The organism is Ruegeria arenilitoris, assembly GCF_013030985.1.
Lineage (GTDB): Bacteria > Pseudomonadota > Alphaproteobacteria > Rhodobacterales > Rhodobacteraceae > Ruegeria > Ruegeria arenilitoris_B.
Map to the genome: position 1 here is coordinate 223,673 of NZ_WPYP01000001.1, position 904,384 is coordinate 1,128,056.

General features: G+C 59.2%; 889 protein-coding genes, 14 tRNA genes, 1 other RNA gene, 5 pseudogenes and 2 riboswitches (2 of these 911 cut by a window edge). Of the genes and pseudogenes, 454 read left to right on the forward strand and 455 right to left on the reverse strand.

All coding sequences use genetic code 11. The annotated features are described in order from the left end of the window. Both GOX88_RS01115 and GOX88_RS01120 read left to right on the forward strand, forming a co-directional pair. Positions 1 to 397 carry the 3' portion of a TRAP transporter small permease subunit gene (locus GOX88_RS01115; protein WP_170398060.1) on the forward strand. It extends 233 nt beyond the left edge of the window, so the window shows 397 of its 630 coding nt (coding positions 234–630); its start codon lies off the left edge, out of view; it ends in the stop codon at positions 395 to 397. A 3-nt stretch (positions 398 to 400) separates the two neighbouring features. After that, complete coding sequence (locus GOX88_RS01120; protein ID WP_170398063.1) at positions 401 to 1,804, forward strand: TRAP transporter large permease; 1,404 nt, start codon at positions 401 to 403, stop codon at positions 1,802 to 1,804. Positions 1,805 to 1,855: 51 nt separating this feature from the next. Here the strand turns inward: GOX88_RS01120 and GOX88_RS01125 are convergent, their stop codons facing one another. The 3 genes from GOX88_RS01125 to rocF are packed head-to-tail and all read right to left on the reverse strand — an operon-like array spanning position 1,856 to position 4,743. Continuing rightward, positions 1,856 to 2,896: an ornithine cyclodeaminase gene (locus tag GOX88_RS01125; RefSeq protein WP_170398066.1), complete on the reverse strand. Its 1,041-nt coding sequence runs from the start codon at positions 2,894 to 2,896 to the stop codon at positions 1,856 to 1,858. A gap of 9 nt (positions 2,897 to 2,905) precedes the next feature. After that, positions 2,906 to 3,823 carry a citrulline utilization hydrolase CtlX gene (ctlX, locus tag GOX88_RS01130; RefSeq protein WP_170398069.1) on the reverse strand — a complete coding sequence of 306 codons (918 nt, stop codon included), beginning with the start codon at positions 3,821 to 3,823 and terminating at the stop codon, positions 2,906 to 2,908. Then, positions 3,823 to 4,743 carry an arginase gene (gene rocF, locus GOX88_RS01135; RefSeq protein ID WP_170398072.1) on the reverse strand — a complete coding sequence of 307 codons (921 nt, stop codon included), beginning with the start codon at positions 4,741 to 4,743 and terminating at the stop codon, positions 3,823 to 3,825. The genes ctlX and rocF overlap by 1 nt, the downstream gene beginning before the upstream one ends. Positions 4,744 to 4,829: 86 nt before the next feature. On the opposite strand from rocF, the gene GOX88_RS01140 reads away from it, so the two are divergent. Next, complete coding sequence (locus GOX88_RS01140; protein WP_170324645.1) at positions 4,830 to 5,258, forward strand: Lrp/AsnC family transcriptional regulator; 429 nt, start codon at positions 4,830 to 4,832, stop codon at positions 5,256 to 5,258. Between the two features lie 103 nt (positions 5,259 to 5,361). After that, entirely contained in the window at positions 5,362 to 7,971 is a 2,610-nt protein-coding gene (gene mprF / locus GOX88_RS01145; RefSeq protein ID WP_170398075.1) for a bifunctional lysylphosphatidylglycerol flippase/synthetase MprF, read from the forward strand. 3 nt (positions 7,972 to 7,974) lie between these two features. On the opposite strand, the gene GOX88_RS01150 is transcribed toward mprF, so the two are convergent. The 6 genes from GOX88_RS01150 to GOX88_RS01175 form a co-directional block, all read right to left on the reverse strand. Then, complete coding sequence (locus GOX88_RS01150; RefSeq protein ID WP_170398079.1) at positions 7,975 to 9,537, reverse strand: efflux transporter outer membrane subunit; 1,563 nt, start codon at positions 9,535 to 9,537, stop codon at positions 7,975 to 7,977. Between the two features lie 11 nt (positions 9,538 to 9,548). Then, the gene (locus tag GOX88_RS01155) at positions 9,549 to 10,694 is read right to left on the reverse strand and encodes an HlyD family secretion protein (protein ID WP_170398082.1); all 1,146 of its coding nucleotides are present in this window, start codon (positions 10,692 to 10,694) and stop codon (positions 9,549 to 9,551) included. A 21-nt stretch (positions 10,695 to 10,715) separates the two neighbouring features. Beyond that, positions 10,716 to 11,078 carry a DUF3302 domain-containing protein gene (locus tag GOX88_RS01160; protein ID WP_170398085.1) on the reverse strand — a complete coding sequence of 121 codons (363 nt, stop codon included), beginning with the start codon at positions 11,076 to 11,078 and terminating at the stop codon, positions 10,716 to 10,718. 34 nt (positions 11,079 to 11,112) lie between these two features. Continuing rightward, positions 11,113 to 11,676 (reverse strand): disulfide bond formation protein B, encoded by a 564-nt coding sequence (locus tag GOX88_RS01165; protein ID WP_170398087.1) that lies wholly within the window; start codon positions 11,674 to 11,676, stop codon positions 11,113 to 11,115. 10 nt (positions 11,677 to 11,686) lie between these two features. Then, entirely contained in the window at positions 11,687 to 11,842 is a 156-nt protein-coding gene (locus GOX88_RS01170) for a DUF5993 family protein (protein ID WP_170331252.1), read from the reverse strand. Positions 11,843 to 11,956: 114 nt separating this feature from the next. After that, positions 11,957 to 12,718, reverse strand: coding sequence for a DeoR/GlpR family DNA-binding transcription regulator (locus GOX88_RS01175; RefSeq protein WP_170398090.1), 762 nt, complete (start codon positions 12,716 to 12,718; stop codon positions 11,957 to 11,959). Positions 12,719 to 12,905: 187 nt separating this feature from the next. Between GOX88_RS01175 and glpD the strand changes: the two genes are divergently transcribed. Further along, on the forward strand, positions 12,906 to 14,492 hold the full coding sequence (gene glpD / locus GOX88_RS01180; protein WP_170398092.1) for a glycerol-3-phosphate dehydrogenase: 1,587 nt from the start codon (positions 12,906 to 12,908) through the stop codon (positions 14,490 to 14,492). A 39-nt stretch (positions 14,493 to 14,531) separates the two neighbouring features. Here glpD and GOX88_RS01185 read toward each other — a convergent pair whose 3' ends face one another. The 3 genes from GOX88_RS01185 to metG form a co-directional block, all read right to left on the reverse strand. After that, positions 14,532 to 17,669, reverse strand: coding sequence for an efflux RND transporter permease subunit (locus GOX88_RS01185; protein WP_170398097.1), 3,138 nt, complete (start codon positions 17,667 to 17,669; stop codon positions 14,532 to 14,534). 3 nt (positions 17,670 to 17,672) lie between these two features. Continuing rightward, complete coding sequence (locus GOX88_RS01190) at positions 17,673 to 18,833, reverse strand: efflux RND transporter periplasmic adaptor subunit (RefSeq protein ID WP_170398100.1); 1,161 nt, start codon at positions 18,831 to 18,833, stop codon at positions 17,673 to 17,675. 268 nt (positions 18,834 to 19,101) lie between these two features. After that, complete coding sequence (gene metG, locus GOX88_RS01195) at positions 19,102 to 20,820, reverse strand: methionine--tRNA ligase (RefSeq protein ID WP_170398103.1); 1,719 nt, start codon at positions 20,818 to 20,820, stop codon at positions 19,102 to 19,104. A 175-nt stretch (positions 20,821 to 20,995) separates the two neighbouring features. On the opposite strand from metG, the gene GOX88_RS01200 reads away from it, so the two are divergent. Continuing rightward, a complete protein-coding gene (locus GOX88_RS01200; protein ID WP_170428018.1) occupies positions 20,996 to 21,928 on the forward strand; it encodes a hypothetical protein in 933 nt (310 codons plus the stop codon). Between the two features lie 11 nt (positions 21,929 to 21,939). Here the strand turns inward: GOX88_RS01200 and GOX88_RS01205 are convergent, their stop codons facing one another. The 8 genes from GOX88_RS01205 to GOX88_RS01240 all read right to left on the reverse strand — a co-directional run bounded on the left by GOX88_RS01205 (position 21,940) and on the right by GOX88_RS01240 (position 29,210). Beyond that, positions 21,940 to 23,160, reverse strand: a complete 1,221-nt coding sequence (locus tag GOX88_RS01205; protein WP_170398109.1) for an MFS transporter — start codon at positions 23,158 to 23,160, stop codon at positions 21,940 to 21,942. Between the two features lie 70 nt (positions 23,161 to 23,230). Further along, entirely contained in the window at positions 23,231 to 23,827 is a 597-nt protein-coding gene (locus tag GOX88_RS01210; RefSeq protein ID WP_170398111.1) for a YceI family protein, read from the reverse strand. Then, the gene (locus GOX88_RS01215) at positions 23,824 to 25,038 is read right to left on the reverse strand and encodes an MFS transporter (RefSeq protein WP_170398114.1); all 1,215 of its coding nucleotides are present in this window, start codon (positions 25,036 to 25,038) and stop codon (positions 23,824 to 23,826) included. Before GOX88_RS01215 ends, GOX88_RS01210 begins: the two co-directional genes overlap by 4 nt. A 64-nt stretch (positions 25,039 to 25,102) precedes the next feature. Beyond that, positions 25,103 to 25,723 carry an ImuA family protein gene (locus GOX88_RS01220; protein WP_170398117.1) on the reverse strand — a complete coding sequence of 207 codons (621 nt, stop codon included), beginning with the start codon at positions 25,721 to 25,723 and terminating at the stop codon, positions 25,103 to 25,105. Positions 25,724 to 25,782: 59 nt separating this feature from the next. Beyond that, positions 25,783 to 26,361, reverse strand: a complete 579-nt coding sequence (locus tag GOX88_RS01225) for a retropepsin-like aspartic protease family protein (RefSeq protein WP_170398120.1) — start codon at positions 26,359 to 26,361, stop codon at positions 25,783 to 25,785. A gap of 40 nt (positions 26,362 to 26,401) precedes the next feature. Then, the gene (locus GOX88_RS01230) at positions 26,402 to 27,025 is read right to left on the reverse strand and encodes a MarC family protein (protein ID WP_170398125.1); all 624 of its coding nucleotides are present in this window, start codon (positions 27,023 to 27,025) and stop codon (positions 26,402 to 26,404) included. Next, positions 27,022 to 28,875, reverse strand: coding sequence for an ABC-F family ATP-binding cassette domain-containing protein (locus tag GOX88_RS01235; protein ID WP_170398128.1), 1,854 nt, complete (start codon positions 28,873 to 28,875; stop codon positions 27,022 to 27,024). The genes GOX88_RS01230 and GOX88_RS01235 overlap by 4 nt, the downstream gene beginning before the upstream one ends. A 59-nt stretch (positions 28,876 to 28,934) precedes the next feature. After that, positions 28,935 to 29,210 carry a hypothetical protein gene (locus tag GOX88_RS01240; RefSeq protein WP_170398131.1) on the reverse strand — a complete coding sequence of 92 codons (276 nt, stop codon included), beginning with the start codon at positions 29,208 to 29,210 and terminating at the stop codon, positions 28,935 to 28,937. A gap of 244 nt (positions 29,211 to 29,454) precedes the next feature. Here GOX88_RS01240 and GOX88_RS01245 point away from each other — a divergent pair, with 244 nt between their 5' ends. Together GOX88_RS01245 and ndk are read left to right on the forward strand one after the other, a co-directional pair. Next, positions 29,455 to 30,657, forward strand: a complete 1,203-nt coding sequence (locus GOX88_RS01245) for a multidrug effflux MFS transporter (RefSeq protein ID WP_170398134.1) — start codon at positions 29,455 to 29,457, stop codon at positions 30,655 to 30,657. Between the two features lie 102 nt (positions 30,658 to 30,759). Beyond that, positions 30,760 to 31,182: a nucleoside-diphosphate kinase gene (gene ndk / locus GOX88_RS01250; RefSeq protein ID WP_068334875.1), complete on the forward strand. Its 423-nt coding sequence runs from the start codon at positions 30,760 to 30,762 to the stop codon at positions 31,180 to 31,182. A gap of 54 nt (positions 31,183 to 31,236) precedes the next feature. Here the strand turns inward: ndk and GOX88_RS01255 are convergent, their stop codons facing one another. Continuing rightward, positions 31,237 to 31,584, reverse strand: coding sequence for a TfoX/Sxy family protein (locus tag GOX88_RS01255; RefSeq protein ID WP_170398136.1), 348 nt, complete (start codon positions 31,582 to 31,584; stop codon positions 31,237 to 31,239). A 119-nt stretch (positions 31,585 to 31,703) separates the two neighbouring features. On the opposite strand from GOX88_RS01255, the gene GOX88_RS01260 reads away from it, so the two are divergent. From GOX88_RS01260 to GOX88_RS01275, 4 genes are read left to right on the forward strand one after another with little or no spacing between them, the layout of a single operon-like run. Continuing rightward, a complete protein-coding gene (locus GOX88_RS01260) occupies positions 31,704 to 31,889 on the forward strand; it encodes a hypothetical protein (protein WP_170398139.1) in 186 nt (61 codons plus the stop codon). After that, entirely contained in the window at positions 31,889 to 33,400 is a 1,512-nt protein-coding gene (locus tag GOX88_RS01265) for a CHAD domain-containing protein (protein WP_170398142.1), read from the forward strand. The genes GOX88_RS01260 and GOX88_RS01265 overlap by 1 nt, the downstream gene beginning before the upstream one ends. Positions 33,401 to 33,403: 3 nt before the next feature. Next, complete coding sequence (locus tag GOX88_RS01270; RefSeq protein ID WP_170398145.1) at positions 33,404 to 34,159, forward strand: ParA family protein; 756 nt, start codon at positions 33,404 to 33,406, stop codon at positions 34,157 to 34,159. Then, positions 34,156 to 34,623 carry a CYTH domain-containing protein gene (locus GOX88_RS01275; RefSeq protein ID WP_170398148.1) on the forward strand — a complete coding sequence of 156 codons (468 nt, stop codon included), beginning with the start codon at positions 34,156 to 34,158 and terminating at the stop codon, positions 34,621 to 34,623. The genes GOX88_RS01270 and GOX88_RS01275 overlap by 4 nt, the downstream gene beginning before the upstream one ends. Here GOX88_RS01275 and GOX88_RS01280 read toward each other — a convergent pair. From GOX88_RS01280 to GOX88_RS01320, 9 genes are all read right to left on the reverse strand, one after another. Continuing rightward, positions 34,620 to 35,990 (reverse strand): sensor histidine kinase, encoded by a 1,371-nt coding sequence (locus GOX88_RS01280; protein ID WP_170398151.1) that lies wholly within the window; start codon positions 35,988 to 35,990, stop codon positions 34,620 to 34,622. The genes GOX88_RS01275 and GOX88_RS01280 overlap by 4 nt on opposite strands. Next, positions 35,983 to 36,663, reverse strand: coding sequence for a response regulator transcription factor (locus GOX88_RS01285; protein ID WP_170398154.1), 681 nt, complete (start codon positions 36,661 to 36,663; stop codon positions 35,983 to 35,985). Before GOX88_RS01285 ends, GOX88_RS01280 begins: the two co-directional genes overlap by 8 nt. 182 nt (positions 36,664 to 36,845) lie before the next feature. Further along, positions 36,846 to 38,276 carry a Do family serine endopeptidase gene (locus GOX88_RS01290; protein ID WP_170398157.1) on the reverse strand — a complete coding sequence of 477 codons (1,431 nt, stop codon included), beginning with the start codon at positions 38,274 to 38,276 and terminating at the stop codon, positions 36,846 to 36,848. 747 nt (positions 38,277 to 39,023) lie between these two features. Continuing rightward, positions 39,024 to 39,629 carry a nucleotidyltransferase family protein gene (locus tag GOX88_RS01295; RefSeq protein WP_170398161.1) on the reverse strand — a complete coding sequence of 202 codons (606 nt, stop codon included), beginning with the start codon at positions 39,627 to 39,629 and terminating at the stop codon, positions 39,024 to 39,026. 31 nt (positions 39,630 to 39,660) lie between these two features. Beyond that, positions 39,661 to 42,078: a GcvT family protein gene (locus tag GOX88_RS01300; protein WP_170398163.1), complete on the reverse strand. Its 2,418-nt coding sequence runs from the start codon at positions 42,076 to 42,078 to the stop codon at positions 39,661 to 39,663. A gap of 92 nt (positions 42,079 to 42,170) precedes the next feature. Next, positions 42,171 to 43,478: an HlyC/CorC family transporter gene (locus tag GOX88_RS01305; RefSeq protein WP_170398166.1), complete on the reverse strand. Its 1,308-nt coding sequence runs from the start codon at positions 43,476 to 43,478 to the stop codon at positions 42,171 to 42,173. Between the two features lie 63 nt (positions 43,479 to 43,541). After that, entirely contained in the window at positions 43,542 to 44,495 is a 954-nt protein-coding gene (locus GOX88_RS01310) for a site-specific tyrosine recombinase XerD (RefSeq protein WP_170398169.1), read from the reverse strand. A 2-nt stretch (positions 44,496 to 44,497) separates the two neighbouring features. Next, complete coding sequence (locus tag GOX88_RS01315; protein WP_170398172.1) at positions 44,498 to 46,021, reverse strand: hypothetical protein; 1,524 nt, start codon at positions 46,019 to 46,021, stop codon at positions 44,498 to 44,500. Next, positions 46,011 to 46,160, reverse strand: coding sequence for a hypothetical protein (locus tag GOX88_RS01320; RefSeq protein ID WP_170324678.1), 150 nt, complete (start codon positions 46,158 to 46,160; stop codon positions 46,011 to 46,013). Before GOX88_RS01320 ends, GOX88_RS01315 begins: the two co-directional genes overlap by 11 nt. 79 nt (positions 46,161 to 46,239) lie before the next feature. Here GOX88_RS01320 and GOX88_RS01325 point away from each other — a divergent pair, with 79 nt between their 5' ends. Then, a complete protein-coding gene (locus GOX88_RS01325) occupies positions 46,240 to 46,827 on the forward strand; it encodes a shikimate kinase (protein WP_170398175.1) in 588 nt (195 codons plus the stop codon). Continuing rightward, positions 46,827 to 47,939 (forward strand): 3-dehydroquinate synthase, encoded by a 1,113-nt coding sequence (gene aroB, locus GOX88_RS01330; RefSeq protein WP_170398178.1) that lies wholly within the window; start codon positions 46,827 to 46,829, stop codon positions 47,937 to 47,939. The genes GOX88_RS01325 and aroB overlap by 1 nt, the downstream gene beginning before the upstream one ends. Here the strand turns inward: aroB and GOX88_RS01335 are convergent, their stop codons facing one another. Continuing rightward, positions 47,940 to 49,010: a site-2 protease family protein gene (locus tag GOX88_RS01335; protein ID WP_170398179.1), complete on the reverse strand. Its 1,071-nt coding sequence runs from the start codon at positions 49,008 to 49,010 to the stop codon at positions 47,940 to 47,942. A gap of 18 nt (positions 49,011 to 49,028) precedes the next feature. Then, the gene (gene ssb, locus GOX88_RS01340; protein ID WP_170398182.1) at positions 49,029 to 49,535 is read right to left on the reverse strand and encodes a single-stranded DNA-binding protein; all 507 of its coding nucleotides are present in this window, start codon (positions 49,533 to 49,535) and stop codon (positions 49,029 to 49,031) included. Positions 49,536 to 49,742: 207 nt separating this feature from the next. Between ssb and GOX88_RS01345 the strand changes: the two genes are divergently transcribed. Then, positions 49,743 to 50,327 carry a lytic transglycosylase domain-containing protein gene (locus GOX88_RS01345; RefSeq protein WP_170398185.1) on the forward strand — a complete coding sequence of 195 codons (585 nt, stop codon included), beginning with the start codon at positions 49,743 to 49,745 and terminating at the stop codon, positions 50,325 to 50,327. Between the two features lie 13 nt (positions 50,328 to 50,340). On the opposite strand, the gene GOX88_RS01350 is transcribed toward GOX88_RS01345, so the two are convergent. The 6 genes from GOX88_RS01350 to miaA form a co-directional block, all read right to left on the reverse strand. After that, positions 50,341 to 50,967: a hypothetical protein gene (locus tag GOX88_RS01350; protein WP_170398188.1), complete on the reverse strand. Its 627-nt coding sequence runs from the start codon at positions 50,965 to 50,967 to the stop codon at positions 50,341 to 50,343. Between the two features lie 502 nt (positions 50,968 to 51,469). Further along, entirely contained in the window at positions 51,470 to 53,557 is a 2,088-nt protein-coding gene (locus GOX88_RS01355) for a dipeptide ABC transporter ATP-binding protein (RefSeq protein ID WP_170398191.1), read from the reverse strand. A 93-nt stretch (positions 53,558 to 53,650) separates the two neighbouring features. Further along, positions 53,651 to 55,114: an ABC transporter permease gene (locus tag GOX88_RS01360; RefSeq protein ID WP_170398194.1), complete on the reverse strand. Its 1,464-nt coding sequence runs from the start codon at positions 55,112 to 55,114 to the stop codon at positions 53,651 to 53,653. A gap of 13 nt (positions 55,115 to 55,127) precedes the next feature. Next, on the reverse strand, positions 55,128 to 56,174 hold the full coding sequence (locus tag GOX88_RS01365; RefSeq protein WP_170398197.1) for an ABC transporter permease: 1,047 nt from the start codon (positions 56,172 to 56,174) through the stop codon (positions 55,128 to 55,130). Positions 56,175 to 56,294: 120 nt separating this feature from the next. Then, a complete protein-coding gene (locus tag GOX88_RS01370) occupies positions 56,295 to 57,965 on the reverse strand; it encodes an ABC transporter substrate-binding protein (protein ID WP_170398200.1) in 1,671 nt (556 codons plus the stop codon). 309 nt (positions 57,966 to 58,274) lie between these two features. Beyond that, positions 58,275 to 59,168, reverse strand: a complete 894-nt coding sequence (gene miaA / locus GOX88_RS01375; protein WP_170398203.1) for a tRNA (adenosine(37)-N6)-dimethylallyltransferase MiaA — start codon at positions 59,166 to 59,168, stop codon at positions 58,275 to 58,277. A 97-nt stretch (positions 59,169 to 59,265) separates the two neighbouring features. Here miaA and pyrH point away from each other — a divergent pair, with 97 nt between their 5' ends. From pyrH to GOX88_RS23690, 11 genes and pseudogenes are all read left to right on the forward strand, one after another. Next, positions 59,266 to 60,018: a UMP kinase gene (gene pyrH, locus GOX88_RS01380; RefSeq protein WP_170324690.1), complete on the forward strand. Its 753-nt coding sequence runs from the start codon at positions 59,266 to 59,268 to the stop codon at positions 60,016 to 60,018. Between the two features lie 211 nt (positions 60,019 to 60,229). Then, a complete protein-coding gene (locus GOX88_RS01385; protein WP_170398208.1) occupies positions 60,230 to 61,816 on the forward strand; it encodes a BCCT family transporter in 1,587 nt (528 codons plus the stop codon). A 253-nt stretch (positions 61,817 to 62,069) separates the two neighbouring features. Next, positions 62,070 to 63,296: an aminotransferase class V-fold PLP-dependent enzyme gene (locus GOX88_RS01390; protein ID WP_170398210.1), complete on the forward strand. Its 1,227-nt coding sequence runs from the start codon at positions 62,070 to 62,072 to the stop codon at positions 63,294 to 63,296. A gap of 48 nt (positions 63,297 to 63,344) precedes the next feature. Further along, positions 63,345 to 64,769 (forward strand): cryptochrome/photolyase family protein, encoded by a 1,425-nt coding sequence (locus tag GOX88_RS01395; protein WP_170398213.1) that lies wholly within the window; start codon positions 63,345 to 63,347, stop codon positions 64,767 to 64,769. 69 nt (positions 64,770 to 64,838) lie between these two features. Continuing rightward, positions 64,839 to 66,047, forward strand: coding sequence for an SAM-dependent methyltransferase (locus GOX88_RS01400; RefSeq protein WP_170398216.1), 1,209 nt, complete (start codon positions 64,839 to 64,841; stop codon positions 66,045 to 66,047). 16 nt (positions 66,048 to 66,063) lie between these two features. Next, the gene (locus GOX88_RS01405; RefSeq protein ID WP_170398219.1) at positions 66,064 to 66,504 is read left to right on the forward strand and encodes a TrgA family protein; all 441 of its coding nucleotides are present in this window, start codon (positions 66,064 to 66,066) and stop codon (positions 66,502 to 66,504) included. Then, positions 66,470 to 67,651: an NUDIX domain-containing protein gene (locus tag GOX88_RS01410; RefSeq protein ID WP_367648050.1), complete on the forward strand. Its 1,182-nt coding sequence runs from the start codon at positions 66,470 to 66,472 to the stop codon at positions 67,649 to 67,651. The genes GOX88_RS01405 and GOX88_RS01410 overlap by 35 nt, the downstream gene beginning before the upstream one ends. Before the next feature lie 69 nt (positions 67,652 to 67,720). Beyond that, positions 67,721 to 68,755, forward strand: coding sequence for a cysteine synthase A (locus GOX88_RS01415; protein WP_170324696.1), 1,035 nt, complete (start codon positions 67,721 to 67,723; stop codon positions 68,753 to 68,755). Then, a complete protein-coding gene (locus GOX88_RS01420) occupies positions 68,755 to 71,196 on the forward strand; it encodes a DUF3772 domain-containing protein (protein ID WP_170398222.1) in 2,442 nt (813 codons plus the stop codon). The genes GOX88_RS01415 and GOX88_RS01420 overlap by 1 nt, the downstream gene beginning before the upstream one ends. A gap of 90 nt (positions 71,197 to 71,286) precedes the next feature. Further along, positions 71,287 to 71,376 (forward strand) — tRNA-Ser (locus GOX88_RS01425). Positions 71,377 to 71,714: 338 nt separating this feature from the next. Then, positions 71,715 to 72,067 (forward strand): annotated as a pseudogene (locus tag GOX88_RS23690) (DDE-type integrase/transposase/recombinase). Between the two features lie 263 nt (positions 72,068 to 72,330). Here the strand turns inward: GOX88_RS23690 and GOX88_RS01435 are convergent. Beyond that, complete coding sequence (locus GOX88_RS01435; protein WP_170398224.1) at positions 72,331 to 73,104, reverse strand: polysaccharide deacetylase family protein; 774 nt, start codon at positions 73,102 to 73,104, stop codon at positions 72,331 to 72,333. A gap of 11 nt (positions 73,105 to 73,115) precedes the next feature. Beyond that, positions 73,116 to 74,312 carry a Wzz/FepE/Etk N-terminal domain-containing protein gene (locus GOX88_RS01440; RefSeq protein WP_170398227.1) on the reverse strand — a complete coding sequence of 399 codons (1,197 nt, stop codon included), beginning with the start codon at positions 74,310 to 74,312 and terminating at the stop codon, positions 73,116 to 73,118. 99 nt (positions 74,313 to 74,411) lie between these two features. On the opposite strand from GOX88_RS01440, the gene GOX88_RS01445 reads away from it, so the two are divergent. The 3 genes and pseudogenes from GOX88_RS01445 to GOX88_RS01450 all read left to right on the forward strand — a co-directional run bounded on the left by GOX88_RS01445 (position 74,412) and on the right by GOX88_RS01450 (position 77,139). After that, the gene (locus GOX88_RS01445; RefSeq protein WP_170398229.1) at positions 74,412 to 75,524 is read left to right on the forward strand and encodes a glycosyltransferase; all 1,113 of its coding nucleotides are present in this window, start codon (positions 74,412 to 74,414) and stop codon (positions 75,522 to 75,524) included. Between the two features lie 144 nt (positions 75,525 to 75,668). Continuing rightward, a pseudogene (locus GOX88_RS23835) lies at positions 75,669 to 75,764 on the forward strand (IS6 family transposase); the annotation flags it as partial. A 259-nt stretch (positions 75,765 to 76,023) separates the two neighbouring features. Then, complete coding sequence (locus GOX88_RS01450; RefSeq protein ID WP_302478165.1) at positions 76,024 to 77,139, forward strand: glycosyltransferase; 1,116 nt, start codon at positions 76,024 to 76,026, stop codon at positions 77,137 to 77,139. Here the strand turns inward: GOX88_RS01450 and GOX88_RS01455 are convergent. Further along, positions 77,136 to 78,617, reverse strand: coding sequence for a lipopolysaccharide biosynthesis protein (locus GOX88_RS01455; RefSeq protein WP_170398231.1), 1,482 nt, complete (start codon positions 78,615 to 78,617; stop codon positions 77,136 to 77,138). The two genes, GOX88_RS01450 and GOX88_RS01455, sit on opposite strands and share 4 nt — an antisense overlap. Positions 78,618 to 79,665: 1,048 nt before the next feature. Between GOX88_RS01455 and GOX88_RS23840 the strand changes: the two genes are divergently transcribed. The 8 genes from GOX88_RS23840 (at position 79,666) to GOX88_RS01495 (ending at position 90,428) form a co-directional block, all read left to right on the forward strand. Further along, positions 79,666 to 80,679, forward strand: coding sequence for a right-handed parallel beta-helix repeat-containing protein (locus GOX88_RS23840; RefSeq protein ID WP_254443280.1), 1,014 nt, complete (start codon positions 79,666 to 79,668; stop codon positions 80,677 to 80,679). A 609-nt stretch (positions 80,680 to 81,288) separates the two neighbouring features. Beyond that, entirely contained in the window at positions 81,289 to 82,824 is a 1,536-nt protein-coding gene (locus GOX88_RS01465; protein ID WP_170398234.1) for a right-handed parallel beta-helix repeat-containing protein, read from the forward strand. 307 nt (positions 82,825 to 83,131) lie between these two features. Further along, positions 83,132 to 85,135, forward strand: coding sequence for a nucleoside-diphosphate sugar epimerase/dehydratase (locus tag GOX88_RS01470; protein WP_170398236.1), 2,004 nt, complete (start codon positions 83,132 to 83,134; stop codon positions 85,133 to 85,135). Between the two features lie 2 nt (positions 85,136 to 85,137). Next, a complete protein-coding gene (locus GOX88_RS01475; RefSeq protein WP_170400224.1) occupies positions 85,138 to 86,313 on the forward strand; it encodes a DegT/DnrJ/EryC1/StrS family aminotransferase in 1,176 nt (391 codons plus the stop codon). After that, positions 86,313 to 86,963 (forward strand): sugar transferase, encoded by a 651-nt coding sequence (locus tag GOX88_RS01480; RefSeq protein ID WP_170398238.1) that lies wholly within the window; start codon positions 86,313 to 86,315, stop codon positions 86,961 to 86,963. The genes GOX88_RS01475 and GOX88_RS01480 overlap by 1 nt, the downstream gene beginning before the upstream one ends. Continuing rightward, positions 86,956 to 88,221: an O-antigen ligase family protein gene (locus GOX88_RS01485; RefSeq protein ID WP_170398240.1), complete on the forward strand. Its 1,266-nt coding sequence runs from the start codon at positions 86,956 to 86,958 to the stop codon at positions 88,219 to 88,221. The genes GOX88_RS01480 and GOX88_RS01485 overlap by 8 nt, the downstream gene beginning before the upstream one ends. Beyond that, positions 88,221 to 89,393, forward strand: a complete 1,173-nt coding sequence (locus GOX88_RS01490; protein ID WP_170398242.1) for a glycosyltransferase — start codon at positions 88,221 to 88,223, stop codon at positions 89,391 to 89,393. Before GOX88_RS01485 ends, GOX88_RS01490 begins: the two co-directional genes overlap by 1 nt. 6 nt (positions 89,394 to 89,399) lie before the next feature. Next, a complete protein-coding gene (locus GOX88_RS01495; protein WP_170398244.1) occupies positions 89,400 to 90,428 on the forward strand; it encodes a glycosyltransferase family 2 protein in 1,029 nt (342 codons plus the stop codon). Between the two features lie 343 nt (positions 90,429 to 90,771). Here GOX88_RS01495 and GOX88_RS01500 read toward each other — a convergent pair whose 3' ends face one another. Next, positions 90,772 to 91,479, reverse strand: coding sequence for an SDR family oxidoreductase (locus GOX88_RS01500; protein ID WP_170398246.1), 708 nt, complete (start codon positions 91,477 to 91,479; stop codon positions 90,772 to 90,774). Positions 91,480 to 91,601: 122 nt separating this feature from the next. On the opposite strand from GOX88_RS01500, the gene gcvA reads away from it, so the two are divergent. From gcvA to GOX88_RS01525, 5 genes are all read left to right on the forward strand, one after another. Further along, positions 91,602 to 92,474 carry a transcriptional regulator GcvA gene (gcvA, locus tag GOX88_RS01505; RefSeq protein ID WP_170398248.1) on the forward strand — a complete coding sequence of 291 codons (873 nt, stop codon included), beginning with the start codon at positions 91,602 to 91,604 and terminating at the stop codon, positions 92,472 to 92,474. 315 nt (positions 92,475 to 92,789) lie between these two features. Further along, positions 92,790 to 93,749, forward strand: coding sequence for a glycosyltransferase family 2 protein (locus GOX88_RS01510; RefSeq protein ID WP_170398250.1), 960 nt, complete (start codon positions 92,790 to 92,792; stop codon positions 93,747 to 93,749). Next, the gene (locus GOX88_RS01515) at positions 93,746 to 94,132 is read left to right on the forward strand and encodes a GtrA family protein (RefSeq protein WP_170398252.1); all 387 of its coding nucleotides are present in this window, start codon (positions 93,746 to 93,748) and stop codon (positions 94,130 to 94,132) included. Before GOX88_RS01510 ends, GOX88_RS01515 begins: the two co-directional genes overlap by 4 nt. A 9-nt stretch (positions 94,133 to 94,141) precedes the next feature. Next, a complete protein-coding gene (locus GOX88_RS01520; protein ID WP_170398254.1) occupies positions 94,142 to 94,882 on the forward strand; it encodes a methyltransferase domain-containing protein in 741 nt (246 codons plus the stop codon). 3 nt (positions 94,883 to 94,885) lie between these two features. Then, positions 94,886 to 96,295, forward strand: coding sequence for a hypothetical protein (locus GOX88_RS01525; RefSeq protein ID WP_170398256.1), 1,410 nt, complete (start codon positions 94,886 to 94,888; stop codon positions 96,293 to 96,295). 34 nt (positions 96,296 to 96,329) lie between these two features. Here the strand turns inward: GOX88_RS01525 and GOX88_RS01530 are convergent, their stop codons facing one another. Continuing rightward, a complete protein-coding gene (locus GOX88_RS01530) occupies positions 96,330 to 97,241 on the reverse strand; it encodes a LysR family transcriptional regulator (protein ID WP_254443263.1) in 912 nt (303 codons plus the stop codon). Between the two features lie 64 nt (positions 97,242 to 97,305). On the opposite strand from GOX88_RS01530, the gene GOX88_RS01535 reads away from it, so the two are divergent. From GOX88_RS01535 to GOX88_RS01545, 3 genes are read left to right on the forward strand one after another with little or no spacing between them, the layout of a single operon-like run. Beyond that, positions 97,306 to 98,148 carry an alpha/beta fold hydrolase gene (locus GOX88_RS01535; protein WP_170398258.1) on the forward strand — a complete coding sequence of 281 codons (843 nt, stop codon included), beginning with the start codon at positions 97,306 to 97,308 and terminating at the stop codon, positions 98,146 to 98,148. Positions 98,149 to 98,151: 3 nt separating this feature from the next. After that, positions 98,152 to 98,400 carry a hypothetical protein gene (locus GOX88_RS01540; RefSeq protein ID WP_170398260.1) on the forward strand — a complete coding sequence of 83 codons (249 nt, stop codon included), beginning with the start codon at positions 98,152 to 98,154 and terminating at the stop codon, positions 98,398 to 98,400. Positions 98,401 to 98,443: 43 nt separating this feature from the next. Continuing rightward, a complete protein-coding gene (locus tag GOX88_RS01545) occupies positions 98,444 to 99,448 on the forward strand; it encodes a GlxA family transcriptional regulator (protein ID WP_170398262.1) in 1,005 nt (334 codons plus the stop codon). A 5-nt stretch (positions 99,449 to 99,453) separates the two neighbouring features. Here the strand turns inward: GOX88_RS01545 and GOX88_RS01550 are convergent, their stop codons facing one another. The 5 genes from GOX88_RS01550 to GOX88_RS01570 form a co-directional block, all read right to left on the reverse strand. Continuing rightward, positions 99,454 to 100,014, reverse strand: coding sequence for a sarcosine oxidase subunit gamma (locus GOX88_RS01550; protein ID WP_170398265.1), 561 nt, complete (start codon positions 100,012 to 100,014; stop codon positions 99,454 to 99,456). Beyond that, the gene (locus tag GOX88_RS01555; protein WP_170398266.1) at positions 100,007 to 102,952 is read right to left on the reverse strand and encodes a sarcosine oxidase subunit alpha family protein; all 2,946 of its coding nucleotides are present in this window, start codon (positions 102,950 to 102,952) and stop codon (positions 100,007 to 100,009) included. The genes GOX88_RS01550 and GOX88_RS01555 overlap by 8 nt, the downstream gene beginning before the upstream one ends. After that, on the reverse strand, positions 102,949 to 103,236 hold the full coding sequence (locus GOX88_RS01560; RefSeq protein ID WP_170398268.1) for a sarcosine oxidase subunit delta: 288 nt from the start codon (positions 103,234 to 103,236) through the stop codon (positions 102,949 to 102,951). Before GOX88_RS01560 ends, GOX88_RS01555 begins: the two co-directional genes overlap by 4 nt. A 12-nt stretch (positions 103,237 to 103,248) precedes the next feature. Beyond that, positions 103,249 to 104,499: a sarcosine oxidase subunit beta family protein gene (locus GOX88_RS01565; RefSeq protein WP_170398270.1), complete on the reverse strand. Its 1,251-nt coding sequence runs from the start codon at positions 104,497 to 104,499 to the stop codon at positions 103,249 to 103,251. 77 nt (positions 104,500 to 104,576) lie between these two features. After that, positions 104,577 to 105,440, reverse strand: a complete 864-nt coding sequence (locus GOX88_RS01570) for a LysR family transcriptional regulator (RefSeq protein WP_170398272.1) — start codon at positions 105,438 to 105,440, stop codon at positions 104,577 to 104,579. Between the two features lie 108 nt (positions 105,441 to 105,548). Here GOX88_RS01570 and GOX88_RS01575 point away from each other — a divergent pair, with 108 nt between their 5' ends. The 6 genes from GOX88_RS01575 to GOX88_RS01600 are packed head-to-tail and all read left to right on the forward strand — an operon-like array spanning position 105,549 to position 111,233. Further along, entirely contained in the window at positions 105,549 to 106,148 is a 600-nt protein-coding gene (locus tag GOX88_RS01575) for an amino acid synthesis family protein (protein ID WP_367648051.1), read from the forward strand. Continuing rightward, positions 106,120 to 106,899 (forward strand): alpha/beta fold hydrolase, encoded by a 780-nt coding sequence (locus GOX88_RS01580; protein WP_170398276.1) that lies wholly within the window; start codon positions 106,120 to 106,122, stop codon positions 106,897 to 106,899. Before GOX88_RS01575 ends, GOX88_RS01580 begins: the two co-directional genes overlap by 29 nt. Continuing rightward, the gene (locus GOX88_RS01585) at positions 106,896 to 107,804 is read left to right on the forward strand and encodes a flavin reductase family protein (protein ID WP_170398278.1); all 909 of its coding nucleotides are present in this window, start codon (positions 106,896 to 106,898) and stop codon (positions 107,802 to 107,804) included. The genes GOX88_RS01580 and GOX88_RS01585 overlap by 4 nt, the downstream gene beginning before the upstream one ends. A 12-nt stretch (positions 107,805 to 107,816) precedes the next feature. Further along, positions 107,817 to 108,851, forward strand: a complete 1,035-nt coding sequence (locus tag GOX88_RS01590; RefSeq protein WP_170398281.1) for an LLM class flavin-dependent oxidoreductase — start codon at positions 107,817 to 107,819, stop codon at positions 108,849 to 108,851. Positions 108,852 to 108,859: 8 nt separating this feature from the next. After that, positions 108,860 to 110,338: an aldehyde dehydrogenase gene (locus GOX88_RS01595; RefSeq protein WP_170398284.1), complete on the forward strand. Its 1,479-nt coding sequence runs from the start codon at positions 108,860 to 108,862 to the stop codon at positions 110,336 to 110,338. Positions 110,339 to 110,366: 28 nt separating this feature from the next. Continuing rightward, positions 110,367 to 111,233 carry an urea carboxylase-associated family protein gene (locus GOX88_RS01600; protein WP_170398287.1) on the forward strand — a complete coding sequence of 289 codons (867 nt, stop codon included), beginning with the start codon at positions 110,367 to 110,369 and terminating at the stop codon, positions 111,231 to 111,233. Here GOX88_RS01600 and argE read toward each other — a convergent pair. Both argE and GOX88_RS01610 read right to left on the reverse strand, forming a co-directional pair. Then, complete coding sequence (gene argE / locus GOX88_RS01605; RefSeq protein WP_170398291.1) at positions 111,230 to 112,387, reverse strand: acetylornithine deacetylase; 1,158 nt, start codon at positions 112,385 to 112,387, stop codon at positions 111,230 to 111,232. The genes GOX88_RS01600 and argE overlap by 4 nt on opposite strands. Further along, positions 112,384 to 113,568 carry a M24 family metallopeptidase gene (locus GOX88_RS01610; RefSeq protein WP_170398295.1) on the reverse strand — a complete coding sequence of 395 codons (1,185 nt, stop codon included), beginning with the start codon at positions 113,566 to 113,568 and terminating at the stop codon, positions 112,384 to 112,386. Before GOX88_RS01610 ends, argE begins: the two co-directional genes overlap by 4 nt. Positions 113,569 to 113,653: 85 nt before the next feature. Between GOX88_RS01610 and GOX88_RS01615 the strand changes: the two genes are divergently transcribed. The 11 genes from GOX88_RS01615 (at position 113,654) to GOX88_RS01665 (ending at position 125,424) form a co-directional block, all read left to right on the forward strand. Beyond that, entirely contained in the window at positions 113,654 to 114,697 is a 1,044-nt protein-coding gene (locus GOX88_RS01615) for a pyridoxal-phosphate dependent enzyme (RefSeq protein WP_170398298.1), read from the forward strand. After that, the gene (locus GOX88_RS01620) at positions 114,694 to 115,839 is read left to right on the forward strand and encodes a M24 family metallopeptidase (RefSeq protein WP_170398301.1); all 1,146 of its coding nucleotides are present in this window, start codon (positions 114,694 to 114,696) and stop codon (positions 115,837 to 115,839) included. The genes GOX88_RS01615 and GOX88_RS01620 overlap by 4 nt, the downstream gene beginning before the upstream one ends. Further along, positions 115,836 to 116,543 (forward strand): maleate cis-trans isomerase family protein, encoded by a 708-nt coding sequence (locus GOX88_RS01625; RefSeq protein ID WP_170398304.1) that lies wholly within the window; start codon positions 115,836 to 115,838, stop codon positions 116,541 to 116,543. Before GOX88_RS01620 ends, GOX88_RS01625 begins: the two co-directional genes overlap by 4 nt. Before the next feature lie 147 nt (positions 116,544 to 116,690). Next, a complete protein-coding gene (locus tag GOX88_RS01630; protein ID WP_170398307.1) occupies positions 116,691 to 117,782 on the forward strand; it encodes an ABC transporter ATP-binding protein in 1,092 nt (363 codons plus the stop codon). Between the two features lie 112 nt (positions 117,783 to 117,894). Beyond that, a complete protein-coding gene (locus tag GOX88_RS01635) occupies positions 117,895 to 118,986 on the forward strand; it encodes an extracellular solute-binding protein (RefSeq protein WP_170398310.1) in 1,092 nt (363 codons plus the stop codon). A 70-nt stretch (positions 118,987 to 119,056) separates the two neighbouring features. Next, positions 119,057 to 120,331 (forward strand): ABC transporter permease, encoded by a 1,275-nt coding sequence (locus tag GOX88_RS01640; protein ID WP_170398312.1) that lies wholly within the window; start codon positions 119,057 to 119,059, stop codon positions 120,329 to 120,331. Between the two features lie 5 nt (positions 120,332 to 120,336). Beyond that, complete coding sequence (locus GOX88_RS01645) at positions 120,337 to 121,548, forward strand: ABC transporter permease (RefSeq protein ID WP_170398315.1); 1,212 nt, start codon at positions 120,337 to 120,339, stop codon at positions 121,546 to 121,548. A 160-nt stretch (positions 121,549 to 121,708) separates the two neighbouring features. Beyond that, on the forward strand, positions 121,709 to 122,929 hold the full coding sequence (locus GOX88_RS01650) for an aminopeptidase P family protein (RefSeq protein ID WP_170398318.1): 1,221 nt from the start codon (positions 121,709 to 121,711) through the stop codon (positions 122,927 to 122,929). 111 nt (positions 122,930 to 123,040) lie between these two features. After that, positions 123,041 to 123,883, forward strand: a complete 843-nt coding sequence (locus GOX88_RS01655; RefSeq protein WP_170398322.1) for a glycosyltransferase family 25 protein — start codon at positions 123,041 to 123,043, stop codon at positions 123,881 to 123,883. 117 nt (positions 123,884 to 124,000) lie between these two features. Next, positions 124,001 to 124,369 carry a group I truncated hemoglobin gene (locus GOX88_RS01660; RefSeq protein ID WP_170400226.1) on the forward strand — a complete coding sequence of 123 codons (369 nt, stop codon included), beginning with the start codon at positions 124,001 to 124,003 and terminating at the stop codon, positions 124,367 to 124,369. Next, positions 124,366 to 125,424 carry an adenylate/guanylate cyclase domain-containing protein gene (locus tag GOX88_RS01665; RefSeq protein ID WP_170398325.1) on the forward strand — a complete coding sequence of 353 codons (1,059 nt, stop codon included), beginning with the start codon at positions 124,366 to 124,368 and terminating at the stop codon, positions 125,422 to 125,424. The genes GOX88_RS01660 and GOX88_RS01665 overlap by 4 nt, the downstream gene beginning before the upstream one ends. Positions 125,425 to 125,427: 3 nt before the next feature. Here GOX88_RS01665 and GOX88_RS01670 read toward each other — a convergent pair whose 3' ends face one another. The 9 genes from GOX88_RS01670 to guaA form a co-directional block, all read right to left on the reverse strand. Beyond that, a complete protein-coding gene (locus GOX88_RS01670) occupies positions 125,428 to 126,042 on the reverse strand; it encodes a TetR/AcrR family transcriptional regulator (protein ID WP_170398328.1) in 615 nt (204 codons plus the stop codon). Between the two features lie 79 nt (positions 126,043 to 126,121). After that, entirely contained in the window at positions 126,122 to 126,991 is an 870-nt protein-coding gene (gene ppk2 / locus GOX88_RS01675) for a polyphosphate kinase 2 (protein WP_170398331.1), read from the reverse strand. 49 nt (positions 126,992 to 127,040) lie between these two features. Further along, positions 127,041 to 127,991 (reverse strand): alpha/beta fold hydrolase, encoded by a 951-nt coding sequence (locus GOX88_RS01680; protein ID WP_170398334.1) that lies wholly within the window; start codon positions 127,989 to 127,991, stop codon positions 127,041 to 127,043. Between the two features lie 4 nt (positions 127,992 to 127,995). Beyond that, entirely contained in the window at positions 127,996 to 128,934 is a 939-nt protein-coding gene (metA, locus tag GOX88_RS01685) for a homoserine O-acetyltransferase MetA (protein WP_170398337.1), read from the reverse strand. A 39-nt stretch (positions 128,935 to 128,973) separates the two neighbouring features. Beyond that, positions 128,974 to 129,846 carry an ATPase gene (locus GOX88_RS01690; RefSeq protein ID WP_170398339.1) on the reverse strand — a complete coding sequence of 291 codons (873 nt, stop codon included), beginning with the start codon at positions 129,844 to 129,846 and terminating at the stop codon, positions 128,974 to 128,976. Between the two features lie 50 nt (positions 129,847 to 129,896). Then, a complete protein-coding gene (locus tag GOX88_RS01695) occupies positions 129,897 to 130,793 on the reverse strand; it encodes a DMT family transporter (protein ID WP_170398341.1) in 897 nt (298 codons plus the stop codon). Positions 130,794 to 130,894: 101 nt separating this feature from the next. Continuing rightward, positions 130,895 to 132,073, reverse strand: a complete 1,179-nt coding sequence (locus GOX88_RS01700; RefSeq protein WP_254436105.1) for an OmpP1/FadL family transporter — start codon at positions 132,071 to 132,073, stop codon at positions 130,895 to 130,897. A gap of 122 nt (positions 132,074 to 132,195) precedes the next feature. Beyond that, positions 132,196 to 133,098 carry a DMT family transporter gene (locus tag GOX88_RS01705; protein ID WP_170398344.1) on the reverse strand — a complete coding sequence of 301 codons (903 nt, stop codon included), beginning with the start codon at positions 133,096 to 133,098 and terminating at the stop codon, positions 132,196 to 132,198. 75 nt (positions 133,099 to 133,173) lie between these two features. Further along, on the reverse strand, positions 133,174 to 134,733 hold the full coding sequence (gene guaA / locus GOX88_RS01710) for a glutamine-hydrolyzing GMP synthase (protein ID WP_170398346.1): 1,560 nt from the start codon (positions 134,731 to 134,733) through the stop codon (positions 133,174 to 133,176). Positions 134,734 to 134,815: 82 nt separating this feature from the next. On the opposite strand from guaA, the gene GOX88_RS01715 reads away from it, so the two are divergent. Next, a complete protein-coding gene (locus GOX88_RS01715) occupies positions 134,816 to 135,253 on the forward strand; it encodes a GNAT family N-acetyltransferase (RefSeq protein ID WP_170398348.1) in 438 nt (145 codons plus the stop codon). Positions 135,254 to 135,261: 8 nt separating this feature from the next. Here GOX88_RS01715 and GOX88_RS01720 read toward each other — a convergent pair whose 3' ends face one another. Next, positions 135,262 to 135,963: a DUF2270 domain-containing protein gene (locus GOX88_RS01720; protein ID WP_170398350.1), complete on the reverse strand. Its 702-nt coding sequence runs from the start codon at positions 135,961 to 135,963 to the stop codon at positions 135,262 to 135,264. A 155-nt stretch (positions 135,964 to 136,118) separates the two neighbouring features. Here GOX88_RS01720 and GOX88_RS01725 point away from each other — a divergent pair, with 155 nt between their 5' ends. Further along, positions 136,119 to 137,663, forward strand: a complete 1,545-nt coding sequence (locus GOX88_RS01725) for a trimethylamine methyltransferase family protein (RefSeq protein ID WP_170398352.1) — start codon at positions 136,119 to 136,121, stop codon at positions 137,661 to 137,663. Here the strand turns inward: GOX88_RS01725 and GOX88_RS01730 are convergent, their stop codons facing one another. Continuing rightward, positions 137,664 to 137,963 (reverse strand): DUF6477 family protein, encoded by a 300-nt coding sequence (locus tag GOX88_RS01730; RefSeq protein ID WP_170398354.1) that lies wholly within the window; start codon positions 137,961 to 137,963, stop codon positions 137,664 to 137,666. A 241-nt stretch (positions 137,964 to 138,204) separates the two neighbouring features. On the opposite strand from GOX88_RS01730, the pseudogene GOX88_RS01735 reads away from it, so the two are divergent. Both GOX88_RS01735 and GOX88_RS01740 read left to right on the forward strand, forming a co-directional pair. Further along, positions 138,205 to 139,314 (forward strand): annotated as a pseudogene (locus GOX88_RS01735) (DUF6456 domain-containing protein). Positions 139,315 to 139,358: 44 nt separating this feature from the next. Further along, positions 139,359 to 140,282 carry a hydrogen peroxide-inducible genes activator gene (locus tag GOX88_RS01740; RefSeq protein WP_170398357.1) on the forward strand — a complete coding sequence of 308 codons (924 nt, stop codon included), beginning with the start codon at positions 139,359 to 139,361 and terminating at the stop codon, positions 140,280 to 140,282. A 52-nt stretch (positions 140,283 to 140,334) separates the two neighbouring features. Here GOX88_RS01740 and GOX88_RS01745 read toward each other — a convergent pair whose 3' ends face one another. Further along, complete coding sequence (locus GOX88_RS01745) at positions 140,335 to 140,883, reverse strand: peroxiredoxin (RefSeq protein ID WP_170324745.1); 549 nt, start codon at positions 140,881 to 140,883, stop codon at positions 140,335 to 140,337. Positions 140,884 to 141,147: 264 nt separating this feature from the next. Between GOX88_RS01745 and lipA the strand changes: the two genes are divergently transcribed. Both lipA and GOX88_RS01755 read left to right on the forward strand, forming a co-directional pair. Further along, positions 141,148 to 142,098, forward strand: coding sequence for a lipoyl synthase (gene lipA / locus GOX88_RS01750; RefSeq protein WP_170398360.1), 951 nt, complete (start codon positions 141,148 to 141,150; stop codon positions 142,096 to 142,098). Next, positions 142,095 to 143,252, forward strand: a complete 1,158-nt coding sequence (locus tag GOX88_RS01755; RefSeq protein ID WP_170398363.1) for an amidohydrolase — start codon at positions 142,095 to 142,097, stop codon at positions 143,250 to 143,252. The genes lipA and GOX88_RS01755 overlap by 4 nt, the downstream gene beginning before the upstream one ends. On the opposite strand, the gene hpt is transcribed toward GOX88_RS01755, so the two are convergent. Beyond that, entirely contained in the window at positions 143,239 to 143,781 is a 543-nt protein-coding gene (gene hpt, locus GOX88_RS01760; protein ID WP_170398367.1) for a hypoxanthine phosphoribosyltransferase, read from the reverse strand. The two genes, GOX88_RS01755 and hpt, sit on opposite strands and share 14 nt — an antisense overlap. 72 nt (positions 143,782 to 143,853) lie before the next feature. On the opposite strand from hpt, the gene GOX88_RS01765 reads away from it, so the two are divergent. Together GOX88_RS01765 and GOX88_RS01770 are read left to right on the forward strand one after the other, a co-directional pair. Continuing rightward, positions 143,854 to 144,300, forward strand: coding sequence for a type II toxin-antitoxin system RatA family toxin (locus GOX88_RS01765; protein WP_170398369.1), 447 nt, complete (start codon positions 143,854 to 143,856; stop codon positions 144,298 to 144,300). Positions 144,301 to 144,337: 37 nt separating this feature from the next. After that, positions 144,338 to 145,633, forward strand: a complete 1,296-nt coding sequence (locus GOX88_RS01770) for an MmgE/PrpD family protein (protein WP_170398372.1) — start codon at positions 144,338 to 144,340, stop codon at positions 145,631 to 145,633. Here the strand turns inward: GOX88_RS01770 and pyrC are convergent. Further along, complete coding sequence (gene pyrC, locus GOX88_RS01775) at positions 145,630 to 146,667, reverse strand: dihydroorotase (protein WP_170398375.1); 1,038 nt, start codon at positions 146,665 to 146,667, stop codon at positions 145,630 to 145,632. The two genes, GOX88_RS01770 and pyrC, sit on opposite strands and share 4 nt — an antisense overlap. 136 nt (positions 146,668 to 146,803) lie before the next feature. On the opposite strand from pyrC, the gene GOX88_RS01780 reads away from it, so the two are divergent. From GOX88_RS01780 to GOX88_RS01790, 3 genes are read left to right on the forward strand one after another with little or no spacing between them, the layout of a single operon-like run. Continuing rightward, positions 146,804 to 147,712: an AAA family ATPase gene (locus GOX88_RS01780; protein WP_170398378.1), complete on the forward strand. Its 909-nt coding sequence runs from the start codon at positions 146,804 to 146,806 to the stop codon at positions 147,710 to 147,712. Then, positions 147,709 to 148,101, forward strand: coding sequence for an ADP-ribosylation/crystallin J1 (locus tag GOX88_RS01785; RefSeq protein WP_170398382.1), 393 nt, complete (start codon positions 147,709 to 147,711; stop codon positions 148,099 to 148,101). Before GOX88_RS01780 ends, GOX88_RS01785 begins: the two co-directional genes overlap by 4 nt. Positions 148,102 to 148,159: 58 nt before the next feature. Then, positions 148,160 to 149,416 carry a vWA domain-containing protein gene (locus tag GOX88_RS01790; protein ID WP_170400228.1) on the forward strand — a complete coding sequence of 419 codons (1,257 nt, stop codon included), beginning with the start codon at positions 148,160 to 148,162 and terminating at the stop codon, positions 149,414 to 149,416. Here the strand turns inward: GOX88_RS01790 and GOX88_RS01795 are convergent, their stop codons facing one another. Beyond that, a complete protein-coding gene (locus tag GOX88_RS01795; protein ID WP_170398385.1) occupies positions 149,417 to 149,920 on the reverse strand; it encodes a hypothetical protein in 504 nt (167 codons plus the stop codon). A 234-nt stretch (positions 149,921 to 150,154) separates the two neighbouring features. Here GOX88_RS01795 and GOX88_RS01800 point away from each other — a divergent pair, with 234 nt between their 5' ends. The 5 genes from GOX88_RS01800 (at position 150,155) to GOX88_RS01820 (ending at position 156,085) form a co-directional block, all read left to right on the forward strand. Further along, entirely contained in the window at positions 150,155 to 151,123 is a 969-nt protein-coding gene (locus tag GOX88_RS01800) for an XdhC family protein (RefSeq protein ID WP_170398388.1), read from the forward strand. After that, the gene (locus GOX88_RS01805; protein WP_170398391.1) at positions 151,120 to 152,121 is read left to right on the forward strand and encodes a molybdopterin-binding protein; all 1,002 of its coding nucleotides are present in this window, start codon (positions 151,120 to 151,122) and stop codon (positions 152,119 to 152,121) included. Before GOX88_RS01800 ends, GOX88_RS01805 begins: the two co-directional genes overlap by 4 nt. A 151-nt stretch (positions 152,122 to 152,272) precedes the next feature. Next, positions 152,273 to 152,758 carry a (2Fe-2S)-binding protein gene (locus GOX88_RS01810; RefSeq protein WP_170398396.1) on the forward strand — a complete coding sequence of 162 codons (486 nt, stop codon included), beginning with the start codon at positions 152,273 to 152,275 and terminating at the stop codon, positions 152,756 to 152,758. Between the two features lie 80 nt (positions 152,759 to 152,838). Continuing rightward, positions 152,839 to 155,199, forward strand: coding sequence for a xanthine dehydrogenase family protein molybdopterin-binding subunit (locus tag GOX88_RS01815; protein WP_170398399.1), 2,361 nt, complete (start codon positions 152,839 to 152,841; stop codon positions 155,197 to 155,199). 94 nt (positions 155,200 to 155,293) lie between these two features. Beyond that, complete coding sequence (locus tag GOX88_RS01820) at positions 155,294 to 156,085, forward strand: FAD binding domain-containing protein (RefSeq protein ID WP_170398403.1); 792 nt, start codon at positions 155,294 to 155,296, stop codon at positions 156,083 to 156,085. Between the two features lie 43 nt (positions 156,086 to 156,128). On the opposite strand, the gene GOX88_RS01825 is transcribed toward GOX88_RS01820, so the two are convergent. Continuing rightward, positions 156,129 to 157,028, reverse strand: coding sequence for a MurR/RpiR family transcriptional regulator (locus GOX88_RS01825; protein ID WP_170398407.1), 900 nt, complete (start codon positions 157,026 to 157,028; stop codon positions 156,129 to 156,131). Positions 157,029 to 157,115: 87 nt separating this feature from the next. Here GOX88_RS01825 and GOX88_RS01830 point away from each other — a divergent pair, with 87 nt between their 5' ends. Together GOX88_RS01830 and GOX88_RS01835 are read left to right on the forward strand one after the other, a co-directional pair. Next, positions 157,116 to 157,895, forward strand: a complete 780-nt coding sequence (locus tag GOX88_RS01830; RefSeq protein WP_254443264.1) for a 3-keto-5-aminohexanoate cleavage protein — start codon at positions 157,116 to 157,118, stop codon at positions 157,893 to 157,895. Then, positions 157,892 to 159,208 (forward strand): aspartate aminotransferase family protein, encoded by a 1,317-nt coding sequence (locus GOX88_RS01835; RefSeq protein ID WP_170398413.1) that lies wholly within the window; start codon positions 157,892 to 157,894, stop codon positions 159,206 to 159,208. Before GOX88_RS01830 ends, GOX88_RS01835 begins: the two co-directional genes overlap by 4 nt. A 62-nt stretch (positions 159,209 to 159,270) precedes the next feature. Here GOX88_RS01835 and infC read toward each other — a convergent pair whose 3' ends face one another. The 7 genes from infC to cobA (GOX88_RS01870) all read right to left on the reverse strand — a co-directional run bounded on the left by infC (position 159,271) and on the right by cobA (GOX88_RS01870) (position 164,896). Beyond that, positions 159,271 to 159,861, reverse strand: a complete 591-nt coding sequence (infC, locus tag GOX88_RS01840) for a translation initiation factor IF-3 (RefSeq protein WP_437436417.1) — start codon at positions 159,859 to 159,861, stop codon at positions 159,271 to 159,273. A 117-nt stretch (positions 159,862 to 159,978) separates the two neighbouring features. Beyond that, positions 159,979 to 160,812 carry a ferredoxin--NADP reductase gene (locus tag GOX88_RS01845; protein WP_170398416.1) on the reverse strand — a complete coding sequence of 278 codons (834 nt, stop codon included), beginning with the start codon at positions 160,810 to 160,812 and terminating at the stop codon, positions 159,979 to 159,981. Positions 160,813 to 160,920: 108 nt separating this feature from the next. Further along, the gene (locus GOX88_RS01850; protein ID WP_170398419.1) at positions 160,921 to 161,328 is read right to left on the reverse strand and encodes a DUF934 domain-containing protein; all 408 of its coding nucleotides are present in this window, start codon (positions 161,326 to 161,328) and stop codon (positions 160,921 to 160,923) included. Further along, the gene (locus GOX88_RS01855) at positions 161,325 to 162,086 is read right to left on the reverse strand and encodes a phosphoadenylyl-sulfate reductase (RefSeq protein WP_170398422.1); all 762 of its coding nucleotides are present in this window, start codon (positions 162,084 to 162,086) and stop codon (positions 161,325 to 161,327) included. Before GOX88_RS01855 ends, GOX88_RS01850 begins: the two co-directional genes overlap by 4 nt. Further along, positions 162,076 to 163,740 (reverse strand): nitrite/sulfite reductase, encoded by a 1,665-nt coding sequence (locus tag GOX88_RS01860; RefSeq protein WP_170398425.1) that lies wholly within the window; start codon positions 163,738 to 163,740, stop codon positions 162,076 to 162,078. The genes GOX88_RS01855 and GOX88_RS01860 overlap by 11 nt, the downstream gene beginning before the upstream one ends. Before the next feature lie 65 nt (positions 163,741 to 163,805). Beyond that, a complete protein-coding gene (locus GOX88_RS01865; RefSeq protein ID WP_170398428.1) occupies positions 163,806 to 164,120 on the reverse strand; it encodes a DUF2849 domain-containing protein in 315 nt (104 codons plus the stop codon). Further along, on the reverse strand, positions 164,120 to 164,896 hold the full coding sequence (cobA, locus tag GOX88_RS01870) for a uroporphyrinogen-III C-methyltransferase (RefSeq protein WP_170398431.1): 777 nt from the start codon (positions 164,894 to 164,896) through the stop codon (positions 164,120 to 164,122). Before cobA (GOX88_RS01870) ends, GOX88_RS01865 begins: the two co-directional genes overlap by 1 nt. Positions 164,897 to 165,037: 141 nt before the next feature. Here cobA (GOX88_RS01870) and GOX88_RS01875 point away from each other — a divergent pair, with 141 nt between their 5' ends. Next, positions 165,038 to 165,517 carry an Lrp/AsnC family transcriptional regulator gene (locus GOX88_RS01875; RefSeq protein ID WP_170324770.1) on the forward strand — a complete coding sequence of 160 codons (480 nt, stop codon included), beginning with the start codon at positions 165,038 to 165,040 and terminating at the stop codon, positions 165,515 to 165,517. A 6-nt stretch (positions 165,518 to 165,523) separates the two neighbouring features. Here GOX88_RS01875 and GOX88_RS01880 read toward each other — a convergent pair whose 3' ends face one another. Beyond that, positions 165,524 to 166,696, reverse strand: a complete 1,173-nt coding sequence (locus GOX88_RS01880) for a cytochrome P450 (protein WP_170400229.1) — start codon at positions 166,694 to 166,696, stop codon at positions 165,524 to 165,526. 47 nt (positions 166,697 to 166,743) lie between these two features. Between GOX88_RS01880 and GOX88_RS01885 the strand changes: the two genes are divergently transcribed. From GOX88_RS01885 to GOX88_RS01910, 6 genes are all read left to right on the forward strand, one after another. Further along, positions 166,744 to 168,477: a sensor histidine kinase gene (locus tag GOX88_RS01885; protein ID WP_170398433.1), complete on the forward strand. Its 1,734-nt coding sequence runs from the start codon at positions 166,744 to 166,746 to the stop codon at positions 168,475 to 168,477. Continuing rightward, entirely contained in the window at positions 168,474 to 169,703 is a 1,230-nt protein-coding gene (locus GOX88_RS01890; RefSeq protein WP_170398437.1) for a sigma-54-dependent transcriptional regulator, read from the forward strand. Before GOX88_RS01885 ends, GOX88_RS01890 begins: the two co-directional genes overlap by 4 nt. 371 nt (positions 169,704 to 170,074) lie before the next feature. Next, positions 170,075 to 171,076, forward strand: coding sequence for a DctP family TRAP transporter solute-binding subunit (locus GOX88_RS01895; protein WP_217354178.1), 1,002 nt, complete (start codon positions 170,075 to 170,077; stop codon positions 171,074 to 171,076). A 112-nt stretch (positions 171,077 to 171,188) separates the two neighbouring features. Continuing rightward, positions 171,189 to 171,866: a TRAP transporter small permease gene (locus GOX88_RS01900; protein WP_170398440.1), complete on the forward strand. Its 678-nt coding sequence runs from the start codon at positions 171,189 to 171,191 to the stop codon at positions 171,864 to 171,866. Next, positions 171,866 to 173,242 carry a TRAP transporter large permease gene (locus GOX88_RS01905; RefSeq protein ID WP_170398443.1) on the forward strand — a complete coding sequence of 459 codons (1,377 nt, stop codon included), beginning with the start codon at positions 171,866 to 171,868 and terminating at the stop codon, positions 173,240 to 173,242. Before GOX88_RS01900 ends, GOX88_RS01905 begins: the two co-directional genes overlap by 1 nt. 161 nt (positions 173,243 to 173,403) lie before the next feature. Next, entirely contained in the window at positions 173,404 to 173,715 is a 312-nt protein-coding gene (locus tag GOX88_RS01910) for a DMT family transporter (protein WP_170398446.1), read from the forward strand. A gap of 105 nt (positions 173,716 to 173,820) precedes the next feature. On the opposite strand, the gene GOX88_RS01915 is transcribed toward GOX88_RS01910, so the two are convergent. Together GOX88_RS01915 and tpiA are read right to left on the reverse strand one after the other, a co-directional pair. After that, entirely contained in the window at positions 173,821 to 174,663 is an 843-nt protein-coding gene (locus GOX88_RS01915) for an FkbM family methyltransferase (protein ID WP_170398449.1), read from the reverse strand. A gap of 95 nt (positions 174,664 to 174,758) precedes the next feature. After that, positions 174,759 to 175,508 (reverse strand): triose-phosphate isomerase, encoded by a 750-nt coding sequence (gene tpiA / locus GOX88_RS01920; RefSeq protein WP_170398455.1) that lies wholly within the window; start codon positions 175,506 to 175,508, stop codon positions 174,759 to 174,761. Positions 175,509 to 175,632: 124 nt separating this feature from the next. Between tpiA and GOX88_RS01925 the strand changes: the two genes are divergently transcribed. Beyond that, positions 175,633 to 176,544 carry an isopenicillin N synthase family dioxygenase gene (locus GOX88_RS01925; RefSeq protein ID WP_170398458.1) on the forward strand — a complete coding sequence of 304 codons (912 nt, stop codon included), beginning with the start codon at positions 175,633 to 175,635 and terminating at the stop codon, positions 176,542 to 176,544. Here the strand turns inward: GOX88_RS01925 and GOX88_RS01930 are convergent. Then, positions 176,541 to 176,906, reverse strand: a complete 366-nt coding sequence (locus tag GOX88_RS01930) for a HesB/IscA family protein (protein ID WP_170324779.1) — start codon at positions 176,904 to 176,906, stop codon at positions 176,541 to 176,543. The two genes, GOX88_RS01925 and GOX88_RS01930, sit on opposite strands and share 4 nt — an antisense overlap. 180 nt (positions 176,907 to 177,086) lie before the next feature. Between GOX88_RS01930 and GOX88_RS01935 the strand changes: the two genes are divergently transcribed. Continuing rightward, positions 177,087 to 177,413: a hypothetical protein gene (locus tag GOX88_RS01935; RefSeq protein ID WP_254436103.1), complete on the forward strand. Its 327-nt coding sequence runs from the start codon at positions 177,087 to 177,089 to the stop codon at positions 177,411 to 177,413. A 225-nt stretch (positions 177,414 to 177,638) separates the two neighbouring features. Here GOX88_RS01935 and GOX88_RS01940 read toward each other — a convergent pair whose 3' ends face one another. From GOX88_RS01940 to GOX88_RS01950, 3 genes are all read right to left on the reverse strand, one after another. After that, complete coding sequence (locus GOX88_RS01940; RefSeq protein WP_170324781.1) at positions 177,639 to 178,001, reverse strand: SUF system Fe-S cluster assembly protein; 363 nt, start codon at positions 177,999 to 178,001, stop codon at positions 177,639 to 177,641. A gap of 96 nt (positions 178,002 to 178,097) precedes the next feature. Then, complete coding sequence (locus GOX88_RS01945; protein WP_170398461.1) at positions 178,098 to 178,376, reverse strand: NfeD family protein; 279 nt, start codon at positions 178,374 to 178,376, stop codon at positions 178,098 to 178,100. Continuing rightward, positions 178,376 to 179,266 carry an SPFH domain-containing protein gene (locus GOX88_RS01950; protein ID WP_170400231.1) on the reverse strand — a complete coding sequence of 297 codons (891 nt, stop codon included), beginning with the start codon at positions 179,264 to 179,266 and terminating at the stop codon, positions 178,376 to 178,378. The genes GOX88_RS01945 and GOX88_RS01950 overlap by 1 nt, the downstream gene beginning before the upstream one ends. Before the next feature lie 184 nt (positions 179,267 to 179,450). On the opposite strand from GOX88_RS01950, the gene GOX88_RS01955 reads away from it, so the two are divergent. From GOX88_RS01955 to lon, 4 genes are all read left to right on the forward strand, one after another. Continuing rightward, complete coding sequence (locus GOX88_RS01955) at positions 179,451 to 180,362, forward strand: nucleoside hydrolase (RefSeq protein ID WP_170398464.1); 912 nt, start codon at positions 179,451 to 179,453, stop codon at positions 180,360 to 180,362. A gap of 64 nt (positions 180,363 to 180,426) precedes the next feature. Beyond that, a complete protein-coding gene (tgt, locus tag GOX88_RS01960; protein ID WP_170398467.1) occupies positions 180,427 to 181,557 on the forward strand; it encodes a tRNA guanosine(34) transglycosylase Tgt in 1,131 nt (376 codons plus the stop codon). A gap of 262 nt (positions 181,558 to 181,819) precedes the next feature. Beyond that, a complete protein-coding gene (locus GOX88_RS23385; protein WP_254443265.1) occupies positions 181,820 to 182,062 on the forward strand; it encodes a DUF6636 domain-containing protein in 243 nt (80 codons plus the stop codon). A gap of 223 nt (positions 182,063 to 182,285) precedes the next feature. Further along, positions 182,286 to 184,694, forward strand: a complete 2,409-nt coding sequence (gene lon / locus GOX88_RS01970) for an endopeptidase La (RefSeq protein ID WP_170398470.1) — start codon at positions 182,286 to 182,288, stop codon at positions 184,692 to 184,694. Between the two features lie 32 nt (positions 184,695 to 184,726). On the opposite strand, the gene GOX88_RS01975 is transcribed toward lon, so the two are convergent. The 3 genes from GOX88_RS01975 to GOX88_RS01985 all read right to left on the reverse strand — a co-directional run bounded on the left by GOX88_RS01975 (position 184,727) and on the right by GOX88_RS01985 (position 188,557). Next, complete coding sequence (locus GOX88_RS01975; protein ID WP_170398512.1) at positions 184,727 to 186,313, reverse strand: APC family permease; 1,587 nt, start codon at positions 186,311 to 186,313, stop codon at positions 184,727 to 184,729. 128 nt (positions 186,314 to 186,441) lie between these two features. Next, positions 186,442 to 186,516, reverse strand: a tRNA-Val gene (locus GOX88_RS01980). Positions 186,517 to 186,640: 124 nt separating this feature from the next. Beyond that, positions 186,641 to 188,557 carry a M10 family metallopeptidase C-terminal domain-containing protein gene (locus GOX88_RS01985; protein WP_170398515.1) on the reverse strand — a complete coding sequence of 639 codons (1,917 nt, stop codon included), beginning with the start codon at positions 188,555 to 188,557 and terminating at the stop codon, positions 186,641 to 186,643. Between the two features lie 513 nt (positions 188,558 to 189,070). Here GOX88_RS01985 and GOX88_RS01990 point away from each other — a divergent pair. The 3 genes from GOX88_RS01990 (at position 189,071) to uvrA (ending at position 192,303) form a co-directional block, all read left to right on the forward strand. Further along, positions 189,071 to 189,147 (forward strand) — tRNA-Asp (locus tag GOX88_RS01990). Between the two features lie 44 nt (positions 189,148 to 189,191). Further along, a tRNA-Asp gene (locus GOX88_RS01995) sits at positions 189,192 to 189,268 on the forward strand. 176 nt (positions 189,269 to 189,444) lie between these two features. Beyond that, positions 189,445 to 192,303 carry an excinuclease ABC subunit UvrA gene (gene uvrA / locus GOX88_RS02000; protein WP_170398519.1) on the forward strand — a complete coding sequence of 953 codons (2,859 nt, stop codon included), beginning with the start codon at positions 189,445 to 189,447 and terminating at the stop codon, positions 192,301 to 192,303. Between the two features lie 12 nt (positions 192,304 to 192,315). Here uvrA and GOX88_RS02005 read toward each other — a convergent pair whose 3' ends face one another. The 5 genes from GOX88_RS02005 to GOX88_RS02025 form a co-directional block, all read right to left on the reverse strand. Beyond that, positions 192,316 to 192,645 (reverse strand): hypothetical protein, encoded by a 330-nt coding sequence (locus GOX88_RS02005; RefSeq protein ID WP_170398522.1) that lies wholly within the window; start codon positions 192,643 to 192,645, stop codon positions 192,316 to 192,318. A 99-nt stretch (positions 192,646 to 192,744) separates the two neighbouring features. Beyond that, entirely contained in the window at positions 192,745 to 193,617 is an 873-nt protein-coding gene (gene mmsB / locus GOX88_RS02010; RefSeq protein ID WP_170398525.1) for a 3-hydroxyisobutyrate dehydrogenase, read from the reverse strand. A 3-nt stretch (positions 193,618 to 193,620) separates the two neighbouring features. Continuing rightward, entirely contained in the window at positions 193,621 to 194,661 is a 1,041-nt protein-coding gene (locus GOX88_RS02015) for an enoyl-CoA hydratase/isomerase family protein (protein WP_170398532.1), read from the reverse strand. Between the two features lie 7 nt (positions 194,662 to 194,668). Then, the gene (locus GOX88_RS02020) at positions 194,669 to 195,811 is read right to left on the reverse strand and encodes an acyl-CoA dehydrogenase family protein (protein WP_170398535.1); all 1,143 of its coding nucleotides are present in this window, start codon (positions 195,809 to 195,811) and stop codon (positions 194,669 to 194,671) included. A 104-nt stretch (positions 195,812 to 195,915) separates the two neighbouring features. Beyond that, positions 195,916 to 197,031: a carboxylate-amine ligase gene (locus tag GOX88_RS02025; RefSeq protein ID WP_170398538.1), complete on the reverse strand. Its 1,116-nt coding sequence runs from the start codon at positions 197,029 to 197,031 to the stop codon at positions 195,916 to 195,918. 133 nt (positions 197,032 to 197,164) lie between these two features. On the opposite strand from GOX88_RS02025, the gene GOX88_RS02030 reads away from it, so the two are divergent. Together GOX88_RS02030 and GOX88_RS02035 are read left to right on the forward strand one after the other, a co-directional pair. After that, on the forward strand, positions 197,165 to 198,016 hold the full coding sequence (locus GOX88_RS02030; protein ID WP_170398541.1) for a class I SAM-dependent methyltransferase: 852 nt from the start codon (positions 197,165 to 197,167) through the stop codon (positions 198,014 to 198,016). Between the two features lie 60 nt (positions 198,017 to 198,076). Further along, positions 198,077 to 198,553 (forward strand): fasciclin domain-containing protein, encoded by a 477-nt coding sequence (locus tag GOX88_RS02035; RefSeq protein ID WP_170398544.1) that lies wholly within the window; start codon positions 198,077 to 198,079, stop codon positions 198,551 to 198,553. Between the two features lie 50 nt (positions 198,554 to 198,603). Here the strand turns inward: GOX88_RS02035 and GOX88_RS02040 are convergent, their stop codons facing one another. Next, positions 198,604 to 199,188 (reverse strand): L,D-transpeptidase, encoded by a 585-nt coding sequence (locus GOX88_RS02040; protein ID WP_170398547.1) that lies wholly within the window; start codon positions 199,186 to 199,188, stop codon positions 198,604 to 198,606. Positions 199,189 to 199,386: 198 nt separating this feature from the next. Beyond that, positions 199,387 to 200,886 (reverse strand): CoA-acylating methylmalonate-semialdehyde dehydrogenase, encoded by a 1,500-nt coding sequence (locus GOX88_RS02045; RefSeq protein ID WP_170398549.1) that lies wholly within the window; start codon positions 200,884 to 200,886, stop codon positions 199,387 to 199,389. 103 nt (positions 200,887 to 200,989) lie between these two features. Between GOX88_RS02045 and GOX88_RS02050 the strand changes: the two genes are divergently transcribed. From GOX88_RS02050 to coaD, 3 genes are all read left to right on the forward strand, one after another. Next, positions 200,990 to 201,892 carry a LysR family transcriptional regulator gene (locus GOX88_RS02050; protein WP_170398552.1) on the forward strand — a complete coding sequence of 301 codons (903 nt, stop codon included), beginning with the start codon at positions 200,990 to 200,992 and terminating at the stop codon, positions 201,890 to 201,892. 59 nt (positions 201,893 to 201,951) lie between these two features. Further along, on the forward strand, positions 201,952 to 202,389 hold the full coding sequence (locus GOX88_RS02055) for a CBS domain-containing protein (RefSeq protein ID WP_170398555.1): 438 nt from the start codon (positions 201,952 to 201,954) through the stop codon (positions 202,387 to 202,389). Between the two features lie 85 nt (positions 202,390 to 202,474). Then, positions 202,475 to 202,966, forward strand: a complete 492-nt coding sequence (gene coaD / locus GOX88_RS02060; RefSeq protein ID WP_170398557.1) for a pantetheine-phosphate adenylyltransferase — start codon at positions 202,475 to 202,477, stop codon at positions 202,964 to 202,966. Here coaD and gap (GOX88_RS02065) read toward each other — a convergent pair. The 3 genes from gap (GOX88_RS02065) to gap (GOX88_RS02075) form a co-directional block, all read right to left on the reverse strand. Beyond that, on the reverse strand, positions 202,958 to 203,962 hold the full coding sequence (gene gap / locus GOX88_RS02065; protein ID WP_170398560.1) for a type I glyceraldehyde-3-phosphate dehydrogenase: 1,005 nt from the start codon (positions 203,960 to 203,962) through the stop codon (positions 202,958 to 202,960). The genes coaD and gap (GOX88_RS02065) overlap by 9 nt on opposite strands. 81 nt (positions 203,963 to 204,043) lie before the next feature. Beyond that, positions 204,044 to 204,187: a hypothetical protein gene (locus GOX88_RS02070; protein WP_170398563.1), complete on the reverse strand. Its 144-nt coding sequence runs from the start codon at positions 204,185 to 204,187 to the stop codon at positions 204,044 to 204,046. A 71-nt stretch (positions 204,188 to 204,258) separates the two neighbouring features. Next, positions 204,259 to 205,260, reverse strand: a complete 1,002-nt coding sequence (gap, locus tag GOX88_RS02075; RefSeq protein WP_170398566.1) for a type I glyceraldehyde-3-phosphate dehydrogenase — start codon at positions 205,258 to 205,260, stop codon at positions 204,259 to 204,261. 181 nt (positions 205,261 to 205,441) lie between these two features. Between gap (GOX88_RS02075) and GOX88_RS02080 the strand changes: the two genes are divergently transcribed. Together GOX88_RS02080 and GOX88_RS02085 are read left to right on the forward strand one after the other, a co-directional pair. Beyond that, positions 205,442 to 206,413, forward strand: coding sequence for a DUF808 domain-containing protein (locus GOX88_RS02080; RefSeq protein ID WP_170398569.1), 972 nt, complete (start codon positions 205,442 to 205,444; stop codon positions 206,411 to 206,413). Between the two features lie 12 nt (positions 206,414 to 206,425). Next, complete coding sequence (locus GOX88_RS02085) at positions 206,426 to 206,857, forward strand: hypothetical protein (RefSeq protein ID WP_170398572.1); 432 nt, start codon at positions 206,426 to 206,428, stop codon at positions 206,855 to 206,857. A 54-nt stretch (positions 206,858 to 206,911) separates the two neighbouring features. Here GOX88_RS02085 and tkt read toward each other — a convergent pair whose 3' ends face one another. Beyond that, on the reverse strand, positions 206,912 to 208,936 hold the full coding sequence (gene tkt / locus GOX88_RS02090; RefSeq protein ID WP_170398575.1) for a transketolase: 2,025 nt from the start codon (positions 208,934 to 208,936) through the stop codon (positions 206,912 to 206,914). Between the two features lie 234 nt (positions 208,937 to 209,170). On the opposite strand from tkt, the gene GOX88_RS02095 reads away from it, so the two are divergent. From GOX88_RS02095 to GOX88_RS02105, 3 genes are read left to right on the forward strand one after another with little or no spacing between them, the layout of a single operon-like run. Beyond that, entirely contained in the window at positions 209,171 to 209,968 is a 798-nt protein-coding gene (locus GOX88_RS02095; protein WP_170398578.1) for a hypothetical protein, read from the forward strand. Beyond that, complete coding sequence (locus GOX88_RS02100; RefSeq protein ID WP_170398580.1) at positions 209,968 to 210,363, forward strand: cell division protein ZapA; 396 nt, start codon at positions 209,968 to 209,970, stop codon at positions 210,361 to 210,363. Before GOX88_RS02095 ends, GOX88_RS02100 begins: the two co-directional genes overlap by 1 nt. Further along, entirely contained in the window at positions 210,360 to 210,713 is a 354-nt protein-coding gene (locus GOX88_RS02105) for an MliC family protein (protein WP_170398582.1), read from the forward strand. The genes GOX88_RS02100 and GOX88_RS02105 overlap by 4 nt, the downstream gene beginning before the upstream one ends. On the opposite strand, the gene grxD is transcribed toward GOX88_RS02105, so the two are convergent. The 6 genes from grxD to GOX88_RS02135 all read right to left on the reverse strand — a co-directional run bounded on the left by grxD (position 210,714) and on the right by GOX88_RS02135 (position 217,762). Then, on the reverse strand, positions 210,714 to 211,076 hold the full coding sequence (gene grxD, locus GOX88_RS02110; protein ID WP_170324809.1) for a Grx4 family monothiol glutaredoxin: 363 nt from the start codon (positions 211,074 to 211,076) through the stop codon (positions 210,714 to 210,716). It lies immediately after the preceding gene. Continuing rightward, positions 211,063 to 211,353, reverse strand: coding sequence for a hypothetical protein (locus GOX88_RS02115; protein WP_170398584.1), 291 nt, complete (start codon positions 211,351 to 211,353; stop codon positions 211,063 to 211,065). Before GOX88_RS02115 ends, grxD begins: the two co-directional genes overlap by 14 nt. A 232-nt stretch (positions 211,354 to 211,585) precedes the next feature. Further along, positions 211,586 to 211,822: a BolA/IbaG family iron-sulfur metabolism protein gene (locus GOX88_RS02120; protein ID WP_170398586.1), complete on the reverse strand. Its 237-nt coding sequence runs from the start codon at positions 211,820 to 211,822 to the stop codon at positions 211,586 to 211,588. Positions 211,823 to 211,958: 136 nt separating this feature from the next. Next, the gene (gene purL, locus GOX88_RS02125; RefSeq protein WP_170398588.1) at positions 211,959 to 214,118 is read right to left on the reverse strand and encodes a phosphoribosylformylglycinamidine synthase subunit PurL; all 2,160 of its coding nucleotides are present in this window, start codon (positions 214,116 to 214,118) and stop codon (positions 211,959 to 211,961) included. A 170-nt stretch (positions 214,119 to 214,288) separates the two neighbouring features. Continuing rightward, complete coding sequence (locus GOX88_RS02130; protein WP_170398590.1) at positions 214,289 to 216,574, reverse strand: mechanosensitive ion channel family protein; 2,286 nt, start codon at positions 216,572 to 216,574, stop codon at positions 214,289 to 214,291. A 279-nt stretch (positions 216,575 to 216,853) separates the two neighbouring features. Next, a complete protein-coding gene (locus GOX88_RS02135; RefSeq protein WP_170324814.1) occupies positions 216,854 to 217,762 on the reverse strand; it encodes a LysR family transcriptional regulator in 909 nt (302 codons plus the stop codon). A 169-nt stretch (positions 217,763 to 217,931) separates the two neighbouring features. Between GOX88_RS02135 and GOX88_RS02140 the strand changes: the two genes are divergently transcribed. The 10 genes from GOX88_RS02140 (at position 217,932) to GOX88_RS02185 (ending at position 229,375) form a co-directional block, all read left to right on the forward strand. After that, complete coding sequence (locus GOX88_RS02140; protein ID WP_170398592.1) at positions 217,932 to 221,351, forward strand: indolepyruvate ferredoxin oxidoreductase family protein; 3,420 nt, start codon at positions 217,932 to 217,934, stop codon at positions 221,349 to 221,351. 80 nt (positions 221,352 to 221,431) lie between these two features. Continuing rightward, entirely contained in the window at positions 221,432 to 222,310 is an 879-nt protein-coding gene (locus GOX88_RS02145) for a lysophospholipid acyltransferase family protein (RefSeq protein ID WP_170398595.1), read from the forward strand. A gap of 8 nt (positions 222,311 to 222,318) precedes the next feature. After that, positions 222,319 to 223,128 (forward strand): glutamate racemase, encoded by an 810-nt coding sequence (locus GOX88_RS02150; RefSeq protein ID WP_170398598.1) that lies wholly within the window; start codon positions 222,319 to 222,321, stop codon positions 223,126 to 223,128. Between the two features lie 94 nt (positions 223,129 to 223,222). After that, complete coding sequence (gene argC / locus GOX88_RS02155) at positions 223,223 to 224,251, forward strand: N-acetyl-gamma-glutamyl-phosphate reductase (RefSeq protein ID WP_170398601.1); 1,029 nt, start codon at positions 223,223 to 223,225, stop codon at positions 224,249 to 224,251. A gap of 7 nt (positions 224,252 to 224,258) precedes the next feature. Next, positions 224,259 to 224,705 carry a cytochrome c maturation protein CcmE gene (ccmE, locus tag GOX88_RS02160; protein ID WP_170324819.1) on the forward strand — a complete coding sequence of 149 codons (447 nt, stop codon included), beginning with the start codon at positions 224,259 to 224,261 and terminating at the stop codon, positions 224,703 to 224,705. Between the two features lie 146 nt (positions 224,706 to 224,851). Then, the gene (locus GOX88_RS02165; protein ID WP_170398604.1) at positions 224,852 to 225,463 is read left to right on the forward strand and encodes a holin-associated N-acetylmuramidase; all 612 of its coding nucleotides are present in this window, start codon (positions 224,852 to 224,854) and stop codon (positions 225,461 to 225,463) included. Continuing rightward, complete coding sequence (locus GOX88_RS02170) at positions 225,454 to 226,032, forward strand: holin family protein (RefSeq protein WP_170398606.1); 579 nt, start codon at positions 225,454 to 225,456, stop codon at positions 226,030 to 226,032. Before GOX88_RS02165 ends, GOX88_RS02170 begins: the two co-directional genes overlap by 10 nt. Positions 226,033 to 226,107: 75 nt before the next feature. Then, a complete protein-coding gene (locus tag GOX88_RS02175) occupies positions 226,108 to 228,072 on the forward strand; it encodes a heme lyase CcmF/NrfE family subunit (protein WP_170398609.1) in 1,965 nt (654 codons plus the stop codon). Beyond that, positions 228,069 to 228,524: a cytochrome c-type biogenesis protein gene (locus GOX88_RS02180; protein WP_170398611.1), complete on the forward strand. Its 456-nt coding sequence runs from the start codon at positions 228,069 to 228,071 to the stop codon at positions 228,522 to 228,524. The genes GOX88_RS02175 and GOX88_RS02180 overlap by 4 nt, the downstream gene beginning before the upstream one ends. A 74-nt stretch (positions 228,525 to 228,598) precedes the next feature. Next, the gene (locus GOX88_RS02185; RefSeq protein WP_170398613.1) at positions 228,599 to 229,375 is read left to right on the forward strand and encodes an enoyl-CoA hydratase-related protein; all 777 of its coding nucleotides are present in this window, start codon (positions 228,599 to 228,601) and stop codon (positions 229,373 to 229,375) included. A gap of 3 nt (positions 229,376 to 229,378) precedes the next feature. On the opposite strand, the gene bmt is transcribed toward GOX88_RS02185, so the two are convergent. Then, complete coding sequence (gene bmt, locus GOX88_RS02190; protein ID WP_170398616.1) at positions 229,379 to 230,392, reverse strand: betaine--homocysteine S-methyltransferase; 1,014 nt, start codon at positions 230,390 to 230,392, stop codon at positions 229,379 to 229,381. 124 nt (positions 230,393 to 230,516) lie between these two features. Next, positions 230,517 to 230,837, reverse strand: a complete 321-nt coding sequence (locus tag GOX88_RS02195) for a DUF1476 domain-containing protein (protein ID WP_170398619.1) — start codon at positions 230,835 to 230,837, stop codon at positions 230,517 to 230,519. A gap of 187 nt (positions 230,838 to 231,024) precedes the next feature. Between GOX88_RS02195 and purC the strand changes: the two genes are divergently transcribed. The 9 genes from purC to GOX88_RS02240 all read left to right on the forward strand — a co-directional run bounded on the left by purC (position 231,025) and on the right by GOX88_RS02240 (position 241,726). Then, the gene (purC, locus tag GOX88_RS02200) at positions 231,025 to 231,780 is read left to right on the forward strand and encodes a phosphoribosylaminoimidazolesuccinocarboxamide synthase (protein ID WP_170324827.1); all 756 of its coding nucleotides are present in this window, start codon (positions 231,025 to 231,027) and stop codon (positions 231,778 to 231,780) included. 132 nt (positions 231,781 to 231,912) lie between these two features. Further along, positions 231,913 to 232,575 (forward strand): MarC family protein, encoded by a 663-nt coding sequence (locus GOX88_RS02205; protein WP_170398622.1) that lies wholly within the window; start codon positions 231,913 to 231,915, stop codon positions 232,573 to 232,575. Between the two features lie 116 nt (positions 232,576 to 232,691). After that, positions 232,692 to 232,922, forward strand: a complete 231-nt coding sequence (gene purS, locus GOX88_RS02210; protein ID WP_109311572.1) for a phosphoribosylformylglycinamidine synthase subunit PurS — start codon at positions 232,692 to 232,694, stop codon at positions 232,920 to 232,922. Between the two features lie 4 nt (positions 232,923 to 232,926). Continuing rightward, complete coding sequence (locus tag GOX88_RS02215; protein WP_170398625.1) at positions 232,927 to 233,970, forward strand: zinc-dependent alcohol dehydrogenase family protein; 1,044 nt, start codon at positions 232,927 to 232,929, stop codon at positions 233,968 to 233,970. An 11-nt stretch (positions 233,971 to 233,981) separates the two neighbouring features. Next, entirely contained in the window at positions 233,982 to 234,650 is a 669-nt protein-coding gene (purQ, locus tag GOX88_RS02220; protein ID WP_170324830.1) for a phosphoribosylformylglycinamidine synthase subunit PurQ, read from the forward strand. Positions 234,651 to 234,686: 36 nt separating this feature from the next. Further along, positions 234,687 to 236,453 (forward strand): sensor histidine kinase, encoded by a 1,767-nt coding sequence (locus GOX88_RS02225; protein WP_170398629.1) that lies wholly within the window; start codon positions 234,687 to 234,689, stop codon positions 236,451 to 236,453. A gap of 13 nt (positions 236,454 to 236,466) precedes the next feature. Then, on the forward strand, positions 236,467 to 237,801 hold the full coding sequence (locus GOX88_RS02230) for a sigma-54-dependent transcriptional regulator (RefSeq protein WP_170324832.1): 1,335 nt from the start codon (positions 236,467 to 236,469) through the stop codon (positions 237,799 to 237,801). Between the two features lie 503 nt (positions 237,802 to 238,304). After that, positions 238,305 to 241,172, forward strand: coding sequence for an Rne/Rng family ribonuclease (locus GOX88_RS02235; RefSeq protein WP_170398632.1), 2,868 nt, complete (start codon positions 238,305 to 238,307; stop codon positions 241,170 to 241,172). A gap of 125 nt (positions 241,173 to 241,297) precedes the next feature. Next, positions 241,298 to 241,726: a hypothetical protein gene (locus GOX88_RS02240; RefSeq protein ID WP_170398636.1), complete on the forward strand. Its 429-nt coding sequence runs from the start codon at positions 241,298 to 241,300 to the stop codon at positions 241,724 to 241,726. Between the two features lie 47 nt (positions 241,727 to 241,773). Here GOX88_RS02240 and GOX88_RS02245 read toward each other — a convergent pair whose 3' ends face one another. Continuing rightward, entirely contained in the window at positions 241,774 to 242,007 is a 234-nt protein-coding gene (locus GOX88_RS02245) for a sulfurtransferase TusA family protein (RefSeq protein WP_170398638.1), read from the reverse strand. Between the two features lie 105 nt (positions 242,008 to 242,112). On the opposite strand from GOX88_RS02245, the gene GOX88_RS02250 reads away from it, so the two are divergent. The 4 genes from GOX88_RS02250 (at position 242,113) to GOX88_RS02265 (ending at position 246,444) form a co-directional block, all read left to right on the forward strand. Next, entirely contained in the window at positions 242,113 to 242,865 is a 753-nt protein-coding gene (locus GOX88_RS02250; protein ID WP_170398641.1) for a cytochrome c biogenesis CcdA family protein, read from the forward strand. 63 nt (positions 242,866 to 242,928) lie between these two features. Next, a complete protein-coding gene (locus tag GOX88_RS02255) occupies positions 242,929 to 244,143 on the forward strand; it encodes a hypothetical protein (RefSeq protein ID WP_170398644.1) in 1,215 nt (404 codons plus the stop codon). After that, entirely contained in the window at positions 244,140 to 245,489 is a 1,350-nt protein-coding gene (locus GOX88_RS02260; RefSeq protein WP_170398647.1) for a cytochrome P450, read from the forward strand. Before GOX88_RS02255 ends, GOX88_RS02260 begins: the two co-directional genes overlap by 4 nt. A 73-nt stretch (positions 245,490 to 245,562) precedes the next feature. Further along, positions 245,563 to 246,444 (forward strand): fructose bisphosphate aldolase, encoded by an 882-nt coding sequence (locus tag GOX88_RS02265; RefSeq protein WP_170398650.1) that lies wholly within the window; start codon positions 245,563 to 245,565, stop codon positions 246,442 to 246,444. Positions 246,445 to 246,450: 6 nt separating this feature from the next. Here GOX88_RS02265 and GOX88_RS02270 read toward each other — a convergent pair whose 3' ends face one another. The 6 genes from GOX88_RS02270 to fumC form a co-directional block, all read right to left on the reverse strand. Continuing rightward, the gene (locus tag GOX88_RS02270; protein ID WP_170398653.1) at positions 246,451 to 247,053 is read right to left on the reverse strand and encodes a DNA-3-methyladenine glycosylase I; all 603 of its coding nucleotides are present in this window, start codon (positions 247,051 to 247,053) and stop codon (positions 246,451 to 246,453) included. Positions 247,054 to 247,060: 7 nt separating this feature from the next. Then, on the reverse strand, positions 247,061 to 247,348 hold the full coding sequence (locus tag GOX88_RS02275; RefSeq protein ID WP_170398656.1) for a YciI family protein: 288 nt from the start codon (positions 247,346 to 247,348) through the stop codon (positions 247,061 to 247,063). A 12-nt stretch (positions 247,349 to 247,360) separates the two neighbouring features. Beyond that, positions 247,361 to 247,942 carry a TetR/AcrR family transcriptional regulator gene (locus tag GOX88_RS02280; RefSeq protein ID WP_170398658.1) on the reverse strand — a complete coding sequence of 194 codons (582 nt, stop codon included), beginning with the start codon at positions 247,940 to 247,942 and terminating at the stop codon, positions 247,361 to 247,363. An 81-nt stretch (positions 247,943 to 248,023) separates the two neighbouring features. Then, entirely contained in the window at positions 248,024 to 248,251 is a 228-nt protein-coding gene (locus tag GOX88_RS02285; RefSeq protein ID WP_170398661.1) for a ribbon-helix-helix domain-containing protein, read from the reverse strand. Then, a complete protein-coding gene (locus tag GOX88_RS02290; protein WP_170398664.1) occupies positions 248,248 to 248,424 on the reverse strand; it encodes a DUF4169 family protein in 177 nt (58 codons plus the stop codon). Before GOX88_RS02290 ends, GOX88_RS02285 begins: the two co-directional genes overlap by 4 nt. Continuing rightward, positions 248,421 to 249,818 (reverse strand): class II fumarate hydratase, encoded by a 1,398-nt coding sequence (gene fumC / locus GOX88_RS02295; protein ID WP_170398667.1) that lies wholly within the window; start codon positions 249,816 to 249,818, stop codon positions 248,421 to 248,423. The genes GOX88_RS02290 and fumC overlap by 4 nt, the downstream gene beginning before the upstream one ends. Positions 249,819 to 250,013: 195 nt before the next feature. On the opposite strand from fumC, the gene GOX88_RS02300 reads away from it, so the two are divergent. Beyond that, entirely contained in the window at positions 250,014 to 250,577 is a 564-nt protein-coding gene (locus GOX88_RS02300; RefSeq protein ID WP_437436413.1) for a hypothetical protein, read from the forward strand. Between the two features lie 10 nt (positions 250,578 to 250,587). Here the strand turns inward: GOX88_RS02300 and GOX88_RS02305 are convergent, their stop codons facing one another. From GOX88_RS02305 to GOX88_RS02335, 7 genes are all read right to left on the reverse strand, one after another. Next, complete coding sequence (locus tag GOX88_RS02305; RefSeq protein ID WP_170398670.1) at positions 250,588 to 251,046, reverse strand: SspB family protein; 459 nt, start codon at positions 251,044 to 251,046, stop codon at positions 250,588 to 250,590. Between the two features lie 76 nt (positions 251,047 to 251,122). Continuing rightward, entirely contained in the window at positions 251,123 to 252,376 is a 1,254-nt protein-coding gene (gene chrA / locus GOX88_RS02310; RefSeq protein ID WP_170398673.1) for a chromate efflux transporter, read from the reverse strand. After that, positions 252,373 to 253,188, reverse strand: a complete 816-nt coding sequence (locus GOX88_RS02315; protein WP_170398676.1) for a chromate resistance protein ChrB domain-containing protein — start codon at positions 253,186 to 253,188, stop codon at positions 252,373 to 252,375. The genes chrA and GOX88_RS02315 overlap by 4 nt, the downstream gene beginning before the upstream one ends. Before the next feature lie 128 nt (positions 253,189 to 253,316). Next, entirely contained in the window at positions 253,317 to 253,748 is a 432-nt protein-coding gene (locus GOX88_RS02320; RefSeq protein WP_170398679.1) for an ester cyclase, read from the reverse strand. 101 nt (positions 253,749 to 253,849) lie between these two features. After that, positions 253,850 to 254,197: a transfer-messenger RNA gene (ssrA, locus tag GOX88_RS02325) on the reverse strand. A gap of 36 nt (positions 254,198 to 254,233) precedes the next feature. Next, positions 254,234 to 254,596 carry a DUF4345 family protein gene (locus tag GOX88_RS02330; protein WP_170400233.1) on the reverse strand — a complete coding sequence of 121 codons (363 nt, stop codon included), beginning with the start codon at positions 254,594 to 254,596 and terminating at the stop codon, positions 254,234 to 254,236. 10 nt (positions 254,597 to 254,606) lie between these two features. Further along, a complete protein-coding gene (locus GOX88_RS02335) occupies positions 254,607 to 255,338 on the reverse strand; it encodes a FadR/GntR family transcriptional regulator (protein ID WP_170398682.1) in 732 nt (243 codons plus the stop codon). Between the two features lie 87 nt (positions 255,339 to 255,425). Here GOX88_RS02335 and GOX88_RS02340 point away from each other — a divergent pair, with 87 nt between their 5' ends. The 18 genes from GOX88_RS02340 (at position 255,426) to GOX88_RS02420 (ending at position 271,598) form a co-directional block, all read left to right on the forward strand. Next, complete coding sequence (locus GOX88_RS02340) at positions 255,426 to 256,217, forward strand: DUF2182 domain-containing protein (protein WP_367648052.1); 792 nt, start codon at positions 255,426 to 255,428, stop codon at positions 256,215 to 256,217. Positions 256,218 to 256,221: 4 nt separating this feature from the next. Beyond that, complete coding sequence (locus tag GOX88_RS02345) at positions 256,222 to 256,926, forward strand: DUF1326 domain-containing protein (RefSeq protein WP_170398685.1); 705 nt, start codon at positions 256,222 to 256,224, stop codon at positions 256,924 to 256,926. Next, on the forward strand, positions 256,923 to 257,432 hold the full coding sequence (locus GOX88_RS02350; RefSeq protein WP_367647736.1) for a DinB family protein: 510 nt from the start codon (positions 256,923 to 256,925) through the stop codon (positions 257,430 to 257,432). The genes GOX88_RS02345 and GOX88_RS02350 overlap by 4 nt, the downstream gene beginning before the upstream one ends. Continuing rightward, positions 257,433 to 258,536 carry a dimethylsulfoniopropionate demethylase gene (locus tag GOX88_RS02355; RefSeq protein ID WP_170398688.1) on the forward strand — a complete coding sequence of 368 codons (1,104 nt, stop codon included), beginning with the start codon at positions 257,433 to 257,435 and terminating at the stop codon, positions 258,534 to 258,536. A gap of 103 nt (positions 258,537 to 258,639) precedes the next feature. Continuing rightward, positions 258,640 to 259,635 carry an acryloyl-CoA reductase gene (acuI, locus tag GOX88_RS02360; RefSeq protein WP_170398691.1) on the forward strand — a complete coding sequence of 332 codons (996 nt, stop codon included), beginning with the start codon at positions 258,640 to 258,642 and terminating at the stop codon, positions 259,633 to 259,635. Positions 259,636 to 259,822: 187 nt separating this feature from the next. Further along, positions 259,823 to 260,386, forward strand: coding sequence for a ribosome recycling factor (gene frr, locus GOX88_RS02365; protein ID WP_170398694.1), 564 nt, complete (start codon positions 259,823 to 259,825; stop codon positions 260,384 to 260,386). An 8-nt stretch (positions 260,387 to 260,394) separates the two neighbouring features. Beyond that, positions 260,395 to 261,126, forward strand: a complete 732-nt coding sequence (locus GOX88_RS02370; RefSeq protein ID WP_170398697.1) for an isoprenyl transferase — start codon at positions 260,395 to 260,397, stop codon at positions 261,124 to 261,126. Further along, positions 261,123 to 261,905 (forward strand): phosphatidate cytidylyltransferase, encoded by a 783-nt coding sequence (locus GOX88_RS02375; protein ID WP_170398700.1) that lies wholly within the window; start codon positions 261,123 to 261,125, stop codon positions 261,903 to 261,905. Before GOX88_RS02370 ends, GOX88_RS02375 begins: the two co-directional genes overlap by 4 nt. Continuing rightward, positions 261,905 to 263,077, forward strand: a complete 1,173-nt coding sequence (dxr, locus tag GOX88_RS02380) for a 1-deoxy-D-xylulose-5-phosphate reductoisomerase (protein WP_170398703.1) — start codon at positions 261,905 to 261,907, stop codon at positions 263,075 to 263,077. The genes GOX88_RS02375 and dxr overlap by 1 nt, the downstream gene beginning before the upstream one ends. A 4-nt stretch (positions 263,078 to 263,081) precedes the next feature. Next, positions 263,082 to 264,434: an RIP metalloprotease RseP gene (rseP, locus tag GOX88_RS02385; protein WP_170398706.1), complete on the forward strand. Its 1,353-nt coding sequence runs from the start codon at positions 263,082 to 263,084 to the stop codon at positions 264,432 to 264,434. Positions 264,435 to 264,525: 91 nt separating this feature from the next. Beyond that, complete coding sequence (locus GOX88_RS23605; protein WP_302478166.1) at positions 264,526 to 264,654, forward strand: hypothetical protein; 129 nt, start codon at positions 264,526 to 264,528, stop codon at positions 264,652 to 264,654. Positions 264,655 to 264,782: 128 nt separating this feature from the next. Then, the gene (gene bamA, locus GOX88_RS02390) at positions 264,783 to 267,143 is read left to right on the forward strand and encodes an outer membrane protein assembly factor BamA (RefSeq protein ID WP_170398709.1); all 2,361 of its coding nucleotides are present in this window, start codon (positions 264,783 to 264,785) and stop codon (positions 267,141 to 267,143) included. Between the two features lie 24 nt (positions 267,144 to 267,167). After that, a complete protein-coding gene (locus GOX88_RS02395) occupies positions 267,168 to 267,734 on the forward strand; it encodes an OmpH family outer membrane protein (RefSeq protein WP_254443266.1) in 567 nt (188 codons plus the stop codon). A gap of 71 nt (positions 267,735 to 267,805) precedes the next feature. After that, positions 267,806 to 268,279, forward strand: coding sequence for a 3-hydroxyacyl-ACP dehydratase FabZ (gene fabZ, locus GOX88_RS02400; RefSeq protein WP_170398715.1), 474 nt, complete (start codon positions 267,806 to 267,808; stop codon positions 268,277 to 268,279). Beyond that, positions 268,276 to 269,061: an acyl-ACP--UDP-N-acetylglucosamine O-acyltransferase gene (gene lpxA, locus GOX88_RS02405; protein WP_170398717.1), complete on the forward strand. Its 786-nt coding sequence runs from the start codon at positions 268,276 to 268,278 to the stop codon at positions 269,059 to 269,061. Before fabZ ends, lpxA begins: the two co-directional genes overlap by 4 nt. A gap of 4 nt (positions 269,062 to 269,065) precedes the next feature. After that, positions 269,066 to 269,860, forward strand: a complete 795-nt coding sequence (locus GOX88_RS02410; RefSeq protein ID WP_170398720.1) for an LpxI family protein — start codon at positions 269,066 to 269,068, stop codon at positions 269,858 to 269,860. Then, positions 269,860 to 271,017, forward strand: coding sequence for a lipid-A-disaccharide synthase (gene lpxB, locus GOX88_RS02415; protein WP_170398723.1), 1,158 nt, complete (start codon positions 269,860 to 269,862; stop codon positions 271,015 to 271,017). The genes GOX88_RS02410 and lpxB overlap by 1 nt, the downstream gene beginning before the upstream one ends. Next, positions 271,014 to 271,598: a cadmium resistance transporter gene (locus tag GOX88_RS02420; protein ID WP_254443267.1), complete on the forward strand. Its 585-nt coding sequence runs from the start codon at positions 271,014 to 271,016 to the stop codon at positions 271,596 to 271,598. Before lpxB ends, GOX88_RS02420 begins: the two co-directional genes overlap by 4 nt. On the opposite strand, the gene mnmA is transcribed toward GOX88_RS02420, so the two are convergent. Beyond that, complete coding sequence (gene mnmA / locus GOX88_RS02425) at positions 271,595 to 272,740, reverse strand: tRNA 2-thiouridine(34) synthase MnmA (protein ID WP_170398726.1); 1,146 nt, start codon at positions 272,738 to 272,740, stop codon at positions 271,595 to 271,597. The two genes, GOX88_RS02420 and mnmA, sit on opposite strands and share 4 nt — an antisense overlap. 129 nt (positions 272,741 to 272,869) lie before the next feature. On the opposite strand from mnmA, the gene sciP reads away from it, so the two are divergent. The 5 genes from sciP to GOX88_RS23610 all read left to right on the forward strand — a co-directional run bounded on the left by sciP (position 272,870) and on the right by GOX88_RS23610 (position 278,531). Further along, positions 272,870 to 273,163 (forward strand): CtrA inhibitor SciP, encoded by a 294-nt coding sequence (gene sciP / locus GOX88_RS02430; protein ID WP_170398729.1) that lies wholly within the window; start codon positions 272,870 to 272,872, stop codon positions 273,161 to 273,163. An 83-nt stretch (positions 273,164 to 273,246) separates the two neighbouring features. Beyond that, entirely contained in the window at positions 273,247 to 273,963 is a 717-nt protein-coding gene (gene ctrA, locus GOX88_RS02435) for a response regulator transcription factor CtrA (RefSeq protein WP_170324867.1), read from the forward strand. 119 nt (positions 273,964 to 274,082) lie between these two features. Continuing rightward, positions 274,083 to 276,209 carry an NAD-dependent DNA ligase LigA gene (gene ligA, locus GOX88_RS02440; RefSeq protein WP_170398732.1) on the forward strand — a complete coding sequence of 709 codons (2,127 nt, stop codon included), beginning with the start codon at positions 274,083 to 274,085 and terminating at the stop codon, positions 276,207 to 276,209. Further along, positions 276,206 to 278,296, forward strand: coding sequence for an ATP-dependent DNA helicase RecG (gene recG, locus GOX88_RS02445; protein ID WP_170398735.1), 2,091 nt, complete (start codon positions 276,206 to 276,208; stop codon positions 278,294 to 278,296). Before ligA ends, recG begins: the two co-directional genes overlap by 4 nt. 112 nt (positions 278,297 to 278,408) lie before the next feature. Then, a complete protein-coding gene (locus GOX88_RS23610; RefSeq protein WP_302478167.1) occupies positions 278,409 to 278,531 on the forward strand; it encodes a hypothetical protein in 123 nt (40 codons plus the stop codon). Positions 278,532 to 278,716: 185 nt separating this feature from the next. Here GOX88_RS23610 and GOX88_RS02450 read toward each other — a convergent pair whose 3' ends face one another. Further along, complete coding sequence (locus tag GOX88_RS02450; RefSeq protein WP_170398738.1) at positions 278,717 to 279,355, reverse strand: MarC family protein; 639 nt, start codon at positions 279,353 to 279,355, stop codon at positions 278,717 to 278,719. Positions 279,356 to 279,415: 60 nt separating this feature from the next. Continuing rightward, positions 279,416 to 279,868 carry an iron-sulfur cluster assembly scaffold protein gene (locus GOX88_RS02455; RefSeq protein WP_170398742.1) on the reverse strand — a complete coding sequence of 151 codons (453 nt, stop codon included), beginning with the start codon at positions 279,866 to 279,868 and terminating at the stop codon, positions 279,416 to 279,418. A 48-nt stretch (positions 279,869 to 279,916) separates the two neighbouring features. On the opposite strand from GOX88_RS02455, the gene hisI reads away from it, so the two are divergent. Next, positions 279,917 to 280,306, forward strand: coding sequence for a phosphoribosyl-AMP cyclohydrolase (hisI, locus tag GOX88_RS02460; RefSeq protein WP_170398745.1), 390 nt, complete (start codon positions 279,917 to 279,919; stop codon positions 280,304 to 280,306). Between the two features lie 5 nt (positions 280,307 to 280,311). Here the strand turns inward: hisI and gluQRS are convergent, their stop codons facing one another. The 4 genes from gluQRS to GOX88_RS02480 all read right to left on the reverse strand — a co-directional run bounded on the left by gluQRS (position 280,312) and on the right by GOX88_RS02480 (position 284,229). Next, positions 280,312 to 281,205, reverse strand: coding sequence for a tRNA glutamyl-Q(34) synthetase GluQRS (gluQRS, locus tag GOX88_RS02465; RefSeq protein WP_170398747.1), 894 nt, complete (start codon positions 281,203 to 281,205; stop codon positions 280,312 to 280,314). Next, positions 281,202 to 281,816, reverse strand: a complete 615-nt coding sequence (locus GOX88_RS02470) for a class I SAM-dependent DNA methyltransferase (RefSeq protein ID WP_170398750.1) — start codon at positions 281,814 to 281,816, stop codon at positions 281,202 to 281,204. The genes gluQRS and GOX88_RS02470 overlap by 4 nt, the downstream gene beginning before the upstream one ends. Positions 281,817 to 281,852: 36 nt before the next feature. Further along, entirely contained in the window at positions 281,853 to 283,193 is a 1,341-nt protein-coding gene (trmFO, locus tag GOX88_RS02475; RefSeq protein WP_170398753.1) for a methylenetetrahydrofolate--tRNA-(uracil(54)-C(5))-methyltransferase (FADH(2)-oxidizing) TrmFO, read from the reverse strand. A gap of 250 nt (positions 283,194 to 283,443) precedes the next feature. Further along, positions 283,444 to 284,229: an enoyl-CoA hydratase gene (locus GOX88_RS02480; RefSeq protein ID WP_170398756.1), complete on the reverse strand. Its 786-nt coding sequence runs from the start codon at positions 284,227 to 284,229 to the stop codon at positions 283,444 to 283,446. Positions 284,230 to 284,287: 58 nt separating this feature from the next. On the opposite strand from GOX88_RS02480, the gene GOX88_RS02485 reads away from it, so the two are divergent. Then, positions 284,288 to 284,731, forward strand: coding sequence for a PaaI family thioesterase (locus GOX88_RS02485; RefSeq protein ID WP_170398759.1), 444 nt, complete (start codon positions 284,288 to 284,290; stop codon positions 284,729 to 284,731). 56 nt (positions 284,732 to 284,787) lie between these two features. On the opposite strand, the gene GOX88_RS02490 is transcribed toward GOX88_RS02485, so the two are convergent. Beyond that, positions 284,788 to 285,015, reverse strand: coding sequence for a DUF1127 domain-containing protein (locus GOX88_RS02490; protein WP_170398762.1), 228 nt, complete (start codon positions 285,013 to 285,015; stop codon positions 284,788 to 284,790). Positions 285,016 to 285,114: 99 nt separating this feature from the next. Here GOX88_RS02490 and GOX88_RS02495 point away from each other — a divergent pair, with 99 nt between their 5' ends. The 3 genes from GOX88_RS02495 (at position 285,115) to rpsI (ending at position 287,632) form a co-directional block, all read left to right on the forward strand. Further along, positions 285,115 to 286,518, forward strand: coding sequence for a PLP-dependent aminotransferase family protein (locus GOX88_RS02495; protein ID WP_170398767.1), 1,404 nt, complete (start codon positions 285,115 to 285,117; stop codon positions 286,516 to 286,518). 163 nt (positions 286,519 to 286,681) lie between these two features. Beyond that, positions 286,682 to 287,140, forward strand: coding sequence for a 50S ribosomal protein L13 (rplM, locus tag GOX88_RS02500; RefSeq protein ID WP_039536983.1), 459 nt, complete (start codon positions 286,682 to 286,684; stop codon positions 287,138 to 287,140). 6 nt (positions 287,141 to 287,146) lie between these two features. Further along, positions 287,147 to 287,632, forward strand: coding sequence for a 30S ribosomal protein S9 (gene rpsI / locus GOX88_RS02505; RefSeq protein ID WP_039535473.1), 486 nt, complete (start codon positions 287,147 to 287,149; stop codon positions 287,630 to 287,632). Positions 287,633 to 287,690: 58 nt separating this feature from the next. Here the strand turns inward: rpsI and GOX88_RS02510 are convergent, their stop codons facing one another. The 8 genes from GOX88_RS02510 to GOX88_RS02545 form a co-directional block, all read right to left on the reverse strand. Next, the gene (locus tag GOX88_RS02510; protein ID WP_170398770.1) at positions 287,691 to 288,851 is read right to left on the reverse strand and encodes an ABC transporter substrate-binding protein; all 1,161 of its coding nucleotides are present in this window, start codon (positions 288,849 to 288,851) and stop codon (positions 287,691 to 287,693) included. 26 nt (positions 288,852 to 288,877) lie between these two features. Then, positions 288,878 to 290,764 carry an AMP-dependent synthetase/ligase gene (locus GOX88_RS02515; RefSeq protein ID WP_170398774.1) on the reverse strand — a complete coding sequence of 629 codons (1,887 nt, stop codon included), beginning with the start codon at positions 290,762 to 290,764 and terminating at the stop codon, positions 288,878 to 288,880. 4 nt (positions 290,765 to 290,768) lie between these two features. Then, positions 290,769 to 291,542 carry an ABC transporter ATP-binding protein gene (locus GOX88_RS02520; protein ID WP_170398777.1) on the reverse strand — a complete coding sequence of 258 codons (774 nt, stop codon included), beginning with the start codon at positions 291,540 to 291,542 and terminating at the stop codon, positions 290,769 to 290,771. Further along, positions 291,539 to 292,303, reverse strand: coding sequence for an ABC transporter ATP-binding protein (locus GOX88_RS02525; RefSeq protein WP_170398780.1), 765 nt, complete (start codon positions 292,301 to 292,303; stop codon positions 291,539 to 291,541). Before GOX88_RS02525 ends, GOX88_RS02520 begins: the two co-directional genes overlap by 4 nt. Then, positions 292,300 to 293,397, reverse strand: a complete 1,098-nt coding sequence (locus GOX88_RS02530; protein WP_170398783.1) for a branched-chain amino acid ABC transporter permease — start codon at positions 293,395 to 293,397, stop codon at positions 292,300 to 292,302. Before GOX88_RS02530 ends, GOX88_RS02525 begins: the two co-directional genes overlap by 4 nt. Positions 293,398 to 293,401: 4 nt before the next feature. Next, positions 293,402 to 294,277: a branched-chain amino acid ABC transporter permease gene (locus GOX88_RS02535; RefSeq protein WP_170330061.1), complete on the reverse strand. Its 876-nt coding sequence runs from the start codon at positions 294,275 to 294,277 to the stop codon at positions 293,402 to 293,404. 74 nt (positions 294,278 to 294,351) lie between these two features. After that, positions 294,352 to 295,380 carry an alcohol dehydrogenase catalytic domain-containing protein gene (locus tag GOX88_RS02540; protein WP_170398786.1) on the reverse strand — a complete coding sequence of 343 codons (1,029 nt, stop codon included), beginning with the start codon at positions 295,378 to 295,380 and terminating at the stop codon, positions 294,352 to 294,354. Positions 295,381 to 295,601: 221 nt separating this feature from the next. After that, positions 295,602 to 296,126: a hypothetical protein gene (locus tag GOX88_RS02545; protein WP_170398789.1), complete on the reverse strand. Its 525-nt coding sequence runs from the start codon at positions 296,124 to 296,126 to the stop codon at positions 295,602 to 295,604. Between the two features lie 217 nt (positions 296,127 to 296,343). Here GOX88_RS02545 and GOX88_RS02550 point away from each other — a divergent pair, with 217 nt between their 5' ends. The 5 genes from GOX88_RS02550 (at position 296,344) to GOX88_RS02565 (ending at position 300,245) form a co-directional block, all read left to right on the forward strand. After that, positions 296,344 to 296,889, forward strand: coding sequence for a hypothetical protein (locus GOX88_RS02550; RefSeq protein ID WP_170398792.1), 546 nt, complete (start codon positions 296,344 to 296,346; stop codon positions 296,887 to 296,889). 262 nt (positions 296,890 to 297,151) lie between these two features. Then, positions 297,152 to 297,360, forward strand: a riboswitch (cobalamin riboswitch). Positions 297,361 to 297,564: 204 nt separating this feature from the next. Beyond that, entirely contained in the window at positions 297,565 to 297,699 is a 135-nt protein-coding gene (locus GOX88_RS23615; protein ID WP_302478168.1) for a hypothetical protein, read from the forward strand. After that, on the forward strand, positions 297,699 to 298,457 hold the full coding sequence (locus GOX88_RS02555; RefSeq protein ID WP_170398794.1) for a metal ABC transporter ATP-binding protein: 759 nt from the start codon (positions 297,699 to 297,701) through the stop codon (positions 298,455 to 298,457). The genes GOX88_RS23615 and GOX88_RS02555 overlap by 1 nt, the downstream gene beginning before the upstream one ends. Continuing rightward, positions 298,450 to 299,352 (forward strand): metal ABC transporter permease, encoded by a 903-nt coding sequence (locus tag GOX88_RS02560; protein ID WP_217354179.1) that lies wholly within the window; start codon positions 298,450 to 298,452, stop codon positions 299,350 to 299,352. The genes GOX88_RS02555 and GOX88_RS02560 overlap by 8 nt, the downstream gene beginning before the upstream one ends. After that, the gene (locus GOX88_RS02565; RefSeq protein WP_170398797.1) at positions 299,349 to 300,245 is read left to right on the forward strand and encodes a metal ABC transporter solute-binding protein, Zn/Mn family; all 897 of its coding nucleotides are present in this window, start codon (positions 299,349 to 299,351) and stop codon (positions 300,243 to 300,245) included. The genes GOX88_RS02560 and GOX88_RS02565 overlap by 4 nt, the downstream gene beginning before the upstream one ends. Before the next feature lie 118 nt (positions 300,246 to 300,363). Here GOX88_RS02565 and GOX88_RS02570 read toward each other — a convergent pair whose 3' ends face one another. Continuing rightward, positions 300,364 to 301,512 (reverse strand): Hint domain-containing protein, encoded by a 1,149-nt coding sequence (locus GOX88_RS02570; RefSeq protein ID WP_170398799.1) that lies wholly within the window; start codon positions 301,510 to 301,512, stop codon positions 300,364 to 300,366. Between the two features lie 377 nt (positions 301,513 to 301,889). Further along, positions 301,890 to 301,979 (reverse strand) — tRNA-Ser (locus tag GOX88_RS02575). A 123-nt stretch (positions 301,980 to 302,102) separates the two neighbouring features. Here GOX88_RS02575 and GOX88_RS02580 point away from each other — a divergent pair. From GOX88_RS02580 to GOX88_RS02615, 8 genes are all read left to right on the forward strand, one after another. Further along, positions 302,103 to 302,945, forward strand: a complete 843-nt coding sequence (locus GOX88_RS02580; protein WP_170398802.1) for a DUF2059 domain-containing protein — start codon at positions 302,103 to 302,105, stop codon at positions 302,943 to 302,945. Next, entirely contained in the window at positions 302,945 to 303,745 is an 801-nt protein-coding gene (locus GOX88_RS02585; RefSeq protein WP_170398805.1) for a DUF2059 domain-containing protein, read from the forward strand. Before GOX88_RS02580 ends, GOX88_RS02585 begins: the two co-directional genes overlap by 1 nt. Positions 303,746 to 303,953: 208 nt before the next feature. Next, positions 303,954 to 304,571 (forward strand): 50S ribosomal protein L21, encoded by a 618-nt coding sequence (locus tag GOX88_RS02590; protein ID WP_170398808.1) that lies wholly within the window; start codon positions 303,954 to 303,956, stop codon positions 304,569 to 304,571. Between the two features lie 11 nt (positions 304,572 to 304,582). Next, a complete protein-coding gene (rpmA, locus tag GOX88_RS02595) occupies positions 304,583 to 304,852 on the forward strand; it encodes a 50S ribosomal protein L27 (RefSeq protein ID WP_010440093.1) in 270 nt (89 codons plus the stop codon). A gap of 249 nt (positions 304,853 to 305,101) precedes the next feature. Then, positions 305,102 to 305,638, forward strand: a complete 537-nt coding sequence (locus GOX88_RS02600) for a GNAT family N-acetyltransferase (protein WP_170398811.1) — start codon at positions 305,102 to 305,104, stop codon at positions 305,636 to 305,638. Between the two features lie 37 nt (positions 305,639 to 305,675). Next, the gene (gene obgE, locus GOX88_RS02605; protein WP_170398814.1) at positions 305,676 to 306,710 is read left to right on the forward strand and encodes a GTPase ObgE; all 1,035 of its coding nucleotides are present in this window, start codon (positions 305,676 to 305,678) and stop codon (positions 306,708 to 306,710) included. Beyond that, positions 306,698 to 307,804: a glutamate 5-kinase gene (proB, locus tag GOX88_RS02610; RefSeq protein ID WP_170398817.1), complete on the forward strand. Its 1,107-nt coding sequence runs from the start codon at positions 306,698 to 306,700 to the stop codon at positions 307,802 to 307,804. The genes obgE and proB overlap by 13 nt, the downstream gene beginning before the upstream one ends. A gap of 46 nt (positions 307,805 to 307,850) precedes the next feature. Beyond that, positions 307,851 to 309,113 carry a glutamate-5-semialdehyde dehydrogenase gene (locus GOX88_RS02615; protein WP_170400238.1) on the forward strand — a complete coding sequence of 421 codons (1,263 nt, stop codon included), beginning with the start codon at positions 307,851 to 307,853 and terminating at the stop codon, positions 309,111 to 309,113. Here the strand turns inward: GOX88_RS02615 and GOX88_RS02620 are convergent. Continuing rightward, positions 309,110 to 309,706 (reverse strand): histidine phosphotransferase family protein, encoded by a 597-nt coding sequence (locus tag GOX88_RS02620; RefSeq protein WP_254436100.1) that lies wholly within the window; start codon positions 309,704 to 309,706, stop codon positions 309,110 to 309,112. The genes GOX88_RS02615 and GOX88_RS02620 overlap by 4 nt on opposite strands. Before the next feature lie 43 nt (positions 309,707 to 309,749). On the opposite strand from GOX88_RS02620, the gene GOX88_RS02625 reads away from it, so the two are divergent. The 5 genes from GOX88_RS02625 (at position 309,750) to tsf (ending at position 313,589) form a co-directional block, all read left to right on the forward strand. After that, positions 309,750 to 309,932 carry a DUF3553 domain-containing protein gene (locus GOX88_RS02625; RefSeq protein ID WP_170324899.1) on the forward strand — a complete coding sequence of 61 codons (183 nt, stop codon included), beginning with the start codon at positions 309,750 to 309,752 and terminating at the stop codon, positions 309,930 to 309,932. Positions 309,933 to 310,030: 98 nt separating this feature from the next. Next, positions 310,031 to 310,786 (forward strand): GNAT family N-acetyltransferase, encoded by a 756-nt coding sequence (locus tag GOX88_RS02630; RefSeq protein ID WP_170398820.1) that lies wholly within the window; start codon positions 310,031 to 310,033, stop codon positions 310,784 to 310,786. Further along, entirely contained in the window at positions 310,773 to 311,624 is an 852-nt protein-coding gene (locus GOX88_RS02635) for a lysophospholipid acyltransferase family protein (RefSeq protein WP_170398823.1), read from the forward strand. Before GOX88_RS02630 ends, GOX88_RS02635 begins: the two co-directional genes overlap by 14 nt. 210 nt (positions 311,625 to 311,834) lie before the next feature. Continuing rightward, positions 311,835 to 312,638 (forward strand): 30S ribosomal protein S2, encoded by an 804-nt coding sequence (gene rpsB / locus GOX88_RS02640; RefSeq protein ID WP_170398826.1) that lies wholly within the window; start codon positions 311,835 to 311,837, stop codon positions 312,636 to 312,638. A gap of 75 nt (positions 312,639 to 312,713) precedes the next feature. Further along, positions 312,714 to 313,589, forward strand: coding sequence for a translation elongation factor Ts (gene tsf, locus GOX88_RS02645; RefSeq protein WP_170398829.1), 876 nt, complete (start codon positions 312,714 to 312,716; stop codon positions 313,587 to 313,589). Between the two features lie 378 nt (positions 313,590 to 313,967). Here tsf and GOX88_RS02650 read toward each other — a convergent pair whose 3' ends face one another. The 3 genes from GOX88_RS02650 to GOX88_RS02660 form a co-directional block, all read right to left on the reverse strand. Then, a complete protein-coding gene (locus tag GOX88_RS02650; protein WP_170398832.1) occupies positions 313,968 to 314,723 on the reverse strand; it encodes a helix-turn-helix transcriptional regulator in 756 nt (251 codons plus the stop codon). Then, the gene (gene aroQ, locus GOX88_RS02655) at positions 314,720 to 315,169 is read right to left on the reverse strand and encodes a type II 3-dehydroquinate dehydratase (protein WP_170398835.1); all 450 of its coding nucleotides are present in this window, start codon (positions 315,167 to 315,169) and stop codon (positions 314,720 to 314,722) included. The genes GOX88_RS02650 and aroQ overlap by 4 nt, the downstream gene beginning before the upstream one ends. Before the next feature lie 92 nt (positions 315,170 to 315,261). Further along, positions 315,262 to 316,275 (reverse strand): NADPH:quinone oxidoreductase family protein, encoded by a 1,014-nt coding sequence (locus GOX88_RS02660; RefSeq protein WP_170398838.1) that lies wholly within the window; start codon positions 316,273 to 316,275, stop codon positions 315,262 to 315,264. Positions 316,276 to 316,407: 132 nt separating this feature from the next. Here GOX88_RS02660 and GOX88_RS02665 point away from each other — a divergent pair, with 132 nt between their 5' ends. Together GOX88_RS02665 and GOX88_RS02670 are read left to right on the forward strand one after the other, a co-directional pair. Then, complete coding sequence (locus GOX88_RS02665; RefSeq protein ID WP_170398841.1) at positions 316,408 to 317,226, forward strand: SDR family oxidoreductase; 819 nt, start codon at positions 316,408 to 316,410, stop codon at positions 317,224 to 317,226. 21 nt (positions 317,227 to 317,247) lie between these two features. Beyond that, positions 317,248 to 318,270, forward strand: a complete 1,023-nt coding sequence (locus tag GOX88_RS02670) for a phosphotransferase family protein (protein WP_170398844.1) — start codon at positions 317,248 to 317,250, stop codon at positions 318,268 to 318,270. On the opposite strand, the gene GOX88_RS02675 is transcribed toward GOX88_RS02670, so the two are convergent. After that, complete coding sequence (locus GOX88_RS02675; RefSeq protein ID WP_170398847.1) at positions 318,267 to 318,872, reverse strand: 2-hydroxychromene-2-carboxylate isomerase; 606 nt, start codon at positions 318,870 to 318,872, stop codon at positions 318,267 to 318,269. The genes GOX88_RS02670 and GOX88_RS02675 overlap by 4 nt on opposite strands. A 175-nt stretch (positions 318,873 to 319,047) precedes the next feature. On the opposite strand from GOX88_RS02675, the gene GOX88_RS02680 reads away from it, so the two are divergent. Continuing rightward, on the forward strand, positions 319,048 to 320,268 hold the full coding sequence (locus tag GOX88_RS02680) for a serine hydrolase domain-containing protein (RefSeq protein WP_170398849.1): 1,221 nt from the start codon (positions 319,048 to 319,050) through the stop codon (positions 320,266 to 320,268). Positions 320,269 to 320,319: 51 nt separating this feature from the next. Beyond that, positions 320,320 to 321,189: an acyl-CoA thioesterase gene (locus GOX88_RS02685; RefSeq protein WP_170398851.1), complete on the forward strand. Its 870-nt coding sequence runs from the start codon at positions 320,320 to 320,322 to the stop codon at positions 321,187 to 321,189. Here GOX88_RS02685 and GOX88_RS02690 read toward each other — a convergent pair. From GOX88_RS02690 to GOX88_RS02745, 12 genes are all read right to left on the reverse strand, one after another. Next, entirely contained in the window at positions 321,186 to 321,953 is a 768-nt protein-coding gene (locus GOX88_RS02690; RefSeq protein ID WP_170398853.1) for an SDR family oxidoreductase, read from the reverse strand. The two genes, GOX88_RS02685 and GOX88_RS02690, sit on opposite strands and share 4 nt — an antisense overlap. A gap of 112 nt (positions 321,954 to 322,065) precedes the next feature. Further along, positions 322,066 to 323,295: an acyl-CoA dehydrogenase gene (locus tag GOX88_RS02695; RefSeq protein ID WP_170398855.1), complete on the reverse strand. Its 1,230-nt coding sequence runs from the start codon at positions 323,293 to 323,295 to the stop codon at positions 322,066 to 322,068. A 111-nt stretch (positions 323,296 to 323,406) separates the two neighbouring features. Beyond that, positions 323,407 to 324,096 (reverse strand): phosphate regulon transcriptional regulator PhoB, encoded by a 690-nt coding sequence (gene phoB, locus GOX88_RS02700; protein ID WP_170324914.1) that lies wholly within the window; start codon positions 324,094 to 324,096, stop codon positions 323,407 to 323,409. A gap of 11 nt (positions 324,097 to 324,107) precedes the next feature. Continuing rightward, positions 324,108 to 324,809: a phosphate signaling complex protein PhoU gene (gene phoU, locus GOX88_RS02705; protein WP_170398857.1), complete on the reverse strand. Its 702-nt coding sequence runs from the start codon at positions 324,807 to 324,809 to the stop codon at positions 324,108 to 324,110. A gap of 16 nt (positions 324,810 to 324,825) precedes the next feature. Beyond that, a complete protein-coding gene (gene pstB, locus GOX88_RS02710) occupies positions 324,826 to 325,623 on the reverse strand; it encodes a phosphate ABC transporter ATP-binding protein PstB (RefSeq protein WP_170324916.1) in 798 nt (265 codons plus the stop codon). 12 nt (positions 325,624 to 325,635) lie between these two features. Then, positions 325,636 to 326,997, reverse strand: coding sequence for a phosphate ABC transporter permease PstA (pstA, locus tag GOX88_RS02715; protein ID WP_170398859.1), 1,362 nt, complete (start codon positions 326,995 to 326,997; stop codon positions 325,636 to 325,638). After that, positions 326,994 to 328,466: a phosphate ABC transporter permease subunit PstC gene (gene pstC / locus GOX88_RS02720; protein ID WP_170398862.1), complete on the reverse strand. Its 1,473-nt coding sequence runs from the start codon at positions 328,464 to 328,466 to the stop codon at positions 326,994 to 326,996. The genes pstA and pstC overlap by 4 nt, the downstream gene beginning before the upstream one ends. An 82-nt stretch (positions 328,467 to 328,548) precedes the next feature. Next, positions 328,549 to 329,604, reverse strand: a complete 1,056-nt coding sequence (locus tag GOX88_RS02725) for a substrate-binding domain-containing protein (protein ID WP_170398865.1) — start codon at positions 329,602 to 329,604, stop codon at positions 328,549 to 328,551. A gap of 203 nt (positions 329,605 to 329,807) precedes the next feature. Next, on the reverse strand, positions 329,808 to 330,854 hold the full coding sequence (locus GOX88_RS02730; RefSeq protein ID WP_170398868.1) for a sensor histidine kinase: 1,047 nt from the start codon (positions 330,852 to 330,854) through the stop codon (positions 329,808 to 329,810). An 18-nt stretch (positions 330,855 to 330,872) separates the two neighbouring features. Continuing rightward, positions 330,873 to 331,397: a gamma carbonic anhydrase family protein gene (locus GOX88_RS02735; protein ID WP_170398870.1), complete on the reverse strand. Its 525-nt coding sequence runs from the start codon at positions 331,395 to 331,397 to the stop codon at positions 330,873 to 330,875. Continuing rightward, positions 331,394 to 332,035 (reverse strand): guanylate kinase, encoded by a 642-nt coding sequence (gmk, locus tag GOX88_RS02740; RefSeq protein ID WP_170398873.1) that lies wholly within the window; start codon positions 332,033 to 332,035, stop codon positions 331,394 to 331,396. The genes GOX88_RS02735 and gmk overlap by 4 nt, the downstream gene beginning before the upstream one ends. 17 nt (positions 332,036 to 332,052) lie before the next feature. Further along, positions 332,053 to 332,943: a YicC/YloC family endoribonuclease gene (locus GOX88_RS02745; RefSeq protein WP_170398876.1), complete on the reverse strand. Its 891-nt coding sequence runs from the start codon at positions 332,941 to 332,943 to the stop codon at positions 332,053 to 332,055. A gap of 286 nt (positions 332,944 to 333,229) precedes the next feature. On the opposite strand from GOX88_RS02745, the gene GOX88_RS02750 reads away from it, so the two are divergent. Further along, on the forward strand, positions 333,230 to 333,850 hold the full coding sequence (locus tag GOX88_RS02750; RefSeq protein ID WP_254443268.1) for a PAS domain-containing protein: 621 nt from the start codon (positions 333,230 to 333,232) through the stop codon (positions 333,848 to 333,850). A 59-nt stretch (positions 333,851 to 333,909) separates the two neighbouring features. Here GOX88_RS02750 and GOX88_RS02755 read toward each other — a convergent pair whose 3' ends face one another. Then, positions 333,910 to 335,280 (reverse strand): class II 3-deoxy-7-phosphoheptulonate synthase, encoded by a 1,371-nt coding sequence (locus GOX88_RS02755; RefSeq protein WP_170398882.1) that lies wholly within the window; start codon positions 335,278 to 335,280, stop codon positions 333,910 to 333,912. Positions 335,281 to 335,449: 169 nt separating this feature from the next. On the opposite strand from GOX88_RS02755, the gene GOX88_RS02760 reads away from it, so the two are divergent. Next, the gene (locus GOX88_RS02760; protein WP_170398885.1) at positions 335,450 to 336,454 is read left to right on the forward strand and encodes a GlxA family transcriptional regulator; all 1,005 of its coding nucleotides are present in this window, start codon (positions 335,450 to 335,452) and stop codon (positions 336,452 to 336,454) included. A gap of 7 nt (positions 336,455 to 336,461) precedes the next feature. Here GOX88_RS02760 and GOX88_RS02765 read toward each other — a convergent pair whose 3' ends face one another. Continuing rightward, the gene (locus GOX88_RS02765) at positions 336,462 to 337,559 is read right to left on the reverse strand and encodes a PQQ-dependent sugar dehydrogenase (RefSeq protein ID WP_170398888.1); all 1,098 of its coding nucleotides are present in this window, start codon (positions 337,557 to 337,559) and stop codon (positions 336,462 to 336,464) included. 165 nt (positions 337,560 to 337,724) lie between these two features. Here GOX88_RS02765 and GOX88_RS02770 point away from each other — a divergent pair, with 165 nt between their 5' ends. From GOX88_RS02770 to GOX88_RS02800, 7 genes are all read left to right on the forward strand, one after another. After that, positions 337,725 to 338,906: an ABC transporter substrate-binding protein gene (locus GOX88_RS02770; RefSeq protein ID WP_170398891.1), complete on the forward strand. Its 1,182-nt coding sequence runs from the start codon at positions 337,725 to 337,727 to the stop codon at positions 338,904 to 338,906. Between the two features lie 106 nt (positions 338,907 to 339,012). Then, complete coding sequence (locus GOX88_RS02775; RefSeq protein ID WP_170398894.1) at positions 339,013 to 339,801, forward strand: ABC transporter ATP-binding protein; 789 nt, start codon at positions 339,013 to 339,015, stop codon at positions 339,799 to 339,801. Further along, on the forward strand, positions 339,798 to 340,640 hold the full coding sequence (locus GOX88_RS02780) for an ABC transporter ATP-binding protein (RefSeq protein ID WP_170398897.1): 843 nt from the start codon (positions 339,798 to 339,800) through the stop codon (positions 340,638 to 340,640). Before GOX88_RS02775 ends, GOX88_RS02780 begins: the two co-directional genes overlap by 4 nt. A 725-nt stretch (positions 340,641 to 341,365) precedes the next feature. Continuing rightward, entirely contained in the window at positions 341,366 to 341,743 is a 378-nt protein-coding gene (locus GOX88_RS02785; RefSeq protein ID WP_170398900.1) for a hypothetical protein, read from the forward strand. 197 nt (positions 341,744 to 341,940) lie between these two features. Then, positions 341,941 to 342,951 carry a branched-chain amino acid ABC transporter permease gene (locus GOX88_RS02790; RefSeq protein ID WP_170398903.1) on the forward strand — a complete coding sequence of 337 codons (1,011 nt, stop codon included), beginning with the start codon at positions 341,941 to 341,943 and terminating at the stop codon, positions 342,949 to 342,951. After that, on the forward strand, positions 342,948 to 344,261 hold the full coding sequence (locus GOX88_RS02795; protein ID WP_170398906.1) for a branched-chain amino acid ABC transporter permease: 1,314 nt from the start codon (positions 342,948 to 342,950) through the stop codon (positions 344,259 to 344,261). Before GOX88_RS02790 ends, GOX88_RS02795 begins: the two co-directional genes overlap by 4 nt. Positions 344,262 to 344,448: 187 nt before the next feature. Next, positions 344,449 to 344,700 (forward strand): hypothetical protein, encoded by a 252-nt coding sequence (locus tag GOX88_RS02800; RefSeq protein WP_170324935.1) that lies wholly within the window; start codon positions 344,449 to 344,451, stop codon positions 344,698 to 344,700. Positions 344,701 to 344,745: 45 nt separating this feature from the next. Here the strand turns inward: GOX88_RS02800 and GOX88_RS02805 are convergent, their stop codons facing one another. Next, positions 344,746 to 346,287: a helicase HerA-like domain-containing protein gene (locus GOX88_RS02805; RefSeq protein WP_170398909.1), complete on the reverse strand. Its 1,542-nt coding sequence runs from the start codon at positions 346,285 to 346,287 to the stop codon at positions 344,746 to 344,748. A 427-nt stretch (positions 346,288 to 346,714) separates the two neighbouring features. On the opposite strand from GOX88_RS02805, the gene GOX88_RS02810 reads away from it, so the two are divergent. Then, positions 346,715 to 347,323 (forward strand): invasion associated locus B family protein, encoded by a 609-nt coding sequence (locus GOX88_RS02810; RefSeq protein WP_170398912.1) that lies wholly within the window; start codon positions 346,715 to 346,717, stop codon positions 347,321 to 347,323. A gap of 63 nt (positions 347,324 to 347,386) precedes the next feature. Here GOX88_RS02810 and GOX88_RS02815 read toward each other — a convergent pair whose 3' ends face one another. Genes GOX88_RS02815 through GOX88_RS02830 form a run of 4 tightly spaced genes read right to left on the reverse strand, consistent with a single transcriptional unit; the run spans position 347,387 to position 351,626 of the window. Next, positions 347,387 to 348,595, reverse strand: a complete 1,209-nt coding sequence (locus tag GOX88_RS02815; RefSeq protein ID WP_170398915.1) for a beta-ketoacyl-[acyl-carrier-protein] synthase family protein — start codon at positions 348,593 to 348,595, stop codon at positions 347,387 to 347,389. Between the two features lie 9 nt (positions 348,596 to 348,604). Then, a complete protein-coding gene (locus tag GOX88_RS02820; protein ID WP_170398918.1) occupies positions 348,605 to 348,862 on the reverse strand; it encodes an acyl carrier protein in 258 nt (85 codons plus the stop codon). Positions 348,863 to 348,894: 32 nt separating this feature from the next. Continuing rightward, positions 348,895 to 349,986, reverse strand: a complete 1,092-nt coding sequence (lpxD, locus tag GOX88_RS02825) for a UDP-3-O-(3-hydroxymyristoyl)glucosamine N-acyltransferase (protein WP_170398921.1) — start codon at positions 349,984 to 349,986, stop codon at positions 348,895 to 348,897. A gap of 35 nt (positions 349,987 to 350,021) precedes the next feature. Continuing rightward, positions 350,022 to 351,626 (reverse strand): L,D-transpeptidase family protein, encoded by a 1,605-nt coding sequence (locus tag GOX88_RS02830; protein ID WP_170398924.1) that lies wholly within the window; start codon positions 351,624 to 351,626, stop codon positions 350,022 to 350,024. A gap of 355 nt (positions 351,627 to 351,981) precedes the next feature. On the opposite strand from GOX88_RS02830, the gene GOX88_RS02835 reads away from it, so the two are divergent. After that, positions 351,982 to 352,551 (forward strand): YcbK family protein, encoded by a 570-nt coding sequence (locus GOX88_RS02835; RefSeq protein WP_170398927.1) that lies wholly within the window; start codon positions 351,982 to 351,984, stop codon positions 352,549 to 352,551. Between the two features lie 187 nt (positions 352,552 to 352,738). Continuing rightward, positions 352,739 to 353,368, forward strand: a complete 630-nt coding sequence (locus GOX88_RS02840) for a hypothetical protein (protein ID WP_170398929.1) — start codon at positions 352,739 to 352,741, stop codon at positions 353,366 to 353,368. Positions 353,369 to 354,697: 1,329 nt separating this feature from the next. On the opposite strand, the gene GOX88_RS02845 is transcribed toward GOX88_RS02840, so the two are convergent. Then, positions 354,698 to 355,378, reverse strand: a complete 681-nt coding sequence (locus GOX88_RS02845; protein ID WP_170398932.1) for a phosphatase PAP2 family protein — start codon at positions 355,376 to 355,378, stop codon at positions 354,698 to 354,700. A gap of 44 nt (positions 355,379 to 355,422) precedes the next feature. Further along, positions 355,423 to 355,593, reverse strand: coding sequence for a hypothetical protein (locus tag GOX88_RS02850; protein ID WP_170398935.1), 171 nt, complete (start codon positions 355,591 to 355,593; stop codon positions 355,423 to 355,425). Between the two features lie 413 nt (positions 355,594 to 356,006). Between GOX88_RS02850 and GOX88_RS02855 the strand changes: the two genes are divergently transcribed. The 3 genes from GOX88_RS02855 (at position 356,007) to GOX88_RS02865 (ending at position 359,751) form a co-directional block, all read left to right on the forward strand. Then, entirely contained in the window at positions 356,007 to 357,698 is a 1,692-nt protein-coding gene (locus GOX88_RS02855) for a thiamine pyrophosphate-binding protein (RefSeq protein WP_170398938.1), read from the forward strand. A gap of 83 nt (positions 357,699 to 357,781) precedes the next feature. Further along, on the forward strand, positions 357,782 to 358,630 hold the full coding sequence (locus tag GOX88_RS02860) for a DUF4396 domain-containing protein (RefSeq protein ID WP_170398941.1): 849 nt from the start codon (positions 357,782 to 357,784) through the stop codon (positions 358,628 to 358,630). A 173-nt stretch (positions 358,631 to 358,803) separates the two neighbouring features. After that, positions 358,804 to 359,751: a DMT family transporter gene (locus GOX88_RS02865; RefSeq protein ID WP_254443269.1), complete on the forward strand. Its 948-nt coding sequence runs from the start codon at positions 358,804 to 358,806 to the stop codon at positions 359,749 to 359,751. 92 nt (positions 359,752 to 359,843) lie between these two features. On the opposite strand, the gene GOX88_RS02870 is transcribed toward GOX88_RS02865, so the two are convergent. From GOX88_RS02870 to GOX88_RS02955, 18 genes are all read right to left on the reverse strand, one after another. Beyond that, complete coding sequence (locus GOX88_RS02870) at positions 359,844 to 360,383, reverse strand: ankyrin repeat domain-containing protein (protein ID WP_217354180.1); 540 nt, start codon at positions 360,381 to 360,383, stop codon at positions 359,844 to 359,846. Positions 360,384 to 360,572: 189 nt separating this feature from the next. After that, positions 360,573 to 361,349, reverse strand: coding sequence for a hypothetical protein (locus GOX88_RS02875; protein WP_170398947.1), 777 nt, complete (start codon positions 361,347 to 361,349; stop codon positions 360,573 to 360,575). Between the two features lie 246 nt (positions 361,350 to 361,595). Beyond that, positions 361,596 to 361,826: a hypothetical protein gene (locus GOX88_RS02880; protein ID WP_170398950.1), complete on the reverse strand. Its 231-nt coding sequence runs from the start codon at positions 361,824 to 361,826 to the stop codon at positions 361,596 to 361,598. A 9-nt stretch (positions 361,827 to 361,835) separates the two neighbouring features. Continuing rightward, positions 361,836 to 362,177, reverse strand: coding sequence for a hypothetical protein (locus tag GOX88_RS02885; protein WP_170398952.1), 342 nt, complete (start codon positions 362,175 to 362,177; stop codon positions 361,836 to 361,838). A 416-nt stretch (positions 362,178 to 362,593) separates the two neighbouring features. After that, complete coding sequence (locus GOX88_RS02890; RefSeq protein WP_170398955.1) at positions 362,594 to 363,001, reverse strand: hypothetical protein; 408 nt, start codon at positions 362,999 to 363,001, stop codon at positions 362,594 to 362,596. Between the two features lie 11 nt (positions 363,002 to 363,012). Further along, a complete protein-coding gene (locus GOX88_RS02895; RefSeq protein WP_170398958.1) occupies positions 363,013 to 363,381 on the reverse strand; it encodes a hypothetical protein in 369 nt (122 codons plus the stop codon). Positions 363,382 to 363,395: 14 nt separating this feature from the next. Next, positions 363,396 to 364,142, reverse strand: a complete 747-nt coding sequence (locus GOX88_RS02900) for a hypothetical protein (protein WP_217354181.1) — start codon at positions 364,140 to 364,142, stop codon at positions 363,396 to 363,398. A 303-nt stretch (positions 364,143 to 364,445) separates the two neighbouring features. Continuing rightward, positions 364,446 to 364,715: a hypothetical protein gene (locus GOX88_RS02905; protein ID WP_170398963.1), complete on the reverse strand. Its 270-nt coding sequence runs from the start codon at positions 364,713 to 364,715 to the stop codon at positions 364,446 to 364,448. Positions 364,716 to 365,945: 1,230 nt separating this feature from the next. Next, positions 365,946 to 366,022: transfer RNA gene (locus GOX88_RS02910), tRNA-Arg, on the reverse strand. A gap of 66 nt (positions 366,023 to 366,088) precedes the next feature. After that, positions 366,089 to 367,309 carry a cysteine desulfurase gene (locus GOX88_RS02915; RefSeq protein WP_170398965.1) on the reverse strand — a complete coding sequence of 407 codons (1,221 nt, stop codon included), beginning with the start codon at positions 367,307 to 367,309 and terminating at the stop codon, positions 366,089 to 366,091. A gap of 13 nt (positions 367,310 to 367,322) precedes the next feature. Continuing rightward, positions 367,323 to 367,889: a YIP1 family protein gene (locus GOX88_RS02920; protein WP_170398968.1), complete on the reverse strand. Its 567-nt coding sequence runs from the start codon at positions 367,887 to 367,889 to the stop codon at positions 367,323 to 367,325. Next, the gene (locus tag GOX88_RS02925) at positions 367,886 to 368,371 is read right to left on the reverse strand and encodes a YIP1 family protein (protein ID WP_170398971.1); all 486 of its coding nucleotides are present in this window, start codon (positions 368,369 to 368,371) and stop codon (positions 367,886 to 367,888) included. Before GOX88_RS02925 ends, GOX88_RS02920 begins: the two co-directional genes overlap by 4 nt. After that, positions 368,371 to 369,651, reverse strand: coding sequence for a Fe-S cluster assembly protein SufD (gene sufD, locus GOX88_RS02930; protein WP_170398973.1), 1,281 nt, complete (start codon positions 369,649 to 369,651; stop codon positions 368,371 to 368,373). Before sufD ends, GOX88_RS02925 begins: the two co-directional genes overlap by 1 nt. Further along, positions 369,651 to 370,406, reverse strand: coding sequence for a Fe-S cluster assembly ATPase SufC (gene sufC / locus GOX88_RS02935; RefSeq protein ID WP_170398976.1), 756 nt, complete (start codon positions 370,404 to 370,406; stop codon positions 369,651 to 369,653). The genes sufD and sufC overlap by 1 nt, the downstream gene beginning before the upstream one ends. A 49-nt stretch (positions 370,407 to 370,455) precedes the next feature. Continuing rightward, positions 370,456 to 370,659: a hypothetical protein gene (locus GOX88_RS02940; protein WP_170398979.1), complete on the reverse strand. Its 204-nt coding sequence runs from the start codon at positions 370,657 to 370,659 to the stop codon at positions 370,456 to 370,458. Beyond that, a complete protein-coding gene (gene sufB, locus GOX88_RS02945) occupies positions 370,659 to 372,179 on the reverse strand; it encodes a Fe-S cluster assembly protein SufB (RefSeq protein ID WP_170398982.1) in 1,521 nt (506 codons plus the stop codon). Before sufB ends, GOX88_RS02940 begins: the two co-directional genes overlap by 1 nt. An 18-nt stretch (positions 372,180 to 372,197) precedes the next feature. Next, complete coding sequence (locus GOX88_RS02950) at positions 372,198 to 373,241, reverse strand: cysteine desulfurase family protein (protein WP_170398985.1); 1,044 nt, start codon at positions 373,239 to 373,241, stop codon at positions 372,198 to 372,200. A gap of 57 nt (positions 373,242 to 373,298) precedes the next feature. Further along, positions 373,299 to 373,757 carry an Rrf2 family transcriptional regulator gene (locus tag GOX88_RS02955; RefSeq protein WP_170324951.1) on the reverse strand — a complete coding sequence of 153 codons (459 nt, stop codon included), beginning with the start codon at positions 373,755 to 373,757 and terminating at the stop codon, positions 373,299 to 373,301. 176 nt (positions 373,758 to 373,933) lie between these two features. Between GOX88_RS02955 and GOX88_RS02960 the strand changes: the two genes are divergently transcribed. The 6 genes from GOX88_RS02960 (at position 373,934) to GOX88_RS02985 (ending at position 379,954) form a co-directional block, all read left to right on the forward strand. After that, positions 373,934 to 374,587 carry an alpha/beta hydrolase gene (locus GOX88_RS02960; RefSeq protein WP_170324952.1) on the forward strand — a complete coding sequence of 218 codons (654 nt, stop codon included), beginning with the start codon at positions 373,934 to 373,936 and terminating at the stop codon, positions 374,585 to 374,587. After that, positions 374,587 to 374,832, forward strand: a complete 246-nt coding sequence (locus GOX88_RS02965; RefSeq protein ID WP_170324953.1) for a hypothetical protein — start codon at positions 374,587 to 374,589, stop codon at positions 374,830 to 374,832. The genes GOX88_RS02960 and GOX88_RS02965 overlap by 1 nt, the downstream gene beginning before the upstream one ends. Continuing rightward, on the forward strand, positions 374,829 to 375,986 hold the full coding sequence (locus GOX88_RS02970; RefSeq protein ID WP_170398988.1) for an HD domain-containing protein: 1,158 nt from the start codon (positions 374,829 to 374,831) through the stop codon (positions 375,984 to 375,986). The genes GOX88_RS02965 and GOX88_RS02970 overlap by 4 nt, the downstream gene beginning before the upstream one ends. 391 nt (positions 375,987 to 376,377) lie before the next feature. Further along, on the forward strand, positions 376,378 to 376,713 hold the full coding sequence (locus tag GOX88_RS02975; protein WP_170398993.1) for a DMT family transporter: 336 nt from the start codon (positions 376,378 to 376,380) through the stop codon (positions 376,711 to 376,713). Between the two features lie 76 nt (positions 376,714 to 376,789). Then, entirely contained in the window at positions 376,790 to 378,607 is a 1,818-nt protein-coding gene (gene typA, locus GOX88_RS02980) for a translational GTPase TypA (RefSeq protein ID WP_170398996.1), read from the forward strand. Between the two features lie 300 nt (positions 378,608 to 378,907). Continuing rightward, positions 378,908 to 379,954 carry a hypothetical protein gene (locus tag GOX88_RS02985; protein ID WP_217354182.1) on the forward strand — a complete coding sequence of 349 codons (1,047 nt, stop codon included), beginning with the start codon at positions 378,908 to 378,910 and terminating at the stop codon, positions 379,952 to 379,954. Between the two features lie 135 nt (positions 379,955 to 380,089). Here GOX88_RS02985 and GOX88_RS02990 read toward each other — a convergent pair whose 3' ends face one another. The 4 genes from GOX88_RS02990 to recA all read right to left on the reverse strand — a co-directional run bounded on the left by GOX88_RS02990 (position 380,090) and on the right by recA (position 385,234). Then, positions 380,090 to 380,713, reverse strand: coding sequence for a transglutaminase-like cysteine peptidase (locus GOX88_RS02990; RefSeq protein ID WP_170399001.1), 624 nt, complete (start codon positions 380,711 to 380,713; stop codon positions 380,090 to 380,092). 355 nt (positions 380,714 to 381,068) lie between these two features. Beyond that, complete coding sequence (locus tag GOX88_RS02995; protein WP_170324958.1) at positions 381,069 to 381,356, reverse strand: DUF1330 domain-containing protein; 288 nt, start codon at positions 381,354 to 381,356, stop codon at positions 381,069 to 381,071. A gap of 1 nt (position 381,357) precedes the next feature. Then, positions 381,358 to 384,027 (reverse strand): alanine--tRNA ligase, encoded by a 2,670-nt coding sequence (gene alaS, locus GOX88_RS03000; RefSeq protein WP_170399004.1) that lies wholly within the window; start codon positions 384,025 to 384,027, stop codon positions 381,358 to 381,360. A 139-nt stretch (positions 384,028 to 384,166) separates the two neighbouring features. Further along, positions 384,167 to 385,234, reverse strand: coding sequence for a recombinase RecA (gene recA / locus GOX88_RS03005; protein ID WP_170399007.1), 1,068 nt, complete (start codon positions 385,232 to 385,234; stop codon positions 384,167 to 384,169). 192 nt (positions 385,235 to 385,426) lie between these two features. Between recA and GOX88_RS03010 the strand changes: the two genes are divergently transcribed. Then, the gene (locus tag GOX88_RS03010; protein WP_170399010.1) at positions 385,427 to 386,020 is read left to right on the forward strand and encodes a sulfotransferase family 2 domain-containing protein; all 594 of its coding nucleotides are present in this window, start codon (positions 385,427 to 385,429) and stop codon (positions 386,018 to 386,020) included. Here the strand turns inward: GOX88_RS03010 and GOX88_RS03015 are convergent. The 3 genes from GOX88_RS03015 to guaB form a co-directional block, all read right to left on the reverse strand. Next, positions 386,017 to 388,308, reverse strand: a complete 2,292-nt coding sequence (locus GOX88_RS03015; RefSeq protein WP_170399012.1) for a hybrid sensor histidine kinase/response regulator — start codon at positions 388,306 to 388,308, stop codon at positions 386,017 to 386,019. The genes GOX88_RS03010 and GOX88_RS03015 overlap by 4 nt on opposite strands. Positions 388,309 to 388,412: 104 nt before the next feature. Next, a complete protein-coding gene (locus tag GOX88_RS03020; RefSeq protein WP_170399015.1) occupies positions 388,413 to 389,570 on the reverse strand; it encodes an RsmB/NOP family class I SAM-dependent RNA methyltransferase in 1,158 nt (385 codons plus the stop codon). Between the two features lie 93 nt (positions 389,571 to 389,663). Continuing rightward, complete coding sequence (gene guaB, locus GOX88_RS03025; protein ID WP_170399017.1) at positions 389,664 to 391,112, reverse strand: IMP dehydrogenase; 1,449 nt, start codon at positions 391,110 to 391,112, stop codon at positions 389,664 to 389,666. 217 nt (positions 391,113 to 391,329) lie between these two features. On the opposite strand from guaB, the gene GOX88_RS03030 reads away from it, so the two are divergent. The 4 genes from GOX88_RS03030 to GOX88_RS03045 all read left to right on the forward strand — a co-directional run bounded on the left by GOX88_RS03030 (position 391,330) and on the right by GOX88_RS03045 (position 395,566). Next, complete coding sequence (locus GOX88_RS03030; protein WP_170399020.1) at positions 391,330 to 393,372, forward strand: ASKHA domain-containing protein; 2,043 nt, start codon at positions 391,330 to 391,332, stop codon at positions 393,370 to 393,372. A 23-nt stretch (positions 393,373 to 393,395) separates the two neighbouring features. Continuing rightward, the gene (locus tag GOX88_RS03035) at positions 393,396 to 394,253 is read left to right on the forward strand and encodes a class I SAM-dependent methyltransferase (protein WP_170399023.1); all 858 of its coding nucleotides are present in this window, start codon (positions 393,396 to 393,398) and stop codon (positions 394,251 to 394,253) included. A gap of 289 nt (positions 394,254 to 394,542) precedes the next feature. Continuing rightward, on the forward strand, positions 394,543 to 394,932 hold the full coding sequence (locus tag GOX88_RS03040; RefSeq protein ID WP_217354183.1) for a hypothetical protein: 390 nt from the start codon (positions 394,543 to 394,545) through the stop codon (positions 394,930 to 394,932). Position 394,933: 1 nt separating this feature from the next. After that, a complete protein-coding gene (locus tag GOX88_RS03045; RefSeq protein ID WP_170399029.1) occupies positions 394,934 to 395,566 on the forward strand; it encodes a TIR domain-containing protein in 633 nt (210 codons plus the stop codon). Positions 395,567 to 395,599: 33 nt separating this feature from the next. On the opposite strand, the gene GOX88_RS03050 is transcribed toward GOX88_RS03045, so the two are convergent. Further along, positions 395,600 to 395,673, reverse strand: a tRNA-Gly gene (locus tag GOX88_RS03050). Positions 395,674 to 395,840: 167 nt separating this feature from the next. Between GOX88_RS03050 and GOX88_RS03055 the strand changes: the two genes are divergently transcribed. Together GOX88_RS03055 and GOX88_RS03060 are read left to right on the forward strand one after the other, a co-directional pair. Further along, positions 395,841 to 397,091, forward strand: a complete 1,251-nt coding sequence (locus GOX88_RS03055; protein WP_170399032.1) for a DUF5677 domain-containing protein — start codon at positions 395,841 to 395,843, stop codon at positions 397,089 to 397,091. A gap of 49 nt (positions 397,092 to 397,140) precedes the next feature. Then, on the forward strand, positions 397,141 to 397,545 hold the full coding sequence (locus tag GOX88_RS03060) for a hypothetical protein (protein WP_170399034.1): 405 nt from the start codon (positions 397,141 to 397,143) through the stop codon (positions 397,543 to 397,545). Between the two features lie 468 nt (positions 397,546 to 398,013). On the opposite strand, the gene GOX88_RS03065 is transcribed toward GOX88_RS03060, so the two are convergent. The 16 genes from GOX88_RS03065 to GOX88_RS03140 all read right to left on the reverse strand — a co-directional run bounded on the left by GOX88_RS03065 (position 398,014) and on the right by GOX88_RS03140 (position 412,665). Next, complete coding sequence (locus GOX88_RS03065) at positions 398,014 to 398,739, reverse strand: hypothetical protein (protein WP_170399037.1); 726 nt, start codon at positions 398,737 to 398,739, stop codon at positions 398,014 to 398,016. Next, positions 398,726 to 399,178 carry a hypothetical protein gene (locus GOX88_RS03070; RefSeq protein ID WP_170399040.1) on the reverse strand — a complete coding sequence of 151 codons (453 nt, stop codon included), beginning with the start codon at positions 399,176 to 399,178 and terminating at the stop codon, positions 398,726 to 398,728. The genes GOX88_RS03065 and GOX88_RS03070 overlap by 14 nt, the downstream gene beginning before the upstream one ends. Before the next feature lie 322 nt (positions 399,179 to 399,500). Further along, a complete protein-coding gene (locus GOX88_RS03075; protein ID WP_217354184.1) occupies positions 399,501 to 400,022 on the reverse strand; it encodes a hypothetical protein in 522 nt (173 codons plus the stop codon). An 86-nt stretch (positions 400,023 to 400,108) separates the two neighbouring features. After that, positions 400,109 to 400,465 carry a hypothetical protein gene (locus tag GOX88_RS03080; protein ID WP_170399046.1) on the reverse strand — a complete coding sequence of 119 codons (357 nt, stop codon included), beginning with the start codon at positions 400,463 to 400,465 and terminating at the stop codon, positions 400,109 to 400,111. Next, a complete protein-coding gene (locus tag GOX88_RS03085) occupies positions 400,462 to 400,845 on the reverse strand; it encodes a hypothetical protein (RefSeq protein ID WP_170399049.1) in 384 nt (127 codons plus the stop codon). The genes GOX88_RS03080 and GOX88_RS03085 overlap by 4 nt, the downstream gene beginning before the upstream one ends. A gap of 146 nt (positions 400,846 to 400,991) precedes the next feature. Then, complete coding sequence (locus GOX88_RS03090; RefSeq protein ID WP_170399051.1) at positions 400,992 to 401,612, reverse strand: hypothetical protein; 621 nt, start codon at positions 401,610 to 401,612, stop codon at positions 400,992 to 400,994. Then, positions 401,613 to 402,959, reverse strand: coding sequence for a DUF4055 domain-containing protein (locus tag GOX88_RS03095; protein WP_170399055.1), 1,347 nt, complete (start codon positions 402,957 to 402,959; stop codon positions 401,613 to 401,615). Continuing rightward, positions 402,952 to 403,230, reverse strand: a complete 279-nt coding sequence (locus GOX88_RS03100) for a hypothetical protein (protein ID WP_170399058.1) — start codon at positions 403,228 to 403,230, stop codon at positions 402,952 to 402,954. Before GOX88_RS03100 ends, GOX88_RS03095 begins: the two co-directional genes overlap by 8 nt. A gap of 686 nt (positions 403,231 to 403,916) precedes the next feature. Then, a complete protein-coding gene (locus tag GOX88_RS03105; RefSeq protein WP_170399061.1) occupies positions 403,917 to 404,924 on the reverse strand; it encodes a D-Ala-D-Ala carboxypeptidase family metallohydrolase in 1,008 nt (335 codons plus the stop codon). A 261-nt stretch (positions 404,925 to 405,185) separates the two neighbouring features. Further along, complete coding sequence (locus tag GOX88_RS03110) at positions 405,186 to 407,594, reverse strand: TOTE conflict system archaeo-eukaryotic primase domain-containing protein (protein WP_170399064.1); 2,409 nt, start codon at positions 407,592 to 407,594, stop codon at positions 405,186 to 405,188. A gap of 6 nt (positions 407,595 to 407,600) precedes the next feature. After that, positions 407,601 to 407,810, reverse strand: a complete 210-nt coding sequence (locus tag GOX88_RS03115; RefSeq protein WP_217354185.1) for a helix-turn-helix transcriptional regulator — start codon at positions 407,808 to 407,810, stop codon at positions 407,601 to 407,603. Between the two features lie 248 nt (positions 407,811 to 408,058). Next, on the reverse strand, positions 408,059 to 409,234 hold the full coding sequence (locus GOX88_RS03120; RefSeq protein WP_254443270.1) for a tyrosine-type recombinase/integrase: 1,176 nt from the start codon (positions 409,232 to 409,234) through the stop codon (positions 408,059 to 408,061). A gap of 156 nt (positions 409,235 to 409,390) precedes the next feature. Further along, a complete protein-coding gene (locus GOX88_RS03125; protein WP_170399070.1) occupies positions 409,391 to 410,218 on the reverse strand; it encodes a polyphosphate kinase 2 family protein in 828 nt (275 codons plus the stop codon). A gap of 126 nt (positions 410,219 to 410,344) precedes the next feature. Next, positions 410,345 to 411,406, reverse strand: a complete 1,062-nt coding sequence (locus tag GOX88_RS03130) for a methyltetrahydrofolate cobalamin methyltransferase (protein ID WP_170399073.1) — start codon at positions 411,404 to 411,406, stop codon at positions 410,345 to 410,347. 9 nt (positions 411,407 to 411,415) lie between these two features. Further along, positions 411,416 to 412,342: a methylenetetrahydrofolate reductase gene (locus tag GOX88_RS03135; protein WP_170399078.1), complete on the reverse strand. Its 927-nt coding sequence runs from the start codon at positions 412,340 to 412,342 to the stop codon at positions 411,416 to 411,418. Between the two features lie 26 nt (positions 412,343 to 412,368). Then, positions 412,369 to 412,665 (reverse strand): virulence factor, encoded by a 297-nt coding sequence (locus GOX88_RS03140; RefSeq protein WP_170324990.1) that lies wholly within the window; start codon positions 412,663 to 412,665, stop codon positions 412,369 to 412,371. Between the two features lie 241 nt (positions 412,666 to 412,906). Between GOX88_RS03140 and GOX88_RS03145 the strand changes: the two genes are divergently transcribed. Next, a complete protein-coding gene (locus tag GOX88_RS03145) occupies positions 412,907 to 414,019 on the forward strand; it encodes a Ppx/GppA phosphatase family protein (protein WP_170399081.1) in 1,113 nt (370 codons plus the stop codon). Beyond that, positions 414,019 to 414,735, forward strand: coding sequence for an RlmE family RNA methyltransferase (locus tag GOX88_RS03150; protein WP_170399084.1), 717 nt, complete (start codon positions 414,019 to 414,021; stop codon positions 414,733 to 414,735). The genes GOX88_RS03145 and GOX88_RS03150 overlap by 1 nt, the downstream gene beginning before the upstream one ends. Position 414,736: 1 nt before the next feature. Here the strand turns inward: GOX88_RS03150 and GOX88_RS03155 are convergent, their stop codons facing one another. The 3 genes from GOX88_RS03155 to GOX88_RS03165 all read right to left on the reverse strand — a co-directional run bounded on the left by GOX88_RS03155 (position 414,737) and on the right by GOX88_RS03165 (position 417,784). Continuing rightward, positions 414,737 to 414,925, reverse strand: a complete 189-nt coding sequence (locus GOX88_RS03155; RefSeq protein WP_170399095.1) for a hypothetical protein — start codon at positions 414,923 to 414,925, stop codon at positions 414,737 to 414,739. A gap of 97 nt (positions 414,926 to 415,022) precedes the next feature. After that, entirely contained in the window at positions 415,023 to 416,876 is a 1,854-nt protein-coding gene (locus GOX88_RS03160) for a multiheme c-type cytochrome (protein ID WP_254436097.1), read from the reverse strand. A 41-nt stretch (positions 416,877 to 416,917) separates the two neighbouring features. Next, positions 416,918 to 417,784, reverse strand: a complete 867-nt coding sequence (locus tag GOX88_RS03165) for a YihY/virulence factor BrkB family protein (RefSeq protein WP_170399100.1) — start codon at positions 417,782 to 417,784, stop codon at positions 416,918 to 416,920. Between the two features lie 150 nt (positions 417,785 to 417,934). Here GOX88_RS03165 and GOX88_RS03170 point away from each other — a divergent pair, with 150 nt between their 5' ends. The 8 genes from GOX88_RS03170 (at position 417,935) to GOX88_RS03205 (ending at position 426,380) form a co-directional block, all read left to right on the forward strand. Then, positions 417,935 to 419,020 carry an AI-2E family transporter gene (locus GOX88_RS03170; protein WP_170399102.1) on the forward strand — a complete coding sequence of 362 codons (1,086 nt, stop codon included), beginning with the start codon at positions 417,935 to 417,937 and terminating at the stop codon, positions 419,018 to 419,020. After that, positions 419,021 to 420,130 carry an acetoin utilization protein AcuC gene (locus GOX88_RS03175; protein ID WP_170399104.1) on the forward strand — a complete coding sequence of 370 codons (1,110 nt, stop codon included), beginning with the start codon at positions 419,021 to 419,023 and terminating at the stop codon, positions 420,128 to 420,130. Between the two features lie 121 nt (positions 420,131 to 420,251). Further along, the gene (locus GOX88_RS03180; protein ID WP_170399106.1) at positions 420,252 to 421,229 is read left to right on the forward strand and encodes an AAA family ATPase; all 978 of its coding nucleotides are present in this window, start codon (positions 420,252 to 420,254) and stop codon (positions 421,227 to 421,229) included. A 19-nt stretch (positions 421,230 to 421,248) separates the two neighbouring features. Then, positions 421,249 to 422,196, forward strand: coding sequence for a DUF58 domain-containing protein (locus tag GOX88_RS03185; protein ID WP_170399108.1), 948 nt, complete (start codon positions 421,249 to 421,251; stop codon positions 422,194 to 422,196). Next, positions 422,193 to 422,666 (forward strand): DUF4381 domain-containing protein, encoded by a 474-nt coding sequence (locus GOX88_RS03190; protein ID WP_170399110.1) that lies wholly within the window; start codon positions 422,193 to 422,195, stop codon positions 422,664 to 422,666. The genes GOX88_RS03185 and GOX88_RS03190 overlap by 4 nt, the downstream gene beginning before the upstream one ends. Then, positions 422,666 to 423,649 carry a VWA domain-containing protein gene (locus GOX88_RS03195; RefSeq protein WP_170399113.1) on the forward strand — a complete coding sequence of 328 codons (984 nt, stop codon included), beginning with the start codon at positions 422,666 to 422,668 and terminating at the stop codon, positions 423,647 to 423,649. The genes GOX88_RS03190 and GOX88_RS03195 overlap by 1 nt, the downstream gene beginning before the upstream one ends. After that, the gene (locus GOX88_RS03200) at positions 423,646 to 425,151 is read left to right on the forward strand and encodes a VWA domain-containing protein (RefSeq protein WP_170399116.1); all 1,506 of its coding nucleotides are present in this window, start codon (positions 423,646 to 423,648) and stop codon (positions 425,149 to 425,151) included. Before GOX88_RS03195 ends, GOX88_RS03200 begins: the two co-directional genes overlap by 4 nt. Before the next feature lie 104 nt (positions 425,152 to 425,255). Beyond that, a complete protein-coding gene (locus GOX88_RS03205; protein WP_217354186.1) occupies positions 425,256 to 426,380 on the forward strand; it encodes a BatD family protein in 1,125 nt (374 codons plus the stop codon). A 2-nt stretch (positions 426,381 to 426,382) separates the two neighbouring features. On the opposite strand, the gene GOX88_RS03210 is transcribed toward GOX88_RS03205, so the two are convergent. After that, positions 426,383 to 427,063, reverse strand: a complete 681-nt coding sequence (locus GOX88_RS03210) for a Crp/Fnr family transcriptional regulator (protein ID WP_170399121.1) — start codon at positions 427,061 to 427,063, stop codon at positions 426,383 to 426,385. Positions 427,064 to 427,261: 198 nt separating this feature from the next. Between GOX88_RS03210 and GOX88_RS03215 the strand changes: the two genes are divergently transcribed. The 3 genes from GOX88_RS03215 to cls all read left to right on the forward strand — a co-directional run bounded on the left by GOX88_RS03215 (position 427,262) and on the right by cls (position 431,351). Further along, positions 427,262 to 428,872 carry an arylsulfatase gene (locus GOX88_RS03215; RefSeq protein ID WP_217354187.1) on the forward strand — a complete coding sequence of 537 codons (1,611 nt, stop codon included), beginning with the start codon at positions 427,262 to 427,264 and terminating at the stop codon, positions 428,870 to 428,872. Between the two features lie 68 nt (positions 428,873 to 428,940). Beyond that, the gene (locus tag GOX88_RS03220; protein WP_170399124.1) at positions 428,941 to 429,915 is read left to right on the forward strand and encodes an HAD family hydrolase; all 975 of its coding nucleotides are present in this window, start codon (positions 428,941 to 428,943) and stop codon (positions 429,913 to 429,915) included. 23 nt (positions 429,916 to 429,938) lie between these two features. After that, positions 429,939 to 431,351 carry a cardiolipin synthase gene (cls, locus tag GOX88_RS03225; protein WP_170399126.1) on the forward strand — a complete coding sequence of 471 codons (1,413 nt, stop codon included), beginning with the start codon at positions 429,939 to 429,941 and terminating at the stop codon, positions 431,349 to 431,351. Here the strand turns inward: cls and GOX88_RS03230 are convergent. Further along, positions 431,348 to 431,782, reverse strand: coding sequence for a two pore domain potassium channel family protein (locus GOX88_RS03230; protein ID WP_170399128.1), 435 nt, complete (start codon positions 431,780 to 431,782; stop codon positions 431,348 to 431,350). The two genes, cls and GOX88_RS03230, sit on opposite strands and share 4 nt — an antisense overlap. A 159-nt stretch (positions 431,783 to 431,941) precedes the next feature. Here GOX88_RS03230 and GOX88_RS03235 point away from each other — a divergent pair, with 159 nt between their 5' ends. The 3 genes from GOX88_RS03235 to GOX88_RS03245 are packed head-to-tail and all read left to right on the forward strand — an operon-like array spanning position 431,942 to position 436,030. Further along, entirely contained in the window at positions 431,942 to 432,589 is a 648-nt protein-coding gene (locus GOX88_RS03235) for an ABC transporter ATP-binding protein (protein ID WP_170399130.1), read from the forward strand. Then, on the forward strand, positions 432,586 to 435,000 hold the full coding sequence (locus GOX88_RS03240; RefSeq protein WP_170399132.1) for an ABC transporter permease: 2,415 nt from the start codon (positions 432,586 to 432,588) through the stop codon (positions 434,998 to 435,000). Before GOX88_RS03235 ends, GOX88_RS03240 begins: the two co-directional genes overlap by 4 nt. Further along, on the forward strand, positions 434,990 to 436,030 hold the full coding sequence (locus GOX88_RS03245) for a lipocalin-like domain-containing protein (protein WP_170399134.1): 1,041 nt from the start codon (positions 434,990 to 434,992) through the stop codon (positions 436,028 to 436,030). Before GOX88_RS03240 ends, GOX88_RS03245 begins: the two co-directional genes overlap by 11 nt. 2 nt (positions 436,031 to 436,032) lie before the next feature. Here the strand turns inward: GOX88_RS03245 and GOX88_RS03250 are convergent, their stop codons facing one another. The 3 genes from GOX88_RS03250 to GOX88_RS03260 all read right to left on the reverse strand — a co-directional run bounded on the left by GOX88_RS03250 (position 436,033) and on the right by GOX88_RS03260 (position 440,141). Continuing rightward, positions 436,033 to 436,464, reverse strand: a complete 432-nt coding sequence (locus tag GOX88_RS03250) for a universal stress protein (RefSeq protein ID WP_170399136.1) — start codon at positions 436,462 to 436,464, stop codon at positions 436,033 to 436,035. Then, entirely contained in the window at positions 436,461 to 439,070 is a 2,610-nt protein-coding gene (locus GOX88_RS03255; protein WP_170399139.1) for a TRAP transporter permease, read from the reverse strand. Before GOX88_RS03255 ends, GOX88_RS03250 begins: the two co-directional genes overlap by 4 nt. Before the next feature lie 102 nt (positions 439,071 to 439,172). After that, positions 439,173 to 440,141 carry a TAXI family TRAP transporter solute-binding subunit gene (locus GOX88_RS03260; protein WP_170399142.1) on the reverse strand — a complete coding sequence of 323 codons (969 nt, stop codon included), beginning with the start codon at positions 440,139 to 440,141 and terminating at the stop codon, positions 439,173 to 439,175. Positions 440,142 to 440,542: 401 nt separating this feature from the next. On the opposite strand from GOX88_RS03260, the gene GOX88_RS03265 reads away from it, so the two are divergent. Next, on the forward strand, positions 440,543 to 442,036 hold the full coding sequence (locus GOX88_RS03265) for a BCCT family transporter (protein ID WP_170399145.1): 1,494 nt from the start codon (positions 440,543 to 440,545) through the stop codon (positions 442,034 to 442,036). Positions 442,037 to 442,156: 120 nt separating this feature from the next. Here GOX88_RS03265 and GOX88_RS03270 read toward each other — a convergent pair. Beyond that, positions 442,157 to 442,242: transfer RNA gene (locus GOX88_RS03270), tRNA-Leu, on the reverse strand. A 145-nt stretch (positions 442,243 to 442,387) separates the two neighbouring features. Here GOX88_RS03270 and GOX88_RS03275 point away from each other — a divergent pair. Both GOX88_RS03275 and GOX88_RS03280 read left to right on the forward strand, forming a co-directional pair. Further along, positions 442,388 to 442,966, forward strand: coding sequence for a YqaA family protein (locus tag GOX88_RS03275; protein WP_170399149.1), 579 nt, complete (start codon positions 442,388 to 442,390; stop codon positions 442,964 to 442,966). Next, positions 442,963 to 443,430 carry a disulfide bond formation protein B gene (locus tag GOX88_RS03280; RefSeq protein ID WP_170399152.1) on the forward strand — a complete coding sequence of 156 codons (468 nt, stop codon included), beginning with the start codon at positions 442,963 to 442,965 and terminating at the stop codon, positions 443,428 to 443,430. The genes GOX88_RS03275 and GOX88_RS03280 overlap by 4 nt, the downstream gene beginning before the upstream one ends. On the opposite strand, the gene GOX88_RS03285 is transcribed toward GOX88_RS03280, so the two are convergent. Next, on the reverse strand, positions 443,427 to 444,014 hold the full coding sequence (locus GOX88_RS03285) for an HNH endonuclease (RefSeq protein ID WP_170399157.1): 588 nt from the start codon (positions 444,012 to 444,014) through the stop codon (positions 443,427 to 443,429). The two genes, GOX88_RS03280 and GOX88_RS03285, sit on opposite strands and share 4 nt — an antisense overlap. A gap of 213 nt (positions 444,015 to 444,227) precedes the next feature. Between GOX88_RS03285 and GOX88_RS03290 the strand changes: the two genes are divergently transcribed. After that, entirely contained in the window at positions 444,228 to 444,833 is a 606-nt protein-coding gene (locus GOX88_RS03290; protein ID WP_170399160.1) for an rRNA large subunit pseudouridine synthase E, read from the forward strand. 31 nt (positions 444,834 to 444,864) lie between these two features. Continuing rightward, positions 444,865 to 445,290 (forward strand): VOC family protein, encoded by a 426-nt coding sequence (locus tag GOX88_RS03295; protein ID WP_170399163.1) that lies wholly within the window; start codon positions 444,865 to 444,867, stop codon positions 445,288 to 445,290. Positions 445,291 to 445,294: 4 nt separating this feature from the next. Here GOX88_RS03295 and GOX88_RS03300 read toward each other — a convergent pair whose 3' ends face one another. The 4 genes from GOX88_RS03300 to GOX88_RS03315 are packed head-to-tail and all read right to left on the reverse strand — an operon-like array spanning position 445,295 to position 447,391. Then, the gene (locus GOX88_RS03300; RefSeq protein ID WP_217354188.1) at positions 445,295 to 445,597 is read right to left on the reverse strand and encodes a putative quinol monooxygenase; all 303 of its coding nucleotides are present in this window, start codon (positions 445,595 to 445,597) and stop codon (positions 445,295 to 445,297) included. Continuing rightward, positions 445,591 to 446,094 (reverse strand): GNAT family N-acetyltransferase, encoded by a 504-nt coding sequence (locus GOX88_RS03305; RefSeq protein ID WP_170399169.1) that lies wholly within the window; start codon positions 446,092 to 446,094, stop codon positions 445,591 to 445,593. The genes GOX88_RS03300 and GOX88_RS03305 overlap by 7 nt, the downstream gene beginning before the upstream one ends. Before the next feature lie 2 nt (positions 446,095 to 446,096). Then, positions 446,097 to 446,762 (reverse strand): alpha/beta hydrolase, encoded by a 666-nt coding sequence (locus GOX88_RS03310; protein WP_170325027.1) that lies wholly within the window; start codon positions 446,760 to 446,762, stop codon positions 446,097 to 446,099. Continuing rightward, entirely contained in the window at positions 446,759 to 447,391 is a 633-nt protein-coding gene (locus GOX88_RS03315; RefSeq protein WP_170399172.1) for a DNA-3-methyladenine glycosylase family protein, read from the reverse strand. The genes GOX88_RS03310 and GOX88_RS03315 overlap by 4 nt, the downstream gene beginning before the upstream one ends. Before the next feature lie 97 nt (positions 447,392 to 447,488). Here GOX88_RS03315 and GOX88_RS03320 point away from each other — a divergent pair, with 97 nt between their 5' ends. Continuing rightward, on the forward strand, positions 447,489 to 448,715 hold the full coding sequence (locus GOX88_RS03320) for an MFS transporter (RefSeq protein WP_170399174.1): 1,227 nt from the start codon (positions 447,489 to 447,491) through the stop codon (positions 448,713 to 448,715). A 3-nt stretch (positions 448,716 to 448,718) separates the two neighbouring features. Here GOX88_RS03320 and GOX88_RS03325 read toward each other — a convergent pair whose 3' ends face one another. The 3 genes from GOX88_RS03325 to cysS form a co-directional block, all read right to left on the reverse strand. Continuing rightward, a complete protein-coding gene (locus GOX88_RS03325; protein ID WP_170400243.1) occupies positions 448,719 to 449,495 on the reverse strand; it encodes a phytoene/squalene synthase family protein in 777 nt (258 codons plus the stop codon). 2 nt (positions 449,496 to 449,497) lie between these two features. Next, a complete protein-coding gene (cimA, locus tag GOX88_RS03330) occupies positions 449,498 to 451,132 on the reverse strand; it encodes a citramalate synthase (protein WP_170399177.1) in 1,635 nt (544 codons plus the stop codon). 71 nt (positions 451,133 to 451,203) lie between these two features. Beyond that, a complete protein-coding gene (cysS, locus tag GOX88_RS03335) occupies positions 451,204 to 452,835 on the reverse strand; it encodes a cysteine--tRNA ligase (RefSeq protein ID WP_170399179.1) in 1,632 nt (543 codons plus the stop codon). A gap of 107 nt (positions 452,836 to 452,942) precedes the next feature. Here cysS and GOX88_RS03340 point away from each other — a divergent pair, with 107 nt between their 5' ends. Next, positions 452,943 to 453,104: a hypothetical protein gene (locus GOX88_RS03340; RefSeq protein ID WP_170399182.1), complete on the forward strand. Its 162-nt coding sequence runs from the start codon at positions 452,943 to 452,945 to the stop codon at positions 453,102 to 453,104. Then, positions 453,101 to 454,291 (forward strand): pyridoxal phosphate-dependent aminotransferase, encoded by a 1,191-nt coding sequence (locus GOX88_RS03345; protein ID WP_170399184.1) that lies wholly within the window; start codon positions 453,101 to 453,103, stop codon positions 454,289 to 454,291. Before GOX88_RS03340 ends, GOX88_RS03345 begins: the two co-directional genes overlap by 4 nt. Positions 454,292 to 454,297: 6 nt before the next feature. On the opposite strand, the gene GOX88_RS03350 is transcribed toward GOX88_RS03345, so the two are convergent. Beyond that, entirely contained in the window at positions 454,298 to 454,816 is a 519-nt protein-coding gene (locus GOX88_RS03350; RefSeq protein ID WP_170399186.1) for an outer membrane protein, read from the reverse strand. Positions 454,817 to 455,232: 416 nt separating this feature from the next. Between GOX88_RS03350 and GOX88_RS03355 the strand changes: the two genes are divergently transcribed. Then, complete coding sequence (locus tag GOX88_RS03355) at positions 455,233 to 456,774, forward strand: trimethylamine methyltransferase family protein (protein ID WP_170399189.1); 1,542 nt, start codon at positions 455,233 to 455,235, stop codon at positions 456,772 to 456,774. 52 nt (positions 456,775 to 456,826) lie between these two features. On the opposite strand, the gene GOX88_RS03360 is transcribed toward GOX88_RS03355, so the two are convergent. Then, entirely contained in the window at positions 456,827 to 457,072 is a 246-nt protein-coding gene (locus tag GOX88_RS03360) for a hypothetical protein (protein WP_170325035.1), read from the reverse strand. Positions 457,073 to 457,613: 541 nt separating this feature from the next. Beyond that, positions 457,614 to 461,234 carry a vitamin B12-dependent ribonucleotide reductase gene (locus GOX88_RS03365; protein WP_170399192.1) on the reverse strand — a complete coding sequence of 1,207 codons (3,621 nt, stop codon included), beginning with the start codon at positions 461,232 to 461,234 and terminating at the stop codon, positions 457,614 to 457,616. 535 nt (positions 461,235 to 461,769) lie between these two features. On the opposite strand from GOX88_RS03365, the gene GOX88_RS03370 reads away from it, so the two are divergent. Further along, the gene (locus tag GOX88_RS03370; RefSeq protein ID WP_170400244.1) at positions 461,770 to 462,204 is read left to right on the forward strand and encodes a hypothetical protein; all 435 of its coding nucleotides are present in this window, start codon (positions 461,770 to 461,772) and stop codon (positions 462,202 to 462,204) included. A gap of 10 nt (positions 462,205 to 462,214) precedes the next feature. On the opposite strand, the gene GOX88_RS03375 is transcribed toward GOX88_RS03370, so the two are convergent. From GOX88_RS03375 to pdxH, 4 genes are all read right to left on the reverse strand, one after another. Further along, a tRNA-Pro gene (locus GOX88_RS03375) sits at positions 462,215 to 462,291 on the reverse strand. Positions 462,292 to 462,334: 43 nt separating this feature from the next. Then, complete coding sequence (locus GOX88_RS03380) at positions 462,335 to 462,802, reverse strand: DUF192 domain-containing protein (RefSeq protein WP_170399195.1); 468 nt, start codon at positions 462,800 to 462,802, stop codon at positions 462,335 to 462,337. Positions 462,803 to 462,807: 5 nt separating this feature from the next. After that, on the reverse strand, positions 462,808 to 463,314 hold the full coding sequence (locus GOX88_RS03385) for a cold-shock protein (RefSeq protein ID WP_174826042.1): 507 nt from the start codon (positions 463,312 to 463,314) through the stop codon (positions 462,808 to 462,810). A 142-nt stretch (positions 463,315 to 463,456) separates the two neighbouring features. Continuing rightward, on the reverse strand, positions 463,457 to 464,062 hold the full coding sequence (gene pdxH / locus GOX88_RS03390) for a pyridoxamine 5'-phosphate oxidase (protein ID WP_170399200.1): 606 nt from the start codon (positions 464,060 to 464,062) through the stop codon (positions 463,457 to 463,459). A gap of 135 nt (positions 464,063 to 464,197) precedes the next feature. Between pdxH and fabI the strand changes: the two genes are divergently transcribed. The 5 genes from fabI to trpE all read left to right on the forward strand — a co-directional run bounded on the left by fabI (position 464,198) and on the right by trpE (position 470,168). Further along, positions 464,198 to 465,004, forward strand: coding sequence for an enoyl-ACP reductase FabI (gene fabI, locus GOX88_RS03395; RefSeq protein ID WP_170325040.1), 807 nt, complete (start codon positions 464,198 to 464,200; stop codon positions 465,002 to 465,004). A gap of 5 nt (positions 465,005 to 465,009) precedes the next feature. Continuing rightward, on the forward strand, positions 465,010 to 465,519 hold the full coding sequence (gpt, locus tag GOX88_RS03400; protein ID WP_170325041.1) for a xanthine phosphoribosyltransferase: 510 nt from the start codon (positions 465,010 to 465,012) through the stop codon (positions 465,517 to 465,519). 27 nt (positions 465,520 to 465,546) lie between these two features. Continuing rightward, positions 465,547 to 466,722 (forward strand): aminotransferase, encoded by a 1,176-nt coding sequence (locus GOX88_RS03405; RefSeq protein WP_170399203.1) that lies wholly within the window; start codon positions 465,547 to 465,549, stop codon positions 466,720 to 466,722. Positions 466,723 to 466,802: 80 nt separating this feature from the next. Next, entirely contained in the window at positions 466,803 to 468,644 is a 1,842-nt protein-coding gene (locus GOX88_RS03410) for a peptidylprolyl isomerase (protein ID WP_170399206.1), read from the forward strand. 12 nt (positions 468,645 to 468,656) lie between these two features. Further along, positions 468,657 to 470,168, forward strand: coding sequence for an anthranilate synthase component I (gene trpE, locus GOX88_RS03415; protein ID WP_170399209.1), 1,512 nt, complete (start codon positions 468,657 to 468,659; stop codon positions 470,166 to 470,168). Between the two features lie 9 nt (positions 470,169 to 470,177). Here the strand turns inward: trpE and GOX88_RS03420 are convergent, their stop codons facing one another. The 3 genes from GOX88_RS03420 to GOX88_RS03430 form a co-directional block, all read right to left on the reverse strand. Beyond that, positions 470,178 to 470,522, reverse strand: coding sequence for a hypothetical protein (locus tag GOX88_RS03420; RefSeq protein WP_217354189.1), 345 nt, complete (start codon positions 470,520 to 470,522; stop codon positions 470,178 to 470,180). 337 nt (positions 470,523 to 470,859) lie between these two features. Then, positions 470,860 to 471,402, reverse strand: a complete 543-nt coding sequence (locus GOX88_RS03425) for a hypothetical protein (protein ID WP_217354190.1) — start codon at positions 471,400 to 471,402, stop codon at positions 470,860 to 470,862. Positions 471,403 to 471,575: 173 nt separating this feature from the next. Next, the gene (locus GOX88_RS03430; RefSeq protein ID WP_170399217.1) at positions 471,576 to 473,147 is read right to left on the reverse strand and encodes a divergent polysaccharide deacetylase family protein; all 1,572 of its coding nucleotides are present in this window, start codon (positions 473,145 to 473,147) and stop codon (positions 471,576 to 471,578) included. Between the two features lie 195 nt (positions 473,148 to 473,342). Between GOX88_RS03430 and GOX88_RS03435 the strand changes: the two genes are divergently transcribed. From GOX88_RS03435 to lexA, 6 genes are all read left to right on the forward strand, one after another. Continuing rightward, positions 473,343 to 473,924 carry an anthranilate synthase component II gene (locus tag GOX88_RS03435; protein ID WP_170399220.1) on the forward strand — a complete coding sequence of 194 codons (582 nt, stop codon included), beginning with the start codon at positions 473,343 to 473,345 and terminating at the stop codon, positions 473,922 to 473,924. Then, on the forward strand, positions 473,921 to 474,940 hold the full coding sequence (gene trpD, locus GOX88_RS03440) for an anthranilate phosphoribosyltransferase (RefSeq protein ID WP_170399223.1): 1,020 nt from the start codon (positions 473,921 to 473,923) through the stop codon (positions 474,938 to 474,940). Before GOX88_RS03435 ends, trpD begins: the two co-directional genes overlap by 4 nt. Continuing rightward, positions 474,937 to 475,749 (forward strand): indole-3-glycerol phosphate synthase TrpC, encoded by an 813-nt coding sequence (trpC, locus tag GOX88_RS03445; RefSeq protein ID WP_170399226.1) that lies wholly within the window; start codon positions 474,937 to 474,939, stop codon positions 475,747 to 475,749. The genes trpD and trpC overlap by 4 nt, the downstream gene beginning before the upstream one ends. Further along, the gene (gene moaC / locus GOX88_RS03450) at positions 475,749 to 476,222 is read left to right on the forward strand and encodes a cyclic pyranopterin monophosphate synthase MoaC (protein ID WP_170399229.1); all 474 of its coding nucleotides are present in this window, start codon (positions 475,749 to 475,751) and stop codon (positions 476,220 to 476,222) included. The genes trpC and moaC overlap by 1 nt, the downstream gene beginning before the upstream one ends. Then, positions 476,219 to 477,391 carry a molybdopterin molybdotransferase MoeA gene (locus GOX88_RS03455; RefSeq protein ID WP_170399230.1) on the forward strand — a complete coding sequence of 391 codons (1,173 nt, stop codon included), beginning with the start codon at positions 476,219 to 476,221 and terminating at the stop codon, positions 477,389 to 477,391. The genes moaC and GOX88_RS03455 overlap by 4 nt, the downstream gene beginning before the upstream one ends. Before the next feature lie 78 nt (positions 477,392 to 477,469). Further along, positions 477,470 to 478,168 (forward strand): transcriptional repressor LexA, encoded by a 699-nt coding sequence (gene lexA, locus GOX88_RS03460; protein WP_170399231.1) that lies wholly within the window; start codon positions 477,470 to 477,472, stop codon positions 478,166 to 478,168. Here lexA and GOX88_RS03465 read toward each other — a convergent pair. After that, positions 478,162 to 480,213, reverse strand: a complete 2,052-nt coding sequence (locus GOX88_RS03465) for a ComEC/Rec2 family competence protein (protein WP_170399233.1) — start codon at positions 480,211 to 480,213, stop codon at positions 478,162 to 478,164. The two genes, lexA and GOX88_RS03465, sit on opposite strands and share 7 nt — an antisense overlap. A gap of 78 nt (positions 480,214 to 480,291) precedes the next feature. Between GOX88_RS03465 and gltX the strand changes: the two genes are divergently transcribed. Both gltX and gltA read left to right on the forward strand, forming a co-directional pair. Further along, a complete protein-coding gene (gene gltX, locus GOX88_RS03470; protein WP_170399234.1) occupies positions 480,292 to 481,692 on the forward strand; it encodes a glutamate--tRNA ligase in 1,401 nt (466 codons plus the stop codon). 121 nt (positions 481,693 to 481,813) lie between these two features. Further along, positions 481,814 to 483,106: a citrate synthase gene (gltA, locus tag GOX88_RS03475; protein ID WP_170399236.1), complete on the forward strand. Its 1,293-nt coding sequence runs from the start codon at positions 481,814 to 481,816 to the stop codon at positions 483,104 to 483,106. A gap of 51 nt (positions 483,107 to 483,157) precedes the next feature. On the opposite strand, the gene GOX88_RS03480 is transcribed toward gltA, so the two are convergent. Further along, a complete protein-coding gene (locus GOX88_RS03480; protein ID WP_170399238.1) occupies positions 483,158 to 484,222 on the reverse strand; it encodes a PA0069 family radical SAM protein in 1,065 nt (354 codons plus the stop codon). Positions 484,223 to 484,523: 301 nt separating this feature from the next. Between GOX88_RS03480 and GOX88_RS03485 the strand changes: the two genes are divergently transcribed. After that, the gene (locus GOX88_RS03485; protein WP_170399240.1) at positions 484,524 to 485,222 is read left to right on the forward strand and encodes a corrinoid protein; all 699 of its coding nucleotides are present in this window, start codon (positions 484,524 to 484,526) and stop codon (positions 485,220 to 485,222) included. 100 nt (positions 485,223 to 485,322) lie between these two features. After that, positions 485,323 to 485,988, forward strand: coding sequence for a DUF1638 domain-containing protein (locus tag GOX88_RS03490; protein ID WP_170399243.1), 666 nt, complete (start codon positions 485,323 to 485,325; stop codon positions 485,986 to 485,988). Between the two features lie 6 nt (positions 485,989 to 485,994). On the opposite strand, the gene GOX88_RS03495 is transcribed toward GOX88_RS03490, so the two are convergent. Further along, positions 485,995 to 486,405, reverse strand: a complete 411-nt coding sequence (locus GOX88_RS03495; protein ID WP_170325059.1) for a SufE family protein — start codon at positions 486,403 to 486,405, stop codon at positions 485,995 to 485,997. A 139-nt stretch (positions 486,406 to 486,544) separates the two neighbouring features. On the opposite strand from GOX88_RS03495, the gene GOX88_RS03500 reads away from it, so the two are divergent. Beyond that, entirely contained in the window at positions 486,545 to 487,072 is a 528-nt protein-coding gene (locus GOX88_RS03500) for a hypothetical protein (protein ID WP_170399246.1), read from the forward strand. Between the two features lie 6 nt (positions 487,073 to 487,078). On the opposite strand, the gene rnd is transcribed toward GOX88_RS03500, so the two are convergent. The 3 genes from rnd to purM all read right to left on the reverse strand — a co-directional run bounded on the left by rnd (position 487,079) and on the right by purM (position 489,987). Next, positions 487,079 to 488,236, reverse strand: a complete 1,158-nt coding sequence (gene rnd / locus GOX88_RS03505) for a ribonuclease D (protein ID WP_170399249.1) — start codon at positions 488,234 to 488,236, stop codon at positions 487,079 to 487,081. Positions 488,237 to 488,347: 111 nt separating this feature from the next. Then, the gene (gene purN, locus GOX88_RS03510; protein WP_170399252.1) at positions 488,348 to 488,944 is read right to left on the reverse strand and encodes a phosphoribosylglycinamide formyltransferase; all 597 of its coding nucleotides are present in this window, start codon (positions 488,942 to 488,944) and stop codon (positions 488,348 to 488,350) included. Continuing rightward, a complete protein-coding gene (gene purM / locus GOX88_RS03515; protein ID WP_170399255.1) occupies positions 488,941 to 489,987 on the reverse strand; it encodes a phosphoribosylformylglycinamidine cyclo-ligase in 1,047 nt (348 codons plus the stop codon). Before purM ends, purN begins: the two co-directional genes overlap by 4 nt. 107 nt (positions 489,988 to 490,094) lie before the next feature. On the opposite strand from purM, the gene GOX88_RS03520 reads away from it, so the two are divergent. From GOX88_RS03520 to GOX88_RS03555, 8 genes are all read left to right on the forward strand, one after another. Further along, a tRNA-Ile gene (locus GOX88_RS03520) sits at positions 490,095 to 490,171 on the forward strand. Positions 490,172 to 490,275: 104 nt separating this feature from the next. Further along, a complete protein-coding gene (locus GOX88_RS03525) occupies positions 490,276 to 491,292 on the forward strand; it encodes a GlxA family transcriptional regulator (RefSeq protein WP_170399258.1) in 1,017 nt (338 codons plus the stop codon). Positions 491,293 to 491,424: 132 nt separating this feature from the next. Further along, complete coding sequence (locus GOX88_RS03530; protein WP_170399261.1) at positions 491,425 to 492,564, forward strand: aromatic ring-hydroxylating oxygenase subunit alpha; 1,140 nt, start codon at positions 491,425 to 491,427, stop codon at positions 492,562 to 492,564. After that, the gene (gene betC / locus GOX88_RS03535) at positions 492,561 to 494,096 is read left to right on the forward strand and encodes a choline-sulfatase (RefSeq protein WP_170399264.1); all 1,536 of its coding nucleotides are present in this window, start codon (positions 492,561 to 492,563) and stop codon (positions 494,094 to 494,096) included. The genes GOX88_RS03530 and betC overlap by 4 nt, the downstream gene beginning before the upstream one ends. Beyond that, positions 494,093 to 494,884: an SDR family NAD(P)-dependent oxidoreductase gene (locus GOX88_RS03540; protein WP_170399267.1), complete on the forward strand. Its 792-nt coding sequence runs from the start codon at positions 494,093 to 494,095 to the stop codon at positions 494,882 to 494,884. Before betC ends, GOX88_RS03540 begins: the two co-directional genes overlap by 4 nt. A 25-nt stretch (positions 494,885 to 494,909) precedes the next feature. Further along, a complete protein-coding gene (locus GOX88_RS03545) occupies positions 494,910 to 496,328 on the forward strand; it encodes an aminobutyraldehyde dehydrogenase (RefSeq protein ID WP_170399270.1) in 1,419 nt (472 codons plus the stop codon). Continuing rightward, positions 496,328 to 497,068, forward strand: coding sequence for an SDR family NAD(P)-dependent oxidoreductase (locus GOX88_RS03550; protein WP_170399272.1), 741 nt, complete (start codon positions 496,328 to 496,330; stop codon positions 497,066 to 497,068). The genes GOX88_RS03545 and GOX88_RS03550 overlap by 1 nt, the downstream gene beginning before the upstream one ends. After that, the gene (locus GOX88_RS03555) at positions 497,068 to 497,994 is read left to right on the forward strand and encodes a 3-hydroxyacyl-CoA dehydrogenase NAD-binding domain-containing protein (protein WP_170399275.1); all 927 of its coding nucleotides are present in this window, start codon (positions 497,068 to 497,070) and stop codon (positions 497,992 to 497,994) included. The genes GOX88_RS03550 and GOX88_RS03555 overlap by 1 nt, the downstream gene beginning before the upstream one ends. A gap of 11 nt (positions 497,995 to 498,005) precedes the next feature. Here GOX88_RS03555 and GOX88_RS03560 read toward each other — a convergent pair whose 3' ends face one another. Beyond that, positions 498,006 to 499,325 carry an ATP-binding protein gene (locus tag GOX88_RS03560; RefSeq protein ID WP_170399278.1) on the reverse strand — a complete coding sequence of 440 codons (1,320 nt, stop codon included), beginning with the start codon at positions 499,323 to 499,325 and terminating at the stop codon, positions 498,006 to 498,008. Positions 499,326 to 499,369: 44 nt separating this feature from the next. Here GOX88_RS03560 and GOX88_RS03565 point away from each other — a divergent pair, with 44 nt between their 5' ends. Beyond that, on the forward strand, positions 499,370 to 500,284 hold the full coding sequence (locus tag GOX88_RS03565; protein ID WP_170399281.1) for an MBL fold metallo-hydrolase: 915 nt from the start codon (positions 499,370 to 499,372) through the stop codon (positions 500,282 to 500,284). Between the two features lie 77 nt (positions 500,285 to 500,361). Beyond that, a tRNA-Asn gene (locus GOX88_RS03570) sits at positions 500,362 to 500,436 on the forward strand. A gap of 214 nt (positions 500,437 to 500,650) precedes the next feature. Here the strand turns inward: GOX88_RS03570 and GOX88_RS03575 are convergent. Further along, the gene (locus GOX88_RS03575; protein ID WP_254443271.1) at positions 500,651 to 501,250 is read right to left on the reverse strand and encodes a hypothetical protein; all 600 of its coding nucleotides are present in this window, start codon (positions 501,248 to 501,250) and stop codon (positions 500,651 to 500,653) included. 350 nt (positions 501,251 to 501,600) lie between these two features. Between GOX88_RS03575 and GOX88_RS03580 the strand changes: the two genes are divergently transcribed. Continuing rightward, positions 501,601 to 501,675 (forward strand) — tRNA-Asn (locus tag GOX88_RS03580). Positions 501,676 to 501,694: 19 nt separating this feature from the next. On the opposite strand, the gene GOX88_RS03585 is transcribed toward GOX88_RS03580, so the two are convergent. The 4 genes from GOX88_RS03585 to zwf all read right to left on the reverse strand — a co-directional run bounded on the left by GOX88_RS03585 (position 501,695) and on the right by zwf (position 507,228). Beyond that, positions 501,695 to 503,314 carry a long-chain-fatty-acid--CoA ligase gene (locus tag GOX88_RS03585; protein WP_170399284.1) on the reverse strand — a complete coding sequence of 540 codons (1,620 nt, stop codon included), beginning with the start codon at positions 503,312 to 503,314 and terminating at the stop codon, positions 501,695 to 501,697. Between the two features lie 181 nt (positions 503,315 to 503,495). After that, positions 503,496 to 505,106, reverse strand: coding sequence for a glucose-6-phosphate isomerase (gene pgi, locus GOX88_RS03590; RefSeq protein ID WP_170399287.1), 1,611 nt, complete (start codon positions 505,104 to 505,106; stop codon positions 503,496 to 503,498). 5 nt (positions 505,107 to 505,111) lie between these two features. Next, a complete protein-coding gene (gene pgl, locus GOX88_RS03595) occupies positions 505,112 to 505,783 on the reverse strand; it encodes a 6-phosphogluconolactonase (protein WP_170399290.1) in 672 nt (223 codons plus the stop codon). Next, a complete protein-coding gene (zwf, locus tag GOX88_RS03600; RefSeq protein ID WP_170399293.1) occupies positions 505,780 to 507,228 on the reverse strand; it encodes a glucose-6-phosphate dehydrogenase in 1,449 nt (482 codons plus the stop codon). Before zwf ends, pgl begins: the two co-directional genes overlap by 4 nt. A gap of 165 nt (positions 507,229 to 507,393) precedes the next feature. Between zwf and GOX88_RS03605 the strand changes: the two genes are divergently transcribed. Further along, positions 507,394 to 508,347 carry a radical SAM protein gene (locus GOX88_RS03605; RefSeq protein ID WP_170399296.1) on the forward strand — a complete coding sequence of 318 codons (954 nt, stop codon included), beginning with the start codon at positions 507,394 to 507,396 and terminating at the stop codon, positions 508,345 to 508,347. Here the strand turns inward: GOX88_RS03605 and GOX88_RS03610 are convergent, their stop codons facing one another. Together GOX88_RS03610 and GOX88_RS03615 are read right to left on the reverse strand one after the other, a co-directional pair. Next, positions 508,348 to 509,043 carry a hypothetical protein gene (locus tag GOX88_RS03610; RefSeq protein ID WP_170399299.1) on the reverse strand — a complete coding sequence of 232 codons (696 nt, stop codon included), beginning with the start codon at positions 509,041 to 509,043 and terminating at the stop codon, positions 508,348 to 508,350. 104 nt (positions 509,044 to 509,147) lie between these two features. Further along, the gene (locus GOX88_RS03615) at positions 509,148 to 509,417 is read right to left on the reverse strand and encodes an usg protein (RefSeq protein WP_170325099.1); all 270 of its coding nucleotides are present in this window, start codon (positions 509,415 to 509,417) and stop codon (positions 509,148 to 509,150) included. Positions 509,418 to 509,610: 193 nt separating this feature from the next. Between GOX88_RS03615 and gyrA the strand changes: the two genes are divergently transcribed. Both gyrA and GOX88_RS03625 read left to right on the forward strand, forming a co-directional pair. Continuing rightward, on the forward strand, positions 509,611 to 512,334 hold the full coding sequence (gyrA, locus tag GOX88_RS03620; protein WP_170399301.1) for a DNA gyrase subunit A: 2,724 nt from the start codon (positions 509,611 to 509,613) through the stop codon (positions 512,332 to 512,334). 101 nt (positions 512,335 to 512,435) lie between these two features. Next, positions 512,436 to 512,990, forward strand: a complete 555-nt coding sequence (locus GOX88_RS03625; RefSeq protein ID WP_170399304.1) for a hypothetical protein — start codon at positions 512,436 to 512,438, stop codon at positions 512,988 to 512,990. Between the two features lie 87 nt (positions 512,991 to 513,077). Here the strand turns inward: GOX88_RS03625 and GOX88_RS03630 are convergent, their stop codons facing one another. From GOX88_RS03630 to GOX88_RS03640, 3 genes are read right to left on the reverse strand one after another with little or no spacing between them, the layout of a single operon-like run. Further along, entirely contained in the window at positions 513,078 to 514,547 is a 1,470-nt protein-coding gene (locus GOX88_RS03630) for a carboxypeptidase M32 (protein ID WP_170399307.1), read from the reverse strand. A gap of 5 nt (positions 514,548 to 514,552) precedes the next feature. Then, positions 514,553 to 515,698: a heme A synthase gene (gene ctaA, locus GOX88_RS03635; RefSeq protein WP_170399310.1), complete on the reverse strand. Its 1,146-nt coding sequence runs from the start codon at positions 515,696 to 515,698 to the stop codon at positions 514,553 to 514,555. A 60-nt stretch (positions 515,699 to 515,758) separates the two neighbouring features. Next, a complete protein-coding gene (locus GOX88_RS03640) occupies positions 515,759 to 516,502 on the reverse strand; it encodes an RNA methyltransferase (protein WP_170399313.1) in 744 nt (247 codons plus the stop codon). Between the two features lie 153 nt (positions 516,503 to 516,655). On the opposite strand from GOX88_RS03640, the gene GOX88_RS03645 reads away from it, so the two are divergent. The 4 genes from GOX88_RS03645 (at position 516,656) to GOX88_RS03660 (ending at position 519,865) form a co-directional block, all read left to right on the forward strand. Continuing rightward, the gene (locus tag GOX88_RS03645) at positions 516,656 to 517,273 is read left to right on the forward strand and encodes a thiamine phosphate synthase (RefSeq protein ID WP_170399316.1); all 618 of its coding nucleotides are present in this window, start codon (positions 516,656 to 516,658) and stop codon (positions 517,271 to 517,273) included. A 45-nt stretch (positions 517,274 to 517,318) separates the two neighbouring features. After that, the gene (locus tag GOX88_RS03650) at positions 517,319 to 518,212 is read left to right on the forward strand and encodes a PfkB family carbohydrate kinase (RefSeq protein ID WP_170399319.1); all 894 of its coding nucleotides are present in this window, start codon (positions 517,319 to 517,321) and stop codon (positions 518,210 to 518,212) included. Next, positions 518,209 to 519,123 (forward strand): pseudouridine-5'-phosphate glycosidase, encoded by a 915-nt coding sequence (locus GOX88_RS03655; RefSeq protein WP_170399321.1) that lies wholly within the window; start codon positions 518,209 to 518,211, stop codon positions 519,121 to 519,123. Before GOX88_RS03650 ends, GOX88_RS03655 begins: the two co-directional genes overlap by 4 nt. Positions 519,124 to 519,187: 64 nt before the next feature. After that, complete coding sequence (locus GOX88_RS03660) at positions 519,188 to 519,865, forward strand: DUF502 domain-containing protein (protein ID WP_170399324.1); 678 nt, start codon at positions 519,188 to 519,190, stop codon at positions 519,863 to 519,865. Here the strand turns inward: GOX88_RS03660 and GOX88_RS03665 are convergent, their stop codons facing one another. Both GOX88_RS03665 and GOX88_RS03670 read right to left on the reverse strand, forming a co-directional pair. Then, the gene (locus GOX88_RS03665; protein ID WP_170399327.1) at positions 519,866 to 520,891 is read right to left on the reverse strand and encodes a patatin-like phospholipase family protein; all 1,026 of its coding nucleotides are present in this window, start codon (positions 520,889 to 520,891) and stop codon (positions 519,866 to 519,868) included. It abuts the gene before it with no gap. A gap of 15 nt (positions 520,892 to 520,906) precedes the next feature. Beyond that, positions 520,907 to 521,680 (reverse strand): 3-hydroxybutyrate dehydrogenase, encoded by a 774-nt coding sequence (locus GOX88_RS03670; RefSeq protein WP_170399330.1) that lies wholly within the window; start codon positions 521,678 to 521,680, stop codon positions 520,907 to 520,909. A gap of 292 nt (positions 521,681 to 521,972) precedes the next feature. On the opposite strand from GOX88_RS03670, the gene GOX88_RS03675 reads away from it, so the two are divergent. Both GOX88_RS03675 and GOX88_RS03680 read left to right on the forward strand, forming a co-directional pair. After that, positions 521,973 to 523,787: an extracellular solute-binding protein gene (locus GOX88_RS03675; protein WP_170399333.1), complete on the forward strand. Its 1,815-nt coding sequence runs from the start codon at positions 521,973 to 521,975 to the stop codon at positions 523,785 to 523,787. Between the two features lie 540 nt (positions 523,788 to 524,327). After that, the gene (locus tag GOX88_RS03680; RefSeq protein ID WP_170399335.1) at positions 524,328 to 524,564 is read left to right on the forward strand and encodes a hypothetical protein; all 237 of its coding nucleotides are present in this window, start codon (positions 524,328 to 524,330) and stop codon (positions 524,562 to 524,564) included. Here the strand turns inward: GOX88_RS03680 and GOX88_RS03685 are convergent. After that, a complete protein-coding gene (locus GOX88_RS03685) occupies positions 524,553 to 525,176 on the reverse strand; it encodes a helix-turn-helix domain-containing protein (RefSeq protein WP_170399337.1) in 624 nt (207 codons plus the stop codon). The genes GOX88_RS03680 and GOX88_RS03685 overlap by 12 nt on opposite strands. A 65-nt stretch (positions 525,177 to 525,241) precedes the next feature. On the opposite strand from GOX88_RS03685, the gene GOX88_RS03690 reads away from it, so the two are divergent. The 5 genes from GOX88_RS03690 (at position 525,242) to GOX88_RS03710 (ending at position 531,092) form a co-directional block, all read left to right on the forward strand. Continuing rightward, entirely contained in the window at positions 525,242 to 526,759 is a 1,518-nt protein-coding gene (locus GOX88_RS03690; RefSeq protein ID WP_170399340.1) for a class I adenylate-forming enzyme family protein, read from the forward strand. Next, positions 526,756 to 527,415 carry a DsbA family oxidoreductase gene (locus tag GOX88_RS03695; protein WP_170399343.1) on the forward strand — a complete coding sequence of 220 codons (660 nt, stop codon included), beginning with the start codon at positions 526,756 to 526,758 and terminating at the stop codon, positions 527,413 to 527,415. Before GOX88_RS03690 ends, GOX88_RS03695 begins: the two co-directional genes overlap by 4 nt. Before the next feature lie 75 nt (positions 527,416 to 527,490). Continuing rightward, entirely contained in the window at positions 527,491 to 528,699 is a 1,209-nt protein-coding gene (locus GOX88_RS03700) for a multidrug effflux MFS transporter (RefSeq protein WP_170399346.1), read from the forward strand. Between the two features lie 57 nt (positions 528,700 to 528,756). Further along, the gene (locus GOX88_RS03705) at positions 528,757 to 530,421 is read left to right on the forward strand and encodes a tetratricopeptide repeat protein (RefSeq protein ID WP_170399349.1); all 1,665 of its coding nucleotides are present in this window, start codon (positions 528,757 to 528,759) and stop codon (positions 530,419 to 530,421) included. After that, a complete protein-coding gene (locus tag GOX88_RS03710) occupies positions 530,418 to 531,092 on the forward strand; it encodes an SH3 domain-containing protein (protein ID WP_170399352.1) in 675 nt (224 codons plus the stop codon). The genes GOX88_RS03705 and GOX88_RS03710 overlap by 4 nt, the downstream gene beginning before the upstream one ends. Here GOX88_RS03710 and mfd read toward each other — a convergent pair. Beyond that, positions 531,089 to 534,544, reverse strand: coding sequence for a transcription-repair coupling factor (gene mfd / locus GOX88_RS03715; protein WP_170399355.1), 3,456 nt, complete (start codon positions 534,542 to 534,544; stop codon positions 531,089 to 531,091). The genes GOX88_RS03710 and mfd overlap by 4 nt on opposite strands. A 21-nt stretch (positions 534,545 to 534,565) precedes the next feature. Further along, the gene (locus GOX88_RS03720) at positions 534,566 to 535,090 is read right to left on the reverse strand and encodes a component of SufBCD complex (RefSeq protein ID WP_170399358.1); all 525 of its coding nucleotides are present in this window, start codon (positions 535,088 to 535,090) and stop codon (positions 534,566 to 534,568) included. 119 nt (positions 535,091 to 535,209) lie between these two features. Here GOX88_RS03720 and hemB point away from each other — a divergent pair, with 119 nt between their 5' ends. The 4 genes from hemB to GOX88_RS03740 all read left to right on the forward strand — a co-directional run bounded on the left by hemB (position 535,210) and on the right by GOX88_RS03740 (position 540,066). After that, on the forward strand, positions 535,210 to 536,208 hold the full coding sequence (gene hemB, locus GOX88_RS03725) for a porphobilinogen synthase (RefSeq protein ID WP_170399360.1): 999 nt from the start codon (positions 535,210 to 535,212) through the stop codon (positions 536,206 to 536,208). A gap of 142 nt (positions 536,209 to 536,350) precedes the next feature. Beyond that, on the forward strand, positions 536,351 to 536,926 hold the full coding sequence (locus GOX88_RS03730) for a YSC84-related protein (RefSeq protein ID WP_170325122.1): 576 nt from the start codon (positions 536,351 to 536,353) through the stop codon (positions 536,924 to 536,926). Positions 536,927 to 537,099: 173 nt separating this feature from the next. Further along, positions 537,100 to 539,562, forward strand: a complete 2,463-nt coding sequence (locus GOX88_RS03735; RefSeq protein WP_170399363.1) for a penicillin acylase family protein — start codon at positions 537,100 to 537,102, stop codon at positions 539,560 to 539,562. Between the two features lie 108 nt (positions 539,563 to 539,670). Continuing rightward, on the forward strand, positions 539,671 to 540,066 hold the full coding sequence (locus GOX88_RS03740) for a nuclear transport factor 2 family protein (protein WP_170399366.1): 396 nt from the start codon (positions 539,671 to 539,673) through the stop codon (positions 540,064 to 540,066). A gap of 3 nt (positions 540,067 to 540,069) precedes the next feature. Here the strand turns inward: GOX88_RS03740 and hflX are convergent, their stop codons facing one another. From hflX to trkA, 4 genes are all read right to left on the reverse strand, one after another. Next, positions 540,070 to 541,341, reverse strand: coding sequence for a GTPase HflX (gene hflX, locus GOX88_RS03745; RefSeq protein ID WP_170399367.1), 1,272 nt, complete (start codon positions 541,339 to 541,341; stop codon positions 540,070 to 540,072). Next, the gene (gene hfq, locus GOX88_RS03750; RefSeq protein ID WP_010440340.1) at positions 541,341 to 541,580 is read right to left on the reverse strand and encodes an RNA chaperone Hfq; all 240 of its coding nucleotides are present in this window, start codon (positions 541,578 to 541,580) and stop codon (positions 541,341 to 541,343) included. The genes hflX and hfq overlap by 1 nt, the downstream gene beginning before the upstream one ends. Before the next feature lie 124 nt (positions 541,581 to 541,704). After that, positions 541,705 to 543,243 carry a TrkH family potassium uptake protein gene (locus GOX88_RS03755; protein ID WP_170399368.1) on the reverse strand — a complete coding sequence of 513 codons (1,539 nt, stop codon included), beginning with the start codon at positions 543,241 to 543,243 and terminating at the stop codon, positions 541,705 to 541,707. After that, complete coding sequence (gene trkA / locus GOX88_RS03760; protein ID WP_170399369.1) at positions 543,243 to 544,619, reverse strand: Trk system potassium transporter TrkA; 1,377 nt, start codon at positions 544,617 to 544,619, stop codon at positions 543,243 to 543,245. Before trkA ends, GOX88_RS03755 begins: the two co-directional genes overlap by 1 nt. A 96-nt stretch (positions 544,620 to 544,715) precedes the next feature. Between trkA and GOX88_RS03765 the strand changes: the two genes are divergently transcribed. After that, complete coding sequence (locus tag GOX88_RS03765) at positions 544,716 to 545,198, forward strand: hypothetical protein (RefSeq protein WP_170399370.1); 483 nt, start codon at positions 544,716 to 544,718, stop codon at positions 545,196 to 545,198. A gap of 12 nt (positions 545,199 to 545,210) precedes the next feature. On the opposite strand, the gene ntrX is transcribed toward GOX88_RS03765, so the two are convergent. From ntrX to dusB, 5 genes are all read right to left on the reverse strand, one after another. Next, entirely contained in the window at positions 545,211 to 546,620 is a 1,410-nt protein-coding gene (gene ntrX / locus GOX88_RS03770) for a nitrogen assimilation response regulator NtrX (protein ID WP_170399371.1), read from the reverse strand. Continuing rightward, positions 546,617 to 548,905: a sensor histidine kinase NtrY-like gene (locus GOX88_RS03775; protein ID WP_170399372.1), complete on the reverse strand. Its 2,289-nt coding sequence runs from the start codon at positions 548,903 to 548,905 to the stop codon at positions 546,617 to 546,619. The genes ntrX and GOX88_RS03775 overlap by 4 nt, the downstream gene beginning before the upstream one ends. A gap of 99 nt (positions 548,906 to 549,004) precedes the next feature. Further along, positions 549,005 to 550,372 carry a response regulator gene (locus GOX88_RS03780; RefSeq protein ID WP_170399373.1) on the reverse strand — a complete coding sequence of 456 codons (1,368 nt, stop codon included), beginning with the start codon at positions 550,370 to 550,372 and terminating at the stop codon, positions 549,005 to 549,007. A 37-nt stretch (positions 550,373 to 550,409) separates the two neighbouring features. Beyond that, positions 550,410 to 551,477 (reverse strand): two-component system sensor histidine kinase NtrB, encoded by a 1,068-nt coding sequence (locus GOX88_RS03785; RefSeq protein ID WP_170399374.1) that lies wholly within the window; start codon positions 551,475 to 551,477, stop codon positions 550,410 to 550,412. Next, complete coding sequence (gene dusB / locus GOX88_RS03790; protein WP_437436414.1) at positions 551,474 to 552,457, reverse strand: tRNA dihydrouridine synthase DusB; 984 nt, start codon at positions 552,455 to 552,457, stop codon at positions 551,474 to 551,476. The genes GOX88_RS03785 and dusB overlap by 4 nt, the downstream gene beginning before the upstream one ends. 185 nt (positions 552,458 to 552,642) lie before the next feature. Here dusB and GOX88_RS03795 point away from each other — a divergent pair, with 185 nt between their 5' ends. From GOX88_RS03795 to GOX88_RS03820, 6 genes are all read left to right on the forward strand, one after another. Next, a complete protein-coding gene (locus tag GOX88_RS03795) occupies positions 552,643 to 553,773 on the forward strand; it encodes a bifunctional 2-C-methyl-D-erythritol 4-phosphate cytidylyltransferase/2-C-methyl-D-erythritol 2,4-cyclodiphosphate synthase (protein ID WP_170399376.1) in 1,131 nt (376 codons plus the stop codon). Beyond that, positions 553,770 to 554,267 (forward strand): phosphatidylglycerophosphatase A family protein, encoded by a 498-nt coding sequence (locus tag GOX88_RS03800; RefSeq protein WP_170399378.1) that lies wholly within the window; start codon positions 553,770 to 553,772, stop codon positions 554,265 to 554,267. The genes GOX88_RS03795 and GOX88_RS03800 overlap by 4 nt, the downstream gene beginning before the upstream one ends. Next, positions 554,264 to 554,746 carry a CinA family protein gene (locus tag GOX88_RS03805; RefSeq protein ID WP_170399380.1) on the forward strand — a complete coding sequence of 161 codons (483 nt, stop codon included), beginning with the start codon at positions 554,264 to 554,266 and terminating at the stop codon, positions 554,744 to 554,746. Before GOX88_RS03800 ends, GOX88_RS03805 begins: the two co-directional genes overlap by 4 nt. A gap of 145 nt (positions 554,747 to 554,891) precedes the next feature. Further along, complete coding sequence (locus GOX88_RS03810; protein ID WP_170399382.1) at positions 554,892 to 556,073, forward strand: ammonium transporter; 1,182 nt, start codon at positions 554,892 to 554,894, stop codon at positions 556,071 to 556,073. A gap of 143 nt (positions 556,074 to 556,216) precedes the next feature. Further along, on the forward strand, positions 556,217 to 556,894 hold the full coding sequence (locus tag GOX88_RS03815; RefSeq protein ID WP_170399384.1) for an orotate phosphoribosyltransferase: 678 nt from the start codon (positions 556,217 to 556,219) through the stop codon (positions 556,892 to 556,894). Between the two features lie 200 nt (positions 556,895 to 557,094). After that, the gene (locus tag GOX88_RS03820; protein WP_170399386.1) at positions 557,095 to 558,585 is read left to right on the forward strand and encodes a replicative DNA helicase; all 1,491 of its coding nucleotides are present in this window, start codon (positions 557,095 to 557,097) and stop codon (positions 558,583 to 558,585) included. Between the two features lies 1 nt (position 558,586). Here GOX88_RS03820 and GOX88_RS03825 read toward each other — a convergent pair whose 3' ends face one another. Further along, entirely contained in the window at positions 558,587 to 559,126 is a 540-nt protein-coding gene (locus GOX88_RS03825) for a GNAT family N-acetyltransferase (protein WP_170399388.1), read from the reverse strand. Positions 559,127 to 559,346: 220 nt separating this feature from the next. Between GOX88_RS03825 and alr the strand changes: the two genes are divergently transcribed. The 11 genes from alr to GOX88_RS03880 all read left to right on the forward strand — a co-directional run bounded on the left by alr (position 559,347) and on the right by GOX88_RS03880 (position 569,475). Continuing rightward, entirely contained in the window at positions 559,347 to 560,381 is a 1,035-nt protein-coding gene (gene alr, locus GOX88_RS03830; RefSeq protein ID WP_170399390.1) for an alanine racemase, read from the forward strand. Continuing rightward, complete coding sequence (locus GOX88_RS03835) at positions 560,378 to 561,160, forward strand: MlaE family ABC transporter permease (protein ID WP_170399392.1); 783 nt, start codon at positions 560,378 to 560,380, stop codon at positions 561,158 to 561,160. The genes alr and GOX88_RS03835 overlap by 4 nt, the downstream gene beginning before the upstream one ends. Then, positions 561,157 to 561,903 (forward strand): ABC transporter ATP-binding protein, encoded by a 747-nt coding sequence (locus GOX88_RS03840; RefSeq protein WP_170399395.1) that lies wholly within the window; start codon positions 561,157 to 561,159, stop codon positions 561,901 to 561,903. The genes GOX88_RS03835 and GOX88_RS03840 overlap by 4 nt, the downstream gene beginning before the upstream one ends. Before the next feature lie 12 nt (positions 561,904 to 561,915). After that, complete coding sequence (locus tag GOX88_RS03845; RefSeq protein WP_170399398.1) at positions 561,916 to 562,599, forward strand: hypothetical protein; 684 nt, start codon at positions 561,916 to 561,918, stop codon at positions 562,597 to 562,599. Further along, complete coding sequence (locus tag GOX88_RS03850; protein WP_170399400.1) at positions 562,596 to 563,048, forward strand: paraquat-inducible protein A; 453 nt, start codon at positions 562,596 to 562,598, stop codon at positions 563,046 to 563,048. Before GOX88_RS03845 ends, GOX88_RS03850 begins: the two co-directional genes overlap by 4 nt. Positions 563,049 to 563,196: 148 nt before the next feature. Beyond that, positions 563,197 to 563,979 (forward strand): DNA repair protein, encoded by a 783-nt coding sequence (locus GOX88_RS03855; RefSeq protein WP_170399403.1) that lies wholly within the window; start codon positions 563,197 to 563,199, stop codon positions 563,977 to 563,979. Positions 563,980 to 564,100: 121 nt separating this feature from the next. Next, on the forward strand, positions 564,101 to 565,462 hold the full coding sequence (gene radA / locus GOX88_RS03860; RefSeq protein WP_170325145.1) for a DNA repair protein RadA: 1,362 nt from the start codon (positions 564,101 to 564,103) through the stop codon (positions 565,460 to 565,462). Between the two features lie 41 nt (positions 565,463 to 565,503). Next, positions 565,504 to 566,118, forward strand: a complete 615-nt coding sequence (locus tag GOX88_RS03865; RefSeq protein WP_254436146.1) for a CvpA family protein — start codon at positions 565,504 to 565,506, stop codon at positions 566,116 to 566,118. Between the two features lie 632 nt (positions 566,119 to 566,750). Beyond that, complete coding sequence (gene purF / locus GOX88_RS03870; protein WP_170399406.1) at positions 566,751 to 568,274, forward strand: amidophosphoribosyltransferase; 1,524 nt, start codon at positions 566,751 to 566,753, stop codon at positions 568,272 to 568,274. Between the two features lie 266 nt (positions 568,275 to 568,540). Next, on the forward strand, positions 568,541 to 568,789 hold the full coding sequence (locus GOX88_RS03875; RefSeq protein WP_170399409.1) for a hypothetical protein: 249 nt from the start codon (positions 568,541 to 568,543) through the stop codon (positions 568,787 to 568,789). Between the two features lie 41 nt (positions 568,790 to 568,830). Beyond that, entirely contained in the window at positions 568,831 to 569,475 is a 645-nt protein-coding gene (locus tag GOX88_RS03880; RefSeq protein WP_170399412.1) for an SDR family NAD(P)-dependent oxidoreductase, read from the forward strand. A gap of 61 nt (positions 569,476 to 569,536) precedes the next feature. Here GOX88_RS03880 and GOX88_RS03885 read toward each other — a convergent pair whose 3' ends face one another. From GOX88_RS03885 to GOX88_RS03900, 4 genes are all read right to left on the reverse strand, one after another. Further along, positions 569,537 to 570,379, reverse strand: coding sequence for an ATP-binding protein (locus GOX88_RS03885; protein WP_170399415.1), 843 nt, complete (start codon positions 570,377 to 570,379; stop codon positions 569,537 to 569,539). Between the two features lie 116 nt (positions 570,380 to 570,495). Continuing rightward, positions 570,496 to 571,374, reverse strand: a complete 879-nt coding sequence (tatC, locus tag GOX88_RS03890) for a twin-arginine translocase subunit TatC (RefSeq protein WP_170399418.1) — start codon at positions 571,372 to 571,374, stop codon at positions 570,496 to 570,498. After that, positions 571,371 to 571,829 carry a Sec-independent protein translocase protein TatB gene (gene tatB / locus GOX88_RS03895; RefSeq protein ID WP_170328916.1) on the reverse strand — a complete coding sequence of 153 codons (459 nt, stop codon included), beginning with the start codon at positions 571,827 to 571,829 and terminating at the stop codon, positions 571,371 to 571,373. The genes tatC and tatB overlap by 4 nt, the downstream gene beginning before the upstream one ends. Positions 571,830 to 571,835: 6 nt before the next feature. Then, positions 571,836 to 572,051 carry a twin-arginine translocase TatA/TatE family subunit gene (locus GOX88_RS03900; RefSeq protein WP_170325152.1) on the reverse strand — a complete coding sequence of 72 codons (216 nt, stop codon included), beginning with the start codon at positions 572,049 to 572,051 and terminating at the stop codon, positions 571,836 to 571,838. 219 nt (positions 572,052 to 572,270) lie between these two features. On the opposite strand from GOX88_RS03900, the gene GOX88_RS03905 reads away from it, so the two are divergent. Further along, positions 572,271 to 572,576: a hypothetical protein gene (locus GOX88_RS03905; RefSeq protein ID WP_170399421.1), complete on the forward strand. Its 306-nt coding sequence runs from the start codon at positions 572,271 to 572,273 to the stop codon at positions 572,574 to 572,576. A gap of 21 nt (positions 572,577 to 572,597) precedes the next feature. Beyond that, complete coding sequence (locus tag GOX88_RS03910; RefSeq protein WP_170399424.1) at positions 572,598 to 573,269, forward strand: helix-turn-helix transcriptional regulator; 672 nt, start codon at positions 572,598 to 572,600, stop codon at positions 573,267 to 573,269. Positions 573,270 to 573,332: 63 nt separating this feature from the next. On the opposite strand, the gene GOX88_RS03915 is transcribed toward GOX88_RS03910, so the two are convergent. The 8 genes from GOX88_RS03915 to GOX88_RS03950 all read right to left on the reverse strand — a co-directional run bounded on the left by GOX88_RS03915 (position 573,333) and on the right by GOX88_RS03950 (position 580,760). Then, entirely contained in the window at positions 573,333 to 574,499 is a 1,167-nt protein-coding gene (locus tag GOX88_RS03915; protein ID WP_170399427.1) for a peptidoglycan DD-metalloendopeptidase family protein, read from the reverse strand. Positions 574,500 to 574,562: 63 nt separating this feature from the next. Beyond that, the gene (locus tag GOX88_RS03920) at positions 574,563 to 575,213 is read right to left on the reverse strand and encodes a protein-L-isoaspartate(D-aspartate) O-methyltransferase (RefSeq protein WP_170325156.1); all 651 of its coding nucleotides are present in this window, start codon (positions 575,211 to 575,213) and stop codon (positions 574,563 to 574,565) included. Beyond that, positions 575,210 to 575,992, reverse strand: coding sequence for a 5'/3'-nucleotidase SurE (surE, locus tag GOX88_RS03925; RefSeq protein ID WP_170325157.1), 783 nt, complete (start codon positions 575,990 to 575,992; stop codon positions 575,210 to 575,212). The genes GOX88_RS03920 and surE overlap by 4 nt, the downstream gene beginning before the upstream one ends. Before the next feature lie 120 nt (positions 575,993 to 576,112). Next, positions 576,113 to 577,234 carry an ABC transporter ATP-binding protein gene (locus GOX88_RS03930; RefSeq protein ID WP_170399430.1) on the reverse strand — a complete coding sequence of 374 codons (1,122 nt, stop codon included), beginning with the start codon at positions 577,232 to 577,234 and terminating at the stop codon, positions 576,113 to 576,115. A gap of 46 nt (positions 577,235 to 577,280) precedes the next feature. Beyond that, complete coding sequence (locus tag GOX88_RS03935) at positions 577,281 to 578,327, reverse strand: methyltransferase domain-containing protein (protein WP_170399433.1); 1,047 nt, start codon at positions 578,325 to 578,327, stop codon at positions 577,281 to 577,283. A 102-nt stretch (positions 578,328 to 578,429) separates the two neighbouring features. Continuing rightward, positions 578,430 to 579,542, reverse strand: a complete 1,113-nt coding sequence (locus GOX88_RS03940; RefSeq protein ID WP_170399436.1) for a hypothetical protein — start codon at positions 579,540 to 579,542, stop codon at positions 578,430 to 578,432. Between the two features lie 2 nt (positions 579,543 to 579,544). Next, positions 579,545 to 580,324 carry an SDR family oxidoreductase gene (locus GOX88_RS03945; RefSeq protein ID WP_170399439.1) on the reverse strand — a complete coding sequence of 260 codons (780 nt, stop codon included), beginning with the start codon at positions 580,322 to 580,324 and terminating at the stop codon, positions 579,545 to 579,547. Positions 580,325 to 580,397: 73 nt separating this feature from the next. Continuing rightward, positions 580,398 to 580,760 carry a nuclear transport factor 2 family protein gene (locus tag GOX88_RS03950; protein ID WP_170399442.1) on the reverse strand — a complete coding sequence of 121 codons (363 nt, stop codon included), beginning with the start codon at positions 580,758 to 580,760 and terminating at the stop codon, positions 580,398 to 580,400. Positions 580,761 to 580,871: 111 nt separating this feature from the next. On the opposite strand from GOX88_RS03950, the gene GOX88_RS03955 reads away from it, so the two are divergent. The 3 genes from GOX88_RS03955 to GOX88_RS03965 all read left to right on the forward strand — a co-directional run bounded on the left by GOX88_RS03955 (position 580,872) and on the right by GOX88_RS03965 (position 584,978). Then, a complete protein-coding gene (locus GOX88_RS03955; protein ID WP_170399444.1) occupies positions 580,872 to 582,476 on the forward strand; it encodes a peptide chain release factor 3 in 1,605 nt (534 codons plus the stop codon). A 21-nt stretch (positions 582,477 to 582,497) separates the two neighbouring features. After that, positions 582,498 to 583,433 (forward strand): glycosyltransferase family 2 protein, encoded by a 936-nt coding sequence (locus tag GOX88_RS03960; RefSeq protein WP_367648054.1) that lies wholly within the window; start codon positions 582,498 to 582,500, stop codon positions 583,431 to 583,433. A gap of 186 nt (positions 583,434 to 583,619) precedes the next feature. After that, complete coding sequence (locus tag GOX88_RS03965; protein ID WP_170399450.1) at positions 583,620 to 584,978, forward strand: DEAD/DEAH box helicase; 1,359 nt, start codon at positions 583,620 to 583,622, stop codon at positions 584,976 to 584,978. A gap of 97 nt (positions 584,979 to 585,075) precedes the next feature. Here GOX88_RS03965 and GOX88_RS03970 read toward each other — a convergent pair whose 3' ends face one another. From GOX88_RS03970 to GOX88_RS03980, 3 genes are read right to left on the reverse strand one after another with little or no spacing between them, the layout of a single operon-like run. Beyond that, entirely contained in the window at positions 585,076 to 585,978 is a 903-nt protein-coding gene (locus tag GOX88_RS03970; protein ID WP_170399453.1) for an EamA family transporter, read from the reverse strand. Between the two features lie 21 nt (positions 585,979 to 585,999). Beyond that, entirely contained in the window at positions 586,000 to 586,872 is an 873-nt protein-coding gene (locus tag GOX88_RS03975; protein ID WP_170399456.1) for a fatty acid desaturase, read from the reverse strand. Beyond that, on the reverse strand, positions 586,865 to 587,068 hold the full coding sequence (locus GOX88_RS03980) for a DUF2061 domain-containing protein (protein WP_170399459.1): 204 nt from the start codon (positions 587,066 to 587,068) through the stop codon (positions 586,865 to 586,867). Before GOX88_RS03980 ends, GOX88_RS03975 begins: the two co-directional genes overlap by 8 nt. A gap of 107 nt (positions 587,069 to 587,175) precedes the next feature. Here GOX88_RS03980 and GOX88_RS03985 point away from each other — a divergent pair, with 107 nt between their 5' ends. Together GOX88_RS03985 and GOX88_RS03990 are read left to right on the forward strand one after the other, a co-directional pair. After that, positions 587,176 to 588,042 (forward strand): helix-turn-helix domain-containing protein, encoded by an 867-nt coding sequence (locus GOX88_RS03985; RefSeq protein ID WP_170399464.1) that lies wholly within the window; start codon positions 587,176 to 587,178, stop codon positions 588,040 to 588,042. A gap of 83 nt (positions 588,043 to 588,125) precedes the next feature. Next, positions 588,126 to 588,308 carry a hypothetical protein gene (locus GOX88_RS03990; protein WP_170325170.1) on the forward strand — a complete coding sequence of 61 codons (183 nt, stop codon included), beginning with the start codon at positions 588,126 to 588,128 and terminating at the stop codon, positions 588,306 to 588,308. A 6-nt stretch (positions 588,309 to 588,314) separates the two neighbouring features. Here the strand turns inward: GOX88_RS03990 and GOX88_RS03995 are convergent, their stop codons facing one another. From GOX88_RS03995 to GOX88_RS04005, 3 genes are all read right to left on the reverse strand, one after another. Beyond that, positions 588,315 to 589,076 (reverse strand): SDR family oxidoreductase, encoded by a 762-nt coding sequence (locus GOX88_RS03995; protein ID WP_170399467.1) that lies wholly within the window; start codon positions 589,074 to 589,076, stop codon positions 588,315 to 588,317. Next, on the reverse strand, positions 589,073 to 590,539 hold the full coding sequence (locus GOX88_RS04000; protein WP_170399470.1) for a carnitine 3-dehydrogenase: 1,467 nt from the start codon (positions 590,537 to 590,539) through the stop codon (positions 589,073 to 589,075). Before GOX88_RS04000 ends, GOX88_RS03995 begins: the two co-directional genes overlap by 4 nt. Positions 590,540 to 590,651: 112 nt before the next feature. After that, positions 590,652 to 591,569, reverse strand: a complete 918-nt coding sequence (locus tag GOX88_RS04005) for a 3-keto-5-aminohexanoate cleavage protein (protein WP_170399473.1) — start codon at positions 591,567 to 591,569, stop codon at positions 590,652 to 590,654. Between the two features lie 131 nt (positions 591,570 to 591,700). On the opposite strand from GOX88_RS04005, the gene GOX88_RS04010 reads away from it, so the two are divergent. Continuing rightward, the gene (locus tag GOX88_RS04010) at positions 591,701 to 592,687 is read left to right on the forward strand and encodes a GlxA family transcriptional regulator (RefSeq protein ID WP_170399476.1); all 987 of its coding nucleotides are present in this window, start codon (positions 591,701 to 591,703) and stop codon (positions 592,685 to 592,687) included. Positions 592,688 to 592,756: 69 nt separating this feature from the next. Here the strand turns inward: GOX88_RS04010 and GOX88_RS04015 are convergent, their stop codons facing one another. Genes GOX88_RS04015 through GOX88_RS04025 form a run of 3 tightly spaced genes read right to left on the reverse strand, consistent with a single transcriptional unit; the run spans position 592,757 to position 595,770 of the window. Beyond that, positions 592,757 to 593,803 carry an aldo/keto reductase gene (locus GOX88_RS04015; protein ID WP_170399479.1) on the reverse strand — a complete coding sequence of 349 codons (1,047 nt, stop codon included), beginning with the start codon at positions 593,801 to 593,803 and terminating at the stop codon, positions 592,757 to 592,759. A 37-nt stretch (positions 593,804 to 593,840) separates the two neighbouring features. Beyond that, positions 593,841 to 594,299, reverse strand: a complete 459-nt coding sequence (locus GOX88_RS04020) for a DNA polymerase III subunit chi (protein ID WP_170399482.1) — start codon at positions 594,297 to 594,299, stop codon at positions 593,841 to 593,843. Positions 594,300 to 594,303: 4 nt separating this feature from the next. After that, positions 594,304 to 595,770: a leucyl aminopeptidase gene (locus tag GOX88_RS04025; RefSeq protein WP_170399485.1), complete on the reverse strand. Its 1,467-nt coding sequence runs from the start codon at positions 595,768 to 595,770 to the stop codon at positions 594,304 to 594,306. Positions 595,771 to 596,009: 239 nt separating this feature from the next. Here GOX88_RS04025 and lptG point away from each other — a divergent pair, with 239 nt between their 5' ends. The 5 genes from lptG (at position 596,010) to rsmA (ending at position 602,405) form a co-directional block, all read left to right on the forward strand. Further along, the gene (gene lptG / locus GOX88_RS04030) at positions 596,010 to 597,110 is read left to right on the forward strand and encodes an LPS export ABC transporter permease LptG (RefSeq protein WP_170399488.1); all 1,101 of its coding nucleotides are present in this window, start codon (positions 596,010 to 596,012) and stop codon (positions 597,108 to 597,110) included. Beyond that, a complete protein-coding gene (locus GOX88_RS04035; protein ID WP_170399491.1) occupies positions 597,110 to 599,272 on the forward strand; it encodes an LPS-assembly protein LptD in 2,163 nt (720 codons plus the stop codon). Before lptG ends, GOX88_RS04035 begins: the two co-directional genes overlap by 1 nt. After that, a complete protein-coding gene (locus GOX88_RS04040; protein WP_170399494.1) occupies positions 599,263 to 600,516 on the forward strand; it encodes a peptidylprolyl isomerase in 1,254 nt (417 codons plus the stop codon). The genes GOX88_RS04035 and GOX88_RS04040 overlap by 10 nt, the downstream gene beginning before the upstream one ends. After that, entirely contained in the window at positions 600,513 to 601,478 is a 966-nt protein-coding gene (pdxA, locus tag GOX88_RS04045) for a 4-hydroxythreonine-4-phosphate dehydrogenase PdxA (RefSeq protein ID WP_170399497.1), read from the forward strand. The genes GOX88_RS04040 and pdxA overlap by 4 nt, the downstream gene beginning before the upstream one ends. 84 nt (positions 601,479 to 601,562) lie before the next feature. After that, entirely contained in the window at positions 601,563 to 602,405 is an 843-nt protein-coding gene (rsmA, locus tag GOX88_RS04050) for a 16S rRNA (adenine(1518)-N(6)/adenine(1519)-N(6))-dimethyltransferase RsmA (RefSeq protein ID WP_170400247.1), read from the forward strand. 57 nt (positions 602,406 to 602,462) lie between these two features. Here the strand turns inward: rsmA and GOX88_RS04055 are convergent, their stop codons facing one another. The 3 genes from GOX88_RS04055 to prfA form a co-directional block, all read right to left on the reverse strand. After that, the gene (locus tag GOX88_RS04055; protein WP_170399500.1) at positions 602,463 to 603,041 is read right to left on the reverse strand and encodes a DUF4167 domain-containing protein; all 579 of its coding nucleotides are present in this window, start codon (positions 603,039 to 603,041) and stop codon (positions 602,463 to 602,465) included. Positions 603,042 to 603,284: 243 nt separating this feature from the next. After that, the gene (gene prmC / locus GOX88_RS04060) at positions 603,285 to 604,127 is read right to left on the reverse strand and encodes a peptide chain release factor N(5)-glutamine methyltransferase (RefSeq protein ID WP_170399503.1); all 843 of its coding nucleotides are present in this window, start codon (positions 604,125 to 604,127) and stop codon (positions 603,285 to 603,287) included. Beyond that, positions 604,124 to 605,179 (reverse strand): peptide chain release factor 1, encoded by a 1,056-nt coding sequence (gene prfA / locus GOX88_RS04065; RefSeq protein WP_170400248.1) that lies wholly within the window; start codon positions 605,177 to 605,179, stop codon positions 604,124 to 604,126. Before prfA ends, prmC begins: the two co-directional genes overlap by 4 nt. Before the next feature lie 63 nt (positions 605,180 to 605,242). On the opposite strand from prfA, the gene GOX88_RS04070 reads away from it, so the two are divergent. Beyond that, positions 605,243 to 605,530 carry a hypothetical protein gene (locus tag GOX88_RS04070; RefSeq protein WP_170399506.1) on the forward strand — a complete coding sequence of 96 codons (288 nt, stop codon included), beginning with the start codon at positions 605,243 to 605,245 and terminating at the stop codon, positions 605,528 to 605,530. Here the strand turns inward: GOX88_RS04070 and GOX88_RS23705 are convergent. From GOX88_RS23705 to GOX88_RS04095, 6 genes are all read right to left on the reverse strand, one after another. After that, positions 605,527 to 605,883: a DUF6404 family protein gene (locus GOX88_RS23705; RefSeq protein ID WP_367647754.1), complete on the reverse strand. Its 357-nt coding sequence runs from the start codon at positions 605,881 to 605,883 to the stop codon at positions 605,527 to 605,529. The two genes, GOX88_RS04070 and GOX88_RS23705, sit on opposite strands and share 4 nt — an antisense overlap. A gap of 35 nt (positions 605,884 to 605,918) precedes the next feature. Further along, positions 605,919 to 606,323: a DUF1499 domain-containing protein gene (locus GOX88_RS04075; protein ID WP_170399509.1), complete on the reverse strand. Its 405-nt coding sequence runs from the start codon at positions 606,321 to 606,323 to the stop codon at positions 605,919 to 605,921. A 63-nt stretch (positions 606,324 to 606,386) separates the two neighbouring features. After that, positions 606,387 to 607,334: an agmatinase gene (gene speB, locus GOX88_RS04080; protein ID WP_170399512.1), complete on the reverse strand. Its 948-nt coding sequence runs from the start codon at positions 607,332 to 607,334 to the stop codon at positions 606,387 to 606,389. 33 nt (positions 607,335 to 607,367) lie between these two features. Continuing rightward, on the reverse strand, positions 607,368 to 607,943 hold the full coding sequence (locus GOX88_RS04085; protein ID WP_170399515.1) for a hypothetical protein: 576 nt from the start codon (positions 607,941 to 607,943) through the stop codon (positions 607,368 to 607,370). Then, positions 607,940 to 608,902: an agmatinase gene (gene speB, locus GOX88_RS04090; protein ID WP_170399518.1), complete on the reverse strand. Its 963-nt coding sequence runs from the start codon at positions 608,900 to 608,902 to the stop codon at positions 607,940 to 607,942. Before speB (GOX88_RS04090) ends, GOX88_RS04085 begins: the two co-directional genes overlap by 4 nt. Positions 608,903 to 608,914: 12 nt before the next feature. Continuing rightward, the gene (locus GOX88_RS04095) at positions 608,915 to 610,078 is read right to left on the reverse strand and encodes a M20 aminoacylase family protein (protein WP_170399521.1); all 1,164 of its coding nucleotides are present in this window, start codon (positions 610,076 to 610,078) and stop codon (positions 608,915 to 608,917) included. 66 nt (positions 610,079 to 610,144) lie between these two features. On the opposite strand from GOX88_RS04095, the gene mazG reads away from it, so the two are divergent. The 3 genes from mazG to GOX88_RS04110 all read left to right on the forward strand — a co-directional run bounded on the left by mazG (position 610,145) and on the right by GOX88_RS04110 (position 612,453). Beyond that, positions 610,145 to 611,002, forward strand: a complete 858-nt coding sequence (mazG, locus tag GOX88_RS04100) for a nucleoside triphosphate pyrophosphohydrolase (RefSeq protein WP_170400249.1) — start codon at positions 610,145 to 610,147, stop codon at positions 611,000 to 611,002. A gap of 63 nt (positions 611,003 to 611,065) precedes the next feature. Then, the gene (locus GOX88_RS04105) at positions 611,066 to 612,007 is read left to right on the forward strand and encodes a nucleoside hydrolase (protein ID WP_170399522.1); all 942 of its coding nucleotides are present in this window, start codon (positions 611,066 to 611,068) and stop codon (positions 612,005 to 612,007) included. Then, on the forward strand, positions 612,004 to 612,453 hold the full coding sequence (locus GOX88_RS04110) for a GNAT family N-acetyltransferase (protein ID WP_170399526.1): 450 nt from the start codon (positions 612,004 to 612,006) through the stop codon (positions 612,451 to 612,453). Before GOX88_RS04105 ends, GOX88_RS04110 begins: the two co-directional genes overlap by 4 nt. 395 nt (positions 612,454 to 612,848) lie before the next feature. On the opposite strand, the gene GOX88_RS04115 is transcribed toward GOX88_RS04110, so the two are convergent. From GOX88_RS04115 to GOX88_RS04150, 8 genes are all read right to left on the reverse strand, one after another. Further along, on the reverse strand, positions 612,849 to 613,526 hold the full coding sequence (locus tag GOX88_RS04115) for a haloacid dehalogenase type II (protein ID WP_170399529.1): 678 nt from the start codon (positions 613,524 to 613,526) through the stop codon (positions 612,849 to 612,851). Between the two features lie 60 nt (positions 613,527 to 613,586). After that, positions 613,587 to 614,864 carry a phosphopyruvate hydratase gene (eno, locus tag GOX88_RS04120; RefSeq protein WP_170399532.1) on the reverse strand — a complete coding sequence of 426 codons (1,278 nt, stop codon included), beginning with the start codon at positions 614,862 to 614,864 and terminating at the stop codon, positions 613,587 to 613,589. Between the two features lie 145 nt (positions 614,865 to 615,009). Continuing rightward, positions 615,010 to 615,891, reverse strand: coding sequence for a DMT family transporter (locus GOX88_RS04125; protein ID WP_170399535.1), 882 nt, complete (start codon positions 615,889 to 615,891; stop codon positions 615,010 to 615,012). Positions 615,892 to 616,028: 137 nt separating this feature from the next. Continuing rightward, positions 616,029 to 616,442 carry a Fur family transcriptional regulator gene (locus GOX88_RS04130; protein WP_170325197.1) on the reverse strand — a complete coding sequence of 138 codons (414 nt, stop codon included), beginning with the start codon at positions 616,440 to 616,442 and terminating at the stop codon, positions 616,029 to 616,031. A gap of 55 nt (positions 616,443 to 616,497) precedes the next feature. Next, positions 616,498 to 617,220, reverse strand: coding sequence for an endonuclease/exonuclease/phosphatase family protein (locus GOX88_RS04135; RefSeq protein ID WP_170399538.1), 723 nt, complete (start codon positions 617,218 to 617,220; stop codon positions 616,498 to 616,500). Positions 617,221 to 617,268: 48 nt separating this feature from the next. Next, entirely contained in the window at positions 617,269 to 617,631 is a 363-nt protein-coding gene (locus GOX88_RS04140) for a cupin domain-containing protein (RefSeq protein ID WP_170399541.1), read from the reverse strand. A 187-nt stretch (positions 617,632 to 617,818) separates the two neighbouring features. Then, entirely contained in the window at positions 617,819 to 618,658 is an 840-nt protein-coding gene (locus tag GOX88_RS04145) for an isocitrate lyase/PEP mutase family protein (protein ID WP_170399543.1), read from the reverse strand. A gap of 79 nt (positions 618,659 to 618,737) precedes the next feature. Beyond that, on the reverse strand, positions 618,738 to 620,156 hold the full coding sequence (locus tag GOX88_RS04150; protein ID WP_170399546.1) for a protein adenylyltransferase SelO: 1,419 nt from the start codon (positions 620,154 to 620,156) through the stop codon (positions 618,738 to 618,740). Between the two features lie 87 nt (positions 620,157 to 620,243). Between GOX88_RS04150 and GOX88_RS04155 the strand changes: the two genes are divergently transcribed. After that, complete coding sequence (locus GOX88_RS04155; protein ID WP_170399549.1) at positions 620,244 to 620,663, forward strand: cupin domain-containing protein; 420 nt, start codon at positions 620,244 to 620,246, stop codon at positions 620,661 to 620,663. Between the two features lie 36 nt (positions 620,664 to 620,699). Here GOX88_RS04155 and GOX88_RS04160 read toward each other — a convergent pair whose 3' ends face one another. Together GOX88_RS04160 and GOX88_RS04165 are read right to left on the reverse strand one after the other, a co-directional pair. Further along, a complete protein-coding gene (locus GOX88_RS04160) occupies positions 620,700 to 621,926 on the reverse strand; it encodes a hypothetical protein (RefSeq protein ID WP_170399552.1) in 1,227 nt (408 codons plus the stop codon). A gap of 187 nt (positions 621,927 to 622,113) precedes the next feature. Continuing rightward, positions 622,114 to 623,217, reverse strand: a complete 1,104-nt coding sequence (locus GOX88_RS04165; RefSeq protein WP_170399555.1) for an anhydro-N-acetylmuramic acid kinase — start codon at positions 623,215 to 623,217, stop codon at positions 622,114 to 622,116. A gap of 211 nt (positions 623,218 to 623,428) precedes the next feature. Here GOX88_RS04165 and GOX88_RS04170 point away from each other — a divergent pair, with 211 nt between their 5' ends. Further along, complete coding sequence (locus GOX88_RS04170; protein WP_170399558.1) at positions 623,429 to 624,694, forward strand: MFS transporter; 1,266 nt, start codon at positions 623,429 to 623,431, stop codon at positions 624,692 to 624,694. A gap of 91 nt (positions 624,695 to 624,785) precedes the next feature. Continuing rightward, positions 624,786 to 626,039: a tyrosine--tRNA ligase gene (gene tyrS, locus GOX88_RS04175; protein ID WP_170399561.1), complete on the forward strand. Its 1,254-nt coding sequence runs from the start codon at positions 624,786 to 624,788 to the stop codon at positions 626,037 to 626,039. 85 nt (positions 626,040 to 626,124) lie between these two features. Here tyrS and GOX88_RS04180 read toward each other — a convergent pair whose 3' ends face one another. Then, on the reverse strand, positions 626,125 to 627,087 hold the full coding sequence (locus GOX88_RS04180; protein WP_170399564.1) for a hypothetical protein: 963 nt from the start codon (positions 627,085 to 627,087) through the stop codon (positions 626,125 to 626,127). A gap of 209 nt (positions 627,088 to 627,296) precedes the next feature. Between GOX88_RS04180 and GOX88_RS04185 the strand changes: the two genes are divergently transcribed. Both GOX88_RS04185 and GOX88_RS04190 read left to right on the forward strand, forming a co-directional pair. After that, positions 627,297 to 628,052: a 3-hydroxyacyl-CoA dehydrogenase gene (locus GOX88_RS04185; RefSeq protein WP_170399567.1), complete on the forward strand. Its 756-nt coding sequence runs from the start codon at positions 627,297 to 627,299 to the stop codon at positions 628,050 to 628,052. Positions 628,053 to 628,061: 9 nt separating this feature from the next. Continuing rightward, positions 628,062 to 628,613: a sugar O-acetyltransferase gene (locus GOX88_RS04190; RefSeq protein ID WP_170399570.1), complete on the forward strand. Its 552-nt coding sequence runs from the start codon at positions 628,062 to 628,064 to the stop codon at positions 628,611 to 628,613. On the opposite strand, the gene GOX88_RS04195 is transcribed toward GOX88_RS04190, so the two are convergent. The 3 genes from GOX88_RS04195 to GOX88_RS04205 all read right to left on the reverse strand — a co-directional run bounded on the left by GOX88_RS04195 (position 628,610) and on the right by GOX88_RS04205 (position 631,768). After that, on the reverse strand, positions 628,610 to 630,418 hold the full coding sequence (locus GOX88_RS04195) for an ABC-F family ATP-binding cassette domain-containing protein (protein ID WP_254436145.1): 1,809 nt from the start codon (positions 630,416 to 630,418) through the stop codon (positions 628,610 to 628,612). The genes GOX88_RS04190 and GOX88_RS04195 overlap by 4 nt on opposite strands. 41 nt (positions 630,419 to 630,459) lie before the next feature. Next, positions 630,460 to 631,194 (reverse strand): GNAT family N-acetyltransferase, encoded by a 735-nt coding sequence (locus GOX88_RS04200; RefSeq protein WP_170399576.1) that lies wholly within the window; start codon positions 631,192 to 631,194, stop codon positions 630,460 to 630,462. A gap of 94 nt (positions 631,195 to 631,288) precedes the next feature. Then, positions 631,289 to 631,768, reverse strand: coding sequence for an outer membrane protein assembly factor BamE (locus GOX88_RS04205; RefSeq protein WP_170399578.1), 480 nt, complete (start codon positions 631,766 to 631,768; stop codon positions 631,289 to 631,291). Between the two features lie 85 nt (positions 631,769 to 631,853). Here GOX88_RS04205 and GOX88_RS04210 point away from each other — a divergent pair, with 85 nt between their 5' ends. From GOX88_RS04210 to GOX88_RS04245, 8 genes are all read left to right on the forward strand, one after another. Next, on the forward strand, positions 631,854 to 632,390 hold the full coding sequence (locus GOX88_RS04210; RefSeq protein WP_170399581.1) for a YceD family protein: 537 nt from the start codon (positions 631,854 to 631,856) through the stop codon (positions 632,388 to 632,390). 206 nt (positions 632,391 to 632,596) lie between these two features. Further along, positions 632,597 to 632,803, forward strand: coding sequence for a 50S ribosomal protein L32 (rpmF, locus tag GOX88_RS04215; protein WP_008756996.1), 207 nt, complete (start codon positions 632,597 to 632,599; stop codon positions 632,801 to 632,803). Positions 632,804 to 632,826: 23 nt separating this feature from the next. Further along, positions 632,827 to 633,915 (forward strand): phosphate acyltransferase PlsX, encoded by a 1,089-nt coding sequence (plsX, locus tag GOX88_RS04220; RefSeq protein WP_170399584.1) that lies wholly within the window; start codon positions 632,827 to 632,829, stop codon positions 633,913 to 633,915. A gap of 21 nt (positions 633,916 to 633,936) precedes the next feature. Further along, positions 633,937 to 634,908 carry a beta-ketoacyl-ACP synthase III gene (locus GOX88_RS04225; protein WP_170399587.1) on the forward strand — a complete coding sequence of 324 codons (972 nt, stop codon included), beginning with the start codon at positions 633,937 to 633,939 and terminating at the stop codon, positions 634,906 to 634,908. Between the two features lie 96 nt (positions 634,909 to 635,004). Then, complete coding sequence (gene ihfA / locus GOX88_RS04230) at positions 635,005 to 635,307, forward strand: integration host factor subunit alpha (RefSeq protein WP_008755922.1); 303 nt, start codon at positions 635,005 to 635,007, stop codon at positions 635,305 to 635,307. Between the two features lie 18 nt (positions 635,308 to 635,325). Continuing rightward, a complete protein-coding gene (locus GOX88_RS04235; RefSeq protein ID WP_170399589.1) occupies positions 635,326 to 635,943 on the forward strand; it encodes a MerR family transcriptional regulator in 618 nt (205 codons plus the stop codon). A gap of 62 nt (positions 635,944 to 636,005) precedes the next feature. After that, positions 636,006 to 636,082, forward strand: a tRNA-Pro gene (locus tag GOX88_RS04240). Positions 636,083 to 636,143: 61 nt separating this feature from the next. Continuing rightward, on the forward strand, positions 636,144 to 637,223 hold the full coding sequence (locus GOX88_RS04245; RefSeq protein ID WP_170399592.1) for a 2'-deoxycytidine 5'-triphosphate deaminase: 1,080 nt from the start codon (positions 636,144 to 636,146) through the stop codon (positions 637,221 to 637,223). On the opposite strand, the gene GOX88_RS04250 is transcribed toward GOX88_RS04245, so the two are convergent. From GOX88_RS04250 to argS, 6 genes are all read right to left on the reverse strand, one after another. Then, entirely contained in the window at positions 637,220 to 637,444 is a 225-nt protein-coding gene (locus GOX88_RS04250) for a hypothetical protein (RefSeq protein WP_170399595.1), read from the reverse strand. The two genes, GOX88_RS04245 and GOX88_RS04250, sit on opposite strands and share 4 nt — an antisense overlap. Positions 637,445 to 637,508: 64 nt before the next feature. Further along, positions 637,509 to 638,165 (reverse strand): SMC-Scp complex subunit ScpB, encoded by a 657-nt coding sequence (gene scpB, locus GOX88_RS04255; protein WP_170399598.1) that lies wholly within the window; start codon positions 638,163 to 638,165, stop codon positions 637,509 to 637,511. Further along, positions 638,158 to 638,952 (reverse strand): segregation and condensation protein A, encoded by a 795-nt coding sequence (locus GOX88_RS04260; RefSeq protein ID WP_170325216.1) that lies wholly within the window; start codon positions 638,950 to 638,952, stop codon positions 638,158 to 638,160. The genes scpB and GOX88_RS04260 overlap by 8 nt, the downstream gene beginning before the upstream one ends. Beyond that, entirely contained in the window at positions 638,942 to 639,949 is a 1,008-nt protein-coding gene (gene nagZ / locus GOX88_RS04265) for a beta-N-acetylhexosaminidase (RefSeq protein ID WP_170399601.1), read from the reverse strand. Before nagZ ends, GOX88_RS04260 begins: the two co-directional genes overlap by 11 nt. Next, complete coding sequence (locus GOX88_RS04270; protein WP_254443272.1) at positions 639,946 to 641,058, reverse strand: SPOR domain-containing protein; 1,113 nt, start codon at positions 641,056 to 641,058, stop codon at positions 639,946 to 639,948. The genes nagZ and GOX88_RS04270 overlap by 4 nt, the downstream gene beginning before the upstream one ends. Before the next feature lie 39 nt (positions 641,059 to 641,097). After that, positions 641,098 to 642,843 (reverse strand): arginine--tRNA ligase, encoded by a 1,746-nt coding sequence (argS, locus tag GOX88_RS04275; RefSeq protein WP_170399604.1) that lies wholly within the window; start codon positions 642,841 to 642,843, stop codon positions 641,098 to 641,100. A gap of 133 nt (positions 642,844 to 642,976) precedes the next feature. Here argS and GOX88_RS04280 point away from each other — a divergent pair, with 133 nt between their 5' ends. Then, positions 642,977 to 643,528 (forward strand): hypothetical protein, encoded by a 552-nt coding sequence (locus GOX88_RS04280; RefSeq protein WP_170399607.1) that lies wholly within the window; start codon positions 642,977 to 642,979, stop codon positions 643,526 to 643,528. Here the strand turns inward: GOX88_RS04280 and GOX88_RS04285 are convergent, their stop codons facing one another. Beyond that, positions 643,529 to 644,671 carry a deoxyguanosinetriphosphate triphosphohydrolase gene (locus GOX88_RS04285; RefSeq protein WP_170399610.1) on the reverse strand — a complete coding sequence of 381 codons (1,143 nt, stop codon included), beginning with the start codon at positions 644,669 to 644,671 and terminating at the stop codon, positions 643,529 to 643,531. Between the two features lie 76 nt (positions 644,672 to 644,747). Between GOX88_RS04285 and GOX88_RS04290 the strand changes: the two genes are divergently transcribed. Both GOX88_RS04290 and xth read left to right on the forward strand, forming a co-directional pair. Continuing rightward, positions 644,748 to 645,071, forward strand: a complete 324-nt coding sequence (locus GOX88_RS04290; RefSeq protein WP_170399613.1) for a HesB/IscA family protein — start codon at positions 644,748 to 644,750, stop codon at positions 645,069 to 645,071. Positions 645,072 to 645,352: 281 nt separating this feature from the next. After that, positions 645,353 to 646,132 carry an exodeoxyribonuclease III gene (gene xth, locus GOX88_RS04295; RefSeq protein ID WP_170399616.1) on the forward strand — a complete coding sequence of 260 codons (780 nt, stop codon included), beginning with the start codon at positions 645,353 to 645,355 and terminating at the stop codon, positions 646,130 to 646,132. A gap of 4 nt (positions 646,133 to 646,136) precedes the next feature. On the opposite strand, the gene GOX88_RS04300 is transcribed toward xth, so the two are convergent. Both GOX88_RS04300 and dksA read right to left on the reverse strand, forming a co-directional pair. Then, positions 646,137 to 647,288, reverse strand: coding sequence for an FAD-dependent monooxygenase (locus tag GOX88_RS04300; protein ID WP_170399619.1), 1,152 nt, complete (start codon positions 647,286 to 647,288; stop codon positions 646,137 to 646,139). A 71-nt stretch (positions 647,289 to 647,359) separates the two neighbouring features. Next, complete coding sequence (dksA, locus tag GOX88_RS04305) at positions 647,360 to 647,782, reverse strand: RNA polymerase-binding protein DksA (RefSeq protein ID WP_039531267.1); 423 nt, start codon at positions 647,780 to 647,782, stop codon at positions 647,360 to 647,362. A gap of 370 nt (positions 647,783 to 648,152) precedes the next feature. Between dksA and GOX88_RS04310 the strand changes: the two genes are divergently transcribed. The 5 genes from GOX88_RS04310 (at position 648,153) to GOX88_RS04330 (ending at position 652,290) form a co-directional block, all read left to right on the forward strand. After that, positions 648,153 to 648,998 (forward strand): AAA family ATPase, encoded by an 846-nt coding sequence (locus GOX88_RS04310; RefSeq protein WP_170399622.1) that lies wholly within the window; start codon positions 648,153 to 648,155, stop codon positions 648,996 to 648,998. A gap of 116 nt (positions 648,999 to 649,114) precedes the next feature. Then, a complete protein-coding gene (locus GOX88_RS04315; protein WP_170399625.1) occupies positions 649,115 to 649,564 on the forward strand; it encodes a GNAT family N-acetyltransferase in 450 nt (149 codons plus the stop codon). Further along, positions 649,564 to 650,928 carry a DUF2927 domain-containing protein gene (locus GOX88_RS04320; RefSeq protein WP_170400251.1) on the forward strand — a complete coding sequence of 455 codons (1,365 nt, stop codon included), beginning with the start codon at positions 649,564 to 649,566 and terminating at the stop codon, positions 650,926 to 650,928. Before GOX88_RS04315 ends, GOX88_RS04320 begins: the two co-directional genes overlap by 1 nt. A gap of 3 nt (positions 650,929 to 650,931) precedes the next feature. After that, the gene (locus tag GOX88_RS04325) at positions 650,932 to 651,102 is read left to right on the forward strand and encodes a hypothetical protein (RefSeq protein WP_170399628.1); all 171 of its coding nucleotides are present in this window, start codon (positions 650,932 to 650,934) and stop codon (positions 651,100 to 651,102) included. A gap of 3 nt (positions 651,103 to 651,105) precedes the next feature. Further along, on the forward strand, positions 651,106 to 652,290 hold the full coding sequence (locus tag GOX88_RS04330; RefSeq protein ID WP_170399631.1) for a vWA domain-containing protein: 1,185 nt from the start codon (positions 651,106 to 651,108) through the stop codon (positions 652,288 to 652,290). Between the two features lie 9 nt (positions 652,291 to 652,299). On the opposite strand, the gene GOX88_RS04335 is transcribed toward GOX88_RS04330, so the two are convergent. Further along, on the reverse strand, positions 652,300 to 652,821 hold the full coding sequence (locus GOX88_RS04335) for a hypothetical protein (RefSeq protein ID WP_170399633.1): 522 nt from the start codon (positions 652,819 to 652,821) through the stop codon (positions 652,300 to 652,302). Between the two features lie 137 nt (positions 652,822 to 652,958). Between GOX88_RS04335 and GOX88_RS04340 the strand changes: the two genes are divergently transcribed. Further along, complete coding sequence (locus GOX88_RS04340) at positions 652,959 to 653,648, forward strand: M48 family metallopeptidase (RefSeq protein ID WP_170399636.1); 690 nt, start codon at positions 652,959 to 652,961, stop codon at positions 653,646 to 653,648. Positions 653,649 to 653,753: 105 nt separating this feature from the next. Here the strand turns inward: GOX88_RS04340 and GOX88_RS04345 are convergent, their stop codons facing one another. From GOX88_RS04345 to GOX88_RS04365, 5 genes are read right to left on the reverse strand one after another with little or no spacing between them, the layout of a single operon-like run. Continuing rightward, positions 653,754 to 654,296: an RSP_2648 family PIN domain-containing protein gene (locus GOX88_RS04345; RefSeq protein WP_170399639.1), complete on the reverse strand. Its 543-nt coding sequence runs from the start codon at positions 654,294 to 654,296 to the stop codon at positions 653,754 to 653,756. After that, positions 654,293 to 655,495, reverse strand: coding sequence for an RSP_2647 family RNA methyltransferase (locus GOX88_RS04350; RefSeq protein ID WP_170399642.1), 1,203 nt, complete (start codon positions 655,493 to 655,495; stop codon positions 654,293 to 654,295). Before GOX88_RS04350 ends, GOX88_RS04345 begins: the two co-directional genes overlap by 4 nt. A 38-nt stretch (positions 655,496 to 655,533) precedes the next feature. Then, complete coding sequence (locus GOX88_RS04355; RefSeq protein ID WP_170399645.1) at positions 655,534 to 655,806, reverse strand: hypothetical protein; 273 nt, start codon at positions 655,804 to 655,806, stop codon at positions 655,534 to 655,536. Continuing rightward, positions 655,793 to 658,582, reverse strand: coding sequence for a glutamine-synthetase adenylyltransferase (locus GOX88_RS04360; RefSeq protein ID WP_170399648.1), 2,790 nt, complete (start codon positions 658,580 to 658,582; stop codon positions 655,793 to 655,795). The genes GOX88_RS04355 and GOX88_RS04360 overlap by 14 nt, the downstream gene beginning before the upstream one ends. Then, a complete protein-coding gene (locus GOX88_RS04365; protein WP_254443273.1) occupies positions 658,579 to 658,968 on the reverse strand; it encodes a nuclear transport factor 2 family protein in 390 nt (129 codons plus the stop codon). Before GOX88_RS04365 ends, GOX88_RS04360 begins: the two co-directional genes overlap by 4 nt. A gap of 154 nt (positions 658,969 to 659,122) precedes the next feature. On the opposite strand from GOX88_RS04365, the gene GOX88_RS04370 reads away from it, so the two are divergent. The 4 genes from GOX88_RS04370 to GOX88_RS04385 all read left to right on the forward strand — a co-directional run bounded on the left by GOX88_RS04370 (position 659,123) and on the right by GOX88_RS04385 (position 661,339). Continuing rightward, a complete protein-coding gene (locus GOX88_RS04370) occupies positions 659,123 to 659,545 on the forward strand; it encodes a DUF2852 domain-containing protein (protein WP_170399651.1) in 423 nt (140 codons plus the stop codon). 66 nt (positions 659,546 to 659,611) lie between these two features. Continuing rightward, positions 659,612 to 660,043 carry an RDD family protein gene (locus GOX88_RS04375; RefSeq protein WP_170399654.1) on the forward strand — a complete coding sequence of 144 codons (432 nt, stop codon included), beginning with the start codon at positions 659,612 to 659,614 and terminating at the stop codon, positions 660,041 to 660,043. A gap of 75 nt (positions 660,044 to 660,118) precedes the next feature. After that, positions 660,119 to 660,943: an arginyltransferase gene (locus GOX88_RS04380; protein ID WP_170399657.1), complete on the forward strand. Its 825-nt coding sequence runs from the start codon at positions 660,119 to 660,121 to the stop codon at positions 660,941 to 660,943. 6 nt (positions 660,944 to 660,949) lie between these two features. After that, positions 660,950 to 661,339 (forward strand): VOC family protein, encoded by a 390-nt coding sequence (locus GOX88_RS04385; protein ID WP_170399659.1) that lies wholly within the window; start codon positions 660,950 to 660,952, stop codon positions 661,337 to 661,339. A gap of 132 nt (positions 661,340 to 661,471) precedes the next feature. Here GOX88_RS04385 and GOX88_RS04390 read toward each other — a convergent pair whose 3' ends face one another. The 3 genes from GOX88_RS04390 to GOX88_RS04400 all read right to left on the reverse strand — a co-directional run bounded on the left by GOX88_RS04390 (position 661,472) and on the right by GOX88_RS04400 (position 665,974). Further along, the gene (locus GOX88_RS04390; protein ID WP_170399662.1) at positions 661,472 to 663,826 is read right to left on the reverse strand and encodes a TRAP transporter large permease subunit; all 2,355 of its coding nucleotides are present in this window, start codon (positions 663,824 to 663,826) and stop codon (positions 661,472 to 661,474) included. Positions 663,827 to 663,843: 17 nt separating this feature from the next. Next, the gene (locus GOX88_RS04395) at positions 663,844 to 664,770 is read right to left on the reverse strand and encodes a TRAP transporter small permease subunit (protein WP_170399665.1); all 927 of its coding nucleotides are present in this window, start codon (positions 664,768 to 664,770) and stop codon (positions 663,844 to 663,846) included. Between the two features lie 121 nt (positions 664,771 to 664,891). Beyond that, positions 664,892 to 665,974, reverse strand: coding sequence for a TRAP transporter substrate-binding protein (locus GOX88_RS04400; RefSeq protein WP_170399668.1), 1,083 nt, complete (start codon positions 665,972 to 665,974; stop codon positions 664,892 to 664,894). A gap of 246 nt (positions 665,975 to 666,220) precedes the next feature. Here GOX88_RS04400 and GOX88_RS04405 point away from each other — a divergent pair, with 246 nt between their 5' ends. Then, positions 666,221 to 667,654: a cache domain-containing protein gene (locus GOX88_RS04405; protein WP_170399671.1), complete on the forward strand. Its 1,434-nt coding sequence runs from the start codon at positions 666,221 to 666,223 to the stop codon at positions 667,652 to 667,654. Continuing rightward, positions 667,651 to 668,289 (forward strand): response regulator transcription factor, encoded by a 639-nt coding sequence (locus tag GOX88_RS04410; protein WP_170399674.1) that lies wholly within the window; start codon positions 667,651 to 667,653, stop codon positions 668,287 to 668,289. The genes GOX88_RS04405 and GOX88_RS04410 overlap by 4 nt, the downstream gene beginning before the upstream one ends. Positions 668,290 to 668,370: 81 nt before the next feature. On the opposite strand, the gene GOX88_RS04415 is transcribed toward GOX88_RS04410, so the two are convergent. Further along, complete coding sequence (locus GOX88_RS04415) at positions 668,371 to 668,754, reverse strand: bleomycin resistance protein (RefSeq protein ID WP_170399677.1); 384 nt, start codon at positions 668,752 to 668,754, stop codon at positions 668,371 to 668,373. A 45-nt stretch (positions 668,755 to 668,799) separates the two neighbouring features. After that, on the reverse strand, positions 668,800 to 669,645 hold the full coding sequence (locus GOX88_RS04420) for a HalD/BesD family halogenase (protein ID WP_170399679.1): 846 nt from the start codon (positions 669,643 to 669,645) through the stop codon (positions 668,800 to 668,802). 424 nt (positions 669,646 to 670,069) lie between these two features. On the opposite strand from GOX88_RS04420, the gene GOX88_RS04425 reads away from it, so the two are divergent. From GOX88_RS04425 to GOX88_RS04435, 3 genes are all read left to right on the forward strand, one after another. Then, a complete protein-coding gene (locus tag GOX88_RS04425) occupies positions 670,070 to 671,821 on the forward strand; it encodes an acetolactate synthase 3 large subunit (RefSeq protein WP_170399681.1) in 1,752 nt (583 codons plus the stop codon). A 59-nt stretch (positions 671,822 to 671,880) separates the two neighbouring features. After that, complete coding sequence (gene ilvN, locus GOX88_RS04430; protein ID WP_170399684.1) at positions 671,881 to 672,441, forward strand: acetolactate synthase small subunit; 561 nt, start codon at positions 671,881 to 671,883, stop codon at positions 672,439 to 672,441. A gap of 297 nt (positions 672,442 to 672,738) precedes the next feature. Further along, entirely contained in the window at positions 672,739 to 673,491 is a 753-nt protein-coding gene (locus GOX88_RS04435; RefSeq protein ID WP_254436143.1) for a helix-turn-helix domain-containing protein, read from the forward strand. A gap of 1 nt (position 673,492) precedes the next feature. Here the strand turns inward: GOX88_RS04435 and GOX88_RS04440 are convergent, their stop codons facing one another. The 4 genes from GOX88_RS04440 to prfB all read right to left on the reverse strand — a co-directional run bounded on the left by GOX88_RS04440 (position 673,493) and on the right by prfB (position 677,632). Beyond that, positions 673,493 to 674,275, reverse strand: a complete 783-nt coding sequence (locus tag GOX88_RS04440) for a DUF2189 domain-containing protein (RefSeq protein WP_170399688.1) — start codon at positions 674,273 to 674,275, stop codon at positions 673,493 to 673,495. Between the two features lie 30 nt (positions 674,276 to 674,305). After that, positions 674,306 to 675,700 (reverse strand): amidase, encoded by a 1,395-nt coding sequence (locus tag GOX88_RS04445; protein ID WP_170399691.1) that lies wholly within the window; start codon positions 675,698 to 675,700, stop codon positions 674,306 to 674,308. 105 nt (positions 675,701 to 675,805) lie between these two features. Further along, entirely contained in the window at positions 675,806 to 676,480 is a 675-nt protein-coding gene (locus tag GOX88_RS04450; RefSeq protein WP_170399694.1) for a M50 family metallopeptidase, read from the reverse strand. 24 nt (positions 676,481 to 676,504) lie between these two features. Next, complete coding sequence (prfB, locus tag GOX88_RS04455; RefSeq protein WP_170399697.1) at positions 676,505 to 677,632, reverse strand: peptide chain release factor 2; 1,128 nt, start codon at positions 677,630 to 677,632, stop codon at positions 676,505 to 676,507. 77 nt (positions 677,633 to 677,709) lie between these two features. Here prfB and GOX88_RS04460 point away from each other — a divergent pair, with 77 nt between their 5' ends. Then, a complete protein-coding gene (locus GOX88_RS04460) occupies positions 677,710 to 678,540 on the forward strand; it encodes an aminoglycoside phosphotransferase family protein (protein ID WP_170399700.1) in 831 nt (276 codons plus the stop codon). Here GOX88_RS04460 and GOX88_RS04465 read toward each other — a convergent pair. The 3 genes from GOX88_RS04465 to GOX88_RS04475 all read right to left on the reverse strand — a co-directional run bounded on the left by GOX88_RS04465 (position 678,537) and on the right by GOX88_RS04475 (position 683,569). Continuing rightward, positions 678,537 to 681,023: a penicillin-binding protein 1A gene (locus tag GOX88_RS04465; protein ID WP_170399703.1), complete on the reverse strand. Its 2,487-nt coding sequence runs from the start codon at positions 681,021 to 681,023 to the stop codon at positions 678,537 to 678,539. The two genes, GOX88_RS04460 and GOX88_RS04465, sit on opposite strands and share 4 nt — an antisense overlap. A 95-nt stretch (positions 681,024 to 681,118) precedes the next feature. Next, positions 681,119 to 682,339, reverse strand: a complete 1,221-nt coding sequence (locus GOX88_RS04470) for an N-acetylmuramoyl-L-alanine amidase (RefSeq protein WP_170399706.1) — start codon at positions 682,337 to 682,339, stop codon at positions 681,119 to 681,121. Positions 682,340 to 682,405: 66 nt separating this feature from the next. Then, entirely contained in the window at positions 682,406 to 683,569 is a 1,164-nt protein-coding gene (locus GOX88_RS04475) for a pyridoxal phosphate-dependent aminotransferase (RefSeq protein WP_170399708.1), read from the reverse strand. Between GOX88_RS04475 and GOX88_RS04480 the strand changes: the two genes are divergently transcribed. Both GOX88_RS04480 and GOX88_RS04485 read left to right on the forward strand, forming a co-directional pair. After that, a complete protein-coding gene (locus GOX88_RS04480; protein ID WP_170399711.1) occupies positions 683,568 to 684,950 on the forward strand; it encodes a M48 family metalloprotease in 1,383 nt (460 codons plus the stop codon). The genes GOX88_RS04475 and GOX88_RS04480 overlap by 2 nt on opposite strands. Continuing rightward, complete coding sequence (locus GOX88_RS04485) at positions 684,947 to 685,705, forward strand: DsbA family protein (protein WP_170399714.1); 759 nt, start codon at positions 684,947 to 684,949, stop codon at positions 685,703 to 685,705. Before GOX88_RS04480 ends, GOX88_RS04485 begins: the two co-directional genes overlap by 4 nt. Before the next feature lie 34 nt (positions 685,706 to 685,739). Here GOX88_RS04485 and GOX88_RS04490 read toward each other — a convergent pair whose 3' ends face one another. Then, positions 685,740 to 686,567 carry a hypothetical protein gene (locus GOX88_RS04490; protein WP_170399717.1) on the reverse strand — a complete coding sequence of 276 codons (828 nt, stop codon included), beginning with the start codon at positions 686,565 to 686,567 and terminating at the stop codon, positions 685,740 to 685,742. 243 nt (positions 686,568 to 686,810) lie between these two features. Between GOX88_RS04490 and GOX88_RS04495 the strand changes: the two genes are divergently transcribed. Further along, positions 686,811 to 687,692, forward strand: a complete 882-nt coding sequence (locus GOX88_RS04495; protein ID WP_170399720.1) for an FkbM family methyltransferase — start codon at positions 686,811 to 686,813, stop codon at positions 687,690 to 687,692. A gap of 85 nt (positions 687,693 to 687,777) precedes the next feature. On the opposite strand, the gene ispG is transcribed toward GOX88_RS04495, so the two are convergent. The 3 genes from ispG to hemA all read right to left on the reverse strand — a co-directional run bounded on the left by ispG (position 687,778) and on the right by hemA (position 691,530). Further along, positions 687,778 to 688,899, reverse strand: a complete 1,122-nt coding sequence (gene ispG, locus GOX88_RS04500) for a flavodoxin-dependent (E)-4-hydroxy-3-methylbut-2-enyl-diphosphate synthase (RefSeq protein WP_170399723.1) — start codon at positions 688,897 to 688,899, stop codon at positions 687,778 to 687,780. Positions 688,900 to 688,969: 70 nt separating this feature from the next. Continuing rightward, on the reverse strand, positions 688,970 to 690,178 hold the full coding sequence (locus GOX88_RS04505) for a helix-turn-helix domain-containing protein (RefSeq protein WP_170399726.1): 1,209 nt from the start codon (positions 690,176 to 690,178) through the stop codon (positions 688,970 to 688,972). A gap of 128 nt (positions 690,179 to 690,306) precedes the next feature. Further along, positions 690,307 to 691,530, reverse strand: a complete 1,224-nt coding sequence (hemA, locus tag GOX88_RS04510) for a 5-aminolevulinate synthase (RefSeq protein ID WP_170399729.1) — start codon at positions 691,528 to 691,530, stop codon at positions 690,307 to 690,309. 322 nt (positions 691,531 to 691,852) lie between these two features. On the opposite strand from hemA, the gene GOX88_RS04515 reads away from it, so the two are divergent. Then, on the forward strand, positions 691,853 to 693,238 hold the full coding sequence (locus tag GOX88_RS04515) for a M20/M25/M40 family metallo-hydrolase (RefSeq protein ID WP_170399732.1): 1,386 nt from the start codon (positions 691,853 to 691,855) through the stop codon (positions 693,236 to 693,238). 55 nt (positions 693,239 to 693,293) lie between these two features. Here the strand turns inward: GOX88_RS04515 and lpdA are convergent, their stop codons facing one another. Continuing rightward, complete coding sequence (gene lpdA, locus GOX88_RS04520) at positions 693,294 to 694,688, reverse strand: dihydrolipoyl dehydrogenase (RefSeq protein ID WP_170399735.1); 1,395 nt, start codon at positions 694,686 to 694,688, stop codon at positions 693,294 to 693,296. A gap of 215 nt (positions 694,689 to 694,903) precedes the next feature. Between lpdA and GOX88_RS04525 the strand changes: the two genes are divergently transcribed. Next, on the forward strand, positions 694,904 to 695,338 hold the full coding sequence (locus GOX88_RS04525) for a hypothetical protein (protein ID WP_170399738.1): 435 nt from the start codon (positions 694,904 to 694,906) through the stop codon (positions 695,336 to 695,338). Here the strand turns inward: GOX88_RS04525 and GOX88_RS04530 are convergent. From GOX88_RS04530 to GOX88_RS04545, 4 genes are all read right to left on the reverse strand, one after another. Then, on the reverse strand, positions 695,335 to 695,913 hold the full coding sequence (locus GOX88_RS04530; RefSeq protein WP_170399741.1) for a DUF924 family protein: 579 nt from the start codon (positions 695,911 to 695,913) through the stop codon (positions 695,335 to 695,337). The two genes, GOX88_RS04525 and GOX88_RS04530, sit on opposite strands and share 4 nt — an antisense overlap. Positions 695,914 to 696,022: 109 nt before the next feature. Further along, on the reverse strand, positions 696,023 to 697,294 hold the full coding sequence (locus tag GOX88_RS04535; RefSeq protein ID WP_170399744.1) for an MFS transporter: 1,272 nt from the start codon (positions 697,292 to 697,294) through the stop codon (positions 696,023 to 696,025). 114 nt (positions 697,295 to 697,408) lie between these two features. Beyond that, on the reverse strand, positions 697,409 to 698,455 hold the full coding sequence (gene queA, locus GOX88_RS04540; RefSeq protein ID WP_170400254.1) for a tRNA preQ1(34) S-adenosylmethionine ribosyltransferase-isomerase QueA: 1,047 nt from the start codon (positions 698,453 to 698,455) through the stop codon (positions 697,409 to 697,411). A gap of 31 nt (positions 698,456 to 698,486) precedes the next feature. Continuing rightward, a complete protein-coding gene (locus tag GOX88_RS04545; protein WP_367647753.1) occupies positions 698,487 to 701,864 on the reverse strand; it encodes a YhdP family protein in 3,378 nt (1,125 codons plus the stop codon). A 68-nt stretch (positions 701,865 to 701,932) separates the two neighbouring features. Here GOX88_RS04545 and GOX88_RS04550 point away from each other — a divergent pair, with 68 nt between their 5' ends. The 6 genes from GOX88_RS04550 to aqpZ all read left to right on the forward strand — a co-directional run bounded on the left by GOX88_RS04550 (position 701,933) and on the right by aqpZ (position 707,009). Continuing rightward, positions 701,933 to 702,394, forward strand: a complete 462-nt coding sequence (locus tag GOX88_RS04550) for a peroxiredoxin (protein WP_170399751.1) — start codon at positions 701,933 to 701,935, stop codon at positions 702,392 to 702,394. Positions 702,395 to 702,458: 64 nt separating this feature from the next. Continuing rightward, complete coding sequence (locus tag GOX88_RS04555) at positions 702,459 to 703,295, forward strand: ferritin-like domain-containing protein (protein WP_367648055.1); 837 nt, start codon at positions 702,459 to 702,461, stop codon at positions 703,293 to 703,295. A gap of 180 nt (positions 703,296 to 703,475) precedes the next feature. Further along, complete coding sequence (locus tag GOX88_RS04560; RefSeq protein WP_170399756.1) at positions 703,476 to 704,801, forward strand: DUF5930 domain-containing protein; 1,326 nt, start codon at positions 703,476 to 703,478, stop codon at positions 704,799 to 704,801. Then, positions 704,791 to 705,291 carry a bactofilin family protein gene (locus GOX88_RS04565; RefSeq protein ID WP_170399759.1) on the forward strand — a complete coding sequence of 167 codons (501 nt, stop codon included), beginning with the start codon at positions 704,791 to 704,793 and terminating at the stop codon, positions 705,289 to 705,291. The genes GOX88_RS04560 and GOX88_RS04565 overlap by 11 nt, the downstream gene beginning before the upstream one ends. 97 nt (positions 705,292 to 705,388) lie before the next feature. Beyond that, entirely contained in the window at positions 705,389 to 706,198 is an 810-nt protein-coding gene (locus GOX88_RS04570) for a zinc-dependent peptidase (RefSeq protein WP_170399762.1), read from the forward strand. A 124-nt stretch (positions 706,199 to 706,322) separates the two neighbouring features. Continuing rightward, positions 706,323 to 707,009, forward strand: coding sequence for an aquaporin Z (gene aqpZ, locus GOX88_RS04575; protein ID WP_170325271.1), 687 nt, complete (start codon positions 706,323 to 706,325; stop codon positions 707,007 to 707,009). 43 nt (positions 707,010 to 707,052) lie between these two features. On the opposite strand, the gene GOX88_RS04580 is transcribed toward aqpZ, so the two are convergent. Together GOX88_RS04580 and GOX88_RS04585 are read right to left on the reverse strand one after the other, a co-directional pair. Beyond that, entirely contained in the window at positions 707,053 to 707,601 is a 549-nt protein-coding gene (locus GOX88_RS04580) for a peptidylprolyl isomerase (protein WP_170399765.1), read from the reverse strand. Further along, positions 707,594 to 708,100, reverse strand: coding sequence for a peptidylprolyl isomerase (locus GOX88_RS04585; protein ID WP_170399768.1), 507 nt, complete (start codon positions 708,098 to 708,100; stop codon positions 707,594 to 707,596). Before GOX88_RS04585 ends, GOX88_RS04580 begins: the two co-directional genes overlap by 8 nt. A gap of 134 nt (positions 708,101 to 708,234) precedes the next feature. Between GOX88_RS04585 and GOX88_RS04590 the strand changes: the two genes are divergently transcribed. The 8 genes and pseudogenes from GOX88_RS04590 to GOX88_RS04625 all read left to right on the forward strand — a co-directional run bounded on the left by GOX88_RS04590 (position 708,235) and on the right by GOX88_RS04625 (position 714,831). Beyond that, positions 708,235 to 709,425, forward strand: a complete 1,191-nt coding sequence (locus GOX88_RS04590) for a phosphoglycerate kinase (protein WP_170400255.1) — start codon at positions 708,235 to 708,237, stop codon at positions 709,423 to 709,425. Positions 709,426 to 709,488: 63 nt separating this feature from the next. Beyond that, complete coding sequence (locus GOX88_RS04595; RefSeq protein WP_170399771.1) at positions 709,489 to 709,833, forward strand: lysozyme inhibitor LprI family protein; 345 nt, start codon at positions 709,489 to 709,491, stop codon at positions 709,831 to 709,833. A gap of 129 nt (positions 709,834 to 709,962) precedes the next feature. After that, complete coding sequence (locus GOX88_RS04600) at positions 709,963 to 710,262, forward strand: FtsB family cell division protein (RefSeq protein ID WP_068331927.1); 300 nt, start codon at positions 709,963 to 709,965, stop codon at positions 710,260 to 710,262. A 117-nt stretch (positions 710,263 to 710,379) separates the two neighbouring features. Then, positions 710,380 to 710,625: pseudogene (locus GOX88_RS04605) on the forward strand (DUF3144 domain-containing protein); the annotation flags it as partial. 140 nt (positions 710,626 to 710,765) lie between these two features. Continuing rightward, the gene (gene pdhA, locus GOX88_RS04610) at positions 710,766 to 711,755 is read left to right on the forward strand and encodes a pyruvate dehydrogenase (acetyl-transferring) E1 component subunit alpha (RefSeq protein ID WP_170399774.1); all 990 of its coding nucleotides are present in this window, start codon (positions 710,766 to 710,768) and stop codon (positions 711,753 to 711,755) included. A 15-nt stretch (positions 711,756 to 711,770) separates the two neighbouring features. After that, the gene (locus GOX88_RS04615; protein WP_170399777.1) at positions 711,771 to 713,141 is read left to right on the forward strand and encodes a pyruvate dehydrogenase complex E1 component subunit beta; all 1,371 of its coding nucleotides are present in this window, start codon (positions 711,771 to 711,773) and stop codon (positions 713,139 to 713,141) included. Then, the gene (locus GOX88_RS04620; protein WP_170428950.1) at positions 713,138 to 713,530 is read left to right on the forward strand and encodes a hypothetical protein; all 393 of its coding nucleotides are present in this window, start codon (positions 713,138 to 713,140) and stop codon (positions 713,528 to 713,530) included. Before GOX88_RS04615 ends, GOX88_RS04620 begins: the two co-directional genes overlap by 4 nt. After that, the gene (locus GOX88_RS04625; RefSeq protein WP_170399782.1) at positions 713,530 to 714,831 is read left to right on the forward strand and encodes a pyruvate dehydrogenase complex dihydrolipoamide acetyltransferase; all 1,302 of its coding nucleotides are present in this window, start codon (positions 713,530 to 713,532) and stop codon (positions 714,829 to 714,831) included. The genes GOX88_RS04620 and GOX88_RS04625 overlap by 1 nt, the downstream gene beginning before the upstream one ends. Positions 714,832 to 714,897: 66 nt before the next feature. On the opposite strand, the gene cysE is transcribed toward GOX88_RS04625, so the two are convergent. Continuing rightward, positions 714,898 to 715,707: a serine O-acetyltransferase gene (cysE, locus tag GOX88_RS04630; RefSeq protein ID WP_170399785.1), complete on the reverse strand. Its 810-nt coding sequence runs from the start codon at positions 715,705 to 715,707 to the stop codon at positions 714,898 to 714,900. Between the two features lie 84 nt (positions 715,708 to 715,791). Here cysE and GOX88_RS04635 point away from each other — a divergent pair, with 84 nt between their 5' ends. Continuing rightward, entirely contained in the window at positions 715,792 to 716,130 is a 339-nt protein-coding gene (locus tag GOX88_RS04635) for a TraR/DksA family transcriptional regulator (protein WP_170399788.1), read from the forward strand. On the opposite strand, the gene GOX88_RS04640 is transcribed toward GOX88_RS04635, so the two are convergent. The 16 genes from GOX88_RS04640 to GOX88_RS04715 form a co-directional block, all read right to left on the reverse strand. Beyond that, a complete protein-coding gene (locus tag GOX88_RS04640; RefSeq protein ID WP_170399791.1) occupies positions 716,111 to 716,407 on the reverse strand; it encodes a DUF7742 family protein in 297 nt (98 codons plus the stop codon). The genes GOX88_RS04635 and GOX88_RS04640 overlap by 20 nt on opposite strands. A gap of 8 nt (positions 716,408 to 716,415) precedes the next feature. Next, the gene (locus tag GOX88_RS04645; RefSeq protein WP_170399794.1) at positions 716,416 to 720,387 is read right to left on the reverse strand and encodes a baseplate multidomain protein megatron; all 3,972 of its coding nucleotides are present in this window, start codon (positions 720,385 to 720,387) and stop codon (positions 716,416 to 716,418) included. Continuing rightward, positions 720,388 to 720,834, reverse strand: a complete 447-nt coding sequence (locus GOX88_RS04650; RefSeq protein WP_170399797.1) for an NlpC/P60 family protein — start codon at positions 720,832 to 720,834, stop codon at positions 720,388 to 720,390. Then, a complete protein-coding gene (locus GOX88_RS04655; RefSeq protein ID WP_170399800.1) occupies positions 720,831 to 721,718 on the reverse strand; it encodes a DUF2163 domain-containing protein in 888 nt (295 codons plus the stop codon). The genes GOX88_RS04650 and GOX88_RS04655 overlap by 4 nt, the downstream gene beginning before the upstream one ends. Next, the gene (locus GOX88_RS04660; RefSeq protein WP_170399803.1) at positions 721,718 to 722,350 is read right to left on the reverse strand and encodes a DUF2460 domain-containing protein; all 633 of its coding nucleotides are present in this window, start codon (positions 722,348 to 722,350) and stop codon (positions 721,718 to 721,720) included. The genes GOX88_RS04655 and GOX88_RS04660 overlap by 1 nt, the downstream gene beginning before the upstream one ends. A gap of 16 nt (positions 722,351 to 722,366) precedes the next feature. Next, positions 722,367 to 723,029, reverse strand: coding sequence for a phage tail tape measure protein (locus GOX88_RS04665; protein WP_170399804.1), 663 nt, complete (start codon positions 723,027 to 723,029; stop codon positions 722,367 to 722,369). Beyond that, positions 723,016 to 723,225 (reverse strand): rcc01693 family protein, encoded by a 210-nt coding sequence (locus tag GOX88_RS04670; protein ID WP_170399807.1) that lies wholly within the window; start codon positions 723,223 to 723,225, stop codon positions 723,016 to 723,018. The genes GOX88_RS04665 and GOX88_RS04670 overlap by 14 nt, the downstream gene beginning before the upstream one ends. Continuing rightward, a complete protein-coding gene (locus GOX88_RS04675) occupies positions 723,222 to 723,542 on the reverse strand; it encodes a gene transfer agent family protein (protein ID WP_170399810.1) in 321 nt (106 codons plus the stop codon). Before GOX88_RS04675 ends, GOX88_RS04670 begins: the two co-directional genes overlap by 4 nt. Before the next feature lie 4 nt (positions 723,543 to 723,546). Next, positions 723,547 to 723,960 (reverse strand): phage major tail protein, TP901-1 family, encoded by a 414-nt coding sequence (locus GOX88_RS04680; RefSeq protein ID WP_058280596.1) that lies wholly within the window; start codon positions 723,958 to 723,960, stop codon positions 723,547 to 723,549. 20 nt (positions 723,961 to 723,980) lie between these two features. Further along, the gene (locus GOX88_RS04685; RefSeq protein WP_170399813.1) at positions 723,981 to 724,394 is read right to left on the reverse strand and encodes a DUF3168 domain-containing protein; all 414 of its coding nucleotides are present in this window, start codon (positions 724,392 to 724,394) and stop codon (positions 723,981 to 723,983) included. After that, on the reverse strand, positions 724,391 to 724,729 hold the full coding sequence (locus tag GOX88_RS04690; protein ID WP_170399816.1) for a phage head closure protein: 339 nt from the start codon (positions 724,727 to 724,729) through the stop codon (positions 724,391 to 724,393). Before GOX88_RS04690 ends, GOX88_RS04685 begins: the two co-directional genes overlap by 4 nt. Beyond that, positions 724,726 to 725,325 (reverse strand): head-tail connector protein, encoded by a 600-nt coding sequence (locus GOX88_RS04695; RefSeq protein WP_170399819.1) that lies wholly within the window; start codon positions 725,323 to 725,325, stop codon positions 724,726 to 724,728. The genes GOX88_RS04690 and GOX88_RS04695 overlap by 4 nt, the downstream gene beginning before the upstream one ends. A gap of 178 nt (positions 725,326 to 725,503) precedes the next feature. After that, the gene (locus tag GOX88_RS04700) at positions 725,504 to 726,682 is read right to left on the reverse strand and encodes a phage major capsid protein (protein ID WP_170399822.1); all 1,179 of its coding nucleotides are present in this window, start codon (positions 726,680 to 726,682) and stop codon (positions 725,504 to 725,506) included. Positions 726,683 to 726,717: 35 nt separating this feature from the next. Then, positions 726,718 to 727,263, reverse strand: coding sequence for an HK97 family phage prohead protease (locus tag GOX88_RS04705; protein ID WP_170399825.1), 546 nt, complete (start codon positions 727,261 to 727,263; stop codon positions 726,718 to 726,720). A 26-nt stretch (positions 727,264 to 727,289) separates the two neighbouring features. Continuing rightward, positions 727,290 to 727,508, reverse strand: coding sequence for a GTA head formation protein, RCAP_rcc01685 family (locus tag GOX88_RS04710; RefSeq protein WP_170399828.1), 219 nt, complete (start codon positions 727,506 to 727,508; stop codon positions 727,290 to 727,292). Then, entirely contained in the window at positions 727,501 to 728,673 is a 1,173-nt protein-coding gene (locus GOX88_RS04715; protein ID WP_170399831.1) for a phage portal protein, read from the reverse strand. Before GOX88_RS04715 ends, GOX88_RS04710 begins: the two co-directional genes overlap by 8 nt. Positions 728,674 to 728,919: 246 nt before the next feature. On the opposite strand from GOX88_RS04715, the gene GOX88_RS04720 reads away from it, so the two are divergent. Continuing rightward, on the forward strand, positions 728,920 to 729,450 hold the full coding sequence (locus tag GOX88_RS04720) for an SMI1/KNR4 family protein (RefSeq protein WP_170399834.1): 531 nt from the start codon (positions 728,920 to 728,922) through the stop codon (positions 729,448 to 729,450). A gap of 13 nt (positions 729,451 to 729,463) precedes the next feature. Here the strand turns inward: GOX88_RS04720 and GOX88_RS04725 are convergent, their stop codons facing one another. Continuing rightward, entirely contained in the window at positions 729,464 to 730,690 is a 1,227-nt protein-coding gene (locus tag GOX88_RS04725) for a DNA-packaging protein (RefSeq protein WP_170400257.1), read from the reverse strand. 668 nt (positions 730,691 to 731,358) lie between these two features. Here GOX88_RS04725 and GOX88_RS04730 point away from each other — a divergent pair. Further along, a complete protein-coding gene (locus tag GOX88_RS04730; RefSeq protein WP_170399837.1) occupies positions 731,359 to 732,207 on the forward strand; it encodes a 3-methyl-2-oxobutanoate hydroxymethyltransferase in 849 nt (282 codons plus the stop codon). Positions 732,208 to 732,476: 269 nt separating this feature from the next. After that, complete coding sequence (locus GOX88_RS04735) at positions 732,477 to 733,733, forward strand: DEAD/DEAH box helicase (RefSeq protein WP_170399840.1); 1,257 nt, start codon at positions 732,477 to 732,479, stop codon at positions 733,731 to 733,733. A gap of 37 nt (positions 733,734 to 733,770) precedes the next feature. On the opposite strand, the gene mltG is transcribed toward GOX88_RS04735, so the two are convergent. From mltG to fabD, 7 genes are all read right to left on the reverse strand, one after another. Then, positions 733,771 to 734,931, reverse strand: a complete 1,161-nt coding sequence (gene mltG / locus GOX88_RS04740; RefSeq protein ID WP_170399842.1) for an endolytic transglycosylase MltG — start codon at positions 734,929 to 734,931, stop codon at positions 733,771 to 733,773. Beyond that, positions 734,932 to 736,197 (reverse strand): beta-ketoacyl-ACP synthase II, encoded by a 1,266-nt coding sequence (gene fabF, locus GOX88_RS04745; RefSeq protein ID WP_170399845.1) that lies wholly within the window; start codon positions 736,195 to 736,197, stop codon positions 734,932 to 734,934. It abuts the gene before it with no gap. Positions 736,198 to 736,398: 201 nt separating this feature from the next. After that, positions 736,399 to 737,142: a HisA/HisF-related TIM barrel protein gene (locus tag GOX88_RS04750; RefSeq protein WP_170399848.1), complete on the reverse strand. Its 744-nt coding sequence runs from the start codon at positions 737,140 to 737,142 to the stop codon at positions 736,399 to 736,401. A 120-nt stretch (positions 737,143 to 737,262) separates the two neighbouring features. Then, positions 737,263 to 737,802, reverse strand: a complete 540-nt coding sequence (locus GOX88_RS04755) for a GNAT family N-acetyltransferase (protein WP_170399851.1) — start codon at positions 737,800 to 737,802, stop codon at positions 737,263 to 737,265. A 141-nt stretch (positions 737,803 to 737,943) separates the two neighbouring features. Continuing rightward, positions 737,944 to 738,177: an acyl carrier protein gene (locus GOX88_RS04760; protein WP_008756330.1), complete on the reverse strand. Its 234-nt coding sequence runs from the start codon at positions 738,175 to 738,177 to the stop codon at positions 737,944 to 737,946. A 208-nt stretch (positions 738,178 to 738,385) separates the two neighbouring features. Continuing rightward, entirely contained in the window at positions 738,386 to 739,123 is a 738-nt protein-coding gene (fabG, locus tag GOX88_RS04765) for a 3-oxoacyl-[acyl-carrier-protein] reductase (RefSeq protein ID WP_170399855.1), read from the reverse strand. Positions 739,124 to 739,164: 41 nt separating this feature from the next. Further along, complete coding sequence (fabD, locus tag GOX88_RS04770) at positions 739,165 to 740,103, reverse strand: ACP S-malonyltransferase (protein WP_170399858.1); 939 nt, start codon at positions 740,101 to 740,103, stop codon at positions 739,165 to 739,167. Positions 740,104 to 740,273: 170 nt separating this feature from the next. Here fabD and GOX88_RS04775 point away from each other — a divergent pair, with 170 nt between their 5' ends. Next, positions 740,274 to 741,500, forward strand: coding sequence for a cytochrome b/b6 domain-containing protein (locus GOX88_RS04775; protein ID WP_170399861.1), 1,227 nt, complete (start codon positions 740,274 to 740,276; stop codon positions 741,498 to 741,500). A gap of 53 nt (positions 741,501 to 741,553) precedes the next feature. On the opposite strand, the gene GOX88_RS04780 is transcribed toward GOX88_RS04775, so the two are convergent. Together GOX88_RS04780 and GOX88_RS04785 are read right to left on the reverse strand one after the other, a co-directional pair. Continuing rightward, positions 741,554 to 742,126 carry a YceI family protein gene (locus tag GOX88_RS04780; RefSeq protein WP_170399865.1) on the reverse strand — a complete coding sequence of 191 codons (573 nt, stop codon included), beginning with the start codon at positions 742,124 to 742,126 and terminating at the stop codon, positions 741,554 to 741,556. Positions 742,127 to 742,252: 126 nt separating this feature from the next. Next, a complete protein-coding gene (locus tag GOX88_RS04785) occupies positions 742,253 to 742,762 on the reverse strand; it encodes a hypothetical protein (protein WP_254436142.1) in 510 nt (169 codons plus the stop codon). Positions 742,763 to 743,055: 293 nt separating this feature from the next. On the opposite strand from GOX88_RS04785, the gene rpsF reads away from it, so the two are divergent. The 6 genes from rpsF to GOX88_RS04815 all read left to right on the forward strand — a co-directional run bounded on the left by rpsF (position 743,056) and on the right by GOX88_RS04815 (position 746,822). Next, positions 743,056 to 743,409, forward strand: coding sequence for a 30S ribosomal protein S6 (gene rpsF, locus GOX88_RS04790; RefSeq protein ID WP_170399869.1), 354 nt, complete (start codon positions 743,056 to 743,058; stop codon positions 743,407 to 743,409). Positions 743,410 to 743,436: 27 nt separating this feature from the next. After that, positions 743,437 to 743,664, forward strand: a complete 228-nt coding sequence (gene rpsR / locus GOX88_RS04795; protein ID WP_005608650.1) for a 30S ribosomal protein S18 — start codon at positions 743,437 to 743,439, stop codon at positions 743,662 to 743,664. Between the two features lie 12 nt (positions 743,665 to 743,676). Then, positions 743,677 to 744,297 (forward strand): 50S ribosomal protein L9, encoded by a 621-nt coding sequence (gene rplI, locus GOX88_RS04800; protein WP_170399873.1) that lies wholly within the window; start codon positions 743,677 to 743,679, stop codon positions 744,295 to 744,297. Positions 744,298 to 744,450: 153 nt separating this feature from the next. Then, complete coding sequence (locus GOX88_RS04805) at positions 744,451 to 744,930, forward strand: lytic transglycosylase domain-containing protein (protein ID WP_170399875.1); 480 nt, start codon at positions 744,451 to 744,453, stop codon at positions 744,928 to 744,930. A gap of 228 nt (positions 744,931 to 745,158) precedes the next feature. Continuing rightward, positions 745,159 to 745,860, forward strand: a complete 702-nt coding sequence (locus GOX88_RS04810; protein ID WP_170399877.1) for an autoinducer binding domain-containing protein — start codon at positions 745,159 to 745,161, stop codon at positions 745,858 to 745,860. A gap of 107 nt (positions 745,861 to 745,967) precedes the next feature. Next, positions 745,968 to 746,822, forward strand: a complete 855-nt coding sequence (locus GOX88_RS04815; RefSeq protein WP_170399879.1) for an acyl-homoserine-lactone synthase — start codon at positions 745,968 to 745,970, stop codon at positions 746,820 to 746,822. Positions 746,823 to 746,920: 98 nt separating this feature from the next. On the opposite strand, the gene tig is transcribed toward GOX88_RS04815, so the two are convergent. From tig to GOX88_RS04830, 3 genes are all read right to left on the reverse strand, one after another. Further along, positions 746,921 to 748,252: a trigger factor gene (tig, locus tag GOX88_RS04820; protein ID WP_170400258.1), complete on the reverse strand. Its 1,332-nt coding sequence runs from the start codon at positions 748,250 to 748,252 to the stop codon at positions 746,921 to 746,923. A 184-nt stretch (positions 748,253 to 748,436) separates the two neighbouring features. Continuing rightward, positions 748,437 to 749,561 carry a porin gene (locus GOX88_RS04825; RefSeq protein ID WP_170399881.1) on the reverse strand — a complete coding sequence of 375 codons (1,125 nt, stop codon included), beginning with the start codon at positions 749,559 to 749,561 and terminating at the stop codon, positions 748,437 to 748,439. Between the two features lie 304 nt (positions 749,562 to 749,865). Then, entirely contained in the window at positions 749,866 to 751,410 is a 1,545-nt protein-coding gene (locus GOX88_RS04830; RefSeq protein ID WP_170399883.1) for an NAD(P)H-hydrate dehydratase, read from the reverse strand. Between the two features lie 169 nt (positions 751,411 to 751,579). Here GOX88_RS04830 and GOX88_RS04835 point away from each other — a divergent pair, with 169 nt between their 5' ends. The 5 genes from GOX88_RS04835 (at position 751,580) to GOX88_RS04855 (ending at position 756,071) form a co-directional block, all read left to right on the forward strand. After that, positions 751,580 to 751,918: a P-II family nitrogen regulator gene (locus tag GOX88_RS04835; protein ID WP_170325301.1), complete on the forward strand. Its 339-nt coding sequence runs from the start codon at positions 751,580 to 751,582 to the stop codon at positions 751,916 to 751,918. A 30-nt stretch (positions 751,919 to 751,948) separates the two neighbouring features. Continuing rightward, complete coding sequence (gene glnA / locus GOX88_RS04840; protein ID WP_058280622.1) at positions 751,949 to 753,355, forward strand: type I glutamate--ammonia ligase; 1,407 nt, start codon at positions 751,949 to 751,951, stop codon at positions 753,353 to 753,355. Between the two features lie 102 nt (positions 753,356 to 753,457). Then, on the forward strand, positions 753,458 to 754,102 hold the full coding sequence (locus GOX88_RS04845; protein ID WP_170399885.1) for an MSMEG_1061 family FMN-dependent PPOX-type flavoprotein: 645 nt from the start codon (positions 753,458 to 753,460) through the stop codon (positions 754,100 to 754,102). Between the two features lie 66 nt (positions 754,103 to 754,168). Continuing rightward, a complete protein-coding gene (locus GOX88_RS04850; protein ID WP_170399887.1) occupies positions 754,169 to 754,957 on the forward strand; it encodes a lytic murein transglycosylase in 789 nt (262 codons plus the stop codon). Between the two features lie 199 nt (positions 754,958 to 755,156). After that, positions 755,157 to 756,071 carry a hypothetical protein gene (locus tag GOX88_RS04855; RefSeq protein WP_367647752.1) on the forward strand — a complete coding sequence of 305 codons (915 nt, stop codon included), beginning with the start codon at positions 755,157 to 755,159 and terminating at the stop codon, positions 756,069 to 756,071. Between the two features lie 36 nt (positions 756,072 to 756,107). Here the strand turns inward: GOX88_RS04855 and GOX88_RS04860 are convergent, their stop codons facing one another. Further along, the gene (locus tag GOX88_RS04860; protein WP_367647757.1) at positions 756,108 to 756,851 is read right to left on the reverse strand and encodes a heme-dependent oxidative N-demethylase family protein; all 744 of its coding nucleotides are present in this window, start codon (positions 756,849 to 756,851) and stop codon (positions 756,108 to 756,110) included. Positions 756,852 to 756,970: 119 nt separating this feature from the next. Here GOX88_RS04860 and dddP point away from each other — a divergent pair, with 119 nt between their 5' ends. Continuing rightward, a complete protein-coding gene (dddP, locus tag GOX88_RS04865; protein ID WP_170399893.1) occupies positions 756,971 to 758,314 on the forward strand; it encodes a dimethylsulfonioproprionate lyase DddP in 1,344 nt (447 codons plus the stop codon). A gap of 4 nt (positions 758,315 to 758,318) precedes the next feature. Here the strand turns inward: dddP and GOX88_RS04870 are convergent, their stop codons facing one another. Beyond that, positions 758,319 to 758,507 carry a hypothetical protein gene (locus GOX88_RS04870; protein WP_170399895.1) on the reverse strand — a complete coding sequence of 63 codons (189 nt, stop codon included), beginning with the start codon at positions 758,505 to 758,507 and terminating at the stop codon, positions 758,319 to 758,321. 233 nt (positions 758,508 to 758,740) lie between these two features. Here GOX88_RS04870 and GOX88_RS04875 point away from each other — a divergent pair, with 233 nt between their 5' ends. Then, positions 758,741 to 759,955, forward strand: a complete 1,215-nt coding sequence (locus tag GOX88_RS04875) for a bifunctional alpha/beta hydrolase/OsmC family protein (protein ID WP_170399897.1) — start codon at positions 758,741 to 758,743, stop codon at positions 759,953 to 759,955. 10 nt (positions 759,956 to 759,965) lie between these two features. On the opposite strand, the gene GOX88_RS04880 is transcribed toward GOX88_RS04875, so the two are convergent. From GOX88_RS04880 to GOX88_RS04900, 5 genes are all read right to left on the reverse strand, one after another. Beyond that, a complete protein-coding gene (locus tag GOX88_RS04880) occupies positions 759,966 to 760,304 on the reverse strand; it encodes a hypothetical protein (protein ID WP_170399898.1) in 339 nt (112 codons plus the stop codon). Positions 760,305 to 760,316: 12 nt separating this feature from the next. Beyond that, complete coding sequence (locus tag GOX88_RS04885; RefSeq protein WP_254443274.1) at positions 760,317 to 760,877, reverse strand: hypothetical protein; 561 nt, start codon at positions 760,875 to 760,877, stop codon at positions 760,317 to 760,319. 137 nt (positions 760,878 to 761,014) lie between these two features. After that, entirely contained in the window at positions 761,015 to 761,602 is a 588-nt protein-coding gene (locus GOX88_RS04890; protein WP_170399900.1) for a biotin transporter BioY, read from the reverse strand. 76 nt (positions 761,603 to 761,678) lie between these two features. Next, positions 761,679 to 762,101, reverse strand: a complete 423-nt coding sequence (locus GOX88_RS04895; protein ID WP_170399902.1) for a DUF6314 family protein — start codon at positions 762,099 to 762,101, stop codon at positions 761,679 to 761,681. Then, a complete protein-coding gene (locus tag GOX88_RS04900; protein ID WP_170399904.1) occupies positions 762,098 to 762,430 on the reverse strand; it encodes a hypothetical protein in 333 nt (110 codons plus the stop codon). Before GOX88_RS04900 ends, GOX88_RS04895 begins: the two co-directional genes overlap by 4 nt. Before the next feature lie 88 nt (positions 762,431 to 762,518). Between GOX88_RS04900 and purB the strand changes: the two genes are divergently transcribed. The 4 genes from purB (at position 762,519) to GOX88_RS04920 (ending at position 766,922) form a co-directional block, all read left to right on the forward strand. Then, positions 762,519 to 763,823: an adenylosuccinate lyase gene (gene purB / locus GOX88_RS04905; protein ID WP_170399906.1), complete on the forward strand. Its 1,305-nt coding sequence runs from the start codon at positions 762,519 to 762,521 to the stop codon at positions 763,821 to 763,823. A 380-nt stretch (positions 763,824 to 764,203) separates the two neighbouring features. Further along, positions 764,204 to 764,749: a tetratricopeptide repeat protein gene (locus tag GOX88_RS04910; RefSeq protein WP_170399908.1), complete on the forward strand. Its 546-nt coding sequence runs from the start codon at positions 764,204 to 764,206 to the stop codon at positions 764,747 to 764,749. A gap of 68 nt (positions 764,750 to 764,817) precedes the next feature. After that, positions 764,818 to 765,906 carry a flagellar motor switch protein FliG gene (locus tag GOX88_RS04915; protein WP_170399909.1) on the forward strand — a complete coding sequence of 363 codons (1,089 nt, stop codon included), beginning with the start codon at positions 764,818 to 764,820 and terminating at the stop codon, positions 765,904 to 765,906. A 92-nt stretch (positions 765,907 to 765,998) separates the two neighbouring features. Continuing rightward, the gene (locus GOX88_RS04920) at positions 765,999 to 766,922 is read left to right on the forward strand and encodes a lysophospholipid acyltransferase family protein (protein WP_170399911.1); all 924 of its coding nucleotides are present in this window, start codon (positions 765,999 to 766,001) and stop codon (positions 766,920 to 766,922) included. On the opposite strand, the gene GOX88_RS04925 is transcribed toward GOX88_RS04920, so the two are convergent. After that, on the reverse strand, positions 766,923 to 767,618 hold the full coding sequence (locus GOX88_RS04925) for a DUF1223 domain-containing protein (RefSeq protein WP_170399913.1): 696 nt from the start codon (positions 767,616 to 767,618) through the stop codon (positions 766,923 to 766,925). It lies immediately after the preceding gene. A gap of 237 nt (positions 767,619 to 767,855) precedes the next feature. Between GOX88_RS04925 and acnA the strand changes: the two genes are divergently transcribed. Both acnA and GOX88_RS04935 read left to right on the forward strand, forming a co-directional pair. Next, entirely contained in the window at positions 767,856 to 770,546 is a 2,691-nt protein-coding gene (gene acnA, locus GOX88_RS04930) for an aconitate hydratase AcnA (protein WP_170399915.1), read from the forward strand. Positions 770,547 to 770,664: 118 nt separating this feature from the next. Beyond that, positions 770,665 to 771,000, forward strand: coding sequence for a TM2 domain-containing protein (locus GOX88_RS04935; protein WP_170399917.1), 336 nt, complete (start codon positions 770,665 to 770,667; stop codon positions 770,998 to 771,000). Between the two features lie 18 nt (positions 771,001 to 771,018). Here the strand turns inward: GOX88_RS04935 and GOX88_RS04940 are convergent, their stop codons facing one another. The 10 genes from GOX88_RS04940 to yajC form a co-directional block, all read right to left on the reverse strand. After that, positions 771,019 to 771,558, reverse strand: coding sequence for a DsbE family thiol:disulfide interchange protein (locus tag GOX88_RS04940; protein WP_170399919.1), 540 nt, complete (start codon positions 771,556 to 771,558; stop codon positions 771,019 to 771,021). After that, a complete protein-coding gene (gene ccmD, locus GOX88_RS04945) occupies positions 771,551 to 771,709 on the reverse strand; it encodes a heme exporter protein CcmD (protein WP_170399921.1) in 159 nt (52 codons plus the stop codon). The genes GOX88_RS04940 and ccmD overlap by 8 nt, the downstream gene beginning before the upstream one ends. Next, complete coding sequence (locus GOX88_RS04950; protein ID WP_170399923.1) at positions 771,706 to 772,479, reverse strand: heme ABC transporter permease; 774 nt, start codon at positions 772,477 to 772,479, stop codon at positions 771,706 to 771,708. Before GOX88_RS04950 ends, ccmD begins: the two co-directional genes overlap by 4 nt. 61 nt (positions 772,480 to 772,540) lie before the next feature. Then, a complete protein-coding gene (gene ccmB, locus GOX88_RS04955; RefSeq protein WP_170399925.1) occupies positions 772,541 to 773,197 on the reverse strand; it encodes a heme exporter protein CcmB in 657 nt (218 codons plus the stop codon). Then, positions 773,194 to 773,808: a heme ABC exporter ATP-binding protein CcmA gene (gene ccmA, locus GOX88_RS04960; RefSeq protein WP_170399927.1), complete on the reverse strand. Its 615-nt coding sequence runs from the start codon at positions 773,806 to 773,808 to the stop codon at positions 773,194 to 773,196. Before ccmA ends, ccmB begins: the two co-directional genes overlap by 4 nt. Positions 773,809 to 773,874: 66 nt before the next feature. Next, on the reverse strand, positions 773,875 to 774,228 hold the full coding sequence (locus GOX88_RS04965) for an Mth938-like domain-containing protein (RefSeq protein WP_170399929.1): 354 nt from the start codon (positions 774,226 to 774,228) through the stop codon (positions 773,875 to 773,877). A 9-nt stretch (positions 774,229 to 774,237) separates the two neighbouring features. After that, positions 774,238 to 774,996 (reverse strand): sulfite exporter TauE/SafE family protein, encoded by a 759-nt coding sequence (locus tag GOX88_RS04970; protein WP_174826016.1) that lies wholly within the window; start codon positions 774,994 to 774,996, stop codon positions 774,238 to 774,240. Next, positions 774,977 to 775,945 (reverse strand): protein translocase subunit SecF, encoded by a 969-nt coding sequence (gene secF / locus GOX88_RS04975; protein WP_170399931.1) that lies wholly within the window; start codon positions 775,943 to 775,945, stop codon positions 774,977 to 774,979. Before secF ends, GOX88_RS04970 begins: the two co-directional genes overlap by 20 nt. Before the next feature lies 1 nt (position 775,946). Beyond that, a complete protein-coding gene (secD, locus tag GOX88_RS04980; protein ID WP_170399933.1) occupies positions 775,947 to 777,608 on the reverse strand; it encodes a protein translocase subunit SecD in 1,662 nt (553 codons plus the stop codon). Between the two features lie 33 nt (positions 777,609 to 777,641). Beyond that, complete coding sequence (yajC, locus tag GOX88_RS04985) at positions 777,642 to 777,929, reverse strand: preprotein translocase subunit YajC (protein ID WP_170399935.1); 288 nt, start codon at positions 777,927 to 777,929, stop codon at positions 777,642 to 777,644. 201 nt (positions 777,930 to 778,130) lie between these two features. Between yajC and GOX88_RS04990 the strand changes: the two genes are divergently transcribed. Beyond that, positions 778,131 to 779,795, forward strand: a complete 1,665-nt coding sequence (locus GOX88_RS04990; protein ID WP_170399937.1) for a mechanosensitive ion channel family protein — start codon at positions 778,131 to 778,133, stop codon at positions 779,793 to 779,795. A gap of 72 nt (positions 779,796 to 779,867) precedes the next feature. After that, positions 779,868 to 781,160 (forward strand): serine--tRNA ligase, encoded by a 1,293-nt coding sequence (gene serS / locus GOX88_RS04995; protein WP_170399939.1) that lies wholly within the window; start codon positions 779,868 to 779,870, stop codon positions 781,158 to 781,160. Between the two features lie 56 nt (positions 781,161 to 781,216). Here the strand turns inward: serS and GOX88_RS05000 are convergent, their stop codons facing one another. From GOX88_RS05000 to GOX88_RS05020, 5 genes are all read right to left on the reverse strand, one after another. Continuing rightward, complete coding sequence (locus GOX88_RS05000) at positions 781,217 to 781,861, reverse strand: helix-hairpin-helix domain-containing protein (RefSeq protein ID WP_170399941.1); 645 nt, start codon at positions 781,859 to 781,861, stop codon at positions 781,217 to 781,219. Positions 781,862 to 781,953: 92 nt separating this feature from the next. Then, positions 781,954 to 782,940, reverse strand: coding sequence for a fatty acid desaturase (locus GOX88_RS05005; protein ID WP_170399943.1), 987 nt, complete (start codon positions 782,938 to 782,940; stop codon positions 781,954 to 781,956). A gap of 164 nt (positions 782,941 to 783,104) precedes the next feature. Further along, entirely contained in the window at positions 783,105 to 784,568 is a 1,464-nt protein-coding gene (gene der / locus GOX88_RS05010; protein ID WP_170399945.1) for a ribosome biogenesis GTPase Der, read from the reverse strand. Positions 784,569 to 784,616: 48 nt separating this feature from the next. Continuing rightward, positions 784,617 to 785,939 (reverse strand): outer membrane protein assembly factor BamB family protein, encoded by a 1,323-nt coding sequence (locus GOX88_RS05015; RefSeq protein ID WP_170399947.1) that lies wholly within the window; start codon positions 785,937 to 785,939, stop codon positions 784,617 to 784,619. A 39-nt stretch (positions 785,940 to 785,978) separates the two neighbouring features. Further along, complete coding sequence (locus GOX88_RS05020; RefSeq protein WP_170399949.1) at positions 785,979 to 786,650, reverse strand: hypothetical protein; 672 nt, start codon at positions 786,648 to 786,650, stop codon at positions 785,979 to 785,981. Between the two features lie 225 nt (positions 786,651 to 786,875). Between GOX88_RS05020 and GOX88_RS05025 the strand changes: the two genes are divergently transcribed. Then, the gene (locus GOX88_RS05025; RefSeq protein WP_170399951.1) at positions 786,876 to 788,108 is read left to right on the forward strand and encodes an efflux RND transporter periplasmic adaptor subunit; all 1,233 of its coding nucleotides are present in this window, start codon (positions 786,876 to 786,878) and stop codon (positions 788,106 to 788,108) included. Continuing rightward, positions 788,105 to 791,878: an efflux RND transporter permease subunit gene (locus tag GOX88_RS05030; protein ID WP_170399953.1), complete on the forward strand. Its 3,774-nt coding sequence runs from the start codon at positions 788,105 to 788,107 to the stop codon at positions 791,876 to 791,878. The genes GOX88_RS05025 and GOX88_RS05030 overlap by 4 nt, the downstream gene beginning before the upstream one ends. Before the next feature lie 44 nt (positions 791,879 to 791,922). Here the strand turns inward: GOX88_RS05030 and GOX88_RS05035 are convergent, their stop codons facing one another. The 4 genes from GOX88_RS05035 to GOX88_RS05050 all read right to left on the reverse strand — a co-directional run bounded on the left by GOX88_RS05035 (position 791,923) and on the right by GOX88_RS05050 (position 796,014). After that, positions 791,923 to 792,246 carry a hypothetical protein gene (locus GOX88_RS05035; protein WP_170399955.1) on the reverse strand — a complete coding sequence of 108 codons (324 nt, stop codon included), beginning with the start codon at positions 792,244 to 792,246 and terminating at the stop codon, positions 791,923 to 791,925. A 144-nt stretch (positions 792,247 to 792,390) separates the two neighbouring features. Next, a complete protein-coding gene (locus GOX88_RS05040; protein WP_170399957.1) occupies positions 792,391 to 792,795 on the reverse strand; it encodes a DUF2147 domain-containing protein in 405 nt (134 codons plus the stop codon). Positions 792,796 to 792,848: 53 nt separating this feature from the next. Then, positions 792,849 to 794,639 carry an ABCB family ABC transporter ATP-binding protein/permease gene (locus tag GOX88_RS05045; protein ID WP_254443275.1) on the reverse strand — a complete coding sequence of 597 codons (1,791 nt, stop codon included), beginning with the start codon at positions 794,637 to 794,639 and terminating at the stop codon, positions 792,849 to 792,851. Positions 794,640 to 794,733: 94 nt separating this feature from the next. Next, complete coding sequence (locus GOX88_RS05050) at positions 794,734 to 796,014, reverse strand: LysM peptidoglycan-binding domain-containing protein (RefSeq protein WP_170399961.1); 1,281 nt, start codon at positions 796,012 to 796,014, stop codon at positions 794,734 to 794,736. A 126-nt stretch (positions 796,015 to 796,140) separates the two neighbouring features. Between GOX88_RS05050 and GOX88_RS05055 the strand changes: the two genes are divergently transcribed. Beyond that, a complete protein-coding gene (locus tag GOX88_RS05055; RefSeq protein ID WP_170399963.1) occupies positions 796,141 to 796,692 on the forward strand; it encodes a TIGR00730 family Rossman fold protein in 552 nt (183 codons plus the stop codon). A 44-nt stretch (positions 796,693 to 796,736) separates the two neighbouring features. Here GOX88_RS05055 and GOX88_RS05060 read toward each other — a convergent pair whose 3' ends face one another. Together GOX88_RS05060 and GOX88_RS05065 are read right to left on the reverse strand one after the other, a co-directional pair. After that, positions 796,737 to 797,186, reverse strand: a complete 450-nt coding sequence (locus GOX88_RS05060) for a host attachment family protein (RefSeq protein WP_170399965.1) — start codon at positions 797,184 to 797,186, stop codon at positions 796,737 to 796,739. 329 nt (positions 797,187 to 797,515) lie between these two features. Continuing rightward, positions 797,516 to 798,115 carry a superoxide dismutase gene (locus GOX88_RS05065; protein ID WP_170399967.1) on the reverse strand — a complete coding sequence of 200 codons (600 nt, stop codon included), beginning with the start codon at positions 798,113 to 798,115 and terminating at the stop codon, positions 797,516 to 797,518. A gap of 100 nt (positions 798,116 to 798,215) precedes the next feature. Between GOX88_RS05065 and GOX88_RS05070 the strand changes: the two genes are divergently transcribed. Beyond that, positions 798,216 to 798,977: an FkbM family methyltransferase gene (locus tag GOX88_RS05070; protein WP_170399969.1), complete on the forward strand. Its 762-nt coding sequence runs from the start codon at positions 798,216 to 798,218 to the stop codon at positions 798,975 to 798,977. A gap of 34 nt (positions 798,978 to 799,011) precedes the next feature. Here the strand turns inward: GOX88_RS05070 and GOX88_RS05075 are convergent, their stop codons facing one another. From GOX88_RS05075 to GOX88_RS05100, 6 genes are all read right to left on the reverse strand, one after another. Next, positions 799,012 to 799,455, reverse strand: coding sequence for a hypothetical protein (locus GOX88_RS05075; protein ID WP_170399971.1), 444 nt, complete (start codon positions 799,453 to 799,455; stop codon positions 799,012 to 799,014). 18 nt (positions 799,456 to 799,473) lie between these two features. Then, positions 799,474 to 799,953, reverse strand: a complete 480-nt coding sequence (locus GOX88_RS05080; protein WP_170399973.1) for a hypothetical protein — start codon at positions 799,951 to 799,953, stop codon at positions 799,474 to 799,476. Positions 799,954 to 800,191: 238 nt separating this feature from the next. Beyond that, the gene (locus tag GOX88_RS05085) at positions 800,192 to 800,758 is read right to left on the reverse strand and encodes a sarcosine oxidase subunit gamma (RefSeq protein ID WP_170399975.1); all 567 of its coding nucleotides are present in this window, start codon (positions 800,756 to 800,758) and stop codon (positions 800,192 to 800,194) included. Continuing rightward, positions 800,751 to 803,780 carry a sarcosine oxidase subunit alpha family protein gene (locus tag GOX88_RS05090; protein ID WP_170399977.1) on the reverse strand — a complete coding sequence of 1,010 codons (3,030 nt, stop codon included), beginning with the start codon at positions 803,778 to 803,780 and terminating at the stop codon, positions 800,751 to 800,753. Before GOX88_RS05090 ends, GOX88_RS05085 begins: the two co-directional genes overlap by 8 nt. A 67-nt stretch (positions 803,781 to 803,847) precedes the next feature. Next, positions 803,848 to 804,177: a sarcosine oxidase subunit delta gene (locus tag GOX88_RS05095; protein ID WP_170325354.1), complete on the reverse strand. Its 330-nt coding sequence runs from the start codon at positions 804,175 to 804,177 to the stop codon at positions 803,848 to 803,850. Between the two features lie 75 nt (positions 804,178 to 804,252). Next, positions 804,253 to 805,497, reverse strand: a complete 1,245-nt coding sequence (locus tag GOX88_RS05100; protein WP_170399979.1) for a sarcosine oxidase subunit beta family protein — start codon at positions 805,495 to 805,497, stop codon at positions 804,253 to 804,255. Between the two features lie 195 nt (positions 805,498 to 805,692). Between GOX88_RS05100 and ccmI the strand changes: the two genes are divergently transcribed. The 3 genes from ccmI to GOX88_RS05115 are packed head-to-tail and all read left to right on the forward strand — an operon-like array spanning position 805,693 to position 807,630. Beyond that, positions 805,693 to 806,919: a c-type cytochrome biogenesis protein CcmI gene (gene ccmI, locus GOX88_RS05105; RefSeq protein WP_170399981.1), complete on the forward strand. Its 1,227-nt coding sequence runs from the start codon at positions 805,693 to 805,695 to the stop codon at positions 806,917 to 806,919. After that, complete coding sequence (ruvX, locus tag GOX88_RS05110; protein WP_170399983.1) at positions 806,916 to 807,380, forward strand: Holliday junction resolvase RuvX; 465 nt, start codon at positions 806,916 to 806,918, stop codon at positions 807,378 to 807,380. Before ccmI ends, ruvX begins: the two co-directional genes overlap by 4 nt. Positions 807,381 to 807,396: 16 nt before the next feature. Continuing rightward, positions 807,397 to 807,630 carry a DUF1289 domain-containing protein gene (locus GOX88_RS05115; RefSeq protein ID WP_170399984.1) on the forward strand — a complete coding sequence of 78 codons (234 nt, stop codon included), beginning with the start codon at positions 807,397 to 807,399 and terminating at the stop codon, positions 807,628 to 807,630. A 251-nt stretch (positions 807,631 to 807,881) separates the two neighbouring features. Here GOX88_RS05115 and GOX88_RS05120 read toward each other — a convergent pair whose 3' ends face one another. The 9 genes from GOX88_RS05120 to GOX88_RS05160 all read right to left on the reverse strand — a co-directional run bounded on the left by GOX88_RS05120 (position 807,882) and on the right by GOX88_RS05160 (position 814,402). After that, a complete protein-coding gene (locus tag GOX88_RS05120) occupies positions 807,882 to 808,610 on the reverse strand; it encodes an STAS/SEC14 domain-containing protein (protein ID WP_170399986.1) in 729 nt (242 codons plus the stop codon). A gap of 36 nt (positions 808,611 to 808,646) precedes the next feature. Further along, positions 808,647 to 809,429, reverse strand: coding sequence for a hypothetical protein (locus GOX88_RS05125; protein WP_170399988.1), 783 nt, complete (start codon positions 809,427 to 809,429; stop codon positions 808,647 to 808,649). Continuing rightward, complete coding sequence (locus GOX88_RS05130) at positions 809,426 to 810,250, reverse strand: sulfite exporter TauE/SafE family protein (protein WP_170399990.1); 825 nt, start codon at positions 810,248 to 810,250, stop codon at positions 809,426 to 809,428. The genes GOX88_RS05125 and GOX88_RS05130 overlap by 4 nt, the downstream gene beginning before the upstream one ends. 27 nt (positions 810,251 to 810,277) lie before the next feature. Further along, a complete protein-coding gene (gene dusA / locus GOX88_RS05135) occupies positions 810,278 to 811,303 on the reverse strand; it encodes a tRNA dihydrouridine(20/20a) synthase DusA (protein WP_170399992.1) in 1,026 nt (341 codons plus the stop codon). Between the two features lie 184 nt (positions 811,304 to 811,487). Continuing rightward, positions 811,488 to 811,964 (reverse strand): DUF411 domain-containing protein, encoded by a 477-nt coding sequence (locus GOX88_RS05140; protein ID WP_170399994.1) that lies wholly within the window; start codon positions 811,962 to 811,964, stop codon positions 811,488 to 811,490. Positions 811,965 to 812,060: 96 nt separating this feature from the next. Beyond that, positions 812,061 to 812,549, reverse strand: a complete 489-nt coding sequence (locus tag GOX88_RS05145; RefSeq protein WP_170399995.1) for a c-type cytochrome — start codon at positions 812,547 to 812,549, stop codon at positions 812,061 to 812,063. Positions 812,550 to 812,553: 4 nt separating this feature from the next. Further along, complete coding sequence (locus tag GOX88_RS05150) at positions 812,554 to 813,453, reverse strand: cytochrome c (protein WP_170399997.1); 900 nt, start codon at positions 813,451 to 813,453, stop codon at positions 812,554 to 812,556. A 9-nt stretch (positions 813,454 to 813,462) separates the two neighbouring features. Continuing rightward, positions 813,463 to 814,038, reverse strand: coding sequence for a c-type cytochrome (locus tag GOX88_RS05155; protein ID WP_170399999.1), 576 nt, complete (start codon positions 814,036 to 814,038; stop codon positions 813,463 to 813,465). 55 nt (positions 814,039 to 814,093) lie between these two features. Beyond that, positions 814,094 to 814,402, reverse strand: a complete 309-nt coding sequence (locus tag GOX88_RS05160; RefSeq protein WP_170400001.1) for a hypothetical protein — start codon at positions 814,400 to 814,402, stop codon at positions 814,094 to 814,096. Between the two features lie 181 nt (positions 814,403 to 814,583). Between GOX88_RS05160 and GOX88_RS05165 the strand changes: the two genes are divergently transcribed. Continuing rightward, positions 814,584 to 815,411 carry an adenylate/guanylate cyclase domain-containing protein gene (locus GOX88_RS05165; RefSeq protein WP_170400003.1) on the forward strand — a complete coding sequence of 276 codons (828 nt, stop codon included), beginning with the start codon at positions 814,584 to 814,586 and terminating at the stop codon, positions 815,409 to 815,411. Between the two features lie 732 nt (positions 815,412 to 816,143). Here GOX88_RS05165 and GOX88_RS23390 read toward each other — a convergent pair. Continuing rightward, complete coding sequence (locus GOX88_RS23390; RefSeq protein ID WP_254436138.1) at positions 816,144 to 816,392, reverse strand: nuclear transport factor 2 family protein; 249 nt, start codon at positions 816,390 to 816,392, stop codon at positions 816,144 to 816,146. A gap of 3 nt (positions 816,393 to 816,395) precedes the next feature. Next, positions 816,396 to 817,160: a helix-turn-helix transcriptional regulator gene (locus GOX88_RS05175; RefSeq protein ID WP_254443276.1), complete on the reverse strand. Its 765-nt coding sequence runs from the start codon at positions 817,158 to 817,160 to the stop codon at positions 816,396 to 816,398. Between the two features lie 119 nt (positions 817,161 to 817,279). Here GOX88_RS05175 and GOX88_RS23620 point away from each other — a divergent pair, with 119 nt between their 5' ends. Next, on the forward strand, positions 817,280 to 817,411 hold the full coding sequence (locus GOX88_RS23620; RefSeq protein ID WP_302478171.1) for a hypothetical protein: 132 nt from the start codon (positions 817,280 to 817,282) through the stop codon (positions 817,409 to 817,411). Between the two features lie 171 nt (positions 817,412 to 817,582). Here the strand turns inward: GOX88_RS23620 and GOX88_RS05180 are convergent, their stop codons facing one another. After that, positions 817,583 to 818,197, reverse strand: coding sequence for a TetR/AcrR family transcriptional regulator (locus GOX88_RS05180; protein WP_170400005.1), 615 nt, complete (start codon positions 818,195 to 818,197; stop codon positions 817,583 to 817,585). A 142-nt stretch (positions 818,198 to 818,339) separates the two neighbouring features. On the opposite strand from GOX88_RS05180, the gene GOX88_RS05185 reads away from it, so the two are divergent. From GOX88_RS05185 to GOX88_RS05215, 7 genes are all read left to right on the forward strand, one after another. Beyond that, on the forward strand, positions 818,340 to 818,804 hold the full coding sequence (locus GOX88_RS05185; RefSeq protein WP_170325372.1) for a (2Fe-2S)-binding protein: 465 nt from the start codon (positions 818,340 to 818,342) through the stop codon (positions 818,802 to 818,804). Between the two features lie 3 nt (positions 818,805 to 818,807). Further along, on the forward strand, positions 818,808 to 820,994 hold the full coding sequence (locus GOX88_RS05190; protein WP_170400007.1) for a xanthine dehydrogenase family protein molybdopterin-binding subunit: 2,187 nt from the start codon (positions 818,808 to 818,810) through the stop codon (positions 820,992 to 820,994). Positions 820,995 to 821,133: 139 nt separating this feature from the next. Next, on the forward strand, positions 821,134 to 822,453 hold the full coding sequence (locus GOX88_RS05195; RefSeq protein ID WP_170400009.1) for a glutamine synthetase family protein: 1,320 nt from the start codon (positions 821,134 to 821,136) through the stop codon (positions 822,451 to 822,453). A gap of 57 nt (positions 822,454 to 822,510) precedes the next feature. Continuing rightward, positions 822,511 to 823,191, forward strand: coding sequence for a type 1 glutamine amidotransferase (locus tag GOX88_RS05200; protein WP_170400011.1), 681 nt, complete (start codon positions 822,511 to 822,513; stop codon positions 823,189 to 823,191). Next, positions 823,191 to 824,549 carry a glutamine synthetase family protein gene (locus tag GOX88_RS05205; RefSeq protein ID WP_170400013.1) on the forward strand — a complete coding sequence of 453 codons (1,359 nt, stop codon included), beginning with the start codon at positions 823,191 to 823,193 and terminating at the stop codon, positions 824,547 to 824,549. The genes GOX88_RS05200 and GOX88_RS05205 overlap by 1 nt, the downstream gene beginning before the upstream one ends. An 8-nt stretch (positions 824,550 to 824,557) precedes the next feature. Then, positions 824,558 to 825,862 (forward strand): NAD(P)/FAD-dependent oxidoreductase, encoded by a 1,305-nt coding sequence (locus tag GOX88_RS05210; protein ID WP_170400015.1) that lies wholly within the window; start codon positions 824,558 to 824,560, stop codon positions 825,860 to 825,862. Between the two features lie 113 nt (positions 825,863 to 825,975). Continuing rightward, the gene (locus tag GOX88_RS05215; protein WP_170400017.1) at positions 825,976 to 827,190 is read left to right on the forward strand and encodes a DegT/DnrJ/EryC1/StrS family aminotransferase; all 1,215 of its coding nucleotides are present in this window, start codon (positions 825,976 to 825,978) and stop codon (positions 827,188 to 827,190) included. 3 nt (positions 827,191 to 827,193) lie between these two features. On the opposite strand, the gene GOX88_RS05220 is transcribed toward GOX88_RS05215, so the two are convergent. The 4 genes from GOX88_RS05220 to GOX88_RS05235 all read right to left on the reverse strand — a co-directional run bounded on the left by GOX88_RS05220 (position 827,194) and on the right by GOX88_RS05235 (position 831,035). Then, positions 827,194 to 827,955, reverse strand: a complete 762-nt coding sequence (locus tag GOX88_RS05220) for a trypsin-like serine peptidase (RefSeq protein ID WP_170400019.1) — start codon at positions 827,953 to 827,955, stop codon at positions 827,194 to 827,196. 11 nt (positions 827,956 to 827,966) lie between these two features. Beyond that, positions 827,967 to 828,521, reverse strand: coding sequence for a polyhydroxyalkanoate synthesis repressor PhaR (gene phaR, locus GOX88_RS05225; RefSeq protein ID WP_170400021.1), 555 nt, complete (start codon positions 828,519 to 828,521; stop codon positions 827,967 to 827,969). A gap of 134 nt (positions 828,522 to 828,655) precedes the next feature. After that, complete coding sequence (locus tag GOX88_RS05230; protein ID WP_170400023.1) at positions 828,656 to 829,102, reverse strand: phasin family protein; 447 nt, start codon at positions 829,100 to 829,102, stop codon at positions 828,656 to 828,658. A 130-nt stretch (positions 829,103 to 829,232) separates the two neighbouring features. Continuing rightward, positions 829,233 to 831,035 (reverse strand): PHA/PHB synthase family protein, encoded by a 1,803-nt coding sequence (locus GOX88_RS05235; RefSeq protein WP_170400025.1) that lies wholly within the window; start codon positions 831,033 to 831,035, stop codon positions 829,233 to 829,235. A gap of 115 nt (positions 831,036 to 831,150) precedes the next feature. On the opposite strand from GOX88_RS05235, the gene phaZ reads away from it, so the two are divergent. Continuing rightward, complete coding sequence (gene phaZ / locus GOX88_RS05240) at positions 831,151 to 832,422, forward strand: polyhydroxyalkanoate depolymerase (protein ID WP_170400027.1); 1,272 nt, start codon at positions 831,151 to 831,153, stop codon at positions 832,420 to 832,422. Positions 832,423 to 832,451: 29 nt separating this feature from the next. Beyond that, complete coding sequence (locus tag GOX88_RS05245) at positions 832,452 to 833,012, forward strand: DUF6151 family protein (protein WP_254436136.1); 561 nt, start codon at positions 832,452 to 832,454, stop codon at positions 833,010 to 833,012. On the opposite strand, the gene GOX88_RS05250 is transcribed toward GOX88_RS05245, so the two are convergent. The 4 genes from GOX88_RS05250 to GOX88_RS05265 form a co-directional block, all read right to left on the reverse strand. Beyond that, positions 833,003 to 833,719, reverse strand: coding sequence for an alpha/beta fold hydrolase (locus tag GOX88_RS05250; protein WP_170400031.1), 717 nt, complete (start codon positions 833,717 to 833,719; stop codon positions 833,003 to 833,005). The two genes, GOX88_RS05245 and GOX88_RS05250, sit on opposite strands and share 10 nt — an antisense overlap. Positions 833,720 to 833,804: 85 nt before the next feature. Then, the gene (locus GOX88_RS05255) at positions 833,805 to 834,419 is read right to left on the reverse strand and encodes a hypothetical protein (protein WP_170400261.1); all 615 of its coding nucleotides are present in this window, start codon (positions 834,417 to 834,419) and stop codon (positions 833,805 to 833,807) included. Between the two features lie 20 nt (positions 834,420 to 834,439). Further along, positions 834,440 to 835,432, reverse strand: a complete 993-nt coding sequence (locus tag GOX88_RS05260; RefSeq protein WP_170400033.1) for an alpha/beta hydrolase — start codon at positions 835,430 to 835,432, stop codon at positions 834,440 to 834,442. Continuing rightward, positions 835,432 to 836,181 carry an alpha/beta fold hydrolase gene (locus tag GOX88_RS05265; RefSeq protein WP_170400034.1) on the reverse strand — a complete coding sequence of 250 codons (750 nt, stop codon included), beginning with the start codon at positions 836,179 to 836,181 and terminating at the stop codon, positions 835,432 to 835,434. Before GOX88_RS05265 ends, GOX88_RS05260 begins: the two co-directional genes overlap by 1 nt. Before the next feature lie 251 nt (positions 836,182 to 836,432). Here GOX88_RS05265 and thrS point away from each other — a divergent pair, with 251 nt between their 5' ends. The 5 genes from thrS (at position 836,433) to GOX88_RS05290 (ending at position 841,103) form a co-directional block, all read left to right on the forward strand. Then, complete coding sequence (gene thrS / locus GOX88_RS05270; protein WP_170400036.1) at positions 836,433 to 838,391, forward strand: threonine--tRNA ligase; 1,959 nt, start codon at positions 836,433 to 836,435, stop codon at positions 838,389 to 838,391. A gap of 222 nt (positions 838,392 to 838,613) precedes the next feature. Next, complete coding sequence (locus GOX88_RS05275) at positions 838,614 to 838,901, forward strand: BufA1 family periplasmic bufferin-type metallophore (RefSeq protein ID WP_170325388.1); 288 nt, start codon at positions 838,614 to 838,616, stop codon at positions 838,899 to 838,901. 71 nt (positions 838,902 to 838,972) lie between these two features. Continuing rightward, the gene (bufB, locus tag GOX88_RS05280; RefSeq protein ID WP_170400038.1) at positions 838,973 to 839,830 is read left to right on the forward strand and encodes an MNIO family bufferin maturase; all 858 of its coding nucleotides are present in this window, start codon (positions 838,973 to 838,975) and stop codon (positions 839,828 to 839,830) included. Continuing rightward, positions 839,827 to 840,588, forward strand: a complete 762-nt coding sequence (locus tag GOX88_RS05285; protein WP_170400040.1) for an HvfC/BufC N-terminal domain-containing protein — start codon at positions 839,827 to 839,829, stop codon at positions 840,586 to 840,588. The genes bufB and GOX88_RS05285 overlap by 4 nt, the downstream gene beginning before the upstream one ends. Then, positions 840,585 to 841,103: a DoxX family protein gene (locus tag GOX88_RS05290; protein WP_170400042.1), complete on the forward strand. Its 519-nt coding sequence runs from the start codon at positions 840,585 to 840,587 to the stop codon at positions 841,101 to 841,103. The genes GOX88_RS05285 and GOX88_RS05290 overlap by 4 nt, the downstream gene beginning before the upstream one ends. 1 nt (position 841,104) lies before the next feature. Here the strand turns inward: GOX88_RS05290 and GOX88_RS05295 are convergent, their stop codons facing one another. Further along, entirely contained in the window at positions 841,105 to 841,473 is a 369-nt protein-coding gene (locus GOX88_RS05295; RefSeq protein ID WP_170400044.1) for a hypothetical protein, read from the reverse strand. 41 nt (positions 841,474 to 841,514) lie between these two features. Continuing rightward, positions 841,515 to 841,832 carry an ArsC/Spx/MgsR family protein gene (locus tag GOX88_RS05300; protein ID WP_170400046.1) on the reverse strand — a complete coding sequence of 106 codons (318 nt, stop codon included), beginning with the start codon at positions 841,830 to 841,832 and terminating at the stop codon, positions 841,515 to 841,517. Between the two features lie 215 nt (positions 841,833 to 842,047). Here GOX88_RS05300 and GOX88_RS05305 point away from each other — a divergent pair, with 215 nt between their 5' ends. Beyond that, a complete protein-coding gene (locus GOX88_RS05305; protein ID WP_008758035.1) occupies positions 842,048 to 842,254 on the forward strand; it encodes a cold-shock protein in 207 nt (68 codons plus the stop codon). An 81-nt stretch (positions 842,255 to 842,335) separates the two neighbouring features. Here the strand turns inward: GOX88_RS05305 and GOX88_RS05310 are convergent, their stop codons facing one another. Further along, the gene (locus GOX88_RS05310) at positions 842,336 to 842,611 is read right to left on the reverse strand and encodes a hypothetical protein (RefSeq protein ID WP_170400048.1); all 276 of its coding nucleotides are present in this window, start codon (positions 842,609 to 842,611) and stop codon (positions 842,336 to 842,338) included. Between the two features lie 86 nt (positions 842,612 to 842,697). Next, positions 842,698 to 843,609, reverse strand: a complete 912-nt coding sequence (gene thyX / locus GOX88_RS05315) for an FAD-dependent thymidylate synthase (protein ID WP_170400050.1) — start codon at positions 843,607 to 843,609, stop codon at positions 842,698 to 842,700. A 176-nt stretch (positions 843,610 to 843,785) separates the two neighbouring features. Here thyX and GOX88_RS05320 point away from each other — a divergent pair, with 176 nt between their 5' ends. Both GOX88_RS05320 and GOX88_RS05325 read left to right on the forward strand, forming a co-directional pair. Then, complete coding sequence (locus GOX88_RS05320; protein ID WP_170400052.1) at positions 843,786 to 844,214, forward strand: VOC family protein; 429 nt, start codon at positions 843,786 to 843,788, stop codon at positions 844,212 to 844,214. Further along, a complete protein-coding gene (locus tag GOX88_RS05325; RefSeq protein WP_170400054.1) occupies positions 844,211 to 844,951 on the forward strand; it encodes a DUF1194 domain-containing protein in 741 nt (246 codons plus the stop codon). Before GOX88_RS05320 ends, GOX88_RS05325 begins: the two co-directional genes overlap by 4 nt. Here GOX88_RS05325 and GOX88_RS05330 read toward each other — a convergent pair whose 3' ends face one another. The 3 genes from GOX88_RS05330 to GOX88_RS05340 all read right to left on the reverse strand — a co-directional run bounded on the left by GOX88_RS05330 (position 844,952) and on the right by GOX88_RS05340 (position 846,173). Continuing rightward, positions 844,952 to 845,449 carry a MarR family winged helix-turn-helix transcriptional regulator gene (locus GOX88_RS05330; RefSeq protein ID WP_437436416.1) on the reverse strand — a complete coding sequence of 166 codons (498 nt, stop codon included), beginning with the start codon at positions 845,447 to 845,449 and terminating at the stop codon, positions 844,952 to 844,954. A 77-nt stretch (positions 845,450 to 845,526) separates the two neighbouring features. Further along, positions 845,527 to 845,784 carry a succinate dehydrogenase assembly factor 2 gene (locus GOX88_RS05335; protein ID WP_170400056.1) on the reverse strand — a complete coding sequence of 86 codons (258 nt, stop codon included), beginning with the start codon at positions 845,782 to 845,784 and terminating at the stop codon, positions 845,527 to 845,529. Next, positions 845,781 to 846,173, reverse strand: coding sequence for a helix-turn-helix domain-containing protein (locus GOX88_RS05340; RefSeq protein ID WP_170325398.1), 393 nt, complete (start codon positions 846,171 to 846,173; stop codon positions 845,781 to 845,783). The genes GOX88_RS05335 and GOX88_RS05340 overlap by 4 nt, the downstream gene beginning before the upstream one ends. Before the next feature lie 92 nt (positions 846,174 to 846,265). Here GOX88_RS05340 and GOX88_RS05345 point away from each other — a divergent pair, with 92 nt between their 5' ends. Both GOX88_RS05345 and GOX88_RS05350 read left to right on the forward strand, forming a co-directional pair. After that, the gene (locus GOX88_RS05345) at positions 846,266 to 847,468 is read left to right on the forward strand and encodes a pyridoxal phosphate-dependent aminotransferase (RefSeq protein ID WP_170400058.1); all 1,203 of its coding nucleotides are present in this window, start codon (positions 846,266 to 846,268) and stop codon (positions 847,466 to 847,468) included. 13 nt (positions 847,469 to 847,481) lie between these two features. Beyond that, on the forward strand, positions 847,482 to 847,883 hold the full coding sequence (locus GOX88_RS05350) for a hypothetical protein (RefSeq protein WP_170400060.1): 402 nt from the start codon (positions 847,482 to 847,484) through the stop codon (positions 847,881 to 847,883). An 8-nt stretch (positions 847,884 to 847,891) separates the two neighbouring features. On the opposite strand, the gene GOX88_RS05355 is transcribed toward GOX88_RS05350, so the two are convergent. Next, positions 847,892 to 849,256: an MATE family efflux transporter gene (locus GOX88_RS05355; RefSeq protein ID WP_170400062.1), complete on the reverse strand. Its 1,365-nt coding sequence runs from the start codon at positions 849,254 to 849,256 to the stop codon at positions 847,892 to 847,894. Positions 849,257 to 849,351: 95 nt separating this feature from the next. After that, on the reverse strand, positions 849,352 to 850,275 hold the full coding sequence (ppk2, locus tag GOX88_RS05360) for a polyphosphate kinase 2 (protein ID WP_170400064.1): 924 nt from the start codon (positions 850,273 to 850,275) through the stop codon (positions 849,352 to 849,354). Between the two features lie 122 nt (positions 850,276 to 850,397). Here ppk2 (GOX88_RS05360) and GOX88_RS05365 point away from each other — a divergent pair, with 122 nt between their 5' ends. After that, positions 850,398 to 851,273 carry an alpha/beta fold hydrolase gene (locus GOX88_RS05365; RefSeq protein WP_367647751.1) on the forward strand — a complete coding sequence of 292 codons (876 nt, stop codon included), beginning with the start codon at positions 850,398 to 850,400 and terminating at the stop codon, positions 851,271 to 851,273. A 4-nt stretch (positions 851,274 to 851,277) separates the two neighbouring features. Here the strand turns inward: GOX88_RS05365 and GOX88_RS05370 are convergent, their stop codons facing one another. Further along, entirely contained in the window at positions 851,278 to 851,886 is a 609-nt protein-coding gene (locus GOX88_RS05370; protein ID WP_170400067.1) for a carboxymuconolactone decarboxylase family protein, read from the reverse strand. A gap of 128 nt (positions 851,887 to 852,014) precedes the next feature. Between GOX88_RS05370 and GOX88_RS05375 the strand changes: the two genes are divergently transcribed. From GOX88_RS05375 to GOX88_RS05400, 6 genes are all read left to right on the forward strand, one after another. Continuing rightward, complete coding sequence (locus tag GOX88_RS05375) at positions 852,015 to 852,848, forward strand: class I SAM-dependent methyltransferase (protein ID WP_170400069.1); 834 nt, start codon at positions 852,015 to 852,017, stop codon at positions 852,846 to 852,848. A 240-nt stretch (positions 852,849 to 853,088) separates the two neighbouring features. Further along, positions 853,089 to 853,670: a 2OG-Fe(II) oxygenase gene (locus GOX88_RS05380; protein ID WP_170400071.1), complete on the forward strand. Its 582-nt coding sequence runs from the start codon at positions 853,089 to 853,091 to the stop codon at positions 853,668 to 853,670. 120 nt (positions 853,671 to 853,790) lie between these two features. After that, positions 853,791 to 855,749, forward strand: coding sequence for a DNA topoisomerase IV subunit B (gene parE, locus GOX88_RS05385; RefSeq protein ID WP_170400073.1), 1,959 nt, complete (start codon positions 853,791 to 853,793; stop codon positions 855,747 to 855,749). Positions 855,750 to 855,998: 249 nt separating this feature from the next. Continuing rightward, complete coding sequence (locus GOX88_RS05390) at positions 855,999 to 856,142, forward strand: hypothetical protein (protein ID WP_170400075.1); 144 nt, start codon at positions 855,999 to 856,001, stop codon at positions 856,140 to 856,142. Continuing rightward, positions 856,135 to 856,932 (forward strand): hypothetical protein, encoded by a 798-nt coding sequence (locus tag GOX88_RS05395; protein ID WP_170400077.1) that lies wholly within the window; start codon positions 856,135 to 856,137, stop codon positions 856,930 to 856,932. Before GOX88_RS05390 ends, GOX88_RS05395 begins: the two co-directional genes overlap by 8 nt. A 260-nt stretch (positions 856,933 to 857,192) precedes the next feature. Next, positions 857,193 to 857,474 (forward strand): hypothetical protein, encoded by a 282-nt coding sequence (locus GOX88_RS05400; protein ID WP_170400079.1) that lies wholly within the window; start codon positions 857,193 to 857,195, stop codon positions 857,472 to 857,474. Between the two features lie 18 nt (positions 857,475 to 857,492). On the opposite strand, the gene GOX88_RS05405 is transcribed toward GOX88_RS05400, so the two are convergent. The 9 genes from GOX88_RS05405 to GOX88_RS05445 all read right to left on the reverse strand — a co-directional run bounded on the left by GOX88_RS05405 (position 857,493) and on the right by GOX88_RS05445 (position 868,058). Next, complete coding sequence (locus GOX88_RS05405; protein ID WP_170400081.1) at positions 857,493 to 858,263, reverse strand: alpha/beta hydrolase; 771 nt, start codon at positions 858,261 to 858,263, stop codon at positions 857,493 to 857,495. A gap of 58 nt (positions 858,264 to 858,321) precedes the next feature. Beyond that, positions 858,322 to 859,467 carry an iron-containing alcohol dehydrogenase gene (locus tag GOX88_RS05410; protein WP_170400083.1) on the reverse strand — a complete coding sequence of 382 codons (1,146 nt, stop codon included), beginning with the start codon at positions 859,465 to 859,467 and terminating at the stop codon, positions 858,322 to 858,324. 67 nt (positions 859,468 to 859,534) lie between these two features. After that, positions 859,535 to 860,917, reverse strand: coding sequence for an aldehyde dehydrogenase family protein (locus tag GOX88_RS05415; protein WP_170400085.1), 1,383 nt, complete (start codon positions 860,915 to 860,917; stop codon positions 859,535 to 859,537). Positions 860,918 to 861,011: 94 nt separating this feature from the next. Continuing rightward, a complete protein-coding gene (locus GOX88_RS05420) occupies positions 861,012 to 862,373 on the reverse strand; it encodes a glutamine synthetase family protein (RefSeq protein ID WP_170400088.1) in 1,362 nt (453 codons plus the stop codon). A gap of 57 nt (positions 862,374 to 862,430) precedes the next feature. Continuing rightward, positions 862,431 to 864,116, reverse strand: a complete 1,686-nt coding sequence (locus GOX88_RS05425) for a Na/Pi cotransporter family protein (RefSeq protein WP_170400090.1) — start codon at positions 864,114 to 864,116, stop codon at positions 862,431 to 862,433. 146 nt (positions 864,117 to 864,262) lie between these two features. Further along, positions 864,263 to 865,297, reverse strand: a complete 1,035-nt coding sequence (locus GOX88_RS05430; RefSeq protein ID WP_170400092.1) for a TRAP transporter substrate-binding protein — start codon at positions 865,295 to 865,297, stop codon at positions 864,263 to 864,265. A 51-nt stretch (positions 865,298 to 865,348) separates the two neighbouring features. Next, complete coding sequence (locus tag GOX88_RS05435) at positions 865,349 to 866,668, reverse strand: TRAP transporter large permease (RefSeq protein ID WP_170400094.1); 1,320 nt, start codon at positions 866,666 to 866,668, stop codon at positions 865,349 to 865,351. Further along, positions 866,665 to 867,237 carry a TRAP transporter small permease subunit gene (locus GOX88_RS05440; RefSeq protein ID WP_170400263.1) on the reverse strand — a complete coding sequence of 191 codons (573 nt, stop codon included), beginning with the start codon at positions 867,235 to 867,237 and terminating at the stop codon, positions 866,665 to 866,667. The genes GOX88_RS05435 and GOX88_RS05440 overlap by 4 nt, the downstream gene beginning before the upstream one ends. Positions 867,238 to 867,245: 8 nt before the next feature. After that, positions 867,246 to 868,058, reverse strand: coding sequence for an N-formylglutamate amidohydrolase (locus tag GOX88_RS05445; protein ID WP_170400096.1), 813 nt, complete (start codon positions 868,056 to 868,058; stop codon positions 867,246 to 867,248). Between the two features lie 96 nt (positions 868,059 to 868,154). On the opposite strand from GOX88_RS05445, the gene GOX88_RS05450 reads away from it, so the two are divergent. Beyond that, positions 868,155 to 869,024 (forward strand): MurR/RpiR family transcriptional regulator, encoded by an 870-nt coding sequence (locus tag GOX88_RS05450; protein ID WP_170400097.1) that lies wholly within the window; start codon positions 868,155 to 868,157, stop codon positions 869,022 to 869,024. A gap of 57 nt (positions 869,025 to 869,081) precedes the next feature. Next, a pseudogene (locus GOX88_RS05455) lies at positions 869,082 to 869,828 on the forward strand (hypothetical protein); the annotation flags it as partial. 7 nt (positions 869,829 to 869,835) lie between these two features. On the opposite strand, the gene GOX88_RS05460 reads toward GOX88_RS05455, so the two are convergent. Further along, positions 869,836 to 870,510, reverse strand: coding sequence for a TIGR04283 family arsenosugar biosynthesis glycosyltransferase (locus tag GOX88_RS05460; RefSeq protein WP_170400099.1), 675 nt, complete (start codon positions 870,508 to 870,510; stop codon positions 869,836 to 869,838). A gap of 72 nt (positions 870,511 to 870,582) precedes the next feature. On the opposite strand from GOX88_RS05460, the gene ygfZ reads away from it, so the two are divergent. Beyond that, on the forward strand, positions 870,583 to 871,320 hold the full coding sequence (gene ygfZ, locus GOX88_RS05465) for a CAF17-like 4Fe-4S cluster assembly/insertion protein YgfZ (protein WP_170400101.1): 738 nt from the start codon (positions 870,583 to 870,585) through the stop codon (positions 871,318 to 871,320). 106 nt (positions 871,321 to 871,426) lie between these two features. Continuing rightward, positions 871,427 to 872,371, forward strand: a complete 945-nt coding sequence (locus tag GOX88_RS05470; protein ID WP_170400103.1) for an ABC transporter transmembrane domain-containing protein — start codon at positions 871,427 to 871,429, stop codon at positions 872,369 to 872,371. Between the two features lie 56 nt (positions 872,372 to 872,427). On the opposite strand, the gene efp is transcribed toward GOX88_RS05470, so the two are convergent. After that, entirely contained in the window at positions 872,428 to 872,991 is a 564-nt protein-coding gene (gene efp / locus GOX88_RS05475) for an elongation factor P (protein ID WP_170400105.1), read from the reverse strand. A 218-nt stretch (positions 872,992 to 873,209) separates the two neighbouring features. Here efp and GOX88_RS05480 point away from each other — a divergent pair, with 218 nt between their 5' ends. Continuing rightward, positions 873,210 to 873,530, forward strand: a complete 321-nt coding sequence (locus GOX88_RS05480) for a DUF6280 family protein (RefSeq protein ID WP_037310273.1) — start codon at positions 873,210 to 873,212, stop codon at positions 873,528 to 873,530. Between the two features lie 64 nt (positions 873,531 to 873,594). On the opposite strand, the gene GOX88_RS05485 is transcribed toward GOX88_RS05480, so the two are convergent. Further along, entirely contained in the window at positions 873,595 to 874,164 is a 570-nt protein-coding gene (locus tag GOX88_RS05485; RefSeq protein WP_170400107.1) for a cobalamin biosynthesis protein CobQ, read from the reverse strand. 60 nt (positions 874,165 to 874,224) lie between these two features. On the opposite strand from GOX88_RS05485, the gene GOX88_RS05490 reads away from it, so the two are divergent. Next, complete coding sequence (locus tag GOX88_RS05490; protein WP_170400109.1) at positions 874,225 to 875,682, forward strand: cobyric acid synthase; 1,458 nt, start codon at positions 874,225 to 874,227, stop codon at positions 875,680 to 875,682. A gap of 3 nt (positions 875,683 to 875,685) precedes the next feature. Here GOX88_RS05490 and GOX88_RS05495 read toward each other — a convergent pair whose 3' ends face one another. The 3 genes from GOX88_RS05495 to GOX88_RS05505 all read right to left on the reverse strand — a co-directional run bounded on the left by GOX88_RS05495 (position 875,686) and on the right by GOX88_RS05505 (position 878,687). Then, a complete protein-coding gene (locus tag GOX88_RS05495; protein WP_170400112.1) occupies positions 875,686 to 876,444 on the reverse strand; it encodes a hypothetical protein in 759 nt (252 codons plus the stop codon). A gap of 74 nt (positions 876,445 to 876,518) precedes the next feature. Further along, on the reverse strand, positions 876,519 to 877,937 hold the full coding sequence (locus GOX88_RS05500; protein WP_170400113.1) for a TolC family outer membrane protein: 1,419 nt from the start codon (positions 877,935 to 877,937) through the stop codon (positions 876,519 to 876,521). 96 nt (positions 877,938 to 878,033) lie between these two features. Beyond that, positions 878,034 to 878,687 (reverse strand): protein-L-isoaspartate O-methyltransferase family protein, encoded by a 654-nt coding sequence (locus GOX88_RS05505; protein WP_170400115.1) that lies wholly within the window; start codon positions 878,685 to 878,687, stop codon positions 878,034 to 878,036. Positions 878,688 to 878,914: 227 nt separating this feature from the next. Here GOX88_RS05505 and GOX88_RS05510 point away from each other — a divergent pair. Further along, positions 878,915 to 878,988 (forward strand) — tRNA-Cys (locus tag GOX88_RS05510). A gap of 334 nt (positions 878,989 to 879,322) precedes the next feature. After that, complete coding sequence (locus GOX88_RS05515; protein WP_170400264.1) at positions 879,323 to 881,179, forward strand: SLC13 family permease; 1,857 nt, start codon at positions 879,323 to 879,325, stop codon at positions 881,177 to 881,179. A 79-nt stretch (positions 881,180 to 881,258) separates the two neighbouring features. On the opposite strand, the gene GOX88_RS05520 is transcribed toward GOX88_RS05515, so the two are convergent. Beyond that, positions 881,259 to 882,215, reverse strand: a complete 957-nt coding sequence (locus GOX88_RS05520) for an NAD(P)-dependent oxidoreductase (RefSeq protein ID WP_170400117.1) — start codon at positions 882,213 to 882,215, stop codon at positions 881,259 to 881,261. Positions 882,216 to 882,318: 103 nt separating this feature from the next. On the opposite strand from GOX88_RS05520, the gene GOX88_RS05525 reads away from it, so the two are divergent. From GOX88_RS05525 to cobJ, 8 genes are all read left to right on the forward strand, one after another. After that, entirely contained in the window at positions 882,319 to 883,194 is an 876-nt protein-coding gene (locus GOX88_RS05525) for a LysR substrate-binding domain-containing protein (RefSeq protein ID WP_170400119.1), read from the forward strand. Positions 883,195 to 883,266: 72 nt separating this feature from the next. Next, positions 883,267 to 883,475, forward strand: a riboswitch (cobalamin riboswitch). A gap of 94 nt (positions 883,476 to 883,569) precedes the next feature. Further along, positions 883,570 to 883,950 carry a DUF1636 family protein gene (locus GOX88_RS05530; RefSeq protein ID WP_170400121.1) on the forward strand — a complete coding sequence of 127 codons (381 nt, stop codon included), beginning with the start codon at positions 883,570 to 883,572 and terminating at the stop codon, positions 883,948 to 883,950. Beyond that, positions 883,947 to 885,002 carry a cobalamin biosynthesis protein CobW gene (gene cobW / locus GOX88_RS05535; protein ID WP_170400123.1) on the forward strand — a complete coding sequence of 352 codons (1,056 nt, stop codon included), beginning with the start codon at positions 883,947 to 883,949 and terminating at the stop codon, positions 885,000 to 885,002. Before GOX88_RS05530 ends, cobW begins: the two co-directional genes overlap by 4 nt. A 3-nt stretch (positions 885,003 to 885,005) precedes the next feature. After that, positions 885,006 to 888,299, forward strand: coding sequence for a cobaltochelatase subunit CobN (gene cobN / locus GOX88_RS05540; protein ID WP_170400125.1), 3,294 nt, complete (start codon positions 885,006 to 885,008; stop codon positions 888,297 to 888,299). Continuing rightward, positions 888,296 to 889,423 carry a cobalamin biosynthesis protein CobG gene (locus GOX88_RS05545; RefSeq protein WP_170400128.1) on the forward strand — a complete coding sequence of 376 codons (1,128 nt, stop codon included), beginning with the start codon at positions 888,296 to 888,298 and terminating at the stop codon, positions 889,421 to 889,423. The genes cobN and GOX88_RS05545 overlap by 4 nt, the downstream gene beginning before the upstream one ends. Continuing rightward, a complete protein-coding gene (locus GOX88_RS05550) occupies positions 889,423 to 890,052 on the forward strand; it encodes a precorrin-8X methylmutase (RefSeq protein ID WP_170400130.1) in 630 nt (209 codons plus the stop codon). The genes GOX88_RS05545 and GOX88_RS05550 overlap by 1 nt, the downstream gene beginning before the upstream one ends. Beyond that, positions 890,049 to 890,777 (forward strand): precorrin-2 C(20)-methyltransferase, encoded by a 729-nt coding sequence (locus GOX88_RS05555; RefSeq protein ID WP_170400132.1) that lies wholly within the window; start codon positions 890,049 to 890,051, stop codon positions 890,775 to 890,777. Before GOX88_RS05550 ends, GOX88_RS05555 begins: the two co-directional genes overlap by 4 nt. Next, complete coding sequence (gene cobJ / locus GOX88_RS05560) at positions 890,774 to 891,538, forward strand: precorrin-3B C(17)-methyltransferase (protein ID WP_170400134.1); 765 nt, start codon at positions 890,774 to 890,776, stop codon at positions 891,536 to 891,538. Before GOX88_RS05555 ends, cobJ begins: the two co-directional genes overlap by 4 nt. Here cobJ and GOX88_RS05565 read toward each other — a convergent pair. Next, positions 891,529 to 892,260 (reverse strand): cobalt-precorrin-6A reductase, encoded by a 732-nt coding sequence (locus GOX88_RS05565; protein ID WP_170400136.1) that lies wholly within the window; start codon positions 892,258 to 892,260, stop codon positions 891,529 to 891,531. The genes cobJ and GOX88_RS05565 overlap by 10 nt on opposite strands. Here GOX88_RS05565 and cbiE point away from each other — a divergent pair. The 12 genes from cbiE to GOX88_RS05625 form a co-directional block, all read left to right on the forward strand. After that, a complete protein-coding gene (gene cbiE, locus GOX88_RS05570; protein ID WP_170400138.1) occupies positions 892,259 to 893,458 on the forward strand; it encodes a precorrin-6y C5,15-methyltransferase (decarboxylating) subunit CbiE in 1,200 nt (399 codons plus the stop codon). The two genes, GOX88_RS05565 and cbiE, sit on opposite strands and share 2 nt — an antisense overlap. Then, on the forward strand, positions 893,455 to 893,823 hold the full coding sequence (locus GOX88_RS05575) for a cobalamin biosynthesis protein (RefSeq protein ID WP_170400265.1): 369 nt from the start codon (positions 893,455 to 893,457) through the stop codon (positions 893,821 to 893,823). Before cbiE ends, GOX88_RS05575 begins: the two co-directional genes overlap by 4 nt. Further along, complete coding sequence (gene cobM / locus GOX88_RS05580; RefSeq protein ID WP_170400140.1) at positions 893,820 to 894,614, forward strand: precorrin-4 C(11)-methyltransferase; 795 nt, start codon at positions 893,820 to 893,822, stop codon at positions 894,612 to 894,614. Before GOX88_RS05575 ends, cobM begins: the two co-directional genes overlap by 4 nt. Continuing rightward, on the forward strand, positions 894,607 to 895,923 hold the full coding sequence (locus GOX88_RS05585) for a cobyrinate a,c-diamide synthase (protein WP_170400142.1): 1,317 nt from the start codon (positions 894,607 to 894,609) through the stop codon (positions 895,921 to 895,923). Before cobM ends, GOX88_RS05585 begins: the two co-directional genes overlap by 8 nt. Then, on the forward strand, positions 895,920 to 896,648 hold the full coding sequence (gene cobA, locus GOX88_RS05590; protein WP_170400144.1) for a uroporphyrinogen-III C-methyltransferase: 729 nt from the start codon (positions 895,920 to 895,922) through the stop codon (positions 896,646 to 896,648). The genes GOX88_RS05585 and cobA (GOX88_RS05590) overlap by 4 nt, the downstream gene beginning before the upstream one ends. Continuing rightward, positions 896,641 to 897,387 (forward strand): precorrin-6A synthase (deacetylating), encoded by a 747-nt coding sequence (cobF, locus tag GOX88_RS05595; RefSeq protein ID WP_170400146.1) that lies wholly within the window; start codon positions 896,641 to 896,643, stop codon positions 897,385 to 897,387. Before cobA (GOX88_RS05590) ends, cobF begins: the two co-directional genes overlap by 8 nt. A 61-nt stretch (positions 897,388 to 897,448) precedes the next feature. Next, positions 897,449 to 897,907, forward strand: a complete 459-nt coding sequence (locus GOX88_RS05600) for a DUF302 domain-containing protein (protein WP_170400148.1) — start codon at positions 897,449 to 897,451, stop codon at positions 897,905 to 897,907. A 79-nt stretch (positions 897,908 to 897,986) separates the two neighbouring features. Next, positions 897,987 to 899,606 carry a thiamine pyrophosphate-binding protein gene (locus GOX88_RS05605; RefSeq protein ID WP_170400150.1) on the forward strand — a complete coding sequence of 540 codons (1,620 nt, stop codon included), beginning with the start codon at positions 897,987 to 897,989 and terminating at the stop codon, positions 899,604 to 899,606. Further along, positions 899,593 to 900,777, forward strand: a complete 1,185-nt coding sequence (locus tag GOX88_RS05610; protein WP_170400152.1) for a CaiB/BaiF CoA transferase family protein — start codon at positions 899,593 to 899,595, stop codon at positions 900,775 to 900,777. The genes GOX88_RS05605 and GOX88_RS05610 overlap by 14 nt, the downstream gene beginning before the upstream one ends. A 181-nt stretch (positions 900,778 to 900,958) precedes the next feature. Further along, on the forward strand, positions 900,959 to 902,329 hold the full coding sequence (locus GOX88_RS05615; protein WP_170400154.1) for a tetratricopeptide repeat protein: 1,371 nt from the start codon (positions 900,959 to 900,961) through the stop codon (positions 902,327 to 902,329). 35 nt (positions 902,330 to 902,364) lie between these two features. Beyond that, positions 902,365 to 903,582, forward strand: a complete 1,218-nt coding sequence (locus tag GOX88_RS05620; protein ID WP_170400156.1) for an OpgC family protein — start codon at positions 902,365 to 902,367, stop codon at positions 903,580 to 903,582. Beyond that, positions 903,579 to 904,384, forward strand: the 5' portion of a protein-coding gene (locus GOX88_RS05625) for a glucan biosynthesis protein (RefSeq protein ID WP_170400158.1). The gene runs 694 nt beyond the window's last position; only the first 806 of its 1,500 coding nucleotides appear in the window; the start codon lies at positions 903,579 to 903,581; the stop codon falls past the right edge of the window. The genes GOX88_RS05620 and GOX88_RS05625 overlap by 4 nt, the downstream gene beginning before the upstream one ends.

Below are 904,384 nucleotides of genomic sequence, written 5' to 3' on the forward strand. Positions count from 1 at the left end.
TGTGCAGCGCGAAGGCGGCCATATCCGGATGGATATCATGATCTCGCGCCTGCATGGCCGGGCGTTGTGGCTGTTCGAGCTGATCTCGGTGATCCTCATCCTTGTTCTGATGCTGGCGCTGGTTTGGGGCAGTTGGTCCCATTTCGACCGCTCTTTCGACTTTGGTGCCCCGATGTGGAGCCGCGACAGTTCGATTGACATCGGTATTCCGCTCTGGCCCGCCAAGCTACTGGCGCCAGTGGCTTTTTCGGTCCTGTGTGCAAGGTTGGTGCTACAGGTCTGGGGATACGGGCGCGCCCTTGTGTTGGGTCTCGAGCATCCTGTGGCAGTGCCGCTGATCCAAGATGCGGCGGCGCAGGCTGCTGCTGAAGCAGAGCAATTCGAGGGGCAGGACTAGCGTATGGACACGATAGACATTGGTCTGTGGGTCACTGGTGGCCTGCTGCTATTGGTTGTCACGGGAATGCGTGTAGCCTTTGCGGCGGGGCTTGCCGGGTTGGTCGGGCTGGTCTGGATTTTCTGGGCTAAATTCGGATACGATCCCGATCGCTTTGGCAAAGCCTTAACGGTGGCCGTCAAAACGGCCGGGCAGGTACCGCATTCCAAAGTGGCTGCCCATACGCTCAGCCTGATCCCGACCTTCATCCTGATCGGTTATCTGGCCTATTATGCGGGCCTCACGCGCGCATTGTTCGAGGCCGCCAAACGCTGGGTGGCGTGGGTGCCGGGTGGGCTGGCGGTTTCGACCGTGTTTGCAACCGCCGGGTTCGCCGCGGTGTCGGGTGCGTCGGTCGCCACGTCGGCCGTCTTCGCCCGCATCGCCATCCCCGAGATGCTGAAGGTCGGCTACAACAAGCAATTCGCCGCCGGAGTCGTTGCCGCCGGAGGCACGTTGGCCTCGCTGATCCCGCCTTCGGCCATTCTGGTGATCTACGCTATCATCGTTGAGCAAGACGTGGGCAAGCTGTTGCTGGCCGGTTTCATTCCGGGCGCCTTTTCGGCGGTGATCTACGGGTTGCTGATCGTTGGGATTGCAGTTTTCTTCAAGAGTGTTGGCCCACCGGTCACAGGCTTTACTTGGAAACAGCGCTTCGCCTCTTTGCCCGGCGCGTTTCCCATCGTGGCCGTGATCCTGATCATCATCTGCTTTGTCTACAACCCGTTCGGGGAAAAGGCTTGGGGCACCCCGACCGAAGGCGGCGCCATCGGTGCCTTTATCGTCTTCTGCTTTGCCCTGTTCCACGGGATGCGGTGGTCCGAGTTGAAATCGGCGCTGCTGGAAACCGCCAAGTTGACGGCCATGATCTTCACGATCATCTGGGGCGTGCTGATCTATGTCCGGTTTCTGGGGTTCGCCGACCTGCCGGGGGCGTTTTCGGACTGGATTACCTCGCTGGAAATGTCGCCGATGCTGATCCTGATCTGCATCCTTCTGGCCTATGCGGTGCTCGGCATGTTCATGGACGCCATTGGGATGCTGCTGCTTACATTGCCGGTGGTCTACCCAGCGGTGATGGCCCTGAACGGCGGGGAGGCAGTCAGCGCAGCGGACAGTACCTTCGGCATGTCCGGCCCGATGTGTGCGATCTGGTTCGGTATTTTGGTGGTCAAAATGGCCGAGTTCTGTCTGATCACACCACCCATCGGTCTGAACTGTTTTGTGGTGGCTGGTGTGCGCCCGGACCTGAGCGTTCAGGATGTGTTCAAGGGCGTCACGCCGTTCTTTATCGCGGACGGCGTAACCATCGCGCTGCTCGTGGCGTTCCCGAGCATTGTTCTCTACTTGCCGTCGCTGGCCGGATAGAAAAAGCCCCCGGGGTTAACCGGGGGCGAGGTAAAGCTAATTGCGGGTTCTTCAGCTTGCCCGCATGAGCATCCCATACAGATCGCGCGGGTCATCCGGGTCAGCCAGCATGTCGAGGGGTTCAAAGAAATTGGTGCCTTCAATAGCAGATTTGACATAGCGCAGAGCGGAGAAGTCCTCGATTGCAAAGCCCACACTGTCGAACAGGGTGATCTGCCGGTCGTCGCGGCGCCCCTCGGCCTGTCCGGTCATGACCTGCCACATCTCGGTCACAGGGTGATCGTCCTCCAGCGCCTGAATCTCGCCTTCGATCCGCGTTTGTTCGGGGTATTCGACAAAGATGTCCGAGCGCAGAAGGATATCCCGGTGCAGTTCCGTTTTGCCCGGGCAGTCGCCGCCGATGGCGTTGATGTGCACACCGGGACCGACCATGTTGTCGGTCAGGATCGTGGCATACTTCTTATCGGCCGTGCAGGTGGTGATAATATGCGCGCCCTCGATGGCCTCTTCGGGGGTTGAACAGGAAACAACGGTCAAACCGGTCCCTTGCAAGTTGGCGGCGCATTTCTTGGTCGCGTTGCTGTCGGTGTCATAGAGGCGCACGGTCGTAATCCCGCACATCGCCTTGAAGGCCAGGCATTGGAACTCCGACTGCGCGCCATTGCCGATCATGGCCATGACTGTTGAGGACTTCGGCGCCAGATAGCTGCCGACCAGTGCCGAGGTTGCCGCAGTTCGCAGCGCGGTCAGCATTGTCATTTCGGTCAGCAGGGTGGGGTAACCGGTGTAAACATCCGCCAGCAGGCCAAAGGCGGTCACGGTCTGTAACCCCTCTGAGGTGTTCTTGGGGTGACCGTTGACGTATTTGAACCCATAAGCCTCACCGTCCGAGGTCGGCATAAGTTCGATCACGCCATGCGGCGAGTGGGCCGGGATGCGGGGCGTTTTGTCGAAGCTTTCCCAGCGTTTGAAATCGGATTCGATCTGAGCCGCGATCTGAGTGATCATCTGCTCGACCCCAACGTGATGCACCAGACGCATCATGTTGTCGACGGACACGAAAGGCACAAGCGCCTTGTCAGAAGGTTGCATCGGGGTCTCCTATCGGCGGGACAGGTGGATGCCTGCAATCATGCAGCGCACGGATCCACCGGCAGTTTCAATTGTCGGAACCGAGAGCGGCAGCGGCGTGGCGCTGGCCTCGATTGTAGCGATTTGTTCAGGGGCAAGCGCGGCAAGCGCCCGGCTGGACAGAGCCAGCACCAGACCGTCGCGACCGCTGAGTTCAATGGCGTTACCGGCGAACTCGGCGATCTGCTCGTGGCTCAGATCAATCACGGTACGACCGCTTTCCTCAAGTCGCGCCTGGACCGTCGCGCGGCGTTCCGGGTCGGTGATCATATCCAGGCAAATCAGCGCGTAGTTCGTGCCGATGCCCATCAGAACATTGGTGTGATAAACATCGCGCCCCCCGCCATCCTTCGCTTCGAACACGATGGGCTCATAGTTGAAATGGGTGCAAAAACGCTCCAACAGCACGGGATCGGCACGGTTGGATTTGACGGTATAAGCCACGCGGCCGATGTGGTCCAAGACCATCGCGCCGGTGCCTTCCAGCGCCAGCTTGTCCTGTTCCAGACCAGAATAGTCGATCACGTCCTGAACGCGGTATTCCTGTTTCAACACTTCGATGACGTCCGCCCGGCGCTCACGCCGACGCGACGGAACATACATTGGATAGATCGCGACATGCCCGCCGGGATGGGTCGAGAACCAGTTGTTCGGGAATACACTGTCGGGCGTGTCCAGATCGCCGTGATCGTCAAAGACGTGAACCCTCACGCCGGCATCACGCAACTGAGCGACCGCTTTGTCATGTTCCGCGCGCGCCGCGTCAGAGGGTGTCGCCGTGTGCGTGGCGAGTGTCTGAAACGCGTTGTCACCCTGTGTCTCGGGGTTTGAGGTAAAGGCATGAGGCCGGATCATCACGACGGCTGAAGGGGCTTGCAGAGATTGCATCAGAAACTCCGAGTTGGGCGGTCGAAGATGCGGCGGCCCAGCAAAGAGGCGGCCAGGTCGACCATCAGTTTTGCGGTGCGGCCACGTTCGTCGAGGAACGGGTTCAGCTCGACCAGATCCAGCGAACAGACGAGGCCGCTTTCGTGCAGCAGTTCCATCACCAGATGCGCCTCGCGTTCGGTCGCACCGCCGGGGACGGTGGTGCCGACCGCGGGGGCGATGGACGGGTCGAGGAAATCGACATCCAGCGAGACATGCAGGATACCATCGGCCGCCCGAACCCGATCCAGAAACGCCATCAGGGGGGCTTTGATCCCGTGTTCATCGATGCTGCGCATATCGGCCAGCATGGCGCGGTCCTGTTCCAGCCGTGCGCGCTCGGCCGGATCGACAGAACGCAGGCCAATCATTCCAACGCGGTCGGTCGGCACCGGGGCGGGCACCGGTGGAAAGGCGTCGAACCCCGGTTGATCGGTGAAATACGCGACGGGCGTGCCATGCAGGTTGCCGCTGTCGGTGCTTTCAGGCGTATGAAAGTCGCTATGGGCGTCCAGCCAGAGCACGAAAAGGGGGCGTCCGATCCGTTCTGCGTGGACGGCCATGCCGGCGACGGTGCCCATCGACAGGGCGTGATCGCCGCCCATGAAAATCGGCAGGCCATTAGGTGCTGTATCCTGTGCCGTGCGGCTCAAGGCGCTGGTCCATCCGATTACCTCGGGCAGGGCGAACAGATGTGAGTGTTCAGGCGTGCCCGTTTCGTCAGGGCTGATGTCACCAAGATCGGTGACCTGGTGCCCCAGATCGGCCAAAGCCTGGTCCAGACCCGCTACCCGATAGGCGTCCGGCCCCATTCGGCAGCCCTGACGCCGCTTGCCTGCGTCCATCGGAGCGCCGACCAATATTACGTGTTTGTTGTCCATATGACTATTTAGAGCTGCGAGCCGGGTTGCGAGAAGAGATCAAATTGTTCAAAATGAAACTGGCGCGCTCGAAACGGGAAGCACTTATGGACGATTTGGATAGCAGACTGCTGAATGCTCTACACCGGGATGCACGGGCATCGCTGTCCGAACTGGCCGAAACGCTTGGAGTCACTCGCACGACGGTGCGCAGTCGGCTGCAGCGCCTGAAGCAATCGGGCGAGATCGTGGGCTTTACCGTCCTCACCCGGCAGGACGTGGCCGAAAGTCCGGTGCGCGGATTGATGATGCTGGAAATCGAAGGACGTGGCACCGAGCGCACGATGGCCCGCATCGCCGCCCTGCGTCAGGTCCGCGCCGTGCATACGACCAATGGCAGCTGGGATCTGATCGCTGAAATCGGAACCGAGACTCTGGCCGAACTGGACGAGGTCCTGTTTCAGATTCGGCGGATGGAGGGGATTACCAAGTCCGAGACCAACCTATTGCTGTCCACGCGCAAGGGTCGCGTCTGATCCGCCCATAGTGCTTTGAGGTTCAAGGAAAATGTGCAAGAGTTCCCTCGCGCGGCCGATCCGCCCGCGGGATCATTGCAGCACCTCAGAGCAGGGAAAAACCATGACCACGCAGGAGACAGGCAAAGAACTCTGGGCTGTACGCTTGGCTGAGCGGGTCACCGGGTTTCTCGAAAAACCTCTAGTCAGGATTGCGGTGCCGGTCTTGGTTACCCTGATCGCACTGGTGGTGCTGCATGAGCTGTCTCATCACGTGAAATGGGGTGACGTTCAGACGGATGTGGCGAATACATCTTGGAAGCTGATGCTCGTCGCCTTCTGCTGGACCTGTTTCAGCTTTCTTTCGCTGTCCATGTACGACGTGTTCGCCGTGCAGAGTGTGGCGGATGGAGAGGTGCCTTTGCCGGTTGCTGGCATGGCCGGGGCCAGCGGTTATGCTGTGTCCAATTGCCTTGGGTTTTCCTACATTACCGGCACGGCGATCCGGTATCGCATCTATGCCTCGCTCGGGCTGGATCTGAGCCGGGTCGCGGGCGTTATCGCGACCTCGTGGATCGCGTTCTGGTCAGGACTGGTTCTGTTGCTGGGTATATTGCTGACCCTGCATCCCGACGGGATTTCCAACGTACTGCCCATCAGTGACACCACGGAAACCGTGATCGGTCTGTGCCTTCTGGCAGCGCTCGTTGCCCTGTTCCTCTGGCTTGCCAAAGGGGGGCGCAGGCTGGCTTACGGCGGGGTTGGGTTCAACCTGCCGGGCGGCAAGCTGGCTGGCTTGCTGACATTGGCCGCGATCGGAGACCTGTGTGGCGCCTCGATGGTGCTTTATACGCTGATGCCCGATGACCTTGGGGTCGGTTATCCCTATTACTTCACGATCTATATCGGGGCCATTGCCGTTGGAATCGTCAGCCACGCCCCGGGCGGGATCGGTGCGTTCGAGGCGACGCTGATCGCCGGGCTGGGCGCCTCGGGCCGGTCTGACGTGATCGCGGCCCTTTTGCTTTATCGGTTGGTCTACACTTTCTTGCCCTTCGTCATCGCCAGCCTGTCAATTGCGGTGGCCTCGGCGCTGACGCATCGCCACCATATCAGCGGCGCGGCGACCTGGGTCTATCGTGCGATTCGCCCGATTGTGCCGATGGTGGCTGCGGGCGTGACTGCGGTGGCGGGGGTCATCTTGCTGGTCTCGGGCGCTTTGCCGTCCAGCAGCCAGAACCTCGGCTTGTTGCGGGACTTCCTGCCGTTGTCTTTTGTCGAGGCCTCGCATTTGTTGGGCAGTGCGGTGGGTGTGCTGCTGATCCTTGTGTCGCGCGGATTGTTCCGCAAGCTCTACCGCGCATGGATCGTGGCGATGTTGCTGATGGTGGCCGGGTTCGTGGCTTCGCTGACCAAAGGTTTGGATACGCATGAGGCGATAGGCATGTTGGCCTCTATCGCCGTTCTTGCCACGTTCCGGGGGGCGTTTTATCGCGTCAGTGGGGCCTCGATCTTTCGCCTGAACATCCCGTGGCTGGTCAGTGTTTTTGCTCTGCTGGCGGTCATCTTCTGGATCGGGCTGTTCGCCTATTCCCATGTCGAATACCAAAACGCGCTGTGGTGGGAATTCGCGTGGAACGGTGACGCCTCGCGCTTTCTGCGGTCCAGCCTTGTGGTGGCGGTCATTCTTGGTGTGGTGGCCGTGAACTCACTGTTCGGGCGGGAAATCCCCCAGTTGCAGCGCACCGAAATTCCTCCGGCCGTGGAACGTCTTGCGCTGGAAAGCGAGGATACCGAGGCACAGATTTCACTGACCGGAGACAAGCAATTCCTGATCGCACCGGATGAAACCGCATTTCTGGCCTATGCCGATACTGGCAACGCCCTGATCACCAAAGGTGAGCCCGTTGGGGATGAAAAGGCCGGTCAGCAACTGATCTGGCAACTGCGCGAAATGGCGGATCGCGAGGGCAAGCTGTGCGCGTTTTACAGCGTGTCCACCAAGTATCTGCCGACCTTCCTGGATCTTGGCCTGTCTATCCTGAAAATCGGTGAGGTCGCCCGGGTTCCGCTGAAAGATTTTTCGTTGGACGGCAAGTCCCGCAAGCGGTTCCGGCAGGCCAAGCATCGCGCGGAACGCGAAGGTTATGTATTTGAGGTCATTCCGAAAGAGGAACTGGCCCCGGTCCTGCCCGAACTGCGCAAAATTTCCGATGACTGGCTTCAGCAAAAGGCGGGCGAAGAGAAGGGGTTTGCCCTCGGTGGGTTTGATGAAAAATACCTGTCTTACTTCGACCATGCCGTGTTGCGGAAGGGCGATACAGGCCAGATTGTTGCCTTCGCCAACCTGTTTCAGGGCGGACATAAGTCCGAATTGTCGCTGGACCTGATGCGGTATGAGCCGGACGGCTCGAATTTCATCATGGACGCTTTGTTTGCCGAGATGATGTCCTGGGGCGCAGAGCAGGGGTTCCACTGGTTCTCGCTGGGGGCAGCGCCGTTTTCAGGTATTGAGAACCGTCAGCTGGCCTCTTTCTGGAATCGCGTCGGCGGGTTTGTCTATGAGCATGGTGAGCAGTTCTATCATTTCGAAGGGTTGCGGTCGTTCAAGCAGAAGTTCGACCCGGAATGGAGCCCGAACTATCTGGCCAGCCCGGGTGGCCTGGCCGCGCCGCGTATCCTGTATGAAGTGAATATCCTGATATCCGGCGGACTGCGGGGGCTGACAAAGTAGCTGTCAGTTCAGGCTGGCACGAGTGGGGGTTTCCTGAAGCAGATCGCCCCAATCGGTGCGATAGGCCATCTCGGCCAGAACGGTTTCGGGCAGGAATTCCTGATTCTGGCGGATTTGCCAGCCGCCGCCCAGACCCTTGTAGACAGCCACCAGATTGCTGGACACCTGCTGCCGCGCCTCGATCAGGTTGGCTTGCGACCGCAGCAGCGCGGTCTGCGTGTTCAGGATACGGGAATAGTCGGCAATGCCGTCGCGGTATTGGTCCACCGCGATCTCGGCCGCTTTGCGCGATGCCGCCACGCTGTTCTCATAGAACCCAACCTGCTTGCGCGACTGGGTATAGGCAACCATCGCGCTTTCAACCTCGGAATAGGCGGTCAGAACGGTGTTCTGGTAGTTCGCGATCAGGGCCTGATAGGCCGCGTCCTGAGCGCGGACGTTGTTCTTGATCCGGCCATAGTTCAGCACGTTCCAGACCACACCAGCATTGGCCAGACTGGTGGTGCTGGCCGAAGAAAACAGATCCCGCCCGCCCGAGGCTTGCAGGCCAATGGACCCCGACAGAATGAACTGGGGGTACAGATCAGCCATCGCGATCCCCACCTGCGCCGACTGTGTCGCCGCCGCCAGCTCTGCCGCGCGCACGTCCGGGCGGCGGCGCAGCAACTCGGCCGGAACGCCGACGGCCACGTTAGAGCGAGCCGAGGGAATGCGCCCGGAATTGCCCAGCAGGCTGGTCATCCGCGACGGGGTGGTGCCCAGCAACACGGCCAGCGCATTCTTGGCTTGCTGAATGTCGCTTTCGATCTCGGGCACCAGAGCTTTGGTGTTGTTCAGCAGCGCTGTGGATTCCTGCACGTCCAACTCGGTCGTCACACCGTTGTCGAAACGCAATTGGGTCAGGTCGGCAGAGGCCTGTTGCAGTGAGATGTTTTCACGCGCAACGGTCAGAGATTCCTGCAGAGCGCGGATATTCACATACAGCGCCGCAACATCCCCGGTCAGTGTTACCAGGGCGTCGTCGTAGTTGGCCACCTGCAGAGCCAGATTGGAGCGCGCCGCCTGAACGCCGCGGCGTTGCTGACCCCAAACATCCAACTCCCATTGGGCATCGAACCCGACTTGTGAGGTCGAAAACTCGGTATCCAGAGGGATGATCCGTTGGATATCAGAAACTGGCCTAAGGTTGTCGCTGATCTGTCGCTGCTCAATCGATCCACCGATGGCCTGCGATTGCGGGTACAGTTCTCCGAACGCGATCCCGAGTTGCGCGCGGGCCTGTAAGACACGGGCACCGGCCACTTGCAGATCAAGGTTCTGGGCATAGGCCTCGGCAATCAGTTTGTTCAGAGTGGGATCGTTGAACGTCTCCCACCATTTCACGACCGGCGCGCTGCGCGAGGTCAGGCCGCTGGGGCCAGCGCTGGGGCTGTTGACCTCGATCCATTCCTTCACGACCGGAGAGTTCGGGCGCACAAAATCGGGGCCGACTGGCGTGCAGCCGACCAGCAGGGCCGTGCATAGGGCGGTGCCGATCAGTCTGCGGTGAAGCTTGGCCCGGGTCATGTCATGCGTCCTCAGATATCCAATGGTCGGATGAAGTTGGCGAAGGAGTAAAGGCGGATATTGATGCGGCGCAGGAACTCAAAGCTTTTGCCTTGCCCAGTGTAGATTGCCACCGCCGCGTGGCCACCAGCAGGGAAGGTGTGACCATCCGGAATATCGACCGAGATTTGTACAGCAATGCGGCCCGGCAGTTTCGGCAGTTCAAAGCCGGGCAGACGGCCCGAGGGCAGGTACTGACCCTGACGGGTGGCCCACCAGATCGCTTCGACCTTGCCGGTCAGAATCTCGCCGGGATATAGATCAAGTGCAACCTCAACCGGCTGTCCGACTTCGACGAATTTCAGGTTCTGCTGGCGATAGGTGGCAAGAATATAGGGGTTGTCCTTGGTGACAAAGCTGGCGATCGCGCCCAAACGGATATCCCCCACAACCAGACCTGGACGGGCCTGTTGCGACACGATCATACCATCTTCGGGTGCATAAATCGTTGTGTTATCAAGGAAGTACTGGGCTTTTTCCAACTGAGCCTGCGCCTGAAGGATGCCCGTGTTCACTCCGTCAATCTGTGAATCAAGCGCCAGTTGGGCCTTTTCCAGGTTGGCTTCGGCCTCTTTGATCTGTGCCTGATCCTCGGTGACCTGTTCATTCCAACGATCCAGCTCATCCTGACGTGCGCCGCCCGCAGGCACGAGATTTTCATAGCGCGCCTGTTGCGTCATCGCATAGGCCAATTGCGCGTTTGCGCGTTCTACGTTTTCAACCGCGACAATGACATCTTGTTCCAAAATCTTGGCGTTCTGCTCGGCTGCGACCAGTTGCGCGGTAGCCTCCTCGACTTCTAGCGCGAACACAGTGTCGTCAAAGCGGTAGAGGGGATCGCCCTTCTTGACCTCGGTATTCGGCTCGACCAGCACCTCGGTCAGGATGGTCGGTTCGGTCAGCCGCGGCACGATCTGGATGGTCGAGCGGACAACGTGGCTGTCGATCGAGTAGGGTTGAAAGAACCGCAGCGCCACCAGAAACACCAGCAACAGGTGTGCGCCAATCCAAAAGGTGACGATCCCCCAGGTGATGTTGAACTTCAGCCATTGGACTTTGAAAAAAATGAACCAGACAAAGATGATGTAGAACAGCGTAATGCCGAGGGCGACGAACATAGTCAGTGAATTCCTTTGGCCTTAGCTCTTCTGCGTCTCGTCCGGGTCCAGCGGGTCGCGGTATTCTTCGTTCACCGAACCGCCCAACCGTTTGATTTCCTTGCGAATGGCGTCTTTCTCGTCATCAGGCGTGCGGCGAATGTCGACCGTGACGCCATCGTGGAACGCCCACATGAAGGCATGAACCCAAGGGACAACGGCCAGAAACCCCATCCATCCCATGATCTTGACAGCTTCGGCGTGTGGGTGATTGCGTTTGATCGCGATCCGCCCGGGCAGTCCCATGATGAACAGAAACAATGCCATCACCGCTGCCAGCAGCAATATCAATGCCACGAATGTCAGATAGTCGTAAAAGCCAAGCGGCTGTCCCAGTAATCCCATGCTCGTGCCTCCTTTTGGGAAGGTTCCCTCATCCTCAGCCGTCGCCACCCATTTCGTCAATCAATTTATAGCTGGTGGGAGGATCGGCGCAGATACCCGGTCCGCATTCCACCAGGGTCGAGACCGCATTCAGCGCAGCCAAACCGAACATAATGAAAAATGCGGCCTTCGCCAGCACACTACCGCCGAAGCGGGGCTGAGGTTCGCTGTCATACTGACGGTCAAACATCAGCATGATTGCAGTGCCCAGCAGAATCAGGAAAAAGCAGATCGCAGCCCAGGTGTAATAATGCAGTCCCAGCACGGGCGAGCCGTAATGCCCGGTGCCCGGCACGATATGCAGCAGGATCTGCCGAACGGCGACGCTGCCGCCAAACAACGCGCCAAGCAGCATGATGCCGTAGTGTCGGGGGCGGGCCCCATGAAGCAGGTTCAGCCCCAAACCCACGCCCACGGCGACAAAGCCAACCCGTTGCAACAGGCACAAGGGACACGGAAGCTCGTAGAGTTTCAACTGATAAAAATAGGCCAGCAATAGCACCAGGCTGACCGCCAACATGCCTAGTGCGTTCAGGGTGCGTGAGAGTTCAGGTGTCATCCGGGCTCTCCTACAACTGGATCGTCAGTTGGCTGGTGGCGTGGAATTTCAGCCAATACACACTCAACGCCAGCGTGAAAAAGAACAGCACATTGGCGGCTGTAGTACGATTAAAATAATTCAGCCCCATCGTGGCTGTAAGTAACGCAAACAAAAGCGCTATCATGGCCCGGATCTCCCCTCCCGTGCGACGATTGCAATATGCATGAGTGTGTCAGGCGACGGCCGATCTGGCAAGAACCAGTGTCCGGGATTCACCTTTAGTGCGAATTACTTAACGTCAACCGCAAAGCTTTACCTGCGTGTTCCATTCATTACATTTGCGGGCCAGATCATTGGGCAAGGCGTGATCGGTGTAGAACACGTCCACTTCGGACAGCGAGGCAATCCGCGCCGGAGCGGTCCGCTGGAACTTTGACTGATCGGCCACAAGGCAGGTCTTGCGCGCCTGCGCTATGATGGTCTGGCTGACCCGCACCTCTTGAAAGTCGAAGTCCAGCAGGTCCCCGTTTATGTCCAGCGCGGAACAGCCGATGATCGCATAGTCAAACTTGAACTGTTCAATGGTCGAGATTGTCAGGTTGCCGATCAGCCCGCCATCCGAGCGACGCAGCACGCCTCCGGCGACGACGATCTGACAATCTGGGTTTTCGACCAGGATGTTTGCCACATTCATGTTGTTGGTGACCACCATCAGGTCCTTGTGGCCCAGCAACTGCCGGGCAACGGCCTCGGTCGAAGTGCCGATGTTCAGAAACACGGACGCTCCGTCCGGGATATCCTGCGCGCAAAGCTGCGCGATGCGCGCCTTTGTGTCGGCGTTCAGGGCGCGGCGGTCTTCATAGCCGATATTGGACACGCCCGATCGCAACACCGCGCCACCATGCACGCGGTCGAGTTTGCCCATGTCGGCCAGTTCGGACAGGTCCCGGCGAATGGTCTGAACCGTAACTTCGAACCGCGCGGCCAAATCTTCGACCATAACGCGGCCGTCCTGTCTGGCGATGTTCAGAATGTCGGACTGGCGAAAGGATAGGGACACGGTTAGCTCCAAACTGGGTGAGTTCGTTTTTGTTCCGTTTTCCGGAATATTCAACAGAATGACATATGGAGGAGTAATAATTTGCTATCTCTGTGACAAAACGAACATAAACGAAAACAAACATTGACGAAACGCGGGTCTCCAAGGTTAATGAGCGCGTTTTCCACCAATGGGGAATCACCCGGATATGAAACAGACACAGGAACAGGTCTCTGACCTCTTCATTATCGGCGGCGGTATCAACGGATGCGGCATTGCCCGCGATGCGGCGGGGCGCGGGCTGTCGGTGACACTGGCCGAGATGAACGATCTCGCCTCGGCGACGTCTTCGGCCTCGACCAAGCTGTTTCACGGCGGGTTGCGGTATCTGGAGTATTTCGAGTTCCGCCTTGTGCGCGAGGCGCTGGTCGAACGCGAAACCCTGCTGCGCGCGATGCCGCATATCAGTTGGCCGATGCGGTTTGTGCTGCCGTATCACGAGGATATGCGCTTTGACTCGGAAACCCCGACCTCGCGCTTGCTGAGCACGGTGATGCCCTGGATGAAGGGTCGCCGGCCGGCGTGGCTGATCCGTCTGGGGCTGTTCATGTATGACCATCTGGGTGGGCGTAAAATCCTGCCGGGCACGGACGCGCTGGACCTGAAAACCGCCCCCGAAGGGCGGCCGCTGCAGGATAAATTCGAGACGGCCTATGAGTATTCGGATTGCTGGATCGAGGATTCACGGCTGGTAGTCCTCAACGCCCGCGATGCCGAGGCGCGCGGGGCAAAGATCTTGGTGCGCACCGAGGTTCTTTCGGCGGAACGCGTGGACGACCTGTGGGAGGTGACGCTCCGGGATCGTGACAGCGACGAGACACGTGTGGTCCGGGCCAGAATGCTGATCAACGCTGGCGGCCCGTGGGTCGGCGATATCATCCAGTCAAAAATCCGCGTGAACTCGCGCGAAGGTGTCCGGCTGGTGCGCGGCAGCCATATCGTGACCCGCAGGCTGTTCGACCACGACAAATGCTATTTCTTTCAGGGTGAGGATGGCCGCATCATCTTTGCCATTCCGTATGAGCGCGACTTCACTCTGATCGGCACCACTGACCAGGACCATCCGGATCCGTCCGAGCCTCCGATCTGTACCGAGGCTGAGCAAGACTACTTGTGCACTTTTGCGACGAAGTATTTCAAGAAACCGGTGACCCGCGACGACATCGTCTGGACCTATTCCGGCGTGCGTCCTTTGTACGATGACGGGGCCAGCAGCGCGACGGCAGCAACGCGGGATTATACGTTGAAGGTCGACGCGCAGGGCGGGGCGCCCGTGCTGAATGTGTTTGGCGGCAAGATTACGACCTACCGTCGGCTGGCCGAAAGCGCGCTGGAGAAAGTGGCTGAGCACTTCGCAGACCTGCCCGGTTCCTGGACTGCGGGTGTTGCCTTGCCAGGCGGGGATTTCCCTGTCGATGGGGTGCAGGACCTGGTGGCTGGGCTCGAGGCGGATTACAGCTTTCTGGATCGCGCCTGGGCTGAACGGCTTGTGCGAGCTTACGGCACCGAATCCCGCGCCATTCTGGGGGATGCGCATTCCTTGGAGGATTTGGGCGAGGATTTTGGCGCTACGCTGACCGCGCGGGAACTCGAATGGCTGATGGACAGGGAATACGCGCGCAAGGCCGAGGATGTGGTCTGGCGCAGGAACAAACTGGGCCTGCGGTTGACTGACGATCAGATTGCCCGGATCGAAGACTGGATGTTGCAGCGCTGCGCGCAAGCCGCTGCCTAAGATAAAAGCCCCGCCGATCTGGCGGGGCTTTTCTTTGATTTACGCCGCTTCCTCGGAAGGTCCCGGATCGTTTTTGGTTCCCTTGATCCACTCCCTGAGGCTTTGCATCAGGGCATACAGAACCGGTACCAGAATGACGCCGACCAGTGTGGCTGCCAACATACCACCGAACACGGCGACGCCGATGGCCTTCTGACTGGCCGCGCCTGCACCACTGGCCGCCAGCAGCGGCACAACACCCAGTAGGAAGGACAGCGCGGTCATCATCACCGCGCGGAAACGCTGGTAAGCAGCCTCGGCGGCGGCGTCCTTGATCGACAGGCCATTGGCCCGCTGCTCCATCGCAAATTCAACGATCAGAATGCCGTTCTTCGACGCAAGCCCCACAAGCATGATCATCCCGATCTGCGTATAGAGGTTGATGTCACTGCCCACGATGGCCACCGCGGCCACCGCCCCGAACAGAGCGACGATTACCGACAGCAGGATCGAAACTGGCATTGTCCAGCTTTCATACTGACCGACAAGGAACAGATAGCCGAACAGGATCGCCAGACCCAGAATGACGATTACGAGGCTGCCTGAGGCCAGCTGCTGCTGCGCCGTCCCGGTCCATTCGAACGCATAGCCCGGGGGTAGGGCGGTCGCCGATTCCTCGGTCATGACGTTGATCGCATCGCCGGTGGAAAGCCCCGGGGCAGGAACCGCCGTCACGGTTGCCGAGCGGAACAGGTTGTGGCGTTTCAGCAGCACCGGCCCCAGCACGTTCTCAACATCAACGAGCGTACCCAGAGGGACCATCTCACCCTTTGTCGAACGCACGTAAAGGTTTGAGATATCCTCGACCTTGTCGCGATAGCTGCCGTCCGCCTGGATCATCACGCGATAGACCCGGCCGAACAGGTTAAAGTCGTTTACGTAGTAAGACCCCAACTGCGCCTGCATGGTCTGGAACACTTCGGCCACGGACACTTGCAGCGTCTTGGCTTTCTCGCGGTCCAGATCGACGAACAATTGCGGCACGTTTGCGCGGAAGGTCGTGTAGGCCTGACCGATCTCGGGCCGTTGGTTTGCTGCGTAGACGAACGACCCCACGGCCGAGGCCAGATCCTGAGGCGATCCGCCGCCGGTTTGCTGGACCTCCATCTCGACACCGGCAGACATCCCCAGGCCTTGAATGGGCGGCGGGTTGAAAGCCACGATCGAGGCCGCGGACTCGCCATAGGCGATGGCCAGGACCTTTTGCAGGATTGCGTCCGCGCTCAGGTCGTCTTCCTGACGCTCATCCCAGTTGTCGAGGTTCACAAAGATCGCAGCGCCGTTGGTTGTGGTGCCGTTCAGGATCGAGAAGCCGTTGATCAGAACGGTGCTTGCCACGCCGGGGATTTCCTGAATCTGGTCGTCTACCCGGGCCGAGACAATTTCGGTACGTTCCAGCGTCGCCGCGTCGGGCAGCTGAATATCGACGAACAGATAGCCGTTATCCTCAAGCGGCAGGAACCCGCTGGACGTGTTGGACATGATGGTTCCGGTGCCCATCGCCAGTGCCACGATGACGCCAAGACCGATTACCGGCAGGATCAGCAGCTTGCGCACGATGGCCACATAACCACTGCGGACGGTGCCGATGAACCTTTCAAACACGGCCAACAGCCCCTTTGGCGGACCCGAGCGGGGACGCAGCACCAGTCCGCACAAGGCCGGTGACAGGGTCAGTGCGTTGATCGACGAGATCACAACAGCGGTCGAGATCGTCACAGCGAACTGCGAATAGAGCCGCCCCGAGATGCCCGGCATGAAGGTCACCGGTACGAACACGGCCAGCAGAACCAGCGTGGTCGCGATGACGGGGCCGGTGATCTGACCCATGGCCTTGCGGGTGGCCTCGGCAGGGGGCAGCCCCTCGTCGGCAATGATCCGTTCGACGTTTTCAACCACGACAATGGCATCATCCACCACGATCCCGATGGCCAGAACCAGCGCAAACAGAGAGATCGTGTTCAGCGACATGCCGAACAGCAGCAGGAATGCGAATGTCCCGATCAGTGAGACCGGGATCGCAACCGCCGGAATGATCGTTGCGCGCCAACTGCCAAGGAAGATGAAAACAACCGTGATCACCAGCGTGAAGGTCATGATCAGCGTTGTGACCACGTCGTTCAGCGACTGATCCACAAAGTCGGTTGTGTTAAACGGCACGGCGAATTCCACATCCGTGGGGAAACTGCGCGACAATCGCTCCAGTTCGGCCTCGACCCGATCAGATACTGCCAGCGCGTTGGCGCCGGGGGCCTGATAGATGCCGATGACGGTTGCCGGAACACTGTCAAAGTAACCGGAAGCCGCATAGTACTCCGCGCCCAGTTCTACCCGTGCGATATCCTTGACCCGCACGATTGATCCGGCATCACCTGTTCGAATGACAATCTCACCGAACTCTTCTGCCGAAGTCAGGCGGCCTTTGGTTTTGATTGTGTATTGAAATGTTTGCCCCTCGGGCACCGGCGGCGCACCGATCGAACCGGCTGAAACTTCGACGTTCTGCTCGCGGATGGCGTTGATCACATCCCCGGGCGTGATGGACAGGGCGGCCATCTGATCCGGGTCCATCCAGATGCGCATGGCATATTCCAGATTGGTCAGAACGTCGGCCTTACCAACGCCTTGAACCCGTGCCAGAGCATCTTTCAGGTTTATCGAAGCATAGTTCGACAGAAACACACTGTCATAGGTGCCGTTGGGCGAGGTCAGCGTGACCAGCAACAGCATGTTGGTCGATGCCTTCTGCGTGACCACACCCGAGGACGTTACCTCGGCCGGCAGCGAAGACATCGCTTGCGCCACCCGGTTCTGCACGTTCACCGAGGCGATATCGGGATCGGTACCAACCTCGAACGTGATGTTCAGCGAGTAAGAGCCGTTATCCGACGAGGTGGACGTCATATAGATCATGTCGTCCACACCGTTCACCTGCGCCTCGATGGGCGCGGCGACTGTGTTTTCCACGGTTTCGGCGTTTGCACCGGTGTAGGTGGTGGTCACACTGACAACGGGCGGCGTGATGTCCGGAAACTGGGCGACCGGCAGAACCATGTAGCCGATCGCGCCCATGATGGTCAGGACAAGCGAAATAACAAGCGCCAGCTTGGGCCGGCTAATGAACAGGGCAGAGAACATTGGTTACTCTCCCGGCTGCTCAGAGGCCACGACCGCATCCACGGCCACACCCGGACGAACCCTTTGCAGGCCCTCTACGATGACGCTTTCACCTTCGCGCAGGCCTTCCTTGACGATGATTGCAGACTCGACCGTGTCTCCGGTGGTGATATAGCGCTGCTCGACCATCTGCTTGTCATTCACGACCAGTACGAACTCTCCCCGCTGGTCACGTTGCAGCGCGGCCTGAGGGACCAGGACCTCGAGGGTGGGTTCCAACGCTTCGATCTGAACGCTCAGGAACTGACCGTCGACGATCAAACGACCGGTGTTTGCAAATTCCGCCCGAACAGTGATTGCGCCTGTCAGAGGGTCGATGCGATTGTCAACGAAAACGATCTTGCCAGTTTCATCCAAGTCGGTTCCGTTGGGCAGTGTTAGGTGCACGTTCGGGCTTTTGTCGCTTTCCGCCAATGAGGCGGCACTCTCACCATATTGCTCCAGAACGGTTGTGAATTGTTTTTCGTTCAGCGAAAAGTTCACATAAATCGGCGCTTCGCTCACCAAATTTACGAGTGCAGGGTTTGTCGGCCCAACCACGTCACCCACACTTGTGGTGACGCGGCCGATACGCCCGGAAAAGGGGGCGTGAATTTTGGTATAGCTCAGGTCAAGTTGCGCTTGCTGGATTGCGGCATTTGCTGATTTCACTTCAGCCTCGGCGACCAGTTCATTCGCACGTGCGATGTCCCGCTCGGACTCGGGGGTCGCGTCGCGTAGGTAAAGCTCTTCCTTTCGGGCCAGCTCTACCTTTGCCAGTTCCAGATTGGCCTCAGCACGCTCTAAATCGGCCTTGCGGGCTTCGAGTGTGGCTTCATAGAGATCGGGTTCGATCGTGAACAACAAATCGTCTTTTTCCACGAGAGAACCGTCAGTCACCTCCTGGCTCTCAAGAAATCCGTTGACCCTTGCTACGATGTCAACTTTGTCGACCGCCTCGGCACGACCGATGAAAACAGCTTCTTCAGTGATTTCCTGCGTATAGGCCGCAGCGATGGACACCTTGGGCGGCGGGGCGTCGCTTTGATCCTGCGCCAGGGCCGAATTTGCCATGCCCATACAGACCAAGGCGGCGACGGCTGGCCCGTGGAAGCGGGATTTGAAGTTCTTCAATGCAAAGGACATGGCAGGCGCCTCGTTAAACTATGGATCATGCGCCCGGGCAGACTGACTGCCCCGACGAGTCGACTGAATTTCTGGTCAGGATGGCCGTTTTGCGCGTATATCTCAAGCTTCTTGAATGCGAATTAATCGTTCCGGTCGGCAGAATTTTTCGCGCCGACAGGCTAACTTAGGCTGACTTTCTTAAGCCGGCTTTCTCAAATTCCAGCCAGAACAACGAAAACGAGGGCCGCGCGGATCCCCGTTTTCGAGTTCGACGTTGAGCGTTAGATCAGGCGCGTGTTCCGGCAAACCGGGTTTGCCAGTCTTCGCGCTGCTCGTCGGTGATTTTGGCGAACAGAACGTCCGGCACGGTGAATTCATGACCGGCAGGCAGGGCGCTGAGCGCGGCCTCGACATCCTCGGGCCAGCTGGTGTCCAGCGTGTTCATCGCGCTCAGCATTTTGGCCGAGGTTTCTGGGATGAACGGGGCGCTGAGAACGGCGTAGAGACGGATCAAGTTCAGGCCCAGACGCACTTGTGCTGCGGCCTGTTCCGGGTCTTCCTTGAAGGTCGACCAGGGGGCGGCGGCCTGAAGATATTCGTTGCCTGCTACCCAGATCGCCCGCAGCTCCTGCGCGGATTTGCGAACCTCCATCGCCTCCATATGCCCCTCATAGGCTCGGACGCGGCGGGTGAGTTCTTCGATCAGCGCGTTTTCACGTTCGCCATAGCTGCCGCCTTCGGGCACAGCCTCGGAGAATTTCGAGCGGCAGAACTTCGTGATCCGGCTGACAAAGTTGCCCAGCACGTCGGCGAGGTCCTTGTTCACCGATTGCTGGAAGTTCTCCCACGTGAACTCGCTGTCGCTGCTTTCGGGGGCATGGCTCAGCAGCCACCAGCGCCAGAAGTCGGCGGGCAGGATGTCCAGCGCCTGATCCATGAACACGCCACGACCTTGGCTGGTCGAGAACTGACCGCCGTCATAGTTCAGGTAGTTGAAGGATTTCAGGTGATCCACCATCTTCCATGGCTCGCCCGAACCCAGAATGGTGGCTGGGAAAGACAGGGTGTGGAAGGGTACGTTGTCCTTGCCCATGAACTGGACATAACGCACGTCATCCGCGCCTTTGTCGGTGCGCCACCAGCGTTCCCAATCGGCATCAGATTTGCCGTTGGCATCCGCCCACTCCTTGGCGCAGGCAATGTATTCGATCGGCGCGTCGAACCAGACATAGAAGACCTTGCCTTCCATCCCCGGCCAGTCCTGATCACCTTTCTTGACCGGAACGCCCCAGTCCAGATCGCGGGTGATGCCGCGATCCTGCAGGCCGTCACCATCATGCAGCCACTTCTTGGCAATCGACGTTGTCAGGATCGGCCAGTCGGTCTTGCTGTCGATCCAAGCGTCCAGCTGATCCTTCATTGCCGACTGGCGCAGATACAGGTGCTTGGTCTCGCGCACCTCCAGATCGGTCGAACCGGAAATGGCCGAGCGCGGCTCGATCAGATCGGTCGGGTCCAACTGCTTGGTGCAGTTCTCGCACTGGTCGCCGCGCGCGCGCTCATAGCCGCAGTTGGGGCAGGTGCCCTCGATATATCGGTCGGGCAGGAACCGGCCATCGGCGTTTGAATAGACCTGTTTTTCGCTGACCTCACGGATCAAGCCCGCATCATCCAGCTTGCCCGCGAAATGCTGAGTCAGTTTCTTGTTCTGCTCGCTGGACGACCGGCCAAAGTAGTCGAAGCTGAGGCCGAAGCGGTTGGCGATATCTGACTGCACGCCATGCATTTCGGCGCAATACTCGGCCACCGGCTTGTCAGCCTTGGCAGCGGCCAGTTCGGCCGGCGTGCCGTGCTCGTCCGTGGCGCACAGGAACATGACCTCGTTCCCCCGGCCACGCTGGTAGCGCGCATACAGGTCGGCAGGCAATTGCGAGCCGATCAGGTTGCCGAGGTGCTTGATCCCATTGATGTAAGGGATCGCCGAGGTGATGAGAATCCGAGCCATTTTGCGTTTCCACGTATCTATCTGCGCGCCCGTCTACCTTATGTGGTCGGTCAGCAAAAGCCCGGTTTCGCCGGTAAACGCCCGAAACGACGGATAATTGCCTGTCCAGCATGACCTTCGCGTGATGGTCCCTGGCCGTGTATGATGGGCGTACATATTTTTCAGGGGGGATAAAATGAAGCTATTCTTTGTTCATCGCCTGATGCAGGTGTCCGCAATTCTCTGTTTAACCCTTTTCTTGACGCCGAGCAGCCAAGCAGACCAAAGCAAAGCCCTGGATGCGATTGACAGCTTTGACAAAGCGATGCTGTCGATTTTCCACCGCGGTCAGGACGCGCTGACGTCGCAGACGCGGCCGGTCATGGTGATTGCTCGGGATGTGACGATCCTGTCTGAGGATGGTCAGGTGTCTTTTCCCAGAGACGCGCCAAACTACCTTATTTTCAAATCCACATCCCACGTCCTTTTGGGGATGATCGGTGCCGTTACTCCGTGGCCCGAAGCAAACGATGATGATGCAAGGTGGAAAAAGGACTTTGCAGCCATTGGGCGGGAAATCGACACGCTTTTGCCGTGGATAGAAAAGCTCGACCTGCCGGAAGAAGAGGTTGCTAGGCAACGAAAGATGCTTGAGGCCGCGCGCACCTTCACCAATGCAGCGGTCCAGCGCGGCACCCTCGACCGGCAGGACGTCTCAGACGCGATCAACGACATGCGCCCGGTCTGGGCAGCCAACATGCGCCAAGCGGCGCGGGCCGAGCTTTCCGCGTTGCACAAGGCCGTGTCTGATGCGCGCGCGGCAATCAGCAAAGAAGACTGGGATGAGATGTATGTCGTCCATCACGGCGGGTCCAATGTTGCGGGGATCAACGTCGTCGAACTGTATCTTGAGCGCGTGATGCCGCAGAAAGTAGCGGCGGGTCAGGTTATGTTTGCCGAAAATGCACATGGCAACAAGGCGATGGCCGATTTCGTCGGCTATGAGAAGATGCAACGCCTTGTAGGCGCTTGGGCTTTCGGTGACCCGGGGCGCATGGAAGTTGACCTGTTGGGCTATGAGGCAGGTGCACTTCTGGATGAAATGATCCCGTCCTCACCGCCTGAGTAACACCCTGGGCATTACTCCTCGCGCGACCTCTTGAGCAACCGCCCGATGGTGAACGAGGTGCGCGGCGCATAGACATAATTGGTCCGCTCGTCCGGTGTCGGGCGCGAGCGCATCCGTGCCACGCCGAATATGATCAGAACCAAGTGTCCGGCGGCCACAAAGGCGAATAGGGCACCTGGACCAAATTGCTGGATCAGCGTGGATGAGATGTAGGGTGAGGCAATTGCCCCCAGCGCGTACCAGAACATCAGCGCGGCTGACAGTTCCACCCGTTCCTCCGTGGTAGCAAAGTCATTTGCGTGCGCAGAAGAAACCGAGAAGATCGGAAAGGTCGTCAGGCCAAAGATCCCAGCCGCCAGCATTACACCCAGCGTACCGGTACCGCTTGCGGCCATCGTAACACCACAGCTGAGCACAGCAGCACCGGACAGCCAGATCAGCACCCAGCGCCGGTCATATTTATCGGCGAGCCATCCCAACGGGTACTGCGCCAATGCTCCGCCCAATACAAACGAGGCAAGGAAGAACGCGATCTGATCCACGCCCAGACCAACCTCTTGCCCGTAAACGGGGCCGACCATGCGGAAAGAGGCCGAACTGAGCGCCGCAACGATCACACCCGCCACCGCCAGGGGCGAACTGCGCCAGGCCAGTTTGGGTCGCAGGCGGGGGGCGTCGGGTGTGATCGGCTGGCTGGCGCGGGTCAGTGTCAGCGGCAATAGCGAAGCACAACACAGGATCGCCAACAGGTTATAGGACACGTACGAGGCGGGCGGCAGCACGGCAATGATCAACTGCGCCCCCAGCGATGCCCCCATGTCGACGAACCGATACGTCCCCATGGCCCGCCCACGGGTTTCGTTGGTGACTTTGGCATTCAGCCAGGCCTCGATCACGGTGTAACTGCCTGCAACGCAGGTGCCCGAGGCGATCCGCAACATAGCCCATAAATAAGGGTTGTCCGTCAGCGTATGCCCGATCAGCCCCATCGCCCCCAAGGCTGTACAGACGGCAAAGGCCCGCGAGTGGCCGACGTTCCCCATAAGCCGCGGGGCCCACCAGCAACCAATGAAAAAGCCTAGGAAATGCGATGATCCCAACAGACCGATCTGCTCGGTCGTGAAATTCAGCGTCAGGCCCGAGATGGCGTCCAGCGGTCCGACGCCGCCGGTGGAAAGCTGCAGCAGAATGACGGAAAGAAAAAGGGCGGCAAAGGAAATGATCGTGCGCATGATGGGCTCAGCATTACCCAATATGCTGTCAATGCGCGCGCCTTATCGACGCGCAGGCGTCGTTTTTTGGCTATCCGGCTTTTTTGATCTCGGCCCGGATGTCCAGCCCGACGGTGTCCTGCACCAGATCGGCATAGCCGGACGCGCCGAAATCGTGACGGTTCAGCGCGCCGGTCAGGCGAATGGACAGCATGTCCAGATTGTCCGACGCGCTGCCCGAGGGGCGGAAGAGGTCGGCTTGCAGGGCGATCGGTTTCGTGACGTCGCGCAGGGTCAGGTCGCCGGTGATTTTTGCCCCGCGCGAGATTCGCCCGCCTTCGCCCAGCTGCACCCTGGTCGATACGAAATGAATGGTCGGAAACCGTGCGACATCCAGAACGCCTGCGCCCAGCATCGCGTTTCGGGCAAATGGCAATCTGGTGCGGGCTTTGGCGGCGTTCAGGGTGACACTGACGCGGCTGTTGGTCAGATTGCTCAGGTCGATCCGTATATCCGCCGACTGGATCGGCATGGATCCGGATTGGGCAAGGCCTGATAGATCGAAGGTAAAGTCAACAGATGTGCCCTTGGGCACCAGCACGTAACGGCTCTGGCCTGCATCGGCCGGGCGGGTCAGAGGCAGAGTGGCCAACCCGGCCAGAAGTGAGCGCCGGGTCAGGTGGGTCATGCCAAGGCCTCCTGCCTGCGCGGGCGTGAACGGTTCAGCAGCACCAGCAGGATGGCAATGTTCAGGCCGTTCCACAGAATGCCGTTGATGAAGGCCAGTTGGTAATTGCCGGTGACGTCGTAAATCCAACCGGACATCCAGCCACCCAAAGCCATGCCCATGATCGTCATCATCATGACGAACCCAACGCGGGCGCCGGCCTCTTGCGGAGGCATATACTCGCGGACCACCAGCGCATAGCTGGGCACGATACCGCCCTGCGCCAGCCCGAACAGCAGACTGATGACGTAAAGCGAGACCATCCCGTCATAAGGCAGGAACAGGAACAGGGCGATGCATTGCAGAACCGAGCCGATCAGCAGGGTCATCACGCCGCCCAACTTGTCGGCCACCAGCCCCGAGATCACGCGGCTGACCACGCCGCCCAACAGCATCAGCGACAGCATCTCGGCCCCGACGGCCGGACCGTATCCCAGACCGACGCAGTACGAGACGATGTGAACCTGCGGCATCGACATCGCCACGCAACAGCCGATCCCGGCCAGACCCAGAATGTATTGCAGGGCGCGTGGCGATATTCCAACGCTGCGGGCGTTGATCTGCGCGTTGGCGGCGGCAGTGCTGTGCGCCTCGACCGGGACCTGACGGCGTAGAAGAAGGGATAGGGGGATGACGACTGCCAAGGTTATGACAGCCAGCGTCAGATAGACTTGCTGCCAGCCGTCGCGGGCCAGAATGCCCGACAGAAGGGTGGGCCAGATCGCCCCGGACAGGTAATTCCCGCTGGCCACCAGCGCGACGGCGATCCCGCGCCGCCGCATGAACCAGTGCGAGATATCGGCGATCAGCGGCCCGAACCCGATGGACGTGCCCAGCCCCAACAGCAGATGCGCCACCGACAGCAGCAGGATATTCGGTGCCCATGTCGCCAGCAGGTAACTGATTGCGCTTAGAATTGCGGCTCCAATCAGCGCCTTGGTCACGCCCAGCCGGTCGACCATCTGCCCCAGCCACATGTTCCCCAGCGCAAAACCGATCATGGCCAGCACATAGGGCAAAGAGGCCTCGGCCCGACCGGCCCCGAACTGTGCCTCGACGGCGGGCATCACCACGATCACCGCCCACATGCCCACGTTGGCGACTGTGGCAATGGCAAGCGTGATCAGAAGGCGTATCCAGGAGTACCGGCTGTCATGGATCGGATGGCTCATGTCTGAACGCTAGGGCCGGGGTCTGTTTTTTGCCAGTCACAAGTTTTGTGATCCTCGTGAGGTGTCACACCAATACATCTTGCGTTTCGATCCGGGTCAGGTTCAGCCCGGCGCGCGGTTTGGTCTGGGTGGCCTGCCAACTGACCGGGGGCAGGGCGCGGGCGCGGCGGCGGGTCACGGCCCAGCGGCGGGCCTCTCCCTGATGGTTGGCGGCCATGTGCCAGCGGGTCTCAACCCCTTGTGCGCCACCGTCGCCGGGGGTCAGCAGCAGCCCCAGCGGAGCCCGCCCCATCGCGCCACCCTGTTCGGCGGCCAGATGCATCCGCCGCACCGGCGTCAGCCCCGGTGCGCCGGGCAGGTCGCCGATGATCAACGGGATCGCTCCGCTGCGCAGGGCCTCTTCCATGCACCACAGCAGATCCTCGGCGCGGGTGGGTCGGACGAAGATGAACCGGGCGGGATCGGCAAACGGCATCATGCCGTCGGGGTTCAACTGGCCGGGTTCCCACGCGGGCGAAATCCACAGCACCGGTCCCTGCGCCTGACCTGCCAACCACATGGCAAAGCTGCGCCGGGCGGGGCCGCAGGCCTCGTGCACACGACCCAGTTGCAGGGTGATCTGCGGATGCAGGGTTAGCCCCGGCGCCTCACGCGCGGGTTTGCGGCCGAGAAGGTTTGTAGACATGCCGTTAATCTAGCATGTTCTCACTTTGTTCTCAATCCGGGAATGCCACCAAAGACCCTTTACCGCGACAGGATCATACGGCCATCGGTGAACTGGATATTCGAAAACCGGTGCAGATAGTCCATGCCCAGCAGCGACTGACGCAAATCACCCTCGTTGACCCAGGCCGCAACGCCGTGGTCAATGATCGGGCCGAGCTCAAGACTGTCCAGCCGGATGGGCGCGGTGCGCACCTCTCCGTTCGCGGTCGATGCGCGCCCGATGTAGTTCAGCTGGTCGGGATCAACGCCGATGCGTCTGGCGTCCTGTTCGCTAAACACAATCTGGCTGGCGCCGGTATCAACAAGGAAATTGATCGGCTCACCGTTCACCAGCACGGGCAGGTAATAGTGGCCGTCATAAGCTCGGGGCACCTCAATCGTTTCGCCGGTGACGGTCATCTGCGGGGCGGGGGCAACGGTCGAGCGGATGTCTTCCCACAGGCCGACAACGGCAATGACGCCGACGAAGATAAAGACCCAGGCCATGGCCTGCTGCATGGTTTTGTTCAGGGATTGGCGGTTCTGCGAGATGAACCAGAACAGAACTGCCGTGCCAAGCACGACCAGATACACCAAACGTCCATAGTCACCTTCCATACCGTACCCCTTACCAGATTCACTTTAACTATATGGGGATTTACGACGCAAAACCAAAGGCCTTGAGGCCGTCCAATATGAACTGAACCGACAGCGCCGCCAGCAGCATGCCCAGCAGCCGGGTCAGCACGTTCAGGCCGGTCTTGCCCAGAATGCGTGCGATCAGACCACCGGACAGGAAGAAGGTCAGAACCACGGCCATCACCGCCAGCATGACGATGCAGGCTTCGACAATTCCCAGAACACCGGGGTGCTGGCCGGCCAGCAGGATGATCGTTGCAATCGAACCCGGTCCGGCGATCAGCGGGATAGCCAGTGGGAACACAGAGGGGTCGGGGTGTTCTTCTTCCTCTTCGACACGGTCTTCGCGGCGTTTGGTGCGGCGTTCGAATAGCATGTCCAGCGCGGTCAGGAACAACAGAGCACCACCGGCAACACGGAAGGCGGCCATAGAGATGCCGACAAAGCCCAGAACGGCTTCGCCAAAGGCTGCGAAAGCGATCAAAATGCAGACGGCCGTCAGGCAGCTTCGGATCGCTGTCCTGCGGCGGGTCTTTGCGTCCATGTCCTGCGTCAGCGCCACGAAGATCGGCGTGGTGCCGAACGGGTCGATCACCACGAACAGGGTGGTGAAGGCGGTGATGAAAAAGGCCAGATCCATCATGCGGCGTTCTCGGCGTTTTCAAGTCGCTCGGCGGCGGCGACCCACAGGGCTTCGGCCTTTTGCATGGCTTCGACGACCTCGGCGAATTTGCGGTTCCAGGTTTCAAGATCGTTGATCTTGTCGTCCTCGTACAAAGCTGGATCCGCCAGCTTGGCCGAGAGCTTGTCGTGCATATCCGTCAGTTTCTCGATCCGATCCTCGCATTTGCGCAGATCCGAGCGCAGGGCCAGCATCGCCTCGCGCGACGGGCGCTTGGGCTTGGCGGTCTGCGGTTTCTCTTTGACCGGTTTGTCGCGGGCCAACAGCATGGTGCGATAGGCCTCGAGGTCTCCGTCGAACGGTTTGACTGTGCCGTCCGAGACTAGCCACAGTCGGTCGGCGACCAGCGACAGCAGGTGCATGTCGTGGCTGACCAGAACCACCGCGCCGGAATAGGCGGTCAGCGCCTCGACCAGCGCCTCGCGGCTTTCGATGTCCAGGTGGTTGGTCGGTTCGTCGAGGATCAGCATGTGCGGTGCGTCGATGGTAGCAATCAGCAGCGACAGCCGCGCCTTCTGTCCACCCGACAAGCGCCCGACCAGCGTTTCCGCTTGGTCTGCGTTCAACCCGAACCCGGCCAGCCGTGAGCGCCACTTGCCCGGCGCTTCATCAGGGCGCAGGCGGCGCAGGTGGTCCAAGGGCGTCTCGTCCACATGCAGTTCGTCCACCTGATGCTGCGCGAAGTATCCGATGCGCAGCTTGTTGCTGCGGGTCATCTTGCCCGCCATCAGGGGCAGGCGGTCGGACAGCAGTTTTGACAGGGTCGATTTGCCCTGACCGTTCTTGCCCAGCAGCGCAATTCGGTCGTCTTGGTCTATGCGCAGGTTCAGGCGGCGCAGCACTTCGGTCTCACCATAGCCGGTCACGCCGCCCTCGATCTGGATAATCGGCGGCGACAGTTCCTCGGGCTCGGGGAAAGAGAACGCCCGCAGGGCGGCCTCTTGCGGGGTCGAGACCAGTTGAATGCGTTCGATCATTTTCAGTCGCGACTGGGCTTGAACAGCCTTCGAAGCCTTGTAACGGAACCGATCCACAAAGCTTTGCAGATGAGCGATGCGGGCCTTGGCCTTGGCGTTTTCCGATTCCGCCTGTGCTAGACGCTCGGCGCGGCGTTCGGCGAACTTGTCGTAGGGCACCGCGTAATAGGTCAGCTTGCGGTCTTCCAGATGCAGGATCGAGCCGACCGCCCGGTTCAGCAGCCCGCGGTCGTGGCTGATGATAATCACCGTGTGGGGGTACTTGGCCAGATAGCTTTCAAGCCACAGCGCGCCTTCGAGGTCCAGATAGTTGGTCGGCTCATCGAGCAACAGGAGGTCGGGCTGAGAAAACAGCACCGCCGCCAGAGCCACGCGCATCCGCCATCCGCCTGAGAAATCCGAGCAGGGGCGCAGTTGGTCGTCATCGTCGAAGCCAAGACCCTTGAGGATCGAGGCCGCGCGCGCCTCGGCCGACCAGGCGTCGATATCGGCCAAACGGGTCTGAATCTCGGCAATCCGCGCCGGGTCTTCGGCGCTGTCGGCCTCGGCCATCAGCGCGCTGCGCTCGGTATCGGCGGCCAACACCGTGTTGATCAGCGACACGTCCGACGAGGGCACCTCTTGCGCCACCCCACCAATCCGCGCCCGTTTCGGCAACACGATATTCCCTGATTCCAAGGCCAGTTCCCCCCGGATCAGGCGAAACAGGGTGGTCTTGCCCGTGCCGTTCCGCCCCACGAGGCCAACCTTGTGGCCGTCGGGAATGGTGGCGCTGGCACCGTCAAACAGGGGGCGGCCCTCGACCGCATAGGTGATGTCTTCGATCCGTAGCATAGGCCGAGCACTGCGGCACGGCCTGACGCTTGTCAATGGGGTGAATCGCCGATGGTCTGTCAGTTTAGTTCAGCGGCCACGTCTTCAAAGGGGTACGAGGCAAAACCGACCAAAGCCTGGTCACCTTCTTCGCTGAATGCAAAGACGTGAACTTCGTCATGGTGCAAGGTGGCACGGCAAAACACACCCGACTGAGACAGGTTCAACGGGCAGGTTTCCAGATCGGTGTGTGCAACCGCTGTTTCGAATAGTTCGTAGTTCATTGGCACGGGCGCCTGATCGGCTACGGCGGTTGAGGCAAGGATGCAGGCGATAGCCGCAAGTTTCGGTGTCATTAGAGTGGCCTTTTTTGTTAACACGTTCTGTCCGCACAGCGAAAAGACTGACAGAAAAAGTCAGGTAATAAAACCAGTTTCTTTCAACCGCGTCATTCTTACGCGCTATCCCTTTGGCGCATTGCGCGTTTAACCTTGTCCGAGAGGCCCACACCTGCGGGCTTTGTACCAAGTGGTTGGCATGGGCATGGTGCGGATCTTGTGATAACTCTGCCGTGATTTGCATTTCTAACCGGATTTCTTCATGCGCGCGGCACAATCACCGCCATCTCTGGTAACACTGGTTTTTGCGACTGCGTTGTCAGTGCTGTCGCTGAACATGTTCCTGCCGTCGCTGGCGCGGATGGGAGAAGACTTTCAGGTCGATTACGCGTTGGTGAACCTGTCCGTGGCGGGGTACCTGGCGGTGTCTGCCGCGTTGCAATTGATCATGGGGCCGTTATCCGACCGGTTTGGCCGCAGACCTGTTTTGCTGATCTGTATGGTAGTCTTCGTCGCCGCGTCCGTCGGCTGCGTGCTGGCCGAGGCGATCTGGGTTTTTCTGAGTTTCCGCCTGCTGCAGGCCGCCGTGGTAGCCGGGCCTGTTCTGTCCAGCGCCGCCATCCGGGACATGTACCCGCCGAACGAAGCGGCCAGCAAGCTGGGTTACGTGGCAATGGCGATGGCGCTGGCCCCTATGCTGGGGCCAATGCTGGGCGGCGCGCTCGACAGCCTGTTCGGCTGGCGCGCCGGCTTTGTTCTGTATTCCGCGCTGGGGGCAGGGCTGCTGCTATTGCTCTGGGTCGATATGGGAGAAACCAACGCCAATCGGTCTTCGACCTTCGCCGCGCAACTGAGGGAATACTCGCACCTGCTCCGCGCACGTCGGTTCTGGGGGTATGCCCTGTGCGCTGCCTTTTCGATCGGAGGGTTCTACAGCTTCATCACAGGCGCGCCCCTGGTTGCTGCCGCGTGGTTCGACCTGAGCCCCGCGATGCTGGGCCTAGGCATCGGAATCATCACGGGTGGCTTTATGGTCGGCAACTTCATCACCGGGCGGATCGCAGCGCGCACGCGGCTGACCACCATGATTCTGATCGGGCGTATCATTGCTTCTGCAGGGCCGCTGGGTGGTTTGCTCTTGTTCCTTTCTGATCTGGGCTCGGTCTGGGTGTTCTTCGGGTCGGCGATCTTTGTCGGATTCGGCAATGGGCTGACCAATGCCAATGCATCCGCAGGGCTTATGTCGGTCCGCCCGAAACTGGCGGGCAGTGCGGCGGGCCTGTCCGGCGCGATGATCGTGGCGTTGGGGGCAGTTCTGACCTCGCTCACCGGGCTTTGGGTCAGCCCTGAAAACGGTCCGTTCCTGGTTCTGGGCATGATGTGGGCGTGCAGTTTTGCCGGGCTGTTGGCGGTGCTGTATGTGCGCTGGGTTGACCAGCAAGACCCACTGCCGGAAACGATCTGAGCCGCCACGCATCATAGTGCTTTTCATATGAGACAGACCATGCTACGCGGCGCGCGATGGATTTCGGCGCGACCCCGCGCCCTATGTTAAGGAGAGGCCGATATGGCACTGGAACGCACATTCTCGATCATCAAACCCGATGCAACCCGCCGCAACCTGACTGGCAAAATCAACGCCAAGTTCGAAGAAGCCGGCCTGCGCATCGTTGCGCAAAAGCGCATCCACATGACCAAGGAGCAAGCTGGCAAGTTCTACGAAGTGCACGCCGAGCGTCCGTTCTATGACGAACTGTGCGAATTCATGTCGTCGGCTCCGGTCGTTGTTCAGGTTCTGGAAGGCGAAGGCGCCATTGCAAAGAACCGCGAAGTCATGGGCGCAACCAACCCCGCAGACGCAGCCCCCGGCACCATCCGCGCCGAGTTCGCTGAATCGGTTGGCGAGAACTCGGTTCACGGTTCGGATGCCCCCGAGACCGCGGCTGTTGAAATCGCCTACTTCTTCTCGGGCATCGAACTGGTCGGCTAATCCGCCATCAGATCGGTTTTTTAGGGCCGCTCCCGGCAATGGGTGCGGCCTTTTTCATACCGGCTTGAGGTCGTCCACCGACACCCGCACGCCGACCGCGTCCAGATCCGAGATCATCTTTGTCTTGGGCGCGGTGCTGACACTGGCCTTGATCGCGTCAAACCGCTGACGCAGGGCCTTTTTCTCATCGCCTTTGCAGTCGTTCCAGGGACGTCCCTGCAACCCCATCACCAGAACATAATAACCGATGAAATGCGGCCGGGTTCCGGCTCGCACCAAACGGGCATAGGCCTCATCCGGGCCCAGTTCACGCAGTTGCTGCGCCGAGTGGATTCCGGCGCGGGCACACGCCTGTTCGAAGGCGGGGCCAAGGTTGCGGATCGAGGAGACGGGATCGGACATGCCCAACTCTTAGCCCTGTGGTGCAATGATGTCGACCTGACGCAGGGTTTGTGCAACATCGGACTTGCCAGATAGGCTGCCCTGCGATTTCATGACGTTATGCTGTCAGGAGGTTGCCCATGTCAAAGAACACGGAAACCGGCGAAACGCCTGACAAGAGCAAAAAGAACACCTCGCTTCGGTTGGACGGCAAGACGTTGAAAGCCCTCAGGATCCGGGCAATCGAGGAGGGGACCAGCGTCCGGAAGATCATCGAGACTTTGGTGAATGACTATCTTGATACGCCGGAAAAGGGTCGTTCGTGATGGTGAAAAAATGCAGGCTCTTCATCATTCCTGGCACGTTCGATCTGGCGGGGTTTTCCGACGCGCTCAAGGGACTGTCGCCCGAATTCGAAGCACCTGCAGCCGCGCGCCCGTTCGACCTCTTGGACTGCCATGATCAATCGCTGCGGGCAGAAGGGCGGCTGCTGATTGAGGTCGACGGCGCATTGCAATTGCTTCAGGCCGACCGCGATGTTCTGGTTCAGGCCTGCAGCGGTAAAGGGAAGTTCGTTCAGGACTTGCCGGACGGCCCTGTAAAAACAGCAGTGAAGGGGTTCCCCAAACTGCGCGCCTTGATGAGCATAGGCTCGGGCCTGATCGAATCCGGCAGTTTTGCCGTGCTGGATGATCTGCAAAAGACGCAGGTTCGGGGCAGCGTTGTGAAATTGTCCACGGACAAGGGGCAGGCGACTCTTCTGACCGTGCAGCCTATGCGCGGCTATGACCGTGCCTTTCACGCTGTGTGCGCGGCTTTGAAGACCATGGCGGCCTCAGGGTTTGATGTGGTGTTTGCAAGCCTGTTTCCTGGCGTCACCCCATATAACGCAAAACCCGATGTCCCATTAGGCACGCAGGAGCCTTCAATCGAAGTGGCAGCGGATATCATTCGCACCTATCTGGCCGTTGCGCGCCAGAACGAGGCAGGCGTGATCGCCGATATCGACACCGAGTTCCTGCACGACTACCGCGTCTCGCTGCGCAGGGTCCGGTCGGTGTTGAGCCTGTTCAAAGGCGTGTTCTCACTGGAACAGGCCGACGCGCTGAAACGCGAATTCTCGGATCTGATGGCCCCGACCGGGCGTGTTCGGGATCTGGATGTCTACCTTCTGGAAAAAGATATTTACTTCAATCTGATACCGCCCAACCTTCATCAAGGTGCCGAGGCCATGTTTGCGCAGTTCGCCAAGGAGCGGACTCGCGCTCTGTCGGCGCTGTCGCGGCGCTTTCGCAGCGCGGCTTACAGCAAGAAGATGGATGAATTGGCAGCTTTATTCGCCGACTTGAAAGGGTTGGAAGCCGGTCCAAATGCGGATCGCGGGGCTTATGGCTATGCCTGTGCGCTGATCTGGAAACGGTATCGCAAGGTATGCAAGCTGGCCCGCGGCATCACCCCGGGCACGTCGGATGAGATCGTGCATGACCTGCGGATCGACTGCAAGAAACTGCGCTACCTGATGGAGTTCTTTGGTCCTCTGTTCGACAAAGGTGATTTCAAAACGCTTATCAAGCCCTTGAAAAAGCTGCAGGATAACCTGGGCCTGTTCAACGACTACTCGGTCCAGCAAGAGGCGCTGCTGGAATTCGTAACGACCCAAAGCAACGCGCAAGGTCGGGCAAATGCCCAGCTCGCTATGTCCGTTGGTGGGTTGATCGCTGTTCTCGACCAACGCCAAAAGGCAGAACGCGACCGTGTGATCGCCAATTTCCAGCATTTCGACAGCCCGGACATCCAGAACCTGTTCCGAACCCTGTTTCACCACAAGGAGGATTGAGGAGTGAAGATCATTGCCTGCTACAGCAACAAGGGCGGAGTGGGGAAAACCGCGACCTCGGTGAACCTGGCCTATGCCTATGCGCAAGCGGGGTACACCGTGCTGCTGTGCGATCTCGATCCGCAGGGGGCATCGGGGTTCTACTTCCGGGTGAAGCCGTCGAAAAAGCTGACGGATGCGCGTTTTTTCGAAGATGTTGAACGGTTCACCAAGTCGATCCGGGCCAGTGATTTTGACGGGCTGGACGTATTGCCCGCCAACCTGACGTTTCGCGATTTCGATGTGTTCCTCTCGCGGATGCGGAACAAACGGTCGCGGCTGAAAAAGGCCTTGGCCACCGCAGGCAGCGATTACGATGTGATCATTCTGGATTGTCCGCCGAACTTTTCGACCCTGTCCGAGAATATCTTCAAGGCTGCCGATCAGATTCTCGTGCCCGTTATCCCGACGACCTTGTCGGAACGGACACTCGAGCAGTTGGTGAATTTCTTCGACGATCACAAGCTGCCAAAGAAGAAACTCATGGCATTCTTTTCGATGGTGCAGCGGCGCAAGACGTTGCATTTGGAGTCGATGGAGAAGATGCGCAAAGCGTATAAAAAGCGGTTCCTGCAATCCGAGATTCCCTTTGCCGCGGATATCGAGCGTATGGGCCAGAACCGCGCCCCGGTCAGCATCTACGCCGGGCGCAGCGCCGCGAGCACCGCTTATCAGGCGCTGTTCGATGAACTGGAAAACGGAGTGATTTCAAACAAATGAGCACCGAGATTGAACGCAAGTTTCTGGTCGCGGACCTGCCGGACCTGAGCGGCACAGCAAAGGCCGTTGTGCGTCAGGGCTATCTGACCGCACCTGACGACTCCACCGAACTGCGTCTGCGTCAGAAAAATGACAGGTACTATCTGACCCTGAAGGGTGACGGCGCCTTGGCGCGGGTTGAGCGCGAGGCAGAAATCTCAGCCGAACAATTCCACACCTTCTGGCCCGAAACGAACGGGCGCCGGGTGGAAAAGGAACGCTTTACCGGACAGTTGCCGGACGGGCGGGTGTTCGAACTGGACGTGTTCCTGGGCGATCTGGCGCCGCTGCGTCTGGTCGAAGTCGAGTTTCAGACCGAGGCCGAGGCCAAAGCCTATACCCCGCCCGAGTGGTTCGGTGCGGATGTGACGGCAGACAAACGGTACAAAAACAAGACGATGGCGACCAAAGGTATCCCTGCCTAGGGTTTGCGTGCCAGCTTGATCACCACCTCAAGCCCCGGATCGCAATTATGCGCCTCAAATGCGCCGCCGTGCATTCGGGATATCGCGGCAACCAAGGCCAATCCCAATCCGGCATTACGCTCGGTCCGGGCCGGGTCGAGTGTGACAAATGGCATTTGCAGACGCGGCAGGTCTTCTTGCGGGACGCCCGGTCCTCGGTCACGGACGCTGAGGCTTGTATAGGGTCCGTCCTCGGACAGATTGATCGTGACTGTCGTGTCCTGCGGGGCATAGCGCATTGCGTTTTCCAACAGGTTCGACAGTGCCTGAGACAACAGCGGTCGGTGCCCGGGGATTGACCCGGCGCTACCCGTGACCTCAAGCCGGATACCCTGATCGTCGGCGACAGGGTCGTACAACTCGGCCACATCCGCCACCAGTTGTTGCAGGTCCACCGGTTCGAACTGTTCCCGGCCGACACCGGCCTCGGCGCGTGAGATTTCGGTCAGTTGTCCCAGCACGCGCAGCACGTGGTCGATTTCAGTGCTGGCCCGTGCAACGTCGATCTCACGCTCCTGATCCGTCTTGCCCGGATCAGACAGCGCCTCGACCCGTTGTTTCAACCGCGACAGGGGCGAGCGCAGGTCGTGCGCAATGGAATTCGACGTGGTCCGAAGATTGCTGACCAGTTCTTCGATCTTGTCCAGCATGGTGTTGAGCGTACCGGCCACTTGATCGAACTCATCGCCGGTGCCGCGCAGGGGCATTCGGCGGGACAGGTCGCCCGAGACGATGTTCTCGGCGGTACTGGCGATGTCGGACAGGCGGGAAAAGACCAGACGGGTGAACAACCAGCCGGTCAGCACACTCAGCGCCAGCGCAATCGCCAGCGCGGTGCCAACCGATCGCAGCAGCACCCGGTCAAACTGCTGTCTTGCCAATGCGTCGCGCCCGACCAACAGGCGTTCACCGCCGGGCAGGCGGACCGAGGCGGCCGATATGGGCACGAGTTGGTCATTGTCGGCGCGGTGCAGCTCAAGATCGACCCAGCCGCTGCCGGCTGTGATCCCTTCGGGCCATTGTTTGAGATTGCCTGCCAGTTTGGCACCGAACCGATCCGTCAGAAGGTACAGAGCATCCCGTTCCGAGGCGGTCGGAATGCGCCGTTCAATCGCGGTCATCAATCCGATCAGGCCGCGGCGTTCATATTCATCCGCCAGCCCGGTCAGTTCCGCCGACACGACCGAACGGGTCTCGCCCTCGATACTGCGGTTGGCGGTGACATAGACCAAGGCCAGCACGGTGGCCGTCAGCAAAGTGCTGAGAACCATGCTGGCCAGTACAAGACGTGTGCGTGAATTGTTGAAGGAAAGCCGTAGGTTATCCATCAGATATCATGTAGCCCGCGCCCCGGACGGTTTCGATCAACGGCTGTTCACCGCCTTCGTCCAGCTGACGCCGCAGCTTTGAGATATGGACGTCGACCACATTGGTATTCGGGTCGAAATGATAATCCCAAACTCCCTCCAGCAGCATGGTACGTGATACTACTCGGTTCTTACGACGCAGGAAGAATTCAAGGATCTGAAACTCGCGCGGGGTCAGGGTGATCTCGCGCCCGTTGCGGGTAACCTTGCGGGTCAACAAGTCCATCTCGAGGTCACGGCAGGTCAGGGTGGGGCTTTCCTCGGCCTCTTGCGGGCGACGCAGAAGGGCCTCTATCCGGGCGTGCAGTTCCTGGAACGAGAACGGCTTGACCAGATAGTCGTCCGCCCCCGCACGCAGCCCTTTGACGCGCTCGTCCACGGCGCTCATCGCGGTCAGCATCAGAACCGGGGTTTTCACGCCCGCTGCGCGCATCGACTTGATCAGGGACAGCCCGTCCAGACCCGGCAGCATCCGGTCCAGAACCACGGCGTCAAATCCGCCGTCCGTGGCATGGTACAGGCCCTCGCGCCCGTCCTCGGCTGCTTCGACGACATACCCTTCTTCACCAAATCCCTTGGCGATGAAGTCTCTGGTGTCTGCATCATCTTCGACGACCAATAGGCGACGGCTCATGATCCGAATTCCTTTCTACTGTGAGTAAAGCATAGTTTTCGGGCAAAGCACATGGTTTTGCTAAGTAATCTGCCGGGTGCGAAGTTGCGCACCCGGCAGTCCCGGCGGTTTGCGGACAATTCAAACTCGCCAGGGAGGCGCCCGCCATATATCCCCATCACGTGGCGCGCGCTGGTGTCAGATCAGGCGATTTCCACCGCTACGAAGATCTGGTTTCCGCCGCGATTGATCAGCACAAGCGCGGGATCGGTCTTTTCGCTGTCCAGCGCGGCTTTCAACGCGTCCGGGGTCGCGGTTTCCTGGCCGCCCAGTTTCACGATCACATCGCCACGCTGCAGACCGGCTTTGGCGGCAGGACTGTCCGGCTTCAGGTCGGTGACGACCACACCGGCGACATTTTCACCGACACCCATCTCGGTGCGGTTGGAGTCGGTCAGCGGGGCTACGGTCACGCCCAATGCAGTGCCCGAGATTGTTTCGTCCACCGATTTGTCGATCTCGGCCGAGGCGCTTTGATGCTGGCCGATGGTCAGTTCGATCTGCTGTTCCGTGCCATCGCGCAGAACGGTCAGAACGCTGTCGGTGCCCACCTTTGTGGTGCCGACAAGGATCGGCAGATCGCTGCTGGAGTCGACGGCCTCATCGTTGAAGGTCAGGATGACATCACCCTGTTTCAGCACACCATCCGCCGGGCTGCCATCAACGACATCTGCGACAAGCGCGCCGTGCGAGGCATCGATGCCCATGGCTGCGGCGATCTCGGGGCTGACGTTCTGGATCGACACGCCCAGCCAACCGCGGCTGACCTGGCCGTCATCGCGCAGATCGGCTGCGATGTGTTCAACGATGTTCGATGTCACCGCAAAGCCCAGACCCACGGACCCGCCGGTGGGAGAGTAGATGGCCGAGTTCACGCCGACCACTTCGCCTTCCATATTGAACAGCGGACCGCCCGAGTTGCCCTTGTTGATGGCTGCGTCGGTCTGAATGAATTCGGCGTAGGGCCCGGCCGAGATGTTGCGGCCCTTGGCCGACACGATCCCGGTGGTCACGGTCGAATGCAGACCGAACGGGTTGCCGATGGCCACGACGTCTTCGCCCACGCGGATCACGTCGCTGTCGCCCAGGCTAACGGCCTGCAACGCCTCGTCGGCCTCGATCTTCAGAACGGCGATGTCGGTCAGCGGGTCGGTGCCGATGACTTCGGCCTCGTAGGTGCGGTCGTCGGACATGCGAACCGTCACTGTTTCGGCATTGTCGACGACATGATGGTTGGTGACGATGTATCCGGCCTCATCCAGAACAAATCCAGACCCCAGCCCTTGTGCTGGCCCGCGCTGTGGTGCGTTGAAGCCTTCGGGTGCGCCAAAGCGTTTGAAGAACTCTTCAAACGAGTGCTGGTCATTGTTGAAGTTCTGCGCAGGAACCGGTGCTGCGCCCTGTTCCGCGATGATGGTGACGACCGAAGGTGAGACGTTTTCGACCAAATCGGCCAACGCTTCGTCGGCCATCGAGGGCAGGGCGGTGGTTGTCAGCATGGCGGCGCTCAGCGCGCCAGCGCCAACCCAACTGGCTGTCCCGGGCAAAAGCAGAGAGGATTTGCGGATGCTCATTTTTATCTCCTGTTTATATCACGCGGTTGCGGCCGCGCGTTGGAACAGGAGATGCGCGCTTTGTCTGAGTGTTTCCTGAGCGAATTGTTAAGAAATCTTAATTTTGCCACAAACAGTCGGTTCTATGCGGCCGAGTCTAAGGCGGAAATCGGAGGATTTGTGCGAATCACTGCGTGCGAATCGGTGGATTGTTGCCGGTTTGGGTGCCAAGCGGCAAAAAGGGTTGAATTGAATCAATTTTGTTAACAAAGCAGCCGCCAAATTTTTCTACTTTCCAGCGATCTCCCTTGAGTTGTGATCATGCTCGGACATTGACGAAACTCGTAGATGCAATTGAGCGCAAAAACGTCAGATATCTTCTTAGGTTTGTGCTTAATGGCAATTGATGGGGCGTCAGTTGGAAGCCCCGCTCTCCTTAAGGTTGAAACTCATCTTGGCGATGTTGCGCAAAAACCATTCTGAAAGATGCAAAATTAACCGTTCTTTCCAATTTTACGTTGTTTGATCGCATCGGATCGGTGACGATGAAAGAGCCCAAGCGAGGGGGAGCCGGTGGCACTAGGGGGTGCCTAAGGCTTGTCACAGTCACTGGAAACGCTGAGCGGCATGTTAACGAGGGGGTCTTGTTTAGGTTCGGCGGCGGAATAGCCAGGATGCCAATAGGCATTATTGGCCGCGTTTCCGGGATTGATGAAAAGTGGTAGTCCTGTTTTGGGTACCGGCCCGGTCGATATCGACCGGGCCGCGTTAGTTTAAGGTGCCGCGTTTTGCGCGCCAAGCTGCCCAATCCTCGGGCGTATCCAGATCCAACAGGGCGTTTTGACCAGGTAGGGTGTGCAGGTGCACGTTTTCGGAATTGGCACGGACGACGGACTGCGCGCCTTGGTCGCCTGACAGATGGCTGAGGCGATCAAACAGGCTGCGATCAAACACGACAGGGTGGCCCGGTTTTCCACTGGCCGTCGTGCCGCGCCAGATCAACTTGTCCGGGTGGGATCGAACCGAACCGAGCACAGCCGTCAGATCCTCGGTGGTGATTTCTGGCAAATCCGCCAGCAAAATCATTGCAGCGCGTGCGTCGGCTGATACATGCGCGAGGGCTCCGCGCAGACTGGCATTCATGCCTTCGCGGGCATCCGGGATACCGATCCTGTGCAGGTTCAGCCCGTCCAGTACGTCATGCCGTGGGTGCGGGGCCGGGGGCAGCGCAACGATCACCGGGGCCGCGCGTCGAGCGATCTGGGCCGAGCGACGCAGAAAAGGCTGGCCATCCACGATCTGCAACAGCTTGTCCTTGCCGCCCATGCGGCTGGATTGCCCGGCGGCCAGCAAAAGGATAGGTATGTCCGTCATGCCGCAAACATGCCGCCGTATCCGTTCGGTGTCATCCCCGCATTCGCATCCCGTCCGCATCGAACAATGGCTCGGAGATCACCTTGGCCTTACGCAAATGGCCGAGGATTTCGATCTCAACCTCCAAGCCGTCGGTCGCCCGTTCCGTCGGCAGGAACCCGAGCGCAATAGACATTTGGGCATAATGTGAATACCCGCCCGACGTGCAGAATCCCACGACTTTGCCGCCCAGCCAGATCGGCTCATACGCGTTCACATCGGCGTCGACCGCTTCCAACGCGAAGGCCACAAGCTTGCGTGCCGACCCTTGTTCCCGCTCTAGTTCCGCAACGGACCGGCCGATGAAGTCGGCGGGTTTCGAGAAGGCGATAAACCGGTCCATCCCCGTTTCGGCGGCGGTGTAGTCGGGTGAGAATTCCCGCATCCACGAGCCAAAGAACTTGTCCAGACGCAGGCTCATCATTGCGCGCATGCCAAAGGGTACCATGCCGTGCGGTTGCCCGGCCTGCCACAGTGTCCACCAAAGCTGTCTCTGCGCCATCGGATCGCAATAAATCTCATACCCAAGGTCGCCTGTATAGCTGACGCGTTGCACGATGCAGTCGGTCATGCCAACTGTCATGCGCCGCACGTCGAGGAACCGCAGCTCCAAGATATCGTCGCGGGTACAGGCGGACAGTATTTCTGCCGCCTTAGGACCGGCGATCTGAAACCCGTTCAGCCGGTCGCTGATGTTGTCGATGGTCACGCCGTCTTGTTGGTGCCGCTGGAACCAACGCATGTGGAAAGCTTGAGCGCCGTAAGACGCTGTCAGTTGGAATTCGGTCTCACTTAAGCAGGAGATGGTGAAATCTCCGATTAATTTGCCCTTGGGGGACAGCATCGGTGTTAAAGACAACCGCCCCGGCTGCGGGATGCGTCCGGCCATGATCCGATCCAGCCACGCGCGGGCTGCGGGGCCGGTGATGCGGTATTTGCCGAAATTGTGGACTTCGTTAATGCCGACACTGTTGCGAACGCTGCGCACCTCACGCCCCGTTGCGTCGAACGCGTCCGAACGGCGGAACGATGGTGTTTCGTATCCGGGTTCGCCGTCCTGAGCGAAATAGTTCGGCACCTCCAGCCCGTATTGCTGGCCCCAGACCGCACCCAGATCGCTGAAAATGTCGTACATAGGGGTGGTGCGATTGGGGCGCGCGGCAGGCAATTCCTCATTCGGATAGGCGACGCTGAACCGTTTCTGGTAGTTTTCGATCACCTTCGGGCGGGTGTAACCGGGGCTGATCCAGTCTCCGAACCGGGCCACGTCCATGGCGAACACATCGCGTTCGGGTTCGCCCTCGATCATCCATTGCGCCAGCGTCAGGCCGACACCGCCACCCTGGCTGAACCCGGCCATCACACCGCAGGCGGACCAGTAGTTGCGCATCCCAGGGACCGGTCCGACCAAAGGGTTCCCGTCCGGCGCAAAGGTGAACGGACCGTGGATAACCGATTTAACACCGGCCTCGGCCAGAACCGGGAAGCGTTTATAGGCGAACTCGATACTGTCGGTAATCTTGTCGTAATCGTCGGGCAGCAGCTCGTGACCGAACTCCCACGGAGTGCCGTCAACCGCCCACGGTTTGCAGGGCTGTTCATAGAACCCGATGCACAGGCCGCGGCCTTCCTGCCGCAGATAGCTTTCACCGGCGGGATCCATCACATGCGGGTGCTCGCCACCGGCGTCGATGATCGCCTCGATCTGAGGGATCGAGTCCGTGACCAGATACTGATGCTCCATCGGATGCAGCGGGAAGTAGACGCCTGCCATCGCGCCTACTTCTCGCGCCCAGAGCCCGCCTGCGTTGACCACATGTTCCGCGTGAATGGTGCCCTTGTCGGTGACCACGTCCCAAGTGCCATCGGGGCGCTGGTTTGTTTCGCGCACCATGCAGTGGGTTTCGATGGTCGCGCCACCCATCCGGGCCGCCTTGGCATAGGCATGGGTGGTGCCCGAGGGATCAAGGTGACCGTCCAACGGATCGTAAAGCGCGCCGATGATCCCGTCGGTATTGGTGATCGGGGCGATGTTCTTGATCTCCTCCGGGCCGACGATCTCGGTCTCCAACCCCATGAACCGGTGCTTGGCGCGTTCGGCCAGCAGCATGTCGAACCGGTCCTGATTGTCGGCCAGGGTCACCCCGCCCACATGGTGCAGGCCGCAGGACATGCCTGTGATTTCTTCCAGCTCTTTGTAGAGGCGGATGGTATAGCCTTGCAGAGCAGCCATGTTGGTGTCGCCATTCAGGGTGTGAAACCCTCCGGCCGCGTGCCATGTGGACCCGCTGGTCAGTTCCGACCGTTCCAGCAGCATGACATCGGACCAACCCAGCTTGGTCAGGTGATAGAGTACCGAACACCCGACAACACCGCCCCCGATCACGGCTACCTGAGTTGTGGTCTTCATGTCGCTGCCTCCCATGCACTTTGGTCAAAGACTGCAGGCGCGCGGCAGGGCGGGCTGTTCCGTTCACGACATCGCTTGTCGTTGAACAGGGATCAAAGCGGGCGGATTTTCAGCTCTGTTATCCGGTTGCCTTCGCGTGCAGTGACTTCGAAACGGAATCCGTGGAACGAGAACACCTGTCCGGTCACCGGGATCATCTGCGCCTCGTGAATGACCAATCCGGCGATCGTGTTGGCCTCTTCATCGGGCAGCGACCAGTCCATCGCCCGGTTGGCATCGCGGATGGTCATCGCGCCTTCGACAAGGAATTGCCCGTCCTCGGTTCGGGTCACGGGGACGTCTTCTTCGATGTCGAACTCGTCGGCGATTTCGCCCACGATTTCCTCGAGGATGTCCTCCAGCGTGATCAGGCCGCGCAGCGAGCCATACTCATCCACCACCAGCGCAAAATGGCTGTGCATCCGCAGGAACTCGCGCATCTGGTCGTCCAGAGTGGTGGTTTCGGGCACGAAATATGGATCATTCGCCACCTTCGAGATGTCGAAGGATTTCAGCCGGTCGCTGTCTTCCTCGCTGGCACCCGCATGTGCGTACATGGCGCGGAACAGGTCCTTGGCGTGCACCACGCCCACGATGTTCTCCTGCTCATCCCGGAACACGGGCAGACGGGTGTGCGGGCTTTTCAAACATTGCTGCAGGATGGCCTCGGGTGCGTCGTCGGCATCGATCATCTCGATGTTCGAGCGGTGCAGCATGATTTCTTCGACCGTGCGGTCGCCCAGATCAAGGGCACCCAGAATACGGTCGCGGTCTTCTTTTTCGACCACGCCTTCCGAGTGACCCAGATGCAGCGCACCGGCGATTTCCTCGCGTACGGCAAGGATGTTGCTGTCGGGGTCGATCTGCACACCGAACAGGCGCAGAACCCCACGCACCAGCAGTCGGACCGCCGCAACCATGGGAGAGAAAACCGTCACAACAACGCTAATGATAGGCGCGACGGCAGCGGCCGCTTTTTCCGCGTTGGTGATAGCGTAGGTTTTGGGCAGGACCTCGGCAAAAACTAGAACCAGCAGAGTCATCACCAGCGTCGCCAGCGCCACGCCGCTTTCGCCGAACAGCCGCGTGAACAGCGCTGTCGCCAGCGATGCAGCAAGGATGTTCACCAGGTTGTTGCCCAGCAGAACCGAGCCGATCAGCCGTTCGTTGTCATCAGTGATGTCCAGCGCCTTTTGCGCCCCGCGCGAGCCCTTGTCGGCCTGCGCCCGCAACTTGCCGCGCGACGAGGCGGTCAATGCCGTTTCAGAACCCGAGAAAAAGCCCGACAGAACAAGCAAAAGCAGAATGGCGCCTGTGGTAAACCAGAATGCGCCGTCGATCAGAGAAGAAGAGGGTTCCATCGGTCCTTGGTTATTGGTGTTGCTGCATCCGTTATGGGGTCGCGTCCCCTGCGGATCAAGGGGTTAGCCCTTGTCTTCGGGGTCTTTAGCCAGCGGGTGATGCTCCAGCACCAGTTCGGCCAGACGTTCGTCCAGAACATGAGTATAGATTTCGGTGGTCGCCACATCGGCATGACCCAGCAATGTTTGGATCGACCGAAGGTCGGCCCCGTTGGCCAGCAGGTGCGTGGCGAAGGCATGGCGCAGCGTGTGTGGCGTGACCTTTTCCGGGGAAACGCCGCCCTGAACCGCCAGTTCCTTGATCAGCAGAAAAAACATGTGCCGCGTCAGGTGCCCGGACTTTCCGCGCGAGGGAAACAGGAACCTCGACCTCTGCCCGCCGTCTGCGACCGATTTATCCTCGGCCTCGTCCCGGACCATGAGCCACGCGGCCAGCGCCTCACGGGCAGGGGGTGAAAGCGGTACCATCCGTTCCTTGCCGCCTTTGCCCAGCACCAGCAGCATCCGCGGATCGCCCCGCGCGGATGAAACCGGCAGCGAGACCAGCTCGGTCACCCGCATTCCGGTGGCATAGAGCACCTCCATCAGGCAGGTGTTGCGCACCCGGTCGCCCTTGGTGCGTCCGGTATGACGTGCGGCTTGCAGCAGCCGGTCGACCTCGGGCACGTCCAGAGTTTTGGGCAGGCGTTTCTGCCGTCCGGGGCCTTTGATCTGAATGGCAGGGTTGGTGTCGCGCCAGCCTTCTTCAAACGCGAAACGATAGATTTGCTTGATCGCTGAAAGCCGCCGCGCACGGGTGGATTGCGCTAGCCCCTGAGCATCACAGTCGATCAGATACCCCTCGATCCGATCGCGCTCGGCTTCGGCGAACCCGAGTTTTCGGCGTTCCAACCAGGCAGCAAAATCCTTCAGGTCGCGGCCATAGGCCAGCAGAGTGTTATTGGCTGCCCCCATCTCGGCAGCTTGCGCCTGCAGGAAGGTGGAGATCCACAGATTCGAGGTTGCCGGGGCCACCATGGTCAGGTGTCCTGCAGGATCAGAAGGTTCAGGGCTGCACGACGGGCGGTGTCCTCAAGGCCCACACGGCGCAGGGTTGCCACAGCAGCGGTCAGATCGACAAGGTTGCCACGCGCGCCGTGGGCGAACAGTTCCATCGTTTCCAGAATAGCCTCGCCCAACTGACCGTTGGCCAGCATCGCATCAATGTCAGAGGGGACAGGTGCAGCCCAGGCAAACCCTTCAGCCACCGCATCAGCCCAAGGTGACGGGCTGCGTGTTCGTCCCGGATCGCCCTGTGCGAGGGCAGCCAGAAACTGAGTCTCGACCGAGTTGTCGGGCGGCGACAGGGCCGCGGTTTCATAAAGTTCGGATAACAGCAGAATCCGCCACCGTAGGTTTTCGGCGGCCGGATCGGTCAGGGTCATCTGCGATAGTTGATCAGCGAACAGTTCGGCAAAGGGAACCTCCAGTCCGACGCTGCGCATTTGTTCCCAGACGTTGGGCAACGCCTTGGCAACTGCGCCGGGTTTGCCGGTTTCCAGCGCTTTTTCGAACTTTTGCACTGCCGCAACCCGGTCCCAAACCGCACCAGAGGCTGCGGGAGAGCGTTCGGTATACAGGCCAAGCAGTTGGTTGGGGGTCAACGCCCCGATCCGGGTCAGACGCTCGGCGGCCTCGATCTGTGCCTTCCATCCGGCGACGTCTCGCAGGTCAGCATTTGCGAATGCGCGCGGCAGCGGGGTCGAGGGCAACCGTTCACCAATCGCTTCGAACAGGCGAAAACTCAGCGGGTCGGGGTTGTCGGGCTGCGGCAGATATTCGGCTTCTTCGTAAAGCTCGGGGCTGAGGAACCGGTCCAGCACATCCAGATCCTCGGACGGCAGAACCTGCAGCGCATGGGCGGCCTCAAGCGTCAGCGCGGCCGAGCCCCAGTCGCCCCTGCGGGCCTTGCAGAAGATTTGCGCGGCATAGTCCAGGGACAGATGTGGATGAGCGATCAGCGAGGTGCAGCTGCGATCCTCGTCCCCGGTCAGCAGCGTCGCGTCGAACCAGCGTTGAAACCGCTCGCGGCTATCGGTGGGGCCGGCCAGCTGCACCAGCGATTGCACCGGATCTGCGGCCCCCAGTTGCATCAAGCGGTCGAGCCGTGCCAGCAGCAAAGTCTCTTGCGCGTTCGGCCCGGCAGGAGCGCGGGCCTCGGTCAGCAGTAGGGTAAATAACAGGCGCTGCATCGCCGGGTTGTACTTGACGGGCACGCGGCCGATCAGTTGCGCCAGACGGGCGGGATCGCTGTTCTGCCACAGGTCTACGGGCAGCCCGGTCACCGAGGATGACACCAACCCCAACGGCGGCGACAGTGCTTCAAGCGGAGTGACCTCGACGTCCGGCTGAACACCGGTCTGCGTCACGGGCGGTTCCAGCAACACAGTCCCCGGCAAGTTCTCCGGCGGGTCACTCAACCATTCTATGACGGAGAGAGGTTCCTGCTGCGCCTGTGCCGATCCGGCCAATAACAGGGCAAACAGTGCGGCCTTATTCGACATTCAGGATTACCGGCTCTCGTATCTCTTCTTGCGGCGCCGAGAAGTCTACGCCGAAGAACGGACCCAGATAGGCATATGCCACCAGCCCGATGAAACCCAGGCAAATCAGATATAACAGGAACTTGATCAGACGGCCCATTGCTCAACGCTGCCCCAATTTTCTCTTTTGTCGTAGTTATAGCTAGCATTTTTCCTAAGATCACGTCATTCACGGTGAAATGAGCGAAATTAAGCATAACTCTTCGGGCGGGAGCCCGGATACGGGCTTTGAACTGCACAAAACGGTGGTTCTTGTCGGTATGATGGGGGCCGGAAAGACGGCTGTGGGCCGTGCACTGGCCGCGCGGCTGGGCGTTCCCTTCCTCGACAGCGATGCCGAGATCGAATCGGCTGCCAATATGACCATCCCCGAGATATTCGCCCGCGACGGAGAGCCGTTTTTTCGCACCAAAGAAAGTCAGGTCATCGGGCGTCTGCTGGATGAGGAAAAAGGCATCCTGTCCACCGGTGGCGGTGCCTTTCTGGCCGAGCAGAACCGCACGATGATCACCGAACGCGGTGTGTCCGTCTGGTTGCGTGCCGATCTTGATGTTCTGTGGAACCGGGTCAAACACAAGGACACGCGTCCCTTGTTGCGCACGGCTGACCCGTATGCGACCTTGCGTGCCCTGTATGAGGACCGTGTGCCGGTCTATGCGCAGGCCGATCTGATCGCTGAATCGGACGGCGAAACCTCGATCGAGAATATGGTGAACCGGGTGTTGGATGCCCTGGCAACACGCCCCGATGTTTTGGAACGGAAATAATGCACCAAACCGTACATGTAGAGCTGGGCGAACGCTCGTATGACGTGGAAATCGGCCCGGATCTGTTGGCGCAGGCCGGTGCGCGCATCGCACCGCTACTGCCCCGGCCCAAAGTGGCCGTTGTCACCGATGAGAACGTGGGCGCGCTGCATCTGGACGCTCTGCGCGGCGGGTTGGCTTCTGCCGGGATCGAGATGACGTCGCTGACCTTGCCCGCGGGCGAGGCCACCAAAAGCTGGCCGCATTTCGAACGCACGGTCGAGTGGCTGCTGGCCGAGAAGGTTGAACGTCGGGATGTAGTCATCGCCTTTGGTGGTGGTGTCATCGGCGACCTCGTCGGCTTTGCCGCTGCGGTTCTGCGGCGTGGAGTGCGGTTCGTGCAGATCCCCACCTCGCTGTTGGCGCAGGTCGACAGTTCGGTGGGTGGCAAGACCGGGATCAACGCGCCGCAGGGCAAGAACCTGATCGGCGCGTTTCATCAGCCTTCGCTGGTGCTGGCCGATACTTCAGTTCTCGGCACGATGACCCAGCGGGATTTCCTGTCGGGTTATGGCGAGGTGGTGAAATACGGCTTGCTGGGTGATGCGGCGTTTTTCGAATGGCTTGAAACAAACGGAACGAATGTCTCTGGCGGTGACATGGCCGCGCGGGTGCGAGCCGTGACGCGCTCGGTTCAGATGAAGGCTGATATCGTTGCACGGGACGAGACCGAGCAGGGCGACCGCGCGCTGCTGAACCTTGGCCATACCTTCTGTCACGCGCTTGAGGCCGCGACCGGATATTCCGACCGGCTGCTGCACGGCGAAGGCGTGGCCATCGGTTGCGCGCTGGCGTTCGAATTGTCGTCGCGACTGGGTCTGTGCTCGCAAGAGGACCCAAGCCGTGTTCGCGCGCATCTGCGTGCCATGGGAATGAAAACCGATCTGGCCGACATCCCCGGAGAGTTGCCGGGGGCCGAGGCGCTGGTCGATCTGATGGCGCAGGACAAAAAGGTTATCGACGGCCAGTTGCGATTCATTCTGGCGCGCGGAATCGGTGAAGCGTTCGTTACCTCGGATGTCCCGCGCGAGGCGGTGATTTCCGTGCTGGAAGACGCCTTGGCGACGGTCTGATCACCGCCCGCGGATCACCATCAATTCGCCAATGTTTTCGCGGGTGATATAGCCAACCATGTTCCCGGCCTGCGTGCAAACCGCGATGGCCGGGGCACCTTTGTGCAGCCCGTCCAGAACCGTCTCAAGCCCACTGGTCAGCTGCACCTGCGGAATATCCGTCACCATGACCGAGGTCGCCGGCTCCGAGCGCGGAGCGTCCCCGGCCAAGGCGGTGAACAGCCTGTCGCGGGTGACGAACCCCAGCAGAGCGCCCGCTGAATCCAGCACCGGAAATTCATGCTGCGTGGTGTGAATGACGGCTTGCGCTGCGGTGGCCAATGTGTCCGTCGGGGACAGGGCGTGAAACTCGGTGATCATCGCATCCCGCGCCAGAACCCGCCGCACGATTGAGCGCATGGCCACGTCCTGGCTTTCGGAAGTGGCGGCAACAAAGACGAAAACCGCGATCAGGACCAGGATCGGGTTGCCGACGCTCAAACCCCAGAAACCGAACGCTACGGCGACGATTTGCCCAGAGAGGGCAGCGACTTTAGTGGCTTTGACCCGGTCCATCTTCAGGCACAGCAGGGCGCGGAACACCCGTCCGCCATCCATCGGGAATGCCGGGATCATGTTGAACGCCGCCAGCAGTAGATTCACATAGGCCAATCGGTTCAAAAGCCCCGAGCCGGTCGAGTCGATCTGCGCCAAACTCTCAAGCGGCATTCCGGCTCCCAGCATGACGAGTATCATCCAGATCACGATGTTCACGGCGGGGCCAGCAAGGGCGACCCAGACCTCTTGCATCGGCTTTTCCGGCATCCGCTCCAGCCGGGCCAGCCCACCAATGGGCAGCAGAGTGATGTCTGGGGTCTTGATCCCGTACCGCCGGGCCATCAACGCGTGGCCGAACTCATGCGCGACGACGCAGGCAAACAGCGCCAGAACGAAGATCAGGTTTTCGATGGCGGCTGGAAGTCCCCCGCTGGAATAGGCGGCGAAGCCGACCCAGGCCAGCAGCAGGAAAAAGGTGACATGGACCCTCAGTTCCGACCCCAGTATCCGGCCGAGTGAGAAGGACCATGTCATGGTATGTCTCCGTTTGGTTTAGAACGGGATCTCGTCGTCGTCGATGCCGCCGGATGCAGGGGCAGGGGCGCTGGACGGGCCACCGTAGGGGTCACCATAGCCACCACCGGCCTGACCGCCACCATAACCGCCCGACTGGCCGCCATAGCCACCACCGCCGCCGCCACCTTCACCGCGGGCGTCCAGCATCACCAGGGTCGAGCCGAACCCTTGCAGGACCACCTCGGTGGAATACCGATCCTGACCGGATTGATCCTGCCACTTGCGGGTCTGCAACTGGCCTTCAAGGTAAACCTTGGAGCCTTTGCGCAGGTATTGCTCGGCCACACGGACAAGCCCTTCGTTGAAAATCGCGACCGAGTGCCACTCGGTTCGCTCGCGACGCTCACCTGTGTTGCGGTCCTTCCAGGTCTCGGATGTGGCGATGCGCAGGTTACACACCTTGCCGCCGTTCTGGAATGTCCGGACCTCGGGATCGCGGCCAAGATTTCCGACCAGAATAACCTTGTTGACTGAACCCGCCATGTATTTCCCCGTTCTGAATTGACGTTTGCGCGCCCGAATCTGGCGCAGTGTTTCCAAGCGACCCTATACGGCCTGCGTCGTGGTTGAAACACGGTTGATGTGGGTAACACTCAGCAAGAAAATACCAAGGCTTAGTTTACCAAGCTTTCATTTTTTACTGAAATATCTATACTCCACAGAGTTCCTGAACGAGCGAGATTGGCGTTAATGCGATTTCTGGTTAGTTGTTTTTTGGTTGCGTGCTTTGCTCTGGTCTCGGTTCCGGTGACTGCGCAAACGCTGTCGACAAAAAGCCGGAAGGACATTTTTCTTAAGCAAGCCAAGGTGTTGGACTCGCGTGCCGCAACCCAATACCGCGATTCCGAGCGGCTAAAGCCTAAGAGAGCAAAGACCAGTGACAGCTTCAACAAGCGCTACACGGGAAAGTACCGGGGACAGTATATGACTCTGGCCCGACAGGCCGCGCGCAAGCACAATGTACCGGAAGAGCTGTTCCTGCGCCTGGTGCAGCAGGAAAGCGGCTGGAATCCCCATGCGAAATCGCACAAGGGCGCTTTGGGGCTGGCGCAGCTGATGCCTGGCACGGCGCGGCTTTTGGGTGTGAACCCACATGACCCGAAGCAGAATCTGGAAGGCGGGGCACGGTATTTGTCCTGGCAGTATCGCAAGTTCAAATCCTGGCGTCTGGCGCTGGCGGCCTATAACGCCGGGCCGCAGGCCGTTGAAAAGCACGGCGGCATTCCCCCGTACAAAGAAACCCAGAACTACGTGAAAGTGATCTGGGGCGGCTAAGCGATCTTTTCAGTCACATTGCACTAACTTCGCCGCGCATGCGGAAACTGGCCGTGATCAGCAACACAGTCAGCGCGCAGAGCATGGGCAGGCAAGCCGCAAGGATGGCGGTCTGGAAACTGGTAAACTGCGCGATCATTCCGACCGACGGTCCGGCGATCAGGGCTCCGAAAATCAGGCTGTTGACATAATGTGCATTGGCCCGGGCCATGCGTCCGTTCGCAAAGCTCTGAACGTAGGTCAGGCTGACCCCGGCAAACAATCCGTAATAGGCGCCTTCAAGTGCAGCCCCGACGGCCTTCGCGGACAGCCCCGAGACCTGCGACAGGACCAGAAACGCGCACAAACCCAGACCTCCGGACAAGATCAGCCCGGACAGGGGCGCAACCCGGCGCAGTAAGATCGGTGTGGTCAGGATGATCGTAATCTCGGTTGCCGTTTTGATCGAAATGGACAGGCCGGGAGCGAAATCAGGCAGCCCGGCTTCGCGCACATAAAACAGGGGCAGGGCGCTGCTGCACAGCGCACACGCGGCCGAAAAGTACAGGCAGGCGGTCACCGCCAGCCACAATGCGTGGTCGGCTCCCGAATTGGTCTGGCGCGGATTCTCTGACACCTCGGCCCGGGCCGCGCGCGGCATTGTACGCCATCACAGTGCCGCCCAGATTGCGGTCGCGCCCAATGCAAAGACAAACGTCTGATCCGCGCCCCATTGCCCAGCGACAACACAAACGCCAGCGCTGGACCCATCATCCAACCCAGCCAGGTCATCGCCCGCAGCCAAGCGTTGAACGAGGGGATGTCGACCCCATAGCGCACGGCAAATTGGCGGTTAAGCGTCACGGTCAACAGGATTGCCAGCGCGCTGTAGATACTGATTTGTCACGGCGGGTAGCCAAGCTCTTGCACGGTATAGATCGGAATGAACGGACCCGTCATGCTGGCGCAAAACGTGCCGGACAGGTGCAGACCCAATATGGCCCGCGCACGACCGTCGGTGAGGAGTGTAAAAAATGTTCGCTATGAAACCGTGACCGCCGATCGCAGACCGGCGGATTTCTGAGCGCTATTAGAGTTTCGTATTAGAAATATGAGAAGGGCGCCGGTGTGTTTCCGGCGCCCCTGATCTGCGGTTTTTCGGATTATTCGGCCGCGATTTTAATGACCGGCTCCATGCGGGCCAGAATCTCTTCGGACAGGTGGCATTTGACCTGATGCCCGTCGGCCAGAGTTTTCACCGGCGGCACGTCGCGTTCACACATTCCGCCCGGTACTTCGGACTTCCACCGGCACCGTGTTTGGAACGGGCACCCCGGGGGTGGGTTCATCGCCGAAGGAATATCCCCTTCCAGTACGATATGCTGCTTTTCAATCGACGTATCCGCGATGGGAACGGCGCTCAGCAACGCTTCGGTATAGGGGTGATAGGGCGGGGCGAAGACCTGGTCCGTCGTGCCCAGTTCGACAACATGGCCCAGATACATAACCATCACCCGGTCACTGAGATATCGTACGATGGACAGGTCGTGGCTGATGAACAGCAGCGTGGTCTTGTGCTCGCGCTGAATCTCCATCAGCAGGTCGGTCACCGCCGCTTGCACCGATACGTCCAGCGCCGAGACCGGTTCGTCCGCGACCACGATCCGGGCGTCCCCGGCAAAGGCGCGGGCGATCCCGACGCGCTGTTTCTGCCCACCCGACAGCTGTCGCGGCATCCGCTCCGCAAAGGCGCGGGGCAGTTTTACCAGATCCAGCAGTTCCAGCATCCGCTTCTTGCGCTCGGCCTCGGACTTGCCGACGCCGAAGATTTCCAGCGCGCGGATGATCTGACGACCAACGGTCATCGAGGGGTTCAGCGTGTCAAACGGGTTCTGGAACACCATCTGCACCTCGCCCACGGTCTTGGCGTCGCGTTCCTCGATTGGCACGGCCTCGATATTGCGGTTGTCCAGCAGAATCTGGCCGTCCGTCGCTGTCTCAAGCCCCATCAGCACCTTGGCGAAGGTGGATTTACCACAACCGGACTCGCCCACGATGGCCAGCGTCTCGGACTCGTGCGCCTCGAAACTCAGCGTCTCGTTGGCTTTCACAACCTTGGTCTCGCCACCGCCGAACAGGGCATTCGCGGCCACCTCATAGTATTTCTTGAGGTTTTCCATTTTCAGAACGGTCCGTCCGATCTCGGCCTTTTCCTTCTGTTCACCCACGGTGATTGGCGCGTTCCAGTCGATCTCCTTGAACTTCAAACAGCGCGTGTGGTGGCGATCATTACCCGGCACCGGCTCCATCAGAATGTTGTGCGCGTCGCAGCGACCTTCTTCGAAATAGTCGCAGCGCGGGCCAAAGTTACAACCCGGCGGGCGCTCATGGGGCAGGGGGAAGTTCCCCGGGATGGCCACCAGAGGGCGCGCATTCTTGTCCGCCCCCGGCAGAGGGATCGAGCGGAACAACGCCTGCGTGTAGGGGTGCTGCATCTCGTCGAACACATCGTGGATCGAGCCGCGCTCGACCGCCTCACCTGAATACATCACACACAGCCGGTCGCAGGTTTCCAGAACCAGCCCGAGGTTGTGCGAAATGAACAGCATTGAGGTGCCGTATTTCTTGCCCAAATCCTTGACCAGTTCGACCACGGCTGCCTCGACCGTCACGTCCAGGGCGGTCGTGGGTTCATCCAGGATCAACAGGGCCGGCTTCGACATCAATGCCATAGCAATGACGATCCGCTGCTGCTGACCACCCGAAAGCTGGTGAGGGAACGAATTCAGCATCCGCTCGGGGTCGGGCAGGCGCACGTCGGTCACGACTTCCAGCGCACGGGCATAAGCCTCGTCAGTGCTGACGCCCTCGTGGATCATCGGCACTTCCATCAACTGCTTGCCGATCTTCATCGCCGGGTTCAGAGAGGCCATCGGCTCTTGATAGATCATGGCGATTTCGTTTCCACGAATGTCGCGCAACTCTTCTGTGGTCATCTCAGACAGGTCGCGGCCCTTGAATTTGATCGAGCCACCAACGATGCGCCCGTTCTTGCCAAGGTCCTGCATGACGCCGAGTGCCACTGTGGACTTGCCGCAACCGGACTCACCCACCAACCCGACGGCTTCGCCGGGTTGCACACTGACCGAGAAATCCATCACCGCAGGGATCTCCCGAAGGCGGGTGAAAAACGAAATCGAAAGCTTGTCGATCTCTAGTATTGGCCCGTCATAATCCGCCAGTTTGTTCATCTGTGTTTCTCCTCGCGAGAGTCAGGGGTATCCCCTTCATCTGGCTAAAAATACCTCGGGGGTCCGGGGGCAGAGCCCCCGGCCTCGATCACATCAGTCCTTCAGACTTTCCTCGCGCAGACCGTCCGCCAGCAGGTTCAATCCCAGAACCAGTGACAACAGTGCCAGCGCAGGCGGCAGGGCCGGATGCAGGTAGATCGACAGCAGCTTGCGCCCCTCGTTGATCGTCGAACCCCAATCCGGGCTTTCTGGTGGCAGTCCAAGGCCGAAGAAGCCCAAGGTTCCCAGAAGAATGGTGGTGTAGCCAATCCGAAGACAGAAATCGACGATTAGCGGACCGCGGGCATTGGGCAGGATTTCCCACAGCATGATGTACCAAGGGCCTTCGCCACGGGTCTGGGCCGCGGCCACGTAGTCCCGCGTTTTGATGTCCAGCGCCAAGCCCCGCACAATACGGAACACGGTGGGCGAGTTCACAAAGACCACCGAAACAAACACCACAAGGATACCGCCGGGGATGTCGAACAGGTCCAGATAGGTCGGCAGACCCCAGATTCCGTAACTGTCGGTGTTGATGATGTATCCACCGGTCGAGATCAGCGACAGGTACAGCCACAACGCGATGCCCAACACACCGATCAACAGCGGGGTGCGGAAATTCGGCCTTGTGTAAAAGCGCGAATTCAGCAGAACCGCAAGAAACAGGATCGGGAACACGAACAGCACCGCCGCCATATAATTCGGCACCCCGGTCGCCACGATTTCCGGAGTGACCAGCAGATAGAACAGCAGGATCACCGGGAAGGCGAGGATCAGGTTGGCAAGGAACGACAGGAGCGTGTCCAGACGGCCGCTGTAGAACCCGGCGGGCAGACCCAGAGTGATCCCGACCATGAAGGCAAACATGGTCGCCAGCGGAGCAATCTGCACCACGATCCATGCGCCTTTAACCATACGGCTGAACACATCGCGGGCCAGGTTGTCGCCGCCCAGCAGGTACCAGGCATATTCACCCTCACCAACAGAAGGCAGGGGCGTTCCGGGGACCTTGTTCTTCATACCCGAAACCTGATCCAGAGGATCATGGGTGATGATCAGGTCCATGGCGCCGAAGATGCCGGTAAAGACCCAGAACATCACAAGGCCAAAGCCGATCATACCGATGGGGCTGTCGAACAGTTTGCCGTAGAGGCCAAGCTTGCGTTTGAAAGCAATCGACATGGCAAACAGGATGACCAACGACAGCCAGACAGGCAGGAACTGCTGTGAGATCGCGCCGATGATGCCAGCGCTGGTGCCCATGAGAATACCCAGCACGATATAGGCCAAGGCCAGCGCAACACAGGCCGCAAAGCTGTATTGCAGCGCCTTCTGTGTCAGTCCGCGCAGGCCCGAGCTTGAGCTGATCGTACCATCGACATTTACGCTGACCGGGGATTCCGGCAGCACGATACTGCCAAGAATCCAGACGACGATCGACACCAGAAGTGCCGCAATCGCGATCATCAGCAACGGGTTCAGGAGGGCGATAGAGCCGGTCCAGGTAAGTGGTTCCATGATCTATCCCTCCTTACGAAATACGGATGCGCGGGTTGAGGTAGACATAGCCGATATCCGAGATCAGCTGCGTCACCAGCACCACAAAGACCGACACGACCGAAATCGCCAGCAGCAGCTGGATGTCGTTATTGCCCGCCGCTTGAACCAGCGCCCAGCCAAAGCCCTTATAGTTGAACAGGGTCTCGACGATCACAACGCCGTTCAGCAGCCAGGGGAACTGCAGCATGATCACGGTAAAGGGCGCGATCAGCGCGTTGCGCAATGCATGCTTCATCACGATGTTAGAGAAGGACACACCTTTCAGGCGCGCGGTTCGGATATATTGCGCTGTCATCACCTCGGTCATCGAAGCGCGGGTCATTCGGGCGATATAGCCCATCCCATAAAGCGCAATGGTCAACACTGGCAGGAAGAAGTTCTCAAAGGTTGGGTTTTCCATAGCCTGTGTTGCCGTGCCTTTGAACCACTTCAGACCCACCGCGGATGAGGTGAAGATGGCGATGAAAATCACGCCGGACACATATTCCGGTGTCGCCGTGGTGGTGATCGCAAAGGTCGACAGGGTCCGGTCAGTGGCCGAACCTTCCTTCATTCCGGCCAGAACGCCAAGGATCAGTGCCGAAGGGACCATCAGCAACATCACCCAGAACATCAGCCTGCCTGTCAGGCCCAGACGGGTTCCGACAACGGTCGAAACTTCCTCTTTGAAGACAGTGGAATAGCCCCAATACCCTTGCAGGATGCCGCAGAACCTGGGGGCATCTTCTGCGGGCTGACCCGGTAGAATGCATCTGCCCTGAACAGAGCCGTCCTCATTCGTGTGCCGATAGGACGGCAGAACGCCCAGCCACTCGCCGTATTTGACCGGCGTCGGCTGAAGATACCCGTTCTTTTCCAGATAGCTTTCAACCTGCTCATCCGACATCCGGAAGTTGCCCTGCGTTTTCGCGAGCTTTTCAAGGTTCGGATAAAGGTTGGTGAGGAAAAAGACTAAGAATGTCAGACATAATGCTGTCATGAGCATGATGCCGACACGCTTTAGAATGAAAAGTCCCATATTGGCCCCTGTTGGTAGGCTAGCGCGAAGATTTTTCGGCCCCACGCATTGCTGTTTTTTGTGTCGCCGCGTTCAGGACGAAAAGGCCGCGCCTTGAGGCGCGGCCTGATTGGTTTGGGTTTAGCTCACCAAGCCAAATTTATAGAGCTGGGGCAGGTCTGCGATGTGCTTTTCTACACCGACCATGTTGTCGCGGTGGTGACGCATCGCGGTCCGCCAATAGGGCTGGATGACCACGCCTTCGTCGATCATGATCGCCTGCAGCTTGCCCATCACTTCGCGCCGTTGGTCCACATCAGAAATGGAGTTTGCTTGGGCCAGCAGTGTATCGAACTCTTCGTTCGAGAAACCGGACTCGTTCCATGCAACGCCTGACTTGTAGGCCAGCGCAAGAATTTGCGTGCCAAGCGGGCGGTGGTTCCAGTTTGTCGAAGAGTATGGATACTTGGTCCAGTCATTCCAGAAGGTCGACCCTGGCAGAACCGTATGTTTGGCCTTGATGCCCGCGTCATTAAGCTGGGCAACCACGGCCGCAGTCGTGTTCCGGCGCCAATCGTCATCGATGGACTGAACTTCGTGCTCGAAATCGCCCATACCGGCTTCGTCCATCAACGCTTTGGCTGCAGCCGGGTCATATGGAATACGGGGCACTTCCGAGTTGTATTCAGGGTGCATCGGACCAACGTGGCTGTTTTCGGCAACAATACCGTAGCCGGACATGCCGAGCTCCAGACAGACCGCGTTGTCGACAGCCATCGCAAGGGCCTGACGTACACGTTTGTCGCCATAGATTTTGTTACCATCCGCATCTTCGGCCAACTGGTTGGGACGAATGACGATGGTGAAACCCGACGGGATTTCCGAGCGGACAAGGCCGATGCTGTCAAAGATGTCGACGAATTCACCGACCGACTCCCAGTTCATGTCGATTTCTTCGGCTTCATAGGCAGCAAGGAAAGCGGCCGGGTCGGTGCCGTAATCGATGAACTCGATCCTGTCGATATATCCGCCTTTACCGGCTTCATATCCCCACCAGTCAAAGCCTTCATTGCGAACAAGAACACCTTTCACGCCAACTTCGTGGCTTTCAGGCAGCATGAAGCCGGTGCCGATCGGGTTGTCCAACATTGTGTTGGCGTCGTGGCTGCTGTGCACGATTGCGCCGGGATAGTCAGCCATACCGGGGATGATTGTGATATCCGGGGCGTTGCACTTCAGTTTGACCGTGTGGCTGTCGACCACCGTAATAGCACCTTCCGCGGCTTGCTGGGTGCTCTCGTCGATCAGCGACGCCATCCGTGACGCCATCGAGTTGCCTTCGACCGAGGAATCGCACCACCCGGCGATATTGCGCGCAACATCTTCGGCGGTGAAATCGTCACCATTGTTCCATTTTACGCCCTGACGGACGTTCAGAGTGTACTCGGTGGCGTCGTCGTTGGCTTCCCAGCTTTCCAGAAGCATAGGCTTGAACGAGCCGTCGTTGTTGTACTCAACCAGATACTCGAGCCATCCCGCGGTGAAGGTAGCGATTTGTGTCCAGTCATAAGTCCGCGGATCTTTCAGCGCGCGAACTTCCATCTGATAGCGAATGGTACCGCCTCGTTGCGGCTCCTGCGCCGCAGCAGGTGATTGCAGGCCGATCATCCCGTAGGCCGCTGGTACGGCAACACCCAGCGCGGTGGCGCGGGCCAGGAATTCTCGCCGGTTCAGTTTGCCGTCCCGATACTCCTGAGCGTGCATTTCTGCTGCCCAGTGAATCGGTGCTCCCGTGATGGTTTGGTTTTTCATTAATGTCTCTCCCTGATGACATGTATTGTTTTGAAGAAGTCTGGAACCGCTCGAACCGGTCAGTTTCCGGCAGCAGGTTCTCGGATTGTCTGAGTTCTTGGTGTCCCCATGACACCATTCGGCCCCAGAAATCTGATGAGGTCAATGTTCGAAATCGTCATCTATTGCACAAAAACGACATCCGCGAAGGTTGTTTGCCGTCGCGGCAGGTTCGGTTCGGGGTAAATCCGCCAATGTATACAGTGGTGAACTGGAATTTCCGCTTTTGGCGGGGAATCGTTCAAGAAAACAACTTAAGAAGTTTGTGTATCATTTTGAGAAGTCGATCTGATTCCATTTTTTCATCCGCGCGCGGAACCAGGTGCGTTGGCGCTTGGCGAACTGACGGGTAGAGATTGTCGCGCGCTCTCGGGCAACATCCAAAGTCATCCTGCCGTCCAGATAGGCCATCAACTCGGGAACCCCGATGGCCTTGAACGCAGGCAATGATGGATCATAGCGGTCGCGCATCGCCTCGACCTCTTGCAGGGCGCCGGTATCCAGCATCTGGTCGAACCGCCGGGTGATGCGATCCAGCAGCCATTCCTTTTCCACATCAAAGACGATCGGGATCGTGTCGGACAGGTCCAGAACCGGAGGCGGAGTGTCGGCCTGCCAGTCGCTCAGGCTGCGCCCGGTGGCTTGCTGCACTTCCCAAGCGCGTTGTACGCGAGCGCGGTTTTGTGTGTCGATCCGATTCAGTGTCTTAGCATCGACGCCGGCAATCAGTGCGGGCAGGTCTATCGCGTCGGCCTCGGCCCGCACCTCGGGCGGCGTGGCGGGGATATCGGCCATTCCCTCAGTCAGGGCCGAGAAATACAGGCCGGTACCACCTACGATGATCGGGCGTTGGCCCCCGGACAACAGCGGTGTCACCTCGCGCAGCCAATGTCCGGTGGAGTACTCCTGATCATAGGCGATGTGACCGTATAGCAGATGCGGCCCGCGGGCTTCTTCTTCGGCTGACGGACGGGCCGAAATCACCCGCCAGCAATCATAGACCTGGCTGGCATCCGCGTTCACGATCACACCGCCAAAGGTCTCGGCGATCTGCAAGGCCAGCGCCGATTTTCCAGAGGCTGTCGGCCCCGCGATCAGCACCGGTTTGTCGTCATTTATGGGGGGCAGGCGGTCCCAAATCTGCGATCTTTCGTTATTGGCCATCCGGGTATGCCCCAATCCTCACCATCCGCATTGAACCTGCGGAGTTTTTGCTTCATTTTGCGCCGGAAATTAACCCCGTGCCAGCCCGGAGCGCAATATGAGCCTGACCGAAACACTCGAAACAACCGAGACCCCAAAAGCGAAGTACAATCGCGTGATGTTGAAAATCTCTGGCGAGGCGCTGATGGGGGACCAAGGTTTTGGCCTGCACCCGCCCACCGTTCAGCGCATCGCGCAAGAGGTCAAGTCGGTGCACGATCTGGGCGTTGAGATCTGCATGGTCATCGGTGGCGGCAACATCTTCCGCGGTCTCAGCGGCTCGGCACAGGGGATGGAGCGCACAACCGCCGACTATATGGGGATGCTGGCCACGGTCATGAACGCGCTGGGAATGCAGTCGGCACTGGAAGAGATCGGCGTCTTCACCCGTGTCATCTCGGCCATTCGCATGGATGAGGTGTGTGAGCCCTATATCCGCCGCCGCGCCGTGCGGCACCTTGAAAAAAAGCGGGTCTGCATCTTTGCCGCCGGAACCGGCAACCCATATTTCACCACCGATACGGCAGCGACCCTGCGCGCCAATGAAATGGCGTGCGAGGCGATCTTCATGGGCAAGAACGGCGTCGATGGCGTCTATGACAAAGACCCCAAGGTTCACGCCGACGCAGTGCGTTATGACACGGTCACCTATGATGACGTTCTGGCCAAGCGGTTGCGTGTCATGGATGCCTCGGCCATTGCGCTGGCGCGCGACAATAACCTGCCGCTGATCGTATTCGGATTGGATGAGCCCGGCGGGTTCCGCGGTATTTTGGCGGGCGAGGGCACCTACACCAAAGTTCAGGGCTAATTCAAACAAGCTGAACGCTTAGGCCGGGTCAACAGCCCGGCCTTTTTTTGTCTGGGAAGGTCCAGGCTATGAGGGCAAATTCTCATTCAATGCACATGTCGGTTATTGCAACTTTTGTCGCTTTTTGGCGATAGGTGGTCTTCTCAGTCAGCCCGTTTCGGTGCGGGATATTGAAAGTCCTGAGCACCGAATAAGGGAAGGAAGAGAAACTATGTCCGACAACACGGAGACCGACTATGAAGTCGGTCAGGACAACGTCCAGATCATGGGTCTGGACGTTCACAATCCGGTCTTTGCCATTTCGGGGCTCACCATCATTGCATTCGTGTTTTTCTCGCTCGTGTTCCGCGAGCAGGCGGCCGAATTCTTTGGGTGGCTTCGTCCGGCACTGACCAGCCAGTTTGACTGGGTATTCATGATTGCAGCCAACATCTTTGTGGTGTTTTCGCTGTTGCTGATCGTCACGCCTTATGGCTCGATCCGCTTGGGCGGCGACGATGCCAAACCGGACTACAGCTATGCCGGTTGGTTTTCGATGCTGTTTGCTGCGGGCATGGGCATCGGCTTGGTGTTCTGGGGTGTGGCCGAGCCGATTTCGCACTACGGGTCATCCATTGGCGGCGTCGCCGTTGGTGAAGACGGCGTGCGCACGGACTGGGCACCGTTGGGGGCAGGGCTGGAAGACCCGGAAGCCTCGAAAAAGCTGGCGATGGCTGCAACCATTTTCCATTGGGGAATGCATCCTTGGGCCGTCTATGCCGTCGTGGCGCTGGCGCTGGCCTTTTTCAGCTTTAACCGGGGGTTGCCGCTGACCATGCGGTCAGTGTTCTATCCGCTGTTTGGCGAGGCGACCTGGGGCCCGCTGGGGCACATCATTGACGTTCTGGCCGTATTTGCCACCATCTTCGGTCTGGCGACCTCGCTGGGTCTGGGCGCGACGCAGGCGCTGGCCGGTCTGAACTATCTGTTCGATGTTCCGATCACGGACGGCATGAAAGTGCTGTTGATCGGGTTGATCACGGTGTTTGCACTGATCTCGGTTGTTGCCGGCCTCGACAAAGGGGTCAAGCGTCTGTCCGAAGCCAACATGATCCTGGCCGCGGCTCTGCTGTTGCTGGTGCTGATCGTCGGCCCGACCGTTGCAATTCTGACTGGCTTTTTCGACAGCATGATCGAGTACTTCATTGCGCTGCCTGCACTGTCGAACTGGGTCGGACGTGAAGATGCAAACTTCATGCAGGGCTGGACCACCTTCTACTGGGCCTGGTGGATTTCCTGGTCGCCGTTCGTTGGCATGTTCATCGCCCGCATTTCGCGCGGTCGGACCGTGCGCGAATTCGTGATCTGCGTGATCCTGATCCCGACTGTCGTTGGCGCACTGTGGATGAGCGTTTTCGGTGGTGCGGCGCTGGATCAGGTGATGTCCGGTTCGGGGCAGGCCCTGTCGGACGCGGCGCTTGAGCTGAAGATGTTCAAGATGTTCGAAGCTTTCCCGATGACCGGTCTGCTGTCCTTTGTCGGCATCATCCTGGTTGTCGTGTTCTTCGTGACCAGCTCGGACTCGGGCTCGCTGGTGATCGATACGATCACGGCAGGCGGCAAAACCGATGCCCCCACGGCGCAGCGTGTGTTCTGGTGCATTCTGGAAGGCGCGATTGCTGTCGTGCTGTTGCTGGGCGGCGGGCTTGGCGCCTTGCAGGCCGCCGCGATTGCAACCGGCTTTCCGTTTGCGATCGTGCTTGTGCTTATGTGCGTATCGATCTTCATCGGTCTGGCGAACGAAAAACGCCGCCGCTGAGTTAGGCCTTACCACGAAAGCCCCGGCCATGCGTCGGGGCTTTTTCTTTTGGGCCGGGTTGACCGATGTCCTCGTCCTTGTCTAAGTATCCGCGTCCTTCGGGTAGCCCGTTCTGCCCGGAAAGACTGCCCATGCCCTTGGTTTCAACCGGGGCTGTGGTTGGGCTGGAAGACCTGCCGTGATTTCCGAGTTGTCCGAAATCATGCGCGGGCATCGTATCGGAACAAGCTGCATGAATGAGGAGAGGTGTGCCATGAGCACTCTGGATATCAATTTCGTTCGGGCTCAGTTCCCGGCTTTTTCCGAGCCCAGCCTGCAAGGACAGGCGTTCTTTGAAAACGCGGGCGGGTCATACACCTGCAAACCGGTTCTGGACCGGCTGACGCGCTATTACACGCAGCGCAAGGTGCAGCCCTATGGCCCCTATGACGCCAGCCGTCTGGCAGGTGAAGAGATGGATGAGGCCCGCGCACGCATGGCCGCGATTCTGGGCGTGGACACGGACGAGCTGAGCTTTGGGCCTTCGACCACGCAAAACACCTATGTCCTTGCGCAAGCGTTTCGCCAGTGGATGAAGCCGGGCGATGCCATTGTGGTGACCAATCAGGATCACGAAGCCAATTCCGGCCCGTGGCGGCGTCTGGCCGAGGATGGCATTGAAATCCGCGAATGGCAGATCGACCCGGAAACCGGATCGCTGAACCCGCAGGATCTGGAAAACATGCTGGACGAAAAGGTCCGTCTGGTCTGCTTTCCCCATTGTTCAAACGTAATCGGAGAGATCAACCCGGTCACCGAAATCACCTCGATCGCACATGCGGCCGGTGCGTTCGTCTGTGTCGACGGTGTTTCATACGCGCCGCACGGATTTCCGAATGTCGGCCATATGGGCCCGGATATCTACCTGTTCTCGGCTTACAAAACCTATGGCCCGCATCAGGGGTGCATGGTGATCCGGCGCGCGTTGGGAGAGTTGCTGCCCAACCAGGCACATTTTTTCAACGGCGACGTGCTGTACAAGCGGTTTACCCCCGCCGGACCCGATCACGCTCAGATTGCGGCCAGTGCGGGCATGGCGGACTATGTCGATCTGCTGTGCGATCACCACAACGGCCCCGATGGGGATGCAACCCAACGCGGAGCCTTTGTGCATGACCTGATGCGCGGGCAAGAAGTGGCCTTGCTGCAACCAGTGCTGGATGCGGTCAAGGATCGCAACGCCGTGCGCCTGATCGGCACGTCGGATGCGACGCGCCGCGCACCCACCGTAGCGCTGGCCCTGAACCGGAACGCCGAAGCCATTGCGGCCGATCTTGTAGATCACGGGATCATGGCAGGTGGTGGTGACTTCTACGCCGTGCGCCCGCTGACTGCGATGGGGGTCGATCTAGAGCAAGGTGTGCTGCGGGTCAGCTTTACGCACTATACCTCGCAACAGGAAATTGATCAGTTATTGAACGCACTTGACGCCGTTTTGTGATCCGGTTTCCGTTCGGCTTCGTATTGCGAAGAAAACAACCGGGCGGTCATGGAACACACTCAATCTCCGATCATCATTTGGTTCCGGCGGGACTTGCGCCTGTCGGACCATCCCGCGCTAAGCGCGGCGGTCAAGACCGGGCGCCCTGTCATCCCGGTCTTTATTCTGGACGACTTGGCCGAGGCGTTGGGCGCGGCACCAAAGTGGCGGCTGGGTCTTGGGCTAAGGGTCTTTGCACAGTCCCTTGAAAAGGTCGGCAGTCGCCTGATCCTGCGGTCCGGGGATGCTCTGACAGTTTTGCAGACCCTGATTGCGGAAACTGGCGCGAGGACCGTGTACTGGTCCCGGGCCTATGATCCGGACGCGATTGCGCGAGACAGCGGTGTCAAGTCGGCTCTGTGTCGGCAGGGCATCGAGGCCACGTCTTTTGCAGGTCACCTGTTGTTTGAACCATGGACCGTAGCCACCAAGGCCGGTCAGCCCTTTCGTGTGTTCACTCCGATGTGGCGAGCGGTTCAGGGACGGGATGTCGCCGCTCCCGAGGTCGCGCCATCAACGATCCCCGCACCGCAGCATTGGCCGGTTTCCGATGATTTGGCAGAATGGAAGCTGGGCGTGGCAATGAACCGAGGTGCTGCGATTGTCGCGCCCTATGTGTGGCCGGGTGAAAGCGCCGCTTTTGAGGCTCTGCACGGGTTTTTGGACCGAATCTCAGGCTATTCTGCAGATCGGGACCGTCTCGATCTGGAAGGCACATCGGATTTGTCCGAATACCTATCCCTGGGTGAAATCGGTCCGCGCAGCATATGGCACGCGGTCCAGCGCGCCGCAATGACGGGAGCACGGGGCACCGAAGCCTTTCTGCGCCAACTGGTCTGGCGCGAGTTTGCCTATCATCTGATGTTCCATACGCCGCAGTTGCTGACCGAAAACTGGAAACAGGAATGGGACGCGTTCCCCTGGAATACCGATGCCAGCCACCCCGAAATTGTCGCGTGGCAGCAGGGCCGTACCGGTATTCCGGCGGTGGATGCCGGTCTGCGTCAAATGTACGTAACTGGTCGAATGCACAACCGCGCCCGCATGATCGTGGCCAGCTATCTGACCAAGCATCTGATGACACACTGGAAAATCGGCATGAACTGGTTTGCCGACTGTCTCATCGATTGGGACCCGGCAGCAAATGCGATGGGCTGGCAGTGGGTTGCAGGGTCGGGGCCTGACGCAGCGCCGTTCTTTCGGATTTTCAACCCGCAGACGCAGCAAGAAAAATTCGATCCCGACGGGGATTATCTGAAACGATGGATCGCCGAAGGGCAGGCGGCGCCTTCGTCCACGGCCCTGTCCTATTTCGAAGCTGTGCCGCGATCATGGGCGTTGGACCCTGCTTCTGCCTACCCGGAACCCGTGGTCAATCTTGCTGCTGGTCGGGCGCAGGCTTTGGCGGCTTATGAAAGCCGAAAAACCGGGTAAGGAACTGAAAACTTGCCAGAAACACAAACTCGTCCTAGCTTTGAACCAAGGCCGCACAAGGGAGAGCGGATGATCCTAACGACTACGGAAGGGCAGAAAGACCTGCCCAGGTACTTTGCGCAAGTCTTCAAGATGCTGAACCGGATGGAGTCCGGTCGGATGGACATCGCCTTGCCCGACGGCCGGGTATTTCGGTCCGAAGGGGCCAAACCCGGACCGGTCGCTCGGGTTGAAATCCACGACCCGGACGTCTTTGCGCGACTGATCCGAGAAGGCGAGCTGGGCTTTTCCGACGCTTATCTGGAAGGTGATTGGAGCACCCCCGATCTTAGATCTTTCATGGATCTGGTGCATCTGGGCACCGAAACCGTCTATGACGATTTCACCGGCATGTTCCTTGTGCAGGCATATGAACGCCTGCGCTTTTGGCTGCACCGGAACCATCGTCGGCAGGCCAAGAAGAACATCTCGTACCACTACGACCTGGGGAATGATTTCTATGGTATGTGGCTGGACGACACCATGACCTATTCCAGCGCGCTGTTCGAGACGGGGCAGGAAAGTCTGGAAAAAGCACAGACCGCGAAATACGCCAGCTTGGTCGATGAAATGGGCGCAAAGCCCGGAGATCACATCCTTGAGATAGGTTGCGGCTGGGGCGGTTTCGCCGAATATGCCGCGAAAGAGCGTGGCCTACGGGTCACAGGTCTGACGATCAGTCAGGAGCAGTTGAACTTTGCTAAACAACGCATTGAAAAAGCGGGTCTTTCCGATCTTGTTGAGTTCAAATTGCAGGATTACCGCGATGAACGGGGCCTGTATGACGGGATCGCCTCGATCGAGATGTTCGAAGCCGTCGGGCAGAAATACTGGCCGGTCTACTTCGAGACTGTACGAGAGCGCCTGAAACCCGGTGCTCAGGCGACGTTGCAAATCATTACCGTCGCGGATCATCGGTGGGACATCTACAAGAACGGTGTTGATTTCATTCAGAAATATATTTTCCCCGGCGGAATGCTCCCGACGCCTTCGATTCTGAAGCAACAGGTTTCAGAGGCGGGGCTGAACGTGGTGAAATCTCGGGAATTCGGTAAAAGCTATGATCTGACCCTGCGTCGTTGGTACGACACGTTCAACGAAAAATGGGACGAAATTGCCGATATGGGATTTGATGAGCGTTTCCGCCGCATGTGGAACTATTATTTGACTGCATGTGGCGCAGCCTTTGACACTGGCAACTGCGATGTGACACAGATCACTATAGCAAAACCCAGTTAACAAACGGAAATACCGAATGCCCAGTGCTCCGCGTCTCGTTGCTGCAATTTGTCTGTTGGTGATCGCCTTTCTCGTATCAAGCATGATCATCGACAACGGCGAAGAGGGTAAGGATTACGGCGCATTCACGACGGTCAACATGATCATTGGCTTAGTGTGCGGCTGGATGATCATGGGCAAGCGGGTTGGCCGGGGCTGGACCGGAGCGGTCAATAACGGGCTGACGGGTATAGCCGCACTTGTGTTCTGGGGTCTATTTGTTCAGGGCTGCAATGAGATGTTCCGGCTGGCCATGCGCCACCGGTATGAGGGACCGTTCGACGCGCTGATCTCCATTTTCCAGATCGGGATCGAATACAGCCAATTTCTGCTGGCGCCGGAAATTCTGTGGACTTTGCTGATCGGAGCACTTATCGCCGGTCTTGCAACCGAAGAAGCTGGCCGTCGCTGGCGGTAACCTTCTGGAATTCAGCGCGAGTTTCAATCAAGTGTCCGATTTGTTCTTTTACGGCACGCTCAGGCATCAGGCGCTGCTTGAGCTTGTGCTTGACCGACCTTTGTCCCAATTGACAGTGTCGCAGGCCGTCCTGCCGGACCATGCGGTTTATGCCGTGGCGGGGCAGGCTTTCCCGATGATCGTGCCGGAAAATGGCCGCGAGGCTCAAGGTCTGTTGGTACAGGGCTTTACCTCGGAGGATCTGAAAAGACTGGCCTTTTACGAAGGTGGGTTTGACTATGATCTCAGCCCGCAAAGCGTGAACCTTGCCGACGGATCAAGTGCCGCGGCCAGCGTGTTTTTCCCTGAACCGGGTCTCTGGACGCCGGACGGGCCGTGGTCGTTGCAGGGCTGGGTCGATGAATGGGCCGAGGTGACCTTGCTGGCCGCACAGGAAGAGCTTGCATATTATGGCAGGGTCGATGCGACGACGATTGCCCGCAACTTCGCGCCGATCCGGACCCGGGCCTGGGCCCGGCTGGCCGCGCGCAAACGGCGGACAGGCGATCCGCGCGACACGGCCAAAGATGTCATCGTCCAAAGCCATCGGCGCGCCTATGTGAATTACTTCGGTATGGAAGAGCTGGAGGTCCAGCACCGACAGCATGACGGGACGATGGGGCCAGTTTTGCATCGCAGCGGGCTGATGCAGGGGGCGGCCGTGGTTGTTCTGCCTTATGACCCGGTTCGTGATGCGGTTCTGCTGGTCGAGCAATTCCGCGCGCCGGTGTTTCTGATCGACGATCCCGAACCGTGGATGTGGGAACCGGTGGCCGGCATGATCGATCCCGGAGAAACCCCGGAGCAGTCCGCGTATCGTGAAGCGCAGGAAGAGGCGCAGGTAACGCTGGATGCATTGGAATATGCCGGCGGGGCCTATTCCTCGAGCGGGTCTTCGACCGAGTATATCTACCTCTATGTCGGGCTGGGTGATCTGACCCGGACCATCGACAATGGCGGGTTGGCGTCGGAAGGGGAAGATATCCGCACGCAAATCCTGCCTTATGACACCTTCATGCAGAAGGTGGATAATAATGAATTCAAAGATTTGCCCCTTTTGTCGCTGGCCAACTGGTTGGCCCGAAACCGCGACCGCATGAGGGGGTAAGGATCGCCGCTTGTGGTTGTCGCACGGCATCTGTAAATCTTCGTTGATACGTAATGATATGAGGGCGCCATGCGCATTGCACGAGACCTTGCCGACGCTGTCGGGAAAACACCGCTGATCCGGCTGAAGCGCATCAGTGAAGAGACCGGGTGCGAAATTCTCGGCAAGGCCGAGTTCATGAACCCGGGCCAATCGGTCAAGGATCGCGCCGCGCTTTACATCATTCGCGACGCCATCGCGCGTGGAGACCTGAAGCCCGGCGGCACCATTGTCGAGGGCACGGCGGGCAATACCGGCATCGGTCTGGCGCTGGTGGGTGCCTCGATGGGGTTCAAGACCGTGATCGTGATCCCGGAAACCCAGTCCGAAGAAAAGAAAGACATGCTGCGTCTGGCAGGCGCTCAACTGGTGCAGGTTCCGGCCGCGCCGTACCGCAACCCGAACAATTTCGTGCATTATTCGCGCCGACTGGCCGAGGAGCTGGCGCAGACCGAGCCCAATGGCGCGATCTGGGCGAACCAGTTCGACAACGTCGCCAACCGTCAGGCCCATGTCGAAACAACCGGCCCGGAAATCTGGGAACAGACCGGCGGCAAGGTCGATGGCTTTGTCAGCGCGGTGGGCTCGGGCGGGACGCTGGCCGGTGTGGCCGATGCGCTGCAGCCCAAAGGGGTCAAGATCGCCTTGGTCGATCCGATGGGGGCGGGGCTCTATTCCTATTACACCACCGGTGAGATCGCGATGGAGGGCAGCTCGATCGCCGAAGGTATCGGCCAGGTGCGGATCACCAAGAACCTCGAAGGGTTCAAGCCCGACTACGCTTATCAGATGACCGACAACGAGGCGCTGCCCTACATCTTTGACCTGCTGCGCGAAGAGGGGTTGGTCATGGGCGGTTCGACCGCGATCAATATGGCGGGCGCTGTGCGTCTGGCCAAGGATCTGGGGCCGGGCCACACGATCGTGACGATCCTGTGCGACTATGGCACGCGCTATCAGTCCAAACTGTTCAACCCCGAATTCCTGCGTGAAAAGGAACTGCCAGTACCGGATTGGATGACCGAAGCTCCGCGCAGCATTCCCGGCGTGTTCGAGGACGTGTGATGCTGCGGCAGGTCCGCCTGTTTCTAGCTCTTTTTCTGGTTTGCTTTGCCATGCTGGGCGGCCCCGTTGCCGCCGAGCTGACCGATCAGCAAAGTGAGTACTACCAGAACTGGCTTGCAACGGCGGACCGTGCCGAGACCGAAATCGAAGCCGACAGGACCTCGAACGCGGCGCTTGAGAACCTGCGGTCCGAAATCCACAACTATCGTGAAGATTTTAACCAGGCGCGCAGCGCCAATACGGATCGCATCCAGACGCTGGATGCCCAGATCAAGGCACTTGGACCCGCGCCCGAAGGCGACGCGACCGAGCCCGAAGAAATCGCCAAATTGCGGACCCACCTTGAGGATCAACTGACCAGCCTGCAGGTTCCGCGGATTATCTCGGAAGAGGCCTTCAGCCGCGCCAACGGCCTGATCAGCGAGATCGACCGGTTGTTGCGCGACAGGCAGAAAAAAGAACTGCTGGAACGCGGGCCATCCCCGATGAACCCGGCATATTGGGGTCCGGCCTGGACCGACATTGTCGAAGCCGTACGTGGCCTGATCGCTGAATCGGCACAAAACCTGAAGGCCAATACCGTCCAGGACCGTCTGAGAGATCGTGGTCTGGGCATCCTTTTCCTGACCCTCGCAGCGGGCGTGTTGTTGTATTACGGGCGCTACTGGTCCGAGGCCGCAGGTGAATATCTGCGCAGCCTTGGAGGCCGCGGCATCGGCGTCTGGTCGTTTCTGGTATCGCTGCTGCGCATTCTGCTGCCTTGGCTGGGCGTCTGGCTGCTGGTGCAGGCGGTCATCATGACCGGTCTTATGGGGCTGCGTGGCACATTGCTGATCCAGAACGTGCCGTATTGGGCCGCCCTAATCTTTTACTACGACTGGATCGGACGTCAGCTGTACCTGTCGCAGGCGGCCCAAAACTTCAATCGCCTGTCCCGCAAGAACGTCACCGAGCTGCGGGTGTATCTCGATATTCTGGCGGTCTTTCTGATCGCTTATGAATTCGGGCTGCTGTTCGATCAGATTGAGAATATCTCGGACGCAACCCGGGCGGTCATCAGCTTTCCGGTGGTTTTCGGGACCGCTCTGATTCTGTTGCGCATTCGTCGTATCCGGACCAGCAGGCCCGAGACAGACGACGCCGAGGCCGGAGAAAAACCGCGCAGCGGCGGTCTGACTCAGATCATGGAATTCCTGCGCCGTGCTCTGTTCCTGCTTGGGATGGCCAGCCCGATCCTGGCGCTTGTCGGTTATACCAATGCGGCAGAGGCAATCGTCTTCCCGGCGGTGAAAACGCTGGTTCTGCTTGCGGCTTTGGCGATTTTCCATCGGTTCCTGACCTCGGTCTACGGCTGGCTCAGCGGGCAGGGCGAGGCCGCGCGGGATTCGCTGTTTGCCGTGCTGACTGCGTTTGTTATCGCGATCCTGTCACTGCCAATTCTGGCCTTGTACTGGGGGGCGCGGCAAACCGATCTGCTTGAGGTCTGGTCGCGCCTGTTGCTGGGATTTGATATTGGCGGAGTCAGGATATCGCCCAGCATTTTCTTTACTTTCGTTCTCGTCTTTATCATCGGTTACGCGCTGACACGATTGTTGCAGAGCGGGCTGCGGAACTCGCTGCTTCCCAAGACAAGTATTGACCCCGGTGGACAGAATGCAATTGCGGCGGGCACCGGCTATGTCGGGATCTTCCTGGCGGCATTGGTTGCGATCATGATCGCAGGTTTTGACCTATCATCGCTTGCGATTGTTGCAGGTGCGCTGTCGGTCGGTATTGGCTTTGGATTGCAGACAATCGTCTCGAATTTCGTTTCGGGCATTATCCTTCTGGTCGAACGTCCAATCTCGAAGGGCGACTGGATCGACGTGAACGGGATGATGGGCTATGTGCGCGACATCTCGGTGCGGTCCACGCGGATTGAGACGTTTGACCGGACGGATGTGATCGTCCCGAACTCGGACCTGATCAGCGGCGTGGTCACGAACTACACCCGCGGCAACACCATCGGGCGGGTCATTGTGCCGGTGGGGGTGGCCTATGGTACCGACACACGCGTGGTCGAGAAAATTCTTGGCGAAGTGGCAAATGCGCACCCCATGGTGCTGGCGCATCCGGCGCCCAGCGTAGTGTTTCAGGGGTTCGGTGCGGATTCACTGGATTTCGAGATTCGCGCCATTCTGCGTGACGTGAACTGGGTGCTGTCGGTGAAGTCCGACATGAACCATGAGATCAACCGCCGCTTTGTCGAAGAGGGGATCGAGATTCCGTTCGCACAGCGCGATGTCTGGCTGCGCAACCCCGAGGCCTTGCAGGGTAAACCATCCGTACCGCAGCAGAAACCAGAGAGCGACACGGCGAAACCGTCTTCAAATCCGTCATCCTCAGCACCCGTCGATATGACCGAGGCCGATTTGGGCGATGGGGATGGTGACGAGATTTAACCGCGTGTGTGGCGGATGTGCGGAAGGTTGAATTTTCGCGTTAATCGCCCCTTGCAAATCCCCCGGCGATGGTCCAAATATCGCGCCCACGGAGAGGTGGCCGAGTGGTCGAAGGCGCACGCCTGGAAAGTGTGTAGGCGGGAAACCGTCTCCAGGGTTCGAATCCCTGTCTCTCCGCCATAAAATCACAGTAAGTAGTTGTTTTAACGATACTGTCAAAGAAAGCTGGGTTGAGACGGGGAGGGTGCTCTCTAAGCCTTGCAGCATGATCAAGAGATCGCCGTTTCGCTTTTTCAAGACCAGCCCCGAGATCATTCGCTTGGCGGTGATGCTGTTTGTCCGGTTCCCGCTTTTCGCTTCGGAATGTAGAGGATCTCCTGCATGAACGGGGCGTCGATGTCAGTCATGAAGCCGTGAGATATTGGTGGCATCGGTTCGGTCCGATGTTTGCCCCGGATATCCGAAAGCGCCGAGTTGCCGGCATGAAGTCGAGTAAGTGGCGGTGGCATCTGGACGAGATGTTCGTGAAGATCAACGGCGAACGACACTATCTGTGGCGGGTCGTAAATCACGAGGGCGAGGTCCTGGAGAGCTTCGTCACGAAGAAGCGGGGCAAAAAAGCCGCGCTGAATTTCCAAGAAAAGTATTGCGAAAGCACTGCCGCCCAAAAGTGATCGTGACTGTTCGGCTTGGGTTTTACGGTGCCGCGCTTAGGGTAATCGGTGCCGCAAATCGGCAGGAAATTGGACACTGGTTGAACATCAGGGTCGAGAACGCACATCTGCCATTCCGACGACAGGAGAGAACTATGCTTCGCTTCCGGTGCATGCAAAGTTTTCAGAAGTTCGCCTCTGTCCGCGCCTCGGCCTAAAACCTCTTCAACTCGGAGCGCAGCCTATCCTTCAGATCAAATTTCAAGTCGAACCGCGCCGCCGCACTTGCTGAGTGGCGCGGTCTCTGCGCCGCATAGGGGACAGCAATTCTGTCCATGCCGAGGCTGGTTCGCATTCGATTGACAACAACCTTTTGAAGTCACTCATGACGCCTTCGGACAGCCGATAGCCTGCTTTGGCATGACGCAGGTGCTGCAACCCGATCTATGGTATGGGTCCTGTCCAAAATCGCGCACTGGGATCAGCGCCCCTCTCCACGTCTGACGTACCACAAATAGAAAAACTTGAGCCGGGTTCTTATGACTTCCTTCAGAAATCTGGATAATTTGGCCTTATAGAAACCTTGGCCCTTTGCCCATTTTTGTATTTGCGCGGGCCCGGTACTGTTTTTGGCGCAAACCCTTCCGAAAACCTTGACGCCATATTTCTCGTAGGGTTGCCAGTTTGGCTCGGACGTGAACAGATATCTAATACCAGCTTCACCCGCCGACTTTATGGTGTCTTCATCCATGTCGCCTCCTGGAACCGAGGCGCTATTGACTGTGCTGCCCAGAATGTCTTCCAAGATGGCCTTGCTGCGACTCCATTCTTCCAGCTTTTCATCATATGGCAGGTCTCTGAATATCGATGGGTGGGTATGACTGTGCGTCCCAATGACATGCCCGATAAGATGGATTTCCCTGATTTGATCGGGCCGAAGGAAAGTCCTGTCGCCGATCATGGACGTCGTGACAAAGAAGTGGCCGACCAGTCCTCTCTCATGCAGCATATGTGCTACTGGTAACGCCGACGCTCCGCCATCATCGAAGGTCAGAATAAGTTTGTTGTTCGTGTTGTTGTCCAGAATATTGCTCGCCCTCTCTGATCTGGAAAAATTTTCCATGATCAAATCCAGGTCATGCAAAAAATGTCCTACCTTATGCTGGTAGGGCAGCGCTCCGGGGATCTGAAATCCGCTTCTTTCGGGGTCATCTGACACTTCGTGATAGAGAAACGAAATTGTTTTCCCAGTCATCCGAATATCCTTCAGCCGGCATCCGTACTGCGCCCTTTCCCGCCGTGTGTCGAGCGTGGACGGCCCAGCGTGTCCACGATGATTGCGAGCAACATCATAAGTAAGAGCAGCGAAAACCCCACCATCAATCCGACAACTTCCGGTGCCAGGTTGCTGGGGCGGCTCGGTAGCGTCGCATCTGAAACCACTTGCGCGTCGGCAGTGGCAACCGCCTGCAACTGACGAATCTCCCGCAATCTCCGTAAAATCTCGCTGTGTACAGCACCTGCGGCTTCGGCATCACGCATCAAAGTTTCGAGCTCGGGATCGGATGCGGCGTCACCGTCGCCACCGTCCCATCGATCGACCTGTTCAATGGCTGAGGAAAGATTGCTGGCGGCATCGAGGATAAGGCTGCGCAGTTCTTCCACGCGTTCGGGTGACACGTCCGTTGCGTCGCGCTCGGGCAGGCGCGACAGCACGGCGCGAAAGGCTGCTTCGGCCTCGGCGAGGTTCGCGCGGAGTTCTGATGGCGGCGAAGCAAGGCTCTCGGATCTCTCCCTGACCTGACGCTGACTTTGTTCAGCGTCTTCTGTCACTTCGGCCAACTGCTCTTGAAGCCTTTCTCGAACTTGCGCAATTTCATTGATCTTTTCAGCGCGCTGTTGATCCAGAAACTCGGTAGCCACGGCGTTTGCGACGATAGCTGAAAGTTCAGCATTAGTAGAGGTAAACGAGATGCGGAGGATCTCCGAGTCCGCTACCTGCTGCACTTTAAGCCGCTCTTCAATATAGAGTGCGACATCGGCGGCCGGATCGCCCCCGTCAACCTTCACCACGCCTTCCATGTTTTGGTCGAACGCATCGGAGGACAGCAACGCTTCCGCGACACGCGCGATGTTGGCCGGTGATCTCAGCAACTGAGCTTGCGTTTCGAGCACCACGGCAGAACTGGTCAAATCGGTGGAAACAGGCTCGTATCCAAGAATCGACAAGCTATAGGGTTTTATCAAGAGAAGGCTCGACGCCGTGTACTTCGGCTCCTGCGCGCTGTTGAGAAGGCCTGCACCCAGGCCGCCAAGGAGGCTCACTATTATGATCGCCAAGAAGTTGCGACGTATCGGCTGCATTATCGAGCCGTGACGGCTGGCACGCGTGTCAGCCGAGACACTATCATCAACATTAAAACTGAGTTTCTCTGGCGGCTTGGGTGGTTGATCGTGCGACACTCTTTAATTCCTTACATAACTAAACAGCATCAATTGTTATGTGGAATGCCGTTTTTTGCAATATGATGAATGAAATGCCGAGCAGCTAGAAGTTGTCCAATGAATGAAATGAACTTCCCGCATGAAGACGGCCCTGTAGCCCTTTTCTTGCCGACGTTGGACGGCGGAGGTGCGGAGCGTGCCTTCGTGAACCTTGCGCGGGGCATGGTCGAAATAGGCATCGACGTGGACCTAGTGGTCGGCAATGCGTCGGGTCCGTTCCGCGCTGAAGTTCCGAAGAACGTGAACTTGATCGACCTCAAGGCTCCACGTCTAATTCGCGCCTTGCCCGGACTTGTGCGATATTTGAAGCTGCGCAGTCCGAGGCGCTTGTATTCCGCGCTCGAAGAGGCGGGTTTGATTGCCCTGCTTGCTCGTTCACTTTCAGGAAAGTCACTGCCGGTCATTCCCAGCATTCGAAATCGTCTCACTGAAGAGGCAAGGCTGGGGGGCATGAAGCGCCGCGGCGTGATTGTTCTGGCACGAAGGTTTTTCCGGCAGGCGGATGCCCTTATCGCTGTTTCCGATGGTGTTGCCGAGGATGCTGCGCAGGTTCTTGACCTGCCTGTCGATCGGATCTCGGTTATTCGAAATCCGACGATTGTTCCGGAAATGATCGCGCGATCAAAACTGCCGATCGACGATCCTTGGTTTTCCACCGATGCTCCGCCAGTTGTTTTGGCATGTGGTCGATTGTCAGCTCAAAAGGATTATAAGACGCTCATTCGGGCATTCGCCGAGGTGCGGAAGACACAGGCTGTCCGTCTGTTGATCCTTGGGGAGGGTCCAATGCGTTCGCAGCTTCACGAGCAGATCTCGGACTTGTCACTTGCCGATGATATCGCACTGCCCGGGTTTGATCCGAACCCCTTTCGATACATGGCCCGGTGCAGCGTCTTTGTGCTGTCGTCGATATTCGAGGGATCGCCGAACGTTTTGGTACAGGCGATAGCTTGCGGCGCGGCAGTAGTTTCGACGGACTGCCCTAGCGGCCCGAACGAAATCTTACATAACGTCGAGTCCGCAGAGCTAGTTCCCGTCGGAGATTTCGTTGCGATGGCGAAGGCAATCGAGCGTCTCTTGGAGCGGCAGACCAGAGAACGAACTAAAAGCTCCATGGCACCTTACGATTATCTCTTTGCTGCGCGTCGGTATCTGGAAGTGGCAGTGTAAAAACGAAAGCTAGTTGCGATGGGCAGTGTGAGTGACGGGCCTGTCCAGTGACTAAGGTCAGCGCCAATGGGACAGTTTAGGTTGACTTGATAAGAGAGGTTTTTTGGCCAATCGCAACCACCAAGGAGTGGAGATGAGAAAGAAAGGTGGCTCAACAACCGGGTTGTAAACTCACACCTTCCATTCCGACGACGAGAACGCGCGATACAATGCTCTAGCAGATGCAAAGTTTGCAGGAAAGCTTGACCAAGAGTATTGCGTCGGTAACGTTCTTGCGGCAAAAAGATTAGTCTCAGAAATCAACATCTTGGCTGATGCCACAAGGTCAACTAGTGTGAGTTTCCTAGCGGGGTCCCGCCATTCTTGAAGCTGAGTGACTCTTGAGCCAGACTATTGAGGCTCACGCGTTGACCAAGAAAGGGAATGAACCGGCCGCGTCAAGGCATAGATGTGTGGAGCTTTTTCTTTTCATTGCGATACCACTTTAGGAGGTCAAGGAATGTCCGGAAGGCGCGTGGTGCATGCTATCGATCATCTGGAAATTGGCGGTGCACAACGACTTCTGGACGTCATGCTTAACGAGGATCTCAGCGCCGACAGGCTTACTGTATTGTCGTTCGGCTCGACTTCGGACTTCCTATACGATCGTCTTGTGTCGAAAGGCGCTGAGGTCGTCGTCGTCGAAAATTGCCGTCTTTGGACGCCGGTTAGCTATCTACGGGTTCTTCGCACGCTCAGAAAGCTTCGGCCCGACGCGCTTCACCTGCACCTAACGTACGCCACTATCATCGGCGCGGTCGTTGGTCGATGGGCGAATATTCCGATGGTTGCTTCGATCCACAATGTTCGTACGGTTCAGTACGATGGTGTTCGTGGCCGGGTCTTGAGATTGATGGAAACTCTGGCGGTCAGGATGTTCGTGGACCGGGTTGTCTTTGTTGGTCAAACGGCAGCGCAAGCCAACGAGGGGCGGTTTCCCGGAAAGCCAATGACTACGATAGACAACGTTGTCGAACCCGCCAAACCAAGTAATGCGGAAGCTAGAGAAACACTCCGGGCCGAACTCGGCGCGGATCCCGGAGAGGTCATTGCCATTTCCACCGGCCGGCTTGCCCCGGTCAAGGATATCTCGACGATGCTCAAGGCGTTTGCCATCACACTCAAGTACGTGCCAAGGGCTCGGTTATGGATTTGCGGCGAAGGCCAGTTGCGTGAGGAACTTGAAGAGCAGGCAGAGCGCCTACAGATCGGAGAGCGCGTCCAGTTTCTTGGTGGTCGCAAAGATGTGAATTCGCTTCTTAATTCGGCGGACATCTTCGTCTTGAGCTCGGTCGCGGAGGGTTTGCCCCTCTCATTATTGGAAGCGATGGCCGCTGGGCTTCCGGTGGTTTCAACCACGGTCGGAAGCGTCCCGGAATACGTCAGTGCATCACAAGGACGTCTGGTCCCGCCTGGTCAACCGGAGGCCCTCGCCGAGGCGCTCGCCGAGTTGTGCTCCGATCCGGAGCTGCGAAGTTCGATGTCGGCCAATGCTACCGTAAGTGCTAAGCGCTTTACGGATATAGCGGCTTGGAAAGAGAAACTGAAAGCGCAGTACGACGCGCTTCCACGCTAAAGACGGCGAACGAGACCAGCCAGCAAGACGCGATCACCATGATCGAATACGAAGAGGTAGGAAAGCACGGGCAGAATTGCGAACCCGAGCATGACCGGCCAGACAGCGTCAAGCGCAAGCGCAAGTACTCCGAGTACCATCGTCGAGGGGAGCAACACATAGATTGGCGACCAGACCCATGGTAGCGGGTAGGCTCGTTGCGCGAACAGCGTAACGAAAGCCGTCTTGGTCACACTCCCCAATACTACGGCCCATGCACAGCCAGAAATTCCGAACGTCGGTGCAAGGATCAAGATAGCAAGTATTGTCACGCAGAATGCCAGAATGTAGGCGACAAGCTTCAGTCCGCTGCGCTTGGCAAGGACAACGCCGATTTCCGTCACCCAGCCGACAGCCTCAATTGCAAGCGCCAGCACTAGCGGGAAAATGACGACCACTCCCGACCGGTAAGCTTCTGACGCAAGGAGAACGAGAAGTGGCTCTGCGAGGATCAGAAGGGTGAAAGAGGCAAGGCACACCGCGAGCGTGAAGCTCTTCAACACGGCATTGTAGGTCTCTGCCGCATCCGATTTCTTGAAAACCGCAAGGGCAAAGGGATTCCATGCGGTCTGGAATGCGAAGGCAAACAAAGAGAATAGCATCGCGATCTTGGCACCGGCGGCGTAGAGACCGAGCGCCTCTGTGCCGATCAAGGCCGCCACAAGCGCTCGCTCTGCCAGCGGTCCTACGGCGCGCGAGGCACTGATCAGGCCATAGGGCGCTGCGTAGGGCAGCATCTCGCGAAGATAGTGCGCATCTGACGGCCGTGTAAGCCAGTCACGCGTTAGCAGAAGCGCGATCAAAGCGAATATTAGCGCGGCGGCGAAATTTGCGATCATGAGTTGGCCGATGCCCGCATTGAAAACGAGGATTGCGCAGACCACGAACGCCGCTTGCACGAATGAGAAGGCGAGCGAAAACGTTACAAAATGCCAACGTCGGAAGGTCAGACGCAGCAGCGTCACCGCAAGCTCGATGATCACCATACAGGGCACTTGAAGGACGAGGATGCGAAATGCGAACACAGTTTCGCCGTCGTACCCGAAGTGACGAATGGCTGCTGGACCCACCGTCCATAGCAGCGGTACAAAAATCACGATTAACACACCCCGAAATGCCAGCGACTGAGCTATCACCTGTTTCCTGGCTTCAGTTGTTTCGTACTCGTAAAAAAAGCGGGACACGGCGCTGTCCTGACCGAAAATGAAAAGGATGGTCAAGAACGCACCCAACACCTGAAGCGTGTCAAAGATGCCGTAGTCAGAGGTGCTGAGATGACGTGCAAGAAGGGGAAAGGTGATCAGTGTGGCCAGCCGACTAACAGCCGCCGCTCCTCCGTAAAGGGCGGAATCACGAAAGAGAAAGCCAAGTCGGCCCTTGGTCGATAGGCCCGATGGGCTTGGTGCGTTACTCGGACTTATCTCGTTCTCTTCGTTCATGAGATCACTCGTTAGCCACGGATGCTTTGCTTTCAATCAATGGTCGTCAGGGCCCACCAGCACCATTTCTCATGATGCATGTAAATGCTAGTCGGCAGGGAATTTCTATGTAAATACGTGACTTCAAAGTGGAATGGCGCCGACCAGAAGCGTGTGCGTAAGACGAATAAACTCTCGAGAGCTTAATAGTGTTTAGTCATGGCGAACGGCAGGCAAACCGGCGGTACCATCTGACGCGAGAATGAAGTCCATTTGGCTTTCGCAGTCGATGGGCCACCTGTTCATTGCGAGGCACGTTTCATTGTTTTGGGATGTGGTAGCAGGTTATCTGCATCAACCTGCAACAGGATCTGGACTGTTTTGGTGGACACCGCGGCTGAAGAGTTGACCTGAGCACTGCCTGCCATCGTTGCGTTGAATGCTGGTATTCAGTACAAATTCCTAGTGGCATAAATCGCAAATTTCCGTTGAGCATAAGGTGAATGCCCATGAGCCTATTTCCGTCTGTAACGATGACTTGGTTGATAGCGCAAGGGCAGCTTCGGGTATGAAGGACAAGCCTAAATGACTGAAATTCGAATTGTGGATGAACAGTCTCTTTTGGTCGGCTTAGTGCCACACGTCTGGATTAGGTGCGGCAAATGAAAACATCCAGAATACCGCAGCCCGATTTAGCATGTTCAGATGAGCTGCGACCGAAGACTGCTGACGGGATGGTTGAATGCTGCATTCACTTCAACATGCCCTATCTCGATTTGCTTTCGGTGATCCGCGTGAGGAATGTAGCCACGACGATCGCGTTTTTCTTGCGGACCGCAGCTTGCGCAGCTGCGGGTTCAGAAACTCCAACCCCGAAGTGCCGGGCTTCGCCATGGGTGTCGCCGCATGGCCTGCCTTCCAAGCTAATGCGGCTCCAATCTTGGGGATGACCCGGCAGACGTCGCATCTTGTCATTTTCCCGGTGCAGCAGCCGGCAGGGGAACGGCTTCTGTTGGGTAGAGCCAAAGGAAAACGGGGGGCGGGTCGCCTTTAGAGAATGGGACTTTTTATGAGACGTCGAAAATTTTCCTTCTTACTACTGTTGACGATAGCGTTGCTGAGCGGTTGTGCGTCAAGTCCGGGCCAGCTAGAGGCGCGTGCGGCGGGAATTACGGGCGATCAGAGCACCTCAGGTCGTGTGATCCATGTTTCCGTGGCAGATGGTAGTGACACAAACGCCGGGACTTCATCACACCCGATAAGGTCAATCCAGCGTGGCATTGCATTGGCACGACCGGGAGACACGGTTCTCATCGCGCCCGGAGTGTACCGCTTCCGGGGCAGCACGCAGTATGGTCTCAACCTGTCCAAGAGCGGGAGGTCCGGTGCTCCGATCACACTACGCGGCAGCGGTCCCGGGGTCATTCTCGATTGTAGCGCTAAGACTTCGTGGCGCACGCTTTACTGTCTAAACGTGAACGGCGACCATTGGCGGCTTGTCAATTTCTCGGTCAGAGGGGCAAATCAGAATTCAGAAGGGGCATGGGCCGTCGGTATCCACTTCGAGAATGCGTCGAACAACTTGCTCGAAGGTGTCGATAGCTATGACCACCAGGGACCCGGAATTCTGTTAACCGGGGATTCGCGCAATAATCTGCTTCGGAACTGTAAATCCCACAGCAACTATGATCCACGATCAGAGACGCCAGGCGGCAATGCCGACGGGGTAGGAGTCACGTCGATTCCGGGCCGAGCCACCGGCAACGTGATCTCGAATTGCAGTTCCTACAACAATTCCGATGATGGCTTTGATCTATGGCAGGCCGAGGCTCCTGTAACGATTGAAGGTTCAACCGCGTCCAGAAATGGATGGATCCCGGGAACGCGTCAGGTCGCCGGTGACGGAGTTGGATTCAAACTTGGCCGTAACACCACCGGGCCATTGCATCAAATTATCGGCAATCGGGCTATCGGCAATCGCGCAAGCGGATTCGACAATAATGGTGCGGCGCGGCGCGCCCACCTTTCCGGGAACAAGGCGTCGGGCAATGGGGGGGGTAGCTATAGAGAGTTGTATCCGTGACACGGTCCTCTCGGACCTTGTTTGCCGTTTCTCTGCTGCACCGATCTCAATCCGACGCTGAACGAATTGGACTGCACCCGACTCAGCAGTTGCCTGGCTCTTTGGGCCGGTATGGCTGCAGTATATCTCGCCGGTACTAGCTTTGCTCGCGAGACCGATCACCTGCATCGGATCTCTGTAGATGCGAAAAAGCGCTACCCGCCTAGCTGTGCTGCAAAAGGTCTTTGCATGAGCGTCTGCCTGGGGGAGGTGGTACTCGTGGTTTTTCGTTTGTCGTCACCGTCCCAGAACTGAGGAACGGAGTGAGCAAAACAGTTCGCGAAGCTCAGTTGTGACACAATTGCCTCCGTGCTCGGGCAAAAAGAAACGATTTCAACGCGGTCTCGGTGCAGAAGGTGCAAATCGGCGTAAATCCACCCCCGACTGGTCGGCGGAAATCAGCAGAGACATCGGCCAGAACTTGTCGGATTACCGCTTGTTCAGGCGTCCCAACCTTAGTCTTCTAGAAAATACTCGGACGTGCGTTAGACACTGGTTTTCGGATCGTCACGTTTCCGAAATGCCGTCGTTTTCTAACACTCAAGAGACGGCAGTTATGGTTGCGCGGCGATGATGTGGAAAACAAACAATGAGCGAGCAGAGAAAATGTACCCTTTCTTGTTCCTACGTGGACTCTTTAGTAATGGCGCGTTTCATAGGCCGGATTGGCAAGGCAGAGATGATACCTCTCATTCATTCTGGCAACTGACCAACGACGCGCCCGAAGCCCCGAAGCCAATTGACCCTGCGCCAGAATCCATAACGGACGGAACGCCTGAGCCAGCGCCGGTGGATGAGCCGGACTCAGGGTCTGATTTGGAGCCTGACAACACGCTTGAAGAAGAAGTCGTTGCCGAACCGGACTCGCCGAGCACACCGCAACCTGAGGATGTCATTGCACCGGAACCGCAGCCAGAGCCTGAAGGGGTGCGTGATCCAGAGCCGGAACCAGAGCCGGTGCAGGAACCCGAACCGGAGCCGGAACCGCAGCCAGAGTCCGAAGGGTCGGCTGATCCAGAGCCGGAAGCGGAGCCGGTGACGGAACTCAAGCCGGAACCTCAACCCGAGCAAGAACCGGAACCGACGGCGGATTCAGAACCAGCGCCGGAGCCCGTATCTGATACTGGTGCTGATGCTGACCTTATATCGGAAGCAAGGTTCTTTGTGTCGGCCAACGGCAGCGACAGCGGCACCGGATCGATCGACGATCCTTTTGCGACCATTGAGCATGCCGCAAGTATGGCCGGCGCAGGAGATGTCATCCTCGTTCGTGACGGGGTCTACGATGGGCCGATCCTGATCGATAACGGTGGTGATATCGGAAACGATCTGGTCATCGCCGCCTATCCAGGAGAGCGTCCAGTCATTGATGGCAGTCAAACCCCCCCCAACACCGATCTAGTTACCCTTGCAGCCGACAATATCCGCTTTGATGGCTTCGAAGTTACAAACTCCACGGGAACAGCGCTTGTTGTCTGGTCTTCGGACAACGTAACCCTCACCAACAACATCGTGCATGCGTCGGAAGTTGGTGGCATTTGGGTCGGTTCGGATAAGTTGGGTGAAAGCAGTGGACACGTGATTACGGATAACGTCGTCTACGACACCGGCTTGATGAACGAAGAGCGTGAGCTGGACTATGGTTGGCCGCGTGGGATCGCGATAGATGTGTCAACCGACGTTCTCGTCGAAGACAACGTCGTGTTCAAGAATTACGGTGAAGGTATCGGCGTATTGTCCTCCTCCGACGTCACGATCGAAGGAAACAGGGTCTACGACAATTTCAGCGTGCAAATCTATCTGGACAATGCGCAGGACATCACGGCGACAGACAATCTGATGTTCCACACCGGCGACGAGGAATACTTCCGAAAGGACGCACCAGGGATCGGCCTTTTGATTGCCAACGAACACACCCGTTTTGAACAGCCGACGACAGACATTGAAGTCTATGACAATGTCTTTGGCGACGTGCAGCCCGTCTTTTATGATGACAGCTACGGATGGGGCGGAGGTATCGAAAACTCGAACCTTGGGCCGAATACAGTCATAGGTGCTGACGAGATCGATCCGGCTTGGGAGTATTCCAACGGTCTTCTGTTCTGATCGATACTAGTTCGCGTTTTGGACTGGACATCATATCGGCGCGCTCAAGCCCGTTTAGCGGACTGAGCGCGCCGCATTTGTGAGCAGACTGGCACAAGAATTTTACCGCAAGTATTAGTGTTTTCAGTATTTTATTGGTTGCAGCAAGGTGGAAACAAACCTTGTGCTGCCAGCTTTGTGGCGAAAATGTGGCAATCATATGGCGAGAGTATTGGAAATTTGCCGGCACTGCTTCTATAGTGAACTTGTTATGTGTGACGCTTGATTAAGTGTGACGCGCGATTATGCGTGACGCTTGGGGGTATCAGTGTTGGTTCAGTTTCAAGCCAACGGTCGTGTTGAGACCGGCCGTTTATCAAGTTTTTTAACTTACGGTTTTTCTTATGGTCGATGGCTGCGGCGGGGACTTGCCAGAAGAAAATCTGTCCTCATAACGGCGGTCGTCCTTCACGATACGCTTGTCACTTGCGCCGCAACTTATTTCATCTTTCTGCTTCTGCCCAACGTGTACTGGGATCTGGGCGCGAGGCACATGCCCTACGTATTGGCTATCATTGCGGTGCTTTGCGTACCGGTTTACCTCGCCTTTAAGCTTCAATATCAGGTTTGGCGGTATTTCTCGGTGCGGGATTTGCCAGGCATCCTGTGCGCGAGCGCGGTCGTTGTGTTTCTGGCCAATGTGTTGTTGAGCATCGGCTCTGAGCGCTCCGGTGGTCAGTTTGAATTCCTGCTGAGTGTTTTCGCTCACTGGTTCTTCGTGAGTTTCGCTCTTCTTGCGGGTCGACTTGGCTGGCAGTACGTGATCGACGCTGCTCATCCGCTGCTTAGAGACTCGCAGCGTGTAAACCGTGTCCTGCTATTCCACGCCGGCGCCAATTGTAATCTTTGGCTTCGAGGTCTCGAGCTGAACTCAGAAGCGAAGTTCGAGCCCGTAGGAATCATCGATCACCGTTCAGACTACGTTGACCGTACGGTGCGCCAAGTTCCGATTCTGGGCGACCTTTCACGGCTTGGCGCGGTGGTGGAAGAACTAGCGCAAATAAATCGTCGTCCTACCGAACTTATCCTGACGCGGCATCCATCACAGGAGGAGCTCGCCTTGATCCTCAATGCTGCGGTCAAGCACAACTTGCGCATTTCAGCTGTCCGAACTTCAATCGCGACAGAAAGTTTCGTCGAAAGCGAGAGGATCGAAGTGGATCACGGCATTTTGCAAGCTGTCGCTGGTCGCGCTCCGATCGATCTCGATATGGCTCCGATTGAAAAGGCCATTAACGGCAAGCACGTCGTCGTGACCGGCGCTGGCGGGAGTATAGGAAGTGAACTCAGCAAGCTCGTCGCTGAGATCGGGTGCTCGAAACTGGTTCTTATCGACAACTGCGAGTTCAATTTATGGAAGATCGAGCAGGCGATTAAGAAGGAATTTCCGGACGCTCAGGTTCAGGCAACCATATGCGACATACGGGATTCGCAACGGCTTGAAACCGTATTCATGCAAGCTCGTCCGGATGTCGTGCTGCATGCAGCTGCGCTGAAACACGTACCCATGGTTGAAGCGAACCCGGTTGAGGCGGTTCTGTCGAATGTAATTGGCACGCGAAACGTGGCACAGGCCACACTCGCTTCTGGCGCCAAGGCCATGGTTCAAGTCTCGACCGACAAGGCCGTAAATCCATCCAGCGTTATGGGTGCGACCAAGAGAGTTGCGGAACTCCACTGTCAGGCATTGGATCGCAATCGCACGGCCACGCGCTTCATGACGGTGCGCTTCGGAAATGTGCTCGGTTCGTCCGGTTCGCTTATTCCGGTCTTTCAAAAGCAGATCGAAGAGGGCGGGCCTGTGACTGTTACCCATCCAGAAATGACCCGTTTTTTCATGACGATTCCAGAGGCTTGCAAGCTTGTAGTGCATTCACTTGTGCTTGGCCTGAACAACGATGACCGTGGAAACATCACTGTGTTGGATATGGGCGAACCAGTAAAAATCATCGACATTGCCCACCAAATGATTGTCCTCAATGGCAAGCGGCCTGGCAAGGATATTGACATCAAGATCACCGGTATCAGACCCGGCGAAAAGCTCTATGAAGTTCTGTTCGACGATTCCGAGGAGTGTATAGACGGACCCACGCCGCTCATATTGATGGCGCGATCCACAGGAAAGTCTCTTGAGGAGATCACGCAAACGATCAACGAGCTTGAAGAGCTTATACGCATCGGCGGTGACGATGATATAGTTGCAGCGCTGCAAGGATGTGTTCCTGGGTATGTCGAGCACCTATCTTTTCATCGCGACAGGGGTGCAGCTTGAATATGCAAACTGACGAGTTGCGGCCCTATTTGCCGTTCGCCCTGCCGGATATCGGGCAGGCCGAAATCGATGAGGTTGTTAGAACCCTAAAATCCGGCTGGATCACGTCTGGACCGACAACGGCACGCTTTGAGAAGGAGTTCGCGGAACACCTTGGTGGCGAAGTCCAGGCGGTCGCGGTGAACTCTGCCACTGCGGGCCTACATTTGGCTGTCGAGGCTCTGGGTATCGGACCTGGCGATGAAGTCATCGTCCCGGTGCATACGTTTACGGCGACAGCCGAAGTTGTTCGTTACATGGGGGCTGACCCGGTCTTCGTGGATGTCGATCCGGTAACGCTGAACATTGACGCAACCCTGCTTGCCGATGCCCTGACGGACCGGACTCGTGCGATCATTCCTGTGCATTACGGCGGTTTGGCATGCGATATGAGGTCCATACTGAGTTTCGCCAAGTCGCATGGACTGGCTGTCGTGGAAGATGCCGCACATGCGCTTCCGACTACTTTCGAAGGCCAGCCAATCGGAAGCCTCGAGACCGACGCATGCGTCTTCAGTTTCTACGCGACGAAAACGCTCGCGACCGGCGAGGGCGGCATGCTGGTCACTCGAAACAAGGAGATAGCAACGCGAGCGAGGACAATGCGGCTCCACGGGATCAACCGAGATGTCTTTGACAGGTATCAGGCCGGAGGCCCATGGTACTATGAAGTGGTCGCCCCGGGGTACAAGTACAACATGACCGATATCGCGGCAGCGATCGGGGTGCACCAACTTCGCCGCCTTTCGGAGATGCATAGTCGGCGCGAGTTCGTCGCCCAGCGCTATACCGAGGCTTTCAGAGAGCTTCCCCTTCAATTGCCCTCTGCAGGGACATCGCAAGATTGCCACGCTTGGCATCTTTATCCGATCCGCCTTGCACCTGACTGCGGCATAGATCGGAATGCTATGGTGGCCCACATGAATGCACACGGGATAGGCGTTAGCGTCCATTACGTGCCGCTGCACATGCAACCCTATTGGCGGGACCGATACCAACTGACCGAGGAGGCGTTTCCGGTCAGCAGCGCTGCATATCAATCAATGTTGAGCATTCCGATCTACAGCAAGATGGACGACGCGTCAGTCGAACGTGTCATTGGCGCAGTAAAAAGCGCCTTCGAAAGAAGTCCGAAATAATGGGAAAGCTCGGGTATCTTCACCGCGGTCTAGACCTGCTCATTGGAGTTTTTGCTGCTATCGTGTTGGCACCTTTGATGATACTGACAGCCGCCATCGTCGGGCTGACAAGCAAAGGGCATATCCTTTATCGGGCGCCACGTGTTGGCAAAGGCGGCGATCAATTCACAATGTTCAAATTTCGCACCATGCCGGTCGGATCCGAGTCTGAATCCAAGGTGACGGCACCGGACGACAAACGTCTGCTACCGGGTGCCAAGTTCATCCGAGCGGCGAAGCTCGATGAGTTGCCGCAATTATTCAACGTACTTGCCGGTCAGATGGCTATTGTCGGACCGCGTCCTGAAGACCCCGAAATCGTTGAACAACTATACGGCCCGAGCGAGCGGGAGTCGCTCGCCTTTCGGCCCGGCCTTACAAGTCCAGGCAGCCTTTGGTATTATCAAGAGGGAGAAGCGCTTCTCTCAACTGATGATCCACTCCAGAATTACGTGAGTGTCATGCGTAAAAAACTCGCAATTGACGTAGACTATTTCCAGAACGCGACACCTGCCAGCGACCTGCTGATCATCATCTTGACCATCCAAACGATACTGAAGACACTTTTACTGAACACTTCTGTTTACCCGCGAAGAGCAAAGAATGGCTGAGGGAACTTTGCGACCTGCCAACTACCAAGTTGTTGCGAGCGCCGGACCAATCGCGATAGCCGTGACGTTGGCCTTTTGCATACTGGCAACGAACCTAGATATCTTCCTTTCGGAAAGAGGGTTCTTTCCTTTCAGTGCCTATTTCATTTTCGTCGCTCTGGCAGTTTTGTTTGTCACGGCGATTGCGGTCGAAGGGACGGTTCGTACTTCTTTTGAACGCTTTGAGGGCGCGGTTCGGTTCTGTATTGTGCCCCTGACGATTTTTTCGGGTTGGGTCGCGATACATGCCTTTCACTCTGGAGGTATGCCGTTATCCGGCGACGTGGACTTCACCATTGTTCTACCTGTCCTCCAGTTTGCTGTTCTGTTGTTCGGGATCGCATTAGCCAGTGAAGCTACGGTCACGGTCACCGTCCGAAAGATGTCCGCACTCGTAGTCTTGTTGTTGAGTGCATCGGTCATCCTCGAAACCTTCCTGCCGACCGTTCTAGGGGCTTCCATGGGGCGCAAAGGAGGACTGGCCCTGGATTCGAACACGGCTGCTTTTCTAATTGCTGCAAGCCTGGCCTTGTCGGTCGACTTCAGGCGTACGCGGTTGCTGGATATTGGTGTCATCATCATTGCTGTTGCGGGGGTCGTTTGCACACTCTCTCGGATGGGTATTTTATTCCTTCTCATCGTTTTCGCGACATATGGTGCATTGTTCGCACTGCGTGAACTGCGGGAGCGGCGGCTTGACCGATTGGTATTGGGTGCAGCGGTCGCAATCGCGGCACTGGGGGCCAGCGTGGCGATCCTGTATGTTTTGACTACCCTGCCGCAAGTTCAGAACACGACTATTGTTGAGCGTGCGGAACAGATTCTCTTTTCAGGCGCGAGAAACTTGGAAGACCCTTACAGAGCGCTTCTATTCCACCATTACCTCGATATCGCGGCAAGAAGCCCGTTTGCCGGAAATGGGGCGGGCCATACGTTAACCAATCTTGAAGCAAACGCCCCGTTTGGCTTCGGTCCACACAACATGTACCTGCGCGCCTGGATCGATGTGGGCCTGGTTGGCCTGTTCATCTATGTCGCCTTTGTCTTCTCGGTCATCGCTCTTGGCGTTGGAACCAGATCGCCAGAATTGATCCTGGTCGGGTGCTTGCTCGGGCTTTACGGTTTTTTTTCTCATAATGTGATTGACAACAAAGCGGTTGTTATTCTGGTGGCCGTGGCAATGGGTCAGGCGGCCGTCCTCCGCGAGGGCAAGAGCTAATGCGTGTTTTGCATGTCATCGACGGGATAGACGTGGGTGGGGCTGAATACGTGCTCGTTCAACTCGTCGAGGGGCTACAGGCCGCTGGGGTTAAAAACTACATACTGGTAATGACCAGTTGCGGACCTTTGAAGGAACGCTTGCTGGCTTCGGGCGCAGAGTTGATCGAGATCGGCGCCCCGCGAAAGAGGGTGCCTTTGCGGGCGCTCTACCGCATGGTTCGAGAGGTGCGGGCAGTGGCGCCGGACGTGATCCAGGGATGGATCTATCATGGCAACCTTGCCGCCACGGTCCTGCGTATAATGGCACGTTCGCCGGCGCCGGTCGTCTGGAGCAATCACAATACGCTCGATCCGCCGCTTCAGCTGCCTGCGATCAGTCGGGCGGCAGCTAAGCTCAACCGTTACTTGTCTGGTTGGCCTGAAAGGATCGTCTATGTTTCCGAGGTCGCAGCAAAGCAGCACGAGCGGGCTGGTTTCAACGCGTCCAAGACACTGGTAATCCCGAACGGCACAGATTGCGTTCACTTTCGGCCCCGGCCGAACGCTCGCGAAATGCTGAGCAACGAGATTGGCAATACTGCGGACGTAACGCTTTTCGGCCTTTTTGCCCGCTGGCACCCAATGAAGGGGCACGCGGTGCTTTTTTCTGCGGCAGCCAAATTGCGCGCTTCAGGGGTGCCATTTCATCTGGTGCTCGCAGGTACAGGTATCGAACGTCAAAACTCGGAACTCGTCGACGCGCTCGCGCGTGAGGGGATCGATGATCATGTATCCTGCCTCGGCGAGCGTCACGACATACATGCCTTATTGCCCGGACTCGACGCTTTCGTATTGCCTTCGGTGTTTGGTGAGGCTTTCCCGCTCGTATTGGGCGAGGCAATGGCGAGCGAAGTGCCATGCATTGCGACAGATGTCGGAGATAGCCGACTGATCGTTGGAGATACCGGTGCGATCATCCCGCCCGGAGATCCTGAAGCGCTCGCGGATGCTATGCGGACAATGGTCGAGATGCCGGCCGCCGAACGGCTGACCCGGGGTCGGCTCGCCCGAAAGCGGATCGAAGAGAAGAACTCCCTCGAAGCGATGGTCAGCTGCTATACTGACCTCTATGAGCGCGTGCGCCTCAACGCCCCGAGTCAAAAACGACAAGCACTGGGTTTGGGGGGCTGACTGGACATGAAGCGGCGAAGTGGTGGCGAGAAGGGGCTTCCTTCAGTTGCGGCGATCATGCCTTGCCGTAACGAGATCAAACACATCGACGCCGCAGTTACCTCGGTTCTGGAGTTCGACTACCCGCGCGAACGGCTCTCTCTCACGGTGGCCGACGGTATGAGCGACGACGGTACGCGCGCGCGCCTTGACGCGCTTGCGGCATGCGAGCCGCGCGTTTCAGTGCTTGATAATCCTGATCGGCTACCGGCCCATGCTCTTAATCGTGCGATCGAAGTGACCGACGCGGAGGTCGTTTTGCGGCTCGATGCACATGCTGTCTATCCAGCCAACTATGCCCGGTCCTGTGTTGACGTGCTCCTCGAAACCGGAGCATGGAATGTCGGTGGCGTCGTCATCACGCATCCAGGAGCGAAGACACCCATGGCGGAAGCGATTGCTTTCGCCATGGCGCATCCGTTCGGGGTCGGGAATTCCTCATTCCGGATCGGAGCCGAGGGGCGAAAGCGTGTCGAGACCGTGCCCTTTGGTTGCTGGCGGCGCGAGGTGCTTCGGGATTTGGGCGGCTTCGCGACCGACATCCCCTATGCCGAGGACGACGAACTGAATGCGCGGATCGTCGCGAGGGGCGGCGATGTGGTTCTTGATCCGGCCATTGAGGTGGCCTATTTCGCGCGAGGCACGTTGCGTGCTCTGGCGCTTCAGATGTTCCGCTACGGTCGTTACAAGCCAGTTTCGGGCCGGCGCCTCGGTCGCGTCACGACCTGGCGGCAGATAGTTCCTCCCGCTTTCGTAGCGGCATTTGGCCTTTCCGCGTTGACCGCGGTTCTGTGGCCGCCCATGGGCGGTATCGGTGTCGCATTGCTGGCGCTTCATCTTTTTGTCGGAGGTTTGGCCGCTGCTCGTGCAACGCGCAGCCTGGGGCTGGCCGCGGCGCTTCGGCTGCCGGTTGTTTTTCTTTCCATGCATGTAACTTATGGTGCCGGCTACCTCTGCGGTCTGGCGTCGCTGCTCTTTGAACGAGGCAGCGGATGACGCCGACAGGGGCGCCAGATGTTGGATTGTCGAAAGCCAAGACCTATGCGTTTTCGCCTGTTTCGACTCACGCGCAGGGTCTTGTCAGACTAACCAGTCTTGAGCGGGGCAGGGCGGTCGCATAGCGTTCGCACATGGCCAAATCAGCTTCCTTCAATCACTTCAACCAGGATCGCAGCCTCTCCAAACGGGACCATTTCAATTTCAAACGAACCGCTGCTCTGGCCCGAGTGGTGCAGTCTCGGCGCGGCATAAGGGACAGCGTCACTGTCCTGACAGAGACGAGTTCGTATTAGTCTGACAGCACCGCCATACCCCACATTTTGCAGCGGTTTCGCAGGCATCAGACCGAGCGCGTAATGCCTCCGTCGACGCGGATGTTCTGGCCGGTGATATACGCGCCGCCGTCCGAGGCCAGAAAGGCCACGGTGGCGGCGATCTCGTCATAGGCCTTGCCATACCGCTCCATTGGGATGCGCGCCTTCCACTCGGGGTTTTCGGGCAGGCTGTCGATGAAGCCCGGAAGCACGTTGTTCATGCGCACATTGTCGGGGGCGTATTTGTCGGCGAACAGTTTGCTATAGGCCGCAAGCCCAGCCCGCATCACGCCCGAGGTTGGGAAGACCGGATCCGGCTCGAACGCGGCAAAGGTCGAAATGTTGATGATCGCGCCGGATTTCTGCTCGATCATGATGGGCGCGACAATCCGCGTGGCACGTACGGCGTTCAGGAAATAGACCTCCATCCCTTCGTGCCAGTCTTCATCGCTGATCTCCAGAACCGGTGCGCGCGGACCGTGACCAGCCGAATTCACCAACGCATCCACACGGCCCCATTTGTCCATGACGGCATCGACCAACTGCTGCATGTCCGCGCTGGACCTGTTGGTGCCGGTCGCGCCAATGCCGCCAAGCTCGGCCGCCAGAGCGTCGCCTTTGCCCGAAGACGAGAGGATCGCAACGTTGAACCCATCGGCCGCTAGTCGGCGTGCGCTTTCCGCTCCCATGCCGCTGCCACCGCCCATGATGATCGCAACTTTCTTGTCAGCCATGTTTGCCCCCATTCAGCTGGTGTCCCTGATCTATGGTCAACATGGGGTGCGGCAAGGCGTTTGACCAATCAGAAATTCTGCCTTAACCCTGTAGAATACCTATTGAGTAAGGCGCTTGAACGATGCGCAATCTACCGCCTTTGAACGCGCTCAAGGCTTTTGAGGCCTCGGGGCGCCATCTGAATTTCAGCCGGGCCGCCGAGGAGCTTGGCGTGACGCAGGGTGCCGTCGCCCAACATGTAAGGTCGCTTGAGGAGTTGTTGAATATCAAACTCTTCGACAGAAAACCCAGGGGTTTGTCCCTGACGGATGAAGGCCGGAAGTATCTTGCTCCGATCCGCCGTGCCTTTGACATGATGGCTGAGGCAACAGCCAATCTGGCGCCGCAGGACGTCGTAGTCACAATCAGTACGACACCGTCTTTTGCTACACGCTGGTTGGTGCCAAGGCTGGGGGCATTCGCGCAGGATCATCCGGATATCCGGTTGCGTCTGGATGCGTCAAACGCGCTGGCGAACTTTCAGACGGATGGGGTGGATATCGCGGTTCGGCAGGGGAAACCGCCATTTGGACCGGGGCTGGTCGCTGAACCCTTGTTTGCCGCCGACCTGATCGCGGTGTGCCATCCAGATCTGGCCTTTGGGGACAATCCGATCCGGTCACCCGCAGATTTGCTCGACCACGTCCTGCTGGAAGACACGCATGGCCAATGGCCCCTGTTTCTTGAGGCCGCGTTGGGAGAAGTGCCGCCGACCAGTTTGAAAACGATGGCCTTCAGCCAGACTTCTCTGGCCATTGATGCCGCCATTGCAAGGCAGGGTGTGGCGTTGGCAAATCGAGAGTTTGTCGAGGATGACATTCGGGCGAAGCGTCTGTGCCAGCCGGTCTCGTTTTCAACCGAAGTGCAGGAGGGGTACCACCTTGTCACCCCGCGCGACCCAAGGAAACCACGGATCGTTGCCGCCGTACGGGCGTGGCTGCTGGCACAGGTCTGACGATTCCGTGCAAAGCCGGAACCCCGGTACGCAAGCAACCCGACCAATGCCGCAGGAAGGGCGTATTGCTGCCATATCACGGGTGCAGAATTGCGGCAAAACAAGGCGCGGTCACGCTCTTGGCGGGTTCTCAGGTCGGGTTATGTGTCGCAACGGTAACGACGCCCTGAAATTTCGCGCCGGCCAATTAGCGAACGCCGATTGTTGGGATATCAAGAACCGCAAACACAAATGAAACAAATTGCACGAGCAGCCAGTTCCGAAAGAACGCGACCTGATCGCGGAGTTTCGAACATATTCTCGGTCGGAGGTCCAATGTTACTGTCCGTTGTCGTCCCCTGCATGAACGAGGAGGCTTCGATCCCCATGCTGGTCGAGCGTTTGATCGCTGCAACCGACGCTTGGCGGGGTGATACAGAGATTGTGCTGGTCGATGATGGATCGACCGATGACACCTGGAGCGCGATTTGCGCACAGTGTGCCGAGCATTCCGCGATCCGTGGTTTGAAACTGTCGATGAACCGCGGGCATCAGGTGGCTTTGACGGCCGGGCTGATGGCAGCCAAGGGCGAGCGGGTCTTCATGCTCGACGCCGATTTGCAGGACCCGCCCGAGCTGTTGTCGGACATGATGGCAATGATGGATCGCGGCTATGACGTGGTTTACGGGCGCCGCAGCGAGCGTAAGGGGGAAAGCTGGTTCAAGAAGGTTACCGCCCACGGATTCTATCGCGTGCTGAACCGGCTGTCCGATGTGCCGATCCCCAACGATACCGGCGATTTTCGTCTGGTGACCCGGCGGGCGTTGGATGCAGTTCTGCAAATGCCCGAGCGTGCGCGCTTCATTCGAGGGATGTTCGCATGGGCAGGGTACCGGCAGATCGGTATCGAATATATCCGCGATCCGCGTGTGGCGGGCGAAACCAAATACCCGCTGTCCAAGATGATCCGGTTTGCCTTTGACGCAATGGCCAGTTTCTCGATCAAGCCGCTGCAAATCGCGACGCGGATGGCCTTTCTGACTTTAATCGTTGCCGCCCTGATGGGGGTCTACGTGTTCGGGTCTCTGATCCTTTACAATACTGTCGCTGGTTGGGCCTCGACCGTTCTGATCATCAGCTTTTTCTCAGGCATCCAATTGCTGACACTGGGCATCATGGGGGAATACCTTGGCCGCCTTTATGTTGAAGCCAAGGGTCGGCCGTTGTTCTTTGTGGACGAGCAAGCCGGAGACGCTGTCGAACCCGTCGTCGAGCATATAGCCAATCACCAATGACCGAACGCCGCCGCATATTTCGTTTTGCGGTCGTCGGGACCGGGGTGGCGGCCTATTACATGGTGGCCTATCTGGGTTTGCTGCACCTGTTGGGCTCGCCTTGGATCGCAAACCTGCTGGCCTTTGGCTCTGCGATCCTGATCCAGTATGTCGGCCAAACGGCCTGGACCTTTGGTAAGCCTCTGGCTGCCCCGGCCCAATTCGGGCGCTTCCTTTGCATGATCGGGGTCGGTCTGGTCGTGTCCTCTGCAATTACCGGGATCATCGGCCCGCGTCTGGGACTGCCCGAGACCGTCTCAGCCGCTTCGGTCGTCGTGGTGCTGCCGGTCCTCAACTTTGTGATCCTTCGTCTTTGGGTCTACCGCGAGCAAAATTCAATCTAGAGATCAGCCATGTCGCATATCTATTCCAACGAGTTCTTTGACTATATCGACCAGGGCGCGCGGCGTTCGGCGAACAGCCTGATCCGGTGTCTTCAGTCATGGGTCAAGCCGGAAAGCGTTGTCGATTTCGGATGCGGGCGGGGGGTCTGGTTGTCGGAATGGTCGGCGGCAGGGTGTACGGATATCGCGGGCGTCGACGGTGACTATGTAGATCGCGAACGGCTGGCCATCCCAGCGGATGCGTTTTTCGGAAAGGACCTTGTCCAGCCAATCGATCTGGGGCGGCGCTTCGATCTGGCCCAGTCGCTGGAGGTCGGAGAGCACCTGCCGCATGAGGCCTCGGTCAGTCTGGTGCAAAGCCTGACGCACCATGCCGATCTGGTCCTGTTCTCGGCAGCGGTGCCCGGGCAGGGGGGCGAATTCCACATCAACGAACAACCGCTTTCGTTCTGGCAGGATCTGTTCGCCGAACGCGGATACACCGCCTATGACTGCCTGCGCCCCGAGTTGTTCGGCGATGCAAGCATCGAGCCCTGGTATCGCTATAACTCGGTTCTTTACGCCAACGAATCCGGTGCGGCCAAGCTGCCGCCCGAAGTGCTGAAGACCAAAGCCGACGGGGCGCTGAAAGAGGTGGGCACTTTCGGTTGGAACCTGCGGAAGATGGTCGTGCGCCGTTTGCCGCGCACAACGGTCACTGCGATAGCGCAGGCACGGGCGTCGATCATTGCCCGTTCTTACAGGGGGTAAGGAATGAACACCCGACCCCTGGGGCATGAGTTCGCACGCCTGTTCGTGCTGTGCTTTTCCGTGCTGGTCCTAGTATACCTGCCGCTGATCGAAGACCCTTTTGTTCGGCATGACGACTTTCCTGCGCTGCTTGGCACGCGCCGGGCCGCGTTGTTGAAAACGCTGGATGAAGGGCGCTGGCTGAATTACTGGTGGCAGTTCCGGCCGGTTTTCCTGCCATCTCCGGTCCATTTTGTCCTCTACTTGGTTGGATGGTCGCTGTTCTCCGTCGCTACGGCGCTGAGCCTTTTGGATCGCGACGTAGACGGCTGGTACAAGGGGTTCCTTGCCATTTTTGTGGCCCTTTCCGTCCCCGCCTACCTGATGTCCTTTTGGTTCAATACCCTGTTGCCGGGTGTCTGGTTGGTCGCGCTTTTTGCTGTGGCGGTACTCTACCTTCCGCACCGCACGGCGGTTGCGCTGATGGTTGTGGCGGTGCCGTTGTCCTTTATGGCCTATACGACCTATCCGTTTCTGCTGCTTACTCTTGTGCTGCTGTCCCGCAAGGCGCCCAAAACCTATAAAAGCATGGCGATCACGCTGGGTGTGTTCGTTGTCAGCCTCGCCCTTGGTGTGCTGGCGGTGTATTCGCTGAACTATGTCTATCACGGAGTGTTCGGTATTCCGGTTGCCCAATGGCGCGAGCCGACCGAAGTGAATTCTATTGCCGATCTGCTGGCGAACATCGAAAAGCAGAAGGTTTATCTGCACAAAACCCTTGAACAGATGGGTGGGGGCGACGCGACGCACGGTGTCGTCATACCACTTATGTTCCTTGCGGCCTGGCTGGCCTTGTTTATCTGGAACAGGTTTGTTGCCATCGCCATTCTTGCGGCCGTTCTTGTGGGTCTGGCGCCGCTTGTAGCCAAGGCTCTGATGTCTGGTGTTCAGGTGCCGCTCAGGACATTGGGCTGGGTTTGGATTTTATTCGGTTTCTGTATCGTCTCTGTCGCCGTTCACCTGTCGAAGTCCAGCGGTAGATGGTTGAGTCTTGCTCGCATCGCAATTCTATGTGTGTTGTTGTTCAACATTCTGGCAATTGCCAAGACCTCGTACTTTGCTTTTCCGCCGTGGCAGGACACGACCCGGAAAATGGCCAGCTCAGTGCCGGATGGTACTGAAACCATCTATGTCTATGGGAATTATATGGCGGTTCACGGCGCGCGAAAGGCGGCGATTCAACAAACCCGGGGGCTGCAACTTCGGCTGGCTTACCTGACTGGGGCCGAGGTGTTCATCTGCGATGACAAGCCAAAGGGTTGCAATGATATCGAGCCGCCTTTCGATGCCAAAGGCCCGAAAGAAGCCCCGGTCATCAAACCTGTGGGGCAGGATGTGTTCATTCTGCTGCCCAAGCCCGATGCCGTTTCCTGAAAGGGCTCACCAGCCCCTCGAAGGTGCGCTAGGCTCAGCCTGCGATACGCAAAGGTATGGCGCTTTCGACCTCTTTACGGATCTCTTCGATCAGCGCCATTGCGGCAGGGTTCCGTCGTTTCAGGTGTGTCCGCGCGACATAGGCAATGTCGGGCGGTTCGGGGAACAGGTCGTCAATGATCTCCATATCCGGTGTGACATGCAGGCCATTAAGCAGCGCAACGCCCAACCCCGAACGTACTGCCGACTGGATGCCGGCAGCACTGGGGCATTCCAGAACATTGTCGAACCGATGCGGCCCGTGACCCATGCCCCAGAGCCGATAAAAGCACTGGCTGTCGAAGGACAGGAACGGCACAGGGGCGGTGAGGTCGACGTGAAACTCGGGTGATTTGACCCAATGCAGATCGTCCTCGAACAGGATCAGGTCATCGGGCAGCACGTCCTGGCGAAAGATCTGCATGACCGCCACGTCCAGCTCACCGGCCTTGAGCCAGGCCTGCACGTTCAGGCTTTGGCTGGTGCGCGTGCGGACCTGCACGTCGGGGTAGAGCCGCGTGAAGCGACCCAGAATCCGGGCGATGCCGCTGGTGGTGGTGTCTTCGGTCATCCCCAGACGAATGGTGCCGGACAGTGGTTTCTTACCCAAGGCCGCCAGGGCTTCGTCATGCAATTCGGTGATCCGCCGGGCGTAGTCGCACAGCCGCTGACCGGCGTCTGTGAACAGCGGGCCTCCGGAACGGCGGGCCAGAAGATCGCAGTCCAACGCCTGCTCCAAACGTCGGATCTTGTGGCTGACCGCCGATTGCGACAGCGCCAGATGTTCTGCCGCCCGTGTCACGCCACCATGGGCCGCGATGGCGAGCAAGGCCCGAAGGGCGTCGATTTCCAGACGTTCGTTCATTTGCACCAGTATGACAAAATCAGATGGATGAATGACAATCATTCATTTGAGTCACATCCTAGCGCCGGTTTAACCAAGAGGAAAGACAAATCACCGGAGACCAATCATGTCACAACTCGTTACCGACCATGCTCTGATCAACAACACTCGTATTGCACACGGCACCTATGGCGCAGGCGAACCCGTCGTGCTGATCCACGGCACGCCGTCCTCATCCCATATCTGGCGCAACGTGCTGCCGGTACTGGTTGACGCGGGTTACAAGGTTCATGTCTACGACCTGTTGGGTTTTGGTTTGTCCGAACGCCCTTGGGACCCGTCGGTTGATACATCGGTTGCCGCGCAGGTTCCGATCCTCGAGGGGTTGCTGGACTTGTGGGGGCTGGATGACCTGCACGTGATCTCGCATGATATCGGCGGCGCGGTGGCCCCGCGGTTTGCCGTCCAGTCGCCCGACCGGGTGCGGTCGCTGACCATGATCGACGTCGTCAGCTTTGACAGTTGGCCTTCGAAACGAACCAAGGAACAGATGCAAGCGGGTCTGCAATCTCTGATCGATGCACCCGATACCCTGCACCGGGAACACTTTCGTAAGTGGCTTTTCTCGGCCGTCGTAAACAAACAGCGTCTGGCCGATTCGGCGCTGGAAACGTATCTGGACTTTATCAGCGGACCCATCGGGCAGGGCAGCTTGTTCCAGCATCAGGTCCGGCACTATGACCCCAAGCACACCAATAGCATCGACTATGCGAAACTCGGCGCATTGCCGGTTCAACTGATCTGGGGGGCAGATGACGCGTGGCAGGTGGTCGACTGGGCGCACAAGTTGCATGACACTATTCCGGGGTCGGAGCTGCACATTCTGGAAAACTGCGGGCACTTCGCGATGGAGGATCAGCCCGAGCAGATATCGGCCTTGTTAGTCGACTTCCTCAAGCGAAAGGGGTGAGTCATGGCCAAAATCGACACCTCTCGCCGTGGCCTGACGACCGTATTCGAAGTCACCGGATCGGTGCTGGCAATGGCTTATGCCCTGCTGATTGCGTCGAATACAGGGGCAGAGATTCTGGGCTTTGTGCTGTTGCTGTTGTCCGCAGGCCTGTTCGCAGCCTGGGCAGCGATCGACCGGCGTTGGACCTTTCTGTTGCTGCAGGGGTTTTACGCGACCTCGGCCATTATCGGGCTGATCCGCTGGGCGTAAACTTCGCATAGGGCTGCCGCGGATTTCCTGCTAGGACAGCCCTATGCGCGATGGAAACAGAATCGAGATCGGCTTTCTGCTGTTTGACGGCTTTCCCATGGCCTGCCTGACCTCGGTGATCGAGCCGTTGCGGGCGGCCAATGAAATCGCTGGGCAAGAGGCATTCTGCTGGTCCCTGATCTCGGAGCGCGGGCAAAAGATTCAATCCAGTGCCGGGGTCGGATTCGAGGCCGAGCGCTCGCTGGTCGAATGCAAAGACATCGACATTCTGTTCCTGCTCAGCAGCCCGACCTCGGTTTTTGATAATCCGACGGCCGGGAACGGCGTGTTGCGCAGCCTTGGTCGACACGGCACGGTTCTTGGCGGCATCAGCGCCGGGGTCTTTCCCTTGGTGCGATCAGGGGTCATGCAAGGTCACCCGGTTTCGGTCCATTGGTGTTATGAAGCCGCGTTCGAGGCCAAGTTTCCTGACATGGATGCTCGCAGCGAGGTGATCGTCAAAAGCGCCAGCCGATACACCGTGTCCGGTGCTGCGGCGGGTTTTGATCTGGCACTGCACCTGATTGAGGACCGGCTGGGTGGTGATGTGGCGCACGAGGTTGCCTGTTGGTTCCAGCACCCGATGATGCGTGGGGCAGGGGTTCGGCAGCAGGTGCCCAGTGCGAATGCGCCGGATACAGGAGACAGCCTGCCGCCGTTGGTGTCCCGTTGTGTAGCGCTGTTTGGGGCGCATATGAGCCAACCGATTTCAATCGCGGATCTGGCCCAGCAAACTGGCGTCACGCCCCGCCAGATCGAGCGCGCCTTCAAGCAAGCGACGGGGCAAAGTCCAACCCACTATTACCGCGCCATGCGCATGAAGGCGGCGCGGCAGATGGTGGTCTATACCAAGGACCCGATCCCCGAGATTGCCGAGGCCGTCGGATACAGCTCGGTCTCGCCTCTGGTGACCCATTACCGCGCGGCCTTTGGGCTCAGCCCCAGCGAAGACAGGCGTCGCATCAACCGTTTTCGGGTCGAAGACAACGCCCCTCTGCCCTCGGTCTGAGGGGGTTATTGCACCGAGCGCATCGCCGTGACGATAGCGTGATGCAGCGAACCGGCCGAAGATCGCGGGCCGTACAGGCTGACCTTTTCGGGTGTCCGGCAAATCACAAAACACCCGACGTGATGGATCGAACAGCGTGCGGCGCTGCCCTTGTCGAACCGGCGCAGATCAAGCTGGCACAGCAACTCCAGCACTGCTGGTATGCTATCGCCGCTCAGATCAAACCGGGTCCACGCGTCCGTCTGCTCCGTCACCGAAGCCGTATCACCGACGGTTGCCTTGACTTGGTCCGCGAGGCCTTCATGGCTGTCATACGGGGCTTCGACCATCCATTGGTCCGGACCAACCCAAAACGCTGTGATCATTGTGCCAGCCCAGCGGCCAACATCTGGCGTGGGCGCGTCAATCAGCGTGGCCAACGCCTTGGCGGCGCTGGTTTCCTGCCCCATGCGCGCGGCAACAGATGCCAGCGCTACTTCGGGAACTTCGGTGCACGTAACGCCACCCACGGTATCTACACGCGGCTCAGCTCCGCCCAAGGCGGTTATCGCAACAAGATCATGCACGCAGACGTTCTCCTTCAGGATCGACGAAATGGGCCGAGACGAGTTCCACCTCAACTGTCAGGCTGGTCAGGGGGGAGACCAGGCGCATTTTCTCGCCCAGCCGCTCTGAACCGTTTTTGACCAGACCAAGCCCGATATTGCTGTTCAGAATGGGCGAGTAAACGGCCGAGGTGACATAGCCCTGATCATGGGCTGCATCGACAGGTCCGTCAGCCTTCATCAGGTGTCCGCCCGCGGTGATCTTATCCTCGGCCAGCAGAGGTTTGATCCCCACAAGTCGCAGCCCATCCGGTTCGACCAGTGCTTCTCGTTCCGAGAGGACCGAGCCGATGCTGTCTTTTTTCTTCGACACCATCTTGCCCAGCCCAAGGTTCAGCGCCGTGGTGGTGCCGTTCAACTCGTTGCCGGCCGCGTGGCCTTTTTCGACCCGCATCACGCCCAGTGCTTCGGTGCCATATGGCACAACGTCGAACTCTTCGCCTTCCGCCATCAGACGCCGCATCAGCGCATCACCATAGCGAGAGGGCACGGCGATCTCATAGGCCAGCTCACCCGAGAACGAGATCCGGAACAGCCGCGCCCGCAGGCCGCCGCAGACGGTGACGTTGCCGCAGGCCATGAAGGGGAACGCCTCGTTCGAGATGTCGAACTCGGGGTCGACGATCTTTTGCAGCAGCTTGCGTGCGTTCGGTCCGGCAACGGCATATTGCGCCCAGCCTTCGGTGGTCGAGATCAGTTGCACGTCCATATCGGGGCATAGGCATTGGCGCACAAATTCCATGTGGCGATAGACACTTACAGCGTTGGCTGTGGTCGTGGTGACGACGAAGTGATCTTCGGCCAGCCGCGCGGCGGTGCCGTCGTCCATGACCATCCCGTCTTCGCGCAGCATCAGGCCATAGCGGGTTTTACCCACGGCCAGTTTGGCAAAGCCGTTGGCATAGATGCGGTTCAGGAATTCGGCTGCATCTGTTCCTTGAACGTCGATCTTGCCCAATGTGGTGCAGTCGCACACTCCGACAGAGGCACGGGTTTGGCGTACCTCGCGGTCCACGGATTGCCGCCAGTGTGTTTCACCGGGCAGGGGGAACCACTGCGCGCGCAGCCAGTTGCCAACCTCGACAAACACCGCGCCGCGATCCTTGGCCCAGTAGTGTGAAGGCGTCAGACGGGTCGGGTGAAACTCCTGCCCCTTCATCCGGCCCGCGAAGGTGGCGATCGGAACCGGCGTGTAAGGCGGGCGGAAGATCGTAGTGCCGACCTCCGGGATCGACTTGCCTGCCACCTCGGCCATGATGGCCAACCCGGTGATGTTCGAGGTCTTGCCCTGATCGGTCGCCATGCCCAGCGTGGTATAGCGTTTCAGGTGCTCGACCGAGCGGAAGCCTTCCTGATAGCTGAGTTTGACGTCTTTGACGGTTACGTCGTTCTGCTGGTCCACCCAGGCGCGCTTGCAACCCTGCACGTACCAGAAAGGCGTCTGAATGACCGGAGCGTCCTCGGCCTCGGGCAGGTCGGGCAGGGCACCTGTCAGGTTCAGCGCCTTGGCTGCCCCTTCGGCACCGGATTGCAGGGCGCCACAGGTCGACATGATCCCGGTTGCGGCACCAGCCACGGACATGCCCACGGGCAGTTCCCCACCGGGAACAAAAGCTGCCAGCGCTTCGTTCCAGACCGGGCGTCCGCGTTGGTGACAGGTCAGGTGGACATTCGGGTTCCAGCCCCCGGACACGCCCAGCGCACCGCAATCCAAGGTCCGGGTCGATCCATCGGGCAAGGAGATTTCGGCAAAGCTCAGCCCGTGGCGGCCTTTGGTGTTAATGACCTGAGCACCCTTCAGAACTTCGTAGTCATAGCTGGAAGGTGCATCCTCGCGCACATCCACAACAGCTGCGATCTTGACGCCTTTGGCGTGCAGGTCGGTGGCGGTGCGGTGGCCGTCGTCGTTGTTGGTGAAGATTGCCACGCGCTGCGACGCTGTGACCGCATACCGGTTGGCATAAGTCCGCAAGGCGCTGGCCATCATGACGCCGGGCCGGTCATTGTTTTCGAAGGCAATCGGGCGTTCCGTGGCTCCGGCGCAAAGCAGCGTCTTTTGCGTGTAGATACGCCACAGAATCTGACGCGGTTTACCAGCGGGCAGGGTGGCCAGGTGATCTCCGGTCCGCTCCACTGCGCCGTAAATCCCGTGGTCGAACGCGCCGATTACGGTTGTGCGCGGCATCAGGCGGACGTTGGGCATCGAAGACAGTTCCGCCACCACCTGCGCGGCCCAGTCCGAGGCGCTGCGGTCACCGACCGCAATGGTTTCGCTGTTCAGACGTCCGCCGAGTGTGAAGTCCTCATCTGCCAGAATTACGTCTGCTCCGGCGCGGCCAGCGGTCAGCGCCGCCATCAGGCCAGACGGTCCGGCACCGATGATCAGCAGGTCACAGTGGCGGAAGCCCTTGTCGTACTCGTCCGGGTCGGCCTCCATCGACAGGGACCCCAAGCCAGCAGCGCGACGGATTATTGGCTCGTAGATCTTTTCCCAGAACGCAGCTGGCCACATGAAGGTCTTGTAGTAGAACCCGGCCGACAGGAAGTTCGAGAACATGTCGTTCACCGCCAGCGCATCGAATTTGAGGCTGGGCCAACGGTTCTGCGAATACGCCTCCAGCCCGTCGAACATCTCAGTTGTTGTTGCGCGGGTGTTGGGCTCTTTCCGGGCACCCGTGCGCAGTTCGACCATGCCGTTGGGTTCCTCTGATCCTGCGGTCAGCAACCCACGCGGGCGGTGGTACTTGAACGACCGCCCGATCAGACGCACATCGTTGGCCAGCAGGGCCGAGGCCAGAGTGTCACCGGGGTGGGCAGTATAACTGCGCCCGTCGAACCGGAAGCTCAGAGACGTGTTGCGGTCGATCTGGCCGCCATCAAGCCTGTTGGTCTGTGTCATTTGGATCGCCCCCGAGCGCGGGCCACGTCGCGGGCCAGTTCCACCTTTGAAATCTCATGCGTCAGCGTGTTGCGCGTTACGACCAGCCACGAGCGATCTCCGGCCTCGTGGTACCAAAGCTCCTGATGCTCACCGGCGGGGTTGTCGCGCAGATAGCCGTATTCATAGAACGCCTCGGCTGCGTTGTCGGCCTGCCAGTCTGGGCGGTTGATCAGTGACGCGTCGCCCAGATAAGTGAATTCCGAGGCATCGCGCGGGCCCAGAAGGGGATGGTTGATAATCATGGAACGGTCCCCTCAGTGCAGGTTGGGCTGGTTGCCCACGCCTTTTTCGTCGATCATCCGACCCGTCTTGAACCGGTCGAGGCGATAGGCGGTGACAACCGGGTGTGGTTCGTCCTTCGCCAGAAGATGCGCAAAGCAATGGCCCGAGGCCGGGGTCGCCTTGAATCCGCCGTAACACCAGCCACCGTTGAAATAGAGACCTTCGACCGGCGTGCGGTCGATGATGGGCGAGCCGTCCATCGACATGTCCATCACACCGCCCCACATCCGCAGCAAGCGCGCGCGCCCGATCATCGGCATCAGGGCCATTCCGCCTTCGCAAACATCCTCGACCACCGGCAGGTTGCCGCGTTGGGCGTAGGTATTGTAGCCATCGATGTCACCACCAAAGACCAGCCCGCCCTTGTCGGACTGGCTGACATAGAAATGCCCCGCGCCAAAGGTGATGACGCTGGGCAAGACCGGTTTCAGGCCCTCGGATACAAAAGCCTGCAGGACGTGGCTTTCGATGGGCAGGCGCATGCCAGCCATTCCCATCACGCGGCTGGAACTGCCGGCAACCGCGCAACCCACTTTGTTCGCGCCGATGAAGCCCTTGGTGGTCTCGACCCCCAGACATTTTCCGTTCTCAATCCGCAGGCCGGTGACCTCGCAGTTCTGGATGATATCGACGCCGTGCATATCGGCAGACCGGGCAAAGCCCCAGGCCACCGCATCATGGCGGGCAGTGCCTGCGCGGCGCTGCACCAGACCGCCTTTGATCGGAAAGCGGGCGTCGTCGAAATTCAGGTAGGGGTGCTCCTTGCGCACCTGATCAGCATCCAGCAACTCGGCATCCGCGCCGTTCAGGATCATCGCATTGCCGCGCCGGGTATAGGCGTCGCGCTGACCGTCGGTGTGGAACAGGTTGATGATCCCGCGCTGGCTCATCATCGCATTGTAGTTCAGGTCTTGCTCCAACCCTTCCCACAGCTTCATCGAGAACTCGTAAAACGGCTCGTTCCCGTCCAGCATGTAGTTCGAACGGACAATGGTGGTGTTCCGTCCCACATTGCCACCGCCGATCCAGCCTTTTTCCACCACGGCCACGTTGCGCTGACCATAGACCTTGGACAGGTAGTGCGCCGTAGCGAGGCCATGGCCTCCGCCACCGATCACGACGATGTCGTAATGGGCCTTGGGTTCGGGCTCGCGCCAGACCGGCTTCCACCCTTTGTGGCCGGTAAGCGCCTCTTTGATGACTCGAAAGCCGGAATATCGCATGAATCGGACCTTTTTCGCCAGAATTCACTATTTTGAGGCGCTTGAATATCCTCAGATGCGACATCGACGTGATTGAATCAGACTTGATTGTGAGTCTCTTCACGCTGAATTTCGGTAAACCACTGCACAAAGGCGTCAACCTCGGGCGATCGCCGCTGCACTGCCAGAAAGTACCCTTCGCTGGCCGGGGCAGAGGCATCTGATGCAGGCACGACCTGACCGGTTTGCAGGGCGTGACCGGCGATCAGGGCGTTGACCAAGGCAACGCCGTTTCCGGTTGTGGCGAGTTGCAGGGCAAGGCCATAGGAATCGACATAGAACGCAGGGGCACCAACCGGCAGGCCGGTCGCTTCGGCCCAGGACCCCCAGTTGTCCGATGTGCCAACAGTTCCAATAAGCGGCAGATCTTGCAGGCCGCCCGAAAGGTGCGGTGCCTTCACCGCGATCAGGTGGTTGGGCCGCAGTGCCGTTGCATCCCGGCCCACCTGCTTTTCAGACCCGAACCGAATTTCGACATCCGCGCGAGAGGCGGCGAATTCATCGGGCCAGATCGTACTGACGAACCGCACGGACGTATCAGGGTTCTGCTGCTGAAACTGGGGCAGGGCCGGGGAAATCACCCATTCCAGCACACTGACCGAGGCCGCAACGGTAATATGCCGCGCCCGTTCCTCGGCCAGATAGGGCGAGGCGGCGGAATGCAACATCTCAAGCGCGGCTTCGACCTGCGGCAGCAGCTTGCGGCCTTCGTCGGTCAGGGACAGCCCGCGCGCATGGCGGTGAAACAGCACCACGCCCAACCGGGTTTCCAATGATCTGATCTGCTGGCTGACGGCGGATTGCGTCAGTCCGATTTCCTCGGCGGCGGCGGTCGAACTGAGCCGTCGGGCCGCCGCTTCGAACGATCTGAACCATGTCAGGGGGGGCAGGGATTTCGACATTGGTAACCTACATATTAGAGTCATTAATACCTAAGACCGAAGTTCTTTCGTTTGTCAAAGCGGCCCCCGGACGAGGATAGTTTGCTAACGATGAAAAAGGGGGCGCTCGTGGAGCCAAATATTCGGAAAATCGTGACCTATGACGAAGAAGTTCTGGTCGAAGGATTTCGCAAGGCCGAGCGCCCGTGGCGCATGTTCGCAGTGGCCGCCGTGGTATCGAACCCCTGGGCGGGCCGGTATGTCGAAGACCTGCGACCCGAGATACTGAGCTTTGCCCCGATCCTGGGCGCAGAGTTGACCAGCCGGATGATCGCTCTGGTGGGCAGCGGTGATGCCATCGAAGCCTATGGCAAGGCCGCTGTGGTGGGGCTGGACGGCGAGGTCGAGCATGCCTCGGGCCTGATCCATACACTACATTTTGGTAATCACTTCCGGCAGGCGGTGGCTGCTAAATCGTATTTGTCTTTCACCAACACGCGCGGTCCGGCTAACGCGCCGATCATGGTGCCGTTGATGGACAAGAACGATGCGGGCCGCCGGTCTCATTACCTGACGCTGCAATTTGCCATTCCTGACGCCCCGCGCGCGGATGAGGTGGTAATCGTGCTGGGTGGCGCAACCTCGGGGCGGCCTCATCATCGGATCGGAGACAGGTATCAGGACTTGAAGGATCTGGGTCATGACGTGGACAACCCGGCCTCGGTCTGATTTCGGCAATCTGGCCGCGATTGATGCGGGCACGGGGCCGCTGGTCGTTCTGCTGCACGGCGTCGGCTTACGAGCCGAGGCGTGGGGCGGGCAGATCGAGCCGCTGGTCTCTGCCGGGTATCGCGTGCTGTGCCCGGATATGCCCGGGCATGGCGACACACCGTTCTCTGCGGTCGAAGGGCTGGACAGCTATGCCGCTCCGGTTGCTGCGTTGATACAGGAACCTGCCGTACTGATCGGGCATTCGATGGGGGCGCTGATTGCAACGCATATCGCGGCCTTGGGAAACCCGAATGTCAAAGGCGTTGCCGCTTTGAACGCTATTTTTCAGCGGCCGGATGCAGCCCGACAAGCGGTCTTGTCGCGGGCGTATGCGTTGGATGAGGCGCAGCCAATCGATCCGACGGTCACTCTGCAACGGTGGTTTGCCGAGGATGCGTCGGCGGAACGCGACGCCTGTGCGCGCTGGCTGCAGGAGGTCGATCCGCGCGGTTATAAAGCGGCGTACACGGTGTTCGCTGAAAGCGATGGACCGACCAAGGCGCAACTGGCTGCAATCGCTTGCCCGGCCTTGTTCCTCACCGGCGCCGATGAGCCAAACTCGACCCCGCGGATGTCGTGCGACATGGCCAGGTTGGCGCCGCGGGGGCGGGCCGAGATCATCCCGAACGCCGCGCATATGATGCCGATGACCCACGCGGATGCGGTCAACGAAATCCTGTTGCGCTTTCTGCAGGAGTGCTTGCCATGATGACGCTTGATCCGCGCGCCCTGCGCGATGCCTTTGGCAGCTTTATGACCGGAGTGACGGTGGTGACAACACGCGATGCGACCGGCGCTCCGGTCGGGTTCACGGCCAACTCCTTTTCCTCCGTGTCCCTTGATCCGCCGCTGTTGCTGGTCTGTCCGGGGAAGTTCCTGTCCAGCTATGAGGTTTTCACCAAATGCAGACACTTCGCCGTCAATGTTTTGGCCGAGGGGCAGCAGGACGTCTCCAACACCTTTGCTGGGTACAAGGGAGATCGGTTCGCCAAAGTCGCCCACCGGAACGGTGTGCACGACCTGCCTCTGATCGACGGGGCGCTGGCGCAGTTCTGCTGTGAAACGCATCAAGCCATCCCCGCGGGAGATCATACCATTCTGATGGGTCAAGTGTGCGAGTTCTCGCACGCTGCGGGTGACGGCCTTGGCTATGTAAGCGGGTCCTATTTCAGCCTTGGGCTGGAGCGTGAGATGGACTCGAAAGTGCCAACACTTTGCGGCGCAATCATAACGGCAGATGACAAGGTTCTGTTGGAGCATCAAGACGGGCGTTTCCGCCCCGTTCAGGTCGCGGGGGCCGAACCCGGTGGCCAGCGAAACAGGCTGGCGCAGGGGCTGGCCAAGCGGGGCATTCAGGCGCGGATCGATCAGGTCTATTCTGCGTTCAACGATGCGGACACCAAGCTGCACTACACGTTCTTTCTGGCATCGGCCGAACAGGCCGCACCGCCCGAAAACACCCGTTGGGTCGCGGTCGAGGACCTGCCCAACCTGACCTATGCCACACCCGGCATTCACCACATGATGACCCGCTTTGCGCGCGAGGCCCAGACCGGCGATTTCGCCCTCTATCTGGGCGACGCTGAGCGGGGCGACATTCACAGTTTTCGCTAAAGGAGCCGGATGATGGAGTTTTCTCTGTTTGCCCATATGGAGCGTCTTACGCCCGACCAGCCTCATGATGTTCTCTATGACGAATTCGTGGGTCTGGCGAAAATGGCCGATGAAGGGGGCATGCGCGCGGTCTGGACCGGTGAGCATCACGGGATGGAATTTACCATTGCGCCCAACCCGTTCCTGCCTCTGGTCGATCTTGCACATCACACCAAGAATGTCCGTCTGGGCACGGGTACCGTGATCGCGCCGTTCTGGCATCCGATCAAACTGGCTGGCGAAGCCGCGGCGGCGGACCAGATCACCAAGGGCCGCATCGAGTTGGGGGTCGCCCGCGGTGCCTATTCCTTTGAATACGAGCGTCTGGCACCGGGCATGGACGCGTGGGAGGCCGGTCAAAAGATGCGTGAATCCACGCCTCTGCTGCCGAAGATTTGGGCAGGGGACTGCGCGCATGAGGGCGAGTTCTATTCCTTCCCGGCGACGACTTCGGCCCCGAAACCGTTGCAGGATGGCGGCCCTCCGATCTGGATCGCGGCGCGTGATCCCAACAGTCACGAATTCGGCGTTCATAACGGGTTCAACATTCAGGTCACGCCACTGTGGCAGGGGATGGAAGAGATCGAGACATTGATAGGTCGTTTCAACGATGCCTGTGACAGTTATGCCGGGCCGCGCCCAAAAATCATGCTGTTGCACCACACCTATGTTGGTAAGGACGATGCGGATGTGACGCAGGGGATCGAGGATTTGCGGCGCTATTACAATTACTTCGGCGCTTGGTTCCTGAACAAGCGCCCCATTCAGCAGGGGCTGATCGAACCGATCTCGCCTGAGGAAATGGACGCAAACCCGATGTACACCACCGAGAAGCTGGGCCAGGACCTGACCGTCGGAACGGCGCAGCAGGTAATCGACCGTATCAAACGCTATGAGGATCTGGGCTATGATGAATTTTCGTTCTGGGTCGACAGCGGCATGACCAACGACCGCAAACGCGCCTCGCTGGCGCGGTTCATCGACGATGTCATGCCAGCCTTTCAGTGAGGATCACCATGGGAAATCTTCCGCATTTTCAGCTGTTCATTGATGGCGACTGGACCGAGGGGTCGGACGGTCAGGTCATGACATCCGAGAACCCGGCGACCGGGCAGGGTTGGGCCACTTTTGCCTGCGCCTCGGCTGGTGATGTTGATCGCGCTATTGCCGCGGCCAGACGGGTTCTGGACGATCCTGAGTGGCGCGACATGACACAAACCGCGCGGGGTAAGCTGCTTTATCGTCTGGCCGATCTGGTGGCCGAAAACGCCGCGCGGCTGGGAGAGTTGGAGACAACCGACAGCGGCAAGCTGTTGGCGGAGACCTCGGCACAGACGGGGTATGTGGCGGACTACTATCGCTATTTTGCGGGGTTGGCGGACAAGGTTGAAGGCACGGTCCTGCCCATCGATAAGCCTGACATGCACGTTTTCACGACACGAGAACCGATCGGTGTTGTGGCGGCCATCGTGCCGTGGAACGCGCAGATGTTCCTGACGGCTACCAAATTGGGTCCGGCCCTCGCGGCGGGGTGCTCGGTGGTGTTGAAAGCCTCGGAAATCGCGCCTGCTCCGATGTTGGAATTTGCCCGGTTGATCGAACAGGCCGGGTTCCCACCCGGGGTTGTCTCGGTCATCACCGGCGACGCCGAGAATTGCGCCATTCCGCTGACCCGTCATCCCGATATCGACCGGATCGCCTTTACCGGCGGGCCAGAGACCGCGCGGCACGTGGTGCGCAATTCGGCCGAAAACTTTGCGGTGACCTCGCTGGAACTGGGCGGCAAGTCCCCGATCCTTGTGTTCGACGACAGTGATCTGGACGGCGCGGCGAACGGGTTGATCGCGGGGAATTTCGGGGCTTCGGGCCAAAGCTGCGTGGCGGGAACGCGCGGGCTGGTGCATCGCACCATTCTGGAGCCGTTGATTGAACGGATCGAACAGAAAGCCAGCGCCATTCGCTTGGGTGATCCGCTGCACTCCGGTACGCATGTTGGCCCGCTCTGCACCGCAGCGCAGGTGCGCAAGATCGAGGCGACATTGGCCACGGCGCGGGGACAGGGCGCGGTGATCCGCTTTGGCGGCGCGCCCGCGGATCGTCCGGGCAACTACATGACGCCGACGCTGGTACAATGCACCTCACCCGAGACTGAAACGCTGAAGGTTGAGATGTTCGGGCCAGTGATGTCTCTGCTGGCCTTCGATACCGAAGAAGAGGCCATCGCGTTGGCGAACAGCACGCCCTACGGTCTGGGCTCGGGCATCTTCACGCAGAATCTGGCGCGGGCGCATCGCGTGTCTAAACGGATCAGGGCGGGGATTTGCTGGGTGAATACCTATCGTGCGATTTCTCCGATTGCACCGTTTGGCGGGTTCAATCAGTCAGGCTATGGCCGCGAGGCCGGGGTCGAGGCGATCCTTGACTATACCCGGACCAAGACAACCTGGATCAGCACTGCGCAAGAGCCGATGGCGAACCCGTTTGTAATGCGCTAAGCCTGTGTAAACGCAGGGGAGGGCACTAATGAAACTGGAGAGACCGAATTTCGCGGCACCTGCGGACGCGGATGAGCGCAAGGCCATTGCTCCGGTCATCTGCTACCCGCCCGAGACGTTGGAGCACCCGGACCTCACTGCGCTGGCCGCGTTGCGAGCTGGGGCCAGTAAGACCGCCGAGGCCGTCGCAGCCCCACGGGATGCCGCCTGCATCGACGTGCCCGCAGGCGCGTTTGTTCGGGTATTGTCGGTCGATGGACCGCAGGTCGGCGACCTGAACATGTGGAACAAGCACGACCTGACCGAGCGGTTCTATTCCGGCAAGACCCGCGCTTTGCACGGAACCCACCTGTCGACCGGTGACCGCATGTGGTCGAGCTTTCCGAACATGCGCCCGATGGCGACCATCGTGGACGATACGTTGGACTGGTATGGGTTTGATGCCTTCGGCGGTTCGGTTCATGACGTGATCGGCACACGCTGCGATCCCTATACCGGACGGTTGTTGTCCGGCGACAACTACCACTATTGCTGCCATTCGAACCTGACCCGTGCGCTGGCCAGCCATTGCGACCTGCCGCTGCACGAGGCCGAGATGCTGGTGCATGACGTGTTGAACGTCTTCATGTGCACCGGCTTTACCCGCGATACCGGGCAATACTTCATGAAGGCCAGTCCGGTGCGTCCTGGGGACTATCTGGAATTCTACGCCGAGATCGACCTGATCGTTGGTCTCTCGGCCTGTCCCGGAGGCGATTGTTCGTCCGAGCATTCCTCGGACGTAGCCGCCTGTTACCCGTTGGTGATGGAGGTCTATGATCCGGGCGAAGACGCACGTACGGCGCATGTTCAGCCGCCGCGATCCGCCTATGACCGGACCCATGGGACGGGTTAAGACGTCAGGCGACGCCCCAAACGGTTCAACATCCGACAGCATAGATCGAGCTGTTCGATCTCGACATACTCATCGGCCTTGTGTGCCTGTGTGATCGAACCCGGCCCGCAGACAATCGCGTGCACACCCAGTTGCTGAAACAACCCGGCCTCGGTGGCGAAGGCAACGACGCCTGTGCCGTTCGCGCCGGTCAATTCGGCAACAAGGTCTCGGGCTGCGTTGACGTCCATGGGTTCCAACCCTTCGACCTCGGCCACAGCCTCTTGCGTGATGCCGGCGTCCGGGTGAACCGCCAGCATTTCCGGCAGGAGAGTGTGCTGCACATAGTCCGACAGGGTATTGCGCACCAGTTCCGCATCGCTGGATTGAACCGGGCGCATTTCCCACGCAACTTCGGCCTTGCTGGCGATGACGTTATGGGCGACGCCGCCCGAGATGCGCCCGACATTGACCGTGGTCCATGGTGGCTCGAACGGGCTGCCTTTTGGCGCGCGGGATTTCAGGATGTGGCGTAACTCCAGCAGCTTGCCGATATAACGTGCCGCGTATTCCGCGGCGTTGACGCCGTCATCAGGGGCCGAGCTGTGCCCTTCGAGGCCGACAAAGCTGGTGGTGTATTCGAAGCAACCCTTGTGCCCCTCGATCACCCGCATCTCGGTGGGTTCGCCAATGATGGCGATATCCGGAACGATACCGCGCTTGGACAGGTCGTTGACGAGGTTCTGCGCTCCCAGGCACCCGGTTTCCTCGTCGTAGGTAAAGGCAAAATGCAGCGGTTGGGTCAGTTTGGCGGTATCCAGGGTCTCGGCAAAGGCCAGTGCTGCGGCGATGAAGCCCTTCATGTCACAGGTGCCACGACCAAATAGCTTGCCGTCGCGCTCGGTCATTTCAAACGGGTCGGTGGTCCAGTCCTGATCCGCCACCGGAACCACATCCGTATGGCCGGACAACAGGATGCCTCCGGGCAGGTCCGGCCCCAGCGTGGCAAAGACATTGGCCTTGGACCCGGTCGCATCCCGCGTTTCGATACATCGCGCACCCAGCGCCTCAAGCCGTTCGGTCAGGTAGCGGATGATCTCAAGGTTGCTGTCGGCGGACACTGTTTCAAAGGCGATCAGGTCGGCAAGAATTTCGGTGGTTCTGGTCAGGGTCATGGTTTCACAAACAGTTTGCGGGGCCGGTCGCAGAAACACTCGGCAGGTCCGGTTTCGGTGATCAGGATCGACTCGGTGATCTCTAGGCCCCAATCGTCCATCCAGAGGCCGGGCATGAAGTGGAAGGTCATGCCGGGTTCAAGAACGGTCTCATCCTCGGGACGCAGGGATATGGTGCGTTCGCCCCAATCCGGTGGATAGCTGAGGCCAACCGGATAGCCGCAACGCGCGCCGCGTTCGATCCCGGCACGTTCCAGTGGGGCGGCCAATGCCAGTGCGATATCGCGCGCCTGATTACCCGCACGGGCGGCGTCCAACCCGGCCTCGAGCCCTTCGACCAGTGCGGCCTCGGCCCGTAACAAGTGATCGGGTGGCTGGCCCAGAAAGACAGACCGGCAAAACGGCGTGTGATAGCGACGGTAACAGCCTGACAGTTCGAAAAACGTGCACTCGCCGGAATTGAAAGGCGCGCCATCCCATGTCAGGTGCGGGGCGGCGGCATCCGGACCCGAGGGCAGCAGGGGCACGATGGCGGCGTAATCCCCCCAGTCGTCGCCAACGCCCGAGATCGCGTCATGGTAAATCTGCGCAACCAACTCGTTCTTTCGCAGCCCGGGTTCGACCCGCTCCAGCACGCCGTCGATCACGTGTTCTGAAATCCGGGCAGCCTTGCGCATCAGGGCAATTTCCTCCCCGGACTTCACCGCGCGCTGCCAGTTCACCAGCGCGTTCGCGTCGACCAACTCAGCCTGCGGCAGTTCTGCCAGCAAGGTCAGATGCGCCTTGGCCGAGTAATAGTAGTTGTCCAACTCAACCCCGATTCGGCCCGCTGACAAACCGCAGTCCCGGATCAACTCCGCAAGGTCCTGCATCGGATGGCGAACGGTGGATTGCACATAGTGGTCCGCATAGCCGTTAATCCGGTCGTCCGGCATCCAGACCGTGCGCCTTGCGCCATTGGCGTCCTGGTTTCGCCCCCACCAGATCGGGTCGCGGTCATGCAGCACCAGAACGCCCTGATGCACATAGAAAGACCAGCCCTCATACCCGGTCAGCCACGCCATGTTCGACGGGTCTTCGACAAACAATGCGTCCAGACCAGCGGCGGCCATGGCTGCGCGCGTCTTTGTCAGCCGACGGTCATATTCGGCCTGGCTGAAAGCCGGATCGGCATGGGCCATGGACTGCTCCTGCGGTGACTGAGTTTTGTTGACAGAACTAGACGAATCCGATCACGTCAATGGGCAACACAGGGAAGACATTCAGTTGAAAATCACATCCAACCCATATCGCGCCGGTCAGAAGCTGATTGAGGACGCGCCGTTTCCGTCTACGAATGTGGCGCGTGCTTCGGAATTGATCGCGCGCTGCCTATCTGCTGACGAGACCCCCTTGACCGAAGTTCCGGGGCTGGTGGACGTCGCGCACCTCTGGGTCAAGGATGAGCGCGCGCGGATGGGGCTGGGGTCGTTCAAGGCCTTGGGTGCGGCCTATGTCATAGCGCGCCATGCGGCAGAGATTGCTGAGACGCCCGACGCCACAACGCTGTCGGGTCGCACCTACGTTACGGCCAGTGCGGGCAACCACGGGCTGAGCGTGGCCTCGGGCGCGCGCAGATTCGGGGCTGAAGCCGTAGTCTATATCGCCGATACCGTGCCCGAGACTTTTGCCGAACGCCTGCGTGATCAGGGCGCAAGGGTTGTGCGCGAGGGGGTGGATTACGCCGCCAGCATGGACGCCGCCAGCAAAGCGGCGCGGGATAACAATTGGATTTTGCTCTCAGATAGTTCGTGGGAAGGTTATTACGACCTGCCGCACACACTGATGGAGGGGTATTTGCAGATGGCGGCCGAGGCCGCCCGGCAATGCCCGCAGGTGCCGACCCATATCATGTTGCAGGCCGGGGTAGGCGGAATGGCGGGGGCCGTTGCGGCCTACGCGCGAACCGTCTGGGGGGATGCACCGCAGATCATCGTGGTCGAACCCGAAGCGGCCCCGGCGTTGCAAGCCAGTATCGAGGCCGGCGCCTGCGTTTTTGCCGATGGCCCCGACAGCGTGATGGGACGGCTCGATTGCAAAGAGCCGTCGCTGATTGCTTTGAATGGTCTTGCGCGCGACGCAGATAGTTTCCTAACCCTTTCTGATGAGCAAGTGATTGAGCGTCTTCCAGCTATGGGCGCGGCGGGTATCGCCACCACCGCGTCAGGCGGAGCAGGGGTTGCCGCCGTCATGAATGCACAAGTGCGCGAAGCCCTGGGCATCGGCCCCGATGCCCGAGTCCTGTGTTTCCTGTCCGAGATAGCCGAATGAGAGGTTTTGAGACGTCCGAATTTAGCGCGCGAACGGAACACGCGCAACGTCGGATGGAGCAGGCGGGTCTGTCGGCTCTGTTGCTAACGACCGAGCCCGAGATCCGCTATTTCACCGGCTACCTGACCCGGTTCTGGGAAAGCCCGACACGCCCGTGGTTCCTGATCCTTCCAGTTTCGGGCAAACCGATTGCCGTGATCCCATCGATCGGGGCGGCGTTGATGGCGCAGACTTGGGTGGAGGATATCCGCACGTGGAGCGCCCCCGATCTGGACGACGACGGTGTCAGCCTGCTGGCCGACACTCTGCGCGAGGTTTGCCCGGAGGATGCGGCCATTGGCCTGCCGGATGGGCACGAGACCCATGTCCGTATGCCGCTTGCCGACCTGAACCGATTGCAGCAGGAGGTGGGGAACCGGGTTTTGGGCAGTGATGGCGGTATTCTCCGCACCCTTCGGATGGTCAAATCCCCGGCCGAGATTGCCAAGATTGAAACCGCCTGCGCCATAGCTGGGCAGGCCTTTCAGCGCGTGCCTGAGATCGCCAGAGAAGGTGTTGCGCTGGACGAGGTCTTCCGCCGATTTCAGATGCTGTGCCTGGACGAGGGCGCGGATTGGGTGCCGTACCTTGCGGGCGGGGCCGAACGGGGGGGATATACGGATGTGATCTCACCGGCCCGCGCCACCGCGCTGACACCCGGCGATGTGTTGATGCTGGATACCGGGCTGGTTTGGGACGGGTATTTCTGCGATTTCGACCGGAATTGGTCGATCGGAGCGGCCAACCCACAGGTGCGCGATGCCTATGCGACGCTGATCGAAGCCTCGGACGCCGCATTCGAGGCTGCACGCCCCGGCGCAACGGCGGCAGAGCTGTTTCACGTCATGAACCTGGTTCTGTCTCGCACCTCGGGCGAGACTGGCGCGGGGCGACTGGGGCATGGGCTGGGAATGTCGTTGACAGAATGGCCGTCTCTGATCCCCACCGATCATACGGTACTGGAGCCGGGAATGGTTCTGACATTGGAGCCCGGCATAGCGGTTGGCGACAAAATCCTCGTTCACGAAGAAAATATAGTCATCACCGAAGGGGCGCCGCGCTTCATCAGCCCCAGAATCGGTCCGGAGTTGCCCGAGATATGAGCTATCTGCCCTACACGCTGGACAAGGACGATCCCGATGCCACGCCGATGGGTTTGATCGTGTTGCAAACCGACGAGACGATCGAGCCCGAGTTCAACGCCTATTTCGCCGACCGGCGCGCGCCGATCTATGTCTCGCGTATTCCCAGTGGGGCAGAGGTGACGAAAGACACTCTGGCGGAAATGGAAAAAGCTCTGCCCGCCGCAGCAGACTTGTTGCCTAAGATTCGCCCTTACAACGTGGTCGGATACGGATGCACATCGGCCAGTTCGGTTATCGGGTCCGACCAGATCGAGCGGATGGTCCGGAAAACCTGCAATACAGCTGTGGTCACGAACCCTCTGCGTGCGGCGTCCGCCTGTGCGAACCACCTAGGCGTGTCAAAGTTCGCGCTGTTGTCACCCTATATCGAAGAAGTGAACGAACCGCTGCGCCGGGCTTTTGCCGAAAACGGGGTTTCCATGGACGTTTTCGGCTCGTTCGGAGAGGCGGAAGAATCGAAAGTTGTACGCATTTCGCAGCGTTCCGTGGTGGATGCAGCACTGAGTCTCGGAGCTGATCCATCGGTTGAAGCTGTTTTCATAAGCTGCACGAATTTAAGAACTTTTGATGCAATCCCCGAGATCGCAAGCCGCCTGAGAAAGCCGGTTTTGTCCAGCAATCAAAGCCTTGCATGGCACATGCGGAAACTGAATTCCGCTTAATGGTGATGCAGGCGCAATCGAAAATGTCTGACCTTTGTCACATTTTGGTTGCACGCCGCGTCTCGCATGTCCTTTAATGAGGCCAATAGGTCGTTGAGATCCGGATAAACCGGGCAAACAGCGGACCACAGGGAGCCAAGTTGGTATATGTCAAATGACGCAGCGTTCGTCGAATTTCAGCGTGTCCAGAAGTCTTATGATGGCGAAGTACTCGTTGTAAAAGATCTAAACCTCTCAATGCCAAAAGGTGAGTTTCTGACAATGCTGGGTCCGTCAGGGTCCGGCAAGACAACTTGCCTGATGATGCTGGCCGGGTTTGAAACCGCCACACACGGCGAAATCATGTTGGACGGAAAGCCGATCAATAACATCCCGCCGCACAAGCGCGGGATCGGGATGGTATTCCAGAACTACGCCCTGTTCCCGCATATGACCGTGGCCGAGAACCTCTCTTTCCCGCTGGAAGTGCGGAAGATGGGCAAGGATCAGCGCGAGGAAAAGGTAAAGCGGGCGCTGGACATGGTGCAGATGGGGGCCTTTGGCAGCCGTCGACCGGCGCAACTGTCCGGTGGTCAGCAACAGCGGATCGCTCTGGCGCGGGCGCTGGTGTTCGAACCTGAACTGGTTCTGATGGACGAACCGCTGGGCGCGCTGGACAAGCAGTTGCGCGAACATATGCAGTTCGAAATCACCCGTCTGGCGCATGAGTTGGGGATCACCACCGTTTACGTGACCCACGACCAGACCGAAGCGCTGACGATGTCGGATCGTGTCGCCGTGTTCGATGACGGCCGTATTCAGCAACTGGCTCCGCCGGACCTACTGTATGAAGAACCCGAAAACAGCTTTGTTGCGCAATTCATAGGCGAAAACAACACGTTGGAGGGTGTTGTTAAGTCAATCAACGGCGACTCGTGTGTGGTTGTTCTGGATGACGGATCCGAGATTGATGCCAAACCGGTGAACGTCCAGAAAGCGGGTGAACGCACCAAGGTTTCGATCCGTCCCGAACGTGTCGAGTTCAACAAGGATCGTCTGCACGCCGATGCGCATACGCTGAAGGCCACGGTGAAAGAGTTCATCTATATGGGCGACGTGTTCCGTTTCCGTCTATCCGTGGCCGGGAACGATGATTTCATCATCAAGACCCGGAACGCGCCGGATGCGGTCAAGTTGCGCCCCGACCAAGAGGTCGAGATCGGCTGGCTGGCGCAGGACTGCCGGGCGCTGGACGCCTGAGGCGAAAACTTCCCGTGCGGTCCGCCCGGGCACGCGGGACACTCAGATGATCGGGTTGCCCCGTGATCCGGTCTTCAATTTTAAAAATAACGGGTAAAACAGGGAGTTAACTATGAAAGTTACCAAATCCACTCTGCTGGCCACTGCTGTTGCCGCACTTGCTAGCGGTGCTATGGCCGAAGAGATGACGATCGTCTCTTGGGGCGGCGCATACTCCAAATCGCAGCTGAAAGCGTATCACGAGCCCTATTCGGAAAAGACCGGTATCACCATCTTGAACGATGACAGCTCGAACGAGGCTGTCGCGAAGCTGCGCGCGATGAACGAAGCGGGCAACATCACCTGGGATGTGGTGGACGTTGTGGCCTCTGATGCGATTCGTCTGTGTGACGAGGGTCTTGCTCTCGAAATCGACTTCGACACCCAACTGGCACCGGCACCTGATGGAACGCCGGCGTCTGAAGACTTTGGCGACCTGCTTGTCAGTGACTGCTTCATCCCACAGATTGTTTATTCGACCGCCTTCGGCTACCGCACCGATCTGGTTGGAGACACCCCCCCCACCGATATCTGCGCTGTCTTCGATCTGGAAACCTATCCAGGTAAGCGTTCGCTTGAAAAACGTCCGATCAACAACATGGAATGGGCGCTGCTGTGTGATGGCGTAGCCAAGGACGATGTCTACGACGTTCTCGCCACTCCGGAAGGGCAGGATCAGGCGCTGGCCAAGCTGGACACTATTAAAGACAGTGTTGTCTGGTGGTCTGCAGGTGCCGACACGCCGCAGTTGCTGGCCGACGGTGAAGTCATTATGGGTTCGACCTACAACGGTCGTCTGTTCAGTGTGATCGAAGAGCAGAAACAACCCGTTGCCATGCTGTGGGACGCGCAGGTTTTCGATCTGGACGGCTGGATCATTCCGGCAGGTCTTAGCGAAGAGCGTCAGCAGCGAGCATTGGACTACATCATGTTCGCAACTGATACACAGCGTCTGGCGGATCAGGCCAAGTACATCTCGTACGGTCCGGCCCGTGCCTCGTCAGCACCGCTGGTGGGTCAACACGCTGAGCTGGGCATCGATATGGCACCGCACATGCCGACAGATCCGGAAAACGCCAAGAACACGTTCCTGTATAACTATGAGTTCTGGGCAGACTACCGCGACGATATCGACGCTAAATTCCAGGCGTGGTTGGCGCAATAAGCGCTCCAATTTCTGACAATGTCGGGGGCGGTGTACTGCCCCCGAAGCAAAGAAAACCCAAGGGGCACCGATGACTGACGTAAGCCAAAAGGCTGGACCCATGCTAGCAGCGGACGGAACGCCGCTGAAGCAATCGCTGGCACGTTCGCTGCGGAGGCAAAAGCTGCGCGCTCTGTTGCTGATTGCGCCCCTCCTTCTGTTCGTCCTGTTCTCGTTCATTATTCCAATTGCGTCGATGTTGTTCCGCTCTGTGGAAAACAGCATTGTGCAGGAAACGCTGCCATTGACGGTTGAGGCTTTGCAAAACTGGGATGAGACCAGCGGCGAACTGCCTGATGAGGCCGTCTATGACGCCTTTGTTCGCGACATGGTCGTGGCAGTCGACAATAAAACACATACCCGTCTGGGCTCGCGTCTGAACTACGAAGAGACCGGCATGTCTTCGATGTTCCGCCGCTCGGGTCGGAAACTCGGCAAAATGGACCCCGAAACCGAAGGGCCGTTCAAGGATCAGGTGATCGATATTCACGACGGCTGGGGCGATCCTGATACGTGGGCGGTGATCAAAACCCACTCCCCCGCAGTCACCAACGGCTATTTCCTTAACGCGGTCGACATGCGCCGTACGCCCGAAGGGGCACAATCGCAACCCGAGGACAAACAGATTCTCATCAAGCTGTTTGGTCGTACGCTGATGATGTCGCTGATCATTACCGGTGCCTGCATTCTGTTGGCATACCCGGTCTCGTACTTGCTGGCGACGCTTCCGATGCGGGTGTCCAACATGTTGATGATCCTGGTGTTGCTGCCGTTCTGGACGTCTCTTCTTGTGCGGACATCAGCATGGAAAGTGATGTTGCAACAGCAGGGGGTGATTAACGAGACACTGGTCTGGCTGGGGCTTGTGGCGGATGATGCGCGACTTGTGATCATCAACAACCAGTTCGGCACGATCATCGCGATGACGCATATTCTGCTGCCGTTCATGATCCTGCCGATGTATTCGGTGATGCAGACGATCCCGCTATCCTACACCCGCGCGGCCAAGTCGATGGGCGCGACCAATTGGACGACCTTCTGGCGGATCTACTTCCCGCAGTCCATTCCGGGTATCGGCGCGGGGTCGATCCTCGTGTTCATTCTGGCCATCGGCTACTACATCACGCCCGAGATCGTGGGCGGCACCAAAGGCGTCTTCATCTCGAACCGGATTGCCTATCACATCTCGTCCTCACTGAACTGGGGTCTGGCTGCGGCGCTGGGGACAATCCTGCTGGCGGTCGTTCTGTTGCTCTACTGGTGCTACGACAAGATCGTGGGCATCGATAACGTGAAGTTGGGATAAAGATCATGGCAGCACTTACACCTATATCCCGCAAACCGTTGTCGGTCGTTCTGCCGACGGTCGCCATTGCCGGAGGTTTCGTCGGCATGTTCGTTGGGGCCGGGCAGGGCAATGTCCTGCTGGGTATCCTGATCGGTGCCGCGCTGATGGCGGGGCTGGCCTGGGTCTATATCACCGTGCTCGACAATGAACGTGTCGCGCGCTGGATCACCGTTCTGGGGCTGGCCGCCATCGGGTTCTTCTTTGCCGGGATCACCGGTTTTATCGCCGGGCTGCTGGTCGGCTGGTTCTTTGCCTTCTTCATCTTCTGGCTCTACGAGGGCCGCTACCGGCAAAAGCTGTTGCCCTATCTGACAGGCCAGCAGGTGTTCGAGCATTACCTGTTCCGCGTGATTTGCGGCGCGATCTTTGTCTTTCTGATCACGCCGATCCTTGTGGTCCTGCCGCTGTCGTTCAACGCACAGGACTTCTTTACTTTCACGCCCGAGATGCTGCGGCTGGACCCCGAGGGGTATTCGCTGAAGCACTATCGTGACTTCTTCACCAACAATGAATGGCAGCGCAGCTTCAAGAACTCGCTGATCATTGCTCCGATTGCGACGATCATCTCGGTGTCTTTGGGGACGCTTGCGGCCATCGGTCTCAGCCAGAGCCACGTGCCGGGGCGGCGGGCCATCATGGGGATTCTGATTTCGCCCATGATCGTGCCGCTGATCATCTCGGCGACAGGGATGTTCTTTTTCTACAGCGACATCGGGCGGTTCCTCGAAGGCACACTGGGCATGGACAAGAACTTTGTGGGCTATGTGAAGGTTATCCTCGCCCACGCGGTTCTGGGTATTCCCTTCGTGATCATCACGGTGACGGCGACGCTGGTCGGGTTTGATCAGTCGCTGACACGGGCTGCTGCAAATATGGGCGCAGGGCCGGTGCGGACCTTCTTCAAGATCCAGATGCCGCTGATCCTGCCGGGTGTGATCTCGGGCGGCCTGTTTGCCTTCATCACATCGTTCGATGAAGTTGTTGTGGTTCTGTTCGTCGGTTCTGCCAGCCAGAAAACACTGCCGTGGCAGATGTTTACCGGTCTTCGTGAGCAAATCAGCCCGACCATTCTGGCGGTGGCAACGATCCTGGTGGTCATCTCTATTGCGCTGCTGACCACGGTCGAACTGCTGCGGCGGCGGTCGGAACGCCTGCGGGGTCTCAGCCCGGCTTGACGCGACTCGAAAGCTGATTTAGCGATTTCACCATGCACTCCGGTCACGATGGCGTCGTGATGCAAGGCGGGGTGCATGGCTCTCGGTTCCCGAGGCCGCTTGTCCTGAACGCCGGGGCTTGTGGCCGGGCGATGCCAGTCCGGCATAGAGGAGAGACCAAATGACTGATCTGCAAAATCGCCCCGAGTTCTTCACCTGCCACAATGGCGACAAGGCTCCGCTGCCCTTCAGCAAAGCAGAGTATGCCCGCCGTCTGGCCAGCCTGCGCGCAACGATGGCGGCGCGCGATATCCCGGCGGTGCTGCTGACGTCGATGCAAAACATCGCCTATTACTCGGGCTTTCTGTATTGCTCGTTCGGCCGTCCGTATGGCTGCGTTGTAACTCAGGACAGCTGCACGACCGTGTCGGCGAATATCGACGCGGGCCAGCCCTGGCGCCGCTCGGTCGAGGAAAACGTGATCTACACCGACTGGAAGCGGAACAACTACTGGCGCGCTGTGGCCAGCCTGATTGGCTCGGCGGGCCGGATCGGTATCGAAGGCGATCACATGACGCTGGCCATGCGCGACACCGCGGTGGACATGCTGGACGGGCCAGAACTGGTGGACATTGCACCCGATACGATGGCCGCGCGGATGGTGAAATCCGCCGAAGAGATCGAGCTGATCAAGGGTGGCGCGCGCACGGCAGATGTGGGTGGTGCGGCCATTCACGCGGCCATCCGTGAGGGCGCGACCGAGATCGAGATCGCAATAGCCGGGCGCGACGCGATGGAGGCCGAGATTGCGCGCGCCTATCCGGATGCCGAGTATCGTGACACATGGGTCTGGTTCCAATCCGGCCTGAACACGGATGGCGCGCATAACCCGGTCACCAAACGTGCGCTGCAAAAGGGCGATATCCTGTCGCTGAACACCTTCCCGATGATCTCGGGCTACTACACCGCATTGGAACGCACCTTGTTCCTTGGTGAGCCCGACGCGGAAAGCCTGCGTGTCTGGAAGGCCAACGTCGCCGCACATGAACTGGGGCTGAGCCTGATCAAGCCCGGCGCGACCTGCTCGGGCATCTGCGAAGAGATCAACCGCTTCTTCGCTGATGAAGGGCTGCTGCAATACCGATCCTTCGGCTACGGTCACTCGTTCGGCATTCTCAGCCACTACTACGGCCGCGAAGCAGGGCTGGAACTGCGCGAGGATATCGACACAGTGTTGGAGCCCGGCATGGTCGTGTCGATCGAGCCTATGCTGTGGATCCCCGAGGGCCAGAAGGGGGCAGGCGGCTACCGCGAGCATGACATTCTTGTTGTCGAGGATAACGGCGCCGAGAACATCACCGGTTTCCCTTATGGGCCGGAACACAACACGATCAGTGCCTAATTGCACTGCGGGGAAGGGTCATTGACCCTTCCCTTTCATCCGACCCGAGGGCGGGGTTGATTGTCCAGTTCGGCGGTGTGTATCTGACGATACTGTTGGAAAGGATAAGCCGTGGGACAATACGAACTGCCATCGGGAACGGGCGTCTGCTTTATCAACCTCGACCGGGTGCCAGAGCGGGCCACCTTCATGGAAGCCCAGTTTGCCCATACAGGGCTGATCGGCGCCCAGCGGTTCAGTGCAACGGATGCGCAGCAACCCGGTGCGCTTGACGGCAACGGTTATGTCCCTGGAACCGGCAGTCGCTGGGGGCTGAAGCAAAGCGAAATCGCCTGTTTCGAAAGCCACCGTGCCGTGTGGCAGGCCGCTGTGGATCAGGGTCTGAAGGCGGTGGCTGTCTTTGAAGATGACGTTGAAATGTCCGCGCAGGCTGGGGCGGCCATAGCTGCGCTGTTGGATGGTGGAGACGGGTTTGACCTCGTCAAGCTGGACTATTCGCCGCGGTCCATGCGGTTTGGTCCGTTGCAGGAGATCGCGGGTGTACCAGTCAGACCGATGCTGGAAATGGCCCCTAGCGCAGCCGCCTATATCGTGACGCAGGCGGCTTGCCGAAAACTGTTGTCCTGGTCCGAACAGTATTCGGACCACCTTGACGATTTCATCTCGATCCCGCGTACGAACTGGCGCATGTATCAGTGTTTTCCGGCGGTTGGCGTGCAGATGATCTGGTCCCAGCAACAGGACCAGACCGCAGAAACCGTCAAGGTCAGCGAGCGGTCGCAGGACCAGAAAACCAACAGCGGCCTGGACAAAGGGCCATTGTGGTTCCGGGTTCGGCGTGAACTTAAGGCGACGGGGCGCAAATTGTACTGGCGTGCGGGTGCTCAGCGCCGTTTGCTGGCGGATGGCGGGTTTGTGGGGTTCATTCCCTGCGCTGATGATCTGAGCGTGTGACCGCAAATCAGGCTCGGATTTCCCTGATACCAGCCACGCAACGCATAAGCGTTAACAAAACTGTCGATTTGATATAATCTTACAGTGTTGTTTGTAGTTAACGTTTGGGTGTTTGGTGTGGGGCAGACAATCTATGAAAGATACGGCGGGTTCAAAACCATCAGCCGGATCGTGATGACATTCTACGAAATGGCCTTGGAGTCCGACCAGATCGGCGGCTATTTCGAAGATATCGACATGCCGCGCCTGATCGACCACCAAACCAAATTCGTGTCTTCCTTGGTGGGTGGGCCCGCATCCTTCAGTGATGATCGGATCGAAGCGGTTCACCGGCATCTCAATATCTCTCATGCGGATTTCGACGAGATGGCCGAGCTTTTTGGCGAAGCACTGGCCATGCACGGGATGGAGGATGGGCATATAAAGATCGCCCTGAACGCCATTGAATCCAAACGCGCAATCATTGTGGCGCGTGACGCCGCATGAGCATTCTGGCCATCAACGAACAGCTGCTTCGGGCGATCGGGGTTGGTGTCGCGGTCGTACGCGCCTCGGATTTGACGTTTGTGTTTCACAACGGGCCGTTCGCGGAGTGGTTCGGGACGCCAGAGGAAGGGCAGACTCTGCTGGACATACTCCCGTCGCTTGATCCGCGTGAATTGGAGGACGTAAAACAATCTGGCCTGCGATATTCGGTCGAGCTGCAGATCAAACCAAAACGTCGAACGTTGATTTTCGCGACGACTGTATCGTTGGCAAATGGTCTGTCAGAACAGGTTCTGGTTGTCGAGTGCCAGAACATCACCCGCATCCGCGAGCTTGAAAGCATGATCGACAGCTACTCGACCATGGTCGAGCGTAACACGCGTGAATTGGAGCGCGAGAAAGAGCGGGTGGAACGGCTGCTGCTGAACCTGATGCCGCGCGCGGTGTACGAAGAGTTCAAGACGTTCGGCGTTGTTACACCGCAGCTATATGATCAGGTGTCAGTGGTGATGCTGGATTTCGTGGGCTTCACCGACTTCGCGGCGAAGACCGATCCGACCGTGACGCTGAGCGAACTGAACGACATTTTCACCGCCTTCGACCGGATCGTCGAACAGTTCGGGTGTGAGCGGATCAAGACCATCGGTGATGCCTACCTTGCCGTGTCGGGAATGCCGGATGAGACGCCGGATCATGCGACCGCAGTGGCGCATTGCGCGGTGCGGTTCCTGCGGTATCTCGAGCGGCGCAATGAAAGCCACCCGCATAAATGGCAGGCCCGGATCGGGTTGGGCATGGGGGCTGCGGTGGGCTCGGTCGTGGGGATACAAAAATACGTCTATGACGTGTTCGGTCCTGCGGTGAACATTGCCTCTCGGCTGCAAGTTTTTGCTAACCCAATGCATATCGTCGCCCCGGAAGAGATGAAATACGCCCTGATTGACGAGTTTCAGGTCTCGGACATTGGGCGCGTCGACATCAAGGGTATGGGCGAAATGGACCTGATCAACGTGACCTCGGGCCTCAGCGTGCCGCAACCTTTGTCGCGGTTCTGATTATCAATCGTCCGGTGGAACCAGCCCAAGACCACGCAGATAGATACCGATCCCGGATTCCAGCAAGTCCTCGGGCGGGAAGGGGGAACTGGCACCAGTGTTGCGCGCGAACAGTTCGACAACGCCGTGGCTCATGGCCCAGATATGGGCGCTGAACATCGACGCGGGCGGGCGTTTTTCGGGCGGGATGTGCTGCGACAGATCCGAGGCCGCTTTCTCGAGCACCGCTTTCGCGCGGTTCGCCGCCAGCGCAAGTTCGGGTGTGCGGTTAATGGAAATGCCGCTTTCAAACATGGCGATGTAGTGACCCGGATGCTTGCGGGCGAAAGCCAGATAGGCACGGCCCGTTGCCTCGAACGCTGCCAAGGCCGAGGGCTGGCCCTTGTCATAGGCGTATTGCATCAGGTCAGCGAACATCTCATATCCCTGCCGTGCGGCCTCGGCAATCAGGTCTTCGCGCCCTTGGAAATGCCGATAGACCGCAGCCGGCGTGACCCCTGCGGTTTTGGCCGCCTCGGACAAGGTAAAGCCGGTCGGGCCTTTTTCCTCGATCAGAGACAGCGCAGCCTCGATCAAAGCCTGTTTCAGGTTCCCGTGGTGATACCCGCGTTTCGTCATCCCCGTTTCAGGTGCCTTTGTTGTTTAAGCAGTCGGAACATATGACATAATCCCCGTTGTGGCCTTCGTCCACTCTTGGTCATGCGTCCCAGATTTCCGGTCCGCCACAGATTTTGGGATCATTCGGCCCGATGGCGTCCTCGTCCTTTTCATCATAGTCCAGCGCGTGCAGTACCGTGCGAATGGCCGCGAGCCGCGCGCGTTTCTTGTCGTCGGACCGGACGATAGTCCACGGGCAATGCTCGGAATGGCTGCGGGTCAGGGTTTCCGAGATCGACTGGCTGTATTCATCCCATTTGTTCAGGCCCGCCACGTCGATCGGGCTGAGTTTCCACTGCTTCAGCGGGTCCGTTTCGCGGGCCAGGAACCGGTTCAACTGCTCTGCACGGCCGACATTCAGCCAGAACTTGAACAGGGTAATCCCGTCATTCACCAGCCCGGTTTCCAGAGGCAGGACCTGCCTGAAAAACCGTTCACGCTGTTCGGCGGTACAGAAACCAAACACGTTTTCGACGACACCGCGGTTGTACCAGCTGCGATCGAAGAACACGATCTCGCCGGCCGACGGCAGATGTTGGATGTACCGCTGGAAGTACCACTGGCTTTGCTCGGTATCCGAAGGTTTGCTGAGCGCCACGTTGCGCGCACCCCGAGGATTCAGATTCTCGCGGAACCGCTTGATTGTGCCACCCTTTCCGGCGGCATCCCGGCCTTCAAAGATCAGGGCCACACGCTGATCGGTTTCCTTGACCCAGGACTGCATCTTGACCAGTTCGATCTGCAGTTTTTCCATCTCTTTTTCGTATTCCTTACGCTTCATGCGTTCGTCGTAAGGGTAGGTCGGGTTCAGAATGTCGTCTTTTTCGGACTTTTCGATGGCTGAACGCACTTCCTTCGGGGCGTCCTTTTTGAAGTACTTTTCGATGGAACCTTTTTCGGAACGGGCCATGTGTTACCTCGCCATAAAATCCATATACTACTATGGATTAGCCGAGGGCTTAACGCAAACCCGCACGTTGCGCGGCGCGGTCAATGGCGGCGGCAACCTCGGGGGCCGCCACGACCTGCGGCATGTGCCCAATGCCCGGCAGTTCTATCAGTTCGGCCCCGGGGATTTCATCGATCAGTTGTTGGGAGTGCCATTCAAGGCCAACAGTGTCATCGGCAGTGCCGTGAACGATCTCGGTCGGGACGTCGATCTCACCGTACCGGGGTTGCAGGGCGGTGACTTCTTCCAGCAGATTGGCACGCTGCTTGGCGTTGGCGTGCATCGAGGCGCGGCGCATGGTCAGGCCGGGGCCGAAGTGATCGGCATACCCCTCTGGGGCTGTCTGGGGTGCGAACACCTGGTCCAACGCCTGTTCGACGTACCAATTTGGCGCGAATGCGGTGATTAGCGGGAGGGTTACGGCGCTGCCGGCCGAGGTCGACGCCAATTGGTTGAAACCGTCCAGAGGTGTCTCCCATGGAATCGCGGCAGGTGCGATCAGGACCAGTGCCGAAATGTTGTCGGGCCGCGTCACCGCCCAGGCGAGCGACACCGATCCGCCATAGCTCTGGCCTGCGACGATAGGCTTGTCGGCCCCCAATTGGGCGGCGGCCTTCTGCAGGATTTCAGCCTGTTCTTCAATGGTTTCCCCGTCCGGGTTGAAGCTGGCGCTGTAGCCCAGTCCGGGGCGGTCGAACACGATGACGCGGTAGTTTTCGGCCAATATCGGGGCCAGCGCAAAGGTCATGTCACGTGTGTTACCGCTGGAGCCGTGGAGCAGCACCACATCCGGCCCTTCGCCCATCACAACGGCATGGACGGGAAGGCCATCGACCTCGACAATCTGACCTTCGGGGGGAAAGGCGGCCTCGGCGCGGGCCTCGTTCCGGACTGCGCGCCAGATCGCGACGACCCATAGCATGACCATCAAGGTCAGAACTATGATGCCGACGCGCAGCATCGGGTCAGGCCCTCAGGTCGGTCTGATCGACCCCAATCCGGTTGATGTCATAGGGGGTGGTGCCGTAAATCTCGCTGATCCAGTTGCCATAGAGTAGATGCGCATGGCTGCGCCACCTGTTCTGAGGCGTCTGGGTCGGATCGTCATCCGGATAATAGTTTATCGGCACGTTGATCGGCGTGCCATTGGCAACGTCGCGGTCATACTCTTGCTTCAGTGTATCGCTGTCATATTCGAAGTGGTTGAAGATATAGAGCGCACGATGCGCCTGATCCTCGACCAGACAAGGGCCGACATCATCACTGCCCAGCAAGGTCACCAAACCATCCGCCGTATCGATCTCATTCTGCTTCATCTCGGTCCAGCGGCTGACCGGAATCACGCAATCATCCGAGAAACCGCGCAGGAATGGCGAGGCCGGGTTGAGGTTCGAATGACGGAAGCAGCCGAACGCCTTGGCGTCCAGCATATGTTTCCGAACACCGTGGAAGTGATTGATCATCGCCATCCCACCCCAACAGACGCCAAAGGTCGAATGCACGTTTGTCTGCGTCCACTCGAACACTTCGCGCATCTCGTTCCAATAGGTGACGTCGGTAAAGTCCAGGTGCTCGATCGGTGCCCCGGTGATGATCAGGCCATCGAATTTCTCGTCCTTGACCTCCTGAAAGGGGCGGTAGAATTCAGCCATATGCTCGGCGGCGGTATTCTTGGTGCGGTGCTCTGTCATGCGGATCAAAGATAGGTCGATCTGCAGCGGAGTCGCCCCGATCAGGCGCGCGAACTGGTTCTCGGTCTGAATCTTCTTGGGCATCAGGTTCAGCAACCCGATCCGCAATGGGCGAATGTCCTGACGCATCGCCTGATCCTCGGCCATGACCGAGACGCCCTCTTTCGTGAGGACGTCAAATGCAGGAAGGTCGGCGGGAATCTTGATAGGCATCAGGTGCAAGCCTTTGGAGTTTCAGTGTAGAAGCGGTAATTAAGCGTGGTTCGCGCGGGTCTCAAGAGTGCGTTCGATCAACTCATCGAAATCAGCGGCGTCGCGGACCTTGTGCATGTCGTCGGCGGTGACGGCGACACCCCAGTTCTCGGCCATCGCCTGGTAGCGCGGCTGACGGTGCGCCAGCGCCTGCGCATAGGTCCAGCGTATGAAAGTGTCGGGGTCCACATCCTCGGCCCGGCACTCATGCTGGGTCAGGTAGTCGTCCCAGACGCGGGTCAGGAATTCGGGCTGATAGGACATCGGCTTGGGGGCCTTGTCAAACCGGCGGATCAGTTCGGCTGTGTGGTCCTCATCGCCTTTAATCCAGATCATCAGGGTCTGGCGGGACAGTTCGGACAGAACATGATCGGCCGGGTCGTTCGGGTCTACCCATTCGCAGATTGATCCGCCCGTGTCGCAGATGAAGTGCGGATACTGATACAGACGCTGCGCACGATCGATGAAGTATTCGGTATCCAGCAGGGCGTGGATTTCTGCCAGACGAAACTGCTCTTGACGGCGTTTGTATTCGGTCAGCTCCATCCCGCCCAAATCAGGATTGCCGGGCTTGCCCAGATAGGCGGCCACCGGGGTCAGGTTTTCGAAGGTTATGTTCGAGCCGATATAGATCGAATCCGACAGCAGAAGGTCGCGCAGGAACGGGACCCTCATTGCTTCGGCCTTGGCGTTGTCGGTGATGTATTCACCCATGTAGCGCGTGCCGATGCGGTAATCGATCGAGTAGTGGAACCAGTCGCCGGAATCGCGCAGGACGTTGGACACATAGGTCTTGCCCAGACCAGACATGCCGAAGAACAGCACCTTTTTTCGCGCCGCGTCGCGCCAGTCCTTTGCCGAGCCGTAGATCATCGTCCGCTGTCCCTTTTTTCAGACCTAGCTAAAACGGGCAGCGGGCGACGTCAATTGCGGGTACCTGCACGATTGAGGATCAATAGCCCCAAGGCAAGGACGGCAAAGCCCAGATAAGCCTGCGGGGGCAGGGCCTCATCCCGCAGAACCGCGCCCAGGATGATCGCGACCGGAGGGATGACCAGCGTCACCAGCAACAGATTGCCTGCACCGGCCATCGCCAGAACCCGATAGTACAACAGGTAGGCTCCGGCCGTGGCAATCAAAGCGTAATAGCCAATCGCCACCCATGTGATCAGAGGCAGATCCAGACTTGGCATGCCGTCGACCACCAGCGTGATCGGTAGGATCAGCAAGGTCGATCCGGTCAGCATTCCTGCCGCTGCGACAACAGGAGGCAGGTCAGACAACGCGACCCGCGCCCAGGCACCCGCCAGCGCATAGGATACCGTGCCTGCGATGACGGCCAGTTGGGCCATGCTCTTCAGATCGAAACTGGTAAAGTTCCGTATCCCGATGGCAATCGTAACCCCAAGAAATCCAAGACCGACGCCAACCGCACGCCCACGGCTGAGGCGCTCGTCCTTGAAAAACAACGCTGCGACGATCACACCAAAAATGGCGGTCATCGCATTCAGGATCGAGGTCAGGCCCGTCTCGATATAAAGCTGCCCCCAGGCCATCAGGGAAAACGGAATTGCGTTATTCAGCAGCCCCATAACCAGAAACGCCAACCAAACGCGCGGACTGCGCGGAACAGCCAGCCGCCGAATCCGGACCACAAGCCAAAGCGCCAGCATGGCCCAGAAAACGCGATGAAACACTGAGGTCATCACCGGGATCGTGTCCAGCGCGATACGGATTGAAAGGAACGAAACGCCCCAGATCAAACCCAGCAAAAGAAGCTCGGCCCATGCTTTCGGTGAGAGGTGTTTTTGTGCTGCCATGCCACCCTTTCGCGTCCCCTGCGCACCCGTTCGACCCGAAACCTGTGCAAAGAAAAAACCCCGCCGGAGTGGCGGGGTTCGATGGTCTTTGGTGCGTTGGATCAGCCCAGCGAATAGGTGATCTGGAAGCCGACACTCCACGCGCTGTTGCCGCTGAAGTCGGCCGTCTGGCCAAATCCACCATCCGCTGTCGCGTCGCCAATATCGGTGTAGCGAACGCCGCCGGAGATTTGTGCGTTTTCAAGCGAATAGGTGCCGCCGAGACCAATGCTCCAGAAGCCGTCCGTGGGTCCGAGGTTGGAAACCGGTTCGCCTTCGTCAGATTCGTAGCCCAGCGTCACAGCGCCGGCGAATTGATCGGTGAACTGGTAGCCAAGACCAAGCGAGTAGGTGAATGTCGCGTTGTCGTAGTCGACAAGCGGTCTACCAACGATGCCGATGTACGCCGGAGGAGAATAGTCCAGCTGCGGCCAGTCCACCCAGCGGACCGAACCGAACAGCAGGGTCTTGGGGGCAACACCGGTCTGGAAGTCCAGGTTGATGGACTGGGGCGTTTCGATTTCACTGTTCGTGTCAACCGACGCAACGGTTCCCGGCGGGATCGGCGGGATCGGGAGCGGGTTGAACGATTCGTTCTGCGACAGGTCGTGTGAGATTTTCGAGTTGTACGTAAGAGCCACTCGCGCCGCGATTTCGGGCTTTTCCCATGCCACGCCGACGACATAACCAAAGGCGATGTCCCGATCCGTAGACACATCGTACCCCGCAGCAGCAGGGACCGTGACCGAGGCTTTGACGCGTTGCGCCCGTACGCCGCCGATTGCACTGAACCCGTTGTCGAATTTATAGCGCAGCAGGGCGGTAATCGCTTCGGTGTCCGCCTTGGCTTTTAACGTATTATCGTTGCGGCCGAACGGAACCGGGTTAATGGACAGCGGATAGTCATCCGCATATTCAATATCGGCCCCGAACGGTTCGTCATACATGATCGCGAAATCAAGTTGATCCGTGAGTGCGGTTTTGTAGCCGAGGTGCGGGGTGAAGAAATCATTCGCCACGCTGCCCGAATCCACAACTTGTCCGTTTGTCGGGCTGCCGGGGTTTGCATCAAGCAAGGTGCCGCTAACGCTTGGGTTGGTATATCCAAGCCGGAACTGAGCGACCGATCCTTCTTCGAAGATCAGGTTGATGCCTTGGCCGCTGCGATCCAGGCCGCCTGCATAGGCCGCTGTCGCCCCGACGCTGAGTGCGCACGCCTGCAATAGCGCTTTTTTCATCATGTCCTCCCTTAAGGTCTCCTGTAGGTCAGGCCTGAGTTATTGAGTGGTTACGATCGACCCGACTTGTGGTGCTCGATACTTTCTTAAGGCTTACTTAACCGTCAACTGGTGACGGTACGTTATTACTGGTGATTGTGGGGGGAATCTGTTGCTAAACTGTTACGATTTTCGGCCTGGACGTTCATAAAGATGCCCGAAAAGATCACGACCGCCCCCAGTAACGTCCAGTGGTCCAGCGGCTCGTGGTACAGAATCATGCCGACCACCGCGATGGTCGGTAGGCGGGCAAAATCGAATGGAACGACTATGGTTGCCGGGGCAATGGCCAGCGCGTTGGTGATACAGTAATGCGCCAACAGACCCGCCAGCCCCACCAGTATAAGAAATGGTGCCGTAGCGAGCGTGGGCAGGGCTATCTGCCCGTCGATGCCCGCTGCGATCAGACCCAGAACTGCCTGCATGACGGTTAGCCAGAACATGATGCAGCCGATACTGGCAAACCGCGTCAGGGTCTTGGTGGATATGGTTGTCAGGGCAAAGAAAACCGCCGACAGGGCGGCCGCCAGAACACCCGCGCTCAAAGGGACGGCTCCGGGGCGGGCGACGATCAGGATGCCAGCAAAGCCGATCATGGCTGAAAGCACACGAACCGGCGTCAGCCGTTCTTTCAACAGCAGCGGCGACAACAGGATGACCCAGATGGGCTGAGTGAACTCCAACGCAAAAACCTGCGCCAAAGGGATGACAGTGACCGCATAGAACCACAGGTTTTGACCTGTGAAGTGCATTAAGTTGCGGACGCCGTGCAGACCCAGCCTGTGTGTCGAGACCTGATGCCATTTGCCGGTTACCGACAGAACCAGCGCGACGACGCAGATGCCGACAAGGCTGCGGTAGAACATGATCTCAAAAGTATCATGCGTGACGCTCAGCTCTCGTCCTGCAATGGCCATGGACGAGAACGAGGCAATTGCCCCGGTCATCCAAAGCGCGGCCTTGCCGATCTGCGGTTTGCTGCTGTCCATTCACCTGCCTGCGGGATTCGTGGGTTTCTGCCTGAACCTAAACAAAAAAGCCGGGACAGTGCCCGGCTTTTTTAGTTATTCCCACTCGATCGTTCCCGGAGGTTTCGAGGTGATGTCATAGGTGCATCGGTTAATGCCCTTGACCTCATTGATGATCCGCGTGGCGGTTTCGCCCAGGAATTCGTGAGTGAACGGGTAGTAATCGGCAGTCATGCCATCGACCGAAGTGACCGCCCGCATGGCGCAGGCATAGTCATAAGTCCGTCCGTCGCCCATCACGCCCACGGTGCGGACGGGCAGGATGGCAACAAAGGCCTGCCAGATCTCGTCGTACAGCCCGTGCTTGCGAATCTGGTCGATATAGACCGCGTCGGCCTCGCGCAGGATTTCCAGTTTCTCGCGGGTGATCTCACCGGGGCAGCGGATCGCTAAGCCCGGTCCGGGGAAGGGGTGGCGGCCGATGAAGCTTTGCGGCAGGCCGAGTTCGCGGCCCAGCGCGCGGACCTCGTCCTTGAACAGTTCGCGCAGGGGCTCGACCAGCTTCAGGCCCATCTTTTCCGGCAGGCCGCCGACGTTGTGGTGCGATTTGATGGTGACCGACGGACCGCCCGAGAACGAGACCGATTCGATCACGTCAGGGTACAGCGTGCCCTGCGCCAGGAACTCGGCACCTTCGATGGTATCGGCATGTTTCTGGAACACGTCGATGAACAGCTTGCCGATGATCTTGCGCTTGGTTTCGGGGTCGGACTGGCCGTCCAGTTCGCCCAGGAACAGCTCGCTTTCATCCGCATGGATCAGCTGAATGTTGTAGTTGTCGCGGAACATGCCAACGACTTCTTCGGCTTCGTTCTTGCGCAGCAACCCGTGGTCAACAAACACACAGGTCAACTGGTCGCCAATCGCCTCGTGGATCAGAATCGCCGCGACCGAGCTGTCGACGCCGCCGGACAGGCCGCAGATGACTTTCTTGTCGCCGACCTGTTCGCGGATCTTGCGGATCATTTCATCGCGATAGGCGCCCATGGTCCAGTCGCCATCGAACCCGGCCAGTTTGACGAAGTTCTCATACAGCTTCGCGCCCTTGGGGGTGTGGTGCACCTCGGGGTGGAACTGCACGGCATAGAAGTGGCGGTTGGTGTCGGCGGTGATCGCAAAGGGCGCGTTGGGCGAAGTTCCGAAGACCTCAAACCCCGGGGCGATTTCGCTGACGTGGTCGCCGTGGCTCATCCAGACTTGTTCATCGCCTTCGGCGAACCAGCCGTTCAGAATGTCCAACTGACCTTTCGGAGTGACAAAGGCACGCCCGAACTCGGCGGTGCCGTGGCCGCTTTCGACCTTACCGCCCAGCTGGTGCATCATCACCTGCTGGCCATAGCAGATGCCAAGGATCGGCACGCCATAGTCAAAAATCTCTTGCGGAGCGCGGGGTGAACCTTCGCGCGTCACGCTGTCCGGCCCGCCCGAGAAGATCACGGCCTTGGGCGCCATTTCGCGCACAAAGTCCATCGTGACATTCTGGTAGGGGTGGATTTCACAATAGACATTCAACTCGCGCAGGCGGCGTGCGATCAGCTGCGTCACCTGGCTGCCGAAGTCGATGATCAGAAGGCGGTCATGGGATGTCTGGCTCATGACTGGCTCTTAGGTCGCGTGGCGGCTATGTGCAAGCGTAATGAAGGCGTTTTCGGCCAGATACGAGAGGGAGATCGGATCAATGACCACCATTCGGTTCATGAAAGCGACACAGGAAGACGCCGAGGCGATCACCGAATGTATCGCAGCCGCCTATTCCAAAGCCCGCGAAACCATTGCTGATCTACCGGATGTGACGGCGGGTATAGAGCAGGATATCTCGGATCATCGGGTGGTTTTGGCTATTGCGGAAACCGGGCTGGCAGGGGTGATCATCTTTGACCGGCAAGGTGCCGAGATGAAGGTCTTCAATCTGGCCGTTTCGCCAAACGCGCAAGGGCAGGGGGTTGCCGGAAAACTGCTGGCACAGGCCGAGGTCGAAGCGCGTGAGGCCGGGTGCACGCGTATGGTTTTGCGTACCCACCGCCTTATGACAGATACACGCGCGATCTATGCGCATCTGGGGTGGTTTGAAACGGAAACCAACGGCAATTCGGTCGCACTGGAAAAAGCACTCTGAACCTGCCTCTAACCCATTGATTCCGATTGTTTACTACCACGGTGAGAGGCGCGGTTGACATCCGCCCGATAGCTCCAGATCGCGATCACGGACCAGCAAAGTATGTAGAATACGCCCGTGATTATGAGGACCTCTCCGGGAATGGGGCCGACATCGGCCCGGTCGATGGCCTGAGGGAAACTCTGGACCGGGGTCGGATGGACCGAGATCTTCACGCAGAAGGCCAGGCTCTGGATCAGCAGAATCCACAGGTAATTCCTGCGGATTCGGCGACCGATCGCGATCATGAGGCTCACGTGGTAGCGCGGATGCAGGTAGTCCTGCGCCAGAACCTTTTGCCAGTTCTCCTCCATGTGTAGGTCGCCATCATAAAGCAGCGGGGCGTAGAAATGTGTCTCGAGCCATCTGGCTCGGGCGCGCCATACGTTGAAATACCTGTATCGCCGTGCCTCGAGCATTAAAAACAGAATGATCAGAACACCCACAAGTACCAGCGGCAGCGGTGAAGCCTCGGGCGAAGAAAAGGAAATCGACAGCGCAACACCCAGCGTAACAACCGCCCAGTTGGTTGTTGTATCCAGCCGCGTGCGCCAGATGGTGCTTCGGTAAACCTCGCCCCGATACAGGTGCGCCACGGCCCCAATTTCGGCCGCATCAAGTGACTTACGCACTACTTCAGTGGAAGGTGGTTTTTGCGATTCCGGATTCATGCTCTTATCATGAGCGTCACGGAATAAGGGTCAAAAAGAAAATCGAATTGACGAACATGTCGCTTTTACCCCGATTGCGCCGTTATCCACGTTCGGTGTGATTTTCGGTTCCGGTAACACAATTTGCAACGTGAACAGACTAACGGGATTATCTCATGTCAGAGGCAAACACCCGACGCAGAGCCAGAGGCGGTGGCGGAGCCGCCCGCCGGGCCGAGCGCACCGCGGTTCGTATCGAAACGGCGAAGTACATCGAACGGAATATTCCGAATTTCGAGGTTCTCAACGAAGAAGCGTTGGAGATTATCGAAGCCAACGCGGAAACCATTCTGGCCGAGGTTGGTGTCAACTTCGTTGACAACCCAGGTGCATTGCAGCGCTGGAAAGACGCTGGCGCCGACGTTGACGGTGAGCGCGTCCGCATCCCGCGCGGTCTGGCGCGTGAGCTGATCAAGACGGCCCCCAGCCAGTTTACCCAGCACGCCCGCAACCCCGAGAAATCGGTTGTCATCGGTGGCCGCAATCTGGTTCTGGCCCCGGTCTACGGTCCTCCGTTCGTGCGCGACATCCATGGCGGTCGTCGTTATGCGACCATGGACGATTTCAACAAGTTCGTGAAACTGGCCTATATGTCCAAGTGGCTACACCACTCGGGCGGGACCGTGTGCGAGCCGACCGACGTTCCGGTGAACAAGCGTCACCTGGACATGCTGATGGCGCACATGACGCTGTCGGACAAGCCCTTCATGGGCTCGGTCACCGACCCCAGCCGCGCGCAGGATTCGGTTGAGATGTGTGAAATCCTGTTCGGCAAAGAGTTCGTGCAGGAAAACACGGTCATGACTTCGCTGACCAACATCAACTCGCCGATGACCTTCGACGACGTGATGATGGGCTCACTTGAGGTTTATGCGAAGAATAATCAGGCCTGCATCATCTCGCCCTTTATTGTGGGCGGTGCGATGGCGCCGGTTTCGGTTGCCGGTACGCTGACGCAGGTTCTGGCCGAAGTTCTGGCCGGTGTTGCGTACAGCCAGATCGTGCGCCCCGGCGCACCTGCGATCTTTGGTGCGTTCGTGTCGTCGATCGACATGAACTCTGGTGCGCCGACCTTCGGTACGCCCGAGGCGTCGTTGGTCACCTATGGCGCAGGTCAACTGGCGCGGCGTCTGAACCTGCCGTTCCGCTCGGCCGGGTCGTTTTGTGGTTCCAAACTGCCCGACGCGCAGGCGGCTTATGAAACAGCTAACTCGCTGAACATGGGTCTGATGGCCGGTGTGAACTTCATGCTGCATTCGTGCGGCTGGCTGGAAGGCGGTCTGGTTGCCGACTTTGAAAAGTTTGTGATGGATGCCGACCAGCTTGGCGTTCTGCACGGTCTGGCCAAAGGCGTTGCGTATGACGAGAACGCTCAGGCGATGGAAGCGATCCGTGAAGTTGGCCCCGGCGGCCACTATCTGGGTTGCGCCCATACTCAGGCGAACTTCAAAGAGGCGTTCTGGAAGTCCGAGGTTCTGGACTACAAACCCTTCGAGACCTGGGAAGACGAAGGCGAGCGTGACACACGCACACTGGGCGCTGCGCGGGTCGAGCATCTGCTGGCCAACTACCAGCAGCCGCAACTCGACCCGGAAATCAACGCCGCGCTGAATGAATACGTGGCGGAAAAGAAAGCATCCATGCCGGACGCCTTCACCTGATCACTGATATTGCGAGGCGCGGCTGGCCTGGTACAGCTGCGCCTCGCCCAACAATGCGATCAGCAGGTCCAGATGACGCACCAGCGAATAGGCTGCGTCTTCCTCCATACGCTGCGCGTTAACCTCTCGTTCCATTTCCATCAGCCGAACCAGTGCCGCGCCGGTTCCGGGCAGCGCGCCGTATCCCAGAATACGTTGCAGATGCCGTTCCCGATCATAGTCCTGTGCCCCGAATTTCGCGGCCCGAGCCAACAGGCGGGGGCGGCGAAGGGTGGTAATCATGGTCATCAGGTCCTGCATTTCAGAGGTTCCTTGTTCGAGTGGAAGTTGCCTCTTTTGTCACACAACCTAAACGGGTGTTGCCTTGATCGGGTTCGCGCCGAACTCTGACTTCATGAGTGTTTATGTTTTTGAATCAAATCTGGTTCATGTCCTCGCGGGTTAACGAACGAGTAACGAAAGCAACTCTAGTTAGAATTGGTTAACAAACTCATCGGGGGCGATTGAGCACAGATTGTTGTTTCGACAAGGGCAAGGAACTATGGAAAATAACATGGCTTTCACCATTCCGGCTTGGGTACCTGAAGGGGCACAGAGATATCTTGCCCACACAGAGACCGGCCAGTCGATCCGCGATATCGCGCGATCCGCGGGGTGCCATGCTTCGACCATTCTCAGACAAATCAGACGGATCGAAATGCGTCGGGACGATCCTTTGGTGGACGCCGCGCTGCAATCACTGGCCGAGACGCATTTCGCTGATCCGGATACGGGTGCAGGCGACACGTTTACTATTGCGCAGGAGGAAACCGCAGCAGCCAAAGACGAGGAGTTCAACCGTGAAGCCCTGCGGATTCTGCGGCGGTTGTGCGAAACTGGATAGGTTCTGGCGGTGGCCGAAGAAATGGACAAGGCCGTAGTGGTTCGCGATACCGGTGATACCGGGGCCACCAAAACGGCCGTGGTGGAGTGCAGGATAGCGCAGGCGCTGGCCCTGAAAGACTGGATTTCCTGCGACAATCCCGGCCGGATTTCGCGCTACCGCATTTCGTCGGCGGGCCGGTCTGCGCTGAGCCGTCTGATTGCCGAGGCCGAGAACAAGGCACGCGAGCGCAGCGAGTTTGGTATGGCAGAGGCGCAGGCGCCGTTTCAGGCACAAATGGCGCCAGGGCAGGGCGCGGCGGCAAAACCCGACCGGCCAAGGCGCATTCGTTACAGCGCGTCGGAAAGTCCTTTGATTGCTTTAGCCCGTCGACGGGATCGGGATGGCAAACCGTTTCTGGATGAATCGCTGGTGGCTGCGGGTGAACGTTTGCGTGAGGATTTTGAGTTGGCGCAAATCGGCCCTCAGGTTGCGCAGAACTGGGACCACTTTCTGACCGCCGGAGGGCGCGGCAGTTTAAAAAGTGAGGCCCATGGCGGGCGGGGCTCGTCCGATGCAAGGGATCGCGTGGAGCACGCCTTGTCGGATCTCGGGCCGGGGCTAAGCGACGTGGCGCTGCGCTGCTGCTGCTATCTTGAGGGGTTGGAACTGGCAGAAAAACGCATGGGCTGGTCGGCGCGGTCGGGCAAGATCGTGCTGCGGATCGCGCTGCAACGCCTTAAACGGCACTACGAATGCCAGTCAGAGCGCAATCGTATGATCGGGTGATATGTTTTGGTTGCGTTTGTACAATCAAGTGATAGTCACAAGTTATGAATTTTACCCTCAGACAGTTGCAGTATTTCAGCGCCGTTGCCGAACAGCGAAATTTCGGTCGGGCGGCGCAGACCTGTCATGTGTCGCAGCCCGCCTTGTCGGTGCAGATCAAAGCTCTGGAAGAAAGCTTGGGCGGTCCGCTTTTCGAACGTCAGGCCCGGGACATCCTGCTGACGCCGCTGGGCCGTGACGTGTTGGATCATGCGCGTCAGGTTCTGGGGGCCGCCGACAGGTTGGATCAATTCGCAAGGGATCGATCAGGCGGGCACAGATCGCTGGCGATTGGAATCATTCCGACAATCGCGCCGTATTTGCTACCCGGCGTTCTGGCCGGATTGCGTGCCTCGGACGTGTCGCTGCGCGTTCAGGTGCGCGAAGCCAGAACCGAAAGGCTGCTGACCATGCTGCGCGCCGGAGAAATCGACGCCGGTGTCGTGGCCCTGCCGGTTGGCGGAAATGAGCTGTTCGAACTGCCCCTGTTTCAGGATCGGTTCCTACTGGCCGGTAGCACGGCGCGCCTGCAGGGCATGGCAACAAACCCCGAGGCCCTGCGGCCACTGGACCTGAAAACCGCGCAGTTGATGTTGCTGGATGATGGCCATTGCCTGACGGATCAGGCGCTTGAGGTCTGCGGGCAGGACCGCAGTAGCGGGCTGATCAACATGGGCGCGTCTTCACTGGCCACTCTGTCGCGCTTGGTGGCCGAAGGGTTTGGTCTGACCCTGATGCCCGAGCTTGCGGCGCAGTCGGAATCGGAGGCCGTGCCCGGTTTGAAGCTGGTGCGTTTCAGCGCGCCTCAACCTGCGCGAACGGTTGGCCTGGTGCGGCGCCTCTCAACCGGTAACGAGGACTGGTTCGATGGTCTGGCCGAGGTCATCCAGCGGGTCGGCGAAAGTATCGTGACGGCCACGCGCACTTGAAAACGAAAAGACCCGCCAATGGCGGGCCTTTTGTTTGGGACCGTAGAAAAGCTTAGGCCAGAGCCGGCTCTTTGGCTTCGTCCAGGTGCTTTTTCAGGTTTTCCGGCGAGGACACGCCATAGGGATCTTCGGGGCAGTTGTCCATCAGACCGGGCTCTTCGAACCATGCCTCGACCACGCCGTCGTTGACGATGGCGGCATAGCGCCACGAGCGCATACCGAAGCCCAGATTGTCCTTGTCGACCAGCATACCCATCTTGCGGGTAAACTCGCCCGAGCCATCCGGGATGACCTTGACATTTTCCAGGCCCTGATCCTGCGCCCATTTGTTCATGACAAAGCTGTCATTCACCGACATGCAGTAAATCTCGTCGACGCCTTTTTCCTTGAACTCGGCATAGCCGTTTTCAAAGCCGGGCAGCTGGTAGGTCGAGCAGGTGGGAGTGAACGCGCCGGGCAGCGAGAACAGGATCACCCGTTTGCCGGCAAAGTAATCTGCGGTGGTCTTGTCTTCCCAACGGAACGGGTTGGGGCCTTCGACGGCCTCGTCACGGACGCGGGTGTGAAAGGTTACGTCAGGCAGTTTGGTACCGGATTTCATGCTCAGTTTCCTGTGATTCATCTGTGAACTGCCGAAGATTTAAAACAGTTCTAAATTGGCTTCAATGTGATTGTTGCGGCAATCGCAAAATCTCGCGGAGACCGCAAAGCGCGCTGTTTTCAATAGAACTTTGTCGGAATTTGTCTGGTGTTTTTCTGCCATTGCATAGTGCGCTGTTATGGCAGCTATGCACGGGTGGCGTAGCTAACCGCTGCAGTTTATATTATGTCGAAGCAAAGTGACCAAAAGTCAGGAAAGCCGACCGTGCGTGATCTGAAGATCCCCGAACAACGTCATCCCGAAAAGGCGCACCGCCAGGACAATGCGCAGCCGAAGAAACCGAAATGGATTCGGGTGAAGGCCCCGGGTGGAAAAGGGTATGCCGATACCCACAAAATCATGCGCGAGAACAACCTCGTGACCGTCTGCGAAGAAGCCGGATGCCCGAATGTGGGCGAGTGTTGGGGCCAGGGTCACGCCACCATGATGATCATGGGTGAGATCTGTACCCGTGGCTGCACCTTCTGCAACATCGCTACCGGTCGCCCCGACGATCTGGATGCGTTTGAACCCGGGCGGGTTGCGCACGCGGTGCAAAAGCTGGGGCTGAACCACGTGGTCATCACTTCGGTGGACCGGGACGATCTGGAAGATGGCGGGGCAGAGCACTTCGCACAGACAATTCGCGCGGTGCGTCACCGCTCGCCCAAGACAACGATCGAAATTCTGACGCCGGACTTCCTGAAATGTGACCCGTCGGTTCTGGGAGTTGTGGTCGAGGCGAAACCCGACGTGTTCAACCACAACCTCGAAACCGTTCCGGGCCTCTATCCCGAAGTGCGCCCCGGTGCGCGCTATTTCCATTCGCTGCGTCTGTTGCAGCGGGTCAAGGAGATGGACCCGTCGATCTTTACCAAATCGGGCATCATGGTCGGCTTGGGAGAGGACGAGCAAGGGGTCCGGCAAGTCATGGACGACATGCGCGCCGCCGATATCGATTTCCTGACCATCGGTCAGTATCTGCAGCCGACACCGAAGCACCATGGCGTTGATCGTTTTGTCACGCCCGAGGAGTTCGCATCTTACGAGAAAGCGGCTTTCGGCAAGGGTTTCCTGATGGTTTCGGCGACGCCTCTGACCCGGTCGTCCTACCACGCGGGGGATGACTTTGCCCGCCTGCGCGATGCGCGCCAGAAAAAGCTGGAGCAAGGGTGACGCCCGACACACTCGCGCGGCTATCCCGTCTGCGCCATGAATTGCATCAATACCCCGAGATTTCCGGGCAGGAGGAACAAACCGCTGCCCGGATTGCGGACGAGTTGCGCGCACGGGATGCCGATCAGGTGCTAACGGGTATCGGCGGGCATGGTGTGGCGGGCGTTTACGACAGCGGTCAAACCGGGCCAACCGTTGCCATTCGGTGCGAGTTGGACGGGTTGCCGATTCAGGAAATCTCTGACGCGGCTTATGCCTCGCGCGTTCAAGGCAGAGGGCATCTGTGTGGTCATGATGGCCATATGACGATGGTTCTGGGCGTGGCCGAGCAACTGGCCCACGCCCACCCGACAACGGGCCGCGTGGTGCTGATCTTCCAACCGGCCGAGGAGACCGGGCAGGGGGCCATCGCCTTTCGGGCCGACCCAAAGTTTGCCGAAATCGCGCCTGATTATGTGTTTTCCCTGCACAACCTGCCGGGTTTGGCGCTGGGGGACGTGCTGCTGTGCGAAGGACCTGCGAATTGTGCCTCGCGCGGGATGAAAATTGTTCTGACCGGTAAGACCTCGCACGCGGCTGCGCCTCAGGATGGGATAACTCCAGCTGGGGCGCTGGCGTCCCTGATGCCGCAACTGGCTGGGTTGGGACAGGGCGGTCCTTTGGACGCCGACTTTGCCCTGACCACGGTGACACATGCCAACCTGGGCGAGCCGACCTTTGGTGTCGCGCCTGGTCGGGCTGAGCTATGGGTGACCTTGCGCACGGTCGCTGACGCCCGGATGCAAGGCTTGATGAATGAGGCTGGGGCGCTGGTGGCGCAGATCGCCTCGGACCAGGGGCTGGGGTATGAGATCAGCTATGAGGACGTGTTCGAGGCCTGCGTGAACGCGCCGGAGGCTGTTGATATTCTCAGCCGGTCTTGCTCCGAAATGGGTGTGCCCTGCGAGCTGACACCCAGCCCGCAAAAATTTTCGGAAGATTTCGGGCAGTTCGGCAAAAGCGCCAAATCTGCGATGTTCTGGCTTGGCTCGGGCGTGGATCACCCGCAACTGCACAACCCGGATTACGATTTCCCGGATGCCCTGATCCCGGCTGGAACCGGGATTTTCACGGCCGCGATTCAGCAGGTGTTGGGGCCGCTTACTCCTCGGTAAAGCGCACTTTGCCGATGAAGGGCAGGTTTCGATTGCGCTGCGCGTAGTCGATTCCGTAGCCCACGACAAATTCATCTGGGATTTCGAAGCCGATCCAGTCAGAGCGGAAGTCGACCTCGCGCCGGCTGGGTTTGTCCAGAAGTGCAATGGATTTCAAGCGGGCGGGTTTTCGGCTCCGCAACAGTTTTGTCACGTGGTTCAGCGTGTGACCGGTATCGACAATATCCTCGACGACCAGAACATCGCGTCCTTCAATTGCGCCACGCAAGTCTTTGAGAATGCGAACTTCTCGGCTGCTTTCCATCGAGTCGCCGTAGGAAGACGCCTCAAGGAAATCCACTTCGATCGGCAGGTCCAACTCGCGAACAAGGTCGGCGATGAAAACGAAACTGCCGCGCAGCAGGCCAACAACAACCAGCTTGTCGGTATTGCCGAACTCGGCGGTGATCTCGCGGCACAGTTCCTCGATCCGGGCAGCAATGGCCTTGGCCGAAATCATCTCATCTATCACATATGCACGGTCGCTCATCGCTGCCCCCTTGATCTTTGGCGCGCAACATACGAAATCACGCGCCATTGTCACCTGTTAATACCGGACGCCATGCCTACTCATTCGGAAACCCGCCACTTGCCGTATACGGCGCAGCAGATGTACGACCTGATCGCGGATGTGGCGAAATACCCCGAGTTTCTGCCCTGGTGTGCCGCCGCCCGTATCCGACGGACCTATGCCGCCGGTGAGGCGCAGGTGATGGAAGCGGATCTGGTCATCTCGTTCAAGGTGTTCCGTGAAAGGTTCGGCAGCCGGGTGACGCTGTTCCCCGACCAGATGAAGATCGACACCGAATACCTGGACGGCCCTTTCAAATACATGAAGTCCGACTGGCAGTTCGCGGACGCACCCGATGGCGGGTGCAATGTGTCTTTCCATGTGGATTTCGAATTCAAGAACGCCATCCTGCAAGGCATCATCGGCGTCGTGTTCAACGAAGCCATGCACCGGATCGTTCAGGCCTTCGAAGCTCGTGCGGCGGATTTGTACAGCTAGGTCTTTACCCCTAACCGGCGCACGCTAGACTGCGCCCATGAGCGATTTTTCCACTTCTCTGGCTGCGTTCGCGGCAGGCCCTGTCGAAACGACTTTGCAGACACGGGTCGTTACCTCTCTCTCTGTTTTGGATTGGATCGCCGTGGGGCGCGCCGGGGTTGATGAGCCAGTCTCAAAAGCCGTGCGTGATCTGGTGCTGGGCGAAGAGGGCGCGGCGCAAGCGCATCTGTTTGGCGGCGGTGCGGCCCCAATGCGCGGGGCGGCCTTGGTCAACGGCACCGTGTCGCACGCGCTGGATTACGACGACACCCATTTCGCCCATATCGGGCACCCTTCTGTTGCAGTTTTACCCGCCGCTTTGGGGCTGACCGAATGGGATGATCGCATTCTCGTCGATTTCCTCGAGGCCGCGCTGGTGGGGATGGAAGTTTCGATCCGCATGGGCTTGTGGCTGGGCCGCGACCACTATCAGGCGGGATTTCATCAGACGGCGACGGCAGGAGCGTTTGGAGCCGCCGTTGCAGCGGGCCGCGTTCTAGGTTTTGACGTCACGCAGATGCGCAAGGTGCTAGGCCTGACGGCGACCCGCTCCGCAGGCCTCAAGGCGCAATTCGGGACGATGGGCAAGCCGTATAACGCGGGTCTTGCGGCCTCGGCCGGGCTCGAGGCTGCTTTGCTGGTCGCCAGGGGGTTCGAGCCCAACATGGATGCTTTGGAAGGACAGTACGGCTTTGGTGCGACCCACAAGGGCGAGGGGGATGCACCAACCGCTTTGGCCGGGCTGGGTGAGGAATGGTTGTTCGAAGCCGTCAGTCACAAGTTCCATGCCTGCTGCCACGGCCTGCACGCCGCACTTGAGGCCGCGCGCGATCTGGACATCGCTGAACCCGAAGTGGCTGAAATCAAGGTCAAGACACATCCACGCTGGATGAGTGTGTGCAACCAGATGTCTCCGACCACGGGTCTGGGGGCCAAGTTTTCGTACCGGACGGTGATCGCCATGCAGGCGCTTGGCTATGACACGGCGCTGCCCGCCAGCTATACGGACAAGGTCTGCGCGGACCCGCGCCTGATGTCCCTGCGGGATCGTGTGTCGGTCGAAGCGGATGAAACGCTGTCAGAAACGCAGGCGCATCTGATCCTGTTGCGCCGCGACGGTGCACGGCTTGAGGCAACCCATGATCTGTTGGCGCCGATGAGCTTGGCAGACCGCGAAGACCGTGTGCGCGGCAAGGCCGCCAAGCTTATCGGAAGCGAAGAGGCGGACGCGATCTGGTCGATGCTGCGCACCGGTGGCCGCGCCCGCGATCTGGCAAAAAGACTGGCGGGTTAGACCACGCGCCAGTGCAGCGGGAAGCCCGGGTCAAACACAGTCACGGGGCCGTCACCGGATTCGATTTTGTCGGGGTAGTCGACGGGCTCACCTTTGGTCAAGGTGATGGTGTCCTCGTTCACCGGCAGGCGGTAGAAGGCAGGCCCGTTCAGCGAAACAAACCCTTCCAACTTGTCCAGAGCACCTTCGCGTTCGAACATCTCGGCCACCAGTGACATGGTGTTTGTCGCCGTGAAGCACCCGGCGCAGCCACAGGCCATTTCCTTGTTCGCATCTGTATGCGGCGCGCTGTCGGTGCCCAGGAAAAACCGCGCATCGCCCGAGGTCGCAGCGGCCAGCAACGCCAGCCGGTGCTCTTCCCGCTTGGCGACGGGCAAGCAATAGTAATGCGGTTTGATGCCACCCACCAGAATGTGGTTGCGGTTGATGATCAGATGGTGCGCGGTGATGGTCGCGCCCAGATCAGTATCGTTGGCTTTCACATAGTCCACGCCGTTCGAGGTGGTGATATGTTCCATCACCACGCGCAGTCCCGGGGTGGCCTTGCGGATCGGGTCCAGAATACGGTCGATGAACACGGCCTCACGGTCGAAGATGTCGATCTCTGCGTCGGTAACTTCGCCGTGGACGCACATGGGCAGACCGATCTCGGCCATCTTCTCAAGCACCGGACGCACCTTGTCGAAATCTCGCACGCCCGAGGCCGAGTTGGTCGTGGCCCCGGCTGGGTACAGCTTGACCGCCTTGACCAGCCCGCTGGCATGGGCTGCGGCCACATCGTCAGCATCGGTATCCTCGGTCAGGTACAAGGTCATCAGCGGCTCGAATGTCATACCCTCGGGCAACGCGGCCATGATGCGATCGCGATAGGCCGCGGCCTGATCGCCGCGTACCACGGGCGGCACAAGGTTGGGCATGATGATCGCGCGGGCAAAATGGCGCGCGGTTTCGGGCAGGACGGCCTGCAACATCGCGCCATCGCGCAGGTGCAGGTGCCAGTCGTCGGGTCGGCGGATCGTGATGCTATCGGTCATGGCGCTTCCGCTATCATACAGGCCGCGCGCGGGAAAGGCCTTGTCAACGCACCCGATCGCCGTAAGTCCCGGAAAGACCATGGCCTTGACGCGCGTGCGCTGTCGTGACCTTTTGTGGCGAGGGAGAGATTTGAATATGACGCAGCCGAATTCCATCGATGCCGTTCAGAATATGCTGGGCGCGCAGGGCTATGTTTGCGGCCGGGCCCTGGCCACGGTTGTGTTCCTGTCGCTGAAACTGGGCCGCCCCTTGTTTCTGGAGGGCGAGGCCGGGGTGGGCAAGACCGAGATCGCCAAGGCACTGGCAGCGGGTCTGAATCGGCGTCTGATCCGGTTGCAATGTTACGAGGGGCTGGATGCCTCCTCGGCTGTCTACGAATGGAACTTCCCGGCACAGATGGTGGCGATCCGGACGGCAGAAGCGTCGGGTGGAGCGGACCGTGGCGCGCTGCAATCCGAGCTGTTCTCGGACGAGTATCTGATCGAACGTCCGTTGTTGCAGGCGATGCGCCCCGACGAAAACGGCGCGCCAGTCCTGTTGATCGACGAACTGGACCGCACGGATGAACCTTTTGAGGCGTTCCTGCTGGAGGCACTGAGCGACTTTCAGGTCACCATCCCCGAACTCGGGACCGTCAAAGCCCCCGAACCACCCATCGTCATCGTCACCTCGAACCGCACGCGCGAGGTGCATGACGCGCTGAAACGCCGTTGCCTCTATCACTGGGTCGATTACCCCGATTTCGACCGCGAGATCGAAATCCTCCACGCCCGCGCCCCCGAGGCTGCCGAGGCGCTCAGCCGCGAGGTTGTGGCTTTCGTCCAGCACCTGCGCACCGAAGACCTGTTCAAGAAACCCGGCGTCGCCGAGACCATCGACTGGGCCAAATGCCTGCTGGCGCTGGACGTGATCAACCTCAGCCCCGAGGTGATCGGTGACACACTGGGCGCGATCTTGAAATACCAGGACGACATCCAGAAACTGCAGGGATCCGAGGCGAAACGGATTCTGGATGAGGCGAAAGCTGAATTGGACGTTGCATGATACTTTTTCGCCCAACCGGGGCCAAAGAACTGGAGCTGGTACAGCAAAGCGGTTGGACGTCATGGCCGCCGCGTTTGCCCGACCAACCGATCTTTTATCCAGTGACTACATTTGACTATGCAGAGAAAATTGCGCGGGACTGGAATTCGGTGCTGCCCGATCCGGAAAACTATGGCTTCGTGACCGAGTTCGAAATCAGTCCTGACGCAGTGCAAAGGTATCCGGTTCAGGATGCCGGGGGCAAGGCGCACACGGAACTCTGGGTTCCCGCCGAGGACCTGCCGTGGTTCAACACACAGATACAAGGACAAATCCGCGTGGTTGCCTGCTACCGTGATGGCCATCGCGTACCGATGACAGAACATTTATTGTCTGCAAGTTTCGTCTGATGCTTCATCATTCTCAATACACTTCGGGGGTATGGGGGCAACGCCCCCATGAATGGTAGTGGCGGAACAATTCCCCCTCGATATCCCCGACAGCCCCAAGCTGGCGCAGAACATCACCCATTTCGCTCGGGCTTTGCGTAAGGCAGGGCTGCCGATTGGGACAGGCCGTGTCGTCGATGCAATCCGGGCGGTGCAGGCCGCTGGGTTCACCGAAAAGAGGGATTTCTACTGGACGCTCCACGCCTGTTTCGTCAACCGCCCCGAGCATCGGACGGTGTTCGCGCAGGTCTTTCGCATGTATTGGCGCGACCCGCGTTACATGGAGCACATGATGGCGATGATGCTGCCTGCCATCCGGGGTGTGCAGGAGGAACGCAAAGCCGATGCCGCCGAAAAACGCGCGGCCGAGGCGTTGCTGGACGGGGTCGAACGCGATCTGCCCGAGGCGGTCGAGCAGGAAGAAGAGACCGAGCTGGAGATTGACGCCTCGCAAACCGCGTCCTCCGAGGAACGGCTGCGCAGTCTGGATTTCGAACAGATGAGCACGGCCGAGATCGCACAGGCCAAACGTATGCTGGCGCGGTTGACGTTACCGGTAAAACCCATCGACTCGCGGCGCGGGCAGGCCAGCCATCTAGGGCATCGGATCGACCGTGCCCGCACCCTGCGCGCCGCGATGCGCCAGGGCGGAGAGCTGCGCAATATCGCGCGCCTGAAGCCGAAACCGCGTTGGCCCAACCTTGTGGTGCTGTGCGATATCTCGGGGTCGATGAGCCAGTACAGCCGGATTATCCTGCATTTCCTGCACTCGGTTTCAAACGCCAAAGGCGCCGGTTGGGCCAAGGTCCATGCGTTCACTTTCGGCACACGCCTGACCAACATCACCCGCCACCTGCAGCAGCGCGACGTGGATGCCGCCTTGGCCGCTGCCGGGGCCGAGGCACAGGATTGGGAAGGCGGCACCCGGATCGGCGAATGCCTGCACGCGTTCAACCGCGATTGGTCGCGCAGGGTCACGGGGCAGGGGGCGGTGGTGCTTTTGATCTCGGACGGTTTGGACCGGGGCGATCCCGAGGCGTTGGGGAAAGAGATGGAGCGCCTGCACCTCTCTGCGCGTCGTCTGATCTGGCTCAATCCGCTTTTGCGTTGGGACGGTTTCGCGCCCAAGGCGCAGGGTGTGGCGGCGATGCTGCCGCACGTGGACAGTTTTCGCGCGGGCCACTCCATTGCGTCTTTGGAGGATCTTGCCGCCGTTATCTCACAACCCGACGACGTGGGAGAGAAAGCGCGGCTGATGACCGCGCTTTCGGGGTGATTAGCCACCCACCTGTTCTTCGTTGCACTTGCGCGCCATTTCCATGGCCTTGTAGGTGCCGGTCAGATCGACGGTGAAGGCAAATTCCTTCTCGGGGAACACGACCATGACCTTCTGCTTGGCAATGTCATCCGCGAACTGAGGGTCGTCGGACAGAACATAGCCGCCGGAATACCCTTTGGTGATGTTGCCCTTCATGCCGGTGGCTTCGCCCAGATAGATGTTGTCGCCCAGCAGGATCGCCACGGCCTCTTTCTCGCCGCGCTTGATGTCTGTCTTGGCCTTGGTGAACACGCCCACATAACCGACGCTGCGGTCTTGCGTCAGCCCCATCTGAACCACGTTTTCGGAGTCATCAACGGCCTCGATCAGGCAGGATTTCTTGTCCTGATCGATGAATACCTTCCATCCCTCGACCTCACCATAGCGCAGGAAAGTATCTGCGCTGACTGCGGTCGATGCCAGCATCCCAATTGCCATTCCGAGTGTAAAAATGCGTTTCAACTCTCTGTCTCCCTTGTGAAAAATTAATATGCGCATACTGGAATGCACCAGTCGCGCGTGTAGGCTAGAATCAGGTCTGCTGACAATCAATCCTTTGCGTAAACTGTGGAAATCCGAGCTTCTTTGTGCCGAAGGAACGGTTATTTCGGCCTGTACAACACCCTCCGGGGTATGGGTTCCTTTTCATCCCGTCAAACCTGCCTATGTTGGGGCTGAACACTCCGGGAGGGTGCAATGGACAGATTCGACAACAGCCCCGAAACGGCCCTGCGCTGGTATCGCGACGGAAAACCTGTCGCATTGGCCACGGTGGTCGAGACCTGGGGCAGCGCGCCGCGGCGTGTGGGTGCTCAGCTGGTCATTGGTGGCGACGGCCGCATCGAAGGGTCGGTCTCGGGCGGCTGTGTCGAGGGCGCGGTCGTGGTCGAAGCTCTGGAGGCGATCGACGAAGGTGAAGCACGGTTGTTGGAATTCGGTGTCAGCGACGAGGATGCCTTTGCCGTGGGGTTGGCCTGCGGCGGCACCATCCGTGTGTTGGTCGAACCAGTGGGCAAGGTACTGCCCGAGCCCATGCTGCGTGAACTGGTTGATGCCCGGGCCCGGCGTGAACCGATTGCCTACGAGGTAAATATCGAAACCGGCCACCGCACTTTGCGGCGCAACGCCTATGCGGACCGCTTGCGCATGGATCGGTCGGGATTCGAGGAAGACGGTCAGACCTTCGTGGCGGTGCATAATCCTCCGCTGCGGCTGATCGTTGTTGGCGCCGTTCATATCGCGCAGGCCTTGGTGCCGATGGCGCGGATCGCCGGATATGATCCGGCCATCATCGACCCACGCGATGCCTTTGCCTCGAGCGCGCGTTTTCCCGGTGAGACGATCCTGACCGACTGGCCGGACGAGGCGGTTGCCAAACTGGGGATGGATGCGCGTACGGCTGTGGTGCTGTTGACCCATGACCCCAAGCTGGACGACCCGGCCCTGCAATCCGCGCTTCAGGCCGGGGTGTTCTATATCGGCGCTCTGGGCTCGACCCGGACCCATGCCAAGCGTGTGACACGGATGAAAGAGGCTGGGTTCACCGACGCACAGATCGCGCGCATTCACGGGCCGATCGGTCTGGATATTGGTGCTGCGGACCCATCGGAAATCGCGGTGTCCATTCTGGCGCAAATGACAGCTGTGTTGCGGGGCAAAGCGTGAAGTTCGGCCCCGTTCCCGTTGATCAGGCTGCAGGATCAATCCTGGCGCACTCTGTAAAGGCCGGAGAGACCAAGCTGCGCAAGGGCCTCTTGTTGACAGCCGAGCATCAGGAGGCATTGGTCGCGGCGGGGCATGGTTCGGTCACTGTTGCCCGGCTGGAGCCGGGAGATTGTCATGAAGACAAAGCGGCCGGGATGCTGGCAGATGCTCTGGTCCCTGACCCCCAGGCAGCCGCGTTGCGGGTGACGCAACCGTTCACCGGCCGGGTGAACCTGTTGGCGGATGGGCCGGGGGTTGCGGTACTGGATGTCGCGGCACTTGAGGCGTTCAATCAGGTCAACCCGATGATCACCGTGGCCACCGTTCCGCAATATCAGCAGATGAGCGCAGGCGGCATGGTCGCGACGATCAAGGTCATTTCCTATGCTGTGCCGGGAGGAGACGTTCTTGAAGTTTCGCGCCTGGCGAAGGGTGCGATCCGTCTGGCTACGCCTATCTACCGAAACGCCGGGCTGGTGGTAACCGACATTCCCGGCGGGCCACCGAACGAAAAAGGCATCGCTGCAATTCAGGGCCGGGTAGAGGCTTTGGGATTGGAGTTGGCCGATGTGCGCGTTGTCCCGCACCAGACCGAGGCCCTTGCGACCGCCATCGGGGAAACGCAAGGCGACGTGCTGATGATCCTGACCGGCTCGGCCACCTCGGATGTGTCTGACGTGGCGCCTCAGGCAGTCCGTGCTGCAGGCGGGCAGGTGGATCGTTTCGGAATGCCGGTCGATCCGGGGAACCTGCTGTTTCTGGGGGCGCAAGGCGTGCGTCCGGTGATCGGATTGCCGGGATGTGCGCGGTCTCCGGCATTAAACGGGGCGGATTGGGTTCTGTCACGCGTCGCCTGCGGGATTGCGACGACCGGCGCGGATATTGCCGCGATGGGGGTTGGCGGTCTGCTCAAGGAAATCCCGACACGACCGCAGCCAAGGGCAGGGCGCAAGGGATAACACGACGGTTATTTGCCTTTCCGGTTCAACGAAATAGATGTTGGCAATTGCCCGAGTGACCGACCAAAACACTCGCTAAATATTTTTGTTCTCAAACAAATTTTCCCGTGTTTAACTCTGCGCAGGGAGAGTTTCATTTTGGGAGGAACATATGACACAGGTCTCAATGACCGTGAACGGGAAGTCCGTGAGCGGTGATGTCGAGGGCCGGACGCTGCTGTCCAGCTTTCTGCGTGAAAACCTGTCGCTGACCGGAACCCATGTGGGTTGCGATACCGCGCAATGTGGCGCGTGTGTGGTTCACGTGAATGGCGAGGCGGTCAAATCCTGCAACATGCTGGCGCTTGAGGCTGATGGGGCCGAGGTCGGCACGATCGAAGGTCAGGCGAACGCCGATGGCTCGTTGAATGTCATCCAGCAGGCCTTTCAGGATCATCACGGTCTGCAATGCGGGTTCTGCACGCCGGGCATGGTGATGAGTGCTGCGGCCCTGCTGAAAGACAACCCACGTCCGACCGAGGCCGAAATCCGCAAATACCTGGAAGGCAACCTGTGTCGTTGCACCGGCTATCACAACATCGTCAAGGCGATCATGGCCGCATCCGGCCAGAACGTGGGCAGCATCGCTGCCGAATGATGCCACTGCGGGCGCAAGAGGAGACGCCCGTGGGATGAGAAAGGGTGCATCAGCATCCGTTTATGGGAGGAGAACAAGCAATGCCCAAAGACAGTGGCATCGGAGCCAGTTCCAAGCGGCGCGAGGACGTACGCTTTCTGACCGGAGCGGGCAATTACACCGACGACATAAACGTACATGGCCAGGCCTATGTACATTTTCTGCGGTCCGACATCGCGCATGGCCGGATCAAATCCGTGGACACTTCGGCGGCCGAGGGCATGCCGGGCGTGGTCAAGGTTTTCACCGGCAAGGATTTCGAAGGCGTGGGCGGGATGCCCTGCGGCTGGGAGGTGACCGACAAGCACGGTGCGCCCATGCAAGAGCCTCCGCACCCGATCCTGGCCCAGGGCAAGGTGCGCCATGTTGGTGACCCGATCGCAGCCGTTGTCGCGGACAGCCTTGAGCAGGCGCGCGACGCGGCCGAGGCCATCGATGTGGATATTGAGGAACTGCCAGCAGTCATGAACATGAAAGCCGCGGCGCAGGATGGGGCGACGCTGGTTCATGACGATCTGAAAAACAACATCTGCTATGACTGGCAATTGGGCGAGACCGATGACGCCAAGGTCGATGAGGTCTTTGCCAATGCGGCCCATGTGACCACTCTGGACTTGGTCAACAATCGGTTGGTCGCCAACCCGATGGAGCCGCGTGTTGCCGTGGCCGAATACAAGCGCGGCACGGATGAGTACACGCTGTTTACGACGTCACAGAACCCGCACGTGATCCGCCTGCTGATGTGTGCCTTTGTGCTGGGGTTGCCGGAACATAAAGTACGCGTTGTGGCCCCGGATGTGGGCGGCGGTTTCGGCACCAAGATTTTCCACTATGCGGAAGAGGCGTTCTGCACTTTCGCCGCCAAGGCATGTGGTCGTCCGGTCAAGTGGACTTCCAGCCGGTCCGAGGCGTTCATGTCGGATGCCCATGGTCGTGACCATGTCAGCAAGATCGAATTGGCACTGGATGCGGACAACAACTTTATCGGCCTGCGCACCAACACCTACGCCAATCTGGGCGCCTATCTGTCGACCTTCTCCAGTTCGGTACCGACCTGGCTGCATGGCACGCTGATGGCAGGCAACTACAAGACGCCGGTCATTCAGGTGAACGTAAAGGCGATGTTCACCAACACGGTGCCTGTGGACGCCTATCGCGGTGCGGGCCGCCCCGAGGCGACCTTCCAGCTGGAGCGTGTCGTGGATAAGGCCGCGCGTGAATTGGGCGTCGATCCGATTGCTCTGCGCCGCCAGAACTTCATCACCCAATTCCCCTATGACACGCCGGTGGCGCTGACCTATGACACCGGGAATTACAACGGGACGATGGACAAGCTTGAGGCCGCCGCCGATCTGGCGGGCTTTGCCGCGCGGCGTGCTGAAAGCGAGGCCAAGGGCAAGCTGCGCGGTCTGGGCATCAACTGTTATATCGAGGCTTGCGGCATCGCACCTTCGAATATCGTCGGTATGCTGGGGGCCCGGGCGGGTCTTTATGATGCGGCGACCGTTCGGGTGAACGCCACCGGTTCGATCAGCGTCATGGTCGGTGCGCATAGCCACGGGCAGGGGCATGAGACCGCCTTCCCGCAGGTTGTGGCCGATATGATCGGCATCGACGAGTCGATGGTCGAGATCGTGCATGGGGACACGTCGAAGATCCCGTTTGGCATGGGCACCTATGGCTCGCGTTCGCTGGCGGTTTGTGGCTCGGCCATGGTCAAGGCGACCGAGAAGGTGATCGAGAAAGCCAAGCGGATCGCCGCCCACCTGCTGGAGGCGTCCGAGGCGGATATCGAGTTGAAGGATGGTCAGTTCAGCGTCGCAGGCACCGACAAGTCGGTGGCCTGGGGCGATGTGACTTTGACGGCGTATGTGCCGCACAACTATCCGCTGGAGGTCGAGCCTGGGCTGGAGGAAACCGCGTTTTATGATCCGGCCAACTTCACCTTCCCGGCTGGCGCTTATGCCTGTGAGGTCGAGGTAGACCCCGAGACAGGTCAGGTGACCATCGAGGCCTTCACTGCCGCGGATGACTTCGGCAACATCGTCAATCCGATGATCGTGGATGGTCAGGTGCATGGCGGCATCGGTCAGGGCATCGGGCAGGCGCTGCTTGAAAACTGCGCCTATGACGAGAATGGCCAGCTGCTGAGTGCATCCTACATGGACTACGCCATGCCGCGTGCGGATGACGTGCCGTTTTATGGTGTCGATCACTCCAGTCAGACGCCCTGTACCCATAACCCGTTGGGTGTGAAGGGCTGTGGCGAGGCCGGGGCCATCGGTTCACCGCCTGCAGTGGTCAACGCGGTGCTGGATGCGCTGAACTCGGGTGGCAAGGCGGTCGATCACATCGACATGCCGGTGAGCCCGTCGCGCGTCTGGGCGGCGATGAACAGCTGAATGGAGAGGGTGGACCGGGGGCCAGCCCCCGGACCCCCGGGATATTTATAGCCAGATGAAGGGCGGATCCGCGCCTTTCGGAAAGGAAGACGAAATGTACAATTTCGAGTTTGAGAAGCCCTCGACCATTGCCGACGCGGTTGCCGCGTTGGGGGCCGAGGATGCGCAGGCGCTAGGGGGTGGTCAGACGTTGATCCCGACGCTGAAGCAGCGGCTGGCGGCGCCGTCCAAGCTGGTGTCGGTAAGCGGAATAGCCGAGATGAAGGGGGTCTGCGTCGAGGACGACGGCTCGGTAGCCGTTGGCGGGGCGACCACCCATGCCACGGTTGCGTCCGAGGCTGCGGGCAACTATCCGGCCCTTGCGGCGTTGGCGGGTCAGATCGGTGATCCGGCGGTGCGCAATCGCGGCACCATTGGCGGGTCGATTGCCAATAACGATCCGGCAGCCTGTTACCCGGCCGCTGTGTTGGGGTCGGGTGCAACTGTGGTTACCAATGCGCGGCAGATCGCTGCGGACGATTTCTTTGAGGGAATGTTCTCGACTGCTCTGGATGAGGGTGAGATCGTCACCTCGGTCCGGTTCCCGGTACCGCAGGCGGCAAGCTATCAGAAGTTCCTGCAACCGGCCTCGCGGTTTGCTTTGGTAGGCGTCTACGTGGCGCGGTTTGCCGATGGTGTGCGTGTCGCCGTCACCGGTGCAAGCGAAGATGGTGTGTTCCGTTGGTCTGAGGCAGAGGAGGCGCTGAACAAAGAGTTCCGCGCAGATGCGTTGATGGATCTGCGCATCAATCCGGCCAACATGATCGCTGATCTGCACGGCAGCAAGGAATACCGTGCGCATCTGGTCGGCGTCATGACCAAACGGGCCGTCGAAGCCTGTATGTAAGACGCAGCGATTAGGCAAAGCTCCGGTGGAATGCCGGGGCTTTTTATGTTCGGCGAAGTCTTGGCGGTTTTGCGGGTTGCCAATAGGCCCCGGTATCTTCGCGTGCCTTTTGATAGGCTTCTATGCGCTGCCGGGCCGCGTCGCCTCCGGCATCGAAGAGGTGCCCCAGCAGGCATTCCAGAACGGCCATTGCTCCGGTGTAACAGGAAAACGGGTACAAGGCGCGGGTGCTGACAGTGAAGGCGATGTCTGGCTCGACCCCGGGGGCGATTACGTCGCTGTCCGAGATCAGGATCAGGCGCAGGCCTTGTTGTTTTGCGAACCGCATCGACTGGATGGTGTCCGCGGAATAGGGGTGGACGGTGATGGCGACCAGGCAATCGTTTTGGTCTGCGTCCAGCAGATCGTCGGCGGCAGACCCAATATGGCGTGGCACCAGTTGGATGCCCGGATGCGCCATGCGTCCTGTGTACGAGAAGTAATAGGCCAGAGCGTAACTTGCGCGTGTCGCCGTGACGAAACACCTGCGGGACGCGGTGATGAACCGGACCGCTTCGCGTGTTTTTTGGGGCTTCATCAGGCGCAAGGACCGAGTGACGACATTCTGTTCGTTCTGCGCCAGCTTTGCCTGCGCGTTGCTGAACGCATCCTCAGTTTGCATCGTGGTTAGCCAGTCCTGCCCCAGTTCACCTTCTCGATCCGTGACCAATGCGTGCCGGAATGGTGCGCGGAAAGATTCGAAGCTGTCGAAGCCCGTGCGTCGCGCTAGCCGGACCAGAACGTTGGAGCTGACGCCGACCTTGGTCGCCGTCGTACGGATCGGATCCAGGCCGAAGTCTCCGGGATGATCGATGATGTACTTGGCGGCTGCCTGCAGGGCCGAAGGCATCCGTTCGATGCCCTGACGCAGTCGGTCGGTAATCTGATTTGGAGTGTTTTTCATGAGCAAAGAAAAACAAATGTTTTGAAATAAACAAGTAAAAAACGGTGCAAGCTTGATTAGATGGCAGGTGTTATCAGAGGAATGGGCATGTCAGACACGCGAATAAATACCGAAACCGCTCGTCGCCCCTATGTGCTGGTCGCGCCGAATGGAGCGCGGCGAGGGCGGTCGGATCATCCCGGATTGCCCGTTTCAATTGATCAGATCGTGGACGCTGCGCGCGCCTGTTTTGAGGCCGGGGCGCACGGGTTGCATTTGCATATTCGCGACAAGCAGGGGCAGCACGCGCTGGACGCGGGCCAATACCTTGAAACGATGGCCGAGCTGCGCCGGGTCGTTCCAGAGATGGACATCCAGATCACGACCGAGGCTGCGGGTCTGTTCGAAGTGCCTGCGCAGTTGGCATGTCTGGAACAGGTGCGGCCGGATTGGGCCTCGATATCCGTCCGGGAAATCGCGCGGGCACCCGAGCTGGCGCCGCATGTCTATGGGCTGTGTGCCGAGCAGGGGACGCGGGTTCAGCATATCCTGTATGACGCGGATGACGCTGCCTTGCTGAAGCAATGGCAAAAGGCTGGAATTGTGCGGGACGGTCAGGTGGACCGCCTTTTAGTTCTGGGGCGGTATACGTCCGGCCAGCAGTCCGCGCCGAAGGACTTGGATCAGTTTCCGGTGGATACATCACCATGGATGGTTTGCGCCTTTGGTGCGCAGGAACATGCTTGTTTGGCTTACGCGGCCCAGCAGGGAGGAGACGTTCGGGTAGGCTTTGAAAACAGCCTGACCGACCAAACCGGAAATCAATGGAAAGACAATGCCGCGTCGGTGTCGGCGCTTATTGCCATGTTGGAAGGGGCAGTTGAATGAGTCACGTATTCCCACGCCACACGAAGTCAGACCTGCCCATCGCCGCAGGGGGGGACGGGTGCTATCTGATCGATACGCAGGGCCGTCGTTACCTGGACTGCGGAGATGCCGCAGTGTCCTGTCTGGGCCATTCAAATCCGGCCGTGATCCGGGCGGTGCAGGAGCAGGTGGAGAAGATCGCCTTTGCCCATACTGGTTTCATGACCTCGGAACCGGCCGAGGCGCTGGCGGATCTGCTGGTCGAGCACGCTCCGGGCGATCTGAATAGTGTGTATTTTGTTTCGGGCGGGTCCGAGGCGACCGAGGCGGCGATCAAACTTGCACGGCAGTATTATCTGGAGATCGGCCAGCCCGAGCGGCGACATGTGATTGCCCGGCGGCAAAGCTATCACGGCAATACCTTGGGCGCCCTGTCGGCCGGTGGGAACGCGTGGCGACGTGCGCAATTTGCTCCGATGCTGATCGACATGACCCATATCGCGCCTTGCTATGAATATGCCGAGAAATCGGAAGGCGAGAGCAGCCATGACTACGGTCAGCGTGTCGCCAACGAGCTGGAGGCTGAAATCCTGCGGCTAGGTCCCGAGACCGTGATGGCCTTCATGGCCGAACCGGTCGTGGGGGCGACACTGGGCGCGGTGCCTGCGGTCGAGGGGTATTTCAAACGCATCCGCGAGATCTGCGATCAGTACGGCGTGCTGCTGATTCTGGATGAGGTGATGTGCGGCATGGGTCGGACTGGTCATCTGTTTGCCTGCGATCATGACCGTGTCGCCCCGGATATCCTGTGCATCGCCAAAGGGTTGGGGGCTGGATATCAGCCGATCGGGGCGATGATGTGTACCGGGAGGATTTACGATGCGATCCGCGACGGGTCCGGGTTCTTTCAGCACGGCCACACTTACATTGGGCATCCGGTCGCTACGGCGGCGGCGCTGGCCGTTATCCGCGAACTGACCGGGCGTGATTTGCCTGCAAGGGCAGGTGTCATGGGGGAGAAACTGCAATCGGCACTTGAGGCCGCGTTGGGACAACATCCCAACGTTGGGGATGTTCGGGGTCGTGGCTTGTTCCGGGGCATTGAGCTGGTAGCGGATCGCGACAGCAAAACACCGTTCGACCCAGCGCTCGGCGTGGCAGGTAAGATCAAGAAGGCTGCGCTGGCCGAAGGTCTGATCTGTTACCCGATGTCAGGCACTCGCGACGGACGGATGGGCGATCACATCCTGCTGGCACCGCCGTTCATCATCGAAGAGGCACAGATTGACGAGTTGGTCGGCAAGCTGAGCAAGGCAATATCAGCGGTGATCTGACGGCTGAAAAAAGAAAAGCCCCCTCGGATGAGGGGGCTTTGAATTCCCGGTCGGCTAAGACCTTACTTCTGCGGCAGAGGCCCGATCATCATGATCATCTGACGGCCTTCCATCTTGGGCATGTTTTCGATCTTACCCAGATCCTTTACGTCCTCGGCTACACGTTCCAGCAGCTCGCGGCCCAGATTCTGGTGCGCCATCTCGCGACCGCGGAAGCGCAGGGTAACTTTAACCTTGTCACCGTTTTCCAAAAACTTGAACACGTTCCGCATTTTGACGTCATAGTCATGGGTGTCGGTGTTGGGTCGGAATTTGACCTCTTTCACTTCAATGATTTTTTGCTTCTTGCGGGCTTCGCTTTCACGTTTCTGCTGTTCGTATTTGAACTTGCCGAAATCCATGATCTTGCAGACGGGCGGGTTCGCATTAGGCGAGATTTCAACCAAATCAAGTCCGACATCGGCGGCCATCTGCATTGCTTTGGCGGGATGAACCACCCCGACGTTTTCACCTTCGGCGCCGATCAGGCGAATTTCGGGGGCACGGATCTTTTCATTGACGCGCGGGCCGGTGTCTCTCTGCGGCGGCGCGTTGTGAGGTCTGCGGGCTATGGGTTCATTCCTTTGATGATTGCAGAATTTCGAGCCCGGAATTTAGACTGCTGCGCGTCTTGATTCAAGCGCCAACCTTGCCGAAAGACCTCAATAAATCAGGTTTAACAGCGGGTTTATGCGCGGGCCATGGTCAATCCAGCGGCCCGCGCGATAGGATCAGCCGACAAAGGCCTTTTCGATCACGAATTCCTTGGGCTCGGAATTGGCGCCTTCGCGCAGGCCGAACTCTTCCAGAATTGCCTTGATGTCCAGGTTGAAGGCCAGCGACCCGCAAACCATGGCGCGGTCGGTTTCCGGCTGGATGCCGCCCTCGATGCCCAGATCGGAAAACACGGTGCCGTCTTTCAGCAGGTTTGTGATGCGGCCCATCTTGGGGCTCTCTTCCCGCGTGGTGGTCGGGTAGTAACGGATCTTGTCCGCAAACCCTTCGCCAATCAGCTCGGCCAACATCTCGTCCTGACGGATGCTCTCGATCAGCTGACGGCCATACTCCAGCTCTGCCACTTCGCGGCAGGTATGGGTGATGATGACTTCGTCATAGTCCTCATAGGTCTGCGGTTCGCGCAGCAGCGAGGCGAACGGCGCAAAGCCGGTGCCGGTGGCAAAGAACCACAGACGCTTGCCGGGCAGCAGGGCGTCGTGGACCAGCGTGCCAACGGGCTTGGGACGCAGGATGATCTGGTCACCCGCCTTGATGTGTTGCAGTTTCGAGGTCAGCGGACCGTCCTGCACCTTGATCGAATAGAACTCCAGCTCTTCGTCCCAGGACGGCGAGGCAATCGAATAGGCGCGCAGCAAGGGTTTGCCATTGTCGCCCAGCAGGCCGATCATCACGAACTCGCCCGAGCGGAACCGCAGCGAGGCAGGGCGCGACACCTTGAAGGAAAACAGGCTGTCGGTCCAGTGTTTGACGTCCGTTACGGTTTGGGCGTCCGGCAGAACGGGGGCCTTTACGGCGGTAGCTTCGGTCACGGGCTTCATCTCTGTCATCGTTTCACTGCCGGTCTGCTAAACCGACATCTCCGTTTAAGCTTTGATCCACATCAGGAAAAGGGGCAGATTGCCCCTTTCCTTAATTTAAGCTGGCTGTTGGCGGTCTTAGCCGCGCAGGCGGGCCTGATAGCTGTGGTCTTTCCAGTTGGCGCGGGCCAGCCACTGATCTTCGGGTTGACGGGCGGCCAGAGCGTCGTCGATCTCGACTTCGTCAAATCCGCTGCGGCGCGCCATGGCATATTGATCAGCCAGAACATGCCCTTTGGCGCGCAAGCGGCCAGTATAACCTTTCAGGCGCAGTACACGTGCGATTGTAAAGCCACGACCATCGGCTGAGGACGGAAAGTCCACGCGCACCATCTGTGCGCTGCCCAGGCGGTCAATCAGCTCATCCGGGTCAATGTCCGAGGCCACATCCAGCGCGACCACATCATTGGCCGCGTCTTCCAGGGTGACAAACCCGTCGGTCCAGTCATCGGGGGCAAACCCCGTATCCGATACGATTACGTTCATGTTTTCTCTCCGGCGCGCACCATCTTGCCATCGACAAAATGGATGCCGCATTCTTCTTTGTTCTGATCGCGCCAGCGTCCGGCACGGGGGTCTTCGCCCTCTTTGACCGGCGAGGTGCAGGGCGCACAGCCGATCGAAGGGTATCCTTTGGCCACCAGCGGGTGCCGGGGCAAGTTGTTTTCGTCCATATAGGCGCGCACGTCCTCGGGCGCCCAATGGGCCAGCGGGTTGACCTTGATCCGGCCTGTGCCGTCCTCGACCTCGAAGAACTCGAGCGCGGCGCGGGTGCCGGACTGGAACCGTTTGCGGCCGGTGATCCAGCCATCATACCCCATCAGTGCCCGCTGCAGCGGGAAGGTCTTGCGCAGGTTGCAGCACGCATCCATGTCCCGCAAACGCAACGCGCCATAAGGGTCGTCGCGCTGAACGTCCTCGTCCTCGGCGCGGAGGACGTGGACGTTCTTCAGGCCCAGACGTTCGCTCACCTCTTGCTGGTATTCCAACGTTTCGGTGAACAGCATCTGAGTGTCCACGAACAGCACCGGGGTCATCTTGTTGACCACCGCCGCCATGTGCAGCAACACCACCGATTCCGCACCAAAGCTCGAAACCAGCGCAAGCTCGTCAATCTCCTCCAAAGCGCCATGCATGACGTCATGGGCGCTGTGGTGGCGGAACTGGGCGTTCAGCGCTTCGACCCTTTCGGTCAATTCGCTTCGGTCTTTACCCAGTTCCGTCTGGATCAGGTCAAGCGGCATTAGCCTGCGCCTCGGGGTAGAGCGCCGCCTTGAACGGCGCCATGCCTACCCGACGATAGGTCTGCAGGAAAGTTTCCTCGCTGCTTTCGCGTTGCTCCAGATAGGTGTCGACGATGCGCTCAACGGCAGGCACGATCTCGTCATAGGCAAAGCCGGGACCAGTGCGGTCGCCAATGGCCGCGTTCTCGGTGCCGTCTCCACCCAGAGTGATCTGGTAGTTTTCGACACCTGCGCGATCCAGACCCAGGATGCCGATATGACCCACGTGGTGGTGACCACATGCGTTGATGCAGCCCGAGATCTTGATCTTCAGGTGACCGATATCATGCTCCAGCTTCAGGTCTTCGAAGCGGGTCGCGATTTCCTGCGCAACAGGGATCGAGCGTGCTGTGGCCAGCGCGCAGTAGTCCATGCCGGGGCAGGCGATGATGTCGCTGATCAGACCGATATTGGCGGTCGCCAGCTCGTATTTCTTCAGCTTCGCATGGATCGCGGGCAGGTCCGATTTGTGAACATGCGGCAGGATCACGTTCTGCTCATGGCTGATGCGCAGCTCGTCATAGGCGAACTCTTCGGCCAGATCGGCCATCACGCGCATCTGTTCAGCAGTCGCATCACCCGGTGTCGCACCGTGTTTCTTGATCGAGATCGTGACGATCGCGTGGTCCGCGTTCTTGTGCGGTGCGATGTTGGTGTCGACCCACGACCGGAAGACCGGGTCGCTGGTATAGGCGCTCTCGAACGAGGCAACCGAGCCTTCGCGGAAGGCAGGTGCCGCGAAGTGGGCCTTGATCTCTTCCAGCAGGTTCATGTCGGCACCCTTGAACTGCGGGCGAACCTGCAAGAAGCGCTCGTTAACCTTCGCGCGGATGGTGTCGATGCCGTTTTCGTGCACGGTGATCTTGATACGCGCTTTGTACTTGTTGTCGCGGCGGCCGATCTGGTTCCACACGGAAACGGTGGCTTCCAGGTAGGCCAGCAGATCGTCAAATGCGACAAATTCGGACAGCTCTTTACCGATCATCGGGGTACGGCCCAGACCGCCACCCACGATAACGCGGGCACCCAGAACGCCGTCACGCTCGACCAGTTGCAGGCCGATATCGTGCGCCTTGATCACGGCGCGGTCGTTTTCCGAACCGGTGATGGCGATCTTGAACTTACGCGGCATGAACTGAAATTCCGGGTGGTCGGTCGACCACTGGCGCAGCAGTTCGGCATAGGGCCGGGGGTCGGCGACCTCATCCGCGGCTGCACCGGCGAAATGGTCGGCGGTAACGTTGCGGATAGTGTTGCCCGAGGTCTGGATGGCGTGCATCCCAACTTCGGCCAGCGCGTCCAGCATATCAGGTACGTCGTTCAGTTTCGGCCAGTTGTACTGGATGTTCTGGCGGGTGGTGAAGTGGCCATAGCCCTTGTCCCACTTTTCAGCCAGCAGGGCCAGTTGGCGCATCTGCGCGCTGGACAGGGTGCCATAGGGGATGGCGACCCGCAGCATGTAAGCATGCAGCTGCAGATACAGGCCATTCATCAGGCGCAGGGGCTTGAATTCGTCTTCGGTCAGCGAGCCGTCAATGCGGCGCTCGACCTGCGCGCGGAACTGCGCGTTACGTTCTGCCAAAAATGCTGTGTCGAACTCGGAGTAGCGATACATGATTAGCTGTCCTTGATTGCAGCCCCGAACCTTGGGGCCATGAAGGGGAGAGAGAGGGCCAGAGGTCAGGCCCGGGGCTGCGTTGCTGTTTCCTGCTTGCCATGGGCATAGTTCGAGGGTCCGGTGCGGCGGAAGTCCTCGCGGAAATGGGTGGGTTCGGGGCCGTTGTCGCCTGCGATGGCATCGGCCAGATAAGCACCGACGATCTTGCTGGCCTGACGGGTGGCGTCCAGCAGACGGACCTGCGCATGGGCTTCATCCGTGATCAGCTCGGCATCGGACAGCTCACGCGACCAGCGGTCGTCTTCGGTCAGGTAAATAACGTCGCCTTCCAGCAGGTCGTTTGCGGTGACCACTTTGGGGGTAAAAGCGCGGGCCATCAGGCGTGCTCCTTCTTGAATTCGGTCAGGGCCTTGGCCGCTTGGCGCGGGGCGAGGCCGTAAAAGGTCAGGGTGGGGCCGTCCATTTCGGCGGCGTTCAGATCGGTGGGCAACTGATCCAGCGTCGTGGCCAGAATGCGTTGATCGGGGCGTGAGGCGTTTTCCACCAGCGTCACCGGCGTTTCGCGGTCGGCGCCGTGCATGATCAGGCGGCCCTGAATGAAACGGGCGGATTTCTTGCCCATATAGATCGCCGCGACAGAACCCGTACGCGCCAGCGCGGTCCAGTCGTGATCAGCAAAGCCCTTCATGTCGTGACCGGTCAGAAACCGCACCGAGGAATTGCGGCCGCGGCGCGTCAGGCTTTGGCCGATCCCTGCAACCGCTGCTGATGCAGCGGTGATGCCGGGAACGATCTGCCACGAGATGCCTGCAGCCTCGACCGCTTCGATCTCTTCATCCAGGCGGCCAAAGACGGTTGGGTCGCCGGATTTCAGGCGCACGACGTGGTGGCCTTTCACGGCATAGTCGACCAGCAGCGCGTCAATGTCTTCCTGTTTCCACGAGGGACCAAAGCCCGCCTTGCCAACATCAACCAGAACTGCGGACTTGCCCGCCAGTTCCAGAACTTCGGCACTGATCAGGCGATCATGCAGAACGACGTCAGCGCGCTCGAAGGCATTCAGCGCCTTGAGCGTCAGCAATTCCGGATCGCCCGGACCCGCGCCGACAAAGTCGACGTGTCCTGTGCCATCATATGAATGCGTAAGCTGCATGTGTTGTTCCGCTTGGTTTGACTTGACCTGCAATATAGGAAATATTCCCGGTATTACGCTATATAGGCGCTTAAATAAGAACAAACGTTCCGTAGGCGCCCGGATCTGGGACGTGAGTTTTGAAACGAAGGGAAAAATGGAATGTCAGTGCGGATTGATGACACGGATCGGAAAATTCTGGTCGAGCTACAGCGCGACGCCAGCCAATCGCTGGACGAAATAGCGGCTCGCGTCGGCAGTTCCAAGACCCCAGTATGGAATCGCATTCGCAAGCTGAAAGGGGCCGGGGTTATCGGTCAGCAGACCGTTCTGCTGGATGCCGAGGCGCTGGGATTCGAAGCCACATTTTTCGTACTGATCCGTACCTCGGAACATGAGGCCGAATGGCAGCGCAAGTTCCTCAAAGCCCTGCGGGATCGACCGGAGGTGCAGGAGGCGCACCGGCTGGCCGGTGACATCGACTATATCCTCAAGGTTCGGGTCAAGAATGCCCGGGCGTATGACGAATTCTATCAGACCCTGATCTCTGAGGTACGTGTCCATAACGTGACCGCACTGCTATCGATGGAAGAGATCAAGTCCACCACCATGCTGCCACTGAACGCGCTGATCGAAAGCTGAGGCCGCTCAGACGTGCACCATTAGCCGGGTCAGCCCGTGGAAATGGTAAGAGTTGGAATACTCCGGATCGGCGCTCAGGCGCAGGTTGGGGCAGCGCTCAAACAGGGCCGTCAGGGCAATCCGCATCTCCAGCCGTGCCAGTGGGGCACCGACGCAGAAATGCAGCCCGCCGCCGAAACTGGTATTGGTGACGATCGGGCGGGATGGATCAAACCGGTTCGGTTCAGCCCAGACCGATGGATCGCGGTTCGCGGCCCCCAGCAATAGCGCGACCTCATCGCCGCGTTTGAAAGTGTGTCCAAACAGATCAACCTCTTCATAGGCATAGCGGGTGAACATGTGCAGCGGAGGGTCGTAGCGCAGGATTTCCTCGACCAGGCCGTCTATCGCATGATCGCGTGGGTCGATTCCAAGCTGCAGCACCGTTTTCACGCCATTGCCCAACGAATGAACCGTGGCCTCGTGCCCGGCGTTCAGCAGCAGGATGCAGGTGGCGACAAGCTCATCGTGCGAGAGTTTCTTGCCGTCTTCCTCGGCGGTGATCAGGCGGGTGATCAGATCGTCCTGCGGGTCGGTGCGCCGCTGTTCGATGTAGTTGCTGAGGAAAGCCGAGAATTCCCGGGCGGCGGTTGCGGCGGTATCCTCGGTCTCGCGTGTGCGGCTGGCCTGATACATCGCCACCATGGCATGAGACCAGCGCAACAGATCGGGTGACATCTCCTCGGGCACGCCCAACAGGCGGCAGATCGTAATCACCGGAACCTGCGTACAGAACGCGTCCAGCAGGTCAAAGGGAGTATCCGGAAAGCGGTCGATCAGGCTGTGGCTGAGGTCGCGAATGGACGGCTCCAGCGTTGCGATTGCGCGGGACGTAAAGGCCCGCATGACCAGCGCCCGCAGTCGCGTGTGGCGCGGTGGTTCGGCCTCGAGCAACGAATGCGCCTCGACGTTCAGCCACGGCGCCAGATGGGCGGGGCCGGGGCCTTGCAACTCGGCAGGAACCTCGCGGCCGAAACGGCGATCCTTCAGCAATACCTGCACGGCCCGGTGCGAGACCGCCGCGATCTTGTTGTAATCTTCCCAATAAACTAGGTCCCCGTACGCACGGGCCTTGTCATAAAAAGGATAGGGATCCTGCACGAAACCCGGTTCGACCGGGGATTGGAATACCGTCTTCATGCGGCGCAGACTTGCCATGCGGCGCGCTGAATGCAAGACCCTATACCATGCAACGGGTTTGGGTGATCCTGGGATTTCTGTGTGCCGTCGGGCTGTTGTCCGCCGGAGTGTGGTCTTATGGCTATCGGCAGGCGCTGTCGCAACTCAGCGAAAAGGCCGGGGCTGACCTTGAACTGGCTGCCGACCGGCTAAGCACGCAGATGCAGGTCTATCAGGAACTGGCTGTGTTGATGGCAAATCATCCGGCCCTGCGAGCGATTGAAACCCCAGCGCAGCAACAGGCAGCCCGCGCGATCCTGTTGGACGTCGCGGACAAGACCGCGGCCGTGAACATGATGTACCTAGACCGGGCCGGTCAGATCCTGGTTTCGGCGCAGCCCGTTGAGCAAAACAACATGGCCGATCACCCCGCTTTCCAGCGGGCGCTGCAGGGGGCATTGGGCAACGCGCATGGTGTCTTGCCGATCAGCGGCAGCCGCATCTATTCCTATGCGGCCCCGGCCTTTGACGACTCGGGCCGGGTCGAAGGCGCGCTGATGGTTGTGGCTGACGTGCAGGATGTGGAACAGACTTGGCGCGGCAGCACCGAGGCGGTTTTCTTTATAGATGGCGACGGGGTGGTCTTTATCTCGAACCGGTCTGATCTGTTGTTCTGGCACCGCGCTGACGGGCAACAGGGGCTGACACCGCCAGAAGGGGGCGAGGTCGATTTCGCCTCGACCCGGGTTGGACCGCATGAGTTGTGGAGGCTTAACTGGGGCCGCTACCTGCCCAGCCGCGCGTTGCACCTGATGCTTGATCTGCCCGTCATCGATATGACGGCCGAGGTGCTGGTCGATGTTGCCCCCGCACGGCGTCTGGCTGGATTGCAGGCGGCGACTGTTGCGGCGATCTGTCTGGCCTTCGGAGCGTTGCTGTTTCTGGCGACGGAACGCAGACGAACTCTGTCCGAAGCCAACGCGGTTTTGGAAAGCCGCGTTGCGCAGCGTACCCGCGCCTTGACCGCTGCCAACACCGCCCTGCGTCGGGAGGTGCATGAACGGCAAGAGGCGGAGACTGCGTTGAAGCACGCGCAGGAGGAGCTTATTCAAGCGGGTAAACTCAGCGCCTTGGGGCAGATGTCAGCAGGTATCAGCCATGAACTGAACCAACCCCTGATGGCGATCCGGCAATTTGCCGACAACGGGGCGGCCTTTCTGTCGCGGGGGCGCGAGGAGAAAGCCGCCGAGAACCTGACGCGCATTTCTGACATGGCCGCCCGGATGGCGCGGATCATCAAGAACCTGCGCGCCTTTGCCCGCAATGAAAGTGAGCCGATGGGCAAGGTCGATCTGGTGCAGGTGATCGACACGGCCGTGGAACTGACCGAGGCGCGTCTGCGCACCGAAGGTGTGACGATGGACTGGCGGCCGCCGGAAAACCCGGTCTATGCGTGGGGTGGCGAGGTGCGTCTGGTGCAGGTGTTTGTGAACCTGATCAACAACGCCGCAGACGCGATGAGCCAGCAAGAGGAGCGCCTTATCCGCATTGCGATCGAGGCCGATGAAAGGCTGACCGTTACGGTGCGCGATATCGGTCCCGGCATTGAAAACACCGAAAAACTGTTCGAACCCTTCTACACAACCAAGGCGGTTGGATCGTCCGAGGGGATGGGGTTGGGCCTTTCGATCTCGTATGGTCTGGTTCAGAGTTTTGGTGGAAATATCCGTGGTACGAACGCGCAGACCGGTGCGATGTTCACCGTTGAACTTGAGTATTACCGGGAAGATGAGGTGGCATGATCCGCAAGGTTTTATTGGTCGACGATGACGCCGCCGTGCGCGAAGCGCTGGCGCAAACGCTGGAACTGGCCGACTACGTGCCGGTCACTGCGGGGTCTTTCGTGGCGGCCAAGGATCACATCCGCGCTGATTTCCCCGGCGTGATCGTGTCGGATATCCGGATGCCGGGGCGGGATGGGTTTCATTTGTTGACCTACGCGCATGAGATTGACCCGGACCTGCCGGTCATCCTGCTGACGGGTGAAGGCGATATCCCGATGGCCGTCCGTGCCATGGGGCAGGGGGCGTACGACTTTCTGGAAAAACCTTGCGCCGCCGCCGACCTGTTGGAGGTTCTGGGCAAGGCTTTTGTCGCACGTGTTCAGGTTCTGGAACAGCGCGCGTTGAAACACGAGTTGGAACGTGGAGACCCCGCTGCGCGCCTGCTGTTCGGCCTGTCTCCACAAGCCGAAGCCTTGAGGGAGCGTGCGCGGACCGTTGCCCTCACAGGGGCCGAAGTTTTGGTCACCGGCCCCGCGGGAAGCGGAATCTCAAAAGTGGCCGAAGTTGTACACTTGATGTCGCCGCAGGCGCAGGGTCCGTTTGTGAAACGACCCTCGTCCGGTCTGACGCCCGACGCGCTGGTTCAGGTCTGCGAGGATGCGGCCGGAGGCTCGCTGTTTCTGGACGAAATCTCGGCGATGCCCGAGGCCACGCAATATGCGGCGTTGGAAGCGGTCGAGCAGGGCATCGGTGCGCGTATTCTGGCAGGCACAACAGCCGATCTGGCCGCGCTGTCGGCAGAGGGGCGGTTTCACGCGGACCTGTTCTATCGGCTGGACGTGATGCGGGTACGCATTCCGTCGCTGGCCGAGCGGCCCGAGGATATTCCGGTGATCTTTCGACACTACGTGGCGCAGGCGGCCGAACAGGCCGGTATCCCGGAACCCGAGATCTCGTCCGAGCACCTGGCGTCGCTGATGGCCAGTGATTGGCCCGGCAACGCCCGGTCGCTGATGTCCGCCGCCATGCGGTTTGTGTTGGGGATGCCGGAAGAGGTTGCACAGGCCACCGATCTGGGGTTGAGCGAGCAGATGGCGCGGGTGGAACGCTCGTTGCTGATCGCGGCATTGGGGCGACACAACGGCAAGGCCTCGGACGCGGCAAAAGCGCTGAAACTGCCGCGCAAGACGTTTTATGACAAGCTGGCCCGGTATCAGATTCGCCCTGAAGACTATCGCAGGTGATCCGAACCGCTCCCGCCCCCTTTGACCGCATTATCATGCGGTTAAAGGTGTTGGGCCAGGCAGCCCGCTGAGACGGGCTGCGGGTGTGCGAGATGTAGACGGTGTGATTCTGGAGAATTGATTCGGGAAGAGTGCGGAATCCCGCACAACAGGGGGCCGGGCTTGTGCGGAATTTCGCACAACGTGATTTGAGAGAAGAAACGGGACTCTGGAATGCTCCTTTTAATCCGCTGTTTTAATGCAAGAAAATCTGTGGTTGCGCGATATGAAACAAAACGTTGAGCCAAAACTCCTGATTCGCTTCACTTCGCTCATACGGTGCCAAACAGGCGCCAATTGGACGAATGAGTAAGTCTGGGAGGAAAAGACTGATGAAATTCCTGACAACGGCCGCAACGGCAGTTGCACTGACCGTAACCGCAACTGCAGGCATGGCAGCCTGTGAGGACGGCGAGATCGTCGTGAAGTTCGCGCATGTGACGAACTCGGACAAGCACCCCAAGGGCATCGCGGCATCGCTGCTGGAGCAGCGCGTGAATGACGAGATGAACGGTGTGATGTGCATAGAAGTCTATCCGAACTCTACGCTGTACAACGACGACAAGGTGTTGGAGGCGATGTTGCAAGGCGACGTGCAGCTGGCCGCGCCCTCGCTGTCGAAATTCGAAAAGTTCACCAAGCAGTTCCGTCTGTTCGACCTGCCGTTCATGTTCAAGAACATCGATGCCGTGGATGCGTTCCAGGCCTCGGCCGAGGGTCAGGCGATGAAGGACAGCATGCAGCGTCGTGGTCTGCAGGGGCTGGCCTTCTGGCACAATGGCATGAAGCAGATGTCGGCCAACAAACCTCTGGTGGATCCGTTGGATGCGGATGGTCTGAAGTTCCGCGTGCAGTCCTCGGACGTGCTGGTCGCGCAGATGGAAGCCATCGGTGGCAGCCCGCAAAAAATGGCCTTCTCGGAAGTGTACGGCGCGCTGCAGCAGGGCGTTGTGGACGGGCAGGAGAACACCTGGTCGAACATCTACGGCAAGAAGTTCTTCGAGGTTCAGGACGGCATTACAGAGACCAACCACGGCATCATCGACTATCTGGTCGTGACGTCGGTTGACTGGCTGGACAGCCTGGATCCGGAAGTCCGTGACCAGTTCCTGACCATTCTGGCCGAAGTGACCGAGACCCGGAACAAGGAAGCCTTTGCGGTGAACGAAGCGGCCAAAGCGTCGATCACCGATGCGGGCGGCATCATTCGTGAGCTGGACCCCGATCAGCGCCAAGCCTGGGTTGATGCGATGAAACCGGTTTGGGACAAATTCGCTGACGACGTGGGTCAGGACAAGATCGACGCCGCTCAGGCGATCAACGCCGGGTTCTGATCCCGGTTCAGGCCGCGCGTCCAGGACTGGGGAGTATACGACGCGCAGGCCGGGCGGGCCGTGAATGGCCCGCCCCAATCACTCTCATCACAAAAAATGCGGGGACAGAAAGATGTCTGGTGCGAAACCCGGCCAAGGCGGGCTGGTCGACCATATCGAAGAAACCCTGATCGCGTTGCTGCTGGGCCTGATGACGGCCGTGACTTTTGCCAATGTGATCGCGCGGTTCGTATTCAATTCCAATATCCTGTGGGCGCTTGAGCTGACGGTGTTCATCTTTGGGTGGCTTGTGCTGTTGGGCGCGTCTTATGCGGTGAAGAAGCACGCGCATTTGGGTGTGGATGCCATCCTGAACATGCTGGCCCCGGCGCCGCGCCGAGTCTTGGCGCTGATCGCTGTTGGCTGCTGTCTGGTGTTCTCGCTGCTGATGCTCAAAGGGGCGTATGACTACTGGGCCGTGTTTGCCGACCTGCCGCCCACTTCGGGCCGCTGGTTCCCGACCGGGTTTAATTTCGACGCCCGCAGCCAGAGTTTCTATGAGGTCGATGACATCCCCATGGTCGCGCCGCTGCGGTTCCTTGAAGACCTGATCAATTACGGCGAGTCGTACGAGAAACTGCCCAAGGTCGTTCCCTATTTCATACTGCCGCTGTCGATGCTGCTGTTAGTGATCCGCTTTGCGCAGGTCGCCGTGCAGATATGGCGCGGTGAGACCGACCGCATCGTCGCCAGCCACGAAGTCGAGGACGAGATCGAAGAGGTCCGGGCTCAGCAAGGAGAGCATGACTGATGGACGTAGTACTTCTTTTCTCGATGGTCATTGGCCTGCTGCTGATCGGGGTTCCGATTGCGGTGGCTCTGGGCCTCAGCTCGACCCTGTTCCTGCTGATCTATTCCGACAGTTCGCTGGCCTCGGTCGCGGGCACGCTGTTCGAGGCGTTCGAGGGGCACTTTACCCTGCTGGCGATCCCCTTCTTCATTTTGGCTTCGTCCTTCATGACGACGGGCGGCGTGGCACGGCGGATCATCCGGTTCTCGATTGCCTGTGTGGGGCATCTGCCGGGCGGTCTGGCGATTGCGGGCGTCTTTGCCTGTATGTTGTTCGCGGCGCTGTCCGGGTCGTCTCCGGCGACCGTGGTGGCCATCGGCTCGATCGTTATTGCCGGGATGCGTCAGGTCGGATACTCCAAAGAATTCGCCGCCGGTGTGATCTGTAATGCCGGTACGCTGGGCATCCTGATCCCGCCGTCGATCGTGATGGTTGTCTATGCCGCAGCTGTTGAAGTCTCGGTCGGGCGCATGTTCCTGGCGGGGGTTATTCCGGGCCTGATGGCGGGTCTGATGCTGATGATCACCATCTATGTCATGGCCAAGGTCAAGAACCTGCCAAAAGGCGAATGGAAGGGCTGGGGCGAAGTCTTAACCTCGGCGCGCGAGGCCGGTTGGGGCCTGTTCCTGATCGTTATCATTCTGGGCGGTATCTATGGCGGTATCTTCACCCCGACCGAGGCCGCTGCGGTGGCTGCCGTCTATGCGTTCTTCATCGCAAGCTTTGTCTACAAGGACATGGGCCCGCTCAGCACGGACGAGGGTACGGCAAACCTGCCTTTGCTGAAAAAGCCCTATGCGCTGCTGACAGCGTTCTTCCACCCGGACACCAAGCACACGCTGTTCGAGGCCGGCAAGCTGACCGTCACGCTGTTGTTCGTGATCGCCAACGCGCTGATCCTCAAGCATGTGCTGACGGATGAACAGGTGCCGCAGCACATCGCCAACGCGATGCTGTCGGCGGGTCTGGGGCCGGTGACATTCCTGATCGTGGTCAACGTCATCTTGTTGATCGGTGGTCAGTTCATGGAACCGTCCGGCCTGCTGGTGATCGTGGCGCCGCTGGTGTTCCCGATTGCGATCGAACTGGGTATCGACCCGATCCATCTTGGCATCATCATGGTGGTGAACATGGAAATCGGGATGATCACACCTCCGGTCGGTCTGAACCTGTTCGTGACCTCGGGCGTGGCCGGGATGCCGATGATGAAGGTCGTAAAGGCGGCGCTGCCGTTCCTGGCCGTGCTGTTCGTCTTCCTGATCATGGTGACATATATCCCGTGGATATCGACCTTCCTGCCCAACACCTTCATGGGGCCGGAGATCGTGACCAACTAGCGAAGATCGCTTTTGTTAAAGGCCGGGCAGCGCGATCTGCCCGGCCTTTTTCTTTGCGGACCACTTGAAGATACGCCTCGCAGTCCCACATCGAAGCCAGAGGACGACCTCCCCATAACGGGTGATTATTCGGGACGACCCGAACAAGAATGAGGTGTCCTTTGGCTTGGATCTATCTGTTATTCGCTGGCCTGCTTGAAATCGTGTGGGCAGTTGCCATGAAGCAATCGGCCGGCTTCACCCGGTTGTGGCCCACCGCCATCATGGGCGTGTCCATGATCGGCTCTTTCGGGTTACTGGCGCTTGCGATGCGTGCGCTGCCTCTTGGAACAGCCTACGTCATCTGGACCGGTATCGGCGCAGTTGGTGCGTTTCTTGTCGGCGTGACGTTTCTGGGCGAAGCACTGACCCCTTTGCGTGCCTGTGCCGCTATTCTGATCGTGACCGGTCTGGTTGCCATGAAGCTGGCGTGATGTCCCGAGGGGCGCAGGCACCCAAAATGTTGAGGGTGTGCTCCAAGGACCTGGTGGGAAAACAGGCGCAGCCCAGGACGGCTGCGCCTGAGCTGAATGACGCTTCTATTTCTTCTTCCGAAACAAGCGGGACAGCCGTCGCTTGGCTTTTTTGGTAGGCTTGTCACGCGGCACTTTGAAGGTATGCCATTTGTCGATGGAAAAGCCGTCTTTCAGAAGGTCAACGTAATCTGCCGGAGCGAACTTGGGGTTAATGAAAACCAGGTCCACTTGCCATAGATAGCCGCCGTAGTAACAGAAATCGACAACATCCAAGAGCTCGAAACCGGCTGCCTGGACCAACTGTGCCCGCTCGACAAGTCTTTGGCGTGGCGCTTCAACGATCAGAACCGAGCAATTCTTAAGCGCTTCCTGCGCGCCCTCCAGAATCATTTCCTCCGCCCCATCGACATCGATTTTCAGAAGATACGGGGCAGGCGGGTTCTGCGTTGCTACAAATGTATCGAGCTTGAGTGTTGGCACGCTGCGCAGAGACTCGGGCGCGGCTCCTTCCTCGGCGAAATTGGCATGTGTGACTTCCTGATCCTCTTGAACTGAGGATACCCTAAGATCTGCCGTCCCATCAGCGTTCGAAACAGCAACCTCAATCAGGTCGTAGTCGATCCCATATTTTTGATAGTTTTCCTCAATGACCGCAAAATGATCTTGAATGGGTTCAAACAGATAGTGTTTTAAATCCGGAAAGGTTTTCATCAGTTCGAACGTGCCGGTATGAATGCCGATATCGAGAATGCACTCGATAGGAAATTGGGCATCCAGAAGTTGTTCAAGAACCGAGTTCTTGCTTGGTCGACGCAGATTACTTTTCATAACACCCTTAAAGGCCAGAAGTTTGCTCCCAGGCTGGTGCGCGGGAACCGCGACACCCAATCCCAAGGCCAGAATCAATTTGTCAGGCTATCCGCCACGCCTGCGAGTTTGACGATGGGGGGAGCGAATTCAACAAGTCATTTACTGGTCGACCAAAATCAGACGAGAAGCGCTCAGGCTTTTTCCAATGCCTCGACAATGGCGGAAAAGTCTGTGGCCTTCAGGCTGGCGCCGCCGACCAGCGCGCCATCCACGTTTGACACGCCAAAGATTTCGGTCGCGTTGGACGGTTTGACTGAACCGCCGTAAAGCAGGCGGACAGAACGACCAACGCCTTCACCGAAACGCCGTTCCAGGCGGGCGCGGATAAAGTCGTGAACCTCTCCGATTTCGTTCAGCGTGGGAACCTTGCCGGTGCCAATGGCCCAGATCGGTTCATAGGCGACGATCAGGTTTTCACCCGTCGACTGGTCAGGGATCGAGCCCGACAATTGGCCGCCGATAATATCCAGAGTATTGGCGGCCTCGCGCTGTTCCAGGCTTTCGCCGACGCAGATGATCGCCTTCAGCCCGGCATCCATAGCCGCGCGGGCTTTGGCGCGAACGTCTTCGTTCTGCTCGTCGTGGTCTTCGCGGCGCTCGGAATGGCCCAGAATGACCGCCTTTGCACCGGCATCCACCAGCATGTCTGCGCTGATATCGCCGGTATGCGCCCCCGAAGTTGCCGCGTGGCAATCCTGCCCACCAACAGTGATCCCTGTATCACGCACGGCCTCCGCCGCGCGGTGCAACAAAGTGGCGGGCGGGCAGATCAGCACATCTACGGTCGGAGAGGGGAATGAACGGGCCAGAACCTCCAATTCGCTCAGCGCCGCCGTGGTTCCGTTCATTTTCCAGTTGCCAGCCGCCAGCTTACGCCGCATGTCCCAATCTCCCTTAAGTATCGGTGTTCTGGAACCCGGATAGCACCGCCAGTCAAGACTGACAATTCCGGTTGCAGAGCGAACCGCAAATCGGCAGTGTCCGCGCTCAGAACGGAGCGGGCCTATGATCGACAAACTTGATCTGACAAAACTGGACCAACGCGACCCAGCCGAGCTTGGCAAGCTGCTGCGTGCTGTGGGTGAGGTGGGGTTCCTAACCGTTTCGAATGCCGGGCTGGACGGCGACCGCGTGCGTCAGGTTTTGGGCGCGTATCGTACATTCTTTCACCTGCCAGAGGCTGAGAAGAAACGGGTCGATATGGCGCTGACCGGGTCCAACCGGGGCTGGGGCGCGTCGCGGTCCGAGCAGGTTGACCCTGAGGCAAACCCTGATTTCAAAGAGGTGTTCGATTGCGGGTATGAACTGCCTGCGAACAGCCCGTATGCCGACGCGGATCTTGGCGTTTATGCGCCCAACCTGTGGCCTGATCGTCCGCCCAAGTTCAAGGAAACGATCCAGACCTATTACACGGATGCTTGTGCGGTCGCGATGCGCGTTCTGCGGGCGATTGCCGTGGCGTTGGGGCGTGCGGAAGACAGCTTTGACATCGCTTTTGATACGCCGATGGCGCTGCTGCGCGGAAACTTCTACCCGCAACGCCCAAACTGGGCCGGAGATCGCGATTTCGGCATCGGTGCCCATACGGATTATGGCTGTCTGACCCTGCTGGCGACCGACGGCACCCCGGGGCTTGAGGTTCGGATGCCCGACAACAGCTGGGCAAAGGTCGAGGCCGCACCCGGGACCTTCATCATCAATTTTGGTGAAATGTTGGAGTTCTGGACGGCGGGACAAGTCAAGGCCACCCTGCATCGGGTGGTTGGCGGCGCGCAGGAACGCCTGTCGGTGCCGCTGTTTTTCAACCCGTCCTATGACACCAACGTGGCACCGCCGAATTCAGGTCAGACCATTCGCGCCGGCGAGCATCTGACCCGCCGGTTCAATGAGACCTACGTCCATCTTCAGGCATCTTAGGATTGGGGCGTCAGCCCTTCGTCGAACTTGATCGACTCGCCGCACCCGCAGGCATCAACGACGTTCGGGTTGCGAAACTTGAAACCAGCCTCAAGCAGCGAGACCTCATAGTCGATCTCGGTCCCAAACAGGAACATCTGCGCCATCGGAGCAATCATGACCCGCGCGCCATCCTGTTCTACGACCTCGTCATTCGCGTCGGCCTGATCGACATAGTCCATGGTGTATTCCATGCCGGCGCAACCGCCTTTCTTGACGCCGATGCGCAGGCCAGCATGACCACCTGATTTCATCAGGCGGACGATCTGCTCTGCCGCTTTGGGCGTCATGGTCACGGCCTGTTTGCCGGGAATGCCGAACATTGTGATCTCCGTTGTCGCGCGTAGCATTCAATTTAGTGCTGACAGGGCAATGGCTCAAGTCATAGCAGTGCTGCTTACCTAACTTTTCTGCCGTTCGGTGAATGAAGCTTGCCTTTTGAAATCAGGTAACCTTAGCTGAGCCTACGCGTTTTCAAGCGGTTTGAAACAAGGTGAGGTGAGATGATTTCGCACAAAGTTATCAGCAAAAACATGGTATTGGCGTCAATTCTTGCGGTAACCGCAGGTGCGGTCTTGGCCGAAACTGCGCTAAAAACACATCCGGTCAATTGCGCCACTGCCGAAGGTGATTTGCGCGCCATTGCGGCCGAGAAAAAGCACGCGCAGGATCAACAGCTTGAAAGTGTGGCCGCTCTTACACCAGCCGGTGCGTTGTTGGGGTTGGTGACAGGCACCGAAAACAAGAGATTGTCCATGCTGTCCGGTGATTATGTCAAAGCGTTGGATGAAAGAGCGGCCGAGATCAAATCAACGTGCGGGGTGCAGTAACCCGTTCAAATAAAGAAAAAGACCGCTCTCGGGCAAGAGCGGTCTCTTATTCTGGTCGCTAGGCCGGGCTAAGCGGGGGACAATTGCCAGTCCCGACCTGCGCTGTGCTCTCAACGGGATGCGAGCATCAACACGCCGGGACTATTCTCAAGTTAAGTAACGGTTTTTCGACAGGATGATGACAGAAAAATAAATCTTTTGCGACAAAGACTTATTCCGCCCGGTTTACATAAACCCAAGTTCCAGCCGCGCTTCGTCCGACATCATCTCCATGCCCCAGGGCGGTTCCCATGTCAGTTCGACGTCAACTTCCTTGACGCCCGCGACAGGTTCGATCGCTTCGACGATCCAGCCGGGCATGTCTCCGGCGACCGGACAACCGGGTGCGGTCAGTGTCATGATGACTTTCACCGCGTTTTCCTGAGTGATGTCGATCGTGTAGATCAAACCCAGATCGTAGATATTCACCGGGATTTCCGGGTCGAAGACCGTGCGGCAGGCCTCTACCACAGCGTCGTACAGGGGATGCTCAATGGACGAAGGCGCAATCAGCGGCGTGCCTTCCAATTGTTCACTCGGGTGAGTCATTCGTGCCTCGGGTCTGGTTCCTGAGCAATTATATAGGGAAAGGCTGTGGCAGCGTCCAGAGGTGCAATGACGCCCCCTAGGGGGCGCCTGCAAATCTTAGTCGTTGATGTCGTGCCGGAAGGTTTTCACCTGACCATGCGGCAGGGAGTATACTCTCCGCAGCACCAGCCACGCGATCAGGGACAATGCCGCGAAGATCAGCAGCAGAACCGGCAGCGAAGGTGTCATGCCAGGGATAACCAGCAGCAACCCGGTGATGGCTGCCCCGATCGCAAAGCCCAGAAAGATAAATCCGGGCAACACGATCTCGAGGATCCCAAGCGCCAGCGCAGCGGCCAGCCAGATCCACCAGGTCAGCCAGAAGGGATCGGCCATTACTTTCCTCCTCTCAGCATCTTGAAGGCATCGCCAAAGGCCTCAAGCGCATTGGCGGGCACAACGATGGTTTGCGAGCCATTTCCTTTTCCCAGTGCATTCAGCGACTCAACCTGTTTCAGGGCAACCTGATACTGCGCAGCCTCGATGCCATTGTCCTGAATGGCCTTGGCAACGACGCCGGTTGCGTAAGCCTCGGCCTCAGCCTGAATACGGCGAGCCTTTGCTGTTTGCTCGGCGGCGTACAGCTCGGCATCAGCGTTCAGTTCAACGGCACGTTTCTGGCCCTCGGCTTCGGTCACCTGTGCACGGCGGGCGCGTTCGGCGTTCAGCTGTTGCAGCATCGCGTCGCGGGTCGCCTGGTCCAAGTTCACGTCCAGAATCTCGGCGCGGGTCACTTCGATCCCCCAGTCATCCACGGCGGTTTCGACGCTTTCCTGGATGCGGGTGATCAGCTGCGCGCGGTTCGACTGGACCTCGTCCAGATCCATTTTACCGATTTCCGCACGCACGATACCAGCCACGGTTGTTGCAATCGCGCCGTCTACGTCACGAATACGATATACCGTCTTTTCTGGTTCGAGAATTCGGTAAAACACCGAAGTGTCGATCTGCACCAGAACGTTGTCCTTGGTGATCGCATCCTGTGTTGCATTGGGCAACTGGCGTTCAAGAATAGAGATCTTGTGGCGGGCAACATCCAGAAAAGGCACGATAAAGTTGATGCCGGGGCCAAGCACCGAGTGTAGGCGCCCGAACCGTTCGACCACGTATTTTTCTGATTGTGGAACGATTTTGATGCCCTTGAAAATGACAACGACGATCAGTACCGCCGCCAACACGTAAATGATGTTCGACGTCAACAGACCAATGATCTGGTCTTCGTTCATGCCTATCATATCTGTCCTCTTTTATTGTGTACTATGGTATACATGTGGGGATTGAGTCGCCCGATTTCAACTCTGGTATGAGGTGAACAGGCGTGGATTCAAATCTATGAAGTTGTGCTTGCAGCGTGGAATTTTCTAATTGTGACCGCTTTGCATCCCACCGTGTTTGCGTTATCGGGCAGGGATGAAACTGATCATCGACACAGATCCCGGCATCGACGATGCCATGGCGATTGCTTATGCCGCCGCTGCGCCCGAAATTGACCTGATAGGGTTAACCACAGTGTTCGGCAACACGCATGTGCATCAATCCAGCCGCAATGCACGGTTTTTGCTGAATAAACTGGGGTTGGCCGCGCCGGTGGCCGAGGGGGCCGCATTCGCGATGGGGCAAAGCCGTCATGCGCCGTCCGAGCACGTGCATGGCCCGGAAGGCTTTGGCGACATTACCGATATTCCCGAAATCGGCGCAAACCACGATATGTCGGCGGCCGAGTATCTGGTTGATATGGCACGCCGCCATAAGGGCGAGGTGGTCGTCTGTGCGGTTGGCCCGTTGACCAATATCGCCCTGGCCATGCAGCTGGATCCTGAGTTTTCGCGCAATATCAGTCGGCTGGTTGTCATGGGCGGCGCTGTCTATTGCCCTGGCAATGTGAACCCTCACGCCGAGGCCAACATCTATCACGACGCTCGGGCCGCGGATATCGTCTTTGCCACACCGCCGGAAACCGTTCTGGTGGGGTTGGATGTGACGCTGAAAACCCTCTACGAAACTGCAGATTTCGAGGCGCTGGCTGAACGATCCAGGGATATGGGCGGGTTTCTGCGCGATATCTCTCGGTTCTATCTGAAATTCTACAAAGAGGTTGGCGGGCTCGAAGGGTGCGGTCTGCACGACTCAACTGCGGTGATTGCCTGTACGCATGAGCCGATGTTCGAAATGGTGGAAATCGGCCTGAGCGTGGTGACCGAAGGGCCAGAGATTGGCGCCACCCGTCCCGATCCGTCGCGGCCTTCGGTCCGTGTGTGCCGGAATGTGGACGGGGCAGGGGTCGTGCACCTGTTTACCGAGCGCGTCGCGTCACTGCCCTGACGGGTTGCAATGGCCCGTCAGATCGGGCACATCCCACCCGGTTCAGCGACCCCGAGGCAACCCCATGACCGAGCGTTTTTCTTTTGACCTGAAAGCCACCGATGGCAAGGCCAGAACCGGCGTGATCAACACGCCGCGCGGCGAGGTGCGGACACCTGCGTTCATGCCCGTGGGTACGGCGGCGACGGTCAAGGCGATGATGCCCGAAAGCGTACGCGCGACCGGAGCGGACATCCTTCTGGGCAACACCTATCACCTGATGCTGCGCCCTACGGCAGAGCGCATTGATCGTCTTGGCGGCTTGCACAAGTTCATGAATTGGGAGCGGCCCATCCTGACGGACTCGGGCGGGTTTCAGGTCATGTCTCTGGCCGGATTGCGCAAACTGACCGAAAAGGGCGTGACGTTCAAATCTCATGTCGACGGGTCCAAGCATGAGCTGACGCCAGAGCGGTCGATGGAGATTCAACGCCTGCTGGGCTCGGACATTGTCATGTGTTTCGACGAATGCCCGGCTTTGCCTGCGGACCGGGACCGTATCGCCGAGTCGATGCGCCTGTCGATGCGGTGGGCCGAGCGGTCGCGCGAAGCATTCGGGGACCGCCCGGGTCACGCGTTGTTTGGCATCATGCAGGGCGGGCTGGAACAGGACCTGCGCGAGGAAAGCGCTGAGGCACTCAAGCAGATTGGGTTCGAAGGGTATGCCGTTGGCGGTCTGGCCGTGGGCGAGGGGCAAGAGGCCATGTTCGATTGCCTTAACTACGCTCCTGACTTTCTGCCGGTCGATAAGCCGCGCTACTTGATGGGTGTAGGCAAGCCAGACGACATCGTCGGCGCGGTCGCGCGCGGTATCGACATGATGGATTGTGTTCTGCCGTCCCGGTCAGGGCGCACCGGGCAGGTGTTTACGCGATACGGTGTCGTGAACATTAAAAACGCCCGTCACGCCGATGATCCGCGCCCGCTGGATGAGCAGTGTACGTGCCCGGCCTGTTCGAACTATTCTCGTGCCTATCTGCACCATGTATTCCGCTCGAACGAGATGATCTCGGGGATGCTGCTGACCTGGCACAACCTGCATTATTTTCAGGAAATCATGCAAGGTATGCGCGACGCCATCGCGGCGGGCACGTTTGAGGCTTGGCAGGCCGATTTCCACGCGAAACGAGCGCAGGGCGATATCGAGCCGCTTTAACGCGCCGGGCCCTCAGTGACAAAACGCCGATGTCTTGTTAGTCTGGCTTCAGATTTTTCAAGTCAGTTTCAAGTTTTGTATTGGGGGTACTCATGCCTCGTTTTCTACTAAATTCTGTCTTTTTTGTCCTGTTGGCGACGGGTGCTCAGGCGGATGTCTGGACGTTTGAAACACCGTCCAAAACATCCAGTGCTCGGTTGGGCAAGATCTGAACGGATCAGACATCTACTGCACCATTATTGAGCGTCGGGGCGATCCTGCCATGCCGCGTCCGGCGGATTGCCAGTCGGATTGGGGGCATGATTTCTTCATGTTGAATACCGGCCCGGTTCAGATGATGTGCGAACCGCTCAACCGAAATCGCGACGGGTTCGAGAGGGCCGAATACGGCGTGACCGGAGAATTTGGTGGGTTCACCTGCCATTCCTCGAAAAAGGGGCTGGAGTGCAAAAATCAGGACGGTCACGGGTTTTTCCTGTCACGGGCAGTCCAGAGGGTGTTCTAGCGCGTGCTTTTTCAACCCTGCTGGCATGTTTTATTAAATTCAGTGGATATGTCCGCCGGACGCCTTGCAGTCCGGTAAACCTCGGGTCATTCTGAACCGTGATACACGACGGTAAGGTTGAAAAAGGGCGATGAGGCCCCACTTTTATCGTCCAAGACAGGAGATGGCCGAGCGTTGCCTTATTCAGGGACCGGAGCCGTCTTGCCAACGATAAGGATTGAGCATGCAAGAGCCCCTTAATTCCTCATACCCCGTACTTCCGCTGCGCGATATCGTGGTGTTCCCACACATGATCGTGCCGCTGTTCGTGGGTCGGGAAAAATCCGTCCGCGCATTGGAAGAAGTGATGCAGGACGACAAGCAGATTCTGCTGTCCAGCCAGATCGACCCGGGCGATGATGACCCGGTCGAAGACGGAATTTACCGTTCTGGTGTTCTGGCCAATGTTCTGCAATTGCTGAAACTGCCCGATGGTACCGTAAAGGTGCTGGTCGAAGGGCAGGCGCGCGTGCAGATCACCGAGTTTCTTGAAAACGAAGAGTTTTTCGAAGCCCGTGCCGAATATTTGACCGAAATTCCGGGCGACGTGACCACGACCGAAGCGCTGCTGCGCACCGTCGCGGATGAGTTCGAGCGCTACGCCAAAGTGCGCAAAAACATCCCCGAAGAAGCGCTGACCGCGGTTGGTGAGACCGCCGAGCCCTCCAAGTTGGCCGACCTTGTGTCGGGTCATCTGGGCATCGAGGTCGAGCAAAAGCAGGAACTGCTGGAGACGCTCTCGGTCAGCGAGCGGCTTGAGAAGGTCTATGGCCTGATGCAGGGCGAGATGTCGGTTCTGCAGGTCGAGAAAAAGATCAAGACCCGCGTCAAATCCCAGATGGAGAAGACGCAGCGCGAGTACTATCTGAATGAGCAGATGAAGGCGATTCAGAAGGAGCTTGGCGATGGTGAGGACGGCAGCAATGAAGTTGCCGAACTGGAAGCCAAAATCGCCGAGACCAAGCTGTCGAAAGAGGCGCGTGAAAAAGCCGAAGGCGAGCTGAAAAAGCTGCGCAACATGAGCCCGATGTCGGCTGAGGCCACCGTCGTGCGCAACTATCTGGACTGGATTCTTGCGTTGCCGTGGGGCACCAAATCCCGCGTCAAAAAGGATCTGGGCCGGGCGCAGGACATTCTGGACGCCGATCACTATGGCCTTGAGAAGGTCAAGGAACGGATCGTTGAATATCTGGCGGTGCAGCAGCGTTCGAAAAAGCTGAAAGGCCCGATCCTGTGCCTTGTTGGCCCTCCGGGTGTGGGTAAAACCAGCTTGGGTAAATCCGTTGCCAAGGCCACAGGGCGCGAGTTCATCCGCATCTCGTTGGGTGGCGTGCGCGACGAATCCGAGATTCGTGGCCACCGTCGGACCTATATCGGCTCGATGCCCGGCAAGATCATCCAAGCGCTGAAAAAGGCAAAAACCACGAACCCGCTCATCCTGCTCGACGAGATCGACAAGATGGGTCAGGACTTCCGTGGTGACCCGGCTTCGGCGATGCTGGAAGTGTTGGACCCGGAACAGAACAGCACGTTCATGGACCACTATCTTGAGGTCGAATATGACCTGTCCAACGTGATGTTCCTGACCACGTCGAACAGCTACAACATGCCTGGGCCTCTGCTGGACCGGATGGAGATCATCCCGCTGGCCGGTTACACCGAAGAGGAAAAGAGCGAGATCGCCAAGCAGCACCTGATCAGCAAGCAGGTCAAGAACCATGGTCTGAAGGCCAAGGAGTTTGAGCTGACCGATGATGCGCTGCAAAAGATGATCCGTACTTACACCCGCGAGGCGGGCGTGCGGAACCTCGAACGTGAGATCGCTAAGGTCGCGCGGAAATCGCTGACCAAGATCATCAAGAAAGAGGCGGACTCGATCACCGTGACGCCGGACAATCTGGATGAGTTCCTTGGTGTTCCGAAATATCGCTATGGGCTGGCTGAACAGGACGATCAGGTCGGTGTTGTCACCGGTCTGGCGTGGACCTCCGTAGGTGGGGATTTGCTGCAAATCGAGGCACTGAAACTACCCGGCAAAGGGCGGATGAAGACCACCGGGAAGCTGGGCGATGTGATGAAGGAATCCATCGACGCGGCCTCGTCTTATGTGCGGTCAATCTCGCCTCAGATCGGGGTGAAGCCGCCGAAGTTCGACACGCTGGATATCCACGTCCACGTGCCGGATGGGGCGACGCCCAAGGACGGCCCGAGTGCTGGTCTGGCGATGGTGACCTCGATCGTGTCGGTGCTGACCGGTATTCCGGTGCGCAAGGATATCGCGATGACCGGTGAGGTTTCGTTGCGCGGCAACGCGATGCCGATTGGCGGTTTGAAAGAGAAACTGCTGGCGGCCCTGCGCGGTGGCATCAAGACCGTTCTCATCCCGGAAGAGAACGAAAAGGATCTGGCCGAGATTCCGGGCAATGTGAAGGAAGGGCTGGAGATCATCCCGGTCACGCATGTCTCGGAAGTTCTGAAACACGCGCTGATCAGCGAGCCGGAACCGGTTGAATGGGATGAGGCGGCGGAAGAAGCTGCGGCAGCAGCGGCCAAGGCGGCCGAAGATGCCGGGCGATCGGCAACAGCGCATTAAACAGATCAAAGGCGGGGGTGACCCCGCCTTTTTTACAACCCGATGATGGGTTGTTTCGGATCCAGAATCTCTTCCTCGGCGATGTATTCCCGAAACTTATGCACGGGCAGGGCAGAGCGCACTGCCAGACCAAAGATCACGGCGGAAAACAGCACGCACAGCACGATGTCCCATCCGAACGGGATTTGCTTCAGCGCGCCGTCTCCGAACTGACCGAGATAGGAAATCAGCCCGATCCCGATCAGGTAAGGCACCAACCACAGGGCTTCGGTTACATCCATCTCGTCCAGCCGATTGCGGAACCGTGCTAGTAGAAGGATCATTCCGATTACCAGAGCGACGCCAAGGCGCCAGACCGTGTCCCAACCGCTCCAGTAGACGACAAGCGTTGCGATGGCGAAGGCCGAGACCGCGACAAGTTTCACCGCCGGGATGCGGATGGATCGGGGGTGATCCGGCATCAGATGGCGCAGGCACACGACGGCAATCGGGCCAACCGCAAAGGACAGCACGATTGCGGCACCGTTGAGCGCGATGACAGTGGTGAAGGGGACCGTCAGCAGAAACAGCACCCCGATCAGGAAGTTCAGCGCCAGCGCCCACAAAGGCACTCCGAATGAGGAGAGAATCATCAAGCGTCCCGGCAGAAACCCGTTTTTCGACAAGGCCATGGCGATCCGGGCGTTTGATCCCGTCGCAACCAGCCCGTTGCCAAACGGCCCGATCACCGATCCGATGTTCAGAACGCTCAGAAACCAGACAAACCCGACCGAGATGATGACGCCGTCTAGCGGGCCTTGGCCGCCGAAACTCAGGCCGGTCCAGCCGTTTTTCAGCATGTTGGCATCCAGTGCCCCGACAAAGGCGATTTGCAGCCCCAGGTAAATGGCCGCGCACAGTACAATGGACAGGACCAGTGCGGCGGGGATGGCGAATTTGGGGTTTCGAACCTCTCCGGCCATGTCGACCACATGGCGAAACCCGATAAAGGAAAAAATGACCCCTCCGGTTGAAACGGCCGCCATGATGCCTTGCAACCCGTAAGGCGCGAATCCGTCCGGTTGCGTAAAATTCTGTGGGTCGAAACGATTGAAGATCAACAGGGCGGTCAAAATGACCGGGATCGCGATTTTGGCCCATGTCAGCGCAGCGTTCACCTGAGTGAAGAACTTGACGCCCAACGCGTTGACCGCGACGAAGAGCAACATGAAGAACAGGGCGACGGTGATGCCCGCTCCGGTCAGGTCTCCGGTTTCGGCCGTGTGCAGCCACGGAGCATAGGGGGCGAGGTATTTCAGCATGGCCTCAACCTCGATCGGGGCGGTGGTGTTGTAGCCGATCCAGGCTGTCCATCCCATCGCCATCGAGACGATATTGCCATGCGAAAACTGCGGCACCCGCGCTATACCGCCGGGGATCGGCAGCATGGCCGATATCTCTGCGAAGGTGATCGCCAGAACGAACATGGCCACGGCGCCGATGATCCACGAGATTACAGCAGCTGGACCGGCGTGCTGCACGGCAAGAAGGGGACCAAACAACCACCCGGACCCGATGATGCCACCGACCGAGATGAAGGTCAGGCCGAGCAGGCCGATATCCCGTTTCAATTTGGCCACGCCCGTACCTCATCCCTCATTGCCGCATGGCGGTGCGGCCGTTCAGAGCAGGATAAGCAACTGCAGCGATTTCTGGCAAGCGCCTGTCAGGGCTAGGTAAAACCAGCGCAGCCGTACAAAAAGGGGAATGGTGGGTGATAAGAGATTTGAACTCCTGACATCTTCGATGTGAACGAAGCGCTCTACCACTGAGCTAATCACCCGTGAGGACGCCTAATACAGAGAGTTCTGGTGGCTTGCAAGAGCGCCCGACGCGCAATTTTTGGAAATGCAGGCACAAAAAAACAGGCAGCAGAGACCCGCTGCCTGTTGCTATGAAGCAGGACCTTACAGGATGAAGTCGTCTGCGGTCAGATCGTGCAAACCGACAAGTTTGATCATCATCTCAGGTTCTTCGTCGCCGTCAGTGTCCACGTAGACGAAGGTCCTGTCATACAGGGTGCCTTCGAGGTCACTGTGCACGAAATAAATCTCGCCCTGATCTGAGTTCGTAGCCGGGGTTTCTCCGTTGAAGACAAAGTCGTTGTCGCCGACCAGAACCGTGCTGGCATCGATGGCGCTCAGGTCGATCTTGTCCTCTCCGCGGGTGAAGTCCCGGATCAAGTCAGCGGTCTGACGGATGGCAGAACCCTCGTCGATCGAGTTGAAGACGAAAGTGTCATTATCGGCCCCACCGGTCATGTCATCCCGACCGACGCCACCGATCAGGGTGTCATTGCCCTTGCCACCGTAAAGCTTATCCCAGCCGCGGCTGCCCATCACGGTGTCGTCGCCAGCACCGCCTCTCAGGACGTCGTCTTTGATGCCACCGTCCAGAATGTCGTTTCCGGCATTGCCAATAAGATAGTTGACCGTTTCGTCGCCGGTGAGGTTGTCGTTCTGCGCCGACCCAACAACGTGTTCGATGTTCTGGATGGTGTCGATGCCATAACCCGTGTCTTGCGCGCCGTCGTTCGACAGGTCCACGGTGGCCCCGCTGGTGCCCGAGTAATTCAACCAGTCATAGCCCTGGCCACCGTTGATCGTGTCGTTGCCGTCACCGTCTTTGTTTCCAAACCAGTCGTTTCCATTGTCTCCCGACAGACTGTCGTTGCCTATGCCGCCGGTAATCGTGTCATTGCCGTCGCCGCCGAAAATCCTGTCGTCACCGGCACCCCCGGCAAGGGTGTCGTTGCCATAGGCACCATTCAAATAGTTGTTGTGTTCGTTGCCGACCAACCAGTCATTGCCATACCCACCAAAGGCGTTTTCGATTACAACGGTGTTGGCGATGGTGAACCCGCCTGCAATGCCAGAGGCGGACGAGATCTCTCCACCTGCATTGTGGCCCTCAAGATCAGCATCGTTGAGGTTGATGTAGACGTCGCGCCATACGCCAACCGCAGAAATCGCGTCGTTCCCACCGGTGTCCCAAATGGCCTTCCAGAACGTTCCCGCGCCGTTTACGCCCTTGATTTGGTAGATGTCGTTACCAGTTGCATTTTCAGCCGTCCCGTAAATGGCTTGGAGAGCTGCAATGTCCAACGCCATTGGTGTTGCCGAGTCACCATAGGTGTAGCTTGTTACAGGGACATTCGATGCATATCCTGAATTGTAGGACATGATCGTATAGACGCCCTGGTTTTGACCATCGGTGCCATAATCGTCGAAGGGTTCAGTCACGCCGTCGAAGATGGTCGAGCTTCCACCGTTGTCATGCGGGTGGGCCAAGCCAAGGCCGTGTAGAATTTCATGCAGGATTGTAGAGAATCCCGCGCCGCCCTCTTGCAGTCCTTGGTCGCTGTAAATAACCGAGTCGTAGGCGAACAAGCCAAAAAGTGATTTGAAACCATAATCCTGCAACAGCGGTTTATCCCCTGGAACTTGATGAAACCCGACAGAACCAGGGCCTCCCAGTGTTTCCTGCGTGACCACTGCGTAAGTAAAATCCGTGCTAACCAATTCGCCTTGCCAAGTTTTCAAAGGGGTTTCGAGGAAACGGACAGGAATAATTTTTTCGATGATACTCAGAGCAGAGCGAATAGCTGCTTTCATTGGTTCCGGTACAGCCGCTGCTGCCAGGGTGCCATCGTCGAAGTTGTACTCGAGTACAGTCGATCCATATGTCGGTTTTAACGAGGTTCCCCAGATAAGACCGTCCACATAGGTTAAGCCCGTTGGCTCAGGGCCCGGATGAGTTGTGTTGACATATGGCATATATTTTCTACTTCCATCTTTCAAAACACAACCAGAGGGCAGCCACAAAGCACTGTCTTCGGTTGCGTTAGCCTTCCTTTTGACCCCTTAAAATCGGGACCTGCTTTTTTCCTCGGATACTTTCACTTCGAAACTTGCGGGTGCAAGTCGGTAGTCCGAAATTATTGGATTTTGGTACACTGTGTCGTCTCTTGCACACGCAATGTGGCCGAAAAATGACGGCCGGGAAGAGTGTGCAGGATGACGTTGCGAACACGAATGGTTCTATTGATTGTTATGTTCGGGTTAATGCAAAGATGTACATCTTATGCGTGTTTGTCGTGGAATCACTCGGAGCCGAATCCCTGAGAATTCGACAGGCGTTTCGGGTAAGTGATTCCAGTCGCCAGCCGCGGCAAACCCGACCGCATCATCAGTGCGTGAATGGCGTGGTTGGCAGGGGATGCGCCCCTGCGGCGGGAAACAATTTTTACGATCTGGAAAAAAACTTCAAAACGCCGCTTGACGCTGCCCGACCGTAGCCATAATACACCCCAACGTTCAGCAACGAACGGGCAGCGGGCGGTTGTAGCTCAGTTGGTTAGAGTACCGGCCTGTCACGCCGGGGGTCGCGGGTTCGAGCCCCGTCAACCGCGCCATCGCTGCCATCCTTGGTCCAGGGTAAAGGCCACGAAATAGATGCGCGGTTGTAGCTCAGTTGGTTAGAGTACCGGCCTGTCACGCCGGGGGTCGCGGGTTCGAGCCCCGTCAACCGCGCCATTTCCTTCCAGTACCGATGAAATCTATATCCCTTTGTAGGGGCGTGTTTTGTTTCAGGGTTTTGATGTCAGGAGATGTCGGCAATAATCCGGTCGTTCACACTTTGTTCTAACTTTTCTGTTGGAGACTCGGTGTGGCTCGCCTATTTCTAGGACACTTGTGTGTTGGGGGCCAAAATGGCTGAGCTGAAGAATATCGAGGTGCGCGGCGCGCGCGAGCATAACCTCAAAGGCATCGACGTCGATATCCCGCGGGATCAGCTGGTGGTGATCACCGGCCTGTCTGGCTCGGGCAAGTCCTCGTTGGCGTTCGATACGATCTATGCGGAAGGCCAGCGCCGCTATGTCGAAAGCCTGTCGGCCTATGCGCGCCAGTTCCTTGATATGATGGAAAAGCCCGATGTGGATCACATCAGCGGCCTGTCTCCAGCGATTTCGATCGAACAGAAAACCACGTCGAAGAACCCACGCTCGACCGTTGGCACGGTCACTGAGATTTACGACTATCTGCGTCTGTTGTTTGCCCGCGCAGGCACGCCCTACAGCCCCGCGACCGGTCAACCGATTGAGGCGCAACAGGTGCAGGACATGGTCGACCGTATCATGACGATGGAGGAGGGCACGCGCGGGTATCTTCTGGCGCCCATCGTGCGGGACCGGAAGGGGGAATACAAAAAGGAATTCCTCGAACTGCGCAAACAGGGTTTTCAGCGCGTGAAAGTGGATGGCGAGTTCTATGAGCTAGATGAGCCGCCCACGCTGGACAAGAAGTTCCGCCACGATATCGATGTCGTGGTCGACCGACTGGTTGTGCGCGAGGGGATGGAAACGCGTCTGGCCGACAGCCTGCGGACCGCTCTGGATCTGGCAGACGGGATCGCGGTTCTGGAAACCGCGCCGCGCGAAGGTGATCCTGAACGAATTACCTTCAGTGAAAATTTCGCCTGCCCGGTCAGCGGCTTCACCATCCCCGAGATCGAACCCCGTCTGTTTTCATTCAACGCGCCGTTCGGAGCTTGTCCGGACTGCGATGGGCTGGGGGTCGAGCTGTTCTTTGACGAACGGCTTGTAGTGCCGGACCAGACGCTGAAACTCTATGATGGTGCCTTGGCCCCATGGCGCAAAGGAAAGTCACCCTATTTCCTGCAAACCATCGAAGCCATCGCGCGGCATTACGAATTCGACAAGAATACGCCTTGGAAAGACCTGCCGCCAAATGTGCAACAGGTGTTTCTGCGCGGGTCTGGCGATGAGGAAATCCAGTTCCGTTATGACGAAGGCGGTCGGGTGTATCAGGTCACTCGCAGTTTCGAGGGCGTGATTCCCAATATGGAACGGCGCTATCGCGAGACCGACAGCGCCTGGATCCGGGAAGAGTTCGAACGCTACCAGAACAACCGTCCCTGCGGGTCCTGCGAAGGGTATCGCCTGCGCCCCGAGGCTCTGGCCGTCAAGATCGCAGGTCTGCATGTGGGACAGGTTGTTCAGATGTCGATCAGAGAGGCTCTGGCCTGGGTCGAGGATGCTCCGAACCACCTGAGCGTTCAGAAGAACGAAATCGCGCGGGCGATTCTGAAAGAGATTCGCGAGCGGTTGGGTTTCCTGAATAACGTGGGTTTGGAATACCTTACGCTGTCCCGTTCAAGTGGCACCCTGTCCGGGGGTGAAAGCCAACGTATTCGTCTGGCCAGCCAGATCGGCTCGGGTCTGACCGGGGTTCTGTATGTGCTGGATGAGCCTTCGATTGGTCTGCATCAGCGGGACAATGACCGTCTGCTGGGAACGCTCAAGAACCTGCGCGATCAGGGCAACACCGTGATTGTCGTCGAACATGATGAAGAAGCCATCCGTGAGGCGGATTATGTCTTCGATATCGGCCCCGGCGCCGGTGTGCATGGCGGGCAGGTGGTCAGCGAGGGCACGCCCGACCAGATCGCGGCTGACGCGGCCTCGATGACCGGTCAGTATCTGGCGGGTACCCGCGAAATTCCGGTGCCGTCGAAACGGCGTAAGGGAAACAAGAAGAAGGTTTCAGTCGTCAAAGCGACCGGGAACAACCTCAAGACCGTCACCGCCGATTTCCCGCTGGGAAAATTCGTCTGTGTGACCGGTGTATCGGGGGGCGGTAAGTCGACCCTGACGATTGAAACGCTGTTCAAGACGGCCTCGATGCGTTTGAACGGTGCGCGACAGACCCCGGCGCCGTGTGAGACGATCAAAGGGTTGGAGCACTTGGATAAGGTCATCGACATTGACCAACGTCCGATCGGGCGGACTCCACGTTCGAATCCAGCAACTTACACCGGGGCCTTCACCCCGATCCGCGACTGGTTCGCCGGTCTGCCGGAGGCCAAGACGCGCGGCTACAAGCCCGGTCGGTTCAGCTTTAACGTCAAGGGTGGCCGGTGCGAGGCCTGTCAGGGTGACGGTGTTATCAAGATCGAGATGCACTTTCTGCCCGACGTTTACGTGACCTGCGAAACCTGCAAGGGCGCGCGGTATAACCGCGAGACGCTGGAGATCAAGTTCAAGGGCAAGTCCATCGCTGATGTCCTTGATATGACAGTGGAAGACGCGCAGGAGTTCTTTAAGGCCGTGCCGTCGATCCGCGACAAGATGGATGCGCTGGCGCGTGTGGGGCTTGGCTATATCAAGGTCGGCCAGCAAGCGACAACTTTGTCTGGGGGTGAGGCGCAACGGGTCAAGCTGTCCAAGGAACTGTCCAAACGCTCGACCGGGCGGACGCTGTATATTCTGGACGAGCCGACCACCGGGCTGCATTTCGAAGATGTGCGTAAGCTGTTGGAAGTGCTGCATGAATTGGTGGATCAGGGAAACACCGTCGTTGTGATCGAACACAATCTGGACGTGGTGAAAACCGCCGACCACATCATCGACATCGGCCCCGAAGGCGGCGATGGCGGGGGTGAGATTGTGGCAACAGGAACGCCCGAGGATGTGGCCGTGGTCGAGCGCAGCCATACCGGCCGGTATCTTAAACAGATGCTGGATGCGGCGCGCGTCGCAGCGGAGTAATGGGGCTGATCCTCAGTTGAGGATATCAGCCACCGCGCCGATCAGGTTCAGCACCTTTCGCGTGTCAGGATCGACGCGATAGACATAGTCACCGGCGCGGATGTAGCTGCCGCGATTCAGCCCATAGCTGTACGGATCATTGATCCAGCGATAATCGCTGTTGATGTAGTCACCCGTGCGATACAGGTTTTTGACCTGTCCCGGCGGCACGCAAGGCACGGCTTTCTTCGCCAGACCCGGCGGGCAGTGACCGGCCTTACCTTTGCCATTCCCGGCCATGGCCACGCCAGAGCTGAGCGCAAGCGTCAGGATTGCCGTCGAAATGGTCAAAACGCGCGACATCTTACATCCTTTCGCGTGAAAACTGTGGCCAAGGATAGATGGCCGTCGCCGCTCTTTGGGTCAACCCCATGGGCAGGAAGCTGCCCACGGGGCGGGCGCTTAGCCTCGTCCGCGTTTTTCGAACCGCGGCAGCATGGCCGAGAAGTCCATTCCCAGCCCATCCTCGGCCTCGACGAATTTCTCATAAAGTGAGGTTGCCACCTGTCCCATCGGCGTGTCGGCATCCGCGCTTTCGGCAGCCTGTTGGCTGAGCCGCAGGTCCTTCAGCATCAGTTCGGCGGCAAAACCGGGCTGGTATCCGTTGTCTGCCGGGCTGGTCGGGCCGACGCCGGGGGCAGGGCAATAAGCGTTCATCGTCCAGCTATAGCCCGAAGATGTGCTGACCACGTCAAACATCTTTTGCCGATCCAGTCCAAGTTTGTCAGCCAGCGCAAAGGCCTCGCAGGTGGCGATCATTGTGACGCCGAGGATCATGTTATTGCAGATTTTCGCGGCCTGACCGGCACCGGATTCGCCGCAATGTACGGCTTTCTGGCCCATGATGTCGAACAGGGGTTCGGCCTTGGCAAAAGCGTCGTCGCTGCCGCCAGCCATGAAGGTCAGCGTGCCAGCCGCCGCGCCACCGATTCCGCCTGACACCGGAGCATCAACCGCGAGCACGCCGGACTCTTTCGCCTGATCCGCGACGGCGCGGGCGCTGTCGACGTCGACGGTTGAACAGTCAATCCACACCGATCCCGACTGCATCGCGGGGATGATCTCATCCGCCACCGCGCGCAAAATCTGACCGTTCGGAAGCATCGTGATGACGATGTCGGCACCTGAGGCGGCATCGGCGCCTGAACCGACCATGGTGACGCCGGCAACATCGACATCGGCCATGTCAAAACCCGTCACCTCATGCCCGGCTTTGGCCAAGTTGGCGGCCATTGGATTGCCCATGTTGCCCAGGCCGATAAACCCGATTTTCATCTCTTATGTCTCCTCAAAAGTCAGCATGTCTGCACCCAGCGGCTGCAGCATCTTTGACACCGCGACAGCAGGCACGGCCTGATCGGCAAACTGCCAGCGTGGCGTGCGGTCCTTGTCGATGATCTGGGCGCGGATGCCTTCCAGAAAATCTCCGTGCTCCATCGCGCGGAAGGTATAGCGGTATTCCAGTTCCAGTGCTTTGCGCTGGGTCAGGCTGGGGGTGCGCAAGCGGTGCAGCATCTCAACCGTACATGCCATGGAAAGCGGCGAATTGCGGCCCATGAGTTTTTGCGCCTCAGTGGCCACAGAGTGATCGGAATGGGTCAGAGTGTTCAGGATGTCCCCGAGGCTCTCACCGTCAAAACAGGCGTCGATCTCAGGCTGCTGATCCTCCAGTTCGCTTTCCGGTGGCACCGCTGAATGTTTCTGCAGCATTTCGGTGTCACCCGATGCCTCGAGCATCTCGATCAGATCGGACCACTCGGCTAGGGGAATGTAGTGATCGGCAAAACCGGCAAAGATGGCGTCCCCAGGTCCCATGCGGTGGCCTGTGGTGCCCAGATACTCGCCCAGCCGACCGGGGGCCAGGGACAGCATCAGGGTGCTGCCGACGTCCGGCACCAGTCCAATGGAACACTCCGGCAGAGCAATTTTTGAGCTTTCGCCAACGATACGGTGGCTGCCGTGGCAGCCGATGCCGGCGCCGCCACCCATGGTGAAGCCTTGCAGGAAACTGACGACCGGTTTGGGGTATTCAAAGATCAGCGCGTTCAGACGGTATTCGTCCCGCCAGAACGTGCGGCCGTAACCGTAATCACCTTTGATGCCGGTTGCGTAGAGGTCGGCAATGTCGCCGCCCGCACAAAAGGCCTTGTCGCCCTCGGCATCCAGAATGATCAGATCCACGGCGTCATCTTCGCGCCAGTTCCGCAGCGCTGTGTCGATCGCCATGCACATATCATAGGTCAGCGCGTTCAGTGCCTTTGGACGGGTCAAGGTGATGCGCCCGGCGCGGCCCGTGATGCGGATGTCTATGTCAGGCATTGGCCCCTCAGCGTTCGGCAAGCATTTGTCGGGCGACAATGACCCGCATGATTTCATTCGTTCCTTCCAGAATCTGATGCACGCGGAGATCGCGGACCAGTTTCTCGATACCATAATCCGCAAGATACCCGTAGCCACCATGCAATTGCAGGCACTGGTCCACAACCTTGGACCCGGTCTCGGTCACGAATTTCTTGGCCATGGCGCAGAACTTGGTCGCATCGGGCGCGCCCTGATCCAGCTTCCACGCGGCCTGTCGCAGGAAGGTGCGGGCGGCCTGCAGTTCGATCTCCATGTCCGCGAGCCGGAATTGCAATGCCTGAAACTGGTCGATGGATTGGCCAAAAGCTTTGCGTTCCGACATGTATTGCAAGGTCATGTTCAGACCGGCCTGCGCGGCCCCCAGTGAGCAGGAGGCGATGTTCAACCGCCCTCCATCCAGCCCCTTCATCGCGTATTTGAAGCCGTCGCCTTCGGTGCCCACAAGGTTGCCTGCCGGAATTTTGCAATCGTCGAACTGCACCTGCGCCGTGGGTTGGCTTTTCCAGCCCATCTTCTGTTCTAGCGCGCCAAAGCTGAGGCCGGGCGTGCCGTCCTCGACATAGACGGTCGAGATGCCCTTGGGGCCATCCTGCCCGGTGCGCACCATGCAGACATAGGCGTCGGAATAGCCGCCGCCCGAGATAAAGGCCTTGGTGCCGTTCAGCGTGTAGCCTTCATTGGTGCGGTCCGCGCGGGTTTTCAGCGCGGCAGCGTCCGAGCCCGATCCGGGTTCAGTCAGGCAATAGCTGAGCACGGTGTTCAGGCTCAGCACGTCGGGCATGATGCGCGATTTCAGGTCGTCGCTGGCGAAACTGTCCAGCATCTTGGCGCACATGTTGTGGATCGACAGGAACGCCGCGACCGAGGGGCAGGCCATCGAAAGTGCCTCGAACACCAGCGTCGCGTCCAGGCGGGTCAGGCCCGATCCGCCGCTGTCTTCCGAAACATAAAGCCCGCCGAACCCCAATTCACCGATCTGCGGCCAAAGGTCTTTGGGGATGGTCCCATCGGCCTCCCATTGGCGGGCGTTGGGTGCGATGTTGTCCTGCCCGAAATCATAGGCCATATCGAAGATCGCGGTCTGCTCTTCTGTCAGTGCAAAATCCAAGGCTTGCCTCCCACGCTGCCGAATGAATTGAACGAGTGTTTATTTCTGAATTCTTACAGAAATTTTGCACGGTCAGCAATCACCGGCATTGGTACTTCGGGATGTCAAAGGTCGAGGTGGAATTCTTCGATCAGATGCCGGACCACCGCCTTGCCCGGATCATCGCCTTTTGCCACGGCTTCGGCATAGGCGCGGCGCTGTCGCGTGGCCGAGGTACCAGTTTGCGCGATCTGCTGCAGACGGGCCAATTCCGTCATGGTGCCCAGCGCCTCGGCGTCTTCGGCCAGCAGGCCCATCAGTTCGCCCATCAACTCGGGCATCGGTTTAATTGAGCGATCTCCGAAGTCGATCAACCCTTCGCCGACGCCATAGCGCTGCGCACGCCAGCGGTTTTCGCCGATCAGAAACTGGTCGTAATGGCGCCAACGCAGGTTCCGGTCCTTCAGGCGGCACAACATGCGGGTCAGGGCCTGTACCAGCGCGGCCAGCGACAGCGTATGTTCCAGCCGCGGTTGCACGTCCATGATCCGGGTTTCCAGTGTCGGGAATCGGTGTGACGGGCGCAGGTCCCACCAGATCTTCGTCGTGTCCTCGATTACGCCGAGTTCGACCAGAATGCCTGTGGTGCGCTCGTAATCCGACCAACTGGCCAGAACCGGAGGCAGCCCTGTGCGCGGCAGGTTGTCGAACACGGTCAGGCGATAAGAGGACAGGCCGGTATCCTCTCCGTTCCAATAGGGCGAGGACGTCGACAGCGCCAGCAGGTGCGGCAGGAAATACGACAGCTGCGGCATCAGATCGGCGCGTAGGGCAGGGTCCTCAACCCCGACATGCACGTGCATCCCGCAGATCAGCATCCTCCGCGCGACCCCGCCCAGTGCGTGTTGCAGCGCGTCATAGCGATCCTTGCGGGTGTGGTGTTGTTTCTTCCAGTCGGCGAACGGGTGACAGGATACGGCTATAGGGGCGAGGTTATATTCGGCGGCGCGTTCGGCCACACAGGAGCGTAGACGCTTCAGATCCTCGCGGGCGGACTTGACTGTTGTGTGGGGCCGGGTGCCGACCTCGATCTGGCATTGCAAGAATTCGGGGCTGACCTGTCCTTCGAAATCCGACTGGCAGGCCTCCATCAGGGCGGCGGGCGCTTCGGCAAGCTCAAGGCTGTCGCGATCGACCAGCAAATACTCTTCTTCGATGCCCAGCGTGTATTCTTGCTGCATGGCGGACCTCGCATAACTATTCCGACCAGTGAATACGGAAATTCCTGTTTTGCCAAGCGTTTGACGCTGCCCGCCTTGCAGAGGCCCGGCAAGCAGCGGTAAGGAGCAGGCAACAGGAAAGTGGAGCCGCCCCGTGAAACCCAGAAAATTCCCCAAGATCAATGAGGCCCTGAATGAGTTGGGGGTGAAGCTGATCGACAAGGCCGCTGAAAACGACGAGCGCGCCCGACTTGAGGCGTTCGAACGGGCAGGCGGACTGACCCGTCCGGCCTATGCCTTGTCACCGGGGATGGAAGGGTTCGATATCGACCAGCTGGTCGCCGAGTACGGCCAACACGCCGAGGCGCTGGAGGCCCTGAAGGACCCGGCGCGCAATCAGACCGGCTATCGGATCGGCAACGGCTACTATGACAGTCCCGATGCCGACGCACTGTATCTGATGATCCGGCGGTTCGCGCCGAAGCGGGTGATCGAGGTCGGCTGCGGCAACTCGACCCGCGTGACCCGGCAGGCGATCATTGATGGCGGGCTGGACACGCAAATCACGGCGATTGATCCTTACCCTCGGGCGGATATCGCGCATGTCGTGGACCACTTCGAGCAGAAGCGGCTCGAGGAAGTCGACCCGGCGCTGTTCGACCAGCTTGAGGCTGGTGATGTCCTGTTCATCGATTCCAGCCATGTCGTTCGGATGAGCAACGACGTGGCGCATCTGTTCTGCCGCATCATCCCGGCACTGAAACCGGGCGTGGTGATCCATGTCCACGATGTTTTTCTGCCCTACGAATACCCTAAGCGGTTCTTCTACGACTGCCCGGGTTGGGGCGAGCAGTACATGCTGCACGCCCTGCTGCAATCCGGTGCCTTTTCAATGCTTTGGCCTGGGTATTTCCTGCAAAAAGACCGCCCGGATGCGGTCGAGGCCTTGCCGTTCCTGAAGGACGGCCGCGCCCAGAGCATATGGGTGCAGATCAGAGAAAAGTGATCCGGGCTGGCTGAGCTTCCGTACCCCTTTCCATAACAAGCTGGAGAGGAGACAACAGCCATGTTACGCCGCACATTCATGGGCGCCGCCGCCGCACTTACCCTTGCTCTGCCTGTAAAGGCGCAGGCCGCTGATATCGTGGACACCGCCGTTTCGGCCGGATCGTTCAACACTCTGGTCGCTGCGGTTCAGGCCGCCGGGCTGGTCGATACGTTGAAAGGGGATGGTCCGTACACCGTGTTCGCGCCGACCGATGAAGCGTTTGCCGCGTTGCCCGAAGGCACGGTTGAAACGCTGTTGCTGCCGGAGAACAAGGATCAGCTGGTTGAAATCCTGACCTATCACGTGGTTCCGGCCAAGGTGATGTCGGGTGATATCGCGGGCAAACGCGCCAAGGTTCTCACCGTGCAAGGGGACCGTCTGAGCGTGAATGCAAGGAACGGTGTTAAGGTCAATGACGCCGAGGTGGTGCAGGCCGATATCGAGGCAAGCAACGGCGTGATCCACGTGATCGACGCGGTAATGCTGCCGGAATAAGAACACCCCTAAGGAAAAAGCCCCGGTCCTGTTGGCCGGGGCTTTTTGTGTCAGACCAGTCTGACCTGGGTTCCAATCTGGACCAGAGGATACAGCTCTTCGACATGCTGATTGTAGAGGCCGATACAGCCGGATGAGCTTTGACGGCCAATCTTGCGTGTGTCGTGGGTGCCGTGCACCAGATAGGCAGGCCAATCCAGATACATGGCGCGTGTGCCCAGTGGATTGCCGGGGTCGCCGCCCTCCATTCGAACAGGCAGCGAGGGATCGCGTTCGCGCATGGACGCGGTCGGCGTCCAGCTGGGGAATTCGGTTTTGCGCACGATCTTGGTGTAACCGCGCTTGGTCAGTTCCTCGCTCATCGGAACGGAACTCGGATACAGTTTGTATGTCCCGTCCGGGCTCCAATAGTGCACTGCGCGGCTGGTGATATCGGCCAGCAGGCAGCCAACGCCCAACTCATCGAAATGGTCCTGCCAGTTCTGCTGCGAGAACGAGGACACGTTGCGGCGGACCGGCAGTTGCGTGCTGATCGCTTCCTCATCAGTGGGGAACGCATCTATGCTTTGCGCGCGCACGATGGCGGGCGTCGCCAGAAGAGACGCTGCACCCAGCAATGCAGAGCGGCGAGTCATACGGGGATTTGACAAATTGGCCTCCGGTTCAGGAACTGCTCGAGCAATAATCTGCCGTAAAATATTGACCATCGACCCGTTTTTCTAGGGTGTGCAAACTGAATTTATCGTGAAAACGACTGTTTTGGCGGTGCATTGCCGAGAAAAAACCCGGCCTGTAACCGGCCGGGTTTGATTGTTTCGGTATTTGGCCGTGGATCAGTCCATTGCCTTGAAGTTGAACTCGCCACCTTCTTTGATGCCCGAGGGCCAACGCGCGGTGACGGTCTTGGTGCGGGTGTAGAACTTGAAGCTGTCCGGACCGTGCTGGTTCAGGTCGCCGAACATGGATTTTTTCCAGCCGCCAAAGGTGTGGTAGGCCAGCGGCACCGGGATCGGAACGTTGATGCCGACCATGCCGATGTTGATCCGGCTGGCAAAGTCACGTGCGGTGTCGCCATCGCGGGTGAAGATCGCGGTGCCATTGCCGTACTCGTGGTCCATCGCCAGGCCAATCGCCTCTTCGTACGACCCTGCGCGGACGGTCGACAGAACAGGGCCAAAGATCTCCTGTTTGTAGATGTCCATCTCGGGAGTGACGTTGTCGAACAGGTGCGGACCGACAAAGAAGCCGTCCTCATAGCCCTGCAGGCTGAAGTCGCGGTTGTCGACAACCAGCTTGGCGCCTTGCTCAACGCCCGAGTTGATCAGGCCGAGGATACGCTCTTTCGCAGCTGCGGTCACAACGGGGCCCATGTCCACGTCGTCGCCTGCGGTGTAGGGGCCGACTTTCAGCTTTTCGACGCGCGGGATCAGTTTCTCGATCAGGCGATCTGCGGTTTCTTCGCCGACAGGTACAGCGACCGAGATCGCCATGCAGCGTTCGCCCGCCGCGCCGAAACCTGCACCGACCAGCGCGTCAGCCGCCTGATCCAGATCGGCGTCGGGCATGACGATCATGTGGTTCTTGGCACCACCGAAGCACTGCGCGCGTTTGCCGTTGGCGGTTGCGCGGCTGTAGATGTACTGCGCGATCGGGGTCGAACCCACAAAGCTGACGCCCTGAATGATTTCGCTGTCGAGGATGGTGTCCACGGCCTCTTTGTCGCCGTTCACAACCTGGAACACGCCTTTGGGCAGGCCGGCTTCGACAAACAGTTCGGCCAGCATCAGCGGCACCGAGGGGTCACGCTCGGACGGTTTCAGAACCACGGCGTTACCGCAGGCCAGAGCCGGACCGACGTGCCACAGTGGCATCATCGCCGGGAAGTTGAACGGCATGATCGAACCGACAACACCCAGAGGCTGACGCATCGAATACATGTCGATGCCCGGGCCTGCGCTGTCGGTGAATTCACCTTTCAGCATCTGCGGTGCACCGATGCAGTATTCGATCACTTCCAGACCGCGCTGCAGGTCGCCCTTGGCGTCAGGGATGGTTTTACCGTGCTCGCGGCTCAGCGCTTCGGCCAGCTTGTCCATGTCGCGGTTCATCAGACCGACCATGGCCATCATTACACGCGCGCGCTTCTGCGGGTTGGTCGCGCCCCATGCAGGTTGCGCGGCAGCGGCGGCCTCGATGGCGGCGGTGGTTTCCGCAGCACTGGCCATTGGGCAGCGATACTGAACTTCGCCGGTGGCGGGGTTGAACACGTCGTCAAAACGGCCGGATGTTCCAGGGCTCATTTCGCCGTTGAGGAAGTGGGTCAGGTCTTGCATCAAAAACTCCTCCGATAGATTTGAACGCACAATAGGCTTGCAGAAATCGCGCGAACAGAGGCAATGTCTCAAAAGAGCTTTGCAAAAATGCAAAAGGTAGCACATGAATCCGAACTGGGATGACATGCGGGTTTTTCTGGCCGTCGCGCGCGAAGAAAGCCTGTCATCGGCCGGGCGAATACTCAAGATTGATCCTGCCACGGTAGGGCGACGCATTGCCCGGCTTGAGGTGGCATTGGATGCGACGCTGTTCACGAAGTCCCAGCAGGGTTACCTGCTGACGGCGGCGGGGGAGCGCCTGTTGGATCACGGCCTGCAAGCCGAAGAAGCGATGCGTGCGGCGGCGGGAGTTGTAGTGGGCTCCACCAAATCTCTCAGCGGTCAGATTCGGATCGGGGCACCGGATGGCAGCGCTAATTATCTGCTGCCGCAGGTCTGTGCGAAAATCAGCGATGCCAACCCCGACCTGGATATTCAGATTCTGGCCTTGCCGCGGATCATCAACCTGTCCCGACGCGAGGCGGATATGGCCATAACGGTAAGCGCGCCAACTGCGGGAAAGCTTCTGGTCAAAAAAGTCAGCGACTACAAACTGCATATGGTGGCGACGCAGAGCTATCTGGATCGCCACGACCCCATACACTCGGTAACCGATCTGAAAGGGCACCGGTTGATTGGTTATATTCCGGACATGATTTTCGACCGCGAGCTTGATTACCTCAACGATATCGGTGTTGACCGTGTCGCGCTTGCATCGAATTCCGTCTCGGTTCAACTGCGTCAGGTGACGCTTGGCACCGGGGTGTGTGTGGCCCACGACTTTACGTTGCCCTTCCACCGGAACCTACGGAAAATCCTGACGGATCAAGTGAGTTTGACCCGCAGTTTCTATCTTGTACGGCATCAGGGCGACCAGCGCAACGAACGGTTGAACCGCTTTGCCGACGCCCTGACGCAGGGCATCCGTGACGAAGTTGCGCGGCTTGAAGCCGATGCCGACGCTTGACAGGTCGGCCCAATCGCGCAACGCTTTGGAATAAGATTATTATTTCGGAGGTGTTCTTCATGCTCGTACAGGCCATTCTGAAATCCAAGGCAACAGAAGGCGTGGTGACGGTCGAGCCTTCGGCGACGGTCTCAGAAGCTTCGAAGATACTGGCGGACAAACGCATCGGTACTGTTGTCGTGTCCGAAGACGGCGGGCAGACGGCGTCCGGAATCCTGTCCGAACGGGATATCGTGCGCGAGCTGGCCGCAAGCGGCAGCGGATGTCTGAACCAGCCGGTCAGCGCATACATGACGCAAGACCTGGTCACGACGACGCGGCAGGCAACCGTTCAGGATATCATGGCCCGGATGACCGAAGGCCGCTTTCGCCATATGCCCGTGATTGAGGATGGCAAGCTGGTTGGAATTGTGACGCTTGGCGATGTGGTCAAGGCACAGTTGTCGGAACTGGCGATGGAAAAAGATGCGCTGCAAGGTATGATTATGGGCCACTGACGGCCCAAACTTCCGAACTGATCGCTTGCACCTGCATGAAGTTTATGTTTGCTTGCGCAGAAATATTATTGCGCAGGAGGGCGCGATGCGGGTCGGATTATATCCCGGAACCTTTGATCCTATCACTTTGGGTCATATCGACATTATTCGCCGCGCCGCAGCGTTGGTGGATAGATTGGTTATCGGTGTCGCCATCAACCGCGACAAGGGACCGATGTTTAGTCTGGAAGAGCGCGTTGCCATGATCGAAGCGGAATGCGCGCATCTGTCCGAACAGACCGGAACCGAGATTGTTGCCCATCCGTTTGAAAACCTGCTGATCGATTGCGCCCGCGATGTGGGGGCGCAGATCATCGTGCGCGGGCTGCGGGCCGTCGCGGATTTCGAGTATGAATTCCAGATGGTTGGCATGAACCGCGTGCTGGACAACTCGATCGAGACCGTGTTCCTGATGGCCGAGGCCCGGCATCAGGCCATCGCATCAAAACTGGTGAAAGAGATCGCGCGGCTGAACGGGGACGTGTCGAAATTCGTCACGCCCCGGGTCAATGACGCTCTGCGCGAAAAGTTAGGCTAAGGCACCCATCGCGGCGGCTGTGTCCAGCATCCGGTTCGAGAAACCCCATTCGTTGTCGTACCAAGCCAGAACGCGGACCAGCGTGCCGTCAGTGACTTTGGTTTCCGCCAATGACACAGTCGAGCTGTGGGCATCGTGGTTGAAGTCCATTGACACCAAAGGGCGGTTTTCTGCAGCCAGAACGCCGGGAATTTTGGCAGCGGCGTCAACGAACAGCGCGTTTACCTCTTCCTCGGTGGTCGGGCGCGACACCTCGACCACCAGATCCACTACCGATACGTTCGGTGTGGGAACGCGGATCGCCTGACCGGTCAGTTTCCCCGCCAGTTGCGGCAGAACCAGCCCCACAGCGGCGGCGGCCCCGGTTGTGGTGGGGATCATCGACAACGCGGCGGCGCGCGACAGGTAAGGGTCCTTACCTGCGGTATCGTGAACCGGCTGGCTGGCGGTATAGGCGTGAACGGTGGTCATGTTGCCGTGCACGATGCCCAGCCCTGCGTCCAGCGCGGCCGCCACAGGTGACAAGCAGTTTGTGGTACAGGAAGCGTTTGAAACCACGGTATCCTCGGCGGTCAATTCTTGGTCATTTACGCCAAATACAACCGTCTTAACTGCGCCGTCACCGCGGGCAGGGGCAGAGATCAGTACTTTTTTCGAGCCGTTTTTCAGATGCCGTTCAGCGGCTTCGCGTGTGCGGAACACTCCGGTGCATTCCAGAACCACGTCGACATCCGACCAGTTCAGCGCCTCAGGGTCGCGTTCGCTGCTCAGCCGGATCGGGCCAGCGCCAACGTCCAGGCCTTCTTCGGTCAGCGTAACTTTGTTGGGATAGCGGCCATGTACACTGTCGAACTCAAACAGATGCGCGTTCATTTCTGGCTTGGCCAGATCGTTGATCGCAACGATTTCCACGTCCGTTCGCCCGGTCTCCATCACTGCGCGCAAAACGCCGCGTCCGATCCGCCCGAATCCGTTGATTGCCAGCTTGAGTGTCATTTTCTGCTCCGTCCGAATTTCGGCTAAGTAAGGTTAGCGCTAACATCATCAGATCAGCGGAAATGTCAAGCAAAACCTCAGTCAGCGCCAGATGGCGACCCAGTCCAGAAAGGCGTAGAGTTTTTTTCCGAGGAAGATCAGATGCTCGGGACCAAAGAATGCATAATCAACAATGATCGCGCCAAGGATCATGAGGCCGAGCCAGATAGCGATTTGATTGGTCATTGCGGCCCCGAACGAAAATGCCCGCCCAGATAACCTGAGCGGGCAAAGAGGTTCAAGATTTCGAAACGGTCTTAGTTAAGGTGACCCATGGCAACGGCCACGTCGGCCATACGGACCGAGAAGCCCCATTCATTGTCATACCAGGCCAGAACGCGAACCAGACGGCCATCGACAACACGGGTCTGATCCGGTGCGAAGATCGAGCTTTCCTCGGTGTGGTTGAAATCGGTCGAGACAAGCGGTGCGGGCTCGTAGCCCAGAACGCGCTGCATCGGGCCTTGCGCGGCTTCGCGCACGATCTCGTTAACCTCGTCTACGGTCACCTCGCGCGAGGCACGGAAGGTCAGGTCAACGGCCGAGACGTTCGGGGTGGGAACGCGGATCGCCGAGCCATCCAGACGGCCTTTCAGGTTCGGCAGTACCTCACCCAGAGCCTTGGCGGCACCGGTCGAGGTCGGGATCATCGACATCGCCGCAGCGCGGGCGCGGTACAGGTCGCTGTGACGACGGTCCAGCGTCGGCTGATCACCGGTATAGGCGTGGATCGTGGTCATGATGCCGTTTTCGATGCCGATACCTTCGTCCAGTACCTTGGCAAGCGGAGCAAGGCAGTTCGTGGTGCAGGACCCATTCGAAACCATGTTGTCGTTTGCGGTCAGAGTCTTGTGGTTCACTCCGAACACGATGGTCTTGTCGACATTCTTGCCGGGTGCGGACAGCAGAACCTTGCTGGCGCCACGCTCAAGGTGAGTCTTGGCTTTCAGACCGTCGTTGAATTTGCCGGTGCATTCGAGAACGACGTCGCAGCCTTCCCAGTCCAGCTCGTTCATGTCGTAGGTCGAGAACATCTCCATCGGGCCGCGGCCCAGATCCATGGTGTTGCCATTGATCGCGATGTCGCGGGGAAAACGGCCATGAACGCTGTCATATTTCAGCAGATGCGCGGTTGTTTCCAGCGGGCCGGTCGCGTTGACCTTGATCACTTCGATGTCGTTACGGCCCGACGCGGCGATGTGCGACAGGGTGCAGCGGCCGATGCGGCCAAAACCATTGATACCGACCTTGATGGTCATGTGACGTCTCCAAATGCGCTTGCTTTGCAGGCCATATAGCGGCGATTACTGAATCTCAAAAGAGTAAAATCGGCATATTTTTAAGGTGTTAGCGCAAACCTCATGAGATTGCGCTAACGCTTGCGCTAGCTGTGGGATCGGGTAGGGTCCGGGTGCGGCAGAATACAGGAAAGGATGCGCGATGAGCGGTCTGTTGGCCCTTTTGGATGATGTGGCGGGGATCGCCAAGGTCGCGGCGTCCTCGGTGGATGACGTGGTGGCCGCGGCGGGCAAGGCAGGGGCCAAGACGGCGGGTGTGATCATCGACGACGCGGCAGTCACACCGAAATACGTTCAAGGGTTTGCGCCGGCGCGTGAGTTGCCGATCATCTGGCGCATTGCGCGGGGCTCGGTATTCAACAAGATAGTGCTGCTGCTTCCGGTCGCTTTGCTGCTGGCCAATTTTGCGCCGTGGCTGATCACGCCCTTACTGATGTTGGGCGGGTCGTATTTGTGTTTCGAGGGGGCCGAGAAGATATTCCACGTCCTGTTTCCGCATGGCAGCCACGCCATCGAAGAAGACATGAACGTGCGCGATCCCGGTCATCTGGAGGAACAGAAGGTCAGGGGTGCCATCAAGACCGATTTTATCCTGTCGGCTGAAATCATGACCATTGCACTTGCGGCCATTGAAGCTCCGAATCTGTGGATGCAGGCAGCGACGCTGGCGGTTGTGGGGATTGGTGTCACAGTTGCGGTTTATGGATCGGTCGCGCTGATCGTGAAGATGGATGACGTGGGCCTGTACCTGGCGCAGAACGCGCCGACGCCTATTGGGCGCGGATTGGGGCGCGGTTTGGTCAAGGCGATGCCGGGCGTGTTGAAGACCCTGTCGATCGTTGGGACTGCAGCGATGCTGTGGGTCGGCGGATCGATTGTCATTCACGGGATGGAAGTTCTGGGCTTTGGCTGGCTGGGCCATCACATCCACGACTGGGCCTATGCGATTGGGCATTCAGTTTCCGAGCAGTGGGTGGGTGCTGTGGAATGGATTTCCAAAGCCGCGATGGACGGAATGTTTGGACTCGCCTGGGGACTTGTTTTGATCCCAATTGCGACCAAGGTGATCGGGCCGTTGCTAAACTCAAAGTCGAAAGAGACTAAGACGCATTGAGCGGAGTATAAATTGGGAGCATCAGACGAACCTCGTAAGGCAATCCTCAGAATTTTATCTGAGCCGGGAAAACCGCAAATGGGTATTTCGTCAGCAACCGGGAGCAGCTTGTCCCCGGCTCTGTCATTGTTGGGTAGTGCATTTAGCGAAGCAGCCGACATAATGCCTTTCAAGGCAGATGAGCTATTTGGTTTCTTGCATTTCCGCCTTCATACCGCGCATCAGGCAAAGAAACGCAGCCGATGGTCTCTTGGCCGGGTTTACAATCGCTTCAGCGGGCAGTCCGCTGAGTATATTCCGCTTTCTGGAACACAGCTTATTCAGACGTTTTCAGCGGCAGGCATTCAGGCGCCTGATTTCATCGTGATCAGAGGCAGATACGAATTGCGTCTGGACTATGCTCAGCAAGCATACGACGCTTTGAAAAAACAGATCGAAGTATAGGCAAACGGAAAAGGGCGGCCAAAGCCGCCCTTTGCTTTATTCTTCGGTATTGGCTTACAGCCCCAGCAGTTCCTTGACTTTGGCAACCGTTGCCTCGGCGGTGATGCCGAAATGCTTGTAAAGCTCACCTGCCGGAGCGGAAGCGCCGAAGCTCGACATGCCGATGAAACCGGCCTTGGCTTCGCGGCCACGCTCACCCAGCAGCCAGCGGTCCCAGCCACCGGCGCGGACGGCGGCCTCGATACCGACACGTACGGCACCTGCAGGTAGAACGCGCTTGCGGTAGGCTTCGTCCTGCTCGGCGAACAGTTCCATGCAGGGCATGGAGACAACGCGGGTACCAATGCCTTCGGCCTCGAGCATGGCCTTGGCTTCCATCGCCAGCGAAACTTCAGAGCCGGTGGCGATCAGGATGGCCTGACGCTTGCCCTCGGCTTCGGCCAGAACGTAAGCGCCCTGCGCAACAAGGTTCTTGGCCTTGTGCTGGGTCCGAACGGTCGGCACGCCCTGACGGGTCAGCGACAGGACCGAGGGGCTGTCCTTGAAGGTCAGCGCCAGTTCCCAGGCTTCGGCGGTTTCAACCGTGTCGGCGGGGCGGAACACATAGGTGTTCGGCGTTGCGCGCGAGATGGCCAGATGCTCGACCGGCTGGTGAGTCGGACCGTCTTCGCCCAGACCGATCGAGTCGTGGGTCATCACGAAGACCGACGGTACCTTCATCAGCGCTGCCAGACGCATGGACGGACGGGCATAGTCGGTGAAGGCCATGAACGTACCGCCATAGGGGCGGATGCCGCCATGCAACGCCATGCCGTTCATCGCGGCGGCCATGCCGTGTTCACGGATACCGTAGTGAATGTAGCGACCCTTGCGGTTTTCCGGCAGGAATACGCCCATATCGGCCGATTTGGTGTTGTTCGATCCGGTCAGGTCAGCCGAGCCGCCAACGGTCTCGGTCATGATCGGGTTCACAACGTTCAGAACCTTTTCCGACGAGGCACGGGTGGCCAGTTTCGGCTGATCTTCCGACATCTGCTTTTTGAACGCGCGGATGGCACCGGCCAGTTTCTTCGGCGCTTCGAACGCATAGGCGCGGTTGAACTCGGCCTGCTTGCGTTCGGACAGCTGCGCGAAACGCTCTTCCCATGCGGCGCGTTCGGCGGAACCGCGGGTGCCGATGGCCTCCCACGCGGATTTCACGTTGGCAGGGACTTCGAACGCGTCATGTGGCCAGCCGTAGCCGTCCTTGGCTGCCTTCAGTTGTTCCTGATCCGTCAGCGCGCCGTGACCCTTCGAGGTGTCCTGCGCGGCGTGGCCAAGTGCAATGTGGCTTTCGCAGGCGATCATGGTCGGCTTGTTCGATTTTTTCGCCTGAGTGATCGCGGCGTCGATCGCCTTGGGATCGTGGCCGTCGATTTCGATCACATGCCAGCCCGAGGCCGCGAAACGGCGCACCTGATCAGTGCGGTCGGCCATATCGACAGTGCCGTCAATGGTGATGTTGTTGTTGTCCCAGAAGACGATCAGCTTGCTCAGCTCGTGACGACCCGCCAGCGTGATTGCTTCTTGGCTGACACCTTCCATCAGGCAACCGTCGCCCGCGATCACATAGGTATAGTGATCGACGACCTTCTTGCCGTAATGCGCGCGCTGAATTTCCTCGGCCATGGCAAAGCCCACAGCGTTCGAGATGCCCTGACCCAGCGGGCCGGTCGTGGTCTCGATCCCGTCAACCAGGAAATTCTCGGGGTGGCCTGCTGTCTTCGCACCCAGCTGGCGGAAGTTCTTGATCTCGTCCAGCGTGACGTCAGCATGACCCGTGAGATAGAGCAGCGAATAGATCAGCATCGAGCCATGACCCGCCGACAGGATGAACCGGTCGCGGTCCGGCCAGTTCGGGGCCGAGGCATCGAATTTCAGGTGCTTTTCGAACAGCACGGTCGCGACATCGGCCATGCCCATCGGCATGCCGGAATGGCCGGAATTGGCGGCGGCGACGGCGTCAAGGGTCAGGGTGCGGATGGCCGCAGCTTTGTCCCAGTGTTCGGGGTTTGCATTGCGCAGCGCAGTCAGGTCCACGGGCGTTGTTCCTTTGGATTACAGGCAGATGCGCGCTCAATACCATCCGCCCCCCAAAGTGCAAGCAGAACCAAGCGTTCCGGCCAGGGTGTGGTTCAAGAAAGCGGCCCAAGTTGTTGAAAGCAAACAGTGGGTATTTTCCGTCTCGTTGGGTTAGACTGGGGCAAGACGCGGTTGGTGTTGATTCGGACACAGCTGCGATACAAGGAACCTTGGTTAAGAGGTGGCAGGGGCATGAGCCAGATCGAAGAACTACAGCGCCGTATCATTGCCGCAATGGATCGGATCGGAACCGGCGTCGAAGCGCTGGGTGATGCGGCTCCGACCAGCGGTGGCGCGGATGACGCCCTGCGCGCGGAATTGGATGACGAACGCGTTGCAAATGCACAGTTGGAACAGCGTCTCAAAACACTGAAGGAACGCCACGAGCAGGAAGTCGACGCCATGCGCGCCGATATGGAGAGCCTGCGGACGGCGCCGGTGGAAGATCCCGAAAACGGCGCGTTGCGAGAGCAACTTGCTGCGGCGACGGCAAAGCTGGCCTCGGTTGAGGCTGCGCGTGCCGAACTGGCGGCGGCCAAAGCGGCGCTGGAAAACCAGGATGAGCTGGAGGCCTTGAAGGCTGAAAATGCGCAACTGGCTTCCGCTGTTAGCGCGGCGCAAGAGGTTGAGGCTGAAAATGCACGTCTTCGGTCTGAGCTGGCCGATAGCGAACGGGTGGCCGATTTGAGCGCCGAATTGGACATGCTGCGCGCAGAACGCGCCAGCCATGGGGCGGCGATGTCGCGTCTGGATGACGATCTGCAGCGGATGCGGAAGGCGAATGAGCAATTGCGCCAATCGGTGGACGAGTTGCGGGCCGCGGCCGAAGACGGCCTTCCCGACGCTGATCTTCTCAATCGCGCCACGGTGGCCGAGCTTGAGGCGACGCGCGCCGCGCAGGCTACCGATGCGGCCGAAGCGCACGCAGTCCTGGCCCGGTTGGAGCCGTTGCTGTCGCAGGCGAAACTGGCGGAAGGAGAGGTTGAATAATGCCCGAAGTGACCATTCAAATCGGTGGGCGCGGCTTTGAAGTCTCGTGCCAGGAAGGTGAAGAGGCGTTTCTGCATTCTGCCGCCAAGATGCTGGATGACGAGGCGCAGGTTCTGTCCGATCAGATTGGCCGAATGCCGGAATCGCGGATGTTGCTGATGGCCGGCCTGATGCTTGCCGACAAGGCAGCCGGGACGGATGAAAAGATACGTGCACTCGAAGCGAAACTGGCCGCCGTCGAGGAGGAGCTTTACGCGCTCAGAAACATGCCGCAACCGGAACCCGAACGGATCGAGGTGGCTGTGGTGCCGCCTTCGGTAACAGATACCCTGGCGGAACTGGCCGCGCGGGCGGAGGCCCTTGCATCCGTGATCGAGGAAAGGTCTGCCGAATGAACTCCGTCAGAACTCTGACTTTTGCCGCGATGATGACGCTGCCAGCCGGATTGGCTGTGGCTGAAATCGACATTCTGCCGGTGACATTTACCTGTGATAATGGGGTTCCGCTGGAGGTCGCCTATTTCAATGCGCCAGACGGGTCCAGTGCGGCGGCGATGATCGTCGACAATCAACTGGTCACGCTGCGGCAGGCCCAAAGCGGGTCCGGCATTCGCTACGAGTCTGCGGGAGAGGTGGGGACTTACATCCTGCGTTCCAAAGGTTGGGACGCCACAGTAAGCTTTCTGGCGGCAGGTTCGGATGCCGCCAGCGAGCAAGTCGTTCTTCAGAATTGCAGCAGCCGCTGATCAGGCGTTTGCTTCGCGGATCTTGTCGGCGGCTTCCTTGTTGTAGCCGACACCGTTTTCGTCAAACAGAGTGTCCAGCTCGCCCGACAGGGTCATCTCGGTGATGATGTCGCAACCGCCGACGAATTCGCCCTTGACGAAAAGCTGCGGCACGGTCGGCCAGTCGGAATAATCCTTGATGCCCTGACGCACTTCTTCATCGGCCAGAACGTTTACATCGGTATAGTCCACACCCATGTAGTTCAGAACACCGGCCACGCGGGACGAGAACCCACACTGCGGCATTTCCTTGGTGCCTTTCATGTACAGCACCACGTCGTTGGCTTTGACGGTTTCGTCGATCTGAGTTTTAACGTCGCTCATCTTGCTTGTCCTTTTCACCCGTATCCGGGGCGGTCGTTTCATTCTGTGACGGGTCAGAGGTCCATCCTTCTTCCTCCAACCGTCGGTGTTCGGCTTGCGCCAGAGCCAGCGGATCCAGCCCGTATCTTTCGATGCCGCCAACCTTGCTGATTTTGTCCGGGTCCGGACGCATGTCGGCGAGGTTACGTTTTCTGTTCCGCTTCACATAGGCTTCGATCAGAGCGGCGGCAACTATCAATGTTGCGATAGTACAAATGCCGACCAGCCAATTGCTCATTTCTTAGGGACCATTGTTTTCGCGTATTGCTGCGGGTCCCGAGGGATTGGCATGGCGCTCACTCCACCGCCTTTACCTGAGTCAGTAGTGGACGCAACTACACTTGCGTTTTGGCTGGGTGTTGCGCCACGTTTTTGCCTGTACCGGCTTTTGCTGAATGTTGATCTCACAACAAGGATAATGCCAACGCATGTCAGCAAGCCGAAAATTGTGTAAATCCAGCCTGTTACCGTCATTCAGGCACTTTCGTCGTCAGAGCCAGCGCGTGCAATTCTCCGTCCGGACCGTCCATCTTGCCCTTCAGCGCTGCATAAACAGCGCGTTGCTGCTGGACCCGGTTTTTCCCGCGAAAGCTTTCGTCCACGACCATGGCGGACATATGCATGCCGTCATGCCCGCCAACCTGAATTTCCGCATCCGGAAAGGCTTCGCGCAGCAGGTGTTCGATTTCGTGGGCGCTCATCGGCATGTAGGTAACTCCTGAAGGTCTTTCCCAAGATGTAGAGCGCCAGGGCGGGGCGCGCAAGGGTGTGAAAGGGGTCTGAAAACGACAAAACCTGCGCCCGTCAGGGACGCAGGTTTTGCGATCAAATCGTGATCAATGGTCAGGCCACGGCCTCGGCAAAGCTGCTGCGGAAGGTGGCGGTCAGCTCCTCAAGCGCGGCCTCGGTGTTGCCGATGCGGACGCTCTCGCCGGTGAAACGGCCAACGGAAACCAGTGGAACGCCAGCCTGACCGGCTGCGATCATCAGCGCCTCGGCCTGATCGAAGTTGCAGGCGACCAGATAGCGGGCCTGATCTTCGCCGAACAGGAACTCGGTCGAAGCGTCGTCGAGGTGGACACCCACGCCGGCTGCTTCGGCCAGTTCGAAGGCGGCTAGTGCCAGACCGCCATCGCCCAGATCGGTGCAGGCCTTGATCATTTCGCGGTTGGCGCGGATGAAGTCACCATTGCGCTTTTCCGCGTTCAGATCGACATGCGGCGCGTCACCGTCTTCGCGGTTGAAGACCTCGGCCAGCAGGGCGGATTGGCCCAGATGGCCGTTGGTTTCACCTATGACCAGAGCCACGTGGCCCTCGCGAACCTCGTTGCCGATGATCTCATCGGTGTGAGACAGCAGGCCAACCGCGCCAATAGTCGGGGTCGGCAGGATCGCCTGACCATCGGTTTCGTTATAAAGTGAGACGTTGCCTGAAACGATCGGCATATCCAGCGCGGCGACGGCCTCACCGATACCCTGAATGGCACCGACAAACTGGCCCATAATCTCGGGCTTTTCGGGGTTGCCGAAGTTCAGGTTGTCGGTGGTGGCCAGGGGCTTGGCACCTACGGCGGTCAGGTTGCGATAGGCTTCGGCCACCGCCTGCTTGCCGCCCTCGACCGGGTTGGCGCGCACATAGCGCGGGGTCACGTCGCTGGTGAAAGCCAGCGCCTTGTCAGTACCGTGCACGCGGACCATGCCAGCCCCCAGACCCGGCGTGCGGGCGGTGTCGGCCATGACCATCGTGTCGTATTGCTCATAGACCCACTGTTTGCCCGCGTAGTTGGGCGAGGCGAGCAGGGCACGCAGGCCGTCAATCGGGTCGATCTGAGGTACCTCGGCCAGTTCTTCCGCTTCGGGCGTCGCAACCCACGGGCGGTCATATTCCGGTGCGGTCGAGGACAGTTTCGACAGCACCAGATCAGCTTTGACCTCGCCATTGTGAACGATCAGGAAGCGGTCTTCGGCAATGGTTTCGCCAACGATGGCAAAATCCAGGTCCCATTTCTCGAATACGGCGCGGGCTTCGGCCTCAAGCTCGGGCTTGAGGACCATCAACATGCGTTCCTGAGACTCGGACAGCATCATCTCGTATGCGGTCATGTTCTCTTCGCGCTGGGGAACATTCTCAAGGTCCAGACGCACGCCCAGACCGCCCTTGTCGCCCATTTCCACGGCGGAACAGGTCAGGCCAGCGGCACCCATGTCCTGGATCGAGATCACGGCGCCGGTCTGCATCAGCTCGAGCGTTGCCTCCATCAGGCGCTTTTCGGTGAAGGGATCGCCGACCTGAACGGTGGGTCGTTTTTCCTCGATGGTGTCGTCGAACTCGGCTGAGGCCATGGTCGCACCGCCAACACCATCACGGCCGGTCTTTGCGCCCAGGTAAACGACCGGCATTCCAACGCCCGACGCCGCCGAATAGAAAATCTTGTCGCTGTCGGCCAGACCGGCGGCGAATGCGTTCACAAGGCAGTTGCCGTTATAGGCCGGGTGGAAGCGAACCTCACCGCCCACGCAAGGGACGCCGAAACAGTTGCCATATCCGCCGATGCCTTCGACCACGCCGTTGACCAGCCGACGGGTCTTGTGGTGGCCGGGTTCGCCAAAGGACAGCGCATTCATCGACGCAATGGGGCGCGCACCCATGGTGAAGACATCGCGCAGGATACCCCCCACGCCGGTTGCCGCGCCCTGATAGGGTTCGATGTAGGACGGGTGGTTGTGGCTTTCCATCTTGAAGACCACGGCCTGACCGTCGCCGATATCAACCACGCCCGCGTTCTCACCCGGTCCGCAGATCACCTGAGGGCCCGAGGTGGGCAGGGTACGCAGCCACTTCTTGGATGACTTGTAGGAACAGTGCTCGTTCCACATGGCCGAAAAGATGCCCAGTTCGGTGAAGGTCGGCTCGCGCCCGATGATCTCGAGGATCATGTCATATTCGTCGGGCTTGAGCCCGTGTGCGGCGATCAGATCGGGTGTGATTGCGGGCTCTTGCATCTTCTGTCCTGTGTCCAAGTGGGCCGAGATTGCGCGCCTTTTAGGGCAAGGGCGCGCCCGTGGAAAGGGTTAAGACCCGCAAGGCATAGTTTGACGCGGTCTGCGGGCAAAAAAATGGCCGCCCGGCTGGTTTGGCTGGACGGCCATTGTGGTTCTTTGAAGGCTTCGATCTATTCCGGCGCGCCGTGCGCAGAACCAGGTTTCTGGGCCTGTTGCTCAGCTTGCTGGTTGGCAGCATCACCGGCAGCGGCTCCGATAGCGGCCTTTTGCTCCTCGGTCAGGTGATCGGCGTCATCCAGACCGGGGATCGCAACGCGCACTTCGCGGCGGGCAAAGTCGATGCCGTTCTCTTTGAACGCAGCCTTCACCCGGTTGAAGATTTCCTTGCGCAGGGTGAACTGCTTACCCGGTTTAGCCATGAACTTGCCGCGGATGATCATGCCCACGTCGTCAAAGTCGAACACACCCTGAGATTTGAAGGGCTGCAGGAACCCATCCTTGTGGGTCTCGTCCTCCATCATCTCGGCACCGATCTTCTTGAAGATCTTTTTCACCTTGTTGGGGTCGGTGTCGAAAGGCACGGTGAATTTCAGCTTCATGATGACCCAGTCGCGGCTGTAGTTGGTCAGTTTCTGAATCTCACCATAAGGAATGGTGTGAACCGGCCCGCGATGGTGACGCAGCTGCATCGACCGGATCGAGATTTTCTCGACCGTGCCGGTGGTGCCGCCCACATCGACATATTCGCCGACACGGAATGCGTCATCCACCAGGAAGAAAATGCCGCCGACGATGTCAGCCACCAGTTTCTGAGCACCAAAGCCGATGGCCAGACCCAGAACACCGGCACCGGCCAGAAGCGGGGTGATGTTGATGCCCAACGCACCCAAAGCGAGCAGGACAAAGATCACCGCAATGGCGGCCTGCGCGGTCACGCGTAGAAGGGGCAGAACCGTTGCCAGCCGCGACCCGCCCGAGCCACCGCCTTCACCGGCCTCTTCGTCCGGGCTCTGTTCGGCTGCCGTTTGCTCTTTCGCCAAACGGCGGTTGATCCAGAGCGAGACCACCTCGTTCAGGATGTAGCCAAGGGCGATGATGATGAAAAACTGGATCAGCTTGCTGCCGGATTCATCGCCACCCCCTGCGATTTCCTGCAGGTCCAGATCCCACGCTCTGGCAATCATCAGGATCACCAGAATGCCAGCCAAAACCCGGCCAATGCGGATATAGCTGCGTTTGGTAGACTTATACGCCCGCTCCGCCACAGGACCTTCGCCTTGCATCGGAGGTTGAAGATGGCGCACCAAACCTCGGATCAGGGTATCCAGTGCTGGCGCAATCAGCAGCCAGAACATCGTCGTGAAATGCGCGCCTTTCAAAAGCAGGGTGCGGATCATGGGATCGCGCTGCGCGGCAAGGAATTCAACCAGAAGCCAGATTACGGCCGAGACCCCGATCGCAAAATAGGGGTAATAATGCGCGACTTCCTCGTCGAACTTGGTGCGATCCGGGTCGGTGCCCAGCATTATCTGCGAAAGACCCTCACGCGCCTTCCAGGCAATGACGGCGATATAGATGTGAATTCCCGCATTGAGCCAGAAACCGATGCGCGTTTCCCCACCCGTTATCCCGTTCAGTCTGTTGAAATGCAGGATAAACAGTGTCAGCCCGACCAGGATCAGCAGACCGATCAGGTTGCGATGCAAGTACTTGGCCCAATGGTCATCAATGTTCACCAGGCGGAAATGAGGTTTGTTCGGCGCCAGGATAAACCGCGAGGCGGCCGCACCAAGACGGGGAATCCAGATCAGGTAGAAAACGAAAGGCGCGGCATAGGTTACTTGTTCCGTCGTCAGCAGGCCGCGCCCGACGGCACGTATGACGACATAGAATACAACCAGACCCGCAATTTCACGGCAAAAGCGACCGAACAGGTACCGGACGGCACCCCACAGATCGTTCTCGTCTGCGGCTTCGGGCGGCCGATGCCACCTGCGCGTAAGCAAGCCGAATAGCTTTTCAGCAGCGAACCCTACGATCAGTATGCTCAGAACCAATCCCAGCAGAGTGAACACACCATTTGTCCCGAAGGTGCCGACAAAATTTTCGACTGCATGTGCCTGAGCGCTGAAAAGATTGGGAATGGTGACAATCACATGCGTCCAAGAGGCCACCATCGCGGCCCAAATCTCGTTAATTTCTTTAATCGGATCTTCGCGGTCCGCGGCTTCGGCGGCCTTTTGTTCGGCGACCGCATCCAGACGCTCCAACAAAATGGCTCGGACCTGGTCGTCAGACATGCGCGCGACCAGATCGTCCACCTGTTCAGGCGTCAGGTCCTCTGGAATGCTGATAGGGGCTGTGGAACCGTTCGTAGCGCTGGTTTGTGCTAATACAGGTCCGGTCAGGCAAATGACGGAAATTATCGCCAACAATAGGCGAAAGGGGTGAAACATCGAATCTGTCCTCGAACACAAGTCTTCATGATTTTTTTTGCAATCATAGGTCTAAGTGCCCGAGATTCACAGATGTTTTGGCTATCGAACCTGTCTACGTTGCCCGAAAGCAAAAAAAAGGCCGAGCACTAAGCTCGGCCGTAGTCCAACAGGGAGGTATGAAGATGATGAGCGTTTCAGCATCACCGCCTTCGAGTGCTCATTTAGGGATCAGTTTGTGAACGATCAAGATTTTTCAGACTGATTACTGATCATGCCCGCTATGCTGCATGTGCATAGCTACAATTTTCCCATCTGCTTCAACTGCTTGCGTTGTGCCGTGATCTCATCCTGGACAAAGTCGCGGAAGGCGGCGACGCGCTTGGAATGGCGCAGTTCCTCGGGATAGGCGAGGTAGACGGGAACGTCTGCCGTTTCGATATCCGACAGGATCGGAACAAGATGTGGGAAGTCCTGCGTGACATAATCCGGTAGCACGCCAATGCCCAGATTGTGCAGAACGCCCTGCAGAACGCCGAAATAGTTGTTCACCGTCAACAGCGAGCCGGGGTTATACGTCATCAGGTGCCGCACCATTGCAGCGCTTGCGCCGACCTGAGGGGCAGAGGGCGTCTGACAGATCAGCCGATGATCCTTGATCTCATCCAGCGATTCAAGCATCCCGCCGTGCGTCTCGATATACTCCTGAGTTGCATAGAGCGTCATCTGCACCGTCATCAGGCGCTTTCGGACCAGATCGGCCTGGCTGGGTTCCTTCATGCGGATGGCCACGTCGGCCTCGCGCATGGGCAGGTCCAGCACGCGCTCTTCCAGCATCAGGTCGATGTTGAGGTCGGGGTATTGCTCGTACAGTTTCGGCAGACGAGGGGCCAGCCAGAGCGTACCAAAGCCGAACGTGGTGGTGACGCGCAACACACCAAAGACTTCTTCTTCGCTGTCACGGATGCGTGCGGCAGCGGCGTCCAGACGCTTGGACATGGCCGAGGTCGCATCGAACAGCAACTCACCCTGTTCCGTCAGGATCAGCCCGCGCGCATGGCGGTGAAACAGGGTCGAATCAAGCGACTCTTCCAGCGCTCTAATCTGCCGACTAACCGCCGATTGTGACAGATTCAGCTTATCACCCGCATGAGTAAGGCTGCCTGCATCCGCTACCGCGTGAAATATCCTAAGCTTGTCCCAATCCATTGCCGCAACTTTCGTTATCTTTCGAAACGCCTATATGAAATAGGTAATAACTTCCACATTCAAAGGGCGAAATCCTTGGGATTCAGTGGATAAACTCTATGCAGGTCAGAAATCATGACCTAAAATGGATGAAAATGTAGCACACTGATCTGACGAGGGGAGGCGTCTGATGAGTCAGCCACAAATATCGCTGAATGACCGGTTCGATCTGGAAAAGAACCCCGTCCTTTTGAATGGCACTCAAGCGCTTGTTCGCCTGATGCTGATCCAAAAGGCGCGGGACACGCAAGCAGGGTTAAATACCGCCGGTTTGGTGACCGGATATCGCGGGTCACCGCTGGGCGCCGTGGATCAACAGATGATGCGGGCCCACAAGCAACTGGCCGAAAGCGACGTCACTTTCCAATACGGCTTGAACGAGGATCTGGCTGCCACGGCACTGTGGGGCAGCCAGCAGGCGGGGCTGCGCGGGGACGGGCGGTTCGATGGCGTGTTTGGCCTGTGGTACGGCAAGGGGCCTGGGGTGGACCGGTCCGGCGATGTGATGCGGCACGCCAACATGGCCGGCACGGCGAAACATGGCGGCGTGCTGATGGCGATGGGAGATGACCACACCGGCGAAAGCTCGACCGTTCTGCACCAGTCCGAGTGGTCTCTGGTCGACATGTATATGCCGATCGTCAGCCCGGCAGGCGTGCAGGAGATTCTGGATTACGGCGTCTATGGGTTCGCTCTTAGCCGGTTCTCGGGGCTTTGGGTCGGCCTGAAGACGATGAAGGATACGGTCGAGGTGACTTCGGTCGTGGACGGCAGTGTTGATCGGATGAAGTTGGCAGTGCCCGATTTCGACATGCCCGACGGCGGGTTGAACATTCGTCTTGGCGACACGCCGCACCTGCAGGAAGGGCGGATCATCGACTTTAAGCGCTTTGCGGCCGAGACGTTCTCGCGCGCCAACAAGATGGACAGGCGGGTTTGGGGCAAGCCCGGAGCCAGGATCGGGTTTGCTGCGGCGGGAAAGAACTGGCTGGACCTGACCCACGCGATGTCTCTTTTGAACATCGATGAGGCTGAGGCCGAAAGGCTGGGCATCACCACCTACAAGATCGGACAGACCTTTCCGCTGGACATGGCCGGGTTCCAGGACTGGGCTGAAGGGCTTGACCTGATTGTTATCATTGAAGAAAAACGCAAATTGATCGAGGTGCAGGTCAAAGAAGCCATCTTCGACGACCGCAGGGGCCGCCGTGTTTATGGCTGGTACAAGGGCGGGGCCGGGACACTGCACCGCGAGGAACTGTTTCCGACGCGCGGCGCGCTGGACCCGATCATGATCGCTGAGAAACTCGGTGATATTCTGATCGAAGAGGGGCGCGATACCGATGGTGTCCGCGCCGGTCTGGCCAGCCTGTCCGAGGCTCGCCGAGCTGACAACGCCGAGGAAATCGCCACGCGCCTGCCGTATTTCTGTTCGGGCTGCCCACATAACAGCTCGACCCGATTGCCTGATGGCAGCCGTGCGTATGCGGGCATCGGTTGTCACTACATGGTGCAGTGGATGGACCGCGAAACCACCGGTTTCACCCAGATGGGTGGTGAGGGCGCAAACTGGATTGGTGAAGCGCCGTTTTCGACCACCAATCATGTGTTCCAGAACCTTGGCGACGGGACCTACAACCACTCGGGCGTGCAGGCGATCCGGGCGGCTTTGGCGGCCGAGGCGAATATCACCTTCAAGATTCTCTACAACGATGCCGTCGCTATGACCGGCGGACAAGAGAACGAAGGCAGCCTGACCGCCGAACGGATCGTGGCCGAGGTCAAAGCCATGGGTGTTCAGCATGTCGCGGTTGTCTACGACGAAAAAGAAGACTTGAATTTCAAGGCTCTGCCTGCCGGTGTTGAAACCTTTGAACGCGCCGAACTGATGCAGGTGCAGGAGCGATTCCGCGAGATCGAGGGCGTTTCGGTCATCGTCTACGTCCAGACCTGCGCGGCCGAGAAACGACGTCGGCGCAAAAAGGGCGCGTTCCCGGATCCGGACAAGCGGGTCTTTATCAACACCGACATTTGCGAAGGCTGCGGTGATTGCGGCGTACAGTCGAACTGCGTCTCGATCGTGCCGAAAGAGACCGAACTGGGCCGTAAGCGGGCCATCGACCAATCCAGCTGCAACAAGGATTATTCTTGCCTTAACGGGTTTTGCCCATCGTTTGTAACCTTGGAAGGCGCGCAAATTCGGAAAGAAGCCACCACCGAGATCGACCTGCCGGACTTGCCGGACCCCGTGCTGCCGGAAATCAAGGGCACGCATAACGTGGTGATCACCGGGGTTGGGGGCACCGGCGTTGTGACCTTGGGCGCAATTCTGGCTCAGGCAGCGCAGATCGACGGCAAAGGTGCCGGCATGATGGAAATGGCAGGCCTGGCCCAGAAGGGCGGAGCCGTGCATATCAACTGCCGTTTGGCCAACCGTCCCGAAGATATCAGTGCCATCCGCGTCGCCACGGGCGAAGCACACGCGTTGATCGGTGGTGATTTGGTGGTGTCCGCCGGGGCGAAAACCCTGGGCCTGACGCGGCCAGGTCAAACCGGGGCCGTGGTCAATTCTCATGAAACCGTTACCGGTGACTTTACCCGCGATACGGATTTCCGCATTCCGGGGGACAGGCTCAAACTGTCCTTGCAGGCGCGGCTGAAGGAGGATGTTTCCCTGTTCGATGCCACCGAGTTGGCGCGTGCGGTGATGGGAGACTCCATCTATTCCAACATGATGATCTTTGGCGCGGCGTGGCAGCGTGGTCTGTTGCCGGTCAGCCACGAGGCCATCGTGTCGGCCATCGAACTGAACGGCACAGCGGTCGAGCGAAACAAACGCGCCTTCGACATCGGGCGTTGGGCCGTGCTGCACCCGCAGGAGGTTGCCGGGATTCTCGAGCCTAATATGGATGAATTGCCGAAGACTCTGGATCAGATCATCGATTTCCGTGTGCAGCACCTGACCGCCTATCAAAGCGGTCGTTTGGCCAAGCGGTATCTCAAACAGGTCAATTCATTCGAGGATAAAGGTGTTCGGAGGGCCGTGGCAAAAGGCTATCATAAGTTGTTGTCCTATAAGGATGAATACGAGGTCGCCCGATTGATGCTGGACAGCCGCGAAAAGGCAGCAACCGAGTTCGACGGGGAATTCAAAATGACCTTCCATCTGGCCCCGCCCATTCTGGGAGGCACAGGGCCGGATGGTCGGCCGAAGAAACGGGCCTATGGAGAATGGTTGCTGAGGCCGATGAAGGTTCTGGCCAGGCTGAAAGTCCTGCGTGGGACACCGCTGGACATTTTTGGATATAACGCCGAACGGCGGATGGAGCGGTCGCTGATCAAGCAATATGAGAGGGATATCAAAGAGGTAACGCCGCTTGTTACACCGCAGACTCGGGATGCGGTTATTGCCCTTGCTAAATTGCCGCTGGACATTCGCGGGTTCGGGCCGGTGCTGCGTGCCAACGAAGCCAAAGCCGCCAAGCGACGCGAAGAACTGCTAACCGTAATCCGCAACGGTGGGCAGGAGCTGCGCGCAGCTGCCGAGTAATTCGTCACGGTCTTGTCACGAAACCTAGGCAAATTTGTTGCTTAAACCTATCTTGCAGGCAGCAAACCTCGGAGATTCGAATGCCCTCGCGCCGCCACGTCGCCCGTGACATTTCCTATGCCCATTCCGCCGAAACCAAGAGCGGGAAGATGGTGATCAAGCTGATGGAGAACACCACGGGCCGCTTGCGTCTGATCAAGCGCGCGGACGGATATGAGAAAGAGGTGGCTAACGGGCGTGATTTCTGGTCGGTGATGGTGGACCGTTACGGGCTGTCATTGGATGTCGTTGGCGGCTCGCTGTCGAATATTCCGAAATCCGGGCCGATGATCCTGATCGCCAACCACCCTTACGGCATTCTGGATGGGCTCATGATGGGGCACATGCTGTCCGAGACGCGTGGCGACTTCCGAATCCTGGCGCATCGCGTGTTCCGCAAGGCCGAGGATATCAACCGCATCATCCTGCCGATCTCGTTTGACGAGACCAAAGAAGCGATGAAGCTGAACCTTGAGACGCGGAAAACAGCGCTGAACTATCTGGGTGACGGCGGCGCGATTGGTATCTTCCCCGGAGGTACGGTCAGCACCGGGGTCAAGCCGTTCTCACACCCGATGGACCCGGGCTGGCGCGGTTTCACGGCGCGGATGGTGGCAAAGTCGAACGCCACAGTCGTTCCGGTTTTCTTTGACGGCCACACCTCGCGTCTGTTCCAGATTGCCAGCCATCTGCACAATACGCTGCGCATGGGGCTGCTGATCAAAGAGTTCAAAAAACGCGTCGATACACCTGTCAAAGTGGTAATCGGAGACCCCATCGGGCGCGCCGTTCTGGACCCATTGGCAAAGGACACACGCAAGATGATGGATTTCTTGCGCAAAGCCACGTATGAGCTTTCCCCAACGCCGCTGAAGTCTTACGACTACGGCTACGAGTTTGAGGAACGGCATCGCGCCTAAAGGGGCAAATGGCAGTAGGCATCTTTGATTCTGGTTTGGGCGGTCTGACCGTTCTGGACGCCGCGCAGAAACGTCTGCCGGACGTGGATTTCCTTTATTTTGCGGACAGCGCACATGCGCCCTATGGCGTGCGCGATGCCGAGAACATTTACGATCTGACGCGCCGCGCCGTTTACGATCTGTGGAATCGCGGCTGTGATCTGGTGATTCTGGCCTGCAACACCGCAAGTGCCGCCGCGTTGCGCCGGATGCAGGAAGAAGGCGTGCCCGAGGGCAAGCGCGTTCTGGGTGTCTTCGTGCCTCTGATCGAAGCCCTGACCGAGCGTCAATGGGGCGACAACAGCCCGCCGCGTGAGGTCGCCGTGAAGCACGTGGCGTTGTTTGCCACGCCTGCAACGGTTTCCAGCCGCGCGTTCCAGCGGGAACTGGCGTTTCGCGCAATTGGTGTGGATGTCGAGGCGCAGGCTTGTGGCGGTGTGGTCGACGCAATCGAAGACGGCGACATGATCCTGGCCGAAGCGCTGGTGCGCAGCCATGTGGATGCGCTGAAAAGGAAAATGCCGGAACCGCAGGCGGCGGTTTTGGGCTGCACCCACTATCCGCTGATGGCCGAAACCTTTCAGGCCGCCTTGGGTTCGGATGTGGAAGTGTTCAGCCAGGGTGCTTTGGTGGCTGAAAGCCTTGCGGATTACCTGCAGCGACACCCGAAGATGCAGGGTGAGGGCAAAGGTGGGTTTCTGACCACCGGAAAGCCCGGCACGGTCAGCGACCGTGCTACGCAGTTCCTCCGACGGCAAATCACGTTCGAGGCCGCCTGACTTAGGTCAAGGACGGCTTAACGCATTCTCCTTTATTCGAAGGCCGTCGCATCGGCGGTCGTGATATGTGACACTTTGGAACAAGAGGTCTGGCATGCCCCATAAAATCGCAATTCTGGGTGCCTCCGGCTATACCGGCGCCGAACTGGTGCGGTTGATCGCCGAGCACCCGAACATGGAAATCACCGCTTTGGCCGCCGAGCGTAAGGCTGGGATGTCGATGGCGCAGGTGTTCCCGCATTTGCGCCACATGGACCTGCCGGACCTGTGCAAAATCTCCGAGATCGATTTCTCTCAGATCGACCTGTGTTTCTGCGCCCTGCCGCATAAAACCAGCCAAGAGGTCATTCGCGACCTGCCGAAAAACCTCAAGATCATCGACCTGTCCGCAGATTTCCGCCTGCGGGACGCGGAAGAGTATGAAAAGTGGTACGGTAACCCGCACGTGGCGTTGGAGCAGCAGGAAGAGGCCGTCTATGGCCTGACCGAGTTCTACCGCGACGACATCCGCAATGCTCGGCTGGTGGCGGGCACGGGCTGTAACGCGGCCACCGGTCAGTATGTGCTGCGGCCGCTGATCTCGGCTGGTGTGATTGATCTGGACGATATCGTGCTGGACCTGAAATGCGCCGTATCGGGGGCAGGCCGCTCGCTGAAAGAAAACCTGCTGCACTCCGAGCTTAGCGAGGGGTATAATGCCTATGCCGTCGGTGGTACCCACCGGCATCTGGGTGAGTTCGATCAGGAATTCTCGGCTCTGGCCGGTCGTACTGTGCATGTGCAGTTCACACCGCACCTGATCCCGGCCAACCGGGGTATTCTGGCGACCACTTATGTCAAAGGCAACCCGGCCAGCGTGTATGAAGCGCTGACTAAAGCCTATGAAAACGAACCGTTTATCCGGATGTTGCCGTTTGGCGAGACACCCTCGACCCACCATGTGCGGGGTTCGAACTTCTGTCATATCGGTGTGGTTGGCGACCGGATCGAACGTCGCGCCATCGTGATCGGCGCATTGGATAACCTGACAAAAGGTAGCAGTGGTCAAGCCTTGCAGAACGCCAACCTGATGTTAGGTGAGGATGAAACCGCGGGCCTGATGATGGCCCCGTTGTTCCCGTGAGGACGAAATGAAAACGCTCAAGAAACGCCGTCGTGTACAAGTCATTCTTTTGGCTGTCGTGGCCCTTGCTATGGCCACGGGGTTGATTGGGTATGCCTTGCAGGATGGCATCAACTTCTTCCGCTCGCCCAGCCAGGTGATCGCAGAACCACCGAAACCAACCGAGGTGTTCCGCATCGGTGGTCTGGTCGAAGAGGGCTCGATCATTCGCGGTCAGGGCGAGACGGTGCATTTTGTCGTGACCGATGGCGGCGAGAGTGTGCCGGTGGCGTTTACCGGCGTGCTGCCTGATCTGTTTGCCGAAAATCAGGGTATGGTGGGCACAGGTTCTTATGTGAACGGTGTTTTCGAAGCGACTGAAATCCTTGCGAAACACGACGAGACCTACATGCCGAAAGAGGTCGTGGACGCTCTGAAAGAGCAGGGTGTCTATCAGGAAGCTGACGAAAGCTGAACGCAGCTGAACTGCGTGCCTCAGGCAGCAAATTTGGGAAATGATGAAACAGGGCGTTGCGCGCAACAGGCGGGCAGCGCCCTGTTTCGTTGGGAGAATTAAACCGGGTTGCGAAACCGTGTGTCGGACCAAATGCGGAGGGTGCGATGCAGACGGTGCGACAGATTGCAACTGAGATCGTGGCGCGTGAAGGCGGGTTTGTGGACGATCCGGATGATCCGGGCGGGGCGACCAAATACGGCGTGACCATTCACACCATGCGTCGCCTCGGGCTGGACCTTTCGGGCGATGGGGCAATCAATAGTGCCGACGTACGTATGCTCAGCAAATCACAGGCCGTCGATATTTTTGTGCAGCATTACTTTGAGCTGCCTCGGCTGAGCCTGCTCCCGACGATTTTGCACCCTTCGGTGTTTGACATGTACGTCAACGCGGGTGGGCAAGCCGTCAAGATCCTTCAACGTCTGCTACGTGAGATGGGGTTCGGGGTCACCGTTGACGGAATCGTTGGGCCAAAAACTGCTCGCGCCTGTGAGAACGCGGCGGACCCTGATCCGGTGGCTTTGCGGGACGCCTATGGGGTCGCGCGGCGAAACTTTTACTTCCGGCTTGCCGACCACAGGCCCGCATCCCGCAAATACGCCCGGAGCCGGGCAGGTGGCAAAGGCGGGTGGATTCGCCGGGCCGAGGAATTTGTCTCTCCGGCATATCACTTAAGCGATGCAGATTTTCAAAGGAGGGTCGCGGGATGGGGCTGATCTCGAACGTCTTGACGTTTCTGTTCGGAGGCGGTCGCAACGTCGTGCGCGAAACTGCTGAAATATTTCGGGAAAATGCCGAGAACGGGGCAGCGCGCAGTCTGACGTTGCAGCAACAGGCGATGGTTCAGTTCGGTCAGGAGTTTCAGGTGCCACGTAAAGGCGCATTTGATCGGATCATGGACGGGCTCAACCGGTTGCCGCGCCCGGCGATGGCGCTGGGGACGTTGGGTTTATTCGTTGCCGCCATGGTCGATCCGCTATGGTTTGCGGCGCGGATGCAGGGGATCGCCTTGGTGCCCGAGCCGTTGTGGTGGCTGCTAGGTGTAATCGTGTCGTTCTATTTCGGTGCGCGTCATCAGGCCAAGGTTCAGGATATGCAACGAGAGATCAGGGCCACGATGCAGCGCACTCCCCAGGTGCTGGAAAACCTGCAAGCGCTAAAAGTCCTGCGCAGCGATGGAATCGGGGCCGCCGACCCGGGGACCGACGTTGCACTGGCCGAAAGTGCCGGCCATCCCTGTGAAAATCCGGCGCTGGACGACTGGCGGCGCAAACGCGCGGCTTGACCCGCGACACTATGCTCGCCCCAGAGGGGCGAAAGTGATTGGTGCTTGCCCGGCAACGGGACTATATCCGGGGCCATGATTACAGAACTTGGCCACTTTGCCCTGATCCTCGCCTTTCTGGTTGCCATCGTGCAATCGGTTGTTCCGCTGATAGGTGCCGCCAAACGGTGGCCTGGATGGATGTCCTTTGCCGAACCTGCGGCCATCTTGCAGTTCCTGCTGGTTGGTTTCTCGTTCTGGGCGCTGGTCTGGGCGTTTGTGACCTCGGATTTCTCGTTGCGGGTAGTGGTTGAGAACAGCCATTCGGCCAAGCCGATGCTGTACAAGATCAGCGGAACATGGGGCAACCACGAGGGCTCGATGCTGCTGTGGGTGCTGATCGTTTCGTTGTTCGGCGCCATGGCCGCGTTTTTCGGAGGCGGCCTGCCACCCACGCTGAAAGCGCGGGTTCTGGCGGTTCAGGCCGCGATTGCGGTGGCGTTCTTTGCCTTCATCCTGTTCACCTCGAACCCGTTTGAGCGGCTGATCGTGGCACCATTTGACGGGCGCGATCTGAACCCGCTGTTGCAGGACCCCGGTTTGGCCTTCCATCCGCCGTTCCTGTACCTGGGCTACGTGGGCCTGAGCATGGCCTTCAGCTTTGCCGTCGCCGCCCTGATCGAGGGGCGCGTCGACGCCGCGTGGGGTCGCTGGGTGCGTCCCTGGACGCTGGCTGCATGGGTGTTTCTGACCATCGGCATCGCGCTGGGGTCCTGGTGGGCGTATTACGAGCTTGGTTGGGGCGGGTTCTGGTTCTGGGACCCGGTTGAAAACGCCTCGTTCATGCCTTGGCTGCTGGCAGCCGCGCTATTGCACTCGGCCATCGTGGTGGAGAAGCGCGAGGCGTTGAAAAGCTGGACCATTCTGCTGGCGATCATTGCTTTCGGTTTCTCGCTGATCGGCACGTTTATTGTGCGGTCGGGGCTGCTGACCTCAGTCCACGCCTTCGCCAATGATCCTGAACGTGGCGTGTTCATCCTGTTCATTCTGGTGATCTTCATCGGTGGCTCTCTGACCTTGTTTGCCGCACGCGCGCAAGCGATGGAGGCCAAGGGCGTCTTTGGCATGGTCAGCCGCGAAAGCGCGCTGATTCTGAACAATATCCTGCTGGCCGTCAGCTGTTTCGTCGTGTTCGTTGGGACGATGTGGCCGATGGTGGCCGAGATGGCGTTCGATCGCAAACTCTCGGTTGGGGCGCCGTTCTTCAACTCGGCCTTCACGCCGTTCATGGTTGCATTGGGCATTGCTCTGCCGGTGGGCGCGATGCTGCCGTGGAAACGCGGCAAGCTTGGCAAAACTGCCTATTCGCTGCGCTATGCCTTCCTGTTGGCACTGGCTCTGGCCTTGCTGGTCTGGGCGATGCAGACCGGGCGCAGTGCGCTGGGGCCGGTTGGTTTATTCTTGGGCGCTTGGATCACCTTCGGCGCGGCCGTCGATTTGTGGAGCCGCACGGGCCGCAAAGGCAGCCTCAAGCGCCTGTTCCGCCTGCCTGGTGCAGACTGGGGTAAGGCCGTGGCGCATACCGGTTTGGGTGTGACCATGTTCGCCATTGCTGGCCTGACCGCGTGGGAGGTCGAAGACATCCGCGTCGCGCAGCCCGGTCAGCCGTTCGAGGTCGGGCAGTTTACCCTTACGCTGGAAGGTGTGCGACGTGTGCAGGGACCGAACTATTTCTCGACCATGGCAGATGTCCGGGTCGAAAAGAACGGACGTCCAATGGGAACGCTTCATCCTGAAAAACGGGACTATCCGGTCGCACGGATGCCAACGACCGAGGCAGCGATTGACTATCGGTTCCTTGGTGACCTCTATGTTGTGATCGGTGACCAACAGGCTGACGGCGGTTGGGTCATGCGAACCTATATCAAACCGCTGGCGAACTGGATCTGGGGCGGGTGTATCCTGATGTCCCTTGGTGGCTTGATCAGCCTGTCGGACCGCCGGTTCCGCGTGGCAGCCGGCGCGCGCAAGGCCCCAACGGGCGGAGTACCTGCGGAATGAAACGTTTGATCCTGATCCTGACGCTGATTGCGTCGCCGCTGTTCGCTGTACAGCCTGACGAAGTGCTGGACGATCCGGTGCTGGAACAACGGGCCCGGGACCTTAGTACCGGGCTGCGCTGTCTGGTCTGTCGCAACGAAAGCATCGATGAAAGCAACGCCGAACTGGCGCGGGACCTGCGCCTGCTGCTGCGGGAACGTCTTGTGGCCGGGGATACGGATCAAGAGGCGATTGCCTTCATCGTGGATCGATACGGCGAATATGTGTTGTTGAAACCGACCACTTCGGGTTCGAACCTGATGCTGTGGCTGGCCGGTCCGATCATGTTGCTGATTGCCGCCGCAATGGGCTGGAGCTTCCTGCGCAAGCGGTCTCAGGTGCAAGTCAGTGGTGCAAAGGATAAGCTGACCGACGCCGAAAAAGAGCGGTTGCGCCAAATTCTTGAAGACTGACCCAGGGTTCCGCTTTTCCTTCCCCTGCATTTCGGTCAGGGTTCCGGAAAGACCGGAATTTTGGGGAGGGGTTCATGGAATACGAAACGATCCTGTTGGACATCAAGGACGATTTGGCGGTTGTTACCCTGAACCGTCCCGACAAGATGAATGCGATGACGGCGCAGATGCGGGCCGAGGTCACGCACGCGATGAAGCATGCTGCCCGTCACGCGCGGGCAATTGTTCTGACCGGGTCCGGTGGGGCGTTTTGCTCGGGCCAGGATCTGGGTGATGCGTCCAGCACCGGCAAGATTGATCTGGAACGGACACTGCGTGATGAATACGACCCGATGCTTGAGACGATCTACGATTGTCCGGTTCCCACAATCGCGGCCGTCAACGGCCCAGCGGCGGGGGCAGGGGCGAACCTTGCGCTCAGCGCGGATGTGGTGATCGCAACCGAAAGCGCCTATTTCCTGCAGGCATTTGCCCGTATTGGCCTGTTGCCGGACGCCGGTGGTACGTGGTTCATGCCGCGCCAGATGGGGTTTGCCAAGGCCATGGGAGCCGCCTTGTTTGCCGATAAGATCAGCGCGCGGCAGGCGGATGACTGGGGCCTGATCTGGGAGGCTGTGCCCGACGACGCGTTTGACGCCCATTGGCGTAAGCGCGCAGCTTACCTGGCCAACGGCCCCACAGCCGGTTTCGGAGCGATCAAAAAGGCGATCCGCGGAACTTATGAGAAAACGCTGCCGCAGCAACTGGCGATCGAAGCGCATTTGCAGGGCGATTGCGGCCGCAGCCGCGATTTTGCCGAAGGCGTCGTGGCCTTCATGGAAAAACGCCCCCCGAAATTCGAGGGGCGCTGAAACTTAGGCGCGGCGGCGGCGGCGTGTCCGCCGCTCTGGCGCGGCGTCGTCTTCCGTGCCATCCGACGCCGAGGAAAACGGCCCCAGAGCATCAGTGATCTGGTCCAGAGTCGGGCGCGACCCGCGCGGCCTGGTGTCCAGGGCGTCGCGCATTTTGCGCAGATGGTCAGGCATGGTGCCACAGCAACCACCAATGATCGTTGCCCCGGCATCGCGTGCCATAGCCGCATAGTCACCCATCAGCTCGGGCGTGCCGTCATAGTGGATATGGCCGTCGACGTATTTCGGAATACCGGCATTGCCTTTCGAGATGACAGGACGCTCGGTTCCCTGCGCCGCAAAGCCCAGCACAGTGCGCAGAATGTCCGAGGCACCGGTGCCGCAGTTGGCGCCGAAAGCAATTGGCGGGTTCGGCAGGGTTTCGACCAGCTGCGCCAGATCGGCCGAAGTAACGCCCATCATGGTGCGCCCGGCGGTATCAAAGCTCATGGTGCCGCACCAGGGCATGTCGGCCAGGGCAAAGGCTTCGGCCGCTGCGCGGAACTCTTCCGGCGCGCTGATGGTTTCCAGCCACAGAACGTCTGCACCGCCGGCCTTGAGAGCATCTGCCTGTTCATGGAACATCTCGACCGCTGCCGCGTGGGACAGGCTGCCGACGGGTTCCATGATCTCACCCGTAGGGCCAACCGAACCGGCCACGACGACCGGGCGTCCAGCCTTGTCGGCGACCTCGCGGCCCAATTCAGCGCCGACGCGGTTCAGTTCGGCCACACGGTTTTGCGCGTCATGCAGTTTCAAACGCGCCGAAGTGCCACCAAAGGTGTTGGTCAGAAACAGATCGCTGCCCGCATCGACCGAGCCCTGATACAGCGCGCGGATCTTGTCCGGCGCGTCCACGTTCCACAACTCGGGTGCGTCGCCGGATTGCAGACCCATGTTGAACAGGTTGGTGCCTGTGGCACCGTCTGCCAGAATGGCATCGGTGGTTTCAAGAAGCTTGCTCAGTGCATTTGTCATTGGGATTTTCCAAAATAAGGCCCAATGGGCCTGACACCTATTAGAGACGCCCCGTGTCTCATGACCGGGGCGTCAAATCAAACTCATAAATCTCATGAAGATCATGAGCCGTGCGTTTCAGGTTTTAGATTTCGACCTCAGCCATAACCTGCTCTTTGGCTTCGACCAGCAATTCCGCCATCTTCTCGCGGATTTTTGCCTCATCGGCCAAATCTCCCAGATACCCCTTCACAGCCTCAACGACGTCTTCTTCGCTGACATTTTGCAAATCGGTGTGAACCAGCTCCTGACCATAAGCGCGGGCTTTTTCGACAGTCTCGCCCTTCAGGGTCGAGGCCCAAACGGCCATAAACCGGTTTCGGCGCATCCGGGCAATGAACTGCATCTTTTCGTCATGCGCGAACTTGTTTTCAAACGCGGCTTCACGTTCGTCAAATGTGGTCATTGGTTGGGGACCTCTTGGATTACAACTTCTTTCCTGATGATATGACTATACGTGCGCCTGTTCGCAAGGGATTTGCGCTGCGTCAAAGCCTCTCGGGTCAGTAAACTTGCGGGAATGGGGGGCTTGCACTATGAGAACGCCAACGTGAGGGGACTCATTCCCTCTGTTCAGAGTGGAAAGGTCGCTTATGGCGCGTCGCAAGAAAATCTATGAAGGTAAGGCCAAGATTCTGTACGAAGGCCCCGAACCGGGCACCATCGTTCAGTATTTCAAGGATGACGCCACCGCGTTCAACGCCGAGAAAAAGGACGTGATCGACGGCAAGGGCGTGCTGAACAACCGCCTGAGCGAGTTCTTCATGAACGGTCTGGCGCAGATCGGCGTGCCGACCCACTTTATCCGCCGTCTGAACATGCGCGAACAGCTGGTGCGCAGCTGCGAAATCGTGCCGCTGGAAGTGATCGTGCGCAACTATGCTGCCGGTTCGATGTCGAAACGCCTGGGTATTGCCGAGGGCACGCAACTGCCGCGTCCGATTGTGGAATACTGCTACAAGGACGACGCGCTGGGTGATCCTCTGGTCACCGAGGAACACATCGCTGCCTTTGGCTGGGCCAGCCAGCAGGACATGGAAGATATCCTGAGCCTCGCGCTGCGTGTGAACGATTTCATGAGCGGCGTGATGCTGGCCGTGGGCATCCGTCTGGTCGACTTCAAGATCGAGATTGGGCGAGTCTATGACGGCGACTATCAGCGCCTGATCATCGCGGATGAGATCAGCCCCGACAGCTGCCGCCTTTGGGATATCGAAACCGGCCAGAAACTGGACAAGGACGTGTTCCGCCGCGACCTGGGCAGCCTGACCGATGCCTATTCCGAGGTTGCGCGCCGTCTTGGCGTCTTGCCGAAAAGCAATGTGACCAAGCCGACTCTGATCAACTAATCGGCCTTTTGGCACGGAAAATTCAAAAGCGCTGTCTGTAAAGACGGCGCTTTTTTCTTTTTGCTCTGGTGGTTTGACAGCGCGCCCGGTCCTTCGCATTGTCGGGGCAGGAGTAACCACGGTGGTCCCGACATGGGTGAATTGTTCGATCAGGCTGTCTTTCTGAAGTTCCTCGCCGCGCTGCTGGCGATCTTCAACCCGCTTTACGGCATTCCGATCTTCCTGAGCATGACCGAGGGCTATTCGGCCGCCGAGCGTAAACGCGTGGCGCTGATCGTGACGGGCACCGTTGTGGTCGTCGCCCTGATTGCCGTGCTGGTGGGTGAAGAGATTCTGGCCATCTTCGGCATCGACATCCCTTCGTTTCGAATTGCCGGCGGGCTGATCATTCTGGGGGTTGGCATGTCGATGCTGAACGCATCTGACCGGCCACAGGGCGATCAGCAGGCGGTAGCAGAGGGCGCCATGAAGAAAAGCAACATCGCCGTTGTTCCGCTGGCGATTCCACTGACCATCGGGCCGGGAACCATCGCGACGACAATTGTTTTTGCCCATACGCTATCGGACGGGGCCGAGATTGTTACCTTGGGGTCCGCTGTGTTGATTGCCTGCACAATTGTGGGGCTGGGGTTGCTGTTCGCGGACCCGATTTCCAGGTTTTTCGGGCCGACGATGATCAATGTGATTACGCGCGTTATGGCGATTATCCTTGTCGCCGTGGCGGTTGAAATGGTGCTGACCGGCACGTTCAATGCCATAGATGCGCGGTACCCGGGGCTGACCGGCGGAGGCTGATCGGCCCGCCTGCGTCAAACTGTATACGGACAAGGGTTGTCGAACGCGGTTTCGCACGCTATCCCCCGCGCAACGGAACGGGCCCGGAAACACGGCCCTCAGCTGGAGTTGCAGGAATGAAAGCACGGGTGCATGTGATGCTGAAGAACGGGGTCCTCGACCCGCAGGGTGAGGCCGTACGGCATGCTTTGGGCGCCATGGGCTTTGATCAGGTCGAAGGCGTGCGTCAGGGCAAGGTCATCGACCTTGAACTGGCCGAAGGCGCGACCGAGGCCGACATCACCGAAATGTGCGAAAAGCTGTTGGCCAACACGGTCATCGAGCGATACGAGATCGAACTGGTCTGACTTGATGCGGGCAGCCCGTCTGATCACGTATCGTCAGCCATTGGAGCTGATGACCATTCCCGATCCTGAACCGGCCGAGGACGGCGTCGTCGTCCGGGTGCTGGCTTGCGGCGTTTGCCGGTCGGATTGGCACGCGTGGTCGGGGTCTGATCCGGATGTGGTCTTGCCGATAACACCCGGGCACGAATACTGCGGCGAAGTCGTTGCCGTTGGGGCGCGGGTGACCCGTTGGAAAGCTGGGGATCGGGTGATTGCGCCGTTCATTCTGGCCTGCGGCCATTGTTCGGATTGTGCGCAGGGCCACCAAACGATCTGCTCGGATCAGGTGGTGCCTGGTTTCACCTGTGACGGGGCCTTTGCCGAGTACATTGCCGTCGCGCACGCCGACGCCAACCTGACGGCTTTGCCGGACACGCTTGCGCCTGAAATCGCGGCTGCCCTGGGCTGTCGGGTGACGACCGCCTGGCAGGCTCTGGTGGGGCGGGCGCAGATACAGGGCGGCGAGTGGCTTGCCATCTTTGGCGGCGGCGGCGTGGGCGTCTCAACACTCTTGCTGGGTAAGGCGCTTGGGGCGCGTGTCGTCGTGGTCGATATCGTTGACGACAAGCTGGCCTATGCCACAAGCCTTGGCGCTGACGCGGTCGTCAATGCGGCCACCAGTGATGCACCGGAGGCCGTGAAAGAAATCACCGGCGGCGGTGCGCATGTCGCGATTGAGGCGCTGGGGATCGAAACCACCACCGTTGCTGCCGTGAAATCCCTACGCAAGCTGGGCCGCATGGTGCAGATCGGAATGCCGGCCGGAAAGCACTCGACTATGTCTTTGCCGATGGACGTGTTGTATTCCGGCCAACTGGCCGTTTACGGAACCCGCGGGATGCCAAGCTGGCGCTATCCATCGCTGTTGTCGCTGATTTCCGGGGGCAGCGTTGATCTCAGCCCGCTGGTGACGCGAGAAATATCTCTGAACCAGGTAAGTGAGGAACTTGCCGCCTTTGACCATCCAACGCCACCAGGTGTTGCCGTGGTCACCGATTTTGTCTGTTAGGAGGGTCCGCAATGCGCGCAGCCGTCATCGTTTTCCCCGGTTCGAACTGTGACCGGGACCTTGCAGTGGCCTTTGAGCAGGCTGGTTTTCAGGTCGATATGGTCTGGCACAAGGATGCCGCACTACCCGAAGGGATCGACATCGTGGGCGTACCCGGCGGTTTCTCGTACGGAGACTACCTGCGCTGCGGCGCCATCGCCGCGCAATCGCCGATCTGCAAGGCCGTGGTCGATCATACCAACCGGGGCGGTTACGCTGTGGGGATCTGCAACGGTTTCCAGATCCTGACCGAGACCGGCATTCTGCCCGGCGCGCTGCTGCGCAATGCAGGTCTGAAATACATCTGCAAGACCGTGGGTCTGAAAGTAGAGACCAGCGACAGCGCCTTTACCCAAGGCTATAACGCAGGCGATGTGATCGGAATTCCGATTGCGCACCATGACGGAAACTATTTCGCCGATGACGCCACGTTGTCCGCGCTTCGGGATCAGGACCGGATCGCATTCACCTATACCGAGAATCCAAACGGCTCGGTCGGGGACATCGCCGGTATCCTGTCGGAAAACCGCAGGGTTCTTGGGATGATGCCGCACCCGGAACGTGCGGCTGATGATGGGCATGGCGGCACCGACGGTACGGCATTGTTCCGCGCATTGTCCGGTGTCCTCGCGCCCGCGTGACTTGAGGTTGCGCCGAACCCCGCGTAATTTCCCGGGATGAGTTTCGGCTGGTCCAATCTGACAAAACCTTTCCGCGGCGCGCCCCTTGGGTGGCGCCTGCGGTTTGCTGTGATCGCGTTGCTGATCGCTGCTGTCGCGACGATCTGGATCACGAACCGTTTGCTGACGGACAGGTTCACCGAGTCGACCCGAAACCGGGCCGAGGTGCGCCTGGCGCTGTATTCCGGCAACCTGCTGAGTGAACTGCGCAGAAACGCGATTGTGCCTCAGCTGCTGTCCCGTGACCCCACGTTGATCTCGGCGCTGCAATCCGGTGACTTTTCGCTGTCTACCCAGCGCCTGATCTCGTTTGTGGAAGAGATTGGAGCCGCGTCCCTGATGCTGTTGGACGGGGATGGCCGTCTAGTCGCATCCACCGATCGCAACAGGTTGGGTGAGGCGCATCGCAGTTCACCTTATTTTATTGATGCAGTACGTTCGAACGCCACGATCTTTACGGTGATCCCAAAGGAATCCGGTGGCTACAGCTTTGTCTATTCGCGTCGCATCGATGCCAATGCCGATATCCTTGGTGTGATTGTTGTTGAGGTCGATCTGCACAAGTTTGAACTGGCCTGGGCCGGTATTTCCGACGCGGTGATGGTCACTGACAGCACAGGCACGATCATCCTGTCGACGGAACCACAGTGGCGCGGGCTGGAGGAAAATTCAGCGATGCTGCGGCAACCTCCGGAAGGTGCGATCCAGCGTGCGATCCGGGCCACTGCGGATTGGACCGCGCTGCCGCCTGACGCCTACCTGCAGGGCGAGGCTGTGATGCGGATGGAGACGCGCATTCCGTTCCGCGGCTGGCAGATGACCTCGTTCACGACCTATGCCTCGATCCGTGAAAAGGTGAACAGCGTTCTCGCGCTCGAGATCATGGGGTTTGCGATTCTTCTGGCGCTGGCCTTCTACGCACTCAGCCGCAGGGCGACGTTGCGGATGGCTTTGTTCCAGCGCGAGTCGGCAGAGCTTCGCGCATTGAACGCAAGACTACAGCGGGAAATTGCTGAGCGGGAACGGGTTGAAAAGACGCTGGAAGTTGCCGAGCAAACGCTGGCGCAAAGTTCGAAACTGGCTGCGTTGGGCGAGATGTCCGCCGCCGTCAGTCACGAGCTGAATCAACCGCTGGCTGCAATGAAGACCTATCTGGCCGGTGCGCGTCTGCTGCTGCGCCGAAACCGCCCCGAAGAGGCGCTGGCCAGTTTTGGCCGCATCGATGGGCTGATCGAGCGCATGGGTGCGATCACCCGGCAGCTCAAATCCTATGCGCGCAAGGGTGCAGATGCGTTTTCCCCTGTAAATCTTGGCGAAGCACTGGCCTCATCCCTGTCGATGATGGAGCCGCAGCTGCGTCAGCGGCACGTGAAGATCACTCAGATTTTGCCCGAAGAACCTGTTATAGTGATGGGGGACCGGATGCGGATCGAACAGGTAATGGTGAACCTCTTGCGCAATGCGCTGGACGCCACCAAATCTGTATCAGAGCCGGACGTGGAAATCATTCTGGCCGCAGGCGATATGGCGGTGCTGACCGTCCGCGACAACGGCTATGGGATCGAAGATATCGAGAACCTGTTTGAACCGTTCTACACCACCAAGCAGCCCGGAGACGGCGTCGGTTTGGGACTTGCCATCTCTTCGGGTATCGTAAACGACCATGGGGGGCGGCTGACCGCCCGCAACAGCCAGTACGGTGGCGCGGTGTTTGAGATGCAGCTGCCGATACTGGGAAGCGACGGCCTCGAGGCCGCTGAATAACAAAGGAAGTACTATGGCACAGGCCATGAAAATCGCCATTGTGGATGACGAACAGGACATGCGCCAGTCGATCAGCCAGTGGCTGGCACTGTCGGGCTATGACACCGAAACCTTCTCCAGCGCCGAGGACGCGCTGAAGGTGCTGGGACCGGACTATCCGGGGATTGTCATCTCGGACATCAAGATGCCGGGTATGGACGGCATTCAGCTGCTGAAAAAGCTGATGGGGGCCGACAGCACTCTGCCGGTCATCATGATCACCGGTCATGGTGACGTGCCGATGGCAGTCGAGGCGATGCGCGTCGGTGCGTTCGATTTCCTTGAAAAACCCTTCAACCCGGACCGGATGTCCGAACTGGCCAAGCGGGCCAGCAATGCCCGCCGCCTGACGCTGGACAACCGGGCCCTACGGCGCGAGCTGTCGGGTGGCACCCAGATCATGAACAAGCTGATCGGTGCCAGCCCAGTGATGGAGCGCCTGCGCGAGGATATTCTGGATCTGGGGCAGGCGGACGGTCATGTCCTGATTGATGGCGAGACAGGCACCGGTAAAACTCTGGTCGCGCACGCGCTGCACGCGGTTGGCAGCCGGGCTGGCAAGAAATTCGTTCTGGTGTCCTGCGCGGCGCTTGAAGAAGACGTTCTGTCGAAGCGCCTCTTTGGCCCGATGATGCCCGAGGATACGCAGCTGCCCGCTATTGAAGAGGCGCGCGGGGGTACGCTGGTTCTGGAGGATGTTGAAGCGCTGAGTGACACGCTTCAGGCGCGCCTGTTGAGCGTCATGAACGATCAGGGCACACCGGCGGAAACGCGGATCGTGGCAATTTCCAACCTGCAAGAGGCCGGAAAGACCAGCGAAGACGTTTTGCGCCCGGACCTGTTCTATCGCCTGGCGGCACTGCGGATCACCATGCCGCCGCTGCGCCAGCGGGGCGAGGATATCCTGACGCTCTTCACGCGCCTCAGCGAGCAATTTGCCGAGGAATACGGCTGTGATGCGCCGCAGGTCAGTGCGCAGGAAGCAGCGCAATTGCTGCAGGCCCCATGGCCGGGCAATGTGCGCCAGTTGATCAACATTGCCGAGCGCGCGGTGCTGCAGTCGCGCCGCGGATCGGGCACGATTGCGTCGCTGTTGATGTCGGATCACGAGGAAATGCAGCCGGTGATGACGACCGAGGGCAAACCGCTCAAGGAATATGTCGAAGCGTTCGAGCGGATGCTGATTGATAACACGATGCGCCGTCACAAGGGCTCGATTGCGTCCGTGATGGAAGAGCTTTGTCTGCCGCGGCGGACGCTGAACGAGAAAATGGCCAAGTACGGCCTGCAGCGTTCGGATTACTTGTGATTGGGCAGGGGGCTCTGCCCCCGCCGCCCTTTGGGCGACTCCCCCGGGATATTTTTGGCCAGATGAAGGGATCCTGAGCGCTGTTCAGGGCCCTTGATGCAGTTTGCCCATTGTCTTTTCCACAGGACTGCTTTTATTGTGTCCGAACGGGCCGGGCCTTTTTGTGCCCCTAAGCCCCGAATCTTTGAGTTTCGCTGCTCTGCCGCGGATGGTGATAATCCCACGAGGCAAAGTAGACCGATTGTGCCCCAGATTGGGGCAGATGAACGCCTGAACCCGTTTATGCGGGCGAAAGGAACAAATGGGCAGGTCGCGGCGAACCGCGCCTGTCGGAGAAGAACCGCGATGACGCGCGCGCAACGAACGAGTATACGGGCAGGGGGCCACAGCGCCGGACCCTGCCGCGCGCCGTCCGATATCGCCCTGACAAGACACCACCCCAAAAGCGCCTGTCCCCCCGGACGGGTTAGGACAACGCGTTTGGCGCGGTGCACCAAGGACACATGGCTAAGAAAATGCTTATCGATGCCACCCACGCGGAGGAAACCCGCGTCGTGGTGGTCGACGGAAACAAGGTTGAGGAGTTCGACTTTGAATCCGAAAACAAACGCCAGCTTGCCGGCAACATCTATCTTGCAAAAGTAACACGGGTCGAACCGTCGCTTCAGGCGGCTTTTGTTGATTATGGCGGGAACCGGCACGGTTTCCTCGCGTTCTCGGAAATTCACCCGGATTACTACCAGATCCCGGTTGCCGACCGCGAAGCGCTTATGGAAGAAGAGCGCGCCTATGCCGAGGCGATGAAGGCGCGGGATGAAGCCGAAGAGAGCAAGCCCAGAAAACGTCGCTCGCGGTCGCGCACCAAGGCGGCGGATGTAAAATCGGACGATCCGGTCGAAACGATTGAAGTTTCCTCCGAACCGTCGGGCATGGAAACAATTGATCTGGATGAAGGTGAAGAGGGCGCTGATCTGGCGGTTCCCGAAGGCACCTCTCCGATGGATCATGTCGCTGAGACGCCGGTTGAAGAGCCCGTTGATGAAGCGGAGGTCTCGGAAGAAGCAGAAGCTCCAGCTGCAGAAGCTGAGGTTGCGGAAGAACCTTCTGCCGAGGCTGAGGAAGACGTGACTGCCACGGCGGAAGAAGTACCTGCGAAAGCCGAAGAGCCTGAGGGCGAAGCGGTTGAGGCATCTGCCGACGCTGATGCCGAGAGTGCCGCAGATGATGTGGACGTTGCCGAGGAAGCAGCGGCTGACGAAGTCGCAGCGGACGAAAGCAAAACTGAAGCGGACGACGACGAGGCGGAAGAAGAGTCCCGCCCGGACGCGACCGCCAAGGATGACAGTATCGAGTCGGTGGCTGATGAGGATGACAGCGAAGACATTCGCCCGCCGCGCAAACCGCGTCCGCGTCGCTACAAGATTCAAGAAGTCATCAAGGTCCGTCAGGTCCTGCTGGTTCAGGTCGTCAAGGAAGAGCGCGGCAACAAGGGTGCGGCGCTGACCACTTACCTGTCGCTGGCGGGTCGCTACTGCGTACTTATGCCCAACACCGCACGCGGTGGCGGGATCAGCCGCAAGATCACCAATGCGCCGGACCGCAAGAAGCTGAAAGAAATCGCATCGGAAATTGACGTTCCGACCGGCGCGGGCCTGATCATCCGGACCGCAGGCGCCAAGCGCACCAAGTCCGAGATCAAGCGCGACTATGAATACCTGCAGCGCATGTGGGAGCAGATCCGCGAACTGACGCTGAAATCCATTGCGCCCGCGAAGATCTATGAAGAAGGCGACCTGATCAAACGCTCGATCCGCGATCTCTATAATCGCGACATCGACGAGGTCCTGGTTGAGGGCGAAGGCGGCTACCGCATCGCCAAGGACTTCATGAAGATGATCATGCCGTCCCACGCCAAGAATGTGAGACGGTATGAAGACGCGCTGCCGCTGTTCGCGCGCTATCAGGTGGAAAGCTATCTGACGGGTATGTTCAACCCGACGGTGCAGCTGAAATCCGGTGGTTATATCGTGATCGGCGTGACCGAGGCGCTAGTGGCGATCGACGTGAACTCGGGTCGGGCGACCAAAGAGGGTTCGATCGAAGAAACCGCGCTCAAGACCAACCTTGAGGCTGCCGAAGAAGTGGCGCGCCAACTGCGGCTGCGCGACCTGGCTGGTCTGATCGTCATCGACTTTATCGATATGGACGAGCGCAAGAACAATGCGGCCGTCGAAAAGCGTCTGAAGGAAAAGCTGAAGACCGATCGCGCGCGCATTCAGGTGGGCCGGATTTCCGGCTTTGGCCTGATGGAGATGAGCCGTCAGCGTCTGCGCCCCGGTATGCTTGAGGCGACAACGCAGCCATGCCCGTCGTGCCACGGCACGGGTCTGATCCGTTCGGACGACAACATGGCCCTGACCATCCTGCGTCAGATCGAAGAGGAAGGCACCCGCCGCCGCTCGCGCGAGGTTCTGGTGCGCTGCCCTGTCAGCATCGCGAACTTCCTGATGAACCAGAAACGCGAGCATATCGCGCAGATCGAAGCGCGTTACGGCCTGTCGGTTCGGGTTGAAGGTGACGTGCATCTGGTCAGCCCTGATTTCTCGATGGAGAAGTTCAAGACTGCCAGCCGCGTGGTGCCCGAGGCTAGCGCGCCGGTCGTTTCGGTGGACGCCTCGCTGATGGATTTGGTGGACGCGGACGAGGAAGAGGCCGAGGTAGAAGAAACCGTTCAGGCCGAAGAAGACCCCAAACCCAAGCGCAAGCGCCGCCGTCGTCGCCGCAAGAAGAGCAGTGCTGGCGGTGAAGCGCCCGAGACGGAATCAGGGGTTGAGGAAGACGCCTCGGCTGAGGTGGGTGATGAACCCGCGTCCGAGCCCGAAGCGGAAGAGGCTGCTCAGGAAGAGAAAGCCGAAAAGCCCAAGCGCCGTCGGGCTCCGCGCCGCAAGAAGAAAGACGCGGAACCTGTTGAAGCAGCTGAGGAAAACACGACTGAAGCAGCGGTTGAAGAAAGCCCTGCCGAAGTTGAAACTGAAACGGCTGAGGAAGCCACTGCACCTGAAGGCGACGGTGTGACAGAGCCCAAAGCAGAACCGGTAAGCGAACAGCCCGAACCCGTTGAGACTGCGGAACCGGTGGCTGAAGAGGCGCCGGAGCCTGAGCCGCAGGAGGCAAGCGAACCCGAAACCGAAGAGGTGTCCGAGCCCGTTGCTGAAGCTGCGGAAACCGTAGAGGTCGAAACTGCAGTGGAAGTGGAAGAGGTGGTCGAAGAGACCCCTGAACCCGTGCTTGAGGCTGTCTCGGAAGAACCTGAACAGCCCAGCGACCCCGCCAAGCCTAAACGGCGCGGCTGGTGGTCTTTGGGGCAGTAAAGAAAAAGACTGTCAGTGGGTTCGCCCATGCAGAAAGTAACGAGAACGCGTTGACCTAGGTCGGCGCGTTTTCTTTTATTGTTCTGCGGGTTACGGAAGAATCTCAACAAGAAGAGGAGCGGGAAATGGGGTTTTTACAGGGTTACACAACGCAAAAGCTCAAGCAAAACCAGCAGAGCCTCAAGGATGCTTACTCCCACATTAATAAACTGTCGCATGAGCGGAATGAGCTTCTGGAAGAAATAGAAAGCTTTGTTATGTCAATCGATCAGCGCCAGTGCGATCTTGAGGCACGCATGGCGCGCGAGGACTTCCTGATGTCCTTGCTGGATGAAGTTTACGGAAAGAATGAAAATCCGGCCCGACAGTCAGCTTACACCGTCGATGAGGACTTCAGAATCCCGATTGGGGATCGGAAAGGTGAGGTTGTCACGCAAGCCGACCATGTTTACCTGGCGAAATACGCCGTTGTTTTTAATGAGAAATTCGCGTCGAAATGGAAGGAATATGCGAAGAACTGGGGCGAGTTCCTGCACGAAAAGATTTCAATCTAATCGGTAGATTGAAGTTTCGGAGTGCAGGGTTCCCTAGAACGCGTGTGTCAGCCTGCTTTTTGGATGAGGTAAATCTGATGCCCGTCCGCATCCTCTTGCGACAACAGTTGGTGCCCGCTTTCGGCGCAGAAATGCGGAACGTCGATGACGGCCGCAGGATCATCGGCCAGTATGCGCAATACGGCCCCCGAGGGCATGGATTTTAGGCGTTTTCTGGCTTTCAGGACGGGCAAGGGACACAGCAGACCCAGCGCGTCCAGCGTTTCGGTGGGATTTGACATGAGGGTCAGATATTTCCACTTTGCCTGACTGTCCAGCACTCGTGCACGGGGATGTGACCGAATGGCCCCGTGACGCCGCCCCTTGGATACCCTATGTGCTGAACCATGTTCGGAATTGAAATCATCGACGCGGGCCTGCTGCCTGCCATGTTCATCGCGATGCTGGGCGGGCTGATCAGCTTTCTGTCGCCCTGCGTGCTGCCCATTGTGCCGCCTTATCTGGCCTACATGAGCGGCGTGACGATCAACGAGATGCAGGATGAGGCAGCGGCGCGGCGCAAGGCGACTCTGTCCGCGCTGTTTTTCGTGCTGGGCCTGTCGACGGTGTTCCTGTTGCTGGGCTTCACGGCCTCGGCCTTTGGGGCGTTTGTGCTGCAGAATCAGGTTCTGTTTGCCAAACTGTCCGGTGCGGTCGTCATCGTCTTTGGCCTGCACTTTCTGAACGTGTTCCGCATTCCGTTCCTAGATCGCGAAGCACGGATCGACGCAGGTGATTCCGGCGGCTCGGTTTTTGGGGCCTATATCCTGGGGCTTGCCTTTGCATTCGGGTGGACGCCGTGCATCGGCCCGCAGCTGGGCGCGATCCTGTCGCTGGCCGCGTCAGAGGCCTCGGTCGCACGCGGCACCTTGCTGCTGGGTGTGTATGCTGCGGGGCTGGGGATTCCGTTCCTGCTGGCGGCTATGTTCCTGAACCGGTCGATGACGGTGATGAACCGGATCAAGCCCCACATGGGCACGATCGAAAAGGTCATGGGCGGTCTGCTGCTGTTCGTCGGCATCATGCTGATCACCGGCCTGTTCACCGAGTTCAGCTGGTGGCTGTTGGAAACCTTCCCGGCACTGGCCAATTTCGGATGACGTGCCAATCCGCCTTACCTTGGCCGTAAGGCTGCGCTAACCTGCGCCGCAGAAGGTAAGGGCATGAGCAGTCACACAAATCAGCCTCGGGTGCGCAGGCGTCGGGTATTCTACATCCCCGGCTATGACCCGATTCACCCGCGCCGCTATCGCGAGCTGTACCGCAAGGAAAGCCGGGCGCAGGCCGAGATTTCCGGGTATGATATCTCAATTTCCCCGAAAACGGGTGAGGGGCCATATGGCTGGCACGTCCGTTCGCATCAGGACGGCGTGGACGTTGAAGCGGATATCGATGTTCTGGTCTGGTCGGATATCGTGCGCGACAGCATGTCGAACTCGATCCCCGCGACTTATCTGCAGCTGTTGCGGACGGCGTGGACCTACATCGGGTCTGGAGCGTTGTGGCGCCTGATGCGATTGCGCAAGGGGCCGGTGATCGCCGCGCTATATCCCGTTGGGATGCTCGTGGGTCAATTGGCTTCGGCGCTTTTTGTGGCCTGGGCTGTGGCCGGGCTGCTTTGGTCGATTGCAGGGCGGTTGTCCTTGGTGCCGGCGATTGCCGCGGCATACGCTCTGCTATATTGGTTCCGAACAATCGATAACCGTCTGTTTGCCTATTACCTGATGCACGACTACGCCTATTCCGCCGCGTGGAAAGGTGCCGTTTCGGCGGAGCTGAAGACCCGGTTGGAGACATTCACCTCTCATATTCGGCATGCGCTTGAAACCGATGTGGACGAGGTTCTTGTCGTCGGCCATTCTTCGGGCGCGCATCTTGGGGTGACGGTTCTGGCCGATCTGATCCGCGAAGGTGGTTTGTTGGATGCCCGACCAGCCCTGTCCTTTCTTACATTGGGGCAGGTGGTGCCCATGGTTTCATTTCTGCCCGAGGCCGAGGGCCTGCGCACCGATCTGCAATTCCTGTCCGAGCAACCAGGCATAACCTGGGTTGACGTGTCCGCACCGGGCGACGGGTGTGCGTTTGCTCTATGTGACCCGGTAGGTGTCAGCGGTGTTGCGACCGACCGGAAACGCTGGCCGCTGGTCCTGTCGGCGGCCTTCACGCAAACGCTGTCACCGGAGCGCTGGCAAGAGCTGCGCTGGCGCTTTTTTCGGCTGCATTTCCAGTATCTCTGCGCGTTTAATCGCCCCAGAGACTATGACTATTTCCGTATCACCGCTGGCCCTTTGACCTTGGGCCAACGGTTCGACGGGCGCGCGCCTTCGAAATCACGGATCGAACAACCAATCTCAAAATACAACTCGGTGCGAACATGAAGCCACCAAAGCCAACACCCCGCCCGGACAAGGTCTCGTTGTGGCGCTATCTGAAACTGTTCCGAAAGGATCTGCTGTCAGCACAGCCACAACGACTGTATCGGGCGTGGATGGCCGAGTTTCGCACGCCGTTCTTCCGATCATACATGATCAACCAGCCCGAACTTGTGGGTACGGTCCTGAAAAAACGCCCCGACGACTTTCCCAAATCCGGTCGCATCAGCGAGGGGTTGCGCCCGCTGCTGGGGGACTCGGTCTTTCTGACCAACGGAGAGAAGTGGAAACGGCAGCGACGGATCATCGATCCGGCCTTTGAAGGCGGGCGGCTAAAGGACACCTTTCCTGCGATGTTGCAGGCCGCTGAAGCCTGCGTTGCGCGGCTTAAGGGGCAGGCAGGTGAGGTGATTGAATGCGAAGAACTTACCAGCCACGCCGCGGCGGATGTGATCTTTCGAACCTTGTTTTCGGTCCCGATCGAGCATGAAGTAGCCGCGCAGGTGTTTGACAAGTTCCGGGCCTATCAGCGGCAACAACCGTTGTTGAACCTGGCGGCCTTTATCCCGGTGCCGCGCTGGGTGCCGCGGTTGCATGCGCGGAACACGCGCCGGAACGCCAAGGCCATCCGCGCGTTGATCAAGCGTCTGACGGCAGAGCGGGCCAAGTTGATCGCTACAGGGCAAGCGCCCGACGATCTTGCAACCAAGATCATGACGACGCCCGACCCGGAAACCGGGAAGTGCTTTGACACGCAAGAAATGGTGGATCAGGTGGCCATCTTCTTTCTGGCGGGGCACGAAACCAGCGCATCGGCACTGGCCTGGACCCTCTATCTGATGGCGCTTTACCCAGAATGGCAGGAAAAGCTGAGCGCCGAGGCGGGTATTCTGGATGACCCCAGCTTTGCCACTGTGTCAAAACTACGCCTCAGCCGGGATGTTTTCCGCGAGGCCCTGCGCCTGTACCCGCCTGTGCCGATGATGGTGCGCGAGGCGACCTGTCCGGAACATTTCCGGGGCAGAGAGGTCGCCAAGGGGTCGCAGATCGTCATCAGCCCCTGGCATCTGCACCGACAGGAACGTCTGTGGGACCGCCCGGATGAGTTTGATCCCACCCGTTGGAACACCGAAAACGGCAAATCCTGCCAGCGGCAGGCTTTCATCCCGTTTTCGGCAGGCCCACGCGTCTGTACCGGGGCAGGGTTCGCCATGGTCGAGGGGCCTTTGTTGTTGTCAATGTTGCTGCGGCACTTCCGGTTCGAGCTGGTAGAGGGCCGCACGCCCGTTCCGGTGGCGCATCTGACAGTGCGGTCAGCGGACGGCATTTGGTTGCGTCTGGTTGAGCGCTAACAACCTACCATCACTCTGCGCCTTGCTGTATGCGATGGACAAACGCGGAATCATCATTGAACGGGAAAGTCTTATGTCCAAAGCAGAACAGCGTGAGCAAATGTCCAACGGCGCGGGTTTCATTGCAGCCCTGGATCAAAGTGGCGGCTCGACGCCCAAGGCGCTGGCGCTTTATGGGGTTGATGCCTCGGAATACGGCTCGGACGAAGAGATGTTCGGCGAAATCCAGAAAATGCGTGCCCGCATCATTCTGGCCGACGATTTCACCAAGGACAAAGTGATCGGCGCGATCCTGTTCGAACGTACGCTGGGTGAAGAGATCGACGGTCGCAAGGTTGCCGATTACCTGTGGTCGCACAAGGGCATCGTTCCGTTCCTGAAAATCGACAAGGGTCTGGAGGATCAGGCCAACGGCGTTCAGATGATGAAACCGATCCCGGGTTTGGCGGACACTCTGGCCAAGGCGAATGGCGTCTTCGGCACCAAAGAGCGTTCTGTGATCCACGAAGCCAACGCCGAAGGTATCGCCGCTGTTGTGGCTCAGCAGTTCGACGTGGCCCGTGAAGTTATTGCCGCCGGCATGGTTCCGATTGTCGAGCCCGAAGTGAACATCAACTCGGCCACCAAAGCCGAGGCCGAAGATATCCTGAAGGCCGAAGTCCTGAAGAACCTCGACCAACTGGCCGAAGGTCAGGACATCATGCTGAAACTGACCATCCCCAGCCAGGCGAACCTGTACGACGAACTGGCCGATCACCCGCGCGTCGTGCGCGTTGTGGCGCTGTCGGGCGGCTATTCGACCGAGCAGGCCTGCGATCTGCTGAACCAGAACGGCAAGATGATCGCGTCGTTCTCGCGCGCGCTGACCGAAGGGCTGTCGAAACAGCAATCGGATGCCGAGTTCAATGCCGCGCTGGGTGGCAATATCGACAAGATCTTCCGCGCCTCGGTTTAAGAGGCGCTAGACCGGCTTGGTGAATTCGCGGCGCATTTGCGCCGCTTTTTCACGCATGGAACACCCAATGGCGTGATCGTTCACCAACCCCATGGCCTGCATGAAGGCAAACACCGTGGTCGGCCCGACAAACTTCCAGCCGCGTTTCTTCAAATCCTTCGACATTGCGATGGACTCGGCCGAAGTCGACGCGGTTTGCGGCGTGGGCGGGTTTTCTGCCTCATATCGCCAGACATAAGCGGCGATGGACCCTTCTGCCGCCACAAGTTCTTGCGCGCGGCGGGCGTTGTTGATGACCGCTTCGATTTTGCCGCGATGGCGTATGATGCCCGCGTCCTGTAGCAGGCGTTCGACATCCGCTTCATCAAACTTGGCTACCGCGTTGAAATCGAACTGTTTAAACGCTTTGCGAAAATTCTCTCTCTTAGCCAGGATTGTGCGCCAGCTGAGGCCCGACTGAAAACTTTCCAGGCACAGCTTTTCGAACAGACGCTGGTCGTCAGCGACCGGGTAGCCCCACTCATTGTCGTGGTATTCAAAGAACTCCGGTGCCGCCTGACACCATGCGCAGCGGGGTTGGCCATCCGGGCCGGATATGGTTTTGGTCATGGAAACCTCAGGTCAAAAGAAAGTTCAGGCGTTCGTCTGCGCGGGCAGGCTCCATCTCAAGAATTTCGGCCGTTACCACATTGGCAACGACAAAAGGATCCTGATCAACGAATTCGGATACCGCATTCAGGCTGCCTGCGACGGCCAAAATACCTCCGCCGATGCCGGGCTTTAACGTGCCGGCAAGAAGGAACATTCCTGTGGCGAAACCCTGTTTCAGCCAGGCTCGGTGCCCATCCATGTGGTCAGAGGCAAGGCCCTTGTTTTCGGAAAAACGAAGTAAAATTATATACATGAGGAACCTTTCTCAGGTTGAATTCATCTGCGGCAGAAGATTGTTCAACCAAGTATTCAGGTGGTGAACCTCGCGGTCTACAAAGGCTTCGTCCTGATAGGCCTGCGAAAGCGTTGCGATACCCTGACTTCGGGCCAACAGACGCATCGCCAATTCCGGTGCATCTTCCGGTCGACCAGCCGCACAAAACTGTCTTTCCAGCCAGTCGCGGAACAGGTCGAACAACAGATTGGCATCGTCTTGCGCCGCATGTTCAAGCTTGGACAACTCAGTAGACAGGGTCCCGACCGGACAGCCGTAGCGCGTAATCTTTGCACGGTTCATGATCAGAATTTCGATAAACTGTCCGATGCGGTGTTTCGGGTCAGGGAGGTCCTGTTCCCATTCGCCCAGCATCTGTCTTGTTCTGCATAGGCGCAGGTCAATCACAGCTTTGAGAATCTGATCTTTCGTCTTGAAATGATAATAGAAATTCCCACGAGAGATTTGGACCGCCTTGGCAATATCGGCGAAAGAGGTCTGGGCATAACCGTTCTGGTAGAACAATTCGTCCGCGACCTGAACAATCTGTTCACTGGTATTGAGATCTGACATTTGACGCCGCTCTCCTTCCATAGGACGATTGTCCTAACTGGAGCGTAGGACAAGTGTCCTACTGCGTCAACACAAACTAAGTTACGAAGAAGATGTGTCGCGATACCAGTTCAGAATAAACACCCGAATGGCCGAGGCCAGTCCAATTTCGGGGTCGCGGTCGACGTCAATCTCAGCTGCTAAAGCGTTGATTGCGATGTCTTTAGACTTTGCGATGTCGCGAAAGGCCTGCCAAAACTCGTCCTCCAGAGACACCGAGGTGCGATGTCCTTTCAGGGTCAGCGATCGTTTGACCGGGCGGCCGCTCATTCATCCAACTCGTGATTGTCGATGTCGCGGCGCTGTTTGTTCTGCTCGAACTTGGACTCGATCTTTTCGGCCTTGCTGCGGCCGAATTTGACAGCGTTCTGATCCGCGCGGGCCTTTTTCTCGGCCCGCGCCTTTTCTTTTCGATACCGGTTCAGATTGACCGGTTTGCTCATTTGTCTTTCGGGCCGATCATATGTTCAGGGCGGACAACGGCGTCAAAGGTCTCTTCATCGACAAAGCCCAGCGCGATGGCCTCTTCCTTGAGGGTCGTGCCGTTCTTGTGCGCCGTCTTGGCGACGGTGGTGGCATTGTCATAACCGATGGTCGGCGCCAGCGCTGTCACCAGCATCAGCGATTCCTTCATCAGCTTGTCGATGCGCGGCTCATTGGCCTTGATGCCCAGCAGCATCCGCTCGGTAAAGCTGTCAGTGGCGTCGCCCAGCAACTGGATTGACTGCAGCAGGTTGTAGGACATCATCGGGTTGTAGACGTTCAGCTGGAAATGTCCCTGCGAGCCGGCGAATTTCATCGCCGCGTCGTTGCCCATCACATGCGCGGCGACCTGCGTCAGTGCTTCGGCCTGGGTCGGGTTCACCTTGCCGGGCATGATCGAGGAACCGGGCTCGTTTTCCGGCAGGATCAGTTCACCCAGACCCGAGCGGGGGCCAGAGCCCAGCAGGCGGATGTCGTTCGCGATCTTGTAGCAAGAGCCCGCGATGGTCGCCAATGCGCCCGACAGGAAGACCATGGCGTCGTGGGCTGCCAGGGCCTCGAACTTGTTCGGCGCCGTGACGAAGGGCAGGTCGGTGATGTCTGCCATGTTCTTGGCTACAGCCTCATCCCAACCGTTGTGGGTGTTCAGACCGGTGCCAACGGCCGTACCGCCTTGGGCCAGCTCGTAAATTCCGGGCATCGAGGCATGGACACGGGCAATACCCTGACGGATCTGGTGCGCGTAGCCACCGAATTCCTGTTCCAGCGTCAGCGGGGTTGCATCCTGCGTGTGAGTCCGGCCGATCTTGATGATGCCCGTGAACTCTTTTGCTTTGGCTTCCAGCGCCGAAGCAAATTTCTCAAGCCCCGGCAGCAGCACGTCACGCACGCTCATCGCGGTGGCGATGTGCATCGCAGTCGGGAATGTATCGTTCGAGGACTGACCCATGTTGCAGTGGTCATTCGGGTGCACCGGGTCTTTCGAACCGATCACGCCGCCCATAATCTCAATCGCGCGGTTCGCGATGACCTCGTTCGAGTTCATGTTCGATTGGGTGCCCGACCCGGTCTGCCAGACGACCAGAGGGAAGTTGTCGTCAAAATTGCCCTCGATTACTTCTCCGGCGGCCTGAATGATGGCATCCGCGATTTTCGCATCCAGCTTGCCGATGGCCTTGTTCTCCATCGCGCAGGCTTTCTTGATCACGCCCAGCGCACGCACGATGGCAACGGGCTGTTTTTCCCAACCAATAGGGAAGTTCATGATCGAACGCTGCGTTTGGGCCCCCCAATACTTGTCAGCAGGGACTTCCAACGGGCCAAAGCTGTCGGATTCGGTGCGGGTCTGAGACATCGGTCACTCCGTCGTGTATGCAGTCGTATGCCGTTTACCCGTAACTCTGTCATCGTGCAATCGGCCAGTTGCGCGCACCATAAACTCAAGGACGCCAGAGGTATAGCCGGAAGGGATTGGTAAAATCGGTCCGAAACGCATTGTGCGCGCTACCGGGTCAGCTACAATAGGTGGATCAACTTGCTGGAGGCTAAGGTGGGCACATTGGTTCGAACTTATCCCCTGAAAATCATTGCCTTTTCATTTGGCATTCTGATTTTGTTCGCACTCACTGGGCTAAAGGCTCATGCGGGGGATATTGCGCCCTTTGTCGGCAGCTATGTCGGCTCTGCCAATGTTGTGGATGAAGACGGAAGTGAAACGCCACGTGACATGAGTGTGTCGATTCAAGAATTGAAAGATGGATTCAACGTCAGTTGGACGACCACTACCTACAAGGCGGATGGCCGGGTCAAAGATCAGAAATTTTCGATAGATTTCAAGCAGTCGGACAGGGACGACGTGTATTCCGCCGCCATGAAGCGCAACGTTTTCGGCCATGAGGTCCCGCTTGACCCGATGCGTGGAGAACCTTTCGTCTGGGGGCGGATCGAGGGCGACACTCTGACCGTGTTCTCGCTGTTCATTGGCGAGACCGGGGATTACGAGCTGCAGCAATTCGACCGCACTCTGGCAGAGGGCGGTCTGGATCTGTCGTTTTCACGATTCCGCAACGGGGTGAAATCGCGCTCGGTCGAAACGTTTCTGAAAAAGCAGTAGAGCCGGGCGGTTACTTGCGGAAACTGTCCAGCGAGACAACCTCGGCGTCGTGGTGACCAGGCTCTTCTTCAACCTCAATTGATTCTTCGATGAGTTGTTCAATCTCATCCTCGTCTTCGGGGCTTTCAAAGCGAAGCCCGAATTCGACCGAAGGGTCGACGAAGGTCTTGATCGAGGAATAGGGGATATAAAGCGGTTCCGGCGCGTCGCCAAAGTTCAGCGTGATCGCAAACCCGTCGTCACCGACCTCAAGGTTTTCAAACCAGTGCTGCATGACGATGGTCATTTCCTCGGGGTACCGCTCGCGCAGCCAATCCGCCAGTTCGACACCGTCCTGACGGGTGTCGAAGGTGATGAAGAAATGATGCGCCCCGGGCAAGCCATTGTCGGAAACGCTGGTCAGAACGGTTTTGATGAGCCCGCGCATGGCGGTGTGCATCAGGTTCCCATAGTCGATGTCTTGCGACATGTGTCATCCTCAAAAGTGGTTACCCTCAGCATAGGGGATTTCATCGGAAACGAAAGACCAGCTGTGTGAGGATTGTTTAAACGAAATGCAGTCCTGTTCCGATTGCGGCCATGATTGCCAATGTGGTTGCCATTCCAAATTTAAACTTAAAAATCAACAGGCCAGCGAGCATTGTTAGGATCAGCGCGGCTGGGTTGAGGCTGGTTAGCTCGGGCCAGGGCAGCGTCACAGGTCCCCAGGATGCTTCGGGGATTTTCTGAAACAGAACGTTCAGACTGAACCATAGAGACAGGTTGAGAATCACACCCACAACTGCGGCGGTGATGCCGTGCAGCGCGGCGGACAATCTGGGACGGGCGGCTAGTTGATCCAGATAGGGTGCCGCAAGAAAAATCCAGAGAAAACAGGGAACAAAAGTGGCCCATAAAGCCACCGCTCCGGCTGCTATCGCCAGAGGGGCACCACCCGTCATCTGGCCGGTCAACATGGCGACGAATTGGGTCACCAAAATCAGTGGCCCCGGAGTTGTTTCGGCCAACCCCAGCGCGTCGATCATCTGATCCGTGCTGACCCAGTGATATTTGTCCACGACGGTCTGGGTCATATAGGCCAGCACGGCGTAGGCTCCGCCAAAGGTGACAACAGCGAGGCGGGCGAAGAACCAGCCAAGATCGCTTAGAAGTTTTTGCCCCGTAACGGTCAGTGCCAGCAACGGCCCAAGCCACATTACCAGCCAAAAAGCGGCGGTGCGAAACGTACCGGTGACTTTGGGCGCAGGGGGAATGTCGTCGGCCCGTGCCTGACCGTTAAAGGTAACGTATCCCCATATCGCAGCAGCCAGAATGATCAGCGGAAAGGGCAGGTTCAGCGCGAAGATGGCGAGGAATCCAAGCCCTGCGATGGCGCGGTGCTGTGTATCCGTCAGCGCCTTGCGGGACAGGTTCCGAAGCGCCTGCAGGACGATCACGATCACCGTGGCTTTCACCCCCAGAAACCCGGCCTGAACCAATGGCAGATCACCGAAGGCCGCGTACAGCCCCACCAGAATCGCGATGACGCAGGCTCCGGGCAGCACGAACAAGGCCCCGGCGATCAAACCGCCGGTCACCCCGCGCAACCGCCAGCCGGCATAGGTCGCCAACTGCATTGCCTCGGGGCCCGGCAGCAACATGCACAGTGACAAGGCCCGCAGATAAGTCTGCTCATCCAGCCAGGGGCGGTTTTCGACCAGTTCCTGGTGCATCAGCGAAATCTGAGCCGCCGGGCCGCCGAAGGAAAGCAGGCCGATGCGGCCGAACACGCGGACAAGCTCCGCAACAGATGGAATCATGATCTGCGGTCCGTCGGCCAATCGTGGTGTTCCTCGATACCGTCCCGGGCCCAACGATACAGTGCGTCATAAAGGTGCAGTCCCGCCTCAAGATTCTGATGGTCGTCACGGTATTGCCGGGACAGACCCACCGATATTGCAAGCAAACCTGCGGCTTCGGGCGCCAGATCATGACGGTTGGTGTCCGCGGCGCGGATCACCGTGGCAAGCCGGTCGAGGGCAGGGGTGTGCAACTGAAATTCGTCCAGCATCTTATCAAAGGTGCAGCGGTCGTTTCGGTGGGACCAGAACGTATCTTCGATATCGAATGGTGTCGCATCGAAGGCTTGAGCGGTGGCTTCAACCTCTGGCGGGGCCACGAACAAGAATTGCGCGTCGGGATCGACGAAGCGGCGGATCAGCCATGGGCAGGCGATCCGGTCGATCTTGGGCCGGTGGCGCGTAACCCAAACGGATCGGCCATCATCCCGCGTTGGCACAGCCGAGGCCGGTATCCTTGGCGCATCCGCCATGTCGCGCCAGCCATACATCCCGCCTTCCAGAAATTCGGCTTCACATCCCTTGCTGCGCAGCCAGGAAACGACGCCTTGGCTGAGCTTCTTGCCTTTCTGGCAAATGATGACGGCGTTGCGATTGCCAATTCGGTGGGCAATCCCGTCGATATCCATGGCAGGATGGCGAACGGAACCGGGGATCAGAAATGGGTCGGCCTCAAAATCCGGGTCCAGGCAAATGTCGATCAAAACCGGCGCGTGCGGTGTTCCGATCAGGCGTAACAATTGTTTCGGAGTGATCGAGTTGGGCGCGGGCATGGCATGTCTCCTGATGTAAACGGATACATGCGAAACTTGGGCTGGCGCCTCACGGGGCGTTCGCAATCTTACCCCAGAACCCTTGCTTACGACCAAGCGCCTGAGGGGTCAAGATTGCGCCGCTTGTATCAGGCCCAATCCAACCTTTGTCCGGTCATGCAGACGGGCAAAGTGTCTTGTGGAAACTGGCCGAGCTGTTCGAACAGAGAGATAAAGTCAAACTGGTTATACGCCTCGACCATGCAGCCATCTTTGATCCGGGCGATGACACTGCCGGTTGCCTGTAACGGAGCCCCATTGTCTGCGCGGGTGGTGCTGACGTGAAGGATCGCGGATACCCAATCACCGTCTTCGATAATCTTCGGAAGATCGACCTTGATATCCCCCAGCACATGCCGAAAGGCCATGACCAGATCGCGAAAATCATCGGCGCCGACCTGCATTTCGGGGATCAGCCCCTCGGCCATGGTGTCGGGGGCAAAGAACTGGTCGATGGCATCTGTGTTCCCGTTTTCCCAAACCTCGGCATACCAGTTTCTGAGTATATCTGCGTGTGACATCCCAGCTCTCCTTTTCCTGTTGGGCTGAGAATGAAGCGAAAGGGTGAAGAAACCCTGAACGTGAAACAGATCAGAGATAAACCGCAGACAATAAGGGGAGAAATGCAGGTTTCTGTTGCCAGGTACCTGCGAACCCCGCCTTACGCGGCTAGGCGCAAGGACTTAAGTTTCGGTCTAGTTACTGCTTACGCAGCAACTGCAACCGGAGCACGATTGTCGTTTGCAATTGTACTAGTTTCGCCGATAACGGTGGCAGACAGCCGAGACAAAGCTAACCCCTTTAGACGTTCGTCGATCCTGTTTCGGCCCCAAAATCCTCAAACGAAGGATGGTTGGTGGAGCCGCCGGGTACCGCCCCCGGGTCCGATCCGCTTATTACGAGCGCGTTTATGTCCATAGTCCCGAAGGACATACCCTATATAGGTGAGCACACGCGCGGATGCAAACCGGGAATTCCGAAGAACGGCAGACGTAAAAACAAATGCTTAGGCGGGTCTGTTGAAGTTCGCCAAGATCAGCCACAGCGCCAGGGCCAGTTCGATTCCACCGAATGTCACCGCTTTGACCAAGGGGGGATTGTCCAGAATGACCGAGACGAACCGACCCAGCGCTGCCCCCGCGTAGACGACCCCAAGCATAGCGTAGGCCATCGGGTTGTTCAGCCACAGCACCGCCGCACCGGTCACCACGAACAAACCGCCGACCGAGGCACGCATCTCGCTCAGACCCATATTGCTGTCGGTCGGCGTCAGATCCAGCGAAGCAGCGGTGAACGCCGGAGCCAGAAACCCGAACAGACCAAAGCCAATCGTCAATAACGCGGCGATTACATTCAGCGCTGTTACCATCATTCCTCCGTCACGCAGGCTTGCGGTGTTGCTGGGCCACGTCCTGCGCCAGTCTGCGCGTGTAGTTTTCAAGTTCAACCAGCGCGGCATCAACTTTCGCTTCCTCGCGGGCCTCCAGCGCGTTGGCGATGCGATTGTGCAGGCCGATGATCTCTTCGCGAGACCGCGCCGTGAAGGTGATCATGTTCATCAGGGGCTGCATCGCCTCAACGGCCCCGGCCAGTTGGTAGGACAGAACCGGATTTCCGGCCCCGTCGACCAGAGCCCGGTGAAAGGCGACATCCGAAGAACAAAACGCCTCATCCGTCAGGCCGGGTTGCGACTGACGGAAAATCTCGGCCCGCATGGTGGCCAACTGATCGGCGGTGCGGCGTTGCGCTGACAGGGGGGCGCAGGCACGTTCCAGTGCGAAACGGGCCTCGCACGCAGTGTCGAAACTGATCGCGTTCATCGACAGCAGCAGGGTCGAGGTGGTGACCTGCTGCGAATAGGCGTCCTCAAAGCTGATCCGGTTCACAAAAGCACCACCACTGGCGCCGCGCTGGGTTCGGATCAGAGACTGCGCGGCAAGCCGCTTGAGGGCCTCGCGCACGGTCGGGCGGGACACCTGGAATTGGTCGGACAATTCCGCCTCGGACGGTAGCCGTTCGTCCACGATCAACTCGCCCGAAATGATAGCATCACGTATGGCCTGAGCGATCTGGGCCGATAAATCCGAAGGTTTTTGGGGTTCGTTTTTCATATTCCGGAGCCCGTCGGTGTAATTTTTATTTGTCTGACATTTAAAAGTCTGACATTTGAAAAGCAAGGACTGAGTCGGGAGGGACACGTGAGTCGCGCAGTTCTACGCAGCGGATTGTGGCTGGGATTCTACATTCTGATCCTGTGGGCGTGGTGGATGATGTTCACCATGAGCCGCGACATGGATCTGGACTGGATCGGTCGCCCGGGTCCGATGGGGCAAGCGATGGCCGCCATGGATCCCCGCATGGACATGTATATGCCCATGGCCGAATTCGGGCCGCTGTTCTGGATGTGGGCGATCATGATGGCTGCGATGATGCTGCCGACGCTGGTTCCGACCCTGCGCAGTTACGAGGACCTGATCCGTAGCGCCAATGGCTCACGTGCAGGGTGGATCGGCGTTTTGACCGGGTACTTTATCGTTTGGGTCGGTTTTGCCGCTCTGATCACCGGTGTTCAGTTGGCTCTGCTGTTCGGCGGCGTCGTCGACATGCTGGGCATTGCGAAATCCGGCCTGTTCGCAGGCGGTCTGATGATTGCGGTCGGCGCGTTTCAGTTCACCCGTGCGAAAGAGGTCTGCCACGGTGTTTGCCACGCCCCCTTGACCTATTTCCTGGGCCATTGGAAAACCGGATTCACTGGCGGTCTGCGCATGGGGCTGGGGCTGGGCGCGTTCTGCGTCGGCTGCTGCTGGGGCTTCATGGCGCTTGGGTTTGTTGGGGGCGTTATGAGCCTGCTTTGGATGGGCCTGGCGACACTGTTCATGGTTCTGGAAAAACTGCCTCAGATCGGCCACGCGGTCACGCGGCCGATGGGGTTTGCACTGATCGCGGGGGGCTTATTCCTGCTGATCTATCCCTTTACTTTCGGAGGATAAGTATATGGCTAAAAACCGAAAACCCGAGGCTGACAGGCTGCCGATCAGTCAGCGCATCGACAGCCGTATGCCCAACCCCAAGCGGCGTGAAATGAGCCCGACCGATTGGGCCATCAAGGGCGAGTTGATCCTGAACTGTTCGTGCGATGTGTTCTGCCCCTGCGTCGTGTCTCTGGGCGCGCATCCTCCGACCGAAGGGCATTGCCACGCGTGGATGGGTGTCATCATCGACGAAGGCCACTACGAAGGCGAGGACCTGTCGGGCCTGAACGTAGGCCTGTTGGTCGATATTCCGGGCCGTATGGGAGAGGGTCAGTGGAAAGTCGCGGCCTACGTAGACGAGCGCGCCAGCGGCAAGGCCTATAACGGGCTGCTGCAAATCTTCAGCGGGCAGGCGGGTGGCACCACCGGTCTGTTCACCATGCTGGTAAGCGAGATCATCGGGGCCGAGCGGGCTCCGGTCCAGATCGAACGCGACGGCAATAAACGTCGCATCGTGATCGGGCGCAAGATTCAGGGCGAGATCGAGATGCTGGCGGGCAAAGACCCTGACCATCCGGTGATGGTTTCGAACTCGAAATACTGGATGGGGCCAGACATCATCGTGGCGCGCGGTACCAAATCCAAGGTGCGCGACTATGGCCGGGTCTGGGATTTTGGTGGCAAGTCGGCCGAGATTTGCCCGATTGACTGGCATGGTCCGAAATGATGATCACCGGCGCCTATGCGCAAGAGATGGCGCGATACAACCGTTGGCAAAACAGCCAGTTATCCGGCTTTTTGCAAGCGTTGACGTCTGATGATCTGACCAAAGAGCGGGGGGCATTCTTTGGGTCCATCATGGGGACGGCGAACCATCTGCTGTGGGGCAACTGGATCTGGATCTCTCGCTTTGACAAGGGCGAAGGGCCCGGTGGCGGTATTCCCGAAAGTGTCTCACTTTGCGCCGATCTGGCCGAATGGCTGCCCCTGTGTGAAACGGTCGATGCTCGTATTGCTGAATGGGCGGGATCGCTGGGCGACGCGCCACTGACTGGTGATTTCACCTGGTTCTCGGCCGCAAAAGAAGCTGATGTTACATTGCCTTACGCGCAATGTGTCATTCACATGTTCAACCACCAGACCCATCATCGCGGACAGTTGCACCAGATGCTGACCGAAACCGGATCAGCCGCGCCTGTCAGTGATCTGGTCTTCATGCCCAAGGAGGCTTGAATGCCACAGCTTTCCATATCCCGCCGATTGCGGCGCACTCCGTTTTCCGATGGGGTCGAGGCCGCCGGGGTCAAGGGATACACCGTCTATAACCGTATGTTGTTGCCGACGGTTTTCGAAAGCGTCGAAGCGGATTACCGCCACCTGAAAACTCATGTTCAGGTCTGGGATGTTTCCTGCGAGCGTCAGGTCGAACTGCGTGGCCCGGACGCGGCCCGGTTGATGCAGATGCTGACACCGCGCGATCTGCGGGGAATGCTGCCGGGTCAGTGTTTTTACGTGCCAATCGTCGATGAGACCGGCGGGATGCTCAACGACCCGGTGGCGGTGAAGCTGTCCGATGATCGCTGGTGGATTTCCATTGCGGACAGTGACCTGTTGCTATGGGTCAAGGGCATCGCCAACGGGTACCGGCTGGACGTTCTGGTGGACGAGCCGGACGTGTCGCCGCTGGCCGTACAGGGGCCAAAGGCGGATGAGCTGATGGCGCGGGTCTTTGGCGACCGCGTGCGCGATATCCGGTTTTTCAAATTCGACATGTTCGAATTTGAAGGTCGAGATCTGGCGGTGGCCCGATCCGGCTATTCGAAACAAGGCGGGTTCGAGATTTACGTCGAGGGCTCTGACATCGGGATGCCGCTGTGGAATGCACTGTTCGCTGCAGGCGAAGACCTGCAGGTGCGCGCAGGTTGTCCCAATCTGATTGAACGGATCGAGGGTGGTTTGTTGTCTTATGGCAATGACATGACTGACGACAACACGCCTCATGAATGCGGGTTGGGCAAGTTTTGCAACACGCATACGGCCATCGGCTGTATTGGCCGCGATGCCTTGCTGCGCGTGGCCAAGGAAGGCCCCGTGCAACAGATCCGTCCGATTGCCATCGAAGGCGATGCTGTCCCGCCCTGTGACCGTCCGTGGTCGGTTTTTGCCGATGGAAAGCGGGTCGGTCAGGTGACGTCGGCGGCGTGGTCTCCGGACTTTTCGACCAATGTGTCGATTGGAATGCTGCGGCTGAGCCATTGGGACGCCGGGACAGTGGTCGAGGTCGAAACGCCGGACGGTATGCGCCGGGCAACAGTGCAGGAGAAGTTCTGGATTTGAGGGCAAAAGGGGGCGTTGCCCCCAGTCTCTGCGCGACTCTCCCGAGGTATTTTTAGCCAGGTGAAGATTGCGATCTGGCCTTGGAAAAACGAAAGGAAATAAGATGTTCAACGCATTGGTTATGGAAAAGGACGAAGAAAGCGGGCTGGCCAGCCCATCGGTAAAACAGCTTTCTATGGATGACCTGCCCAAGGGTGAGGTCACGGTGGCGGTCGAATACTCGACCGTGAATTACAAGGACGGATTGTGCACGTCACCCAAGGGTGGCGGTCTGGTACGCTCGTACCCGCATGTGCCGGGGATCGACTATGCCGGCACGGTCGAGGCGTCCTCGGACGATCGCTATAAGCCCGGCGACAAGGTGGTTCTGACCGGCTGGCGCGTGGGTGAGGCGCATTGGGGCGGCTATTCGCAGAAAGCCAATGCACTGGCGGATTGGCTGGTGCCTTTGCCGGAAGGTTTGGATGCGCGGCAGGCAATGGCGGTGGGCACGGCCGGTTTTACGGCGATGCTGGCGGTGATGGCGCTGGAAGATCATGGCATGAAAACGGACCATGGCCCGGTTCTGGTGACCGGCGCTGCGGGTGGCGTGGGCTCGGTGGCAACGGCAATTCTGGCCAATCTGGGTTATGAGGTCGCGGCTGTTACCGGGCGTCCGGAAACGGGCGATTACCTGAAATCTTTGGGCGCAACCACCATTGTGCCGCGCGAGGAACTGAACGAGACCACCAAACGGCCGCTGGAAAGCGAAACCTGGGCAGGTTGCGTTGATGCGGTTGGTGGCGAGATGCTGGCACGCGTGCTGGGGCAGATGAAGTATGGCGCCTCGGTCGCCGCGGTCGGTTTGGCAGGTGGCGCTGCTTTGCCAGCAACGGTGATTCCGTTCCTGCTGCGCGGGGTCAATTTGTTGGGCATCGACAGCGTCATGCAGCCCTATGAAAACCGTGTGCGTGCCTGGCAACGCATCGCAACGGACCTGCCGATGGACAAGCTGGAAGCGATGGTTCACCCCGCAACCCTGGGCGATCTGCCGCAACTGGGCGCGGATATCCTGAAGGGTCAGGTCAAGGGCCGCGTCGTCGTCGACGTAAACGCCTGATCGGCAAGACGAACATCAAGACTGGTCGGCCTGCGCGCCGATCGGTCTTTTTTGTTTTTGAAACTCCCAGAAAATGCCGGAAACACCTCTGGTCATTGGCGCATTTCCGCATCATCATTGCTATACATCCCACCTGCGATGGCTTATGAGCCATGCAAACAGCACCTGAAGACGGGGAGTGAGCAGCATGTCTGACGATTTCGAACTGGATACCGATGATCTGAAACGGCGCATGGAAGGCGCCATGGCCAATCTCAGAACCGAATTTGCCTCGCTTCGGACCGGGCGGGCGTCGGCCTCGATGCTGGAACCTGTCATGGTCGATGCCTATGGCTCAATGACGCCGATCAATCAGGTCGGAACGGTCAACGTGCCCGAGCCACGCATGGTTACCGTCAATGTCTGGGACAAAGGCCTTGTCGGCAAGGTCGAAAAAGCCATTCGTGAAAGCGGGCTGGGGATCAACCCGCAGCTGAACGGCACCATCATCATGCTGCCGATTCCGGAACTGAACGAAGAGCGCCGCCGCGAGCTGAGCAAGGTCGCCGGTCAATATGCCGAGCACGCCCGCGTTTCGATCCGCAACGTCCGCCGCGACGGGATGGATCAGGTCAAGAAGGCAAAGTCCGACGGCATGTCCGAAGACGACCAGAAGTTCTGGGAGGCCGAGGTTCAGGATCTGACTGACGAGATGATCAAATCTGTTGATGCCGCGCTTGAGACCAAGCAGGCCGAGATTATGCAGGTCTGAACCGGGATATGCTCAACGCCCCACATACTGAGCCCGCGAACGGGCCGCGCCATGTCGCTATTATCATGGACGGGAACGGTCGCTGGGCGCAGGCGCGTGGCCGGCCAAGGCTGTTCGGGCATCACGCCGGGGCGCGGCGTGTGCGCGAAGTGGTCGAGGCCTGCCCGGGGCTTGGGATCAAATATCTGACGGTCTTTGCCTTTTCGACCGAGAACTGGAAGCGCACCCAGGCCGAGGTCGCCGGGCTGATGAGCCTGTTCCGGCGCTACATCATAAAAGAGACGCGGACCCTGAAGAAAAACGGGATTCGAGTGCGTTTTATCGGGGATCGGGTACGGCTTGATAAGAAGCTGACCGAGTTGATGGATACGCTGGAAGAGGAAACCAAGGATAACGATCTTGTTCATCTGACGGTTGCTCTGAACTACGGCGGGCGGGATGAGGTTGCGCGCGCCACCAAACGTCTGGCGCGGGACGTGGCCGAAGGGCATTTGCGCCCCGAAGATGTGGATGAGGAAACCCTGCCCAAGTATTTGGACACGCACGTTCTTCCCGATCCCGATCTGGTTATCCGAACCAGTGGAGAAGCGCGGATTTCGAACTTTCTTCTGTGGCAGTCAGCCTATTCCGAATATGAATTCATCGACACGTTGTGGCCGGATTTCACCGCAGCCGAACTGGAACGGCTATGCCGCAATTTCGGGTCCCGTGAACGCCGTTTCGGGGCAGTTCCGGCATGAGTGACGGCCGATGGTCTGACCTGACCGCACGGGTTCTTTCGGCGGCTGTGCTGGTTCTTGTCGGCTCGATCGAAGTCTGGCTGGGTGGCTTGTGGTTCGAAGCCTTCATTGCGATCGCCTGTGGTCTGATGACCTGGGAACTGGTGCGGATGATCGACCCGGACAAAACCGGGGCGGCCGTGCAGCTTGGCATTCTGACCGGGGTGGCGGTTCTGCTCAGTTATCACCTGCCACCGCTCTACAAATTGCCGGTCCTGATTGCTCCGGCGTTGGTCGGGGCAGGGCAGATCAACCGCTCCAAGACGACCTATGCGCTGTTTGCCATCTGGATCGCCGCATCCGGGCTGGGCTTCATCTCGATCCGCGAGAATATGGGGTTCGGCTGGATGGTGTGGCTGATCTCGGTGGTGGTTGCAACGGATGTGGCCGGGTATTTCGTCGGTAAAACAATTGGTGGACCGAAATTCTGGCCTAAAGTCAGCCCCAAGAAAACATGGTCGGGCACCGCCGGCGGATGGGCAGCGGCGGCCGTCGTGGGGGGTATATTCGCTTTCCATGCCGGGTTTGGTTTCATGTTTGTTGTGGTCTCGGTACTGGCGTCAATGGCCAGTCAGGCCGGGGACATCGTCGAAAGCGCCACCAAGCGGAAGTTTGGGGTGAAGGACAGCTCGAACCTGATCCCAGGCCACGGCGGCTTTCTGGACCGGTTCGATGGCATGATGGGCGCGGCCTTGTTTGTTTTGATTGCGGGCCTGATCTATTCCCCCGGGGGCATGTGATGCGCAAAGTTTCGATTTTTGGTGCGACCGGCTCGATCGGGCAGAACACCATTGATCTGATCGACCGGGACCCGTCGGCTTATGATGTTGTGGCGCTGACCGGTGGGGCAAATATTGAAAAGCTGGCCGAAGATGCACGCCGCCTGAACGCTGACGTGGCCGTGACCGCGCATGAGGATCGGCTTGAGGATTTGCGCGCCGCTCTGTCCGGCAGCGGTGTCGAGGCTGCGGCGGGGCAGGTGGCCCTGACTGAGGCCGCGGCGCGGCCCGCCGATTGGGTCATGTCCGCCATTGTCGGGGCTGCAGGGCTTCCGCCGGGGCTTGAGGCGCTGAAACAGGGTGCGACGCTTGCGTTGGCCAACAAGGAAACGCTGGTCTGCGCCGGGGCGCTGGTGCTGGACACTGCGCGGACGCATAACGCGCGCCTTCTGCCAGTGGACAGCGAACATTCGGCGGTGTTTCAGGCTCTGGTCGGCGAAGACATGGCCGCCGTCGAGCGGATCATCATCACTGCCAGCGGTGGCGCTTTCCGCGATTGGCCGCTGAGTGATCTGGTCAGCGCCACGGTCGAGCAGGCTTCGAACCACCCGAACTGGAATATGGGGCAGCGGATCACCATCGACAGCGCCTCGATGTTCAACAAGGCGTTGGAGCTGATTGAAACCAAAGAGTTCTTTGGGGTTTCTCCAGATCAGATCGAAGTGCTTGTTCATCCAGAATCCATCGTGCATTCGCTGGTCGGCTTCAACGACGGGGCAGTCATGGCCCATATGGGCGCACCCGACATGCGCCACGCGATCGGCTATGCCTTGCATTGGCCGGAACGGCGCGATCTGCCGGTCGAACGTCTGAACCTCGCCAAACTGGGACAGCTGCGCTTTCAGGAGCCGGATGAGGCACGCTACCCGGCCTTGCGCCTGGCCCGCAACGTGATGCAGCGGGGCGGCCTGTCCGGTGCCGTATTCAACGCCGCCAAAGAGCGTGCCTTGGATCACTTTATCGCGCGTCGTGTCGGTTTTCTCGAAATGGCTGATATTGTCGAGACCGTTCTGAACAGGTTCGAGGCGGCAGACGGCCTTCTTGATGCACCATTGGACCTTGATAACGTGCTGCAAACGGACCATCTGGCACGTAAGTGGGCCGATGAGGTCGCCTTCCAGTCAGCAGGATAAAAACTTGGACCCAATCTCTCTGATCCCTCAATTCGGCAACCTGTTGTATACCATCTTTGCCTTCGTCATCGCGCTGTCCGTCATCGTCGCGGTGCATGAATACGGCCACTATATCGTGGGTCGGTGGTCCGGCATCCATGCCGAAGTATTCTCGATCGGGTTTGGTCCGGTGCTGTGGAGCCGGGTCGACAAGCGCGGCACCCGCTGGCAGATCGCCGCGCTGCCATTTGGCGGATATGTCAAGTTTCTGGGCGATTCCAACGCTGCCTCCGGCAAGGACGAAGAGGCAATGCAGGAGATCACCGAGCAAAGCCCCGAAGAGTTGCGCCGCACCATGCATGGTGCGCCGTTATGGGCGCGGGCGGCCACGGTTGCCGCTGGTCCGGCGTTCAACTTTGTGATGTCCATTCTGGTGTTTGGCCTGATCTTCTTTTCTCAGGGCGTGACCCGGGAACCTTTGACCGTTGGTAAACTGTACCCTCTGCCGGGTACGGAACAACAACTTCAGGATGGCGATGAGATCGTGGCCATCGCTGGTGTTCCGGTGCCGGATTTCGATGAGCAGGGGGCCTGGTCCGATTTCACCGACGCGCTGCCGGTTGAGCGCGCACTGGATTACACGGTTATCCGCGACGGGCAGACGATGGATGTGTCCGGCCCCTGGCTGTTCCCGCCACTGATTCAACAGGTTGCCCCGCGCAGTGCCGCGATGGATATCGACCTGAAATCCGGCGATGTCATCACGGCCATCAACGGAGAACCGGTTTTTGCCTTCGAGCAGCTCAAGGAACATGTGGAAGGCTCGGACGGTAAGGTTCTGCTGCTGGATGTCTGGCGCGACGGGGCCGAGCTTGAATTCGCGCTGGCCCCACGACGCACTGATGAGCCGCAACCCGAAGGCGGGTTCGTGACCCATTGGCGCATCGGAATTGTTGGTGGGATGGCCCTGGAACCCGCGACCGAACCCGCGGGCCTTATGGCATCCCTGTCCGGAGGTGTGCAGCAAACCTGGCGTATCATCGACGGGTCACTGTCGGGCGTCTGGCACATGGTTACCGGTGCGATCAGCACCTGCAACATGTCTGGACCCATCGGTATCGCCGAAACCTCTGGTGCAATGGCCAGTCAGGGGGCGCAGAGCTTTATCTTCTTCATCGCGGTTCTGTCGACCGCCGTGGGCTTGCTGAACCTGTTTCCGATTCCGGCGCTGGACGGCGGCCATCTGGTTTTTTACGCCTACGAGGCCGTCGCGGGCAAACCGCCCAGCGACGGCGTACTGCGGGTGCTGATGGGAGTGGGCGTATCTCTGATCCTTGGGTTGATGATCTTTTCGGTAACGAACGATCTGTTCTGCTGATTGTGGCGTTCGCCACATGAAAATGTCGCAATTCCGCCCCAATTGGAGCGTAGTTTTTTCGGGCAAAATACTAGCCGTATCAGAGGTTGTGATGACAAAGGCCCTGCGTAAATCCGCTGAAAGTGTTGGGTACCTGTTCGTTTTGAACTGGGATATGCTGCTGTTTTTCGGCGTCACCGCCGTAGCAATGGGTGGATGGGCCTATCTGATCACGATGTGATTCTCGGAACCTGTTGTGAAAACCACACGAGGCGGCCCAAGCGGCCGCTTTCTTTTTTGGTCTTTTGACAAGAATTAATAATCTCGCTACTCAGCTATAAAGTCCAAAAAAATTGGGTAGTGAAAAGTATGACTAATAGGCGAGGCGCGGGCACATCCTGCGGGGGACAAAAGCCGGAAAACAAGATTTTGTGGCGGTCACTAACGTTTATTTTCCTTCTGACATTGGTAAGTTTCCTGCCTGTACCGCAGGCCGCATGGGCGCAGACCTTTGTCATCAATTCGTTTGACGTCGAAGGCAACCGACGCATCGAAACCTCGACCATTATCGCGCGTACGGGGATAGAACCGGGGCAGTCTGTGACTGCCGGTGAATTGAACGATGCCTATCAGCGTTTGCTTGACAGTGGTGTTTTTGAGACAGTCGAACTGACCCCGCGCGGCAATACGCTGCTGATCGAGGTCGAGGAATATCCGACGATCAACCAGATCAGCATCGAGGGTAACCAGCGGGTCAAGGACGACGTGCTGCTCGAGGCCATCACCTCTGAGCCACGACGCGTCTTTACACCTCAGGTCGCCGAAACCGATGCGGATCTGATCGCCGAGATCTACTCGGCCCAGGGTCGAGTGTCTGCCACGGTCATCCCGCGCATCATCCGCCGCAGCGACAACCGGGTCGATCTGGTTTTCGAAGTCGCCGAAGGCACTACGATCGAGGTCGAGCGCGTCAGCTTTGTCGGCAACCGCGCCTTTTCCGATCGTCGACTGCGCCGGGTTCTGGAAACCAAGCAGGCGAACATTCTGAGGACTTTCCTCAGAGGTGATACATTCATCGCCGACCGGATCGAGTTCGACAAACAGGTCATTCGGGACTTCTACCTGTCCCGCGGCTATGTGGACTTCCGGATCAACAGCGCGAATGTTGAGTTCACCCGTGAGCGCGACGCCTTTTTCCTGGTGATGAACATCACCGAAGGCCAGAAATTTTCGTTCGGACAAATCAGCACGGTCAGCGAGATCCCGGGGGTGGACCCGGCGCCGTATCAGGCAGCGCTGAAGATCAAGCCGGGCGTAACCTATACGCCGTCTCTGGTCGAAAACTCGATTGCTCGGATGGAACGTTTGGGGATTCGGCAGGGTGTCGATTTTCTGCGGGTCGAACCCCGCGTGACCCGGAACGCGCGTGATCTGACGTTGGATGTTCAATTCGTGCTGACCCGCGGACCGCGCATCTTTGTTGAGCGGATCGATATCGAGGGCAACACAACGACGCTGGACCGTGTGATCCGCCGGCAGTTCGACACGGTTGAAGGTGACCCCTTCAATCCGCGTGAGATCCGCCAGGCCGCCGAGCGTATTCGTGCGCTGGGGTTCTTTGCAGTGGCCGATGTCGAGCCGCGTGAAGGGTCCTCACCCAGCCAGGTGATTGTGGACGTTGACGTCGAAGAGCAACCGACCGGCTCGCTGAGCCTGGGTGGTAGCTACTCGGTCTCTGATGGTTTCGGGATCGCGATCGGTCTGCGGGAAACCAACTTCCTGGGGCGTGGGCAAACGGTTGGACTGAACCTGTCGACTGCACAGGATGCCGAGCAGTACACGCTGAGCTTTACCGAGCCTTATCTTCTGGGGCGCAAACTGCGCTTCGATCTGGGGCTGGGTCTGGCTTCGACCAACTCGAGCTTTGCCAGCTATGACACCGAGACGCTGTTCTTCCGCCCACAGCTGAGCTACGCCATTGGTGAGCTGTCTTCGCTGCGGTTGCGCTATAACTGGGAAAACAGCGAAATGACCCAGCAGGATGATCAGGTCAACGGCGCGGTCATTTCCTCGGAAATCGCTCAGGGCGAGCGTTCAACCAGTTCCTTGGGCGTATCCTATGTGTATGACAGCCGTCTGGGTGGCCTGAACCCGAATGCAGGTGTTCTGTTCGAAGCGGGCATTGATGCGGCCGGGCTGGGTGGAGACAATGAGTTCTACAAAACCACCGCCCGCGGTATCGCCCAGACCCGTGTTTGGAACGAAGAGGTCGTTCTGCGCGCAACTGTCGAAGTGGGTGCTCTGCACTGGCGCGGCAATGACTTCAGCCGCACCCTGGACCGCTTTGTTCTTGGCCCCAACACCTTCCGCGGGTTCGAACCGGCCGGTATCGGCCCACGTGACCTGTCTAACGGTCAGGATGACGCGATTGGGGGCAACTATTATTGGGTTGCACGTCTGGAGTCGGACTTCCCGCTGGGGCTTCCCGAGGAACTGGGACTGCGCGGCGGCGTGTTCTATGACTTCGGCAACCTCTACAATATCGACGACGTCAACACGGCCGGCGCGGATATTGTTGGTGCAGATGGTTCGATCCGTCACGTGATCGGTGTCTCGGTTCTGTGGGAAACGCCATTCGGACCGCTGCGTTTCAACTTCTCGCAGGCGTTGAAGAAAGAAGACTTCGACAAAGAACAGAACTTTGACCTGACGGTTCAGGCCCGGTTCTGATCCTAAATGGTGATACGTGTGTTCATGAAACTGCAGGGCCCTTTTCGGGCCCTGTGTGTTTTTCTGGCCTTTGCCTGTGCGGCCCCGGCCTTGGCGCAGCAACTGGGCGTGCCCCAGAGCAGCGTTGTGACCCTGTCCAGCGAGCGGCTGTTCTCTGACTCGGCCTTTGGCCAGCGTATCCTGCGCGAAATCGAGGCCGAAGGTATCCTGCTGGGCGAGGAAAACGAGCGGATCGTGGCCGAACTGAGCCGGGAAGAAAAGCTTTTGACAGAACAGCGCGCGACCATGACAGCGGATGAATTCCGCCCTCTGGCCGATGCGTTTGATGAAAAGGTCCAATCCCACCGCGAAGGGCAGCGCGCCAAGCTGGACGCACTGGCACGCCGCAGCGAAGAGGCCCGGCAGAGGTTCTTTGAACTGGTGCAGCCGGTTCTGATAGACCTGCTGCGCGAATCCGGGGCGTCGATCATTATTGAGCGATCCAGTGTTTTTCTCAGCTCGGACCGTACCGACATCACCGATGCGGCCATTTCCCGGATCGACGCGGTGATCGGCGATGGCAGCACCCTTGAAAACGAGGCCAGCGAATAGGTTTGCTTGCCCTTACGGCGCGGTATTGCTACCACGCCGCAAACAGATATCCAGAACGGGACAACGACACTATGAGCACGGAAACCAAAAGCGCCGACATTCAGCTGATTCAGCGGATATTGCCGCATCGCTATCCGTTTCTGCTGGTCGATAAGGTGGTTGATATCTCGGGCTATCAGTCGGCTGTTGGCATCAAGAACGTCACCATGAACGAGCCGCATTTCCAGGGCCATTTTCCCGGCACTCCGATCATGCCGGGCGTTACCATTGTCGAGGCAATGGCGCAAACCGCGGGCGTGATGCTGGGTGTGGGCATGGATGTGATCGACAGCGAGCTGCTGATCTACTTCATGAATATCGACAAGTGCAAATTCCGCCGCAAGGTGATCCCGGGCGACGTGCTTGAGATGCACGTGGAAACCGTGCGCGGCAAGAAAGGTGGCAAGATTTTCAAGTTCAGCGGCAAAGCGACCGTTGAAGGCGAGATCGCAGCCGAGGCCGAATTCTCGGCTTATGTCGATTGGGACATGGAAAAAACAACATGAGCGGCATCCACCCAAGCGCAATAATCGAAGACGGCGCGCAGATCGGCGAAGGCTGCATCGTCGGGCCGTTCTGTTATGTCGGCGCGCAGGTCAAGCTAGGCGATCGGGTTGAGCTGAAATCCCATGTTGTGGTGACCGGAGATACAGCGATCGGCGACGAAACTGTGATCTTCAATTTCTCGGTGATCGGAGAAATTCCGCAGGACCTGAAATTCGGTGGCGAAGATACGCGGCTGGAGATCGGCAAGCGCAACCGCATCCGGGAACATGTGACGGTCAATACCGGCACCGAAGGCGGCGGTGGAGTGACCCGGATCGGTGACGATTGTCTGCTGATGGCCGGTGTCCACGTGGCGCATGACGTTCAGATCGGCAATCGGGTGATTATGGTCAACCATGCCGGTGCGGCGGGGCATTGCGTCATCGAAGATGACGTGATCGTCGGCGGCATCTCGGGCCTGCACCAATGGGTGCGCGTGGGTCGTGGCGCAATCATCGGCGCGCTGACCATGGTTCCGAATGACGTGATCCCGTATGGACTGGTGCAGGCTCCGCGTGGCGAATTGGATGGTCTGAATCTGGTTGGTCTGAAACGCAAGGGTGTTTCCCGCGAGGATATATCCGCCTTGCGCGCGGCTTTCCGGGAGTTGTCCGAGGGCGATGGCACCTTCATGGAACGCGCTCATCGAGTCGGTGCTGGCAACGAAAGCGAATACGTTCAGCGGATCGTGGATTTCGTGACCGGTCAATCGGATCGCTCTTTCCTGACACCGAGGAAGTAAACCGATGCTGGCGCTGATTGCTGGAACGGGCGCGTTGCCGGGCGAAGTGGTAGAGCATCTTTCCGATCGTCCGGTAGTCTGTGCGATGGAAGGGTTCACACCCGACACCCTGACTGCGGATATTGTGTTTCCGCTGGAACAGCTTGGCAGTTTCATCGCGGATCTGAAGGCGCGTGGCGTGACCGAGATCTGCATGGCAGGTGCCGTTCGGCGCCCGCCTATTGATCCCTCACGCATCGACGCCGCGACGATGCCGCTGGTGCCGGTCCTGCAACAGGCGCTCATGTCCGGCGATGACAGCGCCTTGCGCGCCGTGATCGGCATTTTCGAAGAATCCGGACTGACCGTTCGCGCAGCGCATGAGATTGCGCCCACATTACTGCCGCAACTTGGCTGTCTGACCGAAGCGCAGCCCTCTGAGGCTGATCTGACCGATGCCGATCGGGCCGCAGGTATCCTCCGAGCCATGGGTGCGGCGGATATCGGGCAAGCCTGTGCTGTGTCCAAAGGGCAGGCATTGGCGGTGGAAAGCATCTTTGGCACAGACTGGATGTTGCAGACTTTGACCCAACGCCCGGATGCGGGGGGCGGGGTTCTGTTCAAAGCCCCAAAACCGGATCAGGATCGCCGCGCTGATTTGCCGACGATTGGTCCGGGTACGGTGTCCTCTGCCGTGGCCGCAGGACTGACCGGGATCGTCATCGAAAAGGGTGGTGTGATCGTCCTGCAGCAGGACCGGGTCATCGACGAGTGCAATCGCCTTGGCCTGTTCCTCTACGTGCGCGAGCGGGCCAGCTGATGCGGGTGTTTGTGGTCGCCGGAGAACCTTCGGGCGACCGTTTGGGCGGTGCGCTGATGGAGGGGCTGCGCAGTCTCGTTCCAGATGTTCAGTTCGACGGCGTTGGCGGCCCCTTGATGCAGGCGCAGGGTTTGGAAAGCCGTTTCCCGATGGCCGAGCTTTCGGTGATGGGGTTGGTCGAGGTTCTGCCCAAGTTCTTCCATCTCAAACGCCGGATTGCCGAGACTGCGCAGGCTGTTCTGGACACGCAGCCGGATGTGCTGATCACCATCGACAGCCCCGACTTCTCGCTGCGCGTTGCGAAGATCGTCAAGGCGCAGAGCGATATCCGGACGGTACATTACGTGGCCCCCAGTGTCTGGGCGTGGAGGCCGGGTCGGGCAGACAAGATGGCCAAGGTAATCGATCACGTTCTGGCGCTGCTGCCCTTCGAGCCGCCCTATATGGAGCGCGCTGGCATGGAATGCGATTTCGTTGGCCACCCGGTGGCCAGCGAGCCAGTGGCAACTGAAGACGATGTCCGGGAATTCCGCGCCGCCTATGGCCTCGGTGACGCTCCGATCCTACTGGCTCTGCCGGGCTCGCGCGGAGGAGAAATCGAGCGGTTGGCCCCGGTTTTTGGTGAGGCGCTGAAGCTTTATCTGCAAGACCGGCCGGACGTGCGGGTCGTGGTGCCAGCTGTGGCGCATATGGTCGAAACCGTTGCGCAGCGCGTGCAAAGCTGGCCGGGCAATCCGGTGGTAGTCGATCCGCGTAACATGCCCTCGGACGAGGCGGTCGCCCGGAAGCGGGCTGCCTTTGCGGCGGCAGAGCTGGCGCTGGCGGCTTCGGGCACTGTTTCGCTGGAACTGGCGGCACAGGCAACGCCGATGGTGATTGCCTATAACCTCAACTGGCTGACGACCCTGATCGCCAAGCGCATGGTCGATCTGGATACCGTGACACTGGTTAATCTGGTGTCGGAAACTCGAACAGTTCCCGAATGCCTTCTGGATGATTGCCAGCCCGAGAATATTGCGACCGCGTTAAAGCAGGTTTCGGACGCGCCGGATGTCCAACGCGAAGCCATGGTAACAACGATGGACCGGCTTGGGCGCGGCGGCGAGGCGCCCGGTCTGCGGGCGGCCAAAGCGGTTTTGTCCCGGATGAACGCATGATGCTGGACTTTGCGCTTTTTGGACTGTCGGCCTTTATGGCCCAGGTCCTGACAAATCTGGACAATCTGGCGGCGCTGCTGGCGCTGTCGATGGTTTCGGGGGCAAAGCGGTCGATCTTTGGGTTCCTGATGGCGCAGGCAATCGTGATCGGTGCGGCGCTTTTGCTGGCGTTAGGGGTCGAGGATGTGGTGCCGCACTGGGCGGGCTATTTGGGGGTGATCCCGCTGAGTCTTGGCATTCTGGCTCTGATCCGGAGGAGAAGCGGAAAAGAGGCCAAATCAGATCCCAAACTGGAAACCGGGGCGTCGATCATCATGATCACGTTGCTGTTCATCAGCCTGTCGATGGACACGTTCGCGGTTCTGGCGCCACTGTTGGCGGATTCGGCCCCCAGTTACCGAACTGCCGGTGTGATTGGCGCAGCGCTTGCTGCGGCCAGCCTGGCAACAGTCGCCTTGCTGGGGTCAAAAGCGCCTTTCATGAGCGGCGCATTGGCGCGTCGACTGGAGCGTCTGGTGCCTTACGTGATGATCTGTGCCGGGCTTTATATCCTCAGCAACTCGTGGACGGACGCGGTTTAGAAACCGCGCCAGATCCAGCCGCCGCCAAAGATGCGGCTGCCTTCCGAAGCATAAAACACACAGGCCTGACCCGGGGAAACGCCTTCCTCGGGTGTCAGCAGTTCGACCTCGGCCGTTGTGGCGGACAGAGGGCGAATGATCGCCTCGCGCGGCGGGCGGGTTGAACGGACCTTGACCGTCACATGCCATTCATCACGCGAGGTGAAAGGCTCATCACCCAGCCAGTTGATCTCTCGTACCGGAATGGTGCGCGTGGCAAGCATTTCCTTGGGGCCGACAACCACCTGTTTTTTGTCCACGTCCAGCTTGACCACATAAAGTGGCTCGCTCAGGCCACCGATGCCCAGCCCGCGTCGTTGTCCGATCGTGTAGTGGATGACGCCGTTGTGCTGTGCCAGTACGCGGCCATCGGCATGCACGATCTCACCGGGTTCCGCAGCACCAGGGCGCAGTTTCTCGATCACACTGGCATAGTTGCCATCGGGTACAAAGCAGATGTCCTGACTGTCGGGCTTGTCGGCCACGGCCAGCCCGTATTGCGCGGCCATCTCGCGGGTGGCGTCTTTTGAGGGCAGGTGACCCAGAGGGAACCGCAGAAAGTCCAACTGCTCGGGCGTGGTCGAGAACAGGAAGTAGGACTGATCCCGGTTCGCATCCTCGGCGCTGTGCAGCTCGGGCCCGTTCGGTCCCATCTTGCGCTGGATATAGTGACCAGTTGCCATGCAGTCGGCTTCAAGATCCTTGGCAGTTTCCAGCAGGTCCTTGAATTTCACCCGTTCGTTGCAGCGGATACAGGGGACCGGGGTCGCTCCTGCCAGATAGCTGTCGGCGAACTCGTCGATCACTGCGTCCTTGAAAATGTTTTCGTAGTCCAGAACGTAGTGCGGGAACCCGCGTTCCTCGGCCACGCGGCGCGCGTCATGAATGTCGATCCCCGCGCAACAGGCGCCTTTCTTGGCCAAGGCAGCCCCGTGGTCGTACAGTTGCAGCGTCACGCCCACCACGTCATAGCCTTCATCAGCCAGATGGGCGGCGACAACGGAACTGTCCACGCCGCCGGACATGGCCACAACAACCCGCGTTTCCGACGGGGGTTTGGCAAAGCCGAGCGAGTTCAGCGGTGTCTCGGTATCGAGGGCCATGACGATTCCAGTGCGGGTTAAGAAAGACCGGCAGAATATAGGAAAATTCTACACACTCTCAAGGGGCGGTTTCACTCTGCATTAAGTAGGCTGGTGTCAGCTTTGTCGCAGCACGAAGAGGACCGAGAGATGTATTTGCACAAAGTAGAAGGACCAAGGTCGGTAACCCTGCCGGATGGAACGGTTTTATCGCGCGCCGACCTGCCGCCCGAGGATACGACCCGCTGGGTCGCCTCGCGCAAGGCAATTGTCGTGCGGGGCGTGATTTACGGCCTGATCACGCTGTCGGATGCCAAAAAGCGTTATGGGCTGAGTGATGAGGAGTTCAATGCGTGGGTTTTCGCGGTTGCCGAACATGGAACGGACGCTCTGAAAGTCACCGCGCTAAAAAAATATCGACAACCTATAGGCGAAAGTGAATAAATGATTCAACGGTAACGTCAGATTAACCATTTTTGAGCAGGCTCAATTTGAAATTGGTAAATTGACCCGAATTGGAGCAGTAAATGCGTATACTTCTTGTCGAGGATGATCCGACCACGTCGAAAAGCATCGAACTGATGCTGACGCACGCCAACCTCAACGTCTATGCAACGGACCTCGGCGAGGAAGGTATCGATCTGGCAAAACTGTATGATTACGATCTGATCCTTCTGGATTTGAATCTGCCAGACATGAACGGACACGAAGTACTCCGACAGCTACGCATTGCGCGAGTGGAAACACCGATCCTGATCCTGTCAGGTGCAGATGATACGGAAAGCAAGATCAAGGGCTTCGGTTTTGGTGCTGATGACTACATGACCAAACCGTTCCATCGTGAGGAGTTGGTGGCCCGTATCCACGCCATCATCCGCCGGTCGAAAGGGCACTCGCAATCGATCATCCGCACCGGACAGGTGGCGGTGAATCTGGATGCCAAAACGGTTGAGGTGGAAGGTAAGGCAGTGCATCTGACCGGCAAGGAATATCAGATGCTCGAACTGCTGAGCCTGCGCAAGGGCACAACGCTGACCAAAGAGATGTTCCTCAACCACCTCTATGGCGGAATGGATGAGCCCGAGCTGAAGATCATCGACGTGTTTATCTGCAAACTTCGCAAAAAGCTCAGCAACGCGACCGGTGGCGATAACTATATCGAAACCGTTTGGGGCAGGGGCTATGTCCTGCGCGATCCGCAAAGCAACAGTGTCGACGAAACCCGGATGGCCGTCGGCGCATGATTTGAACATGGTCGCCTGTGGTCCGGGGCGACCTTTTTCACTCACTGAACAGCACGACTGGACCTAACCATGGCCTCGCCCTATCACTGAGGTCCAAGAATACGTGACAGGGCGAGGCCATGAGCAAATTGATTCCGGTATCTGACCTCACAGAGGACGCCGCGCGGACAGAATTGGCGCAGCTTGCGGAAAAGCTTGCGCGGGCAAATACACTGTATCACGCGGAAGACGCACCAGAGATTTCCGATGCCGACTACGATGCGCTCAAACTCCGCAATGCCGAGATCGAGGCGCGATTCCCTCATTTGAAACGGGCTGACAGCCCGTCGGATCAGGTGGGTGCGCGACCAGCCGACGGGTTTTCCAAAATCACACACGCCGTGCGCATGATGTCGCTGGGCAATGCGTTTGATGACGAAGACGTCCAGGACTTTGATCGCTCGATCCGGAAATACCTTGGGTTGGACGGTGCAGAGCGTCTGGCCTTCACCGCAGAGCCAAAGATCGACGGTTTGTCGCTGTCTTTGCGGTATGAGAACGGGAAACTGATTCAGGCCGCCACGCGCGGTGATGGTGAGGTCGGAGAAAACGTCACCGCCAATGCCCGGACGATTTCGGACATCCCGCAAACCATCGCGGATGCTCCGGACGTCCTTGAGGTGCGGGGCGAAGTCTACATGTCGCATGAGGACTTCGAAAAGCTGAACATCCGGCAGGAAGAGGCCGGAGAAAAACCCTTTGCCAATCCTAGAAATGCGGCCGCAGGGTCATTGCGACAGTTGGATTCGGCTGTCACGCGGGCGCGTCCGCTACGGTTCTTTGCCTATGCCTGGGGCGAATTGTCCGAGCCATTGTCCGACACCCAGATGGGCGCAATTGACCGGTTACGAACCTTCGGGTTTGCCACCAACCCGCTGACCCGGCTATGCGAAACGACCGGTCAGATGTTGGACCACTACCGGGATATCGAGGCTCAGCGGTCCACGCTGGGTTATGATATCGACGGCGTCGTTTACAAAGTAAACGATCTGTCTCTGCAGGCACGACTTGGGTTCCGGTCCACGACGCCTCGCTGGGCGATCGCGCATAAATTCCCGGCCGAGCTGGCCTGGACCCGGCTTGAAGCAATTGACATCCAGGTGGGGCGAACCGGCGCACTCAGCCCGGTGGCCAGGCTGCACCCGGTGACCGTGGGCGGTGTGGTCGTGTCGAACGCCACGCTGCACAACGAGGACTATATCGCAGGCCGCGACGCCAAGGGCGGTACAATCCGTGACGGCAAGGATATTCGCGTCGGCGACTGGGTGCAGGTTTACCGCGCTGGTGACGTGATCCCCAAACTGGCCGATGTAGACATTTCAAAGCGCCCCGAGGGGGCCGAGCCATTCGACTTTCCCACGACCTGCCCCGAATGCAACAGCGATGCCGTGCGTGAGGAGGGCGATGCCGTCCGGCGCTGTACCGGTGGCGTGATCTGCCCGGCGCAGGCAGTTGAAAAGCTGAAACATTTTGTCTCACGCAAGGCTTTCGACATCGAAGGATTGGGCGCCAAACAGATCGAGATGTTCTATGACGATCCCGATCTGCCGGTCAGAACTCCGGTTGATATTTTTACCTTGCAGGAGCGCGATGCCTCGAACCTGAACAAACTGGCCAACCGTAAAGGTTGGGGCGCGCAAAGTGCCGGTAACCTGTGGGCCGCGATTGACGAAAAGCGCGAGATACCTTTTGGCCGACTGCTGTTTGCATTGGGTATCCGCCATATGGGCGAGGCGGCCTCGAACCTGATTGCTACCCATTATGGCACGTGGTCCGACTTCGAAAGTGCCGTCACGGCAGCGGCGAATTTCGAAGGTCCCGAGTGGGACGATCTGCTGAGCGTCGACGGCGTTGGTGAAATTATGGCCCGCGCCCTCGTGTCCGCCTTTGCGCAAGAGGCTGAACGTGCCAGCATCGACGCGCTTGTTGCGCAGCTGGACGTTCAAGAGGCAAAACGCCCGGACACGACAGGCAGCCCCGTCGCGGGCAAGACTGTTGTTTTCACAGGCACGCTGGAAAAGATGACCCGCGCTGAAGCCAAGGCCCGGGCCGAGGCTTTGGGAGCCAAAGTCTCGGGCTCGGTCAGCAAAAAGACCGATATTCTGGTGGCTGGCCCCGGGGCGGGGTCCAAAGCGAAAAAGGCAGCAGAGCTGGGGGTTGAAACACTGGATGAGGATGGCTGGCTGCAGCTGATCGGCACCGTATGAGTGGACGTCCCGAACAGTTATTCCCGTTGTTCGCGGGTCTTGAAACGCTGGACGGTGTGGGCCCGAAAACGGCGCAGGTTCTGACGCAGGCGGGCACGGACTCGCCGCGTGACGTTTTGTTCAGCCTGCCGTATGCCGTCATTGACCGCAGGCGACGTGACACCATTCAGGGCGCCGACCTGCCTACGACCCTTACTGTCGAGGTCACCGTTGGTGCACACAGGCCGCCGCGCAACAAAGGCGGCGCGTACAGGATACATGTCGAGGATAGCCAAGCGGATTTCCAACTGGTGTTCTTCCATGCGCGCGGCGTCTATCTGAAACGGGTTCTGCCGCAGGGTTCTCGCCGTGTGATCTCGGGCAAGCTTGAGCTGTTCGATGGCATGGCGCAGATGGTTCATCCGGATCACATGGTACCGGTGGAAGAGGCGCAAGACATTCCCGACTTTGAACCGGTGTATCACCTGACACAGGGGATCACGCAAAAGACGGCCTACAAGGCGGCACGCAGTGCTTTGGCGCGGGCGCCAGACCTGAAGGAATGGATTGATCCGGCTCTGGTGTCGAAACAGGGGTGGTCCGATTGGTCGGCTGCAATTGCGGCTGCGCATAATCCACAAGGGGCGGATGATGTCGCTGCTTTTGCGCCCGCGCGCGAGCGTCTGGCTTATGATGAGCTTTTTGCGCATCAACTGACACTGGCTCTGGCGCGACAGCGTGAGCGGAAGGCGCGGGGCATTGTCAGCGTCGGGACCGGCGCGTTGCAAGCAAAGGTTCTGGCCAGCCTTCCCTATAAGCCCACCGGCGCGCAGATACGGGCGATTGATGATATCGCGGCTGACATGGCCTCGGATGCGCGGATGAACCGGTTGCTACAGGGCGATGTGGGCGCGGGGAAAACGTTGGTGGCGTTCATGGCGCTGCTTGTCGCGGTCGAAGCTGGCGGGCAGGGTGTCATGATGGCCCCGACCGAGATTTTGGCCCGGCAACATCTGGAGGGGTTGAGGCCATTGGCCGAGGAAGCCGGCGTTGTCCTGAACATCCTCACGGGCCGGGACAAGGGCGCTGAGCGACGCGCCAAACTGGCGGCACTGAAGAACGGCGATATTCACATTCTGGTCGGCACCCATGCCGTGTTCCAAAGCGACGTGGAGTTCAGGGCGCTGCGTCTTGCCATCGTCGATGAACAGCACCGGTTTGGCGTTCGGCAGAGGATGGAATTGTCCGAAAAAGGGCAGGGCGCGGATGTTCTTGTCATGACGGCCACACCAATTCCGCGGAGCCTCGCGCTGGCGCAATATGGCGATATGGATGTTTCGGTGCTGGATGAAAAACCGCCCGGGCGGAAGCCGATCAAAACCGCCATAGTCAGCACCGAACGTATGGAAGAGGTCGTGTCCCATCTGCGCCGCGCCATTGATGAAGGGCGCCAGTGCTATTGGGTCTGTCCTTTGGTCGATGAGTCCGAGGTCTCGGATCTGACGGCCGCTGAGGAACGGTTCAAACGCCTCCGCGCAATTCTGGGCGAAGGAACGGTCGGGTTGGTGCACGGCCAGATGCCCTCGGCCGACAAAGATGCCGCGATGAAGGCGTTTCAGGAGGGGCAGAGCAAGGTTTTGGTCGCCACAACCGTGATTGAGGTCGGCGTCAACGTCCCGAATGCGTCGATCATGGTCATCGAACGGGCCGAGATATTTGGCCTGGCGCAATTGCATCAGCTTCGCGGTCGGGTTGGGCGTGGCGAGGCGGATTCCACTTGTCTGCTGATGTATCAACCGCCGCTCAGCGAGGGCGGTAGGAAGCGGCTTGAGGTTCTGCGCGAAACCGAAGACGGGTTCAGAATCTCGGAAACCGACCTGCAAATACGCGGTGCGGGTGATCTGATCGGCACGGCACAGTCCGGTCTGCCGAAGTTCCGGATCGCGGATCTTGAACGGCAGGCCGGATTGATGGCCGTCGCCCAAACGGACGCCCGTGCGCTGCTTTCAGCTGACCCGCAACTGAACTCGGACCGAGGGCAGGCGGCGCGCGTTCTTTTGTGGCTGATGAAACAGGATCAGGCAATACGTTTGATTTCAGTGGGTTAGCAAGTACGTTCTCATAAGTTCACAAATGTTCTCAAAAAGTTCTTTACCGACTCGGCAAAATATGAGAACAAAAGGTCAACAAAGGATTAAAGCTCTGACCGGAGGTGAGACCATGCTGACCCAGATCAAGACCGCCATTAGCCGCTCGCAATCGACTTTGTTGCAGGATGCTGTGGGGGCCGTGTCTCTGGTCGTCATGCTGATGGTGGCCCTTCACCTACCCGGAACGTTCTGACCCTTTCTGCCTGCGATCTCGTGCCGATCATACCGTGCTGTCATCCCCATTTCAGTCAAGGGTGACCTGCCTGTCCCATTTCCCTTGAAGGGCCTGCCTCGGCCCTGCGCGGCTATCCGGACCCCACACGAGACACGCACAACCTGCCGCCGCCCTTTCCGCCCGGAAGGTGCGGCGGCTTTTTCTTAAAGCTCACCCGTTTTGATGATCTCAAGCATCGCCGACAACACGGAATTTACCGCGACCGAGGCCAGGATCATACCCATGACGCGGCTGATGATGGCGGCACCCGAATAGCGTATCAGTCGGATGATCGGGTCGGCCAGCAGCATCAAAATGAACGAAATCAGAATGACCGACAGCATCACCAACGCCGTAATGCCCTGATCTGCGGCACTGTAGCGATGGTTGTCGGTGAGGATCACAATGGCCAGCATCGCCCCCGGGGATGCTAGTGAGGGAACTGCCAGCGGAAAGATCGCCGGGTTGGGACGGTGCGACGGCCTTTCCAGCTCTTCCTCGGCTTCGTGTTGTTCGACGACCTGCTTGCTTTCGCCAAAGATCATCGTCAGTGCAAAAAGAAACAGAATGATGCCACCCGCGACCTGAAATGAGTTCAGGCCGATATCCAGTGCTTCAATCAGCAACTGGCCAAACACCAGGAAGAACAGCAGTACCCCGGCGCTGACCAGGGCGGCAAGAAGGGCCGTTTTTCGACGGGCCGAGGCGGTCAGGGTGGCAGTGACAGCGATGAAAACGGGGATCGTGCCAATGGGATCGATAACGACCCAAAGGGTAACGAAATGCTCAAGCAGATTATTCAAACCAGTCACTCCCCCAAAATTTACGCTGAGGTTAGACGGGTTTGCGGCAGAAAGCTACGTTCAGGCGCAATTGGCCTGTTCGGCCTGCTCCATAGCCTCGGCCGCGGCCTCCAACGCCAGCAGGATCGACGCGTGACGGTTCTTGTAATCCCGCGCAGGCATCAGCACCTCGAGCCCGTCAAATGGCGCACCGGGCGCCGGGCCGTCTTTTTTCAACATGGCCGAAAGCTGATCACGCGCGGTTTCCACCTGTGCCCGTGTCGCGCCGACAATGGCGCCGCCAACAACTGCGGCCGAGGCCTGACCCAGCGCGCAGGCTTTCACATCCTGCCCGTAATCCGAGACCCTGCCGTCCTGCATCTTCACATCCACGGTCACAGTCGACCCGCACAGGGGCGAGCGCTTTTTCACTGTGGCATCGGGGTTTTCAAGCCGGTCCAGATGCGGAATGTCCGCGGCCAGCGCCAGAATGCGGCCGGAATAGAGCTTTATCAGATCGTTGTCGCCGGACATGGCTTTCCCTCGTTGTCTGTTCCCCATACATAGTGAGCATCCACCGGGATGCAAAAGGTTTTTCTCATGTCCGCTACAGTCACATTTGACCCGACCGAATTGAAATACAACGAGGCCGGACTGATCCCGGCCATTGCTCAGGATGAAAGCACCGGCGAGGTGTTGATGATGGCATGGATGAACGTTCAAGCCGTTGAAAAAACACTGGAAACCGGGCGTGTGACCTACTGGTCGCGGTCCCGTCAGTCGTTCTGGATCAAAGGTGAAACCTCGGGGCATGTGCAGAAGTTGGTGGATTTCCGCTTTGACTGCGACCGCGATTGTCTGCTGGTTCTGGTGCGCCAGACCGGTGCCGCGTGTCATACGAACCGCCGCACCTGCTTCTACACGGCCGTTCGCAACGGGGACGAGGTCGAGCTGATGTCACCGATGGAGTGACCCGGTCACAGCCCAACCATTGCCCGGATATCCGCGGCCGAGGCCCCCTCGGCCCGGTATTTCGAGATCGCTCGCGCGTCGTCACGTTTTGCCAGGCGTTTACCTGCCTCATCCCGGATCAGCCGGTGATGGAGGTACTGCGGTGTCGGTAAGCCAAGCAAACCCTGTAATACCACGTGTATGCGTGTAGCTTCGAACAGATCCTGACCGCGGATGACATGGGTGATGCCTTGTGCGGCGTCATCCAAAACCACCGACAGATGGTAGGACGTGCCCATATCACGCCGGGACAACACGACGTCGCCAATGGATTTCGTCAGCTCCTCCAGAGAGAAAGTTATGGTGCCCGTTTCGCCATTGGGTCCGGCACCGTCTTCCTGAAACGATCCAACGATGGTGTCGGTTTGCGCGGTGTTCAGAAGCAGCCTGCCGGCAGCGGTCATGTCCAGGCGCAGTGGTACGTCCTTGGGGCGCGGGTCACTAGCTGAACTCGGCTGCCATTTCGCTCGGCATGTGCCGGGATAGATGATCCCGTCCGGCCCATGCAGAGGCGCGCCTTCCTGCGGCGCACTGGCGGCGGTGGCGATATCCTTGCGGTTGCAGGTGCAGGGGTACAGCAAACCGCGCGCCCACAGGTCATCCAGTGCCTTGTCATACGCGGCCAAGCGATCTGACTGCCGCATAACTGGGTCTGGCCAGTGAAGGTCCAGCCAATGCAAGTCGTCATAGATTTGATCTTCCCAATGAGACCGCGACCGCGAGCGGTCGATATCCTCGATCCTCAGCAGGAACTGTCCGTTCTCAACTGCAGCAAGATCATGGGCCAGCATCGCCGAATAGGCATGACCCAAGTGCAAAGGGCCAGTTGGCGACGGCGCGAAACGGGTCTTAAATGTCACGCTTTCTCAACAACATATACGTCAGATTTCAAGTCCATGCCCGGCAGATGCGGGCCATATTCCCGGAATAGAAGCCGCGCGGCCCCCATATCCAGCCAATCATTCAGCCGAACAGTATAAGATTTATCCGTAAGCGTATGATCATTAAAGGAAAAAGCTAGCAGGCCGCCTTGGGGCAGGGCGCGCATCAGAATATCAAACACCTCGGGCGGCGCAGTACCTACACTGATTACACCGATGGCGGCTATGGCCTTGTAGGCACCTTCCTCCAACGGGTTCGGGTCCGTGATCTCAAAAGTGGAGAGCTTTCGGTAGACACCCTTTGCCAGGGCCCCCTCAAGCATTTTGGGGGTCGGGTCGACACCGTCTATCACCTGAAAACCGGCGGCGTGCAGGGCTTCGCCTGATAGGCCGGTGCCACATCCATAATCCAGAACAGGTGTCTGGGGTTCGGGCATTTTGGACCAAAGCGCCTCGGCCACGCGAGCGGGGGTCGCGTAACCGTGCGCACCGACTTCGGCATCATACGAAGAGGCCCATTTCTGATAATGCGCCCGTGAGGCCTCGGGCGTTTCCAAGCTGTAGCTTTCTTTGATCTTATTGTCGTTCATATACAGATGTTAGGACGCAGGTCGGGGTGCGTCCAGTCAGCAATGCGCGAGCCAGTTTGTCCATTCGGCCTTGGCGCGATCCGTATAGGCCTTGTAACGATCCTTGCGGCCACGACGCCCTCCCTTCAGCCCGTCTACAGGGCGGAACAGGCCGAAATTGACGTTCATCGGCTGGAAGGTCTTGGCCTCGGCCCCACCAGTGATGTGGTGGATCAGGGCCCCCATGGCGCTGTCCTGCGGGACTTCGGGCAGAACACGGCCCAGTATTTCAGCCGCGGCCATACGACCGGCCAGAAGCCCCATGGCGGCGCTCTCGACGTAACCTTCAACCCCGGTGATCTGCCCGGCGAAACGGATGTTCGGCTTGGATTTCAGACGCATCTGCGCATCCAGCAGCGTGGGCGAGTTGATGAACGTGTTGCGATGGATGCCGCCCAGACGTGCAAAACTGGCGTTTTCAAGACCCGGGATCATACGGAACACCTCGGTCTGCGCGCCGTATTTCATCTTGGTCTGAAAGCCCACGATGTTGAACAGCGTGCCAAGGGCATTGTCCCGGCGCAGCTGCACCACCGCATGAGGTTTCACGTCCGGCTGATGCGGGTTGGTCAGGCCAACCGGCTTCATTGGACCGTGGCGCAGGGTTTCACGCCCGCGTTCCGACATCACTTCGATCGGCAGGCAACCGTCGAAATAGCCGGCGGTTTCCCCTTCGTGGAACTCGGTCTTGTCGGCAGCCAACAGGGCATCGATGAACGCCTCATACTGATCGCGATCCATCGGACAGTTCAGATACGCGGTTCGCTCTTCCTCGGTTTCGCCCTTGTCATAGCGCGATTGCATCCAGGCTTTGCTCATGTCGATGCTGTCGGCGTACACAATGGGCGCAATGGCGTCGAAGAAAGCCAGCGACTCGGCGCCGGTCTCGATCCGAATAGCCTCACCCAGCGTGGCTGAGGTCAGGGGTCCGGTGGCAAAAATCCAATGGCCGTCGTCGGGCAGGGAGGTCACCTCTTCGCCCGTGACCTCAACCCGGGGATGGGCGCGCAGTTTCTCGGTGACCGCTTCGGCAAAAGGATCGCGGTCCACGGCCAACGCACCACCTGCGGGCAGACGGTGCGCGTCCGCCGTCGTCATGATCAAACCGTTGGCTTGGCGCATCTCCCAATGCAGCAGGCCAACTGCATTCTGTTCGTCGTCGTCCGATCGGAACGAGTTCGAACACACCATCTCGGCCAGGTTGCCGGTCTGGTGCGCGAATGTGCCCACTTTGGGTCGCATTTCGTGGATCACAACATCCACGCCCATTTCCGCCGCCTGCCACGCGGCCTCGGACCCGGCCATGCCGCCGCCCACGATATGCAATTTCTGTGTCATGCGCTGCCACATAGGGCACAGCACTGCTCAACGCAACACGAGGCGCATCGTTTATGAATGAGGGGGATTTTGGGGTCACCGCTGCGGGAATGTCGGGCTGGTGAGAGAAACCAGCTTGGAGGGACCTTCCGCCCACGGCGACCCAAAAGTGTCTCCAGAGCATACGCTCTGTCCCACCATTGCCACAGTGTCGCCTTTTTGAAAAGTGCAAAAATGAGGACAGTCTTTAAAAATGTTGACAACAATCGCCTTATTGATGCCAATTTGGCGGTCTTTTTTCGATAAATGCAGATATCCCTTCTTCGGTATCCCGGTGCAGCATATTCTGTGCCATTACCTCTCCGGTATAGGCGTAGGCCTCTTCAATCGACATATCCAACTGCTTGTAGAACGCCTGTTTGCCGATTTTCACAGCGGATCCCAGCTTGGCAGCAAGCTGATCGGCAAGGGCGGCCGTTTCGTGTTCCAGCAGCATTTCGGGCACCACGCGATTGACCAGGCCCAGCTCGACCGCTTTTTCGGCCGAGATGAAATCGCCGGTCGTCAGCATCTCGAACGCGCGCTTGCGCGGGATGTTCCGACTGAGCGCAACCATCGGCGTCGAGCAGAACAGGCCGATATTAACGCCGTTAACACCAAACCGGGTTCCTTCAGCGGCAACGGCAAGATCACAGGTGGCGACCAGCTGGCACCCCGCCGCCGTTGCAATGCCGTGCACCTGCGCAATGACGGGTTGGGGCAGGGACTGGATCGTCAGCATCATTTGCGCGCATCTGGCGAACAGGTCCTGAAAGTAGGCCTTGCCACCATCTTCAGACTGACGCCCGGCGGTCATTTGTTTCAGGTCATGGCCCGCACAAAACGCCTTACCTTCACCTGACAGGATCACGGCGCGAATCGAGTTGTCCCTGCGCAGGGCATCAAACTCGGACTGCAGCGCGGCCAGCATCTCATCGCTCAGGGCATTCAGGCTCTTGGGCGCGTTCATTTTAAGGGTTGCGATTGCGCCCGTGTCGTTACGTTCCAGAATTGCCATCTTGCCCTCCGATCTGATGTCGGGCCAACTCTAGGTCGGCAAATCGAGGAGGGGAAGTATGGCGTTGGAAATGGGCCGAGAAGATCTGATGGCGTACATGAAGGAGATCTTTCCGCAGGTGTACCGGGATTTTGTCGTCGAGGAATTGGACGAAGACTCGATTGTCATGCGGCTGGTGGTCGAAGACAGGCATCTGCGCCCCGGCGGAACCGTTTCAGGGCCGTCGATGTTCGGCTTGGCCGACGTGTGCGTCTATGCGTTGATTCTGGCCCGCAAGGGGCGTCAGTCATTGGCGGTGACCACCAACAGTTCATTGGATTTTCTGCGAAAGCCCGAGGGAGGCACGGACATGATCGCGCGGTGCCGCTTGCTGAAGCTGGGCCGCAGCCTGGCAGTTGGCGATGTTCTGATGTTCTCGGAAGGGTCCGACAAGCCCGTTGCCCGAGCCACAATGACTTACTCGTTGCCGCCGGAAGGGTCCGCGGCCGCAGCTTTCGGATAAAAAAGGCCGGGCAGAGCCCGGCCAGGAAGAGGTCCCGTCAAGGGACTGGGGAATCTTTATTCCTGCCAGAAGTAGCGGGTGTACTCATTGCGCGCCTGATATTTGGTCAGGCCGACATCTTTCAGAAGCCTGTCGTCCAGATTGGACAAATTGACTCGGCTGCGGCGTTGACGTTCCCACTTTGTCACAATCGCCGCAAACCGCACGGCCAGCGCGGCGATCAGCGGCAGCCGGGGACTGTCGTTCAGCAGCATGAGGGCGGGGTTGTGCATCGCGCGTGTCATAGTGGATATCCTTTCAAATTGTATTGACACAAAGCATGTTTGTTCGGTATGTGTGATTGATACATTCAGGATTGTGTCAAAATCAAAGGAAGAATTGTAATGGATACAATTTGGCCAGAGGCGCTGCCGAAATCCAAGGGTCCTAAGTATACTCTGGTCGCTGACACGATCCGAAAAGCCATTGATAACAATCTTCTGGAAGTTGGAACCAAGCTGCCTCCGGTGCGAGAACTGGCGTATCGGTTACAAATCACGCCGGGTACGGTTGCGCGGGCTTATACGATTCTGACCGATGAGGGATTGCTACAAGCTGAGGTCGGGCGTGGTACATTCGTGGCCCCTCCGAAATCACCTATTCTGGACGATGTTTGGGCCAGGCAACTGCATCTGCGCGATGACAAATACAACGCCAATGTCAGCCTGTTCAGCCCGCGATTGGCGGATATGGGGCAGGTGTCCTTGATCCGTGAATGTCTGCAGAAAGTGTCGCAAGCCGATCCTGGGCTGTTTTTGAACTATCCGACCCGCGACGCCTACCAACCTATGCGGCAAGCGGTTGTTGAATGGCTGTCTGATCTGCCGTTGGGCGCGGTAACCCATGACGACATTGTACTGACACATGGCGGCCAGAACGGGTTGTGCTTGGTGTTTCAGACAATTTTGCGCGGACCGAAACCTGTGGTTCTGGTTGAGGACTTGTCCTATGCCGGGTTCCGTCGCGCCGGAGAACTGATGCGTGCAGATGTGGTCGGCGTGAAGATGGACAAATGGGGGGTCGATCCCGAGGCGATGGAACATGTGCTGCGCCAAACTGCGGCGCAGGCTGTCTGCGTTTCACCTGAAGTGCAAAACCCGACCGGTTCACACACACCGCTTGAACGCCGGAAAGAGGTTGTTGAGGTCGCCCGTCGCTTTGATCTGCAGATCATCGAGGACGATTGCTATCGCATGGGCGATGCGCGTGAACCCAGCTATCGGGCCTTGGCCCCCGAACGGGGGTGGCATGTGTCCTCGATCTCGAAGATCCTGACGCCGTCGCTGCGAGTGGGGTTTGCCATTGCTCCCCGTGAAAGGAGCGTCGATCTGCGGCGGTCTGCGGAGTACGGGTATTTCGGGCTGGCGCAGCCTCTGGCAGAACTGACCCGGTTGCTTTTGTCCGACCCCCGCACGCGCCAGATCGCCAAGGATGTGCGCGTTCGCATGGGTGATTATGTTCGTGTGGCAGTGAACGCGCTTGGAGGGTTCGACCTCAACTGGGCACCGGATGTTCCCTTTGTCTGGCTCAACCTTCCATCCGGCTGGCGGGCCGGTTCCTTCACGCGCGCGGCCGAGAGGGACGGGATCCAACTGCGGTCCGCCGATGAGTTTGCCCTGCGTGACGGTCGGGCGCCAAACGCGGTGCGCATTGCGATGAACGGACATGTGTCGCTGGAACGGTTCGAGGACGCGATGCAGAGGTTGCGCCGGTTGTTGGACAACCCACCCGAGCAAATCAGCGTCTAGATGTGGGGTAAAATAATACCTATTTTTTAAGTTATTGAAATTGCACAATTTAAAAGCATTTACTGTTGTTGACCTGCGAAGCACTCCCCTCTAAATACGCTCCATCGAATTCGGGCCGCTCTGTCGTGGGGCGGTCTTTCACATCAAACAGGACTATCCTGCCATGAAAACCTTCTCTGCAACACCTGCAGACATCGACAAGAAATGGATCCTGATCGACGCCGAGGGCGTTGTTCTGGGTCGTCTTGCCTCGATCGTCGCCATGCGCCTGCGTGGCAAGCACAAAGCGTCGTTCACCCCGAACATGGACATGGGCGACAACGTCATCGTGATCAACGCTGACAAAATCCAGATGACCGGCAAGAAGCGCGAAGAGAACTTCTACTGGCACACTGGTCACCCGGGCGGCATCAAGTCGCGCACCAAGCAGCAGATCCTCGAGGGTGCACACCCCGAGCGCGTCGTGACCCAGGCGGTCAAGCGCATGCTGCCGGGCAACCGTCTGGCACGCCAGCAGATGACCAACCTGCGCGTTTATGCCGGTGCCGAGCATCCTCATGAGGCGCAAGCGCCCGAAGTTCTGGACGTCAAGTCCATGAACAAGAAAAACACCCGGAGCTAATGACCGATGGCTGATCAGATCAATACTCTCGAAGAGCTGAGCGCCGTCGCAGGCGTTGAAACCGTGGCCGAAGAAGTCATCGTGCGTGAACCCGTACGTGACGAGCTGGGCCGTTCGTACGCCACCGGCAAGCGTAAAGACGCTGTTGCCCGCGTTTGGATCAAGCCGGGTTCCGGCAAGGTCACCGTTAACGGCAAAGACCAGGACAAGTACTTCGCTCGTCCCGTTCTGCAGCTGATCCTGCGCCAGCCGTTCCAGGTTGCTGGTGTAGAAGGTGAGTTCGACGTTGTTGCAACCGTCAAAGGCGGTGGCCTGACCGGTCAGGCCGGTGCGGTCAAGCACGGCATCTCGAAAGCACTGCAGCTGTACGATCCGTCGCTGCGTGGCGCTCTGAAAGCTGCTGGCTTCCTGACCCGCGACAGCCGCGTTGTGGAACGTAAGAAATACGGTAAGCGCAAAGCGCGTCGTTCGTTCCAGTTCTCGAAGCGTTAATCGCTGCGGAATACGACTTTCAAAGGGCTCGCTTGCGCGGGCCCTTTTTCTGTTTGGTTTATTCTTCGTAGACCAGTTTCCAGGCCCCGTTTTCCACCACGTTGACAAAAACGGTATCAGCCCCCTGATGATCGTCCGGGCCGTAGGTGAGACGGTTTCCAACCAGATCGTCTTGATAGTCCAGACTTTCCATGGCTGCGATAAAGCTTTCATGGGTCAGATCGGGCCCTGCAGCCTCCAGCGCTTTGACCATCATTTCGGCGGCGGAATAACCCAACATTGAAAACCCGACGGGGTCTTCGCCGGTTGCGGCCTTGTATTCCTCGATAAAGGCGGCAGGCACGGGATCATCGGCGCGCGCCCACAGATCCTGCCATGAGGCGGCGGCGTAGAACCCATCCGTCACTCCGCCCGGAACTTGCGCAACGACGGTCAGAAAGCTTGCTGCGGTGCCCATGAACTTCATATCGGTCAGGCCCATCTTTTTGGCCGTGCCCACCACCGTGATCGCCTGACGCACACCCAGTGCAATCGTTACGATATCGCAACCTTCTTCCTTGAGCTTGCTGAGTGAGCCAACAAAGTCCGTCTCATCCGGCTTGTGCGTCGTCTCGGCCACAAAAGCGATACCGGCCTCTTCGGCGCCAGCCTTGCTACCTTCCAGAATCTCTTCGCCGAAGTCAGTGGGCAAGTACATTGTGCAGACGTTTTGTGCCCCGAACTGACCGGCCAGATATTTCACACCGATACGGCTTTGGTCAAAATAGGTGGAGAATGAGGTGAACTTGTTCTTAATCGGTTCCTGCAACATCTGGGTTGATGCCGTCAGGGGGGCAACGTTCGGAATGCCCTTGGGATCCAGCAGTTTAAACCCGGCCAGGTTCATCGGAGTACCCAATGATTGCAGCATGGCAAACACCTTGTCGCGATTCAGCAGCTTGTTATAGCCCTGCATCGCGCGCGGCATTTGATAGCCGTTATCCTCGACCACATAGCGGATGGTGCGACCATGCACGCCGCCCGCAGCATTGACCCGGTCGAACACAACATTTGCGCCCTTTGTTGCCGGAACGCCAACGGCCGCGAAAATACCGCTCAGGTCGTTGACCGAGCCAATGACAATCTCATCATCCGTGACACCCTGCGTCTGGGCATAGGCCAAGGTTGCGGACACCGTCAAAACGGCTGCAGTAGCCAATCTTGTGATCCCTTTGGTCATTACTTCTCCTCCTTGTTCAAATTCCGTTATTTATACATGTCTTCAATAAGATGAGCGTGTTTCCGTTCTACAAAGCTGCGTTTCAGCTTCATCGTCGCGGTCAGTTCGTCATCATCTGCAGTCAGTAATACGTTGATCAGGCGGAAATCCTTGATCTGTTCGACCCGCGCGAACTCTTTGTTGACTGCCGCGACTTCGCCCGCGATCTGTTCTCTGACCTCAGGCGCCGCGCAGAGCGAGGCGAAGTTCGAGAACGGAATTTTCCGGTCCTGCGCGTATTTCTCAACGTTTTCCTGGTCGATCATGATCAGGGCAGTCAGATATTTTCGCGCATCGCCAATGATTACCGCGTCCGAGATATAAGGGCTGAACTTCAACCGGCTTTCGATCTCGGCCGGGGTGATGTTCTTGCCGCCTGCGGTGATAATGATGTCTTTCAGCCGTCCGGTGATGGTGACAAAGCCCTGATCGTCGATACGCCCCAAATCGCCGGTCCGAAGCCAGCCATCGGCGGTGAAGGTTTCAGCCGTTTTGGCGTTGTTGCGCCAATAGCCCTGAAAGATGTTCAGGCCTTTCAGCTGGATTTCACCTTCGTCCGAGATGCGGATGTCATTGCTGGCGATGGCCGGACCAACAGTACCGATCTTATTGGTTTCAACGCTGTTGATGGTCGCCAGCCCCGAGGTTTCGGTCATCCCGAACCCTTCGATCAGCGGCACGCCAATGGCCCAGTACCACCTCAGCAAGTCCGGAGAGATCGGCGCCGCCCCGGTGCCGCCCCGGCGCATTTTGTCCATTCCCAGCATCCGCCGAAGGTTGCGCAGCACCAGACGGTCCCACAGCCAGAACCGCGCCGAAACACGTGCCGGAACCGGCTGGCCTTCACATAAATACGCGGCCCGCTCTAACCCGGCTTTCAGCGCCATCCGATACGCAGCACGGCCCGACGGGGTGGCGTCCTGCGCCATAATCTGGACGTGGGAGTAAATCTTCTCCCACACACGCGGCACGGCGACGAAAGTGGTGGGAGAGACCTCTTGCAGGTTGGCGAAAACCGTCTCGGGGCTTTCGGCAAAATTGACGACGCATTTCGCGGCCAGCGGGAAATAGATCGAAACCGCGCGTTCGAGGATATGGCAGAGCGGCAGGAAACACAGCTGTTCGTCGGTTTCAAACGCGGGCAGGGCGCGGGCACCGCTTTCGATGGCGGCCAGAATGTTCTCGTGGCTCAGCATGGCGCCCTTGGGCTTGCCGGTGGTGCCCGAGGTGTAGATCAGCAGTGCCGTGTCCTGGGGGGACGCCAAAGCCAGTTCGGCCTCGAACCGCGTTGGATCATCGGCCTCGGCCTGTTGGCCCACCCTATACAGTTCGTCGATCATCAGGCAGCGGGGATGGGTCAGGTCGTGCAGGCCCTCATCCTCAAGTATGATGACGTTCAGCAGGTCCGGAACCTCGGTTTCGACCTCAAGAAACTTGTCCAGCTGCTCTTCGTTTTCGACGATCAGGAAGCGGCTGCCGCTGTCATTGATCAGATAGTTCAATTGGTTGGCCGAGTCCGTTGTGTACACGCCCGACACGATGCCGCCGACGGCCTGAATACCCATGTCGAACCAGGCCCATTCCTTGCGGTCTTCGGACAGGATCGAAACGACCTCGCCGCGTTTCAGACCTAGCGTGCGCAGGGCCAGCCCAATCCATTTGGCGTGTTGCCAATAGTCGGCCCACGAATAGGACTTCCAAATCCCAAGGTCCTTTTCGCGATGCGCGGTGCGGTCCCCCAGCGCCGCGCAGCGTTTCTGAAACAGCTGGGTAATGGTGGTACATTCGTCCACATGCACCGGGCGCTGGCCGGCGGTTGCGTTGAACCAGACGCCATTGATATTGGCCTGAGGGGGCAGGGTGCTGATATTCAACCGCTCATCTCCAGGTCTTTCTGCGTTTCCAGCGGCGGGTTTCCCGCGCGCCTTCCTCCTGCACGCCCAGGTAGAAGTTCTGGATGTCCTCGGACTGCATCAACACATCCGCTGCGCCGTCCATGACGATGCGGCCGACCTCCATCACATAACCATGCTGGGCAAGTTCCAGCGCCGCCTTGGCGTTCTGTTCGACCAGCATCATTGTCATGTTCTGCTCGTCGTTCAGGCGTTTCAGGATGCCAAAGATTTCTTGCACCAGCAGTGGGGACAGGCCCAAAGACGGCTCGTCCAGAAGCATGATCTTCGGGTTGGCCATCAGACCGCGGCCAATGGCCAGCATCTGCTGCTGGCCGCCCGACAGGGTTCCTGCTTCTTGGGTGCGCCGTTCCTTCAGGATGGGAAAGTAGGTAAACACCAGTTCCCGGTTGTGATCGATCCGGGATTTATCGGCCAGAGTATAGGCACCAAGGTTGAGGTTTTCATCGACCGTCATCAAGGGAAAAACCTCGCGCCCTTCGGGGACGTGGACGATGCCCATCTCGACAACCTTATGCGGTTCTGACCCTTGTATTTCGACGCCATCAAAGGTGATTTTACCCTTTTCAGGGTCCATCACGCCCGAGACGGTTTTCATCAGGGTCGTCTTTCCCGCGCCATTGGCCCCGAGGATCGAGACGATCTGCCCGCGATGCACGTCCAGCGATACGCCGCGGATGGCCATGATCGGGCCATAAAAGCTCTCGACATTGCGGATGGTCAAAACAGGATCGCTCATGAAGCTTTCCCCAGATACGCCTCGACCACGGCGGGGTGGGATTGCACCTGCGCAGGCGTTCCAAGCGCCAGTTTCGCACCGTCAGCCATGGCCAGAACCCTGTCGGACACGCCCGAGACCAGCCCCATGTCATGTTCAACCATCAGCACGGTGATGCCCATCTGCCGCCGAATATCGTCGATCCACCAGCGCATGTCCGTTGTCTCTTCGACCGAAAGCCCCGAGGCCGGTTCGTCCAGCAACAATAGCTTGGGATCGGTGGCCAGAGCACGGGCGACCTCGACCACCTTACGCACGCCATACGGCAGGCCCGAGATCATCTTGTCGCGGTAGGCCTGCAGGTCAAGGAAGTCGATGATTTCTTCGACCTTTTCGCGGTTCTCGACCTCCTGCCGTCGGGCAGAGGGCAGGAACAGCACCTCGGACAGCAGGTTGGTGTGGCGATGCCGGTGCCGTCCAACCAGAAGGTTTTGCAGAACGGTGGCGTGCTCGAACAGCTCGATATTCTGGAACGTCCGGGCCACGCCATAGGCCGCCACAGCCGAGGGTTTGACCCGTAGCAGATCGTGGCCGTCAAACCGGATCGCCCCGTCAAAAGGGTCATAGAACCGCGATATCAGGTTGAAGACGGTGGACTTGCCCGCACCGTTCGGACCGACGATGGCAAAGACCTCACCCTGTTCAACCGAGAAGGACAGATCGTTGACCGCAATCAGGCCGCCGAATTTCAAGGTGACGTTTTCGAACTCCAACAGGCTCATCGCAGTCGTTCCGTCTTGAGGTAGGATTTCTGACGTTTGAACATGTCCTTTCGGTAGAAGGGGAACAGTTCGAACCAGGTGCGGATTTTCAGCCAGCGACCATAGAGGCCCATCGGCTCGAACAGGATGAAGGCGATCAGGATCATTCCGAAGATACCGAACTCCAGCCCCGGAATGGCGACCGTGTTACCACCGAACAGCGCACCCACGTATTCCTTTGAGATTGACAGGAACTGCGGCAGAAACCCGATCACGATGGCGCCAAGAAACGCGCCGTGGATCGAGCCCAGCCCGCCGATCACGATCATCATCAGCAGTTGGATCGAGATCAGAACGCTGAAGGTCTCGTTGTTGAAGGCGCCTGCATATATGCCCATCAGCGCGCCGGCCCAGCCTGTAACCGCGCAGGACAGAGCGAACGAGATCATTTTGGTGCGCGCAATGTCGATCCCCATCGCCTGCGCTGAAATCTCTGAGTCCCGCACCGCGATGAAGGCGCGCCCCAAAGGTGCGCGTAGCAGGTTGATATAGCCAAGGGTGACCAGAACGGCCACACCCAGAACCAGCCAGAAGAACTGATCAGGCGTGGTCCAGCGGTCAACCAAATGGCCGAAAATCCCGACCCCGCCCAGATACTTGCCAGCCACGCCGCCGGTAAGCGGTTCGGCCAGAACGATCACGTCATCCATCAAGATCGACAGGGCCATGGTGAAGATCGCCAGATAGATACCGTGCAGCCTCAGGGCAGGGATGGCGACCGTTACTCCGGCGATGCCCGTCAGGACACCGGCCAGAGGAAAAGCAACCAGAAACGGCACACCCGCCTCGATCAGAATGACGTTGGCATAACACCCAAAGGCCAGAAAGGCGGCATGGCCCAGACTGACCTGCCCGGTATGGCCGGTCAGTACCATCAGGCCAAGCCCGGCGATGGCCCAGATCAGGACGTTGGTCAGTTCCCCAAGATAGAAATCATCCAACCACCACGGTGCGGCGGCAACGATGGCCAAAAGGATCAGGTAGAGGCTGAGCTGATAGCGATCCTTCCAGGGGCGGATATCCTGCATATAAACGGTTTTGAACACGATCCGCATTGGCCTAGACCTTCTTGACCCGGACCTGACTGAACAGACCGTTGGGGCGGAAGATCAGCACCGCCAGCAACAGCGCGTAAGGCGCGATCTGACTGTACCCCGCTGCGATGTACCGGCTGGCAAAGGGTTCGATGACGCCGACGATCAACCCTCCGGCCAGTGCGCCCGGAAGGCTGCCCAGCCCGCCGATTACGGCAGCAGCGAAGGCTTTAATACCCAAAAGACCGGTTGTTGGGTCGACCGCGCCCTTGGCGGCGAACAACACGCCCGCAATACCGGCGACCACACCGGCCAAGGCCCAGATGAACCCCTGAACGCGTTTGACCGGAATGCCCATGTAATAGGCCGCCAACTGGTTCTGCGACGCACCCTGCATCGCCAACCCAAGTTTTGTCCGGTTGAAGAACACATACATCCCCCACGTCAGCAAAACGGTGACAACGATGACGGCCACATCCTCCATCCCCAGGACAATGCCCCCGAACCGAAACTCCTTTCCGGCCAGAGGGTTCTGCAAGGTTTGCGGCTCGTGCCCCCAGATCAGCCCGGCGACAAAGCGGATCACAAAGCCCAGAGCGATCGTCAGGATCACCACCGCAGTCTGGCTTTCCCCGAACAGGCGGCGGATGATCAACCGGTCCAGCAGATACCCTAGCGCGCCCATGATCCCCAGCGAGATCGGAAGTGCCAGCCAGAAGGGCAGCCCCATATATTCGGTATTGGTGAGCCCGATGGTGACAAAGGCGCCCAGCATCATGAAATCGCCCTGCGCGAAGTTCACCGCCTCGGTCGCTTTGTAGATCAACACGAAACCAAGCGCGATCAGGCCATAGACACAGCCATTTGCCAGCCCGCTGATCAGCAGCTGCGCGTTGTCCAATTTCACCCTCCCAGCCGGTAGGCCCGGCGTTTTGATCGCCCCGGGGGTCCTCCTTCCTCCGGGGCTTTGTTCTACTATGGCGTGATAATCACCTTTCCGTCACTCTTTTTCAGGGCTTCGGCCAGATTCGTCACCAAATCCCTCAGCGCAAGGTGTTCGGAAACATCGGTTTTCCAACGGCCATCAGCAAAGCGGGCCTGAACTTCGGCCACAACACGCGCCTGATCCTGCGGCGGGGTTGAGGTGACCCAATTGGTCAGCCAGAACCCTTCGATCTGCTTGCCCATAAAGATGAGCTGGCCCATTTGCGTCAGTTTCGGCAGTTCGGCGCTCAGCTTGCCATAACAGATCCAGCGCGCCTGGTTGGGCATGGCGCAGAACACCTGCTCGGACAGTTGGTCGGCCACGGCGTCCAGGAACACGCGGGGCTTCAGTGACTGACTTATTTTGGCAAATTTATCGGCGATGATCGGATCGGTGGTCACCAATACCTCAGCCGCGCCGTGATCTTTCAACATTTCGACAGTTTCGCCGCGCCGAACCAAGGCGATGGGTTTCAGCCCAAGATCGCGCCCCAGACCGCACATCAGTTTGCCCAACTGGCTGGTGGCCGCCGAGACCACAAACGCATCCCCGGCGTTTCGAGCGATATCGACCATCGCCATGGCTGTCAGAGGGTTCACGATCTGCGCCGCGCCGTCTTCGTCGGAAATCTCGGGGCGCAGGGGAATGCACATCATTGCAGGGGCCAGAACGTATTCGGCCCACGCACCGGAACCGGCGGTGATGAAGGCGACGCGCTGACCCTTCAGCGCCTCGGCGCCCTGACCGGTCGCAACGACGTCGCCACAGCCCTCAAACCCGGCGGGGGCCCCCTTGACGCGAGGCTGCCCGTATTCGCCCTTTATGAAATGGATATCGGATGGGTTTACCGAGGCAGCACGCAATTTGACCAGAACCTGTCCGGGGCCGGGTTCGGGAACCGGCAGCTCGGCCTCGGCCAGCCAATCCCCGGCGCTCTCAATATATGGACCGGTGGCTTCGCCGGAATAGCCGCCGTGCAAAAGGACGGTTGCGAACATGGTCTGGGGCAGGGTGGTCATAGTCGTTCCTTGTTTTCTGAACTGATCGTATGGTTGACGAAACCCTGTCACTGGCGGCAACTCTGGGCCGCCCTGCGCAACACATGAATTTGGGTTTGTTTACAACTCGGTGACAGCCAAACAAATGAACCAAGGCACGTCAATCGACTGACGCCCTGACGTGGATGGAACCTGCGCCACGTCCGCAAGGCGGGCCGCCCGAACCGGGCGACCCGTTAGCTTCACTGTCCCGACAGCAGGTCGCGGAGCTCCTGAATCTTCACCGCGATCGTTTCTGGTGACGCCTTGATGTCGTCCAAAATCTGAATCGCCTGCGTTTTCAGGTCCTGTGCCAGTTGGCTTTCCTGAATTGAGGCGACCATCGTGTCATAGTCGAAATTCTCAAGGGTCAGCGCGCCGTTCTCGATCCAAGAGTTCAGCAGATCCTGGCCCTGGTTCGCCAAAGCGGCAACTTCTTCACCGGCTTGATTGGTCAGGTCCGTGGCGGCTTGCCCGGCCCGCTCGGCCGCATCCGTGGCCTGTTCCGCGATGGACGAGGCCCCTTCGGTCGCCTGATCCGCGATCGAGCTTGCCGCGTCACCGACCGCTTCGGTTGCGTTCTGCGCCGCCTCGCTAACCGCGTCGCCGGCATCTTGCGCCGCCGATTGCAATTGTTCGGCGGGCGTTGGTTCGGGTTGGGTAAGGTAATAATATGCGCCAGCGCCAATCGCAGCGATGGCTACAGCCAATAGAATAGTGCGCGACATGTGTCTCTCCTTTGGAAAATGTGTCGCCGAGATGGGTCAAATCTAACCGGATGCAAAGGGGAAATCCCGGAAATTCTTTTCAAATCCGTGGATTGAGCCATGCTACGCCTATCCGCTGAAGCCTAATGGCAATAACATGCCACTAGACTATCAAGGGAACAATCGGTGCATGACACCCATTCGTCGAGCCTGTTGCAACAAGATTGGATAGCCCGTTTTGACCGAACGAACGCAGAATCTGGTGCAGACCCAGCCCGCGTATTTCCTCGATTTCGAAGCCAGTTCCCTGAGCGCGATCAGTTGGCCGATCGAGATCGAAATTGCACGCGTTGCTCAAGGTAAGGTTGTCACCGGATCGCGTCTTATCAAACCCCATCCTGACTGGGACGCGGCAGGCTGGTCGGATGTCAGTGCCGAGATTCACGGGTTAAGCCGCACCTATCTGGAAGCGGAAGGCGATGAGCCTCGAGCGGTCGCGCAGTGGTTCAAGGCAGAAAACACCGGAATTGCCGTGACGGACAATCCCGAGTTTGAACGGCGGTGGCTCATACGGTTGCTGGAAACGGACATGCCCTTTCCCAAAGTTCAGCTTTTGGACTTTGACAGCTATGTCTGCATGACACTGGCCAAGGACGCAGCAATTTCGCGCATTTACCAAACCTTAGAGAATGCAGGGCCGACACCGCATCGGGCAGGGCAGGATGCAGCGCGGTTGGCCGAAGCGTGGTTGAGCGGTTTTGAGTACCTGCAGAACTTCGCCTAGCGCGTGACGAACGCTGTTAAAGTGCGTGATAAGCAGTGTATTTGGCCAGCCCCTTTGCTTACCGAATCCAAAACATCAGCGGTTTTCCTCTTAGTTTTCAGTTGGGTAGGGAGAAACTCGAAGCAACATCATGTTGGGTTCGACCTTAAGAGGCTGCCAACATATCGTTTGATGGCCGCGTTCAGAACTTTCATACCCCCTCCGGCCTACAAGCGGCCAAGGACAACGGTTATTGCGCTCTATTGTCGAATCAACTCGATTTGTGTTTTGTGGCCGGGATGGTTCCCGACCGCATTCTGCGGACTGGGATAAAAGGGAATACGGTGCGGCCCTGAAAAAGCCAATTCCGTGACTGCCCCCGCAACTGTAGGCGGTGAGCGACCCGAGATCGGCCACTGGGCGAACGCCTGGGAAGGATCGGGAAAGCTTCGACCCGCAAGTCAGGAGACCTGCCATCCGAATTTTTTACTAACCTGGGCGGGGTGTCCCAGAGGGAGATGACAATGTTTCACACGGCCTTTGCCGTTCAGAACCTTGCACTCGCTTTGCCCTCGTCCAAGCTGAGGAGGCGAAGTCATTGTCGTTGCGGAATTCTGAATCCCGACCCTGCAAAACACGTGGGGTGAACGTCACCTCGGCCCCGTCTGGCATTTCTGTTTCTTGTGGGGCGGCCCGATGACGCGTCGTTCGACCGGCTATGACGTTGCGCAACGCGGCCGCTGCCTGACTGAATACAGCGTACCCGTGCTGGTTGCAGGAGCGCTGGTGTTGTCGGCGCTTCTGTGGCTTGCGATTTATACGGTGATCTGATGTCGGCTGTTCTGCGAGTCCGCGATCTGACGCTTGGCTACCGCGACCTGACCCTGTTCCGTCGCCTGTCCATGGATATCGAAACCGGCTCGACTTTGGCTGTTCTGGGGGCCAACGGTTCGGGCAAGAGCACCTTTGTGAAGGTGCTTCTTGGTTTGATCGACCCTCTTTCGGGCAGTCTTAACTGGCCGCAAGGCCGCCCCCGCGAAATCGGCTATCTGGCGCAGATGACCGAGTTTGACCGGCGCTTTCCCATCCGTGTGAGGGACCTGGCCGCAATGGGAGCCTGGCGCGGGTTCGGATACCGTTCGGGGCTGGACAGTGCCGCGCGCGACCGGATGACTGCCGCGCTGGATGAGGCCGGAGTTCTGGATATCGCTGATCGGCCCCTGCATATGTTGTCGGGTGGACAATTGCAGCGCGCTTTGTTTGCCCGAGTGATCATGCAGGACGCTCCGCTTGTCCTGCTGGACGAACCCTTTGCGGCCGTCGATCAAAACACCGAGGCGCATCTGCTGTCGATCATCGAACGGTGGCGTGATGAAGGCCGTGCCGTTGTGTTGGTGGTGCATGATCTGTCGTCAGTTCTGGATCATTGCAGCCACGCCCTGCTTTTGGGCGGGCAAGAGGCAACCTATGGCAAGGTCAGCGATGTTCTGACACCCGACCGTCTGGTAGCCCAAGGGTATCTGTCGGAAAGCCAGGCCTCCTGGATGTTCCGGGGCAGTCGTTCAACATCGGAGCACGCACATGTTTGACCTTCTCAGCGAAATGTGGAGCTTCGCCTTCATGCGGCGTGCCTTTGTGGCAACCACGGTCCTGTCGGCCTCGGTGGCGCCCGTGGGGGCGTTTCTGGTCTTGCGTCGCTTGTCACTGGCGGGCGAAGCCATGGCCCACGCGATCACCCCCGGTATCGTCATCGGCTTCGTCACCACAGGCCTTTCGGTCATGTCGCTGCTGGTTGGCGGGCTGATTGCAGGCTTGGGCGTTGCACTTCTGACGGCCTTTCTGGCACGCCGGACGATCTTGCGTAGCGATGCCAGCCTTGCCTCGCTTTACCTGATCGCGCTTGCTGTCGGCATTTTCATCTTGTCGGCTGCAGGGTCTGCGGTTCCGTTAAAGAGCTTTCTGTTCGGATCCATCCTCGGCATTGACGATGCCTCGATGCTGCTTGTGGGTGGGGTCGCCACCGTCACGCTGGTGGCATTCGCCTTTCTGCTGCGGCCCCTGATTGTCAGCACCTGTGATCCGGTGTTTTTTGAAACCCAGACACGCCGTCCGTGGCTGGTCGACCAGGGCTTTATGCTGCTGTTGGTGCTGAACCTGCTGGCGGCCTTCAAGACGCTGGGCACGCTGATGGCGGTTGGCCTGATGATCCTGCCCGCAACCGCTGCTCGTTACTGGGCCAGCACGATCACGGCGCAGCTGGTTCTGGGTTTCCTTTTTGCCCTGTCCAGTTGCTGGATCGGCCTGACCCTGTCGTACCTGTTCCCGGACACGCCGTCCGGACCGGCAATTGTGCTGGTTGCGGGCGTGTTCTTCTTCGTTTCGGCCATTTTTGGTCCGTTAGGCTTTGGCAGACGGCTGCGCAAACCGTCTGTTTCAAAAGACCTCCCCGTTGCGCAAATCCATCAAGAAGAGAGAGCCAAATGACTCTTGTGAAATCCCTCTATGCCGGTATTGCCACGGCATCCTTTGCTCTGGCCGCAATGCCAGCTGCTGCTGAAGACGACGTCAAGATTGTCGCCAGCTTCTCGATCCTGGGCGACATGGTCGAAGAGGTGGTGGGCGATTTGGCCACCGTCACGACCATCGTGGGTCCTGACGCGGATGCGCATGTCTACCAGCCGTCCGTCGCCGATGCGCGCGCCGTGGCCCAAGCGGACATCATCTTTGTCAACGGCCTGGGCTTTGAGACGTGGTCCGACACACTGATTTCGGAGTCCGGAACCGAAGCCACCGTCCACGTGGCCACTGACGGCATCACACCGGTCAAGGTTGACGGTAAAATCGACCCGCACGCGTGGAACTCTCTGTCGAACGGCGTGATCTACGTGACCAACGTGGCCGCCGCGATGAAAGAGGCCATGCCCGAGCACGCGGACGAGATCACCGCCAACGCCGACGCTTATATTGCCGAGCTGGAGGCGCTGGATGCCGTAACCAAAGCAAAGCTGGCTGACCTGCCTGCAAACCGTCGAACCGTTGTGACTGCACATGATGCGTTCGGCTATCTGGCGGACGCGTACGGCCTGACCTTTCTGGCTCCGGTCGGCATCGATACCGAGGCCGAGCCTTCGGCCAAGGATCTGGCTGTTCTGATCGACCAGTTGAAGGCAGAAGGCGCGGCGGCCCTGTTTGTCGAAAACATCACCAGCCCGGCCCTGGTGCAGCAAATCTCGGATGAGACCGGGATTGCGATCGGCGGCCGTCTGTTCTCGGACGCCCTGTCCGAGCGCGGTGGCCCAGCGACCAGCTATCTGGCGATGTTCCAACACAACCTCGGCACGCTGCTGGACGCGCTTGCGCACCAGACCGCCAGCTAAACTTGAGATTTTGCGCGAGGCGGTGATTGATTTGCCGCCTCAACCCCAAATGGACAGTTCAGGTCGATTAGACCTTGGATGCGTACCGGACGCATCAGGACTCGATCAGCTCTGCTGACTAAGCCAAAAACGTCTCGAGAACCAATTTCCCGTTCTTAACATGGCGCTCTACGAGTTTTTTCTGAAGCCGACCGGCGGGAATGGGGCAGGCCGCTACAAACTCAAAGCTCAGATCTGCCACTTCCGGGAAAATTGTAAGAATCTCTTCCCGCGCTTCGTCGGAAACTGCCTTCAGTGCCTCGGGGCCTGTGTAAAGGCTTTCAGAGGGGGCACCTTCCGCGAAAACAAGTTCATGCTGATCGAACATGAGGTGAAAATACTCCACCTGTTCGACATCCATGTCGACAAAGATTCCGGGAAGTTCGGTCAGTTTGGTTGCTGCGACCAAGACTTCGGAACAACCGAACATACGCTCGGATATTTTCGACGAAACCAGCATTCTATGCTGGCGAGAGACCAATAGGTCCCGTGCCGGCAAACCATGGCCGAGCGCACCAGCAGATATGTGGATCGGGCGTAATTTTGCGGCTGCCTCGCCACAAGTCGTCAGGTCGATTATCCGTGATCCAATCCAGCGTAAGACTTGGGGGCCATTGTTTTTGGTCAGTACAAGATCACCGATGGACAGGTCTTCGATCTTTGTGGGCCCATTCACCGTGCTTATCACAGTCCCACGACAGAAGCAGACAACCTGCGCGCCCAGATCGGCATGGGGAACGAAAGGCCCGTTTTCTACGATGTTCCCAACTGTTAAATCGGTGCCTGCAGGTGGAATCCCGTCGGGAAAGACCAGAAAGTACCCATCCTCACCGGGATCGCCGGAGTTGTTGTTAATGCCTACATCGTCATCATTGTTCAGGTCGACGTCTATGACGGCAACACGATAGACCGTTCCATCCGAAGCAGTTACTTCAAAGGTGTAGTCCCAAATGGCCTGGCGATCTGTGCCGCCGACTTCAATCGTCTGCTGCCACTGGCCCCCGATTTGTTCTTGCGCGGCTATTTCTTCGTTGGACAGGCCGTTACCGGGGCCATCACCGTTAAAATTGACGGCACCATCATTTTCCTTGACGGTAAAATTTGTGCTTGTGCCAGACCAACTCCAGGTTGCTCCGACTGATGGGCCGACACCGTAGTCTACGGACCCTCCATTGACAGTCGACTGCGTGCCCAAAATCGCGTTCTGGTAACCGTAATAGACAACCATTTAATAAACCAAACTCCTGTCTTGCCCCGGCCCGACAGGTATTCCGGGGAACGTAACTGGCAACCCTTAGGCACCTATTATTGTTCGTATTTTTTGTCAATCTGCATCAAAATGCCCCTTCATGAATGGCGGAGCCAACCCTGACAGATCTCGTTTCCTGAACGAAATGCCGGTGCGTTGACTCGACCACTGATCGGCAATGGGCAATTGAACGATCCACTTGCCGCAGAATGAGCACCGAAGAGAGGAAATTGTTAGCCTGAATTGTGCAAAAAGTGTGGACATGGCATGTCACACTCTGAGCACGTCAATCCCATCGCACGTGCCTTGTTTGGGGCAAGCGCCACGATAGCTTCCACAGTTTTACTGGGGTTTTATGGCGGAGAGACAGGGATTCGAACCCTGGGTGGGCTTGCACCCACAACGGTTTTCGAGACCGCCCCGTTCGACCACTCCGGCACCTCTCCGCGGGGGTCTGTGAGGGGGGGATTTAGTGAGGAACGCGCGGGGGTGCAAGCAGAAAATTCCTGAAATTCACCAAGACCGGATTTTCCATTGCCAGATGGCACAAAACACCTAGGCTTCTGGGTATGACTTATCACCTACGCCGCCTCGCTTTGCCCTTTGTCCTGTTGCTTATGGCTCTTGCTATGTTGCCCGCGCCAACATTTGCCGCCGGGCGTGACCGGATCGAGGCGTTTCTGACCACCACCGGTTTTGACGTCGCGCTTGAAAGCATCGCGCTGGCGTCGGCCTCGGCCCCCCGGATGCTGGGAATCGATCCCGAAGGATTCGGCTCGGACTGGACCCGTCTGACCGAGGAGGTTTTCGACACCGAAGACATGCACGAAACCGCCGTTGCGATTCTGGAACAGACGCTGAGTGATGAAGCGCTGAACCATGCCGTCGAATTCTATGCATCGGATTTGGGGCAAAGGCTGGTCGAGGCGGAAAATGCGTCTCATATGAACGAAGACGACGACGCCATACAGCAGCAGGGTCAGGAAATTGTGGCCGGTCTGATCAAGGACGGGTCAAAGCGGGTCGAGAGCCTCAAGCGCATGAACGCCGCTATTGATTCCAGCGGAACGGCGCTGCGGGCACTGCAAGAGGTTCAGCTGCGCTTTTTGCTGGCCGCAAGTGCATCCGGAGTGATCGATCTGCAGCTGAGCGCTGACGAGCTGCGGCAGATGATGAAGCAGAACGAAACCAGCATGAGGCAGGCGCTGCAATTGTCCGCGCTTGCCGGAGCTGCCTATACCTATCAGGATTTCTCGGACGCCGATGTCATCGCTTATGCCGAGGCTCTGGAGCAGCCACTGATGCAGGAGGTCTATGAACTTCTCAACGCGGTTCAATACGAAATCATGGCAATGAAGTTCGAAGTGCTGGCCTCGCGGATGGCTGAACTGCACCCGGCGCAGGACATCTGATGCGACTGTTTTTGTCGTCTGCCGCACTGTTTTTGTGGACCTTGCCGTTGCAGGCCGAAGAGAAGGTAGAACGCCTACTGCAAGCCCTGCAAATGGATGAGGTCATCGAGGTTCTGCGGGATGAAGGTGGCGAAATGGGGCAAGTCCTGCAGGAAAACTTTTTGGACAACAATGGCGGTCATGTTTTTCAAAAGCAGGTCGATCAGATTTACGATGCCGATAGAATGCGAAGCCAGGTTGTGGAGGTGTTCGATCAGTCCCTCACAGAAAGAGAACTGGACCGCGCCATCCTGTTTTACGAAAGCGATCTGGGTCAGGCCATCGTTTCGCTTGAGATTACCGCCCGTATCGCGCTTGCCGATGAAGCCATCGAAAAAATGGCGCAGGACGCTTATGAAAACGGTGATAAGGACTCCGAGCTTTATCGGCTGGTTGATGAGTTCATTCAGATCAACAACCTGATCGAAGAAAACGTCCAGAACTCTATCAGTGCGGATTACAACTTTTTCCGCGGGATGGATTTCGACGGTGTTTTGGATGATGCCGAACTTTTGGCCCAGCTACTGGCGCAAAAGGACAGCATGACCGAAGAGACGCAAACGTGGCTGTACTCTTTCTTTTTGCTGGCCTATCAACCGCTGAACGATGCCCAGATACGTGAGAATATCGCGTTTTCACGAACCGAGACGGGTAGGGCGGTCAACGCAGCCCTGTTTGAGAGCTTTGATCAGGTGTTCGACACGATCTATTTCGAACTGGGTCAGGCGGTCGGGCAGGTCTTGCGAGGGTCCGACCTTTAAGCCTGTATTTGATGTTGACTTTCCCCTGTAATCTATGGATAAGCGCGCATCCCGGCCGGTTTTCCGCGCCGGGTCTCGTTATTATTGACCCATAGGGCGTGTCCCAAGGGTCGTCACACAGCCCGAAAAGGGCGCGCTGTTCGAGGTGGCTGAGGCCGGCAACTCCCAAACGGGGACCACAGAACGCGGTTATGAAAAGGAAAGACGCATGTTTGCGGTCCTCAAGACTGGCGGCAAGCAGTACAAGGTTCAGGCGGGCGATATGCTCCGCGTTGAAAAACTGGCTGCCGACGCAGGTGAAAAAGTTCAATTCAACGATGTTCTGATGCTGGGCGGTGACGCTCCGGTTGTTGGCGCACCTTTCGTTGAAGGCGCAGGCGTACAGGCCGAAGTGATCGAACAGGTCAAAGGTGACAAGGTCATCAAGTTCGTCAAGCGCCGTCGTAAGCACAGCTCGAAGCGTACCGTTGGCCACCGTCAGAAACTGACCCTGGTCAAAATCACCGACATTCTGGCGTCGGGCGCTGACAAGTCGGGCATCAAAGCTGCAACCGGTTCGGCTCCGGCTGGCGAAGCTGCTCCGGCGGCGAAAAAGCCCGCCAAGAAAGCTGAAGCCAAAGCAGAGGCACCCGCCGCTGCTGCTGCCGCTGACGATCTGACCAAGCTGAACGGTGTCGGCCCTGCCGCTGCCAAGAAGCTGGCCGAAGCCGGTATCGAGAGCTTTGCCGCTCTGGCCGCCTTGTCGGACGAGCAGATTGCTGCTATCGACACCATCAAAGTGAAGCCCGAATGGGTTGAGCAAGCCAAAGAGCTGGCTCAAGGCTAAGGAGAGAGAGAATGGCACATAAAAAAGCTGGCGGTTCCTCCCGTAACGGTCGCGACTCAGCTGGTCGCCGCCTTGGCGTGAAACTGTATGGTGGCCAGGCAGCCATCGCAGGCAACATCATCGTGCGTCAGCGCGGCACCAAGTTCTGGCCGGGCGAAGGCGTAGGCATGGGCAAAGATCACACCATCTTTGCAACTGTTGATGGCGCCGTGAAGTTCCACAAGGGGCTCAAAAACCGCACCTTTATTTCGGTCCTGCCAGTGGCGGAGGCCGCAGAGTAAGCCGAAACCCATAAGGTTTGAAAAATTCCTGGGGGACCGGCAGAAAATGCCGGTCCCCTTTCTCGTTTTAACGCAGTTTTGATCAATGGCCCCGATGACACACGCAGCAAGCATAATCCCGTCCCTGATTCAGGGCCGGATCGCCCCTGCGGTTGAAGATCGGATGGGGCGGAAATATCTGATGGGGACGTTAATTGGTTTCACCGTTGCGTCCGCGATTTACGTGTTGTTCGGAGGAGGAACGAACTCATGAAACTTGAGACGATAATAAACCAGCCGGTCATAGAAACCGAGCGGTTCGACCTGCGCCCGCTGCGTCGGTCGGATATGGGTCTCATTGAACATTACGCAGGCGATGAGCGCGTGGCGCGCATGACAACCAGCATTGCGCATCCGTTGCCGCCCGGCTCGACCGAGGCTTTCGTGACCCGGTCCATGGCCGAGGAGCGCGACGAGGACGTCTGGGTCATGGATGCCACCAAGGACGGTGGCCCGGAACTGATCGGTCTGATCACGCTGACACGGCTGGACCGCAACCAGTCCGAGGTCGGCTATTGGGTCGCGCCGGTGTATTGGAACACGGGCATCGCGTCGATGGCCGTCGAGGCGCTGGTCAAGGCAAACCCGCTGGAAAACGCGACCATGTTCGCCAGCGTGTTTCAGGACAATCCGGCCTCGGCCCGGGTTCTGACCCATTGCGGGTTCCAGTACCTTGGTGATGCGGAAAACTACTCGGTGGCGCGTGATGCAAACGTGCCCACCTGGACATACAGTAAAAAACTCTGACTTGTGGCCGATGGGGCCTTTGCAGTAGGGGACAGCCATGAAATTTCTCGATCTTGCAAAGGTCTACATCCGGTCCGGGGCCGGTGGTGGCGGCTGCGTCAGCTTTCGGCGCGAAAAGTACATCGAATACGGCGGTCCCGATGGCGGGGACGGCGGTAAAGGCGGGTCCGTCTGGGCCGAGGTCGTGGACGGGCTGAACACCCTGATCGACTTCCGCTATCAACAGCATTTCTTTGCCAAGAACGGCCAGCCCGGTCGCGGTCAGCAGCGCACCGGCAAAGACGGCGACGACATCATCCTGCGTGTGCCCGTCGGCACCGAGATCCTCGACGAAGACGAAGAGACCGTCATTTGTGACCTGACCGAGGTCGGCCAGCGGGTCTTGCTGGCAAAAGGCGGCAATGGCGGATTCGGTAACCTGCATTTCAAATCGGCCACCAACCAGGCCCCGCGCCGCGCCAACCCGGGGCAGGCGGGGATCGATCGCACTATCTGGCTGCGACTGAAACTGATCGCGGATGTGGGCCTGCTGGGTATGCCCAACGCGGGCAAGTCGACCTTTCTGGCGGCAACGTCCAACGCGCGCCCGAAGATCGCGGATTATCCGTTCACGACGCTGCACCCCAATCTGGGCGTTGTTGGCGTCGATAACGTGGAATTCGTCGTGGCTGATATCCCCGGCCTGATCGAAGGCGCGCATGAAGGCCGCGGGATCGGCGACCGGTTTCTGGGTCACGTCGAACGCTGCGCCGTTCTGCTGCATCTGGTCGATGGAACATCTGAGACCGTCGCCGACGATTATCGAACCATCATCCATGAGCTTGAGGCCTATGGCGGCGAGTTGGCGGAAAAGCCCCGCATCACGGTGCTGAACAAGGTCGATGCGCTGGACGATGAAGAGCGCGATCTGGCCAAGGCCGAATTGGAAGAGGCCGTTGGCGGCCCCGTCATGACCATGTCGGGCGTGGCCCATTTGGGCGTGACCGAGGTGCTGCGGGCGCTGCGCGCCCAGATCGACGAAAACCGACTGCGGCAGAAGCCCGCTGAGGAGGCGAAGTCGTGGCAACCCTGACCTCGGCCAAACGTCTGGTGGTCAAAATCGGGTCCGCATTGCTGGTGGATCGGAATACGGGGTTGTTGCGGTCGGACTGGCTGCATTCACTGGCGCAGGATGTGGCGTGGCTCAAGGGGCAGGGGACGGATGTCATTCTGGTCTCGTCCGGGTCAATCGCTCTGGGTCGCGGGGTGCTTGACCTGCCGATGGAGGCCTTGCCGCTTGAACAGTCCCAGGCAGCCGCCGCCGTGGGCCAAATCCGCCTGGCCCGCGCTTATGAAGAAGCGCTGACGCCGCACAAGATCACCACTGCGCAGGTTCTGGTGACGCTGGAAGACAGCGCAGATCGTCGGCGGTATCTGAACTCGCGCGCTACTCTCGAGACATTGTTGAGCCTCGGCGTGGTGCCGATTGTCAACGAAAACGATACAGTGGCGACCGATGAGATCCGCTACGGTGACAATGACCGCCTGGCCGCCCAGATCGCGGTGACCGTTGGGGCGGACCAGTTGATCCTGCTTTCGGACGTGGACGGGTTTTATACCGGCAACCCGAACGAGGACGCTTCGGCCACCCGTTATGACGTGATCGACGACATCACGCCTGAGATCGAAGAGATGGCAGGGGATGCCGGGTCGGGACTGTCCAAGGGCGGCATGAAGACCAAGCTGCTGGCCGCAAAGATGGCGACGGCGGCGGGCTGCGACATGGCGATCACCGAAGGATCGCCCTTGAACCCTTTGAAAACCCTTGAAAACGGCGCGAACTGCACCTGGTTTACCGCCACGCTGGACCCGCACGCTGCGCGCAAGCGCTGGATTTCGGCAATGAAACCGCGGGGCGAGATCGTGGTGGACGCCGGTGCCGCGCGGGCGCTTGGCAATGGTAAAAGCCTATTGCCCGCTGGCATCGTCGAAGTGACCGGAGATTTTGGCCGCGGCGATCCCGTGGCCATCCTTGACCCAACTTCGCGCCGACTGGCGCAAGGCCTGAGCCGCTATACCGCGCAAGAGGCGGATGCGATCAAAGGCCGGAAGTCCTCGGAAATCGAGGCAACTTTGGGCTATCCGGGCCGGGCCGTTTTGATCCACCGGGACGATTTGGCGCTGTAGACGCGCAATGTTAGAACATCAGAATACCGACCGAAAGGCACATGAGATGAAGGATTTCGACAGCATTCCCACCCTGATGGCCGATCTTGGAAAACGCGCCAAGGCGGCTTCGGCCGATTTGGCCTGTGCCAGTGCCGAACGCAAGCACGCCGCCCTGATTGCTGCGGCGGATGCGGTTTGGGCAAACCGGGCCGACATCATCGAGGCGAACCTGAAAGACCTGGAGTTCGGCCGCGAAAAGGGCCTAAGCCCGGCGATGATGGACCGGCTGATGCTGGATGAATCCCGCATTCAAGGCATGGTTGATGGACTGCGCACTGTGGCCGATCAAGCCGACCCGGTTGGCGAAGTTCTGACCGAATGGGACATGCCCTCGGGCCTGAACATCCAGCGTGTGCGCACACCTTTGGGCGTGATCGGTGTGATCTATGAAAGCCGCCCGAACGTGACGGCCGATGCGGGTGCGTTGTGCCTGAAATCGGGCAATGCCGTGATCCTGCGCGGCGGGTCCGAGAGTTTTCACTCTTCAGGCGCAATCCATGCCTGTCTGGTCCAAGGGTTGAAGGCCGCAAACCTGCCCGAGGATGCGATCCAGTTGATCCCCACGCGTGACCGTGCAGCGGTTCAGGAATTGCTGACCATGACCGACTACGTGGACGTGATTGTGCCGCGTGGCGGTAAAGGCCTGGTTGGTCTGGTTCAACGCGAAGCCCGTGTTCCTGTGTTCGCGCATCTCGAAGGCATTGTTCATATCTATATCGACAAGGCCGCAGACCCGCAGAAAACACTGGACGTGGTACTGAACGCCAAGACTCGTCGTACCGGGATTTGTGGCGCCGCCGAGTGTCTGCTGATCCATCAGGACATCGCCGAAACGCTGGGCCGGGACGTAATTGCCGCGCTGCAGGCCGCAGGCGTAGAGGTCCATGCCGAAGGTGCGCTGGCTGTGGAGGGCACGATTGCGGCCACAGCGGACGATTGGGGCAAGGAATTCCTCGACAGCATCATTGCCGCCAAACCGGTGGCAGATATCGACGCGGCTATCACGCATATCCGTCAGTATGGCTCGAACCACACCGATTGTATCATGACCGAAGATGCGGACGCTGCCGCGCGGTTCTTTGAGCGGCTCGACAGCGCGATCCTGATGCACAATGCCTCGACCCAATTTGCTGATGGGGGCGAGTTTGGAATGGGCGCCGAGATCGGCATCGCCACCGGCAAGATGCACGCGCGCGGCCCCGTGGGCGCCGCGCAGTTGACCAGCTTCAAGTATCTTGTACGTGGGAACGGAACGACCCGGTCCTAGAACCGGATCACAATGCGGGTTGAGGTGGTTTCCGCCGCAACCCGCCGCCCCATCGACGCAGCGGCTTCGGGCAACAGGGCAAACTGCACTTGCGCGGGGGTGACCTTGTGGGCAAACCGGCCCAGCGGCAGGTTCTTCCAAAGGTCACCGTCCAGATTCAGCTTGTCGGCGGAACCGGTCACCGTCCAGGTGTCTCCGGTATTCGCAATTGTGACCTCACCACCGAAAGGCATCGCGCTTTCGCAGCACATCAGCGCCAGAAACGCCAGTTTCACCTGATTGCGCGGCACGGCTTCGAGCAGGTGCCAGTTGACACGCACACGGCCCGCGCGCTCCACATCCTTCAGCAGCTCTGACACCTCGGCCCGCCCCAAAGGCTGATCGCTGGCCGACCCGAAGGCGACGCGGAAGAACCGTATCCTCGCCCCGGCGCTGCCAACACTCCCCGAAATCAGTTCCATTTCAGGACCCTGCGTGCCACCAACCATCTCAAGCAGCTCCAGACCGTTGGTGATCGCGCCAATTGGGCTGATCAGATCGTGACAGATCCGAGAGCCGATAAGCTCGGCCAGGTTGACTGTGGTGTCGCTCATGCGTACCTCCTGCTGCATCTGCCGCCGGACCGGGAGCCCAGACATGTCAGACCTCAATGCTATTCTTGCACCGGGCATGTATGTCCGCCACCCCGATTTCCCCGACTGGGGCGTTGGACAGGTTCAGTCCAACATCGGAGGCAAGATCACCGTCAACTTTCGCGAGCAGGGGAAAGTGGTAATTGACGGAACACGCATCGCCCTGATGCCGGTCTTTGATCCGTGAAACTGGTTTAGGAAAGGTTAACAACGCCGCAAATCCACTCTTGTTGCCATCCCCCCGAAAACTGCGGTATCAGCGCGCAAACAAGAACGGAACTTCAGATGCCGGATGCAGGCCCTTCCTTTACCGTCAAACTCGCCGAGACCGAGGGCGAACTGCGCGCGGCGCAACGGCTGCGCTATGACGTGTTCGTCCGCGAATTGGGTGGCGGCGGAGAAATGGTTGATCACGAGGCCGGGTTGGAGCGCGACAGGTTCGATCCGTATTTCGACCACATGCTGGCAATCGATAACGTCACCGGCGAAACTATAGGCGTTTACAGGCTGTTACCGGGCGAACGTGCAGCAGAACTGGGGCAGTTTTATTCCGAAGACGAATACGATCTGACCGTTCTGAAACAAAGCGGTCGCAAGTTGCTGGAACTGGGGCGCTCCTGCCTGCATCCCGACTATCGTGGCGGTACCGCGATGTACCACTTGTGGAACGGCTTGGCGGCTTATGTCACCGAACGCGAGATCGAGGTTCTGTTCGGTGTCGCCAGCTTTCACGGCACCGATGTTCAGGAGCTGGCGCAGCCCTTGTCGATGCTGCATCACAACCATCTGGCGCCGCCCGATCTGCGGGTGAGGGCGCAGCCGGACGTGTTCCAATCCATGGATCTTGTAGCACCGGAAGATCTGAATCGCCGGGCGGCGATGGTGCAGGTTCCGGCGCTGATAAAAGCCTATCTGCGTCTTGGTGGCTTTGTGGGCGAGGGGGCGTTCATCGACCACGCCTTCAACACAACTGACATATGCCTGATCCTCGACACCGCTCGTATGAACGAACGGCAGAGACGCATCTATGGCGGAGCGTAACCCGGTGAACGACACGCTGTGGAACAGTGAGGACGCGCCGGACCCGATGAACCTGGGTCTACTGGGTTGGGTTCTGGTGATCCTGCGCGGGGTGCCCTTGGCGCTTCTGGTATTTGGTGGTCTGATCATCCTTCTGGCCATTCGTCTGTTCGAACTCCCGTTATTCGGCGTGCGTCGACCGATCACGCCATTCATCGCGCAATTTGTCAGCCGCAACGCGTTCCGAATACTCGGAATGGGCTTTCGAACCTCGGGAGAGTTGATGCAGCAGCGGGGGGCCGTGGTTGCGAACCATACGTCCTGGCTGGACATATTTGCGCTGAACGCGCGGAAACGGGTTTATTTCGTGTCCAAGGCCGAAGTGGCGAAATGGCCCGGCATCGGCTGGTTGGCCCGCGCGACCGGCACCGTATTCATCGAGCGGGACCGCAAGAAGGCCAAAGAACAAACAAAAGTGTTCGAAACCCGCCTGAAAGCCGGTCACAAATTGCTGTTTTTTCCCGAAGGGACATCGACCGACGGCCTGCGTGTTTTGCCTTTTAAAACAACACTCTTTGCCGCGTTCTTCGCGGAAGAGCTGCGTGACTTCATGTTTGTGCAGCCGGTCTCGGTGATCTTTCACGCACCCGAAGGACAGCCGGAGCGATTCTATGGCTGGTGGGGAGACATGGAGTTCGGACCGCACTTGCTCAAGACGCTAGGCGCGCGCAGGCAGGGTTCTGTTGAGCTGATCTATCATTCCCCGGCCAAGGTCAGCGACTTTGAAAACCGCAAGGCGCTGGCAGCACATTGCGAAGAGGCCGTGCGTCACGCGCACAGCTTGGCGCGGGTATCCTAGTCGAATGTGAATTTCACATTTTATGGTGAAAAATCACAAAAAATGGTGATTTTTCCCTTGTGGGGTGAACTCTGCTGCCGTATACGCGCGCCATTCAAACCCGCAGGCGGGGTTTGGCCTTTTTGAGGGAGACATCCTCATCAAGACCGCCGGTTGGAGCATCCGCTTCTTTCACCCCCGCCAAGGCGTAAACCGGAAAAGGAAAATAGCATGGCTCTTCCCGAGTTCACCATGCGTCAGCTGCTGGAAGCTGGCGTTCACTTTGGTCACCAGACACAGCGTTGGAATCCCCGCATGGGCCCGTTCATCTACGGCTCGCGCAATGGCATCCACATCATGGACCTGACCCAGACCGTTCCGATGCTGGATCAGGCTCTGCAGGCCGTTCGTGACACCGTCGCAAAAGGTGGCCGCGTTCTGTTCGTTGGTACCAAGCGTCAGGCCGCTGGCCCGATTGCAGACGCCGCAGAAAAGTCGGCTCAGTACTACATGAACCACCGCTGGCTGGGCGGCACGCTGACCAACTGGAAAACCGTTTCCCAGTCGATCAACCGTCTGAACCAGATCGACGATGCGATGGAATCGGGCGCCGAAGGCCTGACCAAGAAAGAGCGTCTGGGCATGGAGCGTGACCAGGCCAAGCTGCAGGCTTCGCTGGGCGGTATCCGCGAGATGGGCGGCGTTCCGGATCTGCTGTTCGTCATCGACGTCAAAAAAGAAGCACTGGCCATCGCCGAAGCCAACAAGCTGGGTATCCCGGTTGTGGCTGTTGTCGACACCAACTGCTCGCCCGACGGCGTTGACTACATCATCCCCGGCAACGACGACGCAGCCCGCGCAATCGCTCTGTACTGCGATCTGGCCGCACGCGCCGCTCTGGACGGTATGACCGCTCAGATGGGTGCAGCTGGCGTTGACCTGGGCGCATTCGAAGAAGCACCGGTTGAAGAAGTCGTTGCGGAAGAAGCACCCGTTGCCGAAGAAGCCGCGCCGGAAGCCAAAGCTGAAGCGTAAGCTGCCCGTCACGTAACTGACATGTGGGGCAGGGTAGACCTGCCCCAAATCCGTTTGAATTGAGGAGAGCCAAAGATGGCAATCACAGCAGCAATGGTTAAAGAACTGCGCGACACAACCGGCGCAGGCATGATGGACGCGAAAAAAGCGTTGACCGAAACCGGCGGCAACATGGACGAAGCCATCGACTGGCTGCGCACCAAAGGCCTGGCCAAAGCGGCCAAGAAATCGGGCCGTACCGCAGCAGAAGGTCTGGTTGCTGTTCACGTCAATGGCGGCAACGGTGTTGCGGTCGAAGTGAACTCGGAAACCGACTTCGTTGCGAAAAACGCCGATTTCCAGGAAATGGTCGGCAAGATCGCTTACGCCGCTGAAGGCGTCGACAATGTCGAAGCGCTGCTGGCTGCCGATCTGGGTGGCAAATCGGTTGCAGACACCCTGACCGACAAGATCGCCACCATTGGTGAGAACATGTCGGTACGCCGCATGGCCAAGCTGTCGGGCGACACCGTTGTGTCCTACGTCCACAACGCAGCCACCAACGGCATGGGCAAAATCGGCGTTCTGGTTGCTCTGACCGGTGGCGACGAAGCGATCGGCAAGCAGGTAGCGATGCACATCGCAGCTGTGAACCCGGCGGCTCTGTCCGAAGCGGACATGGACCCGGCCGTTGTCGAGAAAGAAAAGCAGGTTCAGATGGACATCGCCCGCGAATCCGGCAAGCCCGAGCAGGTGATCGAGAAGATGATCGAAGGCCGCATGAAGAAATTCGTCGCCGAATCGACCCTGCTGAACCAGCAGTTCGTTGTGAACCCTGACCTGACCGTTGAAGCAGCGGCTAAAGAAGCGGGCGCAACCATCACCGGCTTCATCCGTCTGGAAGTTGGCGAAGGCATCGTGGTCGAAAAAGAAGACTTCGCAGCCGAAGTTGCCAAGGCCGCTCAGGGCTAAGGACTATCTCCGGGCCTCGCAAGAGGTCCGGACATGCAAATGTCGAAACCGGTTGCACCAAACGCGACCGGTTTTTTTGTGCGGAAACAAAAAAAAGACGCCGAAGCGTCTTGGTATTCATGGAATTGATTGAGGGGCCCCGCATGATGGGGATGGTCGAGGCCCCCCAAAATTCCGGCAATCGGACGCGGACGAATATGCGCCTTCTTGTCAGAGCGGCTGGAGAGCCCTGGTATTGCAAAGATCCAACCAAATGTTCCCTGGCTAAAGCCACCACTCACGGAACAATATCAGTTTGCAACTCCACCTCAGGAATGGAAAGTCATGATTTCCTTACCTAGGGTAAATTGACGCAATTTGGCGTCAGTCCTTGGGGCTCTAGGCTTCCATCACGAACATCTGATTCTGCAGAGATGCCTTCAAAACCGCCTGCGCCGTGGTCTCGACCGAAAGCGCTTCGCGCGCCAGGCGCAGGTGCTTTTCAACCGTTGCCGAAGTCAGCCCCATCAGCAGCGCAATGTCCTGCGTGGTCTTGCCGTCTCCGACCCATTGCAAAGCTTCGCGCTGGCGTTTGGTCAGGGCCCGGTTCGGGGCGTTGTAGGGCAGGGTGAGGATTTTCAGATGCGCAACATTGTTCATCAGCAGGATGTCATCGCCGTGCTCGGCCCACATCGCGTCCACTTCCGACTGGCTGGCCGCATCGCCGGCCGAAAGGGAAATCGCCCCCTTCGACCGCATCGAGACCGAGGTGAAACTGATCGTGTATCCGAAGGACACACCCTGCGACCGGTTGAACTCAAGCACGTCCAGTTCTTTCGCAGTCAGCTTTCCGGTGGCCACCATGTCCTGTGCAATACTCCAACTGGCCGCGCCTTCATTATGCAGCGCCCATTTCAACATCGGAGCGTGGAAGTACATCCCATCGCGCAGGAACCCGTCCATATAGGGTTTTTCATGATTGGTCAGGATCACAAAATCCTCGGGATCGCCAAGAGACGTTTCCGTGCGATACTGGGTGTAGCCATAAATCAGGCGATCAAACCCGAACAGTGCCATCTGGCGACAATGGGCATCCCAGAGCTCTTCCAGAGTTTTGGTATAGCTGAGAAAGTGCAGGTATTCGCTCAGCGTCATGCAGACGGCCCGCTTTTCAGATGTGCTGCCAGTGCATCCAGCGCCAGAACATATCCCTGCGCGCCAAAGCCGCAAATCTGGCCGACGGCGACCTTGGAGATATAGGACACGTGCCGGAACGCTTCACGCGCGTGAATGTTGGACAGATGCACTTCGATCACCGGAAGCCCAACCGACGCGATGGCATCCATCAGAGCGATGGAGGTATGGGTATAGGCGCCAGCATTCAGAACGATGCCGTCCTGATCCCCTTTGGCCTCATGAATGGCGTCAATCAGCGCACCTTCGTGGTTGGACTGAAAGCACGACACTTCAACCCCGATGGAAGATCCATGGCTCAGGCACAGGTCCTCAACCATTTCCAACGTGGTGCTGCCATAAACCTCGGGTTGCCTTGTTCCCAGAAGGTTCAGGTTCGGACCGTTTAAAATCAGAGCTTTGTGCATTATTTCACTGTTCCCATGGGAAGTTCATAGACGCTAAAGGGTATCGATGTCCACCAGCCAGCGCGCGCATAGGGCGAGTGGGGGAAGTTAGGTCACTCACCTTCGGCGTGAACCGGCATTGTCACCACGGTCTTCCCAAGCGCGGAACGGCTTGTCATATGCGCCAACGCCTCGGAAGCGCGGTCCAGCGGATACCGCGCATTGATTTTTGGTTTGATTTTAGCTTCGCTGTATAACCTGAACAAATCCCTCACATTTTCTGAATGCCCAACCGGGTCGCGCATGACAGAAGCGCCCCAGAATACACCCATAATCTGGCACCCTTTGAGCAGCGGCAGGTTCAGCGGAATTTTGGGAATGCCCGCCGGAAAACCGACCACCAGAAAGCGTCCGTTCCAGGCCATGGCTCGCAGCGCGGGTTCGGCATAGTCTCCGCCGACCGCGTCATAGACGACATTCACTCCCAAAGGCGCGGACAAGTCCTTGATTTCCGACGTGAACTTTTTCTGAGAGTCTTTGTCCATGTCATGCGCATACAGGACTGTCTCGTCCGCACCCAGGCTATGGCAAAAATCCGCCTTGTCCTGCGAGGATACGGCAGCAATCACCCGGGCGCCCATGGCTTTGCCCAACTCGATTGCCGCGGACCCAACGCCGCCTGCGGCGCCAAGTACCAGCAACGTCTCGTTGGGCTGCAGATCGGCGCGGTCCTTCAGGGCGTGATAGGACGTACCGTAGGTGAAAATGAAACAGGCCGCGTCTTCGAACGGCATTGAGTCTGGGAACTTGATAGCAGTGGCCGACGGGATCGTCAGATGCGTGGCGAACCCGCCATGCCCGGTCAGCGCCAGCACGCGGTCACCGATTTCGAACCCGCTTACGCCTTCACCGACGGCCAGCACTTCCCCTGCAATTTCACCGCCCGGCGCAAAGGGACGAGGCGGTTTGATCTGATACCGGTCCTGAATGATCAGAGTATCCGGAAAATTGACGCCCGCCGCCCTGATTCCGATCAGCAATTCGCCCCGTCCGGGTGATGGATCGGGGAGGGTGGTCAATTCCAGTGTTTCCGGCCCGCCCGGCGCGACGCTGAGTAAAGCTTGCATATCAGACCCGTTATCCTTGTTATTCAGTAGATAAGAGCTTTGGCGCAGCAACAGGTCTTGTCAAGAAACCTCCTGTTTCGCTCATCGACATCCATCCCGGGAACACCCGGCACAAAACAACAGGAGCAGACCATGACCCCCGAAACGCTTTTCTCATTGCAGGGCAAGACTGCGCTTGTCACCGGTGGAGCCACCGGGATTGGTCGCATGGCGGCCGAAGCGTTGGTGCGGGCCGGAGCGCGTGTTCTGATCGCTTCTCGCAAAGCCGAGGCCTGCGAGGCCGTCGCAGCGGAACTGAATGCGCTGGACGCCCTCGGTCAGGCCGAGGGGTTCGGCGGCGATGTCGCCACCAAAGAGGGTGTTGAAGCACTGGCTTCCGAGGTCAAAAACCGCACGGATCATCTTGATATCCTTATGAATAACGCAGGCGTTAGCTGGGGTGCGCCGATGGGTCAGTTTCCCCATGAGGCGTGGGACAAAATCATGTCGGTCAATGTCGCGGGCCTGTTCGACCTCACCCAAAAGCTGCTGCCGATGCTGATGAAATCCGGTTCGGCCGACGATCCCGCGCGGGTGATCAACGTCGGCTCGGTTATGGGAGAGGTTCCGATGGGTGACGGCGCCTACAGCTATTCAGCGTCAAAAGCCGCCGTTCTGCATCTTACCAAGATCATGGCCAAGGAATTTTCACCTTACCACATTACGGTCAACGCGCTGGCGCCTGGCCCTTTTGTTTCGCGTATGACTGCATTTGCCACAGCCGATGAGGAGACACGGGAAAAAGTCGGCAAATCCGTCCCCTTGGGCCGCGTCGGCCGCGATGAGGATATCGCGGGCTGCATGTTGTTTCTCTGCGGCCGCGGCGGCAGCTATGTGACCGGAGCGGTGATTCCGGTATCCGGCGGCATCAACGTGGTGACGGCAGGCAATATCTTTGGCGAAGCGTTGTAAGCTGAGACACGGGGGAACAGGATGAGCAGCACGCATTTGGACATCGCAGCCGTTGACGCCTATCTCAGCGTCCATTTGCCGGGGTACCTGGGCCCGCTGGAGGCCACCAAGTTTGCGGTCGGCCAGTCCAACCCGACCTTTCTGCTGCAAACCCCTGAGAAAACGTATGTTTTGCGTCGCAAACCTCCGGGAGTATTGTTGAAATCCGCCCACGCAGTGGATCGCGAATTCCGCGTGCAGGCCGCTCTGGCCGACAGTGCGGTGCCGGTCCCGCGGATGTATCTGCTGTGTCAGGATGACAGCGTCATCGGATCGGATTTTTACGTCATGGAACACCTCAACGGGCGCATCTTTCTGGACCCCACTATGAAAGGAGAAAGCAAAGATACGCGCACCGCCGTTCTGGTTGAGATGAACCGGGTTCTGGCCGCGCTGCACATGGTCGATATCGAGGCGGTCGGGCTATCCGACTACGGCCCGCCGGGAAACTACTTCGAACGCCAGATTGCGCGCTGGATCAAACAGTACCGCGCTTCGGAAACCTCGGACATCCCTGAGATGAACGCGCTGATCGAAGCGCTTGAACATGCGGTGCCCGAGGATGACGGCCAAAGAACGCTGGTGCATGGGGACTATCGCATCGACAACCTGATGTTCGAGATACAGGGAACCCGGTGTATCGGTGTCTTGGATTGGGAACTGTCGACCATCGGGCACCCTTATGCGGACCTGGCGGCGGTGATCATGCAGTGGCGGATGCCGCCCGGAACCGAGGGCCGGGGGCTGGCAGGTATCGACCGTGACAGTCTGGGGCTACCGTCTGATCAGGCCTTTATCGAACAGTACTGCCAACGTCGCGGCCTGTCCGGCATCGACAATTTCGGCTTTTATCTGGCGTTCAACTTCTTCCGAATGGCGGGAATTCTGCAGGGTGTCTACAAACGCGCGCAGGACGGGAACGCCTCGGACCCGAAGCGCGCCTTGGTTCTTGGCTCTTATGTCCCGATGTTCGCGCAACATGGCCTGGCCGCGCTAAAGGCCTAGGAGCCCTTTGAAAGTTCCAACTCCATGTTACCCAGACTGTTTTTGCCAAAGAACATCTCGTGCCCCACGAACATGCTGGGAACACCGAATACTCCGCGCTTAACAGCAGCCTTGGTCTGATCCTTGAGTCGTTGCTTTACCTCGGCGCTGGACATCGCTTCGCGGATCTTGCGCACCGGCAGGTCGTTTTCGTGCAGAATCTCAGTAAGAACTCCGATTTCGTCGACCTTTTGACCATGCACCCAGATGGCATCAAAAATCGCGCCTATGTATTTGTCTTCCCAGGGCTTTCCGGACGCCAATACAGCCCCACGCATGGCGAATTTGGTATTGACCGGAAAGTGCGGACTCATGTGAAAACTCAACCCCCGGGCGCGCGCAAACCGGTGCAGATCATGGGTCAGGTATGCCGTTTTCTGACGATTCTCCGAGAAGGCCTGAAACGGGTTCTGGTTATTCGTGGCCTTGAAGACAGTAGCCAGTAGAACAGGAACGTGGTTCACCTTGGCACGATGTTTATCGGCAAGTGCGGGCAAGGCCTTGTAGGCGAGAAAAGCATTCGGGCTACAGAAGTCGTACACAAATTCAATACGTTGCGTCATATTTCTCCTCCAAAATGGTTGGGTGGTGAAATGTCTTCAACTCGTAACCAGCGAATCCGCTACCTACCCAGTGTAGCAGCCCTATGGCTCAAGCCTATCATTCTGGACGAATTCCCTGTCAATTCAGCGTGTAAGACCGCAAAATCACGACCATGAGACAGAGGGCAGACAACAAATGACAGCGTTCAGCTCCACGCGCCTGAGGGGTATCACCGACTGGATGCAACGCTATGTCGATGAACGAAAATACGCCGGCAGTTCCTTGCTTTTAAAACACCAAGGAACCGAGGTGTTTTTCAACGCCTGCGGTCAAAGAAGCGTCGAAAACGATCTGCCGTTTCAGCGCGATACGGTCGCACGCATCTATTCGATGACCAAACCGGTGACCACGGTCGCGCTGATGATGCTGGCCGAGCGCGGGTTGTTTCATCTGGATGCACAACTGTCGGATTTCCTTCCGGAATTTCGCAATATGCAGGCCTTGATCCCGGGTGCGGAGCGGCTCGACCAGACCGAGGGCGCCCCGACACCGACGCTGCATCAATTGCTGACCCACACAAGCGGCTTCAGCTATCCGTTTAATCCCGGAGTGCTGCCTAAGGCGATGGATGAACAGGACCTGATGTTCAAGCCGGATCAAGGCCTTCTGGCGGATCGTGTGGCCGACCTGGCCGATCTTCCACTGGTATTTCAGCCGGGCACCCGCTGGGAGTACTCTGTCGGGATAGATGTTCTGGGCCGCGTGATCGAGGTGGTGTCGGGCCAGCCGCTGGATCAGTTCTTCGCGCAGGAAATCTTTGAACCGCTTGGGATGAAGAATACTGGGTTCCGAGTGCCGCCGGGAACAGGGGATCGGTTTGCCTCGCTCTACACTCCGCTGGCCGGGGACGCGATGGCGCTGAATTCGGCTGAAACCGGCAGCGAAACCCTGCGGCTTGTTGATCAGGCCGGAGACTCACCGTTTGAACACACCACCACATTCTCGGGTGGCGGCGGTTTGGTCGGTACAATCGACGACTATTCCGCCTTTGCCGAAATGCTGCGGAACCGGGGGCAGGGCAACGGACACCGCCTGCTGGGACCGAAGACCGTAGACTATATGCTGTGCAATCACTTACCGGGCGATATTGCTTCGATGGGACCGCAGAGCTTTGCCGAACAACCCATGGAAGGTACCGGTTTTGGCTTGGGTGGTGCGGTGGTGCTGAATCCTGGTCGAACGCGTGTGCCGGGCTCGGTTGGCGATTTCAGCTGGGGCGGCATGGCCTCGACCTTTTTCTGGATCGACCGGGTGAACGATCTGACAACCGTCTTCTTCACGCAGCTGTCGCCGTCCAGTTCCTATCCGTCGCGGGCGGAGCTTAAGGCACTTGTCCTCGGGGCAATGATTGAATGATCTTTCCGGCGCTGATACCCAAACCCAACACGACCAACCGGAGACCGCAGCATGACCGAAGCTGAACGCATCCTTCTGGACCTTTTGAACATCGAAAGGCTTGAGGTCGACCTGTTTCGCGGCACCGGTTCCGGGGGTGAGACGCCGACTCGTATCTTCGGCGGACAGGTTATTGCACAGGCTCTGGCCGCCGCATACCGCACGGTCGAAGATCGCCTGTGCCATTCTCTGCACGCTTACTTCATTCGCGCCGGCGACCCGTCCATTCCTGTTATTTATCAAGTAGATAGAGCGCGAGACGGAGGTTCTATGACCACACGGCGCGTGGTCGCGATCCAACACGGCAAGCAAATTCTCAACATGTCTGCCTCTTTTCATGTTCAGGACGAAGGCTGGAACCACCAACATGCCATGCCGCAGACCGAGGCTCCGGAAAATTACCCGGAACGATCAGAATTGCGGCAGCGTTACGTGGATCAGGTTCCTGAAAAACTGCGCGGAGAGCTGTTGCGGGAACGGCCAATCCAGGTGCGTGAAGTGAACCACCTGAACCCCTTTAACCCCGAAAAATCTGACGATCACAATCAGATCTGGTTCCGCATGGGCGCCGCCGCGGGTGCCGATCCGGTAACCCAGCATCTTCTATTGGCTTACGCGTCAGACATGTACCTGATGACGTCAGGATTGCGACCGCATGGGCTGAGTTTGTTCAGTAGTGAGGTCAATTATGCCAGCCTGGATCATGCGTTGTGGTTCCACGCGCCGGTTCACTTTGAAAACTGGCATCTTTATGCGATGGAATCGCCTTGGAGCGGGCAGGGACGCAACTTCAACCGCGGCTCGATTTTCGCACAAGACGGCACTCTGGTCGCGTCGGTCGCACAGGAAGGTCTGATGCGTAAAGCGCGCAAAAAGCCTTAGCTGTCTTCTGTAAACTGCTGATTTAACTTACGCATCCCGCCAAGCCAACGGTCATAATCTCCGGCTTTGTGGCGGATGTAGTCCAAAACCTGAGGATGTGGCAGCACCAGAAACTGCTCGGAACGGATGGCTTCGACACATACATGCGCGACGTCTTCAGGTTCCAACATGCCATCAATCGACGCAACCGAAACCTCGTGTCCACGCGTCATCTCGGACCGAACAGCCTGCGGACACAGCACCGACACACGCAGGCCTTTGTGTCCGTAAGTCAAGGACAACCACTCGGCAAAGCCAACGGCGGCGTGTTTCGTCACGCCATACGGCGCGGCGCCCGGTTGGTTCAGCAATCCTGCAGCCGAGGCCGTAATCATGATGTAACCGCTGCCACGGTCGATCATCCGCGGCACCAAGTGGCGCGCGGTCCAGACATGGGACATGACATTGATCTTCCAGATCCGGTCCCAATCACCGTCAGGAACCTCTGGGCCGCCAAGTGTGAGGATACCGGCATTCGCGCAGAACAGGTCGATCGGACCGATCGTATCTTCGACGGTCTCGATCAGTGATTTGATATCCGCTTCTTGCGAAACGTCGCAAACCAGTGCGTGACCACCGATGTCCTTGGCCACGCTCTGAACACCGTCCGCGTCGATATCCGCGCAGATAACGTTGGCACCGTCGAGGGCGAACCGTTCTGCCAGACCTTTGCCGATGCCCTGAGCGGCTCCGGTGACAACCACAGTTTTTCCGCTCAGTTCCATGTTACAATCCCGAAAGCTGGTTCGAGTTCATACGGTAACTTATTCTATTTACTGTGCAATCTGGTATTTTGGCTTAATAGTTTTTCAACATAATACCAATTACACGATAACCTCAATAGAACGCCTGTAGCCCAGTCTGCGCCCGCCCAAGGATCAGCGCGTGAACATCATGCGTGCCTTCATAGGTGTTTACCGTCTCGAGGTTGACCATGTGTCGAATGACCTGGAACTCCAACGAGATACCGTTGCCACCGTGCATGTCACGGGCCATCCGCGCGATATCCAGCGCCTTGCCGCAGTTGTTGCGTTTGACGATCGAGATCATTTCAGGCGCGGCTTCGGCCTCATCCATCAGGCGACCAACGCGCAGGCTCGCTTGCAGCGCCAAGGCGATTTCGGTCTGCATGTCTGCCAGCTTGCGTTGATACAGTTGTGTCTGCGCCAGCGGTCGATTGAATTGCTTCCGATCCAACCCGTATTGACGTGCGGCGTGCCAGCAGCATTCGGCGGCCCCCATGACTCCCCAGCTGATGCCATACCGCGCGCGGTTCAGACAGCCGAACGGACCCTTGAGGCCCTGAACATGCGGTAGCAGCGCGCTTTCATCGACCTCAACACCGTCCAGAACAATCTCGCCTGTGATCGAGGCACGCAGGCTCAGTTTGTTCTGAATTTTCGGGGCACTCAGACCTTTGAGGCCTTTATCCAGTACAAACCCGCGAATTTTGCCGCCATGGGCATCGGACTTGGCCCAAACCACAAACACATCCGCAATCGGCGCGTTCGAGATCCACATTTTGCTACCGGTCAGACGATAGCCACCGTCAATCTTCTCGGCCTTTGTTTTCATGCCGGCCGGATCCGAACCTGCGTCCGCCTCGGTCAGGCCAAAACAACCGATCCATTCACCGCTGGCCAGTTTCGGTAGGTATTTCCGGCGCTGTTCCTCGCTGCCATAGGCATAGATCGGATACATAACCAGAGAGCTTTGCACCGACATCATCGAGCGGTAGCCGGAATCCACACGCTCAACCTCACGCGCGACCAGCCCGTAGGAGACATACCCTGCCCCAAGCCCGCCGTATTCCTCGGGGATTGTGGTGCCCAGCAGGCCCATGTCGCCCATCTCGCGGAAAATTTCGGGGTCGGTCTCTTCGTTTTGAAACGCTTCAGTCACCCGCGGCTGCAGCTTCTCCTGCGCATAAGCCTGCGCGCTGGCCGCGATCATGCGTTCGTCTTCGTTCAGTTGATCGGACAGTCGAAACGGGTCATCCCATGCAAACTTGCCCATGTCGGGCGCATCTTTGGCACGCAATGCGGGTTTTGTGTCAGGGGCGTTCATGGTGCTTCTCCGCTTTGTCAGCTTCGACGCAACCTAACCCGGCCCCAGACCAAAGGACAGTAAGAGTTTCGCATCTGACCATGAGCAAAACTCATACCCCTGCCCCGGGTTTTACCCCAGCGCGTATCCGGCACCACGGACCGTGCGCACCGGGTCTTCGCCGCCATGTTGCGTCAACGCCTTGCGCAAACGACCAATATGGACGTCAACGGTGCGCGTATCCACATAGATATCGCGGCCCCAGACCCGGTCCAGCAGTTGCTCGCGACTCCAGACGCGGCCCGGTTTTTCCATGAAGGTGCTCAGCAGGCGAAACTCGGTCGGCCCCAGTTTCAAAGGCTTGCTGTCACGGCTGACCTTGTGTGTCTCGGAATCCAAGACAATGTCGTCAAATTCCAGCCGCAAACCAACGGTTGCCGGACGCACGCGGCGCAGCTGAGTACGCACCCGCGCCATCAATTCGACCACCGAATACGGCTTGACCACATAGTCATCCGCGCCGGTTTCCAAACCCCGCACCTTATCAACCTCTTCGGTGCGGGCCGACAGCATGATGATCGGGATCGACCGGGTATCGGGGCGGGATTTCAGGCGGCGGCAGACCTCAATCCCGCTGAGGTTCGGCATCATCCAGTCCAGCACGATGATGTCCGGGTGTTCCTCATCGACCAACAGCATGGCTTCGTCACCGCTGGCGGCCTTGGACACGCGGAAACCTTCAGCTTCGAGGTTATAGGCCAGCACTTCACGCTGCGCCGGTTCATCCTCGACGACCAGTACGGTCGGTTGATCAGCGGACATTCGTCAAGCTCCTAGACGGATTGCGAGGTTATATCAGCTTTCGGACGAGCCTCGGCCGGGCGTTCCCCGGTCACGAGATAGACAACCTGCTCGGCAATTGCAGTCACGTGGTCGCCCATACGCTCGATGTTCTTGGCGATGAAATGCAGGTGCATGCAGGACGAAATGTTGCGCGGGTCCTCGGCCATGAAAGTCAGGAACTCGCGGAACAGGCCGTTATACATCTGGTCCACTTCCTCGTCGCGGTTGATGACATCGGTCGCCAGTTCGGCATCGCGTTGAATATAGGCGTCCAGCGCATCTCGCAGCATCAGTTCAACTTCGCGCGCCATGCGGCGCAGAGCGGCGGCGCTACCGTTGATTTCACCCGCATTGACCAAGACCGTGGTCCGCTTGGCGATGTTCTTCGAATAGTCACCAATGCGCTCAAGGTTGCCGGACACTTTGAGCACCGACAATACCAAACGCAAATCACTGGCTGTCGGCGCCCGCAACGCAATCAGACGCGCGGTTTCTTCGTCGATCAACTCTTCCAAAGCGTCGATGGCCTTGTCGCCCTGGCGAACCTGCTGTGCCAGCTCTTCATCACGGGATTCCAGGGAACGGGCTGCGCCCATGATAGCGGCTTCGACCAGCCCCCCCATCTTCATGATATGGGCTTGAATTGCCTCGAGATCGCGGTCGAAAGCAGATGCAATATGTTGTTCGGTCATATCTGTATACCTGTGCTCAGCCGATCCGGCCGGTGATGTAGCTTTCGGTGCGGGGATCTTCGGGGTTAGTGAAGATCTGACCCGTCTCGCCAAATTCGACGAGGTTACCGAGGTGGAAGAACGCGGTTTTCTGACTGACCCGCGCGGCCTGCTGCATCGAGTGGGTCACGATCACCACCGAATAACGCGAGCGCAACTCGTCGATCAGTTCCTCGACCTGAGCGGTTGCAATCGGGTCCAGGGCCGAGCACGGCTCGTCCATCAGCAGAACTTCGGGCTCGGTCGCGACGGCGCGTGCAATGCACAGACGCTGTTGCTGACCGCCAGACAGACCGGTGCCAGGCGCGTCCAGACGGTCCTTGACCTCATCCCAGATCGCACCCCGACGCAGGGATTTCTCAACGATCTCATCCAGTTCCGCCTTGTTCTTGGCAAGTCCGTGGATGCGCGGACCATAGGCCACGTTATCATAGATCGATTTGGGGAACGGGTTCGGCTTCTGGAACACCATGCCCACCTTGGCGCGCAGCTGCACCGGGTCGACGCGCTTGTCGTAGATGTCTTCGCCGTCCAGCAGGATATCGCCCTCAACCCGGCAGATGTCGATGGTGTCATTCATCCGGTTCAGACAGCGCAGGAACGTGGACTTGCCGCAACCCGACGGGCCGATAAAGGCGGTCACGGTCTTGTCTTCGATCTGCACATCCACGTCTTTGATGGCATGGGTGTCACCGTAGTAGACCTGAACCTTGTTCGCGGCGATCTTGATGTCTTTGGAGTCCACGGTTCTCTCCACTCGTGTCATGTCGTTCATCATAGGCCCCTCTTACCAGCGGCGTTCAAAGCGGCGGCGTAGGATAACCGCGATGGTGTTCATTGTCACAAGGAAGATCAACAGGATGATGATGCCCCCCCATGCGCGTTCGTAAAAGGCCGGGTCGGCGCGCTTGGACCATTCATAGATCTGCGCCGGCATGGCCGAGTTGGGTGACAGGAAGCCCGCGACCAGCCCGTCAGGCGGGTTCGAGGCGATAAAGCCCACCATCCCGATCAGCAGCAGCGGCGCGGTTTCCCCCAGCGCCTGCGCCAGACCGATGATAGTGCCGGTCAGAATGCCGGGTGCAGCCAAAGGCAAAACGTGGTGGAACACCGACTGCATTTTCGAGGCCCCTACCCCAAGCGCCGCATCACGGATCGACGGCGGCACCGCTTTCAGCGACGCGCGAGTCGAGATGATGATCGTCGGAAGTGTCATCAGCGTCAGCACCAGACCACCCACCAGCGGAGCCGAGGTCGGAAGATGCATGTAGTTGATGAACACGGCCAGACCAAGGATACCGAACACGATGGACGGCACCGCGGCCAGGTTCGAGATGTTGACCTCGATGATGTCGGTCAGCCGGTTCTGCGGCGCGAACTCCTCAAGATAGATCGAGGCCGCAACGCCAATGGGCAGTGCCAGCACCAGCACGACAAACATCATGAACAGCGAGCCCAACATCGATACACCGATCCCGGCCGCCTCGGGCCGCTGGTCGGACGCGTCGGAACCAAAGATGAAATCCGGGTTAAACGCCTTGTACAACACGCCCGCATCGCGCAGTTGATCAACGAAATCAAGCTGTTCGACCGAGATGCTCTTGTCATTGGCAATCGAGTCGCGCGTCACACGGCCTTTCATATAGCCATCGACACGGCTGTTGACCAAAAAGCGGAAGCTGACCGTTTTGCCAATCTCATCGGGGTTGGCAATGACATAGTTCCGCAGCTCGGCTTGCGCCGCCTTGGACAGGATCTTGCCCATTTCTTTGGGCAACAGTTCCGTCTGGATACCCAGCTGAGCAACCTCTGCCTCCAGCGCCGACGCAATCAGCGGCGCATAGCCAAAGGTCGAAACCTTCTTGATGTCGTCGATATTGCGATTGCCCTTCTTGTCCAGCTTGTCTTCCTTCAGCTCGACATTCAGTTCAAGAAAGCTCTGCTGAAACGCGCCTGTACCGGCGGTGACGATGTTGGTCACCAAAACGACCAGCATCAGAAGGCCGATACCGATGGCCGCGATGCCGTACAGTTTGAAACGGCCTTCCGCAGCATTCCGGCGTTTGGTGCGCGCATCCTTTTCGAACAGCGACCCGCCTTTCGGCTTCGCAGCAGGAGCAGCGCTAGGGGTTTGGGAAGTATCGGTCATTCGTACTGCTCCCGGTATTTGCGTACGATATAGAGGGCAAAGATGTTCAGCCCAAGCGTGATGATGAACAGGGTCAGACCCAGCGCAAAGGCCACCAGCGTCTCGGGGCTGGCAAAGTCAGTGTCGCCGGTCAACTGGCTGACAATCCGGGTGGTGATGGTGGTCATCGCCTCGAACGGGTTGCCCGAGAACTTGGCGATCGCACCTGCGGCCATCACCACGATCATCGTCTCACCGATGGCACGGCTTGCGGCCAGCAGGATGGCGCCCACGATCCCCGGCAGTGCGGCGGGCAGAACCACCTGACGCACGGTCTCGGATTTGGTCGCCCCCAGCCCCAGCGAGCCATCACGCATCGACTGCGGCACCGCGTTGATGATGTCGTCCGACAGCGACGACACAAACGGGATCAGCATGATGCCCATGACCAGACCGGCCGTCAGAACCGCGTTAGAACTGGCCATCCAGCCAACACCCAGCATACCGCCTTGGCCAAACATCGACACCAACGCCGGGCCAACTGTCAGCAGCGCAAACAGACCGTAAACGATGGTCGGGATGCCGGCGAGAATTTCAAGCAGTGGCTTGGCAATCGCGCGGGTCGCGCCCGATGCATATTCTGAAAGGTAGATCGCGGCGAACAGGCCGATTGGCACGGCCACCAGCAGCGCGATCAGCGAGATATAGAGCGTGCCCCACAGCAACGGCAGGATCGACAGCTCACTGCCTCCGCGGAAGTTCGGGGCCCAGGTGCTGCCGAAGAAGAAGTCTTTCCACGAATGCAGCTGGAAGAAGTTCATGGTCTCGAACAGCATCGACAGCACGATGCCGACCGTGGTCAGAATCGCAATCGACGCGGCCAGCAATAGCAGCGCCAGAACGCCCTGCTCGACCACGTTGCGTGCGCGGAACTCCTTGTGCGTCCGCACATAGGCAAAGGCTGCGCCCAGCACGGCTAGCGCCAGCACGACAACCTGCATCACCACCGACCCGGTCCCGGTCATGCTACGGTGTTTCTGAGCTGCAACCAGAATGGGCTGCGTGATCTCCTGCGTCAGAACCTGACCCGCGTCTTTCAGAGCCGACGTCAGCGCGTCAATATCCGCGTTCGCATCCTGTGCCTGGGTCTCGGTCAATGCTCCGGTGGCCACGGCGCCGTTCAGGCCATTAGCAACGCGGCGCACTTCGCTCATGAGCAGGCCGCGATCCGATCCTTCGGGAACTGCCTGATCAGGGATGAGTCCGGATACAGTGCTGTTCACGATCATCGGCTGCACCAGAAGCCAGACAATCAGTACGCCCAAAGCCGGAACAAGCGCCGTCAAGGCAACGTTGTAACCATAGTAGGACGGCAGTGAGTGCAACTCGCGGGCGTCCCCACCCGCGCTTGCAAGAGCACGGGACCGACCCGTGAAATATCCGATCACTGCCAGCGCAAGCAGGATAAGCAACAGCCAGGATAACGCCATGATAACTCCGTGAGGATGGCAGAGATGGAGTCAAAACGAACCGGGGCGCGCATAAACGCCCCGGTTCCATTCACAAGAGTGATTAGGAGCCGCCGCCCAGAACGGTTTCGTTGGCAACAGCTTCCTGAACTTTTACCAGTTCCGGATCGGAAACCAGACCGTATTCGGCCAGCGGGCCATCGGGGCCTGCGATCTCGTCAGCGACAAAGAACTCGGCATATTCTTTCAGGCCGGGGATCACGCCGATGTGGGCTTTCTTCACGTAGAAGAACAGCGGGCGCGAAACCGGGTACTCGCCCGAAGCGATCGATTCGGTCGAAGGAACGATACCGGACATGGTCGCAACCTGCAGCTTGTCGGTGTTGTTCTCGTAGAACGCCAGACCAAAGACGCCGATGCCGTCCTTGTTGCTGTCGATGCGGGCCAGGGTCTCGGTGTAGTCACCGTCGATATCGACCGAAACGCCGTCGGTGCGCAGAGCGATACAGGCTTTCTCGGCCGCTTTCTTCTTGGCCTTGTCGCTGTCGCCTTCTGCGGCGGCCAGATAGACGTCAAAGTCGCCCAGGTGCTCACAACCGGCCAGGATCACTTTGTCTTCGAACACTTCACGGGTGCCGTGCTTGGTGCCGGGGATGAAGGCTGCGATCGGCTGCGCCGGGAACTCGGGGTTCACGTCGGCCCAGGTTTTGTTCGGGTTGGCGACCAGTTGGCCGTCAACAACGACCTGCGCGGACAGGGCCTTGTACCAGTCTTCCGGAGTGAACTCGAACGAGTTGCCGTTGATGTCCGATGCGAAAACGATGCCGTCGTAACCGATCTGAACTTCGATGATGTCGGTCACGCCGTTGTCGGCACAGGCTTTGATTTCTTTTTCGCGGATCTGGCGCGATGCGTTTGCAACGTCGATGGTGTTTTCGCCAACACCTTCACAGAAACGCTTCAGGCCTGCCGAGGAACCGCCCGATTCAACAACCGGCGTCGGGAAGTCAAAGTTTTCACCGAAGGCTTCTGCAACGATCGAAGCGTAAGGCAGGACGGTCGACGAACCGGCAACCTGAACCTGATCACGAGCGGCAGCCGCAGTGGCCGAGACAGCAGCGATAGCAAGAGCCGAAGCCGACAGTTTTACAAAGGACATCTCAGTCTCCTTGAGAATGTAGTTGGTGATCACCCCCATGATGATCTTGCCGGCACCTCTACGGCCCGCGCGTAAGCCTTTTGTGACAGGTTTGTAACAGCTGTATGACAGTCGACGGAAATTCTTACCGACGTGACGCATTGCAGACATGCAGCAGTCACATAGGTAAACGAAACCGCTCTAATCGCTGAGAAAATACGAAGTCACCGCGGCAGAATAACGGTGAACGTCGTGCCTTTGCCCAGGTCGCTTTCGACCCGCAGCCGCCCGCGATGGCGGTTGATGATGTGTTTCACGATGGCAAGGCCCAAGCCCGTCCCACCCAGTTGCCGGGACCTGTGACTGTCGGCGCGATAGAATCTCTCGGTCAGACGTGGCAAATGCACGGCATCAATGCCTGGCCCCTTGTCGATCACCTGAACCCGAACCGCCGGGCCCCGCATCGCGGAATCGCGTTCGGACGGAAGCACGCGAATCTCGACGCTTCCGCCGCTGCCACCATATTTGATTCCGTTCTCGATCAGATTGGTGAAGACCTGGCGCAATTGGTCGTTGTCTCCGGTCAGCGAGACAGGGTCTTCCGGCGCCGTCAGGGTCAACTGCACCTCGGCATCCTCGGCCAGAGGGCGCAAAGAATTCAGCGTCGACTGCAACAGGCCTTTCAGTTCAATCTGCTCTTTCGGCCGCACACGCTCTTCGCTTTCGACGCGGTTCAGGGACAGCAAATCGCCAACCAACCGATTCATCCGGTTGGCCTCATCGTTCATGATCTGGAGAAAGCGGTCACGGGCAACCGCATCGTCGCGAGCTGGTCCGCGCAACGTTTCGATGAAACCCATCAAGGCAGTCAGAGGCGTGCGCAGCTCGTGGCTGACATTGGCGACGAAATCGCGACGCATCTGGCTGGCCTGTTCGACATGAGTGACGTCCTGAAAGATCGCCAGCAGTGCCCCACCGGACACCGCACCGACACCGCTCATATAACGGCATTCGACCTCGAACGTTGTGTCCTGCGCGCCATCGTTGGACAGGTGGCGTGTTTTGGCCGGGCCTTTGGTGCGCAGGGCCTGTTCAATCGCATCAATGACCTGCGGCTGCCGCAGGATTGTCGCGAAATGCCGCCCGACGATATTCTGCGACAGCAGGGTCATCGCATCCGTATTCGCGGCAATGATCCGCTCTGTCTGATCGACCATCAGGGCGGGCATCGGAATGGCCGCAACAAACTCGGCAAGCTGGTCGTCTGACATTATCTCGATCTTTCCAGACTAGACCGCGGGCTTCATCTCATCACGGAACCGGCGCATGTTCTGCTGATAATGCAGCGCACTGAGGGTGATCTTTTGCGCCGCCGCCTCATCCAGTTGTCGCACGACCTTGCCGGGCGATCCCATGACCAGAGAATTGTCGGGAATTTCCTTTCCCTCCGTGATCAAGGCCCCTGCCCCGATCAGGCAGTTCTTGCCGATCTTCGCCCCGTTCAGAACGATCGCGCCCATCCCGATCAGCGTGTTTTCCCCGATCGTGCAGCCATGCAACATCACCTTGTGCCCAATGGTGCAGTTCTTGCCGATGGTCAGAGGGAACCCGGCATCGATATGCATGATACAGTCCTCCTGCACGTTGCTGCCTTCGCCTACACGAATCTCTTCATGATCCGCGCGGATGGTGCAGCCGAACCAGACCGAGGCGCCCTGCTCCAACACCACCTTACCGATCAGGTTGGCATCAGGCGCAACCCAAGTGTCCTCATGGATCTGCGGAGAGTGTTCCCCCAAAGCGTAGATGGTCATGACAGCCCCTCGAACTCGTTTTGCAGGGTACGCACGTGGTTTTGCAGATTGGGCTGCTGGATGCGGCGCATCCGTTCGCCGCTGACGATGGTTTTCAGCTTTTCCTCGGTCGCATCCAGATCGTCATTGACCAGAACATAGTCGTAATAGCCCCAGTGGCTGATCTCATCCCAACTTTTCAGCATCCGCTTGGCGATCACATCCTCGCTGTCCTGCCCACGGGTTTCCAGACGGCGGCGCAACTCGGGGATCGAGGGCGGCAGAATGAAGATAGACAGCGCGTGCTTGCCCAGATCTGAGTTGCGGATCTGCACCTCGCCCTGCCAATCGACGTCGAACAGCACGTCCCGGCCGGCGTTGATGGAATCCCGCACCGGACCGGCCGGCGAACCATAGAAGTTCCCGAACACGTGCGCGTGTTCCAGCATCTGCCCATCGGCAACCTGCTGTTTGAACTCATCCTCGGACAGGAAGTAATATTCGCGCCCATGCTCCTCGCCCGGACGGGGTGCGCGCGTTGTGGCCGAGACCGAGAACTCCAAACCTTCGTCCCAGGCCATCAGCCGACGCGCCAGAGTGGATTTCCCTGCGCCCGAAGGCGAAGACAGGATGATAAGTAGGCCGCGGCGATCTGCCATGTCAGTCGTTCCCATTGTCATTCAACATTTTGCACTTGTTCGCGCATCTGGTCTATTACCGCCTTCAACTCAAGCCCTACCGAGGTCAGATCGGCGCTTTGCGCTTTCGAACACAGCGTGTTGGCCTCGCGGTTGAACTCCTGCATCAGGAAGTCCAGCTTGCGCCCCACGGCTGCGTTCTGCGACAACAAATCCCGCGCGGCGACGACATGGGCTTTCAGGCGGTCGATTTCCTCGGTGATGTCCGATTTGACGGCGATCAGCGCTAGCTCCTGCGCCACCCGGTCCGGGTCGGCGCCCTGCGCATTGTCCAAGACCCGCGCCAGATTTTCCCGCAACGCCTCGGCAGTTTTGTCCTTGCGCTGCTCGGCAAGGTTAGCCGCCTGTCCGGTCAGTTGAGACACCTGCGCCAACTGACCGTCCAGTATGTCAGCCAGCGCCTTGCCCTCGGTCTGGCGCATGTCGACAAAGGCCGCCAAAAGCGGGGCGAATTCCGTAGTCAGTTGCGCGACCAGCGGCCCGGGGTCATCGACTTCACTGCCGGCGTCCAACATGCCCTTGATACCGATCAGGTCAGCCGCTGTTGACGGCGCTAGTGTGACACCACTGGCGGCTGCCATTTCCTGCGTGCGGGCCAACGCGGTCAGCGCTGCGGCCATGGCGGTTTCGTTCAGAGCAAGATCGGGTGCAGTTTCATCCCGGCTCAACTTCAGCGACAGCGTGACGTTGCCCCGGCTCAACGCCTTTGAGATTTGCGAACGCAAGGAAGCTTCAAGCCCGGTCAGCCAGTCGGGAACACGCAGGCGCATATCCAGCCCCTTGCCGTTCACACTGCGCAGCTCCCACGTCCAGCTATGGGGCCCATATGCCCCCTTGCCCGAAGCGAAACCGGTCATGGATCTGATCATTTTAGCTGCCCCTGTCTGCTCGCTTGCTGCACCTAATGCCATCGGCGCGCGCAGGGCAAGAGTTTGCTCACTTTGAGCCGATCTCCAGAAGTTAACCATTCATTAAAGAATTCCTCCAAAATTGATTTAACCCGTGTCAATCTGACCAAGGCCAAAGACCGGTCGGAGCCAAATAGTTCCGGTGTCTGGCATTTTAGGAAAATGACGGTCAATCGACGCTAGGGTGATGAAAATGAAAACCTTTTTCGGAAACGGTTCCGGGTCAAGTTTTGGAAAGATCGTCGCTATGGATCGTTTTGCCAGCGGGCGCAGCCTCTCGCCCATCCGACAGGTCGAAGCGTACTGGACTGCGCTGCTAACTGGTGACGGCGTGCCCAAGCGATCGCAGGTCGATCCGCGTGGTCTTGAAAATGTTCTGGAATACACATTCATTCTAGAGCGCATCGCGCCGGGGCTGGCCCGGTTCCGTCTGGCCGGCAGCCATCTGAACAAACTGGCGGGCATGGAAGTGCGGGGAATGCCCCTGACCGCGTTTTTCGAACCCAGTGCCCGCGGCCAGATCTCGGACGCGTTGGAGCAGGTCTTTGCCGGGCCTGCGATTGCCGAGCTTGGCCTGGTGTCCGCTGGCAGATTGGGACGTATCCAATTGCAGGCCCGCATGATCCTGTTGCCATTGAAAAGCGATCTTGGCGATATCAGCCGTGTGCTGGGTGTGATGGTCTGTGACGGTGTAATAGGCGCAACACCGCGTCGGTTCACCATTCCGGACACACGCATTCGGGCGGTTTCCGACGTGCAGGCACCGCAGCAACAGGTGGAACGCGAACTTGCCGGTTTTGCCGAGGATCAGGAGGCGTTCAAACGCCCCGGATCACACCTGCGACTGGTGTCGTCCCGCGACGACTGACCCCAACGCAAAAGGCGGACCGAATGGCCCGCCTTTCTTTTTCCTGAAAGGTTTGAACCTTAGCTGGCCGCGCGTTTGCTGCCATTGCGGCGCAGATTGGTCAGCTCCTCGGCGACAAGGAAGGCCAGTTCCAGCGATTGCGACGCGTTCAGACGCGGATCGCAGGCGGTGTGGTAACGATCCGAGAGGTCCTCTTCGGTCACAGCCCGCACGCCGCCGGTGCATTCTGTGACGTCCAGACCGGTCATCTCGAAATGCACGCCGCCGGGGATGGTGCCCTCGGCCTGGTGAACGCCAAAGAAGTCGCGCACCTCGCGCAGCACGGAATCGAACGGACGAGTTTTATAGCCGGTCGCCGATTTGATCGTGTTGCCGTGCATCGGGTCGCAGACCCAGGTCACCTTGGCGCCTTCTTCCTTAACGGCCTGAACCAGACGCGGAAGGTGCTCACCCGCTTTGCCCGCGCCGAAACGCGCGATCAGGGTCAGGCGGCCTTCTTCGTTTTCAGGGTTCAGTTTGGACATCAGAACCTTGAGGTCTTCGGCCGTCGTGGTCGGGCCGCATTTCAGACCAATCGGGTTCAGCACACCGCGGCAGAATTCCACATGCGCGCCGTCCGTCTGACGGGTCCGGTCACCGATCCAGATCATGTGGCCGGAACCGGCCAGCCAGTTACCAGAGGTCGAATCAAGACGAGTCAACGCCTCTTCGTATTCCAGCAGCAGGCTTTCATGGCTGGTGTAGAACTCGACGGTCGAAAACTCATGCGTGGTGTCCGCCGTGATTCCGGCTGCGTGCATGAAGTCGATGGTGTCCTGAATACGGTCGGCGATTTCCGAGTATTTGCTGACATCCTGCTCGTCGGTGAAGCCCAACGTCCAGGAATGCACCATGCTCATGTCCGCAAAACCACCGGTCGAGAACGCGCGCAGCAGGTTCAGCGTTGCGGCGGCCTGGGTGTAGGCCTGCAGCATCTTGCCGGGATTCGGGATACGTGCTTCGGGCGTGAAGGCCAGCTCGTTGATGATATCACCACGGTAGCTGGGCAGTTCCACACCATCCACAACCTCGGTCGGCGCGCTGCGCGGTTTGGCGAACTGGCCCGCCATACGGCCAACTTTCACCACCGGCACTTTGGCGCCGTAGGTCAGCACCATTGCCATTTGCAGCATCACCTTGAACGTGTCACGGATCGCATCCGCACTGAATTGCTCGAAGCTTTCGGCGCAATCCCCACCCTGCAGCAGGAAGGCCTCGCCGCGACCGGCGGCACCCAGATGTTGCTTGAGACGCCGCGCCTCACCGGCAAAGACCAGCGGGGGATACTGTGAAAGCTGGGCCTCGACCTTGGCCAAAGAGGCCTCGTCGGTATAGTCTGGCATCTGAACCCGGGGCTTGTTGCGCCAGTTCGTTTTTTGCCATTCGGTCATAGCTTTGATCTCCGCTGAAGTAGTCAGGTCGTCTCTATACAAAATGCATTGAAGACTGACCATATCCGATTTGGGCCTCTTGACGCGGGAAACAAGCTTTGATCATGGTGGCTGTCAAATCTGTCGCCGGACGTAACGTCTCGAAGCGCCGAATCAAGGACACCTCGCCATGCAAGAGCAACGCCAAGTTGTCACGGTGGAAGACACTGCGGCCAACCCGCGAAATTACGTATTTGTCCTGTTGGACAAATTCTCGCTGCTGTCATTCGCTTCAGCGTTGGACAGCCTGCGGATTGCCAACCGTATGGCGGACAAGACGCTGTATACTTGGACCCTGATGGGCGAGGGTGGCGAAACGGTCAATTGTTCAGCTGGTACGACATTCGAGTTGGACAAGGACCTGATCGAACTTCAACGCGATGATGTCGTTTTGATCTGCGGCGGCGTGGACGTGCAGGCCGCGACCACCAAGAAAGTGCTGAACTGGGTGCGCCGCGAGGCACGGCGGGGCCTGCGCATCGGTGGTCTGTGCACTGCGGCCTATACGCTGGCCAAGGCCGGGCTGCTGGACGGCAAACGCGCCACGATCCATTGGGAAAACGCAGACAGTTTCGTTGAGGAATTCGATGAGGTCGAACTGACCAAATCGGTCTTTATCGTCGATGCGAACCGGATGACCACGGCGGGGGGCACATCATCCATCGACCTGATGCTGAAGCTCATCGCTGATGACTATGGCGAGGACCTTGCCAATGCGGTAGCGGATCAGATGATCTATTCCTCGATCCGCACGGATCAGGACACCCAACGCCTGTCGACCCCGACCCGCATCGGCGTGCGTCACCCCAAGCTGAGTCAGGTCATCCTGATGATGGAAAAGAACATCGAAGAACCGATCTCGCCTTCGATTCTGGCGAAAGATGTCGGCATGTCGACCCGGCAGCTTGAACGACTGTTCCGGCGCTACCTCAGCCGTTCGCCCAAGCGCTATTACATGGAATTGCGTCTGCACAAGGCGCGTAACCTGCTGATGCAGACGGATATGAGCGTGATCAACGTGGCGCTGGCCTGCGGGTTTGCCAGCCCGTCGCATTTCTCGAAATGCTACCGGGCGCATTACAACACGACGCCCTATCGCGAGCGTGGTGCGCAGGGTGATCGGTTGTCGATATGACCCGACCCTAAGTGCCCGGCGTCATGCGATAGACCGCCCCCTGCCCGACCGAAATGAACCAGATCGATCCGTCCGGGGCCTCGACGATATCGCGCACGCGTTCGGTCTCGGGGCCTTTGATCTGCTCGACCTCGCGCAGCGGCGATCCCGCCAGCCGCGCGATATAGTCGAATTTCAGCGAGCCGACGAAGATATTGCCTTTCCACTCGGGCCACAGCTTGCCGGAATAAACCATCAACCCGGATGGAGCCATTGACGGGTCCCAATAATGCTCGGGCTGTTCCATGCCCGGTTTCGCTGTACCTTCTCCGATTTTGTCACCGGAATAGTGAACGCCATAGGAAATGACAGGCCAACCGTAGTTCAATCCCGGCTGCACCAGATTGACCTCGTCCCCACCCTTTGCCCCGTGTTCCGAAATCCAAAGACGCCCTTGCGCATCCAGACCCGCCCCTTGCGGATTGCGATGTCCAAACGACCAGATCTCGGGGCGCACGTCATCGATTTCGACAAAGGGATTGTCGCCCGGTACCGTACCATTGCGGTTGATACGGATCACCGACCCCATGTGATTGGTCGTGTCCTGAGCGGCCGGCTGGTCGCCGCGATCACCGATCGTGACGAACAATGTCCCGTCATCGGCCTCAACCACGCGCGACCCAAAATGCTTGCCCGTTCTGCCACCGGGCACCGCCTCAAATATCACCCGCACTTTGGTCAGCCGATCGCCACTCTCGGACAGGCGCGCGACAGCCACCGCATTTCCGGCCTTGCGAAATTGCCGTTTTGAAAATGTCAGAAAAATCTCTCGGGTTTGCGCAAAATCGCGCGCGATTGTGACATCCAGCAACCCGCCCTGCCCGTTCGCCGCCACTTTGGGCACACCCCTGACGCGTTTTGCCTGTCCGTCCGACACATATAGCAGTTCACCATCGCGTTCAGTGACCAGAAACCCTTCGTCCGGCAGGACACCGATCGCCCATGGTGTATCCAGACCGTCAATCATCGGACTGACCTGGACGGGGCCGGATGATGTCTGAACGATATCGGCACTGACCCAACCGGCCTTAAACAACAGCACCAGAATCGCAAAAACTCTTAACATTTAACTCTCCATCTGCGGAACGTCTGCCGCTAAGCCACGGGACACACCCAACAAAAACTATAGGAAGTATAGGCGGCAAGGACACATCTGCGTTAGGACTTTTCTTTTCCGGGCAGCTTGCCTAGGGTCGTGCTCAGTTTGAAGACCACTTCAGGGAGTAACCTCATGAAAAAGCTGCTTACCGCAACTGCAGCAACCGCTTTGCTGGCTGGCACCGCCATGGCCGAAGACGTCAAACTGGGCATTATGTTCGGTTTCACCGGCCCGATTGAATCGCTGTCGCCTGCCATGGCCGCCGGCGCGGAACTGGCGATGAAAGAAGTCTCGGAATCGGGCAAGCTTCTGGACGGTTCGACCGTAACCCCGGTACGTGCCGACACCGGCTGCGCCGACAACGCGCTGGCCACCGCCAATGCTGAACGTCTGGTTGCTGAAGGCATCAACGGCCTAGTCGGTGGTGACTGCTCGGGCGTGACCGGCGCCATCCTGCAAAACGTCGCCGTGCCGAACGGCATGGTGATGATCTCGCCGTCCGCCACCTCGCCCGGCCTGTCGGTGATGGAAGACAACGACCTGTTCTTCCGTACCTCGCCGTCGGATGCCCGCGAAGGTGAGATCATGGCCGACATCCTGAAAGAGCGTGGCGTCAACTCGATCGCTCTGACCTATACCAACAACGACTACGGCAAGGGCCTGTCCGAGGCGATCAAATCCTCGTTCGAAGCGCTGGGTGGCGAAGTCACCATCGTTGCCGCGCACGAAGACGGCAAGGCGGACTATTCGGCTGAAGTTGGCGCGCTGGCATCGGCAGGCGGCGACATTCTGGTCGTGGCGGGCTATCTGGACCAGGGTGGTCTGGGCATCATCCAATCCTCGCTGGACAGCGGTGCTTTCGACACGTTCGGCCTGCCGGGCGGCATGATCGGTGACTCGCTGCCCGAAAACGTTGGCCCGGATCTGAATGGTTCCTACGGTCAGGCGCCGGGTTCGAAAAGCGAGGCCGCGGATTCGTTCTTTGCCATGGCCGAAGGCGAAGGCTTTGACGGCTCGTCGATCTTCGTTCCCGAATCCTATGACGCCGCAGCGCTGTTCCTGCTGGCGATGCAGGCCGCAGGGTCCAGCAACCCCGCAGACTACGGCAGCAAGATCATGGATGTCGCCAACGAACCGGGTGAGAAGATCTATCCGGGCGAGTTGGCCAAAGGTCTGGAACTGCTCGCCGCCGGTCAAGACATCGACTATGTCGGTGCATCGGGTGTTGAGTTGATCGGCCCCGGTGAAAGCGCCGGTGCCTACCGTGAGATCGAAGTGATCGACGGCGAGATGAAGACGGTTAATTACCGCTAATTCAGCGTCAATTCAGTCTAATCAGAGTAGCCCGGGCCTTGTGCCCGGGCTTTTTCAGTGACAAAAGGCTGCACCTCTGTTTTCGGGGTAAAGACAAGGGAAAACCATGATCGTCGTTGAAGACGTGCACAAGCATTTTAGCGGCTTCCACGCGGTGGATGGCGCTTCGTTAAAGATTGAAGAGGGTTCGATTACCGGCCTGATCGGACCGAACGGCGCTGGCAAGACCACCCTGTTCAATGTGATCGCGGGCGTTCTGCCTCCGACCTCCGGCCGCGTCGTCATGGATGGTGAAGACATCACCGGCCTGCCCCCGCACAAGCTTTTCCACAAGGGCCTGCTGCGCACTTTCCAGATCGCGCATGAGTTTTCCTCGATGAGCTGCCGCGAGAACCTGATGATGGTCCCCGGCGCGCAATCGGGTGAGACGCTGTGGAACACGTGGTTTGGCCGCAAACGCATCGCCGACGAAGAACGCGCCCTGCGCGCCAAGGCCGACGAGGTGCTTGAGTTCCTGACCATCGAACACCTGGCCGACCACAAGGCGGGTCAGGTCTCGGGCGGGCAGAAGAAACTTCTGGAACTGGGCCGCACCATGATGGTCGATGCCAAGATCGTGTTTCTGGATGAGGTCGGCGCGGGCGTGAACCGCACGCTTCTGATGACCATCGCCGACACGATCCTGCGCCTGAACAAGGAGCGCGGCTATACTTTCGTGGTCATCGAGCACGACATGGATTTCATCGGCAAGATCTGCGACCCGGTCATCTGCATGGCCGAGGGCAAGGTTCTGGCCGAGGGCACTCTGGACGAGATCAAAGCCAACGAGCACGTGATTGAGGCGTATCTGGGCACCGGCCTGAAAAACAAAGACAAGCTGGAGGCCCAAACATGACCGCTGGCGCAAGCGACAATCCCTATCAGGACGATCACGGCAACAAGGACGCGACGATCACCAATCCCCATGGAGCGGGCACCATGACACCCGCCCATCAGACCAGCGGTGAAACGCACTATGTCGGCGGTGGTCCGTTCCTGATCGGTGACACCATGACAGGCGGCTACGGCAAGGGGCCGGACATTCTGCACAACTGCACCATCGCCGTCGACAAGGGTGAAATCGCCGTCATCGTCGGTCCCAACGGTGCCGGTAAGTCCACCGCGATGAAGGCCGTGTTCGGGATGCTGGACGTTCGTGCCGGTTCCGTACGGCTTGATGGCGAGGATATCACCAAACTCTCGCCTCAGGACCGCGTGATCAAAGGCATGGGTTTCGTACCGCAGACCTCGAATATCTTCACGTCCATGACAGTCGAGGAAAACCTCGAAATGGGGGCCTTCATCCGCCGCGACGATATCAGCCAGACGATGGAGCAGGTCTATGACCTGTTCCCCATTCTGCGCGACAAGCGCAACCAACCGGCCGGAGAGCTGTCGGGCGGTCAACGCCAACAGGTCGCCGTGGGCCGCGCGCTGATGACCCAGCCTAAGGTGCTGATGCTGGACGAACCGACCGCCGGCGTCTCGCCCATCGTGATGGATGAACTCTTCGACCGGATCATCGAGGTCTCTCGCACCGGTCTGCCGATCCTGATGGTCGAACAGAACGCCCGTCAGGCTCTGGAGATTGCGGACAAGGGATATGTGCTGGTTCAGGGCCGCAACGCCTATAGCGGCACTGGCAAAGAACTGTTGGCCGATCCGGAGGTGCGTAAGAGTTTCTTGGGGGGGTGAGTATGAGAAGTGCTATTCTTGCCTGTGCTTTCCTCGTGGCATACGCAAACTTCAGTTCCGCAGACGTTGTATTTCCTCCGCTTAAACTATTGGATTGTGACGCGACAAGACACTGTGAGCTAGGTCAAAGTTGCACTGACATTTCCATATCGGGAGTTATCGCAATAATCGGTCCAGATGACCCTTCCTTGAAGGGTAATTCTAGACATTTTGCAAATTTTTCATCGACATCGGAGGCACTTGGTCGGGAATTTCTGACCGCATATCGCTATATGTTCAAGGATCGCGTGAAATTGTCAGACCCGGAAATCCAAGATCTTGAATTCTCTTGGATAATTGAAGTCGGTGAGAACGGAGATTTCGTCGTCATTGATCGTGAACAACGCTTGATCGTCAAGTGCGATCAAAACTCGAGGTTTGACTAATGGACTTCCTCAACGCCCTTGTGGCGCTCTCCAACTTCGTTCTTGCGCCTTGAAACCTCTCGATCCGCTTGCTCTACTAGATTACGGCTAAACTGTGATCGCGCTTTCTGAAAATTTCAGCACGAACAACCAAAACCGTTCATTTACAACGATCTAAAGGCTGTTCGTCAACCTCCTGAAACCTCTCCCGTCGGCTAAATTTTCGCCACGTTCCACACGTACTCACGGCGCGCGAACCGCGGGAATCGAAAGCACGATTCTCAACCATTTCGGGCGGATGCCCCATTCAGGAGACACATCATGAAATATCTGGCAGCGCTTGCCGCTATTGCCTTGCCCGCGACCGCGCAGGCCGTATCGCAAAACCCGGCGGAAGGGGACGTTGTTTACGAGTGCCAGATTACCGAAAGCTGCAACCCCGGCGGTTGCAAGCCCATTGACCCAGCGCATCAAGTCACGCTGAAAAAGCTCGAAGGCCAATCCAAAGGTCTTCTGCTGGCTGAAGGACAGGAACATGAAGTTCTCGTATACCCCAGCCTCGGCGCGCAGGAATTCCTGCATATCGATGGAACCACAAGCGTCGGCTACACCATAAAGTCCGACACGGGGCAGCTTGAAGTTCGAGCGACTGTTGGCCAGCAACGAAACGACCGTGGCGCCTGCCAGTCTCTGAATTGACCGCACATTTGCGCCAGTAACGAACCTGACACGCGCCGGAAAAGGGTGAACCAGTCCGGCGCGTTATAGCCCACCTAGGTCACGTTGCGAAAATGCCGTTATTTTCTGAGGATTTCGGCATCCCCAAACACCTGAAATATTGTGTCTTTGCTCACTGCTATGCCATAAGGCCGCACCCGACGGAATGAGAAGGTGAGATGGACATACTAAACGCGCTGGTCGCGCTTGCGAATTTTGTGCTGGTGCCTGCAATTGCTTATGGCAGCCAACTGGCTTTGGGGGCGCTGGGCGTCACTCTGATCTATGGCATCCTTCGGTTTTCGAACTTTGCCCATGGCGACACGATGGCCTTTGGCGCGATGATCGCCGTGCTGGTTACTTGGGGCCTGCAGGCCGCCGGGGTTAGTTTCGGGCCGCTGCCGACCGCCTTGTTGGCCCTGCCCTTTGCCATTCTGGGCTGTATCGTTCTGGTGCTGATCACCGATCGTCTGGTCTATCGGTTCTACAGGGAACAAAAGGCCAAACCGGTCATTCTTGTGATCGTGTCGATGGGCGTGATGTTCATCATGAACGGCCTGGTGCGGTTCATAATCGGACCCGACGATCAGAGGTTCTCGGACGGCGCAAGGTTCATCGTTTCGGCGCGGGATTTCCGCGACATGACCGGGCTGCGTGAGGGGCTGGCGATCAAGACCTCTCAGGGCATTACCGTGATCGTGGCCGTTGTCGCCGTGGCGCTACTGTTCTGGTTCCTCAACAAGACCCGCACGGGCAAGTCGATGCGCGCCTATTCGGACAACGAGGATCTGGCGTTGCTGTCCGGCATCAACCCCGAACGCGTGGTGATGATCACATGGATCATTGTCGCTGCACTGGCGACCACTGCCGGGGTTCTCTACGGGCTGGACAAGAGCTTTAAGCCTTTTGTCTATTTCCAACTGCTGCTGCCGATCTTTGCCTCGGCCATCGTGGGCGGCCTCGGTAGCCCTCTGGGTGCCATTGCAGGTGGTTTCATCATCGCCTTTTCCGAGGTGACGATCACCTATGCCTGGAAAAAGGTGCTGACCTATCTGGCGCCGGAAAGCCTGGAGCCGTCGGGATTGGTGCAATTCCTGTCCACCGACTACAAATTCGCGGTCAGTTTCGTGATTCTGCTGATCGTACTGCTGTTCAAACCTACGGGTCTGTTTAAGGGGAAAGCGGTATGACCGAGCCTGTCAAAAATACGCTGCTTTTCGCTGTTGTCGGTGGCCTGATCCTGCTGACCGGATTCACGCAAAGCTGGAACGCCGCGATCCTGATCCTGAACATGGGGCTGATCTCGGCCATCATGGCGCTTGGGGTGAACCTGCAATGGGGCTTTGCCGGGCTGTTCAACGTCGGTGTCATGGGTTTTGTCGCGCTGGGCGGGCTGGCGGTCGTGCTGGTCTCGACCCCGACCACGCCCGGAGCATGGTCTGCTGGCGGGTACGGTATCGTTCTGGCTTTGCTGCTGGGGGCCGCGACTGTCGTGGCCACAGTGCTGGTGGCACAGAAGATGCCGAAAGGCCGGGTGCGAACCCTGTCGATCATCGCAATTCTGATCGTCGGGTTCTTTATCTACCGCGCTGTGCTTGATCCCAACACGGCAGCTGTCGAGGCGATTGAGCCTGCGGTCGCCGGCAACCTTGGCGGGCTGAACCTGCCTGTACTGCTGGCCTGGCCCGCCGGGGGCCTGCTGGCTGCGGGTGCAGCCTGGCTGATCGGCAAAACCGCTCTGGGTCTGCGCTCGGACTATCTTGCGATTGCAACGCTGGGTATCGCCGAGATCATCATCGCGATCCTGAAGAACGAGGATTGGCTGGCCCGGGGCGTCAAGAACGTTTACGGCATCCCGCGCCCGGCACCGGTTGTTGGCTATGAGGTCGACCTACAAAACGATCCCGGCTTTGTAGCACGCGCCGATTGGTTGGGGCTGGACCCGGTCACGGCCTCGACCCTTTCGGTCAAACTGGGCTATTCGCTTCTGTTCCTCATCGTGCTGTTGGTGCTGCTGTGGATGGCGCAAAAAGCCCTTCACAGCCCCTGGGGCCGCATGATGCGCGCCATTCGTGACAACGAAGTCGCGGCCGAGGCGATGGGCAAGGACGTCACCCGCCGCCATTTGCAGATTTTCGTTCTGGGCTCAGCCATCTGCGGTATCGCGGGCGCGATGATGACCACTCTGGACGGTCAGTTGACCCCAAGTGCATACCAACCGCTGCGGTTTACTTTCCTTGTCTGGGTGATGGTGATCGTCGGTGGCTCGGGCAACAATTTCGGCGCGGTTCTGGGCGCGTTCGTCATCTGGTTCCTTTGGGTTCAGGTCGAACCCATAGGCCTGTGGCTGATGAACCTGATTACGGCGGGTCTGCCCGATGGCAGTGCGCTCAAGGCGCATCTGGTCGGAAGTGCCGCACATATGCGCCTGCTGACCATGGGCCTGATCCTGCTGATCGTTCTCAGATTCAGTCCAAGGGGCCTGATCCCCGAGAAATAGATCACATTCCGGAGAAATTTTGGAACCGCGCCACATAATCGGCGCGGTTTCTTGATTCATGAGCCGAACGTGAATAGACGAAATCATCGTTGGGCACATTCCGGACCTGCGCCAGATCGCCTTCACGTTTAATTAGTCAATCGGGGCTGAAACTACAGGCCACCTCTCGAGAGTAAGAAGACGACAGATGAAAACTTCCATTTTCCCCAAGATCCTCATGCTGCCAGTCGTCGCCAGTCTGGCCGCATGTATCCCGTCACCCGAAGATCTGGAGACCACGCCGGTCAAGGTCCAGACCCCGAAGGGTGTGGTGACGTGTCAGCTGTACCGGCATGACCGCGTGTCCTGGGACCGGGCCATCGATTTCCCGGCCACCAAGATGTCGGTGCCCGAGGCGGATGCCTACTGCAAACAGGAAGGCCAGCGTCGCCTGAAGTAACGGGATCGGCGCCGGGCGACAGGTACACCGCGCGGCGCCCTGCACTTACCGGCCCCGAAACAGCCCGCCCAGAATACCGCGGACGATACGGCGACCAGTTGTCCCTTTGAGTTCCTTGATGACAGCCTCGCTCATGGCGGTGGCAAAGGTATCCTTCTTCCGCACGACCCGGGAGGATGATCGACCCACACGGCCACCGGAATACCGGCGGGCTGTGGCGAATTCGCGTTCTGCTACAGTCTGCGTCTCTTCCTCCTCTTCCGCTTTGGCAGCGGCTTTGGCTGCCTCATCCGCTCGGCCCTGAAGGATTTCGAACGCAGACCTGCGATCCTTCAACGTGCCGTATTTGGACTGCATGGGTGAGGCCGCCAGAACAGCCTGACGCTCGGCCTCGGTTATTGGCCCAAGCTGCGATCCGGGCGGGCGGATCAGGGTGCGTTCCACGATCCCCGGAACCCCTTTTTTCTGCAGCATCGAGGTCACTGCCTCGCCCACGCCGACCTCACGGATTGCGGCTTCGGTGTCGAAGGCCGGGTTCTCGCGATAGGTTTCGGCGGCCAGACGCAGGTTCTTGCGATCCCTGGCCGTGAACGCGCGGAGGGCGTGTTGCACCCGGTTACCGAGCTGCCCCAGAATGTCTTCGGGGATGTCCGCCGGGTTTTGCGAGATAAAGTACACCCCAACACCCTTGGACCGGATCAGCCGCGCGACTTGCTCGACCTTGTCGACCAAAACCTTGGGTGCGTCTTCGAACAGCAGATGCGCCTCATCAAAAAAGAAGACCAGCTTGGGTTTGTCGGGGTCACCGACCTCGGGCAGCTCCTCAAACAGCTCACTTAGCAGCCACAACAGGAAGGTTGCATACAGGCGCGGAGAGCCCATCAGCTTGTCCGAGGCCAGAATGTTCACCATCCCCTGCCCGTTCGCATCCGTGCGCATCAGATCGGCAAGCTCCAACGCTGGTTCGCCGAACAGGTTGGTTCCGCCCTGGTTTTCCAGCACAAGCAAGCGCCGTTGAATCGCCCCGATCGACGCGGTTGAGACATTGCCATAACGAAGAGACAATTGCGCCCGGTTCTCACCAATCCAGACCAACAGGGCTTGCAGGTCTTTGAGATCCAGCAACGGCATCCCCTCTTCATCCGCGACCCGGAAAGCGATGTTCAGAATACCCTCCTGCGCCTCGCTCAGGTCCATAAGACGCGACAGCAGCAACGGTCCCATTTCGGTCACGGTTGTGCGTACCGGATGGCCTTGCTGACCGAACAGGTCCCAGAACGTCACCGGGCACGCGGCATAGGCGTAATCCTGAAATCCGATGCGTGTTGCGCGATCCTGAAACGCCTGATGCAGCTTGTGGGTTTCGCTGCCCGCCTTGGCCAATCCAGACAAATCCCCTTTGACGTCGGACAGGAACACAGGAACCCCGGCTTGCGAAAACCCTTCGGCGAGGATTTGCAGCGTGACCGTCTTGCCCGTGCCCGTCGCACCGGCAATCAACCCGTGCCGATTGGCATATTTCAACGTCAGGGACTGAGGCTGGCTGTAGTCGTCGCCCGCACCGCCCAGAAAAATGTTATTTTCCATGTATGTAAGGCCTTAATTTCCACCGATCTGCCCCCAGCATACAAAGTTAACCTTTGACTGCGATAGTCAAATCGCCGCCTTCGTCGCGAATGGTGCAAGGCGGCAAACTTCCTCCCTGTCGACTGACCGCGCCTTCGGGCGCGGTTTTTTTAACGGAAAGCTGTATCTACCGTTAAAATTTAAGGTTTGCAGTTGACCGCTGCGCCCGCCTTTCGTAACGTCTGCCCATAACTAAGTCGGCCAGTCCGACGGGGAGAACAATTCTGGAAGGGAGCCGCTCCACCGGCTCCCTTTTTCATTGGCCGGAAACGCTGGTAAACGGCAAAAAACCGATCACATACGGTCGTTTGCTCAGCTTAGTGCCTGACACCGTGATCGAACGGTGGTAAGACCCACAAAAAAGCTCAATCACTCTGCCGAGGCATTCATGATCAAGAAACTTCTCTCTTTCAACGTAATGGCCGCTGTTCTATGCGGCGGTGCCGTATACGCGCAGGAAACGACGCAGGAAAGCCAGCCCGCAGCCGAAGCGCCGCAGACAGAGGCGGGAAGCAATCTCGATCTGGGCGAAAGCGGTCCTCGCGTTGGCGAGCAATATGTCAAAGAAGAGGTCGGAGACTGGTCCGTTACGTGCATCAAATCCGGCACAGACAACGACCCCTGCGCCTTGCGGCAAATTCTGCTGGGCCCGCAGCGTCAGCCCATTGCGGAAATCACCATTGAAAAACTGCCCGAGACTGCCCCGGCGATAGCAGGAGCAACCGTCATCGTCCCTCTGGAAATTCTTCTGCAGGCGCAGCTGGCATTTTCGATCGATGGGGCGCCGGGCAAACGCTATAACTATCACACCTGTACCCCCGTCGGCTGCATTGCCCAATTGGGCTTTACCCAAGGCGATATCGACGCGATGAAAGCCGGTAGCAAGGCACAGATGTCTATGGTTTCGGTTCATGCGCCCACTCAGCTGGTGCAGCTGGAGATGTCCCTTTCAGGCTTCACCGCCGGGTTCGACGGGCTAAGCGTGAACCAGAACTAAGGCACGACAAAAAAACGTCGCCGTGTCCGAACGGCGACGTTTTTTTTCAGCTGGTTTGCTGTTTTAAACCTTCCTGAGCGCAAGCACCGCGTTGAGCCCGCCAAAGGCAAACGCGTTGCTCAGGGCAACCTCGACCTTTGCTTCGCGGGCGTCGTTGGGCACAACGTCCAGCGCGCATTCGGGGTCGGGCTCTTCATAGCCGATGGTCGGAGCGATTACGCCATCCCGCAGCGCCATGATACAAGCCAGCAACTCGACCGCGCCGGTTCCACCGATCAGGTGACCGTGCATGGACTTCGTGGATGAGATCATCAGATCATCTGCATGCGGGCCGAATACATCGGCAACGGCGGCGCATTCGGTTTTGTCATTCGCGGCCGTGCCGGTGCCGTGCGCGTTGATGTAGCAGACCTGATCCGCATTCAGACGCGCATCCGCCAAGGCACCCGCCATGGCTCGTGCCGCGCCTTGTTTGCTGGGCATCACAATGTCCGATGCGTCCGAGGTCATGGCAAAACCCACCACCTCGCACAGGATATCGGCACCCCGGGCGCGGGCGTGTTCGTATTCTTCGAAAACGAAGATACCGGCACCTTCGCCCTGAACCATCCCGTTACGGTTGGCGCTGAACGGGCGGCAGGCATCGCGGGACATGACCCGTAACCCTTCCCAGGCCTTCACGCCGCCAAAACACAACATCGATTCCGACCCGCCGGTGATCATCGCGGGGGCCGCCCCGCTGCGCACCATCTGGAATGCCAGCGCCATGGCGTGGTTTGACGATGCGCAAGCAGTCGAGACAGTAAAGCTGGGGCCTTTGAGGTTGTGCTCCATCGACACGTGGCTGGCTGCGGCATTATTCATCAGCTTGGGCACGACAAACGGGTGAACCCGGTTCTTGCCGTCTTCGTAGACTGACCGATAGTTGTCGTCCCAGGTCGAAACACCACCCCCGGCAGTACCCAGAACCACACCGGACCGCGCGGCGAGATCACCGTGAAACTCGATCCCGGATTGATCAATCGCTTCTTTGGCGGCTGTCAGGGTGAATTGAGTGAACCGGTCATACAGGCTCATTTGTTGGCGGTTGAACCGCCCTTCGGCCTCGAACCCACGGACCTGACCGCCAATTTTGATAGAAAGCCGCTCGACATCGCGGAATTCAAGATCTGAGATACCGCAACGCCCTTCGCGCATGGCTTCAAGCGTATCGGCGACCGAATGGCCCAGCGAGTTGATCGTGCCGGCCCCGGTAATAACGACGCGTTTCATTGGCTCAGGTCAGACCTTTTCCGACACGAGCTTTTCGATACCGGCGATGATGGCGGCGACATTCGAGATGTCGAAATCGCTGGCCTTGGGTTCGTTGGCATTGAACGGCACCGAGATGTCGAACTCTTCCTCGATGGCGAAGATGCTTTCGACCAGACCCAGACTGTCGATTCCGAGATCCTCAAGCGTGCTTTCGGGAGTGACGTCAGAAGGCTCCAGCACGGCCTGCTCAGCAATGATTGCGATGACGCGGTCGGTGATGCTCATGTCGGTCCTCTGATTATCCCGTTGAGGATGATTTAATCACTCGGAGGCTGTTTGAAAACAGCCTTTTTCAACGCCTCTACGTCACGCGCCATTCGGGGCAAACGACGTTGCGCTTTGTAGATATCGGTATGAGTGTCCATCTTGATGCCCGGATAGCCCATGATCACGCGACCCGCAGGCACGTTGGACAATATTTTGGTGCCGCCTCCCGCAATCACGCCGTCGCCGATAAAGATGTTGTCGACCACACCGGTCTGGCCGCCCAGCACCACGTTATTGCCAATTTCTACCGAACCGGACACGCCGGTTTGGCCGCATAGCAGACAATCCTGTCCGACACGGGTGTTGTGGCCGACATGCACGAGGTTATCCAGCTTCGAGCCATTTCCGATGCAGGTATTGCGGATCGTGCCATTATCGACCGTGCAATTGGCACCAACCTCAACGTCGTCACCAATCTCAACCGCGCCCAGAGAATGAATGCGCAGCCAGCTTTGCGCCCGTGCGTCGCCCTGATCGCCCATCGTCTTGCGCGCGTTTTCGGCACCGGACACTTCGGGCGTCACAAAGCTGAACCCGTCACCGCCGATCCGCGCACCGGGTTGGGCAATGAAGCGGTCACCGATTTGCGCACGCGCACCGATGCTGACCATCTCGCGCAGCATCGCTTGATCGCCCAGAACGGCATCCATCCCGATCACGCAATGGGGCCCGATCACAGCGCCTTTGCCGATCTTCACCCGCGCGCCGATGACGGCCAGTGGTCCGATCGAGGCACCCTCGCCGATTTCCGCCGTTGGGTCGATCACCGCCGAGGGGTGAATCCCCGGCTCGACCCCCTGCCCGCGATCCAGCATTGCGGTCACCCCTGCCATCGCCATACGCGGCCGGGGCACAAAAATCGCCGCTTCCAGACCCAACGCCTGCCAATCGGCACCTTCCCACAAGACGGCGGCCCGTGCTGACGCACTGCTCAAAGCCTCGGCATATTTCGGAGACATCGCCATCGCCAGATCGGTCGCCCCGGCATCCGCCGGCTCGGCGGCGCGCTCGACAATCAGGCTGGTGTCGCCCTGACTTTCCGCCCCAAGGGCATCGGCGATTTGCTGGATGGTGTAGTGCATATCGGGCTTCCCGGATTAAGGACCTGCCCCGCTGATTACCCCTGAACGTCCGGCAGGGCTACCCCTGCTTTCTGCAGAGCAGCCCAGATTTTCTGGTCCCGCTCATAGACATCCCGGCGATACTGAACCTTTCCCTTCGGTCCCATAAAGGCCGTACGATAGATGATGTGGACCGGAACATGCTGCTCCAGATGCACAGTAGTCTCTTTGCCAGTATTCAGGACCCGGTGAAAAAACGCCTTGGGGCTTTCTTCCTGTTTGGCCAGCAGCGCATATGCAAACTCAAACGGCTGCGCCAGGCGGATACAGCCATGCGAGAACGCCCGCACCTCACGCGCGAACAGACTTTTCTGCGGCGTATCATGCAGATAGATGTTGTACTTATTGGGGAACATGAACTTTACCAGCCCCAACGCGTTACTGGTTCCGGGCGCCTGACGCATCGCAAACGGAAAGTTGCTCGCATTGAACTGGGTGAAATCCACGGCACCACGATTGACCTGACGGCCGCTGCGATCAGTAATCTGGATGTGACCGACCGCGTTCGGGTTGGACTTCAGCTTGGGCAAGTATTCCTTAGTGATGATCGAGCGTGGGACATACCAGCTGGGGTTGATGACCATATGCTCCATCTCGTCCGAGAATTCGGGGCTGCGGCGGTCATGGGTGTTCTTGCCGATCACGGCGCGGGTCTCAAAAGTGATCGCCCCGTCATCCACGATCTTGGCCGAGAAATCGGTCTGGTTGACCAGAATGTGACGTTCGCCCCGTTCGCGCGGCAACCAGCGTTCGCGCTCCAGCGCGACATAGACCGCCTTGAGCCGATCCGAGGCGCTGCGGTTAAGTTCGGTGATCGTGCCCTGACCGGCAACGCCGTCGGCCGCGAGACCGTGATCAGTCTGGAACGCCTGCACGGCACCCAATAAAGCATCGTCAAAGTCCGGGCTGGCCGTTGGACGCAGATAACCCATGGAAACCAAACGGTTACGCAGCATAATTACATCCGGCCCCGTGTCACCGTATTCCAGCTTGGACACTGGAACCGTCGGCCCCCAGCCGCCTTGGTTCACGAGGTTTTCCAGAACCAGTTTCTGCTTCATCAACGCCCGGTATTGCGCTGATTGCGGGGCAAGCTGATCAAAATAGCTGCCGTTCTCCGCCGCGATCAGAGCCTGAAGATGGTCCTTGGCTGAGGTCCGCGCGACCTTCCGCACCAGCCCATCGTCAATCGCAGCGGGGCGCAACGCGCCGGATTGCAGGTTGCGGGCATATTCCACAAACGCGCGGCTCAATTGAATCTCGACCGCGCCAAGATCGCGTGTCGTGCGGGCATTCTGCATCTGTTCCAAAAGCGCTTGAACGCTGTACGAGCCCTGCGGCAGACCGTGCATATCGGTGTCCGACAAGGCCCGGATCAACCGCGCCCGCCGCGCCAGGTGCTCAGGCGATTCCCCCACCCAAACTGGTGCAAATCCGTTTTCCCGGTAAAATTCCGCTATCCCTGACCCCGAGGGGGCAAACTCCGCGACAGCCATCTGATAAGCCGTTGCCGGCCGTTTTTCTGCGCCTGCGATCGATGCTGAAGCCAGAAAACATGCCGTTAAAAAAATACTAGAACGCGTCCGAAAACCTGAGAACATGGGATGGCCTTGATTATTCACTATTTTACGCCGCTGGGGAGCGTGCCGATCAACTATGATTGCGTCCCGTGCAGCTTGTCTATTCACAAATGTATCACCGCGGCGCATCTGTCAGAGCGTGATGCGTGTTTGCATCGCCCGGCGGAATAGCGCCGCCAAATGCCTCTGGATTATACATAATTACGCCACCTGCGCAAAAAACTGCCGAAAATTCCCCCTTGAAAAGGTGATTTTGAAAGACTTCTTGGCTGATTTTCGCGACTGTGTCATAAATCCCGCATCTGGGATGGGAAAAAATTAAGAACGCGCGCGTAACATCGTGCGCAGGCAGGAACTAGTACGGGACGAAACTAAAATGACGATGAGCAGTACCTCGGGCTTGACCCGGCGTGCCCTTCTGGGCGCATTCGCGGCTACGGCAGTTGTGGCGGCACCGACTTATTCCAATGCGGCAGGATTTCTTCGCGGCGGTGGCGACATCCGCCGTATTCGTATGTATTCCGGCCGCACCGGCGAACGCATCGACATGATCTATTGGGTCGATGGAAAATACATCAAAGACGCCGTGAAAGAGGTCAACCAATTCATGCGTGACTGGCGGACCGATCAGGTCAAGGACATGGACCTGCGCACCATCGACATCATGGCGGCGTCACACAATCTTCTGGATGTAAACGAACCGTACATGCTGCTTTCGGGTTATCGCTCGCCGCAGACCAACGCGATGCTGCGGTCGCGCTCGCGTCGGGTTGCCAAGAATTCGCTGCATATGAAAGGTCAGGCCGCCGACCTGCGCCTGTCGTCCCGTTCGGTCTCGCAGATGGCCAAGGCGGCCATGTCCTGCCGCGCAGGTGGCGTGGGCAAATACTCCCGTTCGAACTTCGTCCACATGGATTGCGGTCAGGTCCGCAGCTGGGGCGGCTAAACACCCCGCACAGTTTCGAAACGACGAGCGCCCTTGGGCGCTCTTTGTTTTTTGGGCAGTCGCAAAAACCCTTTGGACGGGAAGCGACATAAAAATCTGGCTACCCTTTCGCTTAAGGCCAATTGCATACATTGGCATCATCGACAGAAACACAAAATGGCCAGATTTTCCCAATAGCTGCGAGCGCATGAAAAAGACTCTTGTTCTCGCAAGTTGCCTGCTCTTAGGAACCACAATACCGTCGCTGGCGGACCCAGAGACCGATGCACAATATATTCTCGAACAGCATAGTGCATCGAATAATTTTGAAGAGCGAATAAGCGCGCTCAAACGACGTGCATTAATTCATTTTGAGCCGTTCTTTCAAAAACTCGGCGCCCAGATCATTGACCCTGATCGTTTTTTAGATGAGCTCTTGGGTGATTTTGAAGCCGAAATCTTTTCGGACGTGCGCAGTACCACCGTTGCCGCATACTTAGAGATTCTGACAGACGATGAGATAGCCGCATTGGCGGATTACTACCGGAGCGACGAGGGCCAGTATTTGCTTGCCCAAGGTCTTACCGCGGAGACTATGTTTCAGTATGCCGCGCTCGCTTTTGGAGGAGCGTACGCGCCAATACTGGAACATATGCAAGAGCTTGAGGTGGCTTTAGACAGGGTAAGACCCATCGTTGAAGCGCGCCTTGAAAAAAAGCTTACAGCAGATCGAATTGCCGACATAATGGAAATGGAAGACATCGTAAAATTTGAAGATGAATCCCGCCGCCAGATCGTCGTGGATGCCATGCGCCAATATGAAAAAGATGACCAGTAGCTGGGTCAATTTCCGATACAACAAGTCACTCAACTTGCCCAACGGATTGTAATTCCGCGCTACGCATCGATCATAATTGCCATGAAGCTCGTGAAAGCTATGATGTTCAACGACATGCGATCAGCAGGGAAGGCAATTCTTCGCACGATGCATATTAGAAGCTGAGGCTTATTGAAGTGTATGGCGCACCTGAGAGGATTCGAACCTCTGGCCTCTGCCTTTGGAGGGCAGCGCTAATACTCATGTTCACCCCAAAGGCCTCGTTTGTTCCTGTTTTCGACCATGAACTTTGGAACCCAAAACCGGGAAACGGGGGCTCACCCCTGTTTGCTCTAATACCTCACCGAATCCGGCTTGGGCCATTCCGGCAGTTTCTCAGGCGCGGGTACATTATGTTTTTCCAACCACTCCCGGATGGCCGCCCAATGATCCTGCGGAGTGGCTATGAAGCGCATTGGGTGAAGCGCATTGAATGCAGATCGGCGATCTTTGTCTCTAACTGCCGCCACCAATGGATTTTGAACTTGAGCCCGTGGCGCTTAGCCCAGATACGCAGCACCGCCTGCCAGTTATCGACCCGGCAGGCCTCAAGTTCCTTGTGGAGATCAAACGGGATTCGGTTAGGCCATGTCACAGCCTTGATATGAGGCAGGCAGAAAGACGCAGCAAGCGATCTCTCGCCGTGTCACCCAGCTTTCGCATGAGCTGTTAGTTGGAATTCGTCCGGGTCGAAGACTTCGTACTGCCAATACTGTCTGGACAGTCGCCACCACCTCGCCACAAGCAAACCGTCTACAATACCCCGAACATGGCATCTCTGGTGGCGCGAGTGGGTTGGGTGCGGGAACGTATCGCCTATCATCAGTTGATGTTCCATCTCGGTCCTCCTTGTTGTTAAGCCACTGGCTTCCCCGTAGAGCCACCAAGCCAGTATAACATAGACGCCGTCTAAACCCGGAAGACCCTCTCTATTGTTGAACTCACGAATGTCGGCTCTAAGCCCATTCCGGACCTCCATCGCCATTTGAGGCTTCGCTTGTGCAGCGTTTCGCAATCCGCGAGAACCAGACATTCAGCACCGGGTTGAAAATGGCTGGTGAGCGGACAAATAGCGTTTTCGCTGCGCCGTCACCAACGGCCGCATTGGAAAATCGGGAACAGAAAGTCCTACTCTTTGGTTGCCTTATCTAAGCCCGAACAGTTGAATGCAAACTTGCCTGTGGTTCCGGCTATGATGATGCCTACAGGCGACGGCCTGGGTCGGGACATCAGCGGTGAACGGCGCCTCTGAGCGGCACAAGCCAAACCTGTTTTCCCGAACCGGCAGTTTTAGTGGCCGACCGAATCCGATCCCCTGTTGTCACCTTTGATTTCATCCAGGGCGTCGTGGTAGATCGGCTGTTCACGAATGACGTCCATGTAAGCGTTACCCAGTACCTGTCCGGAGGTAACGTCCATCGGATAGTGGACGCCGCCTATGACACGACCGTAACCGATTTTACGACCAAGCTCCTCAAGCTCATCCGAATGCTCAGGAAAAATGTCCGAAAGAACAGACGTGTAAACTATTGCACGGATCGTATGCCCACTCGGATATGACGTGACAGGGAAGGCCGTTGCGACCGGTTCAACGTCTTCATTGGCAACAAATGGGCGCGGGATATCATAGTTTGCTTTGACCGCGTTATAGTCGTCGCGAACCTCATCAATAATCTGGTCCAGCGTTTGGTTAAGGACCTCGGTATCGACATTTAACAACCCAGTTGCCACGATGGGGGCGAACCGTTCCAGATCAACTGACTTTTGGACAAAGTCGATTTGGTCTTGGGTTCTGCTTTCTTGCAGCCACATGACGGCAAACATTTCCTTGTCGAACTCCATCGTACCAGGTTCCGCCGGTGGTCCGATGAGTTCCACGCTCTCAAGACTGCCGGCCGGATAGAACTGTTCTGAAACAGCAGGTCCAGCGAAGGCTACAAGGGCAATAGCAGCAACAGTACTTTTGGTCATAGCGTCAACCGTCCTAATGAGTTCGAAGTTTCTTTCTAAAGAGATCAAGCTTCGGCGATCATTGTGCCCCAGCTGGAGAAGCCACCATCTTTGTTACAGATGATTGTTTCCATCCCGGTCACGGGATCGTTTCCAAAGTAGCATTCCGCGAATGCGCCGGTGCCGACTAGTGAAAGGGTCATGGCAACGAGACCCAAAGCAGCAAAGTTTTTCATGATACTCACTCCTCTCAGGTGAGTCTCATGTGGGTGCCCTCGTTGTCCGAAATATTTTGCTTTGATTAATTATTCTTAAGCAAAAAATATCAACCGAATGCCTTATTTGCGTAGATAGTGTTAAAGATTTTCGTTGATTGGATGGCATGGCCGTATTCCGAAGATCGGACGTTGGCGCGCAACGAAGCATTTGGACTTTGGGCTCGCTGCGGTCATTCTCTGCAGCAAGCATAGGCGGGAAATTTGAGGCCTGAGCCACCGTTACCATTAGATTTGGATGCTGCGAGTGCATTCGGCCGCGTCGAGTCCTATCCGGAAGTTCCAGTCTTGCTCCAATCTCTCGATTTTGCAAATCCGGCCCTCTCAATTAGGATATGACCAGTTCATTAAACAACTTGTATTGGAATAATGGCATGGCAATTGAGCGATGGACTGTCGGTTCGTATTTAGCAAAAAGACTGCAAGAAGCTGGGGTAAAAGACTATTTTGTGGTTCCTGGCGATTACAACTTGGTGCTGCTGGATGAGTTGCTTGGCAATCGGGATCTGCGAATGATCAGTTGCTGTAACGAGCTCAACGCCGGTTATGCGGCAGACGGATATGCCCGCGCCACAGGAGGGCCGTCTGCAGCCGTTGTGACTTTTTCTGTCGGGGGATTGAGCCTTTTGAATGCCGTTGCAGGCGCCTATGCCGAAGATCTTCCGATGATCGCGATATCCGGTGGGCCGAACACAAACTCTGAGGCCGAGTGGGAATACCTGCACCACACGCTTGGAGAGGTCGATTACGACTATCAGCGAGAGATGTTTGCTCGTGTAACTGCTGAGGCCGTCACGATCCATCATCCCTCGCTCGCGCCTGTGGCAATCGACAGGGCAATAGATACTGCAATGATCCGGCGCAAACCGGTTTATATCGAAATCGCCTCGAACATAGCAGGTGCGCCGACGTCGGCACCCGTGCCCCGCAGTTTCGCCAGACAGCCCAACAGTGATCCGAACACGTTGGCGACTGCGGTGGCGCAAGTTTCAGAGTTCCTGAACGCTGCAGAGCGGCCAGTACTTGTTGCAGGAAGCAAAGTGCGCGCCGGTCAGGCAGAGTCCCAATTGCGCAGACTTGCGGCCAACTGTGGATACGCGCAAGCATCGATGCCCAATGCCAAGAGTTTTCTATCTGAAGCAAATGACAGTTTTATGGGGATCTATTGGGGGCCTGTCAGCACGCCGGGCTGTGGAGAAATTGTCGACGCCGCAGACGGACTGCTATTCGTCGGCCCTGTTTTCACCGACTACACCACAACGGGTCACCAGCTTGGTTTCGATCCTAGTAAAGCAATTATGGTTCATCCGACATCGGTTCAGTTGGGTGACACGCATTTCAGCAATGTTCGCATGGATGAATTTCTGGATATGCTGGCCGATAAGGTAAGTCCGAACAAAGGTGCTGTTACAGCCTTTGAACGTGTCAGAACGGAGCTAAGCCCACCAGAACCCAGTGAAGCTGACACACCGGTGACCGTTCGCCAACTCTTCGCCCGTGTTCAAAAGATGCTGGATGAAGACAGCACGCTACTCGTCGAAACAGGGGATTCCTGGTTCAACGGCATGGAGACCAACTTGCCCGAGGGCACTCGTTTCGAGATACAGATGCAATATGGGTCCATTGGTTGGTCCGTCGGCGCGTCACTGGGGTACGCGTTGGGGAACACAGAGCGTCGGTTGATCTCATGCATCGGGGATGGTTCGTTTCAACTGACCGCCCAAGAGATTTCGACTATGATCCGGTACGACGCAAAGCCGATTATTTTTCTGATTAACAACGGCGGCTACACGATCGAAGTTGAGATACACGACGGCCCCTACAACACCATCAAGAATTGGGACTACGCCGGCCTGATCGACGTGTTCAGCGCCGGAGACGGCAACGCTTGGGGGTGCAAGGTCACGACAGAAGGCGAGTTAGACAATGCCATCAAAACGGCCATCGACCATAACGGTCTTTGCCTGATTGAAGTTCTTATCGACCGGGACGATTGCAACGTCAATCTCTTGCGATGGGGCAATCAGGTTGCGCGGAACAATGGTCGGCCCAATCGATGCAGATAGAGCGTTAGCCAAAAAAAACGCTGACGTGATCAATTCAACAAGCTCGACAAGCGCGATCTTTCTACGGAATTGAGGGAACTGTTATGCTGAATGGAGCGATGCTCGTGTGGTTTCTGTTAACGGGTGCCAGCGTGGGCTTTGTCATCCGGGATTCGATCAGCAACGGAGTGACAAGCTGGGTTCAACGGACTGCTTGGATTCTCGTGACGCTATACACTGGCCCGATCGGTTTGTTTTTCTACCTGCTTGCGTGTCGCCGCCCTTTCCCAGGAGGTCACGACCAATATACGCGCGCTACTTGGAAACAAGGTATCAACAGCGAGATGCACTGCGTTGCAGGTGATGCTACGGGTATCATATTAGCTGCCATACTGGTCCACTTTCTGAGCCTTTCAAATGGGTGGGACATTGTAATCGAGTACGTCTTCGGATTTGTGTCCGGTTTGTTCATCTTTCAAGCGCTGATGATGATGCCGATGTTCGGGAATTACGGACAGGCCGTTCGTAAGACGTTCTTTGCGGAAACGGTCTCGATGAACATGGTTATGACCGGAATGATCCCTACGATGGTACTACTTGCGGCCGCGTGGCCGGGATCGGAGGACCCGCTTACCCCACAATTTTGGTTCCGTATGAGCCTTGCAACCGTTGTCGGAGCGGTGATCGCTTTTCCGATGAACCGATGGTTGGTGGCGAACCACCTGAAGCACGGCTGCATGACGCTTCCCGGTGCTGATGGCCCGGCGCCAGCGCTTGGGCATGTTTCGCCAGAGCACCATGTAATGGCGGGTCAAGATGGGCACCAAATGGCGGGGCATCATCAAATGAAAAGTCTATCCGTCGGAAACATTGCAACGTGGATTTTTTCGACTTACGCAATCCTTTTCGTAGCACTGTGGCTGACATCAAAATTTGTGCAGATCAGATTCTAAGTAGCCCGTCTGCAGCATGAAGCGACCCCGAGAAAACCTCATAAGTCGTCTGTCTTGCCAAGGCCGCAATGCACTTTTCAACGATGGTAGCCGCTTGCTCACCAAAATCTTACAGAACGACGGCTTTGTCCGCGCAGCCGACATTGGTCTAATTTCTCGAGACGAAATAGCAAATGCGTGATAGCTCCGAATTTATGGCAACCTCATCTGCGCAAAATCGAACGTCTATTCCCTACGCAATTGCGGTTACTGGCGTACTTTTCGCGTCAATCTGCTTCGGACTGGTTCCCTATTTCAGCCGCAGCCTGACCGAGCAAGGCGTCGCACCCTACGCGGTCGCATTTTATCGCTACATTATTGCGGCAATTCTTCTGCTTCCTGTTCTCATCTTGCATCGAAATGAATGGCGAGAGATCCTGTGGGGTCTTTCGGCCGGAGCCGTAATGGGGTTTGGATGGATCGGATATGTAACGGCGCTGGAAAAGTTACCCGCTTCGACGGTTGGTGTGCTTTACATGACCTATCCGGTGTTCACTCTAGTCATTGCCTGGGCTGTGTTTGCCGACACACCCACACGGCGCGCCTTGTTAGCCTCTGGTCTGATTGTGGTGGCGGCTGTCATTGCTGGCTCGCCCACATCAGTCCCTGCCGAGCATCTGCCAACGCTGCTGATATCCCTTGCCGCCCCATTCGGGTTTGGTTTTGGAATTTGCGTCCTGGTGCACAGGTTATCACGAATTGCGCCGTTGGCACGCATCGCGTCAGTTTCTCTGGGGTCTGTACTGGGCCTCGCGCCGCTCATTCTCGGTGCTGACCTTGGAGAGCTTCTCCCGAGGGAACAAGCCGATTGGCTGCTCATTGTGGGCATTGGACTTGTAACCGCTCTGGTGCCCCAACTTATCTACACAATCTGCTCACCGGTCATCGGTGCCTCCCAAACCGCGGTGATTGGAAGTATCGAGTTACCTACCATGTTTGCCGTGGGTTTTCTGGCTTTTGGTGAATCCATCTCTTTGCCTCAAGCTTTGGCATGTTCGTTAGTGTTGGGCGCGATCGCGATTACAAGAAGCCGAAAGACGCGCACCGTATCGACCGTGCTCGCAAAAACACCGAAACGGTAGCATTGGGCTAAAAGCCGATTTTCGAGAGTTCACAAATAGGAGCCAATGTCGGCTGTGCGGACTTAGCCGCCGTTGGCTGTATCCTTCCGAGACTAGGATTGCTGTCGCAGTTCCTTTAGATTGGCCAACCCAAATGGACCCTCAAACTGTTTCGGTTTTTTCGGTAACTTAGCCACTCTTTTCCTCAAATAGTCAGCGGCTTCTTCTTCTCCACACAGGCGGGCTTCTTCTTCTGGTGTAGCGAAATTATCTATTCCGGTTGCGATCGTCGGATTGGCACCTGCAGCAAGCAAGATATCAATCGCTTCAAGATCGCCTCGCGTTGCGGCAAGATGAAGAGGCGTATATTCGCTCGAGCCGATTTCATCGACATCCGCTCCAGCAGCAATGATTGCCTGTAACAATTGATATCTATCACTATTCTCTCGATCTAAGCAGGCATGTAGAGGCGTGTTCCCTTCTTCGTCCCGGAACTTTAACTCGACATTTTGGTCCAGCAGCCACACAACACCCTGTATTCCGACTGATTGGATGGCGCTGATAACCCAACGTCTTCCAATCCATGGATCGACTCCATTTGGAAAGCCCTCAAAGGATAGCACTAGCTGTTCCAATTTTGGCAAATCTACCACTTCCAACGCTTCCAGAACCCTATAGAAGTCTTCCGATTACCTCTGAATGTATTCGTTTGCATCCTCGTCTGAAAAGGAAGAGTCGTTTTCTGTGCTCATAGTCTGAATGTGCATCGCACATGGTTCTCTGACAAGGTCACTTTGGACTCCTTATTGTTGACTTAGAATGCCCGATTCGAGCCCAAGGCGTTAGCTCAATAATGCCTCAACGCAGTTAGCGTTCAGCGTTCCACTCTGGGCGTATACTTCGACAAAACTCTTGTGCTGCGGGACCAGTGTGCTTGCGATGGCCTGGGTGAGTTGCTTGCCAAAGAACTTCTCTTGCCCCAGATGAAAGGCCTTTGGATCGCAAATATCCAGAACAAGCTCTAAGCTGCCTGCGCTATTCAGTGGGTCTTGCGAAAGGCGGTCAGCAATAGTGTCTGACAGAAGCGCAATGAAAGGTTCGCGTGAACTATGAACAATCATGTCGTCCGGCAGATCAATACGGCCAATTTGATCATCGGCTCCGCGCAAGGCTTGAACAGCGAAAGAAAAATGCTCTGATCTATCAATTTTCTGACCATAGAAATCGTTACTTGACAGATGCTTAAGGAAATCGAAGTTGGTCTGGCTAACCAAATCTTCATTTAGATAGAAAAAAGCAAAGTCTATCAAAGTCAGGCCATTTTTGTTTCGCTCAAGTAGCAGTTCCGGTCGACTAGAGACGATTTCTTGCAGTCGTTGATTTTCAAAATCTGCGTTCGCTTGTAACGCATCTTCAAACAGTTTGATTGGATCGGATGTGTCCGCCCGGGCTGAACCGGAACACAGAACGCCACTCGACACCGAAAGCGCGAAAGCTATGCCAACAAAACGAGAAACGATTAGTGCGAAATGGGTTCTGAACACCGGCATGCCCCTTAAGGTCCAAGGTAGTTCCTTTTGGTAATGTGATGGCCTTGTCAACGTCAGCAATGCCCGCATAGCGGACGTCGCCTCCTTATTGTGAAGGCCAATAAGGCCAAGATGAATAGGCTTCCAAACAAAAGATGGCCGCAAACAGCATGGATACCCACACATTTTCAGCGCTGGCTTTTGCCCGGAAGTAGTTTAGCCAAGTGACGGTGACCCCGTAGACGACTACTGCTCCACAGAGAAAAGTTATGGCTGCACCAACACAGTCTGACATCCGGCCTGCTCCTTATTGTTGATTTTCTCAATCAGGAATTTCTAGCGTTTGGCAGGGATCTTTGCGTACTGCCCCACTGCAAAAGTTAAGACCGAAAGAACCATGGATATCCCGATCCGAACTACCGCATGTCCGAGAGTGAACGTCGCGCCGGAATTCCCGAAAAGAATTGCACCTGAAACCAAGGCTCCTGCCAAGGCTCCATACACCAATGCTTGCCACCAACGCTTGGCGAAGCATCCAGCAACAATGGCAACAAAGAAACCGCCCATTCAACTTTCCTATTCGCTGTCTACAGATTCAGAGATCACTCGTGCTGCTACTTTTTCCCGCGCCCAATTGTCTTGGGCTTCCTGCAACTGCCGGAATGCATCTCTATCAAGCTTATTTTCTGAAATGTAACGATGAATCTGCCCGGCGCATTGCCGCGCCACACGGATTTGCTCTTTGGGAGAAAGGTCATCTAAGCAGGCGCGATCGCCGCCACAAACCACGAACTCATGTGCACTAATGTCCGCCTCTAGGGCTTGCAAATATTCCGCTACTTGAGGATCACTAAGCGGCCTCGGCATGTTTCGTAAGTACTCGTCCAATGGAATTGACTTTAAACCTTTCTCACTCATCGCCCATTGCCCCTATTCGTCATCTACAACATCAAAGAAAAGCCACAGCACGACCATAGACCCGAACGGTGACCAGAAAACGGATATGACCCACCACGGCCACGGGCTGTGACCGCGAGCTCTTGCCATGCTGCCGACCACCCAAAAGACCAACCAGAACAGCAGAGCAACCAAGAAAAGGGCAGTTAGAGTTCCGCCTTCGTCCAACGGACTGACCTCCTATTTGTCGACCCGGATTGAATGCCCTACGTGCTTTTCAACAATGTCTAGCAGACCCTCAATTCCACCCGCCGCCTTCTCAATAGCTGAACGCAGTTTCTGATCGTGACCCGGAAAAATCTCCCGCCTTTGATCTCTTGGCCGCAGCCGCAAATACACATTCGGTATGGCACTGCTTCCTCCTTATTGTGAACTGCCTAAAACAGCAGAGCATAACCGAGAATTAGGTATCCAAGTGTTAAAAACGCACTGGCGCTTTTCGCAAGAAAACCAACAAACGGATGAGCCAACGGCAGTACATTAACATCCACAAAATCCGTCTTGTCGTCCAACGCGTCGTACACCATGACCGCACGTTGTGTCTGCATTGCAGTCGATATCACTAAGTAGTTCAATACCATGGATAAGATAAGGAAAACCGACGCCCAATAAATACCTGCATCTGAGAAATCGTCAGCATAAATAGCTTGACCAAATGAAAACACCACAATCGGAGCACCTGCCACAGTGATCTCAAACTTTGTGTGGGAAATCATCACATCAATGAGTTCTTTTGGCGATCTTTTGTACCAAAGAGGTGGAGTTTCCGGGTGTGTTTCTTGCATAAAAAATCTCCTTATTGTGAACCGTAGGTTTCTTTCAATTTAGCAAACGGCGCGGCACATTCGGCCCCCCAAACCTCCTCTAAATCGGCACCTGGAAGAACGTGATTGATGTAAAGAACAGCATCTTGCGCCCACAGATCAACCTGCTCAGGAGTGCCTCCTAAGTCCAGCATGAAGTCTAACAAAAAGGGCGTGGCATTCGGCTCGATGCCGGTTTTCTGTCCGACAAACATACACAAGAAGGCAGTAGGAATGACGCTTTCAGAACCGGAAAACTCTTTGGTCTGATACTTTGGTTCTTCGCCATTTTGGGCCACCAATCCTGTAGGAAGGACGGTCAAGAAAAAGCAGAAAAACAAAGAGGTGCAGTACTTAGTCAAGATCGCCTTACTCCTTACTGTTGAGCTATAATCTTGTGAGCCGAAAAAGAAAGCTCGGGAAGCTGTTCTTCCACCCCGGCTATGTCGGCCTCAAGTGTTTCCAATAGCGCAATCGCTGCAACGCTCCAGCCAAGTGCGTCTCTTTCACAATCATCCCAGTCGTCAGAAAACTTAACTGTTCTTTCCCTACTGTTGGTTCTTCCATACCAACTCAGTGTTCCAAAGCCATTTGGGTGCGCGTACTCAGACACAAATTCGTACTTTTTCCAAAGGTTAGGATGGCGTTTCTCGAGTTTTTTGATTTGCGTGATTATGCTCACAGCCTCCACGTCAACCCCATCAGAAGCTGCCATTTCTTTTGCTGAACTTTCTCTTGTTGCGAACGACTTCGAAAGAACAAACTCGTCAATTCTCTGCAGATCACTTTTGGTCTTTAGAGGCTTCATCTTATCCGGCAATTGCCTCGCGAAATGAGAGTACGACGCAACTGTTTCAAAGACAGATCGGCAAAGAATAATGGCAGAAAGACCACAACTACTTTGTCTGAGTACTTCTGCATCTCTGCACTGCTGAACGCATCGCCATAGATTGGCCTGCCCATATGCTCGTATTTTGTCAGATACATTGAAGCCTGTAGGGGGCTCACCAAAACGTATGCAGTCGAGACGCTGGGCTGATACCCTCTCGAACAATTCCTTCAATTCGCGGACAGTGTCTTCACTCAAATGTTGCCCAACTACTTCGCGGTCAGAAAGCACCAAACCTTCAAGCCTCAATCTTTATTGGAATCAACGCTGTAGACTAAACCTTTTGCCCCCTCGCGCAACCAGTGTCGAACCTGAAAAAGAAAAAGCCCGGCCACATGGGCCGGGCGGGTATAGGTCGGAAGTCATTGAACCTGTTCCAGGTTCTTGCGGCTGTTAAAAAACCGCTCCGGAGTGCTGCCGGGTGGTTCTAGTTGCTCACGCCGCCTGCCCTCCGTCCGAGTTTACAAGCGTGTCAGCCTGATAACACTGACCGCTGCATCGCCCCGTCCCTCTTGATCTGGCTGATGTTCAGCATTGTCATACAGCAAACTCCCCTTCCAGTGCCTCGACATTGGCGATTAGACTGTCAGTGAAGCACCTGTCCGTGGTTCTGTTTCCATCGGGCTCGCCCAAATCGAAACCTTCCGCGACCGCGAACTTAAGACTTGCCAACAGCCCAGCCACCGTTGTCACCGGTGTTTCGATTAGCGCGTGCTCCAATTCGTAAAGACGCGCCCAAAGCAGATCATCTTCATCAAGCGATGTGCCGTTGATCCGGTCGCGTACTGTGACCCACTCCTGAAACAAGACAGGGTGCGGATCGGCAGGTCGAGGCCGTCCTCGAGCCCTGCGAAAACTTGAGTGTACTTTGGCTTTCTCATGCGGACGATTTACCCCCCACCCCCGTTTGATATTTGATCTCTGTGAAAAATGAAGTTGGGCAGCGGGTATAGGCTGGCGTGGTATATACAAATCGACCCTACCCCCCTTTTTTCGCTCAAGTAATCAATTTCGGAGCACGACCCCAATATGTGCACGTCGTCATATCAACTCGAACACCGGAGTACTTCGCACGCACTTCATTGAACTGCTCTTCAGCGGAGACCTCATGTGTGCCGAGAAGACTAAGCCCTAAACCGGGAAGCCACTGCCGGAATGTCACAGTCACACTGCTGGCTGACTCTTCAGCCTTGTCCACTTGCTTGCACTTCCAGCTATCCGACCATCCAAACAAATGAACGGCACTTTGGCTTTCTCCTGCGCTATCCACACAGCGCCGCGCGGGTTCCACAGGTTCATTGATCGGGCCCTGTCTTCAATCCGCCTGCATTCCTTCTGGTGGCAGTCGAATCAGACGGACCATGTGTTCTCGTCATCTAGGAACAGATCAGGTCTGATTTCCGCTGGTTGCTTGTGATCGACCACAGCTGAGCGCGGTTATTTTCTACCGTCCCTAAGTGGCACGCCGCACATCTGGCATTGAAAGCCGTCTCGGAGAAGGATGCGCGCCCTGTGCTTTTGCCATTCTGCAGTGCTGTGGGATACAACCATTAGCTTGTGCCTTTTCGCTGATCGTTCCTGACCAACTGTGCGCTTCGGCTGGCATTCCTGCGATTAATGAGACGGGAACACCTGCTGCCAGTGTTGGTGTCCCCGCCTTTGGTCAAAGCCAGTTCTCAGCGCCTTCCCCACACAACACCCCGAATCCCTGCGGGTTCTTTAGTCGCCGACTGCCCTCGCCGCACAGGGTTCAGAGATACCGCTAAAAACACGCGTTGAATCTCCGCCCCGTGGGCTTCTACAACGATCAGTTTCCTGGTTGCAAAGACGTAGAGACCTCAAATTGGAGGGGAAGACCGACCTCGAAAAATTCTTTTAAACGCGTATAGATTGGACCGCCGCAAAAATAGGCGGACAAAACTTCATCATGCTGAAGTCACAAGCAACGCTCCGGCCAACAAAAATCGTGCAGGGTAAATTGGAAATCTTCGCGAGTTTCCAATATTTATCTTTTATTTTCATACAGTTAAATTGAATTGGCGCACCTGAGAGGATTCGAACCTCTGGCCTCTGCCTTCGGAGGGCAGCGCTCTATCCAGCTGAGCTACAGGTGCCTTGGCCGTTAGCTAACCTTGTTCCGATCCGGGTGCAACTGCAAATCTGCCCGGATCGGTCAGGTTTCAGGCAAACAGATCATGCGCCAGTTCCAGCGCGTCAATCAGCGTATCGACCTCTTCCTTGGTGTTGTATAGGCCAAAGCTGGCGCGGCAGGTTGCAGTGACTCCAAGGTGATCCATCAACGGGCCTGCGCAGTGGTGGCCAGCCCGGACAGCGACGCCTTTCTTGTCGAGAATCGTCGAAACGTCATGCGCGTGCCCTGCCCCGTCCAGCGTAAAGCTGAAGATGGCCGCCTTGTCCGCGCGGGTGCCCTGCACCTGCACCCAGTTCAGGCCGTTCAGGCGCTGCATGGCATAGTCGCGAATCCCGGCCTCATGCGCGGCGATGTTCTCCATCCCCAGATCCATCATGTAGTCCAGCGCCACGCCCAGACCGATGGTCTGAACAATACCGGGGGTGCCGGCCTCGAACTTCATCGGCGGGTCGTTGTAGATCACCTGATTTTTGCTGACCTCTTTGATCATGTCGCCGCCACCGATAAAGGGGCGCATCTCGGCCATGCGGTCTGATTTAATATAGATCGCACCCGAGCCGGATGGGCCGTACAGCTTGTGCCCGGTGATCGCATAAAAATCACACCCGATATCCTGCACGTTGACCGGCATGTGCACGGCGCCCTGGCTACCGTCGACCAACACGGGAACACCCTTGGCATGGGCGCCTTGAGTGATGGCTTTTACATCAACCACGGTGCCCAGAACATTCGAACACTGTGTCACGGCGACCAGCTTGGTTTTAGGCCCAATCGCGTCGATCACGGCCTGCGGGTCCAGACCGCCTTCCGCATCCACATCGACCCATTTCAGGACAATCCCCTGACGTTCACGCAGGAAATGCCAGGGGACGATATTGGCGTGGTGCTCCATGACGCTGAGGACGATCTCATCCCCCGCCTGCAGCCGTGGCATCGCCCAGCCGTAAGCGACCAGATTGATCCCCTCGGTCGTGCCCGAGTTCAGGACGATCTCATTCTCATCCGCCGCGCCCAGAAACCGAGCGATGGTGCCGCGGACGACCTCGTATTTTTCGGTCGCCAGATTCGACAGGAAATGCAGACCCCGGTGAACGTTCGAATATTCCTCGGCATAGGCCCGCGTCACTGCGTCGATAACAACCTGAGGCTTTTGCGCCGAGGCCCCGTTGTCCAGATAGGTCAGCGGCTTGCCATTCACCTCGCGCGACAGAATTGGAAAGTCTGCGCGGATTTTTTCTACGTCATACATGGTCTTCTTATCCCTATACCGGGCCGCTGGGCGTTAACGCGAGGACAAAGGGCACCGCCACAAGGGCAGACAACAAAATGACCCCGAAGGATTTCCAGAGCGATCCGAACTTATGCGCTTCATTCAGGAAATGGAGCGTGACGTAAAGGCTCAACACCGCCGTCGCGAGGGTAATTACGATGATCAGCAACGGCATCACCAACAACGACACCAGCGACAACACCAACCCTGCGATCTGCAGGTATTGCAGCCAGACCGTCAGAAGGAAAACCTCGTCAAAGGTCCCGGTCCCTCCAAGCAGGCGCCCAAACATCAAAAACGCCAATATGCTCAGCATTATGGCCCCGGCCGAACGGGCAAGTATCAGCAACACCGGTTCGGTCGCAGGAACGGGCTGGTCGGGCGGGATTGGCAGCAGTTGGGCCATACCCACCTGAAGCACGCAGCTCAGCACCACGGCCAGAGAGAACCCCAGCCATAAAACCTCGCGCCCGGGACGCATTGCCAGCAACAGGCGCGCGGCCTGCGCCGGGTTGGACACCGTCAGGACCGCAAGGTTTGTAAGAGACGTCGCGCTCATTCTGTCTGCCTTTGCGCTTGTCTGAGGCCCGAAATCCAGAACCAGAGGAAAACAAAAAACCAGACAGCCCCGACGATCTTCAAGGCCAGGCCGGACCCAATAAACCCTGCAACAAGGCCGTGCAACAACAACACTGGTGTTGATGACAACAGCGCCCAGAACAAGGCCAAACGCGCACCGTACGAAGTACCACGCGCGCCAAACAGCCGCGCCACGCCATATGACACAAATGCCAGCAAGTAGAAGAACAAGGGCAGAATAAAGACGGTTCCGAACAAACTTGCACCCATCAGTGCGTTCAGTTCCAAACCCTCAAAATGCGCCCGCCGGGCAAGGCTGGGAAGCTGCGCGATAAAGGCCACCACGCAGAACCCCATGACAAAGATCAGAGCCCTGTCTTCCCGTTCGCCCAGGTTCAGAAGCCGGCGCACCACACGCCCTGGCCCCCGGTACGTGGCCACGATATCCGATGTGACTGGCATCAGCTGCGCCGCGCCAGCCAGCCTTCCAGACGGGTCACGATCTCTTCAGCCAGTTCGCTGTCTTCGATCTCGTCCACCGCCTCGGCCAGAAAGGCCAGCGTCAGCATGTTGGTGGCATCCTTGACCGGTACACCACGCGAGCGCAGATAAAACAGGGCCGTCTCGTCAATCGCGCCCGAGGTCGATCCGTGCGAGCACGCCACATCATCGGCGTAGATCTCAAGCTCGGGCTTGGCGAGAAACTGGCTGTCATCATCCAGCAGCAGCGACTGGCTGATCTGATAGCCATCGGTTTTCTGCGCGCCTTCCTTCACCAGGATCTTACCCTGGAACACGCCGGTTGCACCGTTGCGCAGAACCTTTTTGAACACCTGACGGCTTTCGCAGTTCACCGCGTCATGGGTGATGAATACCGTGTCGTCGTGGTGGAAATCACCGTCGCCAACGCAGGCACCCGCCACATGGGCCACCGCATCGTCACCGGTCAGTTCGACGACCTGTTCATTGCGGGTCAGAACACCATTTGCGGTCAGGGTAAACGACTTGTAGGTCGACTCCCGTCCCAGACGGGTGAACATATGGGTCATTGCCCGGCGTTCGTGATCGCGACCCTGCGCGCGCACGTGATGCAGCGTGCCGTTGTCGGCAATGTCGATTTCCATGCACTTGTTGAAACGCGACGCCGCCGGACCGTTTTCCAGAATCGTAACTTCGGCCCCGCTTTCGACACGGACAATGTGATGCAGCATGGCATCGGACGTTTCCGACGCGTGGCGATAGATCAGGCTGATCGGCTTGGACGGCTTTCCGGTGACATGAATCGCGACGCCATCCCCGGCAAAGGCCGTGTTCAGCGCTGCCAGCGGCCGTTGCACCGGAGATTGACCGCGCGCCTCAAGTACGCCGTACAACTCCTTGGCCCAATGAATATCCTTGCAGCAGATATCCTCGATCCGATCGATGTTGACGCCTTCCAGCTCCAGATCATCCGATTCTTCGGCGCTGAACACGCCGTCGATGAAGACGATTTTCAAACGGTCGATCTCGCCGAACAAAGTCTCCTCATCCGAGTGGAACAGCGCCGCATGTGGTGCTTCCGGCGAAATCAGAGAGTCGGGGCGCGTATATTTCCAATACTCGTCGCGCCGTCCGGGCAGGCCCATCTCCAACACACGCGCCAGAGCATCTTCACGCGCGGCCCGCGTGCATCCGGCATCGGGCATGGTCAAGGCGGCCAACCGTTCCTCGGTTGCGGTCTGTTTTGCTTGCGGCAAAGCCATCAGTTCACCTCGGCCAGAATGTCGGCGTAACCGTTATGTTCTACTTCCAGCGCCAGCTCGGGGCCGCCAGATTTCACGATCCGGCCGTTCGCCATGATGTGGACAACGTCAGGTTTGATGTGGTCCAGCAAACGCTGATAGTGGGTGATCACCAGAAAGCCGCGGCCCTCGTCGCGCAGCGCGTTGACGCCTTCGGACACCAGCTTCATTGCATCCACATCAAGACCCGAGTCGGTCTCGTCCAGAATGCACATCTTGGGCTCCAGCATCGCCATCTGCAGGATTTCGTTGCGCTTTTTCTCACCACCCGAGAAACCGACGTTCACCGGACGCTTCAGCATATCGGCGTCGATTTTCAACGATTTGGCCTTGGCGCGCACTTCTTTCAGGAACTCGGCGGCGGACAGTTCCTCTTGCCCGCGGGCCTTGCGTTGCGCGTTCACGGCAGTGCGCAGGAAGGTCATGTTGCCAACGCCGGGAATTTCGACCGGATATTGGAACGCCAGAAAGATACCGGCGGCGGCGCGCTCTTCCGGCTCCATCTCCAGCAGGTCCTGACCGTCCAGAGTGGCCGAACCTTCGGTGACCTCATAGCCATCCCGACCCGACAGCACGTAGCTGAGCGTCGACTTGCCCGAGCCGTTCGGTCCCATGATCGCGTGTACCTTGCCAGCCTCAACCGTCAGGTCCACACCTTTCAGGATCTGCTTGTCTTCTTCTTCAAGTTGTACGTGCAGGTTCTTGATTTCCAGCATGTTTTGTCCTTTTGCGTATCGCAAGGGGCGCCCCGGCCCCAATAATTTCCTAGCCCAGAACTTTGCGGATCAGACGTGCGGCAACCCACCCAAGGATTGCCCCGATGCCCACCGCCCAGACCGGGTTGATGAAGTTCATGTAGAAGATGTTGACGTAGGCCACCCCAAGCAGGCCGCCCAATACTGGCAGTGCATATCCAAGCCAGGTCAGCACATCATCCCTTTGGATGCTTTTCCGGGGTGTCCGCGCCATCAACCGACAGAGCCTTCCAGCGAGATTGCCACCAGTTGCTGCGCTTCCATGGCGAACTCCATCGGCAGCGCCTGCAGTACGTCCTTGCAGAACCCGTTGACGACCAGTGCCACGGCCTCTTCTTCGTCCATGCCGCGCTGACGGCAATAGAACAGCTGATCGTCATCCACCTTGGATGTTGTCGCCTCGTGTTCCACGCGCGAAGAGTTGTTCTTGACCTCGATATACGGAACCGTGTGCGCTCCGCATTTGTCGCCGATCAGCAAGCTGTCGCACTGGGTATAGTTGCGGCTGTCCTTGGCCTTCGGGTGCATTGAAACCAGACCACGATAAGTGTTCTGCGCCTTGCCCGCACTGATACCTTTGGACACAATGCGCGACTTGGTATTCTTGCCCAGATGAACCATCTTAGTGCCGGTGTCGGCCTGCTGATAGTTGTTGGCAATCGCGATCGAGTAGAACTCACCCTGGCTTTCGTCGCCGCGCAGAATGCAGGACGGGTATTTCCAGGTCACGGCTGAGCCGGTTTCCACCTGCGTCCACATCACCTTGGAGCGATCCCCCCGGCAATCGGCGCGCTTGGTCACGAAGTTGTAAATGCCGCCCTTGCCGTTCTCATCCCCGGGGAACCAGTTCTGAACGGTCGAGTACTTCACCTCGGCGTCTTCTTCGACGATGATCTCGACCACAGCCGCGTGCAGCTGCGCGGTGTCGCGCTGGGGTGCCGTACAGCCTTCCAGATAGGACACATACGAGCCCTTGTCTGCGATGATCAGCGTACGCTCGAACTGACCGGTGTTTTCTGCGTTGATGCGGAAATAGGTGCTCAACTCCATCGGGCAGCGGACGCCCGGCGGGATGTAGACGAAGGACCCGTCCGAGAACACGGCCGAGTTCAGCGTGGCGTAGAAGTTATCCGACACCGGAACCACAGTGCCCAGATACTTCTTAACCAGTTCCGGGTGATCCTTGATCGCCTCGGAGATCGAGCAGAAGATCACGCCGTGCTTTGCCAGTTCGTCCTTGAAGGTCGTACCCACGGAGACCGAGTCGAACACCGCGTCCACCGCGACCTTGCGGCCTTCTGCGGGCATGTCTTCGGCCCCTTCAACACCAGCCAGAATCATCTGTTCTTTCAGCGGGATACCCAGCTTTTCGTAGGTGGCCAGCAGTTTGGGGTCGACCTCATCCAGCGATTTCGGCTTTTCCTCCATCGATTTCGGACGGGCATAGTAATACTGGTCCTGAAAGTCGATCGGCGGGTAATGCACCATCGCCCATGTCGGCTCTTCCATCTTGGTCCAGCGTTCAAAGGCCGACAGGCGCCATTCGGTCATCCACTCGGGCTCTTCGTTTTTCTCAGAGATCAGGCGGACGATATCCGGGTTCACGCCCTTGGGCGCATATTCCATCTCGATATCGGTTTCCCAGCCGTACTTGTAGGTGCCAACCTCGCGCACCGCATCCACGGTTTCCTGATCGACACCTTCTTTTACCTGGGTCTGGTCCAAAGCGGCCATATCCTTCACTCCGTCAGATCACGCGGCGCGCGCGCGATGCTTTTTCTCTTTTTCAAGCCACGCTTCGGCGAAGCGCAGCACATCTTCTTGCGTGGTCAAAGGGCCAAGCGACACGCGTATCGCGCTGGCTGCTGTGACCTCGTCATAACCCATTGCCGTAAGAACCGCGCTGGCGCGGACTTTGCCGCTGGAACAGGCTGATCCCGCACTCACCGCAAAACCCGCCAGGTCCATCTGCATCACCTGCGTTTCGCCCTTCCAGCCAGGGGTGGCGAAACACAAGGTATTGGGCAGGCGATCCTGATCTTTCCCGACAAAAATAGTAGATTTAGAACCAGCCTCAAGGGCCTTTTCTAGAATATTTCTAAATTCTTGAACCTGCTCCCAAACACCATTTGCCAGATCCCGGGCCGCTGCCTCAGCCGCAGCCCCGAACCCCGCGATTCCAATGACATTTTCCGTACCCGAACGGCGGCCCATCTCCTGACCGCCCCCCCTTATCTGGGCGGGCAAATCCGTGCCGCGTTTCATCACGACAGCGCCGATGCCCTTTGGACCGCCCAACTTATGGGCCGAGATCAGCGCCATTTGTGCTTCCAGCCAGTTGAACGCGACCGGCAGTTTACCGAAAGCCTGCGTTGCATCGGTTACAGCCAATCCCTTGGGAAGTTTCTGAACGATCCCAGTTTCCGAATTAGCCAGTTGCAGGGTCGAGCTCTCCGGTTCTGACACCTGAACCTGACCGGATATCGCGGCGGGCAAATCCTCGGCAATCCAAGCCCTTACAGCATCATGTTCAATCGCTGACCCATGTAGATCGCGACCGCCCAACGCCAGCGCCGCCCCCTCGGTCGAGCCCGAGGTGAACACGATATCCGCTCCATCGGCCCCAAAAGCGGATGCGATTTGCGCCCGCGCGCGTTCCACTACTGCCTTAGCTGCGCGCCCCTCGGCATGGACCGAAGACGGGTTACCGCAAAGCTCCATCGCCGCAATCATCGCCTCACGCGCTTCGGGACGCAGAGGGGTTGTCGCGTTGTGATCCAGGTAAACACGAATCATGGATTCACCTTTTTCCAAACGCGAAAACAATGGGGGCCGATTCCGTGCTGCATCACGTCACTCATCGACAACGGCAAACAGGCTGGGCACCGCGGGGCACGGGGCCAGATCGTTTTTGATCACGTCCGACAACCGTGTCTGATGCAGGAAGACATAAACATGCGCGCTGAGGCTTTCCCACAGACGGTTGGTCAACGATTGCGCCCGGCTTCCCGAGGAAGCCCCGGACGCCCCTGCGCCTTTTTGCAGCGCGTCAACCGTTTCATCCACTGCGGCCAAAACCTCGACCACGCGAATTTCCGATGCAGGACGGGCCAGACGATAGCCGCCACCCGGTCCGCGAACCGAGGACACCAGATCAGCACGGCGCAGTTTTACGAAAAGCTGTTCCAGATACGGCAGCGAGATATCCTGCCGTTCTGAGATTTCCCCCAATGTCACAAGGGTATCTTCGGGCTGAGTAGCAATATCGGCCAGCGCAACCATTGCGTAACGACCCTTGGTCGAAAGCTTCATTGTCTACTCCTCTAGGCTAGTACCGCGCGAAAACATTGACGCCGCCGCTGCCAGTGCGTATCTCCGACGGGCAGCAACTTGCGCAAAGCAATACAATTAGAACCGTTCTAAGGTGCCTGACGATAACAGTCAAGTATATCCCGGCACCCGGAAAAAAAGACAGGACCAAAGCACACATGCCCGAGGTGATTTTTCCCGGACCCGAAGGCCGCCTGGAAGGCCGTTACCACCCGCAAAAGGAAAAAGACGCACCGATCGCCATCGTGCTGCACCCGCACCCACAATTCGGCGGGACCATGAACAACAAGGTCGTCTACAACCTGCATTATGCGTTCTACAACATGGGCTTCACCGTGTTGCGCTTTAATTTTCGCGGCGTTGGCCGCAGCCAGGGCGAATACGACCAGGGCGTGGGTGAGCTGAGCGACGCAGCATCGGCGCTGGATTACCTGCAGTCGATGAACAACAACTCGAAACACTGCTGGGTCGCGGGCTTCTCGTTTGGCGCGTGGATCGGGATGCAACTGCTGATGCGCCGCCCGGAAATCACCGGGTTCATCAGCGTGTCGCCGCCCGCGAACATGTATGACTTTTCGTTCCTGGCGCCCTGCCCCTCGTCCGGCCTGATCATCAATGGCTCGGCCGACCGTGTGGCGCCTCCGGCCGACACCACCTCGCTCGTGAACAAACTGCACGAGCAAAAAGGTATCACCATCACCCATAACGAGGTGGAAGGCGCCGACCACTTCTTCCAGGATCGTCACATGGACACGCTGATCACCGATGTCAGCGACTATGTGAAGCGCCGCCTGACCGAGAACACACGCTGATGTCTGATACCATCACCACCCTCGCGTCGAAACTGGCCGAGGACACGATGAAAGTGATGGACGAAACCGGGGATGACCGCTTTTTTGTCGAAGTGGGTGATCTTCTGGGGGCGTCCTCTCAGACGCTGGAAGAGGCGTTCCTGACCGAAATTCGCGTCCGGTTGGCCGAACGGAAAGCCCGCAAATTCGTGATCCAGAAACTGACGGATCACCGCTCCAAAACAAAAGCGATCGAGAAACAATGACCGAAAGACTGTCCGCGCAGATTGAATTCCTGAAACGCGCGGACAGCCTGAAATCGGTTGATCGCGCCAACTTTCTTCTGGATCAGTCCCGCCCGGAAAACGCCGCCGAGCATAGCTGGCAGTTGGCGCTTTGGGCGCTGGTGATGCAGCCTTTGGCCGGCACGGATGTCAATATCGACCGGGTTATCCGGATGCTGCTGCTGCATGACCTGGTCGAGATCATCGTGGGTGACCACCCGATCCACCTGCAAACCGACTGGCAAGCGGTCGAGCGGCTTGAGAAAGCCGCTGCAGCCGAGCTGTTCGGACTTTTGCCCGACGATCAGGCTGCGACCTGTCTTGCCTTGTGGCAAGAGTTCGAGGCCGACCAGAGCCCGGATGCGAAATTCGCCAAGTATCTGGATCGATGCCAGCCGATGTTCCAGGTTCTGTGCGCGCCGAATCCAATGCCCGAACACCGGGCAATCGTTCAGGACAATTTGAACGGCGGGCGCGCGGCCTATCTGAAGACCGAGTTTCCCGAAGCCTTCACCGCGGCCCAAAGCTTGCTGGACGGCCATCAGCCCACGAAGACCCCCTTCTCGACCCGCCTTGCCTATCTGGCCGAGACCGACCAGTTGAAATCCGTCTACCGCGCCTCGCGCCTGCTGGACGGCTCGAGGCGCGAAAACTCGGCCGAGCATTCCTGGCACATCATGCTGTACGCGTGGATTCTGGCAGAACATGCAGCCCCCGGTGTCTCGATCGACCGTGCGCTGAAAATGCTGTTACTGCATGATATCGTTGAAATCGACGCCGGAGATCACCCCATCCATGGTCAGGTCGACCATGCCGCGCAGGAGGCCGAGGAAAAGGCCGCCGCAGAACGCCTGTTCGGATTGCTGCCGGATGATCAGAAATCTGATTTTATGTCCATGTGGAACGAGTTCGAAGCAGCCGACAGCCCGGATGCCCGGTTCGCCAAAGCCATAGATCGCTTTCAGGCCCCGGTTGGCAACCTTGCCACGGACGGCGGAACATGGACGGAGTACAACGTCACCTATGTCCAGATCGAACAGCGGGTCGGCACCCCGATACAGCGCGGCGCGCCCGGCCTGTGGACGTGGCTTCAGCCGCAGCTTCACGCGTTTTTCGCTGCCACAGCAAACTCGTAGGCCAAAGAAAAAGAGGCGCAAAGGCCTCTTTTCCCCCTGTGTTTCAGCAGACGCTCAAACCTTATCACTCTCTAACCGTTCAACAAAATTGGCCGCATTTTTGTCGACGGACCCCCCGCCTGCAAGCCACCCAAGCGCCACAATCAACGCTGAAACAAAGACTATATATCTTGCAAATTTCGTCATGAAAAACACTCACAAAACAAAAACCTTTAAAAACAAAGACCTTATATCACAGTGTTTGCTGACGGAACAGTCAGGTTATCCTGACCCGACGGCAGCCAAGCGGGATTGGCGCTTGTCTTCACACGGGCGATACCCCCCAGATTCCACTTGCCCGCCCGACTGATTTCGTGCTCAACGTCGCAAAACTTCTGTCGAGAGCCTCACCGTGCCCCACGCTTATCTGATCCTGTTTCTGGCGGTCATAGCCGAGACCATTGGTACGACGGCCCTGCAAGCCAGCCAACAATTCAGCCGCCTGTGGCCGTCTTTGCTGGTCGTGGTCAGCTATGGCATTGCATTCTATCTACTGGGACTGACTCTGAAATTCATGCCGGTCGGCATCGTTTATGCGATCTGGTCCGGTCTTGGCATCTTTTTCATCGCCATCATCGGCTTTATCGTCTTTGGTCAGAGGCTGGACTGGCCGGCGGTCCTTGGCCTTTCGATGATTTTGATCGGAATCCTTGTCATTCACCTGTTTTCCAAGACTGCTGGCCACTGATCACCGGTTAGGGCTGGCCTATTTGGTCAAACCGCGCTATGCGCGCGGCAACTTCCCGTTCAAAGGCTGACCTCTCATGGACCTGCGCAATATCGCAATTATCGCTCACGTGGACCACGGTAAAACGACCCTGGTGGATGAGCTGCTCAAACAATCCGGCGCGTTCCGGGAAAATCAAGCCGTGGCCGAGCGTGCCATGGACAGTAACGACCTCGAACGCGAGCGCGGGATCACCATCCTTGCCAAGGCCACTTCGGTCGAGTGGAAAGGCACGCGCATCAACATCGTCGATACCCCCGGCCACGCTGATTTCGGCGGTGAGGTCGAGCGGATCCTTAGCATGGTTGACGGCGTGGTCCTGCTGGTCGACGCCGCCGAAGGCCCGATGCCGCAAACCAAGTTTGTGACCTCCAAGGCGCTGGCGCTGGGTCTGCGTCCGATCGTGGTGCTGAACAAGGTCGACAAGCCTGACGCCGAACCCGACCGCGCGCTGGACGAATGTTTCGACCTGTTCGCGAACCTTGGTGCGGATGATGACCAGCTTGATTTCCCGGCCATGTACGCCTCGGGCCGTTCGGGCTGGGCCGACATGGAGCTGGACGGCCCCCGCAAGGACCTGAGCGCCCTGTTCGACCTGATCGTCGATCACGTCCCTGCCCCCAAACAGGCCGACAAGAAAGACGAGCCCTTCCGGATGCTGGCCACCACACTGGGCAGCGACCCGTTCATCGGCCGCATCCTGACCGGTCGCGTGGAAAGCGGCACACTGAAAGCTGGCGACAGCCTCAAGGCGCTGTCGCGTGACGGCACGCTGATCGAGAACTTCCGCGCCTCGAAAATCCTGGCCTTCCGCGGTCTGGCGCAACAGCCCATCGACGTGGCCGAAGCCGGTGACATCGTCACCATCGCGGGCATGAGCAAGGCAACCGTGGCCGACTCGCTGGTGGCACCGCAGGTCGATGAGGCGCTGCCCGCACAGCCCATCGACCCGCCGACCATCACCGTGACCTTCGGCATCAACGATTCGCCTCTGGCTGGTCGTGACGGCAAAAAGGTCCAGTCGCGTGTGATCCGCGACCGCCTGATGAAAGAGGCCGAATCCAACGTCGCCATCCGCATCACCGACACCCCCGGCGGCGAAGCCTTTGAGGTTGCCGGTCGTGGCGAATTGCAGATGGGCGTTCTGATCGAGAACATGCGCCGGGAAGGGTTCGAACTCAGCATCTCGCGCCCGCAGGTTCTATTCCGGGATGAGAACGGCCAGCGTATGGAGCCCATCGAAGAGGTCACCATCGATGTGGACGACGAATTCTCGGGCGCGGTGATCGAAAAAGTCACTGGAGCACGCAAAGGGGAACTGGTCGAGATGCGCCCCGCCGGCGCTGGCAAAACCCGGATCATCGCGCATGTGCCGTCACGCGGCTTGATCGGGTACCACGGCGAGTTCCTGACCGACACCCGCGGCACCGGCGTGCTGAACCGCGTGTTCCACGGTTGGGCGGCCCACAAAGGCCCGATCCCGGGCCGTCGTGCAGGCGTTCTGATTTCGATGGAGAATGGTCAGGCCGTTGCCTACGCCCTGTGGAACCTCGAAGAGCGTGGCCGCATGTTTGTTGGTCCCCAGACCGATGTCTATCAGGGTATGGTGATCGGTGAGCATTCGCGCGACAACGATCTGGAAGTGAACCCTCTCAAGGGTAAAAAGCTGACCAACGTGCGCGCCAGCGGCTCTGACGATGCGGTCCGGTTGACGCCCCATGTTCAATTTTCGCTGGAAGAAGCCATCGCGTATATCGACGATGACGAATTGGTCGAGGTGACACCGAACGCCGTGCGTCTGCGCAAACGCTTCCTGGATCCGCACGAACGCAAACGCATGGCAAAATCTGCCTAAGGTTGACAGTACTGTCGTTCACAAATGTGAAACAATACTACAGTAGTGGCAGTTTTGCATCCATAACAGACCCATTAAGTTCTAAAAAGCCCGCCAATTTGGCGGGCTTACTTTTTGTTTTAAAGCTCATTTCAACCTTAGAGTGTATTCCATGATTCCGCTCCACTCACGCTCCTCTTGAAATTGTGTCCAAAAACGGATGTAATCAAGGAATAAGTGTGGCACGATAGTATTACATAAGCCATGTGTGTCCGCAGTTGGTGCGGCAAAATGTGTAACGAGTTTTGAAGGAGTGGCGCCATGCGCGTGAAGTCTCGACTATTGTCTATTGTATTTGTCTCAGCAACATTCCCACTGATCACACCCAGTGCGGCGCTAGCAGAAAGATGTAACATCAATACGGCTCGGCAGTCGGTGTCGACCGAAACTCTGTGTGCCTGCACGGTCGTCGATACCCGGATGTTGCGCTACATTCAGCGACGCGCTGATTTCGAAGATATCCTGGCGCGAACTCTGGAAAGTTGCCCACCATTTGCTGCGGTTCTGACTGACCTGCCAACAGCGACAGCAGCTGCAACGGCGCGCGATGGTGAGGATGCTAACTCTGGTTTCGCGGGTACGTCCAGCGGCAGCAATGGTAGCCCAACTTCCACTGGCAGTGACGGCGGCGACGACGGTGGTGACAACGGCGACGACGGTGGCGACAACGGTGGTGACGGTGGCGACAACGGCGGCGGCGGCGGAAACGGCGGTGGCGGGTCCGGTCCCGGCGGCGGCGGCAACAACGGCAGCGGCGGCAACGACGGCAACGGCAACGGCGGCAACAATGGCGACGGTGGCAACTCCGGCGACGGCAACGGCGGCAACAACGGTGGCGGCGGTAACGACGGCAACGGCAACGGCGGCAATAACGGTGGCGGCGGTAACGACGGCAACGGCAACGGCGGCAACAATGGCGACGGTGGCAACTCCGGCGACGGCAACGGCGGCAACAACGGTGGCGGCGGTAACGACGGCAACGGCAACGGCGGCAACAACGGAGACGGCGGCAATTCCGGCGACGGTAACGGCGGCAATAACGGCAGCGGCGGTAATTCCGGGAGCGGCAACGGCGGCAATAACGGCGGCAGCGGAAACTCCGGCAGCGGCAACGGCGGCAACAACGGCGACGGAAGCGGCGGGAACTCCGGCGGTGCTGGCAGTGGCGGCGGCGGAAGCGACGGCGGTAACGGCGGAGGCGCCGGAGCTGGCGGCGGCAGCGGCGGTGGTAGCGCTGGTGGCGCCGGAGCTGGCGGTGGTGCCGGCGGCGGCAATGCCGGTGGCGCCGGAGCTGGCGGTACGTTCTAAGTGAAAGGTTGTGGATTTGCGCCATAAAAAATGGCGCAGCCCAAGCCCGACGAACAAAGCCTTGAATGCAAAAAGGGCGACGCTTGTGTCGCCCTTTCTCTCACCTCAATAACCCGATTGTTCAGCAGGAATGCATCAACTCCGGCTGTAAACTCCAACCCAACCACTGGGTTTCCGCGGGTTTTGCATCCGAAGGAACAAATAATGCGTTGCCGACCATGGTTTGATCTGATTGGTCAGGTTGTCCAAAACCAGGTCGCCAGCTGCCGAGCGGTACACGAGCACAGCATGCGAATTGCGCTGCGTATCCAAAACCGTAGCAATCAGCAGTTTGCTGGGGTCGACCCCGGCGCGAATAAGGTCTCGTTTCTTCAGCAGAGCGAAATCTTCACAATCCCCACCCCGAGACGTCGGCAATGCCCATCTTTCAGCGGTCCGGTATTGAGAAAGATCCGTAACCGAACGCGTTGTTGCGTTGACCTGACGATTGACCCGCTCGATTATCTGCATTTCCTTCTGCCTGGACATAGACGCGGCCGCCTTGCCGGAACAAGCCCAGCTGTATTGGCGGCACAATTGACGCGCGCCCGAAGGTGGCGGCGAAGCGGCTACGGTCTTGAGAAAGCTACCTTCGCTTGCACCGGCAGCAGTTCCTGCGGCCAAAGCGCTTACCGCCAACGCGGTGACTGCGAACAGTTGACCCACAGATGAGGCCAACCGCGAAATAACGGCTCTGTATTCAGTGCTCAACGGTTTCATGCCTGTTCCTCGATCCATTTCCATCCATGCGACTGCTGGAAACGGGACCGTAGATTGTTTTGCTAACTATCAGTGCACGGGGCCGTTTGCGCAATCTGCAGCGAGGTTGCAAGGGAAAAGAGGCGGAAATTCGTTCCGCATTTTGACCATTTCGGGCAAGAATTGAGAGAATTTGGCCACAATCTAAGGGTGACCTTACGTAAGTTTTTCACCCGGCATCCGCGATAAGCGCTTGAAAAGCTTACCAGCAAACTGAACAAAAAAAAGAAAGGCGGCCATACAGGCCGCCTTATTTCAGCGTTGGCTGAAATCCGCTCAATTGGTTGGAATCTGGCTTAAGTTTGCCAAGGTGATTCTAGTCGGTGATCTCTACAACGACCAATTCACGCTCGCTTGCGCCGCGCGCGTGGTCCAATGCTGCCTGATATTCGGGGGATTCGTAGCACTCAACCGCAGCCTCAACCGAAGGGAAGCGAGCCACGACGTTGCGGGGCCGCTCTTTCCCTTCAAGTTGCACATAGCGTGCGGCACGGGCGATGAACTCGCCCCCGTGCTTGGCGATGGCAGGGCCCGCCAGCTCGGCATATTTTCCATAGGCCTCAGCGTCGGTCACGGTGACATGGGCAATCCAGAGTGCAGGCATGTTATCCTCCCAATACTTGCTCAGCGGCTTTGATCGCCGCGTCGGAATTCGAGGCATCACGGCCGCCGCCCTGCGCCATATCGGGGCGTCCGCCGCCGCCTTTGCCACCCAGCTCGACCACTGCGGCCCGAACCAGATCAACAGCCGAGACCTTGTCCGTCAGGTCCGAGGTCACACCAGCCGCAACGGCCGCCTTGCCACCCGCATCGGCGATAAGCAGCACAGCGCCCGAGCCCATCCGGCTTTTGTGTTCGTCGATCAACGCGGGCAGGTCTTTGCCCGAAACGCCGCTCAACGCCTGCGCCAGGAAGGGCACCCCGTTCACGTCGCGGGCCTCGGCTCCGCACTGCCCCGAGCCGCCCGCCATCGCCAGATCACGGCGCAGCTGAGCAACTTCGTTTTGCAAGGCCTTGCGCTCATCCAGCAGTGACTTGACCCGGTTGACCACATCGTCGGGCTGCGCTTTCAGTTCCGATGCGATTTGACCAAGCCGTTGATCTTGTGCCGAAAGATGGCGGAAAGCCTCATCTCCGGTCAGCGCTTCGATCCTGCGCACACCGGCACTGCTGGCGCTGTCACCCAGCACGACAAAGGTGCCGATATCCCCGGTTTGACGTACGTGGGTCCCACCGCACAGTTCGATCGACCATGTTTCGCCGTCATGTCCTTTACCAGTCGGGGCCTTGCCCATCGATACAACGCGAACCTCGTCGCCGTATTTCTCACCAAACAGCGCCTGAGCCCCCAGTTCCCGCGCATCGTCCGGCGTCATGATCCGGGTCTCAACGGTCGAGTTCTGGCGGATGAAGTCATTCACATCGCGTTCGACCTTCTGGATTTCCCCGGGGCTCAGTGCTTTGGAGTGGCTGAAGTCGAACCGCAGCCGGTCCGATGCGTTCAGAGACCCGCGTTGTGCCACGTGATCACCCAGCGTTTCGCGCAGCGCCTCATGCAGCAGGTGAGTGGCCGAGTGGTTGGCCCGGATCGCGGTGCGGCGTGCGTGATCGACCGCAAGCTCGACCGAGTCGCCCTTCGACAACGCACCCTGGCTGACCGTCACCCGATGCGCATAGACCTTGCCTTCGGCAAATTTGCGCGTGTCTTCAACCTGCGCCACATCCTGCATGTTATCGAGACGCCGGATTTCACCGGTATCGCCGACCTGACCACCGGCCTCGCCATAGAAAGGCGTCTGATTGACGACAACCCAGCCGGTTCCACCCTGTTCGATCTTGTCGACGAGTGCACCGTCAACAACCAGTGCGGCCACCTGCCCTTCGGCTTTCTCGGTATCGTAACCAAGAAAATCCGTGGCCCCAGCCTGATCCAGAACGTCGAACCAAATGGCCTGATCCGCGGCCTCACCCGACCCGGCCCATGCGGCGCGGGCCTTGGCCTTTTGTTCGGCCATGGCAGCATCGAAACCATCCGTATCTACCGTCAGGCCTTTTTCGCGCAGCGCGTCCTGCGTCAAGTCCAGCGGGAAACCGTACGTGTCATACAGCTTGAACGCCGCATCACCAGACAGAGCTGCTCCTTCGGACAGGCCCGCAACCTCGTCATCCAGCAGCTTCAGGCCGCGATCCAAGGTCTGTTTGAAGCGTGTTTCTTCCAGCAACAGCGTTTCTTCGATCAGCGGCTGCGCCTGGCCCAGTTCCGAATACTGTGCGCCCATCAGTTGCACCAGCGTCGGCACCAGACGGTGCATGACCGGATCTTTCGCCCCCAGCAAATGCGCGTGTCGCATGGCCCGGCGCATGATCCGGCGCAGCACGTAACCGCGCCCGTCATTGCTGGGCATCACGCCATCCGCAATCAGGAACGAGGTCGAACGCAGGTGGTCTGCGATGACGCGGTGATGGACGTTCTGGTCCCCATAAGGATCGACCCCGGTCGCATCCGCCGACGCCTCGATCAGAGTCTTGAACAGATCGGTGTCATAGTTGTCATGGCTGCCCTGCAGCAGCGCGCCAATCCGCTCCAACCCCATGCCGGTGTCGATCGACTGCATGTCGAGTTCGACCATCGAGCCGTCTTCGAATTGCTCGTTCTGCATGAAAACGATGTTCCAGATTTCGATGAACCGGTCGCCATCTTCCTCGGCCGAACCCGGAGGGCCGCCCCAGATGTGATCACCGTGGTCATAGAAAATCTCGGTGCAGGGGCCACAGGGGCCGGTTGGCCCCATCTGCCAGAAATTGTCGTTGGTGGCGATGCGAATGATCCGGTCTTCGGGGACGCCGACCTTTTTCCATATCTCAAAAGCCTCATCATCGGTGTGATACACCGTGGTCAGCAGGCGGTTCTTGTCGACGCCGAATTCCTTGGTGATCAGTTCCCAGGCAAAGGGGATCGCGTCTTGCTTGAAGTAATTCCCGAACGAGAAGTTCCCCAGCATCTCAAAGAACGTATGGTGCCGTGCGGTGTATCCGACATTGTCCAGATCGTTGTGTTTACCTCCGGCACGCACACATTTCTGCGCCGTGGTCGCACGCTGATAATCGCGGGTTTCCACGCCCGTAAACAGATTTTTGAACTGCACCATGCCCGAGTTTACGAACATCAGCGTCGGGTCATTGCGCGGGACCAGAGGGCTGGATGCCACCACCTCATGCCCTTGTTTGGCAAAGTAGTTCAGAAAGGTCGATCGGATATCGTTCAGCGTGGGCATAAGCTTCTCTCAGCGCGCAATCATATTGTGTTGAAACGGGTTTATCGCCGTCCCTGCGGATAGTCCACAGCATTGGAGGCGCCGAACGAAACAAGGCGGCCCAGAGGACCGCCTTGCACTCAGAATTCTTCCGATGGCTTTAGGCTTCGAGGATATCGTCATCCTCGGCAGCCCCCGGCGGCATGTCGAATTCCAGCCCGTGCGCGGCACGAATCTTGTCTTCGATCTCAAGCGCGGTGCGACTGTTGTCGCGCAGGTACTGTTTGGCATTCTCACGCCCCTGCCCGATCCGCTCGTCACCATAGCTGAACCACGAGCCCGACTTCTCGACCACTCCGGCCTTGACGCCCAGATCCAGCAATTCGCCCATCTTGCTGATGCCTTCGCCATACATGATGTCGAATTCCACCTGCTTGAACGGCGGTGCCACCTTGTTCTTGACGACCTTGACGCGGGTCTGGTTGCCGACCACCTCATCGCGGTCCTTGATCGCGCCGATCCGGCGAATGTCCAGACGGACCGAGCTGTAGAATTTCAGCGCATTACCACCGGTCGTGGTTTCCGGGCTGCCGAACATCACGCCGATCTTCATCCGAATCTGGTTGATGAAAATCACCATGCAGTTCGAACGGCTGATCGAGCCGGTCAGCTTACGCATCGCCTGGCTCATCAGGCGGGCCTGCACGCCAACGTTGCTGTCACCCATGTCGCCTTCCAACTCGGATTTCGGCGTCAGCGCCGCCACCGAGTCAACCACGACCATGTTCACCGCACCCGACCGCACCAGCGTGTCGGTGATCTCCAGTGCCTGTTCGCCGGTATCGGGCTGCGAGATCAACAGTTCATCCAAATCGACACCCAGCTTGCGGGCATATTGCGGGTCCAGCGCATGTTCCGCGTCAACGAACGCGCAGACACCGCCACGTTTCTGCTGTTCGGCAATACAATGCAGCGTCAGCGTCGTCTTGCCCGAGCTTTCCGGGCCGTAAATTTCGACAATCCGGCCCATCGGCAGACCGCCGATCCCCAGCGCGATGTCCAGACCCAGTGAACCGGTCGAGCTGGCATCGATGTCCTGCTTGGCATCCTCGCCCAGCTTCATGATCGAGCCCTTGCCGAACTGCCGTTCAATCTGCGCCAATGCGCTGTCGAGCGCCTTTTGCTTGTCTGCGTTTTTCTTGTCGCTCATCGTCAGAAGATCCGCCATTGTCCTGTCGCCTTCCCTTTTGTCACACCCTTGAACGGGCGGCAATCGCTGCTTTGTTCGCCTCTTGTTCCTTATGAGACCAAAAAGAGAACATTTCAACTAAAACTTACAATACTTACTGTTCAGCAATTGTGTTAAAGAGTCGTTTACGCCAATCTGCGACAGTAACAAAGATTGACGAAGGGCGACTAAATGCTTGTTTTCTATAAGGAACGCCTTGCGTTTCTGGCCGTTCCCAAAACAGGCAGCACGGCATATCACACCGCCCTGCGTGACCGCGCAGACTTTTTCGTGACCGGCCCGCCGGATCTGAAACACGCCCCCGTGCGGCGCTATGATCGCTTTTTTCAGAACATCTTTCGGAAAATGTACGACACCGAGATGGAAATCATGGCGGTCGTACGCGAACCCATCGATTGGCTGGGCAGCTGGTACAAGTTCCGCAGCCGGGAGGACCGGATCGGACATCCGCATTCCACCCGCGACCTCAGCTTTGATGAGTTTGTGCAAGCCTATATGCAAAGTCCCCGCCCCGAATTTGCCGATGTCGGCAACCAGAGCCAGTTTTTTCGCACCCGAAGCAACGGTTTTGGTGCCAGCCACATCTTTAAATATGAAAACCAGGACAAGATTCTGGATTTCCTGCAAGACCGGCTGAATATGCAGATCGACTTGAAACGGGAAAACGTCTCACCCCATCGCGAGTTGATCCTGACGCCCGAGACGGACCGCAGGTTCCGCAAACGGCACACGGCTGAGTTCGCCTGCCATGACGCGGCGCTTTAGTTGACCTGCTGAAACACCGCCTCGGTCAGTTGGTTCAGCGAGAACGGCTTGGGCAGGAAGGTGGAATTCGAGATCGCGGGACCGGAATCTCCGAACGCGCCCTCGGTGTAGCCGGACATGAAGATCACCCTTGTATCCGGACGCGTCTCCATCGCTTTGCGGACCCAGGTCGGCCCGTCCATGCCGGGCATGACCACGTCAGTGACAAAGACATCGACATTCAGCGCGCCGTCTTCCAGCAGACGCAGCGCCTCTTCCGCCGACTCGGCCTCGAGCACGGTATAGCCTTTCAATCGCAGCGCACGTGTCGCGAAGGCGCGTACCGGCGCCTCGTCTTCGACCAGCAGAACTACCCCTTCGCCCTGGCGGGCTGTTTGCGTGTCGACGGCGGGTAAAGCGTCGGGTTGAACTTCTGGTGAAGCGGCCGAAACTGGCAGATAGACAATGAATTCCGTACCGTGGCCCTGAAGGCTGTCGACAAAAATGAACCCGCCCGTCTGTTTGACGATCCCGTACACCGTCGACAAGCCCAGACCGGTGCCTTCCCCGGTGCGTTTGGTGGTATAAAACGGTTCGAACACCTTCTGTAGCTTGTCCGCCGGGATGCCGACGCCGCTGTCGATCACTTTGACGGTGACATATTCGCCGGGCTGAACCGTCGCTCGGTCGCGCGTGAGGGGTTCGTTCAGCACCACCACCTCTGTCTCGATCCGCACTTCGCCGCCATCGGGCATGGCATCGCGGGCGTTTACGACGAGGTTCATCAGCACCTGTTCCAATTGCCGTTTGTCTGCCCGCACGGGCTTCAAAACCGGATCGTGGCTGAGAATCAGGCGGACTTTCTCGCCCACCAGCCGGTTCAGCAGGTGGATCAGATCCGAGATCGTATCCCGCAGATCCAGCACCTCGGGCTGCAGCGTCTGTTTCCGCGAAAAAGCCAGCAGTTGACTGACCAGAGCGGCCGCCCGGTTGGCGTTCTGGTTGATCTGTACGAGGTCGCCATAGTTCGGGTCATTCTGGTCATGCCGCAACAGCAGCAAATCACAATGCCCCGATATGGCCGTCAGCAGGTTGTTGAAATCATGCGCAACGCCTCCGGCCAGTTGTCCGACTGCCTGCATTTTTTGCCCCTGCACGAACTGCGCTTCTAGCGTCTTGAGCTCGGTGGCGTCGTTCAGTACCGCGATCAGTTGAACCTGCCCATCATTCACCACGCGGTTCAACGTGACCTGAACGAACACCTCTTTGTCCTGCCGGGTCAGGCGCAGGAATTCGGACCGCATTGCCGGTTCCTGAGCAGCCGTGCGTGCCAGCCAATCCAATACGGGATAGCCAAGTCCGTGCATGATCTGGTCAGCATTGGTTTCTCCGGGCTCGATATCCCCGATCAGTTTCACCGCCAGTCGATTGGCCTCTAAAATCCTCCCATCGGGTGCTAGGCGCACAATGGGAACAGGCAAATCGGCAAAGGAAGTCCCGCTGTTGGCCTGCCCCGCCGCCTCTGTCGGCAGCACGAGCAGGTTGCGCACGGTGCCGGACCGGTTGAGCTCGCACACAGCGGCAGAGATAGTTCCATTTTCCGTGTGCACCTGAACGATGTCACCCTGCGGGCCCAGGTCAGCCGAAAGGACTTGCTTTAGGCTATCCGGCCTGTGCCCAAGCAAATGAGCCGCCGCAACATTGACCCGCAACAACGTACCGTTGCGGCCTTCGGTCAGGACCGGAACGGCGACCTCATCCCACTGCCCCGGGGTACCCAGATGAAAGCGCCAGCAAAACTGACCGTTGCCAACATCGAACACCGAAACCGGGACGGTCGATCCGACGGTCACAATGTCTTCGCGCGCTTTGCCGAAAATCTCGGCCTTCGACTGAAGACGCAAAAGAACCGCCGCAGGATTTGCAAACATGGACTTCAGGCAGTGCTCCAATCGCACACCCGGACGGGCTTGAAACTTGTTTCGCGCCTCGGGATTGGCCGCCAGAATGTCACCCTGAGCGTTTGCGATCACGCAGGGAAACAAATCCTGTTCAGCGAAAACCGCCATGGTCTTCACCGCCTGCTGCGCCAGATGGTCCACGAGTTTTCCCCGCAACACCACAAGGAAACTCGCCGCCAGCAGCGATACGCCCGCCACGACAAAACCGGTGTGCCAGATCTGAGGCACGAGCCCGACAACGGGCGCAAGGCTTAGCAGTGCGCCGATGACGACCAAAGGGGCAAGTCGCAAACCGGACGGGGCATTTTGAACGGACGGATCAGAAAAAGCTTCCGTTGTATCAGTCATAAACAACTCAGATCAGAGGGCTTTCACGCAGTCAGCCCAAATAAGGTTAATACCCGCTTAAAAGAAACCGGGAACTCTCCTTTAAGTTGCTATGACCTGATGCGCTATCGCGTCAAGTGTGATGTGAAGAAACCGTCCGTGCCGTGGGAGACAAGCCACGTTTTCCGGAAATTCTCGGACCAGCCCGGGTATTTTCGCAAGAAACCGTCGACGACATTACCGTTTTCGTCGTCCAGCATCGAGCAGGTTGCATAAGCCAGAACACCACCCGGCGCGATCATCGGCGCCAACTGGTCCAGAATGGAGGCCTGAATACCCGTCAATTCCTGCAAGCGGCTTTCGGTCAACGCCCATTTACCCGCCGGAGCCCGCCGCCACGACCCGCTACCGGAACATGGTGCGTCCGCGAGGATTACGTCGAAGGGGGCTTGTTGCACGAGATCTTCTGTTGTCAGAATCTCTACCCGCACAGCGGCCCGTTCCGCTCGCGTCGGAAGGTCTCGCATACGAGCAGCGTTCACGTCATGGGCAAAAACCGAAACCCCTTTTTGCGCCGCCAGCGCCAGAGACTTACCACCACCGCCCGCACAATAGTCCAGCACCCGCATCCCCGGACGCAAGTCCAAGGCTGCGACAACCGCTTGACTGGCCGCGTCCTGAAGCTCAACCAACCCGTCCATGTAAGCCCGGCTTTGTGCGATTTTGCGCGCACCCTCGGTGACTTCCAACGCCGTGTCACAGGCCGGATGCGGTACAGCGATGATCCCATCCGCGGCCAGCGACGCGATTGCCGCGGAGACGTCGGCTTTCATCAGGTTGACCCGCAAATGCACTGGCGCCCGGCTTTGCAGGGCCTGCGCCACCGGCACCGCCTGCTCGCCCAGCGAAGTCTGAAACCTGGACCAGAGCCAATCGGGGATATCATACTGCTCGGCCTCAGAGTCGAAGTCCCGTCCGACCTCGGTTTCGGCCAAAACCCCGGGTGCGTGGCGCGCGCCCGTGAACACATCCTCCAACGGTGCGCCGGATGCACGCACAGTACCTATCATAAGACCACGCCCGGTCTCGGCCCCTCCGAGCGCCGCATAGGATCGTTTGCACCGCAACGCGGCGAACACATGATCGCGAACCGCAGCCCGATCCTTGGATCCGGCGAACCGGCTCCGGCGGGCCCAGTTGGTCAGGGATTTCTCGACAGGCGCACCTGCGAGAATCTCATCAAGGATTTCGATAGAAGCCTGAATACGTGCGGCCGGTGTCATGCTGTCTTCCGATGCTGCTAGTGTGACGATAGTCAAAGCCACAAATGCAAAACGGCGCCCTGTTCCGGGCGCCGCGAACCTTGAAAGCCGGGGTTACATCACCCGGTAGTTCGGGCTTTCGCGGGTGATCTGAACGTCGTGCACATGGCTTTCCTTCAGACCCGCGCCAGTGATTTTGACGAAGTTGCAATTCTTGCGCATGTCTTCGACCGTTGCACAGCCGGTATAACCCATCGCGGCGCGCAGACCGCCAACCAATTGGTGCACCACGGCACTGGCCGAACCCTTGTAGGGCACCTGCCCCTCGATCCCTTCGGGCACCAGCTTGTCGTTGGCCGCGTCTTTCTGGAAATACCGATCCGCCGAGCCGCGCGCCATCGCACCCAGGCTGCCCATACCGCGATAGGATTTAAACGAACGGCCCTGGTACAGGATGACCTCGCCCGGGCTTTCATCGGTGCCCGCGATCATCGAACCAACCATCGCGCAGGATGCGCCCGCCGCGATCGCCTTGGCGAAATCACCCGAGAACTTGATGCCGCCATCGGCAATCACTGGAACATCGCCGGCCGCAGCTGCGCAATCCATGATGGCCGTTAGCTGAGGCACGCCAACGCCAGCAACCATACGCGTGGTGCAGATCGAGCCCGGCCCGATGCCGACCTTGATGGCATCTGCACCGGCATCGATCAGTGCCTTGGTGGCATCGCCAGTCGCAACGTTACCGGCGATGATCTGAACCTCGTTCGACAGTGTTTTAACCCGCTTCACCGCGTCCAGAACGCCCTGAGAGTGACCATGCGCGGTATCAACGACAATGATATCGGCACCGGAATCCACCAGTTGTTCCGAACGCTCAAACCCGGCATCCCCGACTGAGGTCGCCGCCGCCACGCGCAAACGGCCCAGCGGGTCTTTGCAAGCGGTCGGGTTCAGCACGGCCTGTTCGGTGTCTTTCAGTGTCAGCAGTCCGGTCAGCTTGCCTGCGCCATCGACCACCAACAGCTTTTCGATGCGGCGGGCCTTCATCAGGCTCTTGGCCTCTTCCAGATCGGCCGGTTCTTGCAGCATGGCCAGATTGTCAGTGGTCATCATCGCCCGGATCGGCTGGTCATCCGAGGTTGCAAAACGCATGTCCCGGTTGGTCACGATGCCGACCACGCGGCCCTCTTCATCAACCACGGGAAAGCCGGTGAAGTTGTAGCGCTCGACCAAGGCCTTGGCATCCGCCAGCGTCTGATCCGCGCGCAGCGTGACCGGGTTGTAGACGATGCCGGATTCAAACCGCTTGACCCGGCGTACCTCGCGCGACTGCTCTTCAACCGACAGGTTCTTGTGAATGACGCCGATGCCCCCGGCCTGGGCCATGGCGATGGCCATGCGCGCCTCGGTCACCGTGTCCATGGCTGAGCTCAGCAGTGGGATGTTCATGGTGATCGCCCGCGTCACGCGCGTGCTTGTATCCGCCGTCGCCGGCAGCACCGACGAGGACGCCGGAACCAAAAGAACATCGTCAAAGGTAAGTGCCTCACGAATCTGCATCTGCTAACCCCATGCAAAAGCCCGTTTGGCGGTGACCCTATTACATGGATTTCACCCAAGGAAAAGCCCCAGAGCTAAACTAGTTTTCCTTTACGGGCCAATCCCAAGAGAAAAAACGACGCAACCCATGCAAAACGTGCCGCTGAATGCCCTTTCCCTTTGCGCGCAAACCCATATCTTGCCCGGCATACGCGCGAATACAAAAGGCAGGCCAGATATGACCACCGATCCCCTTGTTGTTTTTACCCCTTCAGGCAAACGCGGACACTTTCCCGTTGGCACCCCGGTTCTGACCGCCGCCCGGCAGCTGGGCGTCGATCTGGATTCGGTCTGTGGTGGCCGTGGGATCTGCTCGAAATGTCAGATCACCCCCAGCTACGGCGAGTTTCCCAAACACGGCGTTACCGTGTCCGAAGATGCGCTGAGCGAATGGAACGCGGTCGAGCAACGTTATGACGACAAGCGGGGGCTGAAACCCGGCCGCCGTCTGGGCTGTCAGGCCACCGTTCAGGGCGACATCGTGATTGACGTTCCGCCGGAAAGCCAGGTGCACCGTCAGGTCGTCCGCAAGGCCGCCGCTGCGCGCGCGATTATCATGGACCCGGCAACGCGTCTGTATTTCGTCGTGGTCGAGGAACCCGACATGCACTCGCCCACCGGCGATCTTGAGCGGCTGGAACGCGCCCTGCGTCAGCAGTGGAATATCGAAGCCGTCACCGCCGATCTGTCGCTGATGTCCAAGCTGCAGCCCGTCCTGCGCAAGGGCAAATGGGAGGTCACCGTGGCCGTCCACAAAGGCCACAAGGATACCGTTGCCCGGATTGTCGAAATCTGGCCCGGTCTGCATGAAAGCGGGCTATACGGGCTGGCCATCGACCTCGGCTCGACCACTATCGCGGCGCACCTGACCGATCTGGAAACGGGAGAGGTGAAGGCGTCATCAGGCCTGATGAACCCGCAGATCCGGTTCGGCGAAGACCTGATGAGCCGTGTGTCCTACGCGATGATGAACCCCGGCGGTGATCAGGAGATGACACGGGCCGTACGCGAGGCGATCAATGATCTGACAATCTCGATCACCGAAGAAGCGGGCATCGATGCCGAACTGATCGTTGAGACGGTTTTCGTCTGCAACCCGGTCATGCATCACCTGTTGCTGGGTCTGGACCCGGTCGAGCTGGGCCAGGCACCGTTTGCGCTGGCGACCTCGGAAAGCATGTCCCTGCCCGCCCGCGAGATGGACTTGACCAAGATGAACCCGCGCGCGCAGGTTTACATCTTGCCTTGTATCGCGGGCCATGTTGGGGCCGACTGTGCCGCGGTTGCCTTGTCGGAAGAACCCGGCAAATCCGAAGACCTCGTGCTGATCGTGGACGTGGGCACCAACGCGGAAATCCTGCTGGGCAACACCAGCCGCGTTCTGGCCTGCTCCTCGCCCACAGGTCCGGCATTCGAGGGTGCCCAGATCAGCTCCGGCCAGCGCGCTGCGCCCGGCGCCATTGAACGGATCGAGATCGACCCTGTCACCAAGGAACCCCGCTTTCGCGTGATCGGGTCCGAGAAATGGTCCGATGAGGAAGGCTTCGATCAGGACGTCGCAACCACCGGCATCACTGGCATCTGCGGCTCAGGTATCATCGAGGCCGTGGCCGAGATGCGCATCGCTGGCCTGTTGGACGAAAGCGGCCTGATTGGTTCGGCTGCACAAACCGGCACCGCGCGTTGCGTTCCCGAAGGCCGCACAAACGCCTATCTGATCCACGATTCCAGCGCCGAAGGTGGGCCGCGCATCACCGTGACCCAAGGCGACATCCGCGCCATCCAGCTGGCCAAATCCGCGCTTTACGCTGGCGCCCGTCTGCTGATGGACGTGATGGAGGTCGACAAGGTTGACCGCGTCGTTCTGGCCGGGGCGTTTGGTGCCCATATCTCGACCAAACACGCGATGGTTCTGGGCATGATCCCGGACGCACCGCTGGATAAGGTCTCCAGCGCAGGCAACGCAGCGGGAACCGGTGCCCGGATCGCGCTGTGCAATATCGGCGCCCGAACCGAGATCGAACGCGTCGTGCGCGAGATCACCAAGGTCGAAACCGCCATTGAGCCCAAGTTCCAGGATCACTTCGTGGCCGCTAACGCGATCCCGCATAAAACCGATCCGTTCCCGGAACTGGCGCAGGTGGTCACCCTGCCCGCGCCCTCGTTCAACACTGGCGGAGATGAGGAAAAGTCTGGCCGCCGTCGACGCAGGAGGTCATAGTCGCCCCAACCACGGGGGCATAGATGACGTCAGCAAACGAAGAACAGGCAGAGTACTGGGGCCAGTCTGAGAGCGGCACTAAATGGTTGACCTACGAAGATCACCTGGACCACGCCTTTGCCCCTGTTCTGGATCTGGTTCTGAACCGGGCTGACTTGTCCGTTGGAATGAAGGTTCTGGATATCGGTTGCGGCACGGGGGTTAGCACCCTTGCCGCAGCCCGGAGCGTCGGACCGGACGGACATGTGCTGGCCGCCGATATCTCACAACCTTTTCTGGATCGCGCTGCCACGCGCGCTTCGGAAGACGGATTGGACAACATTCGGTTCCAGTTTGCTGACACTCAGACCTATTCCTTTGAGCCCGCGCTTATGGACGCGGCGATCTCGCGGTTCGGCGTTATGTTCTTCAGCGATTCCGTGGCTGCCTTCGCCAATATCGCAAAGGCGCTAAAACCTGGCGCTCAAATGACTTTTGCGGCCTGGGGTCCTTTGGACGTGAACCCATGGTTCCGCGTGCCCCATATAGCCGCCGTCAAACGATTGGGTCAGCCACCACGCGTGGACCGCTATGCGCCCGGCCCCCTCGCGTTTCACGATCTTGACCACGTCACGGGAATGATGGTTCAGGCCGGGTTGTCTGATGTGAAGGCCGAGGCAGTCGCATTAGACCTGCAAGCCGTCAACGGTGTTGAGGGTACAGCGGCACTGTGTACGCGCGTCGGACCGGCTGCGCGGGTCATCGCTCATTTCGACGGAGATGAACGGGACGTCCAAGCCATCCAGAAAGACGTCACCGCCGAGTTTCATCACCTGCAATCCCAGGCAGAGCCCCACATCCCTGCGGTCATCAACCTGTTTCAGGCTCGTCGATCCGAGTGATTGGAGCGGGTAGCGGGAATCGAACCCGCGCGTTCAGCTTGGGAAGCTTAGACGATGAACCACTATCTCCGCCTTATTTCAATTAGTTAGTCGGCGTCTTATATGCGGTTTGTAGGTATTTTGTAGGCGATTAGCACAATTGCCTATTTCGAGGAGATTAGCCCCTCCACCCTATGGCGCAACACCTTTTATGGCGGAACGTACAACTGTCTGCTACAACATCTTGAAAAACATGGTCCTCGCCACCATGTCTAGACAAAGATAGCCAGTTTGACGGCAGAGGGATCAAGTGAGCGTCGACATCTACAATCAGAGATACGAAACATTTCGGCACTTGGACAAGCTGCGTTGGCAAATGCTGCAACTGCTGATCGCAATCGCATCGGCCACCGCGTTGGTGCTGCGATCAACGACCGGTGAGATCGAGTGGTGGTTTTACTTTCTGCTGGGAGCATCTCTGATGACACTTTCATTTGTGATGCTTCGCATCGGAAGCGGTATCCGGAAGAACGCCGTCGAACTTAAGACGGCAGCTGATGCAATTGGTGACCATGGAATGCCTGATGTCTCCAACGAGTGGAAATCCATCGCTCACTGGATCGCAGTGTTGGTGATGGGTTTGGGAGCTTTCTTAGTCGGAACCTCCGCCAGCATGGCCAACATTTTTTCAGGGGGTTGAATTGACCAAAGCATTCATCAGCTATCATCACCACAATGACCAAGAATATCGAAACCACATTTCGTGGCTCGCGAACATGTACGGAGCATTTGACGATTGCTCAGTCGAACTTGGGGACATTGACGACAATCTTGCACCACAGACTATTCGCAGGATCATCCGGGATGAATACCTACGCGATACCCAAGTAACTATCCTTCTTTGCGGAACTGAGACCCGATTCCGAAAGCATGTGGACTGGGAACTGAAATCCAGCATGATTGACGGAGCTGTCAATAAACGGTCTGGAATACTCGTCATCGACCTGCCGACCACCTCTAGCATTTCATGGCAAACGAGTCTGCCCGGCGAGAAAGCGGCCATATATCCCGACTATACGTCCGGGTGGTTTTCGGTCGAAACAAAGGCTGATTTTCAAAATCGGTACCCGGAGATGCCTGAGCGGATCATCGACAATTTGCTCAAACCGGATGTTGCTATGTCGGTGGTGCCGTGGTCTCGAATTGAGCATCAACCTGAGAACTTGAAGTTCTTGGTCGATGCCACCGCAAGAGTAGCAGCTACAAATGAATACGACTGCTCATTGCCTATGCGGATGCGAGATCACTATCCGCAACCAAGATATCAGTACTAACTTAGAGTATTGGGGAGAGTGCTGACCACATTCTGGAGCGGGTAACGGGAATCGAACCCGTAACAAGAGCTTGGGAAGCTCGTGTGATACCTTTTCACCATACCCGCGCTGTCGAAACTGTTACTATTACACCCAGCCGAAGACAAGGCGTTGCGGCACTGCAAAATGTCACCTTTGGGTGTCTGTTATAATAACGGTTTCGCACTTTCGCCAACAGCAACTGCCGCGTAGCAAATACCATTGATACCAAAAAAATTCATACCGAGAAGAATAAATGTCAGATCTTAACAGATACCTAGAAGAGGCCCTTAGCAAGGTCCCTAACCTGTTGCTCAGAAAGGCAGTATCGAAGAAGTTGGAGGACCAGGGTGTCGAAGACGAAGCTCTTTTAGATGCTTTGATGGAGCATATTCAAACCAACGGAGACGGCCAGTTTGTTTGGGATGACGGTGAGCCCGATAAATTCAAAAATTTGAGCATAGAATTTAGTGACGAAGATACAAAGAGTATCCTTAGTGAGTTCAACAAGCTCCTCAAAGAAGACCTTCCAGAGGTAATCTCAAATTCGGTTCAAGACACCGCAAAGGCAGTGGTCAAAGGGCTTGAGAATGAATGGCCTGAGCAAAAGATTGAGGAAGACAGTAGTGCCCGGTACTTTCGAGATCGTTTGAACCTACGTTGGTCGAAAGGTTTAGACCCTTTGCGCATGATGCTGATTGCTTCTCGAGAAGTTGGCCAAGAATATGCTGATAAACTAAGCAGATCAAAAGCCAAGAAAGGGATCGCACGGCGCGAAGTCACCGTCGCCGTTCATGCTCGCGCCTGCCAAACAGCATTGGAAATACTAACTCTTCTGGAGAATGGCCTTGCTGATGGCGCGTATGCTCGGTGGAGAACACTGTATGAGTTATCTGTAGTTGCCATGTTGGTTGACCGATTTGGAGACGAGATAGCAGAGCGCTACCTAGCTCATGATGCGGTCAGTATGCGAGAGGCGATTAGAAATGAGTATCGGCATGATCAGATTCCGTATGACCCTCAGTCGTTAAAGGGCACTGCAAAAACCATTGAGACTGAATTCCAGTCTTTAGTGTCCGAATTCGGAAAATCCTTTGCTGGTCCATATGGTTGGGCGGCAGACAGTATCGGAAAGAAAGCGCCTCGCTTCCAAGACCTTGAGGAAGCAATTGAATGGAAAGCCTTGCCTCCTAATTACAAGTGGTCAAGTCACAAAATTCATGCCGGCGTAGCCGGAACCTTGAGAACCCTCGGATCGTTTGACGGGGAGCTAACCGTGCGCGCTGGCGCAAGTAATGCTGGGATTGAGATACCCGCCGTAAATACGGCTTTTTCCTTGCTCCAGATCACGACACTCGTTTTTGGAAAACGAAATGACATTGAAACACAAATTCAGATGCAAGCTCTGATATTGCTTCGAGATAAAGTGGTCCGAGAGTGTCGCAAAGCTGCGAAGAGGCTCGAACGTGATGAAATGGAAATCCGACGTGAGCTAGATGAGATATAGACTCAACGATTGGCTAGGTTCTGCACTTTGATCGGCTGGAAAATAACAAATGATCTACCGAGGCATCAAATTCAATTTGTCGTTCGAACGCGGTTGCGGCGGTGAGATGCCTGCAGGCCCCGGCATCTATGCCGAGGTGCATTGGCCGACCATGAACATCCGCATTGGCGAGAGCAAGAACGTGCGGTCGCGCAATCGCGGACACATCCGTTGGGCAGACAAGCACAAGGCCGGGACACACAAACCCGAGGAAGCCAATAGAAAGGGGCCAATCGTCGATTTGGTCAAGGAATGGGGGTCTGAGGGCCTAGAGCACTTTTTGATTTCAGGTGATCCACGGCTTTCCGACCGGGAACTTCGGGTGGAATGCGAAAAACAGCTGCACGAATGGGCGCGAACCCAGACCATTTTCGTCAACATGAACCGTCAACGCAGTTATCGAACCGTTAACTGAAGAAAAAGGGCGGCCAAAGAGCCGCCCTTTTAATATTCAATTCTGTGGTTTTGACTGCTCAAGACAGAAACTCAATTGGTCTCGGAATCCTTCGATTATTTTGCGGGTATCATAGTTATGAGCAAACATTGCGAGAATCGTCCTATCCTCCTCAGAAGAAAGGTCTAATTCGTTCCCATTCAGGACGAAGATAGGACACTCGCATTCATAAATCGAGTCCAGTACCAATTGAAGCCGTGGGTCGTACAGGGTCATTGTGTTCATCTCCTTTGTTCCAGTGACATGATGAACTTAACCATTGACCGCGTGTCGGGCATTGTTGGGTTCTTGCAATAGCTTGCAAACTCTTGCTGCCCGCAGCAGCGCGTCAGAGACGCACGAAAGTTTGCACGCCCCACCATCACGCCCGAAACAACAGAACCATCATTCTGACGCAGATTTTCCGGGGCGGACACCGTTATCTACGCGTCACCAATACCCTCGCAACCGAACCTCGCCCACAGTTGCACCAACTGAGCGATGATCAGACAACCATAGCGCCTGCGCAACGGACCCCGCCATATCCGCGTGCCCAGCTTTCGTGCCACCCGAAATCGTCGTGCGACCAGCCGCGGTGATCGACGCTTCGAATGACTCAAGTTCGGCCTGCAATTCGAGGCGCGCCGGTATGTCCCCAATTTCGAGGTCGCCTGTATGCAACGCCCCGTTCAGGGTATTGAGGAGCAGGTTGCGCGAGACATTGTTGAACGTCACGCCGCGTTCTTTCGACTCGGACTCGTTCTCGCCCCCCGTGATTTGCATTCGGGTGTGCTGCACCCCTCGGGCATTCAGGAGGTCGCAGAACGCACGACCAACACCTGACGCGTCCACAACTAAGTAGCCAGCCGAGGCAAGTGGCTCCTGCAACATGAGGTTTCGAATTACCTGTGCGAGTTCAGTGTATGCCATCGCGGGGATACGCTCAGACCGCACGACAACGCGACGACGCGGCCCAAGCTCCTGCGCGTATTGAGTCCAGCGTGGCACACGCTCGTCCATAATGATCGAAAAAGCGTTCTGACCCGATGCAGACGCCGACTGCGCGATATCCAAACCAACAAGGTAGCGGCGATATCCGGGCGTAACGGTCACGGCTGGGTCAGAGCATGGCAGGATCAAATCCTCGCCCCGCTGGATGATTTCAGGCAGCTGCATAGATGTCCCTCAGCTTCAATTCGGGCATATCGGTAAAGGCTTTCTCAATGGTCTCAGGCGCAAAGAATGGCGTACCGCCGCCTGACCATCTAAGTTCGTGTTCAATCGCAAAGGTCAGAGGCGGTTGGTATTTTCGGTCAAACGCGACCTTGTCAGCCATACGAGGCAGATCGGTCGAGCGTGCGGTGATCTTTTCAACTTCGTCGTTGTCTACCCAAAGCCGATGGGCGAATCCGCCTACACGACCGGGAGTTGTGATCAAAAGAATGCGTCCGCCCTCCTCTCGGATGGGCAGCGTCGCATCAAATACGGCGTCGGGTATAAAGGCACCTTCCTCGTAGATCAGCAGCCCTCCATCTTTCACCCCCCAGCCGCGCGCCGATTCCCCGTCCTGACCCGCAGGAACACAGACAATGGCCGACCCATTCGCAAGTTCCATGACTTGCTGCGTGAGGCGTGTTTTTTGAATGGACAGCCCGAGTTCGTGCCACGCCTGCAAACATTTTTTGAATAGCAAGGTGGATTGCGCCAGCGTGGGCGAGAGGATCAGTACGGTTCGATTAGGCATCGAGACTGTCTGAGCAGCCAGTACACCCGTTGTCTGCGATTTTCCGATCCGCCTTGAGGCAAGACACATCGCGAACGGGCTAGAGGACGTCAGAAACTTACGTTGCCAATCATCCGCAGGCCCGCCCACAATGTGCTCAAGCAGAGCAGTCGGATCAGTGCGCCGCTCGAGCCTCTGGAGAAAGATACCGAGGTCATTCAAGGCTCAGCTTCCTATCCGCAACCATCGCCCGGAACATTTCGAAGGCGTCGGGGTGGTTTTCGAAAACCACATAAAGGATGTCTTGCAACACCGCCCATTCGGGGGCCTCGTTGATCGACAATACGACCGTCGTTTTCTCTTTGAGAGCTGTGTAGGATTTGAGGAGTCGTTCGAATGACTGCCCCTGATCCCGCAGGAGTTGGCCGAGCGCGGGTGCAAGATCTTCAACGTCACGGCCATCTCCGATCTTGGCTTTCATCAAGCCATAGATTTCTTTCTGCTCCTCGATAATCCCGCGCAAACCTCGCTGCACATCGTCCTGACCGCGATTGATTACTGCATCGTCAGCAGCGGATTCGGACCGGGCTGCCTCAGCAAGCACAACCTTCTTTACTTCGTCGGTGATGAATTTCGTGCGGAAGCGGTCGAGGGTCGTAATTTCGACGCCCAGCCGTTTCGCAATTTCAGCAAAGGGACGACGATGCAGCACGCAATCAAGAACGACCTCGCCCAAATCCGACCGCTGTCGAATGAGCGATTTCCGACCGGGACCGGGGTCTTCTTTCGGAATCACCTTCAAAATGCGCTGCATGTCGATACTCATGCGGCCTTCTCCAAGATCGGATCGGCAAGTTCGAGGAATTCGGACAACAAGTGTCCGATGGTGCCCCCAGCACCTCCGAACCGCGCAATCAACCACCGCATGTCCGCAGCATAAATCGGGTTGTCTACAGCCTTTTCAGATGGGCAATCATAGTTGTCCGACACCCAAGAAAGGAACACTAGCGACAACAAAACGATGCGCAACCTATCCGTGTCCGAGATTTGGCAGTGATCGACATAGACAACGTGCCGCTCATCAACGTGGATACGCGAAGCGTCTATGCCACGCAGGCCGAGAACGGCTTTGGCCGCGACCTGCCTGCCAAGGCGTTTGAGGGGGTCCATACGGGTCATTGGTCGGCCACGATTTCGACGTATGTACCAGCCTGTTCCGCCAGTGTCTTCGCGCGGCGATACAACTGCGGGTCTCTGGCTTGTGTTCGGGTCAGTTTGACGGATTCTGGCGTCAGCGCGGCTTTGACATCCGCAGGTTTCGAATTCTGACCCAGCAAATTCTTGAGTTGGGTCAGTTCATCAGCGTGTTGTTTTTCGCGAGTGTCGCGCTCACGTTGCGCGTCTTTGACCTCGTCAAGCAACTTTGCCGCGTTGTCTTTCAAACCACCGATCTGTTCTTCGATCTGCTTGGACAAGCCATCCTGCATCGCCTCAAGCAGTTTCGGGGTCGCTTTCTCGATAAACTGCTCCATCAGTTTATCGTTGTTCTCGTCAGACATTTTGCATCTCCACCAGCAATAGAAAAGCGGGCTCCTTGGAGCCCGCCCTTCAATTTGAACGTGAAGATGCGCGACCCCCTGGCCTCGATTTGAATATGCGGTATTGCGCCTTTTCGCTCGACCACAGCGTTCCCGACTGAGTTCGACTAAGCAGCAAGGGCGTAAGTGAAATCTACGCTATTTCGGGTAATTTCGCCTTTATTGATGGCCTTATTCAAAACCTCACGAATGCCATGGTCCGAAATATCCCCATCAAGCGCGAGCAAGATGTCTTTGAACTTTGCTTCGCCCTTTTCTTTGAGCAGATCAAAAATGGCCGCACGCCGCTCAGAATAGCGCATCTTCGGGAACTGCCGCTTAGGTGCACGTTTTGGTTTCGGATTGTTCGTGATGGCAGCACGTGCCGCATGTGCACGCTCGTCCTCACCCTTCAATGCTTCCCAGAATGCCCGCGCCTCGTCGATATGCGAAAGTGACGACCGCCCATCAAGTTCCGGGACATCCGCGCCCTCCAAGATCGCAACGACCCTGCTGCGCAAAAGATGTGGATTGATGTCTGCCATTGTGCAGATGTCATACCGTGATCGCGCCCAGCCGCCGGATGTAGCCGTCAAAAACCGCAATGCCTCATCACGCAAAACCCGCGCCTCATCCGGGTGCGAGGTCATTTGGATTGCGCTAAACAAATCAAAGATTGCCCGAGAAACAACCGCCCGCCACATTTCATGGGCGGGCGCTTCCACTTCAAGACCGTTTGATGCCTCCATTCAGGCGACCCTCGGAATGAGGGTCGAGGTGTCCCCGCCTTCCTCGTCGATCATGTCCTTTTCTTCTTCCCACGTGCGGTCTGCACGGACGATTTCGCCCTTCTGCAAGTTTTCGTGGAGTGTCTGCCGGGAAATCGAGCCGGACATATAGAGCTTCATTTGCATCTCGATCATCTTCGGATCCATTGAAGCCTCAATGAAATCACGCGACAACTTGGCTGATGCCTCGTCTGGCGACGCACCCACCCACTCGGCAGCAATGCGAAGCAGAGCGTTCAAGGCCGCTTCGACCGAAACAACGACCGAGTGCAACAGCGCGAGTTCAGACCGTGTTCGTTGCGTTGCTGTACCCAGTGTTTCGTTGCGATTGACTGTGGTCGACAACATACGGGCACCAAGGGACATCATCTCGTCCTCAAGCTCGGACATCTCCTCTTTCATCGCGGCAACACCCGCACCCGTAAATTCAAGCAAGCCCGCCTGTGCGCCTTCGGGCAGCAGCCACAGAGCACCCGACCCGATGGTCGATGGCTTGTGCTTTTCTGAGATTGATCCCGCGATCCAAGGTGTTGGTGCGGCTGTCAGATGCAGGGCGTGACGTTTGTCGCAAGATGTATTGAAATGCGCGATTGCCGTCTTGCAGAGAGCGAGAAATGGCGGTGTCACATGTTCTGGGCGAATGCCCTCATGGCTGACCATAACGAATGGGATGTAGTCGAGCGCCTTGCCATTGACCGTCGGAATGATCTCTTCGCCCACATCAACACGATTGTCCTGCGCATCACGGACAAACCTACGAAACTTATAGATCGTGTCTTCAAGGATCAGTTCATAGGTCACGTCGGCGTTTTCAAACTGCTCGTCCGAACTGAGCCAAACCCGCGACAACACCTTTTTCCCATCCACATAGGCGGTGTCGAATTGGTCGATTTCCTCTGCCTTGAAGGTCGAAAAATGCGGGACCGTTGTCGGCGTGTTGTTATCCTGTGGGAAATCAACAAGGATGCCGAAGCGACCCATTGTGATGGCCTCACGCGTCATGTCCTCGGCCAGCGCGTGCAACGGCGCGTTTTCGTGCGTGGCACTCAAGCGCAACGGTTCGAGGCGTTCAGGCAGCTTGAACACGGGTTCCTTTCGAAGCGCGAGACCAACCAAGGCGCGCTGGGTCATGGATGGTGCCCCCGTGAAATGACCCCGATCCAGATAGGATTTGTAGTCGTCCACGGACATGCCCGACGGCTTCGGAACATACAGTTGACCCTGATCCTTGATTGCGTCTTCGCCCTCAAGACAGGAGCGAATGAGATCGAAATTGGACCGCAGGCGGTCGATGCGGTTACTAGACATCTTCACCTCGGCTAATCAGGATCGGGAACAGGTGGATGAACGGGATGTGGAACGCACCGTGACCTGCGTGGATTTTGACCATCGACTGCGTTTTCTCGAGGATCACGTCGCCGACGTGCAATTCCTTGGATTCAGGTTCAATCATCAGATTGGTCAGGGCATCCATTAAGCCGTCGATGCCAACGGGCGCGACGAACTCCATAGACGTTGAAATGGTAACTTCGGACAGCACGCATTTGTCGTCTGCGCTCGCCTTGAGAGTAATCTGCATTGGGGTTTCCTTTAGGTGCGGGGGCGAACCGCAAAGAAGGAAACTGCGCGACGACCCGCCCCCTGTTTCGTCAAACGCGCGCGTGATGATTATGCGGGGATCGGCGGTAGTAGTTCGACCGGGGCAGTGTCCCACTAAGGGCGATCTTGCGGTAATGGGCGGGGTCAGTAGATTTGCTGAAAAATTCTGTGAACCCCACCCCCGCTGACGCCGCAGCCAGATTAGGGGGTCCATTCACATTTCTGCACAGATGTCGGGCGATCTATCAGGTGTTTAACGCGTCTGCACAGCAGCCGTCTAACGTATGGTCACTGAGCTTACGTTATTGGTTCGACGTGCACTTAGTTATCAATTGGTTACAGTTCGAGCCTGAGATTTAGTGCAGGCGTTTTGTAGGCACGGCGATGAGATCGGATCAAAGTACGTCAACAATAGTGTCGTATTCTTTCGACCCCGCATAGAGATCGCCCCGAGTGTGGCCGCGAGATTTGCGACCGATCTGCGATGTGATACGCAAAACCGCAAAAAACCATCATTCAAGATTTCCCTTGCGCGAAAAAAATGGATGGATGGATAAAACGCCAAACCATCCATCCATTTAATTCACATATGAGAAGTCAAGATCGCCCCCAATTTGCGGGTTTGCGTTTCAATATGCGAACCTCGAATTCAAGAACGTAACGCACCTACTGAGACCAGTCCGCCCGTGTACCACGAGCATCAAGATGCACAAAATCTCTATACTCTCCAATTCCACCTTCGAATACACCGTCTTCCCTAATTCGGCGGAAATACTGCGCCAACTGCGCCGCCGACCAGTTTGAAGACATAACATCAACTCCTAAGAACGACATCTGTACGCTTTGACTAGTGCTTCCGATACAAGAATTATATTGGGGTGTTCGATAAGCACTTACTATTTTCACGTCGGCGTCAGTGCTGTCTCGCAAAACATCAAGTGCCCTTGTGACACCAACAATGTTTGGCCACATGGCCTTTGGCGGTGGGCCGTTCAACCCGTAGCACCGATTACCCACATCATGGTGAGCCCCACCCATTACAAGCAACTCTTCAGGTTGTACAAACTTTACGCCATTGTCAGAAAGAAACTGCGAAAACTCTTCGATGAACGCGGGATCGAGATCGCCCACTCCCACTGCTCGAGTAGATGCAATACCCTGTCGCTGCACGATGCTAGTATTGCGCTGAGCATATCCAACCTCTCCATAGGCCCAGGATAGTTCGCGACTTAATTCGGCCAACATAATTTGGTCCGGTTCGCTCAAATCGTCGTCGCCTTCAGCAATCAGATTTGCACGATCTCGTTCTAACTCGTTTATGGTTTCCCTAATCGTTTTTCTGCGCAATTTGAGTTCCTCGTGATATTCATCCCATGCATCTTTGGATGCATCGTCCGCAAGGTAACTAAAATACTCAGCAAACCTGATGCGTAACTCGATATCTTGCGAAATTCCATTGTCGATATACTGAGTTACGAAACTTCGGTAGTCGTTCGTCCGCTTCGAGTGCTCTTGGATTAGCTGAATCCAGTAGGGCAGTATGGCCGCAACCAAGCCCACGATTGTAGTGCCAAAAACAACCTTATAAAAACCCCACCGTGCTTCGTATCTTCGTGTTTCAGCTTCGGCATGAAGGGTCAAAAACTTATCGATTTCGTCGTCTTTTTCCGACATTGTTCCTAAAATGCCTTATCGAATGCTCAAAAATACTAATTGAATATATGCTAAGCAGAAGCACCCATTTAAGCAACCTTGGCACCTTCGAATGTAATCATTTGATCGTTCGCACACCCATTTATCGGCGCCTAGGCACCAAGGACCTCCTGCACAACAGTGCCACTTCGAGCAGACCTCCCCATAGCGAAGTGTATTTCCAAGCCAAATGGACGCCGCAAACCTGCGACGCCCCTCTCTCTATCAATAGGCTACCAATACTCAAATACCCGCCTGATCCAAAGTCTTGGACATATGCTCGCGATACGCAGCCAGCACGTCCTCAATAGACGCTTCAACGTCTGCGACCTTTTCAAACACGAATTGTCTGTTTCGCCCGCGTGAGACGCGCCAGCCGTGGGTTTTCTCGATCAACCCACCAGCCTGCACAATGCGCGGTGAAATAGCACGCGCGTTTCCGGGGATGTCCTTGGGCGAAACTGTCTGAGCCAGATCGCCGAAGCCAGATTTCATCTCAAGAAACAACTCAGTCGCAGAAAAGCTGCGCAGTGTGCCAATAGCTTGATCGAAGCCAGCTAGGAAGTCAGTCAGGAAAACATAGACACTGTCGGCTGCCGCCGCCTCGGACGCCATTTCAAGCCGCATCGCCGCATATCGCTGACCGAACCACCCCTCATCTCGACCAAGCAAACGGGCGACACACTCGCCAACGCGGGAAAACACACCAAACCTACTGCTTGACTGCTTAATCGCGTGTACGTCGCGGAGAACGGCTGAGACAAGCGAATACAATGCTCCGCGCCACTGGGCGATGTGCGACTTGCGATAGGCTCGGAATTCGTCTTCATCCATGTAGGACTTTGGCCGAGTAAGTGTCACCCGCACTATGCGTTCAATCAGGTCTTGTTTGTAAAATGTGGGATCAAGACCAGCGATCATCAGCGGTCGCATGGCGTCGAGAGCGAACACACCGCCGTCTGAGTACAGCTTTCGCTTGGTCAGGCCACCGCCAGTAGACAAGCGACACAGCGCGTCAGACATACTCGCCAGCGTCGTCACGTTGTCAAAAGACATAACTGCCGACTGGTACGAAGATGTCACCAGATCATCCTCGCTTTTCGGTTCACCACCAAGCGCACCCACCTTAGGATCGACAATTTCGATCAGAGTAGAAAGTGTCGATGACTTCGCCGAACCTGCTGAACCATCGAGAATTGCGATGGGACATTGTTCACCGGGGTTAATGATCGCTGTGACCATCCACGCGAGCAAAAACACCATTGAATCTTCATCCACGTTCAAAAACTCGATCAGATCGGACAAGTCACCTTGCTCTGGCATCGACATGGGCAAGCCAACACCTTTGCGAAATTGAACAGGCGCATCGTTGTTCACGCGCCATCCGGCATCGTCGATCTCAATGATCGTGCAGTCTCTATCAGCCAGAAACACATATCGCTTGCCACCAACACGTGCGAACCTCAGATCAACCTTTTCGGGGCTGGCTTCGGCAGCCTCTGCGAGGGCAATCATCTGGGCAGATTTCACGTCTTGCTCCGCTGGCATCTTTTGATAGGCACGTAACATCCCAAGTGCTGTCGCATTTCGAAACTCAGCATCTTCAATGCGAACCCAGTCGCGTGGTTTAAGTTCGGCGTAGGCAACATTCGATTGATCGCGGATGATGCGCACGTCTGTCAGAAAATCGAGAGCGAGGAGCTTGCGTTTCTCTGTGGCCGTGAACGGTATCTTGCCTTTGTATCCATTTGCCTGCGCGATGCGCCAGAACGACAACGGGGTGTACTTTGACGCGCTGGTAAGCCTGTCCCACTCCGCATCGTCACCTTGTTGATACTCGGGCGACGTTTGAGACCATTTAAGCCAACGCTCGCGAGCCCAATCGCTTTCCTTGCCGAACGCTGCCTGCAAACAAATACCAGCGGCTCCCCAATCTGAGCGATTGTCAGCGTCGTATCTCTTGATAAAAGCTTCAAAGGCATCAACTCGGTTTTCCTCGCCAGATGCTTCGGCTGGCTTGCGACCTCTCTTTTTTCCTGCGTAATGATCGACAATGGTATCCTGCGGGACGGTTTCGTAGATCGAACCGTCGTCAGCCAACGCCATTCTGTAAGACTTACGTCCAAATGGAAGCGCACAAACCTGCTTTCCAATACCTTTTGGAAGCACCTCAACGAAGCCGTCCGCGAGCTCACCTCCGGGTTTGCGTTCGAGATTTGCTTTTTTCAGAATGTGATCGGCAAGCTCTTTCATCACGTCCACGCGCTTCGGCGAGTCGAACGTGACCCAGATGTGCATTCCGTGACCACTACCTGAAAGGAACATTCTGTAAGGGATGTCGATTTCAGCAAGAACAGATGCGACGCGAGCCACATGCTCATGGATCGTTTCAATCGACATACGTTCGTTGTGGTCGTCGAAATCGAAAATCATAAAACGCGTGTGTTCACGCGCGTCGGGATCGCTTTCGGTTCCAACATTGAGCCAGATAGCGCGGCAATTTTCGCCGCGCATCTGATGCTCGTTTATCATATCGTCCGTCAACGGTTCATTGATCGGGCGATACCACCATTCTTGTTTACTTGAGTTCCACTCGCGAACGGAATGGCCGCTTTGATCGGCAGCGGCACGCCATTGTTTCAAACATTCCATTGCGTATCACCGTACCGCAGCCGGATCGACAATGCCGCTTTCGATGAAAGCGTTCAGGTCTTCGAGTCTGTAGCGTATACGCCGCCCCATTCTGACGAATTTCGGGCCACGCATTGGCACGGTTGTACGCCACCATTCGAGCGTACTTGTTGAATATCCGATGTGATGGGCAGCTTGAGCTGTATCGAGCAATTGCGGTTTTTGAGCGTTAGACATGACAAACATATCCCTTTTCGGGCTATGCCTGCACGTGCGTAGTATCTGGGTTTGGCTCGTCCACGTCAGCTAGGCTGACGCCGGCACTAACCTGCCTCATTGCAGGTACCAGTACTTCACCCTCTCAGGTGCTCACGGCTTTCAGACCACTTAACGTTTTTTGGTGGGCGCGGTCGTCGGCTTCTTCACATGGTCGAACTTAGTAACCGCAAATCAGATTTGCAACACGTTTTCCAAATTTTCTCTATTTAAATCAGACCTCTGCGTTTAAACGCTGAGGTGACTTGCGCCATAGGCTCACGCAGCTTCTCGTGATTGACCACGATGTACCGCGCGCCAGTGACCGATTGTGGCGTATGGTTCAGCAATCTGCCGACCGTCTCTTCAAGCAAACCCGCTTCCGTCGTGGCAAAGGTTGCAAAGGTACGGCGATGGTCATGGGCCGACCATGGAATACGCGCGGGGCATTTCAGGTGTAACGCGTTGCGCGTACCGGGAAACACATAGTCGCTTGCGTGAATCCGAAGCGGATCAAGGATCGAGTGATGTTCAGGCATCAAAGGCAATTCGAAGGCACGACCGTTCTTGGTTTCTGGCAGGTGCAGGTGATCTTCGTGAATCTGATCCCAGCGCAGCGAACGTGCTTCATCAAATCGGAGCCCTGTCGCCAATAGAAAACGGTAATAAGCGCGATGCACTTCGTTCTCGAGGGCGTCCACAGATTTCCGCCATAGATCAAAATCATCAATGATCTTTTGCGACGGTCTCTCCTCAAACCACTCAATTGCGATGGTTGGGCATTCTGGCAGATCGTGCACCCGCCGTGCGTGGTTGTAGATCGAGCGAAAGGACTTCATCACATGGTTCGCGCCGCGCTCGCCATTCTTCGCGACCCGAGCATGGGCACGAACACTATCGGCTTTCGAAATCTCGTCGAGCGGCATCTTAAGCCAGCTTTTCAAGTGATTGTGCATCTGCGCGCGCACCTGCGCCTTGTTGTGTTCAGAACGCAATTTTGGCCGTGCAAGGTAATCATCGGTGGCTTGTTCAAGTGTCGGAATGCGGGAGGCGCGGAGACGCTTCGCGACCGCACCCGAAGCATGTTCGGCAACAAGCAACGACGCTTCATACCGAGCGTCTGCGACACGCGTCTCCGGCCAGTTGCCCAAATTTGTGCGTGTGGTTTTACCATGCACATCTTTCTGGAAGTAGAAGGTCTTCTTGGTCTTACCCGCGAATAGGCCGAAACCTTTGATCTCAGTATCCCATATCTTCGCGTTTATCGGTGCGGCTTTGGCTGACGCTTCGGTCAGCTTCAATCGTTCAATCGGCATCTTCTCGTCGTCCTTTTTGTAGTGATTTTGTAGGCAGAAACCTGCAACGCGGTATAACACGTCAGGACGACGTTGCGGCGCTTTCTGCAATAAAATCAACCACTTTGGGAGAAACTAGAAGACGCCAATACTGCACTTCTACGTTTGGGAAGCTGACAGGCTACCATTACATCATACCCGCCGCGTAGCGCTGGATAACACCGCCCGCCGCGCGACTTCAAGCGGCTTTCCAAGGGCGCATGGCAATTACTCGGTCCGGGCGCGCAGACTGTCGATCAGAGACTGATCCACGTCCAATGCCTCGCAGGCCGCGTCCAGCGTCCGCCTGTCCAGATGTTGCGGGCTCAGGTCGATATCCTTGGAAAACGTATCAACAATCGCGCGCATCGCGCTGATTCTGGCATATTTTTTATTGTTCGCCGGAATGACGTGCCAAGGCGCGATTTCGGTAGAGGTTCGCGCCAGCATTTCGTCCACGGCAACTTCTGCCTCTGCCCACCTTTCACGGTTGCGGAAATCCTCATAGGTCAGTTTCCACCGTTTCATCGGGTTGCGCAGACGCTCGGTAAAGCGTGCCATCTGCTCGTCCGGAGAGATGTGGAAGAACAGTTTCACGATCCGGGTGCCATCATCGACCAACATCCGCTCAAAATCGTTGATTTCACGATACGCTGCCCGCCAGCGTTCTACAGGTGTGAACTTTTCAAGCCGCTCGACCAGAACGCGGCCGTACCAGCTGCGGTCGAAGGCCGAGATGGCGCCTTCGGGGGGTAGTCTTTCCCAGAACCGCAGCAAGTAGTGACGATTCAGGTAGTAGTTGCGTGGTGCGCCAATCGGCCAGACCTTGAAACTGCGCGGGTCCAGCGCCTGACTGATCCGGCGGATTGTGCCGCCCTTGCCCGCCGCGTCCCAGCCTTCAAAAACAAGCACGCCTTTCGCGCCATGAAACAGAAACGCCTGCTGGATCAGCGCCAGTTGGGCCTGAAGATCGACCAGTTCTTCGAAATAGTCCTGCTTGCTCAGGCGTTTGCTCAGATCGACGTCCGCCAATTTCGGAGGGTGATGTTTGGTCATGAAGACACCTGATTTTTGTTGCGGGCTCGTGTGATTGTCGCAAGCCCCACAAAATCCGGCCTTGATCAGGGTCAAAACGAAAAAGGCCGGACACATGGCCCGGCCTTTGATCATATTCTAAGGAAATCAGGCGCGACGGCGACGGCCACCACCACGGCGACCACCTGCTGCACCGGCAGCACCGGCCTCTTCAGGCGATTTGTTGAACTTGATCCACGCACCACCATGCGGGTCGTTGTTGGTCAGCAGGTTGGCGGCGCGGATGGCCTCCATTTCCTTGCCCGCGCGCGGCAGGGTCGAACCCAGTCCGAACATCTGAACAAACGCTTCGTCGTCCATACCTTCGGGCAGGATGATGCCAGCGGCCGCGACGGCCTCTTTCTTCTCGGCGATCTTCTTCTGCGTCACCGGCAGAGCCACCGGGTTCATGATCGCAGAGGTCATACCAGCGCCCATTGCCATCGGCAGGAAGGCGTTGTTGATGCCGTGACGGTTCGGCAGACCGAACGAGATGTTGGACGCACCGCAGGTGGTGTTCACACCCAGCTCTTCCCGCAGACGACGGACCAGAGCAAACACCTGCTGGCCAGCCGTTGCCATCGCACCGATCGGCATCACCAGCGGATCAACCACGATGTCATGCGCGGGGATGCCAAAGTCTGCCGCGCGCTCGACGATCTTGCGAGCCACGTCGAAACGGACATCGGGGTCTTCCGAAATGCCGGTGTCGTCGTTCGAGATCGCGACAACCGGAACGTTGTATTTCTTGACCAGCGGCAGAACCATCTCCAGACGCTCTTCTTCGCCGGTGACCGAGTTCAGCAGCGGACGGCCTTCAGCTGCCGCTAGGCCGGCTTCCAGAGCACCCGGAACCGACGAGTCGATGCACAGCGGCACTTCGACCAGACCCTGCACCAGCTCGACGATCTTGGTCATCAGCGGCGGCTCGGTCTCGTTCGGGTTGGGGTTCGAGTTGTAGACAACGCCCGCGTTGATATCCAGAACGGTCGCGCCTGCAGCGACCTGTGCGATGGCGTCTTTCTCGACGGTCGAGAAATCGCCTGCTTCCAGTTCAGCGGCCAGTTTCTTGCGGCCGGTGGGGTTGATCCGCTCACCGATCACGCAGAACGGTTCGTCAAAGCCCAGAACGGCGGTTTTTGTTTTTGATTCTACGACTGTACGGGTCATGTCCGTTCCTTAGGAGTTTACTGGCTTTGCCGAAGCGCCGCCGTTTTCGATTGCCCAGTTGGCGTTGGTCTTGATACCGCCAAGCGGGAAGAAATGCACGTTGGTGATGTTGAAATCCGGGTTGGCCGCCTTGTGGTTGGCCAGTTCGGTCAGAACATCGGTCGGCTCATAGGGCAGCAACAGCTTGGACACGTCCATGGCGCGCTTCTGCAGAACCTTCAGCGACGGGCCAACGCCGCAGGCGATGGCGAATTTGATCAGGGTCTGCAGCTTGGCCGGACCCGCGATACCGATGTGGATCGGCAGATCGATGCCCGCTTCTTTCAGACCGTCCGCCCATGCGATGATCGGCTTGGCGTCAAACGCGAACTGGGTCGCCAGCGCCATTTCCGCATCGGTGGTTTCCGAGAATTTCTGTTTCCAGCGCAGCGCGTCGTCAACATTCTTGGTCGAGCCGTCCGGGTCGATGTCCTTGTTGCCTTCGGGGTGACCGGCAACGTGCAGGCGCTTGAAGCCCGCCTTGTCGAACAGACCGGTTTCCAGCAACTGCATCGAGCTGTCGAAATCGCCGTGCGGTTTGGCAACACCACCGGCCAGCAGCAGCGCCTGATCGACGCCTGCTTCACCCTGATACATGGAGATCCAGTTCTCCAGGGTGGCAGCATCCTTGATGATCCGCGCCGGGAAGTGCGGCATGACCGGATACCCTTCGGCCGCGATCCGCTTGGCGGTCTTGACCATGTCCTCGATCGGGGTGCCCTCGATATGGGCGATGTAGACGCGGGTGCCTTCGGGCAGCAGCGCGCGGAAGTCTTCGACTTTCTCGGCGGTGCGCGGCATTACCTCGATCGAATAGCCCTGCAAAAAGGCTTCGACGGTCGGGTTTACCGGGGCCTTTTCGGCCGCATCACGTTTTTTGAAGTTCAGCAAAGCCATAGTGGCCTCCCATATTGATCTGGGGCTCATGCCCAACCGTCATTTGCGATCAGCGCCTTGATGCGGTCCTGATCGTATTCAGTTTCCAGACGCACAGCTTCGGCCTCGGCAATCTCGGACGGGTCGCCCTCAACCGCAAAAGGCTCGGCTTTGCGCCATTCGGCCAGGTAGGCATCACTATCCTTGGCGTTCACCTTCATGGCAGCACGGTCGATGGCTTGTTCAAACCGCTCCTCCAACTGCCGCTTTGCGCCACGACGGCCTTTGCCGACGATAACTTGGGCGGGAATGTCGCGCCAATATACGATGGTGACGTCAGGCATTGCCTTTGATTCCTCCTAACCAGATGGACAGTTTCTAAACTTCTATACGAGCTCAGGTCGGTCGATTTTCGACACACGGCGTATTTCAAGCGACCTTTTTGCCTACGATGGGATACAGGGCTTGTACTGAATTCTAACGGAAACGCGCACATCAAAATACTCATCACTATAATGAGCGTCTTGCACGAAACATTTGCCCGACCTATGGTCAAGGTAACTCGAAAATCGGAGGGCGTTTAAGATGGCGCCCAAGCGTCCCAAAGGTGCGGGCGCGTTCCCGAAGGCGGTCGAAAGCCCCGCGCCGGCAAGACCCGATCCAGATGCGTTATATGCGGCGCTGGATCTGGGAACAAATAGCTGCCGCATGTTGATTGCCCAGCCCAAGGGCAGCGGGTTTCATGTGGTGGATAGCTTCTCCAAATCCGTGCAGTTGGGCGCGGGTCTGGAACGGACCGGACGGCTGTCTCGGTCCTCGATGGCGCGCACCATTCAAGCACTGCGCATCTGTCAGCAAAAGCTGAAACGCAACAAGGTCAGACGGATGCGGCTGGTCGCAACCGAGGCCTGTCGGCGCGCGAAGAACTCACGGGATTTCATTCGACAAGTAAGGCGCGAAACCGGGCTGACGTTAGAGATCATCCAGCCCGAGGAAGAGGCGCGTCTGGCCGTGATCTCCTGCGCGCCACTGGTGTCAACCAAGACCGAGCAGTTGCTGGTCGTCGATATCGGCGGTGGCTCGACCGAGCTGGTGTGGATCGACATCTCATCCGTTCCGCGACGCGACCGCCCCGCTGCGATCATGCGGCTGCACCACGGGTTCCATACGGCCGACAGTCCCTTTCCGGCAGCCAAGGTGGTGGACTGGATCAGCGTGCCGCTGGGCGTTGCGACCTTGCGCGACCAGTTCCACGATGTCGAGGACGACTCGGCCCGCTTTGCGTTGATGAGCTGGTTTTTCGAAGAAAACCTCGCCGATTTCGCCCCCTACAAGGATGAACAGGCCCGCGAAGGGTTCCAGATCGTCGGCACCAGCGGCACCGTGACAACCGTGGCCGCATCGCATCTGGGTCTGAAGCGTTATGATCGCACGAAAGTGGACGGTCTGCGCATGACCAGCGATCAGATTGACAAAGTCATACGAGGGTACTTAGAACTCGGTCCACTGGGGCGGCGGCGAGATCCGCGGATCGGCGATGACCGGCAGGCCCTGATTATGTCCGGCTCAGCCATTTTGCAGGCATTGCTCCGCTGCTGGCCCACTGACCGCCTTTCCGTGGCGGACCGGGGGCTGCGCGAAGGTCTGCTTTATGCACAGATGAGCGCGGACGGCGTATTGGAAGACGGACCGTTCTGATGGCGAAGACACCGAGTGGCAAAAACAACTCAGGCCGTGGACAGCGCGACCTGAAAGTCAAGGTCAAGACAGCGCGCGGGCGTAAGCTCAGCTCGACCCGCTGGCTTGAGCGGCAGTTGAACGACCCCTATGTGAAACGGGCGCAGGCCGAGGGGTATCGCGGACGCGCGGCCTATAAGATTTTGGAATTGGACGACAAGTTCCGCTTCCTCGTCCCCGGCGCGCGTGTGGTCGATCTGGGATGTGCGCCGGGTGGCTGGCTGCAGGTGGCCGTGAAACGCGTCAATGCTCTGGGTGAGAAGTCGGGCAAACGGGTCGGCACGGTTCTGGGTGTGGACCTGCAAGAGGTCGAACCCGTCGCGGGCGCCGAAGCGCATGTGCTGGACTTCATGGAGGACGATGCCGACCAGAAGGTTAAAGACTGGCTGGGCGGTAAAGCCGACGTGGTGATGTCGGACATGGCGGCGGCCTCATCAGGGCACAAACAGACCGACCACCTGCGGATCATGTCCCTGTGCGAAACAGCGGCCTATTTCGCCTTTGACGTGCTGGAAGAAGGCGGCACCTTTGTCGCCAAGGTTCTGGCCGGGGGCGCCGAGGGCGATCTGCAGAAGCTGTTGAAACAGAAGTTCGAGAAGGTGGCGAATGTAAAGCCGCCCGCATCCCGGTCGGACAGTTCCGAGAAATTTGTGGTCGCCACGGGGTTCCGGGGCTGAATCAGTCGTCGATCCAGCTTCGATCTCCGGTCAGAAACTGCTCACGCAGCGATGCGGTGGCAGTCTGTTTCAACAACAGCGCCTCGCCGTGGTTGATGTATTCCGGCTTTTTGGCCTGCAAATCAGCGACCCTCTGACCCACGGACAAGGGGTTTTGCAACTGCGACGTGTGGATCGGTTTCTGTGACATAGGCAACCGTACAAGCGTAACAAGAAGTCGTTGATGACAATGGTTAACGCCCAAATTTGCCGGGATCGTGGCCTAAAACGGGCCAAGCCTTGCCATTTTACGGTGTCAGTTGCGCCCGTAATTGCAGCAGCGCTGGATCGTTCGGCAGCACTTCCAGCCCCTCTTGCAACACCTCCCGCGCCGCATCCGGACCACGGTTGATCTGCGCCAGTTGCACCAGCATAGGCCAGGCCTCAGCCCGTTGTGGGTCCAGGGTGACGACCTCTCGAAAGGCGCGTTCGGCGGCCGGGGCGTTGCGGAAGGTCAACGCCATGCCACCCAGAACAAGGTGGGTTTCGGGGAAGTCCAGACGGTTCGCAATCGTGCCTTGCCATTCCTCCAAGCCCTGCGCGACCTGCGCCTGCTGTTCGGGGGTCAGGGCCTGGCCGGGGATGTTCAGGAACTCTTTGGCGGCTGAAATGCGCACGCTACGCAATGGGTCGGACAGCAAAGGTTCAAGCCGCTGGATTTGGTCCGGCAGTGCGGCCTGACGTTGCAAAACCACCGCATTCGCACGTATCAGCGGGTCTGGGTCAGACAGCAACGGCGCTGTTTGTTCCGCGACGTCCGCCGAGCCGAAAGGTTGCAGCAGATAAGCCGCCGTGGCACGGATGATGCCCGGCTGGGAAGGGTCAGTTGAGATTTCAAGTAAGGCATCGGGCCCGTCAGCGCGCCCGTCCATAGCCGCTTGAAACACTGTCCCATAATGCGGCACGCGGTGGGTGGATGCCGGATACCAATCCTCGATCTGTTGCGCGGCCCAGGCCTGATCCTCGGCTTGATGGCAATCGGTGCAAGCATCTTCGCCCAGCCCAAGATCGGGGCGCGGAATGCGAAAACTGTGATCGCGCCGCCCGTCGACGCCCATATAGACCCGTTCGATCATATGGCAGGACGTGCACTGTGCGCCTGCACTGTCTTGCGGATGATGGTGGTGCGCAGAGGTGTCATAGTCCTTGGCGGTCAGGGTCGGAAAATCGGGATTGCCCGCCGGCGAATGGCATTGCGTGCAGACCCCATTTCCGTCCGCCTTCAACTCGGCGCTGTGCGGATCATGACAGTTCATGCACCCGACGCCCTGCGCGTACATTTTGGATTGCAGGAACGAGCCATAGACATAGACCTCGTCTAAAATCTGACCGTCAGGGTGATAGAGACCGGGGCGCAGCACCGCCAGATTATAGGCGTCGTAGTAAGGCGTTCCGGGGATCGGATTGCCGTCGCCATGCGCCTCGCGCCGCGAATGGCATCCAGCGCATTGTTGGATTTCATCCTCGGTCCGGCCCCTGCCCCAACTCATGGTGAACCCGAATTCGTTCAGATCGGCGACGAGTTTCTGGCCCTGCGTCCAGTCGATATGAGCCGATCCCGGGCCGTGGCAGGCCTCACACCCAACCCCAATTTCGGACTGCGTCGAGGCATAGCTGCGGGTCTGTACGTTGTAGTTCTTTTCAAACCCGGTGGCGTGGCATTCGGCACACCGGGCGTTCCAGTTCTTGTAAGGACCGGTCCAATGCAACCCGTCATCCGGGGGCAAATCCTGATCGGGATAGAGGTGGAACCACTGCTGGTTTTTTGTGTCCCAAACGACATCGAAGCTCTGCAGCCGGCCGGGTTCGGTTTCGAACAGGTATTGTTGCAAGGGCTCGATCCCCACAACCGAATGCACACCGTATTCAGTGGTGACGCCATCCTTTTCGGTGACGTTGGCCCGCGGGCCATCGCTGGTCACACTGAACTCGACCGACATGCCGCCATGATCAAACCGGGTTCCGTCAAAATCCGCCACGACATGACCGGCCTCTACCTCGGTCCAGGCCAGCGCGTGATGAGAGGTTGCCCATACCTCGGCCTCAGCCGTGTGGCATTCGATGCACTGATCCGAGCCCACATATTCCGGCGTTTGGGCCAATGCGAACCCTGGCAGAAACAGCCAGACAAGAACCCCCGCCCTCACGTTTCAGGCCCGTCTGGGTCGTTCTGCAGGTCCATCAGGGCTCCGTTATATTCTGCGCCCAGGATCAGGATCGCCGCGCAGAGATAGAGAAAAATCAGAGCCGCCATCGCTCCGGCCAGCCCCGCATAGGTGGCGCTGTACGAGGCAAACTGCGCGATATAGACCGAAAAGCCCCAGCCTCCTGCCGCCCACAAGGCCAGCGTCAGCACCACGCCGGGCAGGATCTGCCGCAGCTTGTGACGCCCGGTCGGCAGGATCAGATGCGCAAGGACAACGGCGCCGGTCGGAACAGCCACGGTGAAGGTCCAGCGCAAGCGATCCACCGACAACCATTCTGACACCTTCACGTCCGTCTTCTCGGAAACCAGGTTCGTGTAGACGGGCAGGATGACCTCGACCGCGGCAATGATCATGATGGTGATGCCCCCAACGACCACCAGACCCAGACACAGCAGCCGGGTTTTCCAGAACGGCCAGCTGTCAAAATCATGATAGGCCTGGTTCATCGCCTTGCGCACCGCCATCACACCGTTCGAGGCAAAGAACACCGCCAGCAGACCACCCAACGTAATCACACCCGAGCCGGACTCGGCCAGAACCGAACGCAATTCGGCAACGATCGGACCGGCCACATCCTTGGGCCATGCGCCGAAAATCAGCTCGATCAATTCGTTGGTCACGTAATCCTGCGACAGCGACCCCGCCAGCGCTACAGTAAAAAGTGCAAAGGGGAACACCGCCAACATCAGCGACATGGCGACGTGGCTGCTCATGACAAAGCCGTTCTTGGCATCAAATCGAGTGACGGCCACCCAAAGCGCCTGAATCGGTCGGTTGAGAAAGGGAATCACACTGGCATTCATGCCAAAACCCTAACCCGCCAGCATTGGCCGCTAAACCGGCAAATCCGCTTTCCGGGCAAATAATCTCTGACAAACATTTGGGCGCATTGCATAATCCGGCCCTGCTGTGCAGGATCGGACACAAGCGCAATTCTCAGGATGAGCCCAGTCATGACACCGGACCAAGACCAAACCGCGAGACCGACAAAGCTCAAGCTGTCCGTTGTTCGGGATGTGTCGATTGTGACAACGCTTGTGGTGCTGGGTTTGTATGCCGGTTCTGCGTTTCTGATTCCGCTGACGATGGCCTTGCTGATCAATGTCCTGATCATCGCGTTCAGCGACCGGATCATCGCCCTGACCCACATGCCCGTCTGGCTGGCCAATGTCGCCGGTGTCACTGTGGTTTTGGCCGGCTTGTTCGTGATCATGTATATTCTGGGCAGTCAGGCCACACAGTTTGCCCGCACGATCGGCACCTATGAGAACCAGTTCGACGAAGCGGTCAACCGCGTCACTGGGCTGGTGGGCAATGACGTGACCAAGTTTATCCGCGACAATCTGATCAACATCGACATGTCCTATGTCGCGCGCGTTCTTCTGGGCAGCGCCACGTCCCTGCTGAACCAGTTCTTTCTGATCAGCCTTTACGTCGCCTTCCTGATGGCTGAGCGGCTGGCTTTCCGCAAAAAGATCCAGTTGGCCGCGGGTGACCCGCAAACAGGTTCCGAGTTCGCCTCGATCCTGGATGCCATCACGTTCAGCCTGCAACGCTATGTCGGGGTGAAAACCCTGATCAGCCTGATCACGGCGGGCATCAGCTACTCGGTGTTCAAGCTGCTGGGTCTTGAGTTTGCCGAGACCTGGGCCGTGCTGACCTTTGCACTGAATTTCATCCCGTCCATCGGATCGATCATTGCGGTGATTTTTCCGTCAATGATTGCACTGGTTCAGTTCGACAGCATCGGCCCGTTCCTGATCATCGTGCTGGGCTGCGGCACCATTCAATTCATGATCGGCAATTTTTTGGACCCCGCTCTGCTGGGCCGGTCGCTGAACATGTCCACCTTTCTGGTTATTCTGGCGCTGATGTTCTGGACGACGATCTGGGGTCTGATCGGAGCCTTCCTCAGCGTCCCGCTGACCGTCTGCACCCTGATCGTCTTCAGCCATATTCCCGCACTGCGCCCGGTTGCAATCCTGATGTCTCTAGATGGCAAGCTGGGCGAGGAAAACACCCCGGGCACCGCTAAGTAGATGTTGCAACCCCCGCTGTTCATCGGTTCGGAAATCTATCGCAACTCGACCTATGGCTCGAAACATCCTCTGGCCATTCCGAGGGTCTCAACCGTCATTGACCTGTGCCGTGCCCAAGGGTGGCTTTCTTCTGCGAATTATCGCGTCAGCCCTTGCGCAAAACCGTCGGCGCTGACGGAGTTTCACACGCCCGATTATATCGCCGCCCTGCAACAGGCCGAGCGGGATCAGGCCGTGTCCGACGAAACACGACAGAAATACGCGCTGGGCACCCTGTCAAACCCCGTTTTCCCTGAAATGTACCGGCGCCCGGCCACCGCTGCCGGAGGGTCGATGTTGGGGGCCGAACTGATCCGGGATGGCGGCATCGTCTTCAACCCCGCCGGAGGCACTCATCACGGGCTGGCGAACAGGGCAAACGGGTTCTGTTATCTGAACGATCCGGTGCTGGCGATCCTGACTCTGCTGAATGCCGGGCTTGATCGTATTGTCTATGTCGATATCGACGCACATCACTGTGATGGGGTCGAAGCAGCCTTTCGCGGATCAACGAAGGTTCGAATGATCTCGGTTCACGAAGGGGCCCGCTGGCCCTTCAGTGGCACTTTGGACGACGACGCGGGCGGGGCTGCATTCAACTTGCCGGTTGCACGCAACCTCAATGACGATGAGTTTCTTGCCATCCTCGACCAGTTGATTTTGCCGGCATCGGCGTCTTTTGACCCTCAGGCAATTGTGCTGCAATGCGGTGCGGATGCGGTGGCCGAGGACCCCTTGTCCCGGCTTACCCTGTCCAACAATTCCCATTGGCGCGCGGTTGCCAGTCTACGTGACATGGCCCCTCGTCTGCTGGTTCTCGGCGGTGGAGGCTACAATCCGTGGTCCGTCGCGCGGCTTTGGAGCGGAGTTTGGGCGACGTTGAACGGGATCGACATACCCGACCTTCTGAACAACACGGCGCGATCCTTACTTGGTGATCTGACATGGAACCGCGCGGCCGGAAAGCAACCGCCGCGTCACTGGATCGAAACGCTGCGCGACGTCCCGAACCATGGTGAAATTCGCCCCGAACTGCGCGCCGACCTGCAACATATCGCGGAACGGATTTGATAGTGGATCGGACGCGGCAAGACTGTTAACCTCCGATCATTACTGCACATTCCAGCTCATCCCACCCCGGCGCACCCTGACAAGTCACATCCAGACGTCCGGCCATGAATGGACCAATTCAATGAATGCACTTAATCAGATACATGATCTTAAGGCCCGCATGGGGCAGGCGATTATTGGCCAGACCGAGGTGATTGACCGGCTGCTCATCGGCCTGCTGGCGAACGGCAACCTTCTGATCGAGGGTCTGCCCGGTCTGGCAAAAACCCGCGCCGTCAAAGCCATGGCGCGCAATCTGGACGCCAGTTTCAGCCGGATTCAGTTCACGCCCGACCTGTTGCCCTCGGACGTGACCGGTACCGAAGTGTTCCAGCAAACCGATGACGGCGGCACCTTCCGGTTCGACCCCGGCCCGATCTTCGCCAACCTCGTTCTGGCGGATGAGATCAACCGCGCCCCGGCCAAGGTGCAGGCCGCCCTGTTGGAGGCAATGGAAGAGCGGCAGGTCACCGTCTCGGGCACCACGCACAAAATGGAGCCACTGTTCATCGTGATGGCGACGCAGAACCCGATCGAACAGGAGGGCACCTACCCCCTGCCCGAGGCACAGATGGACCGGTTTCTGATGCATGTGCAGATCACCTATCCCCCGGTCGAGGACGAAGTTGAGGTGATCCGCCTGGTGCGCGGCGAAGACATCGCCGCCGGGTCCGGATCAACGGGCGAGATGCCCGTGCCGGTCCCGCAGGACGCCGTGTTTCAGGCGCGGGCTGAAATGGGGCAGATCCACGTGTCCGACGCCATGGACAGGTATATGGCCGACCTCGTGCAAGCGACCCGAACACCCGAAAAGTACAGTGAAGAGCTTGCCAGCTGGATCGAAATCGGCGCCAGCCCGCGCGCTTCGCTGGCATTGGACAAATGCGGGCGTGCGCATGCCTGGTTGAACCAGCGCGACTACGTGGACCCCGCGGATATTCGCGCAATAGCGTATGATGTCTTTCGCCACCGCATCACGCTCAGCTTCGAGGCGCAGGGCAATGCCAAATCGGCGGACGATGTTATCGCGGAAATCCTGCGCCTCGTCGCGCTGCCCTGATTGAACAGAAGGAGAGCCCGTGGCCCAAACCGCCACATACCCTGACGATCCGCGCATCCATGTAGATGCTGACCATCTGTTGCGGCTGGGTGTCCGGTCGCGCGCAATCAGCTTGTTGCCACGGCAACCGGCGCACTCGATCCTCAATGGTCGCCATGCGTCGCGCCTGCGTGGTCGCGGTTTAAACTTTGAGGAACTGCGTACCTATCTGCCCGGCGATGACATCCGGACAATTGACTGGAAAGTGACCGCCCGCACCGGAAAACCCCATGTTAGGGTCTATACCGAGGAACGGGACCGCCCTGCCCTCTTGCTGGTCGATCAGCGCGTTTCGATGTTTTTCGGTACCGAAGTTTACATGAAGTCGGTCATCGCAGCCGAAGCCGCCGCAATCGCCGCCCATCGCGTTCTGGGCCAAGGCGACCGCGTCGGTGGGATTGTCTTTGGCGACACCGATCTGGCCGAGCATCGCCCGCAACGCCGCCCCGCCGCGTTGAAACGCTTCCTGTCATCGGTCGCAGCGCTAAATTGCAACCTGAACGCAACGCTGCGCCCCAAGCCGACCGTGTCGCTGAACGACGTCCTGAAACAGGCCGCACGGATCGCACATACCAACGCCCTGATATGCGTGTTTTCGGACTTTGACGGCCTGGACGAGGCCTCGGAAAGCCTGCTGAGAAGACTGGCGCAGTCAAACGACCTTATCTTGTTCAACATTTCCGACCCCAGCTCGCGTGAACTGATCCCGGGGCTGCGTACGACCGTCTCGGATGGAGGCGCGCAAATCGAACTCGATAGCTCGGATCCGGATTTGTCGAAACGCATCAAGGCAGAACTGGAGAACCGGTTAGCGCAGCTGCGAGAGTGGTCGCGCCGCTATGGCTTTCCGATTGTGCCGCTGACCACCGCAGAACCGGCCCTGGATCAATTGCTTCGCCAATTCGGCCATCGCGGAGGGCAACGATGAGCGTCGATGTCGAAGGCAAGTCTCTTGTCGAGCTACTGGACATGCTTGAACCCGCACCGACGCCTGCGCCGGTACCAATGACACCGCAAACATGGGGCTGGGCGGTGTTGGCGTTGCTTCTGGTTGCAGCGATTGCGTGCGCCGTTCACTTGTACCGGCGGCACCGGAAATCGAATGCGTACCGCCGTACCGCGCTTGCCGATTTACAAGCTGCCGACAGTGACGTCGCCAGGATCGCGGAAGTCCTGCGACGTACCGCACTGGCTGCTTTTCCGCGCGATCAGGTGGCCGGCCTTCATGGCCCGGAATGGATTACGTTTCTCAAGCAATCCGCTGATAAGATTTCGATTTCTTCAGCCGACGCGCAAGCCCTTGTTGACGCCCCTTACAGACCCAGCCTGCCCAATCCGAACGTCGCCAAGTTCGCGCGAGATTGGATCAGGACCCACAAAGCCCCGAGGAGGCAGTGATGATCTCATTTGCTGCACCTTGGGCCTTTTTGCTTCTGCCACTGCCATTGCTGGTCTATCGGCTTGCACCACCGCACCGAGAGAAATCCAATTCGATCCGTATCCCCTTTTTCCGTCATGTCGCCAAGGCAGCAGGGATTGAACCCAAATCCGGGTCGATCATCGCACAGCGGCCGATGCTGCAAACCGCTGTGGTCATTCTCATCTGGCTGATGCTGGTGACAGCTTTGGCACGCCCGGAGAAACTGTCAGACCCGATCGTGATCGAAAAATCCGCCCGAGATGTGGTGCTTGCGCTCGACATCTCGGGATCGATGGATCAACGCGATTTTCAATCCACCGACGGCACGCCCGAACAACGGCTGGCAGCGGTCAAAGACGTGATGCGCAAGTTTATTGCCGAACGTCAGGGCGACCGGATGGCCCTGATCATCTTTGGCACCCGTGCCTTTGTGCAATCACCGTTCACTGAAGACCTGAGTAGTTTGAATGGGTTCCTGGACCAAACTCAAGTTGGAATGGCAGGTCCCAACACCGCCCTGGGCGACGCCATTGGCCTGGGTATCCGCACCTTTGACGCCAGCGAAGTGGATCAGCGCCTGATGATCGTTCTCAGCGACGGTGCAGATACATCCAGCCGCATGACGCCCACCAACGCCTCCGCCATCGCGGCAGACAAAGGCGTTGTTATCTACACCATCGGTGTTGGCGATCCTAACGCGTCAGGCGAGGATCGCGTAGACCTGGACGCGTTGAAAGCCATCGCGGATCGGACCGGAGGGGAGTACTTTTTCGCCAATGACGAGGCCGCGCTGGCCCAGACTTACCAGCGCATAGATGAGCAAAACCCCAGAGTAGTTGAGACCCAAAGCTACCGGCCGCGGGAAAGCCTCGCGCACTATCCGTCATTGGCCGCTCTTTTACTTATGTTGGGCAGCACCGCTGGGTTGCACTTCGCACAGCGTCGAAGGAGCCTTCCATGATCGACGCCTTAACGGAGTTTCACTTTTTAAGAACGGCTTATCTGCTTTTCCTGATACCAATTGCAGGTCTTTGGTGGGTGTCTCGCCCGAAACGTTCGGGACAGTCCGATCTGCCATCTGGTGTGGCCCCGCACCTTGCCGCAGCCCTGCGACTGGGCAGCGAGGAAAAGCGGCGCATCTATCCCATCGACGTGGCCATGATCGCCGCCGCGCTGGTCGCCATTGCCGCTGCGGGGCCAACATGGTCGCGCGCTCAGAACCCGCTTGTGGCTGACACGGCCCCGCTGGTGATCGCCCTGAAGGTCACCGAGAGCATGGAGAACGCCGACCTGCCCCCGTCGCGGCTGGAGCGTGCAAAGTTCAAGATTACCGACCTGATCAATGCCCGTGCTGGTGCGCGGACAGCGCTGATTGCTTATGCCGGTTCACCGCACCGGGTGGCCCCCCTGACCGAGGACGCAAATATCCTGCGCCCGCTGCTTGAGGGGCTGACCCCGGCTGTGATGCCCAAGCAAGGGGATGCCGCCGGTGATGCACTGACGCTCGCGCAAAGCATTTTAAGCGAAAGTGACACTCCGGGGGCTGTCCTGTTTGTGCTGGACGATCTCGACCCATCACAGCTGGCCGAGTTTCAGAACGCAACAACGCAGGTTTTCTTTCTGACCATGCTGCCCAACGGCGGTGATATTGTTCAACTGAACAATCTGAAAAACGCCGTCGTGGTCCCGTTTTCCAATGGTGACGGGGATATCGCGCGACTACAGCGGCAAATTCAAACGGCCTATGTGGATGCGCTGGATGACGATGATCGTCTGGACTGGCAGGATCGGGGGTGGATGCTGGCATGGCCCGCGGCGCTGTTGTCTCTGCTTTGGTTCCGGCGCGGCTGGGTGATCCGATGGGCCTTGTTGGGGTTGTTTTTGACACAGCCCGCGGGCCCGGCCAGTGCAGAGGGTTGGCGGGATTGGTTCCTGACGCCGGATCAGCAGGGTCAGATCGCGATGAATCAGAAGCGTTACGCGGACGCCGCAGAGCTGTTCGAGGACCCCTATCACGAAGGCTACGCAAGGTTGAGGGCTGGCCAGTACCCGGAAGCCGCAGCCATCTTCACTGAACTGACTACGCCAGAGGCCGCCTTTGCCGAAGGCATGGCCCGCATTCGCAATCGCGAGTACCGGCCCGCCATTTCGGCCTTTGAAACGGCATTGGACCGCCGTCCGGACTGGCCGGAAGCCCAGCATAACCTTGAAGTTGCCACAGCCATTCTGGACTATGTCGAAACAACGCGGGAACAATCCGACACAGGTGAAGAAGCAGGGATCGGAGCGGATGACACTGTGTTCGACAACGAAGCCGGACGCGGGGAAAACACGACCATTCAGGCCCAGACCGAAGACGCCAAACCCCTGTCGGCGGATCAATGGATCAGCACGATTGATACGGACATGCAGGATTTTTTGCGCAACCGGTTCCGTCTGGATAATCAGGAGCAGGAACAATGAGATACTTGCTCCTCCTCATGTTCTGGCTGCTTCCGTGCGTAGCATTCGCGCAAACCTCAAACTCACCCCAACCACAAGTCACGGTGCAGACGCCAAGTGAGGACGTGGTCGTTGGACAACCGGCTATCCTGCGCATAAAGGTTCTGGTACCGACCTTCATGCCATCCCCTCCGATCTTTCCCACACTTGAACAGGAGAACCTTCTGGTGCGCCTGCCCGAGCGCGCTTCGGGGCCTGTCAGCGAGTCTGTGAACGGCGCGACATGGTCCGGCGTTCAGCGGAGCTATCGCATCTATCCACTGGTGCCGGGAGCGATTGAGTTTGACGCTCAGGACATGACGGTCACATTTGCGGACCCGGAAACGAACAGCCCGATCCAGGTTTCCGTTCCGCTGCCGCCGATCACTATCAACGCGGTGGTCCCGGACGGCGCGCGAGATCTGGATCCACTGATTATCGCAACGGGCTTTGAACTGGAGCAGGAAGTAGAAGGCCCAACCGAAATGCAGGCGGGCGATGCGGTCACCCGGCGACTGACAGCGCGCATTTCGGGTACAAGCCCGATCATGATACCGCAGTTAATCCCGGACAATCAGGACCCTCAGCTGCGCCCTTACCCCAAAGAGGCGCGGTTCACCGAAACCGAGGATCGCGGCATTCTGTCGGGCCAACGTGTTGATGAAACTGTTTACCTTGCACAGGACGGTGGTGAGGCTCAGCTGCCGCCGGTTTCTCTGCAATGGTTCAACCTGACAACAAACGCCGTTGAAACCGTTGACGTCGAAGCCTTGGACCTGAAGCTGGCTGCGCCCAAACCCGCACCTCCGTCAGCAGAAACATTGATCAGGTACTTTGTGTGGGCCGCCGCTGCAGTGGTGGCCGTCTGGACCCTTATGCGGTGGATGTTGCCGCGATACCAAAGCTGGAAGGAGGCGCGTGAACAGGCGTACCGCGCATCCCCGGAATTCGCCCTCAAACAATTGCGCCGTGCACTGCACGACCAGGACCTTTCGGCTGCGTATTCCGCGCTTGAAACCTGGAAGAGGCGCTGTGGCGATCCGCAAGGATATCACAACCTTGAAGCATGTTTGAGCAAGATCGGTTCAACACGGTATAGCGCTGATAACACATCAAAAACGCCTGATTGGCCCAATGCCGTTTCCGCCTTGGACGCTCTTGCGACATCGCCCAAAAAACATGTCCAAACCCTTCCGCCGCTGAACCCCTGACCTCAGGTCTGGCAACTGGCGATCAGCGCCTGTCGATCCTTCAGCCGAACACGCCCATACCCAAGTTCGATCAGATCCGTGTCAGCCAACCGATGAAGGATGCGGTGCAATGTGGGCTGTGACACAGCGATCATCTCGGCCAAATCGTCCTGAGATACGTCAATCCAACCTTCGGATTCAGATGCGACCTCATCCAGGTGAAGCAGTCGCAACACCAGCCTTTTTTCACTGCCAGTCACGGCCAAATTGGCCATTATTCGAAGCGCCGTCTGCATGTTTTCCTGGGTCAAGGCATAAAAGTCGCGAACGTAATTCGGATTGTCCCGAACCAGCTTGGCTATGCGCGAATGTGGAAAAAACAACGTGTGCGTCTCTTGCGTGGCGACGACGCTGATCAGTCGCGGGGTGTCGGCAAAAAGAGCCAGATCCCCAATCCAGAATCCGGCACCCTCGCGGTGCAGCACAAACTCCTGCCCGTCATCCGCTGGCGCAGTAATCTGAACACTGCCGCTGAGGACCGCGAAGATTCCGTTTGCCGGGTCTCCGTGATGGTACAGTGTTTCCAATGGCTCAAAAGACTTTGCAGCCCCACAAGCCAGCAAGCCGCGACGAAACGCGTCCGAGCGTTTGCTGAACCACCCGGCATTCTGCAAGAGCTTAATATTGTTCGTTTTGTCAAACATTAGAATTTTCCAATATCATCATATGATGAGTTTTAAATTCAGCAAATCACCTAATCTGACTGCGTTCGATTCCCGGAAGGGAGAAGTTTTGCCGTTAAGAACTAGACCATTTTGACAAACCGTTTTGGCTGATTTCAGCAGTCGACAAAAACCTTCACACCTCTGGGCTTACAAACTCTTACAGATCAGGAGCATATCATGTCACCACCACGTTCGATTGCAAACAGGTGGCGCACCGAGCTGCGTCGCATTGCTGTGGCTACTGTCGCCGTTGCGTTGGCACTTCCCGCCTGGGCGCAGGACCAGAAACCCAACATCCTGGTCATCTGGGGTGACGATATCGGGCAGTCCAATATCTCGGCCTATACGATGGGGCTGATGGGATATCAGACGCCGAACATCGATCGCGTCGCCAAGGAAGGCATGATTTTCACCGACTATTATGGTGAGCAATCCTGTACCGCTGGCCGCTCGTCCTACATCATGGGACAATCGGTGTACCGGACCGGCCTGTCCAAAGTTGGTCTGCCCGGCGCTGATCTGGGGATGCAGGTCGAAGATCCGACAATTGCTGGCCTGTTGAAGGATCATGGCTATGTCACAGGCCAGTTCGGTAAGAACCATCTGGGTGACAAAGATGAACATCTTCCGACAAACCACGGATTTGATGAATTTTTCGGCAATCTATACCACTTGAACGCCGAGGAAGAGCCTGAAAACGAAGACTATCCAGGCGATGCGGTTCTGGCTGATGGCCGCACCTTCCGCGAGGCCTATGGGCCGCGCGGCGTTATCAAGTCCAAGGCCGACGGCACCATCGAGGACACCGGCCCCCTGACCCGCAAGCGCATGGAGACTGTGGACGAAGAAACCGTTGCGGCTGCCGTTGACTTCATCAAGCGCGCCCACGAGCAAGGCCAGCCATTCTATGTTTGGTGGAACGGCACACGGATGCACTTCCGTACTCACGTGAAGGATGAAATGCGCGCACAGGCCAACGACATCGCAGGCCGCGTGACCGATGAATACACCGCAGGCATGATCGAACATGACTTGCATGTCGGTCAGCTGCTGGACTTGCTGGATGAGCTCGGCATCGCCGACAACACCATCGTTCACTATTCCACCGACAACGGGCCGCACATGAACACGTGGCCGGATGGCGCTTCGACGCCATTCTGGGGTGAGAAGAACACCAACTGGGAAGGCGGATGGCGCGTTCCGTCGATGGTACGCTGGCCCGGCCAGATTGAGGCCGGATCGGTCACCAACGAGATCGTGCACCATATGGATTGGCTGCCGACTTACCTTGCAGTTGCCGGTGACCCGGACATCAAGGAAAAGCTGAAGGCCGGTTACAGCTCGTCAGGTATGGGCCGGGACTACAGGGTTCATCTGGATGGCTACAACATCCTGCCCCTGCTGACTGGTGAAACTTCGGAAAGCCCGCGTCGCGAGATCTTCTATTTCTCGGATGACGGTGATCTGACCGCGTTGCGCTTTGACGATTGGAAGCTGATCTTCCTTGAGCAGAAGGCGTGGGGCACCCTGCGCGCATGGATCGAACCCTGGACCGAGTTGCGCATTCCGCTGATCGTGAACCTGCGTCGGGATCCTTATGAGCGTGCTTACCGGACGTCCAACACCTACTACGACTGGCTGCTGGATCGGGCTTATTTCCTGGTGCCCGCTCAGCAATATGTCGGCAGCTTCCTGGAGACTTTCCAGGAGTACCCGCCACGCCAAAAGGCGGCCAGCTTCAACCTGGATCAGGTGATGGAGAAGCTGTCCGCGCCGACCAACAATTAACCCATCAGAACACGAAGGGCCGCCCATGCAACGGCGGCCCTTTACTAATTGAAGCAAGGAAATTTCTCATGAGGAATGCAGTTCTTTCAGCCGCTCTTGTCATGGCTCCGCTGGCCTTGTCTGCCGACCCTCTGCCCAGTTGGGGCGCGTCCGCGTCCAAGGACAGGATCATCGAATTCGTCGAGGCCGTCACTGACCCGAACGGTGCCGACTATGTCACACCGGCCGAGCGGGTTGCGGTGTTCGATAACGACGGCACTCTGTGGGGCGAACAGCCGGTCTATTTTCAACTCACCTTCGCTATGGATCGCCTTGCCGACCTGGCCGAGGCGGACCCCTCGATCCTGACCAGTCCAACGCTGGAAGCTGCGGCAAATGGTGATCTGCAAGCTGTCGCCGAAGGCGGCCACGATGCCTTGATCGAAATTCTGAACGCCTCGCATTCCGGTGTAAGTATCGAAGAATTCCAGGCATCCGTCGCCGAGTGGCTGGACACCGCACGCCACCCGGATACCGGTTTGCCATACGATCAGATGACCTATCAGCCGATGGTGGAACTGCTGCGCTATCTCAGGGATGAAGGGTTCCGCACCTATATTGTCTCGGGGGGCGGTCTGCATTTCATGCGCGTGTTCGCCGAGGATGCCTATGGCATTCCGCCCGAGCAGATTCTGGGCACTTATGCCGACACAACCTATGAAACAGCTGATGGCGCTCCGGTCATCACCAAGGCCCCCGGCATCGCTTTTGTCGATGACAAAGAGGGCAAGCCCATCAATATCGAACGCACGATTGGCAGACGCCCCATTCTGGCTGGCGGCAACTCGGACGGGGATTTCGCCATGCTGGAATGGACCACGGCGGGCGACGGTCCGCGACTGGGCGTTCTGATTCACCACACCGATGCCGAACGCGAATGGGCTTATGACCGCGAAAGCCCGATCGGGAAACTGGTCGACGGGCTGGACAAGGGCCCCGACATGGGTTGGGTCATTGTTGATATGGCGAACGACTGGAATCGCATCTACACTGGGTCGGAATAAGGCACTCAGAGACCGATAACCCCATGTGGACATTACTTGTTTCCGCGTTCGTCTTTTTGCTGTATGTGACGGCCGCGGTGTTTTCGATACGGGCGGCCCAAACCGCCCGCACGCCACAAGGGGCCGTCGGTTGGGTGGTCCTCTTGATCTCGATCCCGTTTGTCGGTGTGCCGCTGTATCTGTTCCTGGGTCATCACCGATTCCGCGGCTACCGCATCGCGCGGAAACACAGTGAACAGGTCGTCGAGGGTATCAAGACCTTTGCGGATTTCTCGAAACCCGAACCGGACACAATGCCCATAAATCCCCGCCCGTTCGAGGCGCTGGCGCATCTGCCGGTCTCGCGCGGGAACGGGGCCGAGTTACTGATTGACGGGCAAGCGACGTTCGACGCCATTTTTAAGGTCATCGATGCGGCACAGAATTATGTCCTGATCCAGTTCTACATCGTTCGGGATGATGCACTTGGCAAACAGCTCAAGGAAAAGCTGATCGCCGCGACCAAGCGCGGTGTGTCGGTTCGCTTCATGACTGATGCGGTCGGCAGCTATGGCTTGCCGACGGCCTATCTGGACGAGTTGCGCGCTGCCGGGATCGAGATCGCCAACCCGCGGGATCGCCGCGGGCCGCAATACCGCTTTCAGCTGAATTACCGCAATCACCGCAAGACCGTTATCATCGATGGAGAAACGGGATTTATCGGCGGGCACAATGTGGGTGTCGAATACTTGGGACAACACGTTCATTTCGGTCATTGGCGCGACACACATATACAGATGACCGGCCATATCGTCCGGCAATTGCAGTTGATTTTCACCGAAGACTGGCACTGGGCGCATGAAGAGGACCTGATCGAACAGCTGGACTGGGCCGGATCGGAATCCGAGCAGGACATGAACGCCCTGATCGTTGCGACAGGCCCGGGCGACGAAACGGAAACCGGCGCAATGATGTATTTTGCCGCCATCACCGAAGCGAAAGAGAGGCTGTGGATCGCCTCGCCTTATTTCGTGCCCGACATAGACATCATGACCGCCTTGCAACACGCCGCCTTACGCGGAGTGGATGTGCGTATTCTCGTACCGGATGTGATCGACCACCGCCTGCCCTGGCTGGCCGCCTTCGCCTATTTCGACGAGGTCACGGACTGCGGCGCGCGGGTGTTCCGCTATACTGACGGCTTCATGCACCAGAAGGTCTTTGTGGTCGACGACACACTGGCGGCCGTGGGAACCACCAACCTGGACAACCGCTCTTTCCGCCTGAATTTTGAGGCAATGGCCTTGTTCTTTGATCCAAAAGCGGCGCAGGCGGTGGACAAGATGCTGAGGGCTGATTTCGAGAAAAGCTATGAACTGACCAAGAAACTGCCCGACCAACCGGCCTATATCCGGTTTGGGTCACCTCTCGCCCGGCTGTTCGCGCCGATCCTTTAGGACATCAGTTCTTCTTTGAAAACCTGCGTCATCAGCGCGACCATAAAGGCGGTAGATAGCCCGAAGGCCAACAAGCCTGTTACCGAGGCAAACGCCCCGAATATGCGCAGCGGTTCCCCTAGCACGATGTCGCCGTAGCCCAGAGTCGTAAACGTCACCAACGAGAAATACAGAGCCGAATTCCAGTCGGGCAGCACGTCTCCCAGCACCCAGACGATCGCCCACAGCCACACCTGAAACGTGTGAATGGCAACGATAAAGACGAGGGCTATGCAGATCGGGGCCGCGATAGAAAAGAACTTCTTGCTGTTTTCCAGCCTTAGCGACATGACGCGAACCACCTGCGTACACCACGTCAGAAGGATGATTTCAATCAGGAAGCAGATGCCCAGATAAATACTGCCCCAAAGGATCTGCTGCGTTAACGTCATCAACTCACTTATCATGCTTTGGCCCGAAGAAGTCCTGCCACAATGGCGACTTAACCTGAAAAGGACAAGACTGCGGCGAATGGAAACGAATGCGGCTGGGTGCTGGACTCTGCGTGGTGGCGGCGCACATTGTTGCGGGCACAGTCCGAGGTTTTTTGCATGTTGCTGACAATCGACAAGGTCCAGAAATCCTATCCGGGCGGACGCCCCGTTTTGCGGGACGTGTCGCTGACCCTTGATCAGGGGCAGACGTTGGCCCTGACCGGGGAAAGCGGCAGCGGCAAGAGCACGCTGCTCAATCTGGCGGCAGCATTGGACAGTTTCGACGGCGGAGAGATCACTCTGGACGGAACCGCCCTGTCACCGCTGGATGACGCGGGGCGCGCCGCGCTGCGCCGCCAAAGCGTTTCGCTGGTGTTTCAGCAATTCAACCTGATCCCCTCGCTGACGGTCGGGCAGAACCTAGTGTTTCACGCCCGGCTGGCGGGCCGTGAGGATGCAAACTGGACCGGACAGCTGGCCGAGCGGCTGGGCCTGTCCGACTTGCTGACGCGCTTCCCCGAAAGCCTCTCGGGCGGGCAGCAACAGCGCGTCGCCATCGGGCGCGCAATGGCCGCGCGGCCGAAACTGCTGCTGGCAGATGAACCCACCGGCAATCTGGACGAAACCGCCAGCGCCAATGTGCTGGACCTGATGCTGGCACTGGTGGCCGATACCGGGGCCGCCCTGCTGCTGGTCACTCATTCGCAGAACATCGCCGGGCGGCTGGACCGGCACGCGCATCTGGCCGGCGGTCACATAGCATGACCGGCGCGGTCATACAGGCTCTGTTTTCGCATTGGCGGCGTCACAAGCTGCAATTGGCAACTCTGCTGATCGGAATTGCGCTGGCGACAGGGCTTTGGTCTGCCGTGCAGGCGATCAACGCCGAGGCGCGCGCCAGCTATCAGCGCGCCAGCGATCAGCTTGCGCTGGGCCTGCATGACGAGTTGCGCGACCCGTCAGGTTTGATCCCGATTTCGCGCTATGTCGCGCTGCGTCGCGCCGGGTGGCAGGTGGCGGCAGTTCTCGAGGGGCCTCTGCGCCTGAACGGACGCACGATACAGGTAATGGGCGTCGATATGGTGGCCTATCCGGCCCTGCCCGCCGTAACGCAGATCGAACGATCCCAAACGCCTTCCGATCCGGCCGACATGCTGACCGCGCCCGGCCGGCTGCTGGTATCCCCTGAACTGGCCGGGGCGCTGGGGGCGCAAGACGGGCTTCCCCCGATCCTGCAGTCAGACGCGGTCCCGCCCGACCTGATCCTCACCGATATCGGCGTGGCCGAGACGCTGCTGGAAAAACCTGGCCAGATCTCCCGCCTGCTGGTGCTGCACGGTCAGCCACGCGGCATTCCCCCGCTGTCGGACATCGCGCCCGAACTGGAGCGCGTTGCAGCCTCGTCCCGGCTGGACGCGGCGCAATTGACGGACAGTTTTCACCTGAACCTGACGGCCTTTGGTCTACTGTCCTTTGCGGTCGGGCTGTTCATCGTCCACGGCACTGTCGGGCTGGCTTTTGCCCAGCGGCGCGCAATGATCCGCACCTTGCGGGCGCTGGGCGTTTCGATGCGGCGGTTGGTCTGGATGATCATGGCCGAACTGACCCTGCTGGCCCTGATCGGCGGCCTGTTAGGACTGATCTTGGGTTTCTTTCTGGCCGGAGCCTTGCTGCCCGACGTCGCCGCAACCTTGCGCGGGTTATACGGCGCGCCGGTCGACGGGCAGATGACCCTGCAACCGCAATGGGTTCTGGCCGGTCTGGCGATGGCATTGGCAGGCACGTTGCTGGCCAGCGGTCAGGCCCTGTTTCGCCTGTCGCGAATGCCTCTGCTAACCGGGGCTGGGCTGCAGGCATGGCGTGGCACCGCAACCGTGCACCGCACCAGTGGGCTGATCGGGGTGGCCCTGATCGTGGGCGGTTTTGCCGTCGGATACGCGTTCGATGGACTGATTGCGGGATTTGCCATGGTGGGCGGCATCCTGACGGGGTCCGCTCTGATCCTGCCCTACCTGCTGTCGCTTGCCCTGTCGGCCTTCCAGCGCAGCGCAAGCAGACCAGTCGCGCAATGGGTCTGGGCAGATATGCAAGCACAACTGCCCGGCCTGTCCTTGGCCCTGATGGCGCTGCTGCTGGCGCTGGCGGCGAATATCGGCGTTGGCACCATGGTATCCAGCTTTCGCCTGACCTTCACCGGCTGGCTCGATCAACGCCTGACCTCCGAGCTTTACGTAACCGCCGCCGACAACCAGCAAGGCCAACAGATCGCACGGTGGCTGGACCCGCAGGCGGACGCAGTTCTGCCGATCCGCAGCGTTGAACTGGCGCATGAAACGGGGCCGTTGTTTCTTTATGGGATCGCAGACCATCAGACCTACCGCGATCACTGGCCGATCATCGCATCCACGGACGGCGTGTGGGATCGCCTTCATGCGGGTGAGGCCGTGCTGATCAACGAGCAACTCGCCCGCCGCGCGAACCTATGGCCCGGAGACACACTGACCATTAAAGAGGGTCACACCCTGACCATTGCCGGCGTCTATTCGGACTACGGAAACCCGACCGGACAGGCCATCGTGTCAATGCCGCAACTGGACCGGATCGCGCCAGGCGCCGACACACGCCGCTTCGGTATCCGTATTGCACCCGAGCGCGCCACCGAGATGGCACAGGCCCTGCGCGACCAGTTTGACTTGCCCCGTCGAGCCGTCGTGCAGCAGGCGGCGATGAAGGCCCAATCGCTGGCGATCTTCGACAAGACCTTTGTGGTGACTTCGGCGCTGAACGTCCTGACGCTGGGCGTTGCCGGGTTTGCCATCCTGACCAGTCTGCTGACATTGTGGACCCAACGCCTGCCGCAAATAGCGCCGGTCTGGGCGCTGGGGCTGACCCGGGCGCAACTGGCGCGGCTGGAGCTGGCGCGCAGTGTGCTTTTGGCCGCGCTGACGGCAGTACTGGCCTTGCCATTGGGGTTGGTTCTGGCTTGGGCCCTGCTGGCAGTGATTAATGTGCAAGCCTTTGGGTGGCGGCTACCGATGTATCTTTTCCCATTGGACTGGGCTTACCTGTTCGCTCTGACTCTGCTGGCCGCCTTTGTCGCTGCCGCTCTGCCCGCGCTGCGTTTGCTTCGCCTGCCGCCTGCCGATTTGCTGAGGGTGTTTGCCAATGAACGTTAAGACCTGGCTATGTGTCCTGTTCCTGCTGCTTCCTTCCGCCTTACGCACGCAGGGCTATGCCGGGCTTGGCGGCTCGGCCGACGGATTCGACATCCCGCAACCTGGCTACCAGTTCGAATTTCCCCGCGATCACGGCCCACATTCCGGGTTTCGGATCGAATGGTGGTACCTGACCGCAAACCTGACCGGCGAGGACGGGCGCAATTACGGCATCCAATGGACCTTGTTCCGATCCGCCCTGAAACCGCTAGAGGCGGAAGGGTGGCAGAGCCCGCAACTCTGGATGGGTCACGCTGCCGTCACTACGCCTGAAACGCATTACTTCGCAGAACGCCTGTCACGCGGCGGGATCGGTCAGGCCGGTGTAACAGCCGCCCCCTTCGAGGCCTGGATCGACGAATGGCACATGCGCGGAACGGACCCCGGTTCGGTGACCCTGTCGGCCAGTGGCGCCGAGTTTGCCTATGACCTGACTCTTACCGCCCAAGGCCCGTTGGTGTTTCACGGAGACGCCGGATACTCGGTCAAATCCGCTGATGGGCAAGCCAGCTACTATTACTCTCAGCCCTTCTACACGGTCGAAGGCGTGCTGCACTTGCCCGAGGGCGATGTTGCGGTCACCGGCAACGGCTGGCTGGACCGCGAGTGGTCCTCGCAACCATTGGCGGCGGATCAAAGCGGCTGGGACTGGTTCTCGCTCAGCTTTGACGGCGGCGACAAGCTGATGGCCTTCCGCCTGCGCGGTGAACGCGGAGATTTCACGTCCGCCACCTGGATCGCGCCAGATGGAACCACGACCCCCCTTCCGAACGGATCCGTATCGTTCAATCCTATGGACACAGCGCGCGTGGCGGGACGGGACGTGCCAGTGCAATGGCGCGTTACCCTGCCCGACCAGAATCTGGACGTCGAGGTTTCAGCCATCACCCCCGGCGCGTGGATGGGCACAAGATTCGAATATTGGGAAGGCCCCGTCACAGTATCCGGCAGCCACCAAGGGCGCGGATATCTTGAAATGACGGGGTACTGACCCTAGCGCACGACGTAAACCGAAACGGTCGAGTGTCGCACAACCCGCGCCGCGTTCGGACCCAGAAGGTAATCCTTGAGGTCCGGCTTGTGCGCGCCGATCACGATCAGATCACTGCCGGCGCTTTCGGCGGTTTTCAGGATCTCTTGATAAGCGGTGCCGGTGGCGACGACATGGCGGATATTGTCATTCCGCTCGTCCCCAAGAGTAGAAATGCACAGCTCGGACAGTTTGGCCTGCGCCTCTTCCAACGCTTTCTCATGAAAATCAGGCTGGAAGAACCCGGATACCCAGCTTTCGCCGAAATCGGGCAGAACAGTTACCACATCCAGTTGCGCACCGTCCTGATCGGCCAAGGCCGCCGCAGTCTTCAGCACATTCACGTCAAGGTCACCGTTGCTGATGTCAACAGCGCAGAGAACAGAGTTTGTCATGCGGGCACCTCTTGTCTGGCGGCACGGCCACGTTGCAGGAATGCGATCAGACCCAGCAGGATCAGCGCGGGTATATAGATCAGTTGTTTCGGAGGCTGGCTGGACGGCAGGCTGACCGAGGTCAGGCGCACCGCCTCATCCCCGTAATAATCGAACATGTCCAGTTCATCCGCGACCGGCGTGCCGAACATCGGCTCTTCAAGCTTGATCAACCCGTCTTCTTCCATCAGCAGCAGGCCCATCGCATCGACACGGGCTTCGCCACCCTCTTCATTGCCGACGGTGACAACAACCGTGGTGTCCGTCATCTTGAGCGTATCGAAATCCGGGCCGCTGACAACCAGACGCACCTCGGACCCCGGTGGTGTCTGCCCGATAGTTTCCACAAACGCCGCTGGCTCAACTGAGGCATAAGGCGGCGAAATACGATCCATGAAATAGTCGGGCCGGAACAACGCAAAAGCCACGAAGATCAAAGCCAAGCTCTCGTAGATACGGCTGTGAGTGAGAAAATAGCCCATCGTTCCGGCAGTGAAGACAAGGATAGCTATGGTCGCGAATATCGCAACAATAATGCCTTCAACCCAGGTCACGTCGATCAGCAGCAGATCGGTGTTGAAGATGAACACAAACGGCAGTGCGACGGTGCGCAGGCTGTAGAAGAACGCGGTGAAGCCGGTCTTAATCGCATCGCCGCCCGACACAGCGGCAGCCGCGAAACTGGCCAGACCCACCGGTGGCGTCACATCCGCCATGATCCCAAAGTAGAAAACGAACAGGTGCACGGCGATCAGCGGTACGATCAGTCCGCTCTGCGCGCCCAGTTCGACAACCACACCGGCCATCAGCGAGCTGACGACGATATAGTTCGCCGTGGTCGGCAGACCCATGCCAAGGATCAGGCTGAGCAGGCCAACCATCACCAGCATCAGGATCAGATTGCCGCCCGACAGGAACTCGACCAGATCGGCCATCACCTGCCCGACACCGGTCAGGGTCACGGTACCCACGATCACGCCCGCCGTAGCCGTAGCCAAAGCGATCCCGATCATGTTGCGTGCGCCATCGATCAGGCCCTGCCACAGGTCGGCGACACCATCGATGAAGTTGTCTTTCAGATTGCTTTGCCCACGGAACAGCGCCTTGAGCGGCTTTTGCGTCAGCAGGATCACGAACAGCAATGCGGTCGCCCAGAAGGCCGACAGGCCCGGGGACTTCTGCTCGATCATCAGGAAGTAGACCAGAACGATGATTGGAAGCAGATAGTGCAGACCCGCTTTGTAAATCTCTGCAATAACCGGCAGCTCGACCTCTTTGGCGTTCGGGTCATCCGGTTCCAGATCCGGCACCTGCGCGGCCAGATACAGCAACACGACGTAGACCGCGCAGACGATCAGGCTCAGGATCAGGCCCGCAGATGATGGCGCCCAACTGGTGACCGCATCGACCGGGTATTGCGAGCCATAGCAAAGGCCCGCGAACACGAGGAAGAAGGACAGCATCCCGACCACAGTGCGCGCCAGATGCACCTCGCGGTTGCCCAGCGTCGGCATGTTCCGCTTCACGGCCTCAAGGTGCACAATATAGACCAGCGCGATGTAGGAAATCGCGGCGGGCAGGAAGGCGTGGGTGATCACCTCGACGTAAGAGATGCCCACATATTCAACCATCAGGAAGGCCGCAGCACCCATCACCGGCGGCATGATCTGACCGTTTACCGATGAGGCGACCTCAACCGATCCGGCCTGCTCACTGCTGAACCCGACGCGTTTCATCAAAGGAATGGTGAAGGTCCCGGTGGTCACCACGTTGGCGATGGACGAGCCCGAGATCAAACCGGTCGCCGCCGAACCGACGACGGCCGCTTTGGCCGGACCACCGCGCAGGTGGCCAAGCGCACCAAAGGCCATCTTAATGAAGTAGTTCCCAGCCCCGGCCTTATCCAACAACGCGCCGAACAGAACGAACAGGAAAACGAATTTCGTCGAAACACCCAGCGCAATGCCGAACACGCCCTCGGACGTGATCCACATATGGCTCATCGCTTTTTTCAGGCTTGCGCCTTTCCAGCGGATAACCTCGGGCACCCATTCGGATGAGCCGAAGAAGACATAAGCCAGAAAGATCGTGGCAATGATCGCCATTGCCGGGCCAAGCGCACGGCGCGCGGCCTCGAACAGCAACAGCAGGCCAATCAGAGCGACCCATTTGTCGGTATCATCCGCAAGGCCACCCGCGTCCACGATCTTTTCGTAGAAGAAATACCCGTACAGCGCCAGAAAAGCGCCAACGACCCCCATGATCCAGTCCTGAACCGGAATATAGTCCCGCGGGCTGGAACGCAGCGCGGGATAGGCCGCGAATGCCAGGAACATCGCAAAGGCCAGATGAAACTGCCGTGCATTGTTCACGACACTGCCCGGCAACAGATAGTTGGCGATAGGTGAGGCCAAAAGCACCTGGAAAATCGACCAGATTGCCGCCACAACGGCCAGAAAAATCCCGACATTACCGACCGGATTTCGCCCACCCGCATCGGACGAGGCTACAAGATCCTGCAGCTCTTCTTCGGATAGCGGACGATTGGATTGTGTGTCGGAACTCATGAAAATGTCTCCCCGTCGCGGCCTTTTTGGCTTTTTGAACCACCCGTTATTTTACGGGCTTGGGTCGCAGGGCGCCGGTGGGCACCCTGCCTTAAGTCTGGCTTACTGAATCCAGCCTTTTTCTTTGTAGTACTTCTCAGCGCCCGGATGCAGCGGGGCCGACAGGCCGTCCGCAATCATCTCTTCCGGCTTCAGGTTTGCAAATGCAGGGTGCAGCTTTTTGAAGTCGTCGAAGTTTTCAAAGACCGAGCTGACAACCGCATAAACCGCGTCATCCGACACGTCTGCCGAGGTCACAAAGGTCGCGCCAACACCAAACGTCGCGGTGTCACCGTCCGAACCGCGATACATGCCACCGGGGATGGTTGCAGTACGGTAGAACGAGTTGTCACCGACCAGCTTGTCGACAGCATCGCCGCTGACATTCACCAGCACGGAATCACATGCAGTGGTTGCTTCCTGGATCGAACCCGAGGGGTGACCAACGGTATAAACCATCGCGTCGATCTGGTTGTCACACAGAGCTGCAGACTGTTCTGCCGCTTTCAGCTCGGTCGCCAGTTCGAAATCATCGGTGGTCCAGCCCATTTCGCCCAGCAGAACCTCCATGGTGCCGCGCTGACCGGAACCGGGGTTACCGATATTGACGCGCTTGCCTTTCAGGTCCTCAAAGTTGGTGATGCCGGAATCGGCACGGGCCACAACGGTGAACGGCTCGGGGTGTACCGAGAAGACCGCGCGCAGGTTTTCGAACGGGCCGGCCTCTTCGAATTTCGAGGTGCCGTTATACGCATGGTACTGCCAGTCGGACTGCGCCACACCGAACTCCAGCTCGCCTTCGCGGATGGTATTGATGTTATAGACAGAACCACCGGTCGACTCGACCGAGCAGCGAACGCCGTGCTCTTTACGGCCCTTGTTGACCAGACGGCAGATCGCGCCACCGGTCGGGTAATACACACCGGTCACACCGCCGGTGCCGATGGTGATGAATTCTTCTGCATATGCGGCAGGAGCCATAAGGGCCGCGGTAACCACCGCGCCGAGGCTGAGCTTGCTGCTGTTTTTCATTTTTGAGAACTCCCAATTCTTATGGTGGATGGGAAACCGCCCAGCGGCCCCCCTCCAGGGACTTCGCCGGTTAAGGCAAGCGCAAACCCGTTGCAACAGGTGCAAGCGCCTGAAATTCCAAAATCTCCCAACATCTTCGACGTTTCATTCAGACACTCAACTTGTCAACCCCCGCGCGCAGACCAACCGCCCCAAGCTGCATATCTGACGGGTTTTTCCAAAGTTTCCCCCCGCCAACCGGCTTGAAGGCGTGAAATGCCGGACTTACGGGTGTAACGACCACCAGACTAAAATCTTTGAATGTTGTGAACCGTGCCTCTAGTCTTTCGGGAATCTTGGTACACCCCTGTAACCGTAGGGCTGTAAAGGAATTTATTCCGAAACGAAAAAAAGGACCCCGGATGAAGCGCCCCTCGCCCAGCCCCTTGCTTGTTATCGCCCTTGTCATCAGCGCGGCGATTGCTGCCTGGGGTATCGCCGATCCGCAAGGATTGGGGCGTCTCGCATCAGAAGCGGTGGCAACACAGTTCAACAGCCGTGGCTGGTTCATCATGCTCGAGGTCAGCGGCCTGCTATTTGTAGCGCTGTATCTGGCCCTGTCGCGGTTCGGCGACATTCGCCTTGGCCCGGACGGTGCCGAGCCTGAATTCTCGACCCCGGCCTGGATCGCCATGCTGTTTGCGGCCGGAATGGGGGTCGGGCTGCTGTTCTATGGCGCTGCCGAACCACTGACCCATTTCGAAGTTCTGCGCCAGTACAGCCCCGACCCCGAAGCCGCAAGTTATGCCCTGTTCGTGACCTATCTGAACTGGGGCTTTCACGCCTGGGCGATCTACGCGATCGTCGGGCTGGTCATCGCCTATTTCGCCTATCGTCGACACCGCACCTTGCTGCTGAGCGCCCCGCTGATCGAGGCACTGGGCGAGGCGCGCTGGATCAAGGCGATGGGGTGGGTGTTCGATCTGCTGTCGATTGTTGCGATTGCCGTCGGTTTGGCGGGTTCGATGGCGATGGGCGTATTTCAGATACAGACCGGATTGGCGGGTCTGATCGGCGTCGAAACACCCGGAATGCTGACACTCCCTGTTTTTGCCGCGCTCTGTATCGCGTTCATCATCCCCTTGCGGCGGGACCTTGGCGAAGGGATGTCGCTGCTGTCCAATGCCGCCATGCTGATTGCCGTCGGGATGATGGTTTATCTGCTGATCCTCGGTCCGACTTCATTTCTGATGAACGATATCGTTGCCGGGTTCGGGCGCTACGTGTTCAAAGTCCTGCCTGCCGGTTTCTCGACGGCAGAGTTCTTTGACGACACCATCGTCGACTGGTTTCACGGCTGGACACTGAACTACATGATCTGGTGGCTGGCCTGGTCCCCCTTTGTGGGCATCTTCATCGCACGCATATCGCGCGGGCGTACTATCCGAGAGTTCCTGATCGGTGTCATCGTCGCCCCGACCCTCTTCTCGATCCTGTGGTTCGGCATCTTTGGCGGTCTCGGGTTTTACGACGCGCTGCGGCAGGACGGTGCCCTGTCCGCCGTCAATGCCGAGAATCTGGACGCGACAACATTCGCCCTGCTTGCCAAGTTCCCACTCGGCGGTCTGACGCAAACAGCAACAATCCTGGCTGCGTTTCTGTTTGTCGTGACCAGCGTCGTCAGCGCCGGGTTCACTCTGGCAATGATCGGAACGGGCGGCGACGACAATCCGTCCCCCGGCGTTCGGACGGTTTGGGGGTTGATTCTGGGGGCATTGGGACTGGCGATGATACTGGTGGGAGATATTTCTCTGGTCCGGTCAATCATCGCGCTGTCGGCCATGGCCTTTGTGTTTATCGTGCCGGTTCTCGTGGTCTGCCTGTTCAAAAGTCTGGCGCGAGAGGATCGGACATGAGCAGCGCATTCATCGACACCCTGCTGAACCTCAGCGTTTTTGCCTATATCGGGTTTCTGATCTGGCTGAGCCTGCGACGCGATCGGTAATCATACCGCGTCTATCTGTCTTTCACGGAGGTGGTGCCCAAGGAGAGACTCGAACTCTCACGATGTTACCATCGGGGGATTTTGAATCCCCTGCGTCTACCATTCCGCCACTTGGGCCACGAACACTGGATTAGCGCCCAAGTCCGGGAAGGTCCAGAGGCAAAAACTAACCCAAATCCACTTTGTTTTCACCACAGTGGTTGACGCCTTACCGAGCGCGTGGTTTGGCTTGCGCTACGTAAGCACAGGATTTTAGCACCATATGTTGCGCTCGCTTTATGACTGGACCATTCGTCTGGCCGAACATCCGCACGCCCTTTGGGCGCTGGCATTCGTCGCTTTTATCGAAAGCTCGGTCTTTCCGATCCCGCCGGATGTTCTGATGATTCCGATGATCCTGGCCCGACCATCGCGCGCATGGCTGATTGCAACGGTCGCTTTGGTTGCCTCGGTCCTGGGGGGCTTGTTGGGCTATGCCATCGGTGCCTTCTTCTACGAAAGCATCGGCCAGCCGATTCTGGAATCCATGGGCAAGGCGCACGCCATGGAAGAGTTCAACACCCGTTTCAACGATTTCGGCTTCTGGGCCGTACTGGGTGCCGGTGTCACGCCCTTTCCCTACAAGGTCATCACCATCATGTCGGGCTGGACCGGGATGCCGCTGGGCACCTTTATCGCGACCTCGATCCTTGCCCGCGCGCTGCGCTTTTTCGTGGTCGCCGGGCTGCTTTGGGGCTTCGGAGAACCGATCCGGGCCTTCATTGAAAAGCGCTTGGGCCTTATGTTCACCTTGTTCGTCGTGCTTCTGTTCGGCGGGTTCCTTGTGGTGAGGTACCTATGACACGCAAAAACCTTCTGGTCCTGATCGCGAGCTGCGGGTCTTTGGCGTTGTTGCTTGGGGCGTGGGGCTTTCAGCATCTCGGTGGGCTGGCACCATGCAAGATGTGCATCTGGCAGCGGTATCCGCATGGCGCGGCCATTCTGATCGGTGCAGTGGCACTGGCCCTGCCTCGTGTTAACCTGCTGCCCCTGCTGGGTGGTCTCGCTGCGCTTACAACCGCAGCCGTCGGCGTGTTCCACGCCGGGGTCGAGCAGAAATGGTGGGAAGGCCCCACAAGCTGTACCTCCGGCGATATCGGCGGCCTGTCGACGCAAGAGTTGATGGATCAGATCATGTCCGCCCCGCTGGTGCGTTGCGATGACATCCCGTGGCAGATGATGGGCATTTCGATGGCCGGGTGGAACGCCATCCTGTCGGGCGTTCTGGTACTGGTCTGGATCGCCGCGTGGCGGGCGGGTCGTTAGAACTCGTCCAGTTCCGCATCCCAATAGAGAAAGTCGATCCAGCTGTCATGCAGGTGGTTTGGTGGGAACTTGCGCCCGATATTGCGCAACGCCTCGGCATCCGGCTGTCGTGGTGGTTTGCGCAGGGTCATTCCTGCTTGTCGCAGCGATTTCGAACCCTTCTTCAGGTTGCAGGGGCTGCACGCGGCCACCACGTTCTGCCAACTGGTCACGCCCCCGGCGGCCCGTGGCACCACATGGTCAAAGGTCAGATCCCCCTTGCTGCCGCAATACTGACAGCGGAACTCGTCCCTCAAGAATAAATTAAAGCGCGTGAAGGCCACGCGCTTTCTGGGTTTTACATAATCTTTGAGGACAACGACCGACGGTATTCGTATCTCGGTACTCGGGCTTCGTACGACCTCGTCGTACTCGGCCACAATGTCCACCCTGTCCAGCCAGGCTGCCTTTATCGCCTCTTGCCACGGCCACAGAGAAAGCGGGTAATAGGACAAGGGGCGATAATCGGCGTTCAAAACCAATGCCGGATGATGCTTGAGCGCACCGGGTTCCCTGACAAATTCGGTTCTGAAGTCTCCATCCATATCAGAATCGCTCCTCGCTCTGCTCTGCCCGTTTTTGACATCAGAGCGGGGAACACCCGCCCCGGCCTTAACTTAACTATATATCGTGTTAAAACTCTGACAAGCCCTGAGTTTCCACAATATCTCGGGTATTGAGTAAGGCGAATCCGTAACATTTGCGTGACAGTTATCCACAGCTTGCGCCAATGTGGCCTGCGGGCTATGGCGAAGGTCATGAGCTGGTTCATCCGATTCAACAAACCCTTCGACGTGCTGCCGCAGTTTACCGACCGCGCCAACGCGGATTCACCGCGTAGCACTTTGTCGGATTTTATCGATTTGCCCGAGGTCTATCCGGCCGGACGGCTGGACCGCGACAGCGAGGGGTTGATGCTGCTGACCGATAACGGGCGGCTGCAGGCTCAGATTTCAGATCCCAAGCACAAAATGCCCAAAACCTATTGGGTGCAGGTCGAAGGGCTGCCGGATGCCTCCGCGCTGAAGGCCCTGCGCGACGGGGTCGAGTTGAAAGACGGAAAGACACGGCCGGCCAAGGCGCGATTGATGGATGAACCTGAGGGGCTGTGGCCCCGCAATCCTCCGATCCGGGTGCGCCAGTCGGTGCCCGATTGCTGGATCGAACTGACATTGCGCGAGGGCCGCAACCGTCAAGTCCGGCGAATGACTGCGGCGGTAGGGCACCCGACATTGCGCCTGATCCGTGCCCGGATCGGCGACTGGTCGCTAGAGGGGCTTGAGCCCGGCCAATGGGACAGCCTGCCCGCCCCAGAGCTGAACTCCGCCCCGCAGCGCAAACGGGATCGCCGCCCGCGCCGGTGACAAAAACCGCGTGTTGTGATATACTTACGGAATGAAAGTCACACCGGACATACCCACGCCCGCCGGAGTTCTCGAGGCCGCGCTTTACGTCGATGACCTGGATGCGGCAGAGCGGTTCTATGGCGAGATTCTGGCGTTGAGGAAAATTCAACGCGTGGCAGACCGGCACGTTTTCTTCCGTGTTGGCGGCTCGGTCCTGTTGCTGTTCAATGCGGATGAAACCGAAAAGCCGCCCGGCAACCCCGACTTGCCCGTCCCGCCCCACGGCGCGCGCGGTCCCGGCCATGTCTGCCTGATCCTGACACGCGACGAGATCGACGTGATGCGCAAACACCTGTTGGACTGGAATGTCCCGGTGGATGCCGAATTCGACTGGCCCGGCGGCGCACGTTCGCTATATGTGCGGGACCCCTCCGGCAATTCCGTCGAATTTGCCGAAGGCCATTTGTGGGATTGACGCGTTACCGCAGTGGTTGTTTTTCCCCGCCTACAACGCGGTAGATATCGCTCGAGACGACACCGACCTCAGACAACACAGCCTGAAACGCCGCCATGTGCGGCGCGGCAAAATGAGCATCCAAAGCGGCTTGATCCTGCCATTCCTCATAGACGCGAAACTGTGTGGGATGCCCCAGAATCCGACTGAACTCATAAACCAGACAGCCGGGTTCCTTCACGGTGTCGGCCACCATCGCTTGTGCCGCTTTGTCTGCTTTTTCAACGCCTTCGGGCGAAACTTCCACTGTTCCGGTCACGATCAACACAGCGTATCCTTTCTCAGATCAAACCGTTTGGTGATTCTGTCGACCGGTCGCCCGTCCCGCAAAGGCACCCCATAGGCGACCGAATAGTCACGGAACCCCATCTTGTCGTAATAGCCCAACCCCATTCCGTTATCGGCGCGAATGGTTGCGCTGATTGCGCTCAGCCCAACCCCGGCGGCGTACTTGGCGGTTTCCGCGAACAGCGCACGCCCGGCGCCTTTCAGCACCGGCGCGCGGCGTGTGAAGGTTGCGATATCGGCGCAATCCTCGGGCAGCAAATCATGCGTCCCCAGCCATTGGAACCCCGCCACCTCGCCCTGTTCGTCCAGAGCGACATGGCAGCAAATCCTGTCTGCCCCAGTCAAATAGCTTTGCGCAAACAGGACTTCGGAGAACGGGATTTCAAACGCGGTCGAGCCTCCGATCTCGATGATATCATTGAGGAGGCGGCAAGCCGCGCTTATATCCTCGGGCATCATGGGGCGGACCGCGATCATGGCTACAGGCTCAGCTTGTCGCGCATGAAGGCCAGTGCGACGCTCAGGCCGTCGGGTGCGATACCATGGCCGGTGCCCTTCATCACATGCGCGTAGATTTCCTTGAAATCAGCGGCTTGCAGGGCTTCGGCGGCTTCGGGCAGTGATTGCGGTGGCACCACGTCGTCGGAATCCCCATGCACCAGCAGGATCGGCATCCGGCTGACCGTTTCATCGGGCAGCAGATCGGGCTCCAACAACCGGCCCGAGAAGGCAACGATCCCCGCAACCGGGTCCTCGCGCCGCGGGGCGACATGCAAACTCATCATCGTGCCTTGCGAGAACCCAAACAGCACAACCTGTTCGGGCAGCACGTCTTCGTCCACCATCAGCGCATCGAGGAAAGCGTTGAAATCGTCAGCGGCCATTTCCATGCCGCGCCGAGACTCCTCCTCGGACGAGCCATCGATCCACGGGATCGGGAACCATTGATAGCCATTTGGCATTCCGGGGATTTGCTCGGGCGCGTCGGGAGCCACGAACAGGGTATCCGGCAGGTGTTCACCCAGCGGATCAGCCAGACCCAACAAGTCGGCGCCATTGGCCCCATAGCCGTGCACGAACACCACGACCGAGCGCGTATCGCCCGAAACCGGCTCTTTTCGGAGCGCATTCAAAACCCGTGTCATCTGATCCCTTCTCGTTCTTTGGCCACCCGGTAATAGGCCCACAACACACGCGCCGCAACCGACCGCCATGGCGACCAGGCCTCGGCCATATGTCGCAGTTCCTTGTCAGTCGGGCGTTTGGGTAGATCATAGAGAATGCGCGCGGCTTCCTGCAGCGCCAGATCGCCCGGCGCGATCACGTCGGCGCGGCCCAGCGAGAACATCGCATAGATCTCGGCGGTCCAGACACCGATGCCCGGTACTTCGGTCAGTGTCGCAACGACATCCGCATCAGGCACATCGCGCAACGCCTTGTAATCAATACGTGCTTCGGCCAGCGCGCGGGCGTATCGAATTTTCTGGCGGCTCAGTCCTACGGCGCGCAAATCGTCATCGGTTGCCCACATAACTTTGCGCGGTCCGGTGAGTTTGGCATCCTGCAGCCGTTTCCAGATCGCGTTGGCCGAGGCGACGCTGACCTGCTGGCTGACAATCGCGCTCAGTAACTGGGCAAACCCGTCCGGACGGCGACGCAAGGGCAATGGCCCGGTTTGGTCCATCGCATAAGCCATGCGCGGACACGTTTCGGCCAGCCACGCCGCCCCTTCCGACACACATTCGTTGGTTTCGATGATACGTCCTACGGACATGCGCGCTCCGGGGCTGGTGATCACGTGCACGTTAGGCTGCTTTGCCGCATATGCAACCCGCTTGTGCGGCTAAGTTTTCGCGGATACCCATAGGCGCATGACACTGACCGCCACCACCCCGGACAACAGCCAGGCCAAACGCAACGTCGCCGTTTTGGTGGCAGCGCAGGCCATTCTGGGCGCCCAAATGCCGATGATCTTCATCGCTGGCGGGCTTGCGGGACAATCGTTGGCGACAAATGCCTGTTTGGCCACCCTTCCCATTTCGCTGATCGTTCTGGGGTCTATGCTGGCGGCCACACCTATTTCGGCGATCATGCAGCGCTGGGGACGGCGTGCAGGGTTTTTGGTGGGCGCCACAGCGGGGGCCTGTGGCGGCTTTTTGGGAGCCTACGGGCTTTATCTCGGATCGTTCCCCGTCTTCCTTTTTGGCAGCCTGTTAACCGGCATTTACATGAGCGCGCATGGATTCTACCGCTTTGCAGCCGCCGACACTGCATCGGATGCTTTTAGACCCAAAGCCATCTCGTATGTTATGGCGGGCGGTCTGGCTGCAGCCCTTATTGGGCCTGAGATATACAAACTGACTTCAACTGCTTATGTGATCCCATTTCTTGGCACCTACATGGCGGTGATCGCTCTGAACGTTTTCGGCTCGGTGCTGTTCTTTTTCCTCGACATCCCTACGCCTGAAAAACCAAAGGAGGACGCACCCCAAGGTCGGACCCGGCTGGAAATGCTCAGAACTCCGCGCATCGCCGTGGCGATCATCTGCGCCATGGTATCTTATGCGCTAATGAATTTGGTAATGACCGCGACACCGCTTGCCGTAGTCGGATGTGGCTATACAGATGGAAACGCGGCTGACATTGTACGCGGACACGTCTTCGCTATGTTTCTCCCCAGCTTTTTCACCGGCCAGCTCATCGCGCGTTTTGGGGTCGAGAAAATCGTCGCCCTCGGTCTCGCCATTCTGGCTGGTGCGGGCGTGGTTGCCTTGCAAGGCGTCGAGTTGGGCAATTTCTTCGTCGCCCTGATCCTGCTGGGGGTCGGCTGGAACTTTGGTTTCATCGGCGCGACCACAATGCTGGCCGAGTCCCATGACGTCAGCGAACGCGGCCGGATGCAGGGCCTGAACGATCTGCTGGTGTTTGGTGGCGTTACGCTTGCGTCGCTGGCTTCGGGCGGGTTGATGAACTGCTCGGGCGGTTCGGCGGTCGAGGGCTGGACGGCAGTGAACCTCGCCATGATCCCGCTGCTGACGCTGGCGGGCGGTGCGCTGTTGTGGCTGGTTCTGAAACCGTCCGAGGCGGAAACCGTCTGAGCCCTACCAGCGCCCGCTGGCCACGGTCCACATCAGTGACAGCCTGCGGCGAATTTCACTCTGCGCCAAATCCCCGGCGGCCACGCGATCCGGGCGGGCCACGGCCTGCCGCAGAACCCATTCCGCCTGCCACCCGGCGTAAAGCGCGGGCCGGGCATCCGCCGAGACAGCAGGCGCGTTGGAGCGCGCGCGCTGAAGCCGATCCAGCGCCTTCTGCGCAAGGGCCTGCACACCATCGGGCGTTCCGTCCAGCAAGGGGATACGGCCCCGCGCCTCAAGATCGGGAATGGCCCGCAACCAGTTCGCCACGCCGACGCCATAACCGAAGTCACGCAGAACGCCCTCATCCGCTGCACCCAACACCTGCGCCGACGCAACCATCAAAGACCCGGCGGAGTGGTTGATATAAGCGTCGAAATGCGCCTCATCCTCGAACGGATCGCGGTAGATGTCCCAGCGCCTGACGGCCACATACTCGTCCAGCATTGCAGCCAGATGCGGCGACAGAACCCGCGCCAGAGGCGTCACGACCTCATGCCTGCGCTCAGGTTTCCCCTCGGCAATCTCCTGCAGCGCATCGCGCCACCATTGCAGGCGCATCTCGGCAATCATTGCCTCTTGCGTGACCCACGGAGCGCGTGCGACCTCGACATTCAGCGCATATAGCGGAAACAGCAGCGGCCGCACCGGGACGGGTGCGGCCATCACCGCCATGAACCGGTCGGGATCGGCGCGGTGCACCAGCTCCGCGCAGGCTTTGACGTCGTCGCCGAATTCCACGGTCACTCGGCCACCGCCGTCTGCGACCCGCAATCGCGCACCAGTTTCCACTGGATCGCGTCCAGCAGCGCCTCGAATGAGGCATCGACTATGTTCGCACTGACGCCCACTGTCGACCACCGCCGTCCCTGCCCGTCTTCGCTGTCGATGATCACGCGGGTCACCGCCTCGGTTCCGCCTTGGGTTATGCGCACTTTGAAGTCGACCAGCTTCATATCGGCCAGAATCTGTGAGTACTGCCCCAGATCCTTCGCCAGTGCCTTGGCCAGCGCATTCACCGGCCCCCGGTCACTGCCGTTTTCATCCATGGACTCGCTGACCGAGAGCTTCTTTTCCCCGTCGACCTTCACGACAACTACGGCCTCGGACAGGCTGACCATCTTGTTGTATTTGTTCTTGCGTCGCTCAACGGTGACCTTGTAGCGCTTGACCTCGAAAAACTCGGGCAATTGCTCCAGCTCATCCCGCGCCAGCAGCTCGAAACTCGCCTGAGCGGTATCATAGGAATAACCCTCGGCCTCACGCTGCTTGATCCGGTCCAGAATGCGCCCCAATGCCGGGTCGTTTTTCTCGACGACCAGACCGGCCTCGGTCAGGCGTTTGCGCAGGTTTGACTGCCCCGCCTGGTTCGACATCGGAATGATCCGCGCATTCCCGACCGCGCCCGGCTCAACATGTTCATAGGTCGACGGGTCCTTGAGGATCGCGCTGGCGTGCAGCCCCGCCTTATGCGCAAAGGCCGAAGCCCCGACATAGGCCGATTGCTTGCTGGGAACCCGGTTCAGGATATCGTCCAGCATCCGGCTGATGCGCGTCAGACCACCCAGTGCCTGCAAGTTGACACCGGTGTCAAATCCCGAAGCATAGGGCTCTTTCAGCAACAGTGTCGGGATCAGCGCCGTCAGATTTGCGTTACCGCAACGCTCGCCCAATCCGTTCAACGTGCCCTGAATTTGCCGCGCCCCGGCGTCGACGGCGGCCAGCGAACAGGCCACCGCATTCTCGGTGTCGTTATGGGTGTGAATGCCCAACCGGTCCCCCGGAAGCCCCGCGGCAATCACCTCGGACACAATGCGCGAGACCTCAGCCGGCAGCGCGCCGCCGTTGGTATCGCACAACACAACCCAGCGCGCACCGGCGTCCAGAGCAGCCCGACACACCTCAACCGCGTAACCGGGATTGTCCTTGTAGCCGTCAAAGAAATGCTCGGCGTCAAACAACGCCTCACGCCCCTGCGCCACGATATGCGCGACCGAGGCGCGGACGTTCTCGACATTCTCCTCCAACGTGATCCCAAGCGCATGAGTGACGTGGTAGTCATGCGATTTGCCGACCAGACAGACAGCCTGTGTGCCCGCATTCATCACGGCGGCCAGAACATCATCATTCTCGGCCGACCGACCCGACCGCTTGGTCATGCCAAATGCCGTCAACCGGGCCGACGTCTTGGGCGCGACCTCGAAAAAAGCGCTGTCGGTCGGGTTTGCCCCGGGCCAGCCACCTTCGATATAGTCCACGCCCAACTCGTCCAGAGCCTGCGCGATCTGCACTTTCTCGGCAGTCGAGAACTGGACGCCCTGCGTCTGCTGCCCGTCGCGTAGCGTGGTGTCGTAAAGGTAGAGGCGTTCTTTGGTCATCGTTTTGGCTCTTTGGCTATTCGCCAGTTATCCAGCTTAATGGAGGATGTGGCGCGTTTTAGAAAACTCGTTCAGGTTTCCGCAAGTAGCTGTCTATAGTGAACTTCATAGCCTTCACGATGCTTTTTCATTCGTTCCAACGTTTCAGCCCAATGATCGTTTCGAATTTTCGCAACGTCCACTTTCGAAAGATCGCCTGTAATGGATCTGATGACATTCACTCGCGACAAGGTTGGCCGGAGTTCCCACTCAAAGCCATCCTTTGTATCGTTTAGTGTGAAGCCAAAGTACGGTAGGTCTTCGTCCCTCATCTTGTCTGCCCACTGAAACAGTAAGCCACCTTTTTCTTTGTCTCCGCTTTTCATCCACTCTCTAGCTTGCGTTTTAAATTGGGAACGCAGAGTCACCCAATTCTCAATCTCCTTCGCAAAGTAGGATTTATCTACCGCCCCCCTTTGATCCACCCATGCACCCATTTCAGGCGTCAAAAGACCCAACAATTGTGCCGATGCCAAAAAGTTAGACAACAAGCCTCCTTGCAAATCCACCGGCTCATTTGTTGCGTTCTTTTGGCGACTAATCTGTCGCTCTAAACGGTGCAACTCCGCCAAAGCGCCCGCTGTATTCAGGTCGTCACTCAGCGCAGCGACAACTGCGGGCGCCGCGCTGGCGGCGGGCTCGATGCCCGCTGTCAGCGCCCGCCACTTGCGCAGCGTCGCCTCGGCCTCGCGTGCCTTCTTCTCGGTCCAGTCCATCGGCTTGCGATAGTGGGTCTGCAGGAAAACAAAGCGGATCACCTCGCCCGGCACACCCTGTTCCAACAGGTCATGGACGGTGAAGAAATTGCCCAGCGATTTGGACATCTTCTTGCCTTCCACCTGCAGCATCTCATTGTGCAGCCAGACCCGCGCGAATTCGCCATGCGGATGGGCGCACTTGCTCTGCGCGATCTCATTCTCGTGGTGCGGAAACATCAGGTCGTTGCCGCCGCCGTGAATGTCAAAGCTGTCGCCCAACAGTTCGTAGCTCATGGCCGAGCATTCGATATGCCACCCCGGACGCCCCCGGCCCCAGGGGCTGTCCCAGCCCGGAAGCTCATCGGTCGACGGTTTCCACAGCACGAAATCCATCGGGTTCTTCTTGTAGGGCGCAACCTCAACCCGTGCCCCCGCAATCATGTCATCGACGGACCGCCCCGACAGAGCGCCGTATTTCTCTTTCCAGCTGTCCACCGCGAACAGAACGTGCCCCTCGGCAGCGTAGGCGTGGCCCTTCTCGATCAGATCCTCGATCATCGCGATCATCTGGCCGATATACTCAGTCGCCCGCGGCATCTCGTTGGGTTCCAACGCCCCCAAGGCACCCATGTCGTGCAGATACCAGCCGATTGTCTCGTCCGAACGCTCCTGCACCAACTGCTCCAACGTGCCCTCGGCCCCGGCTTGCTGTCGGGCCAGCGCGGTCGCGTTGATCTTGTCATCGACGTCGGTGAAGTTTCGCACATAGGTCACGTGATCCGCGCCATAGGTGTGACGCAGCAAGCGATAAAGCACATCAAACACCACCACGGGCCGTGCGTTGCCCAGATGAGCGCGATCGTAAACGGTCGGTCCGCAGACATACATCCGCACATTGTCGGCGCTGATCGGCACGAAATCCTCTTTCGTCCGCGTCCGTGTGTTGTGCAGTTTGATCGTCGTCATCGGTCGGCTCCTAAAGACAGCGTGGCTTCTCGCGTTGGCGCGGGCTTAGCAACTTGTCTCAGGGATGAAAACGAAAGAAACCGGCCCGCGTGATAAATCAGCAGGTAATGCAGCAGATAATGATGCAGGTCATCCGGTTCATATTGTCCCAGTACCATGCGGACCGCCTTGCGCCAAGCCCCGAGTTCCACGCCTTTGCGTCGCTGATTGACATTCCCGAAGGGCTCTGGCCCTGTCTGCGCAGAACACCGGACGGAGGCGTACCATGAAATTGTCGCAGCGTATCACTCATCTGACCGAAGGCGGCAGTGACGGTTGGGATGTGTTCTATCGCGCTCGCCGGATGATCAGCGACGGCTACGCAGTGACCGAGCTGACCATCGGCGAACATGACATCCGAACCGATGCGTCGATTCTTGAGGCGATGGACCTGTCCGCCCGGCAGGGCCACACCGGCTATGCGATGGTTCCCGGCACCGATCTGCTGCGTGACACAGTGGCCGCCCGGCTGCAGGCCCGTACCGGAGTGCCCACCACGCGCAACAACGTATTGATCACGCCCGGCGGCCAATCAGCCTTGTTTGCAGCTCATGTCGCGGTGTGTGACCCCGGTGATGTCGGGCTGTATCTCGATCCATATTACGCCACCTACCCCGGCACCATCCGGGGCGCCGGAGCCGTGGCCCGTTCGATCCAGACCACCGCAGAAGATGCGTTCCAGCCCCGCGCCGAGCAAATCGAGGCCGCCGCCGACGGCGCGGTATCCTTGCTGGTCAACACTCCGAACAACCCCACCGGTGTTGTGTATTCCCACCAGACGCTCGAAGGGATCGCCGAGGTGTGCCGCAAGCGTGACCTTTGGCTGATTTCGGACGAAGTTTACGACACGCAAGTCTGGGAAGGGGAACACATCTCTCCCCGTACCCTGCCGGATATGGCTGAACGCACTCTGGTTGTCGGATCGATGTCGAAGTCTCACGCGATGACCGGATCTCGTTGCGGTTGGGTTGTCGGCCCTGAAGAGGTGATTTCTCACCTGATCAACCTCGCCACGCATACAACCTACGGTGTACCCGGATTTATTCAGGACGCCGCCAGTTTCGCGCTGAATGCGGGCAACGATCTGGAGGAACAGATCGCCGAGCCCTTCCGCCGACGCCGCGCGCTGGCCGTTGGTATTCTTGAGGCGCAGAACACCATCGGGCTGGTTCCGGCGCAGGGGGCGATGTATCTGATGCTGGATATCCGTGCCACCGGGCTCAGCGGTGACGGATTCGCCAACGCCCTTCTGGATACGCACGCAATTGCGGTGATGCCGGGTGAGAGCTTCGGGTTTGCAGCCGCAGGTCATATCCGCGTGGCGATGACGATTGACGACGAAAGATTCGCAACCGCCCTGTCCACGATTTGTGCATTTGCATCTGAATTGGCGGAACGTCACGCCACCGTCGGCTGACAGGCTTCAGAATCGGAAGGACGTGCGCAGGTTGAACACGTTCGAATCCAACCCGCCATCGGTCCGGGTGACATCGTCAAAGTCCTGCCGCAGCGCCTCGCCACTGATCACAAGGCGGTCGTTGATCGGATAAGCCACGCCAATCCCGTAAACGGCGGCTGTGTCGTTGTCGACCGAGGCGTCCAACCGGGCCGCGCCAACCACCACGTAGCCCAAGGCACCGCCAAAATCATAGCCGCCACGCAACTTCAGGCGGGTCATGCTGTCAAGGCTGCCTTCTCCATCGCTCAGATCCAGCGACAGGCGATTGTATTCCAGTTCTCCACCCAGAACGAAGTTTCCGAAATCCCGATCATAGCCAATATGAGGGCCAAAGACCGTATCATCGCCGCTCGACCCGTTCGGGCCGTCGGCCTCTGCATATCCAAAACTAAATCCGGCATAAGCCCCGGTCCAATCCTCAGCCATTGCAGGGGCTGCGATGCTCGCCACCATAAGCAGACTGAGGGCCTTAAGGGCTTTCATAAAACTCTCCTAAAGAACCTTTCGCCAGAACTTTGGTCTTTCAGGTCAACGTCACTCGGAAACCTGGTCCGTGATCGTTAAGATTCAATTGAGTTCACGAACCACTCTTAAATAAGTGAAGGAACTATAACAGATTTCTGCCTTAGCGGGAGAAATTCTTCCGGAACTGAATAATTGCCGTGACACATGTATCACAGCTTCGCTTTTGAACTCTCAGGTCGCAAACAGGACAGAAAGCAGCTGTCCACATCGGAATACTGACCTTTGAAACGCGAGGACCGATGCAAAACGACGTTTGGAAAATTCGGCTGATCAGCCGCACCATTGGTGCGGATCGTGGTCGCGCGGCGCGGGGGCGGCCAACAAAGGCGTGAAAACACTCCACTCCTGACGCCTTTTCTATTGGATTCTGACCCATGAACGATCAAACCCGTACCTCTTCCCGCAGCGGCGGTCGCGCCGCGCGCCGTGCTGCTCGTGCCACCTCCCTGCCTGAACATCTGCGCCCTATCCGCCCCGGACTGGAGGGCGGCGTTCTCAATGTTCTGACCCAGGCTCAAATCGAACGCATTCACGAGGCCGCGCTGACCGCGTTGGAGACCATCGGTCTGGCCGACGCGCCACAAAGCGGTATCGACTACCTTGTCGGTGCAGGCTGTACACTGGGCGACGATGGCCGAATCCGCTTCCCCCGCGCCTTGGTCGAAGACACGATCGCCAAGGCAAACCGCTCGGTCACACTATACAGCCGCGATGGCAAAACCGATCTGAACCTGTCCGGCACCAAGGTCCATTACGGCACAGCAGGCGCCGCCGTCAGCATGGTTGATGTTCACGGCAATGAATACCGGGATTCGACGGTGCAGGACCTGCATGACGCGTCACGCATCTGTGAACAGCTTGAAAACATTCACTTTGTTCAGCGCCCCATGGTTTGCCGCGACATTCCCGACAACCTGGAAATGGATCTAAACACGATCTATGCCTGCTGCTCGGGCACGTTCAAACATATCGGCACATCCTTCACCGAACCGCATCATGTGGCCCCGGCGATGGAGATGATCTACACGATCGCCGGTGGTGAAGATAAATTCCGAGAGCGCCCGTTCATTTCGAACTCGAACTGCTTTGTCGTTCCGCCGATGAAATTCGCCACCGAAAGCTGCGAGGTTATGGAACTTTGCATTAAGGCCGGGATGCCGGTTCTGTTGCTGTCGGCCGGGATGGCGGGCGCGACCGCACCTTCGACAATCGCCGGTGCAATCACCCAGGCCACGGCAGAATGTCTGGCCGGACTGGTTTATGTAAACGCCGTAAGCCCCGGTGCACCAGCGATTTTTGGCACCTGGCCCTTTGGTCTGGACCTACGCACGGGCGCCATGTCGATCGGGTCCGGTGAACAGGCCCTGCTGACCGCAGGTTGCGCCCAGATGCACCGGTTCTACGACCTGCCGGGCGGTGCCGCCGCTGGTGCGTCCGACTCGAAGATGCCCGACATGCAGGCCGGGTGGGAGCAGATGTGCTCGAACGTCATGGCTGGGCTGTCAGGCGTGAATATGGTGTACGAAGCTGCGGGTATGCATGCCTCGTTGCTGGGCTTCTGTCTGGAAAGCCTCATCCTCAGCGACGACCTGATCGGTCAGGCGCAGCGCTGTGTGCGGGGAATCGAGGTGACAGACGAGACGTTGGCACTGGACCAGATCGCCGAGGTCTGCATGGGTGGACCGGGCCACTATCTGGGCACCGACGCAACGCTCAGCCGAATGCAGGCGGACTATGTTTACCCAACCTTCGGTGACCGGACATCGCCCAAGGAATGGGCGGAACTTGGCAAACCCGATCTGATCGAGAAAGCGACAAAGCGGAAGGACGAAATCCTGTCCTCTCCGTCACCGGCCCGGTTCGATCCGTTGCTGGACGCCGAGCTTCGCGGCAAGTTCAACATTCACCTTGCCTGATAACGCATTATAAAAGCGGCCAGATTTTATCTGGCCGCTTTCTATTTCGGGGTTAGCCGTCAGTCGCGGGCAGCAAACCTGCTTCCTGTGCCACCGCAATCTCGGCCTCATCCAGCGCGCCGTCACCGTTTGCATCCATTGCCGCGAAACCGTCTGCGTCAACATCAGGCAGAACGGCCTGCACTTCTTCGATTGTCAGCACACCATCCCCATTGGCGTCAGCCGAGGCTTGTGCGACGGCCAGCGTCGGCAGTCCAAGAGCAAGGACAGAGATAGCGGTCAGAATTTGCGGTTTCATTGTGATGACTCCTGATTGAGTTTTTGTGTCTTTCGTCCGGACAGCATCAGAAACACCGCAACGGGATACTGTGTCACCTGCATTCAGGATTGTTTCCGATTTCGCGCCAATCTCCGCGTGTTTGGCAGAGTCGCGTCTGCGGTCAACCGCCGGAAAAAACTCAATAACCTCGATTCGGCGGGTCTTGCCCGACGTGACATGCACAATCCGGCAAAGCTCTGCTCAAATTCCCGGTGAAGCCGTTGAAAAAAGAAAGGGGGCCGAAGCCCCCTGTCAGTTTCGCCTTCCAGGCTCATTTCGTTGACCGCCCGGTGTTTTTTTGCCTGCGGCCTGGACTGCGCATGGGGCGAGCGCACCCGCCCCGTGAAAGAGTGGGAAAGAGCAAATATTCCGCCCCACCCTGTTCCCGGCCAACACGGGCATGTCGGCCGAGTGGAGAAAGGTCGTCAGGTAAGTCTCAGACCCATTTCTCCGTATTCGTCGGGGCCGGTCACTGTGGCAGCATCCGACCCCTGCGCCCCGGGGTGCCGGGGCGGTTGTCTTAGCTACACCCGCTGGTTGCGCCGCAGGTGTTGCATTTCATGCAGGTGCCGTTGCGCACCAGCGTGTAGTTTCCGCATTCGCCACAAGGGTCGCCCTCATAGCCCTGCATCTTGGCCTTGGTCCGTGCGTCCATGCTGGTCGCGACAGCGGTTTCAGCTGCAGGCGCTTCAAAGGTAGGCGCGGTTTCAGCCATACCGTTCACCTCGGCCTGACCGCCGTTGAAGACCACCAGATCTTGCGGCAGACGCTTGCGGAGATACCCGGTCGAGCTGATTTGTTTCAGCACTTCCAATGACTTGGAGGCCGCGCTGTCACTGATTTCCGAGACATTGGACAATCCGTCCTCTTCGCCACGACCCAGATCGTCAAAGGTTGCACCTTCGGGCTTCACATGGGCCAGGTCAGTGCGGTCCAGATAGGACACGGCCAGTTCGCGGAAGATGTAATCCAGGATCGACGTCGCGTTCTTGATCGAGTCGTTGCCCTGCACCATCCCCGCCGGTTCGAACTTGGTGAAGGTGAAGGCGTCGACGAACTCTTCCAGCGGCACGCCGTATTGCAGACCGACCGACACGGCGATGGCAAAGTTGTTCATCATCGCCCGGAAGCCAGCACCTTCCTTGTGCATATCGATGAAGATCTCGCCCAGCTTGCCGTCTTCGAACTCACCGGTCCGCAGATAGACCTTGTGACCGCCCACGATCGCCTTCTGGGTGTAACCCTTGCGGCGATGGGGCAGTTTTTCGCGATGGCTGCGGATGATTTCCTTGACCACAACCTTCTCGATCACCTTCTCGGCCAGAACGACGGCTTTTTCCTGCGCCGATCCGCTTTCCAGCACTTCTGCGGCCTCATCATCATCCTCGACCAGTGCTGCGGCCAGAGGCTGTGACAGTTTCGAGCCATCACGATAGAGCGCGTTGGCCTTCACACCCAGCGACCAGCTGAGTTCATAGGCCTTCTGGCAATCCTCGATGGTCGCGTCATTCGGCATGTTGATCGTCTTCGAGATCGCACCCGAGATAAAGCTCTGCGCCGCTGCCATCATGGTGATGTGGCTATCAACCCCAAGGAAACGCTTGCCTTTTTTACCGCACGGGTTGGCGCAGTCGAAGATCGAATAGTGTTCTTCCTTCAGGTGCGGAGCCCCTTCCAGCGTCATGGTCCCGCAGACATGGTCGTTGGCCGCATCGATATCCGCCTTGGTAAAGCCCAGATGGCGCAGCAGGTCGAAGGTCGGGTCATTCAGCTTGGTCGCCGGGATGCCCAGAACGCCGGTGCAGAAATCCTCGCCCAGTGTCCACTGGTTGAACACGAACCGGATGTCGAAGGCGCTCTCCAAGGCGGCGTCCACCTTGGCAAGCTCATTCGGGCCAAAGCCGTGACCTGTCAGCGAGGTGTGGTTGATCCCCGGCGCGTTGCCGATGGTGCCGTGACCGACCGCGTAACCCACGATCTCTTCGATCTGCGCCGAAGAATAGCCCAGCTTTTCCAGCGCCGACGGCACCGAGCGATTGATGATCTTGAAGTAGCCGCCGCCGGCCAGCTTCTTGAACTTAACCAGAGCAAAGTCCGGTTCGATCCCGGTGGTGTCGCAATCCATCACCAAACCGATGGTGCCGGTGGGCGCGATCACGGTGGCTTGCGCGTTGCGGTAGCCGTTCTTCTCGCCGAGGCTCAGCGCCTCATCCCAGGCCGACATGGCCAGATCGACCAGACGCTTGTCCGGGCAGTTGTCGTGATCCAGTGGTACCGGCTTCACCGCCAGTTTCTCATAGCCCTCGGTCACACCCTGCGATGCACGGCGGTGATTGCGGATGACGCGCAGCATGTGGTCGGCGTTGCGTTCGTAGCCTTTGAACGGGCCAAGCTCACCAGCGATCTCGGCCGAGGTCGCGTAGGCCACACCGGTCATGATCGCGGTCAGCGCACCACAGATCGCCCGACCCTCATCCGAGTCGTAGCTGTAGCCCATATTCATCAGCAGGCCGCCGATATTGGCATAGCCCAGACCCAGTGTGCGGAAGTCATAGGACAGTTGCGCGATTTCCTTCGACGGGAACTGCGCCATCGTCACCGAGATTTCCAGCGTCAGGGTCCACAGACGCGAGGCGTGCATGTAGTCCGCCGCCTGGAACTCACCATCCTTCAGGAAGGTCAGCAGGTTCATCGACGCCAGATTACAGGCCGTATCGTCGAGGAACATGTATTCCGAGCACGGGTTCGAGCCGCGGATCTCACCATCTTCGGGGCATGTGTGCCATTCGTTGACGGTATCGTGGAACTGGATGCCCGGATCGGCGCAAGCCCACGCGGCGTGGCCGACCTTTTCCCACAGATCGCGCGCCTTGACCGTGCGAGCAACCTTACCATCGGTGCGGTTGATCAACTCCCAATCGGCGTCTTTTTCAACGGCGGTCAGGAACGCGTTGGTCACGCGGATGGAGTTGTTCGAGTTCTGACCCGAAACCGAGCTGTAGGCTTCCGAATCCCAGTCCGTGTCGTAGGTCGGGAATTCAATGCTATCGTGGCCCTGCTTGGCGTAATCCAGCACGCGCTTGATGTAAGTCTCGGGGATCGCAACCTTTTTGGCCTCGCGAACCGCCTTTTTCAGGCTGTCATTCTTGTTGGGATCATACGCATCGTCTTGCGCACCGTCCCAGCTGCGGATGGCCTCGAAAATGCCGTTCAGCATCTTCTCGTGCATCTTCGATCCGGCAACGATCGAGGCCACCTTCTGCTCTTCGATCACCTTCCATTCGATGAATTGCTCGATGTCCGGGTGATCTGCATCGACGATCACCATCTTTGCTGCTCGACGGGTTGTCCCGCCTGATTTGATCGCGCCAGCGGCGCGGTCGCCGATCTTGAGAAAGCCCATGAGGCCCGAGGACTTGCCGCCACCCGACAGCGCTTCGCCTTCTGCACGCAGATGGCTGAAGTTGGTCCCGGTACCAGAGCCGTATTTGAACAGGCGCGCCTCGCGCACCCACAGATCCATGATGCCGCCTTCGTTCACCAGATCATCATCAACGGACTGGATGAAGCACGCGTGCGGCTGCGGATGTTCGTAAGCGGATTTCGATTTGGTCAGCTTGCCGGTTTTGTAGTCGACATAGTGGTGGCCCTGCGCCGGGCCGTCGATTCCATAGGCCCAATGAAGACCAGTGTTGAACCATTGCGGGCTGTTCGGCGCCGCGCGCTGGGTTGCCAGCATGTAACGCATCTCATCGAAATAGGCGCGCGCGTCTTCCTCGGTCGAGAAATAGCCGCCCTTCCAGCCCCAATAAGCCCAGGCACCCGCCAGACGATCAAACACTTGTTTGGAAGAGGTTTCTCCGGCGAATTCAGCACCTTCGGCCGGAACCGAGCGCCACAGGAATTCAGGAACGTCCTTTTCCTTGACCTTCTTCAGAGCGGAAGGAACGCCAGCCTTGCGGAAGTATTTCTGCGCGATGACGTCGCTGGCTACCTGGCTCCACTTTGCAGGAACTTCGATTTCTTCGAGGCGGAAAACGATGGTGCCGTCCGGGTTCCGGATTTCCGAAGTCGCAGACACAAAGTCCAGTTCTGCGTATGCGTCCTGCCCCGATTTGGTGAATTTCCTGTCAATCTTCATGTCCGCAGCCCTAGATTCAAACAATTTGTCCGTTGGCGTCAGGGGCGTTTTCAGCTTTCCGTCAGCCGTGCCAGAAATTTTGGACGCAAACGACCCGGCGCTGTTTTTGACAGCGCGAAACCGTTCGTACGGTTGCACGTTTAATAGATGTGCTTTCCGACCCTCGCCCTATGCCCCGCTCCGGTTATTCTACCAGATTTAGTGGCATCACTTTCGGCCCATACAACTTGGCGTATTCGGCCATAGATCGTCAATGTCATTTTTCGGTCATTTTCGAAATCTTTTATATTGACCCAAAGGTTTCGGAGGCCCCTCTGCCGTCGGATTGCGATTCCTCCACAGATTCATCCACTGCCCACGCCGCGCTGCGTGAAAATCGCTCAGCGGAATTAACTGTGTTTCTCGGCACAGTTACCGGCATTTGGTAATCCGGCGCTAAGGTGGTTAGGCTGAACGAGAATCAATAAAACCGCTCGCCGGTGGGTTGGACAAAAATCATTTCGTGAAAAACGAATTATCGAGGGGGCCAGATCCAATGTTGGTGTTTCGATTACTTCCCGTAACGGCGTTGATCGTGGCCTGCACACCACAAGATGTGCCCCCGCCAACGCGCAGCGCGCAGTTCGACACATACCCCGACCGGCTTTTTGATACGTTCGAAACCCAATGCGCCGGCCCCGGTGAGCAGTTCCAGAAAATCGGGAATCGGGTCTACGAATGCACCGAGTTGCTGCCACCTGACACAACCGCTTTTCTGATTCTCAACTATGATGGATACCCGCAGGACCTGCCCAAAAGTGTCATGCGCATGACATCGACCAAAAACACATCGGGCTATCGCGTGGATGCCGAGCTGTTCTTTAGCGTTCCCCAGCAACAAGGCCCTGCGGTCAACGTCCCAGTGGAAAGCAAAAACCTGGATCAGGCGCTTGGTGCGCTGTTCCAGACGATGGGTGGTTCACCGATATAAAGGAAAGAAGTGGTCGGGGCGGCAGGATTCGAACCTACGACCCCCTGTACCCAAAACAGGTGCGCTACCAGACTGCGCCACGCCCCGGACCGTGCGCCTTCCTAACGATGCCCATCTGATTTGAAAAGCCCTAACAGGGCCAAATTGCAGGACCTTGCGAAAAAATTTCGTGCTGCATCTGGGTTCCCGGAGTGATCAGGTAGCGGGCAGCCAGCCCGGCATTGATTTCCAGAACCGCAAACACCGAATCGCCGCCCTCAATCGGACTCTCATCGCCGGGAACCGCGTTTTCATGCACGCGGATCACGCTACCGGCGCGATCCACAAATATGATGTCCAGGGGAATCAGTGTGTTCTTCATCCAGAACGCAACCGGCTGCGGCGGATCGAAGACGAACAGCATCCCCGAGCGCTGCGGCAGCGACTCGCGGAACATCAGGCCGCGCGCTCTGTCCTGTGGGCTTATCGCCAATTCGATATTGAAGGTAATCTGAGTCTTATCGTTGCGCAGCCCAACACGATCGTCACGGCACGCGGCCAGAACCTCTCCGGTCCAAAGCATTGTTACACTTGCAAGAACCGCGAAAAGTCTGGTCATGAAAATCAGTCGTCCAACGCAGCTTCCCAGGCCAGGACCTGAGCCGCCATGCGCCCACGTTTGCCATCGATCACGCGCATCGCCAGCGCCTCTCCCGGCTGCAGGTCGGCAAGACCGGACCGGCGCAACACTTCGATATGCAGGAATACATCTTCGTTCCGGCCAAAAACATTGGCGAAACCAAACCCCTTGCCCTTGTCGAACCATTTCACCCGCGCGGCCTCAAGCGGCGCTTCTGCGATCACAACGGGATCAAGCTCGGCAAAATCCGCCAGCATCATCGAGTCGGTCCGTGCGGGCGGATCGACACTGACAACCTCGACCGCCTGAACACCGCGGTCGGTGCGGTGCGTCATGATCTCGATCCCGGCACCATCGGCGACAGAACTTTGACCGAAATTGCGCAACACGTTCACATGCAACAGAATATCCGGACCACCTTCGTCGGACACAACGAACCCGTACCCTTTGGCAGGGTCGAACCATTTCACGTGTCCACGGACGCGATACATGTTGTTCAGATCTTCTGGCACGGTTTTCCCATCGCGAGTTTTAACAGTTCGTTAAGGGTCCGATGTGTATGGGAATGGCGCGCAAATTCAAGCTGAAAAAACCCTTTGTTTCCTGCCCGTTGCATTTCACGATACGCGAACGTCATGGATTCAACCTCTGCACTTCCCATGCCGAGCCCACCTGATCCCGGCGCCACTGGAACCTGTCATGCAGCCGGAAGGCTCCATCGGCCCAAAACTCGATCTCGGTCGGTACCAGCCTGTATCCACCCCAAAACGGCGGCCGCGGAGGATTCGGCCCCAGTTTCGCAGTCACCTTTGCAACCTCTGCCATAAGGGCAGACCGGCTGCTGAGGGGCTGAGACTGTTTCGAGGCCCAAGCCCCAAGACGACTCTTCAATGAGCGGGACGCATAATATTCATCGGCTTGCGGCCCGTTTTCCCGAGTTATTGTACCACGAACCCGGATTTGCCGCCGCAAAGATTTCCAATGCATGACAAATGCCGCCTTGCCCGCCGATTCAAGCTCGGCCGCCTTGGTGCTTTCGTAATTGGTGTAAAACACGAAGGCATCGGATTCGATTTCTTTCAACAGCACCATGCGCACATTGGGCATCCCGTCCGGGTCCACGGTCGCCAACGCTATGGCGTTGGGATCATTCAATTCGCTGTCTTTGGCCTCCCCCAGCCACCGCTCCGAAATTTTAAACGGATCGGTGCCAGCGAAAATGCCACCATGCTCGGTCATTTCCATCCCCCGGAAACTTTTATTAACTACCCTAGGGCGAGAACCCGCTGTGGGCAAGAGCGCGCGGCCTTGAAGCAGCGCATCCAATGGCATAAACCAACGCAACATGACGCGAAGACAGGCGGAGAACCGAACATGTCAAATCAGTTGATGGCCGGAAAACGCGGCCTCATCATGGGACTGGCCAATGATAAATCGATTGCATGGGGAATTGCCCGCGCTTTATCCGAAGCCGGAGCCGAACTTGCCTTTTCCTATCAGGGCGATGCACTGAAGAAACGGGTGGACCCGCTGGCAGCGCAACTGGGCAGCGAAATCGTGCTGCCCTGCGATGTAAGCGACGAGGCATCGATCGATGCGCTGTTCTCCTCGCTGGAAGAGAAATGGGGCAAGCTGGACTTTATCGTTCACGCGATCGGTTTCTCGGACAAGAACGAACTGCGCGGTCGTTACGTCGACACCAGCCGCGCGAATTTCAAACTGACCATGGATGTGTCGGTCTATTCCTTCACCGCCGTGATGCAGCGGGCTGAAAAGATGATGTCCGAAGGCAGCAGCGCCGTTACCCTGACCTATTACGGCGCCGAACAGGTGATGCCGCATTATAACGTGATGGGCGTTGCAAAAGCCGCGCTGGAGGCGTCGGTCAAATATCTGGCCGAGGATCTGGGCAAGGACGGTATCCGCGTCAACTCGATCTCGGCCGGCCCGATCAAGACCCTGGCCGCCAGCGGCATCGGCGACTTCCGCTATATCATGAAGTGGAACGAGTATAACTCGCCCCTGCGCCGCAACGTGACCATTGACGATGTGGGTAAGTCGGCGCTGTATCTGCTGTCCGATCTCAGCAGCGGCGTCACCGGTGAGAATCTGCACGTGGATTCGGGTTATCACATCGTCGGCATGAAGGCCGTCGACGCCCCGGACGTTGAAAAGGGTTAAGAACAATGAGCGCCAAAGACCGCCTGCCCCACGAAAAAGGCTTTCACATCAGCTGGGACCAGATTCACCGCGACTCGCGCGCTTTGGCGTGGCGGCTCGACGGTCAGGGCCCGGATGACGGCGCATGGCGCGCCGTTGTCGCCATCACCCGCGGTGGCATGGCCCCCGCGATGATCGTCAGCCGCGAGTTGGACATCCGCACTGTCGACACGATCAGCGTGCGGTCCTACCACCATCAGGCGCAGGGCGAAGCCGAGGTGCTGAAAGCCCCCGACGCCGATCTGATGGGCGATGGCGAGGGCGTTCTGATCATCGACGATCTGGTCGACAGCGGAAAAACGCTGGAGCTGGTGCGCGCGATGTATCCCAAGGCGCATTTCGCCACCGTTTACGCCAAGCCCAAGGGCCGCCCGATGGTGGACACGTTCATCACCGAGGTCAGCCAGGACACGTGGATCTTCTTCCCGTGGGACATGGCCCTGCAATATGTCGAGCCCTATCGCGGCACCGACTGATCCGCTGCTGAACATTCAGGACCACGCATGACCCGGACACGCACCGCCGCCACCTTTGCCCCTCCGGTGATGGAGGCGCGGCGCTGGCTGGAAGGCGTGGTCTTTCCCGAGAACCGACCTCTGATCAATGTCAGCCAGGCCGCGCCGGTTGATCCACCGCCCTTGGCGCTGCGTCAGGCCATGGCCGAGTTTGCCGTGACCGAGGACAGCGCACATTTGTATGGGCCGGTTCTGGGCAATCCTGAATTGCGCGCGGAACTGGCGGCGCAGATCGGCTGGCATTATGCCGCCGTGGTCGCTTCGGATCAGGTCGCAATCACTTCGGGCTGCAATCAGGCTTTTGCGGCGGTGATTTCGGCAATCACGGACGAAGGGGACGAGGTCATTCTGCCAACCCCCTGGTATTTCAACCATAAAATGTGGTTGGATATGGCGGGCGTGCGCGCCATTGACCTGAAAACCGATGATGACCTGCTGCCCGATCCCGATGCGGCCCGCGCTTTGATCACCGACAGGACCCGCGCCATCGCCTTGGTGACTCCGAACAATCCGGGCGGTGTGGAATACCCCTCGGATCTGGTGCGTGCCTTTTACGAATTAGCTCGTGAAAAGGGTCTCCGTCTGCTGGTCGATGAAACCTATCGCGACTTCGACAGCCGCAGCGGCCCGCCGCATGACCTGTTCAGCCAGCCGAACTGGCAGGAGACGTTGGTCCACCTCTATTCCTTCTCGAAGGCTTATCGCCTGACCGGTCACCGTGTTGGCGCGATCGTAACCGGTGCAGACCTTCTGGCCGAGATCGAGAAGTTTCTGGATACAGTGGCAATCTGCCCCAGCCAGATCGGCCAGTTCGCGGCGCTCTGGGGGATGCAGAACCTGTCGCAATGGGTGGCCGGAGAACGCGCAGAAATCCTCGACCGCCGCGCCGCGATTCAAGAAGAACTGCCCCGCCTGACCGACAAGGGCTGGCGTCTACTGGGGCTGGGGGCCTATTTCGCCTATTTCGAGCATCCGTTCGACATCCCTTCGGACGAACTGGCCCGCCGCCTTGTGCCCGAAGCCGGTATCCTGCTGCTGCCCGGCACAATGTTCATGCCCGACGATGATCCGGCTGGAAAACGTCAGGTTCGCATTGCATTCGCCAATCTCGACCGCGCCGGGATCGCTCAATTGTTCGACCGCCTTCAGGCTCTGTCCTTCTGAGCTTGCCCCCCGGCGGCGCGCATCGTATTCAGGGCCGCAACCGACAGGGCAGTTTCTTGCCACACCAATAAGAGGGCACCATGGCCGCAGGCGTTAAAAACCTATCGAAGACCTTTGTCTGGATTATCATGGGCCTATTGATGCTGGGCCTTGCGGGCTTTGGCGCAACCAGCCTGACCGGCACCGTGCGCACCGTTGCGCAGGTGGGTAACGAAGACATCTCGATCAACGAGTACGTCCGCGAGCTGCAGCGCGAAATCCGCGCAGTCGAAAGCCAGACCGGCCAGCCCCTGCAAATGTCGCAGGCACATGAGTTCGGACTGGACCAACTGGCCCTGTCGCGCCTCACCGCTCTGGCCGCGCTGGACAACGAAGTTGGTGAGCTGGGCATTTCCATCGGTGACGAGAACCTGCAAAAGGAAATCGTCGCTATTCAAGCGTTTCAGGGTGTTGATGGTTCGTTCGACCGTGATGCCTATCAGTTCCAGCTGGAACAGGTCGGGATGACGGATACCGAATTCGAAAACGACCTGCGCAAGGAATCCTCGCGCACCATCGTGCAGAACGCGGTAGTCAGCGGGGTTGAGATGCCCTCGGTTCTGACGCAAGTGCTGACCGATTATGTCGGTGCCCGCCGCAGCTTTACCGTGGCCACGGTTGGACCGGATGCGCTGACCACCCCTGTTGCTGCCCCCACGGATGAACAGGTTCAGGCCTACTATGATGAAAACACGGATCAGTTCACCCTGCCCCGTACCAAGCAGCTGACCTATGCGATCCTGTCGCCGGAAATGCTGCTGGACAGTGTCGAGGTTGATGAAGACTCGGTACGTCGCCTCTATGATCAGCGCACCTCGGAATTCCATCAGCCCGAGCGCCGTCTGGTCGAACGCCTGACCTATCCCAGCGAGGAAGCCGCGCAAACCGCGATGGCGCAGCTTGAGGTCGGCGGCACCACGTTTGAACAGCTGGTGCGTGACCGCCAGTTGGAACTCAGCGATATTGATCTTGGCGACGTGACCCGCGCGGATCTGGGCGATGCGGCCGAGGCTATCTTTGCCGCCGATCTGGACACCGTGGTTGGCCCGCTGCCGTCTACCTTTGGCCCCGCGCTGTTCCGCATCAATGGCTCGCTGGCCGAGAACAATACCTCGTTCGAAGACGCCGCTCCCGCCCTGCGCGAGGAGTTGGCCGCCGACCGAGCCCGCCGTCAGATCGAGGCACAGGCCGAAGACATCAATGACATGCTGGCCGGTGGCGCCACTCTGGAAGAGTTGACTTCTGAGACCGAGATGGAACTGGGTCAGATCGGCTGGACCCGCCAAAGCGACGATGGCGTTGCCGCCTATGACGGGTTCCGCACCGCCGCCGAAGCGGTAAACGAAGGCGATTTCCCGGAGGTTGCGTTCCTTGAGGACGGCTCGATCTTTGCCCTGCGCCTGAACGAGGTTCTGCCCCAACGCCCCGAACCGCTGGAGACAGCGCGCGAGCGCGTGGCGGCTGCATGGACGCAGGCCGAGACGAACAAAGCACTGGAAGAACAGGCCAACGCGGTTCTGGAGCAGTTGAAGACAGATGGTGATTTCACCACCACCGGCCTGCCTTTCCGCGTGGAAAACGCCCTGACCCGCACCGCGTTCCTGAACGATGTGCCTGCGGATTTCATGGTGCAGGTTTTCGAAATGAAACCCGGTGAACTGCGCGCTGTTCCCGGTGACGGTTCGGCCTTCATCGTCCGTCTGGAAGAGTTGCTTGCGCCTGCTGAAACCGACGAGCTGCGTCAGACCAAGACCGCTCTCGAGGCTCAGTTGAACCAGGCGCTCGCCCAGAACATTTTTGACGCCTATGTGCGCGATGCCCAGGCCCGCGCCCGCCCGGTGATTGATCAGCGCGCGCTGAACGCCGTGCAGTCGAGCTATTAAAAGAGACCGAATATGGCCCTGACCCCCGAGTTTGACAGCTTCGCCCGCGCCTATGAGGCTGGCGAAAACCAGGTCGTCTACACCCGTCTGGCAGCCGATTTGGATACGCCCGTGTCCCTGATGCTCAAGCTGACGGGTGCGCAGAAAGACGCGTTCATGCTGGAATCAGTGACCGGTGGAGAGATCCGCGGGCGGTATTCGATCATTGGCATGAAGCCGGACCTGATCTGGCGGTGTCGCGGGGAAACGTCGGAACTGAACCGCTCGGCTCGCTTCGATGCCGAGGCGTTCGACCCGCAGGACGGCAACCCGATGGACAACCTGCGCGCGTTGCTGGCCGAAAGCCGCATCGCACTGCCCGACGACCTGCCACAGGCTGCGGCGGGGCTGTTTGGCTATCTGGGCTATGACATGGTGCGGTTGGTCGAATACCTGCCCGACGTGAACCCCGACCCGCTGGGCCTGCCCGATGCAATCATGCTGCGCCCGTCGGTTATTGCCGTTCTGGACGGTGTCAAAGGCGAAGTCACCGTCGTGTCCCCCGCCTGGGTGGCCGAGGGGCAATCGGCCAAGGCCGCCTATGCGCAGGCCGCTGAACGTGTGATGGACGCCGTACGCGATCTGGAACGCGCCATGCCCGCCGAAACCCGTGATCTGGGCGATGCCTCCGAAATTGCGCCGCCAGTGTCGAACTTCACCAAGTCCGGCTATATAGAAGCCGTTGAAAAGGCAAAGGAATACATCCGCGCGGGTGACATCTTTCAGGTAGTTCCGGCGCAACGCTGGACGCAGGATTTCCCGCTGCCACCGTTTGCGCTCTATCGTTCTTTGCGGCGCACCAACCCGTCGCCCTTCATGTTCTATTTCAACTTCGGTGGCTTTCAGGTCGTCGGTGCCAGCCCCGAGATTCTGGTGCGGGTCTTCGGGGATGAGGTCACGATCCGCCCGATCGCTGGCACGCGCCCGCGTGGTGCGACACCCGAAGAGGACAAGGCCAACGAGGCCGATCTGCTGGCCGACAAGAAAGAACTGGCCGAGCACCTGATGCTGCTGGATCTGGGACGCAACGACACCGGTCGCGTGTCCAAGATCGGCACCGTGCGCCCGACCGAAGAGTTCATCATCGAACGCTACAGCCACGTGATGCACATCGTGTCGAACGTGGTCGGAGAGCTGGCCGAAGACAAGGACGCGCTGGACGCCTTCTTTGCCGGGATGCCAGCTGGCACCGTCTCGGGCGCGCCGAAAGTGCGCGCGATGGAGATCATTGACGAGCTGGAGCCGGAAAAGCGCGGTGTATATGGCGGCGGTGTCGGGTATTTCAGTGCCGGTGGCGATATGGATATGTGTATCGCCCTGCGGACAGCCATCGTGAAAGACCAAAAGCTCTATATTCAGGCCGGTGGCGGCGTCGTTTACGACAGTGACCCCGAGTACGAATATATGGAGACCGTTCACAAATCGAACGCCATTCGCCGCGCCGCAGCCGATGCGGCCCGGTTCACCGGAAACGGAAACTCGTAGCACAACTTTTTACTGCGTAGAGGCCGCGCCGCCGATCTTGGGCGCTTGGAAATCTTTGCAGAAATAGATGAAAACTGCGCAAGCTCCGGCACAGACGACCGCGAGAATGATCCGCTGAGGCACTGTGCCTCGGCGATTGGGCGGCAAGGAAATCAGCATTCCAATCGACGCAATGATCGGCACGCCCAGTATGACCCATACGTCAGCTGACACGACATCGAAGATCGTACGATTGATGTAGTGCTGCACTTCATTGAAAATATTAGGCCAAGTTTCGAATTTCAGGCGAAGCGCCCAGCTGGAGAAATTGAACAGGCTGATAAATGCAACGCAATAGAACCATGTAATAAACAATGACGCGACCCATGTTGCGACACAGTTCTCGCGCTTGGCCTACCCCCAGCCACTCAGTTTTGCCGCCACGACGCCAATGATGGTTCCGACCCAACTGAGTCCAAGCAGGGACGCGAACCCCACAAAAATCAGAATTGTTGTATTGTTGGACGCTACGGGCAACATTCCAAGGAAGGCAAAAAAGTGGAAAGGTATTAAATACCAAACAGCTTTAGTTGCAGTTTCCAGCGTTTTTCTTTTTCCCTTTGTCCTCGACAAACGGGTTCCCGCTTTCCGAAACTAGGGAAAGGAAAGACGGAAACGCCTTCAGGATGTTCTCCATCTCTTTCGACATAGCCTATTGCTGCCAGTGAAATCTGATAAACGCGCTTTGGCGTTTGTTTTCTATCTGTTGAAAGTGGAACTCTGTTACTGTTGGTTGCCATTCACCCTTCTTCGCAGCGTTCTTTGCTGCCTTTATTTGGGCTTTTGCCCCTCCGAACCAACGTTTCGAATACTCTCCGGTTGGAATGGGCGCGGCCAACTCCAGGCACAAGCCACTGTCCGAGGGCACGTCATGCAAACTGATCTCAACCGAACTGACCACCAGATTCGGCGTCTTGTCCGGGTTGGCGTCGTCAGGGTCCGGCAGGCTGGCAATGGCTGGGTTGGGTAAGAGAATCTGTGCTATTTCATAAGCTGTTTGTTCAATGATGAACTTCCTTTTAGGGCTTACAACAACGTTTACCAGCTCAGTGTAAACGGAGCCGGACACCCATTTTCCCCGCTCGTTCGTCAGACGCCCCGTATGGTGGCAGCCGCTGGTTCCCTGGAATACAAAGTGGAATTGTTTGTCCAAGACCGGAGTACGTAAAAGCTCGCGCTCATCCGAATGCGCCAATACAAACTTGTTGGTTTCGCAAAAGTACTTCTCTTCATACTAATATCTAAACCATGTACGCGGGTATTCACCAAATCCAAGGGATTTGGCGCCACGAAAGAATCGTCACAAGAACGTCCTTTGTTTTCATCAACCGATTAAAATAAATTCCTGGGTGACTACTCAGGCCGAATTTATTTTGCGTTATTCATCATCACTGCGGAAATCGGAGCCATTGCGACGCGGTTGCCCCGGTCCTCGAGCCCCCATAGCAACAGGGCCGAAATCGTGTCGGGGCGCAGGCGGCCCAGCATCACGACAGTTCCTTCCTGCCCGGCGCGGAACGCGGCCTGATCCAGGAAACGGCGCATGATCTTGGGGTCCTGACGCGCGCCATCGATATCCCGGAAGATCACGCCCGAGGGCACGCCATTGCGGGCGGCCAGCTTTTGCACGGTGTTCAACCCGTTATCCTGCGTGATCAGCCCACGCCCGGTCCCCGCGGCAATCGCGGCCACCTGGTCGGCCAGCTTTCGGTTGCCCTGGATGCCCGAGTCCACGCCTTCGAGGATACCAACCGTTTCCGGCAGTTCTTCGAGCCAAACGGCCAAAGATACTTCGGCATCCTGCGCGCTGGCGGCTTCGGGCAGATCGGCCAGCGCCAGAACTTCGAAACCGGCCTCGCGGTGCCGGTTCATCTTTTCGGCAGCCTCCGGATCAGAGGGGCTGACCGCAAAGGTCAGCGGGTACGGGAAGTCCTGCAAGGCCTCGGCACCGTAAGCGCCCTCATCGTCGATCAGGATGATGGACATCAGGGGCTTGGCCTCGGGGTTATCAAATTCGGCCGCATAAGCCTCGATCGGCTTGCCCGGAGCCAGCAGATCCGTGCCAGTTTCAGTGGCCTGAGCGGAATCATCACGTTCGGTCAGGGGCACAACGCGCGTGCCAACACTCGGAACAGTGACGGCTTCACCTTCTCCTCCGATCTGGGGAACGGACGCAATACGAGGCAGATCGCGTGGCGCTGTGTCTTCGTCACCTTCGACGGCAATTGGGCTGTTTTCAAACGGGTTTTCTTCTGCCTCAGTCACCTCAGTGTCGGCCACATCGGGTTCAGCGTCCGGAGCGGCCTCGGATTCGGTTTCAGGCACACCCTCGGAATCGGGTTGAGGTTCGACCTTAGCGATTTCGGGTTCCGTCTCGGTCTCAACCTCTGCAACTTCGGGTTCAGGCTGGACCGCGGCTTCGGCGACTTCAGGCTGGACAGCAGCTTCGGCAACTTCAGGCTGCGCCTCAACCTCGACAACCGGTTCGGGCTGGGCTTCGGGCGCGTCCAGCGACACTTCAGGCAAGGTCTCGACGCTGGGTGATCCCTGCACCAGCGGCGGTGCCTGCGGCGCAACAGGTGCTTCTGTGGAAACACTAACCGGTGCTGAAGGCACTGCAGCAGGCTCATCGACCTGTGCGGCAGGCGCTGTCATCTCGGGCTGAGCTTCAGGCTCGATCTCGACATCCGACAATTCGGCCAGTGTGTCGGTCTGGTCAAAGTCGGATTCGGGTTCGGTTGGCGGCAGGTCCAACAGATCGGCATCGCCAACGGTATCCGTCGCCTCTCCGGAGGTTTCGGAAACTTCTACCGCCTCGGGTTGCGGAGCGGACACGGCCACTTCCGGTTTTTTCGTCAGAGGCGTGTTCAGAGACACCACTGCCCCCAACACTAGGACAACGACCGTTCCCACGATCATCCCGCTGACAAATCCGCCCATACCAATTGCCTCTCGTCCTGGTCCTGCTTCGATCGCATATTCGCCGTCTGCTGCGGCATTTACTTGCCTCGGCACCTGGAACCGGATGTCCCCTTGACGCTGCCGCGCAAGCCTGAGCATGTATGTCCCGACATTATACCGTGGCTCGGGGCTGTATCGCCAGCCCGAAATGCCCAAGCCGAGACAAGTGCCCAAATGCTGCTGCTGATCGACAACTACGACTCGTTTACTTACAACCTCGTACACTATTTAGGCGAACTTGGCGCCGAAATGGTCATTCGGCGGAATGATGCCCTGGATGTTCAGGAAGCCATGGCCATGAACCCGGCCGGCATCCTGCTGAGTCCCGGCCCCTGCGATCCCGATCAGGCGGGAATCTGTCTGGCCCTGACCGAGGCCGCAGCCGAGACGAAGACGCCGCTGATGGGCGTGTGTCTGGGCCACCAGACCATTGGACAGGCCTTTGGCGGCGACGTCATCCGCTGCCATGAAATCGTGCACGGCAAGATGGGCACCATGCATCATACCGGCAAAGGCCTTTTTGCCGGGCTGCCCACGCCATTTGAGGCGACCCGCTATCACTCACTGGTGGTCGATCCCAACACCCTGCCCGATTGCCTTGAGGTCACCGCCGAACTGGAAGACGGCACCATCATGGGGCTGCAGCATAAAGAGCTGCCCATCCACGGCGTTCAGTTCCACCCGGAATCCATCGCCTCCGAGCACGGCCACGCCCTGCTCAAGAATTTCCTGTCCGAGATGAAAGTTCCCGCATGAGCGACGCTCTGAAACCGCTGATCGGAGCCGCCGCCGACCGGCCTTTGACCCGCGACGAGGCCGAGCAGGCCTTTGGCATCCTGTTTGAAGGCGAAGCCACGCCCAGCCAGATTGGCGGGCTTTTGATGGCAATGCGCACCCGAGGTGAAACGGTCGAAGAATACGCCGCCGCCGCTGCCGTCATGCGTGCAAAGTGCCATGCGGTCAAAGCCCCTGACGGAGCGATGGACATCGTCGGCACCGGGGGCGACGGCAAGGGCACGCTGAACATCTCGACCGCTACGGCCTTTGTTGTGGCCGGGGCCGGAGTGACCGTTGCGAAACACGGCAACCGCAATCTCAGCTCGAAATCCGGGGCTGCGGATGCTTTGGGGCAGCTGGGCATCAACGTGATGGTCGGCCCGGAAGTGGTTGAAAACGCTTTGGAAGAGGTCGGTATCGGTTTCATGATGGCTCCGATGCACCACCCGGCCATCGCCCATGTCATGCCCTCGCGGCAAGAGCTTGGGACCCGCACGATATTCAACATCCTCGGCCCGCTCACCAACCCGGCCGGCGTCAAACGCCAACTGACCGGAGCGTTCAACCGCGATTTGATCCGGCCCATGGCGGAAACGCTGGGCCTGCTCGGCTCGGACCGCGCATGGCTGGTACATGGATCGGATGGCACCGATGAACTGACCATCACCGGCATCAGCTGGGTGGCTGCGCTTGAGGACGGCATTGTCAAAGAGGTTGAGCTTCACCCCGAAGACGCAGGCCTGCCGGTGCATCCGTTCGAGGATATCCTCGGCGGCACGCCCGAAGAAAACGCCGTCGCCTTCCGCGCGCTGCTGGACGGGCAGCCATCGGCCTATCGTGATGCGGTGCTGTTGAACTCTGCCGCCGCTCTGGTCGTCGCAGATGCGGCCAGTGACCTTAAGGACGGGGTTGCCAAAGCCGTCGAAAGCATAGACAGCGGAAAAGCCAAAGAAAAAATCGCCGCACTGGCCCGAATGACTCAGGAGGCCGCATGACAGAGACGGTACTGGACAAGATCAAAGCCTATAAACTGGAGGAAGTTGCCGCTGACAAGGCAGAGAAACCTCTGGACCTTCTGGAAGGTGAGGCACAAATAGCTCCTGAGGTTCGTGGCTTTGCAGCCGCACTGCAAAAGGCAACGCGCAAGGGCTATGGTCTGATCGCCGAGGTTAAGAAAGCCAGCCCTTCCAAAGGGTTGATCCGCCCCGACTTCGATCCGCCCGCGCTGGCCAAAGCCTATGAAGACGGCGGCGCGGCCTGCTTGTCGGTGCTGACCGATACGCCCAGCTTTCAGGGCGCCAAGGAATACCTGACCGCCGCCCGCGCCGCCACATCGCTGCCCGCACTGCGCAAGGATTTCATGTACGACCCCTATCAGGTGATCGAAGCGCGCGCTTTGGGCGCGGATTGCATTCTGATCATCATGGCCTCGGTCGAAGACAGTCAAGCGGCCGAACTGGAGCAAACCGCGTTCGACTGGGGCATGGACGTTCTGATCGAGGTTCATGACGAGGCCGAACTGGAGCGTGCAACGCAGCTGAAAAGCCCACTGATCGGGATAAACAACCGCAATCTCAAGACTTTCGAGACCTCGCTTGATACCACGCGCCGGTTGTCGAAACTGGTGCCGGGTGACCGGACCATTGTATGCGAAAGCGGTCTAAGCACACCCGAAGACCTGGCCGATATCGCCCGCTATGGCGCGCGCTGCTTCCTGATCGGTGAAAGCCTGATGCGTCAGGACGATGTCACAGCGGCCACACGTCAATTGCTGGCAAACCCGCTAATTCCCGGAGTGATGTGATGCCTCTGACCCATTTTGACGCGCAAGGACAGGCTCATATGGTCGATGTGTCGGACAAGGCCGTCACGGACCGGGTGGCGGTTGCCGCCGCGCATATCAAAATGGCGCAGGAAACCTTTGATCTGATCTCGGAAGGCCGCGCCAAGAAGGGTGACGTTCTCGGCGTCGCGCGTTTGGCCGGGATCATGGGGGCAAAGAGAACGCCCGACCTGATCCCGTTGTGCCACCCCCTGCCAGTGACCAAAGTGGCCGTTGAGTTAACCCTGGACCCCGACCTGCCCGGCGTCCAGATCGAGGCAACCGTCAAGACCTCGGGCCAGACCGGGGTTGAGATGGAGGCGCTGACCGCAGCCTCAACCGCCGCGCTGACCGTCTATGACATGACCAAGGCCGTCGATAAGGCGATGGAAATCGGCGGCATCCGGGTTCTGTTAAAAGACGGCGGAAAATCAGGGCGTTACGAGGCGAAATGATTACGGTCGAAGACGCTCGGGCGCTGCTGTTTGATCTCGTTTCCCCGCTGGACGTCGAAACGGTTCCGCTTGTCGAAGCCGCCGGGCGTGTATTGGCACAGGATGTCAGCGCCACCCGCGATCAGCCGCCTTTTGCCGCGTCCTCGATGGATGGCTATGCGCTCAAATCGGCCGAGGTCGAATTGCACGCCATGTTCAAGGTCATTGGTGAATCCGCGGCCGGACGTCGGTTCGAAGGCACCGTCGGACCGGGTCAAGCTGTGCGTATCTTCACCGGCGCACCGGTGCCAGAAGGCGCGGATTTCGTTGTTATTCAGGAAGATACCGACCGTCGTGGTGATCTGCTGACAATCACGGACGAGCCAGGATCCAAGTCAAACATCCGCCCTGCCGGTATAGACTTCCAAACTGGCACCCAAATCTCGGCCCCTCGCGTTTTGCGCCCCGAGGACGTCGCGTTGATGGCGGCTATGAACATCCCGACTGCGCCGGTTACGCGTAAGCCCGTCGTTGCACTGATCTCGACCGGGGATGAACTGGTCATGCCGGGCGAGACTCCAGGACCGGACCAGATCATCGCCTCGAACACATTTGGCCTGAAAGCCCTGCTTGAAAATGCTGGTGCGCAGGTGCGCATCCTGCCGATTGCGCGCGACACCATCGCTTCTCTTGAAACCGCCTTTGGGCTGGCGGAAGGGGCCGATCTGGTTGTCACTATCGGTGGCGCGTCGGTTGGCGAATATGATCTGGTTGCCGATGTCTCGCAATCGCTGGGGATGGAGCGGTCCTTCTACAAGATCCGTATGCGTCCGGGAAAACCTCTGATGGCTGGGCGGCTGGGCGATTCCGCGATGGTTGGACTGCCGGGAAACCCTGTGAGTGCAATGGTTTGCGGTTACCTCTTCCTGATTCCGATGGTGCGGCGGATGCTGGGGATTGAACAGGCACTGACCCCGTTTCAGCGGGCTATTCTGGCCGAGCCGATTGGCGAAAACGGTCCGCGCGAGCACTACATGCGCGCGATACTGGACCACACGGGCATTCGCGCGTGTGCGGATCAGGACAGTTCTCTGCTGAGTGTTCTGGCGCAGGCGAACGCACTTTTGGTGCGCGAACCACATGATCCGGCGCGCGCTGCCGGGGATGAGGTTCTGTACCTGCCGATCTGAACCACGCTCAAATCCGTTGACACAAAACGTGAACATGCGTAGAACAAAAGAAAACGCATGACCGACGAGGTGTGAGCAATGCTGACCAAGAAGCAGTTGGATTTGTTGGAATTCATCCACAAACGCGTTCAGGCGGACGGCGTTCCGCCCAGTTTCGATGAAATGAAAGCCGCGCTGGATCTGCGCTCGAAATCCGGTATCCACCGCCTGATCACGGCGCTGGAAGAACGCGGCTTTATCCGCCGCCTCGCCCACCGAGCCCGCGCCATTGAGATTGTCAAACTGCCCGAAAGTCTGGGCGGCGAGCCGACGGCCGCCTTTAAACCGCGTGTTATCGAAGGCGACAAGCCCGAGGGCCCGCGCCCGGCGAATTTCGAACCGGTCACTGTGGACGCCATGGAACTGCCGGTGATGGGCCGCATCGCCGCAGGTGTCCCGATTGAGGCGATCAGCCATGTCTCGCACCGCGTTGCCGTTCCGGGCAGCATGGTCTCGGGCAAAGGTGAGCATTATGCGCTGGAAGTTCGCGGGGATTCCATGATCGACGCGGGCATCAATGACGGTGACGTTGTGGTCATCCGCGAAACCAAGGTGGCGGATAACGGCGACATCGTTGTGGCGCTGGTCGAGGATCAGGAAGCCACGCTGAAACGGTTCTTCCGGCGCGGCAACGCCATCGCACTCGAGGCTGCAAACCCCGCCTATGAAACCCGCGTTCTACCCGAGGACAAGGTCAAGGTTCAGGGCCGACTGGTCGGGCTGATCCGCAGCTACTGAGTTTGTTTTTCACGATGGTTCCCGGCCATTTCCGGGGACCACAAACGATGGCCAATGGCTTCTCGGCTGGTTGTTATGCGACCGTTCGAGACAGCCAGGCTCCCGGTCTCTTTCAATCGATCCGGGTCGAAAAGGCCGCAATCACCATTCAAATCCAAGGGAACTGCCGAGACAACGATCTGGTTCTTTCGACATTCCTCGAACCCTTGTGCAGCACGTTTTCCGGTTACATGGACCAGTTCCTTGCCCTGCCAGACATACCGCTGAATCCCGCCTGACGGGTCGGGCCAGCGACGGGCAGCATTCATCTGATCCACGCCATCCCCGTCATTTTCCAGCCAAACAGTCGCAATAAACCCGCTGCCCTTTTCCTTGCTGAGCGCACGACCGTTTTCAGTCATTACGCCCACCAACCCTCCGGAATCCGCAATCAGAACCTCGGGGCGGTGCCCCTGCCCCCAAAGCAAAAAGGCCGCCACCACCGGGGCAGCTCCAACCCATTTCGCCCGCCCGCGCCTCAGCGCCAGCCACAAGGCACCCAGCGCAAACATCGGTAAAACATAGTGCGGCGGACTGACGACGTATCCTTGCGCGCCATCCAGACCGGACACCTTGTCCGAGACGATCAAAATCCACTGCAACCCCAGTCCCATGACATGCAGCGCCAATGCTTCCAGCCCGAACGGGGCCAACAGCGCCGCAACAAAAGCTGCCGGTACCACAACCATGCCCATCACCGGAACCGACAACATGTTCGCCAGCAGCCCGTAATGCGACATCGTGTTGAAATGCGCCGCCCCTATTGGAGCCGTCGCCAGACCTGCAATGGCCGAGGACAAGAGCAACCCCGCCACAGGTTTCGTCCATTTCGGCCCCGGCATCGGCCCATAACCCCGCAATTGACCGAACACCGCGACAAGCGCGGTCGTCGCGGCAAAAGACATCTGAAACCCGGGGCTCAGCAGAGATTCGGGACGCAGCACCAAGACGATCAAAGCAGCCACCGCAACGACTCGCAGGGAAATTGCGCGACGGTCGATCAGAATGGCCCCAAGCATGACGCTGGCCATGACAAAGGCCCGCTCGGTGGCGACATTACCGCCGGACAACATCAGGTAGATGACCGCCGCAACCAACGCGCAGAGCGCCGCCAGCTTGCGAACAGGCAGGCGCAAGGCCACGGCGGGAATCGCAGACAGGGCCAGTCGGAAGACCAAGTAGACGAACCCGGTCAGCAGGCCCATATGCAGGCCGGATATCGCCAGCAAATGCGCAAGGTTTGATGCGCGCAGCGATTTCAGCGTCTCCTGCCCCATACCACTACGGTCGCCAGTTGTGACCGCCGCAGCGAACCCTCCGATCTCACCAGGCAGGATTGAACGCACCCTCTGCGAGATCGCCATCCGCAATGCCGTGACGCGCACCCCTTCGGTCGCCTCTTCCGGTCGCGCAATCGTCATCACCGGCACGCGTGTGTATCCAACCGCCCCAAGACGCTGAAACCAAGCGTGACGGCGGAAATCGAACCCTCCGGGCTCGACCGGGCCTTGTGGCGGCGACAGGTGGCCTGTGGTCATGATCCTTTGGCCCGGCGCAAGTGAGGCCGGATCGCCGTGCAAGGAAAGCCGGACGCGCTGCGGTCTGCGGTCCTTGGGCACATCCCCTATGCGCACCTGATCCAGCGTCACCCGCAACGCGTCCGAGGCAGAGCGGTCCATGGCTACGACCCGCCCCTCGACCGGGCCGTAATAGCGCCAGGATAGAACCGGCTCTGCGACCGAGTGGGCCCGCGCGCCGGCCAGTACAAAGCCAGCCGCAATCAGCGCACCCCCCATTGCCAACGCAGCCCAGCCGGTTCGCATCTTGCGACCGGTCATGACAAGAACCAACGTCAGCGCCAGCAGGCACGAATACACCTGCCAACCCGGTTCAAACCGGAGACTGAAGTACAGACCAATACCGACAGCCAGACATACCGGAGACCACTGGAACAAATACCCTGTCTGGTTCAGCAATGCGGCCTCGACCCGTGCCAGAACACGCATGGTTGCCCCCGTCCTTCGGGCTCGTTAGACAGACGCCAAACTATGCCAGACACGGTTACCAAAAGGTTAATCCATACAATGTCCGATCAGGTCGTCACCCGTTTCGCCCCCTCGCCCACCGGTTTTCTGCACATCGGCGGCGCCCGTACCGCCCTGTTCAACTGGCTCTTTGCCCGTGGGCGTGGCGGCAAGTTCCTGCTGCGGATCGAAGACACCGACCGCGAACGCTCGACCCCCGAGGCTACGGCGGCAATCCTGCAGGGCATGGAATGGCTTGGCCTAGACCATGATGGCGACGTGATCAGCCAGTTCGAAGGGGCCGCGCGCCACGCCGAAGTGGCTCATCAACTGCTGGCCGAGGGCAAGGCGTACAAGTGTTTTTCGACTCAGGACGAGATCGCCGAATTCCGCGAACAGGCCCGGGCCGAGGGCAAATCGACGCTGTTCCGCAGCCCCTGGCGCGACGCCGACCCGGCGACCCATCCGGACGCGCCGTTCGTGATCCGTATCAAGGCCCCGCAAGACGGCGCAACCGTGATCCGCGATCAGGTGCAAGGCGACGTGACCATCCGTAACGATCAGCTGGACGACATGATCCTGCTGCGCTCGGACGGAACCCCGGTTTATATGCTGGCCGTAGTGGTGGACGATCACGACATGGGCGTGACCCATGTGATCCGTGGAGACGACCACCTGAACAACGCCGCGCGCCAGATGATGATCTATGAGGCGATGGGCTGGGACGTTCCGGTCTGGGCACATATCCCCCTGATTCACGGACCGGACGGCAAGAAGCTGTCGAAACGTCACGGCGCTTTGGGCGCGCAGGAATATCAGGCGATGGGTTACCCGGCGTCAGGCATGCGCAACTACCTTGCGCGTCTCGGATGGAGCCACGGTGACGACGAGTTCTTTACCGACGAGCAAGCAAAAGAGTGGTTCGATCTGGACGGTATTGGTAAAAGTCCGGCCCGCTTCGACTTGAAAAAGCTCGAAAATCTCTGCGGGCAACATATTGCGGTTTCGGATGACGCTGCACTGCGGCAGGAAATCGAAGCCTATCTGGACGCAGCGGAACTTCCCGCTCTGACCACGACACAATCCGGTGATCTGGAACGTGCGATGTATTGTCTTAAGGACCGCGCGCGCACTTTCCCGGAACTGCTTGAAAAAGCACACTTTGCGTTGATTTCACGCCCCGTCGAACCGGATGAGAAAGCGGCAAAGGCGCTACAATCTGTATCCGACGGTATACTGAAAGAATTGACGCCGCACGTGCAAAATGTTAGCTGGTCGCGGAACGAACTGGAGGACGCCCTCAACGCCTTTGCAGAGGCGCAGGGGATCAAGTTCGGCAAGTTGGCCGGCCCGCTCAGGGCGGTACTGGCAGGACGAGCTGTAACACCTTCGGTGTTTGACATGATGCTTGTGCTGGGGCGCGAAGAAACCCTGGCGCGGCTTTCCGACGCAGCAAACTAATCCTGGGTTCATATTCAGGTAACGCTGCTCCGCTACGACCCGGTCAGCACATATGTGCGTGACCGCTGACCGCTCAGCCGATCACTTTTTCGGCACGCGCATGAACGAGGAAGGGACAAAAATGACCGACAACAAAACAGCCACTCTGAAAGTCCATGGGGAAACTTACGAGTTGCCGGTTCATTCGCCAACCGCGGGGCCAGACGTAATCGATATCCGCAAGCTCTATGGTCAGGCTGGCGTGTTTACCTACGATCCCGGCTTCACATCGACCGCAAGCTGCGACAGCACCATCACCTATATCGACGGCGAAAAAGGTGAACTGCTGCACCGTGGCTATCCGATTGACCAACTGGCCGAGAAATCTCACTTCCTCGAAGTTTGCTACCTGCTGCTGTACGGAGAGCTGCCTGTCGCCAAGGATCTGGAAAAGTTCGAAACCACGATCACCAAGCACACCATGCTGCACGAGCAGATGCAGTATTTCTACCGCGGTTTCCGCCGTGACGCGCACCCGATGGCGATCATGGTGGGTGTTGTTGGCGCAATGTCGGCCTTCTATCACGACTCGACCGACGTTACCGACCCACGTCAGCGCGAAATCGCCTCGCACCGCCTGATCGCTAAGATGCCCACCATTGCGGCCTGGGCGTACAAGTACCACACCGGTCAGCCCTTCGTGTATCCGCGCAACGATCTGGACTATGCGTCGAACTTCCTGCGCATGTGCTTCAGCGTTCCGGCCGAAGAATATGAGGTCAACCCGATCCTCAGCCGTGCGATGGACCGCATCTTTACCCTGCACGCAGATCACGAACAGAACGCCTCGACCTCGACCGTACGTCTGGCGTCGTCCTCGGGCGCAAACCCGTTCGCCTGTATTGCGGCTGGCATCGCCTGCCTGTGGGGTCCGGCCCATGGTGGTGCAAACCAGGCTTGCCTTGAGATGCTGGAAGAGATCGGATCGGTCGATCGCATTCCCGAATACATCGCCCGCGCCAAGGATAAGGACGATCCGTTCCGCCTGATGGGTTTTGGCCACCGCGTCTACAAGAACTTCGACCCGCGCGCGAAGGTGATGAAGCAATCGGCCGACGAGGTGCTGGACCTGCTGGGTATCGAAGACAATCCGAAACTGCAGGTCGCCAAGGAACTGGAGCGCGAAGCGCTGGAAGATCCGTATTTCGCCGAGAAGAAACTGTTCCCGAACGTGGACTTCTACTCGGGCATCATCCTCGAAGCGATGGGCTTCCCGACCTCGATGTTCACCCCGATCTTTGCGCTGTCGCGCACCGTTGGCTGGGTCAGCCAGTGGAAAGAGATGATCGCAGATCCTCAGAACAAGATCGGTCGCCCGCGCCAGCTGTATCTGGGCGAGACCATGCGCGACTATGTGGACATCGAAAACCGCTGATCGCCGCGATTGAACGCCTAAGCCCCGGACCTGCGTCCGGGGCTTTTTTTGTTACAGCAGGCTCAACTGATCCCCTACCTGAGCCGGTCGGGCAAACAGATCACATCGCAGGGGCGGTGTGCGCGTCGCCAGCCCCAAACGTTTGACCGCCAACGCGAACCGCTTTGCAATCAGCCCCGCATATTCCCCTTCACCTCGCATCCGGTGACCCCAACGTGGGTCATAGTCCCTGCCCCCGTGCATCTCGCGCAGCTTGGACATGATTTTCTCGGCGCGCGCGGGTTCGTGATCCTTCAGCCAATCCTGCCACAGTTCCGACACTTCGCGCGGCAGGCGCAACATGATCCAACTGGCGGCATCGGCACCCGCATCCCTGCCCGCTTCCAGCAGATGTTCCAACTCATGATCCGTGAGCCCCGGAATCACCGGAGAAGTCATAACCCGCACCGGGACGCCCGCCTCGGTCAGGCGGCGAATAACGGCCAACCGCCTTTGCGGCGATGGCGCCCGCGGCTCCATCCGCCGGGACAGATTCGCATCAAGCGTGGTCAACGAAATCCCGACTCGTACCAAGCCCTTCGCCGCCATCGGTGCCAGAATATCCAGATCCCGTTCGATCAAAGCACCCTTGGTAACAATGCCGACCGGATGGTGGAACTCCTGCAAGACTAACAGGCAACCTCTTGTAATACATCGGCTATTTTCAACGGGTTGATAGAGGTCTGTATTTGTCCCCAAAGCGATGGGCGCGACTTTATACCCCTTGGAGGACAGTTCCTTGCGCAAGATATCCGCCGCGTTCGGACGGGCGATCAGGCGGGTTTCAAAGTCCAGACCCGGCGACAATCCTAGATAGGCGTGAGTCGGGCGCGCAAAACAGTAAACGCAGCCATGTTCGCACCCGCGATACGGGTTGATCGATCGGTCAAACGGCAGGTCCGGCGAGCGATTATACGTGATCAGGCTGCGCGCGATCTCATCCCTGACATCGGTCCGCAAGGGTGGGATATCCTCTTCGATCTCCCAGCCGTCATCGCAGGGTACGGTGTCGAATTGCTCGAACCGGCCTGCTGTGTTTGTGGCGGCCCCACGGCCCCGGATATGCGGCACAGGCATGTCTGTTCTCGTTATGTTCTCATTCGGGATATATATACATTTACGCAATCCGACAAGCAGGCCTTGTAGTTTCGCGTAGATTTCAGCCCCGTGATCCCGACAAGACAGGCAGAAATGGAAAATGAACGAAATGCAGGATGATCTTGCAGAAAATTCTGTCGAGCCTTGCAAAAATCTGACGTATAGGTCGGTCTCGAAACCACTGAGGTCGCAATCGTCACAGTCAAACTGCGGCGTTTTGGCCAAAACGGCAAAAATGCCACCACGGGCCGATGGTCCGCACAGCTCAGGGAAGCGCCCCATGTCCGACGAAGAAGACATCGTCCTGTCCGAACTCAATGACGAAGAGCTTGTCGAACAGATGTTCGACGATCTTTACGACGGTCTGAAAGAAGAGATCGAAGAAGGTGTGAACATCCTGCTGGAACGCGGATGGACCCCCTACGACATCCTGACCAAAGCTCTGGTCGGTGGTATGACCGTTGTCGGCCATGACTTCCGTGACGGCATCCTGTTCGTCCCCGAGGTTCTGCTGGCCGCAAACGCCATGAAAGGCGGCATGTCGATCCTCAAGCCGCTGCTGGCCGAAACCGGCGCACCGCGTGTGGGCAAGATGGTCATCGGCACCGTCAAAGGTGACATCCACGACATCGGCAAGAACCTGGTTGCCATGATGATGGAAGGCGCAGGCTTCGAGGTCGTCGATATCGGCATCAACAACCCGGTCGAAAACTACCTGGAAGCGCTGGAAACTGAACAGCCTGACATCCTGGGTATGTCGGCCCTGCTGACCACAACCATGCCCTACATGAAGGTCGTAATCGACACGATGGTCGAACAAGGCCTGCGCGAAGAGTACATCGTTCTGGTTGGCGGCGCGCCGCTGAACGAAGAGTTTGGCAAGGCGATCGGCGCAGACGGTTACTGCCGTGACGCAGCCGTGGCCGTTGAAATGGCCAAGGACTTCGTCTCGCGCAAGCACAACCAACTGGCCGGCTGATCGGACGCAGTAGATTGTTCAGGGGCCGTCCGGTATTCGGGCGGCCCTTTTTGTTTCCGCAGGCCACACTACCTGTCGTATAGATTCCAAGGGGTACCCGATGCAGCAGAACAAATTGCCGGACGATGCCAGCCTGACAACCAAGGGCTACGCCGCTGATACGCAGGGGCAAATTCTGCTGCTGGCTTGCGGCGCGCTGGCGCGTGAGATTCTGGACCTTAAGAACCGCAACGGCTGGGATCACATGGCGCTGACCTGCCTACCGGCGATTTTGCATGTGCATCCGGAAAAGATCACTCAGGCGGTTCAGGAGGCTGTGGCCAAGCATCGCGATCAGTACGATCAGATTTTTGTCGTCTACGCCGATTGCGGCACCGGAGGCCTGCTGGAAAAAGCGTGCGCCGAATTGGGTGTCGAGATGGTCAAGGGGCCCCACTGCTATTCCTTCTTCGAAGGAAATCAGGCGTTTGAAGCCCGCGGCGAGGATGAAACCACCGCCTTTTACCTGACCGACTTTCTGGCGCGGCAGTTCGATGCCTTTGTCTGGAAACCTCTGGGCCTCGACCGGCATCCCGAACTGCGCGACATGTATTTCGGCAACTACACCAAGCTGGTCTATCAGGCACAAATCGACGACCCGGACCTGACCGCCCGCGCCCGTGACTGCGCCGAGCGGATGGGATTGGAGTTCGAGCGTCGCTTTACCGGTTATGGCGATCTGGAATCCACGTTGACGGATTGGGCAACCCGCAAACCGGCGAAGTGAGCCGCGTCAGGCGTTCTCCTGCGCGACGTCCCGGATACGCTCGATCATCGCGCGCAACCCGTTCGAGCGCTGCGCCGACAGGTGATCGTTCAAGCCCAGACGCGCCAGTTCACCGCCTGCGTCCACTGTGGGAACCTCGTTGACCGGCAGACCGTTATACAGCGAACGCAGAACCGCGATCAGCCCCCGTACGATCAGCGCGTCACTGTCGCCGTCAAAGCGAAAGACACCGCCTTCGATGATCGGGTGCAACCAAACCTGACTGGCACAGCCGTGAACCTTGGTGGCCGGCACCTTGAGCGCATCGTCCAGCGGCTCCATCGCCTTGCCCTGATCGATGACATGGCGATACCGGTCTTCCCAGTCCTCCAGAAATTCGAAATCCTCGACGATTTCCTCAAAGGCAGGCGTGGCCATTTTGCGGCAGTCCTTTTGTTGCGGTCACACCTGTGAACTATGCCGCCGACCTGCGCCTGTCCACCCCCAAGCGTGGCTTTTCAAACAGAGGAATTTGCGATAACCCATTGCTGGAATTACTGCTCTGGACGCCTGCACCATGAAAAAATCGTTTACTGTTCTTCTGGTCGCCGCGCTGACCGTCTCTGCCTGCAGCGGTTGGAGGGACTCGCGGGCCAACCCGTCCAACTGGTTCGGATCAAGTACACCGGCTGAACCGGTTGAAACCTCTGCCAATGACGCTGACGCGCTGGTTCCGCAAAAGGGGGATGGCGGCGGGCTGTTTTCACGAGCTGAGCCCGAAGACACCAGCGTTCCGATCGCCAGAATTGACGAGTTGAGGATCGACTCGACCCCGGGCGGCGCGATTGTCTATGCGGCGGGCACCGCAGCGCGCCAAGGGGCCTATAACGCTCGGCTTGTGCGCACGGACAGTGAAGAGAATCAAAAGAACGGCGTCCTGGAATTCACTTTCCGCGTGGACTACCCGAACAAGGCGACCAATCAGGGCACCGAACGGTCACGCATGGTGTCTGACGCCATCAATATCAGCCAAAAAGACCTGGAGAGCACCCGTTTGGTCCGGGTGGTAGGAGAGCAGAACGCTTTGGAATCCCGTCGCCGGTAACCGGCGTTACAGGGACACGACCTCGACGTTCTGGCCCTTTGCGGCCAGGGCGATCTTGCCTTCGCAGAGCTTCAGGGCATCTTCGCCGAAAACCTCGAACCGCCAGCCCGACATGGCGGGCAGTTCCCGCTCGCCCGCGGCGATCTGGTCCAGTTCGGAACTGGTGGCGATCAGCTTGGCAGCCACGCCCGAGCTTTCGGTTTTTGATTTCAGCAGCACCCGCAGCAAATCCGCCAGTGCCGGGTTCACTTTCAGCTTGTCGCGGCTGTTGTCGACGTGCGGCAGTTGGTCCGAGGGGCAGTTCACGCCCTTTTTGACGGCGGTCAGAATGCCATCGGCAATCGCGCCCTTGCGCGCCTCGCGCAGCAGCAGACGCGACCCGCCCAAATCGGACGGAGACTTGGGCTTGGTCGAGGCCAGCTCGATCAGTGCGTCATCTTTGAATACCCGGCTGCGCGGGACATTGTTTTCCTGCGCATAAGCCTCGCGGAACTGCGCCAGTTCACGCACCACGGCCAGGAACTTGGCCGAATTTGTCCGGGTCTTCACCCGCTTCCACGCATCTTCGGGGCGAATGTCATAGGTCGTCGGCTGGGTCAGAATCTGCAGTTCTTCAGCGACCCAATGGCTGCGCTGCGACTTTTTCAGCTGGGCCGCAAGGTGTTCGTAAATCTGACGCAGATGGGTCACGTCCGCCAACGCATAGGTCTTTTGTGCCTCGGACAGCGGGCGCCGGGACCAGTCGGTAAAGCGAGACGTCTTGTCCACCCCCTGCTTGCAGATCTTGCGCACCAGCGTTTCATAGCCCACCTGCTCGCCAAAGCCGCAGACCATCGCCGCGACCTGCGTGTCGAACAGGGGTTTGGGGAAGACGGCCGCCTCGACCCAGAAAATCTCAAGATCCTGACGGGCAGCATGGAAGACCTTGACCACGTTCTCGTTTCCGAACAGCTCATACAGCGGGTCCAGCGACAGACCATCGGCCAGCGGATCGACCAAAACCGCGCTGTCTTCGCCTTCGGACGGCACGGCCAGCTGCACCAGGCAGAGTTTCGAATAGTAGGTCCGTTCGCGCAGAAACTCGGTATCTACGGTGACATAGTCATATTCCGCCGCGGCCTTGCAGAAATCGGCCAGCTCTTGCGTCGTTGTCAGGGTTTTCATGCGCGGTGCTGTTCTTGCTCTTGTTTTCTTCGGCTGATCATCTTGTCCGTACCCAGCCGTAGTGCAGACCATAGGCCGATTATGACACACGTGTAAATCACCCTGAGACGTTCAGGGCAGCAACACCGGAGTCCGATCCTCACTGGCGTAACGGCGCAACACTGCGGGATAAAGCTTGTGCTCCCACACCAGCACCCGGGCGGCGAGGTCTTCGGCCGTATCACCGGGTTCGATGTCCACCCGCGCCTGTCCCAGGATCGGGCCGTCATCCAGCGCCGCCGTCACCTCGTGAACCGAGCATCCATGCTCTGCGTCGCCGGCTTCGATCGCGCGCGCATGGGTATTGAGCCCTTTGTATTTCGGCAGCAGCGAAGGGTGGATGTTCAGCATCCGACCCTGAAAGCGTGACACGAAATCGCCGGTTAGAACCCGCATGAACCCAGCAAGACAGACGATATCCGGCTGCGCTTGTTCCAGCGGCTTCAACAATTCGGCCTCAAACGCGGCGCGGTCGCCTTTGAATGGGCGGTGGTCCACCGATGCAGTCGGGATACCTCGTGCGGCGGCCTTTTTCAAACCGCCGGCCTCGGCGTCGTTCGACAGCACCAGACAGGGGCGCGCCGGGTGGTCTCCGACCATGCTGTCGACCAGCGACACCATGTTGGACCCACCGCCTGAAATCAGGATGGCGACGCGTTTTTCGCTCACAGCAATTGGCCCGAATAGGCCATGCCGGGGGCATCGGTGACGGTGCCAAGGCGCGAAACCGTCTCGCCCGCCTCGGCCAGCAGTGCGGTCAGATCATCGGCCCGGTCCTCGGCGCAGACAACGATCATGCCGATGCCGCAGTTGAAGGTCTTCAGCATCTCAGCCTCGACGATACCACCGGTTTCCGCCATCCAGCGGAAGACGGGCGGAAGGTCCCAGGCGTTCAGGTCGATCTGAGCACCCAACCCTTCGGGCAGAACGCGCGGCAGGTTCTCGGTCAGACCGCCGCCGGTGATATGGGCCAGCGCGTGCACGCCGCCTGCCCGGATCGCCTGCAGGGCGGGCTTCACATACAGCCGCGTGGGCGTCAGCAGTGCTTCGCCCAGCGAACCGTCACCAAAGGGCGACGCCGCATCCCAGCCCAGACCCGACATTTCAACCAGCTTGCGCACCAGCGAATAGCCGTTGGAATGCACCCCGTTCGAAGCCAACCCCAGCAGCACGTCGCCCTGCTGCACACCCGCAGGCAAATGCGCGCCACGCTCCATCGCACCGACCGAGAACCCGGCCAAATCGAAATCACCATCAGGATACATGCCAGGCATCTCGGCCGTTTCACCGCCGATCAGGGCGCAACCGGACTGCACACAGCCCTCGGCAATGCCTTCGATGATCCGCGCGGCGGTGTCGGTGTCCAGCTTGCCGGTGGCAAAATAGTCCAGGAAGAACAGCGGCTCGGCACCCTGGCAGATCAGGTCGTTGACGCACATTGCCACCAAATCGATGCCAACACCGTCCACCACGCCGGTATCGATTGCGATCCGGAGTTTGGTGCCGACGCCATCGGTCGCTCCCACCAGAATCGGATCCTGATACCCGGCATCTTTAAGATCGAACAGAGCCCCAAATCCGCCCAGCCCGCTCATCACGCCCGAGCGGTTGGTCCGCTTGGCCGCGGGCTTGATCCGGTCGACCAGAGCGTTCCCCGCATCAATATCAACGCCCGCATCGGCATAAGTGATTCCGTTCTTGCCCGTCGTCATGGCCAGCCCCTCATGAATGGTTCCCGCGCGGGTTATTCGATTGTGCGCCCTGTTGCAACGGTCAGGCTTGACGCGGGCGTTCACCGTGGTACTCAAAGCGCTCAGGCGGGCCTGTAGCTCAATTGGTTAGAGCAGAGCGCTCATAACGCTTTGGTTGCGGGTTCAAGTCCTGCCGGGCCTACCAAATCCCTGCCTCTTCAAAAACATCGCACCATATCTGATCTTGCTTCACCCGCGTAGATCGCTTTCTTCTTGATCCAGAGAAGCAACAAGCGAGGTCATTCGGACATGGTTGAGGCAATTCAACCCACGACCCGTCTTGTTGTCATCGTCGCGCCCAGCTTTAACATGTCAGCCACGATGGGGTTCATCGATCCGTTTCGGGCTGCCAACTATCTGGACGGTCGATCCTATTTCAGATGGGAGTTCGTGTCGGAAACCGGTGGGCTGTGCGTGTCCAGCAACGGGGCCGGCATTGAAACGCAAGCCCAGCATGATCTCGGCCCCGAGCCGCCCGACATCGCCATCGTTTCGACCAGTTGGAATCCCGAGAAACATCTGACTGATCGGCTTGGCAGCGTCCTGCGCCAATGGGCGCGGTCCGGCACCACGCTGGGCGCGTTGGACACAGGCGCATTCGTACTGGCGCAGGCCGGGTTGCTGAAAGGACGGCGCGCCACCGTCCATTATGAACATATCGACGCCTTTCAGGAGCTTTACCCCGATATTGAAGTGGTCGAGAATCTCTATGCGTTGGACGGCAACCGGATCACCTGCTGCGGAGGAGGCGCCTCGGTGGATTTTGCGCTACAGATTGTACAAGGCATCCATGGCAGTGCCCTTGCGAACGCGGCCGCGCGATATATCTTCCACGACCGCCTTCGCGGCCCCGCCGCCATGCAACAACCAGAAGGCAGTGAGCCACTGGGCGCGCTGGTCCCGGCCACCTTGAAGACGGCCATTCAAGTGATGGAGGCGCATTTGGAGGACCCGCTGTCTATACCCGACATCTGCGAACAGGCCGGGGTCTCGCATCGCCAGCTCGACAGGCTGTTTGCGACCTACATCAAGAAAACCCCTGCCCTGTATTATCGCGACATCCGGCTGGATCGGGCGCGCGGGCTGGTGACGCAGACCGAACTGCCGATTGCACAGGTTGCAATGGCATCGGGCTTTGCCAGTCAGGTTCATTTCAGTCGGGCGTACAAAGACCGCTTCGGCCTGCCCCCCAGCCAGGACCGGACCGAGGGGCGCGTGCCGTTCGAATACCGTGCCTGGCCAATGCATCGTAAGCCCAAAGCCTGATCTTACCAGGCGGCGCAAAAAGTTTACCCGATGGCGTAAAAAGTTAAGCGTTTCGCTTCTTTTCCGAGGAACATAGCTTCAGCAAGCCAACCCTCCGGGCCAAACCCGGACGCGTTATGTGGAGCCCAAAAAATGAGCGCGCTGCCGTCCAAAGAGCAATTCGACCGGATATCCGACGGGTTCAGCCCCGACCCGTTCAACACCCAATCCCTGAAGGCCGAGGCCTATGTAGACCCGGCATGGCATCAGGTGGACCTGAACGAAATCCTGGCCAAGACATGGCAATGGGTGTGCCATGTCGAAAGGCTCCGCACGCCGGGGTCCTATGTGACGGTTGAGATCGCAAACCGACCCGTTGCCGTGGTACGAGACCGCGAAGGTACGCTGCGCGCCTTCTACAACGTCTGCAAACACCGCGCCCATCACCTGTTGTCAGGTGAAGGCGAAACCACGCGCATCATGTGCCCCTACCACGCTTGGGTTTACAAACTGGACGGCCAGTTGGTGCGCGCGCCTGAAACCGAGAGCCTGACCGACTTCAACACCAAGGACATCTGCCTGGATCAGGTGCAGGTCGAGGAGTTTGCGGGCTTTATCTATGTCAATCTCGACCCCGACGCGCGGCCTTTGCGCGAGGTTTCCGGCAATCTCGAGACCGAAATCCGCCACTGGGCGCCTGATATCGAGGAACTCACTTTCGGCCATCGGCTGACATATGACATCAAGTCGAATTGGAAGAACGTCGTCGACAATTTTCTGGAATGCTACCACTGCCCGACCGCTCATAAGGACTTCTGCGATCTGGTCGACATGGACACCTATAAGGTGACGACCTACGGCATCTATTCCAGCCACATGGCCGAGGCAGGCAAAGGCGCGAACACCGCCTATGACGTGTCGAACGCCACAGTGCGCACCCATGCGGTTTGGTGGCTGTGGCCCACAACCTGCCTGATGCGTTATCCGGGGCGGTCGTCGATGATCGTGTTGAACATCATCCCGGTTGGCCCGGACCGGACGCTGGAAACCTATGATTTCTTCCTCGAAACACCCAAGCCGGATGCGGCTGAACTGGAGGCGATCCGCTATCTCGACGAGGTGCTGCAGCGCGAGGATATCGACATTGTTGAAAGCGTTCAGCGCGGTATGAGCTCACCTGCCTTCACCCAAGGCCGCATCGTGCATGACCCGAACGGCTCGGGCAAATCGGAACATGCGGTGCATCACTTCCATGGGCTGGTGCTGGACGCCTATAAGCAGGCCGCGCCGTGACACGGCCGAACATCGTTGTGGTCATGGCCGACCAGTTGGCGCCGCAATTCTGCGGCGCTTACGGCCATCCAACGGTGAAAACACCCAACATGGACGCATTGGCCGCGCGCGGAATGCGGTTCGACGCGGCTTATTGCAACTCGCCACTCTGCGCGCCGTCGCGGTTTGCCTTCATGTCGGGGCAATTGATCAGCCGGATCGCCGCCTATGACAATGCCAGCGAGTTCCGCGCCTCGGTTCCCACCTTCGCGCATTACCTTCAGACCCTGGGCTATCGCACCTGTCTGTCGGGCAAGATGCACTTTGTCGGCCCAGACCAGAAACACGGGTTTCAGGATCGCGTGACCACCGACATCTACCCCTCGGACTTTGCCTGGACCCCGGATTGGGAGGCCCCGGACGAGCGCATCGACAAGTGGTATCACAACATGCAAACGGTCAAGGAAAGCGGCGAGGCCATCGCCACCTTCCAGACCGATTACGATGACGAGGTCGAATTTGCCGCCCGCCGCTGGTTGATCGATCGCGGGCGCGACCGGTCCGCCGGAGATGAAGCGCCATTCTGTTTGGTCGCCAGCTTCATCCACCCGCATGATCCATACGTGGCCAAACCGGAATGGTGGAACCTCTATTCAGACGACGACGTACCGATGCCGGAATTCACCCTGACGCCCGAAGAACAGGACCCGTTCTCGCGCCTGGTGATGGACGGAATTGAAGCCAGCTATGTCCCTCTGACCGAAGAGGAAATCCGCCGCGCCCGTCGCGCCTATCTGGCCAATGTCAGCTATTTCGACAGCAAGCTGGGCGCGATGGTGAAGACGCTGAGCGATATCGGAGAGCTGGACAACACTATCGTCATCGTCACCGCCGACCACGGCGACATGCTGGGCGAGCGTGGGCTGTGGTACAAGATGAACTTCTTCGAACACTCTGCCCGCGTGCCGCTGATCATGGCTGGTCCGGGCGTCGCGCACGGCACCGCATCGAACACCTGTTCGCTGATCGACCTGTTGCCGACCTTCGTCGACTTTGCCGGCGGCAGCGAGGCGATGTTCGGAGAACCCGTGGATGGCCGTTCCCTGATGGCGTTGGCGCGCGGAGACTCCGATCCGGTTGACGAGGCCATAGGCGAATACTGTGCCGAGATGACCCCCTACCCTGTGTTCATGATCCGGCGCGGGTCGCTGAAATACATCCATTGCGACCCGGACCCGCCACAGCTGTATGACTTGGCTGTCGACCCCTTGGAAACGGTCAATCGAGCTGAAGACCCAGACTATGCGACACAGGCCGCGGGCTTTGCCACAGAAGTCGCGCGCCGGTGGAACAGCGAGAAACTGCGCGCAGATGTGATTGCCACGCAAAAGTCCCGCCGCGCTCTGCACGCCGCGATGGAGGCCAAATCGGGGGAAAGCTGGGACTACAACCCGCCGCGTGACGCCTCTCAGGACTACGTGCGCAATCACATGGATTGGACCGTTGCGGCCAAACGCTATCGCTATCCGCCTTTGAAGGAGACCAACAAATGATGCTGGACGGCAAAACAGCGCTTGTCACAGGTGGGCGCGGAGGGATTGGGCGCGCTATCGTGGCCCGGTTCCTGCGCGAAGGGGCACGGGTCTATGCAGCTGATCTGACGCCCGAAGGGTCTTTGGCCACGCATGACGATGACGGCAGCATCTTCGTCAAACTCGACGTGACCAAAGAATCCGACGCTATTGCGGCGATGGAACAAGTCGCCGAGAACGCAGGCCAACTGGACATTCTGGTCAACGCCGCAGGGATCGAGATCGAAAAGACCATCGAGGAGACCACGCTGGAAGAATGGAACCTGTCCTTTGCGGTCAACGTCACCGGCACGTTCCTGACTTCGAAACATGCGCTGCCGTTAATGCGGAAGGCGACTAAGGGCAGCACGGCCTCGATCATCAATTTCGGCAGCTATGACGGCTTCATCGCAGATCCCGGGCTTGCCGCCTATTGCGCCACAAAGGGCGCGGTTCATGCGTTGACCAAAGCGATGGCCTGCGATCACGGCCCCGAAGGTATTCGCGTGAACGCCATCTGCCCCGGCTATGTTGATACCCCCATGTTGCAGAGCTTTTTCACCGGCGACGGCTCGGGCGGTGGTGGCAAGACCATCGACCAGTTGCAGCAGGCCGTACGCGATGTGCACCCGATGCGCACCTACGGAACGCCGGACGACATCGCCAATCTGGTCAACTGGCTGGCCTCGGACGAGGCGCGCTACGCCAGCGGCCAACTATGGGTTCTGGACGGCGGGCTAAGCGCGCAGGTTCAGCAGATGAAGCTTTGAGAAACCCGGGCCGATGGGGGAAGACATGCAAACAAAGATGCTGATCAACGGAGAGATGGTCGCCGGCGATGGCGAACCCCTCTCGGTTTTGGATCCGGCGACCGGAGCTACCGTCTCACAGGTGCCCGAGGCCACGCCGGAACAGGTTGAGGCCGCGACACGTGCAGCGCATGAAGCGTTTGAAACCTATTGCCTTACCACGCCCGCAGATCGGGCCGGATATCTCAACGCAATTGCCGATGTGATCGAAGAAAACGTCGAAGAACTGGCCGAGTTGGAAACGCTGGATGTCGGCAAACCCTGGCCCATGGCCCGAGACGAGGAGATGCCGCTGACCATCGACACGTTCCGCTTCATGGCCGGAGCCGCGCGCACCGTGACCGGTTCCGTGGCCGGGGAATACGCCGCGGGTCATACCTCGATGATCCGGAAGGACCCGATTGGCCCGGTCGCCTCAATCGCGCCGTGGAACTATCCGCTGATGATGGCTGCGTGGAAGATCGCGGCCCCGCTCGCGGCGGGCTGTACCATCGTCATGAAACCGTCCGAGATCACCCCTCTGGCCACGTTACGGTTGGCCGAACTGCTGGCCGATGTGTTGCCCAAGGGCGTGTTGAATGTGGTGCATGGTCGTGGCGCTTCGGTCGGGGACAAGCTGATCAACGACCCGCAGATCGAGGGCATTTCGATCACCGGCTCACCCGCCACCGGAATGGCAGCGATGCGGGCGGCGTCGAACCAGATCCGCCACGTGCATCTGGAACTTGGAGGCAAGGCCCCGGTAATCGTGTTCGACGATGCTGACATCGACGCGGTGGCGGAAACGATCCGTTATGGCTCGTACTTCAATGCGGGCCAGGATTGTGCCCAACCCTGCCGGGTGATGGTGCAGGACAGGATGTACGACAAGCTTGTCGCTGCCGTCTCGGATCAGGTCAGCCAGATCAGGATCGGTGCCCCCAAGGCCGACGGCACCGAAATGGGTCCCATTGTTTCTGCCGCCCAAAGGGACCGCGTTGCGGGTTTCGTCGACCGCGCCCGTAGCAGTTGCGAGGTCACCGTCGGCGGACAGGTCGCAGACGGCCCCGGATTTTTCTACCAGCCGACCGTCGTGGTCAATGTCGACAATGATGCCGAGATCGCGTGCAATGAGGTGTTCGGACCTGTCGTCACCCTGTCGCGCTTTTCCGGGGCCGAAGACGCGCTGCGGGCCGCCAATGCCGGGCGCTATGGTCTGGCCTCGTCTGTCTGGACAAAGGATGTATCAACGGCGATGAAAATGACCGCTCAACTACGCTATGGCATGACCTGGGTGAATACGCATGGGATGCCTGCGGCGGAAATGCCCTGGGCCGCGATGAAGGGCTCGGGCACCGGATGTGACATGTCGGTTTATGCGCTGGACGCATACACATCCGTGCGGCATGTGATGGTGGCGCACTGATGCGGCTGGCTGGGAAACGAGCATTGGTTACCGGCGGCCGCCAAGGCATCGGGCGCGGGATTGTCGAAGCCTTCCTGCGCGAAGGTGCGGCCGTCACGACCTGTGGTCGCGGCCCACGCCCAGATAACCTGGCGGACAGCGTCATCTGGTATTCGCTGGATGTCACCGACGCCGAAGCTGTCGCAGAACTGGCCCACACGACAGACGGCACGGACATTCTGGTCAACAATGCGGGCGTTCAGGTTGAAAAGACCGTGGCTGAAAGCACGGACGCCGATTGGGACGCGGTGATCGGCACAAACTGCAAAGGCGTCTTCAACCTCTGCCGTGCGTATATCCCCCAGATGTCCGAGGGCGGCTCGATCATCAATATCGGCTCAATCTCGGGCACGGTCGCGGACCCGTCGATGGCGCTTTACAACGCCTCCAAAGCCTTTGTGCACGGGTTAACCCGGTCCATAGCCGTCGATCACGGCCCCCGTATACGCTGCAACGCGATCTGCCCGGGGTGGATCGAAACGGGGATGCTGGAGGCTGGTTTTGAACTGGCCACTGACCCCAAGGCTGCAAAACGGGACGCCCTGGCCCGCCATGCCATGCGCCGCTTTGGCAGACCAGAGGACATAGCAAGCATGGCCGTCTGGCTGGCCTCGGACGAGGCCAGCTTTGCCACCGGCCAGCTGTTCACAATGGATGGCGGCATGACTGCGGCCTCTCCCCTCAATCCGGGATTGTTCTGATGGAGTTTCAACATACGGCTTGCCTTGGTGGCGGCGTGATCGGCGCCAGTTGGGCGGCGCTGTTTCTGGCTTCGGGCCGGTCGGTGGCAATGTTCGACCCGGACCCGGACGTCGAACGCAAGGTCCGCGACTACATCGAAACCGCATGGCCGACGATGACAGAACTCGGACTGACGCAACACGGCACTCCGGACGCGATCACCTTTCATTCCAACGCCACCCGCGCGGTCGAAGGGGCCGCCTTTGTTCAGGAGAACGTCCCCGAGCGCTTGCCGATCAAACACGCAACCTTTGCCGAGATCGAACCCGCGCTTTCGCCCGACGCCATCGTCGCCAGCTCCGCCTCGGGGCTGACGCTTAGCCAGATGCAGCCAGGCTGGAAAGATCCAGCGCGGTTCGTTCTGGGCCATCCGTTCAACCCACCGCACCTGATCCCTCTGGTCGAGGTATTGGGCAATGACCGCACCGCTGATGGCGTGGTTGATGCGGCTGAGCGCTTCTATCAGGCCGTCGGCAAGACCACGATCCGCCTGCACAAAGAAGTTCCCGGCCATGTCGCCAACCGCCTTCAGGCCGCGATCTGGCGCGAGGCGATCAGCCTGGTGATCTCGGGCGTCGCATCGGTCGAAGATGTGGACAAGGCCGTCTGGGCCGGACCCGGTCTACGCTGGGCGGCCATGGGACCGACCATGCTGTTCAACCTCGGTGCCGGAGAAGGCGGGCTGCAGGCCTTCTGCGAGCATTTCACGGACACCTTCAACGGCTGGTGGGACGATCTGGGCCAGGTTCATCTGACCGACGGAGTCACCAGCGTTCTGACAAATGGGGTTCAAGCCGAAGCCGCCGGGAAGTCCCAGGCTGAACTGGCCCGGACACGGGACGCCCTGATCGTTGCCCTGCAAAAATCGACTGCCGGACTTCGGTGACCGTCGGGACGTCAGCGACCTATGATGATATCCGCACAGAGGCCACCCAGACGCTCGCTCTTGCTCAGGCGCAGCACGCCACCATGCGCGCGCGCTATATCTGAAACGATCGCAAGGCCCAGCCCGACACCGGTGCCCTGATTCTGATTGCGCGCTGGATCGAGGCGCGAAAACGGTTTCACCGCCTCGGACCGCTGATCGGGCGGAATGCCCGGCCCGTCGTCCTCGACCCGAATACGCACGGATTTCGGTGTGATCGACAGGCTGACATCGGCGCGTTTGCCATATCGCACAGCATTTCCGATCAGATTTTCCACCGCGCGCCGAATGGCGGTGGGGCGCAGCATAGCGGTCCCTTCCCCTTCAACCGAGATCAGATCAGCCGCATAGCCCGCGCGGCGCGCATCCTTGACGATCTGCTGCAAAAAGGATTCGGGATTAACGGATTCGGGTGATCCTTCGGCGGCACCACGGGAAAACTCAAGGAAAGCATCCAGCAGCAACTGCATTTCATCGACGTCCTGTTGCAGCGGCGCGGCCTCATCTTCGGGCAGCATCGACAGGCCCAGTTTCAAACGGGTCAGAGGGGTTCTGAGGTCGTGACTCACCCCTGACAGCATCATGGTGCGCTGCTCCATCTGGCGCTCGATACGGGCGCGCATGTCCAGAAATGCACTGCCCGCCGCGCGTACTTCGATGGCACCGCCGGGGGAATACGGCACCACCCGGCCCCGACCAAAGGCCTGCGCGGCCTCGGCTAGACGGGTGATCGGACGCAGTTGATTGCGCATGTAAAGGAACGAAATCGAGGTCATGATGATCGCAAAAAACAGCATCGTCACGATCAGCTGATGTGGTGCCACCGGAGACAGGCGGCGGCGATCAAAGGTCAACTGCAGCAGGCCAAGGTCGGTCTGCATGTACACGCGCGCCTCCTGCCCGCTGGGCAGGGCAACCGCGGCAAGATCCGGCAGCAAGGCGCGCAGGTCCGCCTCAACCTGAGGTGCAATGAAATCGTACCAGCGGCGCTGCCCGACCATCGGCTCTTCGTTGATGTCCAGAAACCGTGCATTCATATCCAGCGCCTGCAAATCCGGTCGGACAGCCGCCAGTGCCTGTTGTTGGGTTTCGGTTGCATTCACCTCGTCGACCACAAGCATCACCTCGCGCGAGGCCGCCCGGGTCATCTGTGCGGTGACATCCTCAAGGTGCTTTTGCAGGAACGCGACACCCACCACCAATAGCAGGACGACCACTGGCAGAACCAGTATCAGCGCAGCACGGGCATAGAGGCTGCGCGGCATATAGGGTTTGAGCCATTGCGCGGACATGCGCTAAACCTAACGGGCTGTTACGACAAGAGAAAGAGCACAGAATGCAGGCCCCTGACGATTTCAACCCACCCGCCGGCCCAGCCGTTGAACTGCAACCGGGTTTGCGCCGCATTCTGGCCCCGAATCCGTCGCCCATGACCTATCGCGGGACCAATACCTATCTTTTGGGAACCGGCGATCTGGCGGTGATAGACCCTGGGCCGCTCAATGATGCGCATCTGGGGGCGATTCTGGACGCCGTGCAGCCCGGCCAGCGCATCAGCCATATCATCGTCACCCACAGCCATCTGGACCACTCGCCACTGGCGCGCCCACTGGCCGAGCGCACCGGCGCGCCGGTTCTGGCCTTTGGCGGACCCGAGGCCGGGCGCAGCGCGGTGATGACAGAATTGGCGCAAGGCGGGTTGGCGGGCGGCGGCGAAGGCATCGACACCGCTTTCCGCCCGGATGTCGAGCTGCCCGACGGCGCGCAGATCACCGGCGATGGCTGGCAGCTTGAGGTGATTCACACCCCCGGGCACCTGGGCAACCACATCGCTTTGGGCTGGGGCGAGGTCTGTTTCACCGGCGATCACGTCATGGGTTGGGCCAGCTCACTGGTCTCACCCCCGGACGGAGACCTGACGGACTTCATGGCTGCTTGCCATCGCCTGCGGACGCGCGATTGGTCGGTGTTCCACTCCGGTCACGGTGCCCCGATTCCCGACCCCGCCGCGCGGCTGGACTGGCTGATCAATCACCGCCTGACGCGCGAAGCACAGATTCTGTCGGCCCTCGATGATCAACCGGGCACCGCACGTGATCTGGCCGAACGCATCTATGTGGAAACTCCAGCTGCGCTTTTGCCAGCCGCTGAAAGAAACGTTTTCGCGCATCTGATTGATCTGCTTGGAAAATCGATGGTCGCCACAGATGGATCGCTATCCGCCACGACCCGTTTTCACAGGCAAGCCTGAGCGCGCGGAACTTTTTTGGGAAAACGTCACATTCCCCTCTGGACGGCGAAAATCCGGGTTGTTATACGCCCCTCAGTTCCGGCGTAGCTCAGCGGTAGAGCAGTTGACTGTTAATCAATTGGTCGTAGGTTCGATCCCTACCGCCGGAGCCAAAATCCTCCATTGGATACTCAGTTTTTTTTCGCAGAATACGATTGTCTTGCGTAAGGTTTTTTGGAGAAACAACCCGTAAACCGACCTTCTGTGCGTCACCCACTTTGGGTATGAGTTCATACTAATCGACAGGCGGCACTCATGTGCGTTTCACGATAGCCTACTTACTGGAAAAGCCTATTCAAATTCAGAAAAACGCCTGAGGTATCCGCCCTAGGGCATTGATAACAAACGAATGATACGAATAAGCTTCTCAGCCGGAATCTGAAGGGGTTCTACTTTGAATATCGCCATACGACCAACAAGTTCGGGCTTATTCAGGAATTCCTCAATAACTTGCATTCGCGGACGATCTCCGTAGTCGTCAAACAAAAGCGTTACGGGGCGTTTAATACTGAATGCTGTAGCCAAAGCACAACCAACTCGGAAACGACCATCGACCAGAACGACATCAGGGTGCTTGAACCCTTCACTTTGCCAAATTGACAAAGGGTACCTTGGATACAAATCCGCCCTGTCACGGTTTGCGGGAAAACCCCATTTTTTGGTTTGGCCGATATTTACCCACGAAATGCTGACCTCAGTTCCTGTGTTGGGTGGATTTTCCTGAAACCAACGTCGCATTTTGCGGGCCCATCTCCGGTCGCTTTCGACACTAAAAACAGTTTTTGCCTCCATCTCTGCGGCCACCACGGTTGAGCCGCCCGACCCGTATTCAAGGATGACAGAAGCCCCCTCGTAATGTTCGCGAAGGGCTTGTTGGGCATCTTCAGGCATGGTCAAAACAGGTTTTTCGATTTCAGCTGTTTTCAATTCGCTCTCCAGATTCCTTAGCGATTTACACCTGACGCCAAAGCGCTAGCCAAATGGCAGGTCTTCGAATTTTTATACTGCAAATCATCCCGCCACAATGAAAGCAACTGGAGTATTTTTCGGGCCTATGCCGAGTGTTTGGCGCCAAGGGCGGTTACTGGCCAAACATAAAGCAACCCAAGGTCTTCCAGGGTGTTTGGTTGTTCCAATACTCCACTCGACACAGTCTTCGAATGTGATCTCGAGCGTGGCTGCAAGGACGCAGATTTTCGGCTGGGGAACTTTTCCTAAAAAATTTTGAGACCCGCTCTGGACGCCGCAGAAACAGGTTGCTATACGGCGCGAACCGTTCCGGCGTAGCTCAGCGGTAGAGCAGTTGACTGTTAATCAATTGGTCGTAGGTTCGATCCCTACCGCCGGAGCCATATCCCCTTGTTTTAAAGATCAGCCCGTCAAGGCGCCTTCGAAATCCGCACGCAGATTTCGTTTCAGGACCTTCCCCGTAGCGTTCAAGGGCAACGCATCGACAAACACCACTTTATCCGGCACCTGCCAATTGGCGATCTTGCCGTCGTAGAACGCCAGAATCTCTTCTTCGGTCGGCTCTTCCCCTTCGGCTTTGACCGCGACCAACAAGGGGCGTTCGTCCCATTTCGGATGCGGCACGCCAACAACAGCAGCCGTCGCCAGTTTGGGATGTGCGACGGCGATGTTTTCCAACTCAACCGAACTGATCCACTCACCCCCGGATTTGATGATGTCTTTCGAGCGGTCGCGGATGGTCATGTACCCGTCGGGGTTCAGCGTGACCACGTCTCCGGTGGCAAACCAGCCATCCTGCAACAACTCCTGATCCTGCATCTTGAAATAGCTGTCCAGCACCCAGTACCCGCGCACCAAAAGATCGCCCTGAGTTTCGCCATCATGCGGCAGGTCATTGCCGTCATCGTCCACGATCTTCAACTCGACACCATAACACGGCCGCCCCTGGCATTCCCTGAGCCTGTGCTGCTCGTCCACTGGCAGGTCGCGGTGTTTGGCCAAGGGCTGGTTTGCAGTGCCCAGCGGGCTCATCTCGCTCATGCCCCAGGCGTGGACGGTGTCTACCCCATAAGTTTCGCGGAAGGTTTCGATCATCGACGGCGGGCACGCGGCCCCGCCGATAACCGTGCGTTCAAGACTGGCAAGCGTAGTGCCGGACTGCGCGGCATAGGCCAACAGCCCCTGCCAGATTGTCGGCACTCCCAAGGCCAGGGTAACGCCATATGTATCGATCAGCTTCACCAAAGCCTCACCATGCAGGTCCGGCCCCGGCAGCACCAAGCGAGAGCCCGACATGGCGCAGGCATAGGGCGACCCCCAGGCATTCACATGGAACATCGGGACCACGGGCATCACCACGTCCATCGCCGAGAACCCGATCACATCACGGGTGTTCGACCCGAAACTGTGCAGCACAGTCGAGCGGTGCGAATACAGCACCCCCTTGGGATTGCCGGTCGTGCCCGAGGTGTAGCACAGGCTGGACGCGGTGTTTTCGTCAAAGCTGGGCCATTGAAAGGTCGCATCGCCGGTTTCGATCAGTTCGTCATAGAATTGAACACCGGGGATCTGGGTAACCGCGTCTTCATTCCGCGGCCCCATCAGGACGAAATGTTGTACTTCGGTCAGATGCTCCTGCAACGCCGCAACCAACGGGATAAAGGTCGCGTCAAAGAACAGCACCCGATCCTGCGCGTGGTTGATGATATAGGTCAGCTGCTCGGGGAACAGGCGCGGGTTGACCGTGTGACAGACGAACCCTGCGCCCGACGTGGCAAAATAAACCTCAAGATGCCGCCGGTTATTCCACGCCAGGGTCCCGACCCGCGCCTGTGGCTCCAACCCCAGTTTAGTCAGCGCCGAGGCCAGTTTTCGCGCGTTGACCGCAATTTCTGCCCAGTTTGTCTCGGTCACCGAACCATCGGTTTCAACCGAATGAACCTCGGTTTGACCATGGTATTTGTCGGCGTGATTGATCAGCGACGAGATCAGCAAAGGCTGCGTCATCATCTGTCCCAGCATGGGCATCCTCCCTTTGGTGGCCCCGCCTCCGTGTGGCGGCACCAATTATTGCCGTTCCCGGTTTTCACGACTGCCCGGGTTGTTAAGGCTATTGCTTGGGGGAAATCCTGCCAATCATTTAATTTTCTGACAATAAAAGAATGCGGCCTGCCGTTGCGGCAGGCCGTGGGTTTACCCGGACCTAATCCCGGTGACGCATCGCGTAGGCGACCAACGCCGCGGTCGAGCCGTCCTTGCCCTCCGCGTTTTCCTCACCATCCACAATTGGGCCAAGCGAAGTTGCCAGCTCCTTGCCCAGTTCCACGCCCCACTGGTCGAATGAGTTGATCCCCAGCAACACCCCTTCGACAAACACGCGGTGCTCATACATGGCAATGATCTGGCCCAGCACAAATGGTGTCAGCTTCGGATAGATCAGGGTCGAGGACGGCCGGTTGCCCGGGAACACGCGGTGGCGGGCCTGACGTTCCAACTCGTCGCCCTGCAGGCCTTTGTCGGCCATGCGCTGCCGGGCCTCGTCCAGTGAACGGCCGCGCATCAGTGCCTCTGACTGGGCCAGGCAATTGGCCAGAAGCAGGCGGTGGTGGTGGGCCAGTTCGGGCTCATGCCCTTCGGCGGCGACCATGAACTCGCAGGGGATCACATCGGTGCCCTGATGGATCAGTTGATAAAACGCGTGCTGACCATTGGTGCCGGGTTCACCCCAAACCACCGGACCAGAGGGCATGGTCAGCGAACTGCCATCCATCGCGACGGACTTGCCGTTCGATTCCATCTCAAGCTGTTGGAAATAAGCCGGCAGGCGCAACAGGCGTTGGTCATAAGGCAGAACCGCGCGGCTGGTGCAGCCCAAAACCTGCCGATGCCAGATGCCAACCAAGGCCAGCATCACCGGCATGTTTTCAGCCCAGTTCGCGGCCCGGAAATGCACATCCATCGCCTCCCCGCCGCGCAGGAAGGCGTCGAAGGCATTGGAACCCACAGCGATCATCACCGGCAGACCCACAGGCCCCCAGACCGAGTAGCGCCCACCGACCCAATCGGCAAAGCCAAACACGCGATCTTCGGGGATGCCGAAGGATTCGGTCTTGTCCACGGCGCTGGACACAGCGGCAAACTGCATGGCAGGATCGCCTCCGCCATCCACCATCCACGCCCGCGCGGTACGGGCGTTGGTCATGGTCTCGATGGTGGTGAAGGTCTTGGACGCCACGATCACCAGCGTCCGCGTTGGATCAAGCTGGCGCAGCGTATCGGCGATATGGGCGCCGTCCACATTGGACACATAGTGCAGCCGCGGGCCGTCGTGATACGGGGCCAATGCATGGGTTGCCATAACCGGCCCCAGATCGGAACCGCCAATGCCGATATTCACCACATCGGTAAAACTGCCCCCTGCCCCGATGATCGCGCCGCCGCGCACCTCTTCGGCAAAGACCCGCATCCGCTGCAACGTGTCCAGCACGTCGGGCATCACGTCCAGACCGTCAACCTCGACCGGGCCGCCGTCCAGATTACGCAGCGCCGTATGCAGCACAGCACGCCCTTCGGTCTCGTTGATTTTTTCGCCTGAGAACATCGCCTCGCGCCGTTCGGCCAGTCCGGCCGCATCGCACAGCTGGATCAGAGCGTCCCGGATATCCGCGTCAATCCGAGTTTTCGAGTAGTCAAACAGCAGATCACCGGTCGAGGCCGAGAACGCCCCGGCCCGGTTCGCATCGCCGTCAAACAGGCCAAGGATGGTCTGATCTTTCCGTTCGTCGGCCAGGGCGGAGAGTCTGTCCAGTTGCATCACGTCTACTCCGCCCAGTGAACCGTCATGCCACTGAGCACCGCCGCAATGGGGGCCTCTTCCGGTGGCAGGGACATGGCCTGATTCAGCGCATCGCGCTTGGCCGCCCCAAAGATGATCAGATGTTTCGACAAGGCGCCGTCCAGCACCGGAGCGGTCAGCGTGATCCGCGGTTCCGGCTGTACGTCAGTCCGCGCCACCGCCAGCGGGCGCGCATGGCTGTCCAGCGCAGCCTCAAGCCCATCCATGCCCGGGAACAGGGACGCGGTGTGCATGTCCTCGCCCATCCCCAGCACGACAACCGACAAGGGGCGGATCGGCGCAATCAGGCTTTCGAGTTCGGGCAGCACATCCTCCGGCTCTTCGCCGGGAACATAAAGGGGGATGTACTGCGCTGCCGCGGCGCGGTTGGTCAGCAACCGCTCCCGGATCAGGCGTTCGTTCGAACGCTCATGGTCGCCGGGCACACAGCGTTCATCGGTGGGCAGAACCCGCACCCGGTCCCATTCCAGATTTGCAGCGCACAGGACGTCAAAAACCGGGCCGGGCGTGGTGCCTCCCGGAACCGCCATCGAGACCACGTCATGATGCAGCAAGGCCGATTCCAGCTCGCCCGCCAACTCGTTTGCAACGTCGATGGCCAGCATATCCCTGTCGGCGTATTCTTGTAGTTTCATGGGTTTATCCCTTGCCAGCGGCGACCGTCTCGTTTCATCAGCAGCTCGGCGTCGCCCGGGCCTGTGCTGCCACTTTCATAGGGTTTGGGGACATCTCCGCGCGCCTGCCAGCCCGCGATGATCGGGTCGGTCCAGGCCCAGGCGGCCTCGACCTCATCCCCCCGCATGAACAGGGTCTGGTTACCGCGGATCACATCCATCACCAGTCGTTCATAAGCGTCTGGCGGGTCCTGATTTTCCGGTCCCAGCGCCTCGGCAAAACTCATGTCCAGGGGCACGTCAACCAGACGCATACCACCCGGACCCGGCTCTTTGATCGTCACCTTCAGCGTGATGCCTTCATTGGGTTGCAGACGGATCGACAACACGTTGGCATGGCGCCCGGCATCTGCGCCAAAAATCGAATGCGGCGCATCCTTGAACATCACGTTGATCACCGAGGACCGCGCCACCAACCGCTTGCCCGTGCGCAGATAGAACGGCGTGCCCGCCCACCGCCAATTACTGATATGCGCCTTCAGCGCCACATAGCTTTCGGTCGTTGATCGCGGGTTACCCACGACCTCGCGATAGCTGGGGCCGTCGCCTTCAAACTGGCCGCGTACGATATGATGCGGCTCAACCGGGTCCAGCGCACGGATCACTTTCAGCTTTTCATCACGCACCGCATCCGGGTCGAACTTGGCCGGAGGCTCCATCGCGATCAGACAGAGCAGTTGCATCAGGTGGTTCTGCATCATGTCGCGCATGGCACCCGCGCGATCATAATACTCCTCGCGTCCGTCGATACCAACGGATTCGGCAACCGTAATCTGGATGTGATCCACGTATTGGCTGTTCCACAACGGCTCGAACAGCATATTGCCGAACCGCACGGCCATCAAGTTCTGGACGGTTTCCTTGCCCAGGTAGTGATCAATCCGGTAAATCTGTCCTTCGGAGAAATGCCTGGCCAGCGTTGCATTCAACGCCCGGGCGCTTTCCAGATCGTGACCGAAGGGTTTTTCCACGACAATGCGCGTCTGCTTGGTCGCCAGCTTGTGCGACTTGATGCTTTCGGCCAATGGACCAAACAGGCGCGGTCCGACCGAGAAATAGAACGCCCGCACCCTATCGACGGTCAGCTTTTCCGCCAGCAGGTCCCACCCCTCATCCGACAGCGCGTCCAAAGGAACATAGTCCACCCGCTGAAGGAACGTGCTCAGCGCATCGGCGTCCTGACACTGCTTAGCCGCGTGAGTGCGCAACGATTCGGCGACGATATCCCGGAACGCATCCCGGTCGTAAACCGCGCGGGCGGCACCAATGATCTGCACGTCATCGGGCCATTGCCCCGAGCAGAACCTTCGGAACAGCGCCGGAAGGATCTTGCGTTGCGCAAGATCGCCGGTACTGCCGAAAATGACCAGATCGAACGGGTCAACGGGTATGACACGAGAAACCATGTGTTTTCCCTACCTTACCCCTGCGGTCATGTCTAATGTTAGCGCAACCATTTTTTGACTTTTTTTTCGATCATCAAAACTCTGTCAGGTCTGACCTGTCGCCCTTAACTAACCAGTGTTGAAGCGCTAAGTCAGCACTGAGACAGCAAAGAACCGGATACCGGAATGAAAGACAACGCCCCTCAAAGCGCCAATATCGGCAAGTTTCAGGACAAATTGGTGACAGCTGATGGGCAGACGCGGGCCTCGGTGCCGCTCAGCAACCCCGAGACGCTTTGGTTCAACACCGGAACCCTGTGCAACATAGAGTGCCTCAACTGCTATATCGACAGCAGCCCAACGAATGACGCACTGGTCTATATTACCGCCGATGAGGTGCGGGATTACCTGGATCAGATCAACGCCCGCGACTGGCCGGTGCGTGAGATCGGGTTTACTGGCGGTGAGCCCTTCATGAACCCCCAGATGATCGACATGACCCGCGCCTGCCTTGAGCGCGGGTACGAGGTATTGATCCTGACCAATGCGATGCAGCCGATGATGCGCCGCAGGGTGCAAGACGGTCTGGTGCAACTGCAACGCGACTTTGGCGACAAGTTGACGCTGCGAATCTCGGTCGATCACCACCGGCCCGAATTGCATGACGAAGAGCGCGGCAAAGGCAGTTTCGCCAAGACCCTGACCGGAATGGAATGGCTGCGTGACCATGGGTTCAACATGGCCGTCGCCGGGCGCACAGTCTGGGGCGACACCGACGCCGAAAGCCGCGCCGGATACGCCGCTTTTTTTGCAAAACACAGATTCCAGATCGACGCGCAAAACCCGGGTCAGACCGTTCTGTTCCCCGAGATGGATGAAACTGTCGAAGTCCCCGAAATCACCACTGCCTGCTGGGGCATCCTGAACAAATCTCCTGACGCCGTGATGTGCGCCAGCGCCCGCATGGTCGTGAAACGCAAGGGCGCGGACCGTCCGGCGGTTCTGGCCTGCACCCTGCTGCCTTACGCGCCCGAATTCGAGATGGGGCACACCCTGGCCGAAGCCGAAGCGGACGTTCACCTGAACCACCCGCATTGCGCGAAATTCTGTGTGTTAGGTGGAGCCAGTTGCTCGGGCTGATCAGTTCAGTTCGGGGGACTTCCAGAATTTCGTACCCGACGCCCCGGCCGAAACCCGCCAGCCCTTTTTGTTCAGCACAAAGAACGATCGACCATCGGTGAACCGCACGGTTTCTCCACCACTGTCTTCCCCGTACATCGCCCCGGTTTCTGCGGTCGCGTCATAGCCCTGTTCGATGAATTTCTGCAGATCAGCGGGGGTTTCGAACAGGATCACGAATTTGGTCTCGAACCCGCCGATGCCCACGGCCGCGCCAACACCGCCCGTCCCCATGTTCATATAGGTATGCTGACCGGTATCTTTCGACACAGCCACCCCGCGTCCGTACCCGGCCGAGACCGGAAAAACCGTAACCTTGCGCGAGTCGAACACTGCGTAGCCTGCACTGATGCCATAGAGTTCGTCCGCCTCGGGGTTCTCCGCCAGAAGCTGTGTCAGAACCTCGCTGGCCATCAGGTCCAGTTTGGCGCGGGTCTCTTCCGGCGTGGCCTCATTCGTGACCAGATCAGCGGTCGAGTCGACTGTGTCACCGACGGCTTCCGCACCTTTTCCAACAGTGTCGCCCACCGCTTCGGCCCCTTGCCCAATGGCATCGGCCGCGTTTTCGGCACCTTTCTTGATTTTATCCAGAACACCCTCGGCGAAGGCAGGTCCGCCGATCGACAAGGCGGCGGCAAGAAACAAAACCCGGGACATAAAGCGATTCCGTATGTGACCAATGAATTGGTCGACACCTTAACCCAAGCATCAATAAATTAATGCATCTCAATCGTTACTGGCCCAAAAAAACGGCCTGATACTCAATTTACCCTGAATTCACCCACGACATTGCGCCATTCTCCGGGCGCGATCATCTTGCGGTGCGTAAACCGGACCGAGTGCAGCGGACCTTCGATTTCGCGCTGCCAGAACTCGACAAATTTAAAGAGCTTCGGATGGTCCGGCGCCAGATCGTAATCCTGCCAGATGAACGTGTTCAGAACGTGGATGTAGTCGGGCATGTGGTAGAAGAATTCCGCCGTTGTCAGCCCGTACCCCTTGAGCATCAATTCGGTTTCGCTTTGCTCCATGCAGACCTCCAATTTTGTTGCAAGGTCCCTTCATGATAGCACGAAAACCCCCTAATCCTTAGTTAACAAAGTGTTACTCTGGTGTTACCGGGGTTTTTCGCGGGAATTACGCTGCTTGCTTGCACCTTATGTGCTGGGTCTGATAAGGTAAATCCACAAGATATAGACCCAGAACAATACACGGGCAGTTTACGTGAGCGATACGCCAGAAACCCCAGAAAACATGGATGAAACCCCGCCCGAGCGCCCAGTCTATGACGGCCCGACGGTGTCCATCGAATCCGAGATGCGCACGTCCTATCTGGACTATGCCATGTCGGTCATCGTCTCGCGCGCGATCCCCGATCTGCGCGATGGCCTGAAACCGGTGCATCGCCGCATTCTGTATGCGATGCACGAGACCGGGAACACGCATGACAAGGCGTACCGCAAGTCGGCCCGTCCGGTCGGCGATGTGATGGGTAAGTACCACCCGCATGGTGACAGCGCGATCTATGACGCGCTGGTGCGGATGGCGCAGGATTTCTCGATGTCGCTGCCTCTGTTGGACGGTCAGGGCAACTTTGGTTCGATGGACGGCGATAACCCGGCGGCCATGCGTTACACCGAAGTGCGGATGGACAAACCCGCGAGCGCCCTGCTGGCAGACATCGAAAAAGAGACGGTCGATTTTCAGGACAACTATGACGGCAAGGATCGGGAGCCGACCGTCCTGCCCGCCCGGTTCCCGAACATGCTTGTCAACGGTGCCGGTGGTATCGCCGTGGGTATGGCGACGAATATCCCGCCGCACAACCTTGGTGAAGTCGTTGACGCCACTCTGGCGCTGATCGACGACCCGGACCTGACCTCGGAACAGCTGATCGAATATGTCCCCGGCCCGGATTTCCCGACCGGAGGCGTCATGCTGGGCCGGTCCGGTGCGCGCAAGGCATATCTTGAGGGTCGTGGCAGCGTTATCATCCGCGCCAAGACCCGCGTGGAAGAGATCCGCAGGGACCGCTATGCCATCGTCGTGGACGAAATCCCCTATCAGGTGAACAAGGCCGCGATGATCGAAAAGATCGCCGAAGCCGTGCGTGAAAAACGCATCGAAGGCGTCGCCCACGTTCAGGATGAATCCGACCGCAACGGCGTGCGCGTCGTGGTCGAACTGAAACGCGATGCGACGCCCGAGGTGGTCTTGAACCAGCTCTATCGTTTCTCACCGATGCAGACGTCGTTTGGCTGCAACATGTTGGCGCTGAACGGTGGCCGCCCCGAGCAGCTAACCCTGCGCCGGTTCCTGACCTCCTTCATCGACTTCCGCGAAGATGTTGTTGCCCGCCGCACCGCCTATGACCTGCGCAAGGCACGTGAACGCAGCCACATCCTGTGTGGTTTGGCCGTGGCCGTGTCGAACGTGGACGAAGTGGTCGCCACCATCCGTTCGTCGGCCGACGCCGCCGAGGCGCGCGAAAAGCTCATGACCCGCCGTTGGCCTGCCGCCGAGATCGAAGGTTATCTGCGTCTGATCGACGATCCGCTGTCCAAGATGAATGATGACGGCACCTATAACCTGACCGAGGTTCAGGCCCGCGCCATCCTCGACCTGCGCCTGCAGCGCCTGACCCAGATCGGCGTCAAAGAGGTCACGGACGAGTTGGAAGAACTGGCGGCCAAGATCAAGGAATATCTGGATATTCTGTCCTCGCGCGAACGCATCATGTCGATCATCGGTGATGAGCTGCGCAGCGTACGCGAGCAGTTCGCCGTGCCGCGTCGCACCGAGATCGTCGACTGGTCCGGTGACATGGAAGACGAGGACCTGATCGAGCGGGAAGACATGGTCGTGACCGTCACTTCGGGCGGTTACATCAAGCGCACGCCGCTGGCCGATTTCCGGGCCCAGAAACGCGGCGGCAAGGGCCTGTCGGGGATGCAGACCAAGGAAGAGGATGTGGTTACCAACCTCTTCGTGGCCAACACCCACACGCAGCTGCTGTTCTTCACTACCGACGGGATGGTCTACAAACTCAAGACCTGGCGCTTGCCGCAATCGGGTCGCACCGGCAAGGGCAAAGCGATCGTCAATATCCTGCCAATTCCAACCGGCGTCTCCATCGCGGCGATCATGCCAGTGGATGTCCCGGATGAAGAATGGGAGAACCTGCAGATCGTCTTCGCCACCAGCGCGGGCGACGTGCGCCGTAACCGCCTGTCGGATTTCACCAATGTCCGCCGCAACGGAAAGATTGCGATGAAACTGCCCGAGGATGTGGAACTGGTAAACGCCCGCATCTGCTCGGAAGACGAAGACGTGATGCTGGTCACCAATTCGGGCCGCGCAATCCGCTTCCGGACCACCGACGTGCGCGTCTTCAACTCGCGCGAATCCACTGGTGTACGCGGCATCAGGCTGACGAACGGCGACCGTGTTGTCTCGATGTCCGTCATCCGCCACTTTGAGGCCGGGCCGGACGAACGCGCCGCCTATCTCAAAATGCGTCGTGCCGTGGCAGGCATTGCCGATGATGGTGAGACCGATGAGGATGAAGCAACCCCCGGCACCATCACGCAGGAACGTTATGCCGAGATGTCGGCCGCCGAAAACCTGATCCTGACGATTACGACGGGCGGTTCGGGCAAGCTCAGCTCCAGCCACGATTACCCGGTCCGCGGACGCGGTGGTATGGGGGTCGCGGCGATGGACAAGGCGATGCGCGGCGGTGAACTTGTTGCCTCGTTCCCGGTTGAGATTGACGACCAGATCATGCTGGCCACCTCCAAGGGTCAGTCGATTCGGGTGCCGGTGGACGGCATTTCCTTCCGATCCCGCAGCGCAGGCGGCGTGAAGGTGTTCAACACCGGCAAGGGCGAAGAGGTCGTCAGCGTCGCCTGGATCGCCGATCAGGGTGAAGAAGACACCGAGGAATAATCCTCCAACAAACTGGGCCTCCAAGGGAAACCTTGGGGGCCTATTTTTTCGGCTAGAATTTTAGATGTCGATTTTCAGACGAATATTTTTGGATACGTGCCATGACCTTGAATACTGCGAAATTGAAAGAACAAGTCGCCGCGGCACTTGCTCAGATCGCCAAGCTGGAGGACGCAGGAAAGCTGAAACAGCTTCACGCCAACATCCAACGTCATGCCGCGCTTGAAGATGCAGACCGAGAAATGCTCAACGAAGCGGTCATGATGCGCCTGCGCACTGTGTCTCCGGCGATAGCCACGCGATTGGGTGGTCCAAAAGACGCACAAGCGCGAGAGTTTCTTGAGGGCTTTTTCGAACAGCTTGCGGCAGAGTTCGACCTGTCAGGAAACCGGTTGAAGAACGGCGTCAAAACCGGTGGTCACATGATCAACGGCTCAAAATACATCGACGTCTATATCTCGTACAAAACGGAAACCGGGAAAAACCTCAGCCTGGCATGGATTCAAAAGGAACCCGAAAGCCCGGCCTATTTTCACCTTATGTTGCGCCATGTCGGAGCTGGCGGTGCAGGCGAGCTCAAGAACCAGGAGATTCGCGACGAAACTGAGGCAAAAGAAGCCTACACGCAGGAGCTCAGAAAACTTCTGAGTCTTTGATTTCGAAACCACGCTGGCGCAAACGCCGCCTGATCAGGACACCGACCATGCGGGCGAAATGTGGGGCGGCACCCGATCACAGCATTCTCACAATCCGTACAGCGCCCCAAACTTGCCTTCCAAATAGCTGAGCAACGGCTCCGGCCCCGGCTCCATCCCGCTGGCGCGCCGGATGGTGTCGCGGGGGGTGTAGAGGCCTCCGTGGCGCTGCAGGTTTTCCCGCAACCAGCCTGTTGCACCGGATGTATCGCCGGTGGCCAGTTGGGTATCCAGATCCGGAATCGCAGCGCACAGCGCTTGATAGAGGCAGCCAGCATAGACATTGCCCAGCGAATAAGTCGGGAAGTAACCAAACAGCCCGACCGACCAATGCACATCCTGCAGACATCCGTTCGAGGGCTTGTCGACCGCATAACCGAAATCGGCCTTGAACCGGTCATTCCACGCGGCCTCCAGATCGCTGACCTGCAGGTCTCCGGCCATCAGGGCGCGTTCCAGGTCAAAGCGCAGCATGATGTGCAGGTTGTACTGCACCTCATCTGCCTCGGTACGGATATAGCCGTTATGGACACCATTGACCGTGGCATAGAAGGCGTCGGCATCCGCAATCCCGAAATCGCCGAACGCCTCGACCATCTGATCGTAGAGCCAGCCGGTAAAGGCGCGTGAGCGGCCCAGCTGGTTCTCGTAAATTCGGCTTTGGCTTTCATGCACGCCCATCGATACGCCTTGCCCCAACGGCGTCAGAGCAAAAGCCGGGTTGATGCCCTGCTCATAGGCGGCGTGGCCGACCTCGTGAATGGTCGAGTAGAAGCAGTTGAACGGGTCGGTCTCACTGGTGCGGGTGGTGATCCGCACGTCCAACCCGCTGCCCGAACTGAACGGATGCACGGCCTTGTCGACCCGGCCGGTGTTCAGGTCATAGCCGAAGGTGGTCGCCAGTTTCTGCGACAGGCGCATCTGCGCCAGCTCGCCGAACTTTCCAGTCAGGGCTTGCGGGACAGGTTTGTCCAGAACAGCAGCACGAAGGGCCACCAGACGCGGTCGCAGCTGGTCGAAAATTTCGGCAATCTGTGCGCCCGTCGTGTAGGGTTCGTAATCCTCGACCATGGCGTCGTAGACATCACTGCCTTGCGCCAGCGCCGCGCCCTCTTCGCGTTTCAGCGCGACAACCTCTTGCAGGACGGGCAGGAACGCAGCCACGTCCTCATCCGCACGGGCCTGTGCCCAAGTTCCCTGCGCGGCCGAGGTCACACGCGCGATGGCTTTCGCCAGATCAGCGGGCACCTTGACCGTGCGTTCATAAGATCGGCGGATGTCGCGCAGTTGCGCGCGGGCGACGTCGTCTTGCGGGTCGGCCTGCTCCAGCCACTCGGCCACGCGCGGGTCAGATCGGCGGGCGTGCAGCACTGCCTCGATCGCGGCCATCTCTTCGGCGCGTTGCGGGGCCGCGCCGCGGGGCATCACCGTTTCCTGATCCCAGCCCAACCGCCCGGCAATCTGCCCGAGGGCCGAGGTTTCGCGCTGAAAGACCATCAGGTCGTCATAGGCGGTCATCAGGGTCAGGCTCCGCGGATTGAGGTGGCGATTGGGTAGGCGGTCAGGAACCGCGCGCGCAGGATCAGGGTCCAGACGACAACGGCCATGAACTGGTGGAAAATGGCCAGCTGCCACGGGGCTGCATAGACCACGGTCAGGATACCGATCACGACCTGCAATGACAGAGCCGCAAAGGCCGCGTTGAAGGCGAACCGCGTCTGCGGGTGCGCGCTGGTGCCGCCACGCCGCCAGACGATGATGGCGAAGATGAACAGCAGGTATCCCGCACAGCGGTGAATGAACTGCACCAGACCGGGGCTTTCAAAGAAATTGCGCCACATCGGTTCCAGCATCGCAGCATCAGGCGGCAAAAGCTGCCCGCCGATCAGCGGCCAGTCGGTGTAAGAACGGCCGGCATCGATCCCGGCCACCAACGCACCAATCAGAATTTGTAGAAACGCAAAGTGCATCAGGCCAGTCGACAGCGAGAACAGTTTCGCCTCTTTCGCGCGGCGGGCCTGCATCAGGTCGCGCTCTTCGCGGCCCAATTCAAAGATGTACCACGCAAGGAAGCCAAGGATCACGAAAGCCAGCCCCAGATGCACCGCCAGACGATAGCTGGCCACAGCAATCATACCTTCGCCTTGCGTCACGCCCGAGGCGACCATCCACCAGCCAACAGCACCCTGGACACCGCCCAAAACGCCGGGGATCAGCAGTTTGCCGGTCCACCCGGTCGGGATTTTCCGAGCCACGAGGAAGCCGAGGAACCCAAGCGCCCAGACCAGACCGATCACGCGGCCCAGCTGGCGGTGGCCCCATTCCCACCAATATATGGATTTGAAATCACTAAGCTCCATCCACTGGTTCTGGATGCGCCACTGGTCGATCTCTTTGTACTTGTCAAACTCGGCTTGCCAGTCGGCCTCGGTCATCGGCGGGATGGCCCCGGTGATCGGGCGCCATTCGGTGATCGAAAGGCCACTGTCGGTCAGGCGTGTCAGGCCGCCGACCGCGATCATCACGACGACCAGCGCGAACAGGATCATCAGCCAGACGCGGATCGCACCGCGCGCGCCGCCCCGGCCCCGGTCGATCATGCCGGGCTGCACCGCCTGTTGTTTCTCGGTGTCCGAGACCTCTTCGAAGATGCTGCGCTTACCGCTCATGCCGTCCTCATGTCCTGATTTTCGTCGCAAGCTAGGCCCTGAGTGGAGATAGGTCCAGCCTCAGCCTTTTTCCTTCCAGCGGACCATCTGCCGCATGATCCCGTGCAGCATCTGCACATCCGCCCGCGTCATCCGCATCCGCGACCACAGATTGCGCAGGTTGGTCTTCATCCCTTCGGCCTTTTCGGGCGGGTAGAAGAAGCCCGCCTCTTCCAGCCTGTCCTCGTAATGTTCGACCAGCTTTTCAACCTCGATCCCCGTGGCCCAGTCGCCCTTGCCCAGATCGGTGGACTCATGCACCACATCACCGGTCTGGCGCATCCACTCGTAAGCGGTCAGCAGCACGCATTGCCCAAGGTTCAACGAGGCATATTCCGGGTTCACCGGCACCGAGATGATGGCATTGGCCTTGGCGATATCCTCATTCTCAAGCCCTGCCCGTTCGGGGCCAAACAGCACGGCCACCTTCTCACCCGCCGCAACCTTTTCGGCCGCAATCTGCATGGCACGTTCGGGGCTGTAGACCGGCTTGGTCAGGCCACGTTGCCGCGCCGTGGTGGCGAAGACAAAAGTTTTGTCGGACAGTGCTCCGGCCAGATCGTCGAACAGTTGCGCCTCATCCAACAGCCGCCCTGCGCCGCTGGACATCGCCACTGCCTTGGGGTTCGGCCAACCGTCACGCGGGGCCACGATCCGCATCCGGTCCAGTCCGAAATTCCACATCGCCCGCGCGGCGGCACCGATGTTTTCGCCCATCTGCGGGCGCACTAGCACAAAGGAGGGCTGAGATTTGTCGCTGGGCATGGCTGTCTCCGAAAGTTCCGCCTGCTGTAATCGGCGCATTGGCGCAGGGCAAGGCGTCCGAGCAGCCAATTGCACCAATATCCTGCATAAAAGTTTGCTTCCCCGGCGCAATCCGCTAAACCGCGCCAAAGACTGAAAGCGAAGGACGCGCCAATGGACACCCCCGAGCAGCCGCAGATTTACCTGATCACCCCGCCCACCATCACCTTGAGCACCTTCCCCGACCAGCTTGGCCGCGTGCTGGACGGAGCCGACATCGCCTGCATCCGGCTGGCGCTGGCGGGCAGTGACGAGGACACTATCGCGCGCGCAGCCGATGCCTGCCGCGAGGTGGCTCATGCGCGCGACGTGGCCATCGTGATCTCGAACCACGTTCTGTTGGCGCAGCGTCTGGGTCTGGACGGGGTGCATCTGGATGATGCAGCGCGATCTGTCCGCGCCGCACGCAAGGAACTGGGCGCGGACGCCATCGTTGGCAGCTTCTGCGGGGCATCCAGCCATGACGGCATGACCGCTGGTGAATCGGGCGCGGACTATGTGGCTTTCGGTCCAGTCGGTGCGTCGGCCCTGGGCGATGGCTCAATCGCGGAAAAGGACCTGTTCCAGTGGTGGTCCGAGATGATCGAAGTTCCGGTTGTCGCCGAAGGGGGCCTGACCGCCGACCTGATCCGCGAACTCTCACCCCATACCGATTTCTTCGGCATCGGAGACGAAATCTGGTCGCAAGATGATCCGGTCGCCGCGCTGAAATCCCTGACTGACGCGATGTGAGCGTTAACCCTTGCGCCCACCTCGGGGCTGCGGCATGAGTTCGTCATGACTCAGAACAGCGAAATCCTATGTATCGGCTCGGTCCTGTGGGACGTGATCGGGCGCTCGGCCAGCGCCATGCGGCAAGGTTCCGACGTGCCGGGGCGGATCACCCGCCTGCCCGGCGGTGTGGCTATGAATATCGCCATGACACTGGTCCGGTTCGGCATGACCCCGACCCTGCTGACCGCCATTGGCCGCGATCCCGAGGGCGACGAGTTGGTGAATGCCTGTGCCCGTTTGGGCATGGTAACCGACCATGTCTACCGCTCGCAGGACTTGCCAACCGATCGCTATATGGCCGTCGAAGGCGCCAATGGCCTGATCGCTGCCATTGCCGATGCCCATTCGTTGGAGGCTGCGGGGGCCAAAATCCTGCACCCGCTGATGCACGGTCCTTTGGGCAATGAGAATGCACCGTTCGAAGGCCCTATTGCGCTGGACGGCAACCTGACGCTGACTCTGCTGGAAGAAATCGCACAAAGCCCCGCCTTTGCGCGGGCGGATCTGCGCGTGGCCCCGGCCTCGCCCGGCAAGGCGGAACGTCTGCTGCCCTTCCTGAAACACGCTCGCGCAACGCTTTACGTGAACCTCGAAGAGGCCAGCATCCTTTGCCAGCGCGAGTTCACCGATTCCGAATCCGCCGCAAAGGGCCTGCTGGACCGTGGCGCGCTGCGGGTGCTGGTCACGGATGGCGGCAACTCGGCCACCGTCGGCAGCGCTGATGAGATTCTGACCCAAACACCCCCGTCCGTTCTGGTCACCCGTGTGACCGGGGCTGGCGACACCTTTATGGCGGCGCATATTGCGTCCGAAACCGGCGGCGCCTCCAGCGACCAGGCCCTGTCCCGCGCTCTGCACGCCGCAGCAACTTACGTTTCCGGAGAAACCCCACTGTGATCGACATCCACTATTCTGCCGAGGTCCGCGCTGCCAAAGACGCAGGCCAACCCATCGTCGCGCTGGAAAGCACCATCATCACCCACGGGATGCCCTACCCGCAGAACATCGAGGTTGCGGCACAGGTCGAACAGGACATTCGCGATGCCGGAGCGGTTCCGGCCACCATCGCGGTGATCGACGGCAAACTGCATGTCGGTCTGGAAGCAGATCAGTTGCAGGCACTGGGTCAAGCGCAAGGCGTGGCCAAACTGTCCCGCGCGGATATGGCCGCCTGCATCGCCACCGGCGGCACCGGGGCCACCACAGTAGCCGCCACCATGATCGCCGCGCATTTTGCCGGGATCGAGGTTTTCGCCACAGGCGGCATCGGTGGCGTGCATCAGGGGGCCGAAACCTCGTTCGACATCTCGGCCGACCTGCACGAACTGGCACAAACACCGGTCACGGTTGTGGCCGCAGGTGCAAAAGCGATCCTTGATCTGGCCAAAACGCTGGAAGTTCTGGAAACGCTGGGCGTTCCCGTTATCGCGCATGGTCAAGACGAATTCCCCGCCTTCTGGTCAGCCAAGTCGCCCTATGCCGCACCCCTGCGCATGGACACAGCCGAGGACATCGCCAAAGCCCACGCCACCCGCCGCGCGCTGGGTGTGCCCGGAGGCCAACTGATCGCCAACCCAATCCCCACCAACGATCAGATCCCAGCCGAGGAACTGGCCCCCATCATCGCTTCGGCCCAGACCGACGCAGATACGCACCGGATTACCGGCAAAGGCGTCACGCCCTACCTGCTGCAGCGTATTTACGAACAGACCGAGGGGCGCTCGCTGACCGCCAATGTCGCACTGGTGCGCAACAACGCGAAGCTGGCAGCAGGAATCGCTCGGGCACTCACAGAAAGATCAGCGTGACATAAACCTATTGTACCAAGGCCCCGGACTGCTTAACTAATTCGGCGAACCACTCAGGACTGCAATGAACACGCCTTTTGACGAAGAACCACACCGCCGACCGGGCCTGTTTTCCCGGCTGCGTGCGTCTTTTCTGACGGGCGTCGTTGTCATTGCGCCTGTGTGGCTGACCATCTGGCTGATCTGGTCCGTAGTGGGATGGGTCGACAGCGCGGTGCTGCCGCTGATCCCGCAACAGTTCCAGCCCGAGGAATACGTCGGCGTCAACCTGCGCGGCGTGGGTGTGGTCATCTTCCTGATCTTCACCGTTCTTGTCGGCTGGATCGCAAAGGGTATCCTCGGTCGTTCGCTGATCCATTTCGCGGAAAGCCTTGTTGACCGGATGCCTGTGGTCCGTTCGGTCTATTCCGGGATCAAGCAGATATCGGAAACGGTATTTGCACAGACGGAAAGGTCATTCGAAAAAGCCTGCCTGATCCAGTACCCGCGCCGCGGCATCTGGGCGATCGGCTTCGTCTCGACCACCGCCAAGGGCGAAGTCAGCGACCGCGCGGAAACCGGTGGTGAACTACTCAGCGTATTCGTCCCGACCACGCCCAACCCGACATCGGGCTTTCTGCTGTTCTTCCCCGAAGAGGACGTGATCCTGCTGGACATGTCGATCGAAGAGGCCGCGAAGCTGGTGATTTCTGCCGGGCTTGTCTATCCGAACGAAAAAGACCCGACGCAGCCGCCGGAATAATCAGCCGAACATCTCAGGCAGGTTGACGGTGCTGCGTTCGCCCAAATCGGCTTTGTGATCGCTTATGAACCGATGAGCCGCTGCGCGCCCGGCGTCTTTCAATTTATGCAGAACAACCGGGTTCGGCACTGTCTTTGTCGCCACAGACAGATCGTTCATCAATGCATCATCCGCGATCATGTGGACCAGAACACGGCTCATCTCTCCGGCTTTCAGCTTGCCTTCGGCCAGCAGCCGCTGAACAAAACTGATCGCGCGCAGCTCGCGAAACAGGGAGGAGTTAAAGCTGATCTCGTTGATCCGGTTCTGGATTTGCTGCGGCGTTTTTGGCACCTCGTCGCGTTCCAGCGGATTGATGTTCACGATCACCACGTCATCTGGCAGATCATTGTTGAACAGCGGGTAAAGCGCCGGGTTGCCGGTAAAGCCGCCATCCCAATAGGCCTCGGTCCGGCCCGATTTAGGATCAAAAATCTCAACCGCCTGAAACAGGGTTGGCAGGCAGGCCGAGGCCAGAATGGCATCCGTCGAAATCTCATCCCCGGTAAACACCCGAATCTTGCCGCTGCGCACACAGGTGGCACAGACATGCAAACGCGGGCCTTCGTCGGCGCAGATTTCATCGAAGTTGAACCGGTCCACCACCGGCTCCAGCGGGTTGCGGTAAAACGGACCATAGGCATAGGGCGACACCAGCCGCGACCAGGCGTCCCCGACCGAAAACGGCAGAGAGTACTCCATCGCCTGTGCAATCTGCGCCGGCTCTATGGCCTGCATCCAGTTAGCAAGACGCATGTCACCAACCGCACCCATCCGTTCCCACAGCCCATTCAGATTGGCGCGCGCACCGTCGCGCCCATCCCGGACCATACCGGATTTGAAAGCCGCCCCATTGAGAGCACCTGCCGAGGTTCCGGTGATCGCCGCAACCTCGATATCTTCCTCATCCAGCAGCCGGTCGAGAACACCCCAGGTGAACGCCCCATGCGCGCCCCCACCTTGCAGTGCCAGATTGATCCGTTTCACCTTGGGCCTCCTAAATCAAAGGGCCGTCCAGCCACCATCCACGGAAATCGTCGTACCCGTGATCTGCGCCGCCGCGTCAGAGCACAGGAACACTGTCGTACCACCCAGTTGCTCGACCGTTGCGAACTCTTTCGAGGGTTGCCGCTCCAGCATGACGTTCTTGATCACGTCCTCGCGGCTCATGTCGTATTCCTTCATCGTGTCTGGGATCTGCGCCTCGACCAGCGGCGTCAGCACATAGCCCGGGCAGATCGCGTTGCAGGTGATCGGCTCCTGCGCGGTTTCCAGTGCCACTGTCTTGGTCATCCCGACGACGCCATGTTTCGCCGCGATGTAGGCCGCCTTGAAGGGTGATGCCGTCAGCCCGTGCGCCGAAGCGATATTCACGATCCGTCCCCAGCCGGCCGCGCGCATCATCGGCAGCGCCGCCGCCATGGTGTGATAGGCCGAGTTCATGTTGATCGCGATGATCGCGTCCCATTTGTCCACCGGGAACTGGTCGATCGGCGCGACGTGCTGAATGCCCGCGTTGTTCACCAGAATGTCGCAAGCCCCCGCCTTTTCGATCAGCGCGCGGCACTCACCACCGACGGACATGTCCGCTTTGATGTAACGCGCCTTGGTGCCGGTCTCTTGCGAAATCTCGGCGGCCAGCGCGTGATCTTCCTCCCGGTCGGTGAACGAGTTCAGAACTACGTCGGCCCCGGCCTTCGCCAGCTCGCGTGCGACGCCCAAACCGATCCCCGAATTCGACCCCGTGATGATCGCTGTTTTTCCCGAAAGGTTCATGGGCTCTCTCCCTCAAAATCTGTTTCCCGCGCACAGTGCCATGCTGCATCTGCAAAGAAAACGGGGAAACATCCGGGTTTCGAAATCACATGAAAGTATGCCAAAAAAAACGCCCGCGCGAGGCGGGCGTTAAGTTATTGAGGCAGGTTTCATACAGGCAAGAAACCTATCGAGCAGTGCATCCTTTATACGCAATTCCCTGCCTTCGTCCAAGCTAAAAGTTTGAAAATAAGAAAAATCATCGGTACGGTGAATCCCAACAAAATAAGGCCAGAGCAGGATTGTTTCCAAAATGCGCCCCGATTTTCTACGCCCCGTTCGCCCAGTGATTGCGGGAATCGCTACTGTTTTTGCCGCCACAATTGCTGATGCAGAATCGACCCATGGCATAGCTATGTACGGGGACCCTGCCCTACCACCGGATTTTGTGTCTCTGCCCTACGCCAACCCCGAGGCGCCGAAAGGTGGCAAAGTTGTTTTCGGAAATACCGGCGGCTTCAACAGCCTGAACCCCTTCGTGCAGAAAGGCACCGCGCCCTGGCAGCTGCGGTTCTGGACGCATGAAAGTCTGATGGGCCGGTCCTGGGACGAACCTTTCACTCTTTACGGGTTGTTAGCCGAATCAGTTGAGACCGCGCCCGACCGGTCCTGGGTCGAATTCACCCTGCGCGAAAACGCCCGGTTTTCGGATGGCAGCCCGGTTACCGTGGACGATGTCATCTGGTCATATCAGACGCTGGGCACCGAAGGGCATCTGCGCTATCGCGGGTTGTGGGGCAAGATCGACAGCATAGAACAGACCGGGCCGCGCACGGTGCGGATCACCTTCAACGAACCGGACCGTGAGCTGGCGTTGATCGCCGGCCTCCGCCCGATCCTGCAAAAAGCGCAGTGGGAAGGGAAAGATTTCGCCAATGCGTCGCTACACGATGTTCCCCTCGGATCGGGGCCTTATGTGGTCGATGATTACGAGGCCGGACGCTTTGTGACCCTGCGGCGGAACCCCGACTATTGGGGCGCCGATATCCCGTTTCGGCGCGGCACCATGAACCTCGATGAGATGCGGATCGAGTTCTACGGCGATGGCACCGTTCTGTTCGAGGCGTTCAAGGCTGGCGAACTGACCGCAGTGCGTGAATTCAATGCCGACAAATGGGACACCCAATACAGCTTCCCCGCCGTACAACGCGGCGATGTGATCAAAACAGAGATTCCACATGGCAAACCTTCGGGCATGACCGGGTTCGTGATGAACACGCGCAAAGCCCCCTTCGACGACTGGCGCGTGCGCGAAGCGCTGCTGCTGGCGTTCAACTTCGAATACATCAACGATACGATCACCGGCGGCGCACAGCCCCGGATCACTTCGTATTTCTCGGGGTCCGATCTGGGTATGCAGCCCGGCCCCGCCACCGGCCGCGTTGCCGAGTTGCTGCAGCCCTATGCCGGCGACCTGCCACCAGATGCGCTGGAGGGCTACGCGCTGCCCGTGGGGGACGGCTCGGCCCGCAACCGTTCCAATATCCGTAAGGCCAACAAACTGCTGTCCGAGGCGGGCTGGACTGTTCAGGACGGCGTGCTGCGCAATCAGAACGGCGAAGACTTCTCGATCACCGTCCTGCTGCAACAGGGGGACACCGAAAGCCAAACGGCCATTGAGATCTATACCCGAGCGCTGGAACGCCTGGGCATTCAGGTCAACGTTGAACAGGTGGACAGCGCCCAATTCACCGGTCGCACTGCCGAACAGGATTTCGACATGACCTTCTTCCGCCGTGCTCTGTCCCTGTCGCCGGGCAATGAGCAGCGCCTGTACTGGGGCAGCGAAAACGCCGACACACCGGGCACGCGCAACCTGATGGGGGTTGCCTCTCCGGCAGTGGACGGACTGATCGATGCGATGCTGGCCTCGGAGAGCCACGAAGACTTCGTAGCCGCCACCCGCGCGCTGGACCGGGTTCTGACCGCCGGGCGCTATGTTATTCCGATCTGGAATTTCGACGTCGGGCGCATTGCCCATGCCAAAGAGCTGAAGCAGCCCAAAACCGTGCCGATCTACGGTGATGGGCCGGAATATATGCCGCAGGTTTGGTGGTACGAAGAGTGACCATTTCGGGCTGATCGTCTGCGAAATACGCCACAGGACCTTCAACACGAAGATGTCTTTCACCCGCAGGTTTAAACCGGATGAAATGCCATGCCAAATGGTCGCACCCTTCGGCGGATTTCGGCACACGCGCAAATCACAACCATATATAGCGCAGACATAACTCAACCTACGCTACATACAGTGAAAACACCCATTTCCAGCGAAAGTCGGAAAAATAACCACAAGGGGCTTTACGGATCGCACCTCAACGAGGTAGCCTATCTGTATTTAGACGCACCGTTTGATCAGATTATTACTGATAAATTCGTTAGATAGCTGATCTTTCGACGCGTCCTACCTGAGTTTTGCGGACCGGCCTCCACTCACTCACACCTCAGGTCCGTAGGCCCGTCGCGCGATCAGCGTGACGGGCCTCTTTGACCTTACGTAAGATCAAACCAGGTGCGACATTTTGTCATGCACGCCGACTCTGGTGCCCTCCGTACCCTGATGTAAGGGCCGAGCAGCCGTGAAACCCGAATTACGGATAGCTGACAAATGTTGAACTGGACTGACCTGACGCAAGACTGGGACGCTATGTATTCACGCGCAAAACGGCGTTTTCCGAACCTGCGCGATCAGGACAAGGTGCGGCTGTGCAAAGACCGCAAAGGGTTCGAAGCATACTTGGCCGAACGCCACCACCTGACCGTGAATGAAGCACACGAAGAGCTTGAGGATTTTCTGTTCACCGAAGGCCTGAACCGCGAGTTCAGCCGGTCTTTAAGCAAGTGACGTGACCCAGAGGATCATCGCATCCTCGTCACTGACCGAAATAACGTTGTGCCCCATGCTGCCGTCGTAATAAGCGCTGTCCCCCCGACGCATTTCGACGGGTTCGTAGAACTCGGTATAAAGCTGGACCACCCCCGTCAGCACATACAGGAATTCTTCGCCATCGTGGCGCACCCAGCCGTCAAACTCATCCATTGACCGCGCGCGCACGCGGGCGCGATAGGGCAGCATCTGCTTTTTCGTCAGGTTTTCGGCCAGAAGTTCATGTTCATACGTCGCGGTAGGATGTGCGGCCCCTTCACCCATCCGCGTCACCGCCATACGCCCGATTACCTGATCGCGTTGCGGCGGTGTGAACAGCTGCGGCACCGAAATCTCCAACCCGATCGCCAGCTTTTTCAGCGCGTCATAGGTGGGCGACATCTGCCCGTTTTCGATCTTGCTGAGGGTCGAACGTGCAAGCCCCGCCTGTGTGGCCGCCTGTTCCAGCGTCCAGTTCCGCGCCTTGCGCAATTGGCGCACGCGTGCGCCCAGATCAAGCGGTTCAAGCTCGGCATGGTTGCCCGAGTCCCGCGCGATGCGGATCAGGGAAGGTTGTTCGTTGGTGCTCATGTGCAACTCTATAGGCCCAGCCCGTCCCGCTTGCAACGCGCCAGGCACCAAGGTAGCCAGTTGCCATGCTGTCTGTTTTTGATCAGGGGCCACCTTCGCCCTGCCCTGCGCCCTTCAATCTGGCCGCTCATGTGCTGCGCCGAACGGATGATGATCCGGAGAAGATAGCGTTGTCTGTGCTGCGTACCGACGGTGCCGAGGACTGGACCTATCGCGCGCTCAGATCCGCCATTCTGGGCACCGCCACAGGTCTGCTGCGCGCGGGGTTGAAACCGGGTGACATTGCGTTGATGCGGTTGGGGAACACAGTCGATTTCCCGATTGCCTATCTTGGGGCGATTGCGGTCGGGATCGTGCCCGTCCCGACATCCTCGCAACTGACCGAGCCGGAAACCGAACGCATGATTGCGGATCTGCAACCGGCCGCCATTCTGCGGGACCCGGCCGTCGCCTGCGCACCGCACCCTCTGCAGATCACGTTGTCCGAGCTGACCGCAATGCGCACCCTGCCCCCGGCCGAGTTTCAGATGGGCGACCCCGAGCGGCTGGCCTATGTCGTCTATACCTCGGGCACGTCCGGCAAACCGCGCGCGGTGGCCCATGCCCATCGCGCGATTTGGGCGCGTCAGATGATGGTGGATGGCTGGTACGGGCTGCGGGATACGGATCGCCTGTGCCATGCAGGCGCGTTCAACTGGACCTATACACTGGGCACCGGGTTGATGGATCCCTGGACCATTGGCGCAACTGCCCTGATCCCCGAACCGGGAACCGATCCGGACGCCCTGCCCGCCCTACTGCAGCAACACCGCGCGACAATCTTTGCTGCTGCCCCCGGCGTGTTTCGTAAATTGCTGAAAACGTCAGAGGACATGCACCTGCCCACGCTCCGCCACGGCCTCTGCGCGGGCGAGAAACTGTCGCGGCACCTGCACGCGCAATGGGCCGAGGTGACGGAAACCGAACTCTACGAAGCCTACGGCATGTCCGAATGCTCCACCTTCATCTCGTCCAGCCCGACCCATCCAGCGCGGGGCGAGTCATTGGGACAGCCGCAACCGGGTCGCAGGGTGGCGATCCTTGGGCCCGATGGACCTGTGCCGCAGGGCCAGGAAGGCACCATTGCCATTCACCGCTCTGATCCTGGCCTGATGCTGACCTATCTGAACGCGCCGGACGAAGCCGAAGCACGGATGCAGGGCGATTGGTTCCTGACCGGCGACCAAGGTGCGATGGCCGTCGATGGGCAGATCACTTATCTGGGCCGCGACGATGACATGATGAATGCGGGCGGCTACCGCGTCTCACCGGTCGAGGTCGAGGCCACCTTGTCCAAATTCCCCGGCATCACGCAGGTCGGCGCAGCCGCGGTTGAGGTCAAACAGGACACATTTGTGATAGCTGCCTTCTATACCGGGCCGGAAAAGCTGGACGACGGTGCCCTGCAAACCTATGTGGAGGCAAATCTGGCGCGGTACAAACAACCACGTGCCTTCATTCACCTGCCTGAACTGCCAACCGGCGGCAACGGCAAACTCCTGCGCCGGGCGCTGCCGGCCTATTTCAAGGCGACCACACCATGACCCAGACCGTCAAACTCGACATCATGTCCGACCCGATCTGTCCATGGTGCTATATCGGCAAAACCCATCTGGACAAGGCACTGGCCGCGATCCCGGATCATCCGATGGTGATCGAATGGCACCCATTCCAGCTGAACCCAGACATGCCGGACGAAGGAATGGATCGGCGCGAGTATCTGGAGCGCAAATTCGGCGGCAAGGACGGGGCCGTGCAGGCCTATGCGCCGGTGGTTGAACACGCTGAGAAAGCCGGGCTGAGCATCGATTTCGAAGGCATGAAACGCACCCCCAACACGCTGGACGCCCATCGCCTGATCCACTGGGCCGGGATCGAGGGTAAGCAGAACGAGGTCGTGGACGCCCTGTTCGACGCCTATTTCGTGCAGGCCCGCGATATCGGTGACCATGAGGTTCTGGCCGATATCGCCGACGGTGCCGGCATGGACGCTGCCGTGGTGCTGAAACTGTTGAAATCCGACGCCGACCGCGAGGACATCCGCAATCGCGACAGCCATTCGCGTCAGATGGGCGTCAATTCGGTGCCGACCTTCATTGTGGCCAACCAGCACGCTGTTCCTGGTGCGCAACCGCCTGAAATGTGGGAAAAAGTGATCGGCGAGATCATGTCTCAACTTGAGGCCTCCCCTGCAAATTAGCACAGAGGTCTGTGCGCATTGATGCCTAGCGCCGCCTGACATGTCGTGATAGCGCGGTCAGGTCAGGAGGGCGCAATGACCAATCGCATGTCAAAAGGTGAGTTCATCGCACTTGTCGCAATGATGTTTGCGACGATCGCGTTCTCTATCGATTCGATGCTGCCCGCCCTACCCGAAATCGGCGCGCAGCTCAGCCCCGATGACATCAACCGGGCGCAACTGATCCTGACCTCTTTCGTACTGGGCATGGGGATCGGCACGTTCTTCATGGGGCCTCTGTCCGACGCGTTTGGACGCAAGCCAGTGATCTTTGTCGGCTCGGCTTTGTACATTGTGTCCGCTGCCATTGCCTGGGCCAGTTCCTCGCTAGAGCTGCTTCTGATTGCGCGGGTCGCGCAGGGCGTCGGCTGTGCCGCGCCGCGCGTTGTAGCCATGGCGATTATTCGGGACCTGTACTCGGGTCGTGAAATGGCGCGGATCGTATCCATCGCCATGATGATCTTTACGCTGGTGCCTGCGGTGGCGCCCATGCTGGGGGCCGGGATGATCGCTCTGACAGGGTGGCGCGGTATCTTTGTGTCGTTCATGCTGTTCTCACTGATCACCATTGTCTGGATGGGCCTGCGCCTGCCGGAATCCCTGAAACCCGAGAACCGCAGGCCATTGCGCCTGCCCCTGATGGTCTCTTCCGCGCGCGAGATGTTTACACACCCCACTGTCCGGGTTTCGATTTTCGTGCAGACCCTCTGTCTGGGAATGCTGTTCACCACGCTGACCATGGTGCAGCCGGTCTATGACGTGATTCACGACAGCGCCGACAGCTTTCCCTTCTGGTTCGGTTTCGTGGCCCTGATGTCCGGGTCCGCCAGCCTGCTGAACGCGGCGCTGGTGATCCGCGTGGGGATGCGGCGGCTGGTGACCTGGGCATTGGGCGCGCAGATCGTCATCACCATCGGCGTCATCAGCTTGAACGCGATGCCCCTGTCACCGAACCTGTCCTTTGCGGTGTTCGTGTTCTGGCAGACCTCGATCTTTTTCATGGCGGGCATGACGATGGGCAACCTGAACGCCATCGCGATGGAACCGATGGGCCATATCGCTGGCATGGCGGCCTCGGTCATCGGTGCGGTCTCGACCGTTCTGGCCGCTGCCATCGCAGCCCCCATAGGGTTGCTGTTCGATGGCTCGCTGACGCCGCTGACCACCGGCATTCTGGTCATGAGCGTGACCGGCTTTGGCCTGATGCTGCATATGGGCCGGATCGAAGACAGACTGCCCGCCTGACCTGTGCAGACAGTGCGAATCCCGCTAACCTTCCCTTGATCCGAGGGGAGGTTTTCAATGCGTTACGATTACGATCTGGGTTCTTATTCCTGTCCGGTCACCACATCCTCGCCCGAGGCGCAGCTCTGGTTCGACCGGGGCTTGATCTGGACCTACGGCTACAACCACGAAGAGGCCGTGGTCTGTTTTCAGCGCGCGGCTGAACACGACCCGGGTTGCGCCTTGGCCTTTTGGGGCATCGCCTATGCGGCAGGTCCGAACTACAACCTGCCTTGGGATTTGCGTGACGCGCAGGGACAGCAAAAGGCGCTGGCACAGGCCTATGATGCGGCGCAACAGGCGCTGGCTTTGCTCGACAGATGTACTCCGGTCGAACAGGCCCTGATCCACGCCCTGCCCGCCCGATACCCACAGCGCGACCCGATTGAGGATATGCACCGTTGGGATCACGATTTTGCCGATGCCATGCGCGCAGCCTTTGCCGAACAACCCGATCATCTGGACCTGCGCACCATTTATGTCGAGTCTTTGCTGAACCTGACCCCCTGGCAGATGTGGGACCTGAGCACCGGCAAACCCGCCAAGGGGGCCGCCACGCTCGAGGCGCAGAAGGCGCTGGAAGACGCGATGACCAACGACCCCGCCGCCATGTCTCATCCGGGTTTGCTGCATCTCTATGTTCATCTGATGGAAATGTCCCCGACCCCGGAAAAGGCGCTCAAGGCCGGGGACGTGTTGCGTACGCTGGTGCCCGACGCGGGGCACCTGGTGCATATGCCCACCCATATCGACGTGCTGTGCGGGCATTACCACAACGTCGTTTACTGGAACGAAAAGGCCATCGAGGCCGATCTGAAATATTACGAGCGTGAAGGAGCGTTCAACATCTATACCGGCTACCGCCAGCACGATTATCATTTTGTCATCTATGGCGCGCTGTTTCTGGGACAGATGGAACCGGCCCTGCGCGCAAATCAGGGGATGTGGGACACCACGCCCGAAGACATGCTGCGCATCGAAAGCCCTCCGATGGCGGATTACTTCGAAAGCTACATGTCGATGGGCCCGCATATTCTGGTCCGGTTTGGTCGGTGGGAAGAGGCCAAGGCGCTGGAGCTGCCGTCGGACCCCGACCTCTATCGTACGCTGACCGCGACCACCCATTATGCCCGTGCCATCGCCCATGCCGCCACCGACCAGGTCGCCGAGGCGGAGGCCGAGGAGCAACTTTTCCTCTCCGCCAAGGCCTGCGTCCCCGGAACCCGCCTGCTGCACAACAACCGGGTTGTCGATCTGCTGGAAGTCGCCCGGGAAATGCTGCGCGGAGAAATCGAATACCGCAAAGGCAACTATGAGATTGCCTATGCCCATCTGCGCCGCTCGGTCGAATTGGACGACACGCTGCCCTATGACGAGCCATGGGGCTGGATGCAGCCCACCCGCCACGCTCTGGGGGCGTTGCTCTTCGAGCAGGGGCATACGGACGAGGCCGAAGCGGTCTATCGCGAGGATTTGGGGTTAGGCGGCACGCTCAGCCGCGCCTCGATCCATCCGGATAATGTCTGGAGCCTCAAGGGCCTGCATGACTGCCTGAAAGCGCGTGGTGAAACCATTGAGATCGTGCAGGTCAGACAACGGCTTGATCTGGCGCTGGCCCGGGCTGATCGCGCCGTCGGGGCCTCGTGCTTCTGCGCCCAAGCTGCAATGAGGGCTGCCGAATGAAATACACCCTGCTATTGGCCGCCCTGCTCTGCGGGCCCGCACTTGCGGATCGGCAGTCCTTTCCTCCGGTCGATCAGGCCGCGCAGGACCCCTCGCTGGTGGCCTTTCGCGATGCACTTTTGTCCAAGGTGGCCGCGCGAGATACTGAGGCAGTGGTCGCCATGGCCTGCCCGGACATCTACCTGAGCCACGGCGGAAACGGCGGCCCTCTGGAATTGCGCGCCAATCTGATCCTCGACCCGGAAACCCTGTCAGAGGAGTACCGCAACGACGCGGATGCCCTGCGTGAGGCATATTGGTCCGATCTGGAAAACACACTCTCCCAGCCCGGTTATTTCGACGATGAGGGCGAGTTCTGGATGCCACATCAGTGGCAGATCACCTTGCCCGCCTCGCTGGACCCGTTCATGGCTTACTATATCACCGGATCGGATGTATCCCTGCGTCAGTCGGCCGACCGCAACGCGCCGACCTTGGGCCTCATCAGCTACGAGATTGCAATCATCCGCGATTTTCAGGACGGCGCTGAATATCAACAGGTGCTGCTAACCGACGGAACGCAAGGCTTCATGCACAACGATTACCTGTGGCCCATGACAGGCCACCGCGCCGCTTTCGTGAAATCGGATGCGGGCGAATGGCAGCTGTGCACCTTCGTCAGCGGCGATTAGGCCTTGGCCTTTTTCTTCTCGGCCACAACCTTTTCCGCCAGATCGCGGGCGATGGCAAACGCGCCTTTGATCTTGTCGCTGTCTTTCTTCCAGTCGCGGCGCACAACGATCTTGTTGTCTTTGACCTTGGCCAGCCCGCGCTGATTCTGAATGAACTCGACCAGCCCCTGAGGCGATGCGAACTTGTCATTGTGGAACTGGATCGTCGCGCCTTTTGGCCCGCCGTCCAGCTTGGCAATGCCCGCGCGTTTGCACATGGCCTTGATACGCACGACCAGCATCAGCGTGTTCACTTCTTTCGGAAGAGAGCCGAAACGGTCGATCAGTTCGGCCGCAAAGCCTTCCAGTTCGACCTTGGTCGAAAGCGACGACAGGCGGCGATAGAGGCCTAGACGCACGTCTAGATCGGGCACGTAATCCTCGGGGATCAGAACCGGCACACCCAGATTGATCTGCGGCGCCCATTGGTCATCAGCGTCGGACAGCCCCTCCATCTCACCGGCTTTGATCTTGGCAATCGCCTCTTCCAGCATGGATTGATAGAGTTCGTACCCCACGTCGCGCATCTGGCCCGACTGTTCCTCGCCCAGCAGGTTGCCTGCGCCCCGAATATCAAGGTCTTGGCTAGCCAGCGTGAAACCAGCCCCCAGCGTATCCAGTGAGCCCAGAACGCGCAGGCGCTTCTCGGCCGTGGCGGTCAGTTTCTGGCGCGGCTTGGTGGTCAGATAGGCATATGCCCGCGTCTTCGAGCGCCCCACCCGGCCGCGGATCTGATAAAGCTGCGCAAGGCCGAACATGTCTGCACAGTGCACAACCATCGTGTTAGCTGTGGGAATATCCAACCCGCTTTCCACAATCGTCGTGGCCAGCAGCACATCGTATTTACCGTCGTAAAACGCGTTCATCCGGTCGTCGAGTTCTCCTGCCGCCATCTGCCCGTGGGCCACGACATAGGTCAGCTCCGGTAGTTGGTCCTTCAGGAATTCCTCGATCTCGGGCAGGTCCGCGATGCGCGGGACCACATAGAAACTCTGCCCGCCGCGATAATGTTCGCGCAGCAGCGCCTCGCGGATCGTGACCGCGTCGAACTCGCTGACATAAGTGCGGATGGCCAGTCGGTCGATGGGCGGCGTGCCGATGATCGACAGATCGCGCACACCGGTCAGCGACAGTTGCAACGTCCGCGGGATCGGCGTGGCGGTCAGGGTCAGGACGTGGATATCCGAGCGCAGCTGTTTCAGGCGTTCCTTGTGGCCGACGCCGAAATGCTGCTCCTCATCGATGATGAGCAGCCCAAGGTTGTTGAACCGTATCCCCTTGGCCAACAGCGCGTGGGTCCCAATGACGATATCCACCGTGCCGCGCGCCAGCCCGTCTCGGGTCTGTTGCGCTTCTTTGGCGGATACAAAACGCGAAAGTTGCCGGACCTCCAGCGGGAAACCCCGGAAGCGTTCCTTGAAGGACGCCGCGTGTTGGCGGGCCAACAATGTGGTCGGCGCAACAACCGCCACCTGTACGCCCGACATCGCCGCGACAAAGGCCGCGCGCATGGCGACCTCGGTTTTGCCAAAGCCGACATCGCCGCAGATCAGGCGATCCATTGGCGCGCCGGAGTGCATGTCCTCCATGACCTCGGATATCGCGCGCAGTTGGTCGTCGGTTTCCTGATACGGGAAGCGTGCGCTGAATTCCTCCCACGCGTGCGGCGGCGGATCCATAACCGGCGCTTTGCGCAGCGCACGTTCAGCAGCGATGCGGATCAGCTTATCCGCCATCTCGCGGATCCGCTCTTTCAGCTTGGCTTTCTTGGCCTGCCATGCACCACCGCCCAGACGGTCCAGCAACCCTTCGTCGTGACCGTATTTCGACAGCAGTTCGATGTTCTCGACCGGAAGATAGAGCTTTGCCTGCTCGGCGTATTCCAGCAGCAGACATTCATGGGCGGCACCGGCGGCGGTGACGACCTCCATCCCCATGTAACGCCCGATGCCGTGGTCCACATGCACCACCAGATCACCGGGGCTGAGGGATTGGGTCTCGGTCAGGAAATTCTCGGCCTTGCGGCGTTTCTTGGGTTGGCGGATCAGACGGTCGCCCAGCACGTCCTGCTCGGCAATAACCGTCAGGCCGGGGGTTTCAAACCCGTGTTCCAGGGCCCAGACAGCCAGATGCAACCCGCGTTTTCCGACGCGCGTACCGTCGGTGACTGGGATGGCCTCGGCCAGACCTTCGTCCTCAATCAACCCGGTCAGGCGTTCTCGTGCACCTTCGGAATAGGACGCAATCAGCACCGGACCCTTGGCCATCTTATCGGTGATATGGCTGGCAAGGGCTCCAAACAGGCTGATGCTTTCCTGCTGGCGCTCCGGTGCAAAGTTGCGGCCAATCCGGCCGCCCGCATCGATCACTCCGGGACCGCTGGCCTGCGGCAGAGGGCTGAATTGGAGCACCCGCTGATCACCCACCGCCTGATCCCACGCGGCATCGTCCAGGTACAGCAGACCGGGCGGCGTGGGCTTATACACAGTGTCCATGCGCGAGCGGTTCTCTAGCGCCAGCCGCCGGGTTTCATACTGATCGGCGATCGTATCCCAGCGCGCAAGCCGCGCGGGCGTGACCTGATCGTCCACCGTGATCGTCGCATCCGGCAGGTAGTCGAACAGGGTTTCAAGTTTCTCATGAAAGAACGGCAGCCAGTGCTCGATGCCCTGATGCTTGCGGCCCGCGCTGACCGCTTCGTACAACGGATCGTCGGTGCCCGCCGCACCGAATTCGATGCGATAGTTTTGGCGGAACCGGGTGATGGCCGCGTCATCCAGAATAACCTCGGAGACCGGGGCGAGTTCCACCACCTCCAGTTTCTCGGTCGTGCGTTGTGATACGGGATCAAAGCGGCGCGCCCCGTCCAGAACGTCGCCAAACAGGTCCAGACGTACGGGGCCGGATTCACCGGGCGGGAAGATATCGATGATCCCGCCCCGGATGGCATAGTCTCCGGGTTCCATCACCGTCGGGCTTTGGGTGAACCCCATCCGCACCAGAAAGTTCCGCAGCGCGGTTTCATCGACGCGGTGGTCCACGCGCGCGGTGAACGCAGCCTCTCGCAGAACGTCACGTGCCGGCACCCGCTGGGTCGCGGCGTTCAGAGTGGTCAGCAGTACGAACCGGTCCGGCATCTGATGCACCAGCGCCGCCAGCGTCGCTACGCGGGCCGCTGCGATATCCGCGTTGGGCGAAACCCGGTCATAGGGCAGACAATCCCAGCCCGGAAAAACAAAGACCGGCATGTCCGGCGCAAAGAAGGCCAGCGCAGCACGCATCGCCTCCATCCGCTTGTCATCGCGGGCGACATGACAAACCGGCCCGCCGGAACGCGCGATCTCGTTCAGGACAAGCTGCGCGTCAAACCCCTCGGGGGCGCCGCCAACAGTTACGTGGTTCGGAGCCGTCATCGCCTAGCCTTTCCGAATTTTCTACCCCAGAACCCCAATCGAGAAGTTCTGATACATACCCCAAAGCGACGTAATCAAAATCGAAATCATACCAATAATCTGCGTGTAGATTCGGCAACGTGTCAAAACCTTGCCGACGAACTCCAGCGATCCGTCACTGCGCCGCAATTTATGTGCGGCCCTGATGTTGATGAGCGTCACCAAGCACATGGGGAACAGCAGTAGGAACACGGCCTGGGCAAACTCGACCCCATAATAAAAGCCAAGCATCGCCAGACCAGTGAAGAAGAAGCAGCTCAACCCCAGAATGATCAATCCGGACTTTTCGACGAGGAACAGAATACGGTTGCCGTTGATCCGGACGATATCCAGCAAATCCTGCTCGGTCTGCCCGCCGACCCGGCGGGCGCGTACCAGCAGATCGAACGGCACACCCATCGCCCAGTGGCTTGCCGATGACCACAGAACGGCCAGAACGATCCAATACCACAGATTCGAAAAGCTGCGCATGTCGATGATTTCGAAAAGCGAAGAGTATAAGTCCAAGCGTCAGCCCTTTGTTCCCAGTCCTGATGGGCTTTTTCGCATAGGTGCGTTGATCCTAACCCTTGAGACCACGTGGAATTCATGCCACCCAATGCGAGAATATTCAAGGAGAGCGCGACATGAAACCGACCATCGCCCCCTATCCCCTGACCCGGTTCCGCCGGGCGCGCCAATCACAGGCTGTTCGCGGGCTTGTCCGGGAAAACACGCTGACCACGGATGACCTGATCTGGCCGGTCTTCGTGCGCGACGGCGAAGGGGTTGAAGAGCCTGTTCCCTCAATGCCCGGCGTGGTGCGCCGCTCGGTCGATTTGATCACCAAGGCCGCGGCCGAGGCGCAGGCGCTGGGAATTCCGGCCATCTGCATCTTTCCCTACACCGATCCCAGCCTGAAGACCGAGGATTGCGCCGAGGCCTGGAACCCCGAAAACCTGTCCAACCGCGCCATCCGTGCGATCAAGGCGGCGGCGCCGGACATTGCGGTGATGACCGATGTCGCGCTGGACCCTTACAACATCAACGGGCATGACGGTTATGTCGTCGATGGCGAAATTGTGAACGACAGGACGGTCGAGGCGTTGGTCAAGATGACCCTCGCGCAGGCCGAAGCCGGGGCCGATATCATCGGCCCGTCCGACATGATGGACGGCCGCATCGGTGAGATGCGCAAAGCGCTGGAATCGGCCGGACATCAGAACGTGATGATCCTCAGCTATGCCGCGAAATACGCCAGCGCCTTTTACGGGCCGTTCCGCGATGCGGTTGGCGCCTCGGGCGCGCTGACCGGCGACAAGAAGACCTATCAGATGGATCCGGCCAACTCGAACGAAGCCCTGCGCCTGATCGAACGCGATCTGACCGAGGGTGCCGACATGGTGATGATCAAGCCGGGGATGCCCTATCTGGATATCTGTCGCCGCGTGAAAGACACCTTTGGCGCGCCGACCTATGCCTATCAGGTGTCGGGCGAATACGCGATGATCCAGGCCGCCGCGCAGAATGGCTGGATCGACGGCGAAAAGGTGATGCTGGAAAGCCTGCTGGCGTTCAAGCGTGCAGGATGCGACGGCATCCTGACCTATTTCGCGCCCGAGGTCGCCCGTATCCTGCAGGGCTAAAACCCCTAATTGTCGCAATTTTTCGCCGATTGTGATCTGCGGCCACGCAGCTTTCCCGTGACACGCAGCCGCAATCGGCGTATTCTCGCACATAAGATCGGGAACAACCGACATATCAGGCAGCAATACAGAGAAAAAAACCATGAGCAGTTCCAACGCACCCCGACTGAGCCGTCGCGGCTTTGCCTTTGGCATGGCCGGTTTGACGGTGACCGCAGCCTGCGGCAATGGCGTCGGCAGTTCCAACGCAGCCAAAATCGACGCCCGCGTCGATGCCACGCTTGCAGAGATGTATGCAAAATATCCCAACACGGTTGAGATCGCCAACAAGGCCACCGGCATGTTGGTTATGCCCCTGATCACTGACGCCGGATTAATCTTCTTTGGCGGCGCCTACGGCCAGGGCGCGTTGCGCATTCAGGGCGCAACGGTTGATTACTATTCCGCAGTTTCCGGTACCGCCGGTCTGCAAATCGGCGCCCAGCAATATGCACACGTCCTGTTCTTCATGACGCAGGACGCACTGAATGATTTCCGCCGCTCCAGCGGATGGACCGCCGGTGCCGACATTGGCTATGTCGTTGATGCAACAGGAAGTTCCCTGTCCACGGACACAACGACGCTGCGTTCGCCAGTGTTGGCGGTCGTATTCGGACAAGCCGGTCTGAAATTCGGCGCCACGGTCGAAGGCACCAAATACACACGGATCATTCCATAACTCCGGGCTACCACGCGCCCCTCGAACGATCCCCGCCAACAGCCCCACTGTGGCGGGGTTTTTCATTTATAGTTCTGTAAACACGAATATTCCCGGGCTGTTCCTCTTTCGGTCAGCCCGGCCATCCACTAATCTTGCCGAAATCGGAAATGGATCGGGATTAAAGGCCACAAATGGGTTTCGTTTTTCGCTGGCTGTTGCGTCTTACAACAGGTCTGGTCCTGCTGACACTTGCCGCTGTGGCACTGGTGTATTTTCTGGCCAGTCAATCGCTGCCGGACTACGATCAGACGGTCGAAGTCAATGGTCTCAGCGCCCCGGTCGAGATCATCCGCGACACGGCAAATGTCCCTCATATTCTGGCCGAGAACGACCCGGACGTGTTCTTTGGGCTTGGCTATGCCCACGCGCAGGACCGCCTGTGGCAGATGACGGTGATGCGCCGCACCGCTCAGGGCCGCCTGTCCGAAGTGTTCGGCACCCGAACCCTTCATATCGACAAGCTGCTGCGCCGTCTGGACCTGTACGGGCTGGCGCACCGCTCGGTCGAGGTACAGGACGATTACACCAAGGCCGCACTGCGGGCCTATGCCGCCGGGGTGAACGCCCGACTGGACGAGATCAACGAAGCTGCCCTTGGCCGTGGTGCACCCGAGATGTTTCTGTTCAACGCGCCCGTGTCCCCGTGGCAGCCCGGCGACAGCATAGCGGTGATCAAACTGATGAGCCTGCAACTGTCCGGCCATCTTGAAGACGAAGTGCTGCGGGCCCGCACGTCGCTGATATTGAACGATCCTGCGCGGCTGGCCGATATCCTTCCGGATGTTCCGGGCGCCGGTATCGCAGCCCTGCCCGAATACGCCGCGCTGTTTCCCGGCCTGCCCCGCTATGCCCGCGGCACGCCGATGCCCGACAGCCCGCTGTCGCCCTTCCCGAAACGCGGGTTGGCCGGGGCGTCTAACGCCTGGACCGCGGCACCTTCGCGTTCGGCCAGCGGTGGCACCTTGCTGGCCAACGACCCCCATCTGGGCCTCACCGCGCCGGGCATCTGGTATCTGGCCCGGCTGGAACTGGCCAAGGGCGGCGTGATCGGCGCGACCGTTCCCGGCATTCCTGCCATTATGGCCGGGCGCAGTGACCGGCTGGGCTGGGGTCTGACATCCTCGTATCTGGACGATCAGGATGTGCATATCGAACGACTGAACCCCGAAAACCCCGAGGAATACCTGTCGCCGGACGGCTACAAAGAATTCCGCGCCCGCCCCTCGATCATCGAGATCAAGGATGAAGCCCCGATCACCCTGACCCTGCGCTGGACGGAAAACGGCCCGGTCCTGCCCGGCAGCCACTATAATCTTGAGACGATCACCCCGCCGGGCCATGTCGCGTCGCTGTCCTGGACGGCGCTCAGCCCGAGGGATACGTCGATGACGGCCTCGATGGCGCTGATGAACGCCGACAATGTCCGGCAGGGCATCGACGCGGCCGAGCTGTTCATCGCACCCTCGCAAAACCTGTCACTTGTGGACAAGGACACGATCGGTCTCAAGCTGATCGGCGCCATGCCGAAACGCGATCTGCGCAACCAAAGCCGAGGCCGCATCCCGACGCCGGGCTGGCTGGCCGAAAACCTGTGGCAGGGCCGCCTGCCCTATGCGGACAACCCGGAATTCGTCGCCCCAGTGGGGGGTATTCTGGGCAACACCAACAACAAGATCATCGACCGCCCCTTCCCTGAACATGTGTCCTATGAATGGGGCGACACCCAGCGCGTGCACCGCTGGGAACGCCTGATGCAATCGCGCGAGGTCCACACTCGCGACAGCTTTATCGAGGCGCAGCTGGATACCGTCAGCTTCACCGCCCGTTCACTGCTGCCGCTGATCGGGGCCGATTTGTGGTTCACCGGAGCCTCTGCCCCCGAGGGCACGCCCGAACGCCAGCGCCAGATCGCCCTGTCCCTGCTGGCCGAGTGGAATGGCGAGATGAACGAACACCTGCCAGAGCCGCTGATCTATGCCGCATGGTTGCGGGCGTTGCAGATCCGGCTGATCTCGGATGACCTCGGCCCGCTGGCTGCCGAATACAAGCATGTCGAGCCGCTGTTCATCGAACGTGTTTACCGCGATATCGATGGCGCATCGGTCTGGTGTGACGTGCGCCAGAGTGCTCCGACTGAAACCTGCACCGACATGGCCCGGCTGGCGCTGGACGACGCGCTGATCTGGATTTCCGAGAACTATGGCAGCGCACTGGAATCCCTGCGCTGGGGCGATGCGCATCAGGCCACCCATGATCACCCGGTTCTGGGTACGGTTCCGGTGTTGCGCTTCTTTGTGAACATCCGCCAATCCACCAGCGGCGGTGACAACACCCTGCTGCGCGGGCGTACTTCGGGTGAAGGCAAGAACCCGTTCCTGAACGTCCACGGCGCCGGCTATCGCGGGGTCTATGATTTTGCCGACCCGGACAGTTCGGTCTTCATCACAGCCACCGGCCAGTCGGGCCATTTCCTGTCGCGCTATTATGACGATCAGGCGCAGTTGTGGCGGCGTGGAGAGTATATCCCCATGTCGCTGGACCTTGATCTGGCGCGCGCCGCCGCCGTTGGTGTGACGAACCTGATCCCGCGCTGATTTCGCCTGTTTCGGCAGGACCTTGCCCCTTTTTTCGGGTGACGTGGACGCCGACCCGCCTTTTCGCCTACGATCTGGGCACCAACGGGTTGGGACCAGGGGGCACAAATGGCAAGTATACGGGATAGGCTGAACAATCTCGCACGCGACTACGCTATCGCCTGGAGCTCGGGCGACCCGAATGCCGTCGCCGATTTCTTTGCGCCTGACGGGCAGATTTCGATCAACCGGGATGAGCCCGTGGTCGGCCGCGCGGCGATTGCCGAAGTGGCGCGCGGATTCTTTGCCGACTTTCCTGATCTGGAACTCAGATGCGATATGCTGCGATGGGCCGGTGCACACGCGATCTTTGTCTGGACCCTGGAAGGCCACCATAAAGAAACCGGCAACCTTGTGATCACCCGCGGCTGGGCCGAGTGGGAGCTGACCGCGGACCACAAAATCCAATCCTCATCCGAATGGTTCGACGCGGACGACCATCAAAGACAGATTGACGGGGCCTGACCCCTAAAGCGCCGCGAACTGCGCCGCCTGCTTATCGGTCCACAGCACGGTAATCTCGAACCCATCCTCGGTCTGCTTTTCGGACCGCACCACATCCTGCCGGAACAGCCACGCGCGTTTGTTGCCCTCGGCAAAGCTCAGTGTCAGCGTCTCTTCGTGGCGCGTGCCCTGCAGCTTAGTGGCAACCTCGGTCAGCAGAGGGTCAACGCCCTCACCGGTCACCGCCGAGATGGCAAAAATCGATGGATCCCGATCCGCGCGTTTGAAGGCGGCCTCACGCTCATCCTCGTTCAGCAGGTCAATCTTGTTCCAGACCTCAAGCCGGGGCCGTTTGTCATCGACACCCAACGAGGTCAGGATCGCCTCGACATCCTGGGCCTGCGCATCGGTTTCTTCGTGGCTGATATCCCGGACGTGGACGACGATATCGGCGCCCAGAACTTCCTCCAGCGTTGCCCGGAAGGCGGCGACCAGTTCCGTCGGCAGGTTCGAGATGAACCCCACCGTATCCGACAGGATCACCTCGGGGCCATCGGGCAGTTCGACCCGGCGCATGGTTGGGTCCAGCGTGGCGAACAGCATATCCTTGGCCATCACCTCGGCCCCGGTCAGGCGGTTGAACAGCGTGGATTTACCCGCGTTGGTATAGCCCACCAAAGCAACAATCGGATACGGCACCTTGGCCCGCGCCGCGCGGTGCAGCGTGCGGGTCTTGACCACTTTCTGCAATTGCCGCCGCAGACGGACCAGTTGTTCGTCGATTGCGCGGCGGTCGGCCTCGATCTGCGTTTCACCGGGACCACCGACAAACCCCAAACCGCCCCGCTGACGTTCAAGGTGGGTCCAGGCACGCACAAGGCGCGTGCGTTGGTAGCTAAGCGCCGCCATCTCGACCTGCAGCACACCTTCTCGGGTGCGGGCGCGGTCGCTAAAAATCTCAAGAATCAAACCGGTCCGGTCGAGGATTTTGACCTTCCACGCTTTCTCGAGGTTGCGCTGCTGAACGGGCGATACCGGGCCATCGATCAGCACCAGTTCGATCTCGTTGTCGTGCAGCCGTTCGGCCAGTTCCTCGATCTTGCCGCTGCCAAACAGCAGCCCAGGCTGGGCGCGTTGCAGGCGCACGATCTCGGACCCGATCACATCCAGATCGGGCAACGCGGCGGCCAGTGCCACCGCCTCTTCCAGCGCCGGTTCAGGGACACGGCGCTGTTCATCTGATTTGATTTCCGGATGCAGCACCCAAGCCCGGGTGCGCGTCCTGTCATGTTCCATCAAGAGGCGTCTTCGCCCTCATACAGGCTGATCGGCTGCGACGGCATGATGGTCGAGATCGCGTGCTTGTAGACAAGCTGCGACTGTCCGTCGCGGCGCAGCAGCACGCAGAAATTATCGAACCAAGTGATCACGCCCTGCAATTTCACACCGTTGATCAGGAAAATTGTGACCGGTACCTTTGCTTTCCGTACATTGTTCAGGAACGCGTCCTGAAGATTCTGTCTGTCCGAAGCCATATTTTATTATCTCGCCGTTGTTCTTGCTACGCGCTGCGGACCAACGCGCTCCCTCTGGCTGAGTATGGAGTGGAGTTAACCGAGTTTCCAGATCAAAAATCAGGCATTGCGCAACTGTTTAATCTTAGTCCCGCCAGAGGCTTGGCGTAATCAATGCAATGATAGCCAGCGTTTCCAGCCGCCCGATCACCATCGCCGCGCACATGGTCAGCTTGGCCCCGGCAGACAGGTCCACGACCCGGATCGGGATATCCGTCGCCAGTTCGATCAACGGACCCGTGGTGCTGAGCGACGCGACAGTCAGCACCATGGCCTGCTCGAATCCCGCCCCCATCAACCCAAGCAACAGGTTGAACAGCGCCGCCGTCAGGGCGAACATCATCAGAAAGATCCACGCGATGAACGCGCCGTCGCCTTGGATGCGCCTGTTGCCGCCGCCCTCGCCGCTAACCGATGAGGGATAGATCAGACGGTCAATCTCGCGCGCGCCGTTCAGGTACAGCGCGAACACCCGCAGCAGTTTGACCCCACCTGCGGTGGTCGCGACACCGCCGCCGATCAGGGCCAGCCCTATCAGGATCAGCCCGGGCGTACCCAGCCCCGAAAGCTGCTGTGCGTCATTCCAGTTGGCGCTTTCAAACCCGGCAGTGGTCAGAAAGGACAACACCGTAAACCCCATGCCCCAAAACACCTTGACGGCATCGGTCGGATTCAGCGTGCCGCCGATTTCGTTGACCCCGGCCCACACGCGGAAGAACAACAGCGTGGCAACGGCAATCACGATCAAAAGGCCGATCCGGAATTCAGGGTCCTTGTCCAGCCGCGAATACCCCGTTGTGGCGGTGTCGGTGGAAAAGGTCAGCCGCGACAGGGCGAAGAACAAGAACAGGAACAGGATCGCCTCACCTGTGATACCGGCTTGCGCCCCCTCCAACCCGCCAACTGGCGAAATACCGGACGTGGCCATCGTGGACATGGCATGGCAGATGGCGGTCAGCCCCTCTTCACCCGCGATCAGCAGCAGCAGCCAGATAACGGCCGTCAGCCCCGCATAAACCGGCGTCAGAGTCTGCGTCACCCGGATCAGGCGCCCGCGCGGATCGACCTTTTCGCTTTGCGCCACCCCCGAGACCGGACGGCCCGGCTGCCCCCGCGCAGTCACTTCGAACCCGCCCAAGGACAGAGGTGCCAGGATCGCCGCCGCCGCGATCCACATCAGCAGACCCCCCATCCAGCCCACCAACGCGCGCCACAGATGCAGCGGAGCGGTCAGGCGGTCGGGATCGGGAAAAATGTCGGCACCCGTGGTCGTCAGCGCGCTGACCATATCGAAATAGGCGTTCAGAAACGTCGTGTTCCCCAAGGCATCATGCAGCGGAATGGCAAGGAAAAGCGGCAGGACAGTGAAACAGCCCAACAGCACCGCCAGTTGCCCCAGCGTTCCCCGGCGAGGTACCCGGCTGGACGACGCCATCGCAATCGTCGCCACGACGAACAGACCCAACAGACCCGAATAGAAAAACGACCGCGAGGCATCGTGATTGTTCAGCGCCAGCGCATAGATCGCGGGTATCCACATGGACAAGGACACGACGCCCCAGATCAGCAGAAACAGCGGCAAGCGCCGCACCAGCCCGATCCGTTGTGTCCCCGCGCGTATCATCAAAAGAAATCGATCGAAACCTGCATCAACCGCTCGACCTCGGGGACGTCCTTGGCCATGGCAAATATTGCCAACACGTCTTTTTCCTCGATCCGCAGGCTACCGGTGGGGCGCAACAAGTCATCGCCCTTGCGCACCGCACCCACCAGAACGCCTTCGGGAAAGTCGATATCGCGCAGTTTCTGGCCGGCCATGGGCGAGGTTGAAAGCACTTCGGCCTCGATCACTTCGGCCTCGGCATCGCCGATGGAATAGACCTGACGCACGCGCCCATGGCGGATGTGACGCAGGATCGAGCTGACCGTTGTGGCGCGCGGGTTGATATAGGCGTCGATCCCAAGCGGCCCCATCAGCGCCACCATGCTGGGGTCGTTGATCAGCGCAATCGCCAGCGCGCAGCCCTCGGCCTTGGCGCGCACGGCGGCAAGCATATTGGCGCGGTCGTCATCGGTGACCGCCAGCATCGCATCCGCACGCTCAATCCCGGCCTCGCGCAGCAAGGCCGCATCCAGACCGTCACCGTTCAGAACAATGGTGCGCTCCAGCGCTTCGGCGGCCAGTTCGGCACTGTGGCGGTCGCGCTCGATAATCTTGGCGCGCACGCGGCTTTCGCGTTCTTCCAGCGTCCGCGCAACCTCGAGCCCGACATTGCCACCACCCACGATCACCACGCGGTCCTGTTTCTTTTGCGTCTTGCCAAAGACCTCCATCGTGCGGTCCACGTCTTTGACATTGGTAAAAACATAGCATTCGTCGCCAACAAACAGCTGGTCCTCGGATTCCGGGGCAAACAGGCTGCCGTCGCGCCGGACGCCCACGACAATCGAGCTGAGCGTCGAAAACAGATCCGTCAGCTGGCGCAAAGGTGTGTTGATAATCGGGCAGTCTTCGTCAATGCGGATGCCCAGCAACTGCGCCTTACCGTCCATGAACATCTCGGTGTCAAAGGCCGACGGCGCCGACAGGCGGCGCATGGCGGCGGCGGCCACCTCACGCTCGGGGCTGATCACCACGTCGATGGGCAGGTGGTCGCGGCGGTAAAGGTCAGAGTGGATCGCCTCGAGGTAGGATTTCGACCGCAAACGCGCGATCTTGCGCTGGATCGAGAACACCGAGTGCGCCATCTGACAGGTGACCATATTCACCTCGTCCGAATGGGTTGCCGCGATGATCATGTCGGCGTCTCGGGCCCCTGCCCGGTCCAGCACGTCCGGATAGCTGGCGAACCCGGCGATCCCCTGCACATCCAGCGTCTCGGTCGCGCGGCGCACCAGGTCGGGGTTGTTATCCACCACCGTTACGTCGTTGAGCTCGCCCGACAGGTGCCGTGCAATCTGCCAGCCAACCTGACCGGCACCGCAAATTATGACCTTCATGTTTTTGGCCCTTCTGCCTGAATTCTTTGAATGACAGATGCCCCCAAAGCGGTCAATTGAATTGTCATACCCGCAAAGCTAAGGCAAGATAAGCCCATGAAATCAGTACTTCGTTTGCTTATTCCGGTGATCGCGCTTTCTGCGTGCAGCGGCCCGCTTCCGCTGTATTACCGCGAGGGCGAAAGCGTATCGCGCATGCAGACTGAAACCACGCAATGTCAGGTTCTGGCGCTTGAAGATGTCCCGGTGGCCAATCAGGTGCGCCAAAGCCCACCCACCTACTGGCCTGGCCGCACCTATTGCGACAGCCAGGGGCGGTGTCACCGCACACCCGGCTGGTGGCAACCCGGGCGGGTTTATACCGTCGATGTCAATCAAGGGTTGCGTGATCAGGTCGAAGCGCAATGCATGGCCCAAAAGGGATTTCGCCCGGTCAGCCTGCCGCCCTGCAAGCAGAACGTAAAATCACGGGTACAGGCTGCGCCCACGACAACACTGCCGCCGCTGAGCACCGAGTCCTGCTACGTGAAGTTCGACAACGGGTCGTTCCAGATCATCACACCCGGTCAGGCCGGATAACGGTCCGGCGGATTACTCCGCCGGTTCCGGTTCGTCCAGCTGCGCCACACGCGCGCCGGATTTGTTCGAGGTCACCACTCCCAGCGACTTGAGCTTGCGGTGCAGCGCGCTGCGCTCCATCCCGACAAAGCTGGCGGTGCGGCTGATATTGCCACCAAAGCGATTGATCTGGGTCAGCAGGTATTCACGTTCGAACGCCTCGCGTGCTTCGCGCAGCGGCAATGTCGCGAGGGCGCCAGACAGCACGACGCGGCCCGAATCGTCGGCCTTTTCCTCTTCGGTCGGCAGTTCCTTGGCCTCGATCGGTCCGGCGCCGTCGCCCAGGATCAGCACACGCTCGATCAGGTTCTTGAGCTGACGCACGTTACCCGGCCAGGTCATGGTCTGCAGCAACGCCACCGCCTCTTCCGAGATTTCGCGCAGGGCCAGACCCTGAGATTCGTTGCACATTTCAATGAAATGCTGCGCCAGAACCGGAATATCCTCGCGCCGCTCTTCCAGCGACGGCACCGCGATCGGCACCACGTTGAGGCGGTGATACAACTCCTCGCGGAAACGGTCAGCGGCGATTTCATGTTCCAGATCGCGGTTGGTCGACGAGATCACCCGCAGATCAACCCGCACCTTGTCCGAACCGCCGACGCGCTGGAATTGCTGATCGACCAGTACACGCAGGATCTTGGATTGCGTGCCCAAGGGCATATCCGCGACCTCGTCGAAATAGACCACGCCACCGTGGGCCTCTTCCAGCAGGCCGGATTCGATGCCGCGTTCCGAGGACTCACGCCCGAACAGAACCTCTTCAACGCGCTCAGGTTCGATCCCGGCGCAGTTCACGGTCACGAAGGGCGCGTTGGCGCGGTTGGAATGGGCGTGGATATAGCGTGCGGCAATTTCCTTCCCGGATCCGGCGGGACCGCTCAGCATCACGCGACCGTTGGATTTGGTCACCTTGTCCAGCTGGCTCTGCATCGCGCGGAAGGAGGCAGATTTGCCGATCATGTCGGAACTGGTGACCTCTTTGCGTTTCAGCGTGGCATTCTCGCGACGCAGGCGAGAGGTCTCCATCGCGCGGCGGATCACCACCATCAACTGGTCAATGTTAAAGGGCTTTTCGATAAAGTCATAAGCGCCCTGTTTGATTGCTGCCACCGCGATTTCGATATTGCCGTGGCCCGAAATGATCACCACCGGCACGTCTGGATTGTCGCGTTTTACCGACTTCAGAATATCGATCCCGTCCATGCGGCTGTCCTTCAGCCAGATATCCAGAATCAACAGCCCCGGCGGCTCAGAGTTGATCTCGGCCATGCACTCGTCCGAGTTGCCGGCCAGCCGGGTTGAATAGCCTTCGTCCTCCAGAATGTCGGACACCAGTTCGCGAATATCGCGTTCGTCATCTACGATCAGAATGTCGCTCATCTTTGGCCTGCTTTCAGTTTGTTTGTATGAATTGCCTGCTTTTGTGGCGCTGCGGTCGGAGAGAAATTGCCCCCCGGCAAACGGATTACGGCCATCGCACCGAAATGGTCCTGTCCGTCAAAGACGGGCGCGTCTTCAAGTGTGAGCGCTCCGCCATGTTCTTCGATGATCTTCTTGACGATGGGCAGGCCCAGACCTGTACCCTCGTCCCGTGTGGTCACATACGGCTCGAACAGGCGTGCCCGATCTTCGGGCAGGCCGATGCCGTTGTCTGCAATGGTAATGACCGTCCCCGCATTGTCGCTGGTCACGTCCACTTTGATCTGTGGCTTCAGATTGTCTGGTGGGCCTTTTTTCTTCAAAGTCTCAATGGCCTCACCAGCGTTCTTGATCAGATTGGTCAGCGCCTGATTCAGCATCGTCGCATCCAGATCCGCCAGGATCGGATAATCCGGCAGTGAGGCGTCGATCTGAACATCCGGCTGTCCGGCCTGCTGCAACAGCACGGCCTCACGCACCAGTCCGACCACGTCTTCTTCACGCCGATCCGGTTCCGGCATCCGCGCAAATTTCGAGAATTCGTCCACGATCCGCCGCAGGTCATTGGTCTGCCGCACGATCACGTCGGTCATAGATTCGAGGCTGTCGCAATCCTCTTCATTCAGCTTGCGTGAGAACTTGCGTTTGATCCGCTCGGCGCTCAGCTGGATCGGCGTCAGCGGGTTCTTGATCTCGTGCGCAATGCGGCGCGCCACGTCGCCCCACGCGGCCATCCGCTGTGCGCTGACCAGATCGGTCACGTCATCAAAGGCAACCACATACCCTTCCAGCCCGCCATCTTCGCCGCGTCGCGTGGCCATGCGAACCAGAAGATTTTCCAGCTGCCCCTTGCGGGTGACCTTGATCTCACCCTGAACTGCCTCCTGCCCGCTTTCCTTGAGGCTTTCGAACAGTGGCAGGAACTCGGGCACCGCGATTCCGATCGACAGTTTCTCGTCCATGTGCGCCCAGTCCAGCAGACGCTCGGCCGACCGGTTCACAAACGTCACGCACCCGTCCGGGTCAACCCCCACCACGCCCGAAGTCACCGAGCTGAGTACCGAATCGAACAGTCTCCGACGGCGTTCGATCTGGCGGGTGTTTTCCAGCAGAGTATCGCGCTGTCCTTTAAGTTGCCGGGTCATCTGGTTGAAATAACGGCCTAACATGGCGATCTCGTCGTCATTGGCTTCTTCGATCACCTGCACGCTCAGGTCACCAGCACCAACGCGCTGTGCTGCCGTGGTCAGCCGCCCAACCGGGCGCGACAGGCGCTCGGCGAACCACATACCCAACGACACCGCCGCCAGAATGAGGATCACCGCGAAGCTCAGATACAACAGGCCGAATTCGAACAGCACCCGGCCCCGATCGCTTTCCAACTGTTGATAGAATTGCGCTGTTTCCTTGGTGTCATCCAGCAGCGTCAGCAACTGCCCATCCACCTCACGGCTGACATAGAGATACCGGTCCAAATAGGCCTTCAGCGGGACCAACGCGCGGAACTCGTTGTTTTGCCAGTCGGCTATGATCAGAAAGTCGTTGTCCGTTGCTTCGACCATCTGCTCGGGTGTGGGCGCTTCGTAGTCGAACAGATAGGATCGATCGCCGCGCGACCGGATTTCTCCGCTGCCATCAATTACATAGGCTTCGCGCAGGCCGCGCTGGATTTGCGCCTGCCCCTGCGCCAGTACTTCACGCAGTTCTGCGTCCGAGATGTAAAAATCTCGCGCACGGGCAGTATCGAGGAACCGCGCCAACACAACGGCGTCCTGTGTCAGGCCCTGGCGGTGTTCTTGCTCATACGCCTCGGCCGCGGACAGGGATGAGCCCACAACCTGCCGCACACGATCCGAGAACCACCCTTCAAGGCCGATATTCACCGTCAGGCCTGCAAAGATCGCAACGGTTACGGTCGGCACCAACGCCAACAGCGTAAATGCGCCGATCAGACGAAGGTGCAGACGGGAACCAGCCGATTTCGCACGGCGGGCGGCGATCAGACTGCCGACCTGCCCCAAAACCAGAGCGGCGACAACCAACACATAAACCAGGTCTGCAAGAAGAATCAGGCGCAGCGTGGGGGCCGTCGCCCCCAGATCAAACGGACCGATGACAAGATAAGTGGCAAGCGCCAAGGCAGGGCCTAGAAGAACCAGCCCCAAAGTGCCGAAATTGCGCAGTTTTCGGGATTTCCGCCACCGATTGATCGCTGGAATCGGCCCGCTCTGTGCCCGGGTTGCCACCGTCTGCCCTCATCCTGATGTGTCGCTTGTGCGACGTACCGCCATATGTCGTGGTCCTTGCCAGGTGCGAACCCGGATGCCACAATTTGTGTGGCGATATTACATCAGTTTGCGTCGACGTGTCACCTGAATATCGAGATCTGTAATTTTTTTCCGCAGCGTATTTCGGTTGATCCCCAGAAGATCGGCACATTTCGCCTGATTTCCGCCGGTTGCGTCCAGCGCCAATTCGATCAGAGGCGCCTCGACCTCGCGCAGAATGCGTTGATACAGGCCCGGAGGCGGCAACAAATTACCATGCAGGTCGAAATACCGACGCAGATGGCGCGCCACCGAGGCCGACAATTTCTCGCGCTCACCATCGCCCAGAACCGGTTCTGCTTCAGGCTGGCTGCCCAACACCATCTCGACCTCGGCCTTGGAAATCTCGTCGGCGCGGCTGGTCAGGCTCAGTCGGCGGATCGCGTTCTCCAACTGCCGCACGTTGCCCGGCCAGGAATAGCGGCGCACCAGTTCCACCGCATCGGGGCTGAGCCAGCGTTTGGTGCCATGTTCACGCTCTTCCCGTGCCAAGAAATGGTCTGCCAGCAGAGTGATGTCATCCACTCGTTCGCGCAATGCCGGCACATGTACGGTCGCGCCGCACAGGCGATAATAGAGGTCCTGACGCACCTGCCCGCTCTCCATCGCTTCGGTCAGGTCCGATTGGCTGGTGGCCATAAAGCGCGGCACGTGATCGCCCGGCGTGTCCATCATGCGCACGATGCGCGCTTGCAACTCGTCCTCGATATCGGCGATCTCGTCGATCAACAGCGTGCCGCCACGCACCCGGGCCATCACCCGCGCCGGGCCTTCCAGATCCCGCAGGTCCGCTGCCGTCGCCGTTACAAACGGCAATGTGCGGCGGTCCGAGAAATCGTGAATAGCGCGCGCGATCAGGGACTTACCAGTGCCACTTTCACCGGAAATCATCACCGACAGATCGGTATTCATAACCCGCGCGACCAGCCGGTACAGCGCCTGCATCACCGGGGTCCGCCCGACCAGAGGCAACTCTTCGGGACGGTCGTCGCTGGTTTCGACCACTTCGGCAGGCGTACGCTGCTTTTGCTCCAACGCCCTAGCGGTGCGTTTCATCAGATCGGGTAGATCGAACGGTTTAGGCAGATAATCATAAGCATCCGCCTCAGCCGCCTGGATCGCCGTCATGATCGTGTTCTGGGCCGAAATCACAATGACCGGCAAACCGGGGCGATCCTGCGCAATTTTCGGCAGCATCTCCAACCCATTCCCGTCCGGCATGACGACGTCAGAAATCACCACGTCGCCCTTGCCTTCCCCGACCCAGCGCATCAGCGTGGTCAGCGAGGATGTGGCGTGGACCTTGCACCCCGCCCGCGTCAGGGCCTGAGTCAGAACGGTGCGGATCGTGCGGTCGTCATCTGCGACCAGTACTGTGCCATCCATCGGGTGCTCTCCTTGTGTCTTTGCTCTTATCGGCTGTTTACGTTGCGTCTTTCGGTGCCCGCCTCAGCGAGATGCGGAACACCGTGCGGCCCGGCACCGAATCGGCGGAAATCCAGCCGTCATGGTCCGAGATGATCTTGCTGACCAGCGCCAGCCCAAGGCCGGTGCCGTTTTCCTTGCCCGACACGAACGGGTCGAAGATATCGCCGCGGATTTTCTCGGGCAGGCCCGGCCCGTCGTCGATAATCTCGATCTGCAACGGCAGGGAATGGCCGGAACCATCACTGCGCCGCAGCCGGAAGGAATGTTCGAAATAGGTGCGCAGGCGAATGGTTCCGCCTTTGGGATCAGCAGCCTCTGAGGCGTTCTTGAGCAAGTTCAGTACCACCTGCAGAAACTGGTCCGGATCACCAAAAGCCAGCGGCAGCGAGGGGTCGTAGTCCTCGATGATTGTCATATGTGCGCCAAACCCCAACAATGCCGAACGGCGGGCACGGTCCAGAACGTCGTGAATGTTGACCGGCTGGAAATCCGGCTGCGAGAGATTGCCGAACTGCTCGACCTGCTCCAGAAGCTTTACGATGCGGCGGCTTTCGGCAACAATAAGATCAGTTAATTCAAGGTCTTGCTGGGGGATATTCATGCTCAGCAATTGCGCCGCCCCGGTGATCCCAGCCAGCGGGTTCTTGATCTCATGCGCCAGCATCTCGGCCATGCCAATTGCCGATTGCGCGGCGGATTTCACCGTGTTGCCCCGCGTCATCCGCCCCGCCAGTTCGCGTGGTGAGATGATCATGATCATCGACCCCGGTTGCCCGACCAGCGGCGCGATCTGCAGCGCACATTGCAAAGGTGCCCGGTTACCCGATCCGGCGTCCACGTCGTTGACGAACAGCGGTGTACCATAGGCACGCGCGCGCTCAAAAGCTTCTTCCAATGGTGCGTCCACGGCGATCTGATCCCAGACCGGATGCCCAACCACCGATTTGCGCGAGGCGTTCAGAAACCCCTCACCGGCCGAGTTCACATCGGCAATCCGATCCTCGGCGTCGATGATGAAGGCCGGAACCGGCAGCGAGGTCCAGATGCTTTGATCCGAGGTCATGCTGCGGCCTCCGCATCGGTACTCAGCGCATCGCCCAACAGACGCATCACCTCCTCGGTATCACGCGAGGTCAGAACGGCGCGGCGCAGCGCAGCAGGCGTTCCGGCCTCATCCATGTACCAGCCCAGATGCTTGCGCGCGACGCGCAGGCCCAGATCGGTGCCGTAGAATTCCAGCATCGCCTGATAGTGCGCGCGCACCATGTCGGTCAGATCGTCACCCGTGGGAATGTCAGGGGCCTCGGAGCCGTAAAGGTCGTGACAGATTTGGGCCAACAGCCACGGTTTGCCCTGCGCACCGCGCCCGACCATGACTCCATCGGCCACCGACTGCGCCAACGCCGTGCGCGCGGTGTCGGTATCCACAATGTCGCCGTTGGCGATGACGGGGATTGAGACCGCCTCTTTCACCGCCCGGATCGCGTTCCAATCGGCTTGTCCTTTGTAGAATTGGCAGCGGGTCCGGCCGTGGATCGTGACCATGCGGATACCAGCCTCCTGCGCTCGTAGTGCTACATCGGGCGCGTTCAGCAGGTTGTCGTCCCAGCCCAAGCGGGTTTTCAGCGTGACCGGCACATCGACAGCCTCGACCACTGCCTCGATCAGGGTCAGCGCGTGATCCGGCATTTTCAAAAGGGCCGATCCGGAATAGCCATTGGTCACTTTCTTGGCCGGACACCCCATGTTGATGTCGATCACCCGCGCCCCGCGATCAGCCACCTGCCGCGCGGCCTCGGCCATCCAATGCGCCTCGCGCCCGGCCAGTTGCACAGCTGTGTTTTCCACATCCGCCGACAGCTCGGCCCGCTCACGCACGCCGGGTTTGGCCTGTACCATCTCCTGGCTGGCTACCATCTCGCTGACGACCATGCCCGCGCCAAAGCGCATCACCAGATCACGGAACGGCCGATCGGTGATTCCGGCCATCGGAGCCAGAAGCACCGGCGGGTTCAGGTCTTTGTCGGCGAGTTGAAGAGTCAACGTGCTTAATCCTTGGGCAGTTGCGGCTTTGATATCGAATTGAGCGCATATGAACAACAAATCGGCAGCCATCAAGCCCGCAAAATCATCACATGCCTAATTTTTAGGCAGATTACCGCGGGTGATTGCCTCTGCATTCACCGCACCCTAAACATTGCCCTCAAATCACCGGAGAAAACGCCCTCATGACCACCGCCGCCATCATCGTCGCCGCAGGACGCGGGCTGCGCGCCGGAGGGGGCATTCCCAAACAATGGCGCCCACTGGCCGGGCTTCGCGTTGCAGACTGGACCATTGATCGTTTCCGGGGACAGGTGGACTACATCGTGCTGGTCCTGTCCGCAGATGACGGACCCGCATGGGCAGAGTTCGAAAACACCGACCTGATCCTTGCATCGGGAGGCAACAACCGGGCCGGCTCGGTCCGCAACGGTCTTGCCGCTCTGGCAGAGCTTGCAGTTGATCACGTCCTTATACATGACGTCGCCCGGCCCTGTGTCGGGCTGCCGACCATTCAGCGGGTTCTTGCGGCGCTGAACGCACACCCGGCGGCCGCACCGGGGCTGGCCGTGACCGATGCACTGTGGACCGGGGACGGAGCCATCGTGACCGGAACGCAGGACCGCTCGGGTCTGTTTGCCGCGCAGACACCACAGGGTTTTCACTATGACGCCATCGTCGCGGCCCATGCGGCCCATCCCGGAGGGGCTGCCGATGACGTCGAGGTCGCCCGCGCCGCCGGGCTGGACGTGGCCATCGTGCCGGGCGATGCAGACAATATCAAAATCACACGGCCCGAGGACTTTGCCCGGGCGGAACGCATATTGGGAACGGATATGGATGTAAGGCTGGGCAACGGGTACGACGTGCATCGGTTTGGCGACGGGGATCACGTGATCCTGTGTGGCGTGAAGGTACCGCATGGGCGCGGCCTGCAAGGGCATTCTGACGCCGACGTGGGAATGCACGCGGTGACCGACGCAATCTATGGCGCACTGGCACAGGGCGACATCGGTCAGCATTTCCCGCCGTCGGACCCGCAATGGAAGGGTGCTGCAAGCGAGATTTTCCTGCGCCACGCGGTCGATCTGGCCGGGAAGATGGGATACGTCATCTCGAATGTCGACTGCACGTTGGTCTGCGAATACCCCAAGATTGGTCCCCACGCGCCTGCCATGCGGGACGAGATGGCACGGATCATGGGGCTGCGCGCCGATCAGGTCTCGGTCAAAGCGACCACGTCTGAACGGCTGGGTTTCACCGGGCGTAGTGAGGGGATTGCCTCGCTGGCTACAGCCTGTCTGGTGAAATCATGAACGCCGCACGCCTGATCGGAACTGTGTGTGGTGTCGGATACCTGCGCCCGGCACCAGGGACTTGGGGATCGCTGGCCGCGCTGCCCTTGGCATGGGTCTTGCATACTATAGGTGGCTTCCCATTGCTGGCGATCGCAACACTTGCCGTGTTTTTCGGCGGCCTGTGGGCGACACGCGTGATGACAGAGGGCCAGGACAATCACGACCCGTCCGAGATTGTCATTGACGAGGTCGCCGGGCAATTCACCGCCTTGTGGGCGATTTCCTATCCGGCCTGGACGTATGGGATCGATATCACGGCGCTCTGGCCCGGCTGGATCGCCGGGTTCCTGCTGTTCCGCCTGTTCGACATCACCAAACCCGGCCCCGTCGGCTGGGCCGACCGGCGCAATGACGCGATGGGCGTGATGCTGGACGACGTGATCGCTGGTATGTTCGCCGGCGTCGGCGTGCTGATCCTTGCTGGCATCTCACACGGAGTTCTGGGGCTATGACCGTTTCCACGCTCCTCGACCATGCCAAGGCGCAAGGCGTGATGATCGCCACCGCCGAAAGCTGCACCGGCGGTATGGTCGCTGCAGCGCTGACCGATGTCGCCGGTAGTTCCGCCGTCGTTGAGCGCGGCTTTGTCACCTACACCAACACCGCCAAGCAGCAGATGCTAGGCGTGCGGGCCGAGACGCTTGCCGCTCATGGCGCTGTCTCGGAACAGGTCGCGGGCGAAATGGCCGAAGGGGCGCTGATGAATTCCGACGCGCAGCTCACTGTTTCGATCACCGGTATCGCAGGCCCCGGCGGGTCCGAGTTCAAGCCCGAGGGCCGGGTCTGCTTCGGGCTGGCTGCAGAAGGCGCACCGACCCGCACTGAAACGGTGGACTTCGGTGCGCTTGGCCGGGACAACGTTCGCCGCGCAGCGCGGGATCATGCGCTGGATATGCTCTCACAGGGGCTTTCCATTATCGCCCAAAAATAATGCAGCTTACGCCTTTTGATGCGCATTTAGTCACCAGTTAACAAAAAGCCCCCAAAATAGGCGCCCAAATTGGCGTGTGCCTCTTTTTTCCCCGCCTCCTCTCCGCTTCAAGACGCGCCACGCAAGCTGAAGAGGAGACCGGCCGATGAATGGAGCCGATACCGCCTGGATCATTGTGGCAACCGCCCTGGTCCTGTTCATGACATTGCCGGGACTGGCTCTGTTTTACGGCGGCCTCGTGCGCGCCCGCAACGTGCTGAGTGTCTTCATGCACTGCTTCAGCATCGCCTGTCTGATGAGCATCCTCTGGCTGGTCGCGGGTTATTCGATCGCATTCGGCGACGGTGGATCAGGTCTGTGGGGCGGTCTGGGCAAAGCCTTCCTGAACGGTGTGGATGCCGACAGCCTGTCGGGCACCCTGCCCGAGGTTCTGTTCTTTGCCTTCCAGATGACCTTCGCCATCATCACTCCGGCCCTGATTGTCGGCGCTTATGTGGAACGCGTGGGCTATGGCTTTGTCCTGACATTCTCAGCGCTTTGGATGCTTTTGTGCTACGCGCCCGTCGTGCACTGGATCTGGGGCGGCGGCATCCTGACCGATGGCGGTATCCTGGGTGAGGTCGGTGTCCGCGACTTTGCAGGTGGAATCGTGGTGCACGAAACGGCCGGTCTCGCCGCGTTGATTATCGCCGTCATCCTCGGGCCGCGCCGCAACCGCACCACCCCTCCGCACAATCCCGGCTTTGTCATGATCGGGGCCGCGATGCTGTGGGTCGGCTGGTTCGGCTTCAACGGCGGCTCGCAACTGGCGGCCGATGGCGGCGCTGCGATGGCGATGACCGTGACACATATCTCGGCCGCGACCGCCTCGCTGACCTGGGCGCTGTGGGAACGCATCAAGTATGGCAAGGCCTCGATGGTGGGTCTGGTCACCGGTACGATTGCCGGTCTGGCCTCGATCACGCCGGCTTCGGGCTATGTCGATCCGGTTCAAGCGCTGATCATCGGTGCCGTGGCAGGCGTTCTGTGCCAAGAGGCCGTCAACGTCATCCGCAACATGCTGAACATCGACGACACGCTGGACGTTTTCGCGGTGCACGGTGTGGGCGGCATATTTGGCACCATCATGATCGCCGTCTTTGGATTGGGTGCCTGGACTGCACAGCTGGGTGGGTTGCTGATCGTGGGTATCTTTACGTCAGTTGTCACATTTGTGTTGATCAAGGTGGTTGCGCTCATCACTCCGCTTCGCGTAGACGCCGAGACCGAAACAAACGGGCTCGATCTGTCGGCACACGGCGAGCGCGCCTACGACATGAGCAGCTAAGCCCACCTTGGCTGCCTACTGCCCGCGAGGGCCAAAGCGGACCTCTTGACGGGGTCCGCTTTTCTTTTGGGCGTTCGCCTCTCGACTCTGGGCCAAGGGTCGCGCTATCAGCCCGCAACGTCATTTTGTCCCGAGGTTGCACCATGATCCCCAGTTCCTTTCCCGATAGCACCGAAATCGCCCGCCTGACCGCGCGAATGCTGCTGGAGATCAAGGCCGTCCACTTCAATTCGCGCGAGCCGTTCACCTTGGCGAGCGGCCTGCCCAGCCCGACCTATATCGACTGCCGCAAGCTGATCTCGTACCCGCGCATCCGCTCGACCCTGATGGATTTCCTGACCGTCACCGTGATGCGTGACGCAGGGTTTGAGGCGTTCGACAATATCGCGGGGGGCGAGACTGCGGGCATTCCGTTTGCGGCAATGGTCGCTGAGCGTATGGCGCTGCCGATGACCTATGTGCGCAAAAAGCCCAAGGGTTACGGCCGTAACGCCCGCATCGAAGGTGCCATGAGCGAAGGGGAACGTGTACTGCTGGTCGAGGACCTGACCACCGATGGCGGCTCGAAACTGTCCTTTGTGGATGCGATCCGCGAGACCGGCGCGACCTGCGGGCATACGGCGGTGATTTTCTACTATGGCATTTTCCCCGAGACCGAAAAAACCCTCGGCGATCACGGCGTGCAACTGCATCACCTGTGCACCTGGTGGGACGTTCTGGCCGAAGCCAAGGCGCAGAAAGCCTTTGACCAAGAGACACTTGACGGTGTCGAGGCCTTCCTGAACGACCCGCGCGGCTGGCAGGAAGCCAACAAAGGCTGACGTAACGGCATCTGCCGAACGACGCGCAAAACCGTCCGGCAGATCAGTGAAAGTCGCACAATATGTTGACGAATGGCCCCTTCATGCTTCAACATGATGGGGCCCGGAGATATGCACAGTCTATCCCCAGAAACATACAATTTGCCCCGACTCAGGGGGCTCGGGTATGGACTGTTTCCCAAGGGACGGTGAGAGCAGCAATGAACGAAATAAGCAGCATCGAGCAGGCAGCGGCACAGATTCAGAATGCCGAAACCATGCCGCACTCCATTGAGGCCGAGCAGCAGCTTCTGGGTGCGATCCTTACCAACAATGATCTCTATGACCGGGTCGCTTCGATCATCGGGTCCGAACATTTCTATGACCCGGTCCACGCCCGTATCTATGAGGTCGCGGCCAATCGCATCGCCAAGAATGCGCTGGCCTCGCCCGTGACGCTGAAATCCTTCATGGCCGAGGATGAGGGCCTGAAGGAGCTGGGCGGCCCCGCCTATCTGGTCAAACTCGCGGGTGCCTCGATCAGTGCCTTTGCGGTGCATGACTATGCCCAGATGATCTATGACCTCGCCATCCGGCGAGAGTTGATCCGGCTGGGGCGGGACATATCGGACAAGGCAGCGCGGGTCGATGTGTCCAGCGAGCCGAAAGAACAAATCGTCGAGGCCGAGCAGCAGCTTTATCAGTTATCCGAGCAGGGCCAGACCGAACAGGGATTTCAATCCTTCCTCAAGGCGGTCACAGAAGCCGTCAACGTCACCAACGAAGCGTACCAGCGCGGTGGTGGCATGGCAGGGATTTCCACCGGTCTGGCCGACTTGGACAAACAGCTTGGTGGCTTGCATCCTTCGGACCTGATCATCCTGGCCGGTCGTCCGTCGATGGGTAAAACCTCGTTGGCGACCAACGTGGCGTTCAACGTGGCCAAGGCTTACAAGCGTGGCACTAAGTCGGATGGCAGCGAAGGTGCGGTTGACGGTGGAGTGGTCGGGTTCTTCTCGCTCGAAATGAGCGCCGAGCAGCTGGCCGGCCGTGTTCTGGCCGAAGCCTCCGAGATCTCCAGCCACAAAATCCGCCAAGGTGACATGACCGAATCCGAGTTCCGCCGCTTTGTCGATGCCGCCAAGGAATTGGAAGCCTGCCCCCTGTTCATTGACGACACCCCTGCCCTGCCGATCTCGCAGCTTGCCGCGCGCGCACGTCGGTTGAAGCGGACGCATGGGCTGGACCTGCTGGTGATCGACTATTTGCAGCTTTGCCGCGGTATGTCCGACAACCGGGTGAACGAGATCGCCGAGATTTCGATGGGCATGAAGGCCATCGCCAAGGAGTTGAACATCCCGGTTATCGCCCTGTCTCAGCTGAGCCGTCAGGTCGAAAGCCGCGACGACAAACGCCCGCAGCTGTCTGACCTGCGGGAATCGGGCTCGATCGAACAGGATGCCGACGTGGTGATGTTCGTGTTCCGCGAGGAATACTACAAGGAACGCGAAAAGCCCGGCGATCACGAGCTGGAAAAGATGGAAGAGTGGAAGCAGGCCATGGAACGCCTGCATGGCAAGGCCGAGGTCATCGTCGGCAAGCAGCGTCACGGCCCTATCGGTACGGTCGAGCTGTCCTTCGAGGCGCAGTTCACCCGTTTTGGCAACCTGGTCAAACCCTGGCAGCAGGACGGCCAGATCGAGAGCTACTGATCTACCACAAATCAGGCCTGTTGAACGCGCTGACACAGCGCGACGGGCCTTCAATTGGTGTCTCATCACCGCTCAAAGATTGCCCCAGCCATCCGTGCGGCATATTCAGCGGCATGGGCGGCTGGGCGACCGCTTCGGTGATCGGCTGAAACCCGGTTTTGCCGTAATAGGCCGGGTCACCATAGGTCGCGACAAAATCCACCCCGTGCAGGCGCAATTGCTCCAGCCCGAACCCAATCAGCCTCTGACCGATCCCCGATTTTTGCCTGTCCGTTCGTACGGCCACCGGGGACATCAGGAACACCTGACGCGGGTCCTGATCATAATGAAGCCGTGAAAACAGGATGCACCCGACCAACACATCCCTGTCCGTAGCCAACACGCCCAGCAGATCATCCTCAGGGGTCGATTTCAAAAGGTCCGCTGCCAAGGCACTGACTATGCGCCCTTCTTCCTCGTTTTCCGAGGCCGTAAAGACATCCCGGAACATTCCGGGCAATTCGGCAGCCCGTGCTTTATAATCGGCGGACAGGTTCACCACTTTCGGCTCCACTTATTTCCCGGATCAACGATCCTGTATCGACCGCAACAGTTGATCACAGGATGAACACAAAGACGAGACATGAAGCCCGCCCGGCCAAGGCCTATTTCCGCCAAGTCTTTGGCCCGCGGGCCAGAAGCTGCGCAGTATAGCCACGATAGACACAAGAATTGCCGTATTCCCCCTTGACCTGCCGCGCTCCAATGTCATGAACAGCACCATGAGTACCGCACGTTTGACGATCAATCTTCAGGCGCTGGCCAGCAACTGGCGGGCGCTCAACGCAAAAACGGATGTCGAGACCGGCGCCGTGGTCAAGGCCGACGCCTATGGTCTGGGGGCCGGGCCGATATCCGCGACCCTGGCCGAGGAAGGCGTTCGCAAGTTTTTTGTTGCCGTCGCCGAGGAAGGCGTCGCCGTGCGCAAGGCCATTGGCCCCGGTCCGATGATCGGCGTTTTCTCGGGCCATATGGAGGGCGACACCGATCTGTTGCGCGATCATGACCTGACGCCGCTGATCAACTCGCCCGAACAGTTCCTGCGTCACCAGCAGGCGCTGCCGGATCACTCCTTTGGCATTCAGTTGGACAGCGGCATGAACCGTCTGGGTCTGGAACCCGCCGACTGGGCCGCGCTGCGCCCCAAGGCCGAGCCGCTGAACCCGGCCGTGGTCATGTCGCACCTCGCCTGCTCGGATGAGCCCGACCACCCGATGAACCGCCAGCAGCTGAAAACCTTCCGCGAGATGACGGATGGCGTCACAGCGCCTCGGTCGCTGGCGGCCACCGGCGGCACGCTATTGGGTCCCGAATTCCATTTCGACTTCTGCCGCCCCGGTGTTGGCCTTTGCGGCGGCATGCCCTTTGCCGACGCCAAACCCGTGGTGACGGTCGATCTGCCCGTCGTTCAGGTGCGCGCGGTCGAGGTCGGAGAATCCGTCGGCTACGGCAACAGCTGGGTCGCCCGACGCCCCTCGCGTATCGCAACCGTGGCCGCAGGCTATGCCGACGGTCTGCACCGCGCCATTGGTGGCGGTATCGACACCTTCGCTGGCGGTAAGCCCTGCCCCGTGGTCGGCCGGATTTCGATGGACCTGATCACTGTCGACGTCACCGATCTGCCCGAAGACCCCGAACGCCTGCGCATTCTGAATGGCCATCAAACCGTCGATGATCTGGCCGAGGCCGCAGGCACCATCGGGTACGAAATCCTCACCTCGCTTGGCGCGCGCTATTCCCGGGGCTACGTGGAATGAATCCTCTCAACCTGCTGGGCGGTCTGGGCCGGACGGTCCTTGCGTTGTTCGCTACGTTCGGCAAAGTCGCGCTGTTTTCGGTGGATGCGATCTCGCATATCTTCCGGCCGCCCTACTACCCGCGCGAGTTCCTGGTTGCACTGATGAATATCGGCTGGCTGTCTCTGCCGGTTGTCGGCATGACCGCCATCTTCACCGGCGGCGCGCTGGCCCTGCAAATCTACGCCGGTGGCGCCCGTTTCAATGCCGAGGCCGTGGTGCCGCAGATCGTCGCCATCGGTATGGTGCGCGAACTTGGCCCGGTTCTGGTCGGCCTGATGATTGCCGCTCGCGTGACCTCGTCCATCGCAGCCGAGATCGCCACCATGAAAGTGACCGAGCAGATCGACGCGCTGGTCACGCTGTCGACGCATCCGATGAAATACCTGACCGCCCCGCGCGTTCTGGCGGCGCTGATCACCGTTCCCCTGCTGGTGGGTATCGGCGACATCATTGGCATCGCGGGCGGCTATGTGGTGGCCACCCAAAACCTCGGCTTCAACGCTGCAACCTATTTGCAGAACACGGTCAACTTTCTTGAAACGCACGACATCCTGTCCTCGCTGGCCAAGGGCGCGACCTTCGGCCTGATCGCCGCCCTGATGGGCTGTTACTACGGCATGAACTCGGGCCGAGGCGCGCAAGGTGTGGGCCGGGCGACCAAATCCTCGGTCGAATCCGCCGCCATCATGATTCTGGCCGCCAACTTCATTCTGACAGGGGTGTTCTTCTCGCTATGATCCGGATGGAGAATGTACACAAAGCCTTTGGCGACAATCAGGTTTTGAAGGGCATGAGCCTTGAGATTCCCAAGGGCACGTCGATGGTTATCATTGGTGGTTCGGGCACCGGCAAGTCGGTGGCGCTGAAATGCGTTCTGGGCCTGATCAAGCACGACAGCGGCATGATCTACGTGGACGGCAAGGACGCGACCAAAGGCGACCGCGATGCCTTTCTGGCCCGGTTCGGGATGCTGTTTCAGGGGGCCGCCCTGTTTGACTCGCTGCCCGTCTGGCAGAACGTTGCTTTCCGCCTGCTGCGCGGCCCACTCAAGCGTCCGCGGGAATACGCGCGCGAGATCGCCATCGAGAAACTGCGCCGGGTGGGTCTGAAATCCGACGTGGCTGACCGGTTCCCCTCCGAGCTGTCGGGCGGGATGCAGAAACGTGTCGGCCTCGCCCGCGCCATCGCCGCGGAGCCCGAGATCATCTTCTTCGACGAACCCACCACTGGCCTCGATCCAATCATGTCCGGCGTCATCAACGACCTGATCCGTGAGATCGTAACCGAGATGGGCGCCACCGCAATGACCATCACCCACGACATGAGTTCCGTCCGCGCCATTGCCGACAACGTTGCCATGCTGCACGGCGGCGTCATCCAGTGGACCGGCCCGGTAAGCCAGATGGATGCCTCGGGTGATCCCTATGTCGAGCAGTTCATTAGTGGGAGCGCTGACGGGCCGATTGAGGCGGTGAGATAAGAAAGGCAGAGAATGAATCAGGACTATGAAAAGCTTCTAAAGCATATTTCCGAATTTGACACTTTACGCTCTGAAGAGAGCAAAAACAGCAATTCAGAAATTTGGAATGAAAACTACTATCCGGGTTTCCTGCTTGCAGATACTCGCTTCAGATTTGCTGCGAAGCGTTTGGGTTTTGAATACCCAGAAAACCCACCCGCCGGTGATGAACAAGATCAAATGCGTGATATTGCCGGGCGGTACAACGACTACGTTGTACGTTGGAAAACATTCATTCTAAGTAAAAAAATTGAAGAACAAGTAGTCCTTGAATACGGCGATCCAACAGAAGAATTCTCAGAGGCGATTACTTTCGACGGTGAGCACCGCAATAAAATCCACAGCATAATTGGTGAACTTCGAACAGAGGTTCACGATAGTACTTGGATGGACAAAGACCAGAAACGACGTGTCTTATCGGCCGTAAACTCAGTACAGGCCGAAGTAGACAAGGAAATAAGCAACTTTCATCTTGTACTAGGGAAAATCGTCGACTTGGGGGATAGTTTAGGAAAGGCTGGAAAAAAAGCAAAGCCCGCATTCGATAGAATTGAGCAGCTATCTAACACTGTACGAGGTCAAAGAAAACAAGCGTTATCAATCGAAAAAGACGAAGATCCACTACAGATTGAAGACAAGAGCAGCGAAATGGAATGACCCTCCGCCTCGCCACCCTCTCGCTCCTGATCCTCTACCCCATCGCGTGGTTTGCCCCGCTGATGCGCGCGGGCCTTCTGCCGATCTTCGGACTGTCGGAAATCAGCGTCATCACCGGCCTGCAATCGCTCTGGAAATCCGACGTCTTCCTGGCGCTGATCGTCACCATCTTCGCCCTCTTCGCGCCTTACATCAAAACCATCGGCACCGCTCTGATCCAATGGGACCTGCTGGATGCGCGCGTCCAACCCGCGCTGAACATCCTCGGCAAACTAGCCATGGCCGACATCTTCCTGATCGCGCTTTACATCACTTTGGCCAAGGGAATTTCCTACGCCACCATTGAAACCGCATGGGGTCTATACCTGTTCACGGCCTGCATTCTGGCCTCGATCGCACTGGGCCAGATTACCGAAATGACACGCAGTTCACGAAATCCTCAGAGCTAATTGATTGAAAACGTTCATCTGAGTATCATCTTAGTATTTCGAGCAGTAAGAATTTGTAGTTTACGGGTCCGCAGCGGATCATTCTGTGTGTTTTAGGTGTCTCCGCTTGGGCTTGGTGTTAACCGGTTCCAGAAGGAGTTCGTCGATCATGACCGCCCTCCACACTATGACATTGCAATTTCAGAATGCCTTTTTAAGACTGACATTTTTCCTTATATGCACAGCCGCATTACTATCCGTCTCAGCCACACTCCTGTCCGCCCTGGGTGTTTTGCCCTGGCTCTCGATGCAGGCGGGGTTCGGTGACGGCACGGTCACCGATGCCGGGATGTACGTTCAGATTGGCCTGACCGTTCTGATTCTGATGCTGGCCTTCTATCTGCCCGCCAATGCGCGGATGATGGCGCTGGAAAACAACCATCGTAAGTTCGCCCTGAACATGCACGATATCTCTGCGGCCTATCAGATGGCCCATGCCGCAGATCGTGAAGGCCTGTTCATGATGTCGTCCGAGTTCGACGCGGTCAAAGAACGGATGGCCTTTCTGCGCCATCACCCCGACCTGCAGTCGCTTGAGCCCGAGATTCTGGAGCTTGCGGCTCAGATGAGCCAACTTAGCCACGAGTTGGCCGAAACCTATGGCGACGCTCGGGTCAATCGTGCGCGGACGTTCCTGCAACAGCGCCAGGAAGAAATCGAACAGTTCCAGAAACGGATCGAAGAAGCGCAGGTAATCCAGAACGAACTGCGCCAATGGACCCACGACGTCGAGATGGAGGAAACCATTGCCAAGTCGCAACTGACCCGCCTGCGGGATGAGTTGTTCGAACTGCTGCCGGAATTGTCGGCGCAGTTGCAGGCGCCTCCCAAAGACAAAACGTCCAAAGCGTCCAGCGTCATCGCAATGTCGCCCCCTCGCGCCGCAGAATAGGCACGTCAGTGCCTGCCTCGGACGATGGCCCCTTGGGGCCTGAGGACGCGGCACCCCATCGGCGGAGATGAAAGCCCTGCAAGGGCTTGAAGAACCGCCCGTCCTCGGGCACCAAGGCGGCATGGCAAAGACGACTTTCTCCTGCTCGGCCTGTGGCGCGTCACATTCGCGCTGGTCCGGGCGTTGCGACGGATGCGGTGAATGGAATACCATTTCGCAGGACGTCCCCCTTTCCGCTGGTCCCGCGAAGAAATCTCTCGGTGGCAAACGCGGCCAGTCCATCGCCCTCACCGACCTGTCCACCGAAGAAACGCCCCCACCCCGAACCCTCTGCGGGGTCGAGGAACTGGACCGTGTGCTGGGTGGCGGCCTTGTCCCTGCCTCGGCCCTCTTGGTCGGCGGCGACCCCGGCATCGGCAAATCCACCCTTCTGCTGCAGGCCGCGGCGCGCTTCTCCCGTGCGGGCGTCAAAACCATCTATGTTTCCGGTGAAGAAGCCAGTGCGCAGGTTCGAATGCGGGCCCGCCGTCTGGGGCTCGAGGACGCGCCGGTTCAACTGGCGGCTGAGACCAACCTGCGCAACATCCTGACGACGCTTGAGGCTGAAAAACCCGGTCTGGCCATCATCGACTCGATTCAGACCATGTGGGCCGACAATGTGGACAGCGCCCCCGGCTCAGTGTCACAAGTCCGGGCCGCAGCGCATGAATTGACCACGTTTGCGAAACGACACGGCGTATCAATCATCATGGTCGGCCATGTCACCAAGGAAGGCCAGATCGCAGGCCCCCGCGTGGTCGAGCACATGGTAGACACAGTGCTCTATTTCGAAGGTGAACGCGGCCATCAGTTCCGCATCTTGCGCGCCGTGAAAAACCGTTTTGGCCCCGCTGATGAGATCGGCGTGTTCGAAATGACCGGCAAAGGGTTAGCGCAGGTCACAAACCCCTCAGCCCTGTTCCTGTCGGAACGCGGCACCCCCAGCCCCGGTTCGGCCGTTTTCGCCGGAATCGAGGGCACCCGCCCTGTTTTGGTGGAATTGCAAGCACTTGTCGCCCCCTCTCCGCATTCACAGCCCCGCCGCACGGTGGTTGGATGGGACAGCGGGCGGCTGGCAATGATCCTCGCCGTTCTCGAAGCCCGCTGTGGCATCCCCTTCGCGGGACTCGATGTCTACCTGAACGTGGCCGGAGGGTTGAAGGTCAGCGAACCCGCGGCTGACCTGGCGGTAGCAGCCGCCCTGCTCAGTGCCCGAGAAGACACAGCTCTGCCCGCCGATACCGTTGTTTTTGGAGAAATCTCGTTATCCGGGGCGCTTAGACCGGCCCCACAGACCGAAAACAGGTTGAAAGAAGCCCAAAAACTTGGTTTCACATCGGCCATCGCTCCGGCGGGCGGCAAAACCGGCACTGTGGCAGGTCTGACACTCACCCGACCCTCTGATTTGGTTGGGTTTGTTGGCGAAACCTTCGGAGCAGGTTAAGGTAACGCCTTGAGGGGCTGAAAAAAATACAGGCGAGGGCCATGGAAGGTTTTACAATAATCGACGGGGTGGTTGCCCTGATCATCGTCGTGTCGGGCCTGCTGGCCTATTCACGCGGATTTTTACGTGAGGTTTTGGCCATCGCGGGCTGGGTCGCAGCCGCAATTCTGGCCTTCATTTTTGCACCCAAGGCCGTACCGCTGGTGAAAGAGATCCCGGTGGTCGGAGATTTCCTGCGCGACAGCTGCGAATTGTCGGTGATCACCGGCTTTGCTGCCGTTTTCGCCATCGCGCTGATCGTCGTCAGCATCTTTACACCGCTGTTTTCGTCGATCGTTCAGCGCTCGGCCATTGGCGGGCTGGACCAGGCACTTGGGTTTTTCTTCGGCATTGCACGCGGCATACTGCTGGTCGCCATCGCCTTCTTTGTCTACGACACCGTAATGACCGGCCAGTCTTATACGATCGTCGACGAAAGCCGCTCGGCCAAAGTGTTCGAACAGTTCAGCGACCGGATCGAAGAGCAGAACCCCGAACAGGCTCTGGGCTGGGTTACCCAGCAATATGAAGAGCTTGTGGCAAGCTGCAACGGCAGTCCTGTGACTACCGAGGAACCAGCAGCCCCGACCACCACTGAACCGGCCACAACCGAATAAGAAAAAAACGCCCGGCTTTGTCCGGGCGTTTTTTTTAGCTTCTGCATGTCAGGTTTTAACTAACAAAACCCTCGCCCGCGCAGACAGTGCATCTGATGGTTTTCAGGCCAAAACACCCTTCGCAGCGACCCATTATAGGTTTGCCGTGTATATCGCGGCTTTTGAGGACCTCTCCCGCTCCATTGCAGATTGGACACGGCGCGCGTCCCATACCGCGGCACCGATGGCACCTGCGTTTTACAGGTTCTTCCTTTTTTGTTCCTTGCTTGTGTTGCCACATGGCATTGCCCCAATCGAACCTGATTTTATGAAATTACTCATGACTTTCGCCATGACACCATAAGCCTGTGCCCATGTCACCTTTTGATGCCGTGTCTGGCAAAATACACCTGTAGGAAACAACAATTGTGATCCTTTGATGACACAGGCCCCGTTAGGCATTATGTGGAGGCCGAACTGACATGGAATCGGAGCCGCCGATCTTGCTGACCCTGTTTTCTTTCGCGCTCGCCCTCGTGACGATGGCGCGTCTGCACCAGCAGCCGGGATGGCAGCAAGGCGTACAGGTACATCCATGCAGATGTTCAGATCATCATCGCTAGTCAAAACGTCGTAGAAGTTGGAGCCCGTAGATGTGTGGGATTTTGGGGATCGCAAGCAGGACGCATGATGTCTTTGCGGAAATCTATGACGGGCTGCTGATGCTGCAGCACCGGGGCCAGGACGCCTCGGGCATCGTCACCTTTAACGGCGAATTCTTCCGTGAGAAGAAAGCCAACGGTCTGGTCAAGGACGTGTTCAACGCACAGGACGCCGAGACCCTTTTGGGCAAGATCGGGATGGGTCATGTACGCTACCCCACCGCCGGTTCGCTCAGTGCAGCCGAAGCGCAGCCGTTCTTTGTGAACGCGCCTTATGGCATCTATCTGGTCCACAACGGCAACATCACCAACACCGCCGAACAGCGCGAGAAGGTGACCGCCAAATACAGCCGCCACCTGCGCACCACCTCTGATTCCGAGATTCTGCTGAACGTGCTGGCCGACAAGGTCGCCGACGCGATCAAGGTGAACGGCAATGCCGAACCCATCCGCAACCTCTTTGCCGGTGTGAAGATGACGATGGAACGGGTTCAGGGCGCCTATTCGGTGATCTGTCTGGTTGCCGGTGTCGGCATGTTGGCCTTCCGCGATCCCTATGGCATCCGCCCGCTGTCTGTCGCCAAGCGCGATGTGGATGGCGAAGGGGACGACTATGCCTTTGCCTCGGAAGACGTGGCATTCGGCATCAACGGCTTTGACAAGCTGCGCGACGTCAAACCCGGTGAAGCGATCCTGATCGATCTGGACGGCAACATGCACACGTTCCAGGCGGTCGAAGGGCAACTGACGCCGTGTATCTTTGAATATGTCTACCTTGCACGGCCTGACTCGCTGCTGGACGGTGTTTCGGTCTACAAAACCCAGATGCGCATGGGGCAAACTCTGGCCCGCCAGATCGAGGCCGCCGGTCTTGATATCGACCGCATCATTCCCGTGCCCGACAGCGCCCGCCCTGTCGCGCTTGAGGTCGCCAAGGCGACCGGCATCCCCTACCGCGAGGGTCTGGTCAAGAACCGCTATGTCGGTCGGACCTTCATCATGCCCGGTCAGGAAGAGCGTCAGAAATCGGTGCGTCGCAAGCTGAACGCGGTACCGCTGGAGTTCAAGGGCCACAACGTGTTGCTGATCGACGACTCGATCGTGCGCGGCAACACAATCAAGAAGATCGTGCAGATGTGCCGCGACGCCGGTGCAAAAAAAGTATACATCGCCAGCGCCTCACCGCCGGTGAAATTCCCCAATGTCTACGGCATCGACATGCCCACCAAGCATGAACTGATCGCCAATGGCAAAGAGATCGAAGAGATCCGGCAGGAACTGGGGGCGGATGCCTTGTTCTATCAGAACCTCGACGACCTGATCTGGTCCGCAAAGGAAGGCAACCCCGAGATCGAGGCCTTCGACTGTTCCTGCTTTGACGGCAATTACATCACCGGCAGCGTCAGCGACGATTATCTGGACAGCCTGGAAAACAGCAGCCGCGTCAGCAAAAAGCGCAAGGATATGCAGGTGCCCGGAGGGTCTTGGAACGCGGCGAAACTGGCCTCGGGGTAAGGTCAGAACCGAATCAATAAAGCTTTCGGCCCGCTTCGCTGATGCGATGTGGGCCTTTTTCTATCCGGCATACCGGCTCATGAGTGGGTTTTCGCGCACAACCCTTCGATGAAGAAATTGCAATCGCAAGGGCTTCGGCGGGGTAGTGAAACCCGCCGTATTCTCGCCCTTCGTCCGGGGTTTTAGTCGCGGTTCCGGTTTGCTAGGCCAGCGGCAACCAACCACTCCTAACAAGGGGCTGGGTCACCTCGGCCGAGCCGGAATTCATGTCAAACGCAACCGTCAAAAGTGCGGCCACGCAAAAGGGCGCACTGAACAAAAGCTCTGTGTCCGTTCTGGGGGTCTTTGGGCCGAAATCGGATATGCGCGCTCTGGTGCGCATGTCTTCGGGGCGCGTGAAAGAGGTCAAGCCCGGCAGCCGGGTTTCATCAAGCACCGTGGTCGCCATTGATGACGACGGCGTGATGCTGCGACAAAGCGGCCAGACCAAGCGCATCGCTATTCCCGGCAGCTAAACCGGCTTGACGCCCTGCGCGCAGGGGTTCAAACCGCTGTCATGACCGATCAGAGTAAAATTGCCCTCGTCACCGGGGCCTCTCGCGGGCTGGGCGCTGCCCTGGCCGAGGCGCTGGTACCCGAATATCACATCGTCGCCGTTGCCCGCACCACCGGTGGGCTGGAAGAGCTGGATGATCGCATCCGCGCCAAAGGCGGCGCAGCAACGCTTGCGCCCATGGACATCGCTGATCCGAATGCCATGGCGACCCTGTGCCGGGGCATTCATGACCGTTGGGGCAAGGTGGACCTGTGGCTGCATACCGCAGTTCACACATCCGCCCTGACACCCACGCACTTCATCGACCCGAAGGAATGGACCAAAGCCGTCAACACCAACGCAACGGCCACGTCGGTCCTGATCCCCTATATCTCTCCCCTGTTGGGTGAGGCGGGCCACGCGGTGTTCTTCGACGATCCCAAAGCGGGTGAAAAATTCTATGGCATCTATGGTGCGACCAAGGCCGCTCAGATGGCGCTTGCGCGCAGCTGGGCGCTGGAAACCGAACGGACCGGTCCACGCGTGACCATTGTCGAGCCCAAGCCGATGCCAACAGCTGTGCGCGCCCGGTTCCATCCCGGTGAGGATCGGGATGTGCTGACCAGCACAGCGGATGAGGCCGCGCGTATTCTGGCGTTGCTGTAAGGAATGACCCTTTGGGCCATGCCTCTGGCGGAGGTATCTTGGGCCAGATGAAGCGGACGGGTTACGCGATGTGAACGCCGTTGCGCCCGGCGAGATCGACAAAAAACTGCCAAGCCACGCGGCCCGAGCGTGCGCCGCGTGTGGCCTGCCATTCGATGGCTTCGGCACGCAGGGTCTCGGGGGCGACAGACACACCGTAGGCCGCGCAGTAGCGGTCGATCATGGCGAGGTATTCGTCCTGATCGCAGGGGTGGAAGCCCAGCCACAGGCCAAACCGGTCGGACAGCGACACCTTTTCCTCGACCGCCTCGGACGGGTTGATGGCGCTTGAACGCTCGTTCTCGATCATGTCCCGCGGCATCAGGTGGCGGCGGTTCGAGGTGGCGTAAAAGACGACGTTTTCCGGGCGGCCTTCGATACCGCCGTCCAGCACCGCCTTGAGCGATTTGTAGTGCTGGTCATCGTGACTGAAGGACAGGTCATCGCAGAACAGGATAAACCGATGCGGCGCAGCGCGCAGATGGTTCAGCAGGCGCGCGACCGAGCCCATGTCCTCGCGCTGCAGTTCGACCAGTTTCAGGTCGGGGAAATCCGCCTGCAGCGTACCATGCACCGCTTTGACGAGACTGGATTTTCCCATCCCCCGCGCGCCCCAAAGCAGAGCGTTATTGGCCTTGAAGCCAGCCGCAAACCGGCGCGTGTTGTCCAACAACGTATCGCGGGAGCGGTTGATACCGACCAGCAGGTCCAGATCGACGCGGTTGACCTGCGTGACCGGCTCCAGCCGATCAGGTTCCACGTGCCAGACAAAGGCCGGGGCTGCCGCAAAATCCGGCGCAGCCAGAGGGGCTGGCGCCATACGTTCCAGCGCGTTGGCGATGCGGTTCAGGGATTGGTCGTCCATTAGAGCCTCCGGTCTTGTCTTGCGGGGTTCAAACCATGTTCAGCCCGGCACAACAAGAGCCGCAATGAAAAAGGCGCGCCCGGAAGGACGCGCCTGATTGTATGCAACCGACAGGATTACTTGCCGTCTTCTTCCAGAATGATCTCTTCGTCGGCCTCTTCTTCTTCGTCGTCATAGTAGCCGTCTGCGCGCAGTTGCTCTTCGCGCTTTTTCTCGACCCGGGCGACGAGGAAGATCGACACCTCATAGAGCCCGTAGACCACCACAAACAGGATGATCTGCGTAATCACGTCCGGCGGGGTCACCAGCGCGGCCAGTACCAGAATGGCGACCACAGCGTATTTGCGCACCGAGCCCAGCCCTTCGGCGGTAACCAGTCCCGCCTTGCCCATCAGGGTCAGCAGAACCGGCAGCTGGAAACACAGGCCAAAGGCTACGATAAACTTGATCGTCAGGTTCAGGTATTCCTGCGCCGAGCCCTGGAACACCACGCTCAGCGGTGCTGAGGTTGCGCCTTCGGTCACGGCCTCACCTTCAGCCCCGAATTGCTGGAAGCCAAGGAAGAAGTCATAGGCCAGCGGCGTGACCACATAGAACGCAAAGCTCGCCCCCAGCAGGAACATGAAGGGCGAGGCCAGCATGAACGGCAGGAACGCGTTCTTTTCCGACTTGTACAAGCCCGGCGCCACGAACCGCCACATCTGCATCCCGATGTAAGGAAAGGCCAGGATGAAGCCGCCCAGCAACGAGACCTTGATGGCGACAAAGAACCCCTCTTGCGGCGAGATGAAGATCAACCCGCAATCCTGTCCGCGTTCAGCCAGAACACTGCACAGCGGGTTAGTCAGGAAATTGAAGAGCGGCGTGGCCACTGTAAAACAGATGATCATGCCGACCAGAAACGCCACGACGCAGTGAATCAACCGCGTGCGCAGCTCCGCCAGGTGCTCGATCAATGGGGCCGAGCTGTCCTCGATCTCGTCGGTTTTGGTCATGTCTTGCTTTCGGTTTTCAGCGCGGCTTCGGCCTCTTCAGCCTTGGCCAGCGCGTCAGCAGCTTCCTTGGCCTTGCGTTCAGCAGCGGCCCGTGCGGTCGAGGCCTGAATCTTCTTGGCCTGTTCGGCCCGTTCAGCGGCCAGCTTGCCGGTCTCGCTGTCAGGGTCAAACTTGGTCGGGTCGATGCTTTTCGCCAGATCCTGCGCAGCCTCTTTCACGCCATCCATCGCGCTGCCCACAGGGTTGGTCGCCGCGTTGAGACCCTTCTTGATCTCGTTCACGCCCGCCTGATCGGCAGCCTCGTTCATGGCGCTGGAAAACTCGCGCGCCATGCCACGGGCCTTGCCGACAAAGCGGCCAACATTGCGAAACAGCACCGGCAGGTCCTTAGGCCCCACAACGATCAGGGCGACAACGCCGATGACCAGAAGCTCGGTCCAGCCCAGATCAAACATCTGGACTTAGGCCTTGTCTTTGTCGGTCTCGGGCGTGACGTCCTTGGCCACTTCGGCGGCGTCCTGCTCCAGCTCGTCCGCGCCTTCCTTGACGCCGCGCTTGAACGAAGTGATGCCTTTGCCCACTTCGCCCATCAATGAGCTGATTTTGCCGCGGCCAAACAGCACCAGCACCACTACGGCGATCAGCAGAAGACCGGGAAGGCCGATATTGTTAAGCATGTCTATTCTCCTTTTACGTCGGCGCCGTGCGCCGGGAATGTTGTCTGGCCTCGTGTCTACGCCCACAAGCCCGCGGGCAAAAGTGAGGCAGATCAATTCTGCGCCGAATTGTGAACGGATCCCGCGTTTTTTGCGGTCTGGCAATTTTCAACTGACAGGTTTATGTCAGTTGCAGGGGGCTAGGTAGAGGGCATCGAAACCTGGTCAACGGAGATTCAAATGACCCATGTTGCAGAAATCGTCACCTTCACCCTCGCCAACGGCACCACGCCGGAAGAGTTCGTGAAACTCAGCCAGGCCTCCGAAGCCTTCGTCCGATCAGCACCGGGCTTTGCCCACCGGCAGCTGAGCCAGGGTGAGGATGGCCGCTGGACTGACTATGTCATCTGGACCGATATGAAAGCCGCCAAGGATGCCGCCGCGCAATTCCCGCAACAGGACTTCTGCGCAGGGTTGATGGCAGCCATCAACCCTGAAAGCATCCAGATGCGCCATGAGAACGTGCTATGGAACATGACCGCCTAAAAGCGGTTCGGATGGCGTGACATGCGCCGCACGGATCGCCTGTTCGATATCATCCAGATCCTGCGCGACGGTAAACTGCACCGCGCGCAGGACATTGCGGACCGGCTCGAAGTATCGGTCCGCACGATCTATCGCGACATGGATACGTTGGTCGCGTCCGGTGTCCCGGTCGAGGGTGAGCGCGGCGTGGGCTACATGGTCCGCGAGCAGATCACCCTGCCCCCGCTGAACCTGACCCCCGCGGAATTGGAGGCTCTGAACCTCGGCATGGCCATTGTGGCCGAGGCCGCCGACCCGGACCTGAAAGCTGCGGCTGAGTCACTGGCCGACAAGATCGATGCGGTGCTGCCCACTCAGGTCGTGGCCGAGGCAGACACGTGGAAGTTCGCCGTCTATCCCTTTGCCGACGCCGCGCGCGGTCTGGCGTATATGGCCCCTATCCGGGCCGCCATCAAATCCCGCCAGAAACTGCACCTGACATATCGCCGTATCGACGGAGTTCTGACCGAGCGCACCATACGCCCCCTGCACATGGAGTATTGGGGCCGCGTCTGGACCCTTACCGCGTGGTGCGAGCTGCGTGAGGGGTTTCGCGTGTTCCGCATCGACCTGATCGAAGCTGTCGAGCCCCTACCCGAAGTTTTCGCAGATGAACCCGGCAAAAGCCTGAGCGACTTCGACCCGCACGCCTGATCCGCTCTTCATCTGGCCCAAAATACCTCCGCCGGAGGCATGGCCCGGAACGGGCCATTTCCATCACTTCAGATATGGCTCAGGATCAACCGACTCGAAGCCCTTGCGCACTTCGAAATGGACATATGCATTGTCCCCACCGCGCAGGGACGCAATCTGTTGTCCGCGGCGTACCCGGTCACCTTTTTTGACACTGGCCTTATCGACATTCGCGTAGACGGTCAGAAGGTCGCTGTTGTGCTTGATCACAATGATCGGCACCTGATCTGCATCTGCGGTGATGGCCGCCACGGTTCCGGCTTCGGCCGCCTTTACGGCAGACCCGGGTGAACCCGCGATATCGATCCCCTCGTTCTTGCCCTTGTCATAGGTCCGGATGATCGTCCCGGTGACCGGCAGCCCAAGGGCCGAGTTGCTTTGGCTGGTCGGCGCTTCTGCGGTCACGTCAGGCGCAGGCACGGCCGCGGCGATCTGCTCATCCGGCAGGGGTTGTGTCGCGCTTGGCGGCGTCGGTGTGGGCGACCCCTGCCCCGGCTGCGTCACATTCGTGGCCGGCACGGCGGCCTGTTGCGGCGCAGGCTGGTTCTTGATCGGGATCAGCAGGAACTGATCTTCCCGTACCGTAAAGTCCGACCCCAACCCGTTCCATTCTGCCAGCGCATCGACCGGAACATCATAGAGCCGCGCGATGGTATAGGCCGTCTCACCCCGTTTGACCTTGTGGCGCACCGGCTCGGGCCCCGAGGCAACAGGTGGCTTCGGCGCTGGTGCCGCAGCGGGTTGCGCGGGTTCCAGCGTTGATGTCCGGACCGATCCATCCGCCGGAGCCTCGTCAATCGCTGTTCCGGCAATGGTGGCGATATCCACCGTGCTGGCGGCGCTGACGGTGCGCGGCAGCGCAATCACTTCGCCGTCACGCAGTTGGTCCGCGGGTTGCAACCCATTGAACCTGGCCAACTCGCCCGCTGGCAGACCGATACGCGCAGCCACATCACTTACCGTGTCGCCCCGGCGCGCGACGGCCACCTGATAGTTCGGATAGGTTATCACTCCGCGCGCGTCGGGCGTTGGGCGATTAGCGGTCACGCCTCTCGCTGCGTCGGCGGTGGAAAATCCACCGACCTCCCCGCGCAGATCATAGTCGAACGGGCCCTCGCACCCGGCCAGGAACGCTACGGCTGCCACCCCTGTCGCGCAGCGCAACATCGCTGATTTGGAAACTGCTCTCATCTTACTGTCCTCATCGCCTGCCCCTGTTACCCGGGGTTCCGGCGCATATTGCAGAATATCTAGTTACGCCCCGTCCCTGCCAAGCCCCTCTAACAGGGGCACGAAACGAACGGGCAACAATTCGTCATAGTCCAGACCGGTTTCGGTGCGACGGACCCGGATCAGGGTCTGAACCGCATCCGACTGTCCCACCGGCAACACCATGATACCGCCGATTTTGAGCTGCGCCAAGAGCGGCCCGGGCGGGTCTTCCGCCGCAGCTGTCACAATGATTCGATCAAACGGGGCCTGTTCGGACAAACCGAAGGACCCGTCCGACAGCATCGCTGTGACATTGGTCAGCCCCAAGTCACGAAACAACTGCCCGGTTTCGCGCACCAGACGCTTGTGCCGTTCCACCGTATAGACCCGGCGCGCCAGCTTGGACAGGATCGCCGCCTGATAGCCCGAGCCGGTTCCAACCTCGAGCACCGTATCCCGCGGGCGAACCTCAAGCGCCTGTGTCATCAGCCCCACCACCGAGGGCTGGCTGATCGTCTGCCCGCAGGCAATCGGCAGCGGCGTATCCTCATATGCGCGCTCGGCAAACAGACCTTTGACGAACTGTCCGCGATCAACCTGCTCCATCGCGGCCAATACGCGCGCATCCGTCACGCCCCGCGACCGCAGGGCAAACAGGAACTGCATTTTTGTTTCGGGATCTGGTCCGGTCATTCGATTGTCTTCAGTGCCTCAAGCGCGTCATGCGCCGTCAGGTCGGCCCGCATTGGCGTGACCGAGATATAGCCCGCCAGATTGACCGCCGCATCCGTCCCCGGTGCGGTCGGGTTGTGCTGATAGCCGCCCTTGATCCACAGGAACCGCCGCCCCGAGGGCGAGCTGTGCGGCTCGACCGAGAAATGGGTATCGCGACGATAGCCTTGCGGAGCCACCCGCGTGCCCAGCACTTCGTCGGCGGGGACCGGCGGGAAATTCACGTTGTAAAACAGGCGGTAATCGCCCTGCTCTGACGGAGTCGCATCCAGGATTTTCCGCACCAGATCGGCGCCGAAACGGGTTGCGGCCTCGAACGGATCGTCCAACCCCAGATTACGCGGGCCGAAATACTGCGACAAGGCAATCGCCGGGATACCCTGCAAGGCTGCCTCCATCGCACCGCCAACCGTGCCGGAATAGAGTGTATTCTCGGCCGAGTTGTTGCCCCGGTTCACCCCCGACAACACCAGATCGGGCCGTGCATCCTTCATCACGTCGTGCAACCCGGCCAGCACGCAATCGGCGGGCGAGCCTTCGGCGGCAAAGCGACGCTCACCGAGTTTGGCGACCATCATCGGGTGGGTGTAGCTGATGCAATGGCCGACGCCCGATTGTTCAAACGCAGGCGCGACGACCCACACCTCGCCGTCCGGTCCGGCCAGATCAGCCGCAATCGCCTCCAAGGCGATCAGACCCGGCGCGTTGATGCCGTCGTCATTGGTCAAAAGAATACGCATATGCCCATCCACCGCAGCGTTTTGACCTTGATAGACCCGCCCCCGCGCGGCGGCAAGCAAAGCGAACCCGCAATCTGCGGCTTTCGCGCACCACTTTGACCTAAACTGTGATTTCAGACCCTAATCCGGGAAAACAAAGCACCGATCCCGGCGCACGGTCAGCCACATGACCCGCCCCGGATTGGGCACAAAGACATTCGGCACCGTTGCCTTCAGGATCGAGCCGTCATGGTCCATCCGAAACTCCACCAGGCTTTCGTTGCCCAGAAACCGCGCCCGTTCAACCACGCCGCGGGCGGCAACACCATCGGTCACCGTGGGCAATGGCCCCTTGCCATTGCGGTCGAAATCCAACCGCACGTGCTGAGGCCGAAAGACAATCTCGACATCCGTGCCATCCGGGACGCCCGGAGCCAGGAACTGACCAAACGGAGTTTTCGTCAGCGCTCCCTCAACTCTGCCGTGCAACACATTGACATCGCTGAAAAATGCCACCGCAGCCTTGTCGACCGGACGAGTATAGACGTTGTAAGGCGCACCTTGCTGCACGATCTTGCCGCGCCGCATCAGCGCGATCTCATCAGCCATGCGCATCGCCTCTTCGGGCTCGTGCGTCACCAGTACGACAGCGGCGTCTTCTTCCTTGAGGATCGCCAGCGTCTCATCCCGGATACCGTCGCGCAACCGGTTGTCGAGGCCCGAGAACGGCTCATCCATCAGCATGATACGCGGACGCGGCGCCAGCGCGCGCGCCAGAGCTACCCTTTGCTGCTCACCCCCCGACAGGTGGTGCGGGAACTTGTCGATGAAATGGATCAGATCGACCTTGCGCAGCAATTCTTCGACCCGCGCACGCTTTTCCTCTTTGTGGCCCTTCAGGCCAAAAGCCACGTTGTCGGCCACGTTCAGATGCGGAAACAAAGCGAAGTCCTGAAACATAAGGCCGATCTCGCGCCGTTCGGGCGGTACGCGGAAAACGGTATCGCAGATCAGCTTGCCGTCCACATAAATCTCACCCGACTCCTGCATCTCGACTCCGGCGATCATGCGTAGAGTGGTCGACTTGCCGCAGCCCGACGGCCCCAGCAGACAGGTCACTTTCCCCGCCTCAACGGTCAGAGAGACATCGTCCACAACGACCCGCCCCTCGTACCGGGCGATCAGATTGCGGATTTCCAGACGAGGAGGAGTTACGTCAACTGTCACCAAGGGACCCCATTGCCTTTTCCCGATGAAATTCATCGGGCTTTAGGCGGGGATAACAACCCCGCCCGTCAGGTGCAAGGGATCAGCAGCACCCGCCTTGGGGTGCCTCACCGTTCGCTTCGAACGGGCTTTCACGGCCGCAGCCTTCGAAGATACCGTAGTGGGTCGAGAAATCGCCGATGAAGTCAAAATGCCGGGCAAATCGCGTGTCTTTCAGCATCATCCAGGTGTTACCACAGACTGGAAAGACCTTGCCGGTCTGGATTACGTGGTGGTCGTCCAGTTCGAACAGATGCGGTGCATTCGGAATGGTGCCTTTGTAGATCACCGCCTGACCATAATCCTCACAGGCCGGTTCCAGCTCGGACAGTTTGAACAGGCGGTACGTGGCCGAAAGGAATTTCAGCGGCGCGACACGCTCTTCCAGAACGGGGTTTTCGATGGTCAGCGGGCGGTGCGTTACCCGACGCGGATCGCCAAAGCCCGCCTTGCGCGAAAGTGTCAGGAAATCGTTCCAATAAAGCGCACCGGAAAGGCATTCGCCGTACAGCACCTCATCCTCGGCCATCGCCTGAGGGACACGGCGGTCGGCGTAGACATCCGAAAAATACATCTCACCGCCCTCTTTCAACAGACGGTGCGCGCCGCGCAGGACGGCCTCTTTGTCGGTGGCCAGATTGATCACACAGTTCGAAACGATGATGTCAAAGGACCCGGGCTCCAAGTCCAGTTCATCCAGCTTTTCGATATAGCCGTGGTGGAATTCCACGTTGCTGGCCGCATGACCGAACGCTTGCGCGTGATAGTCCTGATGCGCACGGGCGACGTCCAACTGCTCGGGCGTCATGTCGACACCAACCACCCGGCCCTTTTCGCCCACCATGGCGGACAGGGCATAGACATCACGGCCAGCACCGCAGCCCAGATCGAGGATGCTCATCCCCTCCAGATCCAGCGGCGCGATCAGGCCGCAGCCATAATAACGGGTCAGCACTTCGTCATGCACTTTGGACAGGATGCGCTTGAGATGATCCGGCATATCGTCTGGCGTGCAGCACGCATTGGTCTGCAAATCCGAACTGCTTTGCAGGACCTCTCCATAGTAATTCTGCACCGATTCATGCTTCATCGCAGCTATCCCTTTCCTCACTGGCTGCACCGCAGCTAATGCAGCGCAGGCCCCGGTGCAATCCGGACCCTGCCAATTTGACGAAAGCGTGAGACGACCGGCCTATCCCAGCAAGTCGAAATCAATAGCTGCACGCACCTGCCCGTTCACCTGGATCTCAAGCCGATGCGTACCGGGAACCAGTTTGAACGTGGTCGCGTTGCCCTTGAGCTTGTGCTTCTTACTCAGTTTCAGCGTGCCATCCCGCAACGCGGTCTGCTTCAGCTTGTGAACTTTGGCTGAGGTTTTTCCGCCAGGCCTTTGGAAGTGAATGATATAATCCACCAGAACCGGCTGTTCGCCGGCCCCATTCAAAGTCACCTCGAAATCCAGCGCCTCACCGATCCGGGCGTCACCGTTCACTTGCACGTCCGCCGTGACCTTGGCATCCGGATCGTAGCCCAGCATCTTCATGGCGCCCGGGTGGCCAGATTTCACCAACCCCCGCAGGGTATGAGACGTCATCCAACGCAGCTCGCCCTGTTCCTGCTGCTTGGTCGACGCCCAGGCCTTCAGTCGATCCAAAACCAGATCGGGGTCTTTCTTGGTGATATCGTTCAAATGGTTCGCCACCGACCGCGTGACATAGCGTGTGGGGTCGCCATGCAACCGGTCCAGCAAGGGCAATGCATCTGTCATATTCAACCCAACCGCCTGCCCCCACGGCAAGCGCGGGCGCGTGCCTTCGCTGACCAAACGGCGCACATGATAGCTGTCATGGCCGCACCAAAGCTCCATCCGCTCCATCACCTGATCCGAATGTTGGTTGAGGAAGGGACGAATGGCCCATTCCATCGAAAACCGCTGAGTCAGGTCTTCCAGAACATCCAGTGCCAGATCGGGGTGATCCAGCCCGACATTGACCACCCAATCCCCCAAGGGCGCAAAGATGAAGTCACCGAAATCATCATCCGTCTTGGTCGGGTCCAGCGGTGGCGGCAGCGCGCGCAGCAGAACGGGCGCGATCTCGGGCAAATCACCGGGCACCGCCCGCTGCAGACACGCGGCGATCCATGCCATGCGTTCCTTCAACTCAAGGTCCAACAGGCGGGACATGACCTGCCCCTCGAACATCTCCGTGTCAAAGGACGGGTCCGCCCCGGCAAAGAGCCCCGCCAGATAGCGGGTCTTTTCGACGTTAAACAACTGGTCTTTCAAGGAAAAGTTTTCTGCCATGATCACATAGTCAAATTGTTTGCCCCACCGTCCAGCAGGATATTCTGACCCACGATGTACCCGGCATGTTGCGAGCACAGAAAAGCACAGGTCGCGCCAAATTCCTGCCGCGACCCGTACCGCCGCGCCGGGATCGTTGCCGCGCGGTTTGCGCGCGCTTCGTCAATCGAAATGCCCTGCTTCGCCGCGACCCCGCCATCCAGCGAATCTGCGCGATCGGTGGCGTGAATGCCTGGCAGCAGGTTGTTGATCGTCACGCCATGCGCAGCAACCTGTCGCGCTGTCCCGGCCACATAGCCGGTCAACCCGGTGCGCGCCGCGTTCGACAGGCCCAACACCGCGATCGGCGCGCGTACGGATTGCGAGGTGATGTTCACCACCCGACCCCAGCCCTTGTCGATCATGCCCGGCAGCAATGCCTTCATCAAGGCGATCGGCGTCAGCATGTTGGCGTCCAGTGCCTTGATGAAATCTTCACGCTCCCAATCGGTCCACAGTCCCGGAGGCGGGCCACCAGCGTTTGTCACAAGGATATCCACGTCCTGCGCAGCCTCGATCACCCGTGCCTGCCCCTCGACCGAGGTCACATCACAGGCAATCGTCTGCACATCTACGCCATGGTCTGCCCGCAATCGCGCGGCTTCGGCCTCCAGCGCCTCAGCCCCGCGCGCATTCATCACCAGATCGACACCCGCCTGGGCCAAAGCCTCGGCGCAGCCCAGACCCAGACCCTTGCTGCTGGCGCAGACCAGAGCGCGTTTTCCCTGTATTCCCAGATCCATAAGATCCTCCCCATCTGTTGTTGCCCGCATGTCTAGCATCGGCCAGACAGGGAAGACCAGAATCCAGGCTGCGTCAGTAAAAGAACTCTTCCCGAACGATCTTGCCGTTCGCCACGTGATAGACGCCGACCTCTTTCATATCGAACGCCTCACCCGTTTCTTTCACCGTGCCCTGCACCTCGAAAATTACGGCAAAGCGGTCATCCCCATGCGGGAACGGGTCACTGACCGAGGCGCCTGAAACTTCGTGTGCGCCTTCCCACCATTCATGTTTGCCGCGAATGGCGTCACGTCCGTGGGTTTCACGCCCCATGCCTTCCATGTCCTGCGCTTCGACCGAAACGGCGTCTTCCGCATAGAGCTTTTCCAGATTCTCCTTGGCCCGGTCCTCACGGCAGCCAGCAACCAGTTCATCAGCGATTTCTTTCAAATTCATTTTAGGTTTCTCCAGCATTTGTTCACTATATGTTCCTATTGCCACAGCTATACGATTCGAACCACCCCCTTTGTCTTGCTTCGGCAGGATTCCCCGCCTATACGCGCGTTCATGCTTGATACCTCGAACCAACCCACCTTGCCGCCCGAGATCGCCCGGCGCCGGACATTCGCCATCATCTCGCACCCTGATGCGGGCAAGACGACGCTGACTGAAAAGTTCCTGTTGTACGGGGGCGCGATTCAGATGGCCGGTCAGGTGCGCGCCAAAGGTGAGGCGCGGCGCACGCGCTCGGACTTCATGCAGATGGAAAAGGATCGGGGCATCTCGGTGTCCGCGTCGGCGATGTCGTTCGACTATGGGAATTTCCGGTTTAATCTGGTGGATACGCCAGGCCACAGCGATTTCTCGGAAGATACCTATCGTACGCTGACCGCCGTGGATGCCGCCGTGATGGTGATCGACGGCGCGAAAGGTGTGGAAAGCCAGACGCAGAAACTGTTCGAGGTTTGCCGCCTGCGCGATCTGCCCATCCTGACCTTCTGTAACAAGATGGACCGCGAAAGCCGCGATACGTTCGAGATCATCGACGAAATCCAGGAGATGCTGGCCATCGACGTCACCCCCGCCGCGTGGCCGATTGGCGTGGGCCGCGATTTTATCGGCTGCTATGACATGCTGCGCGACCGGCTTGAGCTGATGGACCGGGCCGACCGCAACAAGGTGGCCGAAAGCATCAAGATCGACGGTTTGGACGATCCGAAGCTGGCCGAACACGTCCCCGAACACCTGCTGGAAAAGCTGCTGGAAGAGGTCGAGATGGCGCGCGAATTGCTGCCCGCGCTCGACCCGCAAGCGGTGCTTGAGGGGCATATGACCCCGATCTGGTTCGGCTCGGCCATCAACTCGTTCGGTGTGAAGGAGCTGATGGAGGGTATCGGCGCTTATGGCCCGCAGCCGCAGATTCAATCAGCTGAGCCCCGCCAGATTGCACCGGAAGAGAAAAAGGTCGCCGGATTTGTCTTCAAGGTGCAGGCCAACATGGACCCCAAGCACCGCGACCGGGTGGCGTTTGTGCGCATGGCCTCGGGCCATTTCAAACGCGGCATGAAATTGACCCATGTTCGGTCGAAGAAGCCGATGGCAATCTCGAACCCGGTACTGTTTCTTGCCTCCGACCGGGAACTGGCCGAAGAAGCTTGGGCGGGCGACATCATAGGCATCCCCAACCACGGCCAGCTGCGCATCGGAGACACGCTGACCGAAGGCGAGGCTTTGCGTGTAACCGGCATCCCCTCGTTTGCTCCTGAACTGCTTCAAACCGTGCGTCCGGGCGATCCGATGAAGGCCAAGCATCTGGAAAAAGCCCTGATGCAATTTGCCGAAGAAGGCGCGGCCAAGGTGTTCAAACCTTCGATCGGGTCGGGCTTTATCGTCGGCGTCGTCGGCGCGCTGCAATTCGAAGTGCTCGCCAGCCGGATCGAGATGGAGTACGGCCTGCCCGTGCGGTTCGAGGCGTCTCAGTTCACCTCGGCCCGCTGGGTCAGCGGCGAAAAGGCCGAGGTCGAGAAATTCGTCAACGCCAACAAGCAGCACATCGCCCATGACCATGATGGCGACATCGTTTACCTGACCCGCCTGCAATGGGACATCGACCGGGTCGTTCGCGACTATCCGGCGCTGAACCTGACGGCGACCAAGGAAATGATGACGTGACCTGCCCGCTGGCCGAAATTGGTGGATAACCCGACCTGGGGCACTGTTTCGACGGTTCGGGGCTCGGCCCCGGACATTCTGCGCTTCGTGGCCTATCACCTCGATCTTGGGGTCGACCGGATGTATATCTATCTGGACGAACCCAATCCCAAGGCGTTCAATGCACTGAACCGCCATCCGAAAGTCGAAGTCCGCAATTGCGATGACGGGTTCTGGGCCTACCGACAGCGCGAACGGCCCGACCGGCACCAAACCCGCCAAACCGCAAACGCATCGTTTACATATCGCAACACCGATCTGGATTGGCTGGCCCATATCGATGTGGACGAATTTCTGTGGTCCTCAATACCTGTCCGGGATCAATTGCGATCCGTTCCGCCCCAAACCGCAGCGGCCCGTGTTCGTCCGATCGAAGCGTTGTCGGGCAGCGATGATATGTACAAGGCATACATCCCAAGCGGCCCCGACCGCGAGGCATTGGTACAATCGATTTACCCCAACTACGGCGGCTTTGTTCTTGGCGGTTTCCTCAGCCACGTGCAGGGCAAGCTCATTGTCCGCACCGGAATGAAACACCTGAGCTTTCGCATCCACAATCTGTTTCAAAACAAAGTGCTTTTGCCCTGCAAATTCGAACTACCCGGGCTGGAGCTATGTCACCGGCACGCCCCGGATTGGGAACATTGGGTGGCGCACTACCGGTTCAGGCTGGAACGCGGCTCGTACCAGCCCGGCATGTCCCCCAATGTCCCGCGCGAGCATGGCGGCTTGAACATGAACGAATTGCTCAGTTGGATCGAGGCGGAAGAAGGTCCGGACGGCCTGCGCGCATTCTTTGATGAAATGAGCGGTGCCGACCCCGAGGCGCGCGCCCGGCTGGACGACCACGGCATGGTCCTGCACCGGCCACTGGATCTGGAGGGCAAGCTCAGGAAACACTTTCCCGGAAGTGTCTGAATTGTTGCGTAAAATCCGCACAGCTTGAGCGCACAAAACCCTAAAGGGGTCTTCATTTGACCCTGACCAACGTTTTTGTTATGTCCCCCCCAAAGCCGAAATTGCGCAATGACGCGTATGGCCATCCGGGCCCGGCAAACCTCTGACGCGCGGGCCAGGTCTAGTGTCCGCATGAACCGGACATACATGACAAAGTTTAACGAACTGAACCTGAACCCGAAGGTCCTCAAAGCCATTGAGGAAGCCGGATACGAAACCCCCACCCCAATCCAGGCCGGTGCAATTCCGCCTGCGCTTGAGGGCAAGGACGTTCTGGGGATCGCCCAAACCGGCACCGGCAAGACCGCCAGCTTTACTCTGCCGATGATCACGCTTCTGGCCCGTGGCCGTGCCCGTGCGCGGATGCCGCGCTCGTTGGTTTTGTGCCCGACGCGGGAACTGGCCGCGCAGGTGGCCGAGAATTTCGACACATATGCCAAAAATGTGAAACTGACCAAAGCGCTGTTGATCGGCGGTGTCAGCTTCAAGGAACAGGACGCCCTGATCGACCGTGGCGTTGACGTGCTGATCGCCACTCCGGGCCGTCTGCTGGACCATTTCGAACGCGGCAAGCTGCTGCTGACCGGTGTTCAGATCATGGTGGTGGATGAGGCCGACCGAATGCTGGATATGGGCTTTATCCCTGACATCGAACGCATCTTTTCGCTGACGCCGTTCACCCGCCAGACGCTGTTCTTCTCGGCCACCATGGCGTCTGAGATTGAGCGGATCACCGACACGTTCCTGTCCGCCCCGGCCCGGATCGAGGTTGCCCGTCAGGCCACCGCATCCGAGACCATCGAACAGGGCGTGGTCATGTTCAAAGGCGGTCGCCGCGACCGCGAAGCCAGCGCCAAGCGCAAGGTACTGCGCGCTCTGATCGACTCCGAGGGCGACAAGTGCACCAACGCGATCATCTTCTGCAACCGCAAGACGGACGTGGATATCTGCGCGAAATCGCTGAAGAAATACGGCTATAACGCCGCTGCGATCCACGGCGATCTGGACCAGTCACAGCGGATGAAAACGCTGGACGGATTCCGCGATGGTTCACTGCGCCTGCTGGTTGCATCTGACGTGGCCGCGCGCGGACTGGACATTCCGTCGGTCAGCCACGTGTTCAACTTCGACGTTCCCGGCCATGCCGAGGATTACGTCCACCGCATCGGTCGTACCGGCCGCGCCGGACGCGAGGGCAAGGCGATCACGATCTGCTCTGGCCGTGATGAAAAGGCCTTGGATGCGATCGAGAAGCTGATCCAGAAGGACATCCCGCGGCTGGACAATCCCGTCAAGGAAGAGCCGAAAGCCGAAAAGCCGAAGCCCGAGAAAAAATCCAAGCCTGAGGACAGCAAAAAAGCTGAAGGCAAGCGAGGCGACCGCAAGAAGGACAAAGAGTCCAAAGGCCGTGGCCGTCGCGATGACAACGGCCCCGCCGTTGTGGGCATGGGTGATCACCTGCCCAGCTTCATCGCCCTCAGCTTTGCCGAACGCCGCGCTGGCTAGTCGGGTTTGATTGCATAGAACCGGTTTTCACTGCCTCTTGCCTGACGGCTCGAACGCAGGAAACCGGTGACTCTGCGATCCTGAAATCAAACACGACCTAAATCGCCAGTACCAGCGCCAGAATGGACACGCCGAGCAACGTCATCCCGGCGATCTCGCGCCGTGTGATGGTTTCCCGAAAAAACAGCAGCGAGGCGAACAGGCTGAGCAACAGCTCGACCTGCCCCAGCGCCTTGACATAGGCCGCGTTCTGCAGCGTGAAAGCAAAGAACCAGCAGAACGAGCCGCACAGGCTGGTCAGGCCGACAAACATGCTTGTCCGGCGGGTCTGCCACACGGCAAGCAGCTCGGCCCGGTCACGCCACAGCAGCCACAACCCCATGCTGAGAAACTGGAACATCACCACGACGGCCAGCGTGACCAATGCGCGGAACCAGGCATCGATCTCGCCAAGCTCCAACGAAGCACCGCGGTAACTGACCGACGAAAAGGCGAATAGCACCCCCGACCCCAACCCCAGCCGCGAGGCGCGGTTGGTCAGGTGTTTCCACCACGCCCCGTCTCCTCCGGGTGATTTCGACAGCAGCAACACCGCAAGCAGACCCAGCAAAATCGCCACCAGCGCCCCGGCCGAGACCTGATCGCCCAGTACCAGGAAACCGACAATGGCAGTCTGGATCACCTCGGTCTTTTTAAAGGTTATCCCGACCGCAAAGTTGCGTTGCTTGAACAGGGCCACCACGCAGATGGTCGCCAGAATTTGCGCCGTTCCACCGATTACAGCAAACAGCCAGAACTTTGCCGTCAAAGTCGGCAGGCTGAACCCGGTCACCTGCAGCGCCACAAACAGCCCCAGCAGCGCCAGCGGCATCGAATAGGCGAAACGGGCAAAGGTCGCGCCAGCCGCGGTCAGCTTTACGGTACTGAGCGACTTTTGCAGCATGAACCGCACGGTCTGGAACGAGGCGGCGGCGATGGTGACAGGAATCCATAAACTCATGGTTTCCCTTGTGTCGCCTTATCAACCCTTTGGCCAGAGAGGATGCGCCACCGGATCTTTTGCCCGCAGGAAATACGACCGGAAAATCTGCGCGTAAGAGCGATAGACATAGGCCTCATTTCGGGCCTGATACCGCTCTTTTTCCGAACGATACAAGCCGGGCAACCGATACCATGGTGCACCGGGGTTCATGTGATGAACGACGTGCAGATTGTTGTTCAAAAACAGAAAAGCCAGCGGGCCGCGATCTTCGATGATCACCGTACGCGCACCAGAGTTTTCATGCGCGCGGTGTTCCAGAAAGGTGCGGATTTTGACCAACCCCAACCCGAAATAGGCCGACAGCACATAGGCCCAGATCGGCATTTGGGACTGCGCGACAATCCACAGGACCGCCACGACTCCGGGCAGATGAAGCGCCCAGGCTCGCGCAACATCACGACCGCCGCGCAACTCGTTGCGCATGAATACAATCTGCCCGATGGCCGGCCCCAGAACGATCCGGCCCAGCAGAGTGTTGTTCACACGCAGCAACCGACGTTGCCAACCGAGCAATGTGCCCCATACCTGCGGATCCAGATAGTTGGATTCGGGGTCGTCATACGGATCGGTCAGTGTTTCATCCCGGTGATGCGCCAGATGCAGGTCACGGAACCTCTGATACGGGATGAACAGGGTCAACGGCAGCGCCATCAGCGCCTCGTTCAGCCACTTCGTGCGGAACGGATGACCATGCAGCGCCTCATGCGTGAGCGAAGAATGCAACGCAGCCACGACCGCCATCGCCGGAATTGCCAGCCACAGCGGCAGCAGGAACACCACGGCCAGCCACGCGCCATAGCACGCCAGGATCAGGGCCAGTGTGCCCCATTCGGGTGCTGCGGGCCTAGACATTGCGACCCCACGTGATACCCGCCCAAATACGCTCGTAAATCACGTACATGGTCAGGCCGATGGCCGTGTTCACAATCGCCAGCGTGCCGCCAATCGCTGCTGAGCCGGTGGCCACCAGTCCCACCAGCGTCATCACGATCAGACCCATTGCATTCCACAGCACAGCCTTCACGACTGATCTTCGTCGTGTTTCCATTCCGTCACCCATATTGTTGTTATGTCTTTAAAATTACGGGTCACGGGCTCCGTTGAAAATTCTGAATATGATTAACAAAACTCATCATATGTGATATTTACAAACATATGCAGGATAAAATCGACAAACGAGACCGCGCAGCACAGTTTCGACTGCGACTCGCCCGCGCCATGGAGGAGCGTCACGTCAGCCAGAGCGCGCTGGCGCGACATATCGGTGTGGATCGTTCGACCGTATCGCAGCTATTGACTGATGAGGGCGCAAGGCTGCCGAATTCGCATGTGGTGGGCAGTTGCGCCTCGGCCCTTGGGGTGTCGGCGGACTGGCTTCTGAGCCTGTCGGACCGGCCGGAAAGTGCCGCGGAACTGCTGGCAAGTTCGCTGACCGTGACCGAAGCCCCGCGCGCGCTGGTCGATGAGCGTATCTTTGAATGGCACCAAGAGGCTGCGGGATATAAAATCCGTTATGTTCCAGCGACTTTGCCCGACATGTTAAAGACACGCGCCGTGTTGGAATGGGAATACGCCCCGCATCTGGGCCGGACGGCGGATCAGGCGATCGGAGCCTCAGCCGACCGCCTGAAATGGATGCGCAGCGCCCAGTCGGATTATGAAATTGCCATGCCCCTGTATGAGTTGGACAGTTTCGCCCATGCCTCGGGCTATTACGAAGGTCTCTGCCCCAAAATCCGGCTGGAACAGATCGACCACCTGCTGGAGATTTGCGAACAGCTCTACCCCCGCCTGCGCATCTATCTGTTTGATGCAAAAAGGCTCTATTCGGCCCCCGTGACTATTTTCGGCCCACTTCTGTCCGTGTTCTACGCGGGCAGCCACTATATGGCCTTCCGCGACCGCGACCGGATCGAGACATTTACGCGCCATTTCGACCGTCTGGTACGCGAGGCTGACCTGACCGCGCGCGACTTCCCTGACCACCTCAGGCAGTTGCGCGCGGCAATCTCCGACCGCTAAGGATGCACAGACCTCATTCTTGTGCTATCGTCATTCGGCGCGAACCTTCGGGTATTCCGATCACAGACGGGAGGACGATAGGAATGGACGCAATTCAAACTGCTCAATACGCACGAGCGCTCTATACCGCCCATGGCGATCAGGCCGAGGCGGAAGCTGCCAAGAAGATGCGTGAATGCGAAGCCGCCGGGAATATGCAGCAAGCGCAGGACTGGCAGGCGGTCCGTCAGACCATCCGCCAGATCCGCGGGCCAAATCAGGGCTAATTCGGCTTAAATTTTCGGGTCAGGATTCACCGTATGACCGTCCACGGCAATCACCTGACCCGACACCAGCCGCGCCGCGTCCGAGGCGAGGAACACGGCCATATTGGCAATGTCATGGCCTTCGACGAAACGACCCATCGAGGTACCTGCCGCATAGCCGTCATAGACCTGATCGCGGGTCATGCCCTTGGCGGCCGCTTCGCGTGCCAGCACGCCCTCCATCCGGGGGCCTTCGACCGCGCCGGGGCAGATGACATTGCACCGCACACCGTGTGATCCAAGCTCCATCGCCAGCGTCTTACCCAATCCGATCACCCCCCATTTCGCCGCCGCATAGGGTGCGCGGTTTGGATAGCCGTACTGCCCGGCGGTGGACGACGTGATCACCACGGCTCCGCCGCGTTGCCGTTTCAGGATCGGTGCCGCGTATTTGGCGCAGAGGAACGCACCCTCCAGATTGACCGAAAGGCAGAACCGCCAATCCTCCAGCGCCACGTCCTCGACCAGAGCCGTCGGCCCAGCAACACCCGCATTTGCGCAGAGCGTGTCCAATCCGCCCCACGCGGCCTCGATCTCGGCGAACAATGCAGCCACAGCGGTTTCGTCGGCCACGTTCACCTCGGACCGTTTCCAGTGCGCCGGGCATCCATCCAGGGCAGCCGTATCGACATCCGCCACCCACACCTGCGCACCAGCCGCATCGAAGGCTTCGGCTATGGCGCGACCAACGCCCGAAGCACCGGCGGTAATCAGAACCCGTCCGCTCATGCCGGTTTCCGGATGGCGGCACCGGCTCCCTCTGGGTATGGCAATCCGGCCTGCGCTTCGGCGATACGGGCCATTGCGGCCTCAATTTCGGCCGATGGCGCGCAGGGGCGGCGGGTTTCAAGGCTGACATGCAGCAGGAAGCTTTCGCCTGTAGCGATCAGCTTGTCGCCCTCATACATACTGTGGAAGACATGCAGCTTCTTGCCCTGCCCCAGCAGCATCTGCGTGCGGATTTCGATCTTTGCGCCAGCGTGAACCTCGTCGACATAGCGGATGTGGTTCTCGGCGGTGAAATAGCTGCCACCCGAGGCGATATAGTCCGCGTCACAGCCGATGATCTCCATGAACCGATCGGTTGCGTCGGCAAAGGCTTCTAGATAGCGCGCCTCGTTCATATGGCCGTTATAGTCGGTCCAATCCAGCGGCACCGCGCGCGAGACGGTCAGGATCGGCTGGCTCAGATCGGCCTGCTCCATCGTCGGCAATGCACTGGGTTTCAGCACTGCGTCATGCTGGTTCAGCACCGCACCCGCACCCCAGTTCTGCGCCTTCAGTGCCCGCATCATGCCAACGAGGTTATTATCGCGAATGCGCTCCAATTCGCGGATCGAATGCATCCCCGACTGCGCATCCGACTGATCGGCAATCATATTCACCAACTCATCGGTGAACTCGGGCACATCCATCAGCTTGGTCCAGGGCCATTTCAACGCAGGTCCGAACTGTGCCATGAAATGCCGCATCCCGGCTTCGCCCCCCGCCACGCGGTAGGTTTCGAACAGACCCATCTGCGCCCAGCGGATGCCAAAGCCCATACGGATCGCTTCGTCGATCTCTTCGGTGGTGGCGATGCCGTCCTTGACCAGCCACAGCGCCTCGCGCCAGACGGCCTCAAGGAAGCGGTCGGCGATATGCGCGTCGATTTCCTTTTTGACGTGAAGCGGGAAAAAACCGACCGATTTCAGCAGCTGCTGTGCACGCTCGACCATCTCAGACGGGTTCTTTTCCGTCGGCACCAGCTCAATCAGCGGCAACAGATAGACGGGGTTGAACGGGTGCGTCACCACGATCTGCTCAGGCCGCAGCGCGCCGTCCTGCAATTCGGACGGTTTGAACCCGCTGGTCGAAGACCCGATGATCGCTTGTGGGTCACAAGCCTCTTGCAACCCCTTGTAGACCTTGAGTTTCAGATCCAGCCGCTCTGGCACGCTTTCCTGTATCCACACCGCACCCTGCACCGCTTCGGCCATGTCATCATGGAAGGTCAGCGCGCCTTCGGGCGGCAATGGCACATTGCTCAGCCCCGGCAGCGACCGCCGCGCATTGTCCAGAACCTCACCAATCTTGCGCTCGGCCTCGGGGTCCGGGTCGAACACCCGGACGTTCCACCCATTCAGCAGGAACCGAGCGGCCCAACCGCCGCCAATCACGCCACCACCAATGATAGCTGCTGTTTTCATCAAATCTCCTCCAGCCTGAATGCCTCCCAAAGCTCACCCAGGCACCACGTCTTTATTTCTTTGCAAATAACCCGAGGGGGTGGGGCTGGCCCCCAATCACCCAACAGAAGGTCCCTTAAGCGGCCACCGGCGCCCGTTTGGTCAGCCCCAGCTTTTCACGCACTTCCTGCGGGCCAATGACCCGCGCGCCCATGTTGGACACCACGGTGCTCGCACGTTCGACCAGTTGCCAGTTCTCGGCCAGCACGCCCTTGTCGAGCCACAGGTTGTCTTCCAGACCAACGCGCACGTTGCCGCCTGCCAGAACCGCAGCCGCCGCATAGGCCATCTGGTTGCGGCCCAGTGCAAACGCGCTGAAGGTCCAGTCGTCGGGCACGTTGTTCACCATCGCCATGAAGGTATTCAGATCATCCGGCGCGCCCCACGGCACGCCCATGCACAGCTGGACCAGTGCGTTGGGTTCCAGAATTCCCTCTTTCACCAGCTGCTTGGCAAACCACAGATGACCGGTATCAAAGGCCTCGATCTCGGGCTTCACGCCCAGATCGGTCATCATCTGCCCCATCGCCCGCAATGCGCCGGGGGTGTTGGTCATGACGTAATCGGCCTCGGCAAAGTTCATAGTGCCGCAGTCCAGGGTGCAGATCTCCGGCAGGCACTCGGCGATATGGGCGACACGTTCCGAAGCCCCAATCATATCGGTGGCCGCCTCGTTCACCGGAAACGGGCTTTCGACACCACCAAAGACGATATCCCCGCCCATCCCGGCGGTCAGGTTCAAAACGACGTCCACATCGGCGTCGCGAATACGGTCTGTCACCTCACGATACAGGTCCAGACGGCGGCTGGGAGCGCCGGTCTCGGGATCGCGCACGTGGCAATGCACAACGGCCGCGCCAGCCTTGGCGGCGGCAATCGCGCTGTCGGCAATCTGCTGCGGCGAACGCGGCACATGCGGGCTGCGATCCTGCGTTCCACCCGAACCTGTGACGGCGCAGGTGATGAAGACTTCGCGGTTCATTTCCAAAGGCATGACGTTCTCCCCAAGTTATACCCCGTTTTGCCCGGGTTTTCCCCAGACTTCTCCACGGATTCCGATTTGCGTTCGGACCTGAGTTTGACGCAGCCTTGTGCAAACACTTGCCAGAATGCGAATCGAACTTGATGAAATCCGCAAAAAACATACTGCAACCCGAACATCGCGCGCTGAAAACGGCCGTGCTGGTGCTGGATGAATGCAACACGCTCAGCTTCGCATCCGCCGTCGATCCGATGCGGGCTGCGAACCGCCTGGCGGACCGTCCGGCGTTTGATTGGGACTATGTCACCGCCACGGCAGAGCCCGCGATGCTGACCAGTGCGCTGAACGTTCCCGGCATCCCTCTGGCCCGCTTGCAAAGTTGCGATCTGATGATCGTCATCGCCGGGTTTCAACTGGCCCGGCACGCCACACCCAGCCTGTTGGCTGGCCTGCGCCGCATTGCTGGTACGGGTGCCACCATGGCCGGCATCGACGGCGGGCCCTGGCTGCTGGCCGAAGCCGGTTTGCTGGACGGCCACGCCGCCACGACCCATTGGGAAGACCTCGACAATTTCGCCGCCCGCTTCCCCGAAGTGGACGTGCGCCCCGATCGGTTCACCGTGTCCGGAGACCGCCTCACGTCAGGCGGCGCAATTCCGGCGGTCGAAATGATGCTGCACATCATTGCTGCACGCCACGGTGCTGGCTTTGCCGCGCGCGTTTCGGGCCTCTTCCTCTATGATGGCGCGCCAGACCCAGCCAAGCCGCAAAGCCGTACAGGGGCACCGCATCGCCACACGGCTCTGACAGCCAAAGCCAACACGCTGATGGAATCGTCTCTTGATGACCCCTTGCCGTTGGCAGATATCGCGGAAACCCTCGGCACCAGCCCCCGAACGCTACAACAGCAATTCCGCCTCCGCCTGGATACGACGCCGCAGGACCACTACCTGCAACTGCGCCTGGCCGAGGCCCGCCGTCTTGTCACCGATACCGACCTGTCGCTGATGGATGTGGCGCTTGCCACAGGGTTCGCCTCACAATCCAGCTTTGCCCGCGCCTTCCGCACCGCACACGGCCTTTCGGCCCGCGACCTGAGGCAAGAGCGCGCGCACCCGACCCATCACTGACGGGATCCGCTTCATCTGGCCCAAAATACCTCGGGGGAGGCGCGCGCAGCGCGGTGGGGGCAGAGCCCCCTAATAGGGCATCGGATGCGCGCGGTGCGCCTGGCCGATCTCGGCCACGATCCCATCCGCCAACCGAAGGTCCTTTCCAGCCAGAATATGCTCCAACTGCGCCACCGTGGTCGCTCCGAAAATGGAGGACATCATGAAGGGCCGCGTCCGACACCACGCCAGCGCCATATGCACCGGATCCAGCCCGTGCCGTTCGGCAATCGCAAGATAGGCCGTCACCGCATCAAAGACCCGGTCTGATTTTCTGCCACCCATTTCGGCATTTTGCGACATACGCGACCCTTCGGGCACTGCGCCACCCTGGTACTTGCCGGTCAGAAACCCGGCCCCCAGAGGCGAAAAGGCCATCAGCCCCACATCCTCATGCACGCTCAGCTCGGCCATATCCGTATCGAAGTGACGGCAGAGCAGCGAGTATTCGTTCTGAACCGAGGCCACCCGTGGCGCCCCCATCTGCTCGGCAATGCGCAGCCATTGCGCAGTGCCCCAGGCGCTTTCATTCGACAGGCCAAAGGTGCGGATGTTGCCCTTGTCCACTTGTGCCTGCAATGCCTCAAGGCAGTCCTGCATGTTGTCCAGAACTTCGTTGGTATTGTGCCCCGAAGGCGAATAGTTCCAGTTCTGCCGGAACATGTAACTGCCCCGGTTCGGCCAGTGAAACTGGTAGAGGTCAATGCAATCCGTCTGCAACCGCCGCAGCGAGCCTTCAATCGCCTCGGGAATGGTTTCACCCGAAATCCACGCACCATCGCGGGCATGAGCGAACCCGGCGCCTGAATGCTTGGTCGCCAGAACATAGTTGCCCCGACGTGACGGGTTGGCGGCGTTCCAATTGCCCAAGATCTCTTCGGTCCGACCCACGGTCTCTTTCGAGATCGGGTTGACCGGGTACATCTCGGCGGTATCGACGAAGTTGATCCCGGCCTCCAGCGCCATATCCATCTGCGTGTGGGCGTCCGCCTCAGAGGTCTGTGTGCCAAAAGTCATGGTGCCAAGGCACAGGTCGGTCACCATGATGCCGGTGCGGCCCAAAGGCTTCATTTCCATCTGTCACTCTCCCGAGATTTACTTTGAAGCCAGCGGCTTATGCCTCGGCCTTCTTCTCCCACCGACCCGATTCCTCGGACCAGTATTGCGCCGAACATCCCGCCCCGGTCAGGGCTTTCCACTGGCCCCGCGCGTGCTGAACAGCTTCGCCATCATTGCCATCGAACAGGATACAGACCCGTTCCAGCGCCGCCACTTCATCCGGGTCCACCGGTGCCCCGTCCACGGCCATAATGCAGGCCGGGTTGTTGGCGGCCTCGGGCCCGGTGGTCAGCAAAATGGGCTGCGCTGCATCGTGGGGGCCGCCTTCGCGGCCATGTGGCAGGAACCCTTCGTCGGGCCCCAGCCACAGTTTCTCATCCAGCCAGTCCATCCGGGCGGGTTCGGTGCCCCGCACGGCGATCTTCCACCCGGCCTGCCGTGCCTTGTCCAGCAGAAACGGCAAGGTGTACTCCAGTGGCTGACGGGTCAGGTGGTAGAAATAGACGGCGCCCATCGGATTACTCGAAATTGTCCTGCACAAGGCGGCTGAGTGCACGAACACCCCAGCCAGTGGCCCCTTTGGGTGCGTAGGACGTTTCCGAAGACACCGAGGCCACACCCGCGATATCCAGGTGAATCCACGGCGTCTCCTCTTTCACGAACCGCTGCAGGAACTGCGCGGCGGTGATCGAGCCCGCCGGACGGCCGCCAACATTCTTCACGTCGGCAATGCGCGATTTCAGCTGTTTGTCATAGGCCTCACCCAAAGGCATCCGCCATGCACCCTCGTCCTCGGCTTTGGCCGATTTCAGGAAGGCATCGCAGAACGTGTCATTGTTCGAGAAGACACCCGCGTTCTCATGCCCCAGACCGATGATGATCGCACCGGTCAACGTGGCGAGGTCGATCATGCCGACCGGGCTGAACCGCTCCTGCGCGTACCACATCACGTCACACAGAACCAAACGGCCCTCGGCATCGGTGTTGATGATCTCGACCGTGTCACCTTTCATCGATTTGACCACGTCACCCGGACGGGTCGCGTTGCCCGAAGGCATGTTCTCGACCAGACCCACCAGCCCGACCACGTTGGCCTTGGCCTTGCGCTTGGCCAGTGCGCGCATGGTGCCCGCGACGACACCCGCGCCACCCATGTCCATGGTCATGTCTTCCATACCGCCCGCAGGCTTGAGCGAGATACCACCGGTATCGAACACAACTCCCTTACCGACCAGGGCCAGCGGCGCGTCGTCCTTGTCGCCGCCGTTCCACTGCATCACCACAACCTTCGAAGGACTGACCGAGCCCTGCCCGACGCTCAGCAGCGTGCGCATACCCAGCTCTTCCAGCTTGTCCTCTTCCAGCACCTCGACCTCGAGGCCCAGTTCCTTCATCTCGACCAGACGGTCGGCGAATTCTGTGGTGGTCAAGACGTTGGCCGGCTCGTTGGTCAGATCGCGGGTCATCCGCACGCCATCAGCCACGGCGTATTGCGGGGCAAAGGCGGCCTCGACCTCATCAGCTTTGTGGTGGCTGATGGTAACGGTTCCCGCTTCGTCCGATTCCTTTGTCTTATGCGCGTCGAAATCATAACTGCGCAGGGCGATACCCGTCGCCAGTTCCTCGCTGCGCGGTTGATTGCCCGCCATCACCAGCAGGTCTTTGCCACCCGCCAGCTTTGCCAGCGCGGCACCGGCCTTGCGTGCCTCGGCCGCGTCGGGGCGGCGTGGCAAAACCACGATGTCCAACGCCTCAGCCGCCATGCCGCCGGGCCAAGCCAATGATATCACGTCGCCTGTTTTGACCTTTTCGAACCGGGCGCTCTCGATCAGCCGAACAACCGCGCCGCGGGTCAGTCGATTGGCGCGACGCACCGCAGGGCTCATCTTGCCCTCGGGCGGCACGATCACGGCCACACGCCCCTCGGCCTGCGCCATCACATCCACGTCAAAGGGCTGAAACCGGATCGGTACAAGACTGCTCATTGCAAACTCCTCAAAATCTGTTCCCCAAGACCTAGCCCGCGCCGGGCGGCTTGACCAGATAGCAGTTTTCCCCGCGCGCGGATTGCATTACAGTCCCCGAAAAATTCCGGCAGGATCGGGGAGAACGAGTTGGCGAGACAGGGCAGGCATAAGCCGGTGCGCATCCGCGCAGGCGACGGTGATTCTGGCCAGATGATCGCCCGGTTCCCCCAGGAAGCCGTCTGGGTGGAGGCACATTCGTGATCCTCGACCGTTACTTCGCCCGCCGGTTCATCCAGAGTTTTCTGGTCATTGGTGGTATTTTCCTGACCCTGCTGATTCTGATCGATCTGGTAGAACAGGCCCGCCGGTTCGACTCGGAAAACCTGTCTTTCGGCACCCTGTTGCACCTGACCCTGCTGAACACACCGGCGGCGATCAGCGAAATGCTTCCGCTGCTGGTGATCCTGTCCACCATCGCGCTGTTTGTCGGGATGGCGCGCAGTTCCGAACTGGTGGTGACCCGCGCCATCGGGCGGTCAGGCATCCGGGCGCTGCTGGCCCCCGTTACGCTGGCACTGGTGATCGGCACCCTGGCGGTGGCCTTGCTGAACCCGATTACCGCCGCCACGTCCGAGGAGTTTCGGCGCCTGTCGGATACTTATAAGAACAACGGTGATTCCGCCCTGTCGATCACCAGCGAAGGGCTGTGGCTGCGGCAGGGATCGGCGGATGGACAGTCGGTCATTCACGCGCGCGGCACCACGAACGCCGACACGCTGGAGCTGACTTGGGTGACAATCATCTCTTTTTCACCGGATGGCAAACCAACGCAGCAGATCATTGCCGATCAGGCGCGGCTGTCAAACGGGTCGTGGATCTTGTCCAATGCCAAAATCTGGTCTCTGGCCGATGACATAAACCCGGAAACCGCCGCCGAGGTGCATTCGCAGATCGAAATCCCGACAACTCTGACACGGCAACGCATTCTGGACACGCTGGGTCAGCAGGATTCAGTTTCGGTCTACGATCTGCCCCAACTGATCCGCGACCTCCGCGAGGCGGGATTTTCCACCAAACAATATGAGGTCTGGCTGCAGGTACAGCTGGCACGGCCTTTCTTTCTGATGGCGATGGTGATGATCGGCGCGGCCTTTACCATGCGCCACGTGCGCTTTGGCGGCACCGGCATCGCAGTCCTGTCCGCCATTCTGCTGGGATTTGCCATCTATTTCGTTCGCAACTTTGCCCAAATACTCGGGGAAAACGGTCAATTGCCTATCGTTGTCGCGGCCTGGGCTCCGCCCTTTGCCGCCATTCTACTGTCCCTCGGCCTTCTGCTTCATGCGGAGGACGGCTGATGCGGCTCATATCCCACCTTCTGCTGTCAGGCGCCGTTGCACTGGCACTGCCAACCGGTGTCTTGGCTCAGACTCAGCCTGCCGCCAATCCGGCGCAGGACGCCCAGCAGGAAGATCAGCCCGCCCTGCTGGTGGCAGACGAGATTTTCATCACGCCCGAGCGCGTGCTGGTGGCCGAAGGCAATGTCGAGGCCTTTCAGGGCGACGCCAAAATCACCGCCGACCGCATTACCTATGACCGCGAAACCGGCGCGCTGACGCTCGAAGGCCCGATCCGCATCGATCAGGCCGGGGCGACGACGATTCTGGCGGATTCGGCGGAACTGGATGGCAGCCTTCAGAACGGTCTGCTGATCGGCGCCCGAATGGTGTTCGACCAACAGGTTCAGGTCGCCTCGGTTCAGGCCACCCGCGCAGCGGGCAGATATACGCAGCTCAGCAAGGTTTCGGCCACCTCGTGCCATGTCTGCGCCAACGGCAAGCCGCCGATCTGGCAGATCCGCGCCCGCAAGGTCACGCATGATCAGCTGGAACGCCAACTTTACTTTGAGGGGGCACAGTTGCGGGTGCTGGACGTGCCGGTCTTCTATTTCCCCTACCTGCGGCTACCGGATCCGACGCTGGACCGCGCCACCGGATTTCTGGTGCCGTCGATCCGGACCACATCGCAGTTGGGAACCGGCGTTCAGGTGCCTTATTTCATCAAGATGGGCGATCACAAGGACCTGACACTGACCCCCTATGTCTCGTCCAAGACCAAGACCCTTGGGCTACGTTTTCGGCAGGCCTTCAAAAACGGCCGCATTCAGATTGACGGCGCCTATACCCGCGACGACCTGCAGCCGAACCAGGACCGGGGATATCTGTTCGCAAACGGCTGGTTCAACCTCAATGACGGATACCGGTTCCTGTTCAACCTCCGAACCACATCCGACGACGCCTATCTGGCGGATTACGGCCTGCCCGATCTTGACCGGCTGCGCAGCGAGGTCGCACTTGAACGGATCAAGCGCGACACCGCGTTCCGCACCAGTTTCATCCACTATAAAACGCTGCGCGACAGCGAAGATCAGGATGAAATCCCGTCGCGGATTTTCGACCTGTACTACCAGAAACGCATGTTCCCGACATCCCTGGGCGGCGAGGTCCGGCTGAGCTTCATTACGCACGCCCATGAACGCACCAGCGACGAAGACATCGTTGGTCGCGATATTGCCCGTGCCACCTTTGATGCGGAATGGCTGCGCAACTGGACCTTCGCGTCGGGCCTGCGGGCCGAGGCACGCGTGGGTACGTCGGTTGATACATTCAACATTCGCCACGACAGCGAATTCCCCGATCAGGTGACCCGCGCCACCCCGCGCGCGGCGCTGACGCTGCGTTATCCGATGCGCAAGCGGGAAACCTCTGGCGCGACCCAGATCCTCGAACCGATTGCCCAGGTCGGCTGGACTCATGTGACCGACGATGATGTGCCCGACGACGAAAGCACCTTTCAGGAATTCGATCAGGGCAACCTGCTGTCGCTGTCGCGGTTTCCGGCCCCGGACCAGCGCGAAGACGGCCTGACCGGCGTCATCGGCGTAAACTGGTCGCGCTATTCCGCTGGAAACTGGCGGGCTTTGGCCACGGTCGGTCAGGTCTTTCGTACCGAAGCGGACCCCAATTTCAACCTGACCTCCGGCTTGCAGGGCACGACCTCGGATCTGCTGCTGGCCGGTCAGATTCAGACCGCAAATGGCTGGTCACTGGCCGGGCGTGGCCTGCTGAACGGAGACTTCAGCTTTGCCAAGGCCGAGCTTCGCGCTGCATGGCAGCAAGAGACAATGGGCGTCGCCGGCAGCTATGTCTGGCAAGAGCCCGATCCGGCGGAAAACGCGGATGACGAGATTTCAGAGATCTGGTTGACCGGACGTTACCGTGTGGATCAGAACTGGAACACAACCGCCCTGGCACGCTATGACCTAAGCGAATCCGAGCCGATCCGCTATGAGTTGGGGGTCACGTATCAGAATGAATGTGTGCAGGTTAACATGAACGTCAGCAGGCGCTATACCTCATCATCAACTATTGAGCCTTCGACAGAATTCGGGTTTACCGTAGCCCTGACGGGTTACTCCGTTACCAGTGGCGGCCAACAGTACAAGAGAAGATGCAGTTGATTTCAGGTTTCTCCAGTTTCCTTCGCTCCGGTTGGCTAAAACCGGTCGCCCCTGTTCTGGTCGGGGTAATGCTGGCCATGACATCGCCTCAGGCCGATGCGCAAAGCCTGTTTTCGCCGGCGATCAAGGTCAATCAGGATGTGATCACCTGGTACGAGCTGGGCCAGCGGCAACAATTCTTGACCGTTTTGGGTGCCCCCGGCGCGTCCGAGGACGAAGTGCGCAAGGCCCTGATCGACGACCGGCTGCGGAAGCAGGTCATGCGCGAGGCGGGGATTCAGGCCGCGCCCGAAGACGTTCAGGCGGGCATCGACCAATTTGCTGCGCGCGGGCAATTGTCGTCTGATGAGTTCCTGCAATTGCTGGCCGATCAGGGCGTTAGCCGCGAGACCGTTCGCGATTTCGTCGCCGACCAGATTACGTGGCGCGACTACGTCAGTGCGCGCTTCCTGTCGCAGGCACGCCCGACCGCTGATGAAATCAACCGCGCGCTGGGACAAACCGACAGCGGTGGCCTGCAGGTGCTGTTGTCCGAAATCATCATCCCGGTGAACCAGCAGACTGTGGCACAAGCCGAGCTGCTGGCAGAAGAGATTTCCGGGCTGGAAGGCTTTGACTCGTTTTCAGCGGCGGCAACACAGTTTTCGGCGGCTGCCACGCGCGAAAATGGCGGGCGGCTGGACTGGTTGAACCTCTCAAGCCTGCCACCGGCCCTGCAACCGGTGATCATTGGCCTGAAGAACGGCGACATCACCCCACCGCTGAGCCTGCCCAACGCTATCGCCCTGTTCCAGATGCGCGGCCTGCGCGAGGTTGCAACAGGCGCCACCCGTTATTCCGAGATCGACTACGCGATCTATAACATGGCCGGCGGCCGCAGCGCCGACACCTTGGCCAAAGCCGCCCGACTGAAGGAAGAGGTCGACACCTGCGATGACCTCTACGGTGTTGCCAAGGATCAACCGGCCGAAGTGCTGCAGCGTATTCAGGCCAGCCCCGGAGAAATTCCCCGCGACGTGGCGCTGGAGCTTGCCAAGCTGGATCTGAACGAGGTGTCCACGGCACTGACCCGCAACAACGGCCAGACGCTGATGTTCCTGATGCTGTGCACCCGCACCCGCGATCTGGGCGAAGAGACGTCGCGCACGGACGTGGCCAACGCGCTGACCCAGCAACGGCTCGAGGCCTTTTCCGAGAGCCTGCTGGCGCAGCTGCGCGCCGAAGCAATTATCGTCGAGCAATGACGGCCCCGATCGCGCTCAGCTGCGGAGATCCGGCCGGTATAGGCCCGGAAATTGCAGCCAAGGCGTGGTCGGACCTGCGCGACGCCTGCCCGTTCTTCTATATCGGTGACGCTGCCCATCTGCCGCCCGGCACACCGGTTGCGCGCATCTCGCACCCGTCCGAGGTTGCTGATGCCTGCGCCATCGCCCTGCCCGTTCTGCATCTGGATTTCCCGGCCCCCAATGTTCCGGGCCAACCCGACCCGGCCAACGCGCCCTATGTCATTGACGCGATCGAACAGGGTGTCTCGCTGGTTCAATCCGGTGCCGCGTCGGCATTGTGCACTGCCCCCATCCACAAAAAGGCACTGATCGACGGGGCCGGGTTTGCCTATCCCGGACATACCGAATTTCTGGCCGCCCTTGCGGATCGCAAACGGGTTGTGATGATGCTGGCCAGCGACCAGTTACGCGTGGTGCCTGCAACCATCCACATCCCTCTGTCGCAGGTGCCCTCAGCCCTGACGCCGGACCTGCTGCGCGAGACGATCTCTATCACCGCTGAAGGCCTGCGCCGCCAGTTCGGCATCGCGCATCCGCGCATCGCCATTGCGGGCCTGAACCCTCATGCAGGCGAAGGCGGCAAGATGGGGCGGGAAGAGTTGGACTGGATCGCCCCATTGATCGACGATCTGTCCACCGACGGCTATACGGTTACCGGGCCGCATCCGGCGGATACGATGTTCCACGCCGCCGCCCGGGCGCGCTACGACGCGGCAATTGCGATGTACCACGATCAGGCGCTGATCCCGATCAAGACGCTGGATTTCGACCGCGGTGTAAACGTGACACTGGGCCTGCCCTTCATCCGCACCTCGCCTGATCACGGCACCGCGCTGGACATCGCAGGCAAGGGCATCGCCACCCCCACAAGCCTGATCGAGGCGCTGAAACTGGCCCAACGCATGGCACAAAGCTCTTGATCCTTCATCTGGCCCCAAATATCCCCGCCGGAGGCAAAAAATCTCTGGCGCATGCCCCTCACCCTGCGCCACGGTAACCGGATCATGAGCGCAATCGACAATCTCCCCCCTCTGCGCGAGGTCATCGCGACACATCAGCTCTCGGCGCGCAAGTCGCTGGGCCAGAACTTCCTGCTGGACCTGAATCTGACCGCCAAGATCGCGCGGCAAGCCGGAGACCTCACCGACTGCGACGTGCTGGAAATCGGCCCCGGCCCCGGTGGTCTGACCCGCGGGCTGCTGTCCGAAGGCGCACGCAAGGTTGTGGCCGTCGAAAAAGACACCCGCTGCATCGCTGCCCTGAACGACATCGCAGCCGCCTACCCCGGCCGGCTTGAGGTGATCAACGGCGACGCGCTGGAAATCGACCCGCTGGCGCACCTGACCCCGCCGATCCGTATCGCAGCCAACCTGCCCTACAATGTCGGTACTGAGCTTCTGGTCCGCTGGCTGACCCCGCCCGAATGGCCGACCTTCTGGCAAAGCCTGACCCTGATGTTCCAGCGCGAAGTGGCCGAGCGTATCGTCGCCCAACCCGGCAGCAAGGCCTATGGCCGCCTTGCCATCCTCGCCCAATGGCGGGCCGAGGCGCGCATCGCCATGTCTTTGCCCCCCGGCGCGTTCACTCCGCCACCCAAGGTCTCCAGCGCGGTGGTCCACCTGACCGCCCTGCCCGAGCCGCGTTACCCTGCCGACGCGGCGACCCTGTCACGCGTCGTGGCTGCCGCCTTCAACCAGCGCCGCAAGATGTTGCGTGCCTCACTGAAAGGCGTCGCACCAGATATCGAAGATCGTCTGCTGGCGGCAGGCATCCAGCCCACCGAACGGGCCGAGCAGGTCCCGCTCGAGGCGTTCTGCGCGCTGGCCCGCGAAGTCAAAAATAGCTGAACGCAAAAAGAAAAAGCCCCGGAACCTCCGGGGCTTTTACAATTTCTGTACCAGTCGTTACTCGGCTGCTTCCGGAGCATCCCCATCCGTCTTGGGCGCATCCTCGGCAGGCGCTGCCTTGGGTTTACGTGCCCGTGGCTTACGCGCTGGTTTGTCCTTTTTCTCCGGCGCCGGGGCCGGCTCGGACCCTTTGCTTTCCGGCGTCTCGACCAAACCGCTTTCGGGTGCGGCCTCGGGCGTGCCGAAATCCATCACGTCGGGCTGCGGCGCATCGGCAGGGTCGGCCTGGCGGGCGGCTTCACGCTCCTGACGCTCGGCGCGCTCACGGTCACGTTCGGCCTGACGCTCGCGATTCTGGCGCTCTTGCTCTTCGCGGCGAGCTTCAATCTCGCGCTGCGCGTCGCTTAGAAGACGCAGGTAATGCTCGGCGTGTTGCTGAAAGTTCTCGGCAGCCACGCGGTCGTTCGACAGCTGGGCATCGCGCGCCAACTGATTGTATTTGTCAATGATCTGCTGGGGCGTACCGCGCACCTTACCTTCGGGACCCGAGCTGTCAAAAACCCGGTTAACAACGTTGCCGCCAGAAGGACGATTGCGGTTATTCTTGGCCCGCGAGCGGGATTTGGAAGATCTCATCTTACTTTACGTCAGCCTTGTCATTCGGTGCCGATGAAGTCGCGTCCTGCACTGCTCAATGGCTTTAGCCGTCACGCGATGTCGACTTTTTTGGGCTTGGCGTCAGGGGCCCGCTGAGACAGCGTCAACCTCTCCGACTATCTCTGAGTAAGCATGTCCAGCGCGCGCAGACAAGAGCTTTGTCCAAAAAATCGCAGCTTTTTTACATCAATCGGCGCTTTTTAGCCTCACCCAACGCCGCAATTACGGCATTCTGGCCAGAACGACACGGTCGCGACCGTCCAGATCGGGAATGATCCGCGTTTTGGTCAGGCCCGCAGCCTGAAACAGGGATGCGACGCTTTGGCCCTGGGTTGGGCCGATTTCGACCAGAATCCGCCCACCCGGCATCAGGAAGTCTGGCGCCGAGGCCGCGATATGGCGGTACGCGCCAAGCCCGTCACCCTCATCCGTCAGTGCCATGCGCGGCTCATGCTCGCGAACTTCGGGGGACAGCTCTTCCATTTCCGACAGCGAAATATAGGGCGGATTTGAAACAATCAGGTCAAACTCGCCTTCGATGTCCTCGAACCAGTCCGAGCGTAAAATCTCGACCCGCTCCTGTACCTGATGCTGCACTGCGTTGGCGCTGGCCTGCAGGCAGGCGGATTCGCTCAGATCCGCGCCTACGCCCGAAGCACTGGTGCGCTCGGCCAGCAGCGTGATCAGGATGCAGCCGGAGCCGGTGCCCAGGTCCAGCACATGATCGAACGGCTCGCTCAGCGCCGCCTCGATCAGAGTCTCGGTTTCGGGCCGCGGGTCCAGCACATCGCGGCTGACCCGGAACTGGCGGCCGTAGAATTCGCGCTCACCCAGCAGATGAGACACCGGTACCCGAATGGCCCGCAGCGAGATCAACTGGTCATAGCGTTCGGCGATTTCGGGCGAGAGTTCCTCGGGCGCGATCAGTGTAACCCGGCTGGCCTCGATCCGCGCGGCATGGGCCAGCAGAATCCGCGCATCCCGTGCCGGATCAGCAACCCCTGCGGCCCGCAAGCGCGCGGTCGCTGCGACCATGGCCTGCGCCGCTGTCAACGCCGCAATCACTGCGCCATCTCCGCCAGCAGGCGCGCCTGGTCATCGGCGGTCAGCGCGTCGATCACTTCGTCCAGATCGCCCTGCATCACCTGATCCAGCTTATACAGCGTCAAGTTGATGCGGTGATCCGTCATGCGGCCCTGCGGGAAGTTATAGGTCCTGATCCGCTCGGACCGGTCGCCCGACCCCACCTGACTGGCGCGATCTGCGGAACGTTCACTATCGATCCGCTGGCGTTCCATGTCGTACAGGCGCGTTTTCAGAACCTGCATCGCGATCTCACGATTGCGGTGCTGCGATTTCTCGGAGCTGGTCACGACCAAACCCGTCGGAAGGTGCGTGATCCGCACCGCCGAGTCGGTGGTGTTCACGTGCTGCCCACCCGCGCCGGAACTGCGCATAGTGTCGATGCGGATGTCATTGGCGTCGATCTGAATGTCCACATCCTCGGCCTCGGGCAGAACCGCGACGGTCGCCGCAGACGTATGGATACGCCCGCCGCTTTCGGTTTCGGGCACGCGCTGCACGCGATGCACACCGGATTCGTATTTCATGCGGGCAAAGACATTGTCACCCTTGATATGGGCGACCACCTCTTTGATCCCGCCCAAATCCGAGGCCTGCTCCTCGATGATCTCAAACTGCCAGCCGCGCCCTTCGGCGTAGCGCTGGTACATGCGCAGCAAATCCCCTGCGAACAGCGCCGCCTCATCCCCGCCGGTGCCGGGACGGATTTCCAGCATCGCGGGCCGCGCGTCGGCCTCATCCCGGGGCAGCAGTGCCAGTTGCAGGGCGTGTTCCGCCTGGGGGATGCGGGCCTGAAGGTCGGGGATTTCCTCCTCGGCCAGCTCTTTCATGTCGGGGTCGGCCAGCATCACCTCGGCCTCGGCCAAATCGGCGACCAGTTGACGCCAGGCCATGATCTGATCAACCACCGGCTTGAGATCCGAGTATTCCTTGGCCAAAGCCGCAATATCTCCGCCCGAGGCGCCATCGGCCATGGCGGCTTCGAGGTACTGGAATCGCTGGGTTATCTGCTCAAGGCGTTCTTCGGGGATCATCCGCGCGGTGTCTATCAATCCGAGGCTTTGGTCAAGGGCCGTCCCTGTGCTAAGCTGACGCGTATGACACGTTTGGCGCTTGTATTCCTGCTGTGCGCGACCCCTGCCATGGCCGATGTTGTCGGCCCCAAAGGCAAGGTACAAGACTGTTATTGCACCGATAAATCGGGATCGCGTATCGAGTTGGGCGAGATGATCTGCCTGCAGGTCGATGGACGCATGTTCACCGCCCAATGTCAGATGTCGCTGAATGTGCCGATGTGGCGCGAAGTACAGGAGGGGTGTCTTTCGTCAGGGTTGGTTGATTGGCCCAAGCTTGATACCCCGACACTAGATCAGAACGCCACCTAGCCGATCATAGGTCTTCCCAACGGCTTAACTTGCAATTTTTTGCGATACCGCCAAACTCCATACTCGGCGTAAAGGGTCAAAATCGCGCCAATAAGTATGGAGCCTATAACCAACCTTGAAGCATTGCATTGAACGGTATTGCTCATAATGAACATGCCTGTACCCCAACCTCCGCCAAACAAGAGTAAGCCAAAAGTTATGCGCGCGACCCTGCTTCTATAAGCAAACGGCCTCGGCTCGAAGCCAAAGTATCTTAGAACGCGGACGTCTGGAGTTGGTTTCGGAGACTTCTGCCAACCGGCAGCTTGCAGCTTTGTGGCCGCTAGCTGGAGTTTTCTTTCATAGTCACTCATACTACTTATTGGAGACTTTTTATAGGGATTTCAACCTATTGCAGTTCAGCAAGCCATCCATCAACTCGGGTCTTGTTCACTCCAAAGTCTGATCGTCCAAACCTCAACCGACCATAAATGCGCAGAGTATCTCCGTCTTGCTGAGCAGTGGTATAATCGGGAAAGCCTACCGCTTTGGTGCGGGTGACATAGGTTATCATCCCCTCATCCACCGATCCGGCCAGCACAGCGGTGCGTGGCGTCCCCCTTGCGATGGCGTCCAGCAGAGCCAAGCCGTCCGGCCCGGTTTCAATCACCCGAAGGACGCCGCCTTGCATGTCGAGATCGGCCTCACCCACGGGTGCCACATGCCATATCCCCGGGTCGGATGGGGCCAAACGAATATAGGCACCCACAAGCACCACCAAACCCACGATCAGCCAAAACACCGTTTTCTTCATCCCGAACCCGTTCTTTTCGCAAGCGTTATTCGCAAAGGCGCGTCGGACAAGGTACCGATCCCCCTACCGTTGCGTCACGCCGGGCAAAATGCACAGCATCTCGAACAGCAGGTTCGCGGCCGTCAGCGCCGTGTTGCCCGTGGGGTCATAGGGCGGAGAGACCTCAACCAGATCGCAGCCCACCACGTTCATCCCGGCCAGTGCATGGATCAGTTGCAGCGCCTGCGGTGTCGTCAGACCTCCGATCTCGGGCGTTCCGGTGCCGGGTGCAAAGGACGGGTCCAGGCTGTCGATGTCATAGGAAAAATAGGTCGGGTGATCGCCGACCGTTTTGCGGATTTGTGAACCAATCTCGGTCAGGTTCTGCTGCCACAACTCCCACGCCGGGAACTGGCGGAAGCCCCAGCCCTTGGCCTCGGTAAAATCGCTGGCAGCATAGCCCGAGCCGCGAATGCCGATCTGGAAGGTCTTGTCGGGGACGATCAGCCCTTCTTCATAGGCGCGGCGAAATACTGTGCCGTGGGTTTCCTTCTCGCCGAACATCTCGTCATTCACATCCGCATGGGCATCTACATGCACCAGCGCCACCGGGCCGTGTTTGGCCGCAATCGCCCGCAGGATCGGCAGGGTGATCGAGTGGTCCCCTCCCATCGCAACAGGTGTCACACCCTGTGCCAGAACGGCGTCGTAGCTTTCCTTGATGATCTTGAGGCTATCGGCCAAGGAGAAAGTATTGATCGCCAGATCGCCGATATCCGCAATTTGCAGGCTGTCGAACGGAGCAGCGGAATTGGCCATGTTATAGGGCCGGATCATCGCGCTTTCGCTGCGAATCTGCTTTGGTCCAAACCGCGTGCCCGACCGCCACGAGGTGCCGATATCCATCGGAATGCCCAGCACGGCCACATCCAGCCCGGCCAATGTATCCGCCTGCGGCAGGCGCATAAATGTGTTCGGCCCGGAAAATCGCGCCAGATCATTGCCGCTGATCGGTTGGTTGAAGTCTGTCATTTTGTTCCTCGACAAGCCCCTCAGAACATTGCTTTACGAACCGTTTAGAAGTTCCTGCAAATTTTCCGAAATCTGATCATCAATTCGATAAGAAACACTTAATTCCGTCTGAGATTCCGCGTCTGAAGCAAATCGCACATAACTTACACCCCAACGCCTTTCGTCCCCGACAGGATGGCTCTCCCAAAACAGAAAGGCAGGCCACGCGTCTGCACCTGTCCAGTCTTGACCCTTGCTTGTATCGTAGGGTGTAAGATCAGGAAGAGTTTTTCCGATTAGGCCAGCAACCGCAGCATCATACGCCTTGCGCTCTTCATGAGTCATCGGCTTCAAAGCATCGGAAACCGAGCAAGTACTGTTACTGTATCGTAAGAGTAGCGTCGTGTCCGGTTCGACCCAAGCCAAACCGTCAGCGCGTTCAAGGCGCACCAAGTTCTTACCCGGATCAATAACCCGCAGGCTGGCAAAAGAAACACAGTACTCTTCGAACAGGTTCATCGCGGTTTGAACCCGATTAACCGGCTGCTGGAAAAGACCACGCCCGAAAAAACCGACAGGTAGGCCAACGGCAACTATACCCGCCCAGATCATTATCTTCTGCCGTTTCATGCCAGCTTGTTCCAGCCCAAAAGGCAAATGATCTGCGTCGCCACATGGGCGCCTGCAATCGCCGTCGCGCCGGAGGTGTCATAGGGCGGAGAGACCTCGACCACGTCGCCGCCCTTGATGTTGATCCCGGCGATATCGCGCAGGATGATCTGCGCCTGAATGGAACTCAGCCCGCCCCAGACCGGCGTGCCGGTGCCGGGGGCAAAGGCCGGGTCCAGGCCGTCGATGTCAAAGCTCAGGTAGACCGGGCTGTCGCCCAGAATGCCTTTGATCTTTTGTGCCACGGCAGCGGGGCCGGATTCGTAAACTTCGCGCGCGTCGATGATGTTGACGCCCAGCGTATCCTCATTTGTGGTGCGGATACCGACCTGAACCGAGCGTTTCGGGTCCACGATCCCCGACTTCACCGCCTTGTAGAACATGGTCCCGTGATCCACTCGGGTCATGTCGTCATCGGCCCAGGTGTCCGTATGCGCATCGAACTGCAGCAAGGACATCGGCCCATATTTCTCGGCGTAGGCTTTGAGGATCGGAAAGCTGATATAGTGATCCCCGCCCAAGGAAACCGAGGCCACATCGGCGGCCAGAATGCTGCGGATATGGTCGGTCAATGTGTCGGGAAAGGCCGGAATGTTGGCATAGTCATAGGCCACGTCGCCATAATCCACGATCGCCAATTCGCTGAGCGCATCAAACGGCCAGCCATAGGGCGCATCCGGTGATTGCAGCGCGCTGGCCTCACGGATCGCGCGGGGGCCTAACCGGGTGCCGGGGCGATTGGTCACCGCTTGGTCAAAGGGCACGCCCGTCACAGCAATGTCCACGCCCTTCAAGTCCTTGGTATAAAGCCGCCGCAGGAACGAGGTGGCGCCGCCAAAGGTGTTCTCGAACGACAGCCCCTTGAGGTCGGGATTGGTGAACGCCTCATCCACCTGATTTTTTGCGTCTTCCAGTGCCATGCTATTCCCCCATCAGCCTAGCGGTTGCGCCTTTTCCACGATCCGCGCAAAGAATGAGGCGCCCACCGGCGCGATCTCATCGTTGAAGTTGTATTTCGGATGGTGCCACCCGGCCCCTTCGCCTTGCCCCAGGAACAGATAGGCCCCCGGGCAGGCATTCAACATATAGGCGAAATCTTCAGCCCCCATGTTACGGGGAACATCATCGACAACCTGATCGGTCCCCGAGATTTCCCGCGCCACATCCGCCGCGAAATTCGTTTTTTCGGTACTGTTGATCGTGGCGGGATAGTGCACTTCGTAGTCCAGCCGCGCCTCGACTCCGTATGAGGCCGCCTGCCCCTGTACGATCTGCTCCATCCGCTCCATCACCATCTTTTGCACGGCCGGATCAAAAGTGCGTACCGTGCCGTTGATATAGGCGGTATCCGGGATCACGTTGTCTACCGTGCCGGTATGGATTTGCGTGACCGAGACCACAAGATCGTCCAGCGCGTGGTGATTTCGGCTGACAATGGTCTGAAGCGCTTGTGCAATCCCGCAGGCCGCCATCACCGGGTCACGGGCTTCATGCGGCATGGCGCCGTGGCCGCCAACGCCCTGAATATAAACATGAAACGTGTCCACCGCCGCCATGATCGCCCCCGGCGCGGTGTGAAAAGCCCCCGCTGGGACGTTGGGCGCATTGTGCAGCGCATAGACCTGAGAGATGTCGAACCGGTCCATGATCCCTTCTTCGACCATCACACCGGCCCCACCGCCAGATTCCTCGGCCGGTTGAAAAATCAGCGCCACGCGACCTGCAAAGTTCCGCGTTTCCGCCAGATAGCGCGCGGCCCCCAGCAGCATCGAGGTGTGTCCGTCATGGCCACATGCGTGCATCAGACCGGGCCGTTTCGAGGCATACTCAACCCCCGTCTCCTCGGGGATCGGCAAAGCATCCATGTCAGCGCGCAAACCAATCGTGGGTCCTTCGCCCTGCCCGTTGATGATCGCGACAATCCCAGTCTTGGCAATACCCTCGTGCACCTCATCCACGCCAAATTCACGCAGGCGATCCGCGACAAAGGCCGCCGTTTCATGGCATTCGAATTCCAGCTCGGGGATCGAATGCAGGTGCTGCCGCCACGCGGCCATATCGGCGGCGAAATCAGCAATTCGGTTGACGACGGGCATAGGGGGTGGACTCCTGAACCTGGCTGCGGAATGGATGCATCTGACACCGGAACGAAAGGGTTCGCAATGGCCGAAAATCCTCTGATCCATGACAGCGACGCCGGGATCGAGCGTTTGCTGGAAATCATGCGCCGCCTGCGCGACCCGGAAACAGGCTGCCCCTGGGATATCGAACAGGACTTCGACACCATCGCCCCGTACACCATCGAAGAGGCCTATGAGGTCGCTGACGCCATCGAACGCGAGGCCTATGATGAGTTGAAGGGAGAGTTGGGCGACCTGCTGTTTCAGTCCGTATTCCACGCGCAGATGGCCGAAGAAGCCGGGCATTTCAGCTTTCAGGACGTTGTGCGCACCATGTCTGACAAGATGGTCGCGCGACACCCACATGTGTTCGGTGATGAATCCCGGGACAAATCGGCTGCGCAGCAGACGGTGGATTGGGAAGCGATCAAGGCCGCCGAACGTGCGGGCAAGGAACAGAAAGGCGCGTTGGACGGTGTGGCCGCCAACCTGCCCGCCCTGTTGCGCGCCCACAAGTTGCAGCAACGCGCGGCTCGCGTCGGATTCGACTGGCCCGATGCCAGCCACGTGCTGGCCAAAATCACCGAAGAGGCCGCTGAGCTGGAAGAGGCGCGCAACAGCATGGACGCCGACGCGTTGGAGGATGAATTCGGCGATCTGCTGTTCGTGATGGTCAATCTGGGTCGCCATCTGGGCATCGAACCCGAGGCCGCCCTGCGCCGCACCAATGCCAAGTTCACCCGCCGCTTTGAACAGGTCGAGGCACGACTGGCCGCCCGCGGAAAAACCCCGTCTCAAAGTGATTTGGCCGAAATGGACGCGCTGTGGGACGAGGTAAAAACCGAAGAGCATCGCGCCAACGGCAAACTCCCGCCTGTGGATGTCACGACCGGGGCCTGAAACTGCTGGACAAGCGCGGTGACACTTGCGAGTGTCCGCGCTTCAAGACCCCGGAGGCAGAGCATGGCACCCCGCAAAATCATCATCGACACCGATCCCGGACAGGACGACGCCGTTGCCATACTGCTGGCGCTGGCCAGCCCCGAAGAGGTCGATGTTCTGGGGATCACTGCCGTTGCCGGAAACGTGCCGCTGGAACTGACAGCCAAGAATGCGCGGATCGTCTGTGAACTGGCCGGGCGCACGGATGTCCCGGTTTATGCCGGATGCGATCGTCCGCTGAACCGGCCTCTGGTCACGGCGGAACATGTGCACGGCAAGACCGGATTGGATGGGCCCGTCCTGCCCGACCCGCAGATGCCTCTGGCCGAGGGCCACGCGGTTGATTTCATCATCGACACCCTGCGCGCGAACGAACCCGGGACGGTGACGCTCTGTCCGCTGGGACCGCTGACCAATATCGCCACCGCTTTTCAGAAAGCGCCCGACATCATCGACCGGGTTCAGGAAATCGTGCTGATGGGCGGCGCGTATTTCGAGGTCGGCAACATCACTCCGGCGGCGGAGTTCAACATTTACGTTGACCCGGAAGCCGCTGAAATCGTGTTTAAATCCGGCATTCACATCGTTGTCATGCCGCTGGACGTGACCCATGACGCGCTGGTTACCAGACACCGCAACGAAGCCTTCCGCGCGCTGGATTCCAAAGTCGGCCATGCGGTTGCCGAGATGACAGATTTCTTCGAACGGTTCGACATGGAAAAGTACGGCTCCGAGGGCGCGCCGCTGCACGATCCCTGCGTGACCGCCTATCTGATCCGGCCCGATCTGTTCTCGGGCCGTCACATCAACGTCCAGATCGAAACTCAGTCGGAACTGACTATGGGCATGACCGTCGCCGATTGGTGGCGCGTCACGAACCATGCGCCCAACGCCATGTTCATGGGCGAAATCGATGCCGACGGATTTTTTGACCTGCTAACAGAAAGGCTGGCCCGCCTATGAGCGCCGCACTGAAACTCGCCCGTCCGGAAGACCTGGATCGTCTGATGGGGCTGGTCACTGCCTTTCATACCGAGGCTGGTATCCAGCAGGACATTGACCAGACCCGCAACGCGCTGGCCCCCTTACTTGAGGGCATCCCCCACGGTTGCATCTACCTGATTGGTCCCGGTCGTGCGCCGCTGGGCTATATCGTTCTGACTTTCGGTTGGTCGGTCGAGTTCGGCGGCATGGACGGCTTTGTCGACGAGATATACATCCGCCCTGCCGTCCGGGGCCGCGGCATCGCGACCGAAGTGCTTTTGGACCTGCCGAAAGCCCTTGCCGGTGCTGGTCTGACCGCTCTGCATCTTGAGGTCGATCGTACCAACGAGGCCACGCAGAAACTGTATCTGCGCACCGGATTCAGACCGCGTGAGCGTTACATGTTGATGAGCAGAAAGCTCTGACACTCGTCCCCATCACAATCGCTTTGATCCATGAACGGCTAAATTACTCTTACCGGGATTCACCTCGGAAGACGTAAGTGGGCGTTCCCATATCCTGTACCGGATCAGTCGCAGACACCGGATCACCGGTAATCGGGTAAGTGCCCGGCCCTGAACAGGCCGCCAAGAAAACAGTGCTGATCACTGAGGCTACGAGAAGGAATTTCGAACCAGTCATGGTGTTCTCCTTTCTGTAATGCCGGCAGCATATGTCAGCTCAATTTGAAACAAATAGGAAAAAGTTCACACATAACCTGATTTATGTCAGCCAAAAGTCCGCTTGCGGAAAAAGTAACTGCCTTTTTAGGGCGTTACACAATCAGAATTTTCTAAGTTTTTTGGGGTCTCGACCCGCTCTAGCCAAGCTTGTCTGCTAAATTCGCAAAATCTTTGGCGACAATGTCCCAGTTGCCTTCAGCCCGCAGGTCATGAGATTGGAACGGACCGTGCTCGGTCGGGCGAGCCACAAAAGCGGTTTTCAAACCTGCCTGCCGCGCTGCGTACAGGTCATCATTATGCGCGGCGACCATCATGACCTGATCGGCGCTCAGCCGCAGCGCGGCACAACTGGCCAGATAGACTTGCGGCTTTGGTTTGTAGTCCCGGGCCATTTCTGCCCCAAGAATGCAGTCCCAAGGGAGGCCGCCATACTTCGCAAGCCGGGTCATCAACGCGATTGAGCCGTTTGAGCAGGGTGCGATGATCCTATTGCGCTTCAACACCTGCAATGCAGGCACGACGTCAGGCCAGGGGTCCAGCCTCTCCCATGCAGCCGTCAGATCGGCTGGGTTTGGAACAGTAACGCCAAAACGGGTGGCAACAACCTCAAGGTTCTCGCGGTGCAGGTCGTCCAGCGGCACATAACCCCTGCCCCCTTCACGGATAGCGGCCATGGAGGGGTCGTACTCAGCCCGCCACGCATCGGCAAAATCCAGAGCGTCCAGATCCGGCAAAACCGCAGCCACTTCGCGCGCGATGGAACTGCGCCAGTCAACGCAGGTACCGAACACGTCAAAGATCAGCGCTTTTACCATGACCTGGCTCTCATCCTGACATGCCCTGCCCGGGGTCAGGCAGGGCTGTTTTGTGCCGGATCAGCGCTTCAGGATCGAAGCTCCGGCATATTCCGCAACCTCACCCAGCGATTCCTCGATGCGGATCAGTTGGTTGTACTTGGCCAACCGGTCCGACCGCGCCAGCGAGCCGGTCTTGATCTGACCGCAGTTGGTTGCCACGGCCAGATCGGCAATGGTGGCGTCCTCGGTCTCGCCCGAACGGTGCGACATAACGTTAGTATAACGCGCACGGTGCGCCATATCGACAGCACGCAGGGTCTCGGTCAGCGAGCCGATCTGGTTCACCTTGACCAGCATCGAGTTGGCACAGCCACGCTCGATCCCTTCGGCCAGACGTTCGGGGTTGGTCACGAACAGGTCGTCGCCCACTAGCTGCACCCGGTCACCCAGAGCGTCGGTCAGTGCCTTCCAGCCGTCCCAGTCATCCTCGGACATGCCGTCTTCGATCGAGATGATCGGATAGTCGTTGACCAGCGCCGCCAGATAGGCCGCGTTTTCGTCCGAGGTCAGGCTCTTGCCCTCGCCCGACAGAACGTATTTGCCGTCCTTGTAGTATTCGGTCGCGGCACAATCCAGCGCCAGGTGAATTTCCTCACCCGGCTTGTAGCCTGCCTTTTCAATGGATTTCAGGATGAAATCCAGCGCCTCTCGGGTCGAGGCGATGTTCGGGGCAAAGCCGCCCTCGTCGCCGACGCCGGTGGCCAGGCCAGCGGCCGACAGCTCTTTCTTCAGGGTGTGAAAGACTTCGGACCCCATGCGGACCGCCTCGCGGATATTCGCGGCCGAGGTCGGCATGATCATGAATTCCTGAATGTCGATCGGGTTGTCGGCATGTTCGCCGCCGTTGATGATGTTCATCATCGGCACCGGCAGAACGCGGGCCGAGGTGCCGCCGACATAACGGTACAGCGGCTGCGTGGTGAAATCCGCTGCAGCCTTCGCGGTCGCCAGCGAAACACCCAGAATGGCGTTTGCGCCCAGACGACCCTTGTTCTCGGTCCCGTCCAGTTCGATCATCGCGCCGTCAATGGCAACCTGTTCGGTCGCGTCGAAGCCCACCAGTTCTTCGGCGATCTCACCGTTTACGGCGGCGACGGCCTCAAGCACGCCTTTGCCCATGTAGCGCGACTTGTCGCCGTCGCGCTTTTCCACCGCCTCGTAGGCACCGGTCGAGGCGCCCGAGGGTACTGCTGCGCGGCCCATAGTGCCGTCTTCCAGGATCACGTCCACTTCGACGGTCGGATTGCCCCGGCTATCCAGAATTTCGCGTGCGTGAATGTCGATGATGGTGCTCATGAGGCCCGTCCCTGTGGCTGCAATAAGTTGCATGCCTCATAGCATCACCGGGTAAAAAGTAAACCGGTCATGTTATCGCTAACAGGTATATTGTCGGAGCTTTAGGGCTAACAGGTTCCTGTTTGCGCCAACGTGCGACGATCCGTCAGGCCGCGACGGCCAGTTCACGGGCCAGCTTGCGCTCTCGGATAAAGGTGTACATGCCCGACCCCATGATCAACGCCGCCCCGGCGAAGGTCAGAAAATCAGGACGTTCCCCGAACATCAGCATCCCCGCCATGATCGAAAAGATCAGCCGGGTATAGCGGAAAGGCATAAGGGCTGAAGCCTCGCCGATCCGCATGGCCGTGACGATGCCATAATAGCCAAGAACACCAAACCCGACGGCACCAAGGTACGGACCGATCTGCGCCGATTGCAGCGGGGTAACGGGTTGCGCCGAAAACACCATCAGAGCCACACCCGACACGGCCACCGCAAAATAGGCCTGAAAAGCCACTACCGAAGACGCAACCCGCGGATCAAGCTTGCGGGTGATCAGGTCCCGCGCGGCGATGGCGATCACGGTTGCCACGACGAACAGAGAGTCGGGCTGGAACCCTTCGAAACCCGGTCGAATAATCATCAGAACGCCGATGAAGCCCAGCCCGACGGCGCTCCAACGACGCCAGCCGACTTGTTCCCCAAGAAACAGCGCCGCGCCCATGGTAACGGCCAGCGGCATCGCCTGAAACACGGCGGCCACGGTGGACAGATCCACCAGCGACAGAGCGGTCACGAAAGTCAGCGCCCCGACCATCTCGGTCGCGGCGCGGGCCAGCGGCAGGGGCTGCCACGCCACAGGATCAAAGATGCGTTTGCGTGTGGCCACAGCCAAAATCGCAAACAGAAGACCACAGACCACGCCCAGAACAACCATGATCTGGCCCGTCGGCACCGTGACCGACAGCAGCTTGATGAACATATCCTCAAGCGCAAAAGCCGCCATCGCGCCGACGACCAGCAAAATGCCGTTTACGTTGTTCATGGTCATTTCCGTAAATTCCAGCGGCCCAAATCGCCGCCCCTTACGTCACCCAATACGCAAGACACCCGCTCTGGCAAGTATTATCAGGCCGGAATACATGATTTCCCGTGGGTCTGACCTTCGCGTTTTGTGATGGATCAGTCCTGATCCAGCGGCACGCCGTACAGTTCCAGCCGGTGGCCTTTCAGCTTATAGCCCAGCTTGGCCGCGATTTTTTCCTGCAGCGCCTCGATCTCGGGGTCGACGAATTCGATCACCTCACCCGATTGCATATCGATCAGGTGGTCGTGGTGGTCACGCTCGGCATCTTCATAGCGCGCACGGCCGTCCCCGAATTCCAGGCGTTCCAGAATCCCGGCCTCTTCGAACAGTTTCACGGTGCGATAGACGGTGGCGATGGAAATCCCCGAATCTACTTCAGACGCGCGGGAATACAGTTCCTCGACATCGGGATGATCTTCGCTTTGTTGCAAAACCTGCGCGATCGTGCGGCGCTGGCCGGTCATGCGCAGGCCTTTGGCTTCGCAACGGGCGATGATCGTGTCGGACATATGAGACCCTCAGAGTAGTTCGGGTTTCTGTCTTAATACGTCTGGACGGCTGGCGCTACCGCGGAATTGCGGTTTCCCGCGCCACTCGCAGATCCGCCCAGATCGGCAGATGGTCCGAGGCGATATGCGCCGGCCGCGCGTCGTGGACGCCATGCACCACAGCCTCAAGCCCCGCGCCCAGCGCGATCCGATCCAGTGCCCCCAATGGCTGCGCCGCCGGAAAACTGGGAACGGGCGGCAAAAAGCGCATGTCAGGGGCCAGATGATCCAGCACCGGCTGTCGCGACCATTCGTTGAAATCTCCGGCCCAGACGGTGGGCATATGGTCCAGATCATCGTCAAATCGACGGATATGGGTGATCTGCTGGCGCCGGGACGCAGGCAACAACCCCAGGTGCATTCCCATCACCCGCAACGGCCCGATATGGGTATCGAACTCCACCCGCACCGCGCCCCGAGGCTCCAACCCCGGCAGGTCGTGGTGACCGGCCTGCCGTACCCGGATTGCATCCCCGCGCCAAATCACGGCGTTGCCGTGCCAACCCAGACTGCCCGCCCCGCCCAGATCGACAATCTGCCAACCGGCCTCATCCAGCATGAAGTGCGGCAAGGCGGCGGGCCGCGGCGGCAAGCGTTTGTCGGCCTCTTGCAGCACCACGATATCCGCCTTCATGCTGTCGATAACCTGCATGATGCGTTGAGGTTGCCGCCGGAAATCGAGGCCTACACATTTCTGGATGTTATAGCTGGCGATGCGCAGGGTTGAGGTTTGGGTCATGGATGTCCTGTGATTGGCATGAAGCGGTGCGCGGCTATCCGATTTCTCTCAAAACTGCGTAACCATCAAATTGACGGGCTCGTCCCCTTCGGCAGAGGAGGCATGGCCTGTCCCGTTAGTATCCTCTGCCCAGAACAGATCACCGACGGTAAAGTCGCGGATTTCCCCCGATCCGGCCTGAACGCGAAACGTACCCGACAAAACCGTCGCAAGCTGCCGTTTGGGAGAGCGATGCGGCACTCCCTTCCACCCGGCGGGCAAGGTGAGGAAGACAAAGCCCGCGGCATCATACTCGCCCGATGCGTAGAATGGCGCAGCAGGCGGGGCGAAGGTCTTCAGGTCCTGGTCAACGTCCCGGTCTTCAAAATACGAAACGCCTTCTGCGTCTTCCAGCAATATGGAGTAGCGCATTCTGTGCTCCCTAATTCAAATCTGAATAGCCCCCTGAAACACCCATTATGCAGCATTCTTCTTTGAGGGTAAGCCGCAGGGCCGTTTGATTTGGAAGTTTTCTAGCGCCGGCCCGCGAACTGCGACAAAGGAATCCGGATTCACCCTTCCCTTTCGGCGTCTTGGCACCTGACTTGATACCGGATGGTTATTGGCGATCCGATAGCTTGCGTTGCGACATCACTTCAGTGATCGCATCTCCGGACATCGCATCACGGGCATAGGTAAAGGTTCCCAGGTCCCTGACCTCAAGCGCGGCACGTTGCAACGCTCCGAATGCAGCACGGGCAAACGATCCCCCCACGCTGATCCGCCTGACCCCGGCCTCGGACAGTTGCGCGACGGTATATGTCGGCGCTTGCAGCCCCATCACAACATTCACGGGCTTGTCCAAAGCGCTGCAAACAGTTCGGATTGCCTCGATATCCGGAAGCCCGGGCGCATAAAGAACATCCGCGCCAGCGTCCGAGAACGCCTGCAGGCGTCTGATCGTGTCCGACAGGTCTTTTCGCCCCCACAGAAAACCCTCGGCCCGGGCAGTCAACAGAAACGGTTTTCCCCGCAAGGCGTCCGCCGCCGCACGAATGCGGTCGACCGCAATTGGCAGTGCGTAGATCGGATCGCTTTCATCACCCGTGGCATCTTCGATGGATCCACCGACCAAGCCTATATCGATGGCCTGCCTGATCGTTTCCGCGCAGGCTTCGGGGCTAGCGCCAAACCCGTCTTCCAGATCGGCGGTGACCGGCAAATCCGTCGCCTGAACAATCTCGGCTGCATTCAACAGAATTTCGTCCCGACCAAGGCTGGCAAATGAATCCCGCTTACCTTTGGAAAAGGCGTATCCGGCGCTTGTGGATGCCAATGCGTCGAACCCCATGCTGGCCAGCAACCGCGCAGAGCCCGCATCCCAGGGGTTCGGAATAACAAATGCTTCATCCTTGTCGTGAAGCGCTTTGAAGCGTTCGTATTTTGTGTTCTGGTTCACGTCGCATCCTCCTGGCAGTGGGGAGTATAGCTTTCCGGAACCCTCAGAGAACCGTTTTCTCAGCCTCTTTGAGGCCACGTCACGTCCCGCAGAACGTCGCGCGGACCACTTCCTGTTCGGTCGGAGGATAGGTCAGATCAACCGCCTCTGGCTGAGCGGTGTAGGGCCGCGCCAGAACTTTGGTCAAACGATGGAACGGGGCATAGTCGCCCTGAACAGCCGCCTGTATCATCTGCTCGACCCGGTGGTTGCGGGGGATGAAGGCGGGGTTGGCGGTGTTCATCACTGCCTGCGGGTCCTGTTCCCGTTTCAACCGCGCCTGCCAGCCGACGGCCCATGCGTCAAAGGCCTCGGGCGTCAGGAACTGATCGCGTGCATTGTCACCGCCCAGCGCCCGGAACGTGTTGGTGAAATCGGCGCTGTTATGTGCCATCCGGGTCAGCAGATCGGTGATCAGGGCTTCGTCGTCATCCTCTTTGTTGGTCAGGCCAATCTTGGCCCGGAACCGCCCCAGCCATTCCTGATGGATCAGACCCGGCATGGCGTGCACGATCTCGGTGGCTTCTTCGACGGCGGCCTCGGGGTCGTCAACCTGCTGGATCAGCGCCGTTGCCAGTTGCGCAAGGTTCCACACCGCAATGTCCGGCTGGTTGGAATAGGCATAGCGCCCCATCTGGTCGATCGAGCTGTAGACCGTATTCGGATGATAGCTGTCCATGAAAGCGCAGGGCCCATAGTCGATGGTTTCCCCGGCAATCGAGCAATTGTCGGTATTCATCACCCCATGAATGAACCCCACGCTCATCCACTGTGCGATCAACTGCGCCTGCGCATCCCGCACCGCGCGTAGCAGGCCCATTGGCCCATCGGCATTCGGGTAATGTCGGGCAATGGAGTAATCGGTCAGTTTCCGCAGGTTTTCGATCTGCCCGCGCCCGGCAAACACCTGAAACGTCCCCACGCGCAGATGGCTTTGCGCCACGCGGGTCAGCACCGCGCCGGGCATCGGGCCTTCGCGCAAAACGATCTCTCCGGTCTCTACCGCCGCCAGCGCACGGGTGGTCGGGATGCCCAGCGCGTGCATCGCCTCGGACACTACGTATTCGCGCAGCACTGGTCCTAGCCATGCCCGGCCATCCCCTCTGCGGCTAAACGGTGTAGGGCCAGAGCCCTTCAACTGGATGTCCCGCCGGATGCCATCGGTGCCGACTGTTTCACCCAGCAGAACCGCACGCCCGTCGCCAAGCTGAGGGTTATAGCTGCCGAATTGGTGCCCCGAGTAAAGCTGCGCAATCGGCTCGGCCCCATCAGGCAGCGTGTTACCCGCAAAAGCTTCGGCCATCTCATGCACGTCACCGGGAGTGATACGCAGGATTTGCGCCAATTCCTCGTTAAATGCGACCAGCCGTGGCGCGCGCACCGGTATTGGCGCTTGCCGCGCATAGAAGCTGTTGGGAAGCCGGGCGTAGCTGTTGTCAAACGGGATCGTCAGGGTCATGCCGCAAACATATTGCTGAAACACACGAATACCATAGCGGATCGCGCGCCTGCGTGCATAATCGCGCCAAACAACACCGAGGACCCTATGACCGCGCAAGAGATCATCGACCACCTGAACCTGGCACGCCACCCCGAGGGCGGCTGGTTTCGCGAGACATGGCGTGCGGAAAACAAGGGCCGCGCCACAGGTACCTGTATCTATTTCCTGCTGCCAAAGGGTGAGCGCAGCCACTGGCACCGTGTCGACGCGACCGAGATCTGGCTGTATCACGCCGGCGCGCCGCTGACCCTGTCGCTCAGCGCCACGGATGACGGCCCCGCAACCGACCACCTGCTGACGCCGGACCTGACCAAGGGCGCACCGCAGGTCATCGTGCCCGAGAACCACTGGCAATCGGCGCAAACCACCGGAGACTACACTCTGGTCAGTTGCACCGTCTCACCGGGGTTCGAGTTCGACGGGTTCGTTCTGGCCGAGCCTGGATTTGACATCCCGCGGGGGTAGCCCCCGACCGAACTGCCATGAGACAGGCCCTGTCCGTTATCCCGCTGCGGTCAGCAAATTGACAAGCAACCAAAACTCAGCCGCAAACAGCGTCAGGACAAGGACACTGGCTGCGGTGAAACCAACCGTGTAGGCGCGGCGGTAGGGGCGCATCATGTCATCCATCTGTGATTGCGTCAGCCGACCCTGAACTGTCTCAAGACTTTTTATGAACCGGGGCATCATTGGGGTATTGCGCGCGATGAGCGTGCCAAGACCCCGCCCCAAAAACCAAAGTCCCGGAAGAAGTGGCGGAATACAGGCTATTCCCAGCATCACGGCCGCTTGTGTTCCGCCTTCCCGAAACACCCCGACAATGTTCACCCAATCGGAATGCACTTGTTCTGGCGTTGTTGTCATTATGGCGAAAAGGACGAAAACCATTACGATCGGCGCGATCAGCGCCAGCATCAACCCTATAGCTACGCTACCAATCATCCCAACCAGGATCATTGCACCGCCGCTGTCGTACCATCGCAAGGCGCTCAGGATTTCGACGGTCGCGACAAAGGCCAGCCATGTGACCACCGCAACAATCAAAATGAAGACCACCATGGCGCCCTGCGTGGCGCTGGTTTCACCCAGATACCCCAATGCAACACCGGCATAGGCACAAGTTATGCCTAACAGAGCCATCAACCGCTCGGACGGAAACAACATCACCAAAGGGATAGACAGCGTCAAAAGGCCGTTGTTTCCGAAGTAAATCATGTGCAAGACGACGAAGGCAAAAAAGCTGACAATTACAATAAAGTCGTAATGCGGCTTAACCGCATCAGGGAAGCGCTCGCTTATCGTGTCTCTGTCCGCGGCGGCAACGACGAGCAGGATCATTGGAACAACAGAAACAGCTGTTTGGAACCATCTTTTGCCTTCCGGAACGTCAGGCTTGAAAAAGCTCCATTCTCCAATCGTGGTGATATCAAACATCGCCCAGCCGAGGTAAATCGCACTCGTCACGAAACCCGAAGACAGTCCAATTGCCCATGCCGCCGTTTTCAAGGTGAACGGCGTTGCATCATACCTGCGGCTAAAAGCAACCGTTTCGTTCGCGCTGGGATGAATAAAGGTGGAAAGACCGTGCAGCAGGTAAAGACCAACCGTGTTTGGGCGGCTCTGCGGGTCTGCAATCAGGGACAGTTCAGCCGGGCTGGGGTTGCGCGCACGATGGCCAACCAGCGCGACCACAAACACAAAAAACGAAGCGATTAGAATACTTTCCAAAAATCTTCTCCACCAAAGAAATCGCGGATTGTTTCACCGCGAATTGTGGTCAATTTAAGGCCCTGACCATCGTTGAACGTCATGTGGTGAAGACGATCACTCGTGCACCACAAAACAAGAGCACTGGCCCAGAGGGAAATCCGCCAAGGCTAATCCGGCAAGGAGCATTTGAAATGTCTTAAACTGCTCAGACCGCGCTCAGCACCCCGCCCCCGACCAGCGCCTTAACCCCTGTCGTGCCCGGGCATGAGGTCGGCAATCCACGCGCCACCCGCACGGCCAGATAGGCAAAGGCCTGCGCCTCGAGCATGTCTCCGTCCAGGCCCACGGCTTCGACCGGTTCAACCGGACAATCGAGCGACACGCGCAGCATCTCCATCAGCACCGGGTTGTGGCGTCCACCTCCGGTTACCAACACGCGCGAGGGCTGTTTCGGGCAATGCTCCATCCCCTGCACCACGCCCGCTGCGCACATGCCCGTCAGGGTAGCGACGGCGTCGGCGTCGGACAGCTCCTGTACCAGCCCGATCATCTCGGCAAAGTCGTTGCGGTCCAGTGATTTTGGCGGCATCCGAGCAAAAAACGGCTCGGCCAGAAACAATTCCAGCGCGCCGGTCTCGACCGTGCCGCCACGTGCCACCGCGCCGTCGCGGTCCATTGGCAGGCCAAGCCGGGCCTGCATCAGATCGTCCACAGGTGCATTGGCCGGACCTGTATCGAAGGCAAGCAACGCGCCGGGGGTTTCGGGCCCGTCAAAGCTGGGGTCCACATAGGTCAGGTTCCCTACGCCGCCGAGGTTCAGGAAACACAGCGGCTCGGTCGCGCCGATCCATTTGGCACAGGCAAAGTGGAAGAATGGCGCCAGCGGGGCGCCCTCGCCCCCCATCGCCACGTCATCGCTGCGGAAATCCCAGACGACCGGCACGCCCAGCGCCTGCGCCAGCCCCTTGCCGTCGCCCACCTGCAACGTACCCCGTCCACTTGGTTCATGTGCAAGGGTCTGGCCGTGGAACCCGATCAGGTCGACGTCTTCGAACTCTGACAATGCCTCGGCATGGGCAAAGGTCACCAGTTCGGCCGCCTTGTCCACCGCAGGTCCGTGCCAATGGCCAAGGGCAGCGCGCAGATCGGCGCGTTCGGCCTCGGAATAAGCGCGGTAGCCGCTGGGCCCGAAACCGATGATCCGGTGCCCGTCCGTTTCGACCACAGCCGTATCCACACCGTCCAGCGACGTGCCAGACATCGCACCCAGGGCCTTGATCGGCCCGCCTTTCCTGATCGCCCGGTTCACGCTCACCTCTTATGTTTCTTGGCATCGACTGCGCGACGCGGCGCGCCAAACCTGCACGTTTCACGCGGCCCAAGGCAAGACAGAACGCACCTTCCGCGTGTATTTTTGACGCCATGTGCGCGCCTGCAACCACATCGCGCCAGTCGGAACAGTTGCACCAAAGCCCGGGCTGAGTAACCATTGCAGTCATCTGCATGCCAAACGGACAGCCATGACGGACATTGAGACACCCAAGCAACCCGCCGGAGGGCGCAATTACCAGCTGATCTTCTGGTCGGGGTCGCTGGCGACGATTGGCGGGCAGTTGGTGAACCCTAATCTGGTGCTGCCGTTTCTATACCTGGCCCTGGGGGCGCCGACGTTCTTTGCGGGTCTGCTGCTGCCGTTTGTGACCGGATCGCGACTGATTGCCGAGATTTTCATGTCGCCGTTCATCAATCGGGTGACCCGCGCGAAACTGGCGGTCTACGTGCCCAACATCCTGACCGCCGCGATTCTGGCCATCGTCGCCCTGTTCGCAACCGATCTGCCCAATGTGATGATCGTGCTGCTGTTCCTGACGACCGCTTTGATCATGGGTCTGTGTCAGGGCATCACCAGTTTGGGCACCAGCCAGATCTACGGCATCTCTGTGCCCAATGAGAAACGCAACCGGATGGTGTTTGCGCAGGCTACGATCTCGGGCATTCTGGCCATCCTTGTCGTCTGGATAACCCGAGATCTGCTGGCCTCGGACCAGCCGATGCAGCGCCACATTGTCGTCCTGTGGTGCGGGGTCATTGCGATGTTCGCCGCCGGGATCAGCTTTGCCGGTGTACGCCTGCTGGAAGAGGAACAGGCCCGCGCGCCTGCGCCTGCAGAAAAACCCAGACCGCTGGCCGAACTGGTGACCGGGTTCAAAACCGGCATGGCCTATACGTGGTATCGCAAGTTCCTGACTGCCCGGCTGATCTTTGTCTCGGTGGAACTGGCAATGCCGTTCTATACGATCCATGCGGCGACCTTCCACGTGGGGACCAAACACGCACTAAGCTATTTTGTCATGGCGGCCAGTCTGGGGATGGTGCTCGGCTCGATCATCTGGGGTTGGCTCAGCGGGCGGATCTCGGTCAAGCCGGTGATGTGGCTGGGCTGCCTGATCTCGGCGGTTTCGGCCCTCATGGCGCTGGCCTTCACCTTCATGGGCTATGCGCAGAATGTCTGGATCTATGCGCTGGTCATTCTGCTGCTGTCGCTGGGTGGGAACGGAGTGATCTACGGGCGGTACCTCTACATCATCGAAATGACCTCGGAAAAGGAACGCCCTTATCTGGTGGCCCTCGGAGATGTCAGTGCCGGTCTGGTCGGGATGGTCTTTGCCGCGATCCTTGGCGCGGTGGCGCATCTGCACGATCCGGTGACACCGATCCTGGCCTTGGCTGTGCTCAACCTGATCGCAATGCTCTATGCCTTCCGCTTGCCACCAACCAAAAGCTGACACAGGCCCCCGTAATGTTGGAAAAGGTGCCTTTTCCTTACCCAACGCGCCGCCTATACAGTGCCCGCAACTTCAACCCAAAGGGCACGATATGACCTACCATCCCAAATCGGATTTCATCGCCACGATGATCGAGCGCGGCTTTCTCGCCGACTGCACCGATTATCAGGGCCTTGACGAAGCGCTGATGAGTGGATGCAAGCCGGCCTATATCGGCTTTGATGCAACGGCCAAGTCGTTGCATGTGGGCAGCCTGATCCAGATCATGATGCTGCGCTGGTTTCAGAAAACAGGCCACCAGCCAATCACCCTGATGGGTGGCGGCACCACCAAGGTGGGCGACCCGTCGTTCCGCGCGGATGAGCGCCCCCTGCTGGGCCCCGAACAGATCGACGAAAACATCGCAGGCATCAAAAAGGTGTTCTCGGCCTATATCGACTATGACTGCGACGCCGAGAACAAGGCGCTGATGCTGAACAATGCCGAATGGCTGGACGAGTTGAACTACCTCGATTTCCTGCGCGATATCGGACGGCATTTCTCGGTCAACCGGATGCTGTCGTTTGAATCCGTGAAATCGCGGCTGGATCGCGAACAGTCGCTGAGCTTCCTCGAGTTCAACTACATGATCCTGCAGGCCTATGACTTCCTTGAGCTGAACCGCCGCTATGGCTGCGTACTGCAGATGGGCGGCAGTGATCAGTGGGGCAATATCGTCAACGGGATCGACCTGACCCGTCGCGTGCTGGATCACGAGATCTACGGCCTGACCTCGCCCCTGCTGACCACCAGTGATGGCAAGAAGATGGGCAAGTCTCAGGACGGCGCGGTGTGGCTGAACGCCGACATGCGTTCGCCCTATGAGTTCTGGCAGTTCTGGCGTAACACCACCGATGCAGACGTCGGGCGGTTCCTGAAGCTCTACACCGAAATGCCGGTGGATGAGTGTGACCGTTTGGGCGCGCTGCAGGGGTCCGAGATCAACGAAGCCAAGATCCGTCTTGCCAACGAGGTGACCACCCTGGCCCACGGCGCTCAGGCCGCGGCAACCGCCGAAGCCACCGCACGCGAAGTGTTCGAAAAAGGCGGCGTTGGGGGCGATCTTCCGACCCTGACGCTCAGCGTTGATGAGTTGGGCGACGGCATGTCCATTGTGCAGATCATCGTGAAATCGGGGCTGGCGAAGTCGGGGAAAGAGGCCAAGCGCCTGATCGCCGAAAACGGCGCCAAGCTGGACGACGCGCCGCTGACCGATGCCGGGATGATGATCGACGCAGGTGCACTGTCATCACCGATCAAGCTGAGCGCGGGCAAGAAGCGCCACGCGCTGGTGCAACTGGGCTGATCGATACTCGATCCGAACAAAAGACGGCCACCCGATCGGGTGGCCGTTTTCGTTTTCTGCATTGCGGTTTCAGGCCTCAGCAGGATTAGCGTTTGCCGCCCTTGCCGCCGCCGTTGCCGCCGCCATTATGGCCGCCGTTACCGTGGCCGCCTTTGCCGCCACCTTTGCCATCGCCGTTGCTGCCACCGTTGCCGTGACCCCCGCCGCCGTGGCCAGAGCCATTCCCGTGACCGTTGTTGCCCCCACCGTTGCCGGTTCCGGGGCCGGATCCGCCGTTGTTTCCTCCGCCATTGCCAGAGTTTCCGTTGTTTCCGTTCCCGTTGCCGGGGCCACCATTGTTGCCGCCATTGCCAGAGTTTCCGTTGTTTCCGTTCCCGTTGCCGGGGCCACCATTGTTGCCGCCGTTTCCGCCACCATTGTTGCCGCCGTTGCCGCCGCCATTGTTGCCGCCGTTCCCGCCGCCATTGTTGCCGCCGTTCCCGCCGCCATTGTTGCCGCCGTTCCCGCCGCCATTGTTGCCGCCGTTCCCGCCGCCATTGCCGCCGCCGTTGCCGCCGCCACCGCCATTGCCGGGATCACCGCCGTCACCGGGGTCGCCCCCTCCATCACCGGGTCCGCCCCCGTCGCCAGGGCCGCCACCGCCATCACCGGGGTTTCCACCCCCGCCTCCGCCGCCGGAACCCGAGTCATTGCCGTTGTCCGAATCGAACTCTGCAAACAGATCGCTACCGCGCGACTCGCCCGGGTTCCCCGACGCGCTAATCGAGCCTGTCGGCTGGTCGGTCAACAAAGCGGCCAATCCGGGGCACTGTGCGGACGTATTGCGCAGCGTCGCTGGGAAATCCGACCGCTCTTGCAGACGTTTCAGAAAGCTGGGCGTCACCTGCTGGCAATCGCACATCGTCTGATAATCCCCGCGATTTGCGGCGTCCCGCGCCGTTTTCCAGTTACAGACCTCGGGGGCTGCGGCTGCACTGCTTGCAGCCGTCACTGCCAGAAACGGTGCTGTCACCAGCACGGGAATTCCCACCTTCAAACTCTTGACCATAACGCTTGTCTCCTTGCACGACGCGTACTTGACGCGCCATTTCGCCTGATATCGATGTGAGACCTGCGCATTAAGCAGACTTAAAGATCTTCTGAGAATGGCTTGAGAAACGCCCGGAATCGCAGAAAATTGGCGTCAAAATGATGGACATCACCTAAATCGTCAGATTAACTGAACACATGTTCATATCTTGAGGGGAAGGAGCCGTCATGCAATTGTCCACTACAGCCGCGGTTGTCACCGGCGGGGCCTCGGGCCTGGGTGAGGCCACCGCCCGCCATTTCGCGGACCAAGGTGCACAGGTCACCATTCTGGACCGCGACGCCGAACGCGGCGCACAGGTTGCTTCGGAAATCGGCGGGCATTTCGTGGAAACGGACGTAACCGACGAAACATCAGTCGCGGCGGCAATTGCGCAGGCCATGGACAAGATGGGCCGGATCACGGCTGCGGTGAACTGTGCCGGTATTGCCTATGGCATAAAGACGGTCGGAAAAGACGGCCCGCACCCTCTGGACGCGTTTCAGCGCACGATCGACATCAATCTGGTCGGCACCTTCAACGTCTCGCGCCTGGCTGCACCCGAGATGGCCAAGAACGACCCCGAGCCGGACGGCGCGCGCGGCGTGATCATCAATACAGCCTCAATCGCGGCGTTTGACGGGCAAAAGGGACAGGCGGCCTACGCGGCCTCAAAAGGTGGTGTGGTGGGGATGACCCTGCCGATGGCGCGCGATCTGGCCTCGACCGGCGTCCGGGTGATGACCATCGCACCTGGCATTTTCATGACCCCCATGCTGGCCGGTTTGCCCGAAGAGGTACAACAGCAGCTGGCCGCCGACGTCCCCAACCCGGCTCGTTTGGGCGACCCGCGTGAATACGGGCGGCTGGCCGGGTTCATCGTTGAAATGGGCTACCTGAACGGAGAGGTCATCCGCATCGACGGCGCCCTGCGGATGCGGTAAGCCTGGCGCATGACCGAGCGGGAAAAGATGCAGGCCGGGCAGTGGTATTGCTGTTTGGACTCGGAGTTGGACGCCCTGCGCGCACAAGCACGGCGCGCGGTTCATGCGCATAACACCTGCCCCCCGGATAGCCGTAGCGCAATGGCACCTGAACTACAGGCGCTTTTTGCCAGCACCGGGCCGGATTGCTTTCTCGAAGCCCCGTTTCACTGCGCCTATGGAATGAACATCCACCTCGGCGCGCGGGTTTTTTTCAACGCCGGATGCGTGGTTCTGGACACGGCGCCGGTGCGGATCGGGGATGACACGATGTTTGGCCCGCACGTCCAGATCTATTGCGCCCAACACGCCAAAGACCCGGCTGAGCGGGCGCAGGGGCTGGAAATTGGACTACCGGTGACCATCGGCCGGAATGTCTGGGTCGGCGGTGGAGCCATCCTGATGCCCGGTATCACCATCGGCGATAACGCCACCATCGGTGCGGGCAGCGTCGTGACCAAAGACGTCGCCGCCGGAGAAACGGTGGTGGGCAACCCTGCCCGACCGATGCCCCGGCCCTAGGCGCCCTCAGCCTTTTCTTCCAACGTCAGCCATTCTTCTTCGGCGGCGGCCAGTTTTTCCTGCCGTTCGACCAGCGCTTCGGTCGCCTTCTGGAATTTGACCGGCTCGCGGGTGAAGAGTTCGGGGTCGGACATAAGCTCTTCCAGCTTGCCGATCTCGGCCTCAAGGCGTTCAATTTCGGCAGGCAGTTTCTCAAGCCGGTGCTTTTCCGAGAATGACAGGCCGGATTTCGGCTGGTTCTCTTGCTTTATTTTTGGCTTGGAAGTCTTTGCTTTTTCTTCTTTCTTCGGAAGAAGGTCACCTCGCTGCGCAATGTAGTCCGACCACCCGCCCGCATAGACGGTGGCGCGGCCATTGCCCTCCATCGCGATGGTCGTGGTGGCGACGCGGTCCAGAAAATCCCGGTCGTGGCTGACCAGAAGAACAGTGCCGTCGTAGTCGTCCAGCAGTTCCTGCAACAGGTCCAGTGTTTCGACATCCAGATCGTTGGTCGGTTCGTCCAGCACCAGAAGGTTCGAGGATTTGGCCATTAGCTTGGCCAGCAACAACCGCGCTTTTTCGCCGCCCGACAAGGACTTAACCGCCGCTCTTGCCTGCCGTTCGTCGAACAGGAACTCCTTGAGGTAGCCGACCACGTGTTTGGGTTGCCCGCCGACCATCACCTGATCGGCCTTGCCCGACACCCGCATCTCGGGGTCACCGGTCAGGCTGTCCCAGAGGCTCATCTCGGGGTCGAGCTGCGCGCGGGCCTGGTCGAACATTGCGATCTCAAGGTTGGTGCCCAGTGTCACCGAACCCTCATCCGGCTGCTCCTGCCCCAGCAGCATCTTCAGCAGCGTCGTCTTGCCCACACCGTTGGGACCAACAAAGGCCACGCGGTCACCGCGTTGTACCAAGAGGTCAAAGTTCCGAACAATCTGCTGCGCGTCAAAAGTCTTGGCCAAGCCTTTGGCCTCAATCACCTTTCGCCCGGATTTTGGCCCGGCCTCCAGCGTCATCGCGGCCGAGCCCTGACGTTTGATCTGCGCCGCCTTCTCAGCCCGCAATGCCTGTAAGGCCCGCACCCGGCCCTGATTGCGTTTGCGGCGGGCACTGATGCCTTCCACGGCCCATTTGCCCTCGGACTTGATCAGGCGGTTCAGCTTGTGGCGCTGTTGGTCTTCTTCTTCCCAGACCTTGTCACGCCAAGTCTCAAAGGCGTCGAACCCCTGCTCCTGCCGCCGCACTGCGCCACGGTCGATCCACAGCGTTGCACGGGTCAGCGCGCGCAAAAACGCACGGTCGTGCGAGATCAGCACGAATGCCGCGCGGGTCGACCCCAACTCGCGCTCCAACCACGCGATAGCCTCGATATCCAGATGGTTGGTCGGTTCGTCCAGCAGCATCAGGTCGGGCGCCTCGGCCATCAGCTTGGCCAGCGCCGCACGCCGCCGTTCCCCGCCCGAGGCGGTTTCGACCGCACGCGAGGGATCAAACTTTAGCCCTTCACCGGCGCGTTCGACCTTGTACAGCTCACCCGGTTCCAATCCGCTGGAGGCATAGTCGCCCAGCGTGGCGAACCCCTCCATCGTCGGGTCTTGTTCCATGTAGCCAACGGATTTTCCCGGCGGCACCACGATATCGCCGTGATCGGGTTCAACCAGACCGGCCATCACTTTCATCAACGTGGATTTACCGGACCCGTTTCGCCCGACCAGCGCCACGCGGTCACCCGGTTGAACCACCAGATCAAGCTCGGAAAACACCGGATCGCCCCCGAAGGTTAGGGAAATACCGGACATTTGCAACAAAGGAATTCTCGCCATGCCCGCCAGCTAAACTGGCAGGGCCAAGGCGTCAACGGCGATTACCCGGCAACCGCCCGCAGCAGACGTTTGCGCGCAGGGGGAATCGCGCCAATTTCCAGCCCGGTAAAGACATGCAGCGTGTTCATGCGCCGATCCACAACCGCGTGATCGCTGACCCAGCCGCCCATCATCAGATAGGTTCGCAACAACGGCGGCATCCTCAGCATTGCCTTTTTCGCATCCGGCTTGCGGCGCAAGCGCGCGGCGAACCGGAACACATTCGGAGCTTTTACCCGTGGCAGCCAGCGCTTCGGCGCCAGATGCCGATGTTTCAGCATGGCAAACGCGTCCAGATACTCCTCGGTCTCGGTTCCGGCGAAAGAAGAACAGCCAAACAGCATCTCGACGCCGTTCTGATCGACGTAAGCCGTCATTGCGCCCCAAGCGACGCGCAGAATGTCCGGGTCGGTCCAGTCGGGGTGGACGCAGAACCGCCCCATCTCGACCATGCGCCCTTCGAATCCTTGCAAAGCTGAAAGTTCGTAGAATTGCGCCGAATAGCTGCGCGTGACCTCGGTGCCATTTTCCATGGTCAGCATACGAAAGCAGCAGACCAGCTGCCCGCCTTCGCGCAAATCTTCGACCAGGATATGCGAGCAGACCGGATCGAAATTGTCCTGATCGGTGTGATCCGTGCCAAAAGCCAGCGTACGCAACTGCTGCGCAGCCGCCACATCCTGCGGCGATTGCGCCAGACGGGCGCGATATCGGCCTTTGCCGAGCAATAGTGCCATGGTTGCATCCTCCGCGGTTGCCAACCCGTTACATCTTGCTGCGTCAGTACCACAGTATGTGTGACTGTCGTGTGACCAGATCAAGATGTGGCTTTTACTGCTGGGATGTTCCCGGGATGTTGGCTGGGTTAAAGTTGCCGATGTTACCCAACAGCTGTCGGATGAACCCCTGCCCCTGAATCGTCGATTCGGTCACGCGGCGGTCCAACGGAACGACGATGCCATCCTCAAGCCCGAACCGTTCGATGTTCCGAACGACGCCCCGATCATCAAAGCTGATCGCCACCAGTTCGCGCGAGACGACTTCGGGTCTCTTCGGCCCATAGTGGCGAATGCGCGATCGGACATAATAGAACCCGGAATCGCGGACCACGCCAGATGAACTTGGCGCGCCAACGGCCTCAAGCACACTGTCGCGGGTGTCGACCCCTACTTTGATCTCGGCTAGATCCTCAGGGGGTGGGATGTACCCGTGATTCTTGAAGACCGGGGTACATGCACTGGCCGCTGCCAGACAGGCCGCAAAGGCAAGCGTTCTGGACGCCGGTTTCAACCTGTTCACAACCTTCAACATTTACACCCTCTTGCCTTGGCCCCGTGCGGGCCCTATCCGCTTACATCAAACCGCAGCCCCGGTTCAACACAGGAAAGGGTCACGAATGAGCAACCAGACATCTCTGCGGGTGGCCGACCTGCCCCAGAACGCAGCCACCCCCTTTGACTTACGCCCAGACAGCAAGGCGTTGGAGGCGATCCGGAACGATCTGGGTCTGCTTGGCCTGCGCAAGCTCAGCTTTGTGGGTGACGTAAGGGCACAAGGCAAACGCGACTGGGCGTTGAACGGAAAACTGGGCGCCACGGTGATTCAGCCCTGCGTGGTGACGCTGGAACCGGTGACCACCCGCATCGACATTCCCGTAACACGGGTCTTTGTTGCCGACTGGGTTGATCCTGAAGAGCCCGAGTTCGAAGTCCCCGAGGATGACGAGACCGAACAGCTGGGCGCCGAGATCGACCCGGCGCTTGTCATGGTCGAGGCCCTGTCGCTGGCGCTGCCCCAATATCCGCGTAAAGAAGGGGCTGAACTGGGTCCGGCCGACTTTACTGAACCCGGAAAACAGGCAATGACCGACGAAGACGTCAAGCCGTTTGCCGGGTTGGCAGGTTTGCGCGACGCTATGAAAAAAGACGAGTGACATAGGTCTGTTTTCCTGTCATAGCAGGCGCTCAGAAAAATCGCTTGAACATGTCGAGAATCGCAGTATTTTCGCGCGCTCATCGGAATTTGGGTTGGACAACGTGGGGCTCGTACCCTAAACGCGCGTCAAACCACGAGAAAAACGAAGAATGAAACCCGGTCGGCGGCGAATCTGCTGACCCTCAGTAGACAAAGGTTGAGACCATGGCCGTCCAACAGAACAAAGTTTCCAAGTCGCGTCGCAACAACCGCCGCGCACACGACGCTCTGGTTGCTGCAAACCCGAACGAATGCCCGAACTGCGGTGAGCTGAAGCGCCCGCACCACGTGTGCGCGTCCTGCGGTCACTATGATGATCGTGAAGTCGTCGCGCAAGCCGACGAAATCGATCTGGACGAAGACGCGGCCTAAGCCTTTAAAAGCGCAGGCAAGGCATGACAGATCAGCCCACGCACGCCGGACGGATTACCATCTCGGTTGACGCTATGGGCGGAGACTCGGGGCCCGCAACTGTTGTTGCGGGCATTGCCAAATCGGCAAGCATAAATCCCGATATCGCATTCGTCCTGCACGGGCCTGAGCAAACGCTGCGCAAACTTGTCGCCAAACGGCGTGTCCTGCAGGGGCGCGTCGTTTTTCGTGATTCCCCGGATGTGGTCACGATGGAGGACAAGCCCAGTCAGGTTGTTCGCAACGGCAAACAGACCTCGATGTGGTCGACGCTGGATTCGGTGCGCGCAGGCGAAGCGCATGGCGCTGTTTCCTGTGGCAACACCGGCGCTCTGATGGCGCTGTCGATGATGCGGCTGCGCAAATTGCCGGGCGTGAACCGTCCGGCGATTGCGATTCTGTGGCCGTCGCGCAACCCGCAGGGGTTCAACGTGATGCTGGACGTGGGCGCGGATGTGCGCGCCGACGCCAAGGATCTGCTACAATATGCGTTGATGGGCGCGTCCTATGCCCGCAATGGCATGGCGCTGGAACGTCCGCGCATCGGTCTGCTGAATGTGGGCACCGAAGAACACAAGGGCCGCGCCGAGCTGAAAGAGGCGCACGCGATGATCTCTGACTTCGCAGAGCAGGCGAAATTCGATTTCGTCGGCTTCGTCGAAGGCAGCGACATTCCCGGTGACAAGGCAGATGTCATTGTAACCGATGGGTTTACCGGCAACGTCGCGATCAAGACCGGCGAAGGCACGGCCAGCCTGATCGGCGATCTGCTGCGCCAGGCGTTCAAGTATTCGCCCCTGTCGCGGCTGGCCTCGGTTCTGGCGATCACCTCGCTGAACCGTCTGAAGAAACGTATCGACCCGCGCCGTGTGAATGGCGGAGTTTTCCTTGGCCTCAACGGAACCGTGGTCAAATCGCACGGTGGCGCGGACGCTACCGGAGTCTCAGCGGCAGTCAAACTGGCCTTTACTCTGGCCCAGTCTGGTTTCGCCGAAAAATTGGCGGCACGGGTTGCATCAACAGCCGAGCTTGCACAAGATGCCGTCCACACGCCGCCAAAGGCCGGCGAATAACAAAAAAGGCAGTACCCCAACATGGCAGGCCGTTCAGTTGTCGTAGGTGTCGGACATTATTTGCCAGAGCGCGTTGTTCCGAACTCCGAGTTTGAAAAGACGCTCGATACAACGGATGAGTGGATCAGAACCCGCTCGGGTATCGAACGCCGCCATTTTGCTGCCGATGATGAATCCACCTCGGATCTGGCCACCAAGGCGGCCGAAGCCGCGCTGGCCGATGCGGGCCTGACGGTGGACGATATCGATGCGATCATCGTGGCGACCTCGACAGCCGATCTGACTTTCCCGTCCGCCGCAACCATGGTTCAGGCGCGGCTGGGCATGACCAAGGGCTTTGCCTTTGACGTTCAGGCCGTCTGCGCCGGGTTCGTCTTTGCGCTCAGCAACGCCAACGCCCTGATCCTTTCCGGTCAGGCCAAACGGGTTCTGGTGATCGGGGCCGAAACCTTCTCGCGAATCATGGACTGGACAGACCGATCGACCTGCGTTCTGTTCGGCGATGGTGCTGGTGCGCTGGTTCTTGAACTGCAAGAAGGTGAAGGCACGTCCGATGACCGCGGTATTCTGGCCACCGATCTGAATTCGGACGGGCGGTACAAGGACCTGCTTTATGTGGATGGCGGCGTGTCGACCCAATCGACCGGCCATTTGCGGATGCAGGGCAATCAGGTCTTCCGCCATGCCGTTGAAAAACTGGCAAAAACTGCGGAAACCGCACTGGGGGCCGCTGGCCTCGGAAGCGCGGATGTCGACTGGATCGTACCGCATCAGGCCAATATCCGCATCATTCAGGGCACGGCCAAGAAAATGGGCCTGCCGATGGAGAACGTGGTCGTCACTGTGCAGGACCACGGCAACACCTCTGCCGCGTCGATTCCGTTGGCGCTGTCCGTGGGCAAACAGCGTGGGCAGATCAAGCGGGGCGATCTGATCGTGACCGAAGCCATCGGTGGCGGTCTGGCCTGGGGTGCGGTTGTCCTGCGCTGGTAACCGGCGCAAAACGGCTTACACACAGGCCTGCAATTCATTGATATTGACAGCGAATTTCCCCTCGCCCTATTCTTTGGTATCAACAGGGGAAATGGTATGGGCGATAAAACACTGACCCGAATGGATCTGAGCGAGGCCGTCTTTCGCGAGGTTGGCCTGTCACGCAACGAAAGTGCGCAGCTGGTCGAAAGCGTTCTGAACCACATGTCCGATGCGCTGGTGCGCGGCGAACAGGTTAAGATCTCGTCTTTTGGCACCTTCAGCGTTCGGGACAAGACCGCCCGCATTGGCCGCAACCCCAAAACCGGTGAAGAGGTTCCGATTCAGCCTCGCCGGGTTCTGACTTTCCGCCCGTCGCACCTGATGAAGGATCGCGTCGCGGCAGGGAACCGCAAGTAAGATCAGGGCGGCAAGGTCATGAGCAAGTCCCCCGACGCGTTTCGCACAATCAGTGAAGTTGCGGATTGGCTGGGCGTTCAGGCTCATGTTCTGCGATTCTGGGAAAGCCGTTTCAATCAGGTGAAACCTGTGAAACGCGCCGGGGGTCGGCGGTATTACCGGCCCAATGACATGCGCCTTCTGGGCGGAATCAAAAAGCTGCTGCACGAGGACGGGATCACCATCAAGGGCGTCCAACGCATCCTGCGCGAACAGGGCGTCGCGCATGTCGCGGCGCTGTCGCAGGGGCTGGATGAAGTCGCCGAGCCTGAGACCCCGAAAAACGACAGCGTTGTTGTTCCCTTCACGTCAAAATCAGCCCCGGCCAGCGAACAAATCGATCTGGACTTGGGCGATTCCGAAGCCGCCCCCACGCCCCCGCAGGCAGCGGAGGTCCCGCAGGCTAAACCCGCATCAGAAAAGACCGCCCCGCAAGCCGAGCCGGAGTATTTGGATGAAAGCCCCTTGTTGGGCGGAATCGCAACGCAGGCGTGGAATCGTACCGAGTTTGACGACAAGTTGCTGAAACAGATCGCACCGGTGGCTAAGGATCTGCGCGCCGTTCTGCACCGCATTGAAAACCGATCGGCGGGATAAGAAAAAAAGGCGATGATTTCCTCTTGCCCCTGCCGGGAAAGTCTTTATGAACACCTCAACGTCGGGCTATGGCGCAGCCTGGTAGCGCGTCCGTCTGGGGGACGGAAGGTCGCAGGTTCGAGTCCTGCTAGCCCGACCAAATCACACCGACGTTTATGGCAAACAGGCCAGATCCCGCTCTGGCATCAGGGGGGATCGGAATGACAGGTGTATGTCCAAACCAGCAGATCGAAGGCATGATTGCACGCGGTGAGATCACCGCCATCCCCGATGTCATACCGGCGCAGGTTCAACCCGCCAGCCTTGATTTGCGTCTGGGAACAGTGGCTTACCGCGTGCGCGCATCGTTTCTGGCCGGCGAAGGGCGGTCCGTCGCCGACCGTCTGGCCGAATTCGAAATGCACCGTATCGACATATCCGACGGCGCCGTGCTGGAAAAAGGCTGCGTCTATCTGGTGCCGCTGATGGAATCGCTTGCTCTGCCCGCCAGCGTGACAGCTGTGGCCAACGCCAAAAGCTCCACCGGGCGGTTGGACCTGTTGACCCGTACTATCACCGATGGCGGCACCGAGTTCGACCGGGTGCCTGCGGGTTATACCGGGCCGCTTTATGCCGAGATTTGCCCCCGTTCCTTCTCGGTTCTGGTGCGTCCGGGTATGCGGCTGAACCAGATTCGCTTCCGTCAGGGTCAGGCGGTGCTCAGCGACGCAGAACTGACGGCGCTGCATAACGACTCGCCGCTTGTCGATGGCCCGGCGGTCATTCAGGACGGGCTGGGTTTTTCGGTCGATCTGCAACTGCCCGATACCGATCTGGTGGGCTACCGCGCCAAGCCGCATACCGGAGTGATCGATCTGGACCGGATTGGCGAATATGACCCGCAGGAATACTGGGAAGAAGTGCGTACCCGTGATGGCCGCATCATCCTGGACCCCGGTGCGTTCTACATCCTGGTCAGCCGCGAGGCCGTTCACATTCCACCGATGTACGCCGCCGAAATGGCCCCTTATCTGGCGATGGTCGGTGAATTCCGGGTGCATTATGCCGGTTTCTTCGATCCGGGCTTCGGCCACGCCGAAGCCGGCGGTGCCGGGTCGCGCGGTGTACTGGAAGTGCGCTGCCACGAGGCGCCCTTCGTGCTGGAGCACGGCCAGGTCGTCGGGCGGCTGGTCTATGAGAAGATGGCGGAAATGCCCACGCAGCTTTATGGCGCGGGCATTGCGTCAAACTATCAGGGACAGGGACTGAAACTGTCCAAGCATTTCAAGGCTGTTGGCTAGAACTTCATGAACCGGCGCATTTGGCGGGTCACCCGCTGTGCCTGTTTCAGGTGCTGCGGCGGGCGTTGGCCATTGTCTTGCGGGCGGTTAGCGCCCCCGGTTTGCTGATCCGACTTGCCACCCATGCGGCTGGCCATGTCAAAGCCCTTGTCCACGCCTTTGCTGACAAGGCGACGCATGACCTGACGTACGATCATGTCGATGATCCGATTGGCGTTCATTGCTCAACTCCGTTTCTTGCCGTCCAACATAGGGTTTTGATGTGACAACAAAAGGGCCGTCCGATCACTCTTCCTCGAACAGTTCGGTCTGATCTTCATCTTCCACGTCCTCTCGTCCCTCACCCAGAGGGATCGTGCCCGGTGGCGGCCTGTTCTCAAGCAACCCGGCCGCGCGCAGTTCCTTGAGGCCCGGCAGGTCACGTGCGTTCTCGAGCCCGAAATGGTCAAGGAATTGCGGTGTCACCACAAAGGTCACCGGACGGCCGGGTGTCATACGACGGCGGCCCAGACGTATCCACTCCATCTCCAGCAGCTGATCAATGGTCCCGCGTGAGACCGAGACCCCACGGATTTCCTCGATCTCTGCCCGCGTGCAGGGCTGGTGATAAGCCACGATGGCCAGTGTTTCGATGGCAGCCCGGCTGAGCTTGCGGGTCTCGACCGTTTCCTTCTGCATCAGGAAACCCAGATCGGGGGCGGTACGAATGGCCCAGGCCTCGCCGACGCGGACCACGCGAACACCACGGCCTTCATAGCGTTTCTGAAGCATTTCAACCGCTTGCGCCGCATCGCTGCCATGGGGCATCCGTGCCTCAAGGTCAGCAATCGTCACCGGCTCGGCACTGGCGAACAGCACGGCTTCGACCATCCGTTCCTGTTCCGCAATGGGCGGTGCTTCGAACAGGGTGCCGGTGCCTTCGTCTTCGGGGGCGTCAGTCACGAGTGTCAGTCCTCTTGCGCAGATGGATCGGAGCAAAGGTTTCGCTTTGCTTGATCTCCATATGTCCTTCTTTCACCAACTCCAATGAGGCCGCAAAGGTCGCCGCCGTGGCCGACCTGCGCCGTACCGGGTCGGCATCCCAGCCGTCGGGCAGATAGGTCTCCATATCGGTCCAGGTGCCCGCGAATCCGATCAGCGGCCGCATCCGCTCCAGCGCCTGTTCCATCGTGAACACGGCGTCGCGGTCCATGACAAAGGGGCGGAATTCGTCGCGGGTGCGAATGCGCGCATACCCCTGCATCAGGTCCAGTAGCGTGGCGGAATAGGTGACGGTCCGGATGCGGGTGATATCCTCGCCCTGCCCCCGTTTAAAGAAATCACGGCCCAGCTGGTCACGTGCCATCAGGCGGGCCGCGGAGTCGCGCATGGCCTGCAGGCGCTCCAGCTGGAACGCCAGATGCGCGGCCAGTTCTTCGCCCGATGGTCCTTCGTCATCCGGGTCGGGCGGCAGCAGCAGGCGGGATTTCAGAAAGGCGAGCCAGGCGGCCATCACCAGATAGTCGGCCGCCAGCTCGATCCGCAGTGCACGGGCCTTTTCCACGAAGGCCAGATATTGCTGTGCCAGCGCCAGTACCGAGATTTTCCGCAGGTCGACCTTTTGCGTACGCGACAGGGTCAGCAGCACGTCCAGCGGGCCTTCGAAGCCGTCGACGTCAACGATCAGGGCTTCGGCCGCAAGACGATCCGCGACCGAGACCGGGTCTTCGCTGAAAAGATTATCGTTCATATACCTGCCCGCCCATTAGGGCAGATAGTTCCGCCTCGGCGGCCTGGATGTCAAGTTCCACAGGCTTTTGCCGCATTGCCAGCGCCTTTTCTGCGCGCTTCCCGGCCTGTTCCGTCATTTCTCCGGCGGCCTCCAGCACCTTGGCGCGGGCGTCAAACGTGCCGTTGCAATGCAGAACCACATCACACCCGGCATCCAGCGCCTGACGCGCGATATCCTCAGCCGCGCCGCTGAGGGCCTTCATCGAGATGTCATCGGTCATGATCAGCCCGTCGAACCCGATCTTGTCGCGGATCAGGCCAATCATGGTGGGCGAAATCGTTGCCGGTTTCGGGTCGATCCGGTCATAGACCAGATGCGCGGTCATCCCCATCGGCAGGTCATTCAATGCACGAAACGGGACGAAATCAGCCTGTTCCAGCGCGTTCTGTGTCAGATCCACATGTGGCAGATCATGGTGGCTGTCGAGCGTGGACAGGCCATGACCCGGCATATGCTTGATAACGGGCAAAACGCCGCCATCCAGATGGCCCCTGGCGACGGCCTTTCCCAGCCGCGAAACCTGTTTGGGGTCAGAACCATAGCAGCGGTTTTTCAGAAACGCGTGCGTATTGTCCCGCGCCAGATCGACCATCGGTGCGCAGTTGCTGTCGATGCCCAGCCCGAACAACTCATCGGCGATCAGACGATAACGCAGATACATCGCCCGTTCGGCCTGATCGCCGGCCCGTGCGGTATGATCCAGTGGCGGCAACCAATCGCGGGCGAGAGGCGCGCGCAGGCGCTGGACCCGACCGCCCTCCTGATCGATTGTGATGGGGCAATTGCGACCCACGGCCTCGCGGAAGTCATCGCACAGGGCGCGGACCTGATCGGCGGTGTCGATATTGCGCGCAAACAAAATGAACCCAAACGGGTTCATCTCGCGAAACAGTTTCTTTTCCTGTGGCGTCAGGCGTAGGCCTTCGGCGTCGGTGATGGCCGCACCAAAACTCACCGAGCGGCCACCGGAATGCAATCGGCACCACTCGCCTCAAGCGCAGCACAGAATTGGCGTGAGTCGCTCAGGTCATCGAACCCCAACACACGCAGTCGATAGAACGTGCGGCCCCCACGTGAAGTTTTCTGGATAACGCGCTGTTTTCCATCCATATAATCGCCAAATCGATTATTCAAACGATCCCATTCCGCACGCGCCACATCCGAGCTTTCATAAGCCCCAAGCTGCGCCATCCGGGTGCCCTTGGACAGGGTGTCAGGATCAATATCTACGCCGACAGCAGCTTTGACAGCAGCGTTGATTGCGTCTTCGGTGCTGCTGTTCGAGGTGATGCGGTTGGGTGTTGCGCGGGCTGGGCGGGTCACCGGGCGCAAGGACCTGCGAACCCCTGGCAATGCTGCCAGTTCCGGGTCGGGCTGTTGCGCGGCCAGATCAGCGGGGTCGATTGCAGGTTCTTCTTCCGGCAAAGACAGGGCAGCCAGTTGCACGCCCTCTTCCGCCGGTTCGTCAATCCGGGCTGCGTCCCCAGCCAGCTCCGAAACCAATGCGTCCACCGTACCCTGACGCAGTTCGGCGGCTTCTTGATTGGAAATCTCTTCCTGAACCACATGCACGGCCGGAGTGGGTTTCAGCGGCTCAACCGGCGTGTCCTCGTCGGTCAGCGATACCGGACGCGGGGCAAGGATCAGGCGGTCCGCAGGCGGTGCGGCGGTTCCCACCGCAGCAACGGCATTGACAGCCAGACCCTGATGATCCGCGGGTGTTCCGCCGGGGTTTTCGGGCTGAATGCGCATCGGCCCTTCGATAGCTCTTACGACCGGTACACCGGAAACATCGCGCATCACCAGCTTGTAACCCCAGACGCCGATCCCGGCGACCAGAGCGAGAGAGGCGACCGCGCCCATCGCGTTGACGATACGGCTCAACCCCGCTGCGCGCGGAACCTCTTCATATCCGTGCATGTCGTCGGAATACTCGTACCCATCCTTAGGATGCGGTTGATTCGTGTAATGCATCTGCTCGGGGCGCATCTGCCCCGAGTAATCGTAACGTGCCATGTCCGCCTCACCGCCCGATAGCGCCTTAAAACGTGGCGCGCGGGTCATTTCTTGCCTACCTCGTACCGGTGCGTCGGGCGGTGTTTGTTACCGCATCTCCTGCGCCGGAGTGACGCCAAGAATACCCAAGCCCGCTGAAATCACAACAGAAACAGCCCGGGCCAATGCGATTTTTGACTGGCTTGTGGCAACATCGCCATCCTGGATGAACCGCAGTTGGGTTTCATCGTTGCCCTTGTTCCACAGCGCGTGGAAGTCCCCCGCAAGCTCATACAGGTAGAAGGCAACGCGGTGCGGCTCGTTGGTGCGCGCGGCGATTTCAACCAGACGCGGCCATTCGGCCAGCTTCTTGGCCACGGTCAGTTCCGAGGCATGGTCGTTCTTGCTCAGATCCGCCCCGCCGAGGGTCGCATCATCGGCTGCAATCCCAGCCTCGGCTGCGCGGCGCAGCACGCTCATCACGCGGGCATGGGCGTATTGCACGTAGAACACGGGGTTCTCGCGGCTTTGCTCCAGCACCTTGTCGAAGTCAAAGTCCAACGGCGCGTCGTTCTTGCGGGTGAGCATCACGAAACGGGTGACGTCCGGCCCAACCTGATCGACCACATCGCGCAGGGTGACAAAGTTCCCTGCCCGCTTGGACATCTTGAACGGCTCGCCGTTTTTCCACAGCTTCACCAGCTGCGTCAGCTTGATATCCAGCGGCACCTTGCCATCGGACAGCGCCGACACAGCCGCCTTCATCCGTTTGACATAACCCCCGTGGTCCGCGCCGAACACGTCGATCAGCGCGTCAAAGCCACGGGTTACCTTGTCATAGTGATAGGCGATATCCGGGGCGAAATAGGTCCAGCTGCCGTCCGATTTCTTGACCGGGCGATCGACGTCGTCGCCGTGCTCGGTGGATTTGAACAGGGTCTGCTCGCGCGGCTCCCAATCTTCGGGCTTCTTGCCCTTTGGCGGCTCCAGCACGCCTTCGTAGATCAGGCCCTTCTCAGTCAGCGACTCCAGCGCTGCCTCAATCCGGCCGGTGCCATAGAGCGATTTCTCAGAGAAAAACACATCCATCTCAACGCCCAGCGCCTTCAGGTCGGCCCGGATCAGGTCCATCATTGCCTCGGTGGCAAAGTTGCGCAGATCCTCAAGCCATTCGCTTTCCGGCTTGTCGATCAGGCTGTCGCCATATTTCTCTTTCAGCGCCTCACCGATCGGGATCAGGTAGTCGCCAGGATACAGACCCTCGGCAATCTCGGGGCTGAGGCCATTGGCCTCGCGATACCGCTCATAGGACGAACGCGCCAGCACATCCACCTGCGCGCCACCGTCGTTGATGTAATACTCGCGGGTCACGTCATGGCCGGAATAGGCCAGCAAGCTCGCCAGGGCATCCCCGAACACAGCGCCCCGCGTATGGCCGACATGCAGCGGGCCAGTGGGGTTGGCCGAGACATATTCCACATTAACCTTCTGGCCATGACCCATGGTCGAGCGGCCATAGTCGGTGCCCTTCTCCAGCACCGCCGCCAGAACACCCTGCCAGACCGATGGTGCCAACCGCAGGTTCAGGAACCCCGGTCCGGCCACCTCGGCACTGGTGATCCGGTCATCCGCCGCCAGTTTGCCCGCCAGCACATCGGCGATGTCGCGCGGCTTCATCTTGGCCGGTTTCGCCAGCACCATCGCCGCGTTTGTCGCCATGTCGCCATGGGCGGCGTCGCGCGGCGGTTCGACCGCCACGTTGTCAAAGCTCAGCCCCTCGGGCAGCGCGCCTTCGGACTGCATCTGTGCCAGCGCGTCCAGTACAAGGCCGCGGATCTCGGAAAACAGGTTCATTTCGGGTGTCCTTTTGCTTGCCCGGCGGTTTACCACGCAAAGCGGCAAGGTCAATGCAAGCGATCAGTTTCCGCTTGGATTAACCGTAAACGGGGCTAAGGTCACAGAAAATCCCCAACCCGGAGACCGTTTCATGCGCCTAGCCCTGCCCCTTGCCATCGCCCTGACCACATCGCTGCCGGTCTGGGCCGAGATGCCTGCGCCTCAGGGCCATGTTCTGTTGACGCTCGGTGGAGCGGTCACCGAGACCAACCTGCCGGCCCGGGGTGAGAATGACGGCGGCCTTTTGGGGTATCTTGAGGTTCAGCACGACGGGGCCGCCGGGTTTGACGCCGCCCTGCTGGATGGTCTGGAACAGGTCGAGATCACGATCACCTACGGCCCTGAAGGCAACCAGCGCGACATCGCGTTTTCAGGCCCGCTGCTGTCGGACGTGATGACGATGGCGGGTGCAGCGGGAAAAACCGCAAAGCCCATGGCGCTGGACGGCTATCAGTCGGAAATCCAATGGGAGAGCGTCACCGCGCATCAACCGATTGTTGCAACCCATGCGGATGGTGCTCCGATGGGGATTGGTGGCTATGGCCCAACCATGATCGTCTTCCCCCCAACCGACGATGCGGAACTGGCGCAGAAACAGGCCGGGCAACAAGTGTGGGCACTGGCCTATATCGGGGTCGAATAACTACCCGCCCGTCAGTCTTTTGTGGTCCTGCAGGGCGAACCGGTCCGTCATCCCGGCGATATAGTCCGACACGATCCGGGCCAGCGCCGTTTCGTCCTCTGCCGCCTCGATATCCCGGTGCCAGCGCGCAGGCATCTGTTTGGGATCGCTGAGATATATCGGAAACAACTCCTGAACCACCGCGCTGACCTCGGCGCGCACCTCCATCACGCTGGGTGCCCGGTACATCCGTGTGAACAGGAATGCGCGAATTTCCTTGAGTTGGGTCCACAGCCCGTTTGAGAACTGAACCACCGGATAGCCCAGGTGCCGGATCTCCTCGACCGTCTGCGCCCCTGACGCGGCGATCAGCCTGCGCGACGTGTCGATCACATCGGACACCATGACCCCAAACACCCGCCGCAGCGCCTCATGTCGGCGGCGATAGGGGTCGAGACCGGGGTATTTGCGGTCAACCTCTGCATAGCAGTCGCCCACGATCGGCAATTGCTGGATTTCGTCGTCCGTGAACAGATTGGCCCGCAGGCCGTCCAACAGATCGTGGTTGTTGTAGGCAATGTCGTCCGAGAGCGCGGCTACTTGCGCCTCGGCACTGGCATGGGTGTGCAATTCCAGATCGAAACCTTCGTTGCATTCGGCCAGAGCCCAAGGCAGTTCCCCTTCGACCGGCCCGTTATGCTTGGCAATGCCCTCAAGGCATTCCCATGTCAGGTTACAGCCGTCAAACTCGGCGTAGTGGCGTTCCAGCTTGGTGACAATCCGAATGGCCTGCGCGTTGTGGTCGAAGCCGCCATAAGGCTCCATCAACGCATGCAAAGCGTCTTCTCCAGTATGGCCAAACGGTGTGTGTCCAAGATCATGGGCCAGCGCCACCGCCTCGGTCAGTTCCGGGTTCAGGCCCAAGGCCCCAGAAATCGTGCGCGCGACCTGTGCCACTTCGATGGAATGAGTCAAACGGGTGCGATAGCTGTCACCCTCATGCTCAACAAACACTTGCGTCTTGTGTTTTAGCCGCCGAAACGCGCTGGCATGAATGATACGGTCGCGATCACGCTGAAAGCATGACCGAAAACTGCTCTCCTCCTCCGGCACAAGCCGCCCTCTTGCGCGGCCTGGGTCCGAGGCAAAACCCGCTCTGTCCAAAGGTCTTGTCCTTGTCGCCTGTCCTTAGGTTTCATATATTGTACTGCGGTAAGGAAATAAACCTTTGGAGTCCGGCATGAATCTGCCCCCAACAGTGACAGAACGCGCCTTTGATCGCCTGGCCGAGATCGGTGCCGCAGATCAGGGACAAGCCCTGCGCATTGCGGTAGAGGGCGGCGGATGTTCCGGTTTTCAATACGAAATCGCACTGGACGAGCCAAAAGAAGACGATCTTGTGCTGGAAGGCAAGGGTCAGAAAGTCATCGTGGATTCCATTTCCCTGCCGTTTCTGGAAAACGCGGTGATCGACTTCACTCAGGAACTGATCGGCGCGCGCTTTGTGATCGAAAACCCCAACGCCACCTCTTCCTGCGGCTGCGGTACATCTTTTTCGATGTAGTCATCGGTGGGGGCTTTGCCCGCACACCCCCAGGATATTTTTAGCCAGATGAAGCAGGGATCCGCTCTCCGACCATCCGACGGAGAGCTTCACCTGGCGCGGTCATCGGCGTCCCCGCCTGTACCGCACGATTATTTTTTACCAAATTGGTTAATGATCCGTTTCTTCATCTGGCCAAAAATATCCCGGAGCGCGAGGCAGAGCCTCGCAACCCAGTCATCCACCTTGCCGTTGGGCTAGTTCTGGGCGATAGGTTGCCTTAAGCCACCGGAGGATCGCGCATGAAAATCGCCACGTTCAACATCAACGGCATCAAAGCGCGGGCCGAGGCCCTACCCCGATGGCTGGACGAGACGCAGCCGGACATCGTGCTTTTGCAAGAGATCAAGTCAGTCGATGAAAACTTCCCCCGCGAGATGTTCGAAGAGCGGGGTTATAACGTCGAAACGCACGGACAGAAGAGCTTCAACGGTGTGGCGATATTGTCCAAGCTACCGCTGGAGGACGTATCCCGAGGCTTGCCCGGCGACGACGAGGACGAACAGGCGCGCTGGATTGAGGCCACGGTGATTGGCAAACAGGCGCTGCGCATTTGCGGGCTGTACCTACCGAACGGCAACCCGGCGCCCGGACCAAAATACGATTACAAACTGGCCTGGATGGAGCGCTTGTATCGCCGCGCGCGTGACTTGATGGCAAGCGAAGAAGTGGCATTGATGGCGGGTGACTACAACATCATCCCACAAGCCGAGGATGCGGCCCGCCCGGATGCCTGGCGCGAAGACGCCCTATTCCGACCCGAAAGCAGGGCCGCATTTCGCAAGATCTTGAACCTCGGGTTCACCGAAGCCTTTCGCGCGCGCACGCAGGGTCCGGGGCACTATTCCTTCTGGGACTATCAGGCCGGAGCATGGAACAAGAATGACGGCATCCGCATCGATCATTTTCTACTGACGCCGCAAGCCGCTGACCTGATGCGCGACTGCCAGATTGATTCAGCGGTGCGCGGGCACGAGAAGCCTTCGGATCACGTGCCGGTCTGGGTCGATCTCGACCTGTGACCGGTCACGTCGTCGCGTCGTAGCTGTAGATCCACTCGTATTTCTTTGACAGTTGCGCTCCGACGGCCATCAGCGCCATCTGCGCCGCCAGTCGCATGGGACCGCGCAGGTGGAAGTTGCGGGCATTGGCTCCGGCGGCGGCAACCACTTGTTTCGCCCTGGGGCGGCGCTGAGTTTCGTAGGCGGCAAGGGCTTGTTTCACACCTGATTGGTTTTCGAAGGCACGGGCCAGAATCCACGCATCCTCCAGCGCCAGACATGCGCCCTGCGCCATGAAAGGCAGCGTGGGATGCGCGGCATCACCTAGCAAAGCCAAGCGCCCGTTTTGCCAGCTTTTCGCAACCGGGCGCAGAAACAGGGCCCAGAGGTGGGTCTCGGTCACTTCGGCTAGAATATCGCGCACCGGACCGCCGAAATCGGCAAAGCGCGCGCGCAGATCGTCCGGGTCGCCTTGCAGACGCCAGCCTTCCTCCTGCCAATCCGAACGCTCTTCAATCGCAACCACATTCATCAGACGTTGGTCACGCAGCGGATAAGTGACCACATGACGGCCCGGCCCCATGGTCAGCGACGCGCCGGGAATCTCTTCGCGCTGCGACCAGGGGATCGTTGCGCGCCATGCGATCTGATGGGTGAACTGAGGTGTCTCGGTGCCGTTCAGGATCGGCCGGATCTCGCTGCGCCCTCCGTCTGCGGCAATGACGCAATCCGAGCGTCGTCGCTCACCGCCGTCCAGTACGACCTCGGCCTCGCTTGGGTGTTTGACTACCTTCGTCACCCGCGCATCCAGCCGGATATCGACACCTGCATCCCGCGCCGCCCGTTGCAACAGGTCCAGAAGATCGGCACGGTGATAGTAATAGGTCGGACCGGCAGCGGGTGTGGGAACCCGGCTAATCACACGGCCCTTACGGTAATCGCGCAGTATCGTTCCGTGGGAAAGCTGCCCATCCTCGGGCACCTTCCCAATCACACCAAGAGCCCGCAGAACCGCAATGCCGTTGGCGCTGATCTGCAGTCCAGCGCCGACCTCGGTCAGGGCCAGAGCCTGCTCTAGTACCGTAACCTGCGCCCCGCGTTGCCGCAGCGCCAGCGCTGCTGCCAGCCCCCCGATGCCGCCGCCGATGACACTGAAATTCAGACCTTCGATATTCATGGCACCGCCTTAACGCAAAAACGCCGGAGCGACAGGCCCCGGCGTTGGTGTTTTCCCGAATTTCCCAGCGATCAATCGTCGCGGTGAACCTTCTCGCGGCGCTCGTGGCGCTCCTGCGCCTCAAGCGTCATTGTGGCGATCGGACGCGCATCCAGACGCTTCAGCGAGATCGGGTCGCCCGTCATCTCGCAATAGCCGTACTCACCCTCGTCGATGCGGCGCAGGGCCGAGTCGATCTTGGCCACCAGCTTGCGCTGACGGTCGCGGGTGCGCAGCTCCAGCGCGCGATCGGTCTCTTCGCTCGCGCGGTCAGCAACGTCCGGAATGTTACGGGTGTTGTCCTGCAGCCCTTCAATCGTGTCGCGGCTGCCCGCCAAAAGTTCATTCTTCCAATCCAGCAGCTTGCGACGGAAATACTCAAGCTGACGGTCATTCATGAAAGGCTCATCTTCGGCCGGACGGTAATCCTCCGGCAGAAAAACTTCCTGCTTCATCTTTGCTCCCTCGGTATGGCCAGAAACGTCGGTTGCTGTTGTTTCACCTGACATTTGGCTCTCCCTTCTGCGGAGCGTGTATCCGACGCGCGTTAGAATGTCACTACACAAACGTCGTCTTGATACGTCACGTTCCGGACTTGTCTAAATATGAGACATATAACAACAAAACCTTGTTTTTCTGCGGAAAACATTGGGCGATTTTGCGGCGAACCACAACCAAAGGATCATTCGATTTCGGTCGAATCACGCCAAAGAGATTGAAGTCGCAGCGAAATTTGCGGTGCCGGACGCCGCGGCCCGCTTGTCAAAATCTCCGCCTCTCTGTAACCCGAACACCACAGATTGCGCGAAACCACACGAGGGGCCCATGACCGCACGTTTCCAAGGCACCGCAGAATATGTTGCCACCGATGACCTGACCATTGCGGTAAACGCTGCCGTGACGCTGGAACGTCCGCTGCTGGTCAAGGGCGAGCCGGGCACTGGCAAGACCGAACTGGCCAAACAGGTGGCCGGCGCGCTGGGGCTGACGATGATCGAGTGGAACGTGAAATCCACCACCCGTGCCCAGCAGGGCCTGTATGAATATGACGCCGTCAGCCGCCTGCGCGACAGCCAACTAGGCGACGAGCGCGTGCATGACGTGTCGAACTATATCCGCAAGGGCAAGCTGTGGCAGGCGTTCGAGACCGACGAAAAGGTCGTTCTGCTGATTGATGAGATCGACAAGGCCGATATCGAGTTTCCCAACGACCTGCTGCAGGAACTCGATAAGATGGAGTTCCACGTCTACGAGACCGGTGAGACGATCCGGGCCAGGCATCGTCCTATCGTGATCATCACCTCGAACAACGAAAAAGAACTGCCCGACGCCTTCCTGCGCCGCTGTTTCTTCCACTATATCCGCTTCCCGGACGAGGCGACCATGCGCCGGATCGTCGAGGTGCATCACCCCGGCATCAAGGATGCGCTGCTGACCACTGCGCTGACCCAGTTTTATGAAATCCGCGAGACGCAGGGGCTGAAGAAAAAGCCTTCGACTTCCGAGGTTCTGGACTGGCTGAAACTGCTGCTGGCCGAGGATCTGACATCCGAAGACCTGAAACGCGATGGGGCCAATGCCCTGCCCAAGCTGCACGGTGCTCTGCTGAAGAACGAACAGGACGTGCATCTGTTCGAACGCCTGGCGTTCATGGCGCGGGGAAAACGCTGAACCCGTAGACCCGTGGGGGATCGCCGCTTGCCTTGAGCAGAGCAGCCTGTCAGCATTGCAGCTGGCGGCCCGGTGCATCCGGGCTATGTATGACCGAACAAGACGGGACATTCTGAATGGCTGACACTCTGACCATCCGCGCGTTGCGGCCCAAAGACCGCGCTGAATGGTCCGACATGTGGCGAGACTATCTGGCGTTTTATGAAACGGCCGTGCCGGATGAGACCTACGAGTCGACCTTTGCCCGCCTGCTGGGTGACGACCCGAATGATTTCTCGTGCTTTGTCGCGGAACAAAATGGGCAATTGTTGGGACTGACCCATTACCTGTTTCACCGCAACATCTGGAAGGAGGAAAGCGTCTGCTATCTGCAGGACCTGTTTGCCCGCCCCAAAGCGCGCGGCACCGGCGTGGGTCGTGCCCTGATCCAGGCAGTGTATGACGAAGCCGACCGGCAAGGTGCCCCGTCCGTCTACTGGCTGACGCAGGAGTTCAACCACACGGCCCGCAAGCTGTATGACCGCATCGGTAAGCAGACCCCTTTCATCAGGTATCAGCGCCCGTGATGCGATGGGCCGCGATCCTTGCCGCTTTGGCGCTGGCGGGCTGCGCGGCAGTAGAGCCGGTCGAGGTCCCGACCCGCGTTCAGGCCATCGAGGAAAAACTGCCTCCGGCCAAGGCCTTCACCCGTTCGTCCCCGACGCCGGCAAGCCGGTCGAATGCGAACATTGCGGCTGACTTCCTGTCCCTGCATTTCGCGCTGGAAGGCGGCGCCCAACTGCCGGTGTTCACCCGGTTCGAAACCCCGATCACCGTGCGCCTGACCGGTGCGCCCACCCCGTCGATGCAGCGTGACCTGACGCGCCTGCTGAACCGCCTGCGCAACGAGGCCGGGATCAACATCCGCCAAATTTCGGACGGCGCAGCCAATATCACAGTCGAAGCCGTCAGTCAGGACGACATCCATGCCATCCTGCCACAAGCGGCCTGTTTCGTGGTGCCCAATGCCTCGAGCTTTGAGGAATATCGCCGCGACCGACGCAAGCAGAAAAGCAGCTGGTCGCGCCTGCGCAGCCGCGAACGACTGGGCGTGTTCATCCCCTACGACGTCAGCCCGCAGGAAAAACGCGACTGCCTGCATGAAGAAATCGCGCAGGCGCTGGGGCCATTGAACGACCTCTATCACCTGCCGGATTCGGTGTTCAACGACGACAATATCCATACCGTTCTGACCGGGTTCGACATGCTGATCCTGCGCGCAACCTATGCGCCCGAACTGCGCAGCGGCATGACCCGCGCACAGGTCAAAACTGCCCTGCCCGGCATTCTCAGCCGCCTGAACCCGCGCGGAGACACCCTGCCCGCGCAACCGGTTTCCGAGACTCCGCGTGAGTGGATCAATGCGATCCAGAAATCCCTGCGACCGACACGCGGGACGCAAAGACGTAAACGAGACGCCCAACTGGCCGCCCGGATCGGGCAGGAGCAAGGCTGGACCGACCACCGCCGCGCCTATCCCTATTACGTGTTGGGCCGCATGGAGCAGTTCGACAACCCACAGGCGGCGCTGCGCAACTACCAGACCGCCCTGCAGTTCCTGCGCGCCACACCCGGCACCGAGGTTCATCAGGCCTATATCACCACCCAAACCGCCGCCTATGCGCTGGCGCAAGGCAAAGGCCCCGAGGTTCTGCCTGAACTGGACAAGGCCATAGACGTGATGACACGGGCCGAAAATGCCTCGCAGCTGGCCACGTTGCTGTTGCTGAAATCCGAAGCGCTCAATCAGGCAGGCCGGACCGCGCAGGCACGTTCCGTCAGGCTGGACAGTCTGGCATGGGCGCGCTACGGCTTCGGCTCGGAAACGGTGGTCCGGTCGCTGATGCAGGACGTTGCGGAAGGACCCCCCAACAAAAACAGGGGCGGATAACGCATGGTTGTGGTTTTGGGAATGGCGGTACTGGGGGCAATCCTTGGGGCGCTGACGGCACGCAAACGCAATGGCAACGGTGCCGACGTGGCCCAATACGCTGCCGGGTACGGCATCGCCTTTGCGCTGGTCGGGCTGGTGTTGTCGCTGGTCCTTGTCAGGTTTGTGGGGTAAGCGATGTTCCTGCCCTTTTTCGAAAACCTCCGCAAAGCAGGCATTCCCGTATCCTTGCGCGAATACCTGACCTTTCTGGAGGGCATGAAAAAGGGTCTGGCCACCTATGATGTCGAGGCATTCTACTATCTCGCCCGCGTCTCGATGGTGAAGGACGAGCGCAACATCGACAAGTTCGACCGTGCCTTTGCCGCCAGTTTCGAAGGGTTGAACGAGATCAGCTTTGATCAGGTGCTTGAGGCCGTCGATATCCCCGCCGATTGGCTGGCCAAGATGGCCGAAAAGCACCTGTCCGAGGAAGAAAAGGCCGAGATTGAGGCGCTTGGCGGTTTTGAAAAGCTGATGGAGACGCTGCGCGAGCGTCTGAAAGACCAGCAAGGCCGCCATCAGGGCGGCAACAAGTGGATCGGCACTGCCGGGACCTCTCCGTTCGGGGCCTATGGTTATAACCCAGAAGGCGTGCGTATCGGCCAGAAGGAAAGCCGTCATCAGGGTGCTGTGAAAGTCTGGGACAAACGCGAATTCAAGAACCTGGACGACACGGTCGAACTGGGCACCCGCAACATCAAGGTGGCCCTGAAACGCCTGCGCCGCTGGGCGCGTGAAGGTGCGGCCGAGGAACTGGATCTGGACGGCACTATCCGCGCCACCGCCGAGCACGGCTATTTGGACGTCAAAACCCGCCCCGAGCGCCACAACGCGGTCAAAGTGCTGCTGTTTCTGGACGTGGGCGGCTCGATGGACCCGCATATCAAGGTGGTCGAGGAACTGTTCTCGGCCGCCCGGACCGAATTCAAGCATCTGGAATATTACTACTTCCACAATTGCCTGTATGAAGGCGTCTGGCGCGACAACCGCCGCCGCTGGGATCAGCAGACCCCGACACATGAGGTACTGCGGACCTACGGCTCGGACTACAAGTGCATCTTTGTCGGCGACGCCTCAATGAGCCCGTATGAGATCGCCTATCCCGGCGGCGCTAACGAGCACTGGAATAAAGAAGCCGGACAGGTCTGGCTGCAACGTGCGCGGGATCAGTGGCCGTCAAACCTGTGGATCAACCCGGTGCCCGAGAAATACTGGGGCTACACCCATTCCATCGGCATGATCCAGGAGGTTTTCGAAGACCGCATGGTGCCTATGACGCTGGCCGGGCTGGAACAGGGGATGCGGGAACTGACGCGCTGACCCGATGGATCAGCGGGTCATGCGGGAATGTCGAAGGCTGCGCAAGTCGACTTCTTCCTTTGACGTCTCAGGCATCTTCCAACCGGTTTCAATTGTTGGTGGCGGGCTGCTTTTTCCTCCCACGGCGCCGTAAATGAGCGCAGACCAACCCAGGATGTTCGCGAACACCAGGGTCGGCACGCAGGCCAACATGGCAAGCGACCGCGAAAGCGGCTCTTCTATCTGCCAGGGTATTACGGCCATCATCCCGACCAAAATGTACAGTATCGTAACCAGTCCAGAGGCAACGAAGACGCCGCCGCCTTTCAACACATTGTTCGGATCTTCCAGCCACGCGGGGGTGAAGCGTCCAATTGCCATGATTGCGCCGACAACCAGCCCAAGAACCGAAAGCACGGTCATATGAACATGACTATGCGCTTCGGGAAAGCGGGCGACCAAAGCCCAGATCAGCATTGCGGACATCAACAGCCCATACCGCCCTTGCGCGCGCAGGCCGAACTTATAGACAGAGTAAATAAACTTCTTCATTTTAAGTACATACCTTCGCGAATCTTGCCTTTTTGCATGATAATGGAACAAGTTGACGGAACTTGGGCCAAGCGGTCACCTGACATAGCTTTGGGGCGCGGCTTGCCTATCGCACAACGCAAGGCCATATCTGTATTATGCTTCGCCTCACCCCGATCCTGCTGGCCATCGCCTATGCCATCGTCATGTACCGGATATCTGTGTGGCGTACGCACAGGGAACTGGACGCGAAATCGACCGAACTGGCCGATCCGGCGCTGAAACGCATGACCGACCGGCTGGCGGCCGCGCTCGAGATCGACCGGGTACCCGTCTATATCTATGAGATCGATCCGGTGAACGGGCTGGCGGCTCCGGACGGGCGGATATTCATCACGCGCGGGTTTTATCGCAAGTTTAGGAACGGAGAGGTCTCGGCCGAGGAAATGGCCAGTGTGATTGCGCATGAGCTGGGGCATGTGGCGCTGGGTCACGCGCGGCGGCGGATGATCGATTTTTCCGGCCAGAATGCGTTGCGGGCCGCGTTGATGATGCTGTTGAACCGGTTCATTCCCTTCATCGGCGCGTGGATTGCCAACATGTTGACGCATCTTCTGGCCTCGCGTCTTTCGCGCGGAGATGAGTATGAGGCCGATGAATACGCCGCCGCTCTGCTGACCAAGGCCGGGATCGGAATCGGGCCGCAGAAATCCCTGTTTCACAAGCTGGAAGGCCTGACCCAGCAACGCGCCGGAGTTGTGCCCGCATGGTTGATGAGCCATCCGAACACCGATGAGCGTATTGCGGCGCTGGAGGCGCTAGAGCAGCGTTGGGGCGCGGGCGGATAGGCTGCGCAGCGAGGGGCCAGCCCGTCGCCATTGGCGCTCGAACCAACGGCACTTCCCACGGCGGCTCCTCGAGGTATTTCTGGCCAGATGAAGATGGATCCGGGTTTATGTGGTGAGGGCTTTGCCCAAACGTGGCAGGCGCGCCTTTTTCATCAGCGCGCGAAGGGTCCAATGGTCGCCGGACAGGCGGTTAGCTTCGGTCAGAACGCGATTGGCTGTGTCGGCCATACCATCGGGGTCATTCTGCCAAAAGCCGTGCAGCAGGCTGTCCGGGTCGCGGCGATCAAGGCCCTCTTCTGACAGGATATTTCTTGGGAAATCTTTGGCGTTGACGGTGACGATGACGTCTGCCGAGGCCGCAACGGCCGTGGCGAGAACGTGAATATCGGCGCTGTCGGGCAACCAGAGGCGTTGTTCGATACCCGGCTGGGCCGCGCGTTCTGCGTCTGGCCAATGCGCCTGGGTCAGGGCGATTTCGGCGCGAGCCTGTGCCTCACCATCCGGGCCAAGTTTACGGGCGGCGCGGGCCCATTCTTCGAGGATGCGGGCCGACCAGAGGGGTTGAAAATGGCCGCGCTTGGCTGCTCCCAGCAGCATCTCTCGCATCACCGTGGGGTAGATTACGCAGGTATCCAGAACCGCCTTCACAGCCGATAGAACACGGCTTTGAGGTAACCGCTTTCCGCCAGTTGCGGCAGTTGTGGGTGGTCCGGGCCAGCAAACCCGGTGTGGATCAGCTGTGCCTGCCGCCCTGCCCGGCCAATGCCGCGCGATGAGGCATCGCGGAAACGGCCAAGATCGGCTGCGTGGGAACAGGAACAGAGACCCAGATAACCGCCGGGTTTCACCAATGGCGCGGCCAGTCGGGCCACACGTTCATAAGCGCGAAGTCCCGCATCCAGGGCCTGTTTTGAAGGGGCAAAGGCGGGTGGATCGCAGATGACCACGTCGAACTGCGCGCCTTCTTCGCCCAACTGGGTCAGTACGTCAAAGGCATCGCCCTGTCGGATTTGGAAGCTGTCGGCGCAGCCTGAGGCCTGCGCACCTTGTACGGCCAGATCAAGTGCTGCAGCCGATCCGTCAACGGACAAGGCTTGCGCCGCCCCTCCGGCCAGCATCGCCAGACCGAACCCACCCACATGGCTGAACACGTCCAGCACCTGCGCACCCGGCTGTACCAGTCGCGCGGCGAATGCATGATTGGGGCGCTGGTCGTAGAACAGGCCGGTTTTCTGACCGCCTGTCAGGTCCGCCATGTAAGTGGCCCCGTTCATCGGCACTGGCAGCGGTGCATCGGGCGCGGTGCCACGCAGGGTTTGGTTTTCATCATCCAGCCCCTCCAACCCGCGGGTGCGGCCCGAGGCGTTTTTCAACACCGTCGTCACGCCGGTAACGCGGACCAGAGCATCGGTCAGGGTGTCCAGATGCGCCTCGGCCCAGGCGGCGTTGGGTTGGATCACGCAGGCGTCCCCAAACCGGTCGATGATCACACCGGGAAAACCGTCCGCCTCGGCGTGGATCAGGCGATAGTAAGGCGCATCGAACAGGCGCTCGCGCATGTCCAACGCGCGGCGCAGACGGGTTTCGAACCATTCTGCGTTCAGTTCCGCATCCAGATCGCGATCCAGCACGCGGCACATGATCTTGGACTCGGGGTTTACCGCGACCAGCGCAATGGGCGCGCGCTTTTCATCCTCGAGCACCGCCAGGGCTCCAGCCGGGATTTTTCGGGTCCGGCGATCGGTGACAATGTCATTGGCATAGACCCACGGGAAGCCATGGCGCAGGCCGCGCGCGTTGGCTTTGGGTTTCAGGCGGATACGGGGGCGGTCGATGGCTTGGGTCATGACGCCCTCATAGTGGCGAACGCGCCGGTGGGAAAGCCCTAGCGGGGCCGGGATCGCCACCCGCCGCGCCGTTTCGGTGCCTGCGCCGATTGCAACCCCTCAGCCAATACCTGAGTCATCGGGTGGTCAGCGTCCTGAACGGCGTAGGTCGCGTGCAGCTCGGTCAGAGCCTGCTTTTGGTCGCGTTCTGCCGGAAGGCTCAGCGCCCAGTCCAGAAAGATGCTGCGGCATTCGGGCAGCGTGATGCCTTCAATGCGATAGGCCTCTCGGATCAGGCCCTTGTGATCATTCGGATCGTCACTGCGCGGCATCTTTCCCCTCCTTGATCACGCTGCCGATGATCCCAGCGGCAGTGGTATAACTCTCCTGCAAGGCGGCCTGAAGCTGTTCGACCTGTTCGAACCCGGTGGCGCGGCACAGGAAGGCCGCACCGGCGTCACCGATCTTGTCGGCCTCGATCACTTTCCCAGACAGCAGACGGGCCGCGCATTGCACCGACCAGCATAGATCGTAGCAGTCCTTGAGCGTCTGTGCCTGAGCGACGTCCAGTAATCCGGCAGCGACAGCACCATCCAGCCCGGACTTCACGTCACGCTGCGCAACTCCCGACAACAGCGCTCCGGTTTCGGCCACCAGTTCGATATCCATCATCCGGCCCGCGCCATTCTTGGCATCCCATATCCCGGCCGGAGATTTGGCTGCCGCCAGACGGGCACGCATCTCGGCCACCTGGCGCAGGACTTTTTCGCGGTCTTCGGGCTGGTTCAGGAAATCGGCGCGGAAGGTTTCGATATCCTGCGCCAGCCCAGCGTCTCCGGCCACCACGCGGGCGCGAGTGAGGGCCAGATGCTCCCACACCCAGGCTTCGTTCCGCTGATAGTTGGTAAAGCTGGCCCAACTGGTCGCAACAGGCCCCTGATTTCCTGAGGGGCGCAGGCGCATGTCGACCTCATAGAGCCGCCCCTGGGACATCGGCGCCGACAGCGCGGTGATCAGCGCCTGCGTGAACCGGGCGTAGTAAGTGCGCGTGGCCAGAGGGCGCGGACCGGCGGACATGTCCTGATCCTGCGGGTCGTAGATCACGATCATGTCGAGATCGGACTGCGAGTTGATCCGCCCAGCCCCGATCGAGCCCATACCCAGCACTGCTGCGCCACGTCCCGGTGCAGGCCCGTGCTTCTTGGCGAACTGCTCGGTCACGCAGGGCAGGATCGCGGCAATCACCGCGCGGGCCAGTTCGGCATATTGCTGCCCGGCCTGCGCCCCGTCGATCAAACCGCGCAGGTGGTGAACCCCGATGCGGAAATGCCATTCCTTGCACCAGCGGCGGGCGTAGTCGAGCTGTGTTTCATAGTCCGCCTCCTGCTCCAGCGCCTGTGACAGCTCGGCCTGCAAAACCGTTTGCCCTGGCCAGTCATTAAAGAAACTGCCACCGATCACCGCATCGAACACGGCAGCATTGCGCGACAGATGCCCGGCCAGCGCGTGCGAAGTGCCTACGATATCAACCAGCAGGTCGATCAGGTGCGGGTTGGCCTCGAACAGTGAAAACAGCTGCACCCCGGCGGGCAGACCGGAGAGAAACCCGTCCAGTGCCAGCAGCGCCTCATCCGGTTTTGCGGTTTTCGACAGGCGCGAGAGCAGCTCGGGCTTGAGCCGCTCGAATATCCGCGCGCCCCGTTGCGAGCGCAGCGCCGGATAGGTGGGCCAGCGCGCCAGAACGCTTTGGTCGAACTCAGCCTCTTTCACCGGTGCCGGGGTCGAGGAGCCGGGGGCGAAGAACCCTTCGGTCAGCTCATGCACCTCGGTCAGGCGGCGGGTCAGCTCGGCGGTCAGCTCGGCGCTGTCGATGCCCATCAGACATGCGACGCGGTCGATCCCGTCCTGCGATTGAGGCACCTTGTGGGTTTGCGAGTCGTGGACCATCTGAATGCGGTGTTCGACCTCGCGATGGGCGCGGTAATGGTCGGTCAGCTTGTCGGCGACCTCCTGCGGCACCCAGCCTTTTTCGGCCAGCGCTGCCAGACCGGGTACGGTGCCGCGAACGCGCAGATCGGGGTCGCGGCCCCCGGCGATCAGCTGGCGGGTCTGGGTGAAGAACTCGATCTCACGGATGCCGCCCTGCCCCAGTTTCATGTCATGGCCCGGAATAGCCAGCGTGCCACCTGTGCCCTTGTTCTCACGAATGCGCAGGCGCATGTCGTGGGCGTCCTGAATGGCGGCAAAATCCAGATGCCTGCGCCAGACAAAGGGGCGCAGAGTGTCAAGGAAACGCTGCCCGGCGGCCAAATCACCGGCACAGGGGCGCGCCTTGATATAGGCGGCGCGCTCCCATGTGCGGCCAAGGCTTTCGTAATACCGTTCGGCCGCCTCAGCGGCCATGCAGACCGGGGTCACCGCCGGATCGGGGCGCAAGCGCAAGTCGGTGCGGAACACATAGCCATCGGCGGTCTTGTCGCTGAGCGTGGCGCAGAAGTTGCGCGTCGCCCGTACCATGCCGTGCCGTGCGTCGTAAAAATCATCCGGATCAAAGCGGGTTTCATCGAACAGCACGATCAGGTCGATATCCGAGCTGTAGTTCAGCTCATACGCACCCATCTTGCCCATCGCCAGAATGATCATCCCGGCAGCGGTTTCGACATCATCCGGTCCCATACCCGGCAGTTTGCCGCGCCGGATCAGCGCTGCGATCTCGGCCTTTGCCGCCACATCCGCCGCCAACGCGCCGAAATCGGTCAGCGCCGCAGTCACCTTCTCCAACGGCCACGCACCGGCCAGATCGGCCAGCGCGGTCAAAAGCGCCATTTGCCGTTTTGCCTGTCGCAACCCCGGTTTCAACTGATCCGGTGGGAGAGCTTTGGCCGCATCCATGACATCGGACAGCGCCTGATCCGGTTGCTGCAAGGCCTGCGGCAGCCACTCACGTTCGCGCTCGATCAGCCCCTTCAGATAGGGGCTGGACCCTGCTGCCCCCGCGATCAACTCACCCTGTTCGGGCGTGATGTCAGAAACCGCCGCCAGCGCCTCCTCGCCCAAAGAGGTGTCGAAAGCGCGCGGAAGGCGGTGGATGGTCATCGGGCCGGTCATTGGGCCTCCAACGGGGTATCTTGGCTGAAACTGTTGACCCAGACGTCCAGGCGGCGCTCCCACAGGGACGAGATCAGCATCGCCTCCCACGCCTCTGAGCCGGGGCGCTGAAAATCCGCACGATAGGTCAGCAACACGATATCCCGGGTCAGAATCCGCAATTTCGTCTCGCTCAGTTCATACCGGGCCATGGTCGGCGCATCGGCAAACTGCCCGACATGATCGTCGCGATTGGCAAAACCGGTGGGGTACACCCCCAGAAAATCCGCGCTCAGCAGCGCCCGGTCAGTCGAGGCATTGCCTTCGACCAGAGCAGCCCAAACCTGCTTTTCCAGAGTGAGAATTTCGTCCAGCGCCGGAGGGGTCGTGTTGTCAGTATTTTGCATGTGCGAAACCTGCGCCTGATCCGGGGTGAGGTCAACCAGAGAACGCGCCAACACACCCAATGTAAATCTTTTTCACATCGACCCCTTGCAACCGGGCGCACGCTCCCCATCTTATCAATGTGAAAACGATTTACATAAACCCCGGAGACCAACAATGACTGCACTATCCGACCACGCCGTCCCTGAAAACCCGGGATGGTTCTACCGTGCCGAAGCCTGGATGGATGACAAGGGCAAAGGGGCCTGGATCGCCGCCATGGTCCTTGGGTTCATCTTTTTCTGGCCCGTAGGCCTTGCCCTTCTGGCCTACATGATCTGGAGCAAACGCATGTTCAGCAAATCCTGCAGCCGCCGCAAATCCTGGCACAGCCACATGAGCGCCATGAAACCCTCGGGCAACAGCGCGTTTGACACCTACAAGGCCGACACCCTGGCCCGACTGGAACGCGAGCAGCAGGATTTCGAAGCCTTCCTGCGCCGTCTGCGCGAAGCCAAGGACAAGGCCGAGTTCGACCAGTTCATGGACGAACGTGCCCGCGAAAACCACGATGAGGCCGAAAACGGCGAGCGCGCCTGATCCAACCTTGCCCTGTCCCACCTTTCGGGACAGGGTACCCCCAATCAACGACGCGGATTACACTGAATGACCCACCTGCCCGATCCAGACAGCCAACCCGAATTCTATCAGTCGGTGGCAACCAAACGCTTTGTTGCATGGCTCTTTGATATCGCCTTGATCTCGCTGCTATGCATCGTGCCGGTTTTCCTGACCTTCGGCGCGGGGCTGTTCTTTCTGCCGCTGATCTATGGCGTCATCAGTTTCGTCTACCGCGTCGTCACAATTGCCAACGGATCAGCAACGCCGGGCATGCGCTTCATGGGCATCGAGCTGCGCGACGCCTTTGGCGCCCGCATGGACATGGGCAAAGCCGTGGCCCACACCGCCGGATATTTCGTCAGCATGGCGTTTTTCGTTGTCCAGATCGTCTCGGTCGTCATGATGCTGACCAGTGCACGCTGTCAGGGCCTGACCGATGCGTTCCTTGGTACGGTGATGATCAACCAGCGGGCATAAAAAACAGCCGACTGAATCACTTGGCGGCTCAGGGAACCGTTGTTATCATCCTGTCTCAGGAGACACGGGACCTTCATGCGACACACGCTGCCAATTGCGCCGCAATTCTATGTGACGGCACCCCAGCCCTGCCCTTATCTTGAGGGCAGGATGGAGCGTAAGCTGTTCACCGCCCTGCAGGGCGAAGGGGCCGATCAGCTGAACAACTCACTGTCGCAACAAGGGTTTCGTCGGTCGCAGAACGTGCTCTACCGCCCCTCCTGCACCGATTGCGCTGCCTGCCTGTCGGCACGGATCAATGTCTCGGCCTTTCACCCCAGCAAAAGCCAGAAACGCGCCGTCAAGCGCAACGCCCACCTGCGGCGTCGGGCAAATTCGCCCTGGGCAACGGATGAGCAATACGAGCTGTTCCGCCGCTATCTGGATACCCGCCACGCCGATGGCGGCATGGCCGATATGGACGTGTTCGAATTCGCCGCGATGATCGAGGAAACCCCGATCCGCAGCCGCGTGGTGGAATATGTCGATCCCGAAACCGGAGAACTGATAGCTGTCAGCCTGACCGACGTTCTCGATGACGGGCTGAGCATGGTCTATTCCTTCTATGATCCGGAACAGCCGCAAAGCTCGCTGGGCACCTATATGATCCTCGATCACATCGACATCGCGCGCGAGGCTGGCTTGCCCTATGTCTATCTCGGCTACTGGGTGCCCGGCAGCCCCAAGATGGGCTACAAAGCACGGTTCTCGGGGCTCGAGGCCTATATGCAGGGTGATTGGAACCGCGTCGACAATCCGACTGCGCTGGCACAGGCCAACCACCACCCCCTGTCAACAGCCCCGATCGCGGAACAGGTCGCTGGCATCCAACTGCCCGACCGCCACCCGACAAAAGGGTGATCCCTCATGCAACAAAGCCTCCATGCTGTCACCCTTGTGGTGCCGGACTACGATACCGCTATTGCGTTTTACACCCGGACACTGAACTTCACCCTGACCCGGGACATTGATCTGGGCGGCGGCAAGCGCTGGGTGCTGGTGACCCCTCCGGGTTCGACAAGCGGATCACTCTTACTGGCCCGGGCCGACGGTCCGAACCAGATCGCCGCCGTCGGCAACCAGACCGGAGGCCGCGTCGGCTTCTTCCTGCAAACTGATGATTTCGCCCGCGACCACGCCGCGATGCGCATCAAAGGCGTCCATTTCGAAGAAGACCCAAGACACGAACCTTACGGCACGGTGGCCGTCTGGCGCGATCCCTTCGGCAATCGCTGGGACCTGATCCAGTTCACCTGATCCGCCCTTCATCTGGCCAAAAATATCTCGGGGATGAATTGGCCGCAGGCCAAGAAAGGGCTGGCCCCTTCCCCATGACACCAAAGCATAGGGGGCCATACGGCCCCCTTTTCCATCTAGTCATGCAGCCGATCAGTTCGGGATCAGATCCGGCACGATGGTCACAATCGACGGGAAGAACCACAGGATCGCGATCCCCACCACCTGAATGATCACAAAGGGCACGATGCCGCGATAGATATGGCCCGTTGTCACTTCTTTGGGCGCGACCCCTCGTAAGTAGAACAACGCGAACCCGAACGGCGGCGTCAGGAACGAGGTCTGCAAGTTCACCGCCACCATGATGGTCACCCATTTCGGATCGAACGACCCGCCATAGATCACCGGCCCCACAATTGGGATCACGATGTAGATGATCTCGAGGAAGTCCAGCACGAACCCGAGAATGAACAGCACCAGCATCACGATCAGGAAGACCGTGAACTCGTTGTCAAAGCTCTTGAGGAATTGCTGGATATAGTGCTCACCACCAAACGAGATCACCACGAGGTTCAACAGCTGTGAGCCGATCAGAATGGTAAAGACCATCGAGGTCACCTTGGCCGTCTCACGCACTACCGGGGTCAGCACCCCGCTGGAGAACAGGACCCAGCAGCCGTAGATCAGACCGAACAACGCATACAGATACGCCGCATAGGCCAGAACAAAGGCGATCCAGGTCTCGACCGTGACGTTGCCCTGATTGACCCGCAGATCGAAGTTCACGCCCAGCACCAGACAGATGATGACGGCAAAGGTCGCCCAGATGATCACCTTGCCCGAGCGTTCCTGATCCTGCAGCTTGCGATAGGCCGCCAGCATGATCGCTCCGCCCGCCCCCAGCGCAGCCGCCGGTGTCGGGTTGGTAACACCCCCAAGGATCGAACCCAGCACCGCGATGATCAGAACCAGCGGTGGGAAGACCACCCGGATCAAATCGTTGCTGGAACACCGGATCGCGGCCTCCTTGGCGCCATAGATGGCCAGTGCAAACGGCAGGGCCAGCAACAAGAACGTGGCCCCGGACGAGGTCGTCGGCGAGATCAGCACCAAGTCCACAAGCAGCATCAACAACAGGCCAATGGTCCCGAGGATCAGCGGCTGCGGCGATTTCGACGGCGCGATACCGCGGCCCATCAACAACGTCAGGCCCAGCAGCACCACAACCACCGCAACACCATTGCCGATCGGTGCAGCCGCCGCGATCTTGGCTTCCTGTGCTGCGGCCAGTTCTTCCTCGCTCAGGCGCGTGGAAGCCGCAGTTCCACCAGCGGCGTCAATGGCCTCTTGCTCGGTAACGGCCTGATCCCAGGCGGACTGACCGTGCAGCTCGATCATCGACGCTTTGCACTCCGCCGACACGTTGGTCCGCAACGAGGCACCGGCGCCGATATCCGAGAAGGCGGACACATTGATGTTCTGGCTGCCAATCACACCCGCACTGCCCAGCAGAACCGCGCCCACGATCAGCGCGACCGGCGCGCCTAGCAACCAGGTCAGACCTTCGGCGCGAGTGATCGGCTCACCACCGCCGCCCGACATCTCGACCGCCGGGGCCTTTTCGGGATTCAGCAGCGCATAACCAAAGGCATAGAGCGCATAGAGCAGTGCCAGCATAATCCCCGGCAACAGCGCCGCCTGGAACAGCGTACCCACCGAGACCACCGCAGGCTCACCCAGATAGGTCAGCGCATCGGTACATCCGGCATCAACCGCGCGGGTTTCCTGCGCGGTGGAATACAGATCACCGGCCAGCGTACCCAGCAGAACGATCACGATCGAGGGCGGAATGATCTGCCCCAGCGTGCCCGAGGCTGCAATCACACCGGTCGCCAGCTCCGGCGAATAGTTGTTCCGCAACATGGTCGGCAGCGCCAGCAGGCCCATGGTCACCACCGTCGCGCCGACGATGCCCGTAGAGGCCGCCAGAAACGCACCCACAACCACAATCGACACGGCCAGACCGCCCGGCAGCGGGCCAAAGACCCGCGCCATCGTGGTCAGCAGATCGTTGGCGATCTTGGAGCGTTCCAGCGTGATCCCCATCAGCACGAACATCAGCACGGCCAACAGGGTCTCGATGGATTGACCGGCAAGAACGCGTTCGTTGATACGGTTCACGATGAACGAAACATTGCGGTCCAGCGCGGTTTCCCAGCCCTGCACAAAGACCGGCTCGGCGATCCTGGGTAAGTCCGGGTATCGGAACGTGGACACTGTGTCAGGTTTGACCCCTGAATTGACCAGGTCCCGATAGGCTTGTGATCCGGTATCAATCGCCTGGTGGATCAGCAGCCCGGCACTGTCCAGCGCCGCGATGATCCCGAACGAGATGATACCCGCCCCACCGATGGCAAAAGCCACCGGAAAGCCCGAGAGTATGCCTCCGAAAAGGCAGAAGAATACGATAATGAGGCCTATCTCGACGCCATCAAGTCCGAATAGCATTGTCTTGGTCTCCGTCCTTAATGTGCGCCTTCGTAGGCTTCTTCGCCCTCACCAAGGGTGTCCTTGTCGAGGTATTTTCCAACGCTATCCGGTCCTTCCACGTATTCCAGATACGACCGGTACAAAAAGGCGATCGCGTGCAGGAACACCATGGCCGCAAAGCAGACCAGCAGGATTTTGAACAGGAAATAGGCGTTGAACCCGTTGGGGCTGAACCCGATGGTTTCCACGTTCCAGCGCAGCGCGCGGGCCTTCATGACCAGTCGATCCAGAGCGTCACTGGCCGAGGGTTTCGGCACGATCAGATGCCGCCACATGAAATACCAGCCATACATCCATGTCAGCACCGCGATGGGCATCATGAACAACAACGATCCCAGCATGTCGATAACGCGCTTGGCCCGGTGGCTGATCCCGGCATAGATCAGATCGACCCGCACGTGACCGCCCTGCACGAAGGTGTAGGTGCAGCACAGGCACACGACCATCGCGTTATAGAGTTTCAGCTCTTCCGCATACCAACTGATGTCCTGGCTGAACGGGATGCCCAGACCAAAGGACATGTCGGGCCGGGCAAACACCCGTTGCATGAAGACGATAACGATTTGCTGGATCACCATCAGCAGGCCCGCCCAGGCGAAGAAACGCCCGGTCGTGTTGGCGAACCCTTCAAGAACACGCACCATCCCCCACATGAAGCTGCGGTAGTAGAGCCCGATGGCCGTCAGCACCAGAAACAGGGTGAATACCACAAAGAAGAACTCGACCGATCCGCCGTAATAGACAAAGCGCATGATGGCTTCTTTGTCCGACCAATTCAGCCAGAGTTGCGGATGCGTGATGGCGTATCCGAAATTATAGAAGGCTTCGGCAATGTTCTGAACGAACCACACCAGTCCGTTCCACAGGGCGCCGAAGAACGAGATACCGTTTTCGTCCTGCATGTTGTCCCCAGGTCGTATCGGTTGCACTGCTATTATGTGCGGCTTTGTCCGAACCGCGCATGTGCAACGGGAAAGGTTTCCCCGCTATTGCGGGGAAACCAGTCTAGCATAGTTTCTGCGATTAGCCGCGTACGCGGTTACGCTGCGTGGTGTAGACGCCCGAAGACAGGTCCAGCCAGCCAGCCGACGAGGTCGAGGACGCCACTGCGCTGTCGTGGATCTTCTTGAACAGCTCGTCGCCCATGTTCTCGTCCAGCACTTCCTGGCTGGCCGCACCGAACGCATCCCAGACGCTGTCCGGGAATTCCATGACCTTGACGCCACCCGACTGCAGGCGCTGCAGTGCGGCACCGTTGTTGGCCAGGAATTGCGACAGGTTCCACTGGTGGCATTCGCCTGCAGCGATCTCGATGATCTTTTGCTGAGCAGGTGTCAGGCTTTCGAATACGTCGCGGTTGGTTGCCAGCGACAGACCCGCATTCGGCTCGTGGAAACCGGCGGTGTAGTAGACCTTGGTGATTTCCTGGAAACCGGCCTTTTCGTCGGCCCACGGACCGATCCACTCGGTGCCGTCGATCGCGCCCGAGGACAGCGCCTGATACACTTCCGAGCCCGGAATGTTCTGCACCGACGCGCCCAGTTTACCCAGAGCTTTACCGCCCAGGCCCGGCATACGGAATTTCAGACCGTTGAAGTCATCGGGGCTGTTGATCTCTTTCGAGTACCAGCCACCTGCCTGTGCACCGGTGTTACCGGCTAGGAACGACTTGAGGCCGAAGATCTGGCCCAGCTCGTCATGCAGCTCCATGCCGCCATCCTGGTAGTACCAGTTGACCATTTCCTGAGCGGTCATGCCGAAGGGAACAGCGGTGAAGAAGGCATAGCCCGGGTGCTGGCCGACAAAGTAGTAGTCAGCCGCGTGATACATGTCAGCTTGGCCCGACGACACGGCGTCAAAAACCTCAAACGCGCCAACCAGTTCGCCGGCGGCCTTGATGTCAACGGTCAGATTTCCGTCCGACATTGCGGTGATGCTGTCGGCGCAACGCTGCGCGCTGTCGAAAACACCGGCCAGACCACGGCCCCACGAGGTTACCATGGTCAGCGTGCGCTTGCCCTGCGCATAAGCCGGAGCCGCCAGCGTGGTGGCAGCAGCTGCCGAGCCGCCCAGAGCAGATGTTTTCAGAAATGAACGACGATCCATATGAGTGTTCCTCCCCTACATATTCAAAACCCGAAGAAATCCGGGTGCGGTCGTTGTCAATGCGCGACAGCTTAAACTGCGGATTTTGAATGTGAATACCAACAACTACGTAGAGGGTTGGGTTTTTAAAGCGCGACCGGTCATTTCCGTGGAAAATCCCTGCCGCACCCCGCATCTTAGGCAACCCCTGCACCCCAATGTCCAAAAATTTTGCATTTTCCCGCACTCTTGCGTATCGATTCGACCATGAGGGGATTTCGCAACCTGATTTCGCTGACCTACGGCCAGAAACTGTCGCTGGTCGCCGCAATTCCGTTGGTCGTTGCGGTGGCGGCGATTGCGGTGCTGGTTGCCCATGAATCCCGCGCCACCGCCGAGAGCGAGATACAGGCACTGGAACGCCGCCTGATCGAGGCCAAGAAAGAAGAGCTGAAGAACTATGTCACGCAGGCCCGGAACGGGTTTGCCTATATCTATGGCCGTGCGTCCCCGGATGACGCCGTCGCAAAGAACCTCGTGACGCAAATCCTTGCGGCCATGATCTACGGAAAAGACGGGTTCTTTTTTGTCTATGATTATGACGGCACAAATCTGGTCAGTCCGCGCCAAACCCAGTTCATCAACCGCAACTGGGAGGGCCTGACGGACAGCGACGGAACTCCGGTTGTGGACGAATTCATCAGCCTCGCCCGGCAAGGCGCCGGGTGGCACAGCTTCATGTGGCAAAAACCCTCGAACGGAGAAGAGGCGCAGATGATCGCCTATGTCGTCGGCCTGCAGGACTGGCAATGGGCCGTCGGCACTGGCGTTTTTATTGACGACATCGTGGCCACCGTCGCCAACGCCCGCGCCGAGGTAGAGGCCCGCGTGCAGCGCACCTTCATGTATATCGGCGGCATCGCTCTGGCCGCCGTGCTGATCGTCTTTGCCTCAGGCATGTTGCTGAACGTCCGCGAACGGCGGCTGGCGGATGCCAAACTCAAGGAACTGACCCAGCGCGTGTTTGACGCGCAAGAGGAAGAGCGCGGTCGCGTGGCGCGCGAATTGCATGACGGGATCAGTCAGATTCTTGTGGGCGTACGTTACGCATTGGACAATGCGCGGCGGCGGCTTGAACGTGGGGATGAAAGCGGCGCACACGCCCCGCTGGACAAAGGGATCGATCACCTCGGCTCCGCGATTACCGAGGTCCGCCGCATCAGCCGCGACCTGCGCCCCGGTGTTTTGGACGATTTGGGCCTCGGCCCTGCCCTGAAAACGCTGACCGACGATTTCCGCGAACGCACTGGCATCGAGACCGAATTCACAACGGTGGTGTTCCGAAACCGGCTGGATCAGGACAGCAAGATCGCCCTATACCGGATCGCGCAAGAGGCGCTGACGAACATCGAACGCCACTCTGGTGCCACGCGTGTTACAATTGACCTGCGCGGCCACAAGAAAGGTGCAACAATGCGCATCACCGACAACGGTCGGGGCTTGCCCAGCGGGCAGGATCAGGCCAGCACCGGAATCGGGTTGCGCAATATGGAAGAACGGATCGCACAGCTTGACGGAACCCTGCGCATTCTGTCATCACGCGGCCCGCGTGGTGGTACTGTGATCGAGGTCAGCCTGCCGCTCAGCCACCTTCTGCCGCCGCAGGAAGAGTCCTCTCCGAACCGAAAGGCCGGCACATGACAGTCCGAGTTCTCATCGTAGACGATCACCCGATGGTGGCCGAAGGGATTCAGTCGATCCTGGAAAGCTATCCCGAAATCACGGTGGTCGGCACGCTCGGCACCGGTCAGGAGGCCGTCGATCAGGTCACCGAACTGTCCCCCGATGTCATCCTGATGGACCTGAACATGCCCGGTCTGGGTGGTCTCAGCGCAACCGAAATGATCCTCGAACGCCTGCCAGACACCCGCATCCTGATCCTATCGATGCATGACAGCCCGGAATATATCTCGACCGCGCTCAGCCACGGCGCCAAGGGATATGTGCTGAAAGACGTCCCGACGGATGAGATCAAACAGGCCATCGACGCCGTCATGCGCGGCGAGCAATACCTGTGCACGGGTGCAAGCGGATCGCTGGAACCCAAAAAGGACAGCGCACGCGAAGCCTTGACGGGGCGCGAGCAGACGATCCTGCTGGAACTCGCACAAGGCAAATCAAACAAAGAGGTCGCCCTGGCGCTGGAAATATCCGTGCGCACGGTGGAGACCCATCGCAAGAACATCAAACGCAAGCTGGGAATTTCATCCACGGCTGGCCTGACCCGTTATGCGCTCGAACACGGGGTGCTGCAAGGCACCAGCCCCGGCTTCTAAGCGCACCCGCAGCGCGGAACGCGCTGCCCGGCCCAACCGGCGGAGATGCGCCGCAGGCGCATCGACAACGGGCGGGAGGGCCTACCCTCTCGGGCGGATGTCCTGACCAAAAAACACCAGCGTGCCGTCCTCATCGATAACGTGAAACTCGCGCTGTTGATAAGGCTGATCAAAAGGCGGGCGCACCCGTCCCTCTGGCAAGTCTGCCAACTTCGGGTGCAGGTTCTCATACAATTCGTCGATCCCGTCCACATCTATATAGAACGACTGATCGTCTCCCAATGGACGACCATCATCGCGCGGCGGGCATTCCAATAACCGGATGGCCACAGAACCCAAAGACAGGAACGCGTAGTTGTCCTGCCTGAACCCGCAGGAAAACCCCAACCGGTCACAATAGAAATCAATCTGCTTCTGCAGAGAAGAACACAAAACAAATGGCGTAAGCTGCAAAATCTGAGGCACCTTTCCCTCCGGCCGCTGAAAAACATGGCCACAGCCTAACACATCTCAGTCCAGCAACTGATCCTTTCTCAGTCCTTCCCGTTCATGATGACGCGGCAACACCCGCCCATAGAGTTGCTGCGTGCGTTCAACACTGCCGCACATCCCTTCAGCCTCGACAAACGAGAAAATCCCGACATAGCGGCTGCGCCCGCCCTCTACCGGGGCCACCCTGTGCAGCGCATATCTGCCTTTGAAAATCTGCAGGTCGCCAGGTTGTAACTCCAGCTCGCGCACCCGCGACTTGTCGCCGTCCAGAATGGATGCCACTTCCCTGAAATTCTCATCCTCGGCGGTTCTCAGGTTCGGGACATATTCAAAGGTGCCCCCGGTCTCGCCGTTCTGGATGGCCAGCGTGACGGTGTAGTTGTTGGTGTCGAAATGCCAGGGGAACCCCTGCCCCTCTTCCACTACGTTGATGATCACGTCGGCCAGCGGATCGTCATAGCGAAAGAACCGATCTTCGCTTTCGTTCAGAGCGTCGCGGATGAACGGCATGAAGCCCTCGAACTCATAGATGCGACGCAGCGGGCCGGTTCGGGGAAAGTTGTCCGCCGGAACAAAGGCGTTCGACCGGTCGTAAAACCGGCGGATTGGGTGGCCGATTCCAAAGCTCGGGTCATCCTTGGTAAAATAGGCGTTTGTGCGATTGAAAGACCGGTGCGCTTGTGGCGCGACCGCGTCAGCCTCCTTGACCAGCACCTCAAGTCCCGCCTCATGGACAAATCCCGGTAACACCGCGCACCCGTCCTCCTCCAGTTCCCGCCGCAAGTCGGTAACCATCTGGTCATATGCGCGTGAGCCCGGACGATCGATAGGGTACCGACCAAGATCAACCAAATCCGCCAACATGAACCGCCTCCCCAACTATGATCGTTAGGATCAGCGTGCCGCAGCCGCCAGAGGCTCTCATGTCAGTTTAAGACATTGCCTTGACGCAAACTGACCAGTTCAAATTCAGATTCTCACCCCATCGACAGAACGCAATTGGCGGAAATTCCCCACCTGCGGCAATCTGCGCAATAAAATGTCGCAAAATCCGCTCTCGGGGTTACAAAATTGGTACGATTGCCTGTTGACGCCCCGTCGCACCGCTCATAATGTCCCTCCACGCAAAAAGAGGAGCCTCTGGCGATGAAAGCGCTAGTCGTAATCGTAGGAAACACGCGCATGGGCCGGTAACGGTAAACCATAATCGAACCCATGCGCCTCCGAAAATCTCGGGGGCTTTTTTTTGGCAAAACGCAAGACACATGTCGCGAACGGAGCAAAGCAGATGACACGTGAGATGACCGGCGCAAAGATGGTTGTTCAGGCCCTCAAAGATCAGGGCGTGGACACGGTATTCGGATACCCCGGTGGCGCCGTGCTACCGATCTATGATGAGATCTTTCTGCAAAATGACATCCGTCACATTCTGGTGCGGCATGAACAGGGCGCGATCCACGCTGCCGAAGGCTATGCCCGGTCGACCGGCAAGCCCGGCGTAGCTTTGGTGACCTCCGGCCCCGGTGCCACCAATGCGGTGACCGGCCTGACCGATGCGTTGCTGGATTCGATCCCGATCGTTGTTCTGACCGGTCAGGTTCCGACCTTCATGATCGGTTCGGACGCGTTTCAGGAGGCCGACACCGTTGGTATCACCCGCCCCTGCACCAAGCACAACTGGTTGGTGAAAGACACGGACTCGCTGGCCGAGACGCTGCACGAGGCATTCCACGTCGCCACCTCTGGCCGTCCCGGTCCGGTGCTGATCGACGTCCCGAAGGACGTTCAGTTTGCCTCGGGCGAATACTCGCCGCCCAAACCGTCGACCTCGCATTATCAGCCTGTTCTGAAAGGCGATCTGGAAGAGATCACCGAACTGGTCGCCGCGATAGAGACGGCGAAAAAGCCCGTGTTCTACACCGGCGGCGGCGTCATCAACTCAGGCCCGGCGGCCAGCCAGTTGCTGCGCGAGCTGGTTGATGCAACCGGCTTCCCGATCACCTCGACCCTGATGGGGCTGGGCGCCTACCCGGCATCGGGTGAGAACTGGTTGGGCATGTTGGGGATGCATGGTCTTTATGAAGCCAACCTGGCGATGCATGACTGCGACCTTATGATCAACATCGGCGCCCGGTTCGATGACCGGATCACCGGACGGATCGACGCGTTCTCGCCGAACTCGAAAAAGGTGCATATCGACATTGATCCGTCGTCGATCAACAAGGTCATCCGCGTTGATATCCCGATTGTCGGCGATGTGGGCCATGTGCTTGAGGATGTCCTCAAGGTCTGGAAAGCGCGCGGCCGCAAGACAGATGCAGCGGCCGTCAAAAAGTGGCAGGCGCAGATCAGCGACTGGCGCAAGGTCAACTGTCTGGCCTACACCGCCAGCGAAAAGACGATCAAACCGCAACACGCGCTGCAACGTCTTGAAGAACTGACCAAAAACCACGACCGCTATATCACCACCGAGGTTGGCCAGCACCAGATGTGGGCCGCGCAATACCTTGGCTTCGAAGACCCCAACCGCTGGATGACGTCGGGTGGCCTGGGTACGATGGGCTATGGCACCCCGGCTTCGATCGGCGTGCAGATGGCCCATCCGGACGCCTTGGTGATCAACGTGGCCGGTGAGGCCTCGTGGCTGATGAACATGCAGGAGATGGGCACCGCCGTTCAGTACCGCCTGCCGGTGAAACAGTTCATCCTGAACAACGAACGTCTGGGCATGGTCCGGCAGTGGCAGGAGCTGCTGCATGGTGAGCGGTACTCGCATTCCTGGTCCGAGGCCCTGCCCGATTTCGTCAAACTCGCCGAGGCATTCGGCGCCAAGGGTATCCTGTGTTCCGACCCCGCCGATCTGGACGATGCGATCATGGAGATGATCAATTATGACGGTCCGGTCATCTTTGACTGTCTGGTTGAAAAGCACGAGAACTGCTTCCCCATGATCCCGTCGGGCAAAGCGCATAACGAGATGCTGCTGGGCGAAGCCGAGACGCAGGGCGTGATCGACTCCAAAGGTTCGGTTCTGGTTTGACGACATACCGTTGGACGCCGCGCGCGCCCGACACCACAAGGATGATGAAAGGGACGTAAATGTCTGCCCTACATATCAAAAAAGGCTCCACCCGCCATTCGGCCTATAACCTACGGCCCACCTTTTCGGACGTTCAGGAACGTCACACCATCGCGGTTCTGGTCGAAAACGAACCGGGCGTTCTGGCCCGTGTGATCGGCCTGTTCTCGGGCCGTGGCTACAACATCGAAAGCCTGACCGTGGCCGAGGTCGACCACACCGGCCACCTCAGCCGCATCACCATCGTCACCACCGGCACCCCGCAGGTGATCGAGCAGATCAAAGCACAGCTGGGGCGGATCGTTCCGGTGCACGACGTGCATGACCTGACCGTTGAGGGTGACTCAGTTGAACGCGAGCTGGCTATCATCAAGGTTGTCGGCGCTGGCGACAAGCGGGTCGAGGCGCTGCGTCTGGCAGATATCTTCCGCGCCAACGTGGTCGACAGCACGCTGAACTCCTTCATCTTTGAAATCACCGGCGTACCGGACAAGATTGATGCTTTTGCAGATCTGATGCGCCCGCTGGGCTTGGTCGAAGTGGCCCGCACCGGCGTCGCGGCCCTGCTGCGCGGCGAATGAGTTCTACCCCCACCCTGTCGAAAAGTCCGACGTGGGTGGGGGGGTTCCGGCTTGGCAAACCCGGCCCTTGCACAGGGTTTGACCATCCTTGGCCGTGTCTGGTGCAATAAAGCCGAAAAAGATCACGCAAAATAAAATAAAGCCTATTGCGTTTATGGCAATCAACGCTAGCCTCGGGGTGAGACGCGGCGTTGGGATGCGCCCGTTCGTGTCATCTGTACGATTTCTACGTGTTGACGGCCTGCCGGTCGATCATGTTGCGTATATCGAAACAAGTCGCGAGAACCTGGGACGCCCATGACCAACTCCATCCGTAACCCGGACGAACTCCGCCAGATGTTCGGTGCCAATCTCAGGCGACTTGCGCGGCAATACAGCTCGGTGTCCGAGCTTTGCCGCCAACTGGGAATCAACCGCACACAGTTCAACAGATATCTGGCCGGCGAGAGCTTTCCACGCCCCGATGTTCTTGACCGCATCTGCAGGTTTTTCGAGGTCGACGCCCGTATTCTGCTGCGGCCACTGGACGAGATCGACCACGCGCCCTCGCACCCCGCAGCCTCGGCCCTGACCGATTTTCTGGGCTCTGGCCCGTCAACGCTGACCGAGAACCTGTTTCCGGCCGGGTTTTACTATGCCACCGAAACCGAGCTGGATGATACGCAGCCCTCGCGGCACAGGCTGTTTCACGCGCGCCGGCTGCCTCAATGCACGTTGGTGCGCGGATACGAGCCGCGCCCCGGAATGCCCGGAGCCGCCCCGAATGACCGCGAGGTTCAGGGGATCGCCGCCTGCGCTGGACGGCAAATCTATATCCTGATGTCGAGCCGGGCATCACAAAACAGCCGGATTTACCTTGTGACGCGCGGATCGGACGAAAACGCGGACAGATGGCGCGGGGTTGCGATCTGCCTGTCGAAAACCACGGCCAGCGCCACGACAACGCGACGGATATTGCTGCGCCATCTGGGCGAGAATTCCTCGGCAATTCTGGCGGCGGCACGCACCGCGCGCCACTCGGAAAGCCCTGTTCAGAAAGCCGCGGGCTGAGTTACCCCTTGGCCTGATCGGACGACTGTGTGATCAGCCGATACAAATGCCAGCTTGCGTGACCTAACAACGGCATCACAATCAGCAAGCCCAGAAACCACGGGATCATGGCAACAAAGGTCAGGACCGCGATGAACACGCCCCAGACCAGCATTATGCCCAGATGGTCACGTACATAGGCAAAGCTGGCAATCATGGCGGTCACGAAATCCAGCTCACGATCCAGCAGCATAGGGATTGACAGCACGGTGATCATATACAGGATCGTCGCAAACACCGCCCCGACAGCGGTTCCCACAGCCAGCATCGTCAACCCGTTGGCCGTGAAATACACCTCCAACGAAGTCGAGACATTGGTCATTGTCGACAGCCCCATGAACAGCGCAAAGATCATGTGGCCCAGAAAGAACCAGAACAGAAACATCACCACGATGATCGCGCAGATCGAGGGCAACTGACGCCGCCCCTGCTGTATGACAACGCCGAAAATTGCGCTGAAATCCAACGGCTCTCCCTGCTCCAGCCGATGCGATACCTCATACAGCCCGACCGCCGCAAACGGGCCCAGCAGGGGAAACCCGATCGCCGCAAGCACCAGCCAGTACGAGGTTCCGGTTTGCACCGTGACCCAGGCGATCGCCCAGCCAGCCAGCACATAGAACGCAGCGAACAGCAAGCCAAAGACCGGCGCCCGCCGGAAATCACCCCAGGCCCTGCGCAATGCTTCGCGCAGCATCCCCATGTCCACTGGCCCCAGGTTCGGAACGCCGAAAGGTTTCTCCATTATGTCTCTCCTCCCTTGCCGGCCCCTCCATCAGGCCGGTCGTTTTTGTGGCCACCGGGTGGCGGCGTGATAGGCCGCACCGATGGACAGGATATGCGCGTCCGTTCCCCGCGGGCCAAAGACCTGCATCCCCATCGGCAGCCCCGCGGTTCCAAAACCGACAGGCACGGACAGGCATGGCAAGCCGATCAGGCTGACCGGCACCATGACCTCCATCCAACGATGATAGGTGTCCATCTGTGTTCCGGCGATCTCAGTCGGGTACGGTGTCTCAACCTCAAAAGGCCAAACCTGCGCCGACGGCAGGACCAGTGCGTCATAGTCCTGAAACAGCGCGGCCGCGCAGCGGAACCACTCTGACCGCGAAACGCTGGCCTCATGAACTTGCATCGCCGTCAGGGCCAGCCCCCGGTCCAGTTCCCACCGCGCAGTGTCCTTCAAGGCTGCCCGTTGTTCCGACAACTCCGCAAGACCGGCGGCCACACTCCACGCGCGCAACGTGACCCAACTGTCCCAGATCTGATCAGCCGGGAAAGGCGCGGCAACCGGGACAACTTCGGCCCCAAGTTGCGCAAACACATCCAACGCGTCCCGGCACACTTCGCGAATGCCGTCCTGAAATGAAAATGCCCCACCCCAATCATCCAGCCAGCCGATCCGCAGACCGTGCATATCGGCAGCCTGAACCGGCGATACCGCAGGGCTGGCAGTTCCATAGGGCTGCCGCGAATCCGGCCCCGAGATCACGTCCAGCAACAGACCCAAATCCTCGGGGCTGCGTGCCATCGGGCCAAGCGTCGAGAGCTGATGCAGATACCCGTCACCCGCAGGCTCGGACGGCACCCGCCCCCAGCTGGGCCGAAACCCGTAGACATTGTTCCAAGCGGCGGGATTGCGCAAACTGCCCATCATATCGGACCCGTCTGCCAATGCGACCATCCCTGTGGCCAGCGCCACAGCCGCGCCCCCCGACGACCCACCACTGGTCCGCGCCGGGTCATAAGGATTGCGCGTCGCTCCATAGACCGGATTGAAGGTATGAGACCCCAGCCCAAATTCCGGCACGTTAGTCTTGCCGATCAGGATCGCCCCCGCCGCCCGCATCCGCGCGGCAATCAGATCATCCTTCCGCGGCACATGATCCTTGAAAATCGGCGAACCCTGAGAGGAAACGATCCCGGCAACGTTGACCAGATCCTTGACTGCAATCGGCAACCCATGCAGCGCCCCGCGGTTCGGCCCGGCATCCAGCGCCCGTGCTTCAGCCAGTAAATCACCCGGATCGCGCAGGGCAACGATGGCGTTCGCCGACCCGTTGGCCGAGGCAATCCGCTCCAAGGTCGCCTGCATCAACTCTTCAGCTGACAACCGCCCTGCGGCGATCGCGTTCAACAAGTCGATAGCAGTCGTCTGGCTCAAATCCATCCCTGGCGCGTCCCTCCTCGGGGGTCAGCCTAGCCGGGGCACTTCTCTATTTAAACCCACTGTTTGAATACATCTTTTGAAAAAAGCCACTGGCGATCAACAGGTCTATTGGCCAAAGCTCAAGTTGCTATCGCGCCCAAGGAAGTATTTCAGGCACAGAAAGATCGACGAGAGGCTGATGACAAGCCATGCACCGCCCCACAGCATCGTAGTGCCGCCGAATTCCTCGGCCAACATATACGCATCCGAACGTATGCCCGCGCGGCGGATCGTGTCGTCAAAAATATCATAGGGGACATAGATCATGCTGGTCAGCCCTATGATCCGCAGAAACAGATCGCATAGCGGTCGACTTAGATACCAGGCCATGGCGAGCATCCCAGCACCGACAATACCGCAGAACAGCATCGCAAATGGCTCGCGGACGTAAAGTAAGGTCACCAACAGCATGACCCCACCGAAGCCACCCAGCAACGCCCGGTCCCAATGCGTTCGCAGGGCAACAAACAAGAGCCCCATGCCAAGCGCCAATGATCCAAGGTAACCCGCCGACAGGCTCAGAAAGCGATTGCCTCCTCGGGCCGTTACAAGCCCACCCTGACGCGGAGAGATGGAGAAGCTTTCCACCGATCCTCCGGTTACGACAACCACAATCGCGTGCGAAAGCTCGTGCAGGAACACGACAAGAATCTTCAGCGGAAGCACGATCGGAGTATGCCAGAGCGCAAACACCAGTGTGACAATCACGATCAGTTGCCAGTGGCCTTTGATCATGCTCATCACGTATATCCTGCTGGTCTGCAGTTAGCCTTCGCCCTGCGCCTCGGACCGGCTTTTGCCCGCCACGTTCAACGCCAGCGTTGCCGCCATGAACCCGTCCAGATCACCGTCCAGCACCCCTTTGGTGTCCGAGGTCTCGTGGTTGGTCCGCAAATCCTTGACCATCTGATAGGGCTGCAACACGTAAGACCGGATCTGGTTACCCCAGCCTGCGTCGCCCTTGGCTTCATGCGCCGCGTTGATATCAGCGTTGCGGCGGTCCAGCTCCTGCTGGTACAGGCGCGATTTCAGCGCTTTCATCGCGATATCGCGGTTCTGGTGCTGCGATTTCTCGGACGAGGTCACAACGATGCCAGTCGGAATGTGCGTGATCCGCACCGCCGAGTCCGTGGTGTTCACGTGCTGACCGCCCGCCCCCGAGGACCGGTAGGTGTCGATGCGGATATCGGCCGGGTTCACCTCGATCTCGATATTGTCGTCAACCACCGGATAGACCCAGACCGAACTGAATGAAGTATGCCGTTTGGCCGCCGAGTCATAAGGTGAAATCCGCACCAGACGGTGCACGCCGCTTTCGGATTTCAGCCAGCCATAGGCGTTGTGGCCGGAAATCTTGTAAGCGGCGGATTTGATCCCCGCCTCTTCGCCCGCGGTCTCAGATTGCAGCTCGACGGTATAGCCTTTCTTCTCGGCCCAACGCACGTACATCCGCGCCAGCATCGAAGCCCAGTCGCAGCTTTCCGTGCCACCCGCGCCCGAGTTGATTTCGAGGAAGGTGTCATTGCTGTCGGCCTCGCCATCCAGCAGCGCCTCAAGCTCTTTCTTGGCGGCTTTGGCCCCCAGTTTCTTGATGGCGTCCTCGGCGTCGCTGACGACCTCTTCGTCCTCTTCCATCTCGCCCAGCTCAATCAGCTCGATATTGTCGCTGAGGTCGGTCTTGATGGATTCATAGGTCTCAATGGCGTCCACCAGCATCTGGCGCTCGCGCATCAGTTTCTGCGCGTTCTCGGGATTGTCCCACAGGTTTGGGTCCTCGACCCGCGCGTTGAATTCCTCAAGACGATGCGGGGCGGTTTCATAGTCCATACGCTGCGCCAGCAGCTCCAGCGACTTTTCGATTTCCGCCACGGTGTTCTGGGTTTCGGCGCGCATGGTCTTGTCCCAACTTGCTCAATCAGGCCTGCGTGATAGCAAGAGCGCGAGACCACCACAAGGCGGGTGCGGCCTGAATGACTGATGTAACGCTTGAGTATCCGAATAGCTGGGGGCTGACGATCCTTGAACAGGTCGCAGACACCGGTCTGGCCAAACTGTGGAAGGCCCGGACGCCAGATGGCAATCTGGCGGCCTTGAAACTGTATCGCAAACCGGATCGCGGGAATGAAGCCCCGGCAACACAGCTGTTGGCGCGCTGGCAGGATCGCGGTGCAGTGAGGGTACTCGCAGAGACAGGAAATGCCGTTCTGATGGAATGGCTTGAAGGCCCATCCCTGGGTGACATAGCGCGCAGCGGCCAACCAAACGAAGCGTGCCGTTTGCTGGCAGAAACTGCGCGGCGATTGCATGCCGAACCAAGGCTTGATCCAAACGGGCTGAAAAATCTGAACGCAGTTTTCGCACCATTGTTCAACTGTTCTTTCTCAGCGAGTTGCCTGCCCCCCCTGAGGCAGGGCATGGTCAGGGCGCTGGATTTGGCGCGATTCCTTTTGGAGGTGCAGAACACGGTCGTCCCACTGCATGGCGATTTGCACCATGACAACGTCATCCAAACCGTGCATGGCCTGCGGGTCATCGACCCCAAAGGGTATCTGGGCGATCCGGCGTTCGAGCTGGCCAATGCGCTACGCCACCCCAAAGGTATGCCGGACCTTGTGCGTCAACGTGCACAGACGGATCAGTGTATCGCGCTCTATTCCGATGCCATGTCAGTTCAGCCCAAGCGCCTTGCGCAATGGGCTGCTGCAAAATGCGCGTTGTCGATCTTTTGGCGATCCGAGGGAACCATCACGGACGACCACGAGGCGAACCTCCTCAACCTGCTTCTGAGAGCGGCCGATTAGTAAAGGCCGCCGCCCTGCAGATCACCCTGGCTGGCATTGGGGCCAACGGTGATGGTGTTGCCGGTCGAGGTGGTCACCTGACGGCCCGAGCTGGCCTCTTCAAACAGCGGCAAGTCTGACCCCATCGCAAAGCCACCGTCATAGACGCGGTCGATAAAGCCATCGACACCATCGCGGAAATACTCGGCCACGACGTAGTCACCGGTCGCATCCGCTGGCAGACGTGCGCCGCTGAACCGGTCGATCTTGATGAAATGGCCACCCTCGGGCACTTCAAACGGGCCACCGCCATATTTCTCGACGGCTTTTTCCATGAAGCTCTGGAACACCGGGCCACACATGGTGCCGCCATAGGCCCCCCGCCCCATCGGGCGCGGGCGGTCATAACCGATATAACAACCCGCCACGATATTCGAGGTGAAACCGATGAACCATGCGTCCTTGGATTCGTTGGTTGTGCCGGTCTTGCCCGCGGTCGGCACAGGCAGGTTGACGACCGACGACGCGGTCCCCCGATCCACCACGCCCTTCATCATCGAGGTCAGCTGGTACGCCGTGATCGCGTCCATGACCTGAGAGCGGTTGGTCTCGATGGTCGGCGATTCATCCGGCTCCAGCCAGGCCGAGTTACAGTCCAGACACTGCCGGTCATCATGACGATAGATCGTCTTGCCGGACCGGTCCTGAATACGGTCGACCAGAGTGGGCTCGACCCGCTCACCACCATTGGCAAACATCGCGTAGGCGGCAACCATCTTGTAGAGCGTCGTTTCCTCGGACCCCAGCGAGTTCGCAAGGTACGCGCCCATTCGGTCGTACACGCCGAACCGTTCGGCGTACCCTGCCACAACAGGCATCGTGACCTCTTGCGCCAGACGAATGGTCATCAGGTTCCGCGACTGTTCAATCCCGGTGCGCAGCGGCGTCGGGCCGTAGAACTTGTTCGACGAGTTCTTGGGACGCCACAGACCCTGCGGCGTGTTCACCTCGATCGGCGCGTCCACAACGATGGTGGCGGGGCTATAGCCACTGTCCAGCGCCGCAGCGTAGACGAAGGGCTTAAAGCTCGACCCCGGTTGACGCTGTGCCTGCGTGGCGCGGTTGAACACGGAATCCTGATACGAGAAGCCGCCCTGCATCGCCAGAACACGGCCCGAGTTCACGTCCATCGCGACAAAGCCGCCCTGCACTTCGGGCACCTGACGGGCGGACCACTGGCCCTCTTCACCGGCCATCACCAGAATGACGTCGCCGCGTTTGAAGTTGGCTGCGAAATCGCCCTGCATCCATTTGATGTCGGACCGCGGAATGACACCATCCGCCGGGCCGTTTTCAATGCCCACGGTCAGCGATTGTTCACCCACGTTCAGAACCACTGCCGGATACCACTGCGTCGGCAGCACCACGTCGCGGGGGATTTCCATGATTGCCAGCGCGTCGCGCCACTGGGCTTCGTCGGCCAGTTTCTCCTCGGGGATCACCTCGCCCGTGCCGCGCCACTTGCCGCGCGACCGGTCGTATTTCTGCAAAGCCGTGCGCAGGGCCTTGGCGGCCTCGACCTGCATTTCTTCATCGACCGAAGCGCGGACGGTGAAGCCGCCGGTAAAGAACTCACCCTCACCGAAATCCTCGCTCAGCTGGCGGCGGATTTCATCGGTGAAGTAATCGCGCGGCGGCAGCGCGGTGCGGAAGCTTTCAAAGTCACCGTTCTGCACCGACCGCAGCGCCATCTCGACCTCGACGTCATAGGTCGCCTGATCGATATATCCGTTCTGCCGCATTTCACGCAGCACGTAGTTTCGGCGGTTCAGCAGGCGTTCCTTTTGCCGCACCGGGTGGTAGTCCGACGGCGCCTTGGGCATCGCAGCCAGCGTCGCGGCCTCGTGCGGTTCAAGTTCCTGCAGTGTCTTGTTGAAATAGGTCTGCGCGGCGGCGGTCACACCATACGAGTTCTGGCCCAGAAAGATCTCGTTCATATAGAGTTCGAGGATCTGTTCCTTGTCCAGTGTATCCTCAAGCCGGGTGGCGAGGATGATCTCTTTGATCTTGCGTTCTGCGCGCCGGTCACCGGACAGCAGGAAGTTCTTCATCACCTGCTGCGTGATCGTCGAGGCACCACGGACGTTTTCGCCCTTGGACTTTACCGCCTCGACCCCGGCGGCGATGATACCGCGCGGGTCATAGCCCTGATGGGTGTAGAAGTTCTTGTCCTCAGCCGAGATGAACGCCTGCTTCACCAGATCGGGAATTTCTTCGGACGGCGTGAACAGGCGGCGTTCCTGCGCGAATTCATCGATCAGCTGACCTTCGCCCGAGTAAATCCGGCTAATCGTCGGCGGTTTGTACTGCGCCAGCGATTCATGGCTGGGCAGGTCGCGGCCATACATCCAGAACACCGCGCCAATCACCAGCGCGGCCATGAAAATACCCAATGTGACGAGGCTGAAAATCGCCCCGAAAACGGAAAGAATGAAACGGATCACGTTGCTGCCTTTTACTCGCGCTGCCGCCTATATAGGGATGACGCGGCGCAGGGTCAAAACACGATGGCCGATAATAGCCGGTTTATGCCGCAGGGTCACTGGCCAATCAGGGACCGTTTGACCAGATCGTCCTGCCGCCATTGCTCCAACCCGTTCAGGATACCAAGCGCCATATCCCTGCGCCATTCAGGATTTTGGATGTTTTTCAGGTCTCTGGGACTGGACAGAAATCCAAGCTCGACCAGGACCGAGGGGATATCCGCGGCCTTGAGTACCGAAAACGACGCCGTACGGATCGGACGGCTGTTCATCGGCCCGCCCTGCTGTGTCATTCCATCGGCCAGCGCTCGCGCCAGCGCATCGGTGCGAGGCCGGGTTTCCTGCCGGGCAATGTCCAGCAGCACGTCCGCCACCTGATCATCCGCGCCGCTGAGGTCCACGCCCGAGATCAGGTCGCCCCGATCATGCCGCTCGGCCAGTTTATGACTGGCCACGTCCGAAGCGTCGTCGGACAGCGTATAAACAGCCGCCCCATGAGCGCGGCCTTCCGACAGGATATCCGCGTGCAGCGAGATGAACACATCCGCCCCCGCCCGGTGCGCCAGCGCGATGCGGCGTTCCAGACTGACGAAATGGTCATCCACACGGGTCAACACCACCTGATAACCCCCTGCCCGCAATAGCGTTTCGCGCAATTCGCGCGCGAAGGTCAGCATCAGGGTTTTCTCATCCGTGCCCCCGGCCTCGGCCCCCGGATCGATGCCGCCATGGCCGGGATCCAGCATAACCAGCAAGGGGCGCGTGCCATCACGGCCGGGTTTGGCCGGTGTCACCGCGGGCTCTGGCAGGTCCCAGCCCGGCTGGCGCGGGGCACCGGCAGAGGCGGTGAAACTGTCGAAATCCGTTCCACTCAGGTGCAGCGACAATCGCGCAGCCCCGGTGACCTGATCCACCCGCAAATCGGCAGTCTCAACAGCCAGCGGCGCGCCAAGCTCCAGCACCATCCGCGACCAGCCCGGGACGTAGGCCCCGAACTGAACGCCACTGATCCGGTCGGATTGCAGGAAGGTGTCGGCGTCCAAGCCGGTCCAGTCGACCTCCTGAAAGTCCAGAACCATGCGGTAGGGATCCCGCAGGGTAAAGACCCGGTACGGCACCCCCTGGCTGAGGCCAAGGTCGATGCGAACACCAGCGCGGCCGTCATTGGTGATGCGGCTTTGATCCGGCAACACACGTGCAAGCGCACTGAAGTCGTGCGCAAGCGCAGCACCGGTCAGCGCCCAGATCAGCGCGATGGCGTAGAAAATCCTGCTCATGGCCTCAAGTTTTCCCGAGATCGTTTGACCGCCAGCCTAGCCGACCAGCGCAATTTTGTGAACGCCCTACGCCTGCTCGGTGATTGCACCGCGCTCGGCCATGAAACGACGCAGCCGCAACAGGCCTTCCTCGATATCCTCTGACAACCGCGCGTATGAGAACCGCAGGGTGTGGTGCCCGCGCGCCGGGTCGAAATCCAATCCTGGCGTGACGGCGACCCCGGCCTTGTCCAGAATCTCGGCCGCAAAGGCGCGGCTGTCATCGGTCAGGTCGGACACGTCCGCATAGACGTAAAAGGCCCCGTCAGGCGGCGCGATATTAGTGAACCCAGCCTTGGGCAGCCCATCCAGCATCAGCGTTCGGTTGCGGCGGTAGACGTCCAGATTGGCCTGCAACTCCTCCTCGCAATCCATTGCCGCCAGCGCGGCCACCTGACTGGCATGGGGGGCGCAGATGAACATGTTCTGGGCGATACGCTCAACCACGCGCACCTGATCCTCGGGCACGACCATCCAGCCAACACGCCAGCCGGTCATCGAGAAATACTTCGAGAATGAGTTGATCACATAGCAATCATCCGTCAACTCCAGCGCAGTGACGGCTTTGGCCTCATACTCCAGACCGTGGTAAATCTCGTCACTGATGAACGAGGCTCCCTGCCCGTGCGCGGCCTCGATCAGCGATCCCATCGCTGCGTGATCCAGCATGGTACCGGTGGGGTTGGCCGGAGACGCCACCATCAGCCCCTGCAGGTCCAGCCCGGCGAAATCCGCGGGCACCGGCTGCAACCGGTTTTCCGGCGCAGTTGGCAGATCGACCGGCACCAGCCCCAGCGCCTTGAGAATCTGTCGGTACGACGGATAGCCCGGTGCGCCGATGCCAACACGATCCCCGCTGTCGAACAGCGCTGTAAAAGTCAGCAGAAACCCGCCCGACGACCCCGGCGTGATCACCACGCGTTCGGGATTCAGGTCGACATTGTACCACTCACCATACAGCCGTGCGATCCGTTGCCGCAGTGCTGGCAGGCCCAGAGCGACCGTATAGCCCAGCGGGGCTTGTTCCATCGCCTTGGCCAGCGCGGCTGTCGCCCCTTTGGGCGCACCTGTTCCGGGCTGTCCGACCTCCATATGGATGATGTGGCGCCCGGCCTCTTCAGCCTTGCGCGCGGCCTCCATCACATCCATCACGATGAAGGGATCGACCCCGGATCGGGTTGAGTTTCTCATGCCCATCTCCCATGTTGCAGCCATGGCTTTTGAACGCTTATCCAGGGTGGCGTCAATCCCGACCCTGTTGCTGGTTGCAGCGACATGGATGGTAAGTGCTGTGCCCTCGACCGCGCAAAGCCTGATCCGGGACCCCGACATCGAGTATGGGCTGCGTGAACTGGCCTTTCCCGTCCTGCGCGCGGCCGGGCTGAACACCAACCGCGTTCGGATTCTGGTGGTCAATGACAGCACGTTCAACGCCTTCGTGATCGACTATGGCGCGATCTACGTGAACTACGGGCTGATTCTGACCGTTGAAAGCCCCGAGATGCTGCAGGCCGTCATCGCCCACGAGGCCGCCCATATCGCCAATGGTCACCTGGCCCGAAGGGTGGAAAACCTGCGCGCAGCACAGCGAAATGCAGGCTTGGGCACTGCACTTGCCCTGATCGCAGCGGCTGCTGGCGGCGGCGAGGCTGCGGCGGGCATTGCTGCGGGGACCCAAAGCGCCGCGTTACGCAGCTTTCTGGGGCATACCCGGGCCGAGGAATCCTCGGCTGACCAGAGCGCCGCCAGCTATCTCAGATGGGCCGGTATCTCGCCCAGCGGCATGGTGGCCCTGCACCGCAAATTCGCGGGTCAGGAATTGCTGAGCACAATCAATCAGGACCCATATATGCGGTCCCACCCCACCAGCCGGGAACGTCTGCGCGCCGCCGAGGCGTTTATGGAACAGTTCGGGGACAAGGCGAAGCCGAACCCGAACACCGATTACTGGTTCGCACGCGTCAAAGGCAAATTGTCGGCCTTCCTGCGGTCGCCCGGCTGGACCTTGCGCCGGGCCAAGGAAGAAAGCGCGCAGGATATCCGCCTGATGCGCGAGGCCGCAGCCCATCACCAAAACCGCGATCTGGCCAAGGCCCGCGCGGCGATAGACGCTGCGCTGGCCATTCGTCCGGAGGACCCGTTCTATTACGAACTCAAAGGCCAGATTCTGCTGGAAAACCGACAGGTCCAGGAGGCAGTTGCTGCTTATGGCCAAGCGGTTGAAATGGCGCCGAACGATGCCTTGATCCTTGCTGGATACGGACGGGCCATGCTGGCGCAGGGGCAGACAAAGGACGCCCTGCAAGTGCTGGAAAAAGCAAGAAACAGAGATTACCGGAATGCCCGACTGATGCAGGACCTTGGGGTCGCCTACGCAAAGGTCGGGAACAATGGCATGGCCTCGGCCGTGACCGCAGAACGATATGCCTTGCAAGGCCGGATGGCCGATGCGGGCATCCACGCAAAACGCGCTATCCGGCAACTGCCCGAAGGGTCACCGGGTTGGCAACGGGCACAAGATGTGTTGATTGCATCAGAGCGCGCTACGAAAGCAAAAAGGAAACGGAAATGATCCTCAGACATGCAGCACCCGCCCTTCTGGGGCTTTCCATGATCACCGGCCCGGCGCAGGCGCTGGACCTGAATGCGCTCAGCGAGGCCGAAAAAGCCGAGTTCGGCAAACAGGTGCGCGAATACCTGCTGGAAAACCCCGAGGTGATCATCGAGGCGATCGACATCCTGGAACAGCGCAATGCCGCAGCTGAAGCCGCAGCCGACAAAGAGTTGGTTCAGGCCAACGCCGATGAGCTTTTCAATGACGGATACAGCTGGGTTGGCGGCAATCCGGACGGCGACATCACTCTGGTCGAGTTCATGGATTATCGCTGCGGCTACTGCCGCCGGGCCGTGCCCGAAGTGGCCAGCCTGCTGGCTGCGGACGGCAACATTCGTCTGGTGATCAAGGAACTGCCGATTCTGGGCGAAGCCTCGGTCATGTCGTCCCGCTTTGCCGTCGCCACGAAACAGGTCGCCGGTAACGATGCCTATAAGCAGGTTCATGACGCCCTACTGGAATTCAGCGGCGAACCGACCGAGGTTACCCTGCGCCGCATTTCAGACGGCCTTGGGCTGGACAGCGACGCGATCATCGCAGCAATGAACAGCGATCAGGTCACCGACGAAATCGCGCAGACCCGCGCTCTGGCGCAACGGATGAAGATCTCCGGCACGCCGTCCTTCGTACTGGGCACCGAAATGCTGCGCGGTTTTCTTCCTGCCGCTCAGATGCAGCAGATTGCAAACGGTGTGCGTAAAGACCAGAGCTGATGGCCAGGGGGCGGCCTGACCGCCCCTTCCCCACTCACAGGCCTGACATCAGTTCAGCTCGGGCGACGTACTTGTCGTCAAACCGAGCAAACCCATCATCCAACCAAAACCGAAAGCTGGCCATTGGCGACATGTGGTCAAAACTGCGCGTGGTCTGCAGATCGGTGCCAGTTGGTGTTTCCTCGAACGTCCGCGCCATTGTTCCGCTTGAACCGCTCGTGCCCTCTTTGGCGCTCAGAGCCTTAAAGCGCATCCCGAATTGCACCCCAGGTTCAAACTGTTCTATGGTTTGCAACTCTTCAACACGGGTCAGGTCGTCGACCTGCGACACTTCCACAAAACTCTCGCCCGGCTCCACCCATTCAATCGACACCGTGCTTTCGTCTCCGTAAGTGTCCACTGTATCGGGCGTCACGACGAGGAATGGCCAAAGCTCTTCAGGTGAGAGACGAGTCCTGACTTTACTGTAAAATGTTCTGCTGCGGGCCGGAAAGAACCGATCTACCCAACCGCCACCGTAAACAGCGAACGTCACCTGACAGATCATAATGACGACGACAAAAATGAAGAACTCGGAAAAGCTGCTGTCCAATTTTTCGACAACAAAAATTATGCAAATCACCGGCAAGGAAAATGCCACCGACTCCGTTGCTGTACGGACGTTTGGGAACAACAGCGCGATAGTCATCAGCACAGGCGTCAAGAGCACTAGGAATGCCACTGCGCAAGCCAATTGAAAGGGTATTCCAAACACAAATCGGTCTTGGTTGATACCGGCGACAAGCCCCGCGATGAACATCATTAATGCAATAGCGACCAGTCTGCGTCTTTCACGGTAAAGGCGACGTTTAAATGAAATCACAAAACACTCCAATCAACTATAACGTGTTGTGAAAGGCGATTGAGGCATAAGTTTGACAAGCACACTGCCGGCTCGTCCCGAGATTCAGACATTCCCAGCAGGTACAGCATTCAGCAATAACCAGCGCGTTTTTCAAACCGCCACCTCCTGCCTGGGTTCAAGTTCACAACTTTTGTATTGATCGCTTCCTTGGTCTCAGGCATTGAACGCAGCAATGAATTTGATCCAAAGCCAGAGGCACGCATGAGCAATAATAGAAAATCAGGTTTGTCCCGAGCAGCCGCCAAGGTGCGCGAGGCCGGTCGTGCTCTTCGTGGGAAAAACGCGCCTCTGAGCAACCTAACCGGGGTCGAAACAGCCACTGAAGCGCCGCTTCCCGCCGCGGATCAGGGCATCATCGTCGATATCGGCATGAATGACGGTACGGACTCGTACTACTATCGCAAAAGGGGATTCCAGGTCATTGCTGTTGAGGCCATCCCCGACCTTTGTGCAGCAGTGTCCAAGAAGTTTGACGAGCTGGGCCTTGATGGCGTCGACATCAAAAACTTCGCGATCACCGACTCGGATGTGGACGAAGTCACATTCTATGTGAACAAGTTTGATACCGAGTGGAGTTCGGTCGACGAAGAGATCGGAAGCCGGGCAGAAGGTGCCGAAAAGATCGTTGTACCGGCGATTGATGTCTCGAAGCTGCTTAAGGATGTTTCGAAACAGATCCGCTATGTCAAGATCGACATCGAAGGGCTGGACAATGTGGCCCTGGCGCAAATCATGTCCTTGCCGGATCGGCCACCATATATTTCGGTCGAGAATGGCAGCTCGGATATGCTGCAGACTTTGTACGAGAACGGGTACGACCGGTTCAAATTCTCGAACCAGAAGTACACGCATTATCAGACCATTCCGCCCTACTCGCCGCATGGCAAGGTCTTTGACCATCAGTTCCCTGACGGGGCATCCGGCCTGTTCGGAGAGGACCTTGAAGGTGAATGGCTGTCCTATGAGGACGCAATGAAGGTTCAGAAAGGCCTGAATCTGGCTGCGCAGCACGCGCCGAACAACCTGTTTGCGGTTGTCATCGGCTGGTTTGACCTGCACGCCAAACATTCTTCCGCCAAATAACGCTGTCTGCTCCGCCTTTTGGGCGGGTGCAGCAAACTTGCCGTGCCGTGTTCGCAATACTCGGCACGGCCGAAACCTCAGATGCCTATTCGGCCGCTTCCTGTGCCGCGTCCAGCTCGGCCGCTTTTTTCTCGACCTCTTCGACGATGTGATCGATCATCTGGTCGTTGGACATCTTGTGGCTGGCTTTGCCCGCCAAGTAGACCATACCCGACCCGGCCCCACCGCCGGTAAAGCCCACATCAGTCATCAGCGCCTCACCCGGGCCGTTCACCACGCAGCCTATGATGGACAGGCTCATTGGTGTCTTGATGTGCTCCAGCCGTTGCTCCAGCGCCTCGACCGTCTTGATCACGTCAAATCCCTGCCGCGCGCAGGACGGGCACGAGATGATATTCACACCGCGATGGCGCAGACCCAGGGATTTCAGAATTTCGTAACCGACCTTGACCTCTTCGACCGGATCGGCAGACAGGCTGACGCGGATCGTGTCGCCGATCCCCATCCACAGCAGGTTGCCCAGACCGATGGCCGATTTGATGGTGCCGGACACCAGCCCGCCGGCCTCGGTAATGCCCAGATGGATGGGTGCGTCGGTGGCCTCGGCAATACCCTGATAAGCGGCGGCGGACAGGAAGACGTCGCTGGCTTTCACGCTGATCTTGAAGTCGTGAAAGTCGTTGTCTTCCAGAATGCGGATATGTTCCAACCCGCTTTCGACCATCGCCTCTGGGCACGGCTCGCCATACTTCTCAAGCAGGTGCTTTTCCAGACTGCCCGCATTCACACCAATCCGGATCGAACAATTGTGGTCGCGCGCGGCTTTGATGACCTCTTTGACGCGCTTTTCATCACCGATATTGCCGGGGTTGATCCGCAAACATGCGGCACCGGCCTCGGCTGCTTCGATCCCGCGTTTGTAGTGGAAATGGATGTCGGCAACGATCGGCACCGTACTTTCGCGGACGATCTCTTTCAACGCTTTCGAGGATGCTTCATCCGGGACCGAGACACGCACGATATCCGCGCCCGCCTCTGCGGCCGCCTGTACCTGCGCCACGGTCGCCGCCACGTCGGTTGTCAATGTGTTGGTCATCGTCTGGACCGCGATCGGAGCATCGCCCCCAACGGCAACGTCACCAACCATGACCTGACGGGATTTGCGGCGATAGATATTGCGCCACGGACGAACGTGATTGAGCGACATGGGGACGGGTCCAAGACAGCCTGAGTTGCGCTTTAAATAGTCCGCCTAAAGGGGCATCGCAATGGCTAGATCACTCGGCAGGAGTTTCGTCTGTCTGCGCCTGAAGTTCGGCCACCAATTGCTTGAGCGCGCTGTTCTGGTCTGCTTCGAGATCGGCAACCGCATAGGTCTCGGCAACCGCATCCTTGGACAGGACCACACCTTTGGCGACGGTTCCCGGTGCACCAGCGGGTCCGTAATGTTCACCATTCATCGAGAAGAACACAGACCCCGAAGCCCCCGCACGCAACAGCGGCGGTTCTTCGGTCAAAGGCACTTCGAAGACATTGCCCTGCTCGACCGTGCCCAGAGTACCCTCGAAAATCACGCTGCCATCTGCGGCGGTGACCCGCATCCAGGCCGGGTTGACCGCAACGATCTTGAGCGTTGTGTCAATCTTTTCGACCACCTGCGGCAAGGCCGGGCGTTCAACGGTGTGAACCTCGGCCACTTCGACCTTGGGCAATTCCTGCGGCTGGAAGGTTCCAATCGTGCGCGGATCAAGCGTGGAAATCGGTGCGTCGCGGGCAACCAGAACCGGAACGTCCAGGGCTTGCGGACGATACAGACGGTCCAACGCCTCGGCGCTGGAGGTATCGGCGACGGCAACCTCGGTCGGGACGGCACCCGCCGCATCCAGCGGATCGAGATCAGACAGAACCACCGGGGCTTGCTCAACCGGACTGACCTGCACTTGCTGAATCTTGTTCAGGACCGACCAGCCGCCATAACCAATACCGCAAATCACGGCGATCAGAACCAGAGACGAGCCAATCGCCCGCGGCTCTATCTGGCTGACGAGGGATTCCTTGCCCGGAACAAAGGGAGTGTTGGGCGAGGTGAAGGGATCGCGCCCCATCGGCCCCCGCGCGGCTACGCCGCCCGAAGGCTTGCGGACAACCGATGCCTCGGCCGACATGCCATGCGCCACCTCGAATCCGCTTTCCTTGCAGAAGGCGGCAAAGGTTTCATCCGGGTTCATGCCCAGATAACGGGCATAAGAACGCACATACCCGGCGATAAAGCCGGGTGTGTCAAACGCATCTGGATCAGCGTCTTCTATGGCAGCAATGTAGTTGGCCTTGATCCGCAATTCCCGCTGCACATCCAGAAGAGACTTGCCCATGGTTGCGCGTTCGCCGCGCATCCTGTCGCCAAGCCGTACCTCATAGTCATCAAAGCCCTTCGGCCTGACGTCGGTATCACCTTCGGAATCGCGCTGAGATCTGCGCCCAATCATCCCTGCTGCCCCATTCTGCCTGCGCGTGTTTCGCGCCACCGGCGAATCGTCCCATTAACGATTCGTCCGTTGATTTTGTTAGCCTAAGCTTAACACGCGGCAAACACGTTGCACACTTTGGTGTAAGGTTATCCGGCAAGTTCGGCGCGATTTAGCGCACAATGTGACCAAAGTTCGTCCATCGCTTGCACCAGACGGTTCATTTCGTCCGGCCCATGCACAGGCGAAGGGGTAAAGCGCAGGCGCTCGGTCCCGCGGGGCACAGTCGGGAAATTGATCGGCTGCACGTAAATGCCGAAATCATCCAGCAGACGGTCGCTCAGGATTTTGGTGTGCACCGGGTTCCCCACGATCACGGGAACGATGTGGCTGCCGTGGTCGATCAGCGGCAGGCCCAAGCCTTTGAGCCGCAGTTTGAGGATTTTCGCCTGTGTCTGATGCTGCTCGCGCAGTTCAGGCGCAGTCTTGAGATGCGCAACAGACGCTGCTGCCCCCGCCGCGACCGCCGGCGGCAGCGAGGTGGTAAAGATGAAGCCCGGCGCGTAAGAGCGCACGGCGTCGCACATTTTCTCACTGGCCGCGATATAGCCGCCCATGACACCATAGGCCTTGGCCAGCGTGCCGTTGATGATGTCGATGCGATGCGCCAGATTATCACGCTCGGTCACGCCGCCACCGCGTGGGCCGTACATTCCAACCGCGTGAACTTCGTCGATATAGGTCAGGGCACCGAATTCGTCGGCCAGATCGCAGATCGCCTCGATCGGGCCAAAATCGCCATCCATCGAGTAAACCGATTCAAACGCGATCAGCTTGGGTGCTTTGGGATCGTCCGCCTCCAGCAGCTCGCGCAGATGTTCAACGTCATTGTGACGGAAGATGCGCTTGGCGCCACCGTTGCGGCGCACGCCTTCGATCATCGAGGCATGGTTCAGCGCGTCGGAATAAATGATCAGACCGGGAAACAGTTTCGGCAACGTGCTCAGCGTCGCGTCATTGGCAATATACGCGCTGGTAAACAGCAGCGCCGCCTCTTTGCCGTGCAAATCCGCCAGCTCGGCCTCAAGCTGTTTGTGATAGACTGTGGTGCCCGAGATATTGCGTGTACCGCCCGACCCCGCACCAGCCGCGTCAACCGCATCGTGCATCGCGTTCAGGACAACCGGGTTTTGCCCCATGCCCAGATAGTCGTTGCCACACCACACGGTGATGTTTTGCTGCGACCCGTCCGGGCGCGTCCGCACCGCATGTGGGAAATGGCCATTCCGGCGTTCGATATCGATAAAGGTCCGGTAACGTCCTTCATCATGCAGCTTGGCAATCGCTGTATCGAGCTGAGCAGTATAGTCCACCGGTGTCTCCTTACCTGCCCGACCAATGCCGCCATCGGCCGGACATCCTGTTCTGACGCCTGCGTCGGACGAATCCGAGTGAGCGCCGATGCGTTCCCTTGTGCCCACGACGTATAAACAACATTGGGATCACATATTTGATTTGCATCAAATATCCCGTCGCACTGGTTCCGACAAGTAAAGTTACGGCTATCGGACGCGAGGAAACGACGCAGGCCCGTGCCAGCGTTTCCGATATTATACCACATTCCCTTCAAAGCGCACTGGACGGCGCCGGTGGCGCTGATAGGGTTTCGGCAAATCTCAAAAGCAGGAGTACCCCATGTCGCTGGACGCTGTTCTGAACCGCATTGACGCCGATCTGCAAACCTCGATCGACCGCCTGATGGAACTGCTGCGCATTCCGTCGATTTCCACCGACCCAGCCTATAACGCGCAAGTGGATCAGGCCGCAGATTGGCTGGTTGCCGACCTGCAAAGCATTGGCATTGCAGCCGAAAAACGAGAAACACCCGGCCACCCGATGGTGGTTGGCCATGTCGGAGAGGACAGCGACGCGCCGCATGTCCTATTCTACGGGCATTATGACGTGCAGCCGGTCGACCCGCTGGAACTATGGAATCGCGCCCCCTTCGATCCGGCGATCGAAGACACCGAAAACGGCCCGGTCATTCGCGGCCGCGGTTCATCGGACGACAAAGGCCAGTTGATGACCTTTGTCGAAGCCTGCCGGGCGTGGAAAGCGGTGCACGGTACCCTGCCCTGCCGCATCACCTTTTTCTTTGAAGGCGAAGAGGAATCGGGGTCCCCGTCGCTTGTGCCGTTCCTGCGCGAGAATGCCTCCGAACTGAAAGCCGATCTCGCTTTGGTCTGTGATACTTCGATGGTGTCGCGGGGCGTGCCGTCGATTGCCTCGCAACTGCGTGGGATGCTCAAGGACGAATTCACCATCACCGGCCCGCGTATCGACCTGCACTCGGGCCATTACGGCGGCCCCGGCCTGAACCCGCTGCGGGAACTGTCGAAGATCGTCGCCTCGTTCTATGACAACGAAACCGGGCGCGTCGCGGTGGAAGGCTTTTATGAAGGTGTCCACGAAGTGCCCGCCGACCAGCTACGTCAATGGGAAGGCTGCGGGTTCGACGAGGCTGAATACCTGAACTCGGTCGGGTATTCCCAACCACATGGCGAAAGAGGTTACTCGACGTTAGAACAGCAATGGGCCCGCCCGACGCTTGAGGTCAACGGCCTGTGGGGCGGCTATAACGGCGCAGGTTCAAAGACCGTGATCCCGTCGCAGGCGCATTGCAAGATCACCTGCCGTCTGGTCGGCGACATGGACCCGGATGCCCTGCGCGACAAGGTCCGCAAACATGTTGAGGACCGCCTGTCGCCCGACGCAAAAGTCGAATGGGACAATGATCTGGAAGGGTCCCCTGCCTCGGTCATGAATCTCGACCGCCCCGAGTTCGAAGCCGCCCGCGGAGCGCTGTCGGACGAATGGGGGCGTGAGGCCGTGTTCACCGGTATGGGCGGATCAATCCCGGTTGTGGGGTATTTCAACACTGAACTCGGACTGGATTCGATGCTGGTCGGCTTTGCCAATGACGACGACGCTATCCACTCACCAAACGAAAAATACGACGTGAAAAGCTTTCACAAAGGCATCCGGTCCTGGGCCCGTATTCTGGATGCGCTGACCCGCTAAAGAAAAAAGGCACCGCCGAATTGGCGGTGCCTTTGACACGGGTAGTTGCCCCGGATCACATATGGATAACCTTCCCATATGCGTCCAAAACGCTTTCGTGCATCATTTCCGACAGCGTCGGATGCGGGAAGACGGTGTTCATCAGGTCCTCTTCCGTGGTCTCCAACTGGCGACCAACCACATAGCCCTGAATCAGTTCGGTCACCTCGGCGCCAATCATGTGCGCGCCCAACAATTCACCTGTTTTGGCATCGAAAACCGTCTTGATCAGACCTTCAGGCTCACCCAGTGCGATGGCTTTGCCGTTGCCGATGAAGGGGAAGCGGCCCACTTTGATCTCATAACCCAATTCCTTGGCTTTCGCCTCAGAGTACCCGACCGAGGCCACCTGCGGCTGACAATAGGTACAGCCTGCGATGCTTTCGGGTTTCACCGGGTGCGCATGTTTGCCTGCAATCAGCTCGGCAACCATAACGCCCTCATGGCTGGCCTTGTGCGCCAGCCAAGGCGCGCCTGCAATGTCACCAATGGCATAAAGGCCATCAACACCGGTGCGACAGAACTCATCGGTGACCACATGGGTACGGTCGATCTTCACGCCCAGAGCTTCAAGCCCCAGGTTTTCAACATTGCCCACGATCCCAACGGCTGAGATGACGGTGTCAAAGTCGTGTTTCTCGACCTTGCCCTTCACCTCGATATGCGCGGTGACCTTGCCCTTGGCCCGGTCCAGCTGCTTGACCATCGCTTTTTCCATGATGGTCATGCCCTGCTTGGTGAAGGCTTTTTTGGCCAATGCACTGATTTCGGCATCTTCGACCGGCAGAACGCGGTCCATGACCTCGACCACGGTCGTATCTGCGCCCAGCGTGTTGTAGAAGCTGGCGAATTCGATGCCAATCGCGCCCGAGCCGATGACCAGCAGTTTCTTAGGCATCCGCGGCGGTTGCAGTGCGTGCTTGTAGGTCCAGACCAGATCACCGTCCGCCTCAAGACCCGGCAGTTCGCGCGCCCGCGCGCCGGTGGCCAGAACGATATTCTTGGCGGTCAGCTCTTCGGTGCCCTTTTCGGTTTTGACCGACACCTTGCCCTTGGCGGGGATCGTGGCCTCACCCATTACCACCGTCACTTTGTTTTTCTTCAGCAGATGGCCGATACCACCCGACAGCTGCGCCGCCACACCGCGCGAGCGTTTGACCACAGCGTCCAGATCATAGCCGATCTTGTCCGCTTTCAGACCGAAATCCTTGGCGCGTTCCATCAGGTGGAACACTTCGGAGGACCGCAGCAACGCCTTGGTCGGGATACAGCCCCAGTTCAGGCAGATACCGCCCAGATGCTCACGCTCAACCACGGCAGTTTTCAGGCCCAACTGGGCCGCGCGGATAGCCGCCACATAGCCGCCCGGACCGGCGCCGATTACGATCAGATCAAAAGATTGTGCAGCCATGTTTTCCTCTCGGCACAGGTCGAATGAAAATTAGTTTACCATTAAACTAAATCCCGCAACGCATCAACACACCTCGTCCGCGACAAAAGCGACGCAGGGTCAACAGCACCAGTTTCTGCAGAATTCAGCCTATACCGGGCCCGTCTCAATGGCTAGAACATAGGGGCCGGGCCCGCCCGCTCATTCCTTAACCCAAGTCATTAGAAAGGGTTACCATGGCCAAAACACTAAAGGACCTACTGCTTGCTCTGCTCAACGCCACTCTTATTCTGGTGGCACTCTGTTTGTTTCTGGGGTGGAAGCTGGCATCGACAGTTGAAGGCATCACCACGGTTTTTGAAGAAAAGCTTCAGATCATTGCGCCTCTCAAGGACGAAATTCGCGGTGTTCGGGGCGAGCTTGCAGCCCTGCGCAGCGATCTGACTAACCTACAGACTGATGGCTCTGTGACAGATATCGCCGAGAAAGTACGGATATCCACGGCGTTGGTCACCTTGGATAATCTGGAAGCGAGAATGCAGGATTCGCAGGCCCGCATCGCGGAAATCACCGAGTCCCCGGATAAGCTGATTAACACTGCAATAGAAAAATCGGCCGACGTGATTGCCGACCGAGTAATTGCTGTTCGGGGATGTGTGCCGTCGTCCTAGCCGGCGGCTTGCAGTTCCCGCACCGTGGCACCGTACCCGCCCATGTCGACATAGGCCGCTTCGTGCGCAGTCATCGGGCGCTCAAGCGCCTCGTTGCGATATGGGAACCGTCCGAATTTGCGGATAACCTCGCGATGGGCCCTTGCGTGCAACAGGTTGCTTGGATCGCTTTCCGTCATGTTCTGACACATCAGACGGACACAGCGCTCCTGATCGCACAGGTTTTCCGAGTGCATCATCGGCAGGTAAAAGAACTGACGCGCCGGTTCGTCGATCTTGAGGTCCCACCCCTTGTCCACCGCGCATTTGGCGGCTGACAGGGCCGCGCGGTCCGACGAGAACGCCTTGGCGCTGCCGCGGAACATGTTTCGCGGGAACTGATCCATCAGAATGATGTAAGCCAGTGCCCCGCTGGGATAGGTCAGCCAAAGAGAGAACTTGCCTTCATTCGCGGCTTCCCAGGTGGTCAAAAACCGTTCGCGAATCTTAGCATCCAAGGCGTCGTCTTGCAGATACCACCCCTCGGGGCCAACCTCATCCAACCAAAAACTCAATACGTCTTCAGGCCCTACCATTGCCCTTACTCCGTCGTGTTGCCCTCCCCAGGGACGTAAGGTCATTTAAGGACGTTTTACAGATTTGTAACAGTAAAAAATTGCAACACTTGCGTCATAATCTTGTGTCCTAGGCAACATCTTGCGTTTCCTGTTCAGCTTCGGCGGCTTCGATGGCCACTTCTTGGGCCACCTCAAGCGCGACCGGAGAGGCCGTCGGGTAGAATGGCGACATCGTTCCGGTCTCATCAACCGGGATCGCGGCACGCTGTGTGGTACGGTAGAGCGCATAGGCCGCCATGATGACCAGCAAGCTGGCGATAAACAGGAAGAACCCCGAAGGACCAAAGACGGCATCCCCCATCAGCCAACCGGTGATTAGCGGCCCCGCAATGGCGCCAAGCCCGTTGATGAACAACAGACCGCCCGAGGCGGCAGCCATGTCTTCGTGGTTGAGAAAGTCGTTCGCGTGGGCGATCAGCAGCGAATAGAGCGGGTTCGACATGCCGCCGATCACAAAGGCCGCCCCCAGCAGGATCGGGAACGTGACCCCAAATATCATACCCGCAAACGCCGCGCAGGCCCCCACACCCGCAACCAGCATGATCAGAAAGCGGCGATCCATGCGATCCGACATCCAGCCCAATGGATACTGCAGCACCAACGCGCCGATATAGAAGGAAGCAATAAAGGTCGAAATCTCGACCAGCGTCAGCCCCGATCGGGCACCGTAAACGGATGCCATGCCGAACTGGGCCGAAAACACTCCGCCCAGAAGGAACATACCGACACAGCCCAGCGGAGAGCTGTTAAACAACTCTCGCAGCGTCATTGGCTTGGTCGTGTCAAACGCCGGAGTTGGTGAAATCGACAGGAGGATTGGGGCAAAAGAGACCGAAACCAGGATGGACGCGATTACAAAAGTGTCAAACCCGGCCGGGTCACTCAACACCACCAACCCCTGCGCACTGATGATGCCCGTCATCTGAAAGATCATATACAGAGACAGCGCCTGACCGCGGTTTTCGTTGCTGGCAGCATTGTTCAGCCAGCTTTCGGCGGTGACATACACGCCGGAAAAGCAGAACCCGATGACGAAACGGCCCAGCACCCAGACAATCGGATTGGTCATCAGCGGGTAAAGGATCATGACCGCCGAGATGAATGAGGCCAGCGCCGCGAACACCCGCACATGCCCGACTCGTCGGATCATCTCGGGGGCAAGTCGTGACCCACCCAGAAAACCCATGAAATAGGCCGACATCACAAAGGACATCTCGAGCGTCGAAAAGCCCTCGATCTCGCCCCGCACCCCCAGGATCGTGCCCTGCAGGCCGTTGCCGACCATAAGAAGCCCCATACCAAGAAGAAGCGCCCACGCGCTGGAAAGGACCTGAAGCATTGGGGTCTCCGTACTATTTGCCGACCGGACTTAAGGATTCGTTTTGATATGAAAAACGGCTCAGAACCCGCTTGTCTACGACATTGCGGGGGCGTGATCCCGACATCGCGCCGTTTACGGGATCAAAAGCGACGCGTCGCCGTATGAGAAGAACCGATATTTCCGTTCAATCGCATGGGCATAGACATTGCGCATCCGATCCTGCCCCATCAACGCAGAAACCAGCATCAATAATGTGGATTTTGGCAGGTGGAAATTGGTCATCAGCGCGTCGGTGACGTGGAACTGGAAACCGGGATAGATGAAGATGTCAGTGTCACCCTCCCACGGTTCGATCTGACCCGAGCGCGCCGCGCTTTCGATCAGTCGCAGCGCGGTGGTGCCAACCGGAATGACCCGCCCGCCAGCGGCCTTGGTGGTGCGGATTTCTTCGACTGCGGTGGCGCTGACCCTGCCCCATTCGGCGTGCATCTTGTGGGTTGTCACGTCCTCGACCTTGACCGGCAGGAAGGTGCCCGCGCCCACATGCAGTGTTACATGGCTGAACGTGACACCGCGCGCCTGAAGCGCCTGCATCAGCGCCTGATCGAAATGCAACGAGGCGGTGGGGGCCGCAACCGCACCCGAATTGCGAGCCCAGATCGTCTGGTAATCGGTCTTGTCCTGCTCATCCGCCGGTCGTTTGGCGGCGATATAGGGCGGCAGCGGCATCGCGCCCGCCTGTTCCAGAGCGGCATCGAAATCCTCGCCCGTTCGATTGAAGCGCAGATAGGCCTGTCCGCCCTCGACCCGGTCCAGCGTGGCGCTGAGGTCGTCGGAGAACTGAATCTCTTCACCCAGCTTGACCTTTTTCAGCGGTTTGATCAGCGCCGCCCATGTGCCATCGGCCTGCGGGTCCAGCAAGGTCGCCTCGATCGCGGCAGAAACCGGCCCTTGCGCGCTGTCGCGGTGACGGCGGCCATTCAGGCGAGCGGGGATGACGCGGGTGTCGTTCAACACCAGCCGGTCGCCAGGCTGCAGCCAGTCGGGCAGGTCGAACACATGCGCGTCTGTCACTGCGTCGCCATTGGCCACCAGTAGACGCGCCGAAGACCGCGGGTTGGCGGGCCGCGTGGCAATCAGGTCTTCGGGCAGATGGAAATCGAAATCGCTGAGTTTCATGGCCGCGCCATACAGCGCCCGACTTCCCAGTTCAACGGTCTGATGCGGGTGCTCCGAAAGTTCGTTTCGGTTCATCCGGTTTGACCGGCTGCGCGTTTGGTCCGTCAGTGACTTTGGGAGCCGGCGGCCTCAGTAGGTTGCGCAGGAACAGCGGTGCCAATCCGGATAGCGGGTTGACCGACACTTTCGGCTGTCGCAGTGGCCCGGTCAGGGTATAGTTGAAGCCGATGATGCCCTCGCCCTTCTTGGTAAAGACACTGCCAATCGCATTGACCAGATAGATCGGAGAGATTGCGCCGCGCAGGTTCAGCAATCCGTTAACCGTGTCGATGGTGCCGTCAAAGGACAGGCCCATCGACGGCCCGACCGCACTGCCGCTGAGAACCTTGACCTGTGTTGGCGTGATACGCATCCGGCTTTCGATGGTTCCGAAAAAGATGCCCTGCCCGGCCATTTCATCCAGCAGACCCACAAGGCTGATGGCATTCAGCAGCGCGGCCATCGCAGGGGCGTCCTTGATACGCGTGTCCGTGATTTTCAGGTTTACATCGTAGTTGCCGGGGCCCGCGACCGGTTCCAGTTGCAGGTTCATCGATCCACCGCGCGCCTGCGTGATCATACCGGCAGAACGCAAAACCGAACCCGCATCCCCCGAGGTCAGCGTTACCGCACTGCGGCCTGCGCGCGGCGAGACCTGCCCGCGCACCGCAGCACCGCCGTTCACCTTGGCGGTAAAGGCACCGTTAACGCCCCCGGTGGTCTGAAACGCGCCTTTGAAGCCGGTCAGGGCTATGGTCTCGGTGACTTGCAAGCGATCCAGCGTCACATCCAGACGGGGGCCGGGTCCGGACGCGCCACCACCGCTGCTGCTGCCGAAATTCGCGCGCCCAAGGTTCATCACGCCGCCCAGCACACGGATATCCGGTACAGAACCGCCGCTATTGACCAGTTCGGCTGGCACCGCCAGCCAATTGCCCAGATCGAACGAGCTGAACTGCACGCGGTCAAAATCCCCGTCCCGGAATGAGATCGACGCGGTGGTGCGCAACCCGGCGGCGTCAAGCTTAAGCTCATCCACACGCAGGTTGCTGCCCAGCGTCGCTGCGACGGTCATCGAACCGGTCGAGCCCGCTCCCTTGCGCCAGCCCAGTTCGGGAATGGACAGTGCGACACCCGCCAGATCGGATGACGCCGTCAGTTTCGGCGGTGTTCCCGCACCAATGCCCAATGTGATATCCGCAGTGCCCTGTCCGGTCAGCATCCCCTGCGGCAGACCGGCCTTCAACTCGGTCATCAGGCGGGGGGACAGTTCGATTTGCCCGGTCAGTTCGCTGCGCTGTGGTTCGGTGCCCCCGATGGGCTGGCGCCATGTAGCCCGAAGAGGAACATCGCCAAACAGCCCATTGCCCGAAACCTCAACCCCGGTCTGGTCGCCCTGCACATCAAGCCGGGCGGCACTGACCGAGAACCCGGGCACCAACCTGTCGCTTTGCACGTCATCAATTTCACCTAGAAAATGGAACTCGGTCTCTTCAAATTTCAGGCCTTTCTTCATCGGCAATGACAGGGTGCCGGTCAGGCTCACCTCACCCTCCGCCAGATCGACAGGCAGGTTTGCCTTGGTCAGCAACTCAAGCGGTGGCCGGTCAAGCAGCGACATTGCCGCCGTAACGCTGCCCTTGGCGGTGATCCGGGTAATCGACGGAGACACCCCTTTGATACTCGTATCAGGGATGATGAACGATGTGCCGGTGGCATTAATAGACCCACCCTGATCCGCAATAACGACCCCGGATTCCGCCGTGGCCGTGAACCGGTTGTTGATCAGGCTGGCCTGCCCCTGCCCGTCAACAAGCGGCGGCAAGGTCTTGGCAAACCGTATCTTTGCCTTATCGAACCCGAAATCCAGATAAATGTCCGGCTTGTTTCCGGGCAGCAGCCGCAAGGCAAAATCAACGTCCGAAAATTGCCCCTCATAAAGGTTGTCTGCCACCCAAATCCGCGGCTTCGGCGCCAGACGGTCCGGCCAGTAGTTCAACAACTGATCCGCGTTCATGTGGTCCAGATGCGCATCCACCTGAACCGCCCAGCCCTCCGGTTCGCCGGTCAACCTGCCCGCGCCCAGCAGCTGATAGTTGGCGTCTTGGACCATGATCTGCCCCAGCCGCAGTTCAAACGGGGCCAGTTTCATCTGCATATCCAGCTCGGCCCGCGCCAATTTCAATGATTCAGGGAACAGGTTGGCCGGGTTGATATTGATACTATTAAAACTCAGCTGCGAGGTCAGGCTTTCCAGCGCGCCGTTTTCGATACCGTTCAAAAAGGCCTTGCCTTCGCCCTGGAACGCCCCCCAGGCCGAGACCACCGACACTTCGTTGAAATCCAGTTCCTGACGGTTGGGGGTGTAGGTGAAATAGGTGCTGGCCGACTCGAACGGGATCGGGCGCGTTTCCTGTGTCGGCTGCACCGCACCTGCCCCGAGGTTCAATGTCGCGAATACTGGCCCCAGCGCCGAGTTGCTGTCGACACTACCGCGCAGCGCACCCGAGATCGGAGCATTGAGCACCTGCAGCCAGGACAGTGCAAGGGTCTGGCCGGCAAGATCTTCGGCGGGCAGATCGGTGATCGCAACGCCAAACCGTGCTTCTGGCGTGCCTAAAACGCTGGTGTAATTCGCTTCGATCGAACTGGCATAGTCCCGCCCGGTCAGAACCGAGAATCCGGTAGCCAGATGCATTTCATCACCGTTGCGGGTGGCCGTGATGTGGCCGCCGTCAAACACCCACGCGCGACCCAATCGCAGGTCTTTGTAGTCAAGCGTCAGGGATTCCAAATCGACCGAGCGCAGCCCCGACAACAAGGGCGAAAGAAACACATCGTCCGATTGCTCGATCAGTTGCGCCAGGTCTGGTGCCTTCTGCACCGGGGCGCTGCCCGACCCGACGGTCAGCGACAGTGCGCCGTCCAGACCCCGGGTCAGGTCGAATTGCGCCCCACGTACAGTGATGCGGCGCGGACGAATCTGACCCCGCAGCAAACCGCGCATGGAAAGGCGGGTGCGCAAATCCGAAACCCGCGCAATCTGCTGACCGGCGGCGTCGCTGATCGTCACATCCGTCAGTTTCAGACGAGGCCGCCATTCTTCGTTGACGATGAAACTGGCATCTCCAAAGCTGAATTTCAGGCCGCCCAGGCTTTGTTCCAGCCGTTGCTCGACCTTGTGGCGCACCCATTCCGGCGCGTGCAGGTTCTGACCGAACAGAAAGAACCAGCCTGCAAACACCAGCAAGCCAATCGACAGGCAGGTCCAGATGGAAAAATGCGCAGCAATACGACGTTTCGAGCGCCGCCGGGGTTTCCCGGGCTGCGTCGCACTTTTGTCTTCGTGCTGCACCAATTTTTTATCCACGCCTTCCAACCCGCTTGCGCCGCCCTATGATGTCGGACAGCCCTTAAAAAACTTTAGCGGAGTTTCCAATGCCCGACGTTTCAGACATCGCCCCGGATTTCACTTTGCCCCGCGACGGAGGCGGCGAGGTCACCTTGTCGGCCCTGCGCGGCGGCACCGTGGTTCTGTTCTTCTATCCCCGTGATGATACGCCGGGCTGCACCAAGGAATCCATCGGTTTCTCGGAACAACTTCAAGCCTTTGCCGACGCTGGCGCTCAAGTTTTCGGCATCTCGCGCGACAGCGTTGCCAAGCACGACAAATTCGTCGCCAAGCACAACCTGACCACACCGCTTTTGTCGGATGAGGGCTCCTCGGTCTGCGAAGATTTCGGCGTGTGGGTCGAAAAGAACATGTACGGGCGCAAGTCGATGGGGATCGAGCGTTCGACCTTTATCATCGACGCCGAGGGCAAGATCGCCCGCGTCTGGCGCAAGGTTAAAGTGCCCGGCCACGTGGATGAGGTGCTGGAGGCCGTCCGCGCCCTGTGACCCCTCTCGACCACGGTCGCCATCCGGTCTAAGACCCGCTCATCTGAGCAAGCGGAGAGACTCGGTGTCGAAAACACTGACCCAGATGGCGACCGAAGTTCTGACCACGGCGGACGGGCGGGAAAAAACCGCCCTGTCCAAACGCCATGCGGCGGCGTGGTTCGCCTCGCGCAAGGAGAACGCGCCCACGATTGAGATCGGTACTGCAACGCCTCCGCTGCAACCGGCGCGACCGGACCGGCCCGAGTTGCTGTCTCCGCGCGAAGTTCCGAAGCGCAAACCCGGAACTGAGGCAGGCCGGATCGCCCTGCTGCACGCCGTCGCGCATATAGAGCTGAACGCGGTCGACCTGCACTGGGACATCATCGCCCGCTTTGGTCACGTGCCCATGCCGATCGGCTTCTATGACGACTGGGTCAAATGCGCCGAAGAGGAATCGCGCCATTTCGAGATGATCTGTGATTGTCTGGAAACCATGGGCAGCCGCTACGGCGCCCTGCCCGCCCATGCCGGAATGTGGCGCGCCGCCGAGGATACGGCCGAGGATTTGATGGGGCGCTTGGCCGTGGTTCCCATGGTGCTTGAGGCACGCGGCCTGGACGTCACACCGGGCATGATCGACATCTTCCGCAAGGCCCAAGACGAAGGGGCCATCGCCGCGCTCGAGGTCATCTACGCCGAAGAGGTCGGCCATGTGGCCTATGGCTCGAAATGGTTCCATTTCCTGTGTGGGCGCGAAAACGCCGACCCCAAGGATGTGTTTCACCAACTGGTGCGGCGGTACTTCCACGGGGTGCTGAAACCTCCGTTCAACGAGGAAAAACGCGCCGAGGCCGGGCTGCCGCCCGACTTCTACTGGCCGCTGACCGAGGACCTGCCACCGCCCGGTTCCGCGCCTTAAAACGCGCTCAACTTGACATCATCGGCAATTTCCCGCCGAGAATTGGCGGGAATATGAGGCATTCTTGTGTGAACTGGTTAACAAACTTGCCCAAAGCACGCGCCCGTTCTATGCAATGCGCCCAAGGGACGGACATCACTCACAACCGGTCCCGATCTTGGGGATGAGAGGTAAAGACGCGTGCGAACACGTCTGGCAATCAAACTACACTCACTGCTCGAGCGGCATTTCCCGGAACGCCGGGTTTTCCTGAAATCTGACAATGACACGCGGTTCATCCGGCTCAGTTCGGAAACGCAGGTCGCGGCCGTCGCCGGTGTATCGGTGATTGTCGGCTGGACCGCCGTCGCCACGGCGATTCTGCTGATGGACAGCATCGGGTCGGGCAACTTCCGCGAACAGGCGAAACGGGATCAGGCAACCTATCAGGAACGTCTGAACATCCTGTCCACCGAACGCGACGCGCGCGCCCAAGAGGCTCTGACCGCGCAGGACCGGTTCAACGCGGCGCTGAAGCAAATCTCGGCCATGCAGTCGGAGTTGCTGGCTTCGGAAAACCGCCGGCGCGAGCTTGAGACCGGGATCGAGGTGATCCAGACCACTCTGCGCGCCACCATGAAACAGCGCGAAGAGGCCCGTACCGAACTGGCCAACGTACAGGTCGAGGCCGGTGAAGGCGACATGTACGTGACCGCTCTGGCCTCTCCCGAACAGATGACATTCATGACCGAGGCCCTGGTCCGCACCGCGCAGGAGCGCGACCAGATCGCAGCCGATGCCAAGGACGCCCTGCACCAGCGCGACGAGCTTGAGCTGGAAATCCAGCTGATGCAGGAACGCAGCGACGAGATCTTCCGCCAGTTGGAAGAGGCGATGGTGATCTCGGTCGAACCGCTGGACAAGATGTTCCGCCAGGCCGGTATGCCCACCGACCGTATTATTGAAGAGGTCCGCCGCGGTTACAGCGGTATGGGCGGACCCCTGACTCCCATCTCATTCAGCACGCGCGGCGAGGACCTGACCCCCGACGAGATCCGCGCAAATGTTCTGCTGCAGCAGATGGATCAGTTGAACCTGTACCGCCTTGCCGCCGAAAAAGCGCCGTTCGCCAATCCGGTGAAGTCCGTGGTGCGGTTTACCAGCGGTTACGGCACGCGCCGCGACCCGAAAACCGGCGGGCGGCGCATGCATAACGGCGTCGATTTTGCTGGTGCTCAGGGCACGGATATCTTCGCCACCGCAGATGGCGTCGTCACTCATGCAGGCTGGCAATCCGGTTTCGGGCGGCTGGTCAAGATCCGCCACGCCTTCGGAATTGAGACACTTTACGCCCATAACACCAAGATCCGCGTCAAGGTTGGTCAAAGGGTCTCGCGCGGGGATCATATTGCTGATATGGGTAGCACCGGACGGTCTACCGGCACGCATCTGCACTATGAAGTCCGCGTAAACGGAAAACCAGTAAACCCAATGACTTACATCAAGGCTGCGAGAAATGTTTTCTAAGAGCAAAATCAACGAGCCCGCATCCAATGCACCCGAGGCGGCAAAGCCTGCCGCTCCGGCGACCCCTGCGGCCCCTGCACCGGCAGAAAACAAGGCCAGCACCGCGCCCAAGCCCAAGCCTCCGGCATCGGTTCTGTCCTCCGACCTGCACATCACGGGCAACCTGAAGACCACCGGCGACATTCAGGTCGAAGGCACGGTCGAAGGCGACATCCGCGCGCATCTGCTGACCATCGGCGAAACCGCCACCATCAAGGGCGAAGTCACCGCCGATGACGTCGTGATCAACGGTCGCATCGTTGGCCGCGTGCGCGGTCTGAAAGTGCGCCTGACCTCGACCGCGCGTGTCGAAGGCGACATCATCCACAAGACTATCGCCATCGAAAGCGGCGCGCATTTCGAAGGTTCGGTGCAGCGTCAGGACGATCCGCTGAACCCGGGCCGCAGCGCCAAGGGCGGCGCCAACCCGGCGGCCGAGGTCAAGCAGTAACGCTGAACTGATATCCGAATGCACAAACGCCGCGGGTCACCCTGCGGCGTTTTTCTTTTGCCCTTGCCGCCGGGACCGGTCGGTATAGGGTTCTGGTATGCTGATCTTTTTCTCAATTCTGCTGCTGATCGCGGGCTTTTTCCTGTACCGCCACTGGTCCAAGTCACAAGCGCGTCAAGAGCTGCTGACCACCCCCCTGACCGACCACCAACGCAACGTGATCGAACAGCAGGTGCCGCTGATCCGCCGCCTTCCGCCTGATCTGCGGGCCAAGCTGGACGGCAAGGTGAACCTGTTTCTGAACCAGGTGCAATTCCACGGCTGCGACGGGCTGGAAGTCACCGAAGAAATGGAGCTGGCCATCGCGGCGCAGGCCAGTCTGCTGCTGGTGAACAGTGACCTCTGGTATGATCACCTGACAACGATCCTGATCTACCCCAATGCCTTCAAGTCGCGCCAACGCAGGCAGGTTGGCTATGTCGTCAGCGAGAAGGAAATCGTACGCACTGGCGAAAGCTGGGATCGTGGACCAGTGATCCTGTCGTGGCGGCACAGCAAGGCAGGGGCGATGAATGACCGGGACGGTCAGAACGTCGTTTTGCACGAGTTTGCGCATCAGGTCGACGACCTGTCAGGCGGCACCAACGGCGTTCCGATCCTCAGTGACGGGCAGAGCTTTGCCGAATGGGAACGCGTCTTTCTGACCGCCTATGACGCCCATGTGCGCGCCGTGGAACATGGGCAGCACACTGTCATTGATCCCTATGGAGCGACCGGCCACGAAGAGTTCTTTGCCGTCTCGGTCGAGGTTTTCTTTGAACAGCCACGGCAATTGAAAGCCGCCGTTCCTGACGTGTACGAACAGCTGTCGAAACTGTTCCGTCTGGACCCGGCCAGCTGGGGATAGCCTTCCCAGTGAAAACCGGAACCCCAATTCTGAACAGGGCGTTTGAATTTTCCCCGTTTCCCGACGTTTCACAAAACGTGATTTTTGAATTAACGTTAAATCAGTGTTTTCAGGAGGGATTTTCATGTCATCAAAACTCATGGCCGAGTTTTTCGGCACGTTCTGGCTGGTGCTGGGCGGCTGCGGCAGTGCTGTTCTGGCAGCAGGTGTTGCCGATGTAGGCATCGGCTGGCTGGGTGTTTCCTTTGCCTTCGGCCTGACGGTTCTGACCATGGCCTATGCGGTCGGTCACATTTCAGGCGGGCATTTTAATCCGGCGGTCAGTCTTGGCCTGATGATGGGCGGCAGGTTCCCGGCCAAGGAGCTGATCCCCTATTGGATCGCGCAGGTGATCGGCGCAATTGCCGCCGCTGCCGTCCTGTACCTGATCGTCAGCGGTGCTCCGGGGTTTGAAGGTGTCGGCGGGTTTGCCTCGAACGGGTATGGCGAAGCCTCGCCAGAGGGCTATTCGATGATGTCCGCATTGGTGATCGAGATCGTGATGACCGCGTTCTTCATCATCGTCATTCTGGGCGCAACATCCAACTTTGCGCCCGACGGCTTCGCCCCGATCGCCATCGGGCTGTGCCTGACGCTGATTCACCTGATCTCGATCCCGGTGACCAACACCTCGGTCAACCCGGCGCGGTCGACTGGCGTTGCCCTATTTGCGGATGCACCGGCCCTGTCGCAGCTCTGGCTGTTCTGGGTTGCCCCGCTGATCGGCGCGGCCATCGGGGCGCTGATCTGGCAGGCAATGGGCGACGACTGAGCCTGAAAAAGCCCCGAAGCTGTTTGCCTCGGGGCTTTTTTGTTTATTCAGTGACGGTGACTTTTTTCATCACGTCCGGCTGACCGATCACGGCGCCGTTGGGGCCGTCACCGCGCTTGATCGCGTCCACCACATCCATGCCTTCGGTCACCTGACCAACAACCGTGTACTGGCCGTTCAGGAACGGGCCCGGTTCGAACATGATGAAGAACTGCGAGTTCGCGCTGTCCGGATCCTGCGCGCGCGCCATGCCGACGACGCCACGATCATAGTTGTAATCCGAGAACTCGGCAGGCAAGTCAGGACGATCAGACCCACCGGTACCGGCACGGCGCATGTCACCACCGATCCGGCCATATTCAACGTCGCCGGTCTGCGCCATGAACCCCTCAATCACGCGGTGGAACACCACCCCGTCATACTTGCCCTCAGCGGCCAGAGCGCTGATCTGCTCGACATGCTTGGGGGCGAGGTCCTCGAACAGGTCGACGGTGACGATGCCATTGGCGCCCTCGCCTTCGATCTCGATCTGAAGCCCGGTGGCCAGCGCAGGGCTGGCCAGCAAGGCAAAGGCTGCGGCCAGCTTATACATCTGCCGCCACCTTGACGCTGATCATGCGATCCGGGTTCGCAGGCGGCTCGCCACGAACGATGGCATCCACATGCTCCATCCCGTCGATGACACGACCGTATACGGTGTATTGGCCGTTCAGGAAGTGGTTGTCCTTGAAGTTGATGAAGAACTGCGAGTTGGCCGAGTTCGGGTTCTGCGAGCGTGCCGCACCCAGCGTGCCCCGGTCATGCGGCAGCTTCGAGAATTCCGCCGGGACGTTCGGCAGCGAGGAGCCGCCGGTGCCCGCCATACGCAGGTTGAACCCGTCTTCCATGTCGCCATGCTGTACGTCGCCGGTCTGCGCCATGAAACCGTCGATCACACGGTGGAAGGCCACGTTGTCATATTCACCACCGCGTGCCAGTTCTTTCATCCGGGCACTGTGCTGAGGGGCCACGTCGGGCAGCAGCTCGACGACGACATTGCCGTCTTTCAGCTCGATGATGATGGTGTTTTCGGGATCCTTGATCTCGGCCATGAGGCCCTCCTGTCGTTTGTCTTGCGCAAATACCTATTCCCCACGCGCATGAATGCCAAGTGACGCATTGACCTGAGGGCAAAATGCAGGAAAAGAACCGCCTAAATCTGTTTCACATTTCCGAGGATTGCACGATGGGCTGGAAAACTCTCGACGACATGGACCTGAACGGCAAACGCGTGCTGGTGCGCGTCGATATCAACGTGCCGGTTGTGGATGGGGTTGTGACCGACGCCACCCGCATTCAGCGCATCGTGCCGACGGTTCGCGATGTCCTTGCGGCGGGAGGCAAACCCATCCTGCTGGCGCATTTCGGACGCCCGGGCGGTGAACGGCGCGAGAACCTGTCGCTAAAGCAACTCGTCCCCACTCTGGAAGACGCCTTTGGCTCCACGGTTCTGTTCGCCGCCGACTGCGTCGGTACTGAGGCTGAGCTGGCCGCCGAGGCGCTGCAACCCGGACAGGTTCTGCTGCTGGAAAACACCCGCTTCCACGCGGCCGAAACCAAGAACGACGCTGATCTGGCCGCAGGCATGGCCAAACTGGGCGAGGTTTATTGCAACGATGCATTCTCGGCCGCTCACCGTGCCCACAGCTCGACCGAAGCCATCGCCCGCCTGCTGCCCTCGTGCGCCGGTCGCCTGATGCAGGCCGAGCTTGAGGCGCTGGAGGGTGCCTTGGGCGCACCCAAGCGCCCGGTGACCGCAGTGGTCGGTGGTGCGAAGGTTTCGACCAAGCTGGAACTGCTGGGCAACCTGATCTCCAAGGTGGACTATCTGGTGATCGGCGGAGGCATGGCGAACACCTTCCTGGTTGCTCAGGGCCTGAACGTGGGCAAATCGCTGGCCGAAACCGCAATGAAAGACACCGCGGCCGAGATCCTGGCCAAAGCCGAAAGCGCGGGCTGTACCATCGTTCTGCCCACTGACATCGTTGTTGCGGCCAAGTTCGAGGCCAACGCCCCGCATCAGGTCCTGCCCGCCGATCAATGCACCAACGACGGTATGATCCTGGACGCAGGCCCCGAAAGCGTTGCAGCCATCACCGAGATCTTCGCCAAAAGCCAGACCCTGATCTGGAACGGCCCGCTGGGCGCGTTCGAGATCGAGCCCTTCGACGCCGCCACCAATGCCGCCGCGCTGAAAGCCGCCGCGCTGACCCGTTCGGGCCAGTTGGTGTCGGTCGCGGGCGGTGGCGATACGGTCGCTGCACTGAACGCCTCGGGAGCGGCCAAGGACTTTTCGTACATCTCGACCGCCGGTGGCGCGTTCCTTGAGTGGATGGAAGGCAAAACCTTGCCCGGCGTCGCCGCGCTGGAAGGCTAAACCGCGAAAATTGGGGCATATCAGATCTCGTGGTAGAATCCTCCTTTCATAGGGGGATTTGCCATGAGAGTTTTTGCCTGCCTGATCGTTGCCCTGCTTCCCCTGACCGCCGCTGCCCAATCCAGCTGCGGCGGGCAGACCCAGCTGGACGCGAATTTCTGCGCCAAGGAGAAATGGGAAATCGCCGACCGCGAGCTCAACCGGATCTGGAAAGAGGTCAAACCGAGAGCGGACGCACGCGGAGACGGGCAAACCCTTCTGAACGAACAGCGCGCTTGGCTGAAAACCCGCGATGCCACTTGCGAGCCCGAGTTGAAAAGCGACGGCAGTGCAGCGCCGATGTTCTATTGGGCCTGCATGGAAGAGCAGACACTGACCCGCAATCAGGTGTTGGAGGCATGGCGCTGAAAAAGCGCGGCCAACAAATTTTGAAAATTGCGAATCAGGGGATTCACAACCCGAATCGCCTGTGACATAGTGCGATCAGATGCTCGCAAAGGGCACGTTATTGAGGCAGTTCATACGGCGGTAAACAGAGTGTCCCGTTCCCATCGGCCCGGTTTGGGCGCAGTCGTTTTCTTCATGGTGGCGTTTATGCTGGGTGTCTATTTCACCTTTGCCGCCGTGCAGGGCGACTATGGCCTGTTCCGACGGGTCGAGATTGCGGCGGAACGGGACGCCCTGTCACGCGATCTGGCCAAGCTTGAGGCTGAGATCGCCGAGATGGAAAACCTGACCCGCCGCTTGTCGGATACCTATCTGGACCTCGACCTGCTGGATCAACAGGCGCGTTCGGTTCTGGGTATGATCCGCTCGGATGAAATCGTTATTCGATAATTCCCAGGCGTGGAAACGCTTTCCAGTTTGATGTCTCAGGCTGTCCGAAGGTTTTTTGCACCCATTTGAAAAGGCTTGCTGGCGTGAAAAAAACCCGACGATCAGTTTTTCGACCGGGCGGACGCCGTAATCAATTTGGCAAACACCTATCTTGACCAAGTCGGAGGTGGCAAAGTAAGCGCATCGCTCCTTTACGCCGTCGCAAGGTTTAACTCCTGGGTCAGCGCATGTGGTTTCGAGAACAGCGCCGACATGAAGGACTTGAAGGAAGAAACAATCGAATACTTCGTACAGGAGTATCGAAAAATGCTGCCCGAAAACCTGGACGACTACATCAAAAATTTTGAAGACTATATGCGCTAACCATTGTTCACAGCCACTAAGGACGCATGCAATCCACCCTCAAAAACGCTGCGTCACATTTCCCCTCGCCAGAAAGGTGAAAATGCTTTATGAGATAGTTTAACGCTAAACTATCTGTCCGGAAGGGGGAGATCGCCACGATGGCTGCGCGAAAAACCACAAAGAAACCAAACGTTTCCGCGGAAGAGCTTAAAACCTACTACCGCGAAATGCTTCTGATCCGCCGATTCGAGGAAAAAGCGGGCCAGCTTTACGGCATGGGTCTGATCGGTGGGTTCTGCCACCTTTACATCGGACAGGAAGCCGTCGTTGTGGGCCTCGAGGCCGCAGCCAAAGAAGGCGACAAACGCATCACCTCATACCGCGACCACGGCCACATGCTGGCCTGCGGGATGGAGCCGGGCGGCGTGATGGCTGAACTGACCGGACGCATCGGCGGTCTGTCCAAAGGTAAGGGCGGCTCGATGCACATGTTCTCGAAAGAAAAGCACTTCTACGGCGGTCACGGCATCGTCGGCGCGCAGGTCCCTCTGGGCGCCGGTCTGGCCTTTGCCGACAAGTACAAGGAAAACGGCGGCGTGACCTTCACCTATTTTGGGGACGGCGCGGCGAACCAGGGTCAGGTCTACGAGACCTTCAACATGGCCGCTCTTTGGGATCTGCCGGTGGTATTCGTGATCGAGAACAATCAATACGCCATGGGCACCGCTCAGGCGCGCTCGACCTCGACCAAGGACATCTACCACCGCGGTGAGGCCTTCGGCATCCCCGGTGAGATCGTCAACGGCATGGACGTGCTGGCGGTCAAGGAGGCCGGCGAGAAAGCCGTCGCCCACTGCCGCGCGGGCAAAGGTCCCTACATCCTTGAGATCAAGACCTACCGCTACCGCGGCCACTCGATGTCCGACCCGGCCAAGTATCGCACCCGCGAAGAGGTTCAGAAGGTCCGCGAACAAAGCGACCCGATCGAACATGTGCGCGAACTGCTGCTGTCCGGCAAACACGCCACCGAGGATGACCTGAAGGCGATCGACAAAGAGATCAAAGAGATCGTCAACCAGGCCGCCGAATTCTCGAAAGAAAGCCCCGAGCCTTCCGTCGAAGAGCTCTGGACCGACATTTACGCCTGAGAGGACGATTAAGACATGGCAACCGAAATTCTCATGCCCGCCCTTTCGCCCACTATGGAAGAGGGTACTCTGGCCAAATGGCTGGTCAAGGAAGGCGACACCGTAACCTCGGGCGACATCCTGGCCGAGATCGAAACCGACAAGGCAACGATGGAGTTCGAAGCTGTCGATGAAGGTATCGTCGGCAAAATCCTGATCGCCGAGGGCACCGAAGGGGTCAAGGTCAACACCCCCATCGCCGTTCTGGTCGAAGAAGGCGAGGACGCCTCCGCCCTGCCCACGGCTGCCCCCGCAGCCGCAGCGGTGACCGAGGCCGCCCCTGCGGCGGTTGAGGCCCCCGCTCCCGCAGCAGCCCCCGCCGCTCCGGTCGTTGATCTGTCGCCCGATTGGCCCTCGGATGCCGAGATGAAATCCGAAACCGTCCGCGAAGCTCTGCGCGACGCGATGGCCGAAGAAATGCGTGGTGACGAAGATGTCTACCTGATGGGTGAAGAAGTCGCCGAATATCAGGGCGCCTATAAAATCTCGCAAGGCCTGCTGGACGAGTTTGGCCCTAAAAGGGTGATCGACACCCCGATCACCGAGCACGGTTTTGCCGGTATTGCGGTTGGTTCGGCCTTTGGCGGCCTGAAGCCGATCGTCGAGTTCATGACCTTCAACTTCGCCATGCAGGCGATTGACCACATCATCAACTCGGCCGCCAAGACACTCTATATGTCCGGCGGTCAGATGGGCTGCCCGATCGTGTTCCGTGGCCCCAATGGTGCCGCCGCCCGCGTGGCCGCGCAGCACTCTCAGGACTACGCCGCGTGGTACATGCAGATCCCCGGCCTGAAAGTGGTCATGCCCTACTCGGCAGCAGACGCCAAAGGTCTGCTGAAGTCGGCAATCCGCGACCCCAACCCGGTGATCTTCCTGGAAAATGAAATCCTTTACGGCCGCTCTTTCGACGTGCCGCAAGTGGACGACCTGACCATCCCGCTGGGCAAGGCCCGCATCTGGCGCGAAGGCTCGGACGTGACCATCGTCAGCTTCGGCATCGGTATGCAGTTCGCACTGGAAGCCGCCGACAAGCTGGCCGAAGAAGGCATCAGCGCCGAAGTGATCGACCTGCGCACCATCCGCCCGATGGACACCGGCGCGATCATCAACTCGGTGATGAAAACCAACCGTCTGGTCACCGTCGAAGAAGGCTGGCCGCAAGGCTCTGTCGGCAGCTACATCTCGTCGGTCGTGATGCAAGAGGCGTTCGACTATCTCGACGCTCCGGTCATCAACTGCACCGGCAAGGATGTTCCGATGCCTTATGCCGCGAACCTCGAAAAACTGGCGCTGATAACCACCGATGAGGTGATCGCCGCCGTCAAACAAGTGACCTACAAATGACAATGAGAAAAGGCCTAGCTGGAATTTTTACGGTCCCTTTGGCGCTTCTTGCAACGATCATGTTGTCTTGGGCGTGGCCGATGAACGAAATGTTGTTCCTTGTTGTCGGCCTGTTGGGCGCATGGTCTGGCACAGTGACTTCCGATCTGTTGGAGCAAGATAGCGAGCTGATGAGTGCCGAAGTTTCCGAACTTAGCAAGAAAGCTTGGAGCTTTGTTGCAGGGCGGATCGCACTAGGTGTCACCGTTCCATTTTTATTGATCGACCCATCTTCGAACCCCACCGCAGTGAAGGTTTTTTCCGCGGCATACTTGGCAGCGCTATTTCCAATGGAGCTTCTGAAGTTGTTGAAAAAACTCTCCTCGAAGACGTGCAATAGGAGAACCTAATGCCCACCGAAATTCTGATGCCCGCCCTTTCGCCGACAATGGAGGAAGGCACCCTCGCCAAATGGCTGGTCAAGGAAGGCGACACCGTCTCCTCCGGCGACCTTTTGGCCGAGATTGAAACCGACAAGGCCACGATGGAATTCGAAGCCGTTGACGAAGGCACCATCGGCAAAATCCTGATCCCCGAGGGCACCGAAGGGGTCAAGGTCAATACCGCCATCGCGGTTCTGCTGGAAGATGGCGAAAGCGCCGATGATATCACGGCCGCGCCTGCTGCAGCCCCTGCGGCTGCCCCCGCAGCCGCCGCGGGCAACGAGGTTGCCGCGCCAGCGGCGTCCGAGGCGCCCGCCCCTGCCCCGGCAGCACCGGTCAAGGCGGATGGCGGTCGTATCTTCGCCTCGCCGCTGGCCCGCCGGATTGCCGCGCAAAAAGGTCTGGATCTGGCACAGGTCACCGGCACCGGGCCCCATGGTCGTATCGTCAAGGCAGATGTCGAAAGCGCCTCGGCGGCTCCGGCAGCGGCCGCTCCCGCTCCTGCGGCGGCACCGGCTCCCGCAGCGGCACCGGCTGGTCCGTCGGCAGATGCTGTGGCCCGCATGTACGAGGGTCGCGAGTACGAGGAAATCAAGCTCGACGGAATGCGCAAGACCATCGCAGCGCGCCTCAGCGAAGCCAAGCAGACCATCCCGCATTTCTACCTGCGCCGCGACATCAAGCTGGACGCACTGCTGAAATTCCGTGGCCAGCTGAACAAGCAGCTGGAAGGTCGCGGCGTGAAGCTCAGCGTCAACGACTTCATCATCAAGGCCGTCGCCAACGCGCTGCAACAGGTCCCAGCCTGTAACGCCGTTTGGGCCGGTGATCGCGTTCTGCAACTGAAACCGTCGGATGTGGCGGTTGCCGTCGCGATTGAGGGCGGGTTGTTCACCCCGGTCCTGCAGGATGCCGACATGAAGTCTCTGTCCGCACTGTCGACCGAGATGAAAGACCTCGCTTCCCGCGCCCGCGAGCGCAAGCTGGCGCCGCACGAGTACCAGGGCGGAACCTTTGCAATCTCGAACCTCGGCATGTTCGGGATCGACAATTTCGACGCCATCGTGAACCCACCCCATGCCGGTATTCTGGCCGTGGGCTCCGGCGTCAAGAAACCGGTTGTTGGCGATGACGGAGAGCTGACCGTCGCCACCGTCATGTCGGTCACCATGTCGGTCGATCACCGGGTGATTGACGGTGCTCTGGGTGCCGAGCTGCTGCAGGCCATTGTCGACAATCTTGAAAACCCGATGGTCATGCTGGCCTGATCCACTCCTAAAACAAATAAAGCCGCCTCAGACCAGAGGCGGCTTTTTTCGTTTATCAGCAACGTTTTACTTGTCTTTGCCCAGCATGTGATCCATCGAGATCGACGGCTGGTCGCAACCGGCCTCGCCGACGATCTTGGCGGGGATACCGGCAACTGTCGTGCAGGCCGGCACCTCTTGCAGCACCACCGAACCTGCGGCGATGCGGCTGCAATGGCCCACCTCGATATTGCCCAGAACCTTGGCCCCGGCGCCGATCAGAACTCCATCACCGATCGTGGGATGGCGCTGTTCTTCTTCCTTGCCGGTTCCGCCAAGGGTCACCGAATGCAGCATCGAGACATTGTCGCCCACCACAGCCGTTTCACCAATCACGATTGAGTGGGCATGGTCGATCATGATGCCCTTGCCGATACGGGCAGCGGGGTGAATATCGATCCCGAAAATCTCGGACGAGCGCATCTGGAAGAAATACGCCAGATCATGGCGGCCTTTTTTCCACAGCCAATGCGCCACACGATAGGCCTGCATCGCCTGATACCCTTTGAAGTAAAGAATCGGCTGCAACAGGCGGTGGCACGCCGGGTCGCGTTCATAGACGGCCATCAGGTCGGCGCGCGCGGCCTCGATCAGCGACGGGTCATCCGCATAGGCCTCGTCCACGATTTCACGCAACACCATCATCGACATCTCGTTCGAGCACAGCTTGGCCGACACCCTGTAAGACAAGGCCCGTTCAAGGCTGCGGTGGTGCAGAATACAGGCATGCACCAAACCACCCATCAGTGGCTCGCTCTCGACCGCTGCCTGAGCTTCGGTGGTGATACGGGTCCAGACCGGGTCAACCGGCGTCACGTGACTGCGCTTTTCCAACATGGCTTTTGATCCTTTGCTGCGCCTAGAATGCCATTTAGTTGTAAAAACACCAAACGCAAACCCGTGATCTGCAGGTTAACGAAAATGAATGAAATTGAATTGGCTAGCTTTTCGACTAGGATTCAGGCGCGTTTGGCCGAGATTGCAGATCATTCGGCTGCGGAAAAAGACGCGCAGGCCATTGTCGAGCTGGACCAACAGGCCGTCGGGCGCCTCAGCAGGATGGATGCTTTGCAGAATCAGGCCATGGCCAAGGCGCAGCAGACCAATCGGGATATCGAGACGCGGCGCTTGCAGGCCGCGCTGATCCGCATTGAGGAAGGGGAGTTCGGCTATTGCGAGGATTGCGGCGACGAGATCCCCAAAGCCCGACTGAACCTCGACCTCGCCGCCACCAGATGCGTCAGCTGTGCATCCGGTTGATCTGGAACCGGATCAGATGACGCAGAACCATCTCAAAACACTGGCAATACTGCGGGTCGTCAAATCCCGGCTCATCCGCCAGCCGCCTGTTGCGGGCCGCAGCCATTAATGATCCGTTGCCGAATAGTGGATGAAGCCGCCCGGTCTGGCCGACATGTTTGTCGGCCAGTTCCGCTTCATGAATCATACGAGTGCAGAGGCGGTTGCGGTCCACCGGCGAGGCGGCCAGCAAGGCCCGCGCCGCAGCGCTGACATCTCCGTGCAATACAGGGCGCATGTCGCGGCTTACCCGACTGTCAGGCTGGTGTGCAGGCCCGGTCCGTAGCTGGCCGAAACCTGGGCCACCCGAACCTCATAGGCCCCGCTGATCCCATCCGCCGCTTGTGCCGCGACCGAGTAGAACCAGTTCGGTTCGCTCACAATCTGTTCCCGAACCAGCGTGCCATTGACGCGAATTTGAACAAGGTAGGATTCACTTTCCTCCGCCAGCGGCACGTCCAGCCCGGCCCAGTCGTCCCCGTCCAGCCGGGTACGGCGTATCCATGACAGCTGGTCGCCTGCGCCCGAGGAAACCGCCCGGAGATGCGCTGGAGCATAAGGGCGCAATCCGTTGCCGTCGAAGGCTTCAACAAGGCGGACAAAGGACGGGTCGTCATACCCTCGCGTCGCGGGACCGATGCGATAGTGTTTTGACACCCGCCGCTCGGACCGCAGCAGGCTGGTCTGATAGACCCGCTGATCCAGCAACACGAACATTGATCCTTCGGGCCACACATCAGGCATTGCCGCGTCTGTTCCCAACTGGCCGCGCAACCGCCCGGACAAAGTATAGATGCCGGTGTCCTGCAAGGTGGCATCGGCGAACTGGAAAACCTCCCAGTTGCCCGGTGTTCCATCCCCGATTGCCGCCAGATTGGCACCGTTCAACAGCGCCTCACGCGGGCGCGACTCCAGCAATCCGTCGATCAGGTTGACCCGCAGAGGCGCAGCTTCGTCCCAGACACCCGCACTTGCCCGGCTAAGCGGCGTTTCGGTGAACCCTATGACCGCCTGCCCCGAGATGACGTCCTGAAGCGCATAGTCCTCATCACTGGCTGCCGAATAGACGGCAACGCTACCGGGCCAAGGCTTGGCCGAGGCGGCCAGATAGGGGGCGTGCGGGGCTTCCGACCCGGTGATCAGCGGCAAATCCATAAATACGGGCAAAACGGGAACTGGTGCGACAAAGGGCTTTGCGGTCACTTCATCATCGGGCAGATCGGACGGTGCATAGACGCCGGGCTCGATCCGTACCGCCTCGGCCAATTGCAGATCGGCCTGCTCCAAACGGTCGATCCGATAGCGAGCGCCCTGACCGTCTTGCGTCAGAGTGACAACGTCGCCCGCACTCAGATGCAGCATCGACGGCGGCAACGCAAATCGGGCCGTCTCGCGCGAGACTCGCGCTTCGCTCAACCAGCGCTCTGCCGTCTGACGACCTTCGGCGCGCGTCATCGACAGAGGCACCTCATTCACCGACACGGAATGCGTACGTGTATCCGGCAGGACGGCCTCTTCTGACACGACATCGTGGTCGGCATCCGACTGCACAAATCGCAAACGCACACGGCCCGTCAGTTCGGCCTCGGCCTCCCTGCGATATTCGACACGACCTTCAATGTCCGCGCTGTCAGCCAGAAGTTCGGTGTCCAGTTCAATTGCCCTGCGACCATCGCGCATCTGGAACAGCAACACACCGTCCCGTTCGATCGCGTCAAAACCATAGCGCAGCATCAGCGGCTGCAGCGCCGCACGCGCGCTGGTCACGTCTTCAATCGCGTATCCCCGCACCACGCCATACAGCCGCGATACATCGATATGCGTCACCCCGGCCCCGTGGCAGATTTCCGTGACAACCGAGGCCAGCGTGCGCGTTCCGGACCGACCGTTCAGCCAGTGGCCGCGGGGGTAGTTCACACCATCGCTCCACAGGCTGCGGAGGTTGGGAAAAGTGGGAAAGGGGCGCGCGTCCCAGGCCCAGACATAGGCGTTCGCCATGTCCACCATCGGGCCGCCATACTCGTCCGATACCGGGTTGATCGCCGGATCGGACCAATAGCCCAACATCGCCTTCAGATATTGCACCTGCATGAAATCGTCGCGCAGGCCGTTGGAATATTTGGGCAGACTGGATTCCGAGGATTTGGGATCAAGAAACTTGTTCGGCTGGTTGGTTCCTTTGTCGATCGCTGCACAGCCAAGTTCAGTGAACCAAATCGGCTTGGACCCGGGCACCCAATCCGTCGGGTTTTCTTGCCGAACGCCTCCGATGCGCTCGTGGTGCCGGTTTGACCACCAGTTGCGCAGGTCCTTGTATCGCCATATCCACGGCTCACCGTGATCCTCATCTGTGATCGGCGCCCGGATCTGGGCTTCGGCCTCTTCGGGTGAGGGATAGTACCAATCATAGCCCTCGCCGCCTTCAATATTGCTGCGAAGGTAGTTGACGTCATAGATCGCATCCGCCCCGGCCTGGGCGTCCAGATGATCCACCCCATCGCGCCAGTCGGACAACGGCATGTAGTTATCGATGCCAACAAAATCGATGTTTCCGTCAGCCCATAGCGGATCGAGATGGAAGTAACGGTTCCCCGATCCATCATTGGGTTGATAGCCGAAATACTCGCTCCAATCCGCCGCATAGCCGATTTTGGTTTCCGAGCCCAAAATCGCGCGCACATCGGCAGCAAGCGCACGCAATTGTGCCACGGCGGGGAAACCGGACGCGCCGCGGATCTGTGTCAAGCCACGCATCTCAGACGAGATGCAGAAAGAGTCTACTCCACCGGCAGCTTTGCACAGGGCCGCGTAGTGCAGAATGAAACGGCGTAGGCCCCATTCCTGCGGTCCGGTATAAGACACCTCACCGTCGCCAACGACAAAATCACTGGCCTGCGCGTTACCAAAGAACGCGGCAACCTGCGCGTCTGCGGCGGCCGTTTGATCCGGTGATCCGGCGCGTCCCGGAGCCTCGCTTAGCGTGATCCGGCAGCGCCACGGCAGATGCGGCTGGCTGACGGCATCAGACCACGGATCGGGCAGGACGTTGCCTTCAAGCTGATCCATCAGAATGAACGGATAGAACATGACACGTTTGCCGGAGCCCTTCAGGTGCCGGATCGCCTGCACCACGGATCGGTCTGCGGGCGTTGCGCCATAGACAGGCAAGCCATCCTTGTGCTGAACCTGCTGGGCAGTGTTGCGATACACCCCGGCCACGTGCCAGGGCATATTCTCGCCCTCGATGTCCTTGTGCAGAACCTTCGGCTGCAGCTGGCAGGTTCCACACCGCAGATCATCACCAAACCAGGATACGATCAACGAGGCCGCATCGCAGGCCCCCAACTCTGCTTGCAGGGATCGGGTGGCGGTTACCAGATCCGACACCCCCGAGGGAGAATTGACATTTGCAGCCCAGCTTTGCCCCACCCCTTTGGTATAGTTGACCTGTTCGCTCGCCAAAGCGTATTCGCCGGTGCCCGGCATGAGTGCAACGCCCCGGATCGTTCTGGACAAGGCGTCCGGCGTATCCGGTAGACCCGGCTGTTTCTGACGCACGACTTCAAAGGAAAACTGCGGCACGCGGTTTCCGAATTGCGCCAGTTGCAGGTTCTCGATCACCACATAGGCCGTACCGCGATAGGCCGGAACATTGCCCGCGCCCTCAATGGCCTCGATCAAGGGATCGGGCAATTGAAATTGATCACCGGGGTACGCCCGCATGTGCAGGCTTGTGCGCTCAAGCTCTTCTCCGTCGGCCCAAACACGCGGAACATCCGAAATCTGACCGGAACCCACTGCGATGGCCAGAGAAATCGAATAACTATAGCTGTGGGTGGTCGTCGTCACCTCGGGCGCTTTGGGAGCGCCCTTGCCGCCGCCTCCACCGCCACCGGATTGCGTGGTTGTGCTGGTACTCTTGGATTCCAGAAAGTCCGACGCCCAGATAACCTGACCGCCTACTCGCATACGTCCGAAAACCGTGGCGACGGGGGCGCCTTCCCCGGTTTCGGTCAGACGAAACCGGTCCAGACGTCCGGTTTCAACAACTTCGCTGCCGCCCCCCATGACTGATTGACTCATCAACCTCTGGTCAATGACCCGGCCCAGCGTAGCCCCCACAGCACGGCCGATAACAGCTGTTGAAAGCCCTGCAACGGTGCCACCAATCGCGCCGCCAATCGCGGCCCCTGCTGCGGACAAAACTATTGTAGCCATTCACATATCCTCCAGCGGGAATTCAAAACAGGCGACCACCCGGCGGCGCCAGGGGTCGCTCAGCGTGTTTTCGACTACGCCATACCCGGAGTAGGCGTGAATGAACCGCAGTACGGCCCCCGTGGCGCTGACAATGCCGACATGCTTGGCCACACGCCCATCGCGCATCCGGAACAACAGCACATCACCCGCAGCCGGATCGTCCGGGCTCTTTTCGATCAGATGGCGGCGGGCTGCGGCCCACATGCGTTCCTCGCCCTGAGGTTCGGACCAGTCCATGCTGTAGGTGGGAACGGCCTCTGGTTCACGCCCAAGCCGCGCGCGCCACACACCTCGCAACAGGCCCAGACAATCCGTGCCTGCACCCTTGACCGAAGCCTGATGCACATACGGGGTCCCCAGCCAGCTGCGCGCCTCATCCACAATAGCTTGCCTGCGCGCATTCATCGTCTGCTTCCCCCGGTGTTCGGGTTGCCTTGTTTTGGCACCGCCATCATCCAGTCCTCACCCGGAAGATCAGGAAATCCTTGGAAATTCAGCATGTTATTGAATTTCAAACGGCAGGTGGACATGCTCTTGTCGCATCCGGCCGTCAACCTGACCCGATCTCCAACAGCCAGTCCTCCGGTGATCCCGGACCAAAGTGAAACACTGCGCCCACCGGTGATCTGCTCATCCTGTTTGATCGAGTCCCAAAGCCCGGCTGCCTGTCCTGACACCACGTCCAATCTGCCGCGTTTGAACCAGCCCGTGTCCCACCCGCTGGCGCCTTTCAGCTGCAGGGCGCTGCCAGCGATCAAACTCACGACTTCGGCCTCGGCCCGGAAACCCGATGCGTTTAGGTTAAATTTGCAGGCGCCGTCTCCAAGAACCGCCGTGCAGGGTTTCTGATAAATCCTGCCCATGGGTTGGTTCAGCAAATCCGTAAGGCCCCGCAATTCGGCGTGAAACGCGCCACCCGCGCGGCGCATCTCTCCGATCGAGCCCCTGAATTGCAGCACCCTCTGTTCAAGTGCGGCCCAGTTGACCAACCATGCCCGCACTTCGGCGCCGTCGAACCGACCGGATTCGATATCCTCTTCCGTGACGGCGGCGTCGGACAGGGCGCCCATGGCCTCGGAGTTATCGATGGACAACCCGGTCGCCTGCTCGATTGCCGAGGCCGTCAGGCCTGTGCTGGCCTTGAAGGTCATGCCATCAAAGCTCAGCTCCATGTCATGGTCGGTAAATCCATATTCCTGCCCGTCGGGCCGCCGGATCAACCAGCACCGGCAGGTCGTGGTCAGCCCGCTTTGCAGATGGGTCTGCAGCCCTTGCTTATCGCCGCTCATCAGACACGCACCTCGACCACCGGGACATTGGGGACGTCACCCGCCTGAAAGCTGGCCACGCTGGTCTGGATCCTGTCGGTGTCGAACCGGACCGGAACGTCAAACTCGAACCCGGCGGTTATTTCCACTTGCTCGGGCGGCGGGGCGGAAAACACGATCCTGCCCGTGGCGAGATCAACCTCAAAATCGACGCCTTCACGCATCTGGTCCTGCTCGAGGCCAATCTTAACCGTGCCGAGCACAGGTTTGACGATCGGGCGGACATAGCTGAAGCCGCCGGAACTGTAGGTCTTGACCAGTTGAAACTCGGTTGTCGTCCCGTCGCCGCGGGCAATCACCTGATCGTCCTGCGCCACGTCAGCCGTTGCCGCCCCTGATTTGTAATCCGACCAGTCTTTCCAGCGAAATCCGAACATCTGACCCTGGCGGGCCTCGAAAAACGACACCAGCGTTTCGATATCGTCCAGCGACCGCATCCCCAGCCCGGCATCATAGCGCCGCCGGGAATGCGCCCAAGGTGTGTTGCGCTCTTCGAACCCGTTGGCCAGCGTCACGATATCGGTGCGCCGTTCGGGACCACCAACCGAGCCAAAGCTCAGGCTGGCAGGAAATCTGACTTCGTGGAAATTCATCACCTGCTCCGTCGTGTTACCTGTTGCGATTGCCGCGGCCCAGGGCACGGCTCATCTGGGCGGCGATCTGGCCCTGGCTGCGCCGGAACCCCTGAACGTCCAGGGTTGTGATGTTCATCACCACGTTCACTGCGCGCCCACCGCCCGAAGTGCGCACGCCCAGCTTGCCATCCGGACCGCGCGCCAGAGGCATGATCGCCTCGGGGCCGGCCTCGCCCATCAGTCCGGTGCCGCCCCGCATCGGGAACGTGGTCGGACCGCTGACCACACCGCCATTGGCGAAAGGCATTACCCGCCCCTGGGAAAAGCTGCCGCCGTCGGCAAAGGGCAGAATACCCTGCACCAGACCTCCGACGGCGTTGGCCAGCATTCCGCCGAAGTGATCCGTCACCGGCCGGATCGCGGCCGAATAAGCCGTCCGGATCATCGAGTTCTTCAGAACGTCCAACGCATCAGACAGGTTCATCCCGTCCAGCACCACACCGTCAAAGGCCTTGCGCAACCCGCCGGACATGCCGCGTTCCAACGTGGCGACATCCTTGCCGGTCTCTTCAAAGGCCGCGCTGATCCGTTTCATCTGGTTGTCAAAAGCCGCGGCCATCGACGCCGCATCCCCCAGCGAGTCGCCCAGCGCCTCGCCCCGCTCCTGCAGGTCGTCCAACCCGTCACGATCCGTCATCACGCTCTCCTTGTTTCCTGTCCGGGTAGGCCGCCAGCAAGGCGTCCAATCCCTTCCGGTTCATTGACGGCATCCCTGCGCCCTGCCCCAGCATCAGCCGCAGCTCGGCCGGGGTCAGACGCCAGAACTGATCCGGCGTCAGGCGCAGACCGACAAACCCGGCCCGCATCAGCGCGGGCCAGTCGAACCCGCTCATGTCTGCTCCGGCACCATGAAGGCCCGCGCCAGCAGCTCGGCCGCTGCACGCGCGCCCGCCATCGGGCCGCCCTTGATCTCGGCGCTCAGCAGGTCGGCCCGAGCCACATTGGCCCCGCCGCCCCGCAGCCCCGCCACGATCAGCGCCAGAACATCGCCGCTGGAGTACGCTCCACCCTCGAACCGTTGCACCAGCTCCACCAAAGACCCGGTGCCCAGTTCTTGTTCCAATTCCGCCAAAGCGCCCAGCGTCAGCTTGAGCACCCGCCGCTCCCCATCGATGGTCAAAGCCACCTCGCCCGTCCACGGATTGGCCATCGGATTACAGCGCCGTAAAGGCCAGAGCACCGGCGCTGGCCAGGCTCATCTCATAGGTCGCCTCGCCATTATGCGAACCCGCATACTCGATGCCCGTTACCTGGAACGCGCCCTCGACGATGCCGAAATCTGGAATGATCACCTGAAAATTCGGCGTTTCGCCATCAAAGAACAACTGACGCGCGCGTTCATCGGTGCCTGCGTCCTTGAACACGCCCGAGCCCGAGATCGCAGCAGATTTCACCCCTGCGCCCGACAGCAACTCGCGCCATCCGCCCTGGCTTTCAAGGCTGGTGACATCCACGCTTTCCGCGTTGAAACTAACCCGCGTGGCCCGCAGCCCCGCGATGGTCTCGAACAGGCCCGAGCCGTTCATATCCACTTTGACCAACAGGTCTTTTCCGTTCTGGGCAGCCATATGCTCTCTCCGTTGATTGCTTAGTCGTCTTCCACGCGGGCGCGGAATCTCAGGTCGATCTGGCGAACAGCGCCGCCGGTTCCGGTTCGCCTGGCCGAAGCGCGCTCGAACCAAAGGCCCACCAACCGGCCCCGATCCAGGTTCAGCGCGGCGCTCTCAAGCGCGTCACACACTGCCCCGGCAAGGGTCTTGGCAGCACCGAACCCGGCGGCTTCGGACATCACCGACACCGTGAAGCGATGCACGGCACCTGCGCCTGTCCGGTCCGATGCGTCCCGCACCTCTTCCGGGCCCAGCGTCACATAGGTTTGGGGCACCGACCCGGTGGGAACTGCGTCATAGATCGCGCCACCGGAAAGTGTGCTGACCTGCGCATCCCCGGATAGCTGCTGATACACTGCCGCCTGCAAAGCGGCTGAAACGCCATAACTCATGCCGCCACCTCTTCATCTGCAAAACAGGTCAGGTACTGGCCGCGCGGGTCGCGTTCGGCGACGGCACGAATGACAAAACGTCGTGTGCCTTCCGCAAAACGCTGTTCCGGCGAGGGGCGCATGGCCGATCCTTCCGGCGCGCCGCGCACTACGATGCGGTATCCAACGCGCGAGACGGGTACTCCGGCCACCTGCCGCTCGGACCCGCTGCGCGCGGTGACCTCGGCCCAGACCGTTCCCAACGCCTGCCAGGTCTCGGTGTATCCGCCCGCACCATCGGCGTTGCGCACCGGTGCCTCGAGCACCAGCTTTCGGTTCAGTCGCGGCGTCTTCATTGCGCTACTCCTGCGCCAAAACGCACGGTGCGGTAGCGCTGGATCAGGCTGGTCACGCCAAAGGGCATACAACCTGCACCCAGAGCCGTTTCATCACGATATTCGTAGTAATGCGCCGCCAACAGCAGCACCGCCTGCCCCAATTCAGCGGGCAAACCGCCCCAATTGGATGACATGCCGGCGGTGAATGTGATCTTCACCGCGCCGCCTGTCGCAATCACCGGCAGGCTTGAACCCGCCGGGCGCAACCGGGGGCGCTGGCTGTCTTTTTCCAACCGGTACACGCCTGCGTCTACGACGTTTTCGCCACCCGCCGCATCCATCACGGTCACCGCGTCAACGGACGCCACCGGAGCTACCGGAAGAACCTCGGCCGCCTGATCCCGCCAACCGTTCAGGCTCCAAGAAAAACCGCGCTCGATCAGAACCTTGCCGGTGCGCGCTTCGATCGCCGCAATAGCGGCCCGCAAAAAGCCCTTCAACACCTCGTCCTGCACATTGTCCTCGGCAAAGCCCGTGCCCAGCCGCAGATGCGCCTTGAACTGATCCACCGGCAGCGCCGCATCCGCGATGGCGGTTTCTTCGATCAACATCATCCATTCACTCCGCAATCTCGGCCCCCTCCGGGGGTCGTCACTTCAGGAATTTGGCGGGCACGCGCCGCCCCACGTTGCTCGGACGGAGGGGAGCAGCTAGACAATGCAAGGGATCTCACCCCGGCCCGTACCCGCCGCCCGGAGGGCCAGTTGCCCGCCCCCCCGGATTCGCCACCACTTAGGCGGTGCCGAATTTCACCAGCTTGATCGCGGCAAAGTCGCTCACGTCGCCGCCAACGCGCTTGGTTGCGTAGAACAGGACATGCGGCTTGGCGCTGAACGGGTCGCGCAGGACGCGCAGGTCGGGGCGTTCGGCAATGGTGTAACCGGCCTGGAAGTCACCAAAGGCAATCGAGAAGCTGTCGGACGCCGCATCGGGCATGTCCTCGGCGATCAGCACCGGGTAGCCCATCAGACGCGCAGGCTCGCCCGCAGCCAGGCCGTCGGACCACAGGAAGCGGCCATCGCTGTCCTTCAGCTTGCGGATCAGACCCGCGGTCTTCGAGTTCATCACGAAGGTGCCGTTCACGCGGTACTGGGCACCCAGCGCATAGACCACGTCGACAATTGCATCCGCCTCGACACCACCGTCGATGCCGGTGGGAACATAGCCGATATTGCCCCAGGCCCAGACATCATTGTCGACCTTTGTGTGGTCCAGGATGCCCTTCGGCTTGTCGCCACCATCGCCCGAGATGAACGCAGCTGCTTCGGCGCGGGCGAACTTGTCGGCGATACGACCGGCCAGCCAGCCTTCGACGTCAAACGCGCTGTCGTCCAGCAGACGCTGCGAGGCTTTGGGAAGGGCGCTCAGCTCGTGCAGCGCAATCGAGATGCGGTCGATCGACGGGGTCGCGGTCTCAGTTGCGGCCGCAGTCTCGTCGGCCCAGCCTGCGCCCACATCAGTGTGGTCGATCAGCACGTCGAATGAGTTCGCCTCGACATTCACCACTGACGCAATCGAGCGGATCGAGGCAGTGGATTTCAGAACCGATTTGATGATCTCGGCGGTTTGCGGATCAACCTGATAACCGCCATCACTGTTGACAGCGCTCGACAGCGATTTCGACTCCATTTCAAGCCCGCGCAGGCCATCATCTTCGCCCGAACGCACATAGGCATCAAAAGCCTTCTGATGCGGTGCGCCGTCTTCGATCGAGGCCGCAAGGTGCGGACGCGCCGCGATGGTTGATTTACGACCCAGCATGGTCAGTCGCTCTTCTGTCTGTTGCAGTTTAGTTTTAACTTCAGCCTTCAGGCCCTTGAATTCATTCACGAAGCCAGCCATCGCCTGCTTCACCTCCTGAACCAGGGGCGCACCCTCTCCGGTCAAGGCCGGGGTTTCGGTCTTGCTCATCAGCACTTCCATTTCTTGGGTGGGTTTGAGGCGCGCTAGGGTCGCGCCAGCTCCTGCCGGGCGTCGTTGAACACCTCGGCAATGCTACGCAGGGTCTCGTCGGCTTCGGGATCGAAACCCTTTGCCGCCACCCGCGCACTGGGCAGCATCGGGAAGGTCACCAGCGACACCTCCCACAGCTCCAGTTCGGTAAGGACCCGCTGGCCCTTGTCATTCTTCGCGGCCCGCTTGGTGCGATAGCCAATCGACAGGCCATCCATCGCGCCCGCGCGGATTAGTTCCGCCGCCTCGCGGCCCTTCTGGGTGCTTTCCAGCAGACGCCCCTTGACCCAAAGACCCTTGTCGTCCTCGCGCACCTCATCCCAGACGCCGATGGGCTGCGCCGGGTCGTGCTGCCACAGCATCTTGACTCGCTGGCCCGCCTTTTCCAGCCCGGCCAGCGAGCTGCGATAGGCCCCTTTCTGCACCACGTCACTGCCCTGATCGACCTGACCGAACAGGCTGGCATAACCTTCGATCACCGCATCCTCGGATACCGAAAGCCCGTCTCCGAACCGTGCAAACTTGTGTTCCAAATCCATGAACACCTCCTCGTAAGCTTTTGATTTCACGGCGTGGCCGCAAGGAACGATTGAAACACCTGCGCCAGGATCACCGCCGCGACACCGTAGACTGTCAGCCACAACCGCTTTTCCAACCGTTCCATCATCTCTTCGATCTGATCCAACCTGCGGCACAGATGCGCGTGCTGAATCTCGGCCACCCGTTCATGTGCCGCCAGACGCAGGCCCGGTGCGCAGTCGAATGGCGGATACCCCTCAGCCATCCGCATCCTCCGCCAGCGCCGGGAGGCCCAGCAGAGACCGCTTTTCCGCATCGGTCAGGAACTCGGCCCGGCTGACCCGTGCCCATTGCGCGTCCCGCTCGGCAGACAATGCTGGCACCTGATCCAGATCCGGTTTCAGCATCAGATCCTCACCGGAATAGCCCGAGAGCCATTCCGACACCGCCGCCGCCACCCGCGTCACCAGAGGCAGCACGGTCAGTCGATAAAACGCCCGGTTGGCCTCCTGATAGTTCGAATAGGTCGCGTCACCCTGGATCCCCAGCAACATTGGTGGGACCCCAAAGGCCAGCGCGATCTCGCGGGCGGCGGCTTCCTTGGTCTTCTGAAACTCCATGTCGGATGGCGAGAAACCCATCGGCTTCCAATCCAGCCCCCCTTCCAGAACCATCGGCCGGCCAGCATTGCGCGCGCCGCGATAGTTCTGCTCGATCTCGTCGCTCAGGCGGCGGAACTGATCCTCGGCCATCACGCCGTGACCATCGCCGCCCTTCCAAACCAGCGCCCCCGAGGGCCGCGCAGCATTGTCCAACAGCGATTTCGACCAGCGCGACGCACTGTTATGCACATCAATGGCCATGGCCGCCGCCTGCATCGGCGAGAACCCGTAATGGTCATCCTGCGGATGGAAGGACTTGATGTGGCAGATGGCGTCAGCGGCAAAACGATGGGTCTTGCCCCCTACCGTGTAATCATACGCCTTGGGCCAACCGTCAGCACCGGGCACCACGCTCATCCGGTCCGAGCGTAGAACGTGCAGTTCAACCGGCAATCCGTCCTCGGCCTGAACCGCCTCAATGTAAGCATTGCCCGACAGTAGAAGCTGGCCGAACACGGCCTCCATCAACTCGGCCCGCCCCTGCGCTGCGTTGGGGCGGCGCATCAGGGTCAGGATAGGGTGCACGTCATAGCGCTGTTCACGATCCTGCAAGACCAGTGGCAAGGCCGCTGCAGCCTCGGCAATCAGCTTAACCGAGCGGAAGCCCACCGGGTTGCCGGAAAACCCCGTCCGCGTCAGCGACACTGCATCCCGAGGGCTCCACGCCACGCGCCCACCCGTCTGCCAGGCCACTACAGGGCCTGCCGCGCTGGCCTTTGCCTCGGGTGCTTCCCCGGCCGCTCTACGACGCAAGAAATCGAATACCATGTCCAGATGCTCCTTTCTGTCGCCGCTGTGTCCGGCTTGTTGAAAGGAGTTATGCAGGAAAGAAGTTTAAGCCTCGGGAACGGAGCGTACGGGGGTTGGGCAACGGATGTGTGCCGTGTTTCTGAGTGGCTGCTACACCAAGAAAACGCCCCACTTATGTCGTATGATAGCTCCACCCTAAACTGATTAGTTGATTAAGTATTTGTTCCAAAATACAATTTCCGCTGCGAATTAACAGGAAACAAAATGATTGTTTTTGAAGACTTCGATTTGTCAGGTTTTTGGTCAGGTGATGCGTATGAACGGAAAAACTACATCAGTAGGAAACTGGACGAGAGTCTACTGCGATCCGTCGAACAAGAACTGGGGGTAAAGCTACCCGAAAGCTATGTTGAAATGATGAAGGTTCAGAATGGCGGGACCCCTTCAAAAAACTCTCATCCTACAAATACTCCGACCTCATGGGCTAAAGATCACATCGCGATTTCTGGAATCTATGGAATCGATAGAAAGCTGGACTGCTCGCTCTGTGGCTATTTCAGCACCAAATTTTGGATGGGGGAATGGGGATACCCGCATATTGGGGTTTATTTTGCTGACTGCCCCTCAGCGGGTCACGATATGCTTTGCCTAGACTACAGAAATGCTTCGGGCAATTCCCAGCCAACGGTTGTTCATGTTGATCAAGAGAATGACTATCGTATTACTTTCATAGCACCAGACTTTGAGAGTTTTATTCGCGGCCTTAAGGATGAGAACGAATTCGAACTAGACTAGACTGAAATTCCTCTCACAAACTCCGCACCCTCGGCCGCCGATACGCCCCCGCTGGCCCCACAACCAGTTCATGCAGCGCCCAGACCAGCGCATCGACCCGGTCGGGTGAGCCCTGACCTTGATACCCGCGCGCCGTCATCTGGCACATCTGCTCCTCCAGCGCGTCCAGACCGGCCACATGCGCCACCCGCCCCTGCTCGTACAAGGCCGCCACAGGCTCGGCCCGGGCCACCTTTCCGCGTGAGGCCCGTACAGCCCGATAAGGCACCAGAGGGTCCACCTGCCGCACCACCTCTTCCACCAGCTGCCCGCCCTGATTGACCTCGGCCACCAGCCGTTCAGCCCCAAACTCATCCATCGCATCAATCGCCGCCCGCGCCCAACCCGCCGGGCCAACGCCCTGCACCGTGCGATCGGCCAGCACATAGGCGCGCCACGCCTCGGGCGGCCCCTGCAGCTGAGCGCCGACAACCACGATCCCACAGGCATCCGCATCCGATCCCGCCGTCACCGCTGGGTCCAGCGCCACCACGATACGGTCCAGTTCCGGCACAGCCTCGACCCGCGCCGCGTCCAGCATTGAACCTGTCCACAACGCGCCTTCTGCATCCGACAGCAATACCCCGTCCAGTTCCTGCCGACCAAGCCGTGTGCCCGCATAGCGCGCGCGCACTTCGTCCAGAAACGACTCGGCCAGATTGGCCCGGTTCGCCTCGGTCGGCGCATGGGCCTGAACCGTGGACGGAGACGACAGCAACTCCTTCAGAACCTTCACATTCCGCGGCGTTGTCGTCACACAGACCCGAGGCCGCTCGCCCAGACGCAACGCGAATTGCAGCATATCCCAGGTCTCGCCCGCCTTTTTCCACTTGGCCAGCTCATCCACCCAGGCCGCATCGAATTGCGGCCCCCGCAACCCTTCGGGATCATGCGCCGAGAACGCTTGCGCCTCGGCCCCGTTGGGCCAGATCAGCTTGCGTTCGGACGCCTTCCACTGAGGCCGCCGGTCCGGTGGCGAACAGTGCAATATCCCGCTATCGCCGAAGATCATCACATCGCGCACCTGATCGAAGGTCTCACCGACCAAGGCCACGCGGCTGGCTTCACCACGATCCAGCGGCTTTGACCCCTCGACCATCGACCGCACCCATTCGGACCCCGCGCGCGTCTTACCGGCACCGCGTCCGCCCATGATCACCCAGGACCGCCAGTCGCCCTCGGGCGGCCACTGGTGCGGCAGCGCCCAGAACTCGAACAGGAAAGGGAGGGCGCACAGCCCTCCCTCCCCGATCTCACTCAGAAATCTGTCCCGAACCGCAGCATCGGCGGAGGCGAGCCAGCCTGCACCCGATTTCAAATCGAGCGCGCTCAAGGTCGAGCGCATACCCACCTTGGGCAATTCCGGCTTGTCTGTGATGTTGTTCGACAAAGCTTGTCTCCACTTTCTGACAACTTCGGATCAGCCCCTCTAACTGCCCGAGTTGTTTGGCCGTACCAGCCAGGTCTGCATCCTCCCCGGTTCCGATTTGCCTGCGCAGTTCTTCCGCCGCTTTGCGCAAACCGCGAATGGATGTCTCAAGCGACTGCAAAAGTTCCGCCGTCTGGGACATCCGCTCTTCCGGGGTAATCAAAGTCATGTTTGCCTGTGACCTCATGCGTGAGTTTTCTCCGCACGAGAGAAACGAAAAACGGCCACCGGGTTTCCCCAGGGCCGTTGCCCACTTCTTCTAGCATGACACAACTTATACGAGAATAAGCGCGCAAAGTCAATGATTTGCGCAACAGGGGCGCAACACCCAGAGTACGCACCGAGTTAAGAAAACCTGAACAAACACGCGCATGACGTTTGGATTGCCAGCCTGTCAGACCGCTGTTTAAGTTGCGGGAAACCATCAGGAGCGCGAGCAAATGAAACGCATCTATGACTTCAGCCGCAACCCGGCCATACGTAATTATACCGTTGCGGATTTGAAGGCGCTCAAGGGCTCGGGCCGTACCCTGTCCATGGCGAACCCCGCCAATAACGACGAGCTTCGGGCCTGTGTCGATGCCGGTATCGACCTTCTTGTTGTGGGGGCCGATCAGATGGACGATGTCCGCCGCATTGCGCCCACCCATTTCACCGGAGCAGGTTCGACCTGGGCGCAATTCGGGTCCGATGACGAAATCGTGGCACACGCATATGGGACGATGCGGAATGGGGCAGACATGTATTACACGCTACGCTCACTGGACGTCATGGAAAGGATGGCAAAGGACGGCATTCCGGTTCAGAGCCACATCGGCCTTATCCCCACCTTCAGCCATCACTGCGGTGGGCTTCGCGCATGGGGGCGGACCGCTGATGAGGCGATGAAAGTCTATCAAACCCTCAAGCGGATGGAGGATGTCGGTGTCTTCGCGGTCGAGGTCGAATGCCTTGCAGAAGAAGTGCTTGCTGCCGTGAATACAAAGACCACGGTGGTCACGTTCTCGCTGGGCTCCGGCAAGGCCGGGGACGCGATCTTTTCCTTCGTTGCAGATATTTGTGGCGAAGCCAGTGAAGAAGATAAACCACCGAAACACGCCTATGCCTTTGGCAGAGTGGGCAGGCTGCACAAGCAGATTCACGACGAACGGGTCGACGCGCTGTCGCAGTTCCATACTGAGGTCACCGCGCGCAACTTCCCCTACCCCGAAACCAATATCGGGATGCATGAGGGCGAACATGCCAGGTTCCTCGAAGCGCTCGACAAGTGGTCCCCGACTCATCAGTGACCAACATCAAAGCTTGACAAACCCGCGCGCAGACCGCATGTGCCGCAGATCAAGCGCTGACGCGTGAGCATCTGGCCGCAACGGCCCCCACAGCGCACTACACATCTCCTAGTTCCCCTTCACGCAGGGTTCTTGATGCGACGGCCGGATGTACAGGACTCGCCTGTATGCCCCGAGGCTTCGCAGAAACCCTGCCGGTCGCGCTGTTGGCGTGGCCTTATGCTCTTGTCCGGTTCGGAAAGCCGTCCCGGATCAAAAAGGAATGATACTTGTTCGACTTCGACATGCTGGGCCTGGCCCCGGCCCTGAATGATGCGCTGCAACGCGCAAACTTTACCCAACCCACGCCGATCCAGAACCAGGCGATCCCGCTGGCCCTGCAGGGCCACGACATCCTTGGGCTGGCCCAGACCGGCACCGGCAAAACGCTGGCCTTCGGCCTGCCGCTGATCGATCACCTGCTGGCGCAACCGGGCAAACCGGCCCCCAAAACGGTCAAGGCCCTGATCCTGGCGCCGACCCGTGAATTGGTGAACCAGATCGCCGAGAGCCTGCGTAACCTGACCAAAAAGACAAAACTGCGCGTCGCCACTGTTGTCGGCGGGCAATCCATCGGCAAGCAGATCTCGTTCCTGTCGCGCGGCACCGACATTCTGGTCGCGACGCCGGGCCGCCTGATCGACCTGATGGAACGTGGCGCCGTTGACCTCAGCACAGTCCGTCATCTGGTGCTGGATGAGGCCGACCAGATGCTGGACATGGGTTTCATCCATGCCTTGCGCAAAATCGAGCCCGCTTTGGGCACGCCGCGTCAGACCATGCTGTTTTCGGCGACAATGCCGAAGCTGATGGAAGAACTCAGCCAGTCCTATCTGACCAACCCGCAACGGGTGCAGGTCTCGCCTCCGGGCAAGGCCGCAGACAAGATCACGCAGTCTGTTCATTTCCTCGACAGAGCCGAAAAACCGCGGAAGCTTCGCGAAGTACTGTCGGCGGATATGGATGCCCTGACGCTGGTCTTTGCCCGCACGAAACACGGGGCCGAGAAACTGATGAAAGGTCTGGTGGCGGACGGGTTCAACGCCGCCTCGATCCACGGGAACAAAAGCCAGGGTCAGCGCGACCGCGCGATCAAGGCGTTCCGCGCCGGAGAGATCAACGTGCTGGTCGCCACCGATGTCGCCGCGCGCGGCATCGACATTCCGGGTGTTGCCTACGTTATCAACTATGACTTGCCCGAAGTGCCCGACAACTATGTCCACCGCATCGGCCGCACCGCCCGCGCCGGACGCGAGGGCGAAGGCATTGCTTTCTGCGCACCGGATGAACTGGATCAACTGCGCCAGATTCAGAAGCTGATGAAGATCGACATCCCGGTCGCCAGCGGCACCATGCCCGAATTCGCCGAACCCAAGAAACCGCGCAAGCGTGGCGGGTTCCGGGGACGCAGACCACACGGGGCAAATGAGGCGTCGAAACCCGCGCCGTCCAAACGTCGCCGTCCGCGCCGACGCCCCGCCGCATAAAAGAGAAAGGGCCGCGTTTTTCGACGCGGCCCTTTTCTTAGTTGCTCGAGCTGTTTCTCTCGGCTTCGATCTCTCGCCATTTTGCAACGTTGCGGTTGTGCTCGTCCAGAGTCTCCGCAAAGGCGTGCCCGCCTGTTCCATCCGCTACAAAGAAGACGTAATTGGTCTCTTCCGGAGCAACGGCGGCTTCAAGGCTTGCAAGCCCCGGATTGGCAATCGGTGTCGGTGGCAGACCATCGATTACGTAAGTGTTCCATGGCGTTGCCCGGCGAAGCTCACTCCGGCGCAGACCACGGCCCAGAACGCCCTGACCCTTGGTGACACCGTATATGACGGTCGGGTCCGTTTGCAGCTTCATGCCCTTTTCAAGCCGGTTCACGAAGACGCTGGCGACTTGTCCGCGCTCATGTGGAACACCGGTTTCTTTCTCGATGATCGAGGCAAGGATCAGCATCTCTTCGGGGCTGCTGATCGGCAAATCGTCCTGACGGCTCTCCCAAACCGCGTTGATCCGCAACTGTTGCTTTTCCTGCATGTCCTGCAGCACGGCAGCCCGATCATCGCCCGGAGCAAGCTCATAGCTGTCGGGTGCCAGCATACCCTCGGCCGGGACTTCGGACACCTCACCGGTCAGTGCGTCGATGCCCTTCAGCGCCTCAACCACCTGCCACGAGGTCACACCTTCGGCGACCGAGACGCGATAGCGGGTGTCAGAGTCCTGACGCTTTTCGGCGTATTCAGCGGGGGCATCTTCTTCACCGGCCTCGAAACTGGCGATCTCGACAAAGTCCAGCGTGGCCGGGTCCAGTTCGCGAACACGGGTCTGAACGCGTGTCACGCCGATGCGATACTCGATCTCGGACCCACAGGTGCTGGCGCCGCTGCTGGTGATCTCGTCGATGATCTGCTCCATCGACGCGCCTTCGCGGACCAGAAAGCTGCCCGCTTTCAGTTGCTGGGCCTTGTCGGTGTAATCCGCACCCATCCGGAAGATCATGGCGCTGTTAATGGCGCCCTCATCTTCAAGCTGCTGGCTGACGCGGGTCATGTTCGATCCGCTTTTGACCTGCAGGCACATGGCAGTTTGCAGCGGGCCCTCAGCCTTGTATTGCGACTGCCCCCACAGGATCAGACCGCCGATCAGGAACAGGCTGACCACCAGGATGGTCAGCGCGTTCGATGCCAAAGCCCGCCACATTTAGCTGACCTTTCCGAAGATCACGCTCGCGTTGGTGCCGCCGAAGCCGAACGAGTTCGACAGGGCCACGTTGATCTCACGCTCGCGTTTGGCGTTGGGTGCCAGATCAATCGGAGTTTCAACCGCCGGGTTGTCCAGATTGATCGTCGGCGGCGCAACCTGATCACGGATCGCCAGGATCGAGAAGATCGCCTCGATCGCGCCAGCAGCGCCCAGCAGGTGACCGGTTGCCGATTTGGTCGAGGTCATGGTCGCGTTTGCTGCGTGGTCGCCCAGCAGGCGTTCCACCGCGCCCAGCTCGATCGTGTCCGCCATGGTCGAGGTGCCATGCGCGTTGATATAGTCCAGATCATTCGGCTCCAGCCCGGCGCTGCGCAGCGCGGCCTTCATCGAACGCTCGGCCCCGTCGCCATCCTCGGACGGCGCCGTGATGTGATAAGCGTCGCCGGACATGCCATAGCCCAGAACCTCGGCGTAAATCTTTGCGCCGCGCGCCTTGGCGTGTTCATATTCTTCCAGCACAACGATACCCGCGCCCTCGCCCATGACGAACCCGTCACGGTCGACATCATAGGGGCGGCTCGCCTTCTTGGGGTCATCGGCATATTTGGTCGACAGCGCCTTACAGGCGTTAAAGCCCGCGATGCCGATCTCGCAGATGCAGCCTTCACCGCCGCCTGCAACCATGACATCCGCGTCACCGGCGCGGATGATGCGGCTGGCGTCGCCAATCGCGTGTGCACCAGTCGAACAAGCCGTTACAACCGAGTGGTTCGGACCTTTGAAACCGTGACGGATCGAGACCTGCCCCGAGGCCAGGTTGATCAGCGCACCGGGGATAAAGAAGGGCGACACGCGGCGCGGACCCTTGTCGCGGATCAGGTTGGCCGTATCCGCGATGGACCCAAGACCACCAATGCCAGAGCCGATCAGAACGCCTGTGCGCAGGCGCGCGTCTTCGTCCTCGGGCGTCCAGCCCGCATCCGCACAGGCCATGTCGGCCGCGGCAATCGAATACAGGATAAAGTCTTCGATCTTGCGCTGCTCTTTCGGCGGCATCCAATCGTCGGGGTTGAACGTCCCGTTCGTGCCGTCTCCGCGCGGTACTTCGCAGGCATAGGTCGTGGTGACCCCGCTTGCCTCAGCGTCGAACTGAGTGATCGGGCCCGCACCGGATTCTCCGTCCAGCAGCCGCGACCAGGTTTCCTCGACCCCGCTGGCCAACGGAGTGACCAATCCCAGACCGGTTACAACGACTCTGCGCATGAAATGCCTCTTGCCTGCTTCCTGTTTGAGAACCGCTCATACCCCGGCCCGGGGGCCGGGGGCAAGAGCAACGGCATAATCCCTTCCGGCAGCATCTTGCCAAAACTGAAAGAAATTCAGCTCATCACTACGCGAACGGTTCAGAAATAAAGAACCGCCCGCTGCCCGTGGGGCAACAGGCGGTTTCGAAATGTCCGTCAGTTACTGGAACTGTGCGACCGGTTCATGTGCGGTTTTGGCCACTTCCAGCGCGTCGGCCAGATCAAGCGACTTGCGGAACAGCGCCCGCCCGACAATGGCGCCCGAAATATTCGAGATATAAGCCAAGCGCGAGATATCGTCCGCCGTGCGCACAACACCGCTGGCGATAACCGGCGTGCGGGACTTTTCAGCAAGGCCGGAAATCAGACCCAGTTGCGCCTCGACGTCCTCCATGTCGCTGTCGATATCCGTGACCAGGATGGCCGCAAACGGGGTGTCGGCGAAGGCATCAATAAAGGCTTCGGGCGTGAAGGCACTCTGGCTGCGCCAGCCTTCCGTCATGACCAGCCCCTGCCAGACATCCACAGCCAGAACAATCTGGTCCGGATAAAGCTTGGCCAGTTCCTTAACTAGGATCGGGTCACGTGCGGCGAGTGTACCGACGACGATCCGCCCTGCCCCCTTGTCGATCCAGTGCTCGATCTGCTCACGGCTGCGCATACCGCCAGCCAGTTGCACCGGCATCTCGGCCGAACGAATGATCTCTTCAATCAGTTCAGCGTTTGTGTCCCGCCCTTCGATCGCGTCGAAATCCGTCAGCTGCATCCATTCCGCACCTGCCGCCGACCAGCTGCGCGCCGTTTCGACAGGGTCCACATGCCAGATCATGGCTTCGTCCAGACGGCCCTTTTCCAGTGTCACACACCGGCCGTTCTGCAGTTCCATAGTGGGGTAAATCCTCATGAGCCAGCTCCTCCGCCCAATCGCATTGCAATTGACTGTACCATACACACCCGAAAAACCCCGGATGTCGCCAGTTTCGGCAAACTGAGGACATTTTGCGGCATCACAACCAAGTTGAGACTACACGCGAGTCGGCGGTCCATTCCGGCGCAGCAGCACAACCGGAGTGCCATTGTATTCGCATTCACGCATCACCGCATAGCCCAGTTTTTGAGCCAACTTCTGCGAGGAGGAATTCGCCAAATTTACCATTGCCACCAACGGCCCGGGCATGATGCGATCGAACCAGTCATGCGCGGCCTGAGCGGCCTCGAACCCCAATCCCTGACCCTGAGCTTCGGGCACCAGAATCCACCCGGCTTCGGGGAAACTGTCGAAATCTTCGCCCAAGGCTCGGTTGCCATAGAAAAATCCGGCCTGACCGATCATCAGCCGATTCGATTGCTGCAACACGGCCCATTGCCCGAACCCGGCCATCTGCCAATGTCCCGCATTGCGCAGAAACGAATCCCACGCCTCACCGCGCGAGCGGGGCTTGCCGCCGATATGGCGCACAATGCAGGGGTTACGCCAAATCTCGGCGAACCGGTTGAAATCTTCGGGCCGCATGCCGCAAAGCATCAGGCGCGATGTGTTTATCGTCGGGGTGGATCGTATCATGCCCTGCCCGCTCAGAATTGTTGTGCCTCGGGGGAATGGTTGCGAACGAAACCTTCACCTGACAAGCCCGAATTCCAAACAGGCAAAAAAAACGACGCCTCCGTTGCCCGGAAGCGCCGTTTTCAAGCGGTTTCGAAGCGATTAGGACGCTTCAGAGATGAATTTGACGGCGTCGCCAAAGGTCTGGATGGTTTCGGCTGCGTCATCCGGGATTTCGATGCCGAACTCTTCTTCGAAGGCCATGACCAGCTCAACGGTGTCCAGGCTGTCTGCGCCCAGGTCGTCGATGAACGAAGCATTTTCAGCCACTTTGTCTTCTTCAACACCCAGGTGCTCAACAACGATCTTTTTAACGCGATCTGCGACGTCGCTCATGTCTATTCCTCATTCCATTTCAGGGCGTAATGCCCGGTTCAGCCCTTGCCCGCTCAGGCTGGCTTTGATTTGCCCGGTCCGGGCGGTTGGGTCCCCGAATTACCGGGAAAGTAGAAGGCCGACCGTTTGGCCGACCCCGCATAGATGTGCCGCCTATAGCACAGACAACGCCCGAGGCAAACGCTTTCGCGCCTGCCTCGGCGTGCGATCACAACATGGCCATGCCGCCATTCACATGCAAGGTAGCGCCTGTGACATAACCCGCTTCGGGGCTGGCAAGGTACAGAACTGCCGCAGCAATTTCCGATGGCTCGCCCATCCGACCGGCCGGAACCTGAGTCAGCAGGCCGGATTTCTGATCGTCGGTCAGCTTGTCGGTCATCGCCGTCGTGATGAAGCCCGGAGCCACCGCGTTGGCTGTGATTCCGCGGCTTGCGACCTCGCAGGCCAGAGACTTGGTCATGCCGACCATACCCGCCTTGGACGCGGAATAGTTGACCTGACCCGGGTTCCCGGTTGCACCAACAATGGACGAGATGTTGATGATCCGGCCCCAGCGCGCCTTCATCATGCCGCGCAACACACCTTTGCACAGCTTGGCGGTGGCGGTCAGGTTCACGTCAATCACACTCTGCCATTCCTCGTCCGACATGCGCATGAACAGATTGTCCCGCGTGATGCCCGCATTGTTGACCAGAATATCGACCGAACCCATCGCATCCGCCGCCTGCTTCGGCAGCGCGGCAACGGCTTCGGGATCGCTCAGGTTGCAGGGCAGGACATGGGCACGTTCACCCAACTCATCCGCCAATGCCTGCAGAGGCTCGACCCGTGTACCAGACAGCCCGACAGTGGCCCCCGCGCCATGCAGAGCACGCGCGATATCGCCCCCGATACCGCCCGAAGCGCCTGTGATCAGCGCGTTCTTACCTGTCAAATCAAACATTCGGTTTCCCTTTTGGTGCGTCCCGACGGGACGTTTTAAGCTTACGATTCGGCCTCAGTGACCTTTTGCACATCTTCCGGCGTGCCGACGGCCTTGCCCGCGATGTCGCGATTGATCTTGCGGATCATGCCCGACAGGGCCTTGCCTGCGCCGATCTCCCATGTCTCGGTCACGCCCTGCCCGGCCATGTACTGCACGCTTTCGCGCCAACGGACCGAACCGGTGACCTGTTCGACCAGCAACTGGCGGATCACGTCGGGGTCGGTGACCGCTTCGGCGCGTACATTCGCAACCAACGGCACAGCAGGTGCCTTGATTTCAACAGCAGCCAGAGCCTCTGCCATTACATCTGCAGCAGTTTGCATCAGCGCACAGTGAAATGGAGCACTCACAGGCAACATAACCGCGCGTTTGGCACCTTTTTCCTTGGCGATCTCTGCCGCGCGTTCCACGGCAGCCTTCGCACCCGAGACCACAACCTGCGTCGGGTCGTTGTCGTTCGCGGCCTGACAGACTTCACCCTGCGCGGCCTCTTCGGCAACGGCGCGGACGGCGTCCAGGTCCAGCCCAAGAATGGCGACCATCGCGCCCTCGCCGACCGGAACGGCGCTTTGCATTGCCTGACCGCGGGTGCGCAGCAAACGGGCGGTGTCGGCAACCGACAACGCACCGGCAGCGGCCAAAGCCGAGTATTCGCCCAGCGAATGACCGGCGACAAAGGCCGCATCGGTGACCGAAACGCCCTCGGCCTCCAGCGCGCGCATCGCGGCGATCGAGGTGGCCATCAGCGCCGGCTGTGCGTTCTGCGTCAGCGTCAGGTCTGCGATATCACCTTCCCAGATCAGGTTGCTCAGCTTTTCACCCAGCGCCTCGTCGACCTCGTCGAACACAGCCTGAGCAGCCGGATAAGCCTCGGCCAGAGCCTTGCCCATCCCGATGGTTTGGGCGCCCTGCCCCGGAAAAACGAATGCGCGTGTCATTGCGACCTCTTGGATGACGTTAGGTTGCCGGGGGGTGTAAACCGAGTGCGGACGCGGCACAAGCATTGCCTGACGTCTGCACTGTGGCACCGTTGATGTGCACACTGCGCTATTGAGTCCTGATCCCATGGCCTTAGGTTGAACCCAACCACCCCAGCCCGGAGCAACAGATGCCCTCGACCAATACCTTTTCCAGCTATGGCAGCGTGGCCAAGACGTTTCACTGGCTTACTGCCTTGCTGATTTTCACGGCGCTGCCGCTGGGATGGATAGCCAATGATCTGGCCCACGCGATCTATGACCCCTCGATCCCGACCACCGAAGACGATATCGCCTGGGCAACCCGCCTGTTCTCGGTGCACAAGACCGTGGGTGTCACTGTTTTCTTTGTCGCCCTTGCCCGTATCCTTTGGGCTGTGACGCAACCAAAACCGGGGCTGCTGAACGCCGAGAACAAACCCGAAGCCTTCGCCGCCGAGATCGTTCACTGGATGCTCTATGCTTCGCTGGTTCTGGTGCCGTTGACCGGCTGGCTGCACCATGCCGCATCCGAAGGGTTCGCACCAATCCTGTGGCCCTTTGGACAAAACCTGCCCCTCGTGCCCAAGTCACTCTTTGTCTCCGAGGTGACATCCGGCCTGCACTGGCTGTTCATCTGGGTTCTGGCCGGGTCTCTGGTCCTGCACATTGTCGGAGCCCTCAAGCACCATGTGGTTGACAAGGACAGCACCCTGCGCCGCATGTTGCCCGGCCAATCGGATGCGCCCCAGCCCCCTGCGCAGCACCATTCAATGATCCCAGCTGCCGCGGCGCTGGCGGTCTGGGTGGCGATTTTGATCGGTGGCTGGTCCATCGGTATCTTCTCTGACCACTCCACTGCGGCGACCGACACAGCCGAACTGACCGAGGTACAATCGGACTGGCAGGTGCAGGACGGCGACCTGTCCATCACCATTATCCAATTGGGTAGCCCGGTGACCGGTCGTTTCGCCGACTGGACCGCCGCGATCGCCTTTGAAGATCCGGCAGAACCGGGCCTGGCTGGATCAGTGGACGTGACGATTGCCATCACATCGCTAAGCCTTGGCACGGTTACGGATCAGGCCATGGCCGCCGATTTCTTTGACAGCGGCCAGTTTCCCACCGCCCAATTCAAAGCTGACATCTACAAGACTGACACCGGGTACGAGGCGCGCGGCCCCGTGACTATTCGCGACAAATCGGTGGACGTCGTGCTGCCGTTCACCCTTGATCTTCAGGAAAACACCGCAACGATGGCCGGAGAGCTGCAGCTGAACCGTCTGGACTTCGACGTTGGCACCTCACAACCGACCGAAGAGTCATTGGGCTTTGGGGTCGTGGTCTCAGTCAACCTGACCGCTGAACGAGAAAAATAAAAAAACCGCCGGGGCAGCACCCCGGCGGATTCGTTTCAGAGGAAGAAACCGGATTATTCGGCCTTCTGTGCCTCGATCGAAATCCGAACTTCGACTTCGTCGCCGACGAACGGTGCAAACTGACCCAGTTCAAAATCGCTGCGAACCAAAGTGGTGGTGGCATCGAAACCTGCCCAAGGCTTGTTCGCCATCGGGTGATCAGCAACCTGATTGAGCTTGGCGTCCAGAACGACCGACTTGGTCACGCCGTTCATAGTCAGATCGCCAGTGATATTGGCGGTGCCTTCGCCGGTGACCTCGATACCGGTCGAAGTAAAGGTGATCATGTCACCTTCGGCCACGCCGAAGAAATCCTCGGTCATGAAGTGATCTTCGCGCGGCTTCCAACCGGTGAACATCTCGACCACAGGCATCGAAACGGAAACGCTGGACGCTGCCGGATCTTCCTGATCGAACATGATCTCGCCCTCAAAGCCCGAGAACATGCCGGTTGTGGTCGAAAAACCCAGGTGGTTGTAGCTAAAGACAACCTGGCTGTGGCTTGGGTCCAGAGTGTATTTCTCGGCGCTTGCGAACGCCGAGGTCGCCGAAACGGCCAGTGCAGCAGCAAGAAGGGTGGATTTCATGACAATCTCCGCAATTTTGTGGATGCAATCCTGTTGGGTTGCTCGATAACGAAAATGTGCTGCCCAAGGGCAGCACACAAGTATCATTCTCTCACATTTTCTGTTCTTTGATGAACAGAATAAATCTTAGGCGAAGATTGTTACACTTCCACTCAGCTGTCCTTTAAGAGCCCGGCTGACATCCGCCGACTGCAACGGCAGCTTCATCAGCAGGCTGCCATCGACGTCGAACAGCTCGACCTGTTCGTCTGCAAAGCGCGCACCGCCCAGCGTGTCATAGCTGCGGCGCAGAACGGTTTGCGGGCGTCCGTTTTCGTTCTTTTGCAGAACCCGGACCTCGCGGCGGATCGGGTCGAAATACGCGTCAGGGCGGGCATCGAGGATCTGGATCGTCAGCAGGCTGACCCCGACCAGCAGGAACATCAGCGACGCAGCCAGTTTGATCGGCCAAACCTCGGTCGCCATGACGGATCCGTCCATAAGCCACATGGAAAACGCCATCACGATCAGAAACGCACCGACAACCCGGGCCAGAACCATTCGGACCTTCCAGTTCGGCTCAAACCCAATCAGCACCGGTACAGATTTCTCATAGTTCGCGGATTTTGCGGACTCATCGAATGTGTTCGTATTCATCGCACTCATATCTCTCACCCTGTTTTCAGGTTGCCGTCCTGGGTCCGGTATCTCCGGATGTTTCCCGGTATGGAAAACAACTTTGAGCCGAAAAACGTCAGGAATTGGGCGGCGCAATGAAAATAGCGCGACTTCACCAAGGCATCTGTGGCAGGGCTTGCCCCTCGCGCTGGAACGTGTATATGGGGCCATCCTTCGCAAATCACATGAATCGCGCAGCCTCTCGTGGCAGGGTCGCGGAGGGTTAAACGGCCCCGCCTATGAAATGCGCCTTGATAGAAACAGGAGTGCACATGCCACTGTATGAGCATGTAATGATCGCGCGTCAGGACCTGTCCAACGCGCAGGCAGAAAGCCTCGTCGAACACTTCGGCACCGTTCTGGCTGACAACGGCGGCAACGTCGTCGAAAGCGAGTACTGGGGCGTCAAGACGATGGCCTACAAGATCAACAAAAACCGCAAAGGCCACTATTCCTTCCTGAAGACCGACGCCCCTGCTGGCGCCGTTCAGGAAATGGAGCGCCTGATGCGCCTGCACGAAGACGTCATGCGCGTTCTGACCATCAAGGTCGACGAGCATGCCGAGGGCCCCTCGGTCCAGATGCAGAAGCGCGATGAGCGCGAAGGCCGCCGCGAGCGCCGCTGATCTAAGCCTGACGAAAGGACATAAACCATGGCCGCAAAACCATTTTTCCGCCGCCGCAAGGTCTGCCCGTTCTCGGGTGAGAACGCGCCGAAGATTGACTACAAAGACACCCGACTGCTGCAGCGCTACATCTCTGAGCGCGGCAAGATCGTACCTTCGCGCATCACCGCCGTTTCGGCGAAGAAGCAGCGTGAACTGGCCCGTGCTATCAAGCGCGCCCGCTTCCTCGCCCTGCTGCCCTACGCTGTGAAGTAAGGAGAGACTGACATGCAAGTTATCCTGCTGGAACGCGTTGCGAAACTGGGTCAGATGGGCGACGTCGTTGACGTCAAGCCCGGCTACGCCCGTAACTTCCTGCTGCCCCAAGGCAAAGCCCTGAGCGCATCGAACGCCAACATCGCATCGTTCGAAGCCCAGAAAGCGCAGCTTGAAGCCCGCAACCTGGAAACCAAGAAAGAAGCTGAAGCACTGGCTGAAAAGCTGGACGGTCAGCAGTTCATCGTGATTCGCTCGGCATCGGATGCTGGCGCTCTGTACGGTTCGGTCACCCCGCGTGACGCCGCAGACGCTGCGACCGAAGCAGGTTTCACCGTCGACAAGAAACAGATCGCCCTGATCGCTCCGATCAAGGAACTGGGTCTGCACTCGCTGGCAGTCAAACTGCACCCCGAGGTCGAAGTTGAGATCAAGATGAACGTCGCCCGCTCGCAAGAAGAAGCCGAGCTGCAGGCGTCGGGCAAATCGATCCAGGAACTGGCCGCGGAAGAAGAAGCCGCTGCTGAATTCGAAATCGCCGAACTGTTCGACGATATCGGTTCCGCTGCTTCCGACGACGAAGAGCTGGTTGCCGAAGAAGCTCCGGCTGAAGAAGACGAAGCCAAAGCCTGATCCGGCCGATCCGAATTTTGAAAAGGCCGCACGATTTGTGCGGCCTTTTTTCTTGCACACGCCAAACGGGCAAAATTCAGCCAGAATTCAGACCTACGCTTGCACGCGGCTTCGTGTTTCCTATCATCGCGGCCTGAATTTCGGAGTACACAGATGACAATTTTCTTGCGCCGTAGCGTCCTTGCCATATTGCTGACAGCCCCTTTCGCCGCTTGCGGCGGGCCGGACACGCCGACACAGGATGCATTCGATCCCCCGCTATACCCCAACGAGACGCCTGAACTGCGCGCATCGATCAACCAGTGGGCGGACCACTACGAAGTTCCGCGCGAACTGGTGCACAAGCTGGCGATCCGCGAAAGCACTCATCGCCCTTGGGCCGTCAACCGCCCGTATTACGGTCTACTGCAGATTCTGCCCGCCACGGCGCGCTCGATGGGCTATTCCGGAAATGCACAGGGGCTGCTGGATGCGGACACCAACCTCGAATTTGCGGGCAAGTACCTGCGCGGTGCGTGGCTGCTTTCGGACGGTGACCAGCAACGGGCGATTTTTCTGTATGCCAAAGGATATTATCCGGAAGCCAAGGCGCGGGGGATGCTGGTCGAGACCGGGTTACAGCCATCACAATAGGTTATTAAGCATAGTGCAATTCGAGCATAAGTGATGAAAAAGTGACACAATTGCTCTTTTGCGTTTAACACGTGCGCAAAATGCGCATTCAGTTTTTCCATCGTCTTGTCATGTTCGGGAAAGTATGTTGTCCTTATTATCGCACGGTAACCTTGTTCCACTCTTGGTACTTTACTGGCCCGAAGACACCATCGGGCTTAAAGACAAGTCGTAGTTTGTAGGCGCAATATGGAGATAATCGATCTGAGCACCCTGCCAGGATCAGAAACTCGATACACCGAGTTTTTGAAGCAGGTGTGTGAAAAGTTCAATATGGACCATGCAGCCTATGCCGGGATGAATCCATCCGAGGGGAAAGTTGCGGGGCACGTTACCTACAATGACGACTGGAAAGAGCATTATCAGAAACATGATCTGGTGATGATCGACCCAACGCTGCATATAGCCAAACGCAGCATCGCTCCGGTTGACTGGGGCCGCTTGGAACGCAGCCCAAACTTCCAACGCGTTTTTCGCGACGCTCATGATTTTGGACTGCCCAGTCAAGGGGTTACCATCCCCGTTCGCGGGCCTTATGGTGATATCGGCTTTCTCAGCGTGACGCGTGACTGTTCAAAGGAAGAATGGCGCAAGCTATATGCCCATGTCATCAGTGATCTTCAGGGCATGGCAGTACACATGCATGACAATGTCATCACCTCGGACGATTTCACTGGCGCTTTGTATCACCCCAACCTTTCGACCCGAGAAGCAGAGATTCTTCAATGGGTTGCGGCGGGGAAATCGCAGCAGGACATAGGCGATATCCTTTCAATCTCGCACCGCACGGTCGAGGTTCATCTGCGATCAAGCCGGGAAAAGCTATGCGCGCTAACCACGCCACAGGCCGTGGGTCGCGCCATTGCAGTCGGGCTTATTGGTACGGGTTAGGCCTAGAACCCCCAAATTTCGAACAAAATACGGGAAACCCCCAATAGAAATTCTTCCCCAAAACGGTAACGTCTAGTTTACCAAACAACCACTCGAAGGGGGAAGAAATGATCATCGTAGTAGATGGGCTGAACAGACATTTGTTCAGCGACGTTCTTGACGAGATGTTCGAGTTGAGAGCACGTGTATTCGGTGAACGTCTCGGATGGGACGTCAAAATCGAAGACGGCAAAGAGATCGATGAATTCGACGGTCTTGATCCGACTTACGTAATCGGTTTCGACGACGCGGGGAATGTCGTCGCAGCCGTGCGCGCCCTTCAGACCACCGGACCCCATATGCTGGCCGATGTATTCTCGGCCATTCTGGACGGAGAACCACCTATTCGAAGTGCGACACTGTGGGAATCCACCCGCTTCTGCGTCGATACCCAACGGTTGACCCGCGGCAAAGGTGAAAACTCGCTGTCCTATGCCACTTGTGAACTGATGATCGGTTCGCTGGAATATGCCAAGGCTGCGGGTGTCCAGGACATTGTCACCGTCATTGATCCTGTGATGGATCGGGTGCTCAAACGCTCGGCCTGTGCGCCTTACGACTATGTCGGGAGAACCGTGCCGATGGGCAAGGTTTCAGCCCTCGCGGCACTGGTGGACTGCACTGATGAGCGCATCGCCAGCCTGCGAGAGTTTGCGGACATCCAAGAGAACGTGTTCCTTGAAGAGGAAGAGGCGCTGGCGCTGTTCAACAGCAAGAAAAAAGTCGGGCCAAACGTCGCTAACCGTGATCACCAGCCGCTGACCGAGCTTGAGAAGTACTTTGTCGAACAGATGCATTCGGCAAGAACGAAAGAAGAAGTCGGCGATGTGCTGAAGCTGATCGAGGCCCTTTCGGACCGTTTCACGCCAGAGCAAAAGACCGCTCTGCTAAGTACCCCCCGTGCTTTTGCTCATGAGGCCTGACCCCCTCACCTCATAGTACAAAAGCCACCCACCGGAGCCGTCTGATAACAGACGGCTCCGCTTTTTTTGGTGCCCATATGGGGATGGGCGGAAGAGGATTACTCCTCTTCCAGTGCTTCAACAGCTTTTTGCAGGTCGTCCTTGCTGACTTCTTTGTCAGCGACCTGAGCCAGTTCGACGATATAGTCGATGACCTTGTCTTCGAAGATCGGCGCGCGTAGTTGCTGCTGCATCTGAGCGTTCTGCTGTACGAACTCAAAGAACTGACGTTCCTGACCCGGGTACTGACGTGCCTGGTTCATGATCGCCTGGGTCATCTCAGCGTCGGTGACCTCAACCTCGGCCTTCTGGCCCAGCTCAGCCAGCAGCAGACCCAGACGTACGCGACGCTCGGCCAGCTTGTTGTGCTCGTCGGTGGGCTCGATCTCGCCGTGGTCGTGACCTTCCACTTCCGGGTTTTCTTCGTGCCACAGCTGGTGTGCGATCTGTTTGGCTTCGGCTTCAACCAGCGACGGCGGAAGGTCGAAGGAAACCTTCTCGTCCAGAATGTCCAGCAGAGCACGCTTCATGACAGCGCGCGATGCACCGTTGTATTCGGCTTCCAGACGCTCGGCGATCTGGCCTTTCAGCGCTTCCAGATCCTCGGCACCGAATTTGGTGGCCAGTTCGTCGTTGATCTCGGCCGCAACGGGCTCTTTCACCTCTTTCACGGTGCAGGTGAAGACGGCGTCTTTACCGGCCAGATGCTCGGCACCGTATTCCTCGGGGAACTTGACGTTGACGTCTTTTTCTTCCTCGGCCTTCACGCCAACCAGCTGCTCTTCGAAGCCAGGGATGAAGCTGTTGGACCCCAGAACCAGCGGGTAGTCTTCGGCGGAACCGCCTTCGAACTCTTCGCCGTCCACTTTACCAACGAAGTCGATCACGACCTGATCGCCGTCCTTGGCTTTGGAACCTTTGCGGCGCGCTTTGAAGTCCTGAGCGGTTTCGGCCAGGTTGTTCAGCGCTTCTTCGACAGCCGCGTCGTCGGCTTTGACAACCAGCTTTTCCAGCTCGACCGATTTCAGGTCAACTTCAGGAATCTCGGGCAGCGCCTCATAGGACATCTCGACGTGGACGTCGTCGCCTTCTTTCCAGTCTTCGTTGGTCATCTTGACCTGCGGCTGCAGCGCAGGACGGTCACCGCTGTCTTCGAAGTGCTGGTTCATGGCGCCGTCGATGCTTTCCTGCATCGCTTCGCCCAGCAGGCGTTGGCCAAACTGCTTTTTCAGCAGCGCCATCGGCACCTTGCCTTTGCGGAAGCCCTTCATCTCGATCTCAGGCTGCGCTTCGACCAGCTTTTCGTTCACTTTGTCGTCCAGCTCAGCCGCGGATACGACGATGTTATAGCCGCGCTTCAGACCTTCGTTCAGCGTCTCGGTAACCTGCATTATGGTAGTCCCCATAGGATTCGGGGCGCGCAAAACGGCGCGCCAGGCAAATTTGACGCCTTCTATTTGCCCAGCAGCCCACGTGCAAGGGGCAAAGCCCGGATCGGTCTTGTTTTGCCGCCGATTTGAACAAAAAAAAACGCCCCGGACAGAGCCGGGGCGCATGTTTGTCAGATAACCTGGATCAGAACTTCCAGAGCGCGCCCAAAACCCACGCTTCGTTTTTGTCGAAATCGGTAGTGTCGTCGAAATCGTGGTTGCGATACTTCAGGTAGGCATCGGTGTTGATGCTGTCGATCCGCTGAACGACGGCAATACCCCAGGACTTCGTGCTGGACCCCTGGTTTTCGAAATCCGAGCCGTCAAAGTAGTCGATACCGACACCGGTTTTACCCCAGGATACCCAGTCGCCTTCATAGGCCAGCTTGGTGTACCAATAATCCGGATCACTTGCCCCGGTCGCCGTATCGTCACGCGAACCCAAAGCTGCCGTAAAGCTGAACCCGCTGGGCAGCAGTACCGAAGCGGACCCGATCGTGTCTTTCCGCTCACCCGAGCCATCGTCGAAATCACGCACTGCATAAGCTACGCTGGCGGCGAATTCGACACCGTTGGCGAAGGTGTTGCCGTAATTGACTGCGATGTCGTAGTAGTCGTCGTCATCGCTGCTGGACAGGATGTTCTGACCATAGGCAATTGCGCCCGAAAACCCGTTGAAATCCGGAGTGTCATAGCGGATACGCCCGCGACGCCCGCCGTCAAAGTTGCTGGACGAGTCGCCCACGGTGATGTCGCTCAGGATGCCGTCAGTTCCGCGATAGAAGAAGGCGCCGTTTTCATCGTTGGTGAACGAATACAAAGCCGTTCCGACATAGGACAGGTCAGTCTCGGCAGCCCCGTCCGAGGCCATGCTGCCCTGACCGGCCGAGAATTTACCGTAGCCACCCTTCAGCGAGAAATCGACGTGGCGGATATCTTCACGGGTCCAACCGTTGGTATTGGTGCCATCCTGGTTGGCCGTTCCCGTGCTTGGCAGACCCAGCCCGGTTTCAAAGCGGAACATGAACTCGTTGCTGCCATAGGGCTGCATCAGCCGCAGACCAACGCGGCTGTTGGACAGGTCGTTGTCCAGCAAGCGGGTCTCTGTTTCCGCGCCGTCATCGACGGATACGATCACCGGATCGAGCTGACCGTACAACAGCACATAACCGCCGCTGTTGTTTTCGTATTTCATCTCAGCCGCGGCAGGAATTGCCGTCGTTGCGGCCAGTACAGCCGCCATTGAGGACAGTTTCAGTTTTTGCGTCATATCATTCACCTTGAAAATTCCGGCTCCCTTTGCCCTTCAATCGCGCAGTTACCGCTGACATTCCAGCCGCCGTCGGCGATACTTTTGGGGTATTGCAAACTTGCCACTCAGATCACGGAAGCCGGACTTAATTCCCATTGCAATCAACATATTACCTGCGGTCACGCCGCAGACAGAGTCCCACTCCAAGGGAATTTTGACGCCCTGCCATGCGCGTGGCAAACACTCGGTTCGACCACACCGCAATCTTATCGGCCAATTGCCGCCGAGCACGGGTCGGATCGGCCAAAACCCGCTTAGAAAATCAGATATTCAGTTCTTTAAAAACCTTAGGCAATTGCTCGGGCAAATCTTCGGCGATCAAACCCGGTCCGAATGCGCGCGCGCACTCCACATGCAACCAGGCCGCCGTCTCCGCCGCCTGCATCGGGCTGAACCCGCGAGCGAGAAGCCCGGTAATAAAACCTGCCAGGACATCGCCCGAACCTGCGGTCGCCAACCAAGGAGCCGCGCGTTCGTACATTGCCGCATTGATCGAACACTGGCCGTTTGGCGCGGCTATCACCGTATCCGGCCCCTTGAACAACACCACACAACCCGCCCGTTTCGCCGCCTCTCGCGTTGCATCCACTTTGGAATAGGCCGGGCCTTTGGTAGGCACTGCTGCCAGCTTCTCGGCAATATCCGGGAACAGCCGTGAAAACTCTCCTCCATGTGGCGTCAGAACACAGTTTTCGTGGAGTTGAGAGAACAGCGCCGCCGGATCATCCGCAAACGCCGTCAGCGCGTCGGCGTCCAGAACCGTGGCTCGTTCGGCTTTTAGGGCAGCAGGCACCAATTCGAGCGCACGCTCGATACCCAACCCTGGACCGAGACACAGAGTGTTCAACCGCTCATCCTTCAGAACGTCAGTCACGCCATCCGCGCCTTCAATTCGCTGCAACATGATGGCGGTCACCTGTGCTGCAACCTCCATCTGAGCGACCGGAGGTACCGCCAGAGTCACCAACCCCGCCCCTACGCGCAAAGCCCCCCGCGCCGCCAGCCGCGCCGCACCGGTTTTCGCGGAGCCGCCGGAAAAGACCAGGGCGTGACCATGCGCGTATTTGTGAGTCTGAGGAAGTTTTTTTAAGCGTTTTGGTACGCCCTCAACCAAACCTAAGATCGCCCCGTCTGCCTTCTCATTCCAAACTTCATTTATGCCAATTGACTTCACGACCAGCCGACCAGATTGATTTGGTCCTCGATCTAAAAAATGACCCCGCTTAGCCCGGTGAAACGCGACTGTCAGATCAGCGACCGCGAACACACCAAGCGACTTGCCACTATCTGAGCAAAGCCCAGACGGCGCATCAATTGCGACAACTTTGATCTCCCTTGCTTCGATCAAGGCGTCAAAAGACTGCAAAACTTGCGCAAGTTCCCCTTCAATGCGGCGAGCCAGCCCGGTTCCAAAAACGGCATCAACAATTAGATTCGGTTCTTCGGCTTTCGAAAGCGAGCCCTTGCGTCGAAGATCCCCGACAGTGCCCGCCTCTCGCCACTTCTCATAATTGGCCCGCGCATCCGGTGGTAGCTTTTCCGTATCGCCATACAGAAAGACTTCGACCTCCCAACCCTGATCACGCAACAGACGCGCCACGACAAACCCATCGCCGCCATTGTTTCCCGGACCGCACAAAACCACAGCCCGACCAGCTGTCGTCACCAGGTCTGGCCACTCTTCAACAATCGCCTCGACAACGCCCTGCCCGGCCCGCTCCATCAGCTCCAGCCCCGTTACCTCACCGGAGTCAATCGCGGCCCGTTCGATGGCCCGCATCTGCGCAGCTGTCAGCAATTCCGTCATCTCAAATCCCTCAGCGATTCAATTCTGATTACTTTTTGTGCAAGTCGATCAAAATTTCACCTGCCGCCTATTTTCTCGGCACGCGCGTGCCGCCATTTTCGCAATCAGATTGCCGACCGATCTTAGACGTGATCAGTGCCTTCCTGACAAGTATTATAGGGAGCCCGGGATGAAGAAGATCGAAGCGATCATCAAGCCGTTCAAACTGGACGAAGTGAAAGAGGCGCTGCAGGACGTGGGTGTCCAGGGTCTCAGCGTGATCGAGGTCAAGGGTTTTGGCCGCCAGAAAGGTCACACCGAACTCTATCGCGGTGCGGAATACGTCGTGGACTTTCTGCCCAAGGTGAAGGTCGAAGTTGTACTGGACGATGATCAGGTCGATGCCGCCATCGAGGCCATCGTTTCGGCCGCCAAGACCGACAAAATCGGCGACGGCAAGATCTTTGTCTCGCCCGTTGAGCAAGCCATTCGCATCCGGACCGGTGAAACCGGCTCGGAAGCGCTGTAATCGAACACTCCAAGTAGAGGAATAGAGAGTATGAGCAAGGACGCAGTTCTTCAGCTGATCAAGGACGAAGGCGCCGAATACGTCGATGTTCGTTTCACCGACCCGCGCGGCAAGCTGCAGCACGTTACCCTGATGGCCGATCAGGTTGACGAGGACTTCCTGGAAGAAGGCTTCATGTTCGACGGTTCGTCCATCGCGGGCTGGAAGTCGATCGAAGCATCCGACATGAAGCTGATGGTCGACACCGAAAGCGCCTATGTCGACCCGTTCTACGCGGAAAAAACCATCTGTGTGCACTGCTCGGTTGTCGAGCCCGACACCGGCGAAGCGTATGAGCGCGACCCGCGCGGCACCGCCCAGAAGGCCGAAGCGTACCTGAAAGCATCGGGTATCGGCGACGTTGCCTATATGGGTCCCGAAGCTGAATTCTTCCTGTTCGACGACGTCCGTTTCTCGAACAGCATCAACAAGGTATCCTACGAAGTTGATGCAACCGACGCGTCGTGGAACACCGACACCGAATACGAGATGGGCAACATGGGCCATCGTCCGGGCGTCAAAGGCGGTTATTTCCCGGTCAACCCAATCGACGAAGCACAGGACTTGCGTTCGGAAATGCTGTCGACCATGAAGCGTCTGGGCATGAAGGTCGACAAGCACCACCACGAGGTCGCTTCGTGTCAGCACGAGCTGGGCCTGATCTTCGACAGCCTGACCAAACAGGCAGATGAGCTGCAGAAGTACAAGTACATCATCCACAACGTCGCGCACGCCTACGGCAAATCGGCTACCTTCATGCCGAAGCCCATCGCAGGTGACAACGGCACCGGCATGCACGTGAACATGTCGATCTGGAAAGACGGCAAGCCCCTGTTCGCTGGCGACAAATACGCTGACCTGTCGGACGAAGCGCTGTACTTCATCGGCGGCATCCTGAAGCACGCCAAGACCCTGAACGCCTTCACCAACCCGGCGACCAACAGCTACAAGCGTCTGATCCCAGGCTTCGAAGCCCCCGTTCTGCGCGCCTACTCGGCCCGTAACCGTTCGGGTTGTGTCCGTATTCCGTGGACCGAAAGCCCGAAAGCCAAGCGTGTCGAGGCTCGCTTCCCCGATCCGGCCGCGAACCCCTACCTGGCGTTTGCCGCTCTGCTGATGGCTGGTCTGGACGGCATCAAGAACAAGATCGATCCGGGCGAAGCCATGGACAAGAACCTGTACGATCTGCCTGCCGAAGAACTGGCCGACATCCCGACCGTTTGCGGCTCGCTGCGTGAGGCACTGGAAGCTCTGGCATCCGATCACGACTTCCTGCTGCAGGGCGACGTGTTCACCAAAGACCAGATCGACGGCTACATCGCACTGAAGATGGAAGAGGTCGAAACCTACGAGCACACCCCGCACCCGGTTGAATACGGCATGTACTACAGCTGCTGATCCGGTTTTGGGTTTACATCTGCAAGGGCGTCCAATCGGGCGCCCTTGTTTCATTTGGCGTGATCTTCCACACTCAGAACCAGCCCGGTCAGGAGAGTTTCAATGCCAACTGATGATCCCTTCTCGCAATTCTCGGAGTTCGTGACCTCGGTTGAAGAACTGGAGCGCATATCCGGCGCCCCCCTGCCCCAGATCCTTGCCAAGGAAATTCCCGCACTGGACCAGATGTGCCGCGATTTTATCGCGGCCTCACCCTTTTGCCTGATCGCCTCGGCCAACCCGGGCGGGCATCTGGATATCTCACCGCGCGGAGACCCCGAAGGTTTTGTCCAGGTGATTTCGGACACATTGATGGCAATCCCCGACCGCCCGGGCAACAAGCGTGTGGATACCTTTCACAACCTGCTGCTGGATCCGCGCGTCAGCCTGATCTTCTTTGTCCCCGGCAAGATGGAGACTCTGCGCATTCGCGGCAGCGCGCGAATCTGCGCCGATCCTGAGCTGTTGAACGGGATGGCGGTGAACGAACATGCGCCCAAGCTGGCCCTGCTGATCCATGTCGAAACGGTGTTTGCACATTGCCCCAAATGCGTCATCCGTTCGAACCTGTGGCAGCCTGAAAAGTGGCCAGACTCGTCAAACCTGCCGAATATGAACGCGATGATGGTGAAACACGCCAAAATCGACAAAACACCCGAGGAGTGGTTCGAATCTCTGAAAGGTACCGGAGAGCTGGACCTCTATTAACTGCTTTGCGGATCTCAAGATGCAGCTTACCCTTGATCTCAGCCATTGTTTAACCGGATTTTGCTGATGTTTCGATTTGCCTTGATTATAGCCCTGTCCCTGCCAACGCTTGCAACGGCCGCCCCCTGCGGCAACACCAGCAGCGGGTTCGAGGCCTGGAAACAGGATTTCGCGAAACAGGCCAAGCGCTCTGGTGTGAAAAAGAAAGGCCTGCAAGCGCTGGCGCAGACCCAATACGCCACGCGCACCATTGCGGCGGACCGCAATCAGAAAAGTTTCAAATACTCGTTGGACAAGTTCATGCGGGTTCGCGGCGCCGATACGATCGTGGCACAAGGGCGTAAACGCAAGGCGCGCAACCCGCAATTCTACGCAGCACTGGAACGGCAATATGGCGTCCCGAGCGGCGTGCTGATCGCGATCCACGGAATGGAAACAGGGTTCGGGAATTTCATGGGCGACAGTCAGGTTGTTTCCGCAATCACAACACTGGCTTACGATTGTCGCCGATCCGAGTTCTTTATCCCCCATGCCATCGGAGCGCTGAAACTGGTTGATCAAGGCAGCATTACGACCGCGACCAAAGGGGCGAAGCACGGCGAATTGGGGCACACTCAGTTCCTGCCGGGTAATGCGCTGGTCTACGGTGTCGATGCCACCGGCGACGGTCGCGTGGATTTCTACAACATGACCGACGCGCTGGCCTCAACCGCGAATTTTCTACGGCAGAAAGGGTGGAAGCCAGGGCGCGGCTATCAACCGGGGCAACCCAATTTCAGGGTAATTCAGGAATGGAACGCGGCCTCGGTCTATCAGCAATCCATCGCCATCATGGCCGCCCGAATCGACGGCTGATACGCGCCATGTTTCAGCGCCAATACACCGCAATCCGGCCACATTATTGCCACAGATGTTAAGCGGCCCCCAAAATGCCTAGGTTTCCAAAGAGTAATCAATCCCGCTGATTTTTCATTTTTTTCCATTTTCGCCAAATTCTGCCCCATATCGGTTGTTAACCTGTTTCTCAGGACAGGATACGACAAAGGAATGCGTGGTGACTTCGAAGCACAGCTATCACGGCGGTCTTCAGTTCAACGGGAAAACCGAGGGCGCGCTTGAGCGTTTCGGCGCCATTGTTGCAACGACTTTGGGCGATTATGGTCACCTGGTCGAACGCAAGACCATACTGAGCGAGACCGAAGCCAGCATCGTATCCAGCCAGTATCTGGTTCGTCTGACTTTGGATACTCAAGTCGTCGGCGCAGAAGATCGGTTCGGTCGTCTGGACCGCGCTGCGGGGCTGAAGACAGCAAGCAGACCGGTTGTCACCCTGCCGAAGAACCGTCTGACGATCACGCTTTCGCCGGTGTCTCCGTTGTTGGATGACAGCGAAATCTCTGAGCTGATGCTGGTGGTCATCCTGTATCGGATGGTCGATATCTGCGCGACGCAGCGTGTCGAGTGGCTGTCGTCCAACACCATTCTGACCGTTGAACAATTCATGAGTGCGTTCGACACTTTGACGCCTCCAAAAACACGAAACAGAAAACAGATTTTCGAGGCAGTGACAGGCCCGTTCGCGGGGTTGAACATTCCTGACGAAGAGGTCCTGGATGAGCCGCAAAAAAGGGCGCTTTCACCAGCAGCCCGGCCGATCCAGTTGTCTGATGAGCAGTTGCTCAGCATCGCTTTTCGGACAGAAACCAACGAGCAGCCAACTGATGGGGAAAAGGACACGCGCCCCCTCGACCACGACAAACCCAGTGATATCCTGCGACTATCCAGTTGGGGATTGACCGGGGCCGTGGCTAGCGTGTCCGTACCCATCGCGGTCTCTGTGGCCGCAGTGAACCTGATCAGAGGTGAAGATTTTCGCCTGAACACTCAGGTTCTTGCCTACACCGTCGCAATCTCCGCTCTCAGCACAAGCGGGGCATTCGCCGGTGTCGCCAATGCGTTGGGCATGTAGAACTAAACTTCAATACCCTCCGTGGAGGCCCCGCCGTCAGGCGGGGTTTTCCATTTTGTGCAGGCGCTGCGCCTCAAGCACATAGGTATGGATTGTAAAGACCACTGCCCGCGTTTCCGGCAGGCGCAACAAGGTCTGACGTTCGCTGCGCAGGAATTGGGCAGCCCCCGGATCACTGATATCGCGCGGGTCGCTGGAGCTGCGGGGCTGGTGCAGCTCGGCATCGTCGTACCAAAGCGCATTGAACCGCCACAGCGGACGCCCCGGCTGTATCCCGTCGAACAGGCGCTGCACCCGGCGGGCGATGTCGGCGTCATAGCCAGATACCGGGATGTGGATTTCGATCAGAGGGCGCATGAACTTTTCCGTCAGGCGCCAACTGGCGGGAAAGCACAGAATGGCCCCGGTCAGGAGATGCTCGTCACCGTGCTTTTGCAGGATACAGAAATCTTCCTGCACCAGACGGCATAGAGTGTCCAACGGGCGTGAGCGGTCGATTTCAACAACCTGACCTTCCGGGCGGGTGACCTGATCGGTGCAACCCGGATAGACCTGATGCAGAACCATATCCAAAAGCTCTTGCGCTGCGGGCTCGGCACCCGGATCCAGCGCCAGAACGTCAGGTCGCCGCTCCTGCAAAATCTCTTCGCGCCGCCGCATCTGTCCGGCAAACGCATCATCAAAATGCAGCCAGTCATCCATGCTTGCCGGTTGGATACCGGGCAAAGGGCGCGGCGTCAGCGGATCATAGGGGATCGAGGTCTGTAGGATCGTCATAATGACGGCCTACCACCAGTTGAACGGGTTGTCGGCCCAAAAGCGACGGGTGCGCCGTCGCAAACTTTCAAGACGCCAGGAAAATGATTCTTCACGTTAAATTTCAGGCAGGGAGGCCCACCATGAACCAGCATTACCGCGACAGCCGCAAGATCGACCCGACCAAAGGCAAAACACTGGGTGACGGTACCCCAAACGACAATGACCGGATCGAGATCGGGCCGACACAGCTGGCCTTTGCGGAATGGGACTCAGCCGGACTGGCCCTGCCCGATCTGGCCCGGATGCGGGAATACCGATGGAAACGCCTGACCAAGGCCATCGTGGACCGCGGTTATGGCGGGCTGCTGATGTTTGATCCGCTCAACATCCGTTACGCCACCGACAGCACCAACATGCAGCTGTGGAACACCCATAACCCGTTCCGCGCCGTGTTGCTGTGCGCCGATGGCTACATGGTGATCTGGGATTACAAGAACTCCCCTTTCCTGTCTAAGTTCAACCCGCTGGTGCGCGAACAACGCTCGGGCGCGGATCTGTTTTACTTCGACCGCGGCGACAAGGTGGATGTGGCGGCCGATGTATTCTCGAATGAGGTGCGGCTGTTGATCGACGAACATGGCGGCGGCAACAGACGTCTGGCCGTCGACAAGATCATGCTGCACGGGTTACGCGCATTGGAGGCGCAAGGTTTCGAGATCATGGAAGGCGAAGAGGTCACCGAAAAGACCCGCGCCATCAAGGGCCCGGACGAGATTATGGCCATGCGCTGTGCGCACCATTCCTGCGAAACCGCCGTGGCCGAGATGGAGAAATTCGCTCGCACCAATGTGGGCGATGGCAAAACCTCGGAAGATGATATCTGGGCCGTTCTGCACGCCGAGAACATCCGCCGCGGCGGAGAATGGATCGAGACCCGCCTGCTGGCTTCGGGTCAGCGTACCAACCCGTGGTTTCAGGAATGCGGGCCTCGGATCACGCAGAAAAATGAGATCATCGCTTTTGATACTGACCTGATCGGATCTTACGGCATCTGCATCGACATCTCGCGCACGTGGTGGATCGGGGACGAAAATCCCCGCCCCGACATGGTCTATGCCATGCAACACGCGCATGAGCATATCATGACCAATATGGAGATGCTGAAACCCGGCGTGATGATCCCCGAACTGACCGCCAATGCGCATAAGCTGGACGACAAGTTTCAGGCCCAGAAATATGGTTGCCTGATGCACGGCGTCGGCCTGTGTGATGAGTGGCCTCTGGTCGCCTATCCGGATAAGGCTGTGGCGGGGTCTTACGATTACCCGCTCGAGCCCGGTATGGTTCTATGTGTCGAAGCCGCCGTCGGAGAGGTTGGCGGCGACTTCTCGATCAAGCTCGAGGATCAGGTTCTGATCACCGAGGACGGGTATGAAAATCTCACGACCTACCCGTTTGATCCCCAGTTGATGGGACAGGCGTAACGCCTCAGTCTGGCCAGGTGGAACGCCGAACGTTGCCGTGCCAGTCCTCGGACGGGATGGTGACTTCGGCTGTGGTCGATGCCGTTGGCCAGGTCTGACCCAGCGTGAATCCCAGCACACCGGTCAGGGCGATGACGATCAGAAGGTCGGGGCGGAATACAACGCCACGCGGGGCGGATGCGGTATGGGACATGTGAGCCTCCTTGGCTTGCTATCAGTGATAGCTGCAAGATGGGGGCATTCATGAGATTAATAAAACGAATATTTATCATCCATTGCATCACAAATATTGAACTACAAAATCCCGATTTCCTGAACCGAAAGCGCTCACTTTTCTCACCTTCCCGTTACGCGTCTTACAATGGGGTTGAGGCACCAGTCGGAAGGACACAGTATTGGGTTCATCCCGACACGTAAGGAATTGCCATGCCCACCGAACGCATTACCTTTGCCGGTCACGACGGCAACCAGTTGGCTGCACGCCTTGATCTGCCGGAAGGGCCGGTTCTGGCGACCGCGTTGTTTGCGCATTGTTTTACCTGTTCCAAAGACATTCCCGCCGCCCGCCGCATCGCCGCCCGTCTGGCCGCGATGGGCATCGCCGTATTGCGCTTTGATTTCACCGGGCTGGGTCATTCGGGTGGAGAGTTTGCCAACACCACATTCACCTCGAATGTCGAGGACCTGATTGCCGCCGCGCATTACCTGGCGGGCCGCAACATGGCCCCTGACCTGCTGATCGGCCATTCCCTTGGCGGCGCCGCCGTCCTGCGGGCCCGGGCCGGTATCCCCAGCGTCAAGGCCATAGTGACGCTGGGTGCCCCCGCCGATCCCGGCCATGTCGCCCACCATTTCGAAGGTGCCCTGCCCCAGATCGAACAGGACGGATCGGCCGAAGTCACGCTGGGGGGCCGCCCCTTCCGCATCAGCAAGGCCTTTGTCGATGACATCTCAGAAACCGCACTGACCCCGGCGATTGCCGATCTGAAAGCGGCGCTGCTGATCCTGCACGCACCGCGCGACGAAACCGTCAGCATCGACAATGCCAGCACCATCTTTCTGGCCGCCAAACACCCCAAGAGCTTTGTCACGCTCGACGATGCCGATCACCTGATCACCCGCGCATCGGACGCTGAATATGCAGCCGACGTGATCGCGGCATGGGTGACGCGCTATATTCCCCTCAGACCGCCCGCACCGCCCCCCGGCGCGCCCGAAGGCGTGGTGCGCGTGACCGAGGTTGATCCCTCGGGTTTTCTACAGGACATCCAGTCCGGCCCCCGGCATCACGCGGTGGCGGATGAGCCTGCCTCGTATGGCGGCACCGACAGAGGCATGTCGCCTTACGGGTTCGTTTCCTCGGGTCTGGGGGCCTGCACGTCGATGACGATCCGCATGTATGCGCGGCGCAAGCGGTGGCCTCTGACGGGCATCACTGTCGATGTCTGCCACAACAAGGTACACGGGCAGGATGCCGGACTGGCCGGAGACGGCAAGATCGACCAGTTCCGCCGCAAAATCCGTCTGGAAGGCCCGCTGGATCAGGAACAGCGCGAGCGGCTGCTGGAAATCGCTGACAAGTGCCCCGTTCACCGAACGCTGGAAGGGTCAGCCCAGATCACAACAGAACTGCTGAGCTGACCCCGTCAGACTATCGGCGCGGCGACGGGCGATGGATGGGTGGTCGGGCCACGGGCGGACGCGCAACCGGTGGGCGGGCCACAGGGGGTGTCGGTCGGGCCGGAGGTTTGGCGATCGGCGGTGTTGGACGAACCGGAGGCCTACCCGCCGGCGGGTTGGGCCGTACCGGTCGGTCGATATCAACATCCACGTTTACGTCGTGGTAATAATCATTCCACAGCATCGAGTCATAGAACGGGTCATACCCATATCCGACCCCGACCGTGACACCATCGCAGGCGGACAGAGAGAAACTCGCAGCCCCAAAGCCCAGGGCAAGAAACAGACGTTTGATAGGTTTGGTGGTCATCAGCGCCTCTCCTTACTGCAAGGCCCGGAACGACGCGAAAACGTCATTCAGAACGTCGACATAGGCTGGATCAGCACCGTCACGCAGGATCGCCACAACAACGGCCACACGATCCTTTGGCAGGTCGATAACGGTGGCGGTGAAATTAATGCCGCGCCCGTCGCGGGTGCCGGTTCCGCGGATCACGCGTGCAGGTAATCCGCCGATCCGGGTGTCAGTTGTGCTGGTAACCCTCGGGTCCTTGACCAGAAACTTGTCGATATCCTCGAGATACCGCAAACCACCCTCAATCGAGGCGACCCCCGCCGGAGAGACAAACCCCATCCAGACATTGTCATCGGTCACGGGCCGCACGCCCATGACACGCGCAACCGCGCGTGGGTCACCCAGTTCGGTGTCCTCAATCTCGCGCGGGCCGCCGGTACGCACGGCCCAGAAGTCGGGCGCAGCAAAGCTGAACAACGCGCGCCCTGCATCGGTATACGTGATCGGAGTATCCGCCGTGGCGGGTGCCACAGCCCCCATCCATAACGCGGCACAAACGGCCAAAGCCGTGCTAGAAAAAATACGCATATCTCAATAACCTGATGATTTCCTTGCCATCAGATTGAACGAGACCCAGCTGTTTTGTCCAGCGTCTGTTTGTAAGACCCACAAAAAACCCGCGCCCGGATTGCTTGGGACGCGGGTGTGTTTTCGTGTAGCTGAAATCAGGTACGGGCGTCGCCGACCAGTTTCCACAGGCCCGGGATCAGCAGCGCGGCCAGCGTCAGTTTGATTGCATCGCCCACCAAGAACGGCGTCAGGCCCCATTCCAGGATCGGCTTGTCCCAACCGTAAAGCTGGCCCAGCCATAGCAGGCCGGGGACATAAATCAGGACGTTCGCCAGAACCAACGCCAGCGCCAGTTTACCAACCGAGCGATCCCAGCCGCGCGCAGCCAAAGCGCCCAGCAGAACGGTGGCCAGCAGGTACCCGACCAAATAACCGCCGGTGCCGCCCATCATATAGGTCAGCCCGAATTTCTCGGCCGAAGAGCCCGCAAACACGTCAAAGCCCAACGCACCGACCACCAAATAGCCCAGCATGGTGATCAGACCCAGGCGCGCACCGTAAGCAGTGCCGATGGTCAGCACGGCAAAGGTGCCCATGGTGATCGGAACCGGCCACATCGGAACCTTGACCTTCGCGGCAATCGCCAGAGCCAAAATTCCCAGAGCCACCAGAACAACCTGTTTCACGCGCAGCGCTGTGCCCTCGCGCGGGCCGATTGCTTCGGCCAGAACACTTGTATTCATTTTCGTTTCTCCACATCCGGATGGAAATTCGGGCCCATGAAAGCCTATTTCACATCGATACTTCAAGATGATTGCGCTATCGAGGGCGGAACTCGGTCTTCATCTCATAGGTTTTTCGCGGCCCCGAGACGGTCCAGCTTACGGACCAAATCGGCCAACCCGAGAAATCATAGACCGCATCATAGCTGTCTGGCGGACAATCATGATGATCCCTAGACTGCGCTTGCCCCAGCTTCAATGCATGAAAGTACCGCTCGTCATCGAAAAGGACCGCAATTCGATCCCCGGACTCCTGCCACAGATATCGCCGCGTGCCTTTCATCTCGGCCTGCCCCGGTATCCGCAAGGTCACGTCCTCATCATAGATCAGGCCCTGATCGACCGGGCGCAGTACCGCCTGCCCCTCGGCCTGCACGACCTGCCCGGCCCGCGTGTCGTGAATGGTACGGTTCAGGCTCCACTTGCCCTCGAAATCGGACAGGCTGCGCGGCAAAGTCATTCCGCGAAGGTTCCGTCAGTGGTCCCGCCCGCGTCATCCACAAACCGGATCACATCACCGCTTTGCTGTACGTCGTAACAGGCCCACAGATCCGAGGGGGGCCAGAGCGAGCAGTACCGATCCTCACGCACAGCCCAACGCCCCGAACTGGGACTTCCCGAATAATACTGGGTCAGCATCGTTTCATCGAAGGTCTGCCAAACACTCTCTCCGTAATCGAGCTTTTGGCCGGTGAGGGCCGCCAATATCTCGTCTCCGGTCAGCGTTCGGAACTCTTCTGCGGCCAAAAAACCGGGCCAAAGGGCCAAAATCAGGGCAAACCGTCTCATACCTGCACTCGTGCCTTGTTCCCTCGGGGTTGCGGGTTTAAACCGCGCGCGAACGCCTTATCCCAACCACAAAAAGGTCTCGCCGCCAATGATTCCACGTTATTCCCGCCCCGATATGGTTGCCATCTGGTCGCCCGAGACCAAATTCCGCATCTGGTATGAGATCGAAGCCCATGCCTGTGACGCCATGGCCAAACTGGGCGTAATCCCGCGTGAGAATGCCGAAGCCGTGTGGAAAGCCAAGGACGTGGAATTCGACGTGGCCCGCATCGATGAGATCGAGGCTGTAACCAAGCACGACGTCATCGCCTTCCTGACTCATCTGGCTGAACATGTCGGCAGCGAAGAGGCGCGCTTCGTTCATCAGGGCATGACATCTTCGGACGTGCTGGACACCTGTTTGAACGTGCAATTGACCCGCGCCGCCGACCTGCTGATCGCCGACCTCGAAGGTCTGCTGGCCGCCCTCAAGCGCCGCGCGATCGAACACAAGAACACGATCCGCATCGGCCGCAGCCACGGCATCCACGCCGAGCCGACCACCATGGGCCTGACCTTTGCCCGTTTCTATGCCGAGATGGACCGCAACCTCTCCCGTATGCGTGACGCCCGCGCGGAGATTGCCACCGGCGCGATCAGTGGCGCGGTTGGCACCTTCGCCAATATCGACCCGCGCGTCGAAGAACATGTCTGCGACCAGCTGGGTCTGGTGCCCGAGCCGATCAGCACGCAGGTTATCCCGCGCGACCGTCACGCAGCCTTCTTTGCAACGCTGGGCGTGATCGCCAGCAGCATCGAAAACATCGCCGTCGAAATCCGCCACATGCAGCGGACCGAGGTGCTGGAGGGGGCCGAGTTCTTCTCGATGGGTCAAAAAGGCTCGTCGGCCATGCCGCACAAGAAAAACCCGGTGCTGACCGAGAACCTGACCGGTCTGGCGCGTATGGTGCGCGCGGCTGTGATCCCGGCGATGGAAAACGTGGCGCTGTGGCACGAGCGTGATATCTCGCACTCCTCGGTCGAACGCATGATCGGCCCGGACGCCACCATTACGCTGGATTTCGCGCTGGCCCGGCTGACCGGCGTGATCGACAAGATGCTGATCTTCCCCGAGAACATGATCGAGAACATGAACAAGTTCCCCGGCCTTGTAATGAGCCAGCGTGTTCTTCTGGCCCTGACCCAAGCCGGGGTTAGCCGTGAAGATGCCTATGCCATGGTTCAGCGCAACGCGTTGAAAGTCTGGGAACACCGCACCGATTTCAAAGAGGAACTGCTGGCAGACGCCGACGTCACCGCCGCGCTGAGCCCGGAAGAGATCGAGGAGAAATTCGACCTCGGCTATCACACCAAGCACGTCGATACGATCTTCGCCCGCGTGTTCGGCGAATAAACCCAGACCGATCAAACGGTTCAAGAGGGCCCGGGTCGCACAACGCGATCCGGGCCCTGTTCTTTTGCCAAGATGCGTAAAATCGGCTAAGGTACGCCCGTATTTCCGAACGGGAGAAACAGCATGATCCGCACTCTTATCTGCGCATTGGCCCTAGCGTGTTCCGCATCCGTCGCTCTGGCCTGCAGCGGGCATCCCAAACAAACCCAGTCCTGCGCACCGGGCACATATTGGGACGCAGAAAGCCAAACCTGCGCAAAAAACACCAGCAGCTGAAAAAGTTCTTTCCTACCTGTGAATAAAAGCGAGCAGCCGATTGTTAGCTTTTTATCAGATCGCGCTATGCTTGATCAGAGCAGCCCAAAGAACGGAGTAGGAAAATGCGCCTCGTATTAGTTTCAGCTATTGCCCTTCAGGCCTTTGCCTTCGCTCCGGCCCTATATGCGGCCGGCGGTGGCGGTGCCACCACCCCACCAAAACCTACCAATACGACCAAGAAATGCCTGTTCGGCCGTGTGTACGACAAGGACGCGGGGCGTTGCGTCAAGCCGAACAAGACCAACTTTACCCAGGATGAACTCTACGACGCCGTGCGCGAACTGGCCTATGACGGCCAGTTCGAGAATGCGCAGAACATCCTGCGCATCATGGATCAGGACGATGATCGCGTGCTGACCTATTGGGGCTTTACCTACCGCAAGATGGGCGAGCTTGAGCTGGCGAATGTCTTCTACACCAACGCCATCGAGGCCAACCCTGACAACATCCTTGCCCGCAGCTATATGGGTCAGGGATTTGTGACCGAAGGCAAAACCGACCAGGCCATCGAACAGTGGCGCGAGATCAAGGCGCGTGGCGGTGAAGGCACCTGGGCCGAAGCATCCCTGCGCGAGGCGATCCGCACAGGGCTGACTTATAACTATTAAGCTTCAGTCTTTCTTTACCCGACTCTCCGTACTCTGCCTGTGGAACGCAACTTTGGCACCGCAGGCAGATGCAGGATACGAACACTTTGGTACAGATGGCACCGGGGGCGGCTCCGGTGGCCGATCAGAAGGACGACGCACCCCGCGTCGTTCCCCGCGCCCTCAGCAACCGGCAGAAGGCCGCCATTGTTGTCCGGCTTTTGCTGAACGAAGGCGCCGATATACCGCTGGAAGAGCTTCCCGATGATCTGCAGGAGAAACTGACCCATCAACTGGGTCAGATGGGTCTTGTCGACCGCTTCACGCTGGATGCCGTGGCGCAGGAATTTGCCGAGGCGCTGGACAGCGTTGGCCTGTCCTTCCCGCATGGTCTGGCGGGGGCACTGGATGCGGTGGATGGCAAGATCGGTTCGGCCACGGCGGCGCGGCTGCGCAAGGTGGCCGGAGTGCGCCAGATCGGTGATCCGTGGCAGCGCCTGCGTGAAATCCCGACTGAGGATCTCGCCGCGATGGCGCAGGCCGAAAGCACTGAGATTGCCGCCGTGATGCTGTCCAAGCTGGAGACTGCGAAGGCGGCGCAGTTGCTGGGCCACCTGCCCGGCCCGGTGGCACGGCGGATCACCTATGCAATCTCGAAAACCGCCAATGTCACCCCCGAAGCCGTCGAACGGATCGGCTGGTCGCTGGCGGCGCAACTGGATCAGCGCCCGTCTCAGGCGTTTGCCGATGGTCCCGGCGCGCGGGTTGGTGCGATCCTGAACCAGTCAGCGGCATCCACCCGTGACGGGTTGCTGACCGCGCTGGACGAAGAGGATTCGGATTTCGCCAGCGTTGTGCGCCGCTCGATTTTTACCTTCGCGCATGTACCGGCGCGGATTTTGCCCCGCGACGTTCCTGCGATTCTGCGTGGCGTGGAACAGGCCGATCTGGTCACAGCACTGGCGGGTGCAGTGGCGGAGGATGACAGAACTGCGGCGGAATTCATGCTGTCCAACATGTCCACGCGCATGGCGGACAACCTGCGCGAAGAGATATTGGAACGCGGCAAGGTCAAGCAATCCGAGGCCGAAGAGGCGATGACGCAGATCGTCGGTGCCATCCGTACCTTGGTTGATGATGGAACGATCACACTCATCGAGGAGGAAAGTGAGGACTAGGCGAACGGTCCAAGCCATCGGAACGCTTGTGGTCAGAGACCACGCCTTGTATGTCTGGCGCGGCAATTCGCAACAGCCGGTGAGACCAGATTATGCCAGCCGAAAAGTCGGAACTAAGCCGCGGGGCGCTACGGAAATACTATGTCACCGGCCTGTTTCTAAAGGGTGTTATCGGCGCGATGCGCCTACTACCTTATGAGCGTCGCATCGCTATGATGGGGGCAATCGTGCGCAGCCTCGCCCCCGTTGTTGGCATTACCAAGCGCGTGCGCCGAAATTTGGAACTGACTTGCCCGGAGTTACCTGAAGCTGAGATGCAGCGCATCTGCCGTGCCGTGCCCGACAATGCGGGTCGTGCGATCATGGAGCATTTCTCGCCCGAAGGTTTCACCAAACGCCAGAGTACAGCCAAGATTTCCGGCCCCGGCATCGCGGCCTTTGACGCAGCCGTCGCCGAGGGGCGCCCGGTGATGATGATCACTGCACATTTCGGCCACTACCTAGCTGCCCGGATTGCCCTTCAAGCCCGCAGCGGAAAACCCATCGGGTGCCTGTATCGCCGTATGGCGAACCCGTATTTCAACGATGCCTATGTCGAAGCGTTCTATAGAACCGGCGCGCCCATGTTCGAACAGGGTCGTCGCGGTATGGTCGAGATGGTGCGCTCACTCAAAAAGGGCGGCATCATCGCCATCGTCTCGGACCTTCACGCCCATGGCGGGGAAGAGCTGACATTCTTCGGCAAACCGGCCGTCACGTCGATTTTGAACGCCGAACTGGCTATCAAATTCAAGGCCGAGCTGATCCCCTGCTACGCCATTCGTCAGCCCAACGGCATCGATTTTGAAATCGTGCTGCACGATCCGGTTCCGCATACCGACCCCAAGACCATGACCCAGTTCACCAATGACGATCTTGAGGTCGTGGTCCGGCAGCATATGGGTCAGTGGTTTTGGATTCACCGACGCTGGAAGGCTTGGAATGGGCTTGGCGTGCAGCCCGAGGACATGCCCTGATCACTTGACCCGGGCAGCGGCAACGATCGGGCCGTGCCCGACCCTCTGAACCAGAACAACGGCTGGCAAGTCCGAATTCAATACAGCCGAAAACCGTTGCGGCGCGACCCCGTCCCACTGCCCGGCCACCTGCCAGGATTCCACAACGTTGGCGTAATCCAACTCGTGCCCCGCCAGCTCGCCTCGGCGGATCGAGGCATGGCGCATCGGTGAATACTGAACCACCCTGACGTCGAAGGTTTCACCTTCGGGCAGTTCGACAGGGGTGACATCGACCGTCACCTCATTGCCCGACCGTTTGGCCACGACTTCTGCCTCGGGCGCAGCTGTCAGATGCGCGTTGATCAGGCGCTCCAATTCGCGCGATTGCGCACCGACCACGTCATGCTGACCGTTTATCACCATCTGTGGCGTGTAGATCATCGTCCGCCCGCCCTGGCGCGCGTAAGCACGCTGGCGCAAGGTGTGATCGGGATCGGCATATTCGTCCTCCCACCCGATATAGTCCCAATAGTCCACGTGGAGGGCCAGACCGATCACATCATCGCGTTTGGCCAGATCATGCATCAGCCGGTCGGCCGGGGGACAGGACGAACAGCCCTGCGACGTAAACAGCTCGACCACCACCGGATCGTTTCCAGCCGCTGCAGGCGCGGCGACAGCAAGCACAGTGGCAATGATGGCGGATCTGAGCATATTTGACCTCGGGCTGATAACTTTTCTGTTTGCGACCGATAAGATACCTGAGTGGTTTAAACCCTTTGGACCTCACCCTCCAATCAAGGTTTCTTGAAATCAGCCTACCCCAACGATGCGTGTCGCGGCGGAACCAGACCGACTTTGCACGTCTTGGTCCTTGAACCCCGGCGAAACGTGATAAAGATTGCTATCAGCGAACCCCGTTACCCAAGTCATTTGAGAGGGAGCCAACTCATGCCAATTAAAGTCGGACAGGACACCGCCAAGACGCGCCGCAGCCTGAACGTGAATGGCAAATCCATTTCCTATTATTCGATCCCCGCCGCGCAAGAGGCCGGTCTGGGCGATTTCTCGAAACTGCCCGCCGCTCTGAAAGTGGTGTTGGAGAATATGCTGCGGTTCGAGGATGACGGCTTTTCCGTCTCGGTCGATGATATCAAGGCGTTTGGCGAATGGGGTGCCAATGGCGGCAAGAACCCGCGTGAGATTGCCTATCGCCCTGCCCGCGTGCTGATGCAGGACTTTACCGGTGTGCCCGCCGTGGTCGATCTGGCTGCGATGCGGGACGGGATCAAGGGGCTGGGTGGTGACGCGCAAAAGATTAACCCGCTGAACCCAGTGGATCTGGTCATCGATCACTCGGTCATGATCGACGAATTCGGCAATCCGCGCGCATTCCAGATGAACGTGGACCGGGAATATGAGCGCAACATGGAGCGCTACCAGTTCCTGAAATGGGGACAGTCAGCTTTCAACAACTTCCGCGTTGTCCCCCCCGGCACCGGCATCTGCCATCAGGTGAACCTGGAGTACCTCGCCCAGACTGTCTGGACCGACACCGACCAGAACGGGGATGAGGTCGCCTATCCCGACACGCTGGTCGGCACCGACAGCCACACCACCATGGTCAACGGCATGGCCGTTCTGGGCTGGGGCGTCGGCGGGATCGAGGCCGAGGCCGCAATGCTGGGTCAGCCGATCTCGATGCTGATCCCCGAGGTTGTGGGCTTTGAGCTGACCGGCGCGATGGTCGAAGGCACCACCGGCACCGACCTTGTGCTGAAGGTGGTCGAGATGCTGCGTGAAAAGGGCGTGGTTGGGAAATTCGTCGAATTCTATGGCGAAGGTCTGGACCGCCTGCCGCTGGCCGACCGCGCGACCATCGCCAATATGGCGCCGGAATACGGCGCGACCTGTGGTTTCTTCCCAATCGACGGCGAAACCTTGCGCTACATGCGCAATACCGGGCGCGACGAGGACCGTCTGGCGCTGGTCGAGGCCTACGCCAAGGAGAACGGTTTCTGGCGTGATGAAAACTACGCGCCGATCTACACCGACACCCTGACGCTGGACATGGGCACCATCGTCCCCGCGATCTCGGGCCCGAAACGCCCTCAGGATTATGTTGCGCTGACTGATGCCAAGGCCGCTTTCCTGAACGAGATGGAGAAGACCTTCAAACGCCCGATGGGTAAAGAAGTTCTGGTCAAAGGTGAGAACTACGCGATGGAGTCGGGCAAGGTCGTGATCGCCTCAATCACTTCCTGCACCAACACCTCGAACCCCTACGTGATGATCGGTGCCGGTCTGGTGGCGAAAAAGGCGCATGAGCTGGGCCTGAACCGCCAGCCCTGGGTCAAGACCTCGCTGGCGCCCGGATCGCAGGTTGTGTCGGAATATCTTGAGGCTGCCGGTCTGCAACAGCATCTGGATGCCATCGGCTTCAACCTTGTGGGCTATGGATGCACCACCTGTATCGGAAACTCTGGCCCGCTTCAGAAGGAAATCAGCGAAGCGATTGCCGAAGGCGATCTGGTCGCCACCTCGGTCCTGTCCGGCAACCGCAATTTCGAGGGTCGGATTTCTCCGGATGTGCGCGCCAATTACCTGGCCTCGCCGCCGCTGGTGGTCGTCTACGCGCTGGCGGGCACCATGGATATCGACCTGACAACAGAGCCGATTGGGCAGGACAAGGATGGCAATGACGTCTTCATGAAAGACATTTGGCCGACCCAAGGCGAAATCTCCGATCTGGTGCAGCAGACCGTTACCCGCGACGCCTTTCAGTCGAAATATGCTGACGTATTCAAGGGTGACGAGAAATGGCAAGCGGTCGAGACCACCGATGCAGAAACCTATGACTGGCCACCCAACTCGACCTATATCCAGAACCCGCCCTATTTCCAGGGCATGGGGCCGCAGCCGGGCACGATCTCGAATATCGAAGGCGCCAAGGTTCTGGCCATTCTGGGCGACATGGTCACCACCGACCACATCTCGCCCGCCGGGTCTTTCGCAACCACCACGCCTGCGGGCAAGTATCTGATGGACCATCAGGTGCAGCCGCGCGAGTTCAACTCGTACGGCTCGCGCCGCGGCAACCACGAGGTCATGATGCGCGGCACCTTCGCCAATATCCGCATCAAGAACGAGATGCTGGACGGCGTCGAGGGCGGCTATACCAAGGGGCCGGATGGCGAGCAGACCTCGATATACGAGGCGTCGATGGCCTATCAGGCACAAGGCACGCCGCTGGTGGTGTTTGGCGGCGAGCAATATGGCGCGGGCTCGTCCCGTGACTGGGCCGCCAAAGGCACCGCGCTGCTGGGCGTCAAAGCCGTGATCGCCGAGAGCTTTGAGCGTATCCACCGCTCGAATCTGGTGGGTATGGGCGTCATCCCGTTCGAATTCACCGGCGACGATAACCGCAAGACGCTGGGGCTGACGGGCGATGAGACCGTCTCGATCCACGGGCTGGACTCGATCGAACCGCTGCAAGAGGTGCCTTGTACCATCACCTATGCTGACGGTGCCGAAAGAACCATCCTCCTCAAGTGCCGCATCGATACCGCGCCCGAGATCGAATACATCGAGAACGGCGGCGTGCTGCAATACGTGCTAAGAAACTTGGCAAAAGCGGGCTAAAGAAAAACAGCCACTTTTGAGCTGCGGCAAACCCTGTCAATAGCGGGGTTTGCTACTTTACTGCATTCACCCTAAAGGCGATACCTGTCGCATAAAACAATTATATAGGGTATGTGAAATGGCACTTTCGACAGAGCAGCAAATGTTGGTTGAACAACGCCTTAGCAATGAAAAGAAATCGACAGCCGTCGCCTATTTGCTTTGGTTCTTTCTCGGTGGATTTGGGGCTCACCGCTTTTATCTCGGGCGCGTGGGCACTGCGGTTACGATGCTGATTCTGTTCATCGCAGGCTGGGCAACGGTTGCATTCATAGTGGGTTTGGCTCTGCTGATTCCGTTGGGAATCTGGATGCTGGTCGATGCGTTCCTGATCCCGGGAATGATCAGCGAAGATGCCAACAACAAACGCACGGCAATTGCCAACGAAATCGCCGTGGTGTCCGGCGGCAACTAGTCGAGCTGAGCGGCGGGATCAGTTGCCCGCCGCTTTCTCAAGCGCGGGCCGGATGGTGCTTTCGATGACGCGTTGGGTGATTGGCCCGGCAAACCGCAGGATGATCGTGCCCTCGCCATCGATCACATAGGTTTCAGGCACACCATACAGACCCCAGTCCAGCGCCATGCGTCCCTGTTCGTCCCGCCCGATGGCCTTGTAGGGGTCGCCCAGATCGGTCAGGAACGCTTCGGCGTTGTCCAGCTTGTCTTTATAGTTGATGCCATAGACCGGGATGCCCTCCTCGGACAGCGTCTCGAGGTTCGGGTGTTCGGCACGGCACGGCGCGCACCAGCTGGCCCAATAGTTGACCAACTTAACCTCGCCGTCGCGCAGGGTCGCATCGTCGAACAACGTCTTGCCCGGGAACTCGGTCAGAACGACCGGCGGCGCGGCTTGACCCTGCCGGGCCGACGGCAGCGTGTCGTCCGAGCCATCTTGCAATTGCACCAATGCGGCGACGGCAAAAAGGCCGAAAATCACCGGAGGCGCAATCATCAGGGGCGAAATCTTAGCCATTGCGCGTCATCCTTTGCTCGACTTTTTCCATCTCGGCCCGGACTTTGCGCCCGCGTGCAACGCTGAACACAATCAGCAGCGCCAGCAGCCCGATCGAGGCCGCATAGGACCACAGGACAGTATCGGCATATTTTCCAAGATCAGGGATCATCCGTTTACCCTTTCCCGCGCCAACAGCGCCTTGATCCGCCGCGCCCGGATTTCCGTGCCGGTGCGATACAGGACCAGTGCGATGAACAGCAACACGAACCCGATGATGCACAGCAGCAGCGGGTAGAAATAAATGTTGCTGACCTTCTCTTCGGTGTCCGCCCCGGTCACGGCTGCCGCGCGCATCACTGACGCGCCCTGATGCAGACCCTGGTTCCAGAAATTCACCGCATAGCGGCTGAGGATCGCAAAGACCGAGCCCACAAGGCAAAGGACCGAGGTCAGATCCGCCGCCGTATCAGGATCTTCGATGGCTTCCCACAGAGCGACATAGCCCAGATAGAACAGGAACAGGATCAGGAATGACGTCAGGCGCGGGTCCCAGGCCCACCATGTGCCCCACATCGGCTGACCCCAGATTGCCCCGGTCGCCAGTGCGATCAGCGTCATGACAATGCCAATGGGGGCCGCCGCACGGGCGGCCAGCGCGCTGACATGGTGACGCCGCACCAGCCAGACCAGCGAAGTTGCCAGCATCATCAGCCAGCAATTGATCGCCATCAGCGCCGCAGGGACATGCAGGTAGATGATCTTGACGGTAGACCCCTGCTTGTAGTCATCCGGCGTGAAGAAGAACCCCCAGACCAGTCCGACCACGATGCACGCAAGCGAGGCCACCCAGAAAAACGGCATCACCCGTTCACTGGTGGCAAGGAACTTGCGCGGGTTGGCGTATTCCCAGAGGGCGTTGGCTTTGGCTGCGATAGACATGGGCCTTATCTAGTCCGAGTCGGGTGCGTTCTCAATTGACATTGGTCAAAGTTTGAACGCGTCACCGAAGGTTGATGCGCAGAACGGCTGCGCTGGCAAAGGGTAACAGCGCAATCGTGGCCGCCGTGATCCCCGCCAGCATCAGCAGCGGCGTTTGTGTTTCCATCCCCGTAGCGCCACGACGCGCAACTTCGGCGCCGAAGATCAGGGTCGGCACGTAAAGCGGCAGGACCAGCAGCGACAGCAGCAAGCCACCGCGCTTCAAACCCACCGTCAGGGCCGCTCCGAAAGTGCCGATGACGCTCATGGCCGGGGTGCCGATCAGCAGCGAAATCACCAGCCAGAAGAACCCCGGCACCGGCAGGTTCAGCAACACCCCCAAAAATGGCGCGGCCAAAACCAGCGGCAGACCGGTGGTCAGCCAGTGCGCCAGTGCCTTTATCGAGACCACCGATTCCAGCGGCAGCGGCGCGGTGGCCAGCAGGTCCAGCGACCCGTCTTCCCAATCCAGCGCCAGCAGACGGTCCAGCGACAGCAAACAGGCCAATAGCGCACCCAGCCACAGGATACCGGGTGCAATGGTCGACAGCAGCGACGATTGCGGACCCACGGAAAACGGCACCAGCACGGTGACGATCAGAAAGAACGCCAGACCAAGGCCAAAACCTCCGCCTGCGCGGAAGGCCAGTTTCAGGTCACGCAGCAACAGGGCGATCACAGGAAGCCTCCGTCGAAATCGTCGATGGGTTTGGGTTTCGCCTTGTTGGGGCCCACGTCCAGAACCTCGCCATCCAGGCCGAGGTCGATATGGGTTGCGATCAGGGCCGAGCCGCCCTGCCCCAGATGCGCCCGCACGGCGTCAGCGAACATCTGCACGGCGTTTTTGTCCAGCGACACGGTGGGTTCATCCAGCATCCAGATCGGCCGCCCGGTGACCAGCATCCGCGCCAGACCCAAACGCCGTTTCTGCCCTGCGGACAGGTTGCCTGCGTGACGATCCGACAGCTCATTCAGCGCAAAGGCGTCTAAAGCAGGCTGGATGCCATTCGTGCCGAAAACCGAGGCCCAGAAGGTCAGGTTTTCCACGACAGTCAAAGTCGGCTTCAGCCCGTCGGAGTGCGAGGCATAGGCGATCTGATCCTCGGCCCCGTCAATCTGCCCGTTCAATGGCGGCTGCAACCCCGCCAGCGTGCGCAGCAGCGTCGTCTTGCCGATACCGTTCGGCCCGCGCAGGATCAGCGCCTTGCCGGGGTGCAACGCAAAACTCAGCCCCTCAAGGACAGGAACGCCACCACGGGCGATGGCCAGATCGGTCACAGTCAGTGTCATGGGTTCCGCTTATCTGATTGCTGACAGAGGCAAAAGGCAAGATTTGCCGCAGGCCCTGCGACCGGGTCAGACCGGCAATAACGCCAGCGCAACGCGACGGCCTTCTGACAACAACACATTGTAAGTGCGGCAGGCAGCTGGGGAGTTCATGATCTCCACCCCCATCCCTGCATCCTCAAGCGCCGTACGCAGATCGGATGGGATATGCGTCAGCGCCTCTCCGGTGCCGATGAACAGAACGTCCACCGCCTCGGACAACGCCAACAGCGGCGCATCATCCGTGTATCCGCCCCAGTCGGCAGTGCCGGTTGGCCCCGACAGAACGGCCCCGTTGTAAACCTGTCCGCCAATGCGGAAAAAGCCGGGGCCGTAGCCGTCAACCGGAACTGCGTTGTTGTAGGTAATCTCATTCAGGCGCATGGGCACCTTCTAGCCCCAAAGCGGCAGCCCCGACAAGGCCGCAACCGCGATCGCCAGATACGCTGCGGCGCGGTAGACTCGTTCGTATTTGGGATGAAAAAGCCAGCCTCCCAACCAATTACCCAGCAAGTTTGGCACAGACAGCACCAATCCCAAGGCCACAGCGGGCCAAGTAACCCGTCCCATGCCGGTCAAATAGCCAAGGATGAGGAAGTCGAAGACAAACAGGAACAGCAGGATCGTCGCGCGGATCACCTCAACAGGTAACGGCCGCGACATGTAGAAAAGGATCACCGCTGGACCGGGCAAGCCAGCCACACCGCCCAGAAACCCGGCGGCACCGCCGATACCCGCGACCATCGCGCGACCGACGCGACCATGATACCGCAGCCCGAGAATCAGAATGGCCAGCATGAAAAGTGCCAGAAAGCTGACCGCGTAACGAAACACTTCGGGCTCAACCCGCGTCAGCACCCATAGCCCAACCGGCAGCAATAGCGCGCATCCGAACGCCAGCCGAACAAGGTCACCCCTGTCCACAGCACGCCAGGCACGGCGCAGGTTCGGCAGCGGCCCGAAGATGTCCATGATGGTCAGGCCAATCAGGGCTCCGAACGGGCCGAGAAAAGGGGTGGAGATCGGGAGGAAGATCAGCGCGGTGCCAAAGCCGGAAAACCCGCGCACAATGCCGCCAAGAAAGGCGGCAAAAATGATAACGGCCAGCCCCGTTGGGGACTGGCCGAATATCTCAGGCGTCGATGTTGGCAAACTGATTGCCCGCCGTATTGGACGGTTTGGACCAGTCGCGCTTGACCCCCAGCCACAGCAGGATGGTCGAGGCCACGAAGACCGACGAATAGGTCCCCACGATCACACCCCAAATCATCGCGAAGACAAAGCCGCGGATCACGTCGCCGCCCAGCACATAAAGCGAGATCAGCGCCAGCAGCGTGGTAACCGAGGTCATCACCGTCCGGCTGAGCGTTTCGTTGATCGAGATGTTCAGAACTTCTTTGAGGTCCTTCTTCTTGTACTTCCGCAGGTTCTCACGCACCCGGTCGAACACGACCACGGTGTCATTCAGCGAATAACCCACGATGGTCAGAAGTGCCGCAATGATGGCCAGATCAAACCGGATTTGCAGTTCCGAGAAGATACCGATGGTCAGGATCACGTCATGCACCAGTGCGGCCACGGCCCCCAGCGCGAACTGCCATTCGAAGCGCAGCCAGATGTAGACCAGTACCGCTCCGATCGCCAGCATCACCGCGATCACGGCGGTCTGGATCAACTCGCCCGAAACTTTGGGACCAACAGATTCGACCGAGACAAATTCGATATCCGGCACGGTAACCTTCAACGCGTCTTCCACCGCGCTGACCGTAGCGGCCGAGACCGCTTCGGCATCGGCCTGCGCCTGAATGCGGATCATGGCGACGTTTTCGTCGTCTCCAAAAGTCGGATCGAAAATCTCGGTGATCGTCACATCGCCCAGCTCCAGCGGCGCGATGGCGTCACGGTAGGCGCCGATGTCGATCTCTTGCGTGGATTGGGTCCGGATCGTGGTCCCGCCGCGGAAGTCGATGCCAAAGTTCAGCCCCTGCAGCATAAAGGACGTGAAGGCCACGACCATCATCAGGGCCGAGATGCCCAGCCAAACCTTCCAGCGGCTGAAGAAATCGAACGAGGTGTTCTGGGGTACGAGTTTCAGTCTCATGTCAAACCTCGATCGTTTTCGGACGGCGGCGTTCGAACCACATCACAACAAACAAGCGCGTGACGAAGATCGCAGTGAAGGCCGAGGTTAGAATACCAAGACCCAGCGTAATCGCGAAACCGCGCACCGGTCCGCTGCCCATGGCAAACAGGATCACGGCGGTGATGAAGGTGGTCACGTTGGCGTCGACGATGGCCGACAGCGCCTTTTCATAGCCCAGCTCGATGGCACGCGCCGGGCCTCGGGCGGATTTCAGTTCCTCGCGGATACGTTCAAAGATCAGCACGTTGGCATCCACCGCCATACCCACCGTCAGAACGATGCCCGCAATACCCGGCAGGGTCAGCGTGGCCCCGATCAGCGACAGCAAGCCGAAAATCAGCCCGACGTTGATGATCAGCGCAATATTGGCGAACACGCCGAACAGACCATAGCTGAGCGCCATGAAGCTAAGTACCGCGACAAAGGCCACGATGGTTGCAGTTTTACCCGCGTCGATGCTGTCCTGACCCAGCTCGGGGCCGATAGTGCGTTCTTCCAGGAACTCCAACCCGGCGGGAAGTGCGCCAGCACGCAGCAGCACAGCCAGATTGGTGCTTTCCTCGACGGTGAAGTTACCGGTGATGATACCGGACCCACCTGCAATATGCGCCTGAATCACCGGGGCCGAGATCACTTCGTCATCCAGTACGATGGCAAAAGGCGCGCCGATGTTGTCGCGGGTGTAGTCGCCGAACTTGCGCGCGCCGGACGTGTTGAACCGGAAGCTGACCGCCGGGCGACCGTTCTGATCGAACGAGGGCTGTGCGTCCACCAGTTCCTCACCGGTCACGACCGGAGCGGATTCGATGATGTAAAACACGCCGTTTTCGTCGATTGACGGAACAACCGTTTCCCCGACGCCTGGAACGGCATCCGGGTCGGTGCCCCTCCCCACAACCGGGTTGAAGGTCAGCTGCGCCGTGGTGCCAATGATCCCCTTCAATTCCCCCGCGCTGCCGATACCCGGCACCTGGATCAGGATACGATCCGCACCCTGGCGCTGAATGGTGGGCTCACGGGTGCCAACCTCATCGATCCGGCGGCGAATGATTTCCAGAGCCTGACGGACGGTACGATCGTCCGAGGCCAGCTTCTCGGCCTCTGACAGTTGCACGACAAGGGTGTCGCCTTCGGCGCGAACCTCGATATCGGTGGCACCGACGCCGGTCAGCGTCTGCACCTGACGGGCCTGACCACGCACAACTTCCAGCGCACGTGACATCCCCTCGGGCTGGCTGATGCGAACACGAATCTCATCGGGGGCCGAATCCTGTTTGCGGATCGTGCCGACGGTTGCGCGCTCGTCCCGCAGGGCGTCGCGCACCTCGGGCCACATCGCTTCCATCCGGGATTCGTAGACATCTTCGACCTTCACTTCGGCCAGCAGATGCGCCCCGCCGCGCAGGTCGAGGCCAAGATTGACCAGCGACGACGGCAACCAGTTCGGCCACTGCGCCGCCTGCGCCTGCATTTCGGGGGTGTCGATGCCAAGCTCGATCGCGGCCTTGGCATCGTTGGATTGCTCGACGCGCGTGTAGAACGCATTCGGCAGGGCCATCAGCAAGCCGGTCACACAGACCAACCAGATCAGAACCCGCTTCCAGGTATCAATTTGCAGCATTACCCTGCCTTTTCAAGGAATTATCGCGCGAAGTTACTTCGCCGGTTCGGTCTTGTTTAGAACCTGAGCGATGGTCGACTTGACCACACGAACCTTGACGTTCTCGGCCAGTTCGACCTCGATCTCGTTCTCGCCTTCCTTGACCTTCGACACCTTGCCGATCAGACCACCCTGAGTGACCACCTGATCGCCCCGGCGCACGGCTTCGACCATGGCCTGGTGTTGTTTCATCTTCTTCTGCTGCGGACGGATCAGCAGGAAATACATGATCGCGAAGATCAGGATCAGCGGGAGAAACTGGGCGATTGCGCCACCTTCCATGGGATATTCCTTTTGTTTTGATGATGCGGAGGGCTCCGCAAATTTGGCGAGAACCTATGCCTTGAGTTGCGCCTTTGCAAGCAAAGGCGGCGCTGTGACCCATCTGAACCCGACCCGACCCTGCCAGGAACACACAAAGCGTTGCAGATATGCCCTATGAACATTGCCGAAACCGGGTATAGTTCGGGGCAAGGGGGACACATGGTACGGTATTTCAAGCCCTTCCTTTTATTGTCTTATTTCTTGATCCCACTGGTGTTGAGCCTGTGGATTGCGGACCCTGTTTCGGCACAGGAAACGCCCGTCGAAAATGTCACGTCCGAGGTCGACGAGTCGGATGCTTTCATGGCTCCTGTCATCGTGGATGGGGACGTATTGTTTCAGGTCCGGGGGTCCAGCGCCCTGCCCGCGCCAGAGCGCGCGGAAGGCGTGCAGGACAAGATCATAGCAATCGCCGAGGCCTCGGACGCGCCGTCGGTCGAGATCACCTTTGAAGAGACCGAACTTGGCATATGGATTCTGGCCGATGGCGAGAGAATCTCGATCGTCACCACTGCCGATTCCGAGCTGGACCAGATGGAGCTGAGCGTCCTCAGCGTGCTGCACGGCAATGCGATCAAACAAGCCGTCGAAGCCTACCGCGCCAATCGTACCGAAAAGGCACGTGTATCCGGTGCCATCGAAGCTGCCGCCTGGACTTTCGGATTTGTTGCCTTTGTCGTGGCCATCCTATGGCTGCACCGGAGAATTCGGCGGCGAACGCTGAAATTCGTCAAACGCCACCTGAAGGACGTGGAAACCGCCACCGCCAAAAGCGTTCAGGCCGAAGCGATAGCTGCACTGGTTCGGTACGGGCTGAATTTCGCCCTGTTGGTGATCTTCTTTCTGGGTTTCTACTACTATCTGTCCTTCGTCCTGCTGGCCTTTGCCGAAACCCGCTACTTCGCGCAGCTGCTGCTCACCTATCTGACCGAACCGGTCCTGCTGATCTTCAAAGGTATCCTCAGCTACATTCCGAATATGATCATGCTGGGCCTGATCGCCTGGGTGACGATGTACATCATCAAAGGGCTGCGTGTGTTTTTTGATGCGGTCGAGGCTGGCTCATTCGAAATGGGCGATTTTGAGAAACATTGGGTCAGCCCGACGTTCAACATCGCCCGCGTTGTTGTCATCCTGATCGCGCTGGTTTTTGCAGTGCCCTACATACCCGGCTCGGATTCCGCGGCATTTCAGGGCCTGACCATTCTGGTAGGCGCAATGCTGTCGCTGGGGGCGAACTCGGTCGTATCGAATATGCTGGCCGGACTATTCGTGATCTATCGCCGTTCAACCTCGATCGGGGACCGTATCCAGATCGGGGATCACATCGGCGATGTGGTGCAGATCAAGCTGATGGAGACGCATCTGAAATCGATCAAAAACGAACTGATCTCGATCCCGAATGCGCAATTGATGAACTCAGATGTGGTCAATTTCTCGAAGAAGACGGATGGCAGCGGGCTGCTGCTGCACACCACCGTCGGCATCGGTTATGAGGAGCCGCCCGAGAAGGTCGAGGCGATGCTGATTGAGGCCGCCCATCGGACCAAGGGGATCAAGGCCAAGCCGGATCCCTTTGTATTGTGGACCGCCCTGGCGGACTACGCGATCAACTACCAGATCAACGGCTATACCACGCGCGGTAGCATCATCCCGAAAATCCGCTCGGACTTGCATCGCAACATCGTGGCCGTGTTCAACGAGAATGGCGTGCAGATCATGACGCCCTCTTACATGGCCGATCCGCCCGAGCCAAAAATCCCGGCAGAAGACTGGGATGGCCATCTGGCACATGAATCGCACGAGGGCGCGGATATGTCGTAACCGGTGCTACACCCTGCCTTTCAGATGGTGCATAAGCGGTTTCAGTGATTCACGCATTTAAGGATCTGAACCATGCACGACATCCGCGCCATTCGCGAAAACCCAGCCGCCTTCGACGCCGCTCTTGCGCGCCGTGGGGACGCGCCGGTGTCGTCAGATGTGCTGAGGCTGGACGAAAGCCGTCGCGCCAAGATTCTGGCCGCTGAAACCGCGCAGGCCGAACAGAACAAGGCCAGCAAAGAGGTCGGCGCTGCCAAGGGGCGCGGCGATGAGGCCGAGTTCGAACGTCTTCGCGCTCTGGTCGCCAAGAAAAAGGCCGAGGTCGCCCGGATGCAGACCGAAGCCAAGGATCTGGACGCCCTATTGGCGGACCAGCTGATCCGCATCGCCAACCTACCCGCCGAAGATGTGCCGGAAGGTGCGGATGAGAACGACAATGTCGAGATCAACCGCTGGGGCACGCCGCGCGAACTGGACTTTGCGCCCAAGGAGCACTTCGAGATCGAAGCCGTTCAGAATGGCATGGACTTTGAGACCGCCGCCAAACTCTCCGGCTCGCGTTTTGTGCTGCTGTCCGGCGGTGTGGCCCGCATTCACCGCGCGCTGGCGCAGTTCATGCTGGACACGCACATCAACGAAAACGAACTGACCGAGGTGAACGGCCCGGTTCTGGTTCTGTCCGAGATGATGCAGGGCACCGGCCAGTTGCCGAAATTCGGAGAAGACAGCTATCAGACCCGCGAGGGCTGGTGGCTTATCCCGACCTCCGAGGTTTCGCTGACCAATATCGTCAACGATACGATGATCGATGAAAGCTACCTGCCGCGCCGCTATACCGCGCATTCGCTGTGCTTCCGGTCCGAAGCCGGCAGCGCCGGTAAAGACACCCGTGGCATGCTGCGTCAGCACCAGTTCGAAAAGGTCGAGATGGTTTCGGTCACGCATCCGGACAAATCGGACGACGAACAAAAGCGCATGCTACTCTGCGCCGAAGGGATTCTTGAAACGCTGGGCATCCCCTATCGCACCGTGATCCTTTGCACTGGCGACATGGGCTTTGGCGCGCGCCGTACCTACGACATCGAGGCTTGGCTGCCCGGCCAGGATACCTATCGCGAGATCAGCTCGGTCTCGACCTGCGGTGACTTTCAGGCCCGCCGTATGAACGCCCGTTTCCGCCCCGACGGCGGCGGCAAGCCGGAGTATGTCCACACCCTGAACGGGTCGGGTCTGGCCGTCGGGCGCTGCCTGATCGCCGTTTTGGAGAACGGCCAGAACGCAGATGGCACCGTGACCCTGCCCGAGGTTCTGGCCCCCTATCTGGGCGGCAAGTTGACCCTGCAACTGGACGGCACGCTGGCATAAAAAAAAACCGGCGCCACACACGGCACCGGTTCGACAATCCGAAAGGCGGAGAAGGCTTACTTCTTCGCCTTTTTCTTACCTTTCTTCTTGTCTTTGCTTTTATCTTTCTTCTTGTCGTCTTTTTTCTTCTGATCTTTTTTCTTGTCGTTCTTCTTGGACTTTTTGTCCTTCTTGGCCTTGGCCTTCACCTTGTCCTTCGCCTTCGAGAACACGGCTTCCATCTCTTGCAGTTTTTTGGCGGCCTTTTCAGCCTTGGCTTTTGCCTTAGCCTTTTTGCGGGCTTTCGCTTCGGCCGCCGCGGCTGCGGCCTTTTCCTCGGCTGCCTTGCGTGCAGCGTCTTCGGCGCGCTTTTCGGCGGCTGCAGCGGCGACGGTTTTCCGGGCCGCGGGTCTGCGCGTCGCAGGTTTACGGGCCGGGGTACGGCGTGTTGCGGGCTTTGCGGCAGCGGGTTTTTTGGCCGCAGGTTTCGCTGCCGGTTTGGCCGCAGGTTTCGCTGCCGGTTTGGCCGCAGCTGGCTTTGCCGCAATCGCCTCTTTCGCCGCAGCGATCAGTAACGGCGCACGGGCAATACCAATTCCGGAAACTTTGACCAGGTCGGCGGGGCGGGCTTTGGCGATGGCTTCGGCGGTCTTGAAACCATTGGCGGTCAGCGCCTGCCCCAGCGCCTCACCTACACCCTTCACGTTGGTCACTGCGGTCATTGAGAGTCCTTTCTTTTTCCCTGCGCCCTATCGTATATACACTGAATATACATAGCAACAAGCCAATGAACGGCCAAAGCCGCCCCAAGTTGTCAACTGCTGTGCGCCAGCGTACCGGTTGAGTCCTTTTTCGGAAATGGCACGAGGCGTTTGGCATCCTCGTCCCAGAGTTTCAGGTTCAGCGCCGCCACGGCCTCGGGGAATTTGATCCGCCGGGGCGTGTATTCGGGCGGCAGGTTATAGTGGCACGCCCGCAACCGATAAGACGGAATGCGCGCGTTGAAGTGATGGATGTCATGCAAGGTAATGCACGCCACCGCGTTGTCGAACCACCAGCCGAAATCCAACGCGGAGGAGCCCTGAAGCGCTGCCAGTTGCGGATCAAGGTCCGGGCGGCGGTCCCAATAGGTGTCCTCGAAATTGTGCTGCAGGTAGACAAGGAACACACCCAGCATCCCCCCCAGCAGAGAGAACACCAGCCAGACCAGAATCCCCGTCGACCCGGCGATCAGATAGAGCAGGCCCAGAAACACCACGATGGACAGGTTGTGCAACACCACGCCCTTGACCCCGAAGCGCACCGTGTTCTTGGGCCAGCGGTAGCGAATGAAATAAGTAAACAGCGCGCCGACCGGAACCAGGATGAACGGGTTGCGGTAAAGGCGATAGAACAAACGGGTTTTCCAGTCCGCTTTGTTCCACTCGCGCAGGGTCATGGTGTGGATTTCACCGGTTTCGCGGTGCTCCAGATTGCCGATCCCTGCATGGTGGAGATTGTGGTTCTGCTTCATCACCTCGAACGGAGCAAAGGTAAACGGCGACAACCCGTGCCCGGCCCATTCATTCTGCTCGCGGGTTTCGAACAGAGAATGGTGACCGCAATCATGCTGCAACACGTAAAGCCGCACAGCGGAGAAGGCGAAGACAATCCCCGCAGGGATCATGATGTACCAGCGGTCGACATATGCAATGGCCAGCGCCAGCGATGTGAAATAAACCGCAAATGTTCCAAAATAGCTTAAGGCGGCCAGCCGATTGTCCTGCACCGCATATTGTCGTGTGTATTCCCGCAAATTCATTCAGCCTGTCCCCACGGTTGGCCAAGTTAATATCACAACGAAACTATTTGCATCTTCCTGTTATTCAAGTCGCGCGCACAGAAACACATGCGCACAGGCGAATGCTAGCCTGCGGCAGCCGGGCTGTCACGCCCTTCAGCCAAAAATGCTGAAAATTGGCGCAGTTACGCGCGACCTTTGAGATGTTTGGCCAGCGCGCCCGCGTTTTTCTTGCGCCGCCCCTTATAGGGGTTCTTGTCGCCCTGCCCGCGCAACGTCAGGCGGATTGGCGTTCCCGGCATGTCGAAATCCTCGCGCAGACCGTTGACCAGATAGCGGGTATAGCTATCGGGCATCTTGTCGGGATGCGAGCACATGACCACAAACCCGGGGGGACGGGTCTTGGCCTGTGTCATGTAGCGCAGCTTGATTCGGCGGCCTTGCGGGGCTGGCGGCGGATGCTGTTCCAGCATCGCGGTCAGCCAGCGGTTCAGCGCCGCGGTGGGGACTCGGCGATTCCAGACGTCATGAGCACGCAGGATAGCGGCGCGCAGACGCTCCAGCCCGCGGCCGGTCTTGGCCGACACGGTGATCAGTGGTGCGCCGCGCAATTGCGGCAGAAGGCGCTCGAAGGACTCTTTCAGATCGCGCAGCTTTTCCTGCTTGTCCTCTTCGATATCCCATTTGTTGACGGCGACAACAACGGCACGGCCTTCGCGCTCGGCCAGATCAGCGATGCGCAGGTCCTGTTGTTCGAACGGAATCGCGGCGTCCAGCAGAACCACCACAACTTCGGCGAATTTCACGGCACGCAAGCCATCAGACACCGAGAGCTTTTCCAGCTTTTCCTGCACTTTGGCCTTTTTGCGCATCCCCGCCGTGTCGAAAATCCGCATCGGGGTGCTGTCTCCATCCGGGTCGGCCCAGTCGAACCGCAGGCTGATCGCGTCGCGCGTGATCCCGGCCTCGGGGCCGGTCAGCAGACGATCTTCGCCAACGATCTTGTTGATCAGGGTCGATTTTCCAGCGTTCGGACGCCCCACGACCGCCACCTGCAGTGGTTTGGCCGCAGTGATCAGAGGTGTTTCACCCTCTCCATCCTCATCCAGTTCGATATCTGTTTCCGGAGCGTTATCCTCGGCCTTCTCCGCCGCTGCATCGGCCAGAGGCATCAGCTGTGCATAGAGGTCGGTCATCCCCTCGCCATGCTCGCCCGACAGGCGAACCGGCTCACCAAGACCTAGATTGTATGCCTCGAGCACACCGGCATCCGCTGCATTGCCCTCAGCCTTGTTCGCCGCAAGGATTACGTGTTTCGAGCGTTTCCGCAGAATCTCGGCGAACATCTCATCTGTCGGGGTCAGGCCCACACGCGCGTCGATCATGAACAGGCAGACATCAGCCATATCCACCGCGCGTTCGGTCAGGCGGCGCATCCGGCCCTGCAGGCTGTCATCGGTCGCGTCCTCAAGACCCGCCGTGTCGATCACCGTAAAACGCAGATCGCCCAGACGCCCTTCGCCTTCGCGCAGGTCGCGCGTCACGCCGGGCTGATCGTCGACCAAAGCCAGACGTTTGCCCACAAGGCGGTTGAACAGTGTGGATTTGCCCACATTGGGGCGCCCCACGATGGCGAGGGTCAGCGACATGATACTCAACTTTCAAGACTCAGACGCGCCCTTTAACGCATCTTGTCGTCAACGGAAAGCGTGCAGTTCACCTTTGGTCGATACGACGTACAACGTCTGCCCCGCCACAACGGGGGCGGTGGTGGCACCACCGGGCACCTCGACCCTGTTCACCAGTGTCCCGTCTACAGGGTTGAAGAACCGCAAGTAACCGTCATTCGAGGCGACGACGATGCGCCCACCAGCAAGGATCGGGCCATAATGGGCAAAGATCGGACCGCGACGTTTCGGCTTGTCCTTGACGAAGCCCGGCAGGTCCTGCGCCCAGACGATCGAGCCGTCCGCGATATTCAAACGGATCAACTGGCTGCGGTCACTGATCAGGAACAGGCTGTTACCTGCAGGCCAGACCGTATCAACCGCGCCTTCACCCGCTGTCCAGATCCGCTCGCCCGAGCCCGAGTCAAATGCCACGGTCCGACCCGAGTGATTGCCGATATAAATCTTGTCGCCAACGACCATAGGGCCGCCGGTCACGTCCACGATCTGCGCCGCAGCACGCCCTCGGCGCCCGCCCGCGACTGACGCGTTCCAGCGCCGGATGCCGCCCTTGCGGAAGGTCGCAGCCACGTCGCCCGAGCCGAAAGCAAACACCGCAAATTCGGACGCAATGACCGGAGCCGGAGCACCAAGCACATTGCCAACGCTCGGTGTACCCTGAACCTGCCAGGCGATGCGGCCGTCCTTGGTGTTCACGGCCCAGCCGGTTTCATCGCCCGCAACCAAGTACAACAGGCCGTCATTGACCAGCGGCGCACCGCTGCCGGTCGCATTCAGGCGTTTCTGCCACTTGATCGCGCCGGATTTCGCATCCAGTGCCGTAAGCCGTCCAAAGCCGGACGACACGTAGAGAACCCCATTGGCATAAGCCAGTCCACCACCCGTCGCATCCGAATCCCCGTCGTTTACGGGAATGAGGTTCGTGTTCCACGCCACCTGCCCCTGCGGGGTGACCGCCGAGACAGTCGCACCGGAATCCAGCGTATAGATCAGGCCGCCAGCAACGACGGGTTCGGCAGTGATACGCCGCTTGCGCGAATCTCCGTCGCCGATCGAGGTGGACCAGATACGCTGGGGCGTGGCACGCAGGGCCGCATTGGTGGTGCGGTAAGCCGGCGTCCCGGCGCTTTGCGACCAGTTGGCATTCGCCTTTTGCGCCGGCAGGCTGATCGGCTTCGAACCTCGGGTTTCGGTGATCCCGGACTCCGAGGCCGGACGAATATCCTCGCGCTCGCCGGGCAGGATGACCTCGGGCTCTTCACAGGCAGCAAGCGCCGTCAGCGATAGTGCCGCGACCGACAATCCAATGCGGGAGAAAAGACTTGTCACCATGATACTCCGAACTCGCCTGTCATTCTTTTTGCCGCCAGATCAGCCCTGCTGGGCCACCAACGGTTCCGGTTCGCCGCCAAGTGCGACAATCAACTGTGCTGCACGTTGCTGAAGGTCCACGCCGATCTCGGCATCCTGACGCATCGCCTGCAACCGCTCAATCGCCGCATCGGTGTTACCCTCGGAAATGTCGATCAGCGCCAGCTGTTCTTCGGCCAGCAACCGCAAGGGTGCGCCCGGTGCGGCCAAGGCTTCGAACTGCTGGCGGCGGTCGGCGACCGGCAAGGTGTCACTTTGCAGCAGCAGCGCCTTGAAGGCGGCAATGGCACGGTAAATCTCGGGCAGGTCACCCTGAACGGCCACGGCATTCAGGCTGATCACAGCGTCTTCGCGAGATCCGGCTTCGATCTGCGACGAGGACAGAAGCAGGTTCAGAACGGCATCGCCACCGGGCGTGGCCGCATCGATGCTGGCCAGGCTGGCGGCACGTTCCGCCGAGTCATTCTGCGTCAGCGCGCTCAGAATCTCATCCCCCAGCTTTTCCGCCGCGCTGGTGGTCCGGGCTTTGCGAATCTCGTTGAAGGCGGCACCGCCTACAATCAGGATCACGGCCAGAACACCGACCCAGCCCCAGCGGCGCAGCAGCAGGAACAGACGGTCGCGGCGGACCTCTTCGGTCACCTCATCAATAAAACTGTCGGTGTCGCTCATCCCTGCTCCCCGGGCTGTAACCTGTTCATATGGCGCCATGTCATACCCCGCCGCCTTTGCCAAGCCAAGGGCCGGAATTCGCACATTTTCACCGCGACACGCCGACCTTGCAGAAAAAAGTGAACCGAACTATCCAGTTTAGTGTAGAAATGGTGCGTGCCTGACCCCATTTTCAGGCATACACGCCGAAGGACAATCGGCGACGAATTCTGGGAGAGTCTCTGTATGCGTTTGATTTCATTCGTGAATGCGCTTTTGGTGATTGCAGCATTGTTCTTTTTGGTCTTCGAACGGGACACGCTATTTGCTTTCGCCGGTCGTGGCGACTCTGAGGCTGATACCGCATCCAACGCGGAATCTGCAGCCAACGCGACGTCAGACCAGGATGCCATTGGCGTTGTTGTCCTGCGGTCCGCGGCACGAGAAATTGATAGCGCCGTGTTGTTGCGCGGGCAAACCAAGGCCAACCGTCAGGTTGAAGTTCTGGCCGAAACCACCTCGACCGTGATTTCGGAACCCAAGCGCAGAGGCACCTTTGTTGAGGCCGGTGACCTGCTGTGCGAACTGGACCCCGGCACCCGCCCTGCCAGCCTGGCCGAGGCCGAAGCCGCCCGGCTTGAGGCCGAAAGCCGTGTTCCCGAGGCCGAGGCGCGTCTGGAAGAAGCGCACGCGCTGGTTGCCGAGGCACAGATCAATCTGACGGCAGCTCAGAAACTGTCGGAAACCGGGTTCGGCTCGGAAACCCGCCGGATTTCAAGCGAGGCCGCGATGCGTTCGGCCGAAGCCGGTGTAAAAACCGCCGAGGCCGGTCTGGAGGCCACCCGCGCCGGGATCGAAGCCGCCACTGCCGAGGTCAAAGCCGCCCAGCGCGAGATCGACCGCCAGACCATCGAAGCACCATTCAAGGGCCTGCTGGAAAGCGACACCGCCGAATTGGGCAGCCTGATGCAGCCCGGCTCGCTGTGTGCGACCGTTATTCAGTTGGACCCGATCAAGCTGGTCGGTTTTGTGCCCGAGGTCGATGTGAACAAGATCCTTGTTGGCTCGGAAGCCTCGGCGCGGTTGGTTACCGGACTTCAGGTTGCAGGCCGTGTCACGTTCCTGAGCCGGTCAGCGGATGAAACCACTCGCACATTCGAGGTTGAGATCACCGTCCCCAACCCGGACCTGACCATCCGCGATGGTCAGACCGCAGATATCCGCATTTCGGCCGAAGGGGCAAAGGCGCATCTGCTGCCGCAATCTGCCCTGACACTGAACAACGAAGGTCAGGTCGGCGTCCGCACCGTGGGCGCTGAAAACATCGTCGGGTTCATGCCGATCCGCCTGTTGCGTGACACGGCCGAGGGCGTCTGGGTCGACGGATTGCCGGAAACCGCGGATGTCATCGTCGTGGGGCAGGAATTCGTAACCCAGGGCGTCACCGTCAAGCCCACCTATCGGGAAGCTGCACAATGACAGGTTTGGTAGGATGGGCCGCCGACAGGGCCCGCATGGTTCTGGCCTTCATCGCGATCTCGCTGGTTGTCGGCGGGTTCGCCTATGTCAGCCTGCCCAAGGAAGGCGAGCCGGATATCGAAATCCCGGCCCTGTTCGTCTCGGTCCAGTTTCCCGGCATCTCTGCCGAGGATTCGGAGAATCTGCTGATCAAGCCAATGGAAACCGAGTTGGCGGATCTGGACGGCCTGAAGGAGATGACTGCCACTGCCGCCGAAGGCTATGCCGGTATCGCGCTCGAGTTTGACTTCGGCTGGGACAAGACGGCGATCATGGCGGACGTGCGCGATGCGATGAACAGCGCGCAGGCCGATTTCCCGGACGGGGCCGAGCAGTATTCCCTGTTCGAAATCAATTTCTCCGAATTTCCCATCGTCATCGTCAATCTGACGGGCGCCGTGCCCGAACGCACGATGGCGCGCATTGCCAAAGACCTGCAGGACGATCTGGAAGCCCTGGATTCGGTGCTTGAGGCCGGGATCGCGGGCAACCGCGATGAACTGCTCGAAGTCATCATCGACCCGCTGCGGCTTGAGGCTTACGACGTGTCGGCGGATGAGTTGATCAGCGTCGTACAAAACAACAACCAGCTGATCGCCGCGGGTGAGGTCGACACCGCGCAGGGCACATTCTCGGTCAAGATTCCGTCCTCGTTCAAAACCGCCGAGGATGTCTACAGCCTGCCCGTCAAGGTCAATGGCGACCGCGTCGTGACCATGGGTGAGCTGGCGCAGATCAACTACACCTTCGAAGACCGCGAAGGCACCGCCCGGTTCGACGGCGAATCCACCGTGGCGCTGCAGGTGGTCAAACGCAAAGGCTTTAACCTGATCGACACCGTGGCGCAGGTGAAGCAGGCACTGGCCGCGGCACAGGAAAAATGGCCAACTGAGCTGCGCGCTGCCGTCGATGTCGGTACCTCGAACGACCAGAGCCGTATCGTCGACTCGATGGTGCGTCAGCTTGAGGGCTCGGTCCTGACCGCCATCGCTCTGGTGATGATCGTGGTTCTGGCTTCGCTGGGCACCCGCGCTGCGCTGCTGGTGGGCTTTGCGATCCCGACCTCGTTCCTGCTGAGCTTTGCGTTTCTTGCCATCATGGGGGTCAGCATCTCGAACATGGTGATGTTCGGGCTGATCCTGGCCGTGGGGATGCTAGTCGACGGGGCAATCGTGGTGGTGGAATACGCCGACAAACGCATCAAGGAAGGCATCGGCCCGATGCACGCCTATGTCGAGGCGGCACAGCGGATGTTCTGGCCCATCGTGTCGTCCACCGCGACGACACTCTGTGCCTTCCTTCCGATGCTGTTCTGGCCGGGTGTTCCCGGGGAATTCATGAAGATGCTGCCGATCACGCTGATCTTCGTGCTGTCCTCGTCGCTGATCGTTGCGCTGATATACCTGCCCGTCGTGGGTGGCGTCTCAGGCCGCCTCAGCCGGACCTTCGACCACACCTCAAACTGGCTACGGAGTGTGGCCCCGTGGTGGGTGCGCGCGATCTTGGTTCCTCCGTCGCTCTATATGATCTTCCTGGGCGCGATGCAGATGCTGAACCCGGACTACCTGTTGCCCGGGGGCGTGGTGGCGGGTGCGCTGCTGTTCATCGCAGGCGGCTTCGCCGGTTCCGTGACCCTGAGCGCCGCCAGGATCGAACGCCATCACGAAGAACGCGTCCATACCGCGCGCGAGCACACTCCGTTCGGATACGTGGTCAAATTCCTGGTCGGAAACCCGATTATGCCTGTGGTTTCGATTGCTGTCGTGGCGCTCAGCGTCATGGGGGTGATGACCTATTTCATGAACAACAATCGCGGCGTCGAGTTCTTCGTTGAAACCGAACCGGAACAGGCCACCGCCTATGTCCGCGCGCGGGGCAACCTGTCACTGCAGGAAAAAGACGCGATGGTTCTGGCCGCTGAAGAGGTAATCAGCACGCACCCGGCCGTGACCAATGTGTTCGCCTTTGCCGGCGAAGGCGGTCTGAACCAGAACAACGGCGGCGCGCAGGCACCTGCCGATACCGTGGGCCGTGTGCAGTTCGAAATCACCCCGTGGGAAGACCGGCCCAAGCAGACCGAGCCCGTCCTGTTCGGACTGTTCGACCGCGAATTCATTGCTCCGGAATATGACGGTGATTTCGTTCTGGACGAGTTGAACGCGGAACTGGCCAAACTGCCCGGTTTCATCGTGGAAATCCTGCCGCTGGAACAGGGTCCGGCGGCAGCCAAGCCGGTGCATCTGCGCATCAAGGGTGACGGTTGGGAGGAACTGACCACAGCCGCCCAATCGGCGCGCGCGGTGTTCGACGAGACGCCGGGCCTGATCAAGGTCGAAGACACCATGCCCCTGCCCGGCATCGACTGGCAGATCGACGTGGACGTCGCCAAGGCTGGCCGGTTCGGAGCCGACGTCGCCACCGTCGGCGCAATGGTGCAACTGGTCACACGCGGTATCCTGCTGGGCGAGATGCGTCCCGACAGCACCGATGAAGAGGTCGAAATCCGCGTCCGCCTGCCCGAGGAAGACAGGGTATTGTCCACGCTGGACACGCTCAAGGTGCGTACCCCCGACGGGTTGGTGCCACTGTCCAACTTCGTGACCCGCCAGCCGGTCGCCAAACTGGCCGAGATCAACCGGATCGATCAGCAGCGGTATTACGACGTCAAGGCGGATGTCGAACCGGGGCTGTCCAAAGTGGTTACCGATGGTCCGGACGGATCCGAGCAACGTCTGGCCATTGTGCGCGCGGTCGAAGAAGGTACCGAACCCAACGGAACAACCGTCACCAAACCGGATGGCACAGTATACGAGCTGTTCCAGCTGACCGGAGCCAACAGCATCGACGACCTGCGCGCCGCGATCGAAAACGGCGACGCGCGGTTTGCGCTGGTCAACCCGAACGAGCGGATTGCGGTGCTGACCGAATGGCTGAACACCGACCCGTTCTCGAACGCGATCAGCTGGGAATGGACCGGCGATCAGGAGGACCAGGAGGAATCCGGTGCCTTCCTGCAAAGCGCATTCCTGGGCGCGTTGGGGCTGATGTTCGTGATCCTGCTGGCGCAGTTCAACTCGCTGTATAACTCGGTTCTGGTGCTGCTGGCGGTTGTGCTGTCGACCACCGGGGTTTTGATCGGGATGATCGTGATGCAGCAACCGTTCTCGATCATCATGACCGGTACAGGCATCGTGGCGCTGGCGGGGATCGTGGTGAACAACAACATCGTTCTTATCGACACCTATCAGGAATACAGCCGCTACATGCCCCGGATCGAGGCGATCGTGCGCACGGCTGAGGCGCGTATCCGCCCGGTTCTGCTGACCACCCTGACGACAATGGCCGGTCTGACGCCAATGATGTTCGGCCTGTCGCTGGACTTCATCAATGGTGGTTATTCGATTAACAGCCCGACGGCGCTGTGGTGGAAACAGCTGGCCACCGCCGTGGTGTTCGGACTGGGTATCGCCACCGTTCTGACGCTGATCGTGACTCCCTCGTTCCTGGCGCTGCGGGTGTGGGTTTCGACCTATCTGGTGTGGCTGGGCAGGGTTCTGGCCCGGCTCACGTCGGGACGTTCCAGCCAGGTGGCGCAGGACATGGCCATCGGCAAGGCTGCCCGTCAGGCGCAGGCGACCGAGGTTGTTTGGGGCGATGAAACTGAACCTGCGTCCACGGATGCCAAAAAACCGGAAGATCCGCCGGGGACGCCACTGAAAGCCGCAGAATAAAAAATGGCGAGCCCAGGGCTCGCCATTTTTCGTTTTAACCTGTCTTAGTCGGTGAAAACGTATTCGCCCAGCTCGCATAGATCCAAGCCAAAATCTTCGGCAGAGGACCCATCGGAAAACCCGCCGCGAATGTCGTAGACGCAAGTTTGCAATCCGTCAGCTATCAGAACGTCCGCCTCGTAACCCGGTGCAATGTAATCACCACCGAGCAAGTTCGATTCCCAATTGTCCGACGAGCTTGCAGAGACGTTGAATTCAACCAGATCGACGCTGCTTTCATTGGCCAGCAGAAATACAAGATCCTCGGCAGATGCGGTCGACGCAAAAAGCGACGCCAGAACAAACGGCGCAGCAAACAATTTCTTCATTTGGTGTTTCCCTGATTTGTTTTCCAACACGAAACGGTTGATGCCACCGGTCATAACCGGAAGACGCCATTGGGCAAACGACAATCGTCTGCGATCAAGCTGGTCACTGAAAGAATTCACAATCCAGCAACCGCGTCCTTACTTTTACTTGGACAAACGGGTCCAGGTCTGGTGCCCGCATATGGCGTGGTCACAACCGCGTACGCTCAGGGTATCTCCGTTCAGCGTCATTTGCGGCGCGACATCCACGTTGACCATCGGAATCCAGAAATCCCCGCCGCCATACTTTCCGCCGCCTTCGCTGGCCACATCCCAAAACAGCTTCTTGCCGATATTCGGGGTCTGCACCTCTTTGCCGGATGTGTCATAGGCCGACTGGATCTGACCACAGAATTTGTCTCCGCAGGCCGATATCTTGATATGAGAGATCAGCTTCTTCCGGTCCGGCTCGGTTTTCCAGACGCCGACGATGGGATCAGCAGCCGCAAAGGCTGGCGTCAAAAGGGCGAGCGCGGTTGCTATAGCTACAAATCGAACGAGTCTTCGCATCACACCACTCCTCCTATACGCGGTTAACATAGCACATCTCCGCGCAGCGCAGGTCACGCGGCCTGAGCGTCCGATTGCTGGCGGCTCCACAACTGCGCATAGCGGCCTTCGCGGCTCAGCAGTTCGTCATGGGTGCCCTGTTCAAGGATTTCGCCCTGTTCCAGCACGACAATGCGATCAGCCTCGGCGATGGTGCTGAGACGGTGCGCAATAGTCAGCACGGTGCGCCCTTCCCCGGCCCGCGCCAGTGCGTCCTTGATGTCCTGTTCTGTGTCGGTATCCAGCGCCGAGGTCGCCTCGTCCAGCAACAGGATCGGCGGGTTCTTGAGCAGCGTGCGGGCGATGCCGACCCGCTGTTTTTCACCACCCGACAGTTTCAACCCACGTTCGCCCACCTTGGTGTCATACCCTTCGGGCAGCGTTACGATGAAATCGTGGATCTGGGCGGCTTTGGCGGCGGCCTCGACCTCTTGCTGCGAGGCACCGTCGCGGCCGTAGGCGATGTTATAGCGGATGGTGTCGTTAAACAGCACCGTGTCCTGCGGCACCACGCCGATGGCGGAATGCAGGCTGTTCTGCGTCACATCGCGCACGTCCTGGCCGTCGATCTTCAGCGCGCCGCCAGTCACATCGTAGAACCTGAACAGCAGCCGCCCGATGGTGGACTTGCCCGAGCCCGTCGCCCCGACGATAGCCACCGTCTGACCCGCCGGTACCGTCAGCGAGATGCCCTTGAGAATTTCCCGATCTGCGTCATAGCCGAAATGGACATTGTCCAGCGTGACCTCTCCGCCTTTGACCACAAGGTCCGACGCGTCGGGTTTGTCGGTAACCTCGGCGGGTTGTTCCAACAGGTCGAACATCTGCCCCATATCCACCAGCGACTGGCGGATTTCCCGGTACACCGTGCCCAGAAAGTTCAGCGGCACGGTGATCTGGATCATGTAGGCGTTGACCATAACGAAGTCGCCCACGGTCAGCGAACCGTTCTGCACCCCAACTGCCGCCAGAACCATCACCCCGATCAGCCCGCAAGTGATCAGGAAAGACTGACCAAAGTTCAGGAAGGCCAACGAATAGGCCGTTTTCAGCGCCGCGCCCGCATAGGCCTTCATCGACACGTCATAGCGTGCAGCTTCGCGTTGTTCGGCATTGAAATACTTGACGGTTTCAAAGTTCAGCAGGCTGTCGATGGCGCGTTGATTGGCCTCGGTATCCTGATCGTTCATCTCGCGCCGCAGCTTCACACGCCATTCGGTGACGGCGAAGGTGAACCAGATATAGAAGCCGATGGTCACGGCCACGACGACCAGATACCAGACATCGAACAGCCACATCAGGATGATCGCCACCAGCAGCAGTTCCAGGATCAATGGCCCGATCGAAAACAGCAGGAAGCGCAGCAGGAACTCCACGCCTTTCACGCCGCGTTCGATGATCCGGCTGAGACCCCCGGTGCGGCGCGTCACATGATAACGCATCGAGAGTTGGTGGATGTGCTGAAACGTCTCGAGCGCCAACGCCCGCAGGGCGCGCTGCCCCACCGGGGCAAAGGCCGCATCGCGCAACTGTTGAAAACCAACGGTCATCATCCGCGCCACGCCATAGGCGACAGTCAGCCCCACGGCCCCCAATGCCAGCGGTGGCACGCCCTCTCCGGCCAGAGCGTCAACCGCGCCTTTGTACAGGATCGGCGTAGAGACCGCGATCAGCTTGGCCAGCACCAGCATACCAAGCGCCAGAACTACGCGTCGTTTGACCCAGGGCTCATCCTCGGGCCAGAGATATGGCGCAACCTTGCGGATCGTGCGCCAGCCAGAGCGGCGTTCGTCTGTTTTGGGCATGTCGTCGGAGTGCATAGGGGCTGTTCGTCTCATCACGTACCTGATCTGCGGTCAGAGATAGCCCCTAGCCCGGAAAGGGCCAGAGGCAAAAGGTTTATTCAGGGATCGTGAAGATCTGACCGGGATAAATCAGGTCAGGATCGCGGATCGAATCCCGGTTGGCCTCGAACAACCGCACATACAAAACACCGTCACCGAACCGTTCGCGGGAAATGGCCCAGAGCGTGTCGCCCTCCTGCACGGTCACCGAACGGATCGGAGGCGTATCGGGATCCAACTCCGGCTCGTCAGTTGCCTCAGCTGCGCGCAGGACCTCTTGCGGTTCGCGTTTGAACGGGGTTTCAAGGCGGCTGACCACTGTGCCATCCGCGCCGACCTCATCCACGCGCAGGGTGTAGACGCCAGGTTCGATACCATCCAGCTCACTGCGCCATTTGCCGTCTTCTGCGGGGGTCAGGTCATCCACCAGCCGGTTGTCCAGATACAGACGTACAACCGATCCATCCGGCACCCGGCCCGTCAGCTCGACATCGCCGGTATCGGAATAGCCGATCGTGTCCAGAGCAACCTGGTCGGGCCCCTGCGATTGCGCGGTGGGCGCTTGCACCAGTTCGACGCCGTCCTCACCCGACCGCAGGATGGCGACACCTTGGGCCTGAGCATCTTCACCCGTCGCTTGCGCCGATTGTTCAGTCTCAGCTTCCGGTTCGGACACGTCCGCTGTTTCAATCGGTTCAGCCGCGTCAGTTGTTTCGGCTGACGCCACGTCTTCCGCTTCCGTACTCTCCGGCTGGGCGGCTGCATTTTCCGCCGTTGCGTCGGGCGCGGCGGGCTCTGCCACTGGTTCCGGCTCAGGCAGAGCAGCGATAACATAGTCGTCCGAGCGCACCGGCTCATCGCCCTGCGTTTGCAGCGTCAGACCACGGGCGGTGTCAGCAAACGGGATCGACAGGAATTCGGCGAACTGGCCGCTGGGGTCGACCGTGAAACTGTGGACCGGCTCACCATCCAACAACACATTCACCTCGGCGCCGGGTTCTGCTGTGCCGGACAGAACCGCGTTGCCGTCCGGCTCGACAAATATCTGATCCAGAGACGGGGTGACAGGCGGTGCGGCCTCTGCCGCGTCCTCCTGTTCAGCGGTGGACGCTTCCGCAGTAGGCGCTTCGGCCTCGGGTTCTTGTTCGGCTGGCTGATCCGGGGTGCTGTCTTCGGTGCTTTGAACCGCAACCTCGACCTGCGGCGCTGGCTCTTCGGGCGCGTCTCCCCCCATACGGGACAAGAATAACCCGCCCGCTCCGACTACAACCACGATACCGGCGATCACCCCCCAGACGACGCTACCAGAGCTTCCGTTTCCCGACTCGGCGTTCATTCTTTTCCCTTCACTCCGCAGTGCAAGTGCTTTGACTATAACACATTCTGCCTGACGGTTGAGCCAATCTATCAATCCCGCTATCAGGGGTCAAAACCCACGGCACAACCCCGGAGAGCGTTCACGATGACTCAGAAATCTGTTTGTGTGTATTGCGGGTCACGCAATGGCGCCAATTCCACCTATTCCGAGGCCGCCAAAACCTTCGGCACCCTGCTGGCACAGGAAGGCTGGCGGCTGGTCTATGGCGCCGGGGATGTGGGACTGATGGGCGAGGTCGCGCGCGCCGCCCAATCCGCGGGGGGCGACACGTTCGGCGTGATTCCTGTTCACTTGCTGCGGCGCGAGGTCGGCAAGACCGATCTTACCCGTTTCGTGATCACCGAGACGATGCACGAACGGAAAAAGGTCATGATCATGAACGCGGATGCGGTGGTGGTCCTGCCTGGCGGCCCGGGATCGTTGGACGAACTGTTCGAGGCCCTGACATGGCGCCAGCTGGGCCTGCACGATAAGCCCATCCTGGTGATGAATGTGGATGGCTACTGGAATGCGCTGCACGATCTGTTGCAGCAGGTCATCGGTCAGGGATTTGCCGACGGATCGCTGGCGGAATTCATCACCTGGGTCGATGATCCGGCAGACGCAATGTCCACCTTGCGTGGTTTCCTGACCTGACAGGGGAACGGGCGGCGTTGGACCGCCCGTTTTTTTGATATCACCTAGGTGGCCGGGCTAAGGCGGCTGGTCAGCAGCTTTTCAACCTTGTGAATGGGGTGGTTGGTCAAGGTCTTGTCGACCTCGGCCACGACCTTGGCCAAAACCTCGCTGTGAAGGCGGCGGCGCAGCAGGCCCAGAACATGCGGGCTAGCGACCAGAACCAGACGGTTGAATGCCCCCTTCAGCCCCTTGCGGTTCAGCAGATTGGCAACATCCTGAACAAACAGGGACTTCGCGTGGGTTTTCCAGTTTGGCTCTTCAACCGCCGATTTCTGGTTCGGCCCACCATCGAAGCGCCGCCCTGCCCGGTCGGTCGGGCGCGCGGATGCGTCCTGTTCCTCAACCGAGACAACGACCAGATTGGGGTCTTCGGCATCGGTGATGTTCTCGACAAACAGCGCCTTTTCCCCATCGGCAATGACAACCCAAGTTCCCTGCTCAAGTGCGACCATCGTGCTCTCCTTATAGTGGCTATATCAGCCATCTCTTTTCCATCAGGCAAAGGGTTACCGTGACGCGACCAGAGTGATCCGGTGCGTTGCCTGATTATGTTTCAATTGGTTAGCGGTCTCTCCCTCCGCCTCACCTAAGGTAAGCACTGTCGGGCGGGGTGCAATCCCGTCTCAGGATGAAACTTTCTTCATCGGCGGGTTTTCTCCTGTCAGACCGACACCCGTTCCGAGATTTCGAACTGCGATCTGATGCACTTGTGTACGGCAGCAAAAAGGCCTGCCAGCGTCGCCGCCAGCAGGCCCTTTTTGAACCCTTATTGGGTCAAAGCTCACATCCGTGAAGCGACGTTTTCCCAGTTCACCAGGTTGTCGAGGAAGTTCGACAGGTAAGCCGGACGCTTGTTGCGGAAATCGATGTAATAGGAGTGCTCCCATACATCACAGCCCAGCAGAGCGGTCTGGTTGAAGCACAGCGGGTTCACGCCGTTTTCGGTCTTGGTGACAGCCAGCGAGCCGTCCGCGTTTTTGACCAGCCACGCCCAGCCCGAGCCGAACTGACCGGCACCAGCGGCGCTGAACTGCGATTTGAATTCGTCGACCGAGCCGAAGCTTTCGACCAGAGCTTTTTCCAGCTCGCCGGGCATTGCGTTGCCGCCAGGGCCCATCATTTCCCAGAACTGGTTGTGGTTCCACAGCTGGCTGATGTTGTTGAAAATGCCGTTCTGCGCGACGGCATTTGCGTCATAGGTGCCAACAATGATCTCTTCCAGCGACTTGCCGTCCCACTCGGTGCCGGCGATCAGCTTGTTGCCGTTGTCGACATAGGCCTTGTGGTGCAGGTCGTGGTGATATTCCAGCGTTTCCGCGGACATACCCTTGGCTGCCAGCGCGTCATGTGCATAAGGAAGATCAGGAAGTTCAAAAGCCATCTCGGCCCCCTGTAAAATAAAAGTTGCGGTTCCCAAGGGTTAAATGCTTTGGCAAGCGCCGCAGGTCAAGGGCAGAGATCACAAAACCCGGAGGCAGGCGATGCTGACACAGGCGCGCAAAATGTTCTACCGCGCCCGCGGATACTATGCGGGCAATCTGAACAATGAGCCGTTTCGTCTGGACCCTTATCACTCGAAATTCTGGCGCAAGGCCTCTGCCGGTGCCTGGGAGCCGGAAACCTTCTCGGTGCTGGACAAATATCTGTCACCGGACAGTGATTATCTGGACATCGGTGCCTGGATTGGTCCCACAGTCTTGTACGGCGCCCGCAAGGCCCGGCATGTCTGGTGTTTCGAACCCGACCCCACCGCGTTCCGGCATCTGGCGTGGAATCTGGAGTTGAACGACATCCACAATGTCTCGGCCTTTGGGGTGGCGCTGTCGGATCAGTTCGGCGTGGCCCGCATGGCTTCGGTGCGCGGCGAACCGGGCGATTCCACCAGCTCGCTGCTGCATGACGGCGCGCATGGTTCCGATGCGTTGACAATTGCTTGGGATCAGTTCGAAGCCACAAACGATCTGTCGGGCGTTTCACTGGTCAAGATGGATATCGAAGGGGCGGAATTCCTTGTTCTGCCTACGCTTGTTCCGTTTTTACAGAAGCACCGACCTGCGCTGCTTCTGTCAACGCATGCGCCTCTTCTGCCGGATACCGAGCGCAAAGACAGAATGTCAGAAATTTGGGACTTGTTGTCCCTCTACCAGTCCTGCCACCAAGGTGACGGAACTGGTAGAAAAGTAGAAGGCTTAACCGAACCTACAGCGCTAGCCGGGTTTCAAACCTATTTGTTTACCAACTGACGGGATCAGAGTTTCCACCCAGTTTGTCTTAGTTTCAAAACAGGTTCGGAGACGAAACGACTTTGCAGGACCCAACTCCGCTTGGACGGTTCAAGGTGTTGGCCTGTGGAAAGCTAGCCAACATTTTGAAAGCGTTTGTTTTGGGATCAATCGTCGCCGTATAAGCCACGCGAAGCTGTCCAGAACTGGAAGCCATCAGATTAATGCGCCAGGACATCCGGTATTCACCCTTACGCGTTACCTTCAGCTTTGCCTTGGCAGGCGTTTCATCCGGCACGTTCGCCAGTTCATTGGACGACCGGATTGCACCATCATACACACGGGCCTGCTTGGCGTCGGCGTCAACGCTCACCAGAACCCTGCCGGGAATCCATCCGCGGGCTTCCATGCTGTGCAATTTGCAGTCATAATTTTGAACTTCGGCATGGGCTGCTCCGGCAGCGCAAGCCAATGTAAGTGCAGCAAGTAGCGCTTTCATTTACTTGATCCTATCGGGTTATTTTGGTGCTGAGATTGCCTTGCAGCGACCGTTTGCAAAGCCGTCGCGGGGAAGGTACGTGCCGAACGTGCGCGATTTCGCAATGGCTTTCATTGTATTGCGGTTCAGCATGACCGAGAACTCGAGGTCGATCAGATCGATCGCATCGTATCTGCTTTCGTTTGTTGCGTAGGTACGCCCGGATTCCGTGTAGACGTAATTGGAGCCGACCCAAGCAATAAACAGCACCTTCGGAGTGTCTCTTCCGACTCGTCCAGATCCGGGTTGGGTGGTTATTTTCGGTATCTCAACATCATGCAAGAGGGCAGAGCGACCGAATTCATCTAAAGAAAACACCAAGCGCTCTGGAGTTGGGCGGTTCGCAATTCCGGGTTCAAATTCACATTCAAAGCTTTCCTTGTAGTTTTCTGCCACAGCTACTACCGGAAAAGCCGACAAAGCTGCCCAAACAAGGGCCAACGCCTTAAAACGACTCATTACTTCTTTCTTTCTCCTACAATTCCTGCCCAGGCTTATGGTGCCCAGATCGCGATTTGTTTTCGCGCAAAACGAAAGTCTTGGCAGCGAAACACATACCAAAAGTGTAAGGGGGCGCCACCGAATAACAGGCGTCTGGCAGACCTCAGAGAATTTCTCTCAACCTGGGACATTTGGGTCACAAAAAAACCGCCCGTATGCACGGGCGGTCCAATTTTAATCAGGGTTTTGAGCAGGCTTAGTAAACCCCAACCTCACTGCCCGGTTGCGCTGCAACCTTCAGAAGTTTGAACGCGTAGTCGGCGGCCGAGCGGAAACAGACGACGCGGAAGGTTTCGGCATCGTCCATCCAGAACGCACCTGCCACCTGCGCCAGACGCGACCGGCGGATCTGGCCGGGCTGGAACGCTTCGACTGACAGCTCAACCGGCGCGACCTTGCCCATCACCTCGCGCGCGCTTGCGCCTGAGATACGGAACACGGCGCGCGCGTCCGAGACGTTGACGGCCAGCGCATGTGTGCCGCTAAGCGCGTTGTTCATCGCAGCCAGCTTGGCCTCGACCTCGGCATAAGGCACCAGCACCAGCAGCTCGTCGGTGGACATCCAGCAGACGCCGGTATCGCCATTGACCAGAGCTTCGCGCTGACCGGGCACTTTCTGCCCGGTTGCGTCCTTGACCGCCTTGGCCAGCACCTTGTCCGACAGGTCGCCGCGCAGGGTGATCATCCCCTGCAGGCCGCATTCCTCGACCTTGACGATGCCTTCATAGCTGGCGTGGTTCAGTGCGCTGATGGGTTCAGACATTCTGCTTCTCCCCGTCTTTGTCGAAGAAGATCGGGTCAACGATCTTGGCTTTGTAGGTTTTACCGTCGGTGCCCGGGAACTCGACGATCTCGCCCATACGGTCTGGACCGTGCTTGATCAGCCCCATGGCGATGCCTTTGTCCAGGTTCGCCGAATAGTAGGTCGAGGTCACCCGCCCGATCATGTTGCGCTGACCGTTGGCGTTGACGCCGTCGCTCACTGCGTAAGCGCCGTCCGGCAGGACAGAACCATCCACAGTCTCGAGACCCACCAGTTTCCAGCGCTCAGGATCGGCCATGTGGGTGCGCGAATGAGCGCGTTTACCGAGGTAGTCCTCTTTCTTTTTCGAAAGAGCCCAGTGCAGCCCCAGATCCTGTGGGATCACGGTGCCGTCGGTCTCGTCCCCGATCATGATAAAGCCCTTCTCGGCCCGCAGGATGTGCAGACATTCAGTGCCGTAAGGCATGACACCAAACTCTTGCCCTGCCGCGATCAGCGCATCCCAGAACGCCTGACCCTGAGACGCGGGAACCGCGATTTCATAGGACAGCTCGCCCGAGAACGAGATGCGGTAGGCCCGCGCGTCGAACTCACCGATCTTGCCGTCACGCCATTCCATGAAGGGCAGTGCCTCTTTCGATAGGTCCATGCCGCCGCCCACTTGTGCGTTCAGCTTCTCCAGCACCTTGCGGGCGTTGGGGCCGACCACAGCGACCTGAGCGTATTGCTCGGTCACGTTGGCGACATAGACTTTCCAGTCCCACCACTCAGTCTGCAGCCATTCTTCCATGTGACCATGGATACGCTCGGCTCCGCCGGTGGTTGTGTGGCACAGCCAGGTGTCCTCATCGATGCGGGCAACAACACCGTCGTCGATCAGGAAGCCGTTTTCCGAGCACATCAGGCCATAGCGGCATTTGCCGACCTTCAGCGTGGACATCATGTTGGTGTACAGCATGTCCAGGAACTTGCCGGCATCCGGGCCTTTGACAATCAGTTTGCCCAGCGTCGAGGCGTCCAGCAAGCCGAGGTTTTCGCGGGTGTTCTTCACTTCGCGATTCACGGCGTCATGCACGGATTCACCGGGACGGACATAGGCATAGGTCCGGCGCCAGTGGCCGACCGGCTCCCAATCGGCGCCGTTCTTGTCGTGCCAGTCATGCATCGGCGTGCGGCGGATCGGCTGGAACACATCACCACGCGCTTCGCCACCGATAGACGCCAACGAGATGGGCGTATAAGGCGGACGGAAGGTGGTTGTGCCCACCTTCGGAATTTCCGCATCCAGCGCATCAGCAAGGATCGCCAAGCCGTTGATGTTGCTCAGTTTACCCTGATCGGTCGCCATACCAAGCGTGGTATAACGCTTGGTGTGTTCGACACTCTCATAACCTTCGCGCGCAGCCAGTTGGACGTCGGACACTTTGACGTCGTTCTGGAAATCCAACCAGGACTTCATGCGCAGGCTGATTTCGGCATTGGACGGCATCAGCCAGACAGGCTCCATCGCGGCCTCAGCCGTGGTTTCCCCTTTCGGAGCGTCAGCCGTCTTGGGCGTGAAACCCGCGCCGTTGGCGGCAGCTTCACCTGCGGTTTGCGCGTCTGCCAGCACCTCACCCAGCGCCAGCGGGCCGTTGGCTGAACCGGCGGCGACCACAAAGCCTTCGCCATTCGCGCCCAGCGGCGGACGTTCGGGATCAGGGCGGAAATGGGCGTTCGCCTCATCCCAGATCAGTTTGCCGCCGCAATGCGACCACATGTGAACGACCGGAGACCAGCCGCCCGACATGGCAACTGCATCGCATTCAACTTCTTCGCGAGCGCCACCGATGCCTTCCTGATTACACAGCGCGACCTTCTTGACGCGCTTGCCACCCTTGACCTTGGCGATGGCTTTGCCCGGATCGACCTGAATGCCAAGCTGGCGCGCCTCTTCGGCCAGAGGACCAGCCGCGGCCCGTGCGTCAACGATGCGCAGAACGTCTACGCCAGCCTGTTTCAGGGTGATCGCGGTACGGTAGGCGTCGTCGTTGTTGGTGGCGACGATCACGCGCTCACCCGGGGTCACACCCCAGTTCACCACGTAGTCACGCATGGCTGCGGCCAGCATCACGCCGGGCACATCGTTGCCTGCGAAGGACAACGGACGTTCGATTGCACCTGTGGCGGTTACAATCTGCTTGGCGCGGATGCGCCACAGGCGGTGACGCGGGCCCTGAACGCCAGGGGTGTGATCGGTCAGACGCTCGTACCCCAGCACATAGCCGTGGTCATAGACCCCTGCCCCCATGCAGCGGATGCGCATGGTGACGTTGTCCATTGCTTCAAGCTCGGAAACCAATTGCTCCACGAACTTATCCACAGGCTCGCCATCAACGGTTCCGCCATCAACCGGAGCACGGCCACCCCAATGGGCGGTCTGCTCGATCAGCATGACCTTGGCACCGGATTGCGCGGCAACTTTCGCGGCCTGCAAACCAGCCACACCACCGCCGATCACCAGAACATCGGTGAAGGCATAGAAGTGCTCATAGGTGTCCGCGTCACGGCTGTCCTTGTCGGGCGCTTTGCCCAGACCGGCGGACTGACGGATGAACGGCTCGTAGACATGTTTCCAGAACGGTTTCGGATGGATGAACGTCTTGTAATAGAAACCGGCCGGCAGGAAGCGCGCAAAGGCGGTGTTCACCGCACCGATGTCGAACTCAAGGTTCGGCCAGTGGTTCTGCGAGACCGCGGTCAGGCCATTGAACAGCTCGGTCGTGGTGGTGCGCTGGTTCGGCTCGAACCGGTTGCCCTGCCCCAGACCGACCAGAGCGTTCGGCTCTTCGGCGCCGCTGGCGACAACGCCGCGCGGACGGTGGTACTTGAACGACCGACCGACCATCATCTGATCGTTGGCCAGCAGGGCCGAGGCGAGCGTGTCGCCCTCGTACCCCTGCATCGAGGTGCCGTTGAAGGTAAAAGTGACCTGTTTCGACCGGTCAATCAGCCGGCCCTGTTTTGCGAGACGGGTGCTCATTTTGCGGACCTTTCGCAGGTGGAGGCACCAAGGCCTCCGGCGGGAGTATTTTTGAAAAGACGAAGCATCAGGAGAACTCTCTCCATGTCCATCCCGGACGTTTGGCGGTGATGGCGTCCTTGATCTCTTGCGGCGGTTCGGTGGTTTGGGCCGAGTACGTGCCGAACACTTCCAGCGTGTTCGTGCAGCGGGCGGCGTGGAACCACTTGCCGCAGCCATTCGCATGGCGCCAGCGTTCAAAGTGAACACCTTTGGGGTTTTCACGCATGAACAGGTAGTCGTGGAACTCGTCATCCGATGAGCCTGGGCCGAAACGCTTCAGATGCGCCTCGCCACCAGCGGCCAGTTCGGTTTCTTCGGCGTCAACGCCGCAATACGGGCAATTCAGGATCAGCATATGGTCATCCTTTTGGCGGTCGGTCGGCACTTGGCCGACCTGAATTCTGTTAGTGGGCAACTTTGGGCAACGCCCTTAGTGCGCCACCCCGGCGGCGACGCTTTCGTCGATGAAACGGCCCTCTTTGAAGCGGTCCAGCGAGAAGGCTTCGGTCAGCGGTGAATGGCCTGTGGCCATCAGCTGTGCCATGCCCCAACCGGACCCCGGGATCGCCTTGAAGCCACCGGTGCCCCAGCCGCCGTTGATAAAGCAGCCCTGCAGCGGTGTTTTCGACAGGATGGGCGAGCGGTCGCCGGTCATGTCAACGATACCACCCCACTGGCGCAGCATCTTCAGGCGCGAGATCATCGGGAAGGTCTCGACCAGCGCGCGGACGGTTTCCTCGATGTGGTGGAAGCTGCCGCGCTGGGTGAAGTTGTTAAACCCGTCCGTCCCGCCGCCGATCACCATCTCGCCCTTGTCGGACTGAGACATGTAGCCGTGCACGGTGTTGGCCATCACGACCACGTCCATGCAAGGTTTGATCGGCTCGGACACCAGCGCCTGCAGCGCGATGGCTTCCAGCGGCAGGCGGAAGCCAGCCATCTCGGCCAGCTGACCGGAATGACCCGCGACCACGATGCCCAGCTTGTCGCAGTCGATGGCACCTTTGGTGGTGTCAACGCCGACGACCCGGCCGTTATCCGAACGGATACCTTTAACTTCGCATTGCTGGATGATGTCCATGCCCATGGCCGAACATGCGCGTGCATAGCCCCAGGCCACAGCGTCGTGACGGGCGGTGCCACCGCGTTCCTGCCACAGCGCACCCAGAACCGGATAGCGCGGGCCGTCGAGGTTGATGATCGGCACCAGCTGTTTCACGCGCTCGGGCGTGATCCATTCGGTCTTCACACCCTGCAGCGCGTTGGCGTGCGCCGTGCGCTGATAACCGCGGATTTCGTGCTGGGTCTGGGCCAGCATCATGACGCCGCGCGGGCTGAACATGACGTTATAGTTCAGGTCCTGGCTCAGATCTTCATAAAGGCTGCGTGCCTTTTCATAGATTGCTGCCGACGGGTCCTGCAGATAGTTCGACCGGATGATGGTCGTGTTCCGTCCGGTGTTACCGCCGCCCAGCCAGCCCTTTTCGATGACGGCGACGTTCTGGATGCCGTAATTCTTGCCAAGGTAATAGGCGGTCGCCAGACCATGTCCGCCAGCGCCAACAATGATGACGTCATAGCGTTTCTTGGGTTCGGGCGAGCGCCACGCGCGCTCCCACCCGGTGTGATAGCGCAGGGCCTCCCGCGCCACAGCAAAGGCTGAGTAGTGTTTCATGAGCGAATCCATCCGGTTCGGTGATTGGCGCAGATATGCCGTGTGCCGACAGTTTAGCCCTGCCACGCAACGCCACAATATCGAACTATTGCGACATCCGGCCTATTATTGCGACATGAAGTCCTCGCGCGGCCATTTGCCCCTTTTGTCGCCCCGCCGAGAGGTCTAAGTCAGGGCAGCCAAATCGGAGAAACCATGTCGTTCCTGGTCATGACAATTCTAACCGCGCTGCTGACGGCGCTGATCCTGGGCCTATCCTTGCTGCGTGGTCGCAAAACGCGCGAGCCAGCCGCAGCCTATGACCTGCGTGTTTACCGCGAGCAGCTGGCCAGCGTAGATCGGGATCTGGCCCGGGGCGTGATCGGCGAGGCCGACGCCGAGCGGGTGCGGACGGAGATATCACGTCGCATTCTGGCCGCCGACGCGCAGATGCAGGCCGGAACCAAACAGGCCGGGGCACCGCTGTGGGCCACTTTTGCAGCCTTTGTCGTTATTGCTGCGGTCGTGATTGGCGGTGGTATTGAAATGTACCGCCAGATGGGTGCCGCCGGGCTGCCGGATCAGCCTCTGTCCCTGCGTAAGGAGCAGGCCGAAGCTTTGCGCGCCGACCGCCCCAGCCAGGCCGAGGCCGAAGCTGCCGCGCAACCCGCCGAGTTGCCGCAGCTGGATGAAAGTTATGCCAATCTTTTGGAGCAGTTGCGCGACACTGTTGCAGAACGCCCGGACGATCTGCAGGGCCATATTCTGCTGGCGCAGCACGAAGCAAATGCAGGCAACTTTCCGGCCGCTTACAAAGCTCAGAAACGTGTGATCGAACTGTCCGGCGATGCTGCCCCGGCCGATGCCTTTTCGCACTTGGCCGAGATGCTGATCCTGTCCGCGGGTGGTTATGTTTCACCCGAGGCGGAGGAAGCGCTGAAACAGGCCCTGCAACGCGACCCCCGCCATGGTCCTGCGCAGTATTACCTGGGGCAGATGATGGTTCAGATCGGACGCCCCGACGTCGGATACCGCATCTGGGTGGATGCCCTGCGCGATGCACCGGCAGGTGCGCCGTGGGCAGATGCCATCCACGCGCAACTGGACGAGTTGGCCTTCCGCGCCGGTGTGTTCAACGCACCTGACATCCCCGCCCCTGACGCTTCCGGCCCAAGTCAGGAAGAAATGGATGCCGCCGCTGCGCTGACTCCGGAAGAGCGGCAAGAGATGATTAAGGGCATGGTCAACCAACTGTCTGAACGCCTCGCCAGCGAAGGTGGCTCGCCCGAAGAATGGGCCCGCCTGATCGCAGCCCTTGGCGTTTTGGGCGAGGGGCAACGTGCCATCGAAATAAAAAATGAGGCGATGGAAGTCTTTGCAGGTAATGCCGAGGCTATTGAACTGATCGACGCCGCCGCATTGCAGGCCGGGATCGCACAATGATCCACGACGCGTTCGAGGACTTCGCGACTTCTCTGCCGACGATGACCGCGCTGATGGGACTGGATCTGGGCGAGAAAACCATTGGCGTGGCGGTTTCGGACCGGATGCGCGGCGTGGCCAGCCCTCTGGAAACCGTGCGGCGCAAGAAATTCACGCTGGATTCCGCCCGCCTGCTTGAGATCATCGCCGACCGCGAGATCGGAGGCATCATCCTCGGCCTGCCGAAAAATATGGACGGAACCGAAGGCCCGCGCTGCCAGTCAACCCGCGCCTTTGCCCGCAACCTGGCCCGCCTGACCGAGGTTTCGATCGGCTTCTGGGACGAGCGACTCAGCACGGTTGCGGCCGAAAAGGCACTTTTAGAGGCGGATACGACACGAAAACGTCGCGGACAGGTTATCGACCACGTTGCCGCAGGCTATATCCTGCAAGGAGCGCTGGACAGGCTGCGCTTTCTGTAACGGACGGAGTACGCCGATGACAGACATGGTTTGGAAAAGGAACGAGGTCGAAAGCCCTTGCGTCCAGATCTGTGTCGTGCACCCGACGGAACGCATCTGCACGGGTTGCTACCGTACGATCGATGAGATTTCGCGCTGGTCCAAAATGGACGCCACCGAACGTGCGGGGATCATGGACGAACTGCCCTCGCGCAAACCCCGCCTGGCCAAGCGCCGCGGCGGCCGTTCTGCGCGTGTGAGTAACGCGTAAATCGTTCTACGAAAATCGACGTGATCTGAACCTGCGCCGCTGCAGGCTGGTGTGAACTTCGAGGGGGTCAAGTTCTGACACTTGTGGTGAGTGAGTGGCAACCCACAGCGGCGCACTTCAGAATTTGTGCTCTTCCGAAGTGGTACAGCGGAAGAACACGACCTGTGTAACCGTTTCTTGACCAATCAATCAAGAATAACAGAGCTTACCCTGACGTCAACTTCATGCGCCCCTTGCTGCCTCGCCCTGCTTCACCCGGCAGCAAGCCAGGATTTCGCGTTCTCGACCTCTTCCGATGGGAAGAACTGGGTACGTGTTCCCAGAATATGACTGGCCGCTTTTTGCGCGATATGCTGCCAGGTTTTGTCCCCCACGATGGCCGCGCGATTCAGCAACCCTGCATGTTTGCGCACCAGTTGGAAATGCGACGCCAGCGCCGTAAGCCCCTGCCAGCCATCAAACTCGCGCAGATCAACCAATAGTCGGAACCCGCTTTTGCCCGCCAACAGGTTATCCAGGTCCACTTCTGCCCGCGCGTATTCCTCGGGGTCCAGCTTTCCCAGCAGGCTGACCTGAACACAAGGGCTGCCCAGATCGATCACATGGATGGCCCCCAAGGATTCCCGTATCCAACGACGAGCAGCCTCCAGTTCGGACAATTCGAATACCTGAACAGGGCACGGCAGGATCGGTGAGGCCAGACGGATACCAGTCTGCACCCAGCCCTGATCCGCCGCCACGGCAATGCGGTCGAACCCGCGCCAATGGCTGAGGCCCAGCTTGGTGTCGGCCCAGGCCGCGCCCAGATCGTAGCCCTTGAACTCGGGCTGCACCACGGCCAGCAGACGCACCGTGTCGTTGTCGGCCAGCGCAGCCTCAATCGCGGGGACCAGAACCTCACTATAGTCTTTGCTGGTCACCTCGCCGGACAGCTCAACTTCGAGCAGCGCTCCGTCGGAATTCCTGTGGACCGTAATCATCTGACTAAACCTCCAAACCTTAATAATGGCAGGACGTTAGGCGGATTCGATCCATTCGGCTACTCCCCCCGCGCATTCGGGGCGAAAATAGGCGATCATCCGTCCATCCGGCCCGGCCGAGGCGCTCTCGCCCCACGGCGCGACGCCATGCAGGCAGTGGCGGTGCAGCAGATAGGCCTCGCCCGGTTTGGCGGGCAGTTCGATGCGCGGGCAGGTGTCAAACACTTCGCGACGAGCGGCCTGATAGATATCGGTTATGTCCACCAGATGCAGGGCATCGCGAGGATGACCGTCCAACGCGCGTTCGAATGCGGCGCGCAGGATCTTGTGGCTGCCCTCCCACAATACCATCGGGGCAGCATCCGCACTGGCGTCCGTCAGGGGGATACCCAATATCCAGACATGAGGCTCATCCACCCGCCGCCTACGGTCCGGCCCCATCGGTCGCAACCCGTCCACATGCGCCGCGTCCCGTTTCGACCGATACCGCGCGGCACTGTCGCCTTCGCCCCGCCGAGGCCGCGGATAGCCGGGATAGATCACCGAAACCTGCCCTTTGTGCAGCGGATGCTCTCCGAACTGTTGGGAGATGAAGTCCACGGCCTGCCCAGACAAAGCATCTGACTGCCCGACCCGGCCTTGCGGGTCGTTGTCCAACGCGTCCACACCGATGAACCACGTGCCTTCGCAATCCAGCCACTCGGCGTGGGCCGGGTCGGTGACCGACGCCCGAGCCGCAGGCAAGGCATGCCCCACCCAGTCCGCCAGCACCGGATCATAGGGAAACTTGATCCAGCCCTTTTCGTGAAAACCACTCACAGGCCCAGCGCCTTACGCAGCATGTTCAGGGCGACCAATGTCAGGAACACCGCAAAGACGCGTTTGAGCGGCTTGGGGTCCATCGCATGGGCCAGCTTCACGCCCCAGGGAGCGGTGATCATGGTCATGGCGACGACGATGGCAAAGGCAACCAGATTGACTGCGCCGATGGTCAGCGGCGGGCGGTGTTCCGGAGCGATATCCAGAAACAGAAAGCCAAGAACGGAAGGAACCGCGATGATCACTCCGAACCCCGCCGCCGTGGCGACGGCGCGGTGGATTGGCGTGTTGAACAGGCTCATCAGCGGCACACCGAAACTGCCACCTCCGATCCCCATCAGGACCGACAGAAATCCAACGGATGGGGACAGCACCGCGCGGCGGATTCCCTTGGGCATTGCATCCCCCAGCCGCCATTCGGACTTGCCCAACCCAAGATAGGCCCCGATGACCATCCCCAGCATGCCAAACAGCGCCTGCAATGCTTCGGTCCGCAATGCCGAGGCGACCAGTACGCCGACAATCGCGCCCACGGCAATACCCGGCCCCCAGCTGCGCAGAATATCCCAGTCCACCGCACCCTTCTTGTTATGCGCCAGAACGGATCGCATCGAGGTCACGATGATCGTCGCCAGAGAGGTTGCCAGACACAGCTGCATCAGCTGCGGGCCGCCATAGCCAAGGGTCTGGAACGCATAGAAAAACGCGGGCACCAGCACGATGCCGCCACCAACGCCCAGCAATCCGGCCAGCACTCCGGCCAGCGCCCCGATCACAAGCAAAAGGCCCAGCATCTGGGCCAGCAACAACGTCTCGGGCATCATCCCCCCTTACCGATCTTTGTTCATTCAGACCTCGGCCAGAGGCGCCACGCGCTCCAGCGCCTGCTGCATTACCTCGGGGCCTGCGCCCTCATGTACCGCACCTTCGGACAAGGCCCGCCGCCACGCCCGCGCACCAGGGCGTCCGGCGAACAGGCCCAGCATATGACGGGTGATCTGGTGCAAGCGCCCGCCATCGGCAAGGTGACGTTCGACATAGGGCACCATTTTTTGAACAACTTCAATCGGGTCGGTCACCTGCCCGGTTCCGAATATCACCGGGTCAGCCGCGGCCAGAATATCGGTCGGCTGGTGATAGGCCGCACGCCCGATCATGACGCCGTCCAGCCCGGCCTCAAGATGCGTGCGCGCCTCATCCAGCGAAGCGATGCCACCATTGATCGAGATGTGCAGATCGGGAAACGCCGCTTTCATCCTGTGCACCAGATCATAGTCCAGAGGCGGAATATCCCGGTTCTCTTTCGGGCTGAGCCCTTGCAGCCATGCCTTGCGCGCGTGGATCGTCACCCGTTGGCAACCCGCAGCCCGGATCTGTTCCAGAAACGCGGGCAGCACCTCTTCGGGGTCCTGCTCATCCACGCCGATGCGGCATTTAACAGTGACCTCAACATCCACCACTTCGCGCATTGCAGAGACACATTCGGCCACCCGCCCCGGGTCTTTCATCAACACCGCCCCGAACGTGCCGGATTGCACCCGATCCGAAGGGCAACCACAGTTCAGGTTGATTTCATCATAGCCCGCGTCAGCCCCGAACCGCGCTGCCTGTGCCAACTCCACCGGATCGGAACCACCCAACTGCAGCGCAACCGGGTGCTCTTGCGGGTTGTAATCCAACAGGTGCATCGCCCCGCCCCGCACCAGTGCCGGAGCCGTCACCATTTCGGTATAGAGCAAGGTTTCCCCGCTCAGCAGCCTGTGCACATAGCGGCAGTGGCGGTCGGTCCAGTCCATCATAGGCGCAACGGAGAGCCGTGCAGAGCGCTGCACATCGGAAAACCTTGATTTTTCGTGGTTTTTCGAATCCACCATATTCACCGCATTCCTCGCTTCGGCCAGATCTAGGCGTGTTTTTGGTTGCGTTGCATCACAATGTGGCACCGCATCCGCCATGTAGCACTTATCCCCACCCAAATTCCAGCGCCCCCCGACCAGCCATTTCAAAAAGGGCGGAGCAAACGCCCCGCCCGACAGATCTATGGATCGAGGTTTCCGATCATGCTGCCTTGTAGTGACTGAACACTTCTGTGGTGCCGTCCTTGCGGATCAGGAAAACCGAATAGGCCTCCCGCTCGCTCTCCGGTCCCATGCCGGGTGAGCCGAAGGGCATGCCCGGTACGGTCAGCCCGATCGCATCGGGGCGTTCGGCCAGAAGGCGCCGGATATCGGTTGGTGGCACATGGCCTTCGATGACGTAACCCTCGACCAGGCCGGTATGGCAGGACGTCATCTCCTCCGGGACACCCTTTGTGGCTTTGAATTGCGACAAGGTCTCCCAAGAGGCGTTCTGCACCGCCATCTCGAACCCTTCACGCTGCATGATGTCAATCCAGGCACCGCAGCACCCGCAGTTGGGGTCCTTGAGGACCTCTACCAGAGGTCCGGCAGAAGCAAGGGCCGGTGCGGCCAGAGCGACGCCAGAGGCACCAAGGCCGGCCAAAAAGATGCGGCGGTCGAGTTTCGGGTTGGTCATGTCATTTCCTTTCCGTTTTAGCGCCCGCGGTACGACGACGCGTTTTGTAATCGAGGCCGCAGGCAAGTGTCATGATTTGTGTCAAGCGGGCGGTCCTTAACCGCCCTGCATCTGTTCGCTTTCGGTGCGCACCGCCTGCATCTCGCGGATGCGCTTGGGCCAGGTGGATTTGACATAGGCCAGAATGTCCCAGATCTGCTGATCGCTCAGGCTGTCGCCAAATCCCGGCATACCGCTGGCGAAGTCGGACACGCCGCGCGCCTCAAGCACCGCCGCACCGCCCTGTTTGGTATAGTCAAACAGCAGCGCATCGCCGTGGTGCCATGTATGGCCGGTCTCATCATGAGGTGGGGCTGGGAGCGTTCCATCCTCATTCGGGGCTCGCCAGTTGGGTTGCCCCTCAAGATTGGCGCCGTGGCAGGACGCGCAGAACTCGGCATAGAGCACCGCCCCCTTTAAGGCATCGGACTCTGTCGGCTGCAGCGGTGGTCCCGCCTGTGTGCTTGATGACGCAAGCCATGCGACCGCAGCGCCGATCGCAACTATCCCGGTCAGGACTAATGCAAGGATTGTTCGGGATTTCATTGCTTCACCCCCCTTCATGTTCGTCCATCAGATAGGTCGCGATGGCTGTCCGGTCGGCCTCGGTCAGGAAACTGGTGCCGTAAAGAACGACCTCGCCCATGGACCCGCCAAAGGTGTCCCCATCGGGGGTGATACCGGTGCGCAGGGCATAGGCCAGACTGGCTACATCCCATCCCTTGGCCGCCAAGGTCAGGTGATCGATGGCTGGCGCTTTCTCACCCTCTGGCAGCGCTTCATTGCCCCGAAAACGTTCCGTGTCGGACTTGCGCGCACCAACGAAGTTGCGCGGCGTATGGCAAGCTGCGCAATGGTTGGCCCCTTCGACCAGTTCGCGCCCCCTATTCCACACCTCTCCCTTGCCCGCCACAGGCTCTGTCATTGGAGGTTCCAGAAAGGCCGCGCGCCAGAGTTTCAGCCCCCAGCGCTGGTTGAATGGAAAGTTCATTTGGGGCGAACGCGATGGTTTGGCGACCGGTGGCACAGTCTGGAAGGCGGCCCAGAGATCGGCAATCTCCTGATCCGAGAAATTGGCATAGAAAGGATAGGGGAAGGCCGGGTAATAGGCATGCCCGTCAGGCGAGACCCCTTCGCGGATGGCACGGGTGAACTGCGCCTGGCTCCAACCTCCGATCCCGTGGTCAGGGTCGGTGGTGAGGTTCGGCGAATACAACGTGCCAAACGGGGTTTCCAACGCCACTCCGCCCGCCAGTGGCGCTCCGCCTTTCGCGAAATCGGTGTGGCACGCGATACAGCCGGAGGCACGGGCCAGATAAGCGCCGCGGTCGACATCCCCCTTCAGTGTGATGGGCGCGAGAGGCTGGCCGATCGGCCAGGCCATCAGGCCGGCAAGGCTAACGGCGGCGATAACAGCGCCAGCCAGCCCCAGACGATAGAACATACGCATCGTCCTGGCCTATTTCTCGACCCGAAAGCGGGTATGGCAGGCCGAGCAGACCTGTCCCATCATGGTGAAAACGCCATCGGCCGGCATCTGGGAGTAATCCATCATGCTGCCACTCACCATTGAGCCGCCTTGTTGTCCCATCATGGTGCCGCCCTGACCGCCCATCATGCCGCCGACAGCTGGCGTTTCGCCTGCCATCATCAACCCGTTTTCGGAAGCGTCCGCCAATCCGTCCGCCATTACCCGAAGCTGATCGGCCAGAGCCGAAAACGCAGCCCAGTCCTGCCAAATCTCTGGCTTCGCCTCGGATGGCGCATCAAGGCTGCCTTCGGGGAACAGTCTGGTCAGGGCTTCACCGGCATGGTGGCTGATATCCTCAGCGTGTTCGCGCACAACGGCGGCGTCGTACTCGACCTGCCCCCGCATCATCGGCGTCAGCACTTTCATCGCGTCTTTCATCACGCCCATGCCATCCATGCAGTCTTTGACAACGCCGGTAGCCCCGCCATGCGCAAACACCGATTGGCTTGCCACAACCAGAACGGACGCAACGACTGCGCCCAACAATAGATTTTCAGTTTTCATTAGATTTCCCAGCCTGAGTTATCTCATCACGCCAAAGGACGTGTGCGGATACGGATCAGATCAGGATTTTGGGTGGTGGCGGATCAAAATTCGAGACCACCGGGATGGCCTTCGTCGCGCGCGGCAGGCCATACCGTTCGCTGCACCGAAACAACCCCGTTGTCAGTGTCGATTGCTGAATGATCGCAGGGCCGCTGCAAAACGCACCGCTGTGGCAATGACCCTGATGGACTTTTGCCGCGGCATGTTCACCGTGCGCTTGAACCTCGGCAGAAACTATGGCGGGCTCATGTTTTCCATGTGCCTGAGCCGCACCGCCGGACAAAAGCAGAGCAGCGGCAAACATGCCAACCGTGACAAGCATCAGCCTGATCCATCTGCGACCGTCCAAGGGCACCGTTCAGTTTTCCCGTTTTCTCATTGCAACTCTCCAACCGAGGCGATGATGTTCTCAACGTACACGAGCGTCAAGCCTTCATCAGGCGGCATTTTGCCGTACGGACACCAAAGTCTCTTATCCGCCTGCCGTCGGCTATGATTCATCCATGTCAAACGTCTCTGAACGAAGGCTGGTTGATTTTCCCAGCGTGGTCAGTGGCATCAAATGCGCAATGGCTGTCCAAAACACACTGACCGACAACCCAAGGATCGCTTTAAAGATGGGATTACACTGTGGCGATGTCAGCTTTGCCGATGAAGACGTTTTTGGCGACGGGGTCAACGTGGCCGCACGTCTTCAGGATCTGGCCGAACCCGGATCGCTCGTGATTTCCGAAACTGCGCGGCGCAGCCTTGATGCCAAGCATTCGGATCACTTCACCTGTCTTGGTTCCCAGAATCTCAAGAACATCGCAGAGCCTTTGGTCGCTTATGGTTGGGGATTGTCAGCATCCGCCATCCAGAGGCACCTTTTCGAGTTGCCGGAGCGACCTTCAATTGCGGTTTTGGCCTTCGACAATTTGTCGGACGATGCAGATCAAACCTTTTTTGCCGAAGGTATGGCCGAAGATATCATTTCTGCACTGTCCAAGTTTCACTGGTTCTTCGTAATCTCTCGGGACTCGAGTTTTTCGTACCCAAATCGCGCCATCGGAACGGAGCAAATCGCCCGGGATTTAGGCGTGCAATACGTTCTGGAGGGCAGCGTTCGAAGGGTCGGCAACAGGGTGCGCGTCTCAGCAAAACTGATCGACGCCGTCGCAAACTACTACGTTTGGACCGAGCGGTTTGACGGTGTAATTGAAGACATCTTCGACCTGCAGGCCGACACGAAGAAGCCATCGAGTGGGCCGAAGCGTCAATCCGCATCCAGCCAAACCGCAGCAGATCTTATCTGGATATTGCTGTCAACAATGCCATTTGCGGCAAGTTAGATAAGGCGCAGCATGCCGTTTTGGACCTAAAGCGTCTGAACCCTGACGCCTCGCTTCACCTGGCAGAACGCACGCATCCCTTTGCACGATCGAAAGATCACAAGCGCTATCAACAGGGCTTGCGCGCGGCGGGTTTGAACAGGTGAAGGACCCAAAGCAACCTGTCAGTGTGTTTGAACCTTGATGCCCTATAACCCGTCTAATCGGTCATTCGCCACGCTTGAAGACCCCGGGCGCCGTGTCGGTAGAAACCATCGTCCGTCATCGGAAACGACATTCGGCACCCCTAGACACGCGCATTCGGTTTGTGCGCAAGGCATTGGGCGACATCACGGCAAGCTCGGACTACATCAAAGCCTTTTCCCTAGCGTGGGTGCCAATTTGTGGCCCGGGTTACATCAGATGACGCACCTCTTGGGCGCATTGCAAAGGCGCCGAAATGCGGCGTCTTGCTTGGCGGCTGTGTTGCCTTTGATCAGTTCCCGCCGCTTGCCCGCTGAGCCGCCAGAGTGACCAGATCGCGAGAGCCGGTTTCCCACAATGCCGTCATTGTCAGCCCCGAAACCTTCCAGCCCTCGGTATCGCAGATCAATGTGTAGTCATACCGCCGACCAAGGACCCAGAAGTCCTGGCCGATCCTTTGCGTCGCGGTGAGTTCGCCTGTGCGGTAGCCAAATCTCCCTCGATCGAGACAATGGTCTCGTTCGTGGCCATATGGTGCGTCACCTCGAACTACGGCAGGAAACCGGACCATTGCGCAATGACGTCATCCACAGTCAACATGGCGGGCTCACCGCCCCACAGGCTGGTGTAGTCCAGCGTGACCTCATCGGCGAAAGCGCCGCGCGCACGGTCCCAGTCATGCCGGTCCGCACCGGCTGCGATGCTGGTGATTGCAGTATCTATCTGGGCCGTATCATCCGCAAAGGACGGTGAAGCCATACCAGCGGTGGCGACTGCCAAAATCGGCAAGAGTTTCATTGCTCATCTCAGACAAGTCTTGGGGAGCAAGATCGTCGCGCCCTTCGGGATGGCGGCCGATTCCGAATGCACAACGGCCAGAGGTTGCGTCAGACGACCGGGGTTGTCTGCCGGGTAATAGGTCAACCACCCTTCCCAACCCGCGTTGTTCCACTGGTTATCACATTCCAGGATCGCGCCGCGCTCGGGCTCATAATAGTAACCACCGACCGGCATCAGCACGCCCTCGGCCCCTTCGGGTCCGCCGCAAACGGTCTCGACAATGTCAGCATTCTGCATCCAGAGGGCGACCAGACCGATCAGCTGCACTAGTTCGTTACCGACCACTGCGTCCACCATGTACTCGGCCGAGGCGCAGTTACCCAGACCGTTGATATGCGACGCGTCGACTTCCGGCAGCGTGGCGACGAATTCAAACGCGGCACGGAACTCTTTGGGGGTCTGCCCCGTGATCTTCTTAAAACTGCGCGAGAAATGCGCCTGATCGGCGAACCCACGGGCGGCTGAAATCTCGGCAAAGTTCTGGTCTGACTTGGACAGCATACGGACCACCTGCTCGATCCAATTAGCAGTGACATATAGCGTTGGGGTGGTGCCCAGTGTCTCTTTGAACACCCGGTCGAAGTGGGATTTGCTCATCGCCTCGAACATCACGGCCGAGGACATGACATTACTTTCAAGCGCAACACTCAGGATCACCCTGGCGGCGCAAGGATCGGGGTCCGAGAATTGCGGCAGGTCTTCGAACTGCTTCGGCACCAACAGCATCCCATGCTCGGATTACGCGAATATCCCGACCTCTTGCGGGTCGAGCGTGATGACGATGACATTCGATTTCGCAAACCAGAGCCAGCCCGACCGTGTGCCCGCCGGGGTGACGAGATGTCATGCAGGTTGAAGGTGAAATCCCGCAGCCCTCCGTTGCCCATATTCTGCACCCGATGCGGCACGGGCTGCAGGTTCAGCAGGATGTGATGCTCGTCAAACTCATCCTCGGGCATATTGCCGGCTCGGCCTGAAATAGCGGACCGACATCAACGCGGCCACCGACATATGCGCGGCGCCTTCGCTGTTCAGCAGCGGGGCGGACGGGTAGATCTCATCCTAAAATTGCGGCAAAGCTACACGCCCTCCGGTTTAGAAACGGATCGCTATCGCAACATGAAAGGCCCGGACGGACGATCCGGCACCTAATCTGATGCCCGTGTGCCATAGCGGCTGAGGATCAGGTCGATGCTGCTGTCAATTGTGGCGGTCATGTCCTCTTGGCTCAGCACATCACCGGTGAATATCATCGGCCAGAACGCTTTGGCCTTGATCAGGCCGATGAACTCCTGCCCGGCCCGCTCAGGGTCTTCGATCTGCAACTGCCCGTCATCTGCGGCATCTTTCAGCATGGTGACAAAGATCGACGTCTTATCCAGCTTGCCCTGCGCCGCCGCTGCCATCTCGGGGTTGCGCAAGGTTTCGCTGATCACCATCCGCGCCATTGCGATGACCTCGGGCATCATCAGAATCCGCCCTTCTGCCCAGGCAAGCTCGGTCAATTGCTCGCGGATATCGCGGCCCGGCTGATACCTGATATCCCGCACGGCGGCGAATCGATTGGACAGCTCCATCACAATCGAACGAAACAGGTTTTCCTTGCTTTCGAAATACTTGTACAGCGTGCGCTTGGAAACTTCGGCACGGGTGGAAATGCGGTCCATGCTGGCAGAGGCGAACCCCTTTTCTTGGAATTCGGCTACGGCGGCTTCGATGATCTGGGCCTGTTTGGACGCATTCGGTGCGCAGCAATCGCTCATGATTCAAAGCTATAGACCTATTGACAGAGCAAGGTCAAACACCAGGTAAACCCACGGGTTTACAAGGGCGAAACCGCCGCATATGGTAAACCCGCCAGTTTACCGATTCAGGTAACCAGCCCAACATGGAGAGTCCCCCCTCATGGCCTTGACCTTGAAACTGAATGGCGAGACCCACACGGTCGACGCCGAACCCGGCACCCCCCTGCTGTGGGTGATCCGGGATGAGCTTAAGCTGACCGGAACCAAATTCGGCTGCGGTGTTGCATCCTGCGGCGCCTGCACGGTGCACCTGAACGGTGAGCCCGTGCGCTCGTGCCAGACCTTTATCGAAGACGTCGAAGATGCCGAGATCACCACGATCGAAGCGGTGGGTGACGACAAGATCGGCGCGGCCGTCCAGCAAGCCTGGGTCGAGCTGGACGTGGTCCAGTGCGGCTACTGCCAGTCGGGTCAGGTGATGTCGGCCGTTGGCCTGTTGTCCGAAAACCCGAAACCCAGCGTCGAGGAAATCGACAGCTACATGTCCGGCAACGCCTGCCGTTGCGCCACCTATCAACGCATCCGCGCCGGTATCCAGCGCGCTTCTGAGATTCTGGAGGCCTGATCCATGACCATCAACACCTCTCGCCGTGGGTTTTTGAAAGGTGCCGCTGCTGCCGGTGCCGTCTTGTTGGTTGGCGCACGCCCCGATGGCGTGCTGGCTGCCGGATCGACCGAGACCGCTCAGTTCAACCCATTCGTGAAGATCGATGCCGATGGCACCGTGACCGCCATCGTCAAGCATTTCGAAAAGGGTCAGGGGCCTGCAACCGGTCTGCCGACTCTGATCGCCGAGGAAATCGGCCTGACCATGGATCTGATCGAATACGAATTCGCGCCTTCGGATCCGAACGTCTATAACAACTTGCTATTTGGCCCCTTCCAGGGCACGGGCGGGTCGACCGCGATGGCGAATTCGTGGCTGCAATACCGCCAGGCCGGTGCCGCTGCGCGCGAGATGCTGATCAACGCCGCCGCCCAAAGTTGGGGCGTGGATGCGTCCGGCATCACCATCGAAGAGGGCATCGTCAAGGCAGGCGACAAGTCGGCCCCGATTGCCGAATTCGTGGCCGCTGCGTCTCAGTTGGAAGCCCCGGCCGAGCCGCGCCTGAAGGACCCGTCCGAATTCCACCTGATCGGCAACGAAGCGGTGCGCCGTAAGGACTCGGTGATCAAAGGCAACGGTCAGGCGATGTACGCCATGGACGTTCACCTGCCGAACCAAATGGTCGCCATGATCAAGCGCCCGGAATCGAAAGGAGGCATCGCCAAGGGCTTTGACGACAACGCGTCGAAAGAGGTCAAAGGCTATATCAACGCCGCCGTTCTGCCCAATCAGGCGGGCGTCGCGGTCTATGCCGAAAACACCTGGGCTGCGATCCAGGCGCGCGACGCGCTTGAGGTCGAATGGGACATGTCCGGCGCGGAAACCCGCGACTCGGACCAGATCAAGGCCGAGATCATGGCCGCGTTGGAGGCCGAACCAGCGTATAACGTGAACCAAGCAGATACCGCAGTGGTGTCGGCGGCGATCGACGCGGCGGACAAGGTTGTCGAAAAGACCTTCTACTTCCCGCTACTGGCCCATGCGCCGATGGAGCCGCTGAACTGCACCATCGAGCAGACCGCCGAAGGTGATATCGTGCTACATGATGGCGCACAGATGCCCACCGGCCCACATATGGCCTATCAGCAGATCTTCCAGCTGCCGCCTGAGAAGATTCACATCAAGACTATGCTGGCCGGTGGCTCGTTCGGTCGTCGTGCGACCCCCGACGCGGATTACCAGGTCGAGGCCGCGCTGGCTTTTGTGGTCACCGACCGGTCCCGCCCGGTCAAGTTGGTGTGGACGCGCGAGGATGACATCCGCAGCGGGTACTACCGCCCGGCGTTCGGCCACAAGGTCCGCGTTGGTCTGGATGCCGACGGCAATATCGTCGGATGGCAGCATCGGGTCGCCGGGCAGTCAGTCATCAAAGGCACACCGTTCGAAGCGGTTCTGGTGCATGACGGAATCGACCACAGCTCGGTCGAAGGGATCGCCGACAGCCCGTATAAAATCCCCGGAATGGCGGTGGGCCTGACCGACACACCCAAGGCCACAACGGTTCTTTGGTGGCGCTCGGTGGGTCATACCCATACCGGCTATACGATGGAAACCATGATGGATTTGGTCGCCGAGGCCGCAGGCCGCGACCCGGTCGAGTTCCGTCTGGCGCATCTGACCGACGCCAGTGACGCGGATCAGCAACGCAAAGCAGGCGTGCTGAAACTGGTCGCTGAAAAGGCAGGATGGGGCAACGCACCGGCAGGTCGGGCGCAGGGCATTGCCGTGCATAAGTCCTTTGGATCCTATGCCGCGCAGGTTGTCGAGGTTTCGGGCGATCCGGAAAACGGCGTAAAGATCGAAAAGGTCACCTGCGCCGTGGATTGCGGCATCGCCGTGAACCCCGACGTGGTGCGCGCGCAGATGGAGGGCGGCATCGGTTACGGCATCGGCCATGTCATGCGCGACCAGATCACCCTGACCGGAGGGGCCGTGGACCAGTTCAACTTCCCGGACTACGAGCCACTGCGCATTGGTGATATCGCGGCGATTGACGTGCATATCGTGCCGTCCGCCGAAGCACCAACCGGAGTTGGTGAGCCCGGCACGCCCCCGTCTGCGCCAGCTCTTGCCAACGCGATCCGGGCACTTTCGGGCGTCAAGGTAACCGCGCTGCCGATGGCGGAAAACGGCGTCAACTTCGTCTGACACGCTCTCGCTCCGCGCCATCACCCTTTGGCGCAGAGCACCACGCCTGCATCAGGCAGATAAATAATTTGATCAAATTTCGTGACAAGACGCTCAGTCTCGATTACATCTCGGACATCCCGAGTGATGGAGACCCCAAATGGACCTGAGCGCCCTGCACAGTTTTCGCGTCGCCGCCTGTGACCTGAACGGTCAGATGCGCGGCAAGCGTGTGCCGCCCTCTTATGCCGACAAACTGAACAAAGGGACGGTGCGGATGCCGTTCTCTGCGCTGAACGTAGACCTGTGGGGCGCGGATATCGACGGCAGCCCTCTGGTCTTCGAATCCGGCGATGCGGATGGGATGCTCTTGCCGACGGATCGCGGCCCGGTGCCAATGCCGTGGCTGGCGGCAGACACGGCGTTGGTTCCGATGTGCCTGCACGATGACGCGGGCGCACCCTTTGCAGGCGACCCCCGACACGCTCTGGCCGCGGTAATGCAGCGGTACGCCCAGCGCGGCTGGTCCGTCATCGCAGCGACCGAGTTGGAATTCACCCTGCTGGATGCATCAGGCACCCAACCGCAACCCCCAATCAACCCGGTGACTGGGCGCAGGCTGGCGGATGAATCCGTTCTGTCCATGGCGGAGATGGACGCGTTCGATGCCTTCTTCACCGAGCTTTATGACGGCTGCGCCGCGATGGGCATCCCCGCGCAGACGGCAATCTCGGAAAGCGGTATCGGCCAGTTCGAGATCAACCTGAATCATCAGGACGCGATGCGCTGTGCCGATGATACGTGGCTTTTCAAGACCTTGACGCGCGGCCTTGCCCGCAAGCACGGGTTCACCGCCACGTTCATGTCCAAGCCTTACGCAGACGATGCGGGCAACGGAATGCATGTGCATTTCTCGGTCGTGGATGATCAGGGGCAAAACGTGTTCGACAATGGTGGCCCCGAGGGGACCGATCTGCTGCGTTGGGCGGTTGCCGGATGTCTGGCCGCGATGCCCGGATGTACGTTGATCTTCGCACCGCACGGAAACTCATACACACGCCTCGTGCCCGGCGCGCACGCCCCGACCGGTGCAAGCTGGGCTTATGAAAACCGCACTGCCGCGATCCGCATCCCCGGCGGTGCGCCCGCCGCGCGGCGGATCGAACATCGCGTTGCGGGCGGTGATATCAACCCCTACCTGATGCTGGCCGCCGTCTTGGGTGCCGCGATGAACGGGATCGAGGACGAGACCGAACCGCCCGCCCCGATCTCGGGCAACGCTTATGAAATCGACGGCCTGCCGCAACTGGCCGGTGACTGGGCCTCGGCGATCGCCGCCTTTGAAACCGACCCGTTTGTCGCGCGCATCTTTCCCGCCGACTTGATCCGCTTTTTCGCCATGACCAAGCGGCAGGAAATCCTGCGCTTTGGTGAACGCCCGCCGGATGAGCACTGGCTCAGCTATCTCGAAGCGGTTTGACCCCTTGCCCGACCGGATTCGGTGGGCTAGAATAAATTTGATCAAATTTGGTGACCCATGAAAATCGGCATCCTAGTAACCGGCCACCCTCCCGACGAATTGCGCGACCAATTCGGTGCCTATGACGCGATGTTTCGCACCCTGTTGGATGGAAACGGCTTCGAGTTCGAAAGCTATGCAGTCGTGGACAATCAATTCCCCGACAGCGCGGATCAGGGCGATGGCTGGATCATCACCGGCTCGCGACACGGAGCGTATGAGGACCACGCGTGGATTCCCCCCTTGGAGAACCTCATTCGTGCGATCTGGAAAAGCGGCCAACCCTTGATCGGGGTCTGCTTCGGCCACCAGATCATCGCACAGGCACTTGGTGGCAAAGTCGAAAAGTTCAAAGGCGGCTGGGCCGTTGGGCGGACCGATTATGACTATGACGGGCAATCAGTGACCCTGAACGCCTGGCATCAGGATCAGGTTGTCGAATTGCCCCAAGGTGCCAAGGTGACCGGCTCGAACGCCTTCTGCCGCAACGCCATGGTCGCCTACGGAGACACGATCTGGACCGTTCAGGCGCATCCGGAATACGGTGACAGCTTTATCAATGGTCTGATGGAGACACGCGGCAAGGGCGTGGTGCCCGATGAACTGATGCAGGCTGCAGCCAATCGCCTGCCCGCCAAAGATGACAATCCGAAGATCGCGCAGCACATGGCCGATTTTCTGAAGAAAGAGAGGGCCTGATGGCCGACTGGAAAGATCAGCTGCCTCAGGCAGCACGGACCTATATCGAAGGCCAGCGACTGGATGAGGTCGAATGCATCATCTCGGACCTGCCCGGCATCGCCCGGGGCAAAGCTGTGCCTGCTTCGAAATTTGCCAAGCAGTCCTATTTTCACCTGCCCGACAGCATCTTTTACCAGACCATCACCGGTGATTGGGGCGAGGCAGCGGGCGAGGACGGGTTCATCGAACGGGACATGATCCTGAAGCCTGACTTCACCACAGCGTCGGCTGCGCCATGGACCGGCGACTGGACGCTGCAGGTGATCCATGACGCCTATGACCGGGACGACAACCCGATCCCGTTCAGCCCGCGCAACGTACTGAAACGCGTGGTGAAACTGTATCACGACAAAGGCTGGAAGCCGGTCGTCGCGCCCGAGATGGAGTTCTTTCTGGTCGCCCCGAACGTGGACCCGGCGCAGGGGATCACACCGATGATGGGCCGTTCAGGCCGTCCGGCTGCGGCGCGTCAGGCCTATTCGATGACTGCGGTGGACGAATTCGGTCCGGTGATCGACGACATCTATGATTTCGCCGAGCACCAGGGGTTCGAGATCGACGGCATCACGCAGGAAGGCGGCGCGGGCCAGTTGGAGATCAATCTGCGCCACGGCAACCCAGTCAAACTGGCCGATGAGGTGTTCTATTTCAAACGCCTGATCCGCGAGGCCGCCCTGCGTCACAACTGCTTTGCCACCTTCATGGCGAAGCCGATTGAGGATGAGCCGGGCTCGGCCATGCACATCCACCACTCGATTATCGATATCGAGACGGGGCAGAACATCTTCTCGGGCCCGCAAGGCGGTGAGACGGACGCGTTCTATCACTTCATCGCCGGGCTGCAGAACCACCTGCCCGCAGGTCTTGCGGTGATGGCGCCCTATGTTAACTCGTACCGCCGCTATGTGAAAGACCACGCCGCCCCGATCAATCTGGAATGGGCACGCGACAACCGTACCACCGGCATCCGCGTGCCTCTGTCAGGCCCCGAGGCCCGCCGTGTGGAAAACCGCATCGCGGGAATGGACTGCAACCCCTATCTGGGCATCGCACTGTCGCTGGCCTGCGGTTATCTGGGTCTGACCCAGCAGGAGCGCCCCCGCCGTCAGTTCTATGGCGACGCCTATGAAGGAGACGGCGATATCCCGCAGGTCATGGGCAACGCACTGGACCTGTTCGACGAGGCCACCGCCCTGCACGAAGTCCTCGGTCCCGAATTCGCCCGCGTCTATGGCATCGTCAAACGCGCCGAGTATGAGGAATTCCTGCAGGTCATCTCTCCGTGGGAGCGTGAGCATCTGCTGATGAACGTCTGAGGCGCACGATGAACCTGCTTTATTCCAACGACCGCAAAGCCGAGTATCCGGCCAGTTGGTATGCCGCGACGGCCAATCCGGTCGACCGGTATCCCGCGCTGACGGAGAAAGTGAAAGCAGATGTCTGCGTGGTGGGCGGAGGCTATACCGGCCTCTCCGCCGCGCTGCATCTGGCCGAAGCCGGGTTCGACGTGGTGCTGCTTGAGGCGCACCGGGTGGGGTTCGGCGCGTCAGGCCGCAATGGCGGTCAACTGGGCAGCGCGCAACGGATGGATCAGGAAGACCTTGAGCGACTGGTCGGGAATGACGACGCAGCGAAGCTCTGGGATCTGGCCGAGGATGCCAAAGATCTGGTCAAATCACTGATCGCCAAGCATCAGATCGATTGTGACCTGAAACCCGGCGTGGCGGTTCTGGGCCTAAGCAGTGGCGAGCAACAAGAACTACATGACCATGCGGCGCATCTGTCTGACCGGTACGGCTATGACCAGATGGAATTACTGGACGAAGGCGCGGGCCACGCTCTGTGCCCGTCACCCGCCTATCGCGGCGGCTATCTGGACATGGGGGCCGCGCATCTGCATCCGTTGAATTTCACACTGGGGCTGGCGCAAGCCGCCGTGAAAGCCGGTGTACGCATCCACGAATGCACCGAGGTCACAGGTATTGAAGAAGGCACTCCGGCCATCGTGCACTCCGCGAAGGGCAAAGTGACCGCCGACCACGTCATTCTGGCCTGTAACGGCTATCTTGGCGATCTGAACGGCAAGGTGGCCTCACGCGTCATGCCGATCAACAACTTCGTTGCGGCGACCGAGCCTCTGGGCGAAGACGCCGCCCGCGTCCTGACCCGCGACGTGGCCGTCGCCGACACAAAATTCGTGGTGAATTACTTCCGCCTCAGCGCTGACAACCGCCTGCTGTTCGGCGGCGGCGAAAGCTATGGCTATCGCTTCCCCGCTGACATCGCCGCCAAGGTTCGCAAACCTATGGTCGAGATTTTCCCGCATCTGCGCGACGTCAAGATCGACTATGCCTGGGGCGGCACTTTGGCCATCACCATGCGGCGGATGCCCTATCTGGCGCGGGTTGCACCAAACATCCTGTCCGCTTCGGGCTATTCTGGTCACGGGGTTGGCACCGCGACCCATGCCGGGCAACTGATGGCGCTGGCCATTCAGGGGCAGGCCGAAGGGTTCGACACCATGGCCCGCGTGCCCGCCCTGCCCTTCCCCGGCGGCCCCGCCCTGCGCAGCCCCCTGCTGGTGCTGGCAATGACGTGGTTCGCCTTGCGGGATCGTCTCGGGGTCTGACCTTAAGAAATTGCGACTGATTGGTGAAATTTCGCCCATAAGGCGATTGAGGGGTTTTATTGCTCGATAATTAGCTTTATCTTTCCCAAAGATAGAATTCGGGAAAACCAAATATGACGCTTCCTCCAAACGTTCATGACGCCGAACCCATCCCCGCAGCTGCCCGCGAAGCAATCGACGCCCTGATGCAGTCGGGCGACCTGTTCCGCTATACCGCGCCGCAGGATGCACCGGTTGCCTTGCTCGAGGCTGAATTCGCCGCATTGCTGGGCACGAAATACGCGCTGGCGGTTTCTTCCTGCTCGGCCGCATTGTTCCTGTCGCTGAAAGCGTTGGGCCTGCCGCGGGACGCACGGGTTCTGATCCCCGGCTTTACCTTCGCCGCCGTGCCGTCGTCGATCGTGCACGCGGATTGCGTTCCGGTGCTGTGCGAAGTGGGTGAAAACTATCGCATCGACATGGACGACTTTGCCGCCAAGCTGGACGACGCGCAGGCGGTGATCATCAGCCACATGCGCGGCCATACCTCCGACATGGACGCGATCATGGCCCTATGCAACGAGCACGACATCCCGGTGATCGAGGACGCGGCCCATTCGCTGGGCACCACCTGGCACGGGCAGAACATTGGCACCATCGGTAAGGTCGGCTGTTTCTCGTTCCAGTCCTACAAGATGATCAACGCAGGCGAAGGTGGCATTCTGATCACTGACGACGCCGATCTGGTGGCCCGCGCCGTGATCATGTCGGGCGCTTATGAGCATAACTGGAAGAAGCACAAAGGCCCGCATGGTGACAACTCGTCCGAGCTGGAACAGGCCTTCGCCCGCTGGCAGAACCAATTGCCGCTGTATAACCTGCGCATGAGCAACCTGAGCGCCGCAGTGATCCGTCCGCAGATTCCAGAACTGGCACGCCGCGTGCAGGACGGGTTGGCGAACCACGACTATGTGGCGGATCGCCTGAACACGTCGGATTACATCGACGTCCCTGCCCCACTGGCGCCGGAACGTCGCGCACCGGACTCGATCCAGTTCAACCTGGTTGGAATGGACGAGACCGAGATCCGCGCCTTTGCTGCCGCCTCTGAATCGCGCGGCGTCAAGGTTCAGGTCTTCGGGTTGAGCGACGACAATGCCCGCGCCTTCTGGAACTGGCAATTCCTGCCCGAGACCTTCGAGCTGCCGCAGACGCGTGACATGCTGATGAAAGCCTGTGACGTCCGCCTGCCAGTCCGTCTGACGCGCGAAGAGCTGGATATCATCGCCGATATCCTGCTGGCCTCGGTCGGCGAAGTGACCGGCCCGGTTCCGGTCTACGGCACCTGACGGCTATTGCGGACCGAGGTCGAACAACTCGGTCGATAGAAACAGCGCCGTGACCCCCTCGGGGGTTGCGGCAACGCCGGACAGGATTGCAGCCACTTGCAGTCCGGCGGGCGTTTCCACCAACAGTGGCGCACCGGAATCCCCCATCATCACAGGGCAAATCGCCAACAGAATCCCGCCCTGATACCGACGCGGAGGACAGGTTTCGGTTCGGCTGAGAATATGTGGCCGCACTCCAGGATACCCTGCAACAAAAGCCGACGCATCCTCGGCATTTGCAAGCGGCAGATAGCCGACCTGCTGACCAATCGGCTCGCTGAGTTCCAGAACCGCCCAATCCAGATCGGCACGATCATCAAACGTCCCGTCTTTGCCCTGGTCGGAATGCAACTGATACCCCGCTACGTCGGACACAGCAGCAGTTGATCCACGCTGATACCCGGCAGCAAACCGGATGCTGGAGGGCGGAATCCATCGTTGCCGTGGTGCGTTGTACAGGCAATGCGCAGCGGTCAGGACGAGCCGATCCGACACCAGAACACCGGTGCAGTGGGACCTCTGATCCCGGCTGGCAAAGTTGATCCGACCAATGGCACGCCACGGGGGCTGGCCCGCATCCAAAATTTCGCGGTTGCGAATAGCATCACACCCTGACCCGGACTGTGTCCCCAGCCGGCAGACCGGAGACCAGTTTTCCGAATAAACACCCTGCGACAGTGCGGGCTGCATCCAAAGCAGTGCGATACTCAGGACCAGCCAGCGCATTCTTGGCGCGGTCAGTTCAGCTTGGAGAGTTTCTGCTGCAGCTCGGCAAGCTGCTTCTTGATGTCATCCAGGTCTTCTTTGGATTCCGGTTTTTCTTCGTCATCCTTGCCCGGACCGGACCAGTTCCCCGACAGGCCACCCGTCATAGCCTTCAGAAATGCCTTTTGCTGCGCCTGCATCGCCTCAAACCCCGGCATCTGCGCCATCGGGTTCATGGCGTTCATGTTTTCCATCATCTTGCTTTGGCTCTCGCGCAGCATCTCGAACGAGCTTTGCAGGAATTGCGGCATCATCCCACCGCCCGGGATCATGTAGCTGCGGACCAGATCATTCAGCACATTCACTGGCAAAACATTCTCGCCGCGGCTTTCGTGCTCGGCAATGATTTGCAGCAGGTATTGCCGGGTCAGATCGTCCCCGGTTTTCAGATCGATGATCTGCACCTCACGCCCGTCGCGGATGAAGGTCGCTATATCTTCCAGCGTGACATAGTCGCTGGTCTCGGTGTTATACAGCCGGCGGCTTGCATAGCGTTTGATCAACAGCGGTTTTTCTTGTTCTGACACCGTTTACCCTCCCCAAGGATGATGCGTTGCAGCAGAGATTATGCGAGCGCAGAACAAAAAGAAAGGGCAGGCCAAAAGACCTGCCCAACGCGATTGCACCAGATGGGAGGAACGGGTGCGCCTCGCGGCCTTAATTATTTTGCAGTTGCAGCTTTCTTGGCAGCAGCTGTGACGTCGTTGGTTGCTTTCTTGACGGCAGCGGTTGCGTCTTCAGCAGCTTCTTTGCCTGCAGCCATCAGCAGCTCGACGGTTTCGGTCTGCAGTTTTTTCGCGATTTCGGCGAAAGCAGCCATGTTTTCAGCAGCAACTTCAGCCGAAGCGCTTGCGAAATCGGTCGCGGCTTTTGCGTAGTCAGCCGGCTCGGCCTTTGCTTTCGACATCTCGTTCAGTTTGGACAGGGTGTCCTTGGTCCATTTGTTCGAGATTTCAGCCGATTTTTCTGCGGCTTCCAGCGCAACGCCCGACAGTTTTTCATTCAGGGTTGCGGTCGATTTGAAAGCACCTTCCAGAGCAGTGGTGTCAACAGGGAACGCGCCCATCATTTCTTTCAGGGTCGCGGTAAAGTCTTGAGTCTTTGCCATTGTCCTAATCCTTTTTGCCGAACCGGGCCCACCCCGGCTTTCATCAGCTTGAGGATAATATGAATGCTGCGTCGCAGCATTTCAAGTTTTTTCTCGCTGCGACGCAGAATTTTCTAGTTTCAAAATGAAATCAGCCGTTTGGGTGGGCCACGACATAGGTGCCAGGTGCCGGGGCCAGCCGCGGGTGATCCGAATCACCGGTTTCGCGGGCGGGAACTTGCTTGCCTGAACGCTTCTTCAGCCACGCCTCCCACAGGGGCCACCACGAGCCTTCGTGGAATTCTGCCTGTTTCAACCAGGTATCGGCATCCGCCTTCAGATCCGGGTTGGTGTAATGTCCGTATTTCTTTTTGCTGGGCGGGTTGATGATGCCCGCGATATGGCCGGATTCGGACACTACGAAAGTCTTGCTTCGCGACGCCATCTTCTGAACACCGCGATAACAGTCTTTCCACGCCGCAATATGATCCGTCTCGCAGGTGATTGCCATCAACGGCACATCGACATCGCTGAGTTTCAGCTTGTGGCCGAACAGCTCAAACCCGTCGGTGGCGAATTCGTTGCGCTGGCACAGGCCCCGCAGATACTCGACCGTCATCTTGGCCGGAAGGTTGGCCCCGTCGCCATTCCAGAACAACAGATCAAAGGCCGGAGGCACCTCACCCAGCATATAGCTGCGGATTGCCGGACCATAAACCAGATCGCGCGAGCGTAGAAAGGACATGGTGCGCGCCATGATCCACGACCGCAGCACGCCCTCTTTGTTCACCTCTTCCTCGATCCCATCGATGAAGTCGTTCTGCAGGAAAGGCGTAAACTCACCCTGTTCGGAAAAATCCGTCAGCGCGGTGAATAGAGTAGCCGACTTGACGGATTTGTCGCCGCGTTGCTTCAGCAGCGCCAGCGTCAGACTCAGCGTGGTGCCTGCGATGCAATAGCCGATCGCGTTCACTTGCTTGACCTTGCAGATCTTCTTGACCTCTTCGATCGCGGTCAGGAAGCCGTCCTGAATGTAATCCTCCATTCCGGTTTCGGCATAGCTTTCATCCGGATTGACCCAGCTGACGACAAACAGGGTATAGCCTTGCTCGGTCACCCATTTGATCAAGCTGTTCTGCGCCTTGAGGTCGAGAATGTAGAATTTGTTGATCCAGGGCGGGAACAGGACGATTGGCGTTTCGTGAACCGTCTCGGTCGCGGGCTTGTACTGGATCAGCTCCATCATGCGGTTGCGATACACCACGTCACCGGGCGTCGTCGCCAGGTTGCCGCCAACCTCAAAGGCACTTTCGTCGGCCAGTTTCACAACCAGTTCGCCGTCGTTGGCTTCAAGGTCCGAGACGAGGTTCTCAAGTCCCTTGATCAGCGACTGGCCCTCGGTTTCAACAGCCTTTTCCAACGCGTCCGGGTTTGTCGCCAGAAAATTCGTGGGTGCCATCATGTCGACAATCTGCTGCGAGAAATACCGCAGGCGCCGTTTGTCCTTTGCATCCAGATCCTCGACCGAGGCAACGGCCTGGGCGATGGCTTCGGAATTGGTCTGATATTGCTGGCGGATCAGGCGAAAGTAAGGGTTGGTTTCCCAAAGGGGGTTGGAAAACCGTTTATCGCTGGGCTTGGGGTCGTCGTCATCAACGTCTCCCGAGGTCAGCGCCTGCTGCGCTTCGGCAAAGTTCAGAACCGATTTGCCCCAGTATTCAATCTGTTGTTCCAACAACTTGGCGGGATTCTGCCAAGCTTCGGCCCAATATGCAGTTGCTGCTCGTGCGAAAAGCTCCTGATTCGGGGCGTCCAAAGCAGGGGTATGCGACTTTTTCGAAGACATGACTTCGATCAGACGTTTGGAGAGCTCCTCGACCTTCTCCATGTTTTCCTTAAGGCGTTCAATGTTTTCTTCTGTCAATTCTGGCATCTGGTCTTCACTTGTTGTCATTTTAACAATTCCCCCCTAACCTCGCTGCTATGCAGAATAACGTCGTGGGTCTTGGGGGGCAAAGCGGCGAATGGTCCGAACTAAAACAGGCTGACACGCAGGAGGCCCCTTTTTCATGCGCTACATGATGACTTACGACCTGATGGAAACGATGCGCAACACCAACCAGTGGATGGGCGCAACTGCCAGCGCCATTGCATCTTATCCCATGTTCTCGATGGTTCCCAACCCCGCCTTCAGCATGATGGCCGCCTGGGGTGAGGTGACCGAGCGGACATTTCAACGCATGGTCGTCAAACCCGACTGGGGCATTCGCACCTTTACCTGCGAGGACGGCAAGGACCATCTGGTCGATGTCACAACCGTCGTTGAACGCCCCTTTGGTGATCTGGTCCATTTTCGGGTGAACGGTCGCGAGGAACAGCCCCGCAAGGTTTTGCTGGTTGCGCCGATGTCGGGGCACTACGCCACGCTGCTGCGATCGACGGTGAAAAGTCTGCTGGTCAACTGCGAAGTATACATTACCGATTGGCATAATGCGCGCGACATCCCCGTGTCCGAAGGCAAGTTCGATGTTGAGGACTATACTCTCTATCTTGTCGATTTTATGAAAGAGCTTGGCCCGGACACCCATGTCGTGGCCGTTTGCCAACCGGTTCCGCTGACGCTGGCCGCGACCGCCTATCTGGCCGAGGTCGAACCCAAGGCGCAGCCCAGCACCCTGACCCTGATCGGTGGCCCGGTCGATCCCGACGCCACTCCGACCGACGTGACCGACTTTGGCCGCCGTGTCACAATGGGCCAGTTGGAAGAAACCATGATCCAGCGCGTCGGCTTCAAGTACAAGGGCGTAGGCCGCATGGTCTATCCCGGCCTGCTGCAGCTGGCGTCGTTCATGTCGATGAACGCAGACCGCCACTCCAAGGCATTCTCAGACCAGATCCAGCGCGTGATGCGCGATGAAGCGTCAGATCACGATGCCCATAACCGGTTCTACGACGAATATCTGGCCGTCATGGACATGACGGCCGAGTTCTACCTGTCCACGGTCGAGCGCATTTTCAAAAACCGTGAAATCGCGAAGAATGAATTTGTGGTCGCCGGTCACAAGGTCGATATCGGCAAGATCACCGATGTTGCGGTCAAGACCGTCGAAGGCGCCAATGATGACATCTCAGCCCCCGGTCAGTGTATTGCGGCGCTGGACCTGTGCACCGGTTTGCCGGATTCGAAAAAGGCCAGCCATGTTGAACCCGGAGCCGGTCACTATGGCATCTTTGCCGGACGCAGCTGGCGCGACAATATCCGGCCGCTGGTGATCGACTTCATGAACACCAATTCGCGCAAATCGCCGCGCCGCGCTGCCAACAGAAACAAGGTGGCCTGACCTTCATGCGCAGGAGAGCGGCAGAGGAAATGCCCTTCTCTTGCGGTTGCGGCACCCTGAGCGGGCATATTACGGTTGCCGGTGTTCAAACCGGCACTCATGTTGCCTGCTACTGCCATGACTGCCGCGCGGCTCAGCTGTATTTCGGACAGCCTGACCCGGCCCCCGGCCCTGTCGACATCCTGCAAATGAGCCCGGAAGACATTTGCATCGACCGTGGCGCGGAACACCTTGCGCTGATGCAGCTCAGCCCCAAGGGGATGCTGCGCTGGTACGCGGATTGCTGCAACGCACCGATTGCGACGACGTCGCGAACAGCCAAGTTTCCCTTCGCAGGATTCATCGTCAAACGCATCGCTGATCCCAGTGCACTTGGGCCGGTCACCACTCGTGGCTTTGTTCCGCAGCCGGACGGCACGCAGTCGCACGAAAAAATACGCTATGCGGCGATCGGATTGCTGACGCGTCTGGCGAAATCCTGGGTTACGGGCAGCTGGAGGAACACGCCGTTTTTCAACACAGACAACGGTGATCCCGTCGCAACGCCGACAATCCTCAGCAAGGCTGAGCGCGCGCAGTATTACACATAGGCGGCTTGGGTGGGCGCACCAAGCCACTCCTTCAATGCATCATTTACAGTTCGGGGTGCTTCAAGCGTAGGCAGGTGGCCTGCATCCGCGACGACCAGCAGTTCGGCGCCGGGGATCAGGTCCGCCATGAAAGCCTGCTTTCGCTGCGGTGTCAGCGTGTCATGCGCGCCGCACAGAATCAGTGTCGGCACCCTGATGCGCCGCAGTTCGCCCTGCTGATCCGGACGCCGCTGCAGGGCACGGATCTGACGTTCAAACACCGCAGGCCCCAGATCCAGCGCCATTTCAATCAGGGCGTTCAGAATGGGAATGCGCTTTGGCCCGGGGGCCAACGTGTCAGACCCGATGATCCGTCGCATCACGTCCTCCAGCCGCCCTGCCTTCGCGCCGACCAAAAGCTCCTCACGCGCCGCTGCCAGCTGCGGCGTATCGGCCTGCGCATCCGTCGCCATCAGGCACAGGCGCGACACCCGGTCCGGCGCGCGGCGAATAAGCTCAAGCGCGACCACACCGCCCAGACCAAGCCCGCCCAGCGCAAAACGATGCGGCAACTGGTCCAACAGGGCCGAGGCGATCTCTTCAATCCGCTCTCCCAGTGTAACCGGCGCAACCATCACGGCGCGCTGTCGCGAAAGACAGTTGATCTGGGGTTCAAAAATCCGTGCATCGCACATCATTTCGGGCAATAAAACCAGCGGCTCGATCACGCGGGGCCTCGTAACAATCGACCTTTTCGGTCTGCACTCTTTGAGAGCAGGATGAGACGTTTTGCGGCTTCGGGCAAGTTAAACTTCAGGGATAGTTGATGCCCCGGAAGGTCGGGAAATCCGCGTATCTCTGGCGTCGCGCCAACAGATCCTCGTCGGGCGCGTCGCCCGGGCGCAGCAGACAGCCACGCGGCGCGATATAGCTGTCGATGCGGCGCTGGGGTTTGGGCCTCCAGACAAGGTTGAAGGCGCAGAGCTTGGGAAAGAACCAGATCTCGGAATAGTCCAGATGGTCGTGCATCCACCACGCCAGATCGCGCCAGTCCCGCCCGGATTCGTACTGATCGGCGAACCACGGAATGACAATCGAGGCGCCTGCAATCCGCGCATCACCCTCGCCCCGATCCCAGATATGGCATTCCAATGGGTTGTCGTTTCGGGCGCAGTTCAAACGGTTCTCGTTCCCGAAACGGTTCAGCGAGGGCGAACGATATCCGGACCGGACCGCAACGCGCCCAAAGGTTTCCTCAAGCGGGTCCAGCAGGGTTTGGCAAAACGCGCGACCGGTTTCGATGGCCAGATCGGGGTTGTCGGGAAGGTTTTGTTTTTCATGGAAATTCCCGATCTCGGAATACAGGAAATCCCGCATGAAGAAATGCCGAGACAGGCGCACGCGGCCAAGCGTTTCAAGGCTCCACATGCTGCCCGGCTTGCGCATCGCTACTCGACCCCTATTCCTTTGAACCAGTCAAGGATGCCGGTCACCGTTGCATCCGTCTGGCCCGGAGACATTAATCGCCCGGCAATAACATGTGACGCGGGATCGTCCCCCGGCCCCATCGTCACCAGATTGACCGTTGAGGGACCGCCCCAGCTTTCTGCCACCTTATGCGTCCGGTCGGGCCGCACCACCTGATCATCGTCCGAGAACCAGAACAGCGCCGGCACCTGAGCGTCTGAGACGTCCAGCGCATAGACGGTTTCAACCAGCACGGTCATCGGCACGACCGCCTCCCACGGATAGACCGATGTCCAATAGGTGTTCAGCTCGGGGTCCACGCCCGAGACGTCCCGCTCCTCGCCCATTACCAAGGGCAACCACGCGCGCGCCCAGGGCAGACCGGGCAACCACGCGCCGGGCGTGTTCACTCCGAAATTGGGCGAGACGAAGATCATCGCCGCTATATCCCGGCTGAGCTCCGGATCCAATGCGGCCGCCGCTGCCAGCGTTCCGCCGGTTGAAGTGGACATGACCACAACCTTGTCACCCACGGCACGCGCTGCGGCCAGCCCCTCGGCCATGTCCTGCATCCAGCCTGTCGCGGTTGCCTCGCCCATCGCGCTGCCGTCCCGTCCGTGACCCTGCAACCGGGTATAGACTAGGTTGGCCCCCAATGCGTCAGCCACCCTATCCGGAACCGGGCGAATTTCCTCGGACGAGGCCGAAAAACCGTGCACATAAAGGACCGAGACCGGCGTGCGTTGTTCCTTGAACCCATCCTGCCAGATGACCCGTTTCTGGACGCCCGGAACGATGTCGTCAAAGGTGGATTCCGTGCTTTCGAAATAAACCTGAACCCCCTCACCGAATTTGCGCGGATCAAAGCGCGGATGCAGATCAACCTGCTCGCGCGGCCCAAACACGTAGATCACCCCGCCGAGGACAATCAGCACCAGCAGCAGACGGCCAAGTACCCATCCAAAACGCCGCATCAGGTGATCCCCATCACCTCAATCACCGCGTTTTCGATCAACCCCAAACAGGGACCGTCCGAGAAGCGATGATCGGCATCCTTGACCAGCAGCAGGCGCATATCATCCCCGCTGGCGTGGTCCAGCAACCGCACTGCCGTTTCGGTGGTCACCGCTGTATCTGCCGTGCCCTGAAGGAATCGCACGGGAAATGGCAGGTCCAGCGCATCGCGCAACACCAACTGCTGCCGCCCGTCTTCGATCATCCGCTTGGTGATGATGTAGGGCTCCATGTAGTCCGAGGGCAGTTCGACATGGCCAACGGAGTCCAGAGCCGCCTTCTGTGCGTCACTGAACGACGCCCAGTAACCGTCTTCGGTAAAGTCCGGCGCGGCCGCGATGGTGACCATCCCGGCGATCCGCTCGGGCATCGCCTTGGCCAGCAACAGCGCCTGCCACCCGCCCATTGAGGACCCAACGACAATCAACGGCCCTTCGGTCAGTTCTGATATGGCCACCACCGTGTCCTGATGCCAGTCACCGATGCACCCTTCTTCGAACGTGCCCGAGCTTTCGCCATGGCCGGAGTAATCGAACCGCAAAAAAGCCTGCCCGCGTGCCTGCGCCCAGGCCTCAAGATGCACCGCCTTGGTGCCCTCCATATCCGACTTGAGACCACCCAGGAAAACAATGGTCGGGCCGGTGCCGTCGCTTTTGTGATAGGCCAACCGCCGTCCCTGCGGTGTTTCCAGAAATTCCGTCGCTGCCATGAAACCCTCTTTCCTTTTGCAGCATCATGCACGCCTTACACCCAAGTGCAATTCCTGGGATCCCTCTACACCTGGCTATAAATATCTCGGGGAGCCGCCATTGGTGCGCCATTGGTTCGAGCGCCAATAGCGGCGGGGCTGCCCCCTCGCTCCTGCCCTTGACACCGGCACCCTCACCTGCCAAATCAGCCCGACACACATAACCCGCAACCGGGCGTTCAGTGGGCGCCAAACCGACGAGGAGAGCCGATATGGCCCTGGATTCAAAATCCGTCTCTCTCACTTTTCCCGATGGCAATGCACGTTCCTATGACGCAGGCGTCACGCCCGCGCAGGTGGCTGCCGATATCTCAACCTCGCTGGCAAAAAAGGCCATCTCGGCCACGGTAAACGGCCAGCACTGGGACCTGCAGTGGCCCATTGACGCCGATGCCGACATCGCCATCCACACCATGAAGGATGAAGTTCAGGCCAATGAACTGATCCGTCACGACCTGGCGCATATCATGGCCCGCGCCGTGCAGGAAATCTGGCCCGCCACCAAGGTTACCATCGGCCCCGTCATCGAAAACGGCTGGTATTACGACTTTGACCGTGAGGAACCGTTCACGCCCGAAGATCTCGGCCTCATCGAGAAAAAGATGAAAGAGATCATCAACAAGCGCGACCCCGTCACCACCGAGGTCTGGGACCGCCAGCGCGCGATCGAGTTCTATTCGGCGAACAACGAGCCCTACAAGGTCGAGCTGATCGAAGCCATTCCTGGTGACGAGCCGCTGCGCATGTACTGGCACGGCCACTGGCAAGACCTGTGCCGCGGACCTCACCTGCAGCACACCGGTCAGGTTCCGGGGGATGCGTTCAAGCTGATGTCCATCGCGGGTGCCTATTGGCGCGGCGACAGCGATCGCGCGATGCTGCAGCGCATCTACGGCGTGGCCTTTACCGGCAAGGAAAAGCTGAAAGCCTACCTGCATATGCTGGAAGAAGCCGCCAAACGCGACCACCGCAAGCTGGGCCGCGAGATGGACCTGTTCCACATGCAGGAAGAAGCGCCCGGTCAGATCTTCTGGCATCCCAATGGCTGGACCATCTACACCCTGCTGCAGGACTACATGCGCCGCCAGCAGCGCAAGGGCGGGTACGTCGAGGTGAACACGCCGCAGGTCGTTGACCGCAAGCTGTGGGAACGGTCCGGCCACTGGGACAAGTATCAGGAAAACATGTTCATCGTCGAAGTGGACGAAGAACATGCCCGCGAGAAAGCCGTTAACGCGCTCAAGCCGATGAACTGCCCTTGCCATGTTGAAATCTTCAAACAGGGCCTGAAATCCTATCGCGATCTACCGTTGCGCATGGCCGAATTCGGGTCGTGCAACCGGTACGAACCCTCGGGCGCATTGCACGGCATCATGCGCGTGCGCGGCTTTACGCAGGACGACGCCCACATCTTTTCGACCGAAGAGCAGATCGAGGCCGAAACCGCTGAATTCATCCGCTTCCTCAGCGTGATCTATAAGGATCTGGGGTTCGAAAAGTTTGCGGTGAAATTCTCGGATCGCCCCGAAACCCGCGCCGGGTCGGACGAGGTCTGGGACAAGGCCGAAACCGCATTGCTGTCCGCCACCCGCGCAGCGGGTATCGAACCCGAACTGAACCCGGGCGAAGGCGCCTTCTACGGTCCAAAGCTGGAGTTCGTCCTGACAGACGCCATCGGTCGCGACTGGCAGTGCGGCACCTTCCAGGTGGACTTCGTTCTGCCTGAACGCCTGGACGCCACCTATATCGGCGCCGACGGCGGCAAACACCGCCCTGTCATGCTGCACCGTGCGACGCTGGGATCGTTCGAACGGTTCATCGGCATTCTGATCGAAGAACACGCGGGCAAACTGCCGTTCTGGCTGGCCCCGCGTCAGGTCGTCGTGGCCTCGATCACGTCCGAAGCGGATGAGTACGTGCTGGAAGTGGTGGACACGCTCAAGGCTGCTGGCGTCCGCGCCGAGGCGGATATTCGCAACGAGAAGATCAACTACAAGGTCCGCGAGCATTCGGTCGGCAAGGTGCCGGTCATCCTGGCCGTCGGCCACCGCGAGGTTGAAGAGCGCACTGTCAGCGTCCGGCGTCTGGGTGAAAAACAGACGCAGGTTCAACCGCTTGACGTTGTAACAAAAGAGCTGTCGCAGGCGGCAACTCCGCCCGACCTGCTGTAACATTCGGCGCCATATTGCCGGAAATCCGGCCCCGAGTTTGGGGCCGGATTGAAACAATTACCATTTTTCATTTCAAAAACAATTTGTTAACCTTCAAGAGGACATGACTTGTCCTGACGGGGTTGTGAGACACGGGCTCGTGAATTCAACTGCAGCCCTGCAACCATTACCTTTGTCATCGTCACAAGCAGACATACGCAGTCATCAAAAGGGATTACCGAGATGTCGAACACCGCAAAAACCCTGGTTATCGCAAGCGCAGTCGCAGCCGCCGTTTCGGGCGCCGCAACCACTGCCACCGCACAAGCCAAAGAGAAATGCTATGGCGTATCGCTGGCCGGTCAGAATGACTGTGCCGCCGGCCCCGGCACAACCTGCGCGGGCACCTCGACCGTGGACTATCAGGGCAACGCATGGACCCTGGTCGACGCGGGCACCTGCGCCGATATCGAGTTGCCGGACAACCGCAAAGGTTCGCTGGAACCGCTGGACCGCGACCTGCCGGCATAAGCCCAAGCTTTCAAAACTCGAAGGGGCGGGCCATATCGCCCGCCTCTTTTTCGTGATCGGAGAGCCTGCCCATGTTGGACCATACGACCAGACCGAACGATCTGCCTGCCGCTCCGGGCGTTGGCTACAAGCCCCAGCACTTTGCGCAGATACTGGATCACGCAAACCCTGTAGCATGGCTTGAGATTCACGCTGAGAATTATATGGGCGACGGAGGCCGTCCCATTGCGCAGTTGCGGCACCTGTCAGAGCAGTTCCCGATTTCCGTCCACGGTGTCGGCCTGTCGATCGGCGGCGAAGGCCCGCTGAATGCAGATCATCTGGCCCGTCTGAAGCATTTGGTCGGCTGGCTCAACCCCGCCAGCTTTTCCGAACATCTGGCCTGGTCCACCCATGACAGCCATTTCCTGAACGACCTGCTGCCCCTGCCCTATACAGACGCCACGCTGGACCGCGTCTGTGATCATATCGATCAGGTGCAGGAAACGGTTGGGCGGCAGATGCTGCTGGAAAACCCCTCCAGCTATCTTGCGTTTGAGGAAAGCACATGGTCCGAGCCGGACTTTCTGCGCGAGATCGCGCGTCGCACGGGGTGCGGCCTGCTGCTGGATGTGAACAACGTCTTTGTCTCGGCCACCAATCTGGATTTCTCACCGCAAGGCTATATCGACGCCTATCCGCTGGAAAAGGTGGGCGAAATTCACCTTGGCGGACATGACGAAGACCAGGACGACCACGGCCACCCGCTGCTGATCGACAGCCACGGGCGCGAAGTGGTCGATCCGGTCTGGGCCCTATTGGATTACGTTCTGGAACGCTCGGGTCCAAAACCGGTGCTGATCGAGTGGGATACGGACGTCCCCGACTGGCCCGTTCTGCGGGCCGAGGCAGAGCGCGCGCAGGCGGCCTTGGACCGCATTCCGGCATGAGCGTCTCGCAAACAACCTTCCACACGGCGTTGCTGGACCCATCGACCGCCATCCCCGAGGGGTTGTTGGACGCCGCAGCGCAACCCGCTGGACGCCGTTTCAGCGTGTACCGCAACAACGTGGCCGTATCCCTGACCGAGGCGATGCATCAGGCCTTTCCCGTGATCACCAAGCTTTTGGGACCGCAGAACATGGATGGTTTGGCGGGGATATTCCTGCGCAAACACCCACCCTCGTCGCCCTTGATGATGTTTTATGGCGAGGCGTTTCCGGATTTCCTGACGGAAATGGAGCAGCTTGCCCATCTGGGCTACCTGCCGGACGTCGCGCGGCTGGAACTGGCCTTGCGCAGATCTTACCACGCCGCCGACAGCACCCCCGCCCCGGCGGATGCGTTGGCCGTTCCTCCGGAAGATATCATGCGGGCCAGGCTGGGCTTTGCCCCGTCGATGCAGGTTCTGGCCTCGGATTGGCCGATCTTTTCGATCTGGCGCTTCAACACCGAAGAGGATGCGCCCAATCCCGCGCCCGGCCCCGAGGCCGTTCTGATTACCCGGCCCGACTATGACCCGATCCCGCATCTGCTGCCCACAGGCGGCGCACATTGGATCGCGGGCCTTCAGGCCGGACAAACCATTGGTGACGCGTTTGAAGAAACGGCGGCCAAATTCCCCGATTTTGACCTTGGGGCCACTCTGGCGCTGCTTTTGCAGGGCGGCGCACTAACCTCTGTGACTATCGAAAGGCTGGCGACATGACTGCCCTGATCTCATTGCACAACAACACCCTGGGACGGTTGGAGTTGACCGCTGGCTGGTTGACACCAACATTGGCCCGCGTTGTTTTTATCGCGGTCCTGCTGTTTTACTTTTGGAATTCAGCGATGACAAAAATCGACGGCTCGATTTTTTCGCCTTCGGCGGGCGCCTTTGGTCAGATTTTTCCGAAGGCTGCCGAAGCGGTTTTGTATGACGTGTCACAAATGACCTTGTTCCAGCGCATCGTAATCTTCTTTGGCACCGTTGCCGAATTCGTTCTGCCAGCGCTGCTGCTTGCAGGTCTGTTCACTCGGCTGGCCGCTGTCGGGATGATCGGATTCATCTGGGTGCAGACAGCAACCGACGTCACCGGTCACGGCGTAAAGCTGGGTAGTTTGTTCGACAACGCAATCTCGCTAATGGACCAGCGCGTGATGTGGACATTCCTGTTCCTGGTGATCGTGATCAACGGCGCAGGACCGCTGTCGCTGGACCGAATCCTGCGCATCAAGTGATCTAGAAATGTGCCTTGGGCTCGTCCGGTTTACCCGCGGCTAGCCCAAGCAGGCCCGCCACGGCCGCAAACGCCACCGGGAACATGGTGAATACGTTGAAACCAAAGGCGTAGTACATCCCGGCGGCTGAGATCAGCAACAACACGCCTCCGACCAAGGCCCGCGCATGGGCCATCGCACCACCGGCGATGGCCAGCAGCGGCGCGATGATCGAGGCCATCTGTATGACTTGCGCGTTGTCCACCTGTTCGGCCAAGCCCTCGATCTCACCGTAGGTGTCGATCAGTTCGACATAACCATAGCCGACAAAGCCTACGATCATCCCGATCAGGCCGGCAATGACGCCCAGAATCATAGCTGCGTTGCGCATTCAAAACCCTCTAACTTACGTCGTTTCACATAGTTACCCGGTCACGCAACGCCAAGCCCCTGTTTCGTTTCCGCACTCCAGCCCAGATACAGCGTGCCGTTTTGCTCGATCAGGGGCCGCTTCATCAGAGTCGGATTGTCCGCAAGCAGTTCCAACGGGTGCCGCGCACGTTCTTCGTCATCCAATCCCCGCCAGGTTGTCGAGCGGGTGTTGAGCAAAGCCTCGCCGAAGGTGTCAAAAGCCCGCGCAAGCACCGAATCCGGCACACCGTCGGCCCGAACGTCTACAAACTGAGCATCCGGAAGTGATTTCAATGCCTTACGGCATGTATCACAGGTTTTCAGGCCATAGAGGTGCATCTGCAGGGGTCTCCTGTATTTGGTTCATATTTCAGCAATTTTGCCTGATTGTTTCGGTAATTCTTGATTTTTTACTTCACCGTGCAATGTTGAAAAAGACGAAACACGCAATTCGGGCCGTATCGTGTGGGCGATGCAGTGACGTGTTGCGGCGGCGTCAACCACTACCCCCACCAATTTGTGGGACAACGTGAAAGTAGAAGGAGACACGGGAAATGCCAACTGGCACCGTGAAATGGTTTAATACCACGAAAGGCTACGGGTTTATTGCCCCCGATGAAGGCGGCAAGGACGTATTTGTTCATATCTCGGCCGTTGAACGGTCCGGTCTGACCGGGCTCGCTGACAATCAGAAAGTCTCGTACGAGCTGCAAGACGGACGCGACGGCCGCCAAATGGCAGCTGATTTGAAGCCACTGTAAAACAACCGCGTTCAGCGGGTTATCAAAACAGGCCAACGGCCAATTACCGGCCGTTGACCAATTTTCAAAGGTTAGAAAACCTTACCCTCGCGCCGGGTCGATCTTGGCTTGAGTGTACCAGTCTTGCCCCATCACCACGATACAGGATGTCCCGATCGCTAAGGTGACCACCATCGTCCAGTCACCGGACTTGCTGGTCCAGACCTCCCTCAGTTGCTCAGGCCCGCGAAGACCGGTCGCCACACGTTCCGAGCCGAACTGACGTTCAAGCTTCTCGTGCATCCAGTCCGTCGGCTCGCAAATCACCTCGGCAATCAGAGATTTGGCCTGCGCCGCAAGCGCCAGCGCAAGGCACAAGCACCTAGTTCGGATTAAGGCAAAAAGCGTCTTGAGCTGAAGGTAACAACTTCATGACGCCCCGTATGGACAAACGATATGCGCGATCAGCTTTCGCGGATGACGGCCTCGAACTCGCGCCATTCCCGTGCGGTCATGCCCGAGTTCTCCTGCGTGACCGTCTCTCCCGCCAGCATCCTGCGCAGGCTGTCGACCATCTGCGCCGAAAGGTTCACTGCACCTAGGCGGTAATCCTCGAACGCTTTATAGGCGAAAGGCACCCAATCGGCGACGATCTTGCACATAGTCTCGGCGTACACCCGGATTTCGTATTGGGCGTGCGGGTCGGCGCGCAGGCGCAGGAAGTGGAACAGGTTGTGCAGATCGACCTTCCAATACCACTGCGTATAGATGTTCGCGGGCAGGTTCATCCGTGCCAGCTCACGCGCCAGCCCCTGCTGACCATCCTGACTGATCATTGCCTCGTAATTGTCGTAGCACCGCGCGCTGTCGGCCTTGAGCATTTCAAGAACGCGAGCGGCCTCTTCGCCTTGCAGAGCATCGCCACGGCCTTGATTGTTCACTTCGGACTGCGCGGCCACGTGGTCGGGCGCGGGGATATAGAACTCACGGTCCAGGATCGAATAGCGGGCAGAGTATTCGTTCACATTTGCCGTACGGTGGCGAATCCATTGCCGGGCAACGAACACGGGCAGTTTAACGTGCAGCTTGATTTCGCACATCTCGAACGGGGTCGAATGCCAGTGGCGCATCAGATAGCGGATCAGCCCCTCATCGTTCTGCACCGACTTGGTGCCTTTGCCATAGGACACCCGCGCCGCCTGACAGATCGCGGCATCATCGCCCATATAGTCGATCACGCGGACAAAGCCGTGATCCAGAACTTGATGCGCGGTATACAGATGCTCTTCCATACCCGCAGCCACAACGCGGCGAGTTTGATGCGATTGCGCCCGTTGCGCTTCGATCTCGGCCAGTTGGTCAGAGGACAGCGGCATGAAAGTTCCTTTCCAGCAATGAGTCGCTCACCACTATATCTCGGCAACTCTCCGACCGGAACCGCGATATATGCGCCCATTTCCGCAATTTCCAAATTGTGTCCCTGCTGCCCCTCGACTTGCTTCATCCGCGCGCTAAGCTGCTGCGCATCACCTGAACAGAAAGGAAGCCACAAATGGGGCTGACATATCTTCACACCATGGTCCGAGTGAAGGATCTGGAGAAGTCGATGGCGTTTTACGAACTGTTGGGCCTGAAGGAAACCCGCCGCTACGACAGCGAATCCGGACGGTTTTCACTGATTTTCATGGCACCTCCCGGGCAAGAGGATCGGCCCATCGAACTGACCCACAACTGGGACGGAGACGAAACGCTGCCCAGCGACAGCCGCCATTTCGGGCACTTGGCCTACGGTGTCGATAACATCTATGAAACCTGCCAGCATCTGCAGGACAATGGTATCGTGATCAACCGCCCGCCGCGCGATGGGCGGATGGCGTTTGTACGGTCCCCTGACAATATCTCGGTCGAGTTGCTACAAAACGGCGAAGCGCTGGAACCTGCTGAGCCCTGGGCCAGCATGGAAAGCACCGGCTACTGGTGATCCGCTGGCTGACAGCACTGGGGCTGGCCGCTTTGGCCAGCCCGCTTCGGGCCGAAACCTGCCGCTTGGCGCTGGCTTTGGCAATGGATATCTCAAGCTCGGTAGATGCAACCGAGGATGCCCTGCAGCGGCAGGGGCTGGCCGCCGCGCTGATCGCGCCCGAAGTGGCCGAGGCGTTCTTTTCCTCGCCCATGCCAGTTGCGCTGGCCGTGTACGAATGGAGCGGTCGATCCACGCAGCGCGTCATTCTGAACTGGACGATGATCAGCACGCAAGCCGACCTGCTGGCAGCAGCAGCGACCGTACAGCAATCGATCCGGTCCGACAGTGGGTCGGCCACGGCGATGGGGTATGCGCTGGCCTTCGGTTCAACCCTGATGCAGCAGGCGCCGTCCTGTCTGTTTCAGACAATTGACCTGTCCGGGGACGGCACAAATAACGACGGTTACCAACCTGCTTCGGCCTATCGGCACTTTCCTTTTCAGAACACGGTGGTCAACGGGCTGGTCATCAATGCCGCCGATTTCGAGGGCGAACTGTACCTGATCCCCTTTTTCGAGAACAACGTCCTGCACGGGCCCGGCGCCTTTCTGGAAATTGCGCAGGGGTTCGAAGATTTCGAACGCGCGATGCGACGCAAACTGGAGCGGGAACTGACAGGGTTGCAAATCGGCGCGCTGCAGGATGCCGCCACAAGCGTGCCGATGATAACCTTGCCCAACACCCCGCGCCCCTGATCAGTAGATGTACCGGATCTGGTCCGTCCAGTACCGCTCGACCCGGCGCAGTGAGGTGGTGATGTCGTCGATCCCTTCCAGCCCCAGCACGCCACGGGTCTGCAATCCGTCGGCATGGCGCGAGAACAGTTTGGACACGATATCGCGGATTTCCCGTCCGCGCGGCGTTAACCGCACCCGGACCGAGCGTCTGTCGATCTCACATCGCTGGTGGTGCATATAGCCCATTTCGACCAGCTTCTTGAGGTTGTAGCTGACATTGCTGCCCTGATAGTAGCCGCGGCTTTTCAGTTCGCCGGCGGTGACCTCATGGTCGCCGATATTGAACAGCAACAGGGCCTGAACGGCGTTGATCTCCAAAACCCCGACACGCTCGAACTCATCCTTGATGACGTCCAGCAGCAGACGGTGCAGCCGCTCGACCAAAGCGAGCGCCTCAAGATAGCTGGTCATAAACCCCTTGGTTTCCGGCGCGGAGACCTGCATTTCCATACTCATCCGATCCTCCGATTCAGTCGCGCTGTTTCAGGCAGCATGAATCGAAATCCCGAAAAATCGGTTAAACCGGATTTTCTTTATTTTTGAAAAGTCTGCGCGATATCCGCTATGAGGTCGGCAAAATCTGCTGGCGGCTGAACCTGACCAGTGACCCACTGATAGAGGTCCTGATCGTTTTCACGCAGCATGGCGTCGTACAAATCCAGACTAGCCGCATCCATTTTCTCCAGATTTCGCGCGGCATAGGCCGACAGGATCAGGTCCATCTCTTTGATCCCGCGCCGCATTGACCGCATCTGCATACGCTTGATCCGAACCTCTCGTGTTTCACTCACTGGGCCTGCTCCAACATCAACCGCAACCGCTTTTCAAGACGTGCAGCCCGTTCGGCACTTGCGCGCATCTCACCCCGGATGGCGCGCAGCTCGGCCACTGCGTCCGCCAGTTCCAGGTCGCCCTTGCCTTCTTCAGCCGGGGCTTCCATACCCTCGCCTTCGCCAGTCAGCAGCCACATGATCGAAACATTGATCATACCCGCCATCATCGACAACCGGTTGGCGCGCGGTTCGGACAGATCATTTTCCCAAGCCGCAATCGTCGCCTTTTTGACCCCCAGACGCCGGGCCAGCTGGGACTGTGTCATCCCTGCCGCCTCACGTGCGCCCGCCAGCCTGTCCCCGAAAGTCGCTGCATCTGCTCCATACCAGTCAGTTTCGTCGCTCATCGGGGTCTCCTAATTCAAATTTTCATACGGCTTGATCGTCATTCGGGCGCACCCTATGACAGTCAGGTTGAACATACAAACCGAGGTCGACCATGAGTTTCCTGTCTGCGACACTGTCACGCGTAAAACCCTCTCCGACCATTGCGATGACAGCAAAAGCGGCTGAGCTGAAAGCCGCCGGTCGCGACGTGATCGGCCTGAGCGCGGGCGAGCCCGACTTCGATACCCCGCAAAACATCAAGGATGCCGCTGTTGCGGCCATCGCTGCGGGTAAGACCAAATACACCGCGCCTGACGGCATCCCCGAGTTGAAGCAAGCCGCCTGCGCCAAGATGAAACGCGATCACGGGCTGGATTACGCACCCGCGCAGATCTCGGTGGGGACCGGTGGCAAGCAGACGCTGTACAACGCGCTGATGGCGACGATGAACGACGGTGATGAGGTCATCATCCCCGCGCCCTACTGGGTCAGTTACCCGGACATGGTGCTGCTGGCTGGCGGCACGCCAGTTATTGTCGAGACAACTCTGGAGAACAATTTCAAGCTGACCGCGGATCAGCTTGAGGCCGCGATCACACCCCAGACGAAATGGTTCATCTTCAACTCGCCGTCGAACCCGACCGGCGCGGGCTATAGCCGCGACGAGTTGCAGGCGCTGACCGATGTGCTGATGCGTCACCCGCATGTCTGGATCATGTCCGACGACATGTATGAACACCTGGCCTATGACGGGTTTGAATTCTGCACCCCCGCCGAGGTTGAACCCGGCCTCTATGACCGCACGCTGACCTGCAATGGTGTTTCCAAAGCCTATGCCATGACCGGCTGGCGCATCGGCTACGCGGCCGGTCCGGTCGAGATTATCGCCGCAATGCGCAAGATCCAATCGCAGTCGACTTCGAACCCGTGCTCGGTTAGCCAATGGGCTGCGGTTGAGGCGCTGAACGGCACACAAGCGTTTCTGGCCCCGAATAACGAGACCTTCAAACGCCGCCGCGATCTGGTGGTGCGGATGCTGAACGAGATTGACGGCATCACCTGCCCCACGCCCGAAGGCGCATTCTACGTCTACCCCTCGATCGCAGGGCTGATCGGCAAGACCACCCCGGCGGGCGCAGTGATCGACTCGGATGAGGCCTTTGCGACAGCCCTGCTGGAAGAGGCGGACGTAGCGGTCGTCTTCGGCGCGGCCTTTGGCCTGTCGCCGAACTTCCGGGTCAGCTACGCGACCTCGGACGAGGCCCTGACAAAGGCCTGCACCCGCATCCAGCGCTTCTGCGCGTCCCTGACCTGAGCCGGAGGCCCCGATGACTGCAGAGCTGCCCGAATACTATTTCCGTATCCGCGAGAACGGCGCGGCGGTTTTCAGGATCGACACTGAAAACCGCCAGCAGCGGATCGAGATGAACCAGATCGCGGTCATCAACATCCGCAACGGAGAGGTGAAACCGCAAGGTCAACGTACCCTGACCGAGGCCGATCAGACCGAAATCGCGCGCTGGATGGAGGAGCGCAAAGCCCTGCTGGCGCAGCGCGATATCGACGACATTCACCGGGCGGTCGACTACATGAACCTGACAACGCAATGGGCGCAGTCCAAGGCGACGGATGAGCAGCTAGAGGAGGTCACCGACCGATTGCTGCTGGCGATGCACGATCTGCGCACCATTCTGGTGCGTAAAAAGGCGGATCGGCTGACCAAGGGCTGACCGGACGACTATTCTGCCGGAACACCAACCTCGCGGACCGAACGCATCCAGAACCGTGCCATCAGCAAAACTGCGGCGCAGGCAAGGCCCAGCACGAGGCCCAGCCAGATGCCGATCCCGTCCATGCCCTGCACGAAGCCAAAGTAGTACGAGGCCGGTATCCCCACGACCCAGTAACTGAGCCCGGCCATCACCATCGGTATCTTGGCATCCTGCAACCCGCGCAGCAGGCCCAGCGCAATCACCTGCGCACCGTCCACCAGCTGGAACAGCGCAGCCATGGCCAGCAGCCCGGTACCGATAGCCAGAATCTGTGGGCGTTGCGGATCGTCGCCTTCCATGAACAGTGAAATCAGCGGTTCGGCACAGGTCAGGAACAGGATAACCGTGAACACCGATACCACCAATGACATGCCCGTCACCGCAATCGCGCCCTTTTCCAGATGCGGCCGGTCCCTGCGACCCAAAGCGTTCCCCGCCCGGATCGTCGCCGCATTGGACAGGCCCAGATGCACCATGAACGTGGCCGAGGCCAGGTTCAGCGCGATCCCATGCGCCGCCAGCGGCACCTGCCCCAGCCAGCCCATCATGATCGCCGACATGGCAAACAGGCTGACCTCGGCCAGCGTGGTCAGGCCGATGGGCACGCCAAGGCGCAGGACACTGAAAAAGAACTCCCAATCGGGGCGCCAGAAGCGTTGGAACAGGCTGTGTTCCGGCAACACACGCACCGCGTAAATGACGACAAAAACCAGCGACACAATCTGCGTCACGACCGAGGCGATGGCAGCCCCCATGACCCCCAACTCGGGTGCGCCCCAGTTACCGAAGATCAGCGCATAGTTCGTCACCGCGTTCACCAGTGCGGCAGCAACTGTGATCCACAGAACGATCTGCGTCCGCTCAAGCGCGGCCAGATAGGATTTAAGGACCATGACCAATAGCGCCGGGAACAGGCCCCACCCCGCGACACGCAGGTATTGTGACGCAGTTTCAGCAACTTGCGGGTCTTGCTTCAAGGAAATGAGGATGGGCTGAGACCACCACAACAGCGGCATCATCAGCGTCGCGTAGATCAGCGACAGCCACAGCCCCATCCGGGTCGAACGGCGAATGCTGGTCTCATCTTCTTCGGCGGCGGCCGTTGCCACCATGGGCATCACCGCCCAGCCAAACCCGGCCCCGAACAGGAACAGCACGAAGTAATAGCTGCTGGCCAGTGTCACGGCGGCCAGCGCCTCGACCCCGTACCAGCCCAGCATGACCGTGTCGGTCAGGCCGATCGCGAACTGCGCCAGATGCCCGCCGATCAGCGGAAAGCCCAGCACGGCAATGGCCTGAAAATGGCCGCGATATGTCATCACCTTGTTCATCCCATCAGCCTTATGCCCGGCCAAAGGCCGGGACAAGAGGGGATGAGTGAAATTTCAGGTTGAGACTATATGTGCGCGGCCATTGGCTTAGCAGTTCACGGCGTTTCCGGGTGCAGGGTATTGCCCAGAATATGCTCGGACCGGTGGATCACGTGATGGGCCTGCCCCACGATCAGAGGATCAGGTTGCTCCACGATATCGTGATCCTTGTCGGGGTAGTCCAGCGTCGACAGGAAGTGGCGCATACAGTTCAGACGGGCGCGTTTCTTGTCGTTCGACTTGACGATGGTCCAGGGTGCATCGGCGGTGTCGGTGTAGAAGAACATCGCCTCTTTCGCCTCGGTATAGTCGTCCCATTTGTTGAGGCTGGCCTTGTCGATCGGCGACAGCTTCCACTGTTTCAGCGGGTCGGTCTCGCGGTTTTTGAACCGGCGCTGCTGTTCGGTCTGCGTTACCGAGAACCAGTATTTGTAAAGCTGAATGCCCGAGCGGACCAGCATCCGCTCCAGTTCGGGCGTCTGGCGCATGAACTCGAGGTATTCGTTGGGCGAACAAAAGCCCATGACCCGCTCAACGCCTGCGCGGTTGTACCACGAGCGGTCGTAGAACACCATTTCCCCAACCGTCGGAAGCTCTTGAACATAGCGCTGGTAGTACCACTGGCCCTTCTCTTCCCAGGTCGGTTTGTTCAGCGCTACGACCCGCGCCTGACGGGGGTTCAGGTGCTCCATGAACCGTTTGATCGTGCCACCCTTGCCTGCTGCGTCACGGCCTTCGAACAGCAGAACGAACCGCTGACCGGTTTCCTGCGCCCACAACTGAACTTTCAGCAATTCGGCCTGCAGTTCGGCCTTTTGCGCCTCATAGGATTTACGCGCCATCTTGCGGCCATAGGGGTATTTGCCACTTTCAAACGCCTGCCGAATTTTCTCGGGGCTGGGCTGAGACGGCGCGGTTTTCGATGTTGGGGAGATTTTGACGGGGGATTTTGTTTCTTCGATTTTTACAACAGCTTCCATTCAGTTCATCCTTTTTCACTATCCGCAGACACGGCTAGCAGAAGACGCTGTTTTTCGCTTTGATTGGCGTCAAATTGATGCGCGAAAAACCCCTCAATTCGAGGAGAAAGAGAAAGGTCACAGTGAACACAGACATCATCGACCTGAACGGCCAGTCCTTCTTTCTGCGGCGCTGGGGCAAGCCCGACCTGCCGCCCTTGCTGATGTTGCACGGCTTTCCCGAATATGGAGGGGCATGGAGTGATCTGGCCCCGCATCTGGCCAACCATTTTCATTGCATCGCGCCGGATCAGCGCGGCTATGGGCAAAGCTGGTGCCCCGAGGGTGTGGGGAATTACGCAGTGTCTCAGCTGGTCTCGGACATGGCAGCGCTGATTGAACAGCTTGAAAGCCCGATTTGCGTACTTGGCCACGACTGGGGCGCGTCTGTGGCTTATGGGCTGGCCATGTTCCGCCCCGATCTGGTCGGCCGCCTGATCATCGCAAACGGTGTCCACCCGGTACCGTTTCAACGGGCCATGGCCGCCGGAGGGGCGCAATCCGAGGCGTCACAATACATCAATGCCCTGCGTGCGCCGGATGCCGCAGTGCATTTCTCGGCTGACAATTTCGCAAGGCTCGAACAGTTCTTTCGCTTTGGCATGGGGGTCGACTGGCTGTTCGAGGCACGTATGCAGGACTATCGCACCGAATGGGCCCGGCCCGGTCGGCTTGAGGCGATGCTGAACTGGTACCGCGCCTCCCCTCTGGTCGTCGCCAAGCCCGGAGAGCCACGCACCAATCTGCCCGAATTGCCACTGGACCGCCTGATGGTCCGTTGTCCGCACCTGCTTCTGTGGGGACCAGATGACAAGGCCCTGCTGCCTGAGGCCACGGAGGGGTTGGAAGAGTTCGCACCCAACCTGACCCGCGTCGACATCCCAGACACCGACCACTGGCTGCACCATCAGAAACCCAAGGCCGTCGCACGGGCCATTCTGGACTGGCTTGCGAATTGACGGCCTACTTGTGCCCCCAATCCTCGGGATCGTCCGAGTTATTCGGGGACAGGCCCAGAATGTCGCCCTCGGTCGAACAGCCCAATCCCAGAACCGTCCGGTTCGCATAGGCAAAGTAAGCGCAAACCTGATTGATCTCGAGAATCTCGCCGTCGTCCCAGCCAGCATCCCGCAGGACCTGAATATCCGCCTTAACCATTTCCGCCGGAGACTCGGTCAGCTTGCGCGCATAGGTCATCGCCGCCATCTGAGCCTCGTCCAACGGAGCGGTGCTCAGCGTTTCCGTCTCAATCGCGGTGCGGATTGCGCGGCCCCGATCCGGATCTTTCAGCAAGCGTTGCAGCCCGCTGAAATGGTGCTCGACACAATACCCGCATTGATTCAGCGAACTGACCCAGACGCCCAGGACCTCAAGAAACCACTTTGGCACCTTGTTGGCCGAATGGTGCAGGACGTTCTTGTACAGCGCCATGTGACCTTCCATTGAATGCGGCCGCAAGGAATGCGCCATCATAATGTTGTCGACATTGTCGCCCGGCCCCGTGACCCGTTCATACAGCTTTCGCAGCTTGCCGCTGGCCTGGTCGAATGGAACAGTCTTGATCCAGCTCATGCGGTTTCCCTTCTTGTTGTCGCAGCGTCCCCACTCCGGCTTCGCCCCAACCATCGACAAGACGAAACTGGATTGGCCAACCATGTCAGGCTAAGCTTATGGAAGGCAAGGGGGAGTATCTAATGGAAATGGCGGAAAAAACTGTCGCGAACTGGTATGCCAATCACCCGATTTCTGCACCGCATATTCTGACCAAGCTGAAGAACCTCCGTGGTTCGCTGGAGGGTTTGACGCCGCAGGACCTCTACCCCTATGACCAGGACCACTATGACGGGCTCGAGGCAAATGCCCGGTTGGCCGACAAGGCCCATATGAACGCGGGGGGCAGTGTTCTGGATGTCTGTGCCGGGCTGTGCGGCCCCGCGCGCTGGTACGTATCCGAGCGCGGCGTTCAGGTGACCGGTGTCGACATCAGCCCCAACCGTGTCGACGGCGCGCAAGAGCTGAATACGTTGGTCGGACTTCAGGACCGAATTCACCCCGTTCTGGCCAGTGCGATGGACTTGCCCTTCGAGGATGAACAGTTCGACGCCGCCGTCAGTCAGGAATCCTTCTTGCACATCCCCGACAAACCAAAAGCCCTGCATGAGGTGTTTCGCGTTCTACGCCCCGGTGGCCGCTTTGCCTTTACCGATTGGGTGATGCATACACCTTTGCCTGACGATGAAATGGAGCAATACCGTCAACGTTTTGCCTGCCACTCTTTGCTGAGCATTCCCGAATACGAATCCAAGCTGCGGCAAGCTGGATTCGAGATCATTTCGGCCGACGATATCACCGGACCCTGGGGCGATATTCTGGCGCGGCGGCTCAGTATGTATCAGACCCTGGACGCCGAGGCAGAACGCGCGGGCAACCCCTCCAAGGGGGATGAATTCCTGAAGATGTATGCGAAATTTGTTAGCGACGTGCAGCAACACCGCATCGGCGGCGTGCGTCTGACCGCTGAAAAACCTCAATAAACCTTTGACAATTCAGGTGACCGGCACCTACTAAGCCAGCCTGTCACAAACCTTAATTGCAAGAAGGCGGTTCGATCGATGATAGATTTGCATCTGACGACGCCGTCCTTTTGTGACGCACACGCGGTCATTTCCTGACGGTTCTGACTGACTGCGACGCCTTTGTCCCGGCGACACCTTATCCCCGATTTTGCCCAATATCCCTGCCTTGAAGGCGGGGTAAAGCACTAGGTGACTACCATGCAGATTAACGAACTGCTCAATGACTATGTATATGAAATAGAAAATTTTCTGCCCGCCGACATCTGTGATCGCTGGATCGCGGATCTCGAAACTGCGGGATTTGAACCCGCGTTGATCAATGGCGTGAACGGTGCCACCCGCCGCCCGGACATTCGAAACAATGACCGCCTGATCCGCGATGACGCGGAAACAGCACAAGCCTTATGGCAAAGCGTGCAGCCCTTTGCGCCGGTGAGCTTTCGAAAGCGGGTAGCCGTGGGGCTGAACGAACGTCTTCGGTTCTACCGCTATGACGCGGGGCAAATGTTTGACTGGCATCAGGACGGGTATTTCGAACGACCCAATGGTGAGCGCAGCTTGTTCACTTTCATGGTCTACCTGAACGATGGATTCGAAGGTGGTGGCACCTCGTTTTGCGATATCTATGCGGGCCGGTCATTCCCCGACTTCTGCGTAACGCCGAAAAAAGGGGCAGCCCTGTTGTTCTATCATCCGATCATGTATCGGGGTGATCCGGTTCTGTCCGGCCAAAAATACGTAATGCGTACCGACATTATGTATTCGCCCAAGAAGCAATAATAATCCGGGCGCGTGGTGCCCCGTATGGATCGCAGTTGTCCACAACACCTCGCGCCCCTCTTCCCCCTGACCACATCACCTGCCATAATGGACCCCAACCTATAAACAAGAGCAGCACCGATGCCCGACGATCTGTTGACGCCCAGCGCGACCGCCACCTACGACGCCTCCTCGATTGAGGTGCTTGAAGGGCTGGAGCCGGTCCGAAAACGCCCCGGTATGTATATCGGCGGCACGGATGAGCGCGCGCTGCACCATATGGTGGCCGAAATCCTCGACAACTCGATGGACGAAGCGGTTGCTGGTCACGCCAACCGGATCGAGGTCGAGCTGCACGCAGATTACGCCCTGACCGTGCGTGACAACGGGCGCGGTATTCCAATCGACCCGCATCCCAAGTTTCCGGACAAGTCAGCGCTTGAGGTGATACTCTGCACCCTGCACGCGGGCGGTAAATTCTCGGGCAAGGCCTATCAGACCTCGGGCGGCCTGCACGGCGTGGGTGCCTCGGTGGTGAATGCCCTGTCGGATTCGATGGTCGTACAGGTGGCGCGGGACAAAACGCTGTTCGAACAGCGCTTCTCGCGCGGTGTTCCGTTGGGCCCGGTCGAGAAAATCGGCGCGGCCCCCAACCGACGCGGCACGACAGTGACCTTCCACGCGGACGAGGAAATCTTCGGCCATCACCGCTTCAAACCGGCGCGGCTGTTCAAATCGATCCGCTCCAAGGCTTACCTGTTCTCGGGCGTCGAAATCCGCTGGAAATCCCACATCGACGACGGCGAAACCCCGACCGAGGCCAGCTTTCACTTCCCCGGCGGTCTGTCGGACTACCTGAAAGAGACGATGAACGGCTCCTCGACCTATGCCGAGCAGCCCTTTGCCGGAACCGTGGACTTCAACGAGAAATTCGGCACCCCCGGCAAGGTCGAATGGGCGATCAACTGGACCCCATCGCGCGACGGGTTCATCCAGTCCTACTGTAACACAGTCCCCACCCCCGAAGGTGGTACCCATGTGGCGGGTTTCTGGGCGGCGGTTCTCAAAGGCATCAAGGCCTATGGCGAACTGATCAACAACAAAAAGGCTGGTCAGATCACCCGCGACGACCTGATGACCGGCGGCTGCGCTCTGGTGTCCTGTTTCATCAGCGAGCCGGAATTCGTCGGCCAGACCAAAGACCGTCTGGCCACGGTCGAGGCGCAGCGACTGGTCGAAAACTCGGTCCGCGACCATTTCGACAACTGGCTGGCCGCGGACACGAAATCCGCCGGTGCGATCCTCGACTTCCTCATCCTGCGGGCCGAAGAACGCCTGCGCCGTAGGGCCGAGAAGGAAACACAACGCAAGTCCGCCACTAAGAAACTTCGTCTTCCCGGCAAGCTGGTGGACTGCTCTAGTTCAACACGCGACGGCACCGAATTATTCATCGTCGAGGGTGACTCGGCGGGTGGGTCCGCCAAGATGGGCCGTGATCGCAAGACACAGGCGCTGCTGCCCCTGCGCGGCAAAATCCTGAACGTGCTGGGTGCGGCCAGTTCGAAACTGGGCACCAATGCCGAGATCAACGACCTGACCCAGGCGCTGGGCGTGGGGCTTGGCACCAAGTTCAACGTCGACGATCTGCGCTATGACAAGGTCATCATCATGACCGACGCGGATGTGGACGGGGCGCATATCGCGTCCTTGCTGATGACGTTCTTCTTTACCCAGATGCGGCCGATGATCGACGCGGGCCACCTGTACCTCGCCTGCCCGCCCCTCTACCGCCTGACCCAAGGCGCGAAACGCGTCTATTGTCTGGACGAGGCCGAGCGCGATGAGTGGCTTGAGAAAGGTCTGGGCGGCAAGGGCAAGATCGACGTCTCCCGCTTCAAGGGTCTGGGCGAAATGGACGCCAAGGACCTGAAAGAAACCACGATGGACCCCGCGTCCCGCAAACTGATCCGCGTCACCATCGACGAGGACGAACCCGGCGAGACCGGCGATCTGGTCGAGCGCCTGATGGGAAAAAAACCCGAACTGCGGTTCCAATACATTCAGGAAAACGCGCGGTTTGTTGAGGAGTTGGATGTGTGAAACGACCTTAAGTCGCTAGTAGATGCCCCAAGAATCCAAAATGAGCGCCAAGCAAGAAATCCGAACAATCAATCGGACCATAGCTTTTTTCAGTGCATTTTGGGTATTGACTGTAATCTGGGTCCTGTTCTTTCCAGACCTATTTCCTTCCACCGGCATTTCGCTTTCCAAAGCGTACCTTTTTATCATTGCTTGGTGGCCAGCGGCTTTGTTGCTGCATCTAGCTAAAAAGAGTGTGGACAAATGCCAATGAAGCAAACGTTCCGTTATTCAGCGAGACCTACTCCAATTGTTAATGGCGATCTGGTCGAGCGTCTGATGGGCAAAAAACCCGAACTGCGGTTTCACTACATTCACGAGAACACGCGGTTTGTGGAGGAGTTGGATGTTTGAATTCATTAGGCGCGAAACGCGTCTTTTGGCTTTAAGGCGTAGCCTTAAAAGACGAGCACCTTCCCAGTTTTCTTATAGTTCCACTAATAACTACTATGTTCCCACGCTTTGGCGAGGAGATACCGAACAATCTGTTTTGGTGGACGAGATAACTGGGTGTTCGATAGTCGGCCGACTTTGGGTAGGTGATGAATTTTCAGAGTCCATTAGAATTCCAATCGAAGAGTTACCCGAATGGGAAATAAAGATAACGCGCTTTTTTGGGTTTGTTCGCAAAGATTTTGAAACAACATCACAATTTATTTCTGGAGAACTCACGTTTGCTACCGAGCGCGCCTGGATACATGAAAAACTCTTTCAGTCTTTGTACAATGCGACGCTCAGGTACCGCGATGATCGAATTGCGGTACTCAAAAAAATTGTAGAATTGCACTACACTCGGGCTCTGAATGGAGTGCCTATACTCTACGAAGCCAAGAAAAGGTCCATAACTCAATTGGAAACCGACCACTTTGGTCAACGAATTTACGGTCATCCTAAACATGATCAGATTTCAGCACAGTTTCGCTTACTTATTGAATCTCTTGTAAGTTCCGGTGACCTTGAGAAAGTCGGGCGCCATGAATTTAAACTATCTGCTCAGGCACTAGTTACTATTGCGAACTACGCCCAAGAGGAACGCCGTCACAAAGACAATGTACGACAAAATCGAATGCTGTTTTGGATCACCGTAGCAATAGCGTTAGCCACTGCTGCGCAAGCTTATTCAGTTTGGCAATCAGGGATATGACTGAAACCCTCGCGCCCGGCCCGAGGGTGGGTGCGGAACGCGCCCTCTCATGGGGTGGGTCGGACGCGTGCATGATGCTTTGCATTATGCATTTGGTGGACAGCGCGAGACCGCCCAGCAATCGCCACCCAAACACTCCCCTTGCCTAACCCGTTGATCTCGTTCACACTTACCCTCAAACCGTCATTTAAGAACGACATTTGAGGTTCCGAGCGTCCAAGGCCGAATAAGACCAACAGATATTCGAACGGGAGGACGACATGAAAACATTAACCCTCGGGCTGGCCTTCGCGCTGCTGGCCACACAAGCGCCTGCGCAGCAGACGCTCAGCTTTGCATCGCCCATTCCGGACGGGGCCGAGACCAAGTTTTGCTATTACAAGGGCATGGCCTATTCCGAGGACGCCTTTGTTCTGCTGGTGGGCGACAACACCGTCACCTCCACGGTCAGCACCATTCAGGAACGCCTGCTGCGTTGCCACCGAGAAAGCGACGGCACCCTGAAATGGAAACCGCAAAGCACGTTTTCGACCAGCAACTGACCGCTTGGGGTGGGCGGTCTAGCCCACCTTATCCTCCAGCCAGTCCGCGATCTGCGCGGCGGGCTTTTCCCAGCCGGGCTCCATGAACAGGAAATGCGCGTGGTCTGCGACGGGCATGAAGGTCGCACGGTCTCCGTACAGGTCAGCCAGCGCGCGGCAGGTGTTGGGGTTCACGGCCCGGTCCTCGGTGCCCGAGACGATCAGAACCGGGCAGTCGACCTTGTCGATCTCGACTTTCATCGCGTGGTGGTCGTCGAACATCCAGAAGAACATCTCGAACATCACCCGCCCGCTTTCGGCACCCAGCCGGTCGAACACCGCGTGCTGCTGCGCCTCGGGCATTTTATTCAGCGCAAAGGGGGCCATCAGGTCGAACTCGACCCGCATGGGCAGTTTCCAGAACGCCCCACCCTCCATCAGCGCGCGCGGGATGGCGCGTTCGTCGTCGGTTTCCGGCAGAGTCCCCCAAGGCCTATTCGGGTTGATCAGAACAATGGCGCTGGCCAACCCACGAGATGCCACCTGCTGCGCCACCACCCCCGCGATAGCGTGACCGAACAGCACGGGTTTGCTGTCCAGCCCCTGCACGAAATCCGCGATGTCATTGGAGTAATCTATGACGCTGGTATCGGTCAGGCCAGGATCGGGTTCGGCCTTGGGGTCGCCCCCGTGATAGCGCAGCGCCGGGGTATGCACTGTCCAGCCGCGTTCGCGGAAGAAACCGGCGTAATCTTCCATACACCACGGCCCGGCGAAGGCCCCGTGGATCAGTACAATCTCTTTGGTCATGAAAATCTCCCTCACCTCTGATCAGTATGAGAGGTGAGGGATACGTTCGGCAAGCCTGTTACAGTGCAGCCTTGAACAGCGTGGTCAGGTTGCCCTCGGTCAGTTCGATCGGGTTGCCGCCGCAGGACGGGTCGATGATCGCGCCTTTGACCAGTTCGGGGATCGCGGCCTCGGTCACGCCCAGATCGGACAGTTTGCGCGGGATGCCCAGCGAGTCGTTGAACCCTTGCACAAAGGCGCGGAAGCCGTCGAAGCCCCCGTTGATGTTCAGATAGGCGGCTGCGGATTGAAAACGGTCCGCGATGGCGGGCGCATTGAAATCCAGCACCGAGGGCATACAGACCGCGTTTGTGGTGCCGTGATGAGTGTTGAACACCGCGCCGACGGGATGGCTCATGGCGTGGATCGCGCCGAGGCCTTTCTGGAAGGCAGTCGCGCCCATTGCCGCCGCGCTCATCATCTGGGCGCGGGCTTCGATGTCGGTTCCGTCGGCATAGGCGCGCGGCAGGTACTCCATCACCAAACGCATCCCCTCCAGCGCGATGCCCTGACTCATTGGGTGGTAATGAGGGCTGGAGAACGCCTCGACACAATGCGCAAAGGCATCCAGACCGGTGCCTGCGGTGATGAATTTGGGCATCCCCACGGTCAGTTCCGGGTCGCAGATGACAACCGTTGGCAGCACTTTCGGGTGGAAGATGATCTTCTTGGCGTGCGTTTCGGAATTGGTGATGACGCTGGCGCGGCCCACCTCGGACCCGGTGCCGGCGGTGGTCGGCACCGCGATAATCGGGGCGATGGCATCGGCGTCCGCTCGGGTCCACCAATCGCCGATATCCTCGAAATCCCAAACAGGGCGCGTCTGACCGGCCATGAAGGCAACCATCTTGCCCAAATCCAGCCCCGAGCCACCACCGAACGCGATCACCCCATCGTGGCCGCCCGCCTTATAGGCCGCGACACCCGCGTCGAGGTTCATTTCATTCGGATTCGGGTCCACATCGCTGAACAACCCGCGCCCCAGACCGGCGGCTTCCATGATGTCCAGTGTCGCCGTAGTGATCGGCAGATCGGCCAGGCCTTTATCAGTAACCAACAAGGGACGCTTCATCCCGGCTGCTTCGCAGGCTTCGGGCAGTTCCTTGATACGCCCCGGCCCAAATTTGATCGCGGTCGGATACGACCAGTTTCCAACGAGTGACATGTCAGGTTTCCTTTGTCATTTTAGGCCTGCTCTGGCGAGGGGGTCTGTCCAGAGCAGGCCAGTGTCCTCAGCCCGTGACCTTTTTCAGGTGGTAGGATTTGGGACGTGTCAGGTTGTGATAGCCGATGACGGACAAACCGCCGCCGCGCCCGGTGTTCTTGCAACCGGTCCAGCAGAGACCGGGGTCAAGATAGTCGGCGCGGTTCATGAACACGGTGCCGGTCTCGATTTGATCACCTACCCGCGCCGCACGGTCCACATCACGGGTCCAGAGGCTGGCGGTCAGACCGAACTCGCTGTCATTCATCAGCGCGATGGCTTCCTCGTCCGAGGACACTTTCATGATGCCCACGACCGGACCAAAGCTCTCATCCCGCATCACGCGCATATCATGGGTCACATTGGTCAGGATCTGCGGCGTCAGGTAAGCACCGCCATCATCCTCTGGGAATGTCTCGATATGGGCCACCGCTCCGGCTGCGACAGCCTCGGCAATCTGCGCACGCACCTCGTCCGCAAACCGCACATTGGCCATCGGGCCGATCGTCGTCTCAGCGTCCAGAGGGTTGCCCAGTTTGTATCCTTTCACGACCGCAACTGCCTTGGCGACGAAATCGTCATAGAGGCTTTCGTGAACGTAGATCCGCTCGATCCCGCAGCAGCACTGACCCGAGTTGAACATGGCCCCGTCAATCAGAGTATCGACCGCAGCATCCAGATCGGCGTCGTCCATCACATAGCCGGGGTCCTTGCCGCCCAACTCGGTCCCAACGCCGGTAAAGGTGCCTGCCGCGGCGCGCTCCATCGCCTGACCACCGCCGACCGAGCCCGTGAAGTTCACGAAGTCAAACGCATTGCCTGCGATCAGGTCATTTGTCACGTCGTGGCTCAGGAACACGTTCTGGAACACGTCTTCTGGCACGCCCGCCGAATGGAAGGCCTGCGCCATGCGCTCACCTACCAGCAAAGTCTGTGTGGCATGTTTCAGGATCACTGTATTCCCTGCAATCAGCGCCGGGGCCACCGTGTTGATCGCGGTCATGTAGGGGTAATTCCAGGGCGCCACCACAAACACCACCCCATGCGGGATGCGCTTGATATAGCGCTTGAAAGTCTCATCTTCGCCCACCGTGATATCGGCCAGCGAAGCCTCGGCAATCTCGGCCATATGGCTGGCGCGCTCGTTGAACCCACCAAACTCACCTCCATAGCGTATCGGGCGACCCATCATATGCGCCAGCTCTGGGACGATCTCGTCATTCATCGCGCCCACTGCGGCCACAGCCGCCATCACAAGATCAATGCGCTCCTGCAATGGCCGCGCCGCCCACGCCGACTGCGCCGCATGCGCCCGGCCTGCAACCTCAAACGCCGCGTCACGAGACAACACCTCCCGCTCTGCAAAAACCGATCCATCAATCGGTGAGACACATTTCAACATCTGCCCCATATCCACTCCATTTCCGAAAGAAACAGGATCCCTGCTTCATCTGGCCAAAAATATCCCGGGGGTCTGGGGGCAGAGCCCCCAGCCTAGCCCAACCTTATGCCCGCTCGAACCCGCGAGCGATTTCCCAATCCGTCACCACGCGCTCGAACTCCTCGACCTCAACCTCTGCCGCTCGTGCGTAGTGATCGACAACTTCGTCCCCCATTGCCGCGCGCAGCATGGTCGAGCCAAGCAGCGCCTCGCGCGCTTCGCGCAGGGTGCCGGGGATCATCCCTGTGTCGCCCTGATAAACGTCTCCCGTGGCCGCTGGCTGCAACTCCAGCCTCTCTTCAATCCCGGCAATCCCGGCGGCCAGCATTCCGGCCATCGCCAGATAGGGGTTCATGTCCGACCCCGGAATCCGGCATTCGACCCGCACGGCCTTTGTCCCGTCACCGCACAGACGGAAGCCCGCCGTACGATTATCCACCGACCAGATGATCCGCGTCGGCGCAAAGGTGCCCTTCATGAACCGCTTATAGCTGTTGATATAGGGTGCCATGAAATAGGTGTAGTCGGGGGCGTATTTCAGCAGCCCGGCCATGTAGCTTTTCATCAGCGCCGACATGCCCAACTCATCCGACTTGTCGTAAAACGCCGGTTGCCCGTCCTTCCACAGCGACTGATGCACGTGCGAGGAACTGCCCACCTTGTCATGGTGCCATTTCGGCAGGAAAGTCGCGGCGTGACCGTGCTGCCAGGCGATCTCTTTCACCGCGTTCTTGGCGATCGAGTGATACTCGGCTGTCTCCATCGCACCGGCGTATTTGATGTTCAGCTCTTCCTGCCCGGTTTCGGCTTCGCCCTTTGAATTCTCGACCGGAATACCCGCGTTCCACAGGTGATTGCGGATCGGGCGCATCACGTGCTCTTCCTTGGTGGTCTGCAGGATGTGGTAATCCTCGTTGTATCCCGAGATCGGCTCCAGATCGCGGAAGCCTTCCTTGCGGATTTGATCAAAGCTCTTTTCGAACAGAAAGAACTCCAACTCGGTGGCGCACATGGCGTCATAGCCCATGGCCTTCAGGCGGTTGACCTGTTTTTTCAGGATCGAGCGCGGCGCATGGGGCACCTCTTCATGCGTATGATGATCCAGCACGTCGCACATCACCATCGCTGTGCCTTCCAGCCACGGCACCGGGCGCAGAGTACTGAGGTCCGGCTTCATGACATAGTCACCATAGCCCCGTTTCCAACTGGTGGCCGCATAGCCATCGGGGGTCGCCATCTCAAGGTCAGTGGCCAGCAGGTAATTGCAGCAATGGGTCTCTTGCCACGCGCCCGCCACGAAATGCCCGGCATGGAACCGCTTGCCCATCAAGCGACCCTGCATGTCGATCATGCAGACCAGCACGGTATCCACCTCGCCTGCGTCGACCTTGGCTTTCAGATCGTCCAAACGCGCCTCATTACCCATCCCGTTCATCCTCTGTTACCTTCCGAGACCCTGGTCTCGTGCTCCCTTTCACGGCCATCAGTCGTCGGCCGCGTTCTTTTCCATTTCCATCACCAGACGCGTCTCAAGAACCTGTCCGCTCTTGTAGAGGATCGGATAGGCGACAGCCGCGATGTGGCCGTGCAGGTCGCGCATGGCGCGCAACGTCTCAAGATGCAGATCACTGGACTGGAAGCTCTCGGTCTGACCCCGCTCCAGCCGTTTAAGATGCGCCTTGCGGCTATCGCGCGACATCCGTTTGACCTCGGCCTTGTCCAGCACCAGACGACGGGCGCAGTCCATGTCATCGACCAGCAGCACGTGACGAGCCAGTGAAAAGCTCTCCAGAATGGTGGCGTGCAGATCCGTCAGCTCTTTCCACCCCTGCGCGGAAAACTCGGCGCGTTCGGTGTGTTTGATCTGGGCTGTGCGGGTCATGCGGTTGGAAACCACATCGCCTGCCGCCTCAAGCCGGATGGCGTATTCCACCAGACCGCGCGCCGCCTTGATCTGCGCCTTGTTCATGTTCTGCCGCGGCATCCGCGCGACAAAGCGGCGGATTTCGGTAAGCTGCGCGTTCACCCTCTCATCCTGCTGCCACAGGGCAGAGATGGCGTCGCTGTCATCCTGTTCATAAATATCCAGCACCGGGCGGAACATGCGTTCAACCTGCGTGACCATCTGCAACAGCTCATGCCGGACCGAGGACATCGCCACATTCGCCCCCGATGCGCTGGGATCGCCCAGCGGGCTGAGCGCATCCGTGAACTGATCCATGACGCTTGCCTCGGCCTTCGGTTCGGGCAGCAGCAGGGCCATTGGGCGCTCCATCCAGTTCACGAAACCAGTGGCCAGCACAAAGACGGTCAGGTTGAACCCGATATGCGCCAGGATCAGCGACTGCCCTGCCCCGGCGACCATCAGCGCCTCGTGCGCGCCGCTGACGTTGACCGCGATCAGCATCACCAACGCCGCACTGCCACGCAGCAGCAGGTTGGCCCAGGGAATGCGCCGGGCCGCGATGGTCAAGTCACGCGTCAGCCAGATCGGGATGAAGGCCGAGCCCAGATTGGCCCCCAGCACCAGCGACAACCCGGCGGCAAATGGGATCGCCCCGATCTGCACCAGAGTCACGCACATCAGGATGGTCGCGACCGAGCTGTGCATGACAAAGGCCAGCACGGCACCCACGATGAAGGCACTGAAATAATCGTTTTCCAAATAACCCGCGATCGCCGGCAAAAAGGCGCTTTCCCGGATCGGATCGACCGCATCGCGCAAAAACTGCAGCGAGACCAGAATGAAGGCGATGCCCAGAACGATCCGCCCGATCAGCCGCACGTTGGCCCGGTCGGACTTCAGGTACAGCCAACCACCCAGCGCCAGCAGCACCGGTTGCAACCATCCCAGATCATAGGACAGCACTTGAATGATCAGGGCTGACCCCAGATCGGCGCCCAGCACCCCGGCCAGCGCAAGGCCAAAGGTAACCATCCCCGCCGCTGCAAATCCGGTCAGCAGAACCGTCACCGCGGCCGAGCTTTGCAGGATCGTGGCCAGGACCATACCGGCCCCACCCGCAACAAATGTGTTCGAGTGTCGCGTAAGGATCGACTGAAACAGCGCGCCAAAGCGCCGTTCAATCCCCGTGCGCACCAGCCGCACGGCGAACAGCAGCAACATGGTTGCTGCAAAAATCTCGATCAAAAAGCCTGCGATTGCCATCCGTTCACGCCCCCTCGGTCCGGGTCGCACAACCGCACGCCCGGAGTTTTGTTTTCTGTGTCTGAACGGATACTAGCATTCGCAACGTTGTTTCCCGTGGTTCGATTCCGGCGCGTGGTATCGCTAACGCGCCGGAATCGGGTCATTTAGCTATAGCGATACGGCCGTCCGGCCTTGAGCATTTCGGCGTTGTAGCGCTTGAAGATATCGACAACCTTCGCCTTGGTTTCGGACTCGGCGGCGATTTCGTCCCAGAACTTGACCGCAGCTTCCTCGACCGTTGCCCATTCTTCGTCCGGGATGGTGGTCAGCTGCATCTTGGTGCCGTTGACGCGCAGGTTTGCCTCTCCACCCCAATACCACCACTGGCGATAATAGTGCGACTGATCACAGCAAACCTTGAACAGGGTCTGCAGGTCTTCGGGAAGTTCGTTCCAGCGGTCCATATTGGCAAAGAAGTGCCCCGCCCATGCGCCCGACACGTTGTTGGTCAGGAAGTAATTGGTCACGTCGGCCCACCCCACGGTGTAGTCTTCGGTGATGCCCGACCACGCGATACCGTCCAGCTCGCCGGTTTGCACGGCGACCTCGATGTCTTCCCATGGCAGAGTCACGGGAACAACGCCGAACTGGGACAGGAACCGGCCCGCTGTCGGGAAGGTGAAGATGCGCTTGCCCTTCATGTCCGCCAGGCTGTTGATCGGGTCCTTGGTGGCGAAATGGCACGGATCCCATGCACCCGCACTGATGTGTTTCACGCCGACCTTCGAGTATTCCTCGTCCCAGATCTCGTTCAGGCCCCACTGGTTGAACAGAACCGGCACGTCCAGCGAATAGCGCGAGGCAAACGGGAAATACCCTCCAAACACGGTGACTTCGGTGGGCGACGCCATCGAGTCATCGTCCGATTGCACAGCGTCGATGGTGCCTTTCTGCATGGCACGGAACAGCTCACCCGTCGGAACCAGCTGGTCGGCATAGAACAGCTCGATCTGCATCCGGTCGCCGGCGATCTGGTTGAACATCTTGATGGCCGGGTCAATCACGTGCTCGGCCAGAGCCGGGCCCGCATAGGTCTGCATCCGCCATGTAATCGTGCTCTGCGCCAGTGCGGGCGTGGCCAATGGTGCGGCGGCAACGCCCACCCCGGCGGTCTTCAGAAACTTACGTCTTGTCGTCATGTCAATTTCCTCTCCGTTGAAGTTTGCGTGCCCGTTCACGGGGCATTCTTGTTAATTTCCATAAACATAGCCGGGCAACCAAAGGGCTATTTCCGGGAATGTCATTATAATAATCAGGGCCAGCACCATCACGCCGACAAACGGAATGATCGAGCGGTAAATGTCCTTCAACCCGATCTCGGGCGGTGCCATTGCGCGCATCAGGAACAGGTTATAGCCGAAGGGCGGTGTCATATAGGCGATCTGGGTGGTGATCGTATACAGAACCCCATACCAGATCAGGTCGAACCCAAGTGCACCCACCAAGGGCACGTATAGGGGCGCCACGATGACCAGCATCGCCGTGTCGTCCAGAAACGTACCCATGACGATAAAGCTGAGCTGCATCAGGATCAGGATCATCCAGGGCGACAGGCCGAGTTGCTCGGTGAACAGGTTCTCGATGGCTTTCACCGCGCCCAGCCCGTCGAACACGGCGCCAAAGCCCAGCGCGGCCAGAATGATCCACATGAACATGCAGGAAATCGCCAGCGTTTGCTTGGTGCAATCCTCGAAAATCTTCCACGTCATCCGGCGTTTGACGACCGACACGACCAACGCGGTCAGCGCCCCGATGGCCGAGCTTTCCACCAGCGAAGTCCAACCATTCACAAACGGTACCATCATGGCGGCAAAGATGATCAGCGGCAGGGCCCCTGCTCCCAGCAGCCGGATTTTCTCGGACCACGGAACCTCATGCGCGTCTTCCATCGCCGGGCCGAGTTCAGGCTGAATACGGCAACGAATCCAGATGTAGAGGATGAAGAGACCCGCCATCAGCAATCCCGGCAGGATACCGGCCAGCCACAGTTGGCCAACGGGTTGCCGTGCGATCATGGCATAAAGCACCAGCACAACCGATGGCGGCACGAGAATGCCCAGACTCGACCCGGCCTGAATGACCCCGGTCACCATGGTCTTGTCATAGCCCCGCCGCAGCAGTTCCGGCAGCGCAATCGTCGCGCCGATGGCCATCCCGGCCACGCTGAGCCCGTTCATGGCCGAGACCAGCACCATCAACCCGATGGTGCCGATCGCCAGCCCACCGTTCACCGGCCCCATCCACACATGGAACATGCGATACAGGTCATCGGCCAGACGGCTTTCGCTGAGTACATAACCCATGAAGATGAACATCGGCAGCGTCAGTAGCGGGTACCACTTCATCAACTTCATCGCGGCCGAGAACGTGATATCCTGCCCGCCCGTTCCCCACAGCGCCAACGCGGCGATGGTGGCAACCGCACCGATCGCGCCAAAGACGCGCTGGCCGGTGAACAGCATCAGCATCATTAGCGCGAACATGAAGATGGCGATAAATTCCTGGCTCATGCCCGGCTCACCCCGATTTCCTGCCCGTTGATCCGGGCTATGTCTTTGAAGAATTCCGATATTGCCTGCAGCAGCATCAGGAAGAAGCCGAACACCATGATGGCCTTGATCGGCCAGATATAGGGCCGCCACGCGGTCGAAGACCGCTCCAGCCGCCCGATCTCTTCACTGCCGGTAACAAGACCGGCGAAGTACGAGACCGGCTCATCCCCCCAATAGCCAAGGCTGTAGGCCGTCGATCCCAGCCCGCCATAGAACAGCACGCCCAGATACAGGATCAACAGCAGAACCGTGAACGCATCGAACCACGCTTTCTTCTTGTGGCTCCAGTTGTGGTAAAACAGGTCCATCCGCACGTTCGAGCCCAGCTGGATCGAATACGGACCGCCAACGATGTAATAGGTCACCATCGCAAACTGCGCCATTTCCAGCGTCCAGAGCGACGGCAGGAAGAACGTTTTCGAGATCGAGGACCACAGCAAGATCCCCATCATCACGAACAGGCCCCACATCATCACCCGACCGATCCGATAGTTGATCGCATCGACGACCCGTACATATGTCGCCATCACCTTGATCACGCGGCACCCCCTTCCCCGAACCCGGAAAGCGTGTGGTCGATCCACGGCACCAGATACTCGGCCATGGCCTGCTGTTCATCAGGCGTACGGATCAGATCGTTGCGAACCTCAATCATGACGTTCAGCAATCCGTTCGGATAAGCCTGCGCATCCAACGTATGCGCCACCCCGTCTGCAGCGGAATACGGCTCGTTCAGACGGGTCACAAAGGATGGCTGCGCGGGCACTACCCCCATCATCGCCACAGCAAACCTGTCATCGCGACCATGTAGAATACCCAGCTCAACCGAGCGCTGGCGGCCATGAAAAACCGGGGTGAAACTGTGCACAGTCACCATCAACTGCAACGACGGGCGGTGCTGAGCGATCTGACCTGAGACAGCCCGCGTGAAGGGTGCATAGATGTTCTCAACGCGGCTTTGACGCTCCTCCGGCGTCATCAGGGCATTGGCTGGAATGTCGTACTGTTCGCTTTTGAGCGGCATAGCCCCCGGAGCCTCGGGTGGGCGATTGCAGTCATAGACCAGTCGGGAGACCCCCCCATGGACCAGCGGCGCAGAGATCAATCCGGCCATTTGCTGCGCAACGCCCAGCGCGCCCGGGTCCCATGCGATATGGCTTTCCCGCGCTTCGGCCGTCAGACCCATATCGCCCAGAAAAGCCGGAATGCGGCACGAGGCATGTTCGCACACCAGCAGCACCTTAGGTCTGCCGTCCGCCCTATCCGTATGAACAACCGTTCCGAAGTCCAATGTACCGCCCTGCGATTCCGTGAGTGTGGATTGTGGAAAAATTTCCACACGATCCATTCACCTGTCAATAATTTTCCTGTAAAGAATCCATCAGAGCAAGTTGTGGTGAAAAATTTTGCACAATTTGCATAACTGATGCAGGAGGACCCATAGGTGCGGGTAACGGACAGGCTGCTGGCCCATCGGGACAAGATGACCCCGTCTGAACGGCAACTGATCAGCGTCCTGCTGGACGACTACCCCATGGCGGGCCTTGGCAGCATTACCGAGCTGGCCAGCGCGGCATCGGTCTCGACCACAACGGTCGCGCGGATGCTGCAAAAGACCGGGTTTGGCGGCTATCCACAGTTCCAAGCGGCCTTGCGGGGTGAGGTCAAAGAGATGATCTCGGGACCTGCTGCCAAGCGCGACGTCTGGCAGAACGACCTGCCGGAAGAGCATATCCTGAACCGTTATTCCCAGCAGGCGCTGGCCAACCAGAAACGCACCATTGATGAGGTCGACCCCGAGGAGTTCGACAGTTTCTGCAACCTGCTCTGCGATCCCAACCGGCGCATTTTCATCACCGGAGGGCGTATCACCGGCGCGCTGGCGCAGTATCTCTATCTGCACCTGCAGATGATCCGCCCAGATGTGCGGATGCTGCCCTTTGCGGCCTCATGGACCCACGATCTGCTGGATGTGCGCAAGGATGACGTACTGATTGCGCTGGATGTGCGGCGCTATGAGAACTCGACCATGTTGATCGGGCAGCTCTGTCAGGAGCGCGAGGCCGAGATCGTGCTGTTCACCGACCAGTGGCGCTCGCCCATTCACCGGCTGGCCAAACACACATTTGCGGCCCGTATCGCGGTGCCGTCCGCGTGGGATTCGATGGCGTCGATTATGGTGCTGATGGAATGCGTCATCGCCGAGGTGCAAGAACGGTTGTGGGATTCTGTCAAGGAGCGCACCGCTGAACTGGAACAGGCCTTTGACCGCACCAAGCTGTTCCGGAAATTCGGCCAAAGCTCTGGCTCTTAACTACAACTGCCCGTGAGGAGTGTTGCCAGCACGCTGGCAGGTGGTCACTTTGGTGTCATGACATTTGTGACCGAAAACCAGTTACCGCTGCTGATCCTGTTTTTTTTGATCGGGTCCATTGGCACCGCCTTTCTGTTTCGCAAACCGGCGGGGCACCGGGCATGGAAGCTGGCGGATCTTGTCTGGGTCGTTCTGGGTGGTATCGGTGCTCTGGTGGCCGTTCTGGCGGGGCTATATACGTCGGACAGTTCGCGGCTGGATCGGCAGATCGACGTGGCCTATGCGGCATCACTGGCCTTTGATCGCGACGCGGCGCGGTTTCGTCTGCGGTTCTGTGATCCGGCCTATGACCCCGACACCGCCGTATTGTGCGATAGGGTCGAGTTCCTGTCCGCCTCAACCGCCAGCAATGCCGACCTGCCCCTGTTCATCGCCGTGACCAATGAAGTCGCCCCGCTGCAAGGGCTGCATTTCCTGTTCGGGCGACAGGAAAAAGACGAGATGGACCAGATGGCCGCCAAGGCCGACGCTTTCAATATCGACCAGTTTCTGGTCTTCACTACGCTGGACGACAAAACTCAGGCCGCCATCGACAACATGCGTCGCAAAGTACCTGCGATCGCCGGAGATTATCTGATCCTGGCGCAAAGCTATGATGATCTGGTCGAACAGGTTGGTAAGCTGAAGGACGAATGGGAATACCTGCAGGCCAACGCCCATATTCTGGTGCTGCAGATCATTGCCCTGTGTCTGGTCAGCTTTGCCGCGCCGTTCCGTCTGGGTAAATCCGTGGTCGAGCTGCGCACAGCCCTCAGCGCCGATACGCCTGCACCAACTGCTCCGGATCGGCCCCAAGAAAGTACCGGGTCAGAGTCCACAGATTCCGAGCCCCCCGACGCAACCACCCCGTCCGCGCATAGCGGTCCGCACTCGTAACCGCGCGCGTTTTCAACAGGGTGATGCCGGGCAAGGCACGTACCAGCGCCACGTCCTCCATCAGCGGCTGATCCTGGTAACCTCCGACATCCTCATACAAAGAACGCGGCACCAGCAGGCCCTGATCCCCGTAAGGCAGACCAAACACCCGGCTGCGCAGATTGGCCCATCCCGCGACCCAAGTTGGCCCGAACCCTTTTGCCCCAAAGGCCAAACGAAAAGCCGCCGGCTTCCCAGTGGCGAGGTGTTCCCCCACCTCTTTGCTCCAGCCGTCCTGCAATACGGTATCGGCGTGCAGGATCAGCAACCACTCACCTTTGGCCTCGGCACAGCCCCGCCGCAACTGCCCCCCTCGAGAAGGCGCGCCGGTGACGATCTCGGCCCCCGCCTCATCCGCGATTTCAAGCGTCAGATCGGTCGATCCGCCATCGGTGACGATCAACTCGCGGATCAACCCCGTGTGCAGTCCCTCCATCAGCGCTGGCAGGGAGTCCGACAGGGCCTCGCCCGCGTTCAGGGTCGGGATGACGATGCTGATCGGTGCTGGCAAGGCGGATACCCTCTGGTCATGGCGACGGGAACTCCTATATCACGGGACCGAGGGAAATGACGAGGACCACCCATGCCCAATCGCCGTATTCTGCGCCTTAGTGGTTCGGACACTGACAGCTTTCTTCAGGGGCTGGTGACCAATGATATTGCCGGGCTGGACAACGGGTTGGTCTATGCGGCCTTGCTGACCCCTCAGGGCAAGTATCTGGCGGATTTCTTTCTGAAACGCGACGGTGACTCGATCCTGCTGGATGTCGCCGACGAGATCGCCGACGGCTTCGTCAAACGGCTGAGCATGTACAAACTGCGCGCCGATGTTGCGATCGAGGACAGCGGCCTGAACCTGCAGCGCGGCACGGGCCCTGCGCCCGATGGCGCCCTGCCCGACCCGCGCCACACGGATATGGGCTGGCGGGCCTATACTCCCGAAGGCGAAACCGACGACGGCACCGATTGGGACGCCATCCGCGTGCAGCACTGCATCCCGGAAACCGGCATCGAGCTGACGCCCGACAGCTATATCCTTGAATCTGGCTTCGAGGCCCTGAATGGCGTCGATTTCAAAAAAGGCTGCTATGTCGGGCAGGAAGTCACCGCACGGATGAAGCACAAGACCGAATTGCGCAAAGGGCTGCGCAGCGTCAGCGTTGAAGGCTCTGCCCCGGTCGGAACCGAGATCCTTTCTGGCGGCAAACCGGCGGGCACATTGTTCACCCAGTCGAATGGCCAGGGGATCGCCTATCTGCGCCTTGACCGCGCGACCGGCGAAATGCAGGCCGATGGGGCAACGGTCATTCTAACAACGTAACATGTTGCTATTCCAGCACGGCTGAGGTGCCAAGCAGCGCCGCACCGTTTGTACAAGCCCCATGGCGCTGCCACACTGGCGCCAGTTCAAAGACCCGGATGCGTCTATGTTTAAGCTGTACAGAGCGATCTGGCGCGCCAGCGCCGGTCGGCAGATTATCCTTATTATCCTGTCCATCGCCATCGCGGGTCTGGCGGCGGTCCCGCTAGAGTTTCAGCGCGATATCATCAACCACCTCACCTCTGATGACATCAGCACGGAACGGCTGATCTATCTGGGCACAGGCATGATGTCAGTCATCCTGCTGAGCCTCGCCCTGAAATGGTTGCTGGGCTTTCGCGCGGGCACGCTGGGCGAGGACATGATCCGCATGATCCGCCAGCGGCTGCTGGTCCGTGCGTCGGACTTGCATGAAACTGGGGAATCCGTCCGCAAGGGCACAATGACCACCGCCATCTCGGCCGAGGCCGAAGAACTGGGCAAGTTCGCCGGGGGCGCGTTCTCGGACCCTGTGGTGCAGATCGGCACGCTGATCAGCGTGATAGGCTATATCTCGTCAACCCAACCCGGGTTAGGCATGATCGCCCTATCTATGATCGTTCCGCAGATCGTCATCGTGCTGATCTCACAACGCAAGGTGAACATCTTCGTGGCCGAGCGTGTTCGCATTCTGCGCAGCGCCACCGACAAGCTGACGATCGAAGATATCAACGATGTGGCACGCGATGTTGACGCCCAGTTCGACGATATCTTTGAAACCCGGCGTCACATGTTCCTGTGGAAACTGTCAGCGAAATTCCTGCTGAGCGTCATCAACGGCGCGGGTACGGTCGGCGTTCTGATGCTGGGTGGCTATCTGGTTCTGAACGGAAAAACAGATGTCGGCACTGTGGTTGCGGCCACCAGCGGCCTCAGCCGCATTCAGGGCCCAACCGCCTTTCTGATCGCCTTTTACCGGCAAGTCAGCGCCAACCGTATCAAATACGAGTTGATGCTGGAACTCTTCGGTCCCCACCCGGAACGCTATCGGAATCTGAAGATCCGGCATTAAAAAAGACCGCGCGGCGGGTGCCTGCGCGGTCTTTTCTGTCTCGAGCAGACGCTGAGTTACGCGCGCTCGGAGTATTCCATGGTCTCGGTGTTCACCACGATCATCTCATCCTGGCCGATGAACGGCGGCACCATGACCTTAACGCCGTTGTCCAGAATAGCCGGCTTGAACGAGTTCGCAGCGGTCTGGCCTTTGACGACCGGCTCGGTCTCGACGATCTTGCAGGTTACTTTTTGCGGCAGCGTGGCGTTCAGCGCCTCGGATTCATAGAATTCGACGACGATGGTCATGCCGTCCTGCAGAAACGGGCGGCGTTCGCCCAGCAGTGCAGCGGGCAGTTCGATCTGTTCGTAGGTCTCGGAATCCATGAACACCAGCATGCCGTCGGATTCGTAAAGGAACTGCTGATCCTTCTGCTCAAGGCGCACGCGTTCTACCTTGTCCGCCGAGCGGAAGCGCTCGTTCAGCTTCGAGCCATTGCGCAGATTGCGCAGTTCGACCTGCGCGAAAGCGCCGCCTTTACCGGGCTTTACGTGGTCAACTTTAACTGCGGCCCACAGCCCGTCGTTATGCTCAAGCACATTGCCGGGGCGAATTTCGTTCCCATTTATCTTGGGCATTACATAAATCCTTCACAAACGGTTGATGCGTCAGTTCCCGTCCCTATATCTGGCAGGACAACACCTGACAAGACAACGAGACCTTGTGCTGCACTTGCAGCGAGCCATGCACATGACGCAACGCAACTATGCATTTTAGCTGTATCCGAATCACGTTGAATAGGTCATAAGGACCGTCACGCCGAAAATGCAAGAGCAAGAACAACAAGGAAGACGAGATGAGAGATTTCGTTGACGGCACTGCCTTTAACAATGAGCAAGGCAATCGTGCACGCAAACTTTTCGCGGCCGTTGTGTTGGCTGCACTTGATGACGCTATCGCCGATGACAAGAAATACGGCAATGGCCCCGAACAGATCGCCCGCTGGGCACGTTCGCGCGATGGTCGCGAAGTGCTGTCCTGCGCGGGTATTGACCCGAACGAACGGGTTGTCAGCGGACTGATGGAGTTCGTTGGTCGTGGCGTGCGGACCTCGGTTGCGCTGTCGCGTGAAGAAAGCGAGCGCCGCAATGCCGCTCAGCAGGCAGAAGCCGCATAAATCAAGCGACTTCTGAAGGAAAAAGCGCGCCTACGAACACCGGGGCGCGTTTTTCTTTGCCCGGTCAAAAAAACAACAGCCATTGACGGGCCACCCAGATTTCGGCCCCCAACAGGGCAGCAAAGAACAGTTTTGCGGTCAGGGACAAGCCCCTGCTCCACAGCACTACATAGGCCCCCGTGCAAACCGCGATTGAAACCGGCGCGACCCAAAGGGCGTAATGAGTGCTGTCCCAATAGCTGACCGGGCTGTGAAAGACCCAATCGCTCAGCGGCCAGAATTGCGACCGTCCGTCACCCGCGTGCAGCAGGAAATCCATCGCCAGATGCAGAAGGCCAGCGGACGCAGCCACCGTCAGGAATTGCCACCGGCACCACAGGCCAACCCACAGCGCCAGCCCCCATAAGATGAACGAGTTGTCGATGGCAAATACCGTCTGCCAAGCGGGTGAAAAGTAAAGCTGGTCGAACACCACCTGCTCGGGAATGCCCAGCACGAACAACGAAACGCCGGCCATCACGTACAGCGAAAGATCGGGCAGCAACGACCCCAGCACAGCCGCCGCCAGGATTCGCCCCCGCGCTGGCCGCGCAAAAGCGGCGGCACCGATCAAAAGATGCGCGGGCGTGTTCATCCGGGCTTTCCCTTTGGGTTCAAATCAGGTCATTTGCGCGTCAACGTATAGGAGACGGCTATGGTTCGTGCCATCATGATTCAGGGCACCGGCAGCAATGTCGGCAAATCGGTTTTGGTCGCCGGGCTGGCACGCGCCTATACGCGGCGCGGGCTGAAAGTGGCTCCGTTCAAGCCGCAGAACATGTCCAACAATGCCGCCGTAACCGAAAACGGGGGTGAGATTGGCCGCGCACAGGCCCTGCAGGCACGCGCTGCCATGCGTCCTACTCACACGGATATGAACCCGATCCTGTTGAAGCCGGAAACCGACACAGGTGCGCAGATCATCGTTCATGGCCAACGCGCGGGCACGATGAAGGCGGGCGATTACCGCAAGGACAAATCCAAGCTGCTGGGTGCCGCGTTGGAGAGCTTTGACCGGCTGTGCGACGACGCCGATCTGGTGCTGATCGAGGGTGCCGGCAGCCCGGCCGAGACCAATCTGCGCAAGGGTGACATCGCCAATATGGGCTTCGCCTGCGCGGCAAACGTGCCGGTCGTACTGGTCGGCGATATCCACCGCGGTGGCGTGATCGCTCAGATCGTAGGCACGCAGGCAGTTTTGGAGACCGGTGATCTGGAGATGATCCGTGGCTTTGCCGTCAATCGGTTCAAGGGGGATGTCTCGCTGTTCGACGAGGGGCGCGATGACATTGCCGCGCGCACCGGCTGGCCTTGTCTGGGCGTTGTACCGTGGTTCCACGACGCCTGGAAACTGCCTGCCGAGGATATGATGGACATCCGGTCCCACAGTGGCGGGGCCTGCAAGGTTGTCGTACCGCAGCTGGAACGCATGGCCAATTTCGACGATCTCGATCCGTTGTCCGCCGAGCCCGGTGTCACGGTCGAGATCGTCCCCGCCGGGCGCCCCCTGCCCGGCGATGCCGACCTCGTGCTGCTGCCCGGCAGCAAGTCCACAATCGGCGATCTGACCTATTTCCGGGCGCAGGGCTGGGATATCGACCTGTACGCCCATGTCCGCCGGGGCGGCCATGTGCTGGGCTTGTGCGGTGGCTATCAGATGCTGGGCAAAACCATTGCCGATCCCGATGGCGTGGACGGCCGTCCGGGCACGGTTGAAGGGTTGGGGCTGCTGGATGTAACCACCACTATGGCTGGTGAAAAACAGGTCACTCTGCGCACGGCGCGAACCGTTCCCGAAAGCGAACCGGTCACCGGATATGAGATTCACATGGGCCGGACCGAAGGTCCCGATTGTGATCGCGCCTGGCTTGAGATTGAAAACCGCCCCGAAGGCGCTGCGGACCAGACCAGCCGCATTCGGGGCAGCTATCTGCACGGTATTTTCTCATCCGACACATTCCGCGCCCGCTATCTGGAACAGCTGGGCGCGACCTCGGACCTGTCATATGAGGATGGGGTTGAGGAAACGCTGGACGCGCTGGCGGACCATCTGGAACGGCACATGGATCTGGACCTCCTGCTGGACCTGGCCCGGCCGCCGAAACGGCCCTGAGGCCTAGTCCAGTTCCCGTTCGGCCAGAGCCCGGTAGATCTCGCGCCGCACCATCTTGCGGACATTGCGGGTGATGCGCTGGCCCAGAACGCCCTGCAGTTCTTCGCGAACCACCTGAGCGATCAGGTCACGCAACGCATCCTCGTTCATCGCCAAAGATGCGTCATTCACCTCCGGTTCAGCTGGCTGAGCCGGCGCGGCAGGGGACGATCCGGGATCGCGAATGAATGTCGCTTTGACGTCAGACTGAGGTTGTTCTGGCGCAGTTTCCGATACACTGGAACTTTGCGAGACAATAAACTCGTCTTCAGCATGCCACTCCAAAATCTTGTTTGGCGTGCCGGAATAGGCGTCATCGCTGTCTCCGTCCGGCTCCCACTGGTCCTCGGTGCGGGCAATCGCCGCTTCCAGCGCTTCGATCTTGGCGCTCAGGCTGCCGGCAAGGCCGTCCTCGTCCTCGGTCTCTGCGATTGCTTTCTGTTCGACGGCAGGTTCCGCATGTTTGACAATATCGCAAGCCCGCAGAAGCATCGGCTTGACGGAATCCTCGGCCTTATAGGCCGTCTCCTTCTTTTCAGGCTGAGGCTGCTTTGGCACCGCCGGTTCATTGACTCGCAACGCGTCAGTCAGAACCAGTCTGTTGGGCTTTCGTGCGATGGTCGGTGTTATCACACCCGACGCTTTTCGGTCATCTTCGCTGACCAGACGTTTAATCGAGGACAGGACGTCCTCGATTCCCGCTTTTACGACTTTGTCCGTCATTGTTCTCTACCGCTCTATCCTCAGGATCGAGTGTAGCCAAACAAACCGAACCTCACAACAGGTAGTATTGGCCCTTAGTCGCGACGCAACGCTTTGAGAACGCGATCCAGGTCCTTGCTCTGCCTGCTGATCTGGGCCGGAGCCTTCTTCACCAGGTTGTAGTAGAGCGTCGGATCATAGATCTGAACGGCCAGACCCAAGCGTTCCGCTGTCAGCAGACCCTGTGCCTGCAGCAGCTGATACGCCGCGCGAGACCGTTCTGTGCGCGATGCAACCTCGGCCAATTGCGCGTCCAGCAGGTCCTGCTGGGCGTTCAGCACGTCCAGAGTTGTCCGCGCGCCCAGTGTTGCCTCTTCCCGGATACCGTCAAACGCAACCTGCGAGGCGCGGACCCGTTCGGTCGATGCCCTCAGGCTGGCCGTCGCGGCCTGGAATGCAGCATAGGCGTCGGCGACACCTTGGGTGATGTCTTTCTGCACGTTCAACAGGTTGGCACGCGACGCGTCCCGCGTAGCCATTGCCCGGCGTACCGTGGCTGCCAGACGACCACCCGCATAAATCGGCTGTTCGAAGCGCAGTGCGATGGTTGCATCTTCGAGGCTGTCATCGTTGTCATAGCTCTCGCGGATACCTGCGTCGGCGTTCAGCCTGACATTCGGACCCAGATTGGCACGCTGCTGCTGCACGAACAGATCAAGCGCACGCACCTGATGCTGCGCTGCCTGGATGGCCGGGTGGTTGCGCTGCGCGAGGCTGACGGCCTCGGCTTCGGACCGTGGCAGATTCGGCAGGCTCGGCTGTCCGGCTGTGCGCCCGGGACCTTTACCGACGGCGTTGACATATTCCGCCTGCGCAATGCTCAGGTTACCACGCGCAACGGCGAGGTCCGCTTGCGAGCTTGCCAGCTGTGCCTCGGACAGTGCGACGTCCGTCCGGGTCACCTCACCTACATCGAAGCGGTCCTGCGAGGCCCGCAGTTCCTCGGCCGACACATCGACGTTGTTCAGGCGAATCTGCACGGTCTCTTCCTGCAAAAGAACACCCAGATAGGCGTTCAGGCCGCGGAACAGGACCTGCTGTTCGACATCCAGCAGGGTCTGACGCGTTGCCAGAACCGTTTCCTGCGCCGATTGCTTGCCCAAGACCGAGAAGCCGCCGTCATAGATCAGCTGGCTCAGCGTGAGACCGGTGAAAAAGTTGGCTGGTTCATTCCTGACCACGCCAACATCCGTTGAGGACCGCGTATAGTCCTGGCTGACTTCGACCGCCCAGTTAATGATTGGGCGAAGCGCCGAAAGCGCGATCGCTACATCTTCATCAGCCGCACGTAGCAACGCGCGGTTCTGTTCCAGCAAGCCGCTGGTGTTATAAGCCCCGATAAACGCGTCGGTCAGGTTGTCCGCCCAAACCGCACGTCCCGGCAAGGCACTCAGCGCGATTCCCGCTGTTAGTGCCAATGCCTTTACAAACTTCCCCCCCGTCCGTGAACGCATAACGAAATCCTTCTCAAACCAAAATTACGCTGCCCTGAGTGCAGTTTGCGCGTTTGTTTTCAACTAATCAAGGCAACAGAATAATATGAGAAGGAATTATAGCGAAAATGCACACTCTGCGCAAAAGGCTTGTAAAACCGGGGCGTTGGCATTGAAGGCATGACGCCAGGTCACCCGCCCGCTGGATTTGTGCCCAATCCGGACTGTGCCAAGCTCTCCTTCCACGAAAAGGCAGGCAATGCGGCCGTGGTCCTTGAGCTGCGCGATCAGCGCCTCGGGCACCTGCTCGACCCCGCCCTGAATCATGATGACGTCATAGGGGCCATGCTCGGTCGCGCCCTGCTCCAGCGGGCCGACATGCACGATCGCGTTGTCGGCCTCTGCCTCCATCAGGATCGTCTGCGCTTCGGCGGCGAGGGCTTCGTCCTCTTCAACGGCCACCACCAGCTGCGCCATGCGCGCCGCAATAGCGGTGGAATATCCCATCGCGGGGGCGATATCCAAAACAACTTCGTCATTCGAGATGTTCAGCACGTCCAGCATCTTGGCCAGGGTCCGGGGTTCCAGCAGGCAGCGCCCGTTCCCCAGATCGATCACGCCTTCGGCGTAGGCTGCCTCGCGCTGAGAATCTGGCACAAAGTTCTCTCTCTGGACGGTCAACATGGCGTCAATGATAGGGAATTTCGTGACATCCGAGGGTCGGACCTGCGTATCAACCATCGTGCGGCGCCGGGTTGCGAAATCTGTCATTGGATCGCTCATGTTAGTCCCAAGTATGTCCGGCTTGTGCCATATCCAGACGAAACCGGCAACGGCTGTTGCGTTAAAGTTTGGCTGGATCGCAGGAACTTGGTGTCGCACCGCGTCAGGTCCCTGCTCACGGGAACGGATTTTTCTAATCAACCCACTGGACGCCCCTGACGAAAGGTGGTAAAACGCCGGCCACACCACAGCAAGTATTTGATTTTACTTGAAAAGGCGAGTTGGCGGAGTGGTGACGCAGCGGATTGCAAATCCGTGTACACCGGTTCGATTCCGGTACTCGCCTCCAAGCTCTCTCAGAAATCGATAGCATCGTGCGTGCAAAGGTTTTTAGGGCTCGCTTAGTGTGGCTCTGCTCTTACTTATTTTTTACCGCATTCAGGTATCCGGGTAACTTAGTGGGCCGGAATTCGCACCACGGATGCGGTCAAGCATCCCAACGTTTTTTGTTCAGCGCAGCGCCGCTTTCACCCCAACCGCTTGCGGCCAAGTGGGAAATATAATGTCCCCACGGGGGTTGAAAACGAAACTTCATGACAATGCAGCCGGGATGAATTAGGTGTTTATTCAAGAAAAGTAAAAGTTCTGGGCGTATTGTGGAACACATATCCTTTACCTTCGAGATGGGGGTCGTCTGTGCCCTTCTCGCTTTCACCGTTTTCCTGTTCGTGTCCGAGGTCGTCAGAATCGACCTTTCCGCCATATTGGTTCTGGTACTCGTCGGCCTGCTCAGCTACGCACCCGGACTCGAAAATCTGGCGGATGTCCCACGGCTGTTTGATGGGTTCGCTTCCAATGCGGTCATCTCGATCATCGCGGTCATGATTGTCGGCGCAGGCCTGGACAAAACCGGCATCATGAACAAGGTTGCGGCCATCATTCTGAAATACGGTGGCAAGTCGGAAAACCGTGTGCTGCCGATCATTTCCGGAACCGTTGGCGTTATTTCGTCGTTCATGCAAAACGTCGGCGCTGCCGCATTGTTCCTGCCGGTTGTCAGCCGCATATCCTCGAGATCCGGAATTCCGCTGTCGCGCCTGCTTATGCCGATGGGGTTTTGCGCCATTCTTGGCGGAACGATGACGATGGTCGGATCATCCCCGCTGATCTTGCTCAACGACCTGATCCAAACAGCGAATGACGGCTTACCCGACTCTCAGAAAATGCAACCTTTCGGTCTGTTCTCGGTAACACCGATTGGGGCGGTACTGATCCTCACAGGCATCGGATATTTTTTGTTGCTGGGGCGCTGGGTTCTGCCCGCAGCCGAAGGGGAAGACAATACGGGCACCGGTCAGGGAACTCAGGAGTACCTGCAGCGAGTCTACGGGCTAAAGGCGGATGTGTTCGAAGTTGTCGTGCCTGCGGACAGCCCGTTGGTGGGGCAGATTCTTGCCGAGATCAACCACGAGAACCACCTCTACATCATTTCAACTTTCTACCGCGGCAAAACCTCGATGGTTCAGGTTCTGACCGCGGAAATCGCGGCTCCGTGTCGGCTGGCTATTGTCGGACGAGGTTGGGAAGTCGAGCAGTTTGCAAAAAAGTTCGGTTTGACCGTTCTTCCTGATCTCGATGTTTTCGTTGAAGAGTTCGCGCCCACCAATGCAGGCGTCGCCGAAGTGGTCATCACTCCGGACAGCAAATTGATTGGAAAGTGTCCGCGTGAGCTTTTGTTCCGCAAGACTTACGGCATGTCGCTTCTTGCCATTCACCGTGGAGAGGAAACGCTCAGCCATGTAGAGACGGAAGATCACAAGTCCACTCAGATTGGGCTGGAAAAGTTCCACGCAGGTGACATGCTTGTCGCGCATACCCGATGGGACAACCTGATGCGGATCACACGCGATCCGGATTTCGTTGTCGTAACCTCCGATTTTCCGCAGAACGAGCTGAGACCGCAGAAAGTCGGGTGGGCTCTGGCCTTTTTCGCGATTTCACTGTCCTTGATCCTGTTTACGGACGTGCGTCTTTCGCTGTGTCTTCTTACCGGGGCGGCGGGTATGATGTTAACCCGCGTGCTCAGTGTGGATGAAGCATATCGCGCTGTGGGATGGAACACGGTTTTCTTACTTGCCTGCCTCATACCTTTGGGACAGGCCGTGCAAAACACCGGCACAGCCGCATGGATCGCGCAGCAGATCATGGTCATTCTGGACGGTTGGCCGCTTTGGTCGCTTCAAACCGGCATAGCCATTCTGGCAACTGCCTTTTCATTGGTCATGTCGAATGTTGGTGCCACGGTCCTGCTCGTGCCACTGGCCGTATCAATTGCGGTTGCGGCAGGCGGAAACCCAGCTGTCTTTGCTCTTACGGTTGCCATCTCCACCTCGAACAGTTTCATAATCCCGACCCATCAGGTCAACGCGTTGATCATGGGCCCGGCAGGTTACAAGGTCATGGATTTCGTACGCTCAGGCGGCATCATGACCATTCTGTTCCTGGTCGTTTCGCTGGTGATGATCAACGTATTGTATTAGCGCGACAATCGGGGCGGCTTTTTTGGACCGGCGCGCCCCGACTACCAAACACTTTGCGGTAGAAAGCTCGGGCTGGCCCTTAGGCCGCACCCCGGCCTTGCGGAACAACCTCGTACCCCGGCTCTTCCGGTTCATCATCGGCCATTTCAGTTGGAAAACCGGGGGCAGTGATGTCCAGACCTGTCGCCTCTTCCAGACGTTTGATGATATTTGGCGACAGCTCGCGATCTCCATACCGGGCAATACCATCTTCAAAGATCTTGATCATCACCGGGTTCATCTCCAGTGGTACCCCGGCGCGATCGGCAACCTCCTGAAACAGACCGATATCCTTTTTCACCAAATCCATGGTGAAGGAAATATCACGCGAGCCGTTTAGTATGACCTGGCTTTCCGTTTCATGCACAAAGGATGTGCCGGACGAGATTTTTATCGCCTCGTACGTTGTGTTCAAATCCATTCCCGCCGCCTTTGCCGTAACCAGCGCCTCGGCGCAGGTAATCAAGTTGGCGGTCGCAAGATAGTTGGTCATCACCTTCAAGACCGAGGCCGAACCTAGGTCGCCTGTATGCAGTACGCGCCGCCCCATCGTGGTCAGAAACGGCAGAATTCGCTCAAAGGTCTCGCGATCACATCCTGCGAAAATCGAGATATTGCCTGTTGCCGCGCGATGGCAACCGCCCGAAACAGGGCAGTCGACCGCTGCGCCGCCGCGTTCTATCACTTCTGCGCCAAGGCGTTTGACTTCGGCCTCATCCGTGGTCGACATCTCCATCCAGATTTTGCCCGGCGCGACCTCGGGCAGCATCTGCTGCATTACGGCATCCGAGGCCGCGGGGGACGGCAAACAGGTGATGACCGCATCGCATTCCCGCATCATCTGGGCAGGGTTTTCGGCCGCTTTCGCGCCTTGGGCCACGAATTCGGCCACCAGATCGGGGTTGAGGTCGTGAACCGTCAGATCAATTCCGTTGCGCAGCAGCGAGCCCGACAGCTTGCCGCCGACATTTCCCAAACCGATAAATCCGACTTTCATTTTACCCTCCCGAAGGTCGCTGTTTGCGCCGAGTAAACCTGTTGCCTGTCGGAAACAAAAATGAATAATAAGGACAGTTATGGGCAATTTTTTTTGGTGGTAGATGGATCGCCTTCCAAACCCCGCTTGGCTGCGCAGCTTCGAATCCGCCGCGCGCCACCTGAATTTCACCACAGCCGCGCAAGAGCTTGGCCTGACGCAGACAGCGGTCTCGCTGCATATTCGGTCCCTCGAGGCCGAGTTGGGGCAAAAGCTGTTCACCCGAAATGCACGGCGGCTGGAGTTGACCGAGCTGGGGCAATCCTACTCTCTGACGGTGCGGCGCGCGTTGTCAGATATCGCGCTGTCCACCAACAGTCTGTTTGGCCCGGCCTCACGGCAAACCCTGACCATCCGGGCCGCGATTTCGACCGCGACATACTGGGTGGCTGCCGAACTGCCGGGCTTCTCTGCCCGGCATCCGGACATTCCTGTCCGTCTGGTCTCGCATATCTGGAACGACAGCGGGACACCTGGTGACGTGGATGTGGAAATCCGACTGGGTTATGGCGACTGGCCGGGGGTGCGGTCAGAAAAACTCACCGATGAAAAGCTGGTCCCGGTCTGTCGGGCGGGGGTCGGTTCGCCAAAATTGAACAAGGGGCCGCTGATTCACATCCTAGGATATGAAGACAACTGGGCGCGGTATTTTCAGGCCCAAGGAATTGCGCCACCAGACCAGCCACCCCGGCATTCGGTAGATACCACCGTGGCGGCGCTGCAACTTGTGATGGCCGGAGCGGGGTATGCAACGATCCTGGAACGGTTCGCCCAAAACGCGATCCGGCAGGGCGCGCCGATTGCGATTGCTGGTCCGGCGATTCCCTTTGCCCAGTCGCATTACCTGGTCAGCGCCCAGCGGGCTGCGCAGCCCACGGCCGCGGCGGGTTTGTTTTGCGCCTGGTTGCGGGATCGGCTGGCAACTGATGCCGCTGATTGACATAGGCTGGTCGCTTTTCCGTCCTTGGGGGTTTCCGGCCATGTCTCACGCTTGACAACCCCCCTGCCCGTGCCGCATGTCGCTTGCGTTGGTGTCCATCCCCGGATGGATGAAAAGGGAATGCGTCAGCGGTTATCCGTCAAACGCAGCCGCCCCCGCGACCGTGACCGGAGAGGGTGCCCAAAGCCACTGGCCCAAAAGGCCGGGAAGGCGGGACATCCGACAGAGGCTCGCCTCTGACATCCGCAAGCCGGGAGACCTGCCAGCACCCGAAGATGAAACCGGGCGGGGTGTTCCGGTGTCGGGTCCATGTCGCAACACGTGGCCCGCATGAAACCCCGTCCCCCGCAATGAGGATTTGGGGGGATGAGAGACATGACCGAGACCGCACCAGTCGAGCTGCTGGTCTGTACCACGTGCCGCCGCGGTTTACCTGTTGAGGACGACGCGCAACGGCCCGGCACTTTGCTTCACAAAGCTTTGGAACAAGCGGATCTGCCCGAGGGCATCACGCTGAAAGCCGTGGAATGCCTGTCGAACTGTGATGAAGGCTGCTCCATCGTGCTGCGCGGTGGGCCGGATCGCTGGACCTTTGTCTACGAACACCTCAACGAAAACGACCATGTCGAAACCATTGTCGAAGGTGCCACCAAGTACCTCGCGACCGAGGACGGCCTGGTCAAATGGCGCGAACGCCCCGAACATTTCCGCAAAAACTGTGCGGCCCGCATTCCCCCGATTGGAGCCCTGAAATGAGCAATCTCGAAAAACTCCCCGTCACTGTGATCACCGGCTTTCTGGGCTCGGGCAAGACCACTCTGGTCAAGCACCTGATGCAGAACCCGCAGGGCAAGCGTCTGGCCGTTGTCGTCAATGAGTTCGGTGACGTTGGCGTCGATGGCGACATCCTGAAATCCTGCGCCATCCCCGATTGCCCGGCTGAAAACATCATGGAACTGGCGAATGGCTGCATCTGTTGCACCGTCGCCGATGATTTCATTCCGACAATCGAGGCCCTGATGGCGCTGGAACCGCGCCCCGATCACATCCTGATCGAAACCTCGGGCTTGGCTCTGCCCAAGCCGCTGCTGAAGGCGTTCGACTGGCCCGATATCCGCTCGAAAATCACTGTGGACGGCGTGATCGCTCTGGCCGATGCCGAAGCCGTCGCCGCCGGTCGCTTCGCCCCGAATGTCGAGGCCGTGGACGCCCAGCGTCTGGCCGATGACTCGATCGACCACGAAACGCCCCTGTCCGAGGTGTTCGAGGATCAAATCTCCTGCGCCGATATCATCCTGCTGACTAAGCCTGATCTGGCGGGTCCCGAGGGTGTGGCCAAGGCCAAAGAGATCATCGCCGCCGAAGCCCCGCGCCCCCTGCCCGTCGTCGAAGTGGCCGAAGGTGCCGTGGACGTGCGCGTTGTGCTGGGTCTGGAAGCTGCAGCCGAGGACGACATGGACGCACGTCCGTCGCATCACGACGGTCATCACGACCATGAACATGACGATTTCGAGAGCATCATCGTCGAACTGCCCGAACAGACCGACCCGGCGGAACTGGTCGCCAATATCGAACGTCTGGCCAATGAGCTGAATATCCTGCGCGTCAAAGGTTATGCCGCCGTTCAGGGCAAACCGATGCGCCTGCTGGTGCAGGCCGTTGGGGCCCGCGTCCGCCACCAGTACGACCGCCCTTGGGAGCCCGGTGAAGAACGCCGCTCGCGTCTGGTTGTCATCGCCGAGCATGACGACATCAAAGAGGCTGCAATCCGCGATATCCTCGTGAGTGTGACCGAGGCCGCCGAGTAAGCCATGCACGTCGTCTTCCGCGAAAGCCACGGGTTAGAAGAAACCGAAACCCCAACCGATCTGGGCCAGAGCCCGGCGGATCTGGTGGTGCTGTCTTTCTCTGACAGCGACCTTGGCGCTTTCGCGGCAGGCTGGCATCGCGGTGGCGGCCCCGAGGGGCGGATGCCGACGATGCGGCTGGCCAACCTGACGGCGCTGAAACACCCCCTGTCCGTCGACACCTATGTCGAACAGACGCTGGAGGGTGCCAAAGGCATTCTGATCCGCCTGATCGGCGGGGTGCCTTACTGGTCTTACGGTTTGCAGCAGGTTCTGGCGCTAGCGCAGGCCAAGGGCATTGCGCTGGCCGTTTTGCCTGCGGATGGGCGTGAAGACACGCGGCTGGATGACTACTCCACCCTGCCCGTCTCGACCCTGCGGCGGCTGGCGCATCTGTGCGACACCGGCGGAGAGGTCGCCGCACAAGCCGCCTTAGCGCAAATGGCGCTGGCCGCAGGCCTTTATGCTGGTCCGGTAATGGGGGCCAAAACGCTGCCCGAGTGCGGCGCGTGGTGCCCGGATCATGGCGTGATCCCGGTGGACACGGCATTCTCGGGCGACGCGAAACGCATCGTCGTGACCTTCTACCGAGCCTATCTGACCTCAGCCGATACCGCCCCTGTCGCGGCCCTGATCCGCAGCTTGCGGGATCGTGGGCTTGAGGCCGTCGGCATGTTCGCCCCTTCCCTCAAAGCCCCGGCAGCCGCCGAGTGGCTGCGCGAAAACATCGTCGCGCTGAAACCTTCAGCGATCATCAATGCCACTTCGTTCTCGGGTAAGGGCGCGTCGGGCGCGTCACCGCTGGACGCCGCCGATGTATCGGTCTTTCAGGTCGCCCTCGCCACTTCGCGCCGCAAAGCCTGGGCCGAGGCCGAACGCGGGCTTTCCCCTGCCGACCTCGCCATGCATGTGGTGCTGCCCGAAGTGGATGGGCGCATTTCAGCAGGCATCGCCTCCTTCAAGGAACCGGGCAAGCGCGATCCGCATCTGGAATATTCCCGTTTCGCCCATCGCGCCGAACCCGAGCGGATCGAAGCCATCATCGACCGCGTCACCGGCTGGTTGAACCTGCACGACAAGCCCAAGGCGGATCAGGTTCCTGCACTGGTGCTGTCCACCTACCCTGGCAAGGACTGGCAGATGGCCCATGCGGTGGGCCTTGACGCGCTGGCCTCGGCCGAGGCGATGCTGTCCGATCTTCAGGGCGAAGGCTATGGCACAGCACCTGCGGAACCGATTGCGGAAACCTTGCCGAGCGCGCGCATTTCGTGGTCGTTGCAGGATTACCAGACCGCGCTGGCGGAACTACCCGAGCAATTGCGTACGGACCTTGAAACGGTCTGGGGCAGACCAGAAGATGATCCCACATTCGCAGATGGCGCGTTCCAATTCACTGCATTGCGCCGTGGCAAGGCGCTGGTTGCGCTGCAACCGGAGCGCGGAACGCCCGAGCTGCGCGATGACGATTATCACGACCTGTCGCGCACCCCGCGTCACAGCTATGTCGCGTTCTATCTGTGGCTGCGGCAAGGCCTCGGCGCGGACGCGCTGATTCACATCGGCGCGCACGGCACGTTGGAATGGCTGCCGGGCAAATCGGTCGCCTTGTCCGCCGATTGCTGGCCCGAGGCGCTGATCCGTGATCTGCCGGTGATTTACCCCTTCATCGTCAACGACCCCGGCGAGGCCGCGCAGGCCAAGCGCCGGATCGGCGCGGTCACGCTGGGCCACATCCCCCCTGCCCTGAAGGAAAGCGGCACGCCGGACCGGATGGTGCGGCTGGAATCGCTGCTGGATGAGTTCTCGAACGCCGATGGCCTCGACCCCAAGCGCCGCGACCGCCTGCAGGAAGACATCCGCGACGAGGCGCAAGCCATCGGTCTGGAGAGCGACCTTGGCTTAGATCAGGCCACCTGCACCGCCGAGGCGATCACCCGGATCGACCGCTTTGTCTGTGACATCAAGGAAAGCCAGTTCGGCGACGGGTTGCACATCTTTGGCCGCGTGCCCGAGGTAACGGGAAATTTCGACCCCGCGCCTTCGGCGCATGCCGAACGCCAGGGCTTGCTGGCTGCGCTGGCCGGAAAACGGATTGAGGCCGGGCCGTCCGGCTCGCCCTATCGTGGGCGCTCGGATGTGCTGCCGACCGGCCGGAACCTGTACACCACTGACCCGCGCTCCGTGCCAACCCGTGCGGCCTATACCCAAGGCGTCAAGCTGGCCGAAGAACTGGTACGTCGCCACTTGCAGGAAGAAGGCGACTACCCCAAAGGCCTGATCGTCGATCTGTGGGGCTCGGCCACCATGCGGACCGCTGGCGAAGAATTCGCCATGGCGCTGCACCTGTTGGGCGTAAAACCGGTTTGGGACAAGGGCTCCGAACGCGTCTCGGGCATTGAGGTGCTGCCGATCACCGACCTCAGCCGCCCCCGCCTGGATGTAACACTGCGCGTCTCGGGCCTGTTCCGCGATGTGTTCCCGACACTTTCGGCGCTGTTTGGTCAGGCGGTACGGGCGCTGGCCGACCGCGATGAGGCCCCGGACTGGAACCCCTATGCCGGTCAAGCCCCCGCCGCCCGCGTCTATGGCCCCGCCCCCGGCAGTTATGGCCTGAACATGACCCACCTGTCCGAGACCTACACGGATGAGGCTCGTGCCCAGGCGGGAGAGGCGTGGCTTGAGGCCAGCTCTTTTGCGCTGGAGGGCGAGCACATCGCGCAAGACAAGGACGGCATCACCCAGCGCGTTGCCAGTGCCGACAGTTTCGTGCACCTGCAGGACCTGACCGAGACCGACCTGCTGCTGGCCAATGACTATGCCACGCATGAGGCCGGGTTTGCCGCCGCCAAGAAGATCACCGGTGGCAGCGCGCAGCTATATCATCTGGACAATACCAACCCGGAGAACCCGCGCGCCCGCACCCTGCCCGAAGAGATCAGCCGCGTCGTCCACGCGCGCGCTGCCAATCCGGGCTGGATCGCAGGTATGCAACGTCACGGGTTCCGGGGCGCGGCCGAGATAGCGGCCACGCTGGATCACATGGCCTCTTTCGCGCATCTGTCCGGCACCGTCGCACCGCATCTGTTTGACCTCTACCACGATGCCACCCTTGGCAACGAAGAGGTCGACACCTTCCTGCAAGAGGCCAACCCGCAGGCGCATCAGGCCATGCAGGACCGGTTCCGCGCGCTGTTGGAAGCCGGGCTCTGGAACACGCGTCGCAATTCGATCCGCGCCGATCTGGAGGGTCTGAGATGAGCGCCCCGGTTGTCCAAGGCTGGTGCCCCGGCGCACATCGCCCGATGATGTCGGGCGATGGATTGGTGGTACGGGTACGGCCACGGTTGGCCCGGCTGAGCGCGGCACAGGCGCTTGGCCTGTGTGAACTGGCGGAACAATACGGCAATGGCACAATCGACCTGACCAACCGCGCCAACCTGCAATTGCGGGGGGTGAAAGAAACCGACCACCAACCTCTGCTGGCAGAACTGGCGGCACTGGACCTGCTGGATGCCGAACCCGGCATCGAAGTGCGGCGCAATATCCTTGTTTCACCCTTGTACGAAACAGGCGATCTGACGGCCCGGCTGACGCAAGAATTGATCAACCGGCTGGGTGACCTGCCTGCGCTGCCCGCGAAATTCGGCTTTGCCATAGATACTGGTCCCGAACGTTTGCTGGTCGGGGACTCGGCAGATATCCGGCTTGAGATCGGTGCCGAAGGGTTGATCCTGCGCGCCGACGGCTGTGAAACCGGATGCCGCGTGTCAGAAGCGGAGGCTATCGACCGGGTGATCGCTCTGACTGAGTGGTTTGCCGAGCGCTTCACGCCCGAAACACGCCGCATGGCGCGGGTGGTTGCGGCGCAGGGTTTGCCTCAGGATTGGCAGGGCAGCGCCCTGGGTCCCATCGGCGCGCCACTGAAACCCGGCGCCTGTGATCTGGGAGCACTGTACGGCGCCGCCTTCGGGCAACTGCCTGCGCGGCGCCTGTTCGGCCTGATCGAAGACACTGGCGCGGCGGCCCTGCGCGTGACCCCGTGGCGGCTGATCCTGTTGGAAGATGGGGCAGCGATTCCCGCTTCGGCCTTTGTCACGGATGGCACCGACCCGCTGATGACCACAGACGCCTGCCCAGGCGCGCCGTTCTGCCCCCAGGCGCAAGCGGAAACCCGCAACATTGCCCGTGCATTGGCACCGCGTGTCGCTGGCAGCCTGCACGTTTCAGGCTGTGCCAAGGGATGCGCCCGGATGGGCGCGGCGGATGTCACTTTAGTCGGCCATAACGGACGATTTGATCTTGTCAAACAAGGCCGCGCGGGGGATGAGCCCTGCCAGCACGGCCTGACCGAAGAAACACTCATGACGATGGACTTCACCTGATGCCCTATGAATACGAAACCGACGGCGCGGCGATCTATAAAGAGAGTTTTGCCACCATCCGGTCCGAGGCCGATCTGGCCCGGTTCGACGCCGACGAAGAGCAGGTCGCCGTCCGCATGATCCACGCCGCCGGGATGGTCGGGTTGGAAGAGTTCGTGCATTTTTCACCCGGTTTCGTGGCGACCGCCCGCACTGCGCTGGAAAACGGCGCGCCGATCCTGTGCGACGCGCGCATGGTCAGCGAAGGCGTGACCCGCTTTCGCCTGCCCGCTGACAACGAGGTGATCTGCACCCTGCATGACGAACGCGTGCGCCCTCTCGCCGCCGAGATGAGCAATACCCGCTCGGCCGCGGCGCTGGAACTGTGGCGTCCGCATCTGAAAGGCGCGCTGGTCGCTATCGGCAACGCCCCCACCGCCCTGTTCCACCTATTGAACATGCTGGAAGACCCTGATTGCCCGCGCCCCGCCGCCATCATCGGCTGCCCGGTGGGCTTTGTCGGCGCGGTTGAATCCAAGGATGCCCTGTGGGAGGCGCAACCGGTGCCGTCCTGCATCGTCAAAGGCCGTCTGGGCGGCAGCGCCATCACCGTGGCCGCCGTCAACGCCATCGCGAGCCGCGCCGAATGAGTGCCGGCAAGATATACGGCGTGGGCCTCGGCCCCGGTGACCCGGACCTGATGAGCGTCCGCGCCGACCGCCTGCTGCGCAATGCGCGTCACGTGGCGTTCTTTCGCAAACCGGGCCGCAGCGGTCAGGCGCGCAAGATCGTCAACGGCATGATCCCCGGCGACGCGGTTGAGTTCCCGATGGAATACCCCGTCACCACCGAAATCCCGGTGACCGATCCGCGCTATAACGAACTGCTTTCGGCCTTTTACAAGGACTGCGCCACGCATCTGAAAACCCTGTCGGATCAGGGCGAAGACGTGGTGGTCCTGTGCGAAGGTGACCCGTTCTTCTACGGATCTTTCATGCATCTTTACAGCCGCTTGCGCGATGAAACTGATGTTGAGGTTGTACCCGCCATCACCGGTATGTCCGGCGCTTGGACAGCAACCGGCGACCCGATCACATGGGGCGACGATGTGCTGACCGTGCTGGTTGGCACCTTGCCCGAGGAAACGCTGGCCGAGCGCATGGCGCAGACCGACGCTCTGGTCGTGATGAAGATCGGACGCAATATCGACAAGGTTAAACGGGCACTCAAAACGGCAGGTCTGTATGATCGCGCATGGATCGTGGAATTTGCGCAGATGCCGAACCAGACCGTGACGAAGCTGTCCGAGGCCTGTGAAAAGGTCACCCCCTATTTCTCGATCATCATCGTGCATGGTCAGGGGCGGCGGCCATGAGCGGCTGGGTCAAGATCGCGGGCCTCGGGCCCGGCAACGAGGATTTGGTTACGCCCGAGGTGTCCGCCGTGTTGGCCGAGGCCACGGATATCGTTGGCTATATCCCCTATGTTGCGCGCGTGGCCGAACGCCCCGGTCTGACGTTGCACGCCAGCGACAATCGGGTTGAGATAGACCGCTCGCAGCACGCGCTGCAGATGGCGGCCGAGGGGAAACGGGTTGCTGTCGTTTCGTCCGGTGATCCCGGAGTGTTTGCGATGGCAGCGGCAGTGTTCGAGGCGCTGGAGAACGGCCCCGCCGAATGGCGTAACATCCCCATCGACGTGCTGCCCGGCATCACTGCGATGCTGGCGGCATCGGCTCGAGCGGGGGCCCCATTGGGACATGATTTCTGCGCTATCAACCTCAGCGACAATCTGAAACCGTGGTCGTTGATCGAGAAACGCCTGCGCCTTGCCGCGCAGGGCGATTTCGCGATGGCATTCTACAACCCGCGCTCGAAATCCCGCCCTGAAGGCTTTGTCAAAACGCTGGAAATTCTGCGTGAGGAATGCGAGCCCGAGCGGCTGATCCTGTTCGCCCGCGCCGTGTCCCGCGGCGACGAAGCGATCCGGATTTCAACGCTGGCCGAGGCGACGCCGGATATGGCCGACATGCAGACCGTGGTCATTGTGGGCTCGTCTCTGACCCGCGTGATCGAGCGGAACAGCACTCCGATCGTCTACACCCCGAGGTTCACACCGGCCAAGGATCAAGAATGAGCCAACCAGTCCAGAACCTGTGCGACATTCGACAGTTCGGTCCGCTGCGGCAAGGCCGGACGGTCGATCATCAGCACCGGCACGCCCAGCGCCCGAGCTGCATCCAGCTTGGCACGGGCACCGGTTCCGCCTGCGTTCTTGGACACCACCAGCTCGATGCCGTGCTGCCGCATCAGCGCCTGATCATCCTCAAAGGTGAACGGACCGCGCGAGACAACCACATCGCAGTTCGGCAAAGGCAGCGCGCCCGGTTCATCAACCAACCGCAGCAGATAGTGGTGCTGGGGCTGGGCGGCAAAGTCCTCAAGATGCATCCGACCAACCGCCAGAAAGACGCGCTGCGGCGCACCGGACATCGCGGTAACCGCACTGTCGATATCGGGGACGTGTTGCCATCGGTCGCCCTCCTGCGCCGTCCAGGCCGGGCGGGTCAGCGCTGCCAATGTCACTCCGGCTTTGCGACACGCTGCGGCGGCGTTCCTGCTCATCTGCGCGGCAAAGGGATGTGTGGCATCAACCACATGGGTCACCGCATGATCCCGCAGATAATTCGCCAACCCTTCGGCGCCGCCAAACCCGCCGACGCGTACCGGCAAGGGTTGCGGGCGCGGATTTTCAACGCGCCCGGCATAGGAATAGGTGGCTGGAATGCCCTGTTCGGCCAGGGCTTTGGCCAGCGCGTTGGCCTCGGTCGTGCCGCCAAGGATCAGGAGGTGTGTCATGCGTGAAGCTCCGTGGCTGACCGTTCTGGGCTTGGGCGAAGATGGACTGGATGGCCTGCCGCCCGCAAGCCGTCAAGTGCTGGAACGCGCTGAAATCATCATGGGCCCGCCGCGTCACCTGTCGCTGATGCCCGAGACCGGTGCGCAGCGCGTCGAGTGGCCCGTACCCTTCGCGGATGGCCTGCCGATCCTGACCGGATTTCGCGGCCGACCGACCGTTGTTCTGGCCTCGGGCGATCCGTTCTGGTTCGGCGCAGGCTCGGTCATCGCACGTAATTTCGAGGCCGGGGAATGGGCTGCCCTGCCCGGCCAGTCGACATTTTCTCTGGCCGCTGCTCGGCTGGGCTGGCCGCTGGAAAGCACGTTGACCTTTGGTCTGCACGCCGCGCCTTTGACCCGGCTCCGGCCCCATCTTTCACCGGGCCTGCGCGCCATCCTGCTGCTGCGCAACGGCGCGGCGGTGGCAGAACTGGCGACCTACCTGACCGAGACGGGATTTGCCGACAGCGCCCTGCACGTGATGGAAGCCCTCGGTGGTCCTCGCGAACGCGCACGGACCGTGTCACTGACCGAGGCTCTGCTGGGCAGCTTTGACCACCCTGTCTGTGTCGGACTTGAGGTCGCGGGCGGAGGGCGCGCCTTCCCGAAAGCTTCGGGCAAGCCGGACGAGATTTTCGAGACCGACGGCCAGATCACCAAACGCCCGGTGCGCGCGCTGACGCTGTCGGCGCTGGCGCCACAGCGGGGCGAGCATCTGTGGGATATCGGCGGCGGCACTGGCTCGATCAGCATCGAATGGCTGATGTGCGACCCGACCTTGACCGCCACCACCATCGAGCCTCGTGCGGATCGCGCCGAGCGTATTCGCCGCAACGCCGATGCGCTGGGACAGGACCGGCTGAATGTGGTCCATGGTACCGCGCCGGATGCGCTGCACGGGTTGGCCCTGCCGGATGTCGTCTTCATCGGCGGGGGCCTCAGCTACACGTTGCTTGAATGGCTGTACGACACGCTGCCCAAAACTACGCGATTGGTCGCCAACGCAGTGACTTTGGAAAGCGAAATCCTTCTCGCACAATGGCAGGAGGAAATTGGCGGCGAACTTCTGCGGATCGAGCTGGCACAAGCCGCCCCGCTGGGTCCTCGACGAGGTTGGAAATCCGCTTACCCCGTCGTGCAATGGAGCGTCATCTTATGATCGTTGCGGGTTTGGGATTTTCATCGGCGGCCACAGTGGACAGCTTGCGAGCGGCCTTCGACGGGGCCAGTAACGGGCAGACCATCGACGCTCTGGCTACTGTCGCTGACAAAGAAGGCCACGCTGCGCTGGCCCAATTTGCAGCATCCACCGACCTGCCACTGCATTTCATCGCGCCCGCCGATCTGGCCGGGCAGCGCACCCTTACCTGCTCGAACCGCAGCCGTGCCACCTATGGCACCGGCAGTGTGGCCGAAGCATCCGCCCTTGCCGCCGCCGGTTCCGGCGCACGGCTCACCTCACCCAGACATATCTCGGACGACCGGCTCGCCACCTGCGCCGTCGCCATCGGAGGACAATCATGACCGTTCATTTCATCGGCGCCGGACCGGGCGCTGCCGACCTGCTGACCCTGCGTGGGCGCGATATCATCGCCTCGTGCCCCGTGTGCCTTTATGCCGGATCGCTGGTACCCGAGGAAATCCTGGGCCACTGCCCCGAGGGTGCAAAGATCATCAACACCGCACCGATGGATTTGGATCAGATCATGGCCGAAATCGAAACGGCGCATAAGGCCGGTCAGGATGTGGCGCGACTGCATTCCGGAGATCTGTCGGTCTGGTCTGCGATGGGTGAGCAAATCCGCCGTCTGAAAGAGATGGGTATCCCGGTCAGCGTGACCCCCGGCGTGCCGTCATTCGCGGCTGCCGCGGCCTCGCTGGGAACCGAGTTGACCCTGCCCGGGCTGGCGCAATCGGTGGTTCTGACCCGCACCCCGGGCCGTGCGTCTTCGATGCCCGAGGGCGAGACGCTGGAAAACTTCGCCCGCACCGGGGCAACGCTGGCCATCCATTTGTCGATCGGCAATCTGGACAAGGTCATCGCCGACCTGACCCCGGCCTATGGCGCAGATTGCCCGGTGGCTGTCGTCTACCGTGCCAGCTGGCCGGATGAGCGGATCATCCGGGCCACTCTGGCTACGCTGAAAGAAGCGCTGGACGAGAGCATCTCGCGCACTGCATTGATCATGGTCGGGCCTGCGCTGGCCGGTGAAGGCTTTGACGAAAGCTGCCTGTATTCCAAGGATTACGACCGCCGCTATCGTCCGCAAAGCGCTGACAGCCCGTGGTCGAGCTGGAGCCACGGTGATGACTAACCCTCCGGGTCTTCTGATTTCCGCGCCGTCTTCGGGCACGGGCAAAACCACCGTCATGCTGGGCCTGTTGCGGGCACTGGCCGAGGACGGGCTGGCCGTTCAGCCGTTCAAGAGCGGACCGGATTACATCGACCCGGCCTTCCACCACGCGGCGGCGGGCCGGGCCTCGTTCAACCTCGACAGTTGGGCGATGGGTGATCCGCTGCTAGGCGCCATTTCGGCGCAGGCCGAAGGGGCTGATATCGTGGTCGCCGAAGGCTCGATGGGTCTGTTTGACGGCGTCGCCAAGCCCGGAGAGTTGGGCCACGGGTCCAGCGCCGAGACCGCGTTGCGGATGGGTTGGCCGGTAGTGCTGGTCCTGGATGTTGGCGGTCAGGCGCAATCGGCAGCGGCCACCGCGCTGGGGTTCCGGATGTATAACCCGGATCTGCCGTTTGCGGGCGTAATCCTGAACCGCTGTGCCAGCCCACGGCATGAACGCCTGACACGACTGGGTATGGAACGTGCGGGCCTGCCGGTTCTGGGCGTGTTGCCCCGCCGCGGAGACCTGACCCTGCCCGAACGGCATCTGGGTCTGATCCAGGCGGTCGAGCATCCCGATCTGGAAAGCGCGATTGCCGGCTATGCGGCGTTTCTGCGTGAACATGTGGATCTGGAGGCCATCAAGGCGGCGGCTTCCTCAGGCCCGAATGGGCCTTCGTCAGCCGCGCTGCCGCGCCCTCCGGCGCAACGGATCGCCTTGGCCAGAGATGCAGCGTTTTCCTTTACCTATCCACATTTGCTGGAAGGCTGGCGCGCGGCTGGGGCCGAGATTTTGCCGTTTTCGCCGTTGGCGAATGAGGCCCCGGCAGAGGATGCCGATCTGGTCTGGCTGCCCGGCGGATACCCCGAATTGCACGCCGGGACGCTGGCCGCGGCCGAGACCTTCCTGACCGGGCTGCGCAAGCACGCCGATACCAAACCTGTTCATGGGGAGTGCGGCGGGTACATGGCGCTGGGTCAGGCGCTGATCGACAAGGAAGGTGTTCAACACCAGATGACCGGGCTGTTGGGGCTGGTAACCTCGTATGAGAAGCGCAAGTTCAACCTTGGTTATCGCAAGGCGGAACTTTTGGCACCAATGCCTGGCTTTACGTCCGGCACGGCTCTGCGTGGGCATGAGTTCCACTACTCCTCGATTGTCGAGCAACCGGATGCGCCGCTGGCGCGGGTCTTTGATGCTGAGGGAGCCGAGGGTCCGCAAACCGGTTCGGTTCGCGGCAACGTCACCGGCACATTCTTTCACCTGATTGCGGAGGCCACGGCATGAGCGGTTTCGTTTCCTTTATCGGCTCTGGCCCCGGTGATCCGGAACTTCTGACGCTGAAAGCGGTCGACCGGATGCAAAAGGCCGACGCGGTGCTGTTTGACGACCTGAGCAGTGGCCCGATACTGGGCCACGCGCGCGAAGACACCGATCTGGTGGGCGTGGGCAAACGCGCCGGGCGCCCCTCGCCCAAGCAGGACCATGTCAGCCGCCTGTTGGTGGACTATGCCAAAACCGGCGCCCGTGTGGTTCGGTTGAAATCCGGCGATGGCGGGCTGTTCGGGCGGCTTGAGGAAGAGCTGGTCGCGCTGCGCGAAGCTGGAATCGAGTATGAGATCATCCCCGGCATCCCTTCGGCGGTGGCGGCAGCGGCGGCAGCAGGCATCCCGCTGACACGGCGCCTGACCGCCCGTCGGGTGCAATTCGTCACCGGCCATGATGTCAGTGGCCAACTGCCCGATGACCTGAACCTGCCCGCGCTGGCCGACCCGGACGCGACAACGGTTGTATTCATGGGCAAGCGGACATTCCCCCTGCTGGTCGAGACATTGCACGAACACGGCTTGCCGATGGACACGCCCGCACTGATGGCGGAATCGGTTTCGACACCTGATCAGAAGCTGCAACGCGCCACCATCGGCGCATTGTCGGAACAACTGGCAAATGAGATCGGCACCGCCCCGGCGCTGATCCTTTACGGCCCGCTGGCAGAGTTTGAAGATGTATGACCTGAACCTGATCGGTATCGGCACAGGCAACCCGGATCACGTGACCTTGCAGGGCGCGCAGGCGATCCGCGATGCGGACCTGATCCTGATCCCCCGCAAGGGTGAAAACAAGGCCGATCTGGCCGGGTTGCGCGAAGAGATCATTGCGGCGGTAACCGACACGTCGCCGCAGATCGCTTATTTTGACATCCCCAAGCGCCGCTCGGATGACGGATATCTGCGCGGTGTGGACGAATGGCACGATGCTATTGCCCTGCGCTGGCACGAGGCGATCCAGGCCCACCCAAAGGCAAAGCATGTGGCCTTGCTGATCTGGGGCGACCCGTCGCTGTATGACAGCTCGCTGCGGATCGCTTCGCGGTTGGAACCGCAGCCAGAAACAAGAGTGATCCCCGGCATCACCGCTCTGCAGGCGCTGACGGCAGCCCATGCGATTCCGATCAACGATCTGGGCGCACCCTATGTCGTCACCACTGGGCGGCGTATCCGTGATGAAGGTTGGCCCGCAAACGCCTCGAAAGTGGCGGTTATGCTGGACGGTGAATGCTCGTTCCAAAGCCTTGAGATGCAGGACTATGACATCTGGTGGGGCGCCTATGTGGGTATGAAAGAGGAACTGCTGATCAAGGGCCCCCTGGCCGACGTGGCGCAACAGATTCTGGACACCCGCGCCAGCGCGCGCGCTGATCACGGTTGGATCATGGATATCTACCTGCTGCAGAAACGCACAGGATTGTGAGTGCGCCGCCCCCGGTTCTCTGTCATCAATAAATCCAGTTTTGGTGCTGGAGGTGACAAGAATGCGTGTTCTATGGGCGTTGCTTTGCTGTTTGACGCTGCCTGCCTGGGCCGATGAACCCCTATCGGGCTGGGCGGTTTACCCAACTGACAAAAGCTACGAGGACCTCGTGGCCGACACCAAGGCCGCGGTGAAAGAAAACGGGCTGATTGTGGTGACACAGGCCGGGCCGACCAAAGCGGCAGCCGCGCGGGGCATCATCATTCCTGGAAATCTGGTGATCGGGGCCTTTAACAACGACTATGCCGTGCGCGTTCTGGAAACCTCGGTCCGGGCGATGATCGAGGCCCCAATCCGGTTTTACGTCACTGAAAACGAGGACGGCACTGCCACCCTGTCCTACAAAACACCCAGCTTCGTGTTCGCGCCCTATGTTTATGAGGGTGGCGAACCGCTGAGCGACATTGCCGCGGAACTTGACACAAAGTTTCAGTCAGTGGCGGAAACCGCAGTCAAATAGTCACACTGACGTGAACCTGCTTGCGTCCGGGCGCGTCCTCCGCAATCTCCTGTGAAATACGATTTTCGGAGTTTGACTGATGCAGGACCTGTCCCCCCGTGCGGCTGACCTTTTGGCCCACCGTCTTTACGAGGCCGGATGCCGCCACGCCTTCGGGATGCCGGGCGGCGAAGTTCTGACGCTGGTCGACGCGCTGGAACAGGCTGGGATCACCTTTCACCTGACCAAACACGAAAACGCCGCAGGGTTCATGGCCGAGGCCGTGCATCACCGCGACGGCGCGCCTGCAATTTTGGTGGCGACGCTTGGCCCCGGCGCGATGAACGGGATCAACGTGGTCGCCAACGCGCTGCAGGACCGTGTACCGATGATCGTGTTGACCGGCTGCGTCGATGCGGACGAGGCGCTGACCTATACCCATCAGGTCATGGATCATGCGCAGGTCTATCGCTCGATCACCAAGGGCACGTTCACTCTGACCGCGCAAGGTGCGGACATCGTGGCTGACAAGGCTGTGTCGTTGGCCAACCAGCCGCGTCCCGGCCCGGTGCATATCGACGTACCGATCTCGGTTGCGGATACGCGCGTATCCGGCGTCAAACGCCGCCGCCTCTCAAAACCCGCCGCTGTCGCGCCCGAGGGGAATTGCGTGGAAAAAGCCCGCCGCTGGGTGGCCGAGGCCGAGCGCCCCATCGCGATTGTGGGTCTGGACGTGCTCTATGACGACTCGCGCAATGTGGTGCAGGCGTTTCTGGAGCATTTCAGCATTCCCTTCGTTACCACCTACAAGGCCAAGGGTGTGGTCCCCGAGGATCATCCTCTGTGTCTCGGTGGCGTGGGCCTGTCACCGTTGGCCGACAAACATCTGGTGCCGCTGGTTGAACAGTCCGATCTGGTTCTGTGCCTTGGCTATGACCCCATCGAAATGCGCCCGGGCTGGCGCGAGATCTGGGACCCCGACGAAAAGCGGGTCATCGATATCTCTGCCGTGGTCAACGACCACTATATGCATCATGCCGAATTGAATTTGGTGGCCCATACCGGTGCCACGCTTGAGGCCATCGCCAAAGGCAACCCTGCCCGCGCGACATGGCCGGGTGGTGAGCCCGCACGGGTCAAAGCCGCCTTGGCGCAGGCCTTCCCCACCGATGACAACTGGGGGCCTGCCGCGGTGATCGCCGAGACCCGTGCCACTCTGCCCACCGAAACACTGGCAACCGCCGATAGCGGCGCGCATCGTATCCTGCTGAGCCAGATGTGGGACTGCCACGAAGAACGCGGGCTGATCCAATCCTCGGCGTTGTGCACCATGGGCTGCGCGGTGCCGATGGCGATTGGCCTGAAACTGGCCGAACCAGACCGCCCGGTGATCAGCTTCTCGGGCGATGCCGGGTTCTTGATGGTCGCCGGAGAACTATCGACCGCCGCCGAGATGGGCGGAAACCCGATCTTTCTGGTCTTTGTCGATGCCAGCCTTGCGCTGATCGAACTGAAACAACGGCAACGCCAGATGGGCAACAAAGGCGTGGACTTCGATCGCCACGACTTTGCCGCCATGGGTCGGGCCTTTGGTGGCAACGGCCACACCGTCCGCAACCGCGCTGAACTACGCGCCGCTCTTGATGCAGCCGTCAAGGCCGATACATTCACCGTAATCGCTGCCGAGATTGACCGTGGAGGCTATGATGGCCGGATCTGAGGGACCGCTGAAGGGTATAAAAGTACTGGACCTCAGCCGTATTCTGGCCGGGCCAACCTGCACGCAATTGCTGGGCGATCTGGGCGCCAGCGTCATCAAGATCGAAAACCCGGCGACCGGCGGGGACGACACGCGGCAATGGGGCCCTCCGTATGTCAAGGATGCGGACGGCAACCGCTCGGACCTGAGCGCCTATTTCATGTCGACCAACCGCAACAAGAAATCGGTGGCCATTGACATCACCTCGGCTGAGGGTCAGGCGCAGATCAAGCGGCTGGCCGCGCAGGCGGATATCCTGATCGAGAATTTCAAACCCGGCGGTCTGGCGAAATATGGGCTGGACTACGCGACCCTCTCGCCCGAGTTTCCCAGCCTCGTTTATTGCTCGATCTCGGGCTATGGCCAGACCGGGCCGAACGCGTCCAAACCCGGCTATGACCTGATGGCGCAGGGCTATGGCGGGATCATGTCACTGACCGGTGACGCTGACGGGGCCCCGATGAAGGTGGGCGTTGGCATCGCTGACGTGATGTGCGGGATGTACGCGACCGTCGGCATTCTGGCCGCGCTGCGCCATCGCGATCAGACCGGTGAAGGCCAGCAGATCGATCTGGCACTGGTCGATACGCAGGTGTCATGGCTGATAAATGAGGGTGTGAATTACCTGACCTCGGGCGATGTGCCCCAGCGGCGCGGCAACGGTCACCCCAATATCGTGCCCTATGACGTTTATGAAACCGCCGATGGTCACGTCATTCTGGCCGTCGGAAACGATGGCCAGTTCCGCCGCTTTTGCGAGTTCATCGGTCATCCGGAACTGGCAGACGACCCGCGCTTTGCCACCAATCCCGCACGGCTGGAAAACCGCGACGCCCTGAACGCGGTGCTGCGCCCGGCGGTGCAGACCTACGCCACGGCCACCGTTATCGCCGAGCTTGAAACCCGCAAAGTGCCCGTTGGTCCGGTGCAAACGCTGGACCAGGTTTTTGCCACAAATCAGGTCGCGGCGCGGCAAATGCAGATCGCCATGCAGGCCGCCCCGGGCGAGGTGAAATTGATCGGCAATCCGCTGAAACTGTCCCGCACGCCTGTAACATATCGCAGTGCCCCGCCCGTATTTGGGGCGGACACTCAGGCTGTACTGAACGCCGAAAATCCATTCGAAGATTGAAACACAGCCCCCATTTCGGCGGCAAGTTGCTGAAACATGCCGTTGAATCGGCGGTTTTTTTCACGTTTTCCACACACGGCATTTCACCAATTCGAGAGCAGCGGCGATACTGATACGACGCCACTGAAGTCTCTGCTAAATCAGATATTGTACAAATTCATAATTGGATCGGATAACTCCCATGAAACAAGATGTGTTCGGACAGATGAACACCCTCAGCCAGCCCGCAAGCGTCGAGGCGTGGAATGGTGTTCTGCTTGGCTTCATGGCGCATTCGGCCAGCACGCCGCAGCATCTGGGCAAAGTGCTTGAGCTTGAGCCCGACTTTGCCCTGGGTCATGCGATCAAAGGTCTGTTCATGGTCCTGCTGGGCCGACGTGAGATGACGGCAGTCGCGGTTGAGGCATTGTCAGCCGCGAACGCAGCGGCAGAACGGCAGCCGGTTTCCGCGCGCGAGCAGCTGTATATCGAGGCGCTGGGCCTTTATCTGGCCGACCTGCCCTCGCAGGCTGTTCACAAGTTCGAAGAAATTCTGCGTGCCCACCCGCAGGACACGCTGGCAATGAAACTCAGCCACGCGACGCGGTTCGTTCTGGGCGACTCGGCCGGGATGCGCCGCTCGATCGAACGGGTGATGCCCGCCTATGCGCCTGATCATCCCGGACGCGGTTATCTGCTGGGCTGTCATTCCTTCGCTCTGGAAGAAACCGGTGCCTATGAAAAAGCCGAGATTGCCGGACGTCAGGCGCTGTGGATGGTGTCGGACGACGCATGGGGCCTGCACGCGGTAGCCCACGTGCACGAGATGACGGGCAACGCGCAGTTGGGTCTGGATTGGTTGGCCGGGCGCGAGGACGCTTGGACTCACTGTAACAACTTCCGCTATCACGTCTGGTGGCACAAAGCGCTGATGCATCTGGATCTGGGTCAGGTCGACCGGGTGATGGAGCTGTATGACAACTACATCCGTCAGGACAAAACTGACGACTACCGCGATATTTCGAACGCCACCTCGCTGCTGTCGCGGCTAGAGTTGGAAGGCGTCGATGTCGGCAACCGCTGGGAAGAGCTGGCCGATCTCAGCGCTGCCCGGACCGAGGATGGTTGCCTGATTTTTGCCGATCTGCACTACCTTCTGGCCCTGACCGGGGACAACCGCACCGACGCGACAAACAAGATGTTGAAGCGTATCCAGAAGGACGCGCAGCGCAATCAGGGGGACACCCCGATCCGCATGTCCGATCCGGGCATTGCAGCCGCCAAAGGGCTTGAGGCCTTCGGCGAAGGCCTTTACGGTTCGGCATTCGACTTTTTATCGAGCGCCCGTAGTGGTATGCAGCTGGCAGGGGGCAGCCACGCCCAACGTGATGTATTCGAGCGCATCACAATTGATTCCGGCCTGCGCGCGGGCCGTCTGGATGCTGTCGAGCGCATCCTGGACGATCGCCGCGCCAAACGCGCCGGAGGCGAGGATAATTACGCTCTGGCGCGCCGCGCATTGATAGACGCGGCCCGCGATGACCGAGACGCACAAAGCGTTCCGGCTGAATAACAAAACAAAAAAAGACCAAGAAGGACAGAATACGTATGGCGACAGCTTCGCCCGCTTCTGATTTTGCGCCTGTGGTGGCCTCGACGGCTGCCCCTGCGCGCACGCGCGACCCGCGGCTGGATTTCTATCGCGGCATCGCGATGTTCATCATTCTGATCGCGCATATCCCCAACGACCCATGGGCCAAGTGGATTCCCGCTCGATTCGGGTTCTCGGACGCGACCGAGATATTCGTGTTCTGCTCGGGCATGGCCTCAGCCATCGCATTCGGCGGCGCGTTTCTGCGCAAAGGCTGGTGGATGGGCACGGCCCGCGTCGCCTTCCGCATCTGGCAGGTCTACTGGGCGCATATCGCGCTGTTCTTCTTTGTCGCCATGACCATGGCGGCGCTGGATCAGAGCGGACTGTTCGAGAAAAACTATATCTCGTCACTGAATTTGCAGCATTTCTTCAATGACCCGGCGCCTCAGATTGTCGGGATGTTCACCCTGACTTATGTGCCGAACTACTTCGACATCCTGCCGATGTATCTGGTGGTTCTGGCGATGATGCCGCTGGTCATGGGCCTGTCGCGGATCGGGTTCTGGGCAGTTGCCTTGGCCTCGATCACGCTGTGGCTGGTCGCACAGACCGACGCGCTGGACCTGCCGGCCGAGCCTTGGTCGGACCGTCAGTGGTTTTTCAACCCCTTTGGCTGGCAGTTGCTGTTCTTCACCGGGTTCGCCTTCATGCGCGGCTGGCTACCGGCGCCTCCGGTATCGAAAACACTGATCTGGGCGGCGGCGCTGTTCCTGATCTTCTCGATGCCTTTTGGTTCGTGGAAAGTGTTCACCTGGATCAACGCGGCAGCCCCTGATCTGGCCGAGGAAATCCGCAAGGTCTGGCCGGTTACCAAGGAACTCCGCGACAAGACGGATTTCGGCCTGTTCCGTTACCTGCACTTCCTGTCTCTGGCCTATCTGGGTTGGGTCGTAGCGGGCGAGCATGGCCACCGCCTGATCGCCACCGGGCACGGCGCTGCGGCCAAAGTCTGGCAATTCCTTCTGACCGTGATCACCAAGGTCGGGCAGCAATCGCTGGCAGTGTTCGTATTTTCCATGGCGGCAGCACGGCTTATCGGCGTCGGACTGGACCTGAGTGGGCGAGATGTTGCCAGCGTCTTCATCGCAAACATGATTGGATTTGCGATGATCATCGGCGTTGCTTACATGGCCGCTTGGTTCAAGTCACAACCCTGGAAGTCGAAAAAATGAACTTTACACGTCGCGCATTTCTGGCCTCGACTTCGGCGCTTGCCTTTGCGCCGGCCACGTTTGCCACCGGCGGGGAAACTCCGTTTGACCGCAACGACGTCATCGCCATGGCCCGGGAACTGGCCAGCCAGCCTTATGCCGAACGCGAGATGGTGCCGCAGGAATGGCAGGATCTGACGTATGAGCAATACCGCTCGATCCGGTTCCGTCTGGACCGCGCGCTTTGGTATGAGACCGAGACACCCTTCAACGTCGATTTCTTCACCCCCGGCCTGTACTTCCCGCGCACGGTAAAGGTGATGACGGTCGAAAACGGGATGGCTGCGCCTGTCGCCTTTGACCTGTCCATGTTCGACAAGTCCGAGGACGTGCCGGAATTGCCGATCGACGACACGCTGGGCTTTTCCGGCCTGCGCCTGCGCACCGAGATGCACCGCCCCGGCAAAACCGACGAATTCTGCGTCTGGCAAGGGGCCAGCTATTTCCGTGCCATTGGTCTGCACGAGGTCTACGGTCTGTCCGCCCGCGGTCTGGCGTTGAAGACCGGCGACCCGGATGGTGAGGAATTCCCCGAATTCATCCGCTTCTGGCTGGAACGCCCGAAACCCGGCCAGCGCGACATGGTTGTCCACGCGCTGATGGACAGCCCCAGCGTGACCGGTGCCTATCGGTTCAACGTCACCGCCGGTGCTGATTGCGTGATGGATATCGAGGCCACACTGTTCCCACGCGAAGAGCTGACCCATGTCGGCATCGCCCCCGGCACCTCGATGTTCCTGTTCGATCAGACCAACCACAGCCG

Excerpts from the sequence above, each read along its gene's own strand:
- GOX88_RS01120 (WP_170398063.1), top strand. The coding sequence starts at position 401 with ATGGACACGATAGACATTGGTCTGTGGGTCACTGGTGGCCTGCTGCTA.
- GOX88_RS01125 (WP_170398066.1), bottom strand. The coding sequence starts at position 2,896 with ATGCAACCTTCTGACAAGGCGCTTGTGCCTTTCGTGTCCGTCGACAAC.
- ctlX (WP_170398069.1), bottom strand. The coding sequence starts at position 3,823 with ATGCAATCTCTGCAAGCCCCTTCAGCCGTCGTGATGATCCGGCCTCAT.
- rocF (WP_170398072.1), bottom strand. The coding sequence starts at position 4,743 with ATGGACAACAAACACGTAATATTGGTCGGCGCTCCGATGGACGCAGGC.
- GOX88_RS01140 (WP_170324645.1), top strand. The coding sequence starts at position 4,830 with ATGGACGATTTGGATAGCAGACTGCTGAATGCTCTACACCGGGATGCA.
- mprF (WP_170398075.1), top strand. The coding sequence starts at position 5,362 with ATGACCACGCAGGAGACAGGCAAAGAACTCTGGGCTGTACGCTTGGCT.
- GOX88_RS01150 (WP_170398079.1), bottom strand. The coding sequence starts at position 9,537 with ATGACCCGGGCCAAGCTTCACCGCAGACTGATCGGCACCGCCCTATGC.
- GOX88_RS01155 (WP_170398082.1), bottom strand. The coding sequence starts at position 10,694 with ATGTTCGTCGCCCTCGGCATTACGCTGTTCTACATCATCTTTGTCTGG.
- GOX88_RS01160 (WP_170398085.1), bottom strand. The coding sequence starts at position 11,078 with ATGGGATTACTGGGACAGCCGCTTGGCTTTTACGACTATCTGACATTC.
- GOX88_RS01165 (WP_170398087.1), bottom strand. The coding sequence starts at position 11,676 with ATGACACCTGAACTCTCACGCACCCTGAACGCACTAGGCATGTTGGCG.
- GOX88_RS01170 (WP_170331252.1), bottom strand. The coding sequence starts at position 11,842 with ATGATAGCGCTTTTGTTTGCGTTACTTACAGCCACGATGGGGCTGAAT.
- glpD (WP_170398092.1), top strand. The coding sequence starts at position 12,906 with ATGAAACAGACACAGGAACAGGTCTCTGACCTCTTCATTATCGGCGGC.
- GOX88_RS01185 (WP_170398097.1), bottom strand. The coding sequence starts at position 17,669 with ATGTTCTCTGCCCTGTTCATTAGCCGGCCCAAGCTGGCGCTTGTTATT.
- GOX88_RS01190 (WP_170398100.1), bottom strand. The coding sequence starts at position 18,833 with ATGTCCTTTGCATTGAAGAACTTCAAATCCCGCTTCCACGGGCCAGCC.
- metG (WP_170398103.1), bottom strand. The coding sequence starts at position 20,820 with ATGGCTCGGATTCTCATCACCTCGGCGATCCCTTACATCAATGGGATC.
- GOX88_RS01200 (WP_170428018.1), top strand. The coding sequence starts at position 20,996 with ATGAAGCTATTCTTTGTTCATCGCCTGATGCAGGTGTCCGCAATTCTC.
- GOX88_RS01205 (WP_170398109.1), bottom strand. The coding sequence starts at position 23,160 with ATGCGCACGATCATTTCCTTTGCCGCCCTTTTTCTTTCCGTCATTCTG.
- GOX88_RS01210 (WP_170398111.1), bottom strand. The coding sequence starts at position 23,827 with ATGACCCACCTGACCCGGCGCTCACTTCTGGCCGGGTTGGCCACTCTG.
- GOX88_RS01215 (WP_170398114.1), bottom strand. The coding sequence starts at position 25,038 with ATGAGCCATCCGATCCATGACAGCCGGTACTCCTGGATACGCCTTCTG.
- GOX88_RS01220 (WP_170398117.1), bottom strand. The coding sequence starts at position 25,723 with ATGTCTACAAACCTTCTCGGCCGCAAACCCGCGCGTGAGGCGCCGGGG.
- GOX88_RS01225 (WP_170398120.1), bottom strand. The coding sequence starts at position 26,361 with ATGGAAGGTGACTATGGACGTTTGGTGTATCTGGTCGTGCTTGGCACG.
- GOX88_RS01230 (WP_170398125.1), bottom strand. The coding sequence starts at position 27,025 with ATGATGGATCTGGCCTTTTTCATCACCGCCTTCACCACCCTGTTCGTG.
- GOX88_RS01235 (WP_170398128.1), bottom strand. The coding sequence starts at position 28,875 with ATGCTACGGATCGAAGACATCACCTATGCGGTCGAGGGCCGCCCCCTG.
- GOX88_RS01240 (WP_170398131.1), bottom strand. The coding sequence starts at position 29,210 with ATGACACCGAAACTTGCGGCTATCGCCTGCATCCTTGCCTCAACCGCC.
- GOX88_RS01245 (WP_170398134.1), top strand. The coding sequence starts at position 29,455 with ATGCGCGCGGCACAATCACCGCCATCTCTGGTAACACTGGTTTTTGCG.
- ndk (WP_068334875.1), top strand. The coding sequence starts at position 30,760 with ATGGCACTGGAACGCACATTCTCGATCATCAAACCCGATGCAACCCGC.
- GOX88_RS01255 (WP_170398136.1), bottom strand. The coding sequence starts at position 31,584 with ATGTCCGATCCCGTCTCCTCGATCCGCAACCTTGGCCCCGCCTTCGAA.
- GOX88_RS01260 (WP_170398139.1), top strand. The coding sequence starts at position 31,704 with ATGTCAAAGAACACGGAAACCGGCGAAACGCCTGACAAGAGCAAAAAG.
- GOX88_RS01265 (WP_170398142.1), top strand. The coding sequence starts at position 31,889 with ATGGTGAAAAAATGCAGGCTCTTCATCATTCCTGGCACGTTCGATCTG.
- GOX88_RS01275 (WP_170398148.1), top strand. The coding sequence starts at position 34,156 with ATGAGCACCGAGATTGAACGCAAGTTTCTGGTCGCGGACCTGCCGGAC.
- GOX88_RS01280 (WP_170398151.1), bottom strand. The coding sequence starts at position 35,990 with ATGGATAACCTACGGCTTTCCTTCAACAATTCACGCACACGTCTTGTA.
- GOX88_RS01285 (WP_170398154.1), bottom strand. The coding sequence starts at position 36,663 with ATGAGCCGTCGCCTATTGGTCGTCGAAGATGATGCAGACACCAGAGAC.
- GOX88_RS01290 (WP_170398157.1), bottom strand. The coding sequence starts at position 38,276 with ATGAGCATCCGCAAATCCTCTCTGCTTTTGCCCGGGACAGCCAGTTGG.
- GOX88_RS01295 (WP_170398161.1), bottom strand. The coding sequence starts at position 39,629 with ATGACGGACATACCTATCCTTTTGCTGGCCGCCGGGCAATCCAGCCGC.
- GOX88_RS01300 (WP_170398163.1), bottom strand. The coding sequence starts at position 42,078 with ATGAAGACCACAACTCAGGTAGCCGTGATCGGGGGCGGTGTTGTCGGG.
- GOX88_RS01305 (WP_170398166.1), bottom strand. The coding sequence starts at position 43,478 with ATGGAACCCTCTTCTTCTCTGATCGACGGCGCATTCTGGTTTACCACA.
- GOX88_RS01310 (WP_170398169.1), bottom strand. The coding sequence starts at position 44,495 with ATGGTGGCCCCGGCAACCTCGAATCTGTGGATCTCCACCTTCCTGCAG.
- GOX88_RS01315 (WP_170398172.1), bottom strand. The coding sequence starts at position 46,021 with ATGTCGAATAAGGCCGCACTGTTTGCCCTGTTATTGGCCGGATCGGCA.
- GOX88_RS01320 (WP_170324678.1), bottom strand. The coding sequence starts at position 46,160 with ATGGGCCGTCTGATCAAGTTCCTGTTATATCTGATTTGCCTGGGTTTC.
- GOX88_RS01325 (WP_170398175.1), top strand. The coding sequence starts at position 46,240 with ATGAGCGAAATTAAGCATAACTCTTCGGGCGGGAGCCCGGATACGGGC.
- aroB (WP_170398178.1), top strand. The coding sequence starts at position 46,827 with ATGCACCAAACCGTACATGTAGAGCTGGGCGAACGCTCGTATGACGTG.
- GOX88_RS01335 (WP_170398179.1), bottom strand. The coding sequence starts at position 49,010 with ATGACATGGTCCTTCTCACTCGGCCGGATACTGGGGTCGGAACTGAGG.
- ssb (WP_170398182.1), bottom strand. The coding sequence starts at position 49,535 with ATGGCGGGTTCAGTCAACAAGGTTATTCTGGTCGGAAATCTTGGCCGC.
- GOX88_RS01345 (WP_170398185.1), top strand. The coding sequence starts at position 49,743 with ATGCGATTTCTGGTTAGTTGTTTTTTGGTTGCGTGCTTTGCTCTGGTC.
- GOX88_RS01350 (WP_170398188.1), bottom strand. The coding sequence starts at position 50,967 with ATGCCGCGCGCGGCCCGGGCCGAGGTGTCAGAGAATCCGCGCCAGACC.
- GOX88_RS01355 (WP_170398191.1), bottom strand. The coding sequence starts at position 53,557 with ATGAACAAACTGGCGGATTATGACGGGCCAATACTAGAGATCGACAAG.
- GOX88_RS01360 (WP_170398194.1), bottom strand. The coding sequence starts at position 55,114 with ATGGAACCACTTACCTGGACCGGCTCTATCGCCCTCCTGAACCCGTTG.
- GOX88_RS01365 (WP_170398197.1), bottom strand. The coding sequence starts at position 56,174 with ATGGGACTTTTCATTCTAAAGCGTGTCGGCATCATGCTCATGACAGCA.
- GOX88_RS01370 (WP_170398200.1), bottom strand. The coding sequence starts at position 57,965 with ATGAAAAACCAAACCATCACGGGAGCACCGATTCACTGGGCAGCAGAA.
- miaA (WP_170398203.1), bottom strand. The coding sequence starts at position 59,168 with ATGGCCAATAACGAAAGATCGCAGATTTGGGACCGCCTGCCCCCCATA.
- pyrH (WP_170324690.1), top strand. The coding sequence starts at position 59,266 with ATGAGCCTGACCGAAACACTCGAAACAACCGAGACCCCAAAAGCGAAG.
- GOX88_RS01385 (WP_170398208.1), top strand. The coding sequence starts at position 60,230 with ATGTCCGACAACACGGAGACCGACTATGAAGTCGGTCAGGACAACGTC.
- GOX88_RS01390 (WP_170398210.1), top strand. The coding sequence starts at position 62,070 with ATGAGCACTCTGGATATCAATTTCGTTCGGGCTCAGTTCCCGGCTTTT.
- GOX88_RS01395 (WP_170398213.1), top strand. The coding sequence starts at position 63,345 with ATGGAACACACTCAATCTCCGATCATCATTTGGTTCCGGCGGGACTTG.
- GOX88_RS01400 (WP_170398216.1), top strand. The coding sequence starts at position 64,839 with ATGATCCTAACGACTACGGAAGGGCAGAAAGACCTGCCCAGGTACTTT.
- GOX88_RS01405 (WP_170398219.1), top strand. The coding sequence starts at position 66,064 with ATGCCCAGTGCTCCGCGTCTCGTTGCTGCAATTTGTCTGTTGGTGATC.
- GOX88_RS01415 (WP_170324696.1), top strand. The coding sequence starts at position 67,721 with ATGCGCATTGCACGAGACCTTGCCGACGCTGTCGGGAAAACACCGCTG.
- GOX88_RS01420 (WP_170398222.1), top strand. The coding sequence starts at position 68,755 with ATGCTGCGGCAGGTCCGCCTGTTTCTAGCTCTTTTTCTGGTTTGCTTT.
- GOX88_RS01435 (WP_170398224.1), bottom strand. The coding sequence starts at position 73,104 with ATGACTGGGAAAACAATTTCGTTTCTCTATCACGAAGTGTCAGATGAC.
- GOX88_RS01445 (WP_170398229.1), top strand. The coding sequence starts at position 74,412 with ATGAATGAAATGAACTTCCCGCATGAAGACGGCCCTGTAGCCCTTTTC.
- GOX88_RS01450 (WP_302478165.1), top strand. The coding sequence starts at position 76,024 with ATGTCCGGAAGGCGCGTGGTGCATGCTATCGATCATCTGGAAATTGGC.
- GOX88_RS01455 (WP_170398231.1), bottom strand. The coding sequence starts at position 78,617 with ATGAACGAAGAGAACGAGATAAGTCCGAGTAACGCACCAAGCCCATCG.
- GOX88_RS23840 (WP_254443280.1), top strand. The coding sequence starts at position 79,666 with ATGAGACGTCGAAAATTTTCCTTCTTACTACTGTTGACGATAGCGTTG.
- GOX88_RS01465 (WP_170398234.1), top strand. The coding sequence starts at position 81,289 with ATGATGTGGAAAACAAACAATGAGCGAGCAGAGAAAATGTACCCTTTC.
- GOX88_RS01475 (WP_170400224.1), top strand. The coding sequence starts at position 85,138 with ATGCAAACTGACGAGTTGCGGCCCTATTTGCCGTTCGCCCTGCCGGAT.
- GOX88_RS01480 (WP_170398238.1), top strand. The coding sequence starts at position 86,313 with ATGGGAAAGCTCGGGTATCTTCACCGCGGTCTAGACCTGCTCATTGGA.
- GOX88_RS01485 (WP_170398240.1), top strand. The coding sequence starts at position 86,956 with ATGGCTGAGGGAACTTTGCGACCTGCCAACTACCAAGTTGTTGCGAGC.
- GOX88_RS01490 (WP_170398242.1), top strand. The coding sequence starts at position 88,221 with ATGCGTGTTTTGCATGTCATCGACGGGATAGACGTGGGTGGGGCTGAA.
- GOX88_RS01495 (WP_170398244.1), top strand. The coding sequence starts at position 89,400 with ATGAAGCGGCGAAGTGGTGGCGAGAAGGGGCTTCCTTCAGTTGCGGCG.
- GOX88_RS01500 (WP_170398246.1), bottom strand. The coding sequence starts at position 91,479 with ATGGCTGACAAGAAAGTTGCGATCATCATGGGCGGTGGCAGCGGCATG.
- gcvA (WP_170398248.1), top strand. The coding sequence starts at position 91,602 with ATGCGCAATCTACCGCCTTTGAACGCGCTCAAGGCTTTTGAGGCCTCG.
- GOX88_RS01510 (WP_170398250.1), top strand. The coding sequence starts at position 92,790 with ATGTTACTGTCCGTTGTCGTCCCCTGCATGAACGAGGAGGCTTCGATC.
- GOX88_RS01515 (WP_170398252.1), top strand. The coding sequence starts at position 93,746 with ATGACCGAACGCCGCCGCATATTTCGTTTTGCGGTCGTCGGGACCGGG.
- GOX88_RS01520 (WP_170398254.1), top strand. The coding sequence starts at position 94,142 with ATGTCGCATATCTATTCCAACGAGTTCTTTGACTATATCGACCAGGGC.
- GOX88_RS01525 (WP_170398256.1), top strand. The coding sequence starts at position 94,886 with ATGAACACCCGACCCCTGGGGCATGAGTTCGCACGCCTGTTCGTGCTG.
- GOX88_RS01530 (WP_254443263.1), bottom strand. The coding sequence starts at position 97,241 with ATGATTGTCATTCATCCATCTGATTTTGTCATACTGGTGCAAATGAAC.
- GOX88_RS01535 (WP_170398258.1), top strand. The coding sequence starts at position 97,306 with ATGTCACAACTCGTTACCGACCATGCTCTGATCAACAACACTCGTATT.
- GOX88_RS01540 (WP_170398260.1), top strand. The coding sequence starts at position 98,152 with ATGGCCAAAATCGACACCTCTCGCCGTGGCCTGACGACCGTATTCGAA.
- GOX88_RS01545 (WP_170398262.1), top strand. The coding sequence starts at position 98,444 with ATGCGCGATGGAAACAGAATCGAGATCGGCTTTCTGCTGTTTGACGGC.
- GOX88_RS01555 (WP_170398266.1), bottom strand. The coding sequence starts at position 102,952 with ATGACACAGACCAACAGGCTTGATGGCGGCCAGATCGACCGCAACACG.
- GOX88_RS01560 (WP_170398268.1), bottom strand. The coding sequence starts at position 103,236 with ATGATTATCAACCATCCCCTTCTGGGCCCGCGCGATGCCTCGGAATTC.
- GOX88_RS01565 (WP_170398270.1), bottom strand. The coding sequence starts at position 104,499 with ATGCGATATTCCGGCTTTCGAGTCATCAAAGAGGCGCTTACCGGCCAC.
- GOX88_RS01570 (WP_170398272.1), bottom strand. The coding sequence starts at position 105,440 with ATGTCGAAATCCCTGCCCCCCCTGACATGGTTCAGATCGTTCGAAGCG.
- GOX88_RS01580 (WP_170398276.1), top strand. The coding sequence starts at position 106,120 with ATGACGTGGACAACCCGGCCTCGGTCTGATTTCGGCAATCTGGCCGCG.
- GOX88_RS01585 (WP_170398278.1), top strand. The coding sequence starts at position 106,896 with ATGATGACGCTTGATCCGCGCGCCCTGCGCGATGCCTTTGGCAGCTTT.
- GOX88_RS01590 (WP_170398281.1), top strand. The coding sequence starts at position 107,817 with ATGGAGTTTTCTCTGTTTGCCCATATGGAGCGTCTTACGCCCGACCAG.
- GOX88_RS01595 (WP_170398284.1), top strand. The coding sequence starts at position 108,860 with ATGGGAAATCTTCCGCATTTTCAGCTGTTCATTGATGGCGACTGGACC.
- GOX88_RS01600 (WP_170398287.1), top strand. The coding sequence starts at position 110,367 with ATGAAACTGGAGAGACCGAATTTCGCGGCACCTGCGGACGCGGATGAG.
- argE (WP_170398291.1), bottom strand. The coding sequence starts at position 112,387 with ATGACCCTGACCAGAACCACCGAAATTCTTGCCGACCTGATCGCCTTT.
- GOX88_RS01610 (WP_170398295.1), bottom strand. The coding sequence starts at position 113,568 with ATGGCCCATGCCGATCCGGCTTTCAGCCAGGCCGAATATGACCGTCGG.
- GOX88_RS01620 (WP_170398301.1), top strand. The coding sequence starts at position 114,694 with ATGAGAGGTTTTGAGACGTCCGAATTTAGCGCGCGAACGGAACACGCG.
- GOX88_RS01625 (WP_170398304.1), top strand. The coding sequence starts at position 115,836 with ATGAGCTATCTGCCCTACACGCTGGACAAGGACGATCCCGATGCCACG.
- GOX88_RS01630 (WP_170398307.1), top strand. The coding sequence starts at position 116,691 with ATGTCAAATGACGCAGCGTTCGTCGAATTTCAGCGTGTCCAGAAGTCT.
- GOX88_RS01635 (WP_170398310.1), top strand. The coding sequence starts at position 117,895 with ATGAAAGTTACCAAATCCACTCTGCTGGCCACTGCTGTTGCCGCACTT.
- GOX88_RS01640 (WP_170398312.1), top strand. The coding sequence starts at position 119,057 with ATGACTGACGTAAGCCAAAAGGCTGGACCCATGCTAGCAGCGGACGGA.
- GOX88_RS01645 (WP_170398315.1), top strand. The coding sequence starts at position 120,337 with ATGGCAGCACTTACACCTATATCCCGCAAACCGTTGTCGGTCGTTCTG.
- GOX88_RS01650 (WP_170398318.1), top strand. The coding sequence starts at position 121,709 with ATGACTGATCTGCAAAATCGCCCCGAGTTCTTCACCTGCCACAATGGC.
- GOX88_RS01665 (WP_170398325.1), top strand. The coding sequence starts at position 124,366 with ATGAGCATTCTGGCCATCAACGAACAGCTGCTTCGGGCGATCGGGGTT.
- GOX88_RS01670 (WP_170398328.1), bottom strand. The coding sequence starts at position 126,042 with ATGACGAAACGCGGGTATCACCACGGGAACCTGAAACAGGCTTTGATC.
- ppk2 (WP_170398331.1), bottom strand. The coding sequence starts at position 126,991 with ATGGCCCGTTCCGAAAAAGGTTCCATCGAAAAGTACTTCAAAAAGGAC.
- GOX88_RS01680 (WP_170398334.1), bottom strand. The coding sequence starts at position 127,991 with ATGCTGCGCGTCGGCATCATAGTTCTGACCTTGATGGTCATGCTATGG.
- metA (WP_170398337.1), bottom strand. The coding sequence starts at position 128,934 with ATGCCTATCAAGATTCCCGCCGACCTTCCTGCATTTGACGTCCTCACG.
- GOX88_RS01690 (WP_170398339.1), bottom strand. The coding sequence starts at position 129,846 with ATGATCTACGGCTCGGCAAAGGACTGGCGCGACGCGGCGCGAAAAAAG.
- GOX88_RS01695 (WP_170398341.1), bottom strand. The coding sequence starts at position 130,793 with ATGGCAGCACAAAAACACCTCTCACCGAAAGCATGGGCCGAGCTTCTT.
- GOX88_RS01700 (WP_254436105.1), bottom strand. The coding sequence starts at position 132,073 with ATGATGAAAAAAGCGCTATTGCAGGCGTGCGCACTCAGCGTCGGGGCG.
- GOX88_RS01705 (WP_170398344.1), bottom strand. The coding sequence starts at position 133,098 with ATGGACAGCAGCAAACCGCAGATCGGCAAGGCCGCGCTTTGGATGACC.
- guaA (WP_170398346.1), bottom strand. The coding sequence starts at position 134,733 with ATGAGCCAGACATCCCATGACCGCCTTCTGATCATCGACTTCGGCAGC.
- GOX88_RS01715 (WP_170398348.1), top strand. The coding sequence starts at position 134,816 with ATGACCACCATTCGGTTCATGAAAGCGACACAGGAAGACGCCGAGGCG.
- GOX88_RS01720 (WP_170398350.1), bottom strand. The coding sequence starts at position 135,963 with ATGAATCCGGAATCGCAAAAACCACCTTCCACTGAAGTAGTGCGTAAG.
- GOX88_RS01725 (WP_170398352.1), top strand. The coding sequence starts at position 136,119 with ATGTCAGAGGCAAACACCCGACGCAGAGCCAGAGGCGGTGGCGGAGCC.
- GOX88_RS01730 (WP_170398354.1), bottom strand. The coding sequence starts at position 137,963 with ATGCAGGACCTGATGACCATGATTACCACCCTTCGCCGCCCCCGCCTG.
- GOX88_RS01740 (WP_170398357.1), top strand. The coding sequence starts at position 139,359 with ATGAATTTTACCCTCAGACAGTTGCAGTATTTCAGCGCCGTTGCCGAA.
- GOX88_RS01745 (WP_170324745.1), bottom strand. The coding sequence starts at position 140,883 with ATGAAATCCGGTACCAAACTGCCTGACGTAACCTTTCACACCCGCGTC.
- hpt (WP_170398367.1), bottom strand. The coding sequence starts at position 143,781 with ATGAGCGACCGTGCATATGTGATAGATGAGATGATTTCGGCCAAGGCC.
- GOX88_RS01765 (WP_170398369.1), top strand. The coding sequence starts at position 143,854 with ATGCCTACTCATTCGGAAACCCGCCACTTGCCGTATACGGCGCAGCAG.
- GOX88_RS01770 (WP_170398372.1), top strand. The coding sequence starts at position 144,338 with ATGAGCGATTTTTCCACTTCTCTGGCTGCGTTCGCGGCAGGCCCTGTC.
- pyrC (WP_170398375.1), bottom strand. The coding sequence starts at position 146,667 with ATGACCGATAGCATCACGATCCGCCGACCCGACGACTGGCACCTGCAC.
- GOX88_RS01780 (WP_170398378.1), top strand. The coding sequence starts at position 146,804 with ATGACGCAGCCGAATTCCATCGATGCCGTTCAGAATATGCTGGGCGCG.
- GOX88_RS01785 (WP_170398382.1), top strand. The coding sequence starts at position 147,709 with ATGATACTTTTTCGCCCAACCGGGGCCAAAGAACTGGAGCTGGTACAG.
- GOX88_RS01800 (WP_170398388.1), top strand. The coding sequence starts at position 150,155 with ATGGACAGATTCGACAACAGCCCCGAAACGGCCCTGCGCTGGTATCGC.
- GOX88_RS01810 (WP_170398396.1), top strand. The coding sequence starts at position 152,273 with ATGACACAGGTCTCAATGACCGTGAACGGGAAGTCCGTGAGCGGTGAT.
- GOX88_RS01815 (WP_170398399.1), top strand. The coding sequence starts at position 152,839 with ATGCCCAAAGACAGTGGCATCGGAGCCAGTTCCAAGCGGCGCGAGGAC.
- GOX88_RS01820 (WP_170398403.1), top strand. The coding sequence starts at position 155,294 with ATGTACAATTTCGAGTTTGAGAAGCCCTCGACCATTGCCGACGCGGTT.
- GOX88_RS01825 (WP_170398407.1), bottom strand. The coding sequence starts at position 157,028 with ATGAAAAACACTCCAAATCAGATTACCGACCGACTGCGTCAGGGCATC.
- GOX88_RS01830 (WP_254443264.1), top strand. The coding sequence starts at position 157,116 with ATGTCAGACACGCGAATAAATACCGAAACCGCTCGTCGCCCCTATGTG.
- GOX88_RS01835 (WP_170398413.1), top strand. The coding sequence starts at position 157,892 with ATGAGTCACGTATTCCCACGCCACACGAAGTCAGACCTGCCCATCGCC.
- GOX88_RS01845 (WP_170398416.1), bottom strand. The coding sequence starts at position 160,812 with ATGACAGAGATGAAGCCCGTGACCGAAGCTACCGCCGTAAAGGCCCCC.
- GOX88_RS01850 (WP_170398419.1), bottom strand. The coding sequence starts at position 161,328 with ATGAACGTAATCGTATCGGATACGGGGTTTGCCCCCGATGACTGGACC.
- GOX88_RS01855 (WP_170398422.1), bottom strand. The coding sequence starts at position 162,086 with ATGCCGCTTGACCTGATCCAGACGGAACTGGGTAAAGACCGAAGCGAA.
- GOX88_RS01860 (WP_170398425.1), bottom strand. The coding sequence starts at position 163,740 with ATGTATCGCTACTCCGAGTTCGACACAGCATTTTTGGCAGAACGTAAC.
- GOX88_RS01865 (WP_170398428.1), bottom strand. The coding sequence starts at position 164,120 with ATGGCCCGCGCTTTTACCCCCAAAGTGGTCACCGCAAACGACCTGCTG.
- cobA (WP_170398431.1), bottom strand. The coding sequence starts at position 164,896 with ATGCAGCTTACGCATTCATATGATGGCACAGGACACGTCGACTTTGTC.
- GOX88_RS01875 (WP_170324770.1), top strand. The coding sequence starts at position 165,038 with ATGTCAGTGCGGATTGATGACACGGATCGGAAAATTCTGGTCGAGCTA.
- GOX88_RS01880 (WP_170400229.1), bottom strand. The coding sequence starts at position 166,696 with ATGAAGACGGTATTCCAATCCCCGGTCGAACCGGGTTTCGTGCAGGAT.
- GOX88_RS01885 (WP_170398433.1), top strand. The coding sequence starts at position 166,744 with ATGCAACGGGTTTGGGTGATCCTGGGATTTCTGTGTGCCGTCGGGCTG.
- GOX88_RS01890 (WP_170398437.1), top strand. The coding sequence starts at position 168,474 with ATGATCCGCAAGGTTTTATTGGTCGACGATGACGCCGCCGTGCGCGAA.
- GOX88_RS01895 (WP_217354178.1), top strand. The coding sequence starts at position 170,075 with ATGAAATTCCTGACAACGGCCGCAACGGCAGTTGCACTGACCGTAACC.
- GOX88_RS01900 (WP_170398440.1), top strand. The coding sequence starts at position 171,189 with ATGTCTGGTGCGAAACCCGGCCAAGGCGGGCTGGTCGACCATATCGAA.
- GOX88_RS01905 (WP_170398443.1), top strand. The coding sequence starts at position 171,866 with ATGGACGTAGTACTTCTTTTCTCGATGGTCATTGGCCTGCTGCTGATC.
- tpiA (WP_170398455.1), bottom strand. The coding sequence starts at position 175,508 with ATGCGGCGTAAGCTGGCGGCTGGCAACTGGAAAATGAACGGAACCACG.
- GOX88_RS01925 (WP_170398458.1), top strand. The coding sequence starts at position 175,633 with ATGATCGACAAACTTGATCTGACAAAACTGGACCAACGCGACCCAGCC.
- GOX88_RS01930 (WP_170324779.1), bottom strand. The coding sequence starts at position 176,906 with ATGTTCGGCATTCCCGGCAAACAGGCCGTGACCATGACGCCCAAAGCG.
- GOX88_RS01935 (WP_254436103.1), top strand. The coding sequence starts at position 177,087 with ATGATTTCGCACAAAGTTATCAGCAAAAACATGGTATTGGCGTCAATT.
- GOX88_RS01940 (WP_170324781.1), bottom strand. The coding sequence starts at position 178,001 with ATGACTCACCCGAGTGAACAATTGGAAGGCACGCCGCTGATTGCGCCT.
- GOX88_RS01945 (WP_170398461.1), bottom strand. The coding sequence starts at position 178,376 with ATGGCCGATCCCTTCTGGCTGACCTGGTGGATCTGGCTGGCCGCTGCG.
- GOX88_RS01950 (WP_170400231.1), bottom strand. The coding sequence starts at position 179,266 with ATGAACGAAGACCAGATCATTGGTCTGTTGACGTCGAACATCATTTAC.
- GOX88_RS01955 (WP_170398464.1), top strand. The coding sequence starts at position 179,451 with ATGAAACTGATCATCGACACAGATCCCGGCATCGACGATGCCATGGCG.
- tgt (WP_170398467.1), top strand. The coding sequence starts at position 180,427 with ATGACCGAGCGTTTTTCTTTTGACCTGAAAGCCACCGATGGCAAGGCC.
- GOX88_RS23385 (WP_254443265.1), top strand. The coding sequence starts at position 181,820 with ATGCCGCGTCCGGCGGATTGCCAGTCGGATTGGGGGCATGATTTCTTC.
- lon (WP_170398470.1), top strand. The coding sequence starts at position 182,286 with ATGCAAGAGCCCCTTAATTCCTCATACCCCGTACTTCCGCTGCGCGAT.
- uvrA (WP_170398519.1), top strand. The coding sequence starts at position 189,445 with ATGGCTGAGCTGAAGAATATCGAGGTGCGCGGCGCGCGCGAGCATAAC.
- GOX88_RS02005 (WP_170398522.1), bottom strand. The coding sequence starts at position 192,645 with ATGTCGCGCGTTTTGACCATTTCGACGGCAATCCTGACGCTTGCGCTC.
- mmsB (WP_170398525.1), bottom strand. The coding sequence starts at position 193,617 with ATGAAAATCGGGTTTATCGGCCTGGGCAACATGGGCAATCCAATGGCC.
- GOX88_RS02015 (WP_170398532.1), bottom strand. The coding sequence starts at position 194,661 with ATGCCTGACATAGACATCCGCATCACGGGCCGCGCCGGGCGCATCACC.
- GOX88_RS02025 (WP_170398538.1), bottom strand. The coding sequence starts at position 197,031 with ATGCAGCAAGAATACACGCTGGGCATCGAAGAAGAGTATTTGCTGGTC.
- GOX88_RS02035 (WP_170398544.1), top strand. The coding sequence starts at position 198,077 with ATGTTACGCCGCACATTCATGGGCGCCGCCGCCGCACTTACCCTTGCT.
- GOX88_RS02040 (WP_170398547.1), bottom strand. The coding sequence starts at position 199,188 with ATGACTCGCCGCTCTGCATTGCTGGGTGCAGCGTCTCTTCTGGCGACG.
- GOX88_RS02045 (WP_170398549.1), bottom strand. The coding sequence starts at position 200,886 with ATGCAAGACCTGACCCACTTCCTCAACGGCGAAATGAGCCCTGGAACA.
- GOX88_RS02050 (WP_170398552.1), top strand. The coding sequence starts at position 200,990 with ATGAATCCGAACTGGGATGACATGCGGGTTTTTCTGGCCGTCGCGCGC.
- GOX88_RS02055 (WP_170398555.1), top strand. The coding sequence starts at position 201,952 with ATGCTCGTACAGGCCATTCTGAAATCCAAGGCAACAGAAGGCGTGGTG.
- coaD (WP_170398557.1), top strand. The coding sequence starts at position 202,475 with ATGCGGGTCGGATTATATCCCGGAACCTTTGATCCTATCACTTTGGGT.
- gap (WP_170398560.1), bottom strand. The coding sequence starts at position 203,962 with ATGACACTCAAGCTGGCAATCAACGGATTCGGGCGGATCGGACGCGGC.
- GOX88_RS02070 (WP_170398563.1), bottom strand. The coding sequence starts at position 204,187 with ATGACCAATCAAATCGCTATCTGGCTCGGCCTCATGATCCTTGGCGCG.
- gap (WP_170398566.1), bottom strand. The coding sequence starts at position 205,260 with ATGACCATCAAGGTCGGTATCAATGGTTTTGGCCGCATCGGCCGCTGC.
- GOX88_RS02080 (WP_170398569.1), top strand. The coding sequence starts at position 205,442 with ATGAGCGGTCTGTTGGCCCTTTTGGATGATGTGGCGGGGATCGCCAAG.
- GOX88_RS02095 (WP_170398578.1), top strand. The coding sequence starts at position 209,171 with ATGAGCCAGATCGAAGAACTACAGCGCCGTATCATTGCCGCAATGGAT.
- GOX88_RS02100 (WP_170398580.1), top strand. The coding sequence starts at position 209,968 with ATGCCCGAAGTGACCATTCAAATCGGTGGGCGCGGCTTTGAAGTCTCG.
- GOX88_RS02105 (WP_170398582.1), top strand. The coding sequence starts at position 210,360 with ATGAACTCCGTCAGAACTCTGACTTTTGCCGCGATGATGACGCTGCCA.
- grxD (WP_170324809.1), bottom strand. The coding sequence starts at position 211,076 with ATGAGCGACGTTAAAACTCAGATCGACGAAACCGTCAAAGCCAACGAC.
- GOX88_RS02115 (WP_170398584.1), bottom strand. The coding sequence starts at position 211,353 with ATGAGCAATTGGCTGGTCGGCATTTGTACTATCGCAACATTGATAGTT.
- GOX88_RS02120 (WP_170398586.1), bottom strand. The coding sequence starts at position 211,822 with ATGCCGATGAGCGCCCACGAAATCGAACACCTGCTGCGCGAAGCCTTT.
- purL (WP_170398588.1), bottom strand. The coding sequence starts at position 214,118 with ATGCAAGAGCCCGCAATCACACCCGATCTGATCGCCGCACACGGGCTC.
- GOX88_RS02130 (WP_170398590.1), bottom strand. The coding sequence starts at position 216,574 with ATGTTTCACCCCTTTCGCCTATTGTTGGCGATAATTTCCGTCATTTGC.
- GOX88_RS02135 (WP_170324814.1), bottom strand. The coding sequence starts at position 217,762 with ATGGATTGGGACAAGCTTAGGATATTTCACGCGGTAGCGGATGCAGGC.
- GOX88_RS02140 (WP_170398592.1), top strand. The coding sequence starts at position 217,932 with ATGAGTCAGCCACAAATATCGCTGAATGACCGGTTCGATCTGGAAAAG.
- GOX88_RS02145 (WP_170398595.1), top strand. The coding sequence starts at position 221,432 with ATGCCCTCGCGCCGCCACGTCGCCCGTGACATTTCCTATGCCCATTCC.
- GOX88_RS02150 (WP_170398598.1), top strand. The coding sequence starts at position 222,319 with ATGGCAGTAGGCATCTTTGATTCTGGTTTGGGCGGTCTGACCGTTCTG.
- argC (WP_170398601.1), top strand. The coding sequence starts at position 223,223 with ATGCCCCATAAAATCGCAATTCTGGGTGCCTCCGGCTATACCGGCGCC.
- ccmE (WP_170324819.1), top strand. The coding sequence starts at position 224,259 with ATGAAAACGCTCAAGAAACGCCGTCGTGTACAAGTCATTCTTTTGGCT.
- GOX88_RS02165 (WP_170398604.1), top strand. The coding sequence starts at position 224,852 with ATGCAGACGGTGCGACAGATTGCAACTGAGATCGTGGCGCGTGAAGGC.
- GOX88_RS02170 (WP_170398606.1), top strand. The coding sequence starts at position 225,454 with ATGGGGCTGATCTCGAACGTCTTGACGTTTCTGTTCGGAGGCGGTCGC.
- GOX88_RS02175 (WP_170398609.1), top strand. The coding sequence starts at position 226,108 with ATGATTACAGAACTTGGCCACTTTGCCCTGATCCTCGCCTTTCTGGTT.
- GOX88_RS02180 (WP_170398611.1), top strand. The coding sequence starts at position 228,069 with ATGAAACGTTTGATCCTGATCCTGACGCTGATTGCGTCGCCGCTGTTC.
- GOX88_RS02185 (WP_170398613.1), top strand. The coding sequence starts at position 228,599 with ATGGAATACGAAACGATCCTGTTGGACATCAAGGACGATTTGGCGGTT.
- bmt (WP_170398616.1), bottom strand. The coding sequence starts at position 230,392 with ATGACAAATGCACTGAGCAAGCTTCTTGAAACCACCGATGCCATTCTG.
- GOX88_RS02195 (WP_170398619.1), bottom strand. The coding sequence starts at position 230,837 with ATGACCACATTTGACGAACGTGAAGCCGCGTTTGAAAACAAGTTCGCG.
- purC (WP_170324827.1), top strand. The coding sequence starts at position 231,025 with ATGGCGCGTCGCAAGAAAATCTATGAAGGTAAGGCCAAGATTCTGTAC.
- GOX88_RS02205 (WP_170398622.1), top strand. The coding sequence starts at position 231,913 with ATGGGTGAATTGTTCGATCAGGCTGTCTTTCTGAAGTTCCTCGCCGCG.
- purS (WP_109311572.1), top strand. The coding sequence starts at position 232,692 with ATGAAAGCACGGGTGCATGTGATGCTGAAGAACGGGGTCCTCGACCCG.
- GOX88_RS02215 (WP_170398625.1), top strand. The coding sequence starts at position 232,927 with ATGCGGGCAGCCCGTCTGATCACGTATCGTCAGCCATTGGAGCTGATG.
- purQ (WP_170324830.1), top strand. The coding sequence starts at position 233,982 with ATGCGCGCAGCCGTCATCGTTTTCCCCGGTTCGAACTGTGACCGGGAC.
- GOX88_RS02225 (WP_170398629.1), top strand. The coding sequence starts at position 234,687 with ATGAGTTTCGGCTGGTCCAATCTGACAAAACCTTTCCGCGGCGCGCCC.
- GOX88_RS02230 (WP_170324832.1), top strand. The coding sequence starts at position 236,467 with ATGGCACAGGCCATGAAAATCGCCATTGTGGATGACGAACAGGACATG.
- GOX88_RS02235 (WP_170398632.1), top strand. The coding sequence starts at position 238,305 with ATGGCTAAGAAAATGCTTATCGATGCCACCCACGCGGAGGAAACCCGC.
- GOX88_RS02240 (WP_170398636.1), top strand. The coding sequence starts at position 241,298 with ATGGGGTTTTTACAGGGTTACACAACGCAAAAGCTCAAGCAAAACCAG.
- GOX88_RS02245 (WP_170398638.1), bottom strand. The coding sequence starts at position 242,007 with ATGTCAAATCCCACCGAAACGCTGGACGCGCTGGGTCTGCTGTGTCCC.
- GOX88_RS02250 (WP_170398641.1), top strand. The coding sequence starts at position 242,113 with ATGTTCGGAATTGAAATCATCGACGCGGGCCTGCTGCCTGCCATGTTC.
- GOX88_RS02255 (WP_170398644.1), top strand. The coding sequence starts at position 242,929 with ATGAGCAGTCACACAAATCAGCCTCGGGTGCGCAGGCGTCGGGTATTC.
- GOX88_RS02260 (WP_170398647.1), top strand. The coding sequence starts at position 244,140 with ATGAAGCCACCAAAGCCAACACCCCGCCCGGACAAGGTCTCGTTGTGG.
- GOX88_RS02265 (WP_170398650.1), top strand. The coding sequence starts at position 245,563 with ATGTCCAAAGCAGAACAGCGTGAGCAAATGTCCAACGGCGCGGGTTTC.
- GOX88_RS02270 (WP_170398653.1), bottom strand. The coding sequence starts at position 247,053 with ATGACCAAAACCATATCCGGCCCGGATGGCCAACCCCGCTGCGCATGG.
- GOX88_RS02275 (WP_170398656.1), bottom strand. The coding sequence starts at position 247,348 with ATGTATATAATTTTACTTCGTTTTTCCGAAAACAAGGGCCTTGCCTCT.
- GOX88_RS02280 (WP_170398658.1), bottom strand. The coding sequence starts at position 247,942 with ATGTCAGATCTCAATACCAGTGAACAGATTGTTCAGGTCGCGGACGAA.
- GOX88_RS02285 (WP_170398661.1), bottom strand. The coding sequence starts at position 248,251 with ATGAGCGGCCGCCCGGTCAAACGATCGCTGACCCTGAAAGGACATCGC.
- GOX88_RS02290 (WP_170398664.1), bottom strand. The coding sequence starts at position 248,424 with ATGAGCAAACCGGTCAATCTGAACCGGTATCGAAAAGAAAAGGCGCGG.
- fumC (WP_170398667.1), bottom strand. The coding sequence starts at position 249,818 with ATGTCTCAGACCCGCACCGAATCCGACAGCTTTGGCCCGTTGGAAGTC.
- GOX88_RS02305 (WP_170398670.1), bottom strand. The coding sequence starts at position 251,046 with ATGTCGCAAGACATCGACTATGGGAACCTGATGCACACCGCCATGCGC.
- chrA (WP_170398673.1), bottom strand. The coding sequence starts at position 252,376 with ATGATTCCATCTGTTGCGGAGCTTGTCCGCGTGTTCGGCCGCATCGGC.
- GOX88_RS02315 (WP_170398676.1), bottom strand. The coding sequence starts at position 253,188 with ATGCCCGCGCCCAACTCGATCACTCCGAAACAATTGTTACGCCTGATC.
- GOX88_RS02320 (WP_170398679.1), bottom strand. The coding sequence starts at position 253,748 with ATGTCACACGCAGATATACTCAGAAACTGGTATGCCGAGGTTTGGGAA.
- GOX88_RS02330 (WP_170400233.1), bottom strand. The coding sequence starts at position 254,596 with ATGGTAACAGCGCTGAATGTAATCGCCGCGTTATTGACGATTGGCTTT.
- GOX88_RS02335 (WP_170398682.1), bottom strand. The coding sequence starts at position 255,338 with ATGAAAAACGAACCCCAAAAACCTTCGGATTTATCGGCCCAGATCGCT.
- GOX88_RS02345 (WP_170398685.1), top strand. The coding sequence starts at position 256,222 with ATGGCTAAAAACCGAAAACCCGAGGCTGACAGGCTGCCGATCAGTCAG.
- GOX88_RS02350 (WP_367647736.1), top strand. The coding sequence starts at position 256,923 with ATGATGATCACCGGCGCCTATGCGCAAGAGATGGCGCGATACAACCGT.
- GOX88_RS02355 (WP_170398688.1), top strand. The coding sequence starts at position 257,433 with ATGCCACAGCTTTCCATATCCCGCCGATTGCGGCGCACTCCGTTTTCC.
- acuI (WP_170398691.1), top strand. The coding sequence starts at position 258,640 with ATGTTCAACGCATTGGTTATGGAAAAGGACGAAGAAAGCGGGCTGGCC.
- frr (WP_170398694.1), top strand. The coding sequence starts at position 259,823 with ATGTCTGACGATTTCGAACTGGATACCGATGATCTGAAACGGCGCATG.
- GOX88_RS02370 (WP_170398697.1), top strand. The coding sequence starts at position 260,395 with ATGCTCAACGCCCCACATACTGAGCCCGCGAACGGGCCGCGCCATGTC.
- GOX88_RS02375 (WP_170398700.1), top strand. The coding sequence starts at position 261,123 with ATGAGTGACGGCCGATGGTCTGACCTGACCGCACGGGTTCTTTCGGCG.
- dxr (WP_170398703.1), top strand. The coding sequence starts at position 261,905 with ATGCGCAAAGTTTCGATTTTTGGTGCGACCGGCTCGATCGGGCAGAAC.
- GOX88_RS23605 (WP_302478166.1), top strand. The coding sequence starts at position 264,526 with ATGACAAAGGCCCTGCGTAAATCCGCTGAAAGTGTTGGGTACCTGTTC.
- bamA (WP_170398709.1), top strand. The coding sequence starts at position 264,783 with ATGACTAATAGGCGAGGCGCGGGCACATCCTGCGGGGGACAAAAGCCG.
- GOX88_RS02395 (WP_254443266.1), top strand. The coding sequence starts at position 267,168 with ATGAAACTGCAGGGCCCTTTTCGGGCCCTGTGTGTTTTTCTGGCCTTT.
- fabZ (WP_170398715.1), top strand. The coding sequence starts at position 267,806 with ATGAGCACGGAAACCAAAAGCGCCGACATTCAGCTGATTCAGCGGATA.
- lpxA (WP_170398717.1), top strand. The coding sequence starts at position 268,276 with ATGAGCGGCATCCACCCAAGCGCAATAATCGAAGACGGCGCGCAGATC.
- GOX88_RS02410 (WP_170398720.1), top strand. The coding sequence starts at position 269,066 with ATGCTGGCGCTGATTGCTGGAACGGGCGCGTTGCCGGGCGAAGTGGTA.
- lpxB (WP_170398723.1), top strand. The coding sequence starts at position 269,860 with ATGCGGGTGTTTGTGGTCGCCGGAGAACCTTCGGGCGACCGTTTGGGC.
- GOX88_RS02420 (WP_254443267.1), top strand. The coding sequence starts at position 271,014 with ATGATGCTGGACTTTGCGCTTTTTGGACTGTCGGCCTTTATGGCCCAG.
- mnmA (WP_170398726.1), bottom strand. The coding sequence starts at position 272,740 with ATGGCCCTCGATACCGAGACACCGCTGAACTCGCTCGGCTTTGCCAAA.
- sciP (WP_170398729.1), top strand. The coding sequence starts at position 272,870 with ATGTATTTGCACAAAGTAGAAGGACCAAGGTCGGTAACCCTGCCGGAT.
- ctrA (WP_170324867.1), top strand. The coding sequence starts at position 273,247 with ATGCGTATACTTCTTGTCGAGGATGATCCGACCACGTCGAAAAGCATC.
- ligA (WP_170398732.1), top strand. The coding sequence starts at position 274,083 with ATGAGCAAATTGATTCCGGTATCTGACCTCACAGAGGACGCCGCGCGG.
- recG (WP_170398735.1), top strand. The coding sequence starts at position 276,206 with ATGAGTGGACGTCCCGAACAGTTATTCCCGTTGTTCGCGGGTCTTGAA.
- GOX88_RS23610 (WP_302478167.1), top strand. The coding sequence starts at position 278,409 with ATGCTGACCCAGATCAAGACCGCCATTAGCCGCTCGCAATCGACTTTG.
- GOX88_RS02455 (WP_170398742.1), bottom strand. The coding sequence starts at position 279,868 with ATGTCCGGCGACAACGATCTGATAAAGCTCTATTCCGGCCGCATTCTG.
- hisI (WP_170398745.1), top strand. The coding sequence starts at position 279,917 with ATGCAAAAGGTTTTTCTCATGTCCGCTACAGTCACATTTGACCCGACC.
- GOX88_RS02470 (WP_170398750.1), bottom strand. The coding sequence starts at position 281,816 with ATGAACGACAATAAGATCAAAGAAAGCTACAGCTTGGAAACGCCCGAG.
- trmFO (WP_170398753.1), bottom strand. The coding sequence starts at position 283,193 with ATGACACAGAAATTGCATATCGTGGGCGGCGGCATGGCCGGGTCCGAG.
- GOX88_RS02480 (WP_170398756.1), bottom strand. The coding sequence starts at position 284,229 with ATGGCAATTCTGGAACGTAACGACACGGGCGCAATCGCAACCCTTAAA.
- GOX88_RS02485 (WP_170398759.1), top strand. The coding sequence starts at position 284,288 with ATGGCGTTGGAAATGGGCCGAGAAGATCTGATGGCGTACATGAAGGAG.
- GOX88_RS02490 (WP_170398762.1), bottom strand. The coding sequence starts at position 285,015 with ATGACACGCGCGATGCACAACCCCGCCCTCATGCTGCTGAACGACAGT.
- GOX88_RS02495 (WP_170398767.1), top strand. The coding sequence starts at position 285,115 with ATGGATACAATTTGGCCAGAGGCGCTGCCGAAATCCAAGGGTCCTAAG.
- rplM (WP_039536983.1), top strand. The coding sequence starts at position 286,682 with ATGAAAACCTTCTCTGCAACACCTGCAGACATCGACAAGAAATGGATC.
- rpsI (WP_039535473.1), top strand. The coding sequence starts at position 287,147 with ATGGCTGATCAGATCAATACTCTCGAAGAGCTGAGCGCCGTCGCAGGC.
- GOX88_RS02510 (WP_170398770.1), bottom strand. The coding sequence starts at position 288,851 with ATGACCAAAGGGATCACAAGATTGGCTACTGCAGCCGTTTTGACGGTG.
- GOX88_RS02520 (WP_170398777.1), bottom strand. The coding sequence starts at position 291,542 with ATGAGCGATCCTGTTTTGACCATCCGCAATGTCGAGAGCTTTTATGGC.
- GOX88_RS02525 (WP_170398780.1), bottom strand. The coding sequence starts at position 292,303 with ATGAGCCTGTTGGAGTTCGAAAACGTCACCTTGAAATTCGGCGGCCTG.
- GOX88_RS02530 (WP_170398783.1), bottom strand. The coding sequence starts at position 293,397 with ATGCGGATCGTGTTCAAAACCGTTTATATGCAGGATATCCGCCCCTGG.
- GOX88_RS02540 (WP_170398786.1), bottom strand. The coding sequence starts at position 295,380 with ATGACCACCCTGCCCCAGACCATGTTCGCAACCGTCCTTTTGCACGGC.
- GOX88_RS02545 (WP_170398789.1), bottom strand. The coding sequence starts at position 296,126 with ATGTCGCGCACTATTCTATTGGCTGTAGCCATCGCTGCGATTGGCGCT.
- GOX88_RS23615 (WP_302478168.1), top strand. The coding sequence starts at position 297,565 with ATGACGCGTCGTTCGACCGGCTATGACGTTGCGCAACGCGGCCGCTGC.
- GOX88_RS02555 (WP_170398794.1), top strand. The coding sequence starts at position 297,699 with ATGTCGGCTGTTCTGCGAGTCCGCGATCTGACGCTTGGCTACCGCGAC.
- GOX88_RS02560 (WP_217354179.1), top strand. The coding sequence starts at position 298,450 with ATGTTTGACCTTCTCAGCGAAATGTGGAGCTTCGCCTTCATGCGGCGT.
- GOX88_RS02565 (WP_170398797.1), top strand. The coding sequence starts at position 299,349 with ATGACTCTTGTGAAATCCCTCTATGCCGGTATTGCCACGGCATCCTTT.
- GOX88_RS02570 (WP_170398799.1), bottom strand. The coding sequence starts at position 301,512 with ATGGTTGTCTATTACGGTTACCAGAACGCGATTTTGGGCACGCAGTCG.
- GOX88_RS02580 (WP_170398802.1), top strand. The coding sequence starts at position 302,103 with ATGACTTATCACCTACGCCGCCTCGCTTTGCCCTTTGTCCTGTTGCTT.
- GOX88_RS02585 (WP_170398805.1), top strand. The coding sequence starts at position 302,945 with ATGCGACTGTTTTTGTCGTCTGCCGCACTGTTTTTGTGGACCTTGCCG.
- GOX88_RS02590 (WP_170398808.1), top strand. The coding sequence starts at position 303,954 with ATGTTTGCGGTCCTCAAGACTGGCGGCAAGCAGTACAAGGTTCAGGCG.
- rpmA (WP_010440093.1), top strand. The coding sequence starts at position 304,583 with ATGGCACATAAAAAAGCTGGCGGTTCCTCCCGTAACGGTCGCGACTCA.
- GOX88_RS02600 (WP_170398811.1), top strand. The coding sequence starts at position 305,102 with ATGAAACTTGAGACGATAATAAACCAGCCGGTCATAGAAACCGAGCGG.
- obgE (WP_170398814.1), top strand. The coding sequence starts at position 305,676 with ATGAAATTTCTCGATCTTGCAAAGGTCTACATCCGGTCCGGGGCCGGT.
- GOX88_RS02615 (WP_170400238.1), top strand. The coding sequence starts at position 307,851 with ATGAAGGATTTCGACAGCATTCCCACCCTGATGGCCGATCTTGGAAAA.
- GOX88_RS02620 (WP_254436100.1), bottom strand. The coding sequence starts at position 309,706 with ATGAGCGACACCACAGTCAACCTGGCCGAGCTTATCGGCTCTCGGATC.
- GOX88_RS02625 (WP_170324899.1), top strand. The coding sequence starts at position 309,750 with ATGTCAGACCTCAATGCTATTCTTGCACCGGGCATGTATGTCCGCCAC.
- GOX88_RS02630 (WP_170398820.1), top strand. The coding sequence starts at position 310,031 with ATGCCGGATGCAGGCCCTTCCTTTACCGTCAAACTCGCCGAGACCGAG.
- GOX88_RS02635 (WP_170398823.1), top strand. The coding sequence starts at position 310,773 with ATGGCGGAGCGTAACCCGGTGAACGACACGCTGTGGAACAGTGAGGAC.
- rpsB (WP_170398826.1), top strand. The coding sequence starts at position 311,835 with ATGGCTCTTCCCGAGTTCACCATGCGTCAGCTGCTGGAAGCTGGCGTT.
- tsf (WP_170398829.1), top strand. The coding sequence starts at position 312,714 with ATGGCAATCACAGCAGCAATGGTTAAAGAACTGCGCGACACAACCGGC.
- GOX88_RS02650 (WP_170398832.1), bottom strand. The coding sequence starts at position 314,723 with ATGACGCTGAGCGAATACCTGCACTTTCTCAGCTATACCAAAACTCTG.
- aroQ (WP_170398835.1), bottom strand. The coding sequence starts at position 315,169 with ATGCACAAAGCTCTGATTTTAAACGGTCCGAACCTGAACCTTCTGGGA.
- GOX88_RS02660 (WP_170398838.1), bottom strand. The coding sequence starts at position 316,275 with ATGCAAGCTTTACTCAGCGTCGCGCCGGGCGGGCCGGAAACACTGGAA.
- GOX88_RS02665 (WP_170398841.1), top strand. The coding sequence starts at position 316,408 with ATGACCCCCGAAACGCTTTTCTCATTGCAGGGCAAGACTGCGCTTGTC.
- GOX88_RS02670 (WP_170398844.1), top strand. The coding sequence starts at position 317,248 with ATGAGCAGCACGCATTTGGACATCGCAGCCGTTGACGCCTATCTCAGC.
- GOX88_RS02675 (WP_170398847.1), bottom strand. The coding sequence starts at position 318,872 with ATGACGCAACGTATTGAATTTGTGTACGACTTCTGTAGCCCGAATGCT.
- GOX88_RS02680 (WP_170398849.1), top strand. The coding sequence starts at position 319,048 with ATGACAGCGTTCAGCTCCACGCGCCTGAGGGGTATCACCGACTGGATG.
- GOX88_RS02685 (WP_170398851.1), top strand. The coding sequence starts at position 320,320 with ATGACCGAAGCTGAACGCATCCTTCTGGACCTTTTGAACATCGAAAGG.
- GOX88_RS02690 (WP_170398853.1), bottom strand. The coding sequence starts at position 321,953 with ATGGAACTGAGCGGAAAAACTGTGGTTGTCACCGGAGCCGCTCAGGGC.
- GOX88_RS02695 (WP_170398855.1), bottom strand. The coding sequence starts at position 323,295 with ATGAACGCCCCTGACACAAAACCCGCATTGCGTGCCAAAGATGCGCCC.
- phoB (WP_170324914.1), bottom strand. The coding sequence starts at position 324,096 with ATGTCCGCTGATCAACCGACCGTACTGGTCGTCGAGGATGAACCGGCG.
- phoU (WP_170398857.1), bottom strand. The coding sequence starts at position 324,809 with ATGACCGAACAACATATTGCATCTGCTTTCGACCGCGATCTCGAGGCA.
- pstB (WP_170324916.1), bottom strand. The coding sequence starts at position 325,623 with ATGAACGACATGACACGAGTGGAGAGAACCGTGGACTCCAAAGACATC.
- pstA (WP_170398859.1), bottom strand. The coding sequence starts at position 326,997 with ATGACCGATACTTCCCAAACCCCTAGCGCTGCTCCTGCTGCGAAGCCG.
- pstC (WP_170398862.1), bottom strand. The coding sequence starts at position 328,466 with ATGGCGTTATCCTGGCTGTTGCTTATCCTGCTTGCGCTGGCAGTGATC.
- GOX88_RS02725 (WP_170398865.1), bottom strand. The coding sequence starts at position 329,604 with ATGTCCTTTGTAAAACTGTCGGCTTCGGCTCTTGCTATCGCTGCTGTC.
- GOX88_RS02730 (WP_170398868.1), bottom strand. The coding sequence starts at position 330,854 with ATGTCAGACGACCAGCTTGCCGAGTTTGTTGCGGCCATTCCGATGCCC.
- GOX88_RS02735 (WP_170398870.1), bottom strand. The coding sequence starts at position 331,397 with ATGACCATCTACGCTTTGGGGGAACACTCTCCGCAGATCCATGAGGAC.
- gmk (WP_170398873.1), bottom strand. The coding sequence starts at position 332,035 with ATGGCAGATCGCCGCGGCCTACTTATCATCCTGTCTTCGCCTTCGGGC.
- GOX88_RS02745 (WP_170398876.1), bottom strand. The coding sequence starts at position 332,943 with ATGATCAGATCCATGACCGGTTTCGCTTCGGGCAAGGGGGCATATGGG.
- GOX88_RS02750 (WP_254443268.1), top strand. The coding sequence starts at position 333,230 with ATGGATCGTTTTGCCAGCGGGCGCAGCCTCTCGCCCATCCGACAGGTC.
- GOX88_RS02755 (WP_170398882.1), bottom strand. The coding sequence starts at position 335,280 with ATGACCGAATGGCAAAAAACGAACTGGCGCAACAAGCCCCGGGTTCAG.
- GOX88_RS02760 (WP_170398885.1), top strand. The coding sequence starts at position 335,450 with ATGCAAGAGCAACGCCAAGTTGTCACGGTGGAAGACACTGCGGCCAAC.
- GOX88_RS02765 (WP_170398888.1), bottom strand. The coding sequence starts at position 337,559 with ATGTTAAGAGTTTTTGCGATTCTGGTGCTGTTGTTTAAGGCCGGTTGG.
- GOX88_RS02770 (WP_170398891.1), top strand. The coding sequence starts at position 337,725 with ATGAAAAAGCTGCTTACCGCAACTGCAGCAACCGCTTTGCTGGCTGGC.
- GOX88_RS02775 (WP_170398894.1), top strand. The coding sequence starts at position 339,013 with ATGATCGTCGTTGAAGACGTGCACAAGCATTTTAGCGGCTTCCACGCG.
- GOX88_RS02780 (WP_170398897.1), top strand. The coding sequence starts at position 339,798 with ATGACCGCTGGCGCAAGCGACAATCCCTATCAGGACGATCACGGCAAC.
- GOX88_RS02785 (WP_170398900.1), top strand. The coding sequence starts at position 341,366 with ATGAAATATCTGGCAGCGCTTGCCGCTATTGCCTTGCCCGCGACCGCG.
- GOX88_RS02790 (WP_170398903.1), top strand. The coding sequence starts at position 341,941 with ATGGACATACTAAACGCGCTGGTCGCGCTTGCGAATTTTGTGCTGGTG.
- GOX88_RS02795 (WP_170398906.1), top strand. The coding sequence starts at position 342,948 with ATGACCGAGCCTGTCAAAAATACGCTGCTTTTCGCTGTTGTCGGTGGC.
- GOX88_RS02800 (WP_170324935.1), top strand. The coding sequence starts at position 344,449 with ATGAAAACTTCCATTTTCCCCAAGATCCTCATGCTGCCAGTCGTCGCC.
- GOX88_RS02805 (WP_170398909.1), bottom strand. The coding sequence starts at position 346,287 with ATGGAAAATAACATTTTTCTGGGCGGTGCGGGCGACGACTACAGCCAG.
- GOX88_RS02810 (WP_170398912.1), top strand. The coding sequence starts at position 346,715 with ATGATCAAGAAACTTCTCTCTTTCAACGTAATGGCCGCTGTTCTATGC.
- GOX88_RS02815 (WP_170398915.1), bottom strand. The coding sequence starts at position 348,595 with ATGAAACGCGTCGTTATTACCGGGGCCGGCACGATCAACTCGCTGGGC.
- GOX88_RS02820 (WP_170398918.1), bottom strand. The coding sequence starts at position 348,862 with ATGAGCATCACCGACCGCGTCATCGCAATCATTGCTGAGCAGGCCGTG.
- lpxD (WP_170398921.1), bottom strand. The coding sequence starts at position 349,986 with ATGCACTACACCATCCAGCAAATCGCCGATGCCCTTGGGGCGGAAAGT.
- GOX88_RS02830 (WP_170398924.1), bottom strand. The coding sequence starts at position 351,626 with ATGTTCTCAGGTTTTCGGACGCGTTCTAGTATTTTTTTAACGGCATGT.
- GOX88_RS02835 (WP_170398927.1), top strand. The coding sequence starts at position 351,982 with ATGACGATGAGCAGTACCTCGGGCTTGACCCGGCGTGCCCTTCTGGGC.
- GOX88_RS02840 (WP_170398929.1), top strand. The coding sequence starts at position 352,739 with ATGAAAAAGACTCTTGTTCTCGCAAGTTGCCTGCTCTTAGGAACCACA.
- GOX88_RS02845 (WP_170398932.1), bottom strand. The coding sequence starts at position 355,378 with ATGACCAAAAGTACTGTTGCTGCTATTGCCCTTGTAGCCTTCGCTGGA.
- GOX88_RS02850 (WP_170398935.1), bottom strand. The coding sequence starts at position 355,593 with ATGAAAAACTTTGCTGCTTTGGGTCTCGTTGCCATGACCCTTTCACTA.
- GOX88_RS02855 (WP_170398938.1), top strand. The coding sequence starts at position 356,007 with ATGGCAATTGAGCGATGGACTGTCGGTTCGTATTTAGCAAAAAGACTG.
- GOX88_RS02860 (WP_170398941.1), top strand. The coding sequence starts at position 357,782 with ATGCTGAATGGAGCGATGCTCGTGTGGTTTCTGTTAACGGGTGCCAGC.
- GOX88_RS02865 (WP_254443269.1), top strand. The coding sequence starts at position 358,804 with ATGCGTGATAGCTCCGAATTTATGGCAACCTCATCTGCGCAAAATCGA.
- GOX88_RS02875 (WP_170398947.1), bottom strand. The coding sequence starts at position 361,349 with ATGCGGGCATTGCTGACGTTGACAAGGCCATCACATTACCAAAAGGAA.
- GOX88_RS02880 (WP_170398950.1), bottom strand. The coding sequence starts at position 361,826 with ATGGGCGGTTTCTTTGTTGCCATTGTTGCTGGATGCTTCGCCAAGCGT.
- GOX88_RS02885 (WP_170398952.1), bottom strand. The coding sequence starts at position 362,177 with ATGAGTGAGAAAGGTTTAAAGTCAATTCCATTGGACGAGTACTTACGA.
- GOX88_RS02890 (WP_170398955.1), bottom strand. The coding sequence starts at position 363,001 with ATGCAAGAAACACACCCGGAAACTCCACCTCTTTGGTACAAAAGATCG.
- GOX88_RS02915 (WP_170398965.1), bottom strand. The coding sequence starts at position 367,309 with ATGTATGACGTAGAAAAAATCCGCGCAGACTTTCCAATTCTGTCGCGC.
- GOX88_RS02920 (WP_170398968.1), bottom strand. The coding sequence starts at position 367,889 with ATGAGCGCGACGTCTCTTACAAACCTTGCGGTCCTGACGGTGTCCAAC.
- GOX88_RS02925 (WP_170398971.1), bottom strand. The coding sequence starts at position 368,371 with ATGCCAGTCACATCGGATATCGTGGCCACGTACCGGGGGCCAGGGCGT.
- sufD (WP_170398973.1), bottom strand. The coding sequence starts at position 369,651 with ATGGCTTTGCCGCAAGCAAAACAGACCGCAACCGAGGAACGGTTGGCC.
- sufC (WP_170398976.1), bottom strand. The coding sequence starts at position 370,406 with ATGCTGGAAATCAAGAACCTGCACGTACAACTTGAAGAAGAAGACAAG.
- GOX88_RS02940 (WP_170398979.1), bottom strand. The coding sequence starts at position 370,659 with ATGGCGCGGACACCCCGGAAAAGCATCCAAAGGGATGATGTGCTGACC.
- sufB (WP_170398982.1), bottom strand. The coding sequence starts at position 372,179 with ATGGCCGCTTTGGACCAGACCCAGGTAAAAGAAGGTGTCGATCAGGAA.
- GOX88_RS02950 (WP_170398985.1), bottom strand. The coding sequence starts at position 373,241 with ATGATTCGTGTTTACCTGGATCACAACGCGACAACCCCTCTGCGTCCC.
- GOX88_RS02955 (WP_170324951.1), bottom strand. The coding sequence starts at position 373,757 with ATGAAGCTTTCGACCAAGGGTCGTTACGCAATGGTTGCGCTGGCCGAT.
- GOX88_RS02960 (WP_170324952.1), top strand. The coding sequence starts at position 373,934 with ATGCCCGAGGTGATTTTTCCCGGACCCGAAGGCCGCCTGGAAGGCCGT.
- GOX88_RS02965 (WP_170324953.1), top strand. The coding sequence starts at position 374,587 with ATGTCTGATACCATCACCACCCTCGCGTCGAAACTGGCCGAGGACACG.
- GOX88_RS02970 (WP_170398988.1), top strand. The coding sequence starts at position 374,829 with ATGACCGAAAGACTGTCCGCGCAGATTGAATTCCTGAAACGCGCGGAC.
- typA (WP_170398996.1), top strand. The coding sequence starts at position 376,790 with ATGGACCTGCGCAATATCGCAATTATCGCTCACGTGGACCACGGTAAA.
- GOX88_RS02985 (WP_217354182.1), top strand. The coding sequence starts at position 378,908 with ATGCGCGTGAAGTCTCGACTATTGTCTATTGTATTTGTCTCAGCAACA.
- GOX88_RS02990 (WP_170399001.1), bottom strand. The coding sequence starts at position 380,713 with ATGAAACCGTTGAGCACTGAATACAGAGCCGTTATTTCGCGGTTGGCC.
- GOX88_RS02995 (WP_170324958.1), bottom strand. The coding sequence starts at position 381,356 with ATGCCTGCACTCTGGATTGCCCATGTCACCGTGACCGACGCTGAGGCC.
- alaS (WP_170399004.1), bottom strand. The coding sequence starts at position 384,027 with ATGCCCACGCTGAACGATATCCGATCGACCTTTCTGAACTACTTTGCC.
- recA (WP_170399007.1), bottom strand. The coding sequence starts at position 385,234 with ATGGCGGATCTTCTGACGATGAGCGACAAGAAAAACGCAGACAAGCAA.
- GOX88_RS03010 (WP_170399010.1), top strand. The coding sequence starts at position 385,427 with ATGCTTGTTTTCTATAAGGAACGCCTTGCGTTTCTGGCCGTTCCCAAA.
- GOX88_RS03015 (WP_170399012.1), bottom strand. The coding sequence starts at position 388,308 with ATGACTGATACAACGGAAGCTTTTTCTGATCCGTCCGTTCAAAATGCC.
- GOX88_RS03020 (WP_170399015.1), bottom strand. The coding sequence starts at position 389,570 with ATGACACCGGCCGCACGTATTCAGGCTTCTATCGAAATCCTTGATGAG.
- guaB (WP_170399017.1), bottom strand. The coding sequence starts at position 391,112 with ATGCAGATTCGTGAGGCACTTACCTTTGACGATGTTCTTTTGGTTCCG.
- GOX88_RS03030 (WP_170399020.1), top strand. The coding sequence starts at position 391,330 with ATGACCACCGATCCCCTTGTTGTTTTTACCCCTTCAGGCAAACGCGGA.
- GOX88_RS03035 (WP_170399023.1), top strand. The coding sequence starts at position 393,396 with ATGACGTCAGCAAACGAAGAACAGGCAGAGTACTGGGGCCAGTCTGAG.
- GOX88_RS03055 (WP_170399032.1), top strand. The coding sequence starts at position 395,841 with ATGTCAGATCTTAACAGATACCTAGAAGAGGCCCTTAGCAAGGTCCCT.
- GOX88_RS03060 (WP_170399034.1), top strand. The coding sequence starts at position 397,141 with ATGATCTACCGAGGCATCAAATTCAATTTGTCGTTCGAACGCGGTTGC.
- GOX88_RS03065 (WP_170399037.1), bottom strand. The coding sequence starts at position 398,739 with ATGCAGCTGCCTGAAATCATCCAGCGGGGCGAGGATTTGATCCTGCCA.
- GOX88_RS03070 (WP_170399040.1), bottom strand. The coding sequence starts at position 399,178 with ATGGAACTTGCGAATGGGTCGGCCATTGTCTGTGTTCCTGCGGGTCAG.
- GOX88_RS03080 (WP_170399046.1), bottom strand. The coding sequence starts at position 400,465 with ATGACCCGTATGGACCCCCTCAAACGCCTTGGCAGGCAGGTCGCGGCC.
- GOX88_RS03085 (WP_170399049.1), bottom strand. The coding sequence starts at position 400,845 with ATGTCTGACGAGAACAACGATAAACTGATGGAGCAGTTTATCGAGAAA.
- GOX88_RS03090 (WP_170399051.1), bottom strand. The coding sequence starts at position 401,612 with ATGGAGGCATCAAACGGTCTTGAAGTGGAAGCGCCCGCCCATGAAATG.
- GOX88_RS03095 (WP_170399055.1), bottom strand. The coding sequence starts at position 402,959 with ATGTCTAGTAACCGCATCGACCGCCTGCGGTCCAATTTCGATCTCATT.
- GOX88_RS03100 (WP_170399058.1), bottom strand. The coding sequence starts at position 403,230 with ATGCAGATTACTCTCAAGGCGAGCGCAGACGACAAATGCGTGCTGTCC.
- GOX88_RS03105 (WP_170399061.1), bottom strand. The coding sequence starts at position 404,924 with ATGTCGGAAAAAGACGACGAAATCGATAAGTTTTTGACCCTTCATGCC.
- GOX88_RS03110 (WP_170399064.1), bottom strand. The coding sequence starts at position 407,594 with ATGGAATGTTTGAAACAATGGCGTGCCGCTGCCGATCAAAGCGGCCAT.
- GOX88_RS03115 (WP_217354185.1), bottom strand. The coding sequence starts at position 407,810 with ATGTCTAACGCTCAAAAACCGCAATTGCTCGATACAGCTCAAGCTGCC.
- GOX88_RS03125 (WP_170399070.1), bottom strand. The coding sequence starts at position 410,218 with ATGACCAAACATCACCCTCCGAAATTGGCGGACGTCGATCTGAGCAAA.
- GOX88_RS03130 (WP_170399073.1), bottom strand. The coding sequence starts at position 411,406 with ATGACCCGTACAGTCGTAGAATCAAAAACAAAAACCGCCGTTCTGGGC.
- GOX88_RS03135 (WP_170399078.1), bottom strand. The coding sequence starts at position 412,342 with ATGGCTTTGCTGAACTTCAAAAAACGTGATGCGGCCGAAAAGGCCCCG.
- GOX88_RS03140 (WP_170324990.1), bottom strand. The coding sequence starts at position 412,665 with ATGCCTGACGTCACCATCGTATATTGGCGCGACATTCCCGCCCAAGTT.
- GOX88_RS03145 (WP_170399081.1), top strand. The coding sequence starts at position 412,907 with ATGGCGCCCAAGCGTCCCAAAGGTGCGGGCGCGTTCCCGAAGGCGGTC.
- GOX88_RS03150 (WP_170399084.1), top strand. The coding sequence starts at position 414,019 with ATGGCGAAGACACCGAGTGGCAAAAACAACTCAGGCCGTGGACAGCGC.
- GOX88_RS03155 (WP_170399095.1), bottom strand. The coding sequence starts at position 414,925 with ATGTCACAGAAACCGATCCACACGTCGCAGTTGCAAAACCCCTTGTCC.
- GOX88_RS03165 (WP_170399100.1), bottom strand. The coding sequence starts at position 417,784 with ATGAATGCCAGTGTGATTCCCTTTCTCAACCGACCGATTCAGGCGCTT.
- GOX88_RS03170 (WP_170399102.1), top strand. The coding sequence starts at position 417,935 with ATGACACCGGACCAAGACCAAACCGCGAGACCGACAAAGCTCAAGCTG.
- GOX88_RS03175 (WP_170399104.1), top strand. The coding sequence starts at position 419,021 with ATGTTGCAACCCCCGCTGTTCATCGGTTCGGAAATCTATCGCAACTCG.
- GOX88_RS03180 (WP_170399106.1), top strand. The coding sequence starts at position 420,252 with ATGAATGCACTTAATCAGATACATGATCTTAAGGCCCGCATGGGGCAG.
- GOX88_RS03190 (WP_170399110.1), top strand. The coding sequence starts at position 422,193 with ATGAGCGTCGATGTCGAAGGCAAGTCTCTTGTCGAGCTACTGGACATG.
- GOX88_RS03195 (WP_170399113.1), top strand. The coding sequence starts at position 422,666 with ATGATCTCATTTGCTGCACCTTGGGCCTTTTTGCTTCTGCCACTGCCA.
- GOX88_RS03200 (WP_170399116.1), top strand. The coding sequence starts at position 423,646 with ATGATCGACGCCTTAACGGAGTTTCACTTTTTAAGAACGGCTTATCTG.
- GOX88_RS03210 (WP_170399121.1), bottom strand. The coding sequence starts at position 427,063 with ATGTTTGACAAAACGAACAATATTAAGCTCTTGCAGAATGCCGGGTGG.
- GOX88_RS03215 (WP_217354187.1), top strand. The coding sequence starts at position 427,262 with ATGTCACCACCACGTTCGATTGCAAACAGGTGGCGCACCGAGCTGCGT.
- GOX88_RS03220 (WP_170399124.1), top strand. The coding sequence starts at position 428,941 with ATGAGGAATGCAGTTCTTTCAGCCGCTCTTGTCATGGCTCCGCTGGCC.
- cls (WP_170399126.1), top strand. The coding sequence starts at position 429,939 with ATGTGGACATTACTTGTTTCCGCGTTCGTCTTTTTGCTGTATGTGACG.
- GOX88_RS03230 (WP_170399128.1), bottom strand. The coding sequence starts at position 431,782 with ATGACGTTAACGCAGCAGATCCTTTGGGGCAGTATTTATCTGGGCATC.
- GOX88_RS03235 (WP_170399130.1), top strand. The coding sequence starts at position 431,942 with ATGTTGCTGACAATCGACAAGGTCCAGAAATCCTATCCGGGCGGACGC.
- GOX88_RS03240 (WP_170399132.1), top strand. The coding sequence starts at position 432,586 with ATGACCGGCGCGGTCATACAGGCTCTGTTTTCGCATTGGCGGCGTCAC.
- GOX88_RS03245 (WP_170399134.1), top strand. The coding sequence starts at position 434,990 with ATGAACGTTAAGACCTGGCTATGTGTCCTGTTCCTGCTGCTTCCTTCC.
- GOX88_RS03250 (WP_170399136.1), bottom strand. The coding sequence starts at position 436,464 with ATGACAAACTCTGTTCTCTGCGCTGTTGACATCAGCAACGGTGACCTT.
- GOX88_RS03255 (WP_170399139.1), bottom strand. The coding sequence starts at position 439,070 with ATGAGTTCCGACACACAATCCAATCGTCCGCTATCCGAAGAAGAGCTG.
- GOX88_RS03260 (WP_170399142.1), bottom strand. The coding sequence starts at position 440,141 with ATGAAAAACAGCAGCAAGCTCAGCCTCGGCGCGGTGGTTACCGCGGCC.
- GOX88_RS03265 (WP_170399145.1), top strand. The coding sequence starts at position 440,543 with ATGAAGCGCCCCTCGCCCAGCCCCTTGCTTGTTATCGCCCTTGTCATC.
- GOX88_RS03275 (WP_170399149.1), top strand. The coding sequence starts at position 442,388 with ATGTTGCGCTCGCTTTATGACTGGACCATTCGTCTGGCCGAACATCCG.
- GOX88_RS03280 (WP_170399152.1), top strand. The coding sequence starts at position 442,963 with ATGACACGCAAAAACCTTCTGGTCCTGATCGCGAGCTGCGGGTCTTTG.
- GOX88_RS03285 (WP_170399157.1), bottom strand. The coding sequence starts at position 444,014 with ATGGATGGAGACTTCAGAACCGAATTTGTCAGGGAACCCGGTGCGCTC.
- GOX88_RS03290 (WP_170399160.1), top strand. The coding sequence starts at position 444,228 with ATGAGCTGGTTCATCCGATTCAACAAACCCTTCGACGTGCTGCCGCAG.
- GOX88_RS03295 (WP_170399163.1), top strand. The coding sequence starts at position 444,865 with ATGAAAGTCACACCGGACATACCCACGCCCGCCGGAGTTCTCGAGGCC.
- GOX88_RS03305 (WP_170399169.1), bottom strand. The coding sequence starts at position 446,094 with ATGATCGCGGTCCGCCCCATGATGCCCGAGGATATAAGCGCGGCTTGC.
- GOX88_RS03310 (WP_170325027.1), bottom strand. The coding sequence starts at position 446,762 with ATGACACGGGTTTTGAATGCGCTCCGAAAAGAGCCGGTTTCGGGCGAT.
- GOX88_RS03315 (WP_170399172.1), bottom strand. The coding sequence starts at position 447,391 with ATGTCCGTAGGACGTATCATCGAAACCAACGAATGTGTGTCGGAAGGG.
- GOX88_RS03320 (WP_170399174.1), top strand. The coding sequence starts at position 447,489 with ATGACACTGACCGCCACCACCCCGGACAACAGCCAGGCCAAACGCAAC.
- cimA (WP_170399177.1), bottom strand. The coding sequence starts at position 451,132 with ATGACCAAAGAACGCCTCTACCTTTACGACACCACGCTACGCGACGGG.
- cysS (WP_170399179.1), bottom strand. The coding sequence starts at position 452,835 with ATGACGACGATCAAACTGCACAACACACGGACGCGGACGAAAGAGGAT.
- GOX88_RS03340 (WP_170399182.1), top strand. The coding sequence starts at position 452,943 with ATGCAGCAGATAATGATGCAGGTCATCCGGTTCATATTGTCCCAGTAC.
- GOX88_RS03345 (WP_170399184.1), top strand. The coding sequence starts at position 453,101 with ATGAAATTGTCGCAGCGTATCACTCATCTGACCGAAGGCGGCAGTGAC.
- GOX88_RS03350 (WP_170399186.1), bottom strand. The coding sequence starts at position 454,816 with ATGAAAGCCCTTAAGGCCCTCAGTCTGCTTATGGTGGCGAGCATCGCA.
- GOX88_RS03355 (WP_170399189.1), top strand. The coding sequence starts at position 455,233 with ATGAACGATCAAACCCGTACCTCTTCCCGCAGCGGCGGTCGCGCCGCG.
- GOX88_RS03360 (WP_170325035.1), bottom strand. The coding sequence starts at position 457,072 with ATGAAACCGCAAATTCTGACCGCTATCTCTGTCCTTGCTCTTGGACTG.
- GOX88_RS03365 (WP_170399192.1), bottom strand. The coding sequence starts at position 461,234 with ATGAAGATTGACAGGAAATTCACCAAATCGGGGCAGGACGCATACGCA.
- GOX88_RS03370 (WP_170400244.1), top strand. The coding sequence starts at position 461,770 with ATGTTGGTGTTTCGATTACTTCCCGTAACGGCGTTGATCGTGGCCTGC.
- GOX88_RS03380 (WP_170399195.1), bottom strand. The coding sequence starts at position 462,802 with ATGACCAGACTTTTCGCGGTTCTTGCAAGTGTAACAATGCTTTGGACC.
- GOX88_RS03385 (WP_174826042.1), bottom strand. The coding sequence starts at position 463,314 with ATGTATCGCGTCCGTGGACACGTGAAATGGTTCGACCCTGCCAAAGGG.
- pdxH (WP_170399200.1), bottom strand. The coding sequence starts at position 464,062 with ATGACCGAGCATGGTGGCATTTTCGCTGGCACCGATCCGTTTAAAATT.
- fabI (WP_170325040.1), top strand. The coding sequence starts at position 464,198 with ATGTCAAATCAGTTGATGGCCGGAAAACGCGGCCTCATCATGGGACTG.
- gpt (WP_170325041.1), top strand. The coding sequence starts at position 465,010 with ATGAGCGCCAAAGACCGCCTGCCCCACGAAAAAGGCTTTCACATCAGC.
- GOX88_RS03405 (WP_170399203.1), top strand. The coding sequence starts at position 465,547 with ATGACCCGGACACGCACCGCCGCCACCTTTGCCCCTCCGGTGATGGAG.
- GOX88_RS03410 (WP_170399206.1), top strand. The coding sequence starts at position 466,803 with ATGGCCGCAGGCGTTAAAAACCTATCGAAGACCTTTGTCTGGATTATC.
- trpE (WP_170399209.1), top strand. The coding sequence starts at position 468,657 with ATGGCCCTGACCCCCGAGTTTGACAGCTTCGCCCGCGCCTATGAGGCT.
- GOX88_RS03430 (WP_170399217.1), bottom strand. The coding sequence starts at position 473,147 with ATGGGCGGATTTGTCAGCGGGATGATCGTGGGAACGGTCGTTGTCCTA.
- GOX88_RS03435 (WP_170399220.1), top strand. The coding sequence starts at position 473,343 with ATGCTGCTGCTGATCGACAACTACGACTCGTTTACTTACAACCTCGTA.
- trpD (WP_170399223.1), top strand. The coding sequence starts at position 473,921 with ATGAGCGACGCTCTGAAACCGCTGATCGGAGCCGCCGCCGACCGGCCT.
- trpC (WP_170399226.1), top strand. The coding sequence starts at position 474,937 with ATGACAGAGACGGTACTGGACAAGATCAAAGCCTATAAACTGGAGGAA.
- moaC (WP_170399229.1), top strand. The coding sequence starts at position 475,749 with ATGCCTCTGACCCATTTTGACGCGCAAGGACAGGCTCATATGGTCGAT.
- GOX88_RS03455 (WP_170399230.1), top strand. The coding sequence starts at position 476,219 with ATGATTACGGTCGAAGACGCTCGGGCGCTGCTGTTTGATCTCGTTTCC.
- lexA (WP_170399231.1), top strand. The coding sequence starts at position 477,470 with ATGCTGACCAAGAAGCAGTTGGATTTGTTGGAATTCATCCACAAACGC.
- GOX88_RS03465 (WP_170399233.1), bottom strand. The coding sequence starts at position 480,213 with ATGCGTGTTCTGGCACGGGTCGAGGCCGCATTGCTGAACCAGACAGGG.
- gltX (WP_170399234.1), top strand. The coding sequence starts at position 480,292 with ATGTCCGATCAGGTCGTCACCCGTTTCGCCCCCTCGCCCACCGGTTTT.
- gltA (WP_170399236.1), top strand. The coding sequence starts at position 481,814 with ATGACCGACAACAAAACAGCCACTCTGAAAGTCCATGGGGAAACTTAC.
- GOX88_RS03480 (WP_170399238.1), bottom strand. The coding sequence starts at position 484,222 with ATGCCTGTGCCGCATATCCGGGGCCGTGGGGCCGCCACAAACACAGCA.
- GOX88_RS03485 (WP_170399240.1), top strand. The coding sequence starts at position 484,524 with ATGTCCGACGAAGAAGACATCGTCCTGTCCGAACTCAATGACGAAGAG.
- GOX88_RS03490 (WP_170399243.1), top strand. The coding sequence starts at position 485,323 with ATGCAGCAGAACAAATTGCCGGACGATGCCAGCCTGACAACCAAGGGC.
- GOX88_RS03495 (WP_170325059.1), bottom strand. The coding sequence starts at position 486,405 with ATGGCCACGCCTGCCTTTGAGGAAATCGTCGAGGATTTCGAATTTCTG.
- GOX88_RS03500 (WP_170399246.1), top strand. The coding sequence starts at position 486,545 with ATGAAAAAATCGTTTACTGTTCTTCTGGTCGCCGCGCTGACCGTCTCT.
- rnd (WP_170399249.1), bottom strand. The coding sequence starts at position 488,236 with ATGAAAACCCTGACAACGACGCAAGAGCTGGCCGATTTCTGCAAGGCC.
- purM (WP_170399255.1), bottom strand. The coding sequence starts at position 489,987 with ATGACGACGGGCAAGAACGGAATCACTTATGCCGATGCGGGCGTTGAT.
- GOX88_RS03525 (WP_170399258.1), top strand. The coding sequence starts at position 490,276 with ATGGTTGAGGCAATTCAACCCACGACCCGTCTTGTTGTCATCGTCGCG.
- GOX88_RS03530 (WP_170399261.1), top strand. The coding sequence starts at position 491,425 with ATGAGCGCGCTGCCGTCCAAAGAGCAATTCGACCGGATATCCGACGGG.
- GOX88_RS03540 (WP_170399267.1), top strand. The coding sequence starts at position 494,093 with ATGATGCTGGACGGCAAAACAGCGCTTGTCACAGGTGGGCGCGGAGGG.
- GOX88_RS03545 (WP_170399270.1), top strand. The coding sequence starts at position 494,910 with ATGCAAACAAAGATGCTGATCAACGGAGAGATGGTCGCCGGCGATGGC.
- GOX88_RS03550 (WP_170399272.1), top strand. The coding sequence starts at position 496,328 with ATGCGGCTGGCTGGGAAACGAGCATTGGTTACCGGCGGCCGCCAAGGC.
- GOX88_RS03555 (WP_170399275.1), top strand. The coding sequence starts at position 497,068 with ATGGAGTTTCAACATACGGCTTGCCTTGGTGGCGGCGTGATCGGCGCC.
- GOX88_RS03560 (WP_170399278.1), bottom strand. The coding sequence starts at position 499,325 with ATGTCCGCGCAATGGCTCAAACCCTATATGCCGCGCAGCCTCTATGCC.
- GOX88_RS03565 (WP_170399281.1), top strand. The coding sequence starts at position 499,370 with ATGCAGGCCCCTGACGATTTCAACCCACCCGCCGGCCCAGCCGTTGAA.
- GOX88_RS03585 (WP_170399284.1), bottom strand. The coding sequence starts at position 503,314 with ATGCTGGGACAGATGATGACGCAGCCTTTGCTGATCTCGTCGCTGATC.
- pgi (WP_170399287.1), bottom strand. The coding sequence starts at position 505,106 with ATGCAACTGGACAGACTCTCCGCCCTGGCCGACGAACGGAAAGATCAG.
- pgl (WP_170399290.1), bottom strand. The coding sequence starts at position 505,783 with ATGAAACTACAAGAATACGCCGACAGGGATATGCTGGCCATCGACGTT.
- zwf (WP_170399293.1), bottom strand. The coding sequence starts at position 507,228 with ATGGTTTCTCGTGTCATACCCGTTGACCCGTTCGATCTGGTCATTTTC.
- GOX88_RS03605 (WP_170399296.1), top strand. The coding sequence starts at position 507,394 with ATGAAAGACAACGCCCCTCAAAGCGCCAATATCGGCAAGTTTCAGGAC.
- GOX88_RS03610 (WP_170399299.1), bottom strand. The coding sequence starts at position 509,043 with ATGTCCCGGGTTTTGTTTCTTGCCGCCGCCTTGTCGATCGGCGGACCT.
- GOX88_RS03615 (WP_170325099.1), bottom strand. The coding sequence starts at position 509,417 with ATGGAGCAAAGCGAAACCGAATTGATGCTCAAGGGGTACGGGCTGACA.
- GOX88_RS03625 (WP_170399304.1), top strand. The coding sequence starts at position 512,436 with ATGACCTTGAATACTGCGAAATTGAAAGAACAAGTCGCCGCGGCACTT.
- GOX88_RS03630 (WP_170399307.1), bottom strand. The coding sequence starts at position 514,547 with ATGACCGCCTATGACGACCTGATGGTCTTTCAGCGCGAAACCTCGGCC.
- ctaA (WP_170399310.1), bottom strand. The coding sequence starts at position 515,698 with ATGAGCGGTAAGCGCAGCATCTTCGAAGAGGTCTCGGACACCGAGAAA.
- GOX88_RS03640 (WP_170399313.1), bottom strand. The coding sequence starts at position 516,502 with ATGCCCAGCGACAAATCTCAGCCCTCCTTTGTGCTAGTGCGCCCGCAG.
- GOX88_RS03645 (WP_170399316.1), top strand. The coding sequence starts at position 516,656 with ATGGACACCCCCGAGCAGCCGCAGATTTACCTGATCACCCCGCCCACC.
- GOX88_RS03650 (WP_170399319.1), top strand. The coding sequence starts at position 517,319 with ATGACTCAGAACAGCGAAATCCTATGTATCGGCTCGGTCCTGTGGGAC.
- GOX88_RS03660 (WP_170399324.1), top strand. The coding sequence starts at position 519,188 with ATGAACACGCCTTTTGACGAAGAACCACACCGCCGACCGGGCCTGTTT.
- GOX88_RS03670 (WP_170399330.1), bottom strand. The coding sequence starts at position 521,680 with ATGAACCTTTCGGGAAAAACAGCGATCATCACGGGGTCGAATTCGGGG.
- GOX88_RS03675 (WP_170399333.1), top strand. The coding sequence starts at position 521,973 with ATGCGCCCCGATTTTCTACGCCCCGTTCGCCCAGTGATTGCGGGAATC.
- GOX88_RS03680 (WP_170399335.1), top strand. The coding sequence starts at position 524,328 with ATGTTGAACTGGACTGACCTGACGCAAGACTGGGACGCTATGTATTCA.
- GOX88_RS03685 (WP_170399337.1), bottom strand. The coding sequence starts at position 525,176 with ATGAGCACCAACGAACAACCTTCCCTGATCCGCATCGCGCGGGACTCG.
- GOX88_RS03690 (WP_170399340.1), top strand. The coding sequence starts at position 525,242 with ATGCTGTCTGTTTTTGATCAGGGGCCACCTTCGCCCTGCCCTGCGCCC.
- GOX88_RS03695 (WP_170399343.1), top strand. The coding sequence starts at position 526,756 with ATGACCCAGACCGTCAAACTCGACATCATGTCCGACCCGATCTGTCCA.
- GOX88_RS03700 (WP_170399346.1), top strand. The coding sequence starts at position 527,491 with ATGACCAATCGCATGTCAAAAGGTGAGTTCATCGCACTTGTCGCAATG.
- GOX88_RS03705 (WP_170399349.1), top strand. The coding sequence starts at position 528,757 with ATGCGTTACGATTACGATCTGGGTTCTTATTCCTGTCCGGTCACCACA.
- GOX88_RS03710 (WP_170399352.1), top strand. The coding sequence starts at position 530,418 with ATGAAATACACCCTGCTATTGGCCGCCCTGCTCTGCGGGCCCGCACTT.
- mfd (WP_170399355.1), bottom strand. The coding sequence starts at position 534,544 with ATGACGGCTCCGAACCACGTAACTGTTGGCGGCGCCCCCGAGGGGTTT.
- hemB (WP_170399360.1), top strand. The coding sequence starts at position 535,210 with ATGAAACCGACCATCGCCCCCTATCCCCTGACCCGGTTCCGCCGGGCG.
- GOX88_RS03730 (WP_170325122.1), top strand. The coding sequence starts at position 536,351 with ATGAGCAGTTCCAACGCACCCCGACTGAGCCGTCGCGGCTTTGCCTTT.
- GOX88_RS03735 (WP_170399363.1), top strand. The coding sequence starts at position 537,100 with ATGGGTTTCGTTTTTCGCTGGCTGTTGCGTCTTACAACAGGTCTGGTC.
- GOX88_RS03740 (WP_170399366.1), top strand. The coding sequence starts at position 539,671 with ATGGCAAGTATACGGGATAGGCTGAACAATCTCGCACGCGACTACGCT.
- hflX (WP_170399367.1), bottom strand. The coding sequence starts at position 541,341 with ATGGAACATGACAGGACGCGCACCCGGGCTTGGGTGCTGCATCCGGAA.
- hfq (WP_010440340.1), bottom strand. The coding sequence starts at position 541,580 with ATGGCTTCGGACAGACAGAATCTTCAGGACGCGTTCCTGAACAATGTA.
- GOX88_RS03755 (WP_170399368.1), bottom strand. The coding sequence starts at position 543,243 with ATGATACGCGCGGGGACACAACGGATCGGGCTGGTGCGGCGCTTGCCG.
- trkA (WP_170399369.1), bottom strand. The coding sequence starts at position 544,619 with ATGAAGGTCATAATTTGCGGTGCCGGTCAGGTTGGCTGGCAGATTGCA.
- GOX88_RS03765 (WP_170399370.1), top strand. The coding sequence starts at position 544,716 with ATGAAATCAGTACTTCGTTTGCTTATTCCGGTGATCGCGCTTTCTGCG.
- ntrX (WP_170399371.1), bottom strand. The coding sequence starts at position 546,620 with ATGAGCGACATTCTGATCGTAGATGACGAACGCGATATTCGCGAACTG.
- GOX88_RS03780 (WP_170399373.1), bottom strand. The coding sequence starts at position 550,372 with ATGGATGGCACAGTACTGGTCGCAGATGACGACCGCACGATCCGCACC.
- GOX88_RS03785 (WP_170399374.1), bottom strand. The coding sequence starts at position 551,477 with ATGACCTCGGATCAAAGCATCTGGACCTCGCTGCCGGTTCCGGCCTTC.
- GOX88_RS03795 (WP_170399376.1), top strand. The coding sequence starts at position 552,643 with ATGACCACCGCCGCCATCATCGTCGCCGCAGGACGCGGGCTGCGCGCC.
- GOX88_RS03800 (WP_170399378.1), top strand. The coding sequence starts at position 553,770 with ATGAACGCCGCACGCCTGATCGGAACTGTGTGTGGTGTCGGATACCTG.
- GOX88_RS03805 (WP_170399380.1), top strand. The coding sequence starts at position 554,264 with ATGACCGTTTCCACGCTCCTCGACCATGCCAAGGCGCAAGGCGTGATG.
- GOX88_RS03810 (WP_170399382.1), top strand. The coding sequence starts at position 554,892 with ATGAATGGAGCCGATACCGCCTGGATCATTGTGGCAACCGCCCTGGTC.
- GOX88_RS03815 (WP_170399384.1), top strand. The coding sequence starts at position 556,217 with ATGATCCCCAGTTCCTTTCCCGATAGCACCGAAATCGCCCGCCTGACC.
- GOX88_RS03820 (WP_170399386.1), top strand. The coding sequence starts at position 557,095 with ATGAACGAAATAAGCAGCATCGAGCAGGCAGCGGCACAGATTCAGAAT.
- alr (WP_170399390.1), top strand. The coding sequence starts at position 559,347 with ATGAGTACCGCACGTTTGACGATCAATCTTCAGGCGCTGGCCAGCAAC.
- GOX88_RS03835 (WP_170399392.1), top strand. The coding sequence starts at position 560,378 with ATGAATCCTCTCAACCTGCTGGGCGGTCTGGGCCGGACGGTCCTTGCG.
- GOX88_RS03840 (WP_170399395.1), top strand. The coding sequence starts at position 561,157 with ATGATCCGGATGGAGAATGTACACAAAGCCTTTGGCGACAATCAGGTT.
- GOX88_RS03845 (WP_170399398.1), top strand. The coding sequence starts at position 561,916 with ATGAATCAGGACTATGAAAAGCTTCTAAAGCATATTTCCGAATTTGAC.
- GOX88_RS03850 (WP_170399400.1), top strand. The coding sequence starts at position 562,596 with ATGACCCTCCGCCTCGCCACCCTCTCGCTCCTGATCCTCTACCCCATC.
- GOX88_RS03855 (WP_170399403.1), top strand. The coding sequence starts at position 563,197 with ATGACCGCCCTCCACACTATGACATTGCAATTTCAGAATGCCTTTTTA.
- radA (WP_170325145.1), top strand. The coding sequence starts at position 564,101 with ATGGCAAAGACGACTTTCTCCTGCTCGGCCTGTGGCGCGTCACATTCG.
- GOX88_RS03865 (WP_254436146.1), top strand. The coding sequence starts at position 565,504 with ATGGAAGGTTTTACAATAATCGACGGGGTGGTTGCCCTGATCATCGTC.
- purF (WP_170399406.1), top strand. The coding sequence starts at position 566,751 with ATGTGTGGGATTTTGGGGATCGCAAGCAGGACGCATGATGTCTTTGCG.
- GOX88_RS03875 (WP_170399409.1), top strand. The coding sequence starts at position 568,541 with ATGTCAAACGCAACCGTCAAAAGTGCGGCCACGCAAAAGGGCGCACTG.
- GOX88_RS03880 (WP_170399412.1), top strand. The coding sequence starts at position 568,831 with ATGACCGATCAGAGTAAAATTGCCCTCGTCACCGGGGCCTCTCGCGGG.
- GOX88_RS03885 (WP_170399415.1), bottom strand. The coding sequence starts at position 570,379 with ATGGACGACCAATCCCTGAACCGCATCGCCAACGCGCTGGAACGTATG.
- tatC (WP_170399418.1), bottom strand. The coding sequence starts at position 571,374 with ATGACCAAAACCGACGAGATCGAGGACAGCTCGGCCCCATTGATCGAG.
- tatB (WP_170328916.1), bottom strand. The coding sequence starts at position 571,829 with ATGTTTGATCTGGGCTGGACCGAGCTTCTGGTCATCGGCGTTGTCGCC.
- GOX88_RS03900 (WP_170325152.1), bottom strand. The coding sequence starts at position 572,051 with ATGCTTAACAATATCGGCCTTCCCGGTCTTCTGCTGATCGCCGTAGTG.
- GOX88_RS03905 (WP_170399421.1), top strand. The coding sequence starts at position 572,271 with ATGACCCATGTTGCAGAAATCGTCACCTTCACCCTCGCCAACGGCACC.
- GOX88_RS03910 (WP_170399424.1), top strand. The coding sequence starts at position 572,598 with ATGCGCCGCACGGATCGCCTGTTCGATATCATCCAGATCCTGCGCGAC.
- GOX88_RS03915 (WP_170399427.1), bottom strand. The coding sequence starts at position 574,499 with ATGAGAGCAGTTTCCAAATCAGCGATGTTGCGCTGCGCGACAGGGGTG.
- GOX88_RS03920 (WP_170325156.1), bottom strand. The coding sequence starts at position 575,213 with ATGACCGGACCAGATCCCGAAACAAAAATGCAGTTCCTGTTTGCCCTG.
- surE (WP_170325157.1), bottom strand. The coding sequence starts at position 575,992 with ATGCGTATTCTTTTGACCAATGACGACGGCATCAACGCGCCGGGTCTG.
- GOX88_RS03930 (WP_170399430.1), bottom strand. The coding sequence starts at position 577,234 with ATGAATTTCATCGGGAAAAGGCAATGGGGTCCCTTGGTGACAGTTGAC.
- GOX88_RS03935 (WP_170399433.1), bottom strand. The coding sequence starts at position 578,327 with ATGAAGCATGAATCGGTGCAGAATTACTATGGAGAGGTCCTGCAAAGC.
- GOX88_RS03940 (WP_170399436.1), bottom strand. The coding sequence starts at position 579,542 with ATGGCAGAAAACTTTTCCTTGAAAGACCAGTTGTTTAACGTCGAAAAG.
- GOX88_RS03945 (WP_170399439.1), bottom strand. The coding sequence starts at position 580,324 with ATGGATCTGGGAATACAGGGAAAACGCGCTCTGGTCTGCGCCAGCAGC.
- GOX88_RS03950 (WP_170399442.1), bottom strand. The coding sequence starts at position 580,760 with ATGAATTTGAAAGAAATCGCTGATGAACTGGTTGCTGGCTGCCGTGAG.
- GOX88_RS03955 (WP_170399444.1), top strand. The coding sequence starts at position 580,872 with ATGCTTGATACCTCGAACCAACCCACCTTGCCGCCCGAGATCGCCCGG.
- GOX88_RS03965 (WP_170399450.1), top strand. The coding sequence starts at position 583,620 with ATGACAAAGTTTAACGAACTGAACCTGAACCCGAAGGTCCTCAAAGCC.
- GOX88_RS03970 (WP_170399453.1), bottom strand. The coding sequence starts at position 585,978 with ATGAGTTTATGGATTCCTGTCACCATCGCCGCCGCCTCGTTCCAGACC.
- GOX88_RS03975 (WP_170399456.1), bottom strand. The coding sequence starts at position 586,872 with ATGTCTAGGCCCGCAGCACCCGAATGGGGCACACTGGCCCTGATCCTG.
- GOX88_RS03980 (WP_170399459.1), bottom strand. The coding sequence starts at position 587,068 with ATGGAAACACGACGAAGATCAGTCGTGAAGGCTGTGCTGTGGAATGCA.
- GOX88_RS03985 (WP_170399464.1), top strand. The coding sequence starts at position 587,176 with ATGCAGGATAAAATCGACAAACGAGACCGCGCAGCACAGTTTCGACTG.
- GOX88_RS03990 (WP_170325170.1), top strand. The coding sequence starts at position 588,126 with ATGGACGCAATTCAAACTGCTCAATACGCACGAGCGCTCTATACCGCC.
- GOX88_RS03995 (WP_170399467.1), bottom strand. The coding sequence starts at position 589,076 with ATGAGCGGACGGGTTCTGATTACCGCCGGTGCTTCGGGCGTTGGTCGC.
- GOX88_RS04005 (WP_170399473.1), bottom strand. The coding sequence starts at position 591,569 with ATGCCTTTGGAAATGAACCGCGAAGTCTTCATCACCTGCGCCGTCACA.
- GOX88_RS04010 (WP_170399476.1), top strand. The coding sequence starts at position 591,701 with ATGAAATCCGCAAAAAACATACTGCAACCCGAACATCGCGCGCTGAAA.
- GOX88_RS04015 (WP_170399479.1), bottom strand. The coding sequence starts at position 593,803 with ATGGAAATGAAGCCTTTGGGCCGCACCGGCATCATGGTGACCGACCTG.
- GOX88_RS04020 (WP_170399482.1), bottom strand. The coding sequence starts at position 594,299 with ATGGGCGCCGTCTATTTCTACCACCTGACCCGTCAGCCACTGGAGTAC.
- GOX88_RS04025 (WP_170399485.1), bottom strand. The coding sequence starts at position 595,770 with ATGAGCAGTCTTGTACCGATCCGGTTTCAGCCCTTTGACGTGGATGTG.
- GOX88_RS04035 (WP_170399491.1), top strand. The coding sequence starts at position 597,110 with ATGCGGCTCATATCCCACCTTCTGCTGTCAGGCGCCGTTGCACTGGCA.
- GOX88_RS04040 (WP_170399494.1), top strand. The coding sequence starts at position 599,263 with ATGCAGTTGATTTCAGGTTTCTCCAGTTTCCTTCGCTCCGGTTGGCTA.
- pdxA (WP_170399497.1), top strand. The coding sequence starts at position 600,513 with ATGACGGCCCCGATCGCGCTCAGCTGCGGAGATCCGGCCGGTATAGGC.
- rsmA (WP_170400247.1), top strand. The coding sequence starts at position 601,563 with ATGAGCGCAATCGACAATCTCCCCCCTCTGCGCGAGGTCATCGCGACA.
- GOX88_RS04055 (WP_170399500.1), bottom strand. The coding sequence starts at position 603,041 with ATGAGATCTTCCAAATCCCGCTCGCGGGCCAAGAATAACCGCAATCGT.
- prfA (WP_170400248.1), bottom strand. The coding sequence starts at position 605,179 with ATGATCCCCGAAGAACGCCTTGAGCAGATAACCCAGCGATTCCAGTAC.
- GOX88_RS04070 (WP_170399506.1), top strand. The coding sequence starts at position 605,243 with ATGACACGTTTGGCGCTTGTATTCCTGCTGTGCGCGACCCCTGCCATG.
- GOX88_RS23705 (WP_367647754.1), bottom strand. The coding sequence starts at position 605,883 with ATGAGTGACTATGAAAGAAAACTCCAGCTAGCGGCCACAAAGCTGCAA.
- GOX88_RS04075 (WP_170399509.1), bottom strand. The coding sequence starts at position 606,323 with ATGAAGAAAACGGTGTTTTGGCTGATCGTGGGTTTGGTGGTGCTTGTG.
- speB (WP_170399512.1), bottom strand. The coding sequence starts at position 607,334 with ATGACAGACTTCAACCAACCGATCAGCGGCAATGATCTGGCGCGATTT.
- GOX88_RS04085 (WP_170399515.1), bottom strand. The coding sequence starts at position 607,943 with ATGAAACGGCAGAAGATAATGATCTGGGCGGGTATAGTTGCCGTTGGC.
- speB (WP_170399518.1), bottom strand. The coding sequence starts at position 608,902 with ATGGCACTGGAAGACGCAAAAAATCAGGTGGATGAGGCGTTCACCAAT.
- GOX88_RS04095 (WP_170399521.1), bottom strand. The coding sequence starts at position 610,078 with ATGCCCGTCGTCAACCGAATTGCTGATTTCGCCGCCGATATGGCCGCG.
- mazG (WP_170400249.1), top strand. The coding sequence starts at position 610,145 with ATGGCCGAAAATCCTCTGATCCATGACAGCGACGCCGGGATCGAGCGT.
- GOX88_RS04105 (WP_170399522.1), top strand. The coding sequence starts at position 611,066 with ATGGCACCCCGCAAAATCATCATCGACACCGATCCCGGACAGGACGAC.
- GOX88_RS04110 (WP_170399526.1), top strand. The coding sequence starts at position 612,004 with ATGAGCGCCGCACTGAAACTCGCCCGTCCGGAAGACCTGGATCGTCTG.
- GOX88_RS04115 (WP_170399529.1), bottom strand. The coding sequence starts at position 613,526 with ATGGTAAAAGCGCTGATCTTTGACGTGTTCGGTACCTGCGTTGACTGG.
- eno (WP_170399532.1), bottom strand. The coding sequence starts at position 614,864 with ATGAGCACCATCATCGACATTCACGCACGCGAAATTCTGGATAGCCGG.
- GOX88_RS04125 (WP_170399535.1), bottom strand. The coding sequence starts at position 615,891 with ATGAACAACGTAAACGGCATTTTGCTGGTCGTCGGCGCGATGGCGGCT.
- GOX88_RS04130 (WP_170325197.1), bottom strand. The coding sequence starts at position 616,442 with ATGTCCGACACGATCATCGCCCGTTGCGAAGCCAAAGGCCTGCGCATG.
- GOX88_RS04135 (WP_170399538.1), bottom strand. The coding sequence starts at position 617,220 with ATGACCCAAACCTCAACCCTGCGCATCGCCAGCTATAACATCCAGAAA.
- GOX88_RS04140 (WP_170399541.1), bottom strand. The coding sequence starts at position 617,631 with ATGCGCTACTCCATATTGCTGGAAGACGCAGAAGGCGTTTCGTATTTT.
- GOX88_RS04150 (WP_170399546.1), bottom strand. The coding sequence starts at position 620,156 with ATGACCCTGACGATCCCGTTTGACAACAGCTACGCCCGGCTTCCCAAC.
- GOX88_RS04155 (WP_170399549.1), top strand. The coding sequence starts at position 620,244 with ATGACCGCGCAAGAGATCATCGACCACCTGAACCTGGCACGCCACCCC.
- GOX88_RS04170 (WP_170399558.1), top strand. The coding sequence starts at position 623,429 with ATGACGGACATTGAGACACCCAAGCAACCCGCCGGAGGGCGCAATTAC.
- tyrS (WP_170399561.1), top strand. The coding sequence starts at position 624,786 with ATGACCTACCATCCCAAATCGGATTTCATCGCCACGATGATCGAGCGC.
- GOX88_RS04180 (WP_170399564.1), bottom strand. The coding sequence starts at position 627,087 with ATGGTCAAGAGTTTGAAGGTGGGAATTCCCGTGCTGGTGACAGCACCG.
- GOX88_RS04185 (WP_170399567.1), top strand. The coding sequence starts at position 627,297 with ATGCAATTGTCCACTACAGCCGCGGTTGTCACCGGCGGGGCCTCGGGC.
- GOX88_RS04190 (WP_170399570.1), top strand. The coding sequence starts at position 628,062 with ATGACCGAGCGGGAAAAGATGCAGGCCGGGCAGTGGTATTGCTGTTTG.
- GOX88_RS04195 (WP_254436145.1), bottom strand. The coding sequence starts at position 630,418 with ATGGCGAGAATTCCTTTGTTGCAAATGTCCGGTATTTCCCTAACCTTC.
- GOX88_RS04200 (WP_170399576.1), bottom strand. The coding sequence starts at position 631,194 with ATGGCACTATTGCTCGGCAAAGGCCGATATCGCGCCCGTCTGGCGCAA.
- GOX88_RS04205 (WP_170399578.1), bottom strand. The coding sequence starts at position 631,768 with ATGTTGAAGGTTGTGAACAGGTTGAAACCGGCGTCCAGAACGCTTGCC.
- GOX88_RS04210 (WP_170399581.1), top strand. The coding sequence starts at position 631,854 with ATGAGCAACCAGACATCTCTGCGGGTGGCCGACCTGCCCCAGAACGCA.
- rpmF (WP_008756996.1), top strand. The coding sequence starts at position 632,597 with ATGGCCGTCCAACAGAACAAAGTTTCCAAGTCGCGTCGCAACAACCGC.
- plsX (WP_170399584.1), top strand. The coding sequence starts at position 632,827 with ATGACAGATCAGCCCACGCACGCCGGACGGATTACCATCTCGGTTGAC.
- GOX88_RS04225 (WP_170399587.1), top strand. The coding sequence starts at position 633,937 with ATGGCAGGCCGTTCAGTTGTCGTAGGTGTCGGACATTATTTGCCAGAG.
- ihfA (WP_008755922.1), top strand. The coding sequence starts at position 635,005 with ATGGGCGATAAAACACTGACCCGAATGGATCTGAGCGAGGCCGTCTTT.
- GOX88_RS04235 (WP_170399589.1), top strand. The coding sequence starts at position 635,326 with ATGAGCAAGTCCCCCGACGCGTTTCGCACAATCAGTGAAGTTGCGGAT.
- GOX88_RS04245 (WP_170399592.1), top strand. The coding sequence starts at position 636,144 with ATGACAGGTGTATGTCCAAACCAGCAGATCGAAGGCATGATTGCACGC.
- GOX88_RS04250 (WP_170399595.1), bottom strand. The coding sequence starts at position 637,444 with ATGAACGCCAATCGGATCATCGACATGATCGTACGTCAGGTCATGCGT.
- GOX88_RS04260 (WP_170325216.1), bottom strand. The coding sequence starts at position 638,952 with ATGAACGATAATCTTTTCAGCGAAGACCCGGTCTCGGTCGCGGATCGT.
- GOX88_RS04270 (WP_254443272.1), bottom strand. The coding sequence starts at position 641,058 with ATGACCCGCGCGCCACGTTTTAAGGCGCTATCGGGCGGTGAGGCGGAC.
- argS (WP_170399604.1), bottom strand. The coding sequence starts at position 642,843 with ATGAACCTGTTTTCCGAGATCCGCGGCCTTGTACTGGACGCGCTGGCA.
- GOX88_RS04280 (WP_170399607.1), top strand. The coding sequence starts at position 642,977 with ATGCGCCTAGCCCTGCCCCTTGCCATCGCCCTGACCACATCGCTGCCG.
- GOX88_RS04290 (WP_170399613.1), top strand. The coding sequence starts at position 644,748 with ATGAATCTGCCCCCAACAGTGACAGAACGCGCCTTTGATCGCCTGGCC.
- xth (WP_170399616.1), top strand. The coding sequence starts at position 645,353 with ATGAAAATCGCCACGTTCAACATCAACGGCATCAAAGCGCGGGCCGAG.
- GOX88_RS04300 (WP_170399619.1), bottom strand. The coding sequence starts at position 647,288 with ATGAATATCGAAGGTCTGAATTTCAGTGTCATCGGCGGCGGCATCGGG.
- dksA (WP_039531267.1), bottom strand. The coding sequence starts at position 647,782 with ATGAAGCAGGAAGTTTTTCTGCCGGAGGATTACCGTCCGGCCGAAGAT.
- GOX88_RS04310 (WP_170399622.1), top strand. The coding sequence starts at position 648,153 with ATGACCGCACGTTTCCAAGGCACCGCAGAATATGTTGCCACCGATGAC.
- GOX88_RS04315 (WP_170399625.1), top strand. The coding sequence starts at position 649,115 with ATGGCTGACACTCTGACCATCCGCGCGTTGCGGCCCAAAGACCGCGCT.
- GOX88_RS04320 (WP_170400251.1), top strand. The coding sequence starts at position 649,564 with ATGCGATGGGCCGCGATCCTTGCCGCTTTGGCGCTGGCGGGCTGCGCG.
- GOX88_RS04325 (WP_170399628.1), top strand. The coding sequence starts at position 650,932 with ATGGTTGTGGTTTTGGGAATGGCGGTACTGGGGGCAATCCTTGGGGCG.
- GOX88_RS04330 (WP_170399631.1), top strand. The coding sequence starts at position 651,106 with ATGTTCCTGCCCTTTTTCGAAAACCTCCGCAAAGCAGGCATTCCCGTA.
- GOX88_RS04335 (WP_170399633.1), bottom strand. The coding sequence starts at position 652,821 with ATGAAGAAGTTTATTTACTCTGTCTATAAGTTCGGCCTGCGCGCGCAA.
- GOX88_RS04340 (WP_170399636.1), top strand. The coding sequence starts at position 652,959 with ATGCTTCGCCTCACCCCGATCCTGCTGGCCATCGCCTATGCCATCGTC.
- GOX88_RS04350 (WP_170399642.1), bottom strand. The coding sequence starts at position 655,495 with ATGACCCAAGCCATCGACCGCCCCCGTATCCGCCTGAAACCCAAAGCC.
- GOX88_RS04355 (WP_170399645.1), bottom strand. The coding sequence starts at position 655,806 with ATGCCGCGCAGTGACGATCCGAATGATCACAAGGGCCTGATCCGAGAG.
- GOX88_RS04360 (WP_170399648.1), bottom strand. The coding sequence starts at position 658,582 with ATGACCGGCCCGATGACCATCCACCGCCTTCCGCGCGCTTTCGACACC.
- GOX88_RS04365 (WP_254443273.1), bottom strand. The coding sequence starts at position 658,968 with ATGCAAAATACTGACAACACGACCCCTCCGGCGCTGGACGAAATTCTC.
- GOX88_RS04370 (WP_170399651.1), top strand. The coding sequence starts at position 659,123 with ATGACTGCACTATCCGACCACGCCGTCCCTGAAAACCCGGGATGGTTC.
- GOX88_RS04375 (WP_170399654.1), top strand. The coding sequence starts at position 659,612 with ATGACCCACCTGCCCGATCCAGACAGCCAACCCGAATTCTATCAGTCG.
- GOX88_RS04380 (WP_170399657.1), top strand. The coding sequence starts at position 660,119 with ATGCGACACACGCTGCCAATTGCGCCGCAATTCTATGTGACGGCACCC.
- GOX88_RS04385 (WP_170399659.1), top strand. The coding sequence starts at position 660,950 with ATGCAACAAAGCCTCCATGCTGTCACCCTTGTGGTGCCGGACTACGAT.
- GOX88_RS04390 (WP_170399662.1), bottom strand. The coding sequence starts at position 663,826 with ATGCTATTCGGACTTGATGGCGTCGAGATAGGCCTCATTATCGTATTC.
- GOX88_RS04395 (WP_170399665.1), bottom strand. The coding sequence starts at position 664,770 with ATGCAGGACGAAAACGGTATCTCGTTCTTCGGCGCCCTGTGGAACGGA.
- GOX88_RS04400 (WP_170399668.1), bottom strand. The coding sequence starts at position 665,974 with ATGGATCGTCGTTCATTTCTGAAAACATCTGCTCTGGGCGGCTCGGCA.
- GOX88_RS04405 (WP_170399671.1), top strand. The coding sequence starts at position 666,221 with ATGAGGGGATTTCGCAACCTGATTTCGCTGACCTACGGCCAGAAACTG.
- GOX88_RS04410 (WP_170399674.1), top strand. The coding sequence starts at position 667,651 with ATGACAGTCCGAGTTCTCATCGTAGACGATCACCCGATGGTGGCCGAA.
- GOX88_RS04420 (WP_170399679.1), bottom strand. The coding sequence starts at position 669,645 with ATGTTGGCGGATTTGGTTGATCTTGGTCGGTACCCTATCGATCGTCCG.
- GOX88_RS04425 (WP_170399681.1), top strand. The coding sequence starts at position 670,070 with ATGACACGTGAGATGACCGGCGCAAAGATGGTTGTTCAGGCCCTCAAA.
- ilvN (WP_170399684.1), top strand. The coding sequence starts at position 671,881 with ATGTCTGCCCTACATATCAAAAAAGGCTCCACCCGCCATTCGGCCTAT.
- GOX88_RS04435 (WP_254436143.1), top strand. The coding sequence starts at position 672,739 with ATGACCAACTCCATCCGTAACCCGGACGAACTCCGCCAGATGTTCGGT.
- GOX88_RS04440 (WP_170399688.1), bottom strand. The coding sequence starts at position 674,275 with ATGGAGAAACCTTTCGGCGTTCCGAACCTGGGGCCAGTGGACATGGGG.
- GOX88_RS04445 (WP_170399691.1), bottom strand. The coding sequence starts at position 675,700 with ATGGATTTGAGCCAGACGACTGCTATCGACTTGTTGAACGCGATCGCC.
- GOX88_RS04450 (WP_170399694.1), bottom strand. The coding sequence starts at position 676,480 with ATGAGCATGATCAAAGGCCACTGGCAACTGATCGTGATTGTCACACTG.
- prfB (WP_170399697.1), bottom strand. The coding sequence starts at position 677,632 with ATGCGCGCCGAAACCCAGAACACCGTGGCGGAAATCGAAAAGTCGCTG.
- GOX88_RS04460 (WP_170399700.1), top strand. The coding sequence starts at position 677,710 with ATGACTGATGTAACGCTTGAGTATCCGAATAGCTGGGGGCTGACGATC.
- GOX88_RS04470 (WP_170399706.1), bottom strand. The coding sequence starts at position 682,339 with ATGAGCAGGATTTTCTACGCCATCGCGCTGATCTGGGCGCTGACCGGT.
- GOX88_RS04480 (WP_170399711.1), top strand. The coding sequence starts at position 683,568 with ATGCCCATCTCCCATGTTGCAGCCATGGCTTTTGAACGCTTATCCAGG.
- GOX88_RS04475 (WP_170399708.1), bottom strand. The coding sequence starts at position 683,569 with ATGAGAAACTCAACCCGATCCGGGGTCGATCCCTTCATCGTGATGGAT.
- GOX88_RS04485 (WP_170399714.1), top strand. The coding sequence starts at position 684,947 with ATGATCCTCAGACATGCAGCACCCGCCCTTCTGGGGCTTTCCATGATC.
- GOX88_RS04495 (WP_170399720.1), top strand. The coding sequence starts at position 686,811 with ATGAGCAATAATAGAAAATCAGGTTTGTCCCGAGCAGCCGCCAAGGTG.
- ispG (WP_170399723.1), bottom strand. The coding sequence starts at position 688,899 with ATGTCGCTCAATCACGTTCGTCCGTGGCGCAATATCTATCGCCGCAAA.
- GOX88_RS04505 (WP_170399726.1), bottom strand. The coding sequence starts at position 690,178 with ATGATTGGGCGCAGATCTCAGCGCGATTCCGAAGGTGATACCGACGTC.
- GOX88_RS04515 (WP_170399732.1), top strand. The coding sequence starts at position 691,853 with ATGTCGCTGGACGCTGTTCTGAACCGCATTGACGCCGATCTGCAAACC.
- lpdA (WP_170399735.1), bottom strand. The coding sequence starts at position 694,688 with ATGGCTGCACAATCTTTTGATCTGATCGTAATCGGCGCCGGTCCGGGC.
- GOX88_RS04525 (WP_170399738.1), top strand. The coding sequence starts at position 694,904 with ATGGCCAAAACACTAAAGGACCTACTGCTTGCTCTGCTCAACGCCACT.
- GOX88_RS04530 (WP_170399741.1), bottom strand. The coding sequence starts at position 695,913 with ATGGTAGGGCCTGAAGACGTATTGAGTTTTTGGTTGGATGAGGTTGGC.
- GOX88_RS04535 (WP_170399744.1), bottom strand. The coding sequence starts at position 697,294 with ATGCTTCAGGTCCTTTCCAGCGCGTGGGCGCTTCTTCTTGGTATGGGG.
- queA (WP_170400254.1), bottom strand. The coding sequence starts at position 698,455 with ATGAAACTCAGCGATTTCGATTTCCATCTGCCCGAAGACCTGATTGCC.
- GOX88_RS04550 (WP_170399751.1), top strand. The coding sequence starts at position 701,933 with ATGCCCGACGTTTCAGACATCGCCCCGGATTTCACTTTGCCCCGCGAC.
- GOX88_RS04565 (WP_170399759.1), top strand. The coding sequence starts at position 704,791 with ATGTTTTCTAAGAGCAAAATCAACGAGCCCGCATCCAATGCACCCGAG.
- GOX88_RS04570 (WP_170399762.1), top strand. The coding sequence starts at position 705,389 with ATGCTGATCTTTTTCTCAATTCTGCTGCTGATCGCGGGCTTTTTCCTG.
- aqpZ (WP_170325271.1), top strand. The coding sequence starts at position 706,323 with ATGTCATCAAAACTCATGGCCGAGTTTTTCGGCACGTTCTGGCTGGTG.
- GOX88_RS04580 (WP_170399765.1), bottom strand. The coding sequence starts at position 707,601 with ATGTATAAGCTGGCCGCAGCCTTTGCCTTGCTGGCCAGCCCTGCGCTG.
- GOX88_RS04585 (WP_170399768.1), bottom strand. The coding sequence starts at position 708,100 with ATGGCCGAGATCAAGGATCCCGAAAACACCATCATCATCGAGCTGAAA.
- GOX88_RS04590 (WP_170400255.1), top strand. The coding sequence starts at position 708,235 with ATGGGCTGGAAAACTCTCGACGACATGGACCTGAACGGCAAACGCGTG.
- GOX88_RS04595 (WP_170399771.1), top strand. The coding sequence starts at position 709,489 with ATGAGAGTTTTTGCCTGCCTGATCGTTGCCCTGCTTCCCCTGACCGCC.
- pdhA (WP_170399774.1), top strand. The coding sequence starts at position 710,766 with ATGGCTGCGCGAAAAACCACAAAGAAACCAAACGTTTCCGCGGAAGAG.
- GOX88_RS04615 (WP_170399777.1), top strand. The coding sequence starts at position 711,771 with ATGGCAACCGAAATTCTCATGCCCGCCCTTTCGCCCACTATGGAAGAG.
- GOX88_RS04620 (WP_170428950.1), top strand. The coding sequence starts at position 713,138 with ATGACAATGAGAAAAGGCCTAGCTGGAATTTTTACGGTCCCTTTGGCG.
- GOX88_RS04625 (WP_170399782.1), top strand. The coding sequence starts at position 713,530 with ATGCCCACCGAAATTCTGATGCCCGCCCTTTCGCCGACAATGGAGGAA.
- cysE (WP_170399785.1), bottom strand. The coding sequence starts at position 715,707 with ATGTTGGAAAAGCGCAGTCACGTGACGCCGGTTGACCCGGTCTGGACC.
- GOX88_RS04635 (WP_170399788.1), top strand. The coding sequence starts at position 715,792 with ATGAATGAAATTGAATTGGCTAGCTTTTCGACTAGGATTCAGGCGCGT.
- GOX88_RS04640 (WP_170399791.1), bottom strand. The coding sequence starts at position 716,407 with ATGCGCCCTGTATTGCACGGAGATGTCAGCGCTGCGGCGCGGGCCTTG.
- GOX88_RS04645 (WP_170399794.1), bottom strand. The coding sequence starts at position 720,387 with ATGGCTACAATAGTTTTGTCCGCAGCAGGGGCCGCGATTGGCGGCGCG.
- GOX88_RS04650 (WP_170399797.1), bottom strand. The coding sequence starts at position 720,834 with ATGAATGCGCGCAGGCAAGCTATTGTGGATGAGGCGCGCAGCTGGCTG.
- GOX88_RS04655 (WP_170399800.1), bottom strand. The coding sequence starts at position 721,718 with ATGAGCGGCGATAAGCAAGGGCTGCAGACCCATCTGCAAAGCGGGCTG.
- GOX88_RS04660 (WP_170399803.1), bottom strand. The coding sequence starts at position 722,350 with ATGAATTTCCACGAAGTCAGATTTCCTGCCAGCCTGAGCTTTGGCTCG.
- GOX88_RS04665 (WP_170399804.1), bottom strand. The coding sequence starts at position 723,029 with ATGACGGATCGTGACGGGTTGGACGACCTGCAGGAGCGGGGCGAGGCG.
- GOX88_RS04670 (WP_170399807.1), bottom strand. The coding sequence starts at position 723,225 with ATGAGCGGGTTCGACTGGCCCGCGCTGATGCGGGCCGGGTTTGTCGGT.
- GOX88_RS04675 (WP_170399810.1), bottom strand. The coding sequence starts at position 723,542 with ATGGCCAATCCGTGGACGGGCGAGGTGGCTTTGACCATCGATGGGGAG.
- GOX88_RS04680 (WP_058280596.1), bottom strand. The coding sequence starts at position 723,960 with ATGGCTGCCCAGAACGGAAAAGACCTGTTGGTCAAAGTGGATATGAAC.
- GOX88_RS04685 (WP_170399813.1), bottom strand. The coding sequence starts at position 724,394 with ATGAGTTATGGCGTTTCAGCCGCTTTGCAGGCGGCAGTGTATCAGCAG.
- GOX88_RS04690 (WP_170399816.1), bottom strand. The coding sequence starts at position 724,729 with ATGAAGACGCCGCGACTGAACCGAAAGCTGGTGCTCGAGGCACCGGTG.
- GOX88_RS04695 (WP_170399819.1), bottom strand. The coding sequence starts at position 725,325 with ATGATGTTGATCGAAGAAACCGCCATCGCGGATGCGGCGCTGCCGGTG.
- GOX88_RS04700 (WP_170399822.1), bottom strand. The coding sequence starts at position 726,682 with ATGAGCAAGACCGAAACCCCGGCCTTGACCGGAGAGGGTGCGCCCCTG.
- GOX88_RS04705 (WP_170399825.1), bottom strand. The coding sequence starts at position 727,263 with ATGGATTTGGAACACAAGTTTGCACGGTTCGGAGACGGGCTTTCGGTA.
- GOX88_RS04710 (WP_170399828.1), bottom strand. The coding sequence starts at position 727,508 with ATGGCTGAGGGGTATCCGCCATTCGACTGCGCACCGGGCCTGCGTCTG.
- GOX88_RS04715 (WP_170399831.1), bottom strand. The coding sequence starts at position 728,673 with ATGGTATTCGATTTCTTGCGTCGTAGAGCGGCCGGGGAAGCACCCGAG.
- GOX88_RS04720 (WP_170399834.1), top strand. The coding sequence starts at position 728,920 with ATGATTGTTTTTGAAGACTTCGATTTGTCAGGTTTTTGGTCAGGTGAT.
- GOX88_RS04730 (WP_170399837.1), top strand. The coding sequence starts at position 731,359 with ATGAAACGCATCTATGACTTCAGCCGCAACCCGGCCATACGTAATTAT.
- mltG (WP_170399842.1), bottom strand. The coding sequence starts at position 734,931 with ATGTGGCGGGCTTTGGCATCGAACGCGCTGACCATCCTGGTGGTCAGC.
- fabF (WP_170399845.1), bottom strand. The coding sequence starts at position 736,197 with ATGCGCAGAGTCGTTGTAACCGGTCTGGGATTGGTCACTCCGTTGGCC.
- GOX88_RS04750 (WP_170399848.1), bottom strand. The coding sequence starts at position 737,142 with ATGAGGATTTACCCCACTATGGAACTGCAGAACGGCCGGTGTGTGACA.
- GOX88_RS04755 (WP_170399851.1), bottom strand. The coding sequence starts at position 737,802 with ATGATACGATCCACCCCGACGATAAACACATCGCGCCTGATGCTTTGC.
- GOX88_RS04760 (WP_008756330.1), bottom strand. The coding sequence starts at position 738,177 with ATGAGCGACGTCGCAGATCGCGTTAAAAAGATCGTTGTTGAGCACCTG.
- fabG (WP_170399855.1), bottom strand. The coding sequence starts at position 739,123 with ATGTTTGATTTGACAGGTAAGAACGCGCTGATCACAGGCGCTTCGGGC.
- fabD (WP_170399858.1), bottom strand. The coding sequence starts at position 740,103 with ATGACACGCGCATTCGTTTTTCCGGGGCAGGGCGCCCAAACCATCGGG.
- GOX88_RS04775 (WP_170399861.1), top strand. The coding sequence starts at position 740,274 with ATGCCCTCGACCAATACCTTTTCCAGCTATGGCAGCGTGGCCAAGACG.
- GOX88_RS04780 (WP_170399865.1), bottom strand. The coding sequence starts at position 742,126 with ATGAAATCCACCCTTCTTGCTGCTGCACTGGCCGTTTCGGCGACCTCG.
- GOX88_RS04785 (WP_254436142.1), bottom strand. The coding sequence starts at position 742,762 with ATGAATACGAACACATTCGATGAGTCCGCAAAATCCGCGAACTATGAG.
- rpsF (WP_170399869.1), top strand. The coding sequence starts at position 743,056 with ATGCCACTGTATGAGCATGTAATGATCGCGCGTCAGGACCTGTCCAAC.
- rpsR (WP_005608650.1), top strand. The coding sequence starts at position 743,437 with ATGGCCGCAAAACCATTTTTCCGCCGCCGCAAGGTCTGCCCGTTCTCG.
- rplI (WP_170399873.1), top strand. The coding sequence starts at position 743,677 with ATGCAAGTTATCCTGCTGGAACGCGTTGCGAAACTGGGTCAGATGGGC.
- GOX88_RS04805 (WP_170399875.1), top strand. The coding sequence starts at position 744,451 with ATGACAATTTTCTTGCGCCGTAGCGTCCTTGCCATATTGCTGACAGCC.
- GOX88_RS04810 (WP_170399877.1), top strand. The coding sequence starts at position 745,159 with ATGGAGATAATCGATCTGAGCACCCTGCCAGGATCAGAAACTCGATAC.
- GOX88_RS04815 (WP_170399879.1), top strand. The coding sequence starts at position 745,968 with ATGATCATCGTAGTAGATGGGCTGAACAGACATTTGTTCAGCGACGTT.
- tig (WP_170400258.1), bottom strand. The coding sequence starts at position 748,252 with ATGCAGGTTACCGAGACGCTGAACGAAGGTCTGAAGCGCGGCTATAAC.
- GOX88_RS04825 (WP_170399881.1), bottom strand. The coding sequence starts at position 749,561 with ATGACGCAAAAACTGAAACTGTCCTCAATGGCGGCTGTACTGGCCGCA.
- GOX88_RS04830 (WP_170399883.1), bottom strand. The coding sequence starts at position 751,410 with ATGACGGAATTGCTGACAGCTGCGCAGATGCGGGCCATCGAACGGGCC.
- GOX88_RS04835 (WP_170325301.1), top strand. The coding sequence starts at position 751,580 with ATGAAGAAGATCGAAGCGATCATCAAGCCGTTCAAACTGGACGAAGTG.
- glnA (WP_058280622.1), top strand. The coding sequence starts at position 751,949 with ATGAGCAAGGACGCAGTTCTTCAGCTGATCAAGGACGAAGGCGCCGAA.
- GOX88_RS04845 (WP_170399885.1), top strand. The coding sequence starts at position 753,458 with ATGCCAACTGATGATCCCTTCTCGCAATTCTCGGAGTTCGTGACCTCG.
- GOX88_RS04850 (WP_170399887.1), top strand. The coding sequence starts at position 754,169 with ATGTTTCGATTTGCCTTGATTATAGCCCTGTCCCTGCCAACGCTTGCA.
- dddP (WP_170399893.1), top strand. The coding sequence starts at position 756,971 with ATGAACCAGCATTACCGCGACAGCCGCAAGATCGACCCGACCAAAGGC.
- GOX88_RS04870 (WP_170399895.1), bottom strand. The coding sequence starts at position 758,507 with ATGTCCCATACCGCATCCGCCCCGCGTGGCGTTGTATTCCGCCCCGAC.
- GOX88_RS04875 (WP_170399897.1), top strand. The coding sequence starts at position 758,741 with ATGCCCACCGAACGCATTACCTTTGCCGGTCACGACGGCAACCAGTTG.
- GOX88_RS04880 (WP_170399898.1), bottom strand. The coding sequence starts at position 760,304 with ATGACCACCAAACCTATCAAACGTCTGTTTCTTGCCCTGGGCTTTGGG.
- GOX88_RS04885 (WP_254443274.1), bottom strand. The coding sequence starts at position 760,877 with ATGCGTATTTTTTCTAGCACGGCTTTGGCCGTTTGTGCCGCGTTATGG.
- GOX88_RS04890 (WP_170399900.1), bottom strand. The coding sequence starts at position 761,602 with ATGAATACAAGTGTTCTGGCCGAAGCAATCGGCCCGCGCGAGGGCACA.
- GOX88_RS04895 (WP_170399902.1), bottom strand. The coding sequence starts at position 762,101 with ATGACTTTGCCGCGCAGCCTGTCCGATTTCGAGGGCAAGTGGAGCCTG.
- GOX88_RS04900 (WP_170399904.1), bottom strand. The coding sequence starts at position 762,430 with ATGAGACGGTTTGCCCTGATTTTGGCCCTTTGGCCCGGTTTTTTGGCC.
- purB (WP_170399906.1), top strand. The coding sequence starts at position 762,519 with ATGATTCCACGTTATTCCCGCCCCGATATGGTTGCCATCTGGTCGCCC.
- GOX88_RS04910 (WP_170399908.1), top strand. The coding sequence starts at position 764,204 with ATGCGCCTCGTATTAGTTTCAGCTATTGCCCTTCAGGCCTTTGCCTTC.
- GOX88_RS04915 (WP_170399909.1), top strand. The coding sequence starts at position 764,818 with ATGCAGGATACGAACACTTTGGTACAGATGGCACCGGGGGCGGCTCCG.
- GOX88_RS04920 (WP_170399911.1), top strand. The coding sequence starts at position 765,999 with ATGCCAGCCGAAAAGTCGGAACTAAGCCGCGGGGCGCTACGGAAATAC.
- GOX88_RS04925 (WP_170399913.1), bottom strand. The coding sequence starts at position 767,618 with ATGCTCAGATCCGCCATCATTGCCACTGTGCTTGCTGTCGCCGCGCCT.
- acnA (WP_170399915.1), top strand. The coding sequence starts at position 767,856 with ATGCCAATTAAAGTCGGACAGGACACCGCCAAGACGCGCCGCAGCCTG.
- GOX88_RS04935 (WP_170399917.1), top strand. The coding sequence starts at position 770,665 with ATGGCACTTTCGACAGAGCAGCAAATGTTGGTTGAACAACGCCTTAGC.
- GOX88_RS04940 (WP_170399919.1), bottom strand. The coding sequence starts at position 771,558 with ATGGCTAAGATTTCGCCCCTGATGATTGCGCCTCCGGTGATTTTCGGC.
- ccmD (WP_170399921.1), bottom strand. The coding sequence starts at position 771,709 with ATGATCCCTGATCTTGGAAAATATGCCGATACTGTCCTGTGGTCCTAT.
- GOX88_RS04950 (WP_170399923.1), bottom strand. The coding sequence starts at position 772,479 with ATGTCTATCGCAGCCAAAGCCAACGCCCTCTGGGAATACGCCAACCCG.
- ccmA (WP_170399927.1), bottom strand. The coding sequence starts at position 773,808 with ATGACACTGACTGTGACCGATCTGGCCATCGCCCGTGGTGGCGTTCCT.
- GOX88_RS04965 (WP_170399929.1), bottom strand. The coding sequence starts at position 774,228 with ATGCGCCTGAATGAGATTACCTACAACAACGCAGTTCCGGTTGACGGC.
- secF (WP_170399931.1), bottom strand. The coding sequence starts at position 775,945 with ATGAGACTGAAACTCGTACCCCAGAACACCTCGTTCGATTTCTTCAGC.
- secD (WP_170399933.1), bottom strand. The coding sequence starts at position 777,608 with ATGCTGCAAATTGATACCTGGAAGCGGGTTCTGATCTGGTTGGTCTGT.
- yajC (WP_170399935.1), bottom strand. The coding sequence starts at position 777,929 with ATGGAAGGTGGCGCAATCGCCCAGTTTCTCCCGCTGATCCTGATCTTC.
- GOX88_RS04990 (WP_170399937.1), top strand. The coding sequence starts at position 778,131 with ATGGTACGGTATTTCAAGCCCTTCCTTTTATTGTCTTATTTCTTGATC.
- serS (WP_170399939.1), top strand. The coding sequence starts at position 779,868 with ATGCACGACATCCGCGCCATTCGCGAAAACCCAGCCGCCTTCGACGCC.
- GOX88_RS05000 (WP_170399941.1), bottom strand. The coding sequence starts at position 781,861 with ATGACCGCAGTGACCAACGTGAAGGGTGTAGGTGAGGCGCTGGGGCAG.
- GOX88_RS05005 (WP_170399943.1), bottom strand. The coding sequence starts at position 782,940 with ATGAATTTGCGGGAATACACACGACAATATGCGGTGCAGGACAATCGG.
- der (WP_170399945.1), bottom strand. The coding sequence starts at position 784,568 with ATGTCGCTGACCCTCGCCATCGTGGGGCGCCCCAATGTGGGCAAATCC.
- GOX88_RS05015 (WP_170399947.1), bottom strand. The coding sequence starts at position 785,939 with ATGGTGACAAGTCTTTTCTCCCGCATTGGATTGTCGGTCGCGGCACTA.
- GOX88_RS05020 (WP_170399949.1), bottom strand. The coding sequence starts at position 786,650 with ATGAGCGACACCGACAGTTTTATTGATGAGGTGACCGAAGAGGTCCGC.
- GOX88_RS05025 (WP_170399951.1), top strand. The coding sequence starts at position 786,876 with ATGCGTTTGATTTCATTCGTGAATGCGCTTTTGGTGATTGCAGCATTG.
- GOX88_RS05030 (WP_170399953.1), top strand. The coding sequence starts at position 788,105 with ATGACAGGTTTGGTAGGATGGGCCGCCGACAGGGCCCGCATGGTTCTG.
- GOX88_RS05035 (WP_170399955.1), bottom strand. The coding sequence starts at position 792,246 with ATGAAGAAATTGTTTGCTGCGCCGTTTGTTCTGGCGTCGCTTTTTGCG.
- GOX88_RS05040 (WP_170399957.1), bottom strand. The coding sequence starts at position 792,795 with ATGCGAAGACTCGTTCGATTTGTAGCTATAGCAACCGCGCTCGCCCTT.
- GOX88_RS05045 (WP_254443275.1), bottom strand. The coding sequence starts at position 794,639 with ATGCCCAAAACAGACGAACGCCGCTCTGGCTGGCGCACGATCCGCAAG.
- GOX88_RS05050 (WP_170399961.1), bottom strand. The coding sequence starts at position 796,014 with ATGAACGCCGAGTCGGGAAACGGAAGCTCTGGTAGCGTCGTCTGGGGG.
- GOX88_RS05055 (WP_170399963.1), top strand. The coding sequence starts at position 796,141 with ATGACTCAGAAATCTGTTTGTGTGTATTGCGGGTCACGCAATGGCGCC.
- GOX88_RS05060 (WP_170399965.1), bottom strand. The coding sequence starts at position 797,186 with ATGGTCGCACTTGAGCAGGGAACTTGGGTTGTCATTGCCGATGGGGAA.
- GOX88_RS05065 (WP_170399967.1), bottom strand. The coding sequence starts at position 798,115 with ATGGCTTTTGAACTTCCTGATCTTCCTTATGCACATGACGCGCTGGCA.
- GOX88_RS05070 (WP_170399969.1), top strand. The coding sequence starts at position 798,216 with ATGCTGACACAGGCGCGCAAAATGTTCTACCGCGCCCGCGGATACTAT.
- GOX88_RS05075 (WP_170399971.1), bottom strand. The coding sequence starts at position 799,455 with ATGAAAGCGCTACTTGCTGCACTTACATTGGCTTGCGCTGCCGGAGCA.
- GOX88_RS05080 (WP_170399973.1), bottom strand. The coding sequence starts at position 799,953 with ATGAGTCGTTTTAAGGCGTTGGCCCTTGTTTGGGCAGCTTTGTCGGCT.
- GOX88_RS05085 (WP_170399975.1), bottom strand. The coding sequence starts at position 800,758 with ATGTCTGAACCCATCAGCGCACTGAACCACGCCAGCTATGAAGGCATC.
- GOX88_RS05090 (WP_170399977.1), bottom strand. The coding sequence starts at position 803,780 with ATGAGCACCCGTCTCGCAAAACAGGGCCGGCTGATTGACCGGTCGAAA.
- GOX88_RS05095 (WP_170325354.1), bottom strand. The coding sequence starts at position 804,177 with ATGCTGATCCTGAATTGCCCGTATTGCGGCGTTGACGCCGAAGAAACC.
- GOX88_RS05100 (WP_170399979.1), bottom strand. The coding sequence starts at position 805,497 with ATGAAACACTACTCAGCCTTTGCTGTGGCGCGGGAGGCCCTGCGCTAT.
- ccmI (WP_170399981.1), top strand. The coding sequence starts at position 805,693 with ATGTCGTTCCTGGTCATGACAATTCTAACCGCGCTGCTGACGGCGCTG.
- ruvX (WP_170399983.1), top strand. The coding sequence starts at position 806,916 with ATGATCCACGACGCGTTCGAGGACTTCGCGACTTCTCTGCCGACGATG.
- GOX88_RS05115 (WP_170399984.1), top strand. The coding sequence starts at position 807,397 with ATGACAGACATGGTTTGGAAAAGGAACGAGGTCGAAAGCCCTTGCGTC.
- GOX88_RS05120 (WP_170399986.1), bottom strand. The coding sequence starts at position 808,610 with ATGATTACGGTCCACAGGAATTCCGACGGAGCGCTGCTCGAAGTTGAG.
- GOX88_RS05130 (WP_170399990.1), bottom strand. The coding sequence starts at position 810,250 with ATGCCCGAGACGTTGTTGCTGGCCCAGATGCTGGGCCTTTTGCTTGTG.
- dusA (WP_170399992.1), bottom strand. The coding sequence starts at position 811,303 with ATGGTGGATTCGAAAAACCACGAAAAATCAAGGTTTTCCGATGTGCAG.
- GOX88_RS05140 (WP_170399994.1), bottom strand. The coding sequence starts at position 811,964 with ATGACCAACCCGAAACTCGACCGCCGCATCTTTTTGGCCGGCCTTGGT.
- GOX88_RS05145 (WP_170399995.1), bottom strand. The coding sequence starts at position 812,549 with ATGAAATCCCGAACAATCCTTGCATTAGTCCTGACCGGGATAGTTGCG.
- GOX88_RS05150 (WP_170399997.1), bottom strand. The coding sequence starts at position 813,453 with ATGCGTATGTTCTATCGTCTGGGGCTGGCTGGCGCTGTTATCGCCGCC.
- GOX88_RS05155 (WP_170399999.1), bottom strand. The coding sequence starts at position 814,038 with ATGAAAACTGAAAATCTATTGTTGGGCGCAGTCGTTGCGTCCGTTCTG.
- GOX88_RS05160 (WP_170400001.1), bottom strand. The coding sequence starts at position 814,402 with ATGCTTGTCACGGTTGGCATGTTTGCCGCTGCTCTGCTTTTGTCCGGC.
- GOX88_RS05165 (WP_170400003.1), top strand. The coding sequence starts at position 814,584 with ATGTCAAACGTCTCTGAACGAAGGCTGGTTGATTTTCCCAGCGTGGTC.
- GOX88_RS23390 (WP_254436138.1), bottom strand. The coding sequence starts at position 816,392 with ATGAAACTCTTGCCGATTTTGGCAGTCGCCACCGCTGGTATGGCTTCA.
- GOX88_RS05175 (WP_254443276.1), bottom strand. The coding sequence starts at position 817,160 with ATGCTGTTGGTGCCGAAGCAGTTCGAAGACCTGCCGCAATTCTCGGAC.
- GOX88_RS23620 (WP_302478171.1), top strand. The coding sequence starts at position 817,280 with ATGCAGGTTGAAGGTGAAATCCCGCAGCCCTCCGTTGCCCATATTCTG.
- GOX88_RS05180 (WP_170400005.1), bottom strand. The coding sequence starts at position 818,197 with ATGAGCGATTGCTGCGCACCGAATGCGTCCAAACAGGCCCAGATCATC.
- GOX88_RS05185 (WP_170325372.1), top strand. The coding sequence starts at position 818,340 with ATGGCCTTGACCTTGAAACTGAATGGCGAGACCCACACGGTCGACGCC.
- GOX88_RS05190 (WP_170400007.1), top strand. The coding sequence starts at position 818,808 with ATGACCATCAACACCTCTCGCCGTGGGTTTTTGAAAGGTGCCGCTGCT.
- GOX88_RS05195 (WP_170400009.1), top strand. The coding sequence starts at position 821,134 with ATGGACCTGAGCGCCCTGCACAGTTTTCGCGTCGCCGCCTGTGACCTG.
- GOX88_RS05200 (WP_170400011.1), top strand. The coding sequence starts at position 822,511 with ATGAAAATCGGCATCCTAGTAACCGGCCACCCTCCCGACGAATTGCGC.
- GOX88_RS05205 (WP_170400013.1), top strand. The coding sequence starts at position 823,191 with ATGGCCGACTGGAAAGATCAGCTGCCTCAGGCAGCACGGACCTATATC.
- GOX88_RS05210 (WP_170400015.1), top strand. The coding sequence starts at position 824,558 with ATGAACCTGCTTTATTCCAACGACCGCAAAGCCGAGTATCCGGCCAGT.
- GOX88_RS05215 (WP_170400017.1), top strand. The coding sequence starts at position 825,976 with ATGACGCTTCCTCCAAACGTTCATGACGCCGAACCCATCCCCGCAGCT.
- GOX88_RS05220 (WP_170400019.1), bottom strand. The coding sequence starts at position 827,955 with ATGCGCTGGCTGGTCCTGAGTATCGCACTGCTTTGGATGCAGCCCGCA.
- GOX88_RS05230 (WP_170400023.1), bottom strand. The coding sequence starts at position 829,102 with ATGGCAAAGACTCAAGACTTTACCGCGACCCTGAAAGAAATGATGGGC.
- GOX88_RS05235 (WP_170400025.1), bottom strand. The coding sequence starts at position 831,035 with ATGACAACAAGTGAAGACCAGATGCCAGAATTGACAGAAGAAAACATT.
- phaZ (WP_170400027.1), top strand. The coding sequence starts at position 831,151 with ATGCGCTACATGATGACTTACGACCTGATGGAAACGATGCGCAACACC.
- GOX88_RS05245 (WP_254436136.1), top strand. The coding sequence starts at position 832,452 with ATGCCCTTCTCTTGCGGTTGCGGCACCCTGAGCGGGCATATTACGGTT.
- GOX88_RS05255 (WP_170400261.1), bottom strand. The coding sequence starts at position 834,419 with ATGTGGAGCCTTGAAACGCTTGGCCGCGTGCGCCTGTCTCGGCATTTC.
- GOX88_RS05260 (WP_170400033.1), bottom strand. The coding sequence starts at position 835,432 with ATGCGGCGTTTTGGATGGGTACTTGGCCGTCTGCTGCTGGTGCTGATT.
- GOX88_RS05265 (WP_170400034.1), bottom strand. The coding sequence starts at position 836,181 with ATGGCAGCGACGGAATTTCTGGAAACACCGCAGGGACGGCGGTTGGCC.
- thrS (WP_170400036.1), top strand. The coding sequence starts at position 836,433 with ATGGCCCTGGATTCAAAATCCGTCTCTCTCACTTTTCCCGATGGCAAT.
- GOX88_RS05275 (WP_170325388.1), top strand. The coding sequence starts at position 838,614 with ATGTCGAACACCGCAAAAACCCTGGTTATCGCAAGCGCAGTCGCAGCC.
- bufB (WP_170400038.1), top strand. The coding sequence starts at position 838,973 with ATGTTGGACCATACGACCAGACCGAACGATCTGCCTGCCGCTCCGGGC.
- GOX88_RS05285 (WP_170400040.1), top strand. The coding sequence starts at position 839,827 with ATGAGCGTCTCGCAAACAACCTTCCACACGGCGTTGCTGGACCCATCG.
- GOX88_RS05290 (WP_170400042.1), top strand. The coding sequence starts at position 840,585 with ATGACTGCCCTGATCTCATTGCACAACAACACCCTGGGACGGTTGGAG.
- GOX88_RS05295 (WP_170400044.1), bottom strand. The coding sequence starts at position 841,473 with ATGCGCAACGCAGCTATGATTCTGGGCGTCATTGCCGGCCTGATCGGG.
- GOX88_RS05300 (WP_170400046.1), bottom strand. The coding sequence starts at position 841,832 with ATGCACCTCTATGGCCTGAAAACCTGTGATACATGCCGTAAGGCATTG.
- GOX88_RS05305 (WP_008758035.1), top strand. The coding sequence starts at position 842,048 with ATGCCAACTGGCACCGTGAAATGGTTTAATACCACGAAAGGCTACGGG.
- thyX (WP_170400050.1), bottom strand. The coding sequence starts at position 843,609 with ATGCCGCTGTCCTCTGACCAACTGGCCGAGATCGAAGCGCAACGGGCG.
- GOX88_RS05320 (WP_170400052.1), top strand. The coding sequence starts at position 843,786 with ATGGGGCTGACATATCTTCACACCATGGTCCGAGTGAAGGATCTGGAG.
- GOX88_RS05330 (WP_437436416.1), bottom strand. The coding sequence starts at position 845,449 with ATGAGTATGGAAATGCAGGTCTCCGCGCCGGAAACCAAGGGGTTTATG.
- GOX88_RS05340 (WP_170325398.1), bottom strand. The coding sequence starts at position 846,173 with ATGAGCGACGAAACTGACTGGTATGGAGCAGATGCAGCGACTTTCGGG.
- GOX88_RS05345 (WP_170400058.1), top strand. The coding sequence starts at position 846,266 with ATGAGTTTCCTGTCTGCGACACTGTCACGCGTAAAACCCTCTCCGACC.
- GOX88_RS05350 (WP_170400060.1), top strand. The coding sequence starts at position 847,482 with ATGACTGCAGAGCTGCCCGAATACTATTTCCGTATCCGCGAGAACGGC.
- GOX88_RS05355 (WP_170400062.1), bottom strand. The coding sequence starts at position 849,256 with ATGAACAAGGTGATGACATATCGCGGCCATTTTCAGGCCATTGCCGTG.
- ppk2 (WP_170400064.1), bottom strand. The coding sequence starts at position 850,275 with ATGGAAGCTGTTGTAAAAATCGAAGAAACAAAATCCCCCGTCAAAATC.
- GOX88_RS05370 (WP_170400067.1), bottom strand. The coding sequence starts at position 851,886 with ATGAGCTGGATCAAGACTGTTCCATTCGACCAGGCCAGCGGCAAGCTG.
- GOX88_RS05375 (WP_170400069.1), top strand. The coding sequence starts at position 852,015 with ATGGCGGAAAAAACTGTCGCGAACTGGTATGCCAATCACCCGATTTCT.
- GOX88_RS05380 (WP_170400071.1), top strand. The coding sequence starts at position 853,089 with ATGCAGATTAACGAACTGCTCAATGACTATGTATATGAAATAGAAAAT.
- parE (WP_170400073.1), top strand. The coding sequence starts at position 853,791 with ATGCCCGACGATCTGTTGACGCCCAGCGCGACCGCCACCTACGACGCC.
- GOX88_RS05390 (WP_170400075.1), top strand. The coding sequence starts at position 855,999 with ATGAAGCAAACGTTCCGTTATTCAGCGAGACCTACTCCAATTGTTAAT.
- GOX88_RS05395 (WP_170400077.1), top strand. The coding sequence starts at position 856,135 with ATGTTTGAATTCATTAGGCGCGAAACGCGTCTTTTGGCTTTAAGGCGT.
- GOX88_RS05400 (WP_170400079.1), top strand. The coding sequence starts at position 857,193 with ATGAAAACATTAACCCTCGGGCTGGCCTTCGCGCTGCTGGCCACACAA.
- GOX88_RS05405 (WP_170400081.1), bottom strand. The coding sequence starts at position 858,263 with ATGACCAAAGAGATTGTACTGATCCACGGGGCCTTCGCCGGGCCGTGG.
- GOX88_RS05410 (WP_170400083.1), bottom strand. The coding sequence starts at position 859,467 with ATGTCACTCGTTGGAAACTGGTCGTATCCGACCGCGATCAAATTTGGG.
- GOX88_RS05415 (WP_170400085.1), bottom strand. The coding sequence starts at position 860,917 with ATGGGGCAGATGTTGAAATGTGTCTCACCGATTGATGGATCGGTTTTT.
- GOX88_RS05420 (WP_170400088.1), bottom strand. The coding sequence starts at position 862,373 with ATGGGTAATGAGGCGCGTTTGGACGATCTGAAAGCCAAGGTCGACGCA.
- GOX88_RS05425 (WP_170400090.1), bottom strand. The coding sequence starts at position 864,116 with ATGGCAATCGCAGGCTTTTTGATCGAGATTTTTGCAGCAACCATGTTG.
- GOX88_RS05430 (WP_170400092.1), bottom strand. The coding sequence starts at position 865,297 with ATGACGACAAGACGTAAGTTTCTGAAGACCGCCGGGGTGGGCGTTGCC.
- GOX88_RS05435 (WP_170400094.1), bottom strand. The coding sequence starts at position 866,668 with ATGAGCCAGGAATTTATCGCCATCTTCATGTTCGCGCTAATGATGCTG.
- GOX88_RS05440 (WP_170400263.1), bottom strand. The coding sequence starts at position 867,237 with ATGGCGACATATGTACGGGTCGTCGATGCGATCAACTATCGGATCGGT.
- GOX88_RS05445 (WP_170400096.1), bottom strand. The coding sequence starts at position 868,058 with ATGGATCGTGTGGAAATTTTTCCACAATCCACACTCACGGAATCGCAG.
- ygfZ (WP_170400101.1), top strand. The coding sequence starts at position 870,583 with ATGCCCAATCGCCGTATTCTGCGCCTTAGTGGTTCGGACACTGACAGC.
- GOX88_RS05470 (WP_170400103.1), top strand. The coding sequence starts at position 871,427 with ATGTTTAAGCTGTACAGAGCGATCTGGCGCGCCAGCGCCGGTCGGCAG.
- efp (WP_170400105.1), bottom strand. The coding sequence starts at position 872,991 with ATGCCCAAGATAAATGGGAACGAAATTCGCCCCGGCAATGTGCTTGAG.
- GOX88_RS05480 (WP_037310273.1), top strand. The coding sequence starts at position 873,210 with ATGAGAGATTTCGTTGACGGCACTGCCTTTAACAATGAGCAAGGCAAT.
- GOX88_RS05485 (WP_170400107.1), bottom strand. The coding sequence starts at position 874,164 with ATGAACACGCCCGCGCATCTTTTGATCGGTGCCGCCGCTTTTGCGCGG.
- GOX88_RS05490 (WP_170400109.1), top strand. The coding sequence starts at position 874,225 with ATGGTTCGTGCCATCATGATTCAGGGCACCGGCAGCAATGTCGGCAAA.
- GOX88_RS05495 (WP_170400112.1), bottom strand. The coding sequence starts at position 876,444 with ATGACGGACAAAGTCGTAAAAGCGGGAATCGAGGACGTCCTGTCCTCG.
- GOX88_RS05500 (WP_170400113.1), bottom strand. The coding sequence starts at position 877,937 with ATGCGTTCACGGACGGGGGGGAAGTTTGTAAAGGCATTGGCACTAACA.
- GOX88_RS05505 (WP_170400115.1), bottom strand. The coding sequence starts at position 878,687 with ATGACAGATTTCGCAACCCGGCGCCGCACGATGGTTGATACGCAGGTC.
- GOX88_RS05515 (WP_170400264.1), top strand. The coding sequence starts at position 879,323 with ATGGGGGTCGTCTGTGCCCTTCTCGCTTTCACCGTTTTCCTGTTCGTG.
- GOX88_RS05520 (WP_170400117.1), bottom strand. The coding sequence starts at position 882,215 with ATGAAAGTCGGATTTATCGGTTTGGGAAATGTCGGCGGCAAGCTGTCG.
- GOX88_RS05525 (WP_170400119.1), top strand. The coding sequence starts at position 882,319 with ATGGATCGCCTTCCAAACCCCGCTTGGCTGCGCAGCTTCGAATCCGCC.
- GOX88_RS05530 (WP_170400121.1), top strand. The coding sequence starts at position 883,570 with ATGACCGAGACCGCACCAGTCGAGCTGCTGGTCTGTACCACGTGCCGC.
- cobW (WP_170400123.1), top strand. The coding sequence starts at position 883,947 with ATGAGCAATCTCGAAAAACTCCCCGTCACTGTGATCACCGGCTTTCTG.
- cobN (WP_170400125.1), top strand. The coding sequence starts at position 885,006 with ATGCACGTCGTCTTCCGCGAAAGCCACGGGTTAGAAGAAACCGAAACC.
- GOX88_RS05545 (WP_170400128.1), top strand. The coding sequence starts at position 888,296 with ATGAGCGCCCCGGTTGTCCAAGGCTGGTGCCCCGGCGCACATCGCCCG.
- GOX88_RS05550 (WP_170400130.1), top strand. The coding sequence starts at position 889,423 with ATGCCCTATGAATACGAAACCGACGGCGCGGCGATCTATAAAGAGAGT.
- GOX88_RS05555 (WP_170400132.1), top strand. The coding sequence starts at position 890,049 with ATGAGTGCCGGCAAGATATACGGCGTGGGCCTCGGCCCCGGTGACCCG.
- cobJ (WP_170400134.1), top strand. The coding sequence starts at position 890,774 with ATGAGCGGCTGGGTCAAGATCGCGGGCCTCGGGCCCGGCAACGAGGAT.
- cbiE (WP_170400138.1), top strand. The coding sequence starts at position 892,259 with ATGCGTGAAGCTCCGTGGCTGACCGTTCTGGGCTTGGGCGAAGATGGA.
- GOX88_RS05565 (WP_170400136.1), bottom strand. The coding sequence starts at position 892,260 with ATGACACACCTCCTGATCCTTGGCGGCACGACCGAGGCCAACGCGCTG.
- GOX88_RS05575 (WP_170400265.1), top strand. The coding sequence starts at position 893,455 with ATGATCGTTGCGGGTTTGGGATTTTCATCGGCGGCCACAGTGGACAGC.
- cobM (WP_170400140.1), top strand. The coding sequence starts at position 893,820 with ATGACCGTTCATTTCATCGGCGCCGGACCGGGCGCTGCCGACCTGCTG.
- GOX88_RS05585 (WP_170400142.1), top strand. The coding sequence starts at position 894,607 with ATGACTAACCCTCCGGGTCTTCTGATTTCCGCGCCGTCTTCGGGCACG.
- cobA (WP_170400144.1), top strand. The coding sequence starts at position 895,920 with ATGAGCGGTTTCGTTTCCTTTATCGGCTCTGGCCCCGGTGATCCGGAA.
- cobF (WP_170400146.1), top strand. The coding sequence starts at position 896,641 with ATGTATGACCTGAACCTGATCGGTATCGGCACAGGCAACCCGGATCAC.
- GOX88_RS05600 (WP_170400148.1), top strand. The coding sequence starts at position 897,449 with ATGCGTGTTCTATGGGCGTTGCTTTGCTGTTTGACGCTGCCTGCCTGG.
- GOX88_RS05605 (WP_170400150.1), top strand. The coding sequence starts at position 897,987 with ATGCAGGACCTGTCCCCCCGTGCGGCTGACCTTTTGGCCCACCGTCTT.
- GOX88_RS05610 (WP_170400152.1), top strand. The coding sequence starts at position 899,593 with ATGGCCGGATCTGAGGGACCGCTGAAGGGTATAAAAGTACTGGACCTC.
- GOX88_RS05615 (WP_170400154.1), top strand. The coding sequence starts at position 900,959 with ATGAAACAAGATGTGTTCGGACAGATGAACACCCTCAGCCAGCCCGCA.
- GOX88_RS05620 (WP_170400156.1), top strand. The coding sequence starts at position 902,365 with ATGGCGACAGCTTCGCCCGCTTCTGATTTTGCGCCTGTGGTGGCCTCG.